At 71.5% G+C, this 918,454-nt stretch carries 808 protein-coding genes, 7 tRNA genes, 3 rRNA genes, 2 pseudogenes and 3 riboswitches (1 of these 823 cut by a window edge); of the genes and pseudogenes, 339 read left to right on the top strand and 481 right to left on the bottom strand.

Annotated elements, in window-relative coordinates; all coding sequences use genetic code 11:
- The 7 genes from BJ992_RS17260 to BJ992_RS17230 all read right to left on the bottom strand — a co-directional run.
- Window positions 1–658: the 5' portion of a baeRF10 domain-containing protein gene (locus BJ992_RS17260; RefSeq protein WP_184982211.1), read on the bottom strand. 503 nt of this gene lie to the left of the window's left edge; the window shows 658 of its 1,161 coding nt (coding positions 1–658); its start codon is at window positions 656–658; its stop codon lies off the left edge, out of view.
- Window positions 659–899: 241 nt separating this feature from the next.
- Window positions 900–1,133, bottom strand: a complete 234-nt coding sequence (locus BJ992_RS17255) for a hypothetical protein (RefSeq protein WP_184982209.1) — start codon at window positions 1,131–1,133, stop codon at window positions 900–902.
- 201 nt (window positions 1,134–1,334) lie between these two features.
- Window positions 1,335–2,417, bottom strand: a complete 1,083-nt coding sequence (locus BJ992_RS17250; protein ID WP_221474864.1) for a translation initiation factor eIF-2B alpha/beta/delta subunit family protein — start codon at window positions 2,415–2,417, stop codon at window positions 1,335–1,337.
- Between the two features lie 115 nt (window positions 2,418–2,532).
- Complete coding sequence (locus BJ992_RS17245; protein WP_184982207.1) at window positions 2,533–3,924, bottom strand: sensor histidine kinase; 1,392 nt, start codon at window positions 3,922–3,924, stop codon at window positions 2,533–2,535.
- A gap of 222 nt (window positions 3,925–4,146) precedes the next feature.
- The gene (locus tag BJ992_RS17240) at window positions 4,147–4,311 is read right to left on the bottom strand and encodes a hypothetical protein (RefSeq protein WP_184982205.1); all 165 of its coding nucleotides are present in this window, start codon (window positions 4,309–4,311) and stop codon (window positions 4,147–4,149) included.
- Between the two features lie 238 nt (window positions 4,312–4,549).
- Complete coding sequence (locus BJ992_RS17235) at window positions 4,550–5,197, bottom strand: ATP-binding cassette domain-containing protein (protein WP_184982203.1); 648 nt, start codon at window positions 5,195–5,197, stop codon at window positions 4,550–4,552.
- Window positions 5,194–5,919, bottom strand: a complete 726-nt coding sequence (locus tag BJ992_RS17230; RefSeq protein WP_246497334.1) for a molybdate ABC transporter permease subunit — start codon at window positions 5,917–5,919, stop codon at window positions 5,194–5,196. Before BJ992_RS17230 ends, BJ992_RS17235 begins: the two co-directional genes overlap by 4 nt.
- Window positions 5,920–6,190: 271 nt before the next feature.
- On the opposite strand from BJ992_RS17230, the gene BJ992_RS17225 reads away from it, so the two are divergent.
- Window positions 6,191–7,012: a DUF1206 domain-containing protein gene (locus tag BJ992_RS17225; protein WP_184982199.1), complete on the top strand. Its 822-nt coding sequence runs from the start codon at window positions 6,191–6,193 to the stop codon at window positions 7,010–7,012.
- Between the two features lie 70 nt (window positions 7,013–7,082).
- Here BJ992_RS17225 and icmF read toward each other — a convergent pair whose 3' ends face one another.
- Entirely contained in the window at window positions 7,083–10,298 is a 3,216-nt protein-coding gene (gene icmF / locus BJ992_RS17220) for a fused isobutyryl-CoA mutase/GTPase IcmF (RefSeq protein ID WP_184982197.1), read from the bottom strand.
- Between the two features lie 155 nt (window positions 10,299–10,453).
- On the opposite strand from icmF, the gene BJ992_RS17215 reads away from it, so the two are divergent.
- A complete protein-coding gene (locus BJ992_RS17215) occupies window positions 10,454–10,672 on the top strand; it encodes a DUF6400 family protein (protein ID WP_184982195.1) in 219 nt (72 codons plus the stop codon).
- Window positions 10,673–10,674: 2 nt separating this feature from the next.
- Window positions 10,675–10,911, top strand: a complete 237-nt coding sequence (locus tag BJ992_RS17210; RefSeq protein WP_184982194.1) for a hypothetical protein — start codon at window positions 10,675–10,677, stop codon at window positions 10,909–10,911.
- A gap of 7 nt (window positions 10,912–10,918) precedes the next feature.
- Here BJ992_RS17210 and BJ992_RS17205 read toward each other — a convergent pair whose 3' ends face one another.
- Window positions 10,919–12,547, bottom strand: coding sequence for an ATP-binding protein (locus BJ992_RS17205; RefSeq protein ID WP_184982192.1), 1,629 nt, complete (start codon window positions 12,545–12,547; stop codon window positions 10,919–10,921).
- Window positions 12,548–12,638: 91 nt separating this feature from the next.
- Window positions 12,639–13,199, bottom strand: coding sequence for a TetR/AcrR family transcriptional regulator (locus tag BJ992_RS17200; RefSeq protein WP_184982190.1), 561 nt, complete (start codon window positions 13,197–13,199; stop codon window positions 12,639–12,641).
- A gap of 116 nt (window positions 13,200–13,315) precedes the next feature.
- On the opposite strand from BJ992_RS17200, the gene BJ992_RS17195 reads away from it, so the two are divergent.
- The 3 genes from BJ992_RS17195 to BJ992_RS17185 all read left to right on the top strand — a co-directional run bounded on the left by BJ992_RS17195 (window position 13,316) and on the right by BJ992_RS17185 (window position 16,551).
- Window positions 13,316–14,932, top strand: a complete 1,617-nt coding sequence (locus BJ992_RS17195; RefSeq protein ID WP_184982188.1) for an MDR family MFS transporter — start codon at window positions 13,316–13,318, stop codon at window positions 14,930–14,932.
- A gap of 104 nt (window positions 14,933–15,036) precedes the next feature.
- Window positions 15,037–15,969, top strand: coding sequence for a Ppx/GppA family phosphatase (locus tag BJ992_RS17190; RefSeq protein ID WP_184982186.1), 933 nt, complete (start codon window positions 15,037–15,039; stop codon window positions 15,967–15,969).
- A 123-nt stretch (window positions 15,970–16,092) separates the two neighbouring features.
- Window positions 16,093–16,551, top strand: coding sequence for a hypothetical protein (locus tag BJ992_RS17185; RefSeq protein WP_184982184.1), 459 nt, complete (start codon window positions 16,093–16,095; stop codon window positions 16,549–16,551).
- Here BJ992_RS17185 and BJ992_RS17180 read toward each other — a convergent pair.
- The 4 genes from BJ992_RS17180 to BJ992_RS17165 form a co-directional block, all read right to left on the bottom strand.
- The gene (locus BJ992_RS17180; RefSeq protein ID WP_221474863.1) at window positions 16,485–18,284 is read right to left on the bottom strand and encodes a protein kinase domain-containing protein; all 1,800 of its coding nucleotides are present in this window, start codon (window positions 18,282–18,284) and stop codon (window positions 16,485–16,487) included. The two genes, BJ992_RS17185 and BJ992_RS17180, sit on opposite strands and share 67 nt — an antisense overlap.
- Before the next feature lie 160 nt (window positions 18,285–18,444).
- Window positions 18,445–20,052 carry a monocarboxylate uptake permease MctP gene (gene mctP, locus BJ992_RS17175; protein WP_343072710.1) on the bottom strand — a complete coding sequence of 536 codons (1,608 nt, stop codon included), beginning with the start codon at window positions 20,050–20,052 and terminating at the stop codon, window positions 18,445–18,447.
- Complete coding sequence (locus BJ992_RS17170; protein WP_184982182.1) at window positions 20,049–20,285, bottom strand: DUF3311 domain-containing protein; 237 nt, start codon at window positions 20,283–20,285, stop codon at window positions 20,049–20,051. Before BJ992_RS17170 ends, mctP begins: the two co-directional genes overlap by 4 nt.
- 212 nt (window positions 20,286–20,497) lie before the next feature.
- The gene (locus BJ992_RS17165; RefSeq protein ID WP_246497332.1) at window positions 20,498–22,042 is read right to left on the bottom strand and encodes a CocE/NonD family hydrolase; all 1,545 of its coding nucleotides are present in this window, start codon (window positions 22,040–22,042) and stop codon (window positions 20,498–20,500) included.
- Between the two features lie 447 nt (window positions 22,043–22,489).
- On the opposite strand from BJ992_RS17165, the gene BJ992_RS17160 reads away from it, so the two are divergent.
- Window positions 22,490–24,637: an anthranilate synthase component I gene (locus BJ992_RS17160; protein WP_184982178.1), complete on the top strand. Its 2,148-nt coding sequence runs from the start codon at window positions 22,490–22,492 to the stop codon at window positions 24,635–24,637.
- Window positions 24,638–24,721: 84 nt separating this feature from the next.
- Window positions 24,722–25,432, top strand: a complete 711-nt coding sequence (gene thyX, locus BJ992_RS17155; protein ID WP_221474862.1) for an FAD-dependent thymidylate synthase — start codon at window positions 24,722–24,724, stop codon at window positions 25,430–25,432.
- A gap of 50 nt (window positions 25,433–25,482) precedes the next feature.
- Here thyX and BJ992_RS17150 read toward each other — a convergent pair whose 3' ends face one another.
- Both BJ992_RS17150 and BJ992_RS17145 read right to left on the bottom strand, forming a co-directional pair.
- Window positions 25,483–25,788, bottom strand: a complete 306-nt coding sequence (locus BJ992_RS17150) for a ubiquitin family protein (RefSeq protein ID WP_184982176.1) — start codon at window positions 25,786–25,788, stop codon at window positions 25,483–25,485.
- A 282-nt stretch (window positions 25,789–26,070) separates the two neighbouring features.
- Window positions 26,071–27,138 (bottom strand): globin domain-containing protein, encoded by a 1,068-nt coding sequence (locus BJ992_RS17145; RefSeq protein WP_246496679.1) that lies wholly within the window; start codon window positions 27,136–27,138, stop codon window positions 26,071–26,073.
- 635 nt (window positions 27,139–27,773) lie between these two features.
- Between BJ992_RS17145 and BJ992_RS17140 the strand changes: the two genes are divergently transcribed.
- Complete coding sequence (locus BJ992_RS17140; RefSeq protein WP_184982172.1) at window positions 27,774–28,460, top strand: gamma-glutamyl-gamma-aminobutyrate hydrolase family protein; 687 nt, start codon at window positions 27,774–27,776, stop codon at window positions 28,458–28,460.
- A 34-nt stretch (window positions 28,461–28,494) separates the two neighbouring features.
- Here the strand turns inward: BJ992_RS17140 and BJ992_RS34300 are convergent, their stop codons facing one another.
- Complete coding sequence (locus tag BJ992_RS34300) at window positions 28,495–29,676, bottom strand: acyl-CoA dehydrogenase family protein (protein WP_184982170.1); 1,182 nt, start codon at window positions 29,674–29,676, stop codon at window positions 28,495–28,497.
- A 63-nt stretch (window positions 29,677–29,739) separates the two neighbouring features.
- Window positions 29,740–30,336 carry a class I SAM-dependent methyltransferase gene (locus BJ992_RS17130; protein ID WP_184982168.1) on the bottom strand — a complete coding sequence of 199 codons (597 nt, stop codon included), beginning with the start codon at window positions 30,334–30,336 and terminating at the stop codon, window positions 29,740–29,742.
- Between the two features lie 259 nt (window positions 30,337–30,595).
- Here BJ992_RS17130 and clsA point away from each other — a divergent pair, with 259 nt between their 5' ends.
- The 8 genes from clsA to BJ992_RS17090 all read left to right on the top strand — a co-directional run bounded on the left by clsA (window position 30,596) and on the right by BJ992_RS17090 (window position 41,023).
- Window positions 30,596–31,198 carry a cardiolipin synthase ClsA gene (clsA, locus tag BJ992_RS17125; RefSeq protein ID WP_184982166.1) on the top strand — a complete coding sequence of 201 codons (603 nt, stop codon included), beginning with the start codon at window positions 30,596–30,598 and terminating at the stop codon, window positions 31,196–31,198.
- An 86-nt stretch (window positions 31,199–31,284) separates the two neighbouring features.
- Window positions 31,285–33,786: a sugar phosphate nucleotidyltransferase gene (locus BJ992_RS17120; protein WP_184982164.1), complete on the top strand. Its 2,502-nt coding sequence runs from the start codon at window positions 31,285–31,287 to the stop codon at window positions 33,784–33,786.
- A 359-nt stretch (window positions 33,787–34,145) separates the two neighbouring features.
- Window positions 34,146–34,652, top strand: a complete 507-nt coding sequence (locus tag BJ992_RS17115; protein ID WP_184982162.1) for an FHA domain-containing protein — start codon at window positions 34,146–34,148, stop codon at window positions 34,650–34,652.
- A 39-nt stretch (window positions 34,653–34,691) separates the two neighbouring features.
- Window positions 34,692–35,330, top strand: a complete 639-nt coding sequence (gene ftsR, locus BJ992_RS17110) for a transcriptional regulator FtsR (protein ID WP_246496678.1) — start codon at window positions 34,692–34,694, stop codon at window positions 35,328–35,330.
- A gap of 130 nt (window positions 35,331–35,460) precedes the next feature.
- Complete coding sequence (locus BJ992_RS17105) at window positions 35,461–35,931, top strand: bifunctional nuclease domain-containing protein (protein ID WP_184982158.1); 471 nt, start codon at window positions 35,461–35,463, stop codon at window positions 35,929–35,931.
- Window positions 35,932–36,078: 147 nt separating this feature from the next.
- Entirely contained in the window at window positions 36,079–36,702 is a 624-nt protein-coding gene (locus BJ992_RS17100; RefSeq protein ID WP_184982156.1) for a MerR family transcriptional regulator, read from the top strand.
- A 58-nt stretch (window positions 36,703–36,760) separates the two neighbouring features.
- Window positions 36,761–36,884, top strand: a riboswitch (glycine riboswitch).
- A riboswitch (glycine riboswitch) is annotated at window positions 36,885–36,999 on the top strand. It begins immediately after the preceding riboswitch.
- Window positions 37,000–37,044: 45 nt separating this feature from the next.
- The gene (gcvP, locus tag BJ992_RS17095; protein ID WP_184982154.1) at window positions 37,045–39,903 is read left to right on the top strand and encodes an aminomethyl-transferring glycine dehydrogenase; all 2,859 of its coding nucleotides are present in this window, start codon (window positions 37,045–37,047) and stop codon (window positions 39,901–39,903) included.
- Window positions 39,904–40,027: 124 nt separating this feature from the next.
- The gene (locus BJ992_RS17090) at window positions 40,028–41,023 is read left to right on the top strand and encodes a tetratricopeptide repeat protein (protein WP_221474860.1); all 996 of its coding nucleotides are present in this window, start codon (window positions 40,028–40,030) and stop codon (window positions 41,021–41,023) included.
- 433 nt (window positions 41,024–41,456) lie between these two features.
- On the opposite strand, the gene BJ992_RS17085 is transcribed toward BJ992_RS17090, so the two are convergent.
- Window positions 41,457–41,759: a hypothetical protein gene (locus BJ992_RS17085; protein WP_425503731.1), complete on the bottom strand. Its 303-nt coding sequence runs from the start codon at window positions 41,757–41,759 to the stop codon at window positions 41,457–41,459.
- A 296-nt stretch (window positions 41,760–42,055) separates the two neighbouring features.
- Here BJ992_RS17085 and BJ992_RS17080 point away from each other — a divergent pair, with 296 nt between their 5' ends.
- A complete protein-coding gene (locus BJ992_RS17080) occupies window positions 42,056–42,649 on the top strand; it encodes an alpha/beta hydrolase family protein (protein WP_184982150.1) in 594 nt (197 codons plus the stop codon).
- A 512-nt stretch (window positions 42,650–43,161) separates the two neighbouring features.
- On the opposite strand, the gene BJ992_RS17075 is transcribed toward BJ992_RS17080, so the two are convergent.
- Both BJ992_RS17075 and BJ992_RS17070 read right to left on the bottom strand, forming a co-directional pair.
- Window positions 43,162–43,362, bottom strand: a complete 201-nt coding sequence (locus BJ992_RS17075; RefSeq protein WP_184982148.1) for a DUF5999 family protein — start codon at window positions 43,360–43,362, stop codon at window positions 43,162–43,164.
- 329 nt (window positions 43,363–43,691) lie between these two features.
- Complete coding sequence (locus BJ992_RS17070) at window positions 43,692–44,303, bottom strand: TetR family transcriptional regulator (RefSeq protein ID WP_184982146.1); 612 nt, start codon at window positions 44,301–44,303, stop codon at window positions 43,692–43,694.
- Window positions 44,304–44,809: 506 nt separating this feature from the next.
- Here BJ992_RS17070 and BJ992_RS17065 point away from each other — a divergent pair.
- Window positions 44,810–45,208 carry a hypothetical protein gene (locus BJ992_RS17065; protein WP_184982144.1) on the top strand — a complete coding sequence of 133 codons (399 nt, stop codon included), beginning with the start codon at window positions 44,810–44,812 and terminating at the stop codon, window positions 45,206–45,208.
- 99 nt (window positions 45,209–45,307) lie between these two features.
- On the opposite strand, the gene BJ992_RS17060 is transcribed toward BJ992_RS17065, so the two are convergent.
- The 3 genes from BJ992_RS17060 to BJ992_RS17050 form a co-directional block, all read right to left on the bottom strand.
- The gene (locus tag BJ992_RS17060; RefSeq protein ID WP_184982141.1) at window positions 45,308–46,798 is read right to left on the bottom strand and encodes an RNA polymerase sigma factor; all 1,491 of its coding nucleotides are present in this window, start codon (window positions 46,796–46,798) and stop codon (window positions 45,308–45,310) included.
- 258 nt (window positions 46,799–47,056) lie between these two features.
- Window positions 47,057–47,401 carry a hypothetical protein gene (locus tag BJ992_RS17055; RefSeq protein ID WP_184982140.1) on the bottom strand — a complete coding sequence of 115 codons (345 nt, stop codon included), beginning with the start codon at window positions 47,399–47,401 and terminating at the stop codon, window positions 47,057–47,059.
- 79 nt (window positions 47,402–47,480) lie between these two features.
- Window positions 47,481–48,656, bottom strand: a complete 1,176-nt coding sequence (locus BJ992_RS17050) for an AMP-binding protein (protein ID WP_184982138.1) — start codon at window positions 48,654–48,656, stop codon at window positions 47,481–47,483.
- Between the two features lie 97 nt (window positions 48,657–48,753).
- On the opposite strand from BJ992_RS17050, the gene menB reads away from it, so the two are divergent.
- The 7 genes from menB (at window position 48,754) to BJ992_RS17015 (ending at window position 57,396) form a co-directional block, all read left to right on the top strand.
- A complete protein-coding gene (gene menB, locus BJ992_RS17045) occupies window positions 48,754–49,575 on the top strand; it encodes a 1,4-dihydroxy-2-naphthoyl-CoA synthase (protein WP_184988312.1) in 822 nt (273 codons plus the stop codon).
- A gap of 74 nt (window positions 49,576–49,649) precedes the next feature.
- Complete coding sequence (gene menD, locus BJ992_RS17040; protein ID WP_184982136.1) at window positions 49,650–51,338, top strand: 2-succinyl-5-enolpyruvyl-6-hydroxy-3-cyclohexene-1-carboxylic-acid synthase; 1,689 nt, start codon at window positions 49,650–49,652, stop codon at window positions 51,336–51,338.
- 10 nt (window positions 51,339–51,348) lie between these two features.
- Window positions 51,349–52,044 (top strand): DedA family protein, encoded by a 696-nt coding sequence (locus tag BJ992_RS17035; RefSeq protein ID WP_184982134.1) that lies wholly within the window; start codon window positions 51,349–51,351, stop codon window positions 52,042–52,044.
- Window positions 52,045–52,495: 451 nt separating this feature from the next.
- Window positions 52,496–52,654, top strand: a complete 159-nt coding sequence (locus BJ992_RS17030) for a hypothetical protein (protein WP_184982132.1) — start codon at window positions 52,496–52,498, stop codon at window positions 52,652–52,654.
- 11 nt (window positions 52,655–52,665) lie between these two features.
- Complete coding sequence (locus tag BJ992_RS17025) at window positions 52,666–55,275, top strand: lantibiotic dehydratase family protein (RefSeq protein ID WP_184982130.1); 2,610 nt, start codon at window positions 52,666–52,668, stop codon at window positions 55,273–55,275.
- Window positions 55,268–56,317, top strand: coding sequence for a lantibiotic dehydratase C-terminal domain-containing protein (locus BJ992_RS17020; protein ID WP_184982122.1), 1,050 nt, complete (start codon window positions 55,268–55,270; stop codon window positions 56,315–56,317). Before BJ992_RS17025 ends, BJ992_RS17020 begins: the two co-directional genes overlap by 8 nt.
- Complete coding sequence (locus BJ992_RS17015) at window positions 56,314–57,396, top strand: thiopeptide maturation pyridine synthase (RefSeq protein ID WP_184982120.1); 1,083 nt, start codon at window positions 56,314–56,316, stop codon at window positions 57,394–57,396. The genes BJ992_RS17020 and BJ992_RS17015 overlap by 4 nt, the downstream gene beginning before the upstream one ends.
- 83 nt (window positions 57,397–57,479) lie before the next feature.
- Here BJ992_RS17015 and BJ992_RS17010 read toward each other — a convergent pair whose 3' ends face one another.
- Together BJ992_RS17010 and BJ992_RS17005 are read right to left on the bottom strand one after the other, a co-directional pair.
- Complete coding sequence (locus tag BJ992_RS17010) at window positions 57,480–58,220, bottom strand: GntR family transcriptional regulator (RefSeq protein WP_184982118.1); 741 nt, start codon at window positions 58,218–58,220, stop codon at window positions 57,480–57,482.
- Between the two features lie 190 nt (window positions 58,221–58,410).
- Window positions 58,411–59,640, bottom strand: coding sequence for an isochorismate synthase (locus tag BJ992_RS17005; protein WP_425503672.1), 1,230 nt, complete (start codon window positions 59,638–59,640; stop codon window positions 58,411–58,413).
- 249 nt (window positions 59,641–59,889) lie between these two features.
- Here BJ992_RS17005 and BJ992_RS17000 point away from each other — a divergent pair, with 249 nt between their 5' ends.
- Entirely contained in the window at window positions 59,890–60,888 is a 999-nt protein-coding gene (locus BJ992_RS17000; RefSeq protein WP_184982116.1) for a GDSL-type esterase/lipase family protein, read from the top strand.
- Window positions 60,889–60,945: 57 nt separating this feature from the next.
- On the opposite strand, the gene BJ992_RS16995 is transcribed toward BJ992_RS17000, so the two are convergent.
- Entirely contained in the window at window positions 60,946–64,215 is a 3,270-nt protein-coding gene (locus tag BJ992_RS16995; protein WP_184982114.1) for a S41 family peptidase, read from the bottom strand.
- A gap of 194 nt (window positions 64,216–64,409) precedes the next feature.
- Entirely contained in the window at window positions 64,410–66,743 is a 2,334-nt protein-coding gene (locus BJ992_RS16990; RefSeq protein ID WP_184982112.1) for an ATP-binding cassette domain-containing protein, read from the bottom strand.
- A gap of 1,065 nt (window positions 66,744–67,808) precedes the next feature.
- Between BJ992_RS16990 and BJ992_RS16985 the strand changes: the two genes are divergently transcribed.
- Window positions 67,809–68,078, top strand: coding sequence for a DUF3040 domain-containing protein (locus BJ992_RS16985; RefSeq protein ID WP_184982110.1), 270 nt, complete (start codon window positions 67,809–67,811; stop codon window positions 68,076–68,078).
- A 349-nt stretch (window positions 68,079–68,427) separates the two neighbouring features.
- On the opposite strand, the gene BJ992_RS16980 is transcribed toward BJ992_RS16985, so the two are convergent.
- From BJ992_RS16980 to BJ992_RS16895, 18 genes are all read right to left on the bottom strand, one after another.
- The gene (locus BJ992_RS16980; protein ID WP_184982108.1) at window positions 68,428–69,219 is read right to left on the bottom strand and encodes an alpha/beta fold hydrolase; all 792 of its coding nucleotides are present in this window, start codon (window positions 69,217–69,219) and stop codon (window positions 68,428–68,430) included.
- A gap of 94 nt (window positions 69,220–69,313) precedes the next feature.
- Window positions 69,314–70,450 (bottom strand): DUF6596 domain-containing protein, encoded by a 1,137-nt coding sequence (locus BJ992_RS16975; protein ID WP_184982106.1) that lies wholly within the window; start codon window positions 70,448–70,450, stop codon window positions 69,314–69,316.
- Window positions 70,447–70,854, bottom strand: coding sequence for a YciI family protein (locus BJ992_RS16970; protein ID WP_184988306.1), 408 nt, complete (start codon window positions 70,852–70,854; stop codon window positions 70,447–70,449). The genes BJ992_RS16975 and BJ992_RS16970 overlap by 4 nt, the downstream gene beginning before the upstream one ends.
- Before the next feature lie 128 nt (window positions 70,855–70,982).
- A complete protein-coding gene (locus BJ992_RS16965) occupies window positions 70,983–71,483 on the bottom strand; it encodes a pyridoxamine 5'-phosphate oxidase family protein (protein ID WP_184982104.1) in 501 nt (166 codons plus the stop codon).
- Window positions 71,484–71,532: 49 nt separating this feature from the next.
- Window positions 71,533–71,973, bottom strand: a complete 441-nt coding sequence (locus tag BJ992_RS16960; protein ID WP_184982102.1) for a VOC family protein — start codon at window positions 71,971–71,973, stop codon at window positions 71,533–71,535.
- 219 nt (window positions 71,974–72,192) lie between these two features.
- Window positions 72,193–73,824: a penicillin-binding transpeptidase domain-containing protein gene (locus BJ992_RS16955; RefSeq protein ID WP_184982100.1), complete on the bottom strand. Its 1,632-nt coding sequence runs from the start codon at window positions 73,822–73,824 to the stop codon at window positions 72,193–72,195.
- Between the two features lie 196 nt (window positions 73,825–74,020).
- The gene (locus BJ992_RS16950; protein WP_184982098.1) at window positions 74,021–74,683 is read right to left on the bottom strand and encodes a 1-acyl-sn-glycerol-3-phosphate acyltransferase; all 663 of its coding nucleotides are present in this window, start codon (window positions 74,681–74,683) and stop codon (window positions 74,021–74,023) included.
- Between the two features lie 368 nt (window positions 74,684–75,051).
- Window positions 75,052–76,044 (bottom strand): tyrosine-type recombinase/integrase, encoded by a 993-nt coding sequence (locus BJ992_RS16945; RefSeq protein ID WP_343072709.1) that lies wholly within the window; start codon window positions 76,042–76,044, stop codon window positions 75,052–75,054.
- Between the two features lie 85 nt (window positions 76,045–76,129).
- On the bottom strand, window positions 76,130–76,585 hold the full coding sequence (locus tag BJ992_RS16940) for a MarR family transcriptional regulator (protein WP_184982097.1): 456 nt from the start codon (window positions 76,583–76,585) through the stop codon (window positions 76,130–76,132).
- A 92-nt stretch (window positions 76,586–76,677) separates the two neighbouring features.
- Window positions 76,678–77,058: a SchA/CurD-like domain-containing protein gene (locus tag BJ992_RS16935; RefSeq protein ID WP_184982095.1), complete on the bottom strand. Its 381-nt coding sequence runs from the start codon at window positions 77,056–77,058 to the stop codon at window positions 76,678–76,680.
- Window positions 77,059–77,146: 88 nt separating this feature from the next.
- Entirely contained in the window at window positions 77,147–77,776 is a 630-nt protein-coding gene (locus tag BJ992_RS16930; RefSeq protein WP_184982093.1) for an antibiotic biosynthesis monooxygenase family protein, read from the bottom strand.
- 35 nt (window positions 77,777–77,811) lie between these two features.
- A complete protein-coding gene (locus BJ992_RS16925; protein ID WP_184982091.1) occupies window positions 77,812–78,282 on the bottom strand; it encodes an SRPBCC family protein in 471 nt (156 codons plus the stop codon).
- Between the two features lie 18 nt (window positions 78,283–78,300).
- Entirely contained in the window at window positions 78,301–78,555 is a 255-nt protein-coding gene (locus BJ992_RS16920; protein ID WP_184982089.1) for an acyl carrier protein, read from the bottom strand.
- Window positions 78,556–78,581: 26 nt separating this feature from the next.
- A complete protein-coding gene (locus BJ992_RS16915; RefSeq protein WP_184982087.1) occupies window positions 78,582–79,823 on the bottom strand; it encodes a ketosynthase chain-length factor in 1,242 nt (413 codons plus the stop codon).
- Window positions 79,820–81,199, bottom strand: a complete 1,380-nt coding sequence (locus BJ992_RS16910) for a beta-ketoacyl-ACP synthase II (protein ID WP_184982085.1) — start codon at window positions 81,197–81,199, stop codon at window positions 79,820–79,822. Before BJ992_RS16910 ends, BJ992_RS16915 begins: the two co-directional genes overlap by 4 nt.
- Entirely contained in the window at window positions 81,196–81,627 is a 432-nt protein-coding gene (locus BJ992_RS16905; protein WP_184982083.1) for a cupin domain-containing protein, read from the bottom strand. The genes BJ992_RS16910 and BJ992_RS16905 overlap by 4 nt, the downstream gene beginning before the upstream one ends.
- Window positions 81,620–81,946, bottom strand: coding sequence for a TcmI family type II polyketide cyclase (locus BJ992_RS16900; RefSeq protein WP_184982081.1), 327 nt, complete (start codon window positions 81,944–81,946; stop codon window positions 81,620–81,622). The genes BJ992_RS16905 and BJ992_RS16900 overlap by 8 nt, the downstream gene beginning before the upstream one ends.
- A 126-nt stretch (window positions 81,947–82,072) precedes the next feature.
- On the bottom strand, window positions 82,073–84,040 hold the full coding sequence (locus tag BJ992_RS16895; RefSeq protein ID WP_184982079.1) for an AfsR/SARP family transcriptional regulator: 1,968 nt from the start codon (window positions 84,038–84,040) through the stop codon (window positions 82,073–82,075).
- Window positions 84,041–84,492: 452 nt separating this feature from the next.
- On the opposite strand from BJ992_RS16895, the gene accA reads away from it, so the two are divergent.
- From accA to BJ992_RS16880, 3 genes are all read left to right on the top strand, one after another.
- Window positions 84,493–86,217, top strand: a complete 1,725-nt coding sequence (gene accA, locus BJ992_RS16890) for an acetyl-CoA carboxylase carboxyl transferase subunit alpha (RefSeq protein ID WP_184982077.1) — start codon at window positions 84,493–84,495, stop codon at window positions 86,215–86,217.
- The gene (locus BJ992_RS16885) at window positions 86,214–86,726 is read left to right on the top strand and encodes an acetyl-CoA carboxylase biotin carboxyl carrier protein (protein WP_184982074.1); all 513 of its coding nucleotides are present in this window, start codon (window positions 86,214–86,216) and stop codon (window positions 86,724–86,726) included. The genes accA and BJ992_RS16885 overlap by 4 nt, the downstream gene beginning before the upstream one ends.
- A gap of 137 nt (window positions 86,727–86,863) precedes the next feature.
- Window positions 86,864–88,222 (top strand): acetyl-CoA carboxylase biotin carboxylase subunit, encoded by a 1,359-nt coding sequence (locus BJ992_RS16880; protein ID WP_184982072.1) that lies wholly within the window; start codon window positions 86,864–86,866, stop codon window positions 88,220–88,222.
- A 78-nt stretch (window positions 88,223–88,300) separates the two neighbouring features.
- Here BJ992_RS16880 and BJ992_RS16875 read toward each other — a convergent pair whose 3' ends face one another.
- The 3 genes from BJ992_RS16875 to BJ992_RS16865 all read right to left on the bottom strand — a co-directional run bounded on the left by BJ992_RS16875 (window position 88,301) and on the right by BJ992_RS16865 (window position 90,663).
- Window positions 88,301–88,726 (bottom strand): ATP-binding protein, encoded by a 426-nt coding sequence (locus BJ992_RS16875; RefSeq protein WP_184982070.1) that lies wholly within the window; start codon window positions 88,724–88,726, stop codon window positions 88,301–88,303.
- 422 nt (window positions 88,727–89,148) lie between these two features.
- Complete coding sequence (locus BJ992_RS16870) at window positions 89,149–89,709, bottom strand: TetR/AcrR family transcriptional regulator (RefSeq protein WP_184982068.1); 561 nt, start codon at window positions 89,707–89,709, stop codon at window positions 89,149–89,151.
- A 183-nt stretch (window positions 89,710–89,892) separates the two neighbouring features.
- Window positions 89,893–90,663, bottom strand: coding sequence for a TetR/AcrR family transcriptional regulator (locus BJ992_RS16865; protein WP_184982066.1), 771 nt, complete (start codon window positions 90,661–90,663; stop codon window positions 89,893–89,895).
- A 104-nt stretch (window positions 90,664–90,767) separates the two neighbouring features.
- On the opposite strand from BJ992_RS16865, the gene BJ992_RS16860 reads away from it, so the two are divergent.
- A complete protein-coding gene (locus BJ992_RS16860; RefSeq protein ID WP_246496676.1) occupies window positions 90,768–91,106 on the top strand; it encodes a PadR family transcriptional regulator in 339 nt (112 codons plus the stop codon).
- Window positions 91,103–92,173 carry a hypothetical protein gene (locus tag BJ992_RS16855; RefSeq protein ID WP_184982064.1) on the top strand — a complete coding sequence of 357 codons (1,071 nt, stop codon included), beginning with the start codon at window positions 91,103–91,105 and terminating at the stop codon, window positions 92,171–92,173. The genes BJ992_RS16860 and BJ992_RS16855 overlap by 4 nt, the downstream gene beginning before the upstream one ends.
- A gap of 49 nt (window positions 92,174–92,222) precedes the next feature.
- Here the strand turns inward: BJ992_RS16855 and BJ992_RS16850 are convergent, their stop codons facing one another.
- Window positions 92,223–93,131, bottom strand: coding sequence for a putative protein N(5)-glutamine methyltransferase (locus tag BJ992_RS16850; RefSeq protein WP_184982062.1), 909 nt, complete (start codon window positions 93,129–93,131; stop codon window positions 92,223–92,225).
- 566 nt (window positions 93,132–93,697) lie between these two features.
- Between BJ992_RS16850 and BJ992_RS16845 the strand changes: the two genes are divergently transcribed.
- On the top strand, window positions 93,698–94,921 hold the full coding sequence (locus BJ992_RS16845) for a DUF418 domain-containing protein (protein WP_184982060.1): 1,224 nt from the start codon (window positions 93,698–93,700) through the stop codon (window positions 94,919–94,921).
- Between the two features lie 191 nt (window positions 94,922–95,112).
- Complete coding sequence (locus tag BJ992_RS16840; RefSeq protein WP_184982058.1) at window positions 95,113–96,342, top strand: heparan-alpha-glucosaminide N-acetyltransferase domain-containing protein; 1,230 nt, start codon at window positions 95,113–95,115, stop codon at window positions 96,340–96,342.
- 48 nt (window positions 96,343–96,390) lie between these two features.
- Here BJ992_RS16840 and BJ992_RS16835 read toward each other — a convergent pair whose 3' ends face one another.
- The 3 genes from BJ992_RS16835 to BJ992_RS16825 form a co-directional block, all read right to left on the bottom strand.
- Entirely contained in the window at window positions 96,391–97,212 is an 822-nt protein-coding gene (locus BJ992_RS16835; protein WP_184982056.1) for an alpha/beta fold hydrolase, read from the bottom strand.
- Between the two features lie 19 nt (window positions 97,213–97,231).
- Window positions 97,232–97,801, bottom strand: coding sequence for a DJ-1/PfpI family protein (locus BJ992_RS16830; protein WP_184982054.1), 570 nt, complete (start codon window positions 97,799–97,801; stop codon window positions 97,232–97,234).
- 93 nt (window positions 97,802–97,894) lie between these two features.
- On the bottom strand, window positions 97,895–98,638 hold the full coding sequence (locus BJ992_RS16825; RefSeq protein WP_184982052.1) for a GntR family transcriptional regulator: 744 nt from the start codon (window positions 98,636–98,638) through the stop codon (window positions 97,895–97,897).
- A gap of 467 nt (window positions 98,639–99,105) precedes the next feature.
- Here BJ992_RS16825 and BJ992_RS16820 point away from each other — a divergent pair, with 467 nt between their 5' ends.
- The 9 genes from BJ992_RS16820 to BJ992_RS16780 all read left to right on the top strand — a co-directional run bounded on the left by BJ992_RS16820 (window position 99,106) and on the right by BJ992_RS16780 (window position 109,624).
- Complete coding sequence (locus BJ992_RS16820) at window positions 99,106–100,452, top strand: extracellular solute-binding protein (RefSeq protein ID WP_221474858.1); 1,347 nt, start codon at window positions 99,106–99,108, stop codon at window positions 100,450–100,452.
- On the top strand, window positions 100,449–101,399 hold the full coding sequence (locus tag BJ992_RS16815) for an ABC transporter permease subunit (protein ID WP_184982040.1): 951 nt from the start codon (window positions 100,449–100,451) through the stop codon (window positions 101,397–101,399). The genes BJ992_RS16820 and BJ992_RS16815 overlap by 4 nt, the downstream gene beginning before the upstream one ends.
- Window positions 101,399–102,310: a carbohydrate ABC transporter permease gene (locus BJ992_RS16810; protein WP_184982038.1), complete on the top strand. Its 912-nt coding sequence runs from the start codon at window positions 101,399–101,401 to the stop codon at window positions 102,308–102,310. The genes BJ992_RS16815 and BJ992_RS16810 overlap by 1 nt, the downstream gene beginning before the upstream one ends.
- A complete protein-coding gene (locus tag BJ992_RS16805; protein ID WP_184982036.1) occupies window positions 102,310–103,377 on the top strand; it encodes an ABC transporter ATP-binding protein in 1,068 nt (355 codons plus the stop codon). The genes BJ992_RS16810 and BJ992_RS16805 overlap by 1 nt, the downstream gene beginning before the upstream one ends.
- A complete protein-coding gene (locus BJ992_RS16800) occupies window positions 103,377–104,453 on the top strand; it encodes an ABC transporter ATP-binding protein (RefSeq protein WP_184982027.1) in 1,077 nt (358 codons plus the stop codon). Before BJ992_RS16805 ends, BJ992_RS16800 begins: the two co-directional genes overlap by 1 nt.
- A 264-nt stretch (window positions 104,454–104,717) precedes the next feature.
- Window positions 104,718–106,178 (top strand): NAD-dependent succinate-semialdehyde dehydrogenase, encoded by a 1,461-nt coding sequence (locus BJ992_RS16795; protein ID WP_184988297.1) that lies wholly within the window; start codon window positions 104,718–104,720, stop codon window positions 106,176–106,178.
- Between the two features lie 75 nt (window positions 106,179–106,253).
- Entirely contained in the window at window positions 106,254–107,471 is a 1,218-nt protein-coding gene (locus BJ992_RS16790; RefSeq protein ID WP_184982025.1) for an iron-containing alcohol dehydrogenase, read from the top strand.
- A 315-nt stretch (window positions 107,472–107,786) separates the two neighbouring features.
- Window positions 107,787–108,764 (top strand): ATP-binding cassette domain-containing protein, encoded by a 978-nt coding sequence (locus tag BJ992_RS16785; RefSeq protein WP_184982023.1) that lies wholly within the window; start codon window positions 107,787–107,789, stop codon window positions 108,762–108,764.
- Window positions 108,761–109,624, top strand: a complete 864-nt coding sequence (locus tag BJ992_RS16780) for an ABC transporter permease (protein ID WP_425503671.1) — start codon at window positions 108,761–108,763, stop codon at window positions 109,622–109,624. The genes BJ992_RS16785 and BJ992_RS16780 overlap by 4 nt, the downstream gene beginning before the upstream one ends.
- A gap of 310 nt (window positions 109,625–109,934) precedes the next feature.
- Here the strand turns inward: BJ992_RS16780 and BJ992_RS16775 are convergent, their stop codons facing one another.
- On the bottom strand, window positions 109,935–110,105 hold the full coding sequence (locus BJ992_RS16775) for a hypothetical protein (protein ID WP_184982015.1): 171 nt from the start codon (window positions 110,103–110,105) through the stop codon (window positions 109,935–109,937).
- Between the two features lie 336 nt (window positions 110,106–110,441).
- Here BJ992_RS16775 and BJ992_RS16770 point away from each other — a divergent pair, with 336 nt between their 5' ends.
- The gene (locus tag BJ992_RS16770) at window positions 110,442–110,777 is read left to right on the top strand and encodes a hypothetical protein (protein ID WP_184982013.1); all 336 of its coding nucleotides are present in this window, start codon (window positions 110,442–110,444) and stop codon (window positions 110,775–110,777) included.
- Here BJ992_RS16770 and BJ992_RS16765 read toward each other — a convergent pair.
- Together BJ992_RS16765 and BJ992_RS16760 are read right to left on the bottom strand one after the other, a co-directional pair.
- On the bottom strand, window positions 110,741–111,409 hold the full coding sequence (locus BJ992_RS16765; RefSeq protein WP_184982011.1) for a response regulator: 669 nt from the start codon (window positions 111,407–111,409) through the stop codon (window positions 110,741–110,743). The two genes, BJ992_RS16770 and BJ992_RS16765, sit on opposite strands and share 37 nt — an antisense overlap.
- A complete protein-coding gene (locus tag BJ992_RS16760; RefSeq protein ID WP_184982009.1) occupies window positions 111,406–112,521 on the bottom strand; it encodes a sensor histidine kinase in 1,116 nt (371 codons plus the stop codon). Before BJ992_RS16760 ends, BJ992_RS16765 begins: the two co-directional genes overlap by 4 nt.
- A 216-nt stretch (window positions 112,522–112,737) precedes the next feature.
- Here BJ992_RS16760 and BJ992_RS16755 point away from each other — a divergent pair, with 216 nt between their 5' ends.
- Window positions 112,738–113,130 carry a DUF6223 family protein gene (locus BJ992_RS16755; protein WP_221474857.1) on the top strand — a complete coding sequence of 131 codons (393 nt, stop codon included), beginning with the start codon at window positions 112,738–112,740 and terminating at the stop codon, window positions 113,128–113,130.
- 83 nt (window positions 113,131–113,213) lie between these two features.
- Here BJ992_RS16755 and BJ992_RS16750 read toward each other — a convergent pair whose 3' ends face one another.
- Window positions 113,214–113,966 (bottom strand): SRPBCC family protein, encoded by a 753-nt coding sequence (locus BJ992_RS16750; protein ID WP_184982007.1) that lies wholly within the window; start codon window positions 113,964–113,966, stop codon window positions 113,214–113,216.
- Between the two features lie 90 nt (window positions 113,967–114,056).
- The gene (locus BJ992_RS16745; protein WP_184982005.1) at window positions 114,057–115,184 is read right to left on the bottom strand and encodes a TetR/AcrR family transcriptional regulator; all 1,128 of its coding nucleotides are present in this window, start codon (window positions 115,182–115,184) and stop codon (window positions 114,057–114,059) included.
- Between the two features lie 102 nt (window positions 115,185–115,286).
- Between BJ992_RS16745 and BJ992_RS16740 the strand changes: the two genes are divergently transcribed.
- Window positions 115,287–116,489, top strand: a complete 1,203-nt coding sequence (locus BJ992_RS16740) for a cytochrome P450 family protein (protein ID WP_343072707.1) — start codon at window positions 115,287–115,289, stop codon at window positions 116,487–116,489.
- Here the strand turns inward: BJ992_RS16740 and BJ992_RS16735 are convergent.
- Window positions 116,464–117,705, bottom strand: a complete 1,242-nt coding sequence (locus tag BJ992_RS16735) for an MFS transporter (protein ID WP_184982001.1) — start codon at window positions 117,703–117,705, stop codon at window positions 116,464–116,466. The two genes, BJ992_RS16740 and BJ992_RS16735, sit on opposite strands and share 26 nt — an antisense overlap.
- Before the next feature lie 127 nt (window positions 117,706–117,832).
- Between BJ992_RS16735 and BJ992_RS16730 the strand changes: the two genes are divergently transcribed.
- Window positions 117,833–118,768 (top strand): LysR family transcriptional regulator, encoded by a 936-nt coding sequence (locus tag BJ992_RS16730; protein ID WP_184981999.1) that lies wholly within the window; start codon window positions 117,833–117,835, stop codon window positions 118,766–118,768.
- Window positions 118,769–118,902: 134 nt separating this feature from the next.
- On the opposite strand, the gene BJ992_RS16725 is transcribed toward BJ992_RS16730, so the two are convergent.
- Window positions 118,903–119,397 (bottom strand): GNAT family N-acetyltransferase, encoded by a 495-nt coding sequence (locus tag BJ992_RS16725; protein WP_184981997.1) that lies wholly within the window; start codon window positions 119,395–119,397, stop codon window positions 118,903–118,905.
- A gap of 137 nt (window positions 119,398–119,534) precedes the next feature.
- Between BJ992_RS16725 and BJ992_RS16720 the strand changes: the two genes are divergently transcribed.
- The gene (locus BJ992_RS16720) at window positions 119,535–120,407 is read left to right on the top strand and encodes a DMT family transporter (RefSeq protein WP_221474856.1); all 873 of its coding nucleotides are present in this window, start codon (window positions 119,535–119,537) and stop codon (window positions 120,405–120,407) included.
- On the top strand, window positions 120,404–121,258 hold the full coding sequence (locus BJ992_RS16715; protein WP_184981995.1) for a DMT family transporter: 855 nt from the start codon (window positions 120,404–120,406) through the stop codon (window positions 121,256–121,258). Before BJ992_RS16720 ends, BJ992_RS16715 begins: the two co-directional genes overlap by 4 nt.
- Before the next feature lie 3 nt (window positions 121,259–121,261).
- Here BJ992_RS16715 and BJ992_RS16710 read toward each other — a convergent pair whose 3' ends face one another.
- Window positions 121,262–122,305, bottom strand: coding sequence for an MGDG synthase family glycosyltransferase (locus tag BJ992_RS16710; RefSeq protein ID WP_343072706.1), 1,044 nt, complete (start codon window positions 122,303–122,305; stop codon window positions 121,262–121,264).
- Between the two features lie 53 nt (window positions 122,306–122,358).
- Here BJ992_RS16710 and BJ992_RS16705 point away from each other — a divergent pair, with 53 nt between their 5' ends.
- From BJ992_RS16705 to hpnH, 8 genes are all read left to right on the top strand, one after another.
- The gene (locus tag BJ992_RS16705; RefSeq protein ID WP_343072705.1) at window positions 122,359–123,147 is read left to right on the top strand and encodes a polysaccharide deacetylase family protein; all 789 of its coding nucleotides are present in this window, start codon (window positions 122,359–122,361) and stop codon (window positions 123,145–123,147) included.
- A gap of 206 nt (window positions 123,148–123,353) precedes the next feature.
- Window positions 123,354–124,184, top strand: a complete 831-nt coding sequence (hpnC, locus tag BJ992_RS16700; protein WP_184981993.1) for a squalene synthase HpnC — start codon at window positions 123,354–123,356, stop codon at window positions 124,182–124,184.
- A 7-nt stretch (window positions 124,185–124,191) separates the two neighbouring features.
- Window positions 124,192–125,046: a phytoene/squalene synthase family protein gene (locus tag BJ992_RS32910; RefSeq protein WP_184981991.1), complete on the top strand. Its 855-nt coding sequence runs from the start codon at window positions 124,192–124,194 to the stop codon at window positions 125,044–125,046.
- Window positions 125,043–126,389, top strand: a complete 1,347-nt coding sequence (gene hpnE / locus BJ992_RS16690) for a hydroxysqualene dehydroxylase HpnE (RefSeq protein ID WP_343072703.1) — start codon at window positions 125,043–125,045, stop codon at window positions 126,387–126,389. The genes BJ992_RS32910 and hpnE overlap by 4 nt, the downstream gene beginning before the upstream one ends.
- On the top strand, window positions 126,386–127,393 hold the full coding sequence (locus BJ992_RS16685) for a polyprenyl synthetase family protein (RefSeq protein WP_184981989.1): 1,008 nt from the start codon (window positions 126,386–126,388) through the stop codon (window positions 127,391–127,393). Before hpnE ends, BJ992_RS16685 begins: the two co-directional genes overlap by 4 nt.
- A gap of 1 nt (window position 127,394) precedes the next feature.
- Window positions 127,395–129,287, top strand: a complete 1,893-nt coding sequence (gene shc, locus BJ992_RS16680) for a squalene--hopene cyclase (RefSeq protein WP_184981987.1) — start codon at window positions 127,395–127,397, stop codon at window positions 129,285–129,287.
- Window positions 129,284–129,889 (top strand): phosphorylase family protein, encoded by a 606-nt coding sequence (locus BJ992_RS16675; RefSeq protein WP_184981985.1) that lies wholly within the window; start codon window positions 129,284–129,286, stop codon window positions 129,887–129,889. Before shc ends, BJ992_RS16675 begins: the two co-directional genes overlap by 4 nt.
- On the top strand, window positions 129,886–130,890 hold the full coding sequence (gene hpnH, locus BJ992_RS16670) for an adenosyl-hopene transferase HpnH (protein WP_184981983.1): 1,005 nt from the start codon (window positions 129,886–129,888) through the stop codon (window positions 130,888–130,890). The genes BJ992_RS16675 and hpnH overlap by 4 nt, the downstream gene beginning before the upstream one ends.
- Before the next feature lie 18 nt (window positions 130,891–130,908).
- On the opposite strand, the gene BJ992_RS16665 is transcribed toward hpnH, so the two are convergent.
- Window positions 130,909–131,265, bottom strand: a complete 357-nt coding sequence (locus BJ992_RS16665) for an STAS domain-containing protein (RefSeq protein ID WP_343072702.1) — start codon at window positions 131,263–131,265, stop codon at window positions 130,909–130,911.
- A 339-nt stretch (window positions 131,266–131,604) separates the two neighbouring features.
- Here BJ992_RS16665 and BJ992_RS16660 point away from each other — a divergent pair, with 339 nt between their 5' ends.
- The 5 genes from BJ992_RS16660 to BJ992_RS16640 all read left to right on the top strand — a co-directional run bounded on the left by BJ992_RS16660 (window position 131,605) and on the right by BJ992_RS16640 (window position 139,140).
- Window positions 131,605–135,768, top strand: a complete 4,164-nt coding sequence (locus BJ992_RS16660) for a SpoIIE family protein phosphatase (RefSeq protein ID WP_184981981.1) — start codon at window positions 131,605–131,607, stop codon at window positions 135,766–135,768.
- Complete coding sequence (locus BJ992_RS16655; RefSeq protein ID WP_184981979.1) at window positions 135,765–136,061, top strand: STAS domain-containing protein; 297 nt, start codon at window positions 135,765–135,767, stop codon at window positions 136,059–136,061. Before BJ992_RS16660 ends, BJ992_RS16655 begins: the two co-directional genes overlap by 4 nt.
- A 165-nt stretch (window positions 136,062–136,226) precedes the next feature.
- Window positions 136,227–136,991, top strand: coding sequence for an SDR family NAD(P)-dependent oxidoreductase (locus BJ992_RS16650; RefSeq protein ID WP_184981977.1), 765 nt, complete (start codon window positions 136,227–136,229; stop codon window positions 136,989–136,991).
- A gap of 88 nt (window positions 136,992–137,079) precedes the next feature.
- Entirely contained in the window at window positions 137,080–137,943 is an 864-nt protein-coding gene (sigJ, locus tag BJ992_RS16645) for an RNA polymerase sigma factor SigJ (protein ID WP_184981975.1), read from the top strand.
- Window positions 137,944–138,021: 78 nt separating this feature from the next.
- Window positions 138,022–139,140 (top strand): NAD(P)/FAD-dependent oxidoreductase, encoded by a 1,119-nt coding sequence (locus BJ992_RS16640; protein ID WP_184981973.1) that lies wholly within the window; start codon window positions 138,022–138,024, stop codon window positions 139,138–139,140.
- A 7-nt stretch (window positions 139,141–139,147) separates the two neighbouring features.
- Here the strand turns inward: BJ992_RS16640 and BJ992_RS16635 are convergent, their stop codons facing one another.
- Together BJ992_RS16635 and BJ992_RS16630 are read right to left on the bottom strand one after the other, a co-directional pair.
- Window positions 139,148–139,903, bottom strand: a complete 756-nt coding sequence (locus BJ992_RS16635; protein WP_184981971.1) for an HAD family hydrolase — start codon at window positions 139,901–139,903, stop codon at window positions 139,148–139,150.
- A gap of 178 nt (window positions 139,904–140,081) precedes the next feature.
- On the bottom strand, window positions 140,082–140,783 hold the full coding sequence (locus BJ992_RS16630; protein WP_221474854.1) for a B3/B4 domain-containing protein: 702 nt from the start codon (window positions 140,781–140,783) through the stop codon (window positions 140,082–140,084).
- 57 nt (window positions 140,784–140,840) lie between these two features.
- On the opposite strand from BJ992_RS16630, the gene pdxR reads away from it, so the two are divergent.
- The gene (pdxR, locus tag BJ992_RS16625) at window positions 140,841–142,475 is read left to right on the top strand and encodes a MocR-like pyridoxine biosynthesis transcription factor PdxR (protein ID WP_343072701.1); all 1,635 of its coding nucleotides are present in this window, start codon (window positions 140,841–140,843) and stop codon (window positions 142,473–142,475) included.
- Here the strand turns inward: pdxR and BJ992_RS16620 are convergent.
- A complete protein-coding gene (locus BJ992_RS16620; protein WP_184981967.1) occupies window positions 142,397–142,765 on the bottom strand; it encodes a hypothetical protein in 369 nt (122 codons plus the stop codon). The two genes, pdxR and BJ992_RS16620, sit on opposite strands and share 79 nt — an antisense overlap.
- A 307-nt stretch (window positions 142,766–143,072) precedes the next feature.
- Between BJ992_RS16620 and BJ992_RS16615 the strand changes: the two genes are divergently transcribed.
- Both BJ992_RS16615 and rox read left to right on the top strand, forming a co-directional pair.
- The gene (locus BJ992_RS16615; protein WP_184981965.1) at window positions 143,073–143,591 is read left to right on the top strand and encodes a GNAT family N-acetyltransferase; all 519 of its coding nucleotides are present in this window, start codon (window positions 143,073–143,075) and stop codon (window positions 143,589–143,591) included.
- 197 nt (window positions 143,592–143,788) lie between these two features.
- Window positions 143,789–145,351 carry a rifampin monooxygenase gene (gene rox / locus BJ992_RS16610; RefSeq protein ID WP_184981963.1) on the top strand — a complete coding sequence of 521 codons (1,563 nt, stop codon included), beginning with the start codon at window positions 143,789–143,791 and terminating at the stop codon, window positions 145,349–145,351.
- 134 nt (window positions 145,352–145,485) lie between these two features.
- Here rox and BJ992_RS32905 read toward each other — a convergent pair whose 3' ends face one another.
- On the bottom strand, window positions 145,486–145,656 hold the full coding sequence (locus BJ992_RS32905; protein ID WP_246497313.1) for a hypothetical protein: 171 nt from the start codon (window positions 145,654–145,656) through the stop codon (window positions 145,486–145,488).
- Window positions 145,657–145,677: 21 nt separating this feature from the next.
- Window positions 145,678–146,388 (bottom strand): site-specific integrase, encoded by a 711-nt coding sequence (locus tag BJ992_RS16605; protein WP_246496675.1) that lies wholly within the window; start codon window positions 146,386–146,388, stop codon window positions 145,678–145,680.
- A 404-nt stretch (window positions 146,389–146,792) separates the two neighbouring features.
- On the opposite strand from BJ992_RS16605, the gene BJ992_RS16600 reads away from it, so the two are divergent.
- Complete coding sequence (locus BJ992_RS16600) at window positions 146,793–147,110, top strand: Tn3 family transposase (RefSeq protein ID WP_184981961.1); 318 nt, start codon at window positions 146,793–146,795, stop codon at window positions 147,108–147,110.
- A gap of 17 nt (window positions 147,111–147,127) precedes the next feature.
- Here the strand turns inward: BJ992_RS16600 and BJ992_RS16595 are convergent.
- Window positions 147,128–147,933 (bottom strand): IS5 family transposase gene (locus BJ992_RS16595; protein ID WP_425503720.1). Its coding sequence is split into 2 segments (ribosomal slippage): window positions 147,128–147,585 and window positions 147,585–147,933, totalling 807 coding nucleotides; the frame shifts between segments, so codons are not numbered across the junction.
- 337 nt (window positions 147,934–148,270) lie between these two features.
- Here BJ992_RS16595 and BJ992_RS16590 point away from each other — a divergent pair.
- Both BJ992_RS16590 and BJ992_RS16585 read left to right on the top strand, forming a co-directional pair.
- On the top strand, window positions 148,271–149,035 hold the full coding sequence (locus BJ992_RS16590; protein WP_184981960.1) for a DinB family protein: 765 nt from the start codon (window positions 148,271–148,273) through the stop codon (window positions 149,033–149,035).
- A gap of 56 nt (window positions 149,036–149,091) precedes the next feature.
- Window positions 149,092–149,340, top strand: a complete 249-nt coding sequence (locus BJ992_RS16585) for a S1 family serine peptidase (protein ID WP_184981958.1) — start codon at window positions 149,092–149,094, stop codon at window positions 149,338–149,340.
- A gap of 128 nt (window positions 149,341–149,468) precedes the next feature.
- On the opposite strand, the gene BJ992_RS16580 is transcribed toward BJ992_RS16585, so the two are convergent.
- Entirely contained in the window at window positions 149,469–149,867 is a 399-nt protein-coding gene (locus BJ992_RS16580; RefSeq protein WP_184981956.1) for an MmcQ/YjbR family DNA-binding protein, read from the bottom strand.
- Between the two features lie 84 nt (window positions 149,868–149,951).
- On the opposite strand from BJ992_RS16580, the gene BJ992_RS16575 reads away from it, so the two are divergent.
- Window positions 149,952–150,113: a TrmO family methyltransferase domain-containing protein gene (locus tag BJ992_RS16575; protein WP_184988273.1), complete on the top strand. Its 162-nt coding sequence runs from the start codon at window positions 149,952–149,954 to the stop codon at window positions 150,111–150,113.
- Between the two features lie 666 nt (window positions 150,114–150,779).
- Here the strand turns inward: BJ992_RS16575 and BJ992_RS16570 are convergent.
- The 3 genes from BJ992_RS16570 to BJ992_RS16560 form a co-directional block, all read right to left on the bottom strand.
- Window positions 150,780–150,938 (bottom strand): hypothetical protein, encoded by a 159-nt coding sequence (locus BJ992_RS16570; protein WP_184981954.1) that lies wholly within the window; start codon window positions 150,936–150,938, stop codon window positions 150,780–150,782.
- Window positions 150,939–150,999: 61 nt separating this feature from the next.
- Complete coding sequence (locus tag BJ992_RS16565; RefSeq protein WP_184981952.1) at window positions 151,000–151,194, bottom strand: DUF4158 domain-containing protein; 195 nt, start codon at window positions 151,192–151,194, stop codon at window positions 151,000–151,002.
- A gap of 197 nt (window positions 151,195–151,391) precedes the next feature.
- Window positions 151,392–151,889, bottom strand: coding sequence for an FBP domain-containing protein (locus BJ992_RS16560; RefSeq protein ID WP_184981950.1), 498 nt, complete (start codon window positions 151,887–151,889; stop codon window positions 151,392–151,394).
- Between the two features lie 67 nt (window positions 151,890–151,956).
- On the opposite strand from BJ992_RS16560, the gene BJ992_RS16555 reads away from it, so the two are divergent.
- Together BJ992_RS16555 and BJ992_RS16550 are read left to right on the top strand one after the other, a co-directional pair.
- The gene (locus tag BJ992_RS16555) at window positions 151,957–152,526 is read left to right on the top strand and encodes a TetR/AcrR family transcriptional regulator (RefSeq protein ID WP_184981948.1); all 570 of its coding nucleotides are present in this window, start codon (window positions 151,957–151,959) and stop codon (window positions 152,524–152,526) included.
- Between the two features lie 95 nt (window positions 152,527–152,621).
- Window positions 152,622–153,200, top strand: a complete 579-nt coding sequence (locus BJ992_RS16550; RefSeq protein WP_184981946.1) for a dienelactone hydrolase family protein — start codon at window positions 152,622–152,624, stop codon at window positions 153,198–153,200.
- Window positions 153,201–153,292: 92 nt separating this feature from the next.
- Here BJ992_RS16550 and BJ992_RS16545 read toward each other — a convergent pair whose 3' ends face one another.
- The gene (locus BJ992_RS16545) at window positions 153,293–153,883 is read right to left on the bottom strand and encodes a TetR family transcriptional regulator (protein ID WP_184981944.1); all 591 of its coding nucleotides are present in this window, start codon (window positions 153,881–153,883) and stop codon (window positions 153,293–153,295) included.
- Between the two features lie 52 nt (window positions 153,884–153,935).
- Here BJ992_RS16545 and BJ992_RS16540 point away from each other — a divergent pair, with 52 nt between their 5' ends.
- Window positions 153,936–154,757, top strand: a complete 822-nt coding sequence (locus BJ992_RS16540; RefSeq protein ID WP_184981942.1) for a class I SAM-dependent methyltransferase — start codon at window positions 153,936–153,938, stop codon at window positions 154,755–154,757.
- On the opposite strand, the gene BJ992_RS16535 is transcribed toward BJ992_RS16540, so the two are convergent.
- The 6 genes from BJ992_RS16535 to BJ992_RS16510 all read right to left on the bottom strand — a co-directional run bounded on the left by BJ992_RS16535 (window position 154,758) and on the right by BJ992_RS16510 (window position 161,519).
- On the bottom strand, window positions 154,758–155,471 hold the full coding sequence (locus BJ992_RS16535; RefSeq protein WP_184981939.1) for a VOC family protein: 714 nt from the start codon (window positions 155,469–155,471) through the stop codon (window positions 154,758–154,760).
- A 118-nt stretch (window positions 155,472–155,589) separates the two neighbouring features.
- Window positions 155,590–157,848, bottom strand: a complete 2,259-nt coding sequence (gene secD, locus BJ992_RS16530; protein ID WP_184981937.1) for a protein translocase subunit SecD — start codon at window positions 157,846–157,848, stop codon at window positions 155,590–155,592.
- A 34-nt stretch (window positions 157,849–157,882) separates the two neighbouring features.
- Window positions 157,883–158,236 (bottom strand): hypothetical protein, encoded by a 354-nt coding sequence (locus BJ992_RS16525; RefSeq protein ID WP_184981935.1) that lies wholly within the window; start codon window positions 158,234–158,236, stop codon window positions 157,883–157,885.
- Window positions 158,237–158,363: 127 nt separating this feature from the next.
- Window positions 158,364–159,599: an epoxide hydrolase family protein gene (locus BJ992_RS16520; protein WP_184981933.1), complete on the bottom strand. Its 1,236-nt coding sequence runs from the start codon at window positions 159,597–159,599 to the stop codon at window positions 158,364–158,366.
- Window positions 159,600–159,753: 154 nt separating this feature from the next.
- Window positions 159,754–160,860, bottom strand: a complete 1,107-nt coding sequence (locus BJ992_RS16515; RefSeq protein WP_184981931.1) for a sensor histidine kinase — start codon at window positions 160,858–160,860, stop codon at window positions 159,754–159,756.
- Complete coding sequence (locus BJ992_RS16510) at window positions 160,857–161,519, bottom strand: response regulator (protein WP_184981929.1); 663 nt, start codon at window positions 161,517–161,519, stop codon at window positions 160,857–160,859. The genes BJ992_RS16515 and BJ992_RS16510 overlap by 4 nt, the downstream gene beginning before the upstream one ends.
- 140 nt (window positions 161,520–161,659) lie before the next feature.
- On the opposite strand from BJ992_RS16510, the gene BJ992_RS16505 reads away from it, so the two are divergent.
- On the top strand, window positions 161,660–163,195 hold the full coding sequence (locus tag BJ992_RS16505; RefSeq protein ID WP_184981927.1) for a DUF1349 domain-containing protein: 1,536 nt from the start codon (window positions 161,660–161,662) through the stop codon (window positions 163,193–163,195).
- Here BJ992_RS16505 and BJ992_RS16500 read toward each other — a convergent pair.
- On the bottom strand, window positions 163,180–163,908 hold the full coding sequence (locus BJ992_RS16500) for a TioE family transcriptional regulator (protein WP_184981925.1): 729 nt from the start codon (window positions 163,906–163,908) through the stop codon (window positions 163,180–163,182). The two genes, BJ992_RS16505 and BJ992_RS16500, sit on opposite strands and share 16 nt — an antisense overlap.
- A 90-nt stretch (window positions 163,909–163,998) precedes the next feature.
- Between BJ992_RS16500 and BJ992_RS16495 the strand changes: the two genes are divergently transcribed.
- Window positions 163,999–165,162: an erythromycin esterase family protein gene (locus BJ992_RS16495; RefSeq protein WP_184981923.1), complete on the top strand. Its 1,164-nt coding sequence runs from the start codon at window positions 163,999–164,001 to the stop codon at window positions 165,160–165,162.
- 82 nt (window positions 165,163–165,244) lie between these two features.
- On the opposite strand, the gene BJ992_RS16490 is transcribed toward BJ992_RS16495, so the two are convergent.
- Complete coding sequence (locus BJ992_RS16490) at window positions 165,245–165,694, bottom strand: hypothetical protein (protein WP_184981922.1); 450 nt, start codon at window positions 165,692–165,694, stop codon at window positions 165,245–165,247.
- 330 nt (window positions 165,695–166,024) lie between these two features.
- On the opposite strand from BJ992_RS16490, the gene BJ992_RS16485 reads away from it, so the two are divergent.
- The 3 genes from BJ992_RS16485 to BJ992_RS32900 all read left to right on the top strand — a co-directional run bounded on the left by BJ992_RS16485 (window position 166,025) and on the right by BJ992_RS32900 (window position 169,346).
- Window positions 166,025–167,263 carry a coiled-coil domain-containing protein gene (locus tag BJ992_RS16485; RefSeq protein ID WP_246496673.1) on the top strand — a complete coding sequence of 413 codons (1,239 nt, stop codon included), beginning with the start codon at window positions 166,025–166,027 and terminating at the stop codon, window positions 167,261–167,263.
- Between the two features lie 167 nt (window positions 167,264–167,430).
- Window positions 167,431–168,636, top strand: coding sequence for an MFS transporter (locus tag BJ992_RS16480; protein ID WP_184981920.1), 1,206 nt, complete (start codon window positions 167,431–167,433; stop codon window positions 168,634–168,636).
- 56 nt (window positions 168,637–168,692) lie between these two features.
- Window positions 168,693–169,346: a CGNR zinc finger domain-containing protein gene (locus BJ992_RS32900; protein WP_184981918.1), complete on the top strand. Its 654-nt coding sequence runs from the start codon at window positions 168,693–168,695 to the stop codon at window positions 169,344–169,346.
- A 32-nt stretch (window positions 169,347–169,378) separates the two neighbouring features.
- Here BJ992_RS32900 and BJ992_RS16470 read toward each other — a convergent pair whose 3' ends face one another.
- From BJ992_RS16470 to BJ992_RS16450, 5 genes are all read right to left on the bottom strand, one after another.
- Complete coding sequence (locus tag BJ992_RS16470; RefSeq protein WP_184981916.1) at window positions 169,379–170,362, bottom strand: NAD(P)-dependent alcohol dehydrogenase; 984 nt, start codon at window positions 170,360–170,362, stop codon at window positions 169,379–169,381.
- Window positions 170,363–170,480: 118 nt separating this feature from the next.
- Window positions 170,481–171,146 carry a response regulator gene (locus BJ992_RS16465; protein WP_184981914.1) on the bottom strand — a complete coding sequence of 222 codons (666 nt, stop codon included), beginning with the start codon at window positions 171,144–171,146 and terminating at the stop codon, window positions 170,481–170,483.
- The gene (locus BJ992_RS16460; RefSeq protein ID WP_184981912.1) at window positions 171,143–172,270 is read right to left on the bottom strand and encodes a histidine kinase; all 1,128 of its coding nucleotides are present in this window, start codon (window positions 172,268–172,270) and stop codon (window positions 171,143–171,145) included. The genes BJ992_RS16465 and BJ992_RS16460 overlap by 4 nt, the downstream gene beginning before the upstream one ends.
- Before the next feature lie 155 nt (window positions 172,271–172,425).
- Window positions 172,426–174,819 (bottom strand): ABC transporter permease, encoded by a 2,394-nt coding sequence (locus BJ992_RS16455; RefSeq protein ID WP_221474852.1) that lies wholly within the window; start codon window positions 174,817–174,819, stop codon window positions 172,426–172,428.
- On the bottom strand, window positions 174,816–175,664 hold the full coding sequence (locus tag BJ992_RS16450; RefSeq protein ID WP_184981910.1) for an ABC transporter ATP-binding protein: 849 nt from the start codon (window positions 175,662–175,664) through the stop codon (window positions 174,816–174,818). The genes BJ992_RS16455 and BJ992_RS16450 overlap by 4 nt, the downstream gene beginning before the upstream one ends.
- A gap of 111 nt (window positions 175,665–175,775) precedes the next feature.
- Here BJ992_RS16450 and BJ992_RS16445 point away from each other — a divergent pair, with 111 nt between their 5' ends.
- On the top strand, window positions 175,776–176,981 hold the full coding sequence (locus BJ992_RS16445; RefSeq protein ID WP_343072699.1) for a sensor histidine kinase: 1,206 nt from the start codon (window positions 175,776–175,778) through the stop codon (window positions 176,979–176,981).
- On the top strand, window positions 176,972–177,661 hold the full coding sequence (locus tag BJ992_RS16440; RefSeq protein WP_221475498.1) for a response regulator: 690 nt from the start codon (window positions 176,972–176,974) through the stop codon (window positions 177,659–177,661). Before BJ992_RS16445 ends, BJ992_RS16440 begins: the two co-directional genes overlap by 10 nt.
- Here BJ992_RS16440 and BJ992_RS16435 read toward each other — a convergent pair.
- A complete protein-coding gene (locus BJ992_RS16435; protein ID WP_184981906.1) occupies window positions 177,633–177,857 on the bottom strand; it encodes a hypothetical protein in 225 nt (74 codons plus the stop codon). The two genes, BJ992_RS16440 and BJ992_RS16435, sit on opposite strands and share 29 nt — an antisense overlap.
- A gap of 160 nt (window positions 177,858–178,017) precedes the next feature.
- On the opposite strand from BJ992_RS16435, the gene BJ992_RS16430 reads away from it, so the two are divergent.
- Window positions 178,018–179,211, top strand: a complete 1,194-nt coding sequence (locus BJ992_RS16430) for a sensor histidine kinase (RefSeq protein WP_184981904.1) — start codon at window positions 178,018–178,020, stop codon at window positions 179,209–179,211.
- Window positions 179,212–179,279: 68 nt separating this feature from the next.
- On the top strand, window positions 179,280–179,972 hold the full coding sequence (locus tag BJ992_RS16425) for a response regulator (RefSeq protein WP_184981902.1): 693 nt from the start codon (window positions 179,280–179,282) through the stop codon (window positions 179,970–179,972).
- Between the two features lie 91 nt (window positions 179,973–180,063).
- Here the strand turns inward: BJ992_RS16425 and ppk2 are convergent, their stop codons facing one another.
- On the bottom strand, window positions 180,064–181,008 hold the full coding sequence (gene ppk2, locus BJ992_RS16420; protein WP_246496671.1) for a polyphosphate kinase 2: 945 nt from the start codon (window positions 181,006–181,008) through the stop codon (window positions 180,064–180,066).
- Between the two features lie 226 nt (window positions 181,009–181,234).
- Here ppk2 and BJ992_RS16415 point away from each other — a divergent pair, with 226 nt between their 5' ends.
- Complete coding sequence (locus BJ992_RS16415) at window positions 181,235–181,780, top strand: dihydrofolate reductase family protein (protein ID WP_184981900.1); 546 nt, start codon at window positions 181,235–181,237, stop codon at window positions 181,778–181,780.
- 101 nt (window positions 181,781–181,881) lie between these two features.
- Here the strand turns inward: BJ992_RS16415 and BJ992_RS16410 are convergent, their stop codons facing one another.
- From BJ992_RS16410 to BJ992_RS32180, 3 genes are all read right to left on the bottom strand, one after another.
- Window positions 181,882–183,225 (bottom strand): serine hydrolase domain-containing protein, encoded by a 1,344-nt coding sequence (locus tag BJ992_RS16410; RefSeq protein ID WP_184981898.1) that lies wholly within the window; start codon window positions 183,223–183,225, stop codon window positions 181,882–181,884.
- A 186-nt stretch (window positions 183,226–183,411) separates the two neighbouring features.
- Window positions 183,412–184,215 carry a M20 family metallopeptidase gene (locus tag BJ992_RS16405; protein WP_221474851.1) on the bottom strand — a complete coding sequence of 268 codons (804 nt, stop codon included), beginning with the start codon at window positions 184,213–184,215 and terminating at the stop codon, window positions 183,412–183,414.
- A complete protein-coding gene (locus BJ992_RS32180) occupies window positions 184,212–184,520 on the bottom strand; it encodes a zinc-binding metallopeptidase family protein (RefSeq protein WP_221474850.1) in 309 nt (102 codons plus the stop codon). The genes BJ992_RS16405 and BJ992_RS32180 overlap by 4 nt, the downstream gene beginning before the upstream one ends.
- 183 nt (window positions 184,521–184,703) lie before the next feature.
- Here BJ992_RS32180 and recD2 point away from each other — a divergent pair, with 183 nt between their 5' ends.
- Both recD2 and BJ992_RS16395 read left to right on the top strand, forming a co-directional pair.
- Complete coding sequence (recD2, locus tag BJ992_RS16400; protein WP_343072698.1) at window positions 184,704–186,917, top strand: SF1B family DNA helicase RecD2; 2,214 nt, start codon at window positions 184,704–184,706, stop codon at window positions 186,915–186,917.
- A 310-nt stretch (window positions 186,918–187,227) separates the two neighbouring features.
- Window positions 187,228–188,550 carry an Ig-like domain-containing protein gene (locus BJ992_RS16395; RefSeq protein WP_343072697.1) on the top strand — a complete coding sequence of 441 codons (1,323 nt, stop codon included), beginning with the start codon at window positions 187,228–187,230 and terminating at the stop codon, window positions 188,548–188,550.
- A 60-nt stretch (window positions 188,551–188,610) separates the two neighbouring features.
- On the opposite strand, the gene BJ992_RS16390 is transcribed toward BJ992_RS16395, so the two are convergent.
- From BJ992_RS16390 to BJ992_RS16365, 6 genes are all read right to left on the bottom strand, one after another.
- Window positions 188,611–189,597, bottom strand: coding sequence for a radical SAM protein (locus tag BJ992_RS16390; protein ID WP_184981894.1), 987 nt, complete (start codon window positions 189,595–189,597; stop codon window positions 188,611–188,613).
- Between the two features lie 77 nt (window positions 189,598–189,674).
- Window positions 189,675–190,001, bottom strand: a complete 327-nt coding sequence (locus tag BJ992_RS16385; RefSeq protein ID WP_184981892.1) for a DUF952 domain-containing protein — start codon at window positions 189,999–190,001, stop codon at window positions 189,675–189,677.
- 226 nt (window positions 190,002–190,227) lie between these two features.
- The gene (locus tag BJ992_RS16380) at window positions 190,228–190,551 is read right to left on the bottom strand and encodes a DMT family transporter (RefSeq protein ID WP_184981890.1); all 324 of its coding nucleotides are present in this window, start codon (window positions 190,549–190,551) and stop codon (window positions 190,228–190,230) included.
- Window positions 190,552–190,630: 79 nt separating this feature from the next.
- The gene (locus BJ992_RS16375; RefSeq protein ID WP_184981888.1) at window positions 190,631–191,431 is read right to left on the bottom strand and encodes an ABC transporter permease; all 801 of its coding nucleotides are present in this window, start codon (window positions 191,429–191,431) and stop codon (window positions 190,631–190,633) included.
- 6 nt (window positions 191,432–191,437) lie between these two features.
- Entirely contained in the window at window positions 191,438–192,277 is an 840-nt protein-coding gene (locus tag BJ992_RS16370; protein ID WP_246496669.1) for an ABC transporter permease, read from the bottom strand.
- A complete protein-coding gene (locus tag BJ992_RS16365) occupies window positions 192,277–193,206 on the bottom strand; it encodes an ABC transporter ATP-binding protein (RefSeq protein ID WP_184981886.1) in 930 nt (309 codons plus the stop codon). The genes BJ992_RS16370 and BJ992_RS16365 overlap by 1 nt, the downstream gene beginning before the upstream one ends.
- A gap of 127 nt (window positions 193,207–193,333) precedes the next feature.
- Between BJ992_RS16365 and BJ992_RS16360 the strand changes: the two genes are divergently transcribed.
- Window positions 193,334–195,661 carry a phosphoketolase family protein gene (locus BJ992_RS16360; protein WP_184981884.1) on the top strand — a complete coding sequence of 776 codons (2,328 nt, stop codon included), beginning with the start codon at window positions 193,334–193,336 and terminating at the stop codon, window positions 195,659–195,661.
- A gap of 3 nt (window positions 195,662–195,664) precedes the next feature.
- Here BJ992_RS16360 and BJ992_RS16355 read toward each other — a convergent pair whose 3' ends face one another.
- Complete coding sequence (locus tag BJ992_RS16355; protein WP_184981882.1) at window positions 195,665–196,222, bottom strand: ferritin-like domain-containing protein; 558 nt, start codon at window positions 196,220–196,222, stop codon at window positions 195,665–195,667.
- 40 nt (window positions 196,223–196,262) lie between these two features.
- On the bottom strand, window positions 196,263–196,826 hold the full coding sequence (locus tag BJ992_RS16350) for a gluconokinase (protein WP_221474849.1): 564 nt from the start codon (window positions 196,824–196,826) through the stop codon (window positions 196,263–196,265).
- Between the two features lie 155 nt (window positions 196,827–196,981).
- Between BJ992_RS16350 and BJ992_RS16345 the strand changes: the two genes are divergently transcribed.
- Window positions 196,982–198,010, top strand: a complete 1,029-nt coding sequence (locus tag BJ992_RS16345) for a FadR/GntR family transcriptional regulator (protein WP_343072696.1) — start codon at window positions 196,982–196,984, stop codon at window positions 198,008–198,010.
- 438 nt (window positions 198,011–198,448) lie between these two features.
- Here the strand turns inward: BJ992_RS16345 and BJ992_RS16340 are convergent, their stop codons facing one another.
- Complete coding sequence (locus tag BJ992_RS16340; protein WP_184981880.1) at window positions 198,449–199,465, bottom strand: carotenoid oxygenase family protein; 1,017 nt, start codon at window positions 199,463–199,465, stop codon at window positions 198,449–198,451.
- A gap of 72 nt (window positions 199,466–199,537) precedes the next feature.
- Here BJ992_RS16340 and BJ992_RS16335 point away from each other — a divergent pair, with 72 nt between their 5' ends.
- From BJ992_RS16335 to BJ992_RS16315, 5 genes are all read left to right on the top strand, one after another.
- Window positions 199,538–200,194 carry a WHG domain-containing protein gene (locus BJ992_RS16335; protein ID WP_184981878.1) on the top strand — a complete coding sequence of 219 codons (657 nt, stop codon included), beginning with the start codon at window positions 199,538–199,540 and terminating at the stop codon, window positions 200,192–200,194.
- Between the two features lie 152 nt (window positions 200,195–200,346).
- Complete coding sequence (locus BJ992_RS16330) at window positions 200,347–201,195, top strand: TrmH family RNA methyltransferase (RefSeq protein ID WP_343072695.1); 849 nt, start codon at window positions 200,347–200,349, stop codon at window positions 201,193–201,195.
- Between the two features lie 196 nt (window positions 201,196–201,391).
- Window positions 201,392–202,180 carry a maleylpyruvate isomerase family mycothiol-dependent enzyme gene (locus tag BJ992_RS16325; protein WP_184981876.1) on the top strand — a complete coding sequence of 263 codons (789 nt, stop codon included), beginning with the start codon at window positions 201,392–201,394 and terminating at the stop codon, window positions 202,178–202,180.
- A gap of 130 nt (window positions 202,181–202,310) precedes the next feature.
- The gene (locus tag BJ992_RS16320; protein ID WP_184981874.1) at window positions 202,311–202,805 is read left to right on the top strand and encodes a SigE family RNA polymerase sigma factor; all 495 of its coding nucleotides are present in this window, start codon (window positions 202,311–202,313) and stop codon (window positions 202,803–202,805) included.
- Complete coding sequence (locus BJ992_RS16315) at window positions 202,802–203,884, top strand: TolB-like translocation protein (protein WP_184981872.1); 1,083 nt, start codon at window positions 202,802–202,804, stop codon at window positions 203,882–203,884. Before BJ992_RS16320 ends, BJ992_RS16315 begins: the two co-directional genes overlap by 4 nt.
- 115 nt (window positions 203,885–203,999) lie before the next feature.
- Here the strand turns inward: BJ992_RS16315 and BJ992_RS16310 are convergent, their stop codons facing one another.
- Window positions 204,000–204,974, bottom strand: coding sequence for a diacylglycerol/lipid kinase family protein (locus BJ992_RS16310; protein ID WP_343072694.1), 975 nt, complete (start codon window positions 204,972–204,974; stop codon window positions 204,000–204,002).
- 239 nt (window positions 204,975–205,213) lie between these two features.
- On the opposite strand from BJ992_RS16310, the gene BJ992_RS16305 reads away from it, so the two are divergent.
- Entirely contained in the window at window positions 205,214–205,651 is a 438-nt protein-coding gene (locus BJ992_RS16305; protein ID WP_184981870.1) for a CBS domain-containing protein, read from the top strand.
- Between the two features lie 207 nt (window positions 205,652–205,858).
- Here BJ992_RS16305 and BJ992_RS33805 read toward each other — a convergent pair whose 3' ends face one another.
- Window positions 205,859–207,208: an FAD-binding oxidoreductase gene (locus BJ992_RS33805; RefSeq protein WP_184981868.1), complete on the bottom strand. Its 1,350-nt coding sequence runs from the start codon at window positions 207,206–207,208 to the stop codon at window positions 205,859–205,861.
- Between the two features lie 235 nt (window positions 207,209–207,443).
- On the opposite strand from BJ992_RS33805, the gene BJ992_RS16295 reads away from it, so the two are divergent.
- Entirely contained in the window at window positions 207,444–210,671 is a 3,228-nt protein-coding gene (locus BJ992_RS16295) for an ATP-binding protein (RefSeq protein WP_184981866.1), read from the top strand.
- Between the two features lie 97 nt (window positions 210,672–210,768).
- On the opposite strand, the gene BJ992_RS16290 is transcribed toward BJ992_RS16295, so the two are convergent.
- The gene (locus BJ992_RS16290) at window positions 210,769–211,875 is read right to left on the bottom strand and encodes a serine hydrolase domain-containing protein (RefSeq protein WP_184981864.1); all 1,107 of its coding nucleotides are present in this window, start codon (window positions 211,873–211,875) and stop codon (window positions 210,769–210,771) included.
- Window positions 211,876–211,945: 70 nt separating this feature from the next.
- Complete coding sequence (locus BJ992_RS16285) at window positions 211,946–212,533, bottom strand: NADPH-dependent FMN reductase (RefSeq protein WP_184981862.1); 588 nt, start codon at window positions 212,531–212,533, stop codon at window positions 211,946–211,948.
- 1,077 nt (window positions 212,534–213,610) lie between these two features.
- On the opposite strand from BJ992_RS16285, the gene BJ992_RS16280 reads away from it, so the two are divergent.
- Window positions 213,611–214,606, top strand: a complete 996-nt coding sequence (locus BJ992_RS16280) for a tyrosine-type recombinase/integrase (protein ID WP_184981860.1) — start codon at window positions 213,611–213,613, stop codon at window positions 214,604–214,606.
- Between the two features lie 5 nt (window positions 214,607–214,611).
- On the opposite strand, the gene BJ992_RS16275 is transcribed toward BJ992_RS16280, so the two are convergent.
- A complete protein-coding gene (locus BJ992_RS16275; RefSeq protein ID WP_221474847.1) occupies window positions 214,612–215,007 on the bottom strand; it encodes a RidA family protein in 396 nt (131 codons plus the stop codon).
- Between the two features lie 232 nt (window positions 215,008–215,239).
- Between BJ992_RS16275 and BJ992_RS16270 the strand changes: the two genes are divergently transcribed.
- Both BJ992_RS16270 and BJ992_RS16265 read left to right on the top strand, forming a co-directional pair.
- Complete coding sequence (locus tag BJ992_RS16270) at window positions 215,240–216,247, top strand: tyrosine-type recombinase/integrase (RefSeq protein WP_184981856.1); 1,008 nt, start codon at window positions 215,240–215,242, stop codon at window positions 216,245–216,247.
- Between the two features lie 60 nt (window positions 216,248–216,307).
- Window positions 216,308–217,285 carry an aldo/keto reductase gene (locus BJ992_RS16265; protein WP_184981854.1) on the top strand — a complete coding sequence of 326 codons (978 nt, stop codon included), beginning with the start codon at window positions 216,308–216,310 and terminating at the stop codon, window positions 217,283–217,285.
- Between the two features lie 159 nt (window positions 217,286–217,444).
- On the opposite strand, the gene BJ992_RS16260 is transcribed toward BJ992_RS16265, so the two are convergent.
- The 3 genes from BJ992_RS16260 to purB (BJ992_RS16250) form a co-directional block, all read right to left on the bottom strand.
- Window positions 217,445–218,485 (bottom strand): DUF4037 domain-containing protein, encoded by a 1,041-nt coding sequence (locus tag BJ992_RS16260; RefSeq protein ID WP_184981852.1) that lies wholly within the window; start codon window positions 218,483–218,485, stop codon window positions 217,445–217,447.
- Between the two features lie 69 nt (window positions 218,486–218,554).
- Window positions 218,555–219,295: a GNAT family N-acetyltransferase gene (locus tag BJ992_RS33800; RefSeq protein WP_184981850.1), complete on the bottom strand. Its 741-nt coding sequence runs from the start codon at window positions 219,293–219,295 to the stop codon at window positions 218,555–218,557.
- Window positions 219,292–220,722 carry an adenylosuccinate lyase gene (purB, locus tag BJ992_RS16250; protein WP_184981847.1) on the bottom strand — a complete coding sequence of 477 codons (1,431 nt, stop codon included), beginning with the start codon at window positions 220,720–220,722 and terminating at the stop codon, window positions 219,292–219,294. The genes BJ992_RS33800 and purB (BJ992_RS16250) overlap by 4 nt, the downstream gene beginning before the upstream one ends.
- Window positions 220,723–220,937: 215 nt before the next feature.
- Here purB (BJ992_RS16250) and BJ992_RS16245 point away from each other — a divergent pair, with 215 nt between their 5' ends.
- On the top strand, window positions 220,938–221,711 hold the full coding sequence (locus BJ992_RS16245) for a hemerythrin domain-containing protein (RefSeq protein ID WP_343072693.1): 774 nt from the start codon (window positions 220,938–220,940) through the stop codon (window positions 221,709–221,711).
- 73 nt (window positions 221,712–221,784) lie between these two features.
- Here BJ992_RS16245 and BJ992_RS16240 read toward each other — a convergent pair whose 3' ends face one another.
- Window positions 221,785–224,988: an efflux RND transporter permease subunit gene (locus BJ992_RS16240; RefSeq protein ID WP_184981845.1), complete on the bottom strand. Its 3,204-nt coding sequence runs from the start codon at window positions 224,986–224,988 to the stop codon at window positions 221,785–221,787.
- A 128-nt stretch (window positions 224,989–225,116) separates the two neighbouring features.
- On the opposite strand from BJ992_RS16240, the gene BJ992_RS16235 reads away from it, so the two are divergent.
- The 3 genes from BJ992_RS16235 to BJ992_RS16225 all read left to right on the top strand — a co-directional run bounded on the left by BJ992_RS16235 (window position 225,117) and on the right by BJ992_RS16225 (window position 227,262).
- Entirely contained in the window at window positions 225,117–225,566 is a 450-nt protein-coding gene (locus BJ992_RS16235; RefSeq protein WP_184981843.1) for a MarR family transcriptional regulator, read from the top strand.
- Between the two features lie 195 nt (window positions 225,567–225,761).
- The gene (locus tag BJ992_RS16230; protein ID WP_184981841.1) at window positions 225,762–226,547 is read left to right on the top strand and encodes an SDR family NAD(P)-dependent oxidoreductase; all 786 of its coding nucleotides are present in this window, start codon (window positions 225,762–225,764) and stop codon (window positions 226,545–226,547) included.
- 220 nt (window positions 226,548–226,767) lie between these two features.
- Window positions 226,768–227,262 carry a universal stress protein gene (locus tag BJ992_RS16225; protein ID WP_184981839.1) on the top strand — a complete coding sequence of 165 codons (495 nt, stop codon included), beginning with the start codon at window positions 226,768–226,770 and terminating at the stop codon, window positions 227,260–227,262.
- A gap of 60 nt (window positions 227,263–227,322) precedes the next feature.
- Here BJ992_RS16225 and BJ992_RS16220 read toward each other — a convergent pair whose 3' ends face one another.
- Complete coding sequence (locus tag BJ992_RS16220) at window positions 227,323–228,306, bottom strand: helix-turn-helix transcriptional regulator (protein WP_184981837.1); 984 nt, start codon at window positions 228,304–228,306, stop codon at window positions 227,323–227,325.
- A 57-nt stretch (window positions 228,307–228,363) separates the two neighbouring features.
- Between BJ992_RS16220 and BJ992_RS16215 the strand changes: the two genes are divergently transcribed.
- Window positions 228,364–229,617 (top strand): MFS transporter, encoded by a 1,254-nt coding sequence (locus BJ992_RS16215; protein WP_184981835.1) that lies wholly within the window; start codon window positions 228,364–228,366, stop codon window positions 229,615–229,617.
- A 50-nt stretch (window positions 229,618–229,667) separates the two neighbouring features.
- Here the strand turns inward: BJ992_RS16215 and BJ992_RS16210 are convergent, their stop codons facing one another.
- Entirely contained in the window at window positions 229,668–230,423 is a 756-nt protein-coding gene (locus BJ992_RS16210) for a hypothetical protein (RefSeq protein WP_184981833.1), read from the bottom strand.
- Window positions 230,424–230,744: 321 nt separating this feature from the next.
- Between BJ992_RS16210 and BJ992_RS16205 the strand changes: the two genes are divergently transcribed.
- The 8 genes and pseudogenes from BJ992_RS16205 to BJ992_RS16170 all read left to right on the top strand — a co-directional run bounded on the left by BJ992_RS16205 (window position 230,745) and on the right by BJ992_RS16170 (window position 237,964).
- Window positions 230,745–231,773 carry an AAA family ATPase gene (locus tag BJ992_RS16205; RefSeq protein ID WP_184981831.1) on the top strand — a complete coding sequence of 343 codons (1,029 nt, stop codon included), beginning with the start codon at window positions 230,745–230,747 and terminating at the stop codon, window positions 231,771–231,773.
- A gap of 65 nt (window positions 231,774–231,838) precedes the next feature.
- On the top strand, window positions 231,839–232,813 hold the full coding sequence (locus BJ992_RS16200; protein WP_184988235.1) for a DUF58 domain-containing protein: 975 nt from the start codon (window positions 231,839–231,841) through the stop codon (window positions 232,811–232,813).
- Window positions 232,810–233,757: a VWA domain-containing protein gene (locus BJ992_RS16195; RefSeq protein ID WP_184981829.1), complete on the top strand. Its 948-nt coding sequence runs from the start codon at window positions 232,810–232,812 to the stop codon at window positions 233,755–233,757. The genes BJ992_RS16200 and BJ992_RS16195 overlap by 4 nt, the downstream gene beginning before the upstream one ends.
- Window positions 233,758–233,821: 64 nt before the next feature.
- Window positions 233,822–234,439 (top strand): annotated as a pseudogene (locus tag BJ992_RS16190) (class I SAM-dependent methyltransferase); the annotation flags it as partial.
- Window positions 234,440–234,600: 161 nt separating this feature from the next.
- A complete protein-coding gene (locus BJ992_RS16185) occupies window positions 234,601–235,173 on the top strand; it encodes an RNA methyltransferase (protein WP_184981825.1) in 573 nt (190 codons plus the stop codon).
- A gap of 59 nt (window positions 235,174–235,232) precedes the next feature.
- Entirely contained in the window at window positions 235,233–236,036 is an 804-nt protein-coding gene (locus BJ992_RS16180; protein ID WP_184981824.1) for a glycerophosphodiester phosphodiesterase family protein, read from the top strand.
- A gap of 46 nt (window positions 236,037–236,082) precedes the next feature.
- Window positions 236,083–237,429: an MFS transporter gene (locus BJ992_RS16175; protein ID WP_184981822.1), complete on the top strand. Its 1,347-nt coding sequence runs from the start codon at window positions 236,083–236,085 to the stop codon at window positions 237,427–237,429.
- A gap of 190 nt (window positions 237,430–237,619) precedes the next feature.
- Window positions 237,620–237,964 (top strand): RNA polymerase-binding protein RbpA, encoded by a 345-nt coding sequence (locus BJ992_RS16170; protein ID WP_184981820.1) that lies wholly within the window; start codon window positions 237,620–237,622, stop codon window positions 237,962–237,964.
- A gap of 100 nt (window positions 237,965–238,064) precedes the next feature.
- Here BJ992_RS16170 and BJ992_RS16165 read toward each other — a convergent pair whose 3' ends face one another.
- The 11 genes from BJ992_RS16165 to BJ992_RS16115 form a co-directional block, all read right to left on the bottom strand.
- On the bottom strand, window positions 238,065–239,222 hold the full coding sequence (locus tag BJ992_RS16165) for an alpha/beta hydrolase family protein (protein WP_184981818.1): 1,158 nt from the start codon (window positions 239,220–239,222) through the stop codon (window positions 238,065–238,067).
- Between the two features lie 10 nt (window positions 239,223–239,232).
- On the bottom strand, window positions 239,233–240,663 hold the full coding sequence (locus BJ992_RS16160) for a S41 family peptidase (protein WP_184981816.1): 1,431 nt from the start codon (window positions 240,661–240,663) through the stop codon (window positions 239,233–239,235).
- Window positions 240,660–241,727, bottom strand: a complete 1,068-nt coding sequence (locus BJ992_RS16155; protein ID WP_184981814.1) for an ABC transporter permease — start codon at window positions 241,725–241,727, stop codon at window positions 240,660–240,662. The genes BJ992_RS16160 and BJ992_RS16155 overlap by 4 nt, the downstream gene beginning before the upstream one ends.
- Window positions 241,724–242,614: an ATP-binding cassette domain-containing protein gene (locus BJ992_RS16150; RefSeq protein ID WP_184981812.1), complete on the bottom strand. Its 891-nt coding sequence runs from the start codon at window positions 242,612–242,614 to the stop codon at window positions 241,724–241,726. The genes BJ992_RS16155 and BJ992_RS16150 overlap by 4 nt, the downstream gene beginning before the upstream one ends.
- Window positions 242,611–243,003, bottom strand: a complete 393-nt coding sequence (locus BJ992_RS16145; protein ID WP_343072692.1) for a GntR family transcriptional regulator — start codon at window positions 243,001–243,003, stop codon at window positions 242,611–242,613. Before BJ992_RS16145 ends, BJ992_RS16150 begins: the two co-directional genes overlap by 4 nt.
- A 313-nt stretch (window positions 243,004–243,316) precedes the next feature.
- Window positions 243,317–243,799 carry a Clp protease N-terminal domain-containing protein gene (locus BJ992_RS16140; protein WP_184981809.1) on the bottom strand — a complete coding sequence of 161 codons (483 nt, stop codon included), beginning with the start codon at window positions 243,797–243,799 and terminating at the stop codon, window positions 243,317–243,319.
- Between the two features lie 2 nt (window positions 243,800–243,801).
- Window positions 243,802–244,032, bottom strand: coding sequence for a hypothetical protein (locus tag BJ992_RS16135; protein ID WP_184981807.1), 231 nt, complete (start codon window positions 244,030–244,032; stop codon window positions 243,802–243,804).
- Between the two features lie 47 nt (window positions 244,033–244,079).
- Window positions 244,080–244,601, bottom strand: a complete 522-nt coding sequence (locus BJ992_RS16130) for an FxsA family protein (protein WP_184981805.1) — start codon at window positions 244,599–244,601, stop codon at window positions 244,080–244,082.
- A 205-nt stretch (window positions 244,602–244,806) separates the two neighbouring features.
- Window positions 244,807–245,550, bottom strand: coding sequence for a polyprenol monophosphomannose synthase (locus BJ992_RS16125; RefSeq protein ID WP_184981802.1), 744 nt, complete (start codon window positions 245,548–245,550; stop codon window positions 244,807–244,809).
- Window positions 245,550–247,157 (bottom strand): apolipoprotein N-acyltransferase, encoded by a 1,608-nt coding sequence (gene lnt / locus BJ992_RS16120; protein ID WP_246496665.1) that lies wholly within the window; start codon window positions 247,155–247,157, stop codon window positions 245,550–245,552. The genes BJ992_RS16125 and lnt overlap by 1 nt, the downstream gene beginning before the upstream one ends.
- A 783-nt stretch (window positions 247,158–247,940) precedes the next feature.
- Window positions 247,941–250,169 carry a HelD family protein gene (locus BJ992_RS16115; RefSeq protein ID WP_343072691.1) on the bottom strand — a complete coding sequence of 743 codons (2,229 nt, stop codon included), beginning with the start codon at window positions 250,167–250,169 and terminating at the stop codon, window positions 247,941–247,943.
- Between the two features lie 545 nt (window positions 250,170–250,714).
- Between BJ992_RS16115 and BJ992_RS16110 the strand changes: the two genes are divergently transcribed.
- Both BJ992_RS16110 and BJ992_RS16105 read left to right on the top strand, forming a co-directional pair.
- Window positions 250,715–251,980 (top strand): family 4 glycosyl hydrolase, encoded by a 1,266-nt coding sequence (locus BJ992_RS16110; RefSeq protein ID WP_184981800.1) that lies wholly within the window; start codon window positions 250,715–250,717, stop codon window positions 251,978–251,980.
- Window positions 251,977–252,996 (top strand): N-acetylglucosamine kinase, encoded by a 1,020-nt coding sequence (locus BJ992_RS16105; RefSeq protein WP_343072690.1) that lies wholly within the window; start codon window positions 251,977–251,979, stop codon window positions 252,994–252,996. The genes BJ992_RS16110 and BJ992_RS16105 overlap by 4 nt, the downstream gene beginning before the upstream one ends.
- Before the next feature lie 131 nt (window positions 252,997–253,127).
- Here the strand turns inward: BJ992_RS16105 and BJ992_RS16100 are convergent, their stop codons facing one another.
- The 3 genes from BJ992_RS16100 to BJ992_RS16090 form a co-directional block, all read right to left on the bottom strand.
- Window positions 253,128–253,583 (bottom strand): Lrp/AsnC family transcriptional regulator, encoded by a 456-nt coding sequence (locus BJ992_RS16100; RefSeq protein ID WP_343072689.1) that lies wholly within the window; start codon window positions 253,581–253,583, stop codon window positions 253,128–253,130.
- Between the two features lie 170 nt (window positions 253,584–253,753).
- Window positions 253,754–255,250 (bottom strand): M28 family metallopeptidase, encoded by a 1,497-nt coding sequence (locus tag BJ992_RS16095; RefSeq protein WP_246496664.1) that lies wholly within the window; start codon window positions 255,248–255,250, stop codon window positions 253,754–253,756.
- A gap of 353 nt (window positions 255,251–255,603) precedes the next feature.
- Window positions 255,604–256,539 (bottom strand): SDR family NAD(P)-dependent oxidoreductase, encoded by a 936-nt coding sequence (locus BJ992_RS16090; RefSeq protein WP_343072688.1) that lies wholly within the window; start codon window positions 256,537–256,539, stop codon window positions 255,604–255,606.
- A gap of 296 nt (window positions 256,540–256,835) precedes the next feature.
- Here BJ992_RS16090 and BJ992_RS16085 point away from each other — a divergent pair, with 296 nt between their 5' ends.
- From BJ992_RS16085 to BJ992_RS16065, 5 genes are all read left to right on the top strand, one after another.
- On the top strand, window positions 256,836–257,417 hold the full coding sequence (locus BJ992_RS16085; RefSeq protein ID WP_184981792.1) for a TetR/AcrR family transcriptional regulator: 582 nt from the start codon (window positions 256,836–256,838) through the stop codon (window positions 257,415–257,417).
- A 291-nt stretch (window positions 257,418–257,708) separates the two neighbouring features.
- Complete coding sequence (helR, locus tag BJ992_RS16080) at window positions 257,709–259,856, top strand: RNA polymerase recycling motor ATPase HelR (protein WP_184981791.1); 2,148 nt, start codon at window positions 257,709–257,711, stop codon at window positions 259,854–259,856.
- Between the two features lie 152 nt (window positions 259,857–260,008).
- Window positions 260,009–261,700 carry an ABC transporter transmembrane domain-containing protein gene (locus BJ992_RS16075; RefSeq protein WP_184981789.1) on the top strand — a complete coding sequence of 564 codons (1,692 nt, stop codon included), beginning with the start codon at window positions 260,009–260,011 and terminating at the stop codon, window positions 261,698–261,700.
- Window positions 261,697–263,541: an ABC transporter transmembrane domain-containing protein gene (locus BJ992_RS16070; protein ID WP_184981787.1), complete on the top strand. Its 1,845-nt coding sequence runs from the start codon at window positions 261,697–261,699 to the stop codon at window positions 263,539–263,541. Before BJ992_RS16075 ends, BJ992_RS16070 begins: the two co-directional genes overlap by 4 nt.
- Complete coding sequence (locus tag BJ992_RS16065; RefSeq protein WP_246496663.1) at window positions 263,538–264,617, top strand: iron-siderophore ABC transporter substrate-binding protein; 1,080 nt, start codon at window positions 263,538–263,540, stop codon at window positions 264,615–264,617. Before BJ992_RS16070 ends, BJ992_RS16065 begins: the two co-directional genes overlap by 4 nt.
- A 63-nt stretch (window positions 264,618–264,680) precedes the next feature.
- On the opposite strand, the gene BJ992_RS16060 is transcribed toward BJ992_RS16065, so the two are convergent.
- Both BJ992_RS16060 and BJ992_RS16055 read right to left on the bottom strand, forming a co-directional pair.
- Window positions 264,681–264,890 carry an MbtH family protein gene (locus tag BJ992_RS16060; RefSeq protein ID WP_184981785.1) on the bottom strand — a complete coding sequence of 70 codons (210 nt, stop codon included), beginning with the start codon at window positions 264,888–264,890 and terminating at the stop codon, window positions 264,681–264,683.
- A gap of 41 nt (window positions 264,891–264,931) precedes the next feature.
- On the bottom strand, window positions 264,932–288,013 hold the full coding sequence (locus BJ992_RS16055; protein WP_184988219.1) for a non-ribosomal peptide synthase/polyketide synthase: 23,082 nt from the start codon (window positions 288,011–288,013) through the stop codon (window positions 264,932–264,934).
- Between the two features lie 203 nt (window positions 288,014–288,216).
- Here BJ992_RS16055 and BJ992_RS16050 point away from each other — a divergent pair, with 203 nt between their 5' ends.
- From BJ992_RS16050 to BJ992_RS16040, 3 genes are read left to right on the top strand one after another with little or no spacing between them, the layout of a single operon-like run.
- Window positions 288,217–289,272: a FecCD family ABC transporter permease gene (locus BJ992_RS16050; RefSeq protein ID WP_221474842.1), complete on the top strand. Its 1,056-nt coding sequence runs from the start codon at window positions 288,217–288,219 to the stop codon at window positions 289,270–289,272.
- Between the two features lie 2 nt (window positions 289,273–289,274).
- A complete protein-coding gene (locus tag BJ992_RS16045) occupies window positions 289,275–290,363 on the top strand; it encodes a FecCD family ABC transporter permease (RefSeq protein ID WP_184981783.1) in 1,089 nt (362 codons plus the stop codon).
- 3 nt (window positions 290,364–290,366) lie between these two features.
- Window positions 290,367–291,218, top strand: a complete 852-nt coding sequence (locus BJ992_RS16040; RefSeq protein ID WP_184981782.1) for an ABC transporter ATP-binding protein — start codon at window positions 290,367–290,369, stop codon at window positions 291,216–291,218.
- Window positions 291,219–291,231: 13 nt separating this feature from the next.
- Here the strand turns inward: BJ992_RS16040 and BJ992_RS16035 are convergent, their stop codons facing one another.
- Entirely contained in the window at window positions 291,232–292,179 is a 948-nt protein-coding gene (locus BJ992_RS16035; protein ID WP_184981780.1) for a methionyl-tRNA formyltransferase, read from the bottom strand.
- A 65-nt stretch (window positions 292,180–292,244) separates the two neighbouring features.
- Between BJ992_RS16035 and BJ992_RS16030 the strand changes: the two genes are divergently transcribed.
- Window positions 292,245–293,606: a lysine N(6)-hydroxylase/L-ornithine N(5)-oxygenase family protein gene (locus BJ992_RS16030; RefSeq protein ID WP_184981778.1), complete on the top strand. Its 1,362-nt coding sequence runs from the start codon at window positions 292,245–292,247 to the stop codon at window positions 293,604–293,606.
- Between the two features lie 19 nt (window positions 293,607–293,625).
- On the opposite strand, the gene BJ992_RS16025 is transcribed toward BJ992_RS16030, so the two are convergent.
- Together BJ992_RS16025 and BJ992_RS33795 are read right to left on the bottom strand one after the other, a co-directional pair.
- Window positions 293,626–293,991, bottom strand: a complete 366-nt coding sequence (locus BJ992_RS16025; protein ID WP_184981776.1) for an ATP-binding protein — start codon at window positions 293,989–293,991, stop codon at window positions 293,626–293,628.
- Between the two features lie 240 nt (window positions 293,992–294,231).
- Window positions 294,232–294,972, bottom strand: a complete 741-nt coding sequence (locus tag BJ992_RS33795; protein ID WP_184981774.1) for a lytic polysaccharide monooxygenase — start codon at window positions 294,970–294,972, stop codon at window positions 294,232–294,234.
- 426 nt (window positions 294,973–295,398) lie between these two features.
- Between BJ992_RS33795 and chvE the strand changes: the two genes are divergently transcribed.
- From chvE to BJ992_RS15995, 5 genes and pseudogenes are all read left to right on the top strand, one after another.
- On the top strand, window positions 295,399–296,541 hold the full coding sequence (gene chvE / locus BJ992_RS16015) for a multiple monosaccharide ABC transporter substrate-binding protein (RefSeq protein ID WP_184981772.1): 1,143 nt from the start codon (window positions 295,399–295,401) through the stop codon (window positions 296,539–296,541).
- 135 nt (window positions 296,542–296,676) lie between these two features.
- A pseudogene (gene mmsA / locus BJ992_RS16010) lies at window positions 296,677–298,134 on the top strand (multiple monosaccharide ABC transporter ATP-binding protein); the annotation flags it as partial.
- Between the two features lie 5 nt (window positions 298,135–298,139).
- Window positions 298,140–299,408 carry a multiple monosaccharide ABC transporter permease gene (gene mmsB, locus BJ992_RS16005; protein WP_184981768.1) on the top strand — a complete coding sequence of 423 codons (1,269 nt, stop codon included), beginning with the start codon at window positions 298,140–298,142 and terminating at the stop codon, window positions 299,406–299,408.
- A 128-nt stretch (window positions 299,409–299,536) separates the two neighbouring features.
- Complete coding sequence (locus BJ992_RS16000) at window positions 299,537–300,349, top strand: hypothetical protein (protein WP_184981766.1); 813 nt, start codon at window positions 299,537–299,539, stop codon at window positions 300,347–300,349.
- 279 nt (window positions 300,350–300,628) lie between these two features.
- Entirely contained in the window at window positions 300,629–301,960 is a 1,332-nt protein-coding gene (locus BJ992_RS15995; protein WP_221474841.1) for an MFS transporter, read from the top strand.
- 36 nt (window positions 301,961–301,996) lie between these two features.
- Here BJ992_RS15995 and BJ992_RS15990 read toward each other — a convergent pair whose 3' ends face one another.
- From BJ992_RS15990 to BJ992_RS15975, 4 genes are all read right to left on the bottom strand, one after another.
- A complete protein-coding gene (locus BJ992_RS15990; protein ID WP_184981764.1) occupies window positions 301,997–302,947 on the bottom strand; it encodes a PLP-dependent cysteine synthase family protein in 951 nt (316 codons plus the stop codon).
- A gap of 149 nt (window positions 302,948–303,096) precedes the next feature.
- Window positions 303,097–303,660: a DUF4760 domain-containing protein gene (locus BJ992_RS15985; RefSeq protein ID WP_184981762.1), complete on the bottom strand. Its 564-nt coding sequence runs from the start codon at window positions 303,658–303,660 to the stop codon at window positions 303,097–303,099.
- 435 nt (window positions 303,661–304,095) lie between these two features.
- Entirely contained in the window at window positions 304,096–305,190 is a 1,095-nt protein-coding gene (locus BJ992_RS15980) for a DNA glycosylase AlkZ-like family protein (RefSeq protein ID WP_184981760.1), read from the bottom strand.
- Window positions 305,191–305,601: 411 nt separating this feature from the next.
- Window positions 305,602–306,144 (bottom strand): hypothetical protein, encoded by a 543-nt coding sequence (locus BJ992_RS15975; RefSeq protein WP_184981758.1) that lies wholly within the window; start codon window positions 306,142–306,144, stop codon window positions 305,602–305,604.
- 911 nt (window positions 306,145–307,055) lie between these two features.
- On the opposite strand from BJ992_RS15975, the gene BJ992_RS15970 reads away from it, so the two are divergent.
- Window positions 307,056–307,604: a hypothetical protein gene (locus BJ992_RS15970; RefSeq protein ID WP_184981756.1), complete on the top strand. Its 549-nt coding sequence runs from the start codon at window positions 307,056–307,058 to the stop codon at window positions 307,602–307,604.
- Window positions 307,605–307,707: 103 nt separating this feature from the next.
- Here BJ992_RS15970 and BJ992_RS15965 read toward each other — a convergent pair whose 3' ends face one another.
- Genes BJ992_RS15965 through BJ992_RS32175 form a run of 10 tightly spaced genes read right to left on the bottom strand, consistent with a single transcriptional unit; the run spans window position 307,708 to window position 315,057 of the window.
- Entirely contained in the window at window positions 307,708–308,496 is a 789-nt protein-coding gene (locus tag BJ992_RS15965; RefSeq protein WP_343072685.1) for a cytochrome P450, read from the bottom strand.
- Window positions 308,497–308,530: 34 nt separating this feature from the next.
- The gene (locus BJ992_RS15960) at window positions 308,531–309,700 is read right to left on the bottom strand and encodes a GNAT family N-acetyltransferase (protein WP_184981754.1); all 1,170 of its coding nucleotides are present in this window, start codon (window positions 309,698–309,700) and stop codon (window positions 308,531–308,533) included.
- Window positions 309,701–309,709: 9 nt separating this feature from the next.
- Window positions 309,710–310,240 (bottom strand): MaoC family dehydratase, encoded by a 531-nt coding sequence (locus BJ992_RS15955; protein ID WP_184981753.1) that lies wholly within the window; start codon window positions 310,238–310,240, stop codon window positions 309,710–309,712.
- Complete coding sequence (locus BJ992_RS15950; protein ID WP_184981751.1) at window positions 310,237–311,082, bottom strand: HpcH/HpaI aldolase/citrate lyase family protein; 846 nt, start codon at window positions 311,080–311,082, stop codon at window positions 310,237–310,239. The genes BJ992_RS15955 and BJ992_RS15950 overlap by 4 nt, the downstream gene beginning before the upstream one ends.
- A 6-nt stretch (window positions 311,083–311,088) precedes the next feature.
- Window positions 311,089–311,319: an acyl carrier protein gene (locus BJ992_RS15945; RefSeq protein ID WP_184981750.1), complete on the bottom strand. Its 231-nt coding sequence runs from the start codon at window positions 311,317–311,319 to the stop codon at window positions 311,089–311,091.
- On the bottom strand, window positions 311,309–312,307 hold the full coding sequence (locus BJ992_RS15940) for a beta-ketoacyl-ACP synthase 3 (RefSeq protein WP_184981748.1): 999 nt from the start codon (window positions 312,305–312,307) through the stop codon (window positions 311,309–311,311). Before BJ992_RS15940 ends, BJ992_RS15945 begins: the two co-directional genes overlap by 11 nt.
- Window positions 312,304–313,329 carry a 4-hydroxy-2-oxovalerate aldolase gene (gene dmpG, locus BJ992_RS15935; protein WP_184981746.1) on the bottom strand — a complete coding sequence of 342 codons (1,026 nt, stop codon included), beginning with the start codon at window positions 313,327–313,329 and terminating at the stop codon, window positions 312,304–312,306. Before dmpG (BJ992_RS15935) ends, BJ992_RS15940 begins: the two co-directional genes overlap by 4 nt.
- Window positions 313,330–313,343: 14 nt before the next feature.
- Entirely contained in the window at window positions 313,344–314,213 is an 870-nt protein-coding gene (locus tag BJ992_RS15930; RefSeq protein WP_184981744.1) for an acetaldehyde dehydrogenase (acetylating), read from the bottom strand.
- Between the two features lie 52 nt (window positions 314,214–314,265).
- Window positions 314,266–314,835, bottom strand: a complete 570-nt coding sequence (locus tag BJ992_RS15925; protein WP_221474840.1) for a 2-keto-4-pentenoate hydratase — start codon at window positions 314,833–314,835, stop codon at window positions 314,266–314,268.
- 3 nt (window positions 314,836–314,838) lie between these two features.
- The gene (locus BJ992_RS32175; RefSeq protein WP_221474839.1) at window positions 314,839–315,057 is read right to left on the bottom strand and encodes a hypothetical protein; all 219 of its coding nucleotides are present in this window, start codon (window positions 315,055–315,057) and stop codon (window positions 314,839–314,841) included.
- Window positions 315,058–315,240: 183 nt separating this feature from the next.
- Between BJ992_RS32175 and BJ992_RS15920 the strand changes: the two genes are divergently transcribed.
- The gene (locus tag BJ992_RS15920) at window positions 315,241–316,614 is read left to right on the top strand and encodes an NsdA family TPR-like regulatory protein (protein WP_184981742.1); all 1,374 of its coding nucleotides are present in this window, start codon (window positions 315,241–315,243) and stop codon (window positions 316,612–316,614) included.
- 2 nt (window positions 316,615–316,616) lie between these two features.
- Here BJ992_RS15920 and BJ992_RS15915 read toward each other — a convergent pair whose 3' ends face one another.
- From BJ992_RS15915 to BJ992_RS15895, 5 genes are all read right to left on the bottom strand, one after another.
- Complete coding sequence (locus BJ992_RS15915) at window positions 316,617–317,357, bottom strand: NUDIX hydrolase (protein WP_184981740.1); 741 nt, start codon at window positions 317,355–317,357, stop codon at window positions 316,617–316,619.
- 124 nt (window positions 317,358–317,481) lie between these two features.
- Window positions 317,482–318,753, bottom strand: coding sequence for a cytochrome P450 (locus BJ992_RS15910; RefSeq protein ID WP_184981738.1), 1,272 nt, complete (start codon window positions 318,751–318,753; stop codon window positions 317,482–317,484).
- 11 nt (window positions 318,754–318,764) lie between these two features.
- Window positions 318,765–318,956 carry a ferredoxin gene (locus tag BJ992_RS15905; protein ID WP_184981736.1) on the bottom strand — a complete coding sequence of 64 codons (192 nt, stop codon included), beginning with the start codon at window positions 318,954–318,956 and terminating at the stop codon, window positions 318,765–318,767.
- Window positions 318,953–319,576: a TetR family transcriptional regulator gene (locus tag BJ992_RS15900; RefSeq protein WP_184981734.1), complete on the bottom strand. Its 624-nt coding sequence runs from the start codon at window positions 319,574–319,576 to the stop codon at window positions 318,953–318,955. Before BJ992_RS15900 ends, BJ992_RS15905 begins: the two co-directional genes overlap by 4 nt.
- Window positions 319,577–319,767: 191 nt before the next feature.
- On the bottom strand, window positions 319,768–323,634 hold the full coding sequence (locus tag BJ992_RS15895) for a CHAT domain-containing protein (RefSeq protein ID WP_184981732.1): 3,867 nt from the start codon (window positions 323,632–323,634) through the stop codon (window positions 319,768–319,770).
- A gap of 339 nt (window positions 323,635–323,973) precedes the next feature.
- On the opposite strand from BJ992_RS15895, the gene BJ992_RS32170 reads away from it, so the two are divergent.
- The 4 genes from BJ992_RS32170 to BJ992_RS15880 all read left to right on the top strand — a co-directional run bounded on the left by BJ992_RS32170 (window position 323,974) and on the right by BJ992_RS15880 (window position 328,778).
- On the top strand, window positions 323,974–324,411 hold the full coding sequence (locus BJ992_RS32170; protein WP_221474837.1) for an MFS transporter: 438 nt from the start codon (window positions 323,974–323,976) through the stop codon (window positions 324,409–324,411).
- A gap of 111 nt (window positions 324,412–324,522) precedes the next feature.
- Window positions 324,523–324,807, top strand: a complete 285-nt coding sequence (locus BJ992_RS32165) for a hypothetical protein (protein ID WP_221474836.1) — start codon at window positions 324,523–324,525, stop codon at window positions 324,805–324,807.
- Between the two features lie 303 nt (window positions 324,808–325,110).
- A complete protein-coding gene (locus BJ992_RS15885; RefSeq protein ID WP_184981730.1) occupies window positions 325,111–327,339 on the top strand; it encodes an NACHT domain-containing protein in 2,229 nt (742 codons plus the stop codon).
- A 458-nt stretch (window positions 327,340–327,797) separates the two neighbouring features.
- Window positions 327,798–328,778, top strand: coding sequence for an arabinan endo-1,5-alpha-L-arabinosidase (locus BJ992_RS15880; protein ID WP_184981728.1), 981 nt, complete (start codon window positions 327,798–327,800; stop codon window positions 328,776–328,778).
- A 140-nt stretch (window positions 328,779–328,918) separates the two neighbouring features.
- Here BJ992_RS15880 and BJ992_RS15875 read toward each other — a convergent pair whose 3' ends face one another.
- From BJ992_RS15875 to BJ992_RS15820, 12 genes are all read right to left on the bottom strand, one after another.
- Window positions 328,919–329,908, bottom strand: coding sequence for a LacI family DNA-binding transcriptional regulator (locus tag BJ992_RS15875; protein WP_184988213.1), 990 nt, complete (start codon window positions 329,906–329,908; stop codon window positions 328,919–328,921).
- Window positions 329,909–330,104: 196 nt separating this feature from the next.
- Window positions 330,105–331,586 (bottom strand): L-arabinose isomerase, encoded by a 1,482-nt coding sequence (gene araA, locus BJ992_RS15870; RefSeq protein ID WP_184981726.1) that lies wholly within the window; start codon window positions 331,584–331,586, stop codon window positions 330,105–330,107.
- On the bottom strand, window positions 331,583–332,245 hold the full coding sequence (locus tag BJ992_RS15865; RefSeq protein ID WP_184981724.1) for an L-ribulose-5-phosphate 4-epimerase: 663 nt from the start codon (window positions 332,243–332,245) through the stop codon (window positions 331,583–331,585). The genes araA and BJ992_RS15865 overlap by 4 nt, the downstream gene beginning before the upstream one ends.
- Window positions 332,242–333,891 carry a ribulokinase gene (araB, locus tag BJ992_RS15860; RefSeq protein ID WP_184981722.1) on the bottom strand — a complete coding sequence of 550 codons (1,650 nt, stop codon included), beginning with the start codon at window positions 333,889–333,891 and terminating at the stop codon, window positions 332,242–332,244. The genes BJ992_RS15865 and araB overlap by 4 nt, the downstream gene beginning before the upstream one ends.
- A gap of 49 nt (window positions 333,892–333,940) precedes the next feature.
- On the bottom strand, window positions 333,941–334,933 hold the full coding sequence (gene yjfF / locus BJ992_RS15855) for a galactofuranose ABC transporter, permease protein YjfF (RefSeq protein WP_343072682.1): 993 nt from the start codon (window positions 334,931–334,933) through the stop codon (window positions 333,941–333,943).
- On the bottom strand, window positions 334,930–336,018 hold the full coding sequence (locus tag BJ992_RS15850) for an ABC transporter permease (RefSeq protein ID WP_184981720.1): 1,089 nt from the start codon (window positions 336,016–336,018) through the stop codon (window positions 334,930–334,932). The genes yjfF and BJ992_RS15850 overlap by 4 nt, the downstream gene beginning before the upstream one ends.
- The gene (locus tag BJ992_RS15845) at window positions 336,015–337,529 is read right to left on the bottom strand and encodes a sugar ABC transporter ATP-binding protein (protein ID WP_246496662.1); all 1,515 of its coding nucleotides are present in this window, start codon (window positions 337,527–337,529) and stop codon (window positions 336,015–336,017) included. The genes BJ992_RS15850 and BJ992_RS15845 overlap by 4 nt, the downstream gene beginning before the upstream one ends.
- A gap of 76 nt (window positions 337,530–337,605) precedes the next feature.
- Entirely contained in the window at window positions 337,606–338,613 is a 1,008-nt protein-coding gene (locus BJ992_RS15840; protein WP_246496661.1) for an ABC transporter substrate-binding protein, read from the bottom strand.
- A 64-nt stretch (window positions 338,614–338,677) separates the two neighbouring features.
- Window positions 338,678–339,664 carry a LacI family DNA-binding transcriptional regulator gene (locus tag BJ992_RS15835; protein WP_184988201.1) on the bottom strand — a complete coding sequence of 329 codons (987 nt, stop codon included), beginning with the start codon at window positions 339,662–339,664 and terminating at the stop codon, window positions 338,678–338,680.
- A gap of 224 nt (window positions 339,665–339,888) precedes the next feature.
- Entirely contained in the window at window positions 339,889–341,397 is a 1,509-nt protein-coding gene (gene arfA / locus BJ992_RS15830; RefSeq protein ID WP_184981718.1) for an arabinosylfuranosidase ArfA, read from the bottom strand.
- Between the two features lie 261 nt (window positions 341,398–341,658).
- Window positions 341,659–342,120 (bottom strand): cold-shock protein, encoded by a 462-nt coding sequence (locus BJ992_RS15825; RefSeq protein ID WP_184981716.1) that lies wholly within the window; start codon window positions 342,118–342,120, stop codon window positions 341,659–341,661.
- A gap of 453 nt (window positions 342,121–342,573) precedes the next feature.
- Window positions 342,574–343,194, bottom strand: a complete 621-nt coding sequence (locus BJ992_RS15820; protein ID WP_184981714.1) for an acyl-CoA-like ligand-binding transcription factor — start codon at window positions 343,192–343,194, stop codon at window positions 342,574–342,576.
- Between the two features lie 145 nt (window positions 343,195–343,339).
- Between BJ992_RS15820 and BJ992_RS15815 the strand changes: the two genes are divergently transcribed.
- Window positions 343,340–344,575: an endo-1,4-beta-xylanase gene (locus tag BJ992_RS15815; RefSeq protein ID WP_184988198.1), complete on the top strand. Its 1,236-nt coding sequence runs from the start codon at window positions 343,340–343,342 to the stop codon at window positions 344,573–344,575.
- Window positions 344,576–344,586: 11 nt separating this feature from the next.
- On the opposite strand, the gene BJ992_RS15810 is transcribed toward BJ992_RS15815, so the two are convergent.
- The 4 genes from BJ992_RS15810 to metK all read right to left on the bottom strand — a co-directional run bounded on the left by BJ992_RS15810 (window position 344,587) and on the right by metK (window position 350,695).
- Window positions 344,587–345,486 carry a hypothetical protein gene (locus BJ992_RS15810; protein ID WP_184981712.1) on the bottom strand — a complete coding sequence of 300 codons (900 nt, stop codon included), beginning with the start codon at window positions 345,484–345,486 and terminating at the stop codon, window positions 344,587–344,589.
- A gap of 102 nt (window positions 345,487–345,588) precedes the next feature.
- Window positions 345,589–345,822, bottom strand: a complete 234-nt coding sequence (locus tag BJ992_RS15805; RefSeq protein WP_221474833.1) for an inorganic phosphate transporter — start codon at window positions 345,820–345,822, stop codon at window positions 345,589–345,591.
- A gap of 101 nt (window positions 345,823–345,923) precedes the next feature.
- Window positions 345,924–349,502 carry a methionine synthase gene (metH, locus tag BJ992_RS15800; protein ID WP_184981710.1) on the bottom strand — a complete coding sequence of 1,193 codons (3,579 nt, stop codon included), beginning with the start codon at window positions 349,500–349,502 and terminating at the stop codon, window positions 345,924–345,926.
- 11 nt (window positions 349,503–349,513) lie between these two features.
- Window positions 349,514–350,695 carry a methionine adenosyltransferase gene (metK, locus tag BJ992_RS15795; protein ID WP_184981708.1) on the bottom strand — a complete coding sequence of 394 codons (1,182 nt, stop codon included), beginning with the start codon at window positions 350,693–350,695 and terminating at the stop codon, window positions 349,514–349,516.
- A gap of 788 nt (window positions 350,696–351,483) precedes the next feature.
- Here metK and BJ992_RS15790 point away from each other — a divergent pair.
- Entirely contained in the window at window positions 351,484–354,465 is a 2,982-nt protein-coding gene (locus BJ992_RS15790) for a BTAD domain-containing putative transcriptional regulator (RefSeq protein WP_184981706.1), read from the top strand.
- A 112-nt stretch (window positions 354,466–354,577) separates the two neighbouring features.
- A complete protein-coding gene (locus tag BJ992_RS15785; protein WP_343072681.1) occupies window positions 354,578–355,312 on the top strand; it encodes a 4'-phosphopantetheinyl transferase family protein in 735 nt (244 codons plus the stop codon).
- Between the two features lie 10 nt (window positions 355,313–355,322).
- On the opposite strand, the gene BJ992_RS15780 is transcribed toward BJ992_RS15785, so the two are convergent.
- Window positions 355,323–355,979 (bottom strand): winged helix-turn-helix transcriptional regulator, encoded by a 657-nt coding sequence (locus BJ992_RS15780; protein ID WP_184981703.1) that lies wholly within the window; start codon window positions 355,977–355,979, stop codon window positions 355,323–355,325.
- A gap of 93 nt (window positions 355,980–356,072) precedes the next feature.
- Between BJ992_RS15780 and BJ992_RS15775 the strand changes: the two genes are divergently transcribed.
- Together BJ992_RS15775 and BJ992_RS15770 are read left to right on the top strand one after the other, a co-directional pair.
- Window positions 356,073–356,576: a hypothetical protein gene (locus tag BJ992_RS15775; protein ID WP_184981702.1), complete on the top strand. Its 504-nt coding sequence runs from the start codon at window positions 356,073–356,075 to the stop codon at window positions 356,574–356,576.
- 193 nt (window positions 356,577–356,769) lie between these two features.
- Entirely contained in the window at window positions 356,770–357,399 is a 630-nt protein-coding gene (locus tag BJ992_RS15770; protein WP_184981700.1) for an alpha-ketoglutarate-dependent dioxygenase AlkB, read from the top strand.
- Window positions 357,400–357,518: 119 nt separating this feature from the next.
- Here the strand turns inward: BJ992_RS15770 and BJ992_RS15765 are convergent, their stop codons facing one another.
- The 5 genes from BJ992_RS15765 to BJ992_RS15745 all read right to left on the bottom strand — a co-directional run bounded on the left by BJ992_RS15765 (window position 357,519) and on the right by BJ992_RS15745 (window position 361,637).
- Complete coding sequence (locus tag BJ992_RS15765; protein ID WP_184981698.1) at window positions 357,519–358,007, bottom strand: hypothetical protein; 489 nt, start codon at window positions 358,005–358,007, stop codon at window positions 357,519–357,521.
- 179 nt (window positions 358,008–358,186) lie between these two features.
- Entirely contained in the window at window positions 358,187–358,663 is a 477-nt protein-coding gene (locus BJ992_RS15760; RefSeq protein ID WP_184981697.1) for a PepSY domain-containing protein, read from the bottom strand.
- A 243-nt stretch (window positions 358,664–358,906) separates the two neighbouring features.
- Window positions 358,907–359,467 (bottom strand): hypothetical protein, encoded by a 561-nt coding sequence (locus BJ992_RS15755; RefSeq protein WP_184981695.1) that lies wholly within the window; start codon window positions 359,465–359,467, stop codon window positions 358,907–358,909.
- Window positions 359,468–359,599: 132 nt separating this feature from the next.
- On the bottom strand, window positions 359,600–360,880 hold the full coding sequence (locus tag BJ992_RS15750) for a HAMP domain-containing sensor histidine kinase (protein WP_184981693.1): 1,281 nt from the start codon (window positions 360,878–360,880) through the stop codon (window positions 359,600–359,602).
- A 67-nt stretch (window positions 360,881–360,947) separates the two neighbouring features.
- On the bottom strand, window positions 360,948–361,637 hold the full coding sequence (locus BJ992_RS15745) for a response regulator transcription factor (RefSeq protein ID WP_184981691.1): 690 nt from the start codon (window positions 361,635–361,637) through the stop codon (window positions 360,948–360,950).
- A gap of 102 nt (window positions 361,638–361,739) precedes the next feature.
- Here BJ992_RS15745 and BJ992_RS15740 point away from each other — a divergent pair, with 102 nt between their 5' ends.
- The 3 genes from BJ992_RS15740 to BJ992_RS15730 all read left to right on the top strand — a co-directional run bounded on the left by BJ992_RS15740 (window position 361,740) and on the right by BJ992_RS15730 (window position 363,919).
- A complete protein-coding gene (locus BJ992_RS15740) occupies window positions 361,740–362,210 on the top strand; it encodes a hypothetical protein (RefSeq protein WP_184981690.1) in 471 nt (156 codons plus the stop codon).
- Window positions 362,211–362,306: 96 nt separating this feature from the next.
- Window positions 362,307–362,795: a GNAT family N-acetyltransferase gene (locus tag BJ992_RS15735; RefSeq protein WP_184981689.1), complete on the top strand. Its 489-nt coding sequence runs from the start codon at window positions 362,307–362,309 to the stop codon at window positions 362,793–362,795.
- Window positions 362,796–362,893: 98 nt separating this feature from the next.
- A complete protein-coding gene (locus tag BJ992_RS15730) occupies window positions 362,894–363,919 on the top strand; it encodes a nitronate monooxygenase (protein WP_184981685.1) in 1,026 nt (341 codons plus the stop codon).
- On the opposite strand, the gene BJ992_RS15725 is transcribed toward BJ992_RS15730, so the two are convergent.
- A complete protein-coding gene (locus BJ992_RS15725) occupies window positions 363,800–364,558 on the bottom strand; it encodes a TetR/AcrR family transcriptional regulator (RefSeq protein ID WP_184981677.1) in 759 nt (252 codons plus the stop codon). The genes BJ992_RS15730 and BJ992_RS15725 overlap by 120 nt on opposite strands.
- 62 nt (window positions 364,559–364,620) lie before the next feature.
- Between BJ992_RS15725 and BJ992_RS15720 the strand changes: the two genes are divergently transcribed.
- The 5 genes from BJ992_RS15720 to BJ992_RS15700 all read left to right on the top strand — a co-directional run bounded on the left by BJ992_RS15720 (window position 364,621) and on the right by BJ992_RS15700 (window position 369,858).
- Window positions 364,621–364,974 (top strand): cupin domain-containing protein, encoded by a 354-nt coding sequence (locus tag BJ992_RS15720; RefSeq protein ID WP_184981675.1) that lies wholly within the window; start codon window positions 364,621–364,623, stop codon window positions 364,972–364,974.
- 363 nt (window positions 364,975–365,337) lie between these two features.
- Window positions 365,338–366,996, top strand: coding sequence for a glycoside hydrolase family 44 protein (locus BJ992_RS15715; RefSeq protein WP_221474832.1), 1,659 nt, complete (start codon window positions 365,338–365,340; stop codon window positions 366,994–366,996).
- A gap of 263 nt (window positions 366,997–367,259) precedes the next feature.
- Window positions 367,260–368,099, top strand: coding sequence for an AraC family transcriptional regulator (locus tag BJ992_RS34295; RefSeq protein ID WP_221474831.1), 840 nt, complete (start codon window positions 367,260–367,262; stop codon window positions 368,097–368,099).
- 65 nt (window positions 368,100–368,164) lie between these two features.
- Entirely contained in the window at window positions 368,165–368,746 is a 582-nt protein-coding gene (locus tag BJ992_RS15705) for a dihydrofolate reductase family protein (RefSeq protein ID WP_184981673.1), read from the top strand.
- A 686-nt stretch (window positions 368,747–369,432) separates the two neighbouring features.
- Complete coding sequence (locus tag BJ992_RS15700) at window positions 369,433–369,858, top strand: methyltransferase family protein (RefSeq protein ID WP_246496659.1); 426 nt, start codon at window positions 369,433–369,435, stop codon at window positions 369,856–369,858.
- Window positions 369,859–369,878: 20 nt separating this feature from the next.
- Here BJ992_RS15700 and BJ992_RS15695 read toward each other — a convergent pair whose 3' ends face one another.
- Complete coding sequence (locus BJ992_RS15695; RefSeq protein WP_184981669.1) at window positions 369,879–370,472, bottom strand: GIY-YIG nuclease family protein; 594 nt, start codon at window positions 370,470–370,472, stop codon at window positions 369,879–369,881.
- Between the two features lie 389 nt (window positions 370,473–370,861).
- Between BJ992_RS15695 and BJ992_RS15690 the strand changes: the two genes are divergently transcribed.
- The 6 genes from BJ992_RS15690 to tgmC all read left to right on the top strand — a co-directional run bounded on the left by BJ992_RS15690 (window position 370,862) and on the right by tgmC (window position 375,923).
- A complete protein-coding gene (locus BJ992_RS15690; protein WP_184981667.1) occupies window positions 370,862–371,149 on the top strand; it encodes a hypothetical protein in 288 nt (95 codons plus the stop codon).
- A gap of 186 nt (window positions 371,150–371,335) precedes the next feature.
- Window positions 371,336–372,094, top strand: coding sequence for a helix-turn-helix domain-containing protein (locus tag BJ992_RS15685; protein ID WP_246496657.1), 759 nt, complete (start codon window positions 371,336–371,338; stop codon window positions 372,092–372,094).
- A complete protein-coding gene (locus tag BJ992_RS15680; RefSeq protein WP_184981663.1) occupies window positions 372,091–373,317 on the top strand; it encodes a M20 family metallopeptidase in 1,227 nt (408 codons plus the stop codon). Before BJ992_RS15685 ends, BJ992_RS15680 begins: the two co-directional genes overlap by 4 nt.
- Before the next feature lie 154 nt (window positions 373,318–373,471).
- Window positions 373,472–373,738, top strand: coding sequence for a putative ATP-grasp-modified RiPP (locus BJ992_RS15675; protein ID WP_184981661.1), 267 nt, complete (start codon window positions 373,472–373,474; stop codon window positions 373,736–373,738).
- Window positions 373,739–373,743: 5 nt separating this feature from the next.
- On the top strand, window positions 373,744–374,721 hold the full coding sequence (gene tgmB, locus BJ992_RS15670) for an ATP-grasp ribosomal peptide maturase (protein ID WP_184981659.1): 978 nt from the start codon (window positions 373,744–373,746) through the stop codon (window positions 374,719–374,721).
- A complete protein-coding gene (gene tgmC, locus BJ992_RS15665) occupies window positions 374,718–375,923 on the top strand; it encodes an ATP-grasp peptide maturase system methyltransferase (RefSeq protein WP_184981657.1) in 1,206 nt (401 codons plus the stop codon). Before tgmB ends, tgmC begins: the two co-directional genes overlap by 4 nt.
- Before the next feature lie 78 nt (window positions 375,924–376,001).
- Here tgmC and BJ992_RS15660 read toward each other — a convergent pair whose 3' ends face one another.
- A complete protein-coding gene (locus BJ992_RS15660; protein ID WP_184981655.1) occupies window positions 376,002–376,265 on the bottom strand; it encodes a DUF4411 family protein in 264 nt (87 codons plus the stop codon).
- A gap of 3 nt (window positions 376,266–376,268) precedes the next feature.
- Window positions 376,269–376,724, bottom strand: a complete 456-nt coding sequence (locus BJ992_RS15655) for an ATP-binding protein (protein WP_184981653.1) — start codon at window positions 376,722–376,724, stop codon at window positions 376,269–376,271.
- Between the two features lie 169 nt (window positions 376,725–376,893).
- Here BJ992_RS15655 and BJ992_RS15650 point away from each other — a divergent pair, with 169 nt between their 5' ends.
- From BJ992_RS15650 to BJ992_RS15625, 6 genes are all read left to right on the top strand, one after another.
- The gene (locus BJ992_RS15650) at window positions 376,894–378,165 is read left to right on the top strand and encodes an NsdA family TPR-like regulatory protein (RefSeq protein WP_184981651.1); all 1,272 of its coding nucleotides are present in this window, start codon (window positions 376,894–376,896) and stop codon (window positions 378,163–378,165) included.
- Window positions 378,166–378,285: 120 nt separating this feature from the next.
- Window positions 378,286–379,140, top strand: a complete 855-nt coding sequence (locus BJ992_RS15645) for a hypothetical protein (protein WP_184981649.1) — start codon at window positions 378,286–378,288, stop codon at window positions 379,138–379,140.
- 270 nt (window positions 379,141–379,410) lie between these two features.
- Window positions 379,411–380,220 carry a hypothetical protein gene (locus BJ992_RS15640; protein WP_221474828.1) on the top strand — a complete coding sequence of 270 codons (810 nt, stop codon included), beginning with the start codon at window positions 379,411–379,413 and terminating at the stop codon, window positions 380,218–380,220.
- A gap of 388 nt (window positions 380,221–380,608) precedes the next feature.
- A complete protein-coding gene (locus BJ992_RS15635) occupies window positions 380,609–381,916 on the top strand; it encodes an aspartate aminotransferase family protein (RefSeq protein ID WP_184981645.1) in 1,308 nt (435 codons plus the stop codon).
- Between the two features lie 82 nt (window positions 381,917–381,998).
- Complete coding sequence (locus BJ992_RS15630) at window positions 381,999–382,370, top strand: MmcQ/YjbR family DNA-binding protein (RefSeq protein ID WP_343072680.1); 372 nt, start codon at window positions 381,999–382,001, stop codon at window positions 382,368–382,370.
- 175 nt (window positions 382,371–382,545) lie between these two features.
- Window positions 382,546–383,301, top strand: coding sequence for a maleylpyruvate isomerase family mycothiol-dependent enzyme (locus tag BJ992_RS15625; RefSeq protein ID WP_184981643.1), 756 nt, complete (start codon window positions 382,546–382,548; stop codon window positions 383,299–383,301).
- On the opposite strand, the gene BJ992_RS15620 is transcribed toward BJ992_RS15625, so the two are convergent.
- From BJ992_RS15620 to BJ992_RS15585, 8 genes are read right to left on the bottom strand one after another with little or no spacing between them, the layout of a single operon-like run.
- A complete protein-coding gene (locus tag BJ992_RS15620; protein ID WP_184981641.1) occupies window positions 383,302–384,372 on the bottom strand; it encodes an MSMEG_0565 family glycosyltransferase in 1,071 nt (356 codons plus the stop codon).
- 58 nt (window positions 384,373–384,430) lie between these two features.
- The gene (locus BJ992_RS15615; protein ID WP_221474827.1) at window positions 384,431–385,249 is read right to left on the bottom strand and encodes a carbon-nitrogen hydrolase family protein; all 819 of its coding nucleotides are present in this window, start codon (window positions 385,247–385,249) and stop codon (window positions 384,431–384,433) included.
- 4 nt (window positions 385,250–385,253) lie between these two features.
- Complete coding sequence (locus tag BJ992_RS15610) at window positions 385,254–386,117, bottom strand: carbon-nitrogen hydrolase family protein (RefSeq protein WP_184981639.1); 864 nt, start codon at window positions 386,115–386,117, stop codon at window positions 385,254–385,256.
- A gap of 8 nt (window positions 386,118–386,125) precedes the next feature.
- Window positions 386,126–387,601, bottom strand: coding sequence for an MSMEG_0567/sll0787 family protein (locus BJ992_RS15605; protein WP_184981637.1), 1,476 nt, complete (start codon window positions 387,599–387,601; stop codon window positions 386,126–386,128).
- A gap of 49 nt (window positions 387,602–387,650) precedes the next feature.
- The gene (locus tag BJ992_RS15600; protein WP_184981635.1) at window positions 387,651–388,703 is read right to left on the bottom strand and encodes an MSMEG_0568 family radical SAM protein; all 1,053 of its coding nucleotides are present in this window, start codon (window positions 388,701–388,703) and stop codon (window positions 387,651–387,653) included.
- Window positions 388,704–388,713: 10 nt separating this feature from the next.
- Entirely contained in the window at window positions 388,714–389,226 is a 513-nt protein-coding gene (locus BJ992_RS15595; protein ID WP_184981633.1) for an MSMEG_0572/Sll0783 family nitrogen starvation response protein, read from the bottom strand.
- A gap of 55 nt (window positions 389,227–389,281) precedes the next feature.
- Window positions 389,282–390,097 carry an amidohydrolase family protein gene (locus BJ992_RS15590; RefSeq protein ID WP_184988180.1) on the bottom strand — a complete coding sequence of 272 codons (816 nt, stop codon included), beginning with the start codon at window positions 390,095–390,097 and terminating at the stop codon, window positions 389,282–389,284.
- Window positions 390,098–390,099: 2 nt separating this feature from the next.
- Window positions 390,100–391,377: an MSMEG_0569 family flavin-dependent oxidoreductase gene (locus tag BJ992_RS15585; protein ID WP_184981631.1), complete on the bottom strand. Its 1,278-nt coding sequence runs from the start codon at window positions 391,375–391,377 to the stop codon at window positions 390,100–390,102.
- Window positions 391,378–391,636: 259 nt separating this feature from the next.
- Here BJ992_RS15585 and BJ992_RS15580 point away from each other — a divergent pair, with 259 nt between their 5' ends.
- Complete coding sequence (locus BJ992_RS15580) at window positions 391,637–392,950, top strand: NAD(P)/FAD-dependent oxidoreductase (RefSeq protein WP_184981629.1); 1,314 nt, start codon at window positions 391,637–391,639, stop codon at window positions 392,948–392,950.
- 2 nt (window positions 392,951–392,952) lie between these two features.
- Here BJ992_RS15580 and BJ992_RS15575 read toward each other — a convergent pair whose 3' ends face one another.
- On the bottom strand, window positions 392,953–393,468 hold the full coding sequence (locus BJ992_RS15575; RefSeq protein ID WP_184981627.1) for a DUF2087 domain-containing protein: 516 nt from the start codon (window positions 393,466–393,468) through the stop codon (window positions 392,953–392,955).
- A 19-nt stretch (window positions 393,469–393,487) separates the two neighbouring features.
- Complete coding sequence (locus BJ992_RS15570; protein WP_184981625.1) at window positions 393,488–393,910, bottom strand: cupin domain-containing protein; 423 nt, start codon at window positions 393,908–393,910, stop codon at window positions 393,488–393,490.
- 214 nt (window positions 393,911–394,124) lie between these two features.
- Here BJ992_RS15570 and BJ992_RS15565 point away from each other — a divergent pair, with 214 nt between their 5' ends.
- The 3 genes from BJ992_RS15565 to BJ992_RS15555 are packed head-to-tail and all read left to right on the top strand — an operon-like array spanning window position 394,125 to window position 397,255.
- Complete coding sequence (locus tag BJ992_RS15565) at window positions 394,125–394,874, top strand: sugar isomerase domain-containing protein (RefSeq protein WP_184981623.1); 750 nt, start codon at window positions 394,125–394,127, stop codon at window positions 394,872–394,874.
- 35 nt (window positions 394,875–394,909) lie between these two features.
- Window positions 394,910–396,316 (top strand): N-acetylglucosamine/diacetylchitobiose ABC transporter substrate-binding protein, encoded by a 1,407-nt coding sequence (ngcE, locus tag BJ992_RS15560; RefSeq protein ID WP_184981621.1) that lies wholly within the window; start codon window positions 394,910–394,912, stop codon window positions 396,314–396,316.
- Between the two features lie 12 nt (window positions 396,317–396,328).
- A complete protein-coding gene (locus tag BJ992_RS15555) occupies window positions 396,329–397,255 on the top strand; it encodes a carbohydrate ABC transporter permease (protein ID WP_184981619.1) in 927 nt (308 codons plus the stop codon).
- Between the two features lie 43 nt (window positions 397,256–397,298).
- Here BJ992_RS15555 and BJ992_RS15550 read toward each other — a convergent pair whose 3' ends face one another.
- On the bottom strand, window positions 397,299–398,492 hold the full coding sequence (locus BJ992_RS15550) for an RNA-guided endonuclease InsQ/TnpB family protein (protein ID WP_184981617.1): 1,194 nt from the start codon (window positions 398,490–398,492) through the stop codon (window positions 397,299–397,301).
- A 110-nt stretch (window positions 398,493–398,602) separates the two neighbouring features.
- Between BJ992_RS15550 and BJ992_RS15545 the strand changes: the two genes are divergently transcribed.
- Window positions 398,603–399,496: a carbohydrate ABC transporter permease gene (locus tag BJ992_RS15545; protein ID WP_343072679.1), complete on the top strand. Its 894-nt coding sequence runs from the start codon at window positions 398,603–398,605 to the stop codon at window positions 399,494–399,496.
- 4 nt (window positions 399,497–399,500) lie between these two features.
- On the opposite strand, the gene BJ992_RS15540 is transcribed toward BJ992_RS15545, so the two are convergent.
- Both BJ992_RS15540 and BJ992_RS15535 read right to left on the bottom strand, forming a co-directional pair.
- Window positions 399,501–399,899 (bottom strand): hypothetical protein, encoded by a 399-nt coding sequence (locus BJ992_RS15540; protein WP_184981613.1) that lies wholly within the window; start codon window positions 399,897–399,899, stop codon window positions 399,501–399,503.
- Window positions 399,896–400,201 carry a WhiB family transcriptional regulator gene (locus BJ992_RS15535; protein WP_221475478.1) on the bottom strand — a complete coding sequence of 102 codons (306 nt, stop codon included), beginning with the start codon at window positions 400,199–400,201 and terminating at the stop codon, window positions 399,896–399,898. Before BJ992_RS15535 ends, BJ992_RS15540 begins: the two co-directional genes overlap by 4 nt.
- Before the next feature lie 366 nt (window positions 400,202–400,567).
- Here BJ992_RS15535 and BJ992_RS15530 point away from each other — a divergent pair, with 366 nt between their 5' ends.
- The 6 genes from BJ992_RS15530 to BJ992_RS15505 all read left to right on the top strand — a co-directional run bounded on the left by BJ992_RS15530 (window position 400,568) and on the right by BJ992_RS15505 (window position 406,237).
- Window positions 400,568–400,903 (top strand): hypothetical protein, encoded by a 336-nt coding sequence (locus BJ992_RS15530; RefSeq protein WP_184981611.1) that lies wholly within the window; start codon window positions 400,568–400,570, stop codon window positions 400,901–400,903.
- Between the two features lie 234 nt (window positions 400,904–401,137).
- Window positions 401,138–401,530, top strand: coding sequence for a hypothetical protein (locus tag BJ992_RS15525; protein ID WP_184981609.1), 393 nt, complete (start codon window positions 401,138–401,140; stop codon window positions 401,528–401,530).
- Between the two features lie 387 nt (window positions 401,531–401,917).
- Complete coding sequence (locus BJ992_RS15520) at window positions 401,918–402,265, top strand: SPW repeat protein (protein ID WP_184981607.1); 348 nt, start codon at window positions 401,918–401,920, stop codon at window positions 402,263–402,265.
- 415 nt (window positions 402,266–402,680) lie between these two features.
- Window positions 402,681–403,904 (top strand): cellulose-binding domain-containing protein, encoded by a 1,224-nt coding sequence (locus tag BJ992_RS15515; protein ID WP_184981605.1) that lies wholly within the window; start codon window positions 402,681–402,683, stop codon window positions 403,902–403,904.
- A gap of 79 nt (window positions 403,905–403,983) precedes the next feature.
- Window positions 403,984–404,682, top strand: coding sequence for a TetR/AcrR family transcriptional regulator (locus BJ992_RS15510; RefSeq protein ID WP_343072678.1), 699 nt, complete (start codon window positions 403,984–403,986; stop codon window positions 404,680–404,682).
- Between the two features lie 388 nt (window positions 404,683–405,070).
- On the top strand, window positions 405,071–406,237 hold the full coding sequence (locus tag BJ992_RS15505; RefSeq protein WP_184981603.1) for a cellulose binding domain-containing protein: 1,167 nt from the start codon (window positions 405,071–405,073) through the stop codon (window positions 406,235–406,237).
- A gap of 54 nt (window positions 406,238–406,291) precedes the next feature.
- On the opposite strand, the gene BJ992_RS15500 is transcribed toward BJ992_RS15505, so the two are convergent.
- Entirely contained in the window at window positions 406,292–407,548 is a 1,257-nt protein-coding gene (locus BJ992_RS15500; protein ID WP_184981601.1) for an SGNH/GDSL hydrolase family protein, read from the bottom strand.
- A 322-nt stretch (window positions 407,549–407,870) separates the two neighbouring features.
- Between BJ992_RS15500 and BJ992_RS15495 the strand changes: the two genes are divergently transcribed.
- Window positions 407,871–409,238, top strand: a complete 1,368-nt coding sequence (locus tag BJ992_RS15495) for an aminotransferase class V-fold PLP-dependent enzyme (RefSeq protein ID WP_184981599.1) — start codon at window positions 407,871–407,873, stop codon at window positions 409,236–409,238.
- Between the two features lie 103 nt (window positions 409,239–409,341).
- Window positions 409,342–409,707: a ClpX C4-type zinc finger protein gene (locus BJ992_RS15490; protein ID WP_184981597.1), complete on the top strand. Its 366-nt coding sequence runs from the start codon at window positions 409,342–409,344 to the stop codon at window positions 409,705–409,707.
- A 16-nt stretch (window positions 409,708–409,723) separates the two neighbouring features.
- On the opposite strand, the gene BJ992_RS34290 is transcribed toward BJ992_RS15490, so the two are convergent.
- Both BJ992_RS34290 and BJ992_RS15480 read right to left on the bottom strand, forming a co-directional pair.
- The gene (locus tag BJ992_RS34290; protein ID WP_184981595.1) at window positions 409,724–413,521 is read right to left on the bottom strand and encodes a CHAT domain-containing protein; all 3,798 of its coding nucleotides are present in this window, start codon (window positions 413,519–413,521) and stop codon (window positions 409,724–409,726) included.
- A gap of 192 nt (window positions 413,522–413,713) precedes the next feature.
- The gene (locus BJ992_RS15480) at window positions 413,714–414,559 is read right to left on the bottom strand and encodes an NAD(P)H-binding protein (RefSeq protein ID WP_184981593.1); all 846 of its coding nucleotides are present in this window, start codon (window positions 414,557–414,559) and stop codon (window positions 413,714–413,716) included.
- A 102-nt stretch (window positions 414,560–414,661) separates the two neighbouring features.
- Between BJ992_RS15480 and BJ992_RS15475 the strand changes: the two genes are divergently transcribed.
- Window positions 414,662–415,072, top strand: a complete 411-nt coding sequence (locus tag BJ992_RS15475) for a winged helix-turn-helix transcriptional regulator (RefSeq protein ID WP_343072677.1) — start codon at window positions 414,662–414,664, stop codon at window positions 415,070–415,072.
- A gap of 46 nt (window positions 415,073–415,118) precedes the next feature.
- Here the strand turns inward: BJ992_RS15475 and BJ992_RS15470 are convergent, their stop codons facing one another.
- On the bottom strand, window positions 415,119–416,141 hold the full coding sequence (locus tag BJ992_RS15470) for a 1-aminocyclopropane-1-carboxylate deaminase (RefSeq protein WP_184981591.1): 1,023 nt from the start codon (window positions 416,139–416,141) through the stop codon (window positions 415,119–415,121).
- A 2-nt stretch (window positions 416,142–416,143) separates the two neighbouring features.
- Window positions 416,144–416,794 (bottom strand): GntR family transcriptional regulator, encoded by a 651-nt coding sequence (locus BJ992_RS15465; protein WP_184981589.1) that lies wholly within the window; start codon window positions 416,792–416,794, stop codon window positions 416,144–416,146.
- A gap of 256 nt (window positions 416,795–417,050) precedes the next feature.
- On the opposite strand from BJ992_RS15465, the gene BJ992_RS15460 reads away from it, so the two are divergent.
- Window positions 417,051–417,806, top strand: coding sequence for an alpha/beta fold hydrolase (locus tag BJ992_RS15460; protein WP_184981587.1), 756 nt, complete (start codon window positions 417,051–417,053; stop codon window positions 417,804–417,806).
- Between the two features lie 16 nt (window positions 417,807–417,822).
- On the opposite strand, the gene BJ992_RS15455 is transcribed toward BJ992_RS15460, so the two are convergent.
- Complete coding sequence (locus BJ992_RS15455; RefSeq protein WP_184981585.1) at window positions 417,823–418,917, bottom strand: ADP-ribosylglycohydrolase family protein; 1,095 nt, start codon at window positions 418,915–418,917, stop codon at window positions 417,823–417,825.
- Window positions 418,918–419,012: 95 nt separating this feature from the next.
- Between BJ992_RS15455 and BJ992_RS15450 the strand changes: the two genes are divergently transcribed.
- Window positions 419,013–419,369: a nucleotide pyrophosphohydrolase gene (locus tag BJ992_RS15450; RefSeq protein WP_184981583.1), complete on the top strand. Its 357-nt coding sequence runs from the start codon at window positions 419,013–419,015 to the stop codon at window positions 419,367–419,369.
- Between the two features lie 48 nt (window positions 419,370–419,417).
- Window positions 419,418–419,837, top strand: a complete 420-nt coding sequence (locus tag BJ992_RS15445) for a CoA-binding protein (protein WP_184981581.1) — start codon at window positions 419,418–419,420, stop codon at window positions 419,835–419,837.
- Here BJ992_RS15445 and BJ992_RS15440 read toward each other — a convergent pair.
- The 4 genes from BJ992_RS15440 to BJ992_RS15425 form a co-directional block, all read right to left on the bottom strand.
- Window positions 419,788–420,402, bottom strand: coding sequence for a DUF6886 family protein (locus BJ992_RS15440; RefSeq protein WP_221474825.1), 615 nt, complete (start codon window positions 420,400–420,402; stop codon window positions 419,788–419,790). The genes BJ992_RS15445 and BJ992_RS15440 overlap by 50 nt on opposite strands.
- A gap of 116 nt (window positions 420,403–420,518) precedes the next feature.
- Complete coding sequence (locus BJ992_RS15435) at window positions 420,519–421,265, bottom strand: phosphotransferase family protein (protein WP_184981579.1); 747 nt, start codon at window positions 421,263–421,265, stop codon at window positions 420,519–420,521.
- Between the two features lie 142 nt (window positions 421,266–421,407).
- A complete protein-coding gene (locus tag BJ992_RS15430; protein WP_184981577.1) occupies window positions 421,408–424,062 on the bottom strand; it encodes a glycoside hydrolase family 3 protein in 2,655 nt (884 codons plus the stop codon).
- 256 nt (window positions 424,063–424,318) lie between these two features.
- Window positions 424,319–426,376 carry a cellulose binding domain-containing protein gene (locus BJ992_RS15425; protein WP_184981575.1) on the bottom strand — a complete coding sequence of 686 codons (2,058 nt, stop codon included), beginning with the start codon at window positions 426,374–426,376 and terminating at the stop codon, window positions 424,319–424,321.
- Between the two features lie 333 nt (window positions 426,377–426,709).
- Between BJ992_RS15425 and BJ992_RS15420 the strand changes: the two genes are divergently transcribed.
- Genes BJ992_RS15420 through BJ992_RS15400 form a run of 5 tightly spaced genes read left to right on the top strand, consistent with a single transcriptional unit; the run spans window position 426,710 to window position 431,310 of the window.
- Window positions 426,710–427,828 (top strand): LLM class flavin-dependent oxidoreductase, encoded by a 1,119-nt coding sequence (locus tag BJ992_RS15420; protein ID WP_184981573.1) that lies wholly within the window; start codon window positions 426,710–426,712, stop codon window positions 427,826–427,828.
- Window positions 427,829–427,859: 31 nt separating this feature from the next.
- The gene (locus BJ992_RS15415; RefSeq protein ID WP_343072676.1) at window positions 427,860–428,474 is read left to right on the top strand and encodes an FMN reductase; all 615 of its coding nucleotides are present in this window, start codon (window positions 427,860–427,862) and stop codon (window positions 428,472–428,474) included.
- Between the two features lie 49 nt (window positions 428,475–428,523).
- Entirely contained in the window at window positions 428,524–428,982 is a 459-nt protein-coding gene (locus BJ992_RS15410; protein WP_221474824.1) for a nucleoside deaminase, read from the top strand.
- Window positions 428,983–428,986: 4 nt separating this feature from the next.
- Window positions 428,987–429,937: an isopenicillin N synthase family dioxygenase gene (locus BJ992_RS15405; protein ID WP_184981571.1), complete on the top strand. Its 951-nt coding sequence runs from the start codon at window positions 428,987–428,989 to the stop codon at window positions 429,935–429,937.
- A complete protein-coding gene (locus BJ992_RS15400) occupies window positions 429,934–431,310 on the top strand; it encodes a purine-cytosine permease family protein (protein ID WP_184981569.1) in 1,377 nt (458 codons plus the stop codon). The genes BJ992_RS15405 and BJ992_RS15400 overlap by 4 nt, the downstream gene beginning before the upstream one ends.
- Before the next feature lie 8 nt (window positions 431,311–431,318).
- On the opposite strand, the gene BJ992_RS15395 is transcribed toward BJ992_RS15400, so the two are convergent.
- A complete protein-coding gene (locus tag BJ992_RS15395) occupies window positions 431,319–432,452 on the bottom strand; it encodes an NAD(P)/FAD-dependent oxidoreductase (protein ID WP_184988162.1) in 1,134 nt (377 codons plus the stop codon).
- 210 nt (window positions 432,453–432,662) lie between these two features.
- On the opposite strand from BJ992_RS15395, the gene BJ992_RS15390 reads away from it, so the two are divergent.
- Window positions 432,663–433,397 (top strand): alanyl-tRNA editing protein, encoded by a 735-nt coding sequence (locus BJ992_RS15390; protein ID WP_184981567.1) that lies wholly within the window; start codon window positions 432,663–432,665, stop codon window positions 433,395–433,397.
- 108 nt (window positions 433,398–433,505) lie between these two features.
- On the opposite strand, the gene BJ992_RS15385 is transcribed toward BJ992_RS15390, so the two are convergent.
- Both BJ992_RS15385 and BJ992_RS15380 read right to left on the bottom strand, forming a co-directional pair.
- On the bottom strand, window positions 433,506–434,261 hold the full coding sequence (locus tag BJ992_RS15385) for a class I SAM-dependent methyltransferase (protein ID WP_184981565.1): 756 nt from the start codon (window positions 434,259–434,261) through the stop codon (window positions 433,506–433,508).
- Complete coding sequence (locus BJ992_RS15380; protein WP_184981563.1) at window positions 434,261–435,751, bottom strand: alpha/beta fold hydrolase; 1,491 nt, start codon at window positions 435,749–435,751, stop codon at window positions 434,261–434,263. The genes BJ992_RS15385 and BJ992_RS15380 overlap by 1 nt, the downstream gene beginning before the upstream one ends.
- 100 nt (window positions 435,752–435,851) lie before the next feature.
- On the opposite strand from BJ992_RS15380, the gene BJ992_RS15375 reads away from it, so the two are divergent.
- Window positions 435,852–436,160: a PadR family transcriptional regulator gene (locus BJ992_RS15375; RefSeq protein WP_184981561.1), complete on the top strand. Its 309-nt coding sequence runs from the start codon at window positions 435,852–435,854 to the stop codon at window positions 436,158–436,160.
- A 47-nt stretch (window positions 436,161–436,207) separates the two neighbouring features.
- A complete protein-coding gene (locus BJ992_RS15370) occupies window positions 436,208–437,161 on the top strand; it encodes a hypothetical protein (protein WP_184981559.1) in 954 nt (317 codons plus the stop codon).
- A gap of 16 nt (window positions 437,162–437,177) precedes the next feature.
- On the opposite strand, the gene BJ992_RS15365 is transcribed toward BJ992_RS15370, so the two are convergent.
- The 5 genes from BJ992_RS15365 to BJ992_RS15345 form a co-directional block, all read right to left on the bottom strand.
- On the bottom strand, window positions 437,178–437,954 hold the full coding sequence (locus BJ992_RS15365; RefSeq protein ID WP_343072675.1) for a class I SAM-dependent methyltransferase: 777 nt from the start codon (window positions 437,952–437,954) through the stop codon (window positions 437,178–437,180).
- A 23-nt stretch (window positions 437,955–437,977) separates the two neighbouring features.
- Window positions 437,978–439,279, bottom strand: a complete 1,302-nt coding sequence (locus BJ992_RS15360; RefSeq protein ID WP_221474823.1) for an RNA polymerase sigma factor — start codon at window positions 439,277–439,279, stop codon at window positions 437,978–437,980.
- A 3-nt stretch (window positions 439,280–439,282) separates the two neighbouring features.
- Window positions 439,283–439,618 (bottom strand): YciI family protein, encoded by a 336-nt coding sequence (locus tag BJ992_RS15355; protein WP_184981557.1) that lies wholly within the window; start codon window positions 439,616–439,618, stop codon window positions 439,283–439,285.
- A 145-nt stretch (window positions 439,619–439,763) separates the two neighbouring features.
- Entirely contained in the window at window positions 439,764–441,317 is a 1,554-nt protein-coding gene (locus BJ992_RS15350; protein WP_184981554.1) for a M28 family metallopeptidase, read from the bottom strand.
- Between the two features lie 95 nt (window positions 441,318–441,412).
- Complete coding sequence (locus BJ992_RS15345) at window positions 441,413–442,219, bottom strand: SAM-dependent methyltransferase (protein WP_184981552.1); 807 nt, start codon at window positions 442,217–442,219, stop codon at window positions 441,413–441,415.
- Between the two features lie 337 nt (window positions 442,220–442,556).
- Here BJ992_RS15345 and BJ992_RS15340 point away from each other — a divergent pair, with 337 nt between their 5' ends.
- Both BJ992_RS15340 and BJ992_RS15335 read left to right on the top strand, forming a co-directional pair.
- Window positions 442,557–443,945: a chitinase gene (locus tag BJ992_RS15340; protein ID WP_184981550.1), complete on the top strand. Its 1,389-nt coding sequence runs from the start codon at window positions 442,557–442,559 to the stop codon at window positions 443,943–443,945.
- A gap of 82 nt (window positions 443,946–444,027) precedes the next feature.
- Window positions 444,028–445,029: a lytic transglycosylase domain-containing protein gene (locus BJ992_RS15335; RefSeq protein ID WP_184981548.1), complete on the top strand. Its 1,002-nt coding sequence runs from the start codon at window positions 444,028–444,030 to the stop codon at window positions 445,027–445,029.
- Between the two features lie 39 nt (window positions 445,030–445,068).
- On the opposite strand, the gene BJ992_RS15330 is transcribed toward BJ992_RS15335, so the two are convergent.
- Window positions 445,069–445,584 (bottom strand): SRPBCC family protein, encoded by a 516-nt coding sequence (locus BJ992_RS15330; RefSeq protein ID WP_184981546.1) that lies wholly within the window; start codon window positions 445,582–445,584, stop codon window positions 445,069–445,071.
- Window positions 445,584–445,892 (bottom strand): ArsR/SmtB family transcription factor, encoded by a 309-nt coding sequence (locus BJ992_RS15325; RefSeq protein ID WP_425503667.1) that lies wholly within the window; start codon window positions 445,890–445,892, stop codon window positions 445,584–445,586. The genes BJ992_RS15330 and BJ992_RS15325 overlap by 1 nt, the downstream gene beginning before the upstream one ends.
- A gap of 58 nt (window positions 445,893–445,950) precedes the next feature.
- Here BJ992_RS15325 and BJ992_RS15320 point away from each other — a divergent pair, with 58 nt between their 5' ends.
- A complete protein-coding gene (locus BJ992_RS15320; protein ID WP_184981544.1) occupies window positions 445,951–446,403 on the top strand; it encodes a protein-tyrosine phosphatase family protein in 453 nt (150 codons plus the stop codon).
- Between the two features lie 63 nt (window positions 446,404–446,466).
- Here BJ992_RS15320 and BJ992_RS15315 read toward each other — a convergent pair whose 3' ends face one another.
- Together BJ992_RS15315 and BJ992_RS15310 are read right to left on the bottom strand one after the other, a co-directional pair.
- A complete protein-coding gene (locus tag BJ992_RS15315) occupies window positions 446,467–447,624 on the bottom strand; it encodes an acyl-CoA dehydrogenase family protein (protein ID WP_184981542.1) in 1,158 nt (385 codons plus the stop codon).
- A gap of 71 nt (window positions 447,625–447,695) precedes the next feature.
- Entirely contained in the window at window positions 447,696–448,808 is a 1,113-nt protein-coding gene (locus BJ992_RS15310; protein ID WP_343072674.1) for a M24 family metallopeptidase, read from the bottom strand.
- Window positions 448,809–448,907: 99 nt separating this feature from the next.
- Between BJ992_RS15310 and BJ992_RS15305 the strand changes: the two genes are divergently transcribed.
- Entirely contained in the window at window positions 448,908–449,813 is a 906-nt protein-coding gene (locus BJ992_RS15305) for a 5'-3' exonuclease (RefSeq protein ID WP_184981540.1), read from the top strand.
- A gap of 1 nt (window position 449,814) precedes the next feature.
- On the opposite strand, the gene BJ992_RS15300 is transcribed toward BJ992_RS15305, so the two are convergent.
- From BJ992_RS15300 to BJ992_RS15270, 7 genes are all read right to left on the bottom strand, one after another.
- Complete coding sequence (locus tag BJ992_RS15300) at window positions 449,815–452,559, bottom strand: DEAD/DEAH box helicase (RefSeq protein WP_184981538.1); 2,745 nt, start codon at window positions 452,557–452,559, stop codon at window positions 449,815–449,817.
- A gap of 58 nt (window positions 452,560–452,617) precedes the next feature.
- On the bottom strand, window positions 452,618–453,505 hold the full coding sequence (locus BJ992_RS15295; protein ID WP_184981536.1) for a YegS/Rv2252/BmrU family lipid kinase: 888 nt from the start codon (window positions 453,503–453,505) through the stop codon (window positions 452,618–452,620).
- Window positions 453,506–453,582: 77 nt separating this feature from the next.
- Window positions 453,583–454,464, bottom strand: coding sequence for a twin-arginine translocase subunit TatC (gene tatC, locus BJ992_RS15290; protein WP_184981527.1), 882 nt, complete (start codon window positions 454,462–454,464; stop codon window positions 453,583–453,585).
- A gap of 45 nt (window positions 454,465–454,509) precedes the next feature.
- Window positions 454,510–454,839, bottom strand: a complete 330-nt coding sequence (gene tatA, locus BJ992_RS15285) for a Sec-independent protein translocase subunit TatA (protein ID WP_184981525.1) — start codon at window positions 454,837–454,839, stop codon at window positions 454,510–454,512.
- A gap of 65 nt (window positions 454,840–454,904) precedes the next feature.
- Window positions 454,905–455,093: a hypothetical protein gene (locus BJ992_RS15280; RefSeq protein ID WP_184981523.1), complete on the bottom strand. Its 189-nt coding sequence runs from the start codon at window positions 455,091–455,093 to the stop codon at window positions 454,905–454,907.
- 77 nt (window positions 455,094–455,170) lie between these two features.
- The gene (locus BJ992_RS15275) at window positions 455,171–456,133 is read right to left on the bottom strand and encodes a helix-turn-helix transcriptional regulator (protein ID WP_343072673.1); all 963 of its coding nucleotides are present in this window, start codon (window positions 456,131–456,133) and stop codon (window positions 455,171–455,173) included.
- Between the two features lie 139 nt (window positions 456,134–456,272).
- The gene (locus BJ992_RS15270) at window positions 456,273–457,217 is read right to left on the bottom strand and encodes a helix-turn-helix transcriptional regulator (protein WP_184981521.1); all 945 of its coding nucleotides are present in this window, start codon (window positions 457,215–457,217) and stop codon (window positions 456,273–456,275) included.
- Between the two features lie 38 nt (window positions 457,218–457,255).
- Between BJ992_RS15270 and BJ992_RS15265 the strand changes: the two genes are divergently transcribed.
- A complete protein-coding gene (locus tag BJ992_RS15265) occupies window positions 457,256–458,326 on the top strand; it encodes a DUF3866 family protein (RefSeq protein ID WP_184981519.1) in 1,071 nt (356 codons plus the stop codon).
- Between the two features lie 480 nt (window positions 458,327–458,806).
- On the opposite strand, the gene BJ992_RS15260 is transcribed toward BJ992_RS15265, so the two are convergent.
- From BJ992_RS15260 to BJ992_RS15240, 5 genes are all read right to left on the bottom strand, one after another.
- A complete protein-coding gene (locus tag BJ992_RS15260; protein WP_184981518.1) occupies window positions 458,807–459,754 on the bottom strand; it encodes an FKBP-type peptidyl-prolyl cis-trans isomerase in 948 nt (315 codons plus the stop codon).
- Window positions 459,755–460,005: 251 nt separating this feature from the next.
- Window positions 460,006–461,364, bottom strand: coding sequence for a Pup--protein ligase (pafA, locus tag BJ992_RS15255; protein ID WP_184981516.1), 1,359 nt, complete (start codon window positions 461,362–461,364; stop codon window positions 460,006–460,008).
- 61 nt (window positions 461,365–461,425) lie between these two features.
- Window positions 461,426–462,202: a proteasome subunit alpha gene (gene prcA / locus BJ992_RS15250; protein ID WP_184988144.1), complete on the bottom strand. Its 777-nt coding sequence runs from the start codon at window positions 462,200–462,202 to the stop codon at window positions 461,426–461,428.
- Window positions 462,203–462,241: 39 nt separating this feature from the next.
- On the bottom strand, window positions 462,242–463,078 hold the full coding sequence (gene prcB, locus BJ992_RS15245) for a proteasome subunit beta (protein WP_343072672.1): 837 nt from the start codon (window positions 463,076–463,078) through the stop codon (window positions 462,242–462,244).
- Between the two features lie 621 nt (window positions 463,079–463,699).
- Window positions 463,700–463,909 (bottom strand): ubiquitin-like protein Pup, encoded by a 210-nt coding sequence (locus tag BJ992_RS15240; protein ID WP_184981514.1) that lies wholly within the window; start codon window positions 463,907–463,909, stop codon window positions 463,700–463,702.
- A gap of 255 nt (window positions 463,910–464,164) precedes the next feature.
- On the opposite strand from BJ992_RS15240, the gene BJ992_RS15235 reads away from it, so the two are divergent.
- Entirely contained in the window at window positions 464,165–464,578 is a 414-nt protein-coding gene (locus tag BJ992_RS15235) for a hypothetical protein (RefSeq protein ID WP_184981512.1), read from the top strand.
- Window positions 464,579–464,701: 123 nt separating this feature from the next.
- Entirely contained in the window at window positions 464,702–465,589 is an 888-nt protein-coding gene (locus BJ992_RS15230) for a serine/threonine-protein kinase (RefSeq protein ID WP_184981510.1), read from the top strand.
- A 167-nt stretch (window positions 465,590–465,756) separates the two neighbouring features.
- Here BJ992_RS15230 and dop read toward each other — a convergent pair whose 3' ends face one another.
- From dop to BJ992_RS15215, 3 genes are all read right to left on the bottom strand, one after another.
- Complete coding sequence (gene dop, locus BJ992_RS15225) at window positions 465,757–467,274, bottom strand: depupylase/deamidase Dop (RefSeq protein ID WP_343072671.1); 1,518 nt, start codon at window positions 467,272–467,274, stop codon at window positions 465,757–465,759.
- Window positions 467,275–467,486: 212 nt separating this feature from the next.
- Entirely contained in the window at window positions 467,487–469,250 is a 1,764-nt protein-coding gene (gene arc, locus BJ992_RS15220; protein ID WP_184981508.1) for a proteasome ATPase, read from the bottom strand.
- A gap of 222 nt (window positions 469,251–469,472) precedes the next feature.
- A complete protein-coding gene (locus tag BJ992_RS15215) occupies window positions 469,473–470,333 on the bottom strand; it encodes a tRNA (adenine-N1)-methyltransferase (protein WP_184981506.1) in 861 nt (286 codons plus the stop codon).
- A 263-nt stretch (window positions 470,334–470,596) separates the two neighbouring features.
- Between BJ992_RS15215 and BJ992_RS15210 the strand changes: the two genes are divergently transcribed.
- A complete protein-coding gene (locus BJ992_RS15210; RefSeq protein ID WP_343072670.1) occupies window positions 470,597–471,694 on the top strand; it encodes a GNAT family N-acetyltransferase in 1,098 nt (365 codons plus the stop codon).
- Window positions 471,695–471,703: 9 nt separating this feature from the next.
- On the opposite strand, the gene BJ992_RS15205 is transcribed toward BJ992_RS15210, so the two are convergent.
- Window positions 471,704–472,672 (bottom strand): YbaK/EbsC family protein, encoded by a 969-nt coding sequence (locus BJ992_RS15205; protein ID WP_184981504.1) that lies wholly within the window; start codon window positions 472,670–472,672, stop codon window positions 471,704–471,706.
- Between the two features lie 203 nt (window positions 472,673–472,875).
- Between BJ992_RS15205 and BJ992_RS15200 the strand changes: the two genes are divergently transcribed.
- Entirely contained in the window at window positions 472,876–475,569 is a 2,694-nt protein-coding gene (locus tag BJ992_RS15200; protein WP_184981502.1) for a LuxR C-terminal-related transcriptional regulator, read from the top strand.
- An 8-nt stretch (window positions 475,570–475,577) separates the two neighbouring features.
- Here BJ992_RS15200 and BJ992_RS15195 read toward each other — a convergent pair whose 3' ends face one another.
- The 3 genes from BJ992_RS15195 to BJ992_RS15185 form a co-directional block, all read right to left on the bottom strand.
- The gene (locus BJ992_RS15195) at window positions 475,578–475,859 is read right to left on the bottom strand and encodes a hypothetical protein (protein WP_184981500.1); all 282 of its coding nucleotides are present in this window, start codon (window positions 475,857–475,859) and stop codon (window positions 475,578–475,580) included.
- 88 nt (window positions 475,860–475,947) lie between these two features.
- A complete protein-coding gene (locus BJ992_RS15190) occupies window positions 475,948–477,171 on the bottom strand; it encodes an aminotransferase class III-fold pyridoxal phosphate-dependent enzyme (RefSeq protein ID WP_184981498.1) in 1,224 nt (407 codons plus the stop codon).
- A 4-nt stretch (window positions 477,172–477,175) separates the two neighbouring features.
- Window positions 477,176–478,093 carry a carbohydrate kinase family protein gene (locus tag BJ992_RS15185; protein WP_184981496.1) on the bottom strand — a complete coding sequence of 306 codons (918 nt, stop codon included), beginning with the start codon at window positions 478,091–478,093 and terminating at the stop codon, window positions 477,176–477,178.
- Between the two features lie 87 nt (window positions 478,094–478,180).
- Between BJ992_RS15185 and BJ992_RS15180 the strand changes: the two genes are divergently transcribed.
- On the top strand, window positions 478,181–478,786 hold the full coding sequence (locus BJ992_RS15180) for a TetR/AcrR family transcriptional regulator (protein WP_184981494.1): 606 nt from the start codon (window positions 478,181–478,183) through the stop codon (window positions 478,784–478,786).
- Window positions 478,783–479,463, top strand: a complete 681-nt coding sequence (locus tag BJ992_RS15175; RefSeq protein WP_184981492.1) for a class II aldolase/adducin family protein — start codon at window positions 478,783–478,785, stop codon at window positions 479,461–479,463. Before BJ992_RS15180 ends, BJ992_RS15175 begins: the two co-directional genes overlap by 4 nt.
- A gap of 113 nt (window positions 479,464–479,576) precedes the next feature.
- Here the strand turns inward: BJ992_RS15175 and BJ992_RS15170 are convergent, their stop codons facing one another.
- The gene (locus tag BJ992_RS15170; RefSeq protein ID WP_343072669.1) at window positions 479,577–480,407 is read right to left on the bottom strand and encodes a protein kinase domain-containing protein; all 831 of its coding nucleotides are present in this window, start codon (window positions 480,405–480,407) and stop codon (window positions 479,577–479,579) included.
- A 90-nt stretch (window positions 480,408–480,497) separates the two neighbouring features.
- Here BJ992_RS15170 and BJ992_RS15165 point away from each other — a divergent pair, with 90 nt between their 5' ends.
- Window positions 480,498–482,480 (top strand): cation:proton antiporter domain-containing protein, encoded by a 1,983-nt coding sequence (locus BJ992_RS15165; RefSeq protein WP_184981490.1) that lies wholly within the window; start codon window positions 480,498–480,500, stop codon window positions 482,478–482,480.
- A gap of 40 nt (window positions 482,481–482,520) precedes the next feature.
- Here BJ992_RS15165 and BJ992_RS15160 read toward each other — a convergent pair whose 3' ends face one another.
- The 4 genes from BJ992_RS15160 to BJ992_RS15145 form a co-directional block, all read right to left on the bottom strand.
- Entirely contained in the window at window positions 482,521–484,116 is a 1,596-nt protein-coding gene (locus BJ992_RS15160; RefSeq protein WP_184981488.1) for an FHA domain-containing protein, read from the bottom strand.
- Entirely contained in the window at window positions 484,113–484,532 is a 420-nt protein-coding gene (locus BJ992_RS15155; protein WP_184981486.1) for a hypothetical protein, read from the bottom strand. The genes BJ992_RS15160 and BJ992_RS15155 overlap by 4 nt, the downstream gene beginning before the upstream one ends.
- Window positions 484,533–484,542: 10 nt before the next feature.
- Window positions 484,543–486,078 carry a hypothetical protein gene (locus BJ992_RS15150; RefSeq protein ID WP_184981484.1) on the bottom strand — a complete coding sequence of 512 codons (1,536 nt, stop codon included), beginning with the start codon at window positions 486,076–486,078 and terminating at the stop codon, window positions 484,543–484,545.
- A 258-nt stretch (window positions 486,079–486,336) separates the two neighbouring features.
- Window positions 486,337–487,476, bottom strand: coding sequence for a site-2 protease family protein (locus BJ992_RS15145; protein ID WP_246496648.1), 1,140 nt, complete (start codon window positions 487,474–487,476; stop codon window positions 486,337–486,339).
- 105 nt (window positions 487,477–487,581) lie between these two features.
- Here BJ992_RS15145 and BJ992_RS15140 point away from each other — a divergent pair, with 105 nt between their 5' ends.
- Window positions 487,582–488,442, top strand: coding sequence for a RecB family exonuclease (locus BJ992_RS15140; protein ID WP_184981482.1), 861 nt, complete (start codon window positions 487,582–487,584; stop codon window positions 488,440–488,442).
- On the opposite strand, the gene BJ992_RS15135 is transcribed toward BJ992_RS15140, so the two are convergent.
- A complete protein-coding gene (locus BJ992_RS15135) occupies window positions 488,437–489,294 on the bottom strand; it encodes a helix-turn-helix transcriptional regulator (RefSeq protein WP_184981480.1) in 858 nt (285 codons plus the stop codon). The genes BJ992_RS15140 and BJ992_RS15135 overlap by 6 nt on opposite strands.
- A 163-nt stretch (window positions 489,295–489,457) precedes the next feature.
- On the opposite strand from BJ992_RS15135, the gene BJ992_RS15130 reads away from it, so the two are divergent.
- The 3 genes from BJ992_RS15130 (at window position 489,458) to BJ992_RS15120 (ending at window position 492,172) form a co-directional block, all read left to right on the top strand.
- Entirely contained in the window at window positions 489,458–490,180 is a 723-nt protein-coding gene (locus BJ992_RS15130) for a sensor histidine kinase (RefSeq protein WP_184981478.1), read from the top strand.
- Window positions 490,181–490,285: 105 nt separating this feature from the next.
- On the top strand, window positions 490,286–491,485 hold the full coding sequence (locus BJ992_RS15125) for a sensor histidine kinase (RefSeq protein ID WP_184981476.1): 1,200 nt from the start codon (window positions 490,286–490,288) through the stop codon (window positions 491,483–491,485).
- Between the two features lie 3 nt (window positions 491,486–491,488).
- A complete protein-coding gene (locus tag BJ992_RS15120; RefSeq protein WP_184981474.1) occupies window positions 491,489–492,172 on the top strand; it encodes a response regulator in 684 nt (227 codons plus the stop codon).
- Window positions 492,173–492,182: 10 nt separating this feature from the next.
- Here the strand turns inward: BJ992_RS15120 and BJ992_RS15115 are convergent, their stop codons facing one another.
- The 9 genes from BJ992_RS15115 to metH (BJ992_RS15075) form a co-directional block, all read right to left on the bottom strand.
- Window positions 492,183–492,806 (bottom strand): Uma2 family endonuclease, encoded by a 624-nt coding sequence (locus tag BJ992_RS15115; RefSeq protein WP_184981472.1) that lies wholly within the window; start codon window positions 492,804–492,806, stop codon window positions 492,183–492,185.
- A 147-nt stretch (window positions 492,807–492,953) separates the two neighbouring features.
- On the bottom strand, window positions 492,954–494,018 hold the full coding sequence (locus BJ992_RS15110) for a dipeptide ABC transporter ATP-binding protein (protein ID WP_184981470.1): 1,065 nt from the start codon (window positions 494,016–494,018) through the stop codon (window positions 492,954–492,956).
- Window positions 494,015–495,040 carry an oligopeptide/dipeptide ABC transporter ATP-binding protein gene (locus tag BJ992_RS15105; RefSeq protein ID WP_184981468.1) on the bottom strand — a complete coding sequence of 342 codons (1,026 nt, stop codon included), beginning with the start codon at window positions 495,038–495,040 and terminating at the stop codon, window positions 494,015–494,017. The genes BJ992_RS15110 and BJ992_RS15105 overlap by 4 nt, the downstream gene beginning before the upstream one ends.
- Entirely contained in the window at window positions 495,037–496,056 is a 1,020-nt protein-coding gene (locus BJ992_RS15100; protein ID WP_184981466.1) for an ABC transporter permease subunit, read from the bottom strand. The genes BJ992_RS15105 and BJ992_RS15100 overlap by 4 nt, the downstream gene beginning before the upstream one ends.
- Before the next feature lie 95 nt (window positions 496,057–496,151).
- Window positions 496,152–497,930 carry an ABC transporter substrate-binding protein gene (locus BJ992_RS15095; protein ID WP_184981464.1) on the bottom strand — a complete coding sequence of 593 codons (1,779 nt, stop codon included), beginning with the start codon at window positions 497,928–497,930 and terminating at the stop codon, window positions 496,152–496,154.
- Window positions 497,931–497,991: 61 nt separating this feature from the next.
- Window positions 497,992–498,984, bottom strand: a complete 993-nt coding sequence (locus BJ992_RS15090) for an ABC transporter permease (RefSeq protein WP_184981462.1) — start codon at window positions 498,982–498,984, stop codon at window positions 497,992–497,994.
- 437 nt (window positions 498,985–499,421) lie between these two features.
- Window positions 499,422–499,928 (bottom strand): cellulose synthase, encoded by a 507-nt coding sequence (locus BJ992_RS15085; protein ID WP_184988126.1) that lies wholly within the window; start codon window positions 499,926–499,928, stop codon window positions 499,422–499,424.
- A 173-nt stretch (window positions 499,929–500,101) separates the two neighbouring features.
- Complete coding sequence (locus BJ992_RS15080; protein WP_184981459.1) at window positions 500,102–500,749, bottom strand: HAD-IA family hydrolase; 648 nt, start codon at window positions 500,747–500,749, stop codon at window positions 500,102–500,104.
- Between the two features lie 47 nt (window positions 500,750–500,796).
- On the bottom strand, window positions 500,797–504,342 hold the full coding sequence (gene metH / locus BJ992_RS15075) for a methionine synthase (protein ID WP_184981457.1): 3,546 nt from the start codon (window positions 504,340–504,342) through the stop codon (window positions 500,797–500,799).
- Between the two features lie 247 nt (window positions 504,343–504,589).
- Between metH (BJ992_RS15075) and BJ992_RS15070 the strand changes: the two genes are divergently transcribed.
- Both BJ992_RS15070 and BJ992_RS15065 read left to right on the top strand, forming a co-directional pair.
- Window positions 504,590–505,444 carry a PAC2 family protein gene (locus BJ992_RS15070; RefSeq protein ID WP_184981455.1) on the top strand — a complete coding sequence of 285 codons (855 nt, stop codon included), beginning with the start codon at window positions 504,590–504,592 and terminating at the stop codon, window positions 505,442–505,444.
- Between the two features lie 331 nt (window positions 505,445–505,775).
- Window positions 505,776–506,312 carry a hypothetical protein gene (locus BJ992_RS15065; RefSeq protein ID WP_246496646.1) on the top strand — a complete coding sequence of 179 codons (537 nt, stop codon included), beginning with the start codon at window positions 505,776–505,778 and terminating at the stop codon, window positions 506,310–506,312.
- Here the strand turns inward: BJ992_RS15065 and BJ992_RS15060 are convergent.
- From BJ992_RS15060 to BJ992_RS15040, 5 genes are all read right to left on the bottom strand, one after another.
- Window positions 506,284–507,033 (bottom strand): sirohydrochlorin chelatase, encoded by a 750-nt coding sequence (locus BJ992_RS15060; RefSeq protein WP_246496645.1) that lies wholly within the window; start codon window positions 507,031–507,033, stop codon window positions 506,284–506,286. The genes BJ992_RS15065 and BJ992_RS15060 overlap by 29 nt on opposite strands.
- Window positions 507,030–508,199 carry a uroporphyrinogen-III synthase gene (locus BJ992_RS15055; RefSeq protein ID WP_184981451.1) on the bottom strand — a complete coding sequence of 390 codons (1,170 nt, stop codon included), beginning with the start codon at window positions 508,197–508,199 and terminating at the stop codon, window positions 507,030–507,032. Before BJ992_RS15055 ends, BJ992_RS15060 begins: the two co-directional genes overlap by 4 nt.
- Window positions 508,196–508,576, bottom strand: coding sequence for a nitrite reductase small subunit NirD (gene nirD / locus BJ992_RS15050; RefSeq protein WP_184981449.1), 381 nt, complete (start codon window positions 508,574–508,576; stop codon window positions 508,196–508,198). The genes BJ992_RS15055 and nirD overlap by 4 nt, the downstream gene beginning before the upstream one ends.
- Window positions 508,573–510,999, bottom strand: a complete 2,427-nt coding sequence (gene nirB, locus BJ992_RS15045) for a nitrite reductase large subunit NirB (protein ID WP_343072981.1) — start codon at window positions 510,997–510,999, stop codon at window positions 508,573–508,575. Before nirB ends, nirD begins: the two co-directional genes overlap by 4 nt.
- 259 nt (window positions 511,000–511,258) lie before the next feature.
- The gene (locus tag BJ992_RS15040) at window positions 511,259–512,623 is read right to left on the bottom strand and encodes an MFS transporter (RefSeq protein WP_184981445.1); all 1,365 of its coding nucleotides are present in this window, start codon (window positions 512,621–512,623) and stop codon (window positions 511,259–511,261) included.
- Between the two features lie 219 nt (window positions 512,624–512,842).
- On the opposite strand from BJ992_RS15040, the gene BJ992_RS15035 reads away from it, so the two are divergent.
- The 11 genes from BJ992_RS15035 (at window position 512,843) to BJ992_RS14985 (ending at window position 519,434) form a co-directional block, all read left to right on the top strand.
- Window positions 512,843–513,322 carry a peptide deformylase gene (locus tag BJ992_RS15035; protein ID WP_184981443.1) on the top strand — a complete coding sequence of 160 codons (480 nt, stop codon included), beginning with the start codon at window positions 512,843–512,845 and terminating at the stop codon, window positions 513,320–513,322.
- A gap of 175 nt (window positions 513,323–513,497) precedes the next feature.
- Window positions 513,498–514,301 (top strand): hypothetical protein, encoded by an 804-nt coding sequence (locus BJ992_RS15030; protein ID WP_184981442.1) that lies wholly within the window; start codon window positions 513,498–513,500, stop codon window positions 514,299–514,301.
- Between the two features lie 5 nt (window positions 514,302–514,306).
- The gene (locus tag BJ992_RS15025; RefSeq protein WP_184981440.1) at window positions 514,307–515,482 is read left to right on the top strand and encodes an SRPBCC family protein; all 1,176 of its coding nucleotides are present in this window, start codon (window positions 514,307–514,309) and stop codon (window positions 515,480–515,482) included.
- Between the two features lie 31 nt (window positions 515,483–515,513).
- Window positions 515,514–515,909, top strand: a complete 396-nt coding sequence (gvpJ, locus tag BJ992_RS34545) for a gas vesicle protein GvpJ (RefSeq protein ID WP_184981438.1) — start codon at window positions 515,514–515,516, stop codon at window positions 515,907–515,909.
- A gap of 11 nt (window positions 515,910–515,920) precedes the next feature.
- Window positions 515,921–516,715, top strand: coding sequence for a GvpL/GvpF family gas vesicle protein (locus BJ992_RS15015; RefSeq protein WP_184981436.1), 795 nt, complete (start codon window positions 515,921–515,923; stop codon window positions 516,713–516,715).
- A gap of 4 nt (window positions 516,716–516,719) precedes the next feature.
- The gene (locus tag BJ992_RS15010) at window positions 516,720–516,941 is read left to right on the top strand and encodes a gas vesicle protein GvpG (protein ID WP_184981434.1); all 222 of its coding nucleotides are present in this window, start codon (window positions 516,720–516,722) and stop codon (window positions 516,939–516,941) included.
- A 38-nt stretch (window positions 516,942–516,979) separates the two neighbouring features.
- The gene (gvpO, locus tag BJ992_RS34280) at window positions 516,980–517,444 is read left to right on the top strand and encodes a gas vesicle protein GvpO (protein ID WP_343072666.1); all 465 of its coding nucleotides are present in this window, start codon (window positions 516,980–516,982) and stop codon (window positions 517,442–517,444) included.
- Window positions 517,445–517,447: 3 nt separating this feature from the next.
- The gene (locus BJ992_RS34540; RefSeq protein WP_184981432.1) at window positions 517,448–518,023 is read left to right on the top strand and encodes a gas vesicle protein; all 576 of its coding nucleotides are present in this window, start codon (window positions 517,448–517,450) and stop codon (window positions 518,021–518,023) included.
- Window positions 518,016–518,825, top strand: a complete 810-nt coding sequence (locus BJ992_RS14995) for a GvpL/GvpF family gas vesicle protein (protein ID WP_184981430.1) — start codon at window positions 518,016–518,018, stop codon at window positions 518,823–518,825. Before BJ992_RS34540 ends, BJ992_RS14995 begins: the two co-directional genes overlap by 8 nt.
- Window positions 518,822–519,070 (top strand): gas vesicle protein GvpJ, encoded by a 249-nt coding sequence (locus BJ992_RS14990; RefSeq protein ID WP_184981428.1) that lies wholly within the window; start codon window positions 518,822–518,824, stop codon window positions 519,068–519,070. The genes BJ992_RS14995 and BJ992_RS14990 overlap by 4 nt, the downstream gene beginning before the upstream one ends.
- On the top strand, window positions 519,057–519,434 hold the full coding sequence (locus BJ992_RS14985; protein ID WP_184981425.1) for a gas vesicle protein K: 378 nt from the start codon (window positions 519,057–519,059) through the stop codon (window positions 519,432–519,434). The genes BJ992_RS14990 and BJ992_RS14985 overlap by 14 nt, the downstream gene beginning before the upstream one ends.
- An 85-nt stretch (window positions 519,435–519,519) precedes the next feature.
- On the opposite strand, the gene mshC is transcribed toward BJ992_RS14985, so the two are convergent.
- Window positions 519,520–520,743 (bottom strand): cysteine--1-D-myo-inosityl 2-amino-2-deoxy-alpha-D-glucopyranoside ligase, encoded by a 1,224-nt coding sequence (gene mshC, locus BJ992_RS14980; protein ID WP_184981423.1) that lies wholly within the window; start codon window positions 520,741–520,743, stop codon window positions 519,520–519,522.
- 179 nt (window positions 520,744–520,922) lie between these two features.
- On the opposite strand from mshC, the gene BJ992_RS14975 reads away from it, so the two are divergent.
- Entirely contained in the window at window positions 520,923–522,578 is a 1,656-nt protein-coding gene (locus tag BJ992_RS14975) for a serine/threonine protein kinase (protein WP_184981421.1), read from the top strand.
- Window positions 522,579–522,655: 77 nt separating this feature from the next.
- Here BJ992_RS14975 and BJ992_RS14970 read toward each other — a convergent pair whose 3' ends face one another.
- Genes BJ992_RS14970 through BJ992_RS14950 form a run of 5 tightly spaced genes read right to left on the bottom strand, consistent with a single transcriptional unit; the run spans window position 522,656 to window position 526,337 of the window.
- Window positions 522,656–523,405, bottom strand: coding sequence for an NRDE family protein (locus BJ992_RS14970; protein WP_184981419.1), 750 nt, complete (start codon window positions 523,403–523,405; stop codon window positions 522,656–522,658).
- Between the two features lie 56 nt (window positions 523,406–523,461).
- Window positions 523,462–524,226, bottom strand: a complete 765-nt coding sequence (locus BJ992_RS14965) for an SCO1664 family protein (protein ID WP_184981412.1) — start codon at window positions 524,224–524,226, stop codon at window positions 523,462–523,464.
- Window positions 524,223–524,783 (bottom strand): DUF3090 domain-containing protein, encoded by a 561-nt coding sequence (locus tag BJ992_RS14960; RefSeq protein ID WP_184981410.1) that lies wholly within the window; start codon window positions 524,781–524,783, stop codon window positions 524,223–524,225. The genes BJ992_RS14965 and BJ992_RS14960 overlap by 4 nt, the downstream gene beginning before the upstream one ends.
- Window positions 524,784–524,792: 9 nt before the next feature.
- Window positions 524,793–525,506 carry an MSMEG_4193 family putative phosphomutase gene (locus tag BJ992_RS14955; RefSeq protein ID WP_184981408.1) on the bottom strand — a complete coding sequence of 238 codons (714 nt, stop codon included), beginning with the start codon at window positions 525,504–525,506 and terminating at the stop codon, window positions 524,793–524,795.
- A gap of 9 nt (window positions 525,507–525,515) precedes the next feature.
- A complete protein-coding gene (locus BJ992_RS14950) occupies window positions 525,516–526,337 on the bottom strand; it encodes an undecaprenyl-diphosphate phosphatase (protein ID WP_184981406.1) in 822 nt (273 codons plus the stop codon).
- A 178-nt stretch (window positions 526,338–526,515) separates the two neighbouring features.
- Here BJ992_RS14950 and BJ992_RS14945 point away from each other — a divergent pair, with 178 nt between their 5' ends.
- Together BJ992_RS14945 and BJ992_RS14940 are read left to right on the top strand one after the other, a co-directional pair.
- Window positions 526,516–527,463: an aldo/keto reductase gene (locus tag BJ992_RS14945; protein ID WP_184981404.1), complete on the top strand. Its 948-nt coding sequence runs from the start codon at window positions 526,516–526,518 to the stop codon at window positions 527,461–527,463.
- A 300-nt stretch (window positions 527,464–527,763) separates the two neighbouring features.
- Entirely contained in the window at window positions 527,764–528,744 is a 981-nt protein-coding gene (locus BJ992_RS14940) for a hypothetical protein (protein WP_184981402.1), read from the top strand.
- 9 nt (window positions 528,745–528,753) lie between these two features.
- Here BJ992_RS14940 and fabI read toward each other — a convergent pair whose 3' ends face one another.
- Together fabI and fabG are read right to left on the bottom strand one after the other, a co-directional pair.
- Window positions 528,754–529,518, bottom strand: coding sequence for an enoyl-ACP reductase FabI (fabI, locus tag BJ992_RS14935; protein ID WP_184981400.1), 765 nt, complete (start codon window positions 529,516–529,518; stop codon window positions 528,754–528,756).
- Between the two features lie 2 nt (window positions 529,519–529,520).
- Window positions 529,521–530,225, bottom strand: a complete 705-nt coding sequence (gene fabG / locus BJ992_RS14930; RefSeq protein ID WP_184981398.1) for a 3-oxoacyl-ACP reductase FabG — start codon at window positions 530,223–530,225, stop codon at window positions 529,521–529,523.
- Window positions 530,226–530,301: 76 nt separating this feature from the next.
- On the opposite strand from fabG, the gene BJ992_RS14925 reads away from it, so the two are divergent.
- Entirely contained in the window at window positions 530,302–531,801 is a 1,500-nt protein-coding gene (locus BJ992_RS14925) for a TldD/PmbA family protein (RefSeq protein ID WP_184981396.1), read from the top strand.
- Window positions 531,798–533,165: a metallopeptidase TldD-related protein gene (locus BJ992_RS14920; protein ID WP_184981394.1), complete on the top strand. Its 1,368-nt coding sequence runs from the start codon at window positions 531,798–531,800 to the stop codon at window positions 533,163–533,165. Before BJ992_RS14925 ends, BJ992_RS14920 begins: the two co-directional genes overlap by 4 nt.
- A 134-nt stretch (window positions 533,166–533,299) precedes the next feature.
- Here BJ992_RS14920 and BJ992_RS14915 read toward each other — a convergent pair whose 3' ends face one another.
- Entirely contained in the window at window positions 533,300–533,512 is a 213-nt protein-coding gene (locus BJ992_RS14915) for a dodecin (protein WP_184981392.1), read from the bottom strand.
- A 100-nt stretch (window positions 533,513–533,612) separates the two neighbouring features.
- Here BJ992_RS14915 and BJ992_RS14910 point away from each other — a divergent pair, with 100 nt between their 5' ends.
- Window positions 533,613–533,927, top strand: a complete 315-nt coding sequence (locus BJ992_RS14910; RefSeq protein WP_184981390.1) for a DUF3099 domain-containing protein — start codon at window positions 533,613–533,615, stop codon at window positions 533,925–533,927.
- Between the two features lie 245 nt (window positions 533,928–534,172).
- Here the strand turns inward: BJ992_RS14910 and BJ992_RS14905 are convergent, their stop codons facing one another.
- The 3 genes from BJ992_RS14905 to moaA are packed head-to-tail and all read right to left on the bottom strand — an operon-like array spanning window position 534,173 to window position 536,155.
- Window positions 534,173–534,430, bottom strand: coding sequence for a DUF6457 domain-containing protein (locus BJ992_RS14905; RefSeq protein ID WP_184981388.1), 258 nt, complete (start codon window positions 534,428–534,430; stop codon window positions 534,173–534,175).
- Entirely contained in the window at window positions 534,414–535,160 is a 747-nt protein-coding gene (mobA, locus tag BJ992_RS14900; RefSeq protein WP_246496644.1) for a molybdenum cofactor guanylyltransferase, read from the bottom strand. The genes BJ992_RS14905 and mobA overlap by 17 nt, the downstream gene beginning before the upstream one ends.
- A 5-nt stretch (window positions 535,161–535,165) precedes the next feature.
- The gene (gene moaA, locus BJ992_RS14895; RefSeq protein WP_184981386.1) at window positions 535,166–536,155 is read right to left on the bottom strand and encodes a GTP 3',8-cyclase MoaA; all 990 of its coding nucleotides are present in this window, start codon (window positions 536,153–536,155) and stop codon (window positions 535,166–535,168) included.
- A 539-nt stretch (window positions 536,156–536,694) separates the two neighbouring features.
- Between moaA and BJ992_RS14890 the strand changes: the two genes are divergently transcribed.
- The 4 genes from BJ992_RS14890 to BJ992_RS33790 all read left to right on the top strand — a co-directional run bounded on the left by BJ992_RS14890 (window position 536,695) and on the right by BJ992_RS33790 (window position 541,227).
- The gene (locus tag BJ992_RS14890; RefSeq protein ID WP_281390630.1) at window positions 536,695–537,693 is read left to right on the top strand and encodes a glycosyltransferase; all 999 of its coding nucleotides are present in this window, start codon (window positions 536,695–536,697) and stop codon (window positions 537,691–537,693) included.
- Window positions 537,694–537,849: 156 nt separating this feature from the next.
- Window positions 537,850–538,902 carry a type III polyketide synthase gene (locus BJ992_RS14885; RefSeq protein ID WP_184981382.1) on the top strand — a complete coding sequence of 351 codons (1,053 nt, stop codon included), beginning with the start codon at window positions 537,850–537,852 and terminating at the stop codon, window positions 538,900–538,902.
- A gap of 95 nt (window positions 538,903–538,997) precedes the next feature.
- The gene (locus BJ992_RS14880) at window positions 538,998–539,540 is read left to right on the top strand and encodes an isoprenylcysteine carboxyl methyltransferase family protein (protein WP_184981380.1); all 543 of its coding nucleotides are present in this window, start codon (window positions 538,998–539,000) and stop codon (window positions 539,538–539,540) included.
- 232 nt (window positions 539,541–539,772) lie between these two features.
- Window positions 539,773–541,227 carry an FAD-dependent monooxygenase gene (locus BJ992_RS33790; protein ID WP_281390357.1) on the top strand — a complete coding sequence of 485 codons (1,455 nt, stop codon included), beginning with the start codon at window positions 539,773–539,775 and terminating at the stop codon, window positions 541,225–541,227.
- Between the two features lie 668 nt (window positions 541,228–541,895).
- Here BJ992_RS33790 and BJ992_RS14865 read toward each other — a convergent pair.
- Entirely contained in the window at window positions 541,896–543,572 is a 1,677-nt protein-coding gene (locus BJ992_RS14865; protein ID WP_184981378.1) for a DEAD/DEAH box helicase, read from the bottom strand.
- 270 nt (window positions 543,573–543,842) lie between these two features.
- On the opposite strand from BJ992_RS14865, the gene BJ992_RS14860 reads away from it, so the two are divergent.
- A complete protein-coding gene (locus tag BJ992_RS14860) occupies window positions 543,843–544,316 on the top strand; it encodes a TspO/MBR family protein (protein WP_184981376.1) in 474 nt (157 codons plus the stop codon).
- Between the two features lie 46 nt (window positions 544,317–544,362).
- Here the strand turns inward: BJ992_RS14860 and BJ992_RS14855 are convergent, their stop codons facing one another.
- The gene (locus tag BJ992_RS14855; RefSeq protein ID WP_343072665.1) at window positions 544,363–545,640 is read right to left on the bottom strand and encodes a M14 family metallopeptidase; all 1,278 of its coding nucleotides are present in this window, start codon (window positions 545,638–545,640) and stop codon (window positions 544,363–544,365) included.
- Between the two features lie 254 nt (window positions 545,641–545,894).
- Here BJ992_RS14855 and mihF point away from each other — a divergent pair, with 254 nt between their 5' ends.
- Both mihF and BJ992_RS14845 read left to right on the top strand, forming a co-directional pair.
- Window positions 545,895–546,200 (top strand): integration host factor, actinobacterial type, encoded by a 306-nt coding sequence (mihF, locus tag BJ992_RS14850; protein ID WP_184981374.1) that lies wholly within the window; start codon window positions 545,895–545,897, stop codon window positions 546,198–546,200.
- A gap of 156 nt (window positions 546,201–546,356) precedes the next feature.
- Entirely contained in the window at window positions 546,357–546,674 is a 318-nt protein-coding gene (locus BJ992_RS14845) for a hypothetical protein (RefSeq protein ID WP_184981373.1), read from the top strand.
- A gap of 61 nt (window positions 546,675–546,735) precedes the next feature.
- Here the strand turns inward: BJ992_RS14845 and BJ992_RS14840 are convergent, their stop codons facing one another.
- Entirely contained in the window at window positions 546,736–547,560 is an 825-nt protein-coding gene (locus tag BJ992_RS14840) for a hypothetical protein (protein WP_184981371.1), read from the bottom strand.
- Window positions 547,561–547,744: 184 nt separating this feature from the next.
- Window positions 547,745–549,583: an AMP-dependent synthetase/ligase gene (locus tag BJ992_RS14835; RefSeq protein WP_184981369.1), complete on the bottom strand. Its 1,839-nt coding sequence runs from the start codon at window positions 549,581–549,583 to the stop codon at window positions 547,745–547,747.
- 263 nt (window positions 549,584–549,846) lie between these two features.
- On the opposite strand from BJ992_RS14835, the gene BJ992_RS14830 reads away from it, so the two are divergent.
- Complete coding sequence (locus BJ992_RS14830) at window positions 549,847–551,352, top strand: peptide MFS transporter (RefSeq protein ID WP_184981368.1); 1,506 nt, start codon at window positions 549,847–549,849, stop codon at window positions 551,350–551,352.
- Here BJ992_RS14830 and yczR read toward each other — a convergent pair.
- The gene (gene yczR, locus BJ992_RS14825) at window positions 551,336–552,772 is read right to left on the bottom strand and encodes a MocR-like transcription factor YczR (protein WP_184981366.1); all 1,437 of its coding nucleotides are present in this window, start codon (window positions 552,770–552,772) and stop codon (window positions 551,336–551,338) included. The genes BJ992_RS14830 and yczR overlap by 17 nt on opposite strands.
- A 62-nt stretch (window positions 552,773–552,834) precedes the next feature.
- Here yczR and yczE point away from each other — a divergent pair, with 62 nt between their 5' ends.
- Window positions 552,835–553,467 (top strand): membrane protein YczE, encoded by a 633-nt coding sequence (gene yczE / locus BJ992_RS14820; protein WP_184981364.1) that lies wholly within the window; start codon window positions 552,835–552,837, stop codon window positions 553,465–553,467.
- Window positions 553,468–553,476: 9 nt separating this feature from the next.
- A complete protein-coding gene (locus BJ992_RS14815; protein ID WP_184981362.1) occupies window positions 553,477–555,291 on the top strand; it encodes a glycoside hydrolase family 15 protein in 1,815 nt (604 codons plus the stop codon).
- Window positions 555,292–555,298: 7 nt separating this feature from the next.
- Here the strand turns inward: BJ992_RS14815 and BJ992_RS14810 are convergent, their stop codons facing one another.
- Window positions 555,299–556,231: a hypothetical protein gene (locus BJ992_RS14810; protein WP_343072664.1), complete on the bottom strand. Its 933-nt coding sequence runs from the start codon at window positions 556,229–556,231 to the stop codon at window positions 555,299–555,301.
- 40 nt (window positions 556,232–556,271) lie between these two features.
- A complete protein-coding gene (locus BJ992_RS14805; protein WP_184981360.1) occupies window positions 556,272–557,198 on the bottom strand; it encodes a S66 peptidase family protein in 927 nt (308 codons plus the stop codon).
- 173 nt (window positions 557,199–557,371) lie between these two features.
- On the opposite strand from BJ992_RS14805, the gene BJ992_RS14800 reads away from it, so the two are divergent.
- The gene (locus tag BJ992_RS14800; protein WP_184981358.1) at window positions 557,372–558,283 is read left to right on the top strand and encodes a sulfotransferase family protein; all 912 of its coding nucleotides are present in this window, start codon (window positions 557,372–557,374) and stop codon (window positions 558,281–558,283) included.
- A gap of 5 nt (window positions 558,284–558,288) precedes the next feature.
- On the opposite strand, the gene BJ992_RS14795 is transcribed toward BJ992_RS14800, so the two are convergent.
- The 5 genes from BJ992_RS14795 to BJ992_RS14775 all read right to left on the bottom strand — a co-directional run bounded on the left by BJ992_RS14795 (window position 558,289) and on the right by BJ992_RS14775 (window position 564,099).
- Window positions 558,289–560,163: an ABC transporter ATP-binding protein gene (locus BJ992_RS14795; RefSeq protein WP_184981356.1), complete on the bottom strand. Its 1,875-nt coding sequence runs from the start codon at window positions 560,161–560,163 to the stop codon at window positions 558,289–558,291.
- A gap of 93 nt (window positions 560,164–560,256) precedes the next feature.
- Complete coding sequence (locus BJ992_RS14790; RefSeq protein WP_246496643.1) at window positions 560,257–561,141, bottom strand: enoyl-CoA hydratase/isomerase family protein; 885 nt, start codon at window positions 561,139–561,141, stop codon at window positions 560,257–560,259.
- 140 nt (window positions 561,142–561,281) lie between these two features.
- Entirely contained in the window at window positions 561,282–561,497 is a 216-nt protein-coding gene (locus BJ992_RS14785) for a helix-turn-helix domain-containing protein (protein ID WP_155336977.1), read from the bottom strand.
- Between the two features lie 114 nt (window positions 561,498–561,611).
- Window positions 561,612–563,210: an ABC-F family ATP-binding cassette domain-containing protein gene (locus BJ992_RS14780; RefSeq protein WP_184981352.1), complete on the bottom strand. Its 1,599-nt coding sequence runs from the start codon at window positions 563,208–563,210 to the stop codon at window positions 561,612–561,614.
- A 157-nt stretch (window positions 563,211–563,367) separates the two neighbouring features.
- Window positions 563,368–564,099 (bottom strand): acVLRF1 family peptidyl-tRNA hydrolase, encoded by a 732-nt coding sequence (locus BJ992_RS14775; RefSeq protein WP_184981350.1) that lies wholly within the window; start codon window positions 564,097–564,099, stop codon window positions 563,368–563,370.
- Between the two features lie 291 nt (window positions 564,100–564,390).
- Between BJ992_RS14775 and BJ992_RS14770 the strand changes: the two genes are divergently transcribed.
- Complete coding sequence (locus BJ992_RS14770) at window positions 564,391–565,701, top strand: EAL domain-containing protein (RefSeq protein ID WP_343072663.1); 1,311 nt, start codon at window positions 564,391–564,393, stop codon at window positions 565,699–565,701.
- Window positions 565,702–565,740: 39 nt separating this feature from the next.
- Here the strand turns inward: BJ992_RS14770 and hisG are convergent, their stop codons facing one another.
- The 3 genes from hisG to BJ992_RS14755 all read right to left on the bottom strand — a co-directional run bounded on the left by hisG (window position 565,741) and on the right by BJ992_RS14755 (window position 569,442).
- Window positions 565,741–566,586, bottom strand: a complete 846-nt coding sequence (gene hisG, locus BJ992_RS14765; protein WP_184981348.1) for an ATP phosphoribosyltransferase — start codon at window positions 566,584–566,586, stop codon at window positions 565,741–565,743.
- A gap of 71 nt (window positions 566,587–566,657) precedes the next feature.
- The gene (locus BJ992_RS14760; protein WP_184988107.1) at window positions 566,658–566,921 is read right to left on the bottom strand and encodes a phosphoribosyl-ATP diphosphatase; all 264 of its coding nucleotides are present in this window, start codon (window positions 566,919–566,921) and stop codon (window positions 566,658–566,660) included.
- A 79-nt stretch (window positions 566,922–567,000) separates the two neighbouring features.
- Window positions 567,001–569,442: a glycoside hydrolase family 2 protein gene (locus BJ992_RS14755; protein ID WP_246497272.1), complete on the bottom strand. Its 2,442-nt coding sequence runs from the start codon at window positions 569,440–569,442 to the stop codon at window positions 567,001–567,003.
- A gap of 308 nt (window positions 569,443–569,750) precedes the next feature.
- Here BJ992_RS14755 and BJ992_RS14750 point away from each other — a divergent pair, with 308 nt between their 5' ends.
- Entirely contained in the window at window positions 569,751–570,770 is a 1,020-nt protein-coding gene (locus BJ992_RS14750; RefSeq protein ID WP_184981344.1) for a substrate-binding domain-containing protein, read from the top strand.
- A 203-nt stretch (window positions 570,771–570,973) separates the two neighbouring features.
- Here the strand turns inward: BJ992_RS14750 and BJ992_RS14745 are convergent, their stop codons facing one another.
- The 10 genes from BJ992_RS14745 to BJ992_RS14700 all read right to left on the bottom strand — a co-directional run bounded on the left by BJ992_RS14745 (window position 570,974) and on the right by BJ992_RS14700 (window position 580,639).
- On the bottom strand, window positions 570,974–572,461 hold the full coding sequence (locus BJ992_RS14745; RefSeq protein WP_343072662.1) for a DEAD/DEAH box helicase: 1,488 nt from the start codon (window positions 572,459–572,461) through the stop codon (window positions 570,974–570,976).
- Window positions 572,462–573,201: 740 nt separating this feature from the next.
- Entirely contained in the window at window positions 573,202–573,564 is a 363-nt protein-coding gene (locus tag BJ992_RS14740) for a metal-sulfur cluster assembly factor (protein WP_184981342.1), read from the bottom strand.
- Between the two features lie 58 nt (window positions 573,565–573,622).
- Complete coding sequence (gene sufU, locus BJ992_RS14735) at window positions 573,623–574,060, bottom strand: Fe-S cluster assembly sulfur transfer protein SufU (protein WP_184981340.1); 438 nt, start codon at window positions 574,058–574,060, stop codon at window positions 573,623–573,625.
- A gap of 4 nt (window positions 574,061–574,064) precedes the next feature.
- Window positions 574,065–575,336, bottom strand: coding sequence for a cysteine desulfurase (locus tag BJ992_RS14730; protein ID WP_184981338.1), 1,272 nt, complete (start codon window positions 575,334–575,336; stop codon window positions 574,065–574,067).
- Window positions 575,333–576,079 carry a Fe-S cluster assembly ATPase SufC gene (sufC, locus tag BJ992_RS14725; protein ID WP_184981336.1) on the bottom strand — a complete coding sequence of 249 codons (747 nt, stop codon included), beginning with the start codon at window positions 576,077–576,079 and terminating at the stop codon, window positions 575,333–575,335. The genes BJ992_RS14730 and sufC overlap by 4 nt, the downstream gene beginning before the upstream one ends.
- Window positions 576,080–576,415 carry a non-heme iron oxygenase ferredoxin subunit gene (locus tag BJ992_RS14720; protein WP_184981334.1) on the bottom strand — a complete coding sequence of 112 codons (336 nt, stop codon included), beginning with the start codon at window positions 576,413–576,415 and terminating at the stop codon, window positions 576,080–576,082. It lies immediately after the preceding gene.
- Complete coding sequence (sufD, locus tag BJ992_RS14715; protein ID WP_184981332.1) at window positions 576,412–577,527, bottom strand: Fe-S cluster assembly protein SufD; 1,116 nt, start codon at window positions 577,525–577,527, stop codon at window positions 576,412–576,414. Before sufD ends, BJ992_RS14720 begins: the two co-directional genes overlap by 4 nt.
- Before the next feature lie 2 nt (window positions 577,528–577,529).
- Entirely contained in the window at window positions 577,530–578,942 is a 1,413-nt protein-coding gene (gene sufB, locus BJ992_RS14710) for a Fe-S cluster assembly protein SufB (RefSeq protein WP_184981330.1), read from the bottom strand.
- On the bottom strand, window positions 578,939–579,727 hold the full coding sequence (locus BJ992_RS14705; protein ID WP_184981328.1) for a helix-turn-helix transcriptional regulator: 789 nt from the start codon (window positions 579,725–579,727) through the stop codon (window positions 578,939–578,941). The genes sufB and BJ992_RS14705 overlap by 4 nt, the downstream gene beginning before the upstream one ends.
- A 138-nt stretch (window positions 579,728–579,865) precedes the next feature.
- Window positions 579,866–580,639: a VOC family protein gene (locus tag BJ992_RS14700; protein WP_184981326.1), complete on the bottom strand. Its 774-nt coding sequence runs from the start codon at window positions 580,637–580,639 to the stop codon at window positions 579,866–579,868.
- Between the two features lie 250 nt (window positions 580,640–580,889).
- On the opposite strand from BJ992_RS14700, the gene BJ992_RS14695 reads away from it, so the two are divergent.
- From BJ992_RS14695 to BJ992_RS14685, 3 genes are all read left to right on the top strand, one after another.
- On the top strand, window positions 580,890–581,804 hold the full coding sequence (locus BJ992_RS14695) for an ABC transporter ATP-binding protein (protein WP_184981325.1): 915 nt from the start codon (window positions 580,890–580,892) through the stop codon (window positions 581,802–581,804).
- Window positions 581,805–581,987: 183 nt separating this feature from the next.
- Window positions 581,988–582,701: an ABC transporter permease gene (locus tag BJ992_RS14690; RefSeq protein WP_184988101.1), complete on the top strand. Its 714-nt coding sequence runs from the start codon at window positions 581,988–581,990 to the stop codon at window positions 582,699–582,701.
- Between the two features lie 10 nt (window positions 582,702–582,711).
- On the top strand, window positions 582,712–583,689 hold the full coding sequence (locus tag BJ992_RS14685; protein WP_184981322.1) for an EamA family transporter: 978 nt from the start codon (window positions 582,712–582,714) through the stop codon (window positions 583,687–583,689).
- On the opposite strand, the gene BJ992_RS14680 is transcribed toward BJ992_RS14685, so the two are convergent.
- A complete protein-coding gene (locus BJ992_RS14680) occupies window positions 583,670–584,962 on the bottom strand; it encodes a GAF domain-containing sensor histidine kinase (protein WP_184981320.1) in 1,293 nt (430 codons plus the stop codon). The two genes, BJ992_RS14685 and BJ992_RS14680, sit on opposite strands and share 20 nt — an antisense overlap.
- Window positions 584,963–585,221: 259 nt before the next feature.
- On the opposite strand from BJ992_RS14680, the gene BJ992_RS14675 reads away from it, so the two are divergent.
- Window positions 585,222–585,866 (top strand): response regulator, encoded by a 645-nt coding sequence (locus BJ992_RS14675; protein ID WP_246497270.1) that lies wholly within the window; start codon window positions 585,222–585,224, stop codon window positions 585,864–585,866.
- A 3-nt stretch (window positions 585,867–585,869) separates the two neighbouring features.
- Here BJ992_RS14675 and BJ992_RS14670 read toward each other — a convergent pair whose 3' ends face one another.
- Window positions 585,870–586,235, bottom strand: a complete 366-nt coding sequence (locus BJ992_RS14670) for a response regulator (RefSeq protein WP_184981316.1) — start codon at window positions 586,233–586,235, stop codon at window positions 585,870–585,872.
- A 251-nt stretch (window positions 586,236–586,486) separates the two neighbouring features.
- Here BJ992_RS14670 and BJ992_RS14665 point away from each other — a divergent pair, with 251 nt between their 5' ends.
- Entirely contained in the window at window positions 586,487–587,254 is a 768-nt protein-coding gene (locus tag BJ992_RS14665) for an ATP-binding protein (protein ID WP_184981314.1), read from the top strand.
- 124 nt (window positions 587,255–587,378) lie between these two features.
- On the opposite strand, the gene BJ992_RS14660 is transcribed toward BJ992_RS14665, so the two are convergent.
- Entirely contained in the window at window positions 587,379–588,734 is a 1,356-nt protein-coding gene (locus BJ992_RS14660) for an aldehyde dehydrogenase family protein (protein WP_184981312.1), read from the bottom strand.
- 252 nt (window positions 588,735–588,986) lie between these two features.
- On the opposite strand from BJ992_RS14660, the gene BJ992_RS14655 reads away from it, so the two are divergent.
- Window positions 588,987–590,027, top strand: coding sequence for a COX15/CtaA family protein (locus BJ992_RS14655; protein ID WP_343072661.1), 1,041 nt, complete (start codon window positions 588,987–588,989; stop codon window positions 590,025–590,027).
- Window positions 590,028–590,345: 318 nt separating this feature from the next.
- On the opposite strand, the gene BJ992_RS14650 is transcribed toward BJ992_RS14655, so the two are convergent.
- Together BJ992_RS14650 and BJ992_RS14645 are read right to left on the bottom strand one after the other, a co-directional pair.
- Complete coding sequence (locus BJ992_RS14650; protein WP_184981308.1) at window positions 590,346–591,359, bottom strand: lytic polysaccharide monooxygenase; 1,014 nt, start codon at window positions 591,357–591,359, stop codon at window positions 590,346–590,348.
- Window positions 591,360–591,657: 298 nt separating this feature from the next.
- A complete protein-coding gene (locus BJ992_RS14645; RefSeq protein WP_221474817.1) occupies window positions 591,658–592,983 on the bottom strand; it encodes a PrsW family intramembrane metalloprotease in 1,326 nt (441 codons plus the stop codon).
- 396 nt (window positions 592,984–593,379) lie between these two features.
- Here BJ992_RS14645 and BJ992_RS14640 point away from each other — a divergent pair, with 396 nt between their 5' ends.
- Window positions 593,380–594,813 carry an NAD(P)/FAD-dependent oxidoreductase gene (locus tag BJ992_RS14640; RefSeq protein WP_184981306.1) on the top strand — a complete coding sequence of 478 codons (1,434 nt, stop codon included), beginning with the start codon at window positions 593,380–593,382 and terminating at the stop codon, window positions 594,811–594,813.
- Window positions 594,814–594,862: 49 nt separating this feature from the next.
- Here BJ992_RS14640 and BJ992_RS14635 read toward each other — a convergent pair whose 3' ends face one another.
- A complete protein-coding gene (locus BJ992_RS14635) occupies window positions 594,863–595,798 on the bottom strand; it encodes a heme o synthase (RefSeq protein ID WP_184981305.1) in 936 nt (311 codons plus the stop codon).
- A 387-nt stretch (window positions 595,799–596,185) separates the two neighbouring features.
- On the opposite strand from BJ992_RS14635, the gene tkt reads away from it, so the two are divergent.
- The 6 genes from tkt to pgl all read left to right on the top strand — a co-directional run bounded on the left by tkt (window position 596,186) and on the right by pgl (window position 604,726).
- Window positions 596,186–598,297 (top strand): transketolase, encoded by a 2,112-nt coding sequence (gene tkt, locus BJ992_RS14630; RefSeq protein ID WP_184981303.1) that lies wholly within the window; start codon window positions 596,186–596,188, stop codon window positions 598,295–598,297.
- An 18-nt stretch (window positions 598,298–598,315) separates the two neighbouring features.
- On the top strand, window positions 598,316–599,422 hold the full coding sequence (gene tal / locus BJ992_RS14625) for a transaldolase (RefSeq protein ID WP_184981301.1): 1,107 nt from the start codon (window positions 598,316–598,318) through the stop codon (window positions 599,420–599,422).
- 144 nt (window positions 599,423–599,566) lie between these two features.
- Entirely contained in the window at window positions 599,567–601,195 is a 1,629-nt protein-coding gene (locus BJ992_RS14620) for a glucose-6-phosphate isomerase (RefSeq protein WP_184981299.1), read from the top strand.
- On the top strand, window positions 601,195–602,916 hold the full coding sequence (gene zwf, locus BJ992_RS14615; protein ID WP_246496642.1) for a glucose-6-phosphate dehydrogenase: 1,722 nt from the start codon (window positions 601,195–601,197) through the stop codon (window positions 602,914–602,916). Before BJ992_RS14620 ends, zwf begins: the two co-directional genes overlap by 1 nt.
- A 49-nt stretch (window positions 602,917–602,965) precedes the next feature.
- The gene (locus BJ992_RS14610; protein ID WP_184981297.1) at window positions 602,966–603,880 is read left to right on the top strand and encodes a glucose-6-phosphate dehydrogenase assembly protein OpcA; all 915 of its coding nucleotides are present in this window, start codon (window positions 602,966–602,968) and stop codon (window positions 603,878–603,880) included.
- A 72-nt stretch (window positions 603,881–603,952) separates the two neighbouring features.
- Window positions 603,953–604,726: a 6-phosphogluconolactonase gene (pgl, locus tag BJ992_RS14605; protein ID WP_184981295.1), complete on the top strand. Its 774-nt coding sequence runs from the start codon at window positions 603,953–603,955 to the stop codon at window positions 604,724–604,726.
- A gap of 24 nt (window positions 604,727–604,750) precedes the next feature.
- On the opposite strand, the gene BJ992_RS14600 is transcribed toward pgl, so the two are convergent.
- Window positions 604,751–605,617 (bottom strand): sulfotransferase family protein, encoded by an 867-nt coding sequence (locus BJ992_RS14600; protein WP_184981293.1) that lies wholly within the window; start codon window positions 605,615–605,617, stop codon window positions 604,751–604,753.
- A 184-nt stretch (window positions 605,618–605,801) separates the two neighbouring features.
- On the opposite strand from BJ992_RS14600, the gene BJ992_RS33785 reads away from it, so the two are divergent.
- Window positions 605,802–606,446: a Clp protease N-terminal domain-containing protein gene (locus BJ992_RS33785; protein ID WP_184981291.1), complete on the top strand. Its 645-nt coding sequence runs from the start codon at window positions 605,802–605,804 to the stop codon at window positions 606,444–606,446.
- A 14-nt stretch (window positions 606,447–606,460) separates the two neighbouring features.
- On the opposite strand, the gene BJ992_RS14590 is transcribed toward BJ992_RS33785, so the two are convergent.
- Window positions 606,461–608,095 (bottom strand): amidohydrolase, encoded by a 1,635-nt coding sequence (locus BJ992_RS14590; protein ID WP_184981289.1) that lies wholly within the window; start codon window positions 608,093–608,095, stop codon window positions 606,461–606,463.
- Window positions 608,096–608,295: 200 nt separating this feature from the next.
- On the opposite strand from BJ992_RS14590, the gene BJ992_RS14585 reads away from it, so the two are divergent.
- Window positions 608,296–609,333: a GNAT family N-acetyltransferase gene (locus BJ992_RS14585; RefSeq protein WP_184981287.1), complete on the top strand. Its 1,038-nt coding sequence runs from the start codon at window positions 608,296–608,298 to the stop codon at window positions 609,331–609,333.
- A gap of 55 nt (window positions 609,334–609,388) precedes the next feature.
- Here BJ992_RS14585 and BJ992_RS14580 read toward each other — a convergent pair whose 3' ends face one another.
- The 11 genes from BJ992_RS14580 to uvrA form a co-directional block, all read right to left on the bottom strand.
- Window positions 609,389–609,736 (bottom strand): RNA polymerase-binding protein RbpA, encoded by a 348-nt coding sequence (locus tag BJ992_RS14580; protein ID WP_184981285.1) that lies wholly within the window; start codon window positions 609,734–609,736, stop codon window positions 609,389–609,391.
- A 69-nt stretch (window positions 609,737–609,805) separates the two neighbouring features.
- Complete coding sequence (gene secG, locus BJ992_RS14575) at window positions 609,806–610,036, bottom strand: preprotein translocase subunit SecG (RefSeq protein WP_184981282.1); 231 nt, start codon at window positions 610,034–610,036, stop codon at window positions 609,806–609,808.
- Between the two features lie 129 nt (window positions 610,037–610,165).
- Window positions 610,166–610,948, bottom strand: coding sequence for a triose-phosphate isomerase (tpiA, locus tag BJ992_RS14570; RefSeq protein WP_184981280.1), 783 nt, complete (start codon window positions 610,946–610,948; stop codon window positions 610,166–610,168).
- A 44-nt stretch (window positions 610,949–610,992) separates the two neighbouring features.
- Entirely contained in the window at window positions 610,993–612,180 is a 1,188-nt protein-coding gene (locus BJ992_RS14565; RefSeq protein ID WP_184981278.1) for a phosphoglycerate kinase, read from the bottom strand.
- The gene (gap, locus tag BJ992_RS14560) at window positions 612,180–613,184 is read right to left on the bottom strand and encodes a type I glyceraldehyde-3-phosphate dehydrogenase (RefSeq protein WP_184981276.1); all 1,005 of its coding nucleotides are present in this window, start codon (window positions 613,182–613,184) and stop codon (window positions 612,180–612,182) included. The genes BJ992_RS14565 and gap overlap by 1 nt, the downstream gene beginning before the upstream one ends.
- Before the next feature lie 126 nt (window positions 613,185–613,310).
- A complete protein-coding gene (gene whiA, locus BJ992_RS14555) occupies window positions 613,311–614,291 on the bottom strand; it encodes a DNA-binding protein WhiA (RefSeq protein WP_184981269.1) in 981 nt (326 codons plus the stop codon).
- 147 nt (window positions 614,292–614,438) lie between these two features.
- Complete coding sequence (locus BJ992_RS14550; RefSeq protein WP_221475451.1) at window positions 614,439–615,377, bottom strand: gluconeogenesis factor YvcK family protein; 939 nt, start codon at window positions 615,375–615,377, stop codon at window positions 614,439–614,441.
- Window positions 615,378–615,640: 263 nt separating this feature from the next.
- The gene (gene rapZ / locus BJ992_RS14545) at window positions 615,641–616,591 is read right to left on the bottom strand and encodes an RNase adapter RapZ (protein WP_425503730.1); all 951 of its coding nucleotides are present in this window, start codon (window positions 616,589–616,591) and stop codon (window positions 615,641–615,643) included.
- A gap of 197 nt (window positions 616,592–616,788) precedes the next feature.
- A complete protein-coding gene (gene uvrC, locus BJ992_RS14540) occupies window positions 616,789–618,735 on the bottom strand; it encodes an excinuclease ABC subunit UvrC (protein ID WP_425503729.1) in 1,947 nt (648 codons plus the stop codon).
- A gap of 199 nt (window positions 618,736–618,934) precedes the next feature.
- The gene (locus BJ992_RS14535) at window positions 618,935–619,393 is read right to left on the bottom strand and encodes a Rieske (2Fe-2S) protein (RefSeq protein ID WP_184981265.1); all 459 of its coding nucleotides are present in this window, start codon (window positions 619,391–619,393) and stop codon (window positions 618,935–618,937) included.
- Window positions 619,394–619,654: 261 nt separating this feature from the next.
- A complete protein-coding gene (gene uvrA, locus BJ992_RS14530; RefSeq protein ID WP_184981263.1) occupies window positions 619,655–622,495 on the bottom strand; it encodes an excinuclease ABC subunit UvrA in 2,841 nt (946 codons plus the stop codon).
- 198 nt (window positions 622,496–622,693) lie between these two features.
- Here uvrA and BJ992_RS14525 point away from each other — a divergent pair, with 198 nt between their 5' ends.
- The gene (locus BJ992_RS14525; RefSeq protein ID WP_184981260.1) at window positions 622,694–623,473 is read left to right on the top strand and encodes a maleylpyruvate isomerase family mycothiol-dependent enzyme; all 780 of its coding nucleotides are present in this window, start codon (window positions 622,694–622,696) and stop codon (window positions 623,471–623,473) included.
- Entirely contained in the window at window positions 623,470–624,114 is a 645-nt protein-coding gene (locus BJ992_RS14520; protein WP_184981257.1) for an MBL fold metallo-hydrolase, read from the top strand. The genes BJ992_RS14525 and BJ992_RS14520 overlap by 4 nt, the downstream gene beginning before the upstream one ends.
- 67 nt (window positions 624,115–624,181) lie before the next feature.
- On the opposite strand, the gene pssA is transcribed toward BJ992_RS14520, so the two are convergent.
- The 12 genes from pssA to BJ992_RS14460 form a co-directional block, all read right to left on the bottom strand.
- Window positions 624,182–625,015, bottom strand: a complete 834-nt coding sequence (gene pssA, locus BJ992_RS14515) for a CDP-diacylglycerol--serine O-phosphatidyltransferase (protein WP_184988089.1) — start codon at window positions 625,013–625,015, stop codon at window positions 624,182–624,184.
- A complete protein-coding gene (locus BJ992_RS14510) occupies window positions 625,008–625,619 on the bottom strand; it encodes a phosphatidylserine decarboxylase (protein ID WP_184981255.1) in 612 nt (203 codons plus the stop codon). The genes pssA and BJ992_RS14510 overlap by 8 nt, the downstream gene beginning before the upstream one ends.
- Window positions 625,620–625,776: 157 nt before the next feature.
- Window positions 625,777–626,760: a TerC family protein gene (locus tag BJ992_RS14505; RefSeq protein WP_184981253.1), complete on the bottom strand. Its 984-nt coding sequence runs from the start codon at window positions 626,758–626,760 to the stop codon at window positions 625,777–625,779.
- Window positions 626,761–626,999: 239 nt separating this feature from the next.
- Entirely contained in the window at window positions 627,000–628,136 is a 1,137-nt protein-coding gene (locus BJ992_RS14500) for a glycosyltransferase family 4 protein (protein WP_343072660.1), read from the bottom strand.
- Window positions 628,133–629,806 (bottom strand): murein biosynthesis integral membrane protein MurJ, encoded by a 1,674-nt coding sequence (gene murJ / locus BJ992_RS14495; protein WP_184981251.1) that lies wholly within the window; start codon window positions 629,804–629,806, stop codon window positions 628,133–628,135. The genes BJ992_RS14500 and murJ overlap by 4 nt, the downstream gene beginning before the upstream one ends.
- A gap of 10 nt (window positions 629,807–629,816) precedes the next feature.
- Complete coding sequence (locus tag BJ992_RS14490; RefSeq protein WP_184981249.1) at window positions 629,817–630,686, bottom strand: hypothetical protein; 870 nt, start codon at window positions 630,684–630,686, stop codon at window positions 629,817–629,819.
- Window positions 630,687–630,748: 62 nt separating this feature from the next.
- A complete protein-coding gene (locus BJ992_RS14485) occupies window positions 630,749–631,732 on the bottom strand; it encodes a copper transporter (protein WP_184981247.1) in 984 nt (327 codons plus the stop codon).
- Window positions 631,729–632,925, bottom strand: a complete 1,197-nt coding sequence (gene steA / locus BJ992_RS14480) for a putative cytokinetic ring protein SteA (protein WP_184988079.1) — start codon at window positions 632,923–632,925, stop codon at window positions 631,729–631,731. Before steA ends, BJ992_RS14485 begins: the two co-directional genes overlap by 4 nt.
- A 136-nt stretch (window positions 632,926–633,061) precedes the next feature.
- Window positions 633,062–634,777, bottom strand: coding sequence for a DNA repair protein RecN (gene recN / locus BJ992_RS14475; protein WP_184981245.1), 1,716 nt, complete (start codon window positions 634,775–634,777; stop codon window positions 633,062–633,064).
- A gap of 173 nt (window positions 634,778–634,950) precedes the next feature.
- A complete protein-coding gene (locus BJ992_RS14470) occupies window positions 634,951–635,859 on the bottom strand; it encodes an NAD kinase (RefSeq protein WP_184981243.1) in 909 nt (302 codons plus the stop codon).
- 73 nt (window positions 635,860–635,932) lie between these two features.
- The gene (locus tag BJ992_RS14465) at window positions 635,933–636,751 is read right to left on the bottom strand and encodes a TlyA family RNA methyltransferase (protein ID WP_184981241.1); all 819 of its coding nucleotides are present in this window, start codon (window positions 636,749–636,751) and stop codon (window positions 635,933–635,935) included.
- 43 nt (window positions 636,752–636,794) lie between these two features.
- Window positions 636,795–637,016 (bottom strand): hypothetical protein, encoded by a 222-nt coding sequence (locus BJ992_RS14460; RefSeq protein ID WP_221474814.1) that lies wholly within the window; start codon window positions 637,014–637,016, stop codon window positions 636,795–636,797.
- A 178-nt stretch (window positions 637,017–637,194) separates the two neighbouring features.
- Between BJ992_RS14460 and BJ992_RS14455 the strand changes: the two genes are divergently transcribed.
- Both BJ992_RS14455 and BJ992_RS14450 read left to right on the top strand, forming a co-directional pair.
- Window positions 637,195–637,542: an SCP2 sterol-binding domain-containing protein gene (locus BJ992_RS14455; RefSeq protein WP_184981239.1), complete on the top strand. Its 348-nt coding sequence runs from the start codon at window positions 637,195–637,197 to the stop codon at window positions 637,540–637,542.
- Window positions 637,543–637,662: 120 nt separating this feature from the next.
- Complete coding sequence (locus tag BJ992_RS14450) at window positions 637,663–638,682, top strand: HAD-IIA family hydrolase (protein WP_184981237.1); 1,020 nt, start codon at window positions 637,663–637,665, stop codon at window positions 638,680–638,682.
- A 223-nt stretch (window positions 638,683–638,905) separates the two neighbouring features.
- On the opposite strand, the gene BJ992_RS14445 is transcribed toward BJ992_RS14450, so the two are convergent.
- Window positions 638,906–639,343, bottom strand: coding sequence for a tetratricopeptide repeat protein (locus BJ992_RS14445; protein WP_184981229.1), 438 nt, complete (start codon window positions 639,341–639,343; stop codon window positions 638,906–638,908).
- Between the two features lie 117 nt (window positions 639,344–639,460).
- Here BJ992_RS14445 and BJ992_RS14440 point away from each other — a divergent pair, with 117 nt between their 5' ends.
- The gene (locus BJ992_RS14440; RefSeq protein WP_246496641.1) at window positions 639,461–640,723 is read left to right on the top strand and encodes a DUF1015 family protein; all 1,263 of its coding nucleotides are present in this window, start codon (window positions 639,461–639,463) and stop codon (window positions 640,721–640,723) included.
- A gap of 12 nt (window positions 640,724–640,735) precedes the next feature.
- Here BJ992_RS14440 and BJ992_RS14435 read toward each other — a convergent pair whose 3' ends face one another.
- Window positions 640,736–641,140, bottom strand: a complete 405-nt coding sequence (locus tag BJ992_RS14435) for a single-stranded DNA-binding protein (protein ID WP_184981225.1) — start codon at window positions 641,138–641,140, stop codon at window positions 640,736–640,738.
- A gap of 144 nt (window positions 641,141–641,284) precedes the next feature.
- On the opposite strand from BJ992_RS14435, the gene BJ992_RS14430 reads away from it, so the two are divergent.
- Window positions 641,285–642,220: an MBL fold metallo-hydrolase gene (locus BJ992_RS14430; protein WP_343072658.1), complete on the top strand. Its 936-nt coding sequence runs from the start codon at window positions 641,285–641,287 to the stop codon at window positions 642,218–642,220.
- 275 nt (window positions 642,221–642,495) lie between these two features.
- Here the strand turns inward: BJ992_RS14430 and BJ992_RS14425 are convergent, their stop codons facing one another.
- A complete protein-coding gene (locus tag BJ992_RS14425) occupies window positions 642,496–643,707 on the bottom strand; it encodes a hypothetical protein (RefSeq protein WP_343072657.1) in 1,212 nt (403 codons plus the stop codon).
- Between the two features lie 3 nt (window positions 643,708–643,710).
- Between BJ992_RS14425 and BJ992_RS34620 the strand changes: the two genes are divergently transcribed.
- On the top strand, window positions 643,711–645,837 hold the full coding sequence (locus BJ992_RS34620; protein ID WP_184989474.1) for a hypothetical protein: 2,127 nt from the start codon (window positions 643,711–643,713) through the stop codon (window positions 645,835–645,837).
- Window positions 645,838–646,513: 676 nt separating this feature from the next.
- On the opposite strand, the gene rrf is transcribed toward BJ992_RS34620, so the two are convergent.
- The 4 genes from rrf to tyrS all read right to left on the bottom strand — a co-directional run bounded on the left by rrf (window position 646,514) and on the right by tyrS (window position 653,851).
- Window positions 646,514–646,630 (bottom strand): 5S ribosomal RNA (gene rrf, locus BJ992_RS14415).
- 119 nt (window positions 646,631–646,749) lie between these two features.
- Window positions 646,750–649,874, bottom strand: a 23S ribosomal RNA gene (locus tag BJ992_RS14410).
- A 503-nt stretch (window positions 649,875–650,377) separates the two neighbouring features.
- Window positions 650,378–651,901 (bottom strand): 16S ribosomal RNA (locus BJ992_RS14405).
- Together the 16S, 23S and 5S rRNA genes form the textbook arrangement of a ribosomal RNA operon.
- A 684-nt stretch (window positions 651,902–652,585) precedes the next feature.
- Entirely contained in the window at window positions 652,586–653,851 is a 1,266-nt protein-coding gene (gene tyrS, locus BJ992_RS14400; protein ID WP_184981223.1) for a tyrosine--tRNA ligase, read from the bottom strand.
- A 549-nt stretch (window positions 653,852–654,400) separates the two neighbouring features.
- Between tyrS and BJ992_RS14395 the strand changes: the two genes are divergently transcribed.
- Window positions 654,401–655,684, top strand: a complete 1,284-nt coding sequence (locus BJ992_RS14395) for a chymotrypsin family serine protease (RefSeq protein WP_184981221.1) — start codon at window positions 654,401–654,403, stop codon at window positions 655,682–655,684.
- A 33-nt stretch (window positions 655,685–655,717) separates the two neighbouring features.
- Here the strand turns inward: BJ992_RS14395 and BJ992_RS14390 are convergent, their stop codons facing one another.
- The 8 genes from BJ992_RS14390 to argC form a co-directional block, all read right to left on the bottom strand.
- Window positions 655,718–656,362 carry a DNA-3-methyladenine glycosylase gene (locus BJ992_RS14390; protein WP_184981219.1) on the bottom strand — a complete coding sequence of 215 codons (645 nt, stop codon included), beginning with the start codon at window positions 656,360–656,362 and terminating at the stop codon, window positions 655,718–655,720.
- The gene (gene argH / locus BJ992_RS14385) at window positions 656,344–657,795 is read right to left on the bottom strand and encodes an argininosuccinate lyase (RefSeq protein ID WP_343072656.1); all 1,452 of its coding nucleotides are present in this window, start codon (window positions 657,793–657,795) and stop codon (window positions 656,344–656,346) included. The genes BJ992_RS14390 and argH overlap by 19 nt, the downstream gene beginning before the upstream one ends.
- A gap of 98 nt (window positions 657,796–657,893) precedes the next feature.
- Window positions 657,894–658,409, bottom strand: a complete 516-nt coding sequence (locus tag BJ992_RS14380) for an arginine repressor (RefSeq protein ID WP_184981217.1) — start codon at window positions 658,407–658,409, stop codon at window positions 657,894–657,896.
- On the bottom strand, window positions 658,406–659,350 hold the full coding sequence (argF, locus tag BJ992_RS14375; protein WP_184981215.1) for an ornithine carbamoyltransferase: 945 nt from the start codon (window positions 659,348–659,350) through the stop codon (window positions 658,406–658,408). The genes BJ992_RS14380 and argF overlap by 4 nt, the downstream gene beginning before the upstream one ends.
- Window positions 659,347–660,558 (bottom strand): acetylornithine transaminase, encoded by a 1,212-nt coding sequence (locus tag BJ992_RS14370; RefSeq protein WP_184981213.1) that lies wholly within the window; start codon window positions 660,556–660,558, stop codon window positions 659,347–659,349. Before BJ992_RS14370 ends, argF begins: the two co-directional genes overlap by 4 nt.
- Complete coding sequence (argB, locus tag BJ992_RS14365) at window positions 660,555–661,469, bottom strand: acetylglutamate kinase (RefSeq protein ID WP_184981211.1); 915 nt, start codon at window positions 661,467–661,469, stop codon at window positions 660,555–660,557. The genes BJ992_RS14370 and argB overlap by 4 nt, the downstream gene beginning before the upstream one ends.
- Window positions 661,466–662,617: a bifunctional glutamate N-acetyltransferase/amino-acid acetyltransferase ArgJ gene (argJ, locus tag BJ992_RS14360; RefSeq protein ID WP_184981209.1), complete on the bottom strand. Its 1,152-nt coding sequence runs from the start codon at window positions 662,615–662,617 to the stop codon at window positions 661,466–661,468. The genes argB and argJ overlap by 4 nt, the downstream gene beginning before the upstream one ends.
- 58 nt (window positions 662,618–662,675) lie before the next feature.
- A complete protein-coding gene (gene argC / locus BJ992_RS14355) occupies window positions 662,676–663,698 on the bottom strand; it encodes an N-acetyl-gamma-glutamyl-phosphate reductase (protein ID WP_184988064.1) in 1,023 nt (340 codons plus the stop codon).
- 199 nt (window positions 663,699–663,897) lie between these two features.
- Here argC and BJ992_RS14350 point away from each other — a divergent pair, with 199 nt between their 5' ends.
- The 3 genes from BJ992_RS14350 (at window position 663,898) to BJ992_RS14340 (ending at window position 670,086) form a co-directional block, all read left to right on the top strand.
- A complete protein-coding gene (locus tag BJ992_RS14350) occupies window positions 663,898–665,571 on the top strand; it encodes a class I adenylate-forming enzyme family protein (protein WP_184981207.1) in 1,674 nt (557 codons plus the stop codon).
- A 75-nt stretch (window positions 665,572–665,646) separates the two neighbouring features.
- Window positions 665,647–666,696: a cobalamin-independent methionine synthase II family protein gene (locus tag BJ992_RS14345; protein WP_184981205.1), complete on the top strand. Its 1,050-nt coding sequence runs from the start codon at window positions 665,647–665,649 to the stop codon at window positions 666,694–666,696.
- A gap of 195 nt (window positions 666,697–666,891) precedes the next feature.
- Entirely contained in the window at window positions 666,892–670,086 is a 3,195-nt protein-coding gene (locus BJ992_RS14340; protein WP_184981203.1) for a penicillin acylase family protein, read from the top strand.
- A gap of 125 nt (window positions 670,087–670,211) precedes the next feature.
- On the opposite strand, the gene pheT is transcribed toward BJ992_RS14340, so the two are convergent.
- From pheT to BJ992_RS14260, 16 genes are all read right to left on the bottom strand, one after another.
- Entirely contained in the window at window positions 670,212–672,740 is a 2,529-nt protein-coding gene (gene pheT, locus BJ992_RS14335) for a phenylalanine--tRNA ligase subunit beta (protein ID WP_184981201.1), read from the bottom strand.
- A complete protein-coding gene (gene pheS / locus BJ992_RS14330; RefSeq protein WP_425503728.1) occupies window positions 672,740–673,780 on the bottom strand; it encodes a phenylalanine--tRNA ligase subunit alpha in 1,041 nt (346 codons plus the stop codon). The genes pheT and pheS overlap by 1 nt, the downstream gene beginning before the upstream one ends.
- A gap of 172 nt (window positions 673,781–673,952) precedes the next feature.
- A complete protein-coding gene (locus tag BJ992_RS14325) occupies window positions 673,953–675,035 on the bottom strand; it encodes an ATP-binding protein (protein WP_184981199.1) in 1,083 nt (360 codons plus the stop codon).
- Between the two features lie 100 nt (window positions 675,036–675,135).
- Window positions 675,136–675,951 (bottom strand): TrmH family RNA methyltransferase, encoded by an 816-nt coding sequence (locus BJ992_RS14320; protein WP_184981197.1) that lies wholly within the window; start codon window positions 675,949–675,951, stop codon window positions 675,136–675,138.
- Window positions 675,952–676,069: 118 nt separating this feature from the next.
- Window positions 676,070–676,453 (bottom strand): 50S ribosomal protein L20, encoded by a 384-nt coding sequence (gene rplT / locus BJ992_RS14315; protein WP_184981195.1) that lies wholly within the window; start codon window positions 676,451–676,453, stop codon window positions 676,070–676,072.
- A 24-nt stretch (window positions 676,454–676,477) separates the two neighbouring features.
- On the bottom strand, window positions 676,478–676,672 hold the full coding sequence (rpmI, locus tag BJ992_RS14310; protein WP_184981193.1) for a 50S ribosomal protein L35: 195 nt from the start codon (window positions 676,670–676,672) through the stop codon (window positions 676,478–676,480).
- A gap of 132 nt (window positions 676,673–676,804) precedes the next feature.
- Window positions 676,805–677,497: a translation initiation factor IF-3 gene (infC, locus tag BJ992_RS14305; protein WP_184981179.1), complete on the bottom strand. Its 693-nt coding sequence runs from the start codon at window positions 677,495–677,497 to the stop codon at window positions 676,805–676,807.
- Between the two features lie 231 nt (window positions 677,498–677,728).
- Window positions 677,729–678,556 carry a shikimate dehydrogenase gene (locus BJ992_RS14300; RefSeq protein ID WP_184981177.1) on the bottom strand — a complete coding sequence of 276 codons (828 nt, stop codon included), beginning with the start codon at window positions 678,554–678,556 and terminating at the stop codon, window positions 677,729–677,731.
- A complete protein-coding gene (gene mltG, locus BJ992_RS14295; protein ID WP_246496638.1) occupies window positions 678,556–679,710 on the bottom strand; it encodes an endolytic transglycosylase MltG in 1,155 nt (384 codons plus the stop codon). Before mltG (BJ992_RS14295) ends, BJ992_RS14300 begins: the two co-directional genes overlap by 1 nt.
- Window positions 679,711–679,900: 190 nt before the next feature.
- A complete protein-coding gene (gene mltG, locus BJ992_RS14290; RefSeq protein WP_343072655.1) occupies window positions 679,901–681,106 on the bottom strand; it encodes an endolytic transglycosylase MltG in 1,206 nt (401 codons plus the stop codon).
- Window positions 681,103–681,600 (bottom strand): Holliday junction resolvase RuvX, encoded by a 498-nt coding sequence (gene ruvX / locus BJ992_RS14285; RefSeq protein ID WP_184981173.1) that lies wholly within the window; start codon window positions 681,598–681,600, stop codon window positions 681,103–681,105. The genes mltG (BJ992_RS14290) and ruvX overlap by 4 nt, the downstream gene beginning before the upstream one ends.
- A 34-nt stretch (window positions 681,601–681,634) precedes the next feature.
- Window positions 681,635–684,307 carry an alanine--tRNA ligase gene (alaS, locus tag BJ992_RS14280; RefSeq protein ID WP_184981171.1) on the bottom strand — a complete coding sequence of 891 codons (2,673 nt, stop codon included), beginning with the start codon at window positions 684,305–684,307 and terminating at the stop codon, window positions 681,635–681,637.
- 1 nt (window position 684,308) lies between these two features.
- Window positions 684,309–684,584 (bottom strand): hypothetical protein, encoded by a 276-nt coding sequence (locus tag BJ992_RS14275; protein ID WP_343072654.1) that lies wholly within the window; start codon window positions 684,582–684,584, stop codon window positions 684,309–684,311.
- On the bottom strand, window positions 684,581–684,967 hold the full coding sequence (locus BJ992_RS14270; protein WP_184981169.1) for a DUF948 domain-containing protein: 387 nt from the start codon (window positions 684,965–684,967) through the stop codon (window positions 684,581–684,583). Before BJ992_RS14270 ends, BJ992_RS14275 begins: the two co-directional genes overlap by 4 nt.
- Before the next feature lie 155 nt (window positions 684,968–685,122).
- Window positions 685,123–686,439: an AAA family ATPase gene (locus BJ992_RS14265; RefSeq protein WP_184981167.1), complete on the bottom strand. Its 1,317-nt coding sequence runs from the start codon at window positions 686,437–686,439 to the stop codon at window positions 685,123–685,125.
- Between the two features lie 44 nt (window positions 686,440–686,483).
- Window positions 686,484–686,942, bottom strand: coding sequence for a DUF2231 domain-containing protein (locus BJ992_RS14260; protein ID WP_184981165.1), 459 nt, complete (start codon window positions 686,940–686,942; stop codon window positions 686,484–686,486).
- A gap of 309 nt (window positions 686,943–687,251) precedes the next feature.
- Here BJ992_RS14260 and BJ992_RS14255 point away from each other — a divergent pair, with 309 nt between their 5' ends.
- The gene (locus BJ992_RS14255; protein WP_184981163.1) at window positions 687,252–688,166 is read left to right on the top strand and encodes a peptidylprolyl isomerase; all 915 of its coding nucleotides are present in this window, start codon (window positions 687,252–687,254) and stop codon (window positions 688,164–688,166) included.
- Window positions 688,167–688,262: 96 nt separating this feature from the next.
- Here BJ992_RS14255 and BJ992_RS14250 read toward each other — a convergent pair whose 3' ends face one another.
- On the bottom strand, window positions 688,263–688,916 hold the full coding sequence (locus BJ992_RS14250) for a response regulator (protein WP_184981161.1): 654 nt from the start codon (window positions 688,914–688,916) through the stop codon (window positions 688,263–688,265).
- On the bottom strand, window positions 688,913–690,073 hold the full coding sequence (locus BJ992_RS14245; RefSeq protein WP_343072653.1) for a sensor histidine kinase: 1,161 nt from the start codon (window positions 690,071–690,073) through the stop codon (window positions 688,913–688,915). The genes BJ992_RS14250 and BJ992_RS14245 overlap by 4 nt, the downstream gene beginning before the upstream one ends.
- Window positions 690,074–690,237: 164 nt before the next feature.
- Here BJ992_RS14245 and BJ992_RS14240 point away from each other — a divergent pair, with 164 nt between their 5' ends.
- Window positions 690,238–690,678, top strand: coding sequence for a DUF6326 family protein (locus BJ992_RS14240; RefSeq protein ID WP_184981159.1), 441 nt, complete (start codon window positions 690,238–690,240; stop codon window positions 690,676–690,678).
- Window positions 690,679–690,790: 112 nt separating this feature from the next.
- Here the strand turns inward: BJ992_RS14240 and aspS (BJ992_RS14235) are convergent, their stop codons facing one another.
- Genes aspS (BJ992_RS14235) through BJ992_RS14225 form a run of 3 tightly spaced genes read right to left on the bottom strand, consistent with a single transcriptional unit; the run spans window position 690,791 to window position 694,484 of the window.
- On the bottom strand, window positions 690,791–692,551 hold the full coding sequence (gene aspS, locus BJ992_RS14235; RefSeq protein ID WP_184981157.1) for an aspartate--tRNA ligase: 1,761 nt from the start codon (window positions 692,549–692,551) through the stop codon (window positions 690,791–690,793).
- A complete protein-coding gene (gene hisS / locus BJ992_RS14230) occupies window positions 692,548–693,807 on the bottom strand; it encodes a histidine--tRNA ligase (RefSeq protein WP_221474811.1) in 1,260 nt (419 codons plus the stop codon). Before hisS ends, aspS (BJ992_RS14235) begins: the two co-directional genes overlap by 4 nt.
- Window positions 693,807–694,484 (bottom strand): MBL fold metallo-hydrolase, encoded by a 678-nt coding sequence (locus BJ992_RS14225; protein WP_184981153.1) that lies wholly within the window; start codon window positions 694,482–694,484, stop codon window positions 693,807–693,809. The genes hisS and BJ992_RS14225 overlap by 1 nt, the downstream gene beginning before the upstream one ends.
- A 192-nt stretch (window positions 694,485–694,676) precedes the next feature.
- On the opposite strand from BJ992_RS14225, the gene BJ992_RS14220 reads away from it, so the two are divergent.
- Together BJ992_RS14220 and BJ992_RS14215 are read left to right on the top strand one after the other, a co-directional pair.
- A complete protein-coding gene (locus tag BJ992_RS14220) occupies window positions 694,677–695,546 on the top strand; it encodes a peptidylprolyl isomerase (RefSeq protein WP_343072652.1) in 870 nt (289 codons plus the stop codon).
- A gap of 66 nt (window positions 695,547–695,612) precedes the next feature.
- Complete coding sequence (locus BJ992_RS14215; protein WP_184981151.1) at window positions 695,613–696,842, top strand: DUF349 domain-containing protein; 1,230 nt, start codon at window positions 695,613–695,615, stop codon at window positions 696,840–696,842.
- A gap of 823 nt (window positions 696,843–697,665) precedes the next feature.
- On the opposite strand, the gene BJ992_RS14210 is transcribed toward BJ992_RS14215, so the two are convergent.
- The 15 genes from BJ992_RS14210 to BJ992_RS14140 form a co-directional block, all read right to left on the bottom strand.
- Window positions 697,666–699,852, bottom strand: coding sequence for a RelA/SpoT family protein (locus BJ992_RS14210; RefSeq protein WP_425503727.1), 2,187 nt, complete (start codon window positions 699,850–699,852; stop codon window positions 697,666–697,668).
- 239 nt (window positions 699,853–700,091) lie between these two features.
- Entirely contained in the window at window positions 700,092–700,610 is a 519-nt protein-coding gene (locus BJ992_RS14205) for an adenine phosphoribosyltransferase (protein WP_184981149.1), read from the bottom strand.
- Between the two features lie 74 nt (window positions 700,611–700,684).
- Window positions 700,685–701,752 (bottom strand): protein translocase subunit SecF, encoded by a 1,068-nt coding sequence (gene secF / locus BJ992_RS14200; RefSeq protein WP_184981147.1) that lies wholly within the window; start codon window positions 701,750–701,752, stop codon window positions 700,685–700,687.
- Window positions 701,752–703,509, bottom strand: coding sequence for a protein translocase subunit SecD (secD, locus tag BJ992_RS14195; RefSeq protein ID WP_343072651.1), 1,758 nt, complete (start codon window positions 703,507–703,509; stop codon window positions 701,752–701,754). The genes secF and secD (BJ992_RS14195) overlap by 1 nt, the downstream gene beginning before the upstream one ends.
- Window positions 703,510–703,551: 42 nt before the next feature.
- Window positions 703,552–703,914 carry a preprotein translocase subunit YajC gene (gene yajC / locus BJ992_RS14190; RefSeq protein ID WP_221474809.1) on the bottom strand — a complete coding sequence of 121 codons (363 nt, stop codon included), beginning with the start codon at window positions 703,912–703,914 and terminating at the stop codon, window positions 703,552–703,554.
- A gap of 380 nt (window positions 703,915–704,294) precedes the next feature.
- Complete coding sequence (gene ruvB / locus BJ992_RS14185) at window positions 704,295–705,344, bottom strand: Holliday junction branch migration DNA helicase RuvB (RefSeq protein WP_184981142.1); 1,050 nt, start codon at window positions 705,342–705,344, stop codon at window positions 704,295–704,297.
- A 7-nt stretch (window positions 705,345–705,351) separates the two neighbouring features.
- Window positions 705,352–705,972, bottom strand: coding sequence for a Holliday junction branch migration protein RuvA (gene ruvA, locus BJ992_RS14180; RefSeq protein WP_184981140.1), 621 nt, complete (start codon window positions 705,970–705,972; stop codon window positions 705,352–705,354).
- Window positions 705,969–706,583 carry a crossover junction endodeoxyribonuclease RuvC gene (gene ruvC / locus BJ992_RS14175; RefSeq protein WP_184988048.1) on the bottom strand — a complete coding sequence of 205 codons (615 nt, stop codon included), beginning with the start codon at window positions 706,581–706,583 and terminating at the stop codon, window positions 705,969–705,971. Before ruvC ends, ruvA begins: the two co-directional genes overlap by 4 nt.
- 138 nt (window positions 706,584–706,721) lie before the next feature.
- A complete protein-coding gene (locus BJ992_RS14170) occupies window positions 706,722–707,891 on the bottom strand; it encodes a GNAT family N-acetyltransferase (RefSeq protein WP_184981138.1) in 1,170 nt (389 codons plus the stop codon).
- Between the two features lie 186 nt (window positions 707,892–708,077).
- Complete coding sequence (locus BJ992_RS14165) at window positions 708,078–708,827, bottom strand: YebC/PmpR family DNA-binding transcriptional regulator (RefSeq protein WP_184981136.1); 750 nt, start codon at window positions 708,825–708,827, stop codon at window positions 708,078–708,080.
- A 3-nt stretch (window positions 708,828–708,830) separates the two neighbouring features.
- On the bottom strand, window positions 708,831–709,421 hold the full coding sequence (gene pdxT, locus BJ992_RS14160; protein ID WP_184981133.1) for a pyridoxal 5'-phosphate synthase glutaminase subunit PdxT: 591 nt from the start codon (window positions 709,419–709,421) through the stop codon (window positions 708,831–708,833).
- 63 nt (window positions 709,422–709,484) lie between these two features.
- Window positions 709,485–710,987 (bottom strand): alkaline phosphatase D family protein, encoded by a 1,503-nt coding sequence (locus BJ992_RS14155; protein ID WP_184981131.1) that lies wholly within the window; start codon window positions 710,985–710,987, stop codon window positions 709,485–709,487.
- A gap of 373 nt (window positions 710,988–711,360) precedes the next feature.
- A complete protein-coding gene (gene pdxS / locus BJ992_RS14150; RefSeq protein WP_425503665.1) occupies window positions 711,361–712,275 on the bottom strand; it encodes a pyridoxal 5'-phosphate synthase lyase subunit PdxS in 915 nt (304 codons plus the stop codon).
- Window positions 712,276–712,581: 306 nt separating this feature from the next.
- Window positions 712,582–713,598 carry a DUF3048 domain-containing protein gene (locus BJ992_RS14145; protein ID WP_184981130.1) on the bottom strand — a complete coding sequence of 339 codons (1,017 nt, stop codon included), beginning with the start codon at window positions 713,596–713,598 and terminating at the stop codon, window positions 712,582–712,584.
- Between the two features lie 166 nt (window positions 713,599–713,764).
- Entirely contained in the window at window positions 713,765–715,189 is a 1,425-nt protein-coding gene (locus tag BJ992_RS14140; RefSeq protein WP_184981128.1) for a M20/M25/M40 family metallo-hydrolase, read from the bottom strand.
- A gap of 206 nt (window positions 715,190–715,395) precedes the next feature.
- Between BJ992_RS14140 and BJ992_RS14135 the strand changes: the two genes are divergently transcribed.
- The 3 genes from BJ992_RS14135 (at window position 715,396) to BJ992_RS14125 (ending at window position 717,037) form a co-directional block, all read left to right on the top strand.
- Window positions 715,396–715,932 carry an ATP-binding protein gene (locus BJ992_RS14135; protein WP_184981126.1) on the top strand — a complete coding sequence of 179 codons (537 nt, stop codon included), beginning with the start codon at window positions 715,396–715,398 and terminating at the stop codon, window positions 715,930–715,932.
- Window positions 715,933–716,072: 140 nt separating this feature from the next.
- Window positions 716,073–716,777 carry a carbon-nitrogen hydrolase family protein gene (locus BJ992_RS14130; protein WP_184981124.1) on the top strand — a complete coding sequence of 235 codons (705 nt, stop codon included), beginning with the start codon at window positions 716,073–716,075 and terminating at the stop codon, window positions 716,775–716,777.
- Between the two features lie 116 nt (window positions 716,778–716,893).
- The gene (locus tag BJ992_RS14125; protein ID WP_184981122.1) at window positions 716,894–717,037 is read left to right on the top strand and encodes a hypothetical protein; all 144 of its coding nucleotides are present in this window, start codon (window positions 716,894–716,896) and stop codon (window positions 717,035–717,037) included.
- Between the two features lie 52 nt (window positions 717,038–717,089).
- Here BJ992_RS14125 and BJ992_RS14120 read toward each other — a convergent pair whose 3' ends face one another.
- From BJ992_RS14120 to pgsA, 4 genes are all read right to left on the bottom strand, one after another.
- Complete coding sequence (locus BJ992_RS14120; RefSeq protein ID WP_184981120.1) at window positions 717,090–717,632, bottom strand: LemA family protein; 543 nt, start codon at window positions 717,630–717,632, stop codon at window positions 717,090–717,092.
- Window positions 717,633–717,740: 108 nt separating this feature from the next.
- The gene (locus tag BJ992_RS14115; RefSeq protein ID WP_184981118.1) at window positions 717,741–718,958 is read right to left on the bottom strand and encodes a glycosyltransferase family 4 protein; all 1,218 of its coding nucleotides are present in this window, start codon (window positions 718,956–718,958) and stop codon (window positions 717,741–717,743) included.
- 7 nt (window positions 718,959–718,965) lie between these two features.
- Window positions 718,966–719,868 (bottom strand): phosphatidylinositol mannoside acyltransferase, encoded by a 903-nt coding sequence (locus BJ992_RS14110; RefSeq protein WP_184981116.1) that lies wholly within the window; start codon window positions 719,866–719,868, stop codon window positions 718,966–718,968.
- 77 nt (window positions 719,869–719,945) lie between these two features.
- On the bottom strand, window positions 719,946–720,545 hold the full coding sequence (gene pgsA / locus BJ992_RS14105; protein WP_184981114.1) for a phosphatidylinositol phosphate synthase: 600 nt from the start codon (window positions 720,543–720,545) through the stop codon (window positions 719,946–719,948).
- A gap of 292 nt (window positions 720,546–720,837) precedes the next feature.
- On the opposite strand from pgsA, the gene BJ992_RS14100 reads away from it, so the two are divergent.
- From BJ992_RS14100 to BJ992_RS14090, 3 genes are all read left to right on the top strand, one after another.
- Window positions 720,838–722,997, top strand: a complete 2,160-nt coding sequence (locus tag BJ992_RS14100; RefSeq protein WP_343072650.1) for an elongation factor G-like protein EF-G2 — start codon at window positions 720,838–720,840, stop codon at window positions 722,995–722,997.
- Between the two features lie 249 nt (window positions 722,998–723,246).
- On the top strand, window positions 723,247–724,824 hold the full coding sequence (locus BJ992_RS14095) for a glycoside hydrolase family 10-like protein (RefSeq protein ID WP_184981110.1): 1,578 nt from the start codon (window positions 723,247–723,249) through the stop codon (window positions 724,822–724,824).
- A 184-nt stretch (window positions 724,825–725,008) separates the two neighbouring features.
- Window positions 725,009–727,246: an alkaline phosphatase family protein gene (locus BJ992_RS14090; RefSeq protein WP_184981108.1), complete on the top strand. Its 2,238-nt coding sequence runs from the start codon at window positions 725,009–725,011 to the stop codon at window positions 727,244–727,246.
- A gap of 76 nt (window positions 727,247–727,322) precedes the next feature.
- Here BJ992_RS14090 and BJ992_RS14085 read toward each other — a convergent pair whose 3' ends face one another.
- The 3 genes from BJ992_RS14085 to BJ992_RS14075 all read right to left on the bottom strand — a co-directional run bounded on the left by BJ992_RS14085 (window position 727,323) and on the right by BJ992_RS14075 (window position 730,847).
- Window positions 727,323–727,865 (bottom strand): HIT family protein, encoded by a 543-nt coding sequence (locus BJ992_RS14085; protein WP_246496634.1) that lies wholly within the window; start codon window positions 727,863–727,865, stop codon window positions 727,323–727,325.
- A 181-nt stretch (window positions 727,866–728,046) separates the two neighbouring features.
- On the bottom strand, window positions 728,047–730,014 hold the full coding sequence (gene thrS / locus BJ992_RS14080; protein WP_184981106.1) for a threonine--tRNA ligase: 1,968 nt from the start codon (window positions 730,012–730,014) through the stop codon (window positions 728,047–728,049).
- A 116-nt stretch (window positions 730,015–730,130) separates the two neighbouring features.
- A complete protein-coding gene (locus BJ992_RS14075; protein ID WP_184981104.1) occupies window positions 730,131–730,847 on the bottom strand; it encodes a GH25 family lysozyme in 717 nt (238 codons plus the stop codon).
- A gap of 88 nt (window positions 730,848–730,935) precedes the next feature.
- Here BJ992_RS14075 and BJ992_RS14070 point away from each other — a divergent pair, with 88 nt between their 5' ends.
- Together BJ992_RS14070 and BJ992_RS14065 are read left to right on the top strand one after the other, a co-directional pair.
- Window positions 730,936–732,525, top strand: a complete 1,590-nt coding sequence (locus BJ992_RS14070) for a bis-aminopropyl spermidine synthase family protein (protein ID WP_184981102.1) — start codon at window positions 730,936–730,938, stop codon at window positions 732,523–732,525.
- Window positions 732,526–732,556: 31 nt separating this feature from the next.
- Entirely contained in the window at window positions 732,557–732,817 is a 261-nt protein-coding gene (locus BJ992_RS14065) for a dsRBD fold-containing protein (RefSeq protein WP_184981100.1), read from the top strand.
- On the opposite strand, the gene BJ992_RS14060 is transcribed toward BJ992_RS14065, so the two are convergent.
- Both BJ992_RS14060 and BJ992_RS14055 read right to left on the bottom strand, forming a co-directional pair.
- Window positions 732,808–733,665 carry a universal stress protein gene (locus tag BJ992_RS14060; RefSeq protein WP_184981098.1) on the bottom strand — a complete coding sequence of 286 codons (858 nt, stop codon included), beginning with the start codon at window positions 733,663–733,665 and terminating at the stop codon, window positions 732,808–732,810. The genes BJ992_RS14065 and BJ992_RS14060 overlap by 10 nt on opposite strands.
- Before the next feature lie 81 nt (window positions 733,666–733,746).
- Window positions 733,747–734,391, bottom strand: a complete 645-nt coding sequence (locus tag BJ992_RS14055; protein WP_184981096.1) for a CBS domain-containing protein — start codon at window positions 734,389–734,391, stop codon at window positions 733,747–733,749.
- A 186-nt stretch (window positions 734,392–734,577) separates the two neighbouring features.
- Between BJ992_RS14055 and BJ992_RS14050 the strand changes: the two genes are divergently transcribed.
- Both BJ992_RS14050 and BJ992_RS14045 read left to right on the top strand, forming a co-directional pair.
- Window positions 734,578–735,024, top strand: a complete 447-nt coding sequence (locus BJ992_RS14050; RefSeq protein ID WP_184981094.1) for an Hsp20/alpha crystallin family protein — start codon at window positions 734,578–734,580, stop codon at window positions 735,022–735,024.
- 77 nt (window positions 735,025–735,101) lie between these two features.
- A complete protein-coding gene (locus BJ992_RS14045; RefSeq protein ID WP_184981092.1) occupies window positions 735,102–735,446 on the top strand; it encodes a MerR family transcriptional regulator in 345 nt (114 codons plus the stop codon).
- Between the two features lie 27 nt (window positions 735,447–735,473).
- Here the strand turns inward: BJ992_RS14045 and BJ992_RS14040 are convergent, their stop codons facing one another.
- The 4 genes from BJ992_RS14040 to BJ992_RS14025 all read right to left on the bottom strand — a co-directional run bounded on the left by BJ992_RS14040 (window position 735,474) and on the right by BJ992_RS14025 (window position 741,161).
- A complete protein-coding gene (locus BJ992_RS14040) occupies window positions 735,474–736,637 on the bottom strand; it encodes a zinc-dependent alcohol dehydrogenase (RefSeq protein ID WP_184981090.1) in 1,164 nt (387 codons plus the stop codon).
- A complete protein-coding gene (locus tag BJ992_RS14035) occupies window positions 736,634–737,134 on the bottom strand; it encodes a hypothetical protein (protein WP_184981088.1) in 501 nt (166 codons plus the stop codon). Before BJ992_RS14035 ends, BJ992_RS14040 begins: the two co-directional genes overlap by 4 nt.
- A 121-nt stretch (window positions 737,135–737,255) precedes the next feature.
- Window positions 737,256–738,380 (bottom strand): M12 family metallopeptidase, encoded by a 1,125-nt coding sequence (locus tag BJ992_RS14030; RefSeq protein WP_184981086.1) that lies wholly within the window; start codon window positions 738,378–738,380, stop codon window positions 737,256–737,258.
- Between the two features lie 135 nt (window positions 738,381–738,515).
- Entirely contained in the window at window positions 738,516–741,161 is a 2,646-nt protein-coding gene (locus BJ992_RS14025) for a CHAT domain-containing protein (RefSeq protein WP_221474808.1), read from the bottom strand.
- Between the two features lie 132 nt (window positions 741,162–741,293).
- Here BJ992_RS14025 and BJ992_RS14020 point away from each other — a divergent pair, with 132 nt between their 5' ends.
- The 3 genes from BJ992_RS14020 (at window position 741,294) to BJ992_RS14010 (ending at window position 743,973) form a co-directional block, all read left to right on the top strand.
- On the top strand, window positions 741,294–742,874 hold the full coding sequence (locus tag BJ992_RS14020) for a S8/S53 family peptidase (RefSeq protein ID WP_221474807.1): 1,581 nt from the start codon (window positions 741,294–741,296) through the stop codon (window positions 742,872–742,874).
- A gap of 74 nt (window positions 742,875–742,948) precedes the next feature.
- Window positions 742,949–743,524: a sigma-70 family RNA polymerase sigma factor gene (locus BJ992_RS14015; protein ID WP_184981082.1), complete on the top strand. Its 576-nt coding sequence runs from the start codon at window positions 742,949–742,951 to the stop codon at window positions 743,522–743,524.
- On the top strand, window positions 743,521–743,973 hold the full coding sequence (locus tag BJ992_RS14010; protein ID WP_184981080.1) for a hypothetical protein: 453 nt from the start codon (window positions 743,521–743,523) through the stop codon (window positions 743,971–743,973). Before BJ992_RS14015 ends, BJ992_RS14010 begins: the two co-directional genes overlap by 4 nt.
- Before the next feature lie 874 nt (window positions 743,974–744,847).
- On the opposite strand, the gene BJ992_RS14005 is transcribed toward BJ992_RS14010, so the two are convergent.
- Complete coding sequence (locus BJ992_RS14005) at window positions 744,848–745,180, bottom strand: histone-like nucleoid-structuring protein Lsr2 (RefSeq protein WP_184981078.1); 333 nt, start codon at window positions 745,178–745,180, stop codon at window positions 744,848–744,850.
- A 393-nt stretch (window positions 745,181–745,573) separates the two neighbouring features.
- Between BJ992_RS14005 and BJ992_RS14000 the strand changes: the two genes are divergently transcribed.
- From BJ992_RS14000 to BJ992_RS13985, 4 genes are read left to right on the top strand one after another with little or no spacing between them, the layout of a single operon-like run.
- Window positions 745,574–746,437 (top strand): NAD(+)/NADH kinase, encoded by an 864-nt coding sequence (locus tag BJ992_RS14000; RefSeq protein WP_184981076.1) that lies wholly within the window; start codon window positions 745,574–745,576, stop codon window positions 746,435–746,437.
- Window position 746,438: 1 nt separating this feature from the next.
- Window positions 746,439–746,852, top strand: a complete 414-nt coding sequence (locus tag BJ992_RS13995) for a CrcB family protein (protein ID WP_184981075.1) — start codon at window positions 746,439–746,441, stop codon at window positions 746,850–746,852.
- On the top strand, window positions 746,849–747,196 hold the full coding sequence (locus BJ992_RS13990) for a DUF190 domain-containing protein (protein WP_184981073.1): 348 nt from the start codon (window positions 746,849–746,851) through the stop codon (window positions 747,194–747,196). The genes BJ992_RS13995 and BJ992_RS13990 overlap by 4 nt, the downstream gene beginning before the upstream one ends.
- Window positions 747,193–747,558 carry a fluoride efflux transporter FluC gene (locus BJ992_RS13985; protein ID WP_425503664.1) on the top strand — a complete coding sequence of 122 codons (366 nt, stop codon included), beginning with the start codon at window positions 747,193–747,195 and terminating at the stop codon, window positions 747,556–747,558. The genes BJ992_RS13990 and BJ992_RS13985 overlap by 4 nt, the downstream gene beginning before the upstream one ends.
- Window positions 747,559–747,592: 34 nt before the next feature.
- On the opposite strand, the gene BJ992_RS13980 is transcribed toward BJ992_RS13985, so the two are convergent.
- The 7 genes from BJ992_RS13980 to BJ992_RS13950 all read right to left on the bottom strand — a co-directional run bounded on the left by BJ992_RS13980 (window position 747,593) and on the right by BJ992_RS13950 (window position 753,996).
- Window positions 747,593–748,294: a DUF3618 domain-containing protein gene (locus BJ992_RS13980; RefSeq protein ID WP_184981071.1), complete on the bottom strand. Its 702-nt coding sequence runs from the start codon at window positions 748,292–748,294 to the stop codon at window positions 747,593–747,595.
- Window positions 748,291–748,716, bottom strand: a complete 426-nt coding sequence (locus tag BJ992_RS13975) for a phage holin family protein (RefSeq protein ID WP_184981069.1) — start codon at window positions 748,714–748,716, stop codon at window positions 748,291–748,293. Before BJ992_RS13975 ends, BJ992_RS13980 begins: the two co-directional genes overlap by 4 nt.
- A 72-nt stretch (window positions 748,717–748,788) precedes the next feature.
- Complete coding sequence (locus tag BJ992_RS13970) at window positions 748,789–749,217, bottom strand: SPW repeat protein (RefSeq protein WP_184981067.1); 429 nt, start codon at window positions 749,215–749,217, stop codon at window positions 748,789–748,791.
- 199 nt (window positions 749,218–749,416) lie between these two features.
- Complete coding sequence (locus tag BJ992_RS13965; RefSeq protein WP_184981066.1) at window positions 749,417–750,418, bottom strand: siderophore-interacting protein; 1,002 nt, start codon at window positions 750,416–750,418, stop codon at window positions 749,417–749,419.
- Between the two features lie 53 nt (window positions 750,419–750,471).
- Window positions 750,472–751,860 (bottom strand): ATP-binding protein, encoded by a 1,389-nt coding sequence (locus tag BJ992_RS32845; RefSeq protein WP_184981064.1) that lies wholly within the window; start codon window positions 751,858–751,860, stop codon window positions 750,472–750,474.
- A 312-nt stretch (window positions 751,861–752,172) separates the two neighbouring features.
- Window positions 752,173–753,075: a helix-turn-helix domain-containing protein gene (locus tag BJ992_RS13955; RefSeq protein ID WP_184981062.1), complete on the bottom strand. Its 903-nt coding sequence runs from the start codon at window positions 753,073–753,075 to the stop codon at window positions 752,173–752,175.
- 114 nt (window positions 753,076–753,189) lie between these two features.
- Window positions 753,190–753,996 (bottom strand): SAM-dependent methyltransferase, encoded by an 807-nt coding sequence (locus tag BJ992_RS13950; protein ID WP_184981060.1) that lies wholly within the window; start codon window positions 753,994–753,996, stop codon window positions 753,190–753,192.
- Between the two features lie 86 nt (window positions 753,997–754,082).
- Between BJ992_RS13950 and BJ992_RS13945 the strand changes: the two genes are divergently transcribed.
- Complete coding sequence (locus tag BJ992_RS13945; RefSeq protein ID WP_343072649.1) at window positions 754,083–755,108, top strand: sulfite exporter TauE/SafE family protein; 1,026 nt, start codon at window positions 754,083–754,085, stop codon at window positions 755,106–755,108.
- A 54-nt stretch (window positions 755,109–755,162) separates the two neighbouring features.
- On the opposite strand, the gene BJ992_RS13940 is transcribed toward BJ992_RS13945, so the two are convergent.
- A complete protein-coding gene (locus BJ992_RS13940) occupies window positions 755,163–756,170 on the bottom strand; it encodes an AraC-like ligand-binding domain-containing protein (protein ID WP_184981058.1) in 1,008 nt (335 codons plus the stop codon).
- 387 nt (window positions 756,171–756,557) lie between these two features.
- Between BJ992_RS13940 and BJ992_RS13935 the strand changes: the two genes are divergently transcribed.
- Window positions 756,558–757,562, top strand: coding sequence for an ArsR/SmtB family transcription factor (locus tag BJ992_RS13935; protein WP_184981057.1), 1,005 nt, complete (start codon window positions 756,558–756,560; stop codon window positions 757,560–757,562).
- 378 nt (window positions 757,563–757,940) lie between these two features.
- Here the strand turns inward: BJ992_RS13935 and aspS (BJ992_RS13930) are convergent, their stop codons facing one another.
- The 9 genes from aspS (BJ992_RS13930) to BJ992_RS13890 all read right to left on the bottom strand — a co-directional run bounded on the left by aspS (BJ992_RS13930) (window position 757,941) and on the right by BJ992_RS13890 (window position 768,415).
- Window positions 757,941–759,272, bottom strand: a complete 1,332-nt coding sequence (gene aspS, locus BJ992_RS13930) for an aspartate--tRNA(Asn) ligase (protein ID WP_184981055.1) — start codon at window positions 759,270–759,272, stop codon at window positions 757,941–757,943.
- Window positions 759,273–759,605: 333 nt separating this feature from the next.
- Window positions 759,606–760,190 (bottom strand): uracil-DNA glycosylase family protein, encoded by a 585-nt coding sequence (locus BJ992_RS13925; RefSeq protein WP_184981053.1) that lies wholly within the window; start codon window positions 760,188–760,190, stop codon window positions 759,606–759,608.
- 149 nt (window positions 760,191–760,339) lie between these two features.
- Window positions 760,340–762,490: a heterodisulfide reductase-related iron-sulfur binding cluster gene (locus tag BJ992_RS13920; protein WP_184981051.1), complete on the bottom strand. Its 2,151-nt coding sequence runs from the start codon at window positions 762,488–762,490 to the stop codon at window positions 760,340–760,342.
- 72 nt (window positions 762,491–762,562) lie between these two features.
- A complete protein-coding gene (locus tag BJ992_RS13915; protein WP_184981049.1) occupies window positions 762,563–763,963 on the bottom strand; it encodes an MFS transporter in 1,401 nt (466 codons plus the stop codon).
- A gap of 9 nt (window positions 763,964–763,972) precedes the next feature.
- Window positions 763,973–764,911: a VOC family protein gene (locus tag BJ992_RS34270; protein ID WP_184981047.1), complete on the bottom strand. Its 939-nt coding sequence runs from the start codon at window positions 764,909–764,911 to the stop codon at window positions 763,973–763,975.
- 84 nt (window positions 764,912–764,995) lie between these two features.
- Window positions 764,996–765,784, bottom strand: coding sequence for an ABC transporter ATP-binding protein (locus BJ992_RS13905; protein WP_184981045.1), 789 nt, complete (start codon window positions 765,782–765,784; stop codon window positions 764,996–764,998).
- The gene (locus BJ992_RS13900; protein ID WP_184988036.1) at window positions 765,777–766,541 is read right to left on the bottom strand and encodes an ATP-binding cassette domain-containing protein; all 765 of its coding nucleotides are present in this window, start codon (window positions 766,539–766,541) and stop codon (window positions 765,777–765,779) included. Before BJ992_RS13900 ends, BJ992_RS13905 begins: the two co-directional genes overlap by 8 nt.
- A complete protein-coding gene (locus BJ992_RS13895; RefSeq protein ID WP_184981043.1) occupies window positions 766,525–767,556 on the bottom strand; it encodes an ABC transporter permease subunit in 1,032 nt (343 codons plus the stop codon). The genes BJ992_RS13900 and BJ992_RS13895 overlap by 17 nt, the downstream gene beginning before the upstream one ends.
- Window positions 767,543–768,415 carry an ABC transporter permease subunit gene (locus BJ992_RS13890; protein ID WP_184981041.1) on the bottom strand — a complete coding sequence of 291 codons (873 nt, stop codon included), beginning with the start codon at window positions 768,413–768,415 and terminating at the stop codon, window positions 767,543–767,545. The genes BJ992_RS13895 and BJ992_RS13890 overlap by 14 nt, the downstream gene beginning before the upstream one ends.
- Window positions 768,416–768,730: 315 nt before the next feature.
- Between BJ992_RS13890 and BJ992_RS13885 the strand changes: the two genes are divergently transcribed.
- Window positions 768,731–769,888, top strand: a complete 1,158-nt coding sequence (locus BJ992_RS13885) for an ABC transporter substrate-binding protein (RefSeq protein ID WP_184981039.1) — start codon at window positions 768,731–768,733, stop codon at window positions 769,886–769,888.
- Between the two features lie 479 nt (window positions 769,889–770,367).
- Here BJ992_RS13885 and BJ992_RS13880 read toward each other — a convergent pair whose 3' ends face one another.
- From BJ992_RS13880 to BJ992_RS13870, 3 genes are read right to left on the bottom strand one after another with little or no spacing between them, the layout of a single operon-like run.
- Window positions 770,368–771,222, bottom strand: coding sequence for a 3-hydroxyacyl-CoA dehydrogenase family protein (locus tag BJ992_RS13880; RefSeq protein WP_221474805.1), 855 nt, complete (start codon window positions 771,220–771,222; stop codon window positions 770,368–770,370).
- A gap of 53 nt (window positions 771,223–771,275) precedes the next feature.
- Window positions 771,276–772,250 (bottom strand): electron transfer flavoprotein subunit alpha/FixB family protein, encoded by a 975-nt coding sequence (locus BJ992_RS13875; protein ID WP_184981037.1) that lies wholly within the window; start codon window positions 772,248–772,250, stop codon window positions 771,276–771,278.
- Between the two features lie 10 nt (window positions 772,251–772,260).
- A complete protein-coding gene (locus BJ992_RS13870; RefSeq protein ID WP_343072978.1) occupies window positions 772,261–773,103 on the bottom strand; it encodes an electron transfer flavoprotein subunit beta/FixA family protein in 843 nt (280 codons plus the stop codon).
- 143 nt (window positions 773,104–773,246) lie between these two features.
- Here BJ992_RS13870 and BJ992_RS13865 point away from each other — a divergent pair, with 143 nt between their 5' ends.
- Window positions 773,247–774,722, top strand: coding sequence for an NAD-dependent succinate-semialdehyde dehydrogenase (locus BJ992_RS13865; RefSeq protein ID WP_184981035.1), 1,476 nt, complete (start codon window positions 773,247–773,249; stop codon window positions 774,720–774,722).
- 65 nt (window positions 774,723–774,787) lie between these two features.
- Here BJ992_RS13865 and BJ992_RS13860 read toward each other — a convergent pair whose 3' ends face one another.
- Complete coding sequence (locus tag BJ992_RS13860) at window positions 774,788–775,465, bottom strand: alpha/beta fold hydrolase (RefSeq protein WP_184981033.1); 678 nt, start codon at window positions 775,463–775,465, stop codon at window positions 774,788–774,790.
- A 64-nt stretch (window positions 775,466–775,529) separates the two neighbouring features.
- Between BJ992_RS13860 and BJ992_RS13855 the strand changes: the two genes are divergently transcribed.
- The 3 genes from BJ992_RS13855 (at window position 775,530) to BJ992_RS13845 (ending at window position 778,291) form a co-directional block, all read left to right on the top strand.
- A complete protein-coding gene (locus BJ992_RS13855) occupies window positions 775,530–776,993 on the top strand; it encodes a carboxyl transferase domain-containing protein (protein ID WP_184981032.1) in 1,464 nt (487 codons plus the stop codon).
- A gap of 49 nt (window positions 776,994–777,042) precedes the next feature.
- On the top strand, window positions 777,043–777,372 hold the full coding sequence (locus tag BJ992_RS13850) for a DUF4286 family protein (protein ID WP_184981030.1): 330 nt from the start codon (window positions 777,043–777,045) through the stop codon (window positions 777,370–777,372).
- Between the two features lie 127 nt (window positions 777,373–777,499).
- The gene (locus BJ992_RS13845; RefSeq protein WP_184981028.1) at window positions 777,500–778,291 is read left to right on the top strand and encodes an enoyl-CoA hydratase/isomerase family protein; all 792 of its coding nucleotides are present in this window, start codon (window positions 777,500–777,502) and stop codon (window positions 778,289–778,291) included.
- Window positions 778,292–778,405: 114 nt separating this feature from the next.
- On the opposite strand, the gene BJ992_RS13840 is transcribed toward BJ992_RS13845, so the two are convergent.
- Entirely contained in the window at window positions 778,406–779,284 is an 879-nt protein-coding gene (locus tag BJ992_RS13840; protein WP_184981026.1) for an acyl-CoA thioesterase, read from the bottom strand.
- A gap of 130 nt (window positions 779,285–779,414) precedes the next feature.
- Here BJ992_RS13840 and BJ992_RS13835 point away from each other — a divergent pair, with 130 nt between their 5' ends.
- Both BJ992_RS13835 and BJ992_RS13830 read left to right on the top strand, forming a co-directional pair.
- Entirely contained in the window at window positions 779,415–780,326 is a 912-nt protein-coding gene (locus tag BJ992_RS13835) for an enoyl-CoA hydratase (protein ID WP_184981024.1), read from the top strand.
- A gap of 58 nt (window positions 780,327–780,384) precedes the next feature.
- Window positions 780,385–781,641 carry an MFS transporter gene (locus BJ992_RS13830; protein ID WP_184981022.1) on the top strand — a complete coding sequence of 419 codons (1,257 nt, stop codon included), beginning with the start codon at window positions 780,385–780,387 and terminating at the stop codon, window positions 781,639–781,641.
- 28 nt (window positions 781,642–781,669) lie between these two features.
- Here BJ992_RS13830 and BJ992_RS13825 read toward each other — a convergent pair whose 3' ends face one another.
- On the bottom strand, window positions 781,670–782,533 hold the full coding sequence (locus BJ992_RS13825; protein ID WP_184981020.1) for an LLM class F420-dependent oxidoreductase: 864 nt from the start codon (window positions 782,531–782,533) through the stop codon (window positions 781,670–781,672).
- A gap of 74 nt (window positions 782,534–782,607) precedes the next feature.
- Here BJ992_RS13825 and BJ992_RS13820 point away from each other — a divergent pair, with 74 nt between their 5' ends.
- The gene (locus BJ992_RS13820) at window positions 782,608–783,876 is read left to right on the top strand and encodes a CoA transferase (RefSeq protein ID WP_184981018.1); all 1,269 of its coding nucleotides are present in this window, start codon (window positions 782,608–782,610) and stop codon (window positions 783,874–783,876) included.
- Window positions 783,877–783,895: 19 nt separating this feature from the next.
- On the top strand, window positions 783,896–785,179 hold the full coding sequence (locus tag BJ992_RS13815) for a CaiB/BaiF CoA transferase family protein (RefSeq protein WP_184981016.1): 1,284 nt from the start codon (window positions 783,896–783,898) through the stop codon (window positions 785,177–785,179).
- A gap of 115 nt (window positions 785,180–785,294) precedes the next feature.
- On the opposite strand, the gene BJ992_RS13810 is transcribed toward BJ992_RS13815, so the two are convergent.
- From BJ992_RS13810 to BJ992_RS13800, 3 genes are all read right to left on the bottom strand, one after another.
- Window positions 785,295–786,503 (bottom strand): acyl-CoA dehydrogenase family protein, encoded by a 1,209-nt coding sequence (locus BJ992_RS13810; protein ID WP_184981014.1) that lies wholly within the window; start codon window positions 786,501–786,503, stop codon window positions 785,295–785,297.
- Between the two features lie 17 nt (window positions 786,504–786,520).
- On the bottom strand, window positions 786,521–787,573 hold the full coding sequence (locus BJ992_RS13805; RefSeq protein WP_221474804.1) for an acyl-CoA dehydrogenase family protein: 1,053 nt from the start codon (window positions 787,571–787,573) through the stop codon (window positions 786,521–786,523).
- 82 nt (window positions 787,574–787,655) lie between these two features.
- Complete coding sequence (locus BJ992_RS13800; protein WP_184981010.1) at window positions 787,656–788,060, bottom strand: ArsR/SmtB family transcription factor; 405 nt, start codon at window positions 788,058–788,060, stop codon at window positions 787,656–787,658.
- Window positions 788,061–788,426: 366 nt separating this feature from the next.
- Here BJ992_RS13800 and BJ992_RS13795 point away from each other — a divergent pair, with 366 nt between their 5' ends.
- Window positions 788,427–788,882: a metalloregulator ArsR/SmtB family transcription factor gene (locus BJ992_RS13795; RefSeq protein ID WP_184981008.1), complete on the top strand. Its 456-nt coding sequence runs from the start codon at window positions 788,427–788,429 to the stop codon at window positions 788,880–788,882.
- A 129-nt stretch (window positions 788,883–789,011) separates the two neighbouring features.
- Here the strand turns inward: BJ992_RS13795 and BJ992_RS13790 are convergent, their stop codons facing one another.
- Together BJ992_RS13790 and BJ992_RS13785 are read right to left on the bottom strand one after the other, a co-directional pair.
- A complete protein-coding gene (locus BJ992_RS13790) occupies window positions 789,012–789,419 on the bottom strand; it encodes a MaoC/PaaZ C-terminal domain-containing protein (protein ID WP_184981006.1) in 408 nt (135 codons plus the stop codon).
- An 11-nt stretch (window positions 789,420–789,430) separates the two neighbouring features.
- Entirely contained in the window at window positions 789,431–789,952 is a 522-nt protein-coding gene (locus tag BJ992_RS13785; RefSeq protein WP_221474803.1) for an FAS1-like dehydratase domain-containing protein, read from the bottom strand.
- A gap of 239 nt (window positions 789,953–790,191) precedes the next feature.
- Between BJ992_RS13785 and BJ992_RS13780 the strand changes: the two genes are divergently transcribed.
- Complete coding sequence (locus tag BJ992_RS13780) at window positions 790,192–792,309, top strand: acetate--CoA ligase family protein (RefSeq protein WP_184981005.1); 2,118 nt, start codon at window positions 790,192–790,194, stop codon at window positions 792,307–792,309.
- Between the two features lie 114 nt (window positions 792,310–792,423).
- On the opposite strand, the gene BJ992_RS13775 is transcribed toward BJ992_RS13780, so the two are convergent.
- Together BJ992_RS13775 and BJ992_RS13770 are read right to left on the bottom strand one after the other, a co-directional pair.
- Window positions 792,424–793,662: an acyl-CoA dehydrogenase family protein gene (locus BJ992_RS13775; RefSeq protein ID WP_184981003.1), complete on the bottom strand. Its 1,239-nt coding sequence runs from the start codon at window positions 793,660–793,662 to the stop codon at window positions 792,424–792,426.
- Window positions 793,663–793,675: 13 nt separating this feature from the next.
- Window positions 793,676–794,809 (bottom strand): acyl-CoA dehydrogenase family protein, encoded by a 1,134-nt coding sequence (locus BJ992_RS13770; protein WP_184981001.1) that lies wholly within the window; start codon window positions 794,807–794,809, stop codon window positions 793,676–793,678.
- 199 nt (window positions 794,810–795,008) lie between these two features.
- Between BJ992_RS13770 and BJ992_RS13765 the strand changes: the two genes are divergently transcribed.
- Window positions 795,009–795,893, top strand: a complete 885-nt coding sequence (locus tag BJ992_RS13765; RefSeq protein WP_343072648.1) for an AAA family ATPase — start codon at window positions 795,009–795,011, stop codon at window positions 795,891–795,893.
- A gap of 19 nt (window positions 795,894–795,912) precedes the next feature.
- Window positions 795,913–797,286, top strand: coding sequence for a VWA domain-containing protein (locus tag BJ992_RS13760; protein ID WP_184980999.1), 1,374 nt, complete (start codon window positions 795,913–795,915; stop codon window positions 797,284–797,286).
- Window positions 797,287–797,387: 101 nt separating this feature from the next.
- On the opposite strand, the gene BJ992_RS13755 is transcribed toward BJ992_RS13760, so the two are convergent.
- The 7 genes from BJ992_RS13755 to BJ992_RS34265 form a co-directional block, all read right to left on the bottom strand.
- Window positions 797,388–800,915, bottom strand: coding sequence for a ThuA domain-containing protein (locus BJ992_RS13755; protein ID WP_184980997.1), 3,528 nt, complete (start codon window positions 800,913–800,915; stop codon window positions 797,388–797,390).
- Between the two features lie 48 nt (window positions 800,916–800,963).
- On the bottom strand, window positions 800,964–801,830 hold the full coding sequence (locus BJ992_RS13750; RefSeq protein WP_343072647.1) for a sugar phosphate isomerase/epimerase family protein: 867 nt from the start codon (window positions 801,828–801,830) through the stop codon (window positions 800,964–800,966).
- Window positions 801,812–803,032, bottom strand: coding sequence for a substrate-binding domain-containing protein (locus BJ992_RS13745; protein WP_184980995.1), 1,221 nt, complete (start codon window positions 803,030–803,032; stop codon window positions 801,812–801,814). The genes BJ992_RS13750 and BJ992_RS13745 overlap by 19 nt, the downstream gene beginning before the upstream one ends.
- A gap of 14 nt (window positions 803,033–803,046) precedes the next feature.
- The gene (locus BJ992_RS13740) at window positions 803,047–803,979 is read right to left on the bottom strand and encodes an ABC transporter permease (protein ID WP_184980993.1); all 933 of its coding nucleotides are present in this window, start codon (window positions 803,977–803,979) and stop codon (window positions 803,047–803,049) included.
- Window positions 803,976–804,971, bottom strand: coding sequence for an ABC transporter permease (locus tag BJ992_RS13735; protein WP_184980991.1), 996 nt, complete (start codon window positions 804,969–804,971; stop codon window positions 803,976–803,978). The genes BJ992_RS13740 and BJ992_RS13735 overlap by 4 nt, the downstream gene beginning before the upstream one ends.
- On the bottom strand, window positions 804,968–806,392 hold the full coding sequence (locus BJ992_RS13730; protein ID WP_221475429.1) for a sugar ABC transporter ATP-binding protein: 1,425 nt from the start codon (window positions 806,390–806,392) through the stop codon (window positions 804,968–804,970). The genes BJ992_RS13735 and BJ992_RS13730 overlap by 4 nt, the downstream gene beginning before the upstream one ends.
- Before the next feature lie 618 nt (window positions 806,393–807,010).
- Complete coding sequence (locus BJ992_RS34265; protein WP_343072646.1) at window positions 807,011–809,425, bottom strand: lectin; 2,415 nt, start codon at window positions 809,423–809,425, stop codon at window positions 807,011–807,013.
- A 408-nt stretch (window positions 809,426–809,833) separates the two neighbouring features.
- On the opposite strand from BJ992_RS34265, the gene BJ992_RS13720 reads away from it, so the two are divergent.
- The 3 genes from BJ992_RS13720 to BJ992_RS13710 all read left to right on the top strand — a co-directional run bounded on the left by BJ992_RS13720 (window position 809,834) and on the right by BJ992_RS13710 (window position 814,427).
- Window positions 809,834–810,574 carry an FCD domain-containing protein gene (locus tag BJ992_RS13720; RefSeq protein WP_221474802.1) on the top strand — a complete coding sequence of 247 codons (741 nt, stop codon included), beginning with the start codon at window positions 809,834–809,836 and terminating at the stop codon, window positions 810,572–810,574.
- Window positions 810,575–810,975: 401 nt separating this feature from the next.
- Window positions 810,976–812,520 (top strand): arabinofuranosidase catalytic domain-containing protein, encoded by a 1,545-nt coding sequence (locus tag BJ992_RS13715; RefSeq protein ID WP_184980986.1) that lies wholly within the window; start codon window positions 810,976–810,978, stop codon window positions 812,518–812,520.
- Between the two features lie 533 nt (window positions 812,521–813,053).
- Window positions 813,054–814,427 carry a lectin gene (locus tag BJ992_RS13710; RefSeq protein ID WP_184980984.1) on the top strand — a complete coding sequence of 458 codons (1,374 nt, stop codon included), beginning with the start codon at window positions 813,054–813,056 and terminating at the stop codon, window positions 814,425–814,427.
- A 75-nt stretch (window positions 814,428–814,502) separates the two neighbouring features.
- On the opposite strand, the gene BJ992_RS13705 is transcribed toward BJ992_RS13710, so the two are convergent.
- On the bottom strand, window positions 814,503–815,276 hold the full coding sequence (locus BJ992_RS13705; protein ID WP_184980982.1) for an IclR family transcriptional regulator: 774 nt from the start codon (window positions 815,274–815,276) through the stop codon (window positions 814,503–814,505).
- Window positions 815,277–815,379: 103 nt separating this feature from the next.
- Between BJ992_RS13705 and BJ992_RS13700 the strand changes: the two genes are divergently transcribed.
- Genes BJ992_RS13700 through dmpG (BJ992_RS13690) form a run of 3 tightly spaced genes read left to right on the top strand, consistent with a single transcriptional unit; the run spans window position 815,380 to window position 818,110 of the window.
- Window positions 815,380–816,174: a 2-keto-4-pentenoate hydratase gene (locus tag BJ992_RS13700; RefSeq protein ID WP_184980980.1), complete on the top strand. Its 795-nt coding sequence runs from the start codon at window positions 815,380–815,382 to the stop codon at window positions 816,172–816,174.
- Window positions 816,171–817,067 (top strand): acetaldehyde dehydrogenase (acetylating), encoded by an 897-nt coding sequence (locus tag BJ992_RS13695; RefSeq protein ID WP_184980978.1) that lies wholly within the window; start codon window positions 816,171–816,173, stop codon window positions 817,065–817,067. The genes BJ992_RS13700 and BJ992_RS13695 overlap by 4 nt, the downstream gene beginning before the upstream one ends.
- Window positions 817,064–818,110 carry a 4-hydroxy-2-oxovalerate aldolase gene (gene dmpG / locus BJ992_RS13690; protein WP_184980976.1) on the top strand — a complete coding sequence of 349 codons (1,047 nt, stop codon included), beginning with the start codon at window positions 817,064–817,066 and terminating at the stop codon, window positions 818,108–818,110. Before BJ992_RS13695 ends, dmpG (BJ992_RS13690) begins: the two co-directional genes overlap by 4 nt.
- A 45-nt stretch (window positions 818,111–818,155) precedes the next feature.
- On the opposite strand, the gene BJ992_RS13685 is transcribed toward dmpG (BJ992_RS13690), so the two are convergent.
- Genes BJ992_RS13685 through BJ992_RS13645 form a run of 9 tightly spaced genes read right to left on the bottom strand, consistent with a single transcriptional unit; the run spans window position 818,156 to window position 825,600 of the window.
- Window positions 818,156–818,569: a RidA family protein gene (locus tag BJ992_RS13685; protein WP_343072645.1), complete on the bottom strand. Its 414-nt coding sequence runs from the start codon at window positions 818,567–818,569 to the stop codon at window positions 818,156–818,158.
- Window positions 818,566–819,318 (bottom strand): 2-keto-4-pentenoate hydratase, encoded by a 753-nt coding sequence (locus BJ992_RS13680; protein WP_343072644.1) that lies wholly within the window; start codon window positions 819,316–819,318, stop codon window positions 818,566–818,568. The genes BJ992_RS13685 and BJ992_RS13680 overlap by 4 nt, the downstream gene beginning before the upstream one ends.
- A complete protein-coding gene (locus tag BJ992_RS13675; RefSeq protein WP_246496629.1) occupies window positions 819,315–820,835 on the bottom strand; it encodes a 2-hydroxymuconic semialdehyde dehydrogenase in 1,521 nt (506 codons plus the stop codon). Before BJ992_RS13675 ends, BJ992_RS13680 begins: the two co-directional genes overlap by 4 nt.
- Window positions 820,832–821,086 (bottom strand): EutN/CcmL family microcompartment protein, encoded by a 255-nt coding sequence (locus BJ992_RS13670; RefSeq protein WP_184980974.1) that lies wholly within the window; start codon window positions 821,084–821,086, stop codon window positions 820,832–820,834. Before BJ992_RS13670 ends, BJ992_RS13675 begins: the two co-directional genes overlap by 4 nt.
- Window positions 821,083–821,412: a BMC domain-containing protein gene (locus BJ992_RS13665; protein WP_184980972.1), complete on the bottom strand. Its 330-nt coding sequence runs from the start codon at window positions 821,410–821,412 to the stop codon at window positions 821,083–821,085. Before BJ992_RS13665 ends, BJ992_RS13670 begins: the two co-directional genes overlap by 4 nt.
- A gap of 34 nt (window positions 821,413–821,446) precedes the next feature.
- On the bottom strand, window positions 821,447–821,731 hold the full coding sequence (locus BJ992_RS13660) for a BMC domain-containing protein (RefSeq protein WP_246497236.1): 285 nt from the start codon (window positions 821,729–821,731) through the stop codon (window positions 821,447–821,449).
- A gap of 44 nt (window positions 821,732–821,775) precedes the next feature.
- A complete protein-coding gene (locus BJ992_RS13655) occupies window positions 821,776–822,606 on the bottom strand; it encodes a DODA-type extradiol aromatic ring-opening family dioxygenase (protein WP_184980968.1) in 831 nt (276 codons plus the stop codon).
- Entirely contained in the window at window positions 822,599–823,588 is a 990-nt protein-coding gene (locus BJ992_RS13650; RefSeq protein WP_184980966.1) for a DODA-type extradiol aromatic ring-opening family dioxygenase, read from the bottom strand. The genes BJ992_RS13655 and BJ992_RS13650 overlap by 8 nt, the downstream gene beginning before the upstream one ends.
- On the bottom strand, window positions 823,585–825,600 hold the full coding sequence (locus BJ992_RS13645) for a hydantoinase B/oxoprolinase family protein (RefSeq protein WP_184980964.1): 2,016 nt from the start codon (window positions 825,598–825,600) through the stop codon (window positions 823,585–823,587). Before BJ992_RS13645 ends, BJ992_RS13650 begins: the two co-directional genes overlap by 4 nt.
- 107 nt (window positions 825,601–825,707) lie before the next feature.
- On the opposite strand from BJ992_RS13645, the gene BJ992_RS13640 reads away from it, so the two are divergent.
- Window positions 825,708–826,505, top strand: a complete 798-nt coding sequence (locus BJ992_RS13640; RefSeq protein WP_221474801.1) for an IclR family transcriptional regulator — start codon at window positions 825,708–825,710, stop codon at window positions 826,503–826,505.
- A 7-nt stretch (window positions 826,506–826,512) separates the two neighbouring features.
- Here BJ992_RS13640 and BJ992_RS13635 read toward each other — a convergent pair whose 3' ends face one another.
- The 22 genes from BJ992_RS13635 to BJ992_RS13530 form a co-directional block, all read right to left on the bottom strand.
- Window positions 826,513–828,129 carry a thiamine pyrophosphate-binding protein gene (locus BJ992_RS13635; RefSeq protein ID WP_184980960.1) on the bottom strand — a complete coding sequence of 539 codons (1,617 nt, stop codon included), beginning with the start codon at window positions 828,127–828,129 and terminating at the stop codon, window positions 826,513–826,515.
- A complete protein-coding gene (locus tag BJ992_RS13630) occupies window positions 828,126–828,881 on the bottom strand; it encodes an enoyl-CoA hydratase/isomerase family protein (protein WP_184980958.1) in 756 nt (251 codons plus the stop codon). The genes BJ992_RS13635 and BJ992_RS13630 overlap by 4 nt, the downstream gene beginning before the upstream one ends.
- Complete coding sequence (gene purB / locus BJ992_RS13625) at window positions 828,878–830,200, bottom strand: adenylosuccinate lyase (RefSeq protein WP_221474800.1); 1,323 nt, start codon at window positions 830,198–830,200, stop codon at window positions 828,878–828,880. Before purB (BJ992_RS13625) ends, BJ992_RS13630 begins: the two co-directional genes overlap by 4 nt.
- A 200-nt stretch (window positions 830,201–830,400) precedes the next feature.
- Entirely contained in the window at window positions 830,401–831,933 is a 1,533-nt protein-coding gene (locus tag BJ992_RS13620; RefSeq protein WP_184980956.1) for a class I adenylate-forming enzyme family protein, read from the bottom strand.
- Window positions 831,930–833,945 (bottom strand): hydantoinase/oxoprolinase family protein, encoded by a 2,016-nt coding sequence (locus BJ992_RS13615; RefSeq protein WP_184980954.1) that lies wholly within the window; start codon window positions 833,943–833,945, stop codon window positions 831,930–831,932. Before BJ992_RS13615 ends, BJ992_RS13620 begins: the two co-directional genes overlap by 4 nt.
- Before the next feature lie 29 nt (window positions 833,946–833,974).
- A complete protein-coding gene (locus BJ992_RS13610) occupies window positions 833,975–834,790 on the bottom strand; it encodes an ABC transporter permease (RefSeq protein ID WP_184980952.1) in 816 nt (271 codons plus the stop codon).
- Entirely contained in the window at window positions 834,780–835,619 is an 840-nt protein-coding gene (locus BJ992_RS13605) for an ATP-binding cassette domain-containing protein (protein ID WP_184980950.1), read from the bottom strand. The genes BJ992_RS13610 and BJ992_RS13605 overlap by 11 nt, the downstream gene beginning before the upstream one ends.
- Window positions 835,616–836,584, bottom strand: coding sequence for an ABC transporter substrate-binding protein (locus tag BJ992_RS13600; RefSeq protein ID WP_184980948.1), 969 nt, complete (start codon window positions 836,582–836,584; stop codon window positions 835,616–835,618). The genes BJ992_RS13605 and BJ992_RS13600 overlap by 4 nt, the downstream gene beginning before the upstream one ends.
- 324 nt (window positions 836,585–836,908) lie before the next feature.
- Entirely contained in the window at window positions 836,909–837,931 is a 1,023-nt protein-coding gene (locus tag BJ992_RS13595; RefSeq protein WP_184980946.1) for an LLM class flavin-dependent oxidoreductase, read from the bottom strand.
- 70 nt (window positions 837,932–838,001) lie between these two features.
- Window positions 838,002–839,183 (bottom strand): ABC transporter substrate-binding protein, encoded by a 1,182-nt coding sequence (locus BJ992_RS13590; protein WP_184980944.1) that lies wholly within the window; start codon window positions 839,181–839,183, stop codon window positions 838,002–838,004.
- Between the two features lie 64 nt (window positions 839,184–839,247).
- Window positions 839,248–840,885 carry a thiamine pyrophosphate-dependent enzyme gene (locus BJ992_RS34260; RefSeq protein ID WP_184980942.1) on the bottom strand — a complete coding sequence of 546 codons (1,638 nt, stop codon included), beginning with the start codon at window positions 840,883–840,885 and terminating at the stop codon, window positions 839,248–839,250.
- Between the two features lie 16 nt (window positions 840,886–840,901).
- Window positions 840,902–841,771, bottom strand: coding sequence for a cyclase family protein (locus BJ992_RS13580; protein ID WP_184980940.1), 870 nt, complete (start codon window positions 841,769–841,771; stop codon window positions 840,902–840,904).
- A complete protein-coding gene (locus BJ992_RS13575; RefSeq protein WP_221474799.1) occupies window positions 841,768–842,589 on the bottom strand; it encodes a cyclase family protein in 822 nt (273 codons plus the stop codon). Before BJ992_RS13575 ends, BJ992_RS13580 begins: the two co-directional genes overlap by 4 nt.
- Window positions 842,582–843,337 (bottom strand): ABC transporter ATP-binding protein, encoded by a 756-nt coding sequence (locus tag BJ992_RS13570; protein WP_184980938.1) that lies wholly within the window; start codon window positions 843,335–843,337, stop codon window positions 842,582–842,584. The genes BJ992_RS13575 and BJ992_RS13570 overlap by 8 nt, the downstream gene beginning before the upstream one ends.
- Window positions 843,334–844,086 carry an ABC transporter ATP-binding protein gene (locus BJ992_RS13565; protein WP_184988012.1) on the bottom strand — a complete coding sequence of 251 codons (753 nt, stop codon included), beginning with the start codon at window positions 844,084–844,086 and terminating at the stop codon, window positions 843,334–843,336. Before BJ992_RS13565 ends, BJ992_RS13570 begins: the two co-directional genes overlap by 4 nt.
- Window positions 844,083–845,003 (bottom strand): ABC transporter permease subunit, encoded by a 921-nt coding sequence (locus BJ992_RS13560; protein WP_184980936.1) that lies wholly within the window; start codon window positions 845,001–845,003, stop codon window positions 844,083–844,085. Before BJ992_RS13560 ends, BJ992_RS13565 begins: the two co-directional genes overlap by 4 nt.
- Window positions 845,000–845,887: a branched-chain amino acid ABC transporter permease gene (locus BJ992_RS13555; protein ID WP_184980934.1), complete on the bottom strand. Its 888-nt coding sequence runs from the start codon at window positions 845,885–845,887 to the stop codon at window positions 845,000–845,002. Before BJ992_RS13555 ends, BJ992_RS13560 begins: the two co-directional genes overlap by 4 nt.
- Window positions 845,884–846,522: an SRPBCC domain-containing protein gene (locus BJ992_RS13550; RefSeq protein WP_184980932.1), complete on the bottom strand. Its 639-nt coding sequence runs from the start codon at window positions 846,520–846,522 to the stop codon at window positions 845,884–845,886. Before BJ992_RS13550 ends, BJ992_RS13555 begins: the two co-directional genes overlap by 4 nt.
- Window positions 846,523–846,543: 21 nt before the next feature.
- On the bottom strand, window positions 846,544–847,704 hold the full coding sequence (locus BJ992_RS13545; RefSeq protein ID WP_184980930.1) for an FAS1-like dehydratase domain-containing protein: 1,161 nt from the start codon (window positions 847,702–847,704) through the stop codon (window positions 846,544–846,546).
- Window positions 847,697–848,074, bottom strand: coding sequence for a carboxymuconolactone decarboxylase family protein (locus BJ992_RS13540; protein WP_184980928.1), 378 nt, complete (start codon window positions 848,072–848,074; stop codon window positions 847,697–847,699). The genes BJ992_RS13545 and BJ992_RS13540 overlap by 8 nt, the downstream gene beginning before the upstream one ends.
- Window positions 848,071–850,158: an acetate--CoA ligase family protein gene (locus BJ992_RS13535; RefSeq protein ID WP_184980926.1), complete on the bottom strand. Its 2,088-nt coding sequence runs from the start codon at window positions 850,156–850,158 to the stop codon at window positions 848,071–848,073. The genes BJ992_RS13540 and BJ992_RS13535 overlap by 4 nt, the downstream gene beginning before the upstream one ends.
- Window positions 850,155–851,873 carry an N-acyl-D-amino-acid deacylase family protein gene (locus tag BJ992_RS13530; protein WP_184980924.1) on the bottom strand — a complete coding sequence of 573 codons (1,719 nt, stop codon included), beginning with the start codon at window positions 851,871–851,873 and terminating at the stop codon, window positions 850,155–850,157. The genes BJ992_RS13535 and BJ992_RS13530 overlap by 4 nt, the downstream gene beginning before the upstream one ends.
- Window positions 851,874–852,536: 663 nt before the next feature.
- On the opposite strand from BJ992_RS13530, the gene BJ992_RS13525 reads away from it, so the two are divergent.
- Complete coding sequence (locus BJ992_RS13525; protein ID WP_184980922.1) at window positions 852,537–853,106, top strand: helix-turn-helix domain-containing protein; 570 nt, start codon at window positions 852,537–852,539, stop codon at window positions 853,104–853,106.
- 69 nt (window positions 853,107–853,175) lie between these two features.
- Here BJ992_RS13525 and BJ992_RS13520 read toward each other — a convergent pair whose 3' ends face one another.
- A complete protein-coding gene (locus BJ992_RS13520) occupies window positions 853,176–854,729 on the bottom strand; it encodes an acyl--CoA ligase family protein (RefSeq protein ID WP_184980920.1) in 1,554 nt (517 codons plus the stop codon).
- 110 nt (window positions 854,730–854,839) lie between these two features.
- Window positions 854,840–855,433: a TetR/AcrR family transcriptional regulator gene (locus BJ992_RS13515; RefSeq protein ID WP_221474798.1), complete on the bottom strand. Its 594-nt coding sequence runs from the start codon at window positions 855,431–855,433 to the stop codon at window positions 854,840–854,842.
- 142 nt (window positions 855,434–855,575) lie between these two features.
- Between BJ992_RS13515 and BJ992_RS13510 the strand changes: the two genes are divergently transcribed.
- The 5 genes from BJ992_RS13510 (at window position 855,576) to BJ992_RS13490 (ending at window position 860,402) form a co-directional block, all read left to right on the top strand.
- On the top strand, window positions 855,576–856,961 hold the full coding sequence (locus tag BJ992_RS13510; protein ID WP_221474797.1) for an acyl-CoA dehydrogenase family protein: 1,386 nt from the start codon (window positions 855,576–855,578) through the stop codon (window positions 856,959–856,961).
- A complete protein-coding gene (locus BJ992_RS13505; protein WP_184980918.1) occupies window positions 856,958–857,986 on the top strand; it encodes a phosphotransferase in 1,029 nt (342 codons plus the stop codon). Before BJ992_RS13510 ends, BJ992_RS13505 begins: the two co-directional genes overlap by 4 nt.
- Window positions 857,983–858,855: an SDR family NAD(P)-dependent oxidoreductase gene (locus BJ992_RS13500; RefSeq protein WP_184980916.1), complete on the top strand. Its 873-nt coding sequence runs from the start codon at window positions 857,983–857,985 to the stop codon at window positions 858,853–858,855. The genes BJ992_RS13505 and BJ992_RS13500 overlap by 4 nt, the downstream gene beginning before the upstream one ends.
- Before the next feature lie 242 nt (window positions 858,856–859,097).
- Window positions 859,098–859,242, top strand: a riboswitch (cyclic di-AMP (ydaO/yuaA leader).
- A 12-nt stretch (window positions 859,243–859,254) separates the two neighbouring features.
- Window positions 859,255–860,019 (top strand): glycoside hydrolase family 25 protein, encoded by a 765-nt coding sequence (locus BJ992_RS13495; protein ID WP_184980914.1) that lies wholly within the window; start codon window positions 859,255–859,257, stop codon window positions 860,017–860,019.
- A gap of 116 nt (window positions 860,020–860,135) precedes the next feature.
- Window positions 860,136–860,402, top strand: a complete 267-nt coding sequence (locus BJ992_RS13490) for an SHOCT domain-containing protein (protein ID WP_246497227.1) — start codon at window positions 860,136–860,138, stop codon at window positions 860,400–860,402.
- A 356-nt stretch (window positions 860,403–860,758) separates the two neighbouring features.
- Here the strand turns inward: BJ992_RS13490 and BJ992_RS13485 are convergent, their stop codons facing one another.
- The 4 genes from BJ992_RS13485 to BJ992_RS13470 all read right to left on the bottom strand — a co-directional run bounded on the left by BJ992_RS13485 (window position 860,759) and on the right by BJ992_RS13470 (window position 864,872).
- Entirely contained in the window at window positions 860,759–861,733 is a 975-nt protein-coding gene (locus tag BJ992_RS13485; protein ID WP_184980912.1) for an ATP-binding protein, read from the bottom strand.
- Between the two features lie 726 nt (window positions 861,734–862,459).
- Entirely contained in the window at window positions 862,460–863,194 is a 735-nt protein-coding gene (locus BJ992_RS13480; protein WP_184980910.1) for a restriction endonuclease, read from the bottom strand.
- 161 nt (window positions 863,195–863,355) lie between these two features.
- A complete protein-coding gene (locus BJ992_RS13475; RefSeq protein WP_184980908.1) occupies window positions 863,356–864,036 on the bottom strand; it encodes an HAD family hydrolase in 681 nt (226 codons plus the stop codon).
- The gene (locus BJ992_RS13470) at window positions 864,033–864,872 is read right to left on the bottom strand and encodes a GntR family transcriptional regulator (RefSeq protein WP_184980906.1); all 840 of its coding nucleotides are present in this window, start codon (window positions 864,870–864,872) and stop codon (window positions 864,033–864,035) included. Before BJ992_RS13470 ends, BJ992_RS13475 begins: the two co-directional genes overlap by 4 nt.
- 195 nt (window positions 864,873–865,067) lie before the next feature.
- On the opposite strand from BJ992_RS13470, the gene BJ992_RS13465 reads away from it, so the two are divergent.
- The 12 genes from BJ992_RS13465 to BJ992_RS13410 all read left to right on the top strand — a co-directional run bounded on the left by BJ992_RS13465 (window position 865,068) and on the right by BJ992_RS13410 (window position 875,040).
- Window positions 865,068–865,376, top strand: a complete 309-nt coding sequence (locus BJ992_RS13465; RefSeq protein WP_184980904.1) for a WhiB family transcriptional regulator — start codon at window positions 865,068–865,070, stop codon at window positions 865,374–865,376.
- A 175-nt stretch (window positions 865,377–865,551) separates the two neighbouring features.
- Window positions 865,552–865,953, top strand: coding sequence for an RRQRL motif-containing zinc-binding protein (locus tag BJ992_RS13460; RefSeq protein WP_184980902.1), 402 nt, complete (start codon window positions 865,552–865,554; stop codon window positions 865,951–865,953).
- Window positions 865,950–866,921, top strand: coding sequence for a conjugal transfer protein TraI (locus tag BJ992_RS13455; RefSeq protein WP_184980900.1), 972 nt, complete (start codon window positions 865,950–865,952; stop codon window positions 866,919–866,921). Before BJ992_RS13460 ends, BJ992_RS13455 begins: the two co-directional genes overlap by 4 nt.
- Window positions 866,922–866,939: 18 nt before the next feature.
- The gene (locus BJ992_RS13450) at window positions 866,940–867,113 is read left to right on the top strand and encodes a hypothetical protein (protein WP_184980898.1); all 174 of its coding nucleotides are present in this window, start codon (window positions 866,940–866,942) and stop codon (window positions 867,111–867,113) included.
- 139 nt (window positions 867,114–867,252) lie between these two features.
- Complete coding sequence (locus tag BJ992_RS13445; RefSeq protein WP_221474795.1) at window positions 867,253–869,442, top strand: P-loop NTPase family protein; 2,190 nt, start codon at window positions 867,253–867,255, stop codon at window positions 869,440–869,442.
- Between the two features lie 185 nt (window positions 869,443–869,627).
- Window positions 869,628–869,933, top strand: a complete 306-nt coding sequence (locus tag BJ992_RS13440; protein WP_184980896.1) for a hypothetical protein — start codon at window positions 869,628–869,630, stop codon at window positions 869,931–869,933.
- A gap of 29 nt (window positions 869,934–869,962) precedes the next feature.
- On the top strand, window positions 869,963–870,478 hold the full coding sequence (locus tag BJ992_RS13435) for a hypothetical protein (RefSeq protein WP_184980894.1): 516 nt from the start codon (window positions 869,963–869,965) through the stop codon (window positions 870,476–870,478).
- A gap of 6 nt (window positions 870,479–870,484) precedes the next feature.
- Complete coding sequence (locus BJ992_RS13430) at window positions 870,485–871,615, top strand: DNA cytosine methyltransferase (RefSeq protein ID WP_184980892.1); 1,131 nt, start codon at window positions 870,485–870,487, stop codon at window positions 871,613–871,615.
- Complete coding sequence (locus tag BJ992_RS13425; protein ID WP_184980890.1) at window positions 871,612–872,514, top strand: bifunctional DNA primase/polymerase; 903 nt, start codon at window positions 871,612–871,614, stop codon at window positions 872,512–872,514. The genes BJ992_RS13430 and BJ992_RS13425 overlap by 4 nt, the downstream gene beginning before the upstream one ends.
- Window positions 872,511–873,656, top strand: a complete 1,146-nt coding sequence (locus BJ992_RS13420) for an AAA family ATPase (RefSeq protein ID WP_184980888.1) — start codon at window positions 872,511–872,513, stop codon at window positions 873,654–873,656. The genes BJ992_RS13425 and BJ992_RS13420 overlap by 4 nt, the downstream gene beginning before the upstream one ends.
- Window positions 873,653–873,874 carry a helix-turn-helix domain-containing protein gene (locus BJ992_RS13415; protein WP_184980887.1) on the top strand — a complete coding sequence of 74 codons (222 nt, stop codon included), beginning with the start codon at window positions 873,653–873,655 and terminating at the stop codon, window positions 873,872–873,874. The genes BJ992_RS13420 and BJ992_RS13415 overlap by 4 nt, the downstream gene beginning before the upstream one ends.
- On the top strand, window positions 873,874–875,040 hold the full coding sequence (locus BJ992_RS13410; protein ID WP_184980885.1) for a site-specific integrase: 1,167 nt from the start codon (window positions 873,874–873,876) through the stop codon (window positions 875,038–875,040). Before BJ992_RS13415 ends, BJ992_RS13410 begins: the two co-directional genes overlap by 1 nt.
- A 69-nt stretch (window positions 875,041–875,109) precedes the next feature.
- Here the strand turns inward: BJ992_RS13410 and BJ992_RS13405 are convergent.
- A tRNA-Val gene (locus tag BJ992_RS13405) sits at window positions 875,110–875,181 on the bottom strand.
- Window positions 875,182–875,673: 492 nt separating this feature from the next.
- On the opposite strand from BJ992_RS13405, the gene BJ992_RS13400 reads away from it, so the two are divergent.
- A complete protein-coding gene (locus BJ992_RS13400; RefSeq protein ID WP_184980883.1) occupies window positions 875,674–876,087 on the top strand; it encodes an SsgA family sporulation/cell division regulator in 414 nt (137 codons plus the stop codon).
- Here BJ992_RS13400 and BJ992_RS13395 read toward each other — a convergent pair.
- Window positions 876,084–876,704, bottom strand: a complete 621-nt coding sequence (locus tag BJ992_RS13395; RefSeq protein ID WP_343072643.1) for a DUF305 domain-containing protein — start codon at window positions 876,702–876,704, stop codon at window positions 876,084–876,086. The genes BJ992_RS13400 and BJ992_RS13395 overlap by 4 nt on opposite strands.
- A 105-nt stretch (window positions 876,705–876,809) precedes the next feature.
- Here BJ992_RS13395 and BJ992_RS13390 point away from each other — a divergent pair, with 105 nt between their 5' ends.
- Window positions 876,810–878,207, top strand: coding sequence for an LVIVD repeat-containing protein (locus BJ992_RS13390; RefSeq protein WP_184980878.1), 1,398 nt, complete (start codon window positions 876,810–876,812; stop codon window positions 878,205–878,207).
- A gap of 36 nt (window positions 878,208–878,243) precedes the next feature.
- On the opposite strand, the gene BJ992_RS13385 is transcribed toward BJ992_RS13390, so the two are convergent.
- Genes BJ992_RS13385 through hutH form a run of 3 tightly spaced genes read right to left on the bottom strand, consistent with a single transcriptional unit; the run spans window position 878,244 to window position 881,692 of the window.
- Window positions 878,244–879,074 carry an aminotransferase class IV gene (locus BJ992_RS13385; RefSeq protein ID WP_184980876.1) on the bottom strand — a complete coding sequence of 277 codons (831 nt, stop codon included), beginning with the start codon at window positions 879,072–879,074 and terminating at the stop codon, window positions 878,244–878,246.
- Window positions 879,075–880,100: a chorismate-binding protein gene (locus BJ992_RS13380; RefSeq protein ID WP_343072642.1), complete on the bottom strand. Its 1,026-nt coding sequence runs from the start codon at window positions 880,098–880,100 to the stop codon at window positions 879,075–879,077. It lies immediately after the preceding gene.
- Window positions 880,101–880,147: 47 nt separating this feature from the next.
- Window positions 880,148–881,692, bottom strand: a complete 1,545-nt coding sequence (gene hutH, locus BJ992_RS13375) for a histidine ammonia-lyase (protein ID WP_184988003.1) — start codon at window positions 881,690–881,692, stop codon at window positions 880,148–880,150.
- A 179-nt stretch (window positions 881,693–881,871) separates the two neighbouring features.
- On the opposite strand from hutH, the gene BJ992_RS13370 reads away from it, so the two are divergent.
- From BJ992_RS13370 to BJ992_RS13350, 5 genes are all read left to right on the top strand, one after another.
- Window positions 881,872–881,944, top strand: a tRNA-Gly gene (locus BJ992_RS13370).
- A gap of 32 nt (window positions 881,945–881,976) precedes the next feature.
- Window positions 881,977–882,047: transfer RNA gene (locus BJ992_RS13365), tRNA-Cys, on the top strand.
- 27 nt (window positions 882,048–882,074) lie between these two features.
- Window positions 882,075–882,149, top strand: a tRNA-Val gene (locus BJ992_RS13360).
- A 196-nt stretch (window positions 882,150–882,345) separates the two neighbouring features.
- Entirely contained in the window at window positions 882,346–882,939 is a 594-nt protein-coding gene (locus BJ992_RS13355) for a DUF6230 family protein (RefSeq protein ID WP_184980874.1), read from the top strand.
- Window positions 882,940–882,992: 53 nt separating this feature from the next.
- On the top strand, window positions 882,993–883,469 hold the full coding sequence (locus tag BJ992_RS13350) for a DUF6114 domain-containing protein (protein ID WP_184980872.1): 477 nt from the start codon (window positions 882,993–882,995) through the stop codon (window positions 883,467–883,469).
- Here BJ992_RS13350 and BJ992_RS13345 read toward each other — a convergent pair.
- Both BJ992_RS13345 and BJ992_RS13340 read right to left on the bottom strand, forming a co-directional pair.
- Window positions 883,416–884,864 carry an ATP-binding protein gene (locus BJ992_RS13345; RefSeq protein WP_184980870.1) on the bottom strand — a complete coding sequence of 483 codons (1,449 nt, stop codon included), beginning with the start codon at window positions 884,862–884,864 and terminating at the stop codon, window positions 883,416–883,418. The genes BJ992_RS13350 and BJ992_RS13345 overlap by 54 nt on opposite strands.
- Window positions 884,861–886,519, bottom strand: a complete 1,659-nt coding sequence (locus BJ992_RS13340) for an NAD(P)/FAD-dependent oxidoreductase (RefSeq protein WP_184980868.1) — start codon at window positions 886,517–886,519, stop codon at window positions 884,861–884,863. The genes BJ992_RS13345 and BJ992_RS13340 overlap by 4 nt, the downstream gene beginning before the upstream one ends.
- Before the next feature lie 146 nt (window positions 886,520–886,665).
- Here BJ992_RS13340 and BJ992_RS13335 point away from each other — a divergent pair, with 146 nt between their 5' ends.
- Entirely contained in the window at window positions 886,666–887,217 is a 552-nt protein-coding gene (locus BJ992_RS13335) for a hypothetical protein (protein WP_184980866.1), read from the top strand.
- Between the two features lie 119 nt (window positions 887,218–887,336).
- Window positions 887,337–888,185, top strand: a complete 849-nt coding sequence (locus BJ992_RS13330; protein WP_184980865.1) for an SAM-dependent methyltransferase — start codon at window positions 887,337–887,339, stop codon at window positions 888,183–888,185.
- A 125-nt stretch (window positions 888,186–888,310) separates the two neighbouring features.
- On the opposite strand, the gene ptsP is transcribed toward BJ992_RS13330, so the two are convergent.
- The 9 genes from ptsP to BJ992_RS13285 form a co-directional block, all read right to left on the bottom strand.
- Entirely contained in the window at window positions 888,311–889,954 is a 1,644-nt protein-coding gene (gene ptsP / locus BJ992_RS13325; RefSeq protein ID WP_184980862.1) for a phosphoenolpyruvate--protein phosphotransferase, read from the bottom strand.
- Window positions 889,947–890,231, bottom strand: a complete 285-nt coding sequence (locus BJ992_RS13320) for an HPr family phosphocarrier protein (RefSeq protein ID WP_184980860.1) — start codon at window positions 890,229–890,231, stop codon at window positions 889,947–889,949. The genes ptsP and BJ992_RS13320 overlap by 8 nt, the downstream gene beginning before the upstream one ends.
- Before the next feature lie 27 nt (window positions 890,232–890,258).
- On the bottom strand, window positions 890,259–891,299 hold the full coding sequence (locus tag BJ992_RS13315) for an alcohol dehydrogenase catalytic domain-containing protein (protein ID WP_184980858.1): 1,041 nt from the start codon (window positions 891,297–891,299) through the stop codon (window positions 890,259–890,261).
- A complete protein-coding gene (locus BJ992_RS13310) occupies window positions 891,296–891,754 on the bottom strand; it encodes a PTS mannitol transporter subunit IIA (RefSeq protein ID WP_184980856.1) in 459 nt (152 codons plus the stop codon). Before BJ992_RS13310 ends, BJ992_RS13315 begins: the two co-directional genes overlap by 4 nt.
- Complete coding sequence (locus BJ992_RS13305) at window positions 891,747–892,058, bottom strand: PTS lactose transporter subunit IIB (protein ID WP_184980854.1); 312 nt, start codon at window positions 892,056–892,058, stop codon at window positions 891,747–891,749. The genes BJ992_RS13310 and BJ992_RS13305 overlap by 8 nt, the downstream gene beginning before the upstream one ends.
- 6 nt (window positions 892,059–892,064) lie before the next feature.
- Window positions 892,065–893,222, bottom strand: coding sequence for a mannitol-specific PTS transporter subunit IIC (gene mtlA / locus BJ992_RS13300; RefSeq protein WP_184980852.1), 1,158 nt, complete (start codon window positions 893,220–893,222; stop codon window positions 892,065–892,067).
- A gap of 69 nt (window positions 893,223–893,291) precedes the next feature.
- A complete protein-coding gene (gene pfkB / locus BJ992_RS13295; RefSeq protein ID WP_184980850.1) occupies window positions 893,292–894,233 on the bottom strand; it encodes a 1-phosphofructokinase in 942 nt (313 codons plus the stop codon).
- Complete coding sequence (locus BJ992_RS13290) at window positions 894,230–894,991, bottom strand: DeoR/GlpR family DNA-binding transcription regulator (protein WP_184980849.1); 762 nt, start codon at window positions 894,989–894,991, stop codon at window positions 894,230–894,232. Before BJ992_RS13290 ends, pfkB begins: the two co-directional genes overlap by 4 nt.
- 558 nt (window positions 894,992–895,549) lie before the next feature.
- Window positions 895,550–896,800, bottom strand: a complete 1,251-nt coding sequence (locus tag BJ992_RS13285; RefSeq protein ID WP_221474794.1) for an N-acetylglucosamine kinase — start codon at window positions 896,798–896,800, stop codon at window positions 895,550–895,552.
- Window positions 896,801–896,952: 152 nt separating this feature from the next.
- Here BJ992_RS13285 and BJ992_RS13280 point away from each other — a divergent pair, with 152 nt between their 5' ends.
- A complete protein-coding gene (locus BJ992_RS13280) occupies window positions 896,953–897,834 on the top strand; it encodes a hypothetical protein (RefSeq protein WP_246496628.1) in 882 nt (293 codons plus the stop codon).
- An 82-nt stretch (window positions 897,835–897,916) separates the two neighbouring features.
- Here BJ992_RS13280 and BJ992_RS13275 read toward each other — a convergent pair whose 3' ends face one another.
- The gene (locus tag BJ992_RS13275; RefSeq protein ID WP_246496627.1) at window positions 897,917–899,260 is read right to left on the bottom strand and encodes a glycoside hydrolase family 10-like protein; all 1,344 of its coding nucleotides are present in this window, start codon (window positions 899,258–899,260) and stop codon (window positions 897,917–897,919) included.
- Between the two features lie 401 nt (window positions 899,261–899,661).
- Here BJ992_RS13275 and BJ992_RS13270 point away from each other — a divergent pair, with 401 nt between their 5' ends.
- Window positions 899,662–901,146, top strand: a complete 1,485-nt coding sequence (locus tag BJ992_RS13270; RefSeq protein ID WP_184980847.1) for a glycoside hydrolase family 3 protein — start codon at window positions 899,662–899,664, stop codon at window positions 901,144–901,146.
- Window positions 901,147–901,216: 70 nt separating this feature from the next.
- Window positions 901,217–902,134 (top strand): MurR/RpiR family transcriptional regulator, encoded by a 918-nt coding sequence (locus BJ992_RS13265; RefSeq protein ID WP_184980845.1) that lies wholly within the window; start codon window positions 901,217–901,219, stop codon window positions 902,132–902,134.
- 61 nt (window positions 902,135–902,195) lie between these two features.
- On the opposite strand, the gene BJ992_RS13260 is transcribed toward BJ992_RS13265, so the two are convergent.
- The 5 genes from BJ992_RS13260 to BJ992_RS13240 form a co-directional block, all read right to left on the bottom strand.
- Window positions 902,196–902,363: a hypothetical protein gene (locus BJ992_RS13260; protein ID WP_184980843.1), complete on the bottom strand. Its 168-nt coding sequence runs from the start codon at window positions 902,361–902,363 to the stop codon at window positions 902,196–902,198.
- A gap of 213 nt (window positions 902,364–902,576) precedes the next feature.
- Window positions 902,577–903,296 carry a hypothetical protein gene (locus tag BJ992_RS13255; protein ID WP_184980841.1) on the bottom strand — a complete coding sequence of 240 codons (720 nt, stop codon included), beginning with the start codon at window positions 903,294–903,296 and terminating at the stop codon, window positions 902,577–902,579.
- 159 nt (window positions 903,297–903,455) lie between these two features.
- Window positions 903,456–904,523, bottom strand: a complete 1,068-nt coding sequence (locus tag BJ992_RS13250; protein WP_184980839.1) for a hypothetical protein — start codon at window positions 904,521–904,523, stop codon at window positions 903,456–903,458.
- Between the two features lie 144 nt (window positions 904,524–904,667).
- The gene (locus BJ992_RS13245; RefSeq protein WP_184980837.1) at window positions 904,668–906,056 is read right to left on the bottom strand and encodes a GH12 family glycosyl hydrolase domain-containing protein; all 1,389 of its coding nucleotides are present in this window, start codon (window positions 906,054–906,056) and stop codon (window positions 904,668–904,670) included.
- A gap of 160 nt (window positions 906,057–906,216) precedes the next feature.
- A complete protein-coding gene (locus tag BJ992_RS13240; protein WP_184980835.1) occupies window positions 906,217–907,710 on the bottom strand; it encodes an SDR family oxidoreductase in 1,494 nt (497 codons plus the stop codon).
- Window positions 907,711–907,846: 136 nt separating this feature from the next.
- Here BJ992_RS13240 and BJ992_RS13235 point away from each other — a divergent pair, with 136 nt between their 5' ends.
- Window positions 907,847–908,266 carry a nitroreductase family deazaflavin-dependent oxidoreductase gene (locus tag BJ992_RS13235; RefSeq protein WP_184980833.1) on the top strand — a complete coding sequence of 140 codons (420 nt, stop codon included), beginning with the start codon at window positions 907,847–907,849 and terminating at the stop codon, window positions 908,264–908,266.
- A 110-nt stretch (window positions 908,267–908,376) separates the two neighbouring features.
- Window positions 908,377–909,108, top strand: coding sequence for a rhomboid family intramembrane serine protease (locus BJ992_RS13230; RefSeq protein WP_184980831.1), 732 nt, complete (start codon window positions 908,377–908,379; stop codon window positions 909,106–909,108).
- A 3-nt stretch (window positions 909,109–909,111) separates the two neighbouring features.
- Here BJ992_RS13230 and BJ992_RS13225 read toward each other — a convergent pair whose 3' ends face one another.
- Window positions 909,112–909,819 (bottom strand): SDR family oxidoreductase, encoded by a 708-nt coding sequence (locus BJ992_RS13225; RefSeq protein WP_184980829.1) that lies wholly within the window; start codon window positions 909,817–909,819, stop codon window positions 909,112–909,114.
- Between the two features lie 134 nt (window positions 909,820–909,953).
- Here BJ992_RS13225 and BJ992_RS13220 point away from each other — a divergent pair, with 134 nt between their 5' ends.
- Window positions 909,954–910,862 carry a helix-turn-helix transcriptional regulator gene (locus BJ992_RS13220; RefSeq protein ID WP_184980827.1) on the top strand — a complete coding sequence of 303 codons (909 nt, stop codon included), beginning with the start codon at window positions 909,954–909,956 and terminating at the stop codon, window positions 910,860–910,862.
- An 80-nt stretch (window positions 910,863–910,942) separates the two neighbouring features.
- Window positions 910,943–913,426 carry a DUF3516 domain-containing protein gene (locus BJ992_RS13215; protein WP_184980825.1) on the top strand — a complete coding sequence of 828 codons (2,484 nt, stop codon included), beginning with the start codon at window positions 910,943–910,945 and terminating at the stop codon, window positions 913,424–913,426.
- A gap of 17 nt (window positions 913,427–913,443) precedes the next feature.
- Here BJ992_RS13215 and dusB read toward each other — a convergent pair whose 3' ends face one another.
- Entirely contained in the window at window positions 913,444–914,556 is a 1,113-nt protein-coding gene (gene dusB, locus BJ992_RS13210; protein ID WP_425503659.1) for a tRNA dihydrouridine synthase DusB, read from the bottom strand.
- A gap of 291 nt (window positions 914,557–914,847) precedes the next feature.
- Here dusB and BJ992_RS13205 point away from each other — a divergent pair, with 291 nt between their 5' ends.
- The 6 genes from BJ992_RS13205 to BJ992_RS13180 all read left to right on the top strand — a co-directional run bounded on the left by BJ992_RS13205 (window position 914,848) and on the right by BJ992_RS13180 (window position 918,400).
- The gene (locus tag BJ992_RS13205) at window positions 914,848–915,504 is read left to right on the top strand and encodes an ACT domain-containing protein (protein ID WP_184980821.1); all 657 of its coding nucleotides are present in this window, start codon (window positions 914,848–914,850) and stop codon (window positions 915,502–915,504) included.
- Between the two features lie 96 nt (window positions 915,505–915,600).
- A tRNA-Gly gene (locus BJ992_RS13200) sits at window positions 915,601–915,673 on the top strand.
- A gap of 16 nt (window positions 915,674–915,689) precedes the next feature.
- Window positions 915,690–915,760, top strand: a tRNA-Cys gene (locus BJ992_RS13195).
- Between the two features lie 25 nt (window positions 915,761–915,785).
- A tRNA-Val gene (locus BJ992_RS13190) sits at window positions 915,786–915,860 on the top strand.
- Window positions 915,861–916,242: 382 nt separating this feature from the next.
- Entirely contained in the window at window positions 916,243–917,418 is a 1,176-nt protein-coding gene (locus BJ992_RS13185; protein ID WP_246496626.1) for a macrolide family glycosyltransferase, read from the top strand.
- A gap of 127 nt (window positions 917,419–917,545) precedes the next feature.
- Window positions 917,546–918,400: a hypothetical protein gene (locus tag BJ992_RS13180; protein ID WP_184980819.1), complete on the top strand. Its 855-nt coding sequence runs from the start codon at window positions 917,546–917,548 to the stop codon at window positions 918,398–918,400.
- The last annotated feature ends 54 nt before the right edge of the window (window positions 918,401–918,454 follow it).

Raw genomic sequence — 918,454 nt, 5'->3', positions numbered from 1 at the left:
ACGGCACCTCCTCGGGATGGCCGCCGATGATCAACAACTCGTGGCCGCCGCCACGGAACAAGTCGGTGATCATGTGCACGGTGTTGCGGTAGTGCCGCCGCGCCAGGTCGTCGGCCCGGTTGCGCACACCGTGCTCGGCGAGGCCGTACCACCCGGCGTAGTTGGGTTTGCGCAGCGCCGTGTCCTCGACCTTGCCGATCTCCCGCATCTCGTCCTGGAACAGCTCCCAAGCCACCGCCGAGCGCCGGTCGGTCACCACGACGCAGCAGCGGTGGTACTCGTCGAGCACCCCGAGCATCGGCCGGGTCCACGCCGAGCCGTCCACCACGACGCGGTCCCTGATCCTCCGGGGCAGCATCACCTGCTCGAACAGATCCTGACCGCTGCACGAGAACACCGCGAGGGTGCCGGCCCGGCCTCTGCCGGCGTCCAGATCCCGCAGGTGCTCCAGCCGGTCGATGTCCCCCCGCAACGACATCCGCGCGCGACGGCCGATCGACTCGTCCTGCGCGAGCGGCCGGATCTGGTGCAGCAGGCTGTTGATCCGCGTGAACAGCGCGGCGCCGTCGTCCGGGCACACCCCCACGTACAGGGAGACCACAGGCAGCTCGCCGCCGTCGAAGCCGATGACCCGGTCGACCGTCTCCTTGGTGATCATGAATCCCCCGATCCGGGCCGCCCCCGACCGGCCCGCACACCCGGTTCCTACCCCTCACCCTCCGCTGGTCATCCGCGTCGGCGGGGGTCAGGACGTTACCCGGGGCATGGGGCCGATCGGCTCGCCCGGTGGTCCGGACCAGGGCTTCTCCTCGCACGCGCGCGCACGTCCCGGCGACCTGACCCGGCGCCGGGGACCGCTTCACGCACGGCGGCAGGGCCGCGTTCGCGGCCGGCGCCGGTCAGGACGCCGACGTGGCGAGCTTGTCGAACAGCTCGATCGCCGCGGCGCGGACGTTCTCGGGAGTCACGCCGTCCAGCACGGCGCGGGCCTCGGGGAGGTCGCGGGTCGTGGCGAGCGTGATGGCCACCGAGGTGGCGGCGGCGTGACCGAGCGAGCCGGCGGGTGACGAGTCGGCCACCTCCTGAGCGCTCGTGGCGAGATCGAGGTTGTCGGTCTTCGGTGCGGTGGTCAACGGATTCTCCTCGCGGGTGGCGAATCAGGCGGAAGATCGGTCATGGAGGCCGTCGTAGCTGCCCGGGGTGGCAAATGTCACGCAAGGCCGGCAACCACGCGACACTCTCATCCTCCCCCCGCGCGCGACGGCTTACGACACCGGCCCCGCGAAAGGCGGTTCTCCGGTCGTGAACACGCGGTGGACGGTCCGCTCGAGGCGTCACCGCACTCCGGCCGTCCCGCCTGCCGTGCCGGTGAGGCCGCCGGTCGAGGTGCCGACCGGCGGATGCGCGGCGGCGAGATCGGCCGGGTCGTACGCGCCTTTCTCCGTGACGATCCTGGTGATCAGACGAGGTGGGGTGGCGTCGAACGCGGGATAGTAGCCGACGGTGCCCTCGGCGGCGGTGCGCGCGCCGAGCGCGTGCAGGACCTCGGTGCCGTCACGATGCTCGATCTCGACGTCCGCGATGCCGGGGGAGTGCGGGTCGGGGCCGTGGGCCAGCACGTAGAACGGCACGTCGAAGGCCCGCGCGGCCAGCGCCACCGCCAGCGTGCCGACCTTGTTCACCACATGGCCGTCCATGGTGACGCGGTCGGAGGCCACCATCGCCACGTCGGCGAGCCCGTCGGCGAACGCGGCCGGCACCATGCCGTCGGTGATCACCGTGGGCCGGTACCCCATCTCCACCAGGGTCGCGGCGGTCAGCCTGGCCCCCTGCAGGTACGGCCGGGTCTCGGTGCAGACGAACTCCAGCCTCTTGCCGAGGTCCTCGGCGGCCTGGACGGCCGCGACGAGGTAGGCGTCCCCCCAGCAATGGGTGAGCACCCGTGCGCCGTCCGGCAGCAGCGTGGCCGCGTGGACACCGAGCGCGGCGCACCGGGCCCGGTACGCCGCGTCGTGCGCCGCCGCGGCCTCGGCCACCGCGGGCACCAGCTCCTCGCCTGAGGCGTCCGCCAGCGGGCCGTCCACGGTGGCCCGGAGGATCTCCTGCACCGCGTCCCTGATGTGGTGGTTGGTCGGCCGGGTGGCGATCAGCCGGCGGCCGGCGGCCCGCAGCCGTGACGCGGCATCGCCGGGGGCGGCGTCCCGTGCCTCGCGAGCGGCCAGTGCCATCCCGGCGGTGGCGGCGAACAGCGGGCCGTGGCTCTGCGTGACCATCCGCTCGATCGCCACCGCCACGTCCTCCAGCGTCGCGCATCGCACCCAGCGCCGTTCGAACGGATAGACCCTGCGGTCGAGGATCTCCACGCCGTCCCCGGTGGTCCGCACCGAGTCGGCGAGCGAAGGCGTCTTCCTGGTCACCGTTGCCGTCCCCTTCCCGTGGCCCGCGTACCGTCCCATGGTCACGTCCACGGAGCCACTGGGGAAGAGCACAGCACAATCACGAAGCGGCGCACGTCGCACGGCCGTGATCCGCTCAGGGACAGGTCGGGATGGGAACGTGCCGGTGCGGCGGGGGAGAGGCCCCGGACAACGGGAGGCGCAGCACGAAGCGGGCACCCTGGTCGCTCGGCTCCACCGTCAGCGTGCCCCCGCTGAGCTCGGCGATCTGGCGCGCGATGGCGAGGCCGAGGCCGGTGCCGCCGGAGTCCTTCTCCCGCGCGGCGGGAAGCCGGATGAAGCGCTGGAAGATGCGCTCCCACTGGTCGCGTTCGACACCGGGCCCGTCGTCCAGCACCTCCATCACCGCCACACCGGACGGGAAGCGCTCGTCGCCGGGGTCGGCGGCCTGTTTGCGCACGGCCACGCAGATCGCGGTGTCGGCGTGGCGCTCGGCGTTGTCGACCAGGTTGGTGAGCAACCGGGCCAGCCGCAGCGGGTCGCCCTCGACGATGACGTTCGGCTCGACGTCCGGCTTGATCTTCTTGGTCGTGTGGCGTGCGCTCAGCTCACCCGTGACCAGGGCCGACAGGTCGATCACCTCGCGGCCCCCGGGTGTGCCGGCGTCGAGACGGGCCACCATCAGCAGGTCGCACACGATGGCCTGCAGGCGGTCCAGGCTGACCAGCAGGTTGTCGCCGATGACGTCCAGCCGGCTCTCCTCCGGAGCCAGCAGCGCGTCCTCGACCTGGGCCCGCATCGCGGTGATCGGGCTGCGCAGGTCGTGGGAGGCGTCCGAGGCGAACTGGCGCTGCTGCTCCAGGGACACCTGGAGCCGGTCGAGGGTGCGGTTGACGCTGCTCGCGAGCCCGCTGATCTCGTCGTGACCCGGCGGCACGGGAACCCGCCGCTCCGGGCATCGCCCGCTGATCGTGTCCAGTTCGGTCCTGATGGCCTCCACCGGCCGCAGCGACGACCGCAGCACCCGCCGGCTGCCGATCGCGGTCGCCGCGGTGAGGACGACCGCGCTGAGCCCGAGCAGCGCGGCCAGCCGAGGGTCGACCAGCGGCGGGATGCCGGTCGTCGAGCCGTAGACCAGCCAGTTGCTCCCGTTCACGACCACGCTGTGCGCCACCACCATGCGACACCCCGGCAGCACCTCGTCGCACACCTGTTCGTACGCGAACTCCTGGCCCTTGTCAGGCGCGAAGTGGGCTATGGGCCGGGGCTTGTCCCCGAGTCCCGACGTGGACGCCACGACCTGCCCTGACGGGTCGAGCACCTGGAGGTAGTCGACATGCCCGTACGGCGTCGCGTCGGCGACGCGTCCCTCACGCACCTGCATGGCCACCCGTTCCGTCGCGGCGGCCATCTCACTTTGCAGGCGCTCCACCGCCAGCCTGTTGATCGCGATAAGCAGCACGGCGGCGAGCAGCGTCGACAGCAACGCCGCCACCGCTCCGGCGAAAACGGTGATCCGTCTCCCCATCGGCCACTCGCGCCAACCGGCCAATATGCAGCGCCTCCCCACGTCCGGCTATCACCAGTCGACCACATCCCCCCGTGCCGCCTGCACGGGGGGGTGGTATAAGCCCAGGTCAAACGCGGTTTCTGGCCGGACGGCAGCCGGTGTGGCGGTCGCGTGCACCAAGGTGCCGCGGACGGAGCGGCCCCGCGGCCGGGGCCGTGCGCTGCGGGGCCGGAGGCCGGATCAGTCGGTCGAGGCGGGAGTGTCGCCGCGGCCGGGGGAGCCGTCGACGGCGGTCAGCGACCGCACGGCCTCGGTGAGATGGGCCACCTGGAGTTCGAGATTGTGGACCCGCGCCTCCAGCTCCATCGAGCTGGGTGGCTGATACGCGGCGATCTGCCTTGGCATCGGCGACCGCTCCCTTCCGTGTGGTGTGCGCGTCGTAAGGGACGCGAGCGATGCCCGCGCGATCCCAGCTCTTTACCTCTGCCCAGCCTGTGGCCGGACAAGCGCTCACACCACCATTTACCCCGCGCGGGTTTTACCCGGAGCCGCCGCCACGACCGGCCGGTGGGACCCGGCGGGGCCGTCGTGCTGCCCGCCGTGCGCGGAGGACACCGCGGGGTGACATCGGGGACACCACGGCTCATGAGGGCCGGACGGTCTCCTCGCGCAGGCAGGCGCCGTCGTGGAGCAGCAGAGTCCTGGTGGCGAGAGACGCCGCGTCGGCGGGATCGGTGACGGTCAGCACACAGACGCCGGGGAAGGCCGCCAGGTGGTGCCGCAGGACCGACCGGGTGCGTGGCCGGGGGAGCGCACCGTCGGTGAGGGGTCCGTCCAGGAGCAGCAGACGGGGGCGGACGGCCAGCGCGCGGGCCAGGGCGACGCGGTGACTCTGGCCGGGGGTGAGGTCACGAGGACGGGTGTGGTGGTGCTCCGGCAGCCCCACCTGTTCCAGCCACACGGCCGCGCACCGGCGCGCGGCGGCGCGGGAGGCGCCGTGGCAGCGGGGGCCGAAGGCGACGTTCTCCAACACGGTCAGGTGAGGGAACAGCAACGGGTCCGGAGTCACCATCGCGACCGGCCTGCGGCCGGCGGGCCAGGCGTCCATGGGGACGCCGTCCAGCGTGAAGTGGCCGCCGCACGGCGGGTCGACCCCGGCCAGCACCCGCAGCGCGGTGGTCTTCCCCGCCCCGCCTGGGCCGGCGAGCGCGACGACCTCCCCGGCGCGCGCCGTGACCCGCACGTCCAGCCGGAACCCCGGACGCGCGGCCACCAGATGCGCGTCCATCATGAGGGACACACCCACCGGCCACGAAGCCCCCACAGCGCCGCCGCCGTGAGCGGCAGCAACAGCGGCCCGTACATCGGCATGGCCGCGGGCCAGGCGGCGAGGACGTCCGGCGCGGGACCGGGGAGCCCGCGCGTGACCGTCGTGACGGCGGCGGACTCGCCGAAGGACCTGAACCAGCACAGGGCCGTGCCGGCGGCGAGGCCGGGAGCGGTCAGCGGCAGGGTGACGCGGCACAGCACGGCGCCACGGGTGGCGCCGAGCGCGGTGGCCGTCTCGGTGAGGCGGGGATCGGCGGCGCGGAACGTGCCTTCCGCGCACAGCACCAGGAACGGCATCGCCGTGAACGCCTGCGCGGCCACCACGGCGGCCACCGGGGAGACCGTGACCCCCAGCGCCGCGTACGGCCACCGGCCGAGCACCCCGCCGGGCCCGAGCACCGTCAGCAACGCCACCCCGCCGGCCACCGGCGGCAGGACCAGCGGCGCCAGGACCAGCCCGCGCACCACGGCCCGGCCGCGGAACTCCACCCGCGCGAGCATCCAGGCCAGCGGCACCCCGGTCACCAGGCACCCGAGGGTCGCGGCCGACGACGTCACCAGCGACAGCCGTACCGCCGCCCCCGTCCCGGCCGGAGCCGTCCCGAAGGCCGCGAGCCCCGCGAGCAGCAGCCCGCCGAGCGGCAGCGTCACGAACACCACCCCGGCCGCCGCCGGGACGATCATCCGCAACGGCGCGGAACACCACCCGGAAGGCAGCCGGCGCCGCATTCCCCGCCGTCCCCACAACGGCACCGATATCGCCATACAGCGGTGCTCCCCTCGATCGGCGACCGCCACGCCGACGTCCACCGGGTGCGTTCTCGCAGTTCGGCCCGGATACCCCGGCGGCCACGGCTTTCTCGTCCGTGCGGGACCTGCGGGTGTGGCGACCGGGAAAGGTTTACCCGGCGGGTTGTGGTGTAGAGGGGGTGCGGCTCGGAGGAAAGGGGCTTTGATGAATTCCGTGGCGTCTACGGGTGGGCAGGTCGAGGGAGCAGCTCGGCGCGCGGCCGATCACCCGACCTTCGAAAAGCTGGCGCGGTTCGGCATGGTCTGCCGGGGGGTCCTGTACGGGCTGATCGGCCTGCTGGCCCTGCGCATAGCGTTCGGCGGCGGCGGTGAGGAGGCCGACAAGACCGGGGCGGTCCGCACGGTGGCGGAGCAGCCGTTCGGGACGGTCATCCTCTGGCTGCTGGCCGTCGGCTTCGCGGCACTGGCGTTGTGGCAGCTGTCAGAGGTCCTCTTCGGTGTGGGCGAGACCAAGGACAAGATCGAGTCCGGGGCCCGCACGATCGTGTACGGCCTGGCGGTCGGCACCGTCCTGAGCTTCCTGCTGCGGGGCAGCGCGGGGTCGTCGACCGACGACCAGTCCAAGGACCTCACGGCCATGGTCATGGAGTGGCCCGGCGGCCAGTTCATCGTGGGCCTGATCGGCCTCGGCATCATCGCTCTCGGCGTCTACTGGATCCACCACGGTGTCAAGAAGAAGTTCAGCAAGAACCTGCGCTCGGGGGAGATGCCGCCGCGCGTGCGTGACGTGGTCCTGAAGCTCGGCATGGCGGGCTACGTGGCACGCGGCGTGATCGCGATCGGCGCCGGTGTGTTCTTCGTGCACGCCGCGATCGTCTTCGACCCCGATGAGGCCAAGGGCATCGACGCGACGCTGCGTTCCTTCGCCGAACTGCCGTTCGGCCCGTGGCTGCTCGGCCTCGTGGCGCTCGGCCTCATCCTCTTCGCGGTCTACTGCTTCGCCGAGGCCCGCTGGCGCCGTACCTGACCCGGCGGACCCGTCGGACGCGCGGGGCCCGGCCATCGGCCGGGCCCCGCCGTCGTGTGCGCGGGCCGCGTCAGACGTTGCGCCGGTATTGGCCGCCTGCCTCGAACAGCGCCTCGGTGATCTGGCCGAGGGAACAGACACGGGCCGCGTCCATCAGGGCCTCGAACGCGTTGCCGCGGGACATCGCGGCCTCCTTCAGGCGCCGCAGGGCCGCCGGGGCCTCACCGGCGTGCGCGTCGTGGAAGGCCCGCAGGCGGTCGAGCTGGCTCCGCTTCTCCTCCTCGGTGCCGCGGGCCAGTTCCAGGGTGCCGTGCTCGGGCTCACCCGCGGGGTTGCGGAAGGTGTTCACGCCGATGATCGGCAGCGAACCGTCGTGCTTGCGCGTCTCGTACAGCATCGACTCGTCCTGGATGCGGCCACGCTGGTAGCCGGTCTCCATGGCCCCGAGGACACCGCCGCGGTCCGACAGCCGCTCGAACTCGGCGAGCACCGCCTCCTCCACCAGGTCGGTGAGGTCGTCGATGACGTACGACCCCTGCAGCGGGTTCTCGTTGGCCGCCAGGCCCCACTCCCGGTTGATGATCATCTGGATGGCCATGGCGCGCCGCACCGAGTCCGCGCTCGGCGTGGTGACCGCCTCGTCGAACGCGTTGGTGTGCAGGCTGTTGCAGTTGTCGTACACCGCGATCAGGGCCTGCAGCGTGGTGCGGATGTCGTTGAAGTTCATCTCCTGCGCGTGCAGCGACCGGCCCGAGGTCTGGATGTGGTACTTGAGCTTCTGCGACCGCTCGCCGGCGCCGTACCGCTCCCGCATGGCGACGGCCCAGATCCGCCGCGCCACCCGGCCGAGCACGCTGTACTCGGGATCCATGCCGTTGGAGAAGAAGAACGACAGGTTCGGCGCGAAGTCGTCGACCGCCATGCCCCGCGCCAGGTACGCCTCCACGTACGTGAAGCCGTTGGCCAGCGTGAACGCCAGCTGCGTGATCGGGTTGGCCCCCGCCTCGGCGATGTGGTAGCCGGAGATCGACACCGAGTAGAAGTTGCGCACCCGGTTGGCGATGAACCATTCCTGCACGTCGGCCATCATGCGCAGCGAGAAGTCGGTGGAGAAGATGCAGGTGTTCTGTCCCTGGTCCTCCTTGAGGATGTCGGCCTGCACGGTGCCGCGCACGCTGGCGAGCGTCGCGGCCCGCACCCGCGCGGCCTCGCCGGCGTCCGGCGCTCGGCCTTGCTCGGCGGCGAAGCGCTCCAGCGCCTGGTCGATCGCGGTGTGCAGGAAGAACGCGAGGATCGCCGGTGCGGGGCCGTTGATGGTCATCGACACCGACGTGGACGGCGCGGTGAGGTCGAAGCCGTCGTACAGCGCCTTCATGTCGTCCAGCGTCGCGATCGACACCCCGGACGTGCCGACCTTGCCGTACACGTCGGGCCGCTCGGCGGGGTCGTTGCCGTAGAGGGTGACCGAGTCGAAGGCCGTGGACAGCCGCACGGCGGGCTGGCCCTGCGACAGCAGCTTGAACCGCCGGTTGGTGCGGAACGGGTCGCCTTCCCCGGCGAACATGCGGGTGGGGTCCTCGTCGGCCCGCTTGAAGGGGAACACCCCGGCGGTGAACGGGAACCGGCCGGGCAGGTTCTCCGAGCGCAGGAAGCGCAGCAGGTCGCCGTGATCGGTGAGCCGGGGCAGCGCCACGCGGGGCACCTTGCTGCCGGACAGTGTGGTGCGCCACAGCGGTGTGCGCTGTTCGGCGCCGCGCACGGTGACCACCAGCTCCTCGGCCGAGTAGGCGGCCACGGTGCCGGGCCACGCGTCGAGCAGCGCGCGGTCGGCCGGGTCCTGCTCGGCGTCGGCGCGTCCGCGCAGCGCGTCCAGCGCCGCGGTGTCCCCGCCGTCCGCGGCCACCAGCGCGGACGTCTCGGCGAGCCGCTGGCGGCGGCGCGCGACCTCCGCCTGCTCGGCCGTGCGCGTGTGGTACCCGCGTACGGTCCCGGCGATGTCGGCCAGGTAACGCGCGCGGGACGGCGGCACGATCGCGGTCCCGAGGCTGGAGGTCGTCACCTCGGCCCGCGGCAGCAGGCCGGGCCCCGGCGCCAGGCCGTGCTCCTCCAGCAGGGAACGCAGGCGGTGGTACAGCGCGGTGACGCCGTCGTCGTTGAACCGCGACGCCACCGTGCCGTACACCGGCATGTCCTCCGGCGCCGAGCCGAACGCCTCACGGTTGCGCACGAGCTGGCGCCGCACGTCGCGCAGCGCGTCCGCCGCGCCGCGCCGGTCGAACTTGTTGATCGCGACCACGTCGGCGAAGTCCAGCATGTCGATCTTCTCGAGCTGGCTGCTCGCCCCGAACTCCGGCGTCATCACGTACAGCGAGACGTCGCTGAACGGGACGATCGCCGCGTCCCCCTGGCCGATGCCGGGGGTCTCCACGATCACCAGGTCGTGTCCGGCCGCCTTGCACACCTCGATCACGTCGCCGAGATGCTCGGGCAGCTCGTGCGCGCCTCGGGTGGCGAGCGAGCGGAAGAACACCCGGTCGCCGCCGAGGCTGTTCATGCGGATGCGGTCGCCGAGCAGCGCGCCGCCGCCGCGCCTCCTGGTCGGGTCGACGGCGATCATCGCCACCCGCAGCTTGTCCTCGTCGTCCAGGCGCAGGCGGCGCACCAGTTCGTCGGTGAGCGACGACTTCCCCGACCCGCCGGTGCCGGTGATGCCGAGCACCGGCACGCGCCGTTCCGCCGCGGCCCGCCGCACCTGCGCGAGGTAGGTCTCGCCGGCCTTCCCGGCCTCGGTGAACGTGATGGCGCGGGCCAGCGCGGCCTGGTCGCCGCCGGCCACGCCAGGCGGCTCGGCCCCGGCGGTCAGGTCGGTGTCGCATGTCTCGACGATCGTGTTGATCATGCCGGCGAGGCCGAGACGCTGGCCGTCCTCGGGGGAGAAGACCTTGGTGACGCCGTGCTTCTCCAGCGAGGCGATCTCGGCGGGGACGATGACCCCGCCACCCCCGCCGTACACCTTGACGTGCCCGGCGCCGCGCTCGCGCAGCAGGTCCACCAGGTAGGTGAAGAACTCGACGTGGCCCCCCTGGTAGGAGCTGATCGCCACGGCCTGCGCGTCCTCCTGCACGGCAGCGGTGACGATCTCCTCCACCGACCGGTCGTGGCCGAGGTGGATCACCTCGGCTCCTTGCGACTGCAGGATGCGCCGCATGATGTTGATGGCCGCGTCGTGCCCGTCGAAGAGCGCCGCGGCGGTGACGACGCGTACGGGATTGGCAGGTGCGTGCACGGCGTGCCTCCAGCAGTTACTAGGACGTCCAACTAAATTGTAGGTCGTCCTAGTAACGATCTGAAGCAGCCTCGCCGTGGGAGGTGCGCTCCGTTGGCATTCGCAAATGTCTTATAAAGTGACAAAGCCGACAAAACGCTCACAAAGGCCTTCTGATGCACTTTGACCCCACCGATGTGTTCGAGCTGGACCTGACCGGCCACGAGGCGCGCCGCCGGGCCGAGGTGGTCGCCGCGCTCGGCGACGACTGGGACCCCGCCGCCGCGCTGCGCGCCGAGCAGGAGGCCCACGCCTTGCTGTACTCGGGCCTCGACGAGGAGCAGGAGCGCGTCTACGCGACACTGGTCGCGGCCGGCGTCCTGCCGCCGAGGTAGCCGTGCTGCCGATCGACCCCGGCGCCGACCTCGGCCGCCGTGCCTGGGTCCCCTGCCCCGGCTGCCGCGACGACCACGGGTGCGGCCCGTGCGCGCAGGGCCGCAACTGCGCCGGGCACTGGCGGTACCTGCTCGGCACCACCGGCGGCGTGCTGCACCTGCAGTGCCCCGGTTGCACCCACCTGTGGGACCACGACACCGGTTTCGGTGCCGGCGACCGGCCCGCGCACCTTCGCTGACCTCGCGCTACGCCTCAGTCCGCGCCGAGGTGGCGGCCACGGGGAGCGCGGCCGCGTGGCCGTCCGGCTCCGCGCCGGCGACGGGGAGCGTGAAGACGAACCTGGTGCCCTCGGTGACGGCGGTGTCCAGGCCGATCTGCCCCCCGTGGTACTCGACGATCTTCTTGCACAGCGCGAGCCCGATCCCCGTGCCGTCGTACTCGTCGCGGTTGTGCAGGCGCTGGAAGATGACGAAGATCTTGTCGGCGAACCGCGGCTCCACCCCGATGCCGTTGTCCGCGACGCCGAACTCCCACATCGCGTCCCGCCGCTCCACGGTGATCCGCACCTCAGGCGCGTGGCCGGGCCGCCGGAACTTCACCGCGTTGCCGACGAGGTTCTGCCACAGCATGCACAGCAGACCGGAGTCGCCGATCACCTCGGGCAGCTCAGGCGGCCGGACCACCGAGGCGCCGGTCTCCTCGATCAGCGTGTCCAGGTTGGCCAGCGCCTCGTCCAGCGGCCCGTCCAGCCGTACCGGCACGTGGTCGACGTGGCCGCGGCCCACCCGCGAGAACGTCAGCAGCTCGCTGATCAGGGTCTGCATGCGCTTGGCGCCGTCCACCGCGAACGCGATGTACTCGTCGGCGCGCTCGTCCAGCCGGCCCGCGTAACGCCGCTGCAGCAACTGGCAGAACGCCGTCACCTTGCGTACCGGCTCCTGCAGGTCGTGCGAGGCGACGTAGGCGAACTGCTCCAGTTCGGCGTTGGACCTGCGCAGCTCCACGGCCTGCTCGTTCAGCAGGTCGGCCTGCTCCTGCAGCCGCCGCCGCGCCTGCTGCGACACGGTGAGCTCGGCCGCGATGCGCTGCCGCATCGCCTCGACCCCGCCGGCGAGCGCGGTGATGTCGCTCGGCCCGCGCACGTCGATCGCGCGGCCGAAGTCGCCACCGGTCACCCGTTCCGCCGCCGACGCCAGGCGTTCCAGCGGCTTCAGCACCGTGTACCGCAGCAGCAGCGATATCGACACCAGCGTGAGCACGAACACGGCGAGGACCGTGGACAGGATGATGTTGCGCCAGGTCTGGGCCACGCGCAGGCCGGCCTCGGCCTCGGCCCGCCGCTCGGCGAGGTCGCCCTCCTGCGCGTCCAGGGCCTGCCGGATCCGGTCGAACAGGACCTTGCCGCGTGCGGCCTCGTCCGGCGCGATCACGCCGGCGCCGCGTGCGGTGACCGCCGCCAGGGCGGGGCCGGCGTACCCGCTCCGCCACGCCGCGACGCGCTCGGTCACCGCGTCCAGACGGGCTTTCGTCCCGGCCTCGGGAAGGGCGAGGCGCAACCGGCCGGCCGCGGCGGTCTCCTCGGCCATGCCGGCGCGGTAGGCCTCCAGGAACTCGGCCCGGCCGCTCAGCACATACCCGTGCAGCGCCGCCTCCTGGTCCGACAAGGCCGTGCGCAGGCCGTGGAACGCGAGGAGCCCCGGCACGACGTGCCGGGTCACCTGTTCCGCGCTCCTGGTGGTCGCGGTCAGAGCCCAGATGGTCAGCGTGGCCGATGTGGCGAGGAGCGTCCCGAGGCATCCCAGGATGAGCGTGAACCAGGCCCTGGTGCTCAGCCGCCGCCACCGGGCCACGGGTGCTCCGCCGGATGTCCGCACGCCGCCTCCTACCAGGACCCCGACCGTCGGTCCGACCCTATCGGCACGCGGGCCGGCTCCTCGCCGCCGCGTCTACCCGGCGCCGCGGGGGTCAGTCCTCGCGCGGCTCGATCAACTCCATGGCGACCTGCAGTGCCGCGGACTTGCGCTCCTCGTCGGTGAGCTCGTCACCGCTGAGGACGAACATCGCGGCGTGCAGCGCGAACAGCGCCATGGACGAACGCAGCCGCCTGGCCGGCGGGTCCTCCTCGTCGGACAGGAAGCCGACCATGGCGACCATCAGGTCACGCATCTTGCCGAGCTTCGGATGGTCGCGCAGCGCCGTCTGGTTGCGTTCCATGAAGCGCATGAACGCCTGGTGGTGGCCGCCGAACAGCTCGTCGGCGTAGCGGCGCACGAACTCGCGGCGGGCCTCGACGGTGGGGGTCTGGTCCTGCGTCCACTTGACCAGGCGCTCGACCATCGCCTGCCGCTCCTCGGTGAGGCTCGCGATGATGTCGTCCTTGGTCTTGAAGTGGTAGTAGAGCGCCGCCTTGGTGACACCGAGGGCCTCGGCGATCTCGCGCAGCGACGTCGCCTCGTAGCCCTGTTCGGTGAACAGTTTGAGAGCGATCTCCTGGATGCGGGTTCGCGTGTCGGTCGTTTCCCTCATGTCCCCTCAACTGACTTGACGGTCGGCAAGTGCGGCCCCTACCTTGGTGACCATACTAACTTACCTGTCGGCAAGTAAGTACACCGTCTTCCGTCTCACCAAGGGGGCTGCAAGAAATGACGGAAACCACGGCCGGGGAGGTTCCCGGCAGGCGCAGGGAGGTCATGATCGTCCTCCCCGGCCTGATGCTGGCCGTGATCCTCGCCATGCTCGACAACATGATCGTCGGCACGGCGCTGCCGCGCATCGTCGGCGAACTCGGGGGACTCGCGCACCTGTCCTGGGTCGTCACCGCCTACGTCCTCGGCACCACGGTCTCCACACCGATCTGGGGAAAGATCGGCGACCTGTACGGCCGCAAGACCATCTTCCTGGCCTCGATCGTCATCTTCCTCATCGGCTCGGTGCTGTGCGGCATGGCGGGATCGGCCATGTTCGGCGGCACCAGCGGCGGCATGGGAGAACTGATCGCGTTCCGCGCGCTGCAGGGACTCGGCGCGGGCGGCCTGCTCGTGAACGCCATGGCGATCATCGGCGACCTCGTGCCGCCTCGTGAGCGCGGCCGCTACCAGGGCATCATGGCCGCCATCATGTCGCTCGCCATGATCGCCGGCCCGCTGGTCGGCGGTTTCATCACCGACCACCTGAGCTGGCGCTGGGCCTTCTACGTCAACATCCCCATCGGCGTCGTCGCCTTCGTGTGGCTGCTCTTCCGCCTCCACCTGCCGAAGTACCGCACCGAGCACCGCATCGACTGGCTCGGCGCCGCGCTGCTCGGCGTCGGCATCACCGCGCTCGTCCTGATCACCACCTGGGGCGGCAACGAGTACGACTGGCTGTCCCCGCAGATCCTCGGGCTCGCCACCGTCGCGGTGATCTCGCTGGCGGTGTTCATCCCCGTCGAGCGCCGGGTCGCCGAGCCGATCCTCCCGCTGCACGTCTTCGCCGACCGCAACTTCACCCTCACCTCACTGGTCGGCTTCCTGCTCGGCTTCGCGATGTTCGGCGCGATCAACTTCCTGCCGCTGTTCCAGCAGACCGTCCAGGGGGCCTCGGCCACCAACTCCGGCCTGCTCCTGCTGCCGATGATGGCGGCGATGATGGTGGTCTCGCTGTTCGTCGGCCAGGCCATCACCAGGACCGGCCGCTACAAGGCCTTCCCCGTCATCGGCGGCGTGGTCATGAGCGTCGGCATGTGGCTGCTGTCGCTGCAGGACGTCCACACCCCGCCCTGGCAGACCGGCGTGTTCATCGCCGTGCTCGGCCTCGGCATGGGCTTCCTGATGCAGACCACGATGCTCATCGCGCAGAACAGCGTGGAGCAGAAGGACCTCGGGGTGGCGAGCAGCGCCTCCACGTTCTTCCGGTCCATCGGCGGCTCGTTCGGCGTCTCGATGTTCGGCGCGATCTTCAACCACCACCTCGTCGACGGCCTCACCGAGCGGCTCGGCCCGCAAGGCGCGGCGCTGGCCGAGGGCGGCGGCGGACGCCTGGACCCGGCGGCCCTCGCGGCGCTCCCCGCGCAGATCCGCGACGGCTTCCTCGGCGCGCTCGCCACGTCCATCTCCAGCGTGTTCTTCTGGGCCATCCTGTTCGCGGTCGCCGTCCCGCTGCTCGCCGCCTTCATCAAGGAGGTACCGCTGCGCGGCGGTCCCGGCACGTCCGGCGACCAGGCCGGCGGCACCGGCGGGCCTGGTGAGCGGCCCCAGCCGGCCGTGGCGGCGCTCGACTGACGAGCCCTCACCCCGTGCGCACGGTGGCCGTGATCCCTGAAGGGTCGCGGCCACCGTCATGCCTGCGTCACGAGAGGGTCCCCGCACAGTAGTAGCGTCAGCTCATGCGAGTCGGCGTTCTCGACATCGGGTCGAACACGGTGCACCTGCTGGTGGTCGACGCACACCGGGGAGCGCAGCCGCTGCCTGCCTTCTCCCACAAGGCCGAGCTGCGCCTGGCCGAGCATCTGCACGACGGCGACACCTTGTCGCCGGAGGGCGAGCGCGGGCTGCGCAAGTTCATCGAGGACGCTCTGCGCATCGCCGAGGACAAGGGGGTCGAGGACGTCATGGCCTTCGCCACCTCCGCGGTACGCGAGGCCGTCAACGGCGAGAAGGTGCTGACGGCCCTGCGCGCCGCCACCGGGGTGGACGTGCGGGTGCTGTCGGGCCCCGAGGAGGCACGGCTGACGTTCCTCGCGGTACGGCGGTGGTTCGGCTGGTCCTCGGGGCGGCTGCTGGTGCTCGACATCGGCGGCGGGTCCCTGGAGATCGCGTCCGGCATGGAGGAGGCGCCGGACGTCGCGGTGTCGCTGCCGCTCGGCGCGGGCCGCCTCACCCGGCGGTGGTTCACCGCCGACCCGCCACCGGCCAAAGAGGTGCGGGCCCTGCGCAAACACGTGCGGGCCGAGATCGGCCGCGTCGTCGGCGACGTCGTGCGGTACGGCCGGGCCGACCACGCGGTCGCCACGTCCAAGACGTTCCGCCAGCTCGCGCGCATCGCCGGCGCCGCGCCGTCCGCCGAAGGCGCGTACGTCCGGCGCACGCTCTCCAAGGACGACCTGTCCCGCTGGGCCGAGCGCCTGGTCTCCATGACCCACGCCGAACGCGCCGCTCTCCCCGGCGTCTCCGCCGGCCGCGCTCCCCAGCTCGCCGCCGGCGTCATCGTGGCCGACGCCACCATGGACCTGTTCGACCTGTCGTCCCTGGAGATCTGCCCGTGGGCCCTGCGCGAAGGCGTCATCCTGCGCCGCCTGGACATGATGCCGGGTGCCTGAGACACGCCGGGCCCCGTCACACCAGCCTCAACGGAAACACCTTTCCACCTGCGCGGACGCAGGTGTGAGCCCGCCAGGCGCGGGCACGTCAGGCACTGGGACAACAGAAGAGGAGGACAGACGATGATGGCGATCATCGGCACGGTCTACACGGTGCTGGCCGTCCTGATGCTCGTGACCCTGGCCCTGGTGGTCATCGCGGTGCTCACCCTGATCGCCCTGGCCCTGCTGGCCTCGACCACCAGCCCGGAACCCCACTCCGGCACGACCGAACCCCACCCGTCCGCCGAGCCGCGACCTGCGACGGACCCCCGTAGGGCCGCCGAGCCCCGTCTTTCCGCGGAGCCGCTTACGTTGGCGGAACCTCGGCCGTCCACCGGGCCGTCCACCGGGCCGTCCGAGGCCGCCGAGCCGGAGGCGCCGGCCGGGTCGTCCTCCGGTGACGGGCCGGGTACCGCCGCGGAGCCGCGCGCGACCGGGCCGGCGAGAGGTGGTGAGGGGAACCGGCCGCGGCCTCAGGTCGCGGCGCGGAAGTACGTGCCGGGACGTTCGCGGCCGGTCACGGCGCCGACGCAGCGGTAGACGCGGATGCCTTCCTTGAAGGCGTCGGGGCTCGGGGGGAGCACCGACACCATCCACCGGGCCGAGGGGATCGAGCGGGCCGTCCCCGTGCGGGAACGCAGCATCACCTGGGAGGAGCAGAGCCTCTTCACGACCGGGTGGGCCTCCAGGTCGGCGAGGTCGAACGTCATGGCGTCCTTGGGGAGAGGCGCGACGGCGAACGTCTCCCAGACGTGGCTCTCCTCGCAGGCCCGGCGCCGCACCGACACCGCGCCGGTGATGGCCACGATGCCACCCCAGCACTCGGCCTCCCCGGCGCACGCGGCCCCCGCGCCGGTGACCAGGGTGGCGGGACAGTTCGCGGTGGTGACCGGCACACCACCGAACGCGTCGGCCGCCTGACCACCGGACGCGGACGGCCCCGGCCCCGCGTCCCTCCCCGGCACGCCTGAGGCCCCCGGTGTGCCGTCCGCACCGGCCGTGGGCCCACGTGACTCGAACCACGCGATCGTCACCCCGACCGCCAGCAGCACCGCGAACAGCGCCGCCACCGTCCCGTACAGCCTGGCCTGCCGGGGCCTCGCCACCGGAGGAGCCGGCGGCCTGGTGATCTCTCCCCGGCCCCCCGGCCGTACGGCCCCGGACCCCGGCCCCGTGCGGTCCCGCGTCCCGGACCCCGGCCCCGTGCGGTCCCGCACCCCGGGCCCGGAGACGTCCCGTGGCCCCGTGTCGCCGCTCCACCCTCCGGACGCGCCATGCCGTCCACCGGGACCGCTGCGCGGACCGCTCGGACCGGAGGGGGAAAGGGGGGAGCCGTACGGCCTGGCGGCACCGGGAGGCCGGGACGAGGCGGCGTACGGCCCGGAGGACGGGGTGGCGTGCGGACCCGGTGGCGGGGAGGAGGGGGCCGGTGGCTGCGGGGAGGAGAAGATCTCGGCGGGGAGGGACGTCAGCGCGTCGCGGAGCGCGGCGGCCGAGGGGAGGCGGTCGCGGGGGTCGGCGGCGAGGCCGGCGCGCAGGACGGCGGTGAGCCGGGGAGGGACGCCGGGGATCTCGGGCACCGGCAGGCGGTGCAGTGCCATGATCATGGCGACGTTCACCACGCCGCTCTCGGGGAAGCGCGGCGGCCTGCCGCTGAGCAGCGCGTACAGGGTGGCCGCGAGCGAGTACACGTCGCCGGCCGGGCTCGGTTCGGCCAGCTCGAACGCCTCCGGCGGGCCGAACGCCGGGGTCAGCGACTCCCGGGTGACCGACACCTCGCCGCCGGCGTGGCCGGTCGCCGCCAGCCCGAAGTCCGACAACGCGACCATGCCGTACTGGTTGAGCAGGATGTTGGCCGGCTTCACGTCACGGTGCAGCACCCCGGCGGCGTGCGCCGCGGCGAGCGCGTCGGCGACGCGCACCCCGATGTCGCGCACCTCGGCAGGCGGCAGCGGGCCACGCTCGCGCAGCCGGTCGGCCAGCGAGCCACCGGGACACAGTTCGAGCACCATGTACGGCCGGCCGTCCGGCAGCACCCCGGCGTCGTACACGTCGGCCACGTGCGGATGCCCCGACAGCGCACCCGCCGAGCTGACCTCCCGCATGAACCGCCGCCGGTCACGCTCCGACACCAGCACCCGGTTGTCCACCTTGAGCGCCACCTCGCGGCGCACGGCGAGCTGACGAGCCCGGTACACCACCCCGAACCCGCCCTGGCCGAGGATCCCGAGCATCTCGTATCCCGGCACCGACGGTGCCCCCGGCTCGGTCACCTTCCGCCTCCTCGCTGTCGCGAGCGGCACATTACCGCCAATGATCGGCTCGCGTGGCCTCGGCCGGCATGACGGGCCCGGGAACCACGCGGGTTCCCGGGGACCCAGTGGCCCGGCGGCGAGGCGTTCCGACGGCGGGGACGGCCGGCGCCGCCGGGGGTCAGTGCGAGCCGGAGAGCTCGATGTCGTGCACGCGGGGGTCGCCCTCGTCGGCGAAGTAGTCGTCGCGCCGGGTGGCGTCGACGCCTTCGGCGGCCTTGGCGGCCCGCGCGATCAGCGTGCCGGCCGCCGCCACGGCCAGGTTGACGGCGAGCGCGAGGAACCCGGCGTACACCGTCACCTTGGTGTCCAGACCCAGCTTGGCCAGGGGGAACGCCGAGCCGCCGAAGTGCTCGTGCTTGATCGCGGGGTTGGCGATGTTGTAGAGCATCACCATGCCGGCCGTCATGCCGGCGGCCCACCCGGCGATCAGCCCGGCGCGGTGGAACCACCGCGTGAACAGGCCGAGCGCCACCGCCGGCAACGTCTGCAGGATGATCACCCCGCCGATGAGCTGCAGGTCGATGGAGAACTGCGGGTCGATGAGCAGGATCACCGCCACCGCGCCGACCTTCACGACCAGCGAGGTGACCTTGCTGACCGCGGCCTCCTGCGCGTCGCTGGCTCCCGGCCTGATGTACTCCTTGTAGATGTTGCGGGTGAACAGGTTGGCCGCGGCGATCGACATGATCGCGGCGGGGACCAGCGCGCCGATGCCGATGGCCGCGTAGGCCACCCCGGCCAGCCAGTCGGGGAACATCGTGTCGAACAGCAGCGGCACCACGGTGTTGACGTCGGTCTTGCCGTCCGTGGTGATCGGTTTGATCCCGGCCGCGATCGCCATGTACCCGAGCAGCGCGATCAGCCCGAGCAGCAGGCTGTAGGCCGGCAGCGCGGCCATGTTCCGCTTGACGACGCCGCGGCTGCGCGCCGCGAGCACACCGGTGACGCTGTGCGGGTACAGGAACAGCGCCATCGCCGAGCCGAGGGCCAGCGTGACGTACTGGAGCTGGTTGCCGGAGTTGAGCAGCCAGCCGTCCCCGGGTGCGGGGGACGCCTCGAACTTGGCGCGCGCCGCGTCGAACACCGTCCCCCAGCCGCCGAGCCGCGCCGGGATGTACACGATCGCGATGATGATCACGATGTAGATCAGCGAGTCCTTGACGAAGGCGATCAGCGCGGGTGCGCGCAGCCCGGACTGGTAGGTGTAGGCCGCGAGGATGGCGAAGGCGATGATGAGCGGCAGGTCGCCGGTCACCCCCATCGTCTTCAGCACGGCCTCGATGCCGACGAGCTGGAGCGCGATGTACGGCATCGTGGCCGCCAGCCCCGTGATCGCGATCAGCAGGGCCAGCGTGGGGGAGCCGAACCGCGCGCGCACGAAGTCCGCCGGGGTGACCATGCCGTGCGTGTGCGCCACCGACCACAGCCGGATCAGCACCAGGAAGACGAGCGGGTACACCACGATCGTGTACGGCAGCGCGAAGAAGCCCGTGGCGCCGGCGCCGAACAGCAGCGCGGGGACCGCCACGAAGGTGTACGCGGTGTACAGGTCGCCGCCGACCAGGAACCACGTGACCCACGAGCCGAACTTGCGTCCGCCGAGGCCCCATTCGTGCAGGCTGGCGAGGTCGTCGGGACGGCGCCAGCGGGCCGCGACGAAGCCCATGCCGCTGACGGCGGCGAACAGGACCGTGAAGACGGCGATCTCGACGATGTGCTCGCTCACCGGCCGTCCCTCCCGCCGCGCGAACCCATGCGGTACACGATCGCCGTGCAGCCGACCCCGAGGACGATGAACGCGAGCTGGAGCCAGTAGAACAGCGGGAACCCCAGCAGGCGGGGATTCTCGTGGTTGTACAGCGCGGGGATCAGCGGGATGACGACGGGCAGCAGCAGGAGCCAGTTCCACCTGCTGCGGTCGCTGCGTCCGGGACGCTGGTCGCTTGGCGGCGTGGTCAACGCGTTCTCCTCGGCATCGGTGGTGCACGACGGACTTGACAGCGCTGTCGGGGCAGTTGAGCCTGGTCGACCGGGATGGGCGAAGCGTAGTTTCGCGGGGGCCGTGTCAAGCTCACCGATCGCCGAACGGCCATGTCGGCGCGCTGAACGGCCGCGGTCGTGTCGCGTCGTGCCGGGTCGCCGGAGCCGTGCCGCGGAGGAGCCGGGCCGGGTCAGCTCTCCAGGTGGCGCAGCACCAGGGCCGACGGGTGGACCGGGTCGTGGAAGATCTCCTGGTCCACCGGCACCGACGTGCTGCCGGTGGCGAGCGGTTCCCCGGTGCCGAGGTTGCGGGCCAGCCGCGGGTAGGCGCCACCGGCCACCTGCACGCGCATCCGGTGGCCGCGGCGGAAGCGGTGCGCGATCGGCCACAGCTCCACCTCGGCGCGGCGCACGCCGTCCTCGCCGGCGGCCGGCGCGCCGGGGGCGAGCCGCCGCACGCCTTCGCACACGTTCAGCGACGTGCCGTCGGGGTGCACGTCGCAGACCCTGACCACCAGGTCGGCGTGCTCGGTGCTGGTGCGCACGTACAGGTCCGCGGTGACGGGACCGATGGCGTCGAGGTCGTCGTGCAGCACCGGCGAGGTGTACACCAGCACGTCGGCGCGGCGCTCCACGCGGCGGTTGTCGCGCGGCGCGGAGTTGCCGAGCAAGGTGGGGCCGCCGGCAAAGGGGGTCGGGTCGGCCGGGTCGAAGCGGAACCGGTCGGGTGCCGACTCGCCGGGGCCGTCGAGGCCGAGACCGTGGCCCGCGTGCAGGTGCCAGCGCCGTTCCCGCGTGCCAGGCACCGGCCAGTCGTCGTAGTCGCGCCACTCACCCACGCCGGTGACGTACACCCGCACCGGGCTTTCCCGCAGGTCGGAGGGGTCGCCGAGCAGATGCGCACGGAACCATGCCAGCGCGTCCAAGGTGGCGAGCTTGCCGTGGCGCACGTCGGCGTGGTGCCACGGGCCGATCGTCAGGTGGGGCCGCCGGCCGGCCTTGCGCAGAGCCGCGTAGTCACGCAGCTGCCACGGCAGGAAGACGTCGTACCAGCCGCCGGTCATGGTGACGGCGGCGTCCACCTCGCCGACGGTGCCTGAGTGGTCGCGTTTCTTCCAGAACGGCGCGTCGGGGTCGGCGTGGTGGGTGAGCACCTCCTGGTAGAACGGCAGCCGCCGTCCGGCGGCCAGCACGTCGAACTCGCCGACCGGCCGGCCCGACGTCACCGCGCGGCGGGTGCGGCGCGGCGCGAAGAACACCGCGGCGCCGCTCAGCGGGCCGTTCATCATGGCCGTCAGCGTGCTCCAGCTCAGCGTGGCCTCCAGCGCGAACGAGCCGCCGACGTAGGCGGCGTCGCGCAGCTGGGAGGCGGTGACCTGGGTGGCCATGGCCTTCAGGTCGGGGCCCGCGTAGGGGGCGATGCCCCAGTGCGCGTGGCCGAGGTAGCTCGGGCCGTGCAGCGCGAAGCTCCCGCCGTACCACGGCTGGGCCCGCATCCACTCGATGGTGGCGAGGCCGTCGTCCTGTTCGTCCAGCGGTGCCGCCACACCGCCGGAGCCGAATCCGCCGCGGCAGCTCTGCAGGATCACCTGGAAACCGTGGCGTGCGAAGGCCCTGCCGTAGGCGAGGCCGAACATGCCGCGCCTGCCGTACGGCGAGCGGACCAGCACCGCCGGCGCGCGACCCGCTCCGACCGGAACGTAACGGTCGGCGAGCAGGACCACCCCGTCAGGCATCTTCACCTGTATGTCCCTGTGGACGAGCACCTTGTGAGGAACCCGAACCATGCGCGCCCCCTCTGGCCGGAGGATCACTCCGATCGACGCAAGCAGCGCTTTACTCGCGAGTAACATTCTACTGCTACACTCGCGCCGCCGCCAAGGACGTCACTCACAGCTTGCCCTGAATCGCCCTGTGTCACTCCGCCGGCCGTGTCCGACCCCGGCACGACCCCGGCACGGCGCGCGATCCGGCGGTAACCGGTGGCATCCTGTGCGGGGGGCCGCTAGCATTCCCCACATGCGATCCGTTTCGCCCGCTCAGTGGTGGCGCTGCTCATAGGCGGCGCGAACTTCGCATGTTTCCGACGGCCGCCCCGCAGGGCGGCCTCATCCGTATCCCGCCCCGGGGCTTCACCGATCACATGATCATCACGATCGGCGATCAAGAAGGGCGAGTGCAGGGTGGACACCAGCGGATATACCACCGCCGGAGGCATCGGCGTCGAAGTGACGACGGCCGACGTGCCGGAGACGGTGCTCGATGAGATCGTCGCCTCCCTCGGGGAGCATCGCGGCGGCGTGCTCTCCTCGGGCATGGAGTACCCCGGCCGGTACAGCCGGTGGCACCTGGCCTACACCGACCCGGTGCTCGAGATCGTCGCGCGGGGCCGGGTCATCGGCGCTCGCGCGCTCAACGAACGCGGCCGTGTCGTGCTGCCGGTCGTCACCTCCTGCCTGCTCGCCGCGGGCAAGCCCACCTCCGAGCCGACCGCCGACCAGGTCGAGGTCCACGTGCCGGAGTCGGAGGAGATCCTTCCCGAGGAGATGCGCAGCAGGCGGCCCACCGTCTTCACCGCCATCCGCGAGGTGATCGCCGCGTTCGCCGGCGTGGACGAGCACCTCGGCCTGTACGGCGCGTTCGGCTACGACCTGGCCTTCCAGTTCGAGCCGATCCGCCAGGCGCTCACCCGCGCCGCCGACCAGCGCGACCTGGTGCTCCACCTGCCCGACCGCGTCATGGTGGTCGACCGCAAGCGGGAGACCAGCCGGGAGTACCGCTACGAGTTCACCGTCGACGGCGTCTCCACCCACGGCCTGCCGCGCACCGGCGAGTCGGTGCCGCTTCCCCCCGTCCCCGGCGAGATCCCGCCGGGACCGAGGCCCGGCGGCTACGCCGAGGTCGTGGAGGCCGCCAAGGCCAAGTTCAAGCGCGGCGACCTGTTCGAGGTGGTGCCGGGCCAGGTGTTCCACGGGCCGTGCGCCGACCCGGTGGCGTTCTACCGCTCGCTGCGGCACAGCAACCCCGCTCCGTACGAGTTCCTGTTCAACCTCGGTGAGGGCGAGCACCTGGTGGGGGCCTCACCCGAGATGTACGTGCGCGTTCAGGCCGACCGGGTGGAGACCTGCCCGATCTCCGGCACCATCGCGCGCGGCGCCAACCCCGTCGAGGACGCCGAGGCCATCCGCACGCTGCTCAGCTCCACCAAGGAGGAGTCCGAGCTGACCATGTGCACCGACGTGGACCGCAACGACAAGTCCCGCATCTGCGTGCCGGGCAGCGTGCAGGTCATCGGCAGGCGCCAGATCGAGATGTACTCGCGCCTCATCCACACCGTCGACCACATCGAGGGCCGGCTGCGTCCCGGATTCGACGCGCTCGACGCCTTCCTCACCCACATGTGGGCCGTGACCGTCACCGGCGCGCCGAAGACCTGGGCCATGCAGTTCATCGAGGACCACGAGGCCACCGCGCGCCGCTGGTACGGCGGGGCCGTCGGCTACCTCGGGTTCGACGGGTCGATGAACACCGGGCTCACCCTGCGCACCGCGCAGATCCGCGACGGGGTGGCCACCGTGCGCGCCGGCGCCACCTTGCTGTACGACTCCGACCCCGCGGCCGAGGAACGCGAGACCGAGCTGAAGGCCAGCGCGCTGCTCGGCGCGCTCGCCGACGTCGGCACCCCGGCGGCCGTGACCCCCGCGCCGGCGGCCGAGCGGCCGGGGGAGGGCATGAAGGTCCTGCTCGTCGACCACGAGGACTCCTTCGTCAACACCCTCGCCGACTACTTCCGTCAGCAAGGGGCCGAGGTGCTCACCCTGCGGCACGGCTTCCCGCGCGCCATGCTGGACGACGCCGCACCTGATCTGGTCGTGCTGTCCCCCGGCCCCGGCTGGCCCTCCGACTTCGGCTGCGCCGGCCTGATCGATGACCTGTACGAGCGCGGGCTGCCGGTCTTCGGGGTGTGCCTCGGGCTGCAGGCCATGGTCGAGCAGGCCGGCGGCACGCTGGAACTGCTCGGCTACCCCGAGCACGGCAAACGCGGCAAGGTCGGCCGTGTCGGCGGCAGCTCCATGCTGGACGGCCTGCCGGGTGAGTTCACCGCCGCGCGCTACCACTCGCTGCACGCCAAGACCCCCGGCGTGCGCGGCTTCACCGTGACCGCCGTCACCCTCGACGGCGCCGTCATGGCCATCGAGGACGACGCCAACCGCCGCTACGCCGTGCAGTTCCACCCCGAGTCGATCCTCACCACCGAGGGCTCGGCGGGGGCACGCGTCGTGGCGAACGTCCTGCGGCTGTGCCGCCGGGCCCCCGTCACGGCGGACTGACGCGGCGTGGGAGGCGGCCGGCGCCGGCCCGGCCCGCCTCCCGCCGGGAGTACCATTGCGGCCGACGAGAAGGGGAGGGCCGGCGTGGAGTTGGTCAGCGAAGTGACGGTGGAACTGGTCAAGCACAGCGCGGCGGACTCCGACGTGCTGTTCGCGGCCCGGGTCTCGACGGCGGGTGAGAAGTCCCTGGCCGCGGTCGGCCAGGACGCCGAGCGGTCCACCGGCCTGATCAATTTCCTCATGCGCGACCGCCACGGCAGCCCTTTCGAGCACAACTCCATGACGTTCTTCGTCAGCGCACCGATCCTGGTCTTCCGCGAGTTCCACCGCCACCGGGTCGGCTGGTCCTACAACGAGGAAAGCGGTAGATATCGGGAGCTTCGTCCGGTTTTCTACGTGCCGGGGCCGGACCGCAAGCTCGTGCAGGAAGGCAGGCCGGGCAAGTACGTCTTCGTCGAGGGGGACGAGACGCAGCACAAGCTGGTGGGGGAGGCGATGGAGCGGTCGTACCGCGAGTCGTACGCCGCCTACCAGGAGATGCTGGCGGCCGGGGTGGCCCGCGAGGTGGCCAGGGCGGTGCTGCCGGTCGGGCTGTTCTCCTCGATGTACGCCACCTGCAACGCGCGCTCGCTCATGCACTTCTTGTCGCTGCGCACGAGGGACGATCGGGGGACCGTGCCGTCGTTCCCGCAGCGTGAGATCGAGATGGTGGCGGAGAAGATGGAGGCGCTGTGGGCCGGCCTCATGCCGATCACCCACGCCGCCTTCAACGCCAACGGCCGCGTCGCCCCCTGACCGGAGGGCCGTGCCTCCCGGATGCCGCCTGGATGCCGCCTGAGCGCCGTCTACAAGGCGGGTACGACGTAGACCTCGGCGCCGGGGGGAAGCGCGCACGATAAGCCGCCGAGGCGGCGTGCGTTCTCACCGCAGACGAACATGCTGATGTGGCGGCGGATGCCGCCGAACTCGTCGCACAGGCGGCGCTCCAGGGTGGGATGGGTGCGGCGCAGGGTGTGCAGGGCGGCCCCGAGGGTGGGGCTGCTCTCGGCGGAGTCGGCGACGGCGAAGACGCGGACCTCGGTGGTGCCGCTGCCCCAGTGGCCGAGCATGCTGGGCAGCACGAACGTCACGAGTGTGACCGGCTTGGCCATGGGACTCAGCGCACCGCCGTCCGTGCGGGCAGGACCGGGTCGCCCCCGTGGGTCCTCGGCGGGCCGGCGGTGTGCGGGGTGCCGGGCATGATCGCCCTTCCTTTCGGCAAGGAGAGAGACACGCCTGTCCCCCCGGCTCGGCGTGGTCTCCGCGGCTGACATGGGTCACCGCTGTGCGCGGGTCGCTGTCATCGTGCCACGTCGCCGCGGAGGCCGCCGGACTCCTCGCGATTTGGGTGATCGGTTGCCCGGAAGGTCCGGGAAATCGGCGCGCCGCCTTCGTCAGAAGGGCTCCCTGCAGGTGTCCTGGTGGATGTGCTCGGCCGGCACGCCGTCCTCGCGCAGGTTGCGCACGGTCTGCCGCACCATGCCGGAGGGCCCGCACACGTAGACCACGTGGTCGGTCCAGGAGTGGAAGCGGCGCACGACGTCCGGCAGGTTCCCGCGCACGCCGTCGTAGGCCGGCTCGTCGGACACCACCGGCACCACCCGCAGCCAGGGGTAGGACGCCTCCATGCGGATCAGGTCGCCGAGGTCGTACAGCTCGGCCGCGGTGCGCGCGCCGAACAGCAGGTGGATGTTGGGGCGGCGGCCGGACGCGATGACCTGCTCGATGATCGCCTTGAGCGGGGCCAGGCCGGTGCCGCCGGCCACGCACAGCAGGTCGCGGTCGTCGCCTTCGCCCGGCGGGTTCATGGTGCCGACCGGCGGGCCGAGCAGCACCGAGTCGCCGATCTTGGTGTGCGCGACCAGGGCCGTGCTGACCCATCCGGCGGTGACGGCCCGCACGTGCAGGCGGACGGTGTTGTCGGCGCGGGGGGAGTTGGCGATCGAGTAGGTGCGCCACACCCGGGGCCAGCGCCGGGTCTGCACGTTGACGTACTGGCCCGCGGTGAACGGGTACGGGCCGCCGGGCCGCAGGGTGACGACCGCGATGCCGGGTGTGCGCCTGTCGTGGTCGACGACCTCGGCGAGCCACCAGGCGGGTGCGACCCCGGCGTCGGCCTCGGCGGCCTCGATCATCATGTTGGCCGCCGCGGTGTACGCCGCCACCCACGCGGCCTCCATCTCGGCCGACCACATGCCGGCGGCGAACCTCTTGATCGTCGCGACCAGCGCGTTGCCGACGGCCGTGTGGTGCTCGGCGAGCACGCCGTACTTGCGGTGGTCGCGGCCGAGCTGACCGAGATAGGAGGTGAGGCCGTCGGGGCTGTCGACGCTCCACACGACGCGGGTGAGCGCGTTGAACAGGCGCTCCCGCTGGACGTCCATGGCGGGCGGGAACATGCCGCGAAGATGGGGATGCTCCGCGAACAGCCGCCCGTAGAAGTAGGCCGCCGCCTTGGCCATGACCGGCTGAAGCGCGGAAAAACTTTCCTTGATGAGCCGTGGATTCAAAGACATTAATGGACGCCACCCTCGCGGGATCGGGTTTTTCCCGATCCGGTCTCGCACCTCCTTGACGGTCCGGGTCGTGAGCGTGCGGCGGTCCCGGCCCGGCCGTTCGCTCGAAATGGAGTCTTCCATTCCCCAATGCGTCACACAACCGTTTCACCACAACAAACGGCGTAAGAGTACTCTTGGTAATCATCTCATGATTGTCGGTGAGGGTGGATTTCTCCTCATAGGCGGGGCATAGTGAATCAATTTCACTTCTGATTCACCTCGTCAATTCCGAGAGGTTGTCACGATTCGTCAATTCGAAAGGCCGGACGCTATCTCATGTATCGGAGGGGCCTGATTTCGCGGCACCCCTCAGCACGCGCCTACCCGCGAGGCGGGAGGCGCGGCGGCCCCGCGGCGGATTCCCGGCCGGGCCGGATCCCGGCTGGACCGTGCCAGAGTGGCGAATGATGCTGAAGTGACGTGACTGATACTCGGATACCCGACATACCCGAAATGCAGTACGCCATGATGGGGCTTGCCACTGGCTGAGATGCCGCCGCACCCGGGCGGCACGACTCGCGCGACCCCATGGAGATCGCATGTCCCGACCGTTGATCGGTATCACCACCTACTTCGAAGCGGCCCGCTGGGGCACGTGGGTCCGTGAGGCCGCCGTCTCGCCCCCCGCGTACGCCAAGGCGGTGGACCGGGCCGGCGGCGCGCCTGTGCTCGTCCCGCCGCTGAGCCAGGGGGCGATCGACGGCTACGTGCGCGGACTGTCGGGCCTGATCCTGTCCGGCGGTGTGGAGATGGACCCCGCGTCCTACGGGGAGGAGCGCGACGAGCGGGTGGACGAGCCGCAGCCGGGCCGCGACCGGTTCGAGACGGCGCTGGCCCGCGCGGCCGTCGAGGCCGGGGTGCCGCTGCTCGGCGTCGCACGCGGCATGCACGTGCTCAACGTCGCGCTCGGCGGAACGCTGATCCCCTGGCTGCCCGCGGCCGTGCACCACGAGCGGCACGGCGCGAGCGCGCCGCACGTCATCACGGTCAGCGTGTCGAGCAAGGTCGGCAAGGCGATCGGCGACCGCATCGAGGTGTCCACGCCGCACAACCAGGCCGTCAAGCGGCTCGGCACCGGCCTGCTCGCCATCGCCTGGGCCGACGACCAGATCGTCGAGGCCGTGGAACTGCCGGGCCACCGCTTCTGCGTCGGCGTCCAGTGGCACCCCGAGCGCGGCGACGACAACCGCATCGTGGACGCCTTGGTCGAGGCGGCGATGCCCTGACCGCCGAGGAGGCCGGGGGCGGCCAGGGGGGACGTCAGAAGCTGCGCGGCAGGCCGAGGACCTGCGTGGCGAGATAGTTGAGCAGCAGTTCCTCGGTGACCGGCGCCACCCGGCCGATGCGTGCGTCCGCCAGCAGCCGGGCGAGGGGGTACTCCAGGGAGTACGCCATCCCGCCGTGTGTCTGGAAGGCGTGGTCGGCCGCCTCCCACGCGGCCTGCGAGGCGGCGAGCTTGGCGATGTTGGCCTCGGTGGCGCAGGGCTCGCCTCGGTCGAACAGCCACGCCGCCTTGTAGAGCATCAGCCTGGCCAGCTCGATCCTGGCCTTCACCTGCGCGAGCGGGAACGCGATGGCCTGGTTGGCGCCGATGGGCCGGCCGAACACCTCGCGCTCCTTGGCGTAGGTCACCGCCACCCGCAGCGCGACCTCCGCGCCGCCGAGCGCGCTCGCGCCGAGCAGCACCCGCTCGGGGTTGAGCACGTCCCACAGCACCGCGGCCCCCGCGTCCACCTGGCCGAGCACACTCGCGGCCGGCACGCGCAGGTCGTCGACGAACACCATGTTGGACGGGGTGGTGTTGGCCCCCATCTTCGGTATCGGCCGGAACGACAGCCCTCCCGAGGCGACGGCGGCCGGCACGTCCACCAGGAAGACGGTCAGCCCGTCGGTGCGCGGCCTCGCCTGCTCGGCGGGGATGGTGCGGGTCACCAGCAGCATGCGGCTCGCGCGCTGCACGCCGGTGATCCAGATCTTCTGGCCGTTGATCACGTACTCGTCGCCGTCACGGCGCGCGGAGGTGGTGATGGCCAGGGAGTTGGACCCGGCGTCCGGCTCGGTGAGCGCGAAGCAGGTCTCCAGCTCGCCGCTCGCCAGCTTCGGCAGCAGTTCGTCCTTCTGCGCCTGCGAGCCGTGCCGCGCGACGGTCAGCGCGCCGAAGCCGGGGGTGAGCACGTAGGTGAACGCCGACCCGCCGGCCGCGCCGGAGGCGGCCAGGGTCTCGGTGGCGACGGCGAGCTCCAGCAGGCCCTGGCCGCCGCCGCCGTACTGCTCGGGGACCGCGAGCCCGAGCCAGCCGCCTTTGGCGAGCTCGGACCAGACCTCCTCCGGCCAGCGCTTGTCGGCCTCGCACCGCTGCCAGTACGCCATGTCGTACCGCGAGCAGATGTCCGCGACGCCGCGCCGCACGTCCTCGGCGGTCTCAGGAAGCGTGAAGTCCACCGTGATCACTCCATTCCCGTCGAGGCGCCATACTAGAACGCGATTCGGCCGGGAGGGGCGGCGTCAGCCCGCCGCGCGTGGCCGCCGCGCGTGGTACACGAACGCCGGCGGCACGTTGCCCCACACGGTGCGGCTCTGCACGACCTCCTCGAACGCCGTGCCGAGCAGCCGCCGGAAACGCAGCGCCGGCGGCAGCGTGCGCGCGTGCACATAGGCGAAGGTGGTGAACGCTCCGGCCGGCGCCAGCGCCGCGGTGATCGCGGCGAGCAGCCGGTCCTGCACCGAAGGGGAGAACGCGGCCCACGGCAGGCCGCTGATCACCGCGTCGGCCCGGTCGAGGCCGCGCTCGGTGAGGATGCGCGGCAGCTCGGCGGCGTCGTCCACGACGACCTGCGCGGCGGGGTGACGGCCGGCGAGCAGCTCGGCCAGCCTGGGGTTGATCTCGACCGCCAGGTGATGACCGCGTCCACCCAGCCTGCGCTGGATCTCCGCGGTGAACGCGCCGGTCCCCGGCCCGAGCTCCACGATCACCGGATCTCCCCGCTCCGGCACCGGGCAGGCGATCGCCCTGGCCAGGCGGCGTGAGCTCGGCGCCACGGCCCCGGTGGTGCCGGGCGACCGGACGAACTGCCCGAAGAACACTGCGGAGTCATTGGCCATGGACCTGACCTTAAACGACAAAGCACTCCGTTCACCTCCCTCCGGCGGACGATCTCACCCCGGACGGATTCGCCGCTGTGCCGGGGACGGCCGGCGGAGCGGAACCGCCGCGCCACACGGCCAGGGAAGCCGCGAGGGCTCTCCCGCCGCGTGCGCCTCCCACCGGATAGGGTCGTCATCAGCGCCGCGAACGGGCACGCGGAGGCGTGCGCGGGCACACACGGTACGCCGCGGCACACAGGGGACGGGTGACGAGGTCATGGTCGTGAGGGGGGAGCCGCAGGTGAGCGCCGCCGAGGACCGTATCTGGACGGTTCCTAACGCACTGAGCATGCTCCGCCTGCTCGGAGTGCCGGTGTTCCTGTGGCTCGTGCTCGGCCCGAAGGCCGACGGCTGGGCCCTCGCCTTGCTGATGCTGGCGGGGTTCTCCGACTGGCTCGACGGCAAACTGGCGCGCGCCTGGGACCAGACGAGCCGGGTGGGCCGCATGCTCGACCCGCTGGCCGACCGCCTGTACATCCTCGCGACCCTCATCGGGCTGACCCTCCGCGAGGTGATCCCGTGGTGGCTGGCCGCGTCACTCATCGCGCGCGACCTGGTGCTGATCGCCTGCGTGCCGGTCCTGCGCCGTCACGGCCTCGGCACCGCGCTGCCGGTGCACTTTCTCGGCAAGGCCGCCACCGCGGGTCTTCTGTACGCCTTCCCTTTGCTGTTCCTGGCCTCCCACGACGGGTGGTACGCGGAGGTGGCCCGAATCCTGGGATGGGCCTTTGCCATCTGGGGAACAGGTCTGTATTGGTGGGCGGGGGCACTGTACGTCGTTCAGGGGCTCCGGCTCATCGGCGGGGCGAGCCGGGCATGACGTGGGGACCGCCGCGGCGGGTCCCATCGAACGCCGGGCGCGCGCGTCCCGGATGCCACCGTGACACGACATCCGGAGGGTGATCAGTGAAGGCCGTCGTGATGGCGGGCGGTGAGGGCACTCGGCTGCGGCCGATGACCGCCAACCAGCCCAAACCGCTGCTCCCGGTGGTCAACCGGCCCATCATGGAACACGTGTTGCGGCTGCTGAAACGCCACGGCTTCACCGAGACCGTGGTGACGGTGCAGTTCCTCGCCGCGCTGGTGCGCAACTACTTCGGCGACGGCGACGAGCTCGGCATGAGCCTCCACTACGCCACCGAGGAGGTCCCCCTCGGCACCGCCGGCAGCGTCAAGAACGCCGCGGACAAACTGCGCGACGAGCGCTTCCTCGTCATCTCCGGCGACGCGCTGACCGACATCGACCTCACCGACATGATCAGGTTCCACGAGGAGAACGGCGCACTGGTCACCATCGGGCTCAAGCGGGTGCCGAACCCCCTGGAGTTCGGCATCATCATCGTGGACGACCAGGGCCGGGTGCAGCGCTTCCTGGAGAAGCCCACCTGGGGCCAGGTCTTCTCCGACACCGTCAACACCGGCGTGTACATCATGGAGCCCGAGGTCCTGGACGAGGTCGCCCCGGGGGTGGCGGTCGACTGGTCCGGCGACGTGTTCCCCAAGCTGCTGGAGCGCGGCGCGCCGCTGTACGGCTACGTCGCCTCCGGGTACTGGGAGGACGTCGGCACCCACGAGAGCTACCTCAAGGCCCAGGCCGACGCGCTGTCGGGCCGGGTGCGCCTGGACCCCGACGGCTTCGAGCTGTCGCCTGGGGTGTGGGTGGCCGAAGGCGCCTCGGTGGACCCCGAGGCCGTCCTCAAGGGCCCGCTGTACATCGGCGGCTACGCCAAGGTCGAGGCCGGCGCGGAGCTGCGCGAGTACACCGTGCTCGGCGACAACGTCGTGGTCAAGGAAGGCGCCTTCCTGCACCGCGCCGTCGTCCACGACAACGTCTACATCGGCCCGAGCGCCAACCTGCGCGGCTGCGTGGTCGGCAAGAACACCGACATCATGACCGGCGCCAGGATCGAGGAGAACGCGATCGTCGGCGACGAGTGCGTGATCGAGGCCGAGGCCTACGTCTCCTCCGGCGTGAAGATCTACCCGTTCAAGACCATCGAGGCCGGCGCCGTCGTCAACACCAGCGTGATCTGGGAGTCGCGCGGCCAGCGCAGCCTGTTCGGGCCGCGCGGCGTGTCCGGGCTGGTCAACGTCGAGATCACCCCGGAGCTGTGCGTGCGGCTCGCCAGCGCCTACGCCACCACGCTGAAGAAGGGCGAGTCGGTGATCACCTCACGCGACTCCTCCCGCGCGGCGCGCGCCTTCAAGCGCGCGGTGATCAGCGCGCTCAACGCCAGCGCCGTCAACGTGCTCGACCTGGAGGCCGCCGCGCTGCCGGTGGCGCGTTTCCACACCGCCAACGGCACCGCCTCCGGCGGCATCGCGCTGCGCACCACACCCGGCGACCCGCAGAGCGTCGACATCGTGTTCATGGACCACAACGGCGCGGACCTGTCCCAGGGGGCCCAGCGCAAGCTGGAGCGGGTGTTCTCCCGGCAGGAGTTCCGGCGCGCGTTCCCCGGCGAGATCGCCGAGCTGAGCTTCTCCGCGCGCGCCGTGGAGGACTACGCGCGCGAGCTGCTGCGCTGCATCGACATGTCCGGTGTGCGGGACGCCGAGATGAAGGTCGTGATCGACTGCGCCGGCGGCACCTCCTCGCTGGTGCTGCCGACCCTGCTCGGCCGGGTCGGCGTGGACGTGCTGACCGTCAACAACCGCCTGGACGACGCCTCACCCACCGAGACCCTGGCCGAGCGCCGCAGGGACCTGCAGCGGCTCGCCGAGCTCGTGGCGTCCTCCAGGGCCGCGTTCGGGGTGCGGTTCGACACCGTGGGGGAGCGCATCTCTCTGGTGGACGAGATGGGCCAGTTCATCAGCGAGGAGCGTGCGCTGCTGGTCGTGCTCGACCTGGTGGCCGCCGAGCGGCGCGGCGGCAGGGTGGCGCTGCCGGTGACCACCACGCGCGTGGCCGAGCAGGTGTGCCGGTTCCACGGCGCGCAGGTGCAGTGGACGCCGACGGCGCTGGACGCGCTCACCTCGGCCGCGACCGACCCCGACCTGATCTTCGCGGCGGACGGCAGGGGCGGGTTCATCGTGCCGGAGTTCGCGGCCACCGTGGACGGCATGGCGTCGTTCCTGCGGCTGCTCGGGCTGGTGGCCCGCACCCGGCTCTCGCTGAGCCAGATCGACGCGCGCATCCCGCGCGCCAAGCTGCTCAAGCGCACCGTGCCGACGCCGTGGGCCGCCAAGGGCGCCGTGATGCGATCGGTCGTGGAGGCCGCCGACGGCTACCGTCTGGACACCACCGACGGCGTGCGGGTCGTCGAGGAGGACGGCGGGTGGGCCCTCATCCTGCCCGACCCCGCCGAGGCGGTCACGCATCTGTGGGCCGAGGCCGACGATCTTGACGTGGCGCAGGCCCTGCTGGAACGCTGGGCCCGGGTGGTGGAGCAGGCGGTCGGACCGTGACGCCAGAGGAACCGCCCGTTACGTGGGAAACAGCCCGATTTCTGGCGCATTCGCACGGCGCGCCGCATGGACCGGAGGGCGCGGCGGGCGGTAGCTTTGGACCGGCGCGGCGAGCCGAGTCGGAAGGAGCGAGGGGCGAGCGCCGTTCACCATCACGCGAGCCCCCGTCAGCGATGACTCGAACGAGCCCGACCAGCAGCATGTCCGTCCCAGCGGCCTGACTTCGTCTTGACCTTCGCCACTCGAACAGCATAGGTTGCGGCATTCGCAGTCTGAGCAATCTTGAGAAGCGAAGCACCGAGGCACGCCGCACCGAGCACCGTCGCCGCGACTTCGCGGTAGGAGGCCGAGCCGATCCGATGCCGAGCGTCTACTGCACTCAGTGCGGCCACGCCAACCCTGAGGACGCCCGTTTCTGCTCTCGGTGCGGTTCGCCGTTGAACCGCGTCGAAAGCAATACGCCTGGGGACACCACCTCCACGATCTCCCTCAGCGGGATCGAGGCGATGGACGGCGAGGCCACAGGACAGACGCTCCTGCCGGACCGGGCGGCGGTGGAGCAATTGCCACCGGGCACCGCCTTGCTGGTGGTGATGCGCGGTCCGAACGCCGGAAGCCGGTTCCTGCTCGACAGCGACCTGACCACGGCGGGGCGTCACCCCGAGAGCGACATCTTCCTCGACGACGTCACGGTGTCCCGGCGCCACGCCGAGTTCTACCGCCGCGGCGGCTACTTCACCGCACGCGACGTCGGCAGCCTCAACGGCACCTACGTCAACCGCGAGCGCATCGAGGAGCACCCGCTGACCGGCGGCGACGAGGTCCAGATCGGCAAGTTCCGGCTGGTGTTCCTCACGCGTGCGTGATCGGGGACGGTGATGGGCGCGCAGGCCGCCAGGGCGTACATGAGCATCGGGGAGGTCCTCGAGCTCCTGCGTCCCGACTTTCCCGACATCACCGTCTCCAAGATCCGGTTCCTGGAGGGGGAGGGGCTCATCGAGCCCGAGCGGGCCCCCTCCGGGTACCGCAAGTTCACCCACGCCGACGTGGAGCGGCTGCGCTTCATCCTGACCGCGCAGCGTGACCGCTACCTCCCGCTGCGCGTGATCAAGGACCACCTCGACACCGCGGGCCACGACGGCACCGGTCCTCGTTCCCTGGACTCCGCGCAGCCCGAGGTGCGGCTCGGCCGCGCCGAGCTGTGCGAGGCGGCGGGGCTCGACGACGAGACCCTGTCGGAGCTGGAGGACTACGGCCTGGTGACCCCCATGGCCCGGCGGTACGACGCCGAGGCGCTCGCCGTGGCCCGGGCCTGCGGCGCTCTGGCGGCCTACGGGCTGCACCCCCGCCACCTTCGCGTCCTGCGGGCCGCCGCCGAGCGCGAGGCCGGCCTCGTGGAGCAGGCCGTGGCGCCGCTGCTGCGCCGGCGTGCTCCCGGCGCCGCCGGGCAGGCCGAGCAGACCGCGCATGAGTTGTCCGGATTGCTGCTCGACCTGCACTCGGCTCTCGTGAAGGACGCCCTGCGCGGCATTCTGGGTCGTTGACCGAGGCACCCGGACATTTCGGGGTGCGGGGATGTTACGTTGAGGTTTGCGGCGATGGTCACGCCGCGAGCCGAGAGCCGCGAGGGAGCAGGCCCGAAGCGGGCCGGCGACCACTGAGACGGAGTCGCCTGTGTTGCAGATGGAGGTCGTGGGGGTCCGGGTGGAGATGCCCTCCAATCAGCCCATCGTCTTGCTCAAGGAGGCGAAGGGCGAGCGGTATCTGCCGATCTGGATAGGGATGACCGAGGCCACGGCCATCGCTCTGGCACAGGCCGAGGAGCCGCCGCCGAGGCCGCTCACGCATGACCTGTTCAAGGACGTGATCGAGGCGCTCGGGGTCCGGCTGCAGACGGTCAACATCGTCGCGTTGCGTGACGGCATCTTCTTCGCCGACCTGGTGTTCTCCAACGGCGTGGAGGTGAGCGCGCGGCCGTCCGACTCGATCGCGCTGGCCCTGCGGACCGGGGCCGGCATCTTCGCGAGCGAGGACGTCGTCCGCGAGGCAGGTGTGATCATCCCGGACGACCAGGAGGACGAGGTCGAGAAGTTCCGCGAGTTCCTGGACAACATCACGCCTGAGGACTTCGGGCGTGCCGGTTGACCATGTCGGGCTATTTACGCTTCACGACGCGCCGAGCGGGATCGTTGACTGAGCATGCCGCCGGTCCTACGGTGCAAGTGAACCCACGGTTGTAATTCACGAACCCCCAGATCAGACCGTGGGATGAGAGAAAGCCGGAGGTCCGCAGTGGCGGTCAGCAGCGGCGAGGGCAAGTCGGCCGGCCAGCGCGATCGGGCTCAGCGTCAGTCGGCACGTGAGCGCGCGGGCGAGCAGGGCCTGCTGTTCGGCGAGCGGCCCGGGTCGCTCCCCGCCGACGTGGGATACCGCGGCCCGACGGCGTGCTCGGCGGCCGGCATCACCTACCGGCAGCTGGACTACTGGGCACGCACCCAGCTCGTCGAGCCGTCGGTGCGGGCCGCGCACGGCTCGGGCTCACAGCGGCTGTACAGCTTCCGCGACATCCTGGTCCTCAAGGTCGTCAAGCGCCTCCTGGACACCGGGGTGTCCCTGCAGCAGATACGCACCGCCGTCCAGCACCTGCGCCAGCGCGGTGTGGACGACCTGGCGCAGATCACCCTCATGAGCGACGGGGTCAGCGTCTACGAGTGCACCTCGGCCGACGAGGTGATCGACCTGCTGGAAGGCGGCCAGGGCGTGTTCGGTATCGCTCTCGGCGGCGTCTGGCGCGAGGTGGAGGGCACCCTGGCCGAGCTGCCCGGGGAGCGTGCGGAACCGGCTGATCGTGACCCTTTCGCCGAGCACCCCGGTGACGAGCTCGCACAGCGCAGGCGGGCCCGCCGCACCGGCTGAGGCCGGGTAGGGGTGCCCCCTGCCGGGGGGCGGCCGGTACCATTGGCGGTGAAGCTTTCGACCCCGCGCGGGAGAGACCCGGGTGCGGGCACGCGCCGCCACGGCGGCGCGTGCGTGTGACCCGGGCGCCGAAGGAGCAACCTCCCCGGAATCTCTCAGGCACCCTGTACCGCGCGGGCGAGGCCACTCTGGAAAGTAGGCGTGCCCGCCAGGCGTGCCTCACCGACGGTGCAAGCCCCTCCCGGGGGTGAAGCTCTCAGGTCGCGGCGAGGTCGTCGCGCTGACAGAGGGGGAGACCAGGCGCGGCCGCGCGCCTGCTCCGAGCCACGTCAGGAGAGCCTCATGACCGATCGGTCACCGCTTCGCGACCTGTCCGCACCGCCGTTCGTCACCCGGCACGTCGGCCCCTCCGACGCCGAACAGGCCCGCATGCTCCAAGCCGTCGGTTACGCCTCGGTGGCCGACCTGGTCGCCGTCGCGGTACCCGGCGCCATCCGCGCCGACAAGCCGCTCGACCTGCCGCGGGCCGCGAGCGAGACCGAGGCCGTCGCCGAGCTGCGCGACCTCGCGGGCCGTAACCGCGTGCTGACCTCCATGATCGGGCTCGGCTACCACGACACCATCACCCCGGCGGTCATCCGGCGCAACCTGCTGGAGAACCCCGGTTGGTACACCGCCTACACCCCTTACCAGCCGGAGATCTCGCAGGGTCGCCTGGAGGCGCTGCTCAACTTCCAGACCATGGTGTCCGACCTCGCCGGCCTCGACGTCGCCGGCGCCTCGCTGCTCGACGAGGCCACCGCCGCCGCCGAGGCGATGACCCTGGCCCACCGGGCCGGCCGCGGCCGAGGCGTCCGCTTCGTGGTGGACGCCGACGCGCTGCCGCAGACCAAGGCCGTGCTGGCCACCCGGGCCGAGCCGCTCGGCATCGAACTGGTCGAGGCCGACCTCGCCGCCGGCCTCCCCGAGGGAGATCTTTTCGGCGTGCTCGTGCAGTACCCCGGCGCGAGCGGCAGGCTCGCCGGCTTCCAGGCGGTCGCCGAAGCGGCCCACGAGCGCGGCGCGCTCGTCGTCGCCGCCGCCGACCTGCTGGCCCTCACCCTGCTGGAGGCCCCCGGCACCCTCGGGGCCGACATCGCGATCGGCTCCACCCAGCGTTTCGGCGTGCCGCTCGGGTTCGGCGGGCCGCACGCCGCCTACATGGCGGTGCGCGAGGGCCTGCAGCGCCAGCTCCCCGGCCGTCTCGTCGGCGTGTCCAAGGACGCCGACGGCCACCAGGCGTACCGGCTGGCCCTGCAGACCCGCGAGCAGCACATCCGCCGTGAGAAGGCCACGAGCAACATCTGCACCGCGCAGGTCCTGCTCGCCGTCATCGCCTCCATGTACGCCGTCTACCACGGCCCCGAAGGCCTGCGGCGCATCGCGCAGCGCGTGCACCGCCACGCGGCCGTCCTCGCCGCCGGGCTGCGCGCCGGCGGCGTCGAGGTCGTCCACGACGAGTTCTTCGACACCGTGCGGGCCCACGTCCCGGGCCGGGCCGGCGAGATCGTCGCCGCGGCCGTCGCGCTCGGCGTCAACCTGCGGCAGGACGGGCCCGACCACGTCGGCGTGACCTGCGACGAGACCACCACGGCCGGCCACCTGCGCGATGTGTGGGAGGCGTTCGGCTGCGCGGACGCCGTACTGGACGACCTCGACACCGCCACCGCCGACGCGCTCCCCGCCGGGCTGCTGCGCACCACCGGCTACCTCACCCACCCGGTGTTCTCCGCGCACCACTCCGAGACGTCCATGCTGCGCTACCTGCGCAGGCTCCAGGACAAGGACATCGCGCTCGACCGGTCCATGATCCCGCTCGGGTCCTGCACCATGAAGCTCAACGCGACGACCGAGATGGAGCCGATCACCTGGCCGGAGTTCGCCGGCGTCCACCCCTACGCGCCGGCCGGACAGGCCGAGGGGTACCTGCGGCTCATCGGCGACCTGGAGAGCTGGCTCGCCGAGGTCACCGGGTACGCCGCGGTGTCGCTCCAGCCGAACGCCGGCTCGCAGGGCGAGTTCGCCGGCCTGCTCGCCATCCGCGCCTACCACCGGGCCAACGGCGACGACGCGCGCGACGTCTGCCTCATCCCGTCGTCCGCGCACGGCACCAACGCCGCGAGCGCCGTGATGGCCGGCATGCGGGTCGTCGTGGTGGCCTGCGACGACCAGGGCAACGTCGACGTGCCGGACCTCACCGCCAAGATCGCCAAGCACGCGGACCGCCTCGCCGCGATCATGGTGACGTACCCCTCGACGCACGGCGTGTACGAGGAGACCATCACCGAGATCTGCGAGCTGGTCCACCAGGCCGGCGGCCAGGTCTACGTGGACGGCGCCAACCTCAACGCACTCGTGGGCCTCGCCAAGCCCGGCTGGTTCGGCGCCGACGTCTCCCACCTGAACCTCCACAAGACCTTCTGCATCCCCCACGGCGGCGGCGGCCCCGGCATCGGCCCCGTCGCGGTCCGCGAGCACCTCGCTCGGTACCTGCCGTCCCACCCGATGGAGAGCGGCCCCGTGGGTCCCGTCTCCGCCGCGCCGTACGGCTCGGCGGGCATCCTTCCGATCTCGTGGGCCTACGTCCGCATGATGGGGGCCGACGGCCTGCGGGCCGCGACCGAGCAGGCCATCCTGTCCGCCAACTACGTGGCACGCCGCCTCGCGCCGCACTACCCCGTCCTGTACACCGGCCGCGAGGGCCTGGTGGCCCACGAGTGCATCGTCGACCTGCGCCAGATCACCAAGGACACCGGCGTGACCGTCGACGACGTGGCCAAGCGCCTCATCGACTACGGCTTCCACGCACCCACGATGTCCTTCCCCGTGGCCGGCACCCTGATGATCGAGCCCACCGAGAGCGAGGACCTGGCCGAGCTGGACCGCTTCTGCGACGCCATGATCGCCATCCGCGGCGAGATCGGCAAGGTCGCCGACGGCACCTACGACCGCGACGACAACCCGCTGCGCAACGCGCCGCACACCGCCGAGTCCCTGCTCGCCGACCCCTGGCCGCACTCCTACACCCGCACCGAGGCCGCCTACCCCGTGCCGGACCTGACCGACGCCAAGTACTGGCCCCCGGTCCGCCGCATCGACCAGGCCTACGGCGACCGCAACCTGGTCTGCGCCTGCCCTCCGCTGGAGGCCTACGAGGACTGACCACCGCCACCGGGACGACACATGCCAAGAGCGGGCATCGGCCTCGGGAGGGGGCCGGTGTCGGCATAATGGTCGCGGCGTGGTGGTGCCGGCGGATTCCCCCTATCCGAAAGACGAGGTCGCTATGGCGGCGCGCGAGGTGCAGTCAGGGCGGCAGGACGAGGTCGCGACGGCGGCTCACGAGGAAGGGTCACGGCGGCGGGACGAGGTCGCCACCGGGGCTCACGGGGGAGGGCCGGAGCCGGACGAGGTCGCCATGGCGGCGTACGAGACGGGGTCGGGGCGGCTGATCGAGGCCGCGCGGCGCAGAGCCGAGAGCGGCGATCTCGACGGCGCCGCGGAGATCTTCACGGAACTGCTCGCCGACGACCACCAGGAGGACCGCGCGCAGGCGGCCGTCGGGCTCGCCGTGGTGCTCGAGGAGCGTGGCGACGTCGCAGGAGCCCGCGCCGCGGCCCGGACCGCTCTCGCCACCGGCCACCCCGAGTACGCGGCCCAGGCCGCGTGCCACCTGGCCCGCGGCTTCGAACGCGACGACCTCCCCGACCAGGCCCGCGCCGCGTGGCAGGCCGTGATCGGCCTCGGCACCCCCGCCTACCTCCCGGCGGCCCACATGGCGCTGGCCCGCCTCGCCGCCGAGCGGGGTGACGACGCCGAGGCCGAGTCGGCGCTGCGGGCCACCCTGGCCACCGGCGACCCCGACCTGGCCTCCAGCGCCGCACAGCACCTCGCCGAGTACCACCTCGCAGGCGCGGCCCCCGGCGAGGCCGCCGACGTCCTGCTGACCGCACTGGACCTGCCCGAGGTGGCCGACGCACCCCGCCTGCGCGTCCTGCTCGGCATGGCCCACCTCGACATGGCCTGCGCCGAACTGGCCACCGCCGCCGAGACCGCCGACGACCCCGACACCGTGGCCCTGGCCCTGGAACTCCTGGCCCGCACCCTCCCGTTACGCGGCCGCGACGAGGATGCCGAAGCCACCTGGACCTACGGCCTGCGCCACCCCGACCCGTCGGTGGCCGAACAGGTGGCCCTACGCCTCGACCGCGACCCCACGACAGCCGATGAGATCACCCACCGCCTGGAACAGGCCACCCCGCAGCCCCCCACAGAGGCGTGACCCCGAACCTGAACCACACAAAGGCCATGCACCAGCCTCCCGACGCCAAGACGGCCAGGGGAGGCGATGACGTCGAACGCCGCCGACCCCGGGGTCAAGCGAGACGAGGTCCAAGACCGCCGGTCCGGGGTCAAGTGAGACGAGGTCCGGAGACCGCCGGTCCGAGGTCAAGTGAGACGAGGTCCGGAGACCGCCGGTCCGAGGTCAAGTGAGACGAGGTCCGGAGACCGCCGGTCCGAGGTCTAGCGAGGCGACGTCCGAATACCGTCGATCCAGGGTCGAAGCAGACGACGTCCGGAGACCCCCCAGGTCCGGAGTCAGTCAAGGGAGACGACGTCCGGACGCCGCCGGTCCGGGGTCGGTGGAGGCGACGTCCGGACGCCGCCGGTCGTGGTTCGGACGAGACGACGGCGGCAGGCGGCCGAGCGTGGAGTCAGCGCCGGCGACGACCGAAGGCGGCCGCGACGTTGACCACGACGATGCCGGCCCAGGCGAGGAACAACCCGGCCGGTCCGGCCTGGGTCACCGCGATGGCCGTGAGAGGGACGCCGATGCCCAGCGAGCCCAGCGCGATCGGAATCGTGCCGTCCCCCTGACGCTGCTTCTGCGGCGGGTTGGCGTAAGGAGCCGCGCCGTGCGGCTCGGGAGGCGTGTAGCCGTGACCCGACTGCGCCGCCACCTCGGCGCGAACCCGAGCCTGGATGGCGCCGTCGACCTTGTCGAGGAACGACTCCACCAACGCGTTCTCATACTCTGGCCCAAGGTCCCGACGGGCCTCGACCGTGGCGCGAAGCTCGTCGCGCGGCAGGGATGAATTCTCCGGCACGTCCCTAATCTGGCACACATTCCCGACAGGCGGCATCCCCCCGGAGAACTAGAGCCCTCTCGTCCATTGGAACGGAATCCCCGGCCGCACAGCCAGGGTCGAACCCCGGCCCGGGATCGGTGGCGGAGCGACGGGAGGTGGGTCGGCTGGTGTGTCGTGGCCCGTCGGGGGAGTGGCGAGGTGGCAGGTCGGCTAGCGTGGCCGGCATGCGTGTCATGACCGGCCGGGGAGCGGCGGAGGTGCTGGTCGACGAGGCGGAGGAGCCTCGTTTCCTGCTTGTGCTCACCCACGGATCAGCGGGTGGCGTGGACGCTCCCGACCTGCTCGCCGTCCGGGACGCGGTCCGTACGGCCGGCGGTACGGTGGCCCGCGTCACCCAGCCGTTCCGCCTCGCCGGAGCCAGGGCACCTGGATCACCGCAACGGCAGGACGAGGCATGGGCCGAGGTGCTCGCGGCGGTCCGCGCCGCCTACCCCGGCCTCCCCCTGGTGCAGGGAGGACGGAGCAACGGCGCCAGGGTCGCCTGCCGAACCGCACGAGCGGTCGGCGCGAGGGCCGCGGTAGCCCTGGCCTTTCCCCTGGTCCCCCCAGGGAAGCCAGACCGTTCGCGAGCAGACGAGCTACGGGGTGCCGGCGTCGACGTCCTGGCCGTCAGCGGTGACCGCGACCCGTTCGGCGTCCCAGCCGAAGGGGACGCCACCCAGGTGGTCGTGGTCCCAGGGGAGAACCACGACCTCAAGAAGACCCCCCAACGCGTCGGCGAGGCCGTGGCGGCGTGGCTCGCCCCCATGTTCCCCTGACCGTGCCAGCCGGTCGTGCCGTTCTCTCGAGGCGCAAGAACGGGGCGACGAGTCAGCCCTACGAAGGCGCTACACTTTGAGGACATCCTATGTTCGGATGAATCGACTGCCTCTGGAGTTCCGGGGCAGGGAGTCGTGAATGGTGAGGCCATGGCCCGGGGTGGCCGTCAGTTCCCTGGCGGGGTCGGCTGGATGAGCGCCTGGGAGGTGGCAAGAGGTAGTCGCGCTGCGGGGCCGCCGGAGCGCCGGTCGGCGGCGCGGGTGGAGTGGACGGCATCCGCTCTCTCGCCGGTACACGGCCGGTTGTCTGCGGCAGGTGGACAGAGGGGACGGCCCGTGGCCGGCAGGTATGCGAGATCTCGGCGTGGCGGTCGGTCGGTGACCGCCGGTGGCCGACCGTCGCGCGGTCCGGGAGGCTGGTCCCCTTGCCTCCGGGCCGGCGATGATCGGCCGGTGTCACCGTCCGGCTGGTCGGTGGTGCGTGCCGGAAGGTGTGTGAGGTGCCGGTGTGGTCAGGCGGCGCTGATGGCGAGGTCGGTGGGGCGGTGCGGGGCGATGACCGCGCCGTCGGGCAGGAGCTCCCCGGTGTCCTCGAAAAGCACGATGCCGTTGCACAGCAGGCTCCACCCCTGCTCGGGGTGTGCCGCGATCGTGCGGGCGGCTTCGCGGTCCGACGCGGAACTGCTCGGACAGGACGGCTCATGCGGGCACATGGGTGTGCCTCCGGATTTCTCTCTCGATCTGTTGTGCTCGGCCGGGATCCCGCGGGCAGGGAGGCGGCGCCTCCTGCCCCTTCCCCCGTACCCCCGTAGGACGGGGCCGAGCGCTGTCTACTTGCCGTGTGCGCGAGGGCACATCTCTAGGGTAAGTGTGCTGCGGGTCACATGCGCGCGACATAGCCCGTTAGGACGGTTTCCGGTCGTGAGTCAGGGGTCCGGGTAGGTCTTCGGGGCTGGTCCGGCCATGTGACCTGCGACACAAGCGTGCCCCATCGAATATAACGGTCCAAGCACGACTCGCCGCCGAACACATAAACGATGAATTACGGCCCTCCGAGGCCTTTGAGCACGGCGGAAAGCCCCCGCTCGAAGGCCTCGATCGCGGCATCGGCGGACTCGGTCGCCGCGCGGGGGAGTGGCGAGGGGGCGGAGCCGTTCCCCGCTTCGTCCGGCTCGGCGGGTGCGGCCCAGCCGGAGCGCTGGATCTCAACCGCGACGCTGCCCATGGTGTAGGCGCGCAAGGTGCGCACCGCGGGGGCCGGGTCGGCCAGGCCGGCGGCGGCCAGTTGCTCGGTCTGCTCCCTGATGGCCAGCAGCGCCGTCCCCTGGGGTGGTTTGGTGAGCGCGAGCGCGAGCACCCCGGGATGCTCCAGCAGGACCGAGCGGCCGGCGTGGGCCCACGCGCGTGCCACATCCGGCCAGCCCCCGAGCCCGGAGGGGTCCACGGCGACGGTGGTGACGTGCTCGGCCAGCGCGTCGAGGAGGGCCTCTTTGCCGCGGGGAAGATGGTGGTAGATCGCCATTGCCTCCACCTGCAGCGCGTCGCCGAGCCGCCGCATGGTGAGCCGCCGCAGGCCCTGGCCGTCGGCGATGTGCAACGCGGCCTCGATGATGCGGTCACGTGAGAGCGGGACCGGGGGTCGTTTCGCAGGCATGCCCCTGATGATCCACACTCCCACTTACTTTGTAAAGGGCACCGCGCCGAGCAGGCCGTACCTCGGTCCGGCATGCGTCGCACCGGAGCGAAAGCACGAGTCGGGACCATCTCGCCGGTGCCGACGCTGTGCCGATCCGGGGCCGGTCGGCTGTGTGTCTCCCCGTGTTCCGGTGAGGCACGCGCCGCGACTTCCATGGAAGCGGCGGCCCGGGATCTGGTCCCGCCGGTCTCGGCAATTCACCGATCTGACGCCGGTGGGCTGTGGGTCCCCGCCGTACGCTGGTCAGGCCTGCGCGGCACCTTCCGCTGAAGCACGGGCCGGGGTCGTCTCATCGGTGCCCTCGATGTGCCGGCCTGGAGCCGGTGGGTCGTGTGGCGGCACATGATCGGTCGGGCTCGCCGGTCAGGTGGCACCCGGTACCGGCGCGCTTCGCCGGGGCCGTACGCTGGGCTCCATCGACGAACGCCGGGACGACCGGCGGTGTGCCGGAAAGGGGCGGGGCGATGGCGTTTTTCCGACCGAGGGTCAGCCGGGAGGCCGAGGTCAGGCAGCACGCCGACCACGAGGTCGGCGAGGGCTATCCCGCGTTGCTCGACAAGGCGCGTGTGGCGGAGGCCGAGTTGCGCCGCGCTCAGGCCGCCGGTGTGGGGGCCGACGAGCTGCGGGCCGCCGGGCTGGCCTATGACCGCGCGCTCACCGAGGCCCTGCGCGCCGCGGAGGCCGCCAAGCGGGCCGCTCTCGGGGTGCGGGCCTACGACGACCGCATCCGCCGCCGCAAGGGTGTCGCCACGCCGCGCGGCGCCATGTGGACCGCCGAGGTCGAGCGGCTGCGCACCCTGCGCGAGGAGCACCGGCTCACCGGCATCGCGCGCGTCCCCCGTCCCGTCCCCGCCGCCGGCTGATCGGACGCGCCGGTCGACTCCCGCGGCCGGCCGGCACGCAGCTCGCCCCGGACGGCGAGACCCCCGTTCGGCGTGGCCGCACGGGGGTCTCGTGGCGGGTCAGCTCGCCCAGTCGAGCAGTGGACGGGTGTTGCTCGGGTGGCGGAGCTTGGAGAGGGACTCCTTCTCCAGCTGGCGGATACGCTCGCGGGTCAGGCCCAGGTGCTTGCCGATCTCGTCGAGGGTGTGCGGTTTGCCGTCGACGAGGCCGAAGCGCAGGGCCATGATCTTGGCCTCGCGCGGGGTGAGGTTCCCCAGCACGCCGCGCAGCTCGGCGCCGAGCAGTTGGCGGTCCACCACCTCCGAGGCCTCGGGGGCGTCGACGTCCTCGATGAGGTCGCCGATGGTGGTCTCGCCGTCCTCGCCGATGGTGGCGTTGAGGCTGATCGGCTGGCGGCTGGTGCGCAGCAGTTCCTCGATCTGGTCGGGGGTCTTGTCGAGCTCCACGGCCAGTTCCTCGGGGGTGGGCTCGCGGCCGAGACGCTGGTGCATGTCGCGCTCGACGCGTGACAGTTTGGACAGCATCTCCAGCACGTGCACCGGCAGCCGGATGGTGCGGGCCGAGTCGGCGAAGCCGCGCTGGATGGCCTGCCGGATCCACCACATGGCGTAGGTGGAGAACTTGTAGCCCTTGGAGTAGTCGAACTTCTCCACGGCCCGGATCAGCCCGAGGTTGCCCTCCTGGACGACGTCCAGCAGCGCCATGCCCCGGTCGGTGTACTTCTTCGCCACCGAGACGACCAGCCGGAGGTTGGCCTCCAGCATGTGGTCCTTGGCGCGCCGGCCGTCGGCGGCGACCCATTCGAGGTCGGTGCGCTCCTCGCCGGTGAGGATCTCGTTCTCCAGCTTGTGCTCGGCGTACAGCCCCGCCTCGATGCGCTTGGCGAGCTCGACCTCCTCGGCCGCGGTGAGCAGCGTGCGGCGGCCGATCGACTTGAGGTAGGTGTGCACCGAGTCGCCCATGACCGAGGACTGGTCGTCGAGGTCGAGCGTCTCGCTCTGCAGCTCGGCCTCGTCGGGCTCCTCCCAGGCGTCCTCGGCGTCACCGGGTTCGCGGCCCTGCTCGGGACGGGGTGCCGGGACCTCGGCCGCGGCGGACTTGCGGGTACGGCGGGTGGCGGGCCGCCGTGCGCGCGCGGTCCCGCCGTCCGGCCGGCCCTCGCCGGTCGCGGCGCTCTCGGTGGCGGCGGCGCTCTCGGTATCGGGCCCAGAGGCGGGTCCTGTGGCGGGCTTGGCGGCGTGCTTCGTGGAGCTCACGGTGCGGGTCATTGCGGTCTTCGCGGTAGTCTTCACAGTGGTGCTCTTACGGGTCTTCCTCGCCGGGGCTCCGGTCCGCGTGGGCTGATCGTCCGCGGTGAGACTCACTCCGGCGTCGGTGAGCTGTCGCAGGATCGTCCGCCCTCGCGCGGGTGTGACCCGCGCCGTGTGGAACGCCTCGCGAAGTTCCGCGAGGGAAAGGTGACCTTGCGCTCGCCCGCGGTCGATGACCTGGGCGACGATTGTCGGGGTGGCCTCGCGCTCAGTCGAGGTCGCCACGGCGGTTCGGGGCATGAGCACACCTCCTCCGTCACGGAGTTCTCTACGTTCGATGGGGTGGCGCGGCATCCAGGCGCACCAGTATCAATAACGTTTCAGGACGCCGTTTGTTCCCGGCGTCCGCGTGGGGACCCATCGGCACCGCCGTCCTCTGTTACCCATCTTCCCTGGTCGCACTCCTCCTGCGGCGCGCGGGGTCCCCGCATGGCGAGAGGCGGGCCGCCCGCGGCGGCCCGCCTCTCGCGCTGGTAGCCCCTGGTGGCGGTGCGGTCGTCAGTCCTTCTTCTTGGGCTTGTCAGGCGTGAGGACCGGGATGGGGAGTGGCTCGGCGTCTTCCAGGCGCTTCTCGGTCCAGAACTCGGCGACCTTCTTGGGGTCGCCGTCGAGGTCCTCGCGGACCACGAACTCCTCGGGCGAGCGGGTCGGTTCGGCGTTCTGCGGGACCTCGGGGCCGGGGATGCGTCCCGGCGCCTCGCCTGGCGCGTCGGTCGAGGTGCCGCTGGGGCGTCCGTTGCCCAGTCCTCCCGAGGTGGCCGCGGCCGCGACGGAGATGCCCCCGGCGAGGATCACTCCGGCGATGCCGGCGGAGATCCACATGTTGCGGGTCGGCTTGATCAAGACGTCGTCCTTCCTGGGTCCGGTTCGCCGGTATGACGCGCCGGATGCGACTTCTGGTTCCCTTGACCGGACATTGTGGTCAAGATTCATCTTTCATGCCAGCAAAGCCGAAAATAGTACGACGGATGGCTACGAGGTCGTGTTTTCCGTTGGCGAGCAGGGGGAATCCGTCGAGCACCTCCAGCGCGCGCGGCGCCGCGTAGCCCGGCAGCGTCTCCTTGACCGCGGCACGCAGCTCCCCGAGCGTCGGCGGCGCCGCGGGATCGGCCGGGACGACGACCGCGACCACCTCCTCACCCCACTCCGGGTGCGGCCGTCCCATGACCACCGCGTCGCGTACCGCCGGGTGGCGCGTGAGCACCCCGGCGACGGGCCCGGCGGCGACCTTACGGCCGCCGGTGTTGATGACGTCGTCCGCGCGGCCGAGCACGAGCAGTCTGCCGTCCCGGAACTCTCCCACATCTGTAGTGACGTACCAGCCGCCTTCGAGGTTCGACGGCGCCGTCCCGAGCCGGTACCCGGAGAACAGCACCGGCCCCCGGATCCTGACGCGTCCGCCGGGCCCGATCGCCGCCTCCACGCCGTCCAGCGGCACGCCGTCGTACACGCACCCGCCGCAGGTCTCGCTCATGCCGTACGTCGTCACGACCCGCGTGCCGGCCTGCCGGACGAGGTCAGGCGGCGCGGCGGCGCCGCCGAGCAGCACGGTGCGGAACCGCGACAGGCCGGCGCCGTGGTCGAGCAGGCGCCGCAGCTGCGTCGGCACCAGGGACACGTGGTCGGCGCCGCTCGCGGCGACCGCGGCGGGGGAGAAGCGCTCATGGATCAGCGGCTCGGTCCCGGAGAGCACCGACCGGACCAGGACCTGCAGCCCCGAGACGTGCGACGGCGGCAGGCAGCACAGCCAGCGTTCCCCCGGCCGGGCCCCGAGCCGCCGCAGGGACGCCTCCGCCGAGGCGATCAGCGCGGCGGCGGAAAGCTCCACCCCTTTAGGGGTGCCGGTGGACCCGCTCGTCGCGATGATCACCGCCGTGCCCGGCGCCGCGGCCACGCCGCCGGGGTAGGCCCTGGTGCCCTCCGGTGTGACCACATGGGTGGGCCGCAGCTCCGCGAGCACCGCGCGCAGCGCCGGGCCCGGCAGCCCCGGGTCGAGCGGCAGCACGGCGGGGCCCTCGCCGCCGAGCGCCAGGCGTATCCGGTCGGCGAGGCCGCCGCCGGGGGGTGCCACCACCGCGTGCACAGGCCGCTCACTCACGGTCGTAAGGTTAGTCCCGTCGTATGCACGCCCCCGCCCGAGTCGCCGGCCGGGCGACGCGCAGGTGAGCGCAGGTGAGTGAGGAGCGAGTGTGACCGTGAGCACTGTCGACTGGAAGCGGTCCGGTGACTACGAGGACATCATCTACGAGACCGGCGAAGGCATCGCGAAGATCACCATCAACCGTCCCGAGCGGCGCAACGCCTTCCGCCCCACCACGCTGTTCGAGCTCCGTGCCGCCTTCGAGGCCGCACGGGACGACGGCGAGGTCGGTGTGATCATTCTCACCGGCGCCGGCACCGAGGCGTTCTGCTCCGGCGGCGACCAGAAGATCCGCGGCGACGACGGCTACGTCGGCCCGGACGGCATCGGCCGCCTCAACGTCCTTGATCTGCAGATCCAGATCCGCCGCCTGCCGAAGCCGGTCGTCGCCATGGTCGCCGGGTACGCGGTCGGCGGCGGCCACGTGCTCCACGTCTGCTGCGACCTCACCATCGCCGCCGACAACGCCGTCTTCGGGCAGACCGGCCCCAAGGTCGGCTCGTTCGACGGCGGGTACGGCGCGTGGCTGCTCGCCGAGACCGTCGGCCTGAAGAAGGCCCGCGAGATCTGGTACCTGTGCCGTTTCTACAACGCGGCCGAGGCCGAGGCCATGGGCCTGGTCAACAAGGTCGTGCCGCTGGCCGAGCTGGAGGCCGAGACCGTCCAGTGGTGCCGCGAGATGCTGGACAAGTCGCCGCTGGCGCTGCGCATGCTCAAGGGTGCCATCAACGCGGTCAGCGACGGCGCCGCCGGCATGCAGCAGTTCGCCGGGGACGCCACGCTGCTGTACTACATGAGCGAGGAGGCGCAGGAGGGCCGTGACGCGTTCAAGGAGAAGCGGCGTCCCGACTTCTCCAGATTCCCCCGCCGTCCCTAGATGACCTGTCTGCCCGTGCCCGCGACCCGGCGTCCCCGCCGGGCCCGTGGCGCGGCCGTGCCCGAGGAGGGCAGGTGAACCCCGCGACCGCGCTGTCGTCCGTGCTGGTCGACGAGCTGGTGCGCTGCGGCCTGACCGAGGTGGTGCTGGCCCCCGGGTCCCGCTCCGCGCCGCTGGCCATCGCCGCGCACGCCGACCCCCGGGTCCGCCTGCACGTGCGCGTCGACGAGCGGTCGGCGTCTTTCCTCGCGCTCGGCCTGGCCCGCAGGTCCGAGCGTCCGGTCGCGCTGGTGTGCACGTCGGGGACCGCCGCCGCCAACTTCCACCCGGCGGTGATCGAGGCCCACGAGTCCGGGGTGCCGCTGCTGGTGCTGACCGCCGACCGGCCGCCTGAACTGCGCGACACCGGTGCCAGTCAGACCATCGACCAGATCAAGATGTACGGCGGCGCGGTCCGCTGGTTCGCCGAGGTCGGCGTGCCGGAGGACCGTCCCGGCCAGGTGGCCTACTGGCGCTCGCTCACCTGCCGCGCCTACCAGCGGTCCCTCGGCCCCGGCGACCCGGGGCCCGTGCACCTCAACCTGGCGTTCCGCGAGCCGCTGATCCCCGACGGGGACGACACCTGGAGCGAGCCGCTCACCGGCGCGGCCTCCGGTCCGTGGGTGCGCTCCCGCGTGGCGCCGCCGTCGGCGGGCCTGCACGTCGCGCCGACGCGGCGCGGGGTGCTCGTCGTCGGCGACGGCGCCGCCAACGTCCGCCGGTACGTCGCCGCCGCCGGCATGGCGGGCTGGCCGGTGCTGTCGGAACCCACCGGCGGCGCGCGGTACGGCGACCACTCCATCTCGGCGTACCACTTCCTGCTCGGCATCCCGGAGTTCGCCGACGCGCACGTGCCGGACGTCGTGGTCACGCTCGGCCGGCCCACGCTGTCCCGGCCGCTGCTCGGCTGGCTCGGCCGCGCGGGGGAGCACATCGTGGTGAGCCCGGACATGTCCCGCTGGCCGGACCCGAGCCGGTCGGCCACCCAGGTCGCCCCCGCCGTGGAGATCCCGGTCGCCGCGGGGGACGACTCCTGGCTGCGGTCCTGGCGGTCGGCCGAGGCCGCCGCGCGGGACGCCGTGGACGCCGTGCTCGACGACTCCGGCATCAGCGAGCCGCGCCTGGCCCGCGACCTGGCCGAGGCGCTGCCCAACAACGCTTTGCTGTTCTGCGCGTCCTCCATGCCGATCCGCGACCTGGACCAGGCCATGCGGCCCCGCCGCGGCCTGCGGCTGCTCGCCAACCGCGGCGCGGCCGGCATCGACGGCCTGGTGTCGTCCGCGGTCGGCGCCGCGCTCGCGCACAACGGCCCCTCCTACGCGCTGCTCGGCGATCTCGCGTTCCTGCACGACCAGAACGGCCTGATCCTCGGCCCGCGCGAGCCGCGTCCCGATCTGTGCCTGGTCGTGGTCAACAACGACGGCGGCGGCATCTTCTCGCTGCTGCCGCAGGCCGGGCTCACCGCGCCGTTCGAACGGGTCTTCGGCACGCCGCACGGCGTCGACCTCGCCTACGTCGCCGCGGCGACCGGCACCCCGTACACGTTGCTCACCTCCGCCGGCGACCTGCCGAAGGCCATCAGAGGCGAAGGACCGCGTATGGTCGAGGTCCGCACCGACCGCGCCGAGAACGCCGCGGTGCACGTGGCGATGCGTGAGGCCGCGCAGGAGGCGGTGCTGGCTTTTCTCACGGCGACCGGCGAGTCGGAGCATCTCACCACATAGGCTGTGAGCCATGCATGTCGACGAATGGCTGCGGGCCATCGATCCCCTATGGATCTGTGCGCTCGTCGGGATGGTCATCGGCCTGGAGAGCCTCGGCATCCCGCTGCCCGGCGAGGTGGTGCTGGTCAGCGCGGCGCTGCTGTCGGCGCAGCACGTCGTCAACCCCCTGTGGGTCGGGGTCTGCGCGAGCGTCGGCGCGATCATCGGCGACTCCATCGGGTACGCCATCGGCCGCAAGGGCGGCCAGCCGCTGTTCGACCGGCTCGGCAGGCGGTTCCCCAAGCACTTCGGCCCCGCGCACCTGCAGAAGGCCAGGGAGTCGTTCGACAAGTGGGGCATGTGGGCCGTGTTCTTCGGCCGGTTCATCGCGTTGCTGCGCATCCTCGCCGGGCCGCTCGCCGGCGCGCTGCGCATGCCGTACTGGCGTTTCCTTGTCGCCAACGTGCTCGGCGGCATCCTGTGGGCCGGCGGCACCACCGCGGTGATCTACTACCTCGGCATCGTGGCCGAGCGGTGGCTCAAGGGCTTCTCCTGGGTCGGCCTGGTGGTCGCCGTCCTGTTCGGCATCGGCACCACGCTGTACATCAAGCGCCGCGCCACCCGCGCCGCCGCCGCGCACACCGCGGACGCGAGCGACACCGGCGACGCCGAGGAGCCGGCGCCGCCGGACCCGGCCGCCAAGGCGGTTCCCGAGGCGGCCGGCTAGGCGTCACCACTGCGTCTCGCCGGGGCCTGGCATCACCGGGTCCTGCGGCGTTCCGTGACGCCGCGCACCCTTTCCGTGATTACGCGAAACAAAGACGTAACACATATTGATTGACGGTTAATCTCGCTGGTCCGCGGGGTTACCCCGGAATCCTCTGTCGTGTCCGTCCCAAAAGCGGAACGAGTGTCGAAAAGAGGCCGTACTCCGGCGGACAGTAAATACTCACCATCGCGGGCCTGACTGTTCTTGTAAACATGCTGACAGTGACGCCTGCCTGCTCAGGAAGGCCATCTTACGCGCCGAGGCGCGAGGGAGAGTCGATTCCTGTTCGGCCGTCATTCGATCCGGTGATTTCGGACCCATCGGCCGGATGGACGGGTCCCCTGGCCCTGTTTAGCGTGGTTCTCGTCACCGATATGGCCCGCTCCCGCGGGTGAGAATGGGAGAGCAGATGGCGACAGAAGAACCGCTCCGCCTCGATCTGGACACGCTCGACGTGATGACGGTCGAGCTCCCCGGCGAGGACCTCGTGAAGGCCCTCGGCATGGGCCTCGGCAACACCGAGGTAGGCGCTTCGGGTATCACCGGCCGTACCAGCTGGCTCATCTGAGCGTCCCGGACATGGTCTCGACGCGTCGTGGCCTGCCGGGACGCGTCGAGATCGGCGCGCCGGGACGCACGGCGGACGCGGCAGTGGTCGCCAGGGCCGCCGCGCTGCCGGTGGCGGCGCTCGCGCAGCTGAGATGCGCGGCCACATGGCGGAGCGTCCAGGAGATCCTCGCGGTCCGCGACCGGCTGGCCGCCGAGGGGAGGCGGCTGGCGGGGGAACTCGAACCGGTGATCGGCGCGGCAGGCCCGGGCCCGGTGCGGCCGGCGCTGGTGGCGTTGCGGCGCGCGCTGTACAACGCGAAGCGGCCGGGACGCCGCGCCTGGCCGGTGGAGATCGGCCACGGCCTCGATCCACGCGTCGCGGCCTGGGTCGCGGACCTCGACCGGCACGACGCGCTCGTCACGCGGCTGCCCGGCCTGCTCGACCAGGAGCGCCGGGACGCCGGCGAGGCGCTGCGCCGGTGGGCCGGCACCGACGCGTTCCGCTTCGGCGTGCTCCAGGCGGGACCGGAGATGTCGGCCGCGCTGAGCCGCTGGCTGGCCGGGCCGGCCGGCGGCGTACCGCCGCGCCAGGTCGCGCTACGGCTCACCCGCTATCTGGCCCGCGTGGTGGCGAAGACCAGCCCGCACGCGACCTTCATGATGGCGGCGCTCGGCGAGTGGAGCGACGACGGCGAGCCGGTCCGCTGGGACGGGCCCTGGGAGTGGCGCGGCGCGGTCGAGCCGAACGTGCCGCTGCTGCTCGGCCTGCTCACCGGCCTCGCGCGAACCGACGACACGCTCGCGGCCCTCTTCGACGTGCGGCCCAACCCGAGCCTCGACGAGGACGACGGCCGCCTTTGGTACCTGACCGGCCAGGAGGACGTCTACCGCGGCGTCGCCGCGTCCGAGCCGCTCCGGCGGCTGCTGAGCCCGCCGCACGACGATCTGCGTGTCCGGGCCGGCGGCGCGTTCGGCCGGCTGGCCGGCCTCGGCGTGCTGGAGCTCCGTCCCCCGGTCGCCGACCAGGCCGCCGCGCATCTCGCCGGCCTGGCCGACCGGCTCGGCACGCATCCGGCAGGCAAGGCACTGGCCGCCGCGCAGGAGGCGCTCACCCGTTACCCGGAGGCGGCCGGCGTGCCGGAACGTGAGGCGCTGCGGCGTGAGGTCCGGTCCGCGTTCGCCGCGCTGGCGGGAAACGACGCCGACCGCCTGCCTGATCGCAACCTCTTCCACGAGAACGCCGTGCTCACCACCCCCGGACCGTGGCTCGGCCTTGCCGCCTGGCGTCCCGCTCTCCGCGATCTGCACGTGATCACCGATTTCGCGGCCGTGTTCGACCGGGACGGCGTCGCGAGGCTGCTCGCCGCCGACCTGTTCGCGGAGTGGTTCGGCCCCGGCGAGCAGGTGCCGTTCGGCCGGTTCCACCGGACGCTCGCGGAGCGGACCCACCGAGCGGCCCCCGGCACCCCGGCCGGCGAGCTGCACGCGCTCATGTACCCGTGGCAGGAGCGGCCCCCGGCCGGCCGCACCCCCGCCGTTCCCCGGCTCGGCGAACTCCAGGACGCCAGGACCGCGGCGCTGGCCGCGGTACGCGGGCCGCTGCGCGAGACCCCCGGCACACTGACCATCGATCCGGAGGTGCTGGCCGGCTCGGCGGCCGGCCGCCCCGCGTTCGTCCGTCCGGTGGGGTCGCTGTCCTGTTTCGTGCAGACGATCGGCCCGCCGGACGGCACGCCGGTACGCCTGGTGCTGAACGGTCTCGGCCCGGGGCACGGCGCGATGCGCAGCCGCGTGCACCGCCTGCTGCGGGTCGCCGGCGTTCCGGTGGGGGAGAACCGCCTCCTCGGTACGGAACGCGGCACGCCGGTGGAGATCACCGGGCTGTTCGGCAGCAACGTCAACCTGCGTTCCCCGGTGGCGGCCCAGGAGCTCGGCTATCCAGGCGCGGTTCCGCGTGGTCCGGACACGTGCGCCATGGGGGACCTCGCGGTCCGGCACGAGCCCGGTGGCCTCGTCCTGACGCACATGACGTACGGCACCCGGCTCATGCCGGTGTACACGGGAATGGTCGCTCCCATGCTGCTGCCGCGTACGGCACGCCTGTTGCTGCAGGTCTTCGGTGACATGCCGAGCCCCGTGACGGACCTGGAGTCGGTCTTCTCCCCGCGGCCCGAGTCCGTGCCGTCCCACGTCGTGCGCAGGGGCCGGGTGACGGTCGGCCGGGTCACCGTGGCGCGGGTCGCCTGGTATGTCCCGAGTCGCCAGATCCCGCGCCGGGGCAAAGGCGACTCGGAGGCGGCACACCTGCTGGCGCTCGCCGGGTGGTTCGCCTCTCACGGCCTGCCGGAACGGTGTTTCGTCTCCTCGTCGGCCCCCGGCACACAGGTCCGCGAGCGGCTGCGCCTCGCGCGGCACGCCAAACCGACATATCTCGATCTGGCCGACCCCGCGCTGGTCGCGCTGTTCGACCGAGGGCTGGACACCAGCGGGCCGATGGTCGTCTTCCATGAGCTGCTGCCGGACTTCGAGGCGGCCGTCGTCATCGCCGGCGGCGGCGAGCGGTCCGGCGAGCGGCCCGGCGAGCGGCCCGGCGAGCACCGCCATGTGACCGAGTACGTGGTCGAGGTGAACCATGACTGAGGCCATGACCGACCGCTGGATCTCGCTGCACGCCTTCCACCGGGCCGGCACCGACCTGCTGCTCACCACGGCCGTCGACGGTCTGGTCGGAGAGCTGGATCCGCGGCTGGAGGGGTTCTTCTTCCTGCGGTACTGGGAGGGCGGCCCGCATCTCCGGCTCCGCCTGCTGCCGCGTGACGCCGGCGACGCCGCGACGATCGGGAAACGTGCCACCGCCGTACTGGAGGAGCACCTCGTGGCGCATCCGTCGGCCGGCACCTGGGACCGTGAGCACTACGCGCTGCTGGCGCGGGAGTTCGCGCGGCGCGAGGGCCTGGCCGCGTACGACGAACGGCTTCGTCCCGACGACCACGTCGAGGCCGTCGCCTACCGGCCGGAGTACGCGACGTTCGGCGGGCCGGAGGCCGTCACGGCCGTCGAACGGCACTTCACCGACTCCAGCCGGATCGCGCTGGCGATCCTGCGCGCCGAGCCCGACCACCGGCGGCGCCTCGGCCACGCTCTCGCCGCGACGATGCTCACCCTCATGGCCGGGGAACCCGACCCTCGCCGCCTCGGCCTTCTGCTGACCCGGGAACGCGGCCGCTGGGATCCGGCTCCGGCTCGCGCACGGCAGGCGGAGATCTTCGCGAGCCGGCGCGAAGCCCTCGTCGCACAGGCCGAGCGCTGCCGAGCCGTCGCCTCCCGCGCCGTCATGTCCGGGGACCACCCACCGGCCGGCCGTGCCGGTGGGCCGCCTCCGCAGGAATCTCACGCCGGGGCCTGGTGGCGGTCGATCGGCACCCTGCGGCGGCGGCTCGACGCGCTCCGGCGGGCCGGCCGCTTCGGTCCGGCCCGACAGGACACGAGCCTCCGTGTCCCCGGTGGTCCTCGCCTTGACGGCCCCGCCGACGCGGCACGGGACGACGTCCTGATCGTGCTGGACCGGTGCGTCCACCTGTTCTGCAACCGGCTCGGCCTGTCGATCGCCGAAGAGGCGCACCTGCGGTACCTGAGCGCCGCCACCCTGCAGGCGCAGGCGCGGAAAGAGGAGAGGCCATGAGTGACGTCACCTGGCGCGCCGTCCAGATCCGGTACTACGACCAGGACAAGGACGGCCTGATCCTGGACTGCGTCCGGCCGCTCCTGCGGCGCCTGGACGGCCTGGTCCAGCGGCCGTACATCGTCCGCCACTGGCGCCAGGGCCCTCACCTGCGGCTCAACTTCCGAGCGGCCACGGGGGACTGGGACCGCGAGATCCTCCCTGCCGCCACCGAGGCGATCACCCGGTATCTGCGTGAGCACCCGTCCACCACCCGCCTCGACGAGCACGAGCATCTCGCCGCGCACCGCCTGCTCGCCGTGCGGGAACACGAGACCGGGCCGCTGTCGCCGTGGTACCCGGACAACTCCCTGCAGACCGAGCCGTACGACGACCGGCTGCGCGTCTTCGGCGGCCAGGTGCTGGCGGACCTGATCGACGAGGCCGCCGCGGAGAGCACCAGGCTCGCGTTCGGCACGCTCGACCGGGTCCGGCGGGGCGAGCTCGCGCTGTTCACGGCCGTCATCGACCTCATGGTCGCCGTGGCCCACGTGAGCGTCCCCCCGATCGCCCGCGGGTACATGTCGTACCGCTCGCACGTCGAGGCGGCCGCCTCGTGCTGCGAGGACCGCGACGCGCTCATGGCGGCGTTCGAGGCCCGGTACCGCCAGAACGCCAGGCAGATGCGCGCGACGGTGACCGGCGTGGTCGCGGCGATCGACGCCGGCGACCCGCCGCCGCACGTACGCGACTGGATCGCCTTCACCCGCCGCCAGAAGGAGACGGCTCTCCCGCTGCTGGCCCGTAAGGAGATCGACCTGGACTTCCCCGACCAGCCCGTGGTCCAGCGCCACCCCGTCGGCTATTTCGACGTGCTCATGTCCACCGGCCGGTTCCGGAGCGAGGTTCTCGAATCGGACTGGTTCCTCGCTCATCGCCTCGTGGTCAACATGCTCTACGCGCACCTGGCCCGGCTCGGTGTCACCGCGATCCAGCGGCACCTGTTCTGCCATCTGATCGCCTCGGCGGTGGAGGAGGAGTACGGGGTGTCTCCGTTGGAGAAGGCGCGCGACTACCTCCTCAGCCAGAACTCCGGCTGATCTACTTTGTAAAAGGCACCTGGGTGGTCACGACCCCTGTCCGCCTGCTGCCGGACCTCCGTCACCCGGCCGGCTGTCCCGGTTCAGCGCTCGATGAGCGTGACCTCCAGCGAGTAGTGCGTGGCACGGTAGACATGCGACCCGTGCTCCACGGCCCGTCCCTGGTCGTCGTAGGTGGTGCGCGTCATGGTGAGCAGGGGAGCGCCGCGCCGCTCGTCCAGCAGCCGGGCCTCGACGTTGGTGGCGGCCTTGGCCCCGATGCGCTGGTTCGCGACGCGCATGCGGACCCCGGCGGCGCGCAGCAGCTCGTACAGCCCGCGTTCCTCCAGTGCCTGCGCGGTGAGCGGCCCGAGCCCGGCGGGCAGCCAGTTGTGCAGCACCGCCAGCGGCTCCCCTGAGGCGTACCGCACCCGTTCGACCCGCACCACCGGCGTGCCGGCCGCGACCCCGAGCACCGCGGCGATCGCGTCGTCGGCCCCCACCGCCTCCAGTGCCAGCACCCGCGTTCCCGGCTCCTGCCCGGCGCGCCGCAGGTCGTCGTACAGGCTGGTCAGCTCCACCGACCGCTTCACCTGTCCGTGCACGACCTGCGTGCCGACGCCGCGTTTGCGCACCAGCAGGCCCTTGTCCACGAGGTACTGGATCGCCTGCCGGATCGTGGGCCGTGACAGCCCGAGCCGGTCCGCCAGCAGTATCTCGTTGTCCAGCCGCGCACCCGGCCCCAGTTCGCCCCGCTTGATCGCCTCGGCGATCTGCTCGGCCACCTGGAAGTACAGCGGCACCGGGCTCGACCGGTCGAGATCGATGTCGAGTCGAGTGCTCATCGCGTACTCCCGGCTCCGTGACCGACCGCTTACGGTGAGAGGCTAGCGGACGTCAGAATGTCCTGACAAATTCTGACCCAAGTGAACCGTGCAGGTCAGGAAGACCCCTTATGCCGCGGCACACGGAGCGGAACGGGTCGCGGACGCCGGCCGGTGAGCGGGGCCGTGGCGTGCGGCGCGGGCCGCCGGCTCAGCCCTCCAGGGCCTGGCGCATCACGCGGAACTTGGCCTGGGCCTCGGCGAGCTCGGCGGCGGGGTCGGAGTCGCGCATGATGCCGCAACCGGCGAACAGGCGTGCGGTGGGGCCGGTGATCTCGGCGCTGCGCAGGGCGATGCCCCATTCGCCGTCGCCGCGCGCGTCGATCCAGCCGACCGGGCCGGCGTAGCGGCCGCGGTCCATGCCTTCGAGCCGGCGGATGACGTCGAGGGCCACGGCGGTGGGGGTGCCGCCGACGGCGGCCGTGGGGTGCATGGCGGCGACGACGTCGAGCACGGAGGCGCCGTCGGACAGGCGGCCGTGCACCCGGCTGGCCAGGTGCTGGACGTTGGGGAGGGTCAGCAGTTCCGGTTCGTCGGGGACGGTCAGCTCCGCGCACAGGGGGGCGAGCGCGTCGCGGACCGAGGCGACGGCGCAGACGTGCTCGTGGCGGTTCTTGGGGGAGTCGAACAGGGCCTGGCCGCGTTCCTTGTCCTCGGCGGGGGTGGCGCCTCTGGCGGTGGTGCCGGCGAGGACAAGGGACTCGATGGCCTGGCCGGTGTGGCGCACCAGGAGTTCGGGGGTGGCGCCGACCAGGCCGTCGCAGGAGAACGTGTAGCACTCGGGGTAGGCGCGGGCCAGGCGGTCCAGCAGCAGCCGTACGTCGATGTCGCGTTCGGTGGTGGCGACGAGGTCGCGGGCGAGCACGACCTTCTCCAGCCGTCCCGACCGGATCTCGCCGACGGCGCGGGCCACCGCGTGCTCCCACTCCGGCGCGGTGCGCGAGCCGTCGGCGTACAGCACGCCGCCGGGGCTCTCGGGTGGGGCCATCAGGTCGATGGGGGGGTCGCCGACGGTGGTCAGCCACGCGCGGCCGTCCCGGCGGCCGAGCACGATGCGAGGGACGACGAGCACCGAACCGGCGGAGGCCGGGTCGAAGGTGAACGAACCAAACGCGACCGGACCCGAGCCGGGGACCAGGACGTCGTCCTCGACGCGGGTCCCGGCGAACACGCGCGCCAGCCAGCGGCGTGCCCAGTCGAAGCGTCCCGCACCCGGCGGCACCGTGGCTCTGGCCGCCTCTCCCCAGGCGACCAGGCCGTCCCCCTGGTGGATCCAGGCGTACGGGGGTGCCTGCGGCAGGCGGGCGACCAGGTCCTCCGGGTCGTGAACGGGAATGGTGCGAACCAGCGGGGGGCGGGTCATCCCGAGCGCGACACTCACCTTGCCCACCTTATGCGGAAACTGAACACGTTCGACATCGGGGGCACCTCTCACAGCCGGGTGGGGGGAAGGTGATGTCGGGCCGTCTCCGGCTGCACACGCGCTCCTGCCCTGTCAAGCCGCGATAGGAACTTGGTCAACGGTAGCAACGCCTTGCTCAGAGGTAATAGAGCAGGTCGTCGCCGATCTCTACCTTGGGTGCTCGTTCTTCCGATCTCTCCCGTAGATCGTGTCCCAGGTGAGGTGCCCATGGTCAAAAGGATCGCGTTCGTGCTCGCCGCCGCGGTGGCGGGGGCTCCGGGTACGGCGGTGGCGCTCGCCGCCGACCCGGTCCCGCCGGTGATGGCGGCGCTCGGCGACTCGATCAGCGCGGGGTTCAACGCCTGCGGCTGGTACGTCTCGTGCACCTCGCGGTCCTGGTCGGCGGGTGACCACCCGGGGGTGAACAGCCACTACCTGCGGCTGCTGGCCCTCGGCCCGGCCATCAAGGGCCACAACCGCAACTTCGCGGTCCCCGGGTCGACCAGCGCCGACATGGCCGCGCAGGCGCAGAAGGCCGTGGCCGCCAAGGCCGGGTACGTCACGCTGCTGATCGGCGCGCAGGACGCGTGCGTGGCGAGCGAGTCCAAGATGACCCCGGTGGCGACCTACCGCGCGCGCATCGACCGCGCGCTGGCGGTGCTCGCGCCGTCCGGGGCGAAGGTGTTCGCGGCCAGCATCCCCGATCTGAAGCGGCTGTGGCGCATCGGCAAGGACAACGTCCTGGCCAAGTCGTTCTGGGCGATCGGCGGCATCTGCCCCACAATGCTGGCCAATGCCGGTTCCGACGCCAAGAAGGACAAGGCGCGCCGCGACCGTGTGCGTGAGCGGGTGCAGGAGTACAACGCGCAGATGGCCGAGGCCTGCGCGGCGTACGGCCCCGGCTGCCGGTACGACGGCGGCGCGGTTTTCTCCTACCCGTTCACGCTGGACCACGTGAGCAAGTGGGACTTCTTCCACCCCAACGCCGACGGCCAGCGGGCCCTGGCGCAGGCGACGTTCACGAACGGCTTCTCGTTCGACCGCTCGCCGCTGGCCCGCGAGGACCCTCTGGCACAGCGCAAGCCCGAGCAGGACGCGCCGGAACAGCGGACGCCGCCGGAGGAGGAGCCGGTGCCGCCCCCTTCGCCGTCCGCGACACCAAAACCGTCCCTGCCGGCCGACGGCGCGATCGCGCAGTGGCCCGCCGCCGGTTGGAGCACTCAGTGATCTACATCGTAAAGGCGCCAGGTGGAGATCAGATTCCCTTGGCAATTTCCAACCCCGTCACCCACGAGGTGGCAGTGGCGGCACGGTGAGACGCGGCCGGTCGGCCGGGTTGGGGGTGTGCGGGGGACGTTCGGCCAGGGCCTCCAGCGCGAGATCGACGGCGCGTTCCAGCTGGGAGTCGACGCCGGTGGCGTACTCCTGCGGGGTGATGTCCACCTCGACGTCGGGGTCGGTGCCGTAGTTCTCCACGCGCCAGCCGACGTCGTCGAAGGCGAAGGAGAACTCCGGCTGGGTCGTGACGGTGCCGTCGGCGAGCCGGTGACGGGGCCAGATGCCGATGACGCCGCCCCAGGTGCGTTTGCCGACCAGGGGGCCGAGCTTGAGCAGTTTGAAGGTGTGGCTGAAGATGTCGCCGTCGGAGCCGGCGAGCTCGTTGGTGATGGCGACCATCGGGCCGCGGGGTGACTCGGCGGGGTAGGGCTCCGGCACCCCCCAGCGGGGGAAGTCGTAGCCGAGTCTGCGGCGGGCGAGTTTCTGCAGGAGCAGGCCGGAGACGTGGCCGCCGCCGTTGAAGCGGACGTCCACCACCAGGCCCTCGCGGTCGTGCTCGGCGAGGAAACCGCGGTGGAACTCGGCGTAGCCGAGCGGGCCCATGTTGGGGATGTGCAGGTAGCCGACGCGGCCGCCGGTGCGTTCGTGGACGCGGGCCCGGTTGGTCTCCACCCAGTCGCGGTAGCGGGCCGGTTGTTCGTCGGACATGGCCTTGACGGTGACGGTGCGCGGTGGGGTGTCACCGCGCCTGACGGTGAGTTCGATCTCCTGGTCGGCCTGGTTGACCAGGAGGCGAGCGGGGCCTTCGGGGGTGGTGGCGGGCTGGCCGTTGACGGCGGTGACCGTGTCGCCTGGTCGTATGCCGAGGCCTGGACGGTTGAGGGGGGAGGTGGCTTCGGGGTCCCAGGGGTCGCCGTGGACGATGTGGGTGATGACGTGCGCGCCGTCGCGGTACTCGGTGTCGGCGCCGAGCAGGCCCTGCCAGTAGTGGGGGCTTTCGCGGTATTCGCCGCCTGCTTCGTAGGCGTGGGAGGTGCCGAGTTCGCCGTGGAGTTCCCAGAGCAGGTCGGAGAACTCGCCGCGGGTGGTGATCTTGTCGACGAGGGGGAGGTAGCGGCGGTAGACGCCGTCCCAGTCGATTCCGGCCATGTCCTCGGCCCAGAAGTGCTCGCGCTGGAGGCGCCAGGCCTCGCGGAACATCTGGCGCCATTCGGCGTCGGGGAGCACGGAGACCTTGACGCGGTGCAGGTCGATCCAGCCGGAGGTGCGGGTGGTGGCGTCGTCGTCGGGGGGTGTGTCGCCGGCTTTGACGACGCGCAGGCGGTTGCCTGAGCGCAGGAGCAGGGTGGTGCCGTCGTGGCCGAGGCGGAAGTCGGTGACGTCGCCTGTGATGGTGTCGACTTTGTGTTTGCGCAGGTCGTACGCCTGGAGGGTGGCGCCGGTGTGGTCGGCGTACTCGTCGGCGCGGCTGCCGGTGACCTGGTGGACGGTGAACAGCACTTTGTCCTTGAGACCGGCGATGCGGTGGTAGCGGCCTTCGGGGACGGGGAAGGCGATGACGCGCCGTTCGATGCCGTCCAGGTCGATGCGCAATCCTTCGTCGCCGGCGTCGTTCCCGGACTCGTCGCCGGTCTGGTCCTCGGTGTCGTCCGCCGGGGTGCCGGCGTCGTCCTGGCCGGGTTCGCCGGTGGATGTCTTCTTGCCGTCGTCGCCGGTGAGGGGCTGGGGTTCGGGGACGAACGGTGAGGGGACGTCGTGGCGGAGGGTGACGGCGTAGGGGCGGGTGCCGAGGGGGAAGCCGAGGTCGAACTGCAGGGCGTCGTAGACGGGGTTGAAGACGCGTTCGCCGATGAAGTAGAGGTAGCGGCCTTCGGGGTCGAAGGCGGGCATGCCGTCGCGGAGGACGGGGCGGGTGACGCGGTGGGTCCGGCCGGTCGTGGTCTGGTAGAGCTTGATGGCCGTGGTCTGGGCCGATTCGGGGCAGGCGTAGGCGAGCCAGTCGCCGTCGGGGGACCAGGTGAGGCCGGTGATGCGGGAGTAGGGGCTGTGGTCGGCGACGGTGAGGGTGGGTTGATCGCCGGGTCCGGCGGGGAGGTCGATGACGAGCAGTTGGTTGCGGTGGTTGGCGAGTGCGACGCGGTCGGCGCCGGGTGACACCTCCAGGTTGATGGCGCGGCCGGTGTCGAGGCCGGTGAGGCGGATGGGGTCGGCGCTGCCGTCGGCGGTGAGCACGACGAGGGTTTCCCATTCGGTGTCGTCGCTCGCGGCGGCGATGAGCCGGTCGTGGCCGGGGAGCCAGCTGAGCAGGCGGTAGCGGACGCCGTCGGGTTCGCCGTGCTGGCGTACGGGGCCTTCCCAGTTGCCGAACGAGTAGGCCTTGCCGCGGGTGGTGACGGCGAGGCCGCTGCCGTCGGGGGCGAGGCGCGCGCTGTCGAGGTAGCGCGCGGCGGAGGCGAAGCGGCGGTTGCGCTGGGTGCGTGAGCTGCCGAGTCTCACGTCGAGGCGCCGGGGTTCGCCTTCGGCGGGGTCGAGGAGGTAGAGGTCACCCGCGGAGTGGTAGACGAGGCGGGTGCCGTCGCTCGAGAGGTTGCGTGCGTAGTATTCGCCGTGGTCGGTGTGGCGGCGCAGGCCGGTGCCGGTGGGGGTGCAGGAGTAGACGTTGCCGATGCCTTCGTGGTCGGACAGGAAGTAGACGCGGTCGCCGGCCCAGCAGGGGGAGGCGAGGTTGCCGGCGAGGGCGATGAGCCTGGCGAAGTTGCCGTCGCCTTCTCTGTCGATCCACAGGTCGCCGACGGTGCCGCCGCGGTAGCGCTTCCATCGTGCGGGGTCGGCGGTGTTGCGGCCGAGGACGACGGCGCCGCCGGGGCCGTAGGCGATGGTGTTGGCGGGGCCGTGGGGGAGTGGCCGGGTGTGTCCTTGTGTGTCCACGCGGTGGAGGTGTTTGCGGCGGTTGAACGGCTGGCGTGCGTCGCTGGCGTAGATGACGTCGCCGTCGGGGGACCAGGTGGTGACGGTGCAGAGTGCCGCGTCGTAGGTGAGGCGGCGTGCGGGGCCGCCGTCGGCGGGCATGATGTAGACCTCTTCGGGTCCTTCTTCGCAGCCGACGAACGCGAGCAGGCCGCCGTCCGGTGAGAACCGGGGGTAGGTGGCCTCGGCGAGTCCGGCGGTGAGGCGGTGGGCCCGTCCTCCTTGGCTGGACACCGTCCACAGGTCGTCTTCGGCGGTGAACGCCACCAAATCCTCGAAGATCGCGGGAAACCGGATATATGCGGACATCGATCCTCACGTTCGTTCCGGAGCGTTCTGCACTGCTGGCGGCCATCTTTCCGGCTGCACGCCTCCTCGTGGTAACCGCACCCCTACATTCCGCCGCCTTCCATGATCCGCCGCCGCGGTCGCCACGTCGAGGCCCCGGCCGGTGACGCGCCTTGGAGGTGTCCCGGCGCGTCACCGGCCACCGGCGTGAACGGTCAGTGGGCCGGTGAGAGGTAATCCCTGAGGTGCCGGGCCGTGAGGGTGGCGGCGCCGGCGACCAGGTCGGCCGGGGTGCCGGTGAAGACGACGTGGCCGCCGTCGTGACCGGCGCCGGGGCCGAGGTCGATGATCCAGTCGGCGTGGGCCATGACGGCCTGGTGGTGTTCGATGACGACGACGGTGTTGCCGGTGTCGACAAGGCGGTCCAGCAGCGCCAGCAGGCGGTCCACGTCCGCCAGGTGCAGGCCCGTGGTGGGTTCGTCCAGGACGTACACGGCGGACTTCTCGGCCATGTGGATGGCCAGCTTGAGGCGCTGGCGCTCGCCGCCGGACAGCGTGGTGAGGGGCTGGCCGAGGCTGATGTAGCCGAGGCCGACGTCGGCGAGACGGTTGAGTATGGTCCTCGCGGGGCCGGAGGTGAAGAAGTCGCGGGCCTCGGCGATCGGCATCAGCAGGACCTCGCTGATGTTCTTGCCGTTCAGTGTGTGGGTGAGCACCTCGGGGGTGAAGCGCCTGCCTTCGCATTCTTCGCAGACCGACGCGACCCCGGCCATCATCGCCAGGTCGGTGTAGACCAGGCCGAGGCCCTTGCAGGTGGGGCACGCGCCTTCGGAGTTGGCGCTGAACAGGGACGCCTTGACGCCGTTGGCCTTGGCGAACGCGGCGCGGATCGGGTCGAGCAGACCGGTGTAGGTGGCGGGGTTGCTGCGCCGTGAGCCGCGGATGGGGGACTGGTCGGCCACCACCACACCGTCGTGGCGGGGGAGGTAGCCGTGGATGAGCGAGCTCTTTCCCGACCCCGCGACGCCGGTCACCACGGTCAGCACCCCGAGGGGGATGTCGACGCTGACGTCCTTGAGGTTGTGCAGGGTGGCGCCGGTGATGGACAGCTTCCCTGTGGCCGTGCGCGGCGTGTCGCGCAGCGTCACCTTGTGGTCCAGGTAACGGCCCGTGAGGGTGCCGGACCGCCTCAGGTCGCGCACGGTCCCGGCGAAGACGACCCGGCCGCCGTCCGGGCCGGCGCCGGGGCCGAGGTCCACGACGTGGTCGGCGATGGCGACGACCTCGGGCTTGTGCTCGACGACGAGCACCGTGTTGCCCTTGTCCCGCAGCAGCCGCAGCAGGGTGTTCATGCGCTGGATGTCGTGCGGGTGCAGCCCGGCGGTCGGCTCGTCGAAGACGTAGGTGACGTCGGTGAGGCTGGACCCGAGGTGGCGGACCATCTTGACCCGCTGGGACTCGCCGCCGGACAGGGTGAGGGAAGGACGGTCCAGACTGAGGTAGCCGAGCCCGATCTCCACCAGGTTGTCCAAGGTGCCGCGCAGGCCGGTGAGCAGCGGCGCCACCGACGGCTCGTCCAGCTCGGCGACGAACCGGGCCAGGTCGCTGATCTGCATGGCCGAGCACTCGGCGATGTTGCGGCCCTGGATGGTGGACGACAGCGCCGCGGGGTTGAGCCGCGCTCCCTTGCACTCGGGGCAGGTGGCGAACGCCACGGCGCGGTCCACGAACGCGCGGATCTGCGGACGCATCGACTCGCGGTCCTTGTTCAGCAACAGCCGCCGCACCTTGACCGCCAGTCCCTCGTACGTCATGGTCGAGCCGCCGACCTTGATCGACGTGGCGGGCTTGAACATCAGCGCGTCCCACTCCTCGGGAGACAGGTCGCGCAGCCTGACGGCCGGGTCGAAGAACCCCGACGAGGCGAGGATCTGGAAGTACCACCCGCCGACGTCGAACCCCGGCACGGTGACCGCGCCGTCGTTGAGCGACCGCTCGACGTCCACGAGCTGGTGGACGTCGATGTCGGACACCTCGCCGAGCCCTTCGCAGGCCGGGCACATGCCGTCCGCGGTGTTGAAGCTGAACGCCGACGACGTGCCGATGTGGGGGGTGCCGAGCCGGCTGTAGATGATCCGCAACATGGTGGAGGCGTCCGTCGCGGTCCCCACCGTGGACCGCGAGTTGGCCCCCATGCGCTCCTGGTCCACCACGATGGCCGCGCTGAGATTGTGCAGCGCGTCCACATCGGGCCGTCCGAGACTCGGCATGAACGACTGCACGAACGCCGTGTACGTCTCGTTGATCAGCCGCTGCGACTCCGCCGCGATCGTGCCGAACACCAGCGAACTCTTCCCCGACCCCGACAGTCCCGTGAACACGGTGAGCCGCCGCTTGGGAATGTCGAGCGAGACCCCCGCGAGATTGTTCTCCCGCGCACCCCGCACCTGGATCACATCATGGCTGTCGGCCACATGATCCGTGCCTTCCACGTCCTGGTACGTGAACAGCTCCGCGACCTCGCCGGGCCGGGCCGGAATATGCGTCATCGTGGCCTTTCTCATGAGGGAGGACCGCCGGACGAACTCCGGCGCCACTTCGATTCTCCCATTGACCTGATCATGAAGACTTCATCGCCGACTTCCTGCGAAAACAACGACTGATCTCACCAAAAGTCTCAAACATCACGTCAACCGGTCCTCCTCCGGCCAAGTGGCGCCGGCCACCGGGAAACCTCGTGGGAGGCAAGGGGAACGGCGAAAGACACAGGATGAAGAAGCAAGGGTGAGCATCCCGCCGCCGAGAGAAGCCCGGGAGGAGGGCCGACGGCGTGAGGCAGGAGGTGGTGGAACGGGGGATGGACGTAGAGAGAAGCGGGTGGTAGGTCCCGCCGTCCGCCGTGGGGGAAGTGCGGGGAAGGTGAGGCGGACGGCGGGAAGTAAGAGGGAGCGCGAGCGGGAGATAGGTCCCGTCGTCCGCGTCGGGAAGGCGAGGCGGACGCCGGGAGGCAGGCCGGGGGTGGTGGAGCCGGGGAATGGGTCCCGCCGTCCGCCGTGGGGAAGCGTGGGGAAGGTGAGGCGGACGACGGGGAGTAAGAGGTGGGCAAGCGGAACCAGGTCCCGCCGTCCGCCGTGGGGAAGGCGAGGCGAACGGCGGGAAGTCGAGGTGGGAAGCGGGAGAAGGTCCCGCCGTCCGCCGTGGGGAAGGTGAGGCGGACGACGGGAAGTCGAGGTGGGGACTCGAGGTGGTGGAAGGCGTCGCCACGGCAGGGCCGCCGCCGCGCGTCTACCTCACTCCCGGCTCCGGCTCTGGCTCCGCGATCCCTGGCTCGTCACTGCCGGTGACGGGCCCGCCGGTGGTGCGCCGCCTGCCGGTGCCGGTGAGCGGCCGGTGGGGGGACGGCGGGAGGTGAGCAGCGGCCAGGAGCCTGGGGGGACGCGGTGGAGATGCGGCCGTTCGCGGATCCGCAGGGGCGCCGGACTCCGGCCCGGTGGGAGGCCCGGGGCCGGAGGCGGCAGGGAAATGCGGAGTAAAAAGAATCTCCTGGAAAGGCTAAAGATCTTCATGGTGGGCAGAAAGCTCGGCACATACCTTGCGTTGCCGGGAGGCGCAGCATGCCTTGGTCGCAGGACGAGGAGCGGATGCTCGCACAGATCGAGCGGTACCTCAGCGACGACGATCCGCGACTTGCGGCACGGCTGGAGTCCTTCAACGAGCGTGCGAGCCGCGAGCACACCGGCCGCCGTAAGCGCGCGCCGCGGGCCCGCCGCCGGATGGGACGCTCCACGGTGATCATCTTGGTGAGCTGGCTGCTGATCGCCACGTTGATCACCACGCTGCTCATCTTGGTGTTCCGCCACGACGCCGCCGCCCTTCCTTTGTGACATCGGAAACCTCACCGCCTCACCGCTCATCGAGGAACTCGCTCGGTCGGGGACCGAAGGGCCAGGTGGTGCCGCGCGCTCCTGTGGTGTCGAGATCGCCGTCTCACCGGTCATCTTGGACCGGTGGGGGAGTGAGGTCCTAGGTGGTGCTGGGTGGTTCTGTGATGTCGGTATCGTCCTTTCATCGGTCTCCGAGAGGTTGGGCCGGTGGGGGACTGAGGTCCCAGGTCGTGCTGCGAGTCGCTGTGGTGCCGGGATCCTCCTTTCATCGGTCATCGAGGGGTTGGACCGGTGGGGGACTGAGGATCTAGGCGGTGCCGGGTGGTCCTGGGATGTCGGCATGGTCGGCTCACCGGTCTCCGAGGAACTCGACCAGCACGGGGGTGAGGATCTCGGGGGGGACCACGTGTTCCTCGCCGGGGAGCACGTGGAGGCGGCCGTGGGGGAGGGCTTCGGCGAGGCGCTGGTTGGTGGTGAGCATCCAGGACGGGCTCTCGCCGCCGGTCAGGACCAGGGTGGGGGCCGGCACGGTGCCGGGGAGATCAGGGGGGAGGGTGCCGCCGGTGGCGTCGGCCATGACCTCGGAGTCGTAGCGCAGGGTGTGGGCTCTGGACTCCATGGCGGGCCACCAGGGTTCGTGGCGCATCTGGCGGACCTCGTCGCCGGAGACGCCGGTCAGCCGCATGAACGACTCCACCGCGTCAGCGCGCCGGCCGGCGGACAGCAGGGCCGTGACGGTGGCTGCCCACCGGCGGGCCTCGCGGCGGAGTGCGTCGTCGTCGGGGTTGTAGGGCGGCTCGTGCAGCACCAGGCGGGTCACCGGCAGGCCGTGCGCCGCCGCGCGTAAGGCCAGCGCCGCCCCCGACGAGTGGCCGTACACCGCGGCCCGGCCGCCGGCCTCGTCGATCAGTGCGGCCAGGTCGTCGATCTCGCGCTCCACGGCGTACGGCTCGGTGTCCCCGCTGGCTCCTCGGCCGCGGCGGTCGTAGTTGAGGACGGTGAAGTGCCACGCCAGCGCCTCGGCCGTGGGCCGGGTGGACATCTGGTCGCACAAGGCGCCCCCCACCACGATCACCGGCGGCCCGTCGCCGAGCCGCTCGAACGCGATGACGGTGCCGTCCGCCGAGATCACCTTGGCCATCCCAGATCCCTTCGTTCATGTGTTCGAAAGGAGCCTGCCACACCCCACCGACAATTTCCGGCGGCCACCATCACGGCAGGTCACGGCCTCGGGGTCAGCGCGTGTTGAGCCGTGCGGCCTGCCGGGTGAGGTGGTCGCGTTCGGGGACGCTCTGCGCCTGGCCGGCGGCCTCGGCGTACAGGCGTGCGGCGGTCGCCGGGTCGCCGTCGCGTTCGTGCAGGTAGGCCGCGACGGCCGTGTAGCGGGGGAGGGAGGGGTCGAGCTCGGCGAGTGCGGCGAGACCGGCTCGCGCGCCGTCGGCCTCACCGACCGCGACGGCACGGTTGAGGCGGGCCACCGGGTTGCCGGTGAGGCGCACCAGTTCGTCGTACCACTCGACGATCTGCACCCAGTCGGTCTCGGCGGCGACCGGCGCGTCGGCGTGCAGCGCGGCGATGGCCGCCTGGGCTTGGAACTCACCCAGCCGGTCACGGGCCAGGGCCGCCTGGAGCACGTCGACGCCTTCGGCGATCAGGCGGGTGTCCCACAGGGTGCGGTCCTGCTCGGCCAGCGGCACGAGCCTGCCGCCGGGACCGGTCCGCGCCGTACGCCGTGCGTGGTGGAGCAGCATGAGCGCGAGCAGGCCCGCGACCTCCTCATGGCTGGTCATCGCGGCCAGCCGGCGGGTGAGCCGGATCGCCTCGCGGGCCAGGTCGACGTCGCCGGAGTAGCCCTCGTTGAAGACCAGGTACAGCACGCGCAGCACCGTGGCGAGGTCGCCTGGCTGGTTGAGCCGCACATCCCAGACGGTGCGCTTGGCCCTGCTGATCCGCTGGGCCATGGTCGGCTCCGGCACCAGGTAGGCCTGTGCGATCTGGCGCGTGGTCAGGCCGCCGACGGCGCGCAGGGTGAGCGCGACGGCCGAGGCCGGGGTCAGGGACGGGTGCGCGCACAGGAAGTACAGCTGGAGCGTGTCGTCGGCCGTCTCGCTCGGACCGGGGGCCGGTTCGCTGTCGAGGCGTGTCTCGCGCTGCCGCCGCGCGGTGTCGGCGCGGGAGGCGTCGAGGAACTTGCGCCAGGCCACGGTGATCAGCCATTTCTTGGGGTCGTGCGGCGGGCCGTCCGGCCAGACGCGTACGGCTTCGACCAAGGCATCCTGCACGGCGTCCTCCGCCGCCGCGAAGCCGGCTCCGCGGCGCACGAGCACACCGATCACCACCGGAACCAGCTCCCGCAGCAGCGGCTCGTTCACTCGATCACCCGTGAGTGCTCGGCCAGGAACGGACGCAGCTCGAGCCACTCGTGGATCGGCCTGCCTCCCGCACCCGGTGCCGCGGACAACTCACCGGCCAGCTCCAGTGCCCGCTCGTAGGTCTCGACGTCGATCACCATCCACCCGGCGATCAGGTCCTTGGTCTCGGCGAACGGGCCGTCGGTGACCGGCGGCCGTCCCTCCCCGTCGTAGCGGACGAACGTCCCTGCCGGGGAGAGCCCCTGACTGTCGACGAACTCACCGGTGTCCTTCAGCCTGGCGGCGAAGTCCACCATGTACTGCACGTGCGCCGAGAGCTCGTCCGGCGTCCACTGGTCCATCGGCACGTCGTTGACCGGCGCCGGCGCGCCTCTGTAGTGCTTGAGCAGCAGATACTTGGCCATCATGTTTCTCCTGTGTGCGGTGCGGCCATTGTGGCCGGGTCCGTGAGCGGGACGGAACCACAGGCGGGTCCGTGCCGTCTCCTGGCGGACCGCGGTGATCGACCCGGTCACGGGGGGCCGCACGCCGTTCAGGCACGTCGCCGTTCCTCCCGCCGCCGGACCAGTTCCTCGACCGGGGTCGGCAGGGTGGTCTCGAAGTCGATCAGCTTCACCCAGGTCGGGGTCACCACGATCCGGACCATGCCGTCGTGGTAGAGGGACCGCACCTCGGCCTCCCACTCGACCCGTTGCTCGGGTGACATGTCGTAGGTGCTGGTCGTCTTGAGATATTCGTCCGGGATGTCGTCGACGGGGTCCAGCTCGGCCCGGCCGCGGATGAGCAGGATCTTCGGCGGGTGCGACTCGGTGTCGATCGTGAAGGCGACCATCGGGTTCACGCTCAGGGACCGCAGTTTCGGCGCGTTCTTCGGGGTGCACACCACGATCCGCGAGCCGTTCCAGGTGAAGATGATCGGGATGTTGCGGGGGGTGCCGTCCGCGGCGACGTAGGCCATGCGGGTCACGTCGCGGGCCAGCAGTTCCCGGCTGATCGGCCGGTTCAGGATCTCGTCGATCTCGTACGGTTCCACGGTCGTTCCTTCTCGTGTGGTGGTCTTCGCCGGGAGGTGGAGCCGCTCGTCAGCCGATCCGCTCGGCCAGCGCGATCATGATTTTCTCGGGGCCGTAGAGGTAGCACAGCAGGTAGCTGTCCTCGTACCGCACCAGTTCGCCGATCGGTTCGGCGCCGTGAGCGCGCAGGCGCGCGACGACGTCCTCGATGTCGTCGACGGCGAACATGAGGCGGCGGATGCCGAGCGTGTTGACCGGTGCCTTCGCCGGCTCGGGGATGATCGCGGCCGGGGTGTGGTACTTCATCAGTTCCAGCCGGCTGTGGCCGTCGGGGGTCCGCATCATCGCGATGCCGACCCGCTGGCCGTCGATCCCGACGACCCTGGCGGCCCAGGGGTCCTCGATCAGCGTCTGCCCTTCCAGCTCCATGCCGAGCTCGGTGAAGAACGCGATCGTGGCGTCGAGGTCGTCGACGACGATGCCGACGTTGTCCATCCGCTGCAGTGCCATGGTGGTCGTCTCCTTCTCCGGCCGCGCGGCCTGTGGTGGCCGGTGGGGGCCGGTGTTGTGCCTGGGACGGAGTCGCCGCCGCGTTCTCGACACGGGGAAGCGGCTGATTTCTCGAATTCTTCCGGCTGTCACCGTCAGGGGAGTGCCACGTCACGGTACGTGCACGGATGAACGCGGGCCGGCCCGCCGCGGGTGGTCTGCGGAGCTGTGCCGGAGGGGTCAGGGAAGAGCGCGCAGGAACTTCGCGGCGATGGGGGCGGCCACCTTGCCGCCACCGCCGCCGCCTTCCACCACCACGGCGAAGGCGACGTCGCCGTGGTAGCCGATGAACCACGCGTGGGAGTCCAGCTTGGGACCGGTGCCGAACTCGGCGGTGCCGGTCTTGCCGGCCGTGCCCTTGGGGAGGCCGGCGGCCTTGGCGGTGCCCTTGGTGACCACGGCGGACATCATGGTGCGCAGGTCGCGTGCGATGTCACCTGGCAGGGGCCAGGGGGTGGCCTTCTGCTTCAGGTCGGGGACCAGGGTCGGGGGACGCCAGGTGCCGTCGGCGACGGCGGCGGCCACGGTGGCCATGACCAGAGGGCTCGCGGTGATGCGGCCCTGGCCGAAGGACTCGGCGGCCAGGTCGGCGTCGCTGGTGGGTTTCGGCATGCTGCCGCGCTGGGCCGGTACGCCGATGGTCAGCGGCCGGTTGAAACCGAGGTTGGCGGAGAACTCCTCCAGCTTGCCGTCCCGCAGGTGGCGCGCGGCCAGGGGGGCGAAGGTCGTGTTGCAGGAGTGCGCGTAGGAGTCGAGGAACGACAGCGACCCGAACGACTCGTGCTCGGAGTTGCGGATCGGCAGGCCGCCGACGTTGACCTTCTTGGGGCAGGTGACCTTCTGGCCGGGGGTGAGGCCCTCGGCGAGCAGCGCCGCCGCGGTGATGGTCTTGAACGTGGATCCTGGCGGGTAGCGGCCGTCCAGCGCGCGGTTGAAGCCGCCGCGGTTGTTGACGACCGCGAGGATCTCGCCGCTGGAGGGCCGGATCGCCACCAGCGACGTCGGCTTGTCCACCTTGTCGACCGCGGTGACGGCCGCCGCCTGTGCCTTGGGGTCCAGGCTGGTGCGCACCTTGGCCCCGGGGGAGCCCTCGATGGTCTTGACCGTCCGGCCGGCCTTGCCGTCGGCTCCGGTCACCTTGATCTCGGTGGTCGGCGTGCCGGCGAGTTCCTTCTGGAAGGTCTCCTGCAGCCCGCCTCGGCCGATGGCGTTCCCCGGCTTGTACGCCGACCCGAGCCGCGTGACGTCCTTGGCGGTCGCCTTGTCCAGGCGGCCGACCAGTTGCTGGACCGACCCGCCGGCGGAGCCGTCGTCGATGCGGGCCCCGGTGGCGTCGGTGACGGCGGCACGCTCGGGCCAGGTGGTCTTCAGCGTCAGGTGGGCCCCGTCGCCGAGCGCGGGGTGGACCGCGCGGGGTGTCCAGGCGACCTTCCAGTGGCGGTCCTTGACGATGAGGTCGAGCGAGCCGGTGTAGGTCCAGTCGCCGAGGTCTTTCAGCGTGAGCGTGGTGGTGTAGGCGGCGGTGGCGCTGACGTCACCTTCGGGGGTGACCGCACCGAGGCGCACGGTGGTGCGGCCGGCCCCGATGTCGGTGGCCAGCCGGGTGTAGGCGGCGTCGAAGCCCGGCACAGGGGTGGCGAGCTCGGCCCGCATGGCGGCCAGGTCGCCTTTGCTCCACGCGGCGGTGAACCGGGCCGCTGTCTCCTGCGCGCTGCCTCTGGTGTGCAGGACGTAGTAGGCGCCGCCGGCGGCGGCCCCTGCCACCAGGACGACGGCGACGGAAATGATGGCGATCGTTCTGCCGCGCGGCACGAGCTTTCCCCCCGGGTGTCTCGGCGTCCGCACCGAGCCTAGCGCGGCCTCGCGCGGCCGGTCTCCCGGACCGGGAGGCCGGCCGGACGGGTGGACCCGTCCGGCGGGGCCGGCGGTGATTCCTGCCTGCGGGGACGTCAGGTGGCCTGACTTTTGCGCGACCGAGGTGCGCGGGTGACTTTTTCCTGCGGGGACGTCAGGCCGCCTGGTCGCCGCGTTCCTTGACGCTCGCGGCGTACTGGGGGACGTACTCCTGGCCGGACAGTTTCTGGATGGCCCGCATCACCTCGTCGGTGACCATGCGGCGGTCCCTGGCGCTGGACGGGGACCCGGTGAAACGCATCGGCTCGCCGATCCGTACGCCGATCTTGGCGAGCCTCGGCACACCGGCTCCGGGTGGCAGCACGCGGTCGGTGTTGATCATGGCGACCGGGATGACCGGCGCGCCGGAACTGAGCGCCAGCCATGCCACACCGATCTTGCCGCGGTACAGGCGGCCGTCGGGGGAGCGGGTGCCTTCGGGGTAGATGCCGAACAGGCCGCCGTCGCGCAGCACGCCGAGCGCGGTGTCGAGCATGGCCTGTGCGGCGCCGGCGCTCTGCCGGTCGATGGCGACCTGGCCGGTGCCGCGCATGTACATGGCCATGAGGCGGTTGCCGGTGAAGTACTCGGACTTGGCGACGAAGGTCACCTGCCGCGGCAGCATCAGCGGCAGGAACACCGAGTCCAGGATGGACAGGTGGTTGGAGGCCAGCAGGGCCGCCCCCTTGAGCGGCACGTGCTCCGCGCCGGTGATCTCGGGCCGCCACAGCAGCCGCAGGAAGGGGCTGCTGATGATCTTTGTGATGCGATACAGCACGAACTCTCCTGATGCGCCGACGACTCTGCCACCCTACGGCCCGGAGCGGAAACTTCGTGTTACGACAGACTACAAACTGTTACATCCTCCTCCCAACGAACCGGCCGCCGTGGACAACGAAACGCCCCGCGGGGTGAACCCGCGGGGCGTACGCGTTGAAGGCCGATGTGGCGGTCGCCTCCTCGGCGAGAGGCACAACACGGCTCCAGCCGAACGGTATTCCGTGAAGGCGGTAATTGCGGCCCGGGGGACACAAACCACATCGGCCTCCATGAGACTAACCCACCCGAGGGGGTCCGCGCCTCCGGCACCGCCTACTTCGCGCGTGAACCGGGGCAGGACCCCTGTCTTGCGGCCTCCGTCCCCTGTCATCCAGGCGGCGGACGCAAGGGGGTGGGGGCCGGCATGGGGAGGCGGTCCACGGCTTCGCGGCGGCGGCTTTCCGGCCGGCGGTCGTAGCGCGCGGTGGTGACGGGGGACGCGTGGCCGACCAGGGCCTGGGTGGTGGCCAGGTCGACCCCGGCGTCCAGCAGTTCGCCGATGAACGTGCGCCGGAAGTCGTGCGGGGTGCGCCGCGCGGCGCCGGCCGCCGCCAGCCGGCGGGTGAGGATGTCGGCGATGGCCTGCCCGGTCATGGCCGCCGGCCGTCCGCCGGGTGCGCGCAGCCGTCCCGCCCTGTTGATGGGGCAGAACAGTGCTCCGGCGTCGCGTCCGCGTACCGCGAGCCAGGCCTCCACGCGCGCCACGGCCGGCGCGGTGAGGTACACCAGCCGTTCCTTGTCGCGTTTGCCGCGTACCCGCAGCGACCGGGCCGCGGTGTCGTAGTCGGCGAGGGTGAGCGCGGCGATCTCGGCGCGCCGGCAGCCGGTGGAGTACAGGACGGCGAGCAGCGCGCCGTCGCGGACCCCGGCGGGGGTGGTGTCGGCGTCGCAGGCGGCGAGCGCGGCGCCGGTGACCTCCGGCGGCACGTGCTGGCCGGCCGGCAGGCGGGTGTGCTGGAGGGTCGGCAGGTCGGCGGCGCGCTGGTACTCCTCGGCGTCCATGCGGCCGAGGCGCCACGCTTCGCGCATCACCCGGCGCAGTGCCACCAGGTGTTTGTTGACGTACGACGGGGACCAGCCGCGTTCGGTGAGGATGGCACGGATCCGCACGGTGTGCTCGTACCGCAGCAGGTGCCAGGGCTGTCCCGCGCCGGTGGCGGCGTCGTCACCGGTGAGGACCCTGGCGATGCGGTCCAGGCAGCCGCGCATGGCCCGCCGGGACTCGGCGCTGGTCAGCGCGTCGAGGTAGACGTGGTAGGGGTCGGTGGCGGGGGAGACGGCGACACCGGCGCCGGGATCGCGCACGACGGGTACGTCCACGAAGGCGATCTTAGAGGGGCCCGCCTGGCCGGTGAAGGCCGCCGGCCGTGGCGATTAGTTTGATCTACAATGTAAAGGCGTCGGCTCAACTGACGATGCCGATCACAAGGTCAGACAACCTTCGCCCATCGGCCAGCAGCCCGGCGATGAGGGCCAGGTCGTCGTCCTGGCCGCGCAGCAGGGAGTGCCAGGTCTCGCGGAGCTCGCGGAACGCCGGGCCGAGGCGTGCGCGGGGGGTGGCGTGCAGCAGGACGCGGCCGTCGGCGGCGGTGGTGCGGCGGACGAGGCCGTCGTTCTCCAGGCGCGTGGTGACGGAGGTGGCGGCGGAGGGGGGGAGGTGGGCCTGGGTGGCGAGTTCGGCGGGGGTGAGGGGGCCGCGGCGGCACAGCAGGGCCAGGCAGCGGAACTGTGGCACGGTGAGGCCGGTGCGCAGGGCGAGTGCGGTGACGAGGCGGTGGGCCTGGGTGCGCAGGGTGGCGGTTTCGCGGGGGACGGCTTCGAGGAGGTCGATGTCCGCGGTGTGGTCGGTGCTGGCGGGCATGGCGGCTCCTGGGGTGGCGGGGGCCGGGTCGCGTGGCGGTGCGATCCGGCCCCGGTGGCGTGCGTTTTTTGTGCGGGTGCGGGGGTGCCGGGTTACAGGGGGGTGGAGTGGGGTTCGCTGGAGGATTGGGTGAGGCAGCGCATGCGTGCGTTGCGGAAGAAGGCGGCGAAGCCTTCGGGTGTGCCGGTGTCGCGGGTTTCTGTGAGGAACGGGACGATGCGGCTTTCTATGACGTGGACGTGTTGTTGTGCGGCGAGGTGGCGGGCGATGCCGGTGAAGTCGCCTTCGTAGTGGACGAGGCGGACGAGGACGTCGTCTTTGACGAAGACGCCGGTGCCGATGAGGCGTGCGGTTTCCTCGCCGCGGTCGTCGGTGACGATGGGGGATTCCAGGGGTGGTGCGGCGGAGAAGATTTCGGCGAGTTCTTCTTCGTGGCCGGGTTTGATGCGGAAGGTGAGCATGGCGTAGGGCATGGTGGTTCTCCGTGGTGGGTGGCTGATGGTGGGTGTGGGTGGGGGGCCTTCCCGGGCGGGGGTGGCCGTCCGGGAAGGGGTGGGGTGGTCAGTAGGCGGCGAGGACTTCGTAGGAGCCGAAGATGCCGAGGCCTTTGTCGTGGTAGCGGGCGAGTGGGGAGGTGGTGGGGAGGTGTTCGGGGCTGCGTTCCCATTCGCGGTAGGTGGGGATGTCGTCCCATTCGCTGAGTACGGCGTAGCGGCCGGGGTCGCGGAGGGAGCGGAGGAGTTCGTTGCCGCGGAGGCCGGTGCGGCCGCGGAGGGTGGTGCTGATCTGGTGGTAGGCGGTTTCGATGGAGCCTCGGTCGTTCTCTGGTTCGTTGAGGTAGAGGGCGACGCGTACGCGGCCGGGTTGGGGGCGGCTGGGGTGGGTGGCGGTGACGTGCATGGGGGTCATCGATGTGCCGGCGGGGTCGCGGTAGGGGTCGAGGCGCATGCGGTTGGCGGCGTGTTCTGGGCTGTGTTCGAATTCGTGGAAGCGTTGTTTGTTCTGCCAGTCGCTGGTGATGTAGTAGACGCCGTCCTCGTCGGGGCTTTTGGCGATGGATTGTGCGATGTTGGCGGGGTGGCGTGCGATGGTGGTGGCGATGTCGCGCCAGGTTTTTTCGAAGTCGCGTTCCATGCCGGGGTGGATGCGCATTTTGACCATGACGCGGTAGACGGTGTCGGTGTGGTTCATGCGTGCTCTTTTCCGGTGGTTGTGGGTGGGGGTGGTCACATGGGGGCGGGTGCGGTGCGGTCGGCGGCTTCTTCGACGAGTTGGCGGATGCGGTTCATCTGGATGACGGTGTTGTCGTTGAGGCGTTTGGTCATTTGTTTGTCGCTGAGTGGTGCGTCGGGTTTCATTTCGAAGTCCTGGATCCAGCGCATGCGGACGGCGTCGGGGACCTGGGTGTATTCCCAGAAGAGGTTCATGTATTTGAACCAGCCGGGTTCGACGCGGTGTGCGTGTACGGTGCGGGTGGTGGGGTCGGGGGTGCGTTCTGAGATCCAGCTCCATTCGTTGCCGTCGGGGTCGGGGTGCATGGTGAGGCGGAAGCGGATGGTGGGGCCGCGGCGTTCGAGTATTTGGGTGGATTTGTATTCGCTGAACAGGGTGGGCCATGAGGTGACGTCGTTGGTCATGGTCCAGACCAGGTCCATGGGGGCGGCGATGATGATCTCGTTGTCGACGTGTCCTGCCATGTGGGTGTCCTTACGGTGTCAGGCGGTGGTGAGGCGGCGGTTGACGTAGTCGACGGCGGCTTGGGGGGTTTTCATGTCGTCGACGGCGTCGTCGGGGATGCGGATGCCGAGTTCTTGCTGGATGCGTGCGGTCATCTCGAGGACGGCGAGGGAGTCGTAGCCGAGGTCGACGAAGGTGGTGTGGCCGATGTCGCCGGCGAGGTCGACGGTTTCGGGGACGCCGGCGCAGCCGCTCATGATGCGTCTCATGTCGTCGAGGTCGAAGTGGGTCATGGTTTCTCCGTGTGTGTTGTGTGTGGTCAGGGGGTGGTGAGGACGCAGGCGGCGTTGAAGCCGCCGTGGCCGCGGGCGAGGATGAGTGCGTTGCGGACGGGGCCGTCGCGTGGGGTGTTCCTGACGAGGTCGATGTCGCAGCCGGGGGCGAGGGCGCGGACGCCGGTGGTGGGGGGGATGACGCCGTCGCGGATGGCGAGGAGTGCGGTGGCGAGGTCGAGTGCGGCGCCGCCGGCGTAGAGGCGTCCTGTCATGGTCTTGGGGGCGGTGACGGGGACGGCGCAGGGGCCGAAGACGGTGGTGATGGCGTGGGCTTCTTGGCGGTCGTGTGCGGGGACGCCGAGTGCGTCGGCGAAGACGACGTCGATGTCGGCGGGGGTGAGGTGTGCTTGGTGGAGGGCGGTGGTGATGGCGCGGCGGAGGTTGGACAGGGGGGGTTCGCCGGGCCGGGGGCGGGGGTCGAAGGTGGCGGCGTAGCCGGCGAGTGCGCCGTAGGGGCGTGCGCCGCGTGCGTGTGCGGTGGCGGGGGTTTCGGCGATGAGCATGGCGCCGCCTTCGCCGGGGATGTAGCCGCAGGCGTCGGTGTCGAAGGGGAGGTAGGCGTGTTCGGGGTCGTCGCGGGTGGAGAGGTGTCCGGTGGATAGTTGTGCGACGAGGCCGTAGGGGCACAGGGAGGCGTCGGTGCCGCCGGTGACGACGACGCGTGCGCCGTTGTTGAGGAGGCGGCGTGCGTGTGCGGTGACGTCGAGGCCGCCTGCTTGTTCGGTGCAGATGACGCCGCAGGGGCCGCGCATGCCGTGGCGGATGGAGATCTGGCCGGTGGTGGCGGCGTAGAACCAGGCGATGGATTGGTAGACGCCGACGTATTGGGGGCCTTGGGCCCAGAGTTTCTCGATTTCGCGTTGGCCGAATTCGGTGCCGCCTGAGGAGGAGGCGGTGACGACGGCCATTTCGTATTCGGGGAGGGTGGTGGGGTCGATGCCGGCGTCGGTGAGGGCCATGTCGGCGGCGGTGAGGCCGAGGTGGCTCCAGTGGTCGGTTTGTACGGCGATGCGGCTTGGGATGTGTTCGGTGTCGTCGAAGCCGGTGACTTCGCCGGCGAGGCGGACGGGGTAGCGTTCGGCGTCGAAGCGGGTGATGGGGCCGATGCCGCTTTTGCCGTCGAGGGTGGCTTGCCAGTAGGCGTGGGTGCCGAGTCCGTTGGGTGCGGTGATGCCGATGCCGGTGATGACGGGCCGGTCGGTGGTGTGGTCGGTGGTGTGGGTCATTGGGTGCCGCCTTTCCGTGGTGCGCGGGCGGGGCGGCGTCCGCGGTGGCGGGCGAGCAGCATGGCGGTCTGGAAGCCGCCGAAGCCGCTGCCGACGCTGAGGACGACGTCCAGGGGCTGGTGCCTGGCGGTGAGCGGGACGTAGTCGAGGTCGCATTCGGGGTCGGCGGTGTGGAGGTTGGCGGTGGGGGGGACGACGCCGTGGGTGAGGGCGAGTGCGCAGGCGGCGACTTCGATGGAGCCGATGGCGCCGAGTGAGTGGCCGATCATGGATTTGATGGAGCTGACGGGGATGCGGTGTGCGTGGTGGCCGAGTGCGGTTTTGAACGCGGCGGTTTCGTGGCGGTCGTTCTGGCGGGTGCCTGAGCCGTGTGCGTTGATGTAGTCGATGTCTTGGGGGTCGAGGTGGGCGTGGTTCATGGCGGTGCGGATGGCTTCTGCCATTTCGCGGCCGTCGGGTTTGAGGCCGGTCATGTGGTAGGCGTTGCTGCGGCCGGCGGTGCCGATGATTTCGGCGTAGATGGTGGCGCCGCGGCGGGTGGCGGTGGTGTGTTCTTCGAGGATGAGGATGGCGGCGCCTTCGCCGAGGACGAAGCCGTTGCGGTCGAGGTCGAAGGGTCGTGAGGCGTGGGTGGGGTCGTCGTTGCTGGGTGAGGTGGCTTTGATGGCGTCGAAGCAGGCGACGGTGATGGGGGAGACGGGTGCGTCGGTGGCGCCGGCGACGACGGCGTCGGCTGAGCCTTCTTTGACGAGGGTGTAGCCGTGGGCGATGGAGTCGAGGCCGGCGGTGCAGCCGGTGGAGATGAGGGCGACGGGGCCCTCTGCGCCGGCTTCCCAGGCGATCTCGGTGGCCATGGTGCTGGGGATCATGTAGCCGTACAGGTGGGGGACGGCGTAGGTGGGGTCGACGAGCCAGTGGCGTCCGGCGTCGCTGAGGACGACGTATTCCTGTTCGAGGCCCATGGTGCAGCCGACGGCGCTGCCGATGGACACGCCGAGGCGTTCTGGGGGGATGTGGGTGTGGGTGAGGCCGCTGTCGGTGAGGGCTTCGCGGGTGCTGACGACGCCGAGTTGCGCGGCGCGGTCCATGCGGCGGGCCTGCTGGGGGGTGAGGCCGTGTGCGGTGGGGTCGAAGTCGCATTCGGCGGCGATGCGGGACCGGAAGCCGGTGGGGTCGAACAGGGTGATGCCGCGGGTGGCGGTGCGGCCTGAGGTGAGCAGGTCCCAGAAGGCGGGGACGCCGATGCCGCCGGGTGCGGCGACGCCGATGCCGGTGATGACGACGCGGCGTTCGTGGCGGGGGGTGGTGGGGCGGGTGGCGCCGGGCCGCCGCGTGGCCCGGCGCCGTGCGGTGGGGCGGGTGCCGGTGTGGGTCACCGGGGGGTTCCTGTGGTGGTGCCGCCGGTGCCTGTGGTGGCGGGGTGTTCGGTGTCGACGTGGCCGAGGTCGGGTCGGGGGGCGAGGGGGGAGGCGTGGAAGACCATGCAGGCTTCTTGGTCGCCGTGGTTGTCGACGCGGTGGCGGATGTTCGGCGGGATCATCATGCTCTCGCCGGGGGTGAGGGTGATCTTCTGGTGGCCGTCGATGGTCGCGGTGACGGTGCCGCGGACCATGTACATGAATTCCTCGGAGTAGGGGTGGTAGTGCTCGACGAAGTGTTCGCCGGGCTGGAGGTAGGCGACTCCCATGAAGCCGGAGGTGGATCCGACGGTTTTGGGGCTGAGCAGGACGCGGATGTCGCCGCCGCGGCGGTGGTTGGGGGGGACGTCGTGTGCGGTGATCTTGGTGAGGTGGGTGTCAGGCATGGCTGGCCTCCCAGGTGTAGAAGGGGTCGGCCATGGCGTCCTTGGGTTCGCGCCAGCCCGGGTCGTAGGGGCGGATGTGTTCGCTGAGGCGTTGGTTGATCTCGCCGTAGAGGGGGTGGGTGCGGGCTTTGTAGAGGTTGGGGGTGATGTCTGCGTCGGCTTCGACGAGGTGGAAGTAGAGGTCGTGGAAGCGGAACAGGGTGCGCCGTGCGACCCCGATGAGGTGGGGTAGTTCGCTGGCGTCCGATTCGGCGAAGATCTTGGCGACCGCCTCGGTCTCGGAGGGTTCCATCCGCGCCACGATTAGCGTCCGATGCACCGCGTGTCTCCTTTCGTGGATACGGTGCAATGCTCAGCGGCACGCCTGGTTTGTCACTGATGCCGGGCTGGTGTGGGCTTTTGTGCCGGTGCGGCGGGGGGTGCGGGGTGGGGCACCAGCGCCGGTCTAGGGGCCGAGCACGCGCGCGGGCCGTCCCTCGGCCCGTTCGGGGTCGGTGCGGGTGGTGAGCGCGCAGGCGTCGCCGGTGAGGATCATGTCGCCGGTGAGCAGGGGGCCGCCGCGCGCGGGGACCCGTACGGCGGGGTCGGACGGGCTTGCCGGGTCGCGGCCGAGTTCCTCCTCCAGGCACTGGCGGGCGAACAGCCGGATCAGGTCGTGGACGGTGTAGCGGACCTCGCCGCCGGGACGGGGGGTGGCCTCCAGCAGGAAACGCGCGGTGAGGCGGGCCAGCAGGTGCTCGGCGTGGTCGGGCCCGCAGCCGAGCAGCGCGGCGACGCGGCCGGCGGTGACGTGGGGGGAGGGCAGCAGGCCGAGGAGGTGGAACAGGCCGCGTTCGGGGCCCGGCAGGCGGTCGTAGGCGGCGCGGAACGCGGCGCGCACGTCCAGGCCGGCGACGCCGAGGGTGCGCAGGCGGGTGCGGGGGTCGGCCAGGCGGGCCGCCATGGACGCCAAGGTGGCGGCGGGTGCGGCGGCCAGGCGGGCCGCGGCGGCGCGCAGCGCCGGGGGCAGGCCGCCGCACAGGTGCACGATCTGCTCGGCGGCCCGCGGTTCGGCGTCCACGCGGGCCTGGCCGGCGACGCCGGCCAGCAGCGGCAGGCCCTCGGCCGCGGTGAGCGGGCCGAGCCGCACCGCGTGCGCGCCGGCGACGCCGTGCAGGGCCGAGCGGGTGGTCACGATGACGGCGCACCCGGGGGAGCCGGGAAGCAGCGGCCGGATCTGGGTGGCGCTGTCGGCGTCGTCCAGCAGGATGAGGACCCGCCGGTCGCTGCACCACGTGCGGAACATGTTGCCGCGTTCGTCGGCCCCGTCGGGGATGTCGGCGACGGGGACGCCGGCGGCGCGCAGGAAGGCGCCGAGCACCTCGCCGGGGCCGGCGGGACGGCCGCCGGCGCCGAGCGCGGCGAACAGCTGGCCCGAGGGGAACGCGGCGCGGACCCGGTGCGCGGCGTGCACGGCCAGCGCGGTGACGCCGGCGCCGGGCATGCCGCCGACGCACACCACCGGGGCCGCGGTGCCCGAGCCGCCGGTGAGCAGAGCGGCGAGGTGGCCGGCGACGTCGTGCCGTCCGGCGAAGTCGGCGATGTCGGCCGGCAGCTGCGCCGGTGCGGGGGCGGGCCGCGGGGCCGGCGCGGCGGGACGCCGCGCGGGGGCGGGGTCCTCCAGGCCGGGGTCGGCCGACAGCAGGCGCTGCTGCAGCCGGGAGAGGACCGGGGAGGGTTCCAGGCCGAGCTGCCCCACCAGGATCTGCCGCAGGTTCTGGTACACCTCCAGCGCCTCGCCGCGCCGGCCCGCCTGGTACAGGGCCGTCATCAGTTTGGCGTAGAAGTCCTCGTTCAGCGGGTGGGTGGCGATGAGCTCCTTCAGCTCGCTGATCAGTTCACGGTGCCGGCCGAGACGCAGGTCGGCGTCCAGGCGCAGCTGCAGCGCGCGGAGCCTGCCCTCCTCCAGGCGGGTGATCTGCGCCGACAGCAGCTCCCCTGCGGCGAGGTTGGCGAGCGCGGGGCCGCGCCACAGGGCCAGGGCCCCTGACAGGGATTCGGTGGCGCGGCCGGGGTCGTCGCGTTCCAGCGCGCTCCATCCGTCGGCGACCAGGCGTTCGAACCGGTACACGTCGATGGTCTCGGGGGCGGTGGCCAGCAGGTAGCCGTACGGCTTGGTGACGACCGACGCCGGGCCGCAGGGGCCGAGCATCTTGCGCAGCTTGTAGACGTAGGTGTGCAACGTGGCGAGCGCGGTCGCCGGCGGCCGTTCCCCCCACAGCTCGTCGATCAGCTCGCGGGTGGAGACGATCTGGTTGTGCCGCAGCACCAGCATGGCGAGCACGGCACGGACCTTGGCGGCGCTCGGGGTGAGGTCGCCGTCGTCGCCGGGGCCGTCGACGACCTGGAGGGAGCCCAGCACCCGGAATTCCATGTGTTCCCCCATCGGCTGCGTCCGGCCCGGCCACCAGGCCGGGCACAGGACGGCCCGCTGGTGGACTTCTCGAATTTAAGTGACCCCCTCTAGCGCGACGTCCGCATAAGTGGCTCATCGGCCTAAAATGTCGGGAAAAGCGCTGGTCTGGCCCTCCAGTGTGCCGCTCCATGGCGATTACGGGACGGAAACGGGGTTCCGCTTTGCGGTGCGGCCGGCGGTCTTTCCCGGCGGAAACAGCCACGGAAACAGCCGGGGAAAACAATTCGACACGCCGGATGTTCTGCGGTCGCCGGGTTGTGCCGCCGGGTCAGTGGCTTTCCAGTGCCCCTTGAGCGGCCCTCCAGCACCGGTCCAGCAGCAGACCAGCGGCCCGGCGCACGGTGGCCGGTACGGGGTCCGCCGCCGGCCGGCGGCCCGCGTGCCACCGCATCCGACGGGAGGACCACCCCATGCAGCCGCACACCGGCCCGCATCCGGCTCCGCGCGCCTCCCTGTGGACGGCGTGCCCCGGCTGCGGCACGCCGCAGTTCGAGGCGCACTTCGCCGGCGCCTCACGGGTCTGCGCGGCCTGCGGCCACAGCGCACGCCTCGGCGCGCGGGAACGGCTCGCGGCGCTGGCCGACCCCGGGTCGGTGCGTCCGCTGGAGGTGGCGCCGGTGCCGCACGACCCGCTCCGGTTCACCGACACCCGTCCCTACCCCTCGCGCCTGGCGGCGGCGCGGCGCGACACCGGCCTGCAGGAGGCGGTGCTGTGCGCGGAGGTGACCGTGCAGGGCCGGCCGGCGGTGCTGGCGGTCATGGACTTCGCCTTCCTCGGCGGCAGCCTCGGCTGCGGCGCCGGTGAACGCGTCACCGCGGCCGCCGAGCACGCGCTGGCCACCGCCACCCCGCTGATCGTCGTCAGCGCGTCCGGCGGCGCGCGCATGCAGGAAGGCGCGCTCGCGCTCATGCAGATGGCCAAGACCAGCCAGGCCATGGCGCGGCTGGACGAGGCCGGGCTGCTGACGGTGTCGGTGGTCACCGACCCCACCTACGGCGGGGTCGCCGCGTCGTACGCCACCCTGGCCGACGTCATCGTCGCCGAAGCCGGCGCGCACATGGGTTTCGCCGGGCCCCGGGTCATCGCCGGCACCCTCGGCCAGACCCTCCCCGCCGGGTTCCAGACCGCCGAGACGCTGCTGGCCGGCGGCCTGGTGGACGACGTGGCGCCGCGCGGCGCGCTGCGGCCCGTCCTCGCGCGGCTGCTCGGCGCCGCGTCCTGGGCCCGCGACGGCCGGCCCGTGCCGGCCGCCTGGCGTGACGCGCGGCCCGAGCTGGTGCGCGACCCCGGCCAGGTGCCCGGCGCCGGCGGCGACCCCTGGAGCGCGGTGGCCCTGGCCCGCGACCCCGGCAGGCCCACCACCGCCGACTACGCCGCCGTCCTGCTGGACGACTTCCGGCGGCTGCGCGGCGACCGGGCCGGCGGCGACTGCCCCGCCGTGGTCGCCGGGCTCGGCACCGCCGACGGGGTGCCGATCATGCTGATCGGTCACCAGAAGGGCCACGACACCCGCGAACTGGTCGCCGCCAACTTCGGCATGGCCACCCCGGCGGGGTTCCGCACGGCCGCGCGGCTGATGCGGCTGGCCGCCAAGCTCGGCGTGCCGGTGGTGACGCTGATCGACACCCCCGGCGCGTACGCGGGGGTCGAGGCCGAGGCCGGGGGGCAGGCGCACGCCATCGCCGCCAACCTGCGGCTGATGGCGCGGCTGCCGGTGCCGATCGTCGCCGTGGTGACCGGCGAAGGCGGCAGCGGCGGCGCGCTGGCCCTCGGGGTGGCCGACCGGGTCCTGGCGCTCAGCAACGCCGTCTACTCGGTGATCAGCCCCGAGGGCTGCGCCGCCATCTTGTGGCGTGACGCCGCCGCCGCGCCGCAGGCCGCCGCCGCGCTGCGCCTGTGTGCCGCCGACCTGCTGCGGCACGGCGTCGTCGACGCCGTCATCCCCGAACCCGGCGGCGGCGCGCACCACGACCCGGTGCGGACCTGCCGCCTGGTCCGTACCGCCGTCACCGCCACGCTGCGCGAACTGATCACCCTTCGCCCCGGCGACCTGGTCGCCGCGCGCCACCACCGCTACCGCCGGTTCGGCACCGTCGCCGGCGGCGGCACCGGCAGTGAGAGGAGCCGCGCATGACCGCCGACATCACCCGGCCCGGCGGCGGGGCCACCGGCGACGCCGCCGAGCAGGTGCTCGACTGGGTCGTGCGGCACGCCGCGCGGCTCGGCGAGGCGGGACGGTCGCCGCTGCGCCGCATCAGGGTGTCCACCGCCACGCTGGCCGTCGACGTCGAATGGGCCGGCCCCGCGCACCCGGCCCCGCCCGGCGCCGGGCCCGCCGCGCCGTCCGAGACATCGGCAACATCCGGGACATCGGAGCCGGACGGTCCGGCCGACACCGCCGGCACCTGGATCCGCTCACCGATGGTCGGCACGTTCTACCGCTCACGCGAACCCGGAGCCCCGCCGTTCGTCGAGGTCGGTGACGTCGTCGAACCCGGACAGCAGATCGGCATCGTGGAGGCGATGAAGCTGATGAACCCCGTCCAGTCCGAGCGGCGCGGCCGCGTCAGCGAGATCACGGCCCGCGACGGCTGCCCCGTGCAGTACGACGACCCGCTGCTCGCGCTCGCCCCCGTCGACTGACGGCCGCCGCGCCGGCCCACCTCACCGATGACTTTCGCGACCGCGGACGGGAGGCCGCGAGGACCCGAGTCCCGAGTGACCCGCCGGGCCGGCCCCCTGACCGGGGGACCCGGCGGGAGTTTGGAGCATGAAGCGCGATGTTCACCACAGTACTGATCGCCAACCGGGGCGAGATCGCCTTGCGTGTGCTCCGGACCTGCCGCGAGATGGGTGTGCGGGCCGTGGTGGCCCACTCCACGGCCGACCGGGACACCGCGGCGGTGCGCCTGGCCGACGAGACCGTGCAGATCGGGCCGGCCGCGCCGCGGCACAGCTACCTCAGCCCGGCCGCGCTGATCGCCGCGGCGCTGCAGACCGGCGCCGACGCCGTCCACCCGGGGTACGGGTTCCTGTCGGAGAACGCGCAGTTCGCCGAGATCTGCGACGCGCACGGCGTCACCCTGATCGGCCCACCGGCGCCGGTGATCGCGCGGCTCGGGGACAAGGTGTCGGCCAGGGAGTTCGCCGTGGCCGCCGGGCTGCCGGTGCTGCCGGGCAGCACCGGGCCCGCCGAATGCCCCGCCGAGGCCGCGAGGACCGCCGCCGGCGTCGGGTACCCGGTGGTCATCAAGGCCGGCGCGGGCGGCGGGGGCCGCGCCATGACGGTGGTGCACGACCCCGGGGACTTCGCCGCCGCGTTCGCCGCCACCCGCCAGGAGGCGGCCACGCTGTTCGGCGACCCCCGGGTGTACGTCGAGAAGTACCTGGACGCGGCCCGGCACGTGGAGGTGCAGATCCTCGCCGACGCGCACGGCCAGGTGCTGCACCTCGGGGCACGGGACTGCTCGGTGCAGCGGCGGCGGCAGAAACTCGTCGAGGAGACCCCGCCGCCGGGCCTGCCGCCCGGCACCGCCGAACGGCTCGGCGAGCTGACCGTGCGGGCCGCGCGCGCCGCCGGGTACACCGGCGCCGGGACGTTCGAGTACGTCGTCGACGAGGACGGCGCGTGCTACTTCATCGAGGTCAACTGCCGGCTCCAGGTCGAGCACCCCGTCACCGAGATGGTCACCGGGATCGACCTGGTACGCGAGCAGCTGCTGGTCGCGGCCGGACAGCGGCTGGCGTACCGGCAGCAGGACCTCACCGCGAGCGGCGTCGCCGTCGAATGCCGGGTCAACGCCGAGGACCCCGCGCGGGGCTTCCTCCCCGCACCGGGGGTGCTGGACCGGTTCGAACCCCCCGGCGGGCCGTTCACCCGGGTGGACACCCACGCCGCACCCGGCCTGGTGATCACCGCCGACTACGACCCCCTGATCGCCAAGGTCTGCGTGTGGGGACCCACCCGCGCGCAGGCCATCGCCCGTGCCCAGCGCGCCTTGGAGGAGTTCACCGTCACCGGCCCCGGGGTGTGCACCAACCTGGCGTTCCTGCGCGAGGTGCTCGCCCACCCCCTGTTCCGCTACGCCAAGCACACCACCACGCTGGTGGACCAGATGATGTCCACCCCGGTCGGCTGACCCCGCGAGCCCGGCGCCGGCGCGATCAGACCTCGGTGCAGGAGCACGTCCGGGCCGCTCCGGGCCGCCGCCGGCCGGTCAGGACTGTGCGGCGTCCGGGAGGGCCGGCGGCCCGGGGAAGGCGGGAGGACCATGGACCGCCTGGCGCAGGACGACGGACGAGCCGCCGGGCCGGCGGACGATGCGCACCTCGTCGCACAGCTGCCGCATGAGCCACAGGCCCCGGCCGCGGAGTCGGTTGAGGCCGGGATCCCCGGCGTCGGCGTGCGCGGGGACCAGCCGTCCGGCGAAGTCACGGATCTCCACCGTGACGAACTCCCCTTCCAGCCAGGCACGCACGTGACCGTCACCGCCGGCGTGGTCCAGGACGTTGGCCGCGGCCTCGTTCACCGCGAGCACCAGGTCCTGCAGGCGCACACCCCCAAGGCCCGCCCCGGCGGCGTAGTCGCGGATCCAGCTTCGCAGAGCGCTCAGATCATCACTGATCGGCCACTCCGCGGACACGGATCCACTGTCCTTCACCGGCATCCCTCCCACGCTGAAGCCTCGTCCGTCCGGCGAGCGTCCCGCACAGCGACGACCCTAACGCCTGCCGTCCCCGCGCACCGCGCGGGCCACCGCATCCCCCCGCTTCCCACCGGTCCCCTTCTCTCTCTTCGGAGCGGGTACCGGCGGCGGATGGGTGGAGAATCCCCGCCGTTTCACGTACCCGACCGCCATGCCCCGCAAGGCGGGGGGTCACACGTCGCCGCACCGGCCACATCAGCCCGGCGGGCCCCGCCGCGAGCGGGCCTCCACCGGGCCATCACCGGGGGACCATCGGGGGACCAGCGTGACACCAGGGCGGCTCCATCGGCGCGGGAGGCCGGTGGTGGCGGTGCGATCGGCGATCAGGGTGCGATCGGCGATCAGGGTGCGATCGGTGATCAGCCGGCGGTGGCGCCGGCCCGCAGGCCGTCCAGGGTGACGGCGAGCAGGCGGCGGGCCTGGTCGCGGCCGGGAGGCGGGTCGGGGTGCCACAGGAAGGCGGTCAGCAGCAGCACGTCGGCGGGGCCCATGCCGGGACGGATGACGCCGGCGCGATCGCAGGCCTCCAGCAGGACGGCCAGCGCGCCGGTCAGCGGTGCGCCGGCGGCGGGGTCGCCGGTCGCGGCACGCAGCACGTCGGCCACGCCATGCTTGATCCGGGCATAGTGCGCGAGACGGTCCAGCCACAGCCGTAACGCGTCCAGTGGGGGGTGACCGGCGAGCAGGACGGTCGCCAGGCTGACGAGCTGCTCGACGTCCTGCCGGTGGACGGCCAGCATCAGGGACTCCCGGGTGGGGAAGTGCCGGTAGAGGGTGGCGGGCCCGACGCCTGCCTTCCTGGCGATCGAGTTGAGTGAGGCGTCACCGGAGGCGGCCAGCGCGTCCCTGGCGACCTCCAGGATCCGGTCGCGGTTGCGCCGCGCGACCGTGCGCAGGGGTTCGGGCCGCTGCGAGCTCATGCTGCCCCGCCTCTCCCGGCGAGGGCTCTGCCTGCGGCGGCGTGCCACGGGGCGACCTCTCCGGCCTCGCCGGGCCCCCTGACGGAGAGTCTGCCGCACAGTGAAGCACAACGTGAGCCCCGCTCGGTACCCCGTTCTCCCCCCTCCGGGCGGCACGCACCGGCGCGTCGCGGGAGGCGGCGATCAGGTGGTCCGGGAGCGGATGAGGGCCTCGATGCCGTCCAGGATGCGCTGGAGACCGAACTCGAAGGCGTGGGCCGGCGCGTAGGCGGCGTTGTGTTCCTGGCCGGCGGCGGCGCCGACGCGGGCGGCCAGGGGGTAGCGGGAGCCGTCCATGATGGCGGTCAGGTAGGGGACGTGCGCGTGCCACCACTGCTCGTCGGTCATGCCGGTGTGCTGGACGGCCTGGGCCGCCTCGACGGCGCCGCGGGCCGTGCCGTGGACGTACCCGCCGATCAGGGTGACCACCGAGTCCATCTCCAGGTCGGTGAGGCCGATGCCGTCGACGGCGCGCAGCTCGTACTCGTAGGCGGCGGTGACGTTGGGGCCGAGTGGGGGACGGCTGGTGGCGACGTACAGCATCCACGGGTGGCGCTGGTACAGCGACCAGCGCTCGCGGGCGACGAACTCGAGGGCCGCGCGCCAGCCGCCGTCGATGACGGCGGGCCGGTGCGACTCGCCGATGACGGTGTCGAGCATCACGTCCAGCAGCTCGGCCTTGCCGGGGACGTGCGTGTACAGCGACATGGTGCCGACCCCGAGGTGCTCGGCGACGCGGCGCATCGACAGCGCGGCCAGGCCGTCGGCGTCGGCGACCTCGATGGCGGCCCGCACGATGGCGTCGACGCTGAGACCGGGCCGGCCTTTGGTCTTCCTGCCGGGCTTGTCGCGGGTGCGCCACAGCAGGGCGAGGCTGCGCGCGGGGTCGCCCGCGCCGGTGTACTCGGTGGCCATCGACGACGATCCTATCGCCGTGCCGCCGTGACCGGCGTCGTGACCGCAGGTACCCGATACCCGGGCTTCCCCTATATCTTGTTCGCCGATATATAGTGGTGTGCATGAGCGCACGGGCGATGACCGAACCCGCGTTCCTGGTGCTGACCGCGCTGGCGGACCTGCCGCGGCACGGGTACGGGATCGTGGCCGAGGTGGACAGACTGTCGGACGGCGGCGTACGCCTGAAGGTCGGCACCCTGTACGGCGTGCTCGACCGGCTCGCCGGTGACGGGCTGGTCGAACTCGACCGCGAGGAGGCGTGGCAGGGCAGGCTGCGGCGCTACTACCGGCTCACCGACGCCGGGGCGCGCGCACTGGAGACCGAGGCCGCGCGCCTCGCCGCCAATGTGGCCGGCGCCAGGGAACGCCTGCGCCTGCGGCACCAGGGAGGCACGGCGTGAGCCTGCTGGAGGATCGCTACCGGTTCGTGCTGCGGCTGCTGCTGCCGGCGTCGTACCTCGCCGCGCGGGAGGAGGAGATGGTGGCCGCCTTCCTGGACGGCGCGGGGGGAGCGTCCGACGGCGACAACCCGCGTCCCCGTGCCGGGGAGGTCGCCAGTGTGGCGGCGCTGGCCGTCCGGGTGCGTCTGGCGGCGGGCCCGGAACTGCCCCGCTACCAGGTCCTCGGCCGTGCCGTGCGACGGGCCGCTTTCGCCGGTCTGCTCTTCCACGCCGTGCTGAGCTGCGTATGGTTCGCCGGATTCCTTGTCGCCTACGGACTTGGTGACGTCCCCGGCGCGCTCGGCCCGGTCGCGCGAGGTGAGGCGGGGTCGGCCGAGCGGCTGCTGGATGTGGTGTGGGGGTTCGCCGGGCTGCTCGGCGTCGCGGCGTTCGCCGCGCTGGCACGGGGCCGGGCCGGGGCGGCCAAGGTGCTCGCGGTGCTGTCGCTGGTGTGGCTGTACGGCGGGGTGCTGGGGGCCCCTGGACTCACCGGCGGTGAGGCCGCCAGGATCACGGCGACCCACACCCTGCTGTTCGGCCTGCCGGTGGCCGCGCTGGCGGCCGGGTACCACCGCGGCGCCGCGGCGCCGCGCCGTCCCGTGTGGCTCGCCGTCCTCCCCGTCGTGGCCGCGGTACCGCTGTACGCGCTGCTGAGCGTGCTGAACGCCGGCACGGCCCTCGCCGGGGACGTGGAGAGCACGGCCTTGGCCTGGGCCTGGATGGACGAGACCGGCCTGGCCTGCCTGGCGCTGCTGGTCACCGCCGCCTGCGTGCCGGCCCGGGCCCGCGGCGAGGCCCACGTGGCGCTGTCGCTGGTGCTGCTGACGGCGCCGGTGGCCCTGGCCAGGGCCGTGGACCTCACCGGGCCACCGGCGGGACCGGGTGCCGTCACGGCCACCCAGGTCGTGCAACTGTGCGCGCTGCTGCTGTGCGGCGCGTACCTGCTGGTCACGGCGCTGCGTGCCATGCCGGCCCGCGAGCCCGCCGCCGTTCGCACACCGGACGGGGAGACCGCCGGCGGGCCGTGACCGCGCCACCGGTGACAGCCCCGCGCACGTCCCGCCGGCGGCCTGCGGGTCAACGCCGACGCGGAGGCTCGTGCGGCGCGGTGCCGGTGCCGGTGGCGGTGCCGGTGGCGGTGACCGTGGCGATGACGGTGGCCGCGTCCAGGCCGGGGTCGGTGACGGCGCGGGCCGGCAGGCCGGCGCCGGTGAGGTCGCGGGCCAGGGCCTCGGCCTGGAGAGGGCTGGTCTCCAGGAGCAGGTGCGCGCCGGGGGCCAGCCACCCGGGTGCGCCGGCGGCGACCCGCCGCACCACGTCGAGGCCGTCGGCGCCGCCGTCCAGGGAGATCCGTGGCTCGTGGTCGCGGGCCTCGGCGGGGAGCAGCCGGATGTCGCCGGTCGGCACGTAGGGTGCGCTGGCGACGAGCAGGCCGATCCGGCCGCGCAACCGGGACGGCAGCGCGGCGTACAGGTCGCCCTGGTGCGCCTGGCCGCCGAACGGCGCGATGGTGCGCCGCGCGCACCGCACGGCCGCGGGGTCGACGTCCGCGGCGTGCAGTTCGACCGGGACCGGGCCGGTGCGGGGGTCGTGCGGGCCGGGGAGCGCTCCGGTCAGGCGGGCCGTGACGGCGGCGCCGATGGCGCCGGTGCCGCAGCACAGGTCGGCGACCACCAGGGGAGTGGTCAGCGGCGGACGGGCCAGGGCCACGGCCTGGCCGACGAGGAACTCGCTGCGGCGGCGGGGCACGAAGACGCCGGGGTCCACCGTGACGCGCAGGCCGGCGAACGCGGCCCAGCCGAGGACGTGCTCCAGCGGCAGGCCGGCGGCGCGGCGGCCGGTCATGGCGGTGACCTCGGCGTGGGTGCGCGCGGTGGCGAGGATGAGCTGTGCCTCGTCCTCGGCGAAGACGCATCCGGCGGCGCGGAGCTCGGCGACGACGGACGCGAACAGAGACGAAGGGGTGGACGGCGAAGGGGCCGACATGGAGGTGAGCCTTTCGGGATGCCGATGGGCTCTCCCCCCGGTCACCTACGCCGCGGCGTGCCGCGCCGGCGCGGGAGCGAGAACCCTGCCTGATCGTGCGGTGATGGGTCCCACCTCCTCGGGGCCGTCTGCGGCTGGGAGGGCAACGTTACCCGATCCCGCGCCGCGGCGTTTCCCGCCGCCGCGGATCGGGGTGTACGTGGGACCGATCCGTTGTCCCCTTCCACCCCGGACGCCGCCGTCGCTCCAGGTCACGTCGCGGTCAGGGGGAGGCCGGCGTCGTTCACCGCGGTCACGGTGCGCGGCTCGGCCGGGGTGGCCGATGGGATGTGCGGCGGCCGTCCGGCGCGGCTTTCGCGGGGGCTGCCGCGCGGGTGACGGGGCCCGGGTGGCTGAAAGGTGAATGAAAACCAGGTTTACGTGGGCCTTACTAGCGGCTTGACTAGTTTCCTGACACAACCGTTTTGTCAGGCAACCTTCTCAGAAAGGTGGGCCATGTCCATCGAGTCGTTTCCGGGGCTGTTACGCCGAGGCGTCCGCGCCGGCCGGTCCGGGAACCCGGGGCGATGACGCTCGGCCGCGTCGACGACGCGCCTCACGCGGCCCCGGCGGCGTCCGCGGCGCCACGAGACCGCCTGCTCGGCCTCGACGTGGTGCGGGCCGTCGCGATCTTGAGCATGACGTTCGTGCACGTGTGGCCCACCGGATGGTGGACCCCGATCCATCCCCCGGCCGCGGCGGTGCCGGTGCTCGGCTGGCTGGACGTCACGCTCACCAACCGGGCGATGAGCCTGTTCATCTTCTGCGCCGGGGTGTCGATCGCCCTGGTCACCGGCGGCGCGAACCCGCCGTCCGGCCGGGCCATGTCGATCGCGCGCCGGCGCCTCGCGGTGCGCTCGGCGGTGATGTTCCCCCTGGCGCTCGCGCTCCTGCAGTACGGTGAAGTGATCTTGACGTTGTACTGCTTCTGGTTCGTGATGCTGATCCCGCTGACCCGGCTGCGGGCCCGCGCGCTGTTCACCATCGCGGCGGTGTGCGCGGTGATCGGCCCGGTGCTGCGGTTCGTGCTGCTGAACTACGTCGGACGGTGGCCGTTCCCCCACGAGGGGTTCTCCTTGCTGCTGCACCCGGCCGACCTGCTGTATTTCGTCGCGGGTCCCGACACCTTGTACGCCTCGGCGCTGCTGATCGGCGGCATGGCCGTCGGCCGCCTGGACCTGCACCGGCGTGAGGTGCGGGCACGGCTGACCGCGGCCGGTGGCGCCGTGGTCGCGGCGTCCCTGGCGATGTGGGGGCTGGCCGCGGGCCCCTTCGGCGGGGCGGCCACGCTGGCCGCGGTGCATCCCTCGCGTCCCGGCAGCGGGGAGCTGCCGTGGATCGCGCTGTTCATCATGCGGCCGTACCGGATGTACGACATCAGTCTCCCCATGGGGGCCTCGATGATCGGCCTCGGGATGCTGCTGATCGGCGTGTTCCTCGCCGTCACCGATACCCGGCTCGGCGGCCGGCTGCTGTGGCCGGTCGCGGCGATGGGCAGCGTGGCGCTCACCTGCTACGTCCTGCACTTCCTGCTGATCGCCCCGTTCAACGACCCGCTGCCCTACAGCTTCGCCGTGTTCGCCGGCGTCACGGTCGTCCTGATCGTGGCGGCCGCGGCCTGGCGGCGGCGGTGGCGCAGAGGGCCGCTGGAATGGCTGGTGCACCGCGCCATGGTGTGGGCCGTGCCGGGTGACGGGGCCCCTGAGCGGGCCGGCCGGGGCCTCACCTGGCGCGTGCCGGGGCTTCGTTAGTTCTCCGCCGTCGCCGGAACGGGCTTTTACCCCGGCCATATTCGATGGACACTAACTTTCTTGACCGATAGTCAAAGAAGGATGGGAAATGTCTCCGTTGCTGCCTTTTCCCTTGGCCCCGGCCGCCGTGGACACGGCCCGGCCGGCTCGCCGTGCTCCGGTGTCACGCCTGGAGAGGGGGTGGGTGGACGGTGTCCAGCCGTGTGGCAGGTGAGAGCGGCGTCGACGCCACCGTCCTCGCGCCGGGGCAGGCGGTGCCGGCCCGGCCCCGTAGCCGTCTTCTCGGCCTGGACGTGGTGCGGGCCATCGCCATCATCAGCATGATCTACGTGCACGTGTGGCCCACCGGCTGGCTGCGGGCCGTCCTCGCGCCGCAGGAGCCGGTGGCGGGGCTGCTGTGGCTGGACGAGGCCGTCACCAACCGCGCGATGAGCCTGTTCGTGTTCTGCGCCGGCGTCTCGGTGGCCCTGATGACTGGTGGCGCGCGGCCACCGTCGGGAGCGGGGATGAGCCTGGTGCGCAGGCGGCTGGTGGTCCGCTCCATCGCGATGCTGCCGCTGGCCCTGGTCCTGCTGGAGTTCGGCGAGTCGATCCTGCTGTCGTACTGCGTGTGGTTCGTCCTGCTGCTGCCGTTCACCCGGTGGACGGCGCGGCCGCTGTTCGCCGCCGCTGCCGTGGCCGCGGTGGCGGGGCCGTTGTTCCGGTTCGTGATGCTCAACTACATCGGGGAGTACCCGTTCCCCGACGAGGGGTTCTCGCTGCTGCTCGACCCCGCCGCCTGGCCGTACTACCTGGTGGGCCCCGACACCCCCTACGCCGCGGCGCTGCTGTTCGCCGGGATGGGGCTCGGCCGGCTGGACCTGCGGCCGCACGCGGTCCGGGTCCGGCTCATGGCGGCCGGCGCGGCTGCCGTCGCGGGGTCGCTGCTGATGTGGTGGGCCGCCGCCGTGCCGTTCGGCGGGCTCCGGTCACTGGCCGCGGTGCGGCCCAGCCGGCCCGGCGGCGGCGAGATGCCGTGGATCTCGCTGTTCATGATGAAGCCCTACGGCATGTTCGACATCAGCTTCCCCATGGGGCCGATGATGATCGGCATCGGGTTCCTGCTGGTCGGGTTCTTCCTGATCGTGATGGACCACCCGGTGTGGGAGCGGCTGCTGTGGCCGCTGGCCGCCACCGGCAGCCTCGCGCTCACCTGTTACGTCGGCCATTTCCTGCTGCTGTTCCCCTTCGGCAACCAGCCCCCGTTCTCCTTCCAGCTGTTCCTCAGCGTCGCCGGTTTCGTGGTGGTGGCCGCCACCTTGGTACGCGGCCGGTGGCGCAGAGGACCACTGGAGTACCTGATCCACCGCGCCATGGTGCGCCTGGCCCCGGACCGCGCCGCCGCACGTGCGGCCCCGGCCACGGTGACCGGCGCCGCCTGACCGCCGGCGTGCTGGAGACGCGGGCCTGGCGGGCCGTGGCCGCGGTGATCAGTGAGCTTGTTCCCGGCCGAGGAAGCACGACAGGAGCCGCCGGAAGTCGTGCGGGTGCTCGAGCGCCGGCACGTGCCCGCATCGGCCGAGCACGTGCAGACGGACGTCGGCCAGGTGGCCGAGCAGGGGCAGGGCCGCCGTCCCGAGCGGGGTGACCCGGTCCTCGGCGCCGTGGACGAGCAGCACGGGTGCGCGGATCCCCGCCAGCGTCCGCGCCGACAGGGTGAGATCGTCGGCCCAGCGTGCCCTGGGGGGAGGGAACAACGACGCGAACGCGGCCGCCCCGGCCTGCATCGCGGCCGCGCGGGCGGCGACGGCCGCCTCGGTCACGAGCGCCTGGTCGAGGACGAGGCGGCTCAACATGTCCCGTGCCCCGGACGGGCCGGCGGGGGCGGCCCAGATCGCGTCGAGATCGGCGGACAGCGGCGCTCCGGGGGCCCCCATCGTCGAGACCGCCACCACCCGGGTGACCTGCTCGGGACGCGCGGCCGCCAGCGCCAGCGCCACGGCACCGCCCATGGAGTGACCCACCACGGCGTAGCGCTCGGCACCGAGAGCGTCCATCAGGCCCGCGGCCTGCTCGGTCCACAGCCGCAGCCCACCCCTGGAGCCCGCCGGGATCGGTGTGCGGCCGAACCCCGCCTGGTCAGGAGCCACCAGGCGCCAGGACGAGCCCAGCGCCTGCGCCGTCGTCCCCCAGGCCCCGGATCCGGTCGTCCCGGGCCCGGAGCCGTGCAGCATCAGCACCGCGGGCCCGGTGCCGCTGTCCATGACGTGGACGGGGGAGCCGCCGACGGTGACGGTCCGAAGCGCCGTCACCGAGACAGGCCAGGTGCGCTCATGCCGATGCGGAGTTCACGGACTTGGAGAAGACCTCCATCATCGCCCTGCCGAACTGCGGCATGTCGGGCCACCCGCGGCAGGAGACGAGGTTGCCGTCCACGACGTCGGGAGCGTCGATGACCGTCGCGCCGGCGTTCTCCATGTCACCGGTGATGGGGGGGAAGCACGCCGTCTTGCGGCCCTTCAGCAGCCCGTACACGGCCGGCACCTGCGCGCCGTGGCACACCAGCGCGATCGGGAGGTTGCGCGCGAAGAAGTGCTCGGTGATGCGCCTGACGTCGGCGTCGACCCGGATCCACTCGGGGGCGCGTCCCCCGGGGATGATGAGAGCGTCATAGAGCTCGACGTCGACCTCGGCCCAGGGCACGTCGACCGGCAGCTTCCGGCCGTTCTTCTCCACGTAGGCGTCGGAGTTGGGGTCGAACTCGTGGATGACCAGCTGAACGTCACGCAACGTCCGTGACGAGACGTCGACGTCCCAGCCGCCTTCCTGCACGCGATAGTAGGGATACATGGTGTCGAGCTCCTCGGCGGCGTCGCCGGTCAGGAGCAGCGCTCTGGGCACCTGCTTCTCCTCGCAACTGGGGACGGGCGCGGTGGATCCAATCCGATCCAATCCGATCCGGTTGGGTTAGCATTCCTCGGCCCGGCCCGCCCGTCAAGCCTTTACCTCCATTCCGTCCGAGTCCTTGACCTCGTCGAACAATCGCCGGAACCGCTCGCCGGACCGCAGGATGTGCCGGCGCATGGCGTAGGCGGCGGCGTCGGGGTCACGCGCGGCGATCGCGGCCACGACCTCCTCGTGCTCGGCCATGGCCAGGTGGGTGACCTGGGTGTCGTGGAGAAGCCGGAACAGGTGCACGTGCGTGTGCAGGCGGGCGAGCGCCTCGCGGATGACCTGGTTCTCTGCGCTCAGGGCGACGAGATCGTGAAAAGCGGCGTCGCGCAGCCCGAAGGCGCCGTAGGCCATGGGCCCGTCGCCTCCCTCCAGCTCCGCCATCTCCTCCAGCATCCGCCGCAGACCGGCCACCTGTTTCACGGACGCGCGCTCGGCGGATCTGCGCGCCGCCGCCGGTTCGAGGAGCAGGCGGAGCTCGAGCAGGTCCTCGAACCGGTGGCGGGTGATCTGAGGGGGAATGCGATAGCCGGCATGGGGGACACGCACGACCAGGCCCTCGGCCTCCATGCGGTTGAGCGCGTCGCGGATCGGTGTCTGCGAGACCCCGAGCTCCCGCGCCAGGACGTCGATCGTGACGCGGGAGCCGGGCTCGATCCGTAGCGACATCAGCTGCCCGAGCAGCGTGTCGTACACCTCGTCGGCGAGCCGGCCGCGCGATCTCCTCGGCGGTGTTCCCCCCGTCTTGGCTCCACGGCGCCGCGCGATCATCACTTCGTCGTCCATCGTGACGTCAGGTCCTTTCTTACGTTTTCGGGAACCTGTTGACATCGGTCGCAACGCTGCTGGATGTTGACGCCCCCACTCGGATCGTATAGGAAAGGTGGCGGATGCCACCCCATCCCTCACCCATCGCGGAAACCCGCCCGCCATCGCTCCGCTTCGATCAGTTGGAGCTCCTATGAGCATGCTCGACGTCCTCCTCGATTCGCCCTCGGGCCGCACATGGACCGAAGGACTTCTCGCCTGCTTGAAGCCCCATTACGTCGCGGCGTACTTGTGACGCCGGTCCGCAAGTCAGCCCCTGCGGCAGCCGGCGGCACGCCTGAACGATTCGGCACCTGCTCGGCGAAGCACGCAGCAAGGCTCCAAAGGTCCCCACCCAGAAAGCAGGCAAGAAGATGCGGTATCCGAAGCGAATAGGACGACTGTCCGTTCCCCGTCGAACGGTTCAGCTGGCGACGGCGGTCCTGTTGCTGGCCACGACCGTGACGGCGTGCGGCGGGGACGACGGCGCGAGCGCCCCCAAGGCGCCGGCGACCATCCCGGAGCTCACCAAGGACCCGCTGACCCTCAGCTTCATCTGGTTCGAGTGGCCCCCCGCCCAGGCGCTGGAAGCCTTCGCGAACGCGGAGTACAAGAAGGAGCGGCCGAACACGACCATCAAGGTCAACACCGTGCCGAACGCGAACTGGCACGACGCGATGTTCACCCAGTTCGCCGCGCACAAGACCGACTTCGACATCGCGATCCTGGACTCGCAGCACATCGGTGAGGCCGTGACCAACGGCAACATCCTCGACCTCACCGACTTCGTCAAGAAGAACATCGACGTCAACGCCTACAACCCCTACCTCCTGGCGGCCTACGGCCAGTTCCCCCAGGCGGAGACCGGTAAGCGTGACGAGAACGCCAGCCTGTACGGGCTGCCGCTGCTCGGTGACACCTGGACGATGATCTACCGCAAGGACCTGATCGGCGACAAGCCGCCGCAGACCTGGGACGAGATGATCTCGGCCGCCGAGAAGTGCCAGGCGGACAACCCCGGCGTCAGCGGGCTGGCCTTCCACCAGGCCAACGGCTCCGACGCCGCGGCCGTGACCTACAACACGGTCAACGGCGTGTACGGCGGCAACCTCTGGGACGCCAAGTCGCGCAAGATCGACGGCGTCCTCAACGACGCCGCGGGCCAGGAGGCGATGGACGTCCTGGTCAACAAGATGAAGCCGCTGACCGCCAAGGGCTCCGGCAACTGGTTCATCGACGAGGTGAACGCGGCCGTCGCCCAGGGCAAGGCCTGCATCGCGTTCAACTGGATCGCCGCGAGCGGCGGCCTGCTCGACCCCAAGCAGTCGACGCTCGGCAAGACGCGCGAGGAGATCCTCGGCAAGCTCGGTTTCGCCACCCTGCCGACCCAGAAGACGAACCTGGTGCCTCTCGGCGGCATGGGCATGCACGTGTCGGCCTACTCCTCCGAGGCGAACCAGGCCGAGGCCCTGAACTTCATGAAGTGGTTCGAGCGGGCCGACATCCAGAAGAAGTGGGCCGCGGCCGGTGGCGTGCCGTCGCGCACGGACGCGCTGCAGTCGCCGGAGTTCCTCAACGCCGGCCCGTTCAACCAGGTGTACGCCGACTCGGTGCCGCGGATGCGGGACATGTGGAACGTCCCCGAGTACGCGCGCCTCGTCGACATCGAGAACACCAACGTGAACGCGGCTCTCAACGGCGCGAAGGCGCCGAAGGACGCGCTCAACGACATCGCCAAGGAGCAGCAGGCCGTGCTCAACTCCAGCGGCCGCAAGGGCGGCGGCGGGCTGTGAGTGACCCCGTCTCTCTGACGACCGATCACCCGGTGCAGGCGGCGTCCGCGACGCCGCCTGCACCGGGGGGGTCCCGCCGGCTGAGCGACCGCTGGCTCGCCGTAGCCTTCATCTCCCCCGCGTTGCTGCTGTTGCTCGCCATGTCGGTGTTCCCGTTGCTGTGGGCCTTGTACCTGTCGTTCACCGACTACTCGGCCACCCGCGGGGGATCCGCTCATTTCGTCTGGTTCGAGAACTACACCGCGATCCTGACCTCGGCACAGGTCCACCTGAGGGCCTTGACGACGTTGATCTACGTGGTCGGCGCGGTCACCCTGCAGACCGTGCTCGGTTTCACCATCGCCTACCTGATCTCACGGCGCACGCACGGACGGGGACTGCTGACCACGTTGTTCCTGGTCCCGATGATGCTGTCGCCGGTCGTGGTCGGGCTGTTCTGGCGGTTCATGCTCGACGCGCAGTTCGGCGTGATCAACAGCATGCTCGGCTCGCTCGGCCTGGGGCAGGTGGAGTGGCTCACCCGGCAGCGGACGGCACTGTTCTCCCTGATCGTGGTCGACACCTGGCAATGGACGCCGTTCATCATGCTCATCGCGCTCGCGGGCCTCACCGCGGTTCCCAAGTACTTGTACGAGGCCGCGTCGATCGACCGTGCGTCGGAGTGGTTCCGGTTCCGCACCATCACTCTTCCGCTGGTGTGGCCGCTGCTGCTCATCGCCGTGCTGTTCCGGGCCATCGAGGCGTTCCGGCTGTTCGACCTCGTCTACATCCTCACCAGCGGAGGTCCGGGGGTCTCCACCGAGACGTTGTCGTTCCACGTCTACAAGGTCGCGTTCCTGGGCTTCAACACCGGAACCGCCTCGGCGTACGGGATCCTCATGGTCCTCATCGTCATCGTCCTCACGCAGCTCTACCTGCGCTACTTGAACAAGCTCAAGGAGGACTGATGGCCCTCTCCGTCGACGAGGCCGTGTCCGCCGGCCCTGCCCGGGACCACACGCCGCCGGCGCGCCGCTTCAGCGGCCGGGGCCGCTCGGTGCTGGAGGTCGCGCTGCTGACCGTGCTGGCCGTCGTGATGCTCTTCCCGGTGCTGTGGATGATCGAGACGTCCATCAAGGAGAACCGGGACGTCTATGCCATCCCAGCCAAGTTCTTCGACTTCACGGTCACGTTGGACCACTTCAAGGACGTGTTCGTCGCCTCCGGTGGCGGTCGCTCGGCCTTGTCGGTCTCGTTCCTCAACTCCGTCATCGTCGCCGGGGTCTCCACGGTGCTGGCCACCGTGCTCGGGGTCCCGGCGGCCTGGGCCTACTCACGGTTCTCCGTGAAGGCCAAGAAGGACCAGCTGTTCTTCATCCTGTCCACGCGCTTCATGCCACCCGTGGTGGTCGTGATCCCGATCTTCCTCATGTACCGCCAGGTCGGGCTCATCGACAACAAGCTCGGGTTGATCCTCATCTACACCGCGTTCAACGTCCCCTTCACGATCTGGATGATGAAGGGGTTCGTCGACGAGGTTCCCGCGGAGTACGAGGACGCCGCCATGCTCGACGGCTACACCCGCTTGCAGGCGTTCTGGCGGTTCACCCTTCCCCTGCTCCTGCCCGGTATCGCCGCGACGGCGGTCTTCGCCCTCATCTTCTCGTGGAACGAGTTCGTGTTCGCCATCTTCCTCACCTCCAGCGACGGCGTGCGGACGGCCCCACCCGCCATCGCCGGCCTCATCGGCGGGACCACCGTGGACTGGGGTCTGGTGGCCGCCGCCTCCATCGTGTTCGCCCTGCCGGTGCTCGTCTTCGCCTACCTGGTGCGCAAGCACCTCGTCGCCGGTGTGACGCTCGGGGCGGTGCGACGCTGATGGCAGGCATCGAGGTGACCGCGCTGCACAAGCGCTACCCCGACGGGACGGTCGCCGTCGAACAGGTGGACCTGTCCATCGGCGACGGCGAACTGTTCGTGATGCTCGGCCCTTCGGGGTGCGGCAAGACGACCACGCTGCGGTCCATAGCGGGCCTGGAGAGGCAGACGACGGGTGACATCCGCATCGGCGACACGCTGGTCAACGACCTGCCGCCCGCCGAGCGCGACATCGCCATGGTGTTCCAGTTCTACGCTCTCTACCCGCACCTGAGAACCCGCGACAACCTGGCGTTCCCCCTGCGGGCCGAGGGACTTCCCAAGGCGGAGGTGCACGAGCGGGTCGACGAGGCCGCCCGGCTGATGCGGCTCGGCCCGCTCCTGGACCGGCGACCGCACCGGCTGTCCGGCGGGGAGCAGCAGCGTGTCGCGCTCGCCCGGGCCCTGGTGCGACGGCCGCGCGCGTTCCTCATGGACGAACCCCTCACCAACCTGGACGCGGAGCTCAGGGCGGACATGCGCACCGAGATCAAGCACCTGCAGGGGGAACTGGGGACGACGATGGTCTACGTCACCCACGACCAGGTCGAGGCGATGTCGCTCGGTCACCGGATCGCCATCCTCAACAAGGGACGCGTCGAGCAGATCGGCACGCCGCTGGAGGTCTACGACCGTCCGGCGAGTCTTTTCTGCGCCGCGTTCATCGGCTCCCCGCCGATGAACCTGATCGAGGTGGAGGTGGCCGACGGGAAGCTGCGCAGCCAGAGCGGACTGGCCCTCACGCCACCGCCGAACCTGCCGCGCGACCGTCGCCTGGTCGCAGGCGTCCGGCCGGAGGCGCTGGAGGTCACACAACCCGGGGCGGAACGCTCGATCCCGGCTCGCGTGGTCTCGGCGGAGTGGCTGGGCGACGAAATCATCTACGTGGTCGACCACGGCGGACAGCGCGAGGTACGGGTTCGGATGCCACCGACTGTCCGTTTCGCTGCGGACGCAAAGGTCGGGCTGCGGCACACCGGCGGGCCTCCGCCGGTCTACGACGTGAGCACGGAAGAGCTGGTGGCCTGATGGGAACCGTGGCAGTGCACGGGCTGCGCAAGTCCTTCGGTAAAGTCCAGGCCCTGGACGGGGTGACGCTGGACGTGCCGGACGGCTCGTTCTTCGTCGTGCTCGGACCCTCCGGCGCGGGCAAGACGACGACCCTGCGAGCGATCGCCGGCCTGGAGAAGCTCGACGCCGGGTCGGTGCATCTGGACGGGAAGGACGCGACCGGTGACTCCCCGGCCGCACGCGACCTGGCCATGGTCTTCCAGAGCTACGCCCTCTACCCGCGACGCACGGCGTACGAGAACATCGCCTCGCCGCTGCGGGCACGCGGCCGTTCGTCGAGCGAGATCGCCGCCGCCGTCGAGAAGATGTCGAACCTGCTGCACATCGAACGTCTGCTGCAGCGTCGTCCCGCGCAGTTGTCCGGCGGTGAGATGCAGCGGGTCGCCCTGGCGCGTGCGCTGGTCCGCAGCCCGCGCGCGTTCCTCATGGACGAGCCGCTGACGAACCTCGACCTCAAGCTCCGCGTCGAGATGCGCACCGAGCTCACCCGCATCCACCGCAGCCTCGGGGGGACCTTCGTCTACGTGACCAACGACCAGGTCGAGGCCCTGTCCATGGCCGACCAGGTCGCGGTCCTCAAGGAGGGGAAGGTGCAGCAGGTCGGAACGCCGGCCGAGGTGTACGAGCGGCCGGCCAACCAGTGGGTCGCCGGCTTCGTCGGGAGCCCGCCGATCAGCCTGCTCGCCTGCCACGCCGAGGGAGACCGTCTGGTCGGCGCGGACGGCTGGACGCTGCCGCGGCCCCGCTGGACCACGGCCGAGGACGGTCGTCCGCTGCTGCTCGGCCTGCGCGCGGAGGACCTGTCCGTCGAGCAGCGGGGGGACGCGTCGTTGCCGGGTGAGCTCTACGGCCTTGAGCCGCTCGGTGACCGGACGGTGGTCGACGTCCGGGTGGGGACGGAGATCATCAAAGTCAAGGCACGGCCCACCGTCACCGGTACGCCGGGCGAGCGGCTGCGTGTCACGGTCGACCTGGACCGTGCGCACCTGTTCGACGCGGGCACCGGGCTGGCGCTGTCCGGGGCCGGGAGGTAACCGCGCAGGCCGGCGACGCCGGCATGCGACCGCACATGGCGATCGAGCCTCGGCGGGCCGTCACCGGTGCGCACGGCCGGACGACGCCGAAGCGGCCATGGCCCGACAAGGCGGTCGGCGGCGCGTCGCGCCGCGGCCAAGGCCACGGCCGACCCCCTCGGCGGCCTCGGACCCGGCGGCCGGGTGACCGGTTCGCCGGCACGCAGGGGTGCGATCGCCGAGGTCACCCCGGACATCACCAAGAACATCACAGGAGGCGACGCGATGAGTGACCCGATGAACGTCCTGGCCCCCGAGCACCGGCGGCTCCGGATCGGCGACGCCTGGCGCGACGCCGCGAGCGGAGCCACCTTCGCGGTCGAGGACCCGGCCACCGGCAAGACCATCGCCGAGGTGGCGGACGCCGGCGTCGCCGACGGGCTCGCCGCTTTGGACGTGGCGAGCAAGGCGATGGCGGAGTGGGCGGCGACCCCGCCGCGGAAACGGTCGGAGTTGCTGACCGCGACGTACCGGGCCCTGACCGGGCGATCGGAGGAGGTCGCCCGGCTGATAACGCTCGAGATGGGCAAGCCGCTCGCCGAGGCCCGGGGAGAGGTGGCCTACGGCGCCGAGTTCTTCCGCTGGTTCGCCGAGGAGGCGGTGCGCGTCGAGGGACGCTACAACACCGCTCCCGGCGGTGGATACCGCATCCTCACCGTGCCGAAGCCGGTCGGGCCGTGCGTCTTCGTGACGCCGTGGAACTTCCCGCTGGCCATGGGTGCCCGCAAGATCGCGCCTGCGCTGGCGGCGGGCTGCACGACGATCACCAAGCCGGCGGCCCAGACGCCGCTCACCATGCTGCTCCTGGCCCGCATCATGGAGGAGGTCGGCGTCCCCCCGGGTGTCGTCAACGTGGTGACGACCAAGCGTTCCGGCGAGGTGGTCTCGGCGCTGCTGGCCGACCGTCGCACCCGCAAGCTCTCGTTCACCGGGTCGACCGAGGTCGGACGCGTGCTGCTCCGGCAGGCGGCCGACAACGTGCTGCGCACCTCCATGGAACTCGGCGGCAACGCGGCCTTGATCGTGTGCGCCGACGCGGACCTGGACGTCGCGCTCCACGGCGCCATGGTGGCCAAGATGCGCAACATCGGGGAGTCGTGCATCGCGGCCAACCGCATCTACGTCGAGGAGCCGGTGCGCGAGGAGTTCGCGGCGCGCTTCGCCGAGCGGATGGGTGCGCTCTCGGTGGGCCATGGTCTCGACGACGGCGTGGACGTCGGGGCGTTGATCGACGAGGCCTCGGTCACCAAGATCGACGAGCTCGTCACCGACGCGGTCGATCGCGGCGCACGTGTCCTGGTCGGCGGCGAGCGTCCGGACGGGCCGGGCCACTTCTACCCGCCGACGGTCCTCGTCGACGTGCCCGAGGACGCGCGGATGCTGGAGGAGGAGATCTTCGGCCCGGTGGCGCCGATCATCTCGTTCACCTCCGACGACGAGGTGATGGCGAAGGCCAACGACACCGAGCACGGCCTGGTCGGATACGTCTTCACCCGTGACCTCCAGCGAGCGCTGCGGTTCACTGAGGGGCTGGAGACGGGGATGGTCGGCATCAACCGTGGCCTCATCTCGGACCCGTCGGCTCCGTTCGGCGGCGTGAAGCAGTCCGGGATCGGCAAGGAGGGCTCGCACGAGGGGATCCTCGAGTACCTCGACGTCACCTACGCGGCGATCGACCTGCCGTGACCGGCCTGCTGCTCCCCGCCGGTGCGCGCGCCACATCCCAGCGAATCACCGCCGACGTTCCAGAAAGGCACTGACATGCTTGAGACCGTCCGCGGGCCACGCCAGCTGATAGTGGGCGAAGGGGTCGCGCAGAACATCCCGCGAGTGGTGGCCGAGTGCGGCTCGCGCGTCCTGATCGTGACCGACCGGGTTCTTCTGGGGCAGCCGCGCGTGGCCGGGATCGTGGCCGCCGTACGGGAGAAGGTCGAGGTCGTCGGGGTGTTCGCCGACGCGACTCCGGACGTGCCGCTCACCGATGTCGCCCTGGCCGTCTCGGTCGCCGCCGAGGTGGACGCCGACGTGATCCTCGCCATCGGGGGTGGCACGGTGATCGACCTCGCCAAGATCGTCGGCGTCATCCGGTGCCACGGCGGGACGCCGCGCGACTTCTACGGCGAGTCGAAGGTGCCGGGGCCGACGCTGCCGCTTGTCGCGGTCCCGACGACGTCGGGCACCGGCTCCGAGCTCACGCCGGTCTCGGTGCTGACCGACCCGGACCGCGAGCTGAAGGTGGGGGTCTCCAGCGTCCACATCGTGCCCGACTTCGCCATCGTCGACCCCGAGCTCACCTACACCTGCCCGGCGACCGTCACCGCGCACTCCGGCATCGACGCGTTCTGCCACGCGGTGGAGAGCTACACCGCGCGACCCCGGCCCCACGGACCGCGCGACCCGGTGGAGCAGGTCTTCCTCGGCCGCAACCCGATCACCGATCACTACGCGCTCCTGGCCGCCGAGCGGATCGCCCGCAGCCTGCCCCCTGTGGTCAGGGACGGAGGCGACAAGAACGCGCGCGCGGACATGTCCTACGGGTCCATGCTGGCCGGGCTCGCGTTCTCCCACGCGGGGAACGGGGCTCCGCACGCGCTCCAGTACCCCATCGGCGCGGCCACCCACACCCCGCACGGCCTCGGCGTCGGGCTGCTGCTGCCCTATGCGCTGGACGCGGCCAGGGACGCCATCGGCGACCGGCTGGCCGTCCTCGCCGGGGTGTGCGGTCTCGACGTGAGCGACGCCTCCGATGCCGAGGCCGCGGACACGTTCCTCACCTGGCTCCACGAGCTCCTTGCCGACATCGGCATCCCTGCCACCCTGGCGGACATCGGCGTGGCACGCGCCGACCTCCCGCGTTTCGCGGAGATGGCCGGTGGCGTCACCCGCCTGATCCAGAACCACCCCGGCCCGACCGACACCGCCAGCCTGACCGCGATCCTCGAAGCGGCCTGGACCGGGGACCGGACCCGCACGTCCTGACGCCGGAGCGGCCGGCTGCCCGTGATCGCGCGGCGGCCTGCGCCGGCGCAGGCCGCGGGCCTGGCCCCCGACGCGCCAAGGATCGGCCCACCGACCTGGTCGCCGGGCCGTATTGGACGGTATTGGAACGTTCCAGTCCCCGTCATCCGCGGACATCCGGGTCGCCACGAGCGATCTGCGGCCGGGCCCCGCAGGCCACCGGCGAAGGCGCCGTTCCGCCATGTCCCCTGATCTACGGCAGCCTGCGGATGGTGGTGCACACCGTTTCCGTATGCTGTACGGTACGGCGTACGGAAACAGAGTGCGGAGGGTGCTTTGGACTTCACGGGAGAGGCGATCATCGCCGAAGGGCTGCGCAAGCGGTACGGGGACACCGAGGCGCTGGCCGGGTTCGGGCTCGCCGTGCCGGCCGGGACGGTGTGCGGGCTGCTCGGGCCGAACGGGGCCGGCAAGACCACCGCGGTGCGGATCCTCACCACCCTGGTCCGGCCGGACGCCGGACGGGCCGAGGTGGCGGGGGTCGACGTGGTGCGGGACGCCGCGCGGGCCCGGTACCACATCGGGCTGGTCGGGCAGCACGCGGCGCTGGACGAGGTGCTCAGCGGCCGGCAGAACCTCGTCATGTTCGGACGGCTGCACCACCTCGGCGCCGCGGCGGCACGGCGGCGCGCCGACGAACTGCTGGAGCGGTTCGGCCTGGCCGGCACCGGGGGCAAACCGGTCGCGCAGTACTCCGGCGGCATGCGGCGGCGGCTGGACCTGGCCGTCGGGCTGATCCTGTCGCCACCGGTGCTGTTCCTCGACGAACCCACCACCGGGCTGGACCCGCGCGGACGCGAAGAGGTGTGGGAGGCGGTCGCCGCGCTGGCCGCGTCCGGCACCACGGTGCTGCTCACCACGCAGTACCTGGAGGAGGCCGACCGGCTCGCCGCGCGGGTCTGCGTGGTCGACGCCGGTCGTGTCATCGCCGAGGGCACCCCCGCCGAGCTGAAGGCGGCCATCGGCGGCGACCGCATCGACGTCGTGGCCGCCGGCACCGAAGGCCTGCCGGCCGTCGCCGCGCTCGCGGCGCGCGTCACCGGCGCCGAACCCGACACCGACGTCGCGGCCCGGCGGGTCAGCGTGCCGGTGCGCGACCGCGTGGCCGCGCTCACCGGCCTGGTCCGCGCGCTGGACGAGGCCGGGATCGAGGCCGAGGACATCGTGCTGCGCCGTCCCACGCTCGACGACGTGTTCCTCCACCTCACCGGCCACCACCAGACCCGCGGCACCACCACGACGGAGGCGGCGTGAACGGCACGACGACACAGGTGCGGGACGCCGGCCGTCCCGCCGCGGCCCCGTCCGCGCCGGCGGGGCCGATCGGCCGGCTGGGCTGGGCCCTGGCGGACGCGTGGACGATCACCGTGCGGGACCTGACGCACTGGAGGCGCAAACCCGCGCAGATCGTGGTGGCGCTGCTGTTCCCCGTCATGGTGGTGCTGCTGTTCGGCTACGTGTTCGGCGGCGGCATGGTCGTGCCCGGTGGCGGGGACTACCGGGAGTTCCTGATGCCCGGCATGTTCGCCATGACCATGGTGTTCGGCATCGAGTCGACCTTCACGGCGGTCGCCGGCGACATCGGCAAAGGCGTCACCGACCGGTTCCGCTCCCTGCCGATGTCCCGTTCGGCCGTGGTGACCGGACGCGGGGCCGCCGACATGCTGAACTCCGTGCTCGGCCTCGCCGCGATGATCGTCTGCGGGCTCGCCATCGGATGGCGCTGGCACAACGGGCCCTGGGCCGCGCTCGCCGCCGTCGGGCTGCTGTTGCTGCTGCGCTTCGCGCTGCTGTGGGCCGGGGTCTACCTGGGGCTGGCCGTCGGCAACCCCGAGGCGGTGATGGCGGTGCAGATCCTGGTGTGGCCGCTCGGATTCCTGTCCAACACCTTCGCGGCGCCGGCCGGCATGCCCGGATGGCTGGCCGCGGTCGCCGAGTGGAACCCCATGTCGGCGACCGTGTCGGCGACCCGGGAACTGTTCGGCAACCCCGGCTGGGGAGGCGACTCCTTCGCGGCGCAGCACGCCATGGCCCTGGCGATCATCTGGCCGGTGGTGCTGCTGGCGGTGTTCTTCCCCCTGTCGGTCCGCCGTTACCGGCGGCTCAGCCGCTGACCGGGACGCGGGTCCGCCGTACCGGTCAGGGTGGGCCTCGCGTGTGCCGGAGGATGGCCGGGGTAAGGGTGACCCCTGTCCCCGCCATTCACGCGCACCGGGTGGAAATGCCGACGGTGAGAATTTCCCCGGCGGGACTGTCGGCGATCACCGTGAAGAAAACATGCCGGTGAGACGGGAGCCTATCCAAGGGATCGGTGCGAGGTAATCAATGAATTGACATGAACCGGGATGCCGGTGAAACGCGGCGTGCGGCCGGAGACGAGGTCTCCGGCCGCACGCGAGTCGGGGTGGGCTTGCCTGCCTGGGCTCAGCCCCAGGGGGTGTTGCCGTGTAGCTTGGCGGGCTGACCAGGCATGGAGACCGGTGTGCCGACGGATTGACCAGAGTATTTGGTCGGTGCCGCCTCGGCGGACGCGGCGGCGTACGTGGCCATTCCGCCGGCGGCGACGATCAGGACGACGGTGATCCGGACGGTCATGGCCTTGACGGTTTCCATCATTTCTAGCCCACCCCTTGTGGTGCGGAGTCCTGGTCGGTGCGTTTCCCTGCTCGCAATATCGAAGGTATTCCGGGCCGCTATCCACTCGTTATCGGTGCGCTTCTCGGCCGCTAAGGCCGGTGGGGGCCCCGGCGATGGCGGGGCCGTACCCCTGCGGCTGTGGGGGGGATGGCCGGGGGATGGCGGGACCTCGTGGCGGCGGGCCGCCGGTGATCGGGTCCGGCGGCGGGGCGGGGTCCGATAGCATCGCGGGCACCCGGTGCGGTACCCGCGGCGGGGGTCCTACCCGTCCGCGAGTGAAGGAACGGTGCGACGATGCTGGTGGAGGCGATCCTGCACCGCACGTCCCCCGGCGCGGCCGCCGCGTCCCCGGCCGACGGCATCCGTGTGCTGGCCCTGCTGCCGGCCCACTGGCGCACCGGCCTGTCCACCTCCAACGGCGCCATCACCTTGCGCCTGGACACCACCGACGACACCACCGCCGCCGAGATCCACGCGGCACTGGCCGACGCGCTGTCGGATCCGGCGCTGCACCACTGGCGCCTGGACAGTTGCCGGCCCGTCGTCCCCGGCACGGCCACCCCGCAGGCGGCGAGCCGTCCGCGGGACGCGCGTCAGGAGCCGCCCGGGGTCACCAGGCCCGACTCGTAGGCGAGGACGACCAGCTGCGCGCGGTCGCGGACGCCGAGTTTGACCATGGCGCGGTTGACGTGGGTCTTGGCGGTGTGCGGGCTGATCACCATGTGCGCGGCGATCTGCTCGTTGGACAGGCCCCGCGCCACCAGGGCGACGGCCTCACGTTCCCGCGCGGTCAGGTCCTTCAGCGCCGTGCCGGCGCCGGTGACGGCGCCGGCAGGCCGGGTGACGTACCTGGCGATGAGCCTGCGGGTGATCGACGGGGCGAGCAGCGCGTCGCCGCGCGCGGCGACCCGCACGGCGTGCAGGAAGTCCTCCGGCTCGATGTCCTTGACGAGGAACCCGGCGGCGCCGGCGCGCAGCGCGTCGAAGACGTGCTCGTCGAGTCCGTAGTTGGTCAGGATGACGACGTGCACCCCGCCGAGCGCTGGGTCGGCGGCGATGCGCCGCGTCGTCTCGATGCCGTCGAGCACCGGCATCTGGATGTCGACCAGCGCGATGTCCGGCAGGTGCTCCCTGGCCAGGACCAGTGCCTGCCTGCCGTCGCCTGCCTCGGCCACCACCTCGATGTCGTCCTCGAGTTCCAGCAGCGCGCGGAATCCGCCGCGCATGAGCGGCTGGTCGTCGACCAGCAGGACACGGATCACGGGTTCGGCTCCACCGGGAGCTCGGCCTGCACGGTGAAGCCTCCCTCGCCGCGTGGCTCCGCGCGGAGCCGGCCGCCGAGCGCGGCGACCCGTTCCCGCATGCCGAGCAGCCCGACGCCTGGCACGGTGACGCCACCCGGCGTGGCGGTGCCGTCGTCGTCGACGCGGATCGCCAGGGTGTCGGGACGGCAGTCGATGGTGACGGCCGCGGTGGCCGCGGCGGAGTGCCGGACGATGTTGGTGAGCGACTCCTGGACGATCCGGTACGCGGCCCGGCTCACCGCGGCCGGGACGTCCCGCCGCGGCCCGCCGATGGTGAGTGTCGCCTCCAGGCCGGTGGCACGGGCCCGTTCCACCAGTTCGCCGACGTCGTCGAGCCCACGTGGCGGCGCGGTGTCGTCGTCGCGCAGCACCCGCAGGGTCGCGCGCAGCTCCCTGGCCGCCTCACGTCCGGCCTCCTGGATCGCGAGCAGCGCCGGCGGCACGTCCTCGCCGCGTCTGCGTGCCACGTGCACGGCGACCTCGGCCTGCACCTTGATGACGGCGATCTGGTGGGTGAGGGAGTCGTGGAGCTCACGCGCGATGCGCAGCCGTTCCTCACCGGCGCGGCGCCGCGCCGTCTCCTCCCGGCCGCGCTCGGCCTCCTCGGCCCGCTGCTCGGCCTGCCGCAGCGCCTCACCTGCGGCCCCCGCCGCGACCAGCCACGCCACCTCCAGCACGCCGCGGGCCTGCGCGAGCGCCGCGCTCACGTCGTACGGCCCGGTGAGCAGGGCCGCCAGGGGAAGCGCGGCCAGCACGGCCACGCTTCCCGCCACGGTGACGGCGCGGTGTCCCGCGCGTACGGCGGCGTACACCGCGAACAGGTACGCCACCGCCGGCACGTCGAACCCCGCTGCCTGGTGACCCACCGCGCACACCCCGGTGACCGCCAGCACGGCCACCGGGGCCCGGCGCCGCGCGGCCAGGGCCAGGCCCCCCGCCACGAGCGCGACCAGCCCGAGGATCGCGGCGTTCCCGGCCGGACGGTGTTCCGACAGGCCGGTGACCAGCAGCGTCGCCGCCACACACACGGCGATCAGCCAATCCCCGGCCCCGGCACGTCCCCAGCTCATGCGCGCACCCTAGCCGGAGGTGGCCGTGCGCGGCTCCTGCGCGCGAAGGAGCGTCTGCTACCGCGTGCGCGGTACCCGCACGGCCCCGGTGCGCCGCGCGCGGCGGACGGCTGCCGCCGGTGCGGCAGCCCCGGATGTCCACGCGGGGAGGACGACCGGCGGGGGCCGGCGCGGACATGCTCAGGTGACGTCCGTCTCGCTGGAAGGAGCACCCCGATGCCGGTGCGATACACGCTCGCCGCCGCCGGGACCGGCCTGATCGCAGCCCTCGGGCTCGCCGCGCCGGAAACCGTGACCGATCCCGTCGGCGCCTACACCATGACCGCCGGCCGGCTGTGGTCCCTGGTGGCCATCCTGGTCGGCCTGGCCGGCGTGGTCGCCGCCGCGGTGGCCCTGGTCCGCCGGGCCGGCGCCGCGCGGAGGGCCGGCGTCACGGCGCTGGTGACGGGCCCGGTGGCGGCGGTCATCGGCGCGTGGGTCGTGGCCGCGGCGAAAGGCGGACCCGGCACCGGCTACGGCATCGTCGGCGGCTACGTGGCCCTGGTCGTCGGCCTGACCGGCGCCGTCCTCGGTGCCCTGGTCCTGGCCCGCGTGAGCCGGTCGTCGTGAACAGGCCGGCCGGCGCCGTGGTCCTTGCGCGTGTCAGCCGGTGGTCGTGAGCAGGCCGGCCGGCGCCGTGGTCCTTGCGCGTGTCAGCCGGTCGTCGTGATCAGGTCGGTCAGCCACGCCTGCCAGGCCTGGTGGGCCTTGCCGGGGTCGGGGCCGTCGAACAGGTGGTGGCCGAGGACCAGGACGTTTCCGCGGTCGGGACCGGAGTGCAGGAAACGCAGGAGCGCGTCGGGGGTGCGGACCCCGAGGACGGTGGGGAGGCCGTCGTAGTCGACCACACCCTCGACCAGGGTGCCGGCCGCCGAGAGGCGCACCGGGGTGCCGGCGGTGACCGGGGCGGTCAGGGACAGAGCGCCGAGCAGCGCGAGCCACAGCTGTTCTCTCGGAGGGACACCGGGGTGGACGGCGGTCACGACGGTCGCGGTGCGGGGGTGGAAGTGGGCCAGGTACTGCGACAGGGTGTGCAGGTACATGTCCCAGCCTTCGCGCATGGCCTCGTACTCGGTCTCCCAGTTGTCGCCGAGAACGCCGCTCTGCACCAGGCGCAGCACCGTGGAACCGCCGTCGCGGGCCTCGATGAGGTACTCCATGGCGGTGAAGAAGCCGTCCGACCCGCCTTCGTGCGCGAAACGGCGGCCCGGTTCCCACGCGGTGACCTCGGCCGTGGAGGTGTGGCCCGCCACGGTGAGTTCCAGGGTGCCGCCGGCGGCTTCCTGGAGCTCGGTGCGGCCCATGAACCACGAGTCGATGCCGGGCCCGGTGGCGATGGCGTCCCACACCTGCTCCGGGGTCGCGTCGAGCTCGATCTCCTTGGACAGATGGAACTCGTGGCCCATCGCAGGTCACCCCTTCGTCTCGCCTCAGGCCAACCTAGCGCCTGCGCCGCGGCGCGTCGGTGACGACGGGTCCGCCTCCCGCCGTGGTGCCTAGCGGGGACGGGGTGAAGGGTGGGGGAGGGACGAAGGGTGGGGGAGGGACGCGGCGACGGCGTGCGCGGACAGGCGGCCGTCGGCGCGGGCCACGACGCGGCCCCCCTGGATGCGGACCGCCGTCTCGGTGGTGTCGGACACGGCGGGGACCCCGGCCGCGGCGGCCACGGCGCCGGTGTCGTCGTGCACCACGCGCAGCGGGGGCCAGGCGTGCGGGGGGAAGGCCTGGCGCAGAGGGGTGCACAGTTCGGCGACGACCAGACGGGCCAGCGGGGACAGCTCGCCGGGGTCGCCGGTGACCACGACGGCGGTCACCGGCGTTCCCGGCGGTGCGGCGCGGACGGCCTCCTCGGCGGCCTGTAGACGCCGCAGGCCGAGGACGGCCACCACGCCGTCACCGGAAAGACCGGCGGGGGAGCGGCGCACCGCGTCGGTGGCGGGGGGAGGTGACCAAGGCTCGTCGACGGCTCTCGGCGGGGTGACGGCGGGCAGCGGCGGTATGCCGCCGCCGAGGTCGAGCCCGGCCAGTTCCCGGCAGACGGTCACCACGTCGAACGGTTCGACGAACCCCGGTGCCGCGGCGGCCAGCTGGCCGGCGCCGTGCAGGGTGGTGAGCACCGCCTCGGCGAGCCGCACCTGCCGCGCGGCAGGCCCTCCCGCAGGCCCTCCCGCAGGCCGCAGCCGTTCCAGGGCCAGGCCGAGCAGGACGGCGTCGAGTTTCAGCAGCTGCGCGTAGGCGTGCCGTGTGCGGTCCTCGGCGAGGATCTCCGGCATCAGGTCCCGGCCGAGGAGCGTGTCCCCGTGCTCGTCGGTCGCCAGCGGCAGCCGCGCCACCCACGCGCGGGCCAGCGCGCCGAGGGCCTCACCCGCGTCGCCGGCCGGCGCGGGGCCGGGGTCGGCGGGGCCGGGGCCGGGGGAGTCCGACATGGCGGCAAGGACCGAGAAGTACAGGGCCCGTTTGCCGGGGAAGTTGGAGTAGACCGCGCCACGGGTGAGCCCGGCACGGTCGGCGATGGCGTCGATCTTGGCGTCGCGGAAGCCGCGCGCGGCGAACTCCTCCCTCGCGGCAGCCAGCACCCTCGCCCGGTTGCGTTCCTGCGCCTCCACCCGGGTGAGCCGCTCCATCGTCACTCCCGTCCCCCGGTTCGCCGGCGTCGCAGCAACAAGATACCGTCACCATTCAGATGATGTCATCATATGTTCTCAACATCCGAGTTGGGAGTCCACGTGACCGACGAACGCGCCACCGTCATCCCCGAGATCGACCTCACCGCCATGCAGGTGATCCGCGACCCGTTCACCGCCTACGGCGAGGTGAGGGAACGCTCACCCCTCGCGCGGCTCACCATCCCCGGCATCGGCCCGGTGTGGCTGCTCACCCGGTACGAGGGGGCCCGCGCGATGCTCGCCGACCCCCGGTTCGGGATCAGCACCCAGAGCTTCGTGCGTCCCGGTGTGCCGGAGGACTGCCTGCCGTACATGCGCACCATGTCGGAGATGGAAGGCTCCGAGCACCTGCGGCTGCGCAAACTGGTCGCGCCGGCCTTCGGCGTGCGCCGCGCCGCCGGCTTCCGGCCGCGGATCGAGCCGATCGCGGCCCGGCTGCTCGACGAGCTCCCCGGCCACGCCGACAACGGTGTGGTGGACCTGCTGCGGCACTACGCCAGGCCGCTCCCCATGGACGTGATCTGCGAGCTGGTCGGCATCCCGCACGCCGACCGCCTCGCGTGGCGCGAGTACGGCGCGGTCATCGCCGCCGGCTCCGGCCAGGGACTGGCCGAGGCGATGCCCGGCATCATCGCCGGCGCCAGGGACGCCGTCGCGCGCCGCCGCGCCGAACCCGCCGACGACCTGCTGTCGGACCTGATCCGCGCGCACGACGACGACGGCGACCGGCTGAGCGACACCGAGATGATCACCATGATCTGGCTGCTGGTCCTGGCCGGCCAGACCCCGCACAACCTCATCGGCAACGCCGTCGCGGCCCTGCTCACCCACCCCGGCCGGCTCGCCGCGCTCCGCGCCGACCCCGCGCTCATGCCACGCGCCGTCGAGGAACTCACCCGCTGGTGCGGCCCCATCCTGCTGGCCGTCCCCCGCTACGCGCGCGAGGACACCGAGCTGTACGGCACGAAGATCCGCCAAGGCGACGCGATCACCGCCGCCGTCGCCGCCGCCAACCACGACCCCCGTGCCTTCCCCGACCCCGCACGCCTCGACATCACCCGCACCCCTGCCTCCCCCCACCTGGGCTTCTCCCACGGCCCCCACTTCTGCCTCGGCGCCGCACTGGCCCGCGTCCAGGTCGAGACGGCCCTCACCGCGCTCCTGGCCCGCCACCCCGGCCTGGCCCTGGCGGCGGACCCCGAGGAGATCCGTGCCCTGGACCCGGGCATGTGGCGGCTCACCTCGCTGCCGGTGACCCTGTGACGGCCAGACGGCGCATCGACCGGGAGGGGAGCAGCAAGGGGGTCGCCAGCACCAGTGCGCCGGCCAGGCCGATGGCGGTGCGGGGGCCGAGCAGGCCGCCGAGGAGTCCCCACGTGGCGGTCAGGAGCGCGGTGGTGGCTCTGGTGGTCACCGACCAGGCGGACAGGGTGCGGGTGACGCGGCCGGACGGGGTGCGGTCCAGGCGGTAGGTGGCGCAGACGGGGTTGAAGACGGCGCAGCAGAGGATGAGGCCGAGTTCTACGGCGATCACCAGGAGCAGGCCGGCGGCGCCGGGGCCGGGGAAGGCAAGGCCGAGGGGCCACAGCGCGCGCAGCGCGCCGGTGGCGGTCAGGATCCGGTGGGGGCCGAACCGGGCGACGAGGGGGCGGGCCAGCCAGGAGCCGAGCAGGCCGGCGACGGAGGGGACGGCGAACGCGAGGCCGTACTGCCATGGCGCGAAGCCGAGCCGGTCGAGCAGCAGGACGGCGAGCAGGGGCTGGGTGGCCATGACCAGGCCGTTGAACAGGGTGGTGTTGAGGAACAGGGGACGCAGGCCAGGGTCGGCGAGGATGAACCGCCAGCCGTCGAGCAGGTCGCGGGGACGCAGGCGTGGGGCGGCACGCCGCTCGGGCCGCGGCTCGCGGCCGCCGGTCGCGCCGATGCACAGGGCCGAGAGCAGGTGGCTGACCGCGTCGGCCAGCACCGTCGCCACCGGGCCGAGCAGGCCGATCGCGGCGCCGCCGAGCGGGGGCCCGACGATCGTGGCCGTCCAGGTCGTGGACTCGAACCTGGCGTTGGCGACGAGCAGGTTCTCCGGCGCGACCAGGGTCTTCAGGTAGGCGCCTGAGGCGGCGCGGAACGTGATGTCGGCCGCCGCGACCAGCACCGAGACCAGCAGGAGGTGAGGGAAGGTGAGCACGCCGCAGGCGTACGCGGCGGGGACCGTCAGCAGCGCCGCGAACCGTGCCACGTCCGTCCCGATCAGCACCGGCCGCTTGCGGCGGAACTCCACCCACGGCCCGAGCGGCACCGCCAGGGCCGCGCCGGCCGCGGCACCGACGGCCGACAACGCCGCGACCCGCGCGGGACCGGCGTGCAGCACCTGGATCGCGATCAGCGGGAACGCGCCGAAGGCGAGCCACGTGCCGAGCGCGCTGGTCCCGTACGCACCCCACAGCCACCCGAACGACCGCCCCAGCCGGGACCCGTTCCCCATGCCGATCTCCTCGTCTCGCACAACCGATCAGCGATCGGATGCATCTAAGCGAGACGCGTGTCCTGGGATCAAACAACTATCTGGCCGTCAGGTCACAACCGGTGGTTGTGTCAGTAGGGTGTCGGCCATGGATCTCGACGCCGTACGGACCTTCGCCGCCGCCGCCGAGTCGGGACGGTTCCAGGACGCCGCCGCCGGGCTCGGGGTCACCCAGCAGGCCGTCTCCAAGCGCATCGCGGGGCTGGAGCGTGATCTCGGGGTGCGGTTGTTCACCCGGACGGCGCGTGGCGCCGAGCTCACCATCGACGGGCAGGCGTTCCTGCCGCACGCGCGTGAGCTGCTGCGCGCCGCCGAGCGCGCGGTCGCGTCGGTGCGGGCCGGCAGCCGTCCGCTGCGGGTCGACGTGCTCACCTCGCGAAGCGCGGGGTCGGGGCTGATGCGCGGCTTCCACCGCGCCTACCCGGGGATCGAGCTCGACGTGGTGATGCTGTTCGACGTCGGCACGGCCGTCGAGGCCATCCGGTCCGGTGCGATCGACGCGTCGTTCCGCGCCGTCGCCGCGCCGGGCCGGCCCCTTCCCGAGGACGTCAGGTCCGTCCGGGTGCTCGACGAGGCGCTCCAGCTGCTCACCGGACCGGCTCACGCGCTGGCGGGGGCCCGCTCGGTGACCGTCGCTCAGCTCAGGGGACACCGGATCTGGATGCCGGGGATCGTCCCCGGCACCGAGTGGGCCGCCTACTACGAGGCGCTGGTCGAGAAGTTCGGCCTCACCATCGAGGCGACCGGCCCGAACTTCGGTTCCGACGCGCTGCTCGACACCGTCGCCGACACCCCCGGCCTGGCGACGTTCATGGGGGAGTGCACCCGCCTGGTCTGGCCCGCCGGCCACGGCCTGCGCCGCATCCCCGTCACCCAGCCCGCACCGGTCTACCCGCATTCGCTCCTGTGGCACCGCGACAACCCCCACCCGGCGCTGGCGACCCTGCGCACCCACCTCGCCGCCGGGGGGACCGGCCACGACGCCACGGGGACCTGGGTGCCGGAGTGGGTGATCTCCCACTGAGCGCGGCACGGAGAATCGGACATCACACGCGTCTTGCCTGAATGCCACGTTATGAATCTACGTTGTAAAGGCGGCGGAATAATTCCAAATCGGACAAAAATGCACAAACGATCCACCGATGCCGGTGGCGACCTTCAGTCCTTGAGTCCGTCCAGGGAACGGCCGAAGGCGAGCAGGGTGAACCCCGGCACGGGGGCCCAGTCGCGGGCCGGCAGCCGGGTGAAACCCTGAGCGAGGTACAGACGCTGGGCCGTCCTCATGGCGGGCTGCGTGGACAGCAGCAGGGATGTGGCGCCGCGGCCGGCGGCGCGGCCGAGGACGGCGCGGATCAAGGTGGCGCCGACGCCGCGGCCCTGGGCCTCGGGGGCCACGGCGAGCGCGCGCATCTCGGCTTCGTGGGGGCCGGTGGCGAGTTCGCTTCCGGGGTGGAACGGGTCGAGCATCGCGGTGCCGAGCAGCCGGTCGTCCTCGGCGGCGACGAGGACCTCGCCGTGGCCGTCGGCGCCGAGTGCGCGCAGCGTGCGCGCGTAGGCGGGGTGCGCGTCGAGCAGTCCTTCGGCCTGGTAGGCGGCGACCCGCAGGTCGCCCACGGTGGTCATCTCGCCGGGGTGAGCGTCTCGCACGATCATGACCCCATCAAACCAGGTCGCAGCGGGACGATGAGGTGGTGGTGCGGGTGATGTGACGATCTTCCGGGGTGGCGGTTCGGTGAGGGGGAGGGGGTGGGTAGGAGCGGGGGTGGGGTGGGGGACACCGGAGGGGGCACGTGATCTTCTTGTTGCCGATCATGGCTGCGTGCCTGCTCGGCATGGGTTTCATGGCGCAGCAGCACGCCGCCTACCGGGAGCCGCTGGGAGAGATGCTGCGGATGCGGTTGCTGGTGCATCTGCTGCGTCAGCCGGTGTGGCTGGCGGGGGTCGGCCTCATGTTCGGCGGCCAGGTGCTCGGTGCGCTGGCGTTGCGGCAGTCGAGCGTGTCGGCGGTGGCGCCGTTGTTCGCGACCAGTCTGATCTTCGCGCTGGCGGCGGCGCATGTGGTGTACCAGGAGCATCTCGGCTGGACCGAGTGGACCGGTGCGGCGCTGGTCAGCGGGGGTGTGGCGCTGTTCCTGGCGTTCGGTGAGCCGCACGGGGGGCGGGCTCCGGCGGGGTGGCTGGTGCAGTGGGTGGCCGTGGCCGCGGTGCTGCTGGTGGCGGCGGCGCTGGTGGTGGCGGGCCGCAACCGGTCGTTGCAGGTGAAGGCGATGCTGCTGGCCGCGGCGGCCGGCATCTTGTACGGCCTGCAGGACGTGCTGACGCGGGGGTCGCTGCTCACGCTGCGGTACGGGGTGGGAGCGCTGGCGTCGTCGTGGATGCCGTACGCGGTCCCGTGTGTGGCGGTGATGGGGTTGCTGCTCAACCAGAGCGCGTTCGACGCGGCGCCGCTGCGGATCTCGTTGCCGGCGACGACGGCGGCCGAGCCCATCACCGGCATCATGCTCGGCGTGGTGATCTTCGCCGAGCATCTGGATCTGGCGGCGGGGGCGGTGGTGGCCGAGGTGGCGGGGCTGGTCGCGATGGTGGTGGGGATCGTGTTGCTCGGTCGTTCGCCGTATCTGGCGAAATCGGGGCAGTCGGGACAGAGGGTCGAGGCGCGGTGATCGCGGCGTTGCTGGCGGTGTGCGCCGCCATGGGGAACGCGGCGGCCTCGGTGATGCAGCGGATGGCGGCGCGCCGGGTGCCGCGGCAGCAGGCGATGTCGCCGCGCCTGATCGTGACGCTGGTGCGCACGCCGGTGTGGCTCGGGGGGATCGGTGCGCTGATCCTGGGGTTCGTGTTCCAGGCGGCGGCGTTGTCGCAAGGAGGGCTGGCGCTGGTGCAGCCGGTGCTGATCAGCGAGCTGCCGTTCACGATGGTGCTGATGTCGCGGGTGTTCCAGGTGAGTCTCGGGCCGCGTTCGTGGCTGGCGATCGTGCTGCTGACCGGTGGGCTGGCGTTGCTGTTGTTCGCGGCGGCGCCGCAGCCGGGGGGTGGGGGGCCGGACGCGGAGGGCTGGATGACGGCGACGGCGGGGACGCTCGCGACGGTGTGGGCCCTGGTGTTCGTGGCGCGGATCACCGAGGGTGCGGGACGTGCGGTGGCGTTCGGGCTGGCGGCGGGGATCGGGTTCGCGTTCACGGCGACGTTCATCAAGCAGGCGACGCTGGTGCTGGAGGAGGACATGTCGGCGCTGCCGGTGACCTGGCAGTTGTACGCGATGGTGGTGGCGGGGTTGTGCAGCCTGTTCCTGCTGCAGAACGCGTTGCAGAGCGGGACGCTGGTGGCGGCGCAGCCGGCGTTGACGCTGAGCGATCCGGTGGCGTCGATCGTGTACGGGACGGCGATGTTCGATGAGCAGATCCGCACGGGGCTGTGGATCGTGCCGGAGCTGACGGGGATCGGGCTGATCGTGGGGGGCAGTTTCCTGCTGGCGCAGTCGCCGTTGTTCCACGCGCAGATGGCGGCGGCCTGATCGTCAGGCGCCGCCGGTCCTCGCGGGGTCATCGGTGCGGATGAGGGTCTCGGCGGCCGGCGCGGCGAACAGTGTGCCGGCGGCGGCGGTGCGCCGCGCGCGGTGGCGGGGGTCGGCCAGGCGGTCGAGTTCGGCGAGCAGGGCCGTGGCGTCGGCGGCGTGCGCGGTGAGGCCGGCGCGGGCCATGGCGAGGGCTCCGGCGCGGCCGTGGCCGGGGATGGGACGGTAGGAGACCACCGGCAGGCCGGCGGCGAACGCCTCGACGCAGGTGAGGCCGGCGGCGTTGTCGACCAGCGCGTAGGCGGCGGCCATCAGGTGCGGCAGGTCGTCGCGCCAGCCGAGCGCCGGGCCGAGCCCGGCGGCGTCGAGGCGGCGGGCCAGCCGGGTGTTGCCGCCGCACAGCACGACGGGGGTGTAGCGTCCGGACGCCGCGAGGACCTGTGCGGTGCGGGTGACCTGTCCGACTCCCCAGGCGCCGGCCGACACCAGCACCGTGCGCGCGGCGGCGGGTCGCCCGCGGGTGTGGAAGGCGGGCCGGACGAGGGGGGCGTAGGCGGTGGCGGGCCGGTGGGTCGCGGCGGTCGCGGCGTGCGCGGTGCCGGGGGTGGGGCACAGGTAGCGGTCGTTTCCGGGGTGCAGCCAGAGCCGGTGGAGGGTGAAGTCGGTGACCAGCACGGTGCTCGGCGCGGTCAGGGTTCCGCGTGCGCGCATGAGGCCGGTGACCTGCGCGGCCAGGTGGAACGTCGAGACGACGTGCGCGGGGGCCTCGCGGGTGGTCAGTGCGCGCAGGCGGGGTGCGGCGAGCCGGGCCAGGGGGGAGACCGGGGACCGGCGGACGAAGAAGACCTGGTAGACGATCTCGTAGATCCAGGGTGTGCGCTGGACGGTGGTGCGGTACCACCAGCGCAGCAGTGGTCCGAGCCGCAGGGGGAGCAGCCGGAGGACGTCGATGACCTGTACCTGTGCGCCGTCGCGCGTGAGGCGGCCGGCGAGTTCGCGTGCCACGCCGTCGTGGCCGGCACCCATGGAGGCGCTGATGATGAGCACGCGCCTGGCCGCCGTCACGGTGCGGCCCGGCGTGCCGGTGGGGGGCTGAGGGGGTGCGCCGGGGGGTGGGGTACGCGGCGCTGGCCGCGGGGGTCGGCGGTCTGGTGTACGCGGGGCCGGCGGCGGCGTGGCTCGGCGGGGTGCGGCGGGTGGTGCCGGGGCTCGCGGGGGTGGGGGAGCCGGGGCATGTGGCGCTGACGTTCGACGACGGGCCCGATCCGGTGTCCACGCCGTGTTTCCTGCGGGAGCTCGGGAGGCTGGAGTGCAGGGCGACGTTCTTCGTGCTGGGGGAGATGCTGGAGCGTCATCCGCGGGTGGGACGCCGCATCGCCGAGGAGGGGCATGAGGTGGCCGTGCACGGCTGGCGGCACACCGCGGCGCCGCTGGCCCGGCCGGGGGCCGTGGCCGCGGGGGTGGGGGCGGCGGTACGGCTGGTTCGGGAGGTCACCGGGGTTTCGCCGGAGTGGTACCGGCCGCCGTACGGGGTGCTGAGCACCGAGGCGCTGCTGGCGGCGCGCGTGTGGGGGCTGCGGCCGGTGTTGTGGACGGCGTGGGGCCGGGACTGGACGGCGTCGGCCACCCGCGAGTCGGTGCTCGCCACGCTGACACCGGGGTTGCGTGGCGGCGCGACCGTGCTGCTGCACGACAGTGACCACACCTGTGCGTCCGGCGCGTGGCGCTCGGCGCTCGGCGCGCTGCCGGAGGTGGTGGCGTACTGCCGCGCGGCGGGCCTGCGGGTGGGGCCGCTGGGTGAGCACGGCGTGGGGAGGCGAGGTGGCCACGGCGGGTCCTCCTTGCGTAGCGGCTGCCAGGTCACGGTCTCCGGCGGGGGACGGGGATAAAGCCGGGAAACGGTCAAACGTCTGGCAGGACCGGCGGTGGCCGAATGGGGGACGTGGTCGCCTGTATCGATTTTCCGAGGGAATGGGAAAAGGCCGATAAAGACGGTGAGCGTTAGCGGTATTCGCGGCAGATATGCCTGTTGACATCGGGTTTCATGGCGTCGCAAGACAGTTTACGGCGCGGTGCGCTCGGCAATAGTGAAGCCATGTCACCGGGGCGGGACGTCATGGCGAGAGCGAGGCGGGAGAATTTCCCGGTCGCTTCGCGTGTGCTGCCACGCCGATATCGGGGGCATCTTTTCGCGGTGTACGCGTTCGCTCGCCACGTGGACGACGCCGGTGACGAGGCCGACCCGCGGGACCGGCCGCGGCTGCTGGAGGAGGTCGACGCCGATCTGCGCCGGCTGTACGCGGGCCAGGTGCCGCGGCATCCGGTGGTGCGGGGCCTGGCCGCGACGGTGCGGCAGTGCGCGGTGCCGGCCGAGCCGTTCCACCGCCTGGTGGAGGCCGGACGGCGCGACCAGGCGGTCACCCGGTACGAGACGTTCGGTGACCTGCTGGGGTACTGCGCGTTGTCGGCCAACCCGGTGGGCCGCATCGTGCTGCACGTGTTCGGCGCCGCCGGGGGTGAGCGTGTGCCGCTGTCGGACCGGGTGTGCTCGGCGTTGCAGGTGGTCGAGCACTGCCAGGACGTCGGCGAGGACTACCGCAGGGGCCGGGTGTACCTGCCGGGTGAGGACCTGCGGCGGTACGGCTGCACCGACGACGACCTGGCGGGTGCGGTGACGCCGGGGCCGTTGCGCCGGGTGGTGGCGTTGCAGGTGGCGCGCGCGGCGCGGCTGCTGGACGCGGGTGCGCCGCTGCTGGCGTCGCTCGACGGGTTCGCGCGCGCCGCGGTCGCCGGGTACGTCGCGGGGGGCCGCGCGACGGTCGCCGCGCTGGAACGTTCCGGTCACGACGTGCTCGGGGTGGCGGTGCGGCCGCGCCGTGCCCGGCTGGCGGCGGCGTGGCTGCGCGCGCTGCTGAGGAGGGGGTGACCCGGCGATGGCGTCCCACGCCTACCGGCACTGTGAGCGGATCGTGCGCACCAGGGCGAGGAACTTCTCCTACGGCATCCGCCTGCTGCCGCCGCGGCAGCGGCGCGCGCTGAGCGCGGTGTACGCGTTCGCGCGCCGTATCGACGACATCGGTGACGGGGACGGGCCGGCGGAGCAGCGGCTGGTGCTGCTGGACGCGGCGCGGCGTTCGCTGCGTGCGCGGCGGCCGGTGCACGGCGACCTGGTGATGGTGGCGTTGTTCGACGCGGCGCGCCGGTTCCCGATCCCGTTGCCGGCGTTCGAGGAGCTGATCGACGGCTGCGCCGACGACGTACGTGGTGTCCGGTTCGCCGGGTACGAGGATCTGCTGGGGTACTGCCGCCGCGTCGCGGGGTCGGTGGGCCGGCTGTCGCTCGGGGTGTTCGGCACGGCCGACCGGGCCGCGGCCGAGCCCCTGGCCGACGCGCTCGGGGTGGCGCTTCAGCTGACCAACGTGCTGCGGGACGTGCACGAGGACCGGCTGGCCGGCCGGGTGTACCTGCCGGCCGAGGACCTCGCGCGGTTCGGCTGCACGCTGGAGCTGGACGGCGCGGGCCGGTTCACCGACCCGCCGGACCGGCTGGAGGCGCTGATCCGGTTCCAGACGTCCCGGGCCCGCGACTGGTACGACACCGGCATGCGGCTGCCGCCGATGCTGGACCGCCGCAGCGCGGCGTGCGCCGGTGCGATGGCCGGCATCTACCGCGGTCTGCTCGACCGGATCGCGGCGTGCCCCGCCGAGGCGCTGGCCGGTCGTTCGTCGGTGCCGGTGTGGGAGAAGGCGATGGTCGCGGCCCGCGCGCTCGCCGGGGCCGGCCGGTGAGCGGCGCGCCGGTGGCCCCGGTGGCGGTGGTCGGCGGGGGGCTGGCGGGGATCACGGCGGCCGTGGCGCTGGCCGACGCCGGGATCCCGGTGACGGTGTACGAGGCGCGGCCGCGTCTCGGCGGTGCCACGCATTCGTTCACCCGTGGCGGGCTGACGGTCGACAACGGCCAGCATGTGTTCCTGCGGTGCTGCACGGCCTACCGGGGGCTGCTCGACCGTATCGGCGGCGCGCGCGGCGTGCGGCTGCAGGACCGGTTCGACGTGCGGGTGCTCACCCCGCAGGGCCGGTCGGGACGGCTGCGGCGCGCGGCGCTGCCGGGGCCGTTCCACCTGCTGCCGGCGCTGGCGACGTACTCGCTGCTGCGGCCGGCCGACCGGCTGCGCGCGCTGCGCGGGTCGGTCGCCATGGCGCGGCTGGACCCGGCGGACCCGGCGCTCGACCTGGTCGACCTCGGCACGTGGCTGGACCGGCACGGGCAGCGCGGCCCGGCGCGGCACGCGGTGTGGGAGCTGTTCACCGTGGCGGCGCTGAACGCCGCCGCCGGTGACGCGGCGCTCGGCGCGGCGGTCAAGGTGTTCCGCACCGCGCTGCTCGGCCGGGCCGGCGCCGCCGACATCGGGGTGCCGTCGGTGCCGCTCGGCCGGCTGCACGGCACCGCCGCGGCGCGGGCCATCGAGCGGCGCGGCGGGGTGGTGCGCATGGCGGCGAAGGTCGGGGCCGTGCTGCCGGGACCGGCGGTGGTGGTCGGCGGACGGCGGGTGGAGGCGTCGGCCGTGGTGCTCGCCGTGCCGCACGAACAGGCGGCGCGGCTGGCGCCCCCCGGCGCGGCACCGGACCGTGACCGGTGGCCGGGCCTGCGTGCCGGGCCGATCGTCAACGTGCACGCGGTGTACGACCGGCGGGTCACCGGCCTGCCGTTCGCCGCGGTGGTCGGCTCACCCGTCCAATGGATCTTCGACAAGACCGGGGTGGCCGGGCTGGACCAGGGCCAGTACCTGGCGGTGTCGGTGTCGGCGGCCGGCCGGTGGATCGACCTGCCGACGGCGGAGATCCGGGCCTGCTTCGAACCCGAGCTGCGGCGCGTCCTGCCCGGTGCGCGTGACGCGCGGCTCGCCGACTTCTTCGTCACACGTGAGCGCCGCGCCACGTTCCACCAGGGTCCCGGCAGCGGCTCCCTGCGTCCCGGCGCCGCCACCCGGTGGCCCGGCCTGTACCTCGCCGGCGCGTGGACCGACACGGGCTGGCCCGACACGATGGAGGGTGCCGTGCGCAGCGGACTCAACGCGGCCCGCCTGGTCCGCCGCCATGTGCGTGCGGCACAGGCCAGGGCCGCGTCATGACGCCTGTGGTGCCCTGCGCGCTGCCGGCGGCCCGCGAGCTGGTCGAGCCGGTGCTTCGCGCCGCGGTGGACCGGCTGGACCCGGTGACCCGCCGGGTCGCCGCCTACCACTTCGGGTGGGCCGACCCGCAGGGCCGTCCCGCCGACGGCGGCGGCAAGGCGCTGCGTCCGGCCCTGGTGGTGCTGTCGTCCAAGGCCGCCGGGGCCGAACCCGACCTGCCGGCCGCGGCGGCGGTGGAGCTGGTGCACGCGTTCTCGCTGCTGCACGACGACATCATGGACGGCGACCGCACCCGCAGGCACCGGCCCGCGGCGTGGGCCCTGTTCGGCCGTGCCGAGGCCATCCTCGCCGGGGACGCGCTGCTGTCGCTGGCCGGTGAGCTGCTGGCCGTCGCCGGCACCCCCGGTCACGCCGCGGTGGCGCGGTCCCTCGGCGCCGCGACCCGCCGGCTCATCGCCGGCCAGGCCGCCGACCTCGCGTTCGAACGGCGCGGCGAGGTGGGCCTTGAGGAATGCCTGCGCATGTCGTCCGACAAGACCGGCGCGTTGCTGTCGTGCGCCTGCGCCGCCGGGGCACTTGCCGCCGGGGCCGGGGACGGGCTGACGCGGGCCCTGGCGGCGTTCGGCGAGGAGGCGGGGCTGGCGTTCCAGCTCGTGGACGACCTGCTGGGGATCTGGGGGTCGCCGGAGATCACCGGCAAGCCCGTCCTTTCCGACCTGCGGGCCCGCAAGAAGACCCTGCCGGTGGTGGCCGCGCTCACCGGCGGCACCCCCGCCGGTGCGCGCCTGGCCGGCCTGCTGGCCCGGCCCGGCCCCCTGCCGGAGCGGGACCTGCGCGAGGCGGCCGGCCTGGTGGAGGACGCCGGCGGCCGGGCCTGGGCCGAGGCGGAGGCCAAGCACCGTCTGGACGTCGCGCACCGCCGCCTGGCCGACGCGGGCCTTCCTGCCGCCGTCCACGCCGAGTTCCTCGACGTCGCCGCCTTCATCACCGCCAGGGACCACTGACATGACACAACGCACCATCACCGCCGCGGCGGACGAGGCGTCCGCCGGCCCGCTCGCCACGGCCGCCGGGCACGCGCTCGCGGCGGCGTGCGACCACCTGATCGGGCTGCGCGACCCGGCCGGGTGGTGGAAGGGGGAACTGCGGACCAACGTGACGATGGACGCCGAGGACCTGCTCATGCGGGAGTTCCTCGGGGTGCGGTCGCGGCGGGACACCGACGAGGCGGCGCGGTGGATCCGCCGGGAGCAGCGGCCCGACGGCACCTGGGCCACCTTCCACGGCGGACCGGGGGACCTGTCCACGACCATCGAGGCCTACACCGCGCTGCGGCTGGCGGGGGACCCGCCGGGGGAGCCGCACATGCGGGCCGCGGCGGCGTTCGCACGGCGCGGCGGCGGCATCGGGTCGGCACGGGTGTTCACCCGTATCTGGCTGGCGCTGTTCGGCCAGTGGCGCTGGGACGACCTGCCGGCGCTGCCGCCGGAGCTGGTCCTGCTGCCGCAGTGGTGCCCTTTGAACGTGTACGACTGGGCCTGCTGGGCCAGGCAGACCATCGTGCCGCTGACCGTGGTGGCGGCGCACCGGCCGGTGCGGCCACTGCCGTTCGACCTGGCCGAGCTGCGGACCGGCCGGCCGGCCCTGCGGGGACGTCACCGCGGGGTGATCGGCGCGGTCGACCGTCTGCTGCGCCGGTACGATCGCCGTCCCCTGCCGGGCCTGCGGCGCGCGGCGCTGCGGCGGGCCATGGAGTGGATCGTGGCGCGGCAGGAGGCCGACGGGTCGTGGGGCGGGATCCAGCCTCCCTGGGTGTACTCGCTGATCGCGCTGCACGTGTCGGGGTACGCCACCGATCACCCCGTCATGCGCCGGGGCCTTTCGGGGTTCGACCGGTTCACCGTGCGCGACGAGCAGGGCCGCCGCATGGAGGCCTGCCAGTCCCCGGTGTGGGACACCGCGCTCGCCGTCACCGCGCTGCTGGACGCCGGCGTGCCGGCCGATCACCCCGCCGTGACGCAGGCGGCGGTGTGGCTGCTCGGCGAGGAGGTACGCGGCCCGGGGGACTGGTCGGTGCGGCGGCCGGGACTGGCGCCGGGTGGCTGGGCCTTCGAGTTCGACAACGACGGCTACCCCGACACCGACGACACCGCGGAGGTGGTGCTGGCGCTGCGCCGCGTCCCCCTGCCCGGCGTACGGCCCGCCGTCGACCGGGGGGTGCGGTGGATGGCCGGCATGGCGTGCCGCGACGGCGGGTTCGCCGCGTTCGACGCCGACAACACCCGCGAGCTGATCAGGCGGCTGCCGTTCTGCGACTTCGGCGCGGTGATCGACCCGCCGACGGCCGACGTCACCGCGCACGTCGTGGAGGCCCTGGCCGCGGAACCGCCGGCCGACCCCGAGGTGCTGCGGCGCGGTGTGCGGTGGCTGCTGCGCGCGCAGGAACCCGGCGGGTCGTGGTTCGGCCGCTGGGGGGCCAACCACGTCTACGGCACCGGCGCCGTGCTGCCGGCCCTGGCCGCCGCCGGTGTCCCCGCCGCTCATCCCGCGGTACGGCGGGCCGTGACGTGGCTGGAACGGCACCAGAACCCCGACGGAGGCTGGGGCGAGGACATGCGGTCCTACCGCGACCCCCGGTGGATCGGCCGCGGCCACTCCACCGCGTCGCAGACCGCCTGGGCCCTGATCGCGCTGCTCGCCGCCGGGGAACGTTCCCCCGCGGTGGACGCCGGGATCGGGTGGCTGGTGCGCACCCGGCTGCCGAGCGGCACCTGGGACGAGCCGTACTACACCGGCACCGGGTTCCCCGGCGACTTCTCCATCAACTACCACCTGTACCGGCTGGTGTTCCCGATCATGGCACTCGGCCGGTACCTGCGCGGGAACGGCGCCGGGTGAGCGGCCTGGTGATCTGCGTCGCGCTCGGCGTGGAGGCACGCGCCGTGGCCCGGGGCCTGCGGCCCGGCGACGGGGTGACCGTGGTGCGCACCGGCATGGGGCCGCGCCGCGCCGACCGGGCCGGGGCCCGGCTGCGGGCCTGCCGCGCGGTCGCCGTGACCGGGTTCGCCGGCGCGCTGGACGACGGCCTCACGCCGGGGGACGTGCTGGTCGCGGCCGAGGTCCGCTACGCCGGCCGCTCCCTGCCGTGCCCCTCGGCGTGGCCGCTCGCCGCCGAGCTGGACAAGGCAGGCATCCCCGTGCAGGTCGGGCCGCTGGTCACCGCCGGCCGTCTGGTGACCGGCGCGGCGCGTGACCGCCTCGCCACCACCGGCGCACGCGCGGTGGACATGGAGTCGGGGCCGCTGCTGGCCGCCGCGCTGAGGGTCCCCGGTCCCGGCGCGGCGGCGCACGCCGTGGCGCGGGTCGTGGTGGACACCCCGGCCGCGCCGCTGCTCAGCGCGGCCATGGTACGCGGCGGGCCGGCGGCACTGCGGACGCTGCGGCGGCTCGGGCCGGTCCTTTCGCGCTGGGCCGCCGACCACGGAAAGGGGCGGCCATGACGATCCCTGTGCGGCAGAGCCTGCGCATCGGCACCTACATCCTGCGTCAGCGGCTACGCGGCCGCAGACGCTTCCCGCTGCTGGTGGAACTGGAACCGCTGTTCGCGTGCAACCTGGCGTGCGCCGGCTGCGGCAAGATCCAGCATCCCGCCGACGTGCTGCGGCGCCGCATGCCGGTGGACCAGGCCGTCGCGGCCGTCGAGGAGAGCGGCGCGCCGATGGTGTCCATCGCCGGCGGCGAACCGCTGATGCACCCGCAGATCGGGGAGATGGTGCGCCGCCTGGTGGCCATGAAGCGGTACGTGTTCCTGTGCACCAACGCGCTGCTCATCCCCAAGAAGATCGACCAGTTCACCCCGTCGCGGTACTTCGCCTGGACCGTGCACATCGACGGGCTGCGCGACCGGCACGACACTTCGGTGTGCCGGCCGGGGACGTTCGACGAGGCCGTGGCGGCCGTGCGCGAGTGCCGCCGCCGCGGCTTCCGCGTCACCACCAACACGACGTTCTTCTCCACCGACACGCCGCGCACCGTCATCGAGGTGCTGGACTACCTCAACGACGACCTGGCCGTGGACCAGATGATGATCTCCCCGGCGTACGCCTACACCAAGGCACCCGACCAGGAACACTTCCTCGGTGTGCGGGACACCAGAGCCCTGTTCCGCGCCGCGTTCGCCGGAGGCAACCGCGAACGGTGGCGCCTGAGCCACTCACCGCTGTTCCTGGACTTCCTGGAAGGCAAGGCCGACTTCCCCTGCACGGCGTGGGCCATCCCGTCGTACTCCCTGCACGGCTGGCAGCGGCCGTGCTACCTGATGGCCGACGGCTACGCGCGCACCTACCGTGAACTGGTCGAGGAGACCGACTGGGACGCCTACGGCCGCGGCCACGACCCGCGCTGCGCCAACTGCATGGCCCACTGCGGCTACGAACCCACCGCCGTCTTCGCCACCCTCAGCTCGCTGCGCCAGTCGCTGCGGGCCCTGCGCGCAGGCTGACCGGCCGCCGGCGGATTGTCAGCTCAGCGCCGCGACGGCCTGCTCAGGAGTCTGGTAGAACGCGAACAACCGGTCCAGGCCCATGATCTGGAAGATGTGCGCGATGTCGGGATCCAGGCCGGCGAGGGCCAGCGCGACGTCGGACTCCTGGGCCCGCTGGTGCGCCGCGATCAGGATCGAGATGCCGGTGGAGTCGCAGAACTTCAGCTCAGACAGGTCGACCACCAGCCCGTCACCGGGGCTGAACGTGTGCTCGGCCAGAGCGTCTCGCAGGCGCGGTGAGGTGTGATGATCCAGGTCACCGGCCACGCTCAGCACGTGAAGCCGCGCCGAGTGCGGCTGGAGCGTGACGGTCAGACCGTTGTCTTGCTGCACCAAGGCTCCTGAGAGACGGCGATCGTCGGGACCGGCACGGACAGGCGAGCACCGCGGCGCCGCCGGACACGCGCTCCGGCCAGGATACCGATCAGTCTAAACACGGCGGCGAGCAGGCCGTGGGCTCCCGGCAGCCTGATCGGGACGCCGGAACTCCCCGTGCGGCCCGCCGGACGCGGCACGGCGGCACGGCGACCCTTCGGATTGCCCTATTGTACGTATCCGTTGACCTGCGACTTGTACAGCCTGCGTATCATGTCCCGATCCGGGCAAGGGTGCGAGCGGCGAGGTGCGAGGCCCGTGGGGGGGCCGTGCCCGCCGAACGTGGAAGGGTGTCAGATGACGCGCCATGACGAAGCCGAGCGCGGGCCTGCGGCGGACGGAGCCAAGGTCTTCACGGTCGACGACGAGATCGGCCGTGATCTGGCGCTGGTCGACTGGCACGCCACCGCGCTCGGGCCGCCGGGGGAGTGGCCGCAGAGCCTGCGCACGGCGGTCAGCATCCTGCTGCCGTCCCGGTTCTCCATGTGGATGGCGTACGGGCCGGAGCTGACGTTCTTCTGCAACGCGGCCTACCGCCGCGACACCCTGGGCCACAAGTACCCGTGGGCCCTCGGCAGGCCCGCCAATGAGGTGTGGGCCGAGATCTGGGACGACATCGGCCCCCGGATCGATGCGGTGCTGGCCACAGGAGAGGCGACCTGGGACGAGGCGCTTCTGCTGTACCTGGAAAGGTCGGGCTACCCCGAGGAGACCTACCACACCTTCTCCTACAGCCCGCTGCGCGACGACGACGGCGCGGTGGTCGGCATGCTGTGCGTCGTCAGCGAGGAGACCGAGCGGGTCATCGGCGAGCGGCGCATGGCGACGCTGCGTGACCTCGGCTCCGACCCCAGCGTGGTCCGCACCGAGAAGGAAATGCTGGCCTTCACCGGCCGCCAGCTCGGCCGCAACCAGCGCGACCTGCCGTTCACGCTGACGTACCTGTTCGACGACGACGGCGGCGCGCGGCTGGCCGCCGCGACCGGGATCACCGCGGGACACCCGGCCGCACCCCCCACCCTGGCATCCGGTGACCCCGGCGCGGTGTGGCCGGCGGCCGAGCTCGCCAGAGGCGAATCGATGGTGGTGCCCCTCGACGGCGGGCCGTTCACCGGCCTCCCGCACGGCGACTGGCCCGACCCGCCGACGCACGCACTGGTCGTGCCGTTGCCACGGCAAGGCGGCGCGCCGTACGGGTTCCTGGTGGCCGCGCTCAACCGGTACCGGGCCCTGGACGACGGTTACCGCGGTTTCGTCGAGCTGGCCGCCGGTCACGTCGCCACGGGGATCGCCAGCGCGCGCAGCTACCAGGCGCAGCAGCGCAGGGCCGAGGAGCTGGCCGAGCTCGACCGCGCCAAGACGGTCTTCTTCTCCAACATCAGCCACGAGTTCCGCACCCCCCTCAGCCTGATCATGGGGCCGGTGCAGGAACTGCGGGCCGCACTGGCCGACGCGCCGCCGCAGGTGCGCGAGGACCTCGACGTCGTGCACCGCAACGGGCTGCGCCTCGGCAAACTCGTCAACACCCTGCTGGACTTCTCCCGCCTCGAAGCCGGCCGCATGCAGGCCCGCTACGAGCCGGTGGACCTGGCCGCCGTGACCGCCGAGCTGGCCAGCGTCTTCCGCTCCGCCATCGACAAGGCCGGCCTGACCTTCACGGTCGACTGCCCCCCACTGGCCGAGCCGGTGTACATCGACCGCGACATGTGGGAGAAGGTGGTGCTCAACCTGCTGAGCAACGCCTTGAAGTTCACCTTCGAAGGCTCGATCGGCGTCGTGGTGCGCGCGTCCGCCACCGGCGCGGTGGTGACCGTCACCGACACCGGGATCGGTGTGCCGGCCGACGAGGTGCCGCGGCTGTTCGAGCGGTTCCACCGCATCGAGAGCGCGCGGTCGCGCTCCAACGAAGGCAGCGGCATCGGCCTCGCCCTGGTGCAGGAACTGGTGGCCCTGCACGGCGGCACCATCACCGCGACCAGCGTCGAAGGCCAGGGCACGACCTTCACCATCCGCCTGCCGTTCGGCACGGCCCACCTGCAGGACGGCAGCCTGGTGCCCCCCAAGGCGCCGGAAGCGGTGTCGGCCACCGCCAGCCCGTTCCTTGAGGAGGCCATGCGCTGGCTCCCCGACGGCGGCGCGCCGGCCGACGAGACGGCCATGTCCGCCACCGGGCACTCCCCGGCCCCCGGTGACGGCACGCCGCCACGGGTGCTGATCGCCGACGACAACGCCGACATGCGCGAATACCTGACCCGGCTGCTCAAGGGAGCGGGCTACCGGGTCGACGCCGTCGGCGACGGCATGGATGCGCTGGACGCCGTCCGCGCCGAAGCGCCGGCGCTGGTGGTCAGCGACGTGATGATGCCGCGCCTGGACGGCCTCGCGCTGGTCTCGGCGCTGCGGTCCGACCCGCGCACCGCCGACGTGCCGGTCCTGCTGCTGTCGGCCCGCGCGGGCCAGGAGGCCTCCATCGAGGGCCTCGAGGCCGGAGCCGACGACTACCTGGTCAAGCCGTTCACCGCCGCGGAGCTGCTGGCCCGGGTCCGGGCCAACGTCGAGCTGGCCCGGATGCGCAGCCACCACATCCGCTGGCGCAACGCCATGATCGACTCCCTGCAGGAAGCGTTCTTCGTCGTCGACGAGAACGGCGCCGTCGTCGAGATCAACTCGGCGTTCACCGACATCCTCGGCTACGGGCCCGAGAACCTCCCCTACGCCGCTCAGCACCCCTGGTGGCCGGACGCCGCCGACGACCCGCAGGCCCACGCCGCGGTCGCCGAGGCGTTCGCGCGGCTGATCGGCGAAGGCCGGGGCAACTGCGTGATCCCCCTCAACCACCGCGACGGCCACCAGGTGTGGATCGCCGCCACCTTCAGCGACGTCACCGACCCCGACAGCGGCCGGCGGCACGTCGTCGGCACCTTGCGGGACGTCACCGCCGAACGTCACCTGGTGCAGCGGGAGAGCGCGCTCGCGGCCCTCAGCATGCGCCTGTCCCAGGCCGACGACCTGGCCGACGCCGTGCGCGGAGCGCTGGAGACGTTCCAGGAGGTCTGGCAGGCGCGCCGCGTCGCCGGCGTCGTCTGGAGCGGCGACACGCCGGCCGAGCCGGTCACCGCGCCGGCCGGCGCCGGCTGGCCCGATCTGCAGCAGCACGTGCGTGAGAGACTGGCCGCGCTGCGTGAGGAGCCGCCGCTGCGTCCGCTGGCCCCCGTGGCCGGCGGGGCCGGCATCTGCCTGGACCACCCCGACGGGCTGCTGGCCCTGTGGATCGACCTCGGCCAGAACCGGCCGTTCACCGGCGAGGACCAGACCCTGCTCGCGCTGCTCGCCGGCCACCTCGGCCAGGGCCTGCACCGCGTGCACCAGCTCGACCAGCAGCGTGAGGCCGCCGTGGCCCTGCAACGGGCCATCCTCGGCCCCTCACGGCTGCCCGACGGGTTCGCCGTGCGCTACGAACCGGCCAGCCGGCCGCTGGAGGTCGGCGGCGACTGGTACGACATCGTGCCGCTCGCCGGTGAGCGCATCGGGATCGTCGTCGGCGACTGCGTGGGCCGCGGCCTTCCCGCGGCCGCCGTCATGGGGCAGCTGCGCAGCGCCTGCCGCGCGCTGCTGCTCCAGGACGCCGGCCCGGCGCAGGTGTTCGCCGCGCTCGACCGGTTCGCCGCGCTCGTCCCCGGCGCCAGGTGCACCACCGTCTTCTGCGGTGTCCTGGACGGCGCCACCGGTGAGCTGGTGTACTCCAGCGCCGGTCACCCCCCCGGCATCCTCGCGCACGCCGACGGCACCACCGAACTGCTCGAAGGCGGCCGCTCGACCCCGCTGGCCGTACGGCCCGGCCACCCCCGGCCCGAGGCCACGGCCATCATGCCGGCGCGGTCCACCCTGCTGCTGTACACCGACGGCCTGGTGGAGCGCCGCCGCCGTCCCCTCACCGCCGGCATCGACCAGGCCGGCGCCGCCGTCCAGGCCGGCCGGACCATCCCCATCGAGGACCTCGCGGCCGACATCATGACCCGCCTCATCCCCGAGGACGGCTTCAACGACGACGTCGCGCTGCTGCTGTACCGCCAGCCCGGCCCGCTGGAGATGGCGTTCCCCGCCGAGTCCAGCCAGCTCGCCCCCGTGCGCGCGGCCCTGCGCGACTGGCTGGCCCGCTGCAAGCTCACCCCTTCCCTGGTGCAGAACGTGCTCGTCGCCGCAGGTGAGGCGTGCGCCAACGCGATCGAGCACGGTCACCGCAACGCTCCGGGCAGCACGATCCGCCTGCGGGCCGTCGTCACCGTCGACGACCTGCGCCTGACCGTCGCCGACACCGGCCACTGGAAGCCACCGCAACCGGAGGCCAGCCGGCATCGAGGCCGGGGAGTCGCTCTCATGCGTGCCCTGATGAACGAGGTCACCATCAATCCCGGTGCCGCCGGAACAACCGTCGACATGCATGCGAGGATCACCCCATGACCACCCCCCTGACCCTGGTGTCCGCGGAGCGGCCCGACGGCACCCCGGTCCTCACCGTCACCGGTGAGATCGACATGAGCAACGCCGGCACACTGGACGAGGCCCTGGCCGAGTCCACCGGCGCCGGCCCGTTGCTCGTCGACATGAGAGCGGTGGAGTACCTCGACAGCGCCGGCCTGACCGTCCTGTTCTCCCACGCCGAGCGCATCCGGCTGGTCGCCAATCCCCTGCTCGCCCCCGTCCTGACGATCTCCGGCCTGACCGAGATGACCACCGTCGAAGGGATCGCCTAAGACGGCGGGGCCGGCCCCCACGGTGGTCCGTGAACGGGGTCCTCGCCGGGACGACCGGCCTCCCAGGCCGAAGGCGGCGGGCGAAAGGTGCCGCCACCGGGATGGCGGGCCTCCCTGATCGAAGGCGGTGGGTGAAGGGGGCCGCGAGCGGGAAGATCGTCCCACGTGAGAGGCGGGAACAGGCTGGCCGGGGCCCGGGTGCTCGTCACCGGCGGCTCGTCCGGCATCGGCGCGGCGACGGCGCACGCGATGGCCGCGCACGGGGCCGAGGTGACGATCACCGGCCGCGACCCGGCGCGCCTGGCGGCCGTGGCCGCGCGCACCGGCGGCCGTGCCGTCCTGTGTGACCTGCTCGCCGGCGGCGGCCCCGCCGATCTGGTGGCGGCGGCCGGCCCGGTGGACGTGCTGGTGGCCGCCGCGGGGGCCGGCTGGGCCGGCGCGTTCACCGCGATGCCGCCGGAGGGGATCGACCGGCTGGTACGGCTGAACCTCACCGTCCCGATGCTCCTGACCCGCCTGCTGCTCCCCGGCATGATCGCCGCCGGCCGCGGCCACGTCGTCCTGATCTCCTCGATCGCCGGGGCCGTCGGCGTACCCGGCGAGGCCGCCTACTCGGCCGCCAAGGCAGGCCTGGTGATGTTCGCCGAGGCCCTGCGCCACGAACTGCGCACCCCCGGCGCACCAGGCGTCTCCGTCGTCCTCCCCGGAGCGGTGGCCACCCCGTTCTTCACCCGCCGTGGCACCCCCTACACCCGCCGCCACCCGGCCCCCGTCCCCCCGGAACGCGTGGCCCGCGCCGTCGTCGCCGCCGTGGAGACCAGCCGCCCCGAGTCCTACGTCCCCGCCTGGCTCGCCTTCCCCGCACGCCTGCGCGGCGCCGCACCGGCTGTGTACCGCCTGCCGGCCCGCCGCGCCGGCGGCTCCGCCTGACCGTCCCGCGTGAACCGTGCCACCTGGGTCGTGCCGGCCGTCGTCAGGCGGGGACACGGCCGCGGGGGGCCGGTGCCACACTTGGGCCATGGGGAAGCTGGACCGGTTCGCGAGCAACCGTCCCCGGCTGCTCGGCCTGGCGTACCGGATGCTGGGGGAGCTCGCCGAGGCCGAGGACGTGCTGCAGGACGCCTACCTGCGGTGGGAGCGCAGCGACGGGGTCGAGGTGCCGGAGGCGTGGCTGACGACGGTGGTCACCAACCTGTGCCTCAACCGGCTCACCTCGGCCCGCGCGCGGCGCGAGCAGTACGTCGGCACGTGGCTGCCTGAGCCGGTCGCCGTTCTGGACGGCCGGCTCGGGCCGCTGGAGACGGTGGAGCAGCGTGAGTCGCTGTCGCTGGGGATGCTGGTGCTGCTGGAACGGCTGACACCTCCCGAGCGGGCCGCGTTCGTGCTGCGTGAGGCGTTCGGTCACAGTCACCGTGAGGTCGCCGGCATCCTGGACGTCGAGGAGGCCCACGCGCGGCAGCTCTACCACCGGGCCCGTGAGCGTGTCGGCGAGGAGCGCACGCGGTTCTCCGCGTCCCCCGAGCAGCGCAGTCGCATGCTGGAGGTCTTCCTGTCCGCCGCATTGCGCGGCGATCTGGCCACCTTGGAGCACATGCTCGCCGAGGACGCGGTCAGCTGGGCCGACGGTGGCGGCAAGGCCGCGGCGGCGGCGCGTCCGGTGCACGGCCGCGTCCGGGTCGCGCGCCTGGTGTCCGGGCTGGTCCACCACCCGAGGCACACCGGGCTCGACCTGGTGGCCGGCACGATCAACGGCGAACCGGGGTTCCTGGTCAGGGACGGCGGCACACTGATCGCCGCCGGTGTGCCGGAGTTCGGGCCCGACGGCCTGATCGTCGCGATCCGCACCGTCACCAACCCCGACAAGCTCACCCACGTGGTGTGACGCGTCTCACAGACGGTTCCTGTCACGGTTGCGCCGTCGCCGCGGTTCAACGCGCGGACACGACGAAGGAGACAGGAAATGACGCATCACATCGTGGTCATCGGCGCGGGCTACTCGGGGGTCATCGCCGCCAACCTCACCGCCAGGCTCACCGGAGCGCGCGTCACGCTGGTCAACGAGAACGACGGGTTCGTCGAACGCGTGCGGCTGCACCAGCTCGCCGCCGGTCAGGTCCTGCGTGACCTGCCGCTGGCGGACGTGCTGGAGCCACGTGTGGAACCGGTGATCGACCGGGTCACCGCGCTCGACCCCGAGGCGCGCACCGTGCGTCTCGGCCGGTCCGGACGCGACGTCGCCTACGACACGCTCGTGTACGCGCTCGGCAGCCGCGCCGACATGGCGTCGGTGCCAGGGGTGGCCGAGCACGCCTTCACGGTCGCCGGGCCCGCCGAGGCCGTGCGGCTGCGCGACCACCTGGCGGCCGGCGCGGCCGGGGGAGTGCTGGCCGTGGCCGGCGGGGGCCTGACCGGCATCGAGGCGGCGGCCGAGCTGGCCGAGACCTACCCCGGCCTGAAGGTCCGCCTGGTCACCGACGGGGTGGCCGGCGCCGGGCTGTCGCCGTACGCGCGCCGTCACCTGCGCGCCACGTTCACGCGTCTCGGTGTCGAGGTGCGGGAGAACGCGCGCGTGGCCGAGGTCCGCGCCGACGGGCTGGTGCTGGACGACGGGGAACACATCGCCGCCGGGACCGTGGTGTGGACGGCCGGGTTCACGGTGCCGGCCCTGGCGCGTGAGGCGGGGCTCGCCGTGGACGGCCGCGGCCGGGTGATCGTGGACGGCACGCTCCGCTCGGTGTCCCACCCCGATGTCCTGGCCGTCGGCGACGCCGCCGCGCTGCGCACCGAGGACGGCAAGGAGCTGCGCATGGCATGCGCCACCGGCATCCCGTCCGCGCAGCAGGCGGCCCGCGCCATCGCCGCGCGCCTGGCCGGCCGCGAGCCGCGTCCCCTGCGTTTCCGGTACTTCAACCAGTGCGTCAGCCTCGGCCGCCGGGACGGCATCGTGCAGTTCGTCCGCACCGACGACACCCCCCGCCGCGCCGCGCTCACCGGCCGCGTCGCGGCCCGCTACAAGGAGGCCATCGTGAAAGGCACCGTCTACGGCCTGCGCCACCCCTCCATGCCCACCTACCTGTGACCCGGGGTCAGCGCGCGCCGACCCGGACCCTGCCGGTGACCGTCAGCTCACCGAGCCCGGTGACCACCACGCCGGCGCCGGCGCCGGCGAGGTGAGCGGCGCGTCCGCCGTGGTCCACACCGACGACCAGGCCGAAGCCGCCGAGCCGGCCGGCGGTGACGCCGGGGGCCGAGTCCTCCACCAGCGCCGCGGCCTTCGGTGGCACGTCGAGGCGGCGGACCGCCTCCAGCAGCAACGCCGGGTCCGGCAGGCAGGCAAGCCCCAGGCGCGCGGCGTCCTCGCCGTCCACCAGGGTGTCGAACAGGTGCAGCACACCGGCGGCGGCGACCACCGCACGTGAGTTGCCGCTGCCGGACACCACGGCCGTACGGCAGCCGCGGCGCCGCAGGTCGCGCAGCAGCGCCACCGTGTCGGGGAACGCCGCCACGCCGTGCCGGCCCGACTGCTCAAGGAACAACTGCTCCTCGGCGCGGGCCAGCCCGTGGACGGTCGGCGACCCCGCCGCGTCGCCGGGCCGGCCCTCCGGCAGGGCCAGCCCCCGGGAGCTGAGGAAGGCCCGCACGGCGTCCGGCCTCGGCCGGCCGTCGACGTGCGCGAGATAGTCGCGCCGGACGTCGAACGGCTCGAACGGCCCCGGGCCGCCACGCAGGAAGGTGTCGAACACCCGCTTCCAGGCCGCCGCGTGGACACGCGCGGTGTCGGTGACGACGCCGTCGGTGTCGAACACCACGGCACTGATCTGCGCGAGGTCGATGACGGGCATGACAGGACCTCCATCCCCCGATGCTGGAGACGTTACCTCCCCCGCCTTCCGGTCACACAAGAAACCCCTGGTCAAAGCCCTGGAATGTCGGATCAAGCCGCCTTGTCCGCCGGGATCGACCCCCTGCGCCGTACGCACGCGGGTGGCCGCAGGGGTGGAGGTGGCGCGGGAGCGCGGCTCACACGGGGAACTCCGCGCGCGGCGCGGTGGCGGTGAGCAGCGCCGTGGACGGCGTGCCGCCGAACACCTCGCTCAGCCGGGACGTGAGCGCGCCGATCAGCCTCGGCACGTCCTCGGCGGCCGACTCGTGCATCGCCTCCGCCACGATGAGCACCGAGGCGGTGGTGTCCCTGACCGCCGAGTGGCCGCTCTGGCGGTTGGTCCAGCGGCGCGCGTGCGCGTGGCCCGCGGCGTCGGCGAAGATCACCTCGCCGGGGACGGGGTGCTCGGTCTCGCCGGACAGGGTGTGGTAGGTCTCGTCGCCGTGCGCGTGCCGCACGTCGAGGCCCTTGGAGACGCGGGTGACGTCCAGCGCGGCCACGGGGATCGCGAAGGCCGTGGAGATCGCGTTGCACAGGTCGATCAGCGGGTGGATCCTCGGCAGCTCGCCGTCCTTGCGCAGGCGCCGCAGCAGCGCCTCCGACGCGCAGCGGTACTGGGTGGGTCTGAGCCCCATGCGGGTGAAGGCGCGGCGCCATGCCTGGATCTCGGGGAAGGCGGCCTCCTGGCCGGTCGCCAGCCTGGCCAGCGCGAGCGAGGTGAACTCCTCCACGGCGGCGCCGGTGTCGCCGTCCGGCGTGATGCCGGTGGCGGCCACCACGCCGGCGACCAGGCCGGGATGAGCGGACCAGAGGTCCGCCGCGTGCTGGATGTAGATCAAGGCCCGTCCTTCGGGTCGGCGGTGTCGACCCTCCTACTCTGGTGCCACAATGGCTCGGTGAGCAGGGCCAAATCACAGCCAGACAACCGGTCCATAACCTCCGGCTCCGATTTCTTGCAGCTCGACATCGCCGACGCACCCGCCGGCGGCCGTTCCGGCTGGCTGGCCGAGCGGCTGCGGCACGCCATCGCCGACGGCCGCCTGCCGGTCGGCAGCAGGCTCCCGGCCTCCCGGGTGCTCGCCGCGGAGCTGCGGGTGTCGCGGGGAGTGGTCACCGAGGCCTACCAGCGGCTCACCGAGGACGGCCACGTCGCCGGCCGCGGCCGCGGCGGTACCGTCGTGGTCGCCGCGCCGCCGACCGCACCCGGCCCCCCGCCGCCTCCCAGGCAGGCGGCCCCGGCCGCGGTGTTCGGCGCCGAGCCGGACGCCGGGGTGTTCGACGCGCTGCGCGCGGCCCGCGCCAGGATCGACCTGTCACCCGGCGTGCCGGATCTCGCGGCCTTCCCCCGCACCGCCTGGCTGCGTGCCGAGCGCACGGTGCTGGCGTCGCTGTCGGCGTCCGACCTCGGCTACGGCGACCCGCGCGGCGCGCCTGCGCTGCGGCGGGCCGTGGCGGTGTGGCTGGCCCGCACCCGGGGTTTCCGCGCCGACCCCGATGAGGTGCTGATCGTCGCCGGGGTGGCGCAGGCACTCGGCCTGCTCGCGCGCGCGCTGCGCGTGGACGGCGTCACCGAGATCGCCGTGGAGGACCCCGGGTCGCTCGGTGCGCGCCAGCACCTGTGGCACTCGGGGTTCACCACCCCGCCGGTCCCCGTGGACGGCCACGGTGTGGTGGTGGAGGAACTGCGCGCGTGCGGCGCGCCGGTCGTGCTGCTCACCCCGGCACACCAGTTCCCCACCGGCGTGGTGCTCGGCGGGGAACGGCGCCGCGAACTGATGCGGTGGGCCGGCGCCGGCGGGCTGGTGGTGGAGGACGACTACGACGCCGAGCACCGCTACGACCGGCCACCGGTGCCGGCGCTGCGCGCCGTGCTGCCTGAGGAGGTCTGCTACACCGGCAGCGTGTCCAAGCTGCTGGCCCCGGCGCTGCGGGTCGGCTGGGTGGTCGCGCCGTCCCGGTACCGGGACGCGCTGATCGAGGCCAAGCGGTTCGCCGACCTCGGCAACGCGGTGCTCCCGCAACTCGTGCTCGCCGAACTGATGGAGTCCGGTCAGCTGGAACGCCAGCTCCGCTTCCTGCGCCGGCGCCACCACCGCCGCCGCGACGCCATGATCGCCGCCATCCGCACCCACCTGCCGGACGCCACCGTGCACGGCGCGGCCGCCGGACTCCACCTGATGATCACCTTCACCGGCGGCCCCCCGGACACCGACCTCGCCGCCGCCGCACTGTCGCGCGGCGTCAAGACCCAGCCCCTGTCCTGGCACCGCACCACCCCCGGCCCTCCCGGCCTGGTGCTCGGCTACGCCGCCAGCACCCCCACCGACATCGCCGCCGGCGTCGCCACCCTCGCCGCGGCCCGCCGCGCCATGACCACCCGCGCCGCCTCCACACCGCCGCCGGGGCCGCCATCCTCGCCCGGCCCGCCGCGCCATGACCACCCGCGCGCGGCCTACCGCGCCGTCCCCCGCTCGCCGTCCGGCGGCTCCTGCGGACGAGGCGGCGCCGCCCCGAGCGTGATGTCCCCGTGAAAATCCCGTCCCTGGACGACCGGCCCGTGCACGGTGCCCCCCTCGACCGTGTTGTACGTCGCTCCCCGCGCGTCCCCGAGATCCCCGCCGCCGGTCCCGCGTGAACCGGTGACGAGCGGATACACGGCGACGGCCAGGCTCACCAGCGCCACGAAGGCCCCGATCACACTGGCGGTGCGGTCGGCGTCCTCCAGCCCGACCCTCCCGAAGTACACCCCCATCGCGACCGCGACCCCCGCGAACGCCACCCCACCCACCCACGTCATGACTCTGCGGCCACGTCCACCCATGCCTCCATCATGACCCGCGCACCGCGGAGCCGCACCACCGTGCGCGGCCCGGTCCGACGGTCTCGCGGTCCGACGAGCTCGCGTGGCGTGCGCCGCCGGCTGAGAGACGGGATCCGCGCGTGAGACAATGATCCCGCGAGCCTTCCCGGCACGGACCACCACCGCCGAGAAGGCTTTTCTCATGCCCGGGCCCGCCTCCCCGCGCCTCGGTCCACCGCACCACGGGTAAGGCCCCGCTTCTGATCGCGCTCCCGGCGCCACCTCAGCGAGACCCGGCACACCGTCCCCCTTCTCACCAAGGAGCTTCATGTCCGACATATCCGTACGCCTCGCGCACCCCGCCGACCGCCCCGTCGTCGAGCGCCTCTGGCTGATGTTCCGTCATGACATGTCGGAGTTCCAAGGCGTTCTCCCCGGCCCGGACGGCGCCTTCAGAAGCGACCGGCTCGACGCGGCGTTCACCGACCCCGCCTGGGCCCCGTACCTGGTGACGAGCGGGGAACGGCCCGCGGGCCTCGCCTTCGTCCGCGGCCTGACCGGACCGGTCCGCGTCCTCAACAGCTTCTTCGTGGCACGCGGCGCGCGACGAAGGGGCATCGGCCTGCGCGCGGCCCTCGACGTCATCACCCGCCACCCGGGCCCGTGGGAGGTCGCCTTCCAGGACGACAACCTCGCGGCGGTGCGGTTCTGGCGCCGCGTGGCGGCCGAGGCCGCCGTTCACGAGTGGCATGAGGAACGCAGGCCCGTCCCCGGACGTGCCGACCTGCCGCCGGACGTCTGGATCTCGTTCACCGTCGCCGTTCAGGGGACACGGCCACGGTTCTGATCACGTCGCGGGGAAAGGAGTGGACGCGACGATGTCCGGACTTGTAGCGTGCCGGTGACCGTGACACCCCCTGAGGAGGTGAGACCCATGAACGCTGTACCGATGTGGGTGCTCCCCCTTGCCGTCACGGCCGGACGACCGACCTAGGTGTCGCCGGGAGCGCCTCGCTGACCAGGCACTCCCGAAAGGCGCCACCTATGAGCTCTCAGCAGTTCACCCCCGAGCGGCCGTCCGACGACACGGCCACAAGCGACGTCCTCCGGTCGCCTGCCGACGGCACAGCCCCCCGCGACGTCCTCCTGTCGCCGGACTCCGGCACCGCTCGCGCGCACCCCACGTTCGATGTGATCATCGCCGGTTGCGGGCCGACCGGTGCCATGCTCGCCGCCGAGCTGCGGCTGCACGACGTGCGGGTACTCGTACTCGAGAAGGAGACCGAGCCCGCGTCGTCCGTCCGCGTCGTCGGTCTGCACATCCGCAGTCTCGAACTGCTCGCGATGCGCGGCCTGCTGGACCGCGTCCTCCCGCAGGGACGGCGACGTCCGGCCGGCGGTTTCTTCGCCGCTATCCCCGCACCCGTACCCCAGGGCCTGGACTCCGCGTACGCCTTCCTGCTCGGCATCCAGCAGCCGGTCATCGTCCGGCTGCTCGAAGAACACGCGACCGGCCTCGGGGCCCGCGTCCTGCGCGGTCGGGCCGTGACCGGTGTCGAGCAGGACGGCGACGGGGTGACCGTCGAACTGGCCGGCGGGGAACGGCTGCGTTCGCGCTATCTCGTCGGCTGCGACGGCAGCCGCAGCACGGTGCGCAAACTCCTCGGCGTCGGCTTCCCCGGAGAACCCGCGCGGACCGACACGCTGATGGGTGAGATGGAGGTGGGGGTGCCGCAGGAGGAGATCATCGCCAAGGTGGCCGAGATCCAGGAGACCCAGCACCGCTTCTGGCTCCGGCCCTTCGGCAACGGCCTGTACAGCGTCGTGGTCCCCGGCGCGGAGGTCGGCGACCGCACGCGACCGCCGACGCTCGACGAGTTCCGGCGACAGCTGCGCGCCGTCGCCGGAACCGATTTCGGCGTGCATTCCCCGCGCTGGCTGTCCCGCTTCGGCGACGCCACCCGGCTGGCCGACCGGTATCGGACCGGACGAGTGCTGCTGGCCGGCGACGCGGCGCACATCCATCCCCCCATCGGCGGACAAGGCCTCAACCTCGGTCTCCAGGACGCCTTCAACCTCGGCTGGAAACTGGCCGCACAGGTCCGCGGCTGGGCCCCGGGAACCCTGCTGGACACCTACCACGCCGAACGCCACCCGGTCGCCGCGGACGTCCTGGACAACACCCGCGCGCAGATGGAACTGGCGTCCCCCGAACCGGGCCCGCGCGCCGTACGAAGGCTGCTCACCGAACTGATGGCCTTCGACGAGGTGAACCGCCACCTGACCGAGAAGATCACCGCGACCGGCGTCCGCTACCACTTCGGCGACGGCCCCGACCTGCTCGGCCGCCGCCTGACCGACATCGACGTGAAACAGGGCAACCTCTACGGCCTGCTGCACCACGGCCGTGGCCTGCTGCTGGACCGCACCGGTTACCTCACCACCGGAGGCTGGTCCGACCGGGTCGATCACCTCGCCGACCCCACCGCGGACCTGGACGTCCCGTGCGTCCTGCTACGTCCCGACGGCCACGTCGCCTGGATCGGCGACGATCAGCAGGACCTGAACGACCACCTGTCCCGCTGGTTCGGCGAGCCCACCGGCTGAGCCACGGCGAACGGCCTTCGAGGAGTCTGATTGCAGAAATGAGCGGTAGCGAACTGGGGTTTCTTCGCTTGTTGGTGATCCGTGACGCGATGGCCCGGAACTCCTGCAGCTCCGGCCAGCCGCCAGTCAGTTGATCAGTGGGTACGGCAGCGGGGCGCGAGGACCTCGGTGACCTTGGCGATGGCTTCGGCGCCGGGTTTGACGTAGCGCATGGCGGTGCGGGGGTTCTTGTGCCGGGTCTTGCCCATGATGAGCTGCGGCGGCACCTCGGCCTCGCCGAGGTGGGTGGCGGCGCTGTGGCGCAGCTGGTGCAGGTCGAGGCCGACCTATTTCCCGAGCAGTACGCGGGTGCGGTCGTGGCCGAGACGGGCGCGGCCGGTGTGCGGGCAGATGTCGCTGGCGGCCGGGCGGCGGGCCGGGACGGGGCGGCGCATCGACAGGAACAGCGGGCCGGGGGTGCGGGTGCGGCCGTCGGGCAGCCGGAGCAGGCGGGGCAGCAGGTGGGCGGTCCCGCTGTCCCAGTACACCCACTCGATCGTGCCGCCTTTGGACCGGACAGGTGGCCGATGCTCCAGGTCCAAGTCCTCGACGTCGAGCGCCGGGATCTCGGCGGCCCGGGCTGCGGTCTCGTAGCGCATCCGCCACAAGGTCTTCTCGCGCAGCGGGATGTCGCGGCGCGACAGCAGCCGGTGGATGGTGGTCTTGGCCACGGCGCGGGTCTCGTCGGCGGCTTCCTTGCGGCGTTCGGCGTCGGCCGGGAGCGATGGCGCGGCCCAGTGCTTCTTGGTCTGGCACCGGAGCAGCCAGGAGGTGATGGCGGCGCGGTTGCGGTTCCAGGTCGCCGGTGCGCATCGGCCCCACAGCTCGGCGAGCGGCCGGTCCCGGCCGAGCAGCACGATGACGCGATCGATCGCGGAGGCGTAGGCGCGGTGGGTGTGGGGGTTCGCAGTACGCGCTGTGGCGAGGAAGGCGTCGGCGGCCGCGGCGAGCGTGACGCCTCCACCGCGCAGCGCGGCGACCTTCGGCGCCGCGCTCATGCCGGCCGCTGTGCGAGGCCAGCCGCCATGTACCGGATAACGGCCTGACCAGCCAAACCGGCAGCATTCTCATCCAAGTCACCGGGTGAGCGACGAGCACCGGGTCAGGCGGGGCGCGGCCAGGTCCGCGCTCCGCGACAGAACCCGCCCACCGCCGAGGCCGAACTTCGCGGGCGGAGATGGGCCGGCGGCCCGCCTGACCCGTCGAAGGCGGGCGGACCCTGTCACGGCGCGGCCATCCCAGGCCAGAAACCGGCTCCGCGGCAGGCCGCCAACGAACCAGGCACTGCGGTGTCGCCGCCGGGCCCTCCAGCACACACACGTGGGCGCCTTCCCGGACGCCGGCAGATCATGCTGCTGACCTGCCGTCGACGGCAAGCTCACCCTGCCGGAGCGGGCAGATCATGGAAGGGGCGCAGCCCGGAGCCGACATCAACGCGAGTGAAAGCGTAGCGGCCCAGAAAGTTGATGTGCTCGTACGGGATCGCCTGATTCTGAACGCGATTGTCCTGTGGAACAGCTGCTACCTGGACGCCGGGGAACAGCTGCGTACCCATCCGCCCAAGGACCGAGAAGTTCTCGACGAGGACGTGGCCCGGCTCTCACCCCTCGGCTATAAGCACATCAACACGCTGGGCCGCTACAACTTCATCGCCTCCCAGCCCGGCGAAAGCCTTCGCCCGCTACGAGACCCCTCCCAGCACGAAGAAGACGAGGGCTGATTGCAGGCTTAGAGCACCTAACGCAATGAGGCGAGGCGTCGCCAGCAGATGAGTGCGCAGGCGAGCTTGAGGAAGGCTTCGTGGATGTCGGCGCGGATCTCCCAGCGGATGCGCAAGCGCCGGAAGGCGTGCAGCAGGGCGAAGGTCTGCTCGACGACCCACCGTTGTTTGCCCAGGCCGGAGCCATGCTCGGTGCCGCGTCGGGCGATCAGCGGGCGGATCTGCAGCTCGCGGACCAGGCGGCGGTACTTGTCGTGGTCGTAGCCGCGGTCGGCGAGTACCGCATCGGGGCGTTGCCGGGGGCGCCCGCGCTTGCCACGGACTTTGGGGATGGCGTCCAGCAGCGGGCGAAGCTGGGTGACATCATTGCGGTTGGCGCCGGTCAAGATGACGGCCAGCGGGACGCCGCCTGCATCGGTGATCAGATGGTGCTTGCTGCCGGCTCGCCCTCGGTCGACCGGGGACGGGCCGGTCTGCGGCCCCCTTTTAACGCCCTGATCTGCGAGGAATCCACCGCGGCGCGGGAGAGGTCGAGCGCGTCAGCGGCGCGCAGCCGATCGAGCAGCACTTCGTGCAGCCGCTGCCAGACGCCGGAGGCGTTCCACTCGGCCAGGCGCCGCCAGCAGGTCATGCCCGAGCCGAAGCCCAGTTCCTGAGGCAGGTGTTCCCAGGCGATCCCGGTGTGCAGCACGAACAAGATGCCCTGCAACGCCAGCCGATCATCCAGCCGCTTACGCCCCGGATGCCGGAACCGGCGCTGACGCTGAGGCAACAGCGGCTCGATCACCGCCCACAACTCGTCGCTGACCTCCCACGGCTTCAGCTTGGCCACCCGTGGTCCTCTCACTCGGCTACAGCGAGAGATCAAAGCACAACAAAGATCATTCTGTTAGGAGCTCTTAAACCCGCCCATGAGGGGTCGTAAGTAAGAGGCATGCGCCGAGCCGCCAAATGCGTGATCATGGCGACCCCGTCCGACCTTGTCCAGGATCGGGATTTCGTTCCAAATCACTCCGACCCCCTCAACCGTGCGTGCAAGATCGATCGTCGAGCGCTCGCCAAGATGCTCGATCCCGCGCTCCCCCACCCGGACGCAACACGCAACCCTCACGTTGTGCCATTCACTCGCACGGGCGGGACGGATACGGGAAACTGTCCCAATGCCTGCTGAGTACACCCAAAGTGACCAGTTCCGTGGTGCCCGTATCCACCTGAGCGACCTCTCCGGCCTCGAGATTCGCGATTGCGACGTCACCAGCCTGAAGATCGTGGACTGCTATGGGGGCAACGTCTCCCTCGGTGGCGGCTTCGAGCGTGTCGTTGTCAACGACGTCGATGTGACCGCCTACGTCGAGGCCGAGCTCGACCGGCTGCATCCCAACCGGGTGCTGGCCCGTGAGGCCACGTCCGCCGCCGAATACCGGGCCGCTTGGGATGCCATCGAGAAGCAATGGGAGGAGACGCTCGACCGCGCCAGGCGCCTACCCGAGGCGAAGCTGCACGAGCAGGTCGACGGCGAGTGGTCGTTCGTCGAGACGCATCGGCATCTGCTGATGGCCAGCGATGCCTGGATCGGCAACGCCGTGCTCGAGGAGGACGCGCCGTACCACCCGTTGGGCCTTCCTGGCGGCGGGATACCGGCCGAAGCATCGGCGAAGCTCGGGCTCACCCTCGATGCCACCCCGACGCTCGACGAGGTACTCGCGCCGCGGCTCGCCCGCATGGCCACAATACGCCGGGTCGTCGACGAGCTCACCGAGGCCGAGCTCGACCGGGTATGTGGTCGCAAGCCGGCCGACCCCTACCCGGACAAGGAGTACGTCGTGCGCCGCTGCCTCACAGTGGTGTCCAAGGAAGAAGCCGAGCATCACCGGTATGCGGTCCGCGACCTCACCGTGCTCGAGGCCGGTGCCCGAACCGAGTGAAGGCGCGTCCCGGCAACGGACGGCGATCTCGCGATCCTGCGCTTGACCAGCCCATCTTGCTGCCGGAGCCCCTCATCGCACCCGCACTGCCCAGCCAGGGCGCGGTGCCGACCGGCGAGGTAGTCACGACCGGTTACGGAAAGACGAGCAATGCGGGCTTCCCCAACGAACGACGCGAGGTCTTCCTCGATGTCACGCCGAGGTGGACCTGCGAAGGCATCCACCAGTTCGTGAAGCCGATCACGCCCGGAATGAACTGCACCCGCAAATCCGGCCAGACGGCTCGAGCATGCGGCACTGGGTGATGTCGTCATCGGAATCGACTCCTGAAATATCTCTGGCCAGTGCGGCAACCGACCTATCCCACCGTGAATAGGAGTGTTTCTCAGCACCGAACCTGGATAAGCGGCAACGTGGGGAGGCAGCCGGCGGTTCATCCCCCTGCCTTCGGCCGGAACGCGAGGCGGCGGGGCGCCTGCACGCGATAGCTGTCCGTCACCAGCTCGGCAACCTCGACCCAGTCCGTCTCGTCGTCCAGCACCATTCCCACGACGTTCACACCCCAGTCGGCCCGGAAGAACGGATGGCCGGCATGCGCCAGCGCGGCCAACTCCCCGGGCGGCGCCCGGAAGGTCATCAGGATGGCCGGATCGTCCATATCGATGTACGCCGACCCCCTCACGTCGGTGGTGTAGACGTGCAGGAACGTCCGCCGGCGAATCCGCCACCGCAAGCCGATCCACGCCGGCTCCTCGTACGCCTCGGGCAGCTCCCCGCAGATCACCCGGAGCCGGCCCACAACGGCGGGTGGAACGTCCGCGATGTCACTCATCCATACCTCCCGCGCCCATCCTGCCCGCCGGGTAGGACATCAGCACATCAGAGTCTCCGGGGTTGGCGGGGCCGCGCCGACGTCATAGGACAATCGGGGCCTGGGCGCGCGCTTCACGTGGCCGATCTTGACGCCCTGGATGGCACGCCGGTGCTGGACATCAAACCGTACATCCGCGAGTTCGCGCCGCAGGACGAGGCACGGCAAGCCCCCTGGGCAACCAACCTGATGCATCAGTACTACTAAAACTGGATCGCGGGTCCCGGAAGATCTCGTCCCACAGAACCGGTCGGCTGAAGGCTGGGCCCGCGAGATCACTTCCGGTCGATCCCGGCGGACGTTTCATAGACGAGCACACATGAAACAGTTCTCATGCCACACCGCCCGGTTCCGGCTCGTCCCCTCGCTCGCCAAGGCCCTGACGGTTGTCACCCCGCCGATCCGCAAGCCGGGCACTCCGTGGGTCGAACTGCCCCGCCCCGCAAGCTCCGGGGCCGAGCTGAGCGGGCACGTCCGGATCGGGTACGCGCGCGCGTCCACAGCCCGACAGTCGCTCGACACCCAGCTCGACTCTCTCACCGCCGCGGGCGTGACGAAGATCTTCTCCGAGAAGATCTCAACCCCGCGCCGTCAGTCGTCACGAGCTCGACCGTGCGGTGGAGTTCGCGCGGGAGCTGCGGGCCGCCAGCCTCGGTGTCACGCTAGTGGTCCACGAGCACAAGCGCCTCGGACGCGGACTGGCCCTGGCTGAGCTCGCCGAGCAGCTCATAGTCCTATGGCGTCGCCCTGGAATTCCTCACCGGCGAACTTCAGGGCAACCACGACCCGTCCGGGATCGTGTTCACCGTGCTCGCCGCGCTTTCCGGGATGGAACGCGAGTACATCCGCGACCGCACCCTGGAAGGCCACGAGTCAGCCCGTACCCGCGGCCAGACCATCGGCGGCGCCACCGTCACCGACGACGCCATGCTCTCCCTGGCCCTCCACCTGCGCGAGAAGAACCTCAGCCTGCGCGAGATCGCGGCCGAACTCGTCATCACCAAGGGCAAAAGAAGGGCCGACATCCCTCACCCGCGACCGTCCTGCGGATGCTCCGCCAACACGACGAAGCCGATGAAGATCATTCTCACCGCTAATGGCTGTACCGCTGTTCCTCAACCCCGACCTCCGCCAGCGACACCAGGCATTCCTTACGCCGTTGGGACGCCAGCGCATCCCATGCACTGCGATCCAGCCGGAAGAACTGCTCGAGCTCTGCGGCGGAGGGCTCTTCAGGGAAACGGCCATAGCGGGCGATCTGTTCGTCGGAGAGGAATTCGAACGGCATGGCCCAGGAACGCGAACCCCGCTACCTGCCCAAACAGACGCTGTCACCGAACCGGTACGAAGATCAACTCTCTACCGCTGATTTCTGCACTCAGCCTCCTCGTAGGCCGAACGGAGCCCTGCCAGGGACGATACGTCCACCGGAACCGTCCCGGCGGGGAGCCTCCACCTGACCGCCGCCGGCCGGGGCTTTCGGGGTCAGGCGGTCACCTTGTCCACGAAGGAGAACAGGTGGGAGCGGGTGCGGGCCACCTTGTCCGCCACGGTGAGGGACTCCTCGACGATCTCGGCGCCGGGTGCCTTCCGCTTGCCGCGGGTGTAGAGGGAGCAGGCGAGGTCGGTGCACAGGTACTGGCCGACGGTGTTGCCCTGGCGGCCGGGCTCGCCGGTGCGGCGTGCGGTCATCAGGGCCACGCCGCCGCTGGTGTGGGTGGTCAGGCAGAGCGAGCACATGCTGCGGTTGGTGAAGTTGCGTGACGCGCCGGAGGTGACGCGCAGCGCGATCCCGACGAGCGTGTCGTCGCGCTCGGCGACCAGGTAGGCGCGGTCGGGGGCGCCGGGATCTCGCCAGCCGAGGAAGTCCAGGTCGTCCCAGGGACGGTCGGCCAGATCCCTCGGGAGGTCGAGGCGCTTGGCCTCACCCTTGGAGCAGTTGACGAACGACGCGCGGATGTCTTTGTCGGTCACGGGTCTCATGAGAAGTGAAGCTAGCTTTTCTTAAGGCTAGTATGCAAATACTTAAAGGCTGTAAGGAAGGTGATCCATGGCGCGTGCGGGAGTGACCGCGGAACGGCTGACCCTGGCGGCGGCCGAGCTGGCCGACGAGATCGGCTTTCCCAACGTGACCCTGTCGGCGCTGGCGCGCAGGTTCGGGGTCAAGCCCGCCGCGCTGTACTCCCACGTCAGGGACGCGCGCGATCTCCGGAGCAGGGTGGCCTCGCTGGCGCTGGCCGAGCTCGCCGACCGGGCCGGCGCGGCGCTCGCCGGTCGTGCGGGGAAGGACGCGCTGGTGGCCTTCGCCAACGCCTACCGCGACTACGCCAGGGAGCACCCCGGCCGGTACGCGGCGGCGCAGAGCGAGCTCGGCCTGGAGACGGTGGACGCCACGGCGGCGCGGCGGCACTCGGACATGACGCGGGCCATCCTGCACGGCTACGGGCTGCCGGAGCCCGGCCGGACGGACGCGATACGCATGCTCCACTCCACGTTCCACGGGTATGTGAGCCTGGAGGCGGCGGGGGGTTTCCGCCGTCACCCGCGCGGGGCCGACGTGTCGTGGTCACGAACCCTGGACGCTCTCGACGTGGCCCTCAGGAACTGGCCGGACAGCTGAGTCATCACAGGGCCGCTCGCCGGAATGTCGGGGCCGTGCGGCATCCTCGTCGCGTGGGGACGCTCCAGGTCCTCCGGCGGAAGGGAAGCTGAGACATGGCAGAGGTGTTGCTGTTCCACCACGTGCTCGGGCTGACGTCCGGTGTGCGCGGCTTCGCCGAGCGGCTCAGGCAGGCCGGTCACACCGTGCACGTCCCCGACCTGTACGAGGGCCGGACCTTCACGTCCCGCGACGCGGGCCTGGCCCATGTCCGGAGCCTCGGGTTCGACACGATCATCAAGCGGGGCGGCGCGGTCGCGGAGGACCTGCCGGCGGGGCTGGTCTACGCGGGGTTCTCCATGGGGGTGCTGCCGGCGCAGATGCTGGCCCAGACCCGGGCCGGGGCCAAAGGCGCGCTGCTGCTCGAGTCGTGCATACCGGTCTCGGAGTTCGGCGGCACGTGGCCCGAGGAGGTGCCGGTGCAGATCCACGGCATGGAGAACGATCCGTCCTTCGCCGGTGAAGGAGACATCGACGCGGCCCGTGAGCTGGTCCGCACGGCTCCGGCCGCCGAGCTGTTCCTGTACCCGGGGGACCGTCACCTGTTCACCGATCCGAGCCTGCCCGCGTACGACGAGGCCGCCGCCACGCTGCTCACCCGCCGTGTGCTCGCCTTCCTCGACGGCGTCGGCTAGCGGTACGGCACGAGGCACGCCGACGGGGCCGTCCGGGGAAAGACCCCGCCGGCCGCGCAGGGGCTGTCACCTCCGCGTCACTCCGGCAGGCGTCACTCCGGCAGTACGCCGGCGACGACCCCGGCCACGACCTTGACGACGGCCCCGGGCTCCGGCGGGGTGCTCGTGCGGTCGGCGAACAGCAGGTGGCCGGCGCCGATGAGGGTGGGGGCGAGGGTGGCGATGTCGGCATGCGGGGTGAGGCGGCCGAGATCGCGCTCGGCGGTGAGGTAGGTGGCGATCATGGCGGTGGCCTCCGCCAGGACCGGCACGCCGGACGGCCGGACCGCACGCAGTCGCGCACGCAGTTCGTCACGCGAGGTGATGAGGCTGACGACGGCCACGGCGACCGTGCCGAACACCTCCGTCAGCGCGCCGGCCAGGTTGCCGGTGACGGTCCCCGTCCCCGCGACGTCGCACAGGGCCGCCGCCTGCGCCTCGATCCGCGCGATGCGGTCCAGCACGAGCTCGGTGAGGAAGGCGTCGAAATCGGCGAAGTGCCGGTGCAGCACACCTTTGGCGCAGCCCGCCTCGGTGGTGACGGCCCGGCTGGTCAGCGCGCTCGGGCCGTCCCTGCGCAGGATCCGCTCGGCCGCGGCGAACAACTGCTCGCGTACGTCCCGGATGGCCACCCCAGTCGGCACCGGCATGTTCCTTCTGGTCGACGAGTGGGCAGTCGCCCACTAAGGTGGGCACATGCCCACTTTACCGGACCCGCTTCCGCAGGAATCCCACCAGGCGAGGCAGATCGCCGAGTCGTTCGGCACCGACGCCGAACGCTACGACCGTGCACGTCCCGACTATCCGGCCGCTCTGGTGGACCGCGTCGTGGCCGCCGCGCCGGGGACCGACGTGCTCGACGTCGGGTGCGGCACCGGCATCGCCGCCAGGCAGTTCCAGGCAGCCGGCTGCCGGGTGCTCGGCGTGGACCCCGACGCGCGGATGGCGGACCTCGCCAGGCGCGCCGGCGTCGAGGCCGAGGTCGCGACGTTCGAGACCTGGGACCCCGCCGGCCGCATGTTCGACGCGGTCGTCGCCGCGCAGGCCTGGCACTGGGTCGACCCGGTCACCGGAGCGGACCGAGCGGCACGCGTGCTGCGTCCCGGCGGGCTGTTCGCGGCGTTCTGGAACGTCTCGCACCTGCCGCCTGACCTCGGCGAGGCCGTCGCCGAGGTGTACCGCCGGGTGCTGCCGGACTCCCCGATGGCCGGCGGCGCGACCCCCGGCGGCGTCGTGTCCGCCACCGGGGGGTACGAAATCCTCAACACCAAGGCGGCCGACGGCATCCGGCAGACGGCCGCGTTCCACGACCCGCAGGAGTGGCGGTTCGAGTGGGAACGGCCCTACACCCGCGACGAGTGGCTCGACATGATCCCCACCACCGGCTTCCACACCCGGCTCCCGCAGGACACCTTGCGTGAGGTGCTCACCGGCCTCGGCGCCGCCGTGGACGCGGCCGGAGGCGGCTTCACGATGCGTTACACCACGCAGGTCCTCACCGCGGCACGCCTCGGCTGACTACCTGGGGGTCAGCAGGCAGAACTCGTTCCCGTCCGGATCGGTCATCAGCACCCGGCCGTCCCGTCCGGTGCCGGCCCGCGTCGCGCCGAGGGACACCAGGCGATCCGCCTCCGCCTGCTGGTCGCCGCCGGCAGGCGGGGCGAGATCGAAGTGCAGCCGGTTCCTGCCGATCTTCTCCGCCACCGGCGGACCACCCCAGGTGATCTTCGGTCCGCCGTGCGGGGAACGGATCGCGGTCTCCTGGTCCTGGTCCCAGACCAGCGGCCAGCCGAGCGCCTCGCTCCAGAAGTACCCGACCTCCTGCGTGCCGTCGCTCGCGAGGGCCCCGACGAACCCGCACTCGGCGAGGAACTTGTTGTCCGGCCCGATGACGCAGAACTCGTTCCCCTCGGGGTCGGCGAGCACCACATGATCGACATCCGGCCCCTGCCCGATGTCGATGTGCCGCGCACCGAGCTCCAGCGCTCTGGCGACCGTCCGCCGCTGGTCCTCAAGGGACGTGCTGGTCAGGTCGAAGTGGGCCTGGTTCGGCCGGGTCTTCTTCTCCTCCGACGGGAGGAACCGGAGCTGGAACCCGGTGTCGTCGTCCGGCTGGAGCACGAAACCGCCGGCCGGATCGGCCGTCGTCCAGCCGAGGACCCCGGCCCAGAACCGTGCGAGCCCCTGGGGGTCGTTCGCGTCGAAGCACAGGGCGATGAGCTGGGAAGGCATGGCGTGTCTCCGATCCGCTGACGTACCGGCGCGGACCAGGCCACGCCGGGGCCTGACCGGGGTCACGCTAGCCCGCCGCCGGACGGCGACGCCAACGCTTTTCCCTGTCTGCCCTGAATCACAGGACCGCGCCTGTGCCTTGCCGGGTGCGCCGGCGCGGCGCGGGAGGCTCGGGTGGGGGTCGCCGGCTGTGGCGTTCCAGCTCGATCGCCACCGGTCCGGCGACGAACGAGGAGGACGCGGTGCCGATCACGATGCCGGCGATGAGCGCGATGGCGAAGTCACGCAGGCTGTCGCCGCCGAAGACGGCCAGCGCGCCGAGGATGAAAAGCGCGCCGAGACCGGTGTTGACGGTACGTGGCACGGTCTGCAGGATCGCGGTGTTCACCACGTCGGGGAACCTTGCCTGCGGCCGGGCCTGCCACAGTTCGCGGACACGGTCGAAGACCACCACCTTGTCGTTGATGGAGTAGCCGATGACGGTCAGCACGGCGGCCAGGAAGACTCCGTCGACGGGCTTGCCGAGCCAGGCGAACAAGCCGATCACCGCGAGGGTGTCCACGACGAGCGCGACCACGGCGGCGGTGCCGAACGTCCACCGGAACCGGAACGCCAGGTAGGTCAGCTGTGCCGCCAGCGCCACGGCGAGCGCGATCAGCGCGTTGCGGCGCAGCTCGTCACCGAGGCTCGGGCCGATGAGTTCGTCGCGCTGCTTGGTCACCTCGCCGAGCCGCGCGTCGAGCGCCTGCTCCAGACCGGCGACCTCGTCGGCGCTGATCTGGCCGGCCCGCACCGACACGCTGGTGCCGGTGGCCTGCACGGTGGCGGACGGGTGACCGGCCTCGGTCACCGCCTGCCGTGCCGCTTCGGCGTTCACCGGCTGCGCCGCGGTGAACTCGATCATGCGGCCACCGGTGAACTCGACGCCGAAGTTCAGCCCGTGCAGGACCAGTCCGGCGACGGCCACGGCCACCAGGGTGGCGGCACCGGCCAGCCATCGCCTGCGCCGGTTCATCAGGCGCGGTTCCCGCCGCGTGATCCAGTCCCGGACCCGGCCCCGCGACGTCAGCCCCGACCACCGGGTCAGCCGCGGCCCGGCCCTGCCGGTGAGCAGAAGGTGGGTCAGGACGCGGGTGATGAGCATGGCGGACGCGAGCGAGGCGAGGACGCCGATGGCCAGCGTCACGCCGAACCCGCGCACCGGCCCCGAGGCCAGCCAGAACAGCAGACCGGCGGCCAGGAGTGTGGTGATGGTGGAGTCGGCGATGGCGCTCCAGGCGTTGGCGAAGCCGCGGTCGAGCGCGGCCCGCAGGCCACGGCGCGGAGCCCGGCCGTACTCCTCGCGGGCCCGTTCGAACACCAGCACGTTGGCGTCGACCGCCATGCCGATGGCCAGGACGAATCCCGCCAGGCCCGGCAGGGTGAGGGTCGCGCCGAGCGCGAGCAGCGCGGCGTAGGAGATGAGTCCGTAGGCCGCCAGTGCGATGATGGCCGTCAACCCCGCCAACCGGTAGACGACGGTGATGAACAGCGCGGTGAGCAGCACGCCGGCGATGCCTGCCTTGGCGCTGGCCTCGATGGCCTGCGCGCCGAGGGTGGGGCCGACGGTGCGCTGCTCGATGAGGCTGAGGGGAACCGGCAGGGAACCCCCCTTGATCAGTACGGCGAGGTCCTGCGCCTGCTGGTAGGTGAACGAGCCGGTGATCTGGGTGGATCCGCCGGGCATGCCGGCCTGGCAGGGGGTGTCCACGTCGACCTGAGGCGAGGAGATGATCTCGTCGTCGAGGACGATGGCGACACGCCGCCGAGGGTCACCGGGGTCGTGACACGCGGCGTCGCCGGTCAGCCGCCGCCAGGCGCCGGCGTCGCGGAAATCGACGGTGACGAACCACCCGGCCCCCTGCTGCGGGTCGTTGCGCGCGGCGGCGTCGCTCACCCCGTCCCCGGCGATCGCGACCGGGCCGAGCCGCAGGCGCTGCCCCGACTCGTCGGCCAGGACCGTCCCGGAGGCGCCGGAAGCGCCGGCCGGGCCGAGCACGGGGTGGAACGCGAGCTGAGCGGTCTTGCCGATGACGGCGGCGGCCTGGCGGGGGTCGAGCACGCCGGGGAGCTCGACGATGATGCGCCGCTCACCGGAACGCAGCAATGTGGGGTCCACCACGCCGAGCGCGTCGGCGCGCCGCCGCAGGACGTCCAGGGCACGGTCGGTGGCCTCGGCGTCGGCCCTGGCGGTGGGGGAGTCGCGGGTCTCGAAGACGAGCTGGGTGCCGCCACGCAGGTCCAGACCCAGGCGCGGCGACATACTGAAGATCAGGAACAGTGCGGTGGCGACCATGACGAATGCCGCCACCGCGCGCCACAACGGCGCACGGGACATGAAAGCCTCCACGGGCTGTCGAAGAAAAAGGACGTCAGCGCGTCGTGGAGGGTGGTCCTCGTGCCGGAGCCCGGCGCGCGGCCGGTCCCGGCGTGGGGACGTAGGGCTCGCCGGCGGTGGTGAGAGGCCGGATGCCCGCGGCCGTCCGTCCGGTGGACGGCAGCACCGCCGGCGGCAGAGGTGCCGCCGGCGACCCGGCGGCGAGGTGCGGCCGGGAGTGGGCCGCGTCGTGACCGGCGTGCAGGACGGGCCCGGCCCAGGCGACAGCCGATTCCGCCGTGACAGCGGGTCCGGTTTGTGCGGCGGCCAGGTGGACGCCGCCGGGTCCGGGCCCCAGCAGGAAGGCCGACAACAGGACGGCCAGGAAGGCGGGCAGCCTGCTGCGCACGTCTCCTCCTGGCTGGTCGAGCGGTTCTTGCCGCCACCGTACCCCGGCCACGGCGCGGACGCGTCCGGTCAGGACCTGGCCGCCGTCCCGCCGGTCGTCTCGTTCACCACCACCGAGGCGCGGTCGTTCAGGGTCTGCGGTCGCGGAAGGTGCGGCGCAGGTCGGTCACCCAGGCGCCGGGGTTCTCCCAGGGGATGAAGTGGCCGCCGTGGTCGTGCGCGTTGACGTTGACGTGGTTGAACCACGCGGCCTGCGGGCCGCTCATGAACGCCTGGACGCGCTCGGCGGCGGTGTGGATGCCCGGCGGGTTCTCGTACGTGACGAAGGTGATGCCGACGGGGGCCCGCACGACCGGGGTGCGGTCGTGGGAGGGGGTCCAGGGGTGGCGGTTGGCGTTGGCGTAGTACCGCATCGACGTGGCGATGGAGTTGTTCACCCAGTAGATCGTGGCGTGGGTGAGCAGGTCGTCCTTGGTGAAGACGGACTCGACGTCGCCGCCGTTGTCGCTCCAGGCGGTCCAGCGTTCCAGCAGCCAGGCGAGCAGTCCGGCGGGTGAGTCGCTCAGGCCGTGCGCCAGGGTGGCGCCGTCGAGCATGTGCACGGCGAGGTGCACCGCATGACGGTGGTCGAACTCGATGATCCGAGCGCGGACGTCGGCCGGCTGGTCATCGGTGAGCGGCCGGTTCCTGGCGAAGTCCCACGCGCGGGGGCCGGTGAAGAAGTCCAGCGGCAGGCCGGAGCCGATGTGGATGCCGTACAGCTCGTCGGCGTACTTGTGGCCGAGCTGGCTGGAGACGATCCCGCCGATGTCGCAGCCTCCGGCGGCGTACTTCTCATACCCCAGGGTCTCGGTCATCAGGGTGTGCCAGAGGTCGGACACCTTCCAGAAGTTGACGTCGGGGAAGCCGGTGAGCGGACCGGGGAAGCCGAAGCCCGGCAGGGACGGCACGATGACGTCGAACGCGTCGGCGGGGTCACCGCCGGACGCGGCCGGGTCGGCGAGCGGGTCGATCACCTTCGACCAGTGCCAGAACGTCCACGGCCAGCCGTGGGTGAGGATCAGCGGGATCGGGTCCGGGCCGCGGCCGGGCTTGCGCATGAAGTGCACCGGGACCCCGGCGACCGTCGTCCGGTAGTGCTCGTAGGTGTTCATCGCGGCCTCGGACTTGCGCCAGTCGTAGCCGTCCCGCCAGTAGGCGACCAGATCACGCATGTAGCCGGCCGGTACGCCGTAGGACCAGTCCTCGTTCCCCTCGTCCAGTGGCGCACGGGTCGACGCGAGCCGTGCGCGCAGGTCGTCGAGGACCTCGTCCGGCACATGGATCGGGGTGGGCTCCAGGGGGAAGGCCTGTGGGCTGGTCATGACGTCGATTATTCTCCCGTCATCGAGGCCGTCATGGATCGGTACACCGCCTCGGACGCACCCGGTCGGGACGCGCTGCCGCTGATCACCATCCATCCCGCGCTCGACGCCGCGGAGCAACGCGCACCGGCACCGTCATCGGTGAGTTCCCGCCTCACCCCGGCGACGCGAAGCGCACGGTGACGGACAGGCCGCCTTCTGGGGGTGCTGCGGCGGTGAGGGTGGCGTGGTGGGCCTTGGCGACGGCGTCGACGATGGCGAGGCCGAGGCCGTGACCGCCGGCTGTGCCGCTGCGGCCGGCCGGCAGCTTCTGGAAGGGGTGGAAGAGGCGCTCGACCTGGTCCTCGGGGATGACGGGGCCGCTGTTGGCGACGGTGAGGACCGCCTGCGTGCCTGAGGACACGGTGGTGATCCGCACGTGGCCGTCCGCGTGGTTGTGGCGGATGGCGTTGTCGATGAGGTTGGCGACGAGGCTTTCGACCAGACGCGGGTCGCCGGTGGTGGTCGCCGGTGCCAGGTGGCAGGTGAGGCCGACGCCGGCTTTGGCCGCCTGGCCGCGGCGTGTGGCGAGCACCGTCTCGGTGACGCCGGCGAGGTCGAGGGTGTCGCGGCGGGTGACGCCGCGTTCGCTGGTCGCGAGGGTGAGCAGTGCCTGGACGAGCCGTTCCTGGTGGTCGCCGAGGGCCAGGGCCTCCTGGCAGGCCGCTCGCAGGGTGGCGGTGCCGGCGTCGGGGTCGGCCAGGGCCACTTCGAGGAGGGTGCGCAGGCCGGCGAGCGGGGTGCGCAGCTCGTGGGAGGCGTTGGCGACGAAGTGGCGTTGCGCGTCGAAGGACGCCTGCAGGCGCGCGAACAAATCGTCGAGGGTGTGGCCGAGCTCGGTCAGCTCGTCCGTGGGCTCGCCGAGGTCCAGGCGGCGGTGGAGGTTTCCGGCGGAGATGCTGGTGGCGGTGGCGGTGATGGTGCGCAGCGGGTACAGGAACCGGCCGGCGACGTACCAGCCGAGCGCCAGGGAGAGGGGGATGAGCAGGACCAGTGCGACGGCGGAGCCGGTGAGGAGCTGAGGCAGGCTGATCCCGGGTGCGGGTGCGGGCCCGGCGACCACGCTCGGTGCGGGCAGGACCGCGGGCCTGGTCACCTGGACGGTGGCGAGCGGAAGGTCGACGACCATGAGCACCAGCACGCCGGCGGCGTACACGCCTGCCGCGTAGGCGAGCGCGAGCCGCTTGCGCAGGGACCTTCTGGCGAACCGCCGGGAGGTCATGACGGTCCGATGCGGTAGCCGCCTTCGCGGACGGTCTCGATCACCGGCGGGTCGCCGAGCTTGCCGCGCAGCCGGTGCACCGCGTGCTTGACCGCGCTGGTGAAGGGGTCGGCGGCCTCGTCCCAGACGCGTTCCAGCAGTTCCTCACTGGAGACGACCCGGCCCGGCACGCCGAGCAGGCATTCGAGCAGCGCGAACTCCCTGGGGCTCAGTTCGAGGCGCCGGCCGGCCCGGGACGCGACGCGGCGGGCCGGATCGAGGGTGATGTCCCCGTACGCCAAGACAGGCGGCAGGGGAGGGGTGGCGCGGCGGGCCAGGGCACGGACGCGGGCGACCAGTTCGGCGAACGCGAAGGGCTTGGGGAGGTAGTCGTCGGCGCCGAGGCTCAGCCCGTCGACGCGGTCCTCGATCGTGCCGGAGGCGGTGAGCATCAGTACGCGGCTCGGGCAGCGGCCGCCGGCGAGGCGCCGGCAGATCTCGTCGCCGTGCACCCCCGGCAGGTCGCGGTCGAGGATCACCACGTCGTACCGGGTGACGGCGAGCCGGTCGACGGCGGCGGTCCCGTCCAGGACGACGTCGACGGCCATGCCTTCGCGGCGCAGCCCGGTGCCGATGGAGCGGGCGAGGATCTCGAAGTCCTCGACGACGAGGACCCTCACCGCCGGCCGCCGCCGGTCGTCGTGCCGGACCGTCCGGCGGGTCGAGGAGCCATGCGTCCACGATGCCAGACCCCGGGTTCCGGCCGGGTCGCACCGGCCGCGACCGGGTGGGAACCCGGGGCCGCGTACAACGGGTCGGCATGAGTTCAACTACGGCTGACCGATCCGGCCCGCGGGCCGGACGAGACGATTTCCGCCGATCCCTGCGTGAGGAGTGGGCCAGGTTCCGTTCCGCGCGCGGCTGGACGTTCGCCATGGCGGCGTCCGTGCTGGTCACCGTGTCGCTCGGCCTGCTGGTCGCCGGAGGGGTCCGCAGTACGTGTGCGACGGGGAAAGGCGAGGGTCCCTGTCCCGCGCCGTTGCGGGGACCCGACGGCACGGCGGTGCGGGACAAGTACTTCTTCGTGCACCAGCCGCTCACGGGGAACGGAAGCATCACGGCCCGCGTGTCGGACATGACCGGTGAGATGCGGATGCCGGATGTCGTCCCCGGGGAGCGGAACATCGCCAAGGGGATGGTGCCGTGGGCCAAGGCCGGGCTCATCGTCCGGCACAGTCTCAAGCCCGGCACACCGTACGCCGCCGTCATGCTCACCGGCGGCCACGGCGTGCGGATGCAGGACAACTACGTCCACGACAGGGCCGGCGGTCCGGGTGACGGCCCGACGTGGCTGCGGCTGACCAGGTCCGGCGACACCGTCAGCGGCTACGAGTCCGGCGACGGCAGGACGTGGGCCGAGGTCGGCACGGTCGAGCTGCCGGGGCTGCCGGACACGGCCGAGATCGGGCTGTTCGCCACATCGCCAGGCGTGCTGTGGGAGAGGGCACAGGCCTTCGCGCAGGTCACCGCCACCTTCGACCAGGTCACGGTACAAGGCGCCGGTGGCTTGTGGCGGCATGACGACGTCGGGGCCGTCATGGAGGCCGACGGCAGGACCCCGCACCACCCCGGCGGGGTCGTGGCGTCCGGCGGCAGGTTCGTGGTGACCGGCAGCGGTGACATCGGGCCCGCCACGATGGAAGGTGGTATGCGGGCCGATCTCACGCTGATCGGCGGCGCCGTGGGGTTGATCCCGGTGCTCGTGGCGGCGGTGACGTTCGTCACGGCCGGCCATCGGCCCGCGGGGACCGGCACCGGTTCGCCGGCGGGGTCGCATCCGGCGCGGCGGACGGCGGCCCAGGCCGTGGTGATCGGCGCGGTCGCGTTCGCGGCGGGGCTGGTGACCTCGGGGATCGTGGTCCCCACCGGCCTGGCGCTGCTGCGCGCCAACCAGAACCCGATCCAGCCGATCACCCTGCTCACCGGGTTCCGGGTGGTCGCCGGGTACGCGGCGCTGACCGCGGCCGCCGCCGTACTGGCTCTGGGTCTGGCCGCGCTGGTGAGACGGAGTGTCGTCGCCGCCGGTCTGGCTGTGGCGCTGGTCGTCGTGCCCTGGTTCCCGGCGTCGGCGGGCATCGCGCCGTGGCTGCTGGTGGTCACTCCTGCCGCCGGGTTCGCGATCACGCAGAGCGTCCCCACGTTCGCGCACGTGGACGTCGGCTCGTCGCTGCTCGGGGGGTACTATCCCCTGCCGCCATGGGGAGGGTTGGCGGTGACCTGCGGATACGCCGCCGTCTGCCTCGCGGTGGCGACGGCCGTGCACCACAGGAAGACGTCGCGTCAGGTGCAGTCGTAGGCACGTGACCGCGCTCCGGCCGCCTCCGCACACGGTTGGCGGACACCAAGGTAGGCGTGCAGGTCGGCGGCACCCTGGAGCATGGCGCGGCCCCGGGCCGACAGGCGGGCCTGCCAGTCGCGCAAGGTGGACTCCAGCGGCGCCACGCCACCGGCGGCGCGGACCTGAGCGATCAGGGGGGCGATCTGGTCCAGCAGGTAGCCGCCGCGTCTGAGCTGGTGCGCCAGCCGGACGTCGCGGACGTCCGCCGCGCTGTAGACGCGGTAACCGGTGCGCGGGTCACGGCGCGGCTGGACCAGGCCGGCGTTCTCCCACTTGCGCAAGGTGGCGGGCCGCAGGCCGAGCCGTCGCGCCAGCGGGCCGATGAACGTGTCGCCGCGTTCCTGCGGCACGGGGGCCAGGTCGCGGAGCGCGGCGTCGACGGCCTGCAGGGTGCGGCGGTCGTCGAGGAGCCGGCCGTGGCTGTCGTCGATGAGCCGCAGCGCGTCGTCGATGGCGCCACGGTTGACCGCCTGCATGATCGAGGTGGCGGTCTGGTGACCGTGGCCGGGCACCAGGGAGAGGAACGCGCGCAGGGCCTGCGCGTGCGTCGCCGTGTAGACGCGGTAGCCGTGGAAGGTCCGCTCGGCGGCGGGGAGGATGCCGGCGTCCTCGTAGTTCCTGATCGCCTGGGTGGACAGGCCGTGCTCGCGCGCCAGGTCCACCGGTCTCATGAGTGCACCACCCTTTGAGGGTCCGTCGCCACCGGAGCGGGATTTCGTCGGCCAAGCCTACACCGGTGGTTCAAAGCTACGGTTGAAGGTATGGACATCAAGGACACGGCACGGCCGCTCGACGGTCCAGGGATCTCGGCGTTCCTGCGCTCTCGTCCCGCCAGGCCCCTGCTGCTCGGCCTGGGTGAGGCCAGGCACTTCGTGGACGAGCTGGGGGAGGTGCGCAACGAGGTCTTCCGCCATCTGGTCGAGCATGAGGGATACCGGTCGTTCGCCGTCGAGAGCGACTGTCTCATGGGCCTGGTGGTGGACGACTACGTCACGACCGGCGAAGGAACGCTCGACGACGTCATGGAACGCGGTTTCAGCCACCGTTTCGGCACGTGGCCGGCCAACCGCGAGCTCGTGCGCTGGATGCGCGCGTACAACGAGGACCACGACGCCAAGCTCAGGTTCTTCGGGTTCGACGGCCCGCTGGAGTACTGGGCCGCGAGCCCCCGCCAGGCGATCACCGGGCTGTACGACCTCCTGGACGGACCCCTGCCCTGTACCAGGGAGACGCTCGGCACGCTGCTCGGCCCGGACGACCGGTGGTCGGACGAGGCGACCGTCATGGACCCGTCGCGGTCGATCGGCCGGTCCGCCGACGCCGAGCGACTGCGGCTGATCACCGACGACCTGGTGGCACTGCTCGACACGCAGCTACCGCGGCTCGACGCGCACGACCGGGACCGCGCCACCCTGTACGGCCGCACCGCGACCGGCCTGCTCCGCTACCACCACTGGATGGCCGACACCTCCCCGGTGCGGGTGTCACGGCTGTCGGCGCTGCGGGACGCGATGATGGCCGCCAACCTGCGCGCGATCGCCGGACACGGCCCGGCACTGGTCTTCGGCCACAACCTGCACCTGCAGCGCGACAAGAGCGCCATGTCCTTCGGCGACCTGACCCTCGACTGGTGGGGTGCCGGAGCGATCACCGCGACCCACCTCGGCGACCGCTACGCCTTCCTCGCCTCCGCTTTCGGCACACTCGGCGACGACACCCCGCCGACCGGCACCATCGAGGGCATGCTCTCCGCACTCCCATGGGACCACTCCCTGGTCGACACCCCCCACCTGGCCGAGCTCCTCCCCGAAACCCCACCGCGTACGACCGACGATTTCGCCTATTTCCCCCTCGACCCCGCTCATCTCGCTCTGATCGACGGTCTCGTCTTCCTCAAGCGGGCCGTGGGAGGCCGGCCCGCTTGAGACGAGAGCCCTCGTCGTGATCAGGAGCCGACCTGGCCGGTTCACGAGCCAAGCCACCGGGCCGATGCGTGCGCCGGAGGTCTCAACCGCCGTTCGCGGCTCTGGCGGTGGCTGCGGCGTGCTCGTCGGCGGTCAGGCCGCGGTCGGGGAAGTGGCGGTGGATGTCGTACTGGTCGTCGGCCCACTGCCGGTAGGCGCGCCGGACGGTCGGTTCGTCGGTGGCCATGATGCGTGCGATGTCGGCCCAGGTGACGCCGGCGAGCAGTGCGTGGTGGACGTTGGAGGGGTGGCGCACGGTGCGCGCGATGCTCTCCGCCAGCGCCAGCAGCTCGATGTGCTCGGCCACGGTGAGCGGAGGACGGTCGTCGGCTCCGTGCCTGGCCGGGTCGTAGACCCCGCGTTCCACCAGCTCGACGCGTGCGCGGGCCGAGGCGTCCTTGGCGGCCAGCTCGTTGTAGCGCTCGAGTTGCCGGCTGACAGGCATGTCGTAGCGAGCGTCGTGCCAGGTCGTGCTGTGCTCAGGCGTGGTCATGACGAGTTCTCCAGTGGCGCGGGTCAGCCGGACAGGTGGGGGTCGTAGGAGCGATCCTGCCTCAGGCCGGTGAGACCGGTGGCCGGATACCTCAGTTCCCCGGGATGGATCTTCCGGCGGTGAAGCGCGGGACCGGAGCGCACGGACCAGGCCGACCGGACGGCCCTCACGCGGCCGGTGCGCGCGTCCGTCGATGAGGTCTCACGTCCGTCGCAGATAACTTGCGGGAAGTTCCATTCCCGTGAGTTGCTAAGCCTGGTGGACGCGCAACGGATCACCTTTTTCGATTATTGATTTCTGGAAATTAGAAAATCGCTAGAGTAGGTGATCGTGACGACGGACGAGCGGGACACCAGTACAGGCGGCGAGAGCCCCGGTGCGGCCGGGGACGGAAGTGCCAGGGTGCTGGTGTGCCGGCACTGCGGGGCGATGATCGGGCGAAGCGGGGGGAGGGGGAGGCCGCGGGAGTACTGCCTGGAGAAGGACTGCCAGGCGGCGGCCAAGAAGGAACGGGAGATGCGCCGGGCCACGCCGGGGCTGGAAGGCGCGCTGGCGCGGGCCGAGGAGCTGTACGAGCGCATGGAGAAGGGGCTGGCGGCCGCGGTGGCGCCGCTGGCGCAGGTGCTGGCGCAGGAGCTGAGCCCGGCGGGGGTGGAGGCCAGGGTCAGCGCGGTGCAGGCCGAGGCGCACACGCGGGTGGCCATCGCGCGTACCGAGCGTGAGCAGGCGTTCGAGCAGGTGCGGCTGGCCAGGGAGGCCACCGAGCACGCGCGCAGGGAGCGTGAGCAGATGCGCACGCGCATGGACGAGGCGCTGGCCGAGCGTGACACCGCGCTCGGGGACGCCGAGACCGCGCGCGAGCAGGCACTGGCGGCGCTGCGGGAGGCCGCGGCCACCGAACGGCGTTCCCGCCAGGCCGCCGAGGAGGCCGGACGCCGGGCCCGCGCCGCGGAGACCGAGCGTGACCAGGCGGTACGGCGCGCCGGCGAACGTGAGGAACGGGCCGCGGCGCAGGTCCGCGAGGCGCGCGCCGAGGCGGAGGACGCCGGCCGGCGGGCCGGACGGGCCGCCGCCGAGCGCGACACCGCGCGCACCGACGCCGAGATGTCACGGCGCGCCAGAGCCGAGGCCGAGCAGGCGGCGGCCGCCGCCATCGCGCGGGCCCAGGCCGCCGAAGCCGAACGCGGCCGCGCGCACGACCGCGCCGAGGCCGCCGAGCAGGCGCGCGCCGACGCGCTGGCGCTCGCGGCCCGCTCCACCGCCGAAGCCGCGCAGTCCGCCGAGCAGGCGGCCGGTGCGGCCCGCCGCGCCGAGCAGGCCGAACGGCAGGCCGGCGATCTGGTGCGTGCCGCCGGAGCCGAGGCCGAGGAGCGGATCGCCGAGGCCCGCCGGGGTGAACAGGCCGCGGCCGCCGACCGTGACCGCCTCGCCGCGCTGCTGGAGGTCGAACGCGCACGGGTCGAGGACCTGCGCGCTCAGGTCACGACCTTGCGCGAGGAGTCCGCCGCCTTGCGAGAACGCGCCGTCACCGCCGAACTCAACGCCGCCGCCACGCCACGGGAGCCGTGACGAGTCCAGCGGATCGGCCCTCCCAGCGAAGGAGCTACCACCTAAACAGGATTGACCGGTAGCAAAATGCGGTCTAGTTTCCTGTCAAGGACAGGAAGACTCACGACGGATACGGCGGAGCCGTCCACCAACGGAGCCACGGTGGTCGTCACCGCCGAGGAGGCGGCATGCCAGAACGGTTCGGGAGCAGACCGGCGATCGTCGCGCTGATCGCGCTGGCCTTGGCGGCGTTCCTCTACGTGACGACCGAGTCGCTGCCGATCGGCCTGCTGCCGCTGATGGCGCGGGACCTCGGGACCAGCGCGTCGGCGGTCGGGCTGCTGGTCACCGGGTACGGGCTGGTGGTCGTGGTGGTGACGCTTCCGCTGACGCGGATGACCCGGCGGATACCCCGGCGGCGGCTGCTCTGCGTGCTGCTCGGGGTGTTCGCGCTGGCGACGTGCCTGTCGGCCGTGGCGGGGGACTACTGGCTGCTCATGGGTGCGCGGATGGTGACGGCGCTGAGCCAGGCGGTGTTCTGGGCCGTGGTGACGCCGGCCGCGGCGGGACTGTTCCGTCCTGAAGTGCGCGGGAAGGCCATGGCCGTCCTGTACGCGGGGGCCTCCAGCGCCGCGGTCGCCGGGGTGCCGGCCGGTACGTGGCTCGGGCAGCAGGCCGGGTGGCGGACGGTGTTCCTCGTGCTCGGGGGGCTCGGGCTGGTGGTGCTCGCCGTGGTCGCGGCGGTGCTGCCCGGCACGCCGGCGGGTCGCGGCGCGGCGGACCGGGGCAGCGCACCCGATCGCGGCCGGTACCTGGTGATCGTGGCCGGCACGGCGACGGCGGTCACCGGCGCGTTCGCGGCGTTCACCTACATCGGCCCGTTCCTGACCGAGGTCAGCGGGTTCGCCGAGTCGTCGATCGGCCCGCTGCTGCTGGCGCGCGGCGTCGCGGGGGTGGCCGGCGTGGTGGTGGCCGGCTACCTGGCCGACCGGCACGCCTGGCACACCATGGCGGGGCTGACCGGCCTGCAGGCGCTGGCGCTCGCCGCGCAGTACCTGCTCGGCGGCTCCCCGGTCGCGACCGTCGCCGCCGTCGCGCTGTCGGGCTTCACGATGTCGGGCCTGACCGCGGTCCTCGGGTCGCGGGTCCTGACGCACGCTCCCGGCACGTCGGACATGGCGAGCGCCGGGATGTCCACGGCGTTCAACGTCGGCATCACCGCCGGCGCGTTCCTCGGCGGCGTGCTGCTGCCTCTCGCGGGGCCAGGCGGCACGGTGCTGGCCGGGGCCCTGCTCAGCCTGGTGGCGTTCGCCGTCATGCTGGCCGAACCCGCCTTCTCCAGCAGAGCGGCCACCGTCGCCTCGCCGCGGTTGGGGCACGCCGGGACCAGGTGACCGGTCGCGCGCATTTCGCAACCGACATAAGTACTTTAGGGGGTAGCATGCACGTCATGCGACCCGACGTGTGGCAGCTTCCCCTGGTCGGCGGACACCCGGCGTTCGATCTGGTCAACACCGTCGAACCGCGCGACGGCGCGCCGCCGCACGACCACCTGTCCGGCCCCGCCGCGTTGCTGGGCTGGACGGTCGCGGCCGGCCTGATCGACGGCGACGAGGCCGGTCGCGCCGGTCAGGTGTGGCGCGACGATCCCGTGGCCGCCGAGGCGGGACTGGCCGCCGTACGGGACGTCCGCGAGTCCCTGCGCCTGGTGATGTTCGCTCTGGTCCCCGGCGGCGAAGCCCCCGCTGACCCGGTCGCCACCGGGGCGGCGCTGGTCAGGCTGCACGAGCGGTGGGCCGGAGCGGCCGGACGCGCGGCGCTGGTGCTCGGCGGCGGCGACCGTCCCGGGGTGCGCCTCACCTACGGCACGGTACCGGCGATGCTGATCCCCGACCGGGTCGCCGAAGCCGCGCTCGACGTGCTGCGGACCGCCGACCTCACCCGGGTGCGCCGCTGTCCCGTGGCCGACGGCGGCTGCGACTGGCTCTTCCTGGACCACAGCCGCAACGGCTCGCGCCGCTGGTGCAGCATGGCCGACTGCGGCACCAGCGCCAAGGCCCGCCGCCTCACCGAACGCCGCCGCGCCGCGCGCACCGGCGCGTGACCGAGGCCGGCGCCACCGCGCCTGGCCGCCGATCAGATCTTGACGACGACCTTGCCGGGGACATGGCCCTGCTCGACGTAGCGGACGGCGTCGGGGATCTCCTCGAAGGGGTAGACGCGGTCGATGACCGGGGTGACCCTGCCGTCGGTGACGTAATCGGTCAGCGTGTCCAGGTTGGCCTTGGTGGTGGGACAGCCGATCACCTCGACCAGGCCGACCCGCTGGGACACCAGCGCGCCGAGCGCCAGCGAGAAAAACGTGTACCCCACGGGCTGCAGCCAGCGGCCGCCGTCGCCGCCGACGATCACGTAGGTGCCGTCCGGGGTCAGGGCCCGGCGGCACGACGGCAGCATGCGGTTCCCTGCGATGCCGATGACCACGTCGTACCGGCGGCCGGCCTGGGTGAAGTCCTGTTCGGTGTAGTCGATGACGTGGTCGGCGCCGATGGACCGCACCAGGTCCACGTTGCGCGGGCCGCACACCCCGGTGACCTCGGCCCCCATGGCCCTGGCCAGCTGCACCGCGAACGTGCCGACCCCGCCGGAGGCCCCGTTGACCAGGACCTTGTGCCCCGGCCGCACGCGGCCGACGTCACGCACGGCGAGCAGCGCGGTGCCGCCGGCCAACGGCACCGACGCGGCCTGTTCGAACGACAGGTTCTCCGGCTTGTGCGCCAGTTCGCTCGCCTCGACACAGGCGTACTCGCCGAAGCCGCCGCTCTCGGCCAGCGCGTACACCTCGTCACCGGGGGAGAACCCGGTGACGTCCTTGCCGATGGCCTCCACCACGCCGGCCACGTCGGCGCCGAGGACGGCGAACTTCGGCCGACGCAGCGGGAAGCCCCCCATCAGGCGCGCGACGTACGGCTCGCCGCGCATGTGGTGCCAGTCGTAGGGGTTGACCGACGTGGCGTGCACCCGGACCAGCACCTGCGAATCGCCGGGGACGGGGACGGGGACGTCGGTGAGGGTCAGCTTGTCGGGTGAGCCGAAGGACGGCAGGACGAACGCCTTCATCGTGGACTCCTCGTGGGGTCGGGCCCTGCTCGCCGGGCCTGATGACGTCGAGGTTAGAAAGGCACCCCCGTGGTGCTCATCGGCCGAAAGTACGCCTGACCGGCCGCCGGACGGCCGGTCAGCCGCGGCCGTCCCCCACGCGGCCGGTCTGGTAGGCCCACATGGCGACCTCGACCCGGTTGCGCGCGCCGAGCTTGGCCATGAGGCTCGCGATGTGGGTCTTGACGGTGCTGAGCGTGATGAACAGCTCGTCGGCGATCTCGTTGTTGGTGAGGCCGCGTGCCACGGCGGCGAGGATCTCCTCCTCCCGGTGGGTGAGCTGCTCCACCGGGACGGCCGCCGACGCCGACGGGCCGGTGCGCGCGAAGGTGCCGAGCAGACGCGCGGTGACGCTCGGGGCGATGAGCGCGTCGCCTTCGGCGGCGGCGTGCACGGCCTGCGACAGCAGGGCCGCGCCGGCGTTCTTCAGCAGGAACCCCCGTGCGCCGGCCCGCAGCGCGGCGTAGACGTACTCGTCCAGGTCGAACGTGGTGATCACGACGACGGCCAGCGGGTTCTCGACGCCGGGGCCGGCGAGCGCGCGGGTGGCGGCGATGCCGTCCAGGCCCGGCATGCGGATGTCGAACAGGCACACGTCGGGCCGCAGGCGGCGGGCCAGCTCGACGGCGCGCCGGCCGTCGGCGGCCTGGCCGGCCACCTCGATGCCGGGTTGCGCGTCGAGGATCATCGCGAGGCCCGTGCGGACGATCTCCTGGTCGTCGGCGACCAGCACCCGGATCGTCATGCCGCCACCCGCGGCAGCACGGCGGTGACGTGCCAGCCGCGGCCCTCGGCCGGGCCCGCCTCGCAGGTGCCGCCGAGCAGCGCGGCGCGTTCCCGCATGCCGACCAGGCCGTAGCCGCCGGTGGACGTGGCCGGGCCGCCGTCGCCGTCGTCGCCGACGTGCAGCCGTACCGCGGTGTCGTCGGCGGTGACGCGGACCTGGACGCGGGTGGCGTGCCGTGCGTGCCTGCGCGCGTTGGTGATCGACTCCTGGGCCAGGCGGTAGATCGCCGCCGACAGCGACGGCGGCAGGTCCTCAAGGCCCGGGGCTATCTCGACCTCGACGGCCGGCCCGTCGCGGCTCTGTCCGGCGAGGTCGCGCAGGTCGGCGAGGCTCCGGCCGGGGGTCAGGTCGGCCGGCTGGTCGCGGCGCAGCACGCGGACCATGGCGCGCATCTCGTCCAGCGCGCGGGCCGCCTCGGCCTCGATGACCCGCAGCGCGTCGGCCGCGGCCTCGGGCCGGGACTGCGATGTCGCCAGGCCCGCCTGCGCGCGGATCGCCATCGCCGAGACGTGGTGGGCCACGGTGTCGTGCAGGTCGCGTGCGAGCTGCTCGCGTTCCAGCAGCTTGACCTGGTCGATCTCGCGGGTCCGTGCTCTGGCGCGGTACCGCAGGGCCACCCCGGACGCGCCGCAGGCGGCCATGGCGGCCAGCACGCCGCCGAGGTCGGGGGCGGTGAGCCGGCCGGAGACGACCGACAGCGCGACCGAGACGAGCATGACGCCGAGCCCGGTCACGGCCTGGGCTCCCGACCCCCACCGGAACAGCGCGTACACCACCAGCAGCAGGTACGCCTGGGTGTTGGTGCTGACGTTGTCGCCTCCCGCCAGGAGCGGGACGACGCTGGAGGACGCGAAGACGATCAGTATGACCGTCAGGGGCCGGGTGCGGCGCCACAGCAGCGTGGGGATCAGCGCGATGGTGACGGCCACCGCGAGGACGCGGTGCGGCATGTCGGGCCGTACGGCACCCTCGATCAGCGCGACCGGGACGAGCACCGCCACAAGAGCCCAGTCCCGCCACACCCGTCGCGGCGGATCGGGGGGAGGAGGTTCGTCCCACAGGGAACGCAGGAGGCCGCGCACGCCATCATGGTACGGAACGCCGACCCCCTGCGTACCGGGACAAAGTACTGCTTTCCAGAACTCCTGGCGGCGTGACGGCCGGCGCGGTCAGACAGAGCTCAGACAGAACGGTGCCGCGCCGCTCATCCTCGTGGCGCGCCGGCCGGCGGCCCCCGTCACCGGCCGGCGGCGTGCCGGGTCGCGGGACGCGCGGCGAGCACGGCGGCGCAGGCGGCCAGGAACAGGCAGGCGGCGGCCAGCGTGCCGATGAGCGGCCAGGGGATCACCAGGGGGACGTCGGCGCGCATCGCCGTGGCGAAGGCGCGGCGCACGCCGTGCAGCGCCGGCAGCGCCACCAGCACGCCGAGCGCGGTGCCGAGCGTCACCACCAGCGCCGACTCGGCGGCCACGGTGGTCAGCACCTGGCGGCCCGACGCGCCGGACAGGCGCAGCACCGTCAGGTCGCGGGCCCGTCCCGCCGCCGACATGACCATCGTGTTGACGATCGCCACCCCGGCGTAGACGGTGGACACCGCGACAAGCAGCAGGGTCGCGATCCACACCAGCCGGTCCTCCTCGGCGTCGGCCTCGGCCGCGTACGCCGCGACGCCGGTCACCCGCGCTCCCGGGCCCGGCGGCGCCGGGGTGCCGGTGACGTACGCCTGCGCCGCGAGGACCACCGGATCATGCCGCCGGAGCAGGTCACGCGACAGCAGCACGTCGGCGTCCGCACCCCCGAGCACGCCGCCGACGGTCAGGGACGCCGAGGTGCCGTCCTCGAACGTCACCGGCAGCACCGAGCCCGGCCGCAGGCCCCGGCCGGCGGCCAGCCAGCCGGCGACCAGGATCTGGTCCGCGCGGCGCAGCGCGTCCAGCGAGCCGGACACCACCCGCGTGTCGCCGGCGCGCTCCAGCAGCTCGGGGGTGGCGCCGATGGCGCTCAACGGCGTGCCGCCGGCGTCGTACAGCGCGGTGAACAGCGACGATCGCGCACCGGCCGCCGAGGCCGCCGCGTCGGTGAGGCCGGGGGTGCCGTCGGGGACGATGACGGCGCCGGCGCGGACGGCGGTGGCGCGCGCCAGCGCGAACCCGGCCGCGGTGGTCTGCACCAGGCCGGTGATCAGGACGGCGCAGCCCACGGTGAGCAGTACCGGTGTGGCCGTGGCCGCGGTGCGGCGTACCGCCGTGAGCGCGTTCTGCCTGACCAGCATGCCGGTCGCGCCGCGGCCCCGGGTGAGTGGCCAGGTCACCAGCCGTGTCACCGGCGGCACCACCGCCGGTGACAGCAGCGCCAGCCCCGCCATCACCCCCATCGCCGCGACCAGGCCCGGCATCACGAACGGATCGGAGCCGCCGGAGCGGGCCGCGCCGGCCGCGGCGACGAGCCCGAGTGCGCAGCACGCCGCACCGGTGACCCACCGCACGCGCGGCAGGGGACGGTCGTCCACCTCGGCCTCGCGCAACGCCTCCAGTGGCCGCACCCGCGCGGCCCGCCGCGACGCCGTCCCCACCCCCGCCAGCGTGACCAGCACACCGGCGGCGAACGACGCGGCGAGCGGCGCCGGCGACAGCCGCACCGTGAAGCCCGGCGGCTCGAACCCGGCGGTGACCAGCACGTCCCCCAGCACGGGGCCGAGCAGCGCGCCGGCCGCCACACCGGCCGCCGTCGCGGTGACGCCGACCGCGAGCGCCTCACCGTAGACCATGCGCCGCACCTGGCGCGGTGTCGCGCCGACGGCGCGCAGCAGGCCGAACTCGCGGCGCCGCTGCGCCACCCCGACCGCGAACGCCGAACCCACCACCAGCACCGACGTGAACGCCGACAGCGCGGTCATGCCGGTGAGGACCTGCGCGCCGATCCAGCGGGTCCGCTCGTGGTCGCGCGGTTCGAGCACGGCGCGCTCCTGACCGGTGCGCACCACACCGGCGGTCCCGGCCACCGTCCGCGCGGCCGCGGCGACCGCGCCGGTGTCGGCTCCCGGTCCGGTGACCAGGCCGATCGCGCGCACCCCCGCCGACAGGCGCTCGGCCTCGGCGTCACCGAGGTACACCCCCGGCCCGTCGACCGTGCCGGAGACGATGTAGGTGACCGGTCCGTGGACGGTGAGCACCGGCACCGGCGTCCCCGGCGCCAGGCCCAGTGACCGGTCCAGCGCCACCTCGCCGTCGCCGGGTGCCGCACCCGCCGTCAACCGGTACGGCGCGAGCCGGGCCGCCGACCACGCGTACCCCCGCTCCTGCGCGACCGGCCGGCCGGCCACGACCGGCTGCGCGTAGAACGTCCGATCGGCGACGGCGTGCGCGACCCCGGGGATCGCGGCGAGCCGCTCCCGCAGCGACGCCACCGTCCGCGGCGGCCAGGGACGGTCGGGTGCGAAGTTCCCGTCACCACGCTCGGCCATCGGCACCGTGACGAACACCGGTGCCCCCGCCAGCCGGTCCGGCACCCTGGCACCGGCCGACGCCAGCGCCAGAGCGCTCATCGACACCATCGTCATGCCGAGCAACAGGACGGCGAACCCCCCGGCGAACGAGGCCCACCGCTCACGCAACGTCGCGAGCGCCATCATGACGCGGCCTCCAGCGCGGCCATCCGCGCGGCCACGTCCCCGGCGGTGACGGTGCCGGTGTGCTCGTCCACCACGCGGCCGTCGGCGAGGAACAGGACCCGGTCGGCGTAGGACGCCGTCACCGGGTCGTGCGTCACCATGATCACGGTCTGCCGGTGGTCGTCGACCAGGCCGCGCAGCATGCCGAGGACCTGGCGGGACGCCGAGGTGTCGAGCTGGCCGGTCGGCTCGTCGGCGAACACCACGGCGGGCTCGGTGATGAGCGCACGCGCGATGGCCACGCGCTGCTGCTCGCCGCCGGACAACCGGCTCGGCCGGTGCGCCGCCCGGCCGGCGAGCCCGACCTGTGCCAGCGCCGCTTCGACCAGGCCCGGTGGTGCGGCCCGGCGGGCCAGGCGCAGCGGCAGCGCGACGTTCTGCTCGGCGGTGAGCGCCGACACCAGGTTGAACGCCTGGAAGACGAACCCCACGCGCCGGCGGCGCAGCAGGGTCAGGCCGTGCTCGCTCAGCGAGGCCAGGTCGACGCCGTCGATGACGACCTGACCGCCGGTCGGCCGGTCGAGGCCCGCCGCGCAGTGCAGCAACGTGGACTTCCCCGACCCCGACGGGCCCATGATCGCCGTCATCGTGCCGGCGTGGAAGCTCGCCGACACCCCGTCCAGGGCCCGCACCGTGCCGGCGGCCGCGTCGTACAGCCGGCGCACCTCCCGCAGCCGTACGGTCTCCTCCCGCTCCCCGTTCGTCCGGCCCGTGCCGCTGCCCGCGGGGACCGTGACGCCGGGGCCGCCTGGGGGGCCGGGTGGGTGGGTGGTGCCGGGGTCGTCTGTGGTGCCTGCCGGATTCATGACCTCAAGCAAAGCCGTCCGCGCCGCACGGCACACGGGTGCTGGGACGACAGCGCAAGGTAGACCCAGCACTACCGCGGCGGCGGGGGTGGATCGGTTAACGTCGGTCGCGTGCTCGCCCGTACCGCCTTGGCGGCCATGACCCGCGGGCCGGCGGCGTTCCTGCGGTCCTCCTGGCCGTGGCGGTCGCTGGCCTACCTGCTGTGCAGCGCCGTCCACGCGGTGGCCGCCTGCGCGGCGATCTACGCGGCCTACGCCTACGGCACCGGAGTCGCGGCCCTCGCCGTGGTGATCGCGCTGGCCGTGCTCGCCTTGCCGGCGGCGGCGTTCGAGCGGTGGCGGCTGCGGCTGGTCGACCGGGCCCCCGCCGGGAACCCCCACGCCGAGCCGCCACGGCCGGGGCCGCGTGCCTGGCTGGCCACCCGGATCCATGAGCAGGCGACCTGGCGTGACCTCGGGTTCGCGGTGGTCGCGGTGTCGGTGATGTGGTGGATGGACATCGGCCTGGTGTCGTCGGCGTTGTGGCTGCCGCTGCTGCTGATGTCGGGGCCGTTCCAGCCCGGCATGACCCCGTCGCAGGGTCTGCCGCTGCTGGTCGCCGGGGTGCTGCTGCTCCCGCTGTTCGCCTACCTGATGGCCGCGTGGGCCGGCACCCGGGCCCTGGTCACGCGGGCCGTGCTCGCGCCGGGTGACGCCGAGATCATCCGTTCCCGTGCGCGGCTGGTCGACGCGTTCGAGGCCGAGCGCCGCAGGATCGAGCGCGACCTGCACGACGGCGCGCAGCAGCGCCTGGTGTCCTTGAGCATGAAGATCGGCCTGGCCAGGCTCGACGTGCCGCCGGGGTCGCCGGTCGAGGCGCGGCTCGCCGAGGCGCACGAGGAGGCGAGACACGCCTTGGCCGAGCTGCGTGAGCTGATCCGCGGCGTCCATCCCCAGGTGCTCACCGACCGGGGTCTCGGCGCGGCCGTGGGAGACGTGGCGGGCCGGTCCGCCGTCCCGGTCGACGTCGACGTGTCGCTGCCGGGCCGTCTGCCGCGTGCCGTCGAGGTGACCGCGTTCTACGTGGTGTCCGAGGCGCTGGCCAACATCGCCAAGCACAGCGGCGCGCGGCGCGGTTTCGTGCGCGGACGGGTCCGTGACGGCGCGCTGGTGCTGGAGATCGGCGACGACGGGGTGGGGGGTGCCGACCCGGCCGGGACGGGGCTCGCGGGGCTCGCCGACCGGGTCGCGGTGACCGACGGCATGATGACCCTGTCCAGCCCGGCCGGCGGGCCGACGTCGCTGCGTGTGGAGATCCCGTGCCAGGTCTGCGGATAGCGCTCGCCGAGGACGTCGTCCTGCTGCGCGAAGGCCTGGCCGGCCTGCTCGACCGGTTCGGCCACCGGGTCGTCGCGTCCGTCGGCGACGGCGAGGCGCTGATCGCCGCGGTGGCCGGGGACCGGCCCGACATCGTGGTCGCCGACGTGCGCATGCCGCCGGGGTTCGGCGACGAGGGGCTGCGCGCGGCGCTGACGCTGCGCGCCTGCCACCCCGGGCTGGCCGTCCTGGTGCTCAGCCAGTACGTCGAGCAGACCTACGCGGCCGAGCTGCTGGACTCCGGTGGCGGCGCGGGGATCGGTTACCTGCTCAAGGACCGGATCGGCGACGTGCGGGAGTTCGTGGACGCGGTCGAGCGGGTCGCCGCCGGGCACACGGTCGTGGACCCCGAGGTGGTGCGGCAACTGCTCAGCCGCCGCCGCGGCCCCCTGTCCCGGCTCACCCCCCGTGAACGTGAGGTCCTCGGCCTGGTCGCCGAGGGCCGCTCCAACGCCGCCATCGCGCGTGTGCTGGTGGTCACCGAGGCCGCGGTGTCCAAGCACATCGCCGCGATCCTCACCAAACTGGACCTGCCACCCGCCGCGGACGACCACCGCCGTGTCCTCGCGGTCCTCGCCTACCTGCGTGGCCAGGCCGACCCGCCGTACGGGGTCAGGAGCGGTGACCGGACGCGGCCATGACCACGACACCCAAGGCGGCCAGCAGCAGGTTGGCGAACAGTTCGTACCCGGTCAGCGCGTCCACGCGCGGGATGATCTGGCGGTTGAAGAAGTTGAGCAACGGCCCGAGGAACGGTTGCACGGCCAGGTGGTCGATGGCGCCACTGACTCCCTGCACGGTCATGACCAGTCCGATGATCGCGGCGGTTCTGCGCATGCGGGGAAGCCTAGGCACGCCACCCGGCGCCGCGGATCGGCCATCGGGCTCGTCCCGCGGGAAGGCGCGGCGACCGAAGTAGCCGACGCGGCCGACTTCGGTATCGGCCGCGGCCGGCGGGGTCCCGGCCGGGGGTGGCGCGTCGTAGGCTCCCGGCAGGATGGACACGACCCCGCCTGTGCCGCGCGACCGCGTGCGCACCGCGTTCGACGACACCGCGCTGTTCCTGCTGGCGGTGCTGTTCGGCCTGTGGATCGCCGCCATGCGGTGGGACACCGGCGCGCTGCCGGAGCCGCGGTGGCTGTTCAACCTCGATCAGCTCACCGGTGTGGTGGCCTGCGCGGCGCTGTGGCTGCGGCGGCGGCACCCGGTGGGCCTGTCGGTGGCGCTGGTCGCGGTGTCGTCGTACTCGGAGCTGGCCGGCGGTGCGATGCTGGTGACGCTGTTCACCGTCGCGGTGCACCGGCCGCCGCGGGTGAGCGGCGCGGTGTACGGGCTGAGCCTGCTGGCGGCGCTGTGCTACTCGCTGGTGCGGCCCGAGCCGGACCTGTCGTGGCCGTTGTCGCTGCTGCTGGGGGTGGTGTCGCAGAGCGCGGTGGTCGGCTGGGGGCTGTTCGTCAACCACCGGCGGCGCCTGGTCGAGTCACTGCGCGAACGTGCCCTGCGTGCCGAGGCCGAGGCACGGCTGCGGGCCGAGCAGGCGCAGCACCTGGCGCGCGAGGCGATCGCGCGGGAGATCCACGACGTGCTGGGGCACCGCCTGTCACTGCTGAGCGTGCACGCCGGAGCGCTGGAGTACCGTCCGGGTGCGCCGCCTGAGGACCTGGCGCGGGCCGCCGGGGTGATCCGGGAGAGCGCGCACCAGGCGCTGCAGGACCTGCGTGAGGTGGTCGGCGTGCTGCGGGCCCCCGTCGGCGAGCTGCCGCAGCCCACCCTGGCCGACGTGCGTCACCTGGCCGCCGAGTCCGGCACGGCCGGCATGCGGGTGGACCTGCGCCAGGAGACCGAAGGCACGGTCCCCGGCGCGGTGGGCCGCACCGCGTACCGTGTCGTGCAGGAGGCCCTGACCAACGTCCGCAAGCACGCACCCGGCGCCGAGGTGACGGTCCGCCTCACCGGTTCACCCGGCCGGGGACTCACCGTCGAGGTCGGCAACACCCCTGCGGACACGGCCCCGGCGGCACTCGCCGGCACGCCGCACGGTCGCGCCGGGGCCGCGCCTGACGGCGGCGGGCCCGGGAACGGCCTCATGGGGCTCGGGGAACGGGTCGGTCTGGCCGGGGGGCGGCTGGAGCATGGGCCGACGGCGGCCGGTGGCTGGCGGGTCGCGGCTTGGTTACCCTGGCCGTCGTGACGACGAGCTCCCGGCCGGATCCCGCCGCGTTCCCCCGCCGCGTGCCGGTGACCGGGACGGTGACCTGAGTGAGCGCGCCGCAGGAGCGGACGGTCGGTGTGCTGATCGCCGACGACGACCCGCTGGTGCGGGTGGGCCTGGCGATGATGCTGGGGGGCGAGCCGGACATCCGGGTGGTGGCCGAGGCGGGGAACGGCAGCGAGGTCGGCCCGCTGGTGGACCGGCACGCGCCGGACGTGGTGCTGATGGACATCCGTATGCCGGTGATGGACGGCCTGGCGGCCACCGAGGCACTGCGGGCCCGTCCGGGAGCGCCGGAGGTCGTGGTGCTGACGACGTTCGACGCCGACGCGCACGTGCTGCGCGCGTTGCGTGCCGGCGCGGCGGGTTTCCTGCTGAAGGACACCCCGCCGGCCGAGATCGTCGCGGCGGTGCGCCAGGTGGCGCGGGGCCGTCCCGTGCTGTCCCCTTCGGTGACCAGGCGGCTCATCGCGCGTGTCGCCGAGTCGGGCCACGATCTGCGGCGCGACCACGCGGCGGCGCGCCTCGCGGTGCTCAACGACCGTGAGCGGCAGGTCGCCGTGGCCGTCGGCGAGGGCCGCTCCAACGCCGGCATCGGCGCGGTGCTCCACCTGAGCGTCCCCACCGTCAAGACCTATGTGTCCGGCGTCCTGGCCAAACTCGGCTTCAACAACCGCGTGCAGATCGCTCTGCTGGTCCACGACGCCGGCCTGCTGGACGACCTCCCCGGCGACCGGTGACGCCGCGGCCCGCCGGTCCCCGGCGCCACCGCTCGGCTCATGGCCACTCGCCGGTGGGTGACCGGGGCCGGTGGGGTGCCGCCTCGGTCCGTCAGTCGTTCTCGCCGGTGTGGTCCTCGTCGAAGATGTCGGCGGCGGAGATGACGATGCGGGGGTCGGGGGCACCGACGACCTGCGCGTCCTTGTCGTCGTAGTCGAACAGGTTGAGGACGTGGCGCATCGCCTCCAGGCGCGCGCGTTTCTTGTCGTTGCTCTTGATGACCGTCCACGGGGCGACGTCGGTGTCGGTGTGCAGGAACATCTCCTCCTTGGCCTGGGTGTACTGGTCCCATTTGTCGAGGGAGGCGATGTCCATGGGGGAGAGCTTCCACTGCCGCACCGGGTCGACCTGGCGGATGATGAAACGGGTGCGCTGCTCGGCGCGGGACACCGAGAACCACAGCTTCACCAGGTTGATCCCCGATTCGACGAGCATGCGCTCCAGCTGCGGTGTCTGCTGGATGAACTCGGTGTACTGCTGGGGGCTGCAGAACCCCATGACCCGTTCCACCCCGGCGCGGTTGTACCAGGAGCGGTCGAACAGCACGATCTCCCCGGCGGCCGGCAGGTGGTCGATGTACCGCTGGAAGTACCACTGGGTGCGTTCCCGCTCGCTGGGCTTCTCCAGGGCGACCACGGTGGCGCCACGCGGGTTGAGGTGCTCCATGAAGCGCTTGATGGTGCCGCCTTTGCCGGCGGCGTCGCGGCCCTCGAAAAGGATGACCAGCCGGCCGCCGGTCGACTTCAGCCAGTACTGCAGTTTCAGCAGCTCGATCTGCAGCAGCCGCTTGTCGCTGTCGTACTCCTCGCGCGACAGGCGCCGGTCGTACGGGTAGTGCTGGCGCCAGGTGTCGACAGGGTTGCCGTCGGCCCTGATCAGCATGGGGTCGTCGTCATCGTCGTCCTGCACCCAGATGCCGGGCATGGCGCGCAGCAACTCGCTGCGCCGCGCGGCGGCCTGGGTGTCGGTGATCGGCCGTTCGTCCAGCTCACTCATGCGAGGCGCACCTTCTCGGGGTTCATACCCCCCATATGACACCAGGGACGCGGCTTAATCCCGTCCGGCGGTTTCTGGTCGCGGGAATTCACCGCACCGCCACCCCCCGGTCATCCGCGCACCCCTAACCGACCCCAGGCACCGGCCGCGCGGGTGCCGTGGGACGGGCCCCGGCGGCGACGCTGCCAGAAGACCGGTCGCGTGCCCCGCTTTCGAGGAGTTCACGATGAAAAGGATTGTCGCGTCGTTCTTTGTGTCCCTGGACGGCGTCATGGAGGCGCCGGAGAAGTGGCATTTCCCCTACTTCAACGACGAGATGGGCCAGGCGGTGGAAGACCACCTCGCCGGGACCGACACCATGCTGATGGGACGGCGCACCTACGAGGAGTTCTCCGGCGCGTTCGCCGGCAAGACCACCGACGACGACCCCATCGCGGGACGGATCAACGCCACCCCCAAGTACGTGGTGTCCACCACCATGACGTCGGCGGACTGGGAGAACAGCACCCTGATCGGCGGGGACGTGGTGGAGGCGGTCACCCGTCTCAAGCAGGGCCCCGGCGCCGGCATCGCGATGAGCGGCAGCGCCACCTTGGTCCGCACGCTGCTGTCGGCCGGCCTGGTGGACGAGCTGCGGCTGCTGGTCCACCCGATCGTCGTGGGAGGCGGCGCGCGACTGTTCGAGCAGTCGGCGCAGATCCCGCTGCGGCTGGTGGAGTCGCGCACCTTCGCCACCGGTGTGCTGCACCTGACCTACGCACCGGAGGCCTGACGCGCCTCAGGGGCCACGCACGCGGCTCACGACACGGCGTCTCAGGGGCCGCACCTGAGCTACGCCTCACAGCACGCGCCGACGCCTCACGCCACGCGCCGTCACCGCCAGCCGTCGTCGGTCACACCGCCGGGGACCGGTGCGGCCGGGTCGTACGGCTCGCGGGTGAACACGAAGGTGTTGACGTCCAGGTGGCTGACCGTGCCGTCGGGGCGGCGCACCACGCGCAGCGTCTCACCGGCGTAGTAGCCCTCCAGCCCGACCCAGGTGCCGTCCTCGCGCCAGGCGAACCGTGACGCGCGGCCGTGGCCGCCGGCGGGCCCGAGCGACAGCTCGCGGCCTGAGCGCAGCCGCAGCACGTACGGCGCGGGCCCCCAGTACCAGGGGCCGGTGAGCTCCAGCAGGCCGGTGTCGCAGGCCGCCGGCCGCCAGGGGGCGGGGATGACGGGCTCGCAGGCGTCCAGGATGTCCAGCAGGTCGGTGGCGACGGCGGGCCGCAGCCCGGAGGTGGTGTTGGCCAGCAGCGCCACACCGGTGCCGTCGGCCGGGTCGGCCCACACCAGCGCGAGGAAACCCGGCATGGAACCGGTGTGGCCGGCCAGGCGGCGGCCCCGGTGGCGCAGCAGCTGCATGCCGAGGCCGTACCCGCCGGCCCAGGCGTCGCCGTCCTCCACGACGGCGGGTTCGCGCATCTCGGCGAGCGTGGCCGCGGCCAGCACCGACCCCTCGCCGCGTGCGACGAAACCGGCCCACCGGCACAGGTCCGGCAGGGTGGACCACAGCTGTCCCGCCGGGGCCATGGCGGCGGCGTCGTGCTCGGGTTCGGCCAGCAGCACGTCGGCGTAGGGGTGCACGGCGTACCCGGTGGCGTGCGGCGCGCGGGGCCGGGTGGTGGTGTCGCGCATGCCGAGCGGTTCCAGGACCTCCTCGCGCAGGGACTGGTGCCACGGCACACCGCGGTGCCGGGCCACCACCTCGCCGAGCAGGCCGTATCCGAGGTTGGAGTAGTGGTGGCGCCTGCCGGGCCGGTGCTTGAGCGTGCCGTCCAGCGCGGCCGTCAAGGTGGCGGGGTCCACGCCGGGGGTGCGTTCCCACCAGGGGCCGGGGGGTTCGGCGGTCAGGCCGCCGGTGTGGGACAGCAGCTGGGCCACGGTGACCTCACCGACGGGGGTGCCGGGCAGGTGCTTGTCCAGGGGGTCGTTGAGGTCGAGCAGGCCCTCGTCGCGCAGCCGCATCACCAGGGTGGCGACCATGCTCTTGGTGATGGACCCGAGGCGGTACTGCGTGCCGGGGACCGGCGGCGCGCCGTCCACCTCACCCCGGGTGCCGGACCAGACCGGCGCGCCGTCCCTGAGCACCGCCGCGGCCAGCGACGGCACCCGCGCCTCGGCCTGCTCGGCCGCCACCCTGCGCAGCAGCGCTCGCGCCGTGCCCTCCAGAACCATGCCGGCCTCCCGCCGTGTGCACCCTGCGGGGAGGATACCCGCCGCCACGTGACCCCTGCCGGCGGCGGCGGGCCCATCCCGGCGGCACGGCCCGCCGTCCCCATCCTGACCTGCGGTGATCCCCGGGTGTCCGGCTTGCCAAGACCGGAGGGACGCTTGCTGCCACCCCCGCGACCAACGGCGTGGTCACTCGGGCCGGCGGTCGCGCAGGAACGCCGTGAGCGCTCGCCGGTACGGCAGCACCGTCGTCAGGTCGGCGTACTCCTGCGGCCCGTGCTGGCCGTCGCCGCCGATGCCGAAGATCACCGCGTCGACCCCCCGCTCGTAGTAGAACCGTCCGTCGGCGGCGCCGTGCTTGCGCAGGAACGGCGCGTCGTAGCCTTCCCGGCTCGCCGCCGCACGCAGCGCGCGCACGTCGGGGCTGTGCTGATCGGCGTGGTGCGGGGGGTCGACGTGGTCGACGACCGGGGTGACACCGGGCTCGCAGAACCCCCGCAGATACTCGGCGACCTGCTCGGTGGTCCGGCCGTCCAGGTCGTGGTCCTGCGGTGTGAACCGGATGTCCAGCCACGCCTCGGCCGCGGCGGGGACCTGGTTGCGCGCGGCGGCCGGTGTCTCGATCCGCGCGAGGTTCACCGTGGTGCGCCAGACCTCCTCGGTGGCGACCGGGTACCGGTCCAGCACGTTGCCGACGCTGCGCATCAGTTTGAGCAGCGCGTTGTCCCCGAGCCAGGGGTAGGCGCCGTGCGCGGCGTGACCGGTGGCCCGCAGGTTCGCCACGACCATGCCTTTGGAGTCGGTCACCACCTGCAGGCGGCTCTGCTCGCCGATCACGACGAAGTCGGCGATGACACCGTTCCTGAGCTGGTGCAGCGTGCCGTCGCGTCCCCCGACCTCCTCGTCGGTGACCAGCTGCAGCGCGACCGGGTACGGCAGGGCCGCGGCCTGCTCGCGGAACACCCACGCCATCACCAGCGCCGACACCTTCATGTCCTGCGCACCCTGGCGTACAGCCGGTCCCCCTCGCGCCGGGGGACGAACTGCTCCGGCGGCGCGGGGACCACGTCCAGGTGCGCGTTGAGGATCACCGGGAACCGGGGACGCGACGCCGCGGCGGGATACACCAGCGCGCTCGGCTTGCCGCCGGACTCGAACCGCTCCACCGTGAATCCGGGCCCGGTGACGTCCAGCACCAGCTCCAGGGCCCGGTGCAGATCGGCCGGACGGTCCGCCACCGAGGGCACCGCGAGCAACTCCCCGGCCAGGGTCACGAACCACTCGGGAACGGTCTCCATGGCCCCCATGGTCACCCGCCGCCGCCTCCCGCGCCAGGGCCCCGGCGCAGGTCGTGCGCGCGGGGGTGACCGATGCCGTGCATCCGGCCGGCCCCATTCCCGGTGAGGACGCCGCTCAGGGGCACTCAGGTGTCGCCGGGCTCCTCTACCCTTGGCGCAAAAGCGCCTGGGGAAAGGGGTCCGGTGACGACTGCGTCGGGTGGTTCCCCCGGGGTGAGCCTCCACGGAGTGCTGGAGCGCGTCACCTACGCCAACGAGGAGACCGGGTACACCATCGCGCGGGTGGCGGTGGAGCGGGGCGGGGACGAGCTGGTCACGGCGGTGGGGCCGTTGCTGGGGGCCCAGGTGGGGGAGAGTCTGCGGCTGACGGGCCGGTGGGGGAGTCATCCGCGGTACGGGCGGCAGTTCGAGGTGTGGTCGTACGCGACCGTGTTGCCGGCGACGGTGCAGGGGATCCAGCGGTATCTGGGGTCGGGGCTGATCAAGGGGATCGGGCCCAGGATGGCCGAGCGGATCGTGGGTCATTTCGGTCTGGACACGCTGGAGGTGATCGAGACGGCGCCGCAGCGGCTGGTGGAGGTGCCGGGGCTCGGGCCCAAGCGGACCAAGATGATCGCGGCGGCGTGGGAGGAACAGAAGGTCATCAAGGAGGTGATGGTGTTCCTGCAGGGGGTCGGGGTGTCGACGTCCATCGCGGTGCGGATCTTCAAGCAGTACGGTGACGCGTCCATCACGGTGGTGCGTTCGGAGCCGTACCGGCTGGCCGACGACGTGTGGGGCATCGGGTTCAAGACGGCCGACACCATCGCGCAGGCGGTCGGCATCCCGCACGACAGTCCCGAGCGGGTCAAGGCGGGGTTGCGGTACACGCTGTCACAGGCCGCCGACGGCGGTCACTGCTACCTGCCGGCCCCCAATCTGGTGGGGGACGCGGTGAAGATCCTCGGGGTGCCGGCCGAGCTGGTGGCGTCCTGCCTGGAGCGGCTGGTGGCCGAGGAGGGGGTGGTGCGCGAGGAGGTGCCGGCCGCCGACGGCACGGTGCCCGCGGTGTACCTGGTGCCGTTCCACCGGGCCGAGCTGTCACTGGCGGGTGCGCTGCTGCGGCTGCTGGACGGCGGTCACGACCGGCTGGGGATGTTCCGGTCGGTCGACTGGGACGCGGCGCTTTCGTGGCTGCGTGAGCGGACCGGTACCGATCTGGCGGCCGAGCAGGCGCAGGCGGTGCGGCTGGCGCTGACGTCCAAGGTGGCGGTGCTGACCGGCGGCCCGGGGTGCGGCAAGAGCTTCACGGTGCGGTCCATCGTCACGCTGGCGCGCGCCAAGAAGGCCAAGGTGGTGCTGGCGGCCCCGACGGGCCGCGCGGCCAAGCGGCTGGCCGAGCTGACCGGTCACGAGGCCACCACGGTGCACCGGTTGCTGCAGTTGCGGCCCGGTGGGGACGCCACGTTCGACAAGGACAACCCGCTGGACGCCGACCTGCTGGTGGTGGACGAGGCGTCCATGCTGGATCTGCTGCTGGCCAACAAGCTCGTCAAGGCGGTCGCTCCCGGTGCGCACGTGTTGTTCGTGGGGGACGTGGACCAGTTGCCGTCGGTGGGTGCGGGGGAGGTGCTGCGTGACCTGCTGGCCGCCGAGGTGCTGCCGCGGGTGCGGCTGACGCAGATCTTCCGGCAGGCGCAGAAGTCGGGGGTGGTGGTCAACGCGCACCGCATCAACAGCGGCCTGCACCCGGTGCTGGACGGCATGGCGGACTTCTTCCTGTTCCCGTGCGAGGAGCCTGAGGAGATCGCGGAGCTGACGGTGGACGTGGTGGCGCGGCGCATCCCGCGCCGGTTCGGGCTGGATCCGCGGCGGGACGTGCAGGTGCTGGCGCCGATGCACCGGGGGGCCGCCGGGGCCGGCAACCTGAACACGGTGCTGCAGGAGGCGCTGACCCCGTCCCGGGAGGGCATGCCGGAGCGGCGGTACGGGGGGCGGGTGTTCCGGATCGGCGACAAGGTCACCCAGTTGCGCAACAACTACGACAAAGGCACGGCGGGGGTGTTCAACGGGACCGTGGGGGTGGTGGTGGACCTGCGGCCCGAGGACGGCCGGCTGACGGTGCGCACCGACGAGGACGAGGCCGTCGACTACGCCTTCGACGAGCTGGACGAGCTGGCGCACGCGTACGCGGTGTCCATCCACCGGTCGCAGGGCAGCGAGTATCCCGCGGTGGTGGTGCCGCTGGCCACCAGCGCCTGGATGATGCTGCAGCGCAACCTGCTGTACACGGCGGTGACCCGCGCCAAGAAACTGGTGGTGCTGGTGGGGTCGCGCCGGGCCCTCGGCCAGGCGGTCCGCACCCGCGGCGCCGGCCGCCGCCACACCGGCCTCACCCACCGGCTGCACCGCGACTGACCCCCGGCGCACGCGGGGCCCGCGCCGGTCGTTCCCCGGCCCCGGCAGCGCGCCGGTCGTTCTCCGGCTTCCCGGCGTGCGCGTTGATCATTCCTCGATGTCCCCTGCCGGACATCACCGGCCCGAACCCGTCCCGCCGGCCGGTAAAGACCCCGGAGAACGGTGACCAGGCCACGGGCCTGATCAGGTCCCTTTTCGTCCCGTCTAGTAGCCGAAATGTAATCTAACTCGCCTCAAAGACGTACGTATCGGTGCGCGTGCCTATTAGGGTTTTTTTCATGGGTCTTTGCCGACTGGGGGAGAAGTGAACGTGCGGGGCATACGTCAGCGACTCGGGACTCCTACCGCCACGCTCGCCCTGGTGGTCGCGGGCCTGCTGACGGTGTCGTCGTGCTCCGGCGGCGGTCCCGCGCTGCCGGGGAGCTCCTCCGGCCCGGACACCGCGACCGCTCCGGCCGTCCCCGCTCCGGTGATCCAGGTGAGCCCGGTCAAGGGGGCGGCCAAGGTCCGTCCCGACAAGCCGGTCGTGGTCACCGCCGACGGAGGTGCGCTGGAGGAGGTCAGCGTGACCAGCGGCGGCAAGCCGGTCGAGGGGAAGTTCAACTCCGAGCGGACCCGCTGGACGTCCACCGGCACCCTGCGGCCCGCCGCCGCGTACACCGTGACGGCCAGCGCCTCCGGTGAGGGCGGCCCGGCGACCGTCACCAGCGCCTTCAAGACCCTCACCCCGGCCAGGCAGCTGCGGATCGCCGACATCACCCCCAACGTCAAGGGGGAGACCCTCGGCATCGGCATGCCGATCATGGTGACGTTCGACCAGGAGGTCAAGGACAAGAAGTCGGTGGAAGGCGCGCTCACCGTCACCTCCGAGAAGCCGCACACCGGCGCGTGGCGGTGGATCACCGACCGGCAGGTCATCTACCGGCCCGCCAAGTTCTGGTCGGCGCACCAGAAGGTCACGTTCAACGCCGACCTGCAGGGGGTGCGCGCCGCCGCCGACATGTACGGCGTGCGCAACTACGCCACCACCATGAAGATCGGCGCGGCGTGGGTCAGCACGGTCAGCGTGTCGTCGCACACCATGGTGGTGCGCAAGGACGGCAAGGTCGTCAAGCGCATGCCGATCAGCGCCGGCAAGGCCACCACCCGCGAGTACACCACCACCAACGGCATCCACCTGACCATGGAGCGCGGCAACCCGGTCACCATGATCTCCCCCGGGAAGAAGGAAGGCGACCCCGGCTACTACAAGGAGATCGTCAACCACGCGGTGCGGATCTCCAACAGCGGCGAGTACGTCCACAGCGCGCCGTGGTCGGTCGGGTCCCAGGGCCGCGCCAACGTCAGCCACGGCTGCGTCAACGCGCGTCCCGACCAGGCCAAGTGGTACTACGACAACTTCCACCGCGGCGACGTCGTGAAGATCACCGGCACCAACCGCTCGCTGGAGTGGAACAACGGCTGGGGCTTTTGGCAGATGCCGTTCAAGGAGTGGCGCAAGGGCAGCGCGCTGCCGAAGACCGCCAAGAAGAGCACCCCGACGGCCACTCCCTCCGCCGACCCCACCGCCGACCCCACCGGCCAGCCGACCGGCCAGACCAGCCCGACCGGCGAGACCACGGTCACCGGCTGACACCGCGCCGGCCGGCCGGCGCTCTGCCGAGGGGGCCGGTCGCGGGCCGGCGCGGAAACGTCAGAGCAGGGCCATCTGGTGGTCGGCGTCGCGGACCGGGGCCCAGGGGCGGTGGCCGGCGCCGATGCCGTACAGGCGGGCCAGCTCGGCGACACGGGTGGTGACGCGGTCGCGGTAGGCCTGTGCGGCCACCGGGCCCGCGCCGTACAGCTCGGCGTACCGGGGCAGCAGCGCGGGGTGCTCGTCGGCGAGCCAGCGCAGGTACCAGTCGCGTGCGCCGGGGGGCAGTTGCAGCACCATCGGGGTGATGCTCACCGCGCCGGTCTCGGCGACGCGGCGCACCACGGCCCGCAGCTGGTCCTCCGAATCGGTGAGGCACGGCAGGATGGGGGCCATCAGCACCCCGCAGGCGGCGCCGCGGTCGTTCAGCTCGGCGCACAGCTCCAGGCGTTTCTGCGCGCTCGGCGCGCCGGGCTCGACGGCGCGGCGCAGCCGGTCGTCCACGAAGCCGATCGACACCATGACCCGCGCGTCGCAGACCTGCGCGGCCTGCGCGATCAGCTCGGCGTCGCGCAGCACCAGGGTGCTCTTGGTCATGATCTGGAACGGGGTGGCGGTGTCGCGCAGCGCCGCCATGATGCCGGGCATCAGCCGGTAGGTGGCCTCGGCCTGCTGGTAGCAGTCCCCGGTCAGGCCGATGGCGATCGTCCCGCCGCGCCAGGCGGGCTTGCCGAGCTCGGCCCGCAGCCGCCGCGCGGCGTCGGTCTTGACCACGATGGACGTGCCGAAGTCCCGCTCACCGTCCAGCCCGAGGTAGCGGTGGCCGCGCCGGCCCGAGCAGTACAGGCACGCGTGCGCGCAGCCGCGGTAGGGGCTGACGGCCCAGCCGGCGTCCAGCCCTAGCGCCGGGGGGACCTTGTCGATGACGGTGCGGGCCGCCACCTCGTAGAAGGTGGTGGCGCCGCGCTGCCGGCGCACCGCGCGGCGCTCGATCCGCGGGAGTGCCGCGGGAGCGTCCGCGACGAGGGGAAGAGCGTCGAAACGCATGCCCCACAGTGGAACACGTTTTCGATACCCCGCGCAACCCGGACACACCGGCCCCACGATCGCCGGTGCCGTCCCGGTCAGTCCCCCGGCGGCCGGTAGGGGGTGGCCGACACCACCGCCGTCACGGGGATCGGGCCGTAGATGTGGGGGAACCGTTCCGCGGCGCCGGGTGGGGTCTCCAGGATCACCGGGCTGCCGAGCAGGGTCTCCTCGACGGCCAGCACGACCAGGGGTTCGGTGACGCCGCGGTAGTAGCGCGCGGCGACGCCGTGCAGTTGCGTCATGCCGGTGCAGGCGTGGATGTAGCCCTCCTGCTCCAGGGTGCGGCCGAGGGTGGAGACGCGGTACTCCCCGGCGTCATGCGCGGCGTCCCAGTCGGCGGCCAGCGCCAGGTGGAGGATCATCGGTGCGTTCCTTTCAGCACGAGCGGCGCCGTACGTGACGTCACCGGGACACATCGGCGCGGGCCGGCCGGCTCGCGACGCCGGACACGGGTAGGGCTGCCGGCCGGCGTGCGCCGAGCGTCCCGGCCGAGCGGTCCGCGGCGGCCGGCGATGCGGGGGGAGCAGAGCGCCGTGACCGTGGACGGGGCCTCGCAGGTGCCGCCTGACCGGGCCTGCCGGGTGAGGGTCAGTGGGACCCCGCCAGGTTCAGCAGGACGGCGCCGGCGATAATCAGGATGATGCCGCCGACCTTGGCCGGGCTGAGGCCCTCGCCGAGGAACAGCACGCCGATGAGGGCGATCGCGGCGGTGCCGACGCCGGCCCACACGGCGTACGCGACGCCGACCTCCATCTTCAGCCGCAGCACCTGCGCGAGCAGCGCGAACGACGCGATGTACCCGGTCACCACCACCACCGACCAGCCGGTGCGGGAGAACCCGTCGCTGAGCTTCAGCGCGGACGTGGCGAGCACCTCGCACGCGATCGCGGCCGCGAGCAGCACCCACGCCATCGGATTCCCTCCATTCCCCACCGGCCCTGTCCGGCCCGGTGGTACGCCGACCGACTCTAGCCGCCCCCCGCAATCCCTGTCAGACCAGGAGCTTGCGCCGCAGCCGGGACGCGGCGAACGCCAGGCCGGCGGCGGTGAGCACCGCCAGGTACGCGGCGTGGCCGAGCGACCCCCACCCCGGTGTCCCGAGGCACAGGTCGCGCACCAGCCCGACCGCGTGGTACAGCGGCGTCACCTGCACCACCACCTGGATGGCGGCGGGGTAGTCCTGGACGGGGGTGAAGGTGCCGGAGAACAGGAACAGCGCGAACTGGGTGACGTTCATCATGTCGAAGTCGGGCCACCCGCGGATCAGGGTGCTGACCGCCATGCCGGCCGCGCCGAACGCCAGCCCCACCAGCATGGTCGCGGGGAACGCGGCCAGGGCCCACAGCGGCGCCACCAGACCGAAGGCCGTCATCACCACCAGGAACGCCGCGGTGTACACCGAGCCGCGGATCATGGCCCAGCCGAGCTCCCCGAGCGCGATCTCCATCGGCCCCACGGGGGTGGCGAGCACCGCGTCGAACGTCTTCTGGTACTTCATCTTGAAGAAGAAGTTGATCGTCGTCTCGGCCAGCGCGCCGTTCATGGCCGACACCGCGAGCATCGCGGGGGCGACGAACGCGGCGTACGGCAGGGTGCGGCCGTCCACGGAAAGGTCGCCGACCAGCGCGCCGACGCCGACGCCGATGGACAGCAGGTACAGCAGCGGCTCGCAGAACCCCGACAGCAGGACCAGCCAGTACTGCGGTCCCGAGCGCATCACGCCGACGTTGCGGCCGATCACCGCGCCGATCCTGGCGGGGGAGACGCGGACGGCGATCATCGTGGTCATCATGGGTGATCAGTCCTGGAGGCGTCGGCGGAAGGCGCGCAGCGCCAGGAAGGTCCCGGCGGCGGTGACCGCCAGCAGGTAGGCCACGTGGACGGCGACCGGCCAGTGCGGCGCGGCGCCGAGGGTGGCGGCGCGCTGCAGCTCCACCCCGTGCCACAGCGGCGACACGTACGCCACCGGCCGGGCCACGGCGGGCAGCTGCTCGACGGGGAAGAACACGCCGCCGAACAGCATGGCGGGGACGACGCCGAACCGGAACAGCAGCACGAAGTAGCTGTCGTGGGACACGGTGGCGGCGAACGCGGTGGTGGGTGCGGCGGCGGCCAGCCCCACCAGGCCGCACACCAGCGGTGTGAGAAGGGCCCACGGGGAGCGCAGCGCGCCGAACGCCGCGGTGACGGCGCACACGATCAGCACCGACGACACCACGCGCAGCAGCACGAACAGAAGGCCGCCGGCGACGATGTCGGCGACCCGCACCGGGGTGGCGCGCATGGCGTGATAGGCGCGGACCCATTTGAAGTCGCCGAACACCGGCCAGGTGGTCTCGCCGACGGCCACCTGGAACGCGGTGGAGGCCAGCACCCCCGGCACGATCCACGCCAGGTAGTCGACCCCCTGGACCTGGCCGATGTAGCCGCCGACACCGAGGCCGAACCCTGCCACGATCATCAGCGGCATCAGGAACGACGACGCCGCCGAGGCCCGCCACAGCCTGCGGTGCAGCACCAGGTGCCGTTCCAGCACCGCCACACTGGACCGCCGGCTGATGCCGCGCTCACCGGGCTCGCCGGCCATCGGCGCGTCCCCGCCGTTCCCGGCCGTCGCGCCGGCCGCCGTGGTGGCCATCAGTCGACCAGGGTGCGGCCGGTGATGTGCAGGAACACGTCCTCCAGGGTGGAGCGGCGCACAAGCACGCTGGTGGGGGACAGGCCGCGGCGGTGCACCTCGGCGACGGCGGCGTCGCCGTCGGCGGCGTACACCAGCACCCGGTCGGGCAGCGGGTCGACGCGTTCCCCGGCGCCGGTCAGCTTGCCGGCGACGTCGGCGGGCCGCTGGTCGCCGAACCGCAGCTCCACCACCTCAGGGGTGGAGTAGGTCTCGATGAGCGCGCGGGGGGACCCCTCGGCGACGATGCGGCCGCCGTCCATGACGACCAGCCGGTCGCACAGCTGCTCGGCCTCGTCCATGTAGTGCGTGGTGAGCACCAAGGTGGTGCCGCGGCGTTTCAGCTGGAACAGCCGCTCCCACAGCAGGTGCCGCGCCTGGGGGTCCAGCCCGGTGGTGGGCTCGTCCAGCAGCACCAGGCCGGGGTCGTTGATCAGTGCGCGCGCGATGGTGAGCCGGCGTTTCATGCCGCCCGACAACGGCTCCACGGTGCTGCCGGCCCGGTCGGCGAGCCGGACGAACTCCAGCATCTGGTCGGCCCTGCGCCGCGCCTCGGCCCTGCCGATGCCGAAGTACCGCGCGTAGGTGGTGAGGTTCTCCCGGACGTTCAGGTCGGGGTCGAGGTTGTCGGTCTGCGGGCACACCCCGAGCCTGGCCCGGATGCGGGGCCCGTCGGCGGCCGGGTCCATGCCGAGGATCCGCAGCTCACCTGCGGTGGGCAGCGACACGCACCCGATCATGCGCATCGTGGAGGACTTCCCCGCGCCGTTGGGCCCGAGGAACCCGAACGCCTCCCCCGGCGCGACGTCCAGGTCGATGCCGTCCACCGCGGTGAACGCGCCGAACCGTTTGACCAGCCCCCGGGCATGGATGAGCGATCCCGCCGTCATGGGCCCGACCCTAGCGCCGCGCACCGGCAGTCCCGCAACGGGTTTTCCCCCGGCGCCACCGGCGGGGGACCACCGGCGGGACGAAGGTCCCTGGGACAACCCTCCCGATGGGGGAACGCTGGTCCCCATGACCGATCTCGCGTCCGTCGACGCCTTGTGGCGAGCCGCCAACTACCTGTCCGTGGGCCAGATCTACCTGCTGGACAACCCGCTGCTGCGTGAGCCGCTGCGGCCCGAGCACGTCAAACCGCGGCTGCTCGGCCACTGGGGGACCAGCCCGGGGCTGAACTTCTGCCTGGCGCACCTGGACCGGGTCATCCGCGAACGCGACCAGGACATGATCTACATCATGGGCCCGGGACACGGCGGCCCGGCCGCGGTGGCCAACGCCTGGCTGGAGGGCACCTACTCGGAGGTCTACCCGTACGTGTCGCAGGACGAGGAGGGCATGCGGCGGCTGTTCCGCCAGTTCTCCTTCCCCGGCGGCATCCCGAGCCATGTGGCGCCGGAGACCCCCGGCTCCATCCACGAGGGCGGCGAGCTCGGGTACTCGCTGTCGCACGCCTACGGTGCCGCGTTCGACAACCCCGATCTGGTGGTGGCGTGCGTGGTGGGTGACGGGGAGGCCGAGACCGGGCCGCTGGCCACCGGCTGGCACTCCAACAAGTTCGTCGACCCCACCCGGGACGGCGTGGTGCTGCCGATCCTCCACCTGAACGGCTACAAGATCGCGGGCCCGACGGTGCTGGCCCGCATCCCCGAACGCGACCTGCTGCGCCTGCTGGAGGGCTACGGCCACCGTCCCCACGTGGTGGCCGGCGACGACCCCGCCGAGATGCACCAGGCGATGGCCGCCACCCTGGACACCGTGTTCGACCAGATCGCCGCGATCAAGGCCGGGGCCCGCGACCCCTGGCCCATGATCGTGCTGCGCAGCCCCAAGGGCTGGACCGGGCCCCGCGAGGTGGACGGCCTGCCGGTGGAGGGCACCTGGCGGTCCCACCAGGTCCCCCTGGCGCGGGTGCGCGACGACCCCGCGCACCTGGAGCAGCTGGAACAGTGGATGCGGTCCTACCGCCCCGGCGAGCTGTTCGACGCCACCGGCGCCCCCGTCCCGCAGGTGCGGGCCGCCGCCCCGGCCGGGCAGAGGAGGATGAGCGCCAACCCGCACGCCAACGGCGGGGAACTGCTGCGGCCCCTCACCCTGCCCGACTTCACCTCCTACGCCGCCGACGTCAAGGCCCCCGCGGCCGCCACCACCGAGCCGACCCGGTCCCTCGGCCGTTTCCTGCGCGACGTCATCACCGCCAACCCCGATACGTTCCGCCTGATGGGCCCGGACGAGACCGACTCCAACCGCCTGTCGGCGGTGTTCGAGACCACCTCCCGCGTGTGGGCCGCCGCGATCGAGCCCACCGACACCGGCCTGGCCCCCCACGGCCGGGTGATGGAGATCCTCAGCGAGCACACCTGCCAGGGCTGGCTGGAGGGCTACCTGCTGACCGGCCGCCACGGGCTGCTCAACTCCTACGAGGCGTTCATCCACATCGTGGACTCGATGTTCAACCAGCACGCCAAGTGGCTGGAGACCACCCGCAAGATCCCCTGGCGCCGGCCGGTGGCCTCCCTGAACTACCTGCTCAGCTCGCACGTGTGGCGCCAGGACCACAACGGCTTCACCCACCAGGACCCCGGGTTCCTCGACGTGGTGGTCAACAAGAAGTCCACCGTGGTGCGGGTGTACCTGCCGCCGGACACCAACACGCTGCTGTCGGTGGCCGACCACTGCCTGCGCTCGCGGGACTACGTCAACGTCGTGGTGGCCGGCAAGCAGCCGGTGCTGGACCTGATGACCATGGACGAGGCGATCGTGCACTGCACCCGGGGGCTCGGCATCCTGCCGTGGGCCTCCACCGACGAGGGCGCCGAGCCCGACGTGGTGCTGGCCTGCGCCGGGGACGTCCCCACCCTGGAGACCCTGGCCGCGGCCGACCTGCTGCGCCGCCACATCCCGGACCTGAAGGTCCGCGTGGTCAACGTGGTGGACCTGATGCGCCTGCAGCCGGCCGCCGAGCACCCCCACGGGCTGACCGACGAGGCCTACGACGCGCTGTTCACCACCGGCAAGCCGTGCGTCTTCAACTTCCACGGATACCCGTGGCTGATCCACCGCCTCACCTACCGCCGCGCCGGCCACGGCAACCTGCACGTGCGCGGCTACATCGAGGAGGGCACCACCACCACGCCGTTCGACATGTGCATGCTGAACAACATCGACCGTTTCCACCTGGTGATGGACGTCATCGACCGGGTCCCCGGGCTCGGCGAACGGTACGGCCACCTGCGCCAGCAGATGCAGGACGACCGGCTGCGCGCACGCGCCTACACCCGTGAGCACGGCGAGGACCCGCCGCAGATCCGTGACTGGACCTGGCCGCACCAGCCCCCGGTGTGACCGCTAGGTGACCATCCCGCCGGCGTCCCGGCGGGGCAGGCGTGCCAGCAGGCTGGCCAGGTCGTCGGCGTGGTCCTCCTCGTCGGCCAGCAGTTCCTCGAACACCCGCCGGGTGGTGGGGTCGCCGTCGCCGAGCCACTGCGCGATCTCGGTGTAGGAGGCGATGGCGACGCGTTCGGCGACCAGGTCCTCCCGGATCATGTCGATCAGGTCGGGGCTGTCGTCGTACTGGGTGTGGGACCGCGTGCTGAGCCGCGCGGGGTCGAAGTCGGGCTGCCCCCCGAGCTGGGTGATGCGGCCGGCCAGCATGTCGGCGTGCCGCTGCTCGTCGGCGGCGTGCTCCAGGAACTCGGCGGCGACCGGCTCGGCGTGGATGCCGGTGGCGGTGTAGTAGTGGCGTTTGTACCGCAGCACGCAGACGATCTCGGTGGCCAGGGCCTCGTTGCACACCTGGATGACGCGGGGCAGGTCGGCGCCGTAGGCCTCGGTGACCGGGCCCTTGTCGATCTCGGCCCTGGCCCGCTCGCGCAGCGTCTGGATGTCGGTGAGAAACTCCGCCATGAGGTGCCTGTACCCCGGCCCGGCCCACCGGACGCACGATTTATCCCTTTTGTCGGTTTTCCCGTCCGGTCGCCGCCAGGAAGTCCTCCACCAGCCGGCCGGCCTCCCGGGAGAAGTCCAGCACCACCCCGTTCTCGTCGGGACCGAGCGGCTCCAGCGCCGCGTACTGCGAGTCCACCAGCGTCACCGGCATGAAGTGACCCCGCCGCCGCGCCACCCGCCGCCGCACCACCTCCCGGTCACCGTCCAGATGCACGAACAACGCATCCGGCACCTGCTCGCGCAGCACGTCGCGGTACCGCCGCCGCAACGCCGAGCACGTCACCACCCCGCCACCGGCCTGCCCCGCCAGCCACGCCCCCACCCGCCGCAGCCACGGCAACCGGTCGGCGTCCTGCAGCGCGACCCCCGCCGTCATCTTGGCGATGTTGGCCTCCCCGTGGAAATCGTCCGCGTCCGCGAACGGCACCCCCAGCCGCTCCGCCAGGGCCCGCCCCACCGTCGTCTTCCCCGACCCCGACACCCCCATGACCACGAGCAACGGCACCGGCGAGGTTTGCCCGCCGGGGCGGGGGGCAGCGAGCGGAGGGTCGGCGGTGGTCATCGGCGGACCTCACGATCGGGGACGGGTGGCACAGCTGGACACTCCGTGACAGAGTGGCAGAAAAGGTAAGTCATAATCAAGGTAAGAACTCAAAACATCATATGTAAAGGGTGGTTGGCTGGCCTTGCGTCCATATCGTGAGAGGATCGGCGACCGTGGAGGGCAATGACCAGACCAATCCGGCACCCCCGGCCCCACCCCCCGGCACGGTTCCGGCCCCGGCGCACCACTCTGTGACACGACCCCCCAAGGCCGCCCCGCTCACCGCGACCGGGACCGATCCCCAGCCGCCGTCCGGCCGCACAACCACCACAGCCTCCCTCACGGCGTCCACACCAGCCCCGGCGACCGGTCCCGCCGCCATGCCGGCCCCGGCCCACCGCGCGGCGACCGGGCCCGCTCCGCAACCGTCAGGCCGGCCCGCGACCGCGTTCACAGCGTCCGGGGCGACCTCGGCCGATGGTCCCGCCGCCTCGGCGTCCGGTTCGGGCCTGCACGGCGACGTGCTCGACGCTCTCGGCGCGCTGATCACCTCTGGGGACCTGGCCGCCGGCGCCGTGCTGCGTGGCGAGCAGCTGGAACGCCGCTTCGGGGTGTCGCGATCGGTGGTGCGCGAGGCCATCCGTGTCCTTGAGTCGATGGGCCTGGTGACCAGCCGCCGCCGTGTCGGGGTGACCGTCGCACCCCGTGCCGCCTGGAACCTGCTCGACCCGCACGTCATCCGCTGGCGCCTGTCCGGCGGCGACCGCGACTCGTTGCTGCGTTCCCTGACCGACCTGCGCCGCGGCGTGGAACCGGTGGCCGCGGCCCTCGCCGCGGGCAACGCCACCCCGGCCCAGTGCGGCGTGCTGACCGGCGCCGTGATGCGCATGGCCGTCCACGGCCGCGCCGGCGACATCGACGACTACCTGCAGGCCGACATCCTGTTCCACCGCACTCTGCTGGAGGCCTCCGGCAACGAGATGCTGAGCGCACTCACCGGCGTCATCACCGAGGTCCTGCGCGGCCGCTCCCCGCACACCCCGCTCTCCCGCACCGGCGAAGGCGCCGCCATCCGCCGCCACGCCGACGTCGCCGAAGCCATCCAGTCCGGCGACGCCAAAGCCGCCGAACACGCCATGCGCGCCATCGTCGACCACCCTGCCGACCCCCAAGGAAACCACGGACCGGCACCACATCGATGAGGCCGGCCCGGCGTACACACCGGCTTTCCCGTGGCCGCTCTACCCCCGGCCACGACCGGCCTCCCTCGCGGTTGCGGCCATCCCGTGTCCGACCAGGTTTCCCTGCCGGTTGTCCGGTGGCCGTGGTCTCCCGGTCGATCAGCGGCCTTCCCGTGGCCGCTGTGTCCCCGGCTACGACCGGCTTCCTGCGGCTCTCCCCTCCCCGACCGGCTTCCCCCTGGCCGCCGCCCTCCGTCGGCGTCCTGCGGCTCTCCCGTCTCCGACCGGCTTCCCCCTGGCCGCCACCCCTCCGTCCACGTCGGGCTTTCCCCTCGGCGCCGACGCGGTGGGACGCGGTGTGGCGAATCCGGCGCCGTCGTGCGGCGGGTCACCGGCAGGCGGGCCGATGACGTCGAGGTCATCGTCGCGCGGCCGGGTCGCCGGGGCCGTCGCCGGTTCTCAGTCGTGTCCGGCGGGGAGCCACAGGACGCGGTCGGCGGGTGGCGGCAGGAACGGCAGGGTGATCACGGCTTCGGGGGACGCGGCGGGGTTCATGGCGTCCAGGATCAGCAGTTCGGCGCGGCGGCGCGTGTGGTCGTGCACCGGGACGAGCAGTCGGCCGTCGCCCTCGGCGCGGCCGCGTGGCACGAACACCGGCGTCTCGGCGCACAGGCCGGACCGTAAACGCCGCACCCTGCGGGTGCCGGCGGCCAGGTCACAGGTGACCACCGCCTGCCCGCCGGCGTCCAGGCCGAAAAGAACCTGGTGCGGCCGTCCGGCCGTCCGCGGGTCCGCCACCGCGACCCGCGGCGCGTCCCGCAGGGTGCGGCCACCGGCCCCGCCGCGCGGGTCCAGCGTCCAGCGGCGCGTCCCGGCGACGCTGACGACGTCGGCCACGACCCGGCCGTCGCCGTCCTCGAAGGCGTTCACCACCCGCTCCCACGGCTCCACGGTGAACCATTGCGGCACACCGCCACGGGCCCGCAACCCGGCCCGCGCGGGCCGGCCGTGCGGCCGGTAGGGGACCGGGTCGCCCATCAGCTCGGCGGCCCGGCTGTAGGCGACCGGCGGGTCGTACAGCACCGTGAACCGCGCCGTACGCGCCACCACCCTGACCCCGGCCGCGGGATCGGCCGCCGGCATCTCCCCGGGAAGGTCGCCGAGGGTGAGCCGCCGCGCGGCCCCGCCGTCGATCCGGATGCCGCACACCAGCGGCCGCCCGGGACGCCTCGCCGGCCCGATCCGCACCAGGGCCCCGTCCAGTTCCGCGGGGATCACCCCCTGGACGTCGAACGTCCCGGTTCCCGCGGCCGGCCCGGCCACCTGGACAGGAGGCCGGGCCGTACCGGAGGTGTCCACCGGCAGGTCCTGTCGGTCTGTTCCCTCCCCGGCACCGACGGCCGGGCCGCCGGGGTGCGCGGCGGCGGGGCGGGGTCGTGCGGGGGCCCAGGACTGGGCGTGCTCGGTGACGGCCATCGGGGACCTCCGGATACTGGTTTGCATAACGGCGTTATGCCAAAAATAACGGTGTTATGCCATACTCGTCAAGTGAGCCCACGACGATCCGATCCGCGTACCGGCCCCGCGCTGGTGGACATCGCCGCCCGCCTCCTCGCCGACGAGGGCCCCCAGGCCCTGTCGGCACGCCGCCTGGCCACCGAGGCCGGCAGCTCCACCATGGCCGTGTACACCAACTTCGGCGGCATGAGCGGCCTGGTACGCGAAATGGTCTACGAGGGTTTCGCGCGCCTGCAGGACCACTTCCTGCGGGTCGCCGAGACCGCCGACCCGGTGTGCGACATGGTGCTCCTCGGCCGCGCCTACCGGCACAACGCGCTCACCAACCCCCACCTGTACGCGGTCATGTTCGGCGGCGCGTCCCTCGGCGGGTTCTCCCTCGGCGCCGAGGACCGCCAGTACGGCCGCTACACCCTCGGCACCGTCGTCGGCTGCGCCACCCGCTGCCTGACCGCCGGCCGGTTCGCCGTCGGCGACGCCGAGCTGATCGCCCATCAGCTGTGGACGGCCGTGCACGGCCTGGTCACCCTGGAACTGGGGGAGTACCTCATCGAGCCCTGCGACGCCGACCGGGTGTTCGAAGCCCAGCTGGTGGCCCTCATGGTCGGCGCCGGCGACACCCTGACGGCCGCCACCCGCTCGGTCGCCGCCTCCCGCCCCCGCCTGGACACCGAGATCCGTGCCTGACCGCCGTGCCTGACCGCCGTGCGCGTCCCGTCCGGCCGGCGCACCCGCGCCGCGTCCCGGCCGCCGCGGACGTGCCGGTGACGTGAACATCACCGGCGCCGTGGCCGGCGGACGCGCGAGCACGTCGCGAACATCCCCCTATTCTGGAGCGCGTGGCGAATCGAGGGCATCCGGCATCGCGGGACGTGCGCGTCACGCGTGCGAACGCGCGGTTCCAGCAGTGGCAGGCGCTGCTGGGCAACCGGGCCAAGCGGCAGCGGGCCGGGGAGTTCCTGATCCAGGGGGTGCGGCCGATCAGCCTGGTGGTCGAGTCCGGCTGGCCGGTGCGCGCGCTCATCTACGACGCCGAGCGGACGCTGTCGAGGTGGGCCGAGCAGATGCTGGAGACGGCCGGCGGCGAGCGGGTCGCCATGGCCCCCGGCCTGCTGCGGGAGCTCGGCGGCAAGGACGAGGAGACCCCTGAACTGGTCGCGGTGGCCGAGCTGCCGGACGACGAGCTGTCCCGCATCCAGGTGGGACCGTGCTTCCTCGGCGCGGTGTTCGACCGGCCGAACAACCCCGGCAACATCGGCACCATGGCGCGCTCGCTGGACGCGTTCGGCGGCACGGGCCTGATCGTCACCGGGCACGCCGCCGACCCCTATGACCCCCGGTCGGTGCGGGCCTCCACCGGGTCGTTGCTGGCGTTGCCGGTGGTGCGGTCCCCCTCCCACCAGGAGGTGCTGGCGTGGGTGCGGCGACTGCGTGACCAGGGGCGGCCGCTGACGGTGGTGGGGACCGACGAGAGCGGCGCCTTCGACGTCGCCGACCTGGACCTGACCGGCCCCACCCTGCTGGTCATCGGCAACGAGACCACCGGGCTGAGCGCGGGATGGCGGCAGGCGTGCGACACGATGGCGCGCATCCCGATGACCGGCTCCGCCAGTTCCCTGAACGCCGCCGGCGCGGCGACCGTGGTGCTGTACGAGGCCGCCCGCCAGCGCCGCCGGCGCGGCGCGTGACGCCGCGCCGCGCGCCGGTCCGGCGGCGTCCGGCGCGGCGTCCCCCGGCACCGGGGGCCGCGGCCGTCCCGTGACCGGGGGAGCGGGGACGGGAACGGCCGGTGTGGCGGGGATGATCCGGGAGGCCACTGGTGTTCGCCCTGATTCGAAGGGCCGGATCAGCCCCGGCCGTCGGCAGGAACAGGAAGAGGACGAGATGAGCGAGCGCGCGGACCGCACGATCACGGCGCTGCGGTCGGGACTGGACGACCTGGCCGCGCTGGTGCGCGGCCTCACCGAGCAGGACCTGGCGCTGCCTTCCGGAGCCGAGCTGTGGGACGTGTCCCAGGTGCTCAGCCACCTCGGCTCCGGCGCGCAGATCAGCCTCGCCGCGGTGGACGGCGCACTGGAGGGCACCGGCGCGCCGCAGCGCGACGTCATCGAAGGCATATGGGCCCGCTGGGACGCCATGTCCCGCGCCGACCGCGCCGCGGAGTTCCTCACCGCCAACGAGGCCCTGGTGCGCCGCCTGGAGGACCTCACCCCCCACCAGCGCGACACGTTGCGCGTACCGCTGTGGTGGCCGGCGCCGCCGCTGGACGTCGCGGGGTTCACGGCCCTGCGGCTCAGCGAGTTCACCCACCACACCTGGGACGTCCGGGCCGCCGCCGGACCCGCCCCCACCCTGGCCCCCGAAGCGGTGGACCTCCTGCTGGACACCGTCGCCATGCTGGCCGGGTTCGCCGCCAAACCGGGCCGTCTCGGCAGGGCCGCCGAGGTGACCGTCCACACCACCGCCCCGGACCGTACCTTCGGCCTGCTGATCGGCGACACCGTCACCCTCGGCCCCGCCCCCCAGACCCCCGACGCGGTCCTGCACGCACCCGCCGAATGGTGGCTGCGCCTGGTCGCCGGCCGCCACGCCCCTCGCCACACCCCACCCGAGGTGCGCGTCACCGGCACCCTCACCCTGGACGACCTGCGCAAGATCTTCCCCGGCTTCTGACCCGCGCCGCCATCGGGCCGGCGCGTGGTCGTACGGCGCCGGCCCCGCTGGTCCGGCCCCGGCGGCGACGGCGGGCCGGCATGGCGGCGGCGTTCCAACCTGGAGCCCTCCGCCGGAGTTGTTTCGATACATGGACCGTTACGAGGGGTTCCACGAGTTCGTGCGCGCACGTCAGCAGTCGCTGATGCGGACGGCCTACCTGCTCACCGGGAACCCCCACCTCGCCGAGGACCTGCTGCAGACGGTTCTCACCCGTGTCGCCTCGCACTGGCCGAAACTCGCCAAGGACGGCAACCCCGAGGCCTACACCCGTAAAGCCCTGGTGAACCAGACCATCTCCTGGCGCAGGCGCAAACGGGTCGAACTACCGGAGGCCGAGCTGCCGGACACGGCCGAACCGGGCCAGCCGCATGACGAGGCGACCGCGCGCCGTCTCGCGCTGCGTCACGCGCTGGCGACGCTCACGCCGAAGCAGCGGGCCGTGATCGTGCTGCGCTTCTACGAGGACCGCTCCGAGCACGAGACCGCGCGGCTCATGGGGGTCTCGATCGGCACCGTCAAGAGCCAGACCAGCTACGCGCTGTCCAAGCTGCGCGCGCTCGCCCCGCAGGAGGTGTACCGATGAACGACACGTTGCGCGAGGACCTGCGCGCGCTCGCCGAGCAGGCCCCCATCGTCGACCTGGCGGCACAGGCGGTGCGCGGCGCACGCGGAAGACGCGCCGGCCGGCTGGTCGCGGCCGCCGTGACCTGCCTGCTCGCGCTCGGCGGCGCGGCCCTGCTCCTCCCGGTACGTCCCACGCCTGCCACGGTCCTCGCACGGCCGCAGGCCTTGGCCGTGCCGTTGCCGGCGAAGGGGGTCGGGCCGGTGGAGCAGGCCTTCCGGCCGTCCTGCCCCACACGGCCGTGCACCGACGACCGGTGGCGGATCGTGACGCGCCGCGGCGACACCTACCACCTGGGCAAGGAGGCGGCCGGGCCGCTGGAGGTCACGGCGGACGGCCGCAGGATCGCCTACTACGACGCCAGGCGGCGCCGCATCGTCGTACGCGACCTGGCGAGCGGCACGACGTGGCAGGCGCCGCTGAAGCAGCCCGCGGAGGACTTCACGGCCGAGTACGCGCTGCGGCTGTCGCCTGACGGGCTGCGTTTCGTCGTGTCGGGGTGGGGCGGCCGGCGGGAGCCGCACACGCTGGTGGACGTGGAGCGCGGAACGGTGACCGACCTCGAACGGGGATGGTGGCCGGTGAGCGTGTCGGACGGCTCGGGACCGGTCGTGCTGGCCAAGCCGCACGACACGACCAGCCAGGTGTGGGTGCTCGGCCATGACCCGGTCACCATCGGGGACTTCACCTACTCCTACAGTGGTCTGGCACCGGACGGCCGGACGCTCGCGCGGCTCGGGCAGACCACCGGCCGGAACCGGCAGCCGACGGTGCGGCAGGACGGGTCCCTCGTCACCTTCGACGCGACACGGGCCGGCCGCGACAACCGCACCATGATCTCCGGGCTGCCGCGAGGGCTCCACCCGTCGCGGCTCGGGAGCTGGCTGAACGCCACGGAGGTGACTCTGCTGGCCGTCCCCGAGTCTCCCCGCGGGGCCACGCCTGCGGTCTACGCGGTGGACGTGCGCACGGGCACAAGCAGGAAACTGTTCACCGTGCGTGAGGACGGCCGGGCCGTGGTGCCGGGGCTGGTGCGCTGAGCACGCCGTTCGGACCGGCGGTGAGAAGACCGCCGCGCTGTGGTGTCTCCGCCTCTGCGCCGGCCCCGTTTCCCCCTGGACACCGCCGCTCCGCGCGGCACTGCCGGCCGTCCCCTCACCGGTGTGACGTGTGATTCGCTTCCTCGTCGGCCCCCGCGGCCGATGTGGCGGCGGGGACGATGATCCGCCACGCGGCGGGGGTGATCGTCCAGGTCCTGCGGGTCACCGGTCCGGTGAGCTCGCCGTCGGCGTTCACCCGCATCGGCGGGCCCTGGACGGCGACCGCCGCGCCGCGCAGCGTCACCACCGTGTCCTGCCGGCCGTGCCGGCCGAGGCGCAGCAGCACCCCGTACGCCAGGCGCCGCAGCGGGCCGGTGGAGAACGACACCACCACGTCGGCCAGGCCGTCGTCGGGGGTGGCCCGCGGCGCCAGGGGGGTGCCGCCGCCGATGGTGGCGCCGTTGCCGACGCCGACCATCAGCACCCGGCGCCGCCCGTCGGCGACCACCGTGCCGTCGACCTCGACCCGCAACGGCCAGCCCCGCACCCCGATCCCCGCGGCCAGCGCGCCGACCGGGTAGGCCAGCCGCCGCAGCACCGGTTTGAGCGCCGAGGCCGCACGGCTCGCCGTCACCCCCACCCCGAGGTGCACGGCGTTCACCACGACGCCGCCCTGGTCGTCGCGCAGCAGGTCCATGGGCCGTTCCACCCCGCCGGCCACCACCCGCGCCGCCTGTTCGGGGTCCAGCGGGATGCCGAGCGACCGCGCCATGTCGTTGCCTGTGCCGAGCGGGACCAGCCCCACCGTACGGGTCCCCAGTTCCCCCCGCTCGGCCAGCGCCGCGACCACCGCGTGCAGCGTGCCGTCGCCGCCGACCGCCACCGGATCCCGCTCCGGCTCGCGCGCCAGCGCGCGCGCCAGCCCTTCGGGCCCGCCGGTCTCGGCCTCCACCGCGTCGGCGCCGTCCCGCAGCACCTCCATGACGCGCCGGTGCGCCTCGTCGCCGGCCCCGCCCGCCGAGGGGTTCTTCAGCACCAGCACCCGCCGCATCCCCGCACCGCCCTCCGCCGTCCCGGCGCGCCGCCGCACCGGCCCACCCCTGCTCTCCCCGGCACGACCTACCCGGCACCATCCGCCGAAACCACTCGCCGGAACCACCCGCCGCGACGCCACCCCCGCCCCGGTCCCGGCCCCGGCACACCGCGTGCCGGCGGGCCCGGCAACCTCCGGCACAACAACCCCCCAACAGTCCATATAACCGCTGTTCAGCGGAAATTCTGGGGCATAACCGGCATGTAGCTTGTTCGTCGCACCACCCGGGGGCACCGATGACCACACACGAAACCGGCAAGACAGCCAAAGACGTCATGCACCAAGGCGCGCAGTGCATCGGTGAGCACGACAGCCTGCGCACCGCCGCGCAGATGATGCGCGACCTCGGCGTCGGCGCACTGCCGATCTGCGGCGAGGACGACCGCCTCAAAGGGATCATCACCGACCGTGACATCGTCGTCAAATGCTGCGCCGAGGACGGCGACCTGGACCGCACCACCGCCGGTCAGCTCGCCGAAGGCGGACTGGTCTGGGTGGAGGCCGGCACCCGCGTCGAGGAGGCCCTGGACGTGATGGCACGCCACCAGATCAAGCGCATCCCCGTCATCGACCACCACCGCCTCGTCGGCATGATCAGCGAAGCCGACCTGGCCAGGGAACTCCCCGACGAGGAACTCGCCGAGTTCGTCCACCGCGTCTACGCCGGCACCTGACCGCACCCGGGCCGGCCACAGGTCGACACCGGCACCGGGCACCCGCGTCACGGCCTGGCCGGCGGCGCTCACCCGCCACCGGCCAGGCCCCGGCCCGCACCCTCGCGGCGCGCCGCGCAGGCGCGCGCCGCTCATGTCGCGGCCCGGCCGTCCCGCACCACCGGCACAACGGGGGGAGCGGGGGAACGGGGGAGCGGCAGGGCCGCGTCACGCGGTGGCCGCCACCGGGTCCGCGGTGACCGGGTCCGCCGGCGGGACGGTGAGCCCGCCACCGAACACCCCACCGGGGTCCCAGGCGCGTCTCACCTCACGCAGCGCACGCCAGTCCGCCGCCGTGTACGCCGACTCCACCCGCGACGGGTCGTCCAGGAAGTTCAGGAACGACCCACCCGTCACATACGGAGCCACCCCCTCCACCAGGTGCGGGACACGCTCGTCCAGCGTCACCGACAACGGCACCCCGCGGTGCCCCACCGGGCCCGCGTCCGCGGCCGGACGCGCCATCGCGCCACCCCAGTGCCGCACCTCGACCGCCGACACCGGCGACCCCGCACCCTCCACGGCGCCGGCCAGCACCCCGATCAGCCCGTCAGGCAGGTCACCGGCCAGTTCCACCTGCGCCGGCCGCACACCCCCCATCGCGGCGTCCCCGAACGGCACCGGCGCCACATCGTCGTACAGCACCGGGCCACCCACCGCGCGCAACGGCCGCAGCACCCGCTCGGCCCGCTCCGCGCCACCGCACGACAGCGCCTTCAGCACTACCGCACCCCGGCCCCGCACCGCCGCCGGGACCTCCGCCGAATCCGGCATCCGCCGCAGCAGCACCGCCGTGCTCAGCCAGTCCGGCGCCGACCGCGTCCACTCCCGGTAACACCCCAGCACCTCCGCCGCACGTTCCGCCGCGAAATACACCGCCCCCGCGTACACCTCCCGCACCGGATACAACCGGAACGTCAACGACGTCACCACCCCGAAACTCCCCCCACCTCCGCGCAAGGCCCAGAACAGATCCGCGTGCCGCGCCGCGTCCACCGCGACCTCCCGGCCGTCCGCCGTCACCACCCGCGCACCCGTCACACTGTCGGCCGCGAACCCGTACCGCCGGGCCAGCCACCCCACCCCGCCACCGAGGGTGAACCCCGTCACCCCCACATCGGGGGACGACCCGCAGAGCGGCGCCAGGCCGTGCGCCGCCGCGGCCGCGACCACCTGCCCCCACCGCGCACCCGGCCCGACCCGCGCCACCCGCGCCGCCGCGTCCACCACCACCTCGTCCAGCCTCCCGGTCCGCACCAGCACCGCGCCGTCACACGGCACATGCGTCCCATGCCCGGTCGCCTGCACCACCACCGGCACCCCGCACCCCGCCGCCACCTCCACAGCGGCCCGCACATCACCGGCCGCACCGGCCTCCACCACCGCCACCGGCCACGGGTCCACCGAGTCGTACAACGCACGCCGCGCCTGGTCGTACCCCCCGTCCCCGGGCAGATGCACCACCCCCGCCACCCCGGCCCGCAACCGCCGCCACACCCCACCACCGGCCACCGACATCACCGCACCCCCATCCTCTCGCCATCGCGCCGAAACCACCCCCCGTGACACCCACGCGAGGCGGAACGGGCCACGAACCGGCCCGCACCCCCCACCCTGCCCCACCCCCTTTACCGCCCCCTGACCACCGCCTTACGGCCCCCACCCCTTCACCCCGCAAAACCACCCACCCCACCCCGCACCACCCCGCGTGACACCGTGAAACCCCACCCCCACCGGCGTTATCGTGACATCCATGCGTTTTGGCGTGCTGGGGCCCTTGACAGCCTGGACGGCCGGCGACCACCCCGTCACCATCCCCGGCCGCAAAGTCCGCGCGCTCCTGGCCGACCTGCTCGCCCACGACGGCCGCCCCGTCCCCGCCGACCGCCTCATCGACGACCTGTGGGCCGGCCGGCCCCCCGCCAACGCCACCGGCGCACTGTCGGCGAAAATCTCCCAGCTGCGCCGCGCACTCGACGACGCCCACCCCGGAGCCCGCACCCTGCTCGCCGCGCACCCCGCCGGCTACCGCCTCCACATCGACCCCACCACCGCCGACCACCTGCGCTTCACCGACCTGCTCACCAAAGCCCGCACCACCACCGACCCCCACACCAAAGCCACCCGCCTCACCGACGCACTCGCCCTGTGGCGCGGCCCCGCCTTCGCCGACTTCCACGACGAACCATTCCTGCGGCCCACCATCACCCGCCTGGAAGAACAACACCTCACCGCCCGCGAAGAACACGCCGAAACCCGCCTGCACCTCGGCGAACACACCCAACTCGCCGACGAACTCACCGAACTGCTCCGCCACCACCCCCTGCGGGAACGCCTGCGCGCCACCCACATGCGCGCCCTGTACCGCTCCGGCCGCCAGAGCGAAGCCCTCGACAGCTACCACCACCTGCGCGACCACCTCGCCGACGAACTCGGCCTCGACCCCTCCGCGCACCTCACCCGCCTCCACCACGCCATCCTCACCCACGACCCCACCCTCGACACCCCCGCCCCACCTCCGGCCCCCCGGCCTCCCACCGCGCCACCACCCCCCGCGCTGCCCCTGCCCCTCACCCCCCTCATCGGCCGCGACGACGCCCTCACCGCCATCACCACCCAGCTCACCACCAGCCGCCTGGTCACCCTCACCGGACCCGGGGGAGTAGGCAAGACCCGCCTCGCCCTGGAAACCGCCACCCGCCTCGCCCCCACCTACCCCGACGGCGTCCACCTCGTCGAACTCGCCGCCCTCGACCACACCGGCACCACCGGAACCCTCACCGCCGTCGCCAACCACCTCACCACCACCCTCGGCATCCGCGACACCACCGGCACCCCCACCACCCCCCTCGACCGCCTCACCACCACCCTGCGCGACCGCACCATGCTCCTCATCCTCGACAACTGCGAACACCTCATCGACCACGCCGCCCACCTCACCACCCACCTCCTGCGCACCGCCCCCGGCCTGCGCGTCCTCGCCACCAGCCAAGAACCCCTCGCCATCCCCGGCGAAACCGTCTGGAACGTCCCACCCCTGGACGTCCCCACCCCCGGCCACGACCCCCGCCACGCCGCCGCCGTCCAACTGTTCACCCAGCGCGCCACCGCCGCCACCCGCGACTTCACCCTCGACGACACCACCACCCCCGCCGTCGCCACCCTGTGCCGCCGCCTCGACGGCATCCCCCTGGCCCTCGAACTCGCCGCCACCAAAGTCCCCGCACTCGGCGTCCACGGCCTCGTCGCCCGCCTCGACGACCGATTCCGCCTCCTCGCCACCGGCCACCGCGGCGCACCACCCCGCCAGCAAACCCTCACCGCCATGATCGACTGGAGCTTCGAACTCCTCACCCCCGACGAGCAAACCGTCCTGCGCCGCCTCGCCGTCCACGCCGACGGCTGCACCCTCGACACCGCCGAAGCCACCACCTCCGGCCCCGGACTACCCCCCACCGCCGTCCCCGCCATCCTCACCCGCCTCGTCGACCGCTCCCTGCTCACCGCCACCCACACCCCCGACGGCCCCCGCTACCGCCTGCTGGAATCAGTCGCCCACTACTGCACCGGCCACCTCCACCACACCGGCGAACTCCCCGAACTCCGCACCCGCCACCTCCACCACTACACCACCCTCGCCGAAACCGCCGCCCCCCACCTCCACGGCCCCCGCCAACGCCACTGGCTCCACCACCTCGACACCGAAACCCCCAACCTGCGCCTCGCCCTCGACACCGCACTCACCACCGGCCACCCCACCCACGCACTCCGCCTCACCACCGCACTCACCTGGTACTGGTTCCTCCGCGGCCGCCTCACCGAAGCCCGCACCAGCCTCCACGCCGCACTCACCACCCCAACCACCCACGAAACCACCAGCGACGACCTCACCACCCTGCGCGCACTCGCCACCACCTGGCACACCGGCATCACCCTCATGCACGGCACCCCACCCACCGGCACCCCACCCCCCACCGGCGGCGACCCCACCACCCTCGCCCGCGCACGCTGGTTCCACGCCTACGCCGCCATCGACACCGGCGACCTCACCACCACCACCCACCTCCTCCACCACGCCCACACCGCATTCACCACCACCGGCGACCACTGGGGCAACGCCGCCGTCCACCTCACCCACGCCAAACTCGCCCACCTCCGCGGCGACCTCACCGCCCTCGACCACCACGCACGCCACGCCGCCACCACCTTCCACACCCTCGGCGACACCTGGGGCCACCTCCAAGCCACCGGATGGCTCGGCGCACACGCCGAAATGACCGGCGACCACACCACCGCCAACCGCCTCCACCACGACAGCCTCCACATGGCCCGCCAACTCGACCTATGGCCCGACATCGCCGGCGAACTCGCCTGGCTCGGCTGGATCGCCATGCAACAAGCCGACTACACCACCGCCACCGACCTGTGCCACCAAGCCGCCACCCTCGCCACCAGCCACGGCTACCACCCCCTGCGCATCTTCGCCGAAATGGGCCTCGGCTTCACCGCACGCAAAGCCGGCCACCTCGACACCGCCGAAACCCACCTCCGCACCGTCCTCGACACCACCCCCGGCGACCACACCCCCGCACCCCACCTCCCCATGGTCCACACCGAACTCGGCTACCTCGCCGAACTCCGCGGCGACCCCACCACCGCACGCACCCACCACCTCCACGCACTCACCCTCGCCGAACGCTTCGACGCACCCCGCGAAAAAATCCTCGCCCTCGAAGGACTCGCCGGCGCACTCACCCTCACCGGCCACCACACCCACGCCGCCCACCTCCTCGGCGCCGCACACACCCTCCGCACCACCACCGCACTCCCACCCGCACCCGCCGAACAAACCGACATCAACCGCATCACCACCCGCGCACGCCACGCACTCGGCGACACCCCCTACACCCAAGCCCACCACCACGGCACCACCCTCACCCCCCACCAGACCACCACCCTCGCCACCACCCCACCCACCTGAAACCCCGAAGGGCCGGCCCCCAGGTCTGGCAACCAGGGACCGGCCCCATCATCGGCCCGGCTGCGGTTCGGGCCGAGCTCACAGAAAACCCCCTACCTCACCCCAACGCCCCCACCACCACATCCGACACCACACCCACCGTCGTGAAATCACCCGGCGTGAAACTCACCTTCGTCACCGCCAGCACCGTCCCCGACCCCAGATCCGCATCCGCCGAACTCCCATCCGCACCCGGCCACCCGATCACCGGACCCGGCGGGGGAGAAGCCACCGGCCGCATCAAGCTGTACCCCAGACCGTACTGCGTCGGATACCCGAAGATCTCGTCCACACCCTGCGACGCCACCCCCGACACCTCCTTCAACCGCTCCGGCGAGATCAACCGCACCCCGTCCACCGGCCCCAGCAACGCCGCGTACACCCGCGCCAGCCCACGCGCCGTCACCGTCCCACCCGCCGGGATCTCCGCCGCCAGATAATCCGGCCGGTTGCACAACTCCGCACTCAACTGCACCGCACGCGGAGCGATCTTGAAGAACGTCGGCATCATCGCCTCCAGCTGATCCAGATCAACCGGCGGACCCGACGCCTCCAACCTCGCCACCCGCGAAAGCTCCTCACGCGGCACCGCCAGGAACACCTCGTCCGCCACCCCCAACGGACCCGCCACCCGCTCCGCCAGCACCTGCGAGATCCGCTTCCCCGTCACCCGCCGCACCACCTCACCCACCAGATAACCGAACGTCTGCGGGTGATACCCCACCTTCGTCCCCGGCTCCCACCACGGCTCCGCCGCCGCCAGCGCCGCCGTCATCCTCTCCCAGTCGAACAGATCCTCCGGCGTCGTGTCCGCCGGCACCGCCGGCAACCCCACCGTGAAATCCAGCACCTGACGCAACGTCGCCCGCTCCTTGCCGGCCACCCCGAACTCCGGCCACACCTCCGCGATCGGCACGTCGTAATCCAGCACCCCCTCCTCCGCCAGCGTATGCACCACCGCCGACGTCAACCCCTTCCCCGTCGACGAACTGTAGATCGGCGTGTCCGACGTCAGCACACGCCCCGACTCCGCGTCCGCCACCCCCGCGACCGCGTCCACCACCAACTCACCCTCCCGGTACACCGCCACCTGCAGACCCCGCTCCGCACCCGAAGCCACCAGCCCGTCGATCGCGTCCTGCACCAGCCGCTGAACATCACCCATCACTACGTCCCTGCCTCTCTTCGTCGTGAAAAACACCCGGAAACCCGGACGAACCCTGCCGCACTACGCCTCACGCCACGTACGGCCGCCGCACCCGCGCCTCACGCAACGCCAGACCCCACCACGCCAACTGATCCAGCGTGACCCCCGCCTCCGCCACGAAACCGGCACCCGCCCGCGGCCAACTCCCATCAGCCGCGAACCACTCCCAGTAACAACGAAGACTCACACAGCTGCGAATCGGCACCGCATTCACCTCCACGAACACCTGCCGCAACTGCGCCACCGCCTGCAACCCCCCCGACTCACGGCCATACGCCACAAAAGCCACCGGCTTCGCCTGCCACTCCTCATAGAACCAGTCGATCGCCGTCTTCAACGGCGCAGGAAAACTCTGGTTGTACTCCGGAGTCACCACCACGAACGCATCCGCCGCCGCCAGCCGCCGCGACACAGCACGCACCGCCGGGGGAGCGGCCTCATCCTGATCCGCCAGCGTCTCCGGCAACCGCGCCTCGGCCAGGTCGACCACATCGACGACCATGTCCCCACGCCGCGCCGCACGCCCCACGAACCAGCCCGCCACCGTAGGCCCGAACCGCCCGCTCCGCGTACTGGCGACGATCACCACCACCCGCAACGGATCCTCACCCGCCATCTCCGAGCCTCCCACCCTCGCCCCGACCAGCACCCCCACCCTGCCACCACCCCTTTACGGCTCCCTTCCCGCCGCCTTACGGCCCCCGCCGAACCAGGGGAGAGGCTCACGAAACCCCAGGCCGGGGGAGTGGACCCACCAAGAGCGGCCCCGGCCGCGCGGCGACTTCGCGCACCCACCCGCAAGCGTCGACCGTGTCCGTGCACCGCGGCCACCCGCGCGCCGGACCGGTCGCACCGTGCCGTGGGGAAACCGCCAACTCGTGCCAACTCCGGCGGATCCCCGTACTGCTCTCTAACCGGACAGAATCCAGCTTCTGTCCGGTATAAGACGATTTCCGCAGGTCGCAGATAGTGGCCGGCCGATCAATAGGCAGCCGGTTTCATGGAAATTGACAGATGGACGACACATCACTCACGTCACCTATCGGTCATGATCGCTAGAGCGACCTCATCGATGGACACCCCACGAAGATCGTTTCGCGCGTATCGTCCCGCACGCAGTGAAGATCGTTTCGCAGACGAACGCCACTGGTGAAACTCTCCGTGGCCATCGGCTTCAGGGTTCTCGGCGCCGAGGCTGTGGGAAGCCGTACGACGGATCACCCGTTGAGCGGCCGGGTTCTCCGCGATGGACCGATGCTGGAGCGTCTGGACCTGCAAGTCGATTCCGCCAAGTCGATTCCGCCGGGGTTGACGCAGCGCCTGCGTGCGAGCTCGGCGTGCGGCGAGAGTGATCGGGTGCGCATGGGTGCAGGTTTGGTGCAGGCTCTTGTCACCCCTCTCAGCGGTCACCTACCTCCGTTTTTCATGCATAATCGCACTTATGCTGCATTCATGATTCCGTCTCCCCAGGCGCCATCGGACCCGTCACCGCAGCCCCGGCGCGGTCCGCCGCGACACGCGCATGACCGGGACGCCGAAGCGCACAGACCAGCCGGTCGCGGCCGTCACCGGCTCCCCGGCGACCGCGATGGGCCGTACGTGCGCGACCCGGCTGACCGGCGTTTCGTCACCACTTCGACCGGTGTTTGCCGCATAATCGCAGAACGCGAACGATCAAGGACGGGAGGTCGCGGTGGGTGACCGGGGGACGCTCGTGCCTGAGGCGGCCGCGGAGTACATCGCCTCCTTGCGGACCAAGAAGCTCTCCCCCCACACCGTCGCGGCCTACGAACGGGATCTGCAGCTGATCTCCCGGCTCGCGGCCGCGCACGCGGGGGTGACGGTGGAGGAACTGGCGGTGGCTGAGGTCGGGGGGCGGCTGATCCGGGCCGCGTTCGCGGATTTCGCCGAGCCGCGCTCCCCCGCGAGTGTCAACCGCGCGTGGAGCGCGTGGAACCAGTTCCTGACGTTCTGTGTGGCGGAGGGATGGCTGGAGGGGAACCCGATGGCGGCGGTGCCCCGGCCCAAGCAGCCGGCCAAGGCGCCGAAGCCGTTGCTCGGCGACGGGAGCGCGTCGGCGACGTTGCTGCGGCGGATCGCGGACGGGGCTCGTGAGGCGCGCGATCCGTGGGTGGAGCGTGACCTGGTGGTGCTGGCTCTGGCGCTGGTCACGGGGATGCGGTCGGCGGAGTTGCTCGGGGTGACGCTGGGGTCGGTGGGGGGCTCCCCCGGTGACCGGCGGGTTCAGGTGGTCGGCAAAGGCGGTAAGACCAGGTCGTTGCCGATCGAGCCGCCGATCGAGTATCTGATCGACGATTATCTGCGGAGCCGTCTGGAGCGGTTCGGGCTGGAGTCGTTGCCGCGGTCGGCCCCCCTGCTGGTGGACACCAGGAACCGGCCGTTGCAGCGCGGCGGGTTGCAGTATCTGGTGCGGCAGTGTTACCGGTACGCGGGGATCAGTGACCGGGTGCAGCGGGGCACGCTGGTGCACGCGTTGCGGCACGAGTTCGCGACGCGCCTGGCGGAGCGTGGTGCGACGGCGCATGAGCTGATGGAGCTGCTCGGTCACTCGTCGATCGTGACGGGTCAGGCGTACATCGCGTCGACGGCTCGTGAGGTGCGGCAGGCCGCGCGTGGTAACCCCGCGTACGGTGTTCTGGATGGTCTGCGCTCCCCCGGTGGTCCGTGACGGTTTCAGGGTGTGGACGGGATGACGGCTGTGGCGGTGATCTCGACGATTTGGCCGGCGTAGCCGAGGACGGTGACACCGAGCAGGGTGGAGGTGTGGGGGCCGGTGGTGAGGCCGGAGGCGTGGACGACGTCCCAGACCGCTCGGAGGTCGGCGTGGTCGGTGGTGGCGACGTAGACGGTGGTGGCGATGACGTGCGGCAGGCCGGTTCCCGCGGCGTGCAGCGCGGTGGTGAGGTTGCGCAGGACCTGGTGGGTCTGCGCGGTGGGGTCGCCTTCACCGACGAGGTTTCCGTGGGGGTCGAGAGGGACGGCGCCGGCGAGGAACACCAGCCGCTCCCCTGCTTCGACGATCGCGGTGTGTGCGTATCCGGGTGGTGGGGTGAGCTCGTTGACGGTCATGCGTGTCACCATCGGCGGTGGTTCCCCCTCGGGTGGGTGCGGGTGTGGGGGTCGGCGGCGGCCGGTGGCCGGTGTGCCGGGTGGCGCCTATGGTGCCGAGCCGGTCGTGTGGTGTCATCTGGTTTTGCCGGTCGCTCCCCCGGTGCCGGTCGCTCCCCCGGTGCGGGATGCGGATTGTCGGTGGTGGCGGGTACGGTCGGCGTGATCACCGGCCGGCGATGGAGGGGAACGGATGCGGCCCGCAGATCTGGAGCGCGTCACTGTGCGGGAGTCCGCCGATCGTTATCTCGATCTGGTGCGGGCCAGGACGGTGACGGGTGCGTTGTCCCCGGCGACGGCCGAGGTGTACAGCCGTGATGTGGCGACGTTCGCCGAGCTCGCGGGGCCGGGTCTGGTGCTGGACGATCTGACGGGTGCCGATGTGGACGCGGTGTTGCTGGCGTTCGCGCGTAAGCCGGACGGCCGGCGGGTGCGGCCGGGGGGTGGGGGGCAGAGCGCGGCGTCGCAGTCGCGGTTCCGGCGGTCGGTGTCGGCGTTCTTCAAGTACGCGGTGCTGGCGGGGTGGGTGCAGGTCGATCCGATGACGGCGGCGACGGTGACGGCGCGGGAGCGTGGCGGGTTGCGTCCTGAGCGGCGTGCGTTGACGCGTGAGCAGGCGCGGGGGCTGGTGGGTGCGGCGCGGGGGCTGAGTGAGGCGCAGCCGGCGCAGGGGCGGCGTGATCAGCGGACGCATCTGCGTGACGCGTTGATCGTGATGGTGTTGTCGACGGTGGGGCCGCGGGTGTCTGAGCTGGTGCGGGCCAATGTCGAGGATTTCTTCACCAATGACGGGGTGCGTTATTGGCGGGTGTTCGGCAAGGGGGGCCGTACGCGGGACATTCCGTTGCCGGTGGATGTGGCGGGTGCGTTGGAGGCGTATCTGGCGGAGGGGCGGCCGGCGACGGCGGACAAGGCGTTGTTGTTGTCGTGGCGGGGGCGGCGGCTGGCGCGTGGTGACGTGCAGGCGGTGATCGACCGTGTGCAGCGTCATGTGGATCCCGCTCAGCGGCGCAGTGTCACGCCGCACGGGTTGCGTCATACGACGGCGACGCATCTGCTGGCGGACGCGGTGGACATGGACGCGGTGCGGCGTGTTCTCGGGCACAGTGATCTGGCGACGCTGGGGCGGTACCGTGACGAGCTGCCGGGTGAGCTGGAGGTCGCGATGCGGACCCATCCGTTGCTGCGTCCGCCGCGGTGATCGTGCCGGGGGTGGCCCCCCGGGTGGGTGGTGCGGGTGGGGGGCCGTACGATGCCGCGTGTGGAAGAACGTGTGCTGGGCAGGACGGGTCGCCGGGTCGGTGTGGTGGGGCTGGGTGCGTGGCAGCTGGGTGCCGACTGGGGTGAGGTCGGTGAGGACGAGGCGCTGGCGACGTTGCGTGCCGCGGTGGATGCCGGGGTGTCGTTCGTCGACACGGCCGATGTGTATGGGGATGGCCGTAGTGAGCAGATCGTGGGCCGGTTGCTGAAGGAGCGGCCCGGGGTGACGGTGGCGACCAAGATGGGCCGCCGGGTGCCGCAGGAGCCGTCGGCGTACACGTTGGACAATTTCCGTGCGTGGAACGATCGGTCGCGGCGGAACCTCGGTGTCGGCACGCTGGACCTGGTGCAGTTGCACTGCCCGCCGACGCCGGTGTATTCGACGCAGGCGGTGTACGACGCGCTGGACACGCTGGTGGCGGAGGGCCGGGTCGCCGCGTACGGGGTGAGTGTGGAGACGTGTGAGGAGGCGTTGACGGCGATCGCGCGGCCCGGGGTGGCGACGGTGCAGATCATTCTCAACGCGTTCCGGTTGAAGCCGCTGGAGCGGGTGTTGCCGGCGGCGGCGGAGGCGGGGGTGGGTGTGATCGCGCGTGTCCCGCTGGCCAGCGGGTTGCTGTCGGGTCGTTACTCGCTGGACACGGCGTTCGGTCCGGATGATCATCGCCGGTTCAACCGGCATGGTGAGGCGTTCGACGTGGGTGAGACGTTCTCGGGTGTCGACTACGCGACGGGCCTCGCCGCGGTGGAGCGGTTGCGGCCGCTGGTGCCGGAAGGCATGACGATGGCGCAGTTCGCGTTGCGGTGGATCGTCGACCAGCACGGTGTCAGCGTGGTGATCCCCGGTGCCCGCAACCCCGAGCAGGCGCGGTCCAATGTGGCCGCCGCGGCTTTCCCGCCATTGGACGCCGAAACCCGCACGGCGGTCGCCGCCGTGTACGACGAACTCATCCGTCCCCTGGTCCACCACCGCTGGTAGGCCCCGGCTCCCCCGGCTCCCCCGGCTCCCCCGGCTCCCCCGGCTCCCCCGGCTCCCCCGGCTCCCCCGGCTCCCCGTCTTGTTGTTGATGGGGTTGCTCTCTGTGTTTTAGGTGGTGTCCGTATAGCCAGAGCCTTTACTTTGTAGATTTGTATGATTTCAGGGGTTGTGTGGGGCTTGGGCTATCTGGGTGGTGTGGTGGGGGTCGGTGAGGATGTCGGTGTTGTCGCAGAGTTGGTCTACTGAGCCGGAGAGGGGGGCGGTGCGGAGGTCGGGGGTTGTGGTGGCGAGGAGGGCGTCGGTGAAGCGGTCGGCGGCGATGACCATGAAGGGGCGGTCGTGGTAGGGGCGGGGGGTTTCGTCGAGGGGTGGGGTGAGGCGGAGGCGGTTGTGGAGGGCGGCGACGCCGCGGTAGGCGGCGCACAGGTTCTCCTCGCGCCGGCGCCAGGTGGGGGCGGTGAGTGCGGCGGTGAACCTCTCCCCCAGTTCGGCGGATCCGCCGAGGCGTGCGAAGGCGCTGCCGAGCCATTTGGCGTACGGGGGGTAGCGGCGGCGCATGAGCAGGCACAGCCGCATGAGGTCTTCGACGAGGCGTGCGGTGACGACGACGGAGCCGAGGTGGTCGCCGACCTCTTCGCAGCGGCCGGGGAAGCTTTCCAGTTGCGCGACGCGGCGCCATTGGCAGGCCAGGATGTACCGCCAGATGTGCGGGGGGTACCAGCGCAGGTTGGCGCGTGCGGTGGTGAGTTCCCCGAGGCCGTCGTGGAAGACTTCGCCGCTGGTGGTCTCGGCGAGGCGTTGCCAGGGTGCCGACAGCCAGTCGGCGGTGGTGATCTGGCCGCGGGGGTCGAAGCCGAGGCGGCTTTCGGCCCAGGTGCCGAGGTCGGTGACCTGGACGCCGTGGCGGATGAGCCGGTGCGCGGAGCCGTAGGTGGTGGGGTAGCCGCGGAACCGTTCGGGGAGGCGTCCGTCGAGGAGTTTGGTGAGCGCGGGGACGCGTGCGGGTTCGGTGAAGATGAGGACGCGGGGGCCGAAGTCGTGGTCGGCGGACCGCTGGGTGTCGAAGGCCAGGACCTCTGATCCGGGGCCGATGAGTGCCGCGCCGTGGGGCACGTTGCCTATGAGTGGACGCACCATCTGGGTGTAGAAGGCGCGGGAAAGTTCCCGTCCGGGAACGAACCCGGACACGAAATCGGACATCACCTCCTCACTGTGCCTGTCCGCGCCGCGGTTCTCATCTGGTTTTCTCGCCGGTGGACGGACGCGGGGTCAGGTGGGGGTGGTGAGGCGTGCGGCGGCGACGGTGTGGCGGGTCAGGCCGAGGCGGTGGTAGATGCCGGCGGCGGTGTGGTTCCCGGCGTCGGCCATGAGGGCGACGTAGCCGTGGTGTGCGTGCAGGGAGTTGACGAGGAACCGGCACACGGTTTCGGCGTGGCCGAGGCCGCGGTGCGCGGCGGCGGTGGCGACTCCGGCGATGAACCCGGCGCCGGGGGTGCTCCAGGCGTCGGCGCCGACCGATACCGGTGTGCCGTCGCCGCCGCGGATCCCGGCCCAGCGGTGGACGCCGGGGAGCCCGGGGACGGCGTAGGAGCCGGGGTTGGCGGCGGCGAGCAGTGTGGTGACCGCGGGTTCGTCGGCGGGGGTGAGCCAGGTGGCGTCGCCGGTGGCGCCGGGTGCGGCGGTGCGGGTGTCCAGCCAGTGGAACGCGGCGGCGAACTCCAGGCCGGGGACGTGTGCGGCGAGGTGCCGGATGAGGGGTTCGCCGCCGAGGGGCCGGTAGGTGGGTCCGGTCTCGGCCAGTGCGTGGCGGACCAGGGGGACGGCGTCGGCGGGTGGGCCGGTGACGGTGAGCCGGTCGCGGCGGGCCAGCGCGGGGCAGGCCACCGCGACGGCGTCGCGGTGGGTGAAGACCCGCACACCGGGCCGCCGGCCCTGCACGGCCCAGTGGAGCATGGTGGCGGGGGGTGCGGCGGCGGTGATGTCGGCGGGCCGGGTGAGTTCCCGGGTCACAGGATGGGGCCGGGCCGGTAGGCCGCGGCGCCGGGGTGGCGGGTGGTGACGGCGGCGATGCGGGTCACCACGGCTTCGACCTGGCGGGTGGCGGCCCCGGTGAACGGCGCGGGGTCGGCCAGCAGGCCGCGCAGGGCCGGGGTGTCCAGGGGGAACCGGGGGTCGGTGCCGAGGCGGTCGAGCAGGTCGTTGGGTGAGCCGGTCTGCCGCATGCCGAGTGCGGCGGCGACGGCGTGTTCTTTGATGAGTTCGTGTGCGGTCTCGCGGCCGACGCCGGCGCGGACGGCGGCCATGAGCATCTTGGTGGTGGCGAGGAACGGCAGGTACCGGTCGAGTTCGGCCTGGATGACGGCGGGGAAGGGGCCGAATTCGGCGAGGACGGTGAGCATGGTCTCGGTGAGTCCGTCGAAGGCGAAGAACGCGCCGGGCAGCGCGACGCGCCGGACCACCGAGCAGGACACGTCGCCTTCGTTCCACTGGTCGCCGGCGAGTTCGGCGGTCATGGCGGTGTAGCCGCGCAGGACGACGGCCAGGCCGTTGACGCGTTCGCAGGAGCGGGTGTTCATCTTGTGCGGCATGGCGCTGGACCCGACCTGGCCTTCCTGGAAGCCTTCGGTGACCAGTTCGTGGCCCGCCATGAGGCGGATCGTCGTGGCGAGGCTGGACGGGGCGGCGGCGAGCTGGACCAGTGTGGTGAGGACGTCGTAGTCGAGGGAGCGGGGGTAGACCTGGCCGACGCTGTCGAGGCGGGTGGCGAACCCGAGGTGCGTGGCGACGCGGTCCTCCAGCGCGTCGAGTTTGGCGGTGTCGCCGCCGAGGAGGTCGAGCATGTCCTGTGCGGTGCCGACGGGGCCTTTGATGCCGCGCAGGGGGTAGCGGGCCAAAAGGTCCTCGCAGCGGGTGTAGGCGGCGAGGAGTTCGTCGGCGGTGGTGGCGAAGCGTTTGCCGAGGGTGGTGGCCTGTGCGGCGACGTTGTGGGACCGGCCGGCCATGACGAGTCCGGTGTGGCGTGCGGCGAGGTCGCCGAGGCGGGCCAGCAGTGCGACGGTGCGGTCGCGGGCGAGCAGGAGGCTGTCGCGGATCTGCATCTGCTCGACGTTCTCGGTGAGGTCGCGTGAGGTCATGCCTTTGTGGACGTGCTCGTGACCGGCGAGTGCGTTGAACTCCTCGATGCGGGCTTTGACGTCGTGCCGGGTGAGGCGTTCGCGTGCGGCGATGGAGGTGAGGTCGACGGTGCCGGCGACGCGTTCGTAGTCGTCGGCGACGCCGGGGGGCACGGGGACGCCGAGGTCGGCCTGTGCGCGCAGGACGGCCAGCCACAGCCGCCGCTCGGCCACGATCTTGTGCTCGGGGGACCACAGCCGCACCAGGTCCGGTGAGGCGTAGCGGGTGGCGAGGACGTCGGGGATGCTGGGCTTGGCGGTCACGTGCGCCAAGTGTATGCGGTGCGGCGGTGGCCGCCGTCCGGCGGGTGGCCGGGGGTTTCGCGTGGCCGGGGTGCGTGCGCCGCGGCCCGGGGGTGGTGCGGTGGATCAAGCGTTTACCCGGGGGTCGGCGTGGGGCCGGACGGGAGGGGGGATTCTCCGGTGCACACACGGGTGCGTGCGACGACACCCGAGAAACCCGTCATAACGGAGATATCGTGGACGATCCTGATGTGCCGGCGGTGAGCCGCCGTGACGTGCTGAGCCTGTCGGCCGCGGCCCTGGCCGGCGCGGTCCCCCTGGCCGTGCCGTCCTGGCCGGTGGCCCCGGCGCTCGCGGCGGCGGCCCCGTCGCAGGTCCACGGGCCCACGGCGGGGGTGTCGCCGTCGGAGGACCTCATGCGCGAGCACGGGGTGCTGAAAGGGATCCTGCTGGTGTACCGGGAGGGGATCCGCCGCGTGCAGCGTGGTGAGCGGGTGCCGGCGCAGGCGCTGCACGCCGCGGCGCGGGTCGTCCACGACTTCGTCGAACTGCACCACGAATGCCTGGAGGAGAAGTACGTCTTCCCGCGGCTGCGCGAGGCCGGCCGGCTGCGCCGCACGGTCGCCGTCTTGCACCGGCAGCACTGGCGTGGACGTGACCTGACCAGGCGCATCCTCGCCGTCACCCGCGGCCCGGGGGTCTCGGCTCGCGACCGCCGCACCTTGGTGTCGGACATGGCGGCGTTCGTGCGCATGTACGAGCCGCACGAGGCCCGTGAGGACACCGTGGTGTTCCCCGTGTTCCGCCGGTTGACCCCGGCCAGGGAACTGGCCCGCCTCGGTGAGGTCTTCCGGGCCGAGGAGTACCGCCGGTTCGGCCCGCACGGCTTCACCACCGTCGTCCGCGAGGTCGCCGACATCGAACGGGCCCTGCACATCTACGGCCTGGACCAGTACACCCCGCCGAAGACGGCGCGCCACCACCGGCGCCGCGGGCCCCGGGCCCGCTGACCCGGCCCGGGCCTCCGCTCCCCCGGCGCCGGCCGGGACGTCACCGGTGTCCCGGCCGGCGTCCCGGCCAGGGTCAGCGGGTGGCCAGCTCGGCGTCGTACACCGTCACCTCGGGGCCATCGGCGCCGCCGCGGCGGCCGCGGCGGCTCAGGCGTTCCTTGACGCGTTCGACGATGGTGTACAGGGTCGGCACCAGCACCAGGGTGAGCAAGGTGGAGGACACCAGCCCGCCGATGACCACGACGGCCAGCGGCTGGGAGATGAACCCGCCCGAACCGGTGAGGCCGACGGCCATCGGGGTGAGCGCGCAGATGGTGGCGATGGCGGTCATCAGGATGGGCCGCAGGCGCCGCCTGCCGCCTTCCATGACGGCCTCCACCACACCGAGGCCCTGTTCGCGGTACTGGTTGATCAGGTCGATCAGGACGATGGCGTTGGTGACGACGATGCCGATCAGCATCAGCATGCCGATGAGAGCCGGCACGCCGAGCGGGGTGTCGGTGACGCGCAGCAGGCCGATGGCGCCGGTCGCGGCGAACGGGATGGACACCAGCAGGATCAGCGGCTGCACGAAACTCCGGAACGTCGCCACCATGATCATGAAGACGATGGCGATGGCCGCGAGCATCGCGAGGCCGAGCTGCGCGAACGCCTCACCCTGGTCGGCGCTGATGCCGCCGATGCTGTAGGTCACCCCGGCCGGCAGCGTCAGGGTCCCCATCCGCTCGGTGATCTTCGCGGTGACGGCGCCGAGGTCGCTGGCGGTCGCGGCGGCCGAGACCGACGCGGTGCGGTCACCGTCCTGCCGGGTGATCTGCGTCGGCCCGTCGGCCTCACGCACCTCGGCGACGCTCGACAGCTTCACCGTGCCCGCCGCGCCGGCCAGCGTCAGGTTCCGCACCGCCGTCAGGGTCTTCGGCGCGTTGCTGGTCCGCAGGATCAGGTCGTTGGTGCGGCCGTCCACGGTGACCTGCCCCACCGGGGCGCCGCGGAACGCCTGCGCGACCTGCTGCGCGACCCCGGCCTCGGTGAGGCCCCGCGCGGCGGCCTTGCGGCGGTCCACGTCGACCTCGATCCGCGGCGCGCTGGACTCCAGGTTGGACGACACGTCCCGCAGCCCGTCGATGCCCTTCAGCGCGGCCAGCACCGCGTCCGAGCCCGCGCGCAGCGCCGCGATGTCGGGGCCCTGCAGGATCACCTCGGCCCGGTCGGAGGCGAACCCGCTCTGCTGCCCGCCGACGGTGATCTCCCCCGCCCCGGTGAGACCGGCCAGGCGGTCACGCAGCTCGTCCTGCAGCACCGGGGTGTCGGTGCCTTCGGCGACGGTCACCGAGTACGACGCGCGGTCGGCCGACCCGCCGAGCCCGCCGGCGAAGCCCCCGCCGCCTCCCACGTTCACCTGGTAGGAGGCGACGCCGTCCATGCCGGACAGGATCTGCTCGACCTTCTTGGCCGCGGCGTCGGTGGTGGCCAGGTCCGTCCCCGGTGGCATCTTCTGCGTCAGGGAGATGGTGTCCTGGCCGGAGGAGTCGATGAAGTTGGTCTTCAGGCCCGGCGCCAGGCCCACCGTGCCGGCGAACACGACGAACCCCAGCAGCAGCGTGAGGAACCGGCGGCGGGTCGCGAACCGCAGCACCGGCAGGTAGGCGCGCTGCAGCGGGCTGCGCAGCTCCTTGCGCTCGGCCTCGGCGCGCACCGCCGCGGCCTGCTCGGGAGTCAGTTCCGGCGCCTTGAGGAACCAGTACGCCAGCACCGGGATCACGGTCAGCGACACCAGCAGCGACGCCAGCAGCGCCACCGTCACGGTGATCGCGAACGGCGCGAACAGCTGCCCCACCATGCCGCCGACGAACGCGATCGGCGCGAACACCGCGACCGTGGTGAGCGTGGACGCCGTCACCGCGCCGCTCACCTCGCGCACCGCGCGCAGCACCGCCTGCCGTTTCGGCTCGCCGTACGCCAGGTGCCGTTTGATGTTCTCCAGCACCACGATCGAGTCGTCCACGACACGGCCGATGGCGATGGTCAGCGCGCCGAGCGTCAGCAGGTTCAGCGAGTAGTCCCCCACCCACAGCGCGATCAGCGCGATCACCACCGACAGCGGGATCGACACCGCGGTGACGATGGTGGACCGCACCGACAGCAGGAACAGCAGGATCACCAGGACCGCGAACACCAGGCCGAGCAGGCCCTCGGTGGACAGGTCCTCGATGGACCGCTCGACGTAGGGGGCCTGGTCGAACACCACGGTGATCTCCGAGGCGTCGCCGAGCGCACGGGTCAGGCCCGCCAGCTGCGCGCGCACGTCGTGGGAGATGCGCACCGCGTTGCCGTCGGGGGTCATGGTGATGGCGACACCGAGGCTGCTCTTGCCGTTGGTGCGGGTGATGGTGGTCGCCTCGGCCGGCTCGCGCACGATGTCGGCCACGTCGCCGAGCTTCACCGGCTTGGGTGCCGCCGGCGGCGCCACCGCACCGGCCCTGCCGGGGAGGCCCTGCTGCGCGCCGGGACGGGCCTGCTGGGGCAGGGCCTGGGCCTGCGGGGTGAGGTACAGGTTCTTCAGATCGGCGATGGAGTCGACGCGCCGCCCCACCTGCACGGTCAGCGACGTGCCGTCCTTGACGAGGCTGCCGGCCGGGACGGGGGTGCCGTTGGCGCGCAGCACATCGGGGATCATCGCCGGCGACAACCCCATCTTGATCATCTTGCCGGTGTCGGGGTAGATGACCACGGTCTGCTCACGCGCGCCGCTGACCGTCACCTCGCGCACACCCTCCACGGCCCGCAGCTGCGGCACCGCGACACGCTCCAGCTTGTCCAGCATGGCGCGGTCGTCGCCGCCGTCGCCGACCGCCAGCACCATCACCGGGATGTCGTCGGTGCCGCCGGCCAGCACCTGGGGGTCCACCCCGGCGGGAAGCTGCGCCTTGATGCGGCTGATGGCCTGCTGCATCGAACTGACCGCGCCGTCGATGTCGGTGCCGTACTCGAACGCCACCTGCACCTGCGCGCGGCCCTCACGCGACACCGAGGTGATCTTGGTGACGCCTTCGATGCCCTGGAAGCTCGCCTCGATGGGCTTGGCGACCTGCTCCTCCACGATGTCAGGCGCGGCCCCCGGGTACGGTGCCACCACGAACGCGCCGGGGAACGACAGCGACGGCAGCAACTGCTGCTTCAGTGACGGGATCGCGAAGACACCGAACGCGCTGACCACAAGGGCGATCATGATGACGAGGCTGCGGTTGGCGAGGCTGAGCCTGGCCAGAGCGGTCATAACGGGGGCCTTCCGGAGGAACCGACGCTGAAGAGAGTTCTGGCAATCCTAACACTTCATGCGATACGAATATTTAGCGTTCCCATGAACTCCTGGTAACCTGGACGCCGGGTGAGCGGAAGGTGACGGTGGACGAGAGAGAACAGCTGATCGCACGCATCAGCGAGTCGCAGCACGCCTTCGGCCGTGCCTTCGCCCACGAACGCTCCACCCCGCTGCTCGCCAGCAACCTCACCATGCAGCAACTCAAGATCGCCCTCATCCTCGCCCACCGCGGCCCCACCCCCGGCCAGGAACTCGCCCACACCCTCGGCGTCGCCCTCGGCACCGTCACCGGCATCGTCGACCGCCTCGTCGCCCAAGGCCTGGTCACCCGCCGCGAGGACCCCGCCGACCGCCGCGTCCGCCTCGTCGAGCTCACCGACGCCGGCCACCGCATGACCGGCGAACTCGCCGACGCCGGCGCCGTCGGCTGGCGCCGCCTGCTCGAACGCCTCCAGACCCCCACCCTGCGCCGCCTCGACGCCGTCATGCTCGAACTCCGCGAAGCCTTCGCCGACATGTACGGCCCCGGCTGACCCCACCCGCGGCCCCCGCCGCAGGGGACAGTTCACCAGGCGGCCCGCGGGACGACGGGCCCCGTGGACGGCATGGACGGCCCGCGCCGGCCGCCTCCCGGAGAAAGGATCCGACGGCAGCCAGAGCCATAAATTCGTAGTACCTTTCCATCACCCGATGACAACGCCCCGCCTGGCCTGCTACGTTGTGACGCCATGCGATCTCCCGCCGAGGCGTACCTGCACCGGATGTTCTCCCTGGAAGGCCGGACCGCCCTGATCACCGGAGGCAGCTCCGGCATCGGGCACGCCATGGCCGAGGCCATCGGCCTCGCCGGCGCCTCGGTCGTGCTGGTCGCACGGCGCGAGACCGAACTCACCGCCGCCGCCGGGAAACTGCGCGCACACGGCGTCGACGCGCACATCCTGCCCGCCGACCTCGCCGACGAGGACGCCGTACGCCACGTCTGCGACCACGCCGCCACCTTCGCCGGCGACATCGACATCCTGGTCAACGCCGCCGCCAACAACATCCGCCGGCCCATGGACCAGCTGACCCGCGACGACTACGACGTCACCGTGCGGGTCAACCTCACCGCCCCCTACCTGCTCGGCGCGCACTTCGGCCCCCGCATGGCCGCCCGCGGCTTCGGACGCATCATCAACGTCGCCTCCCAGCAGGCCGTCAGAGCCTTCGGCGACAGCGGCGTCTACGGCGTCAGCAAAGCCGCGCTCACCGGCCTCACCCGGTCCCAGGCCGAAGCCTGGTCACCCCGCGGCGTCCGCGTCCACACCGTGATGCCCGGCTTCGTCCTCACCCCCCTCACCGAGGCCGCACAAGCCGTCCCCGGCCGCGTCGAGGCCATGGCCGCACGCACCCTCACCGGCCGCAACGGCGACGCCACCGACTTCGCCGGCGTCGCCGTCCTGCTCGCCGGCGACGCCTGCGCCGGCATGACCGGCCAGTCGGTGTACGTCGACGGCGGCTTCTCCGTCCACTGACCTCACCCGTCCGGCCCCGCACGACCGCACCGCGGGACGCTGCCGCGTCCGTCCCGCCGGGGCCCCGGCGTCCGCACCGGGTCGAGGCATCCCCACCCGACCCCACAAAAACGGAAATGCATCACGATGCGCGTGAAACATGACATTTAGCCGCTTTTTTCCTGAGCTTTGGCGCGGCGTCACCCCCCACACGCGATGCTCGATGAGGAGGAGGTAATCCGTGACGCACAACACCATCCGCCCCCGCATCGTCGTCGGCGTGAGCAACTCCCCCGCCGCCACCGCCGCACTGCTGTGGGCACTCGGCGAGGCCACACTCCGCCAGGCACAGGTCGTACCCGTGCACGCCTGGCAATGGTCGGGCCAGCACCGCGCCTCGTACGCACCCATGGGGAACTGGCGCTCACCCGACGAGGAATACCAGGCCGTACGCGAACGGATCCGGCGCGCCGTCGCCGCCGTCGCACCCGGACTCACCCCGGTCGTGGCCAAAGGACCCGCCGCACAGGTCCTCCTGGAACACAGCGCCGGCGCCGCCATGCTGGTCCTCGGCGTCCGCGCCACCGACCCCGGCGCACCCGCCGCCGCTCCCCCGGTGGTCGCCGCCTGCGTCATGGCCGCACGCTGCCCCGTGGTCGTCATCGCCGCCCCCGCCGCGGCGGCCCCCGCCTTCCGTCCCTACGACGTCACCCTCAGCGGGGCCCCGATCGGCTGAGGGGGTTGGTTTTTGTAGTAGGAGTTAAGGTCCAGTAACCCACCACCTTTACAATGTAGATCAAGACTGGGGCCGGTTGTAGAGCGCGTCCAGGCCGGCGGCGGCCTCGGCCATGAACGCGCGCAGCTCCGCGGGGCCGACAACCTCCAGGTCGGCCCCCATGCGCAGCAGCAGCCACCCCGCGTGGCGCACCGACTCCACCGGCAGGCGCAGATGCCGCCAGCCGTCGGCGTCCGGCGGGCCCGCCGACTCCAGTGCGGCGTCCGCCGGCCGGGTGCCGACCGTGAGGCGCAGCATCGCCTCGGCGCCGGGGGCCAGGCGGACCAGCGCCTCATAGGGGTACATCCGTTCCTGGAACCCGGCGGCGTACTCGTGCCAGAAGGCCGCCAGGTCGAACCCCTGCGGACGGGTGAAGCGGACCGGCTGGACCTGCGCGGTCACGATGCGCGACACCCGGTAGGTGCGCGGCGCGGCGTCACGGGGAGCCGCGATCATGTACCAGGTGCCGCCCTTCAGCACCAGGCCGTACGGCCGCACCTCGCGTTCCACCTCGGTGGGGCCCCAGCGGCGGTACACCATGCGCAGCCACCGTTCCTCCCACACCGCGTCCGACACCGGGCCGAGCCACGGCACCTCGTCGGCGTCGCGGTACCAGCCGGGGACGTCCAGCAGGAAACGCCGCCGCATGCGGGAGGCGTGCGAACGCGGCTCAGGCGGCAGCGCCGCGAGCATCTTCAGCTCGGCCGCCGCCGCCACCTCGGCCAGGCCGAGCTCGGCCGCCGGTCCCGGCAGCGCCGCCAGGAACAGCGACGACGCCTCTTCGGCGGTCAGCCCGTTCAGGCGCGTGCGGTAGCCGTCCAGCAGGCGGTACCCCCCGGCGGGCCCCCGGTCGGCGTACACCGGGACACCGGCCGACGACAGCGCCTCCACGTCGCGGTACACCGTGCGCACCGACACCTCCAGCTCCCTGGCCAGTTCGGTGGCCGTCATGTGGCCACGGGTCTGCAGGAGCAGGAGCAAGGACAGAAGGCGTCCGGCGCGCATGGCCCCCAGTGTCGCGCACCCCTGGCCGGCACCGGCAAACCATGCTCCTATGAACACATGCCGAGCCCGCCGCCACCGGCGCACGACACCCCATCGGCGACCCGATGGCGCGGCCCCGCGCAGCCGGCACGGCCCCCTGCCCCCACGGCGGCACCCCCGCCTCCCCGGCGCGCCGCCACCGCCGTGTACCTGCTGTTCCTCACCTCCGGGGTCGCGGTCGGGGTGTGGACCGCGCGGATCCCCGCGCTGAAGGAACGCCTGCACCTCGGCGAAGGGGAACTGAGCGTCGCGCTGCTGGCCATCGCGCTCGGCGCGTTCGCCGGCATGCAGCTCGCCGGCCACCTGGTGGACCGGCTCGGCACCGCCACGGTCATGACCCCCGTCGCGTCCGCGCAGGTCCTGGTGCTGCTCCTGCCCGCCGCCATGCCGGGCCTCGCCGCGCTGGTGGCGGCGCTGCTGCTGTTCGGGATGGTCCTCGGCATGCTGGACGTCGCGATGAACGCCAACGCCGTGCAGGTGGAACGCGCCCGCGGACGGCCCATGATGTCGTCGTTCCACGCGGTGTTCAGCATCGGCGGGTTCCTCGGCGCCGCGCACGGCGGGCTGTTCGCGCACGCCGGCATCGGCCCGCAGGCCACCTTCACCGCGGCCGCCGCCGCGCTGGCCGTCCCGGTGCTGCTCGCCACGCGCTGGGCCCTGCGTGCCGGGCCCGAACCCCGATCACCCGGACGGCGCGCCGGGGTCAGGACACGTGAGGTGCTGCTCCTCGGGGTCCTGGCGTTCTGCTGCTTCGTCGGGGAAGGCGCCGCCGCCGACTGGGGGTCGGTGTACCTGCGTGAGGACCTCGGCGGTTCCCCGGGGTTCGCCGCCGCGGCCTACGCGGCGTTCTCGATCACCATGACCGCGGGACGGCTCGCCGGGGACCGCCTGGCGGCGCGGTTCGGCCCGGTGGCGCTGGTGCGCTGCTGCGGCGTCCTCGCCGGCGCGGGCCTGGCCGCAGGGCTGCTGGCCGCGCATCCGGTGGCCGCGGTGGCGGCGTTCGCGTGTTTCGGCGCCGGGCTGTCGTGCACCGTGCCGCAGGTGTTCTCCGCCGCCGGCAACCGCGACCCCGCACGCGCCGGCCAGGCCCTGGCCCGCGTGGCGGGCCTCGGCTACCTCGGCATGCTCGCCGGGCCCGTGCTCATCGGGGCCTTCTCCGAGATCGCCGGCCTGCCGGCGGCGCTCGGCATCCCCGCCGCACTGGCCCTGCTGGTCGCCCTCACCGCCGGGGCCCTGCGGCCGGCCGCTCGCGACCGGGGGACGGCCACCTGACCCACATCCCCCCGCACGACGGCCCCTGGGTGAGGACCGCCGGCGCCGGGTCAGATGTCGCCGGGACGGTCGTCGTCACCCGGCAGGCTGGGCCGGGGGGAGACACCGCTCTCCCCCGGTGACGGGCTCGGCGACGGCTTGAGGGTGTCGCTCGGCGACGGCACCGGCGGCGGCGTCGGGACGTACTGCGTCGCCGGCAGCGGACGGCCGGGACCCGGCGGGTCCTCCTTGCGGCCGAGCAGCATCCACGCGATGGCGATCGCCAGCACCAGCAGCGCCACCAGGGCCGACAGCGCCACCATCACCGCGCGCCTGGTCTCGGTCGGCGGCGGCGCGGGAGGCGGCGGCGCCGGCGCCGCCGGCACACGGTCCCCCAGCCAGTACGGCACGAAGTCCGGGCCATGCCGGTCGCCGATCAGCGTGCCGGTCATCATGACCGACGACAGGAACCACGACGCGCTCTGCTCCCCCGGCGTGTACGGCACCGCCACCCACGGGGCCGGGCCCTCGTCCATCGCGATGATCCGCGGCGTGTTCGCCGGCGCGCGGCCACGGGCCCGGCCGATCCACCCGAGCACACCGCCACGCGCCGTGCGGGCCTGCCTGGCGGACGTCAGGAAACGCTCACGGGCCGCCGCGTCCATCGCCGCGCCCCTGGTCAGCAGCGCCACCGACACCGCGCGGCCCGCCTCGTCCTGCGCCAGGTACACAAAACCCGTCGGCAAAGTCTGCAACCGCGCCTGGACGACATAGGGGCCAAGCCGGGGCGGGTCGCCGAACTGGAGCGGCTGGAGCGGAGTGGCCACGCAGCCATGAAAGCACACCCACGGCCCCCCGCTCACCGCGACGGCCACAGCCACCGACGGCGAGAACCCGCGATGTTCAGCCATCCGCCAGGGGAAGCGGAAGTCCGGGGAGCGGGGGAAGGCGGCACGGACGGCGGGAACCCGGGACCGGCCGCGTGTCCTTACCCCGCCATTACACCGAGCCGATCATCATGGACGTGCTGTGCACGTCGTCCGTGGTGCCACCGGGCCGGTGCCGAGGCGCCGGTCCCCGACGGGATCCTCCCGGCGCACCGTGCCGGTACCGTGCACCTTTGCTTCCGGTTTGATGGAATGGGCCGCATGACCGTTGCCGAAGAACGCAGTGGCGGAAGCGGGCCCGAGGAGGGCGCCGACGCCGATCTCGGCCTGCTGCAGCAGGCCCTGTCGGAGGTCCGGCGTGTCATCGTCGGCCAGGACCACATGGTCGAGCGGCTCCTTGTGGCGCTGCTCGCCCGTGGCCACTGCCTGCTCGAAGGTGTGCCGGGTGTCGCCAAGACCCTCGCGGCCTCCACGCTCGCCACCGTCGTGGGCGGCACCTTCGCCCGCATCCAGTTCACCCCCGACCTGGTGCCGAGCGACATCGTCGGCACCCGGGTGTACCACCCCTCCAGCGAGAGCTTCGACATCGAGCTCGGGCCGGTGTTCGCCAACTTCGTCCTCGCCGACGAGGTCAACCGCGCACCCGCCAAGGTCCAGTCGGCGCTGCTGGAGGTCATGGCCGAACGGCAGGTCACCCTGGCGGGCCGCACCCACCCGCTGCCGAAACCCTTCGTGGTGCTCGCCACCCAGAACCCGGTGGAGTCCGAAGGCGTCTACCCGCTGCCGGAGGTGCAGCGCGACCGGTTCCTGTTCAAGGTCCGCGTCGGCCACCCGACCGCCGGCGAGGAACTCGAGATCCTGCACCGCATGAGCGTCTCACCGCCGCTGCCCGGCCGCGTCCTGGACCCCGACCGCCTCATGGCGCTGCAGAAACTCGCCGACCAGGTGTCGGTGCACCAGCTCGTCGCCGACTACGTCGTCCGGCTGGTCATGTCCACCCGCTCCCCCGCCGAGTACGGCCTGCGCCACCTGCAGGAGGCCATCGAGATCGGCGTCAGCCCCCGCGCCACCCTCGGCCTGGTGTCGGCCGGCCGCGCGCTGGCGCTGCTGCGGGGCCGCGACTACCTGCTGCCCGACGACGTGCGCGACGTCGCGGTCGACGTCATCGGCCACCGCCTCATGCTCACCTTCGACGCGCTGGCCGACGGCGTCGAACCCGACGACGTGGTGCGCCAGATCCTCTCGTCCGTCCCGCCGCCCCTGGTGGTCTGGAACCAGGGCCAGCGGTGACCGCCGCCACACCACAAGACCCCGCCGCACCGCCGCCGCACCCGCACCACCACCCCCCCGAGCAGGTGGAACGTCCCGGCGGCACCGGCGGCGGCCACGGCCCCGAGCACGCGCTGCGGCGGCTCGAACTCACCGTCGTACGGCGCCTGGACGGCCTGCTGCAGGGCCGCCACCAGGGCCTGCTCCCCGGGCCCGGCAGCGAACCCGGCGACAGCCGCATGTACGTCCCCGGCGAGGACGACGTACGGCGCATGGACTGGGCCGTCACCGCGCGCACCCAGGTCCCCCACGTGCGCGACCTCATCGCCGACCGCGAACTGGAGACCTGGGTCCTGGCCGACCTGTCCCCCAGCATGGACTTCGGCACCGCCGACATGGAGAAACGCGACCTGGTGATCGCCGCCGTCGGGGCCCTGGGTTTCCTCACCACCCGCATCGGCGACCGCTTCGGCGCGTACGTCATCCAGGGCGACCAGGTGCACCACATGAGCGCGCGCACCGGCAGACCCGCCATGTACGCGCTGCTGTCGGCGCTCCTGGACACCCCCCGCGGCCTGCCTCCCGGCGGCCCCACCCGGCTCGGCGAGGTCATCCAGACCCTCGCCGCCGCGCGGCGGCGGCGCGGCCTGCGGGTCGTGGTGTCGGACTTCCTCGAACTCGGCCCCGGCGGCGAACCCGACGCCGAACGCACCTGGGAACGGCCCATGCGGCGTCTCGCCGCGCGCCACCAGGTGCTGGCCGTCGAGGTCGTCGACCCCCGCGAGCTGGAACTCCCCGACGTCGGGCTGATCAACCTCACCGACCCCGAGACCGGGCACACCCGCCACATCCACCTCACGCCGAAGATCCGCCGCGCCTACGCCGACGCGGCGGCACGCCAGCGCGAGGCCAACCGGGTGGCGCTGCGCCGGTGCGGCGCCGCGCACCTGGTCCTGCGCACCGACCGCGACTGGGTGTACGACATCGCGCAGTACACCCTCAGGCACCGGCGCACCGCCCATCTGGCCGCACGGCATCCCACCAGGAGGGCCGGTACGTGATCTTTCTGTCTCCCGCATGGCTGTGGCTGTTCGCCGGCCTCGCGCTCATCGCCGGCGCGTACGTCGCCGCGCAGTTCGCCCGCCGCCGCTACGCCGTCCGGTTCACCAACCTGGCGCTGCTCAGCTACGTCGCACCCGAACGGCCCGGCTGGCGCCGCCACGTCCCCGCCGGACTGTTCCTGGTCATGATGACCCTGCTGGTCCTCGCCGCCGCACGGCCCGCCGACGAGACCCGCGTGCCGCGCGACCGCGCCACCATCATCGTGGCCGTGGACATCTCGCTGTCCATGGAGGCCTCCGACGTCACCCCGACCCGGCTGGTCGCCGCGCAACAGGCCGCGCAGCAGTTCGTCAAGGACCTGCCCGAACGGTTCAACGTCGGCCTGGTGTCGTTCGCGCGCTCCGCCGCCGTCGTCGTGTCCCCCACCACCGACCACCTGGCGGTCATCACCGCGATCGGCAACCTGTCCACCCGGCCCGGCACCGCCATCGGCGAAGCGGTGTTCAACTCCCTGGACGCCGTCCGCTCCTTCGACCAGCGCGCCGTCACCGACCCCCCGCCGTCCGCGATCGTCCTGCTCTCCGACGGCGACAACACCTCGGGCCGCTCGGTCAACGAAGCCGTCCAGGCCGCGCTCGGCTCCAAGATCCCCGTCTCCACCATCGCCTACGGCACCCCCGAAGGCACCGTCAGCATCGACGGCCGCGACGTCCAGGTCCCCGTCAACAAGACGACCCTGCAGTCCCTGGCCGACGGCACCGGCGGCCGCTCCTACGCCGCCGAGTCCAGCGACCAGCTCCGCGACGTCTACAGCCAGATCGGCACCTCCCTGGGCTTCCGCGTCGTCCACCAGGAAATCGGCCAGCACTTCACCATAGCCGCCATCCTCGCCGGCCTCCTGGTAGCCGCCACCGCCCTCCTCCTCGGCACCCGCCTCCCCTGACCCCACCGGACAGCCGGCAAGGCGCGGGGGGTGGAGGCGACCGAGCACAGGCATCGGCCGGGGGTTGGTAACGTCTGTGGACGTGACGTCCAAGCAGGCGGGGGCGCAGTACTTCGAGGAGCGGCCGGGGGCGGCGACGCGGCCGGGGACGGTCGATGTGGTGCTGGCCGATGTGCATCTGCGGCTCGCCACCGACAGCGGGGTGTTCTCACCGGGGAGGCTGGACCCGGGGACCAGAGTGCTGCTCGAATCCGTTCCCCCTCCCCCGCAGCACGGCGACCTGCTGGACCTCGGCTGCGGGTACGGGCCGATCGCGCTGACCATGGCCTCCCGTGCGCCGTCGGCGACGGTCTGGGCCGTCGACGTGAACCGGCGGTCGGTGGACCTGTGCGCGCGGAACGCCGCGAGCAACGGCCTTGACAAAGTAAGGTCACTGCATGTGTCCGAGGTGCCGCCGGAGCCGCGGTTCGCCGCGATCTGGTCCAACCCGGCGATCCGCATCGGCAAACCCGCGCTGCACGCCATGCTCACCCAGTGGCTGGACCGGCTGACCCCGGACGGCGCGGCGTACCTGGTGGTGCAGAAGCACCTCGGCGCCGACTCCCTCCAGCGGTGGCTCAATGACCAGGGCTGGCCCACCGAGCGCGTCACCTCCCGCTCGGCCTACCGCGTGCTGCGCGCGACCGCTCGCCGGACCGGCGACCCGGACAGCCACCCGGACGACGAGCCGGACGGCGACCCGGTGGCCACCCGCTCGGACACCCCACCAGACCACCGCCGGCCACGACCCTTCGTCCCACCCCTCCCCCATCCGGACACCGAACAGGAACGACGAGAACGCCGATGACCACACCCGCCCGCAGGCAGCTCCGCCAGACCGACGTCAAGCGGCTCAACCGCACCTGGCGCCGGGGCACGCAGGGACGGCTGTCGGTGATCCTGGAGTCGGTCACCGGCCCGTTCAACGTCGGGTCGATCTTCCGTACCGCGGCCGCGTTCGGCGCCGAGCGCATGTGGCTCGCCGGCAACACCACCCCGCCGACCAACCCCAAGGTGCAGAAGACCGCACTCGGCACCGACCGGCTGGTCCCCTGGGAGGAGGCCGTCCCCGCGGTCGACGCGATCCGCGAGGCCAGGCAGGACGGCTACACCGTGATCGCCGTCGAGCTCACCGCCGACGCCGTCCCCCTCCACAGGGCCCGGCTGGACCGCGACGTCTGCCTGGTCCTCGGCAGCGAGGACCACGGCTGCTCCCCCGCCGTCCTGCAGGCCGCCGACGAGGTGATCTACATCCCGCAGGTCGGCCGGGTCGGCTCCTTCAACGTCGGCGTCGCCGCCGCGATCGTCCTGTCCGAGACCCGCCGCCAGGAATGGGCCGCCGCCGGCGACCAGGCGACGGCCGATGGGGGTTCGTGACCCAAATGTTCACCCTCGTGAAGTGACGAGAACGGGGTGGACGCGGAATACTCACGGTCGTGCAGCAGCGTTATCCGTTCCTCGATCACCCCGGGCCGCTGGCATTCGCTCACCGAGGCGGGGCCGCCGAGGGCCGGGAGAACACCATGGCGGCGTTCTCCCGGGCCGTCGAGCTCGGGTACGCCTACCTGGAGACCGACGCGCACGCCACGTCGGACGGGGTGCTGCTGGCGTTCCACGACCACACCCTGGACCGGGTCACCGACCGGGGGGGCCGCGTCGCGGCGCTGCCATACCGTGAGGTGCGGCGGGCCCTGATCGGCGGCGTCGAGGAGATCCCGCTGCTGGAGGACGTCCTCGGCACCTGGCCCGACGTGCGGGTGAACATCGACGTCAAGGACTCCCCCGCGATCGGGCCGCTGGCCGAGGCGATCCGCCGCACCGCCTCCTACGACCGCGTCTGCCTGACGTCGTTCTCCGACCTGCGGCTCGCGCGGGCCCGCCTGGCGCTCGGCCGTCCGGTCTGCTCGGCGCTCGGGCCGCGCGGCGTGGCGCGGCTGCGGGCCGCCGCGATGGGATCGGGGTACGGCCGGCTGCTCGGCGGGCTGGCCCGGCTCGGGGTGCCGTGCGCGCAGATCCCGGCGGGGTTCCGCGGGGTGCGGGTCGCCACCCGGGCCGTCGTCCGCACCGCGCACGCTCTCGGCATGCAGGTGCACGTGTGGACGGTCAACGACCCCCGGGCCATGGAGGACCTGCTGGACATCGGGGTGGACGGCATCATGACCGACAACATCTCCGGTCTGCGCGACGTCCTCACCTCCCGCGGCCAGTGGCACCCGCGCGCCTCCGCGGCCCACGCCTGACCCACCCACCCCTCGTGCCGCACGCCACAGGCCAGGAGAGACCCCGATGAGCACCCCCGTCCTCGCCGAGCAGACCCCGGCGGAGCGCAGGCGCGAGCAGCGCGGCTGGTACTGGTACGACTTCGCCAACTCCGGGTTCCAGACCACGGTGATCACCGTGTTCCTCGGGCCCTACCTGACGGCGCTCGCCGAGAACGCCGCCGGCGGCGACAACGGCTACGTCCCCTTCCTCGGGTTCGACTTCCGCGCCACCGCCTACTTCTCGGCGATCGTCACCATCTCGGTGGTGCTGCAGATCGTGGTCATGCCGATCGCCGGCGCGCTGGCCGACCACACCGGCCGCAAACGTGAGCTGCTCGGCCTGTTCGCCTACCTCGGCGCGGCCGCCACCCTCGGTTTCTACTTCGTCCACGGCGAGGCGTACGTCCTCGGCGGTGTGCTGTTCATCGTGGCGAACGTCGCGTTCGGCGCGGCGATGGTGGTGTACAACTCGTTCCTGCCGCAGATCGCCGGGGCCGAGGAACGCGACGCGGTGTCCTCACGCGGCTGGGGGTTCGGCTACCTCGGCGGGTTCCTGCTGCTGGCGGTCAACCTGTTCCTGTACCAGGGCAGCGGGGTCGAGGAGGGCCTCGCGGTGCGCATCAGCCTGGCCTCGGCGGGTCTGTGGTGGGCCGTGTTCGCGGTGATCCCGCTGCTGCGGCTGCGCAACCGGCCGGTCGGCGCGCAGGACGCCACCCCGGCCCAGGCCGTCACCGGCAGCTTCCGGCAGCTCGGCCGCACCATCGCGGGGCTGCGGCGCTACCCGCGCAGCATGCTGTTCCTGGTGGCGTACCTGGTCTACAACGACGGCGTGCAGACGGTGATCTCGTTCTCGGCGACCTACGCCGACCAGGAGCTCGGGCTCGGCAAGACCACGCAGATCACCGCGATCTTGATGGTGCAGTTCGTCGCGTTCGGCGGCGCGCTGCTGCTCGGACGGCTGGCGTTCCGGTTCGGCACCAAACGCACCGTGCTCGGCAGCCTGGTGGTGTGGACAGGGGTGGTAGGGGTCGCGTACTTCCTGCAGCAGGGGGCCGCGGTGCAGTTCTACGCGATCGCTTTCCTCATCGCGATCGTGCTCGGCGGCACACAAGCTCTGTCGCGGTCGCTGTACTCGCTGGTGATCCCCGCCGGCAAGGAGGCCGAGTACTTCAGCCTGTTCGAGGTCAGCGACAAGGGATCGGCGTTCCTCGGGTCGCTGACGCTGACCATGGCGCTGCAGCTCACCGGCAGCTACCGCACCGCCATCTTGTCCCTGGTGGTGTTCTTCGTGATCGGTTTCGTGCTGCTGCTGACCGTCAACCTGCCGCGCGCGGTCCGCGAGGCCGGCAACGAGGTGCCCGCGCACCTGTGACCACCGGGGACGGGCCGTGACGGGTCGTGACGGGACCGCCGATGAGGGACGGATCGGGCGAGCGCCGCGCAGGAGGGCGCGAAAAGCGCGATTGGATCACCCCAAGGGTGGGAATCCATCCACGGTATCAAGCGTTGTAAGCCGTGGAGACCCACCCCTCACAGATGGGGCCCTCAGGAGGCATTGAAACATGGGCGAGCGTGCACTTCGCGGTACCCGGCTCGGAGCCACCAGCTACGAGAACGACCGCAACACCGATCTGGCGCCACGCCAGGAGGTGCCCTACACCTGCCCGAAGGGCCACCGGTTCGATGTGCCCCTCGCCGCCGAGGCGGAGATCCCGGCGACGTGGGAATGCCGTAGCTGCGGTGCCACCGCACTACGGGTCGACGCCGAGCAGCCCCAGCAGAAGAAGGCGAAGCCGCCGCGCACCCACTGGGACATGCTGCTGGAACGCCGCACGATCGAAGACCTCGAAGAGGTGCTGAACGAGCGGCTGGCCATCCTTCGGGCACAACGGCGCAAGAGCGCCTGACCATTCCGGCCGGACGGCGCGTGCGGGCCACCGCGGAACGTGGCCCGCAGGCGCCTTTTTGCTGTCCGCACCCCGAAGGCCGCGGCGAACGTGCCGGGCCTCAGGATCGAGCACAGGACTCGGGGCAGAACCTGGCCTCGGGGTGGCGCGTCGACGGCTTGTCCAGCAGGGGCTGCCGCTGTGCCTTCAGGTGCCGGTCGAGAAAGGCCGCCACGTAGGTGCGGGTGAGTTCGGCGCCACGGGCCGCGGGCATCATGCCGGGGAGAGGTTCGAGGCCGATGGCGTCCGCCACCAGCGGGATGTCGGTGAAGGTCTGGTGTTCGGCGTTCGACAGCACGAGCCAGCGTTTCCACCCGGTCAGCAGCGTCCAGTCGCGGTCCCACGAGGTGTCGCGGCCACCCGGGACATGTTCGTGCGAACCGAGGAACATGAACGGCCGGGAGAGGCCGCTCTTGGGGATGCGCGCGTAGGTGGTGCCGTCCATGTCGATCCCGGCGCGGATGCGCGGGTCCTTGATCATGGCCGCCACGGTGCCGGCCCCTCCGATCGACTGGCCGGCCATCGCGATCCGTTTGCGGTCGATCAGGTCGGAATGCCGCCCCTTGGCGGTCAGCTGGTCGAGGACGAAGGAGACGTCGGCGGCCCGGCCCTGGACCAGCCCCGCGCCGAAGCCGGGGTCGGTGTTGCTGTCGCAGGCGATGCATTCGGCGACCCGGCCGTCGGCCAGGGTGGTGGCGTAGCTTTCGTAGGTGTGGTCGATGCCGGCCACGACGTACCCCCGGCTGGCCAGGTCCTCGGCCAGGGACGTGAGGGTGCTCATCGGTTTGGTGAAGCCGGGTGACAGCACCACCAGCGGCAGCCTCCGTCCCGCGGGTTCGGCGTCCTTGACGGCGTTGGTCCGGGTCTTGCTCAGCGTGTCGTACGGCACGTTCGCGATCCCCGAGCCTTTCAGCAGGAGTTCCGATTCCTTGGGTGTCATGTACGGCGCCGGCGGCCCCTCGCGCCGCTTGGCCGGGTACCACAGGGTGACCTTGAGTTCCCTGGCGCTGACGTCGAGGTCCCAGGGATCGGGCCGGGAGGTGTCGGTCAGATACCGGACGGTGGTGCCGACCGGGTGGTCGCCGGTGGGGGCCGGCAGGACGGCCGGGCCGGTCGGTGTGGCCGGCGGGCCGGCGTCGGACCGGGGTGGGGTGGGGGCCGAGCAGGCGGACGCGGTGAGGACGGCCAGTCCCGCGGCGACGGCCAGGAGGTGTCTCATGGAGGTCCGTTCACTTGTGCAGCAAGGTCACGGCCTTGGCCAGCGCGGTGTCGCGTCCGGCGGCCGCGTCCTTGGGGGTCAGGGGCACGTGGTGGTCGGGTGGCACGCCGATCCGGTCGATCACCTCGCGGTTCGGGCCCAGGTGGTGCCTGGTGGGGAGGCCGAGCGTGGTGTTGTCGGTCAGCAGGTACGTCTGCGCCGGGCCCGAGATCACGCCGGCGGTCCTGGTGCCGATCAGCCGGCCGAGGCGCAGGTCCTTGACCGCGGAGCTGAAGTGTTCGCAGGCCGAGGCGCAGCCGCGGTCTGTGAGCACCGTCAGCGGCAGGCCGACCAGCTCGACGGTGTCGTCGGTCCGCGCGGGTTCGCACCTGCCGTCCACGGTGCACTGGTAGGCGGTGACCTTGCCGTGGACGAACGCGCTCACCAGCCGGATCGCCTCGGTCGGTCTGCCGCCGCCGTTGCCGCGCAGGTCCAGCACGACGCCGGACAGCGTCCGGCCCTTCCGCAGCCGGGAGATCGCCTTGAGGACCCGGTCCGCGGAGTCGGGAGCGAACGCGTGCATCCGTACGTAGGCGATGTCGTCGTCCAGCAGCTTCGACCACACCACGCGCAGGGTGGCCGGGTCCCGCTGGAACAGGCCGGGCTTGAGTGTCACGCTCCAGCGGCGGCCGGTGCTCTGCCGCAGCAGCCGCAGCCGCACCGGCCGTGCCTCCGGGTAGTCCGGATACAGAGCGCCGATCGCGGGGGTGGCCTTGCCGTCGAGGAAAGGCGCCGATCCGTTGACGGACTCGATGACGTCGCCTGGTCGCAGCCCGGCGGCCTGCGCGGCGCCGCCGTCCACGGTGGTGACGAACAGCGGAGGCAGGGCCGCACCAGGGCTGGTGTCCGCCTGGGGACCGTCGACGTTCGCCTGGAGGCCCAGTCCGTAGCCGTCGCCGTCGTAGTAGTCGGGGGAACGCTCGACGTCGTGGGTCCAGCGTGCGTGGTTGTCGCCGAGGCCGGCCACGACGGCTTCGAGGGTGACGGCGGCCAGCTTGTCACGGAGGCCGGGGACCTGGTCGGTGATCGTGCGGTAGGTGGTCTCGAAGGCGGTCCAGTCGGCTTCGCGGTCGCCGGTCAGCGCGGGCATGGTCGCCTCGGGGACATCGCGGCCCTCGCGGTTGAGCTCTTGTTTCAGTGCGGCGAATCCTGTGGTCAGCAGCGCGCGTGCGTCCAGCGTGGCACCGCTGTAGTAGTTGCCGAGGATGCAGAAGTACGCCTGCTCGATGACGTCGATCGTGGTGGCCGTCTCCGCCTGCGGCGGTCCCTGGGGCGGCACGCACACCGTGGCGGCCTGGGTGCCGGCTTCTCTGCGCGGTGGCGTCGGCGCGGTGCAGGCCGCCGCCAGCAGGAGCGCGAGCCCGGCGGCCGCGGTCGCCCCGACGGTCCTGACGGCCGTCATGACAGGCGCCTGCGGAGCCACCAGAACGACGACCATATGAGGACGAGGGTCAGCAGAGCGTAGAGCCCGGTCTCGATCCACTGGAAGGGCCAGAAGCGGTCGAGGGGGTGGTAGGTCGCCAGCTGCCGGTAGCCGAGGCGGTTGAACTCGGCCGTGCACCCCCCTGCGGGTAGTTGCTGCGGTGAGCAGGGTCCCGACGTCGTGGAGATCGGGACGGCCGTCGCGATCGTCGACGACGGTCCCGAGCCTCCGTCTCCGCTGGAGATCGTACGTCCGGACGGATCGATCAGCTCACTGGACAGGACCCAGGCCCCCGGGTGGCCGGGAACGGCCGACGTCCTCAGGTAGATGTGCATGGGTCCGCCCTGTGGCCCGCCGAGGCCGTCCACGTTCTCCCGGCCGAGCTCGAAGGTCCCGGTGACCGGGGGCATCAGGTGGGGCCGGACCAGCAGCGGCACGGCGACCTGGATCGCGGCGAAGACCACCAGGGTGAGGACCATGGCCGGCAGGGTGCGGCGCATCAGCATGCCGACGGTCACCCCGAGCACGAACGCGAAGGCCGCGTACCCCATCGGGGCGATACCGCGCGCGCCGAACACCACCGGAGCCATCTGCGCCATCTCCGGAACGGCCGACCTGTCCAGGGGCTCGGACCACCAGGTCACCGCGAGGCTGCACACGGCGGCGGCGAGCATGGCCGCCAGGCCGATCAGCCCGAGCTTGACCACCAGCCAGCGGCCGCGGGTGATGCTCTGGTTCCACACCAGCAGGTGTGTGCCGGACTCCATCTCACGGGTGATCAGCGGTGCTCCCCAGAAGAGCCCGGCCAGCGCCGGCACGATCAGCACGACGACGGTGAGGGCCAGGAAGATGATGTCGTGGTCGTCGAAGAACCGGTCGAAGAAGTCGAGGCAGGTGTCGCTCGGGGTGCAGCCGGCGATCCCGGCGGCGTAGTCGGAGGCCAGTTCGGGACCGGTCAGGGCCAGGACGACGACGAGAACCATGAGGACGGCGGCCATCATCGCGGCCGAGCCGCGGAACTGACGCCAGGTCAGCCAGATCATCGCTGCACCTCCAGGGCGACCGGCCGGCGCACGGCGGTGCGGTGGTCCATGTAGGCCAGGACGAGGTCCTCCAGGCCGAGCCGGGTGACCGTCCAGGCGGGGTCGTGGATCGGGGAGTCGGTACGGACCACCAAGGTGCTCTGCCGGTCGGTGTGACTGGCGGAGACCACGTGCTGGTCGGCGGGGAGCCGGTCGGGGTCGCGGCGCGGGCCGACGAGCCGGTGATGGGTGGCCAGCAGCGTGTCGACCTCGCCGGCGAGCTGGACGCGGGAGTCCACCAGCACGATCAGGTGGTCGCAGATGCGTTCCAGGTCCGAGACCAGGTGGGAGGAGAGCACCACGCTGAGCTCGTGCTCGACGGTGGCCTCCATCAGCCCCTGCAGGAACTCGCGGCGCGCGAGCGGGTCGAGCGAGGCCACGGGTTCGTCCAGGATCAGCAGTTCGGGCCGCTTGGCCAGGCCCAGGGTGAGGGCGAGCTGCGCGCGCTGGCCGCCGGACAGCTTGCCGGCCCGGTGCCCGGGGTCGAGCCCGACTCTCGTGACGCGTTCCCGCGCCAGGACGGGATCCCAGCGGGGGTTGAGCCGTGCCCCGAGGCGCAGGTGATCGGCGACGGTCAGCCCCGCGTAGACGGGGGTGTCCTGAGCGACGAACCCCACCCTGGCCAGTTGCGCCGGCGTGCTCGCGGGCCGGCCGCCGAGCACCGTGATGCCGCCTGAGGTGGGTTCGAGCTGGCCGCACGCCAGCTTCAGCAGCGTGGTCTTACCGGCTCCGTTGGGGCCCACCAGCCCGACCACGCGACCGGCCGGGATGTCGACGGTGCACTCACGTAAGGCCCAGCGCCTGCCGTACTTCTTGCCCAGTTCCTGGGCCCGCAGGACCGAAGTCACGCTATGTCCTCCTGAGCGGTCGTCCGAAATGTGGTCATGAAAAGGGCCTCGATGCTCTCGTCGTCGAGGCCGGCCCGGCGGGCCTTGGCCAGCCAGCGCCGCAACTCCAGCCGCAGCGGGCCGTGCGCGGCCAGCGAGGCGCCGGTGAGCGTCGCCGTCACGAACGTCCCCACCCCCGGACGCGCGGCCACCAGGCCCTCGTGCTCAAGCTCCCGGTAGGCCTTGAGGACCGTGTTGGCGTTGATCGCCAGCTGCGCCACGACCTCCTTGACGGTCGGCAGCTGGTCTCCTTCGCGCAGCAGGCCGAGCCGCAGCGCGTGCCGCACCTGCTGAACCAGCTGCAGGTACGGCGACACACCCGACCTGCCGTCCAGATAGAACTCGATCACTGGATCCTCCATTTATCTAGGACCCTAGCACTATAGCCTTATAGACGTTGACAGGTCGAAAAGATCGCCGAAACGGCCTCGCCGGTGGCGCCTGACGTGGCGCAGCAGAGCCTGCCGAGGGAACGGCGGCTCCAGGCGTCCGGGGAAGGGTTCACGCGGCGCCGTGAGGCCGCGCCGCCGCTGGACCGTGACGTGATCGGTCCGCGAAGCGCGGGACGCCGCGGGCATGACCGGAAAAGGCGGCGCGAAGCCGGACGGCGGTCGCCGGTGCGAATTCAGGGTCGACGCGGCGGCCGGTCCCGCGGCCTTGGTGTCAGGTGGCCTGGGTGAGCACTTCGCGGTGGAGGCGGCCGATCAGGTCGTCCCTGTCGATCCCGGCGAGGGCCAGGGCACGTGGCACGGTGCCGGTCTCGGCGCGCAGGATGCCGATCAGCAGATGTGCCGGACGCAGGTCCTTCTTGCGGGACACGCAGGCGAAGCCGCGTTCCAGGGCCAGTCTGGCGGACGCGCCGAGCCGGGACGGCGGAGGGCCGGTGAGGGTCGGCGGGGGCAGGTGGAAGGCGGCCGTCGAGACGCCGGCGGCGTCGAGGCTGTGCTCGAACTCGCGGTCCAGCGCGTCCCTGACCGACCGGTGGTCCAGTCCTGCGGACGTCAGGACGGCGCGGCTGGTCGTGTCGCCCCCGGCGGCGACGGCCAGCAGCAGGTGGTGCGCCTCGATGGCCGCCGAGCCGTCGTCGCGCGCGTCACGTCCCCCGCGCTCGATGATCGCGTCGATGTACTCGTCGATGGCGGCCACGGTCAGCGCCTCCTGAGCTTCACACCGGCGTCGACGAGCCGCTTGGCGTGCTTCTTGTGCACCGCCTGCCGCGTCACCCCGAGCGCCTCGGCGACCTGCGGCCAGCTCCACCCCTCGCGCATGGCCTGCTCGACGGCGGCGTCCTCGATCCGGTCCGCGAGCCGCCGCAACGCGGCCACGGCCGCCAGCGCGTCCGCGGGGTCGGCGGGCACGGGAGACTCGGTACCGGACATGACGGCCACCGTAGCCGCCGGACCCGACATTAGTCAACCAAAGTTGCTTAAGGGTTGACGGGACGGCGCGCGACGGGCCTCGCGTCCTGCGGAGCGGAGTCGTCGACGACGTGGCCGGGGACGACGCGCGTGCCGCCGGGGTGCCGGGAGGCGTCCCGGCGGCCGGGGAACATCACGGCGTACGGCGTGCCTGCGGTCAGCAGGCGGACCCGGCGGTTGAAGAACCACGCCAGTACGCGGCGCGCGAGCGGCCGGGTGAAAGGCAGCACGCAGATGAACCCGAGGATGTCGCTCAGGAAGCCGGGGGTGAGCAGCAGGGTGCCGCCGGCGACGATCAACGCGCCGTCGGCGAGCTCACGGTCAGGCATGCGGCCGGACTCCACGGCCTGCCGCAGCGCGCGCCAGGCACGCCGGCCCTCCCGGCGGACCAGCCAGGCACCGAGCAGGCTGTCCAGGATCAGCAGGCCGACCGTCTGCCACCCGCCGATGACCTGCCCGATCTGGATCAGCGTCCAGATCTCCAGCACCGGCACGATCAGGAACGCCAGGAAAAGCACTACGCGCAACATGGCCTCACCCCTCACCTCGGCATGTACAACGCCGGAACCCGCCAGGCGGTTCCCGGCGGGACCGGCCGACGGGGACGGCGGGCCCCACCTGTGCCGCGGTCGCGGTGAGGAACCGGAACCGGTTCGCCGGTCAGGCGCGTGACGTGGCCGGCCTCTCGGGACGCCTTCGGCGGCGCTGTCCGTCCGTGAACGCGGCGTGGGACGGTCAGCGGGTGCGGCGCAGGCGGTGCGGCAGGCCGGCGATGCCCCATAACGTGACGCGCCACAGGGCCTCGGCGACGATGGCGCGGCTCATCTTGCTGGCGCCGACGGTGCGGTCGGTGAAGGTGATGGGGACCTCGGTGACGCGCAGGCCGTTGCGGATGGTGCGCAGGGTGAGGTCGACCTGGAAGCAGTAGCCCTCGGACTGGATGTCGCTCAGGCCGATCTTCTCCAGGGTGGAGGCGCGGTAGGCGCGGAAGCCGGCCGTGGTGTCGCGGACCGGCACGCCGAGCACGATGCGCGCGTAGGTGTTGGCGCCGCGCGACAGGAACTCGCGGCTCGCCGGCCAGTTGACCACCTTGCCGCCGCGCACCCAGCGTGAGCCGATCACCAGGTCCGCGCCGGCGGCGAGCGCGTCCAGCAGCGCGGGGAGCTGCTCGGGGCTGTGGGAGCCGTCGGCGTCCATCTCGACCAGGACGTCGAAGCCTTCGGCGAGGCCCCAGGCGAAGCCGGCGAGGTAGGCGGCGCCGAGACCCTGCTTGGCGGGGCGGTGCAGCACGTGCACGTGGTCGTCGGCGGCGGCCAGCTCGTCGGCGACGGCGCCGGTGCCGTCGGGGCTGTTGTCGTCGGCGACCAGCAGGTGGGCCTCCGGGACGGCGGCGCGCAGGCGGGCCGCGATGACCGGGAGGTTCTCCCGTTCGTTGTAGGTGGGCACGATGACGAGCACCCGTCCGAGGGTCCGGTCCATCAGGCGTCCTCTCCTCCGCTGGTGTCCTTTCTGCGCGGAGCCCGGCGCCGGGCCGCGGCGACGCCTACGGCGCCGGCGGCGGCCAGCAGCAGGAACCACTCCGGCAGCGGACCGAGGCGGGTCGCCAGGGTCTGGCCGGTGCGGACCTGCACGTCGAGCACCGCCTTGGCGGTGACCTTCTCGGCGCCGCGCCAGCGGATCTTCCCGGTGTGGTCGACGAAGGCCGAGATGCCGGTGGTGGCCGCGATGACCACCGCCCGGTCGTGCTCCACCGCGCGCAGCTGCGACATGGCGAGCTGCTGCGGCGGCAGGTTGCTGCGTGCGTAGGTGGCGTTGTTGGTCTGCACCGCGAGCGGCGTGCCGCCGGCCTGGACGGTGCCGCGCACGACGCCGTCGAACGCGACCTCGTAGCAGGACACGGCGCCGATGGTGACCGGGCCCATGCGCAGCGCGCCTGGCCGGTCGCCTGGCAGCGACTGCAGCCCGACGAGGTTCACCCGGGAGAAGAACTGCTCCAGGAGCGCCTTGTACGGGACGTACTCCCCGAACGGCACGAGTTGTTGCTTGTCGTAGTACGCGCCGGGGCCGGTCCTGGGGTCCCACACGATGGCGCGGGTGCGGCGGTGCTCGCCGTCGGGGTCCACGGCGATGGCGCCGACCAGGATCGGCACGCCGATGTCGCTCGCGGCGGCGTCGATGGTCTGGCGGGCCTGCGCGCTGCGGTAGGGGTCGATGTCGGTGGAGTTCTCCGGCCAGATCACGATGTCGGGCCGCGGCATGCGGCCGGCCCGCACGTCGGCGGCCATCTCGTGGGTGACGCGCGCGTGGTTGCCGAGCACCACGGCCGGCTTGTCGCCGAGGAACCCCATGCCCTCCCCCGGCACGTCCCCCTGCACCACGCCGACCCGGATCACCCGGCCCCCCTCGGCGGCGGGCCGCGGCACGGCGTACCCGAGCAGCGGCACGGCCAGGACCCCCGCCAGCAGCAGCGCCGCCGTACGGAGGCCGCCGGGGTCCCCCGGCGCGGCGGTGGTGGCGCTGTCAGGCGCGGCGGTACGGGACCGGCCGGTCGGTGCGGCGGCGCCTGACCGGGTCAGGCGGAGCGCCGCGAAGGCGAGCAGAGCGCCGCACAGGGCCACGGCGAAGGTGACCAGGGGTGCGCCACCGAGTGCCGCGTACGGCGTGAACGGGGACTCGCCCTGCGCGAACGCCAGGCGCATCCAGGGGAAGCCGCCGACGGGGAACCGGCCGCGGGCCCACTCCTGCGCCACCCACAGCGCGGCCACCCACAGCGGCCACCACCGCAGCCGTGTCACCAGGGCCGTGGCGCCGGAGGCGGCGGCGAGGAACAGGCATTCGACGGCCACCAGGATCAGCCAGGCGTCGTACCCGATGGGCCGCACCCACGCCAGGCCCGGCAGCAGGAACGCCGCGCCGCCGAGGTACCCGAGCCACACGGCCCGCCGGACGGCCGCGCCGCGCGCCGCGAGGGTGAGCAGCGCCACACCGGCCGGCGCGAGGAACCACGAACCGATCGGCGGGAATGAAACATACAGAAGCAGGCCCCCCGCCACGGCCGCCGCCGGACGCGTCCAGGCACGGCTCAAGGAGGCTCCTGCGACGGCAGGCGACCTCAGATGATGCTGCTCAACCGCTGGCCGGGCCACGTGGCGCTCGTTCTCCACTCGCTGTTCTGTGCGGTGACCAACGAACGCTACCGTCCGCGCGCGCGGGGTCCAACCGCCGCGTGATCCATGGCGCGCCACGGCACCGGCACCCCGCCGCCAGGTGATCGCGCTCCGGGACGGAAGGGGTGCGCATGGTGATTTCCTGGGACGCCGGGCCCGCGCCGTCCTGGAGGCGGACGGGAAGGGTGCCGATGGTGATCTCTGGGACGCCGACGCGAAGGCCCGCGTGTCCTGGAGGGGTGCGCATGGTGATCCCTGGGGGTTCCCGGTGCCTGGGCCAGGGATCACGGTGCGAGGTGTGGCACGGGATGGGAAGAGGGCCCGGACGACCCTTCGGACCGGATCCGTCCCGTCGGCGGCGAGCGCGGAGTTCCGTTGTCTACTGGGTGTCCGGGCCCTTCCCGGGTCCAACCCCCCATCCGGCTGGGGTGCCCCGACTCGACGGACCGACGGCGCTGCGACTGGCTGAGCGATCGGAGCCGTGCCCCGTCATGCCGCAGAACCCGACGATGTCTGTAGACGGCCAACCGGCAGTCCCGTGCTGGACTGTCCAGCAAATTACCGACCTCAGCTCAGATGTCAACCGTGTCCCGATCAGCGGGAACACCAAGTTTTCGCAGGTAGACAAGGAGACGTGAGTGGCGTCATGTGGACCGATGTCCCCCGGCCCGGTGCGTGCCGCGCCGGGGGTGGTTCGCCTGGTCAGCCGTCCCGCGGGTCTTCGGGAAGCCCTGCGCAGCGTGACAGTACGGCCGGGAGGTCGCCGGTGTGGACCACGCCGAGGGCCCCGGTGGCCCGGGTCAGCGCAACGTAAAGGTCGCCGGCGCCGCGGGGTGATCCGGTGAGGATGGCGGCGGGTTCGGCCACGATCACCGAGTCGAACTCCAGGCCTTTGGCCTCGGTGACGGTGAGCACCGCGACGGGGGCCTCCAGCGCCGCGGCGCCGGGCCCCGCCACCGCGTCCGGCACCGCCGCGGTGACCGCCGCGCCGATCGGCCCGGCGTGGGAGGCCGGCACGATGACGGCGAGCCGGCCGCCGGGGACGATCTGCCCCGCCACCACCTCGGCCAGCTCCTCGGGCCCGCCGACACGCCGGGCCCAGGGCCGTACGCCGGTCTCGCGCACCGGGTCGGGGGCCTTCAGCTCCGGCCCCACCAGGGTGAGCACGTCGGCGGCGACGGCCATCAGCTCGGCGGGGGTGCGGTAGTTGACGGTGAGGGTCTCCACCCGCCAGCGGCCGGCGGCGTGCGGGTCGAGCATGCCGGCCCAGGACGTGGCGCCGGCGGCGGTGCCGGTCTGCGCGATGTCCCCGACCACGGTCATCGACCGGTTGGGGCTGCGGCGCATCAGCATGCGCCACGCCATCGCCGACAGCTCCTGCGCCTCGTCCACGATGACGTGGCCGTAGGCCCAGGTGCGGTCGGCGGCGGCCCGCTCGGCGGTGGTCAGGTGCTCGCCGTCGCCGCGGTGGCGCGCGGCCAGCCGCTCGGCGTCCACCATGCCGGACATGCCGGTCAGCTCCAGCACCTCGCGCGCGTAGGCGATCTCGGACTGCCGTTCGGCCTCCTCGGCCTGGCGTGCGGCGGCGAGGTCCTCCTCGGCCTGCAGCGCGGCGGCGCGCAGCACGGCGGGGTCGATGTCGCCGAGCAGCTCGGCGGCCTCGTCCAGCAGCGGCACGTCGGCCTCGGTCCACAGGGACGCTCCGCCGCGCGGCGGCTCACGGAACAGGATGTCCTGTTCGGCGGGCCGCAGCCCGGCGTACGTCATGCGCTCGGTGGAGGAGAACAGGCCGATCAGCAGGCGCTGCGGGGTGACGTAGGGCCACAGGCGGTTCAGCGCGGCCTTGACGGCGGGTTCGGTGCGCAGGTCCTCCCGCAGGTCGGCCAGTTCGTCCTCCTCCAGCAGGCCGCGGCCGAGCTGTTTGGCGGCCTGTCTGGCGAGGACGGCGAGGATGTGGCGGACGAACACGGCGCGGGCCTGGTTGTGGGGCCGGCGGCCCCGGGAGGCGCGGGACGCGGCGGCCTCCAGGGTGCGGCGGTCCAGGCGCAGGGTGTAGTTGCCGAGGTCGATGTCGATGGGTCCCGGCGGCATGCGCTGGCGGTCGCGCACCGCCTTGGCGATCACGTCGGCCATGCGTGGCGAGCCCTTCAGCACCGCGGCCTCGGCGCTCTCGCGCGCGGTCGCGGTGAGGCCGGGGTACAGGCCGGCGACCGTGGACAGCAGCACGTCGGTCTCGCCGAGCGACGGCAGAACCTGCTCGATGTAGCGCATGAACGTGGGGTTGGGGCCGAGGATGAGGATGCCGCGGCGGGCCAGGACGTCGCGGTGGGTGTACAGCAGGTACGCGGCGCGGTGCAGCGCCACCACGGTCTTGCCGGTCCCCGGGCCGCCCTGCACGACCAGGACGCCGCCGAGGTCGCTGCGGATGATGCGGTCCTGCTCGGCCTGGATGGTGGCGACGATGTCGCGCATGCGGCCGGTGCGCTTCTCGCCGAGCGCCGCGAGCAGCGCGGCCTCGCCGTTGAGGGTGGCGCGGTCGTCGTCGGTGAGCCGGTCGAGGTCGAACAGGTCGTCGTCCACACCGGTGACGCGGCGGTCGCGGGTGCGCAGGTGGCGGCGGCGGGTCACCCCCATGGGGCTCGCCGGGGTGGCACGGTAGAACGGCTGCGCGACCGGGGCCCGCCAGTCGATGAGCAGGCGGACCTGCTCGTCGTCCGACATGCCGATGCGGCCGATGTACAACGTCTTGTCGACATCGGCGTCGGCGTCGTCGAGGTCCAGCCGCCCGAAGCACAGCCCGTTCTCCACGGCCCACAGCCGCGACAGCCGCTCGGCGTACATCACCGCGAACGTGTCACGCTCGGAGCGGTTCTGGTGGGTGCCGCCGCCGCCTTGCGCCAGCACACCGTCGAGCTGCGTCCTGGTGCGCACGCGCAGCACGTCGAGCCGCTGGTAGAGCCGGGTGAGGTGCCGCTGCTCCTTGGCGAGCTCGAGTTGACGCGCGGCCGGGACCTCGTTATTATTGGTAGTAATGGGACGCTCCGGGCCTATTTTTTATATGCGTTCACTGTGATGTCTGTGACAGTTGTGGTGAGAGCCCACAGAATAGCAGATCCGGGCCCATATCCCTCGTGCTGCTCGCCGCCCTCAGAGGCGGCGTCTTCGCATTTTACGGGGCTTTCGCACGGACATACCGGGACAACATACGCCGCTCCCCTGCCGCGGTGTGACCACCTCCGGCGACGGGTCCACCGATCCCTTCACTTTCTCCGCCGGATCCGCAGGCGAGTGCTCGCGAACCGGACGGCCGTCCGCGCACCCCGGCGCGCACCCCGGCGCGCACAGCGGACCGCCGCGTCCCCGCGGCGGAACGGCTGGAGACCGCCGTCCGCGGACCCCGGCGCGCACCGTGCGTGGCGAGGCGGTACGGTCACCTCTGAGATCAGGAAAGCTTCCTTACAGAGGATCGATCCCCTATGAAACTGGCCGTGGTCGGCGGCGGCTCGACGTACACACCCGAGCTGATCGACGGGTTCGCGCGCCTGCGGCACGAGCTGCCGGTGTCGCGGATCACGCTGGTCGACCCCGACGAGCGGCGGCTGGCCCTGGTGGCCGCCATGTCGGCCCGCATGCTGGCCCGCGCGGGACACCCGGCCACCGTCCACACCGCCACCACCGTCGAGGACGGCGCGGCCGGCGCGGACGCCGTGCTGCTGCAACTGCGCGTCGGGGGACAGGCGGCGCGCGGGGTGGACGAGACGCTGCCGCTGGAATGCGGATGCGTCGGACAGGAGACCACCGGGGCCGGCGGGCTCGCCAAGGCGCTGCGCACGGTGCCGGTGGTGCTGGACATCGCGGCGCGGGTCGCCGAGGTCGCGCCGTACGCCTGGATCGTCGACTTCACCAACCCCGTCGGCATCGTCACCCGGGCCCTGCTCGACGCCGGTCACCGCGCGATCGGGCTGTGCAACGTGGCGATCGGCTTCCAGCGGCGGTTCGCCGCCGCGCTCGGCGTGGACCCCGGCCGCGTCTCCCTCGGCCACGTCGGGCTCAACCACCTGACCTGGGAACGCGCGGTGTACCTGGACGGGGCCGACGTGCTGCCGCGGCTGCTCGCCGAGCACGGCGAGAGCGTCGCGCGCGACATCGGTCTGCCGGTGGAGCTGATCCGCCGCCTCGGCGTGGTGCCGTCCTACTACCTGCGGTACTTCTACGAGCACGACGCCGTGGTGGCCGAGCAGCGGGCCGGGGCCTCCCGCGCCGAGCAGGTGGCGCACCTGGAGGAGTCGCTGCTCGCCATGTACGCCGACCCGGCCGTGGACACCAAGCCCGAGCTGCTGGAACGGCGCGGCGGCGCGTTCTACTCCGAGGCCGCGGTCGCGCTGGTCGCGTCGCTCGCCGGCGACCGCGGCGACACGCAGGTGGTGAACGTGCGCAACGGCGGCACCCTGCCGTTCCTGCCGCCGGACGCGGTCATCGAGGTCCCCGCGCGTGTCGGCGCCGCCGGGGCCGTCCCCCTGCCGGTCGCGCCGGTGCCGCCGCTGTACGCCGGGCTGATCGCGCACGTCTCGGCGTACGAGGACCTGGCCCTCGATGCCGCGCTGCGCGGCGGCGCCGACCGGGTCGCCGACGCGCTGCTGGCGCACCCGCTGATCGGCCAGGCGACGGTGGCGGCGCAGCTGGCGCGGCGGCTCGTCGAGGCGAACCGGCCGTTCCTGCCGTGGGCCGGGGACGGCCGGTGACGGCGCCGCGCGCCGTCGACGGCGGCGGCGGGACGGCGGTGGCGCTGCTCGCCGTCGACGGCGGCAACAGCAAGACGGCCGTGGCGCTGGTCGCCGGGGACGGCACGGTGCTCGCCACCGGGACAGGCGGCGGTTTCCTGCCGCAGAGCCACGGCGTGCCGGCCGCGATGGACGTGCTGCTCGACGCGGTGCGCCGCGCCATCGGGCCTGGTGCGCAGCCGCCGTTCGCCGGTCACGTCGCCGCCTACCTGGCAGGCGCCGACCTTCCGGTGGAGGAGGACGCGCTGCGCGCCGAGATCCTCGCGCGCGGGTACGGCCGCACGGCGGTCGTCGGCAACGACACCTTCGCGCTGATGCGCGCCGGGACGAGCCGGCCGTACGGCGCCGCCGTGGTGTGCGGCGCGGGGATCAACGCGGTGGCCGTCGCCCCCGACGGCCGCACCGCGCGGTTCCCCGCGCTCGGCCGGATCAGCGGCGACTGGGGTGGCGGCCTCGGGCTCGGCGAGGAGGCGCTGTGGCACGCGGTGCGCGCCGAGGACGGCCGCGGCCCCGGCACCGCGCTGCTCGGCGTGGTGCGGGACGCGTTCGGCACCCGTACCGCCGAGGAGGTCGTGCTCGGGCTGCACTTCGGCTCGCTGCCGCACGGCCGGCTGGCCGGCCTGGTGCCGCCGCTGCTGGCCGCCGCCGCGTCGGGGGACGCCGTCGCGCGGAGCCTGGTGGAGCGGCAGGCCGAGGAGATCACGGTGATGGGGGTGACCGCGCTGCGCCGCCTCGGCATGCTGGACACCCCGTGCGAGGTGGTGCTCGGCGGTGGCGTGCTCGCCGCCGGGGATCCGCTGCTGAACGGCCTGGTGGAGCGGGGGTACGCCGGACGCGCGCCGCTGGCGGAACTGGTGGTGACCACCGCACCGCCGATCGCCGGTGCGGTCCTGCTCGGCCTGGAGCAGCTCGGCCTCGGCGGTCCGGCGGCGGAGGCCAGGGTGCGGGCCGCGTTCACCACCGCTCCCCCGGGCTGAGCCGGCCTTGGCACCGGACGGGAATCCGGATCAAGCGCGGCCGGACCCCGCTTCCCCGTTCGTGCCAGGTCGTGGAGGTGATCGGCTCGGGCCGGCGCGGAGGTCCGGGGTGCGGTGTCCGGTGGAGGTGGTCAGCCGGGGCCGGTGCCGAGGTCGGGGGTGCGGTGCTCGAAGGGGGTGCTGAGGACGATGGTGGTGCGGGTGGAGACGTTGGCGGCGGCGCGGATCTGCTGGAGCAGGTGCTCAAGCGCGATCGGGGACTCCACGCGGACCTTGAGGATGTAGCTCTCGTCACCCGCCACGCTGTGGCAGGCCTCTACGGCCGTCAGGTGCAGGAGCCGGTCGGGTGCGTCGTCCGCCGCCGAGGGATCGATCGGCTTGATCGACACGAACGCGGTGAGCGGCAGGCCGATCGCGTCGTGGTCGATGAGCGCCGAGTAGCCGCGGATCACTCCGCGCTTCTCCAGCCGCCGCACCCTCTGGTGGACCGCGGACACCGACAGCCCCGTCTCCTTGGCCAGGTCGGTGAAGCTCATGCGCCCGTCCGCCGCCAGCAGCGTCACGATTCGGCGATCGATCTCCTCCACGCCGCCAACGGTAGCGGCCCTCCGGCCGCTTTCGGGCGGCAAGTGGTCACGGCATGGTCCCAACCCGTGCCATCCCGTCACGATGACGCAGTGGAGGGACGAATACGGCATCCCGCCACGGTGAACCAGAGGCGGGACGGACGTGGCGTCCCGCCTCCGGCCACAGGTGGCTAGCGGGTGACGCGGACGTCGTCCACGCCGGCCTCGACCAGGCTGGCGGTGGAGGCGTCGGCGGCGTCGATCACCACGCGGACGGTCTGGCCGGCCAGGGAGGAGATGTCGGCCGAGGCGGTGCTCCAGGCGCCGTCGCGGTTGGACGCGGCGCCGGCCTGGTTGAGCACGACGACGGTGCTGGAGCCGACGACGCGGACGCGCAGGTAGTCGGCGCTGGAGGAGTTGCTGCCGTGCGCCAGGTACCACGACAGCGACAGCCGCAGGCCGGAACCGGACGGCAGCGTGATCGCCGGGGACTGGATGGTGGTGACGCCGCCGTCCACGTCGTAGTCACCGGCGGCGGTCCCGGCGAGACGTCCGGTCACCAGGTCGTTGGTGCCGCTGACGGTGGTGCCGAGCTGCTTGGTGCCACTGGAGGTGGTGGCCTGCGGCACGCCGCGCTCCCACTGGCCGGTGGTCGCGGTGTCGGTGCCGGAGGGGTTGACGGTCCAGCCGGTGGCCGTCTCGAAGGTGTCCTGCCACACCACGACCGGCGCCGGGGCCGCGGCGACGGTCCACACGGCGTACGCGATGGCGTCGGCGTTGCGGTTCAGCGCGGTGTCGTTGATGTTGGACGTGGTGTCGCACGACCGGTGGTAGCACGAGTCGAACGCCTGCCCCGCGGTGCCGCCCCACAGCGTCGCCTGCGCGCTGGTCTTGGTGCCCTCGGCGCCGGTGAACGTGCCGCCGGCCGGGATGCCGCGCGAGATGAACGGCCCGTAGTCGGACCGGCCGTCGAAGTCGGTGCCGCGGGTCGGCACGCCGATGGAGGTGAAGTAGTCGGCCAGCACCCGCTCCAGCTCGGCCGACCCGGCCGGGCCGGGACCCGAGCCCACCCCGTCGGAGTCGTCGCCGTCGTACAGGAAGTAGCCGGGGTTCGGCGAGGCCACCATGTCGAAGTTGTAGTACCCCTTGATCTTCGACCGGTCGGTGGTGGACAGGTTGCTCACGTAGTACGTCGAGCCGCGCAGTCCGCCCTCCTCGGCTCCCCACCAGGCGAACCGCAGGTGCTTGGTCGGGACGAGCGACTGGCGTGCCACCTCGAGGGCCGTCTCCAGGATGGCGGCGCTGCCGGAGCCGTTGTCGTTGATGCCGGGTCCGGCGGTCACGCTGTCCAGGTGCGCGCCGACCATGAGGATGTCGTCGGGGTTGCCGCCGGGCCAGTCGGCGATGACGTTGTAGCCGGTGGCGCCGTTGTAGGTGAACGACTGCAACGTGGTGCTGTAGCCGGCCGAGTCCAGCAGGCCTTTGACGTAGTTGGCCGAGGCCAGGTAGCCGGGCCGGCCGTGCGCGCGGTTGCCGCCGTTGGCGGTGGCGATGTTCTGCAGCTGCGTCAGGTGGGCCTTGACGTTGGTGAGCGAGATGTCCGGTGGCGCGAGCGCGGCGGCCGGGGCCTGGGTGGCGGGAAGGGCCGCCACCAGGGCGAGCGCCAGTGCCGAGACGAGCGTGGTCAAGCGTGATCTCATACCGGTCCTCTGGGGTGGGGAGGGGGGTGACGCGTGGAGGCGGCCAGGGTGGGGACGCCTCCGGCGGGACAGGGACATACGGGGACCCGTTCACCGGCCCGGCCTCGGGGTGGCGGGACGGGAGCAGGAGGGCGCCGTGGACGACGGCCCGGTCACGTGATCGGTTTCCGCGCCGCTACGCCTCCACGGTGCTCGCTGTGCTCAGCGGGGGTCCGCCGTACCCCGACTCATCTTGTAAGGAACTTAACCCGCCAGGTGTCACTCGCCTAGACCCACTTCCCGTCCGGGACACGCGACGGCCGCCGCCCCTCGCGTGACGGGACGGCGGCCGGTGCCGGGGGTCAGGCGGCCAGGGTGTCGAGGGAGACCTGCCACAACAGTGCCGCGGCCTCGGGGTCGACGGCGTAGCCGGCGACCCCGGTGCGCGTGCCGGGCTGGTGCGGCCCGGCTTCCTGGCAGTCCTCGAAGTAGCGGCCGCCGACGCCGTCCAGCAGAGGGGACGTGGCGAGCAGGACGGAGGTCGCGGCACCCTGCTCGGTGGTCTTCCACGGGGCGGCCCCACCGGAGGCGGCGCGCAGGCGGTCGAGCTCCTCCTCGGTGACGTGCCGCTGGAGCCGGGTGCGGATGCCGCCGGGGTGCAGGGAGTTGACGGTGACGCCGTCGTCGGCCCAGCGCCGGGTGGCCTCCACGGCGAACAGCACGTTGGCCGTCTTGGACTGGCCGTACGCGAGCCACGGCTCGTAGGCGCGCTCACGGAAATGGATGTCGTCGAACACCACCGGCGAACGCAGGTGGGCCGCGGAGCTGACCGACACCACGCGCGCGCCGCCGGCGGCGGCGAGACGCGGGTGCAGCGCGGTGGTGAGCGCGAAGTGGCCGAGGTGGTTGGTGGCGAACTGCAGTTCCCAGCCCTGCGGCGTGCGGCTTTCTGGCGCGGCCATGACGCCGGCGTTGTTCACCAGGATGTGCAGCGGCCCGTCGAAGGCGGCGGCGAACGCCGCGACGGACGCCTGGTCGGCCAGGTCGAGCGGCGCGACGAGGACCTGCTTGTTGCCGGTGGCGGCGATGATGTCCTCGGCGGTGCGCTCCCCCGCCTGGAGGTCGCGTACGGCGAGCGTCACCTCGGCGCCGGCGCCGGCGAGCGCGCGGGCCGTCTCGACGCCGATGCCGGACGCGCCGCCGGTGACGATGGCCCTGCGGCCGGTGAGGTCGATGCCGTCCACGACCTGCGCGGCGGTGGACTCGGCGGTGAACGGAGTGATGATGCGATCGGTCACGATCTTTCCCGTCTTTCTCGGCATGCGAACGCGGAGGGCGACCGGTAAGATTAAGCGGAGGAACCTCCGGATGCGCTTCCCAGATTAAGCGGAGTCTCCTCCGTTTAGCAAACCGGCCTCCGCGAACCAAGCCACCACCGCCGCGAACCGACTCCTCGACCGCGGCCCGTACTCGACTCCCCGTCCCGAGCCCTCGGCCCACGACCCGGGCCCCTGGCTCCTCGTCCTGAGCCACTGACCCAGAACCCGGGCTCCCGGCGCCGCGTCCCGAGCCCCCGACTCCGAAGGAGGAGCCCATGACGGCCACCGGCTCCCGGCCGCTGCGCGCCGACGCCAGGCGCAACCGCGATCGCCTCCTGGAGGCCGCCGTCCGGGCCTTCTCCACCGACGGCCCCGGGGTGACGCTCGACGCCATCGCCAAGGACGCGGGGGTCGGCATCGGCACCCTCTACCGCCACTACCCCACGCGTGAGGCGCTCATCGAGGCCGCCTACCGCAACGAGCTGGCCCGCCTGTGCGACTCGGTCCCCGAGTTGCTGCGCAGCCGCCCCGCCGACCAGGCCACCCGCCTGTGGATGGACCACTTCATCGACTACATGGCCACCAAACGCGGCATGGCCGGAGCCCTGCGCGCCGTGATCGCCTCAGGCGGCAACCCCTACGCGCAGAGCCGCGACCACCTGCTCACCGCCGTCGCCGCGCTTCTGCGGGCCGGTGTCGCCGACTCCACCATCCGTCCCGACGTCGACCCCGCCGACGTCCTGGTGGGCCTCAGCGGCGTCACCCTCGCCACCGGCGAACCGGACAAGCGCGACCAGGCGGGCCGTCTTCTCGACCTGTTGATGGACGGCTTGCGCTACCGGCCGGAGCAGGGCTGACGAGCGCGGGCTCCCCGCCGGACGGCGTCACGCCGCCGCCTGAGGCCCGGCGGCGTGCCGGTTCGCGGGGGGTACGGAACGCGTGTCCGCCGGAGTACCGAATGCGGGCTCCGACACGGGGAGCGGGGAAAGGGAACGTCCACTCCTTTCCACTTTCAACCTATAGCGCATGGTGGGGCTTGCGGCAAGGCCCCGGTCGTGGCGCACAATCGTCGGCCGGGACCGGCACACCGGTCGCGAGGACACCGGCCGCGTGCGACGGCGCACCCGGCCGAGATCGGAGCTCATGAGGTGACTCACCTGACCACCAGCGCGTTCGACCTTCCCGGCCGGCTGTCCGCCAAGGCGGCGCCGCAGCTGATCGCCGGGGACGAGCGGCACTTCGCGGCCGTCGCGGAGACCCTGGAAAGGTCGATCGCCGAGGTGTCGGCGCGTCTTGACGCAGCGCTCAAGGCGCCGGGGGGTGCGGGACGGCAGGCGCTGGACCGGGACCTGGAGGTGCACCGGCTGTCGGGACGGCTGCGGCTGCTGCGGCGGTTCGGGCTGGATCTGTGTCTCGGCCACATGGTGCACGCGGACGGCTCGGAGCCTGTGTACGTGGGGCGGCTCGGGCTCACCGACGACGAGGGACGGCGGCTGCTGGTCGACTGGCGGTCACCGGCGGCGGAGCCGTTCTTCGGCGCGACCCACGCCGATCCGATGGGGCTGGCGAGCCGCCGCAGGTACCGCTGGACCCGTGGCCGGATCAGCGACTACTGGGACGAGGTGTTCACCCCGGACGGCTTCGAGGGACACGCCGCGCTGGACGACCAGTCGGCGTTCATCGCGAGCCTCGGCGCGAGCAGGTCGCCGCGCATGCGTGAGGTGCTCGGCACCATCCAGGCCGACCAGGACGCGATCATCCGCGCGGGGTCGCGCGGCGCGCTGGTCGTCGACGGCGGGCCCGGCACCGGCAAGACGGTCGTGGCGCTGCACCGCGCGGCGTACTTGCTGTACTCCGATCCCCGCCTCGGTCACCGCAAAGGCGGCGTGTTGTTCGTCGGGCCGCACCAGCCGTACCTGGCGTACGTCGCCGACGTCCTGCCGAGCCTCGGCGAGGAGGGGGTGCGGACCTGCACCCTGCGGGACCTCGTCCCCGAGGGTGGCGCGGCGGCGGCCGAGACCGATCCGGAGGTGGCGCGGCTGAAGGCGTCCGCGGACCTGGTGGACGGCATCGAGAGGGCCGTCAGGTTCTACGAGAACGCACCCACCGAGGCGATGACGGTCACCACCCCCTGGGCCGACGTCCGGCTGGAGCCCGGTGACTGGGCCGAGGCGTTCGACGCGCCGGAACCGGGGACGCCGCACAACGAGGCACGCGACCGGATCCTTGAGGAACTGGTCACGATCCTGGCGGACCGGCACGACGCCGACCCCCCGGCGGGCCCGCTGCGCGCGTCGCTGCTGCGCCACCGGGAGCTGCTCACGGCACTCAACCGGGCCTGGCCGCTGATCGAGGCGACGGACCTGGTCGGCGACCTGTGGACGGTGCCGGCGTACCTGCGGCTCTGCGTCCCCTCGCTCACACGTGACGAGATCAGGAGGCTCCAGCGCGCGGACGCGCAGGCGTGGACGGTCTCGGACCTGCCGCTGCTCGACGCGGCGCGGCGGCGGCTCGGCGACCCCGAGGCGTCACGGCGCGAGCGCAGGCGCGCGGCGGCCGCCGCCGAGGAACGCGAGCGCATGACGCGGGTCGTCGAGGACCTGCTCGAAGCCGACGACGACGGCGAAGGGGTGGTGACGATGCTGCACGGACAGGACCTGCGGGACGCGCTGGCCGACGGGACCGCGCCGCCGCTCGCCGATCCCGACGTGCTCGCCGGGCCGTTCGCGCACGTCGTCGTGGACGAGGCGCAGGAGCTCACCGACGCCGAGTGGCGGATGCTGCTGGCGCGCTGCCCCTCGCGGAGCTTCACCATCGTCGGCGACCGCGCGCAGGCCAGGCGCGGTTTCACCGAGTCCTGGCGGGAACGGCTGGAGCGCGCCGGGCTCGACCGGGTCACCTTGGCCACGTTGAGCGTCAACTACCGCACACCGGAGGAGGTCATGGCGGAGGCCGAGCCGGTCATCAGGGCCGTGCTGCCGGACGCCAACGTGCCGGTCTCCATCCGCCGTGGCGGCGTGCCGGTCGAGCACGCGCCGGCGGCCCGCCTGGAGGCGATTCTCGGGACGTGGCTGGACGAGCACGCCGAGGGGATCGCGGCGGTCATCGGCGATCCGGCGTTCCGGGAACGGCCGAGGGTGCGGTCGCTGACCCCGGAGCTGTCCAAGGGGCTGGAGTTCGACCTGGTGCTCCTGGTCGATCCGGAGCGGTTCGGCGACGGGGTCCAGGGTGCCGTCGACCGGTACGTCGCGATGACGCGCGCGACACGGCGCCTGGTGGTGCTCACGAGTTCCTGAGTTTCCCGCGACGGCGCCGAGTCTCTCCCTCGCCGAAGCGCCACCCCGGACAGGTCGTGTGGGGTCTTCGGGGGGGCCGGACTGGTAAGGAAGACCTTAGTTAGTCTAGCCTTACCTAAGTTTCGGTCCCCGATCATTCAGGAGGAGCGGTCGTGGCTGTCCCGGTGCCGTCGGGTGGTGACGTCCTGCGGCGTGCGGTCGCCGGACAGCGGCGGGACGTGGCCCTCGGGTCGGTGCTCGGCGCGGCGCACCAGGCCGGGGAGGCGCTGGTCCCGGTGCTGATCGGCGTCGCCGTCGACCGGGGGGTCGCCGAGGGGGACCTCGGCGCGCTGCTCGCGGTGCTCGGTGTCCTGGCCGTCGTCTACGTCGGGCTGTCGTTCGGTTTCCGTTTCGGTGCGCGCGCCGGGGAACGCGCCGCGGAGCGCGCGGGACACGAGCTGCGGGTGGCGCTCGTCGAGCGGGTGCTGCACCCCGGCGGCGGCGCGGAGGAGGGCCGGCTTCCCGGCGCGCTCGCCGCCGTCGCCACCGAGGACGCGCGGCGGGTCGGCGCGGTCACCATGGCCGTGCTGTCGGGGGTGGCGGCGCTCACGGGACTGCTGGTCGGCGCCGTCGTGCTGCTGCGCATCTCGGTGCCGCTCGGGCTCATGGTGCTGCTCGGCACGCCTGTGCTGCTGTGGCTCGGTCACCTGCTGAGCAAGCCGCTGGAACGCCGCAGCGAGACCGAGCAGGAACGTGCCGCGCACGCCTCCGGGGTGGCCGCCGACCTGGTGGCGGGGTTGCGGGTCCTCAAAGGCATCGGCGCCGAGTCCGCCGCCGTGGCGCGCTACCGCGCGACCAGCCGTGACTCGCTGGCCGCCACGGTGCGCGCCGCACGCGCCGAGGCGCTGAGCAACGGCACCGTGCTGGCGCTCACCGGCGCGTTCATCGCGGTCGTGGCCCTGGTCGGCGGCCGGCTCGCCGCGCAGGGTGACATCAGCCTCGGCCAGCTCGTCTCCGCCGTCGGCCTCGCGATGTTCCTGCTCGGCCCGCTCGGCGTCCTGTCCTGGGTCACCACCGAACTGGCGCAGGCCCGCGCCTCCGCGGCCCGGGTGGCCGGCGTGCTCGCCACCCCGGCCGCCGTGCCGTACGGCACCGCGTCCCTCCCCGTTCCGGTGCGCGGCGAACTGCTCCTTGACGGCGTCACCCATGCCGGGCTGCGCGAGGTGACCCTGCGGGTCTCCCCCGGCGAACTGCTCGGTGTCGCCGCCACCGACCCCGCCGACGCGACCGCGCTGCTGCGCTGCCTGGCCCGCGAGACCGACCCCGCCGCCGGCGGCATCGAACTGGACGGCGTCCCCCTGCGCACCCTGGACCCGGCGGCCCTGCGCACGGCCGTCCTGGTCGCGCACCACGACGCGGCGCTGTTCCAGGACACGCTGCTCGCCAACATCGCACCCCCTGACGGGGGTGGCGGCGTGCCGGCCGCCATGGCGGCCGCCGGGGCCGACGAGGTCGCGCGCACCGTGCCGCACGGCCTCGCGACCGCGGTCGGCGAGCAAGGACGGTCGTTGTCGGGAGGCCAGCGGCAGCGGGTGGCGCTGGCCCGGGCCCTCGCCGCCGACCGGCCGGTGCTCGTGCTGCACGACCCGACCACCGCCGTCGACGCGGTCACCGAGGCCCGTGTCGCCGCCGGCCTGCGCGCGTTCCGCCGGGGCCGCACCACGATCGTCGTGACCACCAGCCCCGCGCTGCTCGCCGCCACCGACCGCGTGGCCCTGCTGGACGAAGGCCGCGTCGTCGACACCGCACCCCACGCCGAGATGATCCGCCGCCACGCGGCCTACCGGACGGCGGTCCTGTCGTGACGACCCCCCACACCTCACCGCACGACACTCTCGACGGCTCCCCCGCGACCGGCGCCTCGCTTCCTGACCGGACGCCACCCGAAGACACCGCCGGGACGGATCGGCGGGACCTGCTGCCGGTCGCGGACGGCAGGCGTACCTGGGAGGCGGTGCGGGAGCTGGTGCGGCCGTACCGGGGACGGGCCGTGGCGGCGTTCGCGGTGATGGTGGGGGCCACCGCGGTGGGGTTGCTCACGCAGCCGCTGCTCGGTCACATCGTGGACGTGGTGGCGCGGCGGCAAGGGGTGGACGCGCTGACCCTGCCGGTCGTGCTGCTGGTCGTCGTCGCGCTCACGCAAGGCGGCGCGACGGCGCTCGGACTGTCGATGGTGGCGCGGCTCGGGGAGACGGTCCTCGCACGGCTGCGGGAACGGTTCGTCGAACGCGCGCTGCACCTGCCGCTGGAACGTGTGGAGAAAGCCGGCTCAGGCGACCTCACCGCGCGGGTCACCGCGGACGTCACGCAGGTCGCCGAGGCGGTGCGCACGGCGCTGCCGGAGCTCGCGCGGTCGGTGCTCGCCATCGTGCTGACGCTCGGCGCGCTCGCCGTGCTGGACTGGCGTTTCCTGCTCGCGGCGCTGGTCGCGGTGCCGGTGCAGGCGCACACCGCGCGGTGGTATGTGCGCAACGCCGTCCCGCTGTACGCCAGGCAGCGGGTCGCCGCAGGCGCGCAGCAACAGCAACTGCTCGACACCATCGGCGGCGCCGCGACCGTGCGGGCCTTCGGCCTCGCCGCCGGTCACACCGAGCGGGTCACGCGGCGGTCGCTCGCCGCGGTGGACCTCACCATGCGCGGCGTCGGCCTGGTGCTGCGGTTCTACAGCCGCCTGCACGTCGCCGAGTACGCCGGCCTCGCCGCGGTGCTGCTCACCGGGTACTTCCTGGTGCGCGACGGCTCGGCGTCCATCGGCACCGCCACCGCCGCGGCCCTGTACTTCCACAGCCTCTTCTCCCCGGTCAACACCGCGCTCGTGCTGCTCGACGACGCGCAGTCGGCGACCGCCGGCCTCGCGCGCCTCGTCGGCGTCGCCACCCTCCCCCCGCCGGACGAGGCCGTCCCCTCCCCCGCGGCCCACAAGGACGCCGTGGTCGTGGTGCGCGGCGCGGGACACGCGTACGAGCCGGGCCGGCCGGTGCTGCACGACGTGGACCTGGTGCTGCGCGCCGGGGAACGCGTCGCGCTCGTCGGCGCCACCGGCGCGGGCAAGACGACACTGGCCAAGCTCATCGCCGGTGTGCACCGGCCGGCGACCGGCACGGTGCTGGTCGCCGGTGACGGCCACCCGCGTCCGGTGGGGCTCGTCACCCAGGAGGCGCACGTGTTCGCCGGGCCGCTCGCCGAGGACCTGCGCCTGGCCAGGCCCGGCGCCGGCGACGCCGAGCTGCGGGACGCGCTCGACCGGGTCGACGCGCTCACCTGGGCCGAGGCGCTGCCGGACGGCCTCGCCACCGTGGTCGGTGAAGGCGGCCACCGCCTCACCGCCGCGCAGGTGCAGCAGGTGGCGCTGGCCCGCCTCGTCCTGGCCGACCCCCCGGTGGCCGTGCTCGACGAGGCGACCGCCGAGGCCGGCAGCAGCGGCGCACGCGCGCTGGAACGCGCCGCCGACCGCGCCGTCGAGGGCCGCACCGCGCTGGTGGTCGCGCACCGCCTCACCCAGGCCGCGACCGCCGACCGCGTCGTCGTCCTCGACGGCGGCCGGGTCGTCGAGTCCGGCACCCACGAGACCCTGCGCACGTCCGGCGGCCCCTACGCCACGTTGTGGTCGGCCTGGTCCGGCACCCGTCCATCCGAGAACCGATGAAGGACCTGTTGATGTTCCGCACTCCCACAGGCACACGGATCGCCGTGGCCCTCGTCTCCGCCGCGCTGACCGGCACGCTCGCCGCGTGCGGCTCAGGCACCACCGAGCCGCCGGCCGCCTCCGGCGCCGCACCCGCCTCGCCGGCCGCCGGCGCCTACCCGGTGACCGTCGAGCACAAGTACGGCAGCACCACCGTCGAGGCCGAGCCCCAGCGGATCGTCACCGTCGGCCTCACCGACCAGGACGCGCTGCTGGCCCTCGGCAAGGTCCCGGTCGGCACCACCGAGTGGATCGGCGGCTACCCCGGCGCCATCGGCCCGTGGGCCACCGCCAAGCTCGGCGGTGCGCCGGTGCCGGCCGTGCTGAAGGACACCGGCACCGGCCCGCAGCCCGAGAAGATCGCCGCGCTGGCCCCCGACCTGATCCTCGCGCTGTACTCCGGCCTCACCAAGGACCAGTACGACACCCTCTCCAAGATCGCGCCGGTGGTGGCGCAGCCCAAGGAGTTCGCCGACTGGGGCATCCCGTGGGAGAGGCAGACCGAGACCGTCGGCAAGGTCCTCGGCAAGGAGGCCGAGGCCACGGCGGTCGTCGCGTCGGTCCAGGAGAAGTTCGCCGCCGTCAAGAAGGACAACCCGGCGTTCGCCGGCGCCACCGGCATCGTCGCCACCCCCTACGAGGGGATCTTCGTGTACGGCCCGCAGGACAACCGGTCGCGCATCCTCACCTCCGTCGGCTTCACCCTGCCGCAGGACCTGCAGCAGGTCGTCGGCGACGAGTTCGGCGTCAACATCAGCAAGGAGCGCACCGACCTGCTGGAGACCGGCGCCATCGTCTGGATCGTCCCCGACCCCGCCGACGACGGTGCCAAGCTCCGCAAGGACAAGCTGTACGGCGACCTGAAGGTCGTCTCCGAGGGCCGCGAGGTCTACGTCAAGGAGACCGGCGACTACGGCAACGCCTTCTCGTTCGTCTCCCCGCTGAGCCTGCCGTACACCCTCGACCGCCTGGTCCCCCAGCTCGCCGCCGCGGTGGACGGCGACCCGGCCACCGAGGTCCCCCAGCCGAACGACTGACCCCCTCCAGCGTGAAAGGCCGGGCCGCGTGACGCGGCCCGGCCTTTCACGTTTCCCGCGGGGTCAGGCGGTGTCGCGTGCGGCGAGGCTGCGGGGCCGCATGTCGGTCCAGTTGGCCTCCACGTGGTCGAGGCAGGACTGCCGGGGTGCGGGTCCGTACGCGGTGTCCCAGCCGGCGGGGACCTCGGCGAACTGCGGCCACAGGCTGTGCTGGCCCTCGGCGTTGACGAGGACGAGGAAGACGCCGTCGGGGTCGTCGAAGGGGTTGGTCATGGTCGTGTTTCCTTTCGTTCGGTTGTCATGACGCGTGGTCTTCAGGTGACGCGGCTCACCAGGGCCCGCAAGGCGCGGAACCAGGTGCCGGCCAGGTCCTGGACGTCGTCCTCCGCGAGCAGTTCCGTGGCGTAGGCCCAGTGCGCCGTCAGGTGGGGGCCGTCGGCGCGGTCCTCGGTGAGCGCGTTGACGGTGAGCGCGTGCGACAGCGGCATGCCGGGGTCGGCGTCGAGGTCGGCGGCGTCCTCCTCCGGCGCGTAGGACCAGTCGGCGGCCTCGGGGTGGCCGAAACGGCCCATGTAGTTGAACTCGACGTCCGGCTCCGGGTACGCCGCGAGGACCGGCCCGGTGACCGGGTCGAGGTGGCGCAGCAGGCCGTGACCGAGTCCCGCGACCGGCGGGGCCGCGAGGTGCTCGCTCACCCCGCCGAGGATGTCGTCCAGCGCGGGGCCGCCGGCGAGCGCGTCGTCCAGGTCGGCCGTCCCGGTGTCCAGGCGGACCGGTACGACGCTGGTGAACCACCCGACGGTGCGCGACAGGTCCGCGTCATCCGCCAGTTCCTCCTCGCGGCCGTGTCCCTCCAGGTCCACCAGCACCGACGTGCCGCCGTCGGACCTGCGGCGGCGCCAGTCCGCGACCGCCACGGCCAGGGCCGTGAGCAGCACGTCGTTCACGGTCGCCCCGAACGCGGCCGGCACCCGGGTGAGCAGCGGCGCCGTGCGGTCCGGCGGCAGGGTCAGGGACAGGTACCCGGTGGTGGCGACCATGTCCCTGTCCGGGTCGAGCGCGCGCGGCAGCGGCAGCGCGCCGCCTCCGGCGAGCATCGACGTCCACAGCGGCAGCTCCTCCCGCGTCGCCCGGCCGGTGGCCCGCTCGGTGAGCAGCTCCGACCATCGGCGGAACGGCAACCCGGCGGGTACCGCCGTCACCGGCCTGCCGGCGGCGACGTCCGTCCACGCGGCGGCGAGGTCCGGCAGCAGCACGCGCCACGACACGCCGTCCACCACCAGGTGGTGGATCATCAGCAGCAGCCGTCCGGGACGGCCGGGGCCCGCGTCGAACCACACGGCCCGCACCATCCGTCCGGCGTCCGGCGCCAGCCATGCCCTGGCCGCGCGCGCGTGCTCCGCGACGGCGTGCCGCAGCGCGGCGTCGTCCGCGCCGGTCACGTCCACCCGGTCGATCCAGCCGGCGGCGTCCACCGTGCCGGGTTCCGGCACCTGGAGCGTCCAGGGTCCGGTCCGGTCGAGGCGCGCTCGGAGCATGGCGTGGCGGTCGGCGAGCGCCTGGAGGATCACACGCAACGCCGTCAGGTCCAGCGCGGCGGGGGTCCGGACGAGCGCCACCTGGTGGTAGCCGTCGATGGGGCCGCCGCGTTCCCGCATGGCACGCATGATCGGCGTCAGCGGCACCGTCCCCACTTCGGACGACCGGTCCCCGTCCTCCATGCCGTGCGGGGTCACGGGAACCGCGACGGCGGCCAGCGCGGCGACGGTGCGGTGCCGGAACACCTGGCGCGGCGTGAGCCGCAACCCGGCCGCGCGGGCCCGGCCGACCAGGCGCATCGCGACGATGCTGTCCCCGCCGAGTCCGAAGAAGTCGTCGTCGGCACCGAGCCCGGTGGCACCGAGCACCTCGGCGAACACCTCGCACAACACACGCTCGGCCTCGGTCCGCGGCGCGCGGCCCCCGCCGCCGGTCAGGTCAGGCGGCGGCAGGGCCGCACGGTCCAGCTTGCCGTTCGGCGTCACCGGCAACCGGTCGAGCACCACGACGGCCGCAGGCACCATGTAGTCCGGCAGCGACGTCCCGGCCCAGGCCCGCAACCCGGCCGCCTCCAGCGGCCCGGCGGCCACCTGCCTGTACGGGACACCGCCGTCGGTGTCGATCCCGGTCCCGGGTGAGGCGCCGGTCGTGACGGCGGGGACGACGTAGGCGACCAGGCGCTTGAGTGACGGGGTGTCCTCGCGAGGCACGACGACGGCCTCGGCGACCGACGGGTGGCGGCGCAGGACGGCCTCGATCTCGGCGGGCTCCACGCGGAAGCCGCGGATCTTGACCTGGTCGTCGGCGCGGCCGAGGTACTCGACGCGGCCCTCCTCGTCCCAGCGGGCCAGGTCGCCGGTGCGGTACATGCGAGCACCCGGCTCACCGGCGAGGACCGCGAACGGGTCGGCGGTGAAGCGCTCGGCGGTCAGGCCGGGCCGGCCGAGGTAGCCGCGGGCCAGGCCCGCGCCTGCCAGGTACAGCTCGCCGGTGACCCCCGGCGGCACGGGACGCAGGGCCCCGTCGAGGACGTAGGCGCGGGTGCCGGCGACCGGCCTGCCGACCACAGGCCGGCCGGTGTCGGCGACGCGCGCGACCAGCGCGTCCACGGTGGCCTCGGTGGGGCCGTACAGGTTGAACGCCGCCGTGCCAGGTAGTGCCGCGAGCCGGTCCCACAGCGGTCCCGGCACGGCCTCGCCGCCGACCCCGACGACGGCGAGCGGGCACTCGCCGTCGCCGATCAGGCCGCTGTCGGCCATCTGCGCGAACATCGACGGGGTGACCTCGAGGAAGTCCAGCCGGTGCGCGCGGACGTACGCGGCGGCCAGCTCGGGGTCCCGGCGTGTCTCGTCGTCCATGATGTACAGCGCGTGGCCGTCCAGCAGCCAGAGCTGCGGCTGCCAGGACGCGTCGAACGAGAACGACCAGGCGTGTCCGACCCGCAGGTGCCGCCGTCCTGTGGCGCGCCGCGCGGGCTCGTGCAGGGTGCGCCGGTGACTGTGGAACAGGTTGGCCACACCGCCGTGCGTCACCACCACACCCTTCGGACGGCCGGTGGAGCCCGAGGTGAAGATGACGTACGCGGGGTGCGCGGGATCCGGGGCCTCAGGCGGATTCCCGCCGTCCGACGCCGCCAGCCGCGCCACCGTCTCCGGCGCGTCCAGCACCATACGCGGGACATGGGCCCCCGCCCCGCTGTCCGTTCCCGTGGTGGTGACCATCAGACACGGCGAGGCGTCCGCCAGGATCTCCTCGGCGCGGGCCGGAGGGAGATCGGGGTCCAGCGGCAGGTACGCCGCTCCGGACTTCAGCACCGCGAGTACGGCCGCGACGTGGTCCGCGGTACGGGGCAGCGACAGGGCCACGAGACGCTCCGGCGCCGCGCCGCCTGCCGTGAGCAGCCGTGCGAGACGGTTGGCACGGTCGTTCAGCTCGGCGAACGTCCAGGTCAGCGCGCCGGACACCACGGCGGCGGCGTCGGGGGAGTTCGCGGCCTGCCGCTGGAACAGTTCGGTGACGGTGGACGGCGCGGTGCCGTTCCAGATGGACGGGACGGCACGGCCGGTGTCGTCCCGGGTGGGGGGGACGGTGCGGCCGGTGCCGGCGGTGCTGCCGGTGGTGTTCCAGGTGGAGGGGACACTGCGGCGGCCATCGGCGGTGGGGCCGGTGGTGTTCCAGGTGGACAGGATGGTGTGGCGGGTCTCGGGGGTGAGGATGTCCACCGTGCCGAGAGGTCGTGCCGGGTCGTCGGCGATCGTGGTCAGGACCTGGATCATCGCGGCCGGCATGCGCTCGGCCGCCGGCGTTCCGAACAGGTCGGCGCGGTACTCGGCGGTCAGGGTGAGTCGTTCTCCTGGTTCGACGGCCCAGGTGAAGGGGTAGTGCGTCGCGTCCCTGTGCTCGCGGACGGTGACACGCGGCATCCTCGCCGGGGTCCCGCCGGGTGCCGGGTCACCGGCCGGCCGTGTCCCCGGCAGGTGGCCGCCGGTGTCGTCGGCCGGAGAGGGGTCACCGGTCTCCTCCTCGGGGACCGGGTAGGACTCGAAGACGATCAGGGTGTCGAACAGGTCGCCGTGGCCCGCGTGGCGCTGGATCTCGGCCAGTCCCAGGTGGTGGTGCGCGATGAGCGCGGACTGCTCGTCCTGGAGGCGGGACAGGTACGCGGCCACCGGTTCGGTGTCGCGTACGGCGACGCGGACCGGGACGGTCGTGATGAACAGCCCCAGCATCGACTCGGCGCCGTCCAGGTCGGCGGGACGGCCGGAGACGGTGGCGCCGAACACCACGTCGTCCCGTCCGGTGAGCCGGGACAGCACGACACCCCAGGCACCCTGGACGAGTGTGTTCAGGGTCAGGCCGTGTTGACGAGCGAACGCGGTCAGCCTTCCGGTGAGCTCCTCGCTCAGCTCGGTGGTGAGCGTCTCAGGGACGAGTGGCGGCCGGTCCGGATCGGCCGGCACCAGATGCGTCGGGCCGTCGAGCCCGTGCAGCGCCGCACGCCACACGGCGCCGGACGCCTCGGCGTCCTGGCGGGCCAGCCACGCCAGGTGGTCACGGAACGGACGGACACGGCCGCCTGCCGAGGTGGCGGTGAGGAAGGGAACACGGTCACCGGCCGGGGTCGCGGTGAAGGGAGGGACACGGTCGTCTTCCGGGGTCGCGATGAAGGAAGAGACACGGTCACTCGCCGGGGTCGCGGTGAGCGGCGCGCGACCGTACAGGCCGGACAGTTCGTGTACCAGGCGCGGCAGGGACCAGCCGTCCAGCAGGAGGTGCTGGTGGGACAGGACGAGGCGGTGGCGCTCCGGCGCGAGGCGCACCAGCAGGAGGCGCAGCAGCGGCGGCTCGGCGGGGGTGAACCTGCGGCGTTCCTCGGCGAGGCACCTCTCCCAGCGGTCCGCCGCCGTCGCGTCGTCCAGGCCGGACAGGTCGGCCTCGCGCCACGGCAGGGCCGCCACCGGCGGTACGACGGCCACCGGACGGCCGGACGACAGGTGGCGGAAACCGGCCCGCAGGTTCTCGTGCCGGTCCAGCACGGCCTGTCCCGCCGCACGCAGCCGCGCCGCGTCGAGCGGTCCTTCGAGGTCGTAGGCCACCTGCACCGTGTACACGTCCGGCCCGTCGTCCCCCGCGTCGAACGACGCGTGGAACAGCAGGCCCGCCTGCAACGGCGTGACCGGCAGCACGTCCCCCGGCCATGCCTCGGCCTCGGCCCGTTCCGCCTCGGTGAGAGGGTTCCGGCCCCACACGTCGGTGTCCGGCACGGTGACGCCGGCAAGGGAGGCGGATGCGGCGTCCCGGTCCCCGGCGGACTCCGCGTCCCGGTCCTCCGCCGTGCGCGTCGATGGCACACCGAGGTGGTCCGCGGCGGGAAGGAGCGCGGCCAGCGCGGCGGGGGTCCGGTGGCGGAACACGTCCCGGGGGGTGACCGGCAGGCCGGCGGCGCGGGCCCGTGCGGACAGGCGCATGGCGACGATGCTGTCCCCGCCGAGCGCGAAGAAGTCGTCCTCCGCGCCGGCGAGCGGCACGCCGAGGACCTCGGCGAACAGCCCGCACACCAGTTCCTCGCCAGGCGTGCGCGGCGCCAGCCGTCCGGCGCCGGCGGCGAAGTCGTGGCGCGGCAGGGCCTTGCGGTCGAGTTTCCCGCTCGGTGTCAGCGGCAGCGCCTCGAGCACGGTGACCGCCGCCGGCACCATGTGCTCCGGCAGCACCGTCCGCGTGTACTCGCGCACGCCGGCGGGGTCCACGGTGGCGGGGACGACGTACGCGACCAGCCGTCCGTCCTGCACGGTCACCGCGGCGGCGGACACGGCGGGATGGCCGGTGACGGCGGTCTCGACCTCGGCGGGTTCGACGCGGAAGCCGCGGATCTTGACCTGGTCGTCGGTGCGGCCGAGGTACTGGAGCGCGCCGCCGGGGAGGTGGCGGGCCAGGTCGCCGGTGCGGTACATGCGGGTGCCGGGAAGGCCGTAGGGGTCGGCGGTGAAACGCTCGGCGGTGAGACCGGGACGGCGCAGGTAGCCGTGCGCGAGCTGGACCCCCGCGAGGTACAGCTCACCGGGGACGCCGGGAGGCACCGGACGCAGGGCCGGGTCCAGGACGTACGCGCGGGTGTTCCACACGGGACGGCCGATCGGCACGACGGCCGCACCGGGTGGGACGAGCGTCGCGGTGACGTCCACCGACGCCTCGGTGGGGCCGTACAGGTTGTGCAGCTCGGCCGGCAGCACGGCGTGGCAGCGGTCCGCCAGGTCGGCCGGCAGCGCCTCACCGCTGCACAGCACACGGCGCAGACCGGTGCACCGGGTGGCGGTGGGCTCGTCGAGGAACGCGCGGAGCATGGACGGCACGAAGTGCACCGTCGTGACCCCTTCGTCCTGAATGACGCGGGCCAGGTACGCGGGGTCCTTGTGTCCCTCGGGCCTGGCCACCACGAGCGCCGCGCCGGTGACCAGCGGCCAGAAGAACTCCCACACCGACACGTCGAAACTCGACGGCGTCTTCTGCAGCACCCGGTCGTCCCCGGTGAGCCGGTAGGTGTCCTGCATCCACAGCAGCCGGTTGGCGATCCCCTCGTGCGGCACCACCACCCCCTTGGGCCGTCCGGTGGACCCCGAGGTGTAGATCACGTACGCCGGGTCACGCGGGTCGTACGTCGGCGGCGGCGCTCCACGGCCAGGTGTCGGGGAATCGACTCCCCCGGCTCGGGGCTTCTCGGCGGGACTCGGAGAACCGCCGGACCGCGAGCCGGGAGCGGTCTCGTCGATCCACGCGCCGGTGGCGAGGTCGTAGGCCGCGGGTCGGACATCATTGGGGAGGCCGTCGCGCAGGACCAGAGCGGGACGTGCGTCGCGGAGCATGAAGGCGACGCGTTCGGCCGGGTAGCCGGTGTCCAGCGGCAGGTAGGCGGCGCCGGACCGGTGGACGGCGAGCAGCGCGATCACCAGGTCGGCGGAGCGCGGCAGCGCCACGGCCACGGTGCGGCCGGGGCCCGCGCCGAGAGCGGCGAGGGTCCGTGCCACCTGGTCCACCCGCGCGTCGAGCGTGGCGTACGTGAGCCGTCGCGTGCCGTCGACCAGGGCCAGAGCATCGGGGGTGCGTGCGGCCTGCGCGCGGAACATCTCCGGCAGGGTGCGGCGGGGGACGTCGCGCGTGGTGGCGTTCCACTCGTGCAGCACCAGGGTCCGCTCGGCGTCCTCCAGCACGTCGAGGTCCCGCACCGGCCGCGTCGGGTCGGCGGCGACCTGTTCGAGGAGCCGCACCAGGCGGCGGCCGAGGGCTTCGGCGGTCGTGTGGTCGAACAGGTCGGCGCTGTACTCGATCCAGCCGTCGATGCCGCCGTCCTCGTCGCGCTCGGCGAAGTCGAAACTCAGGTCGAACTTGGCGGTCGCCTGGCCGAGCGGTTCCGGCCGCGCGGTCAGACCAGGCAGCTCGGGTGCGGCCCCCCGGTCCGGCAGGTACACGACCATCACCTGGAACAACGGGTGCCTGGCCGGTGACCGCGCCGGGCCGACGGCCTCCACGACCCGTTCGAACGGCAGGTCCTGGTGCTCGTACGCGGCGAGGTCGGTCTCACGTACCCGGTCGAGCAGGCCGGCGAACGTCGGGCCGCCGGATAGGTCGGTGCGCAGCACCAGCGTGTTGACGAAGAACCCGACGAGGTCCTCCAGCCGTTCGTCCCCTCTGCCGGACACCGGTGCGCCGAGCGGGATGTCGTCCCCGGCGCCGAGCCGGTGCAGCAGCGCCGCGACGGCGGCCTGCGTGAGCATGAACATGCTGACGCCGTGCGCGCGGGCCAGCGCGCGCAGCTCACGCTCCAGGTCCGCGCCGATGGTCAGCGCCGCCGCGCCGCCACGGTGGGACGCCTCCGCGGGCCGGGGCCGGTCGGCCGGCAGCGGCAGCTCCTCCGGCAGGCCGTCCAGCGCGCGGCGCCAGTGGTCCGCCAGGCGGTTCTGCCGCGCCTGCGGGTCACCGGGGTCGCCGAGCAGGTCGCGGTGCCAGGCCGCGTAGTCGCCGTACGTGACCGGCAGCGGCGCGAAGGCAGGAGCGCGACCGGCGAGCCGTGCCTGGTAGGCGGTGGCCAGGTCCCGCCACAGCGGCCCGTCGGACCACTCGTCGGTCGCGATGTGGTGCGTCACCAGCAGCAGCACGTGCTCGCAAGGCGCGGCGGCCGGAGCGCCGGCGCGCAGGTGGAAGACCTCCAGGCGGAGCGGTGGTTCGTGGTCGAGTGCGAAGGGACGTGCGGCGGACGCGGCGAGCCGGGCCGGTAGTTCCTCCTCGGTGACGTGCTCGGTGCGTACGGCCTCGCGCAGCGCCTCCGGGGGGAGGAGCAGGCGGTGCGGGTCGCCGTCGCGGGACGGGAACACGGTGCGCAGGGGCTCGTGCCGCGTGGCGAGGTCCAGTACGGCGGCGGTCAGCGCGGCGACGTCCAGCTCGCCGTGCAGCCGCCACGCGGCGGGAAGATTGTAGGCGGCGTTCGGGCCCTCCACCTGGTGCAGCAGCCAAAGGCGTAGCTGCGCGGACGACAGCGGCGCGACCTCCATTGCTCGACGCGCGAGGGCCGGCAGGTCGCCGTCCGGTGCGCGCAGCCGACCGGCCAGGCGGGCCGGGGTCGGCGCCTCGAACACGGCGCGCAGATCGGCTTCGGCGCTCAGCACGGTCCGTACCCGGCCGATGAGCCGGGTCGCCAGCAGGGAATGACCGCCGAGCGCGAAGAAGTCGTCGTCCGGCCCGACCCTCGGCACGCCGAGCACCGCCGCGAACACCTCACACAGGATCTCCTCGCGAGCGTCTCTCGGCCGGCGCGCGGCGGTGTGCGTGTCGTCCGGCGCCGGCAGCGCGCGGTGGTCCAGCTTGCCGCTGACCGACCGCGGCAGCGCCGGCACCGTGACGTACGCGGACGGCACCATGTACTCAGGCAGCAGAACGGCGAGGTGCTCCCGCAGCTCCGCCGTGTCGATGCGCGTATACGTGGAACCGGCCACCCGCTCGGCCGGCGAACCGGCTCGCCTGTGGTCTTCGCTGTGCGCGGCGGGAACGGCGTAGGCGACCAGGCGCCGTACCCCTGGGGTGTCCTCGCGGAGCAGTACGGCGGCCTGGGCCACCGACGGGTGGGTGCGCAGTGCGGCTTCGATCTCACCGGGTTCGACCCGATAGCCGCGGAGTTTGACCTGGTCGTCGGCGCGGCCGAGGAATTCGAGCGCGCCGTCGAGACGGCGGCGGACCACGTCGCCGGTGCGGTACAGCCGCTCGCCGGGGCCGCCGTAGGGGTCGGCGACGAACCGTTCGGCGGTGGCGCCGGGACGGCCGAGGTAGCCGTGCGCGAGACCGGCACCGGCCAGGTACAGTTCACCCGGCACGCCAGGGGGTACCGGACGCAGCGCGGTGTCCAGGACGTGCGCGCGGGTGTTGGCCAGCGGCGCGGCCCAGGGTCGTGGCCGTCCGGGGCTCGCGCCGTGGCGGCCGTAGGCGTCGACGGCGCACTCGGTGGGGCCGTACAGGTCGTGCGCGGTCACGCCGGGGAGCGCGCAGAGCTGGTCCCACAGCGACGCGGACACGGCTTCGCCGCCGACGGCGACCACGGCGGGCCGGTGGCCCGGCCGGCCGGGGTCGAGGAAGCCGAGGTGGGCCAGTTCCTGGAGGTAGGTGGGGGTGAGGTCGACGAAGTCGATCCGCCGCTCGGTGATGTGGCCGAGCAGCGCGGCGGGTTCTGCCATGGTGGCCTCGTCCACGACGTGCAGTTCGCAGCCGGCGAGCAGCCACAGCAGCGGTTCCCACGAGCCGTCGAAGCTGAACGACGCGGCGTGGACGGCGCGCGGCGCGTCCCGTCCGGCGGCGCGGCACGCCGGTCCGATGATGTCCTCGGCGTGCGAGCCGAAAAGGTTGCTCAGGCCGCCGTGCGTGCCGAGCACCCCCTTGGGTCTGCCGGTGGAGCCGGAGGTGTAGATCACGTAGGCCAGGGACTCCGGTGACAGCCGCGGCTTCGGCGCGGGACCGGGTGCGGTGCCGTCCCAGGTGTCGAGCAGCAGGAGCGCGGGGCCGGCCGGAGTGCCGTCCTCGGTGCCGAGCGGCGCGGTCGCGGAGCCGTCCCTGGTGGCGAGCTGGAGTGTCGGACGGTGGCCGGGTGGCAGGGAGGTGGCGAGTGCGGTGGTGGTGATGATCAGGGAGGGGGTGGCGTCGGCCAGGGTGTGCGCGAGGCGGTCGGCGGGGTGTGCGGGGTCGAGTGGCAGGTAGGCGGCGCCGGTGGTGAGGACCGCGAGGAGCGCGGGGACGGTGTCGGCGCGTGGCAGTGCGAGGGCCACGACGTCGCCGGTGGTGACGCCGTGCGCGGCGAGCAGCGCGGCGAGCGCGTCCACGCGGCCGGCCAGTCCGGCGAACGTCAGAGTGCCACTCGCGGTGACCAGCGCGGTCCTGCGGGGGTGCGCGGCGGCGGCCGCGGCCAGCAGTTCCGGCACGGTGCGACGGTCCACCTGGCGGATGGTGGCGTTCCATTCGCCGAGGGACGCGGCCAGTTCGCTGGGGGTGAGCACGGAGATCTCCGACAGCGGACGGCCGGGTTCGGCGGCGAGTCTCTCCAGCAGGAGCACGGTCCGGTCGGCGAGGGCCTGGGCCGGCTCGGGGCCGGTGCGGTCGGCCGCGTATTCGAGCAGCAGGGTGAGGCGGTTCTCGGTGGTGTGGTCGACGAACGTGAAGTCGAGGTCGAACTTGGCGGTCCCGGCGTGGACCGGCCACCATTCGGCCGGCATGCCGAGCACCTCGGGGTCGCCGTCCGGCCGGTGGTGGTAGCCGAGCATGACCTGGAACAACGGGTTGCGTCCCGGCACGCGCGGCGGGTTGAGCGTCTCGACGAGCCGTTCGAACGGCAGGTCCTGGTGCTCGAACGCGGCGAGGTCGGCGTCCCGCACCCGCGCGAGCAACTCGGTGAACGACGGATCGCCGGTCAGGTCGGTCCGCAGGACCAAGGTGTTCACGAAGAACCCGACGAGGTCGTCGAGCGCCGTGTCGGTCCGGCCCGCGATGGGTGCGCCGAGCGGGATGTCGTCCCCGGCTCCCATGCGGTGCAGCAGGGCCGCCACGGCGGCCTGCAGCAGCATGAACATGCTGGTCCCGGTGCGTGCGCTCAGCTCACGCAGGGCTCGCGAGGTCTCCGCCGGCACCTCGGCCCGCACGGTGCCGCCTGTGCCGGACGGCACTGCGGGCCGTCCGCGGTCGAGCGGCAGCGTGATCTCCTCCGGCATGCCGTCCAGCGCGGCCCGCCAGACGCGGAGCTGCCGCGCCGCCACACCGTCCGCCACGCCGGGTCCAGTTGGTTGCCCCGCCGCCACACCGTCCCCTGCACCGGGTTCAGCGAGTTGCCGCGCCGCCGCACCGTCCCCTGCATCGGGTTCAGCGAGTAGCCGCGCCGCCGCACCGTCCCTTACGTCGGGTTCCGTCCTGAGAAGTTCTTCCTGCCAGAGCGTGTAGTCGGCGTACTGCACCGGCAACGGGGTCCACTGCGGTGCCTGACCGGCCTGCCGGGCCCGGTACGCCGTGCCGAGGTCGGTGAGGAACGGCCGGTCGGACCACTCGTCGGTGGCGATGTGGTGCAGTACCAGCGCGACCACATGGTCGTTCTCCCCGGTGCGGAACACGTGCGCGCGCAGCGGGATCTCCGCAGCCAGGTCGAACGGCCGCCGCACGAAGTCCGCGACCGCTTCTTCCGTTCCATGCGGGCCGAACGGCTCCGGCACGACGTCCGTGACCGGCCCGTCCGCCGGCGGCGCGTCGGTCACGGTGAACGGGACGGTGACCGTCCCTGCGCGGAGTATGTGCTGGTAGGGCTCGCCGTCGTGGCCGGGGAAGACCGTGCGCAGCACCTCGTGGCGGTCCACCACGTCGGTGAGCGCCTGCCGCAGCGCCTCGATGTCGAGCGGGCCGGTCAGGCGGAACACCAGGGGGAAGTGGTAGGCGTCGCCGCCGCTCAGGTGCTCCGACAGCCACAGGCGGCGCTGCGCGGGGGACAGCGGGATCCGGGCCGGCCGCTCGGTGACCGGCACGACGGGGGGACGCGCGGGTGCGGCGGTCGTGAGCCTGGCCGCGAGCAGGGCCGGGGTGGGGGACTCGAACAGGTCGCGGATGGCGAGTTCGGCGCCGAGGGTCGCGCGTGCGCGGCTCACCAGGCGGGTGGCGAGCAGGGAGTGTCCGCCGAGGTCGAAGAAGTCGTCGTCGGGGCCGGTCTCCGGCAGGCCGAGCAGGTCGGCGAACAGGCGGCACAGCGCCTCCTCGGCCGGTGTGGCGGGTGCGCGGCCACCGGCGGACGGCGCCACGGGCTCGGGGTCCGGCAGCGCGCGCACGTCGAGCTTGCCGTTGTCGTTCATCGGCAGCCGGTCCAGCGTGACGAAGGCGGCGGGGACCAGGTACGCGGGAAGCCGCCGCCGCAGGTCCTCCCGCACCCGCCGCACCAGCCCGTCGGCGTCCTGACCGGCCGCCGGAGTGTTGGCGTGCGCCGCGGCCCCGGCGGGCCGGTACAGCCCCGCGACGGCGCCACGGCCGTCCCAGCCGTCCGGTCCGCCGTCGACCAGCACCGCGTCGTACGCGCCGGGGGTGGCCGACCATGTGGTGAGCAGCCGGTAGCCGTACGCGGCTGCCAGTTCGTGCAGCGTCTCGGGGTCCACTCCGGCGGTGCCGCCGGGTTCGGTGGCGAGGCGGCCGTCGGGGACGCCGGTCACCCGCAGCCGCGCCGGAGCGTCGTCCCGCAGGCAGGCGGCGAGCCGCGCCACGTCCGCCGCATCGCCGTGAGCCGGCCCGTCCGCGGGTCCGCTCTCGGCCGTACCCGCCGGATCCGCCAGGGATCGCCACGTCACGACCGGTTCGCCGCCGAGCTCCACGGCGGGGACGCCGGTGTGGAGGACGACGTCGTAGCGGTAGCGGGTCAGTTCGTTGTGGTGCGTGCCGCGTTTGGTGCGCAGGTCGGCGGGGTGGCCGAAGGTCGTGAAGAAGTCGGGGTCGAGCAGGAGTTCCTTCTCCATGGCGAGGCCGCGTTCCACGGCTCGGCGGAGCCGGTCGGAGCCGGGTTCGCCGCCGCGGGTGAGCTGGACGGCGGTGTGGAACGCGCGGGCCAGGCGCAGGTTGCGCACGTCGCCGATGAACAAGGCTCCACCGGGGGCCAGCAGCGACAGCGCTCCGTCGATCACCTCGGTGAGATAGCCGGCGCTCGGGAAGTACTGCGCCACCGAGTTGACGACGACGGTGTCGAAGTACCCGGCAGGCAGGCCGGTGCGGTCGTGCGCGGCGAGGTGACGCAGCTCGACCTTGGCGGCGAGCGCCGGGTCGCGGCGCAGGTCGTCGCGGAGCTTGCCGATGACGGGGGCCGCGAAGTCGGTGGCCCAGTACGCCTCTGCGTGCGGCGCCAGCCGGGACAGCAGCAGACCGGACCCGACGCCGATCTCAAGGACGCGGCGCGGACCGAGCTCAAGGATGCGTTCGACGGTGCGGTCACGCCATTCGCGCATGTGCTCCACCGGGATGGGCCGGCCGTCGTAGCTGCTGTCCCATCCGGCGAAGTCGTCCTCGGTGTGGACGGCGGTGCCGATGCGCGCGTACTCGTCGGAGTAGATCTCCCGCCACTCCCCCACGCGGGCCTGTTCGGCGGCCCGGCGTTCGGCGCCGGTGAGCGCGGCCGGCACCAGGTACGCCACCAGCCGCCGGTCACCCGGCCGCAGCGGGTCGGCCGCGGCGACGACGGCGGCCCGCGCGACCCCGGGGTGCGCGGCCAGTGCCGCCTCGACCTCCGCGGGTTCCACCCGGTGGCCGCGGATCTTCACCTGGTCGTCGGTGCGGCCGAGGTAGTCCAGCTCGCCGCTCGGCCGGCGGCGCACCAGGTCACCGGTGCGGTACATGCGTTCCCCCGGCTCGCCGCCGGGGCAGGCGACGAACCGCTCGGCGGTCAGGTCGGGACGCCGCAGGTAGCCGCGGGCCAGGCCGGTGCCGGCGAGGTACAGCTCACCGGGTACGCCGTCCGGCACCGGCCGCAGCCAGGCGTCCAGGACGTGCGCGCGGGTGCCGCGGATGGGCCGGCCGATGGTCGGGGTCTCGCTGTCGTGCGTGCCGCCGCCGGACGCGTTGATGGTGTACTCGGTGGGGCCGTACAGGTTGTAGCCGTAGGTGCCGCCGGTGTCGCGCAGCACCGTCCACAGCGCCGGCGGCACGGCCTCGCCGCCGAGCAGCACCAGCGGCGGCCGGTGGCCCTCCAGCAGGCCGTTCTCGATGAGCAGATGCGCGTACGTCGGGGTGACGTTGACGACGTCCACGCGGTGCGCGTCGCAGTACGCGGTGAGCGCCTCGGCGTCCCGCCGCAGCTCCTCGTCGCAGATGTGCACCTCGTGGCCCTCGACGAGCCAGAGCAGTTCCTCCCACGACATGTCGAACGCGAACGACACGGTGTGCGCGACGCGCAGCCGCCTGCCGCCGGCCGACGCGACCGCCGGTGCGAAGATCTCGGCGCGGTGGTTGAGCTGCATGTTGGTGAGTCCCCGGTACGGCGTGACGACCCCCTTGGGCCTGCCGGTGGAGCCGGAGGTGTAGATCACGTACGCGGGGTGCTCCAGGCTGAACGGCGGCCGTTCCCGCGAGGTGAGCGGCCCCGCGGCGAGCGCGTCCAGCTCGGCGCGCGCGTCCGGGCCGTCGAGCAGGACCCGCGGCACGTCCGGCACCGCGCCGTCGAGCCGGGCCGCGACCGCGCCGGTGGTGAGCAGCAGCATGGGCCCGGCGTCGCCGAGGGTCGCGGCGAGCCGTTCCGCCGGGTGGTCGATCTCCAGCGGCAGGTACGCCGCGCCGGTCCGCAGCACCGCGAACAGCGCCACCACCGTGTCGATGGAACGCGGCAGGCCGAGCGCGACGACCCGTTCCGGCCCGGCGCCGCGCGACAGCAGCAGGCGTGCCATGCGGTTCACGCGGCCGTCCAGCTCGGCGTACGTCACGGACCGGTCACCGGCCACCAGCGCGGTCGCGTCCGGGGTGCGGACGGCCTGCGCGGCGAGCAGGCCGGCGACGGTCTCCTCGGGGACGTCCACGCGGCTCACGGTGTGACTCCGGTCCAGCGCGGCGTGTTCGGCGGGAAGCAGCGGGTCGAGCCGGCCGGCGGGTGCCGACAGGTCGGCGGTGAGGCGGCCGAGCACCGCGGCGATCCGGTCGAGCAGCGCCGCGGCCCGGTCGTGGTCCACGACGTCGGGACGGTAGGCGACGGTGACCTTGATGCGGCGGCCCGGGGTCACGACGACGTTCACCGGGTAATGGGTGGCGTCGACGTTGGCGACGGCGTGCGCGCCGTACCGGTCCGCGAGGGAGGCGAGGCGCTGCTCGGTGTCGCCGTCGCGCATCACGAACAGTGTGTCGAACAGCCGCCGGTGACCACTGGCCGCCTGGATCCGGCCGAGGCCGTGGTGCTCGTACGGCAGCAGTTCCAGCCGTTCGTCCTGCACACGCCGCAGCAGGGTGAGGACCGGTTCGGCGGGGTCGAACGCGATGCGGGCCGGGACGGTGTTGAGGAACATGCCGATGACGTTCTCCACGTCCGGCACCTCGGCGGGCCGGCCCGCGACCGTCGTGCCGAACACGACGTCCGTGCGGCCGGTGGCGGTGGCGAGCACCAGGCCCCACACGGCGGTGAACACGGTGTTCAGCGTCAGGCCGTGCCGCCTCGCGACGTCCCGCACCCGGTCACCGAGCTCCTGCGGCAGCAGCAGGTCGACGGGCTCCGACAGGACGCCGCCGGTCCGCGTGTCCCCGGCCGCCTCGGCGAGCAACGTGGGTTCCGCCAGGCCCGACAGCGCCGCGCGCCATGCCGCGTCGGCGGCGTCGAGGTCTTGGGTGGCGAGCCAGGCCAGGTAGTCGCGGGAGGAACCGGCCGCCGGCAGCCCGGCCGGGTCGCCGCCGGAGGCGTACAGCGCGAACAGCCGCTCCAGGAACAGCCAGGCCGACCAGCCGTCCCACAGCAACAGGTGCCGGCCGACGACCAGCCGGTCACCGCGGCCCGCGCCGAGCCTGATGAGCAGCAGCCGGAACAGCGGCGGCCGGTCCAGGTCGAACCGCCGGGTCCGCTCGTCGCCGGTCAGCTCACGCAGCCGCGCCTCCCGTTCGCCGTCCGGAAGACCGGAGAGGTCGGCGACCTCCAGCGGCACCGGCAGGTCGCCTGCGACGAACTGCACGGGCCGGCGCAGTCCGTCGCTGGTGAACCCGGCGCGCAGCCCCGGGTTCCCCGCCAGCAGCGACACGGCGGCGGCCCGCAGCCGGTCGGCGTCCAGCCCCGCGGGGAAGTCGAAGGACTCGTGGACGGTGTAGACGTCCAGCGAACCGGTGTCGAAGGTCGCGTGGAAGAACAGCCCTTCCTGCAACGGCGTCAGCGGCCAGACGTCGGTCACGTCTTCCCCGGCGAGCCTCCGCACGCGGCCCAGTTCCTCCTCGGTCAAGCCGAACGATTCACCGGACGTCTGCGTGGGGACGCGGACACGACCGGCGGCGGTCGCGAGAGCGGCCGGGGTGCGGTGGGTGAACACGTCGCGCGGTGTCACGTCGAGCCCGGCCCGGCGGGCCCGCGCGGCGACACCGATGGAGGTGATGCTGTCCCCGCCGAGCAGGAAGAAGTCGTCGTCCACACCGGCCTCGGCGAGCTTGAGCACGTCCGCGTAAATGCCGGTGAGGACCCGTTCGTCCTCGGTGCGCGGCGCGCGCGCGGCGGCCCGCACCGCCTGCGGGGCCGGCAGCGCGTCGCGGTCCAGCTTGCCGCTCGGCGTCAGCGGCAGCTCCTCCAGCGCGACGTACGCCTCCGGCACCATGGCCGCGGGCAGCGCCTCCGCCAGCGCGGCCCGCAGCGTCGCCGCGAGGTCCGCCGCCCCGGCCGGTTCCGCCAGGCCCGCCGGCGCTTCGACGTGCGGCGTCCCGGCCGGGACGAGGTAGGCCACGAGGCGGCCGTCGCGCACGGTGACGGCGGCGCGGGACACCGACGGGTGCGCGGTGACGGCGGCCTCGATCTCGCCGGGCTCGATGCGGTTGCCGCGCAGCTTGACCTGGCGGTCGGTGCGGCCGAGGTACTCGACCACGCCGTCGCGGCGCAGGCGCACCAGGTCACCGGTGCGGTACATGCGCTCCCCCGGCCCGCCGCGGGGGTCGGCGACGAACCGCTCGGCGGTGAGCCCGGCCCGTGCGTGGTAGCCGCGTGCGAGCTGCACCCCGGTCAGGTACAGCTCCCCCGGCGTGCCGGGAGGCACCGGTCGCAGGCGGGAGTCCAGCACCCGCAGGCCGGTGTTCCACACCGGCCGGCCAATCGGCACGACGACGTCCTGAGCGATGAGGCGGCCCGCGTCGGTGGCGGCGCGGGAGGCGGTGCCGTCGCAACAGTGGTAGGTCACGTCCACGGCGGCCTCGGTCGGCCCGTACAGGTTGTGCAGCGGCACCCCCGTGAGTTCCAGCCAGCGAGCCGCCGCGGCCCCCGGCAACGCCTCGCCGCTGCTGAACACGCGCCGCAGCGACGCCGACCAGGACGGATCGCCGGTGACCTCGTCCACCTGCAGGAACGCCTCCAGCATGGACGGCACGAAGTGCATCGTGGTGACCGCCTCGTCGCGGATCAGCCCCGCCAGGTACGCCGGATCGCGATGACCGTCCGGCCGCGCGAGCACCACCGCCGCGCCTTCGCACAGGGCCCAGAAGAACTCCCAGACGCTCACGTCGAAACTCGACGGCGTCTTCTGCAGCACCCGGTCGTCCGCCGTCAGCCCGTACTCCCCCTGCATCCAGGCGAGCCGGTTCACGATGGCCCGGTGCGTGACGACGACCCCCTTCGGCCGGCCGGTGGATCCGGAGGTGTAGATCAGGTACGCGGGGTCGTCCGGCCCGGCGAGAGCGCCTGCCGTGCCGTCCGTGACGTCACCGGGGATCCGGGACGTCGTGGTGTCCCCCGCGGCACCGGCTCTCCCGGACGCGCGGACGTCGCCGTCGTCCTCCAGAACAAGAGGCGACACCTCGCCGGGGAGGGACAGGGCCGTGGCGGCGGTGGTGACGACGGTGGTGGCGCCTGAGTCGGTGAGCATGTGGGTCAAGCGGTCCGCCGGATAGTCCAGGTCCAGCGGCAGGTAGGCCGCGCCGGACTTGAGCACGCCGAGCAGCGCCACCATCAGGCCGGCCGACCGGGGCACGGCGACGGCGACGAACCGCTCAGGCCCGGCGCCTGCGGCCCGCAGCCGGCGGGCCAGGACCTCGGCCCGCGCGTCCAGCTCCCGGTAGGTGAGACTCCGCCCTTCGCCGACGACGGCGGTCGCGTCCGGGGTCCGCGCCGCCTGCGCCTCGAACGCGGCGGCCAGCGTCGTCGCGGCCACGTCCCGCGTCTCCCCCTGCGGTGTCGCCAGTGCCTTCTCGGCGCCGGTCAGGACGTCCACGTCCGCCACGAGCCGTGCGGGGCCGGCGGCGAAGGCGCGAAGGACGCGCGCCAGCCGGTCCGCCAGCGAAGCGGCCGTCGCCGCGTCCACGCGCCGCTCGTGGTACTTCAGGCGCAGGTCCAGCCGCCGTCCCGGCTTGGCGATCAGCGCGACCGGATAATGCACCGCGTCGTGGAACTCGTGCCCCGTGATCCGCACCACGCCGGTGGGGTCGGCGACGCCGTCCCCACCGGGATAGTTCTCCACCACGACGAGACTGTCGAACAACCCACCCGTCCCCGCCGGCCCGGCGAGCCGCTGCACCTCCGCGAGCCCGACCTGGTGACACCCGAGCAGCCGCGCCTGCTCCTGCTGGAACCGCGTGAGCATCGCGGCCAGCGTGTCCGACGGCCGCCACCGCAGCCGGGCAGGTAGCGTGTTGATGCACAACCCGACCATCGACTCGATCCCCGCCACCGCGACGTCCCGCCCCGACACCGTGCTGCCGAACACGACATCCCGCCGCCCCGTCACCACCCCCGCCACCAGCCCCCAGGCCCCCTGCACCACCGTCCCCACCGTGACCCCGAGCTCTCGCGCATGAGCCAGCAGCCGAGCCGTCTCCTCTTCCCCCAGTTCGACCCGCACCTGCGCCGCGTCGATCGCCTGCCTTTCCGCCGGTGCCTCGACGAGCCGTGTGGGTTCGTCGACCCCCGCGAGCGCCTCCCGCCATGCCGCCAGCGCCGCGTCCCGGTCCATCGAGGCGAGCGCCGTCAGGAAGTCCCGGTACGCCGGCGCCGCACCGGCCGGGTCCGTCGTGCCGTAGAACGCCAGCAGTTCCCGGTGCAGCACCGGCAGCGACCACCCGTCCGCCACGATGTGGTGGAACGTCAGCACCAGCCGGTACTCCCTCTCCCCCACGCGTACCAGCGCGCACCGCACCAGCGGCGCACGACCGAGGTCGAACGGCCGCCGCCGCTCCTGCGCCGCGACCACATCCACGTCGACCCCGTCGACCTCCCGCCACGGCACCTCGACCCGAGCCGCGACGACCTGCACGGCCCGGCCGTCGTCCAGCCGCCGGAAACAGGCACGCAACGCCGAGTGCCGATCCAGCACCCGCTGCGCCGCCACCCGCAAGGCCGCGCCGTCCACCGGCCCGGCCAGCGCGATCACCTGCTGCACGACGTACGCGTCCGCGTCCGCCCCGTCCACCTCGGCGTGGAAGAGCAACCCCTCCTGCAAAGGACTGAGCGGCAACACCTCGGCGACCTCCCCGGGACCGGCCACCTCCCCCAGACCGGCGACCTCCCCCGCACCGCCGTCCTCCGCCTCGATCCGCGCGTCCTCCGCCGAGCCGGCCGGCGACCGTCCCTCCTCGTCGTGCTCCTGCGCGGCGACCCCGGCCGGCGCGGCCAGCGCGGCCAGCGCGGCCACCGTCCGATGCCGGAACACGTCACGCGAGGTGAGCCGCACCCCCTCCTCCCGTGCGCGCACCAGCAGCCGGATCGCCACGATGCTGTCCCCGCCGAGCACGAAGAAGTCGTCCTCCGCCGAGACGGCCTCCACCCCCAGCACCTCGGCGTACAGCCCGCACAGCACCTCCTCGCGAAGCCCCCGCGGCCCCCGTCCCGCACTGAGCGTCCCGTACTCCGGCACCGGCAACGCCGCCACATCCAGCTTCCCGCTCGCCGTCACCGGCAGCCTCTCCACCGCCACGAACGCCGCCGGCACCATGTACTCCGGCAACCACTCCGCAGCGAACCCCCGCAACCCCCGCATCAACCCGGAGACGTCCCGGAACGGCACCGGCCGATTGGCGAGCGGCCACCCCCCACCCCTGCGGTAGACCCCCTCGTCCCCCGCGAACACCGCATCCAGAGCCCCGTCCCCGCTTCTCCCGTCCCAGCTCACCCCCACCCGGCACCCGAACCGCTCCCCGACCTCGTACAGCTCTTCCGGATCCACCACGTCACCGGGCCGGACCGGCTCGGGGTCGACGGCGCGCAGAGCGGCGAGGTCCTCGGTCAGTCGCGCGTTGGGGATGCCGGTGACGCGCAGGCGGCGGGGGTTCTCCTCCAGCAGCGCGGCGAGCGCGGCCAGGCCGCCGACCCGGGTCCAGGGGACCTCGGTCGTCTCGTCCGCGGCGACCGCGGGTGAGGTGCGCAGGACGACGTCGTACCGGTAACGGGTCAGCTCGTTGTGATGCGAACCGCGTTTGACGCGGATGTCGGCGTCGAGGCCGAGGGTGGTGAAGTAGTCGGGGTCGAGGAGGAGTTCCCCTTCCCAGCGGACGGCGCGGTCGACGGCGGACGGCAGGTCGGCGGTGCCGCGGCGGGTCTCGACGGCGGCGCGCAGCGTGCGCAGGAGGCGCAGGTTGCGGACGTCGCCGACGAAGATCCGGCCACCGGGGGCCAGGAGCGCGGCGGCACCGAGGAGAACCTCGGTCAGGTACTCGGCGCTCGGGAAGTACTGGACGACGGAGTTGACGACCACGGTGTCGAAGAACCCGGCGGGGAGGCCGGTCAGGTCGTGCGCGGGACGCGCGTGCAGTTCGACCCGGCCGGCGAGCTCTGGCAGGGAGTCCACACGCGCGCGGAGCGCACGGATCGCCTCCTGCGACAGGTCGGTCCCCCAGTACGTCTCGCACTCCCCGGCGAGCCGCGTCAGGACGAGGCCGCTGCCGGCCCCGATCTCCAGCACACGCCGGGGCCGCAGCTCGCGGATCGCCGCGACCGTCGCGTCCCGCCACTCCCGCATCTCCTCCAACGGGATGGGCCGGCCGTCGTACATGCTGTTCCACCCGGCGAACTCCTCCCCGGACGCGGTGTACAGCAGCTCGTGCAGGTCCTTCCACTCCGCGACCCGCTCGGCGGGCTCGGCAGGGGCCGTGACCGGCACCACGTACGCGGCGAGCCGCCGATCCCCCGGCCGGTCCTCCCGCACCACCACCGCGACCTGCTCCACAGCGGGATGACCCCGCAGCACCGACTCGATCTCCCCGGGCTCCACCCGGAACCCCCGGATCTTGACCTGCGCGTCGGCCCGGCCGAGGAACTCCAGCCGTCCGTCGGCCCGCCACCGCACCAGGTCCCCGGTCCGGTACAACCGCTCCCCCGGCCCGCCGAACGGGTCGGCGACGAACCGCTCGGCCGTCAGCCCGGCCCGGCCGAGGTACCCGCGCGCCAGCCCCTCACCGGCGAGGTACAGCTCACCGGTGACCCCGGCGGGCACGGGCCGCAGCCGCGCGTCGAGCACGTACGCGCGGGTCCCGGGGTCGGGGACGCCGATCGGCACGATGGAGCCCGGCGCGATGCCGGGATCGCACAGGCCGAGGGTGGAGTTGGTGGTGGCCTCGGTGGGGCCGTAGGCGTTGAACATCATGCGGCCCGGCGCGTACCGCGCGACCAGCTCGGGAGACACGCGTTCGGTGCCGGCGAGCAGCGTGGCGGCCTCGGGGAGCCGCACGTCCTCGGGCATGGCCGCGAGCAGCGCCGGCGGCAGGATCATGAACGTGACGCCGTTGGCCCGCGCGTACGCGGCGAGTTCCGCACCGGGGTACCGCAGCTCGGACGGCACGACGACCAGCCGTCCGCCGGACAGCAGCCCGAGGCACAGGTCCCAGAACGCGACGTCGAACCCCGGTGAGGCGAACTGCAGCACCACAGCGGCCGGCCCGACACCGAAGCGTTCGCTCTGGGTGGCGACGAGCTTGGCCACGCCGCCGTGCGACAGCACGACCCCCTTGGGCCGGCCGGTGGACCCCGAGGTGTAGATGACGTACGCGGCGTTACCCGCCGACAGGTCCCCGGCGTCCACCTGGGGGTCGTGACCGGCCAGTTCACGCACGGTCTCGTCGGCGTCGAGCACCAGCAGGGGGATCCCGGTGTCCGCCGGCACGTCGTCCTCGGTCTCCCGGGTGACGACGGCGCAGACCGGCCGCGCGTCGCCGAGCATGTAGGCGACGCGGTCGCGCGGGTAGTCGGTGTCGATCGGCAGGTAGGCGGCGCCGGACTTCAGCACGGCGACCTGCGCGACGATCATCTCGGCGGACCGGGGGACGGCGAGCGCCACGACCTTCTCGGGTCCGGCGCCGCGCGCGGCGAGGGCCGCCGCGAGCCGGCCGGCCTGGTCGTCGAGTTCGGCGTACGTCAGCCGGGTCTTTCCGAAGACCAGCGCGACGGCGCCGGGCCGCAGCCGTACCTGCTCGGCGAACATCTCCGGCCAGGTGCGCACCGGCACGTCGTGCGCGGTGGCGTTCCACTCGGTGATGATCTGGTGCCGTTCGCCGGCGTCGAGGAGTTCCAGGTCTCCCACGGGGACGCCGGGCCGGGTGAGACCGTCGAGCAGCAGGGACGTGTAGTGGCCGAGCAACCGGTCCGCGGTCGCCGCGTCGAACAGGTCGGCCCGGTACGCGGCACGCACCTCACCGCCTGCGACGGTCACCACCAGATCGAGCGTCCCTCCCTCGGCGCCGTCCGAGGCGCCGTCCGGAGTGCCGTCCGGAGTGCCGTCCGGAGTGCCGTCCTTGGCGCTGGTCGCGGCGCCTGCGTCGGCGCCTTCCGCGGAAGGGCCGTCACCCGTTCGGAACGCGGTGTTGAAGAAAAGCCCGCCACCCCTGGTCGGCTCGGGTCCGAGTTCGGCGGCGAGCGCGGCGAGCGGCACGCGGTGCGCACGGGCCTCGTCCAGAGCCGCCGCGACGACGGCGCGCAGCTCGCCGAAGGTCGTACCGCCGCGCGCCTCCACACGCAGCGGCAGCCCGTCGCACCCGAAGGTGACGTCCGGCGTGCCGGCGTACCGGTGCAGCAGCGCGGCGTACGCGGCGAGCAGCGCGTCGTGCGGCGCGGCGGCCGGAAGGGGCCGGGTGCGGGTCTCGACCTTGACGGTCGGCGACGGCGGGTAGGGACGGTCGGCCGGGAGGGGGATCTCGCGCGGCGGCGGAGCGAGCCGGTTCCGCCAGTACGTCATCGCGTGCTCGAGCACAGGTGCCCCCGCCTCCCAGGTAGGACGAAACAGCTCTGCTGAGCCATCCAGATTCGGACGAAACAGCTCAGGCGAGCCATGATCGCCCCACATACTAAGGTAAGGTTTACCTAAGTTACAGCCCTCCCCCGCGCTGGTCCACGCTCACCGGCGGACGTTACAGTTAAGGCTTGCCTCACCTAAGGAACTTGGAACGTGGAGACACCCCGGTGACCGCCGGCCGGCGGGCCCGGCCCGTCGTCCTGGTCGCGCTGACCGGCGCCGTACTGGCCGCGCTGTGCCTGGCGTCGCTCGCGCTCGGCGCGCGCGCCATCCCGCTCGACCAGGTCGTGCAGGCGCTCACCGGTCACGTGCCGGGTCCCGGCGGACAGGCCGCCGAGAACGTCGTCTGGTCGGTCCGCGTGCCGCGCACCGTGCTCGGCGTCGCCGCCGGTGTCGCGCTCGGGCTGTCCGGCGCGCTCATGCAGGCGCTGACCCGCAACCCGCTCGCCGACCCCGGGGTGCTCGGCGTCACCGCCGGCGCGTCGTTCGCCATCGTGCTGTCCATCACGGTGCTCGGCGTCGGGTCGCTGTTCGGCTACATCTGGTTCGGCTTCGCCGGCGCGCTCGCCGCGAGCGTGTTCGTGTACATGCTCGGACGGCTCGGCCGCTCGGGGCTCACCCCGGTGAAGCTGGCGCTCGCCGGCGTGGCCGTCACGGCGCTGCTGTCCTCGCTGACCGGCGCGATCGTGCTGACCGACCCCGAGCCGCTCAACCGGTACCGCTACTGGTCGGCCGGGTCGCTCGCGTCGCAGGACGCCGGGGTGGTGTGGCGCATCCTGCCGTTCCTCGCGGCCGGCACGGTGCTCGCCATGGCGTGCGCGCCGGCGCTGAACAGCCTGTCGCTCGGTGAGGACGTCGCCACCGCGCTCGGCCGCAGGCTCGGCCTGGTACGGCTGCAGGGGGTGACCGCCGTCATGTTGCTCACCGGCGGCGCGGTCGCGGTCATCGGCCCCATCGTCTTCATCGGCCTGGTGGTGCCGCACGTCGCGCGCGTCCTCGCCACGCGCGCCGGGATCGGACCCGACCACCGCTGGCTGCTGCCGCTGGCGGCGCTCATCTCGCCGTGCCTGCTGCTGGCCGCCGACATCACGGGCCGGCTCGTCGCCAGGCCGTCGGAGATCCAGGCCGGTGTGCTGATGGCCTTCATCGGCGGCCCGTTCTTCATCGCGATGGTCCGCAGGCGCAAGCTGGCGGAGGTGTGACGATGCCGGACCCCCGTACCGACGGCGCCGCCGTCACCGCGGCACGCGGCCTCGCGCCGCGGCCGTTCCGTGTGGCGGTCCCGCCGGTGTCCGGTGTGCTGCGGCCCCGGCTGCTGCTGGTGTGCGCGGCGCTGGTGGCCGTCACGTTCGTGGTGTTCTGCTGGAACGTCGCGGTCGGCGACTACCCGATCACGCTCACCGGGGTCATGAAGGCGCTCGCCGGCGTCGGCGACCCCGGCACGCTGCTGGTGGTGCGGGAACTGCGGCTGCCGCGCGCGCTGGTCGGCCTGCTGGCCGGGGTCGCGTTCGGCGTGTCAGGCGCGGTGTTCCAGACCGTGACGCGCAACCCCCTGGCCAGCCCCGACATGATCGGCCTGACCCAGGGAGCGGGGACGGCGGTGGTGGCGAGCATCGTGCTCGGCTGGGACGGCGGCCTCGGCCCGCAGACGCTCGCGCTGCTCGGCACGCTGCTCACGGCGGTGCTGGTGTACACGCTGGCGTGGCGCGGCGGCACCACCGGGTACCGCGTCATCCTGGTCGGCATCGGGGTGTCGTGGATCTGCACCAGCGTCACCGATTTCCTGGTGGCCAGAGGCGGGAAATTCCAGGCGCAGGCCGCGCTCGGCTGGCTGGTCGGCAACCTCAACGGCCGCGACATCGACGAGGCCGTACCGCTCGCGCTGGCCCTGGTGGTCCTGCTCCCGGTGACCCTGGCCCTCACCCGGCACCTGCGCACGCTGCAGCTCGGTGACGACGTCGCCACCGGTCTCGGCGTCGCCGTGCAACCGGCGCGCCTGGCGCTGCTGCTGGCCGCCGTGGGGCTGGTCGCGTTCGGTGTCGCCGCCGCCGGCCCGGTGGCGTTCGTCGCGCTCGCCGCGCCGCAGATCGCGCAGCGCCTGGCCGGCACCGCCATGCCGCCGCCGGTGACCGCCGGGGTGACCGGCGCTCTGGTGGTCCTCGGCGCCGACCTCGCCACCCGCACCATCGTCCCCGGCGCCGAGGTGCCGGTCGGCATCGTCACCGGCGTCCTCGGCGCACCGGTCCTGCTCTGGCTGCTCATCCGCGCCAACCGCGCGGGCTCAGGAGGCTGAACCATGTCCATCCCCGCCACCTCCCCCGCACCCGTGCGGCCCCTCCCCGCCGGGCCCGACCTGCGGGCCGAGGGCCTGCGGCTCGCCTACGACGACCGGGTCGTGGTACGGGACCTGGACCTGCTGGTGCCACCGGGCCGGGTGACGGCGATCGTCGGCGCGAACGCCTGCGGCAAGTCGACGCTGCTGCGGGCCCTCGCGCGGCTGCTCGCGCCGCGCGCCGGCGCCGTACGGCTGGACGGCCGCGCCGTGCACCGCATCCCCACCAGGGAACTCGCCAGGCAGCTCGGCATCCTGCCGCAGGCCCCGGTCGCGCCTGAGGGGCTGACCGTCGTTGACCTGGTGACCAGGGGACGGTCGCCGCACCAGACCTGGTGGCGGCAGTGGTCCGGCGCCGACGAGCAGGCCGTGCGGGGGGCCCTGGCGGCGACCGGGCTGACCGAACTGGCGGACCGGCCGGTGGACGAGCTGTCCGGCGGCCAGCGGCAGCGGGCCTGGATCGCGATGGCCGTCGCGCAGGAGACACCGGTGCTGCTGCTCGACGAGCCGACGACGTACCTGGACCTGGCGCACCAGATCGACGTGCTGGACCTGGTGACCGACCTGAACCGGCGGGAGAACCGCACCGTCGTGATGGTGCTGCACGACCTGAACCACGCCTGCCGGTACGCCGACCACGTCATCGCCATGAAGGACGGGAGCGTCGTCGCCGAGGGCCCGCCGGCCGATGTCGTCACCGCCGGGACGGTGGAGCACGTCTTCGGCCTGCGGTGCCAGGTCACCACCGACCCGGTCAGCGGAACGCCGCTGGTCATCCCGGTCGGCCGCCACCACGAGGCCGCGGCCGGCCGATGACCCGCGCGCCGCGTCAGGGCCGCGGCGTCAGGTAGTCCCCCATGGCGCGGAAGTAGTCGCCGGCGGCGTGCTCAGCCCCGTCGTCGGTGCGGACGCGGCGCACCAGCAGGCCGGGGTGCTCCCCGGTGCGCGCGTCCGCGCCGGCGACGACGACCACCCCGTCGCCTTCGCGGATGAACACCCGGCCAGGCGTGCCGCCGTACCGTGCCGTGGACAGGGCCGCCGAAACGATGCGCAGGCGCCGGCCCCGGTGGTAGGTGAAGGCGTTGGGGTAGGGGTCGCACTGCGCGCGCACCAGGCGTTCCAGCGCGTCGGCGGGCCAGGTCCAGTCGATGCGGCTGTCCTCCTCGGATCGTTTGTGGAAGAAGCTCGCCTGGCTGCGGTCCTGCGGCGTCCACACCGCCGTGCCGGACGCGATGAGGTCGAGCGACTCGCGCACGATGGGCTCGATGAGGTCCACGGTGCGGTGGAACAGGTCGGCGGCGGTGTCGTGCGGCCCCACCGGCACGGCGCGCTGGAGCACGATGTCGCCGGCGTCGAGTTCGGCGTTCATGCGGTGCGCGGTGACCCCGACCTCCTTCTCGCCGTTGATGAGGGCCCAGATGAGCGGTGAGAAACCCGCGTAGGCCGGCAGCAGCGAGTCGTGCACGTTGAGGGTGCCGTGCGGCGGCAGGTCGAAGATCTCCGGCGGCAGCCACGTGCGCCAGTTGTTGGCGACGATGACGTCCGGCGCGGCGTCGCGCAGCGCGGCGAGCAGTTCGCCGTCGCCGGGCCTGCCGCGCAGCAGGACCGGCAGGCCGTGCTCGGCGGCGAGATCGGCCACCGAGTCGTCCCAGATGCGCTCGTAGGCGTGGTCGCTCGCGGGGTGGGTGACGACGAGCACCACCTCGTGGCCGGAGTCCAGCAGGGCCCGCAGCGTGCGGTGACCCCAGGTCTGGTAGCCGAACATGGCGACCCGCATGGTGGTTCCTCTCCTCAGGAGGGCGATCTTGGAGACCTTGTCAGGTAAGGCTAACCTTATCTAGCATGTCGTCCGCAGAGGGAGGCGATGTGGAAACACCGGACAGTGAGCCCGGCACCATCTACGACATCCTGGGGATCGGCTTCGGGCCGTCCAACCTGGCGCTCGCCATCGCGATCGAGGAGCACAACGCCGGCGGCGGCGAACGCATCGACGCCGTCTTCCTGGAACGGCAGCCGGCGTTCGGCTGGCACCGGGGCATGCTCATCGACGACGCGACGATGCAGGTGTCGTTCCTGAAGGACCTGGTCACCATGCGCGACCCGGCGAGCGGCTACAGCTTCCTGTGCTACCTGCGCGAACGCGGACGGCTCGTGGACTTCCTCAACCAGAAGACGCTGTTCCCGCTGCGCGCGGAGTTCCACGACTACTTCGCGTGGGCCGCCGCGCGGGTACGGCACCTGGCGCGGTACCGGGCCGAGGTGGTCGCCGTGGAGCCGGTCACCGGCGCGGACGGCGAGACGCTGTGGTTCGACGTGGTCAGCCGCGACCCGCGCGACCCGTCCCGCACCACGGTGCGCCGCGCGCGCGACATCTGCGTGGCCGTCGGCCTGGAGCCGCACGTGCCTCCCGGCACCGTGCTGTCGGACCGCGTGTGGCACACCAGCGAACTGGTGCCGCGGGTCGCCGAGCTCACCGCGTCAGGCACGCCGGTGCGCCGCGCGCTGGTGCTCGGCGCGGGACAGAGCGCCGCCGAGGCGGTGGACCACCTGCACCGCACGTTCACCGACGCCGAGGTGTGCGGGGTGTTCGCCAAGTACGGCTACACCCCCGCCGACGACAGCCCGTTCGCCAACCGCATCTTCGACCCCGAGGCGGTGGACGTGTACTTCGCCGCGCCGCCGCAGGTGAAGCGGTCGTTGCACGACTACCACCGGAGCACCAACTACTCGGTGGTGGACATGGACCTCATCGAGGCGCTGTACGCCACCGCCTACCGCGAGAAGGTGCACGGACGCGAGCGCCTGCGCATGCTGAACGTGTCCCGCATCCGCGACGTGCGCGAACGCGACGACCACCTGGAGGTGACCGTCGAGTACCTCCCCACCGGGAAGCGGACCGTGCTCACGGCCGACCTGCTGGTGCACGCCACCGGCTACCGGCCGCAGGACATCGGCACGTTGCTCGGCGAGACCGCCAAGCTGTGCCTGCGCGACGAGGACGACGCCGTCCGCGTGGGCCGCGACCACCGGGTCGCGATGGCCCCCGGCGTGCGCGCGGGCCTGTACCTGCAAGGCGGCACCGAGCACACCCACGGCCTGACGTCCACGCTGCTGTCCACCACGGCCGTGCGCGCCGGCGAGATCCGCGACTCGGTGCTGTCCCGCCGCGCCGGCGCGCGCGTCACCACGCCGGCGGCGCCGTGACGGCCGGGGGATGATCGTCTCAGGCGACGGTCAGCGGCTCGGCCGCGAAGTCGACCTCGGCCCAGACCACCTTGCCGGTGGTGAGGCGCTCGTACCCCCAGCGGGACGCGATGGCCGCCACGACGACCAGGCCCCAGTGGGACTCGTCGGAGCCGCCGGGGGCGAACAGCGTGGGAGGCCGGTCGTCGCGGTCGGTGACCTCGACCCGGACCGCGGCGCCGTCCCGGGTGCGGATGCGCACCCCGAGCATCGTGCCGGCGTGGGTCACCGCGTTGGCGACCAGCTCACCGGTGACCAGCGCCAGCTCGTCGGGGTCCACGGGCAGCGACCAGGCGAGCACGGCGGACAGCGCCATGTCGCGGGCCTGCTGCGGCGCGGACGGCAACGGTGGGGTGGTCAGCGTAAGGGTCTCCGCGCTTTTTCCGCCTGAGCGGCGCGCATCACCATCGTTCGGAAGCACTCCGCGCGCCCCCCGTCTCCGGCGGCATCGTGGCCTGTCATCGGACTTGCATTATGCACCGTCACGCCGTCACGGGGAACCCTGCGCGACGGGTTCACATGAGTCTCACAGACTGCCGGACGCGCCGGGCCGGCACCGTCTCGTCGGCGGTGCCGGCGGGAGGGGTCAGACGCGCTGCCAGAGAGCCGGGGTGTTCGGCGGCTCCCAGCCCGTGAGCGCGGTGTGGGCCTGCAGGCAGCGGTACCGCACGCCTGCGTAGGTGACCTGCGCGCCGACGGCGTAGTAGGTGCCGGCGGCCCACGTGCCGGCCGGTGCGGTGACGGTGGGGGTGGGGGTCGGCGTCCTGGTCGGAGTCGGCGACGGGGCCGGAGAGGGGGACGGGGTGGGGCCGCCGCCTCCGCCGACCTGCAGGTCGACGCAGGCGTAGAAGGCGTTGACGGTGTCGGCGATGTTCCAGATGGCGAGGACCTTCTGCCTGCCGCCGAAGCCGGACAGGTTCACGGTGTGCTGCACGGTGGCGCCGGGCTGGCGTCCGCCGTCGTCGAACACCGCGACACGCCTGGTGCCGATGTAGTACTCCCAGGTGCTGGTGGCGTGGCGTGCGGTGAGGGTCCAGGTGAAGGTGACCGTGGTGCCGACCGAGGTGGCGGGCCAGTTCTTGCTCTCGTCGCTGAGCTGGGAGAACCGCGCGACGCCGCCGTGGCAGTTGCGCTGGCCCTTCGGCCCTTCGACGCTCTGCGGTTCGTAGATGATGTCGCCGCAGCCGGTGACCCGGCCCTGCGCGCACATGGCCTGCCTGCTCGGCGGCGAGGAGATGTACCCGTGGGCGAGTGCGGGGGCGGCGGAGAACACCGTCACCCCGGCAGTGAGCAAGGCCGTCGCCACCACCATGATCGTTCTTCGCATAACGGAACTCCTTGTGCTGGGGGTGCCGTTAATCTAAAAGAAAGTTTCCTAAGAGTAAAGAGTCCGCGCCGGGGCTTCGCCGGTCATCTGTCAAGACGGCGGCACCGGTCGGCCGGACACCGGCCGTACACGGCCGCCAACAGCCCGTCGCGGAGGGCCATCGTGCGAGGTCGGAGCAGGGTGAGAGCGTTCAACATGAGCCGCCCCGCCTGGGGCCTCACCTCGGGCGACCATGTCAGCGGTACGTTAAGCCACTGTTTCCGAGACGTTATCGGCTGGCGTTGACATGCCAAATGTTAGCGATAACACTTCACAACCAAGGTGCGGAACACGCACGACCGTCGCGGTTGGGTACGGGGGTTCCCAGCCGTCATCCGGCCTCCGTGCGAGAGCCGCGTGCCATTCCCCTTCGCTAGGAGACCAACCATGAGGCTTGGACGGATCGCGACGATGGTCTCGGCCATCGCGCTCGCCGCCACCATGTCCGCCTGCGGATCGAGCGAGAAGACCGGCGGTGGCGGCGCTGACAGCGCGTCCGCGGGTACGGGTGCGGCCGGCGCGCTCGTCGGCGTGACCATGCCGACCAAGTCGTCCGAACGCTGGATCCACGACGGGGACAACGTCAAGTCCCAGCTGGAGAAGCTCGGCTACAAGGTCGACCTGCAGTACGCCGAGAACGACATCCCGACCCAGGTCAACCAGATCGAGAACCAGATCACCAAGGGAGCCAAGCTCCTGATCATCGCCTCGATCGACGGCACCGCGATCACCTCGCAGCTCCAGCAGGCCGCCGACAACAAGATCCCGGTCATCGCCTACGACCGGCTCATCCGCAAGAGCCCGAACGTCGACTACTACGCGACGTTCGACAACTTCAAGGTCGGCGTGCAGCAGGCCACCTCCCTGCTGGTCGGCCTGAAGGTCAAGAACGCCGACGGCACCGACGGCAGCGAGAAGGGCCCCTTCAACATCGAGCTGTTCGCCGGCTCGCCGGACGACAACAACGCCACCTTCTTCTTCAACGGCGCCATGTCGATCCTCAAGCCGTACATCGACAGCGGCGTGCTCAAGGTCAAGAGCGGCCAGACCGACTTCAAGACGGTCGCCATCCTGCGCTGGGACCCCGCCACCGCGCAGAAGCGCATGGAGGACATCCTCACCAAGACCTACACCAGCGGTGACAAGGTCGACGGTGTGCTGTCGCCGTACGACGGCCTGTCCATCGGCATCCTGTCGGCCCTGAAGAGCAACGGCTACGGCACCTCCGGCCAGCCGTACCCGATCGTGACCGGCCAGGACGCCGAGCTCGCGTCGGTGAAGTCGATCATCGCCGGTGAGCAGTACTCCACCATCTTCAAGGACACCCGCAACCTGGCCGAGGTCACCGTCAAGATGGCCGACGCCGTGCTCAAGGGCGGCAAGCCCGAGGTGAACAACACCACCGACTACGACAACGGCAACAAGGTCGTCCCGTCCTACCTGCTGGAGCCGGTCATCGTCGACAAGAGCAACTACCAGAAGGAACTGGTCGACGCCGGCTACTACACCGCGGCGCAGCTCGGCGGCTGAGCATCCGCCGGAGGGTCCCGGGGGTGACCGAACCCCCGGGACCCGCGTGAGGGGACGTGAGACATGACCGATGACATCCTTCGCATGCGGGACATCACCAAGACCTTCCCTGGGGTCAAGGCGCTCAAGGACGTGAGCCTGTCCGTGCGCCGCGGTGAGATCCACGCCATCTGCGGCGAGAACGGCGCCGGGAAGTCGACGCTGATGAAGGTGCTGTCCGGGGTGTACCCGCACGGCACCTATGAGGGCGAGATCGAGTACGACGGCGAGATCAGCCGTTTCTCCGGCATCCGGGACAGCGAGCACGCGGGGATCGTCATCATCCACCAGGAGCTGGCGCTGTGCCCGCAGCTGTCGGTCGCCGAGAACATCTTCCTCGGCAACGAGCAGTCCAGGCGCGGCTTCATCGACTGGAACCGCACCAACCGCGACGCCGCCGCGCTGATGGCCCGGGTCGGGCTGCGGGAGAGCCCCACCACCACCATCTCCGACCTCGGCGTCGGCAAGCAGCAGCTCGTCGAGATCGCCAAGGCGCTGTCCAAGGAGGTGCGGCTGCTCATCCTCGACGAGCCCACCGCCGCGCTCAACGACGACGACTCCGCGCACCTGCTGGACCTGCTGCGCGGCCTGCGCGACCAGGGCATCACCTGCGTGATCATCTCGCACAAGCTCAACGAGATCATCGCCATCGCCGACTCGATCACCGTGCTGCGCGACGGCCGCACCATCGAGACCCTCGACACCGCCTCCGGCGGCGTCACCGAGGACCGCATCATCGCCGGCATGGTCGGCCGGGCCCTGGAGAACCGCTTCCCCCCGCACGAGCCGCACATCGGCGACGAGGTCCTGCGCGTCGAGGACTGGACCGTGTACAGCCCCGCGCAGCCGGACCGCAAGGTCGTCTCCGGCGCGGGCTTCACGCTGCGCCGCGGCGAGATCGTCGGCCTGGCCGGGCTCATGGGTGCCGGCCGCACCGAACTCGCGATGAGCCTGTTCGGCCGCGCGTACGGCGTGAACATCTCCGGCCGCGTCTACAAGGACGGCCGCCAGATCGAGCTGCGCAGCGTGCAGGACGCCATCAAGCACGGCATCGCGTACGCCACCGAGGACCGCAAACGGTACGGCCTCAACCTCATCGAGGACATCAAGCGCAACGTCTCCGCCGCGGGCCTGGCCCGCCTCGGCCGGCGCGGCTGGGTCAACGAGAACGAGGAGTACCGCGTCGCCGAGGACTACCGCCGCAGCATGAACATCAAGGCGCCGAGCGTGGCCAGCGTCGTCGGCCAGCTCAGCGGCGGCAACCAGCAGAAGGTCGTGCTGTCCAAGTGGATCTACACCGACCCCGACGTGCTGATCCTCGACGAACCGACCCGCGGCATCGACGTCGGCGCCAAGTACGAGATCTACACGATCATCAACCGCCTCGCCGACGAGGGCAAGGCGGTACTGGTGATCTCCTCCGAGCTCCCCGAACTGCTCGGCCTGTGCGACCGCATCTACACGCTGTCCGAAGGCCGGGTCACCGGTGAGGTCCCCCGCGCGGAGGCCACCCAGGAACGCCTCATGCAATACATGACAATGGGACAGGAGTAACCCCGATGAGCAGCGTCTCGCCAACGGGTGTCGCGGTGGAGCCGCAGGACGGCGGCGGACAGGGCGACACACGTCCTCCGGGCCGCATGCGGCTCGGCAACCTGTCGATCAACGTGCGGCAGAGCGGCATCTACATCGCGTTCGCGCTGATCGTGGCGCTGTTCTCGGTGCTCACCGACGGCGCGCTCCTGCAGCCGCAGAACATCTCCAACATCATCGTGCAGAACTCCTACATCCTGATCCTCGCGGTCGGGATGATCCTCATCATCATCGCCGGCCACATCGACCTGTCGGTCGGCTCTGTGGTCGCCGTCACCGGCGCCGTGTCGGCCGTCCTGATGGTGAACTACGGAGTGCCGTGGCCCGCCGCGCTGCTCGTCACCCTGGTCGTCGGCGGCCTCATCGGCGCCTGGCAGGGCTTCTGGATCGCCTACTTCGGCATCCCGTCGTTCATCGTCACCCTCGCCGGCATGCTGCTGTTCCGCGCGCTCACCCTCACCGTGCTCGGCAACCAGGGCATCGGCCCGTTCCCCGACGCCGTACGCACCCTGTCCAACGGCTTCACCGACGGCTACCTCGGCAACATCGGCCTCGGCCCCCTCGGCGGCGCCGACCTGTTCAGCCTCATCGTCGGCCTCATCGCCGTCGCCGGCATGTCCGCCGCGCAGTGGCGCGCACGCGCGGCCCGCCTCAGCTACGGCCAGAGCGTCGACCCGTTCCCCGCCTTCATCGCCAAGCTCGCCGTCGGCGCGTTCGTCATCCTGTTCCTCGTCGTCCAGCTCGCACGCTTCAAGAACCTCCCCTGGGTCCTCGTCCTGCTGGCCGTCATGGTCCTCGGCTACTCGGTGATGGCCAACCGCTCGGTCTTCGGCCGCCGCATCTACGCCGTAGGCGGCAACCTGCAGGCCGCCGTCCTGTCCGGCGTCCGCGTCAAGTCCGTCGTCTTCTGGATCTTCGTCAACATGGGGGTCCTGTCCGCCATGGCCGGCGTCATCTTCGCCGGCCGCCTCAACCAGGCCGGCCCCACCGCCGGCTTCAGCTTCGAACTCGACGCCATCGCCGCCGCCTTCATCGGCGGCGCCGCCGTCCAAGGCGGCGTCGGCAAAGTGGTCGGCGCCATCACCGGCGGCCTCATCATGGGTGTCATCAACAACGGCATGAGCCTCATCGGCTCCCCCAGCGAACGAGTGATGCTGGTCAAAGGCATCGTCCTCCTCGCCGCCGTCGCCTTCGACATCTGGACCAAACGCCGCTCCGGCACCGCCACCCGCTGACGGCCCCACGAACACGGCCGCGACCCCAGCCCGACGGGTGGGGGCCGCGGCCGTCACCATTTCCCGGCGCGCGATCCGCGCCGGCTGCAATCATGAGGCGACCTCGCGGCCCAGGTACGAGGAGTGCCATGGAACGGGACGACGCCTCGCGGATATTCCGGTACCACCTCCGGCGCCTGCACCACGAGCGCGGCGAACCCTCCGCACGCGACCTGGCCAAGTGGACCGGCGGCGAGATCGGCCCCGACGTGGTGTCCGCGGCCCTGCGTGACGGCGTGCTTCCCGGATGGGGCCACCTGGAGCCTCTGATCAGAGCACTCGGCGGGGACGTGGAATGGTTCCGGCGCCTACTGGAGAACCCATGGCGCCACCAGCCGCGGCTGGTGGCACTGCCTGCTCCCCCGGCGGACTGGCGTCTCGCCGAGGGCGAACCAGACCTCCGGCACGTGCACACGAGCGCCGACGCCGAGGCCGTACAGGAAGACCTCGACGCACGTGCCGGCGAACAGGAGCGACAACAGCAGACCCTGCGTGAACAGCTGGCACGTGCCAGAGAGCAACTCGCCGACCTCAACGACCGGATCACCCACCTGCAGGACCGCCTCACTCAGATGACACGGGAAGCCGGCGCCGACACCGAACTCCGGGACAGGTTGCTGGCCGACGTGGCCGCCTTGGAGAAGGAGCGCGACCTGCTGCGCCAGGAGATCGACGAACTGCGTGAGAAGCTCCGCAGGTCCCGCGAAGACAAGATCGACCTGCTGGACCAGGGGGTCCGCCTGGCCTACCGATGGGTCGAGCTCCGCTGGGAGTGGGCCCGCTCGGAGGAACTCCGCAGGGAAAAAGCCGAAACCGACCTGCGCAAAGAGCGCGAGCGACGGCTGACTCTCGAAGAAGAGGTACGGGAACTGCGCCGCCTCACCGGCCGGGACACCGTCTGACATCGTGTGCGTCCGCGCCGGTCCAGGCGACGAAGAAGATCCGGCCACCATGGAACAGGACAATGGATTGATCAGTCCGATATAACCGACCTGCCGCTCCGGCCGCCTTCGAGTCCCTCGCCGAGCCGCGGGAGGTGCTCGACCGAAGACCAAGGAGCTGACCATGCGCGATGCGGACGACCCACGTGCGACGCAGGTCGTCTTCCTGCTCGCCGGGCCTCCCCTCGCATCGTACGAGCGAGGCTCCGCCTCATCGGCAGCCGCCGACGAGGACGCGTCGTGAGCGAGCCGCCGGCCGCGCGCACCGCGCGGCGCCGCTATGTCACGGCCTGCGCGCTCTTCTGGCTTCCGTCCGGGCTGGCCATCGCACCCTCGATCCTGCTGTTCACCGAACGCGGCATGTCTCTGGCGGCCATCGCCGGCTTCATCGCCGCGCACTCGTTCACCGCCGTGGTGCTGGAGTTACCCACCGGCGGTCTGTCCGACGTCCTCGGCCGCCGGGTCGTCCTGGCCGCCGCCGGCCTGTTGAACCTCACCGCATTTCTTCTCCAGGGGCTCGGCACCACACCCTGGGTGCTGACCTGCGGCTTGACGCTCATGGGAGCGGCCCGAGCCCTGTCCAGCGGGCCGGCCGAAGCCTGGTACGTCGACACCGTCCACGCGCACTCTGGGCCCGACGCCGACCTGCGGACCGGCCTGGCGCGGGGGAACACCGCGATGTCGGCGGCGCTGGCCGCCGGCACCCTGCTCGGCGGGGCCGTCCCCTGGCTGCTGACCAGCGGTCCCGGCGTCGGGACACGGCTGAGCGAGGTGACGTCCGGGCTGGTTCTGCCACTGTCGATCCCGTTCCTGCTGGCAGCCTGCTTCGAAGTCGTCTTCACCGTGTACGTGCTGACGGCCCTTCGTGAGCCACCCCGGCCGGCGGCCACTCTGCGCGGCGTGCTGCGCGGCGTTCCCGCCACCGTCGCAGGCGGGCTGCGGCTCGGCGCACGCGACACGCTGGTCCGCCGGGTCCTGCTCAGCGCGGGGGCCGTCGGCAGCGCACTGGCCACCATCGAACTGCTCACCCCGGGCCGCGTCGCAGGATTGACCGGCGCGTCCGAGTCCGGCGCGGTCGTCTTCGCCGCACTCGCCTGCGCCGGTTTCCTGTGCTCCGCTCTCGGGAGCCACCTCGCACCGCTCGTCGCACGCCTCGCACGCGGCGGCGAGCGCGCGGTCCTCGCCGGACTCGCGAGCAGCGCCTGCGGCGTGCTGCTCCTCGGCGTCACCGTGACATCGACCGGCGCCACGGCGACGGCTCTCGCGGCCACCGGCTACGGCCTGGTGTACCTCGGCCTCGGCGCCGCGGGCCCCAACGAGAACGACCTCCTGCACCGTCGCGTCCCAGCCGCGGGCCGCGCCACCGCGTTGTCCGTCCAGTCCCTCGCTCTGCAACTGGTCGGCGCCGCCACCGGCCTGCTGGTCGGTGTCCTGCCACCCGGCCCGATTCCCTGGCTGCTCGGCGGCACCGTGTTGCTCGCCGGCGCTTTCCTTTGGCTCCGCCGCGGCGGAACAGGAACAACGACGACGGTGCCGCCGTCTCAGAGCGTCGCGTCCCCGCCTCATGTCTGACCGACGGAACGCACGGGGTTCCTGGACGAGACCGGCTCACCGGCCGGCGAGAAGGCCCCTGCTCGCGGCCCAGGCGTCGTCGTGGTACGTGGTCAGGTGGCGCGGGTGCGCGTCGCCGATCAGGGTGACCACGGTGCCGGTCTCGCCGCGTGCCGCCATCCGGTCCACCAGGGTCAGAGCGGCGTGCACGGCGGTGCCGGTGGAAGCGCCGACAGGCAGGCCGGTGACCGTCCTGACCCGCCGGGCCGCGGCGACGGACGCGGTGTCGGGGACCGGGATGACGAGGTCGACGAGATCGGGCCGGAAACCCGGCTCGATCCTCGGCCGGCCGGCCCCTTCGATGCGGCTCGGCATGCCGGTGCCGTAGTCGGGGACGTCCAGGGTCCAGCCGGGGAAGTAGGCGGAATTCTCCGGGTCGGCCACCGCCAGCCTGATCTCGCCATGAAGGTCGTGGTCGCGGATCCACTCACCGACCGTGGCCGACGTCGCCCCGGTGTGCACCCCCGTCACCACCCAGGCGGGACGCACCTGCGCGAACAGCTCCCCGGCCAGGTCGTGAGGCGTCGCGCGGCCGAACATGTCGAGGAAGTGACCACCGGCCCGCCGCGCCTCGTCGTAGATGGCGAGTGGAGGCGTGACGAACCGGCACCGTCCCCCCAGTTCCTCCACCGGCCGGGCCCGCGCCGCGCTGTACTCTCCCGGCATCACGGCCACGTACGGCACCCCGATCAGCCGCGCGAACCACGCCTGCGCCACCGCCGCGTTCCCCCCGGTCGCCTCCACGACGGTAGTCCCCTCGGTGACGAACCCGTCAAGCACCGCCTGCCGGAACAGCGCTCCGGCATGCCGATGCCGCAGGCTCCCTGTCGAATGCGCCGACTCGTCCTTGAGCAGCAGCCGGACCCCCGGCACGTCGAGGGGGAACTTCACCAGTGGTGTCGGGGGTCCTGGTCGTAGCTTGTCCAGTGCTTCGGTTTTCCAGGCCATTGAGCGAGTCTTACAGAAATCGCTCCTCAGCGATCGCCTTTACAAAGTAAGTTCGTTATAGGAGAAAACGGCTCACAGCTTCGGCTCGCCGGCTCGACGATCTCCGCGCCGACGTGACGTGGCCCTTGGGTGCTTCGCGACCGACTGCGTCAATTGTCCGTTGCCGGAGTTTGCCGTGTCGCTCCGGGCCCGGAGGAGCCGGGTTCCTCGGGCGGAATCGTCTGAAGACGGAGGCCGAAGCTGGTGTCGAGCGGCATGTTCGCGCGGATCCGGCTCACGAAATGCTCATAAAGGCAAGCGTACCGGTCGGAGTCGCCGCGCAGTTCCCGCTCGCGTCGGATGAACGGGTCGAGGGCTTGCCACGCTCGGTTGGCTCGGTAACCGAGGAGCGGGATGACGAGCGACTCGTCGGCCATTCTCCGGGTTGCGAAGTAGGCGAATCCACTGAAGAAGCCGACCACCTTGTTGACGGCGACGCGCGCCTCCTCCGGAAGCCCCGTCATGCCCACAGCCGGGTCGTTCTCCTGCGCGAGCCGCTCGATGACGTACGCCTCCGCGCGCTGGAAATCCTCTGACCGGAATTCCTGGAACAACTCGACCAGAACAGGAAGCTGATTGGAGCCGCGCATGATCGCCACCTGCTTCATTGCCATCACCAGCGACACGACCAGGGCGGCCGCGGACAGAATCAGGGCGAGACTCTCCGAATCCACCAGGTGACTCCTCTTCGGGTTGTGGGAAAAGGACCGTTCCTGGCCCTACAACGATCGGATGCGCGCGTGAGTTCTCCTGGCGACGGCACGCGGACGACGACCGGCAGATGCCCACCACCAGCACAAGTGGCTGTCGAGCTCAAAATCTCATCAACGCAACCGACGACCAGGCCACCTCCTGTGCTGTCGCACTGAAGGCCCTACGATGCGAAAGAAATCTGGACGGCGCTCCGACGCCGGAATTCGACACCAAGAGGCGCGACAACTGTCCCGCCTGGACTCGTGGGGTGCTCGCATGGGTGGAGCACGACAGCCGTCCCGTCTCAGTGCCTCAGCACGCGGCTCAATCATCGGTTTCCGGCTGGGTGAGGAAGTTATCACGACACCCGCTTTGCGCCGTCCGGAGTCATCGCCTTTACGAAGTAAGGTGCATGTTCAGCCCCAGGTGACCTTCGGCTGGTCGTCCCCGAGGACCGTCACGGCGAGTCCGGCGCTCCGCTCCCCCTCCGCGCGCCGGGTGCGCGGCAACCGCTCGAAGGTCGAGACGGCGACCTCGTGGCCGCCGCGCCGGTACCGCCACGTCCCCGCCACCTCGCCGTCCACCAGCAACAGGCCTGGACCCGACAGCGCGCGCAGTGCCTCCTGGCGGCGTGCCTTGTCGGGGATGAGCAGGGTGCGGTCGGTCTGGCGTACGTAGGGGTCGTTGGGTGGGACGAGGACCACGCCGGAGGGGGCCGGTGCGGTGCGCAGCGGGTCGAGGAGTTCCTCAGGCAGGTCGTAGCGGTGTCCGTCGATCTCGACGCGCACCAGCTCGCCGAGGTCCGGCCACAGATCGGCGACGGAGGCGGAGCCGAGCCAGTCGCGGTAGACGGGCCGGCTCACCGGGCCGTTCACCCGGACGTACGTCTCCAGCATGGTCAGGCGCGGACGTTCCACCTTCTCCTGCGGGTCGCCGGGTGGCGGCAGAAGGACGGTGCCGCGGCGCCGGTCCGGGTCGAGCACGAGGCACGCCTGGCGTCCGGCCTCGCGGAACAGCCGGTCGGGGACGTGCCTGGCCTTGCACCGGGGACACCACTCCACCAGTTCCGGCCGTACCCGTTCGGTGACCTCGCCGCTGGCGTCCCCCTTGGACACCGGCCCGCGCACCACCGCCGCCAGCGCGGACGCCACCTCATCGACGGCCGCCACGTGAGCGGGTCCCCCTTCGTCCGCGTCCTGCGGCGCCAGCGCGTCGCGGACGAACGCCAGCCGTCCCCGCCGGTAGACGTGCGGCGCGACCCGCACCGACCACATGGCGGCCAGCGGGCCGTCCGAGACGACCGCGTCCGCCACGTCCGCGCCGTCCACACTCGCGGTCCGCTGGACGAGCGACTGCACGGCCCCCACCTGGCGGGTGTCCTGGAAGCCCAGCGTCAGCAGCCGATCGAGTCCCTCGTCCCCGCGGCGCTCAGCGAAGCCGTGCGTACGCCACCGGTAGCCCAGCCATCGGACCCTGTCCACGGTGATCGACCTGGCCATGGTGTGACTCATGCCCCGCAGCCAGAGAACTAACGTTTCCCGTTCCGGTGCGGCGGGTCGCCGGGGTGCTGCCGGCGGGTCTGCTCCTGGTGTCGTCCGCGGGCCGGCGAGCGGCGGCGCGTACGGTGCCACCCTTTCTGTCCACGGCAGGTGCGCTGGTCGCCGGGTCGAATGCGCCGACTCGTCCTTGAGCAGCAGCCGGACCCCGGCACATCGAGAGGCAACTCCGTCAGCGGTGTCGGAGGTCCTGGTCGCAGTTTCTCCAGGGCTTCGGTCTTCCAGGCCATGGGTCGAGTCTCACAGAGATCGCTCCCGAGCCACCTCCTTTACAAAGTAAGTTCACTACCGGAGAAACAGTCGAGAAAGCGGGGTCAGCAGGGCCGGGTGACGGCCCTGCTGACGCATGTACCTGTTCCCGTGGGATCAGCAGGAGAGGGTGTAGGTCGCGGACCCGCCGCTCATCACGAGCGGCGAGTTCGCGTAGCCGGCCTTCGTGAATCGCGCGGCCCCCAGGGTCTGGTAGGTGGCGCTTCCTCCCGTGCACGCGACGGACCTGGAGTTCCCCACCTGCGAGACGTTGCTCCCCGTCGTGATCTGCCAGGGTAGTCCGCCGCCGTTCACGACGAAGGTCATGGCGAGGTCGATCGTGTCGACGACCGCGTCGCACTGCGCGGTGGCGGTCTCGACCACCTGGGTGCCGACCACGGTCGGGTTGGAGATTCCCCCACCGCAGGTGATGATGGCCGCCAGAGCCTGCCCGTTCGCCGACACCGCGGCGGCCGTCCGGACGAGAGTCACGGTGTACGAGCGCTTGTGGCCCTTCCAGGGAGTGTTCTGGTTCTCGGTGGCGAACGGCGTGGACGGGGTGCGGTCCGCGTCGGCCGGGCCGGTGGTGAGAGCGGCGATCATGGCGCAGCTCATGGCCACGAGTGCGGCCAAGCGCACGGCGCGCGTTCGGAAATGCATTGTGGTCCCTTCGCGTGAGTGGTTTCCTTCTGCCGGACTGTTTCTGAATGCGATCCGGTCAGGAGCGCGCGGTCGATCGAGCGAGCATGCCGGGACGTGCGTGAGGAAGTGACCTCAAGAGTCGCTGCTCTATTTGCTCCTGACCCCGTGCGCAGTCACAAGAAACGGCTTGTGACGAAGCCTGCAAGGGTACCTTTGAAATCCGGCTGCCGAAGTCAAGGCTAACTCAGCGATGCGCCGGGAAAAATGCGCCATATCTGGCCGGATCCGGCCAGATCGAACGGTTATGAATGAAGACGCAGCTCATCAGGGCCGGCCACTGGTTTGGCACGGTGCCGAGATCGGCGCCGGCCAGGACCGGATGTATTGATCTCCGGCCATAACCTGCCATGTGGAAATTACTTATCACCGGAGCATGTTACTTCGTTCCTCATATGGCAATGCTTTCACTCCGATGTGATCGCCCCGAAAAGGCGGTAGGGATGATGGGCCGGGGCTGGGAGCACAGCACGCGCAGCGGCGCGCCGAGATCGCCGACACGGTGCTCGCCGTCGTGGCCGAGCGCGGCCTGGCCGCCGTCTCGCTGACCGAGGTGGCCGTCCGGACCGGTATCGCACCCGGACCCGCGAAGGCAGGCATGTCTTCTACCGACGGAGCGACCCCGGCGATCGGCTCACGGTCCCGTGGAACTGATCGTCCACCGGACGACCACCTGCGTCCGGAATGAGACATGCGTATTCATCGGGAAATCGAGAGGAGTTATTCTCGCGAGAGTTGCTGATCTGCCTCACGAATGAGCAGGCGAGGGTGGTCGCGTGTCACTTCAGGCCAGAGGACCGGTCGCGATACTGATTCTTTGTGTGCTGACCGCGTCGTGCACCTCTGGAGGAAATGGCCCGCCCCCGTCACCCGTGACCACACCCCCATCGCCGTCGAGCACCGCGCCGGCGTATACCTGCGAGCCCCTGGACAGCCTCACCCTCGGCAAGACGATCACGATCGGCCCGCCGCCGGGCAGCAGCTACCAGCCGCCTCTGATGGACATCGCCGCACACCCGTTCACTCTGGCGAACAACACCACCACAGCGAACGGCCACGCCAAGACCGAGAACAGCGGCAAGGCCGGTGGGTCCGGTGTGGAGATCCGCGTCAACAACCTGACGTTGTCGATCAGCCGGGGATTCGGGCAGGTCCTGCGGCGCGTGCGCTTTTCCTTCGGCGAGTACGGCGGAAACATAAACGTGTCCGCCAACAACCAGCTCGTCAACGTGGACAACTTCTCCGCACTGCACAGGAAGACCATCGGCGGGGTTGAAGCGACCGTCCTCAGCGGCGGTCTCGGCCACGACAATGGCGTGATCGAGTTTTCGGGGACCATGCGGGATCAGCAGAACGGTCTCGGCCAACTGGCCGTCGGCGGCCAGGAGCTCTGGATCGACGACATCTGTTTCGAACAGTAGGACGGGCCGGGAGGATGGATCCGTCCTCCCGGCGGTCACCACTCCCCGAGGTGCCTGCCGCACCGCACCGCGGCCAATGCTCCGACACGGGATACGCGGACGGTCACCCGATGCGGAGCGGGAGGGTGCGGGGGCCGCGGACCTGGCCGGTGGCCCAGGTGACGGCGGTGGGGTCGGCGAGGGTGAAGGCCGGGATGCGCTGGAGCCAGACCTCCAGGGCCACGCGGAGTTCCATGCGGGCCAGGTGGGAGCCGACGCAGCGGTGGATGCCGAGGCCGAAGGCGGCGTGGCGGTTGACCTCGCGGTCGATGACGATCTCGCCGGCGCGCTCGAACTGCGCGGGGTCGCGGTTGGCCGCCGGGAAGGACAGCAAAATCCAGTCGTCGGCCTTCATGTCGACGCCGTGCCAGTGCATGTCCTCCTTCACCAGGCGGGCCATCGTCACCGGAGCGTAGGCGCGGAGCAGTTCCTCCATCGCGGTGGGGAGCAGGGACGGTTCCGCGACCAGGCGTTCACGGTCGGCGGGGGTCTTGGCCAGGTGCCACAGGGACGCGCCGATGGCGCTCCACGTGGTGTCGATGCCGGCGATGAGCAGCAGGGCCATGGTGCCGGCCACGTGGGACGGGTCGAGTTTGCTGCCGTACAGCTCGACGTTCGCCAGGTACGTCGTGAGGTCGTCGCGGGGATGCGCCAGGTGGTCGCGTACCTGGTCGAGCAGGTAGTCGAACAGGCGGCCCATGCGTTCCCTGCGGTCCTCCGGCGTCAGGTTGACGCCTTCGAGCGCATCGTCGACGAACTCGCGGAACCGGGGGCCGTCCTCCGGCGGGAAGCCGAGCATGCCGGCGATGACGCGCATCGGGATGTGCTGCGCGTAGTCACGAGCCGCGTCCACGCGCTCCGCTTTGCCTCCACTGACCGCCGTACCTTCAGAAGTGGTCTGGCAGCCAGGGCTCGAACTCGGCCGTACAGCGGACAAGGGTCGCGAGCGCCTTCTCCGAAACGGCGTGGACGCCGGCCATGCGGGCTGAAGTGGTGGACCTATAGCCGCCCGCGTACCAGACCGCTAACTGGCCCCGTGTGAAGGTCACCTGTCCCTCGACGTGAGTGGGAACGATCTCAGCCGTACCGGCCCTGACCTGAAGCACCCACCGGCCCCAGCCGCCGGTCTCGTTCTCGATCTCGATCGAGACAGCGGTGGTGAGGTCCCTGGGCCAACCGCGAAGCCGGACGGCTTCGGGGATGTCGAGAATGCGGATCATCCATGGATGCCAAGCTTCGGCGATGGTGCGGTGGTGACGGAGCCCGTGGAGGAGGGTGGGATAGGGCGGTAGTGTGCCACGCCGGAAGGTGATAGTCCGCGCACGGGTATTGTGGCGGCCGAGGAACGCGAGCATGCCGGCGGCCGTGGACTGGCCGGCGGCCCAGAAGTCCTGAACGACCAGGCTCATACCGTGGCGCTCGTGCCGTTTGGTGGTCAGGCTGAGCAGGCCGGTGGTGGGCTGGCCGGGCCGGGCGAAGCGGTAGGTGATGAGGTTGCCCTTATCTCGCTTCCATCGGGTCCACCAGGTAGGCCGATGGACGGGACCGTTCCACTGGCGAGCGAGCTCGCGTTGGAGGGCTTCGGCCTCGTCGGAAGGTCCATGCTCCACCTCGAAGTCCCCATCGGTGAAGGAGTGCTTGAGATCGTCAGCGGCCACCGCCCAGGCGAGCACTTCGGTGGGGGCTTCCCATCCGAGGCGGCGGGCATAGCCAGTGGAGGAGGTCACGATCGTGGAGATCACCGCACCGCGCTCGATCAGAGGGCGCAGTCGTTCAGTGACCATTTCGGTAGACAGATGGCAGCCGCGCTCTTCAGGGGCCACACAGCCGTCACCGAGGCATGCGCTGGGTACGGAGGCGCCGCCGAAGAACTGATCGACCAGGAGACCAAGGCCGCCGGCGACGACACGGCCGCCGCGGACTGCGACCTGGAGGTCGGCGTGCTCGCGCAGGTGGGTGATATCACCGATCGGGTGACCGTAGGCGCGGGTGGCAAGCTGGTCGTACTGCTCCCACAGGTCGTCATCGCCTGCGGTGAAGGTCAACTGCTCGCTCATGGTCTGCCTTCAGTAGTGGGTGGCGTCGCGGGCGGCGTCAGCGTCCAATGGCACGAGAAAGGTGCGGGTGAACGCCAGGACGCTGATGTTGTCCTGGTTGTGTGCGGTGGTGTGACAGGTGATGACCCCCGTGTCCGGACGGCTCTCAGAGTCCCGGCGATTGAGGATCTTCGTCTCGGCGTACAGTGTGTCGCCGATGTGGACGGGTGCGGTGAAGCGCGCCTGTTCGACGGCAAGGTTGGCGGTGGTCAAGCCGCTGATGCTGCGGACCGTCATGCCGGCCACGAGGTTGAGAGTGACACCGGAGCAAACCAGTATGCGGCCCCACTGCGTCTGGCTGCTGTAGTGGGCATCGGTGTGGATAGGGGCGACATTGCCGCTCAACGCGACACCAAGTAGGTTGTCGACGTCGGTGACGGTTCGGCCGGGCCGGTGTTCGATGGTCATGCCTGGGGTGAGTTCCTGATAGGAGAGGCCGACGCTCTCGCGGATCCGGTCCTCGCCGATCCGTCGGTAGCCGTGGGGCAGGCCGGGACTCATGACGTGCTGTCCGCTTCGGCGACGAGCGCGCGGGCCTGGTTGAAGAAGGGAGTACCGCGCATCTTCCCGGCCACAGTGGTCACCGTTCCTCCACTGACCTCTGCGGCTGCCACGATGGCGCGGGCTTGGGCGATCTCCTCGGCGGTAGGCGTGAAGACGTCGTTGATCACCTGCACGTGGCGGGGGTGAACGCAACTTTTGCCGTAGAAGCCAAGTTCTTTGGCCCGCTCAGCATCACGGCGCAGGATGTCGGGATCGTCGAGTTCCCAAGTGGGAGCATCGACAACAGGGATGTTTACGGCGTTGGCCGCGTTGATGAGGGCCGAGCGAACGTAACGGAGGGCATCCCAGCTCAGGCCACAGCGGACGGAGGCGGCGTAATCGGCCGAGCCGAAGAGAACGCCGCCGAGCCGGGGCGCGCGCACGATCGTGGAGAGGGTGTCGAAGGCCCGTGGGCTTTCTATCAGCGCCCAGATTTCGGGGGTGTATCCGTCGGCGTCGAGCGCGGCAGCGACGAGTTCGATGTCGCGGGGTGATTCAACCTTGGGGACCACGATCAGGCCGGGCCGGCTCACGTAGACGGCGAGAGCAACGAGATCCTTGACGCCGTCGATCGTCGTAAGGCTGTTCATCCGGATGCCGAGGGTGCAGGGCGGGTCAGGAATGGCGAAGAACGCCTCGGATGTGGTGCGGGCAGTCTGCTTATCGTTGAGGGCGACGGAATCCTCGATATCGACGACGGCGACCGCGGCGCCGGACTTCTGCGCCCCCGCGAAGCGGTCCTTGTGCAGGCCCGGAGTGATGATCCAGGCCCGTCCGGGCCACCGGCTGATGCTGGTCATGACTGGTCACCTTCCGCTGCGCTTGGTGGTGATAAGGAGGTCGAGTTGACCAAGGGTGGTGGCGCTTCTTATGTCGCTCTCGCTGACGTCGATGCCGTAGCGGTGGGTCAAGAGGATGGACAGTTCGACGACGGCGAGTGAGTCGAATCCGGCGTGGTCGAGGCTGGCGTCGGCAGTGAGCCGGTCGGCCGGCAACTTGAGGTCGTCGGTCAGAATTCGGGTGAAGTCACCGGTCATGTCCGGCTCCTCGTGGAAGATGGGTGAGGGAGAGATCAGGCCAGGTGAGAGTGGTGGCGCCCCAGGTCAGCCCGGCACCGAACGCAGTGAGAAGGGTGCGATGGCCGGGCTTGAGGCGTCCGTCGGCGGCGGCGCCGGCCAGGAGCACAGGAATGGACGCGGCGCCGATGTTGCCGGTCTCGGCGATATTGCCGAGTTGGCGATGGTCAGGGACACCGAGTTGGCGAGCGACGAACGAGGTGATGCGGCTGTTGGCCTGGTGCGGGGCCAGGCGGTCAATGTCGCCAAGTTCCCATCCGGCGGCGGTGGCAGCCTGACAGGTAGCGGCGGACATGCGATCGACCGCGTGCCGGAAGACTTCGGCTCCGTCCATTTCCAGGGTGCCAGGAATGGAGGCCCGAATAAGATCGGCGCCTGTACCGTCGCTGCCCAGCACCACCGGCCCAAGTGCACCGGTCTCATCCATGCTTCCTCGGCGCAGCACCACGGCTCCGGCGCCGTCGCCGAACAGCGGGACGGTTGTACGGTCCTCTGGGTCGGGAAGGACGGCGAGACGGTCAGCGCCAACGACCAGGACTACCCGCGCGGTGCCAGCAGCGATAAGCCCGGCTGCCGTGGCGAGGGCGTACAAGAAGCCGGTGCAGCCAGCCGCGAGGTCGCAGGCAGGGATACCGGTCAGCCCCAGCCGGGTCGCCACGGTGGGAGCGAGGGCGGGACAGCAGCGATCCGGAGTGGTGGTGGCCACTACCAGGGCCTCCACCCTGACCGGTTCGCCTTCGGTAAGAGCCTGCTCGGCGGCCCGGACAGCGAGGTCCGTCGTGGACAGGTCCACACCGGCGACGTACCGCCGGCGAATGCCGGTCCGTGAGTGGATCCAATCGTCCGTGGTGTTCAGACGTGCGGTCAGATCAGCGTTCGAGACAATGCGCGAAGGCAGCGCCGCGCCGACTCCGCACACCACGGCCGCGCTCCCGGATGCGATGGTCATCGAGTCACAGCCTTGAGCTGGCGGGCGACATCGCCGATCATGTCTTCCTGCCCGGCGACGATTTGCCGCGCGCCGAGGGCGAGAAACAGGTCGACGGGGTCGACTCCTTCGGCGCGTGCGGTCTCAAGGACGGGCCGCTTGAAGCCGGAGAACACTCCGGCAAGTCCGCTGGCCACAGCGATCGAATCGATGGAGGGCGGGGTCGTCATCAGGCGGTTGGCTACGACATCGGCGGCAGCCAGAATCTCTCGCAGGCCGATGCCGGTCTCCAAACCGTGGCGTTCGAGCACGGCCACGAGAACCTCAAGCTGAGTGTTGCCGGCCCCGGCGCCGAACCCCCTGGCGGTCGCGTCGAGGATGGATGCGCCCGCGTCCACGGCGGCAAGGCTGTTCGCCACGGCCAGGCCCAGATTGTTGTGACCGTGGAAGATGACCGGCACGTCGACGGCGATGGCGATGGCGCGCACGCGCTTGGTGACCTCGTCAGGGAGGTAGTGGCCGGCCGAGTCCATGATGCCCACAGCTTGTGCGCCGAACTTCACCATCAAGGCGCACTGTTCGGCTAGTTCGCCGGCGCTGGTCATGTGGCTCATGAGCAGGACGCCCTGGGCTTCGGCACCCAGGTCACGGACGACGCCGAGGTGGCGTTCGGTGACGTCGGCCTCAGTGCAGTGCGCGGCGATCCGAACAACGTCGGCACCGTGGTGAACGGCGGCCGCCAGGTCGTCGGAGGTGCCCCAGCCGGGGGCCATGAAGGCGCCCATCCGCGACGTAGTGAGGGCTTCTCGGACGGTACTGAGCATAGTGGCATCGTCGAGCCGGGCACGTCCGATCTGGAGACTGGAAGCACCTAGGCCATTGCCGTGGCCGACCTCCACCACCGGCACTCCTGCGGCGTTCGCAGCGATGGCGTAGGCGCGGAGTTGGTCGGCGTCGAGCTGGTGGCCGACCGCATGGTGGCCGTCGCGCAGAGTCGGATCGTGCAGGAGGATCCTGGGCCGGTGGCGCGGACGCGTGTTCATCGGCGGACTTCCCTTCATCGGGAGGCAGCGATCGACTGCTCGGCGAGCAGGACGGCGGCGGCGTTGATGATGTCGACGCTTCCGGCGTGGCGGGGCAGGCGTCCTCCGGAAGCGGTCACCTCCACCACGACCGAGATCCGACCTGGCTGCACGGCGAGCGAGGTCACTTCGAACCCGGGAGTGTAGGCACGCACAGCCTGGGCGGCGCTCGCGATACTCGTGCGGACCGATGCCGGACGGATGTCGTCCGCGAGGACGGTCATGGCCACCCGGAACGGCGGAGCGGGGCGGGCAGGGCTGAGGTTGACCATCACCTTCACGTCTCGCGTGCCGGTGAATGTCCGGATCGCCGTGGATGTGGTGGCGATGTACTGGTCGAGATTCAGACGAGTGGCCCGGCCGGCGCTCGCGCTCGCGCCAGTGGAGACGACTTCGATGTACGAGGGGGTGCAGCGCCGGGCGATAGCGTGCAGGACCGGGATGGCCGCCTGTCCGCCGCAGCTGACGAGGTTCAGGTGCCGGTGGATTGCCGCCATGTGGCTATTGACACCCGGCACGATGACCGTGCCGAGCCCCGTGGGGGTCAGGTCGATCAGGATGGCACCCGTGGGTTGCAACGCCGCCCAGTGCTCGGCGTGACTGTCGGCGTTGGTGGCGTCGAAAACCACATCGAATGGTCCGGCCTCCACCACAGCGCGAATCCCACCGGCCCTGGTGGGGTGGCCCATCTCGGTCGCCCGGCGCAGCCCCAGGCTGTCCCTGTCACGGCCTGCCACGAGGGTCAGTTCCAGCTTTCCCGACCCGCGTATCTTGTCGACAAGGTCGATCCCGATCAGGCCCGCTCCGAGTACGGCAACACGCGGAAGCTGTTCATCGGCAGCCATGAGCCACTCCTTCGTCCAAGCGGATGGGTGAGGCAGGAACAATGAGCCGCCGTCAGCGAACGTGCAGTTCCACCGGCGGGAGCCGCGGCGATCGAGCACGTACCGTGGTCCGGGGTTCCAAGGGAAGGCTGGCGTGCACGGCGCCTGCAAGGACCAGCTGTCCGGCATGCAGGCCCTCGCCGAAGCGGTGGAGCCTGCCGGAGAGCCAGGTCAGGGCACGAAGCGGGTCGCCGAGGACGGCCCTGCCTTCCCCCATGGCCATCTCGGTGCCGTTGACGCTGACCACCAGCGGCTCGGCCGCCAGGTCCATGGCCTCGCTGAGCGGCACCATCGGCCCGGTGACGACCCAGGCGCAGGACGCGTTGTCGGCGACGCTCTCCGCGACGGTGATGCGCCAGTTGGTGAACCGTGTGTCGATTACCTCCAGAGCGAGAAAGACCTCCTTCGCCGCCGCCCGCGCTTCCTCGACGCTCACCCTCGGACCAACCAGGTCGCAGCCGAGCCGAAAAGCGATCTCGGCCTCAACCCGCGGCTGCATCAGCACGCACCTGGCGAGGGTGCTGCCGGTGGGCAACACCCTGTCGTTCAGCAGGACGCCCGAGTCAGGTTCGTCGACGCCCATCTGTTACATCATCGCCTGAGAGGTCACTCCAGCCTTATGGCCGACAACTCGGGCGCCATCCGCGATCCGCAGAGACACCGCTGCCTTCTGCACCCGGTAGGCGGTTTCCAAAGAAAGCTTCGGCCGTCGGACGGTCAGCGCATCGATCGGAACTCTCTCGTACTCGGCCGCCAGTAGAGCCGATGCCGTCGTTGCGATCCACCCATCATCCTGCTCGTCCATGATCTCTCCTCGGACATGGGACATCACATGCGATTCGCGGACGTGAACACGGAACAGGTCCGCAGCGGCACTGGTGTCGGCCACCGTGCTCGGGCCTGATGAAGAGTCAACCGTCGAACGCATCGCAGCGGTACGGTAACGACCAGGCCAAGCGGTATACCGTGTATATCAGGGCAGGTGCTCATGGCTACACGCACGCCGAACATCCAGCTCAGCGCCCTTGTCGCAGAATCCGGTCTCACCTACGAGGCGTTGGGCAAGGCGGTCTGCGCGGTCGCCGCCGAATGCGGCACATGCTTACGTACGAACAAATCCAACGTCGAGCACTGGATCTCCGGATCCGTGCCCCGCGGCGACACACCCCGCTACCTCGCGGTCGCACTCTCCCGGCGCCTGGGCCGCCTCTTGACCCCCGCCGACCTCGGCCTGCCATCCGCGGCAGATGACGAGAATGACACCATCGGATTGTCCATCGGGAGCGACCCGCTGGACATCCTGATGCCGATGTGGAGGTACGAGTTGGACCGCCGCCGCTTCCTGACAGCCTCCGCCTACTCCGTGGCAGCCGCATCCTTACCCCTTAGCCACGTCCAGGACATCGCCTCCCGTACCAAGGCCGCCAACATCGGTTACACCGTCGGCATGGCGGAGGTCGCCGCCGTCCGCGACATGATCCAGGCGTTCTCCGAAATGGACGAACGCCACGGCGGACAGCACGGCCGCAGTGCCCTGGTGACCTACCTCAACGACGACGTGGCCCCGTTGTGCCGGGCCCGGTTCCGCACCGACAAAGTCCGCCAGGAGATGCTGTCCGCCGCTAGCCGAGGCGTCCACCTACTGGGTTGGAAAAGCTACGATGCAGGTCAGCAGGGACTCGCTCAGCGCTATTACCTCCAGTCCTACGCGCTGGCCACCGAATCAGGCCTACATGGACACGATGGATTCGTGATGCGCACGATGGCTATGCAAGGACTCAAGCTCCACCGTCCCGAGCACTGCCTGACCTTGGCCGAGACAGGCCTGAACCGCGCCAAGGGACGGGTGGATGCCCAGACCGAAGCCCTCTTCCGCGTTGTTCACGCTCACACTCTCGCCAAGAGCGGTAATCAGCGCGCGGCCCTCGCCGAGGCCGAGCATGCCCGCACCCTGCTGAGCGGTGCTCCTGGCGATGAGGTGCCGTTCTGGGCACTGGCCTGGGGGCCGCCGGCCGCGTCGGTGTACTCCCGAACAGCCAAAGTTCATGAGACGTTGGGAGACCACCGGGCCGCCGCCGAACTGTACGCGCTGGCCGCCGCGACCCGCCCGGGAGACACCTACGCGCGCGTCGTCGCCCTGGACCTGGTCGCAGGTGCGGAGATGCACCTCAAGCGTGGCAGCATCGAGCAGGCCTGTGCCACCTGGCACCGTGCCATCGACCACATGGACGGTGTGCAATCTGTTCGCATCCGAAAGGCGGTCTCGCGCATGCGCAGCGACCTCGCACGCTTCCGGGCCCGTGGCCTGCGCTGTGTGGCAGATCTCGACGAACGGGGACGCGACTTCCTCGCAGGCACCTGATCTCAGCGGCACCCAAAGAACCTGCGGACGACCGGCCCAAGGTAGTCCGCGTGTGGGCCGGTCAGACCGGCCAGGTCGTCCGGTGAACGCACCAGGGCGATGTCGTCGAGCTCAGGTTCGCGGCCCTGAGCGCGCTCGGCTGCTGTGGCAGCAGTGAAGTCTTCGCGCAGCGCTGCCTCGGGAAGTGCCGGGGCAAGGTACGTCAGGCCGATACTGCCGTTCTCGCCACGGGTGATGACCCACAGCTTCAGGTCCTCCGCGGCTGTGCCGATCCCCAATTCCTCGGCAAGTTCTCTCGCGGCCTGACCGGTCAGTGCCGACTCGTCCAGGGCTGCCCCGCTCTGCGGAGGTTCCACAGACCCCCCTGGCAGCTGCCAGCGGCCCTGGGCAGCCGTAGAGGTAGACATCCTCGCTGTCACCACACGTCCGTCGTCCGTCGGTTGAACGACATTCACGAACAACGAGGGCAGAGCGCTGGCGCCGGGAACACGACGCAAAGCATAGTGCCGGTAGGTCACACGTACCCAGGAGAGGCGCAGAACGCGCCGGCTGATCCACTCCAGTCCTCTGATCGCCACGACAGGTCCGTCGAAAAGAGCGGGATTGGCTCGAACCGCACTATCCCACACCCGGTCTCGGGCTTTGGCGTCCTCGGGCGGCAGCGGCGGCTCCGCGGCTTCGGCCAGCACGAGACGGTCGACGTCGAAGAGGTCAATGCCCGCTTGGGGCAGCGTCTCGGCCATCGACTCATCGTAGAACTCGCTCAGAGATTTGACCGCCATCATGACTCTGTGCCCCTGGGGAACTAAGGATCTCGCGGGACGATCTCATCGACGCGAATTATTTTCAGATCCTCTCGTGAACCACTCACCCGCCGATGCGGAGCGGGAGGGTGCGGGGGCCGCGGACCTGGCCGGTGGCCCAGGTGACGGCGGTGGGGTCGGCGAGGGTGAAGGCCGGGATGCGCTGGAGCCAGACCTCCAGGGCCACGCGGAGTTCCATGCGGGCCAGGTGGGAGCCGACGCAGCGGTGGATGCCGAGGCCGAAGGCGGCGTGGCGGTTGACCTCGCGGTCGATGACGATCTCGCCGGCGCGCTCGAACTGCGCGGGGTCGCGGTTGGCCGCCGGGAAGGACAGCAAAATCCAGTCGTCGGCCTTCATGTCGACGCCGTGCCAGTGCATGTCCTCCTTCACCAGGCGGGCCATCGTCACCGGAGCGTAGGCGCGGAGCAGTTCCTCCATCGCGGTGGGGAGCAGGGACGGTTCCGCGACCAGGCGTTCACGGTCGGCGGGGGTCTTGGCCAGGTGCCACAGGGACGCGCCGATGGCGCTCCACGTGGTGTCGATGCCGGCGATGAGCAGCAGGGCCATGGTGCCGGCCACGTGGGACGGGTCGAGTTTGCTGCCGTACAGCTCGACGTTCGCCAGGTACGTCGTGAGGTCGTCGCGGGGATGCGCCAGGTGGTCGCGTACCTGGTCGAGCAGGTAGTCGAACAGGCGGCCCATGCGTTCCCTGCGGTCCTCCGGCGTCAGGTTGACGCCTTCGAGCGCATCGTCGACGAACTCGCGGAACCGGGGGCCGTCCTCCGGCGGGAAGCCGAGCATGCCGGCGATGACGCGCATCGGGATGTGCTGCGCGTAGTCACGAGCCGCGTCCACGACGTCCTGGCCGTCCAGCGCGTCGATGAGTGAGTGGCAGTACGCGCGGGTCGGCTCCTCGTGCCGGGAGATGGCGGTCTTGGTGAAGGCCGGCAGCAGCAGCTTGCGCGCGTCGTGGTGGAACGGCGGGTCCGACGAGATCGGCGGGACGCCGCCGATCGGCGCGATCTCGCGCGGCGGCCGGAAGTTGCCGACGATGATGGACCGCGACGAGAAGTGCTCGGTGTCGTAGGCGATGTCCGCGACGTCTTCGTAGCGGGTCGGCAGCCACGCGCCGCCGAACCGCTCGGTGCGCGCGATGGGGCAACGGCCGCGCAGGTCGTCCTGGATGGCGTACGGGTCGGCGGCCCACTCGGGTTCGGTGTGGGAGAAGTCGGTGGCCCAGTCCGAGACCGGGCCGGTGACGATCTCGTTCCGCTTGCCTTCGTACGGCGAGCGCAGGATCTCCACCGATCCGTCGAAACGGTCGTCCGCTGTCATGGTCACACTTCCTAGAGGATCTCGATCGCTCGTTCGGGACAGTTCGCCACCGCCAGCCGCGCCGTCCGCTCCTCACCGTCCGGCACGGCGCCGTCCCCGATGACCTTCCCGTAGCCTTCCTCGTCGTCGCCGAACAGCTCAGGCGCCAGTTCGTAGCAACGTCCGTGCCCCTGGCAGCGCTTGGGGTCTATGCGTACCTTCATCCGGTCGCTCCGTTTCCCGTGTCGTGCGACGCCGCCGGCACCGCCAGAGCGGCCACGACCCGAACCAGCAACGCGGACCACTCCGCGTCGTCCACCGTGTGCAGGTCCGGCGTGACGAGCGCACTCCCCATCGCCAGCAGCAGACACAGATGCGCCAGCGCCTCCGGCGACACGGCCGGGTCCAGCTCCCCACTCCCCTGCCCCGCACGCACCAGATCGGCGATCCACCCGGCCCGCTCACCGACGTACCCACGCATCGGCCCCGCCACGTCCTCGTCCCTGCGCGACGCGACCAGCGCCTCCACGACGAGATGCCGGTGCCTGTCCCGCCGCCGCGGCAACCACCGTCCGATCGCCAGCAGCAGATCACCGATCGACCGCTCCGGCGCCGCCGCCAGCAACGTGGACATCACCTGCGGCCCATACCTGCGCAGCGAAGCCACCAGCAACTCGGCCTTGGACCCGAAGTGCGCGTAAAGCGCACCGTTGCTCACCCCGGCCGCCGCCGCGATGTCCGCCACCCGCGTCCCATCGTACCCACGCTCGGCGAACACCCCGGCGGCCGCACGCAGCAGCCGTTCCCGGGTCTCCGCGGCGGTGACACCGGCGACACGTCCCACGGAACGAATTAAAAATACGTTCATTTTTTATGTCAATAGGAAGTGCCGCAGCCTCGATGCCTGCGTTCTGCTCTCGGTAGATTCTCGCGACGCTCGCGGCGTTCCTGCTGTGCAGGCGGCGGCAGGCCAGCCGGGTAGGTGAGTCGCACGGTTACAGAACCGAACCCACCGGAATCACGGTAAGTGTCAGATCAGGCGCCAGCGTGGATGTGAGCAGCCCAGAGCGACGGAGTGGCAGGAAAGCCGCTGCGTACTCCGCGGATGGTGCGGTGTAGCGCGAAGGCCGCCTGGTCAGGGTCGAGAGTGCCCTTCCCTGTGCTGAGGACGGTGTAGAAAGCCGTGGTTACGGTGAAAGCGACGTGGTCGTTGATGGGCCACAAGGTGGCGACGACGTGGGGGAACCCGGCGAGTTGGAACGCCGAAGCCAGGTGGATGGCCTCATCCAGCAACTCGGTCACCCCGGTGAAAGCGGTCCTGCAGGCCGACAGATACGCCAGTCGTGCATGGTCGAGCGCCACCGGGGCGAGAGCGGAGACGGTCAAGGGGCTCGTGAGGTGATCATGTAGCAGCAGTCGGCTGTTGGATGGGTCGGCAGGGTCGCTGACACCGTGGCATGCGAAATGTGCGAACGCACAGCCGGCCAGATGCGCCAGAACAGTGGAGGTGGTGGGTACCTGATCGGGATGAAGCAACTCTCCATCGCCGGTTTCGGTCAGAACCACCGGATCCGGCAGACGTTCACGCACTTTGGCGGCTTCGATGCTCACATAGCGCAGTGCCTTCTTGCCAGGCGTCGTGGGCATCGCGACGACGAGGCCACGTTGCGGCAGTACAGGAACAGTTTCGGCGCGCTCACGCGCGTGGCGTAATGCGCTGATCGTTGGAGTGTATGACGATACGACCCTGTCCATCACTGCGCCATGCCGCAGGTCAGGCGAGCCGGTGTGGTGCCCCGCCGCATGCAAGGGCAGCAGGCTGAGGAGTCCTCCTGGCACCCACCACACCCGCGGCCAGTCACCGTCCGCCGGAGGCGGCCCGTGATATCCCAGCGCCGACAGAACAGGACCGGCGACCTCATCCCACAGCCAACCCAGAACGGCGGTGACCGTTTCGTCGGCGTCCCCTCGATCATGTTCGGGAAGACCAAGATCGGTGGCGACGCGCACGGCGTGTTGAAAGGCGTTGACCCGCGCGAGCACGGTGTCAGGAGTGAGCCCTGGCAGTTCCAGTGCGGTGATGCCGTCCGGGGCGAGCAACAGCGCGTCGCTCCGGTGGCGGCTGATGTTCAACACGATCACCGGACCGGACCCCGCCTGCTCCAGTAGCTCGTCGACAGATGGAGGAAGAGCAAAGGAACCGAAATTTTCCAAGGAGCGGATGTGGTCAAGCAGAGCGGTGAACTCATCGGCCAAACGCCGCCGATCGTCCACGACGGGTTCGACTGCGATCGTGGACCTTTGCCAGGTGACCGTCAAAGGGTTCGCAACCCTACCGGCAAGGGGCCGGTCCAATAGGTCCCTAAGTTCAACGAACCGGGTGGCGACACCGGGATGTTGCGCACGTAAATCGGTCAAGTCACTGCGAGTACGCAGGGCCTGGCTCAGCAGAATCGCCCTCGCGGCCTCCAAGAGTCGCAACGCCTTCGTAGCTCGTTGACCGGAAGACAGGCCCGGGACGGCGAGGGCCAGTGCGGCGGCATCGGCTGCGAGTCCATGAAAAGCGCCAACTGCATACTGCTGGTCAGACCGCGCGAGTCGTCTCGGCGCCACCTGCGGCAGCAATTCCACCGCACTCTCCAAAAGTGCAGCGGCCTGGCGTGGCCGGAGGGTCGCGCACAGATTCGCAGCGATCTCAGCAGCACCGATTCGCATGGACGGGGCAGCTGAGTCTATACCTACCACTTCCTCATAAGCCGATACAGCAGCGTCCAGATCCCCGTCCGTTCCGAGTCTTTCGTGACGGAACCCCAAGGCATTCCCCAAGTTGCTCAGGTACACCGCCCGGTCCGGATCGCCGGCAGAGGAGGCTTGCACCGCCTGACGACCCACCTCAACCGCCTCATCCAAATCATCCAGCACTCCGGTGCGCTCATAGCGATATCGCAGTCCTACTCCTAGATTGCTCAGGTACATCGGCCGGTCAGGATGGTCTGTAGGAGTTACCTGGACCACTTGACGCCACATGCCTACAGCCTCATTCAAAGCATCCAGCGCTCCGGTTTGTTCGGACTGCATTCGTAGCGCGTTCCCTAGATTGCTCAGGCACCTCGCCTCGTCCGGATGTCCGGGAGCGATGGCTCGCACGGCCTGGCGTCCCGATTCCACCGCCTCATCCAGATCCGCCAGAACCCCCATCCGTAAGAAACGGAGCTGCAACGCACCACCCAAATTATTCAGGTACCCCACCCGTACCGGATGATCGTCAGGAGTGACCTGTACCGCCTGACGCGCCACCTCCACCGCCTCATCCAAATCCTCCAACACCCCGATCCGCTGGAAACGAACCTGCAACGCATTACCCAAATTATTAAGATACATCGCCCGATCGGGATCGCCGAGATGAGCCAACCGCACCGCCCGACGCCCCACCTCCACCGCCTCATCCAAATGCCGCAGTGTCCCGGCGTTATCGAAACGCAACCACAGGGCGTTCCCCAGGTTACCCAGGCACCTCGCCTCGTCCGGATGTCCGGGAGCGATGGCTCGCACGGCCTGGCGTCCCGATTCCACCGCCTCATCCAGATCCGCCAGAACCCCCATCCGTAAGAAACGGAGCTGCAACGCACCACCCAAATTATTCAGGTACCCCACCCGTACCGGATGATCGTCAGGAGTGACCTGTACCGCCTGACGCGCCACCTCCACCGCCTCATCCAAATCCTCCAACACCCCGATCCGCTGGAAACGAACCTGCAACGCATTACCCAAATTATTAAGATACATCGCCCGATCGGGGTCGCCGAGATGAGCCAACCGCACCGCCCGACGCCCCACCTCCACCGCCTGATCCAAATCCCTCAACACGCCTATCCGCCCGAATCGGGCCGACAACGCGCTCCCGAGGTTGCTGAGGCGACCGGCGCTGTCGGGATGACCAGCAGGCGTGCATCGCACCGCATTATTTTTTACATTGATCGCCTCATTCAGATCCTCCAATGCTCCCATCCGCTCGAAACGGATCTGCAGCGCGTTCCCCAGATTATTGAGATACATAGCATGGTCAGGGCTGTCAGCGTGGTCCTCTACCACGGCCTGGCGCGCCGTCGAGATCGCCTCATCCAGATCCTCGATCACCCCCACACGTCCGAAACGGGTCTGCAGAGCATTCCCAAGGGTGTTCAACCGGCCCGCACGGCCAGGGTGGCCGGCCGAGGTGGCTTGCAGGGCCTGTCGTGCCACCGCGATCGCCTCGTCCAGATCCTCGATGAACCCCGTACGTTCGAAACGGCCGCGCAACGCCGTTCCCAGATTATTCAAATATACTGCCCGATCATCAATCTCTGGAGCGGCAAGTACCGCCTGACGCCCCAGGTCAATCGACTCATCAGCATCTTCCACAGTCCCCAGCCGCCGGAATTGAAGCTCCAGAGCGGCCGCCAGGTTCCCGAGGCATGCGTGACGCTCACTACTATCCTCGGGAAGGTGGTCCAGAATTCGTCGCCACAGTCGGACCACAGCCACGATCACGCCTTGATCGGACGTGTCGATCGCATGTTGCAGGCGCTCCTCGGCATAGGGAATCGCGTGATCAGCCAGAAAAGGAAGCAATACCACCGGAATCGAGCCGGTGTCGTCGACGAAACAGGGGATGAACATACGCACCGCGGCTTTCAGGTCCGCAAGGTTCTCCTCCTCTGGAGAAACAAGGTGACGGTACCAGTGCAACCAGGCCAGTAGATGCAGCGCAAGGGTTTCGTCGTCGCCGCCGCCGGTGGCCTGGAGCAGTTGACCGGCCTGCTCGACGGTGGATGCTTCCAGCAACGGCAGCGGATCCCGTGTCGACTCGAAGTGTTCCAACCGCTGTAGCAACGCCTGAAAAAGCTCTACCTTGTCGGCCATTGCCTCACCCCACTCACGACCGAACGTGAGGATAGCGCCGCCTCAAGCACACGAACAGATACTCAGATGTAGTTGCCCGCGAAGATACCAAGCCCTTGTCTGAAGAAGATCAACGAGCGGTGTCGTCGGCACTTCTGGGGCAGCCGCCGGAAAGTTCCGTCAGTCACCGTCGCCATTCGCGCTGCGCGTCACTCCGCAGGAGGCACAGCGGCTGCGTGACGAGCTGGAGGAGGTCGTGTCCCGCTGCCGCCGCGACATGCCCGGCGAGACGGCACCTGAGGGAACCGCGCGGGTGTCGCTGATCACGCACCTCCTGCCTGAGCTGCCGGAGGACGCCTGATGAGTCCGCGCGGTTCGTCACGTCCGATGGCCGGCTTGCTCGCCGCCATGGCGGTGTCGCTGACCGGCACGCGGGTGTCGGCCATCGCGCTGCCCTGGCTGGTGCTGACGACGACCGGCAGCACGGCGCAGACGGGGCTGGTGGCGTTCGCGAAGATGGCCCCGTACGTGCTGGTCAAGGGGCTGACCGGGCCGCTGGTCGATCGGGTGGGGCCACGCCACGTCTCGTGGATCGGGGACGTGGTGAGCACCGCGGCGGCCGGGGCCGTGGTCCTGTTGTACGCGCTGGGCTCGCTGCCGCTCGGCGCGCTGCTCGCGCTGGTCGCGGTGGTCGGCGCCGCCCGCGGCCCGGGGGACCTGGCCAAAGAGGTCATGGTCCCCGAGGCGGCCGAACGAGTAAGGGTGCCGCTGGAGCGCGCGACCGGACTAATGAGGTGACCGAGCGGCTGGCGCAGACTGCGGGGCCCGCGGCGGCGGATGCGGTGGTGACGCTGCTCCGGCCGCCGGCCGGCCTCGGCATCAGCGTCACCCTGCTTCGCGCTCGGCTCGGTGCTGGTCGCGTGGGCCCTGCCTCGCGACACGGGGCACCGCTTCCCCGCGTCCACGGTGAAGGAGAGCTACTGGCGGCGGTTCAGCCAGGGCCTCACGTTCCTGCGCGGCGAACCTCTCCTGCTCACCATGGTGATCATGGTCGCCGTCACCAACTTGCTCGACGCCGCGTTCAACCAGGTCCTCGTACACGTGTGGGCCAAGGAGTCCGGCGTCGTAGCGGCGTTCCCCGTAGGCGGCTTCCTCAACCCGATCCTCGGCGCGGAAGCGCTTTCGCCGAGGTGACGTCACGCAGTGTCACGGCCATATATCTTGAGCCTCGCATTCGCCGGCGGCTGCGAAGAGCGCCACGCACGCGGACACCGGATCTGCTAACCGGTCTCGCAGGAACATTCTCCTCTCAATCGGTTGAATATACGCATGTCCGACTAGTTGCACCGAACTCTATTATGGTCGATAGATATCTCGGCTTATCGAGCATCATTAAATCGATCTTTTCGCGCACATTCATCAGATAGCGATGATGTAAGCATGCGAAGGATCAGAGTTCGGTGGCGTGACCTCCTCATAGGCCTCACGGCAATCGGCATGATCACCGTGTGGGTGGTGCTCTGGCTTGTCTTCAGGCTGGAGATAGGCACTCTGGTGACCGTCGGAACGGGGATGGCCACTCTCTTCGTGGCTCTGTTGTCCCTTTCCGCCGCGCCTCAGGAAACACCCGCAGTGCGTGACGACGTCGTACAGGAGGCAAAGAAAGCTCTGCTCCGGGCGGTGAAGCGCCAGTGGGAGGAGGAGGCAAGGATCCGGGCACTGGAAGACCCTGAACCCATCACCGTCCTCTGGAAACTCGTGGCCGATCAGGATCTGGTGGATCTCCGTGGCACGATCCGGAAAGTGTCGCACGACTTCGCCGTCACCGGCGACACTCATCTGGCCTCGAGATTCGGTGACCTGCACCGGCGGCGGCTAGTCATCATCGGGGACCACGGCACCGGAAAAACCACTTTGGCCATTCAGCTGCTGCTGCAATTGCTCGAAGCCGGCGATGCCCTTGAGCGACCGGTTCCGGTTCTCATACCGGTCAACGCCTGGGACACCGTGAAATTCCCGGACCTGCATGCCTGGCTCACGGCCCGGCTGCTCCGGCACTATCCCGTGCTCGCCTCCCCGGGGTTCGGCCGCGGTACGGTAACCGAGGTGATCGAACGCGGCCATGTCATGCCCGTCCTCGACGGCCTCGATGAAATGCCGAGGGAATTCCGCGCCGCAGTGGTCAGCGCTTTGAACAAGTGGCTGTCCGGGACAGGGCAGTACGTGCTCACCAGCCGGAGAGACGAGTTCGCTGCCGCGGTCCAAGCGCAAGGTCTGCTCACGGCCGCCGCAGTGATCGCTCCGTCTCCCATCGCCCCCGCCGCGGCGGCGCGTTACCTGCGCACTTGCCTGCCACCGGAGCCCCGCCATGACTGGGAACTGGTGTGGACCGCACTCAACAATCGCACACATCCCGGATTGAGCGAACTGTGCGCCACCGCTTTCGGCCTCTGGCTGATACGAACCGTCTACGTCAAGCCGTTGAATCCGCCGTGTCCCTGGCCTTTGATCGCCCCTCACAGCGGCTCGGGTCCGGAGCTGCGCGCGCATCTGCTGGACCACATCGTCACTGCCGTCATCCAGGACCGTGCGCCGGACAGGAATCCGGATGGGCACTTCTTCCTGCCCAGACGTTCATGGGATCCCGCCGACGCACGTAGGTATCTGGGCCATCTGGCGCGTGCGATGCACGAACACAAAACGTATGACCTCGCCTGGTGGGAACTGGCCAGGACCACCGGCCCGTACGCGGACCGGCACCGCGTGAACCGGCCCGCCGCGACGCTCGGACTGGTCCTCGGGCTCACGCTCGGACTGGTCCACGGGTTCGCGGCACCTCTTGAGATCGGCCTCGTGAGCGGCCGTCAAGACTGGCTCACCATCCAGCTTTCCTCGTGGATCGTGATCGATCTCTTGACCGGCATCATGTTCGCGCTCGTGTTCGGACTGAAATTCGACACATGGAGCCGGGAGGCGCCTGGCGCCCCAGGGCTGCGACTGCGAGACGGCGTCCGCGTGTTCTCACGAACCGGCACCGCCGCCAGGCGGTGGTTCACGTTCGGCCTCGCCGGAGGTGCGGTGACCGGTCTGGTAGGGGTACTGGCGGTGACCGTTGGATCGGGTCGGCAGGCCGGAGTGGTCATCGGTACGGCACTGGGAACCGGCCTCGTCCTCGGGCTTGTCTCGGGTGTGCTGCTCGGTGCTGTGGCCGGGATGGCTCGTGGCATCATCGAGTGGCTTGAATCCCCCATGTCCACGAAGATCGTGAGTTCTCCACGTGCCGCCCTGCGTGCCGATGCCACGTTGAACGCCTCCCGCTGGCTCGCGCTCGGCCTTCTGGCGGGTCTCGTCACATGGCTTCTCGGCGCCCTGATCGCGATGCATCCTGCTTTGCGTCTCGCTCTCGCCGTCCATGGTGCCCTTCTGTACGGCATGCCGGCCGCTCTCATCTGGGGACAGCACCACGCCTGGATCGCCTACCTCCTCAGCGTCCACCGTCTGGCACGGCAGGGTAAGGCGCCAAGGCGTCTGATGGCGTTCCTGGAGGACGCTCACCGCTTGGGCCTCCTGCGCACCGCCGGACCGGTCTATCAGTTCCGCCATGCCGACATCCAGGACCATCTCGCTCTTCCGCCCCCACAGGACCAGGTTGTGACGTCCGGCCGGCCGTCACCCCGTGACGCGGAGCCGTCGGCTGATCACACGCTTCGCACCTTCGACGAGTGATGCTCCTTCGGACCACCGTCGCGTGAAACGGAGTGCCGTACGACGTTGGTGGTGACGCTCGCAGAAACCCCGGAGCTGTAAGTTTCAGTGTCAACGTGCGAACCGGTGTCATGGCGGAAGAGGTGAACCGGCCGGTCCGCGTAGCGCCGTGAACAACCTGGGTGGTGGCATCCGGAGTCTCATGGAGGGACGGAGTGGCGCCGGGGTGTGTGCGGACGTAGCGTCGCCATCACCTCGACCGGCGCGCGTCACCGTTCCCGCCTGGGCCTGCCGCGCAGGAGCGCGTCGCGGTTCCGGCGTGGCGTCCCTGGCAGCGCGTCACCGCTACGGGTGACGACGTGCCGGATCGGTGGCTTTCATGGCTTTCGGCGCGTGTTTCGGCGAACGTCGTGAGTGCCGTGTGCCGGGCTCGGTGGTCGGTTCGTGTCCGGTATGTGCGGCCTTAAGGGAGCCATCACATGACGTCCCCACGTGTCTGGCGGTACCGCGGAGTCGTGTCCGCGCTCGTGTCCGTGTTCTTGGTGGTCGTGCCGGCCGGGTTCGCGGCCGAGGCGGCGGCGTATCCGAATCCAGGGAGGGTGACGGGGGACATCAGTGTGCACGACCCGGCGGTGGTGAAGACGTCGTCGGGTACCTATCTGCTGGTGCACACCGGGGACAACCTCGCCATCAAGACGTCCACCGACCGGATCGCGTTCCGGAACGCGGGGACGGTGTTCCCCGGTGGGGCTCCGTGGACGATGACGTACACCGGGGGGAGCCGGAACCTTTGGGCTCCGGATATCTCCTACCGGAACGGCCGGTACTACCTGTACTACTCGGCGTCGACGTTCGGGTCTAATCGGTCGGCCATCTTCCTGGCGACCAGCACGACTGGGGCTTCGGGGACGTGGGCCGATCAGGGGCTGGTCATTGAGACCAGGACGTCGGACAACTACAACGCCATCGATCCGAATCTGGTCGTGGACGCGCAGGGACGGTGGTGGCTGAGCTTCGGGTCGTTCTGGTCGGGGATCAAGATGATCTCTCTGGATCCGGCGACGGGGAAGCGGTCAGGCAGTGCCTTGTACTCGATCGCGGGCCGCAACGGCGGAGCGATCGAGGCGCCGTACATCGTGCGGCGGGGGTCGTACTACTACCAGTACGTCTCGTTCGACCTGTGCTGCCGTGGCGCGTCGAGCACCTACCGGGTGATGGTCGGGAGATCCACGAGCGTCACGGGGCCGTACGTGGACCGGAACGGGGTGGCGATGACGTCCGGCGGGGGGACGGAGATCCTTTCGGGGCACGGGAGCATCCACGGGCCGGGGCATCAGGCGGTGTTCTCCGATGTGGACGCGGATGTGCTCGTGTACCACTACTACGCCGACAACGGCGCGGCTCGGCTCGGCATCAACCTCATCGCGTATGACGCGGCGGGGTGGCCGTACGTCTACTGAGGGGCCGCCGGGTGCGTCAGCGGCCCGCGTCGATGTGAGCGCCGCCGTGGCCGCACATCCGCTGAAACATTCAGGAGCCGGCCGCTCCGTTTCGGCCACCTAAGGGCCGTATCCCTGCCGGCAGGGAGACACCAGGAAGGTCAGGATTCGGGGGGGCCGACGCTTTCGCGTTGGATGAGGGTGGGGGCCACGGTGTGGCGTGCGGTGCTCGGACGGCCGGAGGTGATCTCGTCCAGCAGGACGCTGAGGCTGCGGCGGGCCACGGCGGCGAAGTCGGGGCGGATGGTGGTCAGGGGTGGGACGAGGTAGGCGGCCTCGGGGACGTCGTCGAAGCCGACGACGCTGACGTCCTCGGGGACGCGGCGGCCGCGTTGGTGCATGGCGCGCAGGATGCCGAGGGCCAGGTGGTCGTTGGCGGCGAAGATGGCGGTGACCTCCGGCATGCGGGCCAGCATCTGGCCGGTGCGGCAGCCGGCGGTGGCGGTCCAGTCGCCGCCGGGGACGACGGGGGGGACCTCGGCGCCGGCTTCGCGGAGGGCTCGCTGCCAGCCGGCGATGCGGCCGGCGCTGTCGAACCACTCGGCGGGGCCGGAGACGTGCCACACGGTGGAGTGGCCGGCCTCCAGCAGGTGGCGGGTCGCCATGGCGGCGCCTTCCTGCTGGTCGACGGTGACGAGCGCGCCGGGACGCGCGGGGTCGCCGTCGACGGTCACCAGGGGGAGGTCGATGCGCAGGTGTTCCAGCGCCTCGCCGGCCGACATGACGGGGGCGATGACGACGATGCCGGCGACCCGCTGGTCGAGGTGGCGTTCCACGGCTTCGGCGATGGAGCGCCGGTCCAGGGTGCGTACGCTGCCGACGCTCACCGCGAAGCCGGCGTCGGCCGCGGCCTGGACGAAGGCGGTGAGCAGGGACGCCGGGCCGTACAACGTGGAGTTCTGCGTGACCACGCCGAGCAGGCGTGACCGGCCGGTCGCCAGGGCCCTGGCGGCCTGGTTGGGCCGGTAGCCCAGCTCGGTGATCGCTGCGCGCACCCTGAGGCGGGTCTGCTCTCGCACGTTCGGATGGTCGTTGAGGACCCGTGACACGGTCTGGTGGGACACTCCCGCCAGCCGTGCGACGTCGGTCATCGCCGGGCCGCGTACGACCTTCTTCTCCACTCTGCCTACCTCATTCGCGCGATCTGAACCCGCCGGACTCTATTTTGACCTGGTCCGGGGCCGTCCGTGCATGGGGTAAGCCAAGTGGGACTGAAAATATTCGGTTACAGCTCGAAAATTTCGGGCCCTTCCCCCCGAGCGGGAAGGGCCCGAGACCGCACGGCGGTCAGAATCCCTGCGCCAGGCGGTAGTACGCCTGGTTGAGCCGAAGCTCGCGCACGAACGCGCGCGAGGAGGTGTCGGCGTCGATGACCAGCAGTTCCACGCCGAGCATGTCGGCGAAGTCGGTCAGTTCCTCGGTGCCGACGGCCGCCGACAGCACCGTGTGGTGTGGTGCGCCGGCGGTGAGCCATGACTCGGCCGAGGTGCGCATGTCCGGACGTGGCCGCCACACGGCGCGCGCGACGGGAAGTTTCGGCAGCGGCTGCGGCGGGGCCACCACGTCGATCTCGTTGGCGACGAGGCGGAACCGCTCCCCCATGTCGGCGAGGCCGACGACGACGGCGGGCCCCGGCTCGGCGTCGAACACCAGCCGTACCGGGTCCTCACGGCCGCCGATGCTCAGCGGGTGGATCTCGCAGGAGGGGGTGTCCGACGCGATGGTGGGACAGACCTCCAGCATGTGCGCGCCGAGAATGAGCTCCTGGCCGGGGGTGAAGTCGTAGGTGTAGTCCTCCATGAAGGACGTGCCACCCGGCAGGCCGGTGGACATCACCTTGAGGGTGCGCAGCAGCACCGAGGTCTTCCAGTCGCCTTCGCCGCCGAAGCCGTAGCCGTCGGCCATGAGGCGCTGCACGGCGAGGCCGGGGAGCTGGCGCAGCCCGCCGAGGTCCTCGAAGTTGGTGGTGAACGCGCCGAAGCCGCCGTCACGCAGGAAGCCGCGCAGGCCGAGCTCGATCCGCGCGGCGTACCGCAGCGAGTCGTGCCGCTCGCCGCCGATGCGCAGCTCAGGCGCCATGCGGTAGGTGTCCTCGTACTCCTTGACGAGGGCCGTCACGTCGGCGTCGGCGGCGGCGTCCACCGCGGCGACCAGGTCGTTGACACCGTAGGTGTTGACCGACACGCCGAACCGCAGCTGTGCCTCGACCTTGTCGCCTTCGGTGACGGCGACGTCGCGCATGTTGTCGCCGAACCGCGCGAGCTTCAGCGACCCCACCTCGGCGCGGCCGGCCGCGGCGCGGGCCCAGGCGGCGACGCGCGCGACGACCGCCGGGTCGCTGACATGGCCGGCGACGGTCTTGCGCGGCACGCCGAGCCGGGACTGGATGTACCCGAACTCACGGTCGCCGTGCGCGGCCTGGTTGAGGTTCATGAAGTCCATGTCGATGGTGCTCCACGGCAGTTCCACGTTGGCCTGCGTGTGCAGGTGCAGCAGCGGCTTGCCGAGAGCGTCCAGGCCGGCGATCCACATCTTGGCCGGGGAGAACGTGTGCATCCACGCGATGACGCCGCCGCAGTCGTCGTCCGCGGTCGCCTCAAGGCACACGCGGCGGATGGCGGCGGCGTCGGTCAGCACGGGACGCCACTCCACGGTGAACGGCAGCGCCTCACCGAGTTCGGTGGCGATGCGCTGGGACTGCTCGGCCACCTGCCGCAGCGTGTCCTCCCCGTACAATCCTTGGCTGCCGGTGAGAAACCAGAGCTTCACAGGTGACTCCTCTGTCCATAGACGTTCTGGTAGCGGTCGTACAAGTGGTCGATGTGGTGCTGTTCTATCGGGATCGGCGTGCCGAGCTGCCGTGCCACGTGGACGGTGCGCGCGACGTCCTCGCACATGACGGCGGCCTTCACGGCGGCCTTGGCGGAGCCGCCGATGGTGAACACGCCGTGGTTCTGCATCAGCAGGGCCGGTGAGCGGTGGCCGGTGAGGGTCTCCACGATGCCTTTGCCGATGTCGTCGCCGCCGATCAGCGCGAACGGGCCGACGGGGATCTCGCCGCCGAACTCGTCGGCCATGGCGGTGAGCACGCACGGGATGGCCTCGCCGCGCGCGGCCCACGCCGAGGCGTACGTCGAGTGGGTGTGCACCACGCCGTTGACCTCAGGCATGTGGCGGTACACGTACGCGTGCGCGGCGGTGTCACTGGAGGGTGCGTAGTCGCCTTCCACCAGTTCACCCTGGAGGTCGCACACGACCATCGCCTCGGGGGTCAGCTCGTCGTAGGACACGCCGCTCGGCTTGATGACGAACAGGTCCTCGCCGGGGACGCGCTCGGAGACGTTCCCGGCGGTCCAGGCCACCAGGTTGTAACGCACCAGTTCGGCGTGCAGGCGGCAGACCGTCTCCCTGGTCTCCTGGTGGATCATCTGGCGGCCTCGTTTCTGATGGCGCGGAGGCGGTGGAGCATGCCGCCGTCCGCGAAGTGGTCGTGCAGCTTGCGGTACTCGGCGTACAGCCGGTCGTAGGCGTCGGCCCGCGCGGGGTCGGGGCTGTACACGGCGGCGGTGCGCTTCCCCATCGTGGCGGCGGCCGCGGTGATGTCGGCGTACGCGCCGGCGGCGACGGCGGCGTGGATGGCCGAGCCGAGCGCGGGGCCCTGGTCGGAGCCGATGACCGACAGGGGACGGCGCAGCACGTCGGAGTAGACCTGCATCAGGAAGCGGTTCTTCAGCAGGCCGCCGGCGACGACGAACTCCTCGACCGGCACGCCTGAGGCCTCGAACGTATCCACGATGACGCGCGCGCCGAACGCGGTGGCCTCGATGAGCGCGCGGTAGATGTCCTCGGGCCGCGTCGCGAGGGTCTGGCCGACGATCACCCCGGACAGGTTGTGGTCGACGAGCACCGAGCGGTTGCCGTTGTGCCAGTCGAGCGCGACCAGGCCGTGCGCGCCGACGGGCTGCCGCTCGGCGAGAGAGGTGAGGTACTCGTGCACGCTCACCCCGAGCTCGGCGGCCTTCTCGCTGTACGACGCCGGCACGGAGGTCTCGGCGAACCAGCCGAAGATGTCCCCGACCCCCGACTGCCCCGCCTCGTACCCCCACAGGCCCGGCACGATGCCGTCGCGCACCACGCCGCACATGCCGGGAACCTCGGCCAGTTCGCCGGACGGCATGATGTGGCACGTCGAGGTCCCCATGATGGCGACCATCTGGCCCGGCCGTACGGCGTCCGCCGCGGCGGCGGTGACGTGCGCGTCGACGTTGCCGACGGCCACGGCGATGCCTTCCGGCAGGCGGGTCCACTCGGCGGCCTGCGCGGTGAGCCGGCCGGCGAGGCCGCCGAGAGGAGCGAGCTCGTGGCCGAGTTTGCCGGTGAAGTCGGCGAAGCCGGGGTTGAGCGCGGCCAGGAACTCGGCGGAGGGGTAGCCGCCGTCCTGGTACACCCCCTTGTAGCCGGCGGTGCAGACGTTGCGGGTCTCGACGCCGGCGAGCTGCCAGATGATCCAGTCGGCGGCCTCGATCCAGCGGTCGGCCAGGCCGTAGATCTCCGGGTCCTCCTCCAGCATCTGCAGGCCCTTGGCGAACTGCCATTCGGAGGAGATCTTGCCGCCGTACCGGGGCAGCCACGTCTCGCCGCGCTCGGCGGCGAGCGCGTTGATGCGGTCGGCGTGCGGCTGCGCGGCGTGGTGCTTCCACAGTTTGGGCCACGCGTGCGGCCGGTCGGGGTGGATCTCGCTGAGCGGCGTGCCGTCCGCGGTGGCCGGCAGCACGGTGCAGGCGGTGAAGTCCGTGCCGATGCCGATCACCTGGGACGCCGGGACGCCGGCGACCGCGAGGGCCTTCGGCACCGCGTTGCGCAGGACGTCGCGCCAGTCCTCGGGGGACTGCAGGGCCCAGTCGGGCCCGAGCCGCACATCGGTGCCGGGCAACCTGTCCTCGATCACCCGGTGTGCGTACTCGTGCACGGCGCTCCCCAGTTCGGCCCCGTCGGACACCCGCACGACCACCGCGCGCCCCGACAGGGTGCCGAAATCGACGCCGACGACGTACGCCTCGCTGTTAGCGTTCACAAGGCACTCCAGGGTAACCGTAGAAATGGGACATGGTCACTTTCTCTTGCTAAGACCTCGCACGCCACCCGATGAGGCGCTGCAACAGGATGAAAACCAACAAAAGAAGGCCGATAAAGATCCGGGTCCACCACGAGCTGAGCGTGCCCTCGAAACTGAGGATCGTCTGGATGAGCCCGAGCATCAGCACACCGAGCAGGGTGCCGAGCAGATATCCCGAGCCGCCGGTGAGCAGCGTGCCGCCGATGACCACCGCCGCGATGGCGTCCAGCTCCCAGCCGACGGCGTGCAGGCCGTAGCCGGACAAGGTGTAAAACGCGAACAGCAGGCCGCCGAGCGCGGAGCAGAACCCGCTGATCGTGTAGACCGCGATCTTGGTGCGAGCCACGGGAAGACCCATCAGCAGCGCCGACTGCTCGCCGCCACCCACCGCGTACACACCGCGGCCGAGCCGGGTGTAGTGCAGCACGTACATCGCGATCACCAGGACGACGAGGCCGATGATGACGCTCGGCGAGACCCACAGCTCGGGGCCGAGGTCGATCCTGGTCTGCGCGATCGAGGTGAACAGCGGGTCGGAGACGGGGATCGAGTCGGTGCTGATGGTGTAGCAGAGCCCCCGGGCCAGGAACATGCCGGCCAGCGTCACGATGAACGGCTGGATCTCGAAGTAGTGGATGATCGCCCCCATGCCGAGGCCGAGCACCGTGCCGACGGCCAGCACCACCAGCATCACCACCGGCGCGGGCCATGGCGACGGCCCCGACAGCATGCTCGCGGCGATCATCGTGGACAGCGCCACCACCGAGCCGACCGACAGGTCGATGCCGCCGGCGAGGATGACGAACGTCATGCCGATCGCGAGCACCAGCAGGAACGAGTTGTCGACCAGGACGTTCAGCAGGATCTGGCCGGTGGCGAAGCCCTCGTAGCGGATGCCTCCCGCGACGAACATCGCGATGAACAGGCAGAAGGTGACCAGCACCGGCACGTACTTGCGCGGCACCTTCGGGGCCCGCATGGGAACGGTCGTGGTGGTCACGCGTCCACCTCGTCTCTGGCGGGAACGGCGGTGGGGGCACCCGGCGCGCCGGAGGGAGGCGACGGCGGGGCCCCTCGGCCCGCGGGACGGCCGCGGCCGAACACCTTGGCACGGAAGGCCGGGGACTGCAGCAGGCAGACGGCGGTCACCACGAGCGCCTTGACCAGCAGGTTCGTCTCCGGTGGCACGCCGACCGAGTAGATCGTGGTGGTGAGCGTCTGGATGATGAGCGCGCCGAGCACCGTGCCGCTGAGCGAGAACCGGCCACCGGTGAGCGGGGTGCCGCCGATGACGACGGCGAGGATGGCGTCCAGCTCGATCCACAGGCCGGCGTTGTTGCCGTCGGCGCTGGACACGTTGGAGCTGACCATGAGCCCGGCGATGCCGGCGCACAGTGCGCAGAACACGTAGACCGTGATGACGATGCCGCGCGACCGGATCCCCGACAGCCTGCCGGCCTCGGCGTTGCCGCCGACCGATTCGATGAGCAGGCCGAGGGCGAGCCGGCGGGTCAGGAACGCGGTGAGTGCCACCAGCACGGCCACGATGATGATGCCGAACGGCAGGGTGAGCCAGTAGCCGCCGCCGATCAGCTTGTACGGCGAGCTGTTGATCGTGATGATCTGGCCGTCGGTGATGAGCTGCGCGAGCCCGCGGCCGGCGACCATGAGGATCAGGGTCGCGACGATCGGCTGGATGCCGAAGCCGGCGACCAGCACGCCGTTCCCCGCGCCGAGCACGAGGGTGAGCGCGAGCGCGACCCCGACGGCGACGAGCACGCCGCCGACGGCGTTCTGGTCGCCGAGGTCGCTGATCATCAGACAGGCCAGTGCGCCGCTGATGGAGACGACCGAGCCGACCGACAGGTCGATGCCGCCGGTGGCGATGACCAGGGTCATGCCGAGCGAGACCATGATCAGCGGCGCGCCGAACCGCACGATGTCGATGAGGCTGCCGTAGAGGTGGCCGTCCTTCATCTCGATGTTGTAGAAGCCGCGGGTCAGCAGCAGGTTGGCCAGTAACAGGCCGGCCAGCACCGCCACCGGCCAGAACAGCCGGTGGCGGGTGAGCGCGTTGACGTTCATTCGCGCGCTCCGCTCGCGATGGTCTCCATCAGTGCTCCGGTGGTGAGTGCGTCGTCGTTGGCGAGCTGCGCGACGAGCTTGCGGTCGCGCAGAACGCCGACGCGATGGCTGAGGCGCAGCACCTCTTCCAGCTCGGCCGAGATGAACAGCACGGCCATGCCGCCGTCGGACAACTCGGCGACCAGGCGCTGGATCTCGGCCTTGGCGCCGACGTCGATGCCGCGCGTCGGCTCGTCCAGGATGAGCAGGCGCGGCTCCAGGATCAGCCAGCGGGCCAGCATGACCTTCTGCTGGTTGCCGCCGCTGAGGTTCTTGATCTGCTGCTCGGGGTCGGCGGGCCGGATGTTGAGCGCGGCGATGTACTTCGCGACGAGCTCGTCCTGCTTGCGCCGGGAGATCGGCCGGGTCCAGCCGCGGGTGGCCTGCAACGCGAGCACGAGGTTCTCGCGCACGGTGAGGTCGGGGATCAGCCCTTGTCCACGCCGGTCCTCGGGGCAGAACGCGATGCCGCGCCGCACGGCCGCGCGGGGGGTGCGCAGCGCGGCGGTGTCGCCGGCGATCCGCACGTTCCCGCTGGTGGCGTGGTCGGCGCCGGCCAGCAGCCGCGCGATCTCGGTACGGCCCGAGCCGAGCAGGCCGGCGAGGCCCACCACCTCACCCTTGTGGATGGTCATGGTGAACGGCTCGACGTTGCCGGTCCGGCCGAGGTTGTGCGCCTCGACCAGCGGCTCGGACGTGCGGGCCAGCGGCCGGTCGTCCAGCCGTTCCAGCTCGGCCAGCTCGCGGCCGATCATCTTGGCGACCAGGTCGACCCGTGGCAGGTCCGCGATGCGGTACTCCCCCACCAGGCGGCCGTTGCGCAGCACCGTCACCCGGTCCGACGCCTCGTACACCTGGTCGAGGAAGTGGGTGACGAACAGGATCGCGATGCCCTGTTCCTTCAGCCGCCGCATCATGCGGAACAGCTGCGCGACCTCCCCCGCGTCCAGGCTGGAGGTCGGCTCGTCCAGGATGAGCACCTTGGCGTCGATGTCGACGGCGCGCGCGATGGCGACCATCTGGCGGATCGCCGGGGAGTACGACGACAGCGGCGCGGTGACGTCCACGTCGATGTCGAGCCGGGACAGCAGCGCCGCGGCGTCCTTGCGCACGCGGCTCCACTGGATGCGGCCGAAGCGGCGCGGCTCGCGGCCGATGTAGATGTTCTCCGCGACTGAAAGGTTGCCGCAGAGGTTGAGCTCCTGGTAGACGGTGCTGATGCCCGCCTGTTGCGCCGCGAGCGGGCCGGAGAAGGACACCGGACGGCCGTCCAGCTCGATCTCCCCCGCGTCGGTGGTGTAGACGCCGGTCAGCACCTTGATCAGTGTCGACTTGCCCGCGCCGTTCTCTCCCATGAGCGCGTGGACCTCACCCGGCAGCAGCCGGAAGTCGACCCCGTCGAGAGCCGTGACGCCGGGGAAGTACTTGCCGATGCCTCGCATGCGCAGGATCGGCGCCGGTTCGGCGGCCATGTGGCGGTCTCTCCTCTCGTGGGCCTCGGGGATGCGGCGCGGGCCGCCCGGGGTGGACGGCCCGCGTCAGTGGTGCTCAGTACTGTCGGCTGGGGAGGGCTTCCTTGGCCTGCTCCTGCGTGAAGGTGGTCTCCTCGGTGACCACCCGCGGCGGGACCTGCTCGTCGCCGACGACCTTCTTGGCCAGGTCCATCAGTTGCGGGCCGAGCAGCGGGCTGCACTCCACGATGTAGTTGATCTTCCCGTCGGCCAGGGCCTGCATCCCGTCCTTGACCGCGTCGATCGTAATGATCTTGATGTCCTTGCCCGGGACCTTCCCCGCACCCTCGATCGCCTCGATCGCACCAAGACCCATGTCATCGTTGTGCGCGAACAGCACATCGATCTTCGGCGTCGACTTCAAGAACGCCTCCATGACCTCCTTGCCCTTCGCACGCGTGAAGTCACCGGTCTGCGACGCCACGATCTCGAACTTCGGATCCGCCTTGATCACCTCACCGAACCCCGCCTTACGGTCGTTCGCCGGCGCCGACCCCGTCGTCCCCTGCAACTCCACGATCTTCACCGGATCCTTGGAGTCCTTGTACTGATCCACCAGCCACTGACCCGCCTTCTTCCCCTCCTCCACGAAATCCGACCCAAGGAAGGTCTTGTACAGACTCGTGTCCGGAGAGTCCACCGCACGGTCGGTCAGAATCACCGGAATGCTCGCGGCCTTCGCCTCCTTCAGCACCGTGTCCCACCCCGACTCCACCACCGGCGAGAACGCGATCACATCCACCTTCTGCTGGATGAACGACCGGATCGCCTTGATCTGGTTCTCCTGCTTCTGCTGAGCATCGGAGAACTTCAGATCGATCCCCGCCGCCTTCGCCGACTCCTGCACCGACTTGGTGTTCGCCGTCCGCCAGCCACTCTCCGCACCCACCTGAGAGAAGCCCATGACGATCTTCCCGTCACCGGCACCCGCACCACCGGCGCTCGCGCCGGTGTCACCACCGCCGCCGCCACCTCCGCCGCAGCCCGCGGCCGCGGCCATCGTCACCGCCGCTAAGACCAGCGCGGAGAGCCTCGTCATCCTCATGGTCGGTCCTTTCCTCGGCACGGGGCCCGCGCGGCGCGTCCCCGTGATCATTTGCTTCGGTGATTCATGTCAGGGCCGAGGTACTGGCCCTCGGCACGAACTCAGGAGGGACGACGAGACGCTCGCGGGGGTACGACCCGGAGCCCTCGATGCGCCTGAGGAGCACCTCGATGCTGCTGCGGCCCACCGCGCCGAAGTCCTGGCGGACCGTGGTGAGCGGTGGGGAGAAGTACGCCGACTCGGGGATGTCGTCGAAGCCGACCACGCTGACCTGCTCGGGGACGCGCACCCCCTCCTCGCTGAACGCGCGCAGCACGCCGAGCGCCATCTGGTCGTTGGAGACGAACACCGCCGTCAGCCCGGACTCCCGGGCCAGCAGCCGGCCGGCCTGGTAACCCGAGCGCGGGCTCCAGTCGCCGGGCAGCGGCTCGGGGACGGTACGGCCGGCCGCTTCGAGAGCGGCACGCCAGCCCTCGGCACGGCCTTCGGCCTCCAGCCAGTCCGACGGACCTCCGACGTGCCACACGGTGCGGTGGCCGAGGCCGAGCAGGTGCTCGGTCGCGAGCCGCGCACCGGCGATCTGGTCGACGCACACCACCGGCACGTCTCCCTCGTGGCCGCCTTCCACCGCCACCGCGGGAAGGTCCCGCGGCAGGTCGGCGAGCGCGCTCGCCGCCGAACGCTGCGGCGCCACCACAACCACGCCGTCCACGCTCTGCCCCGCCAGGTAGTCGAGCGCGTCACGCACCCCTGCCTGGTCGATGGTGCGCAGCGACACGATGCTGACGAAGTACCCCGCCGCCCTCGCGGCCTGCTCGATTCCGTACACGGTGCTCGCGGGCCCGTACAGAGCGGTGTCGAAGCTGACCACCCCGAGGGTGCGCGAGTGCCGGGTGACCAAGGCGCGGGCCAGCAGGTTACGGCGGTAGCCGAGCCGGTCGATGGCCGCCAGCACCCGCGCGCGGGTCTCGGCGCGCACGTTGGGATGATCGTTGAGCACACGCGAGACGGTCTGGTGCGACACGCCCGCGGCTCTGGCGACATCGGCCATCACCGGTGGGTGACGTGCCGGCTGGGTTCCCAACGTGCTGCTCCTCTCCTGGCCTGAGCATGACTGTGAACGCTAACAACCAGGAGCGTCAAGTATCCGTCCATTACGGTCAGGTCACGCTGAAACACCCGGTCAATCCCCCGTTGATCCCAGCGACACATGTTGTTAGCGTCACAGGCGCAACTTTGGCGCGCTGAGATCGCACCGGCGGTGCGCGCGGCGGCTCAGGAGCGGGTGAGGCGGACCACGTTCCACGACACAGGAGGAAGGGTGAGCTCCAGGGTTTCGCCGGAGAGGCGGGTCCCGGGGTTGGGCCGGGGGACGACGGCTTCGGGGGTGTCGGCGGTGTTGCGCGCGTAGGGGTCGGGGCCGGACAGGGTCGTGGATTCGGCGAGGCGGGGGGTGCCGAGGCCGCGCAGGTGGGTGGTGAGGGTCAGGGGCTGGGTGGTGGAACGGTTCACGGCGAACAGGGTGGTGGCGCCGGTCTCCTCGTCGTGGGTGGCCACGGCGTCGAGGACGGGGACCTCGCCGAAGCGCTCGGTGCCGTGGAGGGGGGAGGCCGGCTCGGTGCGCAGGACGTGGCCGCCGGCGTGGCGGGAGGCCTGAGCGAAGGGGTGGAAGGTGGTCTGGCGCCAGGCCCGGCCGCCGGGCTCGGTCATGATCGGGGCGATGACGTTGACGAGCTGGGCCAGGCAGGCCGCGGTGACGCGGTCGCTGTGGCGCAGCAGCGAGATGAGCAGGCCGCCGAGCGTCACGGCGTCGGCGAGATGGTAGTGGTCCTCCAGCAGCGGTGGCGCCTCGGGCCAGTCCCGCGGGGGCTCGGCCCCCTGGAAGCGGGACATGTACCAGACGTTCCACTCGTCGAACGAGATGTCGATCTTCTTCTTGCTCTTCAGGCGCGCGCCGACGGCGTCGGCGGTGGCGACCACCGAGTCGATGAAGTGGTCCATGTCGACGGCGGAGGCCAGGAACGAGGCGAGGTCGCCGTCATGTTCCTCGTAGTAGGCGTGGCAGGAGACGAAGTCGACCAGGTCGTAGGTCTCCTCCAGCACCGTGGACTCCCAGGCGCCGAAGGTCTCCATGCCGGAGCCCGAGCTGCCGCAGGCCACCAGTTCGAGACCGGGGACCATCATGCGCATGGCGCGCGCGGTCTCGGCGGCCAGGCGGCCGTACTCGTGCGCGGTCTTGTGGCCGATCTGCCAGGGGCCGTCCATCTCGTTGCCGAGGCACCACATCGTGATGCCGTGCGGCTCCTTGGCGCCGTTGGCGACACGCATGTCGGACAGGCGGGTGCCGGACTCGACGGAGCAGTACTCCAGCAGGTCGAGGGCCTCGGCGATGCCGCGGGTGCCGAGGTTGACGGCCAGCATGGGCTCCACGCCGGCCGCGCGGGTCCAGGTGACGAACTCGTCCAGTCCGAACTGGTTGGACTCGGTGCTGTGCCAGGCGAGGTCCAGCCTGCGGGGCCGCCGGTCGCGCGGGCCGACGCCGTCCTCCCAGCGGTACCCGGACACGAAGTTGCCGCCGGGGTAGCGAGCGGTGGTGACGCCGAGCTCCCTGACCAGGTCCAGCACGTCGCGCCGGAAGCCGTTCTCGTCGGCCGAGGGATGGCCCGGCTCGTACACGCCGGTGTAGACGCAGCGTCCGAGGTGTTCGATGAAGGTCCCGAACGTGCGCCGCCGGACGGGGGCCACCCGGAACGCCGGGTCCAGGGTGAGGTGCGCGGTCAGCACGATGCTTCTCCTCGGATATGACACGCGGCGAGGGTCGCCAGACATGGGAAGAATGCCGCTTTTGTCGCGAACACTTCGGTTTGCTCACACATGCTTGACCGGAGTGTTGACGGTGCACCGATGCCGGGTCAATACCCCGCCGTACGTCCACCGGCCGTCCACGCAGGTCGGCCCGGCCGAAAAAGAAGGGCCGTGGCCCGGCGACCAAGCCGGGCCACGGCCCTCACATGCCTTCGCCCCGTCCGGGAACGGGGCCGCGGCTCAGCCCTCGGTCCAGCCGTGGCCGTGCGCGAGCTCCACCACCGCCGTGCGCACGCGCACGATCTGCTCGGCCGTCATGGAGGGCACCGCCGCCAGGATGGCCTCGGTCACCTCGTGGGACAGCTCGCGCACCGAAAGGACGTCGCAGAAGCCGGGGTCACCCGCCGGCCGGTCCGTGTCACGGGGCAGCGCCGGAACCGGCGGCATCGGCGACACCTGGGACACCGGCGGGACGTGCGGCACGGTGCCACCTCCAGGACGCTCCAGCAGACGGACCCGGGACGCCTTCGGGCCCTTTCCGCCGTTCTCCAGCATGAATTCGACCCGCGAGTCGACCGTGATGAGACGCTTGTCGCCGTTCAGATCATTGACGTGCATGAAGACGTCCTCGCCTCCCGTGTCGGGGGCGATGAACCCGTAACCGCGGAATTCGTCGAAGCTGATGACTCTACCAGTTACCATGACCACACCTAACGGAACCACGTTCCCCTGTGCGGGGAACCCCAACCAGGTAGGACGCGCCGGCACCGGCCGGCGACGCCGCCTATTCCAGCGATCCTCTTCGCCATTCGCACCGCCGGGATCCGCCGCCTCGCGGCGTCTCCCCACCCTCCGGTCACGACGGGCCGGAAACGGCTTTCAACCGGCTCATGGCGTTTAAGCACCGACTTCAAGGTAAATTATTGTACCGCGCTATCCCGGGCCTCCGTTCCGACGCACCCTTGTCCGCCTCGGCACGCAGACACCCCACGGCCGGTGCGGGAGTGTGACCACCTGACCGCGGCGCCGACCCCCTGCCCGAGCCTCGCCCCCTCACACCCCGGCACACCTCCCAGGATACGCGCCTCCTCGCTTTCTTGACCGCCGCCGGCTCATATCGCCGCAGTCCGGCGGCCGTCCACGGCGTGCCGCGGGTCAGACCGGCAGACCTTCGGAAAGAAGCGTCAGCGCCTCGTCGACGAGGTCGGCCAGCGGCGTGCGGCCATCGCACTCGACCCAGGTGACCATGACCGGCAGCAGCGCGCCGAGCACGGAGCCGGCGAAGACGCGCACCGCGGGACTGCGCGGGTCGGCACCGGCGCGCTCGGCGGCCACGCCGGCGAGCACGTCCATCATGGACAGCAGGTTCTCCAGGGTGCGGGCCCGCGCCGCCGGTACGGCCATGGCGAGCCGCACGCGCGTCAGCGCGGACTCAAGGTCGGCGTCACCGGCCTCCTCGGTGACGGCGCGGAACGCGGCCCGCAGCGCGGCCAGCGGCGGCAGATGCGACGGCTGAGCGCGGAACGCCTCGGCGAGCAGCGGGTCGTACTCGTCCCGCAGCAGCAGGTCCTCCTTGGTGGGGAAGTACCGGAAGAACGTGCTCGGCGAGACCTCGGCGGCCTCCGCGATGCGCTCCACAGTGGTGTTGTCGTAACCGTGCTCGGCGAACAGGCGGAGCGCGTGGTCCTGGATCGCGCGGCGGGTCCTGGCCTTCTTACGCTCACGCAGGCCCGCGGCGGCCGGACCGGTGGCCCCGGCAGGCGAGGGTGCGCTCATCCCGGCCGACTATACCCGCGCGGCGGCGCACCACAGGGCAGGGCCGCACACGGGCTGGGGACGTACCACGACCCACGAAGCAGGCGAGGCTCGCGCGGCCCGGGACGTGCGGCGGCCGCTGGCTATAGTGAGCACGGTGATCGCCATGGACCCCTCGATCAAGCGGCACCGCACCGCGGACGTCACCCTCACCCTCACCTCCCCCGACGGCACGCCGCTGGCCGGCCGCGAGGTGGTCGTGGCGCAGCGGGACCACAGGTTCCTGTTCGGCTGCATCGGGTTCGGCCTCATCCCCCACATCAACGGCGAGACCTCCGGCGAGGAGGCCGAGGCGGCCGAGCGGGAGGCGGAGCGCTGGCTGGAGCTGTTCAACTTCGCGACGCTGCCGTTCTACTGGGGTGGCTTCGAGCCGGTGCGCGGCCGTCCCGACACGGCGCGGGTGCTCGCCGCGGCGCGGTGGTTCGCCGAGCGCGGGTGCGTCGTGAAGGGCCACCCGCTGGCGTGGCACACCGTGACCGCGGACTGGCTGCTGGAGCTGTCCACCGAGGACGTCGCGCGCGCGCAGGTGGCCCGCATCGTCAGGGAGACCACGGACTTCGCCGGTGTCGTCGACATGTGGGACGTCATCAACGAGGTCGTCATCATGCCGATCTTCGACAAGTACGACAACGGCGTCACGCGGCTGTGCCGCGCCGTCGGCCGCATCCCGATGATCCGCATGGTGTTCGACGCGGCCCGTGAGGCGAACCCGCGCGCCACGCTGCTGCTCAACGACTTCGACATGTCGGCGGCGTACGAGTGCCTCATCGAAGGCGTGCTGGAGGCCGGCATCAGGATCGACGCGCTCGGCCTGCAGAGCCACATGCACCAGGGCTACTGGGGTGAGGAGAAGACCCTCGCCACCATCGACCGTTTCGCCAGGTACGGCCTGCCGATCCACTTCACCGAGACCACCCTGCTGTCCGGCCACCTGATGCCCCCCGAGATCGTGGACCTGAACGACTACCAGATCCCCGAATGGCCGAGCACCCCCGACGGCGAGGCCCGCCAGGCCGACGAGATGACCCGCCACTACACCACCCTGCTGTCCCACCCCGCCGTACAGGCCATCACCTACTGGGGCATGTCCGACAAGGGAAGCTGGCTCGGCGCTCCCGGCGGGTTCCTCCGCGCCGACGGCACCCCGAAGCCGTCCTACGACGCGCTCCACAACCTGGTCAAAGGCACCTGGTGGCTCCCCCCGACCACACTCACCACCGACGACCAGGGCCGCCTGTCCTTCACCGGCTTCCTCGGCGCCTACGACCTGACCACCGGCACCGCCACGACCACCTTCCAGGTCGACACCCCCGGCGAGATCGCCATGACCCTCACCGGCTGACCTCGCGCCGGTCAGCGCAGGGTGCGCAGGCAGGTCGTGCCGGGGTAGTGGTGGTCGTCGCTCACCGACCGCGTGCTGCGCGCGGGGCAGTCCTCGGCGACACGAGCGCTGGCCACGACTTCGGCCCAGGCCGATCGGGACGAGCAGGAGACCTCGTCCAGCCCGCCGAAGATCAGGCCGCCGAGCTGGGTGGACAGAGTGGCGGGCTTGCGGAAGCAGGTGCCGTTGTCGTACTTGGCACCGAGTTCGGTGGCGGTGTCGCCGGGGCCGGCGCACACGACGGGGTGCGTGGGGTGCGTGCGGCGGTGCGCGTAGTGGTAGTCCAGGAAGCCACGGGAGTCCTTGCACTGGGACTTCTTCTTGTACAGGCCCCACACCCGGCCGGGGCCGCGCGCGTCGGCGCACGCGCGTTCCCTCACGTCCCCCTCGTCGGAGACGAGCACGCAGTCCCCCGCGACAAGGACACCGCCGCCTTTGCCGCGTGCCGCCGGATGCGGATCGGCGAGGTTGCGCACGCACGCCGTCCGCGGCTCGCCGAGCCCGGCCGGCGTGTCCACGAAACCGTCGGTGTCGCGGGGACAGCGCTGCTCACCGTCCCCCCGGTCCACCAGTCGCAGGATCCGCGCGCCTCCCTGCTCGCACCTCACCTGGCGCACCGTCTCGGGGGACCCGCCGCTCGACGGCGCGAGCGACCCGCCGGCCAGCGCCGTCACGTCCAGGCAGTCCCCCTCCGTCCACGGGACCGGCGACGGCGACGGGCTCACCGCCTGGCTCGGCGGGGTCACCGCAGGCGTGGCACCGGGGGCCGCCGCCACCGGCTCCTCGTCCCCGCCGGTCCGCATGACGACGATCACGACGACCAGAAGCGCTATGACGCCGAGCAGCGACCCCACCAGTACCCGGTTGACCATCCATCCGCTCCCGCCTGGACGATTCTGGTCAACATTCTGCGGGGCCCTCGCCTCCGCCGCGCGCGGAACGGAGACATTTCTTCATGTCCGCGCGCGCCGCCGTCACTTGGCGAGCATCGTGACCGGTCCCGCCAGGATGGTCGCTGCGACCTCCAGCGACAGGAAGGCCACCACGAAGTTCAGCACGCCGGACAGCGCCACCGCCACCTTGGGCCGCAGGGCCCCGGTGGCGATGGACGTCGCCATGGCGTTCGCCGTGTCGTGAAACCCGTTGGTGAAGTCGAAGCTCAGCGCGGTGACGACTACGAGCGCGAGCAGCACCATCTGCGCATCCATGGCGGACCACTTACACAGACCTGCGCCGTTAATCGTCCCCGCGGGGGGAACTCCAACAATTCACCTGCCGATTTCCTGGCGTTTCAACCGTTTTGTGGAGATCAGACGTTGAAGTACTTGGCTTCGGGGTGGTGGGTGATGAGGGCCGAGGTGGACTGCTCGGGGTGGAGCTGGTACTCGGCCGACAGTTCGACGCCGATGCGTGCGGGGTCCAGGAGGGTGAACAGTTGTGCCTGGTCCTCGAGGTTGGGGCAGGCGGGGTAGCCGAAGGAGTAGCGGCAGCCGGTGATGTTGACTTTGAGCATGTCGGCGAGGGATTCGTCGCCGCCGATGGCGAGTTCGGCGCGGACGCGTGCGTGCCAGTACTCGGCGAGGGCCTCGGTGAGCTGGACCGACAGGCCGTGCAGTTCGAGGTAGTCGCGGTAGGCGTCCTTGGCGAACAGTTCCCCGGTGGCTTCGGCGATCTTGTGGCCCATGGTGACGATCTGGAACGCGACGACGTCGACCTGGCCGGAGGAGACGGGCCGGTGGAAGTCGGCCAGGCACAGGTGACGGTCACGACGCTGGCGCGGGAAGGAGAACCGCACCAGCTCACGGCCCGCGAGCTCGGTACGGGATCCGGCGAGCGGCGCGGCGACGGGGCCGCCGCCGACACCGGCTCCGACGAGAGCGCGTTGTCCCGGTGCCGGCAGGAGTGCGGGGTCGACGGTGGCGGGGTCGAGGATGATCAGGTCGTCGCCGTCGGACTGGCAGGGATAGTAGCCGTACACCACGGCGGCCTGGAGCAGGTTGTCGGTGTGCAACCGGTCCAGCCACATCCGCAACCGGGGCCGGCCTTCGGTTTCGACCAGGTCCTCATACCCCGGCCCGCCGGTCCCGCGGGAGGGCTTGAGACCCCACTGGCCCATGAACGTGGCCCGCTCGTCCAAGAACGCCGCGTAATCAGCCAGCGGCACCCCCTTGACCACCCGGCTCCCGAAGAACGGCGCCACCGGCACCGGCACGTCCACCGCCACATCCGACCGGGCCGGCATCGCCTCGGGCTCGGTCCGCACCAGCGTCGCCCCACCACTCACCCGGCGGGCCCGCAACGGCGGCAGCACCTGCTCGGGGGCGGCGCCGCGTTTCACCGCGACCAGGCCCTCCATCAACCGCAACCCCTCGAACGCGTCCCGCGCGTACCGCACCTGCCCGGGGAACATCCCCGCCAGATCCTGCTCCACATACGCACGCGTGAGCGCGGCGCCACCGAGCAGCACGGGGTACTGATCGGCGAGGCCACGCGCGGTGATCTCCTCCAGGTTCTCCCGCATGATCACCGTCGACTTCACCAAAAGCCCCGACATCCCGATCACATCGGCCTGATGCTCCTGAGCCGCCTCCAAGATCGCCGACACCGGCTGCTTGATCCCCAGATTCACCACATCGAACCCGTTGTTCGACAAAATGATGTCCACCAGGTTCTTCCCGATATCGTGCACATCCCCCTTCACCGTCGCCAAAACGATCCGCCCCTTGGACTGATCCCCCGCACCCACCTTCGGCATATGCGGCTCCAGATACCCCACCGCCGCCTTCATCACCTCCGCCGACGCCAACACAAACGGCAACTGCATCTGCCCCGACCCGAACAACTCCCCGACCGTCTTCATCCCCTCCAGCAAAACCTCATTGATGATCTCCAACGCCGGCCGCACCCCCAGCGCCTCATCCAGGTCCTGCTCCAGACCCTTACGCTCCCCCTCCACGATCCGGGCCTGCAACCGCTCCCACAACCCCAGACCGGCGAGCCTGGCCGCGCGACCGGCCCGCAACTGCGCCGCATCCACACCCTCGAAGATCTCCATGAACCGCGCCAGCGGATCATAGCCCTCCCGCCGCCGGTCATACACCAGATCCAACGCCACCCGATGCTGCTCCTCAGGGATCTGCGCCACCGGCACGATCTTCGCCGGCGACACGATCGCCGAATCCAAACCGGCTTTGACACACTCGTGCAGGAACACCGAGTTCAACACCACCCGCGCCGCCGGATTCAACCCAAACGACACATTCGAGACCCCGAGTGTGGTCCGCACCCCCGGATACGCCGACTTCACCCGCGCGATCGCCTCGATCGTCGCCGCACCGTCACCCCGGGTCTCCTCCTGCCCGGTCGCGATCGGGAACGTCAGGCAATCGATCAGGATGTCCCCCACATCCATCCCCCACTCCCCGGTCAGCCGCTCGATCAACCGGCCGGCGACCTGAACCTTCCAGTCGGCGTCCCGGGCCTGACCCCGCTCGTCGATGGTCAGCGCCACCACCGCCGCACCATGCTCCCGCACCAAACCCATGACCTTGGTGAACCGCGACTCCGGCCCGTCACCGTCCTCGAAGTTCACCGAGTTCACCACCGCACGACCCCCCAGCATCTCCAGCCCCGCCGCCAGAACCGCCGGCTCGGTGGAGTCCAGCATCAACGGCAACGTCGACGCCGTCGCCAAACGAAACGCCAGCTCCCGCATATCGGCCACCCCGTCCCGGCCGACATAATCCACACACACATCCAGCAGATGCGCACCCTCACGCACCTGCGACCTGGCGATCTCCACACACTCCTCCCACCGGCCGGCCAGCATCGCCTCCCGGAACACCCTCGACCCGTTGGCGTTGGTCCGCTCCCCGATCGCCAGATACGACGCGTCCTGCGAGAACGGCACATGCGCATACAACGACGCCGCTCCCCGCACATCGGTCACCCGGCGGGAGGCGGCCTGCCGTCCCGCCACGGCCCGCGCCACCGCGCCGATGTGCTCCGGCGTGGTGCCGCAGCACCCGCCGACCAGCGCCACACCGAACTGCTCGACGAAACCGGCCTGGGCCGCCGCCAGTTCCTCCGGGCCGAGGGGGTACCGCGCGCCGTCGGAGGTCAACTCGGGGAGACCAGCGTTCGGCATGCAGGAGATCGCCACGTCGCAGTGCCGCGCCAGATACCGCAGATGCTCGCTCATCTCCGCCGGACCGGTCGCACAGTTCAGCCCGATCACATCGGCACCCAGCGGCTCGATCACCCCGAGCGCCGCACCGATCTCCGACCCCAGCAACATCGCACCGTTGGTCTCGATCGTCACCTGCACCACGAGCACGACGTCGCGTCCGCTCGCCGCGATGGCCTCGCGCGCGCCGAGCACGGCGGCCTTCACCTGCAAGAGGTCCTGGCAGGTCTCGACGATCAGACCGTCGGCACCACCCTCGATCAACCCCTCGGCGTTCAGCCGATACCCCTCACGCAACACACCAAAGGTCGTATGACCCAGACTCGGCAGCTTGGTCCCCGGCCCCATCGACCCGAGCACATACCGCTGACGACCCGACTCCCGCGACCAATGATCAGCACGCTCGCGCGCGATCCGCGCACCCGCCAGCGACAGCTCACGAATCCGCTCACCGATCTCGTACTCCCCCAAAGCCGCCCAGTTCGCACCGAACGTATTGGTCTCCACCAGATCAGCACCCACCGCCAGATACGCGTCATGCACCCCCGCCACGATGTCGGGCCGCGTCACGTTCAGGATCTCGTTGCAGCCCTCTAGGTTCTGGAAGTCGTCGAGCGACGGGTCGTGCGCCTGGAGCATCGTCCCCATCGCGCCGTCCGCGACGAGGACCCGCCGGGACAACGCCTCACGCAGTGGTGTCATGACGCGGCCTCTCAGACGGCCCGGCGCAGCGCGTCGGCGCGGTCGGTGGACTCCCAGGAGAAGCCCTCGCGGCCGAAGTGGCCGTAGGCGGAGGTGGCCGAGTAGATGGGCCGCAGCAGGTCGAGGTCGCGGATGATGGCGGCCGGACGCAGGTCGAAGACCTCCAGGATGGCCCGCTGGATGGCGTCGACGGCGACCTTCTCGGTGCCGAAGGTCTCCACGAACACCCCCACCGGCTGCGCCTTACCGATGGCGTAGGCCACCTGCACCTCGGCACGGTCGGCCAGGCCCGCCGCGACGACGTTCTTGGCGACCCAGCGCATCGCGTACGCCGCCGACCGGTCGACCTTGGAGGGGTCCTTGCCGGAGAACGCGCCACCGCCGTGCCGCGCCATGCCGCCGTAGGTGTCCACGATGATCTTGCGGCCGGTCAGGCCGGCGTCACCCATCGGGCCGCCGATCTCGAAACGACCGGTCGGGTTGACCAGCAGCCGGTAGCCCTCGGTGTCGAGGGACAGCCCGGCGAGCAGCGGGTCGACCACGTGTTCCTTGATGTCGGGGACGAGCATCTCCTTGAGGTCGATCTCGGCGGCGTGCTGGCTGGAGACCACGACGGTGTCGAGGCGGACCGGACGGTCGCCGTCGTACTCGACGGTGACCTGGGTCTTGCCGTCGGGACGCAGGTACGGCACGGTGCCGTTCTTGCGGACCTCCGACAGCCGCTGCGCGAGCCGGTGCGCGAGCTGGATCGGCAGCGGCATCAGCTCGGGGGTCTCACCGCAGGCGTACCCGAACATCAGGCCCTGGTCGCCGGCGCCTTGACGGTCCAGCTCGTCGTCCGCGCCGTCCTCGCGGTGCTCGTACGCCTCGTCGACGCCTTGCGCGATGTCGGGGGACTGCGCGCCGATGGACACCGACACGCCGCAGGAGGCGCCGTCGAAGCCCTTGTGGGAGGCGTCGTAGCCGATGTCGAGGATGGTCTCGCGGATCAGGCCGGGGATGTCGACGTAGGTCTCGGTGGTGACCTCGCCGGCGACGTGGACCTGGCCGGTGGTGATGAGCGTCTCGACCGCGACGCGGCTTCTCGGGTCGCCCTTGAGCATGGCGTCCAGCACGGCGTCGCTGATCTGGTCGGCGATCTTGTCCGGGTGGCCTTCTGTGACCGACTCGGAAGTGAAAAGGCGGCGGGACATCGTCACTCCTCAGTGTGCTCGTGCGCCGCGAGGCCGGTGGTCCTCGCGAGATGGCGGGCCTCGTCACGCCGGTGGCCGGCGTCCGGGAATCGACAGGGGATCAGGTGGCACGCGGGGAACGGCGGGGTTCGAGGGAAATCCTGAGCGAAAAACAAGGGCCATCGTGCGAGTGGCGCTCACACGATGGCCTTTGCCGCGTGGGGACTTGCTACGAAGCAGACCACCGACCAGAGACACCACCTCATCGTGCAGCTAAAACCGTCGCAACCTCGACGAATTCGATGCTAGGTCGGCCCTGGTGACGGCGGGCACCCCTGCGTTCCCCCTATGGCACGCACCACGCCGGCGGGCCGGGCCGCCGGTGGAGGCGGCGTCCCTTCACGGCACGGATCACAGCACGGACCGTCATCGGTGATGCCGTGGCGATCTCCCGATGGACGGACCGAATTGCCGGAATTATCCGGATGGATGGCCGGTTCATGTCCGTTTGCGTACTTATATGTCAGCCATATTCGACGAACCTTCGGCCTTAGGCAGATGATAGAGCACGACTGCAATACCGCACTCACAGTAATGTGGCTGGTCCCCTCACCTGGCAGGTTGTACTATCCGGGCAATGGACAGGCACCCAGGGGGACCAGAGAAACGCCAGGTGCCACCGTCCAGAGCGTCAGAAAGGCCACGATCGCTCCCCGGGCCGGCCCGCCTGCGGCCGTCCGCCCCGCGTCTCTCATGGTTGCGTGAAGACTTCCGGATCGGTCCGAGGTTTTTGGGCAAGGAGTAAGCAGGTGGAGTTCCGCATTCTGGGGCCACTTGAAGTGCTCGCGCAAGATGTGCGCCTGGACGTCGGTGGGTTGCGGCAGCGCATCACCCTCGCCTTACTCCTCATGGAGGCCGGCCGGGTCGTCACCGTCGACCGGCTCGTGGACGCCATCTACGGCGAGGTGCTCCCGCCGACCTCCAAGGCGCAGGTCCAGATCTGCATCTCCGCGCTGCGCCGCCTGTTCACCGCGCACGGCCGTCCCGGTCTCATCGTCACCCACCCCCGCGGCTACATCCTGGAGGCCGCGGACGACGACACGCTGGACGTCCGCCGTTTCGAGTCCCTGACCACCGAGGCCAAGAGGCACCGCGACGAGGGTGACCGCGAGACCGCCGTGCGGCGGTACCGCGAGGCGCTCGGGCTGTGGCGCGGCGAGGCCATGGCCGGCATCGACAGCAGGCCGGTGCGTGCCGCCGCCAACAGGCTCGCCGAGCACCGCGTCCACACCAACGAGGACTGCCTGCAGCTGGAGCTGGACCTCGGCCGCCACCACGAGCTGGTGGGTGAGCTGACCGCGCTGGTCGCCGAGCACCCGCTGCGCGAGCGGCTGCGCGGTCAGCTCATGCTGGCGCTGTACCGCTCGGGCCGCCAGGCCGACGCGCTGCGCGCCTACCGCGTGGCGCGGGAGACGCTCGTCGAGGAGCTCGGCATCGAGCCCAACGAGCAGCTCCAGCGCCTCGAGTACGCGATCCTGACCGCGGACGAGAGCCTCAACGGGCCCGCGCGGGTGAAGACCATCCCACCGGAGCCGCCGGCCGCGCGTCCGGTCCCCGGTCTGCTCCCCGCCGCGGTGGCCGACTTCACCGGCCGCGCCAAACAGCTCGACGCCATCCAGCGCGAGCTGGCCCTGGCCGCCGAGAACCGCTTCCGCCTGGCTGTGCCGATCATCGTGATCGCCGGTCAGGGGGGGCTCGGCAAGACGACGCTCGCGGTGCACGCCGCGCACACCATCGCCGGCAGCTACCCCGACGGCCAGCTCTTCACCGACCTGCACGGCGGCGGGTACCGGCAGGTCGGCGCCATGCAGGTGCTGGAACGGTTCCTGCGCGCGCTCGGCGTGGCCGGCAGCGACATGCCGGACGGGCTGGAGGAACGCGCCGAGATGTACCGCGCGCTGCTCGCCGACCGGCGCACGCTGATCGTGCTCGACGACGCGGCGCGGGAGAGCCAGGTGACGCCGCTGCTGCCCGGCAACCGCAGCTCCGCGGTGATCATCACGAGCCGCAGCCGCCTGGCCGGGCTACCCGGCGCGATCCAGATCGAGATGGACATCTTCGACAGCGACCAGTCCCTTGAGCTGCTCGGCCGCATCGCGGGGTCCGAACGCGTGATGGCCGAGCCCAGCGAGGCGGCCGAGCTGTCGGAGTTGTGCGGCCGCCTGCCGCTGGCGCTGCGCATCGCCGGCGCGCGCCTGTCGGCCCGCCCCCACTGGAGCATCGACCAGCTCGTCGTCCGGCTCAAGGACGAGACCCGCAGACTGGATGAACTCAAGCACGGCGACATGGGGATACGGGCCAGCATCTCCCTCACCTACGAAAGCGTCGGCGCCGAAGCGCGGCGGCTGTTCCGGCTGCTCGCCGTCCTCGACACCAGCATGTTCTCGTCGTGGCTCGCCGGCGCGCTGCTCGGCGGTTCGCACTTCGACGCGCAGGACCTGCTGGACGAGCTCGCCGACGCGCAGCTCATCGAGACGGCGGGGACGGGGTACGGCGTGCACAGCCAGTACCGCTTCCACGACCTGGTGCGGGTGTTCGCACGTGAGCGCCTCGCCGCCGAGGAGACCGCCGCCGAACGCAAGGCGGCGCTGGAACGCGCGCTCGCCACGCTGCTGTACGTCGCCGAGGCCGCGCACCGCCGGGTGTACGGCGAGGAGTACCTGCAGGTGCACAGCGGCGTGGCCCGCCGGCCGCTGCCGCGCGCGCTGGTGGACCAACTCGTCGCCACCCCCATGGCGTGGTACGAACGCGAACGGCCGCTGCTGGTGTCCGGCATCAGGCAGGCCGCGCGCGCCGGCTTCGCCGAACTGTGCTGGGACCTCGCGGTCAGCGCCGTCACGCTGTTCGAGGCGCGCATCTACCTGGACGACTGGCGCGAGACCCACGAGGTGGCGCTCGCCGCCGTCCGGCACGCCGGCGACCCGCGCGGCCAGGGGGCCATCCTGTACTCGCGGGGCTCGCTGCACATGACCCTCAAGCGGCTCGCCGAGGCGCGGCGTGACTTCGAGGAGGCCATCGAGCTGTTCACCCAGGTCGGTGACGACCTCGGGCTGGCGCTGGTGCTGCGCAACGTCGCGTTCCTCGACCGCATGAGCGGCCGCGCCGACGAGGCGGAGACCCGGTACACGCACGCGCTGGACATCTTCACCCGCACCGGCGACCAGGTCGGCGCGGCCTACGTGCTGCACAACCTGGCGCAGCTGCGGCTCGACGCCGGCGACCCCGAAGGCGCGAGCCGCGTGCTGGCCGAGGCGCTGGCCCTCAGCAGGCGCGGCGGCAGCAGGCGGGTGGAGGCACAGGTGCTGCACCGCATGGGGGACACCTACCTGCAGTGGGACGAGCCGGGTCTCGCGGCCGAGATCTTCGGCACCGCCATCGACATCGTGCGCGACTTCGGCGACCCGATCGGTGAGACGTACGTGCTGTGCGGCCTCGGGGTGGCACAGCTGCGGCTCGGCGAGGTCGCCGAGGCCGACGAGACGCTGCGCCAGGCCGTGCGTCTCGGCCGGGCCTGCGGCGACGGGCTGGCCGAGGGCCGCGCGCTGCTCGGGCTCGGCGAGCTGGCCCTGTCCTGCGACGACAACGCGCACGCCGTCGCGCACATCGAGCAGGCCCTGACCGTGTTCCACACCCTCGGCATCCCCGCCTACGAGGAACGCGCGCGCTGCATGCTCGACCGGGCCCGCGCCGCCACCCGTCCCGGCGGCCTGACCACGGTCGGCGGCGGCTGACCCCCGCGGCACCCCTTACTCCCCCCCATTCCTGCCGCTCAGGAGCGGCAGGTGGCCAACAAAGCGCTCTCGGAGATGCTTGCGGTGTTCACCCCGCCGATACGCTCGTCAGGTGACCACTGCACGTACGAGCGGGACGGCCCCAGGGCCGGCCGGGCCCATGATCAAGTCGATTCTGCCTGACTGCGTGGTGGCCGCCGACCTGTTCGCCGACCCTCCCGACCCACCGCTGTACCCCGAGGAGGACCGGGCGATCGGCGACGCCGACGAGCAGCACCGCGCGGAGTTCGCCACCGCGCGTGTGTGCGCGCACGACGCGCTGCGCAAGCTCGGCATGCGTCCCGGCCCGGTGCCTCCAGGGCTGCGCGGCGAGCCGCAGTGGCCGGCCGGGGTCGTCGGCAGCATCACCCACTGCACCGGCTACCGCGCGGCCGTCGTCGGTGTGGCGTCCAAGGTCGCCACCATCGGCATCGACGCCGAGCGCAACGAACCCCTGGTGGACGGCGTGCTCGACGCGGTGTCGCTCCCCGAGGAACGCGAATCCCTGCGCCGCCTCGCCGCGCGGCACCCGCGTGTGCACTGGGACCGGGTGCTGTGGAGCGCCAAGGAGTCGGTGTACAAGTCGTGGTTCCCGCTCACCAAGCGGTGGCTGGACTTCGAGGACATCATCGTGTCGCTGGACGCGACGCGCGGCGAGTTCTCCGCACGCCTGCGGGTCCCCGGCCCGCGGGTCAACGGCCAGCAGCTGTCCCGCTTCACCGGCCGCTGGCTCGCCGGCCCCGAGCTCATCATCACCGCCATCGTCGTCCCCGCTCCCGCGCGGCGCGGCACCCCCTCGCGCGCCTAGCCCCGGCCGGTCATGACGGCATCGGGGGGATGCGGAACACCTGGACCAGCCGGTCCAGCTCCGTGGGGTCCCCGGTCAGGGTGACCAGGCCCGTGCCGACGGCCTCGGCGGGGGCCAGTTCACCCGCCATGAGGGCACGCAGCTGGGCGCCGGTCTCCACCACCAGGTCGGCCTCCGGCAGCGGGCCCTGGACGACGTCCAGCGTGCCGTCGTCCACGACGGCGGACACCACAAGGTCCCCCAGGCGGAACTCGTAGGACACCCGCAGCCCGGCGGCGGCCTCGGCGTCGAACGTCGAACGCAACGCCATGGTGAGCGAGTCCACGGTGGCGATCTCACCGGGCTCGGGGTCCCCCATCGCCATCGCTCCCCACAGGCCGAGGCGTAGCACGACGTCCTCCAGCGCGTGGCCGTACGGCGTCAGCTCGTAGACCACCGATGTGGCGGGACGGGGCAGGACCCTGCGGTGGACGACGCCGGCGAGCTCAAGCTCCTTGAGACGTGCCGACAGGATGTTGGTGGGGATGCGAGGCAGGCCGCGGCGCAGGTCGGTGAAGCGCCTCGGGCCGACGAGCAGGTCACGCACGATGAGAAGGGCCCAGCGTTCCCCCACTGTCTCCATGGCTCGCGAGAGCCCGCAGAACTGACCGTAACTCCGCCCCGTCATGGATCCGGATTCTAGTTCACGCTTGGCTGGATGCATTACGCTTGCTTTTAACAATCACGGTGCTGTTCCACAACCAGCTCGACAGGAGAGGCGATGGCCGAAAACGAGCCCGTGGCCCCGGTGCCTGCCGGTGAGCCGTCCACGACGCCACGGGTGACAGGCGCGACAGGTCCGGACGACGGCACAGGCACCTACTGGCTCTCGGCCCCGCGCAGGAACGGCAGGACCACCATCGTCCCCGTCCTCGGCGTCTGGCTGGACGGCGCGCTGCACCTCGCCGTGAGCCAGACCATGCACGCGCCGGAACCCCTCGGCGCCACCGCCGACTGTGCCGTCACCACCGACCCCCGAGGCATGGAACTGGTCGTCCGCGGCGTCGCCACCCGCGTACTCGACCCGGCCGCACTGAGCCGCCTCGCCGGCGTCTTCACCGCCAGATACGACTCCCCGTTCACCCTCGACGACACCACCTTCCGCACCGGCGGCGACACCCCCTGCCCCGCCGGCCCCTCCCCGTACGACGTCTACAAGGTCACCCCGACCCCACCCACCCCGTCCGCCAACGCCTCCCCGAGCGGCACCCCCTGGAGTCTCTAGCCCACCCCATCCGCGTCCCCCCAGGCCAGAGCACCCCACACAACCTCCGACCACAGAAACCCCGGCCGCACCCTGACCAGTTCAGGACACCCCCACGGAGCGTCCAGACCACAGACACCCCACCTGCGTCCCCGGCCGGCTCAGCACACCCCCATCGAATGGGTGTTTGAATACTCGCGGTACCATCGGGTGCATGACCGCTGGATTCCAGGCCTCACTGCTGGATCTCGGCGAAGAGCCCGGCCTCGGCCCCCTCGGCGCGACGGTCCGCCGCACCCACCTCACCGACGGCGCGTGGCTCGACCTGCGTCCCGCCTGGCTCACCGGCGCCGACGCGCTGTTCGACCGCCTGTCCCACAAGGTCCCCTGGCACGCCGAGCGCCGCCACATGTACGACCGCATGGTGGCCGTCCCGAGGCTGCTCAAGTTCTACGAGGACCACGAGCCCTTCCCCGACCCCCTGCTCGACCAGGCGATGCGCCTGCTCAACGCGCACTACGCCGGCCACCCCGGCACCCCCTTCCGCACCGCCGGCCTGTGCCTCTACCGCGACGGCCGCGACAGCGTGGCCTGGCACGGCGACCGCATCGGCCGCGGCGCCGTCGAGGACACCATGGTCGCCATCCTCTCCCTCGGCACCCCCCGTCCCCTCCTCCTGCGTCCCCGAGGCGGCGGCCCCTCGATCCGCCACGACCTCGGCCACGGCGACCTCATCGTCATGGGGGGCACCTGCCAGCGCACCTGGGACCACTCCATCCCCAAGCTGACCCGCCCCACCGGCCCGAGAATCAGCATCCAGTTCCGTCCCCACGACGTCCGCTGACCTCACCGTCCACGACCCGTCGCGCCTCCCCCGCACTCACGCCGCCATGCGACGCCAGTGCGCTCACCCGGCACTGACGCTCACCCTGCCGTCGGACACCTCGGCGCAGGCACTGACGCTCACCTGCCGTCGGACACCTGAGCGCCGGCCCCGACGGCATGGGCCCCGGTGGCGGCGGCACGCAGAGCCCGTCTCCCCACCTCACCGCGCACCCCGCCGACCCGCAGCACACGGCCGTCCACATCCACCGCGTACTCATGCCGGTCCCCGCTCACCCGGTACCACCCGACGTCGTCCCGCTCGCACACGACCGGAGCACTCACCCGCTCGGCCCCGTGCACGGGCCGCTCCGGACAGATCCCGTCACTGAAGGCCCCCCGGTCGACCGCGAACCACACCTGACCCCCCCGAGGCGACAGGTAGAACGCCTGGAACCCGTCCTCGTGGTACACACTCACCGACGGCCCCACCAGCCGGAACCCCGGCGCGTCCACCTCGAACACCATCTCAGGCGCCACCCCCTGAGCCCGGACCGAGTCCAGCTGCACCGGAGTGAGCCTCCCCGGCCCCACCCCACCACACCCCGCCAGCCCGAATGCCAATGCCACCAGCACGATCCCCCGAACTCTCACCCTCTCACTGTCGCGCAGCCCCGTCCCCCGCTCACCCGCTTTACCGCACCCCAGGCGAGCCTTTGCCTCCCACATGGCAGCCCAGTCCGTCATACACGAGAACGCGAACGGCTCCCCCTGAGCCAGGGGGAGCCGTTCGCGTTAACGCGACACCGTCAGTCGTCGTCCTGGTCGTCGTCCCGGTCGTCGTCGTCACTGTGACCGCCACCCGGACCACTGTGGTCGTCGTCGTCCACCTCCTGCTTCACAATCGCACCGGTGGCCGCGTCGATGTCGAACTCGTGCTCGGTCCCGTCAGGAGCGTCCACCTCGACGTCCCAGACCTGCTTCCCGTGCTCGTTCTCCAACTCGGTGGACGTCACCCGTCCCCCCGCCACCTTGCCGAGCGCCGTACGCTCCGCCTCCTCCCGGGAGACCTTGGGCTCCGCGGCCGGACTCGCCGCCGGCGACGCCACCCCGCCATCGTCCTCAGGCGACGCCGAAGCGGACGGAGCGACCTCCCCATCACGCCGGTCCTCGGTCGGCGAAGCAGCGGGAGACGGACTGAAGTCGGCCGCCGCCAGCGCCGTACCGCCGCCGATCACCAGCAGGGTCGCGGTGGCGAGACCAGCGATTATCTTGGACTTGGTCATCCGAATCTCCGTAACGCTCGATCCTCAGTGCTTGACGGTTCCAAGACTGCGCCGACCCCCGATAGCGCGACGCTGCACCGTCCCTAACGCCGGGTTAACGCGCAGCACTAGCGATATGTGGCTCAATGCGCTTGCTCGGCCACAGCCGGTGAGGCACAATTGAGCTTGTCGCATCCTCTGGGGTGCGGAAGTAGAGGCCGGGTTACCGAGGGATATCGGGTGCCCGGCCTTCGCGCTGTCCAGTCAGTCCAGACAGATCACGCGGACTTGACCGGCGAGCGCGTCGAAGTACCGCGGCTCTCCGTCCAGCCACCACGTCGTGGCCCCCACGACGGTGTCCGCAGCCCACAGCAACGGCTCGTGAAACGGCGACTCCCAGCTCACCTTCATGGTCAGCGAGACACGACGCGACCGGCGCAGGCTGGTGAGGAGGCTCCGGTCAAGCCGGTCTTCGGTGCAGCGGCTCTCCAGGACCACCGTTTCGACACCTGACATGTCGAGTTCTTGTAGTAGACGTTCCAGACAGAGCCGCCTGGCCCGTTCGTGCCGGACGCTCCTGTCATGGATGCGTACGGTCACGATGCCGCACAGAGGAAGCTTCGCCACCGTCTCTGCGATGTGGAGTCGGTGCGGCGACGACTCATCGCGCCAATGCAGACGGCCTCGCTTACCCATTCGCAGAGATTCGAGAGTCGTCCGGATGTCGTCGTGGTCGGCGGAGTCGATGATCACGGCGGCCATCGCGTAGACGCTGTCGTCGTCGGGACGGCGACGCAGGCTCTCGTCAACAAAGGCGGTAAGCACTGCGTAAACATAGCGTCACTTAATGTTATCATGCTTGGAGTTACGTGATCAAAAGTGGGGCACCGGTCCGAGGCGGAGCGATTGTCTCTCAGGCAGAGCCAGGAGGCAGCACGAGACCGGTCGCAAGGGGAATCAAGTCGGAGTCTGGTGGCCGAACTCCACGGTGACGGTGGCGCCTCCGTCGGGGCTGGTGGTGAGGGTGGCGGAGCCGCCGGAGCGTTCGGCGGTGCGGCGGACGATGTCGAGGCCGAGGCCTGTTGAGGAGCGGCCGCTGACGCCGCGGCGCAGGGCTCCGGGGTGGGGGAAGCCGGGGCCGTCGTCGGCCACGGTGAGGATGGCGCCGCCGCCTTCGCGGGGGGTGAGGGTCACGGTGAAGGCGGTGGCTTCGGGGGTGTGAGCGAAGACGTTCTCCAGGAGCGCGTCCACGCAGGCGGTCAGGGGTTCCTCGCCGACGCCGACGATCAGGGGTGGGGGGGCGAGGTGGCGGGTGACGGGACGGTCCTGGTCGCTGGCGAGCATCGACCAGTGGTGGACGCGTGCGGCGACGACCTCTGCGGCGTCGCATTCGCCGGGTTCGTCGTGGCGGGAGCGGCGGGCCTCTTGGATGACCTGGGTGACCATGCGTTCCATGGCGTCCACGGCGGCGCCGACACGGGTCGCCTGCTCGCTCGGCGGCAGTGCCTCGGCTTCCAGGCGGAGCACCGTCAGGGGGGTGCGGAGCTGGTGCGACAGGTCGGCGACGGCTTCGCGTTCCTGGGCCAGCAGGACGCGGATGCGGCGGGCCAGGTGGTTGAGCGCGCCGGCCACCTGGCGGAGTTCCTTCGGGCCTTCGGCGGGAGCGCGTGCGGTGAGGTCACCGGCGGCGAGGCGGTGCGAGACACCGGCCATGCCGGCGATGAGGCGGATCTGCGACCGCGCGAGACGATCGGCGACGACCAGGCTGACGACCAGCACACCGGTGCCGACCAGCGCGAGGATCAGCCAGGCGCGGCGCACACCACGGGTGAGCTCGGCGTCGGTGACGAACGTGCGGATGACGGCCGCGCCGGCGGAAGGCCCGGTGACGGCGACGACGATCTCCCGGCCGCCGTCGGCCTGCGCGGTGAGGCTACGTCCGGTGAACGCCAGCCGTACCGCGTCGGACCGCTCCGCCGGGGCCCCGAGCGCGGACCCGTCCGACAGGAACACCGTCAAGGGGTAACCACCGGAGCTGTTGGCCTGCTGCACCGCCAGCCCCAGCGCCGCAGGCGACCCGGCCGACACCACAGGCACCAGCGACTGCGCACGCACGAGCGCGTCGGCGGTGGCGCGATCCCCGGCCAGCATCAGCGCCAGCACCGCCAACGGCACCACGAACGCCACCAACGCGAGCGACACCATGGACCCGACGAGAACGAGCAGACGCCGTCTCATCCCACGGCCCTGCCAGGCTCACGCCGACGCGTACTCCTGGGTCCACCGATCTCGCATCGACGCCGTCTCATGCTCCCGGGTCCACCAGTTTCACGCCGACGCCGCGCACGGCGCGGATGTAGCGGGGGTCCTGGGCCGACTCGCCGAGTTTGTTGCGGAGCCAGGACAGGTGGACGTCCACGGTCTTGTCGGCGCCGCCGTACGGCATGCGCCACACCTCGGTCATCAGCTCGCGCTTGGTGACCACCTGGTCGGGCCGCGCCGCGAGGTAGTGCAGCAGGTCGAACTCCTTGGGCCGCAGGTCGAGCACCCGTCCCGCCAGCGTGACCTCCCTGGCGCGCGGGTCGACCCGCAGCTCCCCCACCGTGTACGGCCGTGCCGCGTCGCCGTCCTCGCTCTGCAGGCGCCGCAGCACGGCCCGGATCCGCGCGTCGAGCTGCACGGCCCCGAACGGCTTGACGACGTAGTCGTCGGCGCCGGCGTCCAGGACCCGCGCGATCTCACGTTCGTCGTCCCGCGCGGTCGCCACGATGAGCGGCACGGCACTGACCGCGCGCAGCATGCGGATCACCTCGTACCCGTCGATGTCCGGCAGCCCGAGGTCCAGGACCACGAGGTCCGGCCGGTCGTCCACGGCCATCCGCAACCCCGCCATGCCGGTCATGGCGGACGTCACGCCGTGTCCGCGCTCACTCAGGGCCCGCATGAGCGCGGACCGCACCGCGGCGTCGTCCTCAACGAGCAGTAGCTGTGCCATCGCCCCAACAGTAAACGCACTCCGCCGTCCCTTCCCCCGCCGTATCCGGCGTTGAGGTGCCGTTAGGACAGATTTAGGACTCCTCGTGGCACTGTAGGCAGTGTGAAACGTGGCCCCCTGCTCGCGACCCTCGGCTGGTTCACCGCCGCCACCCTCACCACCGCGACCACCACGTGGGCCATCACCCTCCTCGGCCAGGGCCTCAGCGAACCGGTCGTCTCCCCCATGTCGGCGTCCCAGATCGCTCAAGCCCTCGCCACCGCCACCCCGGCGACCCCACCCGGCGCGACGACCCCACCCACGACCACTCGGACCCCCACCCCCGAGCCGTCCTCCTCTCAACCCGGCCGCGCCTTCACCACCCAAGGCGGCACCGTCGTCGCCACCTGCACCGCCGGCCGTCCCACCCTCCTTGCCTGGAGCCCGGCCCAGGGCTACAAGACCGACGACGTGAACGACCACTCCGGCCACGAGGTCTCCGTGGAGTTCGAGTCCGAGACCGTCAAGATCGAGATACGGATCACCTGTACCGCCGGCGTCCCGTCGATGACCACCAAGGTCGAACGCGACTAGCGCCTGTCCCGTGGATCACGTGATCCACGCGAGGCTCGACCTGGGGTGTTCGAAACCCGGTTGCGGCCCTCATCCGGTTGACCCATGCTGACGGCCATGCTGATCAGAGAGGCGACGCCGCAGGACTGGCCCGGAATGTGGCACTTCATGGAAGCCATCGTGCGGGCCGGTGAGACGTTCTCCTGGGATCGGAGCACCAGCGAAGCCCAGGCCAGGCACATGTGGTTCCCTGAGCCGCCGGGCCGCACCTTCGTCGCCGTGGACGCGGACGGCACCGTCCTCGGCACCGCCAACAGCGTCCGCAATCATCGCGGCGGCGCCGCGCACATCTCCAGCGCCAGCTTCATGGTCGATCCGAACCACTCCGGCCGGGGAGTCGGCCGAGCCCTCGGCGAACATGTCCTGGACCAGGCACGCAAGGACGACTTCCGAGCGATGCAGTTCAACGCCGTGGTGGAGACCAACACCCGTGCAGTCGCACTGTGGAGGTCACTCGGCTTCGACGTGATGACCACCCTCCCGGAAGGTTTCCACCACCCGCTTCACGGCTATGTCGGACTCCACATCATGTACCGGCGGCTTTAGGTCACCGCGCACGAGGAGCCGGTCCCGTCCGATCCGGCCACCGAACCACAGGTACCAGCCACGGGGACGAACCACCGGCCACAGGGAAAGAAACCAGCATGGCCTCATCGCTGACCGCTCTCGGCCTGGACATCCCCGTCCTGGCCGCCCCGATGGCCGGGGGTCCCAGCACCCCCGCGCTGGTCATGGCGGCGGCCCGCGCAGGCGGCCTCGGTTTCCTCGCCGGCGGTTACAAGACCGCCGCCGCGCTGGCCGGCCAGATCACCGAGGTGCGCTCCACCGGCGTGCCTTTCGGCGTCAACCTGTTCGTCCCGAACCCCGTCCCCGTCGACCCCGAGGCCTTCCACCGCTACGCACGCGAGATCGCCCCGGACGCCGAGCCGTACGGCGTGGACGTCCTAGGCGCCGCCATCGTCGAGGACGACGACCACTGGCAGGACAAACTCGACCTCCTCCTGTCCACCCCCGTACCGGTCGTGAGCTTCACCTTCGGCATCCCCGCCAGTACGGTGATCGCCGCTCTCCGTACCGCCGGAACCGTCGTCGTCCAAACCGTCACGTCCCCGCAAGAGGCCCGCCAGGCCTCCGAGGCAGGCGCCGACATGCTGGCCGTCCAGTCCTCGGCCGCAGGCGGCCACTCCGCCACCCTGACCCCCGGCCGCATCCCACCCCCCACCCCCCTGACCGACCTGCTGCGCCAGGTACGCCACGCCGTACCCACCCCGCTGATCGCCGCCGGCGGCCTCGCCACCCCCGACGCCGTCGCCGCCGCGCTACAGACCGACGCCACAGCCGTGATGGTCGGCACGGCCCTCCTACGCGCGGAAGAAGCCGGCACCTCCCATCCTCACAAGAAGGCCCTGGCCGACCCATCCCGCCGAACAACCACAGTGACCAGAGCCTTCACCGGCCGCCCCGCCAGATCTCTCACGAACACCTTCACCGACCACCACACCGCCACGGCACCCCCCGGCTACCCCGCCGTCCACCACCTGACCAGCCCTCTACGCAAAGCCGCCACCGCCGCCGGCGACCCCGAACTGATCAACCTCTGGGCCGGCACCGGTCACCGCCGCACCACCGCGGAACCCACCGCGCGAATACTGCGCCGACTGACTTCCTGATCCGCGTTCGGCCGGGGGTGTCGCTCCAGGCTGGACAGACCCGGTTGAGGCGTCACCGGTGATGGCCGCGTCCAGGAGGGCCTGCGCGGTCGCCTTGACGGTGTCGGCTGCCTGCTCGTGGGTGTAGCCGGCGATGTCGAGGAGCCAGACGAGTGTCTCGATGCCCGTCGCTGAGCGGATCGCGACGGCGAGCCGGTGGATGTCGACGTGCGGATGGCTGTCTCGCAGTGGTGTCAGGGCCTCGGCGATCCAGCCGATGGCGCGTCCCTGGCGCAGGACCGGCTGGTGGGCATCGGGTTCCAGCGACAGCCGCAGCGAGGTGCGCAGTTGCGGTTCCCAGGTGAAGTTGTACCGGGTGAACGCGGTCATGAGCGCGTCGAGACGTTGCTTCGGATCTACGGGTGCGTCGGGGGGCAGCAGGCTGTCCGGCGAGATGGTGGGCCGAGCCGCGAGAAGCAGGCTGCGTTGGTTGGGGAAGTAACGGTAGGCGGTGGTGCGGGAGATCCCGGCTCGTTGAGCGGCGTCCTCGACCTTGGGGGTGTGTCCGGCGGCGAGCAGGTCTTGGGTGGCGGCGACGAGCGCGTGCCGGGTGCGCGACTTCTGCGCTGTCCGGCCGGTCGACTCGTAGGGCGTCGTCACGTCGTCATGGTACCGTAGTCCCATATGGGACTGGAGTCCCACGAACGTGCGCGGAGGCGGCGATGAACCCCCACGACCCGACTGTCACCGACCCGGACTTCTACAAGGTCATATTCGAGAACGAGCGGGTGCGGGTCCTGGAGTACCGCGACGAACCCGGTGACCACACCCATGTACACCGGCACCCGGACAGCGTGATGGTGACACTGAGCGCCTTCCGACGCCGCGTCGCCGCCGGCGGACGCGACGTCGAGGTCGAACTGAAGGCCGGCGAAGCCCGGTGGGTGGGGGCGCAGGAGCACACCGGCGAGAACATCGGCGACACCGCCACACACAGCATCTTCGTCGAACTGAAGGAACCGGCACCCGCCAGCGCACCGGCTGCCGACGTCCCCCTGGGCCCCGGCGCTCCGTAACGACCGAGACGACAAGCCGGCCGGCCCACTCCGCACCGGACGCATCACGACGCGGCGCGACGCCGGCCACCGATCGCGGTTGCCGACCAGCGAGGTCAACCCGGCCCACGAAGCAGATCCGCAGGTCGCCGCGCGGCCGAATTCGTGGGCTGGGTGCAACTTTCAGGCCGCCCTCTTGATCCGCGGCCGAGTCGTTGCGGGACGGCCAAGGCTTGACCAGGAGATCCACCACGTCAGGGGACCGGATTTCTTGGTCCCGCCTGGCCGCCCCGTCCTCCACGCGACCGCGGTGCCTTGACTCGCGTGAAGCATCCGGTCAGGCTCCTCGATTGTTGACCGCTGGATCGATTGACGGGAGCGTCGATGATGGGTGCTCGACGGCGGCGGAAGCTGCGATCGGCCACAACACTCGGCGTAGCGGCGTCACTCGTGGCGGGGACGCTGACCGTCCAGGCGGCCCTGGACCCGGCTGTGGCCGCAGCGGGCCCCACGTTGTCGGTGAACCTGTCCGCCGCACGGCACGCGATCAGCCCGGACATCTACGGCATGAACGGCGCCGACCCGGCGTTCGCCGTCGAGATCGGTCTCCCGGTGGCGCGCTGGGGCGGCAACGCGAGCACGCGGTACAACTTCAAGAACCACACCTACAACACCGGAAGCGACTGGTACTTCGAGAACATCGTCGCCGGGCCCGCGAACACGGTCGAGGCGTTCGTCGAGACCAACCGGGACCGCGGCACCAAACAGGTCGTCACCGTGCCGATGAGCGGGTGGGTGGCCAAGGACTCGCCGGACCAGCACCCGTTCGCCTGCGGATTCCCTGCCAGCCGGTTCCCCGCTCAGGACGGATTCGACACCTGGGACGCCGGCTGCGGCAACGGCAGGCTCAACAACGCGAACCTCACCGGTGCGGTGCCCGAGGACACCTCGATCCCGGTGGACGCCTCGTTCGACGGCGAGATGGTGTCGCATCTCGTTAGCCAGTTCGGCAAGGCGTCCCGCGGCGGCGTGTCGATCTACGAGCTCGACAACGAGCCGGTGCTGTGGAATTCCACGCACCGCGACGTGCACCCCGAGCCGGTCTCGTACGACGAACTCGGCAGCAAGAGCACCGCGACCGCCGCGGCCATCAAGGCCGCCGACCCGACCGCCGCGGTGCTCGGCCCGTCCGGCTGGGGCTACTGCGAGTGGGTCGCGTCCGGGGTGGACGGATGCGCGCCAGGAGCCGACGCGGCCGCGCACGGCGGGCTCAACCTGTCGCAGTGGTTCCTGAAGAACATGAAGGACTACAGCGACGCGCACGGCGGCAAGCGCATGCTCAACTACTTCGACCAGCACTACTACCCGCAGATCAACGGCGGGAAGGACCCCGAGTCCAACGCGTGGCGGCTACGTTCCACGCGTTCGCTGTGGGACCCGACGTACGTCGAGGAGTCCTGGATCGGCCCCACAGGCGTGAACGCGCCGCCGCTGCAGTTCATCCGCAAGATGAAGCAGTGGATCGCGCAGTACTACCCCGGCACGAAGACCGCGATCACCGAGTACAACTGGGGCGCGCTGGACGACATCAACGGCGCACTGACGCAGGCCGACGTTCTCGGCATCTTCGGCCGCGAGGGTCTCGACCTCGCGACCATCTGGGGCGAACCCCAGCCGACACAACCCGGCGCCTACGCGTTCCGGATGTACCGCAACTACGACGGCGCGGGGAGCCGGTTCGGCGACGTGAGCGTGTCAGCGACCAGCAGCGACCAAGGTCAGCTCGCGGTGTACGGGGCACAGCGCTCACGCGACAAGGCACTGACCCTGATGGTCATCAACAAGACCGGCGGTGAACTGACCTCACCGTTGTCGATCGCCGGCCTGCACGGCAACACCACGGCGCAGCGTTTCACCTACAGCCCGGCCGATCTCAACTCGATCGTGCGCGGTCAGGATCTCAGGGCGCACCAGGGCCGGGTCAATGCGACGTACCCGGCGAATTCGATCACCCTGCTGGTCTTTCCGGCGCATCGGCGCTGATGGTTCCCGGGAGGGAACGGCCCTGGCCGGCCGACCGCTGATGGTTCCCAGGAGGGAGCGGCCCTGACCGGCCGACCCCTCCCGGCCCGGACGCGCAACCACGTCGCTGCGTACTTGTCTGTCCACGTACTCTCTCGTGCCGTCATCTCGCCTTCCCGCTCAGGACCGGCAAGGCGGCGCCACTGGAACAAGGTGCGGGACCTTTCGGATCTCCTCTGCCGACGTCGCCTCGCCGACGGCCGGTTGTCGGCGATACTGCGGACGTGGAATACGTGTCCAGAGTGCCGCGGCCGCCGCTGGACGGGCTCATCGACGACCTTTACTACCTGGAGGGTGCGCCGCCGTATGCCCGGCTGACGCTGCCGCCGATGCCGGCGGCGTTGCTCATCGTCAACCTCGGCGCGCCGTTCCGCATCCGCGCCGGCACCGACCTCGAGACAGCCGAGTACGCCGACGGCTGCGTGATCACTATGCCCACCCGTGCCTTCGAGTTCGGCTATCCACCGGGCACCCGGTCCGTCGGCGTGCACTTCAAGCCGTGGGGGCCGGCCCCGTTCCTGCCGATGCCCGCGGGAGAGCTGTGTGACCGGCCGGTGACGGTGGAGCAGGTCTGGGGTCGGCCCGCCACTGCTGAGCTCCGAGACCGACTTGCCTCGGCGGCCGGACCGCACGAGATGCTGACCCTGCTAGAGGAGGAACTGATGCGACGGCTGGCCGAGACCGCCGGCCTGGGGCTGGTCCGCCATACGAGCAGCGTCATCGCGGCGACCGGCGGGACGGTGGCGATCGGCGACCTGAGCGCGGCAGCCGGTGTCAGCAGCACTCATCTGGCACAGCGGTTCAAGCAGCTCATCGGCGTCACACCGAAGCGGCTGGCCCGCACCTACCGCTTCGCCGCCACCGTGTTGTCGATCGACCCCGCCGGCCCGATCGACTGGGGCGACCTCGCCGGTGCCGCGGGCTACTTCGACCAGGCCCACTTCGGCCACGAGTTCCGAGCGTTCACCGGGCTCACGCCGACCCGGTACATCGAAGTCCGACGGCGGTTCCTGCGCGAGCATCCCGGCCACGCGCTGGACGGCTGGCCCCTGCCGTCCGATTGATTTCCTACAAGAGCGACAGCCGACGGCACGCTAATTTGGGGCACCCCGAAGCAGAGGAGAGCCCCGTGGGCAAGGTGGTCATGTACAGCTCGGTGTCGGTGGACGGTTTCATCGCGGACGAGAACGACCAGCCCGGGCCGCTGTTCGACTGGCTGTCCAGCGGTGACGTCCCGCTGGACGACAGCGGCGCGCTGAAGGTGTCAAAGCCGTCCTACGACTACACCCGGGCCTACTGGGACCAGATCGCCGTCACGATCGTCGGCCGCCACGTCTTCGACCTGACCGACGGCTGGGACGGGAAGCCGCCGAGCGGCATCGACCACGTCGTCGTCGTATCGCACCGGCCGATGCCCGAGAACTGGGACCCCGAAGCGCCGTTCCACTTCGTCGACGGCGTCGAGGCAGCCGTCGCCAAGGCGCAGGAACTCGCGGGTGACCGCATGGTCGAGGTCGCCGCCGGCGACGTCGGCGGCCAGGTGCTCGCCGCGGGCCTGATCGACGAGGTGCGCATGGACGTCGTGCCCGTCGTGTTCGGATCCGGCAAGCGCTACTTCGGGCCGGTCGACGCGCAGCACCTGCTGGAGGATCCTGACGTGGCGATCCAGGGCAACCGGGTACTTCACCTGCGCTACCAGGTGCGCCGTTGATCGATCCGAGCGGGCACGCGAAGAGGTTCACTGCGAACGGTGGCGGCGTGGACCAGCGACCGGAACCGGACGTACGGTCGTGCCTGCCTGGCCGGTGTCCTAAGCGTGTACTGATCCGGCGAGTTCCAGGAGCGCACGACGAAGCCAAGGCGCTGAATCCGACGGTCGCGTGCAGGGCCCGGCCGCATCTACCTGCCGGTTCCACCGGAGCCGACCCCGCCTGGCCATCCGCCGTCGGCGCGTGCGTGCTCTCCGCGTCTGACGAGCAGCCCGGGCACGTGGCCGGATGTGTTCAGTCCAGTGTGGTGATCGGCGTAGTTCGTTTGAACAGTCGCAGAAGCCGGGCCACGGTTTCGCGGTCGCCTTGCATGGTGGCGTCGACGGCCGAGATCCTGCCCGGGGGTCATCTCGTCGCGCTCAGCCGACCAGAAAGAGCTGGCCGACGCCGTGGACGGGTGATGTGTCCGTCTCGCCATCGCCGTCCCTCTGAAAGGTGGTCACCCCTCGCCTGCCGATCGTCCGCGGGGTAAGCTCACGATGATTATTTCATCGTCCGATGAGTTATCTGCGGAAGGATGTGGTGAGACATGCGCAGGACGCCTGCGGCCGTCGGGAGTGCGGTGTTCTTTGCCCTGGCGCCCGGCGGTGTGGCTGGGTTCGGGCCGTGGTGGGTCACCCGCTGGCGGATGGCGAATCTGCCCGAAGGGCTCTCGTGGGCCGCCGTCCCGCTTCGGGTGGTCGGGGTGGTGCTCGTCCTTGCGGGGGGCGCCGTGCTGGTCGACGCCTTCGTCCGCTTCGTGGCCGAGGGGTTCGGTACCCCCGCACCCGTCGCACCTCCCGAGCATCTCGTGGTCGGCGGACTGTACCGGCATGTTCGCAACCCCATGTATGTAGGAGTGCTCGCGGCCATCGTCGGCCAGGCGCTCCTGCTCGCCCGGTCCGAGTTGCTCTGGTACGCCGCCATCGCGTTCGTCGCGGTCTTCTGCTTCGTGCGGCTGTACGAGGAGCCGACCCTGCGCCGGAGCTTCGGCGCCGAGTACGAGGAGTACCGTGCGGCCGTCCCCGGCTGGTGGCCCCGGCTGCGTCCATGGGTCAGGACATCCAGCGGCTGACCGGCCCTCTAAGAGTAAGCTCAGCCTCCCTCTACCGGTAGAGAGCGAGCGAGTGTCCGTTGTCCAGTGCGTATCTCGGATAGCCGCTGGTGGAAGCGGCTGTGGCGGTTCTGGTCGAGGTTGAGCGGCAGTACCAACGACCTGATGAGCTCCGCCTCGAGCGTCCAGGGGCTAGCCACGGCGGCCCAGACGACATAGGCGTGCCGAGCCATCCAATCAGTCAGCCGGGCCTCCCCCTCGTGGCCGAAGGTCATGCGCTTGCCACTGCCCACCCGACGCAGACCGATCCCCAGCTCGTCCGCAAGGAGACAGCCGAGGGTAAGGCGCAGGGTGGAACCCTCCGCATTGCCGCGGTAGTGGTACCGGACCCGGCTGCGGATGGTCTGCCGGCTCGGAGCCCGTCCGTTCGTCGGCGGCGCTTTCGGCGAAATGCCGACGTAGAGCAGCACGGCACCGTGCCACTCATGGCAGCCGTCGAGCGGCACCCCGGGCGGCGGCGACGTGAAGTACCAGGCATAGACACCGGCCGCCGCCGGCATGGGGCAGTCCCGGGCCCGGATCTCCTCGGCACCGTAAAGCCGGTCAGGACGAAGCAGGGCGTCTTCCGGCGTCACAGGCAGCTCCCACCAGTTTTTCCCTCAAGGCCCTGCATTGCCCGATCTCGGGATCATTTGATCACGAATCAGAAGAGTACGCGCAAGGTCCCGCTACGGGATGTACGCAACGATCTTCGTCCTCGCGGAGACCAGTGCTACGAGAGAGTGGGTCGGCGACGGCCTGGTCACAGCTGAGATGATCAACAGGGAGTAGTCGATGTTTCCGGCCAGCGCATCCACGCGCCCCCAGCATGTGGTCGGCGCCCGGGCCGTCTGCTGCTTGGTCAGGGGGCTGGTCCTGGTCCGCCTACGCAAAGGCGAGACATTCGCCGAGGCCGGTGCACGACATCAACGCCGCCAGGATCTAGGGCATCCCGCGCCGCTTACAGACCGCAGGACTGGCCGCCTTGGCGGACAAGGACTACATCGGCGCAGGTGAGCATATACACGTGCCGTACCGCGGCAAGGACAAACCCGCCGGGCGAAAGCAGGCCAACTCCTCCCGCGTCAAGCTACGCGCACCCGGCGAGCGGGCCAACGCACTGCTGAAGACCTGGCGGATCCTCGCAAACTCCGCTGCCGCCCTCACAGCGCAGGTCAGCTCGTCAAAGCCATCCCCGTGCTACAGCTCAAAGAAGCAGGATGAAAAGCGTTCGCGGAAAATTCCAGGCGACCTCGCAAAGCAGAACAAATAACATAAACAACATTCGGAAATCACTAGACCGACGAAGGATCTCGTCCTCGTGCCGTATGTTGACCACATGTCATGACCGGCCCCATCATTCACGTCTCCCCGCGACCGGTGATATCGCCGGTCCGGCCGTTCTCTTCCGCGCACGGCCAGGAGACGAGGGCCGATGCCCATTCATGCGGGAGGTACGGTGGAACCGTCGCCGCTGCGCCGAGCACGCCTCGCGCGCAACTGGACACTGGAGAACCTCGTCGAGGAGATGGATCGGCGTAGCCGAAACGGCCATTCGGGTGTCACACCGAGCATGGTGAGCGGCTGGGAGCGAGGTAGGCACACCACTAGCGTCGGTCACCGCAAAACGCTCTGCGACATCTACCGGTTACCCGCCGACGTTCTCTTCGCGCACCAGGACGAACGGCTCGGACGAGGCGTGCCCCGGCTGCTGGCGGGTCACCTCTGCCTGCGGCAAGCCATCGTGGCCACCGTCGCCGAAGCGCGGGAGTGGCTGGTGGTGATGGGATCGCGGGCACGGGACACGAACTACCTCGGTGCGATCGAGACGGCGCTGGAGCGGCATCCGGCGCTGGTCTGCTACCGGGTACTGTATGGGCCGCCGCACCACCAGATACTCAAGGATCACCTGCTGAGGTTGCTGGAGCTCCGTGATCCCGGCGACCGTAGTCTCGGAGTCAAGACACTGCACCTGGGGATCGTGGAGGACCCGATGGCGCCGGAGCGATTCTTCACCGCATGCGAGCGGCAGGCGGTCGTGCCGATCCCCAGTCTGACATCGCATGAGGCGTTCGACTCCGGCGTGGGGCTGGGCAGAGCGGAAGCCGTGCGGTTGCTGGATCACGGTCGCCAGGCGTACGCGGCCTCCCGGCGCATCGAGACGCGCAAGCACATCGATGGCCTGCCGGTGGTGCGCGGGCCAGGTGAGCGGCCATGAGTGGTGAGCCGGAGATCGCGGCCGCTCTGCACATGGCCGACGAGGACCACGACGCGGTGGTCGCCCTGACCCGTGAACTGGTACGCATCCCCAGCCGCGGCGGTGTCGACTCGTATGAGCCGGTGCTGGAGCACACCATGGCCTGGCTGGCCGCTCACGGCCTACGACCGCGCAAGCTGACCGGGGCCGGGCCGCAAGGGACGACGGTCGCGGTGGTGTGCGAGGTGTCCGGCGTCCATACGGGTCCGCGGTACGTGCTCGATGCCTGCCTGGACACGGCCCCCTACGGCGACGAGGCAGCCTGGACCTACCCGCCGTCCTCCGGCGAGATCACCGATGGGTGGCTACACGGCCGAGGCAGCGCCGACTCCAAAGTAGGCGCGGCGATCTTCGCGCACGTCCTCGCTCGCCTCAACGAGGACCGGCGTGCTCTCCACGGCGGCGTACTGCTCCTGCTGGACGTCGATGAGCACACCGGCGGTTTCGGGGGAGCGAAAGCATACTTCGAGGGCCCTGCCGCACTCGGGCAGGTGGACGGCGTCATGATCGGCTACCCAGGCATCGAGCACGTCGTGGTCGGCGGTCGTGGCGTGCTGCGGGCCAGCGTCCACGTGCACGGAGTGGCCGGCCACTCAGGTGGCAGCAAGGTCACCCCGTCGGCGATCGCCAAGGCCGCCGACCTCGTGACCGTGCTCGGCCGCGCCGAGCTACCCGGCAGTGGCGGCCCGGAATTCCCGCCGGCGGCGAAGCTGACCGTGACGGCGATCAATGGCGGTGAGGGCTTCTCGCTCACCCCTGACCTGTGCACGCTCAACGTGGACATCCGCCTCACCCCCGCGATGGACGATCGTGCCGCGGAAGATCTGCTGCGCGGCTGCGTCGCGACTGTAGACACGGCCTGGCCCGGCACCCGGCCCTCATCCCTGGAGATCACCACCCGCTGGCCGCCGTACCGGCTGGGTGAGGACTCCCAGGTGGGACGCGCGCTGCTCGGGGCCGCCGCGAAGGCCGGGCTGGCTCCCGAGGCCAAAGTGGCCGGACCGTCCAACATCGGGAACTACCTGGCGGGGCTGGGGGTGGAGGCCACGGCCGGGTTCGGTGTCGACTACGTCGGACTGCACGCCACAGATGAGCGGATCCGACTCGGCTCGATTCCACCAGTGCAGGCCACCTACCACCACGCGCTGCTCACCCTGCTCAAACCCCGTGGCAATCACCACTGACCTGCGAGAACACCGGCTTTGCCGACAACCGGACGACAAGCGCACGATAAAGGGCCGCCAGCCGGCGCGCTGGCGGCCCGCACGCTCTCGGGGGATGGTGGTCTGCGCGGAAGCCGATCGGCTTCCGGCGGTCCGGAGAGGGGAGAGTCAGCTCATGGCGACGAACGCGGCAGGCGCTCCGTGGGGGACGCGGCTGGTCACCGACCGGCTCGCCGTCGATCCCGCGTGGTACGCGCGGGTGACGCTGGACCCGTCCACGCAGACAGCACGTTACTTCGACCACGGGGGCCGGCCCATCGAGATGGGCGAGCACGGCACCAACCGGTCCAGGAACACGGCCTCCATGTCGGGTGGCGGGGACGGGAACACCCCGCAGCCGCAGACGACGGACGACAACACCACCGACTACGAGTCCGACTGACCACGATGGCTTCCCTCGTTCTGGTCGTCACCGCGCTGGAGGACGTCACCGCCGACATGGTCATCAATGCGCTGAATCGGCGCGCTGTGCCGGTGGCCCGGATCGATCCGGCCGACATCGGACCTGGCCTGCTGTTCGACGCCTGTCTCGATCCCGCGGCACCGGCATGGCGTGGACGTCTGCGTACGACCAGTCGCGAGGTGGAGCTGGAGGAGGTGGCGGCGGTGTACCACCGTCGCCCCACCCCGTACTCCGCTCGTTTCGCTCACCTCCCGCGGCAACAGTGCGACTTCGCCACCGCCGAGGCCCGGCACGGGCTCGGCGGAGTCCTGAACGACCTGCATGGTGCGAGGTACGTCAACCACCCCGCCGCCGTCACCCGCGCCGACTTCAAGCCCGCGCAACTCCAAGCCGCCGTTCACTCGGGACTGACGATCCCGCCGACCCTGGTCACCAACGATGTCGAAGCCGCGCGTGAGTTCGCCACCCGGCACAGCCGCGTGGTTGACAAGACCTTCCGCGGCCTGCCTCCAGACCAGAGCGGACACGCCGGAGCCATCTGGACGCAACGTGTCGACCCTGGCACTTTCGACGACTCCCTTTCGGTGACCGCGCACCTCTTTCAGGCCGAGGTACCCAAGGTCGCCGACGTGCGGGTGACCGTGGCGGGCCCCCGCCTGTTCGCGCAGCGGATCACCGCACCGGCCGGGACCGTGGACTGGCGCCGCGGCGACTGGAACGAACTCGTCCACACACCCATCGCCGTGCCGGCGTCGGTCGAGGTCGCGCTGCACGGCTACCTGGACGGCTTCGGCCTGGTCTTCGGCTGCTTCGACTTCGCGCTCATCGGCGAAGAAAACGACCCCCGGCACTGGGTATGGCTTGAATGCAACCCGAACGGTCAGTGGGGCTGGTTACCCGGCGCCGATCAGACAGCCGAGACATTCGCCGACGTCCTCAGCGGAGAGGAGCCGGCATCGTGACCACGTACGGCGACGGCGAGAACGACGCGGTGCGCCTGCGCGAGGCGATGGTCGAGGTGCTCGCCGCACAGGGTGCCGTGGACGACCCCGGATGGCGGGCCGCGGCCGGAAAGGCGCCACGGCACCGGTTCGTCCCCGGCTTCTATCTGCCTGCCGACCGCCCTGACGAACAAGGACTGACGCTCTGGGAGCCGGTCACCGCCGAACTGGACCGAAGCCGGTGGCTGAGAGCCGCCTACTCCGACGTCACTTTGATCACACAGTTCGACGGTGACGAACCGGACTGGAAACACCCCGTCACGCGGCATGGTGGCACCCCCACCTCCTCGTCCACCCTGCCGTCCCTCGTCGCACGCATGTGGGCCGACGCCGACGTGCGGCCAGGACACACGACATTGGAGATCGGCACGGGAACGGGCTACTCCACCGCACTGGCCTGCGAACGTCTCGGCTCCACGGACGTGACCTCCATCGAGGTCGACAGCAGACGGCTCGACCAGGCGGCGTCCGCGCTGTACGACTGCGGCTACACCCCCACCCTCGCAGTGGCCGACGGGCTGTACGGCTACTGGCCAGAAGCACCGTTCGACCGGATCGTCGCCGCCTGCTCCTTCCGCACCGTCCCACCCGCGCTGATCGCTCAGACCCGCCCCGGCGGAAAGATCCTGCTCACCCTGAGCGGCTGGCTATACGGCTACGCGCGTGTCCTGCTGACGGTCGCAGCCGACGGCACAGCAGAGGGCCCGTTGCTCGGCGGCACCGTCTCTTTCATGTCCGCCCGCACCCACGCCGCACCACCCTTCGGCAACCCGGCCCACTGGACCACCAGCCTGCCGCGCACCTCCCGCACCGCCACCCATGGCCCAGAACGCATCACCGCCGCCACCCCTGAGGCGTTCCATCTGCGATTCCTCGCACAGTGCGCCGTCCCCGGCGCGCAGATGGTCACGATCGCCGGCGCGGTTCACCTGACCGACGTCCTCACCGGCTCAGCCGCCACCCTCACACCCGTGGACGGCACCTGGCAGGTACGGGAAAGCGGACCGATCAACCTATGGGAGCAGATCGAAACCGTCCTCAGCGCGTATGACTCAGCGGGCTGTCCAGACCTGGAGTCCTTCCACCTGCACATCACCCACGACAAACAGCGCCTTCGGCAGCCACACATGCCGGACCTGTCGTTGCCAGGCGCGTGTTGCTAGATCCCGGCGCCGACCAGCCGTTTCCGCATTCAGCTAGTTCCGCAGATCAGACAGAAGGCCCGGGCAGCGTAAAGCAACTCAATCGCCAAGATCGTCGGTATGTGCGAACGTCTTCATCACCAGGCGGGCCTTGACCTGCCGAAGCATTTCGAACGGGGTCACACGCTTCACCGCCAGACCTGAGCAGGCGTCAGGGATCTCAATGGGCTTGCTGGAGTTCCCTGCCGTTTCGTGGGTGACAACGATGTGTCCGTGAGCCTGTGCGTGCGCGACGAGGTAGTTCTCTTTTTGTCGGCCACGGCGGCGGCACGCACCGTGGCGGCGCGTGGTCGGATGCGGCATGGTTCAGTCGCACCGGGCCTCCTGGTAGACGGCGCGGTGGGAGGTGGGGGGGTCGGGGGGGTTGTGGGGGTCGAGGGTTAGCCAGACGACGCAGCCGGTGGTGTCCTTGAGGAAGCCCCAGCGGTGGGAAAGGTTGCGGACGAGGTGGATGCCACGGCCGGACTCGGTGAGGGGGTCTGGCTGGGGGCGGCAGAGGCAGGGGGAGGTGGGGGCTCCCTGGTCGGCGACTTTGAGGTGGATCACGGCGTCCCAGTCGATCAGGACGGTGGCGTGGAGTTCGGTGGAGGTGGTGTGGAGGACGGCGTTGGTGAGGAGTTCGGAGAGGAGGAGGACGGCGTCGTCGCGGCGGGGGTGGTCGCCGAGGATCTTCCGCAGCCATCGCCTGCCTTCGGCGGCGGAGGTCTCGGCGCCGGGGAAGACGGCTGATTCCTCCCGCCTTCCGGAGGAATAGATACGCATTTGACCGGTTTCCTTCCGTGGGGGATCTCGACCTCCTCAGGGAACCGCTGGGCCGGTGTGTCGCGTGGATATCTCGGTTGACATTCGGCCTGTCTTTTCCGAGCGAACGGGCTTTCCTTTTTCCTACGGTCGGCTACTTTCTGTGTGGACGACATCACTGGAGGTATCCGTGGTCAGGCAGTGCACCCCCTTCGCTCAGGCCTGCGCCGATCGCGGCTGGGAGCGGCCCGCCGTGTTCCTGGCCGCGTTCACCCAGGCCGCGCACCTGATCGGCGAGCAGGTCGCGTTGACCGACCGCCAGTTCCGCCGCTGGTGCCTCGCCGATCCGCCGCGTCCCCGGCCGAGGGCCTGGCGTGTCCTGCACGCCATGTTCGGGTTCAGCCCGGCGGAACTCGGTTTCCCGCCGCCGCCGTATGGTGAAACTACTTCCGGCGTGTTTCTTATATCAGGTGAAACGGAGGAAACGGATGTGAAGCGACGTACATTCGTGACCAGTACGGTCGGCACCGTGGCCGGTGTCGCGTTTGGTTCCTTCACTCCCCCGGAAAACGTGGGAATGCAGCATGTGTCGCAATTGCGGCTGGAGCTGCGCGCCTTGCGGCTGATGGGGGACGCTCACGGCGGGGACGACGTGCGGCCGCTGGCGGCACGGCTCCTCGCGCGGATCCGCCGGGTCATCGAGACCAGCGGCTACCCCGACTCGATCGGCCTCCAGCTCCGGCGGCTGGCTGGTGACGCCGCCAACCGATGCGCGTACGTCCACTTCGACGCCTGCGACCATCAGGCGGCCCGGCAGTACTGGGGTGAGGCGCTCACCATCGGCACCACGCTGGACGACGACCAGATCAAGACCCAGGCGCTCACCATGCTGGCGCTCCAGGCCAACTACATCGATCAACCGCGGCACGCTCTGGACTTCCTCGCCGCGGCGCAGCGGCACGCGCGGTCGCTCAAGTCGCCGGTACTGGACTCGATCATCGCGAGCCGTGAGGCGCACGCGTACGGAACCATGGGAGACCACACCACGGCCCGCGCGCGGCTGGCTCACGCGATGCGACTGATGGACGGCCCCATGCACAACCGTCCCGAATGGACCGCGTTCTACGACCGGGCCGAGCTGGAGTGCTACCAGGCGACAATCGACGCGGCGGCCGGAAACCACAAGGCAGCGGCCTCCTACTACCGCGCCTCCATCGCGCATGTCGGCGCGTCCTATGGCAGGAACCGCGCCGTGCGGCAGTTCAGCCTCGCCAACAACTTGGCGCACGCAGGAGAAGCCGACGAGGCGGCGGCCACGGCCATGACAGGACTCGAACAGCTCCGCGAAGTGTCCTCGGGACGGGTGAGAGTCCGCACGATCGCCGTGCGCGACACTCTGGCCTCGATCGACGCCAAGAGCACCCGGGAGGCCACAGAGGCCTTGACCCGGCACCTCACCTAGCCGGGCCCGCTTGGTCCGCGCCAGGCCGGAGCCGATACCGGCACGGTAACGGCGGATGTAGGCGTCGACGGCTCGCCTCTAAAGTGGTCCGTTCGCCACTCATCCCCCAGGAAGTGTCACATGGCCCGTGCGTACCGTTTAGCTGTCCCAGCGCTGTTCGTCACCGCTGTTTATGCCGTCGTGGTGGTGATCGCCGCCGTTGTCGCGCTGACCACCGGCGACCTCCTCGCTTTGTCGTACCTGACACTGTTCACGCGAGTGGAACAAGGCATCGAGGCGACGTTGGCCAACGTAGGTGCGCTGATCATGGCGGGTGCGCTGTGGGCCTGGGCACTGTGGCAGGTTCTGCGTGGGCCGGCGACAGGGCCGTCCGCAGAACTCGACCGGGCCGCACGTCGGCTGCGTGCGGCATTGTACGTCGCGACGGCGACCGTGCTGCTCACCTCGTTCGTGCCGTCCTGGCCCTGGTGGACGACGGTGCCCCACGACCTGGCGAGCTGCGCGGTCATGGTGCTGTTCCGGCCGGTGCTGGGTCGCGAACTGGGGCCTGCTCATCAGGCGTGGATCGGGGATGTGCTGGCGATCGGAGGCTACGGTGGCGCCGCTGTCATGGACATCCTGGACGCCTTCGGTCTGCGAGTCCCTCTCGAGGTGTCGTGGATCTTCGCGCTGGCGGGCCTGATCTGGCTGGTGCTGGTCCTGCGAGCGCAGTGGCACGATAACCGCTGGCAGCGGGCCACCGTCCTGTACGGCATCGCGGCGCTGGTGGTGCCGATGGTGCTGGTGCTGATCTATCCGCTGCTCGCGATCGCGGCGAAGGTCTACATCGACGCCACAGCGGCCACCGCAGCTTTGATGTTCATCTGGCTGGCCCGCTCGGCCCACGAGCTCACCAGCCCTGCCGCTCCTCGCACATCGACCGGAATGTCGAGGAGTTCGATTGAATCGGGTGATGTGCCTGAAGTGTCGCAGTAGCATCGCGGGATGCTTATGCGTCGTGTCGCCGTTGTGGTGGTCATGGGTCTGGCGGGTGTGCTGGTGCCGGTGGGGGCTCAGGGGGCCGTTGCGGCGGGGCCGGGGAATCCTGCGGGGCGGGTCACGGTGCCGGCGGACGGTCGGGCTGTGGATTCGTCTCGGCCGGATCGGGTGGTGGGGAACGGGACCGCGGCGAGTTGTACGTCGGCGGCTGTGGTGGCGGCGGTGGCGAAGGGTGGGGTGATCCGGTTCTCTTGTGGGGTTCGGCCGGTGACGATCGTGATGAAGGCGACGGCGAAGGTGCGGAACACCAGTAAGAGGGTGGTGCTGGACGGTGGGGGGAAGGTGACGTTGAGCGGTGAGGGTAAGCGGCGGATTCTTTATATGAACACGTGCGACAAGGCGCAGGTGTGGACGACCTCTCACTGTGACGATCAGCAGTGGCCGCAGCTCACGGTGCAGAACATGCGGTTCGCGGACGGGAACGCGACCGGGGAGCGGGCCGAGGGTGGCGGGGGTGGGGCCATCTTCGTGCGCGGGGGTCGGGTGAAGGTGGTGAACTCGGCTTTTGTTCGAAATCGATGTGACGCCACTGGGCCTGATGTGGGTGGGGCTGCGGTTCGGGTGCTCGATCAGTGGAGGGATCTGCCGGTTTATGTGGTGAAGAGTACGTTCGGGGGGGCTGCGGGGCTCGGTGGGGTGTGTTCGAACGGGGGTGCGTTGAGCAGCATCGGGGTGTCGTGGGTGGTGTTGAACAGTGTGTTCACGCACAACAAGGCGGTCGGACGGGGGGCCAATCCGGCGCGGGGTGGTACGCCTGGTGGGGGTAGTGGCGGTGCGATCTACACCGATGGGAACCGGTTCACGGTGCGGATCGCGGGGTCTGTGGTGTCGGACAACACGGCACGGGAGGGTGGCGGGGCCGTCTTCTTCGTGAGCAACGACCGTACGGGGACGTTGCGGATCGAGCAGTCGACGTTCCGGCGCAACCGCAGCGCCGGGTTCGAGACGAAGGGGTTCCCCGGCATCTTCTTCCTCGGTGCGGGACGGCCGCAGGTGGTGTCCTCTTCACTGAGGTGACGGGACGGGCCTTGGCGTACCGGGCCGGGGTCTGAGGTCATCGGCCAGGTTCTGAAAGTGACCGGCCGGGTTTCTGATGTGGTCGGCCGGGTTTCTGATGTGGTCGGTCGGGGTCCGAGAAGGCCGGAGGTGCCGCCTCCATCAACCGCTTCGGCTCCGGGGGAACGACTCACACAGCGCGAGGACCTGGACGCCGAGCATTCCGCTTTGAGGTGGACGGTCGGGTCTTTGGTGAGTGGTCACGTTCTGGGGGCTCCGGCGTCGCGGTGGATGCGGACAAAGAGGATGATGCGGTGTATTCGTTTGCTTGTCGCGAGGCTTGCCGGCGGTCGGGGACGGTGTCGGGGAGAGCCGGCGGCGGGTCTGCACGCGGTGGGAGAGGGTGGGGATGGACGACACGACGTTCTGGGATGACGCGGACCGGTTGCTGATCCGGTACGGAGGAGCGTTCACGCCGCGGGTCATCGAGCGGGCCGCTGGTGCGTATGTCTTCGATCGGCAGGGTCGAGCGATTCTCGACTTCACGTCGGGGCAGATGAGTGCGATTCTCGGGCACGCGCATCCGGAGATCGTGGCGACGGTGTCGGCCGCGGTCGCTTCGCTGGATCATCTGTTCAGCGGCATGCTCAGTGAGCCGGTGGTGGAGCTCGCGCGCAGGCTCACGGCGACTCTGCCTTCCGAGCTCGGCAAGATGGTGCTGCTGACCACGGGAGCGGAGGCGAACGAGGCGGCGATCAAGATGGCGAAGCTCGCCACGGGTCGCTTCGAGATCGTGTCGTTCGACCGGTCCTGGCACGGCATGACGCAGGGGGCCGCGGCGGCGACGTTCTCCGCCGGACGGCGTGGCTACGGGCCTCCGATGCCGGGGAACCTCGCGTTGCCGGCGCCGAACGCCTACCGGTCGCCGTTCCGGAACCCCGACGGGTCGTACGACTGGGAGGCCGAGCTCGGGTACGGCTTCGATCTGGTCGATCGGCAGTCTTCGGGGAGTCTCGCGGCCTGTCTGATCGAGCCGATTCTGTCGTCAGGCGGGATCATCGATCTGCCTGACGGGTATCTGCGCCGCCTCAAGGAGATGTGTGAGGAACGCGGCATGCTGCTCATCCTGGACGAGGCGCAGACCGCGCTCGGCCGTACCGGGATGATGTACGCGTTCGAGCGAGACGGGGTCACACCGGACATTCTGACGTTGTCGAAGACGCTGGGGGCCGGGCTGCCGGTGGCGGCGGTCGTCACGAGTGCCGGGATCGAGCAGGTCTGTCACGAACGGGGTTTCCTCTTCTACACGACCCATGTCTCCGATCCCTTGGCGGCCTCCGTCGCGCTGACGGTGCTCGACGTCATCGAACGCGAGAAGCTGGTGCGGCGTGCCGCGACGCTCGGCGCCGGGCTCACCGAGCGGCTGGCGGCGCTTCGCGACGAGTACGAGGTGGTGGGGGACGTGCGGGGCCGCGGGCTGTTGCAGGGGGTCGAGCTGGTGGAGGACAAGAAGAGCAAAGCGCCGGCGGACGCGCTCGGTAAGGCGGTCACGTCGGCCTGCCTCGAACGCGGACTGCACATGAACATCGTCCAGTTGCCGGGGATGGGGGGCATCTTCCGGATCGCGCCGCCGCTCACCATCAGCGAGGACGAGCTGAACAGCGGCGTGGACATCCTGGAGGCGGCCATCAAGGCGGTGCTTCCGCAGCGGCCGTGAGCCGTGCGGCGGGATCCGGCCCGAGCGTTCGTTCCGAGGTGAACGGCCGGTTCTGTCGGTGCGGGAGGCTACGGTCGCGGGTGTGAGTACGGTCGAGTCTCCCGTCACCGCCGCCGATGTGCGGCGCGTGGCCATGTCGTTGCCGCGCACCGTCGAGCGGCTGGTGCGTGATCGCGTCAAGTTCAATGTGGGACGCATCGTGTACTGCACGTTGTCCCGTGACGAGACGCTCATGGGGTGCGGGTTCCCCAAGGAGGAGCGCGAAGCGGCGGTCGCGGCCGAGCCGGACAAGTTCCTGCTGCCGAAGGGTGGCGACATGCGGTACCACTGGATCGTGGTTCGCCTGTCGGCTCTCGGCGAGGACGAGTTACGTGAGCTCGTCACCGACGCGTGGCGCATGGCGGCGCCGAAGCGCGTGCGGGCCGCGTACGACCAGGAGCACGCCGAGGCGTGACGGGGCCCGGTGACATCCCGAGGTGACGAGCGTGTCAGTGATGTCGCCGCGGTGATGGCCCCCGGCGGGGCATCCGCACGGTTCGCCGGCGCTGTTCTCCCCTGTGGCATCGCCGTAGCCGCACCTAGGCGGATATGAAGAGGCGACCGGCCCGCGGACCTGCTTCGATGGGGCCATGGAACATTCCCGCCTTCTGCGTCACCTAGAGGACGAGTTCACCTTGCTGCGGGCCGCCATCGGCGCGGCCGACCTCGCCTCCCGGGTGCCGTCGTGCCCTGAGTGGACCGCGGCCGACCTGGCGCAGCATGTCGCGTACGTCTATCTGCACAAGGCCGAGTGCATCCGGCTCGGCGCGTTCCCCGACCCGTGGCCGCCGGAGACGGTCCACCCGGGGTCGGTGGCTCTCCTCGACGAGATGTACGGCGCGCTGACGGAGCAGTTCGCCGCGCATTCCCCTGAGGACCACGCGGCCACCTGGCACGAACCCGACCAGACGGTGGGTTTCTGGATCCGGCGGATGACGCAGGAGACCGTCGTCCACCGGGTGGACGCCGAGCTGGCGGCCGGTGTCGCCGTCTCCCCCGTCTCCGCCGACCTGGCCTTCGACGGCGTCGAGGAGATGCTGACCCTGTTCATGGGGTACGGCAGCACCGTCTGGCGCGACGACTACGGCACCCTGCTCGACTCCCCCGACGAGCGTCCCGTCATCGTGTCCACCGGCCACCACGCCTGGTCCGTGGCCCCCACCCCCAAAGGCGTCGAGGTGCGCGAGGCCCGCTCCGGTTTCGACGGTGACGCGCTGGTCAGCGGGGACGCCGAGCCGCTGCTGCTGTGGCTGTGGAACCGCGGCGGCGGCGATGCGGTCCGCACCGCCGGGGACCCGGCGCTGCTGGCGCAGTTCCAGGCGCTGCGGGTGGCCGCCACGCAGTGATCACAGGGACTCGTACAGCGTGATGTGACGTTCGGCGGCGGCTCGCCAGGTGTGGCGGGTCGCCAGGTCGTGGCCGGCGGTACGGCGGGGTGGGTCGGGGGTGGTCATGGCCGTGTGCATGGCGTCGGCGAAGTCGCGGGGGGTCGTGGCGAAGTGCGCGGCGGGGGTGAAGACCTCACGGAAGACGGCGAGGTCGCGGGTGACCAGGGGGACGCCTGCCGCCAGGGCCTCCATGGCGGCGAGGCCGAAGCCTTCCTTGAGGGACGGGAAGGCGAAGACGGCGGCGGAGGCGACGAGGCCGGGGAGGTCGTCGTGGCCGACGCGGCCGAGGACGACGGGGTCGAGGCCGAGTGCGGCGGCGCGGTCGTCCCAGGTGGCGCGGTAGTCGCGGTAGTCGAACAGGGTCTCGCCGCCGGCGATGACGAGGCGCAGGTCAGGGTCGGCACCGGTGAGCAGCGCGTAGGCCTCCAGGAGGTCCATGGAGCCTTTGCGGGGTTCGATGCCGCCGACGGTGAGGACGTACCGGCCGAAGCGCGCACGCCAGCGGGGGTCGGGGTGGCGGGCCGCTTCGGCGAAGCGCTCGGCCTCGACGCCGTTGGGGATGACGGTGGCGGCGATGTCCCAGCCGGCGGCCAGTTCACGGGCCACGGCGGTGGAGACGCAGATGTGGGTGTGCGGCCGGGAGATGGCGCGTTCGTGGCAGGCGACCAGTTCGGGGGTGGTGAAGTGGTCGATGTGGTGGACGGTGCGCACGCAGTCGTCGGCGGCGTTGGCGGTGATGCAGTCCTGCGCGTGCACGACGTCGTAGCCGTCGGGACGGAACGCGGCGCGCATGGCGGCGATGGAGCGCAGCACGCGGTCGCCGACGCTTTCGCCGGGGATGTCGCGGAACGGCACGATGACCTGCCGTACGGCCGGGTCGACGGCGCGGAAGAAGCCGCCGTCGCCGCCGCGGGCCAGCGTCCAGACCGTCACGTCCTGTCCGGCGGCGGCCAGGGCCTCGGCGAGGCTGAGGGTGTGCACGACGCCGCCGCGCGGCTTGGTCGAGTACGTCAGCAGCGCGATCCTCACCGGTGGCCCCCTGGACGCGGCTCGCTCGGGTTGGTGGAGTACGTCAGCGGCGCGATCCTCACCGGTAGCTCCCCGGTCGTAGTTCGCTCAGGTGGTCGAGGACGCGGCGGGCTCTGGCGATCTCCTCCTTGACGTCCAGTTCGGCGACCGCCAGGCCCGCTTTGGACCAGGTACGTGCGAGGATCTCGCCGCCGGGGCCGACGACCTTGGCCTGGCCGAGGAAACGCATGCCTCCCATGGCGCCGGTCTGGTTGGAGGAGGCGAGGACGACCTGGTTCTCGGCGGCGCGGGCCTGGTCGTACAGGTCGAACAGGCGGGACTGGCGGTCCTGGGTCATGCGGGGTGCGCGGTTGGTGATGCTGGTGGGCCACGCCGACAGGCACGCGAGGATCTCGGCGCCGTCGAGGGCCAGGGAGCGTGCCGACTCGGGGAAGGTCTTGTCGTAGTCGATGAGCATGCCGACACGGCCGACAGGGGTGTCGAAGGCGTCGAAGCGGTCGCCTGGCGCGTAGGCGGTGATCTCTCCTGCGGGGAGGTGGACCTTGCGGTGGCGGCCGAGTACGCCGTCGCCGGTGAGGCAGACCGCGGCGTTGTAGCGGTCCTGGCCTGCGGCTTCGCAGTAGCCGGCGCAGACGACCATTTCTCCTGCCAGGCCTGCCAGCCGTTTGAAGATCGGGTCGGCGGGGTCGAGGGCCGGGGGGAGCGCGTCGGGGTCGGGGTGGCGGAGGTCGGCCAGGTAGCCGCCGAGGGTGGCGTCGGGGAGGACGAGGAGTGCGGCGCCTTCGGCTCGCGCGTCGGCGATGAGTTTCGCGATTCTTTGAAGGTCGAACTCCAGGTCCCGGCCGAAGTGCGCGGACGCCGCCGCTATGCGGACCACCGGGTCAGGCTCCTGGTGCCGGGGTCACCGCCGGGAAGGCAGTCATCACGGATATGTCGGTGGAGTGGTAGGCAGAGGGACGGCGGTCGCGTAGGTGGCCCATGGAGCGGCGGGCCGTGGCGAGGGTTCGCGGCACGTCCAGTTCGGCTGTCGCCATGCCTTGGGTCACCCCGGTACGGGACAGGATCTCGCCGCCTGGGCCGACGATCTTGGCGCTGCCGACGAAGCGGAGGGTGCCGAAGGTGCCGGACTGGTTGGCCGAGAGCCAGACGACCTGGTTCTCCAGGGCCCGGGTCTGGTCGAACAGGTCGAAACGCCGGGTCCAGCGGTCGTCGGCCAGGTCGGGGGCCGGGTCGGTGCGGCTCGCGGGCCACGCCGAGGAACAGACCACTATCTCGGCGCCGTCCAGGGCCAGGGTGCGTGCCGACTCGGGGAACGCCTTGTCGTAGCAGATCATCATGCCGAGCCTGCCGACCGGCGTGTCGAACGCCGCGAAGCCGTCACCGGCCGCGAACAGCGCGTCCTCACTGAGGGGTTGGTGCACTTTTCTGTGCAGGCCGAGTGTCCCGTCGCCGGTCACGCAGACCACGCTGTTGTACCGCCGGTCGCCTGCCGCCTCGCAGAACCCCGCGCACACCACCATGTCTTTCGCGATCGCCGCGAGCCGCCGTATCTCCGGCCCGTCCGGGTCGAGCGCCGGTGGTACGTCGGAAGGGTCGCCGTCCATGCTGTGCAGGTAGCCGCCGATGCATGCCTCCGGCAGCGCCAGCAGTCGTACCCCGTCGGCCCTTGCGGCCTCCACCAGTTGTTCTATGCGTGCGAAACACCTCTCGACGTCCCGGTCGAACGGCGCCGCCACAGCGGCCATGCGAATCATCATCGTCCAGCCCTTCTCGTCGAACCTCGAACGTTCACCGGCTGAACCGCCGGGCCGAGGCCGGTGGCGGGGGTGGGGAGGGCTTCGGTCAGTTCGCCGTCGGGCCAGCGGAGGTGGATGCCAGGGGTACTTGTCAGTTCGCCGCAGACCGCGCTTGCCGCCGGGGTCTCCGGGAGGCCGGGGTGGGATGGGGGGGCTGTGGTGAGCATGGCGAAGCCGGGGAAGCAGGTGAGCCAGTCGGCCATGGTGGTGTTCGGGGGGTGGGGGATCTTGGCGACGTCGAGGACGGCGCCGCAGGCGGAGGCTTCGGCGAGCATTCCCAGAGTGCCTGCGACGCCGGCCATGGAGACGTCTTTGGCGGCGGCGGGCTGGGCTTCGGCCACGGCGTTCAGCATCGCCTGGAGTTCTGGGGTGGTGCGGGTTGTCGTGGAGTCCCATTGGCGGCCGGTGTAGCCGGGACGCCAACCGCCGGAGAGGTCGGCGGTGAGGGTGACGTGGTGGCCGGGGTGGCCGCCGCCGCCGGGGACGGGGTTGGCGGTGCGGCCCAGTGCGGTCACGGCGAGGGCCGCGGGGACGCCTAGTTGGGTGTGGCCGCCGAGGATGGGGACGTCGTACGCTTCGGCGGCGCGGCGGAGGCCGGTCAGGACGCGGGTGGCGGCGGTGGTGTCCTTGGCGGCGACGGCGTCGAGGATGCCTACGGGGGTGGCACCCATGGCGGACAGGTCGTTGAGGTTGACGAGGACCGAGCACCAGCCGGCCCATTCGGGGTCGCGTTCCACCATGGCGGGGAGGATGGCGTCGCAGGCGGCGACGAGGTCGCTGCCGGGGACAGGGGCGGCGTCGTCGCCGACGAAGCCGGGGCCGCCGGGGGCCAGACCGGCGAGGAGCGGGCCGAGGGGGTGTTTGGTGGCGGCGACGAGTGCGGCGATGCGGCCGACGGGGTGACGCATGAGGACGTGGGGACGGCCGGCGACGGTGACGGGACGGATGGTCCGCCAGCCGAGGCGCGCGAAGAGGCGTTCGGCGCGGGCCTGCACGGTGGCTTCGAAGCGGAGTGCTCCTGCGGCTTCGGCGCGTGCGCAGGCGGCGCGGATCAGTGCGGGGCCGACACCGGCGCCGCCGCGGTCGGTGGGACGGACGATGAGCCGGCCGCCGTGCCACCAGCCGATGTCGGGGCCGTCGGCGGCCGGGCCGAGCCGCACGCCGCCGATCACGATGCCGGTGCGGTCCCTGGCGACGAGGACCACGGTGCGGGGGTCGTCGTCCCTGTCGTCGAGGTCGTGGCCGGGGAACAGGCCTTGTTCGTCGACGAACACCTCGCGGCGCAGCCTCCGGTAGGCGGCGGTCCCGGCCGCGTCCGCCTCCTCGATCATGAAGTACGGCGGCGCGCCGCCGAGGAGCACGTCGCAGACGGGTCCGCGGGAGGCGTCGGGGAGGCCGGAGAGCAGTGCGAACAGGTCGGCGTCAGGGTGCATGGTCAGCCCTCCACAGGGGGTGGGGCCGTGCAGGCGTCGGGGTGCATGGTCAGCCGCCTGCGGCAGGTAGGGCCGAGCAGGCGCCGCAGGCGGCGCAACCGGCCTGCTGGTCGGCCCCGGTCATGCCGGCTTCGCCGAGGAGGGCCGCGACGCGTACGGTGATGTCCCGCATCGTGGCGGGGTCGGGGGGGACGGCGCCGGCGCGGGTGGCGAGGGAGCCTTTCAACGGACGGAAGGGGACGACGAAGGGGTAGACGCCGCGGTCGATCAGGCGTGCGGCGCCTGCGACAAGTTCGTCGGGATCCTCACCCAGGCCCACCAGCAGGTAGGTGGAGACGCGGTTGCGGCCGAAGACGCGGACCGCTTCGTCCCAGGCCTCCTCGTAGACGGTCAGGGGAACGGTCGCCTTGCCGGGGGTCCAGGCGCGGCGGACGTCCTCGTCCAAGGACTCGGCGTGGATGCCGATGGCGGTGGCGCCGGACTCGTGGAGGACGGTGAGCCACGCCAGGTCGGCGGGGGGTTCGCACTGGACCTGGATCGGCAGGCCGGGGACGGCGCGCAGGACGGCGCGGACGGCGCGGGACAGGACGCGTGCGCCGCGGTCGGGGCCGGTGGTGGTGCCGGTGGTCATGACCATCTGCCGTACGCCGTCGAGCCGGACCGCGGCCTCGGCGACCTCGGCGAGCTGCTCGGGGGTCTTGGCGGCCACGGTCGCACCGGCCCGCAGGGACTCCTCCACCGTGCAGAACCGGCAGCGGTCGGCCTCGCCGTACCGGATGCAGGTCTGCACCACGGTGGTGGCGAGCACACCGGAGCCGTGCAGTTTGGCGATCTTTTCGTACGGCACTCCGTCCGCGGTGGCCAGGTCGTAGAAACGGGGCCTGGCCACCGGCGTGACGGGGACGCCGAGGTCGGTGTCGCCGAGCCACAGGCTGCCGTCGCGGACGACGTACGGGCTCGCCGGGTCGATGGGGATCGCGGCTTGCGCGCCGCCGAACAGCAGATGGCCGTCGTCGCTCGGGCCCGCGCCGCCGGAGCGGCGCACCGGCGCGTCCACCCGGACACCCCTGATGGCCACGTCGACCCTGGTACCGACACTCACGCGTGACCTCCTAGAACATGTAGGTCGAGTTGATGATCGCGCCTTTGCGGCCGTAGTGGATCAAGGCGTCCTGGACGTCGAGCGGGTGGGTCGGGATGACGCCTTCGATGAGGTCCTCCTCGCGCGCGCCGTGGAGCGACAGGCCGAAGCGGCAGCAGTAGACCTTGCCGCCTTCCTCGATGAACGTCTTCAGCGAGTTGTTGATGTTGTGCTCGCCGGGGAACGCGGAGTTGCCGGTGGTGGGGAAACCGCGGGTGGCGAGGCAGTTGAGGGAGCCGGGGCCGTAGAAGTAGATGGCCGACTCGAAGCCTTTGCGCAGCGCGCGGGTGGCCTGGAGGATCGCGACGAAGCTGACCGACGACTCGTGCGCGATGCCGTGCACCAGCGTGAAGTAGCTCTCGCCGTTCTCGGCCTGGTAGTCGGGGAACACCTTGGTGCCGCCGTACAGGCTGGAGCCCTCGGGCAGCGACGGGTGCGGGATCTCGGTGAGGCTCTGCTTCTCCAGGTCGGTCAGTTCCGGCATGGTGCGGTGCTCCTTGAGTGTGTCTTTCCGGGGGGACCCCGGCGGGGTGGTCGGATCAGGCGTAGAGCTTTTCGAAGGTGTCGCGGAAGATGAGGCGTGCGAGTTCGCCGTCGCCGACGGCGGCGCCGAGGCGGGCCCGTTCCCCGGTGTAGTCGCCCCACGGTTCGTCGCTGGCGAACAGCACCCGGTCGTGGCCGGCGCCGCGGCGGTCGATCTCGGCGGCGAGCCAGCGGGGGGTGAAGCCGATGGCCCACGACAGGTCGGTGTAGACGCGCTTGCCGGCGTCGATCCAGTCGAAGAACCGCGACCCGGCGAGCTTGATGTGGCCGCTCATGCCGCCGCCGAAGTGCACCAGGTGGACGGCGACGTCGCCGGCGTACCAGTCGACGAGGTGGCCGACCTCGTCGATGTCGGACGCGGCGCCTGGCGAGGTGTGCACGTGGACGACCAGGTCGTGTTCGCGCGCGGCGGCGAAGATGCGGTCCAGCAGGGGCCGGCACGCCGGGTCGGTGGGCCGTCCGCCGAGCAGGAAGCTGAGCTTGAGGGCCCGCACGCCGCGTTCCCCGGCGAGTCGCAGTGCCTCCTCGGTACGGCCGGCGTCCTGCGGCCGCGGGGACACCCACAGGCCGCAGCGGACGCGGTCGTCGGCCGCGGCGGCCTCGAGGACCAGTTCGTTGAAGCCGAACGCCACGTCGGGGTCGGGGACGCCGTAGTTGGGGAGCACGAGAGCGCGTTCTGTGCCTTCGGCGTACAGGTCGGCCATGAGGTGCGCGACGGTGGCGCGCGCGGTGACGTCCGGCTTGACCGGGGGGCCGCCGTAGAAGGGGTAGGCGGGGAGTACGCCGAGGTGGCGGTGCGCGTCGAAGACCATGGTCACGTCCCCAGCAGTTCGGGGTGGACGAAGTAGGAGTGGCCGTTCGCGGCGGTGGCCGGCTGCGGTGAGCCGATGTGCCTGGCGAGGTGCTCGGCGTCGGCGGCGACACCGGAGAAACGGCCCGAGCCCCAGGTGTGCAGCCACGGCAGGCCGAGGAAGTACAGGCCGGGTGCGCGGGTGACGCCGCGGTGGTGGACGGGGTAGCCGGTGCCGTCGAACACCGGGACCCTGATCCAGCGGTAGTCGCGCCGGAAGCCGGTGGACCAGACGACGGCGGCGATCCGCCCGGCGTCCAGGTGCTCGGGGGGGTTCTCCGGCCGCCACACCGGGACGTACCGGGGTTCGGTGCGGGCCTGGATGCCGTGTTCGGCGATGAACGCGTCGATGGAGTCCTTGACGCCGTCGTTCACGGCGTCGGCGTGGTCGAGGTCGCGTTCCAGGTCGCCGCCGAACAGGAATCTTCCGTCCCGCACGCCGGTGAGCCTGCCGTACAGCCGCATGCCGTCGCGTGCGAAGGCGCGCAGGTCGATGTCCCTGCCGCCGTCCCTGCCGGTGACGTAGTGGTTGGCGCGGGCCCTGATCGCGTCGTGGTCGGGGAACGATTCGATGGGCCGTTCGTAGTAGCCCATGAGGTCGAGCCAGGCCACGATGTCCCTGCCGCGGTAGAACCGGGAGATGCGGGGGGCCGAGCCGACGGCCAGGTGGACGCGCCGGCCCGCCAGGTGCAGGTCCTCGGCGATCTGGCAGCCGGACTGGCCGGAGCCGACGACCAGCACCTCCCCCGGCGGCAGCGCGCCGGGGTCGCGGTAGGCGCCGGAGTGGAGCTGGGTGACGTGCGGCGGGACGCGTTCGGCGACGCGGGGGATCACGGGTTCCTGGTACGGCCCGGTCGCCACGACGACCTGGCCGGCGGTGAACGTGCCGTGGGTGGTCTCGACCTCGAAACCGGTGCCGGACGCGGTGAGGCGGGTCGCGGTGACGCCTTCCAGCACCGGGGGGCCGAACGACGCGGCGTAGTCCTCCAGGTAGCGGACGATCTCGTCACGGCGCATGAAGCCGTCGGGGTCGGCGCCGCCGTAGGAGTAGCCGGGGAGGCGGCACTGCCAGTTGGGGGTGACCAGACAGAAGGTGTCCCATCTGCGGGAACGCCACTCGTGGCCGACCTTGTGCCGTTCCAGCACGACGTGGTCGACGCCGCGCCTGGTGAGGCAGTGGCTCATGGACAGGCCCGCCTGGCCGGCGCCGATCACCACGACCGCGTGGCGGCGGACGCTCATCTCGGAGGGCCGGGGGTGCGGACGATGGGGGTGCCTGGCATGCGAGCCTCCGTGGGAGTGAGCCGCGCCGCCGTTCTTTCAGCGTGTCCCCATTCGAGGTGGCCGCCGTTGCCGGACGGTTTCCCTCGGAACAAGAACCCGTTACTCCGTCCTCACACTGCGTATCCGTCGCCGTTGTGGGATGAATCGGGTGGTTTCCGGCTGGCGGGGTGGGTACGGCGATCTCTGGCAGGACCGGCTAGCCGAAGGGGTCACATCCATGGCCGACCGTGAACGCGTCGTCATCGTCGGCGGGGGGTTCGCCGGCTTCACCGCCGCGCGCAAACTGTCCCGTATGGCCAGGGGTGCGATCGAGATCGTGCTCGTCAATCCGACCGACTACTTCCTCTACCTGCCGCTGCTTCCCGAGGTCGCCGCCGGCATCCTCGACCCGCGCAAGGTCACCGTGCCGCTTGCGGGTCACTGTCCCGGCGCGCGGCACCTGCTGGCGAACGTCGACTCGGTGGACGTCAAGGAACGGCGGGTGCACTGCACCGACGCCGAGCGGGGTCGTCGTGAGCTGCGGTACGACCGGCTGATCGTGGCGGTCGGCAGCGTCAACAAGCTGCTGCCGGTGCCGGGGGTGGTCGAGCACGCGCACGGGTTCCGCAGTGTGGCCGAGGCGCTTTACCTGCGTGACCACATGATCCGGCAGATCGAGCTCGCCGAGTCGTCCGACGATCCGGCCGAACGTCAGGCGCGGTGCACGTTCGTCGTGGTCGGCGCCGGTTACACCGGTACCGAGGTCGCCGCGCAGGGGCAGCTCATGACCCGCGACATCCTGCGGCGCCGTCCGGGGCTGCGCGGCCTCGAGGCGCGGTGGCTGCTGGTCGACATCGCGCCGCGCGTGCTTCCTGAGCTGGACGAACGGCTGTCGCGCGCCGCGCACGACACGCTGGCCGGCCGAGGTGTCGAGATCCGCACCGGCACCAGCGTCGCCGAGGCCACCCACGACGGGGTCAAGCTGTCCGACGGCGAGTTCGTGCCGTCGCGTTCCCTGGTGTGGTGCGTCGGCGTGCGGCCCGACCCCCTGGTCGAGTCCCTGGGCCTGCCGACCGAACGCGGCCGGCTGTGCACCGACGAGTACCTGACCGTCCCCGGCCACCCCGAGATCTTCGCCTGCGGCGACGCCGCCGCCGTCCCCGACCTCACCCGTCCCGGCGAGTTCACCGCCATGACCGCACAACACGCCACCCGCCAGGGCACCCGCGCGGCCCTCAACCTCGCCGCGACGTACGACCAGGCCGAACGCCGTCCGTACAAACACAGCGACCTCGGCTTCGTCGTGGACCTGGCCGGCGCCAAAGCCGCCGCCAACCCCCTCGGCATCCCCCTGTCCGGCCTCCCCGCCAAGGCCGTCACCCGCGGCTACCACCTGCTGTCCCTCCCCGGCGGCCGAGCCCGCGTCGCAGGCAACTGGCTCCTCGACGCCGTGCTCCCCCGCCAGACCGTCCAACTCGACCTGGTCCGCGGCTCCGCCGTCCCCCTGGACAGTGAGACCCCCGAGCATCCGCACGGGACGGCCGCGACCTGAGCTCAGATGTCGACCGAGCCGCCGCTGCGCCAGTAGACGTTGTCCTCGCGGTCCAGGAGACCCTCGTCCACCAGGTAGCGGCGGAGTGCGGCGTAGTCGTCGTGGAAGGCGCGCAGGGCTACGTTGACGTCTTTTTCCGAGTAGCGGACGCCGGGGTCGAAGAGCCGGGCTATGTGGTCGAGGATGACCAGGCGTTTGTCCCGGCGGGTGGGGATGGCTCGGAGGCGGCCTTCCACCAGGAACGTCTGGATGACGCGGTCCTCGGGGGACGTGGCGGGGGTGGGGTCCGGTTTGGTGGCGTGGAGGAGTTCACGGAAGCGGTCGCGGCGGGGGTGCCAGGTGGAGCCCTCGGGGGTGGCGAGGCCGCCGCGTTCCAGGCGGTCCAGGGCTCGGCGCGTGGCTTCGGGGTCCAGGCCGGCGTCCTCGGGACGGCCGGTCAGGACCAGGGCGGACAGGACGCGCAGGGTGTCCTCCTGGTAGAGCAGGCCTAAGACGCGTCTGGTGTCTTCCTCGGACAACGCTCCCCCTGCGGCGTGCTCATTCACCGGTCGCGCGGCGCGCGGTCGCCGACGCGGTCTCGTACTCTTCTTCGGTCACCGGGCCGTGCCAGTGGGTGGCGCCACTGGCGGTGACGGCCAGATGGACGAAGGTAGCGTCGGGAGCCGCGCCGTGCCAGTGTTTTTCTCCCGGTTCGACGTGGACCCAGTCGCCGGGGCCGACGGCGACGCCTTCCGGCTCGCCTTCGCGTGCGATGACGCCGCGGCCGTGCAGGACGTACAGGGCCTGCTCGCCGTCGTGGACGTGCCAGCCGGAACGCGAGCCGGGGACGTAGGAGAACCGCTGCGCGCGCAGGCCGTTCTCGTGGATCGCCTCCAGGAATCTCGTCTCGTGGACGCCTTCGGTGAACCGCGGCGCGGCGGCCGGGACGGCCTTGGCGTCGTCCTCGCTCGCGAACCTCATGGTGCCCCCTGTCGAGCCGGTGCCGCGGGATGTGCGGCTCCCCCAGTATCCCGTGCCGGGTCGAGGTGTCCGGAGTGCGGTGCTCCGGTATGCCGGCCGGGCCGAGGTGTCCGGAACGGGATCGGGGTGCCTCTTGATTACGGTCCGCGGATGGTGAATATTTTCATGACAGGGTCGTGTGGTGAAAGGAACCCTCACGAGGAGCGGAGACGACGTGGACATCAGCGGCGCCGCCTACGCCGAGCGGGTGCAGGCGCTCACGCGGGAGGTCGCCGGGAGCCAGGCCGGCGCGGTGCGTGCGGCGGCGGAGTCGCTGCTGAGGTGCCTGCGTGCCGGTGGGGTGGTGCAGGCGTTCGGGTCGGGACATTCCGAGGCGATCGCGATGGAGATCGCGGGCCGGGCCGGAGGGCTGGTGCCGTCGAACCGCCTGGCGCTGCGTGATCTGGTGCTGTACGGCGGGGAGCCGGTGTCGGTGCTCGGGCCGGAGCTGGAACGTGATCCGTCGGTGGCGCGGCGGGTGTTCGAGCTGGCGCCGGTGGGGCCGCACGACACCTTCGTGATCATTTCGAGCTCGGGGGTCAACGGCTCGGTCGTGGAGCTGGCGTCCATCGTCAAGGAGCGCGGCCATCCGCTGGTGGCGCTGACCTCGGTGCGGCACAGCAACGAGATGACCTCGCGGCACCCCTCGGGCCTGAAGCTGCTCGACCTCGCCGACGTGGTGCTGGACAACGGCGCGCCGTACGGCGACGCGGTGCTGCCGCTCCCCGGCGGCGGCGCGACCGGCGCGGTGTCGACGATCACGTCGGCGCTGCTGGCGCAGATGGTGGTGGCCGAGGTGGTCGCCGCGCTGCTGGCCGCCGGGGAGACGCCGCCGGTGTACCGCTCGTCCAACGTCGCCGACGGCGACGAGCACAACCGCGCGCTGGAGGCCCGGTACGCCGGTCGTATCCGCCGCGGCGGGTGACCCTTTCGCGTCACGCCTTACCCCCAGGAGGCCCCATGACGGACACCACGTTCTCCCGGCGCGAACTGCTGCGCGCCGCGGCGCTCGCCGGGCTGCTCGCGCCGGTCGCGTCGTGCGCCACCCCGGCGGGTCCCGCTCCGTCGCCGGCGCCGTCGGCGGGGGCCACGTCGCGGGACAACCCGCTCGGCATCCCCGAGGACCGGCCGTTCGAGGTGGTCATCTTCGACGGCGGGTTCGGGGACGCGTACGCGCGGCAGGTGCACCAGCCGTTGTTCGCGGGGAAGCACCCGGGGGTGCGGATCAAGCACACGGCCACCAAGGAGATCGCCAAGACGCTCCAGCCGAGGTTCGCCGGGGGTGACCCGCCGGAGTTCGTGAACAACTCCGGGGCCGGGGCCATGGACTTCGGCGCGCTGGCGCAGGACGGCCAGCTGCAGGACCTCGGGCCGCTGCTGGACGCGCCGAGCTGGGACGACCCGGCGGTTCCGGTGCGGGACACGATCCTGCCGTCGGCCGTGGAGGTCGGCACCTATGACGGCAAGTTCTGTGTGCTCAACTACGCGAGCACGGTGTGGGGCATCTGGTACTCCACGAAGCTGTTCAAGGAGAACGGCTGGGAGGTGCCGGAGACGTGGGACGCGTTCACCGCGCTCTGCCAGACGATCAAGGACTCGGGGAAGGCGGCGCCGTTCACGTACGCCGGGAAGCATCCGTTCTACATCTACGAGACCATCCTCACGCTGGCCGCCAAGATCGGAGGCGCCGAGGTCCTGCGGAACCTCGACAACCTGGCGGACGGCGCGTGGAAGGCCGGGCCGGTGGTGACGGCGGCCGGCGCGTTCGCCGACCTCGGCGCGCGGTTCCTGATGCGCGGCACGAGCGGCCTGGACCACATCCAGACGCAGACGGCGCACAACAAGTACCAGGTGGCGATGCTGCCGTGCGGGTCGTGGCTGGAGAACGAGCAGAAGGACACCACGCCGCCGGACTTCGGGTACGCCATGTTCCCGCTGCCGTCGTTCACCTCGTCCGACGCGCTGCCGTACGGCACGCTGCACTCGCGGCCCGGCGAGGAGTACTTCGTGGCGGCACGGTCGGCCAACCCGCTCGCTGGGGTGGAGTACATGCGGGCCATGCTCTCCAAGCAGGGCTCGGGCCGCTTCACCGAGATGGTCAGCACCCTGACGGTCGTGAAGGGCGCGGCGGAGGGCCGCACGCTCACACCGGGCCTGACCAGCGCGGCGGCGGCGCTGAAGACGGCCGGGCCGAACGTCACGTACTTCCGGTTCCGGCAGTGGTACCAGGAACTGCACGACGAGGTGGCCGCGGCGACCGGTCAGCTCATGGCGGGCCGGTTGAAGCCCGCCGAGTGGGCCGACCGGTTGCAGCGCAAGGCCGACGCCGTCAAAGCCGACTCCTCGGTGAAGAAGTTCACCCGCTGAGAGGGGGACGCGATGCGGTTCCGGCCGGCGGCGAGGCCCGCCGCGTTCGCCAGAGCGCGGTTCGTCATCGGTTTCCTCGCGCTGCCGCTGCTGCTGTACGGCGTGTACGTGATCTCGCCGTACGCGCAGGCGTTCTCGATCGCGCTGACCGACTGGCGGGGGGTGAGCGCCGAGCCGAGGTTCGTGGGGCTGGACAACTTCCGGCGGCTGTCCGGCGACGGGGTGTTCTGGACGGCGGTGCGGCACAACGCGCTGCTGCTGGTCCTGCTGCCGGTGCTCACCGTCGTGGTGGCCTTGTTCTTCGCGTTCCTGCTGAACGACGGCGGCCCCGGGTCCGGCGGCGTGCGGGGAGCACGGTTCTACCGGGTGGTGTTCTTCTTCCCGCAGGTGCTGGCGGTCGCGATCGTGGCGGTGCTGTTCCAGCAGGTGTTCCGGCCGGACGCCGCCGGCATGCTGAACGCGCCGCTGATGGCGCTCGGCCTGGAACCGGTGGGGTTCCTGGCCGACCCGGGGGTGGCGCTGTGGTCGATCCTCGGGGTGCTGGTGTGGCAGGCCGTCGGGTTCTACGTGGTGCTGTTCTCGGCCGGCATGGCGTCGGTGCCGCGTGAGCTGTACGAGGCGGCGCGGATCGACGGCGCGGGACGGCGGCAGGTGTTCTTCCGGGTGACGCTGCCGCTGCTGCGGGACACCGTTCAAGTCGGCTGGATCTATCTCGGCATCGCCGCGCTGGACGTGTTCGCGATCGTATGGGTGATGACGGCCGAGCACGGGGGCCCCGACCATTCCACGACGGTGATGGCGGCCGAGATCTACCGCAACGCGTTCCAGTACTTCAAGTTCGGTTACGCCTCGGCGATAGGGGTGGTGCTGTTCTTCTTCACCGTCGGTTTCGCGGCGCTGGCCCTGCGGCTGTCGCGGCGCGAGCGGATCGAGTACTGATTGACGTCCTCCCCCGCCTGAAGGCGGGGGATTCCAACGGCAGCTACCTCACGAGGAGGAGGTTGCGTTGAGGTTCGCGGTTCACAGGCTCAGCCAACGCTGGGCCTCCCCGCGCAGACACCGCATGCCCTGCGGCGTGCCGGATGTTCCTGGCCGCGTTGACATCGGCGTTGGCGGCGTATCCGCAGGATCGGCAGGCGAAGACGGCTTGACTCTCGCGCGACTTGGCATCGACGATTCCGCACGCCGAGCACCGCTGGCTCGTGTACGCGGGGTTGACCTTCATCAGGCGGCCGGGAGCCTTGTGCTCCAGCCGTTCAACAAGCCGGCCCCATCCGGCGGCGAGAATGCCCCGGTTGAGTCCGGCCTTCTGCCGGACGTTCTTGCCTGGAGTTTCGACGGTGCCCTTCGCCGACCGGGTCAGGTTCTTGACCTTGAGGTCTTCAACAGCGATGACGTCGAACCGGCGGGCCAGGCTGGTGCTGGTCTGCTCCACCCATTCCCGGCGCCGGTCGCCTTCGCGTGCCTTGAGCTTGGCGATGGCCAGTTTCACCCGGCCACGCCGGTTCGATCCACGTCTGGCCCGTGCCAGCTTCCGCTGGAGTCGAAGCAGCCGCGTCTTCTCGGTGTCCCGCAGCGCCGGCGTGTTGAGGAGTTCCCCGGTGGACAAGGCGGCGCTGACCGCGACGCCACGGTCCACGCCGACGACCTGGCCGGTGCCCGGCGCGGGGACCGGATCGGGGATCACCGCGAAGGCAACATGCCAGCGGCCCGCGGGGTCGCAGGTCACCCGGAACGACTTCGCGTCCTCGGGGACGGGCCGCGACCACCGGAAGCGAACCCATCCCACCTTGGGGATCTTCACCTCGCCGACGTTACGGGACAGCCGGCGCACGTCACCGGATCTGACCGCGACGATCCGGAACCCCTCGCCCTGGCCGCGCTTTCGCCATGTCGGGCGCTTGTGGGTCTTGCCGAAGAAATTGGCCAAGGCCTGGTGGAAGTCCTTGAGCGCCTGCTGCTGGACCATCACCGATCCGGCCGCGAGCCATGGGTTCGCCTGGCGCGCCTGGGTGAGCTGGCGGCACTGCTCGGCGAACCCCGGCGCGCTTTTCCGGCCCGGTTTCCAGTGCGCGTGCTGCTCAACGGCGAGGTTCCACACGAACCGGGCATGCCCGCAATGCTCCAGCAACGCTGCCTCTTGGGCGGGCGACGGCTGAAGGCGGTAGCGGGACATGCCGATCAACCTACCGACCCTCACCGACAAAACCGGGAGATCAGAGCGTCCGACCGTTCCGACTTTCCTCCCCGCCCTGACGGGCCGGGCCTCCAGCCTGTAGGTAGTTGGTGACCACGCACACCGCTCGCTCGCTGCGCCGGGCCCGGCTCGGGCCGCTCTCGGTGTTGTCGCATGTGGCGCTGGTGGTGTGGACGCTGCTGGTGGCGGTGCCGATCGTGTGGACGTTCCTGGCGTCGGTCAAGAGCGAGGACGAGATCTTCGGGTCGGCGTGGTCGCTGCCGGCGACCGTGCGCCTGGACAACTGGGTCCGCGCGTGGGACCAGGCGCACGTGGGCCGGTACATGCTGAACAGCGTCGTCGTGGTGGCGTTCGGGACGGCCGGCACCATGCTGCTCGGGTCGATGGCGGCGTACGTGCTGGCGCGGTACCGCTTCCGGGGGTCGCGGGCCGTCTACCTGCTGTTCGTGTCGGGCCTGGCGTTCCCGGTGTACCTGGCGCTCACGCCGCTGTTCTTCGTGGTGCGCAACACCGGGACGCTGCCGGTGGTGGGGCCGTTCATCGGGCTCGACACCCACGGCGGCCTCGTGCTGGTGTACGTCGCGTACTCGCTGCCGTTCACGGTGTTCTTCCTGACGGCGTTCTTCCGCACGCTTCCCGGCGCGGTCGCGGAGGCGGCGTTCGTGGACGGCGCCTCGCACGCGCGGGTGTTCTTCCAGATCATGCTGCCGATGGCCAGGCCCGGCGTGGTCAGCATCACGATCTTCAACGTGCTCGGCCAGTGGAACCAGTACCAGATCCCGCTGGTGCTGCTCAGCGGCCAGGCCAAGGACAAATGGGTGCTCACGCAAGGCATCGCCGACATCTCGACGGCCGCCGGGTACGACGCCGACTGGGCCGCGCTGTTCGCCGCGCTCGGCATGGCGATCCTGCCGATGCTCGCCGTCTACACCGTGTTCCAGCGGCAGATCCAGGCCGGTCTCACCGCCGGCGCGCTGAAGTAGGCGGTCACGGCGACCGGAAGCGTTCCTTCATCTCCTCCTCGTAGATGTGCCGCCGGCCTCCGGCGAGCCGCATGCGGATCAGCTCCTCGACCTCCAGGAACGTGCGGCGGTACCCGTCGTCGTACTCCTCGACGATCTGGTACGTCCAGCGTCCCGGCAGCACGTCCCTGCCGAGCAGGTCGCCGCGTATCACGTCCGCCTCACCGTCGTGACCGGCGGCGCGCAGCATCTCCACGGCCTCGGCGAGCATGTTGTGCGCGCGGCCGGTGAGCTGGTGGAACGCGTACAGGTGTCCCCTGGCCCGTTCGGCGGTCTCCAGCGCCTCCGACAGCTTGCCGAGCGCCTCGACGGTCCCGTCGTCCAGCCCCTGCGGCCGGCCGGGCCGCGCCGCCGTCTCGCTCATCGGTGCTCCCCTCCGCCGAGCCGCCGCACCGCGTGGAACGGCGTCGTCCTTCTCTCCTCGGGGTCGGTGCCACCCCAGATGCCGTGTTCCTCGCGCCACCGCACCGCGTACTCCAGGCACGGCGTGCGCACCGGGCAGCGCCGGCAGATCGACTTGGCCCGTTCGTGCTGCGCGTGACCGGGTCCCTTCGCCGAGATGGGGAAGAACAACTCGGGGTCCTCGCCGCGGCAGGCGGCACGGACCAGCCAGGCGATGGCGGGCCCGGCCGGCGGCCGGTGCACCGCGGTGACGGTGTCGTGCATGACCATGGCGATCCCCGTGAGAGTGACGTGGCACGGCCGGCGAGCGGGCCAGCCGACAATCCGCGTGCCCGCTCTGATCACGTTGACACCTGTTTGTGTGATGACTTTGCCACCTCACGTCCGGCTCAGGAATGGCGGAGGGACAACCCTCCGCAGAGGCGCCAAATATCCAGTTTGAAGGGTTGCAGAATGGTATGTCACAGAATTTCGTACTACAGCCCTCTAACAGCACGAAACTACGCGGAACATGCCATTCAGGGCTTGACGAAGATCCTCACCCGCCGAAGACTCCACAGCATCCGCGCGCATCCCCTCAGGGCCGCCCCTCCCCCGCGGCCACGCGCGCCGACCGGAGGAAAACGTTCGATGAGGAACTCTCGCACCGCGAGAACCGTCCGCGCCGCGGAGTTCGGCGCCACCGCCGCGGGCACGCTCCACGTCACCTCCAAGGCCTACGGCCACGAAGGCGGCGACGACGTCACCGTCGCGCTCGCCGCGCGTGCCGCGCCGTCCAGCCCGCTCACCGTCGCGGTGACCGGCAAGGACGTCACCGTCGGGCTCGCCGGTGACGCGGCCGGCGCGGTGTCCAGCACCGCCGCGCAGGTAGTGGCCGCGCTCAACGGCGACGCCGCCGCCTCAGTTCTGGACGGCACCCGGCCCGCCCTCGACTCCCCCAAGAAGGTCGAGGTCCGCACGGCCTGACCTCTCCCGGCGACCCCGCCGGAACCGGCCGGATGACGGTCCCGGCGGGGGGCTCGCGCGTTCGACTCGTGGCGAGGCGATTGGCACGCTTCGTCAACCGGGTGTCGCGGACCGTCAACGACAGCCGGTACTACGACAGCAAGAATCCCCATTAAGCACCAAATCGGCGCACCTGCACACCAGAGCGCCATTATGGACAGGGGATCGGTTATGTCGCTGAAAGGTAAATTCGGATTGACGGGGATCGCTGCGCTGGCATTCGCCGCGTCCCTTGTGACCGCCGGGTCGGCGAATGCCGCCTCGTGGTACAGCGACCCCAACTCGTGTACGGGAGCCGCCACCGCGGTGAGCCGCATCGTCTCCGGCCGCACCATCCAAGTGCGTTACGGGAACTGCGACGGCACGCAGCACGGCTGGGGACGGATCCTGAACTACGACGGGAGCGAGTACATCCGCTTCGAGGTGGACACCAATGGCGACCGCTCTCCGGACGGGTACTCGTACTACCGCGCCGGCAACCGCAACTACACCGCCGGCTATCCGACCAGCAACAGTTCCAGCCGGGCCTTCCGCGCCTGCATGTCGACGGGCCCCTGCAGCAGCGGCAACGCCACGGCCTGGTGGTGAGCCGCATCCGCTGACCGGCCGGTGACCCCGGACCACAGGCCACCGCACACCCACCCGCGGCCGTCGCCGCGGGTGGGTGTTCTCGTGCCGGGAAAGACGAGGCCGGCCGTCGCGTTCCAGGGCCTGACCGCCGGATCGTGCACGGACAGGCAAGGACGTGGCGCGGACAGTCAAGAACCGCGGCGTCCGCGAGCAGACGCTAGTGCCACCGAGCGCCGGATCGGCGTCCGGTGCACGGCCGTCCGCGGAGGGGGAACATCATGCGTCTCACAACGGCCCCGTCGCCCTCAGTGAGCAGAAAGTAACGGTGGCGTACATTGACCGGCCGGTCAATCAAGGATGACTCTCAGGGTCCACGACGCTTTCACGTGCTGGGAGGGAAAGCCGATGGATCTCACGAAGTCCTTGTCCGACGTCGTCGCGTTCCTCGCGGGTCTGGTCGCGGTGGTCGCCGTGTTCGTCTGGGCCAATGGTGTCGCGGACGCCGCGCTGCCGTTGCTGGCGCTCGGGGTGCTGCTGCTGATCTCGGGCCTGTGGGGCCTGCTCGGAGCGGGTGGCGCGAGCCTGTGGGTGACCGCCGCGTTCGGCGCGCTGCTCGTCGTCTCACCCTGGGCCTTCGGGTTCGACGGCACACAGGCCGCGGCGTGGACGGCGTGGCTCGCCGGCGCCGTGACCGTACTCGTCGCACTCTGGACGTCCCTGCAGAACCGCGCCGCCACCCCGACGCGCGTCTGACCGAACCCCCTCAACGGTCCCGGGCCGCACACCGGCCCGGGACCACCCCGGACGGCATCCTCCTCACTCTCCGCGCCGCAGGCCCCGGCCCCGGTGACGCCGCCGCGCAGGACACGCCGACACGCGTCCCGCCGCGGACCACCCCGACGCGCGCCGCATTCCGTCACGCCAAGCCGGCACGCATGTCCTCGTGCGCGACCGGCTGCGTCACTCGCACTCCGCGACCATTCCCGTGCCGGTCTCGCCACGGAACCCACCCTCCCCGGTTCCCGTGGTGACGCCGCGCGCCTGGAGGCCGCCGCGGCCACTGCGGTGGCCCGGCGACCTCCTTTGCCTCCGTCAGCTCGACCTGCTCCTGACCAGCACATCGTGGCCCGGCCGACCGGGCCGGACCACCTGACGAGAGAGATATCTGATGTCCCCATCCCGTAAGCGGGGAGCCGCGTGGAGCGGCCTCCTCATCGGCACCTGCGTCACCGCCGCCACGGCGGCGATGCTCATCGCCGGCCCGGTCCCCGCCTCAGGCGCCGTCCCGGTCCCGACCCCGGCCGCCGCTCCTTTGCCGGGCTCCGCCGCCGTCCCGGCCGTCCTACCGCCGCCTGGCTCCGCCGCCGTCCCGGCCAAGGACGCAGGAGCGGCAGGTCGCGCCGTCGACACCACCCCGCCGAGCGCGCCTGTCGTGCTCGGTCCGACGAACATCTACCACAACACCGCGCTCGGCCTTGTCTGGAAACCGTCGACCGACGACACAGGGGTCGTCGGGTATGAGGTGTACACGTGGACGTACACCTCCCCGGAGAGCGCGACCTTCACCCGCGGCCCGCTGGAGATCGTCTCCTCCACACCCGAGCAGATCATCGGCTACACCCACAGCCTCGTCCCTACGCAGGTCTACCTGGTGTATCTCGTGGCCGTGGACGCGGCCGGCAACAGGAGCCTGCCGAGTCTCCTGACCGCCGGCAGGGCCATGGCGGAACCGCCGATCATCGTGACCCCGACCCCGACACCTCTTCCCGCTCCGCCACTGGCCGAGAACCTGCGTGCCGCGGCGGGCCCGTCCCCCGGGTACGTGTCGCTGACCTGGACCTCCGGCGAAGGCACCACGCCGGACCTGCGGTGGATGGTGTTCCGCCGTTCCTCCACCGACTGGAAGTTCATGGCGTACACCTCGGTCCCGAGCGCCACGGTGGAAATCGGCGGGGATCCGTCGTACACGTTCCAGGTGATGCCACGCGACGTGTACGGCCAGTTCGGCCGCGGCTCCAACCTCGCCACCTACCCCGCTCCTCCATCGAGCCCTTCGCCGTCCGCGACCCCTCCGGCCTGCGCCGTCACCTACAAGGACACCATCTGGAGCAGCGGATTCACCGCGAGCCTCACCGTCAGGAACACCGGCACCACCACGATCGACGGCTGGCGTCTCCGGTTCACCTTCCGGGAGGCCGGCCAGCGCGTGACCAGGGGCTGGTCCGCCGCCTGGACCCAGTCGGGGACGACCGTCACCGCGACCGCCACCAACTGGAACAAGGTCATCAAGCCAGGAAAGTCGCAGATCATCGGCTTCACCGGAACGCACACCGGCACCAACCCGCCGCCGCACTCCTTCACGCTGAACGGAAAGCCTTGCACGGCCGGGTGAGCGTGCGGCCGGCCCACAGGTCCTGCAGATCATCGGCCGCGGCGTGGCCCGCCGGCGCCGTGACCGTTATCGTCGGGCTGTGGACGGCCCTGCGGAACCGCGTGACCACTCCGGCGCACGTGTGATCGAGACCTGGTCCCGGGCCGCGCGCAGGCGGCCCGGGACCGGTACCGGTGTCCCGGCCGCCTCCGGCGACGGTGAGACCTCAGGCGGCGAACGCCGTGACCAGGCGGAACCCGACGCGCGTACGCGCATCCTGAACGCGGCGGAGGAGCTGTTCGCCGGCGGCGGGTACGACGCCACGGCGACGGCCGAGATCGCCAAGCAGGCCGGGGTGCCGAAGGGGCTGGTGTTCCACTACTTCCCTCGCAAGATCGACGTCCTGGCGGCGCTGATCCGTGAGCGGACCGGCATCGAGGAGCTCGGGGACGCGCCGGTGGACGCCGTCCCCGGTGACCCGGCCGGCACGCTGGCCCGGCTGGCGCGGCGGGTGCCGCTGCGGGCCTCCCCCGCGATGCGCCGCATCCTGTTCCGCGAGGCCGACACCCATGGCTTCGTGCGCGACCGGCTGCGTCACCTGAACGCCGAGATCATCCGCCGTGCCGGGTTCGCCTTGGAGCTCACCCTCCCCGGTTCCCGTGGGGACGCCGCGCGCCTGGAGGCCGCGGCGGCGACGTTCGCGGCCGTCCTGCTGTACCAGGAGAACCTCTGCACGCTCACCGGCCACCACATCGACCCCGACATGGTCGCCGACCTGATCGTGCGCGCTCTGGCCTGAACGGGGCCGGTCCTTTTCCGCGCATCCGGATCGGCGGGCCGTACAGCCGGACCGGTGGCACCGGCCGTACGCCGTCCCCGGCGCGTGAAATTTTCAGTCACCTGCGGCGCCGCTCCGCTTGTGACCTGTCCGGTCCGCGGTCCGACCGAGCACATGCGTGGACGATTCCGCGTCAGCGGCGCATGATCAGCGACATACGGTGCATATCACCGGTTCTCGCCCGGGGGGAAGTCCGGCTCGATCCGTCATGCCTGTCACCGGCAGAGCCGCTCATGCCGCTCGGCGTCCGGCGGCACCGTGCCTCCGTCAGCACCACCTGCTCCTGACCGGCACATCATGAGCGGGCCCGCCAAGGTCCGCTCACCTGACGAGAGAGATGCTCATGTTCTTGTCCCGTAACCGCGGGGCCGCGTTACGCGGCTTTCTCATCGGATGCCTCGCCGCGACCGCCACGACGGCCGCGCTCATCGCCGGGCCGGTCCCCGCCTCAGGCGCCGTCCCGCCACCGGGCTCGGCCGCCGTCGCGGCTCCGGTCCTCGGCGCCGCCGCGGCGGGTGCCGCCGACACCACCCGGCCGAGCGAGCCCGGCATGCTCGGCGCGACGAACATCTACCTGAACACCGCGCTCGGCCTCGTCTGGACGCCGTCGACCGACGACACCGGGGTGACCGGGTACGAGGTGTACACCTGGACGTACACCTCACCGGAGAGCGTGACCTTCGCCCGTGGCCCGCTGCAGATCGTCTCCTCCACACCGGAGCGGGTCACCGGCTACACCTACGACCTCGTCCCGGGCCGCCACTACCTGGCGTACGTCGTGGCCGTGGACGCGGCCGGCAACCGCAGCGTGCCGAGCCTGCTGGCCAGGGGGATCGCGATGGCCGAGCCGCCGAGCCCCGGCCCGACCCCCGGACCGGTGATCCCGCCGACCCCGACCGACCTGCGTGCCGGCGGCGGACTCGGCGCGGACTACGCGACGCTGACCTGGACCGGCGGCACGGACTCCACGTCCGGTCTCGTCTGGCAGGTGTTCCGCCGGTCCTCCACCGAATGGAACTACGCGGGGTACAGCTCGCTCCCCCGCACCATGGTGCGGATCGGCACCGAGCCGTCGTACACGTTCCAGGTGGTGACACGTAACGCGGCCGGCTACCTGAGCCTCCCGTCCAACGCCGCGACGTACTCCCCCGCTCCGCAGAGCCCGACCCCGACACCGACACCGACACCGACCCCACCCACCTGCTCGGTCACCTACGAGGTGACCACCTGGGCCAGTGGTTTCGCCGCGAACGTCACCGTCAAGAACATCGGCACGACCGACATCGACGGCTGGCGTCTCGCGTTCGACTTCCCGTCCGCGGCGCAGCACCTGACCCAGGGCTGGTCGGCCGCCTGGGCCCAGTCCGGCACCGGCGTCACCGCGGCCAGCCTGTCCTGGAACAAGACCATCAAGCCCGGCAAGTCCCAGCTGATCGGCCTCATCGGGACGCACACCAGCGCCAACCCGTCCCCTGCCGCCTTCACCGTGAACGGCAGGCCCTGCACGACGGGGTGACCCCCGCCGGAGCCCCGTCCGCCGCGAAGCGGACGGGGCTCCGTCATGGCCGGGTCAGTCCTCGACGTCGAACGGCAGCTTGGGGAAGGGGGCGATCCTCGGCCAGGTGTCGTTCCTCAGCCGGCCCAGGGTGTAGCCGTTCTCCAGCAACTGGGTCACGAAGTACCGCGCGATGATGCCGTACACCGCCTCGGTGGGGTGGGCCAGGTCGCTGGTGGTGATGCGGCGGCGCATGTCCTTGGCGACGGGGTCGGTCTTCGGCTCCGGGGGCAGGCCGGGGTTGTAGAAGACGCGCACCCCCTTGTCCTGGGCCTTCTTGGACAGCTCCCAGGTCTCCAGGTTCTCGCTGACGTAGTCCATCCAGGCGCTCATCTTCACCAGATGGACGTTGGCCGGCGCGTGGCCGCTGACCGGCCACTTGTTGACGAGGCTTTCCAGCATCTCGTTGTAGCGGCGGATGACGGGCTCGATCGTCTTGGCCTGAGGAATCCACGAGGGGTCGCCGAGGCCCTCCATGAACCTGATGGCGTTGTACACGCTCGGCAGGTCGACGATCACGAAGTGGTGGTCCTTCGCCGTCTCACCCAGGCTGGAGTTGATCAGTTCGACCAGGGACTGGATCTCGGCCACGGCGGGGAAGACGCCGACGCCGCCGGAGAGGTCCTTGGGGTTGTTCTGGCTCCACGACAGCCACGAGCTGTAGTCGGCGGTGGACGGCACCGACTTGATCTTGTTCGGGTCGTAGTCGGGCCGGGTGGCGGTGACGAAGTCGTTGAGGCCGATCCAGATGACGTGCAGCGTCGGGCCGCTGAACGCCGTACCCATGATCTTGCGCTGCGCGATGTAGTCCTCGACCTGGCTCCTGAGGTAGGTGAGCGCGCCGAACTTGGGTGACCAGTCGTTGGTGACGATGGCCCCACCCATGGCGTAGTTGACGTACCGGATCTCCTTGAGCGGCTTGGTGGGCTTCTTCTCCGCGTGCAGCATCTCCAGGTACTTGTCGAGCTCCGCCGGCACCTTCGGCTCGACCGGCGCGTCCGGGTCCGCGACCCCGAGCACGGAGTATCCCGACAAGGTGCGGTACGTCGTGGACTTGCCGATCGACAGGTCGCGGTTGCCCCACATGAGTGTCTCGCCGGTGGACCACTCGACGAGGAAGTCGGCCCAGTTCTTGCCGTCGCTGAACCGTCCCGTCTCGTTGACGCGCATCGCGCGGAACAGCCGGCCGAGCTCACCGGTGGGCCACAGCCATTTGTTCCCGATGTCGGACATGCTGTCGCCGAGAACGACGACGTTCTTGATGTCGACCATTTTCTCCCCAAAAGCGAAGGTGTGCCTGCCGCCGAGACTTGGAACGGTCCGGAAAAATCGCAAGACGAAGATGGACATGCGGAAAGTGCGAGCGTATGGCCCTTCCGGAGGCCGATGTCCCGAGATACACACCTTAGAGCGCAAATCAACCGACCAATAGGGTTTTAGCCCTTCGGAATGCCGCCGTCCGAAGGAGGCGGAATGGTTGCCTACCGAAAGTCGGTGTGATATCGCGACGCAGCACCACGCCGAATTGCAGTCATTTGTCAGCTCCACATACCTTTATAGATAAACGAGGCATCTGTCCCGATAAGGTGGTGCGGTGGAAGATCTGACCCCGCTGTTCCGTCTGGCCGCCGACCACGCCGCCAGGTACCGGCGTTCGCTGCGTGACCGGCCGGTCGGCATACCCGCCGACCAGGACGAGCTGACCCGCGCCTTCTCCGGCCCGCTCCCCACCACGTCGACACCCCCCGAGCAGGTCCTCACCGACCTGATCGCCACCGCCGAACCGGGCCTGGTCGCGAGCGCGGGCCCCCGTTACTTCGGCTTCGTGACCGGCGGCGCCACCCCGGCGTCGACGGCCGCCGACATGCTCGCCACCGCCTGGGACCAGTTCGCGACCACCGCCGTCTCCTCCCCCGCCGCCATCGCCGCCGAGACCGCCGCCGGCACGTGGCTGAAAGACCTGCTCGGCATCCCCGCGTCCGCCACGACCGGTTTCGTCACCGGCTGCCAGGCCGCCAACACCGTCGGCCTCGCCGCCGCCAGGCACCACGTCCTGCGCCAGGCCGGCTGGGACGTCGAACGGCGCGGCCTGCTCGGAGCCCCGCCGATCCGGGTCGTCGCCGGCGAGGAACGCCACGCCACCATCGACCGATCCCTGCGCCTGCTCGGCCTCGGCTCCGACGTCGTGGAACCCGTGGCCGCCGACGCCAACGGCGCGATCGACCCCGCCTCACTGCACGAGGTCCTCCGCACCGCCTCCCCCGGCCCCCTCATCGTGTGCCTCCAGGCAGGCAACGTGAACACCGGCGCCTGCGACCCCTTGAGAGAGGCCACCGACCTGGCCCGCCGCCACGGCGCCTGGGTCCACGTCGACGGCGCCTTCGGCCTGTGGGCCGCCGCGAGCCCCGCGACCCGCCACCTGGTGGACGGCGTCGAGCTGGCCGACTCGTGGGCCTGCGACGGCCACAAATGGCTCAACGTCCCGTACGACTCGGCCTTCGCCTTCTGCGCGCACCCCGCCGCGCACACCGCCGCCATGTCCTACACCGCCGCCTACCTCGCCGGCTCCGACGGCCCCCCGGCAGGCGCGGCCCTCACCCCCGAATCCTCCCGCCGGGCCCGCGGCTTCGCCGTCTGGTCGGCCCTGCGCGAACTCGGCCGCGACGGCGTCACCTCCCTGGTCGATCGCTGCTGCGCACTGGCCCGCCGCTTCGCCACCGGCCTCACCGCCGCCGGATTCGAGGTCGCCAACGACGTCGTCCTCAACCAGGTCCTGGTGAACTTCGGCGACGACACACGCACCGACGACGTGGTCCGCGCCGTCCAGTCCGACGGCACCTGCTGGACCGGCGCCACCACCTGGCGAGGCCGCCGCCACATGCGCATCTCCGTCTCCAACGCCACCACGACCGAGACGGACGTCGACCGCTCCATCGCCGCCATCATCCGTCTCGCCGCCTGAGCCTCCGCGTGTGGCGTCTCCCATGGGACGGCCCGCGGGGGTTGTCAGGCCGTCCCTGACGTCGCTACCCTACGTCAGGAATGACCTGACAAGGAGGCGTGACATGGCCACCAGCAGCGTCGAGGAACTGCGTTGCTCGTTCTGCAGCAAGCCCCGCACCGAGGTCGGCCAGCTCGTCGCCGGACCCGGGGTCTACATCTGCGACCAGTGCGTCAGCCTCGCCGACACCGTCATCGGCGAGCACCGCGACAAGAAGGCCGACCCCCGCCTGCCGACGTGGGAGTCCCTGACCGACGAGCAGATGCTCGACCACATCCCCCGCGTCGTCGCCGTGGTGAACCAGGTCGAGACCGACCTGCGCTCCTGGGTCCAGGAACTGCGGCGCCGCGGCGTCACCTGGGCCAGGATCGGTGAGGCGCTCGGCATGACGCGGCAGAGCGCATGGGAACGGTTCTCCGGCGAGGAGTGAGGTTCCTGTCCTTCCCTCAAGCGCCGGTGTGGATGTGAGAGGCCCACGCGGTGGGGGTCGTGGGGTCGCCGGCGCGGATGGCCCGGACGGTGTGGTGCAGCGCGAACGCCGCCTCGGCGGTGTCGAGGGTGCCGTCCGGGGTGAGTGCGGTGTAGAAGGCGGTGGCCACGAGCGTGGCGAGGGTGCTGTTGACGCGCCACAGGGTGGCGATGACGTGGGGAAACCCGGCGAGCTGGAACGCGGAGGCGAGGTGGATGGCCTCGTCCAGGAGATGCGTCGTGGTGGTGACGCCGGTGCTGCAGGCCGAGATGTAGGCGAGGCGGGCCTGATCCAGGGCCAGCGGGGCCAGCGCGGTGACGGTCAGGGGGTCGGTGCGGTCGTCGCCGAGCAGGAGGTGGCTGCTGGAGGGGTCGGTGGGGTCGCTGTAGCCGTGGCAGGCGAGGTGAGCGACCTGGGCTTCCGGCAGGTGGCTGAGGACGGTGGCCGTGGTGGGGGCCGGGAGCGGCGTCAGGCCGGGAAGGGCTTTCAGTACCTTTCCGGCTTCGGTGACGGCGCCTTCGAGGGTCGGCGTGGCGGCGACGAGACCCCGGTGAGGTGGGCTGGTACGGGTGGTGGTGCGTCGGCGTGCGTGGTGCAGCGCGCCGACGGTGGGGGTGTACGAGGAGACGACGCGGTCGATGACGGCGCGGTGGCGCGGGTCGTCCTGCCGTGAGTGGTGGCCCGCGGCATGGATGGGGAGCAGTCCGAGCAGTCCGCCTGGGGCCCACCACACGCGGGGCCATGGCGTGCCGGGCCGGGGTGGGTGGTGGTGGCCGAGCGCGGTCAGCACAGGTCCGGCGGCGGCCTCCCACAGCCAGGACAGGACGTCCAGGATCGGCTGCTGCGCGGCGGCGCGGCCGGCTGACGAGGTGTCGCGGTCGGTGGCGATGCGCAGAGCCTCGTAGAAGGTGGTGATCTTGCTGGTCAGGGTGTCGTGGGTGAGTGCGGGGAGCTCCAGCGCGGTGATGCCGTCCCCGGTGAGGAGCAGTGCGTCGCTGCGGTGCGAGCTGACGGAGAAGACCACGACGGGACCGGACGTGGCCTGGGACAGCAGCTGTTCGGTGGTGGGAGGCAAGGCGAAGGTGCCGAAGCCGTCGAGGGTACGGATGTGGTCGAGCAGGTCGGCGAACTCCTTGGCCACGTGCCGTCTTTCCCGCTGTCCCGGCGGAGGTGCGGGCTGCGCCGGTCGCGCCGCCGGGGAAGCCGGGGGTTCCGGCAGGAGGAACCGGGGTGAGGCCGGTCGGTCGAGGATGTCGCGCAGGCCGGTGAAGCGAGCGGCCGGACCGGGGTGACGTTCGCGCAAGGCGGTCAGGTCGTCGCGGGTGCGCAGGCCCTGACTGAGGAGGACGGCACGCGCCGCTTCCAGGAGGCGGAGGGCTCGGGTGGCGCGGCCGGCCGGTGGCTCCGAGGGGTCGGACAGGGCCAGGGCCGCGGCGTCGGCGGCCAGGCCGGGGAGAGCACCGATGGCGTACTGCCGATCGGAGCGTTCCAGCCGGCGAGGAGCCACCTGAGGCAGGAGTTCCACGGCCTTCTCCAGCAAGGCGGCGGCGTGAGCCGGGTCCGAGGACGCACACAGCGAGGCCCCGGCCTGAGCCGCGAGAATCCTCACCGACGGAGCGGCGGACAGCACACCGGCGACGTCCGCGACACCTGCCGCGTCGGCAGAGCCGGCGGCGTCCGTGGCACCGGCTGCCGTGGTACCGGTCGCGTCCGTCGCACCGGCCGTCGTGACACCGGCGGTCGTGACAATGGCCGTCGTGACATTGGCCGTCGTGACATCCGTCGCGCCGGTGATGCCGGCGGCCCGGGTGTACGAGGACACCGCCTCGTCGCGGTCTTCGAGAGCGCCGGTGCGCTGGAAACGGGCCTGCAAGGCGCTGCCGAGGTTGTGGTGATGCATCGCCAGGCCGGGGTGGCCGGCCGGGGTGGCCTGTACCGCCTGACGGGCCGCATCGACCGCTCCGTCCAGGTCCGCCACTGCGCCGGTGGACTCGGCGCGAGCCTGGAGCATCATCCCCAGGCTGTTCAGGTACATGGCACGGTCGGGGTGACCCACAGGGGTGGCCCGCACCGCCTGCCGCTGCGCGTCCACGGCCTCCTCCAGGTCCGCCGCCGTCCCGGTGCGGCCGAAGCGGACCAGCAGCGCTCCCCCCAGGTTGCCGAGCCGTCCGGCACGGTCGGGGTGAGCGTCGGGGGTGGCGTGCACCGCGAGACGTCCGAAGGCGATCGCCTCGTCCACGTCCCCCGCCGCTCCGGTCCGTTCGGCACGGACCAGCAGCGCGCTCGCCAGATTATTGGCCCGTCCCGCGCGGCCGGGGTGATTGTCGGCGGTGGCTCGTACCGCGTCCCGCAGCGATCGGACCGCCTCCTCCAGGTCCCCGAGCGCACCGGTGCGTTCGAACCGGACCCGCAGCGCCGTCCCCGCGTTGTTCAGACGCCGCGCCTGATCGGGATGGCCCTCCGGAGTGGCCCGCACGGCCTCACGCTGCATGTCGGCCGCGGTGTCGAGGTCGTCCAGCACCCCGGTGCGCTCGAAGCGGACCTGCAGCGCGCTGCCGAGGTTGCTCAGGAACATCGCACGGTCGGCATGACCGGCAGGGGTCTCCCGCACGGCCTGACGTGCCACGTCGATGGCCTCGTCCAGATCGCTCGTCTCGCCGGTGCGCCAGAACCGGGTGACCAGCGCGTTCCCGAGGTTGTTCATGCAGATGCCGCGATCGGTGCGACCGGCGGGAATGGCCGCCATCGCCGCACGCAGCCACCGGATCGCCTCCTCCAGATCCACCCCCGACCCACTGCGTCCGGACCTGAGCCACAGCGCGCTCCCGAGGTTGCTCAGCCGCGCGGCACGGCCGGGGTCACCGTCGGGGCTCGCCTCCACCGCCTCCCGCAGCGCGCCGATCGCGGCATCCAGGTCGGCCGCCGACCCGCTGGCCCTGGCGCGGACCCACTGCGCGTTCCCCAGGTTGTTCAGATACATGGCACGCTCAGGGTTCCCGACGGGAGCGGCCGCCACCGCGCGGCGTCCCAGCTCGGCCGCCTCCTCCACGTCCGCCGTCACCCCGGTCTTGTCGAACCGCACCAGCAACGCGCTCCCGAGGTTGCTCAGCCGTCCGGCGTGATCGGGGTGTCCCTCCGGGGTGGCCCGCACCGCCTTACGTCCGAGTTCGACCGCCTCGTCGAGCCCTCCGACGTCCCCGGTCCGCTGGGACCTGAGCTCCAGCGCGCTCCCCAGGTTGCTGACGTACATGACGTGCCGGGGGTCGTCAGCGGGCCCTGTCGCCACCGCCTCCCGCAGCCACCGGATCGCCTCCTCCAGGTCCGCCGCCGACCTGGTGTTCACGTACCGGAGCCGCATCGCGATCCCCATGGCGTTCAGCCGCGCCGCGTGGTCGGGGTGTCCGGCCGGGGTGGTGGCGATGACGCGCCGCCACAACGGGATCACGACCGTGAGCGTCGCCGGGTCGGCGGAATCCAGGACCCGCTGAAGGACGTCCGTGGCCAGGTGCGCCGCCTGGTCGGCCAGGATCGGCAGCAGCGCGTCAGGCAGAGGTCCGGTGTCCGTGACGAAACAGGCGGTGAACATGTCGACCGCCGCCTCCAGATCGGCCCGGTTCCGCTCCTCCGGCAGCGCCAGATGCCGCCGCCAGTGCACCCAGCCGAGCAGATTCATGACCGGCGGATCACCCTCAGCGTCGAGCGTCCCGGCCAGCCGACTGGCCTGCTCCGCGACCTCCTGCTCCAGCAGCGGCGCCGGATCCCGCGTTGCGGCCACAAGATCCAGACGCCGCTGTAAGGCATGCGCAAGCTCATCCCGGTCCGCCATATGCCCTCCCCGGCCACGCACTCAAAGTGATACATATACCACTATGAGTACGCAGGGCCATGCCGTCTGACGAAGGCGGCCTGAGAGTTCCTCCGACCGGACCTGGCCCCGGACAGCGGCGTACCTCGACCGGACCACCTTCTACCGGAAGGCGTCGACGTTCCGGCGGGCCCACTCGGCGAAGGTGCGAGGCGCGCGGCCGAGGACGTGCTCGACGTCCGGGCTGACGCGCAGCTCGGCGGCATTGGGTTCGCCGAGGACGGCCAGTGAGGTCTCCACGACCGGCTCCGGCATGAACGCCGTCATCCGCGCGTACGCCTCGGCGCGTGTCAGTTCCACGAACCGTACAGGCTCGCCGAGGGCCGCGCCGATCGCCTCGGCCTGCCGGCGAGGGGTGACGGCGGCCGGGCCGGTCAGCTCGTAGACGCGACCGGTGTGCTCGTCCTTGCGCAGGGCCACGGCCGCGACCTCCGCGATGTCGTCGGGGTCGATGAGCGGCAGACCGACATCGCCGTACGGCGCGGCGACCGTGCGCTCGGCGCGTACCGACCCGGTCCAGGCGTAGGCGTTGGACGCGAAGGCGCCGGCACGCAGGATCGTCCACGTCAGACCGGACTCGCGTACCGCGTCCTCGATGGCCCGCATGACACCGCCGTGCGAGGGTGACTCCGGCCTGGTCGCCACACCTTGCGACGACAGCAGCACCACACGCCGTATCCCCACGTCCTTCGCCACGTCCACGATGGCCCTCGGGTCGAGCCCGTGACCACCCGCGCCGCCGTCGTGCAGGAAAAGAGCCTCGGCCCCGTCGAAGGCCGGCCGCAGGCTCTCCGGCTCGGCGAGATCGGCCCGTACGTGCCTGGCCCCGTGCGGCAGATCCACCGGAGCCTTCCCCCGCGACACCGCCGTCACCCGCTCCCCCGCCTCCGCCAGGGCCCGCACCAACGGCCGGCCGACGTTCCCGGTCGCACCCGTCACCACCATCATGATCCGACTCCTCTTGTCGAGCTTTCTCGCGACGACGGCGACGCTAACAGCCTCGATATAGTAGGTACCTAGAAGAAAGTGACTAACCACCAGGGGTGCACAGTGACCAGACCGGTGTTCGACGCCACCACCGACCCCGAGCTGGCCTGTCCCATCTCCCCTGTCGTCGACATGGTGTTCAGCCGTTGGACCACCCCGATCCTCTGGACCCTCCACACCTTCGGCCGCCAGCGATTCGTCGAACTGGAGCGCCGCATCACCACCATCACCCCCAAGGTCCTCACCCAACGCCTCCGCCAACTCGAACGCGACGGCCTGATCACCCGCACCTACCACCCCGAGATCCCCCCGCGCGTCGAATACGAGATCAGCGACATCGGCCGCAGCCTCGGCCCCCTCTTCGCCCACCTCGCCGACTGGGCCGACACCAACCTCGGCCACGTCGAACGGGCCCGCCGGCACTACGACGACGCTGCCGGGGCCGCGGTCTCGGCGGCCGGCCGGTCAAGGTGAGGTGCCGCCGACGTCGGCCGGCGCGGTTGCCGTACCGCGAGAGGACTCAGTGGGGGAACAGGCCGCTGTAGGCGTTGAGAGCGGGTTGGCCGCCGAGGTGTGCGTACAGGACGGTTGAGGTGGTGGGGATCTCGCCGGTGGTGATGAGGTCGATGAGTCCTGCCATGGATTTGCCCTCGTACACCGGGTCGATGATCATGCCTTCGAGGCGGCCGGTGAGGCGGATGGCGTCGAGGGTGGAGGCGACGGGGATGCCGTAGCGGTCGCCGGCCCAGCCGGGGAGGACGGTGATCTCGTCGGCGCGCAGGGGACGCCGGACGCCGATGAGGTCGGCGGTGGCGGTGGCGATGCGGGTGATCTGGTCGCGGGTTTCGTCGATCTTGGCGCTGGCGTCGATGCCGAGGACGCGGCGGGGGCGGCCGCCGGCTTCCTCCAGGGCCGCGAAGCCGGCGATCATGCCGGCCTGGGTGGAGCCGGTGACCGAGCAGACGACGATGGTGTCGAAGAAGACGCCGAGGTCGCGTTCCTGGCGTTCCAGCTCGTGGGCCCAGCCGGCGAAGCCGAGGCCGCCGAGGGGGTGGTCGGAGGCTCCTGCGGGGATGGGGTACGGGGTGCCGCCGCGGGCTTCGACGTCCTCGACGGCGCGGGTCCAGGACTCCTTGACGCCGATGCCGAAGCCGGACGGGTCGAGGCGGACCTCGGCACCCATGATGCGGCTCAGCATGATGTTGCCGACGCGGTCGTTGACGCAGTCGGGCCAGTCGACCCAGTTCTCCTGCACCAGGACGGCTTTCAGGCCGAGGGACGCGGCGACGGCGGCGACCTGGCGGGTGTGGTTGGACTGGTAGCCGCCGATCGACACCAGCGTGTCGGCACCCTTGGCGAGCGCGTCGGGGACGATGTACTCCAGTTTGCGGGTCTTGTTGCCGCCGTAGGCGAGGCCGGCGTTGCAGTCCTCGCGTTTGGCCCAGATCGACGCGCCGCCGAGATGGGTGGTCAGGCGTGGCAGCGGGTGGACCGGGCTCGGGCCGTAGAGCAGCGGATGGCGGGGGAAGTCGGTGAGGGCCACGGTCACTCCTCTGTGGCCGGCAGGGACCGCCAGGTGTCGAAGGCGACAACCGCGGCCTTCTCGGCGTCTCCGGCGGCGCAGAGACGGATGAGCTCGTCGTGGCGTGCGATCGAGGCGCGTCCGCCGAGGGTGGAGAAGCGTAGCCGTTCCGCGCGACGCAGCACGGGGGTGAACTGGTCGAGGACGGTGGCCAGCGCACGGTTCGCGACGACGGCCACCGGGACCGCGTGGAGGTCGTCGTCGGCGCGCAGGGCCTCCTCGACGTCACCGCGCTCGACCGCGGCACGGAAGCGGCGGTTCGCGGCGCGCATGGCGTCCAGATCCGCCTCGGTGAGGCTCGCCACCGCCTCTCGCACGGCCACCTCGTGCATCGCGGCGACCACGTCGCGCGCGTCGCGGACGTCGCGCAGGGCCAGCGAGCTGACGGTCGTGGACCGGCCCGGCCTGGCCTCGACGAGGCCGGCGTCGGCCAGTCGCAGCATCGCCTCGCGTACCGGGGTGCGGCTGACTCCGAGCCAGGTCGCGAGCTCCATGTCCCGCAACTGCTCACCGGGGGCGAACACGCCGTGCACGATGGCGTCGCGCAGGTGGTGGTAGACGCTGTCGCGGAGGAGGTGCCGGTCGATCACCGGCGTGTTCCTGGGGATGGGCATGCAATATATTGCACCCTACCCTTCGACGTTTCGCAAGTTCAGACGGCTCTTGACCGCATGGATGCGATGTGCAATATATTGCATATAGATGGCCGTGAGCCGTGGAGCGGCGCGAATCCACGGCACCGAGATCGGCCTCTCTGTCGACCTGTCCCGCGTCCGCCGCCGGCGGGGCTCTCGATCGTCGCCGCGGGGCCACGTCCGCGGCACACGTCCCGGCGGCTTCAAGCCGTCCAGCCACCGAAGGGCCGTACCCATGAACACCACTGCCTTCGAGTCCGTGCAGCCGGCCGCCCCCACCATCGTTCTGGTCCACGGCGCGTTCGCCGATTCCTCGTCGTGGAACGGCGTGATCGCCGACCTCCGGCATCGCGGCCATGAGGTCGTCGCCGTCGCCAACCCGCTGCGCGGGCTGCGGGAGGACGCCGCCTACCTGCGCAGCGTCCTGGACGCGCAGCCGGGCCCCGTCGTGGTCGCCGGCCACTCCTACGGCGGTTCGGTGATGAGCGAGGCCGCCGACGGCGCCGACGGCGTCGTGGCGCTCGTCTACATCGCCAGTTTCGCCCTGGAACCCGGTGAGAGCACCGCCGAACTGGCCGCCAGGTTCCCCGGAGGCGAACTCGGCCCCGCCCTCGCCCCTGTGCCGTTCCCCCTTCCCGGCGGCGGCTCGGGCTCCGACCTCTACATCCGGCAGGACCGTTTCCACGCGGTGTTCGCCGCCGACGTCGACCCGGACGTCGCCGCGCTGATGGCCGCCACCCAGCGGCCGATCGCGGCGTCCGCGCTGCAGGACACCGCCACCAGGGCGGCGTGGACGTCCATCCCGTCCTGGACCATGATCACCACTCAGGATCTGGCCATCCCGGCGGAGTCGATGCGCTTCATGGCCCGACGCGCCGGATCCGCCACCATCGAGATCGACGCCTCCCACGCCGTCACCGTCTCCCAGCCGCACGCCGTGGCCGGCCTCATCGGCGAAGCCGCACGAGTCGCCGTTTCGCGCGCCGCCTAGAGCCCGCCGTCCGAGGTCAGCAGCCCGGGTACTTGTCGCGGGCCGCGATGCCACCGGCGGTGTGGACGGCGAGGTCGTCGGCGAGGTCGGCGATGGTTTCTCTCCCCTCCAAGGAGCCGAGCCAATGGCTCGGAAGGGCCGCTTCGCCGTGGAGGGTGCCGAGGATGTTGCCGCACATGGCGCCGGTGGAGTCGCTGTCGCCTGAGTGGTTGACGGACAGCAGGAGGGCTTGTTCCATGTCGTCCTGTGCTGCCAAGGCGCAGTAGAGAGCGATGGCCAAGGCCTCCTCGGCCACCCAGGCGCCGCCTAGGCGTTCCACTCGTTCGGGGGTGGGGTCGCCGGACATCGTCGTGAGGATGAGGGCCGACTCGATGGCGTCGGTGGTCTCCTCGTGGGACGGGTGTTCGGCGAGGAGGGCCATGGTGTGCTGTACGGCCGGGACCAGTGGGGTGCCTTGTGCGAGGTGGTGGATGAGAGCGGCGAAAGCGCCGGCGGCGAGGTAGCCGGTGGGGTGGCCGTGGGTGATCTGCGCGCAGGCGGCGGCGAGGGTGAAGGCGGCGCGATCGTCGTGTGCGGCGAGGCCGAAGGGGGCTGAGCGCATGACGGTGCCGCAGCCCTTGGAACCGGGGTTGACCGGACCGGGTTCGCCGGTGGCGGCCGGGGAGCCGAAGGACTGGCGGAGGCCGGACAGGCAGGCGTTGCCGGGGGCCCGGCGGGAGTACAGCCATTTCTGCTCGCGGAGGGTGCCGGTGCGGACGAGGCTGTCGGCCGGTGGCGGCGCGGGGTGGTTCTGGGTGTCGAGCCAGCGGAGGTAGGCGTTGCGGACGACGTCCACGGGGGCCGCGAAGCCTCTTTCGCGTTCTCTCACGCCGGCGCGGATCAGGCCTTCGACGGTGAACAGGGTCATCTGGGTGTCGTCGGTGATCAGGCCGGTCTTGCCGCGCCAGTCGGCGGTCAGGCCGGTCACGCCGGCCGGGCCGTGCTGTCGCCGGATGGCTTGTGTCGAGTCGAACTCGATCGGTGCACCGAGTGCGTCTCCGATGGCGCCGGCGAGCAGGCAGCCACGTACGCGGTCGCGGTGGGAGATGGCGGTCGTCTCGGTGTCACGCACGGCGGCTGGCCGTCCTCTCGTCGGGGGCTCGACCGAGCGTAGTCGCCGGCTCACTGCCGAGGGGGTGGATCGCGAAGGCCGGTAGCGTGCCGTACATGAGTGAGCTCGGGGAGCTGGCGGTGCGGATGCGGCGGTTCGCGCACGAGCGGGAGTGGGAGAGGTTCCACACGCCGAAGAACCTGGCGATGGCGCTGGCCGGGGAGGCCGGGGAGGTGCTGGCGGAGTTGCAGTGGCTGACGCCTGAGGAGTCGGCGCGGGTGATGGACGACGAGGAGGCGGCGGGGAGGCTGCGGGGCGAGGTGGCGGATGTGACGCTGTACCTGGTGCGGCTGGCCGATGTGCTCGGGATCGATCTGGTGGCGGCGGCGCACGCCAAGCTGGATGAGAGCGATCGGCGGTACACGGTGGCGGAGTACCGGGGGTCGGCTCGTAAGGCGCCTCCGCTTTCGTGAGTGTGTTTGTGCGGGAAGGGGTGGCTCTGTGGCGGTGTTGGGGTGGGTATGGATGGTCGTTTCGCGGATGAGCGGGTTATCGAGCGGCTGCTTGCCGAGTCGGAGACTTGGGCTTTTGTGGGGCTCGGGGATGATCCGAGCCGGACGGTGTATCAGCAGGCGCGGCTGCTGCAGATGAGGGGGAAGCGGATCGTTCCTGTGCATCCGGTGGCTCGGACGGTGCTGGGTGAGCCGGGGTACGCGTCGTTGAGCGACGTGCCGGGGACGGTGGACGTGGTCGGGGTGTACCGGCGGTCGGAGTACGCCGGGGCTGTGGTGGACGAGGCGATCGCGGCCGGGGCCGGGGCGGTCTGGCTGCCGATCGGCGTCATCGACGAGGCGGCGGGGATGCGGGCTCGCGACGCCGGTCTGGATGTGGTCATGGATCGGTGCCCCGCGGTGGAGTGGAGTCTGCGCCGGGCCGGCTGACGGGTTCCTGGGCTGGTTCGGTGGCGCTCCTGGTCCTGGGGATGGCGTTGCGCAGGCGAATGCCGCTCCAGCTGAGGGTGCTTTCGGTGACCGCGTCCCAGAAAGGCCAGAGGTTCGGCAGGACGCGGAGGTGGATGCCGGCCTTCTCGTGGAGGCGGAGGAGGTCGCCGACCCGTTCCGGGGGGCCCAGGGGGGTGACCGGTTCTGTGGCCACCTGAGCGGTGGGGACCGGGGTGCCGAACGGCTCGAAAGCTGTGGCGGGGAGGCGGTAGGCGTACAGGTCGACGGTTCTCATGGCGTCCAGCCAGCGGTACTCGACGGCGTGAACGCGGTCGCCGCAGCCTGGGCCGATGATGCGGTCCCTGTCGTGGTGGGTGGTGGACGCGGTGGTCCAGGCGAGTGCTCTGGGACAGTTCCGGGGAAACCAGTAGTCGGGGGATCGTGCCGCGTCCACGGCCCAGACGTACGGCTCTTGCTGCCTCGCCGTCCGGGCCACGTGGGGGACGAACAGCTTTATGTTCGGGTCTTCGGAGAAGTGCAGCACCTGGCCTGGTTCTGGACGCATGTGCCATTTCTAGCGGGTCAGGCGCGGTGTGGTCCCTGGTCGAGTGCCGAACGGCGCGCCGAAGTCGCCGCACCGCTTTCCGCCGCGTCAGGCCGGGGAAGGGTGCGGCGGCGGCCTTACACCAGGGATCTCAGGACGTCGACCTCACAACCTGGCGCGAAGGCGTCGAAGCCGTGCTCGACCAGCCAGCGGACCGCGAGCAGGCTTCGCAACGACCACCAGGCGTGGATGACGCCGAGGTCGATGCCGGCGCCATAGCCGGCGATGACGTCGTCGAGGTGCTCCTCGTGGCCGAGCGTGAAGGTGGCGAGGTCGTACAGAGGGTCACCCTGGCCCGCCTCGGACCAGTCGATGACGCCGGTGACCTCGTCGTCGTCGAGGAAGACGTGTGCGATCTGCAGGTCGCCGTGCGTGAACGCAGGAGTCCACGGCCGGAGCGCTGCCTCGGCGACCTGGCGGTTGCGGATGACCAGGTCGGCGGGGAGGACGCCGTCCGTCACGAGCGACTCGCACTCGGCATCGAGTTCCGCGGCCAGCGTGGCGATGCTCCGGCCGGCCCGGCCCTGCCGTGGGGGCAGTGGCGCTTCGTGCAGCCTGCGGATGACGGCACCGGCCGCTCTCCACGCCGCCGGTGACCCGGTCGGGGGCCCGCCGAGGCGTCCGAGCGTCGTACCCGGGAGTGCGGCGAGCGCGAGCACGTGCGGCTTACGCCACAGGACCTCCGGGGTCGGGACCGGCGCGAGGGCCATCGCCTCCACCTCGGTGTCGATGCGCGTCTGATCGGCGTCGACCTTCAGGAAGATGTCGCCGACGCGTAGGGTCGCGCGTTCGGAATGAGCGACGACGAGTTCTATCTCATCCATGTGCGACCAGTATCGCGGGGGTGGCCGGCGATGTCGCCGGGTTTGTCGCGTGCGGGTACGCGGCTGACCGCGGTTCGCCACCGGCGGGGGTGGTAAGGGGACGGGCACCCGAGGCGGGGTGCCCGTCCCTGGTCGGTGGGGGTCAGGTCAGGTCGGAGCAGGATTTGGCGTCTGGGTCCTTTCCTGCTTGGGGGACCCAGCGGACGTTGGCGAAGGAGGCGGAGAAGGCGCCTTCTGTGTAGACGAGGAAGGGGGTGTTGACGTTCTCGAAGTCGAGGCCGTTGTTGAAGCAGCTCAGGGGGATTTTCACGGTTTGTTTGACGCCTATCGGCATGGAGGTGAAGAGGTTGGTGGCGACGACTTCGGCGAGGCAGGGGTAGACGCAGTGGACACTGACGACCGTCCGTGCGGCGGGGGGTGAGTGGACGATGGTGTCGAAGACCAGTGCGCCGTCGGCGTTGAGGTAGCCGCGCAGGTCGCTGCCGCCGGCGGGGTCCTGCATGTAGAGCTGGCCGGGGCCGGCGCCGGTCCAGGTGGTCTTGAGGCCGTCGGCCTGGACGTTGACGTCGGACGGGACGACGTTGATCTCGGTGTGCGCGGCGGTGCCGTCGGGGCCGATCTCGGTGCCGCCCCAGTTCTCGGCGGAGCCGATGAGGCTGCGGTAGGGGGCCTGGTCGGTGCGGTCGAAGACGGGGAGGTCCTCGGTGGCGGTGCCACCGCCGCCGGTCTGGCCGCAGTTGTACTGAGGTGAGGTCTCGTCCAGGGTGCCGACGTTGCCGGTCTGGCCGTTGCGCAGGCCGTACCCGGGACGGAACAGCGGGTCGTAGTCGGGGTCGCCGGGGTTCAGCGGGGTCTGGCAGGCGCTCTTCGGCCAGGAGTACGACAGGGTGCCGGTGTAGCCGGCGCCGGTGTTGCGGCCGCGCACGAGCAGGTCGGCCACACCGCCGCCTTCGGTGCCGGGGAGCCAGGCCGCGACGAACGCGTCGGAGCGGTTGAGCTCCTTGTTGACGTACAGCGGCCGGCCGGCGACGAACACGGTGACGACGGGGGTGCCCTTGCCGCTGACCTTGTCGAGGACGGCGATGTCGGCGGGGTACAGCTTGGCGGCTTCCAGGGAACGGCGGGCCAGGTCGCCGATGCCTTCGGCGTACGGGGTCTCGCCGATGACCGCGATGACGGCGTCGTACGCCGAGGGGTCGACGCCGTCGGCGGTCTCGCTGAACGTCACGTTGGCGGTGCCGAGGGCTTCGCGCAGGCCGCCGAGGATGGTGGTGCCGTACGGGAAGTCGGCGTTGGTGTTGCCGGTGCCCTGCCAGGTGAGGGACCAGCCGCCGGTCTGGTTCGGCAGGCTGTCGGCGCTCTTGCCGACGACCAGGACCTTGGACCGCGGCGACAGCGGCAGCACCTTGCCCTTGTTCTTCAGCAGTACCTGCGAGGCGCGCACGGCCTCACGGGCCAACTGCTTGGACTGCATCGCGTCGGCGGAGCCGGCGTACGGCCTGGCGGACGGCTTGCGCGCGTCGAACACGCCGGCGCGCAGCTTGACGCGCAGGATGCGGGTCACGGCGTCGTCGATGCGCGACATGGGGATCTCGCCGCTCTGCACCTGCGCGATGGTGTTGGCGATGAACGCCTTCCAGTCGCTCGGCACCATGATGACGTCGATGCCGGCGTTGACGGCGCGCGCGCAGCTCGCGTTGGTGCAGCCGGCGACCTGGCCGATGCCGTTCCAGTCGGACACCACCAGGCCGTCGAAGCCCATCTTCCCCTTGAGGATGGACTTCAGGGCCTTCTCGCTGCCGTGCAGCTTGCCTTCGTCGATGCCGGCGTCGGCGTTGGTCCAGCTGTTGAACGACACCATGACCGACTGCGCGCCTGCGGCGAGCGCGCCGTAGTAGCCCTGGCCGTGCAGGTTGATCATCTGGGCCTCGGTGGAGGGGTTGACCCCCTGGTCGATGCCCTTGATGGTGCCGCCGTCGCCGATGAAGTGCTTGGCGGTGGCGATGACACCCTTGCTGCCGAGGCGGTGCGCGTTGCCGTCCTGCAGGCCGCGGACGGCTTCGTAGCCGTAGGCGCGGGTGATGCGGGGGTCCTCGGAGTAGCCTTCGTAGGTGCGGCCCCACCGGTCGTCGCGGACGACGGCGAGGGTCGGCGCGAAGGCCCAGTCCTGGCCGGTGGCGCGGATCTGCTTGGCGGTGGCCTCGCTGATGTCGCGGACCAGGCAGGGGTCGTGCGCGGCGCCGAGGCCGATGTTGTGCGGGAAGATCGTGGTGCCGTACACGTTGTTGTTGCCGTGGACGGCGTCGATGCCCCAGATGACGGGGATCTTGGTGCGGGTGCTGACCGAGGCCTGCCAGTAGGCGTCGGCGAGGGCCAGCCAGTCCTTGGCCGGCGCGTGCTTGTCGCGGTTCGGCCAGGCGCCGCCGCCGTTCAGCACCGAGCCGATGAAGTATTCCTTGACCTCGGCGGGGGTGATGGCGGTGATCTCGGGCTGGGTCATCTGGCCGACCTTCTCGGCCAGCGTCATCCCGGCGACGATCTTGGCGATGCGGCGCTCGTCGGCAGGGTCACGTCTGACGGCGCTCTCGACCTTCGGCCAGTCGGCGAGGGTGGGGAGTTTCTTCTCGATGCGCGCGCAGCCGTGGTCCATGGGGGGCTTGCCGATCACCGGCTGCCGGCCGCCGGTGGCGGCGCCTGCTCCAGGGGCCGCGGCGACGCCGCCGGCCAGGAGCGCGGCTCCGGCGAGCACGGCGGACAGCTTCCGCCGGACGCCTGGACGGGGTGAGGGTCTGGTCATGAGGGTCCGTTTCGGTCTGTCGACGGTCGGCGGCGGCCGGCCAGGGCCGCGATGGGCCGATCTTCGCCGTGTAACGGTGCCGAGTCAAGGGCCTCACTAGAGCGCTCTCTCGGCCGGTAGACGTGCCGTTCATGCCGGGTGCACACGAAAACACCAGCTAGGGCAAGGGTTTTCGCGCGAGGAGTGCGGTGGTGCGTGTCAGCGGACGGCCCGTTGCGAGAGAGCGTTCTCTCGCAGCGGGCCCCGCGATCTTCTGTCACAGCGTGGTGCAGGTCCTGCCGTTCAGGGTGAACAGCGCCGGCAGGACGTTCGGCCCGCTGTAGGAGGCGACCGTTCCCGCGCTGACCGTCGCGCCGGGGGCCAGCGGGCCCGAACCGGCCGAGGGCTTGACGGTGACCGTGCGTCCCTCCTGCGACCAGTCGGCGCTCCAGCCGCCGTTGATCTGCTGCCAGCCGGTCGGCCAGGAGAAGACCAGCGTCCAGTTGCTCAGCGGCTCGGTGCCGGTGTTGGTGACGTCCAGGCCGACGAGGTACCCGTTGCCCCAGTCGCTGTTGTCGGTGAACCGCACCGAGCACGAACTCTGCGCGGGGCTCCCGGTGGTGAACGTCACCGGCCGCGACGACCAGGACTGGCCGCCGCCGGTGTCCCTGGTGATCACGTTGACGGTGTAGCGGGTGCCGGGACGCAGGTTGTGCACGGTGAACGACGTGCCGGTGGTCTCCCCCCACTGCTCGCTGTTCGCGCCGAGCTGCCGGTACACCTCGTACTTGGCGACGGCACTGCTCCCCGCGGTGGCGGCCGGCCAGGAGATGGTGGCGGTGGTGTCGGTGACGGCGCTCACCTCCGGGGTGCCGGGTGCGCCGGGGAGGACGGACGGCGCGGACACCGGACGCAGCACCAGCGTGGTCAGCGAGTACGGCGGCAGGGTCTGCGCGGTGGCCGTACCGGCCGGTGCGCTGGTCACGGCGGTGGCCCCGTTGGTGAAGCTGTGCACGACCGGCGCGCCGGCGGCGGGGGCGAAACCGGCGTAGTCGAGCGTGACCTCGCGGGAGGCGTCGGGGTCCTTGTTGACCAGCAGGACGGCGACCTCGCCGTTGGCGCGGCGTACGGCGTGCGCGCTGACCAGGGGGTCGGCGGCGGCGGCGCGGACGAGCTGGTCGCCGGGCCGCGCGAACGTGCTCAGCATGTCGAGCGCGTGGTAGGCGGGGAACGGCGTGTTGAACGGCGGCTCGCAGACGTCGCCGGCGCATCCCGCGCTGGACAGCATGCCCCAGTCGCCGTAGTCGGTGTGGCCGGCGACCTGTGACACGGTGCCGATGCCGTTGTGCACGTTCCACCAGTCCACGGTGAACACGCCGTGTTCCAGCAGCCGCGCGTAGGCCTCGGCGGCGAACAGCGCGCCGGGCTGGGTGTTGGTGCCGACACCGCTGTTGATCTCGGTGACGGCGATGCCGATGCGCGAGGAGCCGGCGCCGGCGTACTGCGCGATCTGCCGCTTCAGCAGGTACATCATGTCGTCGACGTGCGCGGTCTTGGTGAGCATGTCGGCGACGCCGTTCTGCGGCGGGTACCAGTGCAGGATGACGAAGTCGATGCTCGGGCCGGCGATGGAAAGCACCGTCTGGTTCCAGCTGCCGGAGTCACCGGAGGCGGTGATGGCGTCGGGCCAGTTCGCCGGGGTGGTGAGCACGGCGCCGATCTTGATGGTGGGGTCCTTGGCCTTCATGGCCTCGGCGTACGCGACGACGTTGCGCGCGTACTCCGACGGGCTCTTGTCGGCGTGGTTGTCGGCCTCCCACTCCGAGCCGTAGTGGCCGTTGCCGTAGTTCTCGTTGCCGATCTCCCAGTACTTGACGCCGTAGCCCTTGGTGACGTTGGCGTACTCGACCCACTCGGCCGCCTCCTGCGGCGTGCCGGTGCCGTAGTTGGCGATGATGATCGGCTGCGCGCCGGTGCGGCGCGCGCCGCGCATGAAGGTGTCGAAGTCGGTGTCCGGCGCGACGTAGCCGCCGGGAGCGGTGTGCGTCTTCCAGTGGTAGATGTCGGCGTAGGAGCCGCCGGGGTAGCGGACCATCTGGACGCCGGCGTCCTTGAGCAGGTCGGCAACGTCGTTCGAGCCGAGGGTGGTGTCCCAGATGGCGTGGTTGACGCCGATGCCGGTGTCCGGCACGGTGGCGAGTCCGGCGCGGGTGTTGACGGTCACCTGTACGGGGTCGGCCGCCGCGACGGCGGGGGGTGTGACGGCCGGCACCAGGGTGCCGGCCGTCAGTAGCGCGCCGCACATCAGTAAGCGGCGGAGCCGGGGAAGTCTCATGGTCGTCCAATCCGGTTACGGCCCGCGGTACGGAGGGTGCGGGTCGAGAGGTGTCAGGCGGATCGGCCAGAACGTATGAGCGGGGTGGAACGGTGTCAACGCTGGTCGCACCCGTCTCCGGCGTGACCCCGGCTCCCCTTGGTCGCTTGCTGAAAGTTACATTTAACGCTCACAATCACGGTCGTGAGCGGGCCGGTCGCACCGATCTTGAGCAGCGGCGAGACAGCGGGGACAATCGGTCGTGGCGGGGACGGCGCCACGGGAATACCGCGAGGCGGCACGACGCTTAAGTGGTTGAAATTTCAATCGGACCCCCCCAAGAGGATGAGCGCGATGCAGTTCGGGATCTTCACCGTCGGCGACGTCACCACCGACCCGACCAACGGCACGACACCGTCCGAGCACGAGCGGATCAAGGCGATGGTCGCCATCGCGCTGAAGGCCGAAGAGGTCGGCCTCGACGTCTTCGCCACCGGCGAGCACCACAACCCGCCGTTCGTGCCGTCCTCCCCCACCACCATGCTCGGCTACATCGCCGCGCGCACCGAGCGGCTGCTGCTGTCCACCGCGACCACGCTGATCACCACCAACGACCCGGTGAAGATCGCCGAGGACTTCGCGATGCTCCAGCACCTGGCCGGCGGCCGGGTCGACCTGATGCTCGGCCGCGGCAACACCGGCCCGGTGTACCCGTGGTTCGGCCAGGACATCCGCAACGGCATCCACCTGGCCATCGAGAACTACGCGCTGCTGCACCGGCTGTGGCGTGAGGACGTGGTCGACTGGCAGGGCCGGTTCCGCACCCCGCTGCAGGGCTTCACCTCGACCCCCCGTCCGCTGGACGGCGTCGCGCCGTTCGTGTGGCACGGCTCCATCCGCAGCCCCGAGATCGCCGAGCAGGCCGCCTACTACGGCGACGGCTTCTTCGCCAACAACATCTTCTGGCCCAAAGAGCACTTCATGCGGCTCATCCACCTCTACCGGGAGAGGTTCGCGCACTATGGACACGGCACGCCGGAGCAGGCGTACGTCGGGCTCGGCGGCCAGGTGTTCATGCGCAAGAACTCCCAGGACGCGGTGCGCGAGTTCCGGCCGTACTTCGACAACGCGCCGGTGTACGGCCACGGGCCGTCCCTTGAGGAGTTCACCGAGCAGACCCCGCTGACCGTCGGCAGCCCGCAGGAGGTCATCGACAAGACGCTGACCTTCCGTGAGCACTTCGGCGACTACCAGCGGCAGATGTTCCTCATGGACCACGCGGGCCTGCCGCTGAAGACCGTGCTGGAGCAGCTCGACATCCTCGGCGAGGAGGTCGTGCCGGTCCTGCGCAAGGAGTTCGCCGCCAGGCGGCCGGCCGGCGTCCCCGACGGGCCCACGCACGCGGCGCTGGTCGCGCGGCGCGACGCCGGCGCCGCGCCGGTTCCCGGTGGCGTCGTCCCCGCGACCACCTGACCCCTGTCCCTCTGGCTTCCGGGAGACATCTGTGAACAGACCTCTGCGACTGGTGGCCGTGTCGGCCGGGCTCAGCGTGCCGTCGTCCACGCGGCTGCTCACCGACCGGCTCGTGGAGGCGGCACGGGCCGCCTTCGGCGAGGAGCGCGAGGTGGACGTGCGCGTGGTGGAACTGCGCGACCTCGCCACCGACATCGCCGGCACCATGGTCACCGGCTTCCCCGGCCCCGCGCTGCGCACGGCCGTGGACGCCGTGACCGGCGCCGACGCTCTGATCGCCGTCACGCCGATCTTCAGCGCCTCCTACAGCGGGTTGTTCAAGTCGTTCTTCGACGTGATCGACAACACCGCGCTGACCGGCAAGCCGGTGCTCATCGCCGCCACCGGCGGCTCGGCGCGGCACTCGCTCGCGCTGGAGCACGCCATGCGGCCGCTGTTCTCCTACCTGCGGGCCGTCGTCGTCCCGACCGCCGTCTACGCGGCCTCCGCCGACTGGGGTGACACCGGCGACGACGCGCTGTCGGCGCGCGTCACGCGCGCCGCCGGCGAGCTGGCCGCCTTGGTCCAGCACCGTCCCGCGCCTGCGGCCCCGCCGGTGGACGAGGTCATCCCGTTCGCGCAGCAACTGGCGGCACTGCGGCCCTAGTGGTGCCGGGGCTGTTCTCGCGGAGCCGATTCCGGGGGATAGTCAGCCCATGAGCGAAGTCGGGGACCCGGTCGCGATGCTCGCCGTCGCGCTGGAGGAGGCCAGGACAGGGTTCGCCGAGGGGGGTGTGCCGGTCGGCGCGGCCCTGTTCGGCGCGGACGGCACCCTGCTCGGCCGGGGCCGCAACCGGCGGGTACAGGACGGCGATCCGTCGGTGCACGGCGAGACGGCGGCGTTCCGCGCGGCGGGACGGCAGCGGACGTACCGGGGGACCACGATGGTCACCACCCTGTCGCCGTGCTGGTACTGCAGCGGCCTGATCCGGCAGTTCGGCATCACCGGGCTCGTGGTCGGCGAGGCGCGCACGTTCACCGGTCAGCACGAATGGCTCGCGGAGAACGGCGTGTCGGTGACGGTGCTGGACTCCGCCGAGTGCGCCGACCTGATGACCGCGTTCATCGCCGCCGACCCCGCGCTGTGGCACGAGGACATCGGAGAGGACGCGTGATCGTATGAGAACGGTCCCCGTCATCGACCTGACCCCGTGGTTCCACGGCGGCGCCGACGGCCGCGCCGAGGTGGCGCGGCGGGTCGACCAGGCGCTGCGCGAGGTGGGTTTCCTGCTCGTCACCGGCCACGGGGTGCCGCCTGAGCTGCGCGCCGGGGTGCGGGCCGCGGCGAAACGGTTCTTCGCGCTGCCGGAGCAGGCCAAACGGCCGTACGCCGTCACCGTCGGCGGCCGGGGATGGCTGCCGCCGGGAGTGGAGGCCAACGGGTACGCCGAAGGCACCCCCACGCCGCCGGACCTGAAGGAGACGTTCGCCGTGGGGGCCGACGAACGGATCGGCGATCCGGCGATCGACGCCGAGTGGTTCCTCGCGAACGTGTGGCCGCCGGAGGTGCCGGAGCTGGAAGGCCTGGTCACCGCGTACCTGGCCCGCATGCGGTCCCTGGCCGGCGAACTGCTGGTGGTGTGCGCCGCGGCGCTCGGCCTGCCGGACGACTTCTTCACCTCGCGGGCCCGCCACCCGTCGTACACGATGAACATCAACAGGTACCCGCCGCTGACGCAGGTCGGCCCGCCGGAACCCGGCCAGTTCCGCATCGGCCCGCACACCGACTTCGGCACCGTGACCGTCCTGGACCGCCAGCAAGGGGCCGGCGGCCTGCAGGTGTACACCGGCGAATGGGTCGACGCGCCGTACGCCGAGGACTCCTTCACCATCAACATCGGCGACCTGCTGGCCCGCTGGACCGGCGACCGCTGGCGCTCCACCCGGCACCGGGTGCTGCCGCCGGACCCGAGCGCGCCGGACGAGGAACTGGTGTCCCTCATCTACTTCTACGAGTGCGACCCGCACGCCGTGGTCGAGTCCCTCGGCCCGCCGATCGGCACGGTCGCGCACCCGCCGGTGGTCGCGCACGAGTACCTCATGGAGAAGCTGAAGGCGATCACGTTATGACGGCCACCGAACCCCCCGGCGTCGCGGTACGCGAAGGCGACTACGGCGCGAAGGTCACCGCGGTCGAACCCGGCGGGGTCGAGTTCATCCCCCTGGCGGAACGGCACGGCAGACCCCGGCAGCTGCTGTGGACGTGGATGTCCCCCAACCTGGAGTTCGCCACCGTCTTCCTCGGTGTTCTCGCCGTCGCGGCGTTCGGGCTGAGCTTCTGGCAGGCCGTGCTCGCGGTCACCATCGGCACCGGGCTCGGCGCGCTGGCGCACGGCGTGCTGTCGGCACGCGGCCCGGCCGCCGGGGTGCCGCAGATGGTGCTCGGACGGCTGCCGTTCGGGTACTGGGGCAACCTGCTGCCGTCGGCGTTCAACACGGTCGCGGCCGGCATCGGCTGGTTCGCGGTGAACAGCGTCAGCGGCGCGCTGGCCCTCAACACCCTCACCGGGCTGCCGGCGTGGGTGTGCCTGGTGGTCGTGGTCGCGGCGATGGTGGTGCTCGGGTTCTTCGGCCACAACCTGGTGCAGGCGTTCGAGCGGTACGCCTTCCCCGTGCTCGCCGTCATCTTCCTGGCCGCGTCGGCGATCATCCTGAGCAAGGCCGACCCGGGTTTCGCCGGTGGCGGCGGCGGGGCCGGCGGTTTCCTGCTCACCGTCGGCGCGACCTTCGGGTACGCCGCCGGCTGGAACCCCTACGCCGCCGACTACACCCGCTACCTGCCGCCGGACACGAGCAGGCGGGCCGTGGGGCTGGCCGCCGGGCTCGGCCTGTTCATCCCGTGCGTGCTGCTCGAAGTGGTCGGCGCGGCGTCGGCCACCCTCGGCGGCGACGTCCTCGGCCGGCCGACCACCGCGTTCACGTCCCCCATGCCGTCGCTCGTCGCGAACCTCACGCTGCTCGCCATCGCGCTCGGCGCCGTCTCGGCGAACGCGTTGAACGTCTACTCCGGCGCGATGTCGCTGCTCACCATGGGGGTGCGCCTGCCGCTCACCCTGCGCAGAGCCCTCACCGCCGTCGTGTGCGGCGCCGCCGGTTTCCTCGTCGCTCTCACCGGCCTGTCCGACGCCGGCCACAAGTACGAGTCGTTCCTCCTCGTCATCTCGTACTGGATCGGCCCGTGGCTCGCCATCGTGCTCGTCGACCACCACCTGCGCCGCGGCCGGATACCTGCGGCCCGGCTGTACGACCGTGCGCACCGCAACGCGGCGGGGCCGATCGCCATGGTCGCCGGGGTGGTGGTGTCGGTGTGGCTGTTCTGCAACCAGGAGCTGTACGTCGGCCTGGTCCCGAGCCGGTTCCCCGAGGTGGGGGACGTCACGTTCGAGGCCGGGTTCCTCATCGCCGGCGCGCTGTACGTGGCGCTGCGACCCCTGCGCCGGTGAGGTGCCGGTCAGCCGGCGCGGCGGGTGAGCCAGCGCAGGCCGACGGCCGCCGCCACGGACGGGGGGACGGTGCCTGAGCCGAGGCCGATCTCGACGAGCAGATCGAACACGTCGGGTCGGTGCGCGGCCGTCGTGACGGCGGCGTCGAGGAACGACGGGGAACGCGCGGCGTACGCGAGCGCGTCGGTGGTGCGCAGGTGGCGGCCGAGCGCGGCGCGCAGCGCACGGCGGTACACCGGCAGGGGGTCGCCGGGGGCCTGGAGCGCGGCCTCGGCGGCCAGGCGGCCGGACAGGACGGCGTAGAAGATGCCTTCGCCGGTGAGAGGGTTGATCAGGCCGGCGGCATCCCCGGCGAGCAGCACACGTCCGGCGCCGGGGACGGGACGGCCGTTGGACAGCGGCAGGTGGTGCGCGCGCAGGTCGCGGGCCGACAGGCCCGGGAGCAGTTCGGCGAGGCGGCCGTGCAGGACCTCGCGGCCCGGCCGGCCGGTGGCGCGCAGGTTCGGCAGCAGCATGCCGAAACCGATGTTGGCGGTGCCGTCGCCGACGGGGAACGACCAGGCGTACGCCGGCCAGCCGTCGCTCTGCATCGCGATGAACTGCGTGTCGTCATCCTCGGGGACGTCGGCGTAGCCGCGCACGGCGATGGCGACGTGCCGCTCGGCGTGCGGCGCGACACCGATGAGGCGCCGCGTCACCGAGTTGGCGCCGTCGGCGGCGACCACGGCCCGCGCGGCGACCCGGCCGTCCAGCAGGACGTCCTCGTCACGCGTCTCCAGCGTCCGCACGCGGTGCCGCCGCACCTCGACCCCGCGTTCCCTGGCCGCGTCCACCAGCCGCGCGTCGAACACCTTGCGGGGTACCACGTGGTTGGCCCTGGCGATCGTCGCCTCCACCCGCGCACCACCCGGCGACACCACCGAAAGCCGCCGCACAGGCCGGTAGTCGTCCAGCAGATCCGGCAGCCCCAGCGTCGCCAGCTCCTCACGCGCGTGCGCCGCGATCCCGTCCCCGCAGGCCTTGTCCCGCGGAAAGTCGTCCTTGTCCAGCAGCAACACCCGCGCACCGGGCCGCACCTGCACGGCCCGCAACGCCGCCGCCGCACCCGCCGGCCCACCACCCACCACGGCCAGATCCCACATCTCCTCCACACCGATCACCCTCCCACAGCCCGCACCCACCCCCCAGTCAGGCACACCAGCCCGGCCGGTCCCCCCGGCCCGTCCCGGCGAGAGAACGCCTGCCGTACCTCCTCACCGCACACCGTCCCCCGGCCACACCGGCGCGCACCGTTCCCCCGTCTCCCCGGCCACACCAGCGCGCACAGTTCCCCGTCGCACTAGGCTTCCGGCATGAGCAGCGATGTGCACGGTCGCACCCGGCGGCTGGAACTGTCCGACCAGAACCTGCGCGACTTCGAGGCCGTCGTCCTCGACTCCTCCCCGGACGGCATCGTGCTGGACCGCTCGGCCTTCTACCCCGGCGGCGGCGGCCAGCCCGCCGACCACGGCGTCCTCATCTGGCAAGGCGTCGAGACCCGCATCGAAGGCGCACGCCAAACCGACGACCTGTACCTCATCCCCGCCGAAGGCGACCCCATCCCCCCGGCCGGCACGACGGTACGCGCCGCCGTCGCCGACGAACGCCGCACCGCGCTGATGCGCACCCACTCCGGCCTGCACGTCCTGTGCGGCGTCGTCTTCCGCGACTACGGCGCCTTGGTCACCGGCGGCAACATGGAACCCTTCAGCGCACGCATGGACTTCAACCTCCCCGAAGTCCCCCCGGGCTTCAAGGAAACCATCGAAGCCGCCTGCAACGCGGAGATCATCGCCGACCGCCGCATCGACATCCGCGTACTCCCCCGCGCCGAAGCCTTCGCCATCCCCGACATCATCCGCACCGCCACCAACCTCGTCCCCCCACACGTCGAAGAAGTCCGCATCGTCGACATCACCGGCCTCGACACCCAGGCCGACGGCGGCACCCACGTGGCCTCCACCAAGCAGATCGGCCACATCAAGGTCGCCAAGATCGAAAGCAAAGGCAAAGGCTTCCGCCGCCTCCGCATCACCGTCTCCGACTGACCCCTCGCACGACGGCCACCACAGAGGAACATCCTCCGCGTCACACGAACCACTCGGCCCCGGCCCACGCAGCGCATAACCGGCAGGCGTCCCATCTCCGCCTTCTGGTCAGGCCCGGGCCTGATCAGGCCCGGGGTCCACCGGTCTCCGCGCGAAGAACACGAACTCGCGTCCCGGCCGGTCCGGCGCACCCCGCACCTCCGTGACGTCGTACCCGTGCGCGCGCAGCCCCGCCTCCAGCTCGTCCCGCTCGCGGAACCGCAACGTCGAGTCCGACGTCAGCACCTGACCGTCCGTCTGGAACACCCATGTCCCCCGGAACGTCACCAGCGGCAGGCTGACATCGAGCAGTTCGTACCAGTTCTCCACCACCCCCACCCCAGGCACCGGCACGGCCCGATACGTCTCCTCCCGTGTCCACTCCTCCCACCCCCGCCGCGCCGGATCCCGCGTCTCGAACACCAGCACCCCACCTGGCCGCAACGCCGCGAACACCCCCCGCAGCGTCCCGTCCCACTCCCCCGGCTCGGCTATCGCCTGCGCGACGTTCCCCGTCATCGTCGCGAGGTCCACCCGCATCGCAGGCAACCCCGTCGCGTCCCCATGGAGCCACCGCACCAGCTCCCCCGACCGCTTCCTCCTGGCCACCTCCAGTGAGGCCTCAGCCGGGTCCACCCCGGTCACCTCCACCCCCCGGCCGGCCATCGTCACCGCGAAGGTCCCCGTGCCGCACCCCACGTCGAGCAACCGCCGCACCCCGAGCTCCTCGGCGATCGCCGCGTACGCTTCAAGATCGCTCCGGTCGGGGTCCAGCGCGTCGTAGACGGCCGCGAGACGAGGGTTCTCGAAGATCTCGTCGGCCATCAGCCCCTCCGGTACTCCGCGCGCCACAACCGGGACTCCAGCTTCTCCAGCCGCACGAGGGAGAGCCCGTCCTCGGCGAAGGACACCATCTCGGCGCGGGTGAGCGGCCACGGCGGCCCGTCCACTATCTCCTCGTCGTCCTCCCTGGCGGCCATGACGACGATCAGTGTGCCGCCGGGACCGACCAGGCCGCGGACCGCCGCGATGGTGTCGCCGCGCATGCTCACCGGGAGTGCCTGCACGGTGAAGATCTCCACCACCAGGTCGAAGGCGCCGATCCACTCGGCGGGAAGGCGGAACAGGTCGGCGGTCCGGTAACGCACCGCCGAGCCGGGGTGGCGGCGCTGCGCGGTGCGGACGGCCGTGGCCGAGATGTCGAACGCGTCGGTGTCGAACCCCAGCCCCGCGACATACTCGGCATCCGCACCCAGCCCGCAGCCGATCACCACCGCACGCCGTCCCCCTCCACTGACCGCGCCGGTCTCGGCCCACTCCCGCAGCGGCTCACGCGGCCCTTCACGGTCCCACGGCATCGGCACCTCCCCTGCGTCGGCCGCCGCGTACAGCCGCTCGAACCACCCCGTGGGGTCGTCGTCCGCCAGCGCCTTGGTGGCGAGCAGGTCGGCCTGGCGACCCCAGCCGCCGGAGGTGTGCCACAGAATCGCGGGGATCACCACGTCCCACGCGGCACGCGGCGATTCGTGACCGACCCCTTCCAGTGGCAACAACCGCGCGTCCGGGATCTCGCCGGCCAGCGCACGGCCATGAGCCGGCGGGAACAACGGATCTTCAACCCCGTGCAGCACCAGCGTCGGCGCCGCGATCTGAGAAAGCCTCGCGCGCGTCCCCTCACCCCCGTCGATCAGGTAGTGGTTCTTCATCGCGGCCTCGATGTTCACCGACCGCTCGACCACACGAGTCACGATCTCCCGCACCCCGTCCTCGTCGAACGGCCGCGACGCCGCCGCGTACGGCCGGCACCCGTTCACGACGTACTCGACCACCGCCTCCCGATCCGTCCAGTCCGGCTCCGCCGCCGCCTCACCGAACGCGGCCCGCATGGCCTCCGTCACCCCTGGCAGATCCGCGTCCCCCGGCCCCGGACTGGTACTCATCAACGTCAGCGAAGCCACCCGCTCCCCATGATCCAGCCCCATCACCTGCCCGATCCCACCCCCCATCGAGATCCCCACCACATGAGCCCGCGCCACCCCCAGCGCGTCCAGCACCCCCACCGCGTCCTCGACCAGATCGTCCCCCGAATATCCCGGCTTCCCCGCCGGATACGTCACCGACCGCCCCGTGTCCCGATGGTCGTACCGGATCACGAACCGCCCCCCGGCGGCCAGCCGCGCGCAGAACTCCGGCTCCCACCAGTCCATCGAGGACGAGGCCCCGGCCACGAGCAGGACCGCGGGATCCCCCGCCTCCCCGAACGTCTCCACACACAGGTCCACACCGTTGATCCGGAGGATCTTCTCACCAGTCACACAGACGACCCTAGCCGCGCAGATCGGTCCGATCACGACATACGAACCGATGACTCGCGGCACGTTGCGGCCAGAACTCTATATAGGTAGCGTTAGCCGCATGCCTCGACGTCCGTCCCGCCAGACGCTGGCGGTCCTGGTCGCGCTGGCCGCCGAGCCTGAGCGGTGGCGCTATGGATATGAGCTCGGACGGGAGGTGGGGTTGCCTGCCGGGTCGCTGTATCCGATCCTGATGCGGCTCGGTGACCGGGGGCTCCTGGAGCATGTCTGGGAGGCCGGGATTCCCGCGGGCCGGCCGCCTCGGCATCTGTACCGGCTCACGGGGGACGGGCTCCGGTTCACCGCTGAGGCGGTGGCGGTGGCGGATGCGGCCGTTCCGGGGAGCTCTCGGCTGCGGGAGGCGTGGTGAGCGCTTCCGGGGGTCGTCGAGGTGACGACGCGAGGGGAAGGCGCGGGGTGGATGTGGCGGGGTGGGTGCTGGGGTTCGCGGTGTGGTTGATGCCGGGATGGCGGGGTGGGTGGGGGGACGCCATGCGGGGTGAGCTCGCGCACATCGATGGCGGGACGGCTCGGTGGTGGTTCGCGGTGAGTTGCCTGCGGGGGGTGGTGCTGGAGCCTCGGTGGATGCTGGTCGCGGGAGGGCATCTGGTGCCGGTGGTCGCCGTGGTCGTGGGGACGCGGGAACTTGAGTACGCGCCGATGCGGGCCGGGGTTGTGGGGATGGTCACGGTCTTGGTGGTGTTGTCATGGCTCGCGGGGCGGCGTGGGGTGCTCGGGCCGGTTCGCGGGGGGTGGGTGGCGGGGAGTGTGCGTTGGGGTGGGTTCGTGGTGGTCGGTGGGGCGGCGGGGCTGGTCGTGCATGGGTTCGCGGGGGCCTCGGCGGGGGTGGCGGAGAAGGCGGAGATCGGGGTGCCGGTCTGTACGGCGGTGTTGGTGCTGTACGCGGTGGCGTTCGCCGTCGTGACGGCGCGGTGGTCGCCTGCGACCGGCCGGGCTCTGGCCATCGGCGGGGTTTGCGGTGCCGGTGCGGCGGCCGAGTACATGGTTGCCGCGCTTCTCCGGCCGCCGCTGGCGACCGGCGTCTCCTGGGCTGTGGCGACCGTCGTCACCTCGGGAGCGGCCGCGCTGCTGATCGCGGCCAACAGCGGTGGCGGCGTGGCTCAGGGGGTGATGGCCGGTCTGTGCGCGGCCGTGTTCGCGGCGCTGGTCATCTTCACGGCCGCCGAGGTTCTGCTGCAGTTCGCGCCGGCCTGGGTTCCCGACACGAGTCCGGTCAACGTCGCGCCTGCCGACCGGCTGGCCAACAACCGGGCCGGAGCCGAGGACCAGTACTTCGGGCTGCTGGGGCTCGGAGGCCTCACGGCCGTGGCGTTGACCTTGCTGACCTCGGTGAGCAGGCGCCGCGCCTAGTGCGTGGACGGTGGGGTCAGGGGTGGCCGACGAGGAGGCGGAGGGAGCCGAGAAATTCGGGCTGGGTGCGGAGGTGGCCGTGGTTGGTGTCCCAGGTTCCGTTGGCGAGGTCGTCGTGCAGGCGGGTGACGGACTGGTCGTGTTCGGTGGGGTCGACGAAGCCCCAGGCGGACTGGGAGCGGCGGACGGCGGGGTCGAGGAGGCGTTCGGGGCGGCCGTAGTAGGCCTCGGTGAAGCCGTCTACGCAGTCCAGGGGGATGGGGACTGTCGTGACCTCGGTGGTTCGGCCGATCAGGGATGCGATGTGGTCGATCTTAGGGTAGCGGCGGCTCTCCACGGCGATCAGTTCGGGGGCGTACTCGGCCAGCCAGAACAGGTCGAGTGCGTCGCCGTCGAAGGTGAGGATGACGACGGGGCCTCGGGAGACTCTGCGGAGTTCCCGTAGGCCCTGTTCGGTGTCGGACCACTGGTGGACGGTGATGGTGGCCATGGCGGCGTCGAAGGTGCCCTTGTCGAAGGGGAGTCTCTCCGCGGTGGCGTCCACGGCGGGGACACGGGTGGGGGGTCGTTGCGCGCGCATCGCGGGGGACGGTTCGACCGCGACGACGTAACGGTCCTCGGGTTCGTAGGAACCGGCGCCGGCTCCTACGTTGAGCACGGTCGTGGCGTCGCCCAGGGCCTGCTGTACCAAGGCGGCGATGCGGGGGTCGGTGCGCCGCTGGACGGCGTAGCCCTGGCCGTGGCGTTCGTAGTCGAAGTCGCCTGCTGGTGTCGTGCGCAACCTGTCCCCCACGTGCGATCCGGTGGTAACCGGTATCAACGATAATCACCTCGGGTCTCCGCGGTTCGGCCTGAGGGCCCCGGCCAGGAAGGCCGCGGTCCAGGCGGTGAGGCGAGCGGGTCGGCGGCGCGGGCCAGGAGTGCGCGGCGTTCCGCGTCGGAGTGGGTGGCGGCGGCGGCCTGGTGGAAGAGGGTGGTGGCGTGGGTGTGGTCGCCGCGGCGTGCGGTCAGGTCGGCTTCCACGGCGAGGGCCAGGGGGTAGGCGTCGAGTGCGCCGCCGGCGCGGGCCGTCGCCAGTACGGTGAGGCCGGCGTCGGGGCCGTGCGCGTAGCCGTGGGCCACGGCGCGGTTCAGTTCGACCACCGGGGTGGGGCAGGTCGCGGCGAGCAGGTCGTACCAGCGGGCTATCGCCTGCCAGTCGGTGGCCCCGGCGGACGGCGCGGTGGCGTGACAGGCGGCGATGCGGGCCTGCAGCGCGTACGGGCCGTCGTCCCTGGTCTCGGCGAGGACGGCGACGGCTTCGGTGACGGCGGCGTGGTCGAAGCGGGCCCGGTCCTGTTTGTCCAGGGGGACGAGGTCGCCGGCGGCGTCACGGCGGGTGTCGCGCCTGGAGTGCTGGAACAGGAACAGCGCCAGCAGGGCCGCCACCTCGCTCTCGCCTGGCATGAGGCGCCTCAGGAGGCGGGCCATGCGGATGGCCTCGTCGGCGAACGCCGGCGCGCCGTTGTAGCCGTGGGTGAACAGCAGGTACAGCACGGCGAGCACGCCGGGGAGGCGTTCGGTGAGCGCCGGGCCGGACGGCACGCGGTACGGGATGCCGGCGGTGGCGATCTTCGTCTTGGCGCGGGTCAGGCGGCGGGTCATGGTGGACTCGGTGACGAGGAACGCGCGCGCGATGTCGGCGGTCGGCACACCGCAGATGGTGCGCAGCGTCAGCGCGACCCGTGCCTCCATGGCGAGCGCGGGGTGACAGCAGGTGAAGACGAGCCGCAGCCGGTCGTCCACGACCTCTCCCTCCTGCGGTGCCGGACCGGCGTCGGTGAGGGCCGCCAGGTCGGCGAGTTTGCGGCGTTCGACCGAGGCACGGCGCAGTGTGTCGACGGCGCGGTTGCGGGCCACCGTCATCAGCCAGCCACCGGGGTTGGCCGGTATTCCTTCCCGCGGCCAGCGGCGCAGCGCGACCGCCAGTGCCTCCTGCGCGCAGTCCTCGGCCAGCGTCCAGTCGCCGGTGACGCGGATCAGCGTGGCGACGATGCGGGGGCAGGCCTCCACGCTCGCCGCCGCGACGGCGCGGGCCGTCGCGGCGGCGAGCGGAGGGGTCACCCCGTCGGCCGTCAAGCGTCAGTCGTCGAGCTCGGCGAGGGGACGCAGTTCTATACGTCCCATGCGCGCCATCGGGTGGCTGCGGGCCACCTCGATCGCCTCGTCCAGGTCGGCGCACTCCAGCAGGTCGAACCCGAGGATCACTTCCTTGCTCTCGGTGAACGGGCCGTCCGAGACCAGCAGCCGGCCGTCGCGGACCCGGACCGTCGTGGACGCGGTCGTCGGCGCGAGGACGCTGCCGTCCAGGCGGCGGCCCGCCTCGTCGTTGCGCGTGACCCACGCCTCGATATCAGGCAGCTGCGCCGTGTCGGTGTCGGGCTCGGTGTCGCTGCACACGAACATCATGTATTTCATCGTCGTTCTCCTGTGTCGCCGTACTCATTCTGTATGACGGACAGGTGGCGGCCTTCCGGACACCGGCGCGGCGGAGAATCCGCGCCGCCGGGGAAACGCCGAGGCGGCCACGGACCGTGGTCCGTGGCCGCCGTGGGACGAGGTGTCAGCGGGTCGGGTCGTGGTGGTCGGCGCCGGAGGTGTGCAGGGTGCGCAGCGCGGCGGGGGCGGGACGGGTGTCGGGGCCGGGGAGGTCACGGCTGTAGGCGTAGACCACGGCGGCGGTGGCGATGGCGCCGGTGTTCAGGGCCAGGGCCTTGTCACTGATGTTGTTGATGGTGTCGCAGGACTGGTGGTAGCAGCCGTCGTACGGCTGGCCGGCGGTGCCGCCGAACAGGGCCGCCTGCTCGGGGGTCTTGAGCACCTCGGCGCCGGTGAACAGGCCACCTGAGGGGATGCCGACGGCGATGAACGGGCCGTAGTCGGAGCGGCCGGTGAAGTCGGTGCCGATGTGGGGCTGGCGCAGGACGTCGAAGTACTTCTCGAAGAGCTTCTCGATCTCGGCGGAACCCTCGGGACCGGGGCCGGCGCCGACGGCGTCGGAGTCGTCGCCGTCGTAGATCTGCAACGCGTAGTTCGGCGAGGCGATCATGTCGAAGTTGAGGTACACCTTGATCTTGCCGAGCTCGGCCGGCGACAGCGTGTCGACGTAGTGCTCGGAGCCGAGCAGGTTGAGCTCCTCGGCACCCCAGAAGGAGAACCGCAGCTTGTTGCGGGTCGGCAGCGCGCCGACCTTCAGCGCGACCTCGAGGATCCCCGCGGAGCCGGAGCCGTTGTCGTTGATGCCGGGCCCGGCGAGCACGCTGTCCAGGTGCGCGCCGAACTGCACGATCTTGTTGCCGTCACCCCACTTGGAGTCGGCGATGACGTTGTACGTCGTGCGGATCTGGCTGATCGTCTGGGTCTTCAGGTGGACCACCGAGCCCGCCACTGCGGCGAGGTTCTCACCGGCGGCGAAGCTGGTGCCGACCACGGGGATGGTGACGGGTTCACCGAGCGTGCCCTGCAGCGTGGCGGTACGGCCCGGCTGGCCCTCGTTGAAGATGATCGCGCCGACGGCGCCGGCCGCGGCGGCGTTGCGCGCCTTGACGACGAAGTCGCACGTGCCGCGCTGCATCAGCGCGATGGCGCCGGCCGGGAACCCGGCGAAGTCGGCCGCCTCGCAGCCGGAGGTGGAGGAGCCCGGTGTGGGGGACGGCGGCAGCGTCAGGTCGACGGCGCGCAGCGGGGCCGTGACGTCACCGGAGCCGGACTGCGTCATCGTGTCGAACTCGCCGATCGGCGTGCCGGACAGCGGCGTGGGGACGAAGACCCGCGGGCTCGGGGACACCCGCTCCAGCACCGGCTCGGCCAGTTCCTCGAAGTAGGGGAACTCGAACGGCTGCACCGTCACCTTGTAGCCGGCCTTGCGCAGCTTGCCGGCCACGTAGGTGGCCGAGGCGTCGAAGCCGGGTGTGCCGGAGGCGCGTGTGCCGCCGTTGGCGTCGGCGATGCGCTGGAGCTCGCGCAGGTGCTGCTTCACCCCCGGCGCGGTGATCGCCTTCGCCAGCGCGGCGGGGTCGGGGTCCGCCGCGGCCGGCGAGGCCGGTCCGATCAGGGGAAGGACTAGGGCGACCGTCGCGGCGGCCATCACAGGCCACCGGCGCGTCGTACGGCGCATCGGCTCTCCTTCGCAGTAGGTCACTGACCGGTGAAGCTAGCCGTGCGGTCCGCTCCCGTGAAGGGCGGAACGCGTCCTGACACCACTATGAGATGTCAGGGCTTGCGGGCCACACCGCCGAGCGCGTCCACCTCGGGAGGCGGGCCGAAGGGGCTCGGCTCGGGCCGCCAGTGTGAGATGGACACCACGCCGGGTTCCACCAGTTCCAGGCCGTCGAAGAAACCGGCCAGCTCGGCGGGGCTGCGCAGGTGGTACGGCTCGGCGCCGCTGTCGTTGTACTGGCCGGTGGCCTCGAGGTTCTGCGGGTTGGTGTCGGCGCTGTCGTTGAACGCCAGGTAGCTGCCGCTCGGCAGTTCGGCCATCAGCGACCGCACGATGCCGTAGGCCTCCTCGGTGCTCGGGATGTGGCCGGTCATCTGCATCAGGGTCAGCGCGATCGGCTCGTCGAAGTTCAGGACCTGCCGTGCTTTGGCGAAGATGGTCTCCGGGTCGCGCAGGTCGGCCTCGATGTAGGTGGTGACGCCTTCGGGGGTGCTGGTGAGCAGCGCGTTGGCATGCACGAGCACCAGAGGGTCGTTGTCGACGTACACGATGCGGCAGCTCGGGTCGACCCGCTGCGCGACCTCGTGGGTGTTGTCGACGGTCGGCAGGCCGGTGCCGATGTCGAGGAACTGCCGCACCCCGGCCTCGCCGGCGAGGTAGCGCACGGCTCTGGCGAGGAAGTGGCGGGAGGCCTTGGCGAGGTCCTCGATGCCGGGGAAGGTCTCGCGGAACGCGTCCCCCGCCTCGCGGTCGACCGGGTAGTTGTCCTTGCCGCCGAGCCAGTAGTTCCAGATCCGGGCCGAGTGGGGCACGGTGGTGTCGATCTTGGGTGGCGGGGTGGTCGAGGCGTCGTCGGTCACGGGGAGACATCTCCAGCTATGCGGCTTCGGTCCGTCAGGCACAGTAGATCACAGACGGGGAGGCACGCGCGGGTCCGGACGGCGGAACCCCCGTGCGCGCCGCCGTTTCCGCCGCCGCGCGGCAGGGTGGCGCGACGTCGAATCGGCACCCACCGATCCCTTGACCGCCGGTGTCCCGGCGACGTTAAATTCAGGACATAAATAAAAAGGAAACTTTCCTATGAGTCGGACCGGCGGGTACTGCGCGACCGGCCGTCCGGCGGTGAGGAGGCCGGTTCCTCTCCCTCTCCTTCCTGAACGAAGCACCGCAGCCTCTCGCGAGAAAGCGACACCCCCCATGACCGCTTCACGCCACCCCGCGCTCCCCCGCACCCGCCGTCTCCTGACGCTCGCCGGCGGGGTCGCCGGCGCGCTGGTGCTCGCCGTCACCGGCCTCACCCCCGCCTACGCCGCCACCGGGCAGATCACCGGATACGGCGGCAAATGCGTCGATGTCGCCGCCGCAAGCAGCGCCAACGGCACGCAGGTGCAGCTGTACACCTGCAACGGCACCGCCGCGCAGTCCTGGACCACCGGCTCCGACGGCACCGTCCGCGCGCTCGGCAAGTGCCTGGACGTCGCGGCGGCGAGCAGCGCCAACGGCACCAAGGTGCAGCTCTACGACTGCAACGGCACCGCCGCGCAGGTCTGGACCGCGCAGAGCGACGGCACGCTGCGCGCGCTCGGCAAGTGCCTCGACGCCACCGGGCCGAGCTCGGCCGACGGCACACCGCTGCAGATCTGGGACTGCTTCGCCGGCGCCAACCAGCGCTGGACGCTGCCGACCGGCACCACGCCGCCGCCGGCCGGCGGCAAGATGGCCGGGGCCCCCTACCTGTACATGGGCTGGGGAAGCCCGCCGAGCGCCACCTCGGTGATGAGCGCCACCGGCGTGCGGTCCTTCACCATGGCGTTCATCCTGTCCGGTGGCGGCTGCACCCCGCTGTGGGACGGCCAGCGCGCGCTGAGCGGCGGCGTGGACGCGCAGACCATCTCGTCGATCAAGTCCGCGGGTGGCAGCGTGCAGGTGTCGTTCGGTGGCTGGTCCGGCAACAAGCTCGGCCCCAACTGCTCGACCCCGCAGGCGTACGCCGGCGCGGTGCAGCAGGTCATCAACGCCGTCGGGCCCGCGGTGGTGGACTTCGACATCGAGAACTCCGACGAGTTCACCAACTACACCGTGCAGGACCGCATCCTGAACGGCCTGAAGATCGTCAAGCAGAACAACCCGAACGTCAAGATCGCGGTGACGTTCGGCACCACCGCGAGCGGCCCCGACGCGGCGGGGGTGCGGCTCATCAACCAGTCGCGTGCGCTCGGCGTGCCGATCGACAACTACACGATCATGCCGTTCAACTTCGGTGGCGGCGCCAACATGTACCAGGCCACGGTCAACGCCAGTGAGGGCCTGAAGAACGCGCTCAAGAACGCCTTCGGCTGGACCGACGCGCAGGCGTACGCGCGCATGGGGATCTCCGGCATGAACGGCCTGTCCGACCAGATGGAGACCACCAGCACCGCCACATGGACGCAGATCCGCGACTGGGCCAAGGCCCGCGGCCTGACCCGCCTGGCGTTCTGGTCGGTCAACCGCGACCGTCCCTGCCCCGGTGGCGGCGTCACCGAGACCTGCAGCGGCGTCTCGCAGAACAACTGGGACTTCACCCGCATCACCGCCGGGTTCTGACCGACGCGCAAGCACGTACACGGGCCCGCGCCGGGAGCGTCTCGGCGCGGGCCTCGCGCGCGGGCCTTGTAGGTTGGCTCGCATGGAGCCACCGACCGAGACCAAGGCGTCCGATGTCACCGGCGACCCCGGAGGGCACGGCCGCGCACGGCGTGCGGGACTGGCGGCGCTGGTCGTCGCGGCGGTGATCGGGGCCGGCGGGTGCGCGGATCCCGCGGCACGCACCGGCCCTCCTGCGGCGCCGGCGTCCGCGTCCTCGCCGGCACCGGCGGACGGCGTGACGCAGGCGAGCCCGTCGCCGTCGCGGGCCGCCGGGCTGCCGGCGCCGGACGAACCGGTGCCGCGTGACCCGGTGCGGCTGGCCGAGGCGCTGCACAGCACCACCCTCGCGCTGCGCGAGGCCGTGGACGCCTGGACCCGGGACGGCGGCGCCGCGAAGGGACGTCCCCCCGAGCCGGTGGAGTCGCAGGCCCTGTACCAGCAGCGCATCTACCGGTACGCCGCGCGGCACCGCGACCTCGCCGACCGCGCGTTCGCCAAGCTGCCGAAGGCGCTCGCCGCCGAGGCGAGGGACAACACCAGGGCCATCCGTGAGCTGCTCGCGCTGGCCGTCCCCCTCAAAGGCAAGGCGACCTTCGACGTCCGGTCCCCGCAGCCCGCCGACGTCCTGCTCGGTCACTTCAAGCGGGCCGAGCGCCGCTTCGGCGTCGAGTGGGAGCTGCTCGCCGCCGTGATGTTCGTGGAGACGAAGTTCGGCCGCGTCCGCTCCAACAGCCACGCCGGCGCGCAGGGCCCCATGCAGTTCATGCCGGCCACCTGGCGCGCCTACGGCCTCGGCGGCGACGTCCGCGACGTCCGCGACGCCGTCATGGGTGCCGCCAACTACCTGCACGCCTCCGGCGCGCCGTCCAACCGCCGCCGCGCGCTGCACGCCTACAACCCGTCGCAGGCGTACGTCGACGCGGTCTCGCTGCACGCGCGCCAGATCGAGCGGGACCCGCGCAACTTCTACGCGTACTACAACTGGCAGGTCTTCGTCATCACCACGACCGGCGAGCGCCGTCTCTCCGGCCCGGGGGTGTGACCGCTTCCGCCGGCGGCCCGGCGCGGTGGTCCCCGGCGGCTACTCCCCCGGGATCGGCGCTCCGGACGGCATGCCGGAGGCGACGTACTGCTCGTAGACCGGTCGCCACGGCAACGCCGTCGCGGCGTGCGGCCCGGCGGCCACCTCTCCCGCCAGGACCTTGTCCAGCTCTGCCAGGCAGACCGTCCATCCCGCGGCGTTGCGTGCCGCCGTGTCCCGGGCCTCCAGGACGTTGATCATGGTGAGGCGGCAGCCCCCGGGGGTCTCCTCCAGCTCGAAGATCATCTCGTCCCCCGACCAGGTGAACGCCAGCCGGTGCGGCGGGTCGAACACCAGCACCTCGCCGGTCGTCCCCTCGGTGTTCGGGTCGTCCGCGAAGGTGATCTTGCCACCCGCGTGCGGCTCCAGCCGCACCGTGGAAGGAAACCAGTGCGCGAGCCCCTCCCCGGTGGCGACGGCCTTCCACACCTTCTCCACCGGATGCGGGTACGTCCGCCGGAACCGCACCGCGGGCCGTCCCCGGTGCTCGACATAGGTGCCACGATCCACGGTCATCACTCCTCGTCGTCGAGATACCGGCCGAGATCGTCCAGCCGGTCGTTCCACAGGCGCCGGTACGGCGCGAGCCACGCGTCCAGCTCCGCCAGCGGCCCCGGGTCGAGCACGTAGATCCGGCGCTGCGCCTCCTGCCGGACCCGGACGAACCCGGCGTCCCGCAGCACCCGCAGGTGCTTGGACGTGGCGGGCTGGCTCAGGCCGAGCTCCCCCACCAGCTCCCCCACTGCGCGCGGCCGCACCCGCAAGAGCTCCAGCATCGCGCGCCGCTTGCCGTCGATCAGCACGGCCCACATCACATCGGACACGCAGGCAGTATGCCGGAAAGGTAATATGCCTCACAAGGCATGCACTAGGATCCTCCCCATGATCACACTGACCGGCGCGGTTCGGCTCCCCGACGGCACATGGGTGCGGGGACGCGGACTGCGGCACCCGCTGCCGGAAGGTCCCGTCCCCGGCTTCGGCCTCTACCTGGGGTCGGCGCGCCTGCGCGCACGGCACGAGCAGGCGCTGGCGTGGCCGCACGAATGGGTGCGGTGGCCCGACTTCCTGCTGCCTGCCGACCGGCACGCGGCGGCCAGGGCCATCGGCGGGCTGCACGCCAGAGCCCGGGCCGGCGAGGCCGTCGAGGTGGCCTGCGGCGGAGGCGTCGGACGTACCGGCACGGTGCTCGCATGCCTCGCGGTCCGTGCGGGTGTCCCGGCGGGGGACGCCGTCGCGTGGGTCCGCGAGCACCACCATCCGCGCGCGGTGGAGACGCCGTGGCAGCGCAGGTGGGTCGGCTGGTTCGCCGACAACTTCACCACCGCCAGATGACAGGCGCCGGTGTCTCACCCGGGACGCCGATCGGTGCCGGACCAGGACGGCGGCCCGCTGAGGTCAGGGCTTGGCGGGCCTGGTGAGAGTGCGCGAGATGACCAGGCGCTGGATCTGGTTGGTGCCCTCGACGATCTGCAGGACCTTCGCCTCACGCATCAGGCGTTCGGCGGGGAAGTCCTCCACGTAGCCGTAGCCGCCGAGGATCTGCACAGTGTCGGTGGTGACCCTCATCGCGGTGTCGCTGGCGAACAGCTTCGCCATGGCGGCCTGCGTGCCGTACGGCCGGCCGGCGTCACGCAGGCGGGCCGCCTCCAGGTACAGGGCACGAGCGGCGGCGGTCTGGGTGGCCATGTCGGCGAGCATGAAACCGAGGCCCTGGAAGTCGGCGATGCGGCTGCCGAACTGGCGGCGTTCCCCGGCGTAGGAGACGGCGAGATCGAGCGCGGCCTGCGCCACGCCGACCGCGCAGGCGGCGATGCCGAGGCGTCCGCCGTCCAGGGCCGCCATGGCGATGCGGAACCCCTCACCCTCGGCGCCGGTCAGGGCCTCCGGCGGCAGGCGCACACCGTCCAGCAGGACCTGCGCGGTCGGCGAGGAACGCATGCCCATCTTGCGCTCGGGACGGCCGAACGACAGGCCGGGGGTCCCGGCGGGGACGTGGAAACACGAGATGCCGCGTGCGCCGTCCCCTGAGGTGCGGGCCATCAAGGTGTAGAAGTCGGCCACGCCGCCGTGGGTGGTCCAGGCCTTCACGCCGTCCACGACGTAACCCCCCTCGGGGGACGGCACGGCCCTGGTGGTGAGCGCGGCGGCGTCGGAGCCGGACTGCGGCTCCGACAGGCAGTACGCGCCGAGCGTGTCACCGCCGAGCAGCGCCGGCAGCACCTCGGCGCGCCGCTCCTCGGACGCGTACGCCGCGATCGGGAAGCACGACAACGTGTGCACCGACAGGCCGAGACCGACGGCGAGGAACGCGCCGGCCAGCTCCTCCACGACCTGGAGATACACCTCGTACGGCTGGGCCGCGCCGCCGTGCTCCTCGGGGTAGGGAAGGCCGAGCAGGCCCGAACGGCCGAGCGTGGTGAACACCTCGCGCGGGAACCGGCCCTCGGCCTCGTCGGCGGCGGCGCGCGGCGCGACCTCCTTGGCGATCAGGTCGCGCACGAGGTCGATCAGGTCGTGGGCCTCGGCGGTTGGCAGGGTGCGGTCGACCGGCATGGACGGCTCCAGGTCACCTGGCGGCGCCGGGACCGGCGCCGGGGGAACGGGTGGTCGGCGGTGGCACGGGGTCAGACCACGATCAGCTCACGGGGACGGTCGTTGAGCCGCTCGGCGCCGGTCTCGGTGCACACCACGATGTCCTCGATGCGCGCGCCGTGGCGGCCGGGGAGGTAGATGCCGGGCTCGACGGAGAACGCGTGGCCCGGGGCCAGCGGCTCGGTGTTGCCGGACACGATGTAGGGGTCCTCGTGGGTCTCCAGGCCGATGCCGTGACCGGTGCGGTGGATGAAACGGTCGCCGTACCCGGCCTCGGCGATGATCTCGCGCGCGGCGGCGTCGACCGACTCGCACGTCACACCGGGCCGCGCCGCGGCGCACGCGGCCTCCTGCGCGCGGCGCAGCACCTCGTAGTAGGCGGCGAAGTCGGCAGGGGGCTCGCCGACGCAGTACGTGCGGGTGGAGTCGGAGCGGTAGCCGCTCGGCATGCGGCCGCCGATGTCGACGACCACCGGCTCGCCGTCCCGGATCACGCGGTCCGACACCTCGTGGTGGGGGCTCGCGCCGTTCGGGCCCGACCCCACGATGACGAAGTCCACCGAGACGTGACCGGCGTCGATGATGGCGGCGGCGATGTCGCGGCCCACCTCACGCTCGGTGCGGCCCGCCTTGAGGAACGTCGGCACCAGCGCGTGCACGGTGTCGATGGCCGCGCCGGCCTCACGCAGCGCGTCGACCTCGGCGGGGCTCTTGCGCGTGCGCAGGGTGCCGATCACCGGGCCGGCCAGCACCTGGCGGGCCTCCGGAAGCGCGTCGCGGAAACGCAGCGACTGCATGGCCCACATGGTGTCGGCGAGACCCACCGTGGCGACGTCGCCGACACGGCGGGCCACCAGTGCGAACGGGTCCTCGGTCTCCCCCCAGGACACGAACTCCAGGCCGAGGCGGCCGGCCGGCGAGTGCTCGGCGGCCGGCAGCTCCAGCAGCGGCACCACCATGAACGGCTCGCCTTCGGCGCGCACCACCAGGCAGGTGAGCCGCTCCAGCGGCATCGCGTCGTAGCCGGTGGCGTACCGCAGGTCCGGCCCTGGGGTGAGCAGCAACGCATCGACACCGGCCGCGGCCGCGGCCTCACGCAGCGCCGCCACCCGGGTCACGGGGAACAGATCAGAGGTCGTCGTCACACGGCCCAATGTATTGCACCCCGGCCTCCTCGCCTCACCCCACCTCGGTCCCCTGCGCCGGGTCGCCGGTTGTCGGTGCGGCCTGCGAGGATGAGGCGCATGGCAGGGCTGATGCTTCTCGACACGCCGTCGTTGTACTTCCGGGCCTATTACGGGGTCCCCGAGTCGATGAAGGCTCCGGACGGCATGCCGGTCAACGCCGTCCGCGGCCTGATCGACATGATGGCCACGCTGGTGCGTGACCACTCCCCCGGCGAGCTCGTGGCGTGCATGGACGCCGACTGGCGGCCCGCGTTCCGGGTGGCGGCCATCCCGAGCTACAAGCTGCACCGTGTGGCGACCGGCGACGAGGAGCAGGTTCCCGACACCCTCGCTCCCCAGGTCCCGGTGATCGAGCAGGTCCTCGACGCGCTCGGGGTGGCGCGCATCGGGGTCGCCGGTTACGAGGCCGACGACGTCATCGGCACCTGCGCGGTCCGCGCGGCCGGGGCCGTCGACATCGTCACCGGGGACCGTGACCTGTTCCAGCTCGTGGACGACGTGAAACCATGCCGCGTCCTTTACACGATAAAGGGGATTCGCAACATCCAGGTGATCGACGAGGCCGCCGTCGCCGCCAAGTACGGCATCCCCGGCCGCACGTACGCCGACTTCGCCACCCTGCGCGGCGACCCCAGCGACGGCCTCCCCGGCGTCCCCGGCGTGGGTGAGAAGACCGCCGCCGCGCTCATCACCCGCTTCGGCTCGCTGACCGCCGTGCTGGAGGCGCTCGACTCCGGCGCGACCGACGGCTTCCCCGCCGGCAGCCGCAACCGCCTCCTGGCCGCGCGCGAGTACCTCACGGTCGCCCCCGCCGTCGTCCAGGTCGCGCACGACGTGCCGCTCCCCGACGCCGACCTCACCCTGCCGGCCAAGCCCCGCGACCCCGAGGCCCTGGTGGCCCTGTCGGACCGCTACGACCTCGGCGGCCCGCTGAACCGCCTGCTCACGGCCCTGGCCGGCTAGGTCAGCCGACGGAGGAGTAGGCGACGACGCCGCGGCGCAGCGCGTCGGTGGCCTTGGTGGCGTTCTGGCGCACCTTGGTGCCCTGGGGGGACGCCTTGGCGATCTGGTCGAGCAGGTCGAGCAGTTGCTTGGTCCAGCGGACGAAGTCGCCGGCGGCCAGGTCGTTCTCGGTCAGGACGGCGTCGAGGCCGTGGCCGCGGGCCCAGCGGTAGGTGGCCCAGGCGAAGCCGAGGTCGGGTTCCCTGACGAAGGACAGCGTGTGGTCGCGTTCGATGTTCTCCAGGTCGGCGAAGATGCGCACCATGGCGGCCAGGGCCTCCTTGGCGCGGCCGGCGGGGATCTTGGGCTGGCGCGCGTCGTCGGCCTGGCGTGACTCGTAGATCAGCGCCGAGACGCAGGCGGCCAGCTCGGCGGGGTCCAGATCGTCCCAGATGCCGGCGCGCAGGCACTCGGCGGTGAGCAGGTCCAGCTCGGTGTAGAGCTGCGCGAGCCGGCGGCCCTGCGGGGTGACGGTCTCGCCGTCCAGGTAGCCGAGCTCGTCCAGCACGCCGCACACCCGGTCGAACGTGCGGGAGATGACGTGGGAACGGCTCTCCATGCGGCGGCGCAGGCCCTCGGTCTCCCGCAGGAGCTTGTGGTAGCGCTCGGCCCAGCGCGCGTGGTCCTCACGCTCGTCGCAGCCGTGGCAGGGGTGCGCGCGCAGGCGGCGGCGCAGGTCGGCGATCTCCCACTCGGGGGAGCCCGGCGCGGCGGCAGGAGTGTCGCCGGCGTCGTGGTCGCGGACCCGCACGGGACGGCCGAGATCACGGTCGCCGATCTTGGCGTGCAGCGTGGCCACGAGGTTGGCGCGGTCCTTGGGGGCCCGGGGGTTGAAGCCCTTCGGGATGCGCAGCCGCTCGATGGGCTCCACCGGCACGGGGAAGTCGGCCGCCGACAGCCGCTTGACCTGCTTGCCGATGGTCAGGACCAGCGGCGAGGGGCCCTCGGTGCGCATGGTGAGGCCGGGGTCGAGGATCACGGCGATGCCGGCGCGCCTGCCGCCGGGGACGCGGATCACGTCACCGGGACGCAGGGCCTCCAGGGACCGCATGGCCTGGGCCCGCCGGGCCGTGCCGCGCTGGCGCGACAGGTCGGCCTCGCGGTCGGACAGATCCCTGCGCATGCGCGCGTACTCGGGGAAGTCGCCGAGGTGGCACGTCATCGCCTCGGCGTACCCCTCGATCGCCTCCTCCGAGCGGCGCACCTGCTTGGCGATGCCGACCACGGCGCGGTCGGCCTGGAACTGCGCGAACGACGCCTCGAGCAGCGTGCGGGCCCGCCGGCGTCCCACCTGGCCGACGAGGTTGACGGCCATGTTGTACGACGGCCGGAAGCTGGAGCGCAGCGGGTAGGTGCGGGTGCTGGCGAGGCCGGCGACGGACACCGGGTCGGTGCCGGGCTGCCACAGCACCACCGCGTGGCCCTCGACGTCGATGCCGCGCCGGCCGGCCCGGCCGGTGAGCTGGGTGTACTCCCCCGGGGTCAGGTCGGCGTGGGTCTCGCCGTTCCACTTGTCGAGCTTCTCGATCACCACGGACCTGGCCGGCATGTTGATGCCGAGCGCCAGGGTCTCGGTGGCGAACACCGCCTTGACCAGGCCCCGGGTGAACAGTTCCTCGACGACCTCCTTGAACGCCGGGAGCATGCCGGCGTGGTGCGCCGCGAGGCCGCGCTCCAGGCAGTCGCGCCACTCCAGGTAGCCGAGCACCGACAGGTCCTCGTCCGGCAGGTGCGCGGTGCGCTCGTCCACGATCTGTCTGATCTCGTGGCGCTCGCTGTCGGTGGTGAGCCGGATGCCGGCGTGCAGGCACTGCATGACGGCGGCGTCGCACCCGGCGCGGGAGAAGATGAACGTGATGGACGGCAGCAGCCCCTCGGCGTCCAGCCGCTCGATCACGTCGGAACGGCCGGTGACCTGGGCCGAGCGGCGGGGACGGGTGTAGCCGCGCCGGCCGCGGGCCTGCGCGAGGCGCTGCTCGTCGCGGGAGATGCGCATCAGGGCAGGGTTGATGCGCGGCCGGTTGTCCTCGTCCACGAACAGGTCGTACAGCTGATCGCCGACGATCATGTGCTGCCACAGCGGCACCGGCCGGTGCTCGTCCACGATCACCGTGGTGTCGCCGCGCACCTCACCGAGCCACTCGCCGAACTCCTCGGCGTTGCTGACCGTGGCCGACAGCGCGACCACGCGCACCGACTCCGGCAGGTGGATGATCACTTCTTCCCAGACGGCGCCGCGGAACCGGTCGGCGAGGTAGTGCACCTCGTCCATGACGACGTGGCTCAGCCCCGCGAGGGTGGACGACCCCGCGTAGAGCATGTTGCGCAGCACCTCGGTGGTCATGACGACGATCGGCGCGTCGCCGTTGACGCTGTTGTCGCCGGTGAGCAGGCCGACCTTGGCCGCGCCGTACCGGCGCGCCAGGTCGTTGAACTTCTGGTTCGACAGCGCCTTGATGGGGGTGGTGTAGAAACACTTGCTGCCCTGCTCCAGGGCCAGGTGCACGGCGAACTCGCCGACGACCGTCTTGCCCGACCCCGTGGGTGCCGCCACCAGCACACCGTCACCCGCCTCAAGGGCCTGGCAGGCGTCGACCTGGAACTCGTCGAGGTCGAAATCGTACAGCTTGCGGAAGGACGTGAGCGCGGGACCGCTGTCGGCGTGCTTCTGTCGGAATGCGGCGTAGCGTTCCGCAGGCGTCGTCATGGTTTTCAGCCTACCGACAACCCCTCCGATTCCGGTCGGCTCCATCCTGCCCCGGCGCTCAGAACCCCGCGGGGGCCAGTACCCGCAGCGCTCCGGGGTGCACCGCGCAGGTGAGCGGCAGCGGCCCGAGGCGCTCGCCGTCGGCGTACGCCACCACGCCTGGCGCCGCCACGGTGATCTCCTTGCCGCGCAGGGTCACGACGCCGGGACGGCCGAGGTGACCGCCGCGGTACACACTGGGGAAGATCCGCAGGAAGGCCGCGGTGGACATCTCCTCGACGATGGTCACGTCCAGCAGCCCGTCGTCGGGCCTGGCGTGCGGGCAGACCCGCATGCCGGCGCCGTAGGAACGGGTGTTGGCGACGGCCACCAGCATGCCGCCGAACTCCCGCGTCTCGCCGTCCACGGTGATCCGGAACGGCAGCGGCCGGAACTCGCGCAACTCCTGGACCATGGCGAGCAGATACCTGGCCATGCCGGGGGGCCGGGTCATCCGGTTGGCCCGCTCGTTGACACGGGAGTCGAAACCGCAGGCCATCACGCCGGCGAACCACTCCTCACCGCCGACGCGGCCCGCGTCCACGTCGCGTACGACCCCGGCGGCCACGATGCCGGCGGCGGCCACCGGGTCCTGCTTGGGGATGCCGAGCGCGTCGGCGATGTCGTTGCCGGTGCCGGCCGGGATGATGCCGAGCGGCACGTCGGTCCCCGCCACGGCCTGGAGCGCCAGGTGGACCAGTCCGTCGCCGCCGAACGCGACCAGGGCCTCCGGTTCCTCGGCGACGGCCATGCAGGCACGTTCGAGCGCGTCCTCGGGGGTGGTCCCCATGATGACCGAGACCGGCCGCTCTCCCTCGCGCAGGCGGCGCACCACCGGGTCGAGCATGCGGAGCGTGCGGCCGCCACGTGCCGCGGGATTCACCAGGACGACCAGCTCACCAGCCACAACGCCGAACATATCCAGCCAAGCCGGTCAAATCCAGCGTTACCACCGAGTCAAAAGTGACCGGAGGTGGCCGTGAATCAGTCGGCGCCGGGGGTGGTCGAGACCTCGGAACCGGCCGGGCCGTCGAGCTCCTCGTCCAGCAGGCGCTGCCGCTCGGCCTCCAGGCGGTCGGCCTTGCGGTCGTGCGCCATCATGACGACCTCGGCGATCAGGAACATGCCGACCATGGGCAGCGCGAGCGCCAGCATGGTCACCGGGTCCTGGCTGGGGGTGGCCACCGCGGCGAACACGAACATCAGGAAGATCACCAGGCGCTGGTGCTTCTTGACCATCTGGTAGCGGAGCACCCCGACGAGGTTCAGGAACACCAGCAGCAGCGGCAGCTCGAACGACAACCCGAAGATCACGAGCATCGCCATCAGGAACCCGACGTACTGGTCCATGCTGATCAGCGGGATGACGTTGCCCGGCGCGAAACCGAGCAGCAGAGCCAGGCCCTTGTCCATCGTGTAGTACGCCAGGGCCGCGCCGGCGACGAACAGCGGCACCGACAGGCCGAGGAAACTCAGCGAGTAACGCCGCTCGTTGCGGTACAGGCCCGGGGTCACGAAGGCCCACAGCTGGTACAGCCAGACCGGTGCCGAGACGACCGCGCCGAACATGAGGGCGACCTGGAGGTTCACCATGAACCCCTCGAAGACACCCTGGACCACCAGGGTGCACTCCCCCTCCTTGAGCTTGTGGGCCTCGGGCAGCCGGCAGTAGGGGCCGGTCATGAAGGTCCACAGGCGGTCGAAGAACAGGAAGCCCACGACGGTGCCGAGGACCAGGCCGAGGACGGCCTTGGCGAGCCGGTTGCGCAGTTCGCGCAGATGCTCCATCAAGGGCATGCGGCCGTCGGCGTCAGGTGGGGTGGCCTGGCCGTCATCGGCTGGTCGTGACCGTTTCAGCAGTGCCATGGTGGCGTCCTGATCTCGCGAGCGGTCGGAAGGGGGGCTGCTGGATCAGGCGGAGCCCTGGTCCTTCGGTGCCGGGGCCGCCGGAGCCGGGGCCGTGGTGGCGCGCAGGCGCGCGTTCTCCTCCTCAAGGGTGCGCAGGCGCTCCTCGACGGAAGGGCCGGCCGGCGGGAGCGACGGCTGCTGCTGAACGGTCGTCTGCGCCGGGGCCGGAGCGGGCTTGGCCTCGTCCTCGTCGTTCAGCTTGGTCGTCTCCTTCTTGAACAGACGGAGAGACTGGCCGAGCGCCTTGGCGGTGTCCGGCAGCTTCTTGGCGCCGAACAGGAGGATGAGGACCAGCAGAATGAGGATCCATTCCATGGGACCAAGACTGGGCATGACACTTCCTTAAGGCGGGCGACGTGCGTCTCAGCACCGATCGTACGCTCCCCTGGCCAGTTACTTCACCCCTCCTGCCGTCCTGAAGTGACGTTCGCCGTGCTGAGACGTTCCCGTACAGGGGCGAGAAGAGCGGTGGCCCGCTCGATTTCACCCGCCAGCCGCCGGGCCGACACCGCCAGGCGGGCCGTGAGGACCACCAGCGGCACCAGGCCGGCGACCCCGAGCGCCACCGCGCCGTAGATCCAGGTCATGACCCGGCACTGTACCGAACCGCCGCGTGGCGTCGCGCCGCAAGCCCGATGAGAACCGGACATCGCGCCGGCCCGGGTCAGCCGGTGGACTCGTAGCGGGACAGCGCGGCCTTGGCGTGCTCACGCACGCGCGCGGCCAGGGACGCCGGGGAAACCACGCGGCCGGTGTCACCGAGGCGCAGCGCCAGCCGTACCAGCCAGCCCTGGTCGCGGGCCCGCAGCGTGACCCGCAGGCGGCCCTCGCCGAGCTCGGAGACCTCTTCGCAGGGGTAGTACTCGGCGACCCAGCGGCCCCCCGGGGTGAGCTCCAGCTCCACCAGCTCGTCGGTGGGGGACGGCCGGAAGACGCCGTCGGTGACGTCGATCGGCCCGGCGTCCGCGGGAGGGTCGGCCTCGACCTCCAGCATCGTCACACCGATCACGCGGTCGAGCCGGAACAGCCGCATGCCGTCAGCCCGGTAGCACCACCCCTCCAGGTAGGAGCGGCCGTCGACCATCACCAGCCGGGTGGGGTCGACCTCACGCGGAGTGATCTCGTCGCGGCCCGGCACGTAGTAGCGCAGCGAGAGACGGCGGCCCTTGCGCAGCGCGTCGGTGACCGTCGCCGCCGCGGCGGCGTCCACGGTGGCGTCAGGGGTGAACGCGACCTGGCTGCTCACCGCCGCCGCGCCTTCGCCGGCCGCGCGCTCCAGCTTGGCGATCACGCGCGACAGCGCGTCACCCTCGGCGAACTCCGGCAGCTCCGACAGCATGCGTAGCGCCACCAGGAGCGCGCTGGCCTCGTCCACGCCGAGGCGCAGCGGCCGCGCGATGGTCTCGGCGTTGTCGATCAGGATCTCGCCGCCGTCCCACGACACGTCGATCAGGTCGCCGGGGGTGTGGCCGGGCAGCCCGCACATCCACACCAGTTGCAGGTCGTCGACGAGCTGCTTCTCGGTGAGGCCGAACAGCTTGGCCACCTCGGGGACCTGCGCACCCGGATGCGACATGAGGTACGGCACCAGCGCCAGCAGGCGCGGCAGCCGGTCGGCGGTGCTCACGTGCGTCCCCTCCCCCGGCGGCGCACGCACCGGACCACTCGCCGCACGGCCCCACCGGCTTCACGGCAAGCGGCTGCTCCGGCGCCTTGCCGCCGGACGGCCACACGCCGCCTGATGGCCGGATCTGACCGGCGTTCGGTCACGCCATGGCTCCCTTCAGGCGGCGGATCACGGCCTCGCGCGCGTCCGGGGGATCGACGATCTCGGCGTCGGCGCCGAAGCCGACCACCGAACCGGCCAGCCAGTCGGCGTCGGTGAAGTCGAGCGTGACGACGTCCCAGCCTTCCTTGCCGGGGGTGACCTCCCCCGCCTGGCGCAGCCACTGGCAGGTGCCCTCACGCACCATCACGGTGGCCCTGCGCTCGGGCAGGAGGCTGTCGCGGTGGCCGACCATGGAGCGGATGTCCACACCCGGCGGCACCGACACCACGCCGGGACGGCCGACCGGGGTGACGGGACCGCAGACGCGGCTCAGCCGGAACACCCGTGGCGCGTTCCGCTCGTGGTCGTGGCCGACGACGTACCAGCGGCCCCGGCGGCTGACCACACCCCACGGCTCCACGGTGCGGGTCAGCACGACCTCGCTGCCGGCCGTGCGGTAGTCGAACCTGACGGCCCTGCGGTCGCGCACCGCCTCCCACAGCGCGGGGAACGCCGGGTCGCGGGTGTCGACCCGCAGCTCCAGCGGGCCCGCGGACTCCTCGTCGGTCTGCACCCCGGCCGCGCGCAGCTTCAGCAGCGCGCCGCTCGCGGCCTCGGCCAGGTTGGCGCGCTGCCACACCTGCGCCGCCAGGCCCAGCACCGCGGCCTCGTCCGGCTCCAGGGTGATCTCGGGCAGCTCGTACGACTGGCGCACGATGCGGTACCCCGGCTCGTCCTCCCAGGGGTCGCGGTGCACCTCGATCGGGATGCCGATCTCACGCAATTCGTTCTTGTCGCGCTCGAACATGCGCTGGAAGGCCTCGTCGTTGCCGGAGTCGTAGCCGGGGACGGCATGACGGATCTGCTCGGCGCTGAGCGGGCGCCGGGTGGCGAGCAGGCAGATGACGAGGTTCAGCAGCCGCTCGGTCTTCCGGCGGGACATCGGGCCTCCTTTCCCGGGGAAACGCTACCCTTTCCGGCGTGATCAGATGGCGCAAGGGTGAGGTGGCCGCGGTCCGGCGCGAGTGGCCGGGCGCGGTGGAACTGGACGTGACGCTTCCGGAGGGGAACTGCCGGGCACTGGCCTACCCCCCTCTGGTGGGCCGTCCCGAGCCCGGCGACACGGTGCTGCTCAACACGACCGCGCTCGCCATGGGCCTTGGTACGGGAGGGTACGCCATGGTCGTGGCGATTCCGGACCGTTTGCCGGAAGATCCATCCGGTCCCGGCCACCTGGTCAAGGCGCGGTACACGCCGCTGCAGGCGACGGTGCAGGGGGCGGACGAGCAGGGGTCGCCTCATCACGACGTGCTGCGTGACGCCGACTCGGTGTCCGGCATGCCGGTCGTGGTCGCCGACCTGCACTCGGCGCTGCCGGCCGTCCTGTGCGGCCTGTTCGCGGCCCGGCCCGGGGTCCGCGTGGCGTACGTGATGACCGACGGCGGCGCGCTACCGGCGTGGTTCTCCATGTCGGCGGCCCGGCTGCGGGAGATCGGCTGGCTCTGCGGCGTGGTGACCACCGGCCAGGCCTTCGGCGGCGACGTGGAGGCCGTGACCCTCCACACCGGCCTCCTGGCGGCCCGCCACGTGCTGTCCGCCGACGTCGCCGTCGTGGCCCAGGGCCCCGGGAACCTCGGGACCGGCACCCGGTGGGGTTTCTCCGGCGTCTCCGCCGGTGAGGCCGTCAACGCCGCCTCCGTGCTCTCCGGCCGCCCCGTGGCGTCCCTGCGCGTCAGCGAAGGAGACGCCAGAGACCGCCACCGAGGCGTCTCCCACCACTCCCTGACCGCCTACGGCCGCGTGGCCCTGGCCCGAGCCCAAGTGGTCGTCCCCGACCTCCCCGGCCCCTTCGGCCAACAGGTGAGCACCGCCGCCGCTACCCTGTCCTCCCGCCACGAACTGGTACATGTCCCCGTGACCGGCCTCTACGAGGCCCTGGAGCACTCCCCCGTCCGCCTCTCCACGATGGGCCGCGGCCTCAAGGAGGACCCCGCCTCCTTCCTCACAGCAGCCGCCGCCGGCCGCCACACCGCGACCCTCCTGACCACATGATCCCGACGGCACCGCGCTCCCGAGCGCGGGCCGCCGTACCAGGCACCGGATTCACCGCACGTGGACCCCACCGCCGCGGCGCCGACTCTCGTCGAACCCAGGCCGGGAAGAAGTACCAGCCTCCCCGGAGAAAGTGCCTGCCTCGCAGACCGAGACGACCGGCTCCACGGACCCGGTGGCTGGACCCTCCACTCACACGACGACGGCGGGCCGCCGTACCAGGCGCCGGATTCACCGCACGTGGACCCCACCGCCGCGGCGCCGATCCTCGTCACCCCAAGGCCGGGAGGAAGTGTCTCTTCTCCGGCGGGTCGGCCGGCTCTCACTCGTGAGCGAGAACGGCCGGCTCTCACTCGTGAGCGAGAACGGCCGGCTCTTGCTCGTGAGCGAGAACGGCCGGCTCTCGTCGGCGGGGTCGGCCGGGTGATCTTACGTGGGGGTCGGCCGGGGTTGCTCGTGGGTCGGGCCTGGGGGCCGGGGTCAGTAGACGCCGAGGACGTCGATGACGAAGACGAGGGTGTCGGTGCCCTTGATCTTGTCGCCGGAGCCGTTCTTGCCGTAGCCGAGTTCCGGGGGGATGGTGACGAGGATGCGGCTGCCTACGGTGGAGCCGACCAGGGTTTGGTCCCAGCCCTTGATGACCTTGCTCTCGCCGATGGGGAACATCACGGGCTCGCCGCGTTCCCAGGAGCTGTCGAACTGGAGGTCGGTGCCCCAGATCTTGCCGGTGTACTGGACGAGGATGGTCTGGCCGGCCTTGACGACGGGGCCGGTGCCCTTGATGACGACCTTGCTGACGAGCTCCTTGGGGGCCGGCAGGGAGGTCTTGGTGGTGAGAGTGGGGGCCTTGTCGCCGCCGGGGTTCTCCAGTTTCACACCGGCGAGTGCGGGGTCGGTGGCCTGGCCCTGGGCCGCCTTGGCGGTGGGGACGCCGACGACGTCCACGACGAAGACGCTGGCGGCGGAGGTGTCGGCACCCTGGGACTGGGCCTGCGCGGCCTGCTCGGGGGTGAGGCTGTCCTTGGCGACGACGGCGAGGAAACGGCCGCCGGGCTTGGCGTCCTGGAACGCCTTGTGGATCACCGCGGGGAGCTTCTTGTCGACCTTGATGAGCTGCGGCGCGCCGTCGTCGTAGGTGGACCCGGTGGCGGCGTTCTGCTTGCCGTCCCAGTTCCAGGCGGTCAGGTTGGTGACGACCGAGTCGCCGTCCTTGACGAGATCGCCCTGCCCTTCCTTGATCGTCTCGACGGAGGAGGACACCGGGGGCTTGCCGGTGGGGAACGTCACCTGCGGCTTCTTGCCGAAGTCCCCCGCGACCTTCACGCCGGACGCCGGCGTGGTCGGCTTGGCCGCCGTGCCGCCACCGGACCCGCAGGCGACGGCGAACAGCAATGGCACTGCGGCGGCGAGAACGGCCAGTCGGCGCATGGGGATCCCTCGGGAAGACGACACGTCCGCGTCACATTACCTGACCGCCGTGGCCGCCAAGACCGTCACGGCGAGTGCGCTTGCCGAAGCCTGACCTCGCCTTTCCCTGGCCGGACGCCGCCGCCGCCACCTGGTGACCCACGGAGACGTCGTCGCAGGTCAAAGGCCCTGCCGACGACCACAGGCAGCCGTAGGCCCCACCGGCGCGCGGGTGAAAATTTCACCGTACGCGCGCAGGCGGGGCCGCGGGCTCACATGCCGGCGATGAGTTTGTCCACCCGCTCGTCCACGCTGCGGAACGGGTCCTTGCACAGCACCGTGCGCTGTGCCTGGTCGTTGAGCTTCAGGTGCACCCAGTCGACGGTGAAGTCGCGCCGTTTCTCCTGGGCCTTGCGGATGAACTCGCCGCGCAGCCGGGCCCTGGTGGTCTGCGGCGGCACGGACTTGGCCTCGAAGATCTTCAGGTCGGACGCCACGCGCTCCACGGCGCCGCGCCGCTGCAACAGGTAGAACAGCCCCCGCTTGCGGTGGACGTCGTGGTAGGCGAGGTCGAGCTGTGCGATGCGCGGCGAGGAGAGCGGCAGATCGTACTTCTCGCGGTAGCGCTCGATGAGCTGGAACTTGGTCACCCAGTCGATCTCGCGGGCCACGAGGTCGAGGTCGCCGGTCTCGACGGCACGCAGGGTGCGCTCCCACAGCTCAAGGACCCGCCGGGTGATGGCGTCACCGCCGCGGCGGTCCACGAAGTCGCGGGCCTTGGACAGGTACTCCTGCTGGATCTCCAGGGACGACGCCTCGCGTCCGTTGGCGAGGCGCACGCGCCGGCGGCCCGTCATGTCGTGGGACACCTCACGGATCGCCCTGATGGGGTTCTCCAGGCTGAGGTCGCGCATCACGGTGCCGGCCTCGACCATGCGCAGCACGAGGTCGGTGGCGCCGACCTTGAGCAGCATGGTGGCCTCGCTCATGTTGGAGTCGCCGACGATGACGTGCAGGCGGCGGAACCGCTCGGCGTCGGCGTGCGGCTCGTCGCGGGTGTTGATGATCGGCCGGGACCGGGTGGTGGCGCTGGAGACGCCTTCCCAGATGTGCTCGGCTCGCTGGGACACGCAGTACACCGCACCGCGCGGCGTCTGCAGCACCTTGCCGGCCCCGCAGATGATCTGCCGCGTCACCAGGAACGGGATCAGGACGTCGGCGAGCCTCCCGAACTCCCCGTGCCGGCCCACGAGGTAGTTCTCGTGGCAGCCGTAGGAGTTGCCCGCCGAGTCGGTGTTGTTCTTGAAGAGGTAGATGTCTCCGGCGATGCCTTCCTCGCGCAGACGTTTCTCGGCGTCCACGAGGAGACCTTCCAGGATGCGCTCCCCCGCCTTGTCGTGGGTGACGAGTTCCACGACGTTGTCACACTCGGGGGTGGCGTACTCCGGATGGCTGCCCACGTCGAGATACAGCCGGGCTCCGTTGCGAAGGAAGACGTTGCTCGATCGGCCCCAGGACACGACTCTGCGGAACAGGTACCGCGCCACCTCGTCGGGGGACAGCCTGCGCTGCCCCCGGAACGTGCAGGTGACGCCGTACTCGTTCTCCAAGCCGAATATGCGACGATCCATCACATCACACTATGCCCCTGCGACGCCGGACGGGAGAGATCCTTCCCTCGTTTCCAGGAGGTCACTCTCCCGAGCCGGTGTCGATGTCGCCTTCCGGCGCGGTCGCGGGGCCCCCCTCGCCGTCGGCCTCCTCGCCGCCGAGCGACGGCGCGGCGGGTGCGCCGGCGATCAGGCGCTCCAGGCGCGGTCCGGCCAGCCGCAGGAACTTGCGGTGCTCACGGGTGCGGTCCAGCACCGCGACCTCCAGCTGGGACACCGGGGGCCGCTCGCCGCCGGGCTCGGTGAGCGCTCCGAGCGCGGCGTCCAGGGCCGCCTCCAGGGTCATGTCGGCCTGGTAGCGGTCCTTGAGGCGGCCGGCCACCGTGTCGGCCACGCCACCCATGACCACGAAGCCGTGCTCGTCGGTGACCGAGCCGTCGAAGGTGAGCCGGTAGATCTGGTCGTCGGAGCTGGCCTCCCCGACCTCGGCGACGACCAGCTCGACCTCGTACGGCTTGCGCGACTCGGTGAACACCATGCCGAGCGACTGCGCGTAGAGGTTGGCGAGGCCGCGCGCGGTGACGTCGCCGCGGTCGTAGGTGTAGCCGTTGATGTCGGCGTAGCGGATGCCGCCGAGGCGCAGCGCCTCGAACTCGTTGTACTTGCCGACCGCGGCGAAGCCGATGCGGTCGTAGATCTCGCTGATCTTGTGCAGGGCCCGCGACGCGTTCGGCGCGACGAACAGGATGCCGTTCTCGTACTGCAGCACCACGACGCTGCGGCCGCGCGCGATGCCCTTCCGCGCGAAATCGGCCTTGTCCCGCATCTCCTGTTCTGGGGACACATATCCAAAGGGCATGGACACCGGTGGTGATCCTCTCGTGGCCGTGGGTGGTGACTAGCGCAGCGGTGCGGTGGGGCCGTCGGGGTCCTCCATGCGCGCGTCGAGCACCTGGCGCACGTAGCCCTCGACCTCGGCGTCGGACAGGCGGCGGAACCCCTCGTCGTCGATGACGGCGACGAGCGGCCAGATCTTGCGGGTGACGTCGGGCCCGCCGGTCGCGGAGTCGTCGTCGGCGGCGTCGTACAGGGCCTGCACGCAGGCCAGCACGGTCTGGTCGGCGGTGGCGCCTTCGCGGTACAGCTTCTTCAGCGCGCCACGCGCGAACAGGGAGCCCGAGCCGATGGCGGCGTAGCGCTTCTGCTCGTAGGGGCCGCCGCCGACGTCGTAGGAGAAGATGCGGCCGGCGGCGCCGTCGATGTCGTAGGCGGCGAACAGCGGCACGACCACCATGCCCTGCATCGCCAGCGGGAGGTTGCCGCGGATCATGGTGGCGAGGCGGTTGGCCTTGCCCTCGACCGAGAGGGTGCGGCCCTCGCGCTTCTCGTAGTGCTCCAGCTCCACGCAGTACAGCCGGGCCATCTCGATGCCGGTGCTCGCGGTGCCGGCGATGCCCATGCAGGAGTAGTCGTCGGTCCTGAAGACCTTGTCCATGTCCTTCTGGGAGATGTAGTTGCCCGCGGTGGCCCGGCGGTCGCCGGCCATGACGACCCCGCCGTCGAACGTCGCCGCGACGATCGTGGTCGCGTGGGGGATCATGTCACCGATCGGACCCGCCGCCTCGAACCTGGCCGGCAACAGCCCGGGGGCGTAGGACTGGACGAACTCGGTGAACGACGTCGATCCCGTGTCCAGGAACAACAAGTGGTCCGACCGGTCCCGCTGTGCTGACACGCGACTCCCTCCCAAACGCCTCTGAGGACTCCTACGCCACGACCCTACTCGTGCGGCTGTGGTGTCTGCACTTCCCACGATCAGCTCAGCGCGAACCACTTTCGCCCATCAGGCCACATCCTTCCCATATGCGGTCGTACCGGGGTGAGCGACGACGCGTTGTCGGGTTGTCACGACATGACGAGACCGGCCACGTCTCTCGTCCCGGGAATCAGGTGGTCGATGGAAGCGGCGCGCGGCGGGGCCTGAGGCGGTCCGAGGCGCGTGGCGAGGCCCGAAGAGGCGGCCCAGGGGTATCGACACGGGCCTGAAAGCGGCCTAAGGGTAGGGACGGGCCTGAAAGGCGGTCTGGGGGTGGGGACGGGACTGATAGGCGGCCTGGGGGTACGGCTGGGAACCGCTGCGCACCGGGGACGGCGCGCGGGCCGGGGAACGGGTCGGTGAGCGTGCCTGCGCACCGGCCGGGGGTGCGGCCCCGTGCGTGGCATGGTCACCGCCGGGTGACCGGCGTCATCGATCGGTATGCGGGACGCGGACGCCGGTCGCGTTCGTCCGCGCCCCGCCGGTGAGGCGACGCCGCTGCGGCGCGCGCCGCCCGGGGGCGGAGCCTGACCTCCCCCCTTACTCGCCGCCCTTCTGCACGTAGCTACGGACGAACTCCTCGGCGTTCTCTTCGAGGACCTCGTCGATCTCGTCGAGGATGTTGTCGACGTCGTCGGTCAGCTTGTCCTGACGCTCCTGGACGTCGGAACCGCTCTGCGCCTCGGTCTCCTCGACCTCGCTGTCCTGCCGGCTGGTGTGCTTCTGTCCGCCGGTGTCCTTCGTCGCCATGTGGTACCTCCGCTTGGGGGACGCATCTGACTCATATCTTCCCCGAACCGGACGACAATTCGCGCGGATCGTTCGGTGATCTACGCGAGACCGGCTGGAGGAGGTCTCCTGCCAGACAGCCTCCCCCCTCTACGGCGTAGCAAATCCGGCTTTATGCCTTGATTCCCGGCGACTGGGGAGCCCCGCTATCGAACCACTGGACAGCACAGCTATCCAATGATTGGATAGTGCCACTACCGAACAAAGGAAGGAATCATGTCCCCCGCGTCCCTCACCACCGCAGGCGTGCTGCTCGTCACCGTCCCCACCATCGCCGTCGGCGGCGGGTCCCTGCTGACGTTCCTCGGTCGCCGCACCCCCGGCTACCTCGACAACCCGGTACGGCGCGGCCTGTGGCGGGCCGGCCACGCGCACGCCGGCGTACTCGTGCTGTTCGCGCTCGTGGCCCTCGGCTACGTCGACCAGGCCGGACTCGCGGCCGGCACCGCCACCTTGGTGCGCGCCCTCTTCGTCGCCGCGCCGATCCTGATGCCGCTCGGCTTCTTCCTGTCGGTGGTCAGGCCCGGCGACACCCGGCCGAACCGGCTGATCTGGCTGACCGCGCTCGGCGGGCTCAGCCTGGCCGCCGGTACGCTGATCCTCGGCGTCGCCCTGATCCAGGTGGCATAAACCAGATCGTCATACCGGGCCATGTGGCATTCTGTGGTGATCCGCCCATAGGCGTCCCGCTCCAGGGGGAAAAGTGGAGCGGTCATGGGGGCAGGTCAGGATGCCGACATGTGAACGGGTGAAATGAAAGCGGACCACGCGCAGCTGCTCGGCGATCGCTATCGCCTGATCTCGCCGCTGGGGCAGGGAGGCATGGGGATCGTCTGGCGCGCGCACGACAGACGCCTGGCCCGCGACGTCGCGATCAAAGAGCTGCGACCGGCCCGCCGCGACGACGAGCGCGACGTCCGCACGGCGCGCCGCCACGCGCTGCGTGAGGCCCGCTCGGCCGCGCGGCTCAGCCATCCGGCCATCGTCACCGTCCACGACCTGCTGGAGGAGGACGGCAGGCTGTGGATCGTCATGGAGCTGGTGGAGGCCCTCACCCTCCAGGCCACCGCCTGGCACCTCGGCCGCCTGCCGGTGCACTGGACGGCCTGGATCGGCTTCCATCTGCTCAGCGGCCTGCGGCACGCGCACGCGGCCGGGGTGCTGCACCGCGACATCAAGCCCGGCAACGTGCTGCTCACCGGCGAGCGGGTGGTGCTCAGCGACTTCGGCATCGCGGTGCTCCAGAGCGACGACCAGGCCGCGCACACCAACACCACGCCGATCGTCGGCTCCCCCGGCTACATCGCCCCCGAGCGGCTGCGCGGCCGTCCCGCGACCCCCGCGACCGATCTGTGGTCGTTCGGCGCCACGTTGTACTTCTCGGTGGAGGGCAGGCCGCCGTCCGTGGAGGACGGCGACGTGCTCACCTCCGGTCCCGGTGGAGGAGGCCGCGCTCCCCGCCGCGCCGGTGCGCTGCGCCTGCTCATCGAGGGCCTGCTGCGGCCCGACCCCGCCGAGCGCCTCACCAGCGACCAGGCGGCGATGCTGCTGTCGGAGATCCTGCGCAAGGAGGGGATCGCCGTGCCGCCGATGCGCCTGACCGGCAGCGGGCTGTTCCCACCCGGCGCCTTTACAATGTAGATCAGCGGAGGTGGCCCCGGAAAGCGCCTGGTCGCGCCGGAAGGTTCGGATACCGCAGGCTCAGAGGGATCGGCGGACTCCGGAAGCCCAGCCCCACCGGAAGCCCCGTCCCGCCGGAAGCTCAGCCCCGCCGGAGGCTGGACGTCCGGCGGGCCAGGCGTCCAGGGTCAGCGGTCGCCGGTGAGCGCGGCCACCAGGTCGGCGGCGGTGCGGCAGCGGTCGAGCAGCTCGCCGACGTGGGCCTTGGTGCCGCGCAGCGGCTCCAGTGTGGGGACCCGCTGCAGCGACTCGCGGCCGGGGATGTCGAAGATCACCGAGTCCCAGGAGGCGGCGGCCACCGACTCGCTGTACTGCCGCAGGCACCGGCCGCGGAAGTAGGCCCTGGTGTCGTTCGGCGGCAGCTCGATGGCCCGCTGCACGTCCTCCTCCGAGACCAGCCGCTGCATGCGGTCCCGGGCCACCAGGCGGTTGTACAGGCCGCGCTCGGGACGGATGTCGGAGTACTGGAGGTCGACCAGCTGCAGCCGCGGGTGCGACCAGGGGAGGCCGTCCCGGGTGCGGTAGCCCTCCAGGAGCTCCAGTTTGGCCACCCAGTCGAGCTCCCTGGACAGCTGCATCGGGTCCTCGGCGAGACGGGTGAGCACCGACTCCCAGCGGTTCAGCACGTCCTTGGTCATGTCGTCGACGGCGCTGCCGAAACGGTCCTCGACGTACTTGCGCGCCTGTTCGAGGTACTCCATCTGCAACTGGACGGCCGTCATGCGCCGGCCGTCGCGCAGCACCACTTCGTGCTTGCACGTGGGGTCGTGGGAGACGGCGCGCAGCGCCGCCACGGGGCTCTCCACCGACAGGTCCACGGTGAGGAAGCCGTCCTCGATCATGGCGAGCACGAGGGCCGTGGACCCCAGCTTGAGGTAGGTCGAGATCTCCGACATGTTGGCGTCGCCGATGATGACGTGCAGGCGCCGGTACTTCTCGGGGTCGGCGTGCGGCTCGTCGCGGGTGTTGATGATGGGCCGCTTGAGCGTGGTCTCCAGGCCCACCTCGACCTCGAAGAAGTCGGCGCGCTGGCTGATCTGGAACCCCTCGCCGCGCGAGTCCTGGCCGATGCCGACCCGGCCCGCGCCGCACACCACCTGGCGGGACACGAAGAACGGCGTGAGGTGACGCACGATGTCGGCGAACGGCGTGGCACGCCGCATCAGGTAGTTCTCGTGGCAGCCGTAGGAGGCGCCTTTGTTGTCGGTGTTGTTCTTGTAGAGCTGGATGGGAGCGTTCCCCGGCATAGCCGAGGCACGCACCGCCGCGTCGTGCATCACCCGCTCGCCGGCCTTGTCCCAGATGACCGCCGCACGCGGGTTGGTGCACTCGGGGGTGGAGTACTCCGGGTGCGCGTGGTCGACGTACAGGCGCGCGCCGTTGGTCAAGATGACGTTGGCCAGCCCGAGGTCCTCGTCGGTGAGCTGGGTGGGGTCGGCGATCTCACGGGCCAGGTCGAAGCCGCGAGCGTCGCGGAGCGGATTCTCCTCCTCGAAGTCCCATCGCGCGCGGCGCGCCCGTGCCGCCGAGGCCGCGAGGTAGGCGTTGACGACCTGTGAGGAGGTCACCATCGCGTTCGCGCCAGGCTGCCCCGGTACGGAGATCCCGTACTCGGTCTCGATGCCCATCACCCGCCGTACCGTCACGCTCTCAGCCCTTCATCTGTGCTCTGTCGCACCCGGACCCGCGGTCGCGCCGTCCGTCACCACCGAGCCTAGACCGTCGCGCCGACAGCGGGTCCCGCCGGTCGGCGCGCCTCTGTCGAGCCCTCTGGCGCCGTACCCCGAGCGCGTCCTTCGACACGAACGACGGCGCGGCTCCAGGGGGAACCACGCCGTCGCACGCACTCCGTCGCGATCTAGAGGTACTGGCCGGTGTTGGCGACCGTGTCGATGGACCGCCCGGCTTCGGTGCCCTGCTTGCCCGACACCAGGGTGCGGATGTACACGATCCGCTCGCCCTTCTTGCCGGAGATGCGGGCCCAGTCGTCGGGGTTCGTGGTGTTCGGAAGGTCTTCGTTCTCGCTGAACTCGTCGACGCACGCGGCGAGCAGGTGCGCGATGCGAAGGCCCTTCTGCCCGGTCTCCAGGAACGCCTTGATGGCCATCTTCTTGCCCCGGTCGACGATGTTCTGGATCATCGCGCCGGAGTTGAAGTCCTTGAAGTACAGGACCTCCTTGTCGCCGTTGGCGTAGGTGACCTCCAGGAAGCGGTTCTCCTCGCTCTCGGTGTACATGCGCTCCACGACCCGCTGGATCATGCCGGCGACGGTCGCCTCACGCGAGGAGCTGTGCTCGCCGAGGTCCTCCTCGTGGAGCGGCAGCTCGGTGGTGATGTACTTCGAGAAGATGTCCTTGGCCGCCTCGGCGTCCGGCCGCTCGATCTTGATCTTGACGTCCAGGCGGCCGGGCCGCAGGATCGCCGGGTCGATCATGTCCTCGCGGTTGGACGCGCCGATGACGATGACGTTCTCCAGGCCCTCGACACCGTCGATCTCCGACAGCAGCTGAGGGACGATGGTGTTCTCGACGTCGGAGGAGACGCCGGAGCCGCGGGTGCGGAAGATCGAGTCCATCTCGTCGAAGAACACGATCACCGGGGTGCCCTCGGAGGCCTTCTCCCTCGCACGCTGGAAGACCAGGCGGATGTGCCGCTCGGTCTCGCCGACGTACTTGTTGAGCAGCTCGGGACCCTTGATGTTCAGGAAGAAGCTCTTGCCGGACTGACCGGTCTTCTCCGCGACCTGCTTGGCCAGGGAGTTGGCCACGGCCTTGGCGATGAGCGTCTTGCCGCAGCCGGGAGGGCCGTACAGCAGGACACCCTTCGGGGGACGCAGCTTGTGCTCGCGGAACAGGTCGGCGTGCAGGTAGGGCAGCTCGATGGCGTCCCTGATCTGCTCGATCTGCCGGGAGAGGCCGCCGATCTCCTCGTACGAGATGTCCGGCACCTCCTCCAGCACCAGCTCCTCGACCTCGGACTTCGGGATGCGCTCGTAGACGTATCCCGACCGGGGTTCGAGCAACAGCGAGTCGCCCGCTCTGATGGGCTGGTCAAGGAGCGACTCGGCAAGACGGACCACACGTTCCTCGTCGGCGTGCGAGATGACCAGCGCGCGCCGGCCGTCCTCAAGGAGCTCCTTGAGCATCACGATCTCGCCGACCGTCTCGTAGCCGAGCGCCTCGACCACGTTCAGCGCCTCGTTGAGCATGACCTCCTGGCCGTGCTTCAGCGAGTCGATGTCCACCGCCGGGCTGACGTTGACACGCAGCTTGCGGCCTCCGGTGAAGACCTCCACGGTTCCGTCCTCGCGCGCTTCGAGGAAGACACCGAAGCCGGACGGTGGCTGCGCCAGCCGGTCGACCTCCTCCTTGAGCGCGACGATCTGGTCCCTGGCCTCCTTGAGCGTGGCCACGAGCCGTTCGTTCTGGCCTGTGACCGCGGCCAGATTGGCCTGCAGCTCATGGAGACGTTCCTCCAGGACCCTGGCCTGCCGGGGAGACTCCGCGAGCTTGCGGCGCAAGGCGGTGATCTCCTCCTGGAGGAAGGAGACCTGAGTTGTGAGGTCTGCGACCTCTCGTTCGCGCTGTGCGGCTCTTGCCTCAGCGTCATCGCGAGCTGCCACAGTCACCTCCTTCCCAGTCGAGGGCGACTACTCAAGACCCTACCTATCTCGGGGGCATCCGTAACCTGGCCGGGGAGTGTTCGTGTCATTACATCCAGTGTTCAGCATTTAATGAGTTATTGATGCTTCATTGCTAGTAAGCAGATACCCATGCCGGTCTGTTCCCACGGCACAGGTTCGCACTTGGTTGATTCCAAAATGGACACGAGAGGTTACGGGAACTCAACTGCCTGACTCCTCCCCGTATGCACCCTTGGCCGGACGCCTGCGCCGCGGTGGCGGCGCCACGCCGTCCGCCATGCGACGTGACGTGACGAGGAACCCCGTGTGCCCCACCATGCGGTGGTCGGGCCGTACGGCGAGACCTTCGACATGCCAGTCGCGGACCAAGGTTTCCCACGAATGCGGCTCGGTGAAACTTCCGTGATCGCGGAGCGTCTCCACCGTGCGCGACAACTGCGTGGTCGTGGCGACATAACAGCAGATCACACCGCCTGGCGTGAGTGCCTTGGCCGCGGCGTCCACACACTCCCACGGCGCCAGCATGTCGAGGATCACACGGTCGACGTCGCTCTCGTCCAGCGAGGCGACGAAGTCCCCCACCACCACGCGCCACTGCGGCATGGGCCCACCGTAGAACTTCTCGACGTTCTTGCGCGCCACCTCGGCGAAGTCCTCACGCCGCTCGTAGGAGGTGAGCCTGCCCTCCAGTCCCACCGCGCGCAGCAGGAAGCAGCTGAGCGCACCGGAACCCACCCCGGCCTCCACGACCCGCGCGCCGGGGAACACGTCGGCCATCGCCACGATCTGCGCCGCGTCCTTGGGGTACACCACGGCCGCGCCGCGCGGCATCGACACCGCGTAGTCGCGCAGCAGGTGACGGAAGGCGAGGTAGGCCGTGCCGCCGGAGGAGCGCACCACCGTGCCCTCCGGCGCTCCGATCAGGTCGTCGTGCGGGATGGACCCCTTGTGGGTGTGGAAGACGCCACCCTCCTTCAACGTCACCGTGTGACGTTTGTCCTTGGGGTCGGTGAGCTGGACCTGATCGCCGGGCAGGAACGGCCCGTGCCTGCGGAAACCCATGCGGAAAGGCTATATCTGCCGGGGACCCGCCGGTGCCGCCGCGGGGCCGGCCGGAACCGGACACCGAGCCGCATACCGGGCCAGGTTTCGTGCCGGGTTCCGCACCGGTTCCGCGCCGGTTCCGTACCGGCTCCGCGCCGGCCGCCAGGGGTACCCCACAGGACGACTGGGGGACGAAGGCCTTGACGTGGGCCCCTTCCCCGTGGTTCCCGGACACCGAATACGGTTCGCCTCGCAGGGGTCGTTGCTGGTAGCTGTTAGGCGTGTTCCCCGAAGAAGTCATCGCCGCGGGCCACGTGGTGCTGCGGCCGTTCACCGAGGCGGACGTCCCCGCCATCGCGCGCGGGTGCGCCGACCCCGGCATCGCGCGCTTCGTGCCCCGCATCCCCGTGCCGTACACCGAGCAGGACGCGCGCGACTTCCTCGCGACCGTGCCGGGCCACTGGGAACGCGGCGGGCTGTGCCTCGCCATCGCCGGGTCCGGGGACGACGCGTGGCTCGGCACGGTGTCGCTCAAGCCGCCGGGGCCGCGCGGCGCGGTCGAGATCGGGTACCTGGTGGCGCCGTGGGCCCGGGGACGGGGGGTGGCGACGGCGGTGGTCCGCGCGCTCACCGAGTGGGCCTTCCGCCACGGCGTGCACCGGGTGGAGCTCGTCACCGACCTGGAGAACACCGCGAGCCAGCGCGTGGCGATGGCCGCGGGCTTCGAGCGCGAGGGTGTGCAGCGCGGCGCCTTCCCCCGCGCGGGCCGGCACGACGACGTCGCGGCCTTCGCGCGCCTCGCGACCGACCCCGGGGAACGGCAGATCTCGTACCTGCCCGATCTTCCCGGCGGTTTCCTGTCCGACGGCGTGGTGCGGCTCACCCCGCTGACCCTCGGCGACGCCGACGACTTCCAGGCCATGGCCTGTGACCCCGACGTGCTGAAGTACAGCGTCCCTCCCGAGCCGCCGGACCGCGAGGACACCCTGCGGCGCTGCCGGTACACCGCCACGTGGTGGCTGTCCGGCGAGCGCGCCGAGATGGCCGTCCGCGACGAGGCGACCGGCGCCTTCGCCGGCCACATCCAGCTGATGGCGGTCAACCCGGCCCTCGGCCAGGCCATGATCGGCTACAGCCTGGCTCCGGCGCACCGCGGCCGCGGCCTCATGACCCGCGCGGTCACCCTCCTCGTCGGCTGGGCCTTCACCGCCACCCCGCTCCACCGCGTCGTCGCCGGCACCGCCGTGGACAACCACGCCTCCCACCACGTCCTGGAGCGCGCCGGCTTCACCCGCGAAGCCCTCCTGAAGTCCCTGCTCCCCGGCCCTGACGGCACCCGCCACGACGACTACCAGTGGGTCCGCGTCCGCTCCGCCTGAGCCGCCGCCTCAGGTGATGGCGGCGGTGCGCGCACCGAGGAGGCGGACGAGGTCGTCCGGCCGGAGTTCCAGTTCCAGGCCGTGCCGGCCGCTGGCCAGATACACGGTGGGCTGCGAGGTGACGGCCGTGGCGACGTAGGCGGGGACGCGCAGGGGAAGGCCCAGAGGGCTGATGGTGCCGGTGCCGAGGCGGCTGAGGTCGGCGGCCGGGGCCAGGCGGGCCTCGCCGGCGCCGGCGGTCCGCGCCAACGCCTGAAGGTCGACGGTCTCGCTCACCGGGGCCACGGCCAGCACGACGTGGCCGTCGGCATACGCGAGCACGGCTTTGACCAGGCGTTCCGCCGGAACACCAAGGTCCGCGGCGATTTGCTCGCGGGATTTCCTCTGCGCAGGATCATAGGGGTATTTATGCCGATAAAAGGTGATACGGGAACGACGGAGCAGCTTCACGGCCAAAGGGTCGGGAACCCGGACGTGTGACGGCTCGCGGACCGGATCTCCCGCTGCGGCACGCCGATTTCGCAGCTCGCGGTATTTAGGGGTGTAGACGTACAAATAGTCGAGCAGTGCCTCGGCCAGCACCACCGCGTCGGCGGCGTCCTCGGCGCGCACCCGGCCGGCCCTGATGTGCGCCGCCTGGTTGCCGATCACCCGCAGTTCCTCGGCCCAGACCAGCAGCCTCCCCTCGATCAGCCCCCGTCGCCGCAGCTCACGCAGCGCCGCCGACAGCGGCACGGCCGTCACGCCGTGGTCGGCGCACACCCCTTCGAGCAGGCGCCGGACCGCGACCACGGCCGAGGAGTGGGCCCCCGCGCGCACGCACGCCTTGGCGTCCGCCAGCTCCGCGCGCAGGTGACCGGGAGGCTCGCCGCTCGCGGGACGGCCGGCCTCGGGCCACAGCACCCGCGCGGGACGCGGGGGGCCGTCCACGGCTTCCCCGTCGAAAGAGAACGGTTCCTCCGGGGCCAGCAAAAGCACGTGCATTCCGGCCTGGCAGACCGATAATGAATACGGGGCGAGTGAAGGAGGCAGAAAGGCGCGATGCGGGCCGTCCGGCTCGCACGCCAGGGTCTCGCGGCCACAACGCGGGCATTCCACCAGAAATCTGGCTCCCCAGCGTTCCACAGGCGGACGATAGACGATCCGCCGGAGCACGGACAAGAAGAACCCGGGAGGCGGCCATGGCGATCTGGCCGTTCGCGGGCCGCCAGGAGGACCTCGCACGGCTCGTGCGGCTGGCGCACGACGGCGCGGCGCGCGGCGTCGTCATCGCCGGGCCCGCCGGGGTCGGCAAGAGCAGGCTCGCGGCCGAGGTGCTGCGCACGTTCCACTCCCCCGCGCACGCCGTCATCCCCATCAGGGCCACCCGCGCGGCCGGCGGCATCCCGTACGGCGCGCTGGCCGGGCTGCTGCCGCCGAAGGCCCCCGACGGCCTTCTCAACCCGCTGCGCTGGGCCGCCGACGCGGTGCGCGGCCACGCGGCCGGCCGGCTGCCGGTGCTCGCGGTCGACGACGCGCACCTGCTGGACGGCGCCTCGGCCGCCGCCGTCCACCACCTGGTGGCCACCGGCGGCGCGCTGATCGTCGCGACCCTGCGCACCGGTGAGACCGCGCCGGACGGCGTCACCGCGCTCTGGCGGGACGGGAGAGCGGCGCGGGCCGACGTCGGGCCGCTGAGCGTGGACGACATCGCGGCGGTCCTCGCCGCCGCGCTCGGCGGCCGGCCCGACGACGCCACGGTGCGGCGGCTCGCCACCGCGTCCGAGGGGAACGCTCTGCTGCTGCACGAGCTGGTCGCCGCGGCCCGCGACGCCGGCCGGCTGCGTCCGGTGCGCGGCATGTGGCAGCTCACCGGTGAGCCGCCGCTGGCCCCCCGGTTGTCGGAGCTGGTGGGTGAGCGGGTCGCGGGACTGTCCCCTGAGGCGAGCGCGGTGCTGGAGCTGACCGCGTTCGCCGAGCCCATCGGCCTCGCCATGCTGACCGGCCTGTGCCCGCCGGAGGCCGTCGAGGAGGCCGAGCGGCGGGGCCTCGTGCGCCTGTCGCCGGACGGCAGGCGCATGACCGTGCGGCTCGGCCACCCTCTGTACGGCGAGGTGGCCCGCGCGGCCTGCCCGCCGCTGCGCCGCCGCAACCGGTACGCCGCGCTCGCCGCCGCGCTGGAGCGTGGCGGCACCCGGCGCGGCGACGACCTGCTGCGTCTCACGGTGTGGCGCCTGGAGAGCGGCGCCGCCGCCTCCCCCGGGCCGCTGATCTCGGCCTGCCGCCTCGCGTGGTCGGCGCACGACTACCCTCTCGCCATCCGCCTCGGCCGCGCCGCCGTGGCCGCCGGCGGCGGCGTCGACGCGGCCCTGCTGCTCGCCACCGTCCTCGACTACGCGCAGTACCCCGACGAGGCGCACGCCGTCCTCACCGAGGCCGAGGCGGCGTTCGGCGCTTCCGGCGCCGGTGGGAACGATCCGGAGGCCGGCGGACGGGGTGGCCTGGAGAGCGGCCACGCCGCGGTGGTCACACGGCTGGCGCTGGCACGGGCCGGGAACCTCGCCTGGGGCATGAACCGGCTGCGGGAGGCGCTTGAGCTGCTGGACAGGACCGAGTCGGCGGTGGCGGACCCGGCGGCGCGGCGGCGGATCGCGACGCGACGGCTCGACCTCACCGCGGGGGCCGCGAGGCCACGTGAGGCGCTGCGCCTCGGCACGGCGTTGCTGCGTGACACGCCGGACGGTCCCGGCCGCACGCAGACCCTGAAGTCGCAGGCCCTCGCGCTGTGCTACGCGGGACGTACCGGTGAGGCGATCGCCATGGCCCGCCAGGCGCTGGCCGACGCCGGGGCCTGGCAGGACGCGCTGCCGGCCATGGTGTCCCCGCTGCACTCGGCGTGGGCCATGGCGGCGCTGTTCGCCGGGGACCTCGCCTCCATGGAGGAGTCCGTCGCGTCCATGGAGGCCGCGGTGGCGGCGCAGCGGGGGTGGTCGCTCGGAGAGGGCAGCCTCGCGCTCGCCAAGGGGCAGCTCGCCACGGCGCGGGGCCAGGTGCAGACGGCGCTCGGGGTGCTGCACGACGCGGCGCACCATCCGACCGCGACCACCGTCGGCGGCTGCATGGGTGCGTACGCGTCCGCGCAGGCGCTGCTCGGGGACGCCTCGGGTGCGGAGAGCACGCTTGAGGAGGCGCTCGCGCGCAACCGCGCCACGTGGACCGGGTTCACGCGATGGGTGGCGCTGACCCGGGTGTGGATCGCCGCCGCCTACGGCGAGACGGGGGCCGCCGTGGAGCTCGCCCTGGAGTTCGCCGAGGAGTGCCGCGCGGCGGGGCTCCCCGGCTTCGAGTTCGTCGCGCTGCACGACGCGGTGCGTCTCGGCGGCGCGGCGCACGCCGCCGGCCGCCTCGCCGAGTTACCCGCCCTGCACGACGGGCCGCGTGTCACGCTGGCCCGCGACCACGCCGCGGCGGTCGTCGCCGGTGACGCCGAGGACCTGCTGGCCGTCGCGACCGGCTTCCAGGACCTCGGCATGATCCTCCACGCCGCGGAGGCCGCGGCCCAGGCGGCGGCACGCCTGCGCCGCGCCGGCCACACCCGCGCCGCGCTCGCCGCCACCACCCGCGCCTGGTCCCTGGCCCACCGCTGCGAAGGCGCACGCACCCCCGCGCTGCGCGGACTGGCGGCCCCCGACCTCACCCCTCGCCAGCTGGAGGTGGCGCAGCTCGCCGCGCAGAACTTCACCAACCGCGACATCGCCGACCGCCTGTTCCTGTCCGTCCGCACCGTCGCCAACCACCTCGGCGCCGTCTACGACCGCACCGGCGTCAACGACCGCACCGCGCTGCGCCAGTTCTTCGACCTCCCCGGCGCGGCGGGGAGACCCGCCGGCCGCTGAGCGGGCCGTCAGGCGACCGCGGCGCGCCAGGCGTCGGACAGCATGGCGGCGATGTCGACGTCACCGGTGCCGCTGCGTTCGGTGACGCGGGGACCCACGCGGACCTTCGCGGTGAACTCGTCACCGCGCGCACGCAGCCACATCTCCCACGACGGCGCGCCGCGCGGCCCACGGCCGATCGCGCGGCCCACGGTGTCCAGGCGCGCCACCGCGCCGCATCCGGGACAGGTGTATCCCTCCGGCACACGCCGGTCCTGCCGCGCGTACGGCCGTGACTCCTGCGATTCCATGGTCTTCGCCCCTTCGGCGGACGGGCCCCGGCGGGGGTGCCGTGGCGCGTCTCGCCGAACAAGAGCGCGAACAGGCGCCGGTGATACGTCAGTCGCCCGCGAACTTGGCGCGCAGACGCGCGAAGGCGGCGTCGGTGCCCTGGAGCGCGCGGTCGATGTCGGCGTCGGTGTGCGCGGCCGACAGGAACCAGTTGTGCCAGGGATGCAGGTACACGCCTTCCGCGAGGCACTGCTCGGACCAGTACATCGCCTTCTCCAGGGTGGCGTCTCCGGCGAACGACAGCCACGGGATCTGCACGGGGCCGGTCTGCGCGACCGTGAAGCCGTGCGCGGCGGCCTGTGCGGCGAGCCCGTCACGCAGGCGGGTCCCGGCGCGTTCCATGAGCGCGGGGCCGTCGATGTCGCGCAGCGTCTCGATGGTGGCCTTGGCGGCGGCCATAGGGACGGCGGAGAACCAGAACGAGCCGGTGGAGTACAGCGTCTGCGCGGGGCCGCGCAGCGCGTCGGCGCCGGTGACGGCCGCGATGGCGTAGCCGTTGGCCATGGCCTTGCTCCACGCCGTCAGGTCCGGACGCACGCCGAGCGACTCCCACGAGCCGCGCAGGTCCAGGCGGAACCCGGCCCGCACGTCGTCGATGACGAGCGCCGCGCCGAGCCGGTCGGCGAGCGCGCGCAGGCCGCGGGCGAACGCGGGGTCGGCGGGCTCCTGGTCCTCGAACGAGTCGTGCTTGAACGGGGTGACGATGATCGCGGCGACGTCGTCGCCGGCCTGCGCGGCGGCGGCCTCGGCGCTCGCCAGGTCGTTGTAGGTGAACTCGACCAGGTCGGCGCGGTCGCTCGCCGTGGTGCCGGCGGGGCTCGGCGTGCACCAGGGGTCGGCGCCGTGGTAGGCGCCGTGCGCGACGAGCACCGTGGCGCGGCCGGTGGCGGCGCGGGCCACCATCAGGGCCTGGGTCGTGGCGTCGGTGCCGTTCTTGGAGAACATCACCCAGTCGGCCGAGGGGATCATGTCGACCATCAGTTCGGCGAGTTCCACCATGACGGGGCCAGGACCGTTGAGGCAGTCGCCGTCGGCCCGCTGCGCGGCGGCGGCCGCCTCGACCGCGGGGTGCCGGTGGCCGAGGACGACCGGGCCCCAGCTGCACATCAGGTCGACGTACTCGCGGCCGTCGGCGTCCCACTGGCGGCAGCCGTCGCCGCGCACGAAGAACTGGGGGTAGCCGGGGGCGAAGATCGCGGCGTTGAGATGGCCGTACATGCCACCCGGCACGACCTTGGCGGCCCGCTCCCGCAGGGATGCGTCGTCGGACATCAGATCAGATCCTTTCGAACGAGCCGATGGTCAGGCCGTCCAGCCCGGCGTCGGAGCCGAGCCCTCCGGCCACGCGGGCCGCGACGGCGGTGCCGAGGCGAGCGGCGGCGAGCACGTCCCTGCCGTCCAGCAGCCCGGCGATGAACCCGGCGCAGTACGCGTCGCCGCAGCCGGTGGTGTCCACGACCGGCACGTCCAGCGCGGGGACCCGCGTGACGCCGTCCGCGGTGGCGACCAGGCTGCCGTCGCCGCCGAGGGTGACGACCACCGAGGTGAGGCCCTCGGCGAGCAGCGCGACGGCCGCCGCCTCGGGGTCGGCGGCGCCGGTCATCAGCAGGGCCTGCTCCTCGTTCGGCAGGAAGTGGTCGGCGTACGGCAGGAAGGCGCGGGCCCCCGGCATCAGCTCCGGCATGTTGGACAGCAGGTCGAGCGTGACCACGGTGCCTCCCGCGCGCGCGGCGCGCAGCGTCTCGTGGAAGACCGGGTCGTGCAGCCCCCAGGTCACGTCCATGCCACCGAGATGCACGACCCGCGCGCCGATGATCACCGCCGGGTCCACGTCGGCCGTGGACAGTCCGAGGTTGGCCCCCGGCACGTGGAACGACGGCCGGCCGCCGTCCGGCCGGATCGGCAGGATGGACGCGGCCGTCTGCTCGCCGGCCTTGCGCACGACGCCGCCGGCGTCCACGCCGTGCCGTCCCATGACCATGACGAGCAGGTCGCCGAGCTCGTCGTCGCCGACGGCGCCGACGGAGGCGACCGGGACGCCGAGCTTGGCGAGGTCCACGGCGGTGGCCGCCGCCGCGCCTGCCGCGGTGACCCTGATCTGCTCCAGCAGGTGGGTGTCCTGGCCCGCCGGGATGGACTCCACGGGCCTGGCCAGGACGTCGACGATGTGAGCGCCGACGGTGACGACGGACATTGCGGCGACCCTTCACGTTCGGAGGAAGTGGCCGGATAATAGACGGGCGACCGACTAAAATGTCAAGCCTTCTGACGAGGAGGGTGGATGCCGAAGATCGTCGACCATGAGGAGCGGCGCGCCGAGGTGGTGGCCGCCGCACGCCGGGTGATCCTGCGCGACGGCATCGAAGGCGCCACCACCCGGGCCATCGCCAAGGAGGCCGGCTACTCCAACGGAGTCCTGACCCACTACTTCGCCGACAAGGACGACATCCTGCTCGCGGCCCTGCGCACCTCGCACCGGCGCATCGTGACCCGCCTGAAGGACAAACTCTCCGGCCGTACCGGCCTCGCGGCCCTGCGCGAACTTCTCATGGACAACCTCCCGCTCGACGCCGAGCGCGCCGGGGAGACCGCACTGGAGGTCGGTTTCTGGGGCCGCAGCCTCGCCGGCGGCACCCTCCTCGACGTCCAGCGCGAGGAGGCCGCCGAACTGCGTCACCTGGTGCGGTCGCTCCTCGGCGCCGCCGCCTCGGCCGGCGAGATCGCCGTGCACGAGGACCTCGACGACGTCACCGAGCGCCTGCTGGCCCTGGTGGACGGTCTCAGCCTGCACCGCCTGCTGTACCCCGACCGCCTGCCGCCTGAGACACTGGCCCGGCTGATGACGGCCGAGCTCGACCGGCTCGGATCCCGGGAAGGACCGCGATGAGACTCGCCGAGGAACGCGCCGCGCTGTGCGCCACCGGCCGCCGGATGGTCGAGACCGGCCTGGTCCTCGGCACGGCCGGAAACCTCAGCATCCGGTCCGGCGACCTGGTGGCCGTGTCCCCCGGCGGGGTCGCGCTGGACGAACTGACTCCGGCCGACTGCCCCGTGCTGGACCTCTCCGGCGAGACCGTGGAACCCTCCCGGGCCCCCTCCTCGGAGACCCCCATGCACCTGGCGATCTACCGGAGCACCCCCGCTCAGGCCGTCGTGCACACCCACTCGTCGTACGCCGTGGTCGTCTCCGCCACCCACACCGAACTCCCCCCCGTCCACTACAACGCGCTGCTCCTGGGCGGCGTGGTCCGCGTGGCCCCGTACGCCACCTACGGCACCCCCGAACTCGCCGCTCATGTGATCGCCGCCCTGGAGGGCCGCCAGGCCGCCCTGATGCAGAACCATGGCGCCGTCGCCATCGGCCCCGGCCTGGCGGAGGCCCTCGCCGGCGCACGCCTCCTGGAGTGGCTGTGCCAGGTGTACGTCCAGGCCAAGACCATCGGCGAACCCCGCGTCCTGTCCGAGGACGAACTCGTCGCCGTCATCGGCCGCGCACTCCAGGGCCACGAGACAGGCACCCGCTGGGGTCTCACCTCGTCCCCGCCTCCTGAGAGCCGCGGATAGCCTCCCGGTTCCGCACCGCACGACGGCGCCGGCTTCACCGTACGGCGTCCCCCGCGCCGGCGCCGGAAAGACGGGTCGACGTCGAGCGCTGGTGGCCACGACGGGTGGGGTGGTCAGGTGGAGAGGCGGTAGAGGTCGTTGGCCAGGGTGTGGGCGGTGGGGCGGGTGGGGGGTGGGGAGAGGCAGGTGGTGAGGAGGGTGGTCAGGTCGTCGGGGAGGTCGGGGTTGAGGGACGGGGCGGTGCTGTAGATCTTGCGGAGGGTGAGGAGGGGGTCGGTGGCGGGGAGAGGGCCGTAGAGGCCCTCGCCGGTGAGGGACCAGTGGAGGGTGGCGGCGAGGGACCAGACGTCGCCGGCGGGGGACGGCTTCTCACCCTGGAGGATGGCGGGGTCGGTGAACTCGGCGGAGGCCAGGCCGCCCATGCCGGTGACGGTGGCGCCGGGGGTGAGGACCTGCGACAGGCCGAGGTCGGCGAGCTTGCCGCCGTCCTCGGTGAGCAGGACGTTGCCGGGGCTGATGTCACGGTGCACGATGCCCTCCTCGTGGAGGGCCTGCGCGGCGCGCGCGGCACAGGCGACGGCGCGCATCACGTGCCGCCTGGTCGGCTGCTCGGCGGGGTCCGACAGGGGGCCGCCGGGGATGTACTCCATCGAGTAGTAGAACACCCCGCCCTGCTGGCCCGCGTCGTACAGCGTCACGAGGAACGGTGAGCGCACCCGCGCGAACGCCTTCAACTCGCGTGTGGCGCGCCGGAACGCGTCCTCCCCGGTGCCGCCGACGACCTTGACCACCACGTGGTCGGCCGGCACCGGCAGGCGCGCGGGCCGGCGCGCCAGGAAGAAGTCCCCATGGTTCCCGGCGCCGAGCGGCCGGACGAACTCGTAGTCGGCGATGCCGTCCACCTGTGTGTTCCCCTCCTCGTGGCGGCCCCGTCCGCCGGTCACGTCGCGCCGCCCGCCTTGGTCGCGATAACGTCGCGTTGACCATTATCGGGGGTCGTGATCTAACTTTCCTCACCAACGGGACGATGTCCGATGCTGCGTGTCGATGTACTGCTTCTCGACCTTGTCATCGTGCTGGGGGCGGCCCGCCTGCTCGGGTTCCTGGCGCGCAAGGTGGGGCAGCCCCCCGTGATCGGCGAGATCGTCGCCGGCATCCTGCTCGGCCCGACCCTCCTCGGGCCGTGGCTCGGCGGCGAGTTGTTCGGGCCGGACATCCGGCCGGCGTTGTCGGCACTGGCCGACGTGGGCCTTGTGCTGTTCATGTTCGTGGTGGGTCTGGAGCTGGACCAGAAGCTCGTGCGCGGCAAGGGCAAGGCGGCGGCGTCCATCGCGCTCGGGTCCAGCGGGGTGCCGTTCGTGCTCGGTGTGGTGCTGGCGCTGTTCCTGGTGGGTGACCACGCCGAGGAGGGCAAGTCCCTGCCGTTCGTGCTGTTCCTCGGCGCCGCCATGGCGGCCACCGCGTTCCCGGTGCTGGCGCGCATCCTCACCGACAGGAAGCTGCACCGCACCACCTTGGGGGGCTTGGCGCTGGCCTCCGCCGCGGTGATCGACGTGCTGGCGTGGACGGTGCTGGCCGTGGTGGTGGCCATCGCGGGTGCCGGGGAGAGCACCTCGCAGTGGCAGGTGCTGCTGGCGGTGCCGTACGCGGCGGTGATGTTCCTGGTGGTACGGCCGCTGCTGGCGCGGCTCGTGCCGGCCTTCGAGCGGGCCGGGAGGCTCACCCCCGGTCTGCTGTCGGTGGTGCTGATCGGGTTGTTCGCCTCGGCGTGGGTCACCGAGTGGATGCATGTCCACTTCATCTTCGGCGCGTTCCTGTTCGGCGCCGTGATGCCGAGGGAAGGCGCCGACCACCTGAACCACCAGATCCTGGAACGGCTGGAGCAGCTCGCGGTCCTGCTGCTGCTGCCGATGTTCTTCGTGGTGTCCGGCATGAACGTCAACCTGCGCACGCTGACCGTGTCCAGCCTGTGGGTGCTGCTCGCCATCCTCGCCGTCGCGATCGGCGGCAAGCTCGCCGGGTCCTACCTCGGCGCGCGGCTGCAGCGCGTGCCGGGACGGCAGGCGTCCGCGCTGGCGGTGCTGCTGAACACCCGCGGGCTGACCGAGATCGTCATCTTGACCGTCGGTCTGCAGAAGGGTGTGCTGAGTCCCGAGCTGTTCTCACTGATGGTGCTGATGGCGCTGCTCACCACGGCGCTGACCGCGCCGCTGCTGAAGTGGGTCTACCCCGACCGGCGCATCGCCAGGGACATCGCCGACGCCGAGCGTGTCGCGCTCGGCACCCCCGACTCGTACCGGGTGCTCACCGTGGTGCCGGGAGAACCGGCCGCCTCCGCGCCGCTCGCGGGGCTGGCGGCGGCGCTGGCGGCGGCGCGCGCGCCGTCGGAGGTCGTGCTCGGCCACCTGCGGCCGTACCCGCAGGGACGCCTGGAGGTCGGCATCGGGCTGTGGTCGGAGCTGACCGAGATGACCGAGGCGCTCGGCGGCCTGGAGGTGATGGCCGCCAAGGTGCGTGAGCGGGGTGTCGAGGCCCGGGTGGTGACCCGGTTCTCCGCGGACGTCCCCGCCGAGCTCCCCGGCATGGTGGAGAGCGCGAGCCCCGCCCTGGTGCTGGTCCCCGAGGACGCACCCGGACGCGAGTCCCTGCTCGGCGACGCCACCGGCCGGGTGATCACGGTACGGCCCGGCGCGTACGAGGCGCTGGACGGCGCGGGGCCGGTCGCGGTGCTGAACGGCCCGGGTGACGCGGCGGCGCACGTGGCCCTGCAACTGGCCCTCGCCACCGGCCGTCCGCTCGTGGTGCTCAGCCGGGGCCGCGGGTTGTCCTTGGCGCAGCGGCTGTCGAAGCTCGGCGTGGACGTCACCTCGGCGGTCGAGGCCCCGGCGGACGCGCTGCTGGTGGCCCCCGACGACGGAACGGCGCCGGCCGGCGCGCACCTGCTGGTGCGGGCCGAGCAGGACGCCGACCCGGTCGACTGGGAGTCCGCCGTCCCTGCCCGCGAGCGGACCTCCTGACGGCTCAGGGGCGTCCGGCGGACCGGACGCCCCTAACCGGTCAGGCGTTGCGGTGGGACTCGTACCGCATGGTGCGTGACACGCCGATGCGGACCGTGGTGCCGGGCAGGACCGGCACCGGCTCGTTGGCGGGGATGTCGTAGAAGTTCGGGTCGCCGGGGGGCTGCACCTGGGTGCCGTTGACCGAACCGAGGTCGATCAGGTTGACGTCCCAGCCGTCCAGGCGGACCCGGAGGTGGCGGCGGGACACCGACCCGTCGGGGCTGGTGACCCTGGCGGGCCGGGCCTCGCCCGAGGTCACCTCGGGTGCGCGCTCGGGGTCACGGCCGAGCAGGTAGTCGGTCTCCAGGTTCAGTGTCATGCCGTCGTCGAGGAGCAGCACACCGAGCGGCGGCCGCTCCCCCTTGTACGGCACCAGGGTGCGCTGCACCAAGGCGATGCCGCAGACGGCGCAGTACGGCACCCGGGGGTCGTTGAAGTGGTCGTTCTTGCAGTCGACGCCGTACACCATGGGACGGCTCGGCGGCTCGGGTGCCTGGCCGAGCTCGGTGGGCTCCAGGATCGACTCGGGCTCGCCGTCGTCGCCGGGCTGGTCGATGAGCAGGAACGACTCGAAGGGAGGCTGTTCCCCCTGCCGGTCGCCCTGACCTCCGGCGCCGCCGGAGGCCGGCGTCCCTCCGGGGTCGGTGTGCACGGGGCCGTGGTCGTACTCCGGCGGCGCCATGGGTCCGGAGGCGGGTGCCTGGTGGCCGGAGGGTTCGGCGGGACGCGGGTCGGGTGCGGGCCGCGGCTCGTAGTCCGGCGGCGCCATGTGGCCGGAGGGGGGTCCGACCGGCTGGGGACCCGAGGTGTAAGGCGCGGGACCCTGCGGCCCCGAGGGGTACGGCGCGGGGCCGGGGCCCTGCGGCCCGGTGCCGGGTCCGCCGTGCGGCGCCGGCCCCGGACCGTGGCCGGCGCCGGGGTGCGGCGCCGGTACCGGAGCGGAACCCATGCCTGGGTGGCCCTGAGGAGCGTGGACCGGAGCGGGACCCGGGCCTTGCTGCGGCGGCCCGGCCTGGTGCTGCGGCGGCCCCGCCTGGTGCGGCGGGGGGCCGGACTGGTGGTGCGGCGCGGGCCCGGCGGCGCGGGTGGCGTGCGCCGGGCCGGCGGACATCGGGGCGCCTGAGGCGTCGTAGTCGCACACGACGCCGCCGCCGGACACCACGCCGGCGTCGAGGCGCGCGCGGGGGAACGGCTGTCCCGCGCCTGGCAGGCGCAGCTCCACCCGTGACACCGGGCCGCGCACCATGCGGTCGGTCCAGGTCAGCGCGTCGGTGCCGTCGAGGCGCAACTCCCCGCCAGGCCCGGCCGCCATGGCCTGCGCGGCCCCGCTGACCAGCACGGCCACGCCGTCACCGACGCGGCCGGCCAAGGCGCAGGCGATCGGCTCGGCCGTCATCGACCGCGCGAGGACCTGTGCGGCGCGGCGGGCCAGTGCCCGGCCGTCCCCACCTGTCGCCGCGGTCTCCTCGACCGCGGCGACCAACTCCTCGGCGACGGCTCCGGCCGCGTCGCACACCAGCAGCAGGCCGCCCACATGGGCGATCAGCCCGTCGCCGGGTAGCGGACGCACCACACCCACGCCTTGCTCCGTCACAGAACTCTCCCTCCACGGAACCGCCACCGGATGAACGGCACCCGCATGGGGCCGTTGGCCACGAGCCACACGGCGATCCAGACCAGGATGAACTGTGTCCAGAACACGGAGGCGGGCGGGGCCGGATCGATGATGCCGATGGCACCGGACCGTAGCAAAAAGAACAGCAGAAGTCCTTCCGGCACAAGCGTCAGCAATCCGAACGACGTCGGCCAGTCCTTCTCCCACCGGAACTGCATGAGGAAGTGATAGAGGAACTCCCACCCCACGCCGAGCACGCCGACCAGCAGCACGACCAGCAGGCCCGTGCCGAGGTCCGCGCCGAGCAGCGGAACGATGATCAGGGTGACCAGCACGCCGACGGTGGCGAGCAGGAAAAGCCGCGTCTGGATGCGGCCGAACAGGGTCGGGACCACGGTCGTCTCCTTAGACGGGCTTGTTGCGAGCCCACTTGAGCCACTGGGACGTGGAGCGCGCCGGCCCCATGGCCCGGCAGAAGCCGCGCCTCGCCAGGTCGTCGGCGATCTCCTGCGCGGCGATCTGCAGGCCGAGGAAGGTGTCCACACCGGGGAAGTAGCCGCCGAGCGTGGCCGAGCCCGACGCGTACAGCGCTCCGTCGCCGCTGGCCGTTCCCTTGATCTCGAAGTGCCGCTCGACCTCCAGCCGGCCCACCGGGTTGCGGTAGGCGCCGCCGTGCTTCAGCAGATCGTCGAAGATCCGGTGCTCGGCGATGTCGGCCTCAAGGCCCGTGCAGTCGATGATGTAGTCCGACACCGGCTCACGGATGGTGCCGTCGCCGCTGCGCACATGGCTCAGCAGCTTGCCGTCCGCGGTGGGCTCGACCTTCTCCACGACACCCTGCACGGCGTGGTAATAGCCGCCGCCGCGGCCGGCGCGCATCTGCTCCTGCCAGCGCCGCCGCCTGGGGGTGTTGGTGCCCCCCATCTCCTTGTATTTCTTGGCGCGGTCGGCGCCCTCCAGCCGGCGCATCTCGGCCTTGAGCTGCCCTCCCCACACCGACTTGGGGTAGTTGAAGCCCTGGTAGGCCCAGCCGTCGCCGCCGCGGCGCCGCATCCAGATGTGCGGGCCGTGCGACCCGCTGACGAACGTGCGGAAGATGTGGATGATCTGCGTCCGCAGGCCGAACCGCTCACGGTCGTCGAAGAGCCGCTGCAGGACCCGGGACGCGACGATGCCGCCGCCGCGGATCACGACGGTGCCCGGCCGGGTCTTCAGGAACTCGTAGACCTGCTCGTGCGGCTCGTAGGCGTTGACGACGTGCTGGTAGTCGCCGTACTTCTGGCGGAACTCCTGCAGGTCGGGCAGGAACTTAAGGCCGGGGTAGCCGATGGCGATGTGCGTGAAGCGCGAACGGAACACGATGCGCTTGGTGGCCGCCGCGCCTTCCGGCGGCGTCACCACCGTGAAGTAGCCGCCACCTTGCCTGCGGCGCACCATGCGGACCTGACCCTTGACCAGCATGTCCCAGTAGTTGATGCGCCGTGCCTCACGTTCGAGGTTCTGGAACACCGTGCCGGCCCGTGGCGTCCAGTAGTCGTTGAGTATGGGCTCGGTGAGCAGCTGCCAGAGGTAGGAGATCTTCTTCTCCCGCCAGGCCTCCTCCAGCCCGTACGACGGGAAGCCCCAGAGGTTGTCGGGCCTGGAGGCGGAGTCGGAGCGGATGCGCTCATGTCTCGGGATCTGCGAGCACCTCGTGAGGAACTCGTAGGTCTGCCAGGGGTGGTCGATGTTGGAGACGACCCGCATCTGCGAGGTCGGTACCCCGTAGATCCTCAGGTAGTCCAGCGTGACGAACGATCCGATGCCCCCGCCGATGGTCAGGAAGGGGATGTCGTAGATCGGGATTCCGGCCGCGGCGACCATCTGGTCGGTCCACTGCGGGGCGGCCAGCAGCTCCGGCGTCAGGTCGCCGTGCGCCGGGGGTGTTTGTGGCGTGGCCAATGCGAACGTTCCTACTCTGCGAAGCCGTGATCGGCGTGATCGGAACAGTAGTCTCGGCACGCGCCGCTGACGAGTGGGACAAAGAGCCCGAACTCTCCCCCGCGTCCCGCCCCCGGCGCATGTGCCACTGATCAGACGCCTGATCCGGCCGGTGAGTTGGCCGAGTCGCCGGTCCCGGCCATTACGGATCCGTGACATACGGCCGCCGCCGGAGCCGTGCGGCCGGCCGGCCGGGACGATCGGCCGGGACGATCGGGCTCAGACGCCGCTGAACACCCGGTTGACGTCCGCGGTGACCAGCACGCCGTAGACGCCGCCGCCGTCGCGCTCCACGAGGAGGTACTCCCCCGACGGTGCGCCTCGCATGGCGTCGATCAGGGCCTCACCGGACAGGTCGGCGGGGAGCACCAGGGAGGGCTCCAGGGTGCGGGCCAGCGACCCGACGGTCACCCAGGGCCGCCGCTGCTCGGGGGTCGCCGTCACCGCGGCCTCGTTGACGATGGCGATGGGGTCGCCCTCGTGGTCGACCACCACCATGGCACCCGCCTGGGCCTGCTCCCTGCGGCGCAGCGCCTCGGCCAGCGGCACCTCGGGGGTCACGGGGATGGCGCGCCTCGCCAGCGCGCGGGCCTGGAGCTGCGGCATGCGCGCACGCACCCGGGCCACCCGCAGCGACTGGCTGGCGCCGATCCAGATGAAGGACGCCAGCAGCACCGACCACAGCAGCAGACTCCAGCTCGTGCCCTGGCCGGTCATGGCCGGCGCGGCGAGCGCGTACAGGACCAGGACGACGGCGAGGCCGCGGCCGAACCACGCGGCGGCCAGCGTGCCCTTGCCGCTGTCGCGAGTGAGCTTCCACACCCCGGCGCGCAGCATGCGGCCGCCGTCCAGCGGGAGGCCCGGCAGCATGTTGAACACCCCGACGATCAGGTTGGAGATCCACAGCTGCCACACCAGCACGTGCGGGATGGTCCCCACGGGGAACAGGTCGCTGGCGAAGAAGCCCACGGCGGCGAGCCCGAGGGACAGCAGCGGCCCCGCGAACGCCACGGAGAACTCCCGCGCCGGCGTCTCGGGCTCACGCTCGATCTCGGAGACGCCACCCAGCAGGTACAGCGTGATGCGCTTCACCGGCAGCCCGAAGTAGCGCGCCACCACGCAGTGCGCCAGCTCGTGCAGCAGCACCGAGACGTACAGGAAGACGGCGAACACGAAGGCCACGAGGTAGGTGACCAGGGTGTCCCGGTCAGGCAGCTCCATGGCCACCATGGGCTGGAAGGTGTACGTGATGAACGCCGCGACGATCAGCCAGGTGGGTGAGACGTAGACGGGGATGCCGAACGGCCGCCCCATGCGCAGCCCCGGGGACTCCGGCCGTTGCGGGCTCTGGGTGCTCATGATGGTGTGTGTTCCTCCTTGTGCTCGATGCTACGCGCTGGAAGCCCGTGATCAGCGGTCCGGGACCGAGGCGAAGTGTCGGCGCACTGCCCTAAAGTTTCGGGGATGAGCATCACGGAGCCGCCGGCGATCGTCGGCAGCCTGTCCCCCTCCCGGGCCGGCGACTACATGACGTGCCCTCTGCTCTACCGCTTCCGGGTGATCGACCGCCTCCCGGAGAAGCCCTCCCCCGCCGCCGTGCGCGGCACCCTGGTGCACGCGGTGCTGGAGCGGCTGTACGATCTGCCGCCGGCCGAGCGCACCGTGGCGGCGGCGCAGGCCCTGCTCGACCCGCAGTGGTCGCGCTTGCTCGGCGAGACCCCCGAGTACGCCTCGTTGTTCGCCGGTGACGACGACCGCGAGCGATGGCTGGCGCAGGCCCGCCAGATGGTGGAGCGTTACTTCGCGCTGGAGGACCCCCAGCGCCTGGAGCCGGCCCAGCGTGAGGTGTACGTCGAGGCGGTGCTCGACTCCGGGCTGCAACTGCGCGGGTACATCGACCGGCTGGACGTCGCGCCGTCGGGTGACGTGCGGGTGGTCGACTACAAGACCGGCAGCGCGCCGGGCCGTGAGTTCGAGGCCAAGGCCCTGTTCCAGATGAAGTTCTACGCGCTGGTGCTGTGGCGGCTGCACGGCAAGGTCCCGCGCGTCCTGCAGTTGATGTACCTCGGCAACGGCGAGGTGCTGCGCTACTCCCCCGACGAGGCCGACCTGCGGGCCACCGAGCGCAAGGTGCAGGCGCTGTGGCAGGCCATCGAGCGGTCGCTCACCAGCCGCGAGTGGCGCGCGCGCCGCAGCCGGCTGTGCGACTGGTGCGACCACCAGGCCATCTGCCCCGAATGGGGCGGCACTCCTCCGCCGGTCCCCGACCGCAGGCCCGGCGACACCGTGCGGGGTGCGCGCCGCGCCGCCACCGACGAGCTATGACCCGCCGGCCGGGCTCATGCGGCCGGCGAGGGTGTGAAGGGCCGCCTCCGACGGGCTGCCGGCTTCCACGCTGTACAGCAGCAGGGTCTGGTCGCTGTCTCCCGGCAGGATCATCGACTGATAAGTCAGGATCACCGTGCCTACCACCGGGTGGCGGTGGCGCTTGACTCCCACGAGGAGCTGCTTGACGTCGTGCCTGGCCCACAGGCGCGCGAACTCCGGGCTGCCGGACAGCAGGTCGTGGACGAGCCGGTGCATCAGCGGGTCGTCCGGGTAGCGGCCCGCGTCGAACCGCAGGACGGCGGCGATCCGGGCCGCCGTCTCCTCCCAGTCGGGGACCATGTCCCGCAGACGGTTGTCGAGGAACGCCGCTCGCGCGATGTTCCGATCGAACGCCGGCTGTGCGACGAGGTCGAGGTCATGGTAGAGCGCGCGGGCCATGCGATTGACGGCGAGCAGGTCGGTGCGGCGGCCGAGGACCATGGCAGGCACTCCCCCGCGGTCCAGCATGCCGAGGAGCTGCCAGATCTCCGGCCGCACCCGCTGCGGCGCGAGGGTCTTCCCGGAGTACCGGGGTTCGGCGAGGTTGCGCATGTGCTCACGCTCGATGCGGTCGAGGCGCAGCGCGCGGGCGATGGCCTCGAGCACGACCGGCGAGATCTTACCGCAGCGGCCCTGCTCCAGGCGGGTGTAGTAGTCGACGCTGACCCCGGCCAGGCGTGCCAGTTCCTCGCGGCGCAGGCCAGGCACCCGGCGCCGTCCCGGGACGACCGGGACGGGGGTGTGCTCCGGCGCCAGCCGTGCACGGCGGGATCGCAGGAAATCGCCAAGTGTGATGGCAGAAGCCGTCATGAGGGCCACATGCCCTTTTTGCGGTTATCTGTAGGTCTCATGACGGTTAAAAGTGGTACTCGCCGTCCCCCCTCGAACAGGGCGAGGTAGAGCCTCTTCCACGGCTCGGGGAGGTGGTTGCCTTGATGTCATACCCGAAACGACGAGCGAGGGAGCGGCCACCATGACCACCGTGACCGCGCGTCACGATGCGCCGAGTACTCCCCCGGCCGTTTCCCGGCCAGTGGACCAGGCACATGTCCTGGCGGCGGCACCCCAGCCCGCGGAAGGGCAGGAATGCGCGCCGTCCGACGAACGGCGGCGATTCGCCACGGACGCCGCGCACCGGCTGCGCACGCCGCTCGCGGGCCTGCGCGCCGAGCTTGAGGAAGCGGAGCTGCACCCCGGCGAGACCGACCTGTACGACCTGGTCAAGCGGGCCCTGCGGGCCGTGGACCGCCTGGAGGAGGCCGTGGCCGAGCTCCGGGGCATCGGCGAGACGACCAGCGAAGGGGCATGCGAGCAGGTGGACCTCGGCCGGCTGGTCCGCCAGGAGATCTCCCGCCGGCCCGACCGGGACAGGGTGCGCCTGGCGCTGGTGCCGGGGGTGACGGCCGGCGCCTGCCCCGCAGAGCTGCGTCAGGTGTTCGCCACCCTGCTCGACGGCGCGCGCAACCGCTCCGAGGAGACGGTGCTGGTCGAGGTGCGCCGCGACGGCCCGGCGGCCGTCCTGACGGTGACCGCCGGGACATCTCCCGCACGCGCGCAGGCCTTCACCCGCCTGGACACCGCCGGCGACGGCTGCCACCTCGGCCTGTCGGTCGCGCACGCCTTCGCCCGTGTCCACGACGGCCGTCTGGAGGTCCACGGCACGGCGTCGTTCACCCTGCGGCTCCCCGCCGGGTAAGCGCATTCCCGGGTCGCGTCACGCGGGTGGGCTCGTCCGGGAGGAGGAGGGGCATATCCGTCTGTGGAAGGGTGGGTATCGGGGGGAGCGACCTAAATTGAGAGGGTGCGTACGAGCCCTCATGAAGTGCGGTCCTGGTGGAGAGCTCACCCCCTGATCGGTGACTCCGCCCTGGCGGCGCTCGTGACGGTGATCTCGACGGCACTGGTCCTCGTCACCCGGCGGTACGGTCTCGGTGCCGAGGGGTACCGGCCGCCGGACGCCGTGAACATCGCGCTGATCGCGCTGACCGGCCTGACGGTCGCCGGCCGGCGCGTGTGGCCGTTCGTGCTGCTGTGCGCCGCCGCGGTCCCCCAGGCGGCCCTCGCGGTCCTGGACTACGACGGCGGGGCCGCCGGGCTGGCGACGCTGATCCTGCTGTACACCGTGGCGGCCTACCGGGGCCTCGCGCTGAGCCTGGCGGCGGCGGGGGTGGCCCTGTTCGGGTACGCCACGGCCCTCGGGGTGTCCCCCTACATGGAGGACTGGACCCGGCACGCGCTCGCCTTCGTGCTGGCGGTGGCCGTCACCGTGACCGGACGATCGGTGCGGCTGCGGCGTGCGTACCTGGCCGAACTGGTGGACCGGGCCGAGCGGCTCGAACGGGCCAGGGACGCCGACACGCGGGCCGCGCGCGCCGAGGAGCGGTCGCGCATCGCGCGGGAACTGCACGACGTGGTCGCGCACCATGTGAGCGTGATGACCGTGCAGGCCGCCGCGGCGCGCAAGGTGCTCGACACCCGTCCCGAGGCCGCCAAGGACGCGCTCGTCGCGATCGAGGAGATGGGCCGGACGGCGATGCGCGAGATGCGCGGCATCGTCGGCGTGCTGCGCACCGACGGCGACACCGGTGAACTGACCCCGCAGCCCGGCATGGTCGACCTCCCTGGCCTGGTCGACCAGATGCGGGAGGCCGGCCTGCGGGCCCAGCTGTGGGTGGAGGGGGACCGGCATCCGCTGCCTCCCGGCATCGACCTGGCCGCGTACCGCCTGGTGCAGGAGGCCCTGACCAACAGCCTGCGCCACGCCGGGCCGGCCGCACGCGCGTGGGTGACGGTACGCCACGAGCCGTCCGGCCTGACCGTGCACGTGGAGGACGACGGCCGCGGCGGCCCCGGCGCGTTCACCCGCGGCCCCGGCGACCGGCCTGGTCATGGCTTGGTCGGCATACGCGAGCGTGTCGCCCTTTATGGTGGAATCCTACGAATCGGCCCGCGCCAGGGAGGCGGATTCGAGGTCCGTGCCCGTTTCCCTCTCAAGGACTGACACATGACGATCAGGGTGCTGCTGGTGGACGACCAGCCGCTGCTGCGCACCGGTTTCCGCCTCATCCTGGAAGCCGAACCCGACCTCACGGTCGTCGGCGAGGCAGGCAACGGGTCCACCGCCATGGACCAGTCCAGGGCCCTGCTCCCCGACGTCGTCCTGATGGACATCCGCATGCCCGGTGTGGACGGCATCGACGCCACCCGCCGCATCGTCCGCGACGCCACCCCCGGCGCTCACGTGCCGAAAGTGCTCGTCCTGACGACCTTCGACCTCGACGAGTACATCGTCGAGGCCCTGCGCGCCGGCGCCAGCGGCTTCCTGCTGAAGGACGTGCCTCCCGACGAACTCGTGCAGGCCATCCGCGTCGTCGCCGCCGGCGACGCCATCGTCGCCCCGAGCGTCACCCGCCGCCTCCTCGACAAGTTCGCCGCCCGCCTCCCCTCGGCCCACCAGCAGGCCACCCCCGCCAGGGTCGGCCGCCTCACCGAACGCGAACTCGAAGTCCTGCGCCTCATCGCACGCGGCATGTCCAACGCCGAGATCGCGGCCGAACTCGTCGTCAGCGAGACCACCGTCAAGACCCACGTCGGCAACGTCCTGACCAAACTCAACCTCCGCGACCGCGTACAGGCCGTGGTCCTCGCCTACGAGACCGGCCTCATCACCCCCGGCGCCATCACCTGACCGACCGGCCTCAGGGTGCGGTGAGCACGTCGAACAGCACGTCGACGGAAATGGGTGCGTCGAGGGAGAGGCGCTTGGTGTGCTGGCCGACCAGGTCGTATCTGCCACGTCCCGCCAGGCGGTACTCCTCGATCAGTTCCACCTCGTCACCGGCCTGGTCGAGGAAGACGATCAGGTAGGTGGGAATGCCCGCCGCCGCGTACTCGGCCTTCTTTTCGACGGTGTCCGTGCGGAAGGAACTCTCCAGTGAGACGATCTCGACGACGAGTACGGCATCCCTCGCGCACAGGCGGCTGTCCTTGGGCAGACAGCGGAACACCGTGACATCGGGTCGCCGTAGGTTGAGCGGAACGTCGGCGATCCGGACGTCGATGTCGGTCTCGACCACCAGGCACGGCTCCGGCTTCCGGGCCTGCTCCAACGTCGTGGCCAGCCGCCTCGCCACGCGGTTGTGCACAACCGAAGCGCTCTCGCACTTGACGACATGACCGTCGATCACCTCGATCGTGCGGCAGAAGTCCTCCGGCAGATCTTCGTAGTCCTTCGCAGTGATCTGGTCCGGAATCCCGCGGTACCACGCGTCCTCTGAGGACTCCTCGTCCTCTGGAGGATCTGGGGGCAGGCGTTCGGGCATGGCCATACCCTAGCAACCGCCTCTCACGCCGATGCGTCCGCTTCCGCCAAAAGTAATCACCTGGACACTCTATGGAATGGCCAAGTCCGTGCGCGGGGAAACGACGGATCCGGTCCGGAGGAAAAGCCGACTTCAGCCAGGTAGGAACTAGTCCGCGGCCGGGCCGGGCTCGGCGGGGACCGCGTCCTGGGAGACCACGTCCTGGGGGTGCGTGTCCTGCGTGGCGCGTGCGTTCTCCGGGAAGTGGCAGGCGACCTGGTGGCCGGTGGCGAGTTCGGACAGGGGGGGTTCCACCTGTTTGCAGATGTCCTGGGCTTTCCAGCAGCGGGTGTGGAAGCGGCAGGCGGGGGGTGGGTTCAGGGGGCTCGGGACGTCGCCTTGGAGGCGGATGCGGGTGCGTTCGGTGCGGCGTCTGACGTCGGGGATGGGGACGGCGGAGAGCAGAGCGTTGGTGTAGGGGTGCATGGGGGAGGTGTAGAGGCTCTTGCTGTCGGCGATCTCCACGATCTTGCCGAGGTACATGACGGCGACGCGGTCGCTGATGTGGCGGACCACCGAGAGGTCGTGCGCGATGACGACGTAGGTGAGGTCCAGTTCGTTCTGGATGTCTTCCAGGAGGTTGACGACCTGGGCCTGGATGGAGACGTCGAGGGCCGAGACCGGTTCGTCGGCGATGATGAGCTTGGGCTTCAGGGCCAGGGTGCGCGCGATGCCGATGCGCTGGCGCTGGCCGCCGGAGAACTCGTGGGGGTAGCGGTTGTAGTGCTCGGGGTTGAGGCCCACCAGTTCGAGGATGTCCTGGACGGCCTTCTTGGTGCCGTGTTCGGTCTTGACACCCTGGATGCGGAAAGGCGCGCCGACGATGGCGCCGACGGTGTGGCGGGGGTTGAGCGAGCTGTAGGGGTCCTGGAAGATCATCTGCATGTCACGGCGAAGGGGCCGGAGGCCGCCTTGGGACATGTGCGAGATGTCGGTGCCCTCGAAGACGATCTTGCCGCCGGTGGGTTCCAGGAGGCGGGTGATCAGGCGGCCGGTGGTGGTCTTGCCGCAGCCGGACTCGCCGACCAGGCCCAGGGTCTCGCCTTTCACCACGTCGAAGTCCAGCCCGTCGACGGCGCGCACGGCGCCGACCTGGCGCTTGAACAGGCCCTTGGTGACGGGGAAGTGCTTCTCCAGGCCCTGGACGGACAGCAGGGGCTCAGGCGCGCTCACACGGACTCCAGGTTCGGCTTGATCTCGTTCTCCCAGATGGCGCGGCGCTCCTCGACCGGCAGGTGGCAGCGCACCAGGTGCCCGCCTTCGGTCTCCAGCAGCTCGGGGACGTCGGTGCGCGCGGCGCCGGCGGTGCGGTCCTCGTAGACGCAGCGAGGGTGGAACGCGCAGCCGGAAGGAATGTTGATCAAGGAAGGCGGGGTGCCCTTGATGGGGATGAGGCGGTCGCCGCGATCGCGGTCCAGCCGCGGCATCGAGCCGAGCAGGCCCCAGGTGTAGGGGTGCTCCGGCCGCTCGAAGATGTCCTCGGCGGTGCCGTACTCGATGCACTTGCCGCCGTACATCACGAGGATGTCGTCGGAGAGCTCGGCCACCACGCCGAGGTCGTGCGTGATGATGATCAGCGCGGAGTCGAACTCCTGCTGCAGGTCGCGCATCAGGTCGAGGATCTGGGCCTGCACGGTCACGTCGAGCGCCGTGGTGGGCTCGTCGGCGATCAGCAGCTCGGGGTCGCAGGACAGCGCCATGGCGATCATCGCGCGCTGGCGCATGCCGCCGGAGAACTCGTGCGGGTAGCTGTCGACCCGGCGCTCGGGCTGGGGGATGCCGACACGGCCGAGCATGTCGACGGCGTGCTTGCGGGCGACCGCCTTGGTGACCTTGTTGTGGATGCGGTACGCCTCGATGATCTGCGCGCCGACGGTGTAGTAGGGGTGCATGGCCGACAGCGGATCCTGGAAGATCATCGCCATCTTCTTGCCGCGCAGGGTGCGCACGTGCTCGGCGCTCGCGGAGACCAGCTCCTCGCCGTCCAGCCAGATCTCCCCGGAGATCTTCGCGCGGCCGCCCTTGTGCAGGCCGAGGATGCCGAGACTCGTCACGCTCTTGCCGGAACCCGACTCGCCGACGATGCCGAGCGTGCGGCCGCGCTCCAGGGAGAACGACAGGCCGTCCACGGACTTGACCAGGCCGTCGTCGGTCGGGAAGTGGACGCGCAGGTCCTTCAGCTCAAGAAAGCTCACGCGAGCCTCACTCTCGGGTCGACCACGGCGTACAGCAGGTCCACGACGAGGTTGGCGAGGACCACGAAGAACGCGGTGAGCAGCGTGACGCCGATGACCTTGGGGAGGTCCTGGTTGGTGATCGCGTCGATGGCGTACTTGCCGAGGCCCGGCAGTGAGAACGTGCTCTCGGTGAGCACCGCGCCACCCATCAGCAGGCCCACGTCGAGGCCGAAGATCGTCACGATGGGGGTGAGCGCGCCACGCAGGCCGTGTTTGGTGACGACCACGCGTTCCTTGAGGCCCTTGGCCCGTGCGGTGCGTATGTAGTCCTCGTTCATCGTCTCCAGCATGCCGGACCGGGTGAGCCGCGCGTACCCGGCCGCATACAGGAAGGCCAGCGTGATCCAGGGCAGGATCATGCCGTAGGCCCACAGCGCCGGATTGCTGACGAACGGGGTGTAGGTGCCGCCAGGCGCGGTGACGGCGAACGGCCGGCCGTAGCTGAACACGACGAGCGAGACGATGCCGGTGAAGAAGATGGGGAGTGACACGCCGGCGAGGGCCACCGTCATCGCCGCGCGGTCGAAGACGCTGCCTCTTCGCAACGCCGACAGCACTCCGGTCGCGACGCCGGCGATGAGCCAGATGACCGCCGCGCCGAGAGCGAGCGAGAACGTGACCGGCAGCCGGTTCACGAGGTCCGGCCAGACCGGGAGCTGGCTGATGAAGGAGTAGCCGAGACAGGGGGCCGGGCAGTACTCGCTCGCGGGACCGTAGTCGTACTCGGCGCCGACGAAGATGCCCTTGGCGAACCGGCCGTACTGCACGATCAGCGGGTCGTTGAAGCCGAGCCGCTCCGCGGCGATCTTGACTTCCTCGACACCCGCCGTACGGCCGACGTACCGCGCCGCGAGGCTCTCGGAGGTGGCACCCGCCAGCCTCGGCACCAGGAAGAAGATGCCGAACGTGATCATGCTCACGATGGCGAGCATGGCGACCGCCCAGACCAGGCGGCGGATGATGTAAGTGACCACAGTCCCCCCGGCTCCGGGGGCCGGCCTGTGGGCCGGCCCCCTGCCGTGTTCACGCTCTTAGACGGATCTGTCAGGTAGGGCATGGACCGCCGGTGTTACTCGAGGCCCATGTTGAGGTAGTCGTACATGCCGAACGCGTCACTGTAGTAGACGTTGGTGACACCCTTGCCGCGGATGAGCAGGCTCTTGGCCCACAGACCCGGCAGCACGAACGCGTTGTCCATGACCATCTGGTCGATCTGGCCCCAGATCTCCTCACGCTTGGCGGTGTCGGTCTCCAGCGACGCCTGGTCGAGGAGCTTGTTGACGTCGGGGATGCGGACGCTGACGTTGGACGAGCCACCGGTGTCACGGATGACCCGGCTGTCGACGATCTGCTGCAGGAAGCCGTAGCCGTCGGGCCAGTCGGCACCCCAGCCGTTGACGACCAGGCCCAGCTTGTTGTCCTTGGCGTAGCCCGGCTTACCGGCGTACAGCGCGAAGTAGTCGGCCTGCGGGAACGGCTTCAGCGTGAGCTTGATGCCGACCTTGCCGAGGGCCTGCTGCAGCGCCTCGGCGGCCGCCTTCTCCTTGGGACGCTCGGCCCGGTAGGCGATGTTGGTCTCGAAGCCGTTCGGCTGGCCGCAGGCGGTCAGGTGCTCCTTGGCCTTGGCGGGGTCGCCGTGGCCGTCGGAGCCGCTCGGGTAGGGGTTGATGTCCTTGTGGCCGGGGATGCCCGGGGGAAGAAGGCTGGTCGCGATCTGGCCGCCGGAGAATTCGCCGCCGTACGCGGTCTGGTAGGCGACCTTGTCCGCGGCGTACTGCACGGCCTTGCGGCAGTCGATGTTGTCGAGCGGCGCGACGTTGCCGTTCACCGAGGTGTACCAGAGCCGGGTGATGGTCGGGTTGTCGGTGCCGGCCTTCAGCGTCGGGTCGGTCAGCACCCGGCCGAGGGTGGCCGGCTGCGCGCCGGTGCCCGCGATGTCGACGTGCAGGTCACCCGACAGCAGACGGTTGTCGATGTCGTCGGCGTTGACGTTGACGGTGACCTCGTAACCGTCCGGCAGGGCCTTGCGGTTGGGGTCGGTCGCCGGGTCCCAGTTCTCGTTGCGCACGAGGTTGAAGCCCTTGCCGATCTCGTTCTTGTCGAACTTGTACGGCCCCGAGGAGATGATGTGCTCCTGGTACTTGGCGCCGGTGTCCTTGGCCTCGGGCACCGGGATCGTCGCGGGGAGCTGCGCGAAGTAGTCGAAGCCGCTGTAGGCCTGCTTCAGGTGGAAGACGATCGTGCGGTCGTCGGGGGTCTCGATCGCGCTGTCGGTGTTGACACCCTTGGACTTGTAGGGGCCCTTGTAGCCCTTGGGGAGGTCGAGGGTGTCGTTGAAGTAGGTGTACCCGTCGGGGAACACCTCCTTGTCCAGCGAACGCAGCACGCCGTACTTGACGTCCTTGGACGTGATCGGGGTGCCGTCCTCGAACTTGACGCCCTCGCGGATCTTGTACGTCCAGGTCTTGGCGTCGTCGCTCGGCTCGCCGAGGCTCTCGGCGAGGTCGGGGATGAGCTGGCTGCTGTCCTTGCCGGGGGCCGGCTTGAACATCACAAGGGAGCGGCCGTAGAGGCGGACGAAGTCCCAGGAGTAGCCGTAGTAGGTGTCGGCCGGGTCCAGGGAGTCCCAGTCACCGGCGTTGGCGAACTTGAGGATGCCGCCCTTCTTGTCGGACGGGTTGAACACCTGGGTGAGCGCCGCGTTGAACTCCGGCTTGGCACCTCCCCCGTCCGGGGCCGCCGAGCCGGACTGACTCGTCGCCGGCGTGCCGCCGCCACCGCAGGCGGACAGCCCCAGGGCGAGAACCGCACCGAGGGCGGTCACCCCCAGGGTGGACTTTCTCTTCATTGAGCAACCCCTTGTTGTCGGTTGTCGGAGCCAGGGAACGGAACGAGGACGGGAAAGCGGTTCAACGGGCCCTCGGGTCGAGAGCGTCTCGGAGACCGTCGCCGAAGAGGTTGAAGGCCAGCACGGTGATGAAGATCGCCATGCCGGGGAAGAACATGAAGTGCGGGATCGAGTAGAACCGCACCGCCTCCGATATCATGCCGCCCCACGTCGCCGTGGGGGGCCGCACACCCACGCCGAGGAACGACAGCGCCGCCTCGAACAGGATGTTCGTCGGGATCAGCAGGGTCGCGTAGACCAGCATCGGCGCCACGAGGTTCGGCAGCATCTCGCGGAAGATGATGTACGGCCCGCGCGCGCCGAGGCTGCGTGCGGCGTCCACGAACTCGCGCTCGCGCAGCGACAGGGTCTGGCCCCGCATGATGCGGCCGATGTACGGCCAGTTGAAGAAGCCGATGATGAAGACGAGCAGCGACACCCGCAGCGCGTCACCGGAGAGGCCGAAGGCGTCGTCCGGCACGACACCGGCGAGGGCGATGGCGAACACCAGGATCGGGAACGCGAGGAAGACGTCCATCGTCTTGCTGATCACCGAGTCGACCCAGCCGCCGAAGTACCCGGCGACGACGCCGAGCACGGTGCCGATGGCGACCGACAGCAACGTGGCGAGAAAGGCGATGAGCAGGGAGATGCGGGCCCCGTAGACCACCCGGCTGAAGATGTCGCGTCCGTTGACCGGCTCGACGCCGAACAGGTGCTCACCGCTGATGCCGGTGCCGTCCTTGGGGGCGAGGGTCTCGGAGCTGATGAGGTCCTGGTTGAAGTCGTTCGGCGGGTGGCCGATCAGGCTGACGATCCACGGAGCGAACACCGCGACGAGGATGAGGAAGATGACGACTCCGGCGCCGACGAGGGCGACCTTGTCGCGTTTCAGGCGGAGCCAGGCGATCTGGCCGAGTGACCGGCCCTGGATCGCCTTCGCGGGGGAGCCCTCCACCACGGCGTCAGGCGCGGCCGTCGCGTCCGAGCCGGAGACGTCGAGCGGTGCGGTCATGGTGTCGGCCCCCTGGATCCCAGACGACGTGGTTCGCACGGCGCGCCGCCCGGCCGGGTAGCGGGCGTGCGCCGGCCAATGCTGGCGCGGTGGCCGCGTTACGGCCCCCGGAGGCAGAATCTATGTGCTGAGCTGCACTGACCAGTACCTGAGCACGCTATGTGGCTCAACTGTGATTCACGCGAAATTCATTCGTATCGATCTTGAATGGTTTGTCCCGACCGGTTCCCGGTTCTGTACCGGAACCGTGACACGTCCCTGAAATGCCGTCCCCGCCGTCGTTCCCGGACGGCATCTCCCGCTCCAACCACTCCCCTGCCGCCGGGCCACCGGACCGATCGCCGTGCCCTTTCCCGCGTTTCCCCGCCAAATGGACGCCGATTCCCGCCAAACGTCCGTTACCGAACCGCAACCTCACATCGCGCAGACGGGGGACCTCAGGTGATGCCGCGGCGCTTGAGGATCTCCTCGATGTCCCCCAGGTCGTCGTCGGCGGCCGGGGTGCTCCGGCGAGACGGCAGCGGCCGGGGGTTCGGCTTGGTGGGTGCGTTCGGGGAACCGTGAGCGGAGCCGGCCGCCGTGGAGCCCGCCGCCGCGGGGGCCGAGGCGGTCCGCTCGGACCTCGCGGGCCGCGCGGCCCGGCCGCGGCGGCGCAGGACGCCGGAGACGAGGAAGAGCACCGCCGACAGGGCCGCGACCCCGATGCCGGCCCACACCATCGGTGAGAACACCAGTCCCGTGACGAAGCCCGCCACCGCCGTACCCATCTTCCAGATCGCCGGCAGTGCCCCCGTCAGGTATGCCGCGAGCGGGACGAGCGACCACGCGAGCCCCCGCAGACCCGCACCCGCGCCACGCCTGCGCATGAGCAGGAAACTGAGCACCACCCCTGCCGCCGTCAGCCCCGCGCACAACGGCAGCCAGGCGATCTGGTCGAAGGTCATAGCCACGAACCCCTCATCATCGGCGCGTCCCTGCCCTTCCATCCTGGCACGCGCTTCGCGCCGTGCTTCTCCTCCTGAAGGATGGGCCGTCCCCTAGGGGAACAACGACCCCCGCCGGCTTGGCGGGGACGCAGTGGGACGCGACGGGGACGCGACGGGGCCGGGGTGCCGGCTCAGAGGCCGGTGACGAGGTCGCGCAACGTGGTGAGGCCGACCTGCTTGAGGGATTCGACGACGAGACGACGAGGGGCCGCCGGGATGGGGACCACGCTCGGCACCGCCACCACCGAGCAGCTCGCGGCGGTCGCGGCGGCAACGCCGTTGGGTGAGTCCTCCAGCGCCGCGCAGGAACGCGGGTCCGCGCCGAGGAGCCGGGCCGCGAGGAGGTACGGCTCGGGGTCGGGCTTGAAACGGGTCACGTCGTCACCGGTGACCACGACGTCGAAGTTGTGGCGGCCCACCGTGGCGAGGACCGCGTCCGCCACGGGCCGGCTCGACGACGTCACCAGGGCCGTCGGGACGCCGGCGGCGCGGACCTCGGTGAGGAGCTCCTGCGCGCCGGGCATCGTCTCCACGCCGGCCTCCAGGAGGGTGAACAGCCCTTCGAGCATCCAGCGTTCGACGTCGGCGGGGTGGTGGGACGACCCGCTGACGCGCAGCATGTACGCCACGGTGGCCGGCATCGAGCCGCCGACCAGGCGTTCCTGGTCCTCCACCGTCCAGCCGTGGCCGAGGCGCGCCATCACGTCGGTCTCGACCTGGAACCAGTACTTCTCTGTGTCGACGAGGAGACCGTCCATGTCGAACAGAACCGCTTCCACCACAAGATCTCCTGGGACGCCGCCGGATGACCGGGGCAACGTTAGCGTCAGACGTTAAAGTACTTGGCTTCGGGGTGGTGGGTGATGAGGGCCGAGGTGGACTGCTCGGGGTGGAGCTGGTACTCGGCCGACAGTTCGACGCCGATGCGTGCGGGGTCGAGCAGGGTGAACAGTTGTGTCTGGTCCTCGAGGTTGGGGCAGGCGGGGTAGCCGAAGGAGTAGCGGCAGCCGGTGATGTTGACTTTGAGCATGTCGGCGAGGGATTCGTCGCCGCCGATGGCGAGTTCGGCGCGGACGCGTGCGTGCCAGTACTCGGCGAGGGCCTCGGTGAGCTGGACCGACAGGCCGTGCAGTTCGAGGTAGTCGCGGTAGGCGTCCTTGGCGAACAGTTCCCCGGTGGCTTCGGCGATCTTGTGGCCCATGGTGACGATCTGGAACGCGACGACGTCGACCTGGCCGGAGGAGACGGGCCGGTGGAAGTCGGCCAGGCACAGGTGACGGTCACGACGCTGGCGCGGGAAGGAGAACCGCACCAGCTCACGGCCCGCGAGCTCGCCGTTCCCCGAGGCCTGTCCCGGACGGCCGGGGGCCGGCAGGAGTGCGGGGTCGACGGTGTCGGGGTCGAGGATGATCAGGTCGTCGCCGTCGGACTGGCAGGGATAGTAGCCGTACACCACGGCGGCCTGGAGCAGGTTGTCGGTGTGCAACCGGTCCAGCCACATCCGCAACCGGGGCCGGCCCTCGGTCTCGACCAGGTCCTCATACCCCGGCCCGCCGGCCCCGCGGGAGGGTTTGAGACCCCACTGCCCCATGAACGTGGCCCGCTCGTCCAAGAACGCCGCGTAGTCGGCCAGCGGCACCCCCTTGACGACCCGGCTCCCGAAGAACGGCGCCACCGGCACCGGGACGTCGAGCGCGACGTCGGAGCGGGCCGGCATCGCCTCGGGCTCGGTGCGCACCAGCGTGGCCCCACCACTCACCCGGCGGGTCCGCAGCGGCGGCAGCACCTGCTCGGGGGCGGCGCCGCGTTTCACCGCGACCAGGCCCTCCATCAACCGCAACCCCTCGAACGCGTCCCGCGCGTACCGCACCTGCCCGGGGAACATCCCCGCCAGATCCTGCTCCACATACGCACGCGTGAGCGCCGCACCCCCCAGCAGCACCGGATAGTGATCGGCCAGGCCGCGTGCGGTGATCTCCTCCAGGTTCTCCCGCATGATCACCGTCGACTTCACCAAAAGCCCCGACATCCCGATCACATCGGCCTGATGCTCCTGAGCCGCCTCCAAGATCGCCGACACCGGCTGCTTGATCCCCAGATTCACCACATCGAACCCGTTGTTCGACAAAATGATGTCCACCAGGTTCTTCCCGATATCGTGCACATCCCCCTTCACCGTCGCCAAAACGATCCGCCCCTTGGACTGATCCCCCGCACCCACCTTCGGCATATGCGGCTCCAGATACCCCACCGCCGCCTTCATCACCTCCGCCGACGCCAACACAAACGGCAACTGCATCTGCCCCGACCCGAACAACTCCCCGACCGTCTTCATCCCCTCCAGCAAAACCTCATTGATGATCTCCAACGCCGGCCGCACCCCCAGCGCCTCATCCAGGTCCTGCTCCAGACCCTTACGCTCCCCCTCCACGATCCGGGCCTGCAACCGCTCCCACAACCCCAGACCGGCGAGCCTGGCCGCGCGACCGGCCCGCAACTGCGCCGCATCCACACCCTCGAAGATCTCCATGAACCGCGCCAGCGGATCATAGCCCTCCCGCCGCCGGTCATACACCAGATCCAACGCCACCCGATGCTGCTCCTCAGGGATCTGCGCCACCGGCACGATCTTCGCCGGCGACACGATCGCCGAATCCAAACCGGCTTTGACACACTCGTGCAGGAACACCGAGTTCAACACCACCCGCGCCGCCGGATTCAACCCGAACGACACATTCGAGACCCCGAGTGTGGTCCGCACCCCCGGATACGCCGACTTCACCCGCGCGATCGCCTCGATCGTCGCCGCACCGTCCCCACGGGTCTCCTCCTGCCCGGTCGCGATCGGGAACGTCAGGCAATCGATCAGGATGTCCCCCACATCCATCCCCCACTCCCCGGTCAGCCGCTCGATCAACCTCCCGGCGACCTGAACCTTCCAGTCGGCGTCCCGGGCCTGACCCCGCTCGTCGATGGTCAGCGCCACCACCGCCGCACCATGCTCCCGCACCAAACCCATGACCTTGGTGAACCGCGACTCCGGCCCGTCACCGTCCTCGAAGTTCACCGAGTTCACCACCGCACGACCCCCCAGCATCTCCAGCCCCGCCGCCAGAACCGCCGGCTCGGTGGAGTCCAGCATCAACGGCAACGTCGACGCCGTCGCCAAACGAAACGCCAGCTCCCGCATATCGGCCACCCCGTCCCGGCCGACATAATCCACACACACATCCAGCAGATGCGCACCCTCACGCACCTGCGACCTGGCGATCTCCACACACTCCTCCCACCGGCCGGCCAGCATCGCCTCCCGGAACACCCTCGACCCGTTGGCGTTGGTCCGCTCCCCGATCGCCAGATACGACGCGTCCTGCGAGAACGGCACATGCGCATACAACGACGCCGCACCGGGAACCGACACCACCCGCCGCACCTTCGGCCGCCGCTCGGCCACCGCACGCGCCACCGCACCGATGTGCTCCGGCGTGGTGCCGCAGCACCCGCCGACCAGCCCCACACCGAACTGCTCGACGAAGCCGGCCTGGGCCGCCGCCAGTTCCTCCGGGCCGAGGGGGTACCGCGCGCCGTCGGAGGTCAACTCGGGGAGACCAGCGTTCGGCATGCAGGAGATCGCCACGTCGCAGTGCCGCGCCAGATACCGCAGGTGCTCGCTCATCTCCGCCGGACCCGTCGCACAGTTCAGCCCGATCACATCGGCACCCAGCGGCTCGATCACCCCGAGCGCCGCACCGATCTCCGACCCCAGCAACATCGCACCGTTGGTCTCGATCGTCACCTGCACGATGAGGACCACGTCACGACCGGACGCGGCGATCGCGTCCTTGGCCCCGAGCACCGCCGCCTTGGCCTGCAGCAGGTCCTGGCAGGTCTCCACGATCAGCCCGTCGGCGCCACCCTCGACCAGCCCTTCGGCGTTCAGCCGATAGCCCTCACGCAGCACACCCATGGTCGTGTGCCCCAGACTCGGCAACTTCGTCCCCGGCCCCATCGACCCGAGCACATACCGCTGACGACCCGACTCCCGCGACCAATGATCAGCACGCTCCCGCGCGATCCGCGCACCCGCCAGCGACAGCTCACGGATGCGCTCACTGATCTCGTACTCCCCCAACGCCGCCCAGTTCGCACCGAACGTATTGGTCTCCACCAGGTCAGCACCCGCCGCGAGGTACGCGTCATGCACCCCCGCCACGATGTCGGGCCGCGAGACGTTCAGGATCTCGTTGCAGCCCTCATATCCCTCGAAATCCGCCATAGACGGGTCAAACCCCTGCAACATCGTCCCCATGGCGCCGTCCGCCACCAGAACCCGCTGCCCCAACGCCGCCCTGAGGGATTCCTGCTCGCTCATGCGCATCAGCCTAGCGTCGGCACCGGTGCGGCCGTTCATTCCGGCCTCCCCGCACCGGACGCGGCGGCGCCTCGGCCGGCGGAGGGGAGCACTCCTGCGGCGGCGGTGCCAACCTGCTCTCCCTCTCCGTGACACCGAAGGCGTGTCAACGAATAGTCTTAGTTAGGCACAAGGCCGCCACCGGGCGGCCGAGAAGGTGCTCCGGTGCTTGCGGAGCGGCTTCGGCCAGGCTAGGAGGAGGCGGCGCGTGATCGAGCTCGAAGGGCTTCCCGAGCTCGTCGACCCGGTGCTCATCGCCGCGTTCGAGGGCTGGAACGACGCGGGTGAGGCGTCGAGTGGCGCTCTCGCGCACCTTGAGTCGGAGTGGAAGGCCACCCCGCTGGTCGAACTGGACCCCGAGGACTACTACGACTTCCAGGTGACCCGGCCCATCGTCGAGCTCGGTGACGGGCTGACGCGGTCCATCGTGTGGCCGAGCACGCGGCTCATGGTGGCCCGTCCGCCGGGCAGCGAGCGGGATGTCGTGCTGCTGCGCGGCATCGAGCCCAACATGCGGTGGCGCACGTTCTGCTCGGAGATCGTCGGCATCTGCCTGGAGCTCGGCGTCGAGACGGCCGTGCTGCTCGGCGCACTGCTCAACGACTCGCCGCACACCCGTCCCGTGCCGATCGTCGGCACGGTGAGCGACCCTGGCCTGGCCCGGTCGCTCAACCTCGAGATGACGCGGTACGAGGGCCCCACCGGCATCGTCGGGGTGCTCCAGCACTCCCTCGGCGCGGCGGGCACCAAGACGGTGTCGCTGTGGGCCTCGGTGCCCCACTATGTCGCGCAGCCGCCGAACCCCAAGGCCACCCTGGCGCTGCTGCGCCGCATCGAGGACCTTCTCGACATCCCGATGCCGCTCGGCGAGCTGCCCGACGAGGCGCGTGCCTGGGAGCACGGCGTGGACGAGCTGGCCGCGCAGGACTCCGAGGTGGCCGAGTACGTCAGGGAGCTCGAGGAGCGCAAGGACGCCGCCGAGCTGCCGGAGGCCAGCGGGGACGCCATCGCGGCCGAGTTCGAGCGGTACCTGCGGCGCCGGGACCACGACAGCGACGGCTGACGCGAGGGCCGGCTCGGTCCGGGGCCGCCTCAGAAATCGGTGCACACGCCGCAAATCACACGCTTCTTGTCATCCGGCGCGCGCAGCCCGCATTTTGCGGTAATAATTGGCCGCTGCGCTGTTCCGCACCATCGACCTGGGCGGCACCACACGCGCGACGAATCATGCGACGACGGGGCGACGGTCCCGTACACGGGGTGGGTGCCGTACAAAAGGCCGCATCCCTCCTTTTGTGTCCGCGCACTTTGGGACTTCCATGGCGATTCCATATCCCGATCCGCACACCAGAGCACAGGAGACGCGACAGCGCGTCATAGAAATGGCCCTACTCATGAAACAGGAAGGCGGGGACGCCACCGTCCACCCGCAGTTGCGCGGCACCACCCCGGCGCAGGCGATCGAGATGTTCCTCGCGTTGCTGCAGGACCGCCTGCCGGTCTGGCTGCGCACCCTCGACGGCCTCATGCACCGCGCGGGGAAGGGCCGGGTGAACGACAACCTGCTGCCCGTGGCGCGCGGCGGCATCGACTACTACGCCGACGTGCAGGGGGCGGCGATGCCGGCGTTCATCTCCCCCTCGATCACGGTGCGCTTCCGCGAGGCCCTGCGTGAGACCCGGCTCGGTCCGGCGTCCGAGGTGGCTCCGCTCGCGCAGTACCTGGAGGAGGAGCGGCGGCTCGGCCGGGTGGCGGCGGACGTCAACCCGGAGAGCAGCGCGCGGCTGCTGCTCGCCGGGTGCTTCCGGCACGCCTACTACGAGATGTTCATCGGCACCGGTTCCGGCCTGTCCCGCGACGAGAGCGCGCAGGAGATCGTGCGTGAGCTGCGCCTGGAGGCGGTCACACCGACGACACCCGCGTTGTCGTGAGCCGTGGCGCGCGGACGGCGGCGCCGGACGCGACCTCGTCGTGCCTGTGCCAGATCAAGGCGGCCATCTCCTCCTCGACACCGAGCGGCCGGGTGACCAGATCCGCGCCGCAGTCGGTGACACGGTCGTGGAAGTGGCCGGGGGCCAGCAGGTAGGACGCGACCGCGACGCGCGGCGCGGGGCCACGGCGCAGGCGGTCGACGACCTCGGTGAGCGAGGGGCTGCCGGCGGAGGCGAACGCGGCGGTCACGGGTCGCGCCAGGCGGACCGACAGCAGCCTGGCGGCGGCGCGGACGTCGGCGAGCGCGGCGGGGTCGGAGGACCCGGCGGCGCCGAGCACCACGCTGTCGGTGGGCCGCAGCCCCGCGGCGGCGAGCCTGCGCGCGAGCACCGCCGTGAGCAACGGGTGCGGGCCGAGCGGCCCGGCGATCAGCGCGTCGGGCCGCGTGGACGCGACCACCGTCGGCAGGTCGATGTGCACGTGGTAGCCCCCCGCGAGCAGCAGAGGCACCACGACGACGGGTCCCTGCGCCGCGGCGAGCACACCGGGCAGCGCGGGTGAGCTGATCTCAAGGAAGCCGAGTTCGACGCGGTGGCCGGGCCGTGCCCTGCGCACCCGTGTGGTCAGCTCGGCGAGCGCCGCCTCCCCCGCGGCGCTGCGGGTGCCGTGCGCCGCCAGCACCAGGGTGCCGTCCCCCGTGTCCCGGGGTGACGGCCTCAACGGCCCTCCCCGCGCTGGGTGGCCAGGCGGTAGCCGCGCTTGACGACGGTCTCCACGATCCCGGCGGGGCCGAGCGCACGGCGCAGGCGGGTGATGGCCATCTCGACGGCGTGCTCGGCCGAGTCCCTGGAGGGACCTCCCGGCAGCACGACACGCAGCTCGGACCTCGCGACGACGTGGCCGGGACGCTCGGCGAGGCGCTTGAGCACCGCCATGGGGGCCGGCGGCAGGGGCTTGAGCTCGCCGTCGACCGCGACGGCGTGGCCGCGGATCTCCAGCTCGTGGGTGCCGGCGGTCACGCGGGTGACGCTGTGCTCGGGCAGGTGCCGCGCGAGCGCGCGAGCGAGGGAGCCGAGGCGGGAACGATCGGGCTGGACGACCGGCACCCCCTTGGCGGTGAGCGGCCCCGCGGTCACCGGCCCGACGCAGGCCGCCACCACCGGCCCGCGGAAGGCGTTGAGCAGGATGTCCTCCAGTCCTTCCGCGCGCGCGGCGTTCAGCATCGCGAGCACGGCCGGAGCGCTGGTGAAGGCGACCGCGTCCACCGAACCCGAGACGGCCTGCGTGATGAGGCGGCGCAGCGGCGAGGTGTCACGGTACGGCAGCCAGCGGTACACCGGGACCTCGATCACCGTGGCTCCCGCGGCGCGCAGCGCCGTGACGAACCCGGTGAGCGGCTCACCGTGCAGCTGGACCACGACCCGGCGCCCGCGCAGGTCCTGGTCGAGCAGGTATCGCTTGATCTCGTCGCAGGACTCGCTGAGCGGTGTCCAGTGGTCGGTGAGTCCCGCGGCGCGCACGGCGCCGCGGGCCTTCGGGCCGCGGGTGAGCAGGCGGGCCCCGGCGAGATGACCCGCGAGGTCGGCCGACAGCCCCCATCCCTCGGCCGCGGCCATCCAGCCGCGGAACCCGACTCCGGTGGTGACGACGACGTCGTCCACCGGGTCCACGAGGCACTGCCGGGTGGCCGCGAGAAGCTGGGTGTCCTCGGCGAGGGGGACCAGGCGGATCGCCGGGGCGCGCACCACCCGCGCGCCGCGGCGTTCGAGCAGCGCGGCGAACTCCTCGCGGCGGCGCGTCGCCGTCACGCCTATGGTGAAGCCCGCGAGGGCGTCCGGCGCCGTTTCAGGTGATGTCAAGGGATTCTCCAGAAGCGCGGCCGTCATTCCACGCTCACCTCCACGGTGCCATCGGTGACGCGGGTCGGATATGTCGGTAGTGCCGTACCGGGATCGTCCAGGCAGATCCCGGTGACCAGTGAGAAGGCCTGCTTGTGCATCGGGGTGGCGACGAACGGCTCGTCACCCCGGGTGCCGGCGATGCCGCGCGACATCACGCAGGCGCCGCTGTAGGGGTCGCGGTTGCCGACCGCGAAGACCCGGCCGTCGAACGCGCGGAACACCGCGACCTGCTCCCCCGCCACCAGCGCGGCCACGCCGAGCTCGGGGACCAGATCGGTGTAGGCGCACACCGGCGTCCATGTGCGCGACGCCTCGTCCCGCGCCGTATACGCCGCAGGCGCGTGCTGCTCGATGATCGTCATGACCGGGTCACCTCCAGGAATACGGGCTTGATCTGGTCGCGCTGGGTCTCGAACTTGATCGAGGGGTCCGGTGTGCCCGGCGCGTTGACGAAGCTGACGAAGCGCCGCAGCTTCTCGGGGTCCTCGATGGTGGCGCGCCACTCGTCGAAGTACGTCGCCACGTGCCGTTCCATGGCGGCCTCCAGCTCGTCGGCGACGCCGAGGGAGTCGTTGACGACGACGTCGCGCACGTAGTCGAGGCCGACGTTCTCCACCCAGGCGGCGGTGCGCTGGAGCCGGTCGGCGGTGCGGATGTAGAACATGAGGAACCGGTCGATGACGCGCACCAGTTCGTCGTCGGACAGGTCGCTCGCCAGCAGGCCCGCGTGCTTCGGTGAGAAGCCGCCGTTGCCGCCGACGTAGAGGTTCCAGCCGTTCTCGGTGGCGATGACGCCGAAGTCCTTGCTCCTGGCCTCGGCGCACTCGCGCGCGCAGCCGGACACGGCGGCCTTGAGCTTGTGCGGGGAGCGCAGCCCCCGGTACCGCAGTTCCAGCGCGATGGCCATGCCGACCGAGTCCTGCACGCCGTACCGGCACCAGGTGGAGCCGACGCAGGACTTCACGGTGCGCAGCGCCTTGCCGTAGGCGTGCCCCGACTCGAAGCCGGCGTCGACCAGCCGCTTCCAGATGGCGGGGAGCTGTTCCACCCTGGCACCGAACAGGTCGATGCGCTGACCGCCGGTGATCTTGGTGTAGAGGCCGAAGTCGCGCGCGACCTCGCCGATGACGATGAGCTTCTCGGGGGTGATCTCGCCGCCCGGGATGCGCGGCACCACCGAGTACGTGCCGTTCTTCTGCAGGTTGGCGAGGAAACGGTCGTTGGTGTCCTGCAGCGAGGCCCGTTCGCCGGACAGGACGTGACCGTTGTTCAGTGACGCGAGGATGGAGGCGACGACCGGCTTGCAGATGTCGCAGCCGCGGCCACGGCCGTGTTCGGTGATCAGCCGCGTGAACGTCGTGATGCCGCGCAGGCGCACGATGTCGAACAACTCCGGACGGCTGTGGTCGAAGTGCTCGCACAGCGCCTTGCTCTGCACGACGCCTTCGGCCGCGAGGATGGCCGCGATCGCCGGGACGCAGCTCCCGCAGGTGGTGCCGGCGCGGGTGCACTTCTTCACGCCGGCCACGTCGCAGATGCCGTGCTCGGCGATGGCGGTGCGGATCTCGCCGCGGGTGATGTTGTTGCAGGAGCAGACCGCCGCGTCGTCCGGCGGCAGCACCGAGGACCCGGCGACGCCGGCGAACAGCAGCTCACTGGCGGAGGCCGGCAGCTCGCGGCCCACCATGGGACGCAGCATGGCGTACGGCTCGGCGTCGCCGACGCAGATGCCGCCGAGCAGGGTGCGCGCGTCGTCGCTGACGAAGAGCTTCTTGTAGACGCCGCCGACCGGGTCCATGAACGTCACGTCGAGCGCGCCGGACAGCTCACCGAAGCTCGCGACGTCCACGCCGAGCAGCTTGAGCTTGGCCGACTGGTCGGCGCCGGTGAAGCGTGCCGTGCCGCCGAGTATGCGGTCGGCGGCCACCTCGGCCATGGTGAAACACGGGCCCACCAGACCGTAGACGACGCCGCCTGCCAGCGCGCACTCGCCGATCGCGTAGATCGCGGGGTCGGAGGTGCGCATGCCCTCGTCGACCACGATGCCGCCACGCTCGCCGACCGCCAGGCCGCACTGGCGGGCCAGCTCGTCGCGGGGCCGCACACCGGCGGAGAACACCACCACGCCGGCCTCGATGACGGTGCCGTCGGCGAGCACCACGCGGTCCGCCTCGACGTGGTCGAGCCCGGTGCCGGTGTGCACGACGAGGCCGAGGCGCTCGACGTGGCCGCGCAGCACGGCGCCGCCGCCCTCGTCGACCTGGCGGGGCATCAGGCGCGGGGCCATCTCGACCACGTGGGTGGTGAGGCCGAGCCCGCGCAGCGCGTCGGCGGCCTCCAGGCCAAGCAGCCCGCCGCCGACCACGACGCCGCTGGTCGCGGTGCTCGCCGCCGCGCGGATGGCGTCGAGGTCCTCAAGGGTGCGGTAGACGAAGCCGTGCTCCTTGCCGCGCACCGGCGGCACGAACGGCGACGACCCGGTGGCGAGCACCAGCACGTCGTACGGCTCGGCGTGGCCCGAGGCGGTGACCACCTCGTGGCGCGCGCGGTCGATCGCGGTCACCCGGTCCCCGGTGCGCACGGTCACACCGGCCGGCACGGGGTAGGTCAGCGCGGCGGCGCCGGCCTCGGGCTCGGCCGACAGGTACGACGTGAGGGCCACGCGGTCGTAGGCGACGCGCGGCTCCTCACCCATCACGGTGACCTGGTCTCCGGCGCCTCGCGCGGCGAGGGTCTCGGCCAGGCGGTGCGCGGCCGGACCGTACCCGATGACGACGATCCTCACGTCCACGCCTCCACCTGCTGGGGTCCGGCGACATCACAGACGCCGGCGGGGGAAGTGAGCAGCATGCAGTCGATGGTGCTTTCGGGCCGTTTCACCGTTGGGTCCCTCCTGTTACCTCTGTGCTACAAGCCACTAACGGCGCTCACAGCGGCGTCCGGCCGCTGTGCGCACTTCGCGTCTCCTCGCCGGTGAGGGGGATGCGCGCACAGCGGGCCGGACACGGCTCTCCCCGGGTCCGCCGGGGTCTCGTGCGGCGTGCCTAGACGCCGGCTCCCGCGAGGCTCGGCGCCATCCGGACGCCGACCGTGCGCAGGTAGCAGAACCACGTGAGCGCGATGCAGATCACGTAGAAGGTGGCGAACGCCGCCATCGCGGCGCCGGCGCCGCCGGTCGCGGCGATCGAGGTGCCGAAGCCGCGGTTGATGAAGAAGCCGCCGAACGCGCCGATCGCGGAGATGAACCCGATGGCGGCCGAGCTGTCCCTGCGGCCGACGGCCGCGGCGGCGGCGAGCCCTTCGGCGTCGCTCGGGGCGAGGCGCTCCACGGCCTTGGCCTTGAAGATCGCGGGGATCATGCGGTACGTCGAGCCGTTCCCCACGCCGGCCAGCGCGACCAGGAGCAGGTAGGAGCAGAAGAACAACGGGAAGGCGCCGGCGGCGAGCCCGACGGCGGCGAGCGCGACGGCGCCTCCCATCGCGGCGAACGTCCACAGCGTGACCCGCGCGCCGCCGAGGCGGTCCGACAGCCGGCCGCCGAACGGCCGCGACAGCGAGCCGACGAGCGCGCCGAGGAAGGCCCAGGTGATCATGGAGCTGTACGCGGGGAACTGGCTCTTGATGAGCAGCGGGAACGCGGTGCTGTAGCCGATGAACGAGCCGAACGTGCCGATGTACAGGAACGACATGATCCAGGTCTGCGCACGGCCGGTGATCTTGAACAGTTCGCGCGGGTGGGCCTTGGCCGAGGTCAGGTTGTCCATGCACAGGTAGGCCCCGACCGCGGCGACCAGGACCAGCGGCACCCAGAACAACCCCGCCGCCGCGAGCCCGAACCCGGTGATGACCAGCGGCATCAGCAACTGCACCGAGCTGACGCCGATGTTGCCTCCCGCCGCGTTCAGGCCGAGGGCCCAGCCCTGCTCGCGCTCGGGGTAGAAGTAGGTGATGTTGGCCATGCTGGAGGCGAAGTTGCCGCCGCCGACGCCGGCGGTGGCCGCGATCAGCAGGAACATCCAGTACGGCGTGCCGGGGCTGGAGACGGCGACGGCGAGCAGGATCGCGGGGATCAGCAGCAGCAGCGCGCTGACCACCGTCCAGTTCCTGCCGCCGAAGCGCGCGGGGGCGAAGGTGTACGGCAGCCGCAGGGCCGAGCCGATGAGGTTGGGGAGCGAGACCAGCCAGAAGAGCTGGTCGGTGGTGAACTCGTAGGAGCCGAGTTTGACGGTGACGATGCTCCATACGGTCCACAGGCTGAAGCCGAGGTGTTCGGCGAGGATGGAGAAAGCCAGGTTCCGCCGTGCGACGCGTTTACCGCTCTTTTGCCAGAAGTCCGGATCGTCCGGATTCCAGTCGGTGATCCAGCGCCCTTTCTGCGGCGCCGCCTCCGGGGCCTCGGTGGCCGTCATGCTTCCTCCTGCTGTGGCCTGGTCAACACCGGAACGACGGTATAGACGGCATCACACAGATAATCGACGGCTGTTAGATATAAGCGTTACGTTGGCCGCACCGGAGAAACGTGTCATGCACAGGCATCACGAACGCAACATGGAATTAACAAGATTGCCTGCACGGGAGATCGGGAACGCCTTCGCGAGAGCACCCCGCCGCCGACCCCAGGAGCGTGCATGCCCAGCGTCCAGCCGATCCGGCTGTACACCGACCCCGTGCTGCGCACGGTGGCCCAGCCCGTGAAGGACTTCGACCGCTCGTTGCGCGAGCTGGTCAAGTCCCTGCAGGCCACCACACGCGCCGGGGCCGGACGAGCGGGCCTCGCGGCGCCGCAGATCGGGGTGCCGCTACGGGTGCTGGTCTTCGACGTGGAGGGCAGGTCCGGCCACCTGGTCAACCCACGCGTCGAGCCCTCGGGACGCACCGTCGTGGCCGACGAGGCGTGCCTGTCGGCGCCGGGCCTGTGGTGGCCACTGGAGCGTTCCTACTCGGCGGTGGCCAAGGGCCGCGACATGTTCGGCAAGCCGGTCACGGTGCGTGCCCTCGGCATGCTCGCCCGGGTGCTGCAGCACGAGGCCGACCATCTGGACGGCGTGTTGTTCAGCGACAGGCTTCCCGACGACGAGCGGGAGCGCTTCCTGTCCGAGCTACCGTGAGACCACCTGTCTCATTTTTCCGGCAATGAGCGTTCTGTCGGGTTATTGCCGGGTACGGCAATCGTGAACTGACGGACGACCGTGCCCCTGGCGGCCCCACACGGGGCGAGGGCCGAGCCGCGCTTCCGGAGCGGCCAGAGCCGCCTCGCGCGCGACGCCGGCGAAGGAGGCAATCGTGAAAAGCGGACTAACGGCCGGCCTGGCCCTTGTCATCGGGTACATCCTCGGCCGCAACCGCAGGTTCAAGCTCGCCGTCGCGCTCGCGGTGGCCGGCGCCACCGGACGGCTCGGCGGGCTCGGCGGCAACCTGCTGCAGCAGGGGATGAAGCTGGTCGGCTCCTCAGAAGAGCTCCAGAAGATCGTGGACAGTGTGCGGGGAGACCTGTTCGAGGCCGGCAAGGCCGCCGCGAAGGCGGCGGCCGGCAAACAGGTCAGCACCCTCAGCACGCGCCTGCAGGAACGGGCCGACGCGCTGGCGCACGCCGCCAACGTCGCCGCCGGCGTGGAGGAGGCCGTGGGGACGACTGCTGGGACGGCGACCGGTGCGGCGGGTGGCGCCGCAGGCGGCGCGACGCGGGCCGCCGGAGGCGCCGCGCGTACGGCGGGTGGCGCCACGACCGGCGCCGCCAGGGCCGGCGGAGGGCTGCGGGAACGCGCGCTCGGCGGTTTCCGCGCGGGGAAGGCCCGGCTCCGGCCGCCACGCGAGGAGGAGCCAGAGCCGTACGAGGACGAGTTCGAGGCCGACGAGTACGACGAGTACGAGAACGGCGGCTACGAGGAGGAACGGGAGCCGCCGCGCCGTGCGGAGCGTCCGCGGGAGCGTGGCGGGCCGGAGGCGCGCCGGTCGCGCAGGCCCGCCGAGCCGCAGGAGGACCGCGACGAGGAACCGGGTGAGGAGCGGCCCGCGCGGCGCCGTGTCGTCCGGGACGAGGACCCGTCCGAGCGGCGGTCGCGTCCGGTCCGCAGAACGAAGGGGTGACGCGGATGGCGGCACGCGAAGGTGCGTCCAAGGTCGCCGGCAGCCCGATCAAGGGAGCGGCGCTGAGCCTCGCCAAGAGCGCGGGACGGTACGCCTTGTCGAAGTTCGGGGACCGGGTGCAGAAGACGACCACCCGTCTCACCGACTACGTGCAGGGAGGCGGCGACGTCCAGGGACTGGTCGGCGCCGTCACCGGGTCCAGCGGCAAGACCGGCAAGCTCAAGGCCTTCGCGCAGACGGCGTGGGGTGGCCTGAAGCGGAAGTTCGGTCTCGGAGGCAAGGGAGAGACCGGCAAGTTCAAGTTCTACAACATCATCGAATCGCAGGACATCGGCGCTCCGGTGAGCCTGGTCTACAACCAGTGGACGCAGTTCGCGGACTGGCCGTCCTTCATGAAGAAGGTCGAGAAGGTCGTCCAGGAGTCCGACGAGAAGATCACCTTCCAGGCGAAGGTCTTCTGGTCCCGGCGCACCTGGCAGGCCACCATCCAGGAGCAGTCACCCGACGAGAAGATCATCTGGAACTCGCAGGGGGCCAAGGGCTCCGCCGACGGGTCGGTCACCTTCCACGAGCTCGCTCCGCAGATGACCCGGGTCCTGGTGTCGATGGTGTGGACCCCCAAGGGCTTCATGGAGAAGACCGGCGGTATCTGGCGGGCCCAGGGCCGGCGGGCCCGCCTGGAGTTCAAGCACTTCCGGCGGCAGGTCATGAACGACGCGCTCCAGCACCCCGACGACATCGAGGGCTGGCGCGGCGTCATCCACGAGGGCGAGGTGGTCAAGGACCACGAGACCGCCGTACGCGAGGAACGTGAGGCGAAGGAACGCGAGGAACAGGAACGCGAGGACCGCGAGGCCGAGGAGCGGGCAGAACGCGGCGAGCAGGAGCCGGAGGAGGGCGAGGAGTTCGAAGGCGAGGAGCCCGAGGAGCCGGAGGAAGGCGAGGAGCCCGAAGAGACCGAGGAGACCGGGGAACCCGCCGGACGCCGGGGACGCGGGGGCCGGCGCGAGGAAGGCGAGGAGCGCCGGCCGCGCGGCCGGGGACGCCGCGCCGTACCCGAGGAGCCCGAAGAGGCCGAGGAGCCCGAGTACTACGAGGAAGCCGAGAACTACGAGGAGCCCGCCGAACCGCGGCGCGGGACCAGGCGTGAGCCCCCGGCGCGCGGCCCGCGGCGGCGATGACCGCCACGGCGGCCGGAGAGAGGAGTGGGAGATGACCATCATGCAGCCGTCCGCCGGAGGAGGCGCGGCGCGGCCCTCCGGCGGCGGTTCGCTGGCCGACGTGATCGACACGATCCTCGACAAGGGCCTCGTCATCGACGCCTACGTCAGCGTCGCACTGGTCGGCATCGAACTGCTCACCATCAACGCCAGGGTGGTCGTGGCGAGCGTGGACACCTACCTGCGGTTCGCGCAGGCGGTGAACCGCCTCGACCTGGCGGCGGACTCCAAAGGCCTGCCCGAGGTCATGCAGGACATGACGCAGGGGGTGGCGAAGTCCAAGACCAAGGGGATCGCGCAGGGTGCGCTCGAAGCGGCGGGTGACAAGCTGCGCGACTTCATCGGCGAGACCGCAGAGGAGCCCGCGCCGCGGCGCAGGCGCGGGTGAGAGGGGGCGACATGGCACATCCGGCGCACGCCTCCGAGGAGGCCCGGCCGCAGGAAAGCCCGCAGGCCACCGCGACGTACCTGTACGGGGTCCTGCCGGCGGACGTCGAGCTGACGCCTGAGGACCGCGGCGTGGGGGACCCGCCGGGCCGTACCGCGCTGGTACGGCACGGTGAGATCGCCGCGCTGGTCAGCGAGCTGCACCCGGACCGGCCGCTCGGCCGTCCGCAGGACCTGATGGCGCACCAGAGTCTGCTCGACGACGTCGCCGCCGAGGTGCCGGTGCTGCCGATGCGGTTCGGCGCGGTCATGGAGAGCCCCGAGGCGGTGGCCGAGGAACTGCTCGCGCCGCATCACGACGAGTTCCGCGCCGCGCTCCAGGAGCTGGAGGGCCGCGCGCAGTTCGTGGTGAAGGGCCGGTACGTCGAGGGTGCCGTCCTCGGTGAGGTGCTGCGGGAGGAGCCCGAGGCCGCCGCGCTGCGCGACCAGATCAGGGGCCTGCCCGAGGAGGCGACGTGGGACGCGCGCATCCGGCTCGGCGAGATCATCAACCAGGCGATCGAGGCCAAGCGTGACGCCGACAGCCGTGCGCTCGCCGAGGCCCTGGCCCCGCACGCCGTGGCGATCATGGTGCGCGAGCCGACGCACGAGGAGGACGCCGCGCACCTCGCCGTGCTGGTGGAGACCGCGCGGCGCGAGGACTTCGAGGACGCGCTGGAGGAGTGCGCGGACCAGTGGGAGGGCCGGATCACGCTGCGGCTGCTCGGCCCGCAGGCGGCGTACGACTTCGTGCCGGGACCGGGCTGAGGTCATGGGGCTGCTGACGACGCTGCTCGGCGCGCCGCTCGCGCCGGTCAAGGGGCTGATCCGGCTCGCCGAGATGATCCAGGAGCAGGTGGACCGGCAGACGCGCGACCCGGCGGCGGTGCGTCGCCGGCTGGAGGAGGTGGAGGAGGCCAGGGCCGCCGGGCTGATCACCGACGAGGACGCGGCCCGTGCGACCGAGGAGATCCTGCAGCAGATGATCACGTGACGCCACGACCGGCACGGCCGGTCGGAGGAGGTGGGACCGTGCAGTCCAGTCGGCATCCCGGCCGGTGGCCCGGCCGTGGGGCCGCCGGCGGAACCCGCCACGACGACGGACCCGGCGGCGAGGACCTCGAGTACGACGACTCCCTGGACGACGCCGTGGACGATTACGCCGACGACTCCCTGGACGACGTCGTGTACGACGAGGAGCCGGAGCCGGGCCCCGGCCTGACCGCGTCGACCGTGGGACAGGTGGCGCGGGACCGGATCGCGCCGCTGGTGGACCGGCCGATCGAGGCGGTCGTCATGGTGCGGCCGTCGGCGGACGGCTGGACGGTGGAGGTCGAGGTGGTCGAGGACCGCCGCGTCCCGTCCTCCGGCGACACGCTGGCGATCTACGTGGTGGAACTGGACCGGCACGGCGAGATGGTGGCGTACAGCAGGGCCCGCACGTACAAGCGTGCCAAGGGTGACGCGGGCCGCCCCGGTGTCCAGGGCAGGGGGTAGGCGATGTCCGAACCCATGTGGTCCGGCCGCTCGGGCTCCGGCGCTCGCGCTCCGGCGCGGGAGCAGGGTGGCAATCTCGGCGACATCCTGGAGCGGGTGCTGGACCGGGGTGTGGTCATCGTCGGCGACATCCGGGTCAACCTGCTGGACATCGAGCTGCTCACGATCAAGTTGCGGTTGCTGATCGCGTCGGTGGACACCGCGCGGGAGCTCGGCATCGACTGGTGGGAGCACGACCCGTGGCTCAGCTCCGGTGACAGGGACCTCGTCGAGGAGAACCGCCGCCTGCGCCGCCGCCTCGCCGCGGTCCGTGCCGACGAGGTGGACGAACCGGATGAGCTGGACGAGCCGGCGGAGCTGGAGGAGCGCCGGCGGCCCGCGATCGGCGGCGAGCGGCCCGCGGCGCACCGGCATCCGCCACCGGCGCGCGGCCGTGCCCGGCTGGACGAGGCCTACGACGAGCCGCCGCGCGAACGGTCCCGCGCACGTGACCCCCGCCACGAGCCACGGGGCAGGGGCGGCGCGGAGCACGGCCGGAGGCCCTCGGGGAGGCCGAGGCGGGAGGATCGTGATGAATGACACAGGGACATACCTGTACGCCGTGACACGGGAGGAGGACCGGGTGGACCCGGCCGTCCTGCCTGCCCTGACCGGTGTGTCGGGGGCTCCGGTGCGTGTGCTGGCCCGCGCGGGGCTGGTCGCGTACGTGAGCACGGTGCCGCTGTCGGAGTTCGGCGACGAGGCGCTGCGGCGGTCGCTGGAGGACCTGCGCTGGGTGGGTGACACGGCCCGCGCGCACCACCGCGTCGTGGAGACCGTGGCCTGCGACGCGCCGACCGCGCCGGTGCGCCTGGTCACCGTGTACGCCGGCGACGACGGGGTCACCGCGATGCTGGACCGGCGCGGCGCCGAACTGCGCGCCATGCTCGCTCAGCTGCGCGGCAGGAACGAGTGGGGGGTCAAGGCGTACGCCGCGCCGCGTCCTGCCGCTCCGCCGCCGCGCGAGCCCGCCGGGCCGCACCAGGGGCCCGGGACCGAGTACCTGCGGCGGCGCAGGGCCGGTCTGCGTGGCAGGGAGGAGCGGCAGCGTGAGCTCGCCGAGCGTGCCGAGCGCATCCACGAAGCCCTCGCCGCCGTCGCCGTCGACAGCAGGCGCCACCGTCCCCAGGACCCTCAGCTGTCCGGCAGGGACGACCCGATGCTGCTCAACGGGGCCTACCTGGTGGACGACGACCGCCGGGCCGAGTTCGCCGCCGTGCTCGACTCGCTGCGGGGCCCCGGCGTCACCATCGAGCTCACCGGCCCCTGGGCCCCGTACTCCTTCACCGCCGTCGAACCCGAGACGCCGGTCGGCGCGGCCGAGCGGCACCACAGCCGGTGAACGAAGGCACGCCGTCGCGCGGGGCCGCGCTCGCCGCCGAGGGCCGGCTGCCCGCGGAACGGGTGGCGCTGGTGGACCTGCTGGACCGGCTGCTGGCAGGAGGTGTCGTGGTCACCGGGGACCTGGTGCTGTCGATCGCGGACATCGACCTGGTGCGGATCTCGCTGCGGGCCCTGCTGATGTCCGTACGCGCCGAGATGCCGCTGGAGACCCTGGAGAGAGGAATGCGGCATGGAGACCTCTGACCCGGCGCGGCGCACCGGGACAGGCGCGGAACAGGACCGGACCGCACGCCAGAGCGCACGGGCGGCCCCGGGGGCCGGGACGCGCGGCGAGCGGTGGCGGTTCGAGGCCGATCCCGAGACGGTGGAGCGCGACCTGTCCCGGCTGGTCCTCACGCTGGTGGAGCTGCTGCGTCAGCTCGTTGAGCGGCAGGCGGTGCGCCGGATGGACGAAGGAGACCTGACCGACGAGCAGGTCGAGAAGATGGGGGTCACGCTGATGCGGCTGGAGGAGGCCATGGAGGAGCTGTGCGACCGCTTCGGCCTGTCCCCCGCCGACCTCAATCTCGACCTCGGCCCGCTCGGCACCCTGCTGCCGGCCGACTGAGCACCGCTCGGCACCCTGCCGGCGGAGCACCTGGCTCGGCCCGCTCGGGACCCTGCCGCAGGACGGCTGAGCACCGGGTCGTGAGTCAGAGCGCGACGCCGAGGAGCGCGTCGGCGGTGGCGCGGACCAGCGCGGGAGCGCCGGGGTCGGAGTGGTCACCCTCAAGGGCCCGGCCGGCCCAGGCGTCGATCACGGTGAGCGCGCCGGGTGCGTCGAGGTCGTCGGCGAGGCGCTCGCGGACCTGCCGCAGGACGGCCGCGCCGTCCGGCCCGCCGGGGAGCGCCACCGCGGCGCGCCAGCGCGACAGGCGGTCCTCGGCGCCGGTGAGCTGCTCATCGGTCCACTCCCAGTCGGCGCGGTAGTGGCGCGCGAGCAGGGCCAGGCGGATCGCCATGGGGTCGTGCGCGGCGCGCAGGCGGGACACGAACACGAGGTTGCCGCGGGACTTGGACATCTTCTCGCCGTCCAGCGCCACCATGCCGGCGTGGACGTAGGCCTTGGCGAACGGCCACTCGCCGGTGGCGACGTGGCCCTCGCTCGCCCCCATCTCGTGGTGGGGGAAGATCAGGTCCGACCCGCCGCCGGACACGTCGAACCCCGCGCCGAGGCACGCCAGCGCGATGGATGTGCACTCCACGTGCCAGCCGGGCCGTCCCTGGCCGAACGGCGACGGCCACGACGGCTCACCGGGCCGCTCGGCCCGCCACAGCAGCCAGTCGAGCGGGTGCCGCTTGCCGGGCCTGCCGGGGTCGCCGCCGCGCTCGGCGAACAACTCCAGCATCGTGGCCTCGGAGAACCCCGACACGGCGCCGAACTTGGGGGACGCCGCCACCGCGAAGTAGACGTCGCCGTCCACCTCGTAGGTGGCCCCCTTGTCCTTGAGCCGCTCGATCAGCTCCGCGACCTGGCCGATCACCTCGGTGACGCCGACGTAGTCGTCCGGCGGGACGAGGCGCAGCGCCTCCATGTCGGTGCGGAACAGCTCGATCTGCTCCTCGGCCAGCTCACGCCAGTCGACACCGTCCCTCTGGGCACGTTCCAGGAGCGGATCGTCCACATCGGTGGCGTTCTGCGTGTAGTGCACGCGGTGGCCGGCGTCCCGCCAGACGCGGTTCACCAGGTCGAACGCGAGGTAGGTGTTGGCGTGGCCGAGATGCGTCGCGTCGTACGGCGTGATGCCGCAGACGTACATGCGCGCCGTGGTCTCCGGCGTCGTCCCCCTGACCTCACCTGCGGCCGTGTCGTACAGGCGGAGCGGCAGTCCGGCGCCGGGCAGCGGGGAGATCTCGGGAGCGGGCCACGATCGCATGCCATGAGCCTATCCATGCCGGGAGGTGGTGGGATCACACTGGGGTGTCCGTTTCGGCGGGCTGGGGGCCACGCCGGGCCACCGGTATGGCTCCACTGGATCGGTCCGGCATGAAAGAATCCTGCCGCCACGGGTACGGGGGGCTCGGCGAACACGCTTACTCACGGCTAGGAGAGCCTTTGCCGACCATCAGGCCTCTGGGACCCGCCGACCCCGCGCGGATCGCCTCGTTCAAGGTGACCGGGCGGATCGGCGAGGGCGGCCACGGCGTCGTCTACGCCGCGGAGACGGGGTCAGGCGAGCGTGTGGCCGTCAAGGTCCTGCAGCGCCGGTTCTGGGAGGACGACGAGGTGCGGCGCGCCTTCGGGGCCGACCTGCGCCAGGCGCAGCGCGTGACCGGCGAGCACATCGCGCGGGTGCTGGCCTACGGCATCCACCAGCAGCGGCTCTACTACGCCTGCGAGTACGTCGACGGGCCGTCGCTGTGGGAGATCGTGGAGCGGCGCGGCCCCCGCCAGGCCGACGAGATCGAGGCGCTGGCGGTGGCGACGCTGTCGGCCCTGGCGTCGGTCCACGCGGCCGGCACGGCGCACGGCGGTTTCAAGCCCGGCAGCGTGCTGCTCGGCCCGGACGGGCCACGGGTGATCGACTTCGGGGTGGGACGCGCGCTCGACGGACCGCCGACGCCTGGACGGCTCATCGGCACCTCGCCGTTCACCGCCCCCGAGCACCTGGTCGGCGCGGGCCCCGGCCCGGACGGCGACATGTTCGCCTGGGCCGGCACGATGGTCTACGCCGCGACCGGTCACCCCCCGTTCGGTCAGGACTCGGTCCCCGCGGTGATCAGCCGCATCCTGAGCGAGACCCCCGACCTGTCCGCGCTGCCGGGAACGCTCCTCGACGCGGTCACCGCCTGCCTGGACAAGGTGCCGGCCCGCCGTCCCACGGCCCGTGAGCTGCTGGCCCGGCTGACCGGCGCCGGCCTGACGGCCGCACCCGCGGCCGGGTGGTCGGCACCGGCCGCGCCGCCGCTCCCCCCCGACATCCTCGAACCCGGCCTCTCCGGACGCGCGGTGTCCTCGCCGGCCGCTCCGGACCGCGCCGCGCAGGCCGCCCCGGCATCCGCGGCCGCGGCGCCGTCCGCGCGCACGGCGGGTGCGGCGGCCGCCGTGCCGGTGGCGCTCGCCGCGGTGCCGCTGGCCCCCGGGCCGCAGGAGGAACCGATGGAGGTCCCGGCGGCCGGCAGGCACGGACGCGGCCACCGGGACCGCACCTACGTCCTGGCCGGCGCGGCGCTGGCGCTGATCGTCGCGGTGATGGTCGCGCTGGTCGTCTCTCCGGGGGACCCGCCACGCGCGCGCATCCCCGGCGCGGTGGGGAGTCCCCTGCCTCCCGGCGCCGTGCCGTCCGCCGCCGTGCCGTCCCTGCCCGAGACCCCCGCGCCGCCACCCGGCGCGACCGTCGAGCCGACACCGGTGCCGTCACCTTCGCCGGAGAAGCCGGAGAAGTCCGAACGGCCCCTCCCCGTCGCGCCGCCGACGACCACACACCCGCCGGCCCCCGTCCTTCACGTCAGCCCGGGCCGGGTGCGGGTGAAGTCCGACTACGACTTCGCGGTCAACATCAGGTTGCGGGCCCCCGGCGGCGCGGTGACCTGGCGGGCCACGATCACCGAAGGCGCCGTGCTGAGCAGCACCCGTGGCCGCATCCGCGCGGGGAGCTCGGCCACCATCACCGTGTACGGCACGCCGTACTGCAGCACGTCCAAGGTCAGGTTCACCTCCAACGGCGGCACCCGCACGGTCACCATCGTCTGGGGCGGCGTGCGCTGCTGAGCCGCGCGGCCACCGCCGGCCGGCCGGTCCGCGACGGCCGGGGTCTCCTGCCGCACGCCTCCGGCCCCGCACCGATCTCAGCGCTTGCCGCGAGGCGGCGCGAGCACGGTCGTCCACGCCGACGCGTCGCCGGGCCTCGCGTCGAAGTCGTACCGCAGCCCGGCCTCGCCGAGCGCGACCAGGGTGACCGAGGACGTTCCCCACACGCGGCCGTCGGCCAGCTCGCGGCGCACCACCAGGGCCCGCGGGTCGGCGGCCGGCAGGCCGGCGCCGGCGGCGAGTTCACGCCAGCCGGCCCACGTGGCGTCGCCGGGGTCGTCCGCCGACGGCCGCGGCGCGGCGGCGAAACGCGGCGCGAACCACGCCACCTTGGGGTCGGCGTCCCCGGTGACCAGGCCGTCGTTGACAATGACGTGCAGGCCGGGGGGCAGCTTGTCCTCGGTGAGACGCTCGCCGTCCCAGTGCCACAGGCGCACCCCGCCGGGTTCGGCGACCACCAGGTGGAAGGGGTCGTAGACCGCGAGGTCACCGCCGGGCAGGCCGCCGTGCGCCGCCGCGCGCAGCGGCAGATCACCGCGTGACCGGCGGATCGCCGGCGACGCCTGCCGTCCGGTCCCGTTGAGCAGCGCCGCGACCCTCGGGACCGTGGCGTCGGCGGCGAGCCACGTGCCACCCGCCTGCAGATCGAGGCCGCCGACCAGGCCGGGGAACCGCGGCCAGTGCGCCGCCGGACCACGCCAGGGACGGTCGGCCATCTCGTCCCGCACGCCGGCGAGGACCACCGGCGTCCGCGCGCCGGGCTCGACTCCGGCGATGACCGTGCACACGTGCGTACTTCCTTCTCGGCGTCTCGGCGACTCGGCAGATCAGGCGACTCGGCGACTCAGATGGGGGGCCAGGGGATGGCGGGCCAGTCGTCCGACGGGAAGGGGTGGATGCCGGTGCTGAGCAGCTGGCGCACTCGCTCCCAGGTGGCCTCGACCTCGGTCAGGGTGAGCAGCTCGCGCAGCCGGCGGCCGAGCCTGCCGCGTTCGATGTCGCGCTCCAGGCGGGCCAGGACGTTCAGCGCCTCACGGGACAGCGGCTTGCCGCGCCACTGCCACAGCACGGTGCGCAGCTTGTTCTCGGCGGAGAAGCACACCCCGTGGTCGACGCCGTAGATGTGGCCGTCCGCGAGCGGCAGCAGGTGGCCGCCCTTGCGGTCGGCGTTGTTGACGACGGCGTCGAAGACGGCCATGCGGCGCAGCGCCGGGTCGCGGCTGCGGATCAGCGCCATCAGATCGACCTCAGGGTCGGTGTCGATCCACAGCTGGCACATGCCGGGGCCGAGCGGGCCGTCGCGGTAGACGCTCGGCGGCACGATGTGCCAGCCGGTGGCGGCGGACACCTCGAACGCGGCGACCTCACGCGCGGCGAGCGTGCCGTCGGGGAAGTCCCACAGGGGACGCTCGCCGCGCACGGGCTTGTAGACGCACTCGGCGGCGAGGCCGTCGAGGCGGACGTTGCAGTAGAGCGTCATGTTGGTCGCCTCGACGAGACGGCCCGCGACCTCGAGCGTGCCCTCACGCAGCAGGCGCAGCGCGGTGGCGTCGTCGAGTCCCGATGAGCCGGGAATGCTGCTGAGCCGGGGGTCGCTCTCCGCATTCACCGAGGGTCCCCCCGGTGGCCGTTGAGGCGGACGCAGATGTGTCCCTCGGCGTCCAGCGGCTGGCCGCACAGGGGACAGGGCGGCCGGCCGGCGGCGACGAGCTCCAGTGCGCGCTGGGTGAAGGCACGTGCGGCGGCGGCGCTGATGTGCACCCGCAGGACGGCCGAGTCGGGACGGTCGGCGGCGATCTCCTCCTCGGCGTCCTCGTCGCCGGTCAGCTCCTGTGCCTCGATGACGACCTGCGCGCTGTCGGGGTCCCACGCGAGCGCCATGGTGCCGACACGGAAGTCCTCGTCGAGCGGCAGGTCGAGAGGTGCGCGGTCGGCGAGCTCGGCGGGGGCCATCGCGGGGACGGGGGCGGTGCCGCCGCTACGGCGCAGCACCTCGTCGAGCAGCTCGTCCAGCCGGTCGGCGAGCACCGCCACCTGGAACTTCTCCAAACCCACGGTCGTGATGCGCCCCTGACCGCGTGCTTGCAGAAAGAACGTGCGTGACCCTGGTTGCCCTACGGCACCGGCCACGAACCTCTCTGGCGGATCGTAGTCGAAGACCGGCATAGCCCGACCTTACGTGCTTCCGGCTCCGCCGCCGACAGCGGCGTCACTCTCGGATGGGTTTTCTCCCCCACCCGTTCGCTCCTGACCCTCAGGTTCGGGAGGTGGCGGGAGAAGATTCTCCACCCCACCTCCTACATCGTTCACTCTCAGTACGAACGGACGCAGCTCCGTGTAACGGATCACGGTGAGCGACGCCGGGTCCGCGGTGACGCGCTGGAACTGGTCGAGGTGCGCGCCGAGCGCGTCGGCGACGATGGCCTTGATGACGTCGCCGTGGCTGCACACCAGATAGGTCGCCTTGTCGCCGAGCTTGGCGTTCCAGTGGCGCACCGCGGCGACCGCGCGGCGCTGCACCCCGGCCAGGGACTCGCCGCCGGGGAACACGGCCGCGCTCGGGTGGTACTGCACGACCCGCCACATCGGGTCCTCGGCCAGTTCCTTGTAGCCACGGCCGGTCCACTCGCCGTACCCGCACTCGCCGAAGCGTTCGTCGGTCTGCAGCGTGAGCCCGTCGCGGCCGGTGAGCACCGCGTCCGCGGTCTCCTGGCAGCGTTCGAGCGGGCTGGAGACCACGGCGTCGAGCGTCAGCGGCGCCAGCCGGGCCGCCAGCGCCTCGGCCTGCGCGCGTCCGGTGCCGCTGAGGTGGACACCCGGGGTCCAGCCCACGAGCACCTGGCCGGTCATCTCGGTCACGCCATGGCGCACCAGGAGCAAAGTGGTCACAACGCAAGCTTATTGGGCTGTGATCACCCCGAGGGACAGCAGGGTCAGCAGGAAGGCGCCGGCGAACACCCGGTACGTCACGAAGATCATCATGGAGTGCCTGGTGACGTACCGCAGCAACCAGGCGATGGAGGCGTACCCCACGGCGAACGACACGACGGTCGCGATGCCGGTGGCCACCGGGCCGGGGCCGCCGCCGGCGCCGACGTCGCGCAGCTCGAACAGGCCCGACAGCACCACCGCCGGCACCGACAGCAGGAACGAGTAGCGCGCGGCGGCCTCACGGGTGAAGCCGAGGAACAGGCCGCCGGTGATGGTGGAGCCCGAACGGGACGCGCCGGGGACCAGGGCCAGCGCCTGGAAGCCGCCGATGATCAGGCCGTCCCGCATGGTCAGCTCACCGAGCGCGGCACGCTGCCGGCCCACCTGCTCGGCCAGGAGCAGCACCAGGCCGAACACGATGAGCACGGTGGCGTTCAGCCACAGGTTGCGCGCCGGTCCCTCGATGACTCCTTGGAACGCCAGGCCGAGCACCGACAGGGGGATCGTGCCGAGGCCGATGTACCACCCCATGCGCGCGTCCGGGTCGGCCCGCAGCCCGGGGGTCCACAGGCTGCGCAGCCAGGTCCACAGGATGCGGGTGATGTCACGCCAGAAGTAGAGCAGCACCGCCAGCATGGTGCCGAGCTGGATGACCGCGGTGAACGCGGCGCCGGGGTCGGCCCAGCCGAACAGCTTGGGCACGATGAGCAGGTGCGCCGAGCTCGAGATCGGCAGGAACTCGGTCAGGCCCTGCACCACGCCGAGCACGATCGCTTGCAATGCGTCCATGGTGCGCGCCAGCCTAGACCCATCCACCGCGCACCGCCGCCTCGGACGGTGCCGAGCGGCTGACCAGGGGTTTCGTGATCCGTGAGCGGTACGGTCGGGCCGCCGCCGCGCGTCGGCCAGACCCATGTGGTGGCATGGCGAGAGCCGGAAAGGGAGGACCCAGTACTCTGGCCGGATCATGGATCAGCGATTCGTCGGCCGGAGTGGTCTGTCGGTGTCCCGGCTGGGGCTCGGCACCATGACGTGGGGGCGCGACACCTCCGCCGAGGAGGCCGCCGCGCAGCTCGCCGCGTTCGCCGACGCCGGGGGCACGCTCGTCGACACCGCCGACGTGTACACCGGCGGGGACGCCGAGCGGCTGCTCGGCCGCCTGCTGCGCGACTCGGTGCCGCGCTCGCAGATCGTCATCGCCACCAAGGCCGTGCTCACCCCGCAGGGGCCGCGGTCGCGCGACGCCTCGCGCCGGGGTCTCATCGCGGCGCTCGACGCGTCACTCGGCCGTCTCGGCGTCGACGAGGTCGACCTGTGGCAGTTGCACGCGTTCGACTGCGAGGTGCCGCTTGAGGAGACGCTCGCCGCGGTGGACACCGCCGTGTCCTCGGGACGCACCGTGTACGCCGGGGTGTGCAACTACGCCGCCTGGCAACTGGCCGCGGCCGGGGTGTGGCAGCGCGCGGCGCCGGGCCGGGCCCCCATCGTGTCGGCCCAGGTGGAGTACTCGCTGCTGGAACGGGACGCCGAGCGTGAGGTGCTCGCGGCGGCCGAGCATGTGGGGGCCGGTGTGCTCGCGGGGTCGCCGCTCGGCCGCGGCGTGCTGACCGGCAAGTACCGCACCGGCATCCCGGCCGACTCGCGTGCCGCCACCCCGCACTTCGCCGACTTCGTGCGGCCCTATCTCGACGAGCGCAGCCGCCGGGTGGTGGAGTCGGTCACCACGGCCGCCGAGGGGCTCGCGGTGTCGCCGCTTGCGGTGGCGCTGTCGTGGGTGCGCGACCAGCCCGGCGTGGCCTCGGCCATCGTGGGGGCCCGCACGCACGCGCAGCTCAAAGGCGTGCTGCAGTCCGAGGAGCTGACCTTGCCGATGGAGATACGTGAGGCGCTCGACGACGTCTCGGCCACCGATTGATCCGGCCGGCCGGGAAAGGTTGCGCCGGTAAACCGGAAAGCGTCGTTACCGGTCGCGCGGGCATTCACGGCCGGGTGCGTGCGCCGGGGCCGGTGCTGGTGGGAGTCCTCGCAATATTGCGCGGGTTGAACGCCGCGAATGCCAGGCGGAAGCAAACAGGAAACTCACTCGCGTATCACTAGTCGGTACCGAATCGCTCTTTTTCGGAGAATGACCGGCGCTGTGCCACACGATTGTTATGGGAGGCTCGTGAGGGGAGCCCGCGCCTTCCGGGAGACGTGGAGACGATGGAGGGGAACGATGCGCAAGGGCACGACCGCCCTTTCGGCGGGAGCGCTGACGCTGGCCCTCAGCGGGGTGGTGCTGCCGGTCACGGCACCCGCCTTCGCCTCGGCGCCACGGATCGCGGGCTGTGAGCCGTCCGCGACGCGCGGGGGACGCTGCGACGACGTGACCGAGCCCGCGAGCGCTCCCGGCGCGCGGCGCGACCCCGTCGGGGACGCGCTGGACGACCTCGCGCGCCAGACCGACCGCGTGCTCGACGACGTCGGCGACGCCGCCAAGAACCTGCTCGGCGACCCGCCGTCCACCTCTCCCGAGCCGAGGGGCCGGAGCACTTCCACACCGGAGAACCGCGGCAGGCCCTCCGACACGCCGAGCGGCCGCTCGCGTCCCGACGACGACGGCGAAGCCGCCCCGGAGGCTTCCCCGCGGGACGACGACCTGCTGGGGCTGCCGATCGGCGACTGCCTGCCGGTGGTCGGCTGCGACGAGAACGTGCGGACGTCCGCCCCTTCTCCGCCTCCCGCCCGGGACCGTTCCACGCCAGCCCCCACGGCGAGCCGCCGCGCCACACCGAGCGCCGCGCCGACCGCCACGCAGACCACGTCCCCGCCGGCCACCGCGGCCCCGGGCTCCCCCGGATCGCCGGAAGGGGGTGCCGGCCAGAGCGGTGCCGCGGACGGCGACGGCGGCCTCGTGGCGCGTGACGCCACGCAGGAACCGCCGCGCGCCGCCGACATCGAGACGCCGCCGCTCGCGCCGCTGTGGCCCGGCCAGCCCCTGCCGAAGCTCAGCGACCCGCTCGCCGTCGGAAAGGTGGTGCCCACCAGGTCCGACGACCTCGTGGGCACCGTGCTCACCGCGATCCTGCTCGCCTCGGCGATCCTCGCGGCCCGCATCGTCCATACGCGCCAGGCACGCCGCGGCGGCGACCCGGCGACGACCATGCCGCTGCAGGGGCTGCACCGCACGGACAACGGACGGCACCGCCTGGCGTGACCCGCGGTGTCAGCCCCCCATGGCGTGCACGCCGCCGTCGACGTGCACGATCTCGCCGGTGGTGGCGGGGAACCAGTCGGACATCAGGGCCACGCAGGCCTTGGCGGTCGGGAGGGTGTCGGCGAGGTCCCAGCCGAGGGGGGCACGCGCGGGCCAGGTGTCCTCGAACTCGGCGAAACCGGGGATGCTGCGCGCCGCCATGGTGCGCAGCGGGCCCGCGGCCACGAGGTTGACCCTGATGCCGTGCTTGGCGAGGTCACGGGCCAGGTAGCGCGAGCAGGACTCCAGGCCGGCCTTGGCCACACCCATCCAGTCGTACACCGGCCACGCCTTGGTGGCGTCGAAGTCGAGGCCGACGACCGCGCCGCCTTCCTTCATCAGCGGCAGGCACGCCACCGCCAGCGACTTGAAGGAGAAGGTGGACACGTGGACGGCGGTGGACACGTCCTCCCAGGTGGTGTTGAGGAAGTTGCCGCCGAGCGCGGTCTGCGGCGCGAAGCCGATGGAGTGGAGCACGCCGTCGAGCCCGTCGATGTGCTCGCCGACCCGATCGGCGAGGGTGTCGAGATGCTCGGTGTTCTGCACGTCGAGCTCGACCACCGGCGGCGGCTCGGGCAGGCGCTGCGCGATGCGCTCCACCAGGCTGAGCCGGCCGAAGCCGGTCAGCACGACCTTGGCGCCTTCCTCCTGGGCCAGCTTGGCCACCGAGAACGCGATCGAGGCGTCGGTCAGCACGCCGCTGACCAGAATGCGCTTGCCGTCCAGGATCCCCATCGTCAGTGCCCCATCCCAAGGCCGCCGTCGACCGGGACGACCGCCCCGGTGACGTACGCGGCGTCGTCGCTCGCCAGGAACTTCACCACCCGCGCGACCTCGGCCGCCGTGGCGGCCCGGCCGAGCGGGACGTTCTTGAGTATCGCCTGCTGCTGCTCGGGTTCGAGCGCCGCCGTCATGTCCGTCTCGACGAAGCCGGGGGTGACGACGTTCACCGTGATGCCGCGCGAGCCGAGCTCGCGGGCCAGGGACCGGGCGAAACCGATCATGCCGGCCTTGGACGCGGCGTAGTTGCTCTGCCCCGCCTGACCCGACAGCGCGACCACCGAGGAGATGAAGACGATGCGGCCGCGACGCATGCGCAGCATGCCGCGGCAGGCGCGCTTGGCCACACGGTAGGCGCCGGTGAGGTTGGTGTCGATGACGTCGGTGAACGCCTCTTCCTTCATGAGGGGCAGCAGGGTGTCCCTCGTGACGCCGGCGTTGGCGATCACGACCTCGACGGGGCCGTGCTCGGCCTCGGCCTTGGCGAAGGCGAGGTCGACGTCCTCGGCGCTCGTGACGTCGCACTTCACGCCGAACAGGCCCTCGGGGGGCTCCCCCGAGCGGTAGGTGACGGCCACGGCGTCGCCGGCCGCGGCCAGCTCGCGCGCGATCGAGAGGCCGATGCCGCGGTTGCCGCCGGTTACGAGTACTGATCGAGGCATGACACCGACGCTATCGCCTACTCGCAGGTAAACCCTTATCCGCGCCGTACAAGATCACAGGGCTAGGATCGTGGACATGCGCCAGATCGATCCGGACTTCCTCGCCCTGCCGCTGCGGGAACTCGCCGACGCCGCGCTGCGTCGAGCACAGGAGCTCGGCGCCGAGCACGCCGACTTCCGGCTGGAACGGGTGCGCGGCGAGACACTGAGCCTGTTCGACGCGCGCCTCGAAGGGTCCATGGACGCCGACGACCTCGGGTACGCCGTGCGCGTCATCCGGGACGGCACGTGGGGCTTCGCCGCCGGCATCGAGCTGACCCCTCAGGCCGCCGCCGCCGTGGCCGAAGAGGCGATCGAGGTGGCCAAGGTCGCCGCGCCGATCAACCGTGAGCCGGTGGAGCTGGCCCCCGAGCCCGTGCACGCCGGCGTCACGTGGGTGTCCACCTACGAGATCGACCCCTTCGACGTGCCGCTCAGAGAGAAGACCGACCTGCTCGGCGACTGGTCGGCGGGGCTGCTCAAGGACCCGCGGGTCGACCACGTGTCGGCGTCCCTGATGCAGGTCAAGGAGCAGAAGTACTACGCCGACACCGCCGGCACCGAGGCCACCCAGCAGCGCGTGCGCGTCCACCCGGTGCTGACGGCCATGCGCGCGGCCGGCGGCCGTTTCGACGACATGCGCACGCTGGCCCCGCCGGCGGGACGCGGCTACGAGTACCTCACCGGCACCGGCTGGGACTTCGTGTCCGAGGTGGCGGTGCTGCCGGAGCTGCTGGAGGAGAAGCTCAAGGCGCCGTCGGTGGTTCCCGGCACGTACGACCTGGTGATCCATCCCTCCAACCTGTGGCTCACCATCCACGAGTCCATCGGGCACGCCACCGAGCTGGACCGCGCGCTCGGCTACGAGGCGGCGTACGCCGGCACCAGCTTCGCGACGTTCGACAAGCTCGGGGTGCTGGAGTACGGCTCACCCGTCATGAACGTCACCGGTGACCGCACCGCCGAGCACGGCCTCGCGTCCATCGGCTACGACGACGAGGGGGTGGCGACCCGGCAGTTCGACATCGTGCGCGAGGGGCGGCTGGTGGGCTACCAGCTCGACCGGCGCATGGCGCTGCTGAAGGGGCTCGGCCCGTCCAACGGGTGCGCCTTCGCCGACTCCCCCGGCCACATGCCGCTGCAGCGCATGGCCAACGTCTCGCTGGTGCCGGCGCTCGACGGCCCGAGCACCGACGAGCTGATCGGCGGGGTGGAGCGCGGGCTGTACGTCATGGGTGACAAGAGCTGGTCCATCGACATGCAGCGGTACAACTTCCAGTTCACCGCGCAGCGGTTCTACCTCATCGAGAACGGCCGGCTCACCGGTCAGCTGCGGGACGTCGCCTACCAGGCGACCACCACGGACTTCTGGCGGTCGCTGGAGGCCGTCGGCGGTCCGCAGACGTACTACCTCGGCGGGGCTTTCAACTGCGGCAAGGGACAACCGGGGCAGATCGCTCCGGTCAGCCACGGCAGCCCGACGGCGCTGTTCCGGGGGGTCAAGGTGCTCAACACCGTTCAGGAGGGTGGAAAGTGACGCCTCAGGAGACCGTCGAGCGGGCTCTGGAGCTCAGCAAGGCCGATGACTGCGTCGTCATCGTCGACGAGGGGTCCACCGCGAACCTCCGCTTCGCCGGCAACACGCTGACCACCAACGGCGTGAGCCGTTCGTCCCGGCTCACGGTGATCTCGGTGACCGGTCAGGGTGTCGGAGTGGTGTCCCGGTCGGCGGTGCGTCCCGACCAGCTCGCCGACATCGTGACGGCCGCCGACCTCGCCTCGCACGAGGCGCCGCCGTCGGAGGACGCGCGCGCTCTGGTGCCGGGAAGCCGGTCCTCCGACTGGGACCGGCCGGCCGAGCCGACGTCCATCGGGGTGTTCCGGTCCTTCGCGCCGGCGCTCGGCGAGGTGTTCGCCGAGGCCGAGAGTGCCGGACGCAAGATGTACGGGTTCGCCGAGCACCTGCTCACCACGACGTTCACCGGGTCGTCGACCGGCCTGCGGGTGCGGCACGACCAGCCGACGGGCCGGTTCGAGCTGAACGCCAAGTCGCCTGACATGTCCCGTTCCGCATGGGCCGGGGTGGCGACCCGCGACTTCACCGACGTGGACCTCACCGCGCTGAACGCCACGCTGGCCCGCCGCCTCGACTGGGCCAAGCGGCGCGTGGACCTGCCGCCGGGACGCTACGAGACGGTCATCCCGCCGTCGTCGGTGGCCGACCTGATGATCTATCTGTACTGGTCGGCGGGGGCCCGCGACGCCGCCGACGGCCGCACGGTGTTCTCCAGGGAAGGCGGCGGCACCCGCGTCGGGGAGTCGCTCACGTCCACCCCGGTCCGGCTGTACAGCGACCCCGCCGCATCCGGCGTCGAATGCGCGCCGTTCGTGGTGGCGCACGCGAGCGCGCGCGAGCAGTCGGTGTTCGACAACGGCCTGCCGCTGACGTCCACCGACTGGATCAGGGACGGCACGCTCACGTCCCTCATCCAGACCCGCCACTCCGCCGAGCTCACCGGCCTGCCGGCCACCCCGCAGATCGACAACCTGATCATGTCGGGCCCCGGTGGCGGCCGCACCCTTGAGGAGATGGTGGCCGCCACCGAGCGCGGCCTGCTGCTCACCTGCCTGTGGTACATCCGCGAGGTCGACCCGCAGTCCCTGCTCCTCACCGGCCTGACCCGCGACGGCGTGTACCTCGTCGAGCACGGCGAGATCGTCGGCGAGGTCAACAACTTCCGCTTCAACGAAAGCCCCGTGGACCTGCTCGGCCGCATGACCGAGATCGGCGCCGAACAGCAGACCCTCCCCCGCGAGTGGAACGACTACTTCACCCGCGCCATCATGCCCGCCATCCGGATCCCCGACTTCAACATGTCAACCGTCAGCCAAGCCAACTGACGCGCGCCGCCGGGCCGGCCGTCCACGCGGACCCGGTGCGTTGGTCCGGCGCCGCGCGTCCTTCCGGGACCACAGGCATGAGCACCCGAGGACCGGGCCGTCCGCACGGCCCGGTCGCGCCGGTCACGTCCGCTTCAGGAGTCCTCCAGGCGGAAGCCGACCTTCATGCCGACCTGGAAGTGGCCGATCTCGCCGTCCTGGATGTGGCCGCGCACCTCGGTGACCTCGAACCAGTCGAGGTGGCGCAGGGTCTCGGCGGCGCGGCGGACGCCGTTCCTGATCGCCTGGTCCACGCTTTCGGCGGACGTGCCGACGATCTCGGTCACTCGGTACGTACGATCCGTCATCCTGTGTCTCCTCACACGGCTGGCCCTCACTTGATCGTATGACCCCCTGCCCGCGGGACCGCCTGCCACCCCGGTCCGCCGCCGGGCTACCGTGGGTGGTGTGAAGGTCAGGCGCGACCGCAGGGTCGTACATCAGGTCACCGACGCACAGCCGTCGCTGACGGCCGACATCGGCCGGCGCGAAAAGATCTATTTCATCCAGATGGGTATCCGAACGGTATGCCTCGTGCTGGCCGTCGTGCTGACCGTCCCGTGGCCCATCCGCCTGCTGTTCGTGGCCGGGGCGATCTTCCTCCCCTACTTCGCGGTGCTCGGCGCCAACCAGCCGAACCGCGCCGTGAACTCGGTCTTCGACGACGCCGAAAAACCTAACCAAAACGAGATACCACGCCACCGACGCGAGATCGGGTCGTGACTAACTCTTGACGCAACCCATGGGTTGTAGGTGTACGCTTTAATCAAGCGCTCTGGTCCCCCGTCGGAGCGCTCCTGCCGGCGTTCCGGGCCCCCGTCGGAACGCCGATGAAGCGACGCCGGGTGGTTTGCCCCCGTAACCACCCGGCGTCGCCCATTCCCGGACTCAGTCCACCTTCTCCGCCTCCTCCACCCCCCGCGCTGTCCCCCCGCCGCCGTGTCCACATCTGGACACGCTCAGGCGCGTCAATGGTCGCCGAGGGTTTCCGCGGTGGCCTCGGCCCAGTTGCGGGCCAAGGTGGTGAGGCGGTCGGTGGCGTCGGGTGGGGCGGTGCCTGAGCCTTGGGCCAGGCCGAGCAGGTAGGCGGTCAGGGGGGCGGCGGGGCGGGTGACGCCGTGGGCCACGTCGCGGGTGAGGTCGAGGACGGCGTCGCGGTCTACTTTGTCCTGGTCGATGCCTAGTTCCTTGCAGACGAGGGCGGTCCACTCAGCCAGCACGTTCATCGGGTCCTCCATGGTGTCGTCGTGCGGCGGCCAGGTCGGAGGGGGTGTCGCAATCGAACCACGGCGGAAGGGCCGAGTCGCCGACCGGCAGGGTGAGACACACCGGGTGGAGAGGAGACAGCAGTCCGCGCAGGGAACGGCCCTCGTACGCGCGCAGGGACTCCCTGAGCGTGCCGGTGCGCCAGACCCCGGTCAGCCACTGCTCCCGGCCCTCGTCGTCCACGAGGACGGCTCCGGCGGCCTCCCCGGCCGCCGACAGCAGACCGGCGACGTGCTCTGGCCGCAGGAAGGGCAGATCGGCGGCGAGCAAAGCCACCCAAGGCGCCGTGACGGCCGCGAGCCCGGCACGCAAGGCGGGTACCGGGCCACCCCCTGGCGGGCTCTCCTGGACGAACACAGCCCTGCCGGGACCGAGCCCGGAGGCGGGTCGCGGAGGGCCGACCACCACCAGGTGGGCCGCGTGGGGGACGGCGGAGGCCACGTGGCCGATCAAGGTGCGGTCGCCTACCCGTGCGGCCGGCTTGTCGGCTCCGCCGAGTCTGCTCGCGGCGCCGCCGGCGAGGATCACGGCGTCGTGCCGTTTCCGGGGCTGCGGACCCCGACCGGCCGATGTGCCGCGCACGGGGCCGGCCTCGACGTCAGCCGCAGTGCGGCGCATCGGCTCGGCCTCGTCGTCGGCCGACGTGCCGCGCAGAGGGCCGGCCTTGCCGCCGGCCGGGGTGCGGCGCATGGGGGTCAGCCGCCGATGGCGGACATGGGGCGGGACGGCTGGAGGAACGTCGGGTCGTCGATGCCGTGGCCCGCGCGTTTGGTGCGGACGGCGGCGAGCCAGCGGGTGGCGAGCTCGTCGTCGGTGGCGCCGGAGCGCAGGGCCGCGCGCAGGTCGGACTCCTCGGTGGCGAACAGGCAGTTGCGTATCTGGCCGTCGGCGGTGAGGCGTACGCGGTCGCAGGCGCCGCAGAACGGACGGGTGACCGAGCCGATCACGCCGACCCGCGCGGGGCCGCCGTCCACGAGGAAGGTCTCGGCAGGCGCGCTCCCCCGCTCCGCCGGATCGTCCGGCGTGAGGGTGAACTCCCGGCCGAGCGCCTCCAGGATCTCGTCCGCGGTGACCATGTTCTCGCGCCGCCACCCGTGCTGCGCGTCCAGCGGCATCTGCTCGATGAACCGCGCCTCGTACCCCCGCTCCAGGCAGTACCGCAGCAGCGCCGCCGCCTCGTGCTCGTTGACGCCGCGCATCAGCACGATGTTCACCTTGACCGGCCGCAGGCCGGCCGCCACGGCCGCCGAGAGCCCCGCCAGCACGTCCGGAAGCCGGTCGCGGTGCGCGAGCCGCACGAAGGTCTCGCGGTCGAGGGTGTCGAGGGAGACGTTGACGCGGTCGAGCCCGGCGGCGGCGAGCGGCGCCGCGAGCCGGGCCAGGCCGATGCCGTTGGAGGTGATCGACACGTGCGGCCGTGGCCGCAGCGCGGTGGTCCGCGTCACGATCTCGGTGAGTTCACGCCGCAGCAGCGGCTCCCCTCCGGTGTAGCGCACCTCGGTGACGCCGAGCCGCTCCACGCCGATCGCGACGAGGCGGCAGATCTCGTCCGCGGTGAGCAGTTCGGGCTTGGGAAGCCAGTCCAGCCCTTCCGGCGGCATGCAATAGGCGCAGCGCAGGTTGCACCGGTCGGTCAGCGACACCCGAAGATCCGTCGCCACCCTCCCGAAGGAGTCGACAAGCACCAAAGCCTCCTGTTCCCCCCACACGGCCCAGCCGGACCGACATCACCACGTCCCACCCTACGATCTCGCCGGGCCCCGGCGGCCCTTCCGCTCGCACCGGACGGCCCCACCGGCCCGCGGGATCAAGATCCCGTCGAGTACGACCGCGACCGTGCCCCGTCGGATCCGCCGCGGCCTCCCGGCGGCAGACCCCTGACATCGGCCAGGGAAGCGGCTCGCGCCGGCCTTTCCCGGCCGGCCGCCGGAGCGCTAACCGGCGCGGGTTAACACCGCACCCGATTTACTTTACGGCAATATGGCCATTTCACTATTTCTGCCGCAGAAAACGACATATAGCGGGGTCAAGAGTTTTGCCCTAATATAAGGCCGTGGCCGCGATCAACGAGCGTATCCGCCGAATTCGTGAACGACGTAAGCCGTTTCCCCGCGCCGTCCCGGTGACCCGGCGGCACCCCCACCTCCACCCCCACCTCGGTGACGACACCCCTCCGGCCGGTACGGACGCAAAGGCGGAACGGCCTCCGCTGCCGGTGAGCGTGATGTCGGAGTCGGCATACACGGTGCGCGGCCACGGGGTCCACAGTGTTTATGAGGAAAGCGTGCGCGCCGTCGACGCCATGGCGGATTTCACCCGTGTTTCGGGACGGCGCGCCTTCCGGCGCGGCGTGATTCTTCACGTTCACACCATGGGCCCGTTGGCTGTTATAAGGATGATGGTCCACCGCGGCCCGAAACTGATCAGCGCGCACGTGACCCCCGAGACGCTCGCGGGAAGCATCCGGGGCAGCCACCTGGTGCACGGCCTGGTCCGCCGCTACATGCGTGCCGTCTTCGACATGGCCGACCTGGTGCTGTCGGTGAGCAAGGCCACCACGGCGGAGCTCGAGGAACTCGGCGTGCGGGGCCCCGTCCTCCCGATGAGCAACGCGATCGACGAGCGGCGCATCCGTCCCCTGCTGGAGCGCCGCGCCGAGTTGCGTGCCGGTTTCGGCTGGGACGACCGGCCGGTGGTGCTCGGCGTGGGGCAGATCCAGCCGCGCAAGGGGGTGGAGGAGTTCGTGGCGTGCGCCAGGAGCCTGCCGCACCTGCGGTTCGTCTGGCTGGGAGGCATGCAGTTCGGCCTGCTGTCGGACGCGCGCGAGTCACTGACCCGGCTGCGGGCCGACGCCCCTGCCAACGTCACCTTCACCGGCCTCGTGCCGCGTGACGAGGTGTTCGCGTACTGCGCCGCCGCCGACGTGTTCTTCCTGCCGTCCCGGCACGAGACCTTCGGCCTCGCCACCCTGGAGGCCGCCACCGCGGGCCTGCCGCTCGTCCTCACCGACCTGCCCTGCTACCAGGAGTGGCTCAAGGACGCCTACCGGCACGCCGCGACCGTCCCCGGGTACGTCGCACTCCTGCGGGACCTGGAGGACGCCGCCACCCGCACCCACTGGGGCACCCTGGCCTCCCGCACGGCCGTCCGTCACGACTCGCGCATGCTCGCCGACGGCCTCCGCGAGGCGTACCTGCTGGCCCACGCACGGCACAACTCCTGAACAACGCCGCTCCCCCGCTCAGGACGACCGGCCGCGCCGGCCGCGCCGGCCGCATCGCCGCCGCTGCTCGGCGCGATCACCTCGGGTGCCGCGACGCATGGCATCTGCTCGCGTGGGCAAACATCAGGTGACCCACCCTCGGCGAAGCGGAACCAGATGACCCGAATCACCGCTGTGCACGGTGCGCTGCCCCCCAATCGCTACCCCCAGTCGGAGATCACCGAGGCGTTCGCCGACATCTGCCTCCCGCCGGACGCCGACCGGCGGCTGCTGCGCCGCCTGCACCGTGCGGCACGGGTCGAGTATCGGCATCTGGTCCTGCCCCTGGAGGAGTACGGCAAGCTCGACGGGTTCGGACAGGCCAACGACGTGTTCGTCGAGCAGGCGGTCGAGCTCGGCGCCGAGGCGGTGAGCGGCGCGCTGGAGGCGGCCGGGCTGACGCCGCGCGACGTGGACATGATCATGTTCACGTCGGTGACGGGAGTCGCCGCGCCGTCCATCGAGGCGCGGATCGCCGGACGCCTCGGCATGCGGCCGGACGTCAAGCGCCTGCCCGTCTTCGGGCTCGGTTGCGTGGCCGGCGCCGCCGGGATCGCGCGGCTGCACGACTACCTGCGCGGATGGCCCGACCACGTCGCCGTGCTGCTGTCGGTGGAGCTGTGCTCGCTGACGTTGCAGCGCGCCGACGCGACCCCCGTCAACTTCGTGGCGAGCGCGCTGTTCGGGGACGGCGCCGCCGCGGTCGTCGCCTGCGGATCCGGTCGCGGTGACGGACCCGGCGTCACCGTGGCGGGGTCCCGCGGCCACCTGTACCCCGGCACCGAGACCGTCATGGGATGGGACGTCACCGGCAGCGGGTTCCGCGTGGTCCTGGACTCGAGCGTGCCCGACGTCGTCCGCACCCACCTCGCCGACGACGTCCACGGCTTCCTCGCCGACCACGGACTCACCCCCGCCGACGTGTCGGCCTGGGTGTGCCACCCCGGCGGCCCGAAAGTCCTCGACGCCGTCACCGAGACCCTCGACCTGCCTCCGGGGGCCCTGGACGTCACCTGGCGGTCACTGGCCGCCGTCGGCAACCTGTCGTCCTCATCGGTGCTGCACGTCCTGCGTGACACCCTCACCCGGCACCCCCCACCCGGCACTCCGGGCCTGATGATGGCGCTCGGCCCCGGCTTCTGCTCCGAACTCGTCCTGCTGCGCTGGTGACCACCCGTCCCGCCGTACCGCCGACGCCGCCTTCCACCGCGTTCACGACGGTGCCTCCGGGCCCGCCGACCGCCTGACCCGTATGGTTCGGAGACATGTCCTCCTGGTACGTAGTGCTGGTCCTGCTCGTCGGCCTGGAACGGCTCGCCGAGCTCGTCGTCGCGCGCCGCAACGAACGGTGGAGCCTCGCCAGGGGCGGCCGGACGTTCGGCCAGGCGCACTACCCGTGGATGGTCGCACTGCACACCGGCCTGCTCGCCGGGTGCCTCCTCGAAGCCGGCCTGCTCGACCGGCCCTTCGTCCCCGCGCTCGGCTGGCCGATGCTGGTCCTGGTCGTCGCCGCGCAAGCACTGCGGTGGTGGTGCATCACCGCGCTCGGGCCGCAGTGGAACACCAAGGTGATCGTGGTCCCGGGGCTGACGCTGGTGCGGCGCGGCCCGTACCGCCTGCGGTGGCTGAGGCACCCCAACTACGTGGCCGTCGCCGTGGAGGGAGCCGCGCTCCCTCTGGTCCACGACGCGTGGCTCACCGCCGCGGTGTTCACCGTCCTGAACGCCATCTTGATGGTCGTCCGCATCCGCTCCGAGAACCACGCACTGACCACCCTCGAACAACCCACCCGGCCGGCGTCCCCATGACCGGCCACCCGAGCGGCCTCCTGGAGACGGACGGCGTGACCGACGTCCCGATGACACAATCGACGTCCCGGTGGCCGGACACACCCGTGGCCTCCCGATCGCCGAACGTGCGACCGGCCTTCCGATTGCCGGCCACCCGACCGGCCTCCCGTTTGCCGACCGCGCGACCGGCCTCCCGTTTGCCGGCCACCCGACCGGCCTCCCGTTTGCCGGCCGCGCGACCGGCCTTCCGATGACCGGCGACGTGATCGACGTCCTGGTGGCCGGGGGTGGGCCCGCCGGGCTGGCCACAGCGCTCAACGCGGCACTGGCCGGCATGACCGTGGTGGTCGTGGAACCCCGCCTCGCTCCTGTCGACAAAGCCTGCGGCGAAGGACTGATGCCGAGCGGCGTCGCCGCGCTCCACGCACTAGGCGTCCATCCCCCGGGCCACCCCCTGCGCGGCATCCGCTACCTCGACCCCCACCGGCATGCCGATGCCCCCTTCCGCGCCACGACCGGACTCGGCGTCCGGCGTACCTGCCTCCACGCGGCCCTCATGGCTCGCGTCGCCTCCCTCGGAATCCCGGTCGTCCAGGGAAAGGTCACCGGCGTCCGGCAGGACAGTGAGGGGGTGGAGGTATCCGTCCACATGTCTCCTCCCGTCTCACCGATGTCCGGAACGCCGGTACGCACCGACCCCAAACGTCACGCCGCGCATGCCGACCCCAAACGTCTCGCCACGCACGCCGACCCCCACCATCTCCCGGCGCATGCCGATCCCGAAAATCTCGCCGCGCACGCCGACCCCCACCATCTCCCGCCACATGCCGACCCCGAACGTCTCGCCGCGCATGCCGACCGTCACCATCTCCCGGCGCATGCCGATCCCGAAAATCTCGCCGCGCACGCCGACCCCCACCATCTCCCGCCACACGCCGGTCCCCACCATCGCGCGGCGCATGCCGACCCCCGCCGTTCCCCCGTGTGTACCGACACCGTTCGTTTCACGATGCCGTCGGACGGCACCGCCGCCGTGGAACTCGCCGCAGCCGATCTGGCAGGCGACGGCACCCTGCGGGCACGATGGCTCGTCGCCGCCGACGGCCTCCGTTCACCGCTGCGGGAAGCACTCGGTCTCGCGCTTCCCGCCGGCACGGCGCCACGGCGGTACGGCCTGCGGCGGCACTTCCGGGTCGCTCCATGGACCGACTTCGTCGAGGTGTACTGGGCCGAACGGAGCGAGGCGTACGTGACACCCGTGGCCGAGGACATGGTCGGCGTGGCCGTGCTCAGTTCGGAGAGACGCACGTACGACGAGCACCTCACCGCGTTCCCCGCTCTGCTGGACCGCCTGACCGGCCCCCCGGTCACCTCCGTGCGCGGCGCCGGCCCCATGCGCCGCCGCGTCCGATCCCGGGTCCACGGCCGCGTCCTTCTGGCAGGCGACGCCGCCGGCTACGTGGACGCGCTCACCGGCGAAGGCGTCTCCCTGGCCCTGCTGTCCGCCGAGGCCCTGATCGCCTCCCTGCGCTCCGGCCGACCCGAGTCCTACGACCGCGCCTGGCTCCGGATCTCCCGCCCCCACCGCCTCCTCACCACAGCCCTCCTCACCACCCGCCGCCACCCCACCCCCACCCGCCTGATCGTCCCCGCGGCCCGCACCTTCCCCCACGTCTTCACCGCCGCCGTGAACACCCTCGCCTGACCACCGACTCTCATGCTGTCGCGTGGAGCGCATAACCGCCTGGCCGCGTACAGCCATGAGCCCGGCAGACCGGGGGTGTGGGGGTGCCCCCACACAGAACAGCCCTTGCGAACGTGCGCGAAGCGCCCCTTCGCAAGGACCATGTCGGCGCCGGGACGGTCCCACCTGTCCCGCCGTACGACGGCGCCGAACCCGCCGCACCACGACCCGCCATACCGGCGCCGAAAACTGGACCCCCTGCGACACGAGGACAGCCGGGCCGGACCAAGACACAGACACCGGCCCACCACCGGACACGGAACCATTACGACGACGGAACGATTCCACCTGTCCCACCGCACGACGGCGCCGAACCCGCCGCACCACGACCCGCCGCACCGGCGCCGAAACTGGACCTCCTGCCACACGAGGACAGCCGGGCCGGACCAAGACACAGACACCGGCCCACCACCGGACACGGAACCATTACGACGGCGCAACGGTTCCACCTGTCCCGCCGCACGACGGCGCCGAATTCGCCGTACAACGTCCCGCCGTACCGGCGCCGGAAACTGGGCCCCTTGCGGCGCGAAGACGACCCGGGTCGTGTGTGCAGGGGGTTAGCGCCGTGTGCGACGGGGGGCTAACGCCGAGTGCGACGGGGGGCTAGCGCCTTGTGCGACGGGGGGTTAGCGGGGTTCGAAGCGTTCGCGGCGGATTGTGGGTTTTTTGCCTTTTATGGTGCTTTGGCGGAGGGCGGAGATCACCTCGTTGGTGGCGTGGTCGGGGACCTCTACCAGGGAGAAGCGGTCGGCTATTTCGATGGCGCCGATGTCGCGGCCGCTCAGTTGGGACTCGTTGGCTATGGCGCCTACGAGGTCCTGGGGGCGGATGCCGGAGCTGCGGCCGGCGCCGATGAAGATGCGGGTCATGCCTCGGGTGGGGGTGCGGGGACGGCGGTCGTCGCGGGGCTGGTCGCGGCGGGGGCGGCCTTCGCGTTCGGCGCGGAGGGGGACGTCGGGGATCTCCTGGTCGTCGGCGGCGCCGCCGGCGGCCTCGTGGGCCAGTTTGACGGCGGCCATGGCGATCTCCATGACGTCGAACTCGTCGGCGAGGGTGTCGACGACCACGCGGAAGTGCTCCAGGTCGTCTTCGAGGATGCTTTCCTCAAGGGCCGCGCGGGTCAGCTCCAGGCGCCGGGCCCGCAGGTCGGCCACCGTGGGGACCTTCTCGACGGTGATGCGGTTCTTGGTGACGCGCTCGATGGTCTTCAGCATGCGGTGCTCGCGCGGCTCGGCCAGCGTGATGGCCACGCCTTCGCGGCCGGCGCGGCCGACGCGGCCCACGCGGTGGACGTACGACTCCGGCGCCGACGGGACGTTGTAGTTGACGACGTGGGTCAGGTGCTCGATGTCGAGGCCGCGCGCGGCGACGTCGGTCGCCACCAGCAGGTCGGCGGTGCCGTTGCGCAGCCGCGACATGACGCGGTCGCGCTGTTCCTGGCCCATGCCGCCGTGCAGCGCCTCGGCGCGGTAGCCGCGGCCGTTCATGGTCTCGGTGAGGCTGTCGACCTCTTCACGGGTGCGGCAGAACACGATGGTGGCGTCCGGCGCCTCGACGTCCAGCACCCGGCCGAGCGCCGCGGGCTTGTGCGCGCGCGGGACGACGTAGGCGCTCTGCCGGATCAGCGGCTCCTCCCCCGGCGCGGCCGGCTCCCGCTCGATCTGCACCCGCTCGGGGTCGCGCAGGTGGCTGCGCGCGATGGCGTCGATGCGCGGCGGCATGGTGGCGGAGAACAGCACGGTCTGCCGCTGCGTGGGGGTGTCCTGCAGGATGGCCTCGATGTCCTCGGCGAACCCCATGTCGAGCATCTCGTCGGCCTCGTCGAGGACGACCATCTCCAGGGAGTCCAGCCGCAGCGTCTTGCGGCCGATGTGGTCGAGCGCGCGTCCCGGTGTGGCCACGACGACGTCCACGCCTCGTTGCAGTTCACGCAGTTGCCGGCCGATCGGCTGGCCGCCGTAGATCGGCAGGACCCGCGTGCCGAGCTCGCGTCCGTACCGGTGGATCGCCTGCGACACCTGCACCGCGAGTTCGCGAGTCGGCACGAGCACCAGCGCCAGGGGTTCCTCGCCCCGGCCTCCCTCCGGCATGCGCTGGAGGATCGGCAGCGCGAAGGCCGCCGTCTTCCCCGTGCCGGTCGCGGCCTGGCCGAGCAGGTCACGGCCGCCGAGCAGCAGCGGGATCGCCTCGCGCTGGATCGGTGTCGGCTCCTCGTACCCGAGCGCGCCGAGCGCGCGCAGCAGCTCGGGCCGCAGCCCGAGATCGTCGAAGCTCGTGACGTCGTCGATGGCGTCGGGGGTCATGATCGGGCTCCTCTTGCGCACGGACACGGGACGAGGTGGGTGCACACCCCATGCTCCACTACGGCATGCTCGACGTCCGCCGGGGGCCGTCACCGGCGCTCACCGGGCCCGGGATCTTGCCTTCAGCGTACGAGGACCGCGCCCACACCGTACCGAGCAGCCCTGCCATGCCTCCTGAACTGGAAAGTTTACTTGACCACCGTCGCGGACGATCCGCCGAGGCGGGGCTGTGGACGTGTGGCAGGCGCGCAGGCGGGTAACGCGCCTGGCATGAAATCGACACTTGTGAAGACGGGGCTCGCCGTCGCGGCGGCGGCCGTGGCCGGCAGTGTGGCCACCACGCCGCGGTCGGCGTGGTACCGCGGCCTGCGCAAACCCTCGTGGCAGCCGCCGCCGGCCGCCTACCCGGCCGTGTGGACCCCTCTGTACGTGGCCATCGCCTACGCCTCGGCCCGCGCGATCAACCGCGCCGATCCCGGCGACCGCGGCGCCATCGGCCGCTCGCTGGCGCTGAACCTCGCGCTGAACGCCGCCTGGCCTCCGCTGTTCTTCCGGCTGCGTTCCCCGAGGACCGCTCTCGCCGAGCTGGCCGTCCTCAACGTCTCCAACCTGGCCCTGACCCGCCGCGCCGCGGCGGCGGACCGCACGGCCGGAGCGCTCCTGCTCCCCTACGCGGCGTGGACGGCGTTCGCCACGGCGCTCAACGCGGCCATCGTGCGCCGCAATCCCCCGGACCGGCACTGAGAGGGCCGGTACGGCCGCGGCGTGGCGGCCGTACCGGGGTGGAGCGTCAGGGACAGTACTGCGCCTGCTTGCCGGTGATGCGGTAGGGGCAGTCGGAGTATTCGAGGAGTCTCAGGACGGCCTCGTTGTTGCGGGTGACCTCGGTCTGGATGCGCTCGTCGGGGGGGTAGAAGCCGGGGCTGCTGCCGCGGGGGTACATCTCGAAGGTGTAGGAGAAGGTCTTCCAGTTGCCCCAGAGCCAGTCGTTGATGGTCCCGTCGGTGATGTACAGGTCGCTGGACTGCTGCGGGGTGTAGCCGTTGGTGGAGGCCATGTTGCGGCCGAGGGCCTCCAGCGCGTCGTGGTCGTCCTGGGTGAGGCCGGTGGCGGTGTCGTTGTAGGTCCAGCCGTAGGGCCACAGGACGAGTTCGCTGTAGGTGTGCCAGTCGATGTGGGTCTTGATCTGCTGGACGCCGCCGACGACGCGGGTGCGGATCCAGTTGGCGGTGGCGCGGACCTCGGGGGCGGACTCGCCGGCGGTGCCGCGGTAGGTCTCGCTCGACGGGCTGCTGGAGGAGCCGCCGCAGCAGCCGAAGCGGTAGTTCCAGTTGCGGTTGAGGTCGGTGCCGACGGCGGAGGAGCCGGAGTTGGGCTGGCGGTTCTTGCGCCAGGAGCGGTAGGAGCCGGTGGCGATGTCGTACTCGCCGCCGTCGGGGTTGAGGTCGGGGAGGATCCAGATCTCGCGGGAGTTCACGAGGTTCCTGATCCTGGTGTCGGACGCGTAGCTGCCGGTCAGCCAGTTGAGCAGGTGGATCGCCATCTCGACGGTGAGGTGCTCGCGCGCGTGCTGGTGGTGGGTGAACAGCACCTCGGGTTCGTTCTCGTCCGTCGCGACGTTGTCGCTGATCTTGACGCCGATGAGCGCGCGGCCACCGTAGGACGTGCCGTAGGTGAACTTGCTCGCGATGGACGGGTACGCGGCCACGACCTGGTTCACGACGGCGGTCATCTCGGCGTAGTTGTGGTAGCCGGAGTCGGCGGAGGGGAAGTCCTGGGGCTTCGGCATGACCGGCGCGAGGGGTCGGGGCAGCCGGGTCACGGCGTAGCCGAGCGCCTTGATGGCCGCGACCTCGCTCTCGGAGGCCGTGACCACCACCGACGTGCCGGCGACCTCGTCGATCGAGGCGCCGGTGGCCGCGACGGACGTGCGCTCGGGGGCCGTGGCCGGCCCGTCGACACGGTACTGGTGGTTCGGGGGCGGCTCGGCCGAGGCCCCCACGCCGCTGATCCCTGTGGCGAGGGTCACCACGAAGATCATCAGGCTGACGAGCAGACGATGTCTCACCTGTTCCTCCTTGACACGTGCTCTTGGGTTTTGTCACGTGTCCCTCACGAGATTCCGGGGGGAAGACATGCCTGAAAAGGCCCAATTTTCCTGACATCGTGGGATTCGCAGAGTTAGCCGGGGATCAGCGGCCGCCTCCAGGCGACATCCTTCGCCAAACCATGATTAATGCCCGTGACCTGGGTAACAGAGGTGCGAACACGTAGATGGCCGCTCCCCGGCCAAGAACGATCTTCATCTGTCAAGGAGTACCCATGGCCCTCCCCCCTCTCACCCCCGAGCAGCGCCAGGCGGCCCTTGTCAAGGCCACCGAGGTGCGGCAGGCGCGCGCCGCGCTCCTCGCTCAGCTCAAGACCGGCGACGTCACCCTGGCCGAGCTCCTGAAGCGGGACGACGAGACGGTCAAGCGGATCAAGGTCTCCCAGGCCCTGCGCGCGCTGTCCGGCATCGGCCCCACGAAGGCCGCGGCGCTGATGGAGCGCGCCGGCGTCGACGACAGGCGCCGCATCGGCGGCCTCGGCGTGCAGCAGCGCCGCAAGCTGGTCGAGGCCCTTTCCTGACCCACGCGTCGTACGGGTCCGTCCGAGGCCCGCGCATCGGCCGGCCCTCGCGTCCCCTGGACGCGAGGGCCGGCCGATCTTCGTCAGGGGTGCCGTTCCCCCGGAGGTCGGGAGCGCATAGTCTCGCGGTACCGACATCGCTCAGGGAGGCGACCTTTGGGCAAGCTGACCGAAGACGAGCGCGGGGACCTGACGGCGATCCTGTCCAGCCCGGAGCTCAACGACCCCCGCGTCCACGCCGACCGTGAGGTGGGCCAGCAACTGGCGGACTTCCTGCGCAAGGACATGCCGGACGTGGACGAGGTGGTGCTCGGCCGGGTCCTGCTGCGCGCCGCGGTCACCATCACCCAGCTCGGCGACCGCGGCATGCCCCTGGAGCGGATCGCCAACATCTTCACGCTGAGCGCCGTCGACCTCACGGCCCTGGAACTGGCCCGCGGCACCGGCCCGGACGCGGACCGCCGGGGGGAGTGACCGGACGACGACGAACGCCTGGCCCCCGCGTGGGAACCAGGCGTCCGTTTCTCGCAGGCGCCTAGCGGACGACCTTCACGTAGTCGGTCGCCGAGGAACCGTACAGGCCGCGCGAGCCCGGGAAGACGACCTTCCAGGTGCCCGACCAGTAGGCCGGGATCTTCGTGTAGAAGGTCCCGTCCGGGTTGGTGCTGATCGTGTCGACGTACTCCCACTTGCCGCCGTGCGCACGCTTGAAGAACACCTTGATGTCCTTCCAGCCGATGTAGCGCCAGTTGTGCCAGCGGTAGCCGTCGTCACACCGCGAGCCGCCGACGACGTAGGCGTCGCCGTCCCACCACCAGTCGCCGTAGCAGCGGGCCACCTGCAGCTTCCCGGTGAGAGAGAGCTTGCGGCCCTTCTTCACCGGCTCGGGCGAGGCGTCGAACCCGGCGATCCGTGTGGCGCGCGGGCCCTCGTAGGGACGGACGTGCTTGACGTAGAAGGACGCCTTGGCCTCGGCGACCTTCCCGTCGGCGCCGATCGCCTCGACGTACACGAACCACTTACCGCTCGGGTCGTGCCGGTCGAGGACGATCGTCCGGTCCCACTTCGTGACCTCCGTGCTCGCGGAGGCCGCGGCCGAACCCGGGCAGGGGTTGCAGCCGGATCCGCCGGCGGGACCGAAGCCGATCTTGACGTCTTCGGCGCCGACGGTCGTGACCTTGGCCGTGACCTCGACCTTCTCGCGACCGTGGATGACCACCGGGTCGGGGGTCACCGATACGGACTCGATGGAGACCTTGGTCGTCTCCGGCGCCGGGTCGGCGAACGCCGGAGCCGCCACCGCGAGCGCCGAGGCACCCATGGTGGCCGCCACCAGGAGGGTGGCGATGCGTTTCATCATGACGGAACTTTCCTCTCCCCGTGGAGAAAGGCATCCCAGGGTGGGGTGTGCCCTACGTCCATTGACGCCACAAACGGAAAGAAAGTTGCGGATTTATCCGTCATAAATCATTACGAATAGGACACTCTTGCAAGATCGTCAGACTTTTAGCGTCTTTTGTCAGCCTTTTTGGTGAAATGTCCGATCAGTGCTGGTACATCGCGTCGATGGCGCCGGCGTACTTGGCGTGGATGACGCGGCGCTTGAGTTTCAGGCTCGGCGTCAGCTCCTCGGTCTCCGCGGTCCACTCGTCCGGCAGCAGCGTCCACTTCTTGACCTGCTGGACCCGGGCCAGCCTCTCGTTGGCCGCCGCCACCGCCGCCTCGGCCTCCTTCAGCACGTCCGGATGCCCGGCCAGCTCGGCCAGCGAGCCGAACGTGATGCCGCGGCCCTGAGCCCACACCGGGGCCACCTCGCCGTCCAGCGTGAGGACGGCCACGACGTACGGTCGCCGGTCGCCGTACACCAGGGCCTGACCGATGAGCACGTGCTCCTTGAGCAGGCCCTCGATGTTGGCCGGCGACATGTTCTCGCCGCCCGCGGTGATGATGAGCTCCTTCTTGCGGTCCACGATGCTGACGAAGCCGTCCTCGTCGATGGAGCCGACGTCCCCGGTGTGCAGCCAGCCCTCCTCGTCGAGCAGCTCGGCCGTGGCCTCGGGCCGGTTGAGGTAGCCGGCGGTGTTGGCGGGGCTGCGGGTGAGGATCTCGCCGTCCTCGGCGATCCGCACCTCCACCCCCTCCCCGGGACGGCCCACCGTGCCGAGTTTGTACGCCGAGGTGCTGTTGGCGGTGAACGCGCCGGTGGTCTCGGTCATGCCGTACACGTCGAGCACCTTCAGGCCGAGCCCGGCGAAGAAACGCTGCACCTCCAGCGGCATGGGGGCCGCCGCGGTGCCGAGCCACAGCGCGTTCCCGAAGCCGATCATGCCGCGGATGATGGAGAGCAGCGCGGCGTCGGCCTGCTCGTACGCCGCGACGACCTCCGGGGACGGGGTGCGGCCGTGCTGACCGGCCTCGATGTAGGCGAGCCCGGCGGCCATGGCGGCGCGCACCTGCTCCTGCTGCTCAGGCGGCTGGGTGGCGAGCAGCGCCTGCAGGCGGGCCATCATCTTCTCCCACACGCGTGGCACACCGAAGAACGCGACCGGCTTGACCTGCGCGAGCACCGTGCCGAGCTGGGTCATGTCGGGGCAGAAGTGGATGTGGGACGTCTTGATCAGCGGCAGGTACAGGCTGAGCACCCGCTCGGCGATGTGCGCGTAGGTGAGGTAGGAGATCTGCGACCCTCCCGACGGCACGCCGGACATGCGGTCGGTGACCAGGACCTCGAAGCAGACGTTGTGGTGGGTCAGCGGCACCCCCTTGGGGTTGCCGGTGGTGCCTGAGGTGTACAGCACGGTGAGCGTGTCCTCGGGGGTGACGGCGGCGGCGCGGGCCTCGACCGCGGCGGGGTCCGCCTCCAGCAGCCGCTCGCCGAGCTGGAGCAGCTCGTCCCAGCTCATGAACAGCTCCCCCTCGGGGGCCGCGTCCAGCACGATCACCTTGCGCAGGCCGGGGAGCTCGCCGAGTATCGGCCGCCAGCGTTCCAGGTCGGCCGCGCCGACCACCGCGTACCTGGCCTGGACGTCGGCCGCGACGAAGGCGATCTGGTCGGGGGTGAACGTCGAGTAGATGGAGCACGCGAGGCCACCGGCGTGCACGGCGCCGAGGTCGGCGAGGACGTGCTCGCTGCGGTTCACCATCATCAGCGCGACCGCCTCACCGGGCCGCAGGCCGAGCTCGTGCAGCGCGGCCGCGATGGCGAGCACCCGGCGCCTGGCCTCGGAGTAGGTGAGGGTGACCCAGCCGTCCCCCGCACGGTCGGAGTAGGCCGGAGCGTCGGGGTGCTCCTCGGCCGCTCTCCTCAACTGTTCGCAGACGGTGAGGCCGGCTATCTGTCGCTCGATCTCTTCTCGGTCCGAGATGACCCGGGGGTCGGCCATTTCGCCTCCAGAAAGTGCTCACTTGCACGCGGTGGCATGCATCGCACCACAGGCGATCACCGGGGGCAAGACCCCAGCGGTGAGAGGAACGGCACGGTGACCCCCGGCACCCGTGCGGCCACGTATGGTTACCGAAAGGCTACGTTCTGACACGATTCTTGACCCGGCATTTCCGGCATTTGGCAATATCTACTACATTCGAGACAATCCGCGCGGCCTGGGGGAGGCACCGCGCGGCACCGAACGGGGAAGGCGGACCATTCATGGCCCGAGACCTCGGCGTGCGCGAGGAACCTGAGACGATCGCCGGACATCCGCGTGGCATCGTCACCCTCTTCTTCACCGAGATGTGGGAGAGGTTCAGCTTCTACGGCCTGCGCGCCATCCTGTACTTCTTCCTGATCGCCACCGCGGCGGACGGCGGCCTCGGCCTGCCGAAACCGACCGCGACGGCCGTGGTCGGGGTGTACGGCGCACTGGTGTACCTGCTGGCGCTGCCAGGGGGCTGGATCGCCGACCGGGTGCTCGGCGCGCGCAAGGCCGTGCTGACCGGCGGGTGCGTCATCATGCTCGGCCACGTCTGCATGGCCGTCCCCGTCGGCGGCGCGGCGGCGATCTGGGCCGGGCTCGCGCTCATCGTGGCCGGCACCGGCCTGCTCAAGCCGAACATCTCCACGATGGTGGGCCGGCTGTACCCCGACGACGACAACGCGCGCCGGGACGCCGGGTTCTCGATCTTCTACCTCGGCATCAACCTCGGCGCGTTCGCCGCGCCGTACGTGGTGAGCAACCTCGCCGCCGACGGCCGCTGGCACCTCGGCTTCGGCGCGGCGGCCGTCGGCATGGCGCTCGGCCTCGTCCAGTACGTCCGCGGCGCACGGCACCTGCGCGGCACCGGGGACGCGCCGGGGCACCGCCTCACGCCGCGTGAGCGCGCGCGGTTCACCCGCGGCGCGCTGACGGCGCTGGCGGCCGGCGCGGCGGCGATGACCCTGTGGGCCGTGAGCGGCACGCTGACCGTGGACCGCTTCACGGTGGCGCTCACCCTGCTGACCGTCTGCGTGCCGGTCGCCTACTTCGCCTACATCCTGCTCGGCGACCACGGCCTCACCGCCATGGAACGTTCCCGCATGAAGGCGTACGTCTGGCTGTTCGCCGCCGCGGCGATCTTCTGGATGATCTACGACCTGGCGCCGACCGTGCTGAACGACTTCGCCGCCACCCGGACCGACCTTCGGATGTTCGGCTTCTCCATCACCGCGGCCACCACCCAGTCGTTCAACCCACTGATGATCATGATCCTGGTACCGGTGTTCGCGGCGCTGTGGGTGCGGCTCGGCGACCGGGTGGGGGCCGCGCAGAAGTTCGCGTTCGGCCTGTTCATGATCGGCGTGAGTTTCGTGGTGATGGCGCTGGCCGCCGACCTCGCGCAGTCGGGCCGCATCTCGGTCTGGTGGCTGTTCTGGGTGTACCTCATCCAGGTGTTCGGCGAGCTGTCGCTGAGCCCGGTCGGGCTGTCGGTGACCGTCGAGCTCGCCCCGCGCGCGTTCCGCAGCCAGATGCTCGGGGTGTGGTACCTGTCGTTCGCGGTGGGTGACGCCATCGGCGGCCAGACCGCGCGGCTGCTCGGCCACATGTCCCAGCCGATGTACTTCACCTCGCTGGCCGCCGTCGCCCTGGTCGCCGCGGCCGTGCTGCTCGGCTTCGCGCACCGCCTGCGGGTGCTCATGGGGGAACGGCGCGAGGAGGCCGTCACAGGGCCGGCATGATCGGCTCCCTGGCGGGGCCGCCGCGCTGAGGACCCGCGACGTGCGCCTCGGCCAGTGCGCGCACGCCTTCACGCAGCGCGTCAGGCGGCAGGGTGAACGGCAGGCGCAGGTGGCGCTCCAGCGTGCCGTCCACGCCGAACCACGGGCCCGGCGCCAGGCGCACCCCGCGCGCGGCGGCGGCGTCGGCCAGCGGCGTGGCGACCGGCGCGTCCAGCCGCACCCACAGCGCACCGCCGCCGGCGGGGACCGTGAACTCCCACGCCGGCAGCGCCTCGCGCAGCGCGGCGGCGAGCGCGTCCCGTGACGCGCCGAAGCCGGTGCGCCGCTCGGCCCTGGTCTCCTCGACGCGTTCCATGAGGCGTACCACCACGAGTTGCTCGAACAGCGGCGCGGCGATGTCCATCGCCGAGCGCAGTACCGCGAGCCGGCGCACCAGGGCCGCCGTCGCGCGGATCCACCCGATGCGCAGCCCGCCCCACCACAGCTTGGACGCCGAGCCGACGCTGATCACCCGTCCGTCGGTGTCGTACGCGGCGAGCGGCGCCACCGGTGGCACGTCGTCGATCGCCAGCTCGGCCCAGCTCTCGTCCACCACCACCGTGGCGTCGTACCGCCGCGCGGCCGCCGCCAGCGCGGCACGGCCGGCGTCGTCCATGAGGTGCCCCACGGGATTGTGGAAGTCGGGGATCAGGTACGCCAGCCGCGCCGCCGACTGACGCAGCGCGCCGTCCAGCAGGTCGAGGTGCCACCCGTCGTCCTGCAGGCCCACGGGGACCAGCCGCGCGCCGCGCAGCCGCGCCGCGTCCAGCGCGTGCGGGTAGGTCGGCGACTCCACGACCACCGGGTCACCGGGCCCGGCGAGCAGCGTCATCAGCAGGTGGATGCCCTGCTGCGCGCCGCCGGTGACGAGGATCTGCTCGGGCCTGGTCGGCACGCCGCGCGCGCCGTAGCGCGCCGCGACGGCCGCACGCAGCGCCGGCACGCCGAGAGGGTCGTACCCCATGCCGAGGCCGTACCGGGGGTAGGCCTCGACGGCCGCGGCCAGCGCGTCGGGCAGCAGCGCGGTAGCCGACGGCGCGGCGACGTGCAGCGGCAGCAGCCCGTCGTCGTCGGAGGCGATCCACGGGTTGTCCAGGCCGAGGGCCCCGGGGTCGGGGAGCGCGGTCCAGCTTCCCGCGCCTTGGCGGCTGTCGAGGTAGCCGCGTTCGCGCAGCAGGTCGTAGGCCGTGGTGACGGTGGTGCGGCTCACGCCGAGCGCCGCGGCGAGGTGGCGCTCGGCGGGGACGCGCACCCGCACCGGCAGCCGGCCGTCCAGGATCAGCGTGCGCACCGCCTCGGCCAGCGCACGGTAGTACGGCCGCGCTCCGGCCGGCAGATCGAGCAACCGGGCCAGCTGTGGCCCGCTGACGTGACGGTCCATCAGGCCACTTTCTCTGATTGGCCCTTTCTCGGCAAGCCACCGGCCGCCAGGATTGCGGCGTCATGAGCGAAACAGTCCTCCCAATACCGATATCCCTTTCGTCCAGGCTGATCAGGCTGTACGCCGGTCTGGCCCTGTACGGCGCCGGTGTCGGCCTGCAGATCAGATCCGGCCTCGGCAACGACCCCTGGGACGTCTTCCACCAGGGCCTCGCGGTGCGGACCGGCCTGTCGGTCGGCACCTGGATCATCCTGGTCGGCGCGCTCGTCATGGTGTTCTGGATCCCGCTGCGGCAGCGGCCGGGCCTCGGCACGGTGAGCAACATCGTGCTGCTCGGCCTGTTCGCCGACCTCGCCATCTGGCTGGCCCCCGAGCCCGGCCCCCTGGCGGTGCGCGTGGCGTACCTGCTGGCCGCGGTGGTGCTGGTCGGCGGCGCCACCGGGCTGTACATCGGCGCCGCGTTCGGGCCGGGGCCCCGCGACGGCCTGATGACCGGCCTGCACCGTCTCGGCCTGTCCGTCCGCGTGGCCCGCACCATGATCGAGGTCACCGTGCTGGCCGCCGGGTGGCTGCTCGGCGGCACGGTCGGCGCCGGCACCGTCGTGTTCGCCTTCGCGATCGGGCCGGTCACCCAGTTCCTCATGCGGTGGACCCTGCCGCGACCGCAGGCCCCACGGGCCGCGCCGACCCGTTAGCGTGACCCCATGCGGATCGAGGACTACGCGATCATCGGTGACATGCAGTCCGCGGCCCTCGTCGGCCGCGACGGCTCGGTCGACTGGCTGTGCCTGCCCCGTTTCGACTCACCGGCGTGCTTCGCCGCGCTGCTCGGCGACGAGCGCAACGGCCACTGGTGGATCGGCCCCGCCGGGCCGGGCCGTCAGCTCAGCACACGGCGGCGCTACCGCGAGGACACCCTCGTGCTGGAGACCGAGTGGGACACCGAGAGCGGCACGCTGCGGGTCACCGACTTCATGCCGCCGCGGCAGTCGGCCCCCGACATCGTGCGCATCGTGGAGTGCGTGTCCGGCACCGTGGAGGCGGCCACCCAGATCCGCATCAGGTTCGACTACGGCCGCATCGTGCCGTGGGTGCGGCGCAACGGCGGACTGCTCCAGGCCGTCGGCGGGCCGGACTCGGTCTGGCTCCAGTCCCCCGTGCCGCTGCGCGGCGGCGACTACGCGCACAAGGCCACGTTCCGGCTGTCGGCCGGCGACCGGGTGCCGATGGTGTTCACCTGGCACCCGTCCCACTCCCCGAGGCCCGAGGCCATCGACCCCGACGAGGAGCTGACCGAGACCGAGGCCATGTGGCGCGAGTGGGTGTCCCGCTGCGACGCGCACGTCAAGACCGAGTGGCGCGACGCGGTGGTGCGTTCGCTGATCACGCTCAAGGGCCTCACCTACGCGCCGACCGGCGGCATCGTCGCCGCGGCCACCACGTCGCTGCCCGAGGACCTCGGCGGGGTCCGCAACTGGGACTACCGGTACTGCTGGCTGCGCGACGCCACCATGACCCTGGACGCGCTGCTCGGCGCCGGGTACGTCGACGAGGCTCGCGAGTGGCGCGAGTGGCTGCTGCGGGCCATCGCGGGCCGTCCGCAGGACCTGCAGATCATGTACGGCGTGGCCGGTGAGCGCCGCCTGCCGGAGATGGAGCTGCCGTGGCTGGACGGCTACGAGGACTCCCGGCCCGTGCGCATCGGCAACGCCGCGGTGGACCAGTTCCAGATGGACGTCTACGGCGAGGTCATGAACTGCCTGTTCCTGTCGCGGGTGTCGGGCCTGGAGGCGATGTCGCGCACCTGGGCCATCCAGCGGTCGCTGATGGACTACCTCGAATCGCACTGGGACGAGCCGGACGAAGGGCTGTGGGAGGTTCGCGGGCCGCGGCGGCACTTCGTGCACTCCAAGGTCATGGCGTGGGTGGCCGCGGACCGGTCGATCCGCCAGGTGGAGCGTTTCGGCCAGAGCGGGCCGGTCGACCGGTGGCGCGCGCTGCGCGACCGCATCCACGCCGAGGTGCTGGAGAAGGGCTACGACCCGGCCCGCAACTCCTTCACCCAGTCGTACGGCTCACGCGAGCTGGACGCCTCGCTGCTGCTGATCCCGCACACCGGGTTCCTGCCGGTGGACGACCCCCGCGTGGCCGGCACCATCGAGGCCGTGGAGCGCGAGCTGATGTACGACGGCTTCCTGATGCGCTACCCCATCGCGCAGGAGAACAGCGTGGACGGCCTGACCGGCGGCGAGGGAGCGTTCCTCGCGTGCAGCTTCTGGCTGGCGGAGGCGCGCGCCATGGTGGGACGGCGGCGTGAGGCGGTCGAGCTGTTCGAGCGGCTGCTGTCGCTGCGCAACGACGTCGGGCTGCTCGCCGAGGAGTGGGACCCCCGGTACGGCCGCCAGGTGGGGAACTTCCCGCAGGCGTTCAGCCACGTCCCGCTGATCCACACCGCGCACAGCCTGTCCCGCGACGACCCGAGGCCGCGGCAGGCGCACCTGTTCGACGAGTCCTACTAGCGCGGGGTCAGCGGTCCTGCGCCAGGTCGGCCAGCAGGCGCGCGAACTCCGGCGGCGGGGCCACCACCAGGCGGCGCTGGCCGTCCTGCACCACCAGGTCGGCCTGGATGCGGGTGAGCCTGCCGTGGTTCCACCAGTAGACGTGCGGGCTGAGGCCGCTGTCGCCGGAGAGGTACTCGCGGCGGGCCAGGAGCCACATGCGCTCGATGGCGCGCATCACCGACAGCCCGTCCACCGGGTGGACGACCATCTCGCCGGGGTGCGGCAGCACGACCATGACGCCGTCCGGCGAGACCAGCAGGTAGTCCTGGATGCGGCGCAGGTGCACCACGGCGCCGGCCGCCGACCCGGCGAGCCGCCACGCGGGCACGCCTTCGAGGTCGACGCGCTCGGTGGTGAGCTTCTCGTCGTCCAGCACGTTGCGCGCGGCGAGGTCGAGCGCCTCCCCCGGCGTCACCGGCCAGCAGAACGCCTCGGCGGGACGCACCGCGCGGCCGGAGACGGTGAGGATCTCCACCAGGTCGGCCGCGATGTGACGGCCCACCACCCGGGAGGCGTCGTCGAGGGTGTCGGCGCGCACCACGCGGGTGCGCAGCAGCGGCCGCACCGCGGCGAGGTCGCACACGTCCGGCAGGCCGGGGTCGCGGCCGGCGGCGGCGAGGTGCTCGGCGACCAGGACCGGCCAGTCCTCACGGGGCCGGCGGGCCGCCTCGCGCCGCAGCCCCGCCAGCCGCACGGTGATGGTGCGGCGCGGCGCGGACAACTCGATCACGTCGCCGCCGAACGCGTAGCCGTACCCGAGGCTCTCGGCGACCAGGCCGAGCAGGGAGTCGAGGTCGACGTCCCCGGCGGCGCGGGTGGCGGGACGCCGGGTGAGCGCCTCGATCAGGCGCCGCCGGACCGCTCCCCAGCGATCCTCCTGCCGTGCGAACCAGCCCACAACAAGGCTCCCAACTACCGCGTCTTCCCCCGGACCGGCCCTACAGTGCCGTAGCCGGGTCGCGGAACAGACAAGTCAAAGAACACGAATTGGTATCGATGACCGCATCGGCCCCCAGCCATGCGGTGAACTGGGGGGTCCCGTGCCCGATGGGCAGCCCGGCGATCATGGGGACCTCCAGCTCCGCGAGCCGCTCCACCAGCGTGGGGAGCGGGTCGCCGCAGCCGGTGAAGGAGCCGAGCACGATCCCGATGGCGCCGTCGAGCGATCCCGACTGCACCAGTTGCGTGATCATGCGGTCCAGCCGGTACGGCTGCTCGTTCACGTCCTCCAGCAGCACGATGTGGCCCTCGCCGCGCATGGCGTACGGCGTGCCGCACAGCGACGCGAGCAGGCTCAGGTTGCCGCCGGTGAGCGGTCCCTCGGCGTGGCCCGGCACGATCACGTGCTCGCCGGTGACCGGCTCGGGCTCGCCGTTCTCGAACAGCGACGCGCACAGGTGCGCGAGGCTCGCCGGGTCGGGGCCGGCGAGATCACCGAGGGTCTGGCAGGCCGGCATCGGGCCGAAGCAGCTCGCGACGCCGAGGCGCGCGGCGAACGCCTGGTGCAGCGCGGTGGCGTCGCTGGACCCGAGGAAGATCTTTGGCCTGGCGGCCTCCATGGCCGGCCAGTCGAGCAGGCCGAGCAGCCGGGTGGCGCCGTAGCCGCCGCGCGCGCAGATCACCGCGCGGATGCCGGGGTCGCACCAGGCGTCCTGCAGGTCGGCGGCCCTGCCGGCGTCGGACCCCGCGAGGTAGCCGCGCCGGTTGAGCACACGGGGCATGACGACCACGTCAAGGCCCATCTCGGTCAGCACGTGCCTGCCGCGCGCCAGCCACACCGGGTCGACCGGTCCTGAGGGTGCGACGATCGCCACGCGGTCGCCGTGGGACAGACGGGACGGCACCCAGAGCCGGCGGCTGGTCATGCCGCGCCTCCTGAAGATCCTTTACGGGATGGATTTTCGGTCCGGAGAGAGCCGGGAATCTGCCGAAATAGGTGCCACAATGAGTACTCTTACCCAGGTGACGCCGTACAGCCCGTCCGGGCTGGCCTGGCCGGTTCGCTCACCTCGCAAAGGGTGTCAGACTGTCCTCACTTATGCGACCCCCACCCCACATTCTCGTCGTCAACGGCACCAAGGTCCGCCGTCCCGTCTTCGTGCTCGGCGCTCCGCACTCCGGCGTGAATCTGCTGGCCCGCGCGCTCAAACGGTCCCCCGGCTTCCACATGACGATGGGCCGACCCGGTATGGCGAGCGTGGTGCGGACCTTCGCGCGGCGTCCGTCGATCATGCGGAGCAAAGGCGGGGGTTCCGTGCGGGTGCTGCGGGACGCGATGGCCGACGCGTGGCAGCTCGTGGCCGGTGCGTGCCGTGAGTGCGCGGCCGACTGCCGCGAGGCCGGTGCGGTGACCGGGAGCGGGCCGTGCGCGTCCCCCGGGGTGGTGACGCGGTTCGGCGACGCCGAGCCCGACCTGCTCTACAGCGCTCCGGTGCTGATCCAGGCGTTCCCCGACGCGCGGCTGATCCAGCTCATCAGGGACGGCAGGGACGTCGCGGCCGACATGATCGCCGACCGCGCGTCCATGGACTGGGCCAGACCCGGCATGATCAGCGACGAGACCGAGTTCCCCAACCCGTTCCTCGGGGTGAACTCAGGCGCGCACCTGCCGAAGTGGGCCCGCATGGACCCCGCAGGCAAGTGCGCGCTGCGGTGGCGCAGCGCGGTGCGGCTGAGCGCGGCGCTGCGCAAGGAGATGCCGCGCGATCAGCTGCTCACCGTGCGGTACGAGGACCTCGTCTCCGCACCCGAGCACACCGTGACCTCGGTGTCGGCGTTCCTCGAGACGCGGGTCTCGGCGGTCGCGCTGTACGGCGCCACGCCGCCGGCGACCGGCGGGTGGCGTGGCCGCCTCACCGCCGACGAGGTCGCGCTGGTCGAGAAGGTCGCGCGCGAGGAGCTCACCCGCCTCGGCTACATCGCCACCCCCAAAGGCAGCCTGCGCCGCTGAGCCGGCTACCTCTGGTGCTCGAACTGCGTGCGGTACAGCTCGGCGTACGCGCCGCCGGCGGCGAGCAGGTCGTCGTGGCGGCCGCGCTCCACCACACGGCCGTCGTGGATCACCAAGATGGTGTCGGCCTCGCGGATGGTGGACAGCCGGTGCGCGATCACCAGGGACGTGCGGCCGGCCAGCGCCGTCTTCAGCGCGCGCTGCACCGCGGCCTCCGACTCCGAGTCCAGGTGCGCGGTCGCCTCGTCGAGCACCACCACGCGCGGGGCCTTCAGCAGCAGCCGTGCCAGCGCGATGCGCTGCTTCTCGCCGCCGGACAGCCGGTAGCCGCGGTCCCCGACCACGGTGTCCAGACCGTCCGGCAGGGCCTCGACCAGGTCGGCGATCTGCGCCGCGCGCAGCGCCTCCCAGATCTCCTCGTCGCCGGCGCCGGGCCGCGCGTACCGCAGGTTGGCGCCGATCGTGTCGTGGTACAGGTGCGCGTCCTGCATGACCACCCCGACCGTCTCGTGCAGGGACGCCAGGGTGAGCTCACGCACGTCCAGGCCGTTGACCAGCACCGCGCCGCCGGTCACGTCGTACAGCCGCGACACCAGCGAGGTGATCGTCGTCTTGCCGGCCCCCGAGTGGCCGACCAGCGCGACCAGCTCACCGGGCCGCGCGGTGAAGGAGACACCGCTCAGCACCTCCTGGCTCGGGCCGGTGTCGGGCCGCGCCACCGACTCCAGGGAGGCCAGCGACACCTCCTCGGCGGCCGGGTAGCGGAAGCGCACGTCGTCGAACTCGATCGTGACCGGGCCCTCGGGGACCGGCCGCGCTCCGGGCCGCTCGGCGACCATCGGCTTGAGGTCCAGCACCTCGAAGACCCGGTCGAAGCTCACCAGGGCCGTCATGACGTCCACGTGGACGTTGGACAGGCTGGTCAGCGGCCCGTACAGCCGCATCAGCATCGCGGCGAGCGCCACCAGCGTGCCGACCTCGAACGCGCCGTCGATCACGAACACGCCGCCGACGCCGTACACCAGCGCGGTGGCGAGCGCGGCGACCAGGCCGAGCGCGACACGGAACACCGTGCCGTACATGCCGACCACGATGCCGAGGTCGCGCACCCGGCCGGCCCGCTCACCGAAGTGGGCCGCCTCGTCGGCGGGACGGCCGTACAGCTTGGCGACCATGGCGCCGGCGACGTTGAAGCGCTCGGTCATCACCGAGCTCATCTCCGCGTCGAGCTGCATCTGCTCGCGCGTCAGCTTCGACATGCGGCGGCCCACCCAGCGCGCGGGGAACACGAAGACCGGCAGCAGCACCAGCGCGATCAGCGTGACCTGCCAGGACAGCACGAGCATCGCGCCGAGCACCATGATCAGGCTCACGACGTTGGAGACGATGGTGGACAGGGTGCTGGTGATGGCGCGCTGCGCGCCGATGACGTCGCTGTTGAGCCGGGACACCAGCGCGCCGGTCTGCGCGCGCATGAAGAACGCCACCGGCATGCGCTGCACGTGGTCGAACACCTCGGTGCGCAGGTCGTAGATCAGGCCCTCGCCGATGCGTGAGGAGAACCAGCGCTGCACCAGGCTGAGCCCGGCGTCCACCAGGGCCAGCCCGGCGATCACCAGGGACAGCATGACCACCACGCCGGCCTGCCGCGGCATGATGCCCTCGTCGATGATCGACTTGAGCAGCAGCGGGTTGGCGATGACGATCATCGCGTCCACGATGACGAGGAGCAGGAAGGCCACGATCTGCCTGCGGTACGGCCGTGCGTACCGCGCGATGCGCGGCACCGTGCCAGGCGTCAAGCGTTCCTTGGTCACCGAGCTGTCCCGCCGCAGGGACCGCATCACCTGGGGTCCGTATCCCCCGCCGAGCATGGACATCGCCGCCTGTCTCCTTGGCCGCCGCGTACAGGCACACGGCGCCTTTGTGTTCCACTTCGGCGAAGCGCGCGGACCGGTCGCGTGATTCCCCGATCAGCTCTCGGCGGAACCGTCTCCCCGCGCGGCCCTCTCGCCGCCGAACAGCGTGCGCAGCCGCACCGCCTGCTCGGCGCGCTCGGCGGCGCTCTGCTCCTCCAGTGTGCGTGCCGCGGCCCCGAGCAGCAGACGCTTGGTCGCCGCCGCGGCGTCCCTGTCGGTGGTGAGCAGCGCGGCCGCCAGCTCACCCACCGCCTCGTCCAGCCTCTCCCGCGGCACCACCCGCTCGGCCAGGCCGAGCCGCAGGGCCTCCTCGGCCTCCACGGTCCTGGCGGTGAGGCAGATCTCCACGGCCTTCGCCACGCCGACGAGCTCGACCAGCGGCTTGGTGCCGGTCAGGTCGGGAACGAGCCCGAGCGCCGGCTCCTTCATGCAGAACTTGGCGTCGTCGGCCAGAATTCTCAGGTCACAGGACAGGGCCAGTTGGAATCCGGCCCCGATCGCGTGTCCCTGTACCACCGCGATCGACACGATGTCCGGACGGCGCAGCCACAGAAAGCCCTGCTGAGCCTCGGTGACACGCTCCAGCAACGCATCGGTGTCGAGCGCGGCCACGGACGCGAACGAGCCCTGTCCCGGCGCCGTCGTGAACATGCGCAGGTCGATGCCCGCTGAGAAGGACGGCCCCTCGCCTCTGATCACGACGACGCGCACGTGGCCCGGCAGGTTCCTGCCGATCCGTGCCAGTGCCGACCAGGTCGCGAACGTCTGAGCGTTCCGTTTCTCCGGCCGGTCCATGGTGATCGTCGCGATCTCGCCGCCCACCTCGAAGCGCAAACCGATCTCCGCGAGCTCCTCGCTCCCGGGAACGGTCCCCGCCTCACCGCGCGAGCCTGCCGCCGGTGCCGCCGCGGCACTGTCTCCTGGCGTCGCCTCCGGCATCGTCCGCTCCATCTATGAGTCGCCGTCCCGTCACGTCGCGAACCCGCTGGCCGTTCCAGAATCAGATTCTACCGACGTGCGCGGAACCGGTCTCCCCACCGGCGAGGAGCGGCTACGGTCGCGCGTGTCCGAGGCGGCCGTCAGCGCTTGGACTTGCCCCGGGTGGCCCCGCCGCGTCCGCGCAGAGTCACGCCGGACTCGCTGAGGATGCGGTGGATGAACCCGTACGACCTGCCTGTGGAAGCGGCGAGCGCGCGGATGCTCTCACCCGCGGCGTAGCGCTTCTTCAGGTCGGAGGCCAGTTTTTCGCGATCGGCCCCGGTGACCCGGGTGCCCTTCTTCAGAGTCTCGGCCACGAGTACCTCCTGTAGTGCCAGACTTCCGCAGCGTTACTCACGCCATGATCAGTCATTTCGGCCGGATCGGCTACCTACTCCATGGGAAAAGATCCGTACCCGCTCAAATTAAGATCAGGCGAGTGCCACAAGATCGGAAAATTCATCGCTCCACGCGTCTTCGACTCCGTCCGGTAGCAAGATCACCCTATCCGGTCGTAGCGCCTCAACGGCCCCTTCGTCATGTGTTACCAGGACAATTGCCCCAGAATACGACCTCAATGCAGAAAGTACTTGATCCCGGCTGACGGGATCCAGGTTGTTGGTCGGTTCGTCGAGCAGCAGGACGTTCGCGCTGGACAGCACCAGGGTGGCCAGGGCCAGGCGTGTCTTCTCGCCTCCCGACAGCACGGCGGCCGGCTTGTCGGCGTCGTCGCCGGAGAAAAGGAACGACCCGAGGACCTTGCGCAACGCGACGTCGGGCACGTCAGGACCCGCCGAGCGCATGTTCTCGAGCACCGTGCGGCCCGCGTCCAGGGTCTCGTGCTCCTGCGCGTAGTAGCCGAGCTTGAGACCGTGGCCGGGGTGGACCTCGCCGGTGTCGGGCTTCTCCAGTCCGCCGAGCACGCGCAGCAGCGTGGTCTTGCCGGCGCCGTTGAGACCGAGGACCACGACGCGGCTGCCGCGGTCGACCGCGGCGTCCACGTCGGTGAACACCTCCAGCGAGCCGTACGACTTGGACAGGCCGGTCGCCGTCAGCGGCGTGCGGCCACAGGGGGCGGGGTCGGGGAAGCGCAGCTTGGCGACCTTGTCGCTGCGGCGCTCCTCCTCCACACCCGACAGCAGGCGGCGCGCGCGGCGCTCCATCTCCTGCGCGGCCTTGGCCTTGGTGGCCTTGGCGCGCATGCGGTCGGCCTGGGACAGCAGCTGCGACGCCTGGCGCTCGGCGTTGGCGCGTTCGCGCTTGCGGCGGCGCTCGTCGGTCTCGCGCTGAGCGAGGTAGGCGGTCCAGCCGACGTTGTAGGTGTCGATCACGCAGCGGTTGGCGTCGAGGTGCAGGACGCGGTTGACCGTGGCTTCAAGAAGCCCGACATCGTGGCTGATAATAATCAAACCGCCCTGGTGGGATCGTAAAAAATCACGAAGCCACCCGATTGAGTCTGCATCGAGGTGGTTTGTCGGCTCGTCCAGCAGGAGAGTCTCCGCTCCGCTGAACAGGATGCGGGCCAGTTCCACCCGCCGCCGCTGCCCTCCCGACAGGGTCTCCAGCGGCTGGCCGAGCACGCGGTCCGGCAGCCCGAGGCTGGAGGCGATCGACGCGGCCTCCGCCTCCGCCGCGTACCCCCCGAGCACGTGCAGCCGGTCCTCCAGCCGTCCGTAGGCCCGCACCGCCTTGTCCCGCACCCGCGAGTCGTCCGAGGCCATGCCGGCCTCGGCGGCCCGCAGTTCGCGCAGCACCTCGTCGAGCCCGCGCGCCGACAGCACCCGGTCACGCGCGAGCGTGCTGAGGTCACCGGTGCGGGGATCCTGCGGCAGGTACCCCACACTGCCGGTGGAGGACACCGAGCCCGCCGCCGGGAGGCCCTCCCCCGCCAGCACCTTGCACAACGTGGTCTTGCCGGCGCCGTTCCTGCCGACCAGCCCGATGCGGTCCCCCGGGTTCACCCGGAAGGACGCTCCTTCGATGAGCAGGCGCGACCCGGCGCGCAGTTCGATGTCAGACGCGATGATCATGATTGAGGGAACACTCCCGGAAAGCAGGTACGGGGATCTTCGAAGTGCCGACGAAAGGACGACCGACCACGAGCGGCCCACCGGCAGGCTCGCCCGCGTCCCTACCGCGCCGATCAATCGGGAGTGCGCATGAACCTAGTGTACGGCCCTGCTCCCCCTACCTCTCCTGGTCGTCCACGCCCCCGGCCGGGTCGAGGACGCGGATGCGGACGGAGCGGAAGTCGTCGGGGGTTCGCTGGAGTACGGCGAGTCTCGGGTCGGGGACGTCGAGGAAAGGCGGGGTCTCCAAGGCGAAGAGGGGGGACAGGCGGCGGTCGGCGCGCAGGGAGGTCATGGTGCGGCGGTCGCCGCCGAGGACGACGGCGTCCAAGGTGGGAAGGTGGGGGGTGAGAACGCGGGCCGCGGTGTCGGCGGCGGCCTGGGACGCCTCGGCGGCCTGCTTCTCGCGGCGGCGTGCGAAGCGTTGCTGGGACCAGCCGCCGGCTGCGCTGCGGCCGTGGACCTGACGGGAGCCGACCTTGGAGACGACCAGGCGGGTGCCGTCGAAGACACCGGCCGCGTGGCCGCCGAGACGGACGAGCAGGACGCCGACCTTGCGGGGGGTCAGCGCGTGATCCACCAGGGCCTTCAGCAGGTCGTCGGATTCCCGGACCCTCGCTCCGAGAGGCGGGACCTCGGTGCCGGGAGAGGGGACGCCGGTGCCGAGAGGTGGGAAGGGGACGTGGCACTCGGCGAGCGCGCCGTCCTCGGCCTCGATGCGGATCACCGTGCCGTCCAGGCCGGCGCCGGCGGGGCCGTGGCGTTCGGTGAATCCGGTGAGCCAGGTCTGCAGGCGTTCCGGCGCCACGGACACCCAGCGTCCGCCTCCGGCGGCGGGTCGTGACGTCATGCCGCCGAACGATACCGGCACGGCGGTCCGGAGCCGAGACCGACTCTTGATTACAAGACGTGACAAACATTGCGGTGATTCGTAAAACAAGGATGCCACTCCAACACCGTGATAAATGTGGGTGAACTCCGGTCAGAGTGGTATCAATCGGCCAGGAACCCGCAGGACAATCCAGGGGTGACGGTCCCCCCTTCCCTCCCGGGATCCACCCTCCCGGGAACCGCCGCCGCGTCCGGCGCGCAGCCGGAACCTCACGCAGCGCGATCGTCCGGCCCGGAACAGGTCACCCGGGTGACCTTCCTGCCGATCGTGGACCTGGACACCGGCGGCGTCATCGCGGTCGAGGCGTCCACCACTCCCCCGTCCGGCTCCGGCGTCCGGGCCCCCGGACACGCCTACGTCCAGGAGCACACCGGTGGCCCGGAGCACACCGACGGCTCCGGATACGCCGGTGGCGCCGGATACGCCGACGGCCCGAGGTACGCCGGTGGCCCCGGATACGCCGACCCGGCGCGCGGCTACGTCGGCCAGGGTTCCCCGTACGGACACCACGGGTACGGCGACAAGGCGCCGCACTCCCCCGTGCACCCCGGTGGGGACCGGGACCTGTCCGCCACCGTCGCCGCGGCGCACGCGGCGGCGCGTGAGGAGGCGCTGCTCCCCTTGGTGCTGTCGGTGCCGGCGGGTGCGGTGGTCGAGGGATCGGCGGCCATGGCGCCGCTGCACGAGGCGATGCGGGTCACCAGGCGCCGGCCGCGCGAGGTGATCCTGGTCGTCGCCGGCGACCTCGCCCCGCAGGACCGGCGCGCGCTGCTCGTCGGCATCGAGGGCTTGCGCACCGTCGGCTACCTGGTGGCGCTCGGCGGTGTCGGCACGTCGCACATGCCGCTCGACCTGGTCGCCGACGCCGCGCCGTACGCCGCGGTGCTGTCCCCCGGTCTGGTGGACCGCGTCCCCGGCGACCCGCGCCGCAGCGCGATCGGCGAGGCGATCGCGCGCATGGGCACCGGCATGGGGATCCACGTCCTCGCGCCAGGGGTGCGCGAGGAGGCCCAGCTCGCCACGTTGCGCCGCTGGGGTGTCCGGCTGGCCCAGGGGCCGCTGCTCGCCCCGCTCGACTGGCGGCCCTCGCACGGCAGGGTGCGGGTCCCCCTCCCGGTGCCGGTGGAGGAACAGGCGCCGGGCTTCGCCGACCTCGGACCGCGTGTGCAGGAGTTCCTGCTTCCGGCCGTGACGCTCGACGTCGGCGCCACGGCGGAGAACGTCGCCGAGGCGCTCGGCACCGAGCCGTCCATCACCAGCGTCATCCTCGTGGACGAGTACCAGCGGCCCCGGGGCAGCGTGGACCGCGGCCGGTTCCTGCTGTCCATCGCCGGCCCCTACGGCCACGCGCTGCACGCCAAGAAGCCCGCGCAGCGGCTGGCCGACCCGCCGCGTGTGGTGCCGAAGACCACACCGGCCATCGCCGCCATGCAGTTCGCCGGCAAGGACGCCGCGCGGGTGTACGACGATCTGGTCGTGGTGGACGAGGTGGGCCGCTGCATGGGGATCGTCCACGTCGGCGACCTGATCCGGCACGCCGCGGCGAGCGGGTCCCGCTGACCGCCGGCTCCGGCGAGCGCGTCTGTCAGACGGGACGGCTCACAGGCGGCAGGCGAAGATGGCGGTGGCGAGCACGGCCTTGGCGCCGATCTCCCAGAGACGGTCCATGACCTGCTGGTGACCCTTGCGGGGGACCATGGCGCGGACCGCGACCCAGCCCTCGCGGTGCAGGGGTGAGACGGTGGGGCCCTCCATGCCGGGGGTGATCGAGATGGCCTCGTCGATGCGCTCGGCGCGGATGTCGTAGTCGATCATCACGTAGTCGCGGGCCACCTGGACACCCTGGAGCCGCCGGACGAGCTGCCGCAGGCCGGGGGTGTCCTCGGCGCCGGCACGCCGGATCAGCACGGCCTCCGAGTGCGCGATGGGCTCGCCGAAGACCTCCAGGCCGACGTTGCGCAAGGTGGTGCCGGTCTCGACGACGTCGGCCACGGCGTCGGCGACGCCGAGGTGGATCGCGGTCTCGACCGCGCCGTCCAGCTTGATCACCCGGGCCTCGACCCCCATCTCGGCCAGGTGCTTGCCGAGCAGGCCCGCGTACGACGTGGCGATGCGCATGCCCTGGAGGTCGGTGACCGAGGCGTACGTGCCGGGCCGCGCGGCGAACCGGAACGTGGAGACGCCGAAACCGAGGCGCATGATCTCGTCGGCCGGCGCGCCGGAGTCGTACAGCATGTCGAGGCCCGTGATGCCGGCGTCCAGGGTGCCCTCGCCGACGTACACGGCGATGTCGCGGGGACGCAGGAAGAGCAGCTCGCTGGAGGTGTCGGGGTCGACGACCACAAGCTCCTTGGAGTCCTTGCGCGGACGGTAGCCGGCTTCCTTGAGCATCGTCTGAGCGGCGTCGTTGAGCGCGCCTTTGTTGGGTACGGCGAGTCGCAGCATGGTGAAGCACCTTTGATCGGATGGACGGCGTCAGCGTGGCGAGGCGTGCCGGGCCGGGAGCCGGACCGGCACTACAGATGCTTGTAGACCTCGTCGAGCCCGATGCCGCGGGCGATCATCAGGACCTGCACGTGGTAGAGAAGCTGCGAGATCTCCTCGGCGGCCCGGTCGGTGGACTCGTGCTCGGCCGCCATCCAGCTCTCGGCGGCCTCCTCCACGACCTTCTTGCCGATGGCGTGGACCCCGGCGTCCAGGGCCGCCACGGTGCCCGACCCCGCGGGCCGGGTGCGCGCCTTGTCCGACAGCTCGGCGAACAGCTCATCGAAGGTCTTCATGGTCTCTCTCACGTCGGTTCCCCTGCACGGCCAAGAGTAGTCGGCCCCGGCGGGAACACGCGCTCACCACCCCGGCGTCTCAGCCCTTGGCCTCGTTGACGCACCTCAGCACCGGGTAGGTGGTGAGGGCCGCCGGGTCGAGCGGCACCGGTGAGGCGACGTGGAAGGTCGCGGTGGCGCCGGGGACGAGGGTGACCAGCATGTCGTCGACCTCGGCGCGGGGGTCGAGCCGGTCGGGGAACAACGCGAGGTCGCGGACCAGGGTGCGGGCCGTGACCGTGACGCGGGTGCCTCCCGGCACCGGCTCGGCGGTGGCGGTGAGATCAGCCTCGGGGAAGGCGACCTCGGTGTCCTCGGCGAAGAAGCGCACCGCGGACAGGTCCCCTGCGGTGGCCGTCGTCAGTTCCTTTGCGGGGTCGGCCGCCGTGACGAGCGCCGCCGGCAACGGCACGGGGAGCGTGCCGCGCGCGGGGACGGCGAAGGGGAAGGCCCGCCGCGCCAGCGGTTCGCCGCTCAGCGCGAGCCGCGTCACCGCCAGCTCCCCCGTCCACTCGCCGGCGCTGTCGTTGACCAGCACCACCGTGTCGTCCTGGAAGGTGACCAGCCGGTCGGCGTAGGCGCGGCGGATCGCGTACCACAGGGGTTTGCGGCGCGCGTCGCCGTCCACGGCGGACCAGGAGATCACCGGCCAGCAGTCGTTGAGCTGCCACACGACGGTCCCCATGCAGTGCGGCGCCTGCGCGCGGAAGCGCTCCAAGGCGAAGGTCAGGGCCCTGGCCTGGTTGAGCTGGGTCAGGTAGTGCCAGTCGTCCAGGCCGGAGGGCCGCGGCAGGTGGTCGCCGAGGCCGCGCAGCAGCTTCTTCATGCCGTCGTGGGCCTTCTGGTGGCGGGCCAGGGCCGGGGAGCCGAGGGCCGGCGGTTCGCCGCGCACCGCGCGGCGCAGCGTGGCGTAGGCGGGAGGGCCCTGGAAGCCGAACTCGGCGGCGAACCTCGGCCGGTAGGCGCCGTACCGCAGCCAGTCCTCGCGGTTCCAGACGTCCCAGATGTGCACGGTGCCGCGGGAGGGGTCGTTCGGCGGCAGATCGGGGGCGCCGGAGTAGGGGCTGCCGGGCCAGTAGGGACGGGTGGGGTCCAGCTCGGCGACCACGCGCGGCAGCAGATCGAAGTAGAAGCCGGCCCCCCAGGTGCGGCCGTCGAGCTTCTCGCGCCAGCCCCAGTCGTGGTAGCCCTCGATGTTCTCGTTGTTGCCGTTCCAGAGCACCAGGCTCGGGTGGCGCATGAGCCGTACGACGTTGTCGCGCGCCTCGGCCTCGACCTCGGCGGTGAACGGCTCCTCCTCGGGGTAGGCGGCGCAGGCGAACGGGAAGTCCTGCCAGACCAGCAGGCCGAGCCGGTCGCACAGGTCGTAGAAGTCGCCGCTCTCGTACAGCCCGCCGCCCCACACCCGCAGCAGGTTCATGTTGGCGCCGCACGCCTGGCCGAGACGCTCGGCGAGGCGCTCGCGGGTGACGCGGGAGGGGAAGCAGTCGTCGGGGATCCAGTTGGCGCCGCGCACGAACACCGGCACGTCGTTGACGACGATCGTGAACGCGCCGCCTGCCAGGTCCAGCCGCACCGACCGGAACCCGATGGTCCCGGTCCACTCGTCGCCGGACGCCTGGTCGCCGGACGCCTGGTCGCCGGACGCCTCCTCCACCGCCTCCTCCACCGGGGCCACGCCGACGGTGAGGGGGTACAGGGGCTGGTCGCCGTACCCGCGTGGCCACCACAGCTCGGGGGCCGGGACGGTGAGCACCAGGACGGCCTCGTGCTCGCCAGGCGCGAGGCGGGTCTCGGCGCGCACGCCGCCGACCTCGGCCGTCACGGCCAGCGGCCCCCCGGTGGCGCGTTCCACCGTGGCGCGGACCTCGACGCGGCCGTCACGGCCGTCCAGGGTCACCAGGGGCCGTACGGACGCGAGGCGCGCTCCGCTCCAGGAGTGCAGGCCGATGGGACGCCAGATGCCGGAGGTGACGAGCGTCGGGCCCCAGTCCCAGCCGAAGTTGCAGGCCATCTTGCGGATGAACGGGTACGGCTCGTCGTAGGCGCCGGGCCGGTCCCCGAGCTCGGCCCTGCGGCGCTCGGCGTGGTCGTACGGCGAGCCGAACACCACCCGCAAGGTGTTGGCGCCTTCGCGGAGCAGTTCGCGCACCGGGAAGCGGTAGGAGCGGTGCATGTTCTCCGTCACGGCGACCTCGGCGCCGTTGAGCAGGACGGCCGCCACCGTGTCGAGGCCGTCGCAGACCAGGTCGGCCCGCGCGGAGCCGTCGCCGGTCCAGGTGAAGGTCGTCTCGTAGGCCCAGGTGGTGCGGCCGATCCAGGTGAGGCGGTCCTCGTTGCCGTCCAGGTAGGGGTCGTCGATGAGACCGGCCGCGAGCAGATCGGTGTGCACACAGCCGGGGACGGCCGCGGGAACGCCGGCGACCCCCACCTCATCCGCGACGGCGGTGAGGGTCCAGCCGTCGTGCAGCGGACGGTACATGCTCAAGTGGATCTCCTTCGAGGTCGGCCTTCCGGCCGGACGGCCCGGATCGCATGGTCACGGGTATTTCCGGATGAGCGGGCTTCCACATCACGACTGAACCGGATAAGTATCGCGAAAGTACGGGGGAAATGTCAGGAATGTCAACGACCGTGTGACGTCGCCTCCTCGCGCCGGGACATTCGCTGCCCCGGTTCAGCTGACCAGCGCGTCCCGTACCGGACGCGCGCGATTCGCGAGCCGGCGGGCATAGTAAAGTACAGGCCGTCGGGGGGCTGGAACAGAGGTGTTCACTTGAGGGGGACCCGGTGAGACGACCGACGATCGCCGACATCGCACGGCAGGCCGGGGTCTCCAAAGGCGCCGTCTCCTACGCGCTGAACGGCCAGCCGGGGGTGTCCGCCTCGACCCGGGCCCGCATCGTCGCCATCGCCGACGAGATCGGCTGGCGTCCGAGCAGCGCCGCGCGGGCCCTCAACGGCGCGCGGGCCGACACCGTGGGCCTCGCGCTGTCCCGGCCGGCGCGGTTCCTCGGCGTGGAGCCGTTCTTCATGGAGCTGATCAGCGGCATCCAGAGCGAGCTGTCGGCCCGGTCCTACGCCTTGATGCTCCAGGTCGTGCCGGACCACGACGAGGAGATGGCCGTGTACCAACGGTGGTGGGGCGAGGGCCGCGTCGACGGCGCCATCCTGCTCGACCTCCACTTCGCCGACCCGCGCGTCCCGGTGCTGGAGTCGCTCGGCATGCCTGTCGTGGCGCTCGGCCACCCCTCCGAGACCGGCTCGCTGCTGCCGGTGTGGTCCGACGACGGGCTCGCCGTCCGCGACGCCGTCACCTACCTGACCGCGCTCGGCCACCGCCGCGTGGCCCGCGTCGCGGGCCTGCCCCGGCTCGCGCACACCCTGATCCGCGACCGCGCCTTCGGCGCCGTGTGCGCCGAGCTCGACCTCGGCGACCCCGTCACCGTCCACACCGACTACAGCGGCGAGGAAGGCGCACGCGCCACCCGCCGCCTGCTGAGCATGTCCCCCCGGCCCACGGCCCTGATCTACGACAACGACATCATGGCCGTCGCCGGCCTGTCCGTGGCCCAGGAGATGCGTCTCGACGTCCCCGCCGACCTGTCGGTGGTCGCCTGGGACGACTCCCCCCTCTCCCAGGTCGTCCGGCCCCCGCTGACCGCGCTCAGCCGCGACGTCCCGGCCTACGGCGCGCAGGCCGCGCGCCGCCTGCTCGCGCTCATCGGCGGCGAGGAGGTCACCCCGTACGAGGACCGGCCGGCCCGCCTCACCCCACGCGCCAGCACCGCGCCGCCTCCCGCCACCTGAGGGCCCACACACCGACTCCACCCTCGCCACCGGAGGACCCACACGCCGCCCCCGTCCCACCCCGGCCGCCTGCGGACCCGGGCTCAGCCCCGTCCCTCACCGCCTGGGACCTGCGCGTCAGCACCCCCCACCCCCGCCGTCTGGGGGCCCGCACGCCGAAGGCCCGGCCGGACATCGTCCGGCCGGGCCTTCGCGTGGATGGGTCAGTGTGACGGACGGGAGCCGCCGGTGCGGTCACGGTAGGGACGGGACGTGCGGGCCGGCCGGCTCTCGCGAGGAGTGTGACCGTCGCGCGACGGGTGTCCCTCACGCGCCGGACGCTCGCCGGACGCGTTCTCGCGGGGACGGTCGGAGTAGCGGCGCGGCCGGCGGCCGTTGTGGCCGGGACCGCGGCGGGGACGCTCGGCGGCCTGCGCCGCCGGGGGCTCCCACACCGGGACCGCGATGCCGCTCGGCGCCTGCGCACCGGCCAGTTCCACGAGGCTCGGGTGCCCCGGGGTGGCCTTGATGCGGCCGGGACGGACACCGGCGCGGCGGGTCATGGACTCCGCGGAGCGGCGCTCGCTCGGCAGCACCAGCGTCATCACGGTGCCACGCTCGCCGGCGCGGGCCGTACGGCCACCGCGGTGCAGGTAGCTCTTGTGGTCCATCGGGGGGTCCACGTGCAGCACCAGGCTCACGTCGTCCACGTGGATGCCGCGCGCGGCGACGTCCGTGCAGACCAGCACCCCGATGGTGCCCTCACGGAACTCGGCGAGGATGCGGGACCGCTGGTTCTGCCGCTTGCCGCCGTGCAGCCCCCCGGCCCGTACCCCGACCCGTGCGAGCTGCTTCACCAGGCGGTCCACACCGTGCTGGGTGCGGACGAACATGATGGTGCGGCCCTCACGTCCCGCGATCTCCGCGGTGACCGCGAACTTGTCGTCGCGGGTGACCTGGAGCATGTGGTGCTCCATGGTGTCCACGGGGGACGTGGCGGGAGCCAGGGAGTGGGTCACCGGGTCGTGCATGAACCGCCGCACGAGCTTGTCGACGTCGCCGTCGAGGGTGGCGGAGAACAGCAGCCGCTGGCCGTCCGCCGGGGTCCGGTCGAGCAGCGCGCTGACCACGGGGAAGAACCCGAGGTCGCACATGTGGTCGGCCTCGTCGAGCACCGTGACCCGCACGTCGGCGAGCGAGCACTCACCCTGCTGGATCAGGTCGGTCAGCCGCCCCGGGGTGGCCACGACGATCTCGACGCCGCGCCGCAGCGCGTCGATCTGACGCCCCATGGACATGCCGCCGACGACGGTCTTGACCCGCAGGCTCAGCCCGCGGCCGAGCGGCTCCAGCGCGTCGGTCACCTGCATGGCGAGCTCGCGCGTCGGCACCAGGATCACCGCGAGCGGCCGGTGCGGCGCCGCCTTGACCCCCGCGATCCGCGTCATGGCCGGAAGCCCGAACGCAAGTGTCTTGCCCGACCCCGTCTGACCACGTCCGAGGACGTCCCTGCCGGACAAGATGTCGGGAATGGTGGCCCGCTGGATGGGGAACGGGCTGGTGATGCCCTGCCGCGCGAGCGCGGACACCAGAGGCTTCGGCAGCCCCAGCAGGGCGAACTCCGGCGGCCCTTCAGGCGCGGCCGGCACCGCCTCGTCACGCTTCGCGCCGGTGGACGCGTCGGCGGGCATGGCGGCAGTGAAGCTCGTCACGTTGTGTCGTGCCTTTCGATAGAAGATCATGGCACGTCACTTCATCGAAAAGGACGAGCCAGGTGCGCGCGGGGTTCACCGCGCTGGGGGAAGGCGCCAGGTTGGCGCCGGGCGGGCTCTGATCCGCCGGGGTGCACCCGGACGCCGCCCGCTATGAGCAACTTAGAGTCTACCGGACTCCCGGATGCGTGCGATCAACCGGGCCGGGTGCGGATCGGGTGTGCTACTGGGGCGGGGATGTGTTCTCTCTTGTCGGCGGGTTGTGGGTCTGGGACGGTGAGGGTTCGCCGGTCGCGGTCGGGTGTGCCGGCACCTGCACCGGTCAACTCGGGGCCGATCGGGTGTGCCGGCGTGGAGCGACTCGGTGTGTCTGCTGGTGTCGCCGGTGTCGCGCTTCGGGTGAACGCCGGCCGCGACCTTTGTGCCGGCACGAGATCGTGGTGCGTCGCGGGCGGGTGGCCGAGTCACAGTGGGCCGGCTCAGATGGGTGGTCAGGGACCACGGCACGCGTCGTGGGGTTTCTCACCCCCATCAATCAGACACACAGCACGGTTCAGAGGCCGGACGTCACCCTCGTGAGAAGTCGATGGCCCTTCGCCATGACGGCCTGCCGGCCGGACGGGTGAGATCAGGCAGGCCGGCGCGGCCGGCCGGGGATCTCCTGGTGGGGAGATCCCCGGGAGGAAAGAACCCCTGGCCGGGACTCTCCTCGTGGAGGGAGTGCTCGGGTGGAGAAGGGGTCAGACGTTGAAACCGAGCATGCGGAGCTGGTCGCGGCCGTCGTCGGTGATCTTGTCGGGGCCCCACGGGGGGAGCCAGACCCAGTTGATCTTGACGTCGGAGACCATGCCTTCCAGCGCGGAGTGGGCCTGCTCCTCGATGACGTCGGTCAGCGGGCAGGCGGCGCTGGTGAGGGTCATGTCGAGGGTGGCGACCGGAGGGGTGCCGGGGTCGGCGGGGTCGAGGTTGACGCCGTAGATCAGGCCGAGATCGACGACGTTGACACCGAGTTCGGGGTCGACGACGTCCTTGAGCGCCTCCATCACCTCGTCGACGGACGTCTCTCCGTCGAAACCGGTGGGGGTCTCCACGGGCTTGCTCATGGCGCCACCTCCTTGACCATCGTCATCGCATCGCTCATCAGGGTATCGGGGTGAACAATCACGCGGAGCTCCGCACCAGAGCGTCCTTGTAGGCCATCCAGGCCAGCAGTGCGCACTTGACCCGCGCGGGGTACTTGGCGACCCCGGCGAACGCCACCGCGTCACCGAGCACGGCCTCGTCGGGCTCGACCTGGCCGCGGCCCTGCATGAGGCGGGTGAACTCGTCGACGATCGCGAGGGTGTCGGCGACGTCGGCGCCGGTGGCCAGCTCGTGCAGCACCGACGCGGCCGCCTGGCTGATGGAACAGCCCTGGCCGTCGTAGGACACGTCCTCGACCTTGCCGCCGTCACCGAGCTTCACCCGCATGGTCACCTCGTCCCCGCAGGTCGGGTTGACGTGGTGCACCTCGGCGTCGTACGGCTCCCGCAGGCCGCGGCCCAGCGGGTGCTTGTAATGCTCCAGGATCAGCTCCTGGTACAGCGACTCGGCGATCATGTCGTTATCCGAACACCTTCTGGACGTGGTGGAGACCGCGGACCAGCGCGTCGATCTCCTCCGTGGTGTTGTACAGGTAGATAGACGCCCGCGTGGTCGCGGGTATTCCGAACCGCAGGTGCAGCGGCCGCGCGCAGTGATGCCCGACGCGCACGGCGATGCCGAACCGGTCGTCCAGGATCTGCCCCACGTCGTGCGGATGCACACCGGGGATGGTGAACGACAGGGTGCCGCCGCGGTCGTCGGCGGTGCTCGGGCCGATCATGCGCAGCCCGGGGAACTCCTGGAGCGCCTCCAGGCCGTACACCGTCAGGTCGTGCTCGTGCCGCTGGATCTCGTCCATGCCGACGGAGGTGAGGTAGTCGACGGCGGCGCCGAGACCCACGGCCTCGACGATCGGCGGGGTCCCCGCCTCGAACTTGTGCGGCACCGGCGCGTAGGTCGAGTGGTCCATCCAGACCGCCTCGATCATCTCGCCGCCGCCGAGGAACGGCGGCATGGCCTCCAGCAGTTCCCGCCGTCCCCACAGCACGCCGATGCCGGAGGGGCCGACCATCTTGTGACCGGTGAACGCCACGAAGTCCACGCCGAGCGCCGCCACGTCGGTCACGCGGTGCGGCACCGACTGCGAGGCGTCGAGCATCATGAGCGCGCCGGCCTGCCGTGCGCGGGCCAGCACCTCGGCGACCGGGTTGACGGTGCCGAGCACGTTCGACTGGTGCGCGATCGACACGATCTTGGTGCGCTCGGTGATCAGGTCGTCGATGCCGGACAGGTCCAGGCGGCCCTCGTCGGTCACGGGGAACCACCGCAGCGTCGCGCCGGTGCGCCGCGCGAGCAGCTGCCACGGCACGATGTTGGAGTGGTGCTCCATCTCGGAGATGACGATCTCGTCACCGGGTCCCATGCGGAACCGGTCGTCCTCACCCGCCGGGTTGCCGAAGGCGTACGCGACGAGGTTGAGCGCCTCGGAGGCGTTCTTGGTGAAGACCACCTCGTCGCGGGACGGCGCGCCGATGAAGGCCGCGACCTTGTCCCTGGCCCCTTCGTACGCCTCGGTGGACTCGCTGCCGAGGACGTGCAGCGCGCGGCCGACGTTGCCGTAGTGGTGCGCGAGGTGGTCGCGCATGGCGTCGATCACCTGGAGCGGCTTCTGCGAGGAGTTGCCGGAGTCCAGGTAGATCAGCGGCCGGCCGCCGGGCAGCTCGCGGGAGAGGATCGGGAAGTCGGTCCTGATCCTCTCCACGTCGAGCACGCTCGTCGCCAGGGTGGTCATATCGCGGCCTTGGTGTAACGCTCGTACCCCTCGGCCTCAAGCTTGTCGGCGAGCTCGGGGCCACCCTCCTCGACGATGCGGCCACCGGCGAACACGTGCACGAACTGCGGCTTCACGTACCGCAGGATGCGGGTGTAGTGGGTGATCAGCAGCACGCCGGTGTCGCCGCCGGCGCTGAAGCGGTTGACCCCCTCGGACACCACGCGCAGCGCGTCGACGTCGAGGCCGGAGTCGGTCTCGTCCAGAATCGCGATCTTGGGCTTGAGCAGCTCCAGCTGGAGGATCTCGTGGCGCTTCTTCTCGCCGCCGGAGAAGCCCTCGTTGAGGTTACGCTGCGCGAAGGAGGCGTCGATGGACAGCGCGTCCATGCCTTCCTTCAGCTCCTTGGTGAACACCCGCAGCTTCGGCGCCTCGCCGCGCACGGCCGTCACGGCGCTGCGCAGGAAGTTCGACACCGAGACACCCGGCACCTCGACGGGGTACTGCATGGCGAGGAACAGGCCGGCCCTGGCCCGCTCGTCCACCGACATCGCCAGCACGTCCTCGCCGTCGAGCAGGACCGAGCCGGAGGTGATGGTGTACTTCGGGTGGCCGGCGACGGCGTAGGCGAGCGTGGACTTGCCCGAGCCGTTCGGCCCCATGATGGCGTGGGTCTCACCCGACCGCACGGTCAGGTTGACGCCCCGCAGGATCTCCTTGTCGTCGACGGAGACGTGCAGATCGCGGATTTCCAGGCTGGACACTTAGGACTCTCCATTGGCGTTGTCGGTGCTGTCGAGCGAGACGAGCACGTCGTCGCCGTCGAGCTTCACTCGGTAGACGGGAACCGGCCGCGTCGCGGGGGGGCCGGTGGGCTTGCCGGTGCGCACGTCGAAGCACGAGCCGTGCAGCCAGCACTCCAGCGTGTCGTCGTACACGTCGCCCTCGCTGAGGCGGACCTCGGCGTGCGAGCAGACGTCGTGCAGAGCGAACACCTCGTCGCTCTTACGCACCAGCGCGACCGGTTTCCCCTCGACCTCGACGCCGGTCACACCGCCGTCCGGGATGTCGGAGAGAGAACAGACTTTCTGAAAGGTCATGGTGCGAGCTCCGCCTCCACCGCGGCGAGCACCCGGTCGCGGACCTCGTCGACCTCGATCTTCGCGATGAGCTGCGCGAAGAAGCCCCGGATGACCAGGCGGCGCGCCTCGTCGTAGGGGATGCCCCGCGCCTGCAGGTAGAACGTGTGCTCGTCGTCGAGACGGCCCGAGGCCGAGGCGTGGCCGGCCCCGGCGACCTCTCCGGTGAGGATCTCCAGGTTGGGCACCGAGTCGGCGCGCGCGCCGTCGGTGAGGATGAGGTTGCGGTTGAGTTCGTAGGTGTCGGTGCCGGTGGCCTCGACACGGATGATGACGTCGCCGATCCACACGGCGTGCGCCTCGTCGCCCTGCAGCGCGCCGCGGTAGTCGACGTTGCTGCGGCAGTCAGGGACGCTGTGGTCGACCAGCAGCCGGTGCTCGATGTGCTGGCCGGCGTCCACGAAGTACAGGCCGCTGAGGTCGGCGTCGCCGCCCCGGCCGGTGTACGTCACCGACGGCGCCAGCCGCACCAGGTCGCCGCCGAGGGTGACCACGAAGCTCTTGAACGTGGCGTCCCTGCCGAGGCGCGCGTGGTGGTGGGAGACGTGCACCGCGTCGTCGGCCCAGTCCTGCAGGCTGACGACCTTCAGCGTCGCGCCGTCGCCGACGACGAACTCGACGTTGTCGGCGTACACGGCGCTGCCCTGGTGGTCGAGCACGACGACGGCCTCGGCCATCGGCTCCACCGCGATCACGATGTGGCCGTACGCGGTCACCTGGCGGTCGCCGCGCAGCGTGACCACGGTCGGCGTCGAGGCCACGGCCTCCCGCGGCACCGTGATCACGGTGGCCTTCTCGAACGAGGCGTACGCCTGCGCGGCGACGCGGTCGGCGGCGACGTACGCCTCGCCGATTCGCGGGTCGTCGCGGCCGACGGTCTCGACCGTGACCTCAGGCGCCGCGGAGACCTCGACGGAGACGTCGCCGGTGGCAGGCGCCGTGCCGTCGTGCAGGCCGCGCAGCCGCGACAGCGGCGTGAATCGCCAGTTCTCCTCGCGTCCGGTCGGCACCGGGAAGTCCTCCACGGAGGAGCCCTCCGGCGCGACGGGCCGCGGCTTGGTGTCGAGAGCCATGGTCAGCCCACCGCTCCTTCCATCTGCAGCTCGATCAGCCGGTTGAGTTCGAGCGCGTACTCCATGGGGAGCTCGCGCGCGATCGGCTCGACGAACCCGCGCACGATCATGGCCATGGCCTCGTCCTCGTCCAGGCCCCGGCTCATCAGGTAGAACAACTGGTCGTCCGACACCTTGGAGACCGTGGCCTCGTGGCCCATGGAGACGTCGTCCTCGCGGACGTCGACGTAGGGGTAGGTGTCGGAGCGGCTGATCTGGTCGATGAGCAGCGCGTCGCACTTGACCGTGGACGCCGAGCCGGCCGCGCCTTCCTCGATCTGCACGAGGCCGCGGTAGGACGTGCGGCCGCCGCCTCTGGCGACCGACTTGGAGACGATCGTCGAGGAGGTCTTCGGCGCGAGGTGCACCATCTTGGCGCCGGCGTCCTGGTGCTGGCCCTCGCCGGCGAAGGCGACGCTCAGCGTCTCACCCTTGGCGTGCTCACCCATGAGGTAGACGGCCGGGTACTTCATCGTGACCTTGGAGCCGATGTTGCCGTCGATCCACTCCATGGTCGCGCCTTCGTACGCCACGGCGCGCTTGGTGACCAGGTTGTAGACGTTGTTCGACCAGTTCTGGATGGTCGTGTACCGGCAGCGCGCGTTCTTCTTCACGATGATCTCGACGACGGCGCTGTGCAGCGAGTCGGAGGAGTAGATCGGCGCCGTGCAGCCCTCGACGTAGTGGACGTAGGAACCCTCGTCGACGATGATCAGCGTGCGCTCGAACTGGCCCATGTTCTCGGTGTTGATCCGGAAGTAGGCCTGGAGCGGGATCTCGACGTGCACGTTCGGCGGCACGTAGATGAACGAGCCACCCGACCACACCGCGGTGTTCAGCGACGCGAACTTGTTGTCGCCGACCGGGATCACCGAGCCGAAGTACTCCTTGAAGATCTCGGGGTGCTCCTTGAGGCCGGTGTCGGTGTCGAGGAAGATGACACCCTTCTCCTCAAGGTCCTCACGGATCTTGTGGTAGACGACCTCGGACTCGTACTGCGCGGCGACACCCGCGATGAGGCGCTGCTTCTCCGCCTCGGGGATGCCGAGCTTGTCGTAGGTGTTCTTGATGTCCTCCGGCAGCTCGTCCCAGGAAGCGGCCTGCTTCTCGGTGGAGCGGACGAAGTACTTGATGTTGTCGAAGTCGATGCCGCTGAGGTCGGAGCCCCACGACGGCATGGGCTTCTTGCCGAACAGCCGCAGGCCCTTCAGCCGCAGGTCGAGCATCCACTCCGGCTCGTTCTTCAGCCCGGAGATGTTGCGGACCACGTCTTCGGACAGGCCGCGGCGCGCCGAGGCGCCGGCCGCGTCGGCGTCGGCCCAGCCGAACCTGTACTTTCCGAGGCCCTCAAGCTCCGGACGGTCGGTGACAGTCACCTTCCGGTCTCCTTGCTCGTCTCGATCGCGTTGCGCGAAGTGGATTGCGAAGTGAGTACGGTCACGCCGTGGTCGGCCGGCGTGGCCACGTCGGGGTCGCGGCGCGCCGGCCGCTGAGCGTTGTGCTGCGCGGCCAGCGCCGGCGGGCTGACGTGGGTCGTGCAGACCCCGTCGCCGTGCGCGATGGTCGCGAGCCGTTGCACCGGGGTGCCGAGAAGGCGGCCGAACGCCTCGGTCTCCGCCTCGCACAGCTGCGGGAACTCCGCGGCCACGTGGGCCACGGGGCAGTGGTGCTGGCACAGCTGCTCGCCGCCGGACTTGGCCTGCGAGGACGACGCGGCGTAACCGTCGGCGGTCAGCGCCTCGGCCAGCACGCGCACCCGCTCTTCCACGGGTACGTCGCGGAGCGCGGGAGCCAGCCGGTCCACCAGGCCGCTCATCTGCGCGCGCGCGAAGTCGGCGACGGCGTCGTCTCCGGCGCGCTCGGCGAGGAAACGCAGCGCGCCGCCCGCGAGCCCGTCGTAGGCGTGCACGAAGGCGCCACGGCCCCGATCAGTGATCACGAACAGCTTCGCCGGCCGGCCGCGGCCCCGCTGGCCGCGCGGCCGCGCGACACGGGGCTCTATCATGCCTTCGGCGAGCAATGTGTCCAGGTGGCGGCGCACGGCGGCCGGCGTGAGCCCGAGCCGCTCGCCCAGCGCGGCGGCGTTGATCGGGCCGTGTTCCAGGATCAGCCGAGCGACCCGGGCGCGGGTGCCGCGCTCGGTGCCATCGGCGTTCGCCATGCCAGCCACGTTTTTCACAACATCAGTGTGCCTTAATTCCTTCCCGAGCGACAACCGGCAGCCGTCACTCTCGGCATGAGGTCCATCACGCAGGCAAGCCTTACCTAACTCGCAGGCAGAAGGGGGGCCGGCGGAGACTCAGCGGGCCGGCGCGGCGGCGAGCACGGCGAAACGCGCGCCGTGCGGGTCGGCCAGCACCGCGCGCCGCCCCGAAGGCAGGTCGCGCGGCTCGCGCAGCACGCGGCCGCCCCAGCGTACGCCGAGGTCCGCGGCCTCGTCGCAGTCGGCCACCCCGAAATGGACCAGCCAGTGCGCCGGGACCTCCTGCGGCACCCCGTCCTCCATCGGCCGCAGGCCCGCCGCGAAGCGGCCGTCGGTCAGCCACACCGCACCCGGCTCACCGTCCTGGCCGCCGCGGGTCTCCCAGCCGAACACCTCGGGATAGAACGCCATGGCCCCCACGGGGTCGCGGGTCCACAGCTCGAACCGGCACAGCGCACCGGGCTCACCGGCCAGCCCCGCGCCATGGCCGCGTCCCGCCTGCCACACCATGAACGCGGCACCCTCGGGGTCGTGGAACACCGCCATGGCACCCTCGTCGCCGATCTCGGCGGGGCCGGTCACCACGTGACCCCCCGCCTCCTTGACCCGCAGGGCCGCGCTCTCGGCGTCCTCGGCGGCGAAGTAGCTGTTCCAGGCGGCCGGCCGGCCCACCGAGAACGTCGGGCCCGCACCGGCCACCGGCACGCCGCGCAGCGTGAAACGGACGTAGCCGCCGCCGTCCTGGCCGCGGTCGCGCTCGGCGCTCCAGCCGAACAGCGCGGCGTAGAACGCGGCCGACGCCGCCACGTCGGGGCTGGCCAGGTCGGCGTAGCAAGGCAGACCTGGCCGGTAACCGGTTCGCGTAGGCATGCCGGACCTCCGATGCGGGTGCCGCGAAGCACGGCCAGACTGGCACCGGCCGCCACCCGCCGCCGCGACCGCCCCACCCGCTTGGCCCCGGCCGAGCCGAACCTTTACCGGCGGATGTGACGGGACGGCACGGCGAGGACGGTCCCGCGGATCTGGGGGGAGGCGGACCACGCGGTGTGGCCGGGAGATGACGCGGCGCCGTGACGGGCTGGAGGCGGGACCACATCCGGCGGTCCCTAGACTCGTCATCATGGAGTCCCCAGCCGTCGCGCTCACCGGTCTGGTCAAGCGGTACGGCCGGGTCGTCGCCGTCGACGGGCTGACCCTGAGCGCCGCACGCGGTGAGGTCACCGCGATCCTCGGGCCGAACGGCGCGGGCAAGACGTCCACGGTCGAGATCTGCGAGGGGTTCAGGAAGGCGGACGGCGGCACGGTGCGCGTCCTCGGGCTCGACCCCGTCCGCGACGCGGCACGCCTGCGTCCCCGGGTCGGCATCATGCTCCAGTCCGGCGGCGTCCCGCCGGCCGCGCGCGCCGGGGAGTGGCTGCGCACGGTCGCGCGGTTCCACGCGCACCCCCTCGACCCCGCGGCCCTGCTGTCCCTGCTCGGCCTCACCGAGCACGCGCGCACGCCGTACCGCCGCCTGTCGGGGGGCCAGCAGCAGCGCCTGTCCCTGGCCGCCGCCGTGATCGGCCGGCCAGAGCTCGTGTTCCTCGACGAGCCGACCGCCGGGCTCGACCCCCAGGCGAGGCACGCCTGCTGGGACCTGATCGGCGAACTGCGGGCCCGCGGCGTCTCGACCGTGCTGACCACCCACCACATGGACGAGGCCGAGCGCCTGGCCGACCACGTGGTCATCATCGACCGCGGCACGGTGGTCGCCGAGGGAAGCCCCCGCACGCTGACCGGCGCGGAACGCCAGCTCCGGTTCCGCGCGCGTCCCGGCCTCGACCTGGACGAGCTGCTCGCCGCGCTCCCGGTGGGCAGCGCCGCCAAGGAGTCCCCGAGCGGCCACTACGTCATCGAGGGCCATGTCGGGCCCGAGCTCCTCGGCACCGTGACGGCCTGGTGCGCCACCGAAGGCGTCGCCGCCGACGACCTCAGCGTCGAACGCCGCACCCTGGAGGACGTCTTCCTGGAGCTGACCGGCCGTGAACTCCGCTAGCCCCCGGCCCTCCGCCGGACCCGGCTCTCCTGAACGTCCCTCCACCGGACGGCCGGTTCCCACCGGTGTGGCGTCCTCCGCACCGGCGACAGCCCCGATGACACCACCGACGACAGCAAGGAGGCCGTGGTGACGGCCGCGCTCGACTTCACGCCGCGGCCCGGGGCCGCGCCGTTGCCGCGGATGGTTCTGGCGCAGGCCGGCGCCGAGGTGCGGGCCATGGTGCGCAACGGCGAGCAGCTGCTGCTCACACTGATCATCCCGGTGCTGGTGCTCGCCGGGTTCTCGGCCGTGCCGCTTCTGGAGCTGCCGGGCCGGAGGGTCGACTTCGTCGCGCCGGGGGTGCTCGCTCTGGCGATCATGTCGACGGCGTTCACCGGTCAGGCCATCGCCACGGGGTTCGAGCGCAGATACGGGGTGCTGAAGCGCCTCGGCGCCACTCCCCTGCCCCGGTCGGGGCTGCTGCTCGCCAAGACCCTCGCCGTCCTGGCCGTCGAGGCGCTGCAGGTCGTGGTGCTGACCGGGGTGGCGCTCGCGCTCGGCTGGCGGCCCGGGGGGAGCCTGCTGTGGGCCGCGTCGCTGATCCTCGCCGGCACGGCGGCGTTCAGCGGGCTCGGCCTGCTGATGGCCGGCACGCTGCGCGCCGAGGCCACCCTGGCCGCCGCCAACCTCGTCTACCTGGTGCTGCTCGGGCTCGGCGGGGTCGTCGTCCCGGTCACCGCGTTCCCCCACGCGCTGCGCGCCGTCGTCGAGCTCCTGCCGATCACCGCGCTCACCGGCGGCCTGCGCTCGGTGCTCACCGGCTCCGCCGCCTTCCCCGCCTGGTCCCTGCTGGTCCTGCTCGCCTGGGCCGCGGTCACGCTGGCGGTGGCCGCCCGCACGTTCCGCTGGGAGTGACCCGGACCACATGACCGCCTCCTCACCGCCGCCGTCGTCCCAGCGGTCCCGGTCGTCCCAGCCGTCCGCGGCGCCGCGTCCCCGTGCGTGGGCCCGGCCCGGCGCGGCGGCGCGTACGGCCCTCACCGCCGTGCCCGCGCCGGGGCTCGTGCTGCTCGGCATCGTGTCGGTGCAGGTCGGCGCGGGGCTCGCCAAACAGCTGTTCGCGCAGTTCACGCCGAGCGCCGTGGTGTTCCTGCGCATCGCCACCGGCGCGCTGATCCTCGCCGTACTGGCCAGGCCACGGCTGCGCGGTCTGTCCCGCCGCGACCTCGGTGTGGTGCTGACGTTCGGCGTGACGCTCGGGCTGATGAACCTGACGTTCTACGAGGCGCTGGCGCGGCTCCCCATCGGCATCGCGGTGACCGTGGAGTTCCTCGGGCCGCTCGGTGTCGCGGTCGCCACCTCGCGCCGGCGGCTCGACCTGCTGTGGGTGACGCTCGCCGGGGCCGGCATCGCGCTGCTCGCGCCGTGGAGCGGCGGCTCGGTGGACCTGCTCGGGCTGCTGTTCGCGGCGCTCGCGGGAGTCTGCTGGGCCGGGTACATCATCTTGTCGGCCACCGCGGGAAGCCGCATCCCCGGCACCGGCGGGCTGACGGCCGCCATGCTCGTGGCGACCGTGGTCATCGCGCCGTTCGGCGTCGCGAGCGGCGCCGAGGGCCTGCTCTCGCCACATGTGCTGCTGATCGGCGTCGGGGTGGGGCTGCTGTCGTCGGTGATCCCGTACACGCTGGAACTGGAGGCGTTGCGCCGCATGCCGAAGCGGGTGTTCGGCATCCTGATGAGCCTCGAACCCGCGGCCGCCGCACTCGTCGGCCTGATCGTGCTGCACGAGTTCCTGACCGTCTGGCAGTGGAGCGCCATCGCCTGCGTCGTCGTCGCCTCGGTCGGCGCGACCCGCACGCAGGATCCGCCGCCGCAGGACGTGGTCAGACCGGACGGCACCTGACCCTGGGGTCGAGCGGGATGACGGCCTCCAGGCACGTGCCCCGGCCCTGGATGCTGCGGACCCTGAAGGTGCCTCCCGCCACCTCCACGCGGTCGCCGAGGCCCACCAGACCCGAGCCGCTCCGCAGGTCGGCGCCGCCGACGCCGTCGTCGCGGACCTCCAGCCGCAGCGTGCCGTCCCGCACGGTGAGCGAGATCTCGGCCACCGACGCGTGCGCGTGCTTGGCGATGTTGGTGAGCGCCTCCGACACGACGTAGTAGGCGGCCACCTCCACCTGTTCGTCCAGCCGTCCGTGCACCAGCAGTTCCAGCTCCACCGGCACCGCCGAGCGCCGCGCGAGCGTCTTCACCGCCGGCACCAGCCCGCCGCGTGACAGGACCGCCGGATGCAGGCCGCGTGACAGCTCCTGCACCTCCGCCACCAGGCCGGACAGGTCACCCGCCATCTGGTCGAGCCGGGTGCGGAGCTCAGGCGTCCGCGCCGCCGCGGCCCGTGCGTCGTTCAGCTCCAGCCCGAGCGTCACCAGGCGCTGCTGCACCCCGTCGTGCAGGTCGCGTTCGATGCGGCGGCGCGTGTCGTCGGCCGCGGTGACCGCGCGGGCACGTGAGGCGGCGAGCTGGGCCGTGGCCTGCGCGTTGCAGACCGCGGTGGAGACCAGCCCGGTGAACTCCTCCATGTGCCGCTCCAGGCCGGGCACCGGCTCGGCGTCGCCGCACAGCGCGACCGCGGCACCCCACAGCCGGCCGTCCGCGTTGATCGGGATGCCGACCGCGCACCGGACCCCCCGCCGCCGGGCCCAGGCGGCGACCTCACCCGTCGCGAGGTCGAAATCGGTCATGCGAGCCCGACGTCCGGTACGCCACACCATGCCGGAGACATTCGGCGAGTCCGGGGAGAAGCGCCACCCCACCGGGATCGTCCGCTCGGGGCCGTGGACGCTCCACGACCCCATCACGACGCACATGCCGTCCTGGTCGTACCGGATGATCGCGCTGTGCTCGACGCCGACGATGCGACCCATCTCGGCCGCCACCGCGCCGAACAGGTCCTCGGAGGTCACACCGCACGCCACCAGCATCGCCACCCGCCGCAGCGCGGCCTGCTCGGCCACGACGCGCCGCAGGTCCTCACGGCTGCCGGCGAGAGAATCCTCGGCCACGCGCCGGCCCTCCTCCGCCGTGCGCCGCCGCCGCTGCGCCTCGGCGGCCATGGCGCGGTATCTCGCGGTGAGCGCGCCGGTGGCCATCGCGGCCGCGAAGAGGAGCGGCGACATCACCGGCCTCCTGCTTCGCCGCGGGACGGCAGGTGTGCCGGCGTGGTCGCGACGGCGGCGGCCGCCGCGATCGGTGGCCGCGCCTTCCGTCCGAGCGGTGGCTCCAAGGCGCACAAACAGTGAATATACTCGCACCCGTCCCCTCTTCCCCTGCCGGGGTTTTCCCTGGTCAACCCCCGTATGACGACGTGCCGGGCGGTTCAGGGAGCGAGGCGGGCGAGCGATGAGGACCACGGTGGACGAGAGCACGGAGCGCCGGCTGCGCGTCGTGCTCGCCGACGACGACGTGCTGCTGCGCGAGGGCCTCGCGGGGCTGCTCGAACGGTCCGGGTTCGAGGTCGCCGGACAGGCGGGGGACGGGCCGGGCCTGCTGGAGCTGACCCGTGAGCAACGTCCCGACCTCGCGGTGATCGACATCAGGATGCCCCCCGGACAGGCGACGGAGGGGGTGGTGGCGGCCCGCGCCATCCACGCGTGCTCCCCCCACATCGGCATCATGCTGCTGTCGGCGCACGTCGAGGTCGAGGAGGCCATGGAACTGCTCGGTTCGGGCACGCGGATCGGATACCTGTTGAAGAGCAGGATCGTGGACGTGGCCGAGTTCATGGAGAACCTGCGGCGGGTCGCGCAGGGCGGCTCCGTGGTGGACCCGAGTCTGGTGCACGAGCTGCTGGCGGCCCGGCGGCGCGACGACCCCCTGGACCAGCTCACGGCGCGCGAGCGTGAGGTGCTGGCGCTGATGGCGGAGGGCCGGTCCAACGCCGGAATCGCCAGGCGTCTGTGGATCACCGAGGGCACCGTGGAGAAACACGTGCGCAGCATCATGACGCGGATGCGGCTCCCCGAGACCGGGGAGGACCACCGGCGGGTGCTCGCCGTGCTGACGTTCCTCGAGTCGCGCTGACCCCTACACGGCCGAGTGGCAGCCCGTGGCGCGGACGACGGCGAGGATCGTCTCGACGCTGAGGTCGGCCTTGGCGACGAACGCCACCGCAGAGCTCTCCTCGACCAGGTCGGCCACGTCCCTGCCGTCGCGCGCCGAGATGAGGATCACGCACGGAGCGCGGTGCCGCACGGCGCGGCAGAGGCGTTCGGCCAGCTCGAAACCGTCGCCGTCGCCGAGCTCGACGTCCACCAGCGCGACATCCGGGTCCAGCTCAAGGAACCGTTCCATGGCGTCGGGACCGCGTGACACGCCGACCACCCTGACCTCGCCGCGGTCCAGGACCCGGCCGGCGACGGTCAGGAAGTGATCGTTGTCATCGACGATCATGCAGCGCACGGACACACCTCCAGGCTTCCAGGTGGCCTGGCGTCGCGCATTGCAGGTAGCTGCAATAACAGCCCCCCGCGGGTACCACCACCGGATGGGTGCTGCCGTCGATGACGCGGCGACGGCAAAGGCGGGATCGTGGAACGTGAAAGGACGCCCCTGGCACGACTGAGAGGGGCACGGCGCACCCGCCGGCCGACGGCACCATCCGGTAGCCGCCCCGGCGCCTGAGACGGAAGAAGGGGATCGCGATGACCGCCACCCCGGTAGCGGCACCCCACCACGCGGGCCACCGGACGTTCCCGGCCCCGGCCACGCGGGTCGCCGCGTCGTTCCCCGTGTCCTCCGTCTCGCGCGCCGCCGTTCGCCGTGACACGTTCCCCTTCTCGACGTCCCCCACCGACGCGCGCCACGCCGGCGCGCGGCCCTCCCCCGCCGCCGTTCCCGGGGACCCCGCCACCCGGGAACCGGCGGCCCCCCACCTGAACGGCGCGACGGCGCCGGAGTCCACCGGCGGCGCGGCCTGCCCCCGGACCCCGGAATGCCTGGACCCGGCGCCGGCGACCACAGCCGAGATCACCCCGGCCCGCGAGCGTTCGAGCGGCTCACCCCGCCGCGACGCGCAGCGCACCACGGCGTCCTGGGTGCTCGACGAGGACCTGGCCTCGATACCCCTGGCACGGCGGCTCGTACGTGAGCGGCTGAAGGACTGGGGTCGTGAGGAGGACGGCGACGTGGCCGAGCTGCTGCTCACCGAACTGCTGACCAACGCGCTGCGGCACGCCGGCGGGGCTCCCGTCGTCACGTTGATCGCGGACGGCGCCGTCCTGCGGTGCGAGGTCAGGGACTCCGGCCCCGGCCGTCCGCGTATGCATGCCGCGGAGACCTATGACGAGAGCGGCCGCGGGATGCAGCTGGTGGATCTCCTGGCCCGCCGCTGGGGGGTCACCGGCCACACCACCGGCAAGACCGTCTGGTTCGACCTCGCCGCCGGCCCCGGCACGCCGGCCGGCACCTGAGAGTCCCGCCCCGCCGGGCGGGAACGTCCTCGGAGACCACCGCTGTCCACGGTGTCCGGGAGACGGTGGCGGCCCCTACGGAACGCATGGGTTCCGTAGGGGCCGCCGGTATTCGCAGGCGAGGTCAGCGGCCGGAGGGGGCCAGGCTGACGGTGTGGGTGGTGGTGTAGAAGTCCTGCGCGGCCTTGCCCTGCTCGCGCGGGCCGTGGCTCGACTCCTTGACACCGCCGAACGGCAGGTAGAAGTCGACGCCACTGGTGGGGCTGTTGACCTTGACGAGGCCGGTGTCGAGGCGCGCGGAGACGTCGAGCGCGTGGTCCAGGTCAGAGGTGTAGACGGCCGAGACCAGGCCGTAGCGCACACCGTTGGCGAGGGCCACGGCCTCGTCCACCGAGGAGGCGTCCTGCACGAGGCAGATGGGGCCGAACACCTCCTCGCAGGCCAGCAGGTGGTCGCCGGGAGCGTTGTCCACCAGGGTGGGGGCGGCGAACCAGCCGTCCCGGCCGAGCGCCTCGCCGCCGGTGAGCACGCGGGCTCCGGCGGCGGCCGAGACGACGCGGTCGCGGGCGGACTCCTCGATCAGGGGCCCGACGGCGGTGCCGGGGTCGGCGGGGTCGCCGACCCCGAGCTTGGCGACGGCGGCGACGATGGCTTCACGGACCTCGGCGGCGTTGCCGACGGTGATGACCCGCTTGGTGGCGGTGCACTTCTGGCCGGCGTAGCCGAACGCCGCCGCGGCGATCTGCGCGGCGGCCGCCTCCAGGTTGGCGTCGGCCAGCACGATGGCGGCGTTCTGGCCACCCATCTCTGCCTGGACCGCCACACCGCGTCCCGCGGCGGCCACCGAGACCTTGCGGCCGACGGAGGCCGAGCCGGTGAACGACACCACGTCGGCGGCGTCCACCAGCGCGCCGCCCTCCTCGGCGTCACCGGGGACCACGTGGAACAGGCCGTCCGGCAGCCCGAGCAGTTCGGCGAGACGCAGCGCGGTGGCGGTGGCCTGCGGGGCGGGCTTCAGCACCACGGCGTTGCCGAACGCGAGCGCCGGCGCGGCCTTCCACAGCGGGATGGCCAGCGGGAAGTTCCACGGGGTGATCAGCCCCGCCACACCGTGCGGCCGCTTGCGCGTGTAGGCGAGCCCGGAGCCTGAGGGCTCGTGCACCGCCCCCACCGGGTCGAACACCTGCTGCGCGTAGTACCGCAGGATCGCGACCGACCGGGCGACCTCCCCCTTGGCCTCGGCGATCGGCTTGCCGACCTCGCGTACGACCAGATCGGCCAGCTCCGCCGCCGCCCCGGCGACCGCGTCGGCCGCCGCGGACAGGCCCGCCGCACGCTCCGCCGCGTTCGCCCCTGCCCATGCCGCCTGGGCCTCGCGCGCTCGCTCCACCGCGGCGGCGACCCCCGCCGCTCCCGCCGCCTCGGCCCGTACGACGACCTCCGCAGGATTTTGCGGCGACCGGCTCTCGACAACGCTCATCGTCCGTCTCAACCTCTCCAGCATCCGGCATTCGATCTCATCGCACACCGTACGACAACAAATCACCCACGTCGGCGCGAGACCCGCTCGATGTCGCGACCCGACCGCCGGGCTTTACATCGTAGATTCCGCGAACTCCGGCCCGCTCGCACACCGGAGGTGCACAGAAAGGGCGAGTGGGTGCTTTTCGGTTGTCCACCGGGGACGGGGTTCGGGGACCGACCGGTGGGGGCGGCACCTAGCATGTGTGGCGTGACCGCAGCAGACCAGCAGCAAAGGCCCACGACGGGGCGTCAGGCGGCGTTCAGGGACCGGGTCCGGGGGTACGGCCGTGACCTTCTCGGTTCGGTGTGGACGCCGACGACCGGGAGCGTGCGGCGGTGGGCTCTGGCGAGCGTGGTGGTGAACGTCGGGATCACCGTCACAGGGGCCGCGGTCCGGCTCACCGGGTCGGGGCTCGGGTGTCCCACCTGGCCGCGGTGCACGCCGGGGAGCTTCGTGCCGGCGCCGCACGACGACCATTCGCCGGTCAACATGGCGATCGAGTTCGGCAACCGGCTGCTCGCGTTCCTCGTGCTGGCGGTGGCGGTGGCCTGCGTGGTGGCGGTGTGGCGATCGGCGCCGCGGCGCGCGTCCCTGGTCCGGCTGGCCGCCGTGCAGCCGGCCGGGGTCCTGGTGCAGGCCCTGTGGGGTGGGCTGGTGGTGCGCAGCCTGCTCAACCCGGTCACGGTGAGCGTGCACTTCCTGCTGTCCACCGGCATGATCATGGCGGCGTTCGCGCTGTACGCGCGGTCCGGCGAGGGGGACGCGCCGCCACGGCGCCTGGTGCACCGTGACATCCGCACCCTCGGCTTCGTGCTGACCGCCGCGGTCTTCGTGCTGCTGGTGGCCGGCGTGGTGGTGACCGGCACCGGGCCGCACTCCGGCGACGCGGCCGCCTCGCGGTTCACCTTCGACATCGAGACCATGGCGCGCGTGCACGCCGACATCGTGTGGGTCGTGCTCGGTCTCACCTTCGCGCTGCTGTTCGCCCTGCACGTCACCGACTCCCCCGGCCGCGCGCGGCGCGGCGCGCTGGTGCTGCTGGCCGTCGAGCTCGCGCAGGGGGTGATCGGCTACGTCCAGTACTGGCTGGCCGTCCCGGCCATGCTGGTCGGCCTGCACGTCCTCGGCTCCGCGCTGGTGTGGATCGCCACCCTGCGCGTGGTGTTCCTGATGCGCTCACGCGGCCCGCTCGCGACCGCGGCATCCGTCGACCAGGAGCTGGACGAGCAGGCCCGCGCCTATAGCTGACTATCCCCCCGTCCCGGCCGCCGCGACGAAAGTTTCACGCGCGAAAGCGGCCCGGCAGAGGTCTGAGCTGCCACTTCCCCCGGCCGTCGCGACACGCCGCACCAGGTGCTCGGCTCACCGCCGGTGATGGCGGTAAGGTCCGAGGCGCGCATGGGAGCGCTCCCAAAAGTTCGTCGGTCCGTGGGTTGCCCCAGGAGGAGGTGGCGCCTCTCGAAGCGTGCCATGGGCATTCGCGTATCACGCGTCCGGCAAGGACGCTGCACGCCGTGAGGTGGAAGTGCCTGTCCACCTCACGGCTTCATCTTTCTCCGGGCCGGGTCAGCCGCAGGAGATGTCGGTGAACTTCGGGTGACGGGTCTCGGTGGTCGTGGCCAGGAAACCGGCCGTGGCGGTGTCGCCGGGCTGGAGACGGGGCTTGGAGTCGGGGGCGTGGATCATGCCGACCGGGCCGCTCTGCATCAGGGTGCCGTCCCAGGCGGACTTCATCTTGGCGTCCATCTGCATCATCCACTGGACGTACCACTGGTTCATCACGCCTTCACCGGTGTTCTTGATGGTCACGGTGGCCTGGAAGCCGCCGCGCCACGTCTTGGTGGTCTTCACCGTGGCGGTGCACGAGATCGGCAGGAACGTCGTGGTCGGGGACGGCACGGCGCTCGGGGACGGTGCGGCGGCCGGGCCGCTGAAGATCACGTCGGAGCAGCCGTAGAAGGTCTCGGTGCCGCCGGGACGGGTCCACACCGAGTAGATGACGTGCCGGCCCGACTTGGCCGGCAGCTCGCCGGGGAAAGAGTAGGTCCCGCCGGGGCCGGGCCTGGGGTCGGCGGTGACGAACGGCTGTTCCTCGAGGTCGTCCCACTTCAGCGGCCCGCTCGGGTTGAAGCCGTCCTTGGTGACGTACAGCTTGAGCTTCGTCGGCCGCGGCTGCCCGGCCCCGTACACGAAGTCGAAGGTCGTGCCGCCCTGCAGCACCGTGGCCGGCCAGTCGGCGCGCGGCGCGTCGTAGGCGGCGTACGCGGCGACGCCGCCGCTGCACAGCTTGCCGTCCGGGATGAACCCGCGGGTGCGGCCCGCGCCGTCGGCGCGCAGCACGCCGGACCACTCTCGTAACGGGCCGGTCCCCGCGGCCTTGACGGCGTCCGCGCAGGCCGCGTTCTTCGGCCGGATCTCGTCCCCGGCGGCCTTGCCGTCCATGTAGCAGGCGTAGGTCCTGCTGGCCGGAGCCTGCAGTGCCCCGCTCGCCTCCGCGGGCCGCCGCAGGGCCAACGTGGTGAGCCCGCCGACCACGACGACGGCGGCCACCGCTGCCGCCACCTTTGCCTTGGGTGTCACAGTGCTTCCTCTTCAACGCGGTCGCCGCGGGGGGGTGCGGCGGCGCATGGCGTGCTCGTGCCGTGTGCTCGTGCCGCGTGCGCGGGCCGGCTGCTCTCACCGGGTGCCATCCGCGCGTGCTCGTGCCGCCGGCCGACCAGGGGTATCCGGGCCCACGGCCCGGCGAAACACCGGCGCGCGTCGCACGCCGGGCGAGGCCACCCGGGAAGGATCATCGAAAGTGGCCACTGACATCCGCGTACCGCGATTGAAACACGGCCGCACGACTCGCGGCAAGGTCGTGTGAAAACCCCGGCTGCTACGTCCGCTCACCCGGGGGACGGCGCGGCGGGTACGCCGGAGGCGGCGGGCCCTGTTGGGGCCCGGGGTAAGGCTGAGGCGGCAGGGGGTCGCGCGGGAAGCCGTCGGGAGGCGGGTACGGGGAGACCGGACGCCAGGTGTCGTGGCCCGGCGCGTAGCCGGGTGGGGCGACACCGCGGGCCATGGAGGCCTGGTGCGGCGGCGGCACGGGGAACATCGACTTGGCGGCGCTCATGCACGTGAGCAGCGCGCCGCGGTCGCGTTCGAAAACGTCGTGGCCGATGGCCCCGCGTACGGCGCGCTCGTGCAGGAGACCGAGCTCGGTCGCGGCGACCTGGTAGTCGCGCATGGCGTCGCGTCCCGTGGAACCACCGTGCGCGCGGGCCCACTGGCGGGCCTGCCTGCGTGCCTGCAGCGACGACAGCATGAACAGGTCGGCGTCGGTGACCAGGCCGAGGCCGCCGTAGGGAGGCAGGTAGCGCTGGATGAGGCCGATGACGCGCTTGCGGTCCCGGACGATCACGCCGAGCTCGACGAAGAACAGCGCCATCAGCAGCAGGTACGCCGCCGCGAGCCCGGTGAACCCGCCGTAGAAGGTGAACCCGTTCCACATGCCGTGCAGGACCATCGCGCCGAGCCACCCGAGCGCCACCACCCCGCGCCTGGTGGGCCCGGTGGCCTGCGCCGCGTACGCCACCGCGATGCCGATCATGGAGGTGAACAACGGGTGCGCGAACGGCGAGAGTATCCCGCGCAGCACCACGGTCACGGCGAGTCCCTGCACGCCGTTCTGGTCGAGCGCCATGATGTAGTAACTGACGTTCTCGCTCATCGCGAACCCGAGCCCCACCATGCCGGCGTAGATGATGCCGTCGGTCGGCCCGTCGAGCTCCTGGCGCCGCCACCGCAGCAGCCCGAGCAGCACCAGGCCCTTCATGGTCTCCTCGACCACCGGCGCGCCGAACGTCGCCACCAGGCTGCGCGCGCTGGCCGGGTCCAGGTGGGTGGCCATGATGACGTAGCGCAGGTTCAGGCTGTTCAGCAGCCCGGCCGCCAGCACGGCGATCCCGGCGCCCCACATGAACGCGAAGATCAGGTTGTTGCGCGGCTCGGGTTCGAGGCGGTCGAGCGCCAGCACTCCGGCGAGCAGCAGAGGGACCGGTGCCAGGGCCAGGATGAGCGCGATCACGAAGTGGACCGGCTCGCCGTTGAAGATGTCGAACGAGAACGACACCAGCGTGCAGATGCCGGCGATGACGAGCCCGGCGATCAACCCGAAAGAGGGGCGCTCGCGCAGCACCCCTCGAGGATCAAGGCCCGTCATGGCCGCGAGCGTATTCGACCTGGCACCCGGTGTTCCCTCCGCCCCCGCCGCACCCGTGCGGCTCGCTCCCCGTGATCAACGCATCACCCCGCACCGACAGCTCCCGGGCAATCTTGTCTTCCCCCGGACCAACATCACCACACCCACCCAGCCTGCCGACTTGATGACTTTTCCCCACTACTCCCCCAGCAACCGGGGCATTTAGTCTGATATGAGGCCGAGTGACGGCTTTGTTATGCCATATGCCCTTGAGGAGCGGCTCCACCGGGCTGTACAGTCCCACGTCGCCGCTCGCAGCGGCGGATCCGCGGTGGTCACCGCGATCACCACCCTGAGACGATCGGACTGTTCGATGGCGCGACCACCCGGAACCGGCGGCGTGGGGACGGACGTCCGATGAGCGGCACGGCGAACGGCGTGCCGGCCACCGCGGAGTACGTCAACGGCGAGGTCTCCTACTGGTACCGCGAGATCGGCCTGCCGGCGCGCCGCGCACCGCTGCCGGGGCCGCGCGACTACGACGTGGCGATCGTCGGCGGCGGCTACACCGGCCTGTGGACCGCCTACTACCTGAAGACCGCGCAGCCGGACCTGCGTGTCGCCGTCCTCGAGCGGGAGTTCGCCGGGTTCGGCGCCTCCGGCCGCAACGGCGGATGGCTGTCGGCCGAATTCGCCGGCTCACGCGAGCGGCACGCGGCGGCACGCGGCCGGCAGGCGATGATCGACCTCCAGCACGCCATGTTCGCCGCGGTGGACGAGGTGATCGGCTTCACCCGCGCCGAGGGGGTGGACGCCGACGTGCACAAGGGAGGCCTGCTGCACGTGGCGACCAACGCGGCACAGGACCGGCGGCTGCGCGCCGAGCTCGACGACCTGCGCGGATGGGGCTTCACGGACAAGGACATGTGGCTGCTCGGCCCGGAAGAGCGCGAGGAGCGCATCCGGGTCGCCGGAGCGGTGTCGGCGACCTACAGCCCGCACTGCGCGCGCGTCCAGCCCGCCAAGCTGGCCACCGGTCTCGCGCGCGTGGTCGCGGGCCTCGGCGTGGACGTCTTCGAGGACACCACGGTCACCGAGATCCTCCCCCGCGGTCACGGCGGCCGTGCCGCGCGGGCCGTCACCACCCGGGGGACGGTCACCGCCGAGTTCGTGATCCGCGCCACCGAGGGCTTCACCGCGAGCATCAAGGGCCAGCGGCGGCAGTGGCTCCCGATGAACAGCTCCATGATCGTCACAGAGCCCCTGCCCGACGAGGTATGGCGCGAGATCGGCTGGGACGGCCGCGAACTGCTCGGCGACGAGGCCCACGCCTACTGTTACGCGCAGCGCACCGCCGACGGCCGGATCGCCATCGGCGGCCGCGGCGTGCCGTACCGGTACGGCTCACGCACCGACACACGCGGCGCCACCCAGCCGCAGACCGTGGCCGCGCTGCACACGATCCTTCGCACCCTGTTCCCCGCCGCCGCCGGCGCGAAGGTCCACCACTCGTGGTGCGGCGTGCTCGGCGTGCCACGCGACTGGTGCTCCACCGTGGACCTGGACCACCGCACCGGCCTCGGCTGGGCCGGCGGGTACGTCGGCAGCGGCGTGACCACCACCAACCTGGCCGGCCGCACGCTGCGCGACCTGGTGCTGCGCCGGGACACCGAGCTGACGGCGCTGCCGTGGGTGGGGCGGCGGGTGCGCCGCTGGGAACCCGAGCCGCTGCGCTGGATCGGCGTGCAGGCGATCTACGCGCTGTTCCGCGCCGCCGACCGCGCCGAGAGGTCCGGCCCGCCGCGCACCTCGGCGTACGCGCGCCTGGCGGGCCTCATCTCCGGCCGCTGACGACAGCGGCGGCCCGGCTCCGAGGAGCCGGGCCGCCGGGGTGTCACGGTCACATCAGCAGCGAATCGATCGCGACGGCCAGGAACAGCAGCGCGAGGTAGGCGTTGGACCAGTGGAAGAAGCGCATGGGACGCAGGTCCACACCGGTCCGGCCGGCGTTGACCCGGCCGAGCAGCCGGTAGACCTCCCACAGGCACACGGCGCCGAGCACAGCGGCCACCACGGCGTACACCGGGGTGGTGCCGGCGACCGGCCACAGCAGCAGCGAGCACAGCACGGTGGCCCAGGTGTAGGCGACCGACTCCAGCACGACGCGGCGCTCGGTGGCGACCACCGGCAGCATCGGCACCGCGGCGGCGGCGTAGTCCTCGCGGTACCGCATGGCGAGCGTCCAGGTGTGCGGCGGCGTCCAGAAGAACACCACGCCGAACAGCACGACCGGGGCCCAGTCGACCCGGCCGGTGATGCCGGCCCAGCCGATCAGCACCGGCATGCAGCCCGCGATGCCGCCCCACACGACGTTCTGCGAGGTGCGGCGCTTGAGCACCATCGAGTACACGAAGACGTAGAACAGGATGGCGCCGAGCGACAGCGCGGCGGCGAGCCAGTTGACGGAGACGCCGAGACCGAGGGTCGAAAGGACGCCGAGCACGACGCCGAACACCAGCGCGTTGCGCGGCTCCACCGTGGCCATCGCCAGGGGGCGGCGCCGGGTGCGCCGCATGGTGGCGTCGATGTCGCGGTCGACGTAGCAGTTGAGCACGTTGGCGCTGCCCGCCGACAGGGTGCCGAAGACCAGCGTGGCGACGGCCGTCCACAGCGGCGGGAAGCCCCGGGCCGCGAGGAACATCACCGGGAGTGTCGTGATCAGCAGCAGCTCGATGATCCGCGGCTTGGTCAGCGCGACGTACGCCCGTACCGTGGCGAGGGGCGAACGGCGCGCGCCGTCGAGAACCGTCGGCGGCTTGGTCGTGAGCACCGTCAAGGCGCTTCCAGCGGGTGCGGGGTCAACGCGTAACCTCTGATAGAGCGGGTCCGTGGGGTGCGGCCATGAGCCGGCACCGGGAACTCACTGTAGTGCGGTGGCACGCCGGTCCTGGCATCGGGGGCGAAAGCCGCGCGCGGGGAGGCCGTCACGGGTTCGCCGCGCGCCTGTGAGCGGCCCGCGCGAAGCCGGGAGCGTCGGCCGCGTTGCTCACGTGTCGAGGCGGGCAGGTCTCCTGGACACAAGCAGCACATTTCCCGGTCATCCACAGGACGCACCAGGCATCTACGGTGAGGGGAGCGACCCGTTAAGGTCCGGTGTGGGAGGTGACCCGGACCGGACGCCAGGTGTGCCCGGCCGCCACCGAGTAATGAGGAGATCGAGCAGTTGAGCAGCGAACTCGTGCGAGACCTTGAGTGGAGCGACCTCGATCGCCGGGCGGTCGACGTCGTACGTGCCCTGGCGATGGACGCCGTCGAGAAGGCGGGCTCGGGTCACCCCGGCACCGCGATGAGCCTGGCCCCCGCGGCCTACCTTCTCTTCCAGCGCGTGCTCCGCCACGATCCGTCCGACCCCTCCTGGGTGGGCCGCGACCGCTTCGTCCTTTCGGCCGGTCACTCCAGCCTCACCTTGTACATCCAGCTCTTCCTGTCGGGGTACGGCCTGAGCCTGGACGACCTCAAGGGCCTGCGCCAGTGGCAGAGCCTCACACCGGGTCACCCCGAGCACGGCCACACCCTCGGCGTCGAGACCACCACCGGCCCCCTCGGCCAGGGGCTCGGCAACGCGGTCGGCATGGCCATGGCGCAGCGCCGCGAGCGGGGCCTGTACGACCCCGACAGCGAGCCCGGCACCAGCCCGTTCGACCACCGCGTCTGGGCCATCGCCTCCGACGGTGACATCGAGGAGGGCATCAGCCACGAGGTCAGCGCGCTCGCCGGTCACCAGAAGCTCGGCTACCTCAACGTCATCTACGACGGCAACCACATCTCCATCGAGGACGACACCGCCATCGCGCTGTCGGAGGACGTCGCCAAGCGGTACGAGGCGTACGGCTGGCACGTGCAGGACGTCGACTGGACCGAGACCGGCGAGTACTCCGAGAACGTCGAGGCGCTGTACGCCGCCATGCGCGCCGCCACCGCCGAGACCGACCGGCCGTCCCTGATCCGCCTGCGCACCATCATCGGCTGGCCCGCACCCAACAAGCAGAACACCGGCAAGATCCACGGCTCGGCGCTCGGCGCCGACGAGGTGGCCGCCACCAAGCAGGTCCTCGGCATGGACCCCGCCAAGAGCTTCGACGTGCCGGACGAGGTGCTGGAGCACGCGCGCCACGTCGTGGAGCGCGGCCGCGCCGCGCGGGCCGAGTGGGAGCAGGGCTACGAGAGCTGGCGGTCCGGCGACCCCGAGCGCGCGGCGCTGTTCGACCGCGTCAGCGCGCGCAAGCTGCCCGCCGGGTGGGAGGAGTCGCTGCCGTCGTTCGAGCCCGGCAAGTCCGTCGCCACCCGCAAGGCGTCGGGCACGGTGCTGACCGCGCTCGCCCCGGTGCTCCCGGAGCTGTGGGGCGGCTCGGCCGACCTCGCCGAGTCCAACAACACCACCATGGAGGGCGAGCCGTCCTTCATCCCCGAGGAGCACCAGACCAAGGCGTTCCCGGGTAACCGGTACGGCCGCACGCTGCACTTCGGCATCCGCGAGCACGGCATGGGGTCCATACTCAACGGCATCGCCCTGCACGGCGGCACCCGTCCGTACGGCGGCACGTTCCTGGTCTTCAGCGACTACATGCGTCCCGCGGTGCGCCTGGCGGCCCTCATGGGCCTGCCGGTCACCTACGTCTGGACGCACGACTCGATCGGCCTCGGCGAGGACGGCCCCACCCACCAGCCGGTGGAGCACCTGTGGGCCCTGCGCGCCATCCCCGGCCTCGACGTGGTGCGGCCCGCCGACGCCAACGAGACCGCCGCGGCGTGGCGCGCCATCCTGGAGCACACCGACCGTCCCGCGGCGCTCGCCCTGACCCGGCAGAACCTCCCGGTCTACGAGGGCACCGCCGACGCCGAGAAGGTCGCCAAGGGTGGCTACGTCCTTGCGGACGCCTCCAACGGACAGCCGGCCGTCGTCCTCATCGGCACCGGCAGCGAGGTCGAGCTGGCCGTCGGCGCGCGCGACCTGCTGGAGGCCGAGGGCATCCCCACCCGCGTGGTGTCCATGCCGTGCGTGGAGTGGTTCGAGGCCCAGGACGACTCCTACAAGCAGTCCGTGCTGCCTCCGTCGGTCCGCGCGCGTGTCGCGGTCGAGGCGGGAATCGCCCTCGGCTGGTGGCGGTTCGTAGGTGAGGAAGGCGCGGTCGTGAGTCTTGAACACTTCGGTGCCTCGGCGCCGTACAAGACGCTGTACGAGCAGTTCGGCCTCACCGCCGAGCGTGTGGCGGCCGCGGCCAAGGGCAGCCTTGCCAAGACCGGGGCCGACAAGGGTCAGACGACCGGCAACTGAGGGACTGAGGAAACGGTCATGAGTGAGAACCTGAAGCGCCTGAGCGACCAGGGTGTGTCGATCTGGCTGGACGACATCAGCCGTGAGCGGCTGCGTTCGGGCAACCTCGAGGCGCTGATCCGCGACAAGCAGGTGGTCGGCGTCACGTCCAACCCCACGATCTTCGCGTCGGCGCTGAGCAAGGGCGAGGCCTACGACGGTCAGACGCGCGACCTCGCGACCCGCGGGGTGGACGTCGCCGAGGCGGCCCGCGCGATCACGACGTACGACATCCGCTGGGCCGCCGACGTACTGCGTCCGGCGTTCGACGCCAGCGGCGGCGTGGACGGCCGGGTGTCCATCGAGGTGGACCCGCGCATGGCGCTGGACACCGAGAAGACCATCGCCGAGGCGCGTGCGCTGTGGTGGCTGGTCGACCGGCCCAACCTCTACATCAAGATCCCCGCGACGGTCGAGGGGCTTCCCGCCATCACCCAGGTGCTGGCCGAGGGCATCAGCGTCAACGTCACGCTGATCTTCTCCCTCGAGCGGTACCGCGCGGTGCTGGAGGCCTGGCTGGAAGGGCTGGAGAAGGCCCAGGCCGCCGGCCTGGACATATCCACGATCGAGTCGGTGGCGTCGTTCTTCGTGAGCCGCTTCGACACCGAGATCGACAAGCGCCTGGAGAAGATCGGCGGCCCCGAGGCCCTCGCGCTCCGCGGCAAGGCCGCCGTCGCCAACGCGCGTCTCGCCTACGCGGCGTACGAGGAGGTCATCTCCGGTGAGCGCTGGCAGGCGCTCAAGGCGGCCGGGGCCCGGCCGCAGCGTCCCCTGTGGGCCTCCACCGGCACGAAGAACCCCGACTACCCCGACACGCTGTACGTCGACCAGCTCGTCACCTCCGGCACGGTCAACACCATGCCGGAGAAGACCCTCGACGCGGTGGCCGACCATGGCAAGATCGACGGCGACACCGTGCGGCCCTTCTACGAGGACGCGTGGAACACCATGGCGGCCCTCAAGCAGGCCGGCATCGACTACGACGACGTGGTGAAGGTCCTGGAGGACGAAGGCGTGGACAAGTTCATCGCCTCCTGGAACGAACTGCTCGCCACGGTCGAGTCGGAGCTGCGCAAGGCCGTCTGACGATCCGGCGCGCTCACCTCGCCCGCGAGCGCGCCACCGGTCCGCCCGCGTGCCACCGGCCCCCGTTCATCCGGGTAAGGCCGGTGGCGGCGGGCAGGGCCTGTTCCGGGGCTCGGGGACACGCGTGACGATGACTACGTAAGGATGAACATGTCGGTAACGTTCGGTGACGATTCGGTGGCCGACGCGGCCGCCGAGGCCGCGCGGAGACTCGTGGAGGAAGGCGTCCCGCGGGCGCTCGCCGACGGGGACGCGACGTTGTGGGGTGCCGAGGCGCAGAGCGAGGCCGCGATCCGGCTGGGCTGGCTGGACCTTCCCACCACCTCGCGCGAGCTGCTGCCGCAGATCGGCGAGCTGGTCGAGCGGGCTCGCGCCGCGGGCCTGGAGCACGTCGTGCTGGCCGGCATGGGGGGGTCCTCGCTGGCGCCTGAGGTCATCTGCGCCTCGGCCGACGTGCCGCTGACCGTGCTCGACACGACCGACCCGGGGCAGGTGCGGCGGGCTCTGGCGGACCGGCTGGACCGCACCATCGTGGTGGTGTCCAGCAAGAGCGGCTCCACGGTCGAGACCGACAGCCATCGGCGCATCTACGAGCAGGCGTTCCGTGACGCCGGCATCGACCCGGCGAGCCGCATCGTCGTGGTCACCGACCCGGGGTCTCCGCTGGAGCAGTCCGCGCGCGAGGCCGGGTACACCGTGGTCCTCGCCGACCCGAACGTCGGGGGCCGCTACAGCGCGCTGACCGCCTTCGGCCTGGTGCCGAGCGCGCTGGCCGGGGCCGACGTCGCGGCGCTGCTCGACCAGGCCGCCGAGGCCCGGCAGCGGCTCGGCGCCGACGACGACCCCGGGCTGCTGCTCGGCGCCGCCATCGGCGCCGCGGCGGCATCGGGACGCGACAAGCTGCTGCTCGACGACAGCCTGTCCGGCATCAACGGCCTGCCGGACTGGATCGAGCAGCTCATCGCCGAGTCCACCGGCAAGCAGGGCCGCGGCATCCTGCCGGTCGCCGGGTCCGAGCCCAACGAGGCCGATGACGAGCTGACGGCCGGCATCGACACCGAGAGCGGCGTGGAGGTGCAGGGCCCGCTCGGCGCGCAGTTCCTGATCTGGGAGGTCGCGACCGCGATCGCCGGCCGGGTGCTCGGCATCAACCCCTTCGACCAGCCGAACGTCGCCGAGTCCAAGGCGAACACGACCCGCATCCTCGAGGACGCCGGCGACGGCCCCCTGCCGACCGGCGCGCCGGCCCTGGTGGACGGCCCCGTGGAGGTCTACGGCGACGTTCCCGCGCACGTCAAGGACCTGTCCGGCGTGTTCACCGAGCTGCTGAAGGACATCCCCGAGCGCGGCTACCTCGCCATCCTCGCCTACCTCGACCGTGAGGCGGCGTTCGACGTGCCGGTCCCGCAGGAGGCGTCGTTCGAGGCGATCACCGACATCTGGGCCGCGCACGACCCGGCCTCGTTGCAGGGCCTGCTCGCCATCCGCACCGACCGGCCGGTCACGTTCGGCTGGGGTCCCCGTTACCTCCACTCCACCGGCCAGTACCACAAGGGGGGCCCGCAGAACGGCGTCTTCCTGCAGATCACCGGCGTGGTGTCCGGCGACCTGGAGGTGCCTGGCAAGCCCTACACCCTGGGCAGGCTCCAGCTGGCCCAGGCCCTCGGCGACCTCGACGCCTTGCGCGAGCGCGGCCGTCCGGCCGTCCGCCTGCACCTGACCGATCGCGAGGCGGGTGTCAGGCACCTTCTCGCCGCCGCACGGGAGGTTTGATGATCGACAGTGAGACGCCGTCCCCGGGCCCGGAGCCCGGGGACCCGGCGCTCCCCTCCGTCGGGCCGGACGGCGAGATCGCCGCGGCCAGGGAAGGCGAGATCGCCACGGCGCCGCCGGAGGCCCGGTCCGCGGCGTCCGGTGAGTCGGTGAGCGCCGCGCAGGCGGCCGCCACCACCGCCACCACGCAGGAGATCGTGGCGGCCAACCCGCTGCGCGACCCCGGGGACCGGCGGCTGCCGCGTGTCGCGGGCCCGTGCGTGCTGGTGCTCTTCGGGGTCACCGGCGACCTGGCCCGCCGCAAGCTGCTGCCCGCCATCTACGACCTCGGCAACCGCGGCCTGCTGCCCCCCGGTTTCTCCCTGGTGGGTTTCGCGCGCCGCGACTGGGCCCACCAGGACTTCGCGCAGATCACCCACGACGCCGTCAAGGAGCACGCGCGCACGCCGTTCCGTGAGGAGGTCTGGAAGCAGATCTGCGAGGGCCTCCACTTCGTGCCGGGCTCGTTCGACGACGCCGGCGCGTTCGACGCGCTGACCATGGCCCTGGCCGAGATCGACGAGACCCGTGGCACCGGTGGCAACTACGCGTTCTACCTGTCCACCCCGCCGAAGGCCTTCCCCACGATCATCGAGCAGCTCAAGCGCACCGGGCTCACCAAGCCTCCCGCGGGCTCGTGGCGCCGCGTCGTCATCGAGAAGCCGTTCGGCCACAACCTGCAGACCGCGCGCGAGCTGAACCGCATCGTCGACTCGGCCTTCAAGCCCGACTCGGTGTTCCGCATCGACCACTACCTCGGCAAGGAGACGGTCCAGAACATCCTGGCGCTGCGGTTCGCCAACACGCTGTTCGAGCCGATCTGGAACCGCGGCTACGTCGACCACGTGCAGATCACCATGGCCGAGGACATCGGCGTCGGCGGCCGGGCCGGCTACTACGACGGCATCGGCGCCGCCAGGGACGTCATCCAGAACCACCTGCTGCAGCTGCTGGCCTTGGTGGCCATGGAGGACCCGACGGCCTTCGGCGCCGCGGCGCTGCGCCGCGAGAAGGAAAAGGTGCTGGAGGCGGTCACCCTGCCCGAGGACCTCGGGCTCGGCACCGCACGCGGCCAGTACTCGGCCGGGTGGCAGGGTGGGGAACCGGTCCGGGGTTTCCTGGAGGAGGACGGCATCCCGCCGGGCTCCATCACCGAGACGTACGCCGCCGTCAAGCTGGAGATCGCCAACCGGCGCTGGGCCGGTGTGCCGTTCTACCTGCGCACCGGCAAGCGCCTCGGCCGCCGCATGACCGAGGTGGCGGTGGTGTTCCAGCGCGCGCCGCACCTGCCGTTCACCAAGACCGACACCGAGATCCTCGGCCAGAACGCCTTGGTGATCCGCATCCAGCCCGACGAGGGCATCACGGTGCGGTTCGGCTCCAAGGTGCCGGGGACCGCGATGGAGGTCCGCGACGTCAACATGGACTTCGCCTACGGTGAGGCGTTTTTGGAGTCCTCCCCCGAGGCGTACGAGCGGCTGCTGCTCGACGTGCTGATCGGCGACCCGCCGCTGTTCCCCCACCAGCGCGAGGTGGAGCTGTCGTGGCGGATCATGGACCCGATCGAGGAGTACTGGGCGAGTCTGCCCGAGCAGCCCGAGGGGTATCCGGCCGGCACCGGCGGGCCCGTCTCGGCCGACGAGATGATGGCCAGGGACGGCCGCACCTGGAGGCGGCTGTGACCGGCACGCACCAGACGGCGACGGCGCCGCGCCGCGCACGGGAGGCCAAATGACCAGTTTCCTCATGGGGTCCACCACGGCCTCCGACATCTCCTCCCAGCTCACCCGGCTGCGCCACCAGGTCGGCGCGCCGGCGGTCGGCATGGTGCTGACGCTGGTCGTGGTGTGCGACGAGAGCAAGCAGTACGACGCGGTGCGGGCCGCGTCCGAGGCGTCGCGCGAGCACCCGTCGCGCATCCTCGCGGTGATCCCTCGTGAGCGCGAGGAGCCGACCCGCCTGGACGCCGAGATCCGGGTGGGTGAGCTCACCACAGGCGAGGTCGTGCTGCTGCGCATGTACGGCGAGTTGCGCGACCACGCCGACTCGGTGCTGTCGCCGCTGCTGCTGCCGGACATCCCCGTGGTGGTGTGGTGGCCCGGTGAGGCGCCGCAGAACCCCGCCAAGGACCCGGTGGGTGCGTACGGCCAGCGCCGCATCACCGACGCGCGGTCCTCACGCGACTCGGTGGCGGCGGTGAAGACCCGGATCGACGGTTACACCCCCGGCGACACCGACCTCTCGTGGACGCGCCTCACGCCGTGGCGCAGCCTGCTCGCGGCGGCGTTCGACCTGCCGGTCGGCCGCGTCACCGAGGGGGTGGTGGAGGCCGAGCCCGACCATCCGAGCGCGGCGCTGCTGGCCGCCTGGCTGTCGGAGCGGCTCGACGCCCCCATCGGGGTCGGCGAGTCCAAGGGCCCCGGCCTGACCGCGGTTCGGCTGCGCACCGCCGAAGGCGGCGAGGTCCGCATCGAACGGCACGACTCCCGTACCGCCACCCTGTCGCGTCCGGGCCAGCCCGACCGCCACGTAGCCCTGGCCCGCCGCCCCACCTCCGACCTGCTCGCCGAGGAGCTCCGCCGCCTCGACCCCGACCAGATCTACGAAAGCGCCATCAAGCACGTCACCACCTGCCACGGTGTCTGACCGTGGTGTTCCTCGACCGATGGGATGCGACATCGTGACCACCTACCGCCGTCCGCGACGGGAGTCCGCGACGTGAGCGTCCCCTCGGTCCTGGTGCACAGGGACGCCGGAGTGCTGGCCAAGGCCGTGGCGGCGCGGCTGATCGTCGGGCTGGTGGACGCGCAGGCCGCCAAGGGGTCGGCCCATCTGGTGCTGACCGGTGGCGGCCTCGGTGTCGCGACACTCGCCGAGGTGGCCGCCACGGCGGCGCACGTGGCGGTGGAGTGGCCACGTCTGGACGTCTGGTGGGGGGACGAGCGGTTCCTGCCGGACGGCCACGCCGAGCGCAACGAGACAGGTGCGCGCCGGGCCCTGCTCGACCACGTGGACGTGGACCCCGAGCGGGTGCACGTCATGGCGGGGCCGGACTCGGGCCTCACCGCCGAGGAGTCCGCCGACCGTTACGCCGAGGAGTTGCGCAAGGCGGCCCGGCCGGAGGACCACGGGCCCGTCCCGTCGTTCGACATCCTGCTGCTCGGCATCGGGCCGGACGGCCATGTGGCGTCGCTGTTCCCCGAGATGCCGGCCCTGCACGACGACCGCTCCGTGGTCGCCGTCCACGGCTCGCCGAAGCCGCCGCCGACCCGGATCTCGCTGACCCTTCCCGCCATCAGGGCGGCCCGGCAGGTGTGGGTCATCGCCGCCGGCGAGGAGAAGGCCGGCGCCGTCCGCATGGCGCTGCAGAACTCCGGCCCGTACCAGGTCCCCGCCGCGGCGGCACGCGGCCGGTCCCGCACGCTGTTCCTGCTGGACCGCGCCGCCGCGTCCAAGCTCCCTCCGGGCCTTGGACGACCCTCGTCGCCCTGAGCCGCACGCGGCGGACCCGGCGCGTCAGAGGTAACCCCAGGCCTTGGTGATCTCCAGCAGCCCTTCGGGGATCTCGTCCGCGCCGGGCAGCGGCCTGCCGCGCTGGATCTGGCCGGTGCGGATCTTGTCGCGCCAGTCGCCGATGCCCTTCACGAACGCGCCGTGGTCGTGGTCGCCGTACCTGATCATGGCGGGCTCGAACTCGACCCCGAGGTAGGCGCACACGCGCCGCAGTTCCCCCTCGGGGTCGTCCACCAGGGCCTCGTACCGGACGTCGATGCCGTCGTACAGCCCTCTGGCCTCCTGCAGGTCACGCATGTACTGGTAGGTGTGGCGGATCGCCTCCGGCATAGGACGGGCCACCGGGTCGGCCTCGTGCCAGGACTCGGCGATGGACGCCGGGTGGCGCATCAGGTAGACGAACCGCGCGTCGGGCCAGCACGTGACGATGCGCCGGTGCGCGAAGACGTTGCTCGGCGTCTTGTCCACCAGGATGTCCTTGCCGCTGCGCACCAGTTCACGGTGCAGCATGCGGTCCCACAGGATGTGCTCGATGTCGGTGGTGGAGTGGCCGAGCGCCTCCATGGCCTGCCGTACCGGGTCGGTCGTCAGGGTGACGGCGAGCCGCCGCACATGCATCTCGTGCGGCGCGTGGATCCGTGAGTGACTGTTGAGGATGACGCGGAACAGGGTCGACCCGGACCGGACCGGTGACAGGACGAACACCGGCGCGCGCAGCAGCCGGTCGGCCCGCGGGTCCGCCGGAGGACGGGGGGCCTCGGGCCGGGGCGGCGGTTGCGGCGCCGGCGGCTCGGGCACCGCCTTGACCCGTGTGATGTTGTACCCCGTGATCCCCTCAAGGGCCGCGTTGACCTTGTTCTTCCATGCCATGGCCCCCCAGGGTAGGAAGAGCGGGTGACGTGAGGGTGAACAGAGGCTGGGGATAGCCGGGGAAACGATGGGACATGCCGCCGCCGATCCCCGGGCCCGCACCGGGGTCCTGTGACGCATAGTGGAGACACACAGCCGGAACGGGTGCCGCACCCGGCCGGCGCGGATCGCTCCGGAGGCCCCCGTGTTCGAGCGTTTCACCGACCCGGCCCGGCGCGTGGTCGTCGTCGCACAGGAAGAGGCGAGACACCTGCACCACGGTGTCATCGGCACCGAGCACATCCTGCTGGGGCTCGTCTGTGAGCCGAACGGGCTGGCCGGCACGGTGCTGAGGGAGGCCGGGCTCACCCTGGAGCAGGTGCGGTCGGACGTGCGCGAGCTCGGCGGCCCGCCGGGTGACGCGGCGCCGGAGCCGCACATCCCGTTCGGCGACCGCGCCAAGAAGGTGCTGGAGCTGGCCCTGCGGGAGGCCATGAACCTGCACCACAACTACATCGGCACCGAGCACATCCTGCTCGGGGTGATGCGCGAGGCCGGCGGCACCGCCATGCGCATCCTGGAGCGGCACGAGATCGATCCCAAGCAGACGCGTGAGGCCCTCGTGGACGAGTCGGCGACCCGGCGGGTGCGCCGCCTCGGCCCGCTGGAGGACACGACGATCCTCATGCCGCCGTCTGTCGGGGCCCGCCTGGAGCGCATCATGGAGAGTCTCGACCGCATCGAGCGCCGCCTCGACGCCTACGGCGTGCCGCCGGCCCCCGAGCACCCCGCCGGTCCGGCCCGGCACGACCCGGCGGGCCCCTCGGCGCGCGAACCCGGCACCGCCTGACCCGCCGCAGCGGGTCAGCGCCTCTCGTACACCGCCTCGCCGGCGGCGAAGGTCATCGCCACCCGGGTGGTCCAGATCTCGCCGGGTGGCAGCGTGAACGGGTCGCGGTCCAGCACCACCAGGTCGGCGCGCCTGCCTTCCGCGACGGCCCCGGCCTCGTCGTCGTGGTTGGTCCACGCCGAGCCCGCGGTGTACGCCGTCATGATCGTCGCGAGGTCGAGGCGCTGGCCCGGCAGGAACGGCGTGCCGGCGGTGGGGTAGCCGGCGTGCACCGACCCGCCGGGTTCTGTGCGGTTGACGGCGACGTGCATGCCTTGCAGCGGGTCGGCCGACGACACCGGCCAGTCGCTGCCGGCGCACAGCCGCGCTCCGGTGCGCGCCAGGTCGGCGAACGGGTACTGCCAGGACGAGCGTTCCTCGCCGAGGAAGGGGATGCACAGCTCGTCCATCTGCAGGTGGTGGGTGGCCCACAGCGGTTGCAGGTTGGCGGTCACGCCTTGGCGCGCGAAGCGCGGCACGTCGGACGGCTCGATGATCTGCACGTGCGCGATGTGGTGGCGGCCGGCCGGCGATGTGCCCTCCAGCGCGTCGAGCGCCTCCCGTACGGCCCGCTCGCCGATGGCGTGGAAGTGCACCTGGAACCCCAGCCGGTCCAGTTCGGCGACGTACCCGCGGAGCAGGACCGGGTCCACGTACGACAGGCCGCGCTGGTCCGGCCCGCAGCCGCAGTACGGCTCGATGACGGCCGCGGTGAAGTTCTCCGCGATGCCGTCCTGCATGATCTTGACGCTGCCGGCCGAGAACAGGCCGCCGGCCATGGCCCGGCGCTCGGTCAGCTCCTCGATCTGCTCGGCGCCGCGGGTGCGGTCCCACCACAGGGCCCCCACCACGCGGGCCCTGAGCCGTCCTGAGGCGGCCGCCGACAGGTAGGCGGGGAGATTGTCCTGCGACCCGGCGTACGAGCCCACGATGGCGTCCTGCCAGCCGGTGACCCCCAGCGAGAACAGGTGGTCCTGCGCGTCGAGCAGCGCCGCCTCGATGTCGGCGGGGGCGGGCCGCGGGGTGAGCAGGCCCACCAGGTCCATGGCGCCTTCGTGCAGCACGCCGCTCGGTGTGCCGTCCGGGTCGCGTTCGATGCGGCCGTCCGGCGGGTCGGGAGTGGCCGCGGTGACGCCGGCGAGCTCCAGTGCCCGGCTGTTCACCCAGGCGGCGTGGTGGTCGCGCTGGATGAGGTAGGCGGGCCGGTCGAGGAAGTCGAGCTGCTCGCGGTGCGGCAGCCCGCCGGGGAAGGCCGCCATGTCCCAGCCGCCGCCGTCGATCCACGGCCGGCCGGGGTGGGCCGCGGCGTACGCGGCGATCCGCTCCAGGTAGGAGGGCAGGCCGAACACCTCGCTCAGCTCGCACTTCGCGCGTTCCAGGCCCGCTTGCACGGGGTGGACGTGCGCGTCGGTGAAGCCGGGGGTGAGCAGGCGGCCGGCGAGGTCCACGGTGTCGTGGCCGGGACGGGCCAGCCGCGCCACGTCGGCCTCGGCGCCGACGGCGGCGATCCGGCCGTCACGCACGAGCACGGCGTCCGGGGCCCCGGGGAAAGGGGGCGCGGTGGCGGTGGCGGTGAACACGGGGCCGCCCCGGAACATCAGATCGGTCATCGCGTAACTCCTGCGCTGTTCCCGGGGATCTCCTGGGCTGGTCCCCGTCGGCGAGTGTAGTGATTCATGACAAACGTGATGGATTACCTGTTAAGCGGACCAACGTGAACGAAACTTCCGGCTCATCGCTCCGTAGCAGATACGTAACAGAACGACCGCATGCTGAAGTCCCCGGGATGACGTGCTGGAGGAGGGCGAGGATGGGTTTCCTGCGGATCCGTACCACGGTGGATGAGCGGCCCGGCCGACTGGCGTCCCTGGCCGCCGCGCTGGCCGCCAAAGGCGGCAACATCCTAGGGCTCAGCGTGCAACCCGACACCGACGGCACCGTGGACGAGTTCGTCGCCGACATCCCGGCCTCGGCGGAGGCCGTGCGCAAGGCCCTTGAGGCCGCCGGCGGCCGGCGCGTCCAGGTCGTCCCCGCCGCCGCGCACGAACTGACCGACGAACCCACCCGCGCGCTGCTGCTCGCGCTGCGGCTGCGCGACATGCCGTGGCGGCTTCCCGAAGTGCTGGCCGACCTGCTGCGCGCCGACGACGCGCGCTGGGTGTACGGCACCACCGAGATGTCCGACCTGCCGGACCCGACGCTGCTCATCGTGCCGGTCGCCCCGCGCCGCGCCATCCGGCTGCGCCGCCTCGGCCTGCCGTTCACCCTCACCGAGGCGGCACGCGCCGGAGCCATGGTGCGTCTCGCGCAGCCCCCCGCGCAGACCGTCACGGCGGAGCGCGGCCTGGTGCTGCCGGACGGCGCCGAGGTGCAGGTGCGTCCCCTCACGCCGCTGTACCGCGAGGCGGTGCGCGACCTGCACGACCGCTGCTCCCCCGACTCGCGGCGGTTCCGCTACTTCACCGCCGTGCCGGCGCTGCCGCCGCGCATGTTCGACCGGCTCTGCGACCGCGACCAGGGCCACTCGCTGGTCGCCGGGCACGACGGCCAGGTGGTGGCACTCGCCAGCCTCACCTTCAGCCCCGACCCGGGGATCGCCGAGATGGCCGTGCTCGTCGAGGACCGCTGGCAGGGTCTCGGCCTCGGCAGGGCCCTGGTCGGCATGCTGCTCACCGAGGCACGCGACCTCGGGTTCGCCGAGGTCAAGGCCACCATGCTCACCGACAACACCCGCATGCGCCGTCTGCTGCTGTCCTTCGGCGCCACGCTGTGCCACACCGAGGACCCCGGCGTGGTGGAGGCCAGGATCGCGGCGGGTGCGATCGTTCCCTCCGCACGCCAGGGCTGACCGCCGGGAACGCGAAGGCTCCCCGGGCGGACCCGGGGAGCCTTCGGCGCATGTCCTACCAGGTGGGGCGGCTGTTGTTGCGCAGCCGCTCCAGGGCCTCGGCGAGGATGGCGGCGCCGTCGGTGTCGCTGCGCCGCTCCTTCACGTAGGCGAGGTGGGTCTTGTACGGCTCGTTGCGCGGCGGGGCCGGCGGGGCCGTCTCGTCCTGACCTGCGGGGAGGCCACACCGCGGGCAGTCCCAGTACTCGGGGACGGCCGCGTCGCTCGCGAAGCTCGGGCGCGTCTCGTGCATGTTGGCGCACCAGAACGAGACCCGGACGCGAGGCGCGGCCTCGCCACGCTCGGCCTCCCCCATCGGACCTGCGCCGACACGGCTTCCACGGATCGCGTTGCCACTGCCCACGGATGAACTCCTCGCTAGATCGCCCGCCACCCGGCGGGGAAGAACTCTCTCAGCCTGCCCGGCGGAGCCCTACGGCTTCAGCAACAGGCCCAGCGCGACGATGCAGACGAACCAGATCGCGCCGGTGATGATGGTGAGCCGGTCGAGGTTGCGTTCCACCACAGAGGATCCGCCGAACGACGACGTGAACCCACCGCCGAAGAGATCCGAGAGGCCGCCACCCTTGCCCTTGTGGAGCAGCACGAGCAGGACCATGAGACCGCTCGCCAGGATGAGGGCGATGGAGATTCCGATGACCACCGTTGACCTGTTTCCGTGTAACGCGCGCCGCGGCGCGACCTGACCTGCACGACCACCGTCTGATGACGATTCAAGGCTTCTCTTTGAGAGTACGTCGTCTTGACACGTCGTACCTCCCAAACACCATAGCTAGCCCGACAATTCGCCAAATCGACAGATCTTAACGAATTCCACCGGGTCGAGGCTCGCGCCGCCGACCAGAGCACCGTCGACATCAGGCTGCGCCATGATGCCGGCGATGTTGCCGGACTTGACCGACCCACCGTAAAGGATACGGACGGCCGCGGCCACTTCCGCGTCGTACAGCTCGGCGAGTCGCGTGCGGATGGCCCCGCAGACCTCCTGCGCGTCGTCGGGGGTGGCGACCTCACCGGTGCCGATCGCCCACACCGGCTCGTACGCCACCACGACGGACTTCGCCTGATCGGTCTTCACGCCGTTCAGGCCCGCGTCGAGCTGGGAGAGGGTGTACGCCACCTGGCCGCCGGCCTGGCGGATCGGCAGGCCCTCGCCGACGCACAGGATCGGCGTTACCCCGTGCCGGTAGGCGGCCTGCACCTTGGCGTTGACGACCTGGTCGTCCTCGCGGTGGTACTCACGCCGCTCGGAGTGACCGGCCAGCACGTACGAACAGCCGAGCTTGGCGAGCATCGAGCCGCCGATCTCGCCGGTGTAGGCGCCGCTGTCGTGCACCGACACGTCCTGCGCGCCGTACACGATGCGGAGCTTGTCGCCGTCCACCAGGGTCTGCACACTGCGCAGATCGGTGAACGGCGGCAGCACCGCCACCTCGGTGCGGTCGAAGTCCTTGTCGGTGAGCGTGAACGCCAGCTTCTGGACCAGGGCGATGGCCTCGAGATGATTGAGGTTCATCTTCCAGTTGCCCGCCATCAACGGGGTGCGGCCGCTCATCGCGCACCCTCCGGACGGGGAGACCTCACGGTCGTCATGATCGGTCAGTCCTCCAGCGCCGCGAGTCCGGGAAGGGTCTTGCCCTCAAGGTATTCGAGGCTGGCCCCGCCACCGGTCGAGATGTGGGAGAAGCCGTCCTCGGGGAGGCCGAGCTTGCGCACGGCGGCCGCCGAGTCGCCGCCGCCGACGACGGTGAAGCCCTCGGAGGCGATGAGCGCCTCGGCCACGGCACGGGTGCCGCCGGAGAACGCGTCGAACTCGAACACCCCCATGGGGCCGTTCCAGAAGATCGTCTTGGCGTCGGCCAGCTTGGCCGTGAACAGCTCGCGGGTCTTCGGGCCGATGTCCAGGCCCTCGCGGTCCGCGGGGATCGCGGTGGCCTCGACGACCTCGTGGGAGGCGTCCTCGGCGAAGTGGGTGGCGGCCACGATGTCGACCGGCAGCACGAGCTCCACGCCGCGCTTGTCGGCCTCGGCGATGAAGCCGCGCACCTGGTCGATCTGGTCGGCCTGCAGCAGGGAGTTGCCGACCTCGTGGCCCTGGGCCGCCAGGAAGGTGTACGCCATGCCGCCACCGATGATCAGCCGGTCGACCTTGGTGAGCAGGTTGGCGATCACACCGAGCTTGTCGGAGACCTTGGCGCCGCCGAGCACCACGGCGTACGGCCGCTCGGTGTCCTCGGTGAGCTTCTTCAGGACCTCGACCTCGGCCACGACCAGGCCCCCGGCCGCGTGCGGCAGGATGCGCGGCACGTCGTACACGCTGGCGTGCTTGCGGTGCACCGCGCCGAAGCCGTCGCCGACATACAACTCGGCGAGACCCGCCAGCTTGTCGGCGAACGCGCCGCGCGCCGCGTCGTCCTTGGACTCCTCGCCGGCCTCGAAGCGGAGGTTCTCCAGCAGGGCGACCTCTCCGTCGCCGAGCGCGGTGACGACCGAGCGCGCGGACTCGCCGGCGACGTCGTCGGCGAAGCGCACCGGACGGCCGAGCAGCTCGCCGAGGCGCGCGGCGACCGGCGCCAGGGAGAACTGCGGAGCGACCTTGCCCTTGGGACGGCCGAGGTGAGCGCAGACGATCACCCGCGCGCCGCGCTCGGCCAGCTCGGTGATGGTCGGGATCGACGCGCGGATGCGGCCGTCGTCGGTGATGACGTCCCCGTCGAGAGGGACGTTGAGGTCGGCGCGCACCAGGACGCGCCGACCCTTGACGTCGAGTGAGTCGATGGTGCGCATCAGAGCTGGGTGCCCACCAGCTCGACGAGGTCGCCGAGGCGGTTGGAGTAGCCCCACTCGTTGTCGTACCAGCCGACGACCTTGAGCTGGTTGCCGATGACCCGGGTCAGGCCCGAGTCGAAGATGCAGGACGCCGGGTCGGTGACGATGTCGGCCGACACGATCTCGTCCTCGGTGTAGGTGAGGATGCCACGCAGCGGGCCCTCGGCCGCGGCCTTGAGCGCGGCGTTGACCTCGTCGACGGTGGCCTCGCGCTTGAGCTCCACGGTGAGGTCGGTGGCCGAGCCGGTGGGGATCGGCACGCGCAGCGCGAAGCCGTCGAGCTTGCCCTTCAGCTCGGGCAGCACCAGGCCGATCGCCTTGGCGGCGCCGGTGGAGGTCGGCACGATGTTGAGGGCGGCGGCGCGAGCGCGGCGCAGGTCCTTGTGCGGGCCGTCCTGGAGGTTCTGGTCCTGGGTGTAGGCGTGGATGGTGGTCATCAGGCCCTTCTCGATGCCGAAGGTGTCGTTGATGACCTTCGCCATGGGGGCCAGGCAGTTGGTGGTGCAGGACGCGTTCGAGATGATGGTGTGCGACGCCGCGTCGTACTTGTCGTCGTTGACACCCATCACGATGGTGATGTCCTCGCCCTTGGCGGGGGCGGAGATGATGACCTTCTTGGCGCCGTTGTCGGCGTGCACGCGGGCCTTGGCGGCGTCGGTGAACAGGCCGGTGGACTCCACGACCACGTCGACGCCGAGGTCGCCCCAGGGGAGCTTGGCGGGGTCGCGCTCGGCGAACGCCTTGATCGCCTTGCCGTCGACCGTGATCTCGTCGGCCGTGCTCTTGACCTCGTAGGGCAGGCGGCCGAGGATGCTGTCGTACTTCAGCAGGTGGGCCAGCGTGGCGTTGTCGGTCAGGTCGTTGACCGCGACGACTTCGATGTCCTTGCCGCTCGCGGCCACGGCTCGCCAGAAGTTGCGGCCGATGCGGCCGAAGCCGTTGATGCCTACGCGGATGCTCACGGGACCAGATCTCCTCGAACTTCGTGCGCCGGCTCGTGCCGGCGCCGTGGCGGGCTTGAAACCACAGGCAAGCCTACCGGGTACCGATTGGTGTAGACCACGCGGCTCCATCCCTGTGTGGAAGGGTCAGGGAGCGAGCATGTCGGCGGTCAGATTGGCGTCGGTGGCGGCGATGCCGAGGTCCGAGGCGCGCTTGTCCGCCATGGCGAGAAGACGCCGGATCCGGCCCGCTATGGCGTCTTTTGTCAGCGGCGGGTCGGCGATCTGACCCAGTTCCTCCAGGGACGCCTGCTTGTGCTCCACCCGCAGGCGGCCCGCGATGACGAGATGCTCGGGAGCCTCCTCGCCGAGGATCTCCAGCGCGCGTTGCACCCGTGCCCCCGCCGCCACCGCCGCACGGGCGGACCTGCGCAGGTTGGCGTCGTCGAAGTTGGCGAGCCGGTGCGCGGTGGCGCGCACCTCGCGGCGCATGCGGCGCTCCTCCCAGGCGAGCACGCTGTCGTGCGCGCCGAGCCGGGTGAGCAGCGCGCTGATCGCGTCACCGTCCCTGACCACCACGCGGTCCACCCCGCGCACCTCGCGCGCCTTGGCGTGGATCTTCAGCCGCCGGGCCGCGCCGACCAGCGCCAGCGCCGCCTCAGGGCCGGGACAGGTGACCTCAAGGGACATCGAGCGGCCCGGCTCGGTCAGCGAACCGTGCGCGAGGAACGCACCGCGCCACGCCGCCTCGGCGTCACAGGTCGCCCCCGCGACGACCTGCCGGGGCAGGCCGCGCACCGGACGGCCGTGGTTGTCGATCAAGCCGGTCTGCCGGGCCAGCGCCTCGCCGTCGCGGTACACCCTGACGACGTACCGCGACCCCTTGCGCAAACCGGCGGGGGCCAGCACCATCACCTCGGCCTTGTGGCCGAACACCTCGCCGATGTCCTTGATCAGGCGGCGGGCCGTGGCGTTGGTGTCCAGCTCCGCCTCGATGACGATGCGGCCCCCCACGAGGTGCAAGCCGCTGGCGAACCGCAACAGCGTCGACACCTCGGCCTTGCGGCAGCAAGGCTTCAGCACCGCGAGCCGGCTCAGCTCGTCCTTCACCACACCCGTCATGGCCATGTGCGTGTGTCCTCCCCCATACAGACAAAACGTCCCGTCGTCACCGGCGGCGCCGCCGCGCCGTCGCAGGCGGCCGGAGCGTCGCCGTCAGGTGGCTCCGCAGGCCCCCGGCAAGTCTCTCGCACCCTGTGTGCGCGCTGACCAGGATCAACGCTTCTCACGGAAAATCTCGTCCAGGACCGAGGCAAGGCGTCGTGCATCGTGCCTCGCGGAGCCGTCGGAGGCCGCCACCTCGGCCAGCACGAGACGGCCGCCGAGCGTCTCCACGGCCTCCTCCAGCTCGCCGCCGTCCCCCACCGCGCCGGGATCGGCGAGCACCACGTCGATCGTGAGGCCCGGCGCGTGCTCGCGCAGCACCTGCAGGTGCTTCTCGGCGGAGAAGCCGTCGGTCTCCCCCGGCTGCGGCGCGAGGTTCAGTGTGACCAGCCTGCGCGCGGCGGTGCTGTGCAGCGCGCCGGCGAGCTCGGGCACCATCAGGTGCGGCAGCACGCTGGTGAACCACGACCCGGGGCCGAGCACCACCCAGTCGGCGTCGCGGACCGCCGCGACGGCCTCCGCGCACGCCGGCGGGTCGGCCGGCACCAGCGAGATCGACCGCACGTTCCCCGGTGTGCTCGCGCAGGCCACCTGGCCGCGCACGATGCTGACCACACCGTCCAGCTCCACCTCGGCCTCGATGTCGATCGGCACCGAGGCCATGGGCAGCACCGTGCCGTGCGCTCCGAGCAGCCTCCCCACCCAGTCGAGCCCCGCCACCGGGTCGTCGAGCAGTTCCCAGAGCGCCACGATCAACAGGTTCCCGACCGCGTGGCCGTGTAACTCACCCTCACTCCTGAACCGGTGCTGGACCACCTCGCTCCACGTCCGCCCCCACTCGTCGTCCCCGCACAGCGCTGCCAGCGCCATCCGCAGATCCCCAGGAGGCAGCACTCCGAGCTCCCGCCGCAACCTCCCGCTCGACCCCCCGTCATCCGCGACCGTGACAACCGCCGTCACCGTCCCGGTGACCCTCCGCAACGCCGACAACGACGCGTACAGCCCATGTCCCCCACCGAACGCCACGACCCGCGGCCCTCCGGCCTCCAGATCCCCCCGCGTCCGCGCGACCTCTTCGCCCCCCCGCGCCTCGACCACGACCTCGTGACCACCTCGCGCCTCGACCACGACCTCGTGACCACCTCGCGCCTCGACCACAGCCCCGGAGCCGACCGGCGACCCCGTCACCGCCTCCTGACCGGCCCGCGACTGCGCCACCGTCTCCAGGGCGGGACCGGGTCCGGGCACGACGGAGCCGCCGTCCCTGGTCGGGACAGCGGGGACGGACATCGTTGTCCGGTGTTTCCCTTCGCTCACTCGCGGCCTTTGTCCCTGTGGCTCACCTGTACCTCCATGCCCCGGTCACGCAGGCGCACGCCGATCTGCTCGGCCATGGCGACGCTGCGGTGCTTGCCGCCGGTGCAGCCGACCGCGAGGGTGGCGTAGCCCTTGCCCTCACGGACGTAACCCGCCGCGATGACACCGACGACCTCCTCGTAGGCGTCGAGGAACTCCTTGGCACCGGGCTGGTTGAGCACGTATTCGCGTACAGGAGCGTCAAGGCCGGTCATGGGCCGCAGCTCGGGAACCCAGTGCGGGTTCGGGAGGAAACGGCAGTCGACCACCAGGTCGGCGTCCACCGGGAGTCCGTACTTGAAGCCGAACGACAGGACGTTGACCCGCAGGCCGGGACGTCCTTCGCCACCGAAGAAGGAAATGATCTTGCCACGCAGCTCGTGGACGTTGTGAGCGGTGGTGTCGATGACCAGGTCGGCGTTGGCCCGGACGTCGCGCAGCACCCCGCGCTCCCGTGCGATGCCGTCGACCAGGCGGCCGTCACCCTGCAACGGGTGCGGACGCCGCACCGCCTCGAACCTGCGGACGAGCTCCTCGTCGCTCGCCTCGAGGAACACCACCCGCACCCCGACGCCGCGGCCTTCGAGCTCCTCGATCGCGGTGTTCAGGTCGGTCGTGAACGCCATGCTCCGCACGTCCACCACAGCCGCCACCTTGTCGGTGTCGAGCTGCACCCGCCCCGCCTCCTCGGCCATGGCGAACAACATGCCAGGCGGCAGATTGTCGATCACGAACCAGCCGAGATCCTCCAGAGCCTTGGCCGCCGTGCTGCGCCCCGCCCCCGACATCCCCGTGACGATCACGAACGCGGTGTCCCCGGCGTCGGCCGTCCCACCGGCCCCCTCGGCGGCGCCACCACCGGATCCCTGCCGGAACGTGCTGTCCTCGGACTCACCCGCCCCCGACATCCCCGTGACGATCACGACGGCGGTGTCCCCGGCGTCGGCCGTCCCACCGGCCCCTTCGGCGGCGCCACCACCGGATCCCTGACGGGACGTGCTGTCCTCGGGCTCACCTGGCGCCGAGGCGCCTCCGGCCGCCGCGGCGTCGGGACTCCGGCCGGAGCCGGGTGAGATGGGTGTGTGGTCTGGGTCGTTGTGTGCGGTCACGTGCTCTCCCCCTTCAGCGCCGCGACGATGGTCTCGGCCGTGGAGCGGCCGATGCCAGGGACCTGCTGGATCTCTTCGGCGGTGGCGTCACGCAGCCGTTTGACGGATCCGAAGTGCCGGAGCAGCGCCTGTTTGCGCGCCGCACCCAGGCCGCGGATGTCGTCCAGGGCGCTTTCCGTCACCGACTTGGCGCGCTTGGCCCGATGGTAGGCGATGGCGAAGCGGTGGGCCTCGTCACGGACCCTCTGCAGGAGATAAAGACCCTCGCTGGACCTCGGCAGGATCACCGGCTGGTCGTCGCCGGGGAGCCAGACCTCCTCAAGACGCTTGGCGAGGCCGCTCACCGCGACGTCGTCCACGCCGAGCTCGTCGAGCGCGCGCTGCGCGGCGGCCACCTGCGCGGGGCCACCGTCCACGACGACCAGGTTGGGAGGGTAGGCGAACTTGCGGGGCCTGCCGGTGTCGGGGTCGATCGGCTCGGGGTCCAGCTCGCCACCGGCCACGCGCTCCTCCAGGTAGCGCTTGAAACGGCGGCTGATGACCTCGTAGATGGACGCGACGTCGCCCTGCCCCGCCATGCCGCGGATCGCGAACCGGCGGTACTCGGCCTTGCGCGCCAGCCCGTCCTCGAAGACGACCATGGAGGCGACCACGTCGTCACCCTGCAGGTGGGACACGTCGTAGCACTCGATGCGCAGCGGCGCCTGGTCGAGGCCGAGCGCGTCGGCGATCTCCTGCAGGGCCCTGCTGCGGGTGGTGAGGTCGCTGGCCCGGCGCAGCTTGTGCTGGAGCAGGGCCTCCTTGGCGTTGCGCTCGACCGTCTCCAGCAGCGTGCGCTTGTCGCCGCGCCGGGGGACCCGCACCTCGACCCGGCCGCCGCGGCGCTCACCGAGCAGCTCGGCCAGCGCGCCGGCCTCCGGCGGCATGGCCGGCACCAGCACCTCACGGGGCACCGCCTCCGGGGCCGCCTCGGCGTACATCTGGAGCAGGAAGTGCTCCACCAGCTCGCCGGGGCCGGCCTCCTCGATCTCGCCGGTCACCCAGCCTCGCTGCCCGCGTATGCGGCCACCGCGCACGTAGAACACCTGGACGGCGGCTTCCAGAGGGTCCTCGGCGAGAGCCACGACGTCGCAGTCGGTGTCCTCGCCGAGGACCACGGCCTGCTTCTCAAGGGCCCGCCGCAGCGCCTGGACGTCGTCGCGCAGCCGCGCCGCGCGCTCGAACTCCTCGGCGGCCGCGGCCTCGCGCATGTCGCGCTCGATGCGCCTGATGAACCGGCCGGTGTTGCCGGCCATGAAGTCGCAGAAGTCCGCGGCCAGCTCGCGGTGCTCCTCGGGGGTGACCCTGCCGACGCAAGGGGCCGAGCACTTGTCGATGTAGCCGAGCAGGCAGGGCCTGCCGATCTGGCCCGCGCGCTTGAACACCCCCGCCGAGCAGGTGCGGATGGGGAAGACCCGCAGCAGCAGGTCGACGGTCTCGCGGATCGCCCAGGCGTGGGAGTAGGGACCGAAGTAGCGGGTGCCCTTGCGTTTGGCGCCGCGCAGGACCTGGACCCGGGGAAAGTCCTCCCCCATGGTGACGGCGAGATAGGGATAGGACTTGTCGTCGCGGTACTTGACGTTGAAGCGAGGGTCGAACTCCTTGATCCAGGAGTATTCGAGCTGGAGCGCCTCGACCTCGGTGCCGACCACCGTCCAGTCGACACGCGCGGCCGTCGTGAGCATGGTCTGGGTGCGGGGATGCAGCCCGGCGAAGTCGGCGAAGTAGGAGTTGAGCCGCTGCCGCAGATTCTTCGCCTTGCCGACGTAGATCACCCGGCCATGAGCGTCCCTGAACCGGTAGACCCCTGGCGACTCAGGAACCGAGCCGGGCTCGGGCCGGTAACTCAGGGGGGTGTTCGCGGGTCTGACCACAACCGAAAGACTATCCGCCCCCGCCGACACTTCAGGGCCGCCGAACCCCTCGTAGGGGTCCCCGGCCCACTCCCATGACCTTCGCACAGGACACACCAACAGAAAGCGACCCGCATCCGCCGGCGGCCCCCCTCCCGGCATGCCGGGGGAGTCGCCGGCGGCTTGTGCGGCGCCTTGTCCGGAGAGCGGCGGCGCCGGGGACCGTCGCGGGTGGGCGGGAGAAGCGGGGTCAGGCCAGGGCGATGGTGCCGGCCTCGACCTTGATGGGCTTCTCGGCCAGGGCCTGTTCGGCCGGGCCGGACTGGACGGAGCCGTCGGTGATGCTGAACCGGCTGTTGTGGCAGGGGCAGATGATGCTGCCGTCGCTCACCGAGCCGACCGGGCACTGCTTGTGGGTGCAGATCGCGTCGAAGGCCTTGAACTCGCCCTCGGCCGGCTGGGTGACGACGACCTTCTCGGCCTTGAAGACCTTGCCGCCACCCACGGGGATGTCCGCGGTGGCGGCCAGCCCTCCGGCGGCTCCGGCCGCCGCGTCGCCGGACGGTGCCGCGTCGCCGGCCGGAGGGGCCGCCGAGGCGCCACCGTCGGCCGGCGTGGCGCCGCCGCCGCACGCGGCGAGCACCACGGCGAGGCCCGCGCCACCGGCGCCGGTCATGACCGCGCGCCGAGTCGTTTCCATCTCCGTCATCGTTCGCCTTCCTTGAGGTGGTACATCCGGTACGGCCCTCGATCGGATGTGGTTCACGTCGAGCCGCGACCGACTCAGGAAGTATGGACGAACCCGCATAACGTCCGGCTCAAATTACACAGATCATTGAAGATTTCATCAGAGACAGGTGGCCAGGAGTGCGTTGTCCGACCTCCTGAAGGTGGATGCGCACGCCAGAAGCCACCTGGTCCGACGAGACGGTTGAACCTTTCATCAGTTGGCTGGGCTGAAACCGGGGAATCAGGTCGTCAGGATCTTGCTCAGGAAGCGGCCGGTGTGGCTGTCCTCGACCTCGGCGACCTGCTCGGGGGTGCCGGTGGCGAGCACCTGGCCGCCACGTGAGCCGCCCTCGGGGCCCATGTCGATGAGCCAGTCGGCGGTCTTGATCACGTCGAGGTTGTGCTCGATGACGATCACGGTGTTCCCGCCGTCCACCAGGCGGCCGAGCACCCCGAGGAGCTTGCGGATGTCCTCGAAGTGCAGGCCCGTGGTGGGCTCGTCCAGCACGTAGACCGTGCGGCCGGTGGACCGCCGCTGGAGCTCGGACGCCAGCTTGACCCGCTGCGCCTCGCCGCCGGACAGCGTGGTGGCGGGCTGGCCCAGCCGGACGTACCCGAGGCCGACGTCGTTGAGGGTCTTGAGGTGGCGCTTGATCGCGGGGATGGCGTCGAAGAACTCCAGCGCCTCCTCGATCGGCATGTCGAGCACCTCGGAGATGGTCTTGCCCTTGTAGTGGACCTCCAGCGTCTCGCGGTTGTAGCGGGCCCCGTGGCAGACCTCGCACGGGACGTAGACGTCCGGCAGGAAGTTCATCTCGATCTTGATGGTGCCGTCGCCGGAGCACGCCTCGCACCGGCCGCCCTTGACGTTGAAGCTGAACCGGCCCGGCTGGTAGCCGCGGATCTTGGCCTCGGTCGTCTGCGCGAACAGCTTGCGCACGTGGTCGAAAACGCCGGTGTAGGTGGCGGGGTTGGACCGCGGGGTGCGGCCGATGGGGCTCTGGTCGACGTGGACGACCTTGTCCACCAGGTCGGTGCCGGTGACCCGCGAGTGGCGGCCCGGCACGGTCTTGGCGCCGTTGAGCTCCTTGGCGAGCGCCGCGTACAGGATGTCGTTGACCAGCGTGGACTTGCCGGAACCCGAAACCCCGGTGACCGCGGTGAACACCCCGAGCGGGAACTCGACGTCCACCCCCTTGAGGTTGTGCTCCCGCGCGCCTTTGACCACCAGCTTGCGCTTGGCGTCCCGCTTGCGCCGCGAGGCCGGCACGTCGATGGACCTGCGGCCCGACAGGTAGGCCCCGGTCAGGGAGTGCTCGCTGGCCAGGAGTTGCTCGACGGTGCCGGACACCACGACCTGGCCGCCGTGCTCACCGGCGCCGGGCCCGATGTCCACGACCCAGTCGGCCATGGCGATGGTGTCCTCGTCGTGCTCCACGACGATCAAGGTGTTGCCCATGTCGCGCAGGCGGATCAGGGTGTCGAGCAGCCGCTGGTTGTCGCGCTGGTGCAGGCCGATGGACGGCTCGTCCAGGACGTACAGCACACCGACCAGGCCGGAGCCGATCTGGGTGGCCAGCCGGATGCGCTGCGCCTCACCGCCGGCGAGGGTGCCGGCCGCGCGGTCCAGCGTGAGGTAGTCGAGCCCGACGTCCAGCAGGAAGCCCAGCCGCGCGTTGATCTCTTTGACGACCCGCTCGGCGATGTGCATGTCGCGCTCGGACAGCGCGAGCGACCCGAGGAACGCCGCGCACTCGCCGATGGACCGCGACGAGACGTCGGCGATGGACCGGCCGCTGACCGTGACGGCCAAGGACACCGGCTTGAGCCGCGCACCCTTGCAGGACGGACAGGGGATCTCACGCATGAACCCTTCGTAGCGCTCGCGCGTGGAGTCGCTCTCGGCCTCGGCGTGGCGCCGCTGCACCCACGGGATGACGCCTTCGAAGGTCGTGTAGTAGGACCGCTGCCGGCCGTACCGGTTGCTGTAACGGACGTGGACCTGCTCGTCGTGGCCGTGCAGCAGGGACTTCTGTGCCTTCTTGGTCAGCCGCTCCCACGGGGTGTCGAGGTCGAAGCCGACGGCGTGGCCGAGCGCCTCGATGAGCCTGACGAAGTAGTCACTGGTGTGCCCTCCGGCCCACGGGGCGATGGCGCCGTCGCCGAGGGTGCGCTCGGGGTCGGGAACCACGAGGTCGGGGTCGACCTCCATGCGGGTGCCGAGGCCGGTGCAGTCGGGACAGGCGCCGAACGGCGAGTTGAACGAGAACGACCGGGGCTCCAGCTCCTCGAACGACAGGTCGTCGTAGGGGCAGTACAGATGCTCGGAGTAGAACCGCTCCCGCCCCGGGTCGTCCTCGGGCAGGTCGACGAAGTCGAGCGTGATCGTGCCGCCGGACAGCTGGAGCGCGGTCTCCACCGAGTCGTTGAGCCGGCGCCGCGAGCCGTCCTTGACCGACAGCCGGTCGACGATGACCTCGATGTCGTGCTTCTCGTACTTCTTCAGCGTGGGGGGCTCCTCCAGCCGCACCACGGTGCCGTCCACCCTGGCGCGGGCGAAGCCCTTGGTCTGGAGCTCGCGGAACAGCTCGGCGTACTCCCCCTTGCGGCCGCGCACGACCGGGGCGATCACCTGGAAGCGGGTGCCCTCGGGGAGCTCCATGACCCGGTCCACGATCTGCTGGGGGGTCTGGCGCGCGATGGGACGGCCGCAGCGCGGGCAGTGGGGCTTGCCGATGCGGGCCCACAGCAGGCGCAGGTAGTCGTAGACCTCGGTGATGGTGCCCACGGTGGACCGGGGGTTGCGGGAGGTCGACTTCTGGTCGATCGACACCGCGGGTGACAGGCCCTCGATGAAATCGACGTCGGGTTTGTCCATCTGGCCGAGGAACTGCCGCGCGTAGGCCGACAGCGACTCGACGTAACGGCGCTGGCCCTCGGCGAAGATGGTGTCGAAGGCCAGGCTGGACTTGCCGGAACCCGACAGGCCGGTGAAAACGATCAAAGCGTCTCGTGGGAGGTCCAGCGAGACGTCCTTCAAGTTGTGTTCGCGGGCGCCACGAACGATCAAGCGGTCGGCCACGGCAGATCTCTCAGGTAGGGGTGTGGATCCACGGCAGCCGGGAGAGGCCACCTCTGACTAGTCGCGGTCACTCTAACGATGGGGTCCGACAGTTTCTCCGCGCCGCGACGGCCCGGCGGCGGCGCATCGGGAAAGCGCGCTTCCACTTCATGAGACGCGGCCGCGCGTTCGCTCACATCTGGCGCGATGATGTCGTGCATGACCGTTCTCGACGACCTCAGGGCCGAGCTCACCAAGGCCAACGACCGGCTGCTCGCCACCGTGGCCCGGCTCTCCGACCCGGACGTCGCGGCCCCCTCCCTGCTTCCGGGCTGGACCCGCGGCCACCTGATCACGCACGTCGCGCGCAACGCCGACAGCCATCTCAATCTGATGACCTGGGCCAGGACGGGTGTGTACACACCACAGTACCCGGACGTGGCGACGCGGGACGCCGAGATAGAAGAAGGCGCGGGGCGGGCGATGAAGGAGCAGTACGACGATCTCGCCGAGAGCACCGCGCGCCTCGACCAGGCCGTCGCCGCGATGCCGCCGGAACGCTGGGCCGCCATGGTGCGCGGCATGCAGCCGCCGGAGCACCCGGCCTGGTACATCCTCGCCCGCAGGCTCCGTGAGGTCGAGATCCACCACTCCGACCTCGGGACCGGCTACACCTGGGCCGACTGGCCCGCCTCGTTCGTCCGGCGTGAGCTGCACGACGCGCTGGCCTGCTGGCCGCGGGACGGCGGGCCGGTGAGCGAGGTGCGCGCCGGCGGCCGCTCCTGGACCGGCCTCGGCGAGGGCCCGGTCGTGGAGGGCCCACCGGCGTACGTCCTGGCCTGGCTGACCGGCCGCCTGACCGGGGACGACGCGAGCCGGGGTGATCGCGCGGACGGCGAGGGGCTTAGGCTGGCGGCGAGACCGCCTGCGGCTCCGAAGTGGCCCGCGGCGTCGGCGCCGCCCGGCCTCCCGGCCGCCCCACCCGAGGAGTACCCATGAGCTACACCGGTGACGTGACCGCGAACGGGCCCGCCGACGTGCGTGAGGTCCCCGGCCTGAGCATCAGCAAGATCGAGGTGGGCGACTTCGGCAACAACGCCTATCTGCTGCGGTGCGCCGAGACCGGCGACGGTCTGCTCATCGACGCCGCGGCCGAGCCCGACCGGCTGCTCGGCCTGATCGGCGACATGCCGATCAGCACGATCGTGACGACGCACCGCCACCAGGACCACTGGCTGGCCCTCTCCGAGGTCGCCAAGGCGACCGGCGCCGAGACGGTGGCGCACTCGCTGGACGCGCCGGAGCTGCCGGTGCCGGTCACCCGCACGGTCGAGCACGGCGACCGGGTCACGGTCGGCGTGGTCACGCTGGAGGTCATCCACCTGCGCGGCCACACCCCGGGCTCGATCGCCCTGCTGTACGGCGACGGCCACATCTTCACCGGAGACTCGCTGTTCCCCGGCGGCGTCGGCAACACCGAGCGCGACCCGGCCCGGTTCGAGAGCCTCTACACCGACGTGGTGGAGCGGATCTTCGACCGGCTGCCCGACGAGACATGGGTGTACCCCGGCCACGGCAAGGACACCACGCTCGGCGCCGAGCGTCCCTCGCTGCCGGAGTGGCGGGCCCGCGGCTGGTGACCCGGCCACGGACACGCCGCGGGCCCGGCCCCCTCACAGGGGGCCGGGCCCGCGCGGGTCCGGGCCGTCAGCGGACGGAGGCCTCGGTCTCCTTGCGCTCCTTGCGCTGCGCGCGCTTGAACATCAGCACGCGGAGCGGAATCGCCGCGACCAGCGCGATCTGCATGGCGGCGCCGATCTGGATGAGCACGTCGCCACCGGACAGGTCGGCCGCCCAGATGATCAGGCACGTCACGTTGATCATGATCCACGCCAGCACGACCGCCAGCAGGTTGCCCTTCGGCTTGGGGTACTCGATGCGGCTCACCATGAGCCACGCCACCAGGAACACCCCGGCCACCGTGAGGTAGGACGCCTGGAAGAGCAGCACGATGGACACCACCGTCATGGCACCCATGGGGATCGGCAATCCCATGAAGTCGCCGCTCTTGGTCTTCACGCAGGCGAACCGCGCGAGGCGCACCACGCCGGCGAGCAGCACCGACACCGCGGCGCACAGCGCCACCAGCATCGGCATGCGGTGCGAGAAGCCGGCCCAGGCCACCACCATGAACGCCGGGGCGAACCCGAAGCTGATCACGTCGGCGAGGTTGTCCAGCTCGGCACCCATGGCCGAGGCACGGAACCGCCGCGCCACCATGCCGTCGAACAGGTCACAGGTCGCGCCGAGCAGCAGCAGCACGATCGCGGTCGCGAAGTAGCGCGGGTCGGGCCGGAACGAACCCTCGGCCTGGAGCTGCCCGATCGCCGACCACGCGAGCACGCACACGGCGAGGAAGCCGCACATCGCGTTGCCGAGGGACAGGGAGTCGGCGGCGGACAGGCGGAACGCCTTGCCCACCGGTCCTCGTGGTTCGTCGGCCGCGTCCATGTCGTCCATGGACCATCCGGCGTCAGCCATGGTCAACGCGAGTCACCCCTGCCGTCACGCGCTGCCCCACCGTCACCGCCGGGGCGATCCCTTCAGGAAGATAGACGTCCACCCGGGAGCCGAAACGGATCAGCCCGATCCGGTCCCCCTGCGCCACCTTGGCCCCCACGCCGAGGTACGGCACGATGCGGCGCGCCACGGCGCCGGCGATCTGCACCATCTCGACGTCCCCCACGGCGGTGCCGAAGCGCCACACGACCCGCTCGTTGCGGTCGCTGTCCTTGTCGAAGGCGGGCTTGAAGCCGCCGGGGACGTGCGTCACCGATGTCACCGTGCCGTCCAGCGGCGCGCGGTTCACGTGGACGTCCAGCGGGCTCATGAAGATCGCCACCCGCGTCCTGCCGTCCGGCCAGGGGTCGATGCTCTGCACCACGCCGTCGGCCGGGCTGAGCACCAGACCGGTGCCGGGGGTCCGCTCGGGGTCACGGAAGAACCAGAACATCGCGCCGGTGAGCGCGGTCAGCGGTGCCGCGGCGACGGCCCACCGCCGCGAGCGCCGGGTGAGGGCCACCGTGATCGCGGAGGCGGCCACGGCGGGCACCAGCCAGGGGGAGACTCCACGGGCCAGACGCATGCGACGGCGTCCGTGGCTGGGCGAATCAATGGACACAAGTAACCTTTACGGTGTGCGCGACCAGAGAATGGTTCGTGACTTTATCGCCGAATGCTACCCATCTCGCGGACTGTACATAGCAAGACGAGACAAGCAAACCGCCTCGTACACCAATTCGCTACCCCTGGGACACCTTCGCCGGCGGCGTGGCCGAGCCGGCCTTCCTGTCGCGCCTGGCCTTGATCAGGCTCGCGATCGTGGTGATCGTCATGGTGCCGCCGATGACCGACAGGGAGATCCATATCGGCACCTCAGGCGCCCAGTGGACACCGTTGCTGTGCAAGGCTTCCAGTACGAGCTTAACCCCGATGAACGCCAGGATGAACGACAAACCGTAGCTGAGGTATACCAAGCGCCGGAGCAGACCCCCCAGCAGGAAGTAGAGCTGCCGCAGCCCCATCAGGGCGAACGCGTTCGCGGTGAACACGATGAAGGCGTCCTGAGTGAGACCGAAAATCGCCGGGATCGAGTCGAGCGCGAACAGCAGATCGGTCGTGCCGATGGCCACCATCACGATCAGCATGGGGGTCACCATGCGGCGTCCGTCGATCTTCACGGAGATCTTGGACTCGACGTAGCCGTCGGTGGTGGGGAAGACCCTGCGCACCCAGCGCAGCAGGAGGTTCTCCTTGAACTCCGTCTCGTCGTGGCCGCGCAGCATGTTGACCGCGGTGTAGATGAGGAAGGCGCCGAACACGTAGAAGAGCCAGCTGAACCGCTCCAGTGCCGCGGCCCCCACCGCGATGAAGATGCCGCGCATCACCAGCGCCAGCAGGATGCCGATCAGCAGGACCTTGTGCTGGTACATCCGGGGGACGGCGAACCGCGCCATGATGATGTAGAAGATGAAGAGGTTGTCGACGCTCAAGCTGTACTCGGTCAGGTAGCCGGCGGCGAACTCACCCGCCTTGTCCGCTCCCTCGACGAAGAACAGCCCCACCCCGAACAGCACGGCGAGGGTGACGTAGAACCCCACCCAGAACCCCGCCTGCCGGAGGGTGAACTCACGTGGCTCGCCACGGTCGACAATCCACAGATCAATCGCCAGGACGACGAGCAACCCGGCGACCACCGCCGCCCACGCCCACACCGATACGCTCAAAATCACAACCTCCGGCCCGCGTCAAAGTGCCGGAGGTCTCTCCCGCCCGCGCCTTCCGGCGGCGGACCGGCAGCCCCGGGCCTGCCGTACTGCCGGCGGACCGTGATGACGAGGCTGTCGCGTAGGGATACTCCCCCCCTCGCCGAGGAGTATAGGCGAGCTCATAAGCCTTACCTAATCCAGGCTTTGCACATACTCGACCTTCTCCTCAACTTCTGGCATTTCACCAGGTCAGCCCATCACACCCCAGAGGCCCCCGAACCCTCCCCACTCCCCCACAAACCCCCGTACGCCGCGCGCACCGCCTGAAGAGCCTCCCGCTCACCCGGCAGCTCCCGGGCCGAGGCCGCCTCGCCGAGCCTGCGCGCCAGACCGGGCTCCGACAGCAGCCGAGAGATCTCACGCCGCAACGCCTCGGCGTCCCCCGACGGCACCAGCAGCCCCGCGTCCCGCACCATGTCCGGTATGCCTCCCACCGCCGTGGCGACCACCGGCACCCCGGCCCGCAGCGCCTCCTGCACGCTGAGCGGCTGCCCCTCCCACAGACTCGGCACGACCAGTGCCCTCGCCACCCGCAGCAGACCGGCCATGTCGTCCCGGTGACCGAGCAGCACCACAGGCAGCCCTTCGCCGTCGATCCGCGCCTGCAGCCGCTCCCGCAACGGCCCGTCCCCCGCGATCGCGAACAAGGGCCGCACGTCCCCCTCGAACGGCCCCGCGGCGGCCGTCAGCAACGTGTCCAGCCCTTTCTGCTGAGCCAGTCGTGCCACCGTGAGGAGCACCGGCCGCTTCTCCGCCGGGAGATCCCCCCCTGCGTCGAGGCCGGGAACAGCGGACGGGCCGGCAGGCGGGGGCAGCGGCGGGGCCGGCACGACGGCGGGGGCCACGTGGCGCGCTCCGCGCGCGGTCATCCGTTCCCCGAGGTCGGGGGCCACCACGAGCACCGTGTCGGCACGCGCGGCGGTGACACGCTCCAGAACCCCGTACACCGCCCCGACCGCCCCGCCGGTGGTCAGCGCGTTGTGCAGCGTGACCACCAGCCGCGTACGGCGACCCGTCAGCGCGAGCGCGGCCAGCGCACCCGCGCGCAGCCCGTGCGCGTGCACCACGTCCGCCGCCGCGGCCAGGGCCCGCAGCCGCAGCACGGCACGCGCGTCGCGGCCGGGACGCGGCCGGTCGGCGATCGGCACCTCGGCGAACCGCGCGACCTCGGCGAACCCGAACGCCTCATCGGTGCTCGCCGGCCCCGCGACGACCACCCGGTCGCCGTCTCGGGCCAGGCCCGCGGCGAGCATGCGGACATGCCGGCCCACGCCTCCCGCGCTCGTCCCGAGCACGAGCAGGATCCGCGACGGCTTCCCCGTCCCCACGCTCACGACCGCCTCCGTTCCACCGGTCCACCACTTCGTCCCGCCTCGTGCGCGGGTACGCCGGCCTCATCGGGCCGCTCTCGCGAGCCGCCGCGCACCGCGGCGAGCACCACGGCGAGGTCGCGGCGGGCCAGTGCCGCGATGACCGCCACCCCCGCCGCCACGGCCACCACCCCGGCGAGCGCGGCGACCGCGGCCCCGGCCCACGGCCCCGCCGGGCCGAGACCCGCGGCCACCCAGTGACCCGTCAGGAACCCCGCGGCACCGGCGAGGACCGCCGTGAGCAGCGCGCGTGGCACCCCGCGCAGCGCGCCGGGCCGTCCGGCGCGCAGCACCGCCACGGCGAGCAGCGCACCCGCCGCCGTCATGCCGGCGGCGGTGCCGAGCCCGAGCCCGGCGAGCCCCCAGTCCGCGGGGAGCACGGCGACGAGGACCGCCTGCGCGGCCATCACGACCCCCCACCCGGCGACCGTGCCCCCGGCCGCCGCGCGTCCCCGCCCCGCCGCGTACAGCACACGGCTGAGGTGCGCCATGAGCCCGTAGCCGAGCAGTCCGGGGGCGAACGACGCGATCGCGCGGGCCAGCTCACCGGCCGGTACGTCACCGGCCCGGCCGCCGACGAACACCTCGGCCACCGGGCCCGCCACCGCCGCGAGCGCTCCGGCCGCGAGCCCCGCGGTCAGCACCACGGCGCGGGTCGCCGAGGCCGACAGCGCGGCGAAACCGGCGTCGTCCCCCCGTTCGGCCCGCGCCGACAACGCGGGGAACGCGCTCGTCGCGATCGGCACCGCCAGCACGGCGTACGGCACCTGGTAGATCGCCCACGCGTAGGAGTAGCCGACGACGGCTCCCGCGCCGACCCGGTGGTTGGCCAGCCAGACGACGAACGCGGTGGCCACCTGCTGCGCGACCAGGGCCGCGAGCCCGGCGAGCGCCAGGGCCCTGACCCGTGCCGCGACGCCGGGAGGGAAGCGGAACGTCGGCCGCAGCGGCAGCCCGAGGCGTGCCACCGGCCGCAGCACGGTGAGCACCAGGGCCAGCACCCCGAGGGTCGTCCCCACCGACAGCACCAGTTCCCCCGCGCGCGGCAGGTCCTGCGGCGACACCGCGCCGTGCCCGAACGGGACGTACACGATGTAGGCGATGATCACCACGACGCTGGACACCAGCGGCGCCACGGCGGGGGCCGCGAACCGCCGGTGGGCCTGCAGCACGCCGTACAGCACCACGGCCACCCCGTACAGCGGCACCTGCGGCGCGAACACCACCAGCATGCGCGCCGCCAGGACCGTGAGCTGCTCGGACGCGCACCCTGCGACCGCTCCGGCGAACAGCTCCATCAGCGGCCCCGCCAGCAGCGCCGTGAGCACCCCGAGCGGCACCAGCACGGCCAGCACCCACGTCAGCAGCGCCGACGTGATCCACCCGGCCCGCTCGGCGGCGGCCGTCCCCGCGAGGACCGGCACGACCATGCCGGCCAGGGCCCCGCCGACGACCAGCTCGAAGACGAGGTTCGGCACCTGGTTGGCCGTGACGTAGGCCGTCGCCAGGCAGTTGGTGCCGACCGTGTGCGCCAGGACGAGCTGCTTGGCGAAACCCACCACCCTGGCCAGGATGGTGATGCCCCCGATCAGGAGCGCCGCCGCGGCGACCCCCTGCCCTGCTCTGCGGATCATGAGCCCCGGCTCACCTCGGACGGCGCCCCAGCATGTCGAGACGGTTCAGCACGGGGTTCGCCGCGATCACCTTGGTGAAGCTGACCTTCTCCGACGCGGCGGTCAGCCCCGCGACCACGGCGAGCGCGGCCAGCCGGCCACGGCGGCGCAGCCCGGCCGCCGCCGCCACCCCGAGCAGCGCGCCGAGCGCGTTGGCCCCGGCGTCACCGAGCATGGCGCGCTCCCCGAGGTCCTCCCCGAGCAGCGCCGCGCCGGCGCCGAGCGGCACCGCGGCGAGCGCCGCACCCGCCGGCGCGTCCTTGACCAGCGCCGCCGCGAGCAGCGGCCCCCCGGCGAGCGTGCCCACCTTGAGGGCCCGCCCCGGCCGCAGGTCGAACAGGTTGGCCAGATTGGCGCTCCCCGCGATGAGCGCGCCGTCCACGAGCACGTCGGTCACCCGGGCCGCGCGCCGCGCGGTGCCGTGCCGCGGCAGCAGCGCCGCCGCGGCCAGGCCCGCCGCGCCGATGCCGAGGATCTTGACGGCTCCCGTGGTCACCTCGCCGCGCGCCAGCGCCTTCAGGTGCCCCTTGAACCCCTTGGACGTGGCGGTGCCGCGCAGGTCGTCGTACGCGCCGAGCGCACCGCTCCCCACCCCGGCGAGCACCGCGGCGGCACGAACCCGGACCGGCAGCCCGGGGGCCAGCGCGGCCGCCGTCCCGGCCCCCGCCACGAAAGCCGGGCCCTCAAGCAGCGTGATCGGCTCGCCTCTGTGGTTGGTGCGGGTCCAGGTCTTCTCATCGCCGACCGGGGGACGCCGGGTGAACGCCGTGTACGCCGCGCGGGCGGCCACGGCGCCGAGTGCGGCGCCGGCCAGTGCGCCGAGCAAGGAGCGATGAGCCACAGCAGATCCCTCTTCGTGGTGTGCGCACGGCACGCCGGCCGTGCGGCGGACGTCGGGGCGGGTCAGCCGCCCACACCCCCGTCCGGGCTGGGCGAGGGCGTCACCGCCGCGACCGGTTCGGGCTCGGCGGCCGTGGCGTCGGAGCCCAGGCCGTACTGCCCGGCGTCTCCCGCCACCTGCTCCCGCAGAGCGTAGACCACCGCGACCCGGCCGAAGGCCATATTGATGTTGTCGACGGTGGACACCGCGGCGGACGCCTCCCCCGACGAGCGCACCGCGGCGATGAGCCCCACCGCCGTGGCCGTGGGGACGACACCGGCGACGACCGTGCCCTTGGCCGCCGCGTCGAGCCCCGTGGCCAGGGCCACCAGCGCGGCGGTCTGCGTGTCGGCCTCCTTGCCCTCGATCGGCGCGGCGGGGGTCAGCACGATGGCGAGGGTGGCGGTCTTGGCGGGCTCGCCGTCCACGGTGACCATGCCGGCGTCCTCGAACGACGTCAGCACCCCGGCGGACACGGCGTTCTCCTGGCCCGTGAGCGCGCCGTCCCTGGTCACGAGCGCGCCGGCCAGCACCGCGGCGGCCTTCTGGTGCGGGGTGGAGTCGGCGGGGAACGTCAGCGCGGGGGGCTTCGCGGTGAGCGCGAGCCGCTCAAGCGCCGGTGCGTCCTCCGCCGCGAGGTACTGGTCGGTGAGGACGACGCGGCCGCTGAGAGTGGCCCCGGCCGCCGTGACGGCCTCCTGCAGCGCCTCACCCTGCCGGGCGTCGGCACCCGGCGCCTCGACGAGCACGACGCTTTCCCCGGTCAGCGCGCCTTCGACGAGCCGCGGCAGCCGTTCGGCGATGAAGGCGTCGCTGGCGTCGCCACGGGTGAGCGCCAGCGTGTTGTCGGCCTGCAGCTTCTCGTTCTTGGCGCGCAGCGCGGCCGCGGTCTCCTGGGTGAACTTCTCCAGCGGCGCGTACAGCACGGTGCTGCCGAGCACGATGCCGATCGCGAGCGCCAGGAAGATCGCGACGATGGAGACGACGTGGTAACGGAAGTCGATCACGAGAACAGCCCCACGAGCCAGAAGATGAAACCGTTCCAGGAGTCACGCAGGCCGTTCAGCCAGACGTTCCCCATCGGGGAGAACCGCAGCACCACACCCATGGTGACCAGTGCGGTGCCGACCAGCAGCAGCAGCGAGCCGACGGAGATGCGGCTGCGGTACAGCCTGCTCACGCCTTTGGCGTCGACCAGTTTGCCCCCCACCCGCAGCCGGGTGAGGAACGTGCTCGCCATGCCGGACCTGCCCTTGTCCAGGAACTCGATCAGCGTGGCATGGGTGCCGACCGCGACGATCAGGTCGGCCCCCTTGTCATCGGCGAGCAGCATGGCGATGTCCTCGCTCGTGGCCGCGGCGGGGAAGATCACGGCCTCCTGGCCGAGACGGTGCACGCGTTCGAGACCGGGGGCCCGGCCGTCGCGGTAGGCGTGCACGACGAGCTCGGCGCCGCAGCACAGGGCACGCTCCGACACCGAGTCGAAGTCGCCCACGATGACGTCGGGGTGGTAGCCGGCCTCCATCAGCGCGTCGGCGCCGCCGTCCACGCCGATCAGGACGGGCCGGTACTCGCGGATGTAGGGCCGCAGCGCCGCGATGTCCTCTTTGTAGTGGTAGCCGCGCACCACGACAAGCGCGTGCCTGCCCTCCATCGAGGTGCGGATGTCAGGAACGCCGACGCCGTCGATGAGCAGGTCGCGCTCGCGGCGCACGTACTCCATGGTGTTGGTGGCGAAATCCTCGATCTGCACCGACAGCCCGGCGCGCGCCTCGCTCATCGCGGCGGCGACGGTCTCGGCGGTGGCGACCTCGCCCTTGCCGACGACCTCGTCGTCGAGGACGACGGCGCCTTCGTGCACACGCACCACGTCGCCTTCGTGCAGCCGGTCGAACAGCTCGGGGGTGGCGTTGTCGACGAGCGTGACGCCGGCGTCGAGCAGGATCTGCGGGCCGAGGTTGGGGTAACGGCCGCTGATGCTGGACGCGACGTTGACCACGGCGGACGCGCCGCACGCGACAAGGGCCTCCGCGCTGACACGGTCGAGGTCGACATGGTCGATGACCGCGACCTCCCCGGGCCGCAGACGCTTGGTCAGCGTCTTGGTCCGCCGGTCGAGCCTCGCGACCGCCGTCACCCCGGGAAGGTCGGCGACCCTCCGTCGGCGGAGGCGAGGAACATTGACGGCCGGTACCTTCATCACGGACCATCCTGCCAGAGCGGAAGGCCCCGGTGGTCCCGGACGGCGCCGCGTACCTGGTGCGCGGCCACCGCGCCGCGGCACCGGCCGTCCCGCGAGGCGGGCCGGGACGGCGTGTCGCGGTGGATCTCGGCGATCACTTGGCTTTGTCGGCCTCGGCGATCGACAGCAGCTCCTCGGCGTGCGCGCGGCCGAGCTCGGAGTCCTCGAGGCCCGCCAGCATGCGGGACAGCTCGCGGGCCCTGGCCTCGCGGTCCAAGGTGGTGACGCCGCTGCGCACCACGCTGCCGTCGCTGGCCTTCTCGACCACCAGGTGCTGGTCGGCGAACGCCGCCACCTGAGGCAGGTGGGTGACGACGATCACCTGAGCGGTGCGTGCCAGGCGCGCGAGACGCCGGCCGATCTCGACGGCGGCCTTGCCGCCGACCCCGGCGTCGACCTCGTCGAACACGAACGTCGGCACCGGGTCGGCGCCGGCGAACACCACCTCGATGGCGAGCATGACGCGGCTCAGCTCGCCGCCGGAGGCCCCCTTGGTGAGCGGCAGCGCCGGAGCGCCGGGGTGCGCCGCCATGCGCAGCTCGATCTCGTCGGCCCCCTCGGGACCGAAGTGGCCCGCCGGGGTGACCGCGACCAGCACCCGCGCGTGCGGCATGGCGAGCGCGGCCAGCTCAGCGGTCACCGCCGCGCCGAATCGCTCGGCGGCGGCCGTGCGCACACCGGTCAGCTCGGCGGCCAGCTCGGTGACACGCTCGGTGAGCTGCTCGTGCTCGCGCGCGAGCTCGGCGACGCGGTCGTCGTCGCCGTCCAGCTCCAGCACGCGCGCGGCGGCGCGCTCGGCGAACGCCAGCACCGACGCGGAGTCCTCGCCGTACTTCCTGAGCAGGCCGGTCAGCAGCGCGCGGCGCTCCTGGACGGCGGCGAGCCGCGCGGGGTCGGCGTCCACGGACTCGGAGTAGGCGGCCAGCTCGGTCGCGACGTCGGAGACGAGGTAACCGGCCTCGGCGAGCCGGTCGCCGATGCCGGCCAGCGCCGGGTCGAACCCCCGCACGGCCTCCACCGCGGCGCGCGCCTGGCCGAGCAGCGACACGGCGTCCTGCGCACCCTGCACGCCGGCGATGGGGTCGCCGAGCAGCGCGGTGTGCGCGGTGACCGCCGCGGTCTTGAGCGCGTCGGCGTGCGCCAGGCGCTCCTCCTCCTGCTTCAGCTCGATCTCTTCGCCGGGCTTGGGTGCGGCCTTCTCGATCTCCTCAAGCGCGAACCGCAGGCCGTCGGCCTCCTGCGCGCGCTCACGCGCCTTCTCGGTGAGCTCGGTCAGCGTCTCGCCGACCTCTTTGTGGCGCCGGTACGCCTGGGTGTAGGCGCGCAGCGGCTTGACGAGCTCCTCCCCGGCGTAGCGGTCGAGCGCGGCGCGCTGCCTGCCGGGCTGGAGCAGCCGCTGCTGGTCCATCTGGCCGTGCACGGCCACGAGGTCGTCGGCGAGGTAGGTGAGCGTGCCGACCGGCACGGAGCGGCCGCCGAGCCACGCGCGGGACCGGCCCTCCCCGGACACCGACCTGGCGATGATCAGCCGGTCCTCGTCGATGTCGCCGCCGAGGTCGAACACCTGCTGCGCGACCTTGCCGAGCGGCTCCACCACCAGCGTGCCCTCGACCGTGGCCCGGTCGGCCCCCGGCCGCACCCGTGCCGGGTCGGCCCTGCCGCCGAACAGCAGGCCGAGGCCGGTGACGACCATCGTCTTGCCCGCGCCGGTCTCACCGGTGACCACGGTCAGTCCCGGCGAAAGCTCAAGGACGGCCTCGTCGATCACGCCGAGCCCTTTGATCCGGACCTCATCGACCCGTGGCCGCACAGGGTCCCTCCCGCCGTATCGCCTCGCCGCGTCCGTCACCTCGCCGGACCATGTGGGGCGTGGCTCGGTCACCTCTTCATGCGGATAGATCCTACGCGCATTTGGCCAACCTTTCCCCTGACCTCCGTGCGGCCGGGTGGCCGTGCCGTATGCTCCGGCGGCCCCGCCGCCGGTCAGCGGCGTGCGCGGCCCCGCCAGCCCTGGACCGGCAGATCGAACTTCGCCACCAGCCGATCGGTGAACGGAGCGCCTGTGGTGTCGACGTCGTGAAGCCGGGCCAGGCGGACCGGCAAGGAGGCGCGGCGCACCTCGACGCGGGCCCCCGGGGGCAGGTCGAAACGGCGCCGGCCGTCGCACCACAGGACACCACCCGGCGTGCCGGGGAGGACCTCCAGGGCGACGGCGGACCTCGGGGACACCACGATGGGGCGGGCGAACAAGGCGTGCGCGCTGTTGGGGACCAGCAGCAGGGCCTCCACCTCGGGCCACACGACCGGGCCACCCGCAGAGAACGCGTACGCCGTGGAGCCGGTCGGCGTGGCGCAGATCACGCCGTCGCAGCCCCAGCGGGACAGGGGGCGGCCGTCGATCTCGGCGACGACCTCCAGGATGCGGTCGCGCTTCTCGACGCTCGCCTCGTTCAGGGCCCAGGTCGAGGCGAGCACCTCGCCGTGGGCCCTGACGGTCACATCGATCGTCATGCGCTCCTCGACGGCGTACCTGCGGGCCACCACGCGGTCCACCGCCTCGCCGAGGCCGGACATCTCGGCCTCGGCGAGGAAGCCGACGTGGCCGAGGTTCACCCCGAGCAGCGGCGTGCGCGCGGGCCGCGCCAGCTCGGCGGCGCGCAGCAGCGTGCCGTCCCCGCCGAGCACCATCAGCACCTCGGCGTCCTCGGCGGCGGCCGGGCCCATGGGCACGACGTCCACCCCGGCCGCGTCGATCTCCTCGGCCTCCTGCTGCATGACTCGCACCGTGAAACCCGCGTCGAGGAACCGCTCGACGACCAGCCGCGCGCTGTCCACCGCCGGCGCGCGGCCGGTGTGCGCCGTGATCAGCACCGTACGTTTCGTGTCAGTCATGCCCTCGCTCCGCCCGCCTGACGGCGATCGTCCCTCGTGTGACGGCCTGCTCGACCGTACGCCTGCCCCGCACCTACTGGGGGCCTTCTTCGACGGCGCGGCCGATCTCGGCCGCCACGTCGGCCACCGGGGCCGGCCCTTCGCCCTTGCCGAGCCAGATCAGGTACTCCACGTTGCCCGACGGGCCCGGCAGGGGGCTGGCCGTGACACCACGCACCGTGAGGGACGACCGGCCGGCCGCCTCGGCGACGTCGCGCACGGCCCCGGCCCGCAGCCGCGGATCACGCACCACACCACCGGCCCCGACCAGAGCCTTTCCCACCTCGAACTGCGGCTTCACCAGCAGCACCAGGTCGGCGTGCTCCGCCGCGCAGCCCGCCAGCGCCGGGAGCACCAGGCGCAGCGAGATGAACGACAGGTCGCCGACCACCAGCGACGGGGGCTCCCCCACCATCTCGGGGGTCAGGTCGCGGACGTTGACCCGCTCCATCACGGTGACCCGCTCGTCGGTGCGCAGCGGCCACGCGAGCTGGCCGTAGCCGACGTCGACCGCCACCACATGGGCCGCGCCGCGGCGCAGCAGCACGTCGGTGAACCCGCCGGTGGAGGCACCCGCGTCCAGGCAGCGCCGGCCCTCGACGGCCAGGCCGCGCGGCGCGAAGGCGTCGAGCGCGCCGAGGAGCTTGTGCGCACCCCGGGATACGTAGTCGGGGCCTTCGGCGAGCTCCGCCACCACGATCGCCGCGGCGGTCTCCACCTGGGTCGCCGGTTTGGCCGCCGTACGTCCCGCCACGGTGACCCTGCCGCCGGAGATCAGGTCGGCCGCGTGCTCGCGTGACCGCGCGAGCCCCCGGCGCACCAGCTCGGTGTCCAGCCGTACCCTGCGGCTCATGGCCGGCGGGCCCCCTCGCGCGAGGTCCCGCGGCGGGTACCGGTCACCGGCGGTCCTGCCCGGTGGCCGCGGGGACGTCCTCGACGGAGGCCAAGGTGGCCTCCAGGCCGCCGAGAACCTCCTCGAACACGGCGACGTGCTCGTGCACCGGGGTGTCACCGAGAACGGCCAGCCTGGCGAGCGTGGCCGTCACCCGGGCCTCGCCGTCGTCCGCGGTGGCGCCGGCCGCCGGCGTGCCCTGACCGAGCATGCCTGGTCTGTCCACTTCTTCCCGTATCTCCCGCCCGGCGCCGGACGGCGCCCACCCGACCGTATCCGAAAGGCGACACCGCTGATGCTGTTGTGATCGAGGCGCGTCCGCGCGCCGGATTTCGCGTAGTAGTCGAAGGAAACGCTACCTTCCGTAGAGCGGGGCAGGCCGGGGCCGATGAGAAGGGGTTCACATGGCGAGCGTCGATGAGTGCCGTGCGGCGCTCGACAAGCTGGCGGAGCAGTTCGGTGAGCTCGACCACGAGACACGCACCAAGCATGTGGTCGAGCGCACTCTGAGCTGCCGCATCACCGACCTCGAAGTGACCTTCTTCGGCCGCATCCACCGTGACGGCCTCGACGCCTTCACCGAGACCCAGCCGCTCGACGGCCGCCCCGCCGACATCAGGATCCGCATCCGCAGCGACGACCTCCTCCTCATGGTCAACGGCGAACTGGACATGGCCAAAGCCGTCTTCGGCGGCCGCGTGAAGATCGACGCCAGCTTCGGCGACATGTTCCGCCTCCGCAAACTCCTCTGACCACAGGCCCGGCCCCCGACCGCGAACGACGTCCGCCGGCCCGATCAGTGGCGTGGCTCACCCTTCCTCCGGCCGGGGTCGGCCCTCCGGCCGGGAACGGCCATCCGACATAGTGTGGCCATGGAGTCGGCGTTGATCGATCGTCATGACACGTTGCTGCTCGATCTGGATGGGGTGGTCTACCTCGGACGCAAGGCGGTGCGCGGGGCCCCGGAGGCGCTCGTCAAGGCCCGTGAGTCAGGGGTGCGGCTGGCGTTCGTGACCAACAACGCGTCACGGACTCCCGCCGCCATCGCGGGGCATCTGACCGCCATCGGGGTGCCGGCCACCCGGGAGGACGTCGTGACCTCGGCGCAGGCGGCGGCCCGGCTGGTGGCCGAGCGGGTGCCCGCGGGCTCCCCTGTGCTCGTGGCCGGCGGCATGGGGCTGCGCCAGGCCGTACGGGAACGGGGCCTGCGTCCGGTGACGACGGCCGCCGAGCGGCCGGTGGCGGTCCTGCAGGGGATGTGGGCCGACATGTCCTACGGGCTGCTCACCGAAGGAGCGCTCGCCGTACGCCAGGGTGCGTGGTTCGTCGCGGCCAACGCCGACACGACCATGCCGACCGACCGCGGCGTGGTGCCGGGCAACGGCTCGCTGACCCGGGTGATCGCCACCGCCACCGGGACCGAACCGGTGGTGGCCGGCAAGCCCGAGCCTCCGCTGCACCGCGAGTCGATGCTCCGGACATCCGCAAAGCGGCCCCTGGTGGTGGGAGACCGCCTGGACACCGACATCGAGGCGGCCACCCGGGCCGGCGTCGACAGCCTCCTGGTCCTCACCGGCGTCGACGGCCCCGCCACCCTCCTGACCGCCCCACCCGAGCACCGTCCCACTCACATCGCCGCCGACCTGTCCGGCCTGTACGACCCCCCCGCCCCGGTCACCGAACCCGCCGCGGACAAGGGGTCATGGACCAGGGACGGCTGGACCGCCTCCTGGGATGGCGAACGCCTCCACCTCTCCGGCGACGGCGACCCCGTCGACGGCCTGCGCACCGCCTGCGCCGCCGCCTGGTCCACCGCCGGCAAAGGCCGCCTGACCCCGGAATCCGTACAGGAAGCCCTCGACACCCTCACCACTCGCCTCCCACCGGCCTGAGCACCGAAAAGACACGCCGACGACCGGCACGACCAGAATCCGGAGCACCCACGCGACCAGGGACCCGCCCCGGAAGCCCACGACGCACGACCGGGAACGCCGGTCACCCACCTCCTACGCAGAGCACGACCGGGAACGCCGGCTTGGCCTCCGCCTCGGCCCAGGCCCGGCCGCCGGCGACGAGGGGGCGGGCCAGCCAGGAGCCGAGCAGGCCGGCGACGGGTCACGACTCCCTGGCGCGGAGGGTGGCCTTCACCTGGCGCAGAGCGGAGACGTAGTCGCGGAGGTCGGGGCGCATGGCGACGGCTATGGTGAGGGGCTCCTGCGCGGCCTCCATGTCGCCGGTGCGCCACAGGGACATGCCGAGGCCGAAGTAGGCGTAGTCCTCGGTGGGGTTGGCGGCGACGATCCAGCGGAAGCTGTCGGCGGCGTCGGCGTATCTGCGGGAGTTGAACTGGGCTCGGGCCAGGGCCTCGCGGATGCTGCGGGAGTCGGGCTCGGCGTCCGCGGCGCGGGCGAGGAGGGCCGCCGCGGCGGCGGGGCTGCCGTCCTTGAGGAGCTGGACGCCGCGCTGGAACCAGTCGTAGACGTCGCCGGCGGGCTCGCCGGACTCCTGGTCGGGGGAGCCGGAGCCCATCGGGCCGTTTCGTCCCTGCGTCATCGTGCGAGGCCTCCTTCGAAGGACAGGGTCCATCCCGGCTTCCCTGACGAGCCGGGCAGCGCTACGACGTCGGGGCTGTCTCCATGTGACTCAGGCCTTTATGGCACCATGCCCGGTATGGCGAATCCTGAACTGCCATCACCTGGCGGACTGGAGCTGCGCCCGTTTCACGGGGTGCGCTACGCGGTCGGCGACCTGGCCGCGGTCACGTCCCCACCGTACGACGTCATCGCGCGGGACGACGTCCAGAGCCTTCTGGACTCCCATCCCAACAACATCGTGCGCCTTATCCTTCCCGGTGACGGACCCGCGAGGTACGCCGCGGCCGGGGACACGCTGCGGTCGTGGCTCGGCCAGGGGGTGCTGACCGTCGACGACGCGCCGGCGCTCTACCTGTACGAGCAGAGCGGGCCCGGCGTGCTGCTGCGCGGCCTCATCGGGGAGCTCGGCCTGCGTGCCCCGCAGGAGCGCGTGGTGCTGCCGCACGAGGACGTGACACCGGGCACGGTGGCCGACCGGCTCGCGCTGATGCAGGCGACCGAGAGCAACCTGGAGCCGATCTTCCTGGTCTACGACGGGGCCGAGGCCACCGCGCGTCTCATCGCCGAGGTCGCCGAGCACAGGGTGCCGCTGATCGACGTCAGGACCGGCGAGGGGCTCACGCACCGGCTGTGGGCCCTGACCGACCCGGCCGAGCACGACACCGTCGCGGCCGACCTGTCGGGCCACCAGGCGCTGATCGCCGACGGCCACCACAGATACGCCACCTACCTGGCGCTGCGGCAGGCCATGCACGACCAGGGGCGGGGGCCGGGGCCGTGGGACCACGGCCTCGCGATGCTGGTGGACTCGGTGGCCTACCCGCCGCACCTGAAGCCCATCCACCGTGTCATCCCCGGCCTTCCCCTGAGCGAGGCGGCCGCCAGGGCCAAGGGCTCCTGGCAGGTGCACGACTACCCCGACGCCGCCGACGCCCTCGCCGCGCTGGAGGAGGCGCCGCAGCCCGCGTTCGTCATCGCCGGCGACGGCCCCGCGCACCTGCTCACCGACCCCGACCCCGTGCAGATCTCCCACGCCATGCCCGCCGAGCGCTCGGAACGCTGGAGGTCGCTCGTCACGTCGATCCTCTCGGAGTTCCTGCTGCCGAAGGTGTGGGGCATGCACGACGACGAGGAGACCGTGCGCATCGTCCACCACGACGCGCGGGCCGCCATCCGCATGGCCCGCGCCGAGTCCGGCACCGCCGTCATCCTCCCCGCTCTCGACGTGGAGGACGTCCTCGCCGTGGCGGCCGCCGGTGAACGCGTGCCGAGGAAATCGACGTCCTTCGGCCCCAAGCCCCGCACCGGCCTGGTCCTGCGGACCTTCTCCGCCTCCTGACCCCATCGGCGCCTACTCCCTCTCACCGGCGGGAGACTCCCCGGAAGGGGTGCCGGGCCGGGTGGTGGCGGGGAGCGGGGTGGAAAAAGGGGCCGCGGTGGGTGGCGCCGAGAAGACCTCGGCGTGGTGGACCTCGACCTCGTACGTGCTGGCGGGGGCCGAGGACCCCGGCCAGTACCTGTGGTGCAGCGCGCCTTCCACGCTGACGATGTCGTTGACACTCCACCTCGCGACCTCGGCGGCGACCTGAGGATCGAAGGTGACGCAGGCGATACCGTCGGACTTCTTGCCGCTGCGGTGACCCTGCGGCCGGCGGACGGCCATGCCCCAGGTCAGGACGCTGTCACCACTCGGCAGATCTCTCGTCCTCGGCGGCTTCGACACCCGGCCGACCAGTCTGACCTCGTTACGATGCACTGGATCTCCCCTTTCGCTGGCTGCTGACGGGGACATTCTTGGACGCGGGACGGCGCCAGGGGTGAGGGAGCGGCGTTCTGTGGACGACGTGGCCTACGCTCGTTCCCGAAGGTGGTCGAAATCAGGACATCGAGGGAGTGGCCTGTGGACAACGTCACACCGCTAGGCGGCGACGTCTACGAGATCGACACCAAGATGGCGGGATATACCGGCATAACCGCCGGATACCTGATCCTCGGCGACCGGCCCTGCCTTGTGGAAACCGGCACCTCCACCTCCGCCCCAGTGGTACGCGACGCGCTGACCTCGCTCGGCGTCGGCCCCGACGACCTCGCCACCGTCGTCGTCACCCACATCCACCTCGACCACGCCGGCGGGGTCGGCGACATCGCGGGTTTCTACCCCCGTGCCGAGATCGTCGTCCACGAGAAAGGCGCACGGCACCTCGCGAACCCCGCACGGCTCATGGCCAGCGCGCGCATGGTGTGGGGCGACCAGCTGGACGTCCTGTTCGGAACGCTCTCCCCCACCGACGCCTCCCGCATCCACGCGCTCGGCGACACCGGTGCGATCGACCTCGGCGGCGGCCGCACACTGAACAGCCACTACTCCCCCGGCCACGCCAAACACCACGTCGGTCTGCTCGACTCCGCCACCGGCGACCTGTACGTCGGCGACGCCGCCGGTGTGTACCTCCCCGAGACCGGTGACCTGCGTCCCGCGACCCCGCCTCCCGACTTCGACCTGCGGACCGCGCTGGACTCGGTGGCCCTGTTCGGCGCGCTCGGCCCGCAACGTCTCCTTTTCAGCCACTACGGACCCGTGGCCGACGTCACCGCCACACTGGAGCGGTCGGCCGAGGAACTGCGCGTGTGGGTCGACCTGACCCGCCAGGCCCACACGGAGGGCCTGGACCTCGACCATGCCGTGGCCATGGTGCGCGACCGCACCCGCGAACGCTACGCCGCGTCCACCTCGGATGACGAAGCCGTACGGGAACGCTTCGAGATGCTCAGCGGCGCACCGTCGAACGTCGCGGGAATCCTGCACTGGCTCGACACCACCAAGCCCGAGGCCTGACTGATCGCCGTGCGGGCGGCCGAGGAGGGCCGTCCCCCACGTGACGGACCGGGTCGCCGTCAGCGAGCCCACCTCGGTGGTCGTCCCGGGTGACCACGAGCACGTCACCCGGATCGCCGCGATCGCGGTCCCCCGGCCGTGGCGGGTACGCCGACCAGGACGATCGCCCCGCCGTGCATAGGATGCCGCCGGCGGGGAACGATGTCGGTCGGGCGCCGCGCGCCTTCACGCTAGGCGGCGCCCACCATCGTGCGCGAACGACCCAGTCCGGGTGACTACTCCCCGGCCCGCGTGCCGCCGCCGGGCCGCTCACCCGGCTTCTCGTCATCGTCGGCCAGGTCCGCGTGCCTGTCATCGGCGGTGCCGAAGTCCGGTTCGATGAACGCCGGGACCATGCCGAGGGGAGTCGCCGCGGACTCGCCTGTCGTGGCGGTCCGCGCCTCGGTGGCGGCTGTGGCGGTGCTCCCGTCACCGGCCGCCGTGGCCGTGTCCGCCTCGTTCACCGCCGTGACGGCGTCCTCGGCGTCCTCGGTTGCCTCATTGTGCTCAGTGGCATCGGCGGCATCAGGGCTCTCCAGTACGTCTCCGGCAATCGCGGCAGGCTCGCTGATCGCCTCGACCCGACCGGACCCCGGCGGCTCAAGCCCGGCCTCGACCGCGGCGGGTCCGGACACTTCGCTCCGGACCTCGTCCACGGCGGGTCCGGACACTTCGCTCCGGGCCTCGTCCACGACGGGTCCGGACACCTCACCGCCGGTCAGGTCCACGGCCGGCACCGACACCGCCGCGTCTTCCGCCAGACCCACGGCGGCCTCGGCCGGCTCAGCCACGTCGGAGGCGGACAGCGGCGACTCCTCGTCCTCCTCGCCGGCGGACAGGTCGCCGAGGTCGTCCTGGTCCTCCTCGTCCTCCTCGATGTCCTCGATCACCGAGCCGGTGAGCTCGGCGTACCGGTCGGCGGCGTCGGTCTCGCCGTCCTCGTCGAAGCTCATGGCGCGCTCGAACCACTCCACCGCCGCGTCCTCGTGACCCGCGTCGGCCAGCGCGTCGGCGTAGGCGAACGTCAGGCGGGCCGACCAGGGGTGCGGGGTCTGGTCCCGCAGTTCCGGCACCCGCTGCAAGGTGATCACCGCGGCGTCGTGCTGGCCGAGGTCCCGCCGGGCACCCGACTCCACGATGGCGAGCTCGACCCGTCCCGCGCGATCCAGCTTCGCCGCCTCCGGCGACCGGACCAGGTCCAGGGCCCGCTCCGGACGGCCGAGCCCACGCTCACAGTCGGCCATGATCGGCAGGTACTCGTCCGACCCGGTCAGCCGCCGCGCGGCCCGCAGGTCGCTGAGCGCCTCGGCGTAGTGCCCCGCGCGGTACGCCGCCACGCCGACGGCCTCCCTGACGACGCCGATGCGCGCGGCGAACCGCCGGGCCACCTTGGCGTGCTCGTACGCCTGGTCGGGGTCGTCGTCGCCGAGAGCACGCTCGGTCGCCACCAAGTGGCACGCGATCAGGTCGGCGAGGTCGTTCGGCAGGGCACGCAGTTCGTCCCTGATCTCCTTGTCCAGCTCCTCGGAGGTGATGTCCGGTGCGAGCTGCGGCAGTTCCTCCCGCTGCGGCCGGTCCTCGCCGCGGCCGAACGGCCGGTCGCCCTCCCTGCCGTACCGTGCGCGGGTCCCCTCCGGGTACGCGCCTTCCCTACCGTGCTCGGCGTCCCGGCCCTCCCGGCTGAACGGCCGGGGCCCGCCACGCTCGTCCCGCCGGAACGGCGGCCGCTCGTCCCGCTGGAACCTGCCGCCGCCACGCTCGTCGCGTCCCCGGCCCCCGTCGGAGTCCCGGAACGACCTCGGCCCACGATCGGCGTCATCCCGCCACGGCCGGCCGCCGCCGGGCCCACGGTCGTCACGATCCCGCCCCGGCGCACGCGACCCCGGCCCACGGCGGTCGTCCCGCGCGAACCGGTCCCCCCGGCCACCACGGTCGTCCCGGCCCTGATACCGGCCACCACGATCGTCCCCACTGGGGAAACGACCACCGCGGTCACCACGATCCTGGAACCGACCCGTGACCTCGTCACGGTCGAAATACCGCTTCTCCCGCTCACCGCGATCCTGGAACCGGCCGCCGCGATCGTCACGGTCCGAAGGCCGGCTTCCCCGGTCGTCACGCCGCTGGAAGCCTCCCCCACGGTCGTCCCGGCCCTGGAAGCCACTGCCGCGGTCGTCACGCCGCTGGAAACCGCCGCCACGATCGTCGCGGCTCTGGAAGCGGCCGCCGCGCTCGTCGCGGTCCGAGGACCGGCCACCTCGGTCGTCACGCCGCTGGAAGCCACCGCCGCGGTCGTCCCGGCCCTGGAAACCGCCCCCACGGTCATCACGGTTCTGGAAACGAGCACCGCGATCGTCACGGTCCGATGGCCGGCCGGCGCGATCGTCGCGGTCCTGGAAACGACCCCCACGGTCGTCACGGCTCTGGAAGCGGCCGCCGCGGTCGTCCCGGCTCTGGGGACGCTCACCGCGCTCGTCACGCGAATAGGGACGGCCACCGCCTCGATCGTCGCGGCCGTATGGACGACCGCCACGGTCGTCACGGTCGTCGCGACGGAAGGACCCGCGGTCGTCGCGGTCCCGGCGGCCGAAGGATCCACCACCGGAACCGGCGTCGCGCCGGTCGGCATAGCGGGAACCACCGCCGTAGGAACCACCACGCTCGGAGGAATACCCGCGATCACCACGACCCTGCGCGTCGCCATAGGACCGGCCACTCCCACCCGGACGGTCGCCGTAGGACCGGCCACTCCCACCCGGACGGTCGCCGTAGGACCGGCCACCCCCGCCCGGACGGTCGCCGTAGGACCGGCCACCCCCGCCCGGACGGTCGCCGTAGGACCGGCCGGCTCCGCTGGGACGATCCCCGTACGACCGACCGCCTCCGCCGGAGCGGTCGTCTCTGTCGAACGGACGTCGCTCACCACGGTCGTCGCCACCCTCACGGCCGAACGAACGCGGGCCGCGGCGGTCGTCACGCTGGAACGAACGACGTTCGTCACCGCGATCACCGCCCCGGTCGTCGCGCGACCTGTAACCGCCACCCGGCCGGCCTTCACGCCGATCACCGGATCGGCCGCCGTCACGGTGAGGCCGGTCGCCGTACGAACCGCGACCACCATAGGAACGGTCACCGTCACGGCCGCGATCCCCGCGATCCCCCCGATCGTCACGCTCGAACGGACGTCCGGAGCGGCCCTCGCGGTCCCGGAACCCCTGCCCGCCCGCGGACCCGCGGTCACCGAAACGGGGCCCGTCGCCGCGGCGCGCGTCGCCCTCGTTCACCCGCCCGCTCCGCTGGCCCTCGCCGCGTTCCTCACGCGACCCACGGGACTCACCCTCGGCCCGGTCCCCGCCACGCTCGGCCGGCTCTTCACGTCCGTTGTCTCTGTTCACTTCTGTCCTTCGTTGCTCGCTCACCGCGTCCGCCGCGATCTGCGTCTCATCCATCGCGCGATGTGCCCGGAAAAGATGATCATCGGGCCTCGGGGCACAGCCTCGTTCACTTCCGCCGCTGCCCTCGGTGCCCTACGCGACGAAGGCCACCCGATACGGGGTGGCCAGGCACCTCAAGCCTAGCAAGCCCCCACAGTCCCCGAGCCGCCCCACAACCACCCCTCCCCCCCGACCACCCAAGATCACCAACCACCCCCACCCATCCCCCAGCCGCCCCTCACCTACCCATCCGACGACCCCCGACCCGCTCACCCCATCCCGACAACCGCCGACCCGCTCACCCCATCAGCATGACTGCCGACCGGCTCACCTCATCACGAGGACTGCCAGACCGCTCACCCCATCAGCATGACTGCCGACCGGCTCACCCCATCACGAGGATGGCCGACCGGCTCACCCCATCACGATGACTGCTGGCCTGCTCACCAGATCGGCATGATCGCCGACTCGCTCACCCATCAGCATGATCGCCAGCTCACTCACCCATCACGATGATCGCCGTTGTTCGGCGCCGCGACGGCGGGACGCAGGTCGGCGAACCCGGCGCCGCCCTACGGCGGCCAACCGGCCCACGCCGGCCACCCCACACCTTCGCGAGCGGCCAGCCCCCCGGCAACCACCCCAACACCAACGCCAGCACCACACCAACGCCGGCACCCCTCCCCCCACCAGCATCGCCAGCAGGACAACCCCCACAGCCCGCCGGGAACCCCGGCAGAAACACCCCGGGAACGCGAAAAGCCGCCCAGGCAGTGCCTGAGCGGCTTTTCGTGACAGCAGCAGTGTGCTGTGAATGTTTGTCCGGCGGTGTCCTACTCTCCCACACCGTCCCCGGTGCAGTACCATCGGCGCTGGACAGCTTAACTTCCGGGTTCGGAATGTAACCGGGTGTTTCCCATCCGCTATGACCGCCGTAACCCCATGAAACAACCACCACCCCTGCGGGGGGGTTTGCTGTCTCTGAGTCACACAGTGGACGCGAGCATCACCAACCAGCACACCACGCACAGCATGATGAACCGATCAGAATGTTTTGTGGTCAAGTCCTCGGCCTATTAGTACCGGTCGGCTGGGCGCCTTACAGCGTGTACACCTCCGGCCTATCAACCCAGTCATCTCCTGGGAGCCTTACCCCCACAACGGGGTGGGAGACCTCATCTCAAGGCGAGCTTCCCGCTTAGATGCTTTCAGCGGTTATCCCTGCCGAACGTAGCCAACCAGCCATGCACCTGGCGGTACAACTGGCACACCAGAGGTTCGTCCGTCCCGGTCCTCTCGTACTAGGGACAGCTCCTTTCAAGTCTCCTGCGCGCGCAGCGGATAGGGACCGAACTGTCTCGCGACGTTCTAAACCCAGCTCGCGTACCGCTTTAATGGGCGAACAGCCCAACCCTTGGGACCTACTCCAGCCCCAGGATGCGACGAGCCGACATCGAGGTGCCAAACCATCCCGTCGATATGGACTCTTGGGGAAGATCAGCCTGTTATCCCCGGGGTACCTTTTAGCCGTTGAGCGACACCGCTTCCACACGCCGGCGCCGGATCACTAGTCCCAGCTTTCGCTCCTGCTCGACCCGTCGGTCTCACAGTCAAGCCCCCTTGTGCACTTACACTCACCACCTGATTGCCAACCAGGCTGAGGGAACCTTTGGGCGCCTCCGTTACTCTTTAGGAGGCAACCGCCCCAGTTAAACTACCCACCAGACACTGTCCCCCACCCGGATCCACGGGCGCGGGTTCAGGCATCCAAAACGACCAGAGTGGTATTTCACCAATGACTCCACCACCACTAGCGTGACAGCTTCACCGTCTCCCACCTATCCTACACAAGCCGTCCCAAACACCAATGTCAAGCTGTAGTGAAGGTCCCGGGGTCTTTCCGTCCTGCTGCGCGTAACGAGCATCTTTACTCGTACTGCAATTTCGCCGGGTCTGCGGTTGAGACAGCGGGGAAGTCGTTACGCCATTCGTGCAGGTCGGAACTTACCCGACAAGGAATTTCGCTACCTTAGGATGGTTATAGTTACCACCGCCGTTTACCGGCGCTTAAGTTCTCACCTTCACCCAGACGAATCTGAGTTGAGCGGTCCCCTTAACGTTCCGGCACCGGGCAGGCGTCAGTCCGTATACATCGTCTTACGACTTCGCACGGACCTGTGTTTTTAGTAAACAGTCGCTTCCCCCTGGCCACTGCGACCCCCACCAGCTCAGACAGCAAGTATCATCACCAGCAGAGGCCCCCCTTCTCCCGAAGTTACGGGGGCAATTTGCCGAGTTCCTTAACCACAGTTCACCCGATCGCCTCGGTATTCTCTACCTGACCACCTGAGTCGGTTTAGGGTACGGGCCGCCGGTCCACTCGCTAGAGGCTTTTCTCGACAGCATGGGATCACCCACTTCGCCACAATCGGCTCGGCATCACATCTCAGGACTTCCTAACGGGAACACGGATTTACCTGCGCTCCATCCCTACATGCTTACCCCAGGAACAACCATCGCCTGGGCTGGGCTACCCTCCTGTGTCACCCCATCGCTTACCTACTACCAGATCAGGCCAACCCCCCTCACCACCCCAGCCGAAGCCGAAGATGGATCAGGCAAGTCTTAGTATCACCGGCCTCAGTATTGGCGCGAACCCGCGGGTACGGGAATATCAACCCGTCATCCATCGACTACGCCTGTCGGCCTCGCCTTAGGCCCCGACTTACCCTGGGCGGATCAGCCTGCCCCAGGAACCCTTGGTCATTCGGCGCGAGGGTTTCCCACCCTCGAATCGCTACTCATGCCTGCATTCTCACTCGCACGCACTCCACGCCCCATCACCAGAACGCTTCACAGCACGCACGACGCTCCCCTACCCACCACATGCGATACAAGATCACACACAGTGCCGCGACTTCGGCGGTGTGCTTGAGCCCCGCTACATTGTCGGCGCGGAATCACTTGACCAGTGAGCTATTACGCACTCTTTCAAGGATGGCTGCTTCTAAGCCAACCTCCTGGTTGTCACTGCGACTCCACATCCTTTCCCACTTAGCACACCCTTAGGGGCCTTAGTCGGCGATCTGGGCTGTTTCCCTCTCGACTACGAAGCTTATCCCCCGCAGTCTCACTGCCACGCTACACTTCACCGGCATTCGGAGTTTGGCTGACGTCAGTAACCCGGTAAGGCCCATCAGCCAACCAGTGCTCTACCTCCGGCAAGGACCACGCAACGCTGCACCTAAATGCATTTCGGGGAGAACCAGCTATCACGGAGTTTGATTGGCCTTTCACCCCTACACACAGATCATCCCCCAGGTTTTCAACCCTGGTGGGTTCGGTCCTCCACACGGTCTTACCCGCGCTTCAACCTGCCCATGCGTAGATCACTCCGCTTCGGGTCCACAGCATGCGACTAAAAACGCCCTATTCAGACTCGCTTTCGCTACGGCTCCCCCACACGGGTTAACCTCGCCACACACCATGACTCGCAGGCTCATTCTTCAAAAGGCACGCGGTCACATCACAACCCACCCGAAGGCGGATTACGCTCCCACGGCTTGTAGGCACACGGTTTCAGGTACTATTTCACGACCCCTCACCGGGGCGCTTTTCACCTTTCCCTCACGGTACTGGTCCACTATCGGTCATCAGGAAGTATTCAGGCTTACCAGGTGGTCCTGGCAGATTCACACAGGATTCCTCGAGCCCCGTGCTACTTGGGAACACCCACAAGGAAGTCCATAAGGTTTCGCCTACCCGGCTATCACGGTCTACGGCCCTGCATCCCAGCAGGCTCGGCTACCCCACAGATTTATCACTCCCCGCAGCCCCGGCAGAAACTGCAAGCAAGGTCCCACAACCCCAGGCACGCAACGCCCGCCGGCTATCACACGCGCCCGGTTTAGCCTCCTCCGCTTTCGCTCACCACTACTCACGGAATCACTATTGTTTTCTTCTCCTACGGGTACTGAGATGTTTCACTTCCCCGCGTTACCACCAACCGCCCTATACATTCAGACGGCGGCGACACCACATGACTGGTGCCAGGTTTCCCCATTCGGACATCCCCGGATCAACGTCTGGTTGGCGACTCCCCGAGGCTTAACGCAGCCTCCCACGTCCTTCATCGGCTCCTGATGCCAAGGCATCCACCGTGTGCCCTAAAAAACTTGGCCACAAAAGATGCTCGCGTCCACTATGCAATTCACAAACAACAAACGAGACAACCACCCAGACCCCACCACCAGACACCCACACCATGAACAGAAGATCAACCACGTAGGCAGACCCTCGATCATGAGGCGAACCGGTATGACAGGCGGACGGTCCCGCAGACGAGAAAACCACGCCGTTCGAAGCACACCCCACTTCCCAACACCCCCGTCAGGGGAGAGGTAGGTCGCGGGGTGCGTCCAACGGTCCGTTTCCTCAGGACCCAACAGTGTGCTCCAACCACCAGACCGCCAGGACGACGTTCCCACTCCACCAACCCCAGGGGGTGGTGGCGGTACCAGCCGCACCGGACAGGCCGATGATCGGAGTAGCCAGTGCTCCACTAATGAGCGTGCCGGTGGGTGAGACATGCGCTCACCGACACCAGCTGGATCCCCTCACCCGCACTCCGTGGTTCCGGCCGGTCACCCGGCCGGGGGGTGGGGTAGGGATCGGTGCTCCTTAGAAAGGAGGTGATCCAGCCGCACCTTCCGGTACGGCTACCTTGTTACGACTTCGTCCCAATCGCCGGCCCCACCTTCGACCGCTCCCCCCCACAAGTGGGTTGGGCCACGGGCTTCGGGTGTTGCCGACTTTCGTGACGTGACGGGCGGTGTGTACAAGGCCCGGGAACGTATTCACCGCAGCGTTGCTGATCTGCGATTACTAGCGACTCCGACTTCATGGGGTCGAGTTGCAGACCCCAATCCGAACTGAGACCGGCTTTACGGGATTCGCTCCGCCTCACGGCATCGCAACCCTCTGTACCGGCCATTGTAGCATGTTTGCAGCCCAAGACATAAGGGGCATGATGACTTGACGTCATCCCCACCTTCCTCCGAGTTGACCCCGGCAGTCTCCCATGAGTCCCCACCACCCCTAGAGGCGTGCTGGCAACATGGAACAAGGGTTGCGCTCGTTGCGGGACTTAACCCAACATCTCACGACACGAGCTGACGACAGCCATGCACCACCTGTCCACCGGCCCAAAAGGGGGCACCCGTCTCCGGATGTTACCGATGAATGTCAAGCCTTGGTAAGGTTCTTCGCGTTGCGTCGAATTAAGCAACATGCTCCGCCGCTTGTGCGGGCCCCCGTCAATTCCTTTGAGTTTTAGCCTTGCGGCCGTACTCCCCAGGCGGGGCGCTTAATGCGTTAGCTACGGCACGGAACCCGTGGAAGGACCCCACACCTAGCGCCCAACGTTTACAGCGTGGACTACCAGGGTATCTAATCCTGTTCGCTCCCCACGCTTTCGCTCCTCAGCGTCAGGTAAGGCCCAGCAAGCCGCCTTCGCCACCGGTGTTCCTCCTGATATCTGCGCATTTCACCGCTACACCAGGAATTCCGCTTGCCCCTACCTACCTCTAGCCAGCCCGTATCCACCGCAGACCCACAGTTAAGCCATGGGCTTTCACGGCAGACGCGACAAGCCACCTACGAGCTCTTTACGCCCAATAATTCCGGACAACGCTCGCGCCCTACGTATTACCGCGGCTGCTGGCACGTAGTTAGCCGGCGCTTCTTCTACAGGTACACGTCAACTTCGTCCCTGCTGAAAGAGGTTTACAACCCGAAGGCCGTCATCCCCCACGCGGCGTCGCTGCGTCAGGCTTCCGCCCATTGCGCAAGATTCCCCACTGCTGCCTCCCGTAGGAGTCTGGGCCGTGTCTCAGTCCCAGTGTGGCCGGTCGCCCTCTCAGGCCGGCTACCCGTCGTCGCCTTGGTAGGCCACTACCCCACCAACAAGCTGATAGGCCGCGAGCCCATCCCCAACCGAAAAAACTTTCCACCCACACACCATGCAGTGGCAGGTCATATCCGGTATTAGACCCGGTTTCCCAGGCTTATCCCGAAGTCAGGGGCAGGTTACTCACGTGTTACTCACCCGTTCGCCGCTCGAGTACCCCGAAGGGCCTTTCCGCTCGACTTGCATGTGTTAAGCACGCCGCCAGCGTTCGTCCTGAGCCAGGATCAAACTCTCCAAACAATGTCTGAAAAAGTAAACCCCAGCGAAAGATCCCCCCGCTAAAAGGGGAACCCCTCATCAAAGGAAACCATCCCCGGAACACCTGCCACCAACGGCGGCAGACCCCCAAGGGACGGGGTTATGCATGTATTTCATGCACTGGCTTTTAGCACACTGTTGAGTTCTCAAGAAACGGACGCGTACACCAGTCGCGAACCAGACCAAGAGGGTCTGCCCACGCCCTGGGGCGAACATCTCGCTGATCGATACTAGCAGTCCTGGCAAGTCATGTCAAACCACTCGATCTGTCATGAAAAGCCTGGTTTGCCAGCATCAGGCCGCCCCAGCCTCAGAGCAACCCGTCTACCTTACGACATCCCGCACAGTCGTCCACACGAACCAGTCAAGAAGCTCGCATGATCTTCCGGTCGGGGACCACGATGAGCCCGGATCCTTCGTCGCAGACGGCTGATCCAGGGGTTCGTGATCGGGATCCCGGAGGGGTCGGGCGCCGCTCGGCTGCCCGTCAGTCCCTTGGGGCGTAGAGAACATTAGGCGGCGGCGGGGAGTCCGTCAAATCAATATCCGCTGCCTCACATGCGCCGGATCGGCCGGTGACCAAAGCCTTCCCGGCCGGCCAGGCGACTGTCACCGCGACGAGACCCCGCACCCCTGGCGGGGTGCGGGGTCTGCCGGACGTACGGATCAGGAGGCCACCTGGATGGCGGCGGTGGAGCGCTTGCCGCGGCGCAGGACCAGGTAACGGGAGTGGATCAGGTCCTCGGTGACGGGGACATGCGACTCGTCGGTGATCTTGACGTTGTTGACGTACGCGCCGCCTTCCTTGATGGCGCGGCGTGCGGCCGACTTGCTCTCGGCGAGGCCCGACTCGGCCATGAGGTCGACCAGGGGTGCGCCGAGAGCCGTAACGGTGGCGCTCGGCACCTCGGAGAGTGCGGCGGCCAGGGTGTGCTCGGGGAGGTCGGCCAGGGAACCCTGGCCGAACAGCGCACGGGACGCGGCGATGACGGCGGCGCACTCCTCGGGGCCGTGCAGCAGCGTCGTGAACTCCTCGGCGAGCGCGCGTTGTGCCTCGCGCGCGGCGGGACGTTCGGCGACGCTCTTCTCCAGTGCCTCGATCTCCTCGCGGGAGCGGAAGCTGAAGATCTTGAGGAACCTGACGACGTCGCGGTCGTCGGAGTTGAGCCAGAACTGGTAGAACGCGTACGGCGAGGTGAGCTGCGGGTCCAGCCACACCGCGCCGCCGGCGGTCTTGCCGAACTTGGTGCCGTCGGCCTTGGTGATCAGCGGCACGGTGAGAGCGTGCACGTGGCCGCCTTCGACGCGGCGGATCAGGTCGCAGCCGGCGGTGATGTTGCCCCACTGGTCGCTGCCGCCGATCTGCAGCGTGCAGCCGTGCCTGCGGTACAGCTCCAGGTAGTCGTTGGCCTGGAGGATCTGGTAGCTGAACTCGGTGTAGCTCAGGCCCTCACCCGCCAGCCGCGCCGAGACCGACTCGCGGGCCAGCATGCGGTTGACCGGGAAGTGCTTGCCGACGTCGCGCAGGAAGTCGATGGCGGACATTCCGGCGGTCCAGTCGAGGTTGCTCACCAGGACCGACCCGGAGGCCTCCGACAGGTCGAGGAACTTCTCGACCTGGACCCGGATGCGCTCGACCCACTCCGCCACGACGTCGGCGGAGTTGAGCGAACGCTCCTCGCTCTTGCCGCTCGGGTCGCCGATGAGGCCGGTGGCCCCGCCGACCAGCCCGATCACGCGGTGGCCCGCGCGCTGGACGCGGGTGAGCGCGAGCAGCGGGACGAGGTTGCCGACGTGCAGGGACGGCGCGGTGGGGTCGAAGCCGCAATAGACCGTGATCGGACCCGCGGTCATCGCCGCACGCAAGGCGTCGATGTCGGTGGACTGCGCGATCAGGCCGCGCCACGCAAGGTCATCGAGAATGTCGGTCACGATCTCGTGCTTCCTGGGTTCGTGTGCTGGACGTTTCGGTACGGCTGGTCTGGTACAGCCTGCCCGATCATCTCATCTTCCTGCCACAGGATCGGCCGCGTGGCCCCGTAGACGCTCGACCTCCGCTCGACGGGGGACGGGGGACGGCGTTCCGCGTGAGGGGTCGCCGAATCACCGCCGACTCGGAGAGCCTCGGAAAACGACTCCTTGGCCCCTTCTTCATTCACCTCCATCCTCCGCCCCTCTGCCCTCATTTCCTTCATGCTGAAATGTCCGCCTAAATAGCGTGCACCTTGCCCCAAAGGTGTCCAGAACCGGACACCTGCGCACCAGACCCACCGAGGCCGTGGCCGGTCGGAGGCGCCATCTCCATGCGTTGACCTGGTACATCCCCCCGCGGCCGGTGAGATACGTAGCCGGACCAGGCCGAGCCATGGACCGGCTTTTCGCCTCACCAGGACCTAGATAAAGGGTCAATCCATTGATTGCAGCACATAGACCTGAAATACCAGGTATATCCCGACATGTACCACCTAAAGGAGCGTCGTCATGTATTCCTCACTCAGGACCGCGCGCGGCCCCGGATTTCGCAGCCGTCTCACGGTCGTGCTCGGAGCCGTCCTCCTGGTGGCAGGTCTCGGCCCCGCCCCTGCCGTCGCGAGCCCCGGCCCGGGCTCCGGGAAGGACACCTCACCCCGGGCCGTCGAGCCACCCGGTGAGGTACCCGGCGGTTTCGCGTCATGGAAGGAACTGCTGACCTTACAGAAGAAGCTGGTCACGGCCGCCGACCGTGTCACCGCCGCCGTAGAAGGGCTCGGCGGCGGCGGATTCGCCGGCATCGTGGCCGCACCGCAGAACCGCGAGCTGCGGATCCACTGGAAGGGTGCCGTTCCCGGCCGCGTCGCGGATCTGGTCACGGAGTTGCGCGAGGACGTCCCTGTCCGGGTGCTGCCCGCGGCCTTCTCCGCGCGCGAGCTGAAGCGTGAGGCCGACCGCCTCGTCCGCGTCTCCGCCGGCGCGTTCACGTCGATCACGCCGAACGTCGACGGTTCCGGTCTGACGGTCACGGGGGCCGACGTCCGCCTGACGCGTTCGAAGGTCGCGGGTTCGGCGGTATCCGTCACCGTGGAGGCCGGCGTGGCGCCGGCCCCGGCGAGCCGCTGGAACGACTCACCTCCGTGGTGGGCCGGAGCGGCCGCGCGCAACTCCGCCACGGGTGCCGGCTGCTCGACGGGGTGGACCGTCAGCTACGGCGGCGCGACCAGGATGTTGTCCGTGCCTCACTGCGGCACCCCGGGACAGCTGATGACCGACCCCACCGGTGAGCCGATCGGACCGGTGGCCGCCGCCAACGTCCCCCGCGACGTGATGCTGGTCACCGCCACCGCCGCAGGACGGGTGTACAACAACTACCCCGGCACCATCTCGCCGGAGTTCGGCAACAAGGTCGCAGGCACGACCGGCACCTACGTCGGCATGATGCTGTGCACGTCAGGCGCGTACTCGGGCACCGTGTGCCTGTGCCAGGTGAAGGCCGTCGGCGTCACGATCTACACAGGCAGGGACACGATCTTCGGCATGGCGAGGGTGGAGCACACGCAGTACAAGAACGCCGCCGGCCAGGGGGACAGCGGAGGACCGGTGGAGACACCGGACCCGACGGAGCTGACCGAGCAGTACGCCGTGGGGACGATCTCCGCCATCGACACGAGCGCGCCGGCGGCCTGCACCGGCTACGTCGTCACCGGCCGTGTCTGCTCCTGGAGGCTGTACTACACACCATGGAGCAACGTGACCGCCGCCTACCCCGGCATCACCATCGTGACCGGCTGACCCGGACCGCACCCGGTGAACCGGCCCGGCGGCTCAGGTCGGCCGGGTGCGCGGCACGTGTTTGCGGTAAGGCGACACCGTGGGATCGCCGTCGATCCAGAACCGCCAGGGGACGTCGGCGGCGCTGGACACCCCGGTGCGCGGGCCGGACCGGATCGACGCCGGGACGGCGGGTGTGCCCTCCAGGATCCGTGGCGTGCCGTCGTCCGCGCAGCAGTCCAGGCCGTTGTGCTCGCGGCCGATGCCGAGGGCCACGGCGAGCCTGGCGGGGCCGCGGGCCAGGTCGCGGTCCGGCAGGCCGCGCCGCGCGAGAGGGGAGCCGGTGCCCGGCCGGTGCCTGCGGCTGCGGGCCTCGTCGTGGCCGGCCACGATCTCGCCGGCCCGCATCAGGACACCGGATCCCTGGCCCTCCGGCAGGCACACGAGGTTGGCGCAGTAGTGCATGCCGTAGGTGAAGTACACGTACATGTGGCCGGGAGGGCCGAACATCACGGCGTTGCGGGGTGTGCGGCCGCGGTAGGTGTGGGAGGCGGCGTCCTCGCCGGGAGGGCCGTACGCCTCGACTTCGGTGAGGCGTACGGCGACCGCCCCGTGCGCGAGGACCCGGCCGAGCAGCTCGGGGGCCACTTCCGGCGCGGGTCGTGCGAAGAACTCGCGGTCTAGGACCCGCTCGCCCACGCGGCCTGTCCGTCGACGATCTCGCGCAGGTCCGCGAGCTGGTCGCGCACGCGGTCCGGCGCGGTGCCGCCGTGGCGGCTGCGGGCCGCCAGCGCGCCCTGCACGTTGAGGACCTCCAGTGCGGTGGGGAGCGTCTCGCCGCCGGGGGTGACGTCGGCGGCGGCGAAGTGCGGGGAGATCTTGGCGAGGTCCTCCTCGGTGAGCCGCTCAAGGGTGGTGTCGTTGACCTGGCACCAGACGACGAGGTGACCGACGGCCTCATGCGCGTCGCGGAACGGCACCCCCTTGCGCACCAGCAGCTCGGCGAGGTCGGTGGCGAGAGCGAACCCGTCGGGGGCGGACGCCTCCAGGCGCGCGGTGTTGACGCGCATGGTGGCGATGAGCCCGGACACGGCGGGGAGGACGAGCAGCAGGGTGTCGACGGCGTCGAACACCGGCTCCTTGTCCTCCTGCAGGTCACGGTTGTAGGTGAGCGGCAGGCCCTTGAGTGTGGTGAGCAGCGCCACGAGGTCGCCGATGATGCGGCCGGCCTTGCCGCGGGCCAGCTCGGCGACGTCCGGGTTCTTCTTCTGCGGCATGATCGACGAGCCGGTGGAGTAGGCGTCGTCCATCTCGATCCAGCGGAACTCCTGGGAGGCCCACAGCACAACCTCCTCCCCCAGCCGGGACAGGTGGACGCCGATGAGTGCGGCGCAGAACAGGAACTCGGCGGCGAAGTCGCGGTCGGCGACGGCGTCCATGGAGTTGGGGGCCGCGGAGGCGAAGCCGAGCTCCTCGGCGACGGCCTGCGGGTCCAGCGGCAGGGACGACCCGGCGAGCGCGCCGGCGCCGAGCGGTGAGACCGCGGCCCGCTTGTCCCAGTCGCGCAGCCGGTCGGCGTCGCGGGCCAGTGCGTGCACGTGCGCGAGGAGCTGGTGGCCGAACGACACCGGCTGCGCGTGCTGCAGGTGGGTCATGCCGGGGGCGGCGGTGGCGGCGTGCCCCTCAGCCTGGGTCATCAGCGCGGTCTCCAGCTCCACGAGCCGGGACACGATGAGACGGACGTGGTCGCGCAGGTAGAGCCGCAGGTCGGTGGCGATCTGGTCGTTGCGGCTGCGGCCGGCGCGCAGTTTGCCGCCAAGCGCGCCGAGACGTTCGAGCAGGCCGCGCTCCAGTGCGGTGTGCACGTCCTCGTCGGCCACGGTGGGCCGGAACTCTCCGGCGGCGCAGGCCCGGTCGAGGTCGTCCAGCGCGCCGATCATGCGGTCGAGCTCCTCGGCGGTCAGCAGTCCCGCCTGGTGCAGCACCCGAGCGTGCGCGCGCGACGCGAGCAGGTCGTACGGCGCGAGCCGCCAGTCGAACTGGACGCTGACCGACAATCTGGTCAGCGCGTCCGCCGGGCCGCCCTCGAACCTGCCGCCCCACAGCCGCATGGGCTTGCCACCCTCAGCCACCGTTCTCCTCTTCCTGTTTCGTATGGTCAATCCGCGACCCTAGTGCAAAATCGCCCGCCGGCCGATCCGGCCGTCCCGCGCCACGGCGAGCCCGATGTTCAGCCGAACTGGCCGCGCCGGTCGGTCAGCCTGAGCAGGGCCTCGGCGAGCTCCGTGCCGCCGGCCGGGTCACGGCTGATCACCAGGATCGTGTCGTCGCCCGCGACGGTGCCGAGGATGGAGCTCCAGTCGGCGTGGTCGAGCGCGGAGGCGAGGAACTGCGCCGCTCCCGGCGGTGTGCGGACGATCACGAGGTTCGCCGACGCCGCGGCGGACACCAGCAGTTCCTCGGCGACGCGCCGCAGCCTGGCGGCGGGGGTCTCCCCGCCGCCGGTGCGGGTCAGGGGGATGCGTGCCCCGCCTTCGCCGGGCAGCGCGTACACCAGTGAGCCGTCGTCGGCGCGCAGTTTGAGCGCGCCGAGCTCGTCGAGGTCACGTGACAGTGTGGCCTGGGTGACCTCGACGCCGCTCTCCGCGAGCAGGCGCGCCAGCTCGGGTTGTGATCTGACCTGGTGCCGGTTCACCAGTTCGGCGATCTTCGCCAGGCGGCCGGCCTTGGTCAGAGGGATGGTCATCTTCTTGTCACCAGCCAATGGAGCAGGGCTTTCTGTGCGTGCAGGCGGTTCTCCGCCTGATCCCACACCGCCGCGCCGCGTGGGCCGTCCAGCAGTTCGGCGCTGATCTCCATGCCGCGGTAGGCGGGCAGGCAGTGCAGCACGAGGACGTCGGGGGCGGCGAGCGCGGCGAGCGCGGAGTTCACCTGGTAGGGGCCGAGCGCGGCGACGCGTGCGTCCTTGCCGTCCTGACCCATCGACACCCAGGTGTCGGTGGCGAGCACGTGGGTGCCGGCGGCCGCGGCCTCGGGGTCGGTCAGCACGGTGACCGACCCGCCGGTGCCGGCGGCGATGGTCGCGGCGCGCTCGACGATCGTCTCGTCGGGCTGGTACGCGGCGGGTGCGGCGACGCGTACGTGCATGCCGGCGGTGGCGCCGCCGAGCAGGTAGGAGTGCGCCATGTTGTTGGCGCCGTCACCGAGGTAGGTGAGGGTGCGGCCGGCGAGGGGGCCCTGGTGCTCGCGCACGGTGAGCAGGTCGGCGAGCACCTGGCAGGGGTGGAACAGGTCGGTGAGCGCGTTGACGACGGGGACGGTGGACGCGGCGGCCATGGCCTCCAGGCGGTCCTGGCCGAAGGTGCGCCACACGATGGCGGCGACCTGGCGCGACAGGACGCGCGCGGTGTCCTCGACGGGTTCGCCGCGGCCCATCTGGGAGTTGCCGCCGTCGATGACGAGGGGCTGGCCGCCGAGCTCGGCGATGCCGACGGCGAACGACACGCGGGTGCGGGTGGAATGCTTGTCGAACAGCACGGCCACCGTCTGCGGGCCCTCGAACGGCCGGTGGCCGAAGCGGTCCTTCTTCATGACCTCGGCGAGGCCGAGCACCTCGGCCTGCTCGTGCGGCGCGAGGTCGTCGTCGCGCAGGAAGTGCCGGACGGTACCGCTCACACTGCTGCTCATGAGGCCACCTCCGAGAGGATCGCGGGGAGCGCCGCGAGGAACGTGTCGATCTGGTCTTCGGTGACGATCAGCGGTGGCGCGAGGCGCACGGCGTCAGGCTGTACGGCGTTGACGAGGAAACCGGCCCGCTGCGCGGCCTCCTGGACCTGCGCGGCGACCGGCGCGGTGAGGACGGCGGCCAGCCACAGGCCGCGGCCGCGCACCCCGGCGATCAGGGGGTGGCGCAGGCCCGCCACTCCCCCGGCGAGCCGCTCGCCGGCGGACCGCACGTGCGCGAGCAGGCCGTCGCGGTCGATGGTGCCGAGCACGGCGAGCGCGGCGGCGCTGGAGACGGGGTTGCCGCCGAACGTGGAGCCGTGGTCTCCCTTGGCGAACAGGGTGCCGGCGTCGCCGAAGCCGACGCAGGCGCCGATCGGCATGCCGCCGCCGAGGCCCTTGGCGAGGGTCAGCACGTCGGGGACGATGCCGTCGTGCTGGTGCGCGAACCAGTGGCCGGTGCGGCCGATCGCCGACTGGATCTCGTCGAGCACCAGCAGAGCGCCGGTGGCGTCGCAGATCTCGCGCGCGGCGGCCATGTACCCGTCGGGAGGCGGCACGACCCCTGCCTCGCCCTGGGTGGGTTCGAGGAACACCCCGGAGCACTCGCCGGTGACGGCCTGCTTGAGCGCGTCCGCGTCGCCGTAGGGGACGAAGCGGACGTCGAGCGGGAACGGGCCGAACTGGTCGCGGATGGAGGCCTTGCCGGTGAGGGACAGCGCGCCGAGGGTGCGGCCGTGGAAGCCGTTCTCCGCGGCGACGACGTACCCGCGGCCGCCGGCCCGGCCGTGCTTGAGCACAAGCTTGAGCGCGCACTCGTTGGCCTCGGTGCCGGAGTTGGCGAGGAACACCTTGGCCGGCGCGCCGAGCAGTCCGAGCAGGCGCTCGGCGAGGAGCACCTCGGGCTCGTTGACGAACAGGTTGGAGGTGTGCGCGAGCGTGGCGACCTGCCGGGACACGGCCTCCACCAGCGCCGGGTGGCCGTGGCCGAGCGAGCTGACCGCGATGCCGGCGATCAGGTCGAGGTAGCGGGTGCCGGCTTCGTCCCACACGTAGGCGCCTTCGCCGCGCACCAGTGCGACGGGGGGGACGCCGTAGTTCGGCATGAACGCCGTGGCGTGGCGCTCGCGCAGACCGGTGGCGTCCGGCTTGGCAAGGTCGTCCTTGGTCATGATCGCACCTCCGGGAGCACCATGGTTCCGATTCCCTCGTCCGTGAAGACCTCGAGCAGCACCGCGTGCGGCACCCTGCCGTCCAGCACGTGAGCGCGCGGGACGCCGCCGTCGACGGCGGCGAGGCACGCCTCCATCTTGGGCACCATGCCGCTGGACAGGCCCGGCAGCATGGTGCGCAGTTCACCGGCGGTGATGTGGCTGATGACCTGCGCGGGCTCGCCGTCGCCGGGGGCCGGCCAGTGCGCGTACAGGCCCTCGACGTCGGTGAGCATGACGAGCTTGGCCGCGCCGAGCGCGACCGCGAGCGCCGCGGCGGCGGTGTCGGCGTTGACGTTGTAGACCTCGCCGTCGTCGCCGCGGGCCACCGAGGACACCACGGGGACGCGGCCGTCGTCCAGCAGCGCGCGCACCGCGCCGGGGTCGACGCGGACGATCTCGCCGACCTGGCCGATGTCGACCTTGCCGCCGTCCACCACGGCGTGCTTGCGCTCGGCGGTGAACAGGTGAGCGTCCTCCCCCGACATGCCGACCGCGAACGGGCCGTGCCGGTTGATCGCGCCGACGACGTCGCGGTTGACCTGGCCGACCAGCACCATGCGCACCACCTGCATGGCCTCGGGTGTGGTGACCCGCAGGCCGGCGGTGAACGCCGACTCGATGCCGAGCCGGTCGAGCTGCGCGTTGATCTGCGGGCCGCCGCCGTGCACGACGACGGGCCGCAGGCCCGCGTGCAGCAGGAAGACCATGTCGTCGGCGAAGCCGCTGCGCAGCGCGTCGTCGGTCATGGCGTGGCCGCCGTACTTGACGACCACGGTCTGGCCGCGCAGGCGCCGCAGCCACGGGAGCGCCTCGATCAGGACCGCGGCCTTGGCGTGCGCGCCGGTGAACAGGTTCGTGTCCGGGGTCATGTCGAGTACGCCGAGTTCTCGTGGACGTAGTCGGCGGTGAGGTCGGTGGTGTGCACGGTCGCCGAGCGCGTGCCGGCCGACAGGTCGATGGTGATGGTGACGTCTCGGGGACGCAGGTCGACCTTGGAGCGGTCGTCCCCGGCGGCGCCGGCCCTGCACACCCAGATGCCGTTGACGGCGACGTTGAGGCGGTCGGGCTCGAACACGGCGTCGGTGGTGCCGACGGCCGACAGGACCCGGCCCCAGTTCGGGTCCTCGCCGTGGATGGCGCACTTGAGCAGGTTGGACCGCGCGACGGCGCGGCCGACCTTCACGGCGTCCTCCTCGTGCGCGGCGCCGACGACCTCGATGGCGATGGCCTTGGTGGCGCCTTCGGCGTCCACGAGCAGTTGCCTGGCGAGGTCGGCGCAGACCTCGGTGACGCGTTTCTCGAACTCGCCGGCGTCCGGCTCGACCCCCGCCGCGCCGCTGGCGAGCAGCAGCACGGTGTCGTTGGTCGACATGCAGCCGTCGGTGTCGAGCCGGTCGAAGGTGACCGCGACGGCGCGGCGCAGCACGCGGTCGAGCTCGTCGGCGGTCACGTCGGCGTCGGTGGTGATCACGCTGAGCATGGTGGCCATGGCGGGGGCCAGCATGCCGGCGCCTTTGGCCATGCCGCCGACCATGTAGCCGGTGCCGCGCCTGAAGGCGATCTTGGTGACGGTGTCGGTGGTGCGGATGGCGTCGGCGGCGGCGAGACCGCCGTCCCTGCTGAGGCTTCCGGCGGCCTCGTCGACCCCGGCGAGCAGCGCCTCCATGGGGAGGCGCTCACCGATGAGGCCGGTGGAGCAGACGGCGATCTCGCCGGCCGAGTCGTCGAGCAGCGCGGCGACCTTCTCCGCGGTGGCGTGGGTGTCCTGGAAACCGGCGGGGCCGGTGCAGGCGTTGGCGCCGCCGGAGTTGAGCACGACGGCCCTGACGCGGCCGCCGGTGAGGACCTGCTCCGACCACAGCACCGGGGCCGCTTTGACGCGGTTGCGGGTGAAGACCCCGGCCGCGGCGCGGGACGGGCCGTCGTTGACGACGAGGGCGATGTCGCGGGCTCCGCCGGACTTCAGGCCGGCCGGGACGCCGGCCGCGCGGAACCCGAGAGGGGCGGTGACGCTCATGCGCGACCACCGCCGGAGAGCGTGAGAGGGACGGTTTCCGTGTCGGGACGGGACACACTCACGGGGCTACTCCATTGAGGGGAAGGCCGACTTCTTCTGCCAGGCCGAGGGCGAGGTTGGTGCTCTGCACCGCCCCGCCCGCGGTGCCCTTGGTCAGGTTGTCGATGGCGATGACGGCGACGACGCGTCCGGCGCGCTCGTCGAGCGTCACCTGGAGCGCGGCGGTGTTGGCGCCGAGGGTCATCGCGGTGGCGGGCCAGCTGCCTTCCGGCAGCAGCCGCAGGAACGGCTCGTCCTTGACGGCCGCGGCGTACGCCTCGCGCAGCGCGGCGGCGGTGACGCCGGGGGCGGCGGGGGCGGTGCAGGTGGCGAGGATGCCGCGGCTCATCGGGGCGAGCACAGGGGTGAAGGACACCGTGACGGGTCGTCCGGCGACCCGGGAAAGGTTCTGCTCCATCTCGGGGGTGTGGCGGTGCACGCCGCCGACGCCGTACGCGCTCGCCGAGCCCATGACCTCGCTGCCGATCAGGTGGGGCTTCGGGTCGCGTCCGGCGCCTGAGGTGCCGCTGGCGGCGACCACGACGACGTCGGGCTCGGCGAGGCCCGCCGCGAAGGCGGGGAACAGCGCGAGGGTGACCGAGGTGGGGTAACAGCCGGGGACCGCGATCCGCCGGGCCTCGCGCAGCACCTCGCGCTGGCCGGGGAGCTCGGGGAGGCCGTACGGCCAGGTGCCGGCGTGCGTGCCACCGTAGAAGGCGGTCCAGGCGGCGGGGTCGGCGAGCCGGAAGTCGGCGCCGCAGTCGACCACGAGCGCGGCGTCGCCGAGCGCCTCGGCCACGGCGGCGGACCGGCCGTGCGGCAGGGCCAGGAACACCACGTCGTGGCCGGCGAGGACCTCGGGGGTGGTCTCCTGGAGGGTGCGGCCGGCCAGAGCGGGGAGGTGGGGCTGGTGCGCGCCGAGCCTGCTGCCGGCGCTCGCCCCGGCGGTGAGCGCGCCGATCTCGAACTCCGGGTGAGCGAGCAGCAGGCGCAGCAGCTCACCTCCGGCGTATCCGCTGGCACCCGCCACCGCGGCCCTCATCATCGCCCACCCCCGCATGAACATACATCGGCACTCATGCCTCTGCTACCGAGTGAGTATGCATCACTCGGAATCTTCATGCAAGTGCGGATGATGTGGCGACCAACGGACAGAAGGAAGCTCTGTTGCGCGTACCAACCGGTCGGTATCCTCGACCGTGAGACGCCGGCCATCCGCACGACCCGGGAGTCAACCGCACATGACCGTCACCCACGACCAGGTCCGCGAGATGCTCACCGGGCCGGGGCAGCTGTTCGAGATGGACGAGGTCGAGATCCGCGGCGTGACCATGCGGACGTGGAAGCACGCGCCGGTCACCTTCCGCGCCATGCTGGAGGCCAGCCGGTTCCACGGCGACAAGGTGTTCCTCGTGTACGAGGACGAGCGGATCACCTACGAGGAGCACTACCGCCGGGCCGCCGCACTCGCCGGACGGCTCGCCGGGGACCTCGGCGTCGGCAAGGGCGACCGGGTCGCCATCGCCATGCGCAACTATCCCGAATGGGTGGTCGCGTTCTCCGCGGTGCTGGCGATCGGCGCGGTGGCCGTGCCGCTGAACGCCTGGTGGACCGCGCCGGAGCTGGAGTACGGCGTGCGCGACTCCGGCGCCGCGGTGGTGATCGCCGACGGCGAGCGCGCCGCGCGGCTGCGCGACGCGGGGGCCGTGCTGATCGTCACCCGGCCCGGCGGGGATCTGCCTCCCGGCGCGCTCGACCTGGCCGATCTGATCGGCGAGCCGGGGCCGGACGTCACTCTGCCACCCGCGGAGATCGCGCCTGAGGACCCGGCGACGATCTTCTACACCTCCGGCACCACCGGCAGCCCCAAAGGCGCGCTCGGCAGCCACCGCAACCTCGGCCAGGCGCCGATGACGGTGAGCTACGCCACCGTGCGCAGCGCCGCGCTGGCCGGCAAGGACCCCGCCTCGGTGGCGGGGGGACGGCGCGTGGTGTTGCTCGCGGTGCCGCTGTTCCACGCCACGGGGTGCTTCGCCGTCCTGCTGCCGGTGATGTTCACCGGCGGCGGGGTGGTGCTGATGTACCGCTGGGACGCCGGCCGCGCGCTGCGGCTGATCGAGCGGGAGAAGGTCACCCTCATCACCGGGGTGCCGACCAACGCCTGGCAGCTGCTGTCGCACCCCGACCTCGGCAGGTACGACATCTCCAGCCTCGGCGGCATCAGCTACGGCGGCGCGCCGGCCCCGCCGAAGCTGCTGGAACAGATCGGCGACCGGCTCCCCCGGCGTCAGGCGTCCAACGGGTACGGCATGACGGAGACGACCGCGCTCGCGATCTTCAACAGCGGCGCCGGCTACCAGGAGCATCCCGGCAGTGTCGGCCTGCCGGTCGCCGTGTGCGACGTGGAGATCCGCGGCCCGCTCGGCGAGCCGCTGCCCGCCGGAGAGGTCGGCGAGCTGTGCCTGCGCGGCCCCGGCGTCATCACCGGGTACTGGAACCGTCCCGAGGAGACCGCGAGCACGTTCGCCGGCGGGTGGCTGCGCACCGGCGACCTCGCACGGGTGGACGAGGAGGGCTACGTCCACATCGTCGACCGGGCCAAGGACATGCTGATCAGAGGTGGCGAGAACGTCTACTGCGCCGAGGTGGAGGCCGCGCTGTACGAGCACCCGGCCGTGGCCGACGCCGCCGTGATCGGCGTACCGGACGAGGAGTTCGGCGAGCAGGTGGGTGCGGTGCTCCGCCTCCGGCCCGGCACGTCCGTCACCGCCGAGGAGCTGCAGGCGTTCCTGCGCGGCACACTGGCGCCGTTCAAGATCCCGGTGCGGATCTGGTTCCGGGAGGCCGAGCTGCCGCGCAACCCCGGTGGCAAGATCCTCAAGAACCGCCTGCGGGAGGAGACCCTGGGGTCGTGACCCGGTGACCCTGGTCCTTCTCCGGTCACACGGAGAACATTGATCTCACTACGCATCGTTACCTACGCTGACCGCATGGGTATCCCCACCGAACCGATCGGCAGCATCCCCCGGCCCTCCTCCCTGCTGTCCGCCATGGCGGACGGCGACCCGGCGGCCCTGTCCGCCGAGCAGTCCGCGGCCATCGCCGACACCATCAGCAGACTGGAAGCCACCGGCTCCCCGGTCCTGGTGGACGGCGAGCAGTCCAAACCGAGTTTCGCGACCTATCCCATCACCGGGCTGACCGCTCTCGCCCCCGACGGCGCGGTCATCCCGTTCGCCGACGGCCACACCCGTCAGCTTCCCCGGCTGACCGCCGGGCCGTTCCGTTACCAGGTGCGCGCCGAGACCTACCTGCGCACGGCGCGCGAGCACACCTCCCTGCCGGTCAAGCAGGCCGTCATCGCCCCGTCGGCGCTGAGCCTGCTGTACCCGGCGGACGGCATCGACGGCTATCCGCGCAAGACGTTCGTCGACGACCTGATCGACGAGGCCGAGGCGGACATCCGCGGCTGCCTGGACGCCGGCGCGCACGTCGTGCAGCTCGACTTCACCGAGGGGCGGCTGTCGCTCAAGCTCGACCCGAGCGGTGGCCTGCTCGACGACTTCGTCGCGCTCAACAACCAGGTGCTCGACCGGTTCACCGACGACGAGCGGGCCCGCATCGGGGTGCACACCTGCCCCGGCGGCGACCAGGACTCCACCCACAGCGCGGATGTCGACTACGCGGGCCTGCTGCCCAAGCTGTTCGGCCTGCGCGCCGGCAACTTCTACGTGCAGCTCGCCAGCGAGCCCGATCCCGATCGGGTGCTCGGGGTCGTCGCGGCGCACCTGCCGCCTGAGGCGCGGGTGTTCGTCGGGGTGACCGACCCGATCGACCCGCGGGTGGAGACCCCCGAGGAGGTCAGGGACCGGGTGCTCGCCGCCGCGCGCCACCTGCCGGCCGACCGGCTCGGCACCTGCGACGACTGCGGCTTCTCCCCTTTCGCCGACGACACCTCGACCTCGCGCGACATCGCCTTCGCCAAGATCGCCGCACGGGTGGAGGGCACCGCGCTCGCCTCCGGGGTCCTCGGCGTGTGACCGCGGCCGCCCCCTGACCGCTCCCTGGCCGCCCTCTTGACCGCCACGGGTCCCCGCCGGGACCCGTGGCGCCGCCATTTGACACCGAGTCAAGAAATCAGCGAATTCACCGCACATCTGGCATTGATCCGTTGTTGGCGCGGACGTATGGTCCTCCCAAGATTCGAGCACACCTCATGTTCTGGGGGTCCTCACATGCACGCCCGTCTCCGGCGCGTGGTCACCGCGGCATCGGCCCTGATGATCGTCACGCTGGCATCCCCCGTCGTGCCCGCCTCCGCGGCCACCTACTACACCCCCGACGACACTTGCCTCGGCGAATGCCTCGACGTCCTGCCGCCGGGACAGAACGGCAACGCCACCCTGGTGGAGATCCTCGCCAACCAGACGCTCGGCACCCGGCCCCGGCACTCCGACGACCAGCTCGGCAAGTACGCGGGCCTCGTCGCCGGCTACACCGGGCTCACCGAGGGCCAGATCGCGAACTTCTTCAACGACGCGTCGTTCGGCGTCCCCGCCTCCTCGGCCGAGAGCACCGTCAGCCCCCGCTCCGACGTCACCATCGTGCGCGACCGCGCCACCGGTGTGCCGCACATCACCGGCACCACCCGCGGCGGCACCATGTTCGGCGCCGGGTACGCCGGCGCGCAGGACCGCCTGTGGCTGATGGACCTCATGCGGCACGTCGGCAGAGGCGAGCTGACGCCGTTCGCCGGCGGAGCGCCGGGCAACCGCGCGCTGGAGCAGAGCGTCTGGCTCAACTCCCCCTACACCGAGACCGACCTGCAGGCGCAGCTCGACCGGCTGCGCGCCTCCGGGCCGCGCGGCGCGCAGCTCTACGACGACGTGCGCGAGTACATCGACGGCATCAACGCCTACATCGACCGCTGCATGGCCGACCGCAACTGCCCCGGTGAGTACGTGCTGACCGGCCACATGGACGCCATCACCAACGCCGGCGGCCCGGTGGACTTCACCATGACCGACCTGATCGCGGTGGCCGGGGTGATCGGCGGGCTGTTCGGCGGAGGCGGCGGCGCCGAGATGCGGTCCGCGCTGGCCCGCGTCGCCGCGCGCGCCACGTACGGCACCGCGGCCGGAGACCAGGCGTGGGCCGCGTTCCGGTCGCAGAACGACCCCGAGACGACCCTGACGCTGCACAACGGCCAGAGCTTCCCGTTCGGCGGCGCGCCGTCCGCCACCGGCGTCGTGCTGCCGGACGCGGCCGGCACCGCGCCTGTGGACCTCACGCAGAACGAGAAGGGGTCGGCGACCGCGCCGGCGTCGGCGTCCTCGGCCAAGGGGGTGCTCGACGGGCTGCTGGTGGACAACTCCAGGCCCGGCATGTCCAACGCCGTGGTGATCTCGGCGGCCGAGTCGGCGACGGGACACCCGATCGCGGTGTACGGGCCCCAGACCGGCTACTTCGCGCCGCAGCTGCTGATGCTGCAGGAGCTGAACGGGCCAGGGGTGCGGGCCCGCGGCGTGGCGTTCGCCGGGCTCAACCTGTACGTGCTGCTCGGCAGGGGGACCGACTACTCCTGGAGCGCCACCTCGGCGGGGCAGGACATCACCGACACCTACGCGGTGCGGCTGTGCGACCCGGCCGGCGGCACCCCGAGCGTGAACTCCGACCACTACCTGTACCGCGGCGCCTGCACCGCCATGGAGACGCTCAAGAAGACCAACTCCTGGCGGCCCACCGTCGCCGACTCCACCGCGGCCGGTTCCTACGACCTGGTGATCAAGCGCACCAAGTACGGCCTGGTGACGTGGCGCGGCACCGTCGGCGGCCAGCCGACCGCGTTCACGACGCTGCGGTCGACCTACCGCCACGAGGCGGACTCGGCGATCGGGTTCCAGATGTTCAACGACCCGGCGCAGATGGGGGACGCGGCGGCGTTCACGAACTCGGCGTCCACCATCGGGTTCGCGTTCAACTGGTTCTACGTGAACTCCACCCAGGCCGCGTACTTCATGTCCGGCAGCGTCCCGGTCCGTCAGGCGGCGTCCGACCCGAGCCTGCCGCAGACCGCCGACGCGGCCCACGAATGGGCCGGTTACAACCCCGACACCAACGACGCCACCTACACGGCGGCCGCCACGCACCCGCAGACCGCCTCGCAGGACTACCTGGTGAGCTGGAACAACAAGCAGGCCAAGGACTACGGCGCGGCGGACGGCAACTTCAGCTTCGGGCCGGTGCACCGCGTGGACCTGCTGGACGCGCCGGTCAAGGCGGCGCTCGCCGGAGCGGGGAAGCTCGACAAGGCCGGCACCGTGAAGATCATGGCGGACGCCGCGGTGACCGACCTGCGCGGCCAGAAGGTGCTGCCGCTGCTGCTGCGGGTCATCGGCTCCGCACCGGTGAGCGACCCCGCGCTGTCGGCGGCGGTGTCGCGGCTGCAGGCGTGGTCGTCGGCCGGCACGCGGCGGCTGGAGACCTCCCCCGGCAGCAAGGCCTACGCGCACGCCGACGCGATCCGCGCGTTCGACGCGTGGTGGCCGAAGCTCGTGCGCGCGCAGTTCCAGCCCGGTCTCGGCGATCCGCTGTACCGGTCACTGGTGGCGGCCCTGCAAATCAACGAGTCGCCGTCGGGACACCAGCAAGGCGATTCCGCGGGGGCCCCGGCCTCGGCCAACGAGGCGCAGGCGCACAAGGGGTCGGCGTTCCAGTACGGCTGGTGGGGCTACGTCAGCAAGGACCTGCGGTCGGTGCTCGGCGACCCGGTGGCCGCGCCGCTGCCGTACCGGTACTGCGGCGACGGCACCGTGGCCGGGTGCCGCGCGGTGCTGCTCGACAGCCTGTCCGCGGCGCTCGCCGAACCCGTCACCACGACCTACCCCGGTGACGACGTCTGCGCGGCCGGGGACCAGTGGTGCGCGGACGCCATCGAGCACGCGCCGCTCGGCGGGGTCAAGCAGTCGCTGATCTCGTGGCAGAACCGGCCGACGTACCAGCAGGTCGTGTCGTTCCCGGCTCGCCGAGGCGACCCGGTGGCCAACCTGGCGCAGTCCGGCACGGCGCGGGCCTCGAGCACACAGCTGCTGACGTCGTACACCCCGGCCAAGGCCGTCGACGGCGACCCGTCCACCCGGTGGTCCAGCTCCTACAGCGACAACCAGTGGCTGCAGGTCGACCTCGGGTCGGCCAAGCAGGTGGCCCGGGTGATCCTGCGGTGGGAGTCGGCCTACGGGTCGTCCTACCGGATCCAGGTGTCAGGCGACGGGTCGTCGTGGACCGACGTGCACTCCACCACGACCGGCGACGGCGGGGTGGACGCCATCACGATCAGCCCGGTGACCACCCGGTACGTCCGCATGCAGGGGGTGCGGCGCGCCACGTCGTACGGCTACTCGCTGTACGAGATGGAGGTCTACTCGCGGTGACGCCACGGCGGTGGCGGACGTGGTCCGCCACCGCCACCCGGCAGGGAGTGTGGCCGCGCGCGCTCGACAGGGCCGCGGACAGCCGTCACCGACGCCGTCCCCCGAGAGGGGGACGGCGTGCGGGGTCAGGCGCCGCGCAGGTGCGCGCCGGTGCGCTCGCCGGCCAGGGCCACCGCGGCGTCACGGGCCGCGGTGGTCTCCTCGACGGTGAGCGTGCGGTCCGCCGCGCGGAACCGCAGGGTGTAGGCCAGGGACCGGTGGCCCTCGCCGACCTGGGCCCCGGTGTACACGTCGAACAGCCGGATCGACTCCAGCAGCTCCCCCGCGCCTTCGCGCAGCGCCGCCTCGACGCCGGCGACCGGCACGTCGGCCGGCACGATCAGCGCGACGTCCTGCGTGGCCACCGGGTACGCCGGCACCGGGACGGCCGCCACCGGGCCGGCGAGCAGAGACTCGAGGACGGTGAGCTCCAGCTCCATGGCGGCGGTGCGCGGCGGCAGGCCCAGCGTCTCGACGACCCGGGGGTGCAGCTCGCCGGCGTGACCGGCCAGGGTGTCCCCCGCGTACAGCGCGGCGCAGCGGCCGGGGTGCCACGGCTCGTGGCGGTCGGCGCGCACGGTGAGCTGCACGCCGGCCTCGCGTGCGACGGTGCGCGCGGCCTCGACGGCGTCGGCCCAGGAGGCCTGGCGTCCCTCGCCCCACCAGCCCGAGCGGTCCCGCTCGCCGGCCAGCACGACCGCGACCCGCAGCGGCTGCCGGGGCAGGGCCGCGGCGATGCTCGCGAGCTCCTCCTCGGTGGGCCTGCGGTCCACGCCGAGCACCGGCGCGGCGGCCGGCGCGTCGGGTTCTGGACGGTAGACCAGGCCGGTCTCGAACAGCGCCACGTCGCCGAAGCCGCGGCCGGCGTTGCGCACCAGGGTCTTCAGCAGGCCCGGGAGCAGCGTGGTGCGCATGAACGGCTCGTCCTCGCTCAGCGGGTTGGCCAGGCGCGCGGCCCTGCGGCGCGGGTCGTCGGCGGGAAGCCGCAGCGCGTCGAGGTCGCGAGGGCCCATGAACGGGTAGGCGAGCGTCTCGACGTACCCGGCGGCGGCGAGCGCGCGGCCCACCCGGCGGCGCAGCCGCTGCCCCGCGGTGAGCCCGGCCCCCGCGGGGGCCTTCGGCAGCACCGACGGCAGGTGCGCGTACCCCTCCAGCCGGATGACCTCCTCGGCGAGGTCGTTGGGGTCGGTGAGGTCGGGCCGCCACGACGGCGGCGTCACCGTGATCGGCGCGGCCGTGCCGGGGCCGGCCGGGGCCAGCAGGTCCGCGGGGACGGCGCCGACCGGCGCGTCGTCGCCGGTGACGACCGTGCAGCCCACCTGCTCCAGGCGCCGCACCACGACATCCCTGCCGTACGTCACGCCGGCCACGCGGTCGGGATGGTCGGCCGGGATGGTGATGGACGGCGGCTCGGCCTCGGAGTACGCGTGCGTGACACCGGGCTCGGCCGTGGCGCCGCCGTAGGCGGCGAGCAGCTGCACCGCGCGCCACGAGGCGTACAGCGGCAGCTCGCGGTCCACGCCACGCTCGAAGCGGCGCGACGCCTCGCTGACGAGGTTGTGCCGCCGCGACATGCGCGCGGTGCCGCTCGCGGAGAAGTGGGCCGCCTCGATCACCAGGTCGGTGGAGCCGTCGGAGATCTCGGTGGCGAGACCCCCCATGGTGCCGGCCAGGGAGATCGGGCCGGAGGAGTCGGTGATCAGGATGTCCTCGGGGTGCAGTTCACGCACCACGTGGTCGAGGGTCTCCAGCGTCTCGCCGTCGCGCGCGCGGCGCACCACGATCGGGCCGCTCAGGCGGGACCGGTCGAAGGCGTGCAGCGGCTGGCCGAGCTCGATCATGAGGTAGTTGGTGATGTCGACGGCCAGCGACACCGGCCGCATGCCGGCGCGGATGAGCCGGATTCGCATCCACATCGGGGTCTGCGCCGCCGGGTCGAGGCCGGACACGGTGCGCAGCACGAACCGGTCGCACGCCGTGGGGTCGTCGATCGCGGCCGGGTGGGACTCCTCGTCGAAGGCCGGGGGCTCGATGTCGGCCGGGTCGTGCCACGGCACGCCGAACGCGACGGCCGTCTCGCGGGCCACGCCGCGGATCGACAAGGCGTACCCGCGGTCGGGGGTGACCTCCAGCTCGATGACGTCGTCACGCAGGCCGAGCAGCTCGACCACGTCGGCGCCGAGCGGGGTGTCCTGCGGCAGGATCATGATGCCGTCGTGGTCGTCGCCGACGCCGAGCTCGCGCGCCGAGCAGATCATGCCGTCCGACACGTGGCCGTAGGTCTTGCGCGAGCCGACCTCGAACCCGCCGGGCAGCACGGCACCCGGCAGCGCGACCGGCACGCGGTCGCCGACGGCGAAGTTGGTGGCGCCGCAGATCACCCACCGGGGGGCGGCCTCGCCGACCTCCAGCGAGCAGTAGCGGATGGGCTTCTTGAAGCCGGCGAGCTCCTCGACCGACAGCACCTCGCCGACCACGACGTTCTTGATCTCGTAGCCGACCGACTCGATCGACTCGAGCTTCAGGCCGGCCGCGGTGAGCCGCTCGGCGACCTCGTGCGCGGTGACGGCCGGCAGGTCGACGTACTCCCGCAGCCAGGAGAGCGGGAACCTCATCAGACCTCCATACCGAACGGGAGCGTGAAGCGCACGTCTCCCTCGACCATGTCACGCATGTCCTCGGCGTTGTGGCGGAACATCAGCGTGCGCTCCACCCCCATGCCGAAGGCGAAACCGCTGTAGCGGGCCGGGTCGACGCCGCAGGCGACCAGCACCCGGGGGTTGACCATGCCGCAGCCCCCCCACTCGATCCAGCCCTCGGACTTGCACGTGCGGCACGGCGGGTTGCCCGGCACGGCCGAGGAGCCGCGGCACACGAAGCAGCGCAGGTCCATCTCGGCGGACGGCTCGGTGAACGGGAAGTAGTTGGGCCGGAACCGGGTCGTCATGCCCTCGCCGAACATCACCTCGGCGAAACGGTCCAGCGTGCCCTTCAGGTGGGCCATGGTGAGGCCCTCGTCGACGGCGAGACCTTCGATCTGGTGGAACACCGGGGTGTGCGTGGCGTCCAGCTCGTCGGTGCGGAACACCTTGCCCGGCGAGATGACGTACACCGGCAGCGGCCGCGACAGCAGCGCGCGGATCTGCACCGGGGAGGTCTGGGTGCGCAGCACCATGCCGGAGTCGACCGAGTCCACGAAGAACGTGTCGTGCTCGGAGCGCGCGGGGTGGTCGGGCCCGATGTTGAGCGCGTCGAAGTTGAACCACTCGCCTTCGAGCTCGGGGCCTTCGGCCACCTCGTAGCCCATGGCGACGAACGCGTCGGCCATGCGCTCCTGCAGCGTGGTCAGCGGGTGGCGAGCGCCGAGAGGCGCGCGGTCCCAGGGGAGGGTGACGTCGACGGTCTCCTCCACCAGGACGCGCTCGTCGCGCTCGGCGGTCAGCACGGCCTGACGCGCGGCGATCGCCTCGTTGACGGCCTTGCGTGCCGTGCCGATGCGCTTGCCGGCCTCGGCGCGCGCCGCCGGCGGCAGCGCGCCGATCTCGCGGTTGGCCAGCGCGATCGGCGAACGGTCGCCGGCGTGGGCCAGCCGCGCCTGCTTCAGCGCGTCCAGATCGGGGGCCGCCTCGATGGCGGCGACGGCCTCGGACTCCATGCGCGCCACCTCGTCGGCGTGCAACGGCGTCACCTCGACCGGGTCATAGGTGTTCGACAACAGTGGGCTCCGTATCCAGGGCTTCCGAGCGGGCACGATTCTAGTCGCGGCGGCACGGCCCGATGGCCGCGGCGCGGGTGGGCCGCCCCCCGGCGTCCCGTGCCGCGCCTGGTCAGGCGAAGTCGGGAGTGCCGGCGGGCATGGTAAATCGGAACTCGGCGCCGCCGCCCGGCGCGCGCTGCACGGTGATGGTGCCGCCGTGCGCCTCGACGAGCCCCTTGACGATGAACAGGCCGAGGCCGGTGCCGCCGCGGCGGCGCGCGTTGCCGCGCCAGAACTGCCGGAAGACGCGCGAGGCCAGCTCGGGTGCGACACCCTCACCCTGGTCACGCACGGACACGGCCACTCCCCACTCGACGGGCTCCACCACTATCGTCACCGTACCGCGTCCGTGACGCACCGCGTTTTCCACCAGGTTGCCAAGGATCTGGTCGATCTTGTCCTGGTCGAGCCAGGTCTCCGGCAGCGGGCCGCGCGTGTCGAGACGGAACCGGCCGGCCGGGTCGCCCGCGGCCACCCGGCCTTCGATGATCTTGCGCGCACGCGCGGGGACGTCGACCACCTGGCGGTGCACCTGAAGGCGGCCCGACTCGATGCGTGAGACGTCGAGCAGCTCGGTGATCAGGCGGGTGACGCGGTCGGCGTCGGAGTTGACGGTCTCCAGCATCACGCGCTTCTGGTCGTCGGTGAAGCGCTCCCACTTGGCCAAAAGGGTGGCCGTGAAGCCCTTGACGCTGGTCAGCGGGGACCTCAGCTCATGGGCCACGGTGGAGACCAGGTCGGCGCGGCTGCGCTCCAGGCGCGCGCGGGCCGCGGCGCCGCGCAGGGTGACCACGACGCGCACGACGTCGCCGCCGCGCTCGGGCCTGCGCACGAGACGCGCCGCCACCAGCAGCTCGAGGCCACCGGGCAGGTACAGCGAACGCTCGGGCTGGCGGGTGCGGATGCGCAGGCCCCGGTAGGGGTCGAGCCATTTCCACCAGTCGCGGCCGTCGTTGTCGCGGAACGGCAGCACGTCGGGGAAGTGGCTGCCGACGGCACGCGCGGCGTCCACCCCGGTGAGGCGGCAGGCGGCGCGGTTGACCGCCACCACCTCGCCGCGGTGGTCGACGACCACCACGCCGTCGGGAAGGTCGTCCACCGGAATCGCGCACGCGGCGTCGGTCTCCCGCCGCTGGGTCGATCCGCTGTGCACAACGCCTCCTCGCCGACTGTAGGGCCGACAATAGCGGGTTTCCCGCACCGTCCGGCAGCCCTGGCCCGCCGCCTGCGACGACCCACGGGTGGTGTTCCGGTCACCCCTCTGGGGATGCGGCGCGCTGTGCGCGGGCCGAGGCGTACAGGCAGACGGCGGCGGCGGTGGCGAGGTTCAGGCTCTCGGCGCGACCGTAGATCGGCACGCGGACCACCTCGTCGGCCAGCTCCAGCACGTCCTTCGGCAGTCCCCAGGCCTCGTTGCCGAACAGCCAGGCCGCCGGCCCCGACAGGTCGACGTCGTCCAGGGTGCCCTCGGCGGAGCCGTCGGCGGCGAACACCCGAAGACCCGCGGACTTCAGGCGCGCGACGGCGTCCGCCACCGGCGTGCCGGTGACCACGGGGAGGTGGAACAGGCTGCCGGCGCTGGCGCGCACGCATTTGCCGTTGTAGGGGTCCACGGAGGCGTCGGTGAACACCACGGCGTCCGCGCCGGCGGCGTCGGCGGTGCGCAGCACCGTGCCGGCGTTGCCGGGGTCGCGCACGTGGGTGAGGACGGCGACCAGCCCCGTGCCCGGCGGGACGGCCTCGGCGAGCGGCACGTGCACGAAGCGGCACACCGCGAGCAGGCCCTGCGGGGTGACCGTCTGGGCCAGCTCGGACATGACCTCGCCGCTCGCGCCGAACACCGGCACCCCGGCCGCGCGCGCCGCCGCGACGATGTCGCCGTGGCGCGCCTCGGCGTCCGCCGTGGCGAACAGCTCGGTGACGACGCCAGGTGAGGACAGGGCCTCGCGCACCGCCTGCGGCCCTTCGGCGAGGAAGGCGCGGTCGCGCTCGCGGAAGGCACGCTTGGCGAGGCGCTTGGCGGCCTTGACCCGCGGGGACTTGGTGTTGGTCAGCTCCGGTACGGCCATGTGCTCCCCTGACGGGCCCCGCTCGGCGAGGGTGTGAACAAGTGAACGGCCCGCTCCCGGCTGGAGAGCGGGCCGTTCACCGTGGGACGGCGTGCCTGTGCCTCGGACGGGCGGTGGTTCAGCCCGCCACCGGCGCGTTGACGTCCGCCGGGAGCGCCTTGCGCGCCGCCTCGGCGAGCGCGGCGAACGCGGTGGCGTCGTTGACGGCGAGGTCGGCGAGGATCTTGCGGTCGACCTCGATGCCGGCGGCCTTCAGGCCCTGGATGAAACGGTTGTACGTGATGCCGTTGGCCCGTGCCGCCGCGTTGATCCGCTGGATCCACAGGCGCCGGAAGGCACCCTTCTTGTCCTTGCGGTCGCGGTAGGCGTAGGTCAAGGAGTGGAGCATCTGCTCCTTGGCCTTGCGGTACAGCCTGGATCGCTGACCGCGGTAACCACTCGCCCGCTCGAGGACGACGCGGCGCTTCTTCTTGGCGTTGAGCGCCCGCTTTACGCGTGCCATGGTGATATCTCCCCGGGGGTTCGGTTACTTGCCGAGCAGCTTCTTGATCTTCTTCGTGTCGGCGGCGGACATGACGACCTCGGGAGCGAGACGGCGGGTCAGCGTGGACGACTTGTGCTCGTTGTAGTGCGCACGGTTGGCTCGACGGCGCATGATCTTTCCGCTTCCGCTGAGGCGGAACCGCTTCTTCGCACCGCTGTGCGTCTTCATCTTCGGCATGTCAGCCGTCTCTCCTCATTCGTCCTTGCCGATGTCCCGGGTCAAGCTATCCCAGTCGAGCGCATGCCGACGTAAGGTCCTGACCCGGTACGGTCTCCAGCCGTGCCCCGTCGTGTCGTCAGACGGGGAAGGTCAATCGCTCTGCTCCGACTCCGCGTGCTCCAGTTCGGGGCCCGCCGCCTCGGCGTGCTCCGACCCGGCGGGCCGTGCGCGGGCCGCGGCACGCTCTGCCTTGGCCTCGGCCTTCTTCTTGTGCGGCCCGATCACCATGATCATGTTACGGCCGTCCTGCTTGGGCTGGGACTCGACGAAACCGAGCTCGGTGACGTCCTCCGCCAGCCGCTGCAGGAGCCGGAAGCCCAGCTCCGGACGCGACTGCTCGCGTCCGCGGAACATGATCGTGACCTTGACCTTGTCCCCCGCTTTGAGGAACCGCACGACGTGACCCTTCTTGGTCTCGTAGTCGTGCGGGTCGATCTTGGGCCGGAGCTTGATCTCCTTGATGATCGTGTGCGCCTGGTTGCGGCGTGCCTCACGTGCCTTCATGGCGGACTCGTACTTGAACTTGCCGTAGTCCATGAGCTTGCACACGGGCGGCCGGGCCGTGGCGGCGACCTCGACCAGATCGAGATCGGCCTCCTGAGCCAGCTTCAGCGCGTCACCGATGGAGACGATGCCGACCTGCTCGCCGTTCGGACCGACGAGACGGACCTCGGGCACGCGAATACGCTCGTTGATGCGGGGTTCAGTGCTGATGGGACCTCCTAGGTGCCGGTTCGTCGCCGCGTCTGCTCGCTCGACCGTGCCTGGGCCCTTCGCGCTCACAAGCGAAAAGGCCCCACACGTCGCGCATGCGGGGCCACTGGGATCCACGGTCCGCCGACCGCGGAAACCCCCGGAGAAGGTTCCGGAGTGATCCTTGACCCGCCGGCCTCTCGGCCGATCAGGTGGGAGGCAGCCCTCCGCTTGCGCGTCCAGCAGGCATGCCGGACCGATCAAGCAGCAACACTATCACAACCTCCACCGTGAACCGAAACATTCCCCCCGGTGGGGGTCTCAGCGGGTGAGGGACGCGCGGCGCAGGATCTCGGCCTCGCCGCCGGCGCGGACCGGTGGGACGGGGACGCCGGTGCGGCCGGTGTACAGCTCCACCTGGCGGACGGCCTGGTGGACGAGCATGCCGAAGCCGCCGATCACGGTGGCACCCGCCTGCGCCGCCGCGTGCGCGAGCGACGTCGGCCACGGCGCGTACACCACGTCGAACACCGCGGGGACGCCGCGGACCAGATCGGTGACCTGGTCGGCCGCGCCGGGAGGCAACGTGGAGATCACCAGGTCGGTGCCGAGCGCGCCGAGGCCGGCGAAGGAGCACACCTTCAGCGTGACGCCGAGGCGTTCGGCGACCTGCTCGGTCTCCCCGGCACGCGAGCGGTCCCTGACCACGAGCACGGCCTCGCGCAGGCCCATCTCGCGCAGCGCGCCGAGCGCCGACGCGGCGGTGGCGCCGCCGCCGAGCACCGCGGCCGAGCGGGGTGCGGTGACCCCCTCGTCGGCGAGGGCCGCCACGATGCCGTGCACGTCGGTGTTGTGGCCGTGCCGCGCGCCGCCGGACAGCACCACGGTGTTGACGCCGCCGACCGCGGCCGCGAGGTCGGACACGGTGTCGAGCAGCGGCAGCACGGCGCGCTTGAGCGGCATGGTCAGCGACAGCCCGGCCCACTCGGGGCCGAGCCCCGCGAGCAGCCCGGGCAGGCCCTGCTCGTCGCACTCGATCGCGTCGTAGCGCCACCCGCGCAGGCCGATCGCGTCGTACGCCGCGCGGTGCAGCGCCGGGGACAGCGAGTGAGCGATCGGGGAGCCGAGAACGGCGGCCCTGCGCTCCATCAGCCGCCGTCCTGGCTGCGGTTGAACTCCTCTGCCAGCTTGAAGAACTCCGCCTCCGAGTCGGTGAACTTGGTGATCTTCTTCTTGGGGTCCACCGTCACGAAGTACAGCCAGGGGCCCTCGGCGGGGTTCAGCGCGGCCTCGATGGCGTGGTCGCCGGGGTTGCCGATCGGACCCGGCGGCAGGCCGAGCCGCGCGTAGGTGTTGTACGGCGACTTGCTCTTGAGCTGCTCGTGGGTGGCCGCGATGCCGTACTCGCCGAGGCCGTACATCACCGTGCTGTCCATCTGGAGCTTCATCTGCGGGTCGCGGTTCAGCCGGTTGTAGATGACCCTGGCGACCTTCGGCATGTCCTCGTACTTGCCGGACTCGGCCTGCACGATGCTGGCCACCGTGATGACCTGCAGGGGGGTGAGACCCACCCGGCGGGCTCCGGCGACCAGGCCCGCGTCGTCGGCGGCGCGGTCGAACCGCTCCACCATGGCCCCGAGCAGCTCTTCGGGGGAGGTGCGCGGCGAGACCTCATAGGTCGCGGGGAAGGCGAAGCCCTCCAGCCTGCCTCTGGCGTAGGACGGCAGGCCGAGGCCCTTGGCGTCCTTGGCGGCGGCCTGGAACTCCTTCACGGAGCGGCCGGTCGCGGTGGAGAGCTGCTCGTACACCTGGGACAGCCGCAGGCCCTCGCGCAGGGTGAGCGTGGTCTTCAGGCGCAGCTCGGGGTCGAGCAGCGGCACGGCCTGCGCCGCGGCCATGCCCTTGCGCAGCTTGTACTCGCCGGGCTGGAGCGAGGCGCTCTTGCCGGCGGCGCCGATCGCGTTGATGAAGGCACGCTCGCTGGCGACCACTCCCTGGTCGACCAGGGTCTGCGCCACGTCTCCCGCGGACTGGCCCTCCTTGATGGTCACGACGACCTCGCCGGAACCCTGGCCGGTGTAGTCCTTGACGGTGGTGACGCCGCGGATCCAGGTGTAGCCGTAGTAACCGCCGGCGCCGACCACGCCGACGATGATGATCATCGCGAGGAGGAAGGCGGCGTACCCCTTGCGGCGCTGCCTGCGCTGACGTCGCCTGCTGCGGCTGCGACCGGCCCTGGAGCTGCGGGAACCGCGCCGGGGACCTTCGTCGTCCTCGGCACCCAGCAGATGGTCTAGGTCCATGTCGCTCATAGATGCGCTCGCCAATCTCCCCGGCGGACCCGGTCGCCGTCAAGCGGGTGCCATGAATTGGTGTGACAAGCCCGGCATGACGCGGTCGGGAGGACAGGCGGGACGGCGGCACGCGTGACGGGACGCGTGCCGTGCGACCGTGGTGCCGCCCCGGCGGGGACCTCCCGCCGGGAGGCGGGCATCAGTGCCGCCCCAGACGGGAGTGCAGCTCTTCGCGGAGTTTCACAAACTCACTCTCTTTGTCAGTGAATTTGGTGATTCTACGCTCCGGATCAACCGTGACGAACCAGTACCAATCACCCTTCGCCGGATAAAGCGCCGCACGAAGCGCCGCTTCGCCGGGGTTGGCGATGGGACCGGGAGGCAGCCCGCGATGGAGATACGTGTTGTACGGGGTGTCGCGCTTGATCTCGGCGTGTGACGCCACGATGCCGTGCTTGCCCAGGCCGTACATCACCGTGCTGTCCATCTCGAGCTTGGCACCGGAGGCGAGGCGATTGTAGACGACCCTCGCGATCTTGGGGTAGTCGGCCTCGGAACCGCCTTCGGCCTGCACGATGCTCGCCACCACCACCACCTGCCGCGGCGTCAGCCGCACCCGGGCCGCACCGGCCTCCAGCCCCATCGAGGCCGCGGCCCGCTCGAACCGGCGCACCAGGGCCCGCATCAGGTCACGCGGCGTCGTCTTCGGCTCCACGTCGTAGGTGGCGGGGAACAGGAAGCCCTCGGCCACGCCGTCCGCGTACGGCGGCAGCCCGAGCGCCGCAGGCGCCGCCGTGAGCGCCGCCAGCTCGGCGAGCGGCAGCCCCGACCCCTTGGCGAGCCGCGCCACCGTCTCCGAGGCGCGCAACCCCTCCGGCAACGTGACCCGTTTCCTGACCCGTGACCGCGACTCCAGCATCAGGTCGAGCGCCGCCGCGGCCGCCATCTCCTTGCGCAGCCGGTAGGACCCCGGCCGCAGCGTGCCGGCCTTGCCCCGCTCGTCCACCACCCGCGTGAACGCTCTGCGGCTGGCCACCACCCCGGCACGTTCCAGCACATCCCCGATCTCTCCCGCCGACATCCCCGCCGGCACCTCGACCACGACGGTCCCCGTCCCCTTGCCGTCGAAGTCGGCGGGGACGAAATAGGGACGCACCACTGTCACCGCCGCCGTCACCACCCCGGCGGCCACCACCCCGAGCCCCACGAGGACCGCCACCACCGCGCGCCGTCCCCGCCGGCCGGTGACCCGCTCATCGTCCCCCTCGTCCGGCGCGCCGAACGCGAACAGGCCGTCATCCTCACCACGGGACTCGTCACCGGGGACCTCGTCGCCACGGGCTCCGCCGTCGTGCGGGGCCGCGTCCTCGTCGTCGCCGCCGTGCGGGGCGGCGGGACCGGTCACCTCGCGGGCCCGGTGCTCGATTCCCCGCCGGGACGTGGTCCCGGCGGCTCGGCGGGCCGGCCCGGCGGCAGGCCGGAGGCGCGCTCGGCGTCCAGTGCGGCCTGCAGCAGCACGACCGCGGCGGCCTGGTCGATGACGTCCCGCTGGTTCCTGGCGCGTACGCCGCTGGAGCGCAGGTCCGCCTGCGCGGACACCGTGGTCAGCCGCTCGTCGTACAGCCGCACCGGCGTCGGGGCCAGCCGTGCGGCGAGCCGTGCGGCGAACTCACGCGCCGCCGCCGCCGCGTGGCTCTCCCGGCCCGACAGCGACGTCGGCAGCCCGACGACGACCTCGACGGCCTCGTGCTCGGCGGCGATGGCGGCGATCCTGGCGAGGTCTCCCCGGCCGCGCCGCACCGTCTCGACCGGCGTGGCGAGCAGCCCCGAAGGGTCGCTGCGCGCCACGCCGACCCGGACCGACCCGACGTCCACGCCGAGCCGTACCCCTCGCCTCACGGCGACGCTCCCCCGCGTCCCGGCCAGGCCACGGTCAGGTGAGTGCTTCCCCGGCGGCCCGGGTGACGGCCGTGAGCGCGTCGTCGATCGCCTCGGGCCGTGTGCCGCCGCCTTGCGCGACGTCGTCCTTGCCGCCACCGCCACCCCCAAGTGCCTTGGCGGCGACGCCGACCAGTCGCCCGGCCTTGAGTCCCCGGCCGCGTCCCGCCTCGTTGACCGCGGCGACCACGACGGGCCTGTCGGCGGGCACACCGGCGATCACGACCATCGCGGCGCGGTCGCCGGGGAATCTGCCACGCACGTCGAGAGCGAGTTTACGCAGGTCATCAGGGGAAGTCCCGTCCGGCGCGCGGTGGGTGACCACCGAGACCCCGCTGACGTCGCGCGCCGCCGCGGCGAGCTCACCGGCGACGGCGAGGACCTGCGCGGAACGCAGGCGCTCCAGCTCGCGCTCGGCCGTGCGCAGGCGGGTCACGATGCCCTCGACCCGCTCGGGGAGCTCCTCGCGGCGCGCCTTGAGCTGCTCGGACAGCTGCGCGACCAGCACGCTCTCACGCGCGAGGAAGCGGAACGCGTCCAGGCCGACCAGGGCCTCGACGCGGCGCACGCCGGCGCCGATGGACGACTCGCCGAGCACCTTGACCAGGCCGAGCTGCCCGGAGCTCGCGACGTGGGTGCCGCCGCACAGCTCGCGGGAGTAGTCGCCGACCTCGACGATGCGCACCTCGTCGCCGTACTTCTCGCCGAACAGCGCCAGTGCCCCCATGGACCGCGCCTCGCTCAGCGAGGTGTGGTAGGCGTGCACCTGCAGGTCGTTGATCAGGATCGCGTTGACCTCGTCCTCGACGTCGCGCAGCACGCTCGGCGCCACGGCGCCGGCCGCGGTGAAGTCGAAGCGGAACCGGCCCGGGGAGTTCTCCGAGCCCGCCTGCGCCGCGGTCTCGCCGAGCGCGTTGCGGAAGCCGCGGTGCACCAGGTGGGTCGCGGTGTGGCTGCGTGAGATGGCGCGGCGCCGCTCGATGTCGATCTCGGCCTGCGCGGAGTCGCCGACGCGGATCTCGCCCTCGGCGACCTTGCCGCGGTGCACGACGAGACCCGCGAACGGCGACTGCACGTCGGTGATCTCGACCCGCGCGCCGCCGGTCCGGATCGTCCCCTGGTCGGCGAGCTGGCCGCCGCCCTCGGCGTAGAACGGGGTGCGGTCGAGCACGACCTCGACGGTGGCGCCGGCGCCTGCCGCCGGGACCGGCGCGCCGTCCACGAGCAGGCCGATGACCGAGCCCTCGGCGACCGTCTGGTCGTAGCCGAGGAAGTCGACCTTGCCCGCGCGGTCGAGCAGCTCGCCGAGCACCGAGATGTCGGCGTTGCCGGTCTTCTTGGCCGCGGAGTCGGCCTTGGCCCGCTGCCGCTGCTCGTCCATGAGGCGGCGGAAGCCGTCCTCGTCGACCTGCAGGCCCTGCTCGGACGCCATCTCCAGGGTGAGGTCGATCGGGAAGCCGTAGGTGTCGTGGAGCTGGAACGCCTGGCTGCCCGCGAGCACCTCGACACCCTTGCGCTTGGTCTCCTCGACCGCCGCGTCGAAGATCGCGGTGCCGGTGCGCAGGGTGCCGAGGAAGGAGGTCTCCTCGGCGTCGATCACCGTGTGGATGTTGGCCGCGTCGGCGCGCAGGTCGGGGTACTGCTCACCCATGACGTCGATGGTGACGGAGGTGAGCTCGTGCATGTAGCGCTCCTCCCCCGCGCCGAGCAGGCGCAGGTTGCGGATCGCGCGGCGCAGCATGCGCCGCAGGACGTACCCCCGGCCCTCGTTGGAGGGCAGCACGCCGTCGCCGACCAGCATGACGCCGGCGCGCATGTGGTCGGCGACCACGCGCAGCGAGACGTCGGCCCGCGCGTCGCGGCCGTACCGCGAGCGGGTCAGCTCCGCGGCCCTGTCGAGGATCTTGTAGGTGGTGTCGATCTCGTAGATGTTGTCGACACCCTGCAGGATGGCCGCCATGCGCTCCAGGCCCATGCCGGTGTCCACGCTCTTGGCCGGCAGCTCGCCCTGCACGTCGAAGTCGATCTTGCTGCGGACGGCGCCGAGCTGGAACTGCATGAAGACGTTGTTCCAGACCTCCAGGTAGCGGTTCTCGTCCGCTACGGGGCCGCCTTCCTTGCCGTACTCGGGGCCGCGGTCGTAGTAGATCTCGGTGCAGGGACCGCCGGGGCCCGGCACCCCCATGTGCCAGTAGTTGTCGGCCAGGCCACGCTTCTGGATGCGCTCCAGCGGCACGCCGACGACCTTGTGCCAGATGTCGCGTGCCTCCTCGTCGTCGTGGAAGACCGTGACCCACAGCCGGTCCTCGGAGAAGCCGAAGCCGCCCTCGGACTCGGGGGTGGTGAGCAGCTCCCACGCGTACGGGATCGCCTTCTCCTTGAAATAGTCGCCGAAGGAGAAGTTGCCGAGCATCTGGAAGAAGCTGGCGTGGCGGGTGGTCCTGCCGACCTCGTCGATGTCGAGGGTGCGCATGACCTTCTGGACGGAGGCGGCGCGCGGGTACGGCGGCTTCTTCTGTCCGAGGAAGTAAGGCTTGAAGGGCACCATGCCCGCATTGACCAGCAGCAGCGTCGGGTCCTCGGCGACAAGGCTGGCCGAGGGCACGACGGTGTGGCCGCGCTCCTCGAAGAAGCGCAGGAAGCGGCGGGCGATCTCTGCCGACTCCATCTCAGCGGCCGTCCTTTTCGTCGTGGTGGTGGGACTGTCGGGTCGTTCCAACGGTGTCGGGGCCGAGGGCCGCACGCAACTCGGTTTCCCTGGCCGCCGCGAGGCGGCGGACGTCGCCGGCGAACCAGCGGGCCTCGGCCACCAGCCCGGCCGCGTGGCCCGCCGTGCGGCGCGCGATGTGGTCGGGCTTCAACGCCTGAAGCTTACGCATCGTCCAGACGGCGGCGTACGCGCCGAGGGCGAACCAGAACAGGCGTCGGATCAGCGCGCGGATCACGGCTGCCGCCTTCCTCTCGGGAGCGCGGCGGCCCTGCGGCGGGCCGAGAAGGCGCCGCGTACGCCGTGGACGAGCGCGGAGGCCTTGATCAGGGGGGTGGCGAACAGCGTGGAGGCCACCCCGGTGACCTTGGCGACGTTGCCGCTGGCCTCGCGCATGTTCCCCGCGATCGCCTCGACCGCGACGAGCTGCCGGTTGGTCTCGGCCACGGTCAGGCTGACGTCCTCGAGCAGCGGGACGACCCGCTCGCTGAGGTCGGCCACCGATCGTGACGTCCGGTCGATGAGCCGTGCCAGCTTCACCAGCACCATGGCGAGAAAACAGACAAGGATCGCCCAGAACAGAGCGACGATGAGGCCGGCGACCTCTCCCGCGGTCAGCATGTCGGTGCGTCCCCTCGATGAACGGCCCGGCGGTACGCGACCCGGCTCGGGGCGGATGGGATGGTCAAGACCCTATCGCGCTCCCGTGCCTGCCTCGCCGCCGCGCGCCGTTCCCCGGCCTTCCCCGTGACCGGCCCGGAGCGTGCGGACGGTGGTCAGGAGCCGCCGCGGAGGAAGTCGCGGATCCTGGCCCACCGGCCGGCCGTCTGGGCCTCGGCCCCGTGGCGGGTCGGCTCGTAGTAGCGGCGGTCGCGCAGGCGGTCGGGTGCGTACTCCTGGCGGACCAGCGCGTGCTCGAAGTCGTGGGGGTACTTGTAGTCCTTGCCGTGGGAGAGCTTGGCGGCTCCCGCGTAGTGCGCGTCCCTCAGGTGCGCGGGGACCTGGCCGATGTCGCCGCGGCGCACGTCGGCGGCGGCGGCGCCGATGGCCTTCACGACGGCGTTGGACTTCGGGGCCAGCGCGCAGTGGATGACGGCGTGGGCCAGGTTGATGGAGGCCTCGGGGAGGCCGATCATCTGGACGGCCTGCGCGGCGGCGACCGCCACCTGAAGACAGGTGGGGTCGGCCATGCCGACGTCCTCGGAGGAGAAGATGACGATGCGGCGCGCGATGAACCGGGGGTCCTCGCCGGCCTCGATCATGCGGGCCAGGTAGTGCAGCGCGGCGTCGGCGTCGGAGCCGCGCATGCTCTTGATGAACGCGCTGACCACGTCGTAGTGCTGGTCGCCCTGGCGGTCGTAGCGGACCGCGGCCTTGTCCACGGCCTTCTCGACCGTCTCGACGGTGATCTCACCCGCGTCGGTGATGAGGGCCGCCGCCTCCAGGTAGGTCAGCGAGCGGCGCGCGTCGCCACCCGCGAGCCTGACCAGGTGCTCGGCCGCCTCCGGGGCCAGGGTCACCCGGCCGCCGAGGCCGCGCGGGTCCTGTACGGCGCGGTCCAGCACCGCGCGCACGTCGTCCTCCGACAGCGGCTCCAAGGTCAGCAGCAGCGAGCGGGACAGCAGCGGCGAGATGACCGAGAAGAACGGGTTCTCGGTGGTGGCGCCGATGAAGGTCACCCAGCGGTTCTCCACGGCAGGCAGCAGCGCGTCCTGCTGTGCCTTGTTGAACCGGTGGACCTCGTCGACGAACAGCACGGTCTGGCGTCCGGTCATGCCGAGGTCGCGTCTGGCCTGGTCGATGGCCCCGCGGACCTCCTTGACACCCGCCGACACGGCGGAGACCTCGACGAAGCGCCTCTTGGTCGCGCCGGCCACGACGTACGCCAGGGTGGTCTTGCCGGTGCCGGGCGGGCCCCACAGGAACAGCGACATGGGTGCGTCGCTCTCCACCAGCCGCCGCAGCGGGGTGCCGGGCCCGAGGAGGTGCCGCTGGCCGATGACCTCGGAGAGGCCGCGTGGCCGCATGCGGACCGCGAGCGGCTCCTGGCCCCGGTGGGCCTCCTCCGCCGCCGCGTCGAACAAACTCTCCACGGGCCGACACTACCCGCCGTCACGGCCCCTGCGGCCAGGCGCCGTCAGCTCCAGACGGCGATGGCGCCGGTGTGGCCGGACCGCACGGTGTAGTAGGCGGCGACGACGGCGAGCACCACGGTCACCACGGTGAGGATCGCGGTGACGGTCTTGCCGAGCCGCAGCGAGGAGTACACGAGCAGCAGCGCCGCCACCCCGAGCCCGAGCGCGCTGAGCAGCAGCGGGTTGGCGTAGCTCATGTGCTCGTCCAGCGCGGCGCCGGCCGGGCTGTCGGGGGCCTGGCCGCCGAAGTTCCTCTCGAACAACGCCTCGCCGCTCTCCTTGGCCACGAACGCCGCGATCGGCGACACGACGGCGAGCAGCACGACGGCCCAGCCGAGCCGCGGACGCAGCCGCGGGACGACGCCGAACACCACAGAACCTACGGCGAGCAGGGGGATGAAGATGACGGCCGTGTGGACGATCAGCGGGTGCGCGGGCAGGCCGAATATCTGGTCGAACATCGTTGCGTGGCTCCTGTCGGGGTGGCGGTTCGTCCATGTATACGCGCTGAGCCGCCTGTTGGTTCTGGTGTGGGTGCACGGCGGGCCCGGCTCGTGCCCGCCCCCGCGGGCCATGTGGGCCCACGATGGCGGACGCGGCGTCAGGACACCGTAAGAAAGTACCGGAGTGGACATTCCTCGGGTCAAGCATCTGGTACGAGGAGGTACGTCCCACAGGTGGGGGAAGTTCATGTTTATGCGGTCCTGAGGCAAAGGCCGGTACGATTCCCGAGCATCTGAAGTCATCAATCCGCAAATGGAAGGCATACCGTGACCGACGTGGATCGCCAGACCCAGCTGGCACGGGAGCACCGCGAGCGGCAGGAAGAGCGCGCCAAGCAGCCACCGTCCGGACGGCGGAACGTCATCATCGGCGCCGGTCTCGGCGTGGTCCTCGTCGCCGGCGGCATCGTCGCCGCCACCACGTTGCTCGGCGGCGGAGGAGACGACCCCGGTAACCGGGCCGCCGCCGACCCGTCCGCCTCCGGGGCCGCGTCCGCGCCGGCCGTGGACCCCGGCGCCTCGGCCGCGCCGGCCGACCCCGCCAAGATCACCTGCTCCTACCGCAAGGACGACAGCGGCCTGCCGGCCAAGAAGGTGGGCATGCCCCCCACCAAGCCGGACCTCAAGGCGAAGTTCATGACGATCGACACCAACCAGGGCAAGATCGTCATCGAACTGGCCACCGCCGCGGCTCCCTGCACGGTCAACTCCTTCGAGTTCCTGGCCAAGAAGAACTACTTCGACGGCACCCGCTGCCACCGCCTGGCCACCGTGGAGACCACCGGCCTCGGCATGCTCCAGTGCGGCGACCCGCTGGCCAAGGCCGACGGCAAGACCGCCGACGACGGCACAGGCGGCCCCGGTTACCTGTTCGAGGACGAGAACCTCGGCGGCATGCCGTACACGCGCGGCACGGTGGCGATGGCCCAAGGCGGCGACGACGCCAACTCCAACGGCAGCCAGTTCTGGATCTCGTTCTCCGACGAGAACACCCAGCTCACCGCGGCGGGGGCCGCGTACACGCCGTTCGGTGTGGTCAAGGAAGGCATGGACGTCGTGGACAAGATCGCCAAGGGTGGCATCATCCCCTTCAACGGCGACCCCATGGCCGACGTCCGCGGCGAGGGCTCCAACGCACCCAAGCTGCCGGTCATCATCAAGGACGTCACCATCACCAAGTAGTCCACCCAGAGCCGGTCGGCGGCACATGCGCGAGCGCGCATGTGCCGTTCCTCCTGGAACCGGCCGGATCCCAGCGGCGATCGCCTGGGCTCCGGCCTACCTCATGCGGTTCGTCTCGTAGGCCCACATGGCCAGTTCGACCCGGTTCCTGGCACCGATCTTGGTCAGGATGCCGGCGACATGGAATTTGACGGTGCTCATGCTGACGTGGAGCTCCTCGGCGATCTCGGCGTTGGTCCTGCCTCGTGCGACCCTGCGCAGCACCTGTTCCTCACGTTCGGTGAGCGCGTCGACGGGCTGGACCGGCGGGCCGGCGGGGGCGCCGGCCGAGAAAGCGGCGAGGAGCCGGCCGGTGACGCCTGGATCGATGAGCCCGTCGCCCCGGACCGCGGCATGGATGGCCTGGATCAGCTGGCCGGGTTCCGCGCCTTTCAGGAGAAAGCCTCGGGCACCTGCCTTGAGTGCTCCGTAGATGTACTCGTCGGTGTCGAAAGTGGTGATCACCACGACGGCGATCGGATCGGCGACCCCTGGTCCGGCGAGCAGGCGCGTGGCCTCGATGCCGTCGAGGTCCGGCATGCGGATGTCGAACAGGCACACGTCGGGTCGCAGCCGGCGAGCGAGCGTGACGGCTTCACGTCCGTCGGCGGCCTGTCCGATCACCTCGATGTCAGGCTGACCGTTGAGGATGGTCGTCAGCCCCGCGCGGACGATGCCCTGGTCATCGGCGATGAGCACGCGGACGGTCATGTCGCCGATCCTTGACGTGGGAGAACGGCCCGGACGTGCCAACCGCCATCGGGGTTCGGCCCGGCCGTGAGCGTCCCGCCGAACAGTCTCACCCGCTCGGTCATGCCGACCAGCCCGTAACCGGCTTGATTCGGGGTGCGCGTGGTGCGGGCACCGTCGTCGCTGACCGTCAGCCGCACGGTGGTGGCGCTTCCGGTCACTTTGACCTCGACCCGGGTCGCCTGCTGCGCGTGGCGTTGGGCATTGGTGACCGATTCCTGCGTGACCCGGTAGATGGCGGCCTCCAGAGCCGGCGGGAGATCGGTCAGTTCACCACGCAGTTCCACGTCGATGCGTAGCGAGTCGGTGCTGTTCGCGGCAAGACGTTCGATGTCGGCGATGCGGCGTTGAGGGACCACGGCCGGCTGCTTCCGGCGGTCCCGGAGCGCGCCGACCATCGTGCGCATCTCCGCGAGCGTCCGGGCCGCTTCGCGGTCGATGGTCTCCAGTGCCTCGGTGGCCCCGCTGAGCGACGAGGACCGCGCGAGGAACAGTCCGGCCTGGGCCTGGATCGCTATCGCGGAGACGTGATGGGCGACCGTGTCGTGCAGTTCCCGTGCCAGCTCTTCTCGCTCGTGAAGCTTGGCCTGCTCGACCAACTGCTCCCGAGCCGTGCCCCGGTGGCGGACGGACACCCCGAGGGCCGCGGCGCACAGCAACACGGCGGCGCCGGTGATCGTCTCGGCGACCCCGCCGAAATCGGTGCCGGCGCTGACGCCGACGGCGACGGCCATGATGACGAGGCCGACGGCGGCGTCACGGCCGGCACGCCACCGGAAAAGCGAGTAGGCGAGCACCAGCACGACCCACCCGCTGTACAGCACCATCGGCTCGGTACCCGCGACGAACGCGGCCACATCCAGCGCCGCGAACGTGCCGAAGGCGAACGCCACCGACGGCAGCGGATGGGTCCGCCGGAACAGGACCGCGACCGCCAGTCCGCATCCGAAGACGACCGCGACCGGCCGCCATGCCAGATCACGGCGCAGGACCGTCTCCAGCACGACCCCGGCCACCACGAGCGCCGCGTACACCCGGTCGCCCCGGCCGCGCGCCGGAGGGTTCCTCCCGGCCGGCTCGGCCCACAGCGACGTCACGGCGTCCCACACGACTGTCACAGTAGCGATCGCGCGGGGGCGGCGACACAGCCCGAGGAACAGTCCTCGACCTGGCCGATCGGCCGGCTCAGCCATGGCCACAGGACTCGTGTGCCGCGCGTCGGTCATCTCGACACTGGAGACCGTCCGGCTCTGATCGGCCACGCACCACAAGGAGACCATCGGTGGACAGGAATCGAGCACCAGACCTTCACGACACGAGAGTGGATGTGAAGGTAGCGCTCAGCGGCTTGTGGAGCTCCGTGCTCTTCGTGTTCGCGTATGTCGACATCTTCGGCTTCTTCCGGGCCGACGTGATCAACGGAGCACTCGCCGGCCGTGTGTCCGGCGCGGGTTTCGCGATCGACCAGACCTTCCTCGTCCTCACGACGATCTACATCGCGATCCCGAGCCTGATGGTCGTCGTCTCGCTCCTCGCCCGAGCGAAGATCAACAGAACGGCCAACATCGTCGCCGGCCTTCTCTACTTCTTCTCCATAGGTGTGACGATCGTCGGCGAGACCTGGATCTACTACATCCTCGGGAGCGTCGTCGAGATGACGCTCCTGCTCGCGATCGCGAGAACCGCCTGGACCTGGCCAAGGCACCCGTCCCATCGGCACTGACCGGCCGCACTGACCCGCCGCGGCCGTCCGGACCGCCGCGACCGGTACGCACCGCGGCCCCCGGTCGCCGAGCGCGGCCCGTGACGGGCCGCGCTCTCGCGCCGGTGAAGGGTCAGGCGTCCTTGGCCGCGGGCTTGCGCGGCGCGTCCACGCCGGCCTCCTTGCGCTGCGCCGCGGTGATGGGGGTGGGTGCGGCGGTCAGCGGGTCGAAGCCGGAGGCGGTCTTGGGGAAGGCGATGACGTCGCGGATCGACTCGCCGCCGGCGAGCAGCATGCAGACGCGGTCCCAGCCGTAGGCGATGCCGCCGTGCGGCGGCGGGCCGTACTTGAAGGCCTCGAGCAGGAAGCCGAACTTGCTCTCGGCCTCCTCCTTGGAGATGCCGAGCACGTCGAACACCCGCTGCTGCATCTCGGCCCGGTGGATACGGATGGACCCGCCGCCGATCTCCATGCCGTTGCAGACCATGTCGTAGGCGTACGCCAGGGCCTCCCCCGGGTCGTCCTGGAACGTGTCGGCCCACTCGGGCTTCGGACCGGTGAACGGGTGGTGCACGGCCGTCCAGCCGGTCTGCCGGCCCGACTCGTCGAGCACCGGCTCGAACATGGGTGCGTCCACCACCCACAGGAAGCTCCAGGCCGACTCGTCGATCAGCCCGCAGCGCCGGCCGATCTCCAGCCGGGCCGCGCCGAGCAGGTCGCGCGCGGGGTTCGGGTGGCCGGCGGCGAAGAACACCGCGTCTCCCTCGGCGGCCCCCACAGCGGCGGCCAGCCCCGCGCGCTCGGTCTCCGACAGGTTCTTGGCGACCGGGCCGCCGAGCTCGCCGCCGGGCTGCACCAGGACGTACGCGAGGCCCCGCGCGCCGCGGGACTTGGCCCACTCCTGCCAGCCGTCGAGCTCCTTGCGGGTCTGCGACGCGCCACCCGGCATGACCACGGCCCCGACGTACGGCGCCTGGAACACCCGGAAGGTCGTCTCGGCGAAGTACGACGTCATGTCCACGAGCTCGCAGCCGAACCGCAGGTCCGGCTTGTCGGAGCCGTAGCGGTCCATCGCCTCGCGGTAGGTCAGTCGCGGCAGCGGCGACGGCAGCTCGTACCCCGCCGTCTCCCGCCACAGGCGGCCGATCAGCGCCTCGCCGAGCGCCATGACGTCCTCCTGGTCGGCGAAGGACATCTCGACGTCGATCTGGGTGAACTCCGGCTGCCGGTCGGCGCGCAGGTCCTCGTCGCGGAAGCAGCGCGCGAGCTGGTAGTAGCGCTCCAGGCCGGCCACCATCAGCAGCTGCTTGAACAGCTGCGGCGACTGCGGCAGCGCGTACCAGCTGCCGGGCTGCAGGCGGACCGGCACGAGGAAGTCGCGCGCGCCTTCGGGGGTGGAGCGGGTGAGGTCGGGGGTCTCGACGTACAGGAAGCCGTGCTCGCGCATCACCTCGTGCGCGAGGTAGGTGGCGGTGGAGCGGATCCGCAGCGCCTCGGCGACCTGGCGGCGCCGGATGTCGAGGTAGCGGTACTTCAGCCGCGCCTCCTCCGACACCCCGGTGGTCCCCTCGATGGGGAACGGCAGCGGCGCCGACTCGCTCAGCACCTCGACCTCCGAGGCCACGACCTCGATGTCGCCGGTCGGCAGGTCGGGGTTCTCGTTGCCCTCGGGACGCAGGCGGACCTCTCCGGCGATCCTGACGCAGTACTCCGAGCGGAGGTCGTGCGCGTGGTCCTCCTCGCGGAACACCACCTGCGCCGAGCCGGACGCGTCGCGCAGGTCGATGAAGACGACGCCGCCGTGGTCGCGGCGGCGTGCCACCCAGCCGGCCAGAGTGACACTCTGGCCGGCGTGTTCCCTGCGCAGCGATCCGGCGGTGTGCGTGCGGATCATGTGGTCAGCTTCTCCTTCAGCTCCGTGACGATGTCCGCCAGTGGCACGGCGGTCTGCTCCCCGCTCGCCAGGTCCTTGACCTGCGCGGCGCCGGCGGCGAGGTCGCGCTCGCCGAGGATCACCGCGTACGCGGCCCCCGACCGGTCCGCGCCTTTCATGGCCCCTTTGAGCCCTTTGCCGTCGAAGGCCATGTCGGCGGCGACTCCCGCCGACCTCAGCTCGTCGACCAGCGTGACCATGCGCCTCGCGGCATCCTCGCCGAGCGGCACGCCGAACACCGCGACCCTCGCGGGCTCGTGCGCGGCCAGGCCCTCGGCCTCGACGGCCATGACGATGCGGTCGACCCCCACGGCGAACCCGATGCCGGGGAGCGGCGGGCCGCCGATGTCCTCCGACAGGCCGTCGTACCGGCCGCCGCCGCCGATGCCGGACTGCGCGCCGAGCAGGGGGTGGTCGAACTCGTAGGTGGTGCGGGAGTAGTAGTCGAGGCCGCGCACCAGGCGCGGAGTGTCCTCCCAGGGGACGCCGAGGTCCTCCAGCAGCGACCTGACGCGGTCGTGGTGGGCCTTGCAGGACGCGCACAGGTGGTCGGTGATCAGCGGCGCGTTCTCCACCTGGGCCCGCACCTCGGGCCGCTTGTCGTCCAGGACCCGCAGCGGGTTGATCTCGACGCGCCGCAGGGTGGCCTCGTCGAGGTCGAGGCCGCGCAGGAACTCCTGCAGCGCGGCGCGGTAGGCCGGACGGCACTGGGTGCAGCCGAGGGTGTTGAGCAGCAGCCTGACCTGGGTGAGGCCGAGCGAGCGGTAGCCGCGCCAGGCGATGGCGATGGTCTCGGCGTCCACCGCGGGGTCCTCGGTGCCGATGGCCTCCAGGTCGAACTGCTGGAGCTGGCGGTACCTGCCGGCCTGGGGCCGCTCGTAGCGGAACGCCGGGCCCATGGTCCACAGCTTCACCGGCAGCCGGCCGTTGTGCAGCCCGTGCTCCAGCGTGGAGCGCATGACCCCGGCGGTGAACTCCGGCCGCAGCGTGACCGAGCGGCCGCCGCGGTCGGCGAAGGTGTACATCTCCTTGGTCACCACGTCGGTCGACTCGCCGACGCCGCGCGCGAAAAGCTCGGTGTCCTCGAACACCGGCACCTCGATGTAGGCGTATCCGGCCAGGACCGCCGCCTCGGAGAACGCCGCGCGCACCGCGACGAACGTCGCCGAGCGCGGCGGGAAATATTCTGGTACGCCTTTCGGCGCCTGAAAGCTCATCACAGTCCCCTGGTTGGGCCCGCGAACGGCGCCGCCTCGGCGAGGTACGGGTTGGTGGCGCGCTCACGGCCGATCGTCGTGTGTGGTCCGTGACCGGGCAGCACCGTGGTGGTGTCCGGCAGGGACAGACATACCCTGCCGAGACTGCGGATGATGGTGGCGTAGTCGCCGCCCGGCAGGTCGCTGCGGCCGATGGAGCCGGAGAACAGCAGGTCGCCGGAGAACATCACCTGTTCCGCGTCGAGCCTGAAGGTCACCGACCCCCTGGTATGGCCGGGTGCGTGGTCGACGATCAGCTCCAGCCCCGCGATGTCGAGGACCGCGCCGTCGGACAGCTCGCGCACGTCGTCGGGCTCGGTGAACTCCAGGCCGCCGAAGACCTCCGCCGTGAGCGAGATGCCCTTGGCCGGATCGGACAGCAGCTCGCGGTCGTCCGGATGAATGTATGCAGGAATGTTTCTCGCGCCGCAGACCGGGGCGACCGACCACATGTGGTCGAGGTGGCCGTGGGTCACGAGCACGGCGACCGGCTTCAGCCGGTGCTCGCGCAGCTTGTCCTCAAGACCGCGTACGGCGTCCTGACCAGGGTCGACGATCACGCACTCCTCGCCCGCGGCGGGAGCGACGACATAGCAGTTGGCCTGGAAAGAGCCTGCGGGAAAGCCGTCGATGAGCACGGAAGCGGTCCTCGTTGTGATCGTTCTCGTCAAGGAAAGCGGATGGGAATGTAACCGAAGGGTACCGGTGCGGGTCGCCGGGCTGCGAACCATCGCCCGTGGGCCGATACGATTCGCCCACTCCATAAAGGTGGCGGTCGTCCAGTCAGACGACCAAACGCGATCAACTCGGACAGTCGGGAGGACACAGCGGTGGCGACCGGCAAGGACCGTCAGAAGCAGCTCGCGCGAGAGCATCACGTACGGCAGATGCAACGACGCGCCGAACGTGAGGCCCGCAGGAAGCAGGTGGCGATCATCGGCACCAGCGTGGGAGTCCTCGTGGTCGTGGGGGGGATCTTCGCGGCCGTCGCGATCGTCGGCGGGAGCAAGACCCCGTCGGCCGCGGCGTCCCCGGCCACCTCCGCGCCGGCGGAGGCCAGTTCCGCGCCGCCGTCCGCGGCGCCGGGCCCGAAGGCGTTCGACCCGGCGACCGGCACCTGCGACTACGTGGCCGACAGCCGCGGCGGCCCGGTGAAGGACGTCGGCAAGCCGCCGGCCAAGCCGGCCGGGTCCCCCAAGACCATGACCTTCGACACCAACCACGGCGACATCGTGGTGAAGCTCGCCACGGACAAGGCGCCCTGCACGGTCAACGCGATGGCGTACCTGGCGAAGAAGAAGTACTTCGACGGCTCCAAGTGCCACCGCATGGGGCCGGACGCGTTCCCGATGCTCCAGTGCGGCGACCCGCTGGCCAAGGCCGACGGGAAGGGCCAGACCGACGGTCAGGGCGGTCCCGGTTTCCGGTACGCCGAGGAGAACCTCGAAGGCGCCAAGTACACGCGCGGCGTGATCGCGATGGCCAAGGCGCAGGAGGCCGGGACCACCGGCAGCCAGTTCTTCATCGTGCTCGGCGACCTCCAGCTCCCTCCGCAGTACACCGTGCTGGGTACGGTCACCAAGGGGCTCGACATTCTGGACAATGTTCGTAAGAAGGGCGTAATGGAAGGTGGTATGGGGGACGGCACCGGAGCGCCCAAGGATCCCGTGGAACTCAAACACGTGACAATCTCTGGCTAGGGCTGACGTAATACCACCAAGGACGCGTAGCGTCCTGGAAAGCTGATTCGAGTGCGGGAGGACACGGTGAGCACCGACCCGTGGGGCCGGGTAGACGACGACGGCACCGTCTACGTTCGTACGGCTGAGGGAGAGCGGGCCGTCGGGTCCTGGCAGGCCGGTGAGCCGGAAGAGGCGCTTGCCTACTTCCATCGCAAATACGACGAGCTGGCCACTCAGGTGGAGCTGCTGGAACAGCGCGTCCGCGGCACCGACCTGCCGCCCGCGCAGGCCGAGGCGACGATCGTCAAGCTGCGCGACTCCATCGCCGAGGCGCACGCCGTGGGTGACCTCGCGGCGCTGACGGCCCGCCTGGAGGCCCTCACCGATCTGGTGGGCAAGCGCCGCGAGGAGATGCGGGCCGCGCGGGACCAGGCCCGCGCCGCCTCGCGGGAGATCAAGGAACGCATCGTCACCGAGGCCGAGCGCATCGCCGAGGACACCACCCACTGGAAGTCCGGCGGCGAGCGGCTGCGGCAGCTCGTCGACGAGTGGAAGGCCGCCGAGCGCATCGACCGGGTGACCGAGGCCGCCCTGTGGAAGCGCCTGTCGGCGGCGCGCACCTCGTTCGCCAAGCGGCGCAAGTCCTACTTCGCCGGCCTGGACGAGCAGCGCGAGTCGGTGCGCGGCCAGAAGGAGCGCATCGTCGCCGAGGCCGAGGCACTGGCCTCCTCGACCGACTGGGGTGAGACGGCGGCGGCGTACCGCGAGCTGATGCGTCAGTGGAAGAGCGCGGGCCGCGCCTCACGTGAGGCCGAGGACGAGCTGTGGGGCCGGTTCAAGGCCGCGCAGGACCAGTTCTTCCAGGCCCGCTCGACGGTGTTCGCCGAGCGCGACGCCTCACTGCGCGAGAACGCCGAGGCCAAGGAGGCCATCCTGGCCGACGCCGAGCGCATCCTGCCGGTCACCGACGCACGGGCCGCCAGAGCGGCGCTGCGCGCGGTGCTGGAGCGCTGGGAGGCGGTCGGCCCCGTGCCACGCGAGTCCCGTGACAAGCTGGAAGGCGGCCTGCGGCGCATCGACGAGGCGGTACGCAAGGCCGAGGAAGCCGAGTGGAAGCGCTCCAACCCCGAGGCCCGTGCCCGCGCGCAGACCACCGTCGACCAGCTGCGCAAGTCCATCGACCAGCTTGAGAGCCGCCTGGTCAAGGCCCGGGACGCCGGCCGCGACAAGGACGTCAAGGAGGCCGAGGAGGCCATCGCGGCCCGCCGCTCCTGGCTCGAAGAGGCCGAACGCACCCTCGCCGAGTTCTCCTGACCCCTGCCACCGGCACGGCCCACACCGTGCCGGCCCGGCCCCCTGCCCCCCGCCGAGGAGACTCCGCCTCGCGCGGTGTCGTTCGCGGACGCCTGGCCGAAACCGGTGATGGGGCGAGCCGAAGCGTGCACATAGGTGGGCCGCCGTAGTCCGGCGCCGGACTCGCCGCACAACGTCCCACCGCGTCGACACCGGACCAAGCCCGGCAAAGGTGCGGGGAGACGAGCCGGCCGGTCGCCGGTCATACGAGTGTCGACCAAACCTTTCCCTGGCTCTCGGTCGGCCTGTGACCCCCGTGGGCCCTGGGTTGACGGCTCCTCTCCGGGAGCACGGTCCGCGCCGAGAAGAGTGCGTCCCACCAGTTACGCGTGGCCGCCGACCGGCTCGGGGAGGCTGGGACGGTCGATGTCCAGACAGTGGGGGCCCTTTGAGGAGAGCCCGCCTTCCGTGGTGTCGTACGCGGACGCCTGACCGGAGCCGGTTGATGGGGCGAGTCGACGCGCTGCACATGGGTGGGCCGCCGTAGTTCGGCGCCGGATTCGCCGCACAACGTCCCACCGCGTCGGCGCCGGACAAAGACCACCAAGGGACGGGGAGACCAATCGGCCGGTATCGGTGACCCACCTCGACGAACGACTCCTTGCGGGTGAGACGAGAGATGCGGTGGTCGTGTGCCTGTGTGTGGAGGGGAGACAGTTGGTCAGGCGGTAGACGTCGTACGCACCCGGGATATCCCCACCACCCTCAAGACCAAAGGCCAGCCCGTCACACGGTAGACCTCACACACACCCGGGATATCGCGCACGACCCGCAGAACCGGAGGTCAGTTGGTCACGCGGTAGACGTCGTAGACGCCGGGGATGTTGCGTACGGCCTTCAGGACGTGGCCGAGGTGTTTCGGGTCACCCATCTCGAAGGTGAACTTGCTGACGGCGGTGCGGTCACGTGCGGTGGTCACCGAGGCCGACAAGATGTTGACGTGCTGGTCGGACAGCGTGCGGGTCACGTCGGACAGCAGGCGGGGGCGGTCGAGGGCCTCGACCTGGATGGCGACGAGGAACACCGAGTCGTCGCTCGGCGACCAGGTGACCTCGACCAGGCGGTCGGGTTCGGTGCGTAGTTGCTCGATGTTGGGGCAGTTGTCGCGGTGTACCGACACGCCGTGGCCGCGGGTGACGAAACCGACGATGGCGTCTCCCGGGACGGGGGTGCAGCAGCGGGACAGGCGCACCCACACGTCGGAGTCGCCGGCGACGATCACGCCGGCGTTGGTGCCGCTGCGGGGGCGGCCGCGCAGGCGGGTGGGGACGGCGGCCTCGGCGATGTCCTCCTCGGCGCCTTCGACGCCGCCGAGTGACTGCACGAGCTTCTCGACGACCGACTGAGCCCCTGTGTGGCCCTCTCCGACGGCCGCGTACAGCGCCGAGACGTCGGGGTAGCGCAGGTCCCTGGCGAGCGCCAGGAGGCTCTCTCCGGACATCAGGCGCTGCAACGGCAGGCCCTGCTTGCGCATGGCGCGGCCGATGGCCTCCTTGCCGGCCTCGATCGCGGTCTCGCGGCGCTCCTTGGAGAACCACTGCCGGATCTTGTTGCGGGCCCGGCCGCTCTTGACGAACTTCAGCCAGTCGCGGGACGGCCCGGCGTCCGGCGACTTGGACGTGAAGATCTCGACCGCGTCGCCGTTGCTCAGCCGCGACTCCAGCGGCACCAGGCGGCCGTTCACGCGCGCGCCGATGCACCGGTGGCCGACCTCGGTGTGCACGGCGTAGGCGAAGTCGACCGGTGTGGCGCCTTCCGGCAGTGCGATCACCTGGCCGCGCGGGGTGAAGACGAAGACCTCCGACACCGAGAGGTCGAACCGCAGCGACTCCAGGAACTCCCCCGGGTCGGACGTCTCCTTCTGCCAGTCGAGGAGCTGGCGCAGCCACGCCATGTCGCCGGCGGCCTTCATGCGCGCGCCGGCCGGGCCGCTGGCCCCCATCTCCTCTTTGTACTTCCAGTGCGCGGCGACGCCGTACTCGGCGCGGTGGTGCATGGCGCGGGTGCGGATCTGCAGCTCGACCGGCTTGCCCTCGGGTCCGATGACCGTGGTGTGCAGCGACTGGTACATGTTGAACTTCGGCATCGCGATGTAGTCCTTGAACCGGCCGGGGACCGGGTTCCACCGCGCGTGGATGGTGCCGAGTGCCGCGTAGCAGTCGCGGACCGTGTCGACCAGCACCCTGATGCCGACCAGGTCGTAGATGTCGTCGAACGCGACCTCGCGCGCGATCATCTTCTGGTAGATCGAGTAGTAGTGCTTGGGACGGCCCTTCACCGCGGCCCTGATCTTGGCCTCGCGCAGGTCGGCGGCGACCTTCTCGATGACCTCCTGCAGGAACAGGTCGCGGCGTGGGGCGCGCTCGGACACCATGCGCGCGATCTCGTCGTACCGCTTGGGGTAGAGCATGCCGAACGCGAGGTCCTCGAGCTCCCACTTGATGGTGTTCATGCCGAGCCGGTGGGCCAGCGGCGCGAAGATCTCCAGCGTCTCACGGGCCTTCTGCTCCTGCTTGTGCCGCGGCAGGTAGCGCAGGGTGCGCATGTTGTGCAGCCGGTCGGCGAGCTTGATGACCAGCACCCGGATGTCGCGGGACATCGCGACGACCATCTTGCGCACGGTCTCGGCCTGCGCGGCGTCACCGAACTTGACCTTGTCCAGCTTGGTGACGCCGTCGACCAGCAGCGCGATGTTGTCGCCGAAGTCCTTGCCGAGCTCGTCCAGGCCGTAGGCGGTGTCCTCGACGGTGTCGTGGAGCAGTGCGGCGCACAGCGTCTCGTCGTCGGTGCCGAGCTCGGCGAGGATGGTGGCGACCGCGAGGGGATGGGTGATGTAGGGGTCGCCGCTCTTGCGCTTCTGGTCGCGGTGGTGGAAGGCCGCGACGTCGTAGGCCCGCTCGATCAGCCGTAGGTCCGCCTTCGGGTGTGTGGCACGGACCGTCTTGAACAGTGGTTCCAGAACCGGATTCATCGCGCCACCCCACTGGCCCCCGAACCGGGACAACCTGCGGCGTACGGCAGGCGCCGGTTTCTCCTCCGTGCTCGCGGACATGGCCGTACCCGCGTCGCCCGCCGGCGTGGAAACCGGCTCTGGGGTGTCGGCCACGCCGGGAACGGTCATGTCACGGGGCACTCAGACTCCCTCACGTCGAGTCCAGATGCCCCAGTGTATCCACGCCGGAGATACCGGACTTCCGTGCGGGGACCCGTTCAGAGGGCCACAAGCGCGCGCAGGGCCGGATGGCCGAGCCGCTCGCGGCCCTTCAGGAAGCTCAGCTCCATCAGCATGGACACCCCGACCACCTCGGCGCCGGCCCGGCCGACCAGCTCGACGGCCGCCGCGGCGGTGCCGCCGGTGGCGAGCACGTCGTCCACGATCAGCACGCGGTCACCGGGCTCGAAGGCGTCGCGGTGGACCTCGATGACGGCGGAGCCGTACTCCAGGTCGTAGGAGGCCTCCAGCGTCTGCGCCGGCAGCTTGCCCTTCTTGCGCACCGGGACGAACCCCGCGCCGGCCCGCAGGGCCACCGGAGCGGCCAGGATGAAGCCGCGGGCCTCGATGCCGACGACCTTGTCGACGTCCAGTCCGTCGGCCAGGGCCTCCACCACGGCGGTGAACGCCACGTGGTCGGCGAGCAGCGGTGTGATGTCCTTGAACACGATGCCGGGCTTGGGGTAGTCCGACACGTCGCGGATCCGGGAGAGGATCAGGTCGGAGAGGTCCTGCATGAAGGTTCCCTTCCTGCACCGCGAAGCGCCCCCGCGATCCGCACGGATCACGAGGGCGCCGCGGGTGACTTCGGCTAGCGCTTCTTCCGTTTGGCCGTGGCGACCGTACCGCCCCCGGCCTTGGCGGAGGAAGTGGCGGCGGCCGGGACCGCGCCCTTGACGAGGGCGTCCTTGACGGCGCCGCGGCGCTGCGCCTGGAGCCGCTTGGCGAGGGCCGTCCACTTGGGCTCCCGCTCCTTGAGCAGGACCAGCAGCGGTGTCGCGACGCACAGCGAGGAGTAGGTGCCGACGAGCATGCCGACGAACAGCGCGAGCGCCAGGTCCTTCAGCGTGCCGGCGCCGAGCAGCGTGGTGCCGATGAACAGGATCGCGGCCACCGGGAGGATGGCGACCAGTGTGGTGTTCAGCGACCGGATCAGCGTGTGGTTGAGCGCGTTGTTGGCGGCCTCCGTGTAGGTCATCTTGGAGGCCGTGCCGAGCTTGGCCGTGACCTCCTTGATCATGTCGAACACCACGACCGCGTCGTACAACGAGTATCCGAGGATCGTCAGGAAGCCCAGCATCGTCGCCGGGGTGACCTCGAAGCCCGACCAGGCGTACACGCCGGCGGTGATGACCAGGTCGTGGAGCAGTGCGACGACCGCGGCCATCGCCATCTTCCACTCGAAGGCCATCGTGAGGTACAGGATGATCGCGATCATGAACACGATCAGGCCGATGACGGCCTTGTTGAGCACCTCACCACCCCAGGTGGCGCCGATGATCTGCTTGCTGATCTGGTTGCCGGGGATGCCGAACTCCGACGAGACGGTGTTCTGCACCCGGGTCACCTCGGCGGCCGGCATGGTCTCGGTGGTGACCCGCCAGCGCGGACCGGCCTCCTGCACGATGACCTGGTGGACGCCGGCCTCCTCGAACGTCGACCGCACTTCCTGGATGCTGGACGACGGGGGCTTGGTGAAGCTGAAGACCGAGCCGCCCTTGAACTCGACTCCGAGGTTGAGGCCCTGGATGAGCAGGCCGAGCACCGAGACCAGCAGCAACGCGCCGGACAGGATGGACCACAGCTTGTACCGGCCGACGAAGTCGATGTCGACCTCGCCGCGGTACAGGCGGCGTCCGAGTCTACCGATGGCCGACATCAGCCCTCCTGTGTGACGGTCGTGGGGGCGGTGACGGGGACGTGCTGGCTCATGCGCTCGGAGTCCAGGCCGGAGAGCTTGTGTCCCTTGGCGAAGAACTTGAGGCGGGCGAGCATGGCGACGAACGGCTTGGTGAACAGGAACACCACCGCGATGTCGATCAGCGTCGTGAGCCCCATGGCGAACGCGAAGCCGGCGACGCCGCCGACGGCCAGGAAGTACAGCACGACGGCCGCGATGAACATGACCGCGTCGGCGATCAAAATCGTGCGGCGCGCGCGCACCCAGGCCACCTCGACGGCGACCCGCAGCGAGCGCCTGCCTTCCTTCATCTCGTCACGTATGCGTTCGAAGTAGACGATGAAGGAGTCGGCCGTGATGCCGATCGACACCACCAGGCCGATGATGTGCGGCAGCGACAGGCGGAAGCCGGCGTTGTGGCCGAGGATGACGACCGACGCGTAGGTCAGGACGGTGGCCACCACGAGGCTCGCCACCGCGACCAGGCCGAGCCCGCGGTAGTACAGCAGACAGTAGAGAACCACCAGCGCGAGGCCGAACGCGCCGGCGAGCAGGCCGCCGCGCAGCTGGTCGGCGCCGAGCGTCGAGGAGACCTCCTCGATGGAGCTCTGCACGAACTTCAGCGGCAGCGCGCCGTACTTGAGCTGGTCGGCGAGGTCGGTCGCCGTCACCTGGGTGAAGCTGCCGGAGATGCGCGCCTGACCGCCGGGGATGGCCTCCTCGATGCGCGGCGAGGAGATGACCAGGCCGTCCAGCACCATCGCGAGCTGGTTGCGCGGCTCGGGCTGGCTGGTGATCGCACCGGTGATCTGCGAGAACTGGCTGGCACCCTTGCTCTTGAACGTGACCTGGACGATCCACTCACCGGTGGTCGGGTCCACGCCGGCGCTGGCCCCGGACACCTCGGTGCCCTTGACGGCGGCCTTGTCGAGGACGTACTTGGCGGTGCGGTCCTGGCTGCACGCGACGAACTGCTTGTCGGGGTCGTCCTGCACGCCTTGGCCGATGTCCTTCTTGGTGCAGTCCAGGGTGCGGAACTGCGCGAGGACGGCCGGGTCGACTCCGGAGGTGTCGACGCCGGCGAGCGGGTCCTGCTCGGCGGGCGGCGGCTCGCTCGCCGGCGCGCTCGGCGCCGGGGTCGCCTTGGCGGACGGCGCGGCCGAGGCGGACGCCGACGGGGTGGCGCCGGGGCTCGGCGCGGTCAGCGCCGACGACAGCGCGCGGCCCGCGGGGGTGCCGCTCGGCGCGGGCTTGGCCGTCGAGGACGGCGCGGGCTTGGCGGTGGAGGACGGCTCCGGCGTGCCCGAGGCACCCGGCGTGGCGGGGGCGGTCGGCATCTTGCCCGGCACGGCGTTGGCCGGGGCCCACGCGAGCACCTGGCGGAAACGCAGCTCGGCGGTGGTGCCGACCTTCTTGACGACCTCCTCCTGGCCCGCTCCCGGCACGGAGATGACGATGTTGTCACCCGACTTGGCGACCTCGGCGTCGGAGATGCCGGTGCCGTTCACCCGGTCGCGGATGATGTTGACGGCCAGGTCGAGACTCTCCTGCGTGGGAGTCTTGCCGTCCTGGGTGACCGGGGAGAGCGTCACGGTCGTGCCGCCGGCCAGGTCGAGGCCGTACTTGGGGGTGAGCGCCTTCTGCAGGAACATCGCCGCGCCCATGGCGAGGATGAGCGCCAGCAGCGCCAGGAGTGTGCGTCCCGGCCTGCTTTGGCTACTGGTCGATCGGGCCACTGGTGGTCAGTTCTTTCGTCAAGGGGTTTGCGATGAGCCTAATCAGGACTTCTTGTCGGCCGAACCTTCGTTCGCGCCGTGGTCGGCCTCCTTGATGGGGTCGCCGATCGGGTCGCCGGCCACGGTGTCCTGTACACCGTCACCATTGTCCACCGTCTCCTCCTCGACCGGCGTCACCACGCGGCCGATGGCACCCTTGATCCAGAGGGTCTCCACACCGGGAGCGATCTCCAGGACCAGGTCGTCGTCCTGGAGCGCGACCACCGTGGCGAACAGACCGGTCGTGGTCATGACGCGCGTGCCCGGCACCAGGCTGTTCTGCATCTGGAGCTGCTCCTGCTGCCGCTTGCGCTGCGGGCGGATGAGCAGGAAGTAGAAGACCACGACCAACAAGATCAGTGGCAAGAAAGATCCAAGGCCCTGCACGGGGGCTTCCTTCCGGTTAATGAACTGACCGGCCTGCGACCGGAGGTCTGGCGGCGGACGGCACGAGCGCCGAGCGTCTCAGCGTACACATGCAGCCAAGCCACGGAGTTTAGGCGAGCTTGTCAAAGCCCGGCAACGACCCCACGAACCGGCACACGGGAAAGTTCCCGTTGTCACCGATCTGTGACCGGCCCATACGGTTGATTTGAAAGTTTCAGTTCGAGCCCCTCCACCAGCACACGTACCCACTGTGAGACGGATCTCTCGCCGCTCTCCCGGATTTCACCGCCCCCTGTGTCCTCTTGTGCAACGAAGGTCCCGAGGGCCGCTGTAAACCCGCCTGTCAGGAAACGGCCGCTTCAGGAAGCCGTGCCGCCGAACAGGGTCGGCGCGGCGCCGAAGGCGTCGGGAGGCGGGGTGAGGCCCAGGTGGGCCCACGCGGCCGCGGTGGCGACCCTGCCGCGTGGCGTGCGGGCCAGCAGGCCCTGGCGCACCAGGAACGGCTCGGCGACCACCTCGACGGTCTCGGGTTCCTCGCCGACGGCGACCGCGAGGGTGGACAGGCCGACCGGGCCGCCGCCGAACTTGCGCAGCAGCGCGCCGAGGACCGCGCGGTCGAGGCGGTCCAGGCCCTCGCCGTCCACCTCGTACAGGTCGAGCGCGGCGGAGGCGACCTCGCGGGTGATGACGCCGCCGGTGCGGACCTCGGCGAAGTCGCGGACGCGGCGCAGCAGGCGGTTGGCGATGCGCGGCGTGCCGCGGGAGCGGCGCGCGATCTCGGTGGCGCCTTCGGGGGGAAGGTCGAGCGACAGCAGGCGCGCGGAGCGGTGCAGCACCTGCTCCAGCTCCTCGGCCTCGTAGAAGTCCATGTGCGCGACGAAACCGAAGCGGTCGCGCAGCGGCGCCGGCAGCAGGCCCGCACGTGTGGTGGCGCCGACCAGCGTGAACGGCGCGATCTCCAGAGGGATCGCGGTGGCCCCCGGGCCCTTGCCGACCACGATGTCGACCCGGAAGTCCTCCATGGCGAGGTACAGCATCTCCTCGGCGGGCCGGGCCATGCGGTGGATCTCGTCCACGAACAGCACCTCGCCCTCCGACAACGTGGACAGGATCGCCGCGAGATCGCCGGCTCGTTCGAGCGCGGGACCCGAGGTCAGCCGCAACGGCGCGCCGAGCTCGGCTGCGATGATCATGGCGAGGGTGGTCTTGCCGAGCCCCGGCGCGCCGCTCATCAGCACGTGGTCCGGCGACCGCTCCCGCCGCACCGCGCTCTCCAGCACCAGCGACAACTGTTCGCGCACCCGCCCCTGCCCGATGAACTCGGCGAGCCGCTTCGGCCGCAGCGCCGACTCGATCGCCTGCTCGTCCCCCTCGGCGTCCGGCGACACCAGGTCGCGTCCCAGGCTCATCGCTCCCCTATCTCACGCTCAGGGCCCGCAACGCGGACTTCAGCAGGACGGCCACGGCGGGGACGCGGCCCTCGGCGGTGGCGGCGTCGGCCTCGGCGGAGACGACGGCGACGGCCTCGTCGGCGTCCCTGGCCGAGTAGCCGAGGCCGACGAGGGCCGCGTGGACCTGGTCGCGCCACAGAGCGGGGCCGGGACGGCCGTTCAGCGCGGCGTCGACGGACTCCGCCGGTGTGCCGAGTTTGTCCTTCAGCTCCAGGATGATGCGCTGCGCGCCTTTCTGGCCGATGCCGGGGACCATGGTGAGGGTCTTGACGTCGGCGCTCGCCACGGCGACCCGCAGAGCGTTCGGGGAGTGCACGGCGAGCATGGCCAGCGCGAGCCTCGGGCCGACACCTGAGGCGGTCTGCAGCATCTCGAAGACCAGGCGCTCGTCGTCGGAGGCGAAGCCGTACAACGTCAGCGACTCCTCGCGGACCACCAGGGACGTGGACAGGCGGCCCTGCTCGCCCACCCGGAGCCCGGCGAGGGTGCCGGGTGCGCAGTGCACCAGGACGCCGACGCCGCCGACCTCCACCACCGCCGAGTCCGGCCCGAGTGCCGCCACCCGGCCCGCGACGGACGCGATCATCCGGTCACCTCTTCCCCGGTCTCGTCGGTGGATCCGTGGATCTGGCCGGTCTCGTCGCCGTGGGCCGCGCCGATCCGCGGGACGGGGCCGCCGCCGCGTGAGCGCGCCTTGGCGATGGCCTCGGCGAGGCGGTTCTGGGGGCCCCCGCGCCAGATGTGGCAGATGGCGAGGGCCAGCGCGTCGGCCGCGTCGGCGGGTTTCGGCATGGCCGGCAGGCGCAGCAGGCGGGTCACCATGGCGCCGATCTGGGCCTTGTCGGCGTTGCCGTACCCGGTGATCGCGGCCTTGACCTCGGACGGCGTGTGCAGCGCCACGGGGAGCCCGCGGCGGGAGGCGCAGACGATGGCGACGGCGGACGCCTGAGCGGTGCCCATGACCGTGCGCAGGTTGCTCTGGCTGAAGACGCGCTCCACCGCGACGGCGTGGGGCCGCACATCGTCGAGCCAGCGCTCGATCTCGGCCTCGATGGCCACGAGCCGCGCGCCGATGTCGTGCCCCGCCGGTGTGCGCGCCACCCCGACCTTGACCAGGGTGAGCGGCGCGCCGGCCCGGCCCTCGACGGCGCCGAGGCCGCACCGTGTCAGCCCGGGATCGACCCCCATCACCCGCAGCTCCGGCAGCCGCACCAGCCCCGCCTCCCGCCTGCCGAACACCTGTTCGGCGCAAGACTGTACCCCTATCGGGGGTCCCGCGCACGCACCGCCTCCCGGTGCGGCACCGGATTTCCGTACGAAGCCGCAAGAAGCGGATCAGAAGTAGTCGAGCAGGTAGGGCTCGGCGGCGAACAGCGCCGCGAGGGTCTCGTCGGTCCGCGGGGTGCCGCCGGTCAGCAGGCCCGCGCGGCGCAGCGTGGCGACCGGCACGCCGGCGAACAGCGCGGACATGCCGTTGATCGTGAGGCGCGGCGCCGCGTGGCCCCCCGCGGGGACCCGGGTCGCGGAGGCGGCGCCCCCGGCGGCCGAGAGCAGCCAGGCGCCGGAGTTGGCGGGCCGCTCGGGGTCGTCCACCTCGACGACGGTCTCGGCGGTCACCGGGTCGGGGTAGCCGCGCGCGGCGACGGCGGCCGGCAGGTCGACGAGGCGGAACATCCACCGCGTGATCGTGACGTGCTCGTCCTTGCGCTCACGCAGCAGCCACAGCAGCGGGTCGGAGGGCTCGACGGTGGCGGTGACCGTGCGGGCCACCGAGGAGGAGGAGCCGACCAGCGACCACAGGGCCCGCGCGGTGGCCTCGGAGCCGGCGACGAGGTTGTCGACGTCCAGGTCACCGCCGTCCCAGCTGTACACGACGTAGCCGTCGTCGGCGAGGTAGCCGTACTCGGAGTCGTCGTCCAGCCAGTGACGTACCAGCCGTTCCTCCCACGCCAGCGGCCCCGACGCGCGGGCCGCACCGAGGACGCGGCCGAGCACCTTGCCGATCTCGGGAGCGTCGTCCGGGGTGATCCGGCGCAGCGGCGTACCCGGTTCCGAGCGGTCGCGCAGCAGCGTGCGCAGCGCCTCGGCCGGCAGCTTGACGCGGTACCGGCCACCGGCGTGCTCCCAGCCGAGACCGCGGTACAGCGGCGTGGTGGCCGGGTACAGCGCGGAGACGTGGTAGCCGAGGCCGGCGCACCGGTCGAGCAGCGCGCGCATCAGCGCGCGGCCGACCCCCCGGCCCCGGTCCTCAGGCGCCACCGTGATCCCCGCGATGCCCCCCATGGGGATCGGCCGGCCGTGCCACCACTGGACGAAGTCGTTGATCCTGCCCGCCCCCGTGAGGCGGGTGCCGTCGAACACGCCGAGGTAGCGGCCCTCGGCGAACAGTGGTGTGACCACGGTGCGCCACGACCTGACGTCGTCCCCCGACAACGGCCCGAACGCACGGGTCCTGCAGTCGAGCACGGCGCCGAGGTCGTCCTCGGTCAGGTCGCGAATCTCCACGACGGCACAACCTACGGGCCGCCACGAGGCCGGGTCCAGTGGTTTTCCCCTGGACCCGCAGGGTCCGTTCGGCTTGGCGAGGACCTCGGAACCGGCCCGGCGACGGTCCGCGGGGCCGGTCCGGCTCGGCGAAACGTCCTCACCGGCCGTGAAACCGGCCCGGTGACGGTGCGCCGGCCCGCGGGGTCAGTCGAGCTTGGCGAGGACGTCGTCGCTGACGTCGAAGTTGGCGTAGACGTTCTGCACGTCGTCGCTGTCCTCCAGCGCCTCGATGAGGCGGAACACCTTGCGTGCGGCGTCCTCGTCGAGCGGCACGCTCAGCGTCGGCAGGAAGCTGCTCTCGGCGGAGTCGTAGTCGATGCCGGCGTCCTGCAGGGCCTTGCGCACCGGCACCAGGTCGCCGGCCTCCGCGACCACCTCGAAGGACTCGCCGATGTCGTTGACCTCCTCGGCGCCGGCGTCGAGGACGGCCACCAGCACGTCGTCCTCACCGAGGTCGCCCTTGGGGACGATCACGACACCCTTGCGGTTGAACATGTACGACACCGAGCCGGGGTCGGCCATGGAGCCGCCGTTGCGGGTCATGGCGACGCGGACCTCGGAGGCGGCGCGGTTGCGGTTGTCGGTGAGGCACTCGATCAGCACCGCGACACCGCCGGGGGCGTACCCCTCGTACATGATCGTCTGCCAGTCGGACCCGCCGGCCTCCAGGCCGCCGCCGCGCTTGCGCGCACGCTCGATGTTCTCGACCGGCACGGAGCTCTTGCGGGCCTTCTGGATGGCGTCGTACAGCGTGGGGTTGCCGTCCGGGTCGGGTCCGCCGGTCCGGGCCGCCACTTCGATGTTCTTGATGAGCTTGGCGAAAAGCTTGCCGCGCTTGGCATCGAGCGCGGCCTTCTTGTGCTTCGTCGTCGCCCATTTGGAGTGGCCGGACATCGGCTAGTGCTCCCTCACCATCTCGACGAAATACGAATGGACCCGCGTGTCCCCCGTAAGCTCGGGGTGGAACGACGTCGCGAGCAGCGGTCCCTGCCGGACAGCGACGATCCTATCCCCCGGTTCGGCCACGCCCAGCACCTGAACACCCGAGCCGACCGATTCGACCCAGGGTGCACGGATGAAGACCGCGCGGATCTCGCCGCGCGCGGCGAAGTCGAGGGTGGCCTCGAAGGAGTCGACCTGCCGTCCGAAGGCGTTGCGGCGCACCACCATGTCGATGCCGCCGATGGTCCGCTGACCCTCGACGCCTCCCTCGATGCGGTCGGCCAGCATGATCATGCCGGCGCAGGACCCGAAGGTCGGCATGCCCGACTTGATGCGGATGCGCAGGGGTTCCAGCATCTCGAACGCCTCGGCGAGCTTCCACATGGTGGTCGACTCGCCACCCGGCACGACCAGCGCGTCCACGGCCTCCAGCTCCGCGGGCCTGCGGACGGCCACGGCGGTGGCGCCGGCGCGCTCAAGAGACCGCGCGTGTTCCCGCACATCGCCCTGCAGGGCGAGTACGCCGATGGTCGGCGCAGTCGTCACCGGTGTTCCTCTCGATCGCTGTCCCAGAAGGGTACGGCCAAGCCGCACCCGGCCCCAAACCGGTCAGGGCTGGTGTACCAGGCCCGGCATCCGGTCGGCGATCGCGAAGGTGCCGGCGACACTGACCGGCGCACCCGGCAGCCGCACGTACGGCACGGTCTTGAAGTACGCGGTGAGCGCGGCCGGGTCGATCTTGAGCAGGATGTAGCCGCGGCGGCGCAGATGGAACCGCAGGTGCGGGTTGCGCGCCAGCAGCCTGTCGCGTTCCCTGGTGCCGCCGTGCCCGTCGCCGCCGCTGGTCACGGACGTCACCGCGAGCTCGGTCCCGACCACCCGTGAGCCGGGGTCGTCGTAGTCGAGCGCCAGGTCCCCGGCCCAGTGGGAGTGCACGTCGCCGGTGAGCACCACCGCGTTGCGCACCCCGGCCTCCATCCAGCCCTGGGTGACGCGGGTGCGGGACCCGGAGTAGCCGTCCCAGGCGTCCTGCCGCACCACCTCGCCGTCGTCGTCGTCACCCCTGCCGCGGTGGCCGAAGAACACCTGCTGGCCGATGAGGTCCCAGCGGGCCCCCGAACCGCGGAAACCGTCGAGCAGCCACTTCTCCTGGTCGGCGCCGATGATCGTGCGGTCCTTGCCGTCGGCCGCGGGACACGTCTGGAAACCGGCGCCGCACAGCAGGGGATCGCGGTACTGGCGGGTGTCCAGCATGTGCAGCGTCAGCAGCTCCCCCCAGCGCACCCGCCGGTACAGCCTGATCCGGGGGCCGTCGGGCCGCGCCTCGGCGCGCAGCGGCATGTGCTCGTAGTAGGCGCGGAAGGCCGCCGCGCGGCGGCCGGAGGTCATCCTCCCCATCCAGTTGTTGGACAGCTCGTGGTCGTCCATCACCGACACCCACGGCGCCGCCGCGTGCGCCTCACGCAGGTCGGGGTCGGTCTTGTACAGCGCGTGCCTGCGGCGGTAGCCGGCGAGCGTGCGGCACTCGGGGCCCTCGTGGTCGCGGACGTTGCCGCCGGGAGGAGCGTGCTCGCCCTTGCCGTACTCGTAGATGTAGTCGCCGAGGTGGACGATCAGGTCGGGCCGCTCCTCGGCGGCGCGCGCGTACGCGGTGAAGTAGCCGTGCTGGTAGTTGGCGCACGAGGTGAGCGCGATCGTGACTGTGCCGACGGGGCTCCCCGGCGCGGGGGCCGTGCGTGCGTGGCCGACCGGCGACACGTAGGGGCCGGTCCTGAAGCGGTACCAGTACTCGCGGCCCGGTTCGAGGCCGGCGACCTCGGCGTGCACGCTGTGGGCCCAGTGGCGCACGGCCTCCTCGGTGCCGCGGCGCATCACCCGCGTGAACGAGGGGTCGGCGGCGACCTCCCACTCGACTTGCACCGCCGTGTCCGGCATGCCGCCGTAGCCGTCCGCCGCCATGGGAACGGGGGCGAGGCGGGTCCACAGCACGAAGCCGCCGGGGTCGGGGTCGCCGCTCGCGACGCCGAGGGTGAACGGATCGGCGGACGGCACACGCCGGGCCGGTATCCCCGACACCAGCCCGAGCACGAAGAACGATCGCCTGTCGATCACATCACGATCATCGACTACCTACCGCAAACCCCAGGTATAGCAACACCCAGCTCACTGAGGGTATTTACGGACGATAACCCCATGTTTTCGAGAATGCCGGGAATGTCCGGCAAGACCGGGCCGGGACCGCCGCACGCGGCGGTGCGTCACCGGCCCGGACGACGCCTCCGGTGACGCCGTGTCACCGGAGGTGCGTCGCCGGCGGCCAGGTCATCGGCGCCGGCTCACCGGCGGCCGGATCGTCGGCGGCCGGATCGTCGGCGGCCGGATCGTCGGCGATCGGCTCACCAGTCGTCGACTCACCGGCCGTCGGCTCACCGGCGGCCGGGTCGTCGGCCGTCGGATCACCGGCCGTCGGCTCACCGGCGGGGGATCACCAGCCGCGGGTCGCGAGTCGCTCAGTGTCGGGAAGCGTGGCGAGGTTGATGCCGACCATCGCCTCGCCGAGGCCGCGGGAGACCTTGGCGATGACGTCGGGGTCGTCGTGGAAGGTGGTGGCCTTCACGATGGCCGCCGCGCGCTTGGCCGGGTCGCCGGACTTGAAGATGCCGGAGCCCACGAACACACCTTCGGCGCCGAGCTGCATCATCATGGCGGCGTCCGCCGGGGTGGCGATGCCACCCGCCGTGAACAGCACCACCGGCAGCTTGCCGGCCTTGGCGACCTCGGCGACCAGCTCGTACGGCGCGCGCAGCTCCTTGGCGGCGGCGTACAGCTCGGCCTCGTCCAGCGCGGCGAGCCGCTTGATGTCGCCGCGGATCTGCCGCATGTGCCGGGTGGCCTCGACGACGTTGCCGGTGCCGGCCTCACCCTTGGAGCGGATCATCGCGGCACCCTCGGCGATGCGGCGCAGCGCCTCACCGAGGTTGGTGGCGCCGCACACGAACGGCACGGTGAAGGCCCATTTGTCGATGTGGTTGGCCTCGTCGGCCGGGGTGAGCACCTCGGACTCGTCGACGTAGTCGACGCCGATGGTCTGGAGCACCCTGGCCTCGACGAAGTGGCCGATGCGGGCCTTGGCCATGACCGGGATCGAGACGGCCTCGATGATGCCGTCGATCATGTCGGGGTCGCTCATGCGGGACACGCCGCCTTCGGCGCGGATGTCCGCGGGGACGCGCTCCAGCGCCATGACGGCGACCGCGCCGGCGTCCTCGGCGATCTTGGCTTGGTCCGGCGTGACGACGTCCATGATGACGCCGCCCTTCAGCATCTCCGCCATCCCGCGCTTCACGCGGGCCGTGCCGGTGACGGTGGCGTCGTTCACTTCGGGGGTGTGGCTGGACACAGGGCATACCTCGCGAGCACGACAACGGTTTCCGCTCACATGGTAGGCGGTCCCCCCTCCGCGCTTCGAACACCGGTACGGCGACACCGGACCCGGCCTTTGGCCATAACGGCGCGCCGCCGCGACCGACCGCACCGAGGAGAAGGGGTGGAGCACAGCTCACGGGCCGCGGCGACCGCTCAAGGGCCGCCGGGTCACCACCGCACCAGCGTGCGGGAGCCGATCCGCGACCGCTCAGGACCGCCTGGACACAACCGGACCGGCGTGCGGAAGTGAGACCCGATCCGGCGTGTCAGGGCCGCCGGGTCAGGGCTGCACCGGCTTCGGTGCGGCGAGCACGACCCAGACCTGGCCGCGGCTGAAGGTCATCGGCTCCCCCGCCGTGGTGGTGAACGTCGTGCCGGCCTTCTCCGAGGCGCGCGACCACTTGGCGTTGAACGCCTGCCCGTCGCGCAGCACGACCGCCTTGCCGGTGCCGGTGGACTTGATCAGCGGCGTGTAGCTGCCGGTGAAGTCATGGAACTCCGAGCGGGTCGTCCTGGCGTACTGCACCACGATGGTCGGCGCGCCGAGCTGCCCGCCTTCGGCGGCCATGTCCCGCTTGCCGTCCTGGAAGACCAGCCAGCGCTTCTGCGCGGCGTTCCAGGTGAAGGTGAAGCGCGCCGCCGGATACCGCACGGTGAACGACTTCTTCGGCACCCCGCCGACCGGCGCGTCCCCGAACGCGAACCCGATGTCCTTGGCCTTGCTGGCCTTCGGCGCGTCCGCGAGCAGCTCACGTGTGTTCGCGAACAGGTTGTACGGCGCCACCCGTCCCGGCTGCCGGAAGTAGGCCCCCGGCGCCGCGCTGTCGGACACGTCGAACAGCGACGCCTCCCGCACCAGCGGGATCATCTTGGTCTGGACCCCGGAGTACGCGAGCGCCGGCTTGCCGTACATCGGCAGCAGATGCAGATCGGAGATCCGCGCGCTGCGCACCGGCCCGACCTTCGGCGGCAGCTTCGACGAGAAGATCGCCATGAGGCGGGTCAGCCCGCCCTCGACCTGCTCGACGTACACGATGTCCGCGCTGCGCAACCCGAGCTGCGGCTTCCCCGCCGCCGTGTTCTCGATCTTCACCGCGAGCACCGGCTTCCGCGCCGCCACCGGTTGCCCCGTGAACGGATGCTCCGGCACCGCCTCCGGCGTGGCCGACTCCCCCGGCGCCGGCGACTCCCCCTGCCCCGCCGGCTTCCCTCCTCCCGGCGACGACGAACATGCCACCACCGGCACCAGCAGGGCCGTTCCCGCCGCCACGGCACCGATCACCCGACTCACGCGCACGGCACGACTCCTCCAGATATGCCGGAAATCGCCACGAGCTTACCGATGCCTGTCAAGCATGATCCCTGCTCTGCGCGAACTTCTTCCGATCTTCCGCATCCTGGCCGCCTCCGGCGCACCCGCGGCCGACCCACGCCGCGGCGGGCCTCACGTACCGGTCACGGCCCTAGACGCCGGCGCGCGCGTGCGCGTGCAGGATGTGCGCCACCGCCTCGGTGACCCGCATGGCGAAGGGGACGTTGAGCCATTCGTCGGGGACGTGCATGTTGGAGTCGGCGCCGAGCGCGCCGGTGACGACGAACTGCGCGGAGGGGTAGCGGCGGCCGAGCATCTCCATGAACGGGATGCCGCCGCCGAGGGCGAAGCCGCGGGGTTCGGCGCCGAACACGTGCTCGCCGGAGTCCCGCAGCGCCGTGTCCAGCCACGGCGCGGCAGGTGGGGCCTGCCAGCCGTTCAGCAGGAGGAAGTCGGTGACCTCGACCTGCGCGCCGTAGGGGACGTCGGTGGTGAGGATCTTCACCAGCGCCTCCTTGGCGGCCTCGGCGTCCACCGGTGGCGGGGTGCGGAAGCTCAGGCGCAGGGACGTGGCGGCGCGCAGGACGGCGCCGGCCACGGCGGGGTCGGGGAGGCCGGCGGCGCCGATCACCGACAACGTCGGACGCCACGTGTTGTTGAGGAGCAGCTCGACCTCGTCGCCGCAGACCGGCCGCATGCCGGCCGGCAGCCGGAACCGGCCCGCGGCCTCTCCCGGCCGCAGCGCGGCGAGCGCCTCGGCCTCCGCGCGCCGCTCAGGCGGGATCGGCACGTTCATCTCGGGGACGGTGACCTCGCCGGTCTCCGCGTCCTCCAGCCGGTCGAGCAGCCGCCGCATGACGCGGAAGGAACTCGGCACGATGCCGCTCGCGACCCCCGAGTGGGCCGCCGTCTCAAGGACCCGCACCGTGACGGTCGCCTGCACCACGCCGCGCAGGCTCGTGGTCAGCCACATCCGCTCGTAGTCCCCGCCGCCGCCGTCCAGGCAGACCACCAGCGACACCTCGCCGAGCCCCTCCGCCAGACGCTCCAGGTACACCGGCAGATCCGGGCTTCCCGACTCCTCCCCGGTCTCCAGCACCAGCACCACCCGCGCGTGCTCCCCGCCTCCCGCGCGGACCGCCTCCAGCGCCGTCACCGCCGCGTACCCCGCGTACCCGTCGTCCACCGCACCCCGACCGTACAGCCGCCCGTCCCGCAGCACCGCCCGCCACGGCCCGAGCCCCTCCGACCAGTCCCCGAGCGGCGGCTGCTTGTCCAGATGCCCGTACAGCAGCGCCGTCCCCCGCGAAACCGCCCCCGCCGTGGCCGGCACGTCCACGACGAGCAACGGAGCCCGCCCCTCGAAACACACCACCTCACACCGCACCCCAGGCAGCCCTCGCGACTCCACCCAGTCCCGCACATGGTCCACCGCGGCCCGCAGATGCCCCTTCCCCTCCCACCCGGCGTCATAGGCCGGCGAGACCGCAGGTATCTCCACCAGAGCCGACAGGCTCGGCAGAACATGGTCGTTCCATCCCGTGACCACCGCTTCGCGGACCTGTGCGTGTTCCATGCACGAATCATCGCAGCCACCACCGGCGCGGCCGTCCCGGGACGGCCGAGGGGATTCCTTTGCCGGGGATGAGGCATGGCGGGTGCTGGGTGGGCAGTGTGATCGGCGGATCGCCTACAGGTTCTCGATCAGGGAGGTGCACCGACGTGTGGTCCGCACCCCGCCGTCCGGCGGAGACGTCCCGCGTCACGGGAGGGCGGCCGGCCGTGCCGGCGGTTCCCCGGCAGCGCACCGCGGAGGCGCATTTGGACATCGGCATGCTGGTGGCGGCACCGTCGCCGGGATCGGTCGTGGCGAGGGCCCGCGCGCTGGTGCGGGATGCGCTGCGGGAGCGGGGGATTCCCGTGGCGGAGGTGGAGGACGCCGAGCTGGCGGTGGCCGAGCTCGCCGTCAACGCCGAACGGCACGGCAGGCCGCCGTACGAGGTGCGGATCTTCGAGGTCGCGGCCGTGCCGGTGTGGTGCGAGGTGGTGGACGCCGACCCGGGTCTCGGCCGGATTCCCGCCATGCTGGACCGCGAGGCGGCGCTGACCGCGGCCGACCTGTTCGCCGAGAGCGGCCGGGGGCTGCTGCTGGTCCGCGCTCTTTCCGGCGGGTACTGCCGGGCCTACCGGACGGCCACGTTCACCACGGACGCGCCGGCCAAGACGGTGGCCTTCGCCCTGCCGACCTCGTCAGGCACACGGCTCACCTATCCGCCGCTGTTCCACCTGGCACGGCACCAGGCCCGGCTCCTGCCCTGAGCCGAGCGGCCGGGCGGCGCGACGGAGCGGTACCCTCCGCGGACAGCGGCGCCGGGGAGCCAGAGGTTTCACGGCGCCTCTTGCGGCGGCGTGATCGCGTGGGTCGTACGATGCCTGCATTCTCCGGCGCGGGAGGCCTGATGCGAGGTCCTTTGACGATCGCCGTCGCGCAGCCGCGATGTGCCGTGCGGGACGTGGCGGCCAACGCGGTGGCGCACGCGGTGGCGGTCCGCGCGGCGCGGGCCAGGGTGGTGGTGTTCCCCGAGTTGTCGCTGACGGGGTACGAGCTGGACGCGCCGGTCGTCCCGCCAGATGATCCGCGGCTGTCTCCGCTCGTCGAGGCGTGCGCGGAGACGGGGACGGTGGCGCTCGCCGGAGCGCCGGCCGGCGGGGCCGGCGGGGCCGCGTGGATCGCGATGCTGGCCGTGGACGGCGCGGGGGTCGCGGTGGCGTACCGGAAGCTGTACCTCGGCGGCGCCGAACCGGAGCGGTTCACCCCCGGTGCGGAGCCCGCGGTGCTGGAGGTGGACGGCTGGCGGCTCGGGCTCGCCGTCTGCAAGGACACCGGTGTACCCGAGCACGCCGCGAGGACGGTCGCGCTCGGGATCGACGTCTACGCCGCGGGGGTGTGCGAGCACGAGCGGGACGCGGCCGTGCCGGGTGACCGCGCCAGGAGGGTCGCCGCCGATCACGGGGTGACGGTGGCCGTCGCGAGCTTCGCCGGGCCCGCCGGCGGCGAGTACGTCCGCACACCCGGCGGTTCCGGCATCTGGGCCGGCGACGCCACCGTGCTCGCCGAGGCCGGCCCCGAACCCGGCGCGGTCGTCCGCGCGACGCTCACCTGACGGCGGATCGAGTCCACCCGCGGCATCACGAAAGCACTACCTGGGGAGACCTCACATGACAGGTGTCCGTGTCACCCATATCGGTGGTCCCACCACTCTCATCGAGGTGAGCGGTCGTGCTGCCGGTGCACTACGAGGGCTGGCGGCACTTCGTGGAGGGCCGCGAGGCGATGGAGCGTGCGCTGGCCGGCGCGTCTGCCGGTGTGCGGGAGAGCTTCCGTTGGCTGCCGATCGGCACGGCGGAGGAGGTGACCGTCTGATCCGTGGACTCCGGACCGGAATCCGCCGGGTCCCGCCGGTGGGGGTGAGGGATCAGCGGTCGGCGAAGGTCGTGGGTTCGGCGTCGTCGATCTCGAAGTAGGACGGGTACTCGGTGTGGCCGGCGAGGCGGAGGGTGCGGGCCAGCCAGCGGCGCTGGGCCTGGCGGGTGACGCCGACGGCGTTGTTGTAGAAGCGGCGGGAGTAGATGACCTTGGTGACGGCCGAGTCGAGTTCGGCCAGGAGCTCCGGTCCCGCCGGGGTCTCGGCGAGTCGTTCCCTGAAGCGGTCCTGGTCCACGACGGCACGCAGCGCGCGGGACAGGTCGCTCTCGGCGTGCTCACGCTCGTCGGGGCCCGCGGTCCGCGCCTCGTGGGTGGCGGCGGCGAGCAGGAGGCTGGTCGCGGGGTCGAGGACCCGGGACGCGGCCAGTTCCATGCAGACCGCCGCGCGGCGCAGCAGCGCGGCGTCCAGGGCTTCTCGTGCGCTCTCCAGGCGGATGTGCAGGCGATCGAGCCGTCCGGCCCGCCAGGAGATGTACACGGCGAGCAGCACGGCGGCGAGGCCGGCGGCCAGCAGGATCATGGGGGTGGTCATGTGGCGGCACCGAGACAGGAGCGGAAGGTGACGGGTGCGACCACGGGGGTGGTCATGTGGCGTCACCCTGACGGGAGCGGACGGAGATCGGCGGGATCACGCTGGTGGTCACGGAGCGCCGCCGAGGCGGGAACGGACGGTGTCGCGGACGCGTGCGCCGGTGCCGGCGAGCCAGCCGGAGCCCTCGCGGCCGCGGGGGGCCTCGTCGGCGACCACGCCGGTGGTGCCCTCGGTGACGGTCTCGTAGACCCGCACGACGTCGCGGGCCACGGTGGACCAGTCGTACGCGCGCACCGCCTGGCGTGCCTGCTCCGACAGGCCGGCGCGGCGCGCGGGGTCGTCGAGGAGCGCGGCGGCGCCTTCGGCGAGGGACGCCGGGTCGCCGGTGGTGAACAGCGCGCCGGCGGCGCCGTCGCCGAGGACCTTGCGGAAGGCGGGGATGTCGCTGGCGAGGATCGCGGCGCCGGCGGCCATGGCCTCGGCGAGGACGATGCCGAAGCTCTCGCCGCCGGTGTTGGGTGCGCAGAACACGTCGACCGAGTGGTAGGCGCGGACCTTGTCCTCCTCGCTGACCATGCCGAGCACGCCGACGCGGTCGCGCAGCGCCGCGGGGACCTTGCCGAGGACCTCGCCGGCGTCGCCGGGGCCGGCGACGAGAAGCCGCAGGCCCGGACGCTCGGGGGCGAGCCGGGTGAACGCGTCGAGCAGCACCGGCAGGCCCTTGCGCGGCTCGTCCATGCGGCCGAGGAAGCCGATCACGCCGCCGTCCGGCCCCCACCCCTCGAGCGGCTCGGCCTCGGCGTACCGGCCCACGGTGACGCCGTTGGGGATCAGCACGGCGTCCCCGCCGATGTGCTCCACCAGGGTCTTGCGCGCCGCGTCGGACACCGCGATCCGGCCGGTGATCTTCTCCAGAGCGGTCTGCAGCACCGGCGCGGACACCGACAGCGCGCGCGAGCGCGGGAACGACGCGTGGAACGTCGCGACGATGGGGCCCTCGGCGGCCCAGCAGGCCAGCAGGCCCACCGACGGCACCGACGGCTCGTGCACGTGGAGCACGTCGAACCGTCCCTCGGCGAGCCACCGCCGCACCCGGCCCGCGGACAGGAACCCGAAGGCGAGCCGGGCCACCGACCCGTTGTACGGCACGGGGACGGCACGGCCGGCGCTGGTGACGTAGTACGGCAGGTGCGCGTCCTCGGCGGCGGGGGCCATGACCGACACCTGGTGGCCGTCCTCGATGAGCGCCTCGGACAGGTCGCGGACGTGCGCCATGACGCCTCCGGGGACGTCCCAGGAGTAGGGGCAGACCATGCCCACTCTCATGGCGCGATCACCGCGGGTCCAGGTCGTCGAGCCAGATGCGCTGGAGCATGTGCCAGTCCTCGGGGTGCTCGGCGATGCTCTCCTCGAAGGCGCGAGCCATGGCCTGCGTCATGACGGCGATCTTCTCCTGACGTGAGCCCTCGGCGGGGATGGGGATCTCGGGGTGGATCTTGATGAACCAGCCGTCGCCGTCGAACCAGATGCCGGCCGGGTGCAGCGGCGCGCCGGTCTGCAGGGACAGCAGCGCGGGCCCGGCGACCATGCGGGTCGCGGCGCCGAAGAAGTCGACCTGCACGCCGCGCTCGGTGAGGTCGCGCTCGGCCGGCAGGCACACGGCCTTGCCCGAGCGCAGCCGCCGCGCGAGCACACCGAAGGCGTGCGCGGTGCCGCCGCCTTTGGCGGTGAGCGGCAGGACCTCCATGCCGAGGCTCTCGCGGAACGCCACGAACCGGTCGAACAGCGACTCGGGCTTGAGCCGCTCCATGACCGTCGTGAACGGGTAGCCCTTGTGGACGAGCCAGGCCCCCGCGAGGTCCCAGTTGCCCATGTGGGGCAGGGCCAGCACGATGCCGCGTCCGCTGTCCACCGCGTCGAAGATCTGCTGACCGCCGATGTCGCGGGTGCCGGTCAGGATGCGTTCCTTGCCGATGACCGGCAGGCGCAGCGCCTCCATCCAGTAGCGGAAGTAGGACCGCAGCCCGGCCCTGCTGAGGTCGCGTACGGACGGGTCGCCGGCGTCCTTGCCGGTGACCCGTGCGAGGTTGGACTCCAGACGCAGGACGGACCGGCCGCGCCGCCGCCACAGCGCGTCGGCGATGAACCGGAAGGCCCAGGCGACCAGCCGCTCGGGCAGCTTGGGCACGAGCACCCAGCCGAGGTGGTAGGCCCAGGCCACGAGCCTGTCGGACAACGCGAGGTCACCCCCGGGAGACGAGGTGGAAGGGACGGTGAGGCGATCGGTGACGCGACGGCGTCACGGTCTTACGTTCATGTTGGCACCGTCTGACGGTAGACGTGAAGGATTCGCTGCCCGGCGGTGAACGCGCTGGCCGCGGCGAGCAGCCACAGCCCCGCCGGCAGGATGTACGGCACGCCGAGCCCGGACAGCCCGACCGCCACCAGCACCACCATCAGCCGCTCGGACCGCTCGGCCAGCCCGACGTCGCAGGTCAGCCCGAGCCCTTCGGCCCTGGCCTTGGCATACGACACCACGGCCCCCGCGACCAGGCAGAACAGCGCGACCCCCGCGAGCAGCCGCTCGCCGGTGCCCATGAAGTACAGGATCAGGCCGGAGAAGATCGCGGCGTCGCCGACGCGGTCGAGGGTGGAGTCGAGGAAGGCCCCCCATGTGCTGCCGGGGCCGAGCATGCGGGCCAGCACGCCGTCCAGCAGGTCGGCGAGCGCGAACACCGCGACGGCCACCGACCCCCACCACAGCTGGCCGAGGGGGTAGAGGACCAGTGCGCTCACGGCGACGCCGAGCGTGCCGATCGCGGTGATGACGTCGGGGCTGACGCCGCGCCGGGCCAGCGCCCGGCCGATCGGGGTCAGCACGCGGGTGACGGCGGGACGCAGGAGCTTCAACATCGCGCTTTGATCGTAGGCCACCGCGCGGCCGGACGCGCTGACGGGCCGCCGCGGCGGCCACCTGGTGCGATGGAACCGGTCAACGGGTAAGGGAAGGGCGACGGGACCGACAGGGACCGGCCGTTTCCGTGGCCGGTTCCTCGTCGCTCAGCACTTTTGCCTTTCGCCTCTTGTGATCCGCGCGGCGGAGGTAAAGGCTGTAATGCACCGCGCTCTATCGGGGGCGGCGGGCGCGGCGGCGGACGATGTGGCCGCGCGCGGCCGCATCTCACGGCGAGACGCGGGAGGCGACGTGCCGGACAGGAACACGGGCCACACTTCGGGAGCCGCGGGCAGAGCACCCTCGGCCGACCGGCCGGACGCGGTGCGCAATGTCGTGCTGGTCGGCCATTCCGGAGCCGGGAAGACGACGTTGGCCGAGGCTCTGCTGGCCGCTACAGGGACCATCCAGCGCGCGGGTCGCGTCGAGGACGGCTCCACGGTCTGCGACTTCGACGAGGTGGAGGTGCGGCAGCAGCGCTCGGTCAATCTGTGCGTCGCGCCGCTCGTCCACAACGGCATCAAGATCAACCTGCTCGACACCCCGGGGTACGCGGACTTCGTCGGCGACCTGCGGGCCGGCCTGCGCGCGGCGGACGCGGCGCTGTTCGTCGTGTCGGCGGCCGAAGGCGTGGACGGCCTGACGCGCATGCTCTGGGAGGAGTGCGCGGCGGTCGGCATGCCCCGCGCCGTGGTGGTCACCAAGATCGACCACCAGCGCGCCGACTTCGACGACGTGGTGGCCACCTGCCAGGACGTCTTCGGCGACGGCGTCGCTCCGCTGTACCTGCCTGTGGTGACCAACGGGCACGTGAACGGCCTGATCGGGCTGCTGTCGCAGAAGTTCTTCAACTACGCGACCGGCGGCCGCAGCGAGAACGACCCCGGTCCCGCCTACCAGGACCAGATCGACACCTACCGGGGTTCGCTCATCGAGGGGATCATCCAGGAGAGCGAGGACGAGTCCCTCATGGACCGCTACCTCTCCGGTGAGGAGATCGACGCCAAGATCCTCATCGAGGACCTGGAGAAGGCGGTCGCGCGCGGCGGCTTCTATCCCCTGCTCGCCACCTGCGCCGCGCCGGGGTCCGGGCCCGTCGTCGGCATGCAGGAACTGCTGGAGATCATCACGCAGGGCTTCCCCTCGCCGATGGAGCACCCCCTGCCGGAGATCACGACCATCGACGGCCGGCCCGCGACCGGGCTGACCTGCGACCCCGACGGCCCTCTCGTCGCCGAGATCGTCAAGACCACCAGCGACCCGTACGTAGGCCGCATCAGCCTCGTGCGCGTCTTCTCCGGCACCCTGCGGCCCGACATGACGGTGCACGTGTCGGGCCACGGCCTCGCCGACCGCGGCCACGAGGACCACGACCTGGACGAGCGCATCGGCTCGCTGTCCTCACCGCTCGGCAAGAGCCAGCGCACCACGGCCAAGTGCGTCGCCGGCGACATCTGCGCGGTCGCCAAGCTCGGCAGGGCCGAGACCGGCGACACCCTGTCCGACAAGGACAACCCGCTGCTGGTGACCTCCTGGACGATGCCGGAGCCGTTGCTGCCGGTCGCCATCAGGGCCAAGTCGAAGGCCGACGAGGACAAGCTGTCGCAGGCGCTCGGCCGGCTCGTCGCCGAGGACCCGACGCTGCGGCTGGAGAACAACCCCGAGACACGGCAGCTCGTGCTGTGGTGCATGGGTGAGGCGCACGCCGACCTGCTGCTGGACCACCTGTCCCGGCGGCACGGGGTCGAGGTGGAGCGCATCGAGCTGCGGGTGCCGCTGCGTGAGACGTTCGGCGGCAAGGCGCAGGGCATGGGCCGCAACGTCAAGCAGACCGGCGGCCACGGACAGTACGCCATCTGCCACGTCGAGGTGGAGCCGCTGCCGTCCGGCGGCGGGCTCGAGTTCGTGGACAAGATCGTCGGCGGCGTGGTGCCGAGACAGTTCATCCCCTCGGTGGAGAAAGGCGTGCGCGCGCAGATGGAGCGCGGCGTCCTCGCCGGGTACCCCGTGGTCGACATCCGGGTGACGCTGTACGACGGCAAGGCGCACTCGGTGGACTCCTCCGACATGGCCTTCCAGATCGCGGGCCAGCTCGCGCTGAAGGAGGCCGCGGCCAAGGTGCCGGCGCTGCTGCTGGAGCCGGTGGACGAGGTGTCGGTGCTGGTGGAGGACGAGCACGTCGGCGCGGTGATGTCGGACCTGTCGTCGCGGCGCGGCCGGGTGCTCGGCACCGAGCCGGTCGGCGTCGGCCGCACGCTGGTGCGGGCCGAGGTGCCGGAGCTGGAGATCACCCGGTACGCCATCGACCTGCGCTCCATGTCGCACGGCACGGGGACCTTCAGCCGGTCCTTCCTGCGGTACGAGCCGCTGCCGTCCCATCTCGCGGAGAAGATCAGGACCTCGGGGGACTGACATGTCACCTTCCGGCACCGGTTTCCCAGGATCCGGTGCCGGAAGGTGCGCTCGACCGGCCGTCCCGCTCCAGGTGCGGACGGGTCCCGCCGGCCGGTCACCGTACCGGCCGGCGCGGCCCGGCGGAGGCGGGATGGCCACACCATGGGTCTCCCTAGTCACAACGGCCACGAAAGTAACATTGACATCACGAAACGATTTCGGTTATTCGGCCTTACCATTCCTTTGCCGGTGCCAGACTGAGGTCCCATGCGAAACGGACTTCGGCCCTTGCTCGCCGCCGCCGGTCTGGCGGTGGCCACCACAGGCGTCGCCTACACCTTCGGCCACCGGCCGGCGCCGGCGGACGGCGAGTCCGTCCCGGCGGCTCGCCAAGCCGCCACCGCCGCGGCCCGCGGGGCCTGCCAGGTGAGCGACATGCCCGCCAAGCGGCAGCTCCGCGGCGTCTGGATCGCGACCGTGCACAACCTCGACTGGCCCACCAAGCCGGGGCTCACCCAGGAGAAGCAGCGCGCGGAGTACGTCAAGATCCTCGACACCGCCGCGCGCCGCAACCTCAACGCGGTGTTCGTGCAGGTGCGGCCGGCCTCGGACGCGCTGTACGCCTCGCCGCACGAGCCCTGGTCGCAGTGGCTCACCGGCACACCGGGGAAGAACCCCGGGTGGGACCCGCTGCCGTTCCTCATCGACGAGGCGCACAAGCGCGGCCTGGAGTTCCACGCGTGGTTCAACCCGTACCGCGCCGCCGCCACCGCGGACCTGTCGAAGCTGCCGGCGTCGCACCCGGCGCGGCAGCACCCGTCGTGGGTCGTGAAATATCAAGGCAAGGCGTACTACAACCCGGGGCTGCCGGAGGTGCGGCAGCACACCGTCAAGATCGTCGATGACGTGGTGCGGCGGTACGACGTGGACGGCGTGCACTTCGACGACTACTTCTACCCCTATCCGGTGGCGGGGGTGCCGTTCTCCGACAAGGCCGCCTTTACAAAGTACGGCAAAGGCAGGTCGCTGGCCGCCTGGCGCCGCGACAACGTCAACAAGCTGATCGCCGAGGTCGGCCAGGCGGTGCACGCCGCCAAGCCGTACGTGAAGTTCGGCGTCAGCCCGTTCGGCATCTGGCGCAACAAGTCCGACGACCCCGCCGGGTCCGACACCAAGGGCCTGTCGGCGTACGACGCGATCTACTCCGACGCGCGGGCCTGGATCAAGGCCGGCTCCGTCGACTACGTCATGCCGCAGCTGTACTGGCCGCGCGGCTTCGCCGTCGCCGACTACGCCAAGCTGCTGCCGTGGTGGGCCGACCAGGTCAAGGGCACCGGCGTCCACCTGTACATCGGCCAGGCGCTCTACCGCGTCGGCACCAAGGACACCCCCGCGTGGACCAGGCGCGGCGAGCTTCCCGCTCATCTCACTCTCAACCGCAAGCGGCCCGAGGTGGGGGGTGACGTCTACTTCAGTGCCACGCAGCTGCTGAGGAACCCCCTGAGCGTCCTCGACCTCATCGCCGAGGACCACTACGCCAAGCCCGCGCTGCTGCCGCTGATGGCGGCACGCGGCGGCAAGGGCCCGGTCCCCCCCACGGGGCTGAGGCTGTCGGCCGGCACGCTGTCGTGGAACCCGGTCCCCGGAGCGCGCTCGTACGCCGTGTACCGCGTCACCGACCCCGCCTCCGCGCCGTGCGCCACCATCGACCCCCGCAACCTCGTGACGCTGCTCCCCTCCCCCCTGGGGTCCGCCGTGAGCGTCAAGCAGCCCGGCGTCTACCTGGTGACCGCCGTGGACCGCCTCGGCAACGAGGGCTCCCCCGCGGTGGCGACCCTTCCCTGAGTCCTCGGAACCGCCGCGCGCGCCTTGAGGTCGCGTCCGGCCACGTGTCGCGGCCTTTCCCTGAGCGGCCCCGTGCGGCCGGGACCGGGTTCTGAAGGTGTTCATCGGGGTTTCCTGGACCGGCCGCCGCGGTTTCCCGTACGGTTCCAGGGATTCGCGGTGGTCAGGTCGCAGGAGGTCATTGGTGAGGCGGGTTCTGGTCGCGGTGGCCGCGGTCTTCGCGGGGGTTCTGGCAGGACCGGCCGGTGTCCCCGCCGCGGCGGCGAGCGCCGCGCCGGCCGCGGGATCGGCCATGAGGTCGGCCACGGAGTCGGCCATGGGGTCGGCCACGGAGTCGGCCACGGGGTCGGCCGCCGCGCCGGTGGTGCTGATCGGCGTACCGGGGCTGCACTGGGGAGACGTGTCTCCCACCGGCACCCCCAACCTGTGGCGGCTGGCCGGCGGCGGCGCCACCGGGTCGCTGTCGGTGCGCACGGTGGGCCGCGTCACCTGCCCCTACGACGGGTGGCTGACTGTGTCGGCGGGGGTGCGGTCCTCGGTGGGGTCGCGCTGCGGGCCGCCGCCACGGTTCGAACGCACCGGCGGCGGCGCACGGATCGCGCACTTCGGCTGGCTGTGGACGGTGCGCGACGCGGCGTACGCCGGCACGCTCGGCGAGGCCGCGCACGCCGCGGGCCGGTGCACCACGGCGGTCGGACGCGGCGCGGTGCTCGCGCTCGCCGACCGCGAGGGCCGGGTGGACCGGTACGCCGAGACGCCGGCCGAGCTGGCCGACTGGTCCGCGTGCCCCCTCGTCGCGGTGGACGTCGACGACCTGATCCGGCCTTACCTCGACGGCGAGCTGATGTCCGCGCTGCCGGAGAAGCTCGGTCCCGGCGAGCGCGAGCAGGCCGTGCGTGCCGCCGACGCGACCGTCGGCACCGTGCTGGCCGAGCTGCCTCCCGGCGCGGACGTCCTGGTCGCCGGGCTGTCCGACCACGGCGCGGACCCGCATCTGCGGGTGGCGATGTGGCGCGAGGGCACCGGCGCGGCGGCGGGGCTCTTCCTCGGGGCCGCGTCCACGCGCCGCGACGACATGGTGATCCTCCCGGACGTCACGGCCACCATGCTGGAAGGGGCCGGCGTCGCCGTGCCGGCCACGGTGATCGGCGGGTCGTGGCGCGCCGGCCGGGCCACCACCCTGGACGCCGCCGCGGACGCGCTGCGCCGCGCCGACGTCGCGGGACAGAGCGTGCGGGTGGCCGGCGGCGCGTTCTTCACCACGCTGGCCGTGCTCCAGGTGCTGTTCTACGTGGTCGCGTTCCTGCTGCTGCGGCGGCGGCGCGGGCTCGGCGCCATCAGGGTCGCCGCGCTGGCGCTCGCGTCGGTGCCGGTGTCCACCTACCTCGTCAACCTCACGCCGTGGGACCGCGCACCCGCGCCGGCCGCGGCGATGCTGAGCGGCATCGCGCTGTGCGCCGCCGCGCTCACCGGCGCCGCGTTCGCCGTCCCGGCCCTGTGGGGCCGCCTGCGGCGGCGGCCCGGCGCGGCCGGGGTGCTCGGCGCGTCCGCCGTGGTGGCCGCGGTGACGGCGGCCGTGCTGCTGGCGGACCTGCTGACCGGCACGCCGTTGCAGCTCAACAGCCTCATGGGGTACACCGGGGTGGTCGGCGCGCGCTACTACGGCCTCGGCAACATCCCGTTCGCGCTGCTCGCCACGGCTGTGCTGCTGCTGACCACCGTGGCCGCCGACGGGCTGGTGCGCTCGGGACACCGCACGGCCGCGGTGGCGCTGGTCGCGGGGCTCGGCGGGTTCGCGATGATCCTGGACGGCTGGCCGGGGGTCGGCAGCGACTTCGGCGGCGTGATCGCGTTCGTGCCCGGCATCGCGGTGGCGGCTCTCCTGGTGGCGGGCAAGCGGGTCTCGGTGGTGAGGCTCGGCGCGTTCTGCGTCGCCGGCGGCGTCGTGGTGATGGGGGTCGCGTTCCTCGACCACCTGCGGCCACCGGCGGCCCAGACCCACCTCGGCCGGTTCGCCGGCCAGGTGATCGACGGCACGTTCCTGCCGGTGATCGGCCGCAAGCTCGCGGCCATGCTGAGCACGCTGCTGTCCCCCAACCTGATGCCGATCGTCATCGCGGCCCTGGCGTTCCTCGTCTTCGCCGTGCTGCGGCCCGGCGCGGCCAGCGCGGGCCTGCTGCCGGCGGTGTTCGAACGGGCCCCCATGCTGAAGGCCGGTCTGATCGGCGCTTTGGTCAGCGGCGTCGTCGGCATGCTCGTCAACGACTCCGGCGCCGCCGTGCTGTCCATGGCCTTGGCCCTGACCGTCCCCCTGGTGCTCGCCGCCGGCGTACGTGCCCTCGGCACGGCCCCCGCCACGCGGGACCCGGCGGTCCTCCAGCCGGTCGCCACCTCACCGGGACGGTCCCCGGCGGTCGGCTGAGACCGGAGACGGGGCCGGTACGGCGGCACAGGGCCATCCGGTACCGGCGCGGGATCGAGCCGGTACCGCGCGCCGCTCAGGTGGGCCAGGCGCCGGCGAGCATCTCTCTGGTGTCCTTGAGGAGCTGGGGCAGGACCCTGGTGTGGCCGACGATCGGCATGAAGTTGGTGTCGCCGCCCCACCGGGGGACCACGTGCTGGTGCAGGTGACCCGCTATGCCGGCGCCGGCCACGTGGCCCTGGTTCATGCCGATGTTGAACCCCTGGGCTCCGCTGGCCTTGCGCAGGCAGAACATGGCCCGCTTGGTGAAGTCGGCCAGTTCGGCGGTCTCCGGCTCGTCGAGGTCGCCGTAGTCGGCCACGTGGCGGTAGGGGCAGACCATCAGGTGGCCGGAGTTGTAGGGATAGAGGTTCAGCACGGCGTACACCGAGGAGCCGCGTGCGACGGTCAGGCCGTCCTGGTCGGACATCTTGGGTATGGCACAGAAGGGGCACCCCTCCCCCGGGCCGGTGCCCGTGGGCTTGCCCTCACCCTTGATGTACGCCATGCGGTGCGGCGTCCACAGCCGCTGGAAGTTGTCGGGATCCCCCGCGCCTGACTGCTCGATCGACTCCTGCATGCCATGCAGCATAGGACGGCGGGCCACGCGGCACCGCCCCAGGGGACGGTGCCACGGCTCGGCGCAACGGCACGTCCCTTGCAGGGACGGTGCCACGGCCCCGCACAGCCGTACCCCTGTCCGAGGACGGTGACGCGTGGGGCCGGCACGACCCCATATGGTCCGTGCGGACCAGGACCGGTCAGACCTGGATGCGGCGTTCCACGGCGTCGACGATCTCGGCGACGGCGTCGGCCACGGCGACGCCGTTCTTCTGCTCGCCGCTGCGGTAGCGGAACGACACCGCGCCGTGGGACACGTCGTCGTCGCCGGCCAGCAGCATGAACGGGACCTTGGACTTCTGCGCGTTGCGGATCTTCTTCTGCATGCGGTCGGCCGAGGCGTCGATCTCGACCCGGATGCCACGCGCGCGCAACCGCTCGGCCACGTCCTGGAGGTAGGTCACGTGCGCGTCGGAGATCGGGATGCCGACGACCTGCACGGGGGCGAGCCAGGGAGGGAACGCGCCGGCGTAGTGCTCGACCAGCACGCCGAAGAATCGCTCGACCGAACCGAACAGGGCCCGGTGGATCATGACGGGCCGCTGCCGCGCGCCGTCGTCACCCTGGAACTCCAGCTCGAACAGCTCAGGCAGGTTGAGGTCGACCTGGATGGTCGACATCTGCCAGCTCCGGCCGATGGCGTCCTTGACCTGCACCGAGATCTTGGGCCCGTAGAACGCCGCGCCGCCCTCGTCGAGCACCAGGTCGAGCTTCTCGGACTCGGCGGCGGCCCGCAGCGCCTCGGTGGCCTCGGCCCACACCTCGTCGGTGCCGATGGACTTGTCGGGGTCGCGGGTCGACAGCTCCAGGTAGAAGTCGTCGAGGCCGTAGTCGCGCAGCAGGCCGAGCACGAACCGCAGCAGGCTCTTGAGCTCGTCCTGCATCTGGTCGCGAGTGCAGTAGATGTGCGCGTCGTCCTGGGTCATGCCGCGCACGCGGGTCAGGCCGTGCACCACGCCGGACTTCTCGTAGCGGTACACGCTGCCGAACTCGAACAGCCGCAGCGGCAGCTCACGGTAGGACCGGCCCCGCGACCTGAAGATCAGGTTGTGCATGGGGCAGTTCATCGGCTTGAGGTAGTAGCGCGCGCCTTCGAGCTCCATGGGGGGGAACATGCCGTCGGCGTACCAGCCGAGGTGCCCGGAGAGCTGGAAGAGGTTCTCCTTGGTGATGTGCGGGGTGTTGACGAACGAGTACCCCGCCTCCTCGTGGCGGCGGCGCGAGTAGTCCTCCATGACGCGGCGCACCACACCCCCCTTGGGGTGGAACACCGCGAGACCCGAGCCGAGCTCGGTGGGGAAGGAGAACAGGTCGAGCTCGGCGCCGAGCTTGCGGTGGTCGCGCTTCTCGGCCTCGGCCAGCAGGTGGAGGTACTCGTCCTGCTTGTCGCGGGACTCCCACGCGGTGCCGTAGATGCGCTGGAGCTGAGGGTTCTTCTCGCTGCCCCGCCAGTAGGCGCCGCCGGAGCGCATGAGCTTGAACGCCGGGATGACCCGGGTGGACGGCACGTGCGGCCCGCGGCACAGGTCCTTCCAGCACAGCTCGCCGGAGGAGGGGTCGAGGTTGTCGTAGATGGTGAGCTGACCCCCACCCACCTCGACGCTCTCCTCGTCGGCGGCGCCACCCTTGAGTCCGATCAGCTCCAGCTTGTACGGCTCGGCGGCGAGCTCGGCGCGCGCGTCCTCGTCGGAGACGGGACGGCGGGAGAACAGCTGGCCCTGCTTGACGATCTCGCGCATGCGCTTCTCGACGCGCTTGAGGTCGTCGGGGGTGAACGGCCGCGCGACGTCGAAGTCGTAGTAGAAGCCGTTCTCGACGGGGGGGCCGATGCCGAGCCTGGCCTCGGGGAACAGCTCCTGGACGGCCTGGGCCATGACGTGCGCGGTGGAGTGGCGCAGGATGGACCGGCCCTCGGGGGAGGCGATGTCGATGGGCTCGACGACGTCGCCGTCGGCGACCTCGCTCGCGAGGTCGCGCGGCTCACCGTTGACGCGGGCCGCGACGACGGTGCGGCCGTCGGCACCGAGCGCCTCGCCGGCCGTCGTCCCCGCCGCCACCACACGCTCGGCTCCGGCGAGGGTGATGCGTATTTCGAGGGCGGCGGGCACGGTCACTCCAAGGTCTAGAAGGGCTTTCCCATCATCGTGCCCGATGGTACCGCCGAATCGCCTCCCGTTATCTCGCCAGGAGATCTCGTCAGGCGCGGCCGGGCCGCGCACCACGGTCAGGTCAGGCGGCGCGGCTGGTAGCCGAGCGCGGCGAGCTCGGCGCGGGTGCCGCGGAAGACGTTGCGGTCGGTGGAGCCGTGCGCGTACTGGTGGATGGTCCAGCGCCGCCACGGCGCGGGGACCACGGGACGGCCCTTCGGGTGGCTCGGCGCGGCGATCCACAGCGGGTGGTCCTGCAGGCCCTGGCAGTTCCCCTTCCTGGCGAAGGCGAGGAACGTGTAGATCACCGGCCGGACCCCGGTGACGAGCGAGATGACCTTGCACCACCGCCTGGCGAACGCCGACACCTCGCGCGGCGGCAGATGCCCCGACCGTTCCAGGTCCAGCGCGATCAGGTCGCCACGCCGCAGACCCCCCGCGGCGTCCACCACGTCGAGGAAGTGCCGCGCCTGGTCCACCGGGTCGGACTTGGGGTGGCCGAAGTGGTAGGCGCCGCAGACCAGCCAGTTCTCCCGCATCGCGGCCCAGTTGCGTGCGAACCACTTGTCGGTGAACCCGGTGCCTTCGCTGGCCTTGGCGAACCCGAAGCCGACACCGTCGCCGGCGTGCCCGGCCCAGTCGACCGCCCCCTGCCAGTTGGACACGTCAACACCGTGCAGCACGACCGTCCCCCAGCCTTCTCGCGCTCCTCGCGGCGCCACGGCCCCACCCCCCGGCACGCCGTGCGACCTCTCGCGTACGCTCCGTGGCGCACCCTCGAGGATTTTAGTCACGCCGCGCCGCCGTCGCGTACCCGGAAACGCCGGAACCGGGCCCGGCCGCCGGATCGTGACGTGCCTTCGCCGCCGGTAGGGTTGCCCGGTGGAGTCGGAGGGTGCGGGCAAGCTGCTGGCCGAGGCAGGGGTGGACGCGCGGCGGCTGCGCGCGGCGATCGGGTTGCTGTCGGACGGCTCGTGGTGGACGCTCGCCGAGCTGGTGCGGGCCACGGCGACCTCGCGGCGCGGTGTCGAGGCCCTGTTGCGTGAGCTGGACCTTGAGCGGTCGGGTGACCGCTTCCGGCTGCCGCCGGACAAGGCCGCGGCGTACCGCGATCTGAGCGATCCGCCGGACGCCGGGCCCGCGGGCCCGGTCGATCACCTGCTCGGCGGGTACGGCGACGTGGTGGCGCGCATGGCCGCGCTGATCGCCGAGGCGCCGCGCGGCCGGCAGGCGCTCGACCATGTGTCGGCGACCCCGCAGACCGTGGTGTCCCGCGCGCTGCTGCTCGGCGCGCGGTTCCGGCTGCCCGGCGCGCGTGTCCTGTGCCTCGGCGACCACGATCTGACGTCGCTCGCCGTGGCGATGCTGCACCCCGAGGCCGAGGTGACGGTGGTGGACGTCGACGAGCGCGTGCTCGCGTACATCGCGGCGCGGGCCGGCGAGGCGGGCCTGACGGTCCGCACCCGGTGGGCCGACCTGCGTCTCGGGCTCCCCGCCTCGGTGCGCGAGCAGGCCGACCTGGTGGTCACCGACCCGCCGTACACCCCCGAGGGGATCGGCCTGTTCGCCGCCAGGGCCGTGGAAGCCGTCGGTGACATCGGCACCGCGCGCGTGCTCCTCGCGTACGGCGCCGGTGAGCGCAGCCCCATGCTGGCCTTCAAGGTGCAGTCGGCGCTGCACGACCTCAACCTGGTCACCGAGGCGATGTACCCCGACTTCAACCGGTACTTCGGGGCCGAGGCCATCGGCTCGGCCGCCGACCTGTACGTCCTGCGTCCCACCACGAGGTCCCGTCCCGCCGCCGCGACCCGGGCCGCGCGTTTCGCCACCGCGATCTACACCCACGGCCCCCAGTCGGTCGAGTCCCACCAGGCGGCGGCCGGCGCGGCGTTCACCGGCGGGTTCACCCCCGGCGTCCTGGTGGGTGACTGGCCCGCCGACCTGCTGCCCGGCACCCCGAGGGTCCGCCTTTCCGTGTGGCTGGCCAAGCCCTACGCCTCCTCCCCCGGCCGGGTCGCCGTTGCCGTCCCCCCCGGTCTCGGACCGGCGGTGCCCCGTCTGCTGCTGGCCTGCCGCGCCGCGCACGTGCGGGTGCTCGCCGCCGTGCGCGAGGCCCGCGACGGTGACCTGTGGCCCGCTCTGGTCGCCGCCGGCGGCCCGCTGTCGGCGGTCTACGACCTCACCGTGACCGGCACGGGGATCGACGCGGTACGGCGTGCCGAGCCGCGGGATCCGGCGGCCCTGGTGCTGCGGCGCGTCCTGGACAACGCGCACGGCAAGCTCGCCAACACCTGGCGCGAGGCCCTCATCAAGGCGCACCAGGGCCTGACCAAACGCCAGGCGCGGGCCGTCGTCGCCGAGGCCGCTCCCTGGGCCGGGGACGCCACCCCCTTGGAGCTCCCCGCGCACCGCCTCGCCGAGCTTCCCGCGCAGGTCGCCGCATCCCTGCGGGCCGCGCAGGACGCCGGGTGAGAGACTGGAGGCGAGCAGGAGGAGGTGCAGCATGCACGCCAAGGAATGGGTCGTGGAGATCCACATAACCGAGGACGACAACGACGACCGCACCGTCGCCCGTGCCGTTCTGCTCACCGACACCGGCGAGCGGCACGAGAGCCTCGGTCACGCGCGCCGCAACCCGGTGGACCACCCGGTCCCCGAGATCGGCGACGAGCTGGCCGCCGCACGCGCGCTGGCCGACCTGTCGTCCAAGCTCTCCGGTGACGCCGCCGAGGACGTCGCGCAGATGGCCGGTGGTCACGCCTGACCCGGTTCGCCTCCGCCGGCCGTCCCGGGTCCGTGGCCGGGGTGGATCACGGCCACGGGGCAGTCGGAGCGGTGCAGCACGTGGTGCGCCACCGAGCCGAGGTGCGCGTGGCCGGTCTTGGTGTGGGTGCCGATCACCAGCAGATCGCCGTGGTGGGACGCCTGGATGAGCGTGAGTGCGGGGTGGCCTCGCAGGGATCGCGCGGTGATGCGCAGGCCGGGGTGCGCGGCACGCCATGCCTCCAGGCGCTCGCGGAGGGTCTCGGCGACCTGCGGCGCGGAGGCGCGCCGCAGGGGTGAGCGCACGTGGATGACGCGCAAGGACGCACCGCGCCGCAGGGCCTGGTCCGCGGCGTAGGCGAGTGCGGCCTCCGACGCCGGTGAGCCGTCGAAGCCGACCACGACGCGGTCGTGCGCGGTGGCGCGGGGCCGGCGGACGACGACGACCGGCGCGTGCGCGCGGCAGGTGACGGCGCGGCCCACCGAGCCGAGGAGCAGCGCGGCGAGGCCGCCGCGTCCCTCGCCGCCGAGGACGAGTTCGTCGGCGTGCTCGGACTCGGTGGTGAGGCGTTCGGTGACGGCGCCGGTGATCAGTGCGACGCTCACGTCGGTGCCGGGAGTGCGGGTGCGCACGCGTTTCGCGGCGGCGGCCAGCGCCGAGCGCCAGTAGGACGTGTGGCTGTCGCGCGACCCCGGCGCCGGTTTCAGCGGGAACTCGTACGACCACGGCTCGTGGACGTGCACGATCTTCAGGTGCGCGTCCCTGCGCGCGGCGTCGTCCGCCGCCCAGTCCACGGCCGCCGCGTCCGAGGCCGAGCCGTTCACTCCGACCACGATCTGTGCCGCCACGCGATCCCCTCCCTCACCAGGAGTTATGCCCCGGGAAGAGCCGTCTGACGACGACAGCCGGCGATCGCGTGGGGGACCGCGTCAGATGGCGATCCGCGGGGGTGCCGGGGACAGGTCGTCGTGCTCGTAGGTCAGGTGCGAGCGGACCTCGGTGACGCCGTCCAGCGCGCGGACGCCTTCAGTGACGCGGACCGCCTGCGAGCGGCGGGGAACGTGGCCGTCGAGGGTCACGGTGCCGTGGCAGGCGGCGGCGGACAGCGTGCCGGGGAGCACACCCGCTCCGCGGACGACGCCGGCGATCTCGGCGTCGAGGCCGGCCGGGGACCGGATGAAGACCTTCAGCAGGTCGGCCTGGTCGACGATGCCGACGAGCCGGCCGGTGACGTCGTCCACCACGGGGATCTGCCGGATTCCCCTGTCGTGCATGATCCGGGCCGCCTCCCTGACGCCGCTGCCCGCGGTCACGGTGACCGCGGGGCTGGTCATGAGGCCGGAGGCGGTCGCCTGCTCGCCGTGCTCGTCCCGGCCCGGCTCGCGCGGCCCGGCGAGGCCGGTGTCCCGCAGCAGCAGGTCGTCGGCGCGGACCACGCCGACGGGCCTGCGCTGCCGGTCGACCACGGCGAGCGCGCCGACCTTGAACCGGCGCATCGTCTCCACCAGGTCCGCGAACGGCGTGTCCCGTCCGACCGCGATGGCGACCTGTCCCATGACGTCACCGACGCGCATGCCGACCACCTCCCGTTGCAGGTGCCTCAGGTGAGGCATTCCCCGATCGCGCCGTCAGCGACATGACCTCCCATCAGAAAGAGGAGTTGCCTACTGCCGAAGAGAGAGTTAACATACAGCTGTAGTTGGAGCTTTACTGAAAGCCAGCGATCAGCGAAGCCACCGATCAGCGAGGAGGATCCGGAGATGTTGCTCACGTCGATCGACCCCTTCGTCCAGGAGTTCGAGCGGCAGTTCGACCGGCTGACGCGCCAGGCGTTCACCCGCGGCGAGGGTGGCGCGAACGGCGTCATGCCGCTGGACGGGGTGCGCCGCAAGGACGACGTCCTGCTCCGCTTCGACCTGCCCGGCATCGACCCCGAGTCCATCGAGGTCACCGTGGACCGCGGCGTGCTCTCGGTCAGCGCGCGCCGTGAGGAGGAGCTCGGCGAGGACGACCGCGTGTTCGTGCGCGAGCGCGTCATGGGCACGTTCACCCGCAGGGTCTACCTGTCGGAGCACCTCGACAGCGAGCGCGTCGACGCGGCGTACCACAATGGGGTGCTCCAGGTCCGCATCCCGGTCCTGGAGAAGGCCAAGCCGCGCAAGGTCGAGATCCAGCGCGGCGGCGACCCCAAGGCGCTCCGCGCCTGACGGGACGCATCCCGCACGAGGCACCGGGCCGGTGCCGCCGGACGGCGGCGCCGGCCCGCCGTCACCTGGAGGCACGCATGGCCCGGCTGCCGATCGACGACCACTACGCGCCGCTGTACTCCCTCGGCCAGGTCGCCGACATGCTGCGCGTGCAGCAGGCCTTCCTGCGCCGCCTCGACGAGTTCGAGGTGGTACGGCCGCACCGCTCGCCAGGCGGCCAGCGCCGCTACTCGCGTGCCGACATCACCCTCGTCCAGTACGTCGTGGAGCTGTCGGACGAAGGCATGACGCTGATCGCCATCCGCCGTGTCCTTGAGCTGGAACAGCAGGTCAAGGAGCTGCAGGACGAGCTGGAGCACATGCGTGCCCTGCTGCGCCGCCACGGCGCCGACCCCGCGGCCGGCCGCCGTCCGGCCGGATGAGCCGGACGGCACGGCGGGGCCGGACGGTCAGGCCCAGGGCCGGAAGACGGCGCGGACGCAGCCGTCCTTCTTGTGCTTGAACAGGTCGTACCCGCGCGGGCCCTCGGTCAGCGGCATGGTGTGGGTCGCCAGGTGGCTGGTGCGCAGCTCGCCGCGGCCGATGAGGTCGAGCAGACGCGGGATGTACCGCTGGCCGTGCTGCTGCGCGCCGCGCACGGTGAGCCCCTTGTTCATCATGGCGCCGAGGGGGAACCGGTCCACCGTGCCGGCGAACACGCCGAGGACGAACACCGACCCGCCCTTGCGGCACGCGTGGATCGCCTCACGCACGGCCGTGGGCCGCTCCCCCATCATGGCCCGCTTCCTCACCTTGCCGTACAGGCCGGAGACGTCGGCCTCCATGCCGACCGCCTCGACGCACACGTCGGGGCCCCGGCCGCCGGTGCGTTCGGTGAGCTCGGCGACGACGTCGGTGCGGGAGTAGTCGATCGTCTCGATCCCGATGTGGTGCTCGGCCATGGCCAGGCGCTCGGGAAGCCTGTCGATCGCGATGACCCGGTCGGCGCCGAGCAGCACCGCCGCGCAGGCCGCCATCTGGCCGACCGCGCCGCAGCCCCACACGGCCACCACGTCACCGGGCTTCACCCCGCCGAGCTCGGCCCCCATCCACCCGGTCGGCGCGGCGTCCGAGGCGAACAGCGCGTTCATGTCGTCCACCCCGTCGGGGACGGTGAAGGCCCCGTGGTCGGCGAACGGCACGCGGACGTACTCGGCGTGGCTGCCGCGGAAGCCCCCCATGGCGTGCGAGTGGCCGAAGATGCCGGCCGTGTCCCCGCCCCACGCCATCTCGGTGACGCCGGGTTTGAGGTTGCTGTTCTCGCACAGCGACCACATGCCGCTCTCGCACTGCCAGCACCGGCCGCACCCGATGATCGAGGACACCACGACCCTGTCCCCCACGCGGTGCCTGCGCACCTGCGAGCCGACCTCGACGATCTCGCCGAGGAACTCGTGGCCGATGACGTCGCCGGCGCGCATCGCGGGGATGTACCCGTCGATCAGGTGCAGGTCGGAACCGCAGGTGGTGGTGAGCCCGACCTTGACGATGGCGTCCTGCGCGTTGACGATCACCGGGTCCGGCACCCGCTCGACCGACAGCTCGTTCACCCCCTGCCAGCACAGCGCTCTCATGGCCGCCTGCCGGCACGCTCGAACGCCTCGTCCGTCGCCTTGTCGACGGGGGCCGGCCGCGGCCGCGGCGGCTCGGCCCGCAGCACCTCGCCGGTCTCGGCCAGGCACTTGGCCTCACGCAGCGCACGGCGCAGGGCGAGGCGCGTCTGCTGTCCGCCGAGCCGCGCGAGGACCTGGTCGACCCCGCCGGCCGGCGGGGTGAGCGGCCGGACGGCGAGCTCGGTGCCCCGGCCGCCGGGGGCCTCGCGCACCTGGAACTCGATGCTGTCGCCGAACCGCGCCAGCGGCTCAGGCAGCCGTCCTCCCGGCACGACCTCCTCGGGCCGCCGGTAGATGGTCACCACGAACCACCGGGACGCGGCGCCGCCGGTCCCCGTCCGGGTGCGCCGCGTGGAGAACCAGCGCATCGCGCCGCCTCCGATCATCCCGAGCAGCCCCACGAGGAGCACCCCGCGCAGCCCTCTGAGCAGGACCGGCCCGGCACCTACACGTCTCATCGCCTCTCCCCCCGCGTGACACCCGCGACTGCTCCGATGGCTACCCACCCCCCACCTGGGCTTACCTCGGGTGCCGCGCTCTTGAGAAGGAGTTGACACGCCGCATGCCGCCGGCGGGCCGTCACCAGTACATGATCGCGGTCTGACCCGACCCCCTCGTGGAGTACAGCCGCACCCTGGCGATGTAGCGGCGTCCCTTGACCAGCCGCGCGGTCACCGTGGAGTTGCGCTCGGTCCCGGCGTCGTCGTCGGCCCGCACGTACCGCGGCTCGCCGTCGATCTCCTCGAACAGGCCGAGCACGGTGTCACTGTCCCCGAAGGTCGCCACGGTGTAGTCGCGGGTGCCCTCGGGGATGATCAGGTAGTCGGCCTGCCGGCCGGGGGCCAGCCCGAGCGGCATCGAGGTGAACGCCGCGAGCCGCGGCGGGCCGGCCGGCGCGAGGCCGGGGTACCAGCGGCGCGCGAACTCCTCGTCGGCCGCGGAGAGCCCTCCCGGGGGGACCAGGCCGCGGCGGAACTCCTCGGGTTCCAGGATCAGGCCGGGCCCGAAGGCGTACTCCATGACCGATCGGTAGTCGAACAGTGAGCCGTCCACCTCTGAGGCGTCGAGCTTGCGCAGGATGTTGTGGAAGATCTTCGGCCGCGACCAGCTGTTCGGCGGACCCGAGAACTCCCGGTAGACCGCCTCCTCGTCCCACACCAGGCCGGAGAACGGGCTCTGGTGCTCATGCGGCATGCCGATGACGTGGCCGATCTCGTGCAGCGCGGTGGTACGGCCGTGCGGGGTGTCCAGCCGCCAGCCGTAGTTCACGGTGCGCTCCCCGATGGGGATGCCGAGCGCGTCGCGGCCGAGGTAGGACCACGAACCGTCACCGCGCATGAAGCCGATCCTGATCTCGGCCTCGGCGCGGTCGGTCACCTCGGCGAACTCCAGCCCGATGCCGAGGCTCTTCCACTGCTCGAAGGCGGCGCGCACGGCGGCGCGCTGCGTCTGGTCCCCCACCCAGGACACGAACGCGGTGCCGCCGTCGGCCAGGGTGACGGTCGAGCCGTCCTCCTCCTTGTCGAAGAAGTAGTAGTGCAGCACGGTGCCGTTCAGCCACTTGAGCCGGCCGCTGATCAGTGCCGCGAGCCGGACGCCGCTGACGGCGGCGGCCTCCGCGGGCACGGACTGCGGCGGCGACGCGCAGTGCGGGCCGATCTGGTGTGCGTCGTAGTCGTCGTGGTCGTCGCCGGCCGATGTCATGGGTCCCCTCCGTGGTCTGGCGTACCGACCAGGCTGGGGACGCGGCGCCGTCCGCGCATGAGTACCCCGCTACCTAATTACCGGCGACCTTGAACGGCGGGGAACGGCTCAGGCGGCACCGCCGACGGGAACTGCTCAGGCGGCGCCGATGGCGGTGAACGACCAAGCGGCGGCACGGTGCGGGGGGTCGTCGGGCAGCGCGCGGCGCGCGTCGCGCAGCGCCTCGGCCGTGCCGAGGCCGGCGCGCAGGCCGTCGTGCAGCGCCACCGACAACGCGGCGGCCGCCTCGTCGTCCACCGGGACCAGGCTGGCCGCGATCCCCGCGGTGCCGAGCGGCAGCAACGCGGCGGCGAGGCCGAGCAGCTCGTCGGCGCCGACCGGCTCCAGCCACCCCGAGTCGCACGCCGACAGCACGATCCGGTACGGCGCGCGGCCGAGGCGTTCCAGGTCGTGCACCGTCAGCCGTCCGTCGTCCATACGCAGCGCGGAGAACATCGGGCTGTCGGCGCGGAACGTGCCGTGCGCCGCGATGTGCGCGAGCAGGCTGCCGTCGATGGCCTTGAGCACGGCGGCGACGGTGGCCGCGCCGTCGCCGAGCACGGACGCGCCGCCGTACCGCGCCGCCAGGGACGGCACCTCGGCCCCGCCGCCGGCGAGCCCCGGCCCACGGACGAGCACCACCCCGGCGCCGTCGGCGGCGTCCGGCGGCACGACGTCACCGGCGCGCAGCCACGCACCCGCCGATGGTGACACACCGACCACCCGGTCGCGCAGCGCGGGGAGCGCGGCCCACGGCACCCCGTGCAGCCTCCCCGGCGGGACGATCAGCAGCGGCCCCGTCCCGAGGTGGCGCACGGCCGGGCCGAGCAGCGTCTCCTGCAGGAGGCGCGTCCCGGCCTCGACCACGGCGAGCCGTTCCGCCGCGAACCCGGCCGCCGTCCGGTACGCCAGCCGCCGCAGCCCGGCGCGCAGGTGGCCGACCTCGGCGGCCAGGCCGGCGGTGCGGCCCGCCGTGAACACCCGCACCTTTCCCGCGCCGCACACCAGGACCCGCGCCACTCCGCCGACGTCGGTGATCTCGACCAGGCGCCGGTCACCGAGCCGGTCGAGCAGCGCGCGCGGGTCGAACCGGAGGCTCTCCCCCGTGCCGGGACCGCGGGCCCGCAGCGTGCGGGCCCGGATGGCGCGCTCCAGCCGCCGGTGCTCGCGCTCCAGCGCGGGTGCGGGACGGCCGGTGGAACGGGCCGTCTCCAGCCGGCCGGTGACCTCGCGGTAGGCGGCGGTGTCGCGCAGCAGCGCCGGGTCGTCCGGCGGCCGGACCGGCGGCACGGCGAGCGCGGTGGCCCGCCACCGCTCGCTCCACACCAGCAGCCTGCGCGGGTCACCCGACGCCAGCGCCGCCTCCTGCGCGAGCGCGGCCAGTTCGGCACCCTGCGCGGTGGCCCGCGCGCGCAGCTCGGCCGCGCCGAGGGTGAGCCGGTGCTCGTCCAGCACGTCCAGCCCGCGGCGGCAGGCGGCGAACACCGCCGCGCGGCGTCCCGTGGCCTGCGCGCGCAGCGCGTGCGCCAGCCATCCGGCGACGCGGGCCTGCGCGGGGCCGCGCAGCCTGCCGCGTGCGGCCTCGGCCAGATGCTTGTCGGCGTCCTCGGCCCAGCCGAAGGCGAGCGCGACCCGGCCCGCCAGCAGGGACGCCTGCACGGCCTCCGGGGAGCCGAGGTCCCGCAGGCGGACGGCGAGCTCGGCGACGTCCCGCACCTGACGGCCCGACGTGCGGCCGGCGGCGTGGCGCGCCTGGTGGAGCACGAGCCGCGCGTGGGCCTCCCACCAGCCGCGGCGCTGGCTGACGAACAGCCGGATCGCGATGAGGGCCCGCGCGCTCGCGGCCTGCGGGTCGCGGGCCGCCGTCGCGGCCCGCGCGGCCACCAGTATCAGCTCGGCCTTGGTGGTGCTCTGACCGCGGGTGTGTTCCAGGAGCGCCGCCGCGCGGTCGGCCTCGTGCCGGGCCTCCTCGGCGAGACCGGCGGCCAGCAGCGCGAAGCACCGGTCGAGCGTCAGGCCGTACCCCGGTGTGCCGAGCGTCTCGAACCGCCGGGCCGCGTCGTCGTAGTGGCGCAGCGCGGCCGGCAGGTCCCCCGCGAGGAAGGCCGCCACCCCGCGGTTCCACACCGCGACAGCGCGGTCGTGGTCCTGGTCGGTGCGTTCCCACAGGTGCTCGGCGGCGGCGAAGTCCAGGTCGGCCTGCTCGGTGGCGCCGGACGCCAGGTGGAGCAGGCCGCGCAGCGTGAGCGCGCGTGCCGTCCAGATCGTGTCGTCCGCCTCGCGCAGCACCGGGATCGCGGGCCGCAGATCGTCCAGGGCCTCGCGGTGCCGGCCGAGCACCCACAGGATCCTGGCGCGCCGGAACCGTACCCGTGCCGAGGTGAGGCCGCTCCCCCGCGTCACCCCGGCGTTCAGGTACGCGAGGCCCCGGCCGGTGTGGCCCGCGTGGACGACGGCGACACCGAGCGCGGCGAGCGCGTCGGCCTCCCGGTCGGCCGAGCCGGACCGCCGGGCCAGCGCGCGGGCCCGGCGCAGGTGGCCGAGCGCGACGGTGAGGTCGCCGAAGTCGCGCTCCCAGATGCCGATCACCTGATGGGCCACCGAGGCGGTGTGCGGCGCGGGGGCCGCGCCGAGCAGCGCGCGAGCGCCTGCCACGGCCTCTTCGGGACGCGCGAACACCAGGGACAGCAGGTCTTCCGGTCCCGGCGGCCCTGGATCACCGGGAGCGCTTCCCCCCTCCACGGTCCAGATGCTAAACGTGGGGTCTCGGGGCGTCCACGTCGTTTCCTGTTGTCCGCGATCGGTCAGGGATGTATCAGCCCGGCCGCACGTGACTCTTGTCCGGCGAGACCGGCCACCCTGTGAGGAGCCCCGATGGCACCCGACCGATTCCATGAGCAGCTGCGGTTCATCGCCGAGGCGATGGGGACGACGCTCGTCGGCGGCCCGCCGGGTGAGATCCCCTTCTACGCCTACGAGAGCGGTTACCTCCTGATCCGCGCCGAGGAGGCCGGCGTGGTGGTGGACGAGCTCAACGCGACCGGCGGACGGCGGGGTGAGCCGGTCCGGCTCCCCGAGGTCCGGCCGGCCTCCGGCCTGCTGCGGGTCCCGGTCGCCTCGCCGGACACCGCCACCACACCCGACGGCGGGGTGGTCGGCGCGCTGCGGGACCTGGAACGCCTGCACGGCCGGGCCGGCCGGCAGCTCGCCAGCAGGAACCACCTGGTGACCATCACCCCCGGCGGGGTGAACTCCTGTCCTGCCGACGAGCCGGAGGCGACGTGGGAGGACTTCCACCCCGCCGTGCGGGCGGCCCCGGCCGCGGCCGGGGAGGACCGGCCACCGGTGACGGTGCTCGTGATCGACACCGGTGTCGTCAAGGACCTGCACACCATGCACCCCTGGATGAGAGGTGTCGTGCCGCCGGCGCCGGCCGACGAGATGGACCCCCGCGCCGCCGAGCACCGCACCCTTCCGCCGGTCCCCGGCGGCCCCTTCGTCCCCGGCGCCGGCCCGTTGAGCCCTGGTGGTCCCCTGTTCCCCGGAGTTCCCGGCACCGGCGGCAGCGGACTCAGGCCGCCACCCACCCACGACCCGGCGGGGTTCGTGCGTGAGTACGTCGGCCACGGCACGTTCATCGCGGGGCTGGTCCAGGCGGTGGCGCCGCACACGCGGGTGACGGTGTCCAACAAGATGACCCCCGCGGGCTGCGTCCTGGAGGAGGAGTTCGCCAAGCGGCTCCTTGCGGCGCTGGAGCCCGGCTGGCCCGACATCATCAGCCTGTCGGCCGGCGCGGCCAACGGGCTGTTCACGCCGCTCATGGGCTTGGAGTGGTTCCTGGACGCCTTGAAGGACCATCCCGGCACCCTGCTGGTGGCGGCGGCGGGGAACAACGGCAGTGACGCCCCTTTCTGGCCGGCCGCCGCCGCGCGGTACCCCGCGGAGAACGACGGAGTGGTGTCGGTGGGTGCGCTGCGGGTGGACGGCAGGGAAGGCGCCTGTTTCACCGATCACGGCGAGTGGGTGCGGGTGTACGCACCCGGGGAGCGGCTGGTCGGCGCGTTCCTCGGGGCCGACGGCCCGCAGCCGTACCGGTACCAGCACTCGACGTTCGAGCGCTGCCGCTACCTGGCGTCCTACGACGCTCCTTTCCTGTACGACTGCACCTGCGGCTTCCCCGCCAGGGTCGGCGCGCTGAGCGAATCGCCACAGGTCGCGGACCAGGCGGCGTTCACCGGCAGGGCCAAGTGGAGCGGCACCTCGTTCTCCACGCCGATCGTCGCGGCGATGATCGCCGACCACATGGTGACGACCGGGGAGCGCGACCCGAGGGCCGCCGCGAAGGATCTGATGCGGCTCCAGGCGTACGGCGCGACGGTGCGCGGTGTGCCGGTCCGCGCGCTGCGGCCGTCCGGCTGGAACCCGGTCCCGGTGACACCGCTGCCGCACGTGTGACCGCCGCGCCGCCGGCGGGTCGCGCGGGTCGTGGACGGCGTACGATGATGATCCCCACCAGAAGGATCGTCCGCGTGGATCGTGACGCCATCGGTGCCCTCTTCCGTGCCGCGGCCGAGGGTGACGCCGCCGCATGGAAGGCGCTCGTCGAGCGGCTCGCTCCGCTGGTGTGGTCGGTCGCGCGCGCGCACGGGCTGTCCGACGCCGACGGGCACGAGGTGTTCCAGACGACGTGGTTCCGGCTCGCGCAGCACCTCACCCGGATCCGTGAGCCGGAGAAGGTCGGGTCGTGGCTCGCGACCACGGCCAGGCACGAGTCCCTGAAGATCATCAGGATGGCTCGCAGGGAGTCCCCGGTCGGCGATCCGTGGGTGCTCGACGGGCCGTCGGCGGACGGCACGCCGGAGGACGCCGTGCTCCACGCGGAGGACGCCGCCGACCACGGCGAACGGGTGCGGCGGCTGTGGTCGGCGTTCGAGGAGCTGAGCGACACCTGCAGGCGGCTGCTGCGCGTCCTCATGGCCACGCCGCCGCCGCAGTACCAGGAGGTGTCGGCCGCGCTCGGCGTCCCGGTGGGAAGCATCGGCCCCACCCGGCTGCGCTGCCTGCGGCGCCTGCGTGCCCTGCTCGTGGAGCGAGGGGACTCGTGACCCCCCCTGGCACCGGGCCGGACGACGCTCTCGAACGAGAGCTGCGTGAGGCGGCGGCGGTGCTCGACCCGGTGCCGCCTGAGCTGCTCCAGGCCGCCGTGGACGCCTTCACGGTGCGCACCATGGACGACGAACTGGCCGCGCTCGCGTTCGACTCACTGGACGGCGCGGGGACGGTACGCGGCGACGACGGACCGCGGGTGGCGGCCTTCCGCACCGGGGAGGCCGGCGTGGACGTGGAGATCACGGTGTCCGCCGACGGCGCCAGGGTCGTCGGTCAGGTGATGCCGCCGGGGACGGCGGAGGTGGAGGTGCGGGGACGCCGGCCGGTCACCGTGACCGCCGACGCGATGGGGCGGTTCTCGTGCGACCACGTGGCGGCGGGGCCGTTCAGCCTCCGCTGCCGGGTCGGCGGCCTGACCCTGGTCACGGAGTGGATCACCATCTGAGGCGCGGCCCGCCGTCCATCTCCAGTGGCACAAGAAATCACGACATTGCGCCATACGTTGCTTACAGAAGGTGACAAAAAGACCCCTCCGTATATCAACTACAGAACGTCGGAGCGGGCCGGGAAACGATCGCACCCCCGGGGATTGCCTTATCCGGCCACGAGTTACCCGCATTGCCGGGAGGCGTGGGAGGGCCGAATGGGACGGGGAGCGTGAGGCGGCGCGACGGGGTCGATTGGGCCCGGACCTGAGAATTGCCTGAGACTTTCACGGCCCGCCGTGGTCATTACATTGGCCGCCGGCGGTGCGCCGAGCCGCGCGGAGGGACGGCGTGGAGCCGTCGCGGCGGCGGCCGGCGGGGCCCTGGAGGCGGATAATAGCGCGGCAGGAGCGCCGCGGCCACGTCCGGGTGACACCGTTTTACTCATTGGCAGCCCGGGAAGTTCCCGCATACACCCTGACAGGGCTCGGCGGCGTCGCGGAAGCCCGGTGGCCCGCGCGAGCCGGCGCGGGCACGGAGTCCCAATCACCGGAATCACGTGCCGATGATGAGACCAGGCGCCGGGATTTCCCCCTGCTCCCGCGGCCGGGCCGGCGTGACGCCTAAGCCTCGGATGGAGCAATGAATAGGGGTCAAGCTAACAAATTCTCTGAAGTCAGCACTAGCCACCCGAACCGGCCCGCCGTGGCCGCCCCGCCGGGAAGGCGGGGATCGACGCAGGCCAGAGCGGATGCGCGGGGCCGGTGGCCGCCGCCCCGTCCCGCCGGCATCCCCGATGCGAGCACAGCCTCCACGAGAGCGGCCCGCCGATGCGGGCCGAAGAGACGCTCGTGCTCGCCGGGGCGACTAATCCAGGCGGGACGGGTTAAACATTCACTGCGCCGCTTCGTACTGGGCGACGATGTGGGAGGCGATCCTGCCTCGCTCGCTGACGTTCAGGCCGTGGGCCTTGGCCCATGCCCTGATCTCGGAGCTTTTGTCGCGCGCCGGACGCTGGGCCGCGCCGCGCTTACGGCCACGGGCCTGGCCGTGATCGGCCTTGCGAGCGCTGGAGACGAAAGGCGAAAGGGCCTCCCGCAGATTCCTGGCGTTTTTGTCGTTCAGGTCGATCTCGTAGCTGGTCCCGTCAATCGCGAACTGGACCGTCTCTTTTGCTTCACCGCCTTCGAGGTCGTCGATGAGTAGCGTCTGGATCTGTGTCGCCATCTCCACTCCTTTCGGGAGCATAGTTTGACTCACCAAGAATATACCCGCCATCGGTCGGTTCCCACGTGTGGAACAGCATGCCGCATTGCCGGGCCCGGCATCGTGACTATCCACTGAATCGGGGGCCAGGCAACCTTTATCGGCACCTACCAGCGCGGCATCCAACCGCTGGCCGCACCCGGACACCGATTCGCGTGTCAGGACCATATACCGGCGGGGCCGGAAGATAGTGGTGACTACAGATTCCGGCGGCCCCGGCTGCGTTGTCACGTCCAGCCGGACCGGGAGAGACGGCACCGGCGCCACTCGGCCCTCCGGTGTCCCCTCGTCACCATGCCACGGACGGGACGCACCCGCGAGGACGCGCACGACGCGGGCCGTACAGTTGGCGTCATGGGCATGGTCACAACCGTCGGGCTGGTCCTGCACCCGGCGCGCGACTCCGAAGAGGCCATCGACACGATCGTCAAGTGGGCCGCCACCCGGGACGGCACGGTGCTCGGCCTGCCGGACGAGGTGGGCCGCATTCACTGCAGCGCGGTGGCCGTCGATCCGGCGACCCTCGTGGAGCGGGCCGACCTGCTGGTCAGCCTCGGCGGGGACGGCACGATGCTGCGCACCATGCGCCTGGTGTACGGCCGCACCACTCCGGTGCTCGGGGTGAACCTCGGCAAGCTGGGCTTCCTCGCCGAGATCGACGTCGGCGAGCTCCCTCCGGCGCTGTCGGCCATCGACAACCACGAGTTCACCGTCGAGCCGCGCATGGCGGTGCGCGCCACGCTGCCCGGGGGGCACACCGTCACGGCGTTCAACGACATCGCGCTCGCCCGCATCCCCGGTGACCGGATGGCCGCGGTGGCCATCTCGGTGGGGGGCAACCCGTTCGTCCGTTACGCCGCCGACGCGGTGATCGTCGCCACGTCCACCGGTTCGACCGCCTACAACTTCTCCGCCGGGGGACCGCTGGTGTCCCCGCTTGTCGAGGGCTTCCTCGTGGTCCCCGCGGCCGCGCACTCGTCGTTCAACCGCGCGCTGGTGCTCTCGGCCGACGAGGAGGTGGACCTCGACCTGCTGCCGGCGAGCGGCGGGCTCGCCGTGGAGGTGGACGGCACGGTCGCGGGCCGGCTGACGGCGGGAGACCGTGTCAGCGTCCGCGCCGTACGCGGCGCGGGCCGCGTGGTCCGCCTCGGCACGACCACCTTCTACGAGCGCGCGCGCCGCAAACTGAGGGTCAGCGGCAGCGCCGAGGTCGACTGAGGTGCCCGCCGGCGGCCTGAGCACCGTCGCGGTGATCTCGGCCGGCGGGGTCGTGGGAACCCTCGCGCGCTACGGCCTCGGGGTGGCGTTCCCCGTGGCCCCCGGCGGGTTCCCGTGGACGACCTTCGTGATCAACGTGACCGGGTGCCTGCTGATCGGGGTCCTGATGGTGGTGATCACCGAGGCGACCCGTCCGCACCCTCTCGTACGTCCGTTCCTCGGCATCGGTGTGCTCGGTGGGTTCACCACTTTCTCCGGGTACGTCGTGGACATCGGCCGCACGCTCACCGCGGGAGCCCCCGCCGTGGCGGCGGCCTACCTGGCCGGCACCCTCCTCGCGGCCCTCGCCGCCGTCCACGCGGGGGCCGCCGTGACGCGCGCGGCCGTCGGCCGCCGCCGGAAGGAGTCGCCGTGAAGCTCCACGGCCCCGCCGCACGCCTGACCGTCCTGATCGGCGAGAGCGACCAGTGGCGTCATGGTCCGCTCTACCACGAGATCGTGCGCCGGGCCCGGGAGGACGGGCTCGCGGGTGCCACGGTGCTCAGGGGGATCGAGGGGTACGGCGCGTCGTCGCGCATCCACACCACCCGCATCCTGTCCCTGTCGCAGGACCTGCCGGTCGCGGTCGTGCTGATCGACACCGAGGAGCGCATCCGCGCGTTCCTGCCGCGCCTGGACGAACTCGTCACCGAGGGCCTGGTGGTGCTCGACCCGGTGGAGGTGATCCGGTACGCCGGCCGCGAGGCGGAGGAACCGTGAGCGCCGCGACCGCGCTGCTCGTGGCGGCCGGCGCCGCCGCCGGGGCCCCGATGCGGTACCTCGCGGACCGCGCGGTGCAGGCCCGCACCGGATCGGTGTTCCCGTGGGGCACCCTCACCGTGAACGTCGCCGGTTCCGCGCTGCTGGGCTTCCTCGCCGCGTTACCGGCGGGGGACACGCTCATGGCGGTGCTCGGCACCGGCCTGTGCGGCGCGCTCACCACCTATTCGACGTTCGGGTACGAGACCCTGCGCCTGGCCGAGACCGGCGCGCGGCTGCTCGCCGTGCTCAACGCGGCCGGCAGCGTGGCCGCCGGTCTGGTGGCCGGAGGCTGCGGCATGTTGCTGGCCCGCCTCCTGTGACCGGCCGAAGCGACCGGTCACAGGACCGGCGGCGTCAGCGGCGGCGTGCGCGCGGCGGGTTGCGGCGGGTCAACATGGTCAGGGCCGCCGCCGCCATGGTGGTGGCGCCGGCGGCGATCAGGACCGTCGGGTGGCGTTCCGCCTGAGCGAGCACGCGCTCGGCGAGCGTCCCGTCCTGGTCGCCTGCGGCGTCCGGGCCGTCCAGCCGCCTGCCGCCGAGGCGGCGGGTGGTGACGGGTGCGCCGCGCAGGCGTTCGGCGACATCGGCGGCCCGGCGGCGCGCGGCCACCGCGGTCTGGCTGCGGGCCCGGTTCCCCGCGCCTGCCACCTTCGTGCGGGTGCGCTCGAACGTCTCACGCGCGCGTGACTTGATGTCGGCCTTGCCGGCCAGTGCCTCCACCGTGCGGCCGAGGTCCTCTCGGGTCTGCGCGATCTCGTCGCGCAGCCGTTCCTCCTCGGAACGGTGCACGGGGTGCGCCGTCTCCTCGGCGACATCCGCCGTCTGCGGACGGGTGTCCGTCCCGCCGACGGGACCGGACAGTCCCGCCAGGGGGTCGCCGCTCGGGCCGTGGCTCACCACGGGCTTGACGTACGGCTTGTGCGGCGCCTGGGTGCGGGGGACGTTCAGGGACGGGCCTGCGGACTCGGGGGTCGCCGTGCCGGGTTCCTGGCGGTGCAGACCCACCTCGCCGGCGGTGGGGTGGTGCGCCTTCCCTGCGGGATCGATCTCGGTCATCGGTGTGCCCCCTGCTTGACGGCGTCCAGGTCCGCCTTGATGCTCTCGATGGTCTGCGTGGGAAGTGGCGGCGTGGCCTTGGACACCTGGCGCTTGCCGCCGAGCCCGAGCACGCCGGCCAGCAGCAGCAGGACGGCGCCGACGATCAGTGCCGCCAGCCACCCCGGCACGACCAGGGCCAGCGCGAGGATGACGGCGGCGATCAGCGCGCCACCGCCGTAGAGGGCGAGCACTCCCGCTCCGCCGAACATGCCGGCGCCGAGACCGGCCCGCTTGCCCTTGCGGGACAGTTCCAGCGCGGCGAGCCGGATCTCGTCGCGCACCAGCCGCGACACGTCCTCCGACATCTGCTTGACGAGTTCTCCGGTGCTGAGCGATGAGTACGGGTTCGCCGCGTTCTCCCGTTCGTTGAGGGTTGTCATGGCACACCTTTCTTCGGGCTGTACCACCCGCGTGCCCCACGCGGCGGCCGGCTAACGGAAAACGCGCGCGTGTCACCGCATCGGCATCCTCGCCGGACGGCTTCCCACCGCCATCGCGCCGAGGCCGAGCAGCAGGATGACGGCACCGGTGACAATGTTGTTCCAGAGCGTCGAGGTCGTCGCCGACCGCAGGATCCAGGGGGACACGATGGCCCACACCCCGAGCACAGGGGCGAGCCACGTCAGCCCGTAGGTACGGCCGTACGCCGAGGCGAAGCCCACGCCGAGGGCCGCGAGGAACAGGCCGGTGACCAGGTTGCTCACCGTGATCCGCTGCAGGCCGAAGAACCCGGCCACCCACGGCGAGATCGCGAGGTACAGCCCGGCGAGAAGCGTCAGCCCGTCGATCGCCTGCGCGCCGGCGCTCCAGCTCGCCCGCTCGTACTTGGCCCGCATCTCGAGGATGTCGGGGTGCGTGTCCAGGCCGGTCGGTCTGGTCATGACCTCACCGCCTTTCCGACGTGCTCCGGGAACGGATTGATTCGTCCCATACCCCTGCGGAGAACGCCGCCACCGAGGGCTGATGCAATATTTCGGCTGATCAGCGCTTATATCCAGACAGGCGGACGGTCGTGTCCGCGCCGCCGTACGGCATTCGCCACACCCCGGTCGTCGGTTCGCGTCCGGCGGCCTCCGGAGCTCAGTCGATCTCGGGTCTCCCGAGGCGCCAGTAGCCCATGAACGCCACCGACCGCCGGTCCACCCCGAGTTCCCCCACCAGGTGACGGCGCAGGGTCTTCACCACGCCGGCCTCCCCCGCGAGCCACGCGTAGAAGCCGTCGTCCGCGGCCCTCTCCCCCGGCACCTCCCAAAGGGGCTCGTCATCCCCGGCCCCCGGACGCGGCGGCAGGTCGGCCACCTCGGCGGGGACCGCGGCGGCCCTCCCCGCGCGCAGCGCGCGTGCCGCCGCGCGGACGGCGGGGACCAGCAGGTCCCCGTGCCGTGCCCCGCGGCGCGGCAGCCACGTGACCCGTACGCCGCGCGGCACGTCGAGAGGCATGGCGTCCGCGGGGTCCGGCACCTCGATCAGGACACGAGCGTCCAGGCCCTCGGGCAGCGCCTCGGCGATGGCGGACAGCGCGGGGGCGGCCGTCTCGTCGCCGGCGGCGAGCAGGCGCGCAGCTCCGCGCGGCGGCGACCACTCCGCGCCGGCCGTCGGCCCCGCGTGCCGCGAGTCGGGTCCGATGACCAGCAGTGGCGCGCCGCGGCCGGCGCCGAGCACCCACCGGGAGGCGGGGCCGCCGTCACCGTGCAGAGCGAAGTCCACGTCGAGTTCCCGCCGCCGGGGCCGCACCGCGCGCGCGGTGTAGGTGCGCACCGGGTTGCGCCGCTCAGGCGGCAGCGCGCGCCAGGGCTCCCACCAGTCCTCCCCGGCGGGGAAGGTCGCGTAGCCGCCGTCGCGGTCGGGGAACACCAGCTTGATCCTCTGGTCGGATCCGCCGGCGGCGAGACAGCACAGGTCGTCGCCGCCGAACGTGACGCGGACGAAGCTCGGCGTGAGACGCGTCACCCGCTCCACCCGCACGTGGAAGGGCCGGTAGGCGGGAACGCCGGCCGCGCCGAGGTGATCCTCGTGGTGCCGCGTGCCGGCAAGGGCGGCAAGGGACCCTCCTGACAGGCCGAGGCCGGCGCCTATGGTCATCTGAGGACCTTCCGTCGGATCGGGGACTCCTCAGAAACTTAGCTTTGCCTTACCTAACTGGCAAGTGATGCGGACATGTCCGCCGCCACGTAGGCGGCGTCGAGACGCAGGACGAAGCGTGCGCCGCGCGCGGAATCCTCCACCCGAAGGCTGCCGCCGTGGGCCTCGGCGATCTCGCGGGAGATGGCGAGGCCGAGGCCGGTGCCACCCGGGTCGCGGCGGCGTCCGTCCGCCAGGCGCACGAACCGCTGGAACACCCGCTCGCGGTCACCCGGAGCGATGCCCGCGCCGTCGTCGGCGACCTCCACCTTCGCCACGCCGTCGCGCTCGTCGACCGTCACCGTCACCTGGCACTCGGCGTGCCGCCGTGCGTTGACGATCAGGTTCCGCAGGACGCGCGACACCTGGACCCGTGAGCCGCGCACGTGCACGTGGTCCAGCACGTTCACCCGTACCGGCACTCCCCCCGCGAGGTCCCCCACCACCTCGGCGATCAGGGTGGCGAGGTCGAACGGCTCGCCGGAGACCGTGTCCCCCGCGCGGAGGCGGGCCAGCACCAGCAGGTCGTCCACGACGGCCTCCATGTGGTCCACCGTGGCGAGCGCCGCGGTGATGGAGTCACGGGGATCGACCTCGGACGGGTGCAGCAGGGCCTCCTCCAGCCGCAGGCGCAGGCCGGCGATCGGGGTGCGCAGTTCGTGGGAGGCGTCGGAGGCGAAGCGGCGCTGGTGGGACAGCGCGTCCTCAAGGCGGTCCAGGGTCTCGTTCGCGGTGTGCGCCAGCAGAGCGAGTTCGTCCTCGCCGGGTGGGACGGGGACCCGCAGGCTCAGGTCGCTGCCGGTGATCTGCGCCATGCGTGCCCTGATGGCCGCCACGGGGGTCAGCGTGCGGCCGACCAGCACCCACGCGACCCACGCCGCGAGCGCGGTGAGCAGCAGCACACCGCCGCCGATGGCCGCCTCCAGGTGTCCGGAGGCGAGGACGGCGGGGGTACGGAGCCCGGCATAGACCACCGGGGAGTCCATCGCGGGGGTGACGCGGATGGCCATGGCCATCACGCACCCGATCGCCGCGGGACAGACCGTCACCTCGGTGAAACGGTCCTCGGCGGGGGGCCGTACGGAGCTGAGCGGCTCGGCGTCCCGCGCCGCCTCGCTGGCGTGGGTGACCCGGCCGTGGTCGTCCACCACCTGGATCAGATCGACCGGCCCCACCGCGGGGATCACCCGCGGTACGTGACCGGCGCGCGCCGCCGCGCTCCACTGGCTCGCCACGCTCTTGGTCGCCTCGAAGGTGTCCACCACGGCCTTGTAGCGGATCACGGCGTCCAGGCACACGCCGAGCGAGACCAGCACGACGAGACTGGTGACGACGGCGGCGACCGTGTAGCGGGCCCGGATGGAGACCGGCCGGGGGATTCGGAGGGTAAGCGCTTTCCGCACCGCTCACCTCTCAGGTCCGCAGTCGGGGGAACCCCATGCCGAGGCGTGGCTCACCGTCCGTGCGCGACAGCCCGCATGGATCGGCGGGGCTGCGTCCCGGAGGGTCGCCACACGTCTGGAGCGGAGAAGGTCACCGAGAAGTCGATCGCTGTCCATTTCATCAAGTTATGGCACCAACGTGAGGAATGGGGGGTTGTGTCACACCCAGGTGACGACGCCAAGACGCGTACGTTCCCGCAGGTCGAACCCGTTGACCATCCCTTTGCGCGGCCAAGGGGATCTCTTACCGCCGGAACCCCCGCCGCGCTTCGCTCAGGTCTCGTCGAGGATGCTCCGCAGGCTGCCCAGGGTGACGTCCACCGGCTCGGCCTCGACGCTCAGGCGGTTCATCACGTCCCAGTACAGGTCGATGTCGGCGGGCTTGTCGGGGTAGATCGCGCTGTGGAGCTGCTCCAGGTACACGACGTCCGGCAGGAGGTCCTCGGCCATGCGCAGGATGGTGATGGGGCCGCCGGCCGCCGCGTGGCCGCCACGGCTGAACGGCATGAGCTGGAGCGTGACGTTCGGCAGCGCCGCCATGTCGATCAGGTGCGCGATCTGGGCCCGCATCACCGCGCGGCCGCCGACCGGCCGGCGCAGCGCACCCTCGTCGAGCACGGCCCACAGCTTGACCGGACGGGGACGGGTCAGGATCTCCTGCCGCCGCATGCGCAACGCCACCCGGCGCTCGACGTCCTCCTCCGACAGGCCGCGCGCGAGACCGGCGACCGCGCGCGCGTAGGCCTCGGTCTGGAGCAGGCCGGGGACGAACTGCACCTCCCACGAGCGGATCACGCTCGCGGCCTGCTCCAGCCCGAGGTACGGCTCGAACCACGACGGCACGGCGTCGCCGTAGGCGCTCCACCAGCCGGGATGGTTGGCCTCCTCGGCCAGCGTGAGCAGGGTGTCGCGCTCGGCCGTGCCGGTCACCCCGTACAGGGTGAGCAGGTCGGCGACGTCACGGATCTTGAACCCGGTGCGGCCGAGCTCCATGCGGCTGATCTTGGTGTCGGAGGCGCGGATGTGGTACCCCGCCTCGCCGCGGCTGATGTCGCACGCCTCGCGCAGGCGGCGCAGCTCTCCGCCGACGACCATGCGCAGAACCGTGGGGCCCGACGGCCGCTGGTCCTGGATCCTGTCCTCGTCGATGTCGCCTTCGGGCCGAACGGTGCTCATGATCACTCTCCGGTACGATCAAAGCCCAAACAGCGTGCCGTCACAAGACCCTAATTTCAGCACACCCGGCAGCCTGCCGGTACCGGACCGGCGTCATCGCACCCTCGTCCCGGGTCAGGGCTTGCGTCCCACCCCGCAGACCTCGTGCTCCTCCTCGTGCGGCTCCGGCGTCCCGACATCGGGCCGCCAGCGTGACAGCACGACCACGCCGGGTGGCACGAGGTCCAGCCCGTCGAAGAAGGCGGTGATCCGCTCACGTGAGCGCAGGACGTACGGCGCCGAGCCTCCCTCGTTGTAGCGGCGCTGGGCCCGCAGGAACGCCTCGTCGGTGTCGGTGCTGTCGGCCACCACCAGGTGGCTGCCGGGTGCCAGCCCGTCCATCAGCTCGCGCACGACGTCGCGCGCCTGGTCGTGGTCCGGCAGGTGGCCGAGCACGCCGAGCAGCATGAGCGCGACCGGCTCGCGCAGGTCGAGCGTCTCGGCCGCGGCCTTCAGGATGTGGCCGGGGTCGCGCAGGTCGGCGTCCACGTAGCTGGTGGCGCCTTCCGGTGTGCCGGTGAGCAGTGCGCGCGCGTGCGCCAGCACCAGCGGATCGTTGTCGACGTACAGGACCCGCGCGTCCGGCGCGGCCCGCTGCGCCACCTCGTGGGTGTTGTCCCGTGTCGGCAGCCCGGTCCCGACGTCGAGGAACTGCCGCACCCCCGCCTCCGCCGCGAGGTACCGCACGGCTCTGGCGAGGAAGTACCGCTGAGCGCGCGCGATCGCGACGATTCCGGGGAAGACCCGCGCGTACGCGTCGCCGGCCTCCCGGTCCACCGGGTAGTGGTCCTTGCCGCCGAGCCAGTAGTTCCAGATGCGCGCCGAGTGCGGCACGCTGATGTCGATCTCGTCCGGCACCGGACGGAGCCGGTCAGCGGCCATGGGACCGCCTCCCTGGGACGGAGGCCGGTGGAACCGGCAGAGGGGACGGTGACCGAGATAACTCCCTATACCAATAGGTTGTACGGGTGGATTTCGACTTCACCATGGCGGCCGGTTCCTTCCTCGTGGCGATCGTGGTCGGGCTCACCGGCATGGGGGGTGGCGCGCTGATGACCCCCATGCTCGTGACCTTCTTCGGGGTGCCGCCGCTGGCCGCGGTGTCGAGCGACCTGGTCGCCGCCGCCGTCATGAAACCCATCGGCGGAGCGGTGCACCTGCGGCGCGGCACGGTGGACATGCGGCTGGTGGGATGGTTGTGCGCCGGATCGGTGCCCGCGGCGTTCGCCGGGGTGCTCGTGGCCAGGGCACTCGGCGACGGCGAGGACGTGCAGGCCGTCATCAAGGCCGCGCTCGGCGTCGCGCTGCTCATCGCGGCCGGCGGGCTGTCCGTGCGCGGCTACCTCGCGCTGCGCGACCGGGCCGAGGGACGCACCACGGAGACCGGCCGGCGTACCGCCGGGCCCGGGGAGCCCGCCTCGGTCCGCATGCCGGCCGTGGCCGTGCGTCCGCTGCCGACGGCGCTGGTCGGCGCGATCGGCGGCCTGGTGGTCGGCATGACGTCCGTCGGGTCGGGTTCCCTGATCATCGTGGCGCTGCTCGCGCTGTACCCGGCGCTGAAGGCCAACCAGCTCGTCGGCACCGACCTGGTGCAGGCGGTGCCGCTGGTGATGTCGGCGGCGATCGGTCATGTGCTCTTCGGCGACTTCCAGCTCTCCGTCACGGCCGCTCTGCTGGCCGGGTCGATCCCCGGGGTGTACATCGGGTCGCGTGTCTCCTCGCGCGCGCCGGGAGGGCTGATCCGCCGGATCCTCGCCTTCGTGCTGCTGGCCTCGGCGCTGAAGATGTTCGGCGTCGGCAACACGGCCACCGTGTGGATCCTGTTCGGGGTGCTGCTCGCCGCGCCGCTGTTCTGGTCCTTCCTGCGGGTGCGGCACGGCCTGCCGGCGGTGCCGTGGTCGCGTGCCGCCGGGAACGGGGACGGCGCGACCGGCACGACCGGTGCGGCCGGGGGTCAGGCGGTCACCGAGGGGCCGGACGACCGCCGCGGGTGAGGCGGTCGCCGGCCCGGCCGCCGGCGACCGCTCCGTGGATGCCGGGTCCATGGGTCAGCGGGCCTCGGGTGCGCGGCTGCGGCGGCGGAACGCTGCGGGGGGTTCCCCGAAGGTGGCGCTGAAGACCCGGTTGAAGTGCGAGTCGCTCGGGAAGCCCCAGCGCGCGGCGACGGCACGGATCGGCATGGCGTCGAGCAGCGGGTCCGACAGGTCGCGGCGGCAGCGTTCCAGCCGGCGCCTGCGGATCCATCCGGCCACGGTGAGAGCCTGCGACGCGAACAGCTTGTGCAGGTGGCGCAGGGAGACGTGATGAGCGGCCGCCACGACGGCGGGGGTCAGGGCCGGGTCGTCGAGCCGCTCCTCGATGAACGCCTGCATGCGCAGGACCAGTACCTGGTCGGCGTCACGCAGCGCCGGCGCGGACTCGGCCTCGAGCTCGTGCGCCAGCACGGCCGTGACGAGGTCGAGCACGATGCCGGACACCCGCACGGTGTCGGCGGGGGTCGGATTCCGGAACCGTGAGACGAGCTGCCACAGCATGGTGCGCAGCAGCGCGCCGACCCCGTCACGGCCCGGGATGCGGACGGCCAGCAGCCGTTCGACGGCGGACCGCGGCAGGCCGAGCGCGCTGTGGGGGAACTGGAGGATCAGCCCGTCGCTGACGTTCCTCTCGTCCTCGGCGGCGCCTCGGTGCGGCGGCCAGGACATGGCGTGGAACGGACGGGAGGTGTCGTACAGCATCAGGTCACCCGGGCCGAGCGCGGTCTCCCTGCGCAGCTGCCGGATGCCGGACCGGCCGCGGACGGTGAGGGAGAGCTGGTACAGGCCCGGGTCGGACCTGCGGATCATGCGGGTGGTGCGCCGCGCCTCGAACGGCGCGCACCGCACCCGGGACAGGCGAGCCACACCGAGATCGACCATGAGCATCTCGGCCCAGAAGTCGGACGCCTGCTCGCTGACGGCGTCCACCGAGACCACGGACTTCGCGACGGCCTCCCACCAGAAGTCGAACCGCTCCTCGACAGGCACGTCGTCGAGCCGAACCAAGGAAGTGTCCAGCAATGCCCTCTCCTGAGTCGCGACCGGACCGGGAGCGGGTGACCGTGACGCGGACCCCCGTTCCGCGCCACGGTCCCCTGACATCGCGTCAACCGCTTTGTCCGGCCGTCACGGAATAATCCGCCGAACCGCCCCCGAACGCTTCCATCTTCCAGTGTGACGAGCCGTGAAGGAACCTGTTTTACGCCTCCGCGGAAACCTCCTGGTGACACCGCGGACACACGCGCGGCCATCCAGTGCCACTGCACGAAATGGAACGTTTCAACGGCTGTCTGAATCCCGGGAAAAACCCCCGCCGAAGTTCCGTGTCCGCGATTTTCGGCATGTTACGCCAGAATGAAGGAAGGGGAAACAGGCGTGACGACCGCAGCGACATCCCACGGGGGAACGATGGGGACACTGCGTATCCACTTCACCGCCGACGACCTGGCGCGCACCACGGTCGCCGCGGCACCCGACCCGTTGTGGGAGGTGGTGCTGAGCCGCTTCCGGCTGCGGGAGACCGGACCGCAACCGCTGTTCCGGCCCTGGCTCGGCCAGTTGCGCGCGCATCCGGCGCGGCTCGCGCGCATGCGGCCCGGAGCACGCCTGCTGGACACGCTGGTGCCGCCGGGGCCGTACTTCCCCGACTTCCTCACCCCTTCGGAGTCCGAAGCAGGGCTGGAGCACGGCATCGAGGCGCTGCTGTCCACGCCGCGGCGCCGCCTGCGTGCGGAGCTGGCGCGGCTCGGCCGCCACCACGACCTGCCGGCGTGGGCCCGGCCGCTGGCCGACGGCGACACCGCCGTGCTGACCGCCGTGGGCCACGCGCTGCGCGACTACCACGAGGCGGCGATCACGCCGTACCACGCGGTCGTCCACGGCGCGGTCGCGGCCGACCGAGCGCAGCGAGCTCACGACCTGCTCGGCGGCGGGGTGGAGGGGCTGCTCGCCGGGCTGCGGCCCTTGATGCGGTGGGTGCCGCCGGTGCTGGAGGTCAACTACGACGTGGACCGCGACCTGCGGCTCGGCGGACGGGGGCTGCGGCTGGTGCCGTCGTACTTCTGCCAGCGGGTGCCGATCTCGCTGGCCGACCCCGTGCTGCCCCCGGTGCTCATCTACCCCATCGAGCGGCGGCACCGCTTCGCCCCTGCCGCCGCCGACCCCCAGGGGCTCGCCGCGCTGCTCGGCCGCACCCGCGCCGCCGTGCTCGACGCGCTCGGCGACGGCGCCACCACCACCGAGCTGGCCCGCCGCCTGCGCACCTCCCCGGCGTCCATCAGCCGCCACACCGGCGTGCTGCGCGAGGCCGGCCTCATCACCACCCGCAGGGACGGCGCCGCCGTGCTGCACTCCGTCTCGCCGCTCGGAACAGCCCTGCTCGAGGGCCGGCTCACGGCACCGCTGACCGGCTGACCGCTTTCACGCCCCGGCCCATTGTGCACGCGGAGAGAAGGACCGCGACCGGCAGGCAATTATGCGGCCGTGAACGCTGTCATCATCGATGACAGGCGGCGCCGCTTCACATCCGTCCCGCGCGGCAGGCACCACGGTTCCAGGGAACGGGCAAAAGGCGGCACACGTCCGGCGATCGCCGCTCCCGAGGAACACGAGTTCTTTTACTTGTCAAATAAATAAAATCCCGCGCCGGGAAATCGGCCACGGAACACGAACGGCCCCGTTCTCTTCCGTTTCCACCCCAGAACCGGCACGGTGCCCGCGGCGGCGCACCGTCGCCACGCGCCGCGGACGTCCCGGGGACGTCCGCGGCGCGAGTACCGCTCAGGCAGCAGGTCAGGGGGTGAGGCGGTGCAGGTCGCGGGGGAACAGGGTGGCGGTCCTGATGTTGGCCGCCCCGATCAGGCGGGACGTCCAGCGTTCCAGGCCGATGGCGAAGCCGCCGTGCGGAGGCATGCCGTGGCGGAACGTGGCGAGGTAGCCGGTGTAGGGGGCCGGCGGCTCGCCACGGCCGGCCAGCGCGGCCAGGTAGTCCTCGTGACGGTGGAGACGCTGGCCTCCCGTGACGAGTTCGAGGCCGCGGAACAGCAGGTCGAAGCTGTTGGAGTGCGCGGGGCTCGCGGGGTCGGGGTGGGTGTAGAAGGGTCGTTTCGCCATGGGGTAGCCGGTGACGAACAGGAACTCGCTGCCGTGCTCGCGCAGGGCCCATTCCGACAGCCACCGCTCGTGCGCCGGCGCGAGGTCGGGTTCGCCACGGGGGTCGTCGCCGGTGTGCGCGGCGAGGAGGTCCTGCGCGCGGGTGAAGTGGATCTCGGGGATGCGTTCCGGCACGTCCGGCACCTCGGCGCCGAGCAGTGCGCACGCGTCACCGGCCCGCCGGCGTACGGCATCCGTCATGCCGGCGAGCACGTCGCGCAGCACGGCCATCACGTCCCTGTGGTCGGCGACGAACCCGAGTTCGGCGTCGAGGGAGGTGTACTGCGCGAGGTGGCGCGCGGTGTCGTGGGGCTCGGCGCGGAACACCGGGCCGACCTCGTAGACGCGTTCGAACACCCCGACCATGGCCTGCTTGAAGAACTGCGGCGACTGCGCCAGGTAGGCCCGGTCGCCGAACCAGTCGACGGCGAACACCCCGGCGCCTGACTCGGTGGCCGAGGCCACGATCTTGGGGGTGTGGATCTCGGTGAACCCGAGCCCGTCCAGCGCCGCGCGGAACCCGGCCACCGAGGCGGCCGAGATCACGTGCGGCGCGCGGAGCACCGGGTGGCGCAGCGCGACCGGCGCGTGGTCGAGCACCGTCGGCAGGGACGCCGCCACCGTGGGCCGGTACAGGTCGAACGGTGGCGGCTCGGCGGGGCCGGACAGTGCCGTCACCGACGGGGACGTCAGCTCGGCGCCGCCGGGGGCCTGCGGGTTGCCGGTCACCGTGCCGGTGACCTGGAGGACCGTCTCCTCCGGATGCCTTGCGGCCGCCGCCATGGCGCCGGGCCCGGTGAACACGGCCTGCGCGAGGCCGGACCGGTCGCGCAGCACGAGGAAGACGACGGATTTCAGGCCTCGCCTGCGGTGCAGCCAGCCCTGGAGGGTGACCTGTGCGCCGATCAGACCGGGAAGCTCGGCGGCGAGCACCCGGCGGGTGGCGGGAACGGTCGTGGACGTGGAGATCATCACAAACCTCTTGCCAGTGAGTGGTGATCCCTTGGGAGTGCGGGCGAGAAGGGAACTCGCGGTGCCACCGCACTTTCGCCGCCGGACGCATGGCCGGCGGCCTCGATGGCCCGGTGACGGGGGCCGGCCGGCGGGGCATTGGGCCGGCGGCCGTTCCTCCCCGCACTCGGGAGGGTCTTCACCGGCGGGGGCAGGGCCGCCTTCGCAACTCCCGGCGGCTCTCTCCGACCTGCCCGGCCCGACGGCTACTCGTCTCCGTCAACGCGTTGCGGCACACCATAACCACCGGCCGTCACGTATCGCAACGCGATTGGCGCGAGGCCACGCCGGTGTTCAGACCTCAGGTGGCGGGAACAGCGGGACGCCTGCGGCGAGGGCCACCTCGCGGTAGGCCTCGGCCAGGCTGGCGGCGGTCTCGTGCGCGTTCAGCCCGCTGGGGTTCGGGGCCACCCACAACGGTACGCCGCCGATGTCCTCGGGTTGCCGGCCGGCGACGGCCTTCGGCCGGCGGAACGCGGCGCGGTAGGCGGTGACGCCGAGGATCGCCACGACGTCCGGCTTGACCAGCCGGACCCGTTCGGCGAGCGCCTCGCCTCCGGCCACGAGTTCCTCGGTGGTCAGCTCGTCGGCCCGCGCGGTGGCGACCGGCACGATGTTGGTGATGCCGATGCCTTGCGCCTTCAGGTGCTCGGTGTCGGCGGCGGAGATGCCGTCGGTCACGTCGATCAGCCGGTCCACGATGCCGGCCCGGTACAGCGCGGGGTAGAACCGGTTCCCCGGCCGGCCGAAGTGCGTCTGGACGGCGACGGTCCGCAGCCCGGGGTTGATGCCGGCGAACAGCAGCCGCACCTTCGGCCCGAGGAGGTCCGGCAGGGTGCCGCCACGGAAGGACTCCAGCTCGGCCCGGCCGACTCTCACACTCTCCTCCGTCCCCGCGGTGCAGCGGTCAGTATCCCACGCTCACCGGGGGGAGACGGAGGAGACCGACGACGCAAGGAGACCACGGACGCAGTAGTCCAGGGACGGCCGCACCGCGCACGCCACCGACCCCCGGCCCGGCTTGCCGGTCAGGCCGTGGGTGCGCGCTCACCCTTCACCGAGGTCACTAGAAGTTGTGCGACGTCGACGACGTCGAGGGTGGGTTTGGCTTCGCCGGTGTTCTTCTTCTCGTTGATGGCGTCGCCGAGCATGACCAGGCAGAAGGGGCAGGCGGTGGACACGCGGTCGGGGTCGGTGGTCAGGGCCTCGTCGACGCGTTCGGTGTTGATGCGTTTGCCGATGCGTTCTTCCATCCACATGCGTGCGCCGCCGGCGCCGCAGCAGAACCCGCGGTCCTTGCAGCGGTGCATCTCCTGGGTGGTGACGCCGGGGACCTTGGCCATGATGTCGCGCGGCTGGGTGTACACCTTGTTGTGCCGGCCCAGGAAACACGGGTCGTGGTAGGTGATCTTCTCCTCGATCGGGGTGACCGGCGTCAGGCGGCCCTCCTCGACGAGCTTGGCCAGCAGCTGCGTGTGATGCACCACCTCATACGTCCCGCCGAGCTGCGGGTACTCGTTGGCCAGGGTGTTGAAGCAATGCGGGCAGGTCGCCACGATCGTGGTGACACCGGCCTCGTTGAGGGTCTCGATGTTCTGCCGGGCCAGCATGTCGAACACGAACTCCATGCCGAGCCGCCGCGCCGGGTCGCCGGTGCAGGCCTCCATCGGCCCCAGCACCCCGTACCGGACCCCGGCCATGTGCAGCAGTTCGGCCACCGCCTTGGTGGTCTTCTTCGCGCGGTCCTCCAGCGCGCCGGCGCAGCCGACCCAGAACAGGTACTCCATGCCGTCGGGGACGGTGTCCTCGATCAGGGTGACCTCGATCGGATCCACCTGCCGGGAGGCCAGTTCCTCGATCCACTCGGCCCGCTTGACCTCCGGCACCCCCCACGGGTTCCCCTTGTTCTCCAGGTTCTTCAGCATCACCCCGGCCTCGGAGGGGAAGCTGGATTCGATCATGACCTGGTAGCGGCGCATGTCGATGATGTGATCGATGTGCTCGATGTCGACCGGGCACTGCTCCACACACGCACCACAGTTGGTGCACGACCACAGCACATCAGGGTGGATCACCCCCTGCTCCCCGACCAGCGGCTTACCGGCCAGCGCGAGCACGTCCTGCGGCAGGTCCTCCCGTTCGGCCTCGGACGCCAGCAGGTAGGGGGCGATGGCGAAGGCGTGGTCGCGCTGGTCCAGGATGAGCATCTTCGGCGACAACGGCTTGCCGGTGTTCCAGGCCGGGCACTGCGACTGGCACCGGCCGCACTCGGTACAGGTGTAGAAGTCCAAGAACCCCTTGAACGTGGTGTCCTGCAGCGTCCCCCGGCCGAACACATCGGTGTCGGGGTCGGCCTCCTCGAAGTCCAGCACCTCGCCGTTGCTGCGCATCTGAGGGACCGCGCCGAGACCGTCGGGACGGCGGGAGAACAGCACGTTCAGCGGCGCGGTGAAGATGTGCAGGTGCTTGGAGTTCACCACGATCACCAAGAACACCAGCATCACCCCCAGGTGCAGCAGCAGCCCTACCGGCTCCAGCACCTCGTTGGCACCCTCCCCCAAAGGCCGCAGCAGCGCCGCCACACCCTGGGAGGCGAACGCGCCGCTGTCGTAGGGGAAGTTCCCGGTGTTGATCGCCGCACCCCGGAACAGGAACAACGTCCAGATCACATTGAAGATCATGAACAGGATCAGCCACGCACCACCCAGATGCGACCCGCTGAACCGCGACGCACGGCCCAGCTTCCTCGGCGCGTTCTGGACCCGGATCACGGCGAACGCCGCCAGACCGGCCACACACGCCACCGCGATGAGGTCCTGCGCGAACCCCAGCACCGGCCACGTGCCGACCAGCGGGATGTGGAAGTCCGGCGTCCCGGTCACCGCACCCTGGATCAACGCGCCATACGCCTCCAGGTACACCGTCGCCAGGATCACAAAAGCCCAGAACACCACGAAATGCGCCACACCCGACGGCGTCCACTTCAGCAGCTTGCGCTGACCGAACACCTCCACCAGCTGCGCCTTCAGCTCCGCACCGGCGTTCCGCCTGGCGTACGCCACCCGCTCAGGCGCCGGCTGACCGCTCATGGCGAGGCGGTAGAGGAACAGCACCCGGCGCGCGACGAGGGCCAGAGCGACAAGGGTCCCGATGAGGCCCACGATGGCCGTCCAGAGCACTGTCTTCTCCCTTCTCACATATTTCGATATTTGCAAAACCTTATATGAAATGCCGTTCCCCGGCCACGTCCGTCACGAGGGAATGCGCAGCGCGACCACGGCGCCGCCGAGCGCGGACAGGCCCGCGATCAGGAAGACCAGCACGAACGCCTGGCCCCTCGGCACCACGTCGGCGCCGATCGTCATGGTCATGCCGGACAGCAGCGCGCCGACGACCGCGCTGCACGACGACGTGCCGACCGAGCGCATCAGCGCGTTGACGCTGTTGGCGGACGCGGTCTCGGTGACCGGCACCGACCGCATGATGAGGGACGGCATGGCCGAGTACGCCAGCGCCGTGCCGATGGACACCAGCGTCGCGCCGAGCACGACCTGCCAGACGCGCTGGTGCGCGACGGCGTAGAAGGCGTACGACGCCGCCATGAGGACGGCCCCCGTCACCAGGGAGAACCGCGGGCCGCGCCGGTCGGACAGGCGAGCGGACACCCGCGAGAACAGGACCATCGCCATTCCCCCCGGCATCGTCAGCAGGCCGGACGTCACCAGCGAGGCCCCCTGGCCGTACCCGGTGGCGACCGGGGCCTGCAGGAGGAAGGACGTGACGAGGAAACCCGCGTACATGGCGAAGCCGACCAGGATCGCGGCGACGTTGGTCAGCAGGACCGGTCTGCGCGCGGAGATCCGCAGGTCGACCAGCGGCCGGTGCACCCGTAACTGGTGCAGGCCCCACAGCGGCGCCACCGCGAAGGCGACGGCGAACAGCCCGACCGTCGGCGGGCTGGCCCAGCCCCACTCCCCTCCGTGGGAGACGGCGGTCAGCAGGCACAGCAGCGCGACCGTCAGGCCGGCGGCTCCTGCGGCGTCGAACCGTCCGCCGGACCGCGGCCCGGCACCGGGGACGAGTGTGACGATCAGCAGGAGGCACAGGAGCCCGAGCGCCGTGGCGCCGGCGAACAGGGTGCGCCAGCCGGTGTACTGGACGACGAGCGCCGACACCGGCATGCCGATCGCCGCACCCACGCCGAGGGTGGAGCTCATGAAGCCGACGGCCGTCCCGATCCGGTCCTGCGGCAGGTGGTCGCGCATGACGCTGATGCCGAGCGGGATCACGGCCATCGACAGGCCCTGCAGGACCCTGCCGGTGAGGACCGAGCCGAAGGTGCCGCCGGCGGCGGCGAGCGCCGACCCCGCCACCAGCGACGTCATCGCGACCACGAGCATCAGCCGCTTGCCGTACATGTCGCCGAGGCGGCCGAACAGCGGCGCGCCGACCGCGCCGGACAGCAGTGTCGAGGTGACCAGCCAGGACACCGCCTCCGGCGAGACTCCGAGCAGGGACGGCAGCCGGGGCAGGACCGGGACGATGATCGTCTGCATGAACGCGACGGTCATCCCGCAGAACGCCAGGACGGCGACAGGACCGCCGCGGCGTCCGCCACCCCCCTCGGCGGCGGACGCCCCGTCTGCCGGCACCCCGCCGGCTCAGGACTCGTACGGGTCGTTGTCGATGCTCTCGGTGGTGAAGAAGTACGGCGCGCCGAAGCAGTCCTCGGGGTCGGCGGCCAGCATGGTCGGCCTGACCCGCGTGGTCCGCACTCCCTTGCGGGCCAGCCAGCTCTCGGCGGAGTCGAGGTCGGCGACCTTGAAGGTGATGCCGTAGATCATGTTGCCCCACCGCGCCACGTGCCTGCCGAGGTCGCCGTCGGCCTCCAGGGGCTGCGCGATCTGGAGCAGGCAGTCGCCGAGCTGCACGATCTCGTACCGGGCCCTGGCCTCGTCGTCGACACCCTTGGACACCGGGACGGCCTGGATCTTGTTAACGTAGGTGTCCACCGCCGCGTCGAGGTCCTTGACCCCGAGGGTGATGTACGCCAGGCGCTTGATGGTGAGCGGATGACCGTGCTCCCACATCTTCATCTGGGAGGACCAGGTGGCCAGGTCACGGGGGTCGTCCGGCATGTCGATCGCGCACAGCTCGGCCATCAGGCCGAACATGTCGCGGGGGCTCGGGTAGAAGTAGACCGTCGAGGGGTCCATCTCCTGGATCTTGCCGCCGCCGGGTGCCCCGATGTACACCCCCTGCTCGATCAGGCGGTTGCCGAGGCCCACCAGGTCGTCCACCTTGTAGCCGACCGAGTGCAGGTGCTTGCCGTACTTGGTGTAGAACTTCCCGACCGGCTTGGCCGGGTCGACCGGGACGTTCGGGGCCATCGTCTCGATGCAGAGGTCGCTGATCATGATCAGCCCGGCCCAGCGGTCCTCGACCTCCAGCCAGTTGGGCTCGTCGACCCCCATGAAGACCAGGCCGCCGAACACCTCCTCGTAGAACTTGTTCAGGGCCGGCACGTCATCGGTCATGTGCACCGAGTGGATCATCAGGCCGATGCCGAAGTCACCTGTCTTCTGGACTTGCTTGCGCACTGCTCCTCCTCACTGGACTCTTGCTGCGAGTGACGAGCCCGCCGGGTCGTCGCGTCACCAGGTCGTTGTGCCGTGCCGCCGCCGTCACCGGGTCGTGGCGTCCGCCGCGTCCGGGTCGGCCACGGTCCTGTGGTCGCCTTCGGTCGTACCGTCGTCACTGTCGCCGGCCGCGCCGCCGCCGTGGCCGAGGTAGGAGTCGAGCAGGGCCTCACGGTCGCCGAGCTCCGCGGCGGCCCCCGACAGCACCACCCGGCCGGACAGCAGGACGTAGCCGCGGTCGCACAGGGTCAGCGCGAGGGTGGCGTTCTGCTCGACCAGCAGGATCGAGACCCGCTGCTTGATCTCGGCGAGCGCCTGGTACACCGCCTTGACGACGATCGGCGCGAGCCCGAGCGACGGCTCGTCGAGCATCAGCAGCCGGGGGGAGGCCAGCAGGCCGCGGCCGATCGCGACCATCTGCTGCTCGCCACCCGAAAGGGCCCAGCCGTGCCGCTTGCGCAGCGGCACGAGCGCGGGGAACAGGTCGTACACGTCGTCCGGTGAGAACAGCGCGTCGCGGCGGGCCTGCGCGGTCCTGCCGACCAGGAGGTTGTCGTGCACGGTCAGGCTGGCGAACACGCGGCGGCCCTCCGGCACGTGGACGAGTCCGCGGCGCGCGAGCTCCTCCGGCGCGAGCCGGGACACGTCGGCGCCGTCGAACGTGAGCTCGCCGTCGCTCGGCAGGAGCCGCGAGATCGCCCTCAGGGTGGAGGTCTTGCCGGCGCCGTTGGCGCCGAGCAGGGCCACCGCCTCCCCCGGGCCCACGGTGAGGCCGATGCCGTCCACCGCCTGCGTGTGGCCGTAGGCGACCCGCAGGTCCTTCAGCTCAAGCATCGATGACCACCGATCCGAGATAGGCGTCCATGACGCGCGGGTCGGCCCAGACCTCGGCCGGTTCCCCGGCCGCGATCTGTTTGCCGAGCTCCAGGACGATCATGCGATGGCACAGCTCCTCCAGGAAGTCGATCTTGTGCTCGACCAGGAGCAGTGCCGGTCCGCCGGCGTCGCGCCACTCGGTCAGCAGCCGCACGAGGTTCTGGGACTCGACCTGGTTGAGCCCGGCCGCGGGTTCGTCGAGCAGCAACGTCGCCGGCTTGCCGAGGTAGACCCTGGCCAGTTCGAGCCGGCGGCGCTCGCCGTAGGACAGCTCCCCCGCCTGGGCCGAGGCCCGGTCGGCCAGCCCGGTGAACTCCAGTGCCTCGTACGCGCCGCGCCACCTGCCGCGCTCGGCCCGCATCATCGAGGGCCGGCGCAGCCAGGCGGCCCCGAGCGTGCGCAGGTTCCATTCCGGCAACCCGACCAGGACGTTCTCCAGGCAGGTCAGCTCGTCGTGCACCTGCGGGGTCTGGAAGGTGCGCAGCACCCCCATGCGCGCCACCGCGCCGGGCCTGCCGAGGGTGACGGGTTTGCCGTCGACCTCCACGCTGCCCTCCGCCGGGACCAGGCCGGTGAGCGCGTTGATGAACGTGGACTTGCCTGAGCCGTTCGGTCCGATGAGGCCGACGATCTCCTGGTCCCGCACGGTGAGCGAGACCTTGTCGACGGCGACCACGCCGCCGAAGCGCACCCGGATGTCACGCGCTGCCAGCACGGCGCAGCCTCCGTTCGACGGTTTGCCTGAGCCCGGCGATCCCGGACGGGAACGCGACGACGATCACGAGGACCGCCACGCCGTAGATGAAGTCCGCGTAGTCCTGCACGCCGCGCAGCAGTTCCGGCAGGTAGACCAGCACCACCGCGCCGATCACCGGGCCGTACATCGAGTTCATGCCGCCGAGGAGCAGCATCAGGAGCACGAGGAGCGAGATGTCGATGTTGAACGCTTCGAGGCTGAAGTATCCGGAGTTGTGCGCGTACAGCGAGCCCGCGGCTCCCTGCATCGCCGAGCCGACGCCGAAGGCGGCGAGCTGCAGATGCTTGGGCCGCAGTCCGGCGACCGCCGCCACCGGGCCCTTGTCCTTGGCCATCCGCAGGTCGCGTGCCGCGGGTGACCGCAGGAACAGCGCGGTGGCCAGCAGGAACAGCACGAGGATGCCGAGGATCAGGTAGTACCGGGATTCCGCCGTGTCCAGCGGAAGGCCCAGGATCGACGGTGTGGCGATCTCGGACAGGCCCTCGTAGCCGCCGGTGAACGACGTCCACTCACGGAAGACGATGATCAGGAGCCCGCCGATCGCCATCGTGACGATGGCGAAGAAGATGAGCGCGGTCCGCGCGAACACCAGCTGCATGAGGCAGCCGAGCGCACCTGTCGCGAGCACGGCCACCAGCAGCCCGGCCCAGAACCCGCCGAGGTGGTTGCCGGCCCACACCGAGATGTAGGCCCCCGTGGCGTACATGGCGAACACCCCGAAGGTGAAGCGTCCGCCGAGGCTGAAGCACCAGTAGAAGCCGAGCACCAGGATCGAGTGGATCAGGGCCGTGTTCAGCAGATCGGTGGAGTAGGCGCTCTCACCGGCCAGGAACGGCACGATCAACGCGGCGACGGTCAAGATCGCGAGGAAGCGCAGCGGGTGCGCGGTGTAGGCCGGGGGTGGCGGGACCGCGGCGGTGGCGCCGCCGGCGGTGGGGACGCGGTCCTCGGAGACGACTCTAGAAACGGACACCGCTCACCATCCGGACTAGGCCTTGCGGGCGAAGGGCCAGCACGACGACGAGGATCAGGAAGGGATAGGCGTCGATGAAACCCGGGGAGAGGTAGGCGCCGAGCAGGGCCTGGGCCATCGCCACGAGCATCGCCGCGAAGGCCACTCCCCCGAGGCGCTCCCCGCCGAGGATGACCGCGGCGAAGGCGCTCAGCAGCAGGCCGAAGCCCAGGGTCGGGGTGATCGAGACGATCGGCGCCACCAGCACCCCGGCGAGGCCGGCGAGCGCCGCCGACAGGCCGAAGACCACCGGCGACAACCGCTTGACCCTGACGCCTTGCAGCAGGGCCGCCTCACGGTCGGCGGCCAGCGCGCGGACCTGGCGGCCGAGCGCCGAGCGCTGGAAGGCCAGGAAGAGCAGGCCCCCCACGATCACCGTGACGACGATGGTGATGAGGGACTGGTACGGCACCGCCGCGCCGGCCACGTTGAGCGTGTTCTCCCCCGCGGGTGAGGGAAGGTTCTTGGGGTCGCTGCCCTGCCAGAGGAGGATCACCGCGCGGAGCGCCAGTCCCAGCGCGAACGTCGAGATGACGATCGTCAGGGGGGACCGATTCCTCAGCGGCGCGTAGCCGACCCGTTCCATCAGCACCCCGACGGCGAAGAGCGCCGCGAGCACCACGACGTACATCGGCAACTGCCCGAAGCCCATGCTCACGACCCAGAAGGAGCCGATGTAGGCGCCGAGTGTCAGCAGGTCACCCTGAGCGAAGTTGATGACGCCGGTCGCGTTCTGGAGCAGGACGATGCCCAGCGCGATCAAGGCGTAGATGGCTCCCGACGTTATTCCGCTGGCCAGGATCGAGACGAAGCGGTCCACGTATCACCCCACTAGGTCTGGCGCACGGCTTTCAGTGCGGTTACGCTAGCGTTAATAGTTCGATAGGTCAATAACTTTCACTTAGAACTTGCCGGTCGCCACCGCAGGGGTCGCGACCAGGGACTCCATCGTGCGCACACGCGTAGGACCTCCCCGAGCAGGCCACAGGGACCGGTCCCGCACCGGCGGATCACGCATATATTTCTATAGTTATAAATCTATTGACCCACTTGCCGGGAGGCGGCTAGGTTCCCCCTAGCAGCGGCAACCGCACCACCCAGGTCGCACCTGGACCTGTACCGAGGGAGTCACCGGATGAAGAAGCCCACCGGTCATCTGGCCGCCGGCCTGGCGATCTGCGCCGTTCTGGCCGGCTGCGGCGCACCGGCCGAGAGCGGCGAGGCCGAGACCGGCCCGATCAGGATCGCCTTCATGGACATCCTCACCGGTCCACAGGCCCTCACGGCCGGTGACTACAGCCTGAAGCTGGCGGTCGACGAGATCAACGCGGCCGGCGGGATCAACGGCAGGAAGCTCGAATACAAGAAGTTCGACACCAACATCACGCCGGAGGCGGCGGTACGCGCCACCAACCTCGCCATCGAGTACAAGCCGTCGATCATGATCGGCTACGGGGTGTCCTCCGGGCTGCGCGCGTCCGTGAACGCCATCAACAAGGCGGGGGTGCCGGTGATCCACGGCACGCTCGCCAAGCTCACCAGCCCCGAGTCCCTCGGCACCAAGCTGACCTTCCGGCTCGGCCCGACGACCACGCAGTACGCGCTGGCCGCCAACTCGTACTTCTTCGGCGACCTCGGTGTGAAGAACCTGACGATCATCCACACCCAGGACGCGGCCCCCACCGAGGGTGCGCAGGCCATCATCGCCGACGCCAAGGCGAAGGGGGTGACCACGACCGAGCGCGCGGTCCCGCCGACCGTGACCGACCTGACCGAACCGGTGCTCGCGGCCAAGGGGAGCGACGCGATCTGGGAGTGGGGGTACGCCACGACCGACGCGCTGATCGTCAAGCAGACGGCGCAGAACAACGTCGACCTGCCGATCATGACATTCTCGGTCAGCGCCGCCGCGACACGCGGGCTCATCCCCAAGGACCTGCTCACCGACAAGGTCCTGTCGGTGTCCTCCTGCGCGCCGTACGTCCTTCCCGGTGAGCGCTCCAAGCACTTCATGGACCTGTACCGCAAGACGTACAACGAGGAGCCCACCGACGCCAACGCGCCTCGGTACTACGACGCGGTCTACCTGCTGAAGGCCGCCGTCGAGAAGGCCGGTTCCTCCGAGCCGCAGAAGGTCGCCACGGCGATCGAGCAGACGACGCTGGAGGGGGCCTGCGGCGAGCTCAAGGCCGACGCGAACCACAACCTCATCCACGACGTCCCGATCATCAAGTGGCCGGCCGGCAAGCCGGAGCTCGCGAAGCTCGCGGAGGACATCGAGTCCGACTTCTGAGCCGACAGCGAAGGGCCCCTTCCGCGCCGCGGGAGGGGCCTTGGCGTGTCCACGTTGTACCGGATATATCGGTTTTGTCAGTGTGATGACCCTGAAATGCCCGACTGAATAGCAACGCACGTTTTCGCAGGGATTTATCGGTTCACCGAAAAGACCGCGAGAAGCTCGGCGCGAAAGACGTGACCGGTACGCCGCGAGAAACGAGCGCCGCCAGACATGCGGTCATACCGCCTCCGGCCCTCCCTCACCACCGGAACCCGTATCCACGGAACCGGCACAGCGAAGCCTGTGCGACGTGAATCCGCACACCCAAGCCCGCACCGCGCATGCATGCGCCACGCCGAACCCGTATCGCGCCGGCCCGCCACGCCGGAGCCATGCCGTGTGACCAGGCAGCCGGAGCCCGTGCCGTGTGATCAGGCACGCCGGAGCCCGTGCCGTGTGGATGCGCGGCACGGGCTCCGAGGGTCACGCGGGGGTCAGGTCTCGTAGGTGTAGAAGCCGCGGCCGGTCTTGCGGCCGAGCCAGCCGAGGCGTACGTACTGCTTGAGCAGGGTCGGCGGGAAGTACCTCGGCTCCTTGTACTCCTCGTACATCGACGCGGCCATGTCGTGCACGATGTCCAGGCCGATCAGGTCGCTGAGCGCGAAGGGGCCCATAGGGTGGTTGAACCCCAGCTTGATGACGGCGTCGATGGACTCCATGGGGGCCACGCCGCGCTCGTGGGCCCGGATCGCGTCCAGCAGGTAGGGGACGATCAGCAGGTTCCCCACGAAACCCGGCACGTCGTTGACGATGACGGGGTCCTTGCCTAGGTCGACGGCGAAGCGGCGCAGCGCCTCCACCGTCTCATCGAGGGTCACCGGGGTCTTGATGACCTCGACCAGCCGCATGGCCGGCACCGGGTTGAAGAAGTGCAGCCCCACGACGCGCTCGGGACGGCTGGTCGCGCCGGCCAGGATGACCAGCGGGATCGTGGAGGTGTTGGAGGCGATGAGCGTCTCCTGCGGCACGAGCTTGTCGATCTCGCCGAGCAGGTTCCGCTTGAGCTCGACGTCCTCGAACACGGCGTCCACCACCAGGTCGGCGCCGGCGACGGCGGCCAGGTCGGTGACGATGGTGATGCGGCCGAGTGCCTCCTCGACCTGCGCCTCGGTCATCTTGCCTCGGGCCGCCGTGCGCGCGTACCCGTCGCGCACCCGTCCCCAGGCGGCCTCGACGGCCGCCTCGTCGCGCTCCACGCCGATCACCTCACGGCCGTGGTGGGCCGCGACCTGCGTGATCCCCGCCCCCATGGTGCCGAGACCGATCACGCCGACACTCTTGATCTGCACGCTCTCACTCCTGTCGTCAGTGCCGATCCGGCTGCTGTGCTCCACGCCGGCCGTCAGGACCGGCGGCGGTCGATCTCGTCGGTGAGCCGCGGCAGCACCGAGTGCAGGTCCCCCACGACGCCGAAGTCGGCCAGCTCGAAGATGGGTGCCTCGGGGTCCTTGTTGACCACGACCACGGTCTTGGAGGTCTGCATGCCGGCGCGGTGCTGGATGGCGCCGGAGATCCCCGCCGCGACGTACAGCTGGGGTGCCACGGTCTTCCCCGTCTGGCCGACCTGGTGACTGTGGGGGTACCACCCGGCGTCCACGGCGGCCCTGGACGCGCCGACGGCGCCGCCGAGCTGGTCGGCCAGGCGCTCGATCAGGCCGAACGCCTGCTCGCCGCCGAGGCCGCGGCCGCCGGAGACCACGACCGAGGCGTCGGTCAGCTCCGGACGTCCCGAGGCCTGCCGTACCGTCCTGGACGTGATGCGCGCGGCGCGCGCGAGGTCGGAGAACGCGACGTCTACCTTGACGACCTCGGGGGTGACCTGCTCCTCCTGCGGCGTCACCGCGTTGGGCTTGACCACGATCACCGGTGGCCCCGTCGTGACCTGCGACCGCACCGTGTAGGCGGCGGCGAAGACCGACTGCGACGCGACGGGGCCTGTGCCCTCGTCGTCCACGGTGACGTCGACGGCGTCGGTGATGATGCCGGAGCCGAGCCGCAGCGCCAGGCGGGCCGCGATCTCCTTGCCTTCGGGGCTCGCGCCGATCAGCACGCCGCCGAGCCCGTCACCGATCCGGCCGGCGATCTCGGTGAGCGCCTCGACCTTCGGCAGCACGAGGTAATCGTGTACGGCCGGGTCCGCCACGGCGTACACCGTGGCGGCGCCGAACCGGCCGAGGTGCTCGACCAGCCCGGATTCCGCCGCGCCGAAGACGACGGCGGCGGGGGTGCCGAACCTGCGGGCCAGGGTGAGCAGTTCCAGCGCCGGCTTGCGCACCGGCGTGGTGGCCGCGTCGACGAGAACGAGAACGTGGGACATCGAGGCTCCTTCAGATGAATTTCCGCGACGCGAGGAAGTCGGCCAGCGCGACCTGGCCCTCGCCTTCGTCGGTGACGCGGGGGCCCGCCTGACGGGGTGGCCTGGCGGTGATCGATCGGGTCGCCGAGCGTGCGGCGGACAGGCCCGTCCCGCCGGTGTCCGGGCCGAGGTCGGCGAGCGTCCAGGTCTCGACCGGCTTCTTCTTCGCGGCCATGATCCCCTTGAAGGAGGGGTACCTCGGGTCCCCGCTGCGGTCGGTGACGCTGACCAGCGCGGGAAGCGGCGCGACCACGGTCTCCACGGCGGCGTCGGTCTCGCGTTCGATGCGGACCTCGTCGCCTGCGAGGGTGAGCTCACGCGCGTAGGTGAGCTGGGGGACGCCGAGCCGCTCGGCCACCATGGAGGGGACCACCCCCATCCCCGCGTCGGTCGAGGCCATGCCGCAGACCACCAGGTCGTGGCCCACCTTGCGCACCGCCTCGGCCAGCACCGCCGATGTGGCGATCGCGTCCGACCCGTGCAGCGCGTCGTCCAGGACGTGCACCGCCCGGTCGCCACCCATGGACAACGCCTTGCGCAGCGCGCCGGCCGCGGCGGCGGGGCCCATGGTGACGTAGACGACCTCGGCCCCGCCGTTCTCCGAGATACGCAGCGCCTGCTCGGCGGCGTACTCGTCGAGCTCGGAGAGCTGGCCCTCCACCGCGTCGCGGTCCACGGTGCCGTCGTCGGCGAACCGCACGGTCCCCGTCAGGTCGGGGGTGTACTTCACGAGCACGACCACTTTCAGCACGACGATCCGCTCCTTCGCATCGGCGCGGGCCTGCGGCCGGGGGACCGGACGACCTGCGGACACTAAGATCAAGTTGATGATGATAAATCTATCGAAATAAAAGAGGTCCGGTCAACGTCCTGCGGACCTCCCGGAGGCATCGCTAAGATAGTTAGACACATAGTAAACTATCGAAACGAGAGCTACGGATGCCGGAGGGCACGACGATGACTGTCCCGAATCCAGGCGCGGAGGCACCCTCCGACGTCGCGTCGCTGTACATCGATGGCGAGTGGCGGCACGCCGCGTCCGGCGGCACGTTCGACGTGCGCGACCCGGCGAGCGGCGCGCTGATCGGCCGGGTGGCGGCCGGTGGCGCCGGGGACGCCACGGCGGCGGTGGCCGCGGCGGCGACGGCCTTCCCCGGCTGGGCCGCGCGGACCGCCTATGACCGCAGCGCCTACCTCTACCGTGCGCACTCCTTGATGCTCGAACGCGCCGAGGACCTGGCGAAGCTGATGACGACCGAGCAGGGCAAGCCGCTGCGCGCGGCGCGCACGGAGGTGCGGTACGCCGCCGACTTCCTGCTGTGGTTCGCCGAGGAGGGCAAGCGCGCGTACGGCAGGACCATCCCCTCGGCCCGCGCCGACCAGCGGTTCATGGTGATGCACCAGCCGATCGGCGTGGTAGGCGCGATCACGCCGTGGAACTACCCTATTTCGATGATCACCCGTAAGGTGGCGCCGGCCCTGGCCGCCGGCTGCACGATCGTGCTCAAGCCCGCCGAGCAGACCCCGCTGTGCGCCGTGGAGGTGTTCCGGATCCTCGACGAGGCCGGGCTGCCGCCGGGAGTCGCCAACCTCGTCACCAGCGAGGACCCCGCGCCGGTCGGCGAGGTGCTCCTGACCGATCCCGTCGTCGGGAAGCTGACGTTCACCGGCTCGACGGAGGTCGGCAAGTTCCTCGCGCGCCGCGCGGCCGACCAGATGAAGCGGGTCTCACTCGAACTCGGCGGCCACGCGCCGTTCATCGTCTTCGAGGACGCCGACCCCGTGCACGCCGCCAAGGGTGCGTCGCTGGTGAAGTTCCTCAACACCGGCCAGGCGTGCATCTGCCCCAACCGCCTGTACGTGCACCGGTCGATCAAGGACAGGTTCGTGGAGACCCTGCGCGACCGGGCCGCCGCGATGCGGGCCGGCTCGGGCTTCACCGACGGCGTGACGGTCGGCCCGCTGATCGACGAGGACGCCTACCGGCGCATGACGCGCCAGGTCGACGACGCGGTGGCCAAGGGGGCCCAGGTGATGGCCGGCGGCACGCGGCTCACCGGGGACGACGTGGACGGCGGCTACTTCTACGCGCCGACCGTCCTCACCGAGGTCACCCCGGAGATGGAGATCTACCGCGAGGAGACCTTCGGCCCCATCGCCCCCGTCATCGTGTTCGACGACGAGGCCGAGGTGATCGAGATGGCCAACGACACCCGGTACGGCCTGGCGTCCTACATCTACACCCGTGACCTCGGCCGGGCCCTGCGCGTCTCGGAGGCGCTCAGGTTCGGGATGGTCGGCGTCAACGACATCAACCCCACCTCCGCCGCCGCGCCGTTCGGCGGCGCCAAGGAGAGCGGCCTCGGCCGCGAAGGCGCGCAGGAAGGCCTGCTGGAGTACCTGGAGACCAAGCTGGTCGGCATCAGCATCTGACCGTCACCGGCCGCGGGTCGCGGAAACGGTGTCACCCCCGCTCAGGGAGAACGGGGGCGGTGGGGTCAGGCCTCCAGGAAGGTCAGCGCGGTCTGGATGCCGCGCGGGTCGGTCAAGGTCGAGAAGTGGTCGGCGCCTGGCAGCACCCGTGTCTCGGCGCGTGGCAGCGTGGCGGCGAGGCGCGCGGGAAGCCCCGCCGGGTCGCGGTCGCCGATCAGGAACAGCACGGGGACGTCCACCTCGCGCAACCGCCGCTCGTCCAGAGGGCCGGTCTCGCGCCGCAGGAAGGCGGCGAGCGCGCGGGGGTCGTTGCCCTCGGAGCGGGCCATCCGGTGGAAGAGCCGCGAGGTGACGTCGGCGGGGTCGACGGTGTCCTGCTCGATGACCGCCGCGAGCGCGGCGACGTCCTGATCCTCCATGACGCCGTCCCCCACCCCCATCAGCACCAGGCGGCGGAAGCGGCCCGGCTCGCGGGTGAGCAGGCGCAGCAGGATCGCGGCCCCGGCGGAGAACCCGGCGGCGTCCACCACGGGGTCGCCGGCCATGGCCGCGGACACGTGACCCTCCACGTCGCGGTAGTCGGCCGGGTCGGCGGACCGGCCCGCCTGGCCGTGGCCCGGCAGATCGACCGGGACGACCCGCCGGCCCTCGTCCGCCAGCAGGTCGGCCCACCCCGTCCTGCGCCAGCCGTGCTCGAACGACGACGCCAGTCCGTGGACCAGCAGCACCGGTGGTCTGGACATCGAGTCCTCCCCTCACTTATGTTTCAATGGATTTATTTCTATCAAACTTATTCGGACGGTGCAGGTGACCAGGACCGAAGAGGACGGCAAAGTGGCCGGCGCGGCGCGTCTGTTCGAGGTCTCCGCGTGGTGGGACACCGAGCTGCGCGTCACCGACCCGCTTCGCTTCCCCGGGTACGCCGACATGCTGGGAAGCACCTCCGGCGAGTCCGTGCGGACCGGCCTGGTGCGGATCGGAGGCACACGCGCGGCCCTGATCGAGAGCAGGTACGAGAACTTCGGCGGCACCATGGGGGCCGTCGCGGGGGAACGGATCGCACGCGCGTTCCGCCGCGCCACCGACCTGCGCGTCCCCGTCGTGGCGCTCATCGCCACCGGCGGCGCGCGCCTCCAGGAAGGCATGGTGTCGCTCATCCAGATGGGCCGCACCGCCTCGGCCCGCATCGTGCACGCCAACGCCGGCCTGCTGACCGCCGCGGTGTACCGCTCCCCCACCACCGGTGGCGTCTACGCCTCCTGGGGGTCGCTGGCCGACCTGCGTGCCGCCTCCGCCGGCGCGGTGATGGGGTTCGGTGGCCCACGCGTGGTGGAACAGGTGACCGGCCAGGCGCCGCCGCCGACGTCGCACACCGCCGAGTCCGCCTACGCGGCCGGGCTGGTGGACGCCGTGGTGACCGGCGAGGACGAGACGGCCTGGCTGGAGGCGGTGCTCGGCGTCAGGGAACGGCCGCTGCGCGTGGACCTGCGCCGTCCCCCCGTACCCCTGCCGGACCGCGGCGACGGCGGCGTACCCGCCGCGGGCCGGCAGGTCCTCCTCGAGGCGCGCAGCCGCAAGCGGCCCTCGGGTTTGGAGTGGGCCGCGGCGCTGTGCTCCTCGTGGGTCGACCTGCACGGCACCGACCCCGTCATCAGGGCCGGGCTCGCCGTCGTCGGCGGACGCCGCGCCGTGGTGGTGGCCATGGACCGGCACGCGCGCGCCGACGGCGCGGCCCGTCCAGGACCCGCCGACTACCGGCTGGCCCAGCGGGCCATCGCGCTGGCCGACCAGCTCGGCCTGCCGATCCTGACGCTCATCGACACCCCCGGCGCCGAACCGGGACCCCGCTCCGAGGCCGGCGGCATCGCGGCCGAGATCGCGCGGACCCTCCAGGCCCTGGCCCGCACCCGCAGCGTCTCGGTGTCGGTGTGCGTCGGCGAGGGAGGCAGCGGCGGAGCGGTCGCGCTCGGCTACACCGACCGCGCGTTCATGCTGGACGACGCGGTGTTCTCGGTGATCGGCCCCGAGGCCGCGGCGGTCGTGCTGTTCCGCGACCCGAGCCGCGCCGGGGAGATGGCCGACGCCATGCGGATCACCGGCGCGGACCTGCGGCGCCTCGGCATCGTCGACGGCCTGCTCCCCGGCGCCGGCCCCCGCGCGGTCCGTGCCGTACGCGACGCGGTGCTCACGGCGTTCGACACCGCCGCACCCGGCGACCGCGACGTGCGCTCCGACCGCGCCACCCAGGTCTGGCTCCGCACCGCCGGCTGAACCGGCCCCCACGTCCCCCACCCATCGCACCGATCCCAAGGAGACACCGATGACCCGCAAGGCACTGCTTCTCGTCCACTCCAACGCCGTCGACGGCCAGGACGACGACTTCAACTCCTGGTACGACCAGGTGCACATCCCGCAGCTGCTCGAACGCGTGCCCGGCGTCGTGCGGGCCTCGCGGTACGAGGCGTCCCCCGACCGGCGGCCGCTGCCGGAGCGTTACCTCGCCGTCTACGAGATCGAGGCCGACGACCCCGCCGCGGTGGTGAAGGCCATCAACAAGGCCGCGGCCGGCGGCGAGCTCGACATGAGCCCCGCCATGGACGTCAGCAGGCCACCGGTGATGGCCCTGTACGAACCGCTCGGCGGCCGGTGAGCACATCACGACCGGATCTAGGGACCGGTGCTCTGGCGCTACAGTGGGCGGATCGACGCGGATCCCACCCACGGCGCCGGAGCGCCGGCCGGGACGCCTGCCGCAGCCACCGATGGAGGAGATGGGGATGAGCTCCACCGACGCCGTCCTCCTTGAGGAGCCCGCACCCGGCGTGCGCCTGATCACGCTGAACCGGCCGCAGGTCCGCAACGCCATGACCGCCGAGGTCACGGCCGCGTGGACGGCCGCGATCGCGCAGGTCGCCGAGGACGACGGGGTGCGTGTGCTCGTCGTCACCGGGGCGGGGAGCTCGTTCTGCTCGGGAGCCGACCTGTCCTGGCTCGACCAGGGGGCCTCCCAGGAGACCACCCCCGACCGCATGCGCGAGCGCATGCTGCCGTTCTACCGCTCCTGGTTGTCCCCGCGTGACCTGCCGTTCCCGGTGATCGCCGCGATCAACGGCCCGGCCGTCGGCGCGGGCCTGTGCGCGGCGCTCGCCTGCGACCTGCGGTACGCCGCGACGTCCGCCAGGTTCAGCGCGCCGTTCATCTACCTCGGGACCCACGGCGGCATGGCGGCCACCTGGCTGCTGCAGGAGTCCGTCGGCGTGCCGAGGGCCCGCGAGCTGCTCTACACCGGCCGCGAGGTGCTGCCCGAGGAGGCGCTGGCCTGGGGTCTGATCACCGGGGTGGCCGACGACGTCCTCGACCACTCGCTCAAGATCGCGTCCCAGATCGCCACCGCGGCCCCGATCGCGACCCGCCTCACCAAGGCGGGCCTTGAGCAGTCCGCGCACGGCCTGGCCGCGTCGCTGCAGTGGGAGGCGCTGGCGCAACCGGTGACTCTGGCCACCTCGGACGTGCATGAGGGCATCCAGGCCAAGCGCGAACGCCGTCCGCCGATCTTCACCGGGAACTGATTCTCCGGACCGGCCCTCCGGCGGGGACCGGCCGGCGGCGGACCGGCGCGGCGCGGTCCTCTCCGCGCCTCGCCGCACGCGCAGTCCCCTCTGCCTCGCCGCACGGCGCCGTTCTCACATCGCTGTCCGCGTGTCGCCGCGCGGGGTTCCGCCGGGGAAGGCGCGGATCATGCCGTCCTGCGCGAAGGACGCCACCAGCGTGCCGGCGGCGGTGAAGACCGCGCCGGTGCCGTGGCATCGGCCGTTGCCGGCGTAGGTGCTCGTCTGGGTGATGAGCAGCCATTCGCGGGTGTCGCACTCCTCGTGGAACGTGATCATGTGGGTGAGGACGCCGGTGGACACCGTCTCGTGGGCCATCTCCTGGCCGAGGCGGTGGGGACGCATCGCGGTGCCGATCAGCAGGCCGTCGGTGTACCAGCACAGCAGCGCGCGGTGCGTTCCCGCGTCGCCGTCCGGCGCGCAGGGGAAGCGGGCCCACGCGTGCAGTTCGGCCGGCCCGGTGTGCTCGGCGGACAGCACAGCACGGCCGCCGACGAGCCGCAGCCGCGAACCCGGCTCGGCGTCCACCGGTTCGGCCTCGTCCGGGCCGGGGACGGCCGGCATGGCGCGCGCGTGCCGGATGACGTCGGGGTCGCCGGAGTCCAGCAGGACCTGGCCCACGCAGAGGGTGCGGCCTCGCTGCTCGGCCCGTGCGGTCACGCTGCCGGTGGTCCGTCCGTCGTGCACGATCTCTGTCGCGAAGGTCGTCTCCTCGGTCACCGATCCGGGCCTGGCGAACAGCGCCTGGACCGTACGCGCGGGCCGGCCTGCCGTGTCCTCGGCGGCGAGGGCCAGCTGGCCGAGGAGCTGGCCGCCGAAGACGACCTGGCGGTGCGCGGACGGCACGTTGGGTGCGCGGTACCGGCCGTCGCCGAGGCGCTCCAGGGTGAACGCCGCCGGCAGCGAGGCGCCGCCGGCTTCCTGCGGTGACGGGACGGCGGCCTGGTCGTTCATCTCGGCTCCTGTGGCGAGGTGGTGCGCGCCTGGCCGTGCGGGCCGGGCCGGACGCGGGGCCTGTCTTGACGGCCCATACTCTTTTTTATAGTTTTAAAAATATATAAACAAGGGTGTGGAGGGGTGCGCGTTGGAGAGCTACCGGTACATCACGTACGAGACCCTGGACGACGGCGTGATCGCGCGGATCACCCTGAACCGCCCCAAGGCGCGCAACGCGCAGAACCGCGGTCTGCTGGTCGAGCTCGACGACGCCTTCCTCGCGGCCGAGGCCGACGACACCGTTCGTGTGGTCGTCCTGCGCGGCGCGGGGCCGATGTTCTCCGCGGGCCATGACATGGGGTCATCGCTCTTCCAGGAGGAGTGGAACGAGGGTCCCGGCCAGCACCCGAGCAGGCGGGTCAACGGCGGTACGCGGCCCGCGGCCGAAGGCAGAGCGCTCCAGGAGTGGCACTACTTCTTCCGCACCACCCTGCGCTGGCGCGACCTGCGCAAGATCACGATCGCCGAGACGCACGGCAAGGTCTACGCGGCCGGCCTCATGCTGGCCTGGGCCTGCGACCTGATCGTCGCCGCCGAGGACACCGAGTTCGCCGACGTCGTCGGCACACGTCTCGGCATGTGCGGTGTCGAGTACTTCGGCCACCCGTGGGAGTTCGGGCCGCGCAAGGCCAAGGAACTGCTGCTCACCGGCGACTCCATCGACGCCGTCGAGGCGCATCGGCTCGGCATGGTGAGCAAGGTCTTCCCCGCCGCCGACCTGGAACGGCGCACCCTGGAGTTCGCGCGCCGCGTCGCGGGGCTCGACACCATGGCGGCACTGATGATCAAGGAATCGGTGAACCAGACCGTCGACAACATGGGCTTCCACAACGCGCTCAACGCCTGCTTCACCATCCACCAGCTCAACCACTCCCACTGGGCCGAACGCACCGGCGGCTACGCGGCCGGCACCCCCGAGTTCGGCGTCACCCCGTGGAACGAGGCCCCACCGGTACGCCGCGCCGTCATGGACGCCTCCGGCGCACCGGAGTCGTCGTGACCCGCAGGCACACCTCCGGCCGACCACTCCGGTGACACCTGATCCGGCATCCCGCGACGTGTCCTGCGATCCGGACGCGACCCACGACCCCGTTCGTGGCACGGCCGTCGCGGCGGACGCCGCCGCGCTCGCGGACGCGCGGCGGCGGGTCCGGGGCTGGATCGCGGTGGCCGGGGTGTTCGTGGTCCTGGCGGTGAGCACGGGTGCCGGGTTCTACTCGAGCTCCGCCTACATCACCGCGCTCACCACCGAGCGGGGGTTCGACCTGACCACGGCCTCGTTCGGGCCCACGGCGTCGTTCGTGGTCGCCGGGCTCTGCGGGATACCGGCCGCGTGGCTGCTGCCGCGCCTGCGGGTCCGCGCCATGCTGCTCGTCGGTGCGGCCGGGACCGCGGCCGGGTTGTTCCTCCTCGGTCGTGCGGACACGGCGGCGGCGCTGTGGGGTGCGTTCGCGCTCATGGGGGCCGCCGGCGCGCTGATGACCGTCGTCCCCGGCACGTCGCTGATCGCACGCTGGTTCGATCCGGCACCGGGGAAGGCGATCACCATCGCCACCACCGGGATGTCCGCGGGTGGGGCCCTGGTCCCGCCGGGAACGGTGTTCCTCGTCCAGCGGTACGGGTTCGAGGCCGCCGCCGGCCTGCTCGGGCTCCTCACCATCGCGGTCGTCGCCGTCGTCGCGGCCGTGGTACGCGAGCCACCGGTCGTCCGGTCACCGGTCGCCTCGACCGGCGCGGCGCGGGCCGCCGCGGCGGACGGCACCACCTGGCCCGCGTGGACGTTCCCCGTCGTCAGTGTGGCCTTCGGCCTGCTCATGCTGTCCCAGGTGGGGACGATCACCCACCTGCTGTCGATCGCGAACGACCGCGGCGTCCAGGGTGCCGAGTTCGCGCTCACCGCGCTGGCGGTGTCCAGCGTCTGCGGCCGGCTCGCGGGGATCGCGGTGTCGGCCCGGCTCGGCCTGCTGCGGTTCAGCCTGGTCATCGCCGCGCTCCAGGCCGCGTCGCTGGTGCTCACCGCCGTCGCGGACGGCCTGACCGCTTTCGTGGCCGGCGCGGCGCTCCTCGGCGTGACCGTCGGCAACGCCGTGGTGCTCATGCCGCTGCACACCCTGGCGGTGTACGGCCTGCCACGCTTCGACCCCATGTTCGCGCGGCTCAACCTCGTGTCCACCGGCGGCACCGCCGGGGGGCCGGTCCTGCTCGGGATCCTCCATGGCGTACTCGACGGCTACCGCGCGCCGCTGCTCCTCCTGGCGGCCGGCTCCGGCCTCGCCTGCGTGCTGCTCCTCGCGTGCCGCGTCGACTCACGCTGAGCGAAGTGCCGGAGCGTCGGCGGACCGGTCAGCACTTGGCCATGACGGACGTGAAGTAGTCGTCGAGCCAGTCGAGCACGTCGTCCACGGAGGACGCGAGGCCGGCCGGGTAGGAGGTGACGACCCGGGTGACCCCGAGCGCGGCGAGTTCCTCGATCTCTGTGGCGTCCCCGGGGGCACCCGAGGTGATCTCGAACGGCAGGTGCGCGCGTCCGGTGGCGGCCCGTTCCGTCCGGATCACCGCGATCCGGCCGGCCAGTTCCTCGTGGTTCTCCGACCCGAGCTCGATCCAGCCGTCCCCGAGGCGTCCGGCGCGCCGCAGCGCGGCGGCGCTGGTCCCGCCGATCTCGATGGGGATGCAGGGACGTTGCAGCGACCTCGGCGAGAAGACCACCGGCCCGAACCGGTAGTGCCTGCCGTGGTGCTCGACCGGTTCCCTCGCCGTCCACAGGGTGCGCAGCAGGGGGATGATCTCGTCCATCCGGCTGCCTCTGGTGTGGAAGTCCTGGCCCGCGGCGGTGTACTCGTCGGCCAGCCAGCCGACACCGGCCCCGAGCGTGACCCGGCCGCCGGAGAGCCGGTCCAGGCTGACGACCGAGCGCGCCGTCACGAGCGGGTGGCGCAGCGGCAGGACGTACACGTTGGTCCCGAGGCGGATCCTGCTGGTGACGCTCGCCACGCCGGCGAGCATCACCCAGGGGTCGTACAGCGGGGTGCCGGGGTCGATGGGGGCCCGTCCGTCGCCGGAGTACAGGTAGGTCGGCGGCAGTTCCGCGGGGAGGATCAGGTGCTCCGGCATCCACACCGACTCGAACCCGAGGTCTTCGGCGTGCTTGGCGACAGTGCCGTGCCACCGGGGACGCAGACCCATCAACGACAGTCCGAACTTCATCCTGCCTCCAGGCGCCGCGGCGAATGCTGTGATATTTTTAAATATATCCTAGCATTGCCTGCGGAAGGTAGCCGATGGACGCGACGCCACCGCTGACGGGGATCCGTGTACTCGACCTGGCGAGCGAGCTGACCGCCTACGGCACCCGGCTGCTCGCCGGCCTCGGCGCCGACGTCCTGGTCGTCGAGCCCCCAGGAGGCCACGAACTGCGCCGCCGGCCACCTTTCCCCACCGGCACATCGAGTGCCTACGGACTGCCGTTCGCGTACTTGTTCACGGGAAAACGTGCCGTCACCCTCGACGTCACCGTCCCCGCGGCCCTCCCCCTGCTCACCGACCTGGCACGCGACGCCGACGTGGTGATCGCCTCACCAGGACCGCTCTCCCCCATCGCCGGCCTCACGGCGAACCCCGGCACGGTCGACGCCGGCCCAGGGGACGCCGACACGGTGGTCACGTCCCCGGCCCCTCACTCCCCCGTCGCCGGCCTCGACCCCGCGCGACCGGCCCTGAGCTGGGCCCCGCGCGACGCGATCGTCTGCCTGGTCACACCGTTCGGGCTCACCGGCCCGTACCGGTCCTACCGGGCCACCCATCTGACACTGCACGCGATGAGCGGCGGCATGCACACGCAGGGGCCCGTGGAGGGGCCGCCGGTCGTGATCCCCGGTGAGCAGAAGTACGCGGAGGTCGGCGCGTGGCTCGCGGTCGCGGTGCTCGCCGCGCTGCGCGAGCGCGGCAGGTCAGGCGGCCAGGTGCTCGATCTGTCCGCGCACGAGGTGATGACGGCGACCGACGGCTCCCTGGCCCACTACACCGCGACCGGCCACCTGACCGGCCGGGGACCCGCCCCCGGCACCCCGCCGTCGGGGGTGTGGCGGTGCCGTGACGGCGATGTCGAGTTCCAGGTGTGGACCGACCGGCACTGGCACGGCTTCGTCGAACTGATCGGCTCGCCTGAGGCACTGCGTGATCCCGCGCTGGCCCACCCCGCGGCACGGGCCCCGCGTGCCGCCGAGCTGACCGCGGTGATCGAACCTCTTGTCGGCGCCGCGAACCGGGGTGACCTGGTGCGCGAGGGCCAGCGCCTCGGGGTGCCGTGCGGCCCGATCAACACGATCGGCGAGTTCGCCGAGGACGAGCAGGTACGCGCACGCGGCGGCGTGACGGACACAAGCGGCCTCCCCATGCCGGCCTGGCCGTTCCGCGCCACCGTGCCGCTGTTCACCGAGCATCCCCGCCGCGCGCCACTGACCGGCGAGCACAACGACGAGGAGTACATCGACCGGCTCGGCCACGACGCGAACGAGCCGGCGGAGTGGCAGGAGGCGGGCCTTGTCTGAGCTATCCAAGAAATCCCACATGTCCGCGTATAAGCAGGAGCCGGAAAGCTCAGAGAAGTCGGCGAGGCGGTCTGAACAACCCCAGAGACCCGAGGGAACCCCCACACCGCACCGGCCCCCGCCACCTCATGAGTCACGGGGACCTGACGGGGCCATCGGGGAGAGGGAGCGGCTGCGGGTCATCTCGTTCGGGACGGCGATCGCCGGGACGGTGTCGTCGTCGGTGCTGGCCGAGCTCGGGGCCGATGTGGTGAAGGTCGAAGGACGGGATCGTCCGGACAACGTGCGGCGGCTGGGGCTGGCCGGGGAATCGCCGGGACGTGAGCCGTCGGGGGCGAGCACGTCGACGATGTTCGCGGCGTTCAATCGCAGCGTGCGGGGGATCGTGCTCAACATGAAGCGGGACGGGGCCGTCGAGGTGCTCGAACGGCTGGCCGGGGTGGCGGACGTGGTCATCGAGAACTTCGGGCCCGGGGTCATGGACCGGTGGGGGGTGGGGTACGAGCGGCTGGCGGCGGTGAATCCGCGGCTGGTGATGTTGTCGATCTCCGGGTACGGCAGGACCGGGCCGCGGTCGGGGTACTACGCCTACGGGTCGAACATCTCGTCGTTCACCGGGCTGACCCATCTGTGGGGAGCGGCGCACGGCACGCACTACGACCACGTGGCGCAGATCCACGGCGTCGCCGCCGTGCTCGCCGCGCTCGCTCAGCGCGACCGTACCGGGCTCGGGTCCCACATCGACCTCGCGCAGACCGAGACGGCGGCGGCCGTCATGGGGCCGCTGCTGCTGGAGTACCTGGTCAACGGGGACGACCCCGCGCCTGCGGGGAACGCCGTGCCGGGGGCCGCGCTGTCGGGGGTGTTCCCGTGCCGTGGCGAGGACGCCTGGGTGGCGGTCGAGCTGACCGGGGAGGCGGACGCCGCGACGCTCGGCGCGTTCCTCGGGGTGTCCGCCGGAGATCGCCTGGAGCAGGCGCTCCGCGCCTGGACCGCACGGCACACCCCGCATCAGGCGATGATGCTGTTGCAGCGCGCGGGGATCGCGGCGGGGGTGGTGCAGAACGGCGAGGACGTGGCCCGCGATCCGCAGCACCGCGCCAGGGGGTTCGTCGTGGAGACGGGCCACCCCGACCTCCCGCCGGCCGAGCAGCCCGGCCCGCCGCTGCGGCTGAGCGTCACCCCGGCCCGCGTACGCCGGCCGGCACCCCGCCTCGGCGAGCACACCACCGAGGTCCTGCGCGAGTGGCTGGACCTGCCGGAGGCGGAGATCAGCGATCTGCGCGAGCGAGGGGTCGTCTGACCGCACGACTCGTGCCGAAGGGTCCACTCGGCCACAAGGCCGTTCGAGTGGATCCCTGGCCGGGAAGGCATGCGGAGTGGAACGTCGTCCGGCGGACGAGACCGGACGGGGACGGTCAGGAGCCGCGGGAGTCGGCGAGTTTCCTGCTGCCGGGGTAGACCGGTCTCGGCAGGCCGAGGACGTGCTGCGCGATGATGTTGCGGAAGACCTCGGTGGTGCCGCCGTAGATGGCGGTTCCCTGCGCGAAGCGGTGCGCGTAGTCGAAGGCGCCGTCCTCCAGGCAGCCGTCGGCGCCGTGGGGCAGGAGGGCTTCGGGGCCGATCAGGTCGACCAGGCCGGCGGCGACCTCGATCATGGTCTCGGAGACGCGCACGCGGCCCATGGGACCCGGTGTGGCGAGGGACGCCTCGACGTCGAGGGCCGCCTGGCCGAGGCGTGCGCGCACGCGGGGGTCGTCGATGGGACGGCTGCCGTCGGGACGCCGCGCGGTGCGGGCCCAGCGGACGGCGGCGCGGACGTCGCGTTCCTGGCGGCGGGCCCAGCTGGAGCCGATGCCGAGGTCGGAGAGGCCGTCGTCGTGGCCGGCGCCGAAGTGCTCCTCGTCCAGGGGGCCGCGCAGCACACCCCAGCCGCCGTTGACGGGGCCGAGCCGGTAGCGGTCGGACACGCACACGTCGCCGTAGTAGACGACGTTGGTGCGTTCGCCGCCGACGGTGTGGATGGGGCCGATCTCCACTCCCGGCGAGTCGAGCGGGACCAGGAACATCGTCAGGCCCTTGTGCTTCGGCAGGTCGGGGTCGGTGCGGGTGATGAGGAACGTGTACTGGCAGTTCTGCGCGCCGGTGGTGAAGATCTTCTGGCCGTTGATCGTCCACTGGTCGCCGTCGCGCACCGCGCGGGTGCGCGCCGCGGCGATGTCGGAGCCGCCATCGGGTTCGCTGTACCCGAGGCAGAAGCGGACGTCGCCGCGTGCGACCTTCGGCACGAGCTCGGCGGCGAGATCCGGTGCCGCGTACTTCTCCACCGCCGTCAGGACCAGGCGGGTCGTGCCGAGCGTGATGTCGGGTGCGCCGGCGCGTTCCATCTCCAGTTCCAGCACCCGTTCGCGTACCCGGTCCAGGCCGGCGCCGCCCTGCTCGGGGGGCCGGCGCGGGAGGATCCAGCCTTTGGCGCCGAGCGCCTTGTGCAGCGCGAGGTTGAAGCTGCCGCCGGTGCGCCGTTCCTCCTCGTGCACCTCTTCGGTGACGTGGGTGGCGATGAAGTCACGTACCTCGGCGACGAACGCCGCCAGGTCGTCGTCGACCTCGATGCGGGAGAAATCCATGGCCGTTCCTCTCCGGCTCAGGCGGACGCCGCGAGCACGTCGCCGATCGCCAGCAGTTCGTCGGACGGATCACCGGGCAGCACGCTCCATCCCTTGGCGCGCCGGAAGTACAGCGTCACGTCGGACTCCAGCGTGAAGCCGAGCCCGCCTTGGACGTGCAGGCCGACCCGGGTCGCGAGGGTGGCGCAGCGTGCCGCGTTCGCGTACGCCATGGGGACGAGCTCGGGCCGCGCGGCCGGCTCGTGCTCGCGGAACCAGGCCGCCTTGCGCGTCAGGTTGCGCGCGCCGGAGACCTCGATCTCCACGGTCGCGAGGGGATGGGAGACCCCTTGCAGCGATCCGATCGGCACCCCCATGGTGCTGCGGGTCTTGGTGAACTCCGCGCCGAGGCGCTTGGCCTCGTCGGCTAGGCCCACCAGGGCCGCGGCGGTGAGGACCTTCCACTCGGCGAGCGCGGCGTCGAAGATCTCGCGGGCCGCGGGGCCGGTGGCGAGCACCTCGCGGGCCGCGCCGGAGGGCCGCCACCACGCGAGCGGCGCGCCACCCTGGTTGGGGACGTGGGCCGCCGGGTCCTCCCGCGTGTACAGCACGAGGTCGTCGCCGTCGAGCGCGACGACGGCGGCGGCGATCGCGCCGGCGGGGAGCAGTTGCCGCGTGCCGGCGGTCACGGGGTGCAGCGCGAGGGTCGCGGGGGCCTGACCGGCCATGGTGTCCGTGATCGACCGCGCGGCCTGTTCTGTCTCGCAGCGCGCGAGCGCGCGCGCGGCGGTGACGGCCTCCACGAACGGCACCGGCGCGAGCACTCTGCCGTACTCCTCGGCCACCAGCGCGAGGTCCACCATGGTGGCGCCGTCCCCGCCTGCCGCCTCCGGCAGGCCCATGGAGACCGCACCCATCTTCACGAGGTCCTGCCAGAGCCGTTCGTCGTACCCGAGCGGTTCGGCGGCGCGTACGCGGGTCGCGGGGCACTCGGCGGTGAAGAACTCAGCGAAGGCGTCCCGCACCGACTCCTGGTCCTCACTGAGGGAGTAGTCGTTGCGCCGCAGCTCGAACCCGGTCGCGTCGGTCACGGTCCGCCTCCTCGAAGCTATTGTTCGATGTTTCTGCATATTTCTACATACAGCGGGCCGCGTCAAGACCGCCGCAGGCGGGTCACCAGGTGAGCAGGACCACCTCGCACTGCGCGTCGGCGGCGCGGGGCGTCGCGGCCGGCCTGCGGCGGCGGGCCGCCGGCTGCAGGTCGAGGCCGTCCTCGGTGACGAGGCGGGGCTCAGGCGCCACCTGCCACAGCTCGTCGACGATCCGGCGCAGGACGTCCCTGCGCAGCGTGTAGTAGAAGTTGCGGCCCTCCTTGCGCACGGAGACGAGTTCGGCCTGGACCAGGACCCGCATGTGGTAGGAGATCGTGGGCTTCGAGACCGGCAGGGTCTCCTCCAGCACACGGCAGGCCAGCTCGTCGGCCTGCGCCATCTGCCGCAGGATGCTCCAGCGGACCGGATCGCCCAGCGCCTTGAAGACGTCGGTGGCCCTGACCGCCGCGTCGGTCTCGGATGTCATCGTGGTCCCACCCCCGTGAGGTTGACCGAAATTTTTCAATGTATCAAATGTATCGGTGGAGCCGTCCGCTGCACACCCCCGCGGCCGCTACCGGCCGGCGACGGAGGGTGACCCGGGTCATGGGGGGGCCACCGGCGCGGCGGCCGTCCGGCGTGCCGGGCCGGACCCGCCGGAGAGCCGCGATCCCCGTGCACGCCGGGGAAATCGAGGCGGTTCGACGATACGGCGGCCCGAAACATGAATCTCATCTGACCTTTACATGAATGGTTCGAGCGGGGCCCGTGCAGAGGGTACATTGATAGGTAGCTAATTCTAGAAGTGAGTGTGGCCGGCACAGGGGCCCGGCCCAAGGGGGAGGAGAACTCCGTGAAGGCAAGCGCCGCGGTGGCCGGCTCGCCGACCGAGATCTTCAAGGCTCTCGGCGATCCGATCCGGTGGGAGATCATCCGCCAGATGGCGGAGGTCGACGAGCTCGCGTGCAGCACGCTTGAGGAGACTCTGCCGGTTTCCAAGCCGACCATCTCCTACCACACCAAGATCTTGACGCAGGCGGGTCTGGTGCACGTGCGCAAGGAAGGCCGCAACTACTACTACACCCTGCGCCAGGACGTGCTGAACGAGATCATGGACCACGTCTGGGCACTCGCGCCTGCACCGCGTCCGGTGCGGGAGGGCAGGATCGACCACGAGTCCGAGGCGGTCAAGCGCCGGCGGACGACCCGGCGCCGCCTCGCGTCCGCGCCGGCCGTGGCCGCCGCGCCTGCGGTGGCCACCTCCGGAGGCGAGCCCGTGGAACGGGACGCCGTCCTGCTGACCTGGTGACCCACTGACCCGCCGGCCCGGCCAACCGGCCCGGCCCGCCGGGCCGGTGACCGTCCTGGTGACCGCGTGGCCGCCGGGCCGGGCCCGGCGTCCCGTCGCGGTCACCACACCGCCGCGGGTGCGCACCCGTCAGGTGTCCAGCGCCACGGTCGCGGTGGCCGGCGTGAGCGTCCGGCCTTCCTGATCCTTGACCGCCAGGTCGAGATCGACCAGACGCGTGCCGTCCTCCTCCCGCACCCCGGTGACGGTGCCGGTGACGGTCAGCGTCATCCCCTTGGTGTTGGCCCCCCGGAACTGGCAGGACAGGCTGACGATCCTGCCGTCGTCCCCCATCCAGTCGCGCAGCGCGTTGTGCAGGTAGGCCCACTGCAGGTTGCCCATCCCGAAGGCCGACGCGTAACCGGCCGCGCGGCCCGCCTCGTCGTCCATGTGGATCGGCACGAACTCGTCGTTGACGGCGGCGTAGCGGTTCCAGGTCGCGAGACCCGTCTCCCGGGTGAAAGCCGGCAGTTCCTGCCCGATGTCGATGGTCGGCATGACGGCTCCGTTCAGTACCGGATGAGAGTGTTGCGGCTGCGCTTGACGAGCGTGCCGTCGGCCCGGGTCCAGGTGTCCTCGGTGACGGTCATGAGCATCAGGCCGAGCCGGCCTTCCCGCTCGGTGTACGACTCCAGGCGGTTGACGCCGGTGATCACGTCCCCCGGCCTGATCCGCTCGCCGTACTCCACGCTCACGCCACCGTTGAGCTGGAACTTCAGTCCCGGCCCCGGGATGCCGAGCAGCAGCTCGGTACGGTCGGGGTCGTTGGCGTCGGCGCTTTCGTCCTCGCGGGCCGATGATTCCGCCGACATCCACGCGAAAGGATTGAAATCCTCAGGGGCCACGATTCCCTTGTGCCGGCTGCCCGCGGCGTACACCTGGTCCCAGAAAAGGGGTGGCGGCGGACCCGGCCAGTAGACTGCGATGGCCCATCGCCGGATGTCCGATTCCGCCACCGGGAAACTCACCCGGCGGCCGAGCTCGCCACCGATGGCCTCCCGCATCGCGGCGGAGATGTTGGTCTCTGGCACGTGTGCCTCCAGACGCCGTTGTGACGACATATAATTTGTAGAACTATCGAATGATTTCCCCCGCCGTCAACCCTTCCCCTGCCGCACCCTCGCCGATCGGCCGCCGTCCGAGCGGCGTGCGGCGGACGGCCGGGAGGCGGCCCGTACGCTCGGCGGCCGTTGACCCCGGCGGGACACGGCCCTAGCATGTCGATACATTCATAAGTCTCAAACTGTTGTCTGCCGTGCGGAAGGTGACTGTGAACGCTGGGACCGGCACCGCCGATCATGAGGCCCTGAACCGTCTGTTGAAGCCACGCACCATCGCCGTCGTCGGGCTCAGCGACACCTCCAACTTCCGGGACTACGTCAGCCCGACCCTGGACGGGGACGCGGAGGTCTTCTTCGTCCACCCCAAGCACGCCACCGTGCTCGGCCGGCCCACCCACCCGAACCTGACCTCGATCGGCCGTCCCCTCGACGCGATCATCTCGATGATGGCGGCAGAGCGCAGCACCCTGCTGGTCGAGGAGGCCGCGGGCCTCGACGTCGGCGGCCTGGTGTGCATCGCCGGCGGGTTCGCCGAGACGGGTGCGGACGGCGCGGCGCTGCAGAGCCGCATGGTGACCGCCGCGCGCAGCGCCGGCATGCCGGTCGTCGGACCCAACGGGCTCGGGTTCATCAACGTCCCCCGGCGGGTCAGCCTGACGATCGCCAGCCCGCACAAGCGGCGGCCCGGCGGCATCTCCGTGGTGTCGCAGAGCGGCGCGCTGCTCAGCGGGGTCGCCATGGCCGCGTGGGAACACCCCGGCTGCGGGCTCAACCTGCTGATCAGCGCCGGCAACGAGGCGGTCACCGACCTGGCCGACTACGTGGACTTTCTCGCGGCCGACCCCGACACGCGCGCGATCGGCCTGGTGGTCGAGAAGATCCGCAGGCCCGCGGCGTTCTTCGCCGCCGCGCGGCGCGCCACCGAGGCCGGCAAGCCGATCGCCGTGCTGAAGCTGGCCCGCAGCAACCGCTCCCAGCAGATGGCGGCCTCCCACACCGGCGCGCTGACCGGCGACGCCTGGGTGTACGACGTCGCGCTGCGCCAGGCCGGCGTCACCGTGGTCGCCGACCCCGAGGAGCTCGTCGACCGGCTCGCGCTGTTCGAGCAGCTCGACCCGGCCAACTGGTCCGCGGTCGAGGGACTCGGCGTGATCACCATGACGGGTGGCTTCGCGTCGCTCTCGGTGGACCTCGCCGAGGCCGACGGCATGAGCATCCCGCCGCTCAGCGAACTCGAACCCTGGGTACGTGACAACATCCCCGGCGTGACCGTGGCCAACCCCCTGGACACCACCGGTTTCGGCGCGGCGATCTGGCCCGAGGTCGTGCGCAGGTACGCCACCTGCGCCGAGTCGGACGCGCTGCTGTACCTGCACCCGCTGGCCGACGAGGACGAGAGCGACTCGACCGTCCAGCTCGTGGAGGAGTTCGCCAAGGCCGCACAGGACGCCGGCAAGCCGTTCGTCGTCACCAACTGCTCAGGAGCCCCCGGCCGGTTCGTCCTGGACCGGCTGCCCTCGGGGAAGGTCGCCGCAGGCCGCGGCCTGCGGCCCACCCTGCGCGGCCTGCAGACCCTCGGCGCGTTCGTCCGTCACCGCGAGGAGGCGGCCCGGCGTGAGGACACCCCCGTCCCGCCGAGCACCCGCAGGCCCGACGTGGCGACGGTCGCGGTGGCGGAGGGACAGATGCTGCCGTTCGGCCCCACGCTGGAGATGATCCGCGCCGCCGGTGTCCCGATCGCCCCCTACCACCTGGTGGCGGCCGGCGACGACGTGACCGGCGCGCCGTTCCCCGGGCCGTACGTCGTGAAGCTCGCCGACGTCGCGCACCGGACCGAGCACGGCGCGGTGCGCCTCGGGGTGACCGCGGACGGCCTCGGTGACGCGGTCGCCGAGCTGCGCGCGCTCGCGGCCGTTCACGGGCTGCCGCCGCTGGTGGCGGTGCAGCCGCAGGTCGAGATCCTCGGCGAGGCGTTCATCGGCGTCCAGGGAGAGAGCGAGCTCGGGCCGCTGGTCGTCTTCGGTCTCGGCGGCGTCTTCGTGGAGGTGCTGCAGCGGGTCGGCGGCCGCATGGCGCCGCTGAGCGCGCGGGACGCGCGGTCGCTGATCGACGAGTTCGCCGACGCCAAGGTGATGCACGGCTTCCGCGGCCGGCCCGCGTGGGACCTGGACGCGCTCGCGGAGATCCTCGTGGCGGCGGGCCGGCTGGCGGTGTCCGGCCGCGGGTGGATCGAGTCCCTCGACCTGAACCCGCTCGTCTTCACCCCGGACGGCTTCGTGGCGGTCGACGCGCTGTGCCTGGTCCGCGCACCGGAGCGCCGGCACTGAGACGCGCGCCGGCGGCCGGGGTGACCGGCCGCCGGCGGGACGGCGCGCAGAGGTGCACAGAGGTACATATGGACGAGGGCGGGCCGGCCGGCCCGCCCTCGTCGTGCGGGTCGTTCAGGTGCGGCCCTGGGAGACCTGGTTGAACGGCACGTCGCGGTCGGCGGCGTACTCTCTCGGCATCCCGAGGATGCGTTCGCTGATGATGTTCCGCGACATCTCGGTGCTGCCGCCACCGAGGCTGGCCCCCTGCCGCGACAGGTAATAGTGGCCGTAGTCCAGCCCCCCATGGTCGCCGAAGGCACCCGCCGCCACGTCGGCCCCGCCGATGCGCACCCCGATGTCGGCGTTCTTCCAGTCGGTCTCCGCGTGGAACAGCCGGATGATCGACGCCGCCGGCGGCGGCAGCTGACCGCTGTTCAGCCCGGACATCACCCGGTCGATGAGCTGCTCCTGCACGCGGCGCATCATGCGCGCCTCGCCGATCAGCTCGCGGACCGCGACGTCGCCGGTCTGCCCCGTGCGGCGGGCCAGGTCGGCGAAGTCGTACTCGGGACCGTGCAGGTTGGCCCTGCCCTCCCCGCTGACGTACGGCGAGCCGCCGCCGACGGCGGTGCGCTCGTGGACGAGCTGCCGGGACGCGACGGCCCAGCCGCCGTTCACCTCGCCGACCACCGAGTCGGCGGGGAGGATCACGTCGTCGAAGAACTCCTCGCAGAACTCGGTGGAGCCGTTCACCATCTTGATGCGGCGCAGCGTGATCCCCGGCTGGTGCACCTTGACCAGGAACATGGTCAGTCCACGGTGCTTGGGTGCGTCCCAGTCGGTGCGGGCCAGGCACAGCGCGTAGTCCGCCGCGTAGGCGCTGGTGCTCCAGGTCTTGGCGCCGTTCAGCACCCACACGTCGCCGTCCCTGGTGGCCCGGGTGATCACTCCGGCCAGGTCGGAGCCGCCTCTCGGCTCGCTGAGGAACTGCACGAGCACCTCGTCGCCTCTGACGGCCGCCGAGACGCGGTCCCGTTTCTGCTGCTCGCTTCCCATGTCGAGGATGGTCGGCGCGCAGATCGAGAACGTCGGGACGTTGAGCAGCAGCGGCATCTCGTAGCCGCGCGACTCCTCGGTGAAGGCGCGCTGGTGCGCGGGGGTCAGGCCGAGGCCGCCGTACTCGGCGGGGAAGCAGATCCCGGCGAACCCCCCGGCGTACAGCATCTTCTGCAGCTCGCGGGCCCGCAGCCACTCCTGGTCGTCGTCACCGCTCTCCGGCGGGCCGTGCCGCTCCGGCACGCGGGGCATGTTCTCCTTGAGCCACGCGCGGGCCCGCAGGCGGAACGATTCGACGTCTTCCATGTCACCCATCTCGTTCTCCCGGTCAGACTTCGAGGAGGTCGGCGATCCGGCGCCGGTGGTCGTCCGGCGTGCCGTACAGCGCGCGGTTCACGGTCACCCTGCGCAGGTACAGATGCAGGTCGTGCTCCCAGGTCACGCCGATGCCGCCGTGCAGCTGCACGCAGTCCTGCACGATCTCGGTCGCGCGCGCGCCGACGTACGCCTTGGCCACGCTGACCAGCTCGGCGGCGTCGGCGGCGCCGGCCTGCACGGCGCGGGCCGCGGCTCCTGTGGTGGCATGGCACGCCTCGAGCCAGGTGCGCATGTCGGCGAACCGGTGCTTGAGCGCCTGGTAGGAGGCCAGCGGACGGCCGAAGGAGTAGCGGTCGAAGGCCCACTGCACGGTGAACTCGAAGACGCGGTCGATGGCGCCGCAGGTCTCGGCGCACTGGAGCACCAGGGCCACCTGGAGCTGCCGCTCAAGGATCTCCGGCGTGCTCCGCGGCGTGCCGACCACGGCGTCGCGGCCGGCCGTCACCCCGTCGAGACGCACCTGACCGAACCTGCGGACGAGGTCGAGGCCGTCGGACGGCGTGACGGTGACCCCCGGCGCGGTGGTCTCGACGAGGAACTGCAGCGGCCCGTCCTCGGTGCCGGCGGTCACCAGGAGAAGGTCGGCCTGGCCGGCCGCCTCCACCCGGTCCTTGACGCCGTCGAGCACGTAGCCGTCGCCGCCGGCCCTGGCGGTGACGCCGGGCCGGCCGGGCCGCCACTGCGTGCCGGGCTCGTAGACGGCCCAGGTCGCGACGGCCTCCCCCGCCGCCAGGCGCTCGATGTCGGCGCTGTGGCCGGGACCGCCGGTCTCCCGCGCGGCCACCAGGCCGGCGATGACGACGTTGGTGGCGATCAGCGGGCCGGGGGTCACCATGCGTCCCATCTCCTCGGCCACGATGGCGAGGTCGGCGAGGCCCTCCCCCGAGACGCTGCCGCCGCCGAGCTCCTCGGGGACGAGCATCGCGGCCCATCCGAGCTCCGCGCCTCTGCTCCACCAGTCGCGGTCGAACCCCTCCGCGCTCTCGGACAGCTCCCGCACCCTGGTCAGCGGGGTCTCCGTGTCCAGGAACTTCTTGCTGGTGGTGCGGAAGAGCTTCTGGTCCGCCGTCAGGTCGAGATCCATCTGAGCTCCCTCACTGTGCCTTCCTTCACCTCATGTGATTAGACAATTCTAAAACTATCTACACAGTCATGAGGGGTCAATGCTCCCCCGGCCGCGCGCACCCGGCCGCGCCGTGCCGTTGACCCGGCCACTCTTACTTTGATAGTTGTTTTCCTATCTAATATTTCTGGTGTCCTACGCACGGAGAAGGTGGCCACTGGTGGTAGAGACGCATGCGACGAGCCGCTTCGAGTCCGCGGCGGAGGTCTCCCGGCGGCTGCGGGACACCGGATACCTCGCGGACCAGAAGATCTCGGGCACCGTGTTCCTCGCCGAGCGGCTCGGCAAGCCGATCCTGGTGGAGGGCCCCGCCGGCACCGGCAAGACCGAGCTGGCCAAGTCGGTCGCGCGCGCGACCGGTGCGCGCCTCATCAGGCTCCAGTGCTACCAGGGGCTGGACGAGGCCAAGGCGCTGTACGAATGGGACTACCGCAAGCAACTGCTGCGGATCCAGGCGTCGCGGGACGGCGCCGGCTGGGACGACCTGGAGAACGACATCTTCAGCGAGGGGTTCCTGCTCACCCGGCCGCTGCTCGAGGCCATCCGCGCCGAGGACCCGGTGGTGCTGCTCATCGACGAGGTCGACCGGCTCGACGTCGAGACCGAGGCGCTGCTGCTCGAAGTGCTCTCCGACTTCCAGGTTTCCATCCCCGAGCTCGGCACCGTCGCCGCGCGCGGCACGCCGCAGGTGTTCCTGACCTCCAACGACTCGCGTGAGCTGTCGGAGGCGCTGAAGCGGCGCTGCCTGTACCTGCACATCGACTACCCGGCGGTGGAGCGTGAGCGGGACATCGTCCTCGCGCGGGTCCCCGGGATCGGCGAGGAGCTCGCGACGGGGGTCGCCGAGGTGGTCCGCTCGCTGCGCGCGCTCGACCTGAAGAAGCGGCCGTCGGTCTCCGAGACCCTGGACTGGGCCCGCACGCTGGTCCTGCTCGGCGCGACCTCGGCCGGCGCCGAGTCGGTCGGCGCGCACCTGCACGTCCTGCTCAAGCACCAGCCGGACATCGTGCTGGCCGCGCGCGAGCTCGGGGTGATCCCGGCATGACGAGCCTCACGGTGGGACCGTGCTGACGGCCGTCGAAGGCCTGGTCAGGGAGCTGCGGACGATCGGTGTGCCGGTGTCGGTGTCGGAGCAGATCGACGCCGTCCGCGCGCTGCGCCACGTGGCGCTCGCCGAGCGCGGCGAGGTCAAGTCCGCGCTGCGCGCCACACTGGTCAAGAAGCACGAGCACGAGCACGCCTTCGAGACCGTGTTCGACCTGTTCTTCGCGCCGCCGGCGCCGGACGCCGAGGACGCCGGCCCCGTGAGCCCGCCGCCGCGCCTCGCCGACCTCGACGACGACGCGATGCGGCAGGTGCTGATCGAGGCGCTGCGTGCGCAGGACATGACGACCGTACGGTTCGGCGCGGGTGTCCTCGTCGACCGGCACGCGCGCATCGTCCCCGGCCAGCCGGTCGCCGGCACCTATTACCTGTTCCGCACGATGCGGGCCCTCGACCAGGACGCCGTCCTCGCGGGCCTGCTGCCGGAGGAGGACACGGCTGAGGACCAGGCGCACGACGAGCTCGGCCGGCGGATCGCCGCGGAGCGGGCCGAGGAGCTGCTCGACCGGCTGAGAGCGGAGGTGGAGGCGCAGATCCGCCTACGGCTGGTCGCCGACCGCGGCGCCGGCGCGGTGGCCCGCACGCTGCGCACCCCCCTGCCGGACGACGTGGACTTCCTCACCGCGGGCCGGGGGGAACTGGAGGCGGTGCGCGCCACCGTACGGCCGCTCGCGCGCAAACTGGCGAGCCGCCTGGCCCGCAGACGCGAGCACAACCGGCGCGGCGCGCTGGACTTCCGCAGGACGGTGCGGCGGTCGATGTCGACCGGCGGCGTCCCCGCCGAGCCGGTGTTCCGGCGTCCGCACGTGTCCAAGCCCCAGTTGCTCGTCGTGGCCGACATCTCCGGTTCGGTGTCGTCGTTCGCCACGTTCACCCTGCAGCTCGTCGACGCGCTGCGCTCGGAGTTCGCCGCGGTGCGCAGCTTCGTCTTCGTCGACGGCGTCGACGAGGTCACCGAGGTGTTCAGCCGCACGTCCCACATCGCCGACGCGGCGGCCGAGATCAACGCCGCCGCGGCAGGCGTCTGGCTCGACGGCCGCTCCGACTACGGCAACACCTTCCAGACCTTCTGGAACCGCTGGGGTGCCGGGCTCACCCCGAGCAGCACCGTGCTGGTCCTCGGCGACGCGCGCACCAATTACCACGCGCCGCGTGCTGAGTCCCTGCGGCTCATCCACCAGCGGGCCGGCCACGTGTACTGGCTCAACCCCGAGCCCCGTGCGGCCTGGGACAGCGGCGACTCGGTGATGAGCGCCTACGCGCGGCACTGCGACGGCGTCTACGAGTGCCGCAACGTCCGGCAGCTCAAGACCTTCATCGACAAACTCGACTGAACACGGCCGGGTCGTCGAAGGCTCCGGAAGGACCGCCGCCCCGGAGCCGGTCCGCGGGAGCATGCGGGCCGGCCCCGGGGCGGGGCGTCATGTCCGGATCGTCAGATCCGGGTCCACTTCTGGTTGTTGCCGCCGTTGCAGGTCCAGATGCGGGCCGTGGTGCCGTTGGCGGTGGCACCCACGTCCAGGCACTTGTTCGCGCCGACGGCGGTGATGCTGCCGTCGGAGTTCAGGCGCCACTTCTGGTTGTTCTGGCCGTTGCAGTCCCAGATGATCACCGCGGTGCCGTCGGCCGTGCCCGCGCCGTTCACGTCGAGACACTTGTTGCCGTAGACCCGCAGTTCGGTGGCCGCCGTCGACGTCCACTTCTGGTTGTTGCCGGAGTTGCAGTCCCAGATGATCACCGCGGCGCCGTTGTTCTGCGACGCGCCGTTCACATCGAGACACCGGTTGGACGCCACACCGCGCAGCTGGCTCGTGCCACCCGGCGTCGGGGTCGGCGTGGGAGTCGGCGTCGGGGTCGGCGTCGGGGTCGGGGTCGGGGTGGGGTTGCCACCGGTGGCGACGCCTCGGCCGTTGAAGGTGATGGAGTCGAGGTCGTAGGCGTTCGCCGTCGGAGCCTTGAACACCACGTACAGGTTGCGCGTGCCGCCGGGGTTGGTGACCGTCGCCGCCGGCAGGGACACGTAGTTGTTCCATCCGCCGGTCGACGGCACGGAACTGGACGCGATCAGCGTGCCGGTCGGCGAGTCGGCCCGCAGCTCGATGGAACCTCCGGTGGCGGAGGCCGACGAGACGCGGAACGACACCGAGTCGATCCCCGTCAGGTTGACCGGCGTGAAGGAGAGCCAGTCGTTGTTGGAGATGTCGCCGACACGCCGGCCGCCTTCGGCGCCGGTCTCGTCCACGACCCGGATCCCGGAGGAGCCGGTGTAGTGCTCGGCCTGCTTGTGCTTGGGCTGCAGCGTGATGCCGGTGTCACCCTGCAGGCCGCTGCGGTCGGTGTAGTCGGCGAGCAGTGCGTAGTAGACGTTGGAGCCCTCGTCGTGTCCCGAGAGGGTGGTGGCCAGCGTCCCCGTGCACCCGGTGTACTTGCCGGTGTCGTGCGCGTGGGTGTCGTGACCGAGAGCGGTGGTCACGTTGACCTTGGAGCAGTCGATCGTGCCGTCCTCGGGGTCGGTGACGTTCACGGTGTAGGCCACCGAGTCACCGAAGTTGATGAACCCGCCGTCCGGCGGCGACTGGAAGGTCACCTTCGGCCGGCTGTTGCCGACGACGACGCTCAACGTGATGCTGCCGGTCTTTCCGGTCGAGTCCCGCACCGTCAGCCTGACGGTGTAGGTGCCGTTGGTGGTGTAGGTCTTCGACGGGTTCGCCGACGTGGACGACGTGCCGTCGCCGAAGTCCCACGAGTAGGTGATGGCGTCACCGTCGGGGTCGGACGAACCGGCCGACGAGAACGCCACCGTGAGCGGCGCGCTCCCCGAGTCGGGGCTGGCGCTCGCCTTGGCGACGGGTGCGCGGTTACCGGCGACGTAGTCGATGCGGTAGATGCTGTCGTCGGTGTTGGAGTGGCCGAAGCCGTTGCCCCAGTCGGCCATGTACAGCGCGCCGTCCGGGCCGAACTTCATGTCGATCGGCGCGTGCGGAGCGATCGGCGCCACGAACGGGTTGATCTTCAGCAGGTTGCCGCTGGAGTCGAGGCGGAGCTCCTTGACGAAGTTCCTGCTCCACTCGTAGAGGAACGGGTTGCCGCTGTAGTACTCGGGGAACTTGCGGTCGGAGGTGCTGGCCGCGTCGTAGCGGTAGAACGGGCCACCCATCGGGCCGGCGCCGCCACAGCAGTTGATCTCGGGGAACTCCGCCGACTGGTGGTAGTTGTACCAGATGGTCGCGGGCACCGCCGCCGGAAGGGTGGTGAGGCCGGTGTTGTTCGGTGAGTTGTTCACCGCCGCCGAGCAGTTGAACTTCGACCCCGACTGGTTGGTGGCGAAGTTGAAGTCGTTGAACGGGATGTTGTTGCCGACGCAGTACGGCCAGCCGTAGAAGCCGGGCTGCTTGATGAGGTTCCACTCCACGGTGCCCTCGGGGCCGCGGCTGCTGTTGGCGCTGCCGGCGTCGGGGCCGTAGTCACCCACCGAGATCCAGCCGGTGACCTTGTCCACCGAGAAGCGGAACGGGTTGCGGAAGCCCATCGCGTAGATCTCCGGCCGCGTCTTCGCGGTACCCGGCGCGAACATGTTGCCGGACGGGATGGTGTAGGTGCCGTCCGACTCCGGGTGGATGCGCAGGATCTTGCCGCGCAGGTCGTTGGTGTTGGCCGCGGACCGCTGCGCGTCGTAGTGCTCACGGCCCGACCGCTCGTCGATCGGCGCGTAGCCGCTCGACCCGTTGGGGTTGGTGTCGTCACCGGGGCCGATGTACAGGTTGCCGTTCGGGCCGAACGCCAGGTAGCCGCCGGTGTGGCCGGGCTCGTCGACGTTGCGGTACGCCGGGACCTCGATGATCTTCTTCTCGCTGGACAGGTCCAGTGTGGAGCCGTTGAACGTGAACCGCGAGACACGGTTGACCTCACCGCCGTTGGACGGCGAGTAGTTGAGGTAGATCCAGCCGTTGGTGGAGAAGTTCGGATCGAGCGCGATGCCGATGCCGCCGTCCTCGCCGCCGTCGTACACCGACAGGGTGCCGATGACGCGGGTGCCGCCGCCGACGGGGATCATGTTGACCTTGCCGGAGCGGGAGATGTAGAAGACCCTGCCGTCCGCGGCGACGTCGAGCTCCATCGGCTGGTCAGGTGAGCCGTCGAGCGTGACGCGCTGGTAGCGGGCCTGGATGGTGCCGCCGCACTCGCCGGCCGCCGCACCCGCGGCCCACTGCACGCCGCCGAGCAGGTGCTGCTTGAACAGCGCCTCGGAGTACGACGACGCGTTGTGGCCCATCGCGGTGGCCCACACGCGGGCCCCCTCGGGGTTGTGGCACCACGAGATCGGGTGGTCGACACCCATCTTGCTGCCGCCGGCGTCGTAGGTGGTCTCGTCGGCGGTCACCAGCACGTGCACCGAGCCGCGCATGTTCTTGTCGAAGTTGTACCACTCCTCGGTCCGCGTCCACCGGTCAGGCAGGCCACGGGTGGAGGGGTGCACCTTGTCGGCCACCTTGGCGGTGCCCTGCACGGTGGCCGAGTGCGCGGTCATGTGCGCGCCGGCCAGCACGACCTGGTCCCACCAGGGGAACGAGGACTCGATGTTCATGTCGGTGGCGTTGTGGATCGCGACGACGCCGCGGCCGCTGCGCACGTACGACTGGAACGCCTGACGCTGCGCGTCGTTGTCCCACACCATGCCGCTGGTCTGGAACATGATGACCGCGTCGTAGGTGTTCATCGCCGAGGACGTGAACACCGAGGAGTCCTCGCTGCGGTCGAGCGTGAAGTTGTTGTCCGTCGCCATCTGCTGGAACATCGCGATACCGGCGGCGATGGAGTCGTGCCGGTAGGCACCACTCGCGGTCTTGCTGAACAGCAGCACCTTGAAGGCCGGGGCCGCCGCGTTCGCCAGTGGTGGCGCCGCGGAGACGAGCAGCCCTGTCAAGGCCGCTACCAAGGCGAGGAGCAAACGTGGTCTTCGCATGGAGGGTTCTCCTGGGGACGGGGGGAGTTGGCGATGAGCCGGCTCGGCTCAGGACGGGCGGGCGGTCACGTCTTCTAGGGTTCTGAGAAACGCGAGTCCTTCCGTTGCGAGCGCGTCCTGGCTCGCGGCGAGGGGACGCCAGATGGACGCCGCGGTGGCGATGGTCTTGTTGTCGGCGGTGAAGGACTCGATGACGAGCGGGCCGCGGTAGTCCACGTCGCGTACGGCGGCGGCGAAGCCGGGCCAGTCGAAGTGGTCGCTGCCCGGTGCGCCGCGGTCGGTGCCGCACACCTGGATGTGCGCGATCCGGTCCCCCGCCAGCCGGACGGCCGCCAGGGGGTCCTTCTCCTCGATGTTCATGTGGTAGGTGTCGAGCGCGAGCCCGCATTCCTCCGGGAGCGCTTCGAGTGCCTGCTCGACGGTGTTGATGACGCTGGTCTCGTAGCGGTTGAGCGGTTCGACCCCGATCCGGACGCCGCGCTCGGCGGCGTACTCCAGCACGGGTTTCAGGCCGGCCCCGAGTTCGGCGTACACCGCGCGCCGCTCGCCGGGGCTCAGGCGCCAGGTCCGGCCGACCGAGGAGTACGCGGGGCCGCAGACCGCCGGCGCGCCGACGGTCACCGCGACGTCCACGCAGTGCCGCAGGTAGTCCTGGGTCTCCTGGACCACCGGCGGCGAGGCGCCGACGAGCTCGCGGCCCGGCGGCATGGTGAGCACCACCGACGCGCCGAGCCCGAGCTCGCGCAGCAGGGCCGCCGCCTTGGCGGGGTCCCAGTCACCGGGCCGCTCGATCGGCAGCTCGATCACGTCGAACCCCCAGCCGGCGATCCGCGGCGCGAGGCGGGCCAGGGTCCCGTCGGTGAGCGGCGAGACCCAGACCCAGGTGTTGACGCCGATCACGACGTGCCGCCCCACTTCTCCGGGTAGCCCGGCATGTCCTCGCACCCGCACAGCGCGTAGTGCAGCGGCGGCATGCCCGGCTTGAGGTAGGTGGGGAGGTTCTCCTGGGTGATCGTCGGCTGCGGGAGGTTCCAGACCTTCGGCACCTGCTCCCCCTTGAGGATCTTGAGTGCGGCGATGATCGGGGTGCGCCACTGGTACGTCGGATAGGTGGGGGCGATCGCGGTGAGTTTGGCGTCGCTCCACTTCTTCAGGAAGTCCTGCTGGTCCTCGCCGTTGATCGGCGGCACGGGCTGGCCCGCGTCCTCGAACGCCTCGACGGCCGCGACGGCGGTCGCGCCGGCGTCCATCCAGACGCCGTCGATCTTGCCGTGGCGCTGGATGTAGTCGCTGACGATGCTCTTGGTCTTGGCGGCGTCGCCGTCGGTGAACTCCACGCCGACCACGTCGAGGCCGCTCTGGTCGAAGGCGACCTTCGCCGCCGACCACCGGGTCTCCAGCACGTCCACACCCGGCAGGATGCGCAGCGCGAGGATCTTGCCGCCGGACGGCACCTTCTGGATGAGGAACTCGGCCGCCTCGGCGCCGAAGGCGTAGCCGCCGATCGGCTTGATGAAGGTGACGGGGCAGTCGGTCTGCACACCGCGGTCGAACACGATGACCGGCACCTTGGGACAGGCACCCGCCACCGCGGGGGTGAGCGTCGCGGTGGTGTTCGGCGAGACGATCAGGACGTCACAGTTCTTGCCCTGCAGCTCGGCGATGTCGGAGATCTGCTTGTCGTCCTTGCCCTCGGCGTCCAGGGCCGTGAGGCGCGCGATCTCCTTGTGCAGGCCGGCCTCGGCCTGCATGGTCTTCCAGCCGACCTGCCGCCAGGGGTTGTCGACCGCGGCGTTGGAGAAGCACAGGTTGTACGGCCCGTCCTTCTTGTACTTGGCGGTGTCGACCATCTGCGCGTCGATGGTCTGCTCCCACGGCTTGCCCTCCGGGCCCTCCGGCTGTGCCTTGCGCATGGCCATCTGCGCGTCGTAGTCGGCCTGCACGAAGAACTTCGACTGCTCCCCCGTGCCCTTGTCCTTGGCCGCGCCGGCGTCGGACGGCGCGGCGGCGGAGGACGAGGCGGACGGCGAGGGCTTGTCGCTGGTGCAGGCGGCCGCCGACAACGTCAGCGCCGACAGCGCGGCGACGGCGAGGACCCGCCGCGGATATGCACGCATGCTTCTTCCTTTTCTCACGAAACGGCCGCGGCTCTGCGGCGCGGGAGGTTCAGGGCCCCCAGCGCCACCGCGGCGATGATGATCACTCCCTGCACGGCGGGTTCCAGCGCCCCCGAGACGCCGTAGAGGTTGAGAAGGGTGAACAACGCCTCCAGGGTGAGGGCACCCGCCATCGCGGCGACCACGGAGCCGCGGCCGCCCCCGAGCACCACGCCGCCGAGCACGACGGCGGTGATGGCCTGGAACTCCAGTCCCTGGCCGACCTGTGCCGACACCCCTGCGAAGCCACCGAGCAGGATCGCGGCGACCGCCGCGGACAGCCCGGAGATCATGAACGCCGCCGTGCGCACACGCGCGACGCGGACACCCGACAGCGCCGCGGCCCTGTCGTTGTCGCCGGTCGCGATCAGCGTGTGACCGAAACGGGAGCGCATCGCGTACACGGCCGCCGCCGCCACCGCGAGAAGAATCAGAACCGACCACGGCACCGGGCCGAGGCTTCCCCGGCCGAGCGCGCGGAACTCCTCCGACAGGGCTCCACGAGGAGCGCCACCCGTCCACAGGAAGATCGCGCCGGACAGGATCAGCAGCGTCCCGAGGGTCGTGATGAACGACGGGACGCGCAGCAGCGTGGTGACGACCCCGTTGACCAGGCCGACGAGCACACCGACGACGATCAGCAGGCCGAGGACGGGCCAGGTCGCCTCCGCGGAGCCGTCGATGAGCCGGGCCGCGATCACCACCTCGGCGGTGACGAGGGAACCGACCGACAGGTCGAACTCGCCGGACACGATGACGAAGTACTGTCCCGCCGCGAGGATCACCAGTGGCGCGGCCCGCTTGACGAAGGCGAGGAAGGCCGGCGGTTCGAGGAAGTACGGGTTGACGAACGCGATCGCGGCCAGCAGCAGGGCCAGCACCACGAAGATCGGCAGCGAGCGTCTCATGACTTCCGCCTCGCGTAGATGGCCAGCGCCGCGACCAGGACCACGCCACGCACGACGTCCTTGGCGAAGGAGTTCACCTCGAGCTGGTTGAAGATGCTGTCGAGCACCGCGAGGACCAGCACACCGCCGACGGTCCCCGCGACCCCGCCGCGGCCGCCGGCCAGCGCGGTGCCGCCGAGCACGACCGCGGCGATCGACTCCAGGTCGTACCCGCCGTCGGTCCCCACCGTCGGCGCACCCGCGCCGAGCCGGGACGCGAGCAGCAGCCCGGCGATCCCGGCGCACAGCGAGCACAGCACGTGCGCGGCGACCACGACCCGTCCGGTGCGCACCCCCGACAGGCGCGCGACCTCGGCGTCCCCGCCGACCGCGTAGATGCGGTACCCGAGCCGGGTCCGGCCGAGCAGGATCGCCGCCGCCACGGCCACCGCCACGAGCAGCAGCGCCGACACCGGCACCGGCCCGATGCGGTCGTACCCGAGATGCTGGAAGGACTCCGGCACGCTGCCGGCCGGCCCGTCGTACATCTGGTCGAGCACCCCTCGGAGGATCAGCGCGACGCCGAGGGTGGCGATGAAGGCGTGCACCCGGAGCCGGGTGACGATCAGGCCGTTGACCAGGCCCGCGAGCGCGCTCACGGCGAGCACCGCGGCGATCGCGACCGGCACGTTCGCGCCGGAGCCCGCCATGATCTCGGCCGCCACCAGCGACGTCAGGCTGATCAGGTAGGCCACCGACAGGTCGAGGCTCCCGGCGAGGATCACCAGTGTCTGGCCGACCGCGACGATGCCGAGGGCCGCCGACCGCTGCTGGATGCCGACGATGTTCTCCTGGCTGAGGAACTGCACCCCGTCGAGGGAGAACAGCAGCCAGCCGAGCACGACGAGCAGGGCCAGGGCCACGTAGACCGGACGCGCGGGCCGGTCGGCGGACAGGCGCCGCCAGAACGTGTCCCCGGCCGGGACGGTCCTGAGTTTCAGTTGCTCGGTCATGACGCGGCCGCCAGGCGCATCACGGCCTCCTCGGTGGACCCGGGGGGCAGTTCCCCGGCGATGCGGCCGTCCCGCAGGACCACGACGCGGTCGCTCATGCCGATCAGCTCGGGAAGCTCGGAGGAGATCATCAAGATGGCCATGCCGTCGCGGGCCAGCTCGCGCATCAGGTCGTGGACGGCGGCCTTGGCGCCGACGTCGACACCCCGCGTGGGCTCGTCGAACAGCAGGACCCGCGGCGCGACGGTCATCCACTTGGCCAGCACGACCTTCTGCTGGTTGCCGCCGGACAGCAGCCGTACCTCCTGGGCCGGTCGCGGCGGCGAGAGCCGCACCCGTTCGAGCAGCTTCTCGATCGCGGGGGGACGCCGGCCGGTGGCGCGCGCGACGAGCAGCGCGTTGTCGCGCACCCGCTGGTTGAGCAGCAGTCCCTCCGCCTTGCGGTCCTCGGTGACGAGGCCGATCCCCGCGGCGATGCCCTGGCGTACCGAACGGGGACGGCGCGGCGTCATCGCGCCGGTGGTGAAGGGCTCGGCGCCGAACAGCGCCTTGGCCAGCTCGGTACGGCCCGAGCCCTGCAGGCCCGCCACGCCGACGATCTCCCCCGCGCGCAGCTCCAGGTCGATGTCGTGCAGCCTGGCGTTGCCGCCGCCGCGCACGCTCAGCAGCACCTCACCCGGCGGTTCCGCCGAGCGCGGCGGGTAGTAGGAGTCCAGTTCCCTGCCGACCATCAGGCGGACCAGGCCCGCGGTGTCCAGGCTCGACGCCGGCGCGGTGGTGACCCTGGCGCCGTCCTTGAGCACGGTGATCCAGTCGGCCAGTTCGAAGACCTCGGGGAGCCGGTGCGAGATGTACAGGACCGCGATGCCGCGCGCGGTCAGACGGCGCACCAGCGTGTACAGCAGCTCCACCTCGTGACCGGCGAGCGCGGCGGTCGGCTCGTCCATCACCACGATCCGCGCGTTCAGCGACAGCGCCTTGGCGATCTCGACGACCTGCTGCCGCGCGACGGAGAGGTTGCGCACGAGGTCGCGCGGCCCGAACGACTCCTCGCCGAGCGAGCTCAGCAGCTCGGCCGTCGCCGACTCCATGGCCTTCCTGTCGACCAGCCCCCGCCGGACGGGCTCCCTGCCGAGGAAGACGTTCTCCGCCACCGTGCGCTCCGGCAGCAGGGTGAGCTCCTGGTAGATGATCGACACCCCGGCCCGCCGCGCCTCGATGGGGTGCTTGAACGCGACGCTCTCGCCGTCGATCTCGATCGTTCCCTCGTCGGGGATGTGCACCCCGGCGAGGATCTTCATCAGCGTCGACTTCCCCGCGCCGTTCTCCCCCACCACCGCGTGGACCTCACCGGCCGCCACCTCGAGGTCGACACCGCCGAGGACCCGTACGCCGAGAAAGCTCTTGCCGATGCCGGCCATCTTCAGCACGCGGCCCACCCGGCGGGCCGGGCGGCCGGACCGGCCGCGAGGGTTCTCGGCGCCGAGGCGCGAGAAGAGTCATGCACGGGGCTCTCCTAACAAGGTGGTGCGGGGCCCCGCATGCGGTTCACCGGGCCGGTCGCCGGTGAGCACGCCGCCGCCACCGGACCGGCGGTCCGGTGCCCCCCAGCGGATGTCCCGTGGCGCGGCCGGGCCTGCGATATGACCCTGGTCGAATCGATTCGGGGACGAAAATAGGTCTACTCAACATCACTGTCAAGCATGCTTATCCAGTTGATCGAACACCCACACATCGGATACTTCCCGCGTCAACTTTTCGGTCTTCCGGGGAAATCCCAGTGTGCGCACGGTAGATCGTGGCGCACATCGTGCGCCGGTTCAATATCGAGGCGATTAGACCCGATGTTTCCCGAGGCCATCGCCTGATGAGGCTGAAACTTTCATGAGTGTCCGGACCCGCGGACGGCCAGCTCCTGCTCGGGCCGTCGTCGATGGGCCGCGACCGCATGAGCACCGCCGCCGTCCCGCGGCGGCCACCGCGAGCCGCCTTGCCCCGGGACGGGGATCCCGTCCCGGGGCAAGGCGGTGAAGGTGCCGTCAGACGCGGGTCCACTTCTGGTTGCTGCCGCCGTGGCAGGTCCAGATGTGGACCTTGGAGCCGTTGGCGGTGCCGTTGCCGGAGACGTCCAGGCACTTGTTCGCGCCGACGGCGGTGATGCTGCCGTCGGAGTTGAAGCGCCACTTCTGGTTGTTCTGGCCGTTGCAGTCCCAGATGATGACGGAGCTGCCGTCGGCGGTGCCGGCGCCGTTCACGTCGAGGCACCTGTTGTTGACGCGCAGCTCACCGGAGCTCGTGGCGGTGAAGCGCTGGTTGGCCTGGCCGTTGCAGTCCCAGATCTGCGCCGTCGCGCCGTTGCTCTGCGCCGAGCCGGTGATGTCCAGGCAGCGGCCCGAACCGACCCCCCGGATCGCGCTCGTGCCGTCCTGCGGCGACGACGGCGTGGCCGACGGGGAGGGAGAGGGTGTCGTGCCGTTCGGCCCGGCGGCCGCCATCACGGCCTGCGCACCCGACGGCCAGTTGCCGTTGCTCACCGTGGTGTTGTTGTTGACGACATTGCCGCGGTCGCCGTTGGTGACGTTGGTGCTGCCGTTGGTCGACCAGTTGCCGGTGACGGTCCAGTTCCCCATGTTCTCGCCGCCCCAGTAGTTGGCGGTGGCCCAGGTGCCGGTGCTGGAGAACACGTTGCCGGTGACCGAGTAGTACCGGGACCCCTCGTCGAAGTAGACGCCGTAGTACCCGTTGGTCCGCAGGCAGTAGTTGTTCCTGATCTGGCCGTTGGGGTTCGCCGACAGGGTGTAGATGCAGCCGCCGTCGTTCATCTGCTGCATGACGTCGTGGACGTAGTTGCCGACGAGCTGGTTGCCGGACGCGGTCGTCGCCGTGGTGTACCGCGGCTGGTAGTTGTACAGGCCACGGTTGGCGTAGTTGTTGTTGCCGCCGGCGTCGTTGGCACCCCAGCCGTACCCGATGGACATACCGGTGTAGGGCAGGTTGTAGACCTCGTTGTGCGACACGTCGGTGGTGGTGACGTACGTGGTGAGCACCGAGACGATGCCCCGGTACTCGATGCCGAGGTCGTGGATGCGGTTGTTGGTGACGTTGATGTTGCGGTTCACCATCCGCTGGTCGCCGGGGTGGTGCGCGTCGGCGCGCACGCCGCCGGCCACGATGCCTCCGGCCGAGTTGCGCGCGATCTCCGACCGGGTCACCGTGATGTTGCTCGCCCCGAGGCCCACGCCGCTGGCGTGCGCGTTGGCGTCGTTGCCGATGCCGATGGCCGTCTGGCCGAGGTTGGTGAACTGGGAGTCGGTGAAGGTGACGTTGTTGGCCGCCGACACCTGCACCGCGGCCGGCATCTGGTTCCAGTTGGGCCTCGTGGCCTCGAACTGCGTGCAGCCGTTGTGGCAGGTGGTGAAGCCCGGCCAGTTCCAGTTCCCCGTCATGTAGGAGCCGGTCTGCTGGTCGACGAAGCCCTGGTTGCCGCTCGGGCCGAGCCAGGTGGTGCCGGTGAAGGTGATCCCGCCGAACGTGATGTGGTGCGCCGGCGCGTCGTAGGTCCCGCCGAGGTTCACCAGCGACTGCAGCACCGGCAGCTCGACGGAGACATTGCTCATGTTCTGGCCGGAGAGCGGGATGTAGTTGAGCTGGCCGTTGGCGGTGTTGAGGTACCACTCACCCGGCGCGTCGAGGAACTCGTAGGCGTTGGCCAGGTACATCGGCCCGGCCCGGTGCGGCTGGGTGAAGGTGTCGTAGCCGAAGTTGTTGTTGTTCCACGCCGGCTGCTGCATCGTGATCATGCCGCCGCTGATGCTCTGCACGGGTGAGTACCGGTCGGTGAACGAGTTCACGCTCTCCATCTCGACCCGGTTCTGGTTCGCCAGGTTGTTCAGGTAGTTCAGCGCGCCGTTGGTGAACCGCATGCCGGTGCTGCTCGCGGTGAAGTCGGCCCGGTTGACCTGCGTGCGCGCGCGTGTCGCGATGGCGCCGTTGACGTAGAGCTGGCGTGTGTCGAGGCCGGTGCCGACGTTGGCACGCCAGATGTTCTTGCCGGAGTCGACCTGCGTCCAGCCGGTCACGGCCCGCGCGCCGCTGATGACGGGTCGCGCCCCGGCGGCGGCCTGCCACTTGACGGTGTAGCCGTTGTTGCCGGAGTCGGCGGCGGTGAACCGCAGCGGCGCCGACAGCCGGTACACCCCGTCGGCCAGCTCGACGACGATGTCCCCGGACATGGCGCCGTTCAGGGAACGCACCGCCGTCTGCGCGGAGGTCAGTGAGCACGGCTGCGCGGAGGTGCAGGCGGTGCCGGTCCCCGAGGGTGCGGCGTACAGGGTCGTGGTGGCGGCGAGTGCCGCGCCTGCCGGGACGGCGAGAGCGTACGCCGCGGCCAGCGCCGCGGCGAAAAGGCCGGTCAGGACCGGTCTCAGCGCCGTGACGGACGAGAATGAACGCACGGTGATTCCTTGGAGGGTAGGAGTGTGGTCAGGTCACGCCCCTCAGGCAGGTCGCCTTCGGTGAGGTGGAGCCCGCAGCCGGACAGGGACCGCCCCACTGCTCCGGCCGCGGAGGTTCCCGAAGGAGCTCGCCCTCTGAGACCTCGGTACCAATTACGTTCGGATCACCGGTACCCGTCAAGACCTTAAGCCCACTTATTTCGTGCTTCGCACATGCCGGTGCCGGCCGTCGTTAATCGCCACTCGTCGTCCACCAGCGGGAATGTCCGTCCCAACGCTGGAGTCGCGCGGGCCGCGCTCCGGTGAACCGTTCAGATGTGTCGTACTGATACGTCGCCGCAGGTCCATCTCGGGAAGACGGCCGCTGAGCGGTCATACTTGTGCAGGGGAACGGCAAGGAGGATGCACGTGACCGACACCTCACGCGAGAGCGGATACCGGCCCGGCTACGAGGTCGCCGCCGAGCAGGTACTGGAGTTGATCGTCCGGCTGCGCCTGCGTCCGGGTGACCGCATGCCGACCGAGAACGAGCTGGCCAGGCAGCTCGGCACCAGCCGCACCGTGGTGCGGGAGGCGGTGAAGATCCTCTCCGCGCTCGGCCGGGTGCGCGCGCAGAAGGGCCGCGGCCTGTACGTGGCCGACGACGAGGGGATGCTCGGCACCGGTCGCTGGGCCTCGTTCTTCCTGCCGACCGACCTGGACCACATCTACATGTTGTTCGAGTTCCGCCGGGCCCAGGAGATGGAGACCAGCCGGCTGGCCGCTCGGCGGGCCACCCCCGCCGAGCTGCGGGCCATCGAGGAGGCGGCCGGGGTGTGCCGGCACGGCTTCGAGTCCGGCCAGGAGGACCTGTTCAACTCCGGTGACGACACCTTCCACACCGCCATCGCCACGGCGTCGCACAACATGTTCCTGCAGATCGCGGTGCGCGAGGCCCGCAGGTTGCAGGCGCAGTCGAGCCTCATCGGCATGCGCGGGTCGGTCGGGGGACACGCCGCCAAGGCCGTGGAGGAGCACGACGCCATCTACCAGGCCATCCGCGCGGGTGAGCCGGAGGCCGCCGCGCAGGCCGCGGCGACGCACATCGACAACACCCTCGACGACTACCGCAGGGAGATCCAGCAGCTGCTCTTCTCCTCGTCCCCCTGAATCTCCGTCCGCGCGTGCGAACCGATTCGACTGCATCGGACGCGGCATGGCCCGCGTGGCGGGTGAACGTTTCATCGGCAGGAGTCCCGGCGGTCGTGGCGCGTCGCCGATGAGAGAGGCGGCCGGGGTCCCGCGGCGCTGAGCCGGCGATCGCGAATCTTGACACGTGGTCCGCCGTTCATATGTGCTTCGCCGTGAACCGCTGTCCTGCACCACATCGAGACCGCAGGCGAATCGATTCGCACCGATGGTGCCGACCGGCCGCGAAGCGGCTCTCGCGGTGGGAGGTGACCGCGGCGGCCGTCTCTGCGATGACGGCACCATCTCCGTCCCCGGCGAGGTGACCGCGGCCCCCAGACGAGGCCGTCTCCGCCTCGCTCTCCCTCCGAGGAGTACGAACAATGCAGCCTTCCTCCGTTCCACGACGGAGCCGTGCGGCGCGCGGGTGGCGCCGCCGGACGGCCGTCCTCGCGTCGATCGCCGCCGCGGCGGCGACCGTCCTCGCCACCGGCCTGACCTGGTCGGCGCCGGCCTCGGCCGCGACGACCCCGCTGGTCGGCGTCGCCTCAGGCCGGTGCCTGGACGTCAACGGGGCCTCCCAGGCCAACGGCGCGACGACACTGATCTGGACCTGCAACGGCCAGGCCAACCAGCAGTGGACGACGACGACCGCCAGTGAGCTGCGGGTCTACGGCAACAAGTGCCTCGACGTCAGCAACAACGCCACCGCCGACGGCAGCGCCGTGATCATCTGGGACTGCAACGGCCAGAACAACCAGAAGTGGCGCTTCAACTCCGACGGCAGCATCACCGCCGTCGGCGCGAACAAGTGCCTCGACGTCTCCGGCAACGGCACCGCCAACGGCTCCAGGGTGCAGATCTGGTCCTGCAACGGCCAGAACAACCAGAAGTGGACCACCGGCGGGACCCAGCCCAGCCCGACCCCCACGCCGACGGTGACGCCGTCCCCGCCGCCTCCCGGCTCGCGGCCGTGCGACATCTACGCCGCAGGCGGCACGGCGTGCGTGGCGGCGCACAGCACGACGCGCGCGCTCTACAACGCCTACAACGGCAACCTGTACCAGGTCAGGCGTTCCTCCGACAACACCACGAGGAACATCGCCGTCCTGACCGCGGGAGGTGTCGCCAACGCCGCGGCCCAGGACTCGTTCTGCGCCGGCACGACCTGTGTCATCACGGTCGTGTACGACCAGTCCGGACGCGGCAACGACCTGTGGTACCAGGGGTCCAGCGTGGTCCCGGGTTCCCCGCAGAGCAGGCCGGCGACCGCGACGACCGAGTCGCTGACCGTCGGCGGCAACAAGGCGTACTCGCTGTACATCAACCCCGGCAACAGCTACTGGCGGGACGGCCACCTGACCGGCGTCCCCACCGGCAGCGCGCCTGAGGGCATGTACATGGTGACGAGCGGCACCCACGTGAACAACGGCTGCTGCTTCGACTACGGCAACAGCGAGACCACGCGGAAGGCCGACGCCGCCGGCGCCATGGACGCCATCAACTTCAGCACCCAGTGCTGGTTCGGCGGCTGCCAGGGCTCGGGCCCATGGGTCCAGGCCGACCTGGAGTGGGGCCTGTTCCCCGGCGGCAGCCAGTCGTGGAACCCCAACCAGCGTGGCTTCCCCCACAAGTTCGTCACCGCGACGCTCAAGAACAACGGCACGTCGCGCTTCGCCATCAAGGGCAGCAACGCGCAGTCCGGCACCCTGTACACGCTGTACGACGGCGCGCTTCCCAACGGCTACAGCCCGATGAAGAAGCAGGGGGCCATCATCCTCGGCAGTGGCGGTGACTGCTGCAAGCCCGACGGCGGCGCGAACCTCAGCGCCGGCACCTTCTACGAAGGCGCCATGGTCGCCGGCTACCCGAGCGACGCCACCGAGAACGCCGTCCAGGCCGAGATCATCGCCGCCGGCTACCGCTGAGCCGGCCGTCCCGGGGGTCTCCTCGCGGCCGGTGATGTGTGAACGTAACTCGTATGACGTCTTACGTCAAGCGACCGGCACAGGAGTCCCCCGGCGGCCGATCACCGGTGTCGCGGGTGAAATTTTCATCCGCGGCACCGGCGGTCATCGCGGCACCTTCCCCAGGCCAGAGACGGGGAGCGGCGGAGCACGGCACAGGGACGGCCGGGACACCGGAACCGGCCGGCCTTGACAGGTCTCATGACAGTCATATTTGCTCCGCTGCACCTCGCACCGCCGCCTCCGCAGAAAGGAGACATCGATTCAGGCGGCACATAGTGAGCGCTAACACGCCATACTCCACCGTCCGGGAGAAACACGCGATCCAGCGTTGAAAAGGTCGTGAGAAAACCCCCCTCGCACCGGCCGGATATCAGGGAGATCCACAGCCCGGTAAACCGGCGGCGCGCGCGTCCCGTTCCTCGGAGAGCGTGGAGCTGAACGGCTATCTCGTCCCCGTGTTTCAGCATGCAAAGAGCAAAGGAATTCGCGTGATGTCGAGGCACAGACCCCTCCTCACCGCTCTCGCGACAACGGCGCTGCTCGTCCTCGCCATGGCGCCGTCGGCGCTTGGCAGCAGCACGGCACGGCCGGCCGCCAAGTCGGCCGCTCTCGCGCCGACCGCCGGATGCGGCAAGGCCCCGACGCTGAGAAGCGGCACGCAGTCGATCACGACCAGCGGGAAGAACCGCAGTTTCATCCTGCGGATCCCCGACAACTACAACAACAACACGCCGTACCGGTTGATCTTCGGATTCCACTGGAACGGCGGCACCATGAACGACGTCGACTCCGGCGGCACCAGCGGATACGTGTGGTCCTACTACGGGACCAGAGCGATATCCAACAACAGCGCCATTTTCGTCGCGCCGCAGGGCTTCAACAACGGCTGGGCCAACTCCGGCGGCGAGGACATCACGTTCGTCGACGACATGATCCGGCGGATCGAGGCGGACCTCTGCGTCGACACCGCGCAGCGTTTCGCCATGGGCTTCAGCTACGGCGGCGGCATGAGCTACTCACTCGCCTGCTCCAGGGCCTCGGTCTTCCGCGCGGTGGCGGTCTACTCCGGCGGCCAGCTGAGCGGCTGCAGCGGCGGCAACGACCCGATCGCGTACATCGGCCTGCACGGCCTGCGGGACCCGGTGCTCAACATCTCCACCGGCCGGTCGCTGCGTGACCGGTTCGTCAGGAACAACGGCTGCACCGCGCAGAACCCGCCGGAGCCCGCGTCCGGCAGCCTGTCGCACGTCGTCACCTACTACTCGGGCTGCCGCGCCGGTTACCCGGTCGCGTGGGCCGCGTTCGACCAGGGACACACGCCGAACCCCGTGGACGGCAGGCCCGGCGACTTCGAGCCCGGCGAGAACTCCTGGACCAGGCAGGTCGTGTGGAACTTCTTCACGCAGTTCGGCGGCTCCAACCCCACCCCGACCGCGACCCCGACGGCCACCCCCACGGTGACCCCCACCGGCAACCCGCCGTCGACGAGCGCGCTCCGGGGCACCGGCTCGGGCCGCTGCCTGGACATCACCGGCAACGCGCAGAGCAACGGCGCGACGGCGCAGATCTGGGACTGCAACGGCGGTAACAACCAGCGCTTCACCGCCACCAGCTCCGGTGAGCTGCGCGTCAACAACAGGTGCCTCGACGTGAACGGCGCCGGCACCGCCGACGGCAGCTCCGTCATCATCTGGGACTGCAACGGCCAGAACAACCAGAAGTGGCGCTTCAACTCCGACGGCAGCATCACCGCCGTCGGCGCGAACAAGTGCCTCGACGTCAGCGGAGCCGCCACGGCCAACGGCTCCAAGGTGCACATCTGGAGCTGCAACGGCGGCAACAACCAGAAGTGGACCCGCGTCTGACGACGCCGCCGTGGAACACAGCCGCCGGTCCCTGGAGGGGCCGGCGGCTGCCGGACGTCCGGCCACCTGGCCCGATCAGCGCGCGGCGTCCTCGCGGCCCGGCACGCTGAGGGCACGGGACAGGGCCAGGGCCGCCGTGTGGACGGCCGGGGCCGTGTGACGGGTGCGCATGTGGGTGCTCCAGCCGGAGACCGAGAGCGCGGCGAGCGCGGTGCCGTCGGGGGCGAGGACGGGGCTGGCGGCGCAGACGATGCCGGGGCCCGACTCCTCACGGTCGTAGGCCACGCCGTCGGTGCGGATGCGGTCGAGTTCGCGGGTGAGAACGCCTGGTGCGGTGAGGCTGCGTTCGCTGACGCGCGGGAGGCCGCGTTCCAGGACGGCGCGCACGGTGCTCTCGGGGGAGAAGGCGAGGATGGCCTTGCCGACGCCGGTGACCACGGCGGGGAGCCTGCCGCCGACGCGTGAGGGGAGGTCGGGGCCGCCGGGGGTGGGGAGGATCTCGACGTAGACGACCTCGTGGCCCTCCAGGACGGCGAGGTGGACGGTCTGCCGGGTGGCCTCGCGCAGGTCGGACATGTACGGCAGTGCGGCGTCGCGGAGGACGCGTTGGCGGGGGACCTTCTGGCCGATCTCGAACAGGGTCAGGCCGAGGCGTGTCCCGGCGCCGTGGCGTTCGAGCAGACCCGTCTCGGCGAGGTCGGCGGCGATGCGGTGCGCGGTGGACTTCGGCAGGCCGGTGCGCCTCGCCAGCTCGGCCGGGCCGAGGCCGTCGTCGTCGGCGCGGAAGGCCCGCAGCACCGCGACCACCCGCCGCAGGTAGGTGCTCTCGTCGGTGGCCTTGGGTGACATGGCGTCAATTTACCTGCCGCGTCCCGTCACGTGGGACGGCGGTGTTGCCGGGCCGGGTCGTGACGCGCCAGGGTCCGACATGGAGGACGACGAAAGGAAGCCCATGGACGCGAGTTCCGTGGAGAAGGCCGCGGCCGCGTTGCTCGACGCGTACGCCACGCGCACCGCGATCGCACCGCTCACGGTCACCCATCCCGGCATCACGCTCGCCGACGCGTACGCGGTCCAGCTCGCGCAGGTGGACAGGTGGACCGGCGGCGGAGAGGTGATCAAGGGCCACAAGGTGGGTCTGACCTCGGCCGCCATGCAGCGCCAACTGGGGGTGGACCAGCCCGACTACGGGCACCTGACCGGCTCGATGTTCCATCTGGACGCGGCGCCGATCGACACGGGCCGGTTCCTCCAGCCGCGGATCGAGCCGGAGATCGCGTTCGTGCTCGGCCGTCCGCTGAAGGGCCCCGGCGTCACCGCCGCGCAGGCCGTGTCCGCGGTGGACTTCGTGCTGCCGTCGCTGGAGATCATCGACTCGCGCATCGCGGACTGGAAGATCACGCTGGCGGACACCATCGCCGACAACGCCTCCAGCGGCGGCGTGGTGCTCGGCACCCGGCCGGTCCGGCTGGACGCGCTGGACCTCGCCATGGCCGGCTGCCTGCTGCACAGGAACGGCGTGCTGGAGCAGACCGGCGCCGGTGGGGCCGTGCTCGGCTCGCCGGTCAACGCGCTGGTGTGGCTGGCCAACACGCTCGGCGAGCGCGGGGTCAGCCTGGAGGCCGGCCACGTCGTGCTGCCGGGGTCGATCACCGCGGCGATCCCGGTGACCGCCGGGGACACCGTGACCGCGACGTTCGCCGGCATCGGGTCGGTCACCGCGCGCTTCGCCGGGGAGGCCCGGTGAGCCGCCTCAGCGCCGCCATCGTCGGGCCCGGCAACATCGGCACCGACCTGCTGGTCAAGCTGCTGCGCGGCGACGTCGTCGAGGTCCACTCCATGGTGGGGGTCGACCCCGCGTCCGACGGCCTGGCGCGGGCCCGTGACCTCGGCGTCCCCGCGTCGGCCGAGGGGGTCGACTGGCTGCTGGCGCAGGACCGGCTGCCTGACCTGGTGTTCGAGGCGACCTCGGCGAAGGCGCACCTCGCCAACGCGCCGCGGTACGCCGAGGCCGGGATCACCGCGATCGACCTCACCCCCGCCGCCGTGGGCCCGTTCGTCTGCCCCCCGGTCAACCTGGACTCGCTGTCCGGTGTGCCGAACCTCAACATGATCACGTGCGGCGGCCAGGCGACCATCCCGATCGTGCACGCCGTCTCGCGGGTCGTGCCGGTGTCCTACGCCGAGATCATCGCCTCCATCGCCTCCCGCTCGGCCGGCCCGGGGACGCGGGCCAACATCGACGAGTTCACCGAGACGACCGCGCGTGCCATCGAGCAGGTCGGCGGGGCCGCGCGCGGCAAGGCCATCATCATCCTCAACCCGGTCACCCCACCCATGATCATGCGGGACACCGTGTTCTGCGCCGTGCCGGCCGACGCCGACACCGAGGCCGTCACCGCGTCGGTGCACCAGATGGTCGCCGAGGTCGCCGCCTACGTGCCGGGTTACACGTTGCGCGCCGAGCCGCAGTTCGACCCGCCGCGCGACATCTGGAACGGCATGGCGCGCGTCGCGGTGTTCCTGGAGGTCCGCGGCAACGGCGACTTCCTGCCGCCGTGGGCCGGGAACCTCGACATCATGACCGCCGCGGCGGCCCGCGTGGGTGAGCGGCTGGCAGAAAGGGAGGTGGCCGCGTGACCGCCACGCAGGACACCGCGCCGAAGCGGATCAGGATCACCGACTCGACGCTGCGCGACGGCAGCCACGCCATGGCGCACCGCTTCACCGAGGGCCAGGTGCGCGGCGTGGTGCACGCGCTGGACCGCGCCGGGGTGGAGGTCATCGAGGTGACCCACGGCGACGGCCTCGGCGGCTCGTCGTTCAACTACGGCTTCTCCCTCGAGGACGACATCTCCCTGGTCGCCGCCGCGGTGGACGAGGCCACGCAGGCGCGGATCGCCGTGCTGCTGCTGCCGGGGCTCGGCACGGTGGAGGACCTGCGGCGGGCTCAGGGGGCCGGCGCGTCGGTGGCGCGGATCGCCACCCACTGCACCGAGGCCGACGTGTCGCTCCAGCACTTCGCCGCCGCGCGCGAACTCGGCATGGAGACCGTCGGCTTCCTGATGCTGTCGCACCGGATCGGCCCCGCCGAGCTCGCCGCACAGGCCCGGATCATGGTGGACGGCGGCGCGCAGTGCGTGTACGTGGTCGACTCGGCCGGCGCTCTGGTGCTCGGTGAGGCGCAGGACCGGATCACGGCGCTGGTCGCCGAGATCGGCCACGAGGCGCAGGTCGGCTTCCACGGCCACCAGAACCTGTCGCTCGGCGTCGCCAACTCCGTGCTGGCCGCGCAGAACGGCGCCAGGCAGATCGACGGCGCGCTGTGCGCGCTCGGGGCCGGCGCCGGCAACTCCCCCACCGAGGTGCTGGCGGCCACGTTCGAACGGCTCGGCATCCCCACCGGCGTGGACGTGCAGGGTGCCCTCGCCGCGGCCGAGGACGTCGTCAAGCCGTTCCTGCACCGCCTGCCGTTCGCGGACCGTTCGTCCATCACGCAGGGGTACGCGGGGGTGTACTCCAGTTTCCTGCTGCACGCCGAACGCGCCGCCGAGCGGTACGGGGTCCCCGCGCACGAGATCCTGCAGCGGGTCGGCGAGGCCGGGTACGTCGGCGGCCAGGAGGACATGATCATCGACGTGGCGCTGCAGCTCGTCGCCGAACGCGAACGCGCCGCCGTCTGAGAGGCGCCGGTGGGGGCCGCGGCGCGGCCCCCTTCCGGTGGCTTCTCAGTCCTCCGGCAGCACCGCGATCGCCTGCATCTCGATCAGCAGGTGGGGGTGCGGTAGCTGGTGGACGGCGACGGTGGTCCGCGTCGGCCCCGACTCGTCGAAGTACCCGGCGTAGACCTCGTTGTAGCCGCCGAAGTCGTTCATGGAGACCAGATATGTCGTGACCTGCGTCAAGTCGGGGAGATCGGCGCCGACGGAGCGCAGGATGTCGCGGATGTTCTCGATCACGGCCCGGGTCTGGACGCGGATGTCCAGGTCGGTGGTGCCGAGCGCGTCCACGCGCGCGCCTTCGATGGTGTCGTCCGGCCGGCGGCTGCTCGTCCCGGAGACGAACACCAGCCGGCCCGCGACCTTGACGTGCGGGAACCTGCCACGGGGGGTCGCCTTGCCGGGGACCAGGCCGCCGCTCACGGCACGGCCGTGAAACCGGCGGAGCCGAGGCCCGCCACCCGTGCGCGTACGCGGCTGCCGGGCCGTACCGGGACCGCCGCGGTGGCCGCGCCGGCGAGCACGATGTCGCCGGCCGACAGGCGCAGCCCGCGCCGCGCGGTGAGGTCGAACGCCTCCGTCAGCGCGCGCAGCGGGTCGCCGAGGATGGCCGCGGTGGAGCCCTTCTGCGCGGGCTCGCCGTCGATCTCCAGCACGACGTCCAGATCGTCCAGCGGTCCGGTGAGCGGGACCCAGGGACCAACGACGAACGCGGCGGCGGAGGCGTTGTCGGCGATCACCTCCGGCACGGTGAACCGGAAGTCGACGTACCGCGAGTTGATGATCTCGATGGCCGGGGCCACCGCCTCGACCACGGCGGCGGGATCCGCACCGGGCCCGGGGGCGCGTGCGAGCCGGAACGCGATCTCGGGCTCGGCGCGCGGGTGGATGTGCGCGCCGACGCCGAACGTGCCGCCGTCCTCGACGCGCATGGCGTCGGTGAGGCGGCCCCAGATCATCTCGTTCACCCCCATCTGCCGCATCTTGGCCTCGCTGGTGAAGCCCATCTTGACCCCGGCCGGCCGCTCACCCCGCGCCAGCCGCAGCCCCACCGACGCGGCCTGCACGTCGTAGGCCGTGTCCAGGTCCAAATCCGGCCGGTCGGCGCGGCCCGGTACCGGGGTGGCGGTACGGGCCGCCTCGTCCAGCAGTGCCGCGAATTCGCTGATCACGTGGTCTCCCCCAGGTCGACGCAGACGTTGGTGAGCTCGGAGTAGAAGGCGAGGGAATGCGTGCCGCCTTCACGGCCGACGCCTGATGCCTTCACCCCGCCGAACGGGGTGCGCAGGTCGCGGACGAACCACGTGTTGACCCAGACCAGCCCGGCGTCGAGGACCCGGCCGGCCTGGTGCGCCGTGGTGAGGTCACGCGTCCACACGGTGGCGGCGAGGCCGTACTGACTGTCGTTGGCCAGCGCGAACGCCTCGTCGGCGTCGTCGAACGGCGCGATGTGGCACACCGGCCCGAAGATCTCCTCACGGTTGGTCCTCGCATCGGGTCCGAGACCGGTGAGCACGGTCGGCCGGACGTACGCGCCGCCGTCCCGCGCGTCGCCGAACACCGGCACGTCGCCGCCGGTGAGCACCTGCGCGCCTTCCTCACGGGCCAGCCGGTAGTGACCGAGGACCTTCTCGCGGTGCGCCGCCGAGATCATCGGCATCATCACGGCCGCCTCGTCGGCGGGCCACCCGAACGACAGTTCCGCCGCGCGCCGGGCCAGCCGCTCGGTGAACTCCTCGAACACCGGCCGCTGCACGTACAGGCGCTCGGTGCACAGGCACACCTGGCCGCCGTTGGTGAACGACGACCGCACCGACCCCTCGACGGCGGCGTCGAGGTCGGCGTCGGCGAACACGACCCCGGCGTTCTTGCCGCCGAGCTCGAACGACACGGCCTTGACCCCGTCGGCCGCCGCGCGCATGATCGCGCTGCCGGTCGCCGACTCGCCGGTGAAGGTGATCGCGTCCACCCCGGGGTGCCGCGTCAGGTGCTCCCCCGCCGATCCCGGACCGAAGCCGTGCACGAGGTTGAACACCCCGTCCGGCACACCGGCGGCGGCCATGACCTCGGCGAGCAGCGTCGCCGACCCCGGGGTCTCCTCCGACGGCTTGACGACCACGGCGTTGCCGCAGGCGAGCGCCGGTGCGACCTTCCAGGTGAGCAGCAGCAACGGCAGGTTCCACGGCACCACGATCGCCACCACGCCGGCGGGTTTGCGCACCGTGTAGTTGAGCGCGCGTCCCCCGGCCGGCGTCACCGTGGTGAACGTCTCACCGGGGGTGGCGGCGATGATGTCGGCGAACGCGCGGAAGTTGGCCGCGCCTCTCGGGATGTCCAGCGTGCGGGCCTGCGTGATGGACTTGCCGGTGTCGGCGACCTCGGCCGTGACCAGATCGTCGAACCTGCGCTCCAGCTCGGCGGCGATCCTGCGGAGCACGGCGGCGCGCTCCTGCTCGCCGGTCCTCCCCCAGGGGCCGCGCAGCGCCGCGCGGGCCGCGGTGACGGCGGCGTCCACCGTGGACGCGCCGGCCTCGGCCACCCGCCAGATGACCTCGCCGGTGACGGGGCTCGCCTTCTCGAAGAACCCCTCGCCGGAGACGAACCGGCCGCCGACGTAGTTGCGCAGCTCGCCGGCGGGCCCGGCGCGGCGGCCGGCCATGAGCCCCGGATCGAGGGTGGTGACGGTCATCGCGTGCCTCCCGGGGCCGGGTCGGCGACCAGTGCGACGACGGCGGCGTCGCAGGCCGGCTCGCCGGTGGCCGCGGCGGCCGCCTCATCGGTCGCCACCAGCACAGTGGTCCCGATGCCGGCGTTGAGCAGGTCGACGGCCACCCGGTCGGGGCCGGCGGGCCGCTCACGGACGAGCACCAGCCGCCGTCCCCGCAGGGACTCAAGGACGCGGTCGGGCCAGACCTTGCCGACCACGTCGGCGATGATCACCGTGCCGCTCCGGGGAGCCCGGCCATGACCTCGCGGATCCGCGACGGCTGGGGGTCGTCGAGCAGCGCGGCGGTCACGGGGTCGGGCTTTGGGTAGACCTGCGAGCTGCGCAGCTCGCCGTGCTGCCGGATGGCGGCCTCACCGGCCGCGACGGCCTGGCGCACGGCGGCCAGGGTGCCCTGCACGGCCGCGGCGAGGTAGCCGCTGGTCACGCGCTCCACGGCGACGCACTGCACGTCCGCCGTCTTGATCATGGCTTCGATCCCGGCGGACAGCGCCACCACGCCGCGGGTCTCGACGATGCCGATCGCCTTGTCACTGGACATCGTGATCTCTCCTTCTTGCTGGAGCGGGTCCCCGCTAGCTGCCGAGCAGCCGGGGGTCCACGGCGAGCGCCGAGACGGCGTCGCACGGGCTGGCGAAGACGATGGAACGGACCGAGCGGCCCGCCTTGGCCGCGGCGACCTGCTCGCCGAGGTCCACCGCCTCCTCGACGGTGGCGAGGTCACCACGTACGGCCACCGCGACGATGCCGCCGCCGAGCCGGACCACGCCGGTCACCTCGACCTCGGTGGCCTTCACCATCGCGTCCACCGCATCGAAAATCGGGACGAAGCCTTCGGCTTCCACGAATCCCGCCGCCATGTTCGGCACTGAACCTCCAGGAGTGTGTTGTAGGGATCGCCAGATCAGGTCAGGTTCCAGGACAGGACCGCGCCGCCGGTCCCCCACACCGGGCCGTAGGCGTGCAGGTGTGCCGGTCCACAGGCGCCACCGGCGCCGTCGAGGAAGGCGAAGGCGCGGAACTGGCTGTCGGCGAGGGCCTGCCGCGCGAAGTCCTCGCGCAGCGCGAGCGCCTCGTCGGTGCGGCCCTCGGTGAGCAGGCCGAGCATCCGGGTGTTCCACCGGTCGTGCGCGGGGTCGGCGATCCGGTCCTCACGCGGCTCGATCCACTGCTGGATCAGCCCGGACGACAGGCCGGTGACCACGACCACGGCGGCACGCAGCCCGGCGTCCCGCGCGGCCCGCGCGCCGGCCGCGCCGACCTCGGCGAGGGTCTCCGGCCCGGCGTACAGGTTGCAGGAGACCTGCGCGAGCGGCAGCTCGTGGCGCGGGTCGAGCAGCGCGGACGCCACGATGAGACCGGTGTCGATGGGGAACCCGGCGTAGCGGGTGCGGCGGGCCTGCATGCCGCGCGCGTCCACGGCGCCGGCCCACCGCTCGGTGAACGGCACGTCGAACCGCAGGTCGTACTCCAGGTGACCGTAGTCGTAGGCGTACCAGTTCTCGTCGGTGTGCCGGCCCGACACGCGCGGGTCGCACTGGAACTGGTGGCCGAGCACGGTGAACCACTGGGTGGACAGCAGCAGCACCACGTCGGGCCGCAGCGCGCGCAGCCGGTCGCCGACCTCGCGCGCGGCGCCGGCGAGCTCGGCCCACGAGGGGGCCTGGTCGGCGGCGAGCAGGTGCGGCATGCCTGGCAGCATCGCGGCGGCGACGACGCCGGCCGGCTCAGCCATGGTGGTCCTCCTCAGGTGTCCACTCGACGACGGCGTTGCCGGTGCCGATGATCGTGCCGTACCCGAGGACGTCGCCGGGGACCCGCGGCCAGCCCATGGCGGCGAGCAGCCAGGTGAGGCTGCCGGCCTTGGTCTCCGAGGCGGTGGCCTCGATGTGCTCGGAGATCAGCTCCTTGAGCGGCGCGGTGGGGCCGCGCCTGATGGCTTCGAGCAGCTTCATGTCCCAGCGGTACTGGTGGTTGTTGTAGGGGTGCTCGCGCTCCATGTCCTCGGGGAGCTCGGGTTCCTCGTGCCAGTGCAGGTGCGACAGCGAGTTGGACCCGAGCAGCACGGCGCGGCGGCCGGTGCGCTCGACGGCGCGGCGGGTCGCCTCGCCGAGGACCTCCATGTCGCCGAGCGACGCGTCGGAGTAGAAGTAGGGGTTGTTGTTGGCCGACAGCGACACCACGGGGATGTCCCAGTCGGGGTTGACCATGTGGAGCGCGCCGATGGTGGCGTAGTCGACCCGCACATCGGGGTCGCGCATCCGGCTGGTGACGAGGCCCAGGCCCTCGGCCTCGTCGGCGATGGCCTCGGCCAGCGGCACGTCGGTACGGAAGTCGTAGTGGTAGCGGAACAGGTGCGGGAAGATCGGCTCGACCGAGACGCCTTTGGGGTTCGGCGCGCAGTTGACGTGGTGGCCGACCATGGTGATCCAGTGCGGCGCGTGCACGATCAGCGTGTCCGGCCGGTGCACCTCCTTGATCCGCCTGCGCAGCCGGTCGTAGGCCCAGCGCAGCGTCTCCCAGCCGCCTTCGGAGCGCGGCTCGTTCTGCGGCGGGTTCTCGGCGTACACCAGGTGCGGCGGATGAGGGCTGAGGTAGCCGGCCACGATCCCGGCGCGGCCACGGGACGACGGCACGGACGGGGACGGCGTGGTGGCGGGGGCCGGCCTGCGGCCGTGGGTGCCGCCGGGTGCGGGGAGCCGGAAGACCTTGCTCATCGTGCGCCTCCTGTGCCGGGGTCCGCGAGCACCCGGACGTCGGCGGGTTCCCCCTCGCCGAGGCCGAGGATGCGCAGCGCGTCGTCGTCGAGGGTGATCAGGCCGGCCGGCACGCCGGGGTCGTGGCCGATCCAGGCGCGCAGCGGCGCGGGGTTGCGGCCGTGCAGTTCGACCAGGGTGCCGTCGGCGAGCCCGCCGCCGGGGGCCGTGCGCGCGAGGCGCCGCCTGCCGCGTACGCCGGTGTAGGCGGGACGGTCCCCGCCGGCGACCGGCAGCCGCCGGCGTGCGGCGCGCGACTCCTGCCTGGCCTGGCCGGTCGCGGTCGCGTCGGGTTCGCCGCCGGTCAGCACGACGCCGTAGCGGTCGCGCGCCGCGGCCTCGTCGAGGTAGCCCTCGGCCACGTCCGCGGCGACCGCGGCTGGGTCGCGGTCGAGGGGGTCGCCGAAGCCGCCACCGCCGGCCGACTCCATCACCAGCACGTCGCCGCGCCGCATCGGGTACCCGGCGACCTTGCCGGGGGTGTCGAAGTCGATCCGCTCGCCGTCGCGCAGGATGTGGGTGCCGGTGGGGGCTCCGGGGCCGCCGAGCGCCAGGCCGTACGGCGGGACGGTGGTGCGGTCGGTCTGCACCGAGTAGGAGCCGGAGCCGGCGAGCAGGCGGGTGGCTCTGCGGGTGCCGAGGCCGCCGCGGCGCAGGCCGTCGCCTCCCGAGCCGGGCCGCAGCTCGCACGCCTCCACCAGGATCGGGATCTCGCTCTCCAGGCGTTCCACCGACTGGATGGTGGAGATGTCGCCGAGGTCGACCGGGTTCATCGCGCTCGGGCCGTCGGACTCCAGGTAGCCGCCGTTGCCGCCTGCCGGGTAGTCGTAGTACAGGTAGGGCCGTCCGGCGTCGACGCCGCCGATGAGGTTCTGGAACGTCGTGCCGAACTGGTCGGCGGCGACCAGGTCCGGCGCGACCTGGCTGAGTGCCGCCATCACCGCCGAGATGACGCGTTTGCGCACCTCGCTGTGCGCGTTGGCCGGCGCGGGGTAGGTCACGTGCACGACGGTGCCGGGGTCGGTGACGACGGTGAGGGGCCGGAACGCGCCGTGGTTCACCATGCCGCCGGGGTCGAGCGCCGACTTGACGGCGATGAAGACCCCGGCGGTGGTCATCGCGAGCGAGGAGTTGACGACGGCGGCGACCTGCGGGGAGGAGCCGCGGAAGTCGGCGGTGATCTGGTCGCCTTCGACGGTGAGCGCGCAGCGGACGAGCGCGGCGTCGTACCGTCCGTCGGTGTAGAGGTCGAGGTAGTCCTCGTAGTGGTAGGTGCCGTCGGCGAGGTCGCCGATCCGGTCGCGCAGGCGGGCCTCGGTGCGGGCCATGTTGGCCGTCACGCAGTCGAGCACCGCGTCCGCGCCGTACCGCTCCACCATCTCGCGCAGGCGGCGCTCGGCGGTGCGGCAGGCGGCCACGCACGACGCGAGGTCGCCGCGGCGCTCGTCGGCCATGCGGACGTTGGCGAACAGGATGCTGTACGCCGCGGCGTTCTCCTCGCCGGCCTCCATCAGGCGGATCGGCGGCACGCGCATGCCTTCCTGGAGGATCTCGGTGGCCTGGCCGGAGACGCTGCCGGGGGTCATGCCGCCGATGTCGGCCCAGTGCATCCGCACGCAGGGGAACACGAACAGCTCGTCGCCGACGAACACCGGCGCCATGAGGGTGACGTCGTTGAGGTGGCTGCCGCCGCGGTAGGGGTCGTTGACCATGTAGAGGTCGCCGGGACGCATCCCGGCGCGGAAGTCGGCGAGGATCTCGGCCACGGAGGCCGGCATCGCGATCACGTGGCCCGGCATGTCGCGGCCCTGCGCGACCATCTCGCCGCCGGGGCCGAACAGCGCGCAGGAGAAGTCCTGCGCCTCGGCGATGACCGGGGAGTGCGCCGTGCGGAAGATGGTCTGCCGCATCTCGCGGACAATCGAGATCAGACCCTCGGTCACGACCTCCAGATCGATCGGGTTCAGCGTCATACACGGCCTCACAGGGGTCGTCCCGGCGGTTGCGGATTCCTAGTTGTTTCATAATGTGGGTCTAGCTCTATAATATGAACCATACCAAAGAGAGGTGGCGCACAGACATGACGGCCGAACCGGTCAGGGACTCCGGCACGCAGGCGCTGGACCGGGCCCTGAGCATCCTGCTGGCCTTCCACCGGGACACCCCCGAGCGCAAGGTCAGCGACGTGAGCAGGGAGCTCGGCCTGCACAAATCGACGGCGAGCAGGCTGTTCCGCGCGCTCACCGACGCCGGATTCCTGCGGCGCAACGAGGAGACCGGCGGCTACCGGCTCGGTGTCACGGTGTTCGACCTCGGCGCGCGTTACCTCGCGGGGCTCGACGTGCACGCCATGGCCCGGCCGTTGCTGCGCGAGCTGGCCGAGCGGACCGGCGAGTCGGTGAACCTCGCGCTGCGCGAAGGCATGGACGCCATCTCCATCGACGTGGTCCCCGGCACGCACACCTTGCAACTGGTGTCGCGGCTCGGCCGGCGCATCCCGTTGTGGTGCAGCGCCGCCGGCAAAGTCCTGCTGACCGACCTGGACGACGACGCGGTCCGCGCGCTGCTCGCGCCGGCGAGGTGGACCCGGCTCACGCCGAGCACCGCCGGTGACATCGAGGAGTTCCTCGGCATGCTCGCCGAGGTCCGCGAGCGCGGCTGGGCTCTCAACGACCAGGAGAGCGAGGAAGGGCTGCGCGTCATCGCCGTGCCGGTCCGCGACCGGCACGGGGCCGTCACCGCCTCGATCAGCGTCTCCGGGCCGATCTTCCGGCTCACCGACGACCGGGTCAAGGAGCTGGTCTCCGCCGCGACCGTCACCGCCGGTGAGCTGTCGGTCCAGCTCGGGTACGGAGTCGGCGACATCTGGGGCAGCTGACCCTCGCTCAGAAGTGCCGCTGGACCACACCACGCGCCACCTTCACCTGCATCAGCACCGGACCGGCCGGCGACGCGTCGAAGGCCCGCTCGGCGGACTCCGCGTCGCACACCACATGCGCCGGTACGCCGAGCGCCTGCGCCACGGCGGCCAGGTCGCGTCCCGGGAACGTCGCGAGACCGGTGTCCGCGCCGCGCGGCGCGAGTTTGCGCACCTCGGCGCCGTACGCGCCGTCGTCGAGCACCACGACGAGGACCGGCGCGCCGGTCCTCGCCAGGGTGTCGAGCTCGCCGAGCACGGTCAGCAGGCTGCCGTCCCCCTCGAACACGACGACCGGCCGGCCGGGCCGTCCCACGGCGGCGCCGATGCCGAACGGCACCCCGACGCCGATGCTGCCGAAGTCCCACGGCGCGACGAAGGCCCGGTCCACGGCGGGTGAGTCGAGGAACAGGTTCGGCCATCCGCCGAACTGGCCGACCCCGACGACCGTCGTGCGATCGCGCGGCAGCCGCCTCGCGCAGATCTCCATGAACGCGCGCGGGTCGATCCTGCCGTCCTCGGCGGCGTACGTGATCCCGGCGAACGGGCCGGCGGACGCGATCCGCGCCGCCAGCTCCTCGGTGCGCCACAGCGGACGTCCACCGGCGGCCGTCTCCGCGCGCAGGGCCCGCGCCGCCGTCGCGGCGTCGCCGAGCACGGCGATGTCCACCGGCCAGCGCGCGCCGAGCGCCTCGGCGGAGCGGTCCACGGCGGCCAGCGTCGCGCGGGGGAACAGCGCGCCGTGGTCGGTGGTCCACCGGTTGACGCCGGCGCCGAACGCGGCGACGAGGTCCGCCTCGGCCAGCACCTCACGGGTGAGCGGCCTGGCCAGGCCCCCGGCCACGCCGAGGTGGTAGGGATGTCCGGCGAACAGGCCGGCGGCCATGACCGTGGTGGCGAGCATCGCGCCTGCGTGGTCGGCGAGCTCCACCAGTTCGCCGCGCGCGGCCTCGGCCCCGCGTCCGGCGAGCAGCACCGGACGGCGCGCCGCGCGCAGCGCGTCCGCGAGGCGGGCCAGGCCTTCGGGGTCCGGTGGCACCGGTGGCGCGGCGGACACCGGCCGGCGAGCGGCAGGCAGCAGGCCGGCCGGGTCCACCTCGGTGTCCTGCAGGTCCATGCCGGCGTTGAGCACGACCGGCCCGGGGTGCTCGGCGGCGGCGCGCAGCGCGCGTGCGGTGTCGCGGCGGACGGTGCGCGGCGCCGCGACCGTGATCTCCCGGCCGGCCGTGGCGCGCGCGAACGGCGCCTGGTCGAAGTTCTGCACGTGCAGCGGGTCCTCGGCCGGGGTGTCCCCCGCGACCAGCAGCAGCGGGGTGCGCGCGTGCCGCGCGACGGTCAGCGCGTTGCCTGCGCTCGCCAGCCCCGGCCCCTGAGTGACGGTCGCGACACCGGTCCTGCCGGTCACGCGCGCGTACCCGTCGGCCATCATCACCGCGCCGCCTTCGGTCCGCGCCGCCACGTACCGCACGCCGTGCCGTTCGACGAGGTCCGCGATCAGGAACATGTTGGCGTCACCCATGAGGCCGAAGACCGTGTCGACGCCGTGCGCCACCAGCTCGTCGGCCAGCGCCTCGTAGGCCCTCACCGGCCCCCCTTGGGGTAGGCGCCGCCGGGACGCAGGGCCACGCCGAGCGCGCCGAGGTAGGGGTCGGCGGCGACGGCCTCGAAGCGGGGGCCCGCGAGCCGCGCGGCGCGTTTGGTCATGGCCCGGCCGAGCGGCGGGTCGGCGAGCAGCCGGTCGACGAGCCGCGCGGCGGCGCCGGCCAGGCCGTCGGCGGGGACGACCGACATGACGAGGTCGTGCCGCAGCAGTTCCTCACGGTCGAGGCGGTCCCCCAGCATGACCCAGCGTTTGGCGCGGTCGGCGCCGGCGAGGTCGGCGAGGATCGCCATGCCGCTCCAGGTCAGCGGGATGCCGAAGCTCACCTCGGGGAAGGCGAAGAACGTCGTGGCGGCGGCGATCCGCAGGTCGGACGCCAGACCGAGCACGGCGCCTGAGCCGATGGCCGGGCCGTTGAACGCGGTCACCGTGGTCTGCTCCAGCCGGTGCCAGCGTTCCACCAGGTCCGCCGTGCGGTGCTGGACGCGCAGCGTGGTCGCCGGGTCCAGCTTCGCGAGCTCGTCCAGGTCGGTCCCCGCGCAGAACGCCGGGCCCTCCCCGGTGAGCAGCACCACCTCGACGCCGTCCGCGCGGCCGAGCCGGTGCAGGACGTCCTCGAAACAGGCGAGCATGTCCAGGTCGAACGAGTTGCGCCGCGCCGGCCGTGCCAGCGTGACGGTCGCCACCCGGTTCTCGACGGTCAGCGTGACCGTCGGCCGCGCGTTCTGTGCGTTCATGGGGTCTCCGAGTCGAGCAGCGCGCGGTCCACCAGGGCCGCGGCGTGGCCTACGTACGAGAGCGGGTCCAGCAGGCGTTCCAGCTCGCCGGTGTCGAGGGCCGCCGTCACCTCGGGGTCGGTCCGCAGCATGGCGGCGAAGGGGATGTCACGTTCCAGCCCTTCGCGCACGATCCGGTGCACCAGGGAGTGGGCCCGTTCCCTGCCGAGGCGCGGGGCCAGCCGGAGCATGACGGCCTCCGACAGCACGAGGCCCCCGGTGACGTCCAGGTTGGCGCGCATCCGCGCCGTGTCGACGTGCAGACCGGCGACTACCTCGATGAGCCGTTCCAGCGCGCCGCCGATGAGGATGAAGCACTCCGGCAGCAGCTTCCACAGGGTCATGCCGACCCCCATGTCGCGGTCGTCCTGCGCGACCATCGCGCCGAACGCCACCGGCACCTGCGCGCGCAGCGTCGTCGCCGCGGCGATCACGGCCTCGCATCTGATCGGGTTGCGCTTGTGCGGCATGGTGCTGCTGCCGACCTGACCGTCCCCCTGCGGCTCCCCCGCCTCGCCGATCTCGGTGCGGCCGAGGAAGTACACCTCTCTGGCGAGTTTCTCGGCGGTCGCGGCGATCAGCGCGAGCACGGTCACGCACTCGGCGAACCGGTCCGGAGCCGAGTGCCAGGGGACCCGCGCCGGGGTCAGCCCGAGCTCGCCGGCGAGCGCCGCCTCCAGCGCGAACGCCTTCGGCCCGTACCCCGCCATGGTCCCCGCCGCGCCACCCATGCTGGTCACCAGCAGCCGCGGCGTCATCTCGGCGAGCCGGTCGCGGTGCCGCTGCAGTTCGCTCTGCCACACCGCGCACCGCAGGCCGAACGTCGTCGGCAGCGCCTGCTGGCCGTGGGTGCGGGCCGCCATCGGGGTGTCGCGGTGGCGCAGCGCGAGCCGCCGCAGCAGCCGGACCAGCTCGCCGACCTGCCGTCCCACGATGTCCAGGCCCTGGCGCGCGCGCAGCACGAACCCGGTGTCCATCACGTCCTGCGTGGTCGCGCCGAGGTGCACATAGCCCCCCGCTTCCTCCCCGCACGCCTCGGCCAGCGCTCTGACCAGCGGGACCAGCGGATGCACGGTCCGGCGCGCCGCGGCACGCAGCGCCGTCAGGTCCAGCCGGTCCACCCGCGCCGTCGCGGTGATCCGGTCGGCGGCGGCGGTGGGGACGATCCCGAGCCCGGCCTGCGCGCGGGCCAGGCCCGCCTCCACGTCCAGCCACGACTGCATGAGGCCGCGGTCGTCGAACACCGCGCGCATCTCGGCGTTGCCGAAGAAGCTCGTCACCGTCAGCGAGTCCAGGAAACAGGACTCCAGGCCCCCCGCCGTGCCGCACGTCCCGAAGGCCCCGCACGCGCCGTGGTCACCCGCGCCGCAGGTCCCGTGGTCCGCTGTGCCACAGGTCCCGCGGGTACCGCAGGCGCCGTGGTCCGCTGTGCAATGGGTCCCGCCGGCCATCCGGCCTGCGGTGCCGTAGGTGCCGGATGTCACGAGGCCTCCCCTTCGAGGATGAGCGTGGCCGCGCGGCCGTCGACCTTGCCTGAGGGCAGGAGGGGGAGCTCGGGGACGAAGGCCAGCCGGGTCGGCAGTTTGTGCCGGGCCAGGCGGCCGGCCAGCTCCACCATGAGCCGCGCCGGGTCCACGGGCCTGCCGGGCTCGGCGACGACCAGGGCCGCGACCTCCTCACCCCAGCGGGGGGACGGCACCCCGACGACGCAGGCGCGCGCGACGCCGTCGCAGGCGGTCAGAGCCGCCTCGACCTCGGCGGGGGCGACGTTCTCCCCGCCTTTGATGATCAGCTCCTTGAGTCTCCCGGCGAGCGTGAGGACGTCCCCGTCCAGGCGTGCCAGGTCGCCGGTGCGCAGCCAGCCGCCGGGGATGAACGTGGCGGCCGTGGCGGCGGGGTCGTCCACGTAGCCGTCGGCCAGGCAGCCGCCGCGGACGAGCAGCTCGCCGTCCTCGCCGTCCGGCAGGGGCTCCGTGCCGCCGGGAGCGGTGACGATGGCGGTCAGTTCCGGCAGCACCCGGCCGGTCGTCCCCGGCGGCACGGAACCGTCGCCGGGGTCGACGCTGATGGTCGGCCCCGCCTCGGTCTGGCCGTAGACGATGGCGAGGCGCTCCAGGCCGAGGGTGCGGGTGACGCGCTCGCGGAGCGCGGCGTCGCACGGCGCGCCGCCAAGGTAGCCGAGCCGCAGCGAGGAGACGTCGAAGCGTCCGGGCTCGGCGGCCAGCCGTTCGCACAGCATCGTGGCCATCGTCGGCACCATCTGCAGCACGGTGCCGCGGTGCCGCTCGATCTGCGCCAGCACGTCGTCCGGCCGGAACCGGCGGACCGACACCCACAGCGCGCCGGTGACGAGCGCGAGCACGGCCCCGCTGCCGAGCCCCGCCGCGTGCGCCAGCGGCAACGGCGACGCGACGACGTCGCCGCCGCCGATGCCGGCCGCCGCCGCGGTCCATCCGGCGTTGCGCACCAGCGCGCGCGACGACAGACCCACCATCTTCGGGGTCCCGGTGGAGCCCGAGGTGAACTGGATGTTGAGCAGCGCGTCCGGATCGGCGGCCGGGGCCGGGACGGGACGGCCGAAGCCCTGCAGGCCGGTCAGCGCGTCCGGCCCGGCGTCCTGGTCGAACGGGGTGACCCGGACCGGCAGCCGCCGGGCCCGCGCGGTGACGTCCTCGCCGCGGATGCGGGTGGCGGCGAGCAGCAGGCCGGCGCCTGAGCGGCGCAGGCCTTCGGTGAGGTCGCCGTCGCCGAGCCCCGGATGCAGGGTGACCAGCGTCGCGCCGCGCCAGGCCGCCGCCGCGAGCAGCACCAGCCACGGCAGCCCGTTCTCGGCCCACACCGCGACCCGGTCCCCCGTGCCGACCCCTTCCGCGGCCAGGGCCGCGGCGGCGCCGTGGGCCAGTCCGGCGAACTCCCCCACCGTCAGCGGGGCCGCGAGCTCGGGAAAGGCGAACTGCGGCCGGTCCGGTTCGCGAGCGGCGCGTTCCAGCAGGATCCGGTCCAGCGCGGTCATGAGCGGACGAGCAGCAGGTTGCGGTCCCCGTCGACCGTCGCGGTCCAGCCGGCGCCGACGACCGTGGTGCTGCCGCTCTCCCTGACCACGGCCGGTCCCTCGAAGGTGGTGCCTTCGGCCAGCGCGGCCCGCCGCCACACCGTCGCCTCGGCCCAGCCGTCCGCGCCGTAGATCCGGGACGGCTCGCCGCTCGCGGGGGCCGCCGGGTCCGGCGGCGGGAACGTGACGTCCGGCTCGGCGCCGAACGCCGTGACCCGGCAGTTGACGATCTCGGCCGGGTGGCCGCCGCGCACGTAGGAGTACCGTTCGGCGTACGCCGCGTGGAAGGCCTCGACCAGCTCGTCGGCCGTGGCCGGCAGTTCGGCCACCGGGACCGCGAGGTCGAAGCTCTGGCCGCGGAACCGCATGCCGACGCTGACCGCGAACCCGATCTCACCGGGGTCCAGGCCGTCCTCGGTCTTCATCTGCTCGCGTGCCGCCTCGCGCATCTCCTCCACCAGGGACCGGACGACGTCGAGGCCGGCGTCGTCGGCGGCCACCAGAGCGGTGCGCACGTAGTCGTGCCGGGCTCTGGCGGTGACGAAGCCGAGCGCGGAGAAGTTGCCGGGGACCGGGGGGACCAGCACGCGCACGATGCCGAGTTCGTCGGCGAGCGCGGTGGCGTGCATCGGCCCGGCGCCGCCGAACGGCATCAGCACGAAGTCACGCGGGTCGTGGCCGCGTGCCACCGAGATCTCCTTGATCGCGCTGGTCATCTTGATCGTGGCGAGCCGCAGCACGCCGTACGCCAGCTCGACGTCCCCGACGCCGTCGAACTCCTCAGCCAGCCGTCCCATGGCGTCGCGGGCCGGCTCGGTCCGCAGGCCGACCTCGCCGCCGAGGCTGGCGCGCGGGTCGAGGTGGCCGACCAGCAGGTGCGCGTCGGTGATGGTCGGCTCGGTGCCGCCTCTGCCGTACGCGGCGGGGCCGGGGGTGGAGCCGGCGCTGCGGGGACCGACGCGCAGCTCGCCGCCGACGTCGCGCCACGCCACCGAGCCGCCGCCGGCGCCGATCGTGTTGATCTCCAGCTGGAAGGTCTTGTTGGGGTACCCCGCGATCTGGCCGTGGTTGGTCATCAGCGGCGCGCCGTCCTTGATGAGGCACACGTCGGTGCTGGTGCCGCCGATGTCGCAGGTGATCACGTTGCCGAAGCCGGCGCGCGCCGCGACGTGGACGCTCGCGGCGACGCCGCCCGCCGGTCCCGACAACGCCAGGTTGATCGGCAACCTGCGGGCCTGCTCGGTGGACACGACGCCGCCGCTGCTGGTCATGATGGCCAGCGGCCGGGTGTAGCCGCCGTCGGCGAGCGCGCCGCCGAGACCGCCGAGGTACTCGCTGACGGCGCCGCGCACCGTGGCGTTCAGCACCGTCGTGGTGAACCGCTCGTACTCGCCGTGCTCCGGCACCACGTCGGAGGAGACGCTGCACACGACCGACGGGTACCGCTCGGTGATGCGGCGCGCGGCGGCGTGCTCGTGCTCGGGGTTGCGGTAGGAGTGCAGGAAGCACACGGCCACCGCGCCGGGTCCCGCCGCGGCGATCGCGTCGGCGGCCCGGTCGAGGTCGCCGAGGTCGAGCGGCACGCTCACCGTGCCGTCCGCCATGATCCGTTCCTGCACGGCGTGGCGCATGCGGCGCGGCACGAGCGGCGGCCGGGGCGGCTCCTTCACGCTGTACAGGCGGGGCCGGTGGCCGAGACCCATCTCCAGCACGTCGCGGAACCCCGCCGTGGTGATCACCGCGACCGGCTCCCCCGAGCCTTCCAGCAGCGCGTTGGTGACACGGGTGGTGCCGTGGACGAACCGGCCCGCCGCCGCCAGGTCGACGCCGATCTTGGCGAGACCCTCGACGATGGCCCGCGCCGGGTCCGCCGGCGTGGACAGCGTCTTGGCCTCCCGCAGCCGCGCGGTGGCGGGCTCGTACACGATGACGTCGGTGAAGGTGCCACCGATGTCGACCCCGATGAAGAACATGTGACCCTTTCGTGTGCCGGCTTCGCGAGTCAGCCGTTGACGCCGTAACGGCGCAGCGTCGCGCGGGTGAGCGCGCGCAGCACCCAGTCGAAGAGGTAGCCGAGGACACCGAGCGCGATGATCCCGACGAACACCCATTCGGTCTTGGCGTAGTTGCGCGCCGTCCAGATCAGCGACCCGAGACCGGTCTGCGCGGCGACGATCTCGGCGGAGACGATGGTGAGGAAGGAGTTGCCCATGGCGAGGCGCGCGCCGGTCACCGCGTACGGGACCGTCGAGGGGAGCACCACGGACACGAGCGTGCGGACCGGGCCCGCGCCGAGCGAACGCGCCGCGCGCAGGCGCAGCTCGTCCACCGCGAGCACACCGGCGAGGGTGTTGAGCGCCACGATGAAGACGCTGGTGTAGAAGATCAGCGCGATCTTGGAGGACTCCCCCGGGCCGAGCCAGATGATGGCGAGCGTGACGAACGCGATCGGGGGGACGAACCTGAAGAACTGGATGTAGGGGTCCAGCATCAGGCGCAGCCACTGGATGCGGCCCGTCAGCAGCCCCACCGGGACGCCGACGACCACGCCGAGGGCCCAGCCGGCGAAGATGCGGCCGGACGACGCCGTCATCGCCTGCCACAGCGTGCCGTCCTTGATCAGCTCCACGGCGCCGTCCCACGTCAGCTTCGGCGACGGCAGGAAGAACGACGTGTAGTTCATGCTGACGAGGTTCCAGATCAGCAGGCCGAGCAGCACCGACACGACCGGGTACACGAACCCCGGCACCCGCCTGCGCCGTCCCGCGCGGCCCGGCGGCGCGGACAGCTTCGGGGTGGACTCCAGGTCAACCGCCATCAGGTCCTCCGGTTCCCGGCATGTGGCCGTCGTCCAGCCCTTGCGCGCGCAGCGTGCGGGCCACCTCGGCGCCGATGTCGTCGCGCAGGTCCCGGTACAGCCGCGCGCAGGCGGGGTCGGTCAGGTCGCGCGGACGCGGCAGGTCCACCGGGTAGATCTCCTTGATCCGCGCGGCCGGTCCGGCGGTCATCGTGACCACCCGGTCGGCGAGCAGCAGTGCCTCGCCGATGTCGTGCGTGACGAACACGATGGTCTTGCCGGACGCGCGCCAGATGCGGTCCAGCTCCACCTGCATGACCTGCCGGGTCTGCGCGTCGAGCGCGCCGAACGGCTCGTCCATCAGCACCAGCGACGGCTCGTTGGCCAGCACCCTGGCGAGCTGCACGCGCTGCCGCATGCCGCCGGACAGCTCGCCCGGCATCTTGTCGGCGCTGTGCGCGAGGCCGACCATCGCGAGGTACCGCTCGGCGAGCTCGGCCTGGCCGGCCTTGGGGACGCCGCGCATGCGGGGCCCGAACATGACGTTCTGCCGCACGGTGAGCCAGGGGAACAGCGCCTCGCCGCTCTGGAAGACCACACCGCGCGACACGTCGGGGCCGCCGACCGGAGTGTCGTCCACGAGCACCTGCCCCGCGGCCGGCGGCACGAAGCCGGCGACCGCGTTGAGCAGGGTGGACTTGCCGCATCCGCTCGGGCCGAGCAGGCAGACGAACTCCCCGGCCCTGATGTCGAGGTCGGCGCCGCTGACGGCGGCGAAGTCCCCGAAGCGGATGTCGACCGCCTGGATCCGGATCCCGGAGCCGGGCCGCGCCGTGGCGCCGGTCGTCACGCCACTCCCCGGACGAGGACCGAATCGACGTCGACCGCCTTGTCCACGATCTTGTTCTCCTGCTGGAACTTCGCGATCTCGCCGTAGTTGGCGACGTCCTCGTCGGTGAAGTCCCTGACCTTGCACTGGACGCCGTCGAGCAGGGTGACGGCCTCGGCGGCCGGCACCTTGATGGCCTGCTCGGTGGCGGTCCCCGCGGCCTGGGGATCGGAGGTGATCGTGTCGCAGGCCTCGGCCAGGACGTCCACGATCTTCTTGGCGGCGTCCTTGTTGGACTCGTACCAGGCGCCGTCCACGTCCAGGACGAGGTTGTAGGTGTAGCCGATGTCGCCGCTGGTGAGGAGGATCTTGCCGCCGCCGGCGACCCCGCGGCTCGGCCACGGCTCCCACATGATGTAGCCGTCGACGTCACCGCGCTCCAGCAGCGCCGGCATCTCGGCGGGTGAGGCGTTGACGAACGTCACGTCGTCCTTGGCGATGCCCTTGGCCGACAGCACCTTGTTGGTGGCGAACTCGTTGACCGTCCCCTTCACCACCCCGTACTTCTTGATCTGCGTCACGTCGCCGATGCCTTTGCGGGCCACGAGCTTGATGAAGCTCGGGGACTGCGAGAACACCGCCAGGGCCTTGATGTCGCCGCGGGTGGCCCGGTTCAGCAGGCTGGACTCGGTGTTGGCCGCCACCTGTCCCTGCTTGGCCAAGATGGCGTCGAGCCCTCCCGTGCCCTCCTGGTACTGCATGACCTTGACGTCCAGTCCCGCCTTGGTGAAAAGGCCCTCCTGACTCGCCAGGTAGAACGGCGAATAGGCTGGGTCGACCCCCACCCCGAGGCTGATCTGCTGCCCGGCGGTGGCAGTGGCGGCGTCCGCGGGCTCGTCCCCGGCCTGCTTGTTGTCAGCGCACCCCACCAGCAGACCGGCCGCCAGCAGCGCCACCGCTCCAACTCGCCAATTCCGCACCGTCATGGACTTTCCTCCCACCAACTGGACCATATTGTGGTTCTAGTTCCTCATAGTGGGACGATATCGCTTCGCCTTTTCGCGCGTCAAGAACGGACATCGAGGGATGTACGGTCCGCATGTGCATGTCACGCAAGAAAACCGGCACATGACGAGGGCCACGACGGCCGCCGGGACCACCGCGGAGACAAGGAACGGCCGCCGACCGGGATCTCTCCCGGCGGCGGCCGTGGTGAAAGGGTGAGCGGATCGAGCGCCGGTCGCTCCCCGCGTCCCGGCGTGGGACCAGTGGTTCGTACGGCCCCCGCCGTGCCGTCACGGCGGGGGGACTCAGCGGCCGACCTCGGGGAGCACCTTCTCTCCGAGCGCGGTCACCATCTCCAGTTCGGCGGCACGGGTGAGGCGTGCCGGACGCATGATCTTCAGGATGAGATAGGTCGCCTCGTAGTCCCGGGTGAACGCGGCGAGGCGCTCGGCGCACCGCTCGGCGTCGCCGACGATGACGGTGTCGCGCGCGATGTCCATGTCGACGGCCACGCCGTCCGGCAGCCGGCCCCGCAGCAACCCGGCGGCCTCGTAGAACCGGAACTGCGGCAGGCACACCTCCTCGATCACGGCGTCGCACTCGCCGGCGTCGTCGGTGAGGTAGACGTGGCGCATCAGGACCACCTCCGGGGCCGGAGCGCCGCGCCGCGCGGCACCGTCCCGTACCGTCTCGACGCGCTCGCGCCACGACTCCGGCGTGATCGGGAAGGGATCGCCGGCGTACCCGTCCCCGGTCCCGGCGGCGTGCCTGACGGCCCAGGGCCCCTGACCGGCCACCCAGATCGGCGGGCCCCCCTCGCGTACCGGCCCGGGGAGCAGGCACACGTCGCGGAAGGTGAAGATCTCACCCTCGTACGACCACGGCCGGCGTTCGCTCCAGGCGCGCCGCAGGATCTGTCCCGCCTCGACGAACCGCTTGCGGTACCCCTCCTTGCCGACGCCGTAGAACCGCAGGTAGTCCTCGTTGTAGCCGGCGCCGACCGCGACGACGGCCCGGCCGCCGGACAGCTGGTCGATCGCCGCCCACGACTCGGCGAACTCCATCGGGTTGTACAGCGGCAGGACCGAGCAGTAGGACCCGACGTCGACGCGGCTCGTCCGCGCCGCGACGGCCGCCGCGTTCACCACCTGGCTCGGCGCGAGCGTGGTGGCGCGCATGTGCCGGTCGGGGAAGAAGACGCCGTCGAAGCCCGCCTCCTCGGCGAGCACCCCCATGTCCACGACGTGGCGGGTGAACGCGCCGACGTCGACGCCGTCCGGCGACGTCACGTCGGTGTCCACCAGCAGGCCGACACGCGGCGGGGTCATGATCGCACCCCGCCGCGGCCGCACGCCGCGAAGTCCGCGCAGGCGAACCTCATGAGCGCACCTCCTGTTCCTACGACGCCTTCACCGGCGTGAACGTCCCGTCGTGCATCTCGACGAGGAAGACCGTCTGGCGTGCGGCGGCACCCTGGCCGTCGGGGAAGCTGATGGTGCCGGTCGCCCCCTCGAAGCTGACCTTCCCCATCGCCGCGCGCACCGCGTCCCGCGTGATCTCGCCGTTCACCGACTCGATCGCACGGACGACCGCCAGCGCGGCGTCGTAGCCGTACGCCGCGTACAGGTTCGGGTCGTCGCCGAACTTGGCCTTGTAGTCGGTCATGAACTGCTTCACGACCGCGTCCTCCCTGGTCGGCGAGAAGGGGGTCGCGACCAGGGTCCCCTCACCCTTGCTCTTGGAGAGCTTGTAGAAGGTGGGGTCGAGCAGCGAGGCGTCGCTGGCCCACACGGCCTTCATGCCGGCGTCGCTCGACTGCGCGATCATGGGACCGGCGGCCGGCGGCAGGCAGGAACAGAAGACGGCGTCGACCTGCCCCGAGGACCGCAGCGTGGTCACGACGGTCGAGAAGTCGACGTCCGCGTCGTTGTAGCCGATCGGCTTGCCGACGATGCTGAGGCCGCTCGCGGCCGCCGCCTTCAGGAAGTCGTCCTTGGCGGTGACGGCGAAGGCGCGCGAGGTGGCGTAGACCACGGCGACCCGCTTCAGGTCGCGCGCGGCGAGCTCGTTGCTCACCTGCTCGATCAGCGCGCGGTTGCGCACCGGCACGCTGAACAGCCACTGGCCGTACTCCTCCTTGGTGCGGGCCGTGGAGCCCGACGTCTGCACGGCCACGAGCTTGGCCCGGTTGATGCGCTCGGTCAGCGGGATCGAGACGGTGTCGGAGTTCGGCCCGATGACGGCGACGATGTCGTCGTCGGCCGCGTACCGCTGCAGGATGCCGGTCGACTGCGCGACGTCGAACCCGCCGTCGGACTGCCGCAGCTCGATGGTGCGGCCCTTCACCCCACCCTTGCCGTTGACCTGCGCGAACGCGATCTGCGCGCCTCTGAGGGCCGCCGTGCCGTACGGCGCGGCGGCGCCGGTCTCGTCGAGCAGACCCCCGATGACGATCGGCCCCGTCCCCGACGCCGCCGTGTCACCGTCACCTCCGGACGAGCATCCGGTGATCCCCGCGGAGAGCGCGGCGATCACCACCATCATCTGGACCAGTCTCGACTTCGCTATGGGCCTTCTCATCTGAGGTCTCCTCGCTGGGATCGGGGGATGCCGCACCGGGCAGGAAATGCGCTTCTGACGTCCACTACTCCGCCTCGCCGTAGTACAGACGGCGGTACGTCGGTGAGATCACCTCGGGTGAGATGTGCACGTCGACCACCGTCGGCGCCCCCGACGCCATGAATTCCTCGACGGCCGGGCCGATCTGCTCCGGTGACGTGACGCGCACGGCGCGCACGCCGAGTGCGTCCGCCACGGCGGCCAGATCGGTACGGCCGAATGCCGCTTGTTCTCCTCGCATGCCTTTGGCACGCAGCTTGTGGACCTCGGCGCCGTAGGCGCCGTCGTTCATCACGAAACACAGCACCGGCGCGCGGTGACGTGCCAGGGTCTCCAGCTCCTGCACGTTCATCAGCAGGCTCCCGTCCCCCTCCACGACGAACGTCCGGCCCGAATGGCGCGCGACCCCCATGGCGACAGGGAGACCCTGGCCGATGCAGCCGAAGTCGTAGGTGAAGACGTACTTCTCCGGGGGACGTCCGGTGAGCGCCGGCACCGCGAAGTTCCAGAAGTGCCCCGCGCCGACCACCACCGGAGCGGAGGCGGGGACGGCCTCGTCGATCGTCCGCAGCACCGTCGCGGGGTCCAGTCCGCCGGCGCCGGCCGGGCCGGCCGGCGTGCCGCGCTCGCCGGACAGAACCCCCTTGGCGGCGGCGCGGTACGCGGTGCGCGGCGCCGACCCGGCCACCAGCGCGGACAGCTTCCGCGCGACCATCCCGGCGTCGCCGGTGATCTGCACGTGCGCGGGACGCTGACCTTCGAACACGCCTCTCGGCCGGGTGTCGACCTGGACGATCGTGGCGCCGGGGAAGAGGTAGCCGCCTTCTGTGGTGTAGTAGCCGAGGCCGGCGCCGAACGCGACGACCCCGTCGGCCTCGGCGAACAACGCGCGCGCGCCGGAGGAGCTGAAAGCCCCGGCGATGCCGAGGTCCCACTCGTTCCCGTCGAACAGGCCCTTGCCCCGCAGTGACGTCGCGAGCAGCGCGCCGAGCCGGTCGGCCAGTTCCACCAGGTGGCGGCCGGACCCGGTCGCGCCCCGTCCGCCGAGCACCACGACCTTCTCGCAGGACGTCAGCATCGTGGCGATCTCCCGCAGGTCGTCGGCCGACGGGCTGACCGGCGGGGTGCGCGGCACCGATCGCGCCGACGGCTCGTGCACGGCCTCCCACGGGTAGGTGTCCTGCTGGATGTCCATCGGCATGCCGAGCACGACCGGCCGCCGCTCGCAGCGCGCGCGCAGGAACGCCTCACGGACGTCGTCGAGCGCGGTGCCGGGGGACCGCAGCGGCACGAAGGCGGCCTCGCAGGCGGCGGCGAACCGTTCCTGCGCGAAGCCCTGCAGGTTGTACGGCGCGAGGCGCGGGGTGTCCCCCGCCAGCACGACCAGCGGCGACCCGTGCCGCGCGGCCACGACCAGCGATGTGGCGACCTGCGTCAGACCGGGCCCGCTCGTCACCGTGCACACGCCGACGTCGCCGGACACGCGGGCCCAGCCGTCCGCCATCGCGACGGCGGCGTTCTCGTGCCGCGTGTGGACGACCCGGCCGGCATCGCGCTCGTCCAGCGCCGACAGCAGCTCCATGTTGCCGTCACCCATCAGCGCGAACACCGGGCTCTGCCCCTCCGCGACACAGGCCGCCGCGATGGCTTCGTAGACCTTCACTGGACTCTTCTCCTCGCTAGAAGACGGCGACGGCGTTCGCGGGTGATCCGTACAGGCCCGGCATGGCCAGCGGCACACTGGTCAGGAGGAACTCGAACCGGCCCAGCCGGCGCGCGGTCGCCGCGAGCTCCCGCAGGGCCCACATCTCGCCGAGCGCCATGCCGTCCTCCTTCAGGAAGGCCGCGTGCACGGCGAAGTCCGCCGGCACCGGCTCCAGCCCATGGGTGTCGCAGACCAGGCCCGCGGTGCCGTGCTCGGCCCACAGGTGCCGGGTGCCGACGTCCAGCCCGGCCGCCGCGTCGGGGAAGACCCCGCCGGACGACTCCAGGCGGTTCTCGAAGCCGGTGTACAGCGCAACGACGTCACCCCTGCGCAGCTCGACGTCCTGTTCCTCCAGGCACCGCCGGACCTCGCCGACGCCGGCGCGCGCGTCCGGCGGCAGCCATCCTCGGTCGGCGAACCCCATCGAGGCGACGAGGTCGAGCACCACACCGCGGGTGACGATCGCGGCAGGCAGCGCGCCGATCCCGAGCGTCGCCGCCTGGCCGCCGCCGGAGGTCTCGGTCAGCTCGCGTCCGCCGAAGTAGACGTCGGGACGGCCGGTCTCCAGCACGCCGAAGTGGCCGAGCGCGTCCCAGTGCGTGCTGCCCTGCATGGACAGCGTCAGCCGGTCGTCGTTCACCACCGCGAACCGGCCGTCCGGCATCGGCCGCAGCGACTGGTGTTCGAGCATCTGGTGCACCGGCGCGGGACGCTTCGGCAGGTGCACCGTGAGCGGCAGGTTCAACGGGACCACGATCCCGTCGCGCACCAGCGACGCCGCGGCCCGGACCGCGGCCGGGTCGATCGTGGTCATCGTCCCGGCGACCTCACGTCCGGCGCTCATGTCGCGCGTCCGATCGCGAGCGGCCGTACCGGTCCGGCGGTGGCCCCCTCGTACTTGAGGGGTGCGGCGACGAAGAGGAACTCGCGGCAGCCGCTCTCCCCCAGCTCCTCCAGGCGGAGGTTCTCGAAGATGTAGATCCCGGCGCGCACGAGCAGCAGGACGTGTCCGGGGAAGTCGCCGAGCTCGTCGTCGTGATGGCCGACGGCGTCCCACGCCATGGTGTCGGCCCCCACGGCCGACACACCGCGGCCGGCCAGCCAGCGCGACCCCGACGCGTCGACGCCGGGGCCTTCGCGGTAGCGGTCGTTGTCGGCGGCCCAGAACCGGCCCCACCCGGTGCGCACCAGCGCGACGTCACCGGGCCGCAGCGTCTGGCCCTGCTTGTCGAGGGTGGCTCGGAGGTCGTCGGCCCCGACGAGGCGAGGCTCGCCGGTGACGAGGCCCGCCGCGGCGACGTCGATCAGCACGCCGCGGCACACGAACGGCGCGATCGTCTCCGCTCCGTGCACGGAGAAGCCGCGGTCGGTCTCGGTCTCATGCGTGACCGCGACGTCGCCGAACATGCGTCCGCCGACGGCCTGGTGGCAGAAGGCGTCCACGTGGGTCGCGAAGTGGTCGACGGTGACGATGACCCCCGACGCGCTGGTACGGCCCCGCGGCCCGCCGTCGCCGTGCCGGCGGTGCAGCCCGTAGTGGAACCCCGGATGCTGGACCGGATGCCACGCGCCTTCGGTGGAACGCACCTGCTCCAGGTCGAACACGCGCAGCCGCTCGTCCGCCATCGCGGTCAGCAGCGGCCCGATCGTCTCGTCATCCATCTCGATCCCCTCTCGATCCCCGCACGGCGGCGGCTCCCCCGTCAGGCGCGCGCTCGGCGCCGAGGTAGCGGTCCACGACGCCGGCGTCGCGGCGCACCTCGTCGCCGGTCCCGGACTGGACCACGGTCCCGGCTTCCAGCACGTGGGCCTGGTCGGCGATCCGCAGCGCCTGTTCGGCGTTCTGTTCCACCAGCAGCACCCCGATGCCCTGCTCGCGCAGGTCCGCGACGATCGTGAAGATCTCGGCGATGAGCAGCGGCGCGAGACCGAGGGACGGCTCGTCGAGCAGCAGGTACCTGGGCCGTGCGATCAGCGCGCGGCCGATGGCGAGCATCTGGCGTTCGCCGCCGCTGAGCGACCCGGCGAGTTGCCTGCGCCGCTCCGCCAGCACGGGGAAGCGCTCGTAGGCGGCCTCGACCCCGGACTCCTTGCCCTTCGTCCCGGTGAGGCCGGTGAGCAGGTTGTCCTCGACGGACATCGTCGCGAACACCCCGCCGCCTTCGGGGACGAGCCGCATGCCGAGCCGCGCGATCTTGTGGGCCGGCCGGCCGGTCACGACGTGGTCGTCCACCGTGATCGACCCGCGCGCGGGCCGGACGAGGCCGCCGACGGCGCGCAGCGTCGAGGACTTCCCCGCGCCGTTGCCGCCGATCAGGGCCACGATCGAGCCGGGGGCCACCGTCAGCGACAGATCCTCGACGGCGCGGATCGCTCCGTAGGAGACCTGCAGGGACTCGACGACGATCATTCTCCGGCTCCCAGGTAGGCCTTGATCACGCGTTCGTCCCGCCGGACCTCGCCGGGAGTGCCGGCCGCGATGAGCTGACCGAAGTCCAGGACGTAGATCCACGACGCCAGGCTCATCACGACGTTCATGTTGTGCTCGATGAGCAGGATCGTGAGGTCGCGTTCCCGCTGGACCTCGGCGACGTGCTCGACGAACCGCTGGGCCTCCTCGGGGTTCATCCCGGCGGCGGGCTCGTCCAGCAGGATCAGCGCCGGGTCGCCGAGCAGGCAGCGGACCAGTTCCACGCGGCGGCAGTCGGCGAAGGTCAGCCCGGCCGGGGACCGGTGCGCGTGCTTGAGCAGCCCGAACTCCTCCAGCTCACGCAGCGCGCGCTCCTTGGTCGCGGCCGGCCTGCCGCCGAACGGACGGCGTGACCACTGTCCGGCGAGCACGTTCTCCAGCACCGACAGCTGGGGGAACAGCCGCACACGCTGGAAGGTGCGGACCATGCCGGCGCGAGCGCGCCGGTCCGCGCCGGTCCTGCCGATGTCCTGTCCCTTGAAGGTGATGTCCCCGGCGTCCTGGGTGTAGACCCCGGTGAGGACGTTCACGAGTGTCGTCTTCCCCGCGCCGTTCGGGCCGATCAGCGCGCAGATCGTCCCGGGGGACACCGTGAGCCCGACGTCCCGCAGCGCGCGGACACCGCCGAACGACTTGGAGATGCCGGTCGCGGTGAGGACGTCACCGTCCCGAGCCGGTCGTGACGTCATCGGTCCACCTCCTGTAGCGACTCGCCGCTCACCCGTGGCGCCGGCTGCTCCCGCGTGCCGGTACGGCCGGTGCCGCGCAGCCGCCGCCACACGTTCGCCAGTTCGCCGCGTTTGCCGACGATGCCGTCGGGCCGCACGATCACGACGAGGATCAAGATGAGGCCGAAGGCGACCTCCTGGTCGATGCCGAGCGGCCGGAGCAGCTCCGGCAGGCCGACGACGACCGCCGTGCCGAGGATCGGGCCGCCGACGAAGCCCGCGCCGCCGAGTTTCATCGCGAGCAGGAGGCTGATGCCGAGCGTGAGGCCGAAGGTCATGGGCTCGACGAAGCCGTAGTACTGCGCGTACAGGGAACCGCCGAGCCCGGCGACCGCGGCGCCGAGGGTGAAGGCGGCGATCCTGGTCGTGATCACCCGGACGCCGACCGACCGCGCGGCGAGCTCGTCGTCGCCGGTCGAGCGGAACCACAGGTTCAGCGACGTGCGTTCGAGCAGCGCCGTGAGCAGCACGACGACGAGGAACGCGAGGATCGCCAGTTCGCCGGTCGTGTTGAGCGGGATGCCGGCCATCCCCTCGATGCCGCCGAGGATCGGCGTGTTGTTGAGCACCACGACGACGGCCTCGGCCAGCGCCAGCGTGGCGACCGCGAGATGCATGCCGGAGAAGCGCATCGTCAGCACTCCGGTGAGCGCGCCGGCCGCGGCGGCGAGGACGACCGAGAGCGGCAGGGTCTGCCACAGGCCCCAGCCGAGCGCGGTGCTCGCGTAGCCGGCCGCGTACGCGCCGACCCCCATGAACATCTGGTGGGCCATCGAGAGCTGGCCGGACATGAAGGTGATGTAGAACCCGATGACCACGATCCCGGTCATCGCGAAGTTGACGGCGAGCTGACCCCCGTAGGCGTCGAAGTCGATCACGGCCGCACCCCCACGAGCGCCTTGGCGTTGCCGAACACTCCGGCCGGCCGGATCACGAGGACCACCAGCAGGAACGCGTAGGCCACGAGGTCGCGCAGCGACGAGGAGACGTACGCCGCCGTCAGCGCCTCGGTGGTGCCGAGCGCGACACCGACCACCATCGCGCCGCGCGGGCTCGCCATGCCGCCGACGATCAGGACGATCACGCCTTTGATCGCCAGCGTCAGGCCCATGGCCGGTGCGAGGCCGCCGAGCAGGACCGCGAGCAGCAGCCCCGCCGCCGCGCCGAGCGCGGACGACACCATCACGGTGCCGAGCCGGACACCGGCCACCGGGATCCCCACGGTCGCGGCGTCGGCCGGGCTCTCCGACACCGCGCGCAGCCATCGGCCGACGGCCGTCCTGGCCAGCACGAATTCCATGATCAGGGTGAGCGCCACCGCGCTGAACGCCACGATCACGTAGATGCGGCCCACGCTGATGCCGAGGATCTCCATCGTCCCCGTCGTCACCTCAAGGGGGAACGGACGCACGTCGGGGCCGAAGAGCATCCGCATGGCCCCCGCGAGCACCATCGCCGCGCCGAGCGTGGTGAGCAGGGGTGCCGACCAGGGGCCGCGGGACACCGGCCGGATGCAGACGCGGTCCACCAATGCTCCGAGCAGCGCACCCGACGCGAGCACGATGAGCGCCACGACCCAGACGTTGCCGATGCCGGCGCCGACGACGACCAGGCCGACGTACGCCGCGAGGATCGCCACGTCGCCGTGCGCGATGTTGAACACCTTGAGCACGCCGAAGATGAGGGAGTACCCGACGGCGACGAACCCGTAGATCGCGCCGACCGCGACCCCGTTGAACGCCTGCTGCACGAACGTCGTCATGTCGAACGCCTGTCCCGTCGCGGCCGCCTGAGCAGCTCGGTGAACCACGCGACCAGTGAGCGGGCCATCAGGGAGAACGCGCCGACGGGCTTGGCCGCCGCGGCGGCGGGGGCCGCGCCGGACGGCGCCGGCGCGGTCCCCGCCGGCCGCTCGGCGGCCTCGGCCGCGTCGCCGGCCGGCCGGGCCGCGTCGCCGGAGACGACGCGGGTGCCGATGCACGCGCCGAAGTCGCGCAGGAGCTGGCGCGTCACGAAGACGCCGCCGGTGCGTGCGAACTGAGCGAGCGGTCCGACGACGTCCACGTCGCCGGTGACCTCGACCAGCGTGCGGCCGGCCACGCCGTCCCGCGCGGCCACGGTCACCGCGGCGGAGGCCCGCGTCGCGCCACGGCCGTCCCGGCCGCGCGCGTTGATGGTCACCGTGCGGTCGGCGTCGTCGTACGCGATCTCGGCCTGTCCCTGGAACGCGACCGTGGTCGGGCCGAACTTGACGACGATGCTGCCGGCGTAGACGTCACCGTCGACCGAGCCGAGCCGCGCGCCGGGGAAGCACTCGGCGACCGTCACCGGGTCGCGCAACAGCGACCAGGCGAGGCTCGCCGGCGCCTCGACCTCGAAGGACTCCTTAAGGTCCATGCGGGTCCCTCTTCCTCGTCGTCATGCCGGGTCCGCCGGCCGGCGGCGGGGAAGCGCCACCTCGGCCGTGCCTTCCGCGGTGACCTCGCCGCGCTGGTTGGTGGCGCGCAACGCCAGGGTGACCGTGCCGGTCGGCCCCTCCCCCTCGTCGACCGCGGTGACCGTGCCGCCGCACCAGGTGACGTCGCCGAAGACGTCGGGACGGCGCAGCCGCACCTCCAGCCGTTCGAGACGGCCGTGGTCACCCATCCAGTTGGTGATGGGATGGGACATCCAGCCGCATTTCTGCGGCCCGTTGCCGTAGGCACCCGGCATGCCGAGCTCACGCGCGACGTCGGCGTTCTGGTGGCCGAGGCTCGGGAGAACGCGTTCGGAGAAGTACGTCGGGTCGTAGTTGTTCGGCAGCTTCCCGGGGTCGTGCAGGGCCCAGTCGCGGTAGCGCCACGCGACCTCGTCGGCCTTGTAGCCCGGCGAGCCGATGCATCCGGCGTAGTAGGCGGTCATCGTGATCTGCTTGAGCGGTCCCTTGACGACCTGCGGGATGCTCTCGCCGGCCCGGACGTCGTCGACGTAGAGGGGCTTGTCCCCCTGGAGCGGCTCGGACAACGCCTGCCTGGCGATGTCGTCGAGCTGCTCGTCGGTGAACCGGTGCGCGCCGCGCGCCTCGTACCGCAGACCCCCGCTCGCCTGTGACCGCGCCACCCGGAACGTTCCCGCCGTCGCCTCGGCCACGACCACGTCGTCCGCCTCACGCACGTACCGCGTGTGGACCCGCTGGATGACGAACCGTCCCGCGTTGGCCCCCTCGCGGACCTCCAGGTCACCCATCGTGGCCTCGGGCCTGATCCGGTCGCCGCGCCGCACCACGTCGTGGAACCGCCACTCGGTGCCGGAGTAGAACGGCTGGACGCCGGGGAACCCGAGGCCGATCGCGCCGTCGTAGCTCGAGTAGAGGAAGGCCGGCGGCGCCACCACGGTCCCGTACGGGCCGGACGCGGCGTACTCCTCGTCGCACCACAGCGGGTTGGCGTCGCCGATGCCCCACGCGTAGTGCCGGATGGTGTCGAGCGTCGCCTCGTGGTTCCACGGCTCCACGCGCACCGGCATCCCCGTGTAGGCGCGGGCCTCGTCGATCATCTCGTCGGTGATGGCGACGTGATAGTCGAGCAGTCTTTCAGCCATCGGCGTTCTCCTTGAAAAGCGCGGCCGAGTCGGCCCACACGCGGTGGCCGGTGAGTCCCCAGGCGGAGATGCCGCGGACGATGAGCATCTCGATGAGCGCGTCGGCGAGCTCGGTGCGGGTGAGACCGGCCTTGACCGCGGCCGCCAGGTGGTTCATCGCGCCGCCGTGGTTGCCGATCTCGATGTCGACGACGACGAACACCAGCTCGCGGTACCTCAGCGGGAGGTGGCCCTCCGCGTGCGTGTAGGCCCGCTTGCGTATCGTCGTGTACGCGGTGGCGACCTCGGTGTCGAGGTCGAACAGCTGGCGGATGGCCTCGGGGACGTTCCCCAGGGTCTCCTGGTAGTGATCTTCCCAGCGCTCGGTCACATCGCTCCTTCGCGACGGTGGTGGTAGGACAGCAGGTCGACGATCGACGCGCCGTGCTCGTGGACGATGACCGGGTTGCACTCGACGAGCTCGATCCCCGGCCGCCGGGTGAAGGCGTCGACCAGGTCTCCCAGCAGCGCGTAGAGGGCTTCGGCGTCGAGCGGCGGCCCGCCTCGCCAGCCACCGAGCATCGCGCCGGCGGCCGACCGTTCCATCGCGGGCCGCCAGTGCCGCCGCAGACCGGTGAGCACCACCGATCCGGTGCCGATCTCGACCAGGCTCCCGCCGGGCCGTACGAGCGCGGCGACCCCCACCTCGGGGTCGCGGATCACCGACACCATCAGCTCAAGGCCGGGGTCCGCCATCGCCTGCGCCAGCACGGCGTCGCCGTGACCGGCGCAGACCTCGGCGACCTCGGCGAACGCCTGCCTGACCTCGTCGTCACCGCGCAGCCCGACGACGACGGCCCCGACGTCGGCGCGGTGCGCTATGCGTGCGCCGTCCGCCTTGAGCACGACGCCGCGGTCGCGGTGGCCGTGCGCGAACGCCACGGCCTCCTCGGCGTCACGGACGAGCCGTCCCGCCGTGAGCCGGCGGCCGACGGCTTCGCCGAGGAGCCGCGCCGTACCGGTCACCCCGGCCTGTTCGAGCCCCGACGGCAGGGGGACCTCGGCGGGTCCGGCGTCCCGGGCCGCCGGCCGGCCGGTCGCGCCGGCCCACACGCTCAGCGCGCGTATGGCGTCGCGGGGGGTCCGGACCACGGCGACACCTCTGCCGGCGAGCCGCCGCGCCTGCTCGGGGGTGAAGTCCTCGGCCGGGGACAGGTGTGCGAGCACGAGCGGGCCGGACGCCGCCTCCTGGGTGCGGCTGATGCTCTCGTAGTCGTGCGCGAGCGAGGAGACGACGGCGACGGTGGCCTCGGCCACGCCGGTGCGGACCACCTCACCGATGGCGCGCTCGAACGTGCCGGAGTCCCCCAGCACGGGGATGTCGAGCGGGTTGGCGACGTCGGACGGCCGCACCGACGGCAGGCTGCCGGCGATGGCCGTGGCGACGTCGCCGCCGAACTCGGCGAGCTCCAGGTTGGACCGGCGTGCCACCTCGTCGGCGGCCATGACGCCGGTCGCGCCGGACACGGTGAGCACGGCGACGGACGCCGGCCCGCGAGGGTTCGCGCGCCGCGGGGCCACGGCCGCGACGGTCAGCGCGGCCGTGAGCTCGTCGAGCGAGTCGACGAGCACGACACCGATCTCCTCCAGCGCGGCACGCGCCACCTCGTCGCGGCCGATGACCCGTCCGGTGTGCCCCATCGCCGCGCGTTTGCCCTGCTCACTGGCCGCCGCGCGCAGCGCGACGACGGGCTTGCCGGTCGCGGCCACGACCTCGGCCAGCTCACCCCGGCACTCCTTGTCGGTGATCCCCTCCAGGAACAGCCCCACCGCGTCGCACTCCGGCCGGCGCAGCATGTCGGCCGCGATCTCCAGTGCCCCGACGTCCAGCTCGTTCCCCGTGCTGACCCAGTGGGCCAGCCCGGCGCCTCGCTGCTGCAGGGCCAGGAACAACCCGTTGCCGACCGCGCCGGACTGCGTGACGAGGCCGACGGTGCCGGAGAGCGGCCGGCCGCGCAGCAGCACGCTGGAGAAGGTGAGCCAGCAGTCGGCGGCCGGGCTGGTGACGCCGACGCAGTTGGGGCCGATCAGCCGGAAGTGCGGATTCTGGTGCAGGAACCGGGTCAGGGCCGACCGGCGGGCCGCGCCGTCCCCCTCCTCGAAGCCGGAGGAGATGACGACCGCGCCTTTCACCCCGGCGTCCACGCACTGGCGCAGCACCGGGATGACGTCGTCCGCCGGGACCATGACCATCGCGACGTCGGGACGGTCGTCCAGGTCGGCGAGCGACGGGCAGACCGGCAGGCCGTGCAGCTCAGGCGGGCCGGCGGCCTTGATCACCGTGACCCGTGGCCGCGAGCCGAGCGTGGCGGCGTACGTCGCGGGCCGCGCGGTCAGGGAGTTCCGGTCGCGGGACACGCCGAGCAGCGCGATGTGCTTCGGCGAGAGGAACAGCTCCAGGGAGTCGCGCGTCACGACCGGTTCCCCGCGCGGACCAGCCGTCCGGGCCTGGCACCCGTCGGCTCGCCGTTCCGGTAGGTGACCTGGCCGTTGACGAGCGTCGCGTCGTACCCGGACACGCGCTGCAGCAGCCGCCGGCCGCCGAGCGGCAGGTCGAAGGCGACATAGGGGTAGCCCGCGTTCAACGCGTCGACGTCGATCACGTTCACGTCACCGCGCAGGCCCGTCGCCAGCCGGCCGCGGTCGGTGAGGCCCGCGGCGCCGGCGGTGTCGCTGGTCAGCCGCCGGATGCCTTCCTCCAGGGGGAAGGCCTGCCGGTCGCGGACCCAGTACGACAGCAGCCAGGTCGGGAAGCCCGCGTCGAGGATGAAGCCGACGTGCGCGCCGCCGTCGCCGAGGCCCATGACGGTGTTGGGGTTGCGCAGCATCTCCTCGCAGGCGGCCATGCTGTGCTCGTGGTAGTTGTTGAACGGCGTGTAGATCAGCCCCGTGCCGCCGTCCTCCAGCAGGATGTCGTAGGCGACCTCGGCCGGCTCGCGGGACTCGCGTGCCGCCTGGGCCGCCACCGAGTCCTCCGGGCCGGGGGTGTGGTTCTGCGGGTTGCCGAACCGGAACATGTTCGAGTACGGGATGCGGCTGAGGAAGATGAAGGTGCTGAACTCCGTCGGGTCCTCCGACAGGATGCGGCGCCGTACCTCCGGCTTGCGCATCTCGGCGACCCGCTGGTCCAGCGGCAGGTCCGCGATCCGGCGGTAGGTCGCGGTGCCGGCGAACGGGTTCTGGCTGGCCTCCAGGCCGAGCAGCATGCCGATGGGACGCGGCGCGACGACGGGCCTGATGGGGATGCCCTCGCTGATCGCGTCGTCGGCGAAGTCCATGAGCTCACGCCACAGGTCCGGGACCGTCCTGTTCTGCGTGAGGCTGAAGAAGGTGTTCACCTTGGACCGCGAGATGACGCGCCGCAGCATCGCGAACTCGTCGAGGACGTCGCGGGTGTTCAGCTCGGTGACGAGTTCGAGGAAGCCGTGGCCGGCGTCCTCGATGCCGGAGACCAGGCTCTGGATCTCGTCCTCCAGAGCGCGCAGGGTCGGCGTGTAGTCGCCGGTCGCGCTCTGGTGGTTGGTGGTCCTGGAGGTCGACACGCCGAGCGCGCCGGCCCGCAGGCCGTCGGCCACGATGGACCGCATCTGCGCCATGTCGGCCTCGGTGGCGGGTTCGAGCCGCAGCGCGCGCTCCCCCATCACAAAAACGCGGACCGGCGCGTGCGGCACCAGCGCGCACAGGTCGATGTCCCTGGCCCCCTTGTCGAGGACGTCGAGGAACTCGGGGAACGACTCCCATTCCCAGGTCAGGCCCTCGTGCATGACGGGTGAGGGGATGTCCTCGACGCCTTCCATCAGCTCGATGAGCCGGTCCCGGTCCGACGGCCGGCACGGAGCGAAGCCCACACCGCAGTTGCCCATCACCGCCGTGGTGACGCCGTGCCACGACGACGGGGACATCTCGTCGTCCCACACGGCCTGGCCGTCGTAGTGGGTGTGGACGTCGACGAACCCGGGGGTCACCACCTTGCCGCGCGCGTCGATCTCCTCTGCTCCCGCCGCGAGCCCGGCGCCTACCGCGGCGATCCGGCCGCCGGTGATCGCGACGTCGGCCTCGACCGGCGGGGCACCGGTGCCGTCGAACACGGTGCCTCCGCGGACGACCACGTCGTATTCCTTGCCTGCCATCCGCAGATCCTCCTCGGGGGTTGGAACGCACTGATGCTGTGACGAGCCGAAAGGCGGCTCTTTTCCGAAGTGCGCGTGATCCGGAGCCGTGCGAATACGAACGAGAGCCACATGCCGGCATCGCGAATGGCACGCCAAAAAGGACACGGCGCTGACGCGCCGGTGCGTACGTGGCGGAATGTCGCTCGAACCGCGACTCGGTGACGGTCAGATTGTGAACAGGAGCGTGCGAGGCCTTCAGCTTCCGCGGTCCGGCGACGCTGCACTCAGACGAACATGGCGCGCAGTAGAGGTCAACTCCTGCACTCTCAGTGAACAATTACACTAAGGCTTCGCTGTGTCAAGGCTCATATCCGTCACACGCCTCCGGTCCTGGCCGGTCGTCCGGAACGGCGGCCGGACCGCCGAGGTCGCAGGCAGGCGGCCACGGTCATCGCCCCATCGTCCTACGTTCCCCCGGTGGCGGCGGTAAGGCGCGACGACCGTCCCGGCGGACGACGCCATGCTGTTCACCAGCGCGAACGTGAATGCCGGCTTCCTGGACACGCTTGCGGTTGACCGGTCGGCAGGCCAGTCTCTACATTTCACTATGAGTGCAAGGAAGTCGAGTATTCATGTCAGGTCGCCGGTGCGGTGTGGCCAATCAGAAGCGGGGAAACAACGTTGGAAGCGAGCGACCTCGGCCGGCTGATCAGAGAGCGGCGGAAGGCCAGCAAGTTAACCCTCTCCCAGCTCGCCGAGCGCGCGGGTGTGTCGACGAGTTATGTCAGCCAGGTCGAGCGGGGAATCGCGAATCCGACACTGTCCAGCCTCAAGACGCTCGCCTTGGCGCTCGATTTCAACATCGGTTCCCTGCTGGAGCAGTCGCAGCCGGAATTCCCCACGGCGGACGGCGACGTCGCCGTCCTTCGCGCCGGCCGCCGCCGCCGCGTCGTCTACCCGGGCTCCGAGATCGCCAACGAGTTGCTGTCCCCCAACCTGCGCAAGCGCATGGAGATCATCTGGGTCGAGGCCCCGCGCGGACAGGGCAGCGGCGGTCATCCGCACCAGCACGAGGGTGAGGAATGCGGGGTCGTGCTCCAGGGAGCGATGCGCTTCTGGGTCGGCGACCAGGAATGGGTGCTCGACCCCCGTGACTCCATCTACTTCCCGAGCAACCTGCCGCACCGCTGGGAGAGCGTCGGCACCGACGACCTCATCGCGGTCTGGATCATCACTCCCCCGACGTTCTGAGCCGCCGGGCCGCGGCGCCTCCGGGCCACCGGCCCGGCGGCGGCCGCGCCGGCGCTCCTCGCGGTCCCGTCACGGTTCCTCGGCGGCCGAGGCACGGAGCAGGTTCTTCTGGATCTTCCCGGTGGAGGTCTTGGGAAGTTCGTCGAAGACGACGCGGCGCGGGGCCTTGAAGTGCGCGAGCCGGTCCCTGACGTACCCGATGATCTCCTCGGCGGACACCTCCGCGCCGTCCCGGGGGGTCACGAAGGCGATGGGTATCTGTCCCCACTTGTCGTCCGCGACCCCGACGACCGCCGATTCCAGCACCGCGGGATGGCTGTCGATCAACCGTTCCACCTCGACCGACGCGATGTTCTCTCCACCGGAGATGATGATGTCCTTCGAGCGGTCCCTGATCTCGACATAGCCGTCGGGGTGCCGTACGGCCAGGTCGCCGGTGCGGAGCCATCCGTCGAGCCCGGCCGCGGCGGTCGCGTCCTCGTCGCGGTAGTAGCCCAGCATGACGTCGTTGCCGCGTACGACGATCTCTCCGATCGTCGCGCCGTCGGCGGGGACGTCCCGGCCCCCGGCGTCGACCACCCGTGGCTGCTCGGCGATGACGTTGCCGACCCCCTGCCGTGCCTTCAGCACGGCCTGCTCACCGGCCGGCAGGTCGTCCCACGGCGGCTGCCACTGGTTGATCATCACCGGTCCGAAGGTCTCGGTGAGCCCGTACAGATGGGTGACCTCCATCCGCAGCCCGGCCATGCGGGCCAGCAGCGTCGGCGTCGGCGGCGCGCCGCCGGTCTGCACCCGGACGATCCGGTCCGGCGGGTCGCCGGACGTCGCCTCGGGGGCATTGGCGATCATGCCGAGCACCGTCGGCGCCGCGCTGAAGTGGGTGACCCCCTCCTCGCGCAGCAACCGCCAGATCCGGCCGGGATCGACCGTCCGCAGACAGACATGGGTGCCACCCGCGGCCGTGACGGCCCAGGTGAAACACCACCCGTCGCAGTGGAACATCGGCAGCGTCCACAGGTAGGCGCTGTCCGGGCCGAGGCCCGCGTGGAACGCCATCGCCAGCGCCTGCAGGTAGGCGCCGCGGTGGTGGTACATCACCCCCTTGGGCCGGCCGGTCGTGCCGCTCGTGTAGTTGATCGCCAGCAGCGCGCGCTCGTCGTCGCACCCGGCCACCCGCGGTCCGGCCTCGGCGAGCAGCCGTTCGTACTCGCCGTCGCCACCGGCCACGACCAGCCGGACCCCGGTCACCGCCGCGACCTCACCGGCCCGTTCGGCGAGCTCGCTCGTGGCGATCAGGACCCGCGCGCCGGAGTGCTCGACGATGTAGGCCAGCTCACCGGCCGACAGGCGGATGTTGAGCGGCACCAGCACCGCCGCGGCCATCGGCACGCCGTTGTGCAGTTCGAGCATGACGTGACTGTTCACGCACAACGCCGCGACCCGGTCGCCGGGCCCGACGCCGAGACCGGCGAGAGCGCCGGCGAGCCGCCGCGACCGACGCAGGAACTGCTCGTAGGTGAACCGGAGCTCACCGTCGACCACCGCGAGCCGGTCACGGAACACATGGCCGGCCCGCTGGAGGAAGGCCGACGGGGTGAGCGCGGTGAAGGCGAACTGTGTCATCGTTCCCCGATCTGTCGGCCCTCGGTGGTCACGGCCCGATCTGCACTGTGGGTGCAGATTTGCACCAAGGAAACATCGTGTCAAGGGTCGGGGTCGCCACTCGCCGCGCCTCAGCGCGCGCCGGCGAGCCGCAGCGCGAAGTCGCCGTACTGGTAGACGATCTGGTCCTCGGTGAGGTCGCCGTCCTCGCGGTACCACACGGAGGCCCCCATGCCGAGGTCCAGGATCGCGTACGAGGTCAGCTTGGCGGACACGACATGGAACCGGCCCGCGCCGATCCCGTCGGTGACCAGATCACGGAAACCGCGCTCGTACCTGGCGCGGCGCTGGAGCACCTCGGCCCGGTGCGGCTCCTCCAGACTGCGGATCTCCCTGGTCCCGACGAAGGCCTCCAGCCGGTGCCGCGCGTGGAACCGCACATGCGCCTCGGCGGCCCGGCGCAGGCGCTCGGTGACGTCCGCGCACCCCTCGATCGCCGCGCGGTGGTTCGCGATCAGCGCGTCCATCGTCGTGATCATGATCTGGGCCAGCAGCTCCTGCTTGGACCCGACGTGCTTGTACAGGCTCGGCCCGCGTATGCCGATGGCCGCGCCGATGTCCGCCATGGTCGTGGCCTGGTAGCCGCGTTCGGCGAACAGCTCCAGCGCCGCAGCCCTGATGTCGGCGGCCCGCGCGGCCATAAGCGCCTCCTCGACTCGGGTCAAGCTAGCCCATGTTAGCCCGTCAGGCGTCGCTGAGCCCACGCTTCGAGGCCGGTCTTGACCGCGAGAGGGGTCGGCGGCTAGAAGTAGGCTAACAGTCATTAGCCGTTGTCGACGTCGTCTATCCCGTCAGGAGGCCGGTCCGGTGCCTGTCGATCTGTCCCATGACCCGCGTGTCACGGAGCTGGCCGAGCGCACCGCGCGGTTCGTCCGCGAGGTCGTCGTCCCCGAGGAGGAGCGCCACGACGGCGTCGCGGCCGCCGGCGGGGAGGCGCTGCGGACCCGGCTCCAGGCCGCGGCCAAACAGGCCGGCCTGTTCGCGCCGCACGTCTCCCCCGAGTACGGCGGACACGGGCTGGACATGCGGGACCGCACCACGGTCTTCGAGGAGGCCGGGTGGTCGCTGTTCGGGCCGCTCGCGCTGAACATCGCGGCCCCCGACGAGGGCAACATGCACCTGCTGGAGGCGGTGGCGAGCGCCGCGCAGAAGGAGCGTTACCTGCGTCCACTGGCGCAAGGCGAGGTGCGCTCGTGCTTCGCGATGACCGAACCGGCCCCGGGGGCCGGCTCCGACCCCGCCGCGCTGACCACGCGCGCGACCAGGGTGACCGGCGGCTGGCGGATCGACGGCCGCAAATGGTTCATCACCGGCGCCGACGGAGCCGGTTTCACCATCTGCATGGCCCGCACCTCCGGCGAGCCCGGCGACCGCGGCGGAGCGACCATGTTCCTGGTCGACGCCGCGAACCCCGGGACGAAGGTCGTCCGGCACATCTCCACCCTCGACGAGAGCCTGTACGGCGGCCACTGCGAGGTCGTGTTCGACGACTGCGTCGTGCCGGACGAGGCCGTGCTCGGCGAGGTGGACAAAGGGTACGAATACGCGCAGGTGCGGCTCGGCCCGGCCCGGATGACGCACTGCATGCGCTGGCTCGGCATCGCCAGGCGGGCCCAGCAGATCGCGCTGACCCGCGCCGCGAGCCGCGAGCTGTTCGGCTCGCGACTGGCCGACCTCGGCATGGCGCAGGGCATGATCGCCGACTCGGAGATCGACATCGCCGCCGCGCGGGCCCTGACCCTCCAGGCGTGCTGGGAACTCGACCAGGGCCGGTCCGGCGCGCAGTCCACCGCGATCGCCAAGGCGTTCACCGCCGAGGCGGTGTGGCGGGTCGTGGACCGCGCACTGCAGATCTGCGGCTCCCTCGGCGTCTCCGGCGACGTGCCACTCAACCGCTTCCTGCGCGAGGTACGACCCTTCCGCATCTACGACGGCCCCACCGAGACCCACCGCTGGGCCATCGCACGCCGCGCGATACGCAGGAACGAACAGTCCCACGGCAACGACCAGGCACGCGGCGACGAACAGGCACGCGGGAACGAACAGGCACGCGGGGCCGAACAGGCGCACGGCAACGCACAGACGCATGGCGACCAGCAGGTACGCGGCGACCAGCAAGCGCACGGGGACCAGCAAGCGCACGGGGACCAGCAGATACGCCGCGACCAGCAGGCGCACGGAGACCCGAGGTGAACCACGCGCCGGAGGGCCTCGACCTGGTGGCCGTGCGGAGATTCTTCGACACCCATGTCCAGGAGGCGACCGGCCCGGTCACCGCCGAACTGGTGCACGGCGGCCGGTCCAACCTCACCTACCGCCTGACCGACGGCCGGCGCGCCTGGGTGCTGCGCCGTCCCCCGCTCGGCGGCCTCACCCCCTCCGCGCACGACATGGCCCGCGAGTACCGCGTGGTAGCGGCCCTGCACGGCAACGGCGTCCCGGTGGCGCGCGCCGTCACCCTGTGCGAAGACCTTTCTGTCCTCGGATGCGTGTTCTCGGTGATGGAGTACGTTCCCGGGGTGGTCGTCCGGACCCGGGAGGACCTGGACCGGTACGACCCGCTGGAGCAGGCCCGGTGCGCCTACGCGCTGGTGGACGTGCTCGCCGCGCTCCACGCCGTTCCGCACGCCGAGGTGGGCCTGGCCGGTTTCGGCCGTCCCGAGGGATTCCTGGCCCGCCAGGTCGACCGGTGGTACGGCCAGTGGCACCGGGTCGCCACCCGCGAGCTGCGCGACATCGAGGACCTGCACGCCGGGCTGGCCGAGGCGGTGCCGCGCGAGAGCGCCGCCGCCGTCGTCCACGGCGACTTCCGCATCGACAACGCCATCTTCGCCGACGACGACCTCGGCACGGTACGCGCACTGGTCGACTGGGAGATGGCGACCGTCGGCGACCCGCTGACCGACCTCGGCCTCCACCTGGTCTACCGCGACCCGGCCTTCGAGCCGGTCCTCGGCGGCTCGGCCGCCTCCGTCTCCGAGCACCTGCCGTCCCCCGAGGCACTCGCCGGACGCTACTCCCGCGTCACCGGCCGCGACCTCACCCACCTGGACTTCTACCTCGCGCTCGGCTACTTCAAGATCGCTGTGGTCGCCGAAGGCATCCACGCCAGACACCGCCAGGGCCTCACCGTAGGAGAAGGCTTCGGCACAGTAGGCGCCGCCGTCCCACGCCTGGCCGCAGCGGGCCTGCACGCTCTGGGAAGGACCACGACATGACCGGCACCGACGACACCGCGCACGCGGTGAGCGACCACCCGCCTGAGCACGCACGCACACCCACCCGGCCGGCGGCCCTCGTCACCGGCGCCACCCGGCCGGCGGCCCTGGTCACCGGCGCCTCCCGCGGCATCGGCCTGGCCATAGCCGAGCGACTGGCCGCGGCCGGCTACGACCTCACCGTCTGCGCCAGGGACCCCGGCCGCCTCACCGCCGCAGCGGACCGTCTCCGCACCCACGGCGGCCAGGTACGGCCCGAGCCCGCCGACATGGCCCACGAGCAGGACGTCCTGCGCGTCGCCGAAGCGCACACGACCGCCTACGGCCGCTGCGACGTCCTGGTGATCGCGGCAGGCACCGGCACGGCCGGACCTCTCGGCACCGCCCCCCTGTCCCGCCTCGACAAGCAGTTCGCCGTCAACGTCCGCGCACCGTACGCACTGGTCCAGGCCCTGCTCCCCACCCTGCGCACGACCGCCGCCGACCGTCCCACCACCACCGGCACCACCGGCACCGGCACCGGCACCGGCACCGGCACCGGCACGAAGATCATCGTCTTGTCCTCCATCACCGGCACCTACCCGGAACCCGGCCTGGCCGCCTACGGCGCCACCAAGGCAGCACTCACCGCCTTCTGCCACTCCATCAACACCGAACTCTCCCCCGCCGGCATCACCGCCACCGCGATCTGCCCCGGCTACGTCGACACCGACATGACCGCCTGGATCCGCGACCGCATCGACCCCACCGAGATGATCGCCACCGCGGACATCGCGGAACTGGCGATGGCCCTCACCCGCCTCTCCGCCAACGCCGTCGTCCCCGAACTCCTCGTCACCCGCCCCGGACGACAACTGCACCGCGCCTGACACTCCAGGACGGCCGGAGTGGTGAAAGATCTACCCGCCGGGAAATCCCTGCAGGCAAGGGCCGCTGAGCCGTTCCGGCCCCGCACGACACTCAAAGAGTCTTGCCGCTACTTGCGCTCTTTATAGAAATCTGCGTAGCTTTCGCCACGGCTGCACACTCTCGCCGTTCTGGTACGAGCGGTGTCGCCACCCGACCACCCGACCATGCCGCGTCCTGCCCCGGGGCTCCCTCGCGGGGGACGTACGCGTGGCCGCCGAGTCCGCGCTTCGCGGAGCCGGGGACCCATTCTTTTCCGGGGTGAATCGGACGCCGACCCTGTCGCGTCCGTAGGGCACTTCCACGTCCGAACCCGTCAGCTGACCCGGTAGGCGGCATGGAAGCCAGGAGTCATCTCTCACATGCTCACGCCCCGATCCTCCTCCACGTCGAGGAACCGACCGACCCTCCCTGGAAAGCGCCTCTCCTACGCGTTCGCCGGTGCGTTCCTGGCCGCGACCGCAGCCCTCACGGGTCTCCCCGGCCAGGCGTTCGCCGCCCCGCTCAACCACGAGCAGTCCCACGTCCAGGAGCGATCCGCACCGCTCACCTACGGTCAGGACGTCTCCAACTACCAGCCCCAGCACGACTGGGAGACCAGCCCCGCCCAGTTCGGCATCATCAAGGCCACCGAAGGCACGACCTTCCGCGACGCCGCCTTCGCCAGGCACTGGCAGGCATTGGCGAAGAAGGGCATCGTCCGTGGCGCCTACCACTACGGTCACCCGGCCAACGACCCCATCGCCGAGGCCGACCACTTCCTGTCAGTGGTCAACTCACAGCCCGCCGCACCCGGCGATCTGCTGACCCTGGACCTGGAGACCACCGACGGACGGTCCGTCGCCGAGGTCAACGCCTGGGCCAAGACCTGGCTCTCCTACGTCAAGGCCAAGACCGGCGTCGCCCCGATGTTCTACAGCGGCTGGAACTTCGCCGACACCTACGGAAAGGGTCTCGCCGAATACCCCCTCTGGGTCGCGCACTACAGCAAGCCCCGGGGCACCGTCACCCCACCCGCCGATTGGAAGACCTGGACCATCCACCAGTACACCGAAACACCGATCGACGAGAACGTCTCCGCGCTGACCCCGGACGAGCTACGCGCGCTGGGCCGCCCCGCGCGGTGAAGCCGAAGCCGCCGGCAGCCCTTCCCCTAGTAACATGGGACTGAAGCCCCTTCAGCCGGCACCGGGTGTGCACACACCATGGTGAGCACCGGCGATGAGAACGGGTGGTGACGATCATGTGGTGGGACCACGACGGCATGGGTGGCTGGGGATACGCACTCATGACCCTGGGCATGGTGGTTTTCTGGGGTCTGGTGGCCGCGACGATCGTGCTGGCGATCCGCTACGCCGGCAAGACCACACGCACCGACCGGATTCCCTCGCAACAGTCCGCTGAGGAAGTGCTGGCACGGCGGTTCGCCCGCGGCGAGATCGACGCCGAGGAGTACCACGCCAGACTCGACACGCTACGCGAGAGACACGACTCCCCCCTCGGGGGGTGACGTACGCTCCAGCATCCGTACCGGCGCGCGTGCCGATCATGCGCCGGCACGCTGTGTCACCAGAAGATCAGAAGGCCGCTTCCACGATTCGGAAGCGGCCTTCGGGCTGTGTGGGCGATACTGGGATCGAACCAGTGACCTCTTCGGTGTGAACCAAATCGAACACTCATCCGGTTCTTGTTCAACCCTCTCGGGACGTGCCAATGGTCGTCCGCGAAGGTACGCCGCCGTTCGTGATCGTCAGCTACCGTTGTCACGCAGTTGGTCACTCAGGAACCCGCTACCCCCCAAGTGTTGCAGCCATCGCGCAGAGCGCGGCCGGCCGCTACAAGTACAGCCCGGCTTGGAGCGAGATTTCAGTACTGGTCGCCTCGTAGTAACCAACGAGCAATATTATTTGAGGAAGCCCGTGGATTCGCTCTCATCAGGCTGACTGATACAGCTAGTGGCCGAGTCGCACCAGAGACCGATAGTGCGTACGAAAGAACCACCTCTGGGCAATCCTGAATTACCATCACAAATTCCCTAGGGTTTACGTCCTTTTGTATATGCAAAGTCAGTCCGCCGGCCCCAACCACGAAAGCGGCATCTGGATACCCAAGCACGCCGAAGCGTGGCTGACTAGCGCGCTCCTCTCTAGTCATACCGAAGTAGAGTAGCCGCGCAGGTAGCTTTACTGGCGCAGCGGAAATATCTTTCTGTCGAAACTCGATAGTCGCCCGCATCTGGTGCGCAGGTAGCACAGCAACCCCACCAACGGGCTGATAGAGGAATACAGAACTGCGGAATATCAGTCTTAGATGTTCCGGCTGTGAATCACGGGCTGGAACTAGGTGCGCACTCCCCTCGGCCTCCACCATACTCACGTCCGGTAGTTTTTGTGCGGGCATGAGTATTTTTATCAAATCGCTACGATTGGCCGAGCGCGTTCCGGTGCCTTTTCTAACTGGCACGTCTCGTTCTACGCTCCCCATGTTCGAGACCTTGATTACGTATGGCGCCCTATCGGTCTCGAACACGAGTGCCACAACAGAATTTTCCTCATCGATTGGCACGACTTGAGTATTTGTAAGGTCAGGCGCTATCCCCTCGTCGAATCGCGCCTGAAACTGATTCCACCATGTCGCGGCGTCTACGGACGGATCACGCTTAGTGAGGCATTGCTTCTTTTCGTCGACCCCAATGATCCACATAATGGGCTCACCGTGGGCACTATTAGCATGTCCCGCAAGTTGCCGCGCCTTCTCAACCTTTGGCCAGTCAGCCTTGCATTCAACTTGTGAGTCTTCAACCGGGGTGCCTCCGAGGATCCGCTCCACCAGAGCGAGCACCCTAGCCTCTACTTCTTGAGCGCGCATCAACCTGTCATTTCGACTTCGATATTTACCACAATAAGCAAAGGGCAATATGGCGACTGGAAGGCCCAATCGCGAGGACTCCTCAGAGGGCTGCAACATTTGGGGGGGCGACTCTGCTACATGAGCGTTGCTGGACTCAACCCGCCTCCCCATTGACGTATGACCATCCCAGGAGGGATGTGTATAGCATCGTCATCAGGGGCGCCGCCGTCCGGCCTGCGATCGAGAACTCAAGGTTCTTAGTACACTCATCCCGCACCACCTTGCCCCTTTTATCCCGGCTTTGGTTCTGCTTACGGGTGTACGAGATATGGGGGAGAAGCATGCAGATCAGCGATACACCGATCATCAATGCGGGAGTCGAGTTCAGCCCAGCACCGCCGATAGCATCGTAGCCACTGTCCCCCGCATGGATCCAGGAAACGACGGATCTGGCTGAGGGGGGCAGCAAGGACAGCGCGTCCCCCCAAGTGTCCCTGAAGCGGGACTGTACATACGCTGGTCGGATGCGGCGCGGTGACAGCAGGGACAAGGGGGACAGTCACAGCGTCGCGACAGTCTCAAGGCAGGTAGTGGAACGTCGGCTTCGGGTGCATCAGGAAGTCGTGATGGGAGATCTTCCATGCGTAGGAACCGGCCATCAGGAATTCAAACACGTCATCTGGCTGGAGAGTGGTAAAGCGGTTGCACCGTTCAGGCTCATTCACTCAGTCGCATAGCGGCTTCTGCGACGTCGAGACGTCTCTCCAATTCCGCAACCTCAGGTTCGAGAATCACACATAATTCTACTGGCGTGTTTGCCACAAGATCATATTCCTGCGGCACCCAATTTCGTACTACGCCACCTAGGCTTGCGATCGCCCCATACACTTGACTATACGTGACAGGGAATGCGCCACGAAATGCAGCGCTGAGCGCAGCATCCACAGCGCCTATAATCATCCACCCTTCATATCCTTTAACCATCCCATCGGTTCGCAATTTATACTTGATGCGGTCAGCCTTTTTCAGACTCCAGTAGCGGTCTCGACAGAAGTCCATTCGCTCATTAATCATTCTTAGTTGCGCCATACCGACCGCACCACTTGCGGAAACAGACAAGTCAGCAAGTGATGTGAGCTGGACATTAGTTAGATGAGCGGCGTCAGCGGCACCACTTTGAAAACCGGATTCAGACATAATTATGCCACGATCGGCACCAGTGTCAGAGACGATCTCGCGAAGGCCAAGGACATGCAACTTAGATACGCGCCGCTGCCAGTACTTACACTCGACAAGCCACATGAGATCAAAGCCGACGTGAGAGGAACGCACGACTACGTCAATCTCGTGGGATGTTCTAACACCCTGCAAGGTCACCTTTACAGTAGCCTCTAACCCAATGCTCCGGAAGAAGGATGCCACCTTCTCCTGATAGTCATCCCATGCTGGCATGTGGTCATCATCTCTCAACGAAACCGACGCTGGCCACCCGAGACGACGCTGTGCCTCAGTTGGGGGACAGCTAACGACAGTCGTCCCCCGGATGTCCCTCTAGTGAGGGGTGTTTTCCCTGGTTAGACGCAGTGCGGTAACAGTGGGGACGAGAGGGACAATCACAGCGCGGGCACAAGGTCATCTAGGCGAGTCACCACCACCTCGGCCCCGGCGGATGCGAAAGAATCGGCCTTACCCGGCTTGTTGGCGTACCCAACTGAAATAACTCCAGCAGCTTTGGCCGCCTCGATATCGGAAAGAGAGTCCCCCACGAGCATTGTTTGCTCCGATGGGGCTGTCAACTTGTCGAGTGCCTGACTCACGAGATACGGATTCGGCTTCATTAGCGCGGGGTTCGGGTCCGTCCGCCCAGATATGTAGCTGACCGCAGACAGAAGCCCCCGAGCGGAGAGAAACGCTGTAATGCTAGCAACAGAGTTGTTACTCACGATAGCTATCGGCTTCCCGACCTCCACAGCCCGGCGGATCATCTCTTCTACGCCGGGTGTGATCTCGGCTGTGGCCGTCGCCTTCACTTCCAAGTCCGTCAGCGCTTCCTGCAAGGCACGGTTAACCTCAGTTCCCAGTACCGCGCTGTAGCGGAATACCTCAAGAGGGTCATCCTGGGTTAGTACGTGATCGGGCAGGTCTACCCCGGCGGCAGTGAGCATCTTGGAGAGCTGGCCCGCGACGGTTGGCGCAGAGAGGCCTGCGTAGATGTCGCAGACTGGCCCATCGAAGTCGAGCAGGACATATTGCACGTGTTCCAACGCCGTCTGTATAGCTTCCGCCGTGGTCACGAGACCGGCCGTCCTACCGTACTCCATACGCTGTCGAACCATGCGCGGGACTGCTGGACAAAAAGGCCAGATGTGGAGTCGTCGCCGTCGCTTACTGCAAAATGGAACAGTTCAGCATCCTTGCCCATTAGGTCGAACATGGGCAGCGGTCCACCACCAAGGGCCACGGTGTGCTCTGTCACCGGGTAGAAGCCGAAGAACGCTTCCTCGCCGTTGATGATGTAGAGCTTGAAGCGCGGTGGCTCCCCGCTCATCCGCACTTCGGCAGACGCGGATGCCACCAACCCGAGGTCCCGAAGCTCGTGCACAGAGTCCACGATCGCCTGAGCGTGGCGGGATGTGATCCTCTCAGCGCGCTTACGGAACAGCGGTTCGTCTTCCAGGTTGTCGACTCGGCAGGGAAGAGACCAGGGGCGGTCAGCATCCGGCACGAGTACGCGGACCGTGATGCTTTCAGGCACCAATCGTCCGGCACGGATGCTGTCGAGTGGTTCCTGGATGGCGCCATGCAACGTTTCGCCGGAGAAGCCGGCGAATTCGATGGTGACGTCTGGTTTCTTGAACGCCTGCTCAATGTGGGGTCGGAGCCCAACCGGGCGCGCGATCCGTTCGCGGACGAACACGCCGCTGCCTTGCCTGGAGACCACCAGCCCTTCATCACGTAGCTCGCGGATGGCCTGCTGAATGGTCTGGCGAGCTACGCCGAAGCGCTTGGCCAACTCGGGACCGGAAGGAAGCTTCTCTCCAGGAACGAACTTCCTGGTCAAGATGGCCGCCCTGAGCTGAGCGGCCACTTGAAGGTACGGGGGACGCGGGTCGTCCAGGTCGAGTTTCATGCGGCCAGCGTACTGCCGCTTGAACAGCTTTCCTAGACAAGTTGGACATGCCTCTTGACATGACTAGGCAAGCCAGTCAGCATTGAGCTTGCACAACCTGCCTAGCCAAGATGGCCAGGTGGAGACGATAGAGCCGGGACACGGTCCGATCGCCAAACCGCCCGCATCCCGGCACCTCATGGAGGTGTTCTCATCATGACCTACGGGTCCCCGAACGTCCTGTTCGGCGGAAAGAGATCGGTGGCGCTGCTGGCCGCCTTACTCGCCGCCGGACCTGCCTGTGACCTGGCCGACGCGCGAACCTTCACCGGTCCGGACGCCGACGATGAGCCCGATGCGATGCGGCAGGCGCGGGAAGTGTCGGCCAAGAGGATCTGCCGTGCCTGTCCGGCTCTGGCGCTGTGTCTGGACTACGCGCGGAGTTTCGGTCCCGATGAGGGTGTCTGGGCTGGTCTTACGGCCGATGAGCTTCGCGAGTTCGACCTGTTGGCGGGGGTGGCGTGATGCGTCGTCGTTTCCGCTGTCCTGACTGCGGTCAGCGGTCCACGAGTTTCGTTGGGTGCGCTCGCTGCGGTAGTTCCGCCGGCCGTCACGTCCAGCTCTGCCCCGTCCATGGCGCTACCTGTCGTGCCCGGTGCCGTTCGTGCCGTGTCCGTTTCCGGAGAGGGTCGGTGCGCTGATGAGCCGTATCCGTGCCCGTTTCTGGGACCCCGCCGGTGAGAAGTACGGGCTTCCCACCTATCCCTGGCAGATGGCGCCGGCGCATCTGCTCACTCTGCGGCAGCTCACCGCGCGGGGGCTTCGTCCCGGTGGTCAGGGTGTTCAGGCGCAGATTCTTTGGCGGTCGCGCCGTCACGGTGCCCCCGGTGTTCGCGCCGCCTACCTGTACGACGTGCGTTTCGCGTTGCCCAAGCGCACCGCGTCCCCCGCTCAGCTCGAAGCGCTGGGCAAGGCCAACGCCGCGCGCCGCCGGTGCACCGAGTGTGGCACCGACGCCGGTTACGTCATCCCGCGCCGCTACGGCATGTGCCTGGACTGTGCGTTGGGTCCTGAGCAGGTTGGGACGGAGGTAGCCGCATGAGCGTCACCAGTCCCACGCCTGAGCCGACGCCTGAAGACATCTCGCAGGGGTTGGCTGCGCTGGAGCGGCATCTCGCCGACGTCGCGCCGTCGGCCACGCCGGCCACGTCGTCCGCCGCGGCGGATGATGGTGCGACGCGCCGGGTTCGGCGGTTGCGTGCCGAGGTGGCTGAGGCGCATCTGCTGGCCGATCTTCAGGGCGATGACGCGCCGCTGCTGGTGGACACCAAGCGGGTTCGCCGGCGTCGCAAGGCCGCTCAGGAGGCTGCGCGGTTGCATGTGCTGGGGCAGGACCCGGCGATGCGTGCCTGGCAGGCCGCTCGTATGCGGCGCGTGCTGGTGACGTGCGCCATGGTGTCGCTGACGCTGGCGTTGGCGTGGTCCACCGCCGGTGTGCAGCGGTTCGCCGCCGATGGTGCCGAGCCAGGTTCGCCGGCGTGGCTGTTCGCCTGGCTGGTTGAGCCGTTCATGTCCATGGCGCTGCTGGTCGTGGTCGGTGCCCGCGCCTACCTGGGGTCGCGTGGCGCTGCGCTGACCGATCGGACGCTGGTGCGCATCGAGTGGTTGTTCCTGGGGCTGACGCTCGGCATGAACGCCTGGCCGTACCTGCCCGGTGTCGCCGAGTCGTTCAGTGTCTCTCGTCTGGTGCTGCATCTGCTGGGGCCGGTGGTGGCGGTCGCCGTCGTGACCGCGCTCCCGATCATCCTCGCTGCCTTCACTCGCCTGGATCACGGCACCGCCGGTACCCCCCTTACCGGGCCGTCGTACAGGGCGAACGTCCCCACCCAGCACCCCAGGCCGCGCGGGGACGGCCCCGATCTCACCGACTTGACGGCGCGTGCGCGGCGGCTCATCGCCGCCGGGGAACTGCCTGCCGACCCCGGCGCGGACAAGATCCGCCGTGCTCTGCGATGCGGCATGGACACCGCCCGCGCCGTCCGTGACTCCCTGTCCACCGACCCCGCCTAGACCCCCGAGGAACCCGCCATGTTCACCATCGCACTCATCCTCAGCTTGATCTGCCTGGCCATCCCGGTGTTCACGTTCCTGCGCATGGTGGTCACCGCCCGGCGTGTCCGCGCGGAAATCCACTGGCGCATGTCGGCGCACCGCCGGCACTGCTGCGGCCACCAGGCCGAATCCGACCACAAGGTGTTCTGATGCCCCACCGCGTCACGGCCGGTTTCCCCACCGGTCCCGTATCACTTCGGCTCAACACGCAGGGCGCGGCCCCAATCCGCCAAGACCAGGCCACGCCCTGCCACCCCGCCCACTGCAAGAGACACGAGGTGCCCACATCATGACCCACGAACCGTTCAACCCCAACCCCGACGCCGACCCCTCCGCCCGGGCCAACGGCCATCAGGCGAAGGTGGTGGAGCTGGACGCCGTCCGCGACCGCCGCAACTCCCCGCCCGTGCCCGGGACCGGTGAGCAGGCGACTTCCAGCGACACCGCCTATGAAGTCGTGCTGGACGAACAGCCACCGGCCGACGACACCCCGCCCGCGGTGGACCTGGCCGACGCCGGCGCGACCGTCGTCACCCGGCGCCGTCCGATCATCCCGGCGGGTCTGCGTCGCGCCAACCTGCCGCACACCCTGTCCACCGCGATGGCGGAAGCCGGGTACGTGGCGGGCTTCCACACGGTGCGTTCGCCCTGGTACCTGCTCAAGGTCGCGTCCTGGTCGGTGGTCGGGCTGGTGCGGCTGATGGGTCGCCGGTTGCGCTGGTGGGCCGTCAGTGAGCAGTACGCGCTGCTTCAGCAGGCCGCCACCGACAACGACCCGGCCATGTGGCTGAAGCTCAGCCGTGAGGGACGGGCCATCCGCCGGTGGCACGGCATCGTGCTGATCGGTCAGCTCATCGCGCTCATCACCGCCGTGTCAGTCGGTGTGGCCGTGCTGCCGGTGTGGGGGTGGCTGCTGGTGGCCGGTGTGGTGGTGCCGCTGCTGGCGCACCAGGGACGGCCGGCCGGTGCCGCGATCGTGTCGCCGGTGGTGGTCAAGCGCCGGTACCGCAAGCTGAACAGTGACATCGTGCTGCGCGCGTACTACGCCGCCGGCTTAGGTCACCCCGACCGTGCTGACCAGCAGATCGAGTTCGGTACGCAGATGGCCCGCGACGGCAACGGGTCCAAGGTGCTGATCAACCTTCCCTACGGTCGGACGTTCGGCGAGGCGGTCAAGGCCCGCGAGAAGATCGCCTCCGGGCTGGACGTGTCGCTGTCACAGGTCACCATCTCCCGCGACGCGGCCAGCAACCGCAGTCACTGGCTGTGGGTGGCCGACGCCGACCCGCTCGCCATCCCCGCCGGCCGTACCCCGCTGCTGGCGTGCAAGGAAACCGACATCTGGCAGCCCGCACCGCTCGGGGTCGATGAGCGGGGCCGCGCGGTGGCGCTGCTGATGCTGTGGACGTCCATCCTGGTCGGCGCGCAACCCCGGCAGGGCAAGAGCTTCACCGCCCGCCTGCTGGCCCTGTACGCCGCGCTGGACCCGTATGTGCGGCTGGATGTGTTCGACGGCAAGGGCTCACCCGACTGGCGAAAGTTCGCCCTGGTGGCGCACTCGTGCTCGTTCGGGTTCACCATGACCCGCGACGGTGACCCACTGGAGATCTTCGTTCAGACGTTGCGTGACCTCAAGGCCGACGTTCAGGACCGCTACCAGCGGTTGAGCGAACTGCCGGTGGAGGTCTGCCCCGAAGGCAAGCTCACCCGCGACATCGCCCGTGACCCCAAGTACCGCATGCCGGTGCGGCTTGTGGTCATCGACGAGTGCCAGGAGTACTTCGACACCGGCGACAAGGAACTGAACAAAGAGATCTCGGCCCTGATGGTGTACCTGGTCAAGGTGGCCCCCGCCGCCGGCGTCATCGTGCTGGACGCCACCCAGAAACCCGGCGGAGTCGGCACCGGTGACACCGCGACCGCGTTCACCAGCTTCCGCGACAACCACCAGACCCGCATCGCGCTGCGTACCGGTTCCTGGCAGGTCTCTGACCTGGTCCTGGGATCAGGCGCCTACTCCGAAGGATTCGATTCGTCGGCGCTGCTGCCCGGGTACAAGGGCGTGGGCATCCTGCGCGGCGCGTCCGACGAGACGCCGACCGTGCGGTTCCACCTGGCCGACGCCGAAGACGCCGAGAAGATCCTCACCGCCGCCCGCGCCCTGCGGCAGCGCGCCGGAACGCTGTCCGGGCACGCCGCCGGACAGTCCACCATCCGCGAGGTGCGTGACGTTCTGGCCGACGTGCTGAGCGTCTTCCAGTCCGCAGAGACCGGCCTGCCGTGGACCCTCACCGCCGCACGGCTGGCCGAGCGCATCCCCGAGCACTACGCCGAGGTGACCCCCGAAGCCATCTCCGCTCAGGTGCGCGCACTCGGAGTGCCGAGCGTGGACATCAAGCGCGACGGCAAGTCCCTCAAGGGCGCCAAGAAAACCGCTATCACCGACGCCATCGCCCGCCGGCAGGCCACCGCCGGATAGCCACCGCACCCCCGGGCGGCCCACCCACACCGCGCCGCCCGGGGTCGCGCGCCACCCGCGACCGGTCGCGGCACCGCGACCCACCCCGCGACCTCACAAACCCCACCTGACCAGCCCGGATATCCGCAGGTCGCGGGTAGCGGGCTCGGCTCACCACGCCACCAAACCCTCTGTGGAGCCTTGTCATGACCCACCTGGCCGCGACCGCAACCACCCAAACCGCGACCCTCGCCATCTCCCTCGCCGGCGTACTCGGCTGGCTCACCCTCGCCGCCGGGCTCTGGCTGACCGGCTACCTGTTGCGCTGCGCGGTGAGCCCGTTCGGCCCCTGCCGACGCTGCGAGGGAGACGGCAAGATCCGCCCCCGCCCCGGCGGACTACGCCGCAAAGCCCGCTACTGCCGCCGCTGCGACGGCACCGGCCTACGCCTGCGCATCGGCCGGCGCGCCTGGAACCACGCACGCCGCCTGCACCGCGACATCACCCACTGACCCCGCCACCACGTCAGGAGACCACCACCATGCCCACCCCGGACACCTCCACCCCCGACGACATCCGCCCGACCATCCCCACCCGCCACCAGATCGGCACTTACGACCTCCAGACCTGGCGCGTTGTCCCCGCCGAGTGCAACCCCGACCGTCACCCGCTCGGCCGATGGGCCATCGCCGCCGGCGAGGAGGAATGGGACCTGTACATCGAAGTGGCCGACGCCGAAGACTGCCGGGCCGTCGCCGAGTTCATCGTGTCCGCCGTCCACGACCACGCCGAAGACCAGCGCCACGCCGCCGCCGTGGACGACATCCGAACCGAGATCGAACGGCTACGCGCCACCCGGCACGAAGCCGCCACCCCCTACCGCCTCGACAGCGCTCGGCTGGCCGAAGCGACCGCCGCGCTCGGCGAAATCGCCCGGCACATCGTCACCGCCAGGCAGCACCGGCGCTATCCCCGCGACCCCGAATTACGCCAGCACGTCACCCACCTGGCCGCGCTGCTGACGCTGTGGCTGCACGCCGACAGCGCCACCGACTGACCGCCCATGACCACCGCAACGTCCCACCACACGGCTTGCCTGCTGACTGCCGGTTCGATGTGCACCGGATACGGAGGGCTGGACATGGCCGTGTCCGCCGTGCTCGGCACCCGCCTGCTGTGGGTGGCCGACAACGACCCGCACGCCGCCGCGGTGCTCGCCCGCCGATTTCCCCAGGTGCCGAACCTGGGTGATCTGACCGCTGTGGACTGGGCCGGCGTGCCCGCCCCCGATGTGCTGACCGCCGGGTTTCCCTGCCAGCCGGTCAGCGCCGCCGGCCGACGAAAGGGCATCACCGATGAGCGATGGCTGTTCGACCACATCTGTGCCGCTGTTGGCCGAATGGACCCACCACCCCGGCTGCTCGTGTTCGAGAACGTCGCTGGGCTGCTGTCTGCGAACGGCGGGGACGCTATGGCCCGAGTCGTTCAGGGACTGGCCACGCTCGGCTACCTGGGGGCCTGGCGGGTTGTCCGCGCCAGCGACGCCGGCGCACCCCACCGCCGCGAACGCGTCTTCATCCTCGCCTGGCACAGCGACCCTGCTGAAGACCCCAACCGCGCAACTGGCCGTCAACGGCGGCTCCCAGCACCCCGACAAGCGCAGAGCCGGGGGCCATGGACCGACGCTGGCCGACGAGGTGGAACACCTGATGCCCACACCACTGGCCAGCATGCAGGGACCCTCCCGCAGGGAGATCAGCCAGGGCAACCCCAAACACCGTCTGGAGACAGCCGTGGCCCTGCTCCCCACCCCCAAGGCCACCGACGGCACCAACGGCGGCCCCAACCAGCGCGGCTCATCGGGAGACCTGACCCTGCCATCACTGGCCATACGGCTACCGACTGGGGACCCTACGGCCCCGCCATACACCGCTGGGAACACATCCTCGGCCGCCCCGCCCCCCGGCCCACCGAACCCGGGCGAACCGGCGACCGCCTGAGCCCGCACTTCGTCGAATGGCTCATGGGCCTGCCCGACCGATGGGTCACCGGCATCCCCGGCATCCCCCGCAACGGGCAACTTCGCCTGCTGGGCAACGGCGTGGTCCCGCAACAGGCCATCACCGCCGTGCTGTCGCTCCTGCCCGGCCACTACCTGCCCGGCGTCCGCCAGATGGAGGCCATCGCGTCATGAACACCAACCCGATCCTGCGCTACGCTCTGGCCGCCGCCGCCCGCGGCTGGCACGTCTTCCCCCTCGCTCCCGGGGACAAGGTGCCGCTCAAAGGCCAAAGCTGGACCCGGCAGGCCACCACCGACCCCGACCGCATCCGCCACTGGTGGACCCGCACGCCCTACAACGTCGGCATCTCGTGTGGACCCTCGCGGCTGGTCGTGGTGGACCTGGACGTACCCAAGCCCGGCGAGGCACCCCCGGCTGAATGGGACCTGCCCGGGATCGGGGACGGTGCCGATGTGCTCGCGGTGGTCTGCGAGCGTGCCGGCCAGCCGTTCCCCACGTTCGAGACCTTCCAGGTCCGTACCCGGCGCGGCGGGGTGCATCTGTACTACGCCGCGCCGGACGGCCCGTCGCTCGGCAACACCCAGGGAGACGACGGCAACGGACTGGGCTGGAAAATCGACACACGCGGCAACGGCGGGTACGTCGTCGGCCCCGGCAGCTTCGTCAACCTGCCCGATGGCGCCGGACGATACGAGGTGATCCACCCCGCCGCACCGGCACCGCTGCCCGCGTGGCTGGCCGAACGCCTGCGGCCCGCACCACTGCCACCGCAAAAGCCGGTAGCGGTGCCGCTGGCCGGTGACCGGCGCGGTTCCTACCTTCGCGCGGCCGTCGTCGCAGAACTGGAGCGGGTGACCGCATCCCCGGCGGACGGCCACAACATCGCGCTGTACCGTTCGGCGGTCGCACTGGGGCAGCTCGTGGCCGGTGGTGCGCTGGACGAAGACCAGGTCACCGCGTGGCTTGCCGACGCCGCCGCCACGGTCGGCCAGCGACCCGGCGAGGCACGGCGCACCATCGCATCCGGTCTGCGCGCCGGCGCCAGGCGGCCCCGGACGGTGGCCGCATGAACGACCACGAACGCCCCCCGCATCTGCGGCTGGTCTCAGGCAACACCGCCCCGGTACCCCGGGAAGGGGCCGAGGTGCCGTTCCGCACCTCGTGGACCGCCGATGAGCTGATGGCCATGACCTTCCCCGACACCAAGTGGGCCGTTCCCGGGGTCATCGCCGAAGGGCTCAACCTGCTGGCCGGTCCACCCAAGGTCGGCAAGTCGTGGCTCTCGCTCGGTACCGCCATCGCCGTGGCCGCCGGAGGCAAAGCCCTGGAAGCCATCGCCGTGGAACCCGGGCCGGTGCTCTACCTCGCACTGGAAGACACCCCGCGCCGTCTCCAGTCCCGCATGCGAAAAATCCTCGGTGGCGCATCGGCACCGCGTGACCTCACCTTGGCCACCACGTGCCCGACCCTGCCGCAAGGTGGTGAGGAAGCCATCGCGCGGTGGCTGGAACGCAACGTGGGTGCCCGCATGGTGGTCATCGACGTGTTCGCCAAGGTGCGCGGCATCGCCCCGCCGGGACTGTCGGCCTACGACGCCGACTACGCCGCCATGAGCAGAGCCAAACGCCTGGCCGACGCCTTCGGCGTCGCCGTCGTCCTCGTCCACCACGTCCGCAAGATGGCCTCGGACGACTTCCTCGCCGAGGTGTCCGGCACCAACGGACTCGCCGGCGCGGCAGACGCCACGCTGGTACTCAAACGGGCACGCGGAAGCGCTGACGGCGTCCTGCACGTCACCGGCCGCGATGTGGAGGAAGCCGAGTACGCCATGGCGTTCCAACCCGACGCCGGCGTCTGGCATCTGCTGGACGGCCCACCAGAGGACCACACCCTGTCGGCAACCCGCGCGGCCATCCTCCGGTACGTCCGCCAGCATCCCGGCAGTCCACCGAAGGTCATCGCCGAAGCCATCGGAGTGGCCTACGACAACGTGAAAAAGACCTGTCAGCGCATGGCCGCCGACAACCAGCTCAGTGCCGACGTCAGCGGACGGTACCGGCTTCCCGCCGCGCAATCCCCTGAGTCCGTCCCCACGGTCCCCGTCGTCCCCGACTCGACTTCCAGCAGCGTGAACGCCACCGCTCCGCAGGGACAACCGTCTCTGTGGGGTGTCCCCACGGTCCCCGCCAACGAGGAGACGCCGCACCCATGACCGCCTTGGCGCCGGACGTGGTCCGGCTGGACGATAACCAGCTCTACCGAGTGAGCGACGCCATGCGGCTTCTCCGCATGAGCCGCACCGTCATCTATGAACAGCTCCGCTCCGGGCGGCTGCGATCGGTCAAGCAAGGCCGGTCCCGTCTGATCACCGCCCGTGCCATCCGCGAGTACATCGCCCTCTTGGAGAAGGAAGCAGAGGAAGCCGCCTGATGACCAAACGACGAAGCCGCGGCGACGGCGGATTGCACTGGGACGAACGACGGAACCGCTGGATAGCGTCCGTGACGGTCGGCTATACGCCGGAGGGGAAGCGGATCGTCCGCAGAGCTAGCGGGAAGACCAAGACCGAAGCGAAGGACAAGCTGAAGGAGATTCAGCGCGACCACGACGACGGCTTGACCGTGGCCACGGGGAACTACACGGTTGCCGACGCCGTACGGAACTGGTTGGAGTTCGGGTTGACCGGCCGGGACGTCGCCACCATCGAGAATCGCACGATCCTGGCGAACACTCACGTGATCCCGGCGCTCGGTGCGCGGAAGCTTCGGGAACTCACTGCGGACGACGTGGACCGCTGGTTGGCGAGCAAGGCAGAGACGCTCAGCACGCGGACCCTGCTGGACATCCGTTCGATCCTCAAGCGTGCGGTGAGCCGCGCTCAGGCTAGGGACAAGGTGAAGCGGAATGTGGTGCTGCTCTGCGAGGTGCCACGGGGAAAGCCTGGCCGGCCGTCCAAGTCCCTAACACTCGACCAGGCCGAAGCCGTGCTGAACGCAGCGACGGGGAAGCCCTTGCACGCGTACGTCGTGCTCTCTCTGCTCATCGGCGCTCGGACTGAGGAACTTCGCGCGCTCACCTGGTCACATGTGGATCTGGACGGCAGGCCCGACGCCGAACCGCCTGTTCCACCATCCATCATGGTCTGGCGTTCGGTGCGGGCTCACGGAGACACGAAGACGCAGAGATCTCGCCGCACCCTAGCCATGCCGAAGCGCTGTGTGGACGCTCTACAGGCCCATAGGGAGCGTCAGAACGCCATCCGCCGCACAGCGGGGGCGAAGTGGCGGGACATGGATCTGGTGTTCTGCACGCGGTTCGGGACGGCGCTCGCGGCCGGGAACGTACGGCGATCGTTCCGGGCCATCGTGCGGGACGCCGGCCTGACGGCTCAGGACTGGACACCACGGGAGATGCGACACAGCTTCGTCTCGCTGCTGTCGGACAGCGGGGTGCCTCTGGAGAACATCTCCCGGTTGGTAGGACACCAGGGAACGGCGGTCACGGAGAAGGTCTACCGCAAGCAGATACGGCCGGTGCTGCTGGAGGGAGCGGAGGCCATGGACATTATCTTCCCGATGGAGCCGGGAGAGGCTTAGTCACTCAGTTGGTCACTCAGAAGATCGAAAAGGCCGCTTCCACGATTCGGAAGCGGCCTGTGGGCTGGGTGGGCGATACTGGGATCGAACCAGTGACCTCTTCGGTGTGAACGAAGCGCTCTCCCGCTGAGCTAATCGCCCTTGATCGTCGGGGTCGCGGGTGGATCCGCCGACGGGGAAAACCATACCTCACTTCGGGGGGCGGTGGCGAAGTGACGGAGGGAAGTGATCTCGGGACGTGTGCGGCGAGGGGGTCGGGCCCGTGGGGGACGGCGGCGACACGAGGAAAGGTTGGCGGGAGTGCGGCATGGTAGGGGGGTGTTGGCATAGCATCGTCATGCCCCATACTCATCCGAATCGCACCACATATGATCTTTACCCACAGTCACCCGTAGATGCCCCGTAGGACGGCCGGATCGACGCGCAAAACACTTGCAAACACGCGTCCCTAAGCGATGTTTGACCAGGTAGCAGCAGAAATGTCGCGCTGTGAGATGCGTTACAGAAGGGCCCAGGAGCGGAATCTTTCCTGCAGGTCTCTTCGTTCCGCTGACACAGCTTTCGGACGAAGTCCTTCAGAGCACCACCATCCAAGCCCCGTCAGGGGACCCACCATGAAAGGTTTGGCTGACGATGAACGCCACCGTCTCTGCCGAGCTGGGCCTTCGACTCGTGGTCCCCGACCGTACGACCGTCCCCCTGCTCGCCGGGCTCAGCTATACCGCCGACGACCCGTACGCCATCAGGATGGCCTTCCATGTGGGGAACGACGAACCGGTCGAGTGGATCTTCGCACGTGAACTGCTGACCGTCGGCATCGTCCGGCGGGTCGGCGACGGGGACGTGCAGGTATGGCCCGCGCGCGCCGACGGCGAGCGCACGTTGAACATCAGCCTGACCTCTCCGTTCGGCCAGGCGCTGTTCGAGGTGCCGCTGGCGCCTCTCACCGAGTTCCTGCACCGCACCTACGAGCTGGTGTCGGCCGGCCGTGAGGCCGACTTCATGGATCTCGACGAGGAGCTGTCCAACATGCTGTGGAGCTCCTAGGACGGCGTCCCGTCCAGCAGCCTCCTCATCCGGACGATCTCCGCGCGCTGGCCGGAGACGACGTCCCCGGCCATCTTCAGCATGAGCTGATCGCCCCCGCCGGCCAGTTCCTCCCCCGCCATCCGCACCGCGCCTTCGTGATGCCTGATCATCAGGCGCAGCAGCAGCGTGTCGAACTCCTTGCCGCGCGCCGCGCGCAACCGGTTCATCTCGGCGAGGCTCGCCATCCCGTACGCCTGGTCCGGCTCGTGGCCGTGATCGGCCGGCACCTGCCGTCCCTGCGCCGTCAGCCAGCGTGACATCACCGCGATCTCGGGGCCCTGTCCCGACGTGATCCGTTCCGCCAGGGCCGTCACCGCGGGGGACGTGGTGCGGTCCGCGGCGAGCGCGGCCATCTCCAGGGCCTGCCGGTGGTGCGGGATCATCCGCTCGGCGAACATGACGTCGGCGGCCGACGTCACCGAGTCCGGCTCCCCGACCCGTTCCCCCGGCGTGGCGACCCGGCCTTCCCCGCCAGGCGCGCCTGGCACGACCACCGGCGCCTCGGTGCCGGCGACCGGTGCGGCGCCTGGCCGCGGAGCGGCGGCTGAGCAGGCGCCGAGCGCCGATGCCAGCACAACCGTTACCAAAAGCCGGGACGTGCTTCGCCGAAACGACATAGCTTCCATACTGGGGCAGTTTTCAAGATCGGACGAACAGGGGACGATGTGGGCCTGCGGCGTATGAGGGCCATCGCGGTGGCCGCGGCGGCGGTGTCATTGCTCGGCGCGTGCACCTCCGGCCCACCGGCTCCGCAGGGCCCGGCCGACTCGGTGGCGTCCAAGCCCCCCGGGGCCACGACCGCCGACGGCGTGCAGCACAGCCCGAACGCGCGGCTGGTGGCCAACGTGCCGCTGTCGGCGCCGTTCGACGGCGAGCAGGCCTGGGGCACCGACCTCGCGTTCCGCGGCGACCGCGCCTACGTCGGCAACTACGAGGGCTTCACCATCCACGACATCAGCGACCCCGCCAAGCCCAAGGTGATCACGCGGGTGGTGTGCCCCGGCGGCCAGAACGACATCTCGGTGTCGGGGAACCTCGTGTTCCTGTCGGTGGACGAGCCGCGCAGCGACGACACCTGCGAGAGCCTGCGCGGCGACTCGATCAAGGGCTGGGAGGGCATCCGGATCTTCGACGTGTCCGACCCGGCCAAGCCGCGGTACCTGAAGTCGATCGAGACCCAGTGCGGCTCCCACACCCACACGCTGGTCCCCGGCAAGGACCCGGCGAAGATCTACCTGTACGTGTCGTCGTTCGGCCCGGCCCCTGACACCGCCAAGTGCAAGCCGCCGCACGACTCGATCGCCATCGTCGAGGTCCCGGTGAACGACCCCGCGAAGGCGGCCGTGGTCGCGCAGCCGGTGCTGTTCCAGGACGGCGACGACGAGTCGCAGCCCGGCGCGACCAGCGGCTGCCACGACATCACGGTGTACCCGGAGAAGAACCTCGCGGCCGGCGCGTGCCTCGGCAACGGCATCTTGATGGACATCTCCGACCCGGTGAAGCCCAAGGTGCTCCAGCAGGTCACCGACGCGCAGAACTTCTCGATCTGGCACTCGGCGACGTTCAGCAACGACGCGAGCAGAGTGATCTTCAGCGACGAGCTCGGCGGCGGCATCGCCGCCACCTGCGACGCCAAGACCGGCCCCGACAAGGGGGCCGACGCGGTGTACGACATCGTCGACGGCCGGGAGCTGCGCCGCGTCGGCACGTACTTCAAGATCCCGCGCAACCAGACCGGCGCGGAGAACTGCGTGGCGCACAACGGGTCGCTGCTCCCGGTCCCCGGTAAGACGATCATGGTGCAGGCGTGGTACCAGGGTGGCGTGTCGGTCGTCGACTACACCGACCCCGCCGCGCCGAAGGAGATCGCGTACGTCGACCGCGGCCCCATCGGGTCCTCAGGCGAGCCTCAGCTCGGCGGCTCCTGGTCGGCGTACTACTACAACGGGTACATCTACTCCAGCGACATCACCAAGGGCCTGGACGTCATCGCGATCGACGACCCTCTCACCGACCCGGCCAAGAAGGTCACGGTCGAGGAGCTCAACGCGCAGACCCAGGTGTCGTACCCCGAGTGACCCCCCGGCCGGTCACCCCGCCGGGGGGGCCGGCCGTCACGGGTCGAGGTCGGCGGCGCTCCGCTCGGCGAACACCCGCATCGCCTTGGCGGTTACCGGGCCGGGTGCGGCCGGCAGGACGGTGTCGTCCACCAGGCGAATCGGCTGCACGTCGCGGGTCGTCGAGGTGAGGAACGCCTCGTCGGCGTCGTACAGCTCCTGCAGCGGCACGTCGGCCTCCTCGCCGCCGTGCCACTCCAGCACCAGCGCGCGGGTCACACCGGCCAGGCAGCCCGACGCGAGGGTCGGCGTGACGAGGTTGCCGTCCTTGACGATGAAGATGTTGCTGCCGGTGCCCTCGCAGAGGTTCCCCGCGAGGTTGCCGAAGATCGCCTCGTGGCCGCCGCGCTCCTTGGCGTACGCCAGGGCCTTGGCGTTGTCGCCGTAGGACGTGCTCTTGACCCCGGCGAGCGCGCCGCGCTCGTTGCGCGGCCACGGCACCACGGTGACGGCGGCGGCGTCGGGGAACGGCGCCTGCGCACCCACGATCACGATGGACGTGGTGCCCTGGTTGCCGCGGTCGGACCCGAGCGGGCCGCTGCCGCTGGTGTAGGTGACCCGGATGCGGCCGAGCGGCCACGGCGGCGCCGCGGCGAGGCAGCCGCGCACGCCGCCGGCGATGGCGGCGACGTCGGGGGCCGGCAGGCCGAGGCGCTCGGCGGAGAGCATCAGCCGGTCCAGATGGCGGGTCAGGGCGAACGCCTGGCCGTCGACGCACTTGATCGTCTCGAAGACGCCGTCCCCGACCATCAGGCCGTGGTCGAAGACCGAGACGGCGGCCTGCGCGGGGTCGATCAACTCGCCGTTGACCCACACCGGAACGTTCATCTAGCGGTTCTCCATTTCTTCCGGCCTCGGCCGGGAACGCGGTGACCGGCCGGAGGCGAGCGCGATGAGCCGGGAGGCCTTCAGCTCGGTCTCGCGCCACTCGCGCCCCGGGTCCGAGCCCCAGGTGATGCCTGCGCCGGTGCCGAAGCGGATGAGGTCGCGCTCGATCCAGAAGGTGCGGATGCCGACGGCCAGCGCGCCTTCGCGCCTGCCGGCGTCGACCCAGCCCACTGCCCCACAGTACGGCCCTCTTGGCTCTGGTTCGAGCTCATTGATGATTCGAACCGCCGACGACTTCGGCGCGCCGGTGATCGACCCCGGCGGGAAGGTCGCCGAGAACAGCTCCGGCCACCCCGTCCCCGCCGGGAGTACGGCACGCACGGTGGAGACCAGGTGCACCAGGCCGGGGTGCTCCTCGACGGCGCACAGCTCGGGGACGGTGACCGATCCCACATCGGCGACCCGGCCGAGGTCGTTGCGCACCAGGTCGACGATCATGACGTTCTCGGCGTAGTCCTTCTCCAGCAGGTCGGCGGCGGTCCTGCCGGTGCCCTTGATCGGCCCGGACTCCACGACGTCGCCTCGCCGCGACAGGTACAGCTCCGGTGAGGCGGACACGACCGACAGGCCCGGCACCTCGATCGTGGCGGCGTACGGCGCGGGGTTGCCGCGGGCCAGCCGGTGGGCCAGCACCAGCGGGTCGGCCTCGCCGGTGAGCCCGGCGGTGAGGATCCGGCACAGGTTGGCCTGGTAGACCTCTCCCTCGGCGATCAGCTCGCGCACGCGCCGCACCCCGGCCTCGTACGCGGTGCGGTCCAGGGAGGAGGCCCAGGTCAGGCCGGCCGGCCAGTGGCCGGTGCCCGGCGGGAGCGGCGCGGGACGCACGTCGTCGAACCTGGCACAGGTGACCTTTCCCTCGTAGGTCACCACGACGGCCCACCAGCCCTCGCCGTCGAGCGCCTCGAGGTCGGTGGTCACGTCACGCAGCCGCGTGGCCAACCGGCCGTTGACGTGGGCGAAATACACCCGTCCATTGTGGCGCGTCCTGGTTCGTCACCGGTGACGCGCCCCGGTCAGGCGAGAGGGCCGGTGACCGACTCGGCGGCGGTCACCGGGACGCCGGCGGCGACCAGGCGGGTGACCTCCTCGATCTCCGGGGACAGGTACCGGTCGGGGCCGGGGCCCTGGACCCGCAGGCGCAGCGCGCGCACCACGGCGGCGGTCGCGGGGGCCGGGGTCAGGGGGTGGCGCAGGTCCAGTGCGCGAGCGGCGGTGAGCAGTTCGACGGCGAGCACGCGGGTGAGGCCGTCGATCGAGCGGCGCAGCTTGCGTGCCGCCGACCAGCCCATGGAGACGTGGTCCTCCTGCATGGCCGAGCTCGGGATGGAGTCGACGCTGGCCGGGACGGCGAGGCGCTTCATCTCCGACACGACGGCCGCCTGGGTGTACTGCGCGATCATGTGGCCGGAGTCGACGCCGGGGTCGTCGGCGAGGAACGCCGGCAGGCCGTGGCTGCGGGACACGTCCAGCATGCGGTCGGTGCGGCGTTCGGCCATGGAGGCGACGTCGGCCGCGGCGATGGCGAGGAAGTCCAGGACGTACCCGACGGGTGCGCCGTGGAAGTTGCCGTTGGACTCCACGCGGCCGTCGCCGAGCACGACGGGGTTGTCGATCGCCGCGACCAGCTCGCGGGACGCGACGGCGGCGGCGTGGGCCACGGTGTCGCGGGCCGCGCCGGCCACCTGGGGTGCGCAGCGCAGGGAGTAGGCGTCCTGCACGCGGGTGCAGGTGTCGTCCCGGTGGGAGGCCATGATCGCCGAGTCGCGCAGGAGGGCCCGCAGGTTGGCCGCGGAGGCCGCCTGGCCGGGGTGGGGCCGCAGCGACTGGAGGTCGGCGGCGAACACCCGGTCGGTGCCGAGCAGCGCCTCCACGCTCATCGCGGCGGTGACGTCGGCGGTGCGCAGCAGGCGGGTCAGGTCGTCCAGCGCGAGGATCAGCATGCCGAGCATGCCGTCGGTGCCGTTGATCAGCGCGAGGCCCTCCTTGGCGGCGAGCTCCACCGGCTCGAGGCCCGCGTCCGTCAGCGCCTCGGCCGCCGGCACGGGCTCCCCGCCGCGCACCCGCACGGTGCCCTCCCCCATCAGGGCGAGCGCGACGTGGGACAGCGGCGCGAGGTCCCCCGAGCAGCCGAGGCTGCCGTACTCGCGCACCACCGGCGTGATCCCCGCGTCGAGCAGGCCGGCGAGCAGCAGCACCGTGGCGGGCCGCACCCCGGTGTGGCCGGTGGCGAGGGTGCGCAGGCGCAGGAGCATCATGGCCCTGATCACCTCGTCCTCCACCTCCGCGCCGGAGCCCGCGGCGTGCGAGCGCACCAGGGAACGCTGGAGTGCCGCGCGCAGCGACGGGTCGATGTGCCGGGTGGCGAGCGCGCCGAACCCGGTGGAGACGCCGTACGCCGGGACGGGGCCGCTCGCGAGCTCGTCGATCCGCGCGCGCGAGCGCGTGACCGCGGCGAGCGCCTCGTCGCTCAGCCGCACCGCCGCACCGTGCCTGGCCACCCCGACCACCTCGGCGAAGCCGAGCTTCTCCACCCCCACCTCGACGAACTCGCTGCCCATCCCGCCGCCACCCTCCCGCCTCAGCACCACTAGGTAACCAGTGACAAGCATGGTAGCCCCTTACCGGATCCGCTCCGGGACCCGGCCGGCCCTCCCGGGAAGCCGATTTGAGTTTGGGGACTTGGCCGGGATTCGCTAGAGTTCTCTGCGTGGGGCCGGGGAGTTCACCGGCCGATCACGCGGACGTGGCTCAGCTGGTAGAGCATCACCTTGCCAAGGTGAGGGTCGCGGGTTCGAATCCCGTCGTCCGCTCGGAGAGGTCTTGCCTGTTCGGGGCCTCGCCCGGTGGAGTGGCCGAGAGGCGAGGCAGCGGCCTGCAAAGCCGCGTACACGGGTTCAAATCCCGTCTCCACCTCAGACGTCCCACCCGGCGTTCACGCGCGGGCGATTAGCTCAGTGGGAGAGCGCTACCTTGACACGGTAGAGGTCACTGGTTCAATCCCAGTATCGCCCACCATCTCACCCCAGGTCCTCAGGGCCTGGGGTTTCTTGTCGTCCCCTCCCGGCGGTGGGAGATCACGGGCCTCTCGCCTCCAGCCGGACGTCTTGGTGATGTCCTGGCGAGCGCTGCGGTTTCGCGGCGCACCGGCAGGGAATTGATGATCTTCGCCGGGGTCGTGCGCCGGGGGACGCGCGGGGTGAACGGGGGCCGCATGCGGGTTGAGGGGCGAGTGCTCTGGAAGCGCTTCGCACTGGTCTTCGTGCCGGGGGCACTGGTGATGGCCCTGCTCCTCGACGGCATCATGCGCGGCGCCATCGGCGCGACGTTCGTCGTGGCCGACGGCACGATCAAGGCGTCGGCCAGAGAGGTACGGCAGGGGCCGTTCGCGTCGTACGGCGGCTACGTGGTGAACAGCGCGGGAGATCACATCCCCGTGCTGGTCAACCGGATCTCGCATCTGTCGGCGTGGGACTTCTGCCAGAGCTCCATCATGCACACCCCCATCGGCCCGGTGACGCTCAGGGTGACCGGCGGCCACGACAGTCCTGTGCGGGCCAGAGATCTCACCACCTACGAGATCATGCTCGCCGGGGACATCACGTACTTCAACCTGGAGGTCAACAGGGACGCCGCCACGCTGGACGCCGTGCCGAACTTCACCGGTCCGCCGGGGGACTTCGGCCAGCAGGGCACCTCCGGCGTCATCTTCAACTTCCGCGACATCAACTGGGCCGTCACCGCCAAGATGTTCAGCGTCCCGGACTCCCATCTCACCGTCCGCAGGAACGGGCCGGAATGTTTCTGACGCGGCTACGGCCCCCACCGACGAGGACACCTCCGACCCCGCGCGCGTTCCCGATGCGAATCCTGCGGACGGGCCGGCGGCATGTGCGTGCGTGGCGGCGCAGCAGGCCGTTCTGGGGTGCGGCGTGCACGGTGCTCGCGGGGGTGGAGCTGCTGAGCATCCCGTTCACCAGCCATGCGGTGTTCGTGGCCGCGCACTCGGCCGCTGCGGGGATCGTCTACGTGTTGTCGATCACGATGATCCTGCTCGGCCTGGTGATCCTGCTGCAGCCGGCGCAGCGGGTGTTCCTCGGCGTGACGGCCGTGCTGCTGTCGGCGGCCTCGGTGGTGTACGCCAACGTCGGCGGCTTCCTCGTCGGCGCGCTCCTCGGCCTGCTCGGCGGGGCCGCCACCGCCGCCTGGACGCCGGGGGCCGGCCGCCGGGCACCGGCCCCGCAGGCGGGGACGGGCCCGGCCGGGTACGGCGAGGCGCCGGGGTCAGCTCTCGGTGACGGGCAGCATCACGCGGAAGCGGGTGTCGCCGGGGACTGACTCCACACGGATGTCCCCGTGGTGCTTGTTCACGATGATCCGGTAGGAGATGTCGAGACCGAGCCCGGTGCCCTCGCCGACCGGCTTGGTGGTGAAGAACGGCTCGAAGATGCGGGGCCGCACCTCCGGCGGGATGCCGTGGCCGGTGTCGCCGATCTCCACGAACACGCAGCCGGCCTCGTGGCCGGTGCGCACGGTCAGCGTGCCGCCGTCCTCGCGCATGGCGCACAGCGCGTTGTCGATGAGGTTGGTCCACACCTGGTTGAGCTCGGCGGCGTACGCCGGGATGATCGGCACCGTGCGGTCGTACTCCTTGACGACCCGCACCCCCTGCGGGATCTTGGCCTGCATCATGGTGAGCGTGGCGCTCAGCAGGTCGTGCACGTCCACGGTCTGGTGCGGCGCGCGGTCGAGCTGTGAGTACTGCTTGGCCGCCGCCACCAGGGACGACACCCGGGTGACCGCGTCGTCGATCTCGATCATCAGCTGCTCGGTGTCGACGGTGTAGGTGAGCCACCGCACCGCCGCTTCGAGGTTCTCGCCGCCGACGGCGCCGGAGATGCGGTCCAGCCACTCGGCGTCCACGCCGCCGGCGACCAGGGTGGAGGCGATCTCCCAGCCGCCGGCGATGTCGTGGTCGTCCATCCAGTCCGACAGCGCGTCCTCGGCGTCGGCGGTCTCCAGGGGGGACAGCGGCGGCGCGCTCGCCGCGCGCTTGACGGCCTCCTCCTGCAGCTCCACCAGGCGCCGCAGCCGGGTGCCGTCCAGCCTGCCGTCGGCGATCATCGCGAGCTTGTGCCGCATGCCGGCGACCCGTTCGCGCAGCACCGCGGTGGCCCGCACGGCCGCCGCGGCGGGGTTGTTGAGCTCGTGGGTGAGGCCCGCCGACAGCGAGCCGAGCGCGAGCAGCCGTTCACGTTCGCCGACGATGGTCTGGGTGGCGCGCATGCCGAAGAACAGGCCTTCGAGCATGTGGGTGGCCATGGGGAACCACTCGCGCAGCGCGCCGCCGAGCACGTCGGCCGGCAGCACGAACATCTCCACCTCGGTCACCGCGTACGCGCTGGAGTTGTACACCTGGTCGATGCGTCCGGCGAGGTAGGCCTGCACGGCGCCGGTGTAGACGCCGCGCTGCTCGGTGCGGTTGAACTCGACCTCGTCACCGTGCACGAGCCTGCGCAGCGCGACGGTGCCGTGCAGGAGCACGTAGAAGCAGGTGGCGGGGTCGCCTTCGCGGCAGATGACCTCGCCGCCGGCGAACCGCTCCACCCGGCCCTGCTCGACGAACCTCTCGAGCTGCCGGTCGTCGAGCGACTCGAACAGGAACAGTGTGCGGAGTTCTTCGGCGGTGAGTCTGTCGCCGGTCACGGGGGTGCCGTCGGCGGGCTCGGTCATTGGGCCTCCAGGTAACGGTGGATCAGCGAGACCGCCATGGCACCCTCCCCCACCGCCGAGGCGACCCGCTTGACCGAGTATGCGCGCACGTCGCCGGCGGCGAAGACGCCGGGCATGCTGGACTCCAGGTGGTAGGGGTCGCGCGGCAGCGACCACCCGGCGGGACGGCTGCCGTCCACCACCAGGTCGGAGCCGGTGACGACGAAACCGTTGGCGTCGCGGACGACGGCCTTGTCGAGCCAGTCGGTGCGCGGCTGCGCGCCGATGAAGATGAACAGCCAGGAGGTGTTCACCTCGCGCGCCTGGCCCGAGCGGGGGTCGCACAGAGTGAGGGTCTCCAGGTGGTCGCCGCCTGAGGCGCCGACGACCTGGGTGTGGGGGTGGACCTCGATGGTGGGGATGGCCGCGATCTGGTCGACCAGGTAGCTCGACATGCTCCTGGTCAGGTCGGGGCCGCGGATCAGCATGTGGACGCGCCGCGCGTACCTGGAGAAGTACACCGCCGCCTGGCCCGCGGAGTTGGCGCCGCCGACGATGTAGATCTCCTCACCTGAGCAGCTCGGCGCCTCGGTGGCCGCCGAGCCGTAGAACACGCCGCGGCCGGTCAGCTCGGCGAGACCGGGGACCTCGAGCAGGCGGTAGGACACGCCGGTGGCCAGCACGACGGTGTGCGCGGCCACGGACGAGCCGTCGGAGAAGCGGATGAGACGGGTGGAGCCGCCGGCGTCGAGCGCGACGACCTCGCGGGTGGTGAGGATCTCGGCGCCGAACCGCAGCGCCTGCCGGCGCGCGCGGTCGGTGAGCTGGGCTCCCGACACGCCGTCGGGGAAGCCGAGGTAGTTCTCGATGCGGCTGCTCTGGCCCGCCTGGCCGCCGGTGGCGCGCTGCTCCACGAGCACGGTGCGCAGGCCCTCGGAGGCGCCGTACACCGCCGCGCCGAGCCCGGCGGGGCCGGCGCCGACCACCACCAGGTCGTAGAACTCCTCGGCGGGGGTGGTGGTGAGGCCCACGTGCGCGGCCAGGGTGCTCTCGCTGGGCTTGACCAGGCTGACCCCGTCAGGCGTGATGACGAGCGGCACGTCGTCGGGGCCGGCTCCGGCGGCCGACAGCAGGCGCATGCCCTCGGCGTCCTCGGTGGTGAGCCAGCGGTAGGGAACGAGGTTGCGCGCGAGGAAGTCGCGCACGGCGAACGACGGGGCCGACCAGCGGTGGCCGACCACCTTGGTGTCGGGGATGGACTGGTCAGGCGCGGCGAGCCACGCCTCCAGCAGCGCGTCGACCACCGGGTAGAGCTTCTCCTCCGGCGGGTTCCACGGCTTGAGCAGGTAGTGGTCCAGGTCGACGACGTTGATCGCGTCGATGGCGGCGTCGGTGTCGGCGTACGCGGTGAGCAGCACGCGGCGGGCACGGGGGAAGATGTCCATGGCGGACTCGAGGAACTGGATGCCGTTCATCTCGGGCATGCGGTAGTCCGCGAGCATCAGGGCGACCTGCTCGCCTCTGAGCTTGATCTCGCGCAGAGCGTCCAGGGCCGCGGGCCCGGAGTCGGCGCGGACCACACGGTACCGGTCACCGTAACGGCGGCGGACGTCTCTTGCCACGGACCGCGAGACGGCCGGGTCGTCGTCTACGGTCAGGATCGCGGGGTTCGCCATTCCTCAAATCTAAGCGCTTCCAGGTGGTCGGTGCTCCCCGGCCGGGCCGGGATGGTAATCCCCATTTCCGGAAATCGCGAGAATTCCGGGAATGACGGGCATAGGGCTGCTGTCTGCCGTGGGCCGACTGGGTAGAGTCGCAAGCGATGACCAGTCACACGATCACCGCGCAGTGGCAGGAGATCCCGGACGACGCCGACGACGTCGTCCTGGTCCAGGGCGGGTTCCGCAGCTTCCGGTGCGCGTGTGCGAAGCCGCTGCCCGACCGGGTGGCGGCCGAGTTGCACGCCATGGAGACCGGTCAGTGCTCGGCCTGCCTCGGCTCGGCCGACCAGGAGATCGTGCCGGGCTTCGTACGGCGCTGCGCGGCGTGCGCGGCGACCGGCAAACGCGACGTCCAGCTCGTCTGGGAGGTCGCGCAGAGCGAGGCCGAGCAGCTCATCACGAGCGCGCTGGTGCGCGACACGGTCGCGCGCTTCGAAGGACCGTTCCGGTTGTCGGAGGTCGCCGACCTGATCCGGCTGGAGCTCGGCCTGCCGGTCGGCAGGCTGCCGGTGGGGCCGAGGGTCCGCGACCTGCTGCGGGCCATGGAGGCCGGCGGGGAGCTCGTCATGCTCTCGGCGCCGGACGAGCTGCTGCGCGGCACGTCGGTGGTGCTGTACCGCGATCCGCAGTGGCAGCGGATCACCGACGCCTGAGTGGCCGCACCGGTTGACGCCGTCCGAAACCTCTGACGGCGCAATTATCTACCAAGTCCGGAAATACCCGTTTTCACGGGTGTCGAGAGCTACGCTGGGCTTCTGCACGATCTCAGAGCATGACGGCAAGAAGGGGTAACCTCCTGGTGTCCGAAAGTACGCCGACCTCCGGCCCGCAACAGCCCACCAAGATCGATCCGACGGTGGCGCACTCCGCGCGGGTCTGGAACCACTGGTTAGGCGGCAAGGACAACTTCGCCGCCGACCGGCAGGTCGGCGACCAGATCCTCAAGGTGATGCCGGCCCTGGTGGACTCGGCACGCGCCGACCGCGCGTTCCTCGGCCGCGCCGTGCGCCACCTGACCGCCGAGGCCGGGCTGCGCCAGTTCCTCGACATCGGCACCGGCCTCCCCACCGCGTCCAACACCCACGAGGTCGCGCAGTCCGTCGCCCCCGAGTGCCGCGTGGTGTACGTCGACAACGACCCCATCGTCCTCACCCACGCGCGCGCACTGCTTGTCGGCACCCCCGAAGGGGCCACCGACTACATCGAGGCCGACATCCGCGACACCACCACGGTGCTCGACCGGGCCCGCGAGACCCTGGACTTCACCGAGCCGGTCGCGCTCATGCTGCTCGGCGTGCTCAACTTCATCCCCGACGACGCCGAGGCCGCCGCGATCATCCGCCGCCTCCTCGACGCGGTGCCGTCCGGCAGCCATCTCGCCGTGGCCCACCCCACGGCCGAGGTCCACGCCGAGGCCATGCACGAGGCCGTCCGCCAGTGGAACGCCGCCGGCTCGGCCCCGATGGTGCTGCGCTCCCCCACACAGATCTCCCGCTGGTTCGACGGCCTGGACCTGCTCGAACCCGGTGTCGTTTCCTGCTCGCAGTGGCGCGCGGAACCCGACGACTTCGACGCGCAGGAACAGGTCTCCCAGTTCTGCGCCGTCGGCCGCAAACCGTGACCGCGGCCGTCCCCCGCACCTGACCGGCGGCCCGCCGTCCCGCGCTGTGACGGATCGCGGGACGGCGGGCCGGCCCGCCGGACCCCCGCGCCGGCCGGCCCGGCCACGGCCGTACGCGGACGGGGTCAGCGGGTGCTCGTGGTGACCGCCTCGCGCGCGGCGGACGGGCCCGCGGCGGCCAGTGCGGCGGCGGCCCGCTCCTGGCAGGAGCCGAGGGTGCGCTCGCTCAGGGACGCGCGCACCGCCGGCACGGCGGGGGCCGACATGGACAGGCTCGTCATGCCGAGACCCACGAGGACGGGAGCGAGCAGCGGGTCGGCGGCGGCCTCACCGCAGACACCCACCGGTTTGCCGGCCGCGCGGCCCGCGTCGCCGCACAGCTTGACGAGGTGCAGCAGCGCGGGTTGCCAGGGGTCGAGCAGGTCGGCGAGGTCGCCGTGCTGGCGGTCGGCGGCGAAGGTGTACTGGCCGAGGTCGTTGGTGCCGATGCTGAGGAAGTCCACCTCGCGCAGGACGCGCTCGGCGTGCAGGGCCGCGGCCGGCACCTCGATCATGACGCCGACCGTGGGGAGACCGTGCGCGCGTGCCTTGGCGGCGAAGCCGGCGGCCTCGGCGACCGTGCTCACCATGGGGGCCATGACCCACGTGTCGGCCTCGCAGGCACGGTGGGCCTCGGCGATGGCGCGCAACTGTGTGTCCAGCACGCCGGGGTCACGGCGCGCGGTACGCAGGCCGCGCACGCCGAGCGCGGGGTTCTCCTCGTCCGGCAGGCCGAGGAACGGCAGCGGTTTGTCCGACCCGGCGTCCAGGGTGCGGACGACCACCCGGCGGCCCGGCAGCGCGCGAAGGACGACGGTGTAGGCCGCCACCTGCTCCTCGAACGTGGGTGCGCCGGCGCGGTCCAGGAACAGGAACTCGGTGCGGAACAGGCCGACCCCCTCGGCGTCCGGCCGCAGGTCCCTGGCCGAGCCGATGTTGAGCAGCAGCGGCACCGCGTGGCCGTCGGCCGTGACACCGGGGCCGGTGCCCGCGGCGACGCGTTCCCTCTCCCGTCCGGCCTCCTCGCCGATCCTGGCGGCCTCGTCCTCGGCGATGCCGATCAGCAGTTCGCCGGCGCCGCCGTCCACGGCCACCCACGTGCCGTCCTCGACCCCCGCCGCGTCACGGCAGGCCACCACGGCGGGAAGGCCGAGTGCGCGGGCCAGGATGGCGGTGTGGCTGGTCGGGCCGCCGCGCTCGGTGACGAGCGCCAGCACGACCGCGGTGTCCAGGGTGGCGGTGTCGGCCGGAGCGAGGTCGTCGGCGACCAGGACGTACGGGTGACCGGGGTCCGGCACCCCCGGCATCGGCAGGCCGAGCACGGCGGCGACGGCGCGGTTGCGTATGTCGTCCAGGTCGCCGGCGCGGTCGGCGAAGTAACCACCGGCCGCCAGCAGCGCCTCCCGGTGCCGTGCGCAGCCCGCGTCGATGGCGTGGGCCGCGCCGAGCCCGGCCGCCACCCCCTCCTCGACCGACTCCAGCAGCATGGGGTCGGCGGCGATCATGCTCTGCGCCTCCAGGATGGCGCGGGCCTCGGCGTCGGCGGCCTTGGCGGCGTGCCGCTCCAGGTGCTCGGCCACCGCCTCCAGCGCCTCGGCCGCGGCCTTCACCTCGGCCGCCGCGTCCGTCACCGGCGCGCGTCCGGGCAGCTCAGGGGGACGCGCCATCCGGTACGCCGGGCCGGCCGCTCGTCCGGGGCTCACCCCGAGGCCGCGCGCCGGTTCACGCATCGGCGGGCTCCTCGGCGTCCAGGTCCCGCGACAGCAGGCCGGCGAGGGCCGTCAGCGCCTCCTCGGCGCCGTCACCCTCGGCCTCCAGGGTGACCTCGGTGCCGTGGGTGGCGCCGAGGGCCAGCACGGCGAGCATGCTCTTGGCGGGAGCGGGCTTGCGGCCCGGCACGCTGATCGTCACCGGGACGGGCTGGCGGGCCGCGGCCTGCACGAACAACTTGGCGGGACGCGCGTGCAGGCCGCTGCTCGACGCGATGACGACGGTTCTCTGTGGCATGGGGACGTCTCCTCCGTCAGGCGGGGTTCAGGGCTCCACGGTGACCTTGATGGCGACCCCGCGTGCCACGGTGTCGATGCCGTCCAGCACCTCGGTGAGCGGGATCCGGTGGGTGATGAGGTCGGCGACCGGCACCGCGCCTGAGGCGATCAGGCCGAGGGCCTCGGCGTTGTGGCGGGGGCTCGAACCGTTGGCGCCGACGATGGTCAGCTCGCGGTAGTGCACGAGGTTGGAGTCCAGCCGGATGAACGGGTTGTCCTTCGGCAGTCCGCCGAAGAAGCTGATGCGGCCCTGGCGGGCCGTCATCTGCACTGCCTGCTCCTGAGCGGCGCCGGACGCCGCGGCGGTGATCACGACGTCGGCGCCGCGGCCCCCGGTCAGCTTCAGCACCTCGTCCACCACGTCGACGCCGGGACCGCCGATGGTCGCGTCCGGCCGTACCAGCTCGGCGGCCATGGCGAGCCGTTCGGGGTTGAGGTCGGCGAGCACCACCCGTCCGGCGCCGCGGGAGCGGGCCAGCCGCACGTGCAGGCAGCCGATCGGTCCCGCGCCGAGGACGACGACGTCGTCCCCCTCGCCGACCCTGGCGAGCTCCTGGCCGTTCAGCACGCACGCCAGCGGCTCGGCCACCGACGCCTCCGCGAAGCCGACGCCGTCGGGGACGCGGTTGAGCCCGTCCACGGCCAGCACCTTGGCGGGGACCACCATGTACTCGGCGAAGCCGCCGTCGTAGTGGTACCCCATGGACTCCTGGTCGGGGCACACCGTGAGCCGGCCGCGCAGGCACTCCTCGCACCGGCCGCACGGGATGGCGGCGATCACCTGGACGCGGTCCCCCGGCGTCCAGCCCGTCACCTCCGCGCCGGTCTCGACGATCTCGCCGGCGATCTCGTGGCCCATGACCCGCGGCGGCCTGATGTGGTGGTGGCCGTGCTTGAAGATCTTGACGTCGGTGCCGCAGGTGGAGCAGTTGCGTACCCGGATCTTGACGTCACCGGGCCCCGGTGCGGGCTCCGGCGCGTCCTCCACCCTGATGTCACCGGGAGCGTGGAAGCGTGCGACCTTCACTCGGAGGTCTCCTCTCTGACGGGCTGCAGAAGCCGGATGACGTGGCCGGGGTCGGACGCCTCACGCAGCGCCTCGGCCCGGCCGGGGTCCATGAGGATCTCGGCGAGCTCGGCGAGCAGCTCGACGTGGCCGTCGCCTTTGGCGGCGATGCCGATGCACACCACGACCTGCTCGCCGTCCCAGTCGACGCCGCGCGGGAAGCGCACCACGCTGATCGCGTCGTGGTGGACGGCGTCCTTGCCGGCGAGGGTGCCGTGCGGGATCGCCACCCCCTCGCCGACGTACGTCGAGATGCTGCGTTCCCGCTCGACCATGGTGTCGATGTAGGCCGGGTCGATGGCACCGGCCTCCAGAAGGGCCAGCCCGGCCTGCCGGATCGCGTCCTCACGCGATCCGGCGTCGGCGTCGAGGCGGATGGCCCGCGGGTCGAGCGGCAGCGGCGCCGTCTCAGGCATCGACCGTGCCGCCGCTCTTGATGGTGGCGACCAGCTTGTTGACCGCGGGGTCGCCGATGAACAACTGGAAGGGGATCAGGACGGTGCCGGGGGCGACGCTCTTGGCGGCGCGCTGGGCGAGCCCGGCGTGGCACACCACCACGTCGGCGTCGGCCGGGATGGAGTTGACCGGGGTGTGCTTGACCTCGATCGACCGGCCCGACAGGGCCTTGCGCAGCGTGCCGGCCAGCATCACGCTGCTGCCCATCCCCGCGTCGCAGGCGACCACGATCGTCTTGATGTCCTTGCTGTCTATGCTGGGCATTGGTGATCAGACCTCTCTGTCCGCGCGCTGGACCCTTTCGTCGGTGGTCGTGGTGGCGGTGTCCTCGGGGAGTCCGGCCGCGTCACCGGCCGGCACCTCCTCGAGCGCCTGGTCGCCGTTGGCGCGGCCGAAGCCGAGCAGCGCCGAGGCGACCACGAAGCTCACGGCGGCGGCGATGAGGATTCCGGCGATCACGCCGAACCAGCCCCCCTTCGGGGTGACCGCGAGGTAGGCGAAGATGCTGCCGGGTGCGGGGGTCGCGACGAGGCCGGCACCGGTCACCATGAAGACCAGCACGCCGGAGGCGCCGCCGGCGATCACCGCGAGGATGAGCCGCGGCTTCATCAGGACGTACGGGAAGTAGATCTCGTGGATGCCGCCGAGGAACTGGATGACGATCGCGGCGGGAGCGCTCGGACGCAGGAGCTTCGGGCCGAAGAACATGTAGGCGAGCAGCAGGCCGAGACCGGGGCCGGGGTTGGACTCCAGCATGAACAGGATCGACTTGCCCTCGCGTACGGCCTCGGCGACGCCGAGCGGGCCGAGCACGCCGTGGTTGATGGCGTTGTTGAGGAACAGCACCTTGGCGGGTTCGATGAGCACCGACGCGACCGGCAGCAGGCTGTGGTCGACGAGCCACGAGACCGCGTTGCCGGCGACGTCGGTGACGGCGCTCACCACCGGGCCGATCACCAGCAGGCCCACCAGCGCCATCGCGCCGCCGACGATGCCGGCGGTGAAGTTGTCCACCAGCATCTCGAAGCCGGCCTTGGTCCGCTTGCCGGTGAAGCCGTCCACCAGCTTCAGCAGGAACGCGGTGAGCGGGCCGATGATCATCGCGCCGAGGAACATCGGGACCTCCGCCCCGACGATCACACCCATGGTGGCGACCGCGCCGACCACGGCGCCACGCTGGCCGTGGACCATGCGGCCGCCGGTGTAGCCGATCAGGATCGGCAGGAGGCTGGAGATGATCGGGCCGACCAGCTTGGCGAACGTCTCGTTGGGGAGCCAGCCGGTGGGGATGAACAGCGCGGTGATCAGACCCCAGGCGATGAACGCGCCGATGTTCGGCATGATCATGCCGGCCAGGTAGCCGCCGAATCTCTGGATCGATGCCTTGACGCCGGTGCCGGTGACCGTCGGGGTATAGGTGTCGGCCATTTCTTGTGTTGCTCCTTCCGGGGCGACCGGTACAGGACCGGCCACAAAGGGGGGTGGAACGCGCCGTTGTCAGTCCCCGGACGTCAACGGCTGGGTGGGGTCGGGTTCGAGGATCCGCACGCCTTCGCGGCGGATGTCGGCGGGGCCGGGCATCCGGCTGCCGGGCAGGCACACGGCGGCGGAGGCCCAGGCCAGGGCTTCCGCCAGGGCCGCCTCGCCGTGAGCGCCTCCGGCGAGGAAGCCGGCGAGCATGGCGTCCCCCGCGCCGACGGTGCTGCGCGGCTCAGGCACCGGGCACCGGCCGTACCAGGTGCGGCCGTCCTCCACGAGGATCGCGCCGTCGGGGCCGAGGCTCGCGAGGACGGCGGACGCGCCGAGCGCACGGAGCTTGCCGGCCGCGTCCAGAGCCTCACCGAGGGTGCGCGGAGACGACCCCGTGGCCTCGGCGAGCTCCTCACGATTGGGCTTGACCAGCGCGGGAGCCGCGGTCAGCGCGGCCAGGAGCGCGGGACCGCTGGTGTCGACCGCGACGTTGAGGCCGGCCGCGGCGAACCGGGTGGTCAGCCTGGCGTACATGTCGACGGGGACCCCGGGTGGCAGGCTGCCGGAGGCGACCACCCAGTCGGCGGAGTGCGCGGCGGCCACCAGCGCCTCGGCCACCGCGTCCACCTCGGCGGCCGACAGGGCCGTACCCGGCTCGTTGATCTTGGTAATGGTGCCGTCCGGCTCGGCCAGCGCGACGTTGGAACGGGTCAGGCCGGACACCGGGACGGAGATCACGTCGATCCCCTCCACCGCCAGCAGGCCGAGCAGCCGATGTCCCTCCGCGCCGCCGAACGGCACGACGGCCCGTGACACGACGTCGTTGGCCAGCAGGGCACGGCACACGTTGACGCCTTTGCCACCCGGGTCGAGGCGGGCCGTGCTCGCGCGGATCACGCTGCCGCGGGTCAGGGAGCCGATCTCGATGGTGCGGTCCAGGCTCGGGTTGAGGGTCAGGGTGAGGATCACGCGCGCACCACCTCGGGGCCGGCGGAGGCGACCTCGGACGCCACCGCCGGGTCGACGCCGCTGTCGGTGATCACGACGTCGATCTCGGACAACGCGGCGAAACGGGACAGGTAGGTGTCACCGAACTTGGTGTGGTCGACCAGCAGGACGCTGCGGTTGGCGGCGTCGATCATGGCACGCTTGATGGCGGCCTCCGCCGGGTCGGGAGTGGTGAGCCCGCGGGCCGCCGAGCAGCCGTTGGCCGCCATGAAGGCGACATCCACGTTCAACCGGGACAGCGGCCGCAACCCCCAGTCGTCCACGGTGGCGAGTGTGCGGCCGCGCACCCGTCCGCCGAGCATGATCACACTGAGGTTGGCCCGCGTGGCGAGCACCGTGGCCAGCGGCGGCGAGTTCACGATCACCGTCAGCTCCCGGTCGGCCGGCAGTATCTGCACCAGCCGCCCCGTCGTGGACCCCGCGTCGATGATGATCGACCCGTCCTCCGGAAGCTCCGCCAGCGCCGCCTTCGCGATCCGCTCCTTCTCCGCCGTCATCACCTCGTCCCTCGCCGCGAGCGCCGGCTCGAACCCCAGCCGCTCCACCGGGATCGCCCCCCCATGCACCCGCCGCAACACACCCGCACGCTCAAGAACCGTCAGATCCCGACGAATCGTCTCCGTCGTCACCGAGAACTCCCCAGCCAGCGTCATCACATCGACCCGCCCGATCGCCCGCGCCTGCCGCAGAATCTCCTGCTGCCGCTCCTCGGCGTACATCGTGTTGATTCACCACCGTTTCCATTTGGTTTCGCCTTTGTTTATACCCGCGTACTCGCCGCCGTCAACCCTCACTCCCACACAAACCCCTCCACCTCCACACAAACCCACGCCCCTTTCCCACACGCCGAACACCACCCCACCTCCCGACCCCGAAATCACTGAGGTGGTCGCCGGAACGGAGACGATCGGTAGGGATCACTTCGGTACCGTCGCCGGGATGGAGGCGACCGGTAAGGATCGCTTCGGGACCGTCGCCGGCATGGAAGCGATCGGTAAGGATCGCTTCGGAACCGTCGCCGGCATGGAGACGATCGGTAAGGATCGCTTCGGGACCGTCGCCGGCATGGAGACGATCGGTAAGGATCGCTTCGGAACCGTCGCCGGGATGGAGGCGACCGGTAGGGATCGCTTCGAGACCTCGGTTCGGCCGGCTCCCATACCGGCCGGGCACCGGCATCCCCGCCTCGTGCAGGGCTGTTCTGTCCGGCGCCGGCGCGGCGGGACGTGGTGCGGTGAAGCCGGCGCCGTGGTGCGGCGATCAGCCGGGGCTCGTGGTCAGAGAGCGATGAGGCGGCGGTGGGCCGCGGTGATCTCGGGTTCGGAAAGGGAGGTGGCGCGGAGTGCCAGGGCGGCGGCGCCGGCGGCGGCCTGGCGCGAGACGAGCAGGGGACGGCCGGGGAGGGCCGCGCGGACGATGCCGGCCACAAGGGTGGGGTTGGTGAGGAGAGAGCCGGCGAGGACCACCGGGAGGGAAGGGTCGGGGGTCACCGCCTCCAGGGTATGGAGGAGGCACCGTGCGGCGTCGTCGAGGATGGCAAGGGCGACCTGGTCGCCTTCGCGGGCGGCGGCCTCCACGACCGGGCTGAGCAGGCCCAGGCGAGCGGGTTCACCGTCGTATACGGCGGCCACGATGGCCTGCGCCAGGGCCTCGCCTTCGAGTGCGCACTCCCCTGCCGAGGCGTCTGCCGCAAGACCACCCGAGGACGCCGATCGAGGAACACCTGAGAACACCGGTGCGGGAACATCCGAAGACGCCGGTGCAGGAGCATCCGAGGACGCCGGCGCAGGAACGTCGGACGGAGACCGGCCCGTTGGAGCATCGGCGGAGAACGGTGTCTCAGGAGCGGCGGCCGCGGACGCCGGCGGTTCCGGGACATCCGGTCGGGAGAACAGGGTCGGCAGGACGCGGCTGGTGAGGACCGTGGGAGCGCCGCGGCCGTCCAGGGCCGCGAGGGCGGACTGGACGGCGCGGCGGCCGATCCAGACCCCGGACCCCTCGTCCCCGAGGAGCCACCCATAGCCGTCGCCTCTGCGGACGATCTCGCGGTTCTCGATGCGGGCGGCCACGGCCCCGGTGCCGGCGACGAGGACGGCGCCGGAGGGCCCGGTGGTGGCCCCCGTGAAGGCCACCAGAACGTCGGGGACGACCACAGGATCACCTTGGAGACCGGCGGCACGCCAGGCCCAGCCGGAAAGCTCGCGAGCGACCCGCCGCCCCGCCTCACTGGCGCCTGCCAGCCCGAACACCCCGGCAGCGCTCAGTCCGCCCCCGTCCGGACCAGCCGGATCGGACGCCTCGGCACCAGGCCCGTCGAGACCACCGGAGGTGCCCGGGACGACCCCGGCGGCGACGAGCGCGCCGGTCAGTGCCCGGAGAAGGTTCGCACCGGGTGCGCGGGCCGAACGTGGATTGGCGCCGGCGGCGTGACCACGGCCGAGGACATCACCGGCGAGCGTGGCGACCACACAGCGGGTGCTCGTGCCACCGCCGTCCACTCCGATCACCAGCCGTACCGGCGAGCCCATGCTCCTCCTCGGACGGTCATCTTCGCGGAAGTATAGTCCGCTGGAGATTTTCGCCACCAGACCGGTGTCCAGGTAGCGACACACGACCGCACACGCCGACCAGGTGTGGGAGGCTGCCTCCGGGATCATGGGACGAGAGAAACGGAAGTGTCATGGAAGCCGACGGCGTGCCGGACACACCACCCGAGTTCGCCCCCAGCCCCTCCCCCGCAAGCACGCCGAAACCCCGGCCCCGCACCATGTCGAGTCCTTCACCCCGGATCCCCGGCACCCCCTCCACGAGCGCACCGGACACCCCCCGGCCCGACATCTCGAATACCGACCTCCACGGCGTCACAGACATCGCCTCCCACGACATGCCGGACCCCGCTCCTCCCGCCGTGTCCGGCGGCGCATCTCACGACGTGACAGGCACGACCCCCGCGCACATGGCCGACACCACGGCTCAGCGCGGCGGATATCGCGTGGCCCGTTGGATCACCGACGTGTTCGCTCCCCAGGTGCTGGTCATCGGCATGCCGCCGGTTGTCGGGCTGCTGTCGGACGGCTGGCGGGGAGCGGCGTGGGGTCTGGTCGCCTCGGCGCTGTGCGGCGGAGTCCCCGCCGCGGTGATCGCCGCCGGGGTGCGCTCCGGCCGCCTGGACTCCCACCACATCGTGGACCGCTCCCTGCGCACCCGCCCCCTGCTGGTGGCCGTGGCCGCCGTCCTCGCGGCCCTGGCACTGCTGTCCGTCCTCGGCGCCCCCACCCTGCTGCTCGCCACCGTAGGCGCCATGCTCGCCGGCCTCGCCGTGACCGTCCCCGTGACCCTGTGGTGGAAGATCTCCTTCCACGCCGCCGTCACCGCCGGCACCGTGGTCGTCTTCTCCCACGTCCTCCCCCCGACCCCCACCCTCGCAGCCGGCACCCTCATCACCGCCGCGGTCTGCTGGTCCAGAATCCGCGTCACCCACCACACCCTCCCCCAGGTCCTCGCAGGCGTAGCCGCCGGCGCCACCCCCGCCTGGCTCGTCCTCACCCTCGCCGGCACCTGACCCCGCCGCGAAGCCACCCCATCGGGGCTTCCCGGCGCAGCCTTGGTGGGCCCATCCCCTCGGCGCCGAGGGGATGAGCCTTTCAGTGCCAGGAGGGGAGGAGGTTCGGGTGGCGGGTCAGGGTGGGAGCGGTGGCCGGGGTTTGGTAGTGGTCCTGGATCACGCGGGTTATGGCGCCTAGGCGGTCGGCGCGGAGGTCGGTGGCGCTGAAGAAGATGTCGCCGGTTATCTCGGGGTGGGGGCGGTTGAGGGTCAGGTGGCGGGTGAGTTCTTCGGGGTTCTGCCAGACGGAGGGTTCGCCGGGGGCGCCGGAGCGGTAGGCGGGCTGGCCGATCCACAGAGCGGTGCCGGTGCCTTTGACCACGTCGGACCACCAGGGGACGAGTTTGGCGTAGTCGGCGGCGGGGAGGCCGATGTTCCAGTAGAGCTGGGGGGCCACGTAGTCGAGCCAGCCGGAGCGGATCCATTTGCGGGTGTCGGCGTACTGGTCGTCGTAGGACTGGGAGCCCTTGGTGTCGGAGCCCAGGGGGTCGGTGGTGGCGTTGCGCCAGATGCCGAAGGGGCTGATTCCCCACTGGACGTCGGGTTTGTCGCGGCGGACGCGGGTCGAGAGTTCCTGGACGAGGAGGTCGACGTTGTGGCGGCGCCAGGCGGCGCGGTCGGGGAAGCCGGTGCCGTGTTCGGCGTAGGCGCGGGTGTCGTCGAACTCCTGGCCCGCCAGGGGGTAGGGGTAGAAGTAGTCGTCGAAGTGGAGGCCGTCCACGTCGTACCGGGTGACGGCGTCCATGATGGCGTCCTGGACGAAGGCGCGGACCTCGGGGAGGCCGGGGTTGTAGTACAGGCCGTCGCCGTACGCGACACCCCACCCCGGCTCGCGCAGCAGCGGGTGACCGGCGGCGAGCGGGGTGTCGCGGCGCATGCTGACGCGGTAGGGGTTGAACCAGGCGTGGAAGGCGAGCCCGCGCTCGTGTGCGGCGTCCACCATGAACGCCAGCGGGTCGTAGCCGGGGTCGCGGCCCTGCACGCCGGTGAGGTACTGCGACCACGGCTCGTACGGCGAGGGCCAGAAGGCGTCCGCGGTGGGTCTGACCTGGACGAAGACCGAGTTGAGCTTGAGTGAGACCGCGAGGTCCATCCAGGAGGCGAACTCGTCGCGCTGGACGGCGGCCGGCAGTCCGGGTCGGGACGGCCAGTTGGAGTTCAGCACCGAGGAGAGCCACATGCCACGCATCCGCCGGTCACCGGCCGGCTCGGCGTCCGGCCGGGTGGCCGGCTCGGCGTCCGGGGGTATGTGCGACAGGGAGGCCCAGGCGGCCAGGGGTGTCAGGGCCGCGCCGGCGAGGCCGCCGAGGACGGCACGGCGGCCCATCAGGCGGTTCGGCCAGGAACCCTTACCGCCGGACATGACGGAAATCTTCCAGCTCATCGCACACCCCGAAGAGAATCGTCATCAGGCCGTGACCTTCCCGGGGGGTGAAAGAAGGAAATCTCCATAGAAGATACGCAAGACGGCAGAGGACTTCACCTCACACCGGCCCCAGAGGCACCACCGCCTCCGGCGATCACACCCGCCACGTAAAAACCCAGGAGGAGCCAAGACCGGTACGACCAGCCGACGCAGGGCCATCAGCAGGGATCGGGTGTGCAGGAAGCGGTCCTCGATGTGATGTGCGTCGCCGGAGCCCGTCCCGGCGATGATCACTACGGCGAGGACGGCACCGCACCGCATCGCCAAGCCCGACAAACACCGCGTGACCCTGATCTGTACGAACCACCATCACGACCGACGTGATCCGCACCGGCCACACTCATCAGGAAGCTCGACGCATGCCGCACAGTCCCGATCTCGACCGACTCGCCGCCGAGGTGCTCCAGGTGGGCTTCGGCGGGACCACGGCACCTGACTGGCTGCTGCGGCAGCTCGCGGAAGGGCTCGGGGGGGTCGTGCTGTTCGCTCGCAACGTTCCTCCGGACGGGGCGGCGGGGCTCATCACGAGGTTGCGGAGCGAGCGGCCTGAAGTGATCGTCGCGGTGGACGAGGAAGGCGGGTCGGTGACCCGGCTGCAGGCGGTGTCGGGGAGTTCCTGGCCCGGCAACGCCGCGCTCGGCGCGGTGGACGACGAGGACGTCACCGAGCGGACGGCCGCCGAGATCGGCCGCATGCTCGCCGCCACGGGAATCACGCTGGACTACGCGCCGGACGCCGACGTCAACGCCGACCCGGCCAATCCGGTGATCGGGATCCGCTCGTTCGGGGCCTTCGCCGGTCTGGTGGCACGCCATACGGCCGCCTGGGTGCGGGGGCTGCAGAGCGCGGGGGTCGCCGCCTGCGCCAAGCACTTCCCCGGTCACGGTGACACGATCACCGATTCCCATCTGGCGCTGCCGACGGTGCACGCCTCGCGTGAGCTGCTGGAACGGCGCGACCTGCCGCCGTTCCGCGCCGCCGTCGCGGCCGGTGCGCGGGCCGTCATGTGCGGCCACCTGCTCGTCCCGGCGCTCGACCCGGAACTGCCGGCCTCGCTGAGCCGCCGGGTGCTGACCGGTCTGCTGCGTGAGGAGCTGGGGTTCACCGGCATGGTGGTGACGGACGCCATCGAGATGCGGGCCGTCGCCGCCGTGTACCCGCCGGAGCGGATCGCGGTCCTCGCTCTCGCCGCCGGGGCCGACGCGATCTGCGCCGGCATCACCTCACCGGGAGGTGAGAGCGTCACGGCCCTGCGGGCCGGCATCGTGCGCGCGGTCCACGACGGTTCCCTTCCCGAGGAACGCCTGGCGGAGGCCGCGTCGCGGGTACGCGCGCTCTCCCACCGGCACGCCGAGAGCCCTGGTGGGACGGACGGCTTCGACGTGACGGACGGCCACGGCTTCGGTGTGTCGCGGCTCGGGCTGGAGACCGCGCGGCAGGCGCTGCGGGTGACGCCGGCCGGGGTGGCGCGGCCCGTGCTCGCGGTCGCGCCGCTGGTGGTGCGGATGACGGTCCGGCCGCATCAGGCGATCGGCGAGGTGGTGCAGTACGGACCCGGGGAGGCGCTCGGTGAGCGGCTGGCCGGCACGCGGACCGTGGATCTGCATCAGGGGGACGAACTCCCGGTGCTGCCGGAGGACCGGCCGGTGGTGATCGTCACGCATGACGCGCATCGGCACACGTGGATGCGGGACGTGCTCGCCGAGGCGCTGCGGCGGTGTCCCGGTGCGGTCGTGGTGGAGACGGGGCTGCCGGGACCGGCGCGGGGGGCCGTGTATCTGGCCACGCACGGGGACTCGCGGGTGTCGGCGCTGGCCGCGGCGGACTGGCTCACGACCTCCTGAACCACGCGCTGCGATGAGGTCGGCACGACCCATGATTGAGTAATGTGTCGGTAACAGATAAGGAACCCCCATGATCGACCCGCAGCGCTCGACCCCCGAGAACCTGGTCGCCCGGGTGCGGGCCGTGCTTCCGTCGCTGACGCCGTCCGCGCGGATCATCGCGCAGATGATCCTGGACGACCCCGGCACCGTCGCGGGAAGCACCATCACCGAGCTCAGCGCCACGTCGGCCGTCAGCGAGGCGACGATCGTGCGCACCGCCAGGGTCCTCGGGTTCTCCGGTTACGCGCAGCTCAGGCTGGCGCTCGCGGCGGCAGCGGCGGCGGCAGCGGCCACCCGGAACGGTCCGGACCGGCTGGTGCCGGGGGACCTCGCTCCCGACGACCCGCTGTGCGACGTGATCACCAAGGTGAGCCGGGCCGAGGCGCAGGCCATCGAGGACACCGCGGCGCAGCTGTCCCCCGAGCTGCTCGGCGAGGTGGTGGACGCCATCACGGCGGCACGCCGGGTGGACGTGTACGGGGTGGCGGCGTCGGGCCTCGTGGCGGCCGACATGGCGCAGAAGCTTCTGCGCATCGGGCTGCCGGCCCACGCGTTCACCGACGCGCATCTGGCACTGACCAGCGCCGTGCTGCTGCGGTCCGGCGACGTGGCGGTGGGGGTGAGCCGTACCGGCGAGACGCCGGACGTGCTGGAGCCGATGCGCCGCGCGCACCGGGCCGGCGCGACGACCGTGGCGATCACCAACAATCCGCGGTCGGCACTGGCGGAGCTGTGCACCCATGTGCTGATCTCCGCGGGCCGGGAGACGGCGTTCCGTCCCGGCGCGCTGGCGAGCAGGATCAGCCAGCTGCTCCTGGTGGACTACGTGTTCGTGGGGGTGGCGCAGCGGACTTCCGAGTCGTCCAACGAGGCCCTGCGCGCCACCCGCGACGCGGTGAACGAGTTCGTCGCCGAGTCCCGCCCCCGGTCCCGCCGCTCCCCGTGAGGGGAGCGGGCCGGTACGTCCCGGGTGGAGCGGACGATCCGCTCCTGGTGAGGAGAAGGGATCAGTGGGTTCGGGAGGAGCGGACGATCTTGGCGAGCATGGTGACCGCGAGGACCACCACGCCGATGATGAGGGCCCACTTGATCAGGCCGGTGATGATCCCGATGAGCGAGCCGAGCAGGAAGAACGCGACGACGACGGCCGCGATGACGAGAAGTATGCGTCCCATGTCCATGACGGTAGGCGGCCGGAGGCCCGCGTGGGGGCTCCGGCCGCCTGGTTCAGGGATGAGTCAGGGTCGGCCCTGAGGCAGGACCGGGGGGTCACGGGACGCCGGCCCGGGGGTGTCACAGGACGCCGGGCCGGCGTGTCACGGGACGGTGGGCCCGGGGGTGCCGCAGGACGGTGAACCGGGGGGTCACAGGACCGTGAGCCGGGGGTGTCACAGGACGGCGCAGCCGACCCGCAGGGGGATCCTCGGGGACCAGCGGCCGGAGGTGACGTCGTAGGCCTGCGCGTAGCCGTTGGCGGGACGGCCGGCGGCGGCGCAGTCGAACACGCCGGTCTTCTTGCCGAAGCTCGCGCCGGCGAAGCCGCTGTGCGCGGTGGCGTTCACGGTGCCCTGCCACAGCGTGCGGCCGGTGTCGAGCCGGATGTACAGCTTGACCTGGCCGAAGTTGTAGTGGTCGCCGCTGAGCTTGATGCGCGGGATGTCGTCGACCGAGGTGCTGGTCGAGGTGCCGTCGCCGTTGTCGCGCGGCGGCACGGTGTACCGGTTGACCCACAGGCGCGCGGACACCTTGCGGTCGGCGGCCAGGCCGTTGTCGGCGCGGACCTGGGCCCGTACGGCCGGGGTGACGCAGACGTCGTCGCCGTTGAAGGCCTCGCGCCAGACGTACCCCTGCACGCAGGTGTGGGGGCCGAAGGCGCCGGAGGTCCACTTGGCGGCCGCGGTGGCGTTCTCGGTGCGGGTGCGGTCGCGCACGCCGGAGGTGACGCAGACGTGGTCGGACGGACGGGCCTCGCGCCACACGTAGCCTTCCAGGCAGGTGTCGGGGCCGTAGTCGCCGCCGGCGGTCGCGGAGGCGGCGGGTGCGGTGACGGCCAGGCCGGCGCCGGCGAGGGTGGCGACGGCGGCGAGACCGAGCAGGGTGCGCTTCATGGTGCGCTCCGTTCTGTGAGTGCTTCCCGGCCCGGTCTGTCGCCGGGGGGCCTTGCACTCTCAGTGATACGGCGTGCCACCTGCACGTTCATTGACTCCGGCTTGCGTGCCGCGGCGGCAGGCGGATGCAAGTGCGCGCAAGAGACCTGCAAGCGCGGTCTACAGGGGAACGGCGAACACCACGCGGCGGCCCGCGAACTCGGTGAGGCTCCACAGCTGGCCGCGCTCGGCCCAGCAGGTGAGGTCCTCAGGGCCGATGGGCCACTTCTTGGCGACCGGCGCCTCGCCTGGCTTGGCCGTCAGAAGTGTGCCGTTGGACCGCGACGTGCCGGCCTGGCTGAGGTACCAGCGGCCCTTGTGGGACAGCCCGCCCTGGATCTTGGCGGCCGGCAGCGTGAAGGCCTCGGCGGCGCGCGCCACGCCGTCCTCGCCGGCGCGCAGCGTGCCGTCGGCGGCGAGCTGCCACCTGGCCACCCTGCCGTCCCGCTGCGGCGCCTCGTCGGCGGCGACGTACTCGCCGCTCACCAGGGTGTGCGGGGTGGTGGTGCGGTCGACGGCGGCGAACGAGAACCTGGCCGACCCCGAGGGGCCGGCGAGGATCCAGGAGTCGACCTGCGGCATCACGTAGCGGTAGCCGTAGGAGTGGTACTTGCCCTTCTGCAGCCCGACCTTGTCGTCGTCCCCCGCCACCTCGTAGATGTGCCGGGTGTCGAACACGCGCAGCCCGCGCGCGGTGTCGGGGACGTAGATCAGGTCGCCGTACCACGCGATGCCGCCGGCGTGGATGTTGACCGGCGTGTAGGTGTCGTCCTTCGGCGCGACCAGCAGGACGTGCCGGTACCTGGCCGTCGCGGTGTCCAGGAACGTCACCCTGACGCCGCGCTCCTCGGCGGCCCCCACCGGTTTCCAGTACCAGGTGACGGCGAGCGCCTTGGCGGCGGGGAGGCCGGCCTCCGAGCTGGAGGCGACACCCTGGGGGTACCAGTCGACGGTGTCGTTGTCGCCGGCGTTGAAGCAGTACCAGTCGGCGGGAAGCGGCCTCATGGTGCCGAAGGCCGCGGTGGAGCCTTTGCGCACGGCGGTGCGGTTGGCCTTGGCGAGCACGTCCTTGAGATCGCGCGCGGGGAGCTTTCCCGCGAGGGTCTGGACCGCGCGGGCGAGGTCGCGGGTGTTCCGGCGCAGGTGGAACGGTGCCGGGTCCGTCGCGGTCAACCGAGTCGCGGCCATAAATCAGTCCTTGTCGGGATCTGCCGGTGAATCAGGACAGTGTCCCCCATCCGCCGGTCCGATCACCGCTGTTTCCGACAAGACGGACGCAAAGAAGAGGGGCCGGGTACGGCGACGCGTACCCGGCCCCTGCCTGCGGGGGGATCAGCCCACCGAGCAGGCCGCCCCGTTGAGGGTGAAGCTCGACGGCGCCGCGTTGGAGCCGCTGTAGGTCCCCTGGAAGCCGATGGAGGTGTTGGCGCCGGGGGCGATGCTGCCGTTGTACGACATGTTGGTGGCCGTCACCGACGAGCCGCTCTGGTTGTAGGTCGCGCTCCAGCCGGAGGTGATCCGCTGGTTGCCGGGGAAGGTCCAGCCGAGCGTCCAGTTGTTCAGCGCGGAGCTGCCGGTGTTGGTGATGGTGATCGTGGCGGTGAAGCCGTCGCTCCACTGGCTGACCGAGTAGCCGACCCGGCAGGACCCGCCGCCGTTGCCGCCGCCGGAGGTGGTCACCGAGACGGCGTTGGAGGGTTGCGACATGTTGCCGGCCGCGTCCCTGGCCCGCACCGTGAACGAGTAGGTGGTGGAGGCGGACAGGCCCGACAGGGTGTACGACGTGCCGCCGACGCTGCCGACCGGCGTGGAGCCGCGGTAGATGTCGTAGGCGGTGACGCCGACGTTGTCACTGGAGCCGTTCCACGCCAGGGTCACGCTGCTGGAGGTGACGTTGGAGGCGCGCAGGTTGGACGGCGCGGTCGGCGCGCTGGTGTCGCCGCCACCGCCGGTGCCGACGCTGTAGGAGAAGTTGTTGACCGCGAGGCCCCGGCCGCCGACCCACGGCTCGAAGCCCGCCTGCACGCTGGTGAGGTACCAGGAGTTCTGGCCGTAGCCCCGGCTCACCGTGTCGTTCCAGAAGGTCGCCACGTTGAAGTCGATCGAGCTGGTCTGGGAGGTGCGCACGTAGGAGACGACGTTCCAGCCGATGTTGCCGAACCACACGTCCCAGGTGCCGCCGGCGAGGTTGACGGTGCCGACGCGGTTGCCGACCGGCTGCACGTTGCCGGTGTGCGCGAGCCACACCATGATCTCGGCGCCGGTGTTCTGGCCGTCGGTGCGGGACGTCGGGTCGAACCAGATGTCGTACGCGGCGTCGAAGACCCCGGCGGAGGAGGGGACCGACATGCTGACGCTGGTCCTGACGGTGGAGAAGCGGCTGTCGGTGACCCGCATGGGAAGGCTGCTGCCGCTGCTGCAGTTGGCGTAGTGGCAGCCCGCGTAGACGGCGGGGTACGACCCGGGTGCGCCGTTCTGCGGCTTGTTGTGGCTGGCCTCGGTGATGGTGAAGCCGGTGTTCGTGACGTTGATGCACTGGCGGGTGTCGTCACCCCAGTTGTTGTTGATGACGACGTAGCGGCCGCCGTTGATGGTGGTGGAGCCGTACTTCTCGCAGATGACCGTGTCCGCGCGGGACGGCCCGGCGATCGCCACCGACAACAGGACCGAGCCGAGGGCCGCGATGACGGCCGTCAGGACCCGTAGAGCATGACGTTTCATGAGGACTCCGGAGGGGGGGACGTCTGTGGGAGCGCTCCCAATCACTCGCGACAGTAGGACGGCACCGCGTGCCGCGCACAGAGCCCTCCCGGCCCTCCCGGTGGAGACAGACCGCTGACCTGGCCTTTGACCTGCGTAAAAGCTGAAAGTTTCAGCCGCGTTACGGGGAGACCGCGCGCCGTCCCTCCACCGCGGCCTTGGCCACGTTGCGCGCCATGCTGCCGAAGATCAACCCGTGGAACGGGTAGACCCCCCACCAGTACAAGTGGCCGAGCAGGCCGCGCGGATGGAAGAGTGCCCGCTGACCGTACACCGTGCGGCCGTCCTGGTCACGGCACGACAGCTCCAGCCACGCCAGGCCCGGCAGGCGCATCTCGGCGCGCAGCCGCAGCAGACGGCCCGGTTCGATCTCCTCCACCCGCCAGAAGTCCAGCGCGTCCCCCACCCGTAGCCGGCCGGGGTCGCGCCGGCCGCGGCGCAGGCCCACTCCCCCGGCGAAACGGTCGAGCAGCCCGCGCACCTCCCATGCCAGCGGCATCGAGTACCAGCCCTGCTCGCCGCCGATCCCCTCGATGACCCGCCACAGCGCCTCGGGGGGAGCGTCCACGTCCGCCGAGCGCTCGTCCACGTACAGGCTGCCGCCGGACCAGCCGGGATCGGTCGGCAGGGGGTCGCTCGGCGCGCCGGGGGTGGCGGCCGAGGACCAGCGGGTCGCGACGTCGGCCTCCTTGATGCGGTGCAGCGCCAGGCGTACCGCCTCGCGGAACCCGACCAGGCCGCCGGGAGGGTCGGGGACGTACCGTGCGATGTCGTGCTCGTGGCAGACCGCCTCCTCGCGCAGCGACTCCACCAGGGGACGGGCCACCCCGGCCGGCACGGGGGTGACCAGGCCCACCCAGTGACTGGACAGGCCGGGGGTGAGCAGCGGCACCGGGATGATCCAGCGTGGCGGCAGGCCGGCCTCGGCGGCGTAGCCACGCATCATGCCGGCGTACGTGAGGACCTCGGGGCCGCCGATGTCGAAGCCGCGGCTCACCTCCGGCGGGATGTCCAGCGCGCCGACGAGGTAGCGCAGCACGTCGCGGATGGCGATGGGCTGGGTGCGGGTGGCGACCCATTTGGGGGTGGTCATCACGGGGAGGCGTTCGGTGAGGTGCCGCAGCATCTCGAACGACACCGACCCCGAGCCGATGATCACCGAGGCGCGCAGCGCGACCACCGGCACCCCGGAGCCGAGCAGGATCCGTTCCACCTCGGCCCGTGACCGCATGTGCGCGGACGTCCGCACCCCCGCCTCGCCGCCGTGCCGGTCCACCGGCGTGAGCCCGCCGAGGTAGACGATCCGCCGTACGCCGGCCTCCTTGGCGGCGGCGGCGAACGTGCGCGCGGCGCGGCGGTCGCGTCCGGCGAAGTCCCGGCCCGAGCCCATGGTGTGGATCAGGTAGTAGGCCGCGTCCACGCCGCCGAGGGCCGCGCGGGTCGCCTCGAAGTCGGCGGCGTCGGCCTCGGCGACCTCCACCCGGTCACGCCACATCTGGTCGCGCAGCCGGCCCGCCGAGCGCGCCATGCACCGCACCTCGTGCCCCGCCTTGAGCAGCTCGGGCACCAGGCGTCCGCCGATGTAGCCGGTCGCGCCGGTCACCAGACACCTCATGCGTCCTCCCTGTCCTCCCCCTTCGTACGGCATGCCTACCCGGTTGCGGGGAAGGGACCGGAATGATCTCGGACGAGATCCGGTTGCCGAGATCACCGAGGTTGAGACGGATTCATATAGCAGGAGGTTGAGGGCCATGGCGCAGCAGTTCCTCTTCGGCCAGGAGCACGTCGACAAGTACCGGGAGACCGACGGGCAGGAGGGGCACGACTGGCAGGGCACCACCGTGCTGCTCCTGACCACCACCGGACGCAAGAGCGGCCGGTCCATCACTACGCCGCTGATCTACCAGAAGCACGGCGACGACTACGTGGTGGTGGCCTCCAAGGGAGGGGCCCCCGACTCGCCGCACTGGTACCACAACCTGGTCGCCGACCCCCAGGTCGAGGTGCAGGTCCTCGGTGACAGGTTCGCCGCCAACGCGCGCACCGCGGGCCCGGACGAGAAGCCGGAGCTGTGGCGGCTGATGACCGCCACCTGGCCCCAGTACGACGAGTACCAGACCAAGACCGACCGGCCGATCCCGGTGGTCGTGCTGGAGCGCACCGGCTCCTGACCTTGGCCCGGCCCCGCGCCGTTTGCCACAATGGCGGCGCGGGAGGGCCGGACACGGGACTCCCGGCCGCCCCGGACCCGCCGGGACGGCGCGGCGGCCAGGGAGGCTCCATGAGCGGCGGCGGCGACCGCACGGCCGAGATCATGATCGCGGAGGCCAGGAAGGCCTTCTGGGTGATGGTCGGCTTCCTGGCCTTCATCTGGGTCGTCCAGATCTTCAACGCGTTGTCGGGCTACCTGCTCAGCCGCGCGTTCGGCATCGTGGCGCGCGATCCGGGAGCGCTGGCCGGCGTGGTGACCGCGCCGTTCCTGCACTGGAGCTGGGGACATATCGAGGGCAACTCGGGCCCGTTGTTCGTGTTCGGCTTCCTCGCCGCCTACCGCGGGGTCGTGCGGTTCCTCGGCGTGACCGCGCTGATCGCGGTGACGAGCGGCCTCGGCGTGTGGTTCGTCGCCGGGCCCGGCACCGTGACGGCCGGCGCGAGCGGCGTGGTCTTCGGGTACTTCGGCTACATCCTGGTGCGCGGCGTCTTCGACCGGCACACCATCGACATCGTGGTCGGCCTGGTGATGGGCCTGTGTTTCGCCTACCAGTTCACCGGCCTGCTGCCGTCCGACGGTTTCAGCTGGCAGGGCCACCTGTTCGGGTTCGCCGGCGGCATCCTCGGCGGCTGGCTGTTCCGTGAGCGGCGGGTGCGTCCGGCGGCCGGCCCCCGCCAGGTCGCCGGTCCCGCCGCGAGAGGCGTCGCCGGTCCTGCCCCGGGGAGCGCCGGCGGACCCGCCACGTCCGCCGACCCCTCCCGCGCGGCCCTGATCAAGGAGCTCGACGACCTCGGGTTGTGAGCCTCACCACGGGATGTTCCCCTCGTCGTCCATGTAGGCGCCGCTCGGGCCGTCGCCGGGGAGCAGCGCCAGCCGTACGGCGATCGCCGCGCCTTGCGCCGCGGTGCGGTGGCCGGTGTGCTGGTTGAGGTCGGTCGCGCAGTACCCGGGGTCGGCGGCGTTGACCTTGATGGTGGTGTCGCGCAGCTCCTTGGCGTAGGCCAGGGTGACCATGTTGAGCGCGGCCTTGGAGGAGTTGTACGTCATCAGGTTCAGGTCGAAGTACGGCGAGGACGGGTCGGAGCCCAGGGTGAGGGACCCGAGGCCGCTGGACATGTTCACGATCCTCGCGGCCGGCGCGCGGCGCAGCAGCGGCATCATGGCGTTGGTGACGGCCACCACGCCGAACACGTTCGTCTCGTAGGTCGCGCGCAGCACCTCCAGCGGGGTGGCGCTCGGCCGGATGTCGTCCTGGGGGACGATGACGCCGGCGTTGTTGACCAGGATGTCCAGCGTGCCGTACTCCTCCTCGATCCAGGCGGCGGCGGCCTTCACCGAGTCCTCCGAGGTGACGTCCAGCCGGACGTGCCTCGCGCCGAGCCTTTCCGCCGCCGCGCGGCCTCGCTCCTCGTCGCGGGCCCCGATCAGCACCGTGACACCCCGTCCGCTCAGCTCCTTGGCGATCTCGAAGCCGATTCCCTTGTTCGCTCCGGTGATCAGTGCGTTCGTCATGCCGACCACCCTGCTGCGGGCCGCGCGGCCCGAGGAGAGAACTCCCGGCCCTGGTACCGGCGGTACCACCATGCGCCGTGAGGTGGGATCGGCGGTACCACCCACGGGGGCCGCGCGGACGCCATGCTGGGTACATGAACCGTGAGGATCTGGCCGGGTTCCTGCGCGACCGCCGCGCCAAGGTGCGGCCGTACGACGTGGGGCTCCCCGACGGGGGACGCAGGCGCACGCCGGGGCTGCGGCGGCAGGAGGTCGCGCAGCTCGCCGGGATGTCGGTGGACTACTACATCAGGCTGGAGCAGGCCAGGGGCCCCGTGCCGTCCCGGCAGGTGCTGAACGCGCTCAGCCGGGCCCTGATGCTCACCACCGACGAGCGGGCCCATCTGTACAACCTGGCGTGTCCCACGCCGCTGCGTCCCGCCGCCGGACCGAGGCAGGACGTGCCACCCGGCATCCGGCGGCTGCTCGCGCAGATGACGGACGTCCCGGCGTACGTCGTGGACGCGCGGTACGAGATCCTCGCGTGGAACGCGCTGGCGTCCGCGCTGATGGGAGACCTGGAGTCGGTGCCGGCCGACCGCCGCAACGTGGTGCGGTGGGTGTTCACCTCGCCGTCCCTGCGTGAGCACATGGCGAGCGAGGAGAAGAGCCGTTTCGCACGGCTGTGCGTGGCGGACCTGCGGGCCGCCGCGGCGCGGTACCCCGAGGACAAGGGGATCGGCGACCTGGTGGCCGAGATGCGCGCGGTGAGCCCGGAGTTCGCGGCGCTGTGGGCCGCGCACGAGGTGGCGGTGCGGCGCGACCAGCCGAAACGGCTGGAGCATCCCCTGGTGGGGCCGCTGGACGTGGTGTGCCAGGTGCTGGACGTCCCCGACCGGGACCAGCGCCTCGTGGTGTACACCGTGGAGCCCGGCTCGCCGTCCATGCGCGCGCTGCGGCGGCTGCGGGAGATGACGGAGGCCGGGGTCCCCCCGGTGGTGTGCATGCCGGGGCCGGCGATGGAGCCGGCCGTCCGCGAGGCGGCCCGGCGGGGACCGTCCTGAGACCCCTCGGGCCACCGCGATCGGGAACCGTCGTCCACAGGGTGGCTGGACCATCGCGCGGACTTCGGCACTATTGACGTGTGAGCCTCCTGGAGAACCTTCCCGAGACCCCGGACCCCGACGCGCTGTTCGAGGCGTTCACCGAGTGGAACGCCGGACGCGGCCTGACGCTGTACCCGGCGCAGGAGGAGGCGCTGATCGAGGTCGTCTCCGGCAACAACGTGATCCTCGCGACGCCGACCGGGTCCGGCAAGAGCCTGGTCGCGGCGGGGGCCCACTTCGCGGCGCTCGCCGCCGGGAGGCGCACGTTCTACACCGCGCCGATCAAGGCGCTGGTGTCGGAGAAGTTCTTCGATCTGTGCGCGGTGTTCGGCACCGAGAACGTCGGCATGATGACCGGCGACGCGGCGGTCAACGCGACCGCGCCGATCATCTGCTGCACGGCCGAGATCCTCGCCTACATCGCGCTGCGCGACGGCGCGCGGGCCGACGTGGGTCAGGTCGTGATGGACGAGTTCCACTTCTACGCCGAGCCGGACCGCGGCTGGGCCTGGCAGGTGCCGCTCCTTGAGCTGCCGCAGGCGCAGTTCGTCCTGATGTCGGCGACTCTCGGGGACGTGACGCGGTTCGAGGCCGACCTGACGCGGCGCACCGGCCGCGAGACGGCGGTGGTCCGCTCGGCGACCCGGCCGGTGCCGCTGTACTACAGCTACCGTGTCACGCCGCTGCACGAGACGCTGGAGGAGCTGCTGTCCACCGGGTCCGCGCCGGTGTACGTCGTGCACTTCACGCAGGCGGCGGCCATGGAGCGCGCGCAGGCACTGATGAGCGTCAACATGTCGACCAAGGCCGAGAAGGAAGCCATCGCGGCGCTGATCGGCCACTTCCGGTTCACCACCAAGTTCGGCAAGGCGCTGTCGCGGCTGGTGCGGCACGGCATCGGGGTGCACCACGCCGGCATGCTGCCGAAGTACCGGCGGCTGGTGGAGCGGCTGGCGCAGGCCGGGCTGCTCAAGGTCATCTGTGGCACCGACACGCTCGGCGTCGGGGTGAACGTCCCGATCCGCACCGTGCTGTTCACCGCGCTCAGCAAGTACGACGGCAACCGCGTGCGGCTGCTGCGGGCCCGCGAGTTCCACCAGATCGCCGGCCGCGCCGGCCGCGCCGGGTTCGACACCCTCGGGTACGTCGTGTGCCAGGCCCCCGACCACGTCGTGGAGAACGAGAAGGCGCTGGCCAAGGCCGGGGACGATCCCAAGAAGCGGCGGCGGGTGGTGCGCAAGAAGGCGCCTGAGGGGTTCGTGGCGTGGAGCGAGGAGACGTTCGAGCGGCTGCAGAAGGCCGAGCCCGAGCAGCTGACGTCCCGGTTCAAGGTCAGCAACGCCATGCTGCTCGCGGTGATCAACCGGCCGGGTGACTGCTACGCGGCGATGAAGCAGCTGCTCACCGACAACCACGAGGACCGCAGGGCCCAGCGCCGCCACATCAGCCACGCCATCGCGATCTACCGGTCCCTGCTGGCCGGCGGGGTCGTCGAGACGCTGCGCGAGCCGGACGAGCAGGGCCGCCGCGCGCGGCTCACCGTGGACCTGCAGGAGGACTTCGCGCTCAACCAGGCACTGTCGACGTTCGCGCTGGCGTCCTTCGAGCTGCTGGACGCCGGGTCGCCGACCTACCCCCTGGACGTGGTGTCCATCGTGGAGTCCACGCTGGACGATCCCCGGCAGATCCTGCACTCCCAGCTCAACAAGGCGCGCGGCGAGGCCGTGGCCCAGATGAAGGCCGACGGCGTCGAGTACGAGGAGCGCATGGAGCTGCTCACCGAGGTGACCTACCCCATGCCGCTGCAGGAGCTGCTGTTCGGCGCGTACGAGACCTACCGCCGCGGTCACCCCTGGGTCGGCGACCACGCCGTCAGCCCCAAGTCGGTGGTGCGCGACATGTACGAGCGCGCCATGACCTTCGGCGAGTACGTGCAGTACTACGAGCTGGCCCGCTCCGAAGGCGCCGTGCTGCGGTACCTCGCCGACGCCTACCGCACCCTGAGCCGCACCGTCCCCGACCACATGAAGACCGAGGAGCTGCACGACCTCATCGAGTGGCTCGGCGAGCTGGTCCGGCAGGTCGACTCCAGCCTCCTCGACGAGTGGGAGAAACTCCAGAACCCGGCCGACGAGGCGCTCGACCGTCCCGAGGAGGAGACGACCCGGCCGGTCACGGCCAACCGCCGCGCCTTCAGGGTCCTCGTGCGCAACGCCATGTTCCGCCTGGTCGAGCTGGCCGCGCGCGAGCGGTACGACGACCTGGAGGCCGCGGCGGACATCGACTGGGAGGAGCCGCTGGCGGCCTACTTCGAGGAGCACGACGAGATCCGCACCGGTCCCGACGCGCGCGGGCCGGCGCTGCTGATGATCGAGGAGGACGAGCATCTGTGGAACGTCCGCCAGATCATCGACGACCCGGCCGGCCATCACGACTGGGCCATCACGGCCCAGGTCGACCTCGCCGCCTCCGACGAGGAGGGCCAGGCCGTGATCCACGTGACCGGGCTGTCCCGGTTGTGAGCCGCCGCGGCGGCACGTCAGCCGCCTGAGACGTCCAGCTCGGCGTCCACCGGCACGGTGCGGGCCTCGGGGTCGTCGAGCCAGCCCTCGGGGAGGTGGACGCGGGTACGGCCGCCTGACGCGCCGCGGGGGCCGTCGGCTGCGTGGCCCGGCCACGGCTGCTCAGCCGGCAGGCGCGCGAGATGGGCTTCCAGCTCGGCGAGAGTGCTCGCGGTGGCGAGGGAGCGGCGCAGCTCGGTGCCGACGGTGAAGCCCTTGAGGTACCAGCCGACGTGTTTGCGGAAGTCCAGCACGCCGTGCGGCTCGCGGCCGAAGCACTCCACCAGCAGGTGCGCGTGGCGGGCCATGGTGGCGGCGACCTCACCGAGAGTGGGGGCCGCGGCGGCGTCGCCGCCGTCGAACACCTCGTTCAGGTCGCGGAACAGCCAGGGACGGCCGAGGCAGCCCCGGCCGATCACGACGCCGTCGCAGCCGGTGCGGTCCATCATGCGCAGCGCGTCGGCGGCGGTCCAGATGTCGCCGTTGCCGAGCACCGGGATCTCCGGCACGGCGTCCTTGAGCCGCGCGATGGCGTCCCAGTCGGCCACGCCGCCGTAGTGCTGCACCGCCGTGCGGCCGTGCAGCGTGATCGCACTCAGCCCCTCCTCCACGGCGATCCGGCCGGCAGCCAGGTAGGTCAAGTGGTCGTCGTCGATGCCTTTGCGCATCTTCATGGTCACCGGCAGCGTGCCGGCGCCGGCCACCGCGGCCCGCAGCACGGCCCGCAGCAGTTCGCGTTTGTACGGCAGCGCCGCACCGCCGCCGCGCCGCGTGACCTTCGGCACCGGGCAACCGAAGTTCAGGTCGACGTGGTCGGCCAGCCCTTCCTCGGCGACGACGCGCACGGCCCGGCCGACGGTCTCGGGGTCGACGCCGTACAACTGGAGGCTGCGCGGCGTCTCGTCCCTCCCGAAGCGGATCATCGCCATCGTCTTCGGGTTCCGCTCGACCAGCGCTCTGCTGGTGATCATCTCGGAGACGTACAGCCCGCCGCCCTGCTCACGGCACAGCTCACGGAAGGGGCCGTTGGTGACCCCCGCCATCGGCGCAAGCACCACAGGAGGCCACACATCTATCGCGCCTATCTTCACCCGGTCCTTTCTACCCGAACCCGAACCAGGCTTGTTCCCCAGCCCAAACACGGCTGCACCATCTTCCGCGCCGTCCACCGCCGGCTCCCCCATCGATCTCCGCGAACCGCTCCATGCTTCCAAAATCCCCCGTTTTCCAGGTGATTCTTCCCTCAACCGGGAGGAGCGACCCGCACCACCCCTGCCGTGAGCGTGACCCGCGTCACCCGCCGCACCGCCACCGGCCGTCTGTGGCTACCCTGAAGGCACAGGCCGCCTTACCTGACACTTCGACAGACCGGAGGCCGGCGGATGCTCCTGCGCCTGCGAATCACCCTCCCGGACCGGCCGGGGTCGCTCGGCCAGGTCACCCGCGTGCTCGGCGTCGCCGGCGCCGACATCATCCAGCTCACCGTGCTGGAACGCGGTGAGGGCCGCGCCGTCGACGACCTCACCGTCCACTGGCCCGACTCCGCCACCCGCCAGACCCTCGCCGACGCGCTGGAGGCCGTCCCCGGCATCAGCGTCGAAGGCGTCTGGGCCACCCGCGAGGCCCCCGGCACCTATCCCGAGCTCGAAGTCCTGAAATACATCACCACCGCCGGAGACCGCGCGCTCGCCACCCTGATCGACTCCCTGCCGGTCCTGTTCAGCGCCGACTGGGCCGCCGTCGCCACCGAACGGCCTCCGCGCACCGTCGCGCACAAGAGCTGGCGGGCCCCCGAGGAGATCACCTTCCCCGCCGTGACCCCGCCGCGTCCCCAGGCCATGACCATGGACGACGGCCTCCACGTCATCGCCGCACCTCTCCCCCCGCTGGCCCTGACCTTCGTGCTGGCCCGCGCCGACGGCCCGCCGTTCCACCGCATCGAGGTCCACCGCCTGACCAGGATCCTGGAGATCTTCCTCACCCTCCCCGCCTTGGAGCGCAGCGTCTCGCGCACCTTCCGAGGCTCCAGAACCGGCTAGATCACCGCCACGACCCGCGCCGGTTAGGCACAACTACGAAACTCCGATAGAGTTCCATCCCGTCGCCGAGTCCGACTCCGGCCCAGGCGATGACACGCGGACGTGGCTCAGCTGGTAGAGCATCACCTTGCCAAGGTGAGGGTCGCGGGTTCGAATCCCGTCGTCCGCTCGGAGAGATCCAACCCGGTGGAGTGGCCGAGAGGCGAGGCAGCGGCCTGCAAAGCCGCGTACACGGGTTCAAATCCCGTCTCCACCTCAACCCCCCGCGAGGGGCAGTTCCGGGGCGATTAGCTCAGTGGGAGAGCGCTACCTTGACACGGTAGAGGCCACTGGTTCAATCCCAGTATCGCCCACCACTCATGCGGCCCCCACCGGGAAGCGGCACCCGTGAACAGCGTCCCGCCTCCGTCTCCGGGTCGCCACCGTCCAGCGCTCCCTGCACCGCCGCCGGCAGGATACGCGGTGCCGTACGAGGAGCTCAGGAGCTCGGCGAACGGTGTGTCCGTCTACCGGAAGGTCCGTGAGCGCATGGCGAGGGGAAATCCGGTGGCTGTGCCGGTGGCCGGTGGCTAGGCTGCCGGTTGTGATCGACTCGATTCGTCTGCGCCGCGCCTGAGGCGGCGTGACTTGCCGGGTCCACTCGTGGGTCGGGTGGACCCCTTCTGACGACCCCGTCGCGGGGTGTCTCCTGCGCGCCGCCTGAGTGTGTCCACTCGGGATCAGGCAGGACGAAAAAGTATGCGTACTGGTCAGCACATCATCATGGTCGGCTGCACCGCGCCGAGCCATATCTATCCCTCCCTGGGGGTCGTCAGGGAACTCGTCGACCGGGGACACCGGGTCAGCTACGTCGTCGGGGAGCCGCTGCGCGAGCTGGTGGCCGGCACCGGAGCCGAGGTGGTGGCGCATCCGTCGCGGCTGCCGCTCGGCGACGAGGCGTGGCCGCAGGACCCCGCCGACGCGATGCGGGTGTTCCTGGACGAGGCGGTCGCGGTGTTCCCGGGGCTGACCGAGAGGTTCGACGGGGATCGGCCCGATCTGATCCTCTACGACATCGGCGGGCTCGCCGGGCCGGTGCTCGGGGTGCGGTACGGCGTCACGGCCGTGCAGCTCTCCCCCACCTATGTGGCGTGGGAGGGGTACGAGGCCGACATGGCGGAGGTGATGGCCGCGATCCGGGGGTCGGCGCCGGGGAAGGCGTATCACGCGGCGTTCGGCGGGTGGCTCCGGGAGAACGGGATCGGCACCGACGCCTGGGAGTGGCTCGGGTCACCCGGGGACGTGATCGCGCTGATCCCGCGGGTCATGCAGCCGTACGCGGAGAAGGTCCCGCCACGGGTGCGGTTCGCGGGGCCGTGCCTGGATCCGGCGCGGGTCGCGGAGAGTGCGTGGGTGCCGCCTCGGGACGGCCGGCGGGTGCTGCTCGTCTCGTTCGGGACGGCCTACACCGAGCAGCCGCACGTCTACCGGGCCTGCTTCGAGGCGTTCGCGGGGTCGGACTGGCATGTGGTGATGGCGATCGGGGACCGGGTCGACCCCGCCGTCCTCGGGACGCCGCCTCCGGGGGTCGAGGTGCACCGCAGGGTGCCGCAGCCGGCCGTGCTGGAGGTGGCGTCGGCGTTCGTCACGCACGCCGGCATGGGGAGCTGCGCGGAGTCGCTCTGGTACGGGGTCCCGACCGTGGCGATCCCGCAGGCCGTGGACCAGTTCGGGAACGCCGAGCGGCTGGAGGAGCTCGGCGTGGGGGTCCGGCTTCCCGGTGACCGGGTCGACGCGGTGACCTTGCGGGAGGCGGTGGAACACGTGGCGGGCTCGGCGGACGTCGCGGCCCGTGTGGCGGACCTGCGGGCCGCCGTACGAGCGGAAGGCGGGATCGGCCGGGCCGTGGCGGCCGTGGAGTCGTTCATGACCTGACCGGACCGCCACCGGCCCGTCCCGGACGGCGGGCCGGTGGCGGCGGGCCGGTGGGGAGCGCCTCTGGCGGGGTGGTGGCGGGAAAAATGCGATGCCGTGGCGGGGGTGGGTTCGGGAGCATGGAGGGATGACTATCGCTTACCAGCCGTTCCGGTGGGATCTGGTGCGGCGGGATCAGCTCGGTGGGTTGCTGGACGGTGTTCCCGAGGCGGAGCCGCCTTTTCTGGAGGCGATGGCCGAGTGCGCGGCGAAGGTGCTGGCGCGCAGTGGTGACGGGGATCTGTACTTCGTGGGGAGGTCCGGTGACAGTGTCTTCGACCTGTTGTCGGGGGTGCTCGCCGGGTCGTCGCGGCCGAGGCGGGTGCGGCTGCTGCCGTTCGCGTACCGGTACGAGACTCCGCTGCGGCCCTACGAGGTGCGGCAGTTGCGGGTCAACCTGGAGGCGATGGGGGTGAGCCCGTACAAGCTGGCGCGACGGTCCCGGCCGATGGTGTTCGCCGACCTGGTGTACGGCGGCGAGACGTTCGGGAACCTGTACGAACTGCTGCGGGACTGGATCGAGGAGGAGGGGGAGCAGTGGGACGTGATCCGGCTCAAGCTGCGGTTCCTCGGGGTCACCATCAGGCAGCGGACCAGCCCGAAGGCGTGGCGCTGGTGGCAGGACGCCGATTGGACGCGCGACCTGCCGAGGACCGCCGTCGTCAACGTGTCCCTGCCTTTCCCGGTGTGGGTGTACCTCGGGAACCAGCAGGAGAAGATCGCGCCGTCGTTCCGGCGCGCGTCCTGGGGTGACGAAGAGATCACCGGGCCGAGGCACACCAAGGAGGTCAGGGAGGCGCTGGCCGAAGCGGTGGCGTACGTCGAGCGGGGCCGGTCCCCGCAGGTGCGGGCCGCGGTGGCACGGCATCTGACCACCGAGCCGGCCTTCGCGCAGCCGTGGCTGCGGCGGCTGGCCCGCGAGATCCGCACGGGATCGCCGTGACGGCCGGCGCCGGAGGTCGCGCGCATGGCTCCGGGTGCCGGCCCGGGTGGCCGG

This window comes from Sphaerisporangium rubeum (assembly GCF_014207705.1).
GTDB classification, from domain to species: Bacteria; Actinomycetota; Actinomycetes; order Streptosporangiales; family Streptosporangiaceae; genus Sphaerisporangium; species Sphaerisporangium rubeum.
Note: the sequence above shows the minus strand (reverse complement) of the source record. Positions and strands in the feature narration are given on the sequence as shown.

Coding starts and splice junctions, on each gene's coding strand:
- BJ992_RS13565 (WP_184988012.1), bottom strand. CDS start 844,086: ATGACGTCACGACCGGCTCGGGACGGTGACGTCCTCACCGCGACCGGC.
- BJ992_RS15555 (WP_184981619.1), top strand. CDS start 396,329: ATGCGGTTCCGGCCGGCGGCGAGGCCCGCCGCGTTCGCCAGAGCGCGG.
- BJ992_RS17165 (WP_246497332.1), bottom strand. CDS start 22,042: ATGCCTGACGGGGTGGTCCTGCTCGCCGACCGTTACGTTCCGGTCGGA.
- BJ992_RS14835 (WP_184981369.1), bottom strand. CDS start 549,583: ATGGCCGACCCCCGGGTCATCTCGGACCGAGAAGAGATCGAGCGACAG.
- BJ992_RS15500 (WP_184981601.1), bottom strand. CDS start 407,548: ATGGTCGACATCAAGAACGTCGTCGTTCTCGGCGACAGCATGTCCGAC.
- BJ992_RS16980 (WP_184982108.1), bottom strand. CDS start 69,219: ATGGCCAAGGTGATCTCGGCGGACGGCACCGTCATCGCGTTCGAGCGG.
- ptsP (WP_184980862.1), bottom strand. CDS start 889,954: ATGCGTGAACCGGCGCGCGGCCTCGGGGTGAGCCCCGGACGAGCGGCC.
- BJ992_RS16385 (WP_184981892.1), bottom strand. CDS start 190,001: ATGATCCTCCACCTGGCGCTGGCCGCCGACTGGGACGCCGCGCATGAC.
- BJ992_RS14880 (WP_184981380.1), top strand. CDS start 538,998: ATGTCCTCCTGGTACGTAGTGCTGGTCCTGCTCGTCGGCCTGGAACGG.
- BJ992_RS13205 (WP_184980821.1), top strand. CDS start 914,848: ATGCTCCTGCGCCTGCGAATCACCCTCCCGGACCGGCCGGGGTCGCTC.
- BJ992_RS16410 (WP_184981898.1), bottom strand. CDS start 183,225: ATGGTTCTGGAGGGCACGGCGCGAGCGCTGCTGCGCAGGGTGGCGGCC.
- BJ992_RS15270 (WP_184981521.1), bottom strand. CDS start 457,217: ATGTCCCGCCGGAAGACCGAGCGGCTGCTGAACCTCGTCATCTGCCTG.
- BJ992_RS15990 (WP_184981764.1), bottom strand. CDS start 302,947: ATGGCCTGGAAAACCGAAGCACTGGACAAGCTACGACCAGGACCCCCG.
- BJ992_RS14670 (WP_184981316.1), bottom strand. CDS start 586,235: ATGATCGTCGATGACAACGATCACTTCCTGACCGTCGCCGGCCGGGTC.
- BJ992_RS16870 (WP_184982068.1), bottom strand. CDS start 89,709: ATGAGCTCGCAGCGGCCCGAACCCCTGCGCACGGTCGCGCGGCGCAAC.
- BJ992_RS14915 (WP_184981392.1), bottom strand. CDS start 533,512: ATGACGGATCGTACGTACCGAGTGACCGAGATCGTCGGCACGTCCGCC.
- BJ992_RS17230 (WP_246497334.1), bottom strand. CDS start 5,919: ATGATCGTCCCGGCGGCGGCCGGGGTGGTGTTCGTGACGCTGCCGCTC.
- BJ992_RS13860 (WP_184981033.1), bottom strand. CDS start 775,465: ATGTCCAGACCACCGGTGCTGCTGGTCCACGGACTGGCGTCGTCGTTC.
- BJ992_RS15625 (WP_184981643.1), top strand. CDS start 382,546: ATGGAACATTCCCGCCTTCTGCGTCACCTAGAGGACGAGTTCACCTTG.
- BJ992_RS14440 (WP_246496641.1), top strand. CDS start 639,461: ATGGCGAATCCTGAACTGCCATCACCTGGCGGACTGGAGCTGCGCCCG.
- fabG (WP_184981398.1), bottom strand. CDS start 530,225: ATGCCTCGATCAGTACTCGTAACCGGCGGCAACCGCGGCATCGGCCTC.
- BJ992_RS16390 (WP_184981894.1), bottom strand. CDS start 189,597: ATGCGTTTCGACGCTCTTCCCCTCGTCGCGGACGCTCCCGCGGCACTC.
- BJ992_RS16230 (WP_184981841.1), top strand. CDS start 225,762: ATGCGATCTCCCGCCGAGGCGTACCTGCACCGGATGTTCTCCCTGGAA.
- nirD (WP_184981449.1), bottom strand. CDS start 508,576: ATGACGATCATCGAGCAGCACGCGCCTGCGGCGTATACGGCGCGGGAC.
- BJ992_RS13355 (WP_184980874.1), top strand. CDS start 882,346: ATGCGGGTTGAGGGGCGAGTGCTCTGGAAGCGCTTCGCACTGGTCTTC.
- chvE (WP_184981772.1), top strand. CDS start 295,399: ATGAGGCTTGGACGGATCGCGACGATGGTCTCGGCCATCGCGCTCGCC.
- BJ992_RS15330 (WP_184981546.1), bottom strand. CDS start 445,584: ATGACCGTGGATCGTGGCACCTATGTCGAGCACCGGGGACGGCCCGCG.
- pssA (WP_184988089.1), bottom strand. CDS start 625,015: ATGGCTGACGCCGGATGGTCCATGGACGACATGGACGCGGCCGACGAA.
- BJ992_RS16060 (WP_184981785.1), bottom strand. CDS start 264,890: ATGACCAACCCCTTCGACGACCCCGACGGCGTCTTCCTCGTCCTCGTC.
- BJ992_RS14660 (WP_184981312.1), bottom strand. CDS start 588,734: ATGAGCGTTGTCGAGAGCCGGTCGCCGCAAAATCCTGCGGAGGTCGTC.
- rpmI (WP_184981193.1), bottom strand. CDS start 676,672: ATGCCGAAGATGAAGACGCACAGCGGTGCGAAGAAGCGGTTCCGCCTC.
- BJ992_RS13460 (WP_184980902.1), top strand. CDS start 865,552: ATGAGCCGTATCCGTGCCCGTTTCTGGGACCCCGCCGGTGAGAAGTAC.
- BJ992_RS13245 (WP_184980837.1), bottom strand. CDS start 906,056: ATGAAACGTCATGCTCTACGGGTCCTGACGGCCGTCATCGCGGCCCTC.
- BJ992_RS13425 (WP_184980890.1), top strand. CDS start 871,612: ATGAACACCAACCCGATCCTGCGCTACGCTCTGGCCGCCGCCGCCCGC.
- BJ992_RS15480 (WP_184981593.1), bottom strand. CDS start 414,559: ATGATGGTGGTGACGGGTGCGACCGGGAACGTCGGCCGGCCGTTGGTG.
- BJ992_RS13520 (WP_184980920.1), bottom strand. CDS start 854,729: ATGACACAGTTCGCCTTCACCGCGCTCACCCCGTCGGCCTTCCTCCAG.
- BJ992_RS17140 (WP_184982172.1), top strand. CDS start 27,774: ATGTCCCGACCGTTGATCGGTATCACCACCTACTTCGAAGCGGCCCGC.
- rapZ (WP_425503730.1), bottom strand. CDS start 616,591: ATGTCGGGGGCGGGTGAGTCCGAGGACAGCACGTTCCGGCAGGGATCC.
- BJ992_RS13385 (WP_184980876.1), bottom strand. CDS start 879,074: ATGAACGTTCCGGTGTGGGTCAACGGCGAGTTGATCGACCCCGCGCAG.
- BJ992_RS13675 (WP_246496629.1), bottom strand. CDS start 820,835: ATGACCGTCACCACCCTCGATCCGGGGCTCATGGCCGGCCGCCGCGCC.
- BJ992_RS15595 (WP_184981633.1), bottom strand. CDS start 389,226: ATGCCGGAACTGACCGACCTGGAGAAGCAGAGCCTCACCGAGATCCCG.
- hpnH (WP_184981983.1), top strand. CDS start 129,886: ATGACGATCCCTGTGCGGCAGAGCCTGCGCATCGGCACCTACATCCTG.
- BJ992_RS15675 (WP_184981661.1), top strand. CDS start 373,472: ATGGCGACGAACGCGGCAGGCGCTCCGTGGGGGACGCGGCTGGTCACC.
- mshC (WP_184981423.1), bottom strand. CDS start 520,743: ATGCGATCGTGGCCCGCTCCCGAGATCTCCCCGCTGCCCGGCGCCGGA.
- BJ992_RS16185 (WP_184981825.1), top strand. CDS start 234,601: ATGACCACACCCGCCCGCAGGCAGCTCCGCCAGACCGACGTCAAGCGG.
- BJ992_RS16860 (WP_246496676.1), top strand. CDS start 90,768: ATGAGCGCACGGGCGATGACCGAACCCGCGTTCCTGGTGCTGACCGCG.
- BJ992_RS15585 (WP_184981631.1), bottom strand. CDS start 391,377: ATGAGCGTCCGCCGCCACGCGGTCGTGGTGATCGGCGCCGGCCAGGCG.
- BJ992_RS16205 (WP_184981831.1), top strand. CDS start 230,745: ATGACCGTTGCCGAAGAACGCAGTGGCGGAAGCGGGCCCGAGGAGGGC.
- BJ992_RS13595 (WP_184980946.1), bottom strand. CDS start 837,931: ATGACCCCGCCGCGTGTCGGCCTGCTGGTGGACACCGACGTGACGTCG.
- BJ992_RS15215 (WP_184981506.1), bottom strand. CDS start 470,333: ATGGGTTTCCGCAGGCACGGGCCGTTCCTGCCCGGCGATCAGGTCCAG.
- BJ992_RS13740 (WP_184980993.1), bottom strand. CDS start 803,979: ATGAGACGCTCGCTGCCGATCTTCGTGGTGCTGGCCCTGCTGCTGGCC.
- BJ992_RS15095 (WP_184981464.1), bottom strand. CDS start 497,930: ATGAAGAGAAAGTCCACCCTGGGGGTGACCGCCCTCGGTGCGGTTCTC.
- BJ992_RS16770 (WP_184982013.1), top strand. CDS start 110,442: ATGCTGGTGGAGGCGATCCTGCACCGCACGTCCCCCGGCGCGGCCGCC.
- BJ992_RS15580 (WP_184981629.1), top strand. CDS start 391,637: ATGGCCGACCGTGAACGCGTCGTCATCGTCGGCGGGGGGTTCGCCGGC.
- BJ992_RS16045 (WP_184981783.1), top strand. CDS start 289,275: ATGCCGGACCCCCGTACCGACGGCGCCGCCGTCACCGCGGCACGCGGC.
- clsA (WP_184982166.1), top strand. CDS start 30,596: ATGGTCGTGAGGGGGGAGCCGCAGGTGAGCGCCGCCGAGGACCGTATC.
- BJ992_RS16865 (WP_184982066.1), bottom strand. CDS start 90,663: ATGGCCACCGAGTACACCGGCGCGGGCGACCCCGCGCGCAGCCTCGCC.
- BJ992_RS15190 (WP_184981498.1), bottom strand. CDS start 477,171: ATGTCCGACGACGCATCCCTGCGGGAGCGGGCCGCCAAGGTCGTGCCG.
- BJ992_RS13885 (WP_184981039.1), top strand. CDS start 768,731: ATGAAGAAGCCCACCGGTCATCTGGCCGCCGGCCTGGCGATCTGCGCC.
- BJ992_RS17185 (WP_184982184.1), top strand. CDS start 16,093: ATGATGGCGATCATCGGCACGGTCTACACGGTGCTGGCCGTCCTGATG.
- BJ992_RS13220 (WP_184980827.1), top strand. CDS start 909,954: ATGAACCGTGAGGATCTGGCCGGGTTCCTGCGCGACCGCCGCGCCAAG.
- BJ992_RS14270 (WP_184981169.1), bottom strand. CDS start 684,967: ATGCTGACCGCGGGAGAGGTCGCCGGCCTCATCGTCGCTCTGTTCTGG.
- BJ992_RS14925 (WP_184981396.1), top strand. CDS start 530,302: ATGCGCCAGATCGATCCGGACTTCCTCGCCCTGCCGCTGCGGGAACTC.
- BJ992_RS15165 (WP_184981490.1), top strand. CDS start 480,498: ATGCTGCGTGTCGATGTACTGCTTCTCGACCTTGTCATCGTGCTGGGG.
- BJ992_RS13950 (WP_184981060.1), bottom strand. CDS start 753,996: ATGGCCGCTGACCGGCTCCGTCCGGTGCCGGACGAGATCGACATCAGC.
- BJ992_RS15340 (WP_184981550.1), top strand. CDS start 442,557: ATGACCGCTTCACGCCACCCCGCGCTCCCCCGCACCCGCCGTCTCCTG.
- dmpG (WP_184981746.1), bottom strand. CDS start 313,329: ATGAACACGCGTCCGCGCCACCGGCCCAGGATCCTCCTGCACGATCCG.
- BJ992_RS13735 (WP_184980991.1), bottom strand. CDS start 804,971: ATGACCGAGCAACTGAAACTCAGGACCGTCCCGGCCGGGGACACGTTC.
- steA (WP_184988079.1), bottom strand. CDS start 632,925: ATGAAGGTACCGGCCGTCAATGTTCCTCGCCTCCGCCGACGGAGGGTC.
- BJ992_RS15735 (WP_184981689.1), top strand. CDS start 362,307: ATGCTGATCAGAGAGGCGACGCCGCAGGACTGGCCCGGAATGTGGCAC.
- BJ992_RS14685 (WP_184981322.1), top strand. CDS start 582,712: ATGACCGCCTCCTCACCGCCGCCGTCGTCCCAGCGGTCCCGGTCGTCC.
- BJ992_RS15730 (WP_184981685.1), top strand. CDS start 362,894: ATGGCCTCATCGCTGACCGCTCTCGGCCTGGACATCCCCGTCCTGGCC.
- BJ992_RS13775 (WP_184981003.1), bottom strand. CDS start 793,662: ATGGGTGACATGGAAGACGTCGAATCGTTCCGCCTGCGGGCCCGCGCG.
- BJ992_RS14740 (WP_184981342.1), bottom strand. CDS start 573,564: ATGAGCAAGCCCGTGGAGACCCCCACCGGTTTCGACGGAGAGACGTCC.
- tpiA (WP_184981280.1), bottom strand. CDS start 610,948: ATGAGCGGCCGCACCCCGTTGATGGCGGGCAACTGGAAGATGAACCTC.
- BJ992_RS14590 (WP_184981289.1), bottom strand. CDS start 608,095: ATGACCGATCTGATGTTCCGGGGCGGCCCCGTGTTCACCGCCACCGCC.
- BJ992_RS14640 (WP_184981306.1), top strand. CDS start 593,380: ATGAGCGGCACGGCGAACGGCGTGCCGGCCACCGCGGAGTACGTCAAC.
- argB (WP_184981211.1), bottom strand. CDS start 661,469: ATGACCCCGGACACGAACCTGTTCACCGGCGCGCACGCCAAGGCCGCG.
- tal (WP_184981301.1), top strand. CDS start 598,316: ATGAGTGAGAACCTGAAGCGCCTGAGCGACCAGGGTGTGTCGATCTGG.
- BJ992_RS15550 (WP_184981617.1), bottom strand. CDS start 398,492: ATGTCCCGCTACCGCCTTCAGCCGTCGCCCGCCCAAGAGGCAGCGTTG.
- BJ992_RS16885 (WP_184982074.1), top strand. CDS start 86,214: ATGACCGCCGACATCACCCGGCCCGGCGGCGGGGCCACCGGCGACGCC.
- BJ992_RS14380 (WP_184981217.1), bottom strand. CDS start 658,409: ATGACCATCCCTCTGACCAAGGCCGGCCGCCTGGCGAAGATCGCCGAA.
- prcA (WP_184988144.1), bottom strand. CDS start 462,202: ATGCCCTTTGGATATGTGTCCCCAGAACAGGAGATGCGGGACAAGGCC.
- tgmB (WP_184981659.1), top strand. CDS start 373,744: ATGGCTTCCCTCGTTCTGGTCGTCACCGCGCTGGAGGACGTCACCGCC.
- BJ992_RS13810 (WP_184981014.1), bottom strand. CDS start 786,503: ATGGATTTCTCCCGCATCGAGGTCGACGACGACCTGGCGGCGTTCGTC.
- BJ992_RS14035 (WP_184981088.1), bottom strand. CDS start 737,134: ATGAGACGTGTAGGTGCCGGGCCGGTCCTGCTCAGAGGGCTGCGCGGG.
- BJ992_RS15590 (WP_184988180.1), bottom strand. CDS start 390,097: ATGGTCTTCGACGCGCACCGCCACCTCGGCGTACTCCCCGCCTACCCC.
- BJ992_RS17150 (WP_184982176.1), bottom strand. CDS start 25,788: ATGGCCAAGCCGGTCACACTCGTGACGTTCGTGCTGCCCAGCATGCTC.
- BJ992_RS14455 (WP_184981239.1), top strand. CDS start 637,195: ATGGCGAGCGTCGATGAGTGCCGTGCGGCGCTCGACAAGCTGGCGGAG.
- BJ992_RS15145 (WP_246496648.1), bottom strand. CDS start 487,476: ATGAGCACCCAGAGCCCGCAACGGCCGGAGTCCCCGGGGCTGCGCATG.
- BJ992_RS13905 (WP_184981045.1), bottom strand. CDS start 765,784: ATGCTTGAGCTGAAGGACCTGCGGGTCGCCTACGGCCACACGCAGGCG.
- BJ992_RS16155 (WP_184981814.1), bottom strand. CDS start 241,727: ATGATCTGGCTGACCTGGCGTCAGTTCCGCGGCTCGGCCGCGATGATG.
- BJ992_RS17015 (WP_184982120.1), top strand. CDS start 56,314: ATGAGTGACGTCACCTGGCGCGCCGTCCAGATCCGGTACTACGACCAG.
- BJ992_RS16745 (WP_184982005.1), bottom strand. CDS start 115,184: ATGGAGCGGCTCACCCGGGTGGAGGCGCAGGAACGCAACCGGGCGAGG.
- BJ992_RS15235 (WP_184981512.1), top strand. CDS start 464,165: ATGTCCCCCGCGTCCCTCACCACCGCAGGCGTGCTGCTCGTCACCGTC.
- BJ992_RS13575 (WP_221474799.1), bottom strand. CDS start 842,589: ATGGATGACGAGACGATCGGGCCGCTGCTGACCGCGATGGCGGACGAG.
- BJ992_RS15920 (WP_184981742.1), top strand. CDS start 315,241: ATGGCTACACGCACGCCGAACATCCAGCTCAGCGCCCTTGTCGCAGAA.
- BJ992_RS16960 (WP_184982102.1), bottom strand. CDS start 71,973: ATGGCACTGCAGCGGATGGACAACGTCGGCATCGTCGTCGACGACCTC.
- BJ992_RS15925 (WP_221474840.1), bottom strand. CDS start 314,835: ATGGGCGTCGACGAACCTGACTCGGGCGTCCTGCTGAACGACAGGGTG.
- BJ992_RS15375 (WP_184981561.1), top strand. CDS start 435,852: ATGCCTCGACGTCCGTCCCGCCAGACGCTGGCGGTCCTGGTCGCGCTG.
- BJ992_RS13550 (WP_184980932.1), bottom strand. CDS start 846,522: ATGGACCTTAAGGAGTCCTTCGAGGTCGAGGCGCCGGCGAGCCTCGCC.
- BJ992_RS15395 (WP_184988162.1), bottom strand. CDS start 432,452: ATGTGGGATCTGGCCGTGGTGGGTGGTGGGCCGGCGGGTGCGGCGGCG.
- BJ992_RS15400 (WP_184981569.1), top strand. CDS start 429,934: ATGACGGCCACCGAACCCCCCGGCGTCGCGGTACGCGAAGGCGACTAC.
- BJ992_RS16915 (WP_184982087.1), bottom strand. CDS start 79,823: ATGACCCACACCACCGACCACACCACCGACCGGCCCGTCATCACCGGC.
- BJ992_RS16620 (WP_184981967.1), bottom strand. CDS start 142,765: ATGGGTGGACGTGGCCGCAGAGTCATGACGTGGGTGGGTGGGGTGGCG.
- BJ992_RS14345 (WP_184981205.1), top strand. CDS start 665,647: ATGGGTATCCCCACCGAACCGATCGGCAGCATCCCCCGGCCCTCCTCC.
- BJ992_RS16495 (WP_184981923.1), top strand. CDS start 163,999: ATGGACATCAAGGACACGGCACGGCCGCTCGACGGTCCAGGGATCTCG.
- BJ992_RS15315 (WP_184981542.1), bottom strand. CDS start 447,624: ATGCCGGTCGACCGCACCCTGCCAACCGCCGAGGCCCACGACCTGATC.
- hutH (WP_184988003.1), bottom strand. CDS start 881,692: ATGGGCAGCGAGTTCGTCGAGGTGGGGGTGGAGAAGCTCGGCTTCGCC.
- BJ992_RS15130 (WP_184981478.1), top strand. CDS start 489,458: ATGACCACCGTGACCGCGCGTCACGATGCGCCGAGTACTCCCCCGGCC.
- BJ992_RS13650 (WP_184980966.1), bottom strand. CDS start 823,588: ATGAGCAAGGTCTTCCGGCTCCCCGCACCCGGCGGCACCCACGGCCGC.
- BJ992_RS15025 (WP_184981440.1), top strand. CDS start 514,307: ATGGCGGCACGCGAAGGTGCGTCCAAGGTCGCCGGCAGCCCGATCAAG.
- BJ992_RS16305 (WP_184981870.1), top strand. CDS start 205,214: ATGACCACACACGAAACCGGCAAGACAGCCAAAGACGTCATGCACCAA.
- BJ992_RS15940 (WP_184981748.1), bottom strand. CDS start 312,307: ATGACCATCGCATCCGGGAGCGCGGCCGTGGTGTGCGGAGTCGGCGCG.
- BJ992_RS15945 (WP_184981750.1), bottom strand. CDS start 311,319: ATGACCGGTGACTTCACCCGAATTCTGACCGACGACCTCAAGTTGCCG.
- BJ992_RS15885 (WP_184981730.1), top strand. CDS start 325,111: ATGATCACCGTGTGGGTGGTGCTCTGGCTTGTCTTCAGGCTGGAGATA.
- BJ992_RS14040 (WP_184981090.1), bottom strand. CDS start 736,637: ATGAGAGCGCTGTGCTGGCAGGGGGTGAACGAGCTGTCGGTCGAGCGG.
- BJ992_RS16755 (WP_221474857.1), top strand. CDS start 112,738: ATGCCGGTGCGATACACGCTCGCCGCCGCCGGGACCGGCCTGATCGCA.
- BJ992_RS32180 (WP_221474850.1), bottom strand. CDS start 184,520: ATGGAGACCGTTCCCGAGTGGTTCGTGACCCTGGCCGGGGAGTTGCTC.
- BJ992_RS16735 (WP_184982001.1), bottom strand. CDS start 117,705: ATGGGGAACGGGTCCCGGCTGGGGCGGTCGTTCGGGTGGCTGTGGGGT.
- BJ992_RS13330 (WP_184980865.1), top strand. CDS start 887,337: ATGACGGCAAGAAGGGGTAACCTCCTGGTGTCCGAAAGTACGCCGACC.
- BJ992_RS15320 (WP_184981544.1), top strand. CDS start 445,951: ATGATCACACTGACCGGCGCGGTTCGGCTCCCCGACGGCACATGGGTG.
- ngcE (WP_184981621.1), top strand. CDS start 394,910: ATGACGGACACCACGTTCTCCCGGCGCGAACTGCTGCGCGCCGCGGCG.
- BJ992_RS14885 (WP_184981382.1), top strand. CDS start 537,850: ATGACCCGAATCACCGCTGTGCACGGTGCGCTGCCCCCCAATCGCTAC.
- BJ992_RS13610 (WP_184980952.1), bottom strand. CDS start 834,790: ATGGCGGTTGACCTGGAGTCCACCCCGAAGCTGTCCGCGCCGCCGGGC.
- BJ992_RS17240 (WP_184982205.1), bottom strand. CDS start 4,311: ATGCCAAGGCAGATCGCCGCGTATCAGCCACCCAGCTCGATGGAGCTG.
- BJ992_RS16990 (WP_184982112.1), bottom strand. CDS start 66,743: ATGACGCATATTCCGGCCCGGCCCGGCGAGGTCGCGGAGCTGTTCACG.
- BJ992_RS16285 (WP_184981862.1), bottom strand. CDS start 212,533: ATGGCGGGTGAGGATCCGTTGCGGGTGGTGGTGATCGTCGCCAGTACG.
- BJ992_RS15540 (WP_184981613.1), bottom strand. CDS start 399,899: ATGAGCGAGACGGCGGCGCGGCCCGGCCGGCCGCAGGGGCTGGACGAC.
- BJ992_RS15815 (WP_184988198.1), top strand. CDS start 343,340: ATGGACCCCTCGATCAAGCGGCACCGCACCGCGGACGTCACCCTCACC.
- BJ992_RS15875 (WP_184988213.1), bottom strand. CDS start 329,908: ATGACCGACGTCGCACGGCTGGCGGGAGTGTCCCACCAGACCGTGTCA.
- BJ992_RS13225 (WP_184980829.1), bottom strand. CDS start 909,819: ATGACGAACGCACTGATCACCGGAGCGAACAAGGGAATCGGCTTCGAG.
- BJ992_RS13415 (WP_184980887.1), top strand. CDS start 873,653: ATGACCGCCTTGGCGCCGGACGTGGTCCGGCTGGACGATAACCAGCTC.
- BJ992_RS15645 (WP_184981649.1), top strand. CDS start 378,286: ATGGCCCGTGCGTACCGTTTAGCTGTCCCAGCGCTGTTCGTCACCGCT.
- BJ992_RS14520 (WP_184981257.1), top strand. CDS start 623,470: ATGAGCTACACCGGTGACGTGACCGCGAACGGGCCCGCCGACGTGCGT.
- BJ992_RS15980 (WP_184981760.1), bottom strand. CDS start 305,190: ATGAGTCACACCATGGCCAGGTCGATCACCGTGGACAGGGTCCGATGG.
- metH (WP_184981710.1), bottom strand. CDS start 349,502: ATGACACCACTGCGTGAGGCGTTGTCCCGGCGGGTCCTCGTCGCGGAC.
- BJ992_RS14705 (WP_184981328.1), bottom strand. CDS start 579,727: ATGGCGAACGCCGATGGCACCGAGCGCGGCACCCGCGCCCGGGTCGCT.
- BJ992_RS14795 (WP_184981356.1), bottom strand. CDS start 560,163: ATGTCCATGCTCGGCGGGGGATACGGACCCCAGGTGATGCGGTCCCTG.
- BJ992_RS16490 (WP_184981922.1), bottom strand. CDS start 165,694: ATGACCACGCCTGAGCACAGCACGACCTGGCACGACGCTCGCTACGAC.
- BJ992_RS17130 (WP_184982168.1), bottom strand. CDS start 30,336: ATGGCCAATGACTCCGCAGTGTTCTTCGGGCAGTTCGTCCGGTCGCCC.
- BJ992_RS16375 (WP_184981888.1), bottom strand. CDS start 191,431: ATGATGACCACGATGATCGCCGTCCGCGTCTCCCCCGCCAGGATCGGC.
- BJ992_RS16000 (WP_184981766.1), top strand. CDS start 299,537: ATGGAACGGGACGACGCCTCGCGGATATTCCGGTACCACCTCCGGCGC.
- BJ992_RS14840 (WP_184981371.1), bottom strand. CDS start 547,560: ATGATGAAACGCATCGCCACCCTCCTGGTGGCGGCCACCATGGGTGCC.
- BJ992_RS15845 (WP_246496662.1), bottom strand. CDS start 337,529: ATGGCCGCCGAACCGGCGCCGATCCTGCGCATGCGAGGCATCGGCAAG.
- BJ992_RS16640 (WP_184981973.1), top strand. CDS start 138,022: ATGACGCATCACATCGTGGTCATCGGCGCGGGCTACTCGGGGGTCATC.
- BJ992_RS16555 (WP_184981948.1), top strand. CDS start 151,957: ATGGCGCGTGCGGGAGTGACCGCGGAACGGCTGACCCTGGCGGCGGCC.
- BJ992_RS15135 (WP_184981480.1), bottom strand. CDS start 489,294: ATGACGGCTTCTGCCATCACACTTGGCGATTTCCTGCGATCCCGCCGT.
- BJ992_RS13465 (WP_184980904.1), top strand. CDS start 865,068: ATGACCTACGGGTCCCCGAACGTCCTGTTCGGCGGAAAGAGATCGGTG.
- BJ992_RS16360 (WP_184981884.1), top strand. CDS start 193,334: ATGACCGATCTCGCGTCCGTCGACGCCTTGTGGCGAGCCGCCAACTAC.
- BJ992_RS14775 (WP_184981350.1), bottom strand. CDS start 564,099: ATGACGTCACGACCCGCCGCCGGAGGCGGACGCTGGGTGTCCGTGGCG.
- BJ992_RS14680 (WP_184981320.1), bottom strand. CDS start 584,962: ATGTCGCCGCTCCTCTTCGCGGCCGCGATGGCCACCGGCGCGCTCACC.
- BJ992_RS15825 (WP_184981716.1), bottom strand. CDS start 342,120: ATGGTAACTGGTAGAGTCATCAGCTTCGACGAATTCCGCGGTTACGGG.
- BJ992_RS15720 (WP_184981675.1), top strand. CDS start 364,621: ATGAACCCCCACGACCCGACTGTCACCGACCCGGACTTCTACAAGGTC.
- BJ992_RS14005 (WP_184981078.1), bottom strand. CDS start 745,180: ATGGCGACACAGATCCAGACGCTACTCATCGACGACCTCGAAGGCGGT.
- BJ992_RS16655 (WP_184981979.1), top strand. CDS start 135,765: ATGACCACCCCCCTGACCCTGGTGTCCGCGGAGCGGCCCGACGGCACC.
- BJ992_RS15780 (WP_184981703.1), bottom strand. CDS start 355,979: ATGACGGGGCGGAGTTACGGTCAGTTCTGCGGGCTCTCGCGAGCCATG.
- BJ992_RS15015 (WP_184981436.1), top strand. CDS start 515,921: ATGGCACATCCGGCGCACGCCTCCGAGGAGGCCCGGCCGCAGGAAAGC.
- BJ992_RS17000 (WP_184982116.1), top strand. CDS start 59,890: ATGGTCAAAAGGATCGCGTTCGTGCTCGCCGCCGCGGTGGCGGGGGCT.
- BJ992_RS14700 (WP_184981326.1), bottom strand. CDS start 580,639: ATGCCTACGCGAACCGGTTACCGGCCAGGTCTGCCTTGCTACGCCGAC.
- BJ992_RS16535 (WP_184981939.1), bottom strand. CDS start 155,471: ATGCCTTCCCAGCTCATCGCCCTGTGCTTCGACGCGAACGACCCCCAG.
- BJ992_RS14755 (WP_246497272.1), bottom strand. CDS start 569,442: ATGTACCGTCCGCTGCACGACGGCTGGACCCTCACCGCCGTCGCGGAT.
- BJ992_RS13240 (WP_184980835.1), bottom strand. CDS start 907,710: ATGAGGTGTCTGGTGACCGGCGCGACCGGCTACATCGGCGGACGCCTG.
- BJ992_RS16940 (WP_184982097.1), bottom strand. CDS start 76,585: ATGCCCGCCAGCACCGACCACACCGCGGACATCGACCTCCTCGAAGCC.
- BJ992_RS15960 (WP_184981754.1), bottom strand. CDS start 309,700: ATGAGCGAGCAGTTGACCTTCACCGCAGGCGATGACGACCTGTGGGAG.
- BJ992_RS32900 (WP_184981918.1), top strand. CDS start 168,693: ATGCGACCCGACGTGTGGCAGCTTCCCCTGGTCGGCGGACACCCGGCG.
- BJ992_RS15655 (WP_184981653.1), bottom strand. CDS start 376,724: ATGCGTATCTATTCCTCCGGAAGGCGGGAGGAATCAGCCGTCTTCCCC.
- BJ992_RS13790 (WP_184981006.1), bottom strand. CDS start 789,419: ATGCCGACCATCGACATCGGGCAGGAACTGCCGGCTTTCACCCGGGAG.
- BJ992_RS16520 (WP_184981933.1), bottom strand. CDS start 159,599: ATGACCAGCCCACAGGCCTTCCCCCTGGAGCCCACCCCGATCCATGTG.
- BJ992_RS14000 (WP_184981076.1), top strand. CDS start 745,574: ATGGGCATGGTCACAACCGTCGGGCTGGTCCTGCACCCGGCGCGCGAC.
- ruvB (WP_184981142.1), bottom strand. CDS start 705,344: ATGAGCCTGGGACGCGACCTGGTGTCGCCGGACGCCGAGGGGGACGAG.
- BJ992_RS16170 (WP_184981820.1), top strand. CDS start 237,620: ATGGGCGAGCGTGCACTTCGCGGTACCCGGCTCGGAGCCACCAGCTAC.
- BJ992_RS14720 (WP_184981334.1), bottom strand. CDS start 576,415: ATGACCTTTCAGAAAGTCTGTTCTCTCTCCGACATCCCGGACGGCGGT.
- BJ992_RS16110 (WP_184981800.1), top strand. CDS start 250,715: ATGAAACTGGCCGTGGTCGGCGGCGGCTCGACGTACACACCCGAGCTG.
- BJ992_RS13730 (WP_221475429.1), bottom strand. CDS start 806,392: ATGGCCGGCATCGGCAAGAGCTTTCTCGGCGTACGGGTCCTCGGCGGT.
- BJ992_RS14950 (WP_184981406.1), bottom strand. CDS start 526,337: ATGGACGCATTGCAAGCGATCGTGCTCGGCGTGGTGCAGGGCCTGACC.
- BJ992_RS14055 (WP_184981096.1), bottom strand. CDS start 734,391: ATGCGCGTCGGTGACGTCATGGGACAGGTCGCCATCGCGGTCGGACGG.
- BJ992_RS16800 (WP_184982027.1), top strand. CDS start 103,377: ATGGGAACCGTGGCAGTGCACGGGCTGCGCAAGTCCTTCGGTAAAGTC.
- BJ992_RS15915 (WP_184981740.1), bottom strand. CDS start 317,357: ATGGCCGAGACGCTGCCCCAAGCGGGCATTGACCTCTTCGACGTCGAC.
- argF (WP_184981215.1), bottom strand. CDS start 659,350: ATGAGCAGCAGTGTGAGCGGTACCGTCCGGCACTTCCTGCGCGACGAC.
- BJ992_RS16040 (WP_184981782.1), top strand. CDS start 290,367: ATGTCCATCCCCGCCACCTCCCCCGCACCCGTGCGGCCCCTCCCCGCC.
- rplT (WP_184981195.1), bottom strand. CDS start 676,453: ATGGCACGCGTAAAGCGGGCGCTCAACGCCAAGAAGAAGCGCCGCGTC.
- BJ992_RS14450 (WP_184981237.1), top strand. CDS start 637,663: ATGGAGTCGGCGTTGATCGATCGTCATGACACGTTGCTGCTCGATCTG.
- BJ992_RS16325 (WP_184981876.1), top strand. CDS start 201,392: ATGAGCGAGCGCGCGGACCGCACGATCACGGCGCTGCGGTCGGGACTG.
- BJ992_RS17060 (WP_184982141.1), bottom strand. CDS start 46,798: ATGCCCCGAACCGCCGTGGCGACCTCGACTGAGCGCGAGGCCACCCCG.
- BJ992_RS13645 (WP_184980964.1), bottom strand. CDS start 825,600: ATGACGCTGAACCCGATCGATCTGGAGGTCGTGACCGAGGGTCTGATC.
- BJ992_RS14205 (WP_184981149.1), bottom strand. CDS start 700,610: ATGCAGGACCTCTCCGACCTGATCCTCTCCCGGATCCGCGACGTGTCG.
- BJ992_RS13180 (WP_184980819.1), top strand. CDS start 917,546: ATGACTATCGCTTACCAGCCGTTCCGGTGGGATCTGGTGCGGCGGGAT.
- BJ992_RS14250 (WP_184981161.1), bottom strand. CDS start 688,916: ATGACCGTCCGCGTGCTCATCGCCGATGACCAGGGCATCGTCCGCGCG.
- BJ992_RS16315 (WP_184981872.1), top strand. CDS start 202,802: ATGAACGACACGTTGCGCGAGGACCTGCGCGCGCTCGCCGAGCAGGCC.
- BJ992_RS15010 (WP_184981434.1), top strand. CDS start 516,720: ATGGGGCTGCTGACGACGCTGCTCGGCGCGCCGCTCGCGCCGGTCAAG.
- BJ992_RS16165 (WP_184981818.1), bottom strand. CDS start 239,222: ATGAGACACCTCCTGGCCGTCGCCGCGGGACTGGCCGTCCTCACCGCG.
- shc (WP_184981987.1), top strand. CDS start 127,395: ATGACACAACGCACCATCACCGCCGCGGCGGACGAGGCGTCCGCCGGC.
- BJ992_RS15770 (WP_184981700.1), top strand. CDS start 356,770: ATGACCGCTGGATTCCAGGCCTCACTGCTGGATCTCGGCGAAGAGCCC.
- BJ992_RS16220 (WP_184981837.1), bottom strand. CDS start 228,306: ATGCGCGCCGGACGCCTTCTGTCCTTGCTCCTGCTCCTGCAGACCCGT.
- BJ992_RS16775 (WP_184982015.1), bottom strand. CDS start 110,105: ATGACCGTCCGGATCACCGTCGTCCTGATCGTCGCCGCCGGCGGAATG.
- sufU (WP_184981340.1), bottom strand. CDS start 574,060: ATGATCGCCGAGTCGCTGTACCAGGAGCTGATCCTGGAGCATTACAAG.
- BJ992_RS16810 (WP_184982038.1), top strand. CDS start 101,399: ATGGCCCTCTCCGTCGACGAGGCCGTGTCCGCCGGCCCTGCCCGGGAC.
- BJ992_RS13420 (WP_184980888.1), top strand. CDS start 872,511: ATGAACGACCACGAACGCCCCCCGCATCTGCGGCTGGTCTCAGGCAAC.
- BJ992_RS13275 (WP_246496627.1), bottom strand. CDS start 899,260: ATGAGCTGGAAGATTTCCGTCATGTCCGGCGGTAAGGGTTCCTGGCCG.
- BJ992_RS15745 (WP_184981691.1), bottom strand. CDS start 361,637: ATGGCACAGCTACTGCTCGTTGAGGACGACGCCGCGGTGCGGTCCGCG.
- BJ992_RS14610 (WP_184981297.1), top strand. CDS start 602,966: ATGACCAGTTTCCTCATGGGGTCCACCACGGCCTCCGACATCTCCTCC.
- BJ992_RS15445 (WP_184981581.1), top strand. CDS start 419,418: ATGGATGGTCGTTTCGCGGATGAGCGGGTTATCGAGCGGCTGCTTGCC.
- BJ992_RS13745 (WP_184980995.1), bottom strand. CDS start 803,032: ATGCGTGCATATCCGCGGCGGGTCCTCGCCGTCGCCGCGCTGTCGGCG.
- pgsA (WP_184981114.1), bottom strand. CDS start 720,545: ATGTTGAAGCTCCTGCGTCCCGCCGTCACCCGCGTGCTGACCCCGATC.
- BJ992_RS15530 (WP_184981611.1), top strand. CDS start 400,568: ATGAGGAACTCTCGCACCGCGAGAACCGTCCGCGCCGCGGAGTTCGGC.
- BJ992_RS14260 (WP_184981165.1), bottom strand. CDS start 686,942: ATGTTCGACCAGATATTCGGCCTGCCCGCGCACCCGCTGATCGTCCAC.
- BJ992_RS13770 (WP_184981001.1), bottom strand. CDS start 794,809: ATGGATCTCGACCTGACGGCGGACCAGAAGCTCTTCCGCACCACCAGC.
- BJ992_RS15035 (WP_184981443.1), top strand. CDS start 512,843: ATGCCCAGCGTCCAGCCGATCCGGCTGTACACCGACCCCGTGCTGCGC.
- BJ992_RS17195 (WP_184982188.1), top strand. CDS start 13,316: ATGACGGAAACCACGGCCGGGGAGGTTCCCGGCAGGCGCAGGGAGGTC.
- BJ992_RS14020 (WP_221474807.1), top strand. CDS start 741,294: ATGGCACCCGACCGATTCCATGAGCAGCTGCGGTTCATCGCCGAGGCG.
- rox (WP_184981963.1), top strand. CDS start 143,789: ATGAGCTCTCAGCAGTTCACCCCCGAGCGGCCGTCCGACGACACGGCC.
- BJ992_RS13445 (WP_221474795.1), top strand. CDS start 867,253: ATGACCCACGAACCGTTCAACCCCAACCCCGACGCCGACCCCTCCGCC.
- BJ992_RS13705 (WP_184980982.1), bottom strand. CDS start 815,276: ATGTCACCCAAGGCCACCGACGAGAGCACCTACCTGCGGCGGGTGGTC.
- BJ992_RS16480 (WP_184981920.1), top strand. CDS start 167,431: ATGCCAGAACGGTTCGGGAGCAGACCGGCGATCGTCGCGCTGATCGCG.
- BJ992_RS13815 (WP_184981016.1), top strand. CDS start 783,896: ATGTCCGCGTATAAGCAGGAGCCGGAAAGCTCAGAGAAGTCGGCGAGG.
- BJ992_RS15430 (WP_184981577.1), bottom strand. CDS start 424,062: ATGACCAGACCCTCACCCCGTCCAGGCGTCCGGCGGAAGCTGTCCGCC.
- BJ992_RS13875 (WP_184981037.1), bottom strand. CDS start 772,250: ATGTCCCACGTTCTCGTTCTCGTCGACGCGGCCACCACGCCGGTGCGC.
- BJ992_RS14120 (WP_184981120.1), bottom strand. CDS start 717,632: ATGACCACCCCCATGATCCTGCTGGCCGCCGGCCTCGCCGCCGTGCTG.
- BJ992_RS16365 (WP_184981886.1), bottom strand. CDS start 193,206: ATGACGGCGGGATCGCTCATCCATGCCCGGGGGCTGGTCAAACGGTTC.
- BJ992_RS14860 (WP_184981376.1), top strand. CDS start 543,843: ATGAAATCGACACTTGTGAAGACGGGGCTCGCCGTCGCGGCGGCGGCC.
- BJ992_RS17075 (WP_184982148.1), bottom strand. CDS start 43,362: ATGTGCCCGCATGAGCCGTCCTGTCCGAGCAGTTCCGCGTCGGACCGC.
- BJ992_RS15810 (WP_184981712.1), bottom strand. CDS start 345,486: ATGGTCAACCGGGTACTGGTGGGGTCGCTGCTCGGCGTCATAGCGCTT.
- BJ992_RS13615 (WP_184980954.1), bottom strand. CDS start 833,945: ATGTTCTTCATCGGGGTCGACATCGGTGGCACCTTCACCGACGTCATC.
- BJ992_RS15390 (WP_184981567.1), top strand. CDS start 432,663: ATGAGCAGCGATGTGCACGGTCGCACCCGGCGGCTGGAACTGTCCGAC.
- BJ992_RS15805 (WP_221474833.1), bottom strand. CDS start 345,822: ATGGATGCGCAGATGGTGCTGCTCGCGCTCGTAGTCGTCACCGCGCTG.
- sigJ (WP_184981975.1), top strand. CDS start 137,080: ATGGGGAAGCTGGACCGGTTCGCGAGCAACCGTCCCCGGCTGCTCGGC.
- mihF (WP_184981374.1), top strand. CDS start 545,895: ATGGCCCTCCCCCCTCTCACCCCCGAGCAGCGCCAGGCGGCCCTTGTC.
- BJ992_RS16825 (WP_184982052.1), bottom strand. CDS start 98,638: ATGGACGACGAAGTGATGATCGCGCGGCGCCGTGGAGCCAAGACGGGG.
- BJ992_RS15200 (WP_184981502.1), top strand. CDS start 472,876: ATGGCGATCTGGCCGTTCGCGGGCCGCCAGGAGGACCTCGCACGGCTC.
- BJ992_RS13255 (WP_184980841.1), bottom strand. CDS start 903,296: ATGAAGCGCACCCTGCTCGGTCTCGCCGCCGTCGCCACCCTCGCCGGC.
- BJ992_RS17080 (WP_184982150.1), top strand. CDS start 42,056: ATGCGTGTCATGACCGGCCGGGGAGCGGCGGAGGTGCTGGTCGACGAG.
- BJ992_RS13230 (WP_184980831.1), top strand. CDS start 908,377: ATGAGCGGCGGCGGCGACCGCACGGCCGAGATCATGATCGCGGAGGCC.
- BJ992_RS13935 (WP_184981057.1), top strand. CDS start 756,558: ATGGGGACACTGCGTATCCACTTCACCGCCGACGACCTGGCGCGCACC.
- BJ992_RS16970 (WP_184988306.1), bottom strand. CDS start 70,854: ATGGCCAAGTATCTGCTGCTCAAGCACTACAGAGGCGCGCCGGCGCCG.
- BJ992_RS16465 (WP_184981914.1), bottom strand. CDS start 171,146: ATGACGATCCGGGTGCTGGTCGCCGACGACCAGGAGATCGTCCGCACG.
- BJ992_RS16295 (WP_184981866.1), top strand. CDS start 207,444: ATGCGTTTTGGCGTGCTGGGGCCCTTGACAGCCTGGACGGCCGGCGAC.
- BJ992_RS16985 (WP_184982110.1), top strand. CDS start 67,809: ATGCCTTGGTCGCAGGACGAGGAGCGGATGCTCGCACAGATCGAGCGG.
- BJ992_RS16370 (WP_246496669.1), bottom strand. CDS start 192,277: ATGGCCACCACGGCGGCCGGCGCGACGGCCGGGAACGGCGGGGACGCG.
- BJ992_RS13495 (WP_184980914.1), top strand. CDS start 859,255: ATGCTCACGCCCCGATCCTCCTCCACGTCGAGGAACCGACCGACCCTC.
- BJ992_RS13825 (WP_184981020.1), bottom strand. CDS start 782,533: ATGAAGTTCGGACTGTCGTTGATGGGTCTGCGTCCCCGGTGGCACGGC.
- BJ992_RS14620 (WP_184981299.1), top strand. CDS start 599,567: ATGAACATGTCGGTAACGTTCGGTGACGATTCGGTGGCCGACGCGGCC.
- BJ992_RS15850 (WP_184981720.1), bottom strand. CDS start 336,018: ATGAACGTCAACGCGCTCACCCGCCACCGGCTGTTCTGGCCGGTGGCG.
- BJ992_RS15435 (WP_184981579.1), bottom strand. CDS start 421,265: ATGGATGAGATAGAACTCGTCGTCGCTCATTCCGAACGCGCGACCCTA.
- BJ992_RS13285 (WP_221474794.1), bottom strand. CDS start 896,800: ATGGGCTCGCCGGTACGGCTGGTGATCGGAGTGGACGGCGGTGGCACG.
- BJ992_RS14945 (WP_184981404.1), top strand. CDS start 526,516: ATGGATCAGCGATTCGTCGGCCGGAGTGGTCTGTCGGTGTCCCGGCTG.
- BJ992_RS17070 (WP_184982146.1), bottom strand. CDS start 44,303: ATGCCTGCGAAACGACCCCCGGTCCCGCTCTCACGTGACCGCATCATC.
- BJ992_RS15260 (WP_184981518.1), bottom strand. CDS start 459,754: ATGCGCCGACTGGCCGTTCTCGCCGCCGCAGTGCCATTGCTGTTCGCC.
- BJ992_RS17010 (WP_184982118.1), bottom strand. CDS start 58,220: ATGAGCACTCGACTCGACATCGATCTCGACCGGTCGAGCCCGGTGCCG.
- BJ992_RS14940 (WP_184981402.1), top strand. CDS start 527,764: ATGCGCAAGGGCACGACCGCCCTTTCGGCGGGAGCGCTGACGCTGGCC.
- whiA (WP_184981269.1), bottom strand. CDS start 614,291: ATGGCCATGACGGGTGTGGTGAAGGACGAGCTGAGCCGGCTCGCGGTG.
- BJ992_RS14830 (WP_184981368.1), top strand. CDS start 549,847: ATGGCCCGAGACCTCGGCGTGCGCGAGGAACCTGAGACGATCGCCGGA.
- BJ992_RS13500 (WP_184980916.1), top strand. CDS start 857,983: ATGACCGGCACCGACGACACCGCGCACGCGGTGAGCGACCACCCGCCT.
- BJ992_RS15335 (WP_184981548.1), top strand. CDS start 444,028: ATGGAGCCACCGACCGAGACCAAGGCGTCCGATGTCACCGGCGACCCC.
- BJ992_RS16320 (WP_184981874.1), top strand. CDS start 202,311: ATGGACCGTTACGAGGGGTTCCACGAGTTCGTGCGCGCACGTCAGCAG.
- BJ992_RS14960 (WP_184981410.1), bottom strand. CDS start 524,783: ATGCCGGTCTTCGACTACGATCCGCCAGAGAGGTTCGTGGCCGGTGCC.
- BJ992_RS13580 (WP_184980940.1), bottom strand. CDS start 841,771: ATGAGCGCCGGACGTGAGGTCGCCGGGACGATGACCACGATCGACCCG.
- BJ992_RS14395 (WP_184981221.1), top strand. CDS start 654,401: ATGTATTCCTCACTCAGGACCGCGCGCGGCCCCGGATTTCGCAGCCGT.
- BJ992_RS16500 (WP_184981925.1), bottom strand. CDS start 163,908: ATGAGACCGGTGGACCTGGCGCGCGAGCACGGCCTGTCCACCCAGGCG.
- BJ992_RS14535 (WP_184981265.1), bottom strand. CDS start 619,393: ATGACGGAGATGGAAACGACTCGGCGCGCGGTCATGACCGGCGCCGGT.
- BJ992_RS17020 (WP_184982122.1), top strand. CDS start 55,268: ATGACTGAGGCCATGACCGACCGCTGGATCTCGCTGCACGCCTTCCAC.
- BJ992_RS16505 (WP_184981927.1), top strand. CDS start 161,660: ATGAGTTCAACTACGGCTGACCGATCCGGCCCGCGGGCCGGACGAGAC.
- BJ992_RS16175 (WP_184981822.1), top strand. CDS start 236,083: ATGAGCACCCCCGTCCTCGCCGAGCAGACCCCGGCGGAGCGCAGGCGC.
- pheS (WP_425503728.1), bottom strand. CDS start 673,780: ATGGAGTCCGAGGCCGTCGCCGCCATCGAGGCGGCCCCCGATCTGGAC.
- BJ992_RS15930 (WP_184981744.1), bottom strand. CDS start 314,213: ATGGCTGCCGATGAACAGCTTCCGCGTGTTGCCGTACTCGGAGCGGGC.
- BJ992_RS13435 (WP_184980894.1), top strand. CDS start 869,963: ATGCCCACCCCGGACACCTCCACCCCCGACGACATCCGCCCGACCATC.
- BJ992_RS16895 (WP_184982079.1), bottom strand. CDS start 84,040: ATGGAATTCCGGGTGCTGGGCTCCCTCCAGGTCGTCGACGGCCCCGGC.
- BJ992_RS15680 (WP_184981663.1), top strand. CDS start 372,091: ATGAGTGGTGAGCCGGAGATCGCGGCCGCTCTGCACATGGCCGACGAG.
- yczE (WP_184981364.1), top strand. CDS start 552,835: ATGAGCGAAACAGTCCTCCCAATACCGATATCCCTTTCGTCCAGGCTG.
- BJ992_RS16730 (WP_184981999.1), top strand. CDS start 117,833: ATGGATCTCGACGCCGTACGGACCTTCGCCGCCGCCGCCGAGTCGGGA.
- BJ992_RS16540 (WP_184981942.1), top strand. CDS start 153,936: ATGCCCACTTTACCGGACCCGCTTCCGCAGGAATCCCACCAGGCGAGG.
- BJ992_RS15635 (WP_184981645.1), top strand. CDS start 380,609: ATGGACGACACGACGTTCTGGGATGACGCGGACCGGTTGCTGATCCGG.
- BJ992_RS15120 (WP_184981474.1), top strand. CDS start 491,489: ATGACGATCAGGGTGCTGCTGGTGGACGACCAGCCGCTGCTGCGCACC.
- BJ992_RS15195 (WP_184981500.1), bottom strand. CDS start 475,859: ATGGAATCGCAGGAGTCACGGCCGTACGCGCGGCAGGACCGGCGTGTG.
- BJ992_RS14815 (WP_184981362.1), top strand. CDS start 553,477: ATGCGGATCGAGGACTACGCGATCATCGGTGACATGCAGTCCGCGGCC.
- BJ992_RS14095 (WP_184981110.1), top strand. CDS start 723,247: ATGCGAAACGGACTTCGGCCCTTGCTCGCCGCCGCCGGTCTGGCGGTG.
- BJ992_RS17200 (WP_184982190.1), bottom strand. CDS start 13,199: ATGAGGGAAACGACCGACACGCGAACCCGCATCCAGGAGATCGCTCTC.
- BJ992_RS16065 (WP_246496663.1), top strand. CDS start 263,538: ATGAAGGACCTGTTGATGTTCCGCACTCCCACAGGCACACGGATCGCC.
- BJ992_RS15180 (WP_184981494.1), top strand. CDS start 478,181: ATGCCGAAGATCGTCGACCATGAGGAGCGGCGCGCCGAGGTGGTGGCC.
- BJ992_RS13850 (WP_184981030.1), top strand. CDS start 777,043: ATGACCCGCAAGGCACTGCTTCTCGTCCACTCCAACGCCGTCGACGGC.
- BJ992_RS16795 (WP_184988297.1), top strand. CDS start 104,718: ATGAGTGACCCGATGAACGTCCTGGCCCCCGAGCACCGGCGGCTCCGG.
- BJ992_RS15065 (WP_246496646.1), top strand. CDS start 505,776: ATGAAACAGGAAGGCGGGGACGCCACCGTCCACCCGCAGTTGCGCGGC.
- argC (WP_184988064.1), bottom strand. CDS start 663,698: ATGAGGGCCGCGGTGGCGGGTGCCAGCGGATACGCCGGAGGTGAGCTG.
- BJ992_RS13845 (WP_184981028.1), top strand. CDS start 777,500: ATGAGCTCCACCGACGCCGTCCTCCTTGAGGAGCCCGCACCCGGCGTG.
- BJ992_RS14130 (WP_184981124.1), top strand. CDS start 716,073: ATGCGAGGTCCTTTGACGATCGCCGTCGCGCAGCCGCGATGTGCCGTG.
- BJ992_RS13345 (WP_184980870.1), bottom strand. CDS start 884,864: ATGACCGAGCCCGCCGACGGCACCCCCGTGACCGGCGACAGACTCACC.
- BJ992_RS14985 (WP_184981425.1), top strand. CDS start 519,057: ATGGAGACCTCTGACCCGGCGCGGCGCACCGGGACAGGCGCGGAACAG.
- BJ992_RS15520 (WP_184981607.1), top strand. CDS start 401,918: ATGGATCTCACGAAGTCCTTGTCCGACGTCGTCGCGTTCCTCGCGGGT.
- BJ992_RS16920 (WP_184982089.1), bottom strand. CDS start 78,555: ATGACCCACTTCGACCTCGACGACATGAGACGCATCATGAGCGGCTGC.
- secD (WP_184981937.1), bottom strand. CDS start 157,848: ATGTCCCGTGCGCCGTTGTGGCGCGCGGTGGCGGCATTCGTCATGGTC.
- BJ992_RS16935 (WP_184982095.1), bottom strand. CDS start 77,058: ATGCCCTACGCCATGCTCACCTTCCGCATCAAACCCGGCCACGAAGAA.
- BJ992_RS13555 (WP_184980934.1), bottom strand. CDS start 845,887: ATGACGACGTTCGTGCAGCAGGCGTTCAACGGGGTCGCGGTCGGCGCG.
- BJ992_RS15895 (WP_184981732.1), bottom strand. CDS start 323,634: ATGGCCGACAAGGTAGAGCTTTTTCAGGCGTTGCTACAGCGGTTGGAA.
- BJ992_RS15955 (WP_184981753.1), bottom strand. CDS start 310,240: ATGAGTCCCGGCCTGCCCCACGGCTACCGACGGATCGGCGAGGACCGG.
- BJ992_RS17235 (WP_184982203.1), bottom strand. CDS start 5,197: ATGATGGACGCGCATCTGGTGGCCGCGCGTCCGGGGTTCCGGCTGGAC.
- BJ992_RS15750 (WP_184981693.1), bottom strand. CDS start 360,880: ATGAGACGGCGTCTGCTCGTTCTCGTCGGGTCCATGGTGTCGCTCGCG.
- BJ992_RS13975 (WP_184981069.1), bottom strand. CDS start 748,716: ATGACAACCCTCAACGAACGGGAGAACGCGGCGAACCCGTACTCATCG.
- BJ992_RS13440 (WP_184980896.1), top strand. CDS start 869,628: ATGACCCACCTGGCCGCGACCGCAACCACCCAAACCGCGACCCTCGCC.
- BJ992_RS15465 (WP_184981589.1), bottom strand. CDS start 416,794: ATGCCCATCCCCAGGAACACGCCGGTGATCGACCGGCACCTCCTCCGC.
- BJ992_RS14695 (WP_184981325.1), top strand. CDS start 580,890: ATGGAGTCCCCAGCCGTCGCGCTCACCGGTCTGGTCAAGCGGTACGGC.
- BJ992_RS16290 (WP_184981864.1), bottom strand. CDS start 211,875: ATGGGTGATGTTCAGCGGCTGGTGCAGGACGCGATCGACGGGCTGGTG.
- BJ992_RS14370 (WP_184981213.1), bottom strand. CDS start 660,558: ATGACCAAGGACGACCTTGCCAAGCCGGACGCCACCGGTCTGCGCGAG.
- BJ992_RS14065 (WP_184981100.1), top strand. CDS start 732,557: ATGCACGCCAAGGAATGGGTCGTGGAGATCCACATAACCGAGGACGAC.
- BJ992_RS14350 (WP_184981207.1), top strand. CDS start 663,898: ATGACCGTCACCCACGACCAGGTCCGCGAGATGCTCACCGGGCCGGGG.
- BJ992_RS15280 (WP_184981523.1), bottom strand. CDS start 455,093: ATGACCTGGATCTACGGCGCGGTGGCGCTCGGGGTCGCCGGCCTGGTG.
- BJ992_RS16215 (WP_184981835.1), top strand. CDS start 228,364: ATGCCGAGCCCGCCGCCACCGGCGCACGACACCCCATCGGCGACCCGA.
- BJ992_RS17115 (WP_184982162.1), top strand. CDS start 34,146: ATGCCGAGCGTCTACTGCACTCAGTGCGGCCACGCCAACCCTGAGGAC.
- BJ992_RS15660 (WP_184981655.1), bottom strand. CDS start 376,265: ATGCCGCATCCGACCACGCGCCGCCACGGTGCGTGCCGCCGCCGTGGC.
- BJ992_RS16435 (WP_184981906.1), bottom strand. CDS start 177,857: ATGCGCAGAACCGCCGCGATCATCGGACTGGTCATGACCGTGCAGGGA.
- BJ992_RS13270 (WP_184980847.1), top strand. CDS start 899,662: ATGCCGCACAGTCCCGATCTCGACCGACTCGCCGCCGAGGTGCTCCAG.
- BJ992_RS15385 (WP_184981565.1), bottom strand. CDS start 434,261: ATGGCCGACGAGATCTTCGAGAACCCTCGTCTCGCGGCCGTCTACGAC.
- BJ992_RS14780 (WP_184981352.1), bottom strand. CDS start 563,210: ATGATCATCGCGTCTGACATCGAACTGCGCGCCGGGTCGCGCCTGCTC.
- BJ992_RS17035 (WP_184982134.1), top strand. CDS start 51,349: ATGCATGTCGACGAATGGCTGCGGGCCATCGATCCCCTATGGATCTGT.
- BJ992_RS33790 (WP_281390357.1), top strand. CDS start 539,773: ATGACCGGCGACGTGATCGACGTCCTGGTGGCCGGGGGTGGGCCCGCC.
- BJ992_RS14050 (WP_184981094.1), top strand. CDS start 734,578: ATGTTGCTCACGTCGATCGACCCCTTCGTCCAGGAGTTCGAGCGGCAG.
- BJ992_RS17145 (WP_246496679.1), bottom strand. CDS start 27,138: ATGGCCAAGGCGGCGGCCTACTTCTACGGGCGGCTGTTCGCGGAGCAT.
- BJ992_RS13655 (WP_184980968.1), bottom strand. CDS start 822,606: ATGGCTGAGCCGGCCGGCGTCGTCGCCGCCGCGATGCTGCCAGGCATG.
- BJ992_RS33795 (WP_184981774.1), bottom strand. CDS start 294,972: ATGCGAAGAACGATCATGGTGGTGGCGACGGCCTTGCTCACTGCCGGG.
- BJ992_RS13620 (WP_184980956.1), bottom strand. CDS start 831,933: ATGACCGCGCTGGACCGGATCCTGCTGGAACGCGCCGCTCGCGAACCG.
- BJ992_RS16635 (WP_184981971.1), bottom strand. CDS start 139,903: ATGCCCGTCATCGACCTCGCGCAGATCAGTGCCGTGGTGTTCGACACC.
- BJ992_RS14585 (WP_184981287.1), top strand. CDS start 608,296: ATGGGTTTCCTGCGGATCCGTACCACGGTGGATGAGCGGCCCGGCCGA.
- BJ992_RS15905 (WP_184981736.1), bottom strand. CDS start 318,956: ATGAAGGTACGCATAGACCCCAAGCGCTGCCAGGGGCACGGACGTTGC.
- BJ992_RS13390 (WP_184980878.1), top strand. CDS start 876,810: ATGAGGGCCATCGCGGTGGCCGCGGCGGCGGTGTCATTGCTCGGCGCG.
- BJ992_RS15085 (WP_184988126.1), bottom strand. CDS start 499,928: ATGACCTTCGACCAGATCGCCTGGCTGCCGTTGTGCGCGGGGCTGACG.
- BJ992_RS32175 (WP_221474839.1), bottom strand. CDS start 315,057: ATGGACGAGCAGGATGATGGGTGGATCGCAACGACGGCATCGGCTCTA.
- BJ992_RS15835 (WP_184988201.1), bottom strand. CDS start 339,664: ATGGCCGATGTCGCCAGAGCCGCGGGCGTGTCGCACCAGACCGTCTCG.
- secF (WP_184981147.1), bottom strand. CDS start 701,752: ATGTCGGCCATCGGTAGACTCGGACGCCGCCTGTACCGCGGCGAGGTC.
- BJ992_RS17190 (WP_184982186.1), top strand. CDS start 15,037: ATGCGAGTCGGCGTTCTCGACATCGGGTCGAACACGGTGCACCTGCTG.
- BJ992_RS17245 (WP_184982207.1), bottom strand. CDS start 3,924: ATGGGGAGACGGATCACCGTTTTCGCCGGAGCGGTGGCGGCGTTGCTG.
- BJ992_RS13545 (WP_184980930.1), bottom strand. CDS start 847,704: ATGGCTGAAAGACTGCTCGACTATCACGTCGCCATCACCGACGAGATG.
- BJ992_RS16055 (WP_184988219.1), bottom strand. CDS start 288,013: ATGACGTACTGGCGGAACCGGCTCGCTCCGCCGCCGCGCGAGATCCCC.
- gcvP (WP_184982154.1), top strand. CDS start 37,045: ATGACCGATCGGTCACCGCTTCGCGACCTGTCCGCACCGCCGTTCGTC.
- BJ992_RS16550 (WP_184981946.1), top strand. CDS start 152,622: ATGGCAGAGGTGTTGCTGTTCCACCACGTGCTCGGGCTGACGTCCGGT.
- BJ992_RS13965 (WP_184981066.1), bottom strand. CDS start 750,418: ATGACCATAGGCGCCGGCCTCGGCCTGTCAGGAGGGTCCCTTGCCGCC.
- BJ992_RS15490 (WP_184981597.1), top strand. CDS start 409,342: ATGGCCACCAGCAGCGTCGAGGAACTGCGTTGCTCGTTCTGCAGCAAG.
- BJ992_RS13280 (WP_246496628.1), top strand. CDS start 896,953: ATGGAAGCCGACGGCGTGCCGGACACACCACCCGAGTTCGCCCCCAGC.
- BJ992_RS13865 (WP_184981035.1), top strand. CDS start 773,247: ATGACTGTCCCGAATCCAGGCGCGGAGGCACCCTCCGACGTCGCGTCG.
- BJ992_RS14890 (WP_281390630.1), top strand. CDS start 536,695: ATGTCGGAGTCGGCATACACGGTGCGCGGCCACGGGGTCCACAGTGTT.
- BJ992_RS15460 (WP_184981587.1), top strand. CDS start 417,051: ATGAACACCACTGCCTTCGAGTCCGTGCAGCCGGCCGCCCCCACCATC.
- tatA (WP_184981525.1), bottom strand. CDS start 454,839: ATGCCCAGTCTTGGTCCCATGGAATGGATCCTCATTCTGCTGGTCCTC.
- BJ992_RS15240 (WP_184981514.1), bottom strand. CDS start 463,909: ATGGCGACGAAGGACACCGGCGGACAGAAGCACACCAGCCGGCAGGAC.
- BJ992_RS13290 (WP_184980849.1), bottom strand. CDS start 894,991: ATGTACGCCGAGGAGCGGCAGCAGGAGATTCTGCGGCAGGCGCGGGCG.
- BJ992_RS16615 (WP_184981965.1), top strand. CDS start 143,073: ATGTCCGACATATCCGTACGCCTCGCGCACCCCGCCGACCGCCCCGTC.
- argJ (WP_184981209.1), bottom strand. CDS start 662,617: ATGAGCGTCACCGCCCCTCTCGGGTTCCGCGCGGCCGGCGTCCCGGCC.
- BJ992_RS16135 (WP_184981807.1), bottom strand. CDS start 244,032: ATGTCCGGTACCGAGTCTCCCGTGCCCGCCGACCCCGCGGACGCGCTG.
- BJ992_RS16035 (WP_184981780.1), bottom strand. CDS start 292,179: ATGCGGGTCGCCATGTTCGGCTACCAGACCTGGGGTCACCGCACGCTG.
- BJ992_RS14800 (WP_184981358.1), top strand. CDS start 557,372: ATGCGACCCCCACCCCACATTCTCGTCGTCAACGGCACCAAGGTCCGC.
- BJ992_RS15420 (WP_184981573.1), top strand. CDS start 426,710: ATGCAGTTCGGGATCTTCACCGTCGGCGACGTCACCACCGACCCGACC.
- BJ992_RS17225 (WP_184982199.1), top strand. CDS start 6,191: ATGAATTCCGTGGCGTCTACGGGTGGGCAGGTCGAGGGAGCAGCTCGG.
- BJ992_RS14645 (WP_221474817.1), bottom strand. CDS start 592,983: ATGACGGGCCTTGATCCTCGAGGGGTGCTGCGCGAGCGCCCCTCTTTC.
- BJ992_RS14790 (WP_246496643.1), bottom strand. CDS start 561,141: ATGCCGGAGGCGACGCCAGGAGACAGTGCCGCGGCGGCACCGGCGGCA.
- BJ992_RS14140 (WP_184981128.1), bottom strand. CDS start 715,189: ATGGAACACGCACAGGTCCGCGAAGCGGTGGTCACGGGATGGAACGAC.
- BJ992_RS13715 (WP_184980986.1), top strand. CDS start 810,976: ATGCAGCCTTCCTCCGTTCCACGACGGAGCCGTGCGGCGCGCGGGTGG.
- BJ992_RS32170 (WP_221474837.1), top strand. CDS start 323,974: ATGAGTCCGCGCGGTTCGTCACGTCCGATGGCCGGCTTGCTCGCCGCC.
- BJ992_RS14565 (WP_184981278.1), bottom strand. CDS start 612,180: ATGCGCACCATCGACTCACTCGACGTCAAGGGTCGGCGCGTCCTGGTG.
- BJ992_RS15880 (WP_184981728.1), top strand. CDS start 327,798: ATGACGTCCCCACGTGTCTGGCGGTACCGCGGAGTCGTGTCCGCGCTC.
- BJ992_RS14115 (WP_184981118.1), bottom strand. CDS start 718,958: ATGAGAGTGGGCATGGTCTGCCCCTACTCCTGGGACGTCCCCGGAGGC.
- BJ992_RS14085 (WP_246496634.1), bottom strand. CDS start 727,865: ATGCAGGAGTCGATCGAGCAGTCAGGCGCGGGGGATCCCGACAACTTC.
- BJ992_RS14690 (WP_184988101.1), top strand. CDS start 581,988: ATGGTTCTGGCGCAGGCCGGCGCCGAGGTGCGGGCCATGGTGCGCAAC.
- BJ992_RS16925 (WP_184982091.1), bottom strand. CDS start 78,282: ATGGCAGGACACGTCGACAACGAGATCATCATCGCCGCCCCCATGGAC.
- BJ992_RS13340 (WP_184980868.1), bottom strand. CDS start 886,519: ATGGCGAACCCCGCGATCCTGACCGTAGACGACGACCCGGCCGTCTCG.
- BJ992_RS14730 (WP_184981338.1), bottom strand. CDS start 575,336: ATGACCACCCTGGCGACGAGCGTGCTCGACGTGGAGAGGATCAGGACC.
- BJ992_RS15350 (WP_184981554.1), bottom strand. CDS start 441,317: ATGCGCCGTACGACGCGCCGGTGGCCTGTGATGGCCGCCGCGACGGTC.
- BJ992_RS13470 (WP_184980906.1), bottom strand. CDS start 864,872: ATGAAACTCGACCTGGACGACCCGCGTCCCCCGTACCTTCAAGTGGCC.
- BJ992_RS17090 (WP_221474860.1), top strand. CDS start 40,028: ATGGCGGCGCGCGAGGTGCAGTCAGGGCGGCAGGACGAGGTCGCGACG.
- BJ992_RS14510 (WP_184981255.1), bottom strand. CDS start 625,619: ATGCGTCTGGCCCGTGGAGTCTCCCCCTGGCTGGTGCCCGCCGTGGCC.
- BJ992_RS16760 (WP_184982009.1), bottom strand. CDS start 112,521: ATGAGCTGGGGACGTGCCGGGGCCGGGGATTGGCTGATCGCCGTGTGT.
- BJ992_RS13310 (WP_184980856.1), bottom strand. CDS start 891,754: ATGCCTGAGACGGCGCCGCTGCCGCTCGACCCGCGGGCCATCCGCCTC.
- BJ992_RS13820 (WP_184981018.1), top strand. CDS start 782,608: ATGGACGCGACGCCACCGCTGACGGGGATCCGTGTACTCGACCTGGCG.
- BJ992_RS14525 (WP_184981260.1), top strand. CDS start 622,694: ATGACCGTTCTCGACGACCTCAGGGCCGAGCTCACCAAGGCCAACGAC.
- BJ992_RS15715 (WP_221474832.1), top strand. CDS start 365,338: ATGATGGGTGCTCGACGGCGGCGGAAGCTGCGATCGGCCACAACACTC.
- BJ992_RS14865 (WP_184981378.1), bottom strand. CDS start 543,572: ATGACCCCCGACGCCATCGACGACGTCACGAGCTTCGACGATCTCGGG.
- murJ (WP_184981251.1), bottom strand. CDS start 629,806: ATGATCCGCAGAGCAGGGCAGGGGGTCGCCGCGGCGGCGCTCCTGATC.
- BJ992_RS15140 (WP_184981482.1), top strand. CDS start 487,582: ATGAGCATCACGGAGCCGCCGGCGATCGTCGGCAGCCTGTCCCCCTCC.
- BJ992_RS13350 (WP_184980872.1), top strand. CDS start 882,993: ATGCGAATCCTGCGGACGGGCCGGCGGCATGTGCGTGCGTGGCGGCGC.
- BJ992_RS16160 (WP_184981816.1), bottom strand. CDS start 240,663: ATGACGGCCGTCAGGACCGTCGGGGCGACCGCGGCCGCCGGGCTCGCG.
- BJ992_RS13590 (WP_184980944.1), bottom strand. CDS start 839,183: ATGAGAAGGCCCATAGCGAAGTCGAGACTGGTCCAGATGATGGTGGTG.
- BJ992_RS15760 (WP_184981697.1), bottom strand. CDS start 358,663: ATGACCAAGTCCAAGATAATCGCTGGTCTCGCCACCGCGACCCTGCTG.
- BJ992_RS15115 (WP_184981472.1), bottom strand. CDS start 492,806: ATGCCCGAACGCCTGCCCCCAGATCCTCCAGAGGACGAGGAGTCCTCA.
- BJ992_RS15090 (WP_184981462.1), bottom strand. CDS start 498,984: ATGACCGCACCGCTCGACGTCTCCGGCTCGGACGCGACGGCCGCGCCT.
- BJ992_RS16130 (WP_184981805.1), bottom strand. CDS start 244,601: ATGTTGCGCGTAGTGCTTTTCCTGGCGTTCCTGATCGTGCCGGTGCTG.
- BJ992_RS15975 (WP_184981758.1), bottom strand. CDS start 306,144: ATGCATTTCCGAACGCGCGCCGTGCGCTTGGCCGCACTCGTGGCCATG.
- BJ992_RS17025 (WP_184982130.1), top strand. CDS start 52,666: ATGGTCTCGACGCGTCGTGGCCTGCCGGGACGCGTCGAGATCGGCGCG.
- BJ992_RS15910 (WP_184981738.1), bottom strand. CDS start 318,753: ATGACAGCGGACGACCGTTTCGACGGATCGGTGGAGATCCTGCGCTCG.
- BJ992_RS16685 (WP_184981989.1), top strand. CDS start 126,386: ATGACGCCTGTGGTGCCCTGCGCGCTGCCGGCGGCCCGCGAGCTGGTC.
- BJ992_RS14465 (WP_184981241.1), bottom strand. CDS start 636,751: ATGAGCCGCAGGGTACGGCTGGACACCGAGCTGGTGCGCCGGGGGCTC.
- BJ992_RS16430 (WP_184981904.1), top strand. CDS start 178,018: ATGGACACGACCCCGCCTGTGCCGCGCGACCGCGTGCGCACCGCGTTC.
- metH (WP_184981457.1), bottom strand. CDS start 504,342: ATGAGCGAGCAGGAATCCCTCAGGGCGGCGTTGGGGCAGCGGGTTCTG.
- mobA (WP_246496644.1), bottom strand. CDS start 535,160: ATGCGCCGCACCCCGGCCGGCGGCAAGGCCGGCCCTCTGCGCGGCACG.
- BJ992_RS13185 (WP_246496626.1), top strand. CDS start 916,243: ATGCGTACTGGTCAGCACATCATCATGGTCGGCTGCACCGCGCCGAGC.
- BJ992_RS16805 (WP_184982036.1), top strand. CDS start 102,310: ATGGCAGGCATCGAGGTGACCGCGCTGCACAAGCGCTACCCCGACGGG.
- BJ992_RS15425 (WP_184981575.1), bottom strand. CDS start 426,376: ATGAGACTTCCCCGGCTCCGCCGCTTACTGATGTGCGGCGCGCTACTG.
- BJ992_RS16355 (WP_184981882.1), bottom strand. CDS start 196,222: ATGGCGGAGTTTCTCACCGACATCCAGACGCTGCGCGAGCGGGCCAGG.
- BJ992_RS16790 (WP_184982025.1), top strand. CDS start 106,254: ATGCTTGAGACCGTCCGCGGGCCACGCCAGCTGATAGTGGGCGAAGGG.
- BJ992_RS15355 (WP_184981557.1), bottom strand. CDS start 439,618: ATGAAATACATGATGTTCGTGTGCAGCGACACCGAGCCCGACACCGAC.
- BJ992_RS13955 (WP_184981062.1), bottom strand. CDS start 753,075: ATGAGCACCGTTCGGCCCGAAGGCGACATCGACGAGGACAGGATCCAG.
- BJ992_RS13660 (WP_246497236.1), bottom strand. CDS start 821,731: ATGGCGGCGGGATTCGTGGAAGCCGAAGGCTTCGTCCCGATTTTCGAT.
- BJ992_RS15700 (WP_246496659.1), top strand. CDS start 369,433: ATGGCGAATCTGCCCGAAGGGCTCTCGTGGGCCGCCGTCCCGCTTCGG.
- BJ992_RS13400 (WP_184980883.1), top strand. CDS start 875,674: ATGAACGCCACCGTCTCTGCCGAGCTGGGCCTTCGACTCGTGGTCCCC.
- BJ992_RS13640 (WP_221474801.1), top strand. CDS start 825,708: ATGACGGCCGAACCGGTCAGGGACTCCGGCACGCAGGCGCTGGACCGG.
- BJ992_RS16600 (WP_184981961.1), top strand. CDS start 146,793: ATGGAAGGGGCGCAGCCCGGAGCCGACATCAACGCGAGTGAAAGCGTA.
- BJ992_RS16340 (WP_184981880.1), bottom strand. CDS start 199,465: ATGGCCGTCACCGAGCACGCCCAGTCCTGGGCCCCCGCACGACCCCGC.
- BJ992_RS13480 (WP_184980910.1), bottom strand. CDS start 863,194: ATGCCAGCATGGGATGACTATCAGGAGAAGGTGGCATCCTTCTTCCGG.
- BJ992_RS16580 (WP_184981956.1), bottom strand. CDS start 149,867: ATGAGTGACATCGCGGACGTTCCACCCGCCGTTGTGGGCCGGCTCCGG.
- BJ992_RS13455 (WP_184980900.1), top strand. CDS start 865,950: ATGAGCGTCACCAGTCCCACGCCTGAGCCGACGCCTGAAGACATCTCG.
- BJ992_RS14995 (WP_184981430.1), top strand. CDS start 518,016: ATGAATGACACAGGGACATACCTGTACGCCGTGACACGGGAGGAGGAC.
- BJ992_RS17065 (WP_184982144.1), top strand. CDS start 44,810: ATGGCGTTTTTCCGACCGAGGGTCAGCCGGGAGGCCGAGGTCAGGCAG.
- BJ992_RS15605 (WP_184981637.1), bottom strand. CDS start 387,601: ATGCACCCTGACGCCGACCTGTTCGCACTGCTCTCCGGCCTCCCCGAC.
- BJ992_RS15950 (WP_184981751.1), bottom strand. CDS start 311,082: ATGACCAGCATCAGCCGGTGGCCCGGACGGGCCTGGATCATCACTCCG.
- BJ992_RS16845 (WP_184982060.1), top strand. CDS start 93,698: ATGACGCTCGGCCGCGTCGACGACGCGCCTCACGCGGCCCCGGCGGCG.
- BJ992_RS14470 (WP_184981243.1), bottom strand. CDS start 635,859: ATGACTGACACGAAACGTACGGTGCTGATCACGGCGCACACCGGCCGC.
- BJ992_RS16125 (WP_184981802.1), bottom strand. CDS start 245,550: ATGGACCGGACCCTCGGACGGGTGCTCGTCATCGTGCCCACCTACAAC.
- BJ992_RS14340 (WP_184981203.1), top strand. CDS start 666,892: ATGCACGCCCGTCTCCGGCGCGTGGTCACCGCGGCATCGGCCCTGATG.
- BJ992_RS16560 (WP_184981950.1), bottom strand. CDS start 151,889: ATGAGACCCGTGACCGACAAAGACATCCGCGCGTCGTTCGTCAACTGC.
- BJ992_RS14045 (WP_184981092.1), top strand. CDS start 735,102: ATGGCCCGGCTGCCGATCGACGACCACTACGCGCCGCTGTACTCCCTC.
- BJ992_RS13570 (WP_184980938.1), bottom strand. CDS start 843,337: ATGATCGTCGTCGAGTCCCTGCAGGTCTCCTACGGAGCGATCCGCGCC.
- BJ992_RS16085 (WP_184981792.1), top strand. CDS start 256,836: ATGACGGCCACCGGCTCCCGGCCGCTGCGCGCCGACGCCAGGCGCAAC.
- BJ992_RS15535 (WP_221475478.1), bottom strand. CDS start 400,201: ATGCACGACACCGTCACCGCGGTGCACCGGCCGCCGGCCGGGCCCGCC.
- BJ992_RS13260 (WP_184980843.1), bottom strand. CDS start 902,363: ATGGGACGCATACTTCTCGTCATCGCGGCCGTCGTCGTCGCGTTCTTC.
- BJ992_RS16380 (WP_184981890.1), bottom strand. CDS start 190,551: ATGGCGTGGGTGCTGCTCGCGGCCGCGATCGCGTGCGAGGTGCTCGCC.
- BJ992_RS14300 (WP_184981177.1), bottom strand. CDS start 678,556: ATGGAGCGCAGGGCCGCCGTTCTCGGCTCCCCGATCGCTCACTCGCTG.
- BJ992_RS15175 (WP_184981492.1), top strand. CDS start 478,783: ATGAGACTCGCCGAGGAACGCGCCGCGCTGTGCGCCACCGGCCGCCGG.
- BJ992_RS33805 (WP_184981868.1), bottom strand. CDS start 207,208: ATGTCGGTGGCCGGTGGTGGGGTGTGGCGGCGGTTGCGGGCCGGGGTG.
- BJ992_RS16260 (WP_184981852.1), bottom strand. CDS start 218,485: ATGTCCGATTTCGTGTCCGGGTTCGTTCCCGGACGGGAACTTTCCCGC.
- BJ992_RS16455 (WP_221474852.1), bottom strand. CDS start 174,819: ATGATGGCGCTCGCGACGTTGCGTGAGCGGTGGGCCTCGTTCGCCGGG.
- BJ992_RS15450 (WP_184981583.1), top strand. CDS start 419,013: ATGAGTGAGCTCGGGGAGCTGGCGGTGCGGATGCGGCGGTTCGCGCAC.
- BJ992_RS16270 (WP_184981856.1), top strand. CDS start 215,240: ATGCGGCCCGCAGATCTGGAGCGCGTCACTGTGCGGGAGTCCGCCGAT.
- BJ992_RS14210 (WP_425503727.1), bottom strand. CDS start 699,852: ATGAATCCGGTTCTGGAACCACTGTTCAAGACGGTCCGTGCCACACAC.
- BJ992_RS15515 (WP_184981605.1), top strand. CDS start 402,681: ATGTCCCCATCCCGTAAGCGGGGAGCCGCGTGGAGCGGCCTCCTCATC.
- BJ992_RS16515 (WP_184981931.1), bottom strand. CDS start 160,860: ATGACCTCCCGGCGGTTCGCCAGAAGGTCCCTGCGCAAGCGGCTCGCG.
- BJ992_RS16275 (WP_221474847.1), bottom strand. CDS start 215,007: ATGACCGTCAACGAGCTCACCCCACCACCCGGATACGCACACACCGCG.
- BJ992_RS15055 (WP_184981451.1), bottom strand. CDS start 508,199: ATGACGGCCGCGCTTCTGGAGAATCCCTTGACATCACCTGAAACGGCG.
- BJ992_RS13665 (WP_184980972.1), bottom strand. CDS start 821,412: ATGTCCAGTGACAAGGCGATCGGCATCGTCGAGACCCGCGGCGTGGTG.
- hisS (WP_221474811.1), bottom strand. CDS start 693,807: ATGAGCTTTCAGGCGCCGAAAGGCGTACCAGAATATTTCCCGCCGCGC.
- BJ992_RS16750 (WP_184982007.1), bottom strand. CDS start 113,966: ATGGGCCACGAGTTCCATCTGTCCAAGGAGATCGAGCTCGACGCGACC.
- mmsB (WP_184981768.1), top strand. CDS start 298,140: ATGAGCAGCGTCTCGCCAACGGGTGTCGCGGTGGAGCCGCAGGACGGC.
- BJ992_RS13530 (WP_184980924.1), bottom strand. CDS start 851,873: ATGGCAGGCAAGGAATACGACGTGGTCGTCCGCGGAGGCACCGTGTTC.
- BJ992_RS13490 (WP_246497227.1), top strand. CDS start 860,136: ATGTGGTGGGACCACGACGGCATGGGTGGCTGGGGATACGCACTCATG.
- BJ992_RS16450 (WP_184981910.1), bottom strand. CDS start 175,664: ATGAATCCGGCAGGCACCACAGACGACCCCGGCACCACCCACCCACCC.
- sufD (WP_184981332.1), bottom strand. CDS start 577,527: ATGGCTCTCGACACCAAGCCGCGGCCCGTCGCGCCGGAGGGCTCCTCC.
- BJ992_RS16470 (WP_184981916.1), bottom strand. CDS start 170,362: ATGAAGGCGTTCGTCCTGCCGTCCTTCGGCTCACCCGACAAGCTGACC.
- BJ992_RS13840 (WP_184981026.1), bottom strand. CDS start 779,284: ATGAACGACCAGGCCGCCGTCCCGTCACCGCAGGAAGCCGGCGGCGCC.
- accA (WP_184982077.1), top strand. CDS start 84,493: ATGCAGCCGCACACCGGCCCGCATCCGGCTCCGCGCGCCTCCCTGTGG.
- gvpJ (WP_184981438.1), top strand. CDS start 515,514: ATGACCATCATGCAGCCGTCCGCCGGAGGAGGCGCGGCGCGGCCCTCC.
- pheT (WP_184981201.1), bottom strand. CDS start 672,740: ATGAGGTTCCCGCTCTCCTGGCTGCGGGAGTACGTCGACCTGCCGGCC.
- BJ992_RS15185 (WP_184981496.1), bottom strand. CDS start 478,093: ATGTCCGTCGTCACCGTCGGCGCTCACATCGTCGACGTCCTGGCCAGG.
- BJ992_RS13235 (WP_184980833.1), top strand. CDS start 907,847: ATGGCGCAGCAGTTCCTCTTCGGCCAGGAGCACGTCGACAAGTACCGG.
- BJ992_RS15610 (WP_184981639.1), bottom strand. CDS start 386,117: ATGGCCGCTGTGGCGGCGCCGTTCGACCGGGACGTCGAGAGGTGTTTC.
- BJ992_RS13320 (WP_184980860.1), bottom strand. CDS start 890,231: ATGCCACAGAGAACCGTCGTCATCGCGTCGAGCAGCGGCCTGCACGCG.
- aspS (WP_184981055.1), bottom strand. CDS start 759,272: ATGATCTCCACGTCCACGACCGTTCCCGCCACCCGCCGGGTGCTCGCC.
- BJ992_RS16880 (WP_184982072.1), top strand. CDS start 86,864: ATGTTCACCACAGTACTGATCGCCAACCGGGGCGAGATCGCCTTGCGT.
- BJ992_RS16995 (WP_184982114.1), bottom strand. CDS start 64,215: ATGTCCGCATATATCCGGTTTCCCGCGATCTTCGAGGATTTGGTGGCG.
- BJ992_RS34540 (WP_184981432.1), top strand. CDS start 517,448: ATGTCCGAACCCATGTGGTCCGGCCGCTCGGGCTCCGGCGCTCGCGCT.
- BJ992_RS15865 (WP_184981724.1), bottom strand. CDS start 332,245: ATGATCCACCAGGAGACCAGGGAGACGGTCTGCCGCCTGCACGCCGAA.
- BJ992_RS17215 (WP_184982195.1), top strand. CDS start 10,454: ATGCACTTTGACCCCACCGATGTGTTCGAGCTGGACCTGACCGGCCAC.
- BJ992_RS16350 (WP_221474849.1), bottom strand. CDS start 196,826: ATGACCACCGCCGACCCTCCGCTCGCTGCCCCCCGCCCCGGCGGGCAA.
- alaS (WP_184981171.1), bottom strand. CDS start 684,307: ATGGAGTCGGCAGAGATCGCCCGCCGCTTCCTGCGCTTCTTCGAGGAG.
- BJ992_RS16850 (WP_184982062.1), bottom strand. CDS start 93,131: ATGTCGGCCCCTTCGCCGTCCACCCCTTCGTCTCTGTTCGCGTCCGTC.
- zwf (WP_246496642.1), top strand. CDS start 601,195: ATGATCGACAGTGAGACGCCGTCCCCGGGCCCGGAGCCCGGGGACCCG.
- BJ992_RS13700 (WP_184980980.1), top strand. CDS start 815,380: ATGGACGCGAGTTCCGTGGAGAAGGCCGCGGCCGCGTTGCTCGACGCG.
- BJ992_RS16415 (WP_184981900.1), top strand. CDS start 181,235: ATGAAAAGGATTGTCGCGTCGTTCTTTGTGTCCCTGGACGGCGTCATG.
- BJ992_RS14320 (WP_184981197.1), bottom strand. CDS start 675,951: ATGGCCGTACCGGAGCTGACCAACACCAAGTCCCCGCGGGTCAAGGCC.
- BJ992_RS16660 (WP_184981981.1), top strand. CDS start 131,605: ATGACGCGCCATGACGAAGCCGAGCGCGGGCCTGCGGCGGACGGAGCC.
- BJ992_RS16930 (WP_184982093.1), bottom strand. CDS start 77,776: ATGAACCACACCGACACCGTCTACCGCGTCATGGTCAAAATGCGCATC.
- BJ992_RS15570 (WP_184981625.1), bottom strand. CDS start 393,910: ATGAGGTTCGCGAGCGAGGACGACGCCAAGGCCGTCCCGGCCGCCGCG.
- BJ992_RS15775 (WP_184981702.1), top strand. CDS start 356,073: ATGGCCGAAAACGAGCCCGTGGCCCCGGTGCCTGCCGGTGAGCCGTCC.
- BJ992_RS13335 (WP_184980866.1), top strand. CDS start 886,666: ATGACCAGTCACACGATCACCGCGCAGTGGCAGGAGATCCCGGACGAC.
- ftsR (WP_246496678.1), top strand. CDS start 34,692: ATGAGCATCGGGGAGGTCCTCGAGCTCCTGCGTCCCGACTTTCCCGAC.
- BJ992_RS16565 (WP_184981952.1), bottom strand. CDS start 151,194: ATGCCGTTCGAATTCCTCTCCGACGAACAGATCGCCCGCTATGGCCGT.
- BJ992_RS13410 (WP_184980885.1), top strand. CDS start 873,874: ATGACCAAACGACGAAGCCGCGGCGACGGCGGATTGCACTGGGACGAA.
- aspS (WP_184981157.1), bottom strand. CDS start 692,551: ATGATCCGCACGCACACCGCCGGATCGCTGCGCAGGGAACACGCCGGC.
- BJ992_RS13755 (WP_184980997.1), bottom strand. CDS start 800,915: ATGCGAAGACCACGTTTGCTCCTCGCCTTGGTAGCGGCCTTGACAGGG.
- BJ992_RS15230 (WP_184981510.1), top strand. CDS start 464,702: ATGAAAGCGGACCACGCGCAGCTGCTCGGCGATCGCTATCGCCTGATC.
- BJ992_RS13265 (WP_184980845.1), top strand. CDS start 901,217: ATGATCGACCCGCAGCGCTCGACCCCCGAGAACCTGGTCGCCCGGGTG.
- BJ992_RS15300 (WP_184981538.1), bottom strand. CDS start 452,559: ATGACGACGCCTGCGGAACGCTACGCCGCATTCCGACAGAAGCACGCC.
- mtlA (WP_184980852.1), bottom strand. CDS start 893,222: ATGGCCGACACCTATACCCCGACGGTCACCGGCACCGGCGTCAAGGCA.
- BJ992_RS13450 (WP_184980898.1), top strand. CDS start 866,940: ATGTTCACCATCGCACTCATCCTCAGCTTGATCTGCCTGGCCATCCCG.
- BJ992_RS16405 (WP_221474851.1), bottom strand. CDS start 184,215: ATGAAGGTGTCGGCGCTGGTGATGGCGTGGGTGTTCCGCGAGCAGGCC.
- BJ992_RS13305 (WP_184980854.1), bottom strand. CDS start 892,058: ATGCCCAGCATAGACAGCAAGGACATCAAGACGATCGTGGTCGCCTGC.
- BJ992_RS16905 (WP_184982083.1), bottom strand. CDS start 81,627: ATGCCTGACACCCACCTCACCAAGATCACCGCACACGACGTCCCCCCC.
- BJ992_RS13710 (WP_184980984.1), top strand. CDS start 813,054: ATGTCGAGGCACAGACCCCTCCTCACCGCTCTCGCGACAACGGCGCTG.
- BJ992_RS13800 (WP_184981010.1), bottom strand. CDS start 788,060: ATGACATCCGAGACCGACGCGGCGGTCAGGGCCACCGACGTCTTCAAG.
- BJ992_RS17030 (WP_184982132.1), top strand. CDS start 52,496: ATGGCGACAGAAGAACCGCTCCGCCTCGATCTGGACACGCTCGACGTG.
- BJ992_RS15405 (WP_184981571.1), top strand. CDS start 428,987: ATGAGAACGGTCCCCGTCATCGACCTGACCCCGTGGTTCCACGGCGGC.
- BJ992_RS16605 (WP_246496675.1), bottom strand. CDS start 146,388: ATGAGCGCGGCGCCGAAGGTCGCCGCGCTGCGCGGTGGAGGCGTCACG.
- ppk2 (WP_246496671.1), bottom strand. CDS start 181,008: ATGAGTGAGCTGGACGAACGGCCGATCACCGACACCCAGGCCGCCGCG.
- BJ992_RS14445 (WP_184981229.1), bottom strand. CDS start 639,343: ATGACGCAGGGACGAAACGGCCCGATGGGCTCCGGCTCCCCCGACCAG.
- BJ992_RS14805 (WP_184981360.1), bottom strand. CDS start 557,198: ATGACCAGCCGCCGGCTCTGGGTGCCGTCCCGTCTGTCCCACGGCGAC.
- BJ992_RS14165 (WP_184981136.1), bottom strand. CDS start 708,827: ATGTCCGGCCACTCCAAATGGGCGACGACGAAGCACAAGAAGGCCGCG.
- BJ992_RS15440 (WP_221474825.1), bottom strand. CDS start 420,402: ATGCGTCCAGAACCAGGCCAGGTGCTGCACTTCTCCGAAGACCCGAAC.
- BJ992_RS15305 (WP_184981540.1), top strand. CDS start 448,908: ATGGCAGGGCTGATGCTTCTCGACACGCCGTCGTTGTACTTCCGGGCC.
- BJ992_RS16725 (WP_184981997.1), bottom strand. CDS start 119,397: ATGATCGTGCGAGACGCTCACCCCGGCGAGATGACCACCGTGGGCGAC.
- BJ992_RS14600 (WP_184981293.1), bottom strand. CDS start 605,617: ATGGCATGGAAGAACAAGGTCAACGCGGCCCTTGAGGGGATCACGGGG.
- BJ992_RS13630 (WP_184980958.1), bottom strand. CDS start 828,881: ATGAACGCACAGAACGCGCGGCCGACGGTCACGCTGACCGTCGAGAAC.
- BJ992_RS13970 (WP_184981067.1), bottom strand. CDS start 749,217: ATGACCAGACCGACCGGCCTGGACACGCACCCCGACATCCTCGAGATG.
- hisG (WP_184981348.1), bottom strand. CDS start 566,586: ATGCTGCGACTCGCCGTACCCAACAAAGGCGCGCTCAACGACGCCGCT.
- hpnC (WP_184981993.1), top strand. CDS start 123,354: ATGTCACCGGGGCGGGACGTCATGGCGAGAGCGAGGCGGGAGAATTTC.
- BJ992_RS14905 (WP_184981388.1), bottom strand. CDS start 534,430: ATGAACGTGCTGGCTGAGTGGACCGCCCTCGTCTGCAAGGAACTAGGC.
- BJ992_RS14665 (WP_184981314.1), top strand. CDS start 586,487: ATGACCGCCACCCCGGTAGCGGCACCCCACCACGCGGGCCACCGGACG.
- BJ992_RS13250 (WP_184980839.1), bottom strand. CDS start 904,523: ATGGCCGCGACTCGGTTGACCGCGACGGACCCGGCACCGTTCCACCTG.
- fabI (WP_184981400.1), bottom strand. CDS start 529,518: ATGGGGATCCTGGACGGCAAGCGCATTCTGGTCAGCGGCGTGCTGACC.
- BJ992_RS14760 (WP_184988107.1), bottom strand. CDS start 566,921: ATGAAGACCTTCGATGAGCTGTTCGCCGAGCTGTCGGACAAGGCGCGC.
- BJ992_RS13980 (WP_184981071.1), bottom strand. CDS start 748,294: ATGACCGAGATCGATCCCGCAGGGAAGGCGCACCACCCCACCGCCGGC.
- BJ992_RS15040 (WP_184981445.1), bottom strand. CDS start 512,623: ATGACGGCCACCGAGGCCCCGGAGGCGGCGCCGCAGAAAGGGCGCTGG.
- BJ992_RS14030 (WP_184981086.1), bottom strand. CDS start 738,380: ATGACATCGGCCGGCGACGACCACGACGACTACGACGCACACCAGATC.
- BJ992_RS15820 (WP_184981714.1), bottom strand. CDS start 343,194: ATGAGCGCACCCTCGCCTGCCGGGGCCACCGGTCCGGCCGCCGCGGGC.
- ruvA (WP_184981140.1), bottom strand. CDS start 705,972: ATGATCGCGTCCGTCGCGGGCCGGGTGGCGGCACTCGGGCCGGACTCG.
- BJ992_RS32910 (WP_184981991.1), top strand. CDS start 124,192: ATGGCGTCCCACGCCTACCGGCACTGTGAGCGGATCGTGCGCACCAGG.
- BJ992_RS15410 (WP_221474824.1), top strand. CDS start 428,524: ATGAGCGAAGTCGGGGACCCGGTCGCGATGCTCGCCGTCGCGCTGGAG.
- BJ992_RS16240 (WP_184981845.1), bottom strand. CDS start 224,988: ATGACCGCTCTGGCCAGGCTCAGCCTCGCCAACCGCAGCCTCGTCATC.
- BJ992_RS13430 (WP_184980892.1), top strand. CDS start 870,485: ATGACCACCGCAACGTCCCACCACACGGCTTGCCTGCTGACTGCCGGT.
- pafA (WP_184981516.1), bottom strand. CDS start 461,364: ATGGATCGTCGCATATTCGGCTTGGAGAACGAGTACGGCGTCACCTGC.
- BJ992_RS16590 (WP_184981960.1), top strand. CDS start 148,271: ATGCCTGCTGAGTACACCCAAAGTGACCAGTTCCGTGGTGCCCGTATC.
- BJ992_RS16030 (WP_184981778.1), top strand. CDS start 292,245: ATGTCGTCCGCAGAGGGAGGCGATGTGGAAACACCGGACAGTGAGCCC.
- yczR (WP_184981366.1), bottom strand. CDS start 552,772: ATGGACCGTCACGTCAGCGGGCCACAGCTGGCCCGGTTGCTCGATCTG.
- BJ992_RS15840 (WP_246496661.1), bottom strand. CDS start 338,613: ATGAGGATGACGAGGCTCTCCGCGCTGGTCTTAGCGGCGGTGACGATG.
- mltG (WP_246496638.1), bottom strand. CDS start 679,710: ATGGACCTAGACCATCTGCTGGGTGCCGAGGACGACGAAGGTCCCCGG.
- metK (WP_184981708.1), bottom strand. CDS start 350,695: ATGTCCCGCCGCCTTTTCACTTCCGAGTCGGTCACAGAAGGCCACCCG.
- tatC (WP_184981527.1), bottom strand. CDS start 454,464: ATGGCACTGCTGAAACGGTCACGACCAGCCGATGACGGCCAGGCCACC.
- BJ992_RS13600 (WP_184980948.1), bottom strand. CDS start 836,584: ATGACGGTGCGGAATTGGCGAGTTGGAGCGGTGGCGCTGCTGGCGGCC.